The sequence below is a fragment of the Pseudomonas sp. NPDC077408 genome (assembly GCF_050269105.1).
In the GTDB taxonomy this organism is placed as follows: domain Bacteria; phylum Pseudomonadota; class Gammaproteobacteria; order Pseudomonadales; family Pseudomonadaceae; genus Stutzerimonas.
Window position 1 is genome coordinate 55041 of record NZ_JBNNHS010000003.1, and the last position, 675953, is coordinate 730993.

The 675953-nt window shown below is 60.1% G+C and carries 562 protein-coding genes, 6 tRNA genes, 1 rRNA gene, 10 pseudogenes and 5 riboswitches (1 of these 584 only partly in view); of the genes and pseudogenes, 265 read left to right on the forward strand and 314 right to left on the reverse strand.

What is annotated here, in order from left to right; all coding sequences use genetic code 11:
- Both ACQKEK_RS09660 and ACQKEK_RS09665 read left to right on the forward strand, forming a co-directional pair.
- Window positions 1–459, forward strand: partial view of a DegQ family serine endoprotease gene (locus tag ACQKEK_RS09660; protein WP_499142324.1) — the 3' end only. Its footprint begins 951 nt before the window's first position; the window shows 459 of its 1410 coding nt (coding positions 952–1410); its start codon lies beyond the left edge, outside the window; it ends in the stop codon at window positions 457–459.
- 157 nt (window positions 460–616) lie between these two features.
- A complete protein-coding gene (locus tag ACQKEK_RS09665; protein ID WP_499142326.1) occupies window positions 617–967 on the forward strand; it encodes a hypothetical protein in 351 nt (116 codons plus the stop codon).
- A gap of 171 nt (window positions 968–1138) precedes the next feature.
- Here ACQKEK_RS09665 and ACQKEK_RS09670 read toward each other — a convergent pair whose 3' ends face one another.
- Window positions 1139–1324, reverse strand: a complete 186-nt coding sequence (locus tag ACQKEK_RS09670) for a DUF1272 domain-containing protein (protein WP_499142328.1) — start codon at window positions 1322–1324, stop codon at window positions 1139–1141.
- Window positions 1325–1461: 137 nt separating this feature from the next.
- Between ACQKEK_RS09670 and ACQKEK_RS09675 the strand changes: the two genes are divergently transcribed.
- Both ACQKEK_RS09675 and ACQKEK_RS09680 read left to right on the forward strand, forming a co-directional pair.
- On the forward strand, window positions 1462–4581 hold the full coding sequence (locus ACQKEK_RS09675; protein ID WP_499142329.1) for an ATP-binding protein: 3120 nt from the start codon (window positions 1462–1464) through the stop codon (window positions 4579–4581).
- A gap of 206 nt (window positions 4582–4787) precedes the next feature.
- Window positions 4788–4885: riboswitch (glycine riboswitch) on the forward strand.
- A 4-nt stretch (window positions 4886–4889) separates the two neighbouring features.
- Window positions 4890–4977: riboswitch (glycine riboswitch) on the forward strand.
- A 61-nt stretch (window positions 4978–5038) separates the two neighbouring features.
- Window positions 5039–6307 (forward strand): D-amino acid dehydrogenase, encoded by a 1269-nt coding sequence (locus ACQKEK_RS09680; protein WP_499142330.1) that lies wholly within the window; start codon window positions 5039–5041, stop codon window positions 6305–6307.
- Between the two features lie 152 nt (window positions 6308–6459).
- Here ACQKEK_RS09680 and ACQKEK_RS09685 read toward each other — a convergent pair whose 3' ends face one another.
- The 4 genes from ACQKEK_RS09685 to ACQKEK_RS09700 all read right to left on the reverse strand — a co-directional run bounded on the left by ACQKEK_RS09685 (window position 6460) and on the right by ACQKEK_RS09700 (window position 7945).
- Window positions 6460–6801, reverse strand: coding sequence for an FKBP-type peptidyl-prolyl cis-trans isomerase (locus ACQKEK_RS09685; RefSeq protein ID WP_128120864.1), 342 nt, complete (start codon window positions 6799–6801; stop codon window positions 6460–6462).
- A gap of 34 nt (window positions 6802–6835) precedes the next feature.
- Entirely contained in the window at window positions 6836–7189 is a 354-nt protein-coding gene (locus ACQKEK_RS09690; RefSeq protein ID WP_046163661.1) for a YkgJ family cysteine cluster protein, read from the reverse strand.
- 70 nt (window positions 7190–7259) lie between these two features.
- Window positions 7260–7553: a GNAT family N-acetyltransferase gene (locus ACQKEK_RS09695; protein ID WP_499142332.1), complete on the reverse strand. Its 294-nt coding sequence runs from the start codon at window positions 7551–7553 to the stop codon at window positions 7260–7262.
- Between the two features lie 80 nt (window positions 7554–7633).
- Window positions 7634–7945 carry a hypothetical protein gene (locus tag ACQKEK_RS09700; RefSeq protein WP_499142334.1) on the reverse strand — a complete coding sequence of 104 codons (312 nt, stop codon included), beginning with the start codon at window positions 7943–7945 and terminating at the stop codon, window positions 7634–7636.
- Window positions 7946–8173: 228 nt separating this feature from the next.
- On the opposite strand from ACQKEK_RS09700, the gene ACQKEK_RS09705 reads away from it, so the two are divergent.
- The 3 genes from ACQKEK_RS09705 (at window position 8174) to ACQKEK_RS09715 (ending at window position 12729) form a co-directional block, all read left to right on the forward strand.
- A complete protein-coding gene (locus ACQKEK_RS09705; RefSeq protein ID WP_499142336.1) occupies window positions 8174–10312 on the forward strand; it encodes a 4Fe-4S binding protein in 2139 nt (712 codons plus the stop codon).
- A 195-nt stretch (window positions 10313–10507) separates the two neighbouring features.
- Window positions 10508–11695: an acetyl-CoA C-acyltransferase family protein gene (locus ACQKEK_RS09710; protein WP_499142337.1), complete on the forward strand. Its 1188-nt coding sequence runs from the start codon at window positions 10508–10510 to the stop codon at window positions 11693–11695.
- Window positions 11696–11820: 125 nt separating this feature from the next.
- Window positions 11821–12729, forward strand: a complete 909-nt coding sequence (locus ACQKEK_RS09715; RefSeq protein ID WP_045426663.1) for a chemotaxis protein CheV — start codon at window positions 11821–11823, stop codon at window positions 12727–12729.
- A gap of 137 nt (window positions 12730–12866) precedes the next feature.
- Here ACQKEK_RS09715 and ACQKEK_RS09720 read toward each other — a convergent pair whose 3' ends face one another.
- On the reverse strand, window positions 12867–13976 hold the full coding sequence (locus ACQKEK_RS09720) for an SMP-30/gluconolactonase/LRE family protein (RefSeq protein ID WP_499142339.1): 1110 nt from the start codon (window positions 13974–13976) through the stop codon (window positions 12867–12869).
- A gap of 383 nt (window positions 13977–14359) precedes the next feature.
- On the opposite strand from ACQKEK_RS09720, the gene ACQKEK_RS09725 reads away from it, so the two are divergent.
- The gene (locus ACQKEK_RS09725; protein WP_499142920.1) at window positions 14360–16723 is read left to right on the forward strand and encodes a DNA polymerase II; all 2364 of its coding nucleotides are present in this window, start codon (window positions 14360–14362) and stop codon (window positions 16721–16723) included.
- Between the two features lie 6 nt (window positions 16724–16729).
- On the opposite strand, the gene ACQKEK_RS09730 is transcribed toward ACQKEK_RS09725, so the two are convergent.
- Window positions 16730–17743, reverse strand: coding sequence for a sodium:calcium antiporter (locus ACQKEK_RS09730; RefSeq protein ID WP_499142340.1), 1014 nt, complete (start codon window positions 17741–17743; stop codon window positions 16730–16732).
- A 272-nt stretch (window positions 17744–18015) separates the two neighbouring features.
- Here ACQKEK_RS09730 and ACQKEK_RS09735 point away from each other — a divergent pair, with 272 nt between their 5' ends.
- Window positions 18016–18222, forward strand: coding sequence for a DUF3079 domain-containing protein (locus ACQKEK_RS09735; protein ID WP_045426672.1), 207 nt, complete (start codon window positions 18016–18018; stop codon window positions 18220–18222).
- Between the two features lie 22 nt (window positions 18223–18244).
- Here ACQKEK_RS09735 and ACQKEK_RS09740 read toward each other — a convergent pair whose 3' ends face one another.
- From ACQKEK_RS09740 to ACQKEK_RS09765, 6 genes are read right to left on the reverse strand one after another with little or no spacing between them, the layout of a single operon-like run.
- Window positions 18245–20203, reverse strand: a complete 1959-nt coding sequence (locus tag ACQKEK_RS09740; protein ID WP_499142341.1) for a PAS domain-containing hybrid sensor histidine kinase/response regulator — start codon at window positions 20201–20203, stop codon at window positions 18245–18247.
- On the reverse strand, window positions 20193–21050 hold the full coding sequence (locus tag ACQKEK_RS09745) for a sensor histidine kinase (RefSeq protein WP_446697646.1): 858 nt from the start codon (window positions 21048–21050) through the stop codon (window positions 20193–20195). The genes ACQKEK_RS09740 and ACQKEK_RS09745 overlap by 11 nt, the downstream gene beginning before the upstream one ends.
- Entirely contained in the window at window positions 21043–22053 is a 1011-nt protein-coding gene (locus ACQKEK_RS09750) for an ATP-binding protein (RefSeq protein WP_446697647.1), read from the reverse strand. Before ACQKEK_RS09750 ends, ACQKEK_RS09745 begins: the two co-directional genes overlap by 8 nt.
- Window positions 22050–22454 carry an anti-sigma regulatory factor gene (locus ACQKEK_RS09755; RefSeq protein ID WP_499142344.1) on the reverse strand — a complete coding sequence of 135 codons (405 nt, stop codon included), beginning with the start codon at window positions 22452–22454 and terminating at the stop codon, window positions 22050–22052. The genes ACQKEK_RS09750 and ACQKEK_RS09755 overlap by 4 nt, the downstream gene beginning before the upstream one ends.
- The gene (locus ACQKEK_RS09760; protein ID WP_128120852.1) at window positions 22451–22813 is read right to left on the reverse strand and encodes an STAS domain-containing protein; all 363 of its coding nucleotides are present in this window, start codon (window positions 22811–22813) and stop codon (window positions 22451–22453) included. The genes ACQKEK_RS09755 and ACQKEK_RS09760 overlap by 4 nt, the downstream gene beginning before the upstream one ends.
- Entirely contained in the window at window positions 22813–23664 is an 852-nt protein-coding gene (locus tag ACQKEK_RS09765; protein WP_499142346.1) for an STAS domain-containing protein, read from the reverse strand. The genes ACQKEK_RS09760 and ACQKEK_RS09765 overlap by 1 nt, the downstream gene beginning before the upstream one ends.
- A gap of 501 nt (window positions 23665–24165) precedes the next feature.
- On the opposite strand from ACQKEK_RS09765, the gene ACQKEK_RS09770 reads away from it, so the two are divergent.
- Window positions 24166–26280: a putative bifunctional diguanylate cyclase/phosphodiesterase gene (locus ACQKEK_RS09770; RefSeq protein WP_499142922.1), complete on the forward strand. Its 2115-nt coding sequence runs from the start codon at window positions 24166–24168 to the stop codon at window positions 26278–26280.
- A gap of 18 nt (window positions 26281–26298) precedes the next feature.
- Here the strand turns inward: ACQKEK_RS09770 and ACQKEK_RS09775 are convergent, their stop codons facing one another.
- Both ACQKEK_RS09775 and ACQKEK_RS09780 read right to left on the reverse strand, forming a co-directional pair.
- A complete protein-coding gene (locus tag ACQKEK_RS09775; RefSeq protein ID WP_128120850.1) occupies window positions 26299–26976 on the reverse strand; it encodes a TIGR04211 family SH3 domain-containing protein in 678 nt (225 codons plus the stop codon).
- A 354-nt stretch (window positions 26977–27330) separates the two neighbouring features.
- Entirely contained in the window at window positions 27331–27639 is a 309-nt protein-coding gene (locus ACQKEK_RS09780) for a hypothetical protein (RefSeq protein ID WP_446697649.1), read from the reverse strand.
- 313 nt (window positions 27640–27952) lie between these two features.
- On the opposite strand from ACQKEK_RS09780, the gene ACQKEK_RS09785 reads away from it, so the two are divergent.
- Complete coding sequence (locus ACQKEK_RS09785; RefSeq protein ID WP_128120848.1) at window positions 27953–28279, forward strand: hypothetical protein; 327 nt, start codon at window positions 27953–27955, stop codon at window positions 28277–28279.
- A 9-nt stretch (window positions 28280–28288) separates the two neighbouring features.
- On the opposite strand, the gene ACQKEK_RS09790 is transcribed toward ACQKEK_RS09785, so the two are convergent.
- The 4 genes from ACQKEK_RS09790 to nirB all read right to left on the reverse strand — a co-directional run bounded on the left by ACQKEK_RS09790 (window position 28289) and on the right by nirB (window position 34139).
- Window positions 28289–30010 (reverse strand): bifunctional protein-serine/threonine kinase/phosphatase, encoded by a 1722-nt coding sequence (locus ACQKEK_RS09790; protein WP_499142348.1) that lies wholly within the window; start codon window positions 30008–30010, stop codon window positions 28289–28291.
- Between the two features lie 297 nt (window positions 30011–30307).
- On the reverse strand, window positions 30308–31123 hold the full coding sequence (locus tag ACQKEK_RS09795; RefSeq protein WP_128120846.1) for a formate/nitrite transporter family protein: 816 nt from the start codon (window positions 31121–31123) through the stop codon (window positions 30308–30310).
- 80 nt (window positions 31124–31203) lie between these two features.
- Window positions 31204–31581 (reverse strand): nitrite reductase small subunit NirD, encoded by a 378-nt coding sequence (nirD, locus tag ACQKEK_RS09800; protein ID WP_499142349.1) that lies wholly within the window; start codon window positions 31579–31581, stop codon window positions 31204–31206.
- Window positions 31581–34139: a nitrite reductase large subunit NirB gene (nirB, locus tag ACQKEK_RS09805; RefSeq protein WP_499142350.1), complete on the reverse strand. Its 2559-nt coding sequence runs from the start codon at window positions 34137–34139 to the stop codon at window positions 31581–31583. Before nirB ends, nirD begins: the two co-directional genes overlap by 1 nt.
- Window positions 34140–34747: 608 nt before the next feature.
- Between nirB and ACQKEK_RS09810 the strand changes: the two genes are divergently transcribed.
- Together ACQKEK_RS09810 and ACQKEK_RS09815 are read left to right on the forward strand one after the other, a co-directional pair.
- Complete coding sequence (locus tag ACQKEK_RS09810) at window positions 34748–35572, forward strand: aldo/keto reductase (protein WP_499142924.1); 825 nt, start codon at window positions 34748–34750, stop codon at window positions 35570–35572.
- 172 nt (window positions 35573–35744) lie between these two features.
- A complete protein-coding gene (locus ACQKEK_RS09815) occupies window positions 35745–37091 on the forward strand; it encodes an esterase-like activity of phytase family protein (RefSeq protein WP_499142351.1) in 1347 nt (448 codons plus the stop codon).
- Window positions 37092–37356: 265 nt separating this feature from the next.
- Here the strand turns inward: ACQKEK_RS09815 and curA are convergent, their stop codons facing one another.
- The 5 genes from curA to ACQKEK_RS09840 form a co-directional block, all read right to left on the reverse strand.
- On the reverse strand, window positions 37357–38391 hold the full coding sequence (curA, locus tag ACQKEK_RS09820; RefSeq protein WP_499142352.1) for an NADPH-dependent curcumin/dihydrocurcumin reductase: 1035 nt from the start codon (window positions 38389–38391) through the stop codon (window positions 37357–37359).
- A gap of 176 nt (window positions 38392–38567) precedes the next feature.
- Window positions 38568–38900: a penta-EF hand family protein gene (locus tag ACQKEK_RS09825; protein WP_128120841.1), complete on the reverse strand. Its 333-nt coding sequence runs from the start codon at window positions 38898–38900 to the stop codon at window positions 38568–38570.
- 131 nt (window positions 38901–39031) lie between these two features.
- Complete coding sequence (locus ACQKEK_RS09830) at window positions 39032–40216, reverse strand: hypothetical protein (RefSeq protein ID WP_499142354.1); 1185 nt, start codon at window positions 40214–40216, stop codon at window positions 39032–39034.
- 212 nt (window positions 40217–40428) lie between these two features.
- Window positions 40429–40749, reverse strand: coding sequence for a hypothetical protein (locus ACQKEK_RS09835; protein WP_499142356.1), 321 nt, complete (start codon window positions 40747–40749; stop codon window positions 40429–40431).
- An 80-nt stretch (window positions 40750–40829) separates the two neighbouring features.
- Window positions 40830–41183: a hypothetical protein gene (locus ACQKEK_RS09840; RefSeq protein ID WP_128120838.1), complete on the reverse strand. Its 354-nt coding sequence runs from the start codon at window positions 41181–41183 to the stop codon at window positions 40830–40832.
- 395 nt (window positions 41184–41578) lie between these two features.
- On the opposite strand from ACQKEK_RS09840, the gene rfbD reads away from it, so the two are divergent.
- Together rfbD and ACQKEK_RS09850 are read left to right on the forward strand one after the other, a co-directional pair.
- The gene (gene rfbD / locus ACQKEK_RS09845) at window positions 41579–43642 is read left to right on the forward strand and encodes a dTDP-4-dehydrorhamnose reductase (RefSeq protein WP_499142357.1); all 2064 of its coding nucleotides are present in this window, start codon (window positions 41579–41581) and stop codon (window positions 43640–43642) included.
- A gap of 119 nt (window positions 43643–43761) precedes the next feature.
- Window positions 43762–44925: an NAD(P)-dependent oxidoreductase gene (locus tag ACQKEK_RS09850; RefSeq protein ID WP_446697681.1), complete on the forward strand. Its 1164-nt coding sequence runs from the start codon at window positions 43762–43764 to the stop codon at window positions 44923–44925.
- A gap of 208 nt (window positions 44926–45133) precedes the next feature.
- Here the strand turns inward: ACQKEK_RS09850 and ACQKEK_RS09855 are convergent, their stop codons facing one another.
- Together ACQKEK_RS09855 and ACQKEK_RS09860 are read right to left on the reverse strand one after the other, a co-directional pair.
- Entirely contained in the window at window positions 45134–45349 is a 216-nt protein-coding gene (locus ACQKEK_RS09855; RefSeq protein ID WP_128120836.1) for a hypothetical protein, read from the reverse strand.
- A 211-nt stretch (window positions 45350–45560) separates the two neighbouring features.
- On the reverse strand, window positions 45561–45926 hold the full coding sequence (locus tag ACQKEK_RS09860; protein ID WP_499142359.1) for a hypothetical protein: 366 nt from the start codon (window positions 45924–45926) through the stop codon (window positions 45561–45563).
- 639 nt (window positions 45927–46565) lie between these two features.
- Here ACQKEK_RS09860 and hppD point away from each other — a divergent pair.
- The 6 genes from hppD (at window position 46566) to ACQKEK_RS09890 (ending at window position 54643) form a co-directional block, all read left to right on the forward strand.
- On the forward strand, window positions 46566–47645 hold the full coding sequence (gene hppD, locus ACQKEK_RS09865) for a 4-hydroxyphenylpyruvate dioxygenase (RefSeq protein ID WP_127839455.1): 1080 nt from the start codon (window positions 46566–46568) through the stop codon (window positions 47643–47645).
- Window positions 47646–47986: 341 nt separating this feature from the next.
- Window positions 47987–48334, forward strand: a complete 348-nt coding sequence (locus ACQKEK_RS09870) for a hypothetical protein (RefSeq protein WP_128120834.1) — start codon at window positions 47987–47989, stop codon at window positions 48332–48334.
- A 96-nt stretch (window positions 48335–48430) separates the two neighbouring features.
- Window positions 48431–49684, forward strand: a complete 1254-nt coding sequence (locus tag ACQKEK_RS09875; protein WP_499142361.1) for a TolC family protein — start codon at window positions 48431–48433, stop codon at window positions 49682–49684.
- A complete protein-coding gene (locus ACQKEK_RS09880; RefSeq protein ID WP_499142363.1) occupies window positions 49681–51126 on the forward strand; it encodes an efflux RND transporter periplasmic adaptor subunit in 1446 nt (481 codons plus the stop codon). Before ACQKEK_RS09875 ends, ACQKEK_RS09880 begins: the two co-directional genes overlap by 4 nt.
- Window positions 51123–54287: an efflux RND transporter permease subunit gene (locus ACQKEK_RS09885; RefSeq protein WP_499142365.1), complete on the forward strand. Its 3165-nt coding sequence runs from the start codon at window positions 51123–51125 to the stop codon at window positions 54285–54287. Before ACQKEK_RS09880 ends, ACQKEK_RS09885 begins: the two co-directional genes overlap by 4 nt.
- Window positions 54284–54643: a copper-binding protein gene (locus ACQKEK_RS09890; RefSeq protein WP_499142367.1), complete on the forward strand. Its 360-nt coding sequence runs from the start codon at window positions 54284–54286 to the stop codon at window positions 54641–54643. Before ACQKEK_RS09885 ends, ACQKEK_RS09890 begins: the two co-directional genes overlap by 4 nt.
- Before the next feature lie 104 nt (window positions 54644–54747).
- Here ACQKEK_RS09890 and ACQKEK_RS09895 read toward each other — a convergent pair whose 3' ends face one another.
- Window positions 54748–55152, reverse strand: coding sequence for a GFA family protein (locus ACQKEK_RS09895; protein ID WP_499142369.1), 405 nt, complete (start codon window positions 55150–55152; stop codon window positions 54748–54750).
- A gap of 312 nt (window positions 55153–55464) precedes the next feature.
- Between ACQKEK_RS09895 and ACQKEK_RS09900 the strand changes: the two genes are divergently transcribed.
- Window positions 55465–56343 carry a DMT family transporter gene (locus ACQKEK_RS09900; RefSeq protein ID WP_499142371.1) on the forward strand — a complete coding sequence of 293 codons (879 nt, stop codon included), beginning with the start codon at window positions 55465–55467 and terminating at the stop codon, window positions 56341–56343.
- On the opposite strand, the gene ACQKEK_RS09905 is transcribed toward ACQKEK_RS09900, so the two are convergent.
- Together ACQKEK_RS09905 and ACQKEK_RS09910 are read right to left on the reverse strand one after the other, a co-directional pair.
- Window positions 56325–57149 (reverse strand): alpha/beta fold hydrolase, encoded by an 825-nt coding sequence (locus ACQKEK_RS09905; protein WP_499142373.1) that lies wholly within the window; start codon window positions 57147–57149, stop codon window positions 56325–56327. The two genes, ACQKEK_RS09900 and ACQKEK_RS09905, sit on opposite strands and share 19 nt — an antisense overlap.
- Window positions 57150–57353: 204 nt before the next feature.
- A complete protein-coding gene (locus ACQKEK_RS09910; protein WP_499142375.1) occupies window positions 57354–58988 on the reverse strand; it encodes an acyl-CoA synthetase in 1635 nt (544 codons plus the stop codon).
- A 191-nt stretch (window positions 58989–59179) separates the two neighbouring features.
- On the opposite strand from ACQKEK_RS09910, the gene ACQKEK_RS09915 reads away from it, so the two are divergent.
- From ACQKEK_RS09915 to ACQKEK_RS09930, 4 genes are all read left to right on the forward strand, one after another.
- Window positions 59180–59395, forward strand: a complete 216-nt coding sequence (locus ACQKEK_RS09915) for a hypothetical protein (RefSeq protein WP_499142377.1) — start codon at window positions 59180–59182, stop codon at window positions 59393–59395.
- Window positions 59396–59920: 525 nt separating this feature from the next.
- Window positions 59921–60616: a response regulator transcription factor gene (locus tag ACQKEK_RS09920; protein ID WP_499142379.1), complete on the forward strand. Its 696-nt coding sequence runs from the start codon at window positions 59921–59923 to the stop codon at window positions 60614–60616.
- A complete protein-coding gene (locus ACQKEK_RS09925) occupies window positions 60613–61953 on the forward strand; it encodes a histidine kinase sensor domain-containing protein (RefSeq protein ID WP_499142381.1) in 1341 nt (446 codons plus the stop codon). The genes ACQKEK_RS09920 and ACQKEK_RS09925 overlap by 4 nt, the downstream gene beginning before the upstream one ends.
- An 85-nt stretch (window positions 61954–62038) precedes the next feature.
- Window positions 62039–64000 carry a TonB-dependent receptor domain-containing protein gene (locus tag ACQKEK_RS09930; RefSeq protein ID WP_499142383.1) on the forward strand — a complete coding sequence of 654 codons (1962 nt, stop codon included), beginning with the start codon at window positions 62039–62041 and terminating at the stop codon, window positions 63998–64000.
- A gap of 75 nt (window positions 64001–64075) precedes the next feature.
- Here the strand turns inward: ACQKEK_RS09930 and ACQKEK_RS09935 are convergent, their stop codons facing one another.
- A complete protein-coding gene (locus ACQKEK_RS09935) occupies window positions 64076–64270 on the reverse strand; it encodes a hypothetical protein (RefSeq protein WP_128120821.1) in 195 nt (64 codons plus the stop codon).
- 112 nt (window positions 64271–64382) lie between these two features.
- Window positions 64383–65156: an IclR family transcriptional regulator gene (locus ACQKEK_RS09940; protein WP_499142385.1), complete on the reverse strand. Its 774-nt coding sequence runs from the start codon at window positions 65154–65156 to the stop codon at window positions 64383–64385.
- A 134-nt stretch (window positions 65157–65290) separates the two neighbouring features.
- Between ACQKEK_RS09940 and hmgA the strand changes: the two genes are divergently transcribed.
- A complete protein-coding gene (gene hmgA / locus ACQKEK_RS09945; protein ID WP_499142926.1) occupies window positions 65291–66577 on the forward strand; it encodes a homogentisate 1,2-dioxygenase in 1287 nt (428 codons plus the stop codon).
- Between the two features lies 1 nt (window position 66578).
- Window positions 66579–67880, forward strand: coding sequence for a fumarylacetoacetase (gene fahA, locus ACQKEK_RS09950; RefSeq protein ID WP_499142387.1), 1302 nt, complete (start codon window positions 66579–66581; stop codon window positions 67878–67880).
- 71 nt (window positions 67881–67951) lie between these two features.
- Here the strand turns inward: fahA and ACQKEK_RS09955 are convergent, their stop codons facing one another.
- The 4 genes from ACQKEK_RS09955 to ACQKEK_RS09970 are packed head-to-tail and all read right to left on the reverse strand — an operon-like array spanning window position 67952 to window position 72756.
- On the reverse strand, window positions 67952–69019 hold the full coding sequence (locus tag ACQKEK_RS09955) for a hypothetical protein (RefSeq protein WP_499142389.1): 1068 nt from the start codon (window positions 69017–69019) through the stop codon (window positions 67952–67954).
- A gap of 3 nt (window positions 69020–69022) precedes the next feature.
- Entirely contained in the window at window positions 69023–69271 is a 249-nt protein-coding gene (locus ACQKEK_RS09960) for an acyl carrier protein (protein ID WP_019339589.1), read from the reverse strand.
- On the reverse strand, window positions 69268–71187 hold the full coding sequence (locus ACQKEK_RS09965) for an HAD-IIIC family phosphatase (RefSeq protein WP_499142390.1): 1920 nt from the start codon (window positions 71185–71187) through the stop codon (window positions 69268–69270). The genes ACQKEK_RS09960 and ACQKEK_RS09965 overlap by 4 nt, the downstream gene beginning before the upstream one ends.
- A 30-nt stretch (window positions 71188–71217) precedes the next feature.
- A complete protein-coding gene (locus tag ACQKEK_RS09970) occupies window positions 71218–72756 on the reverse strand; it encodes an MBOAT family O-acyltransferase (protein WP_499142391.1) in 1539 nt (512 codons plus the stop codon).
- Window positions 72757–73306: 550 nt separating this feature from the next.
- Between ACQKEK_RS09970 and ctpM the strand changes: the two genes are divergently transcribed.
- The gene (gene ctpM / locus ACQKEK_RS09975) at window positions 73307–74989 is read left to right on the forward strand and encodes a methyl-accepting chemotaxis protein CtpM (RefSeq protein WP_499142393.1); all 1683 of its coding nucleotides are present in this window, start codon (window positions 73307–73309) and stop codon (window positions 74987–74989) included.
- Between the two features lie 411 nt (window positions 74990–75400).
- Here ctpM and ACQKEK_RS09980 read toward each other — a convergent pair whose 3' ends face one another.
- From ACQKEK_RS09980 to ACQKEK_RS09995, 4 genes are all read right to left on the reverse strand, one after another.
- On the reverse strand, window positions 75401–76741 hold the full coding sequence (locus tag ACQKEK_RS09980) for a short-chain fatty acid transporter (protein ID WP_499142394.1): 1341 nt from the start codon (window positions 76739–76741) through the stop codon (window positions 75401–75403).
- A 132-nt stretch (window positions 76742–76873) separates the two neighbouring features.
- Complete coding sequence (locus ACQKEK_RS09985) at window positions 76874–78055, reverse strand: acetyl-CoA C-acetyltransferase (protein WP_499142396.1); 1182 nt, start codon at window positions 78053–78055, stop codon at window positions 76874–76876.
- 187 nt (window positions 78056–78242) lie between these two features.
- Window positions 78243–78899 (reverse strand): CoA transferase subunit B, encoded by a 657-nt coding sequence (locus ACQKEK_RS09990; protein ID WP_499142397.1) that lies wholly within the window; start codon window positions 78897–78899, stop codon window positions 78243–78245.
- A gap of 24 nt (window positions 78900–78923) precedes the next feature.
- Window positions 78924–79622, reverse strand: coding sequence for a CoA transferase subunit A (locus tag ACQKEK_RS09995; protein ID WP_491818281.1), 699 nt, complete (start codon window positions 79620–79622; stop codon window positions 78924–78926).
- A gap of 148 nt (window positions 79623–79770) precedes the next feature.
- Between ACQKEK_RS09995 and ACQKEK_RS10000 the strand changes: the two genes are divergently transcribed.
- The 7 genes from ACQKEK_RS10000 (at window position 79771) to pcaD (ending at window position 87895) form a co-directional block, all read left to right on the forward strand.
- Window positions 79771–80670, forward strand: a complete 900-nt coding sequence (locus ACQKEK_RS10000; protein WP_499142398.1) for a LysR family transcriptional regulator — start codon at window positions 79771–79773, stop codon at window positions 80668–80670.
- 175 nt (window positions 80671–80845) lie between these two features.
- Complete coding sequence (locus tag ACQKEK_RS10005; RefSeq protein WP_499142399.1) at window positions 80846–82774, forward strand: hybrid sensor histidine kinase/response regulator; 1929 nt, start codon at window positions 80846–80848, stop codon at window positions 82772–82774.
- A gap of 198 nt (window positions 82775–82972) precedes the next feature.
- A complete protein-coding gene (locus tag ACQKEK_RS10010) occupies window positions 82973–83782 on the forward strand; it encodes an IclR family transcriptional regulator domain-containing protein (protein WP_177327104.1) in 810 nt (269 codons plus the stop codon).
- Between the two features lie 160 nt (window positions 83783–83942).
- Window positions 83943–84800 (forward strand): CoA transferase subunit A, encoded by an 858-nt coding sequence (locus tag ACQKEK_RS10015; RefSeq protein ID WP_128120807.1) that lies wholly within the window; start codon window positions 83943–83945, stop codon window positions 84798–84800.
- Window positions 84800–85594 carry a CoA-transferase subunit beta gene (locus ACQKEK_RS10020; protein ID WP_499142400.1) on the forward strand — a complete coding sequence of 265 codons (795 nt, stop codon included), beginning with the start codon at window positions 84800–84802 and terminating at the stop codon, window positions 85592–85594. Before ACQKEK_RS10015 ends, ACQKEK_RS10020 begins: the two co-directional genes overlap by 1 nt.
- Window positions 85591–86796, forward strand: coding sequence for a 3-oxoadipyl-CoA thiolase (pcaF, locus tag ACQKEK_RS10025; protein ID WP_499142401.1), 1206 nt, complete (start codon window positions 85591–85593; stop codon window positions 86794–86796). The genes ACQKEK_RS10020 and pcaF overlap by 4 nt, the downstream gene beginning before the upstream one ends.
- Before the next feature lie 310 nt (window positions 86797–87106).
- Window positions 87107–87895 (forward strand): 3-oxoadipate enol-lactonase, encoded by a 789-nt coding sequence (pcaD, locus tag ACQKEK_RS10030; RefSeq protein WP_499142402.1) that lies wholly within the window; start codon window positions 87107–87109, stop codon window positions 87893–87895.
- 91 nt (window positions 87896–87986) lie between these two features.
- Here pcaD and ACQKEK_RS10035 read toward each other — a convergent pair whose 3' ends face one another.
- Together ACQKEK_RS10035 and ACQKEK_RS10040 are read right to left on the reverse strand one after the other, a co-directional pair.
- The gene (locus tag ACQKEK_RS10035) at window positions 87987–89243 is read right to left on the reverse strand and encodes an OprD family porin (protein ID WP_499142403.1); all 1257 of its coding nucleotides are present in this window, start codon (window positions 89241–89243) and stop codon (window positions 87987–87989) included.
- 292 nt (window positions 89244–89535) lie between these two features.
- On the reverse strand, window positions 89536–91263 hold the full coding sequence (locus ACQKEK_RS10040; protein ID WP_499142404.1) for a tannase/feruloyl esterase family alpha/beta hydrolase: 1728 nt from the start codon (window positions 91261–91263) through the stop codon (window positions 89536–89538).
- A gap of 515 nt (window positions 91264–91778) precedes the next feature.
- On the opposite strand from ACQKEK_RS10040, the gene ACQKEK_RS10045 reads away from it, so the two are divergent.
- Window positions 91779–93419, forward strand: coding sequence for a Na+/H+ antiporter (locus ACQKEK_RS10045; protein WP_128120802.1), 1641 nt, complete (start codon window positions 91779–91781; stop codon window positions 93417–93419).
- Here ACQKEK_RS10045 and ACQKEK_RS10050 read toward each other — a convergent pair.
- On the reverse strand, window positions 93416–93832 hold the full coding sequence (locus tag ACQKEK_RS10050) for a hypothetical protein (protein ID WP_499142405.1): 417 nt from the start codon (window positions 93830–93832) through the stop codon (window positions 93416–93418). The genes ACQKEK_RS10045 and ACQKEK_RS10050 overlap by 4 nt on opposite strands.
- 296 nt (window positions 93833–94128) lie before the next feature.
- Window positions 94129–94929, reverse strand: coding sequence for an alpha/beta fold hydrolase (locus tag ACQKEK_RS10055; protein WP_499142406.1), 801 nt, complete (start codon window positions 94927–94929; stop codon window positions 94129–94131).
- A gap of 211 nt (window positions 94930–95140) precedes the next feature.
- Here ACQKEK_RS10055 and ACQKEK_RS10060 point away from each other — a divergent pair, with 211 nt between their 5' ends.
- Window positions 95141–95965, forward strand: coding sequence for an AraC family transcriptional regulator (locus tag ACQKEK_RS10060; protein WP_499142407.1), 825 nt, complete (start codon window positions 95141–95143; stop codon window positions 95963–95965).
- Between the two features lie 78 nt (window positions 95966–96043).
- Here the strand turns inward: ACQKEK_RS10060 and ACQKEK_RS10065 are convergent, their stop codons facing one another.
- Complete coding sequence (locus ACQKEK_RS10065; protein WP_046164347.1) at window positions 96044–96469, reverse strand: VOC family protein; 426 nt, start codon at window positions 96467–96469, stop codon at window positions 96044–96046.
- A 114-nt stretch (window positions 96470–96583) separates the two neighbouring features.
- Here ACQKEK_RS10065 and ACQKEK_RS10070 point away from each other — a divergent pair, with 114 nt between their 5' ends.
- The 3 genes from ACQKEK_RS10070 to ACQKEK_RS10080 all read left to right on the forward strand — a co-directional run bounded on the left by ACQKEK_RS10070 (window position 96584) and on the right by ACQKEK_RS10080 (window position 102659).
- Window positions 96584–97474 carry a LysR family transcriptional regulator gene (locus ACQKEK_RS10070; RefSeq protein WP_499142408.1) on the forward strand — a complete coding sequence of 297 codons (891 nt, stop codon included), beginning with the start codon at window positions 96584–96586 and terminating at the stop codon, window positions 97472–97474.
- A gap of 200 nt (window positions 97475–97674) precedes the next feature.
- Entirely contained in the window at window positions 97675–100260 is a 2586-nt protein-coding gene (locus ACQKEK_RS10075; protein ID WP_128120797.1) for a bifunctional diguanylate cyclase/phosphodiesterase, read from the forward strand.
- Between the two features lie 287 nt (window positions 100261–100547).
- Window positions 100548–102659, forward strand: a complete 2112-nt coding sequence (locus ACQKEK_RS10080; RefSeq protein WP_499142409.1) for a response regulator — start codon at window positions 100548–100550, stop codon at window positions 102657–102659.
- A gap of 54 nt (window positions 102660–102713) precedes the next feature.
- On the opposite strand, the gene ACQKEK_RS10085 is transcribed toward ACQKEK_RS10080, so the two are convergent.
- A complete protein-coding gene (locus ACQKEK_RS10085; RefSeq protein ID WP_499142410.1) occupies window positions 102714–102902 on the reverse strand; it encodes a hypothetical protein in 189 nt (62 codons plus the stop codon).
- Between the two features lie 349 nt (window positions 102903–103251).
- Between ACQKEK_RS10085 and ACQKEK_RS10090 the strand changes: the two genes are divergently transcribed.
- On the forward strand, window positions 103252–105657 hold the full coding sequence (locus tag ACQKEK_RS10090; RefSeq protein ID WP_499142411.1) for an SIR2 family protein: 2406 nt from the start codon (window positions 103252–103254) through the stop codon (window positions 105655–105657).
- Window positions 105658–105822: 165 nt separating this feature from the next.
- On the opposite strand, the gene ACQKEK_RS10095 is transcribed toward ACQKEK_RS10090, so the two are convergent.
- A complete protein-coding gene (locus ACQKEK_RS10095; protein ID WP_499167601.1) occupies window positions 105823–106002 on the reverse strand; it encodes a hypothetical protein in 180 nt (59 codons plus the stop codon).
- A 36-nt stretch (window positions 106003–106038) separates the two neighbouring features.
- On the opposite strand from ACQKEK_RS10095, the gene ACQKEK_RS10100 reads away from it, so the two are divergent.
- The 4 genes from ACQKEK_RS10100 (at window position 106039) to ACQKEK_RS10115 (ending at window position 113029) form a co-directional block, all read left to right on the forward strand.
- The gene (locus ACQKEK_RS10100) at window positions 106039–106362 is read left to right on the forward strand and encodes a hypothetical protein (RefSeq protein WP_499167603.1); all 324 of its coding nucleotides are present in this window, start codon (window positions 106039–106041) and stop codon (window positions 106360–106362) included.
- Window positions 106363–106668: 306 nt separating this feature from the next.
- Window positions 106669–108333: a phosphoglucomutase (alpha-D-glucose-1,6-bisphosphate-dependent) gene (gene pgm, locus ACQKEK_RS10105; RefSeq protein ID WP_499142413.1), complete on the forward strand. Its 1665-nt coding sequence runs from the start codon at window positions 106669–106671 to the stop codon at window positions 108331–108333.
- Between the two features lie 303 nt (window positions 108334–108636).
- Window positions 108637–111645: a PAS domain-containing hybrid sensor histidine kinase/response regulator gene (locus tag ACQKEK_RS10110; RefSeq protein ID WP_499142414.1), complete on the forward strand. Its 3009-nt coding sequence runs from the start codon at window positions 108637–108639 to the stop codon at window positions 111643–111645.
- A 613-nt stretch (window positions 111646–112258) separates the two neighbouring features.
- Window positions 112259–113029 (forward strand): 3-hydroxybutyrate dehydrogenase, encoded by a 771-nt coding sequence (locus ACQKEK_RS10115; RefSeq protein WP_499142415.1) that lies wholly within the window; start codon window positions 112259–112261, stop codon window positions 113027–113029.
- A 66-nt stretch (window positions 113030–113095) separates the two neighbouring features.
- Here the strand turns inward: ACQKEK_RS10115 and ACQKEK_RS10120 are convergent, their stop codons facing one another.
- The 9 genes from ACQKEK_RS10120 to ACQKEK_RS10160 all read right to left on the reverse strand — a co-directional run bounded on the left by ACQKEK_RS10120 (window position 113096) and on the right by ACQKEK_RS10160 (window position 121751).
- Entirely contained in the window at window positions 113096–113587 is a 492-nt protein-coding gene (locus ACQKEK_RS10120; RefSeq protein ID WP_499142416.1) for a GNAT family N-acetyltransferase, read from the reverse strand.
- Window positions 113588–113689: 102 nt separating this feature from the next.
- Window positions 113690–115180 (reverse strand): sigma-54 interaction domain-containing protein, encoded by a 1491-nt coding sequence (locus tag ACQKEK_RS10125; RefSeq protein ID WP_499142928.1) that lies wholly within the window; start codon window positions 115178–115180, stop codon window positions 113690–113692.
- A gap of 76 nt (window positions 115181–115256) precedes the next feature.
- The gene (locus tag ACQKEK_RS10130) at window positions 115257–116624 is read right to left on the reverse strand and encodes a TRAP transporter large permease (protein WP_045426863.1); all 1368 of its coding nucleotides are present in this window, start codon (window positions 116622–116624) and stop codon (window positions 115257–115259) included.
- Between the two features lie 16 nt (window positions 116625–116640).
- On the reverse strand, window positions 116641–117255 hold the full coding sequence (locus tag ACQKEK_RS10135) for a TRAP transporter small permease subunit (protein WP_241509181.1): 615 nt from the start codon (window positions 117253–117255) through the stop codon (window positions 116641–116643).
- A gap of 210 nt (window positions 117256–117465) precedes the next feature.
- Complete coding sequence (locus tag ACQKEK_RS10140; RefSeq protein WP_128120792.1) at window positions 117466–118551, reverse strand: TRAP transporter substrate-binding protein; 1086 nt, start codon at window positions 118549–118551, stop codon at window positions 117466–117468.
- A 409-nt stretch (window positions 118552–118960) separates the two neighbouring features.
- Window positions 118961–119356 (reverse strand): MerR family transcriptional regulator, encoded by a 396-nt coding sequence (locus tag ACQKEK_RS10145; RefSeq protein ID WP_128120791.1) that lies wholly within the window; start codon window positions 119354–119356, stop codon window positions 118961–118963.
- A 133-nt stretch (window positions 119357–119489) separates the two neighbouring features.
- The gene (locus tag ACQKEK_RS10150) at window positions 119490–120116 is read right to left on the reverse strand and encodes a CoA transferase subunit B (protein ID WP_499142419.1); all 627 of its coding nucleotides are present in this window, start codon (window positions 120114–120116) and stop codon (window positions 119490–119492) included.
- Between the two features lie 2 nt (window positions 120117–120118).
- Window positions 120119–120814 (reverse strand): CoA transferase subunit A, encoded by a 696-nt coding sequence (locus ACQKEK_RS10155; protein ID WP_499142420.1) that lies wholly within the window; start codon window positions 120812–120814, stop codon window positions 120119–120121.
- A gap of 40 nt (window positions 120815–120854) precedes the next feature.
- Window positions 120855–121751 (reverse strand): hydroxymethylglutaryl-CoA lyase, encoded by an 897-nt coding sequence (locus tag ACQKEK_RS10160; RefSeq protein WP_499142930.1) that lies wholly within the window; start codon window positions 121749–121751, stop codon window positions 120855–120857.
- 171 nt (window positions 121752–121922) lie between these two features.
- Between ACQKEK_RS10160 and ACQKEK_RS10165 the strand changes: the two are divergent.
- Window positions 121923–122690, forward strand: a pseudogene (locus ACQKEK_RS10165) (MCP four helix bundle domain-containing protein); the annotation flags it as partial.
- Window positions 122691–122711: 21 nt separating this feature from the next.
- A pseudogene (locus ACQKEK_RS10170) lies at window positions 122712–123545 on the forward strand (methyl-accepting chemotaxis protein); the annotation flags it as partial.
- 179 nt (window positions 123546–123724) lie between these two features.
- Here the strand turns inward: ACQKEK_RS10170 and ACQKEK_RS10175 are convergent.
- The 4 genes from ACQKEK_RS10175 to ACQKEK_RS10190 all read right to left on the reverse strand — a co-directional run bounded on the left by ACQKEK_RS10175 (window position 123725) and on the right by ACQKEK_RS10190 (window position 129448).
- Complete coding sequence (locus ACQKEK_RS10175; protein WP_499142421.1) at window positions 123725–125638, reverse strand: acetyl/propionyl/methylcrotonyl-CoA carboxylase subunit alpha; 1914 nt, start codon at window positions 125636–125638, stop codon at window positions 123725–123727.
- Complete coding sequence (locus ACQKEK_RS10180) at window positions 125635–126438, reverse strand: gamma-carboxygeranoyl-CoA hydratase (RefSeq protein WP_499142422.1); 804 nt, start codon at window positions 126436–126438, stop codon at window positions 125635–125637. The genes ACQKEK_RS10175 and ACQKEK_RS10180 overlap by 4 nt, the downstream gene beginning before the upstream one ends.
- Window positions 126439–126524: 86 nt before the next feature.
- Window positions 126525–128132: a carboxyl transferase domain-containing protein gene (locus tag ACQKEK_RS10185; protein ID WP_499142424.1), complete on the reverse strand. Its 1608-nt coding sequence runs from the start codon at window positions 128130–128132 to the stop codon at window positions 126525–126527.
- A gap of 152 nt (window positions 128133–128284) precedes the next feature.
- Window positions 128285–129448 carry an isovaleryl-CoA dehydrogenase gene (locus tag ACQKEK_RS10190; RefSeq protein ID WP_499142425.1) on the reverse strand — a complete coding sequence of 388 codons (1164 nt, stop codon included), beginning with the start codon at window positions 129446–129448 and terminating at the stop codon, window positions 128285–128287.
- Between the two features lie 233 nt (window positions 129449–129681).
- Between ACQKEK_RS10190 and ACQKEK_RS10195 the strand changes: the two genes are divergently transcribed.
- The 8 genes from ACQKEK_RS10195 to ACQKEK_RS10230 all read left to right on the forward strand — a co-directional run bounded on the left by ACQKEK_RS10195 (window position 129682) and on the right by ACQKEK_RS10230 (window position 138395).
- Window positions 129682–131358: an AMP-binding protein gene (locus ACQKEK_RS10195; RefSeq protein WP_499142426.1), complete on the forward strand. Its 1677-nt coding sequence runs from the start codon at window positions 129682–129684 to the stop codon at window positions 131356–131358.
- Window positions 131359–131417: 59 nt separating this feature from the next.
- On the forward strand, window positions 131418–132011 hold the full coding sequence (locus ACQKEK_RS10200) for a peroxidase-related enzyme (protein WP_499142427.1): 594 nt from the start codon (window positions 131418–131420) through the stop codon (window positions 132009–132011).
- Window positions 132012–132115: 104 nt separating this feature from the next.
- Entirely contained in the window at window positions 132116–133378 is a 1263-nt protein-coding gene (locus ACQKEK_RS10205; protein WP_499142428.1) for an OprD family porin, read from the forward strand.
- Between the two features lie 248 nt (window positions 133379–133626).
- Window positions 133627–134400, forward strand: coding sequence for an ABC transporter ATP-binding protein (locus ACQKEK_RS10210; protein ID WP_045426899.1), 774 nt, complete (start codon window positions 133627–133629; stop codon window positions 134398–134400).
- The gene (locus ACQKEK_RS10215; RefSeq protein ID WP_045426904.1) at window positions 134397–135113 is read left to right on the forward strand and encodes an ABC transporter ATP-binding protein; all 717 of its coding nucleotides are present in this window, start codon (window positions 134397–134399) and stop codon (window positions 135111–135113) included. The genes ACQKEK_RS10210 and ACQKEK_RS10215 overlap by 4 nt, the downstream gene beginning before the upstream one ends.
- Window positions 135114–135196: 83 nt before the next feature.
- Window positions 135197–136411, forward strand: coding sequence for an ABC transporter substrate-binding protein (locus ACQKEK_RS10220; protein WP_045426906.1), 1215 nt, complete (start codon window positions 135197–135199; stop codon window positions 136409–136411).
- A gap of 68 nt (window positions 136412–136479) precedes the next feature.
- A complete protein-coding gene (locus tag ACQKEK_RS10225) occupies window positions 136480–137367 on the forward strand; it encodes a branched-chain amino acid ABC transporter permease (protein ID WP_045426908.1) in 888 nt (295 codons plus the stop codon).
- A gap of 2 nt (window positions 137368–137369) precedes the next feature.
- Entirely contained in the window at window positions 137370–138395 is a 1026-nt protein-coding gene (locus ACQKEK_RS10230) for a branched-chain amino acid ABC transporter permease (RefSeq protein WP_499142429.1), read from the forward strand.
- 65 nt (window positions 138396–138460) lie between these two features.
- On the opposite strand, the gene ACQKEK_RS10235 is transcribed toward ACQKEK_RS10230, so the two are convergent.
- Window positions 138461–139237, reverse strand: a complete 777-nt coding sequence (locus ACQKEK_RS10235; protein WP_499142430.1) for an enoyl-CoA hydratase — start codon at window positions 139235–139237, stop codon at window positions 138461–138463.
- Window positions 139238–139411: 174 nt separating this feature from the next.
- On the opposite strand from ACQKEK_RS10235, the gene ACQKEK_RS10240 reads away from it, so the two are divergent.
- The 5 genes from ACQKEK_RS10240 to ACQKEK_RS10260 all read left to right on the forward strand — a co-directional run bounded on the left by ACQKEK_RS10240 (window position 139412) and on the right by ACQKEK_RS10260 (window position 145651).
- Window positions 139412–140302, forward strand: coding sequence for a LysR family transcriptional regulator (locus tag ACQKEK_RS10240; RefSeq protein WP_128120870.1), 891 nt, complete (start codon window positions 139412–139414; stop codon window positions 140300–140302).
- Window positions 140299–141330: an AraC family transcriptional regulator gene (locus ACQKEK_RS10245; RefSeq protein WP_499142431.1), complete on the forward strand. Its 1032-nt coding sequence runs from the start codon at window positions 140299–140301 to the stop codon at window positions 141328–141330. The genes ACQKEK_RS10240 and ACQKEK_RS10245 overlap by 4 nt, the downstream gene beginning before the upstream one ends.
- 1209 nt (window positions 141331–142539) lie before the next feature.
- Window positions 142540–143307, forward strand: coding sequence for an SDR family NAD(P)-dependent oxidoreductase (locus ACQKEK_RS10250; protein WP_499142432.1), 768 nt, complete (start codon window positions 142540–142542; stop codon window positions 143305–143307).
- A gap of 13 nt (window positions 143308–143320) precedes the next feature.
- Window positions 143321–144508, forward strand: a complete 1188-nt coding sequence (locus tag ACQKEK_RS10255) for an acetyl-CoA C-acyltransferase (RefSeq protein WP_499142433.1) — start codon at window positions 143321–143323, stop codon at window positions 144506–144508.
- Between the two features lie 9 nt (window positions 144509–144517).
- Window positions 144518–145651 (forward strand): acyl-CoA dehydrogenase, encoded by a 1134-nt coding sequence (locus ACQKEK_RS10260; RefSeq protein WP_499142434.1) that lies wholly within the window; start codon window positions 144518–144520, stop codon window positions 145649–145651.
- Between the two features lie 77 nt (window positions 145652–145728).
- On the opposite strand, the gene ACQKEK_RS10265 is transcribed toward ACQKEK_RS10260, so the two are convergent.
- The 7 genes from ACQKEK_RS10265 to ACQKEK_RS10295 form a co-directional block, all read right to left on the reverse strand.
- A complete protein-coding gene (locus ACQKEK_RS10265) occupies window positions 145729–146163 on the reverse strand; it encodes a DUF2388 domain-containing protein (protein ID WP_499142435.1) in 435 nt (144 codons plus the stop codon).
- 187 nt (window positions 146164–146350) lie between these two features.
- On the reverse strand, window positions 146351–147427 hold the full coding sequence (locus ACQKEK_RS10270) for a CaiB/BaiF CoA transferase family protein (RefSeq protein WP_499142436.1): 1077 nt from the start codon (window positions 147425–147427) through the stop codon (window positions 146351–146353).
- 209 nt (window positions 147428–147636) lie between these two features.
- Complete coding sequence (locus ACQKEK_RS10275) at window positions 147637–149274, reverse strand: long-chain fatty acid--CoA ligase (RefSeq protein WP_499142934.1); 1638 nt, start codon at window positions 149272–149274, stop codon at window positions 147637–147639.
- A gap of 268 nt (window positions 149275–149542) precedes the next feature.
- Window positions 149543–150694, reverse strand: a complete 1152-nt coding sequence (locus ACQKEK_RS10280; protein WP_046161410.1) for an acyl-CoA dehydrogenase family protein — start codon at window positions 150692–150694, stop codon at window positions 149543–149545.
- 12 nt (window positions 150695–150706) lie between these two features.
- Window positions 150707–151759 (reverse strand): enoyl-CoA hydratase/isomerase family protein, encoded by a 1053-nt coding sequence (locus ACQKEK_RS10285; protein ID WP_499142437.1) that lies wholly within the window; start codon window positions 151757–151759, stop codon window positions 150707–150709.
- A gap of 2 nt (window positions 151760–151761) precedes the next feature.
- A complete protein-coding gene (gene mmsB / locus ACQKEK_RS10290) occupies window positions 151762–152652 on the reverse strand; it encodes a 3-hydroxyisobutyrate dehydrogenase (protein ID WP_499142439.1) in 891 nt (296 codons plus the stop codon).
- 66 nt (window positions 152653–152718) lie between these two features.
- Window positions 152719–154230, reverse strand: a complete 1512-nt coding sequence (locus ACQKEK_RS10295; RefSeq protein ID WP_128121487.1) for a CoA-acylating methylmalonate-semialdehyde dehydrogenase — start codon at window positions 154228–154230, stop codon at window positions 152719–152721.
- 226 nt (window positions 154231–154456) lie between these two features.
- On the opposite strand from ACQKEK_RS10295, the gene ACQKEK_RS10300 reads away from it, so the two are divergent.
- Both ACQKEK_RS10300 and ACQKEK_RS10305 read left to right on the forward strand, forming a co-directional pair.
- Window positions 154457–156250, forward strand: a complete 1794-nt coding sequence (locus ACQKEK_RS10300) for a PAS domain-containing protein (RefSeq protein WP_499142441.1) — start codon at window positions 154457–154459, stop codon at window positions 156248–156250.
- Window positions 156247–156609 (forward strand): response regulator, encoded by a 363-nt coding sequence (locus tag ACQKEK_RS10305; protein ID WP_128121485.1) that lies wholly within the window; start codon window positions 156247–156249, stop codon window positions 156607–156609. The genes ACQKEK_RS10300 and ACQKEK_RS10305 overlap by 4 nt, the downstream gene beginning before the upstream one ends.
- 81 nt (window positions 156610–156690) lie before the next feature.
- On the opposite strand, the gene ACQKEK_RS10310 is transcribed toward ACQKEK_RS10305, so the two are convergent.
- The 4 genes from ACQKEK_RS10310 to glnT form a co-directional block, all read right to left on the reverse strand.
- Window positions 156691–157788, reverse strand: a complete 1098-nt coding sequence (locus ACQKEK_RS10310; protein ID WP_499142442.1) for a hypothetical protein — start codon at window positions 157786–157788, stop codon at window positions 156691–156693.
- A 210-nt stretch (window positions 157789–157998) separates the two neighbouring features.
- Complete coding sequence (locus tag ACQKEK_RS10315; RefSeq protein WP_499142444.1) at window positions 157999–158616, reverse strand: TetR family transcriptional regulator; 618 nt, start codon at window positions 158614–158616, stop codon at window positions 157999–158001.
- A 76-nt stretch (window positions 158617–158692) separates the two neighbouring features.
- On the reverse strand, window positions 158693–159766 hold the full coding sequence (locus ACQKEK_RS10320; RefSeq protein WP_499142445.1) for a putative urea ABC transporter substrate-binding protein: 1074 nt from the start codon (window positions 159764–159766) through the stop codon (window positions 158693–158695).
- Window positions 159767–159788: 22 nt separating this feature from the next.
- The gene (gene glnT / locus ACQKEK_RS10325) at window positions 159789–161153 is read right to left on the reverse strand and encodes a type III glutamate--ammonia ligase (RefSeq protein ID WP_499142446.1); all 1365 of its coding nucleotides are present in this window, start codon (window positions 161151–161153) and stop codon (window positions 159789–159791) included.
- Between the two features lie 142 nt (window positions 161154–161295).
- Between glnT and ACQKEK_RS10330 the strand changes: the two genes are divergently transcribed.
- Both ACQKEK_RS10330 and amt read left to right on the forward strand, forming a co-directional pair.
- A complete protein-coding gene (locus ACQKEK_RS10330; RefSeq protein WP_499142447.1) occupies window positions 161296–162318 on the forward strand; it encodes an alpha/beta fold hydrolase in 1023 nt (340 codons plus the stop codon).
- A 107-nt stretch (window positions 162319–162425) separates the two neighbouring features.
- Window positions 162426–165809, forward strand: a complete 3384-nt coding sequence (gene amt, locus ACQKEK_RS10335; protein ID WP_499142448.1) for an ammonium transporter — start codon at window positions 162426–162428, stop codon at window positions 165807–165809.
- A 137-nt stretch (window positions 165810–165946) separates the two neighbouring features.
- On the opposite strand, the gene ACQKEK_RS10340 is transcribed toward amt, so the two are convergent.
- Entirely contained in the window at window positions 165947–166240 is a 294-nt protein-coding gene (locus ACQKEK_RS10340) for a hypothetical protein (protein ID WP_499142449.1), read from the reverse strand.
- A gap of 154 nt (window positions 166241–166394) precedes the next feature.
- Window positions 166395–167399 (reverse strand): GlxA family transcriptional regulator, encoded by a 1005-nt coding sequence (locus tag ACQKEK_RS10345; RefSeq protein ID WP_499167604.1) that lies wholly within the window; start codon window positions 167397–167399, stop codon window positions 166395–166397.
- 52 nt (window positions 167400–167451) lie between these two features.
- Here ACQKEK_RS10345 and ACQKEK_RS10350 point away from each other — a divergent pair, with 52 nt between their 5' ends.
- Window positions 167452–168228 carry an MBL fold metallo-hydrolase gene (locus ACQKEK_RS10350; protein ID WP_499142452.1) on the forward strand — a complete coding sequence of 259 codons (777 nt, stop codon included), beginning with the start codon at window positions 167452–167454 and terminating at the stop codon, window positions 168226–168228.
- Window positions 168229–168412: 184 nt separating this feature from the next.
- Here ACQKEK_RS10350 and ACQKEK_RS10355 read toward each other — a convergent pair whose 3' ends face one another.
- Window positions 168413–168853, reverse strand: coding sequence for a helix-turn-helix domain-containing protein (locus tag ACQKEK_RS10355; RefSeq protein WP_499142453.1), 441 nt, complete (start codon window positions 168851–168853; stop codon window positions 168413–168415).
- 61 nt (window positions 168854–168914) lie between these two features.
- Between ACQKEK_RS10355 and ACQKEK_RS10360 the strand changes: the two genes are divergently transcribed.
- A complete protein-coding gene (locus ACQKEK_RS10360; RefSeq protein WP_499142455.1) occupies window positions 168915–170306 on the forward strand; it encodes an MFS transporter in 1392 nt (463 codons plus the stop codon).
- 121 nt (window positions 170307–170427) lie between these two features.
- On the opposite strand, the gene ACQKEK_RS10365 is transcribed toward ACQKEK_RS10360, so the two are convergent.
- Genes ACQKEK_RS10365 through ACQKEK_RS10415 form a run of 11 tightly spaced genes read right to left on the reverse strand, consistent with a single transcriptional unit; the run spans window position 170428 to window position 179661 of the window.
- Entirely contained in the window at window positions 170428–171267 is an 840-nt protein-coding gene (locus ACQKEK_RS10365) for an ABC transporter ATP-binding protein (RefSeq protein ID WP_499142456.1), read from the reverse strand.
- Window positions 171264–172157 carry an ABC transporter permease gene (locus ACQKEK_RS10370; protein ID WP_499142457.1) on the reverse strand — a complete coding sequence of 298 codons (894 nt, stop codon included), beginning with the start codon at window positions 172155–172157 and terminating at the stop codon, window positions 171264–171266. Before ACQKEK_RS10370 ends, ACQKEK_RS10365 begins: the two co-directional genes overlap by 4 nt.
- Entirely contained in the window at window positions 172154–172957 is an 804-nt protein-coding gene (locus tag ACQKEK_RS10375; protein ID WP_499142458.1) for a hypothetical protein, read from the reverse strand. The genes ACQKEK_RS10370 and ACQKEK_RS10375 overlap by 4 nt, the downstream gene beginning before the upstream one ends.
- Window positions 172954–173748: an N-acyl homoserine lactonase family protein gene (locus ACQKEK_RS10380; RefSeq protein WP_499142459.1), complete on the reverse strand. Its 795-nt coding sequence runs from the start codon at window positions 173746–173748 to the stop codon at window positions 172954–172956. The genes ACQKEK_RS10375 and ACQKEK_RS10380 overlap by 4 nt, the downstream gene beginning before the upstream one ends.
- Window positions 173745–174389 (reverse strand): cysteine hydrolase family protein, encoded by a 645-nt coding sequence (locus ACQKEK_RS10385; protein WP_499142460.1) that lies wholly within the window; start codon window positions 174387–174389, stop codon window positions 173745–173747. Before ACQKEK_RS10385 ends, ACQKEK_RS10380 begins: the two co-directional genes overlap by 4 nt.
- On the reverse strand, window positions 174386–175162 hold the full coding sequence (locus ACQKEK_RS10390; protein ID WP_499142461.1) for a creatininase: 777 nt from the start codon (window positions 175160–175162) through the stop codon (window positions 174386–174388). Before ACQKEK_RS10390 ends, ACQKEK_RS10385 begins: the two co-directional genes overlap by 4 nt.
- A complete protein-coding gene (locus ACQKEK_RS10395; protein ID WP_499142463.1) occupies window positions 175159–176043 on the reverse strand; it encodes a DMT family transporter in 885 nt (294 codons plus the stop codon). The genes ACQKEK_RS10390 and ACQKEK_RS10395 overlap by 4 nt, the downstream gene beginning before the upstream one ends.
- A complete protein-coding gene (locus tag ACQKEK_RS10400) occupies window positions 176040–176798 on the reverse strand; it encodes an SDR family NAD(P)-dependent oxidoreductase (protein WP_499142465.1) in 759 nt (252 codons plus the stop codon). Before ACQKEK_RS10400 ends, ACQKEK_RS10395 begins: the two co-directional genes overlap by 4 nt.
- Window positions 176798–177586 (reverse strand): SDR family NAD(P)-dependent oxidoreductase, encoded by a 789-nt coding sequence (locus ACQKEK_RS10405; RefSeq protein WP_499142466.1) that lies wholly within the window; start codon window positions 177584–177586, stop codon window positions 176798–176800. The genes ACQKEK_RS10400 and ACQKEK_RS10405 overlap by 1 nt, the downstream gene beginning before the upstream one ends.
- 1 nt (window position 177587) lies before the next feature.
- A complete protein-coding gene (locus tag ACQKEK_RS10410) occupies window positions 177588–178610 on the reverse strand; it encodes a fatty acid desaturase family protein (protein WP_499142467.1) in 1023 nt (340 codons plus the stop codon).
- A gap of 43 nt (window positions 178611–178653) precedes the next feature.
- Window positions 178654–179661: an ABC transporter substrate-binding protein gene (locus ACQKEK_RS10415; RefSeq protein WP_499142468.1), complete on the reverse strand. Its 1008-nt coding sequence runs from the start codon at window positions 179659–179661 to the stop codon at window positions 178654–178656.
- A gap of 47 nt (window positions 179662–179708) precedes the next feature.
- A riboswitch (guanidine-I (ykkC/yxkD leader) is annotated at window positions 179709–179811 on the reverse strand.
- 372 nt (window positions 179812–180183) lie between these two features.
- Between ACQKEK_RS10415 and ACQKEK_RS10420 the strand changes: the two genes are divergently transcribed.
- Window positions 180184–180750, forward strand: coding sequence for a hypothetical protein (locus ACQKEK_RS10420; RefSeq protein ID WP_499142469.1), 567 nt, complete (start codon window positions 180184–180186; stop codon window positions 180748–180750).
- Between the two features lie 62 nt (window positions 180751–180812).
- Here the strand turns inward: ACQKEK_RS10420 and ACQKEK_RS10425 are convergent, their stop codons facing one another.
- The 9 genes from ACQKEK_RS10425 to ACQKEK_RS10465 form a co-directional block, all read right to left on the reverse strand.
- Window positions 180813–181784 (reverse strand): aldo/keto reductase, encoded by a 972-nt coding sequence (locus ACQKEK_RS10425; RefSeq protein ID WP_499142470.1) that lies wholly within the window; start codon window positions 181782–181784, stop codon window positions 180813–180815.
- Between the two features lie 204 nt (window positions 181785–181988).
- On the reverse strand, window positions 181989–183791 hold the full coding sequence (gene atzF, locus ACQKEK_RS10430; protein ID WP_499142472.1) for an allophanate hydrolase: 1803 nt from the start codon (window positions 183789–183791) through the stop codon (window positions 181989–181991).
- Window positions 183792–183935: 144 nt separating this feature from the next.
- Window positions 183936–187577 carry an urea carboxylase gene (gene uca, locus ACQKEK_RS10435; protein ID WP_499142474.1) on the reverse strand — a complete coding sequence of 1214 codons (3642 nt, stop codon included), beginning with the start codon at window positions 187575–187577 and terminating at the stop codon, window positions 183936–183938.
- 294 nt (window positions 187578–187871) lie between these two features.
- Entirely contained in the window at window positions 187872–188507 is a 636-nt protein-coding gene (locus ACQKEK_RS10440; protein ID WP_499142475.1) for an urea amidolyase associated protein UAAP2, read from the reverse strand.
- A 15-nt stretch (window positions 188508–188522) separates the two neighbouring features.
- Window positions 188523–189251: an urea amidolyase associated protein UAAP1 gene (locus tag ACQKEK_RS10445; protein ID WP_499142476.1), complete on the reverse strand. Its 729-nt coding sequence runs from the start codon at window positions 189249–189251 to the stop codon at window positions 188523–188525.
- Window position 189252: 1 nt separating this feature from the next.
- On the reverse strand, window positions 189253–190089 hold the full coding sequence (locus ACQKEK_RS10450) for an ABC transporter ATP-binding protein (RefSeq protein ID WP_499142477.1): 837 nt from the start codon (window positions 190087–190089) through the stop codon (window positions 189253–189255).
- Window positions 190086–190901 carry an ABC transporter permease gene (locus ACQKEK_RS10455; RefSeq protein ID WP_499142478.1) on the reverse strand — a complete coding sequence of 272 codons (816 nt, stop codon included), beginning with the start codon at window positions 190899–190901 and terminating at the stop codon, window positions 190086–190088. The genes ACQKEK_RS10450 and ACQKEK_RS10455 overlap by 4 nt, the downstream gene beginning before the upstream one ends.
- Before the next feature lie 122 nt (window positions 190902–191023).
- Window positions 191024–191123: riboswitch (guanidine-I (ykkC/yxkD leader) on the reverse strand.
- A 560-nt stretch (window positions 191124–191683) separates the two neighbouring features.
- Window positions 191684–191956, reverse strand: coding sequence for an HU family DNA-binding protein (locus tag ACQKEK_RS10460; protein WP_019339665.1), 273 nt, complete (start codon window positions 191954–191956; stop codon window positions 191684–191686).
- Between the two features lie 303 nt (window positions 191957–192259).
- Window positions 192260–192688: a DUF2141 domain-containing protein gene (locus ACQKEK_RS10465; protein WP_499142479.1), complete on the reverse strand. Its 429-nt coding sequence runs from the start codon at window positions 192686–192688 to the stop codon at window positions 192260–192262.
- Window positions 192689–192920: 232 nt separating this feature from the next.
- Between ACQKEK_RS10465 and ACQKEK_RS10470 the strand changes: the two genes are divergently transcribed.
- The 8 genes from ACQKEK_RS10470 (at window position 192921) to ACQKEK_RS10505 (ending at window position 207401) form a co-directional block, all read left to right on the forward strand.
- The gene (locus ACQKEK_RS10470; protein ID WP_499142480.1) at window positions 192921–193397 is read left to right on the forward strand and encodes a GreA/GreB family elongation factor; all 477 of its coding nucleotides are present in this window, start codon (window positions 192921–192923) and stop codon (window positions 193395–193397) included.
- Between the two features lie 424 nt (window positions 193398–193821).
- Window positions 193822–194994, forward strand: a complete 1173-nt coding sequence (locus tag ACQKEK_RS10475; RefSeq protein WP_499142481.1) for an isochorismate synthase — start codon at window positions 193822–193824, stop codon at window positions 194992–194994.
- On the forward strand, window positions 194991–196616 hold the full coding sequence (locus ACQKEK_RS10480; protein WP_499142483.1) for a (2,3-dihydroxybenzoyl)adenylate synthase: 1626 nt from the start codon (window positions 194991–194993) through the stop codon (window positions 196614–196616). The genes ACQKEK_RS10475 and ACQKEK_RS10480 overlap by 4 nt, the downstream gene beginning before the upstream one ends.
- An 11-nt stretch (window positions 196617–196627) precedes the next feature.
- Window positions 196628–197500, forward strand: a complete 873-nt coding sequence (locus ACQKEK_RS10485) for an isochorismatase family protein (protein WP_499142484.1) — start codon at window positions 196628–196630, stop codon at window positions 197498–197500.
- Window positions 197497–200589 carry an amino acid adenylation domain-containing protein gene (locus tag ACQKEK_RS10490; protein WP_499142485.1) on the forward strand — a complete coding sequence of 1031 codons (3093 nt, stop codon included), beginning with the start codon at window positions 197497–197499 and terminating at the stop codon, window positions 200587–200589. Before ACQKEK_RS10485 ends, ACQKEK_RS10490 begins: the two co-directional genes overlap by 4 nt.
- Before the next feature lie 12 nt (window positions 200590–200601).
- A complete protein-coding gene (dhbA, locus tag ACQKEK_RS10495) occupies window positions 200602–201360 on the forward strand; it encodes a 2,3-dihydro-2,3-dihydroxybenzoate dehydrogenase (protein ID WP_499142486.1) in 759 nt (252 codons plus the stop codon).
- Between the two features lie 18 nt (window positions 201361–201378).
- Complete coding sequence (locus tag ACQKEK_RS10500; RefSeq protein ID WP_499142488.1) at window positions 201379–205956, forward strand: amino acid adenylation domain-containing protein; 4578 nt, start codon at window positions 201379–201381, stop codon at window positions 205954–205956.
- The gene (locus ACQKEK_RS10505) at window positions 205953–207401 is read left to right on the forward strand and encodes an amino acid adenylation domain-containing protein (RefSeq protein ID WP_499142490.1); all 1449 of its coding nucleotides are present in this window, start codon (window positions 205953–205955) and stop codon (window positions 207399–207401) included. The genes ACQKEK_RS10500 and ACQKEK_RS10505 overlap by 4 nt, the downstream gene beginning before the upstream one ends.
- Window positions 207402–207448: 47 nt before the next feature.
- Here ACQKEK_RS10505 and ACQKEK_RS10510 read toward each other — a convergent pair whose 3' ends face one another.
- The 9 genes from ACQKEK_RS10510 to ACQKEK_RS10550 all read right to left on the reverse strand — a co-directional run bounded on the left by ACQKEK_RS10510 (window position 207449) and on the right by ACQKEK_RS10550 (window position 222123).
- Window positions 207449–208393: an ABC transporter substrate-binding protein gene (locus ACQKEK_RS10510; protein WP_499142491.1), complete on the reverse strand. Its 945-nt coding sequence runs from the start codon at window positions 208391–208393 to the stop codon at window positions 207449–207451.
- Complete coding sequence (locus tag ACQKEK_RS10515) at window positions 208390–209256, reverse strand: ABC transporter ATP-binding protein (RefSeq protein ID WP_499142492.1); 867 nt, start codon at window positions 209254–209256, stop codon at window positions 208390–208392. The genes ACQKEK_RS10510 and ACQKEK_RS10515 overlap by 4 nt, the downstream gene beginning before the upstream one ends.
- The gene (locus tag ACQKEK_RS10520) at window positions 209256–210299 is read right to left on the reverse strand and encodes a FecCD family ABC transporter permease (protein WP_499142494.1); all 1044 of its coding nucleotides are present in this window, start codon (window positions 210297–210299) and stop codon (window positions 209256–209258) included. The genes ACQKEK_RS10515 and ACQKEK_RS10520 overlap by 1 nt, the downstream gene beginning before the upstream one ends.
- 2 nt (window positions 210300–210301) lie before the next feature.
- Complete coding sequence (locus ACQKEK_RS10525; protein ID WP_499142496.1) at window positions 210302–211339, reverse strand: FecCD family ABC transporter permease; 1038 nt, start codon at window positions 211337–211339, stop codon at window positions 210302–210304.
- 56 nt (window positions 211340–211395) lie between these two features.
- Entirely contained in the window at window positions 211396–213363 is a 1968-nt protein-coding gene (locus ACQKEK_RS10530; protein WP_499142498.1) for a TonB-dependent receptor domain-containing protein, read from the reverse strand.
- A gap of 56 nt (window positions 213364–213419) precedes the next feature.
- The gene (locus tag ACQKEK_RS10535; protein WP_499142500.1) at window positions 213420–214634 is read right to left on the reverse strand and encodes an MFS transporter; all 1215 of its coding nucleotides are present in this window, start codon (window positions 214632–214634) and stop codon (window positions 213420–213422) included.
- 202 nt (window positions 214635–214836) lie between these two features.
- Window positions 214837–218784, reverse strand: a complete 3948-nt coding sequence (putA, locus tag ACQKEK_RS10540; RefSeq protein ID WP_499142502.1) for a trifunctional transcriptional regulator/proline dehydrogenase/L-glutamate gamma-semialdehyde dehydrogenase — start codon at window positions 218782–218784, stop codon at window positions 214837–214839.
- Between the two features lie 322 nt (window positions 218785–219106).
- The gene (locus ACQKEK_RS10545) at window positions 219107–220195 is read right to left on the reverse strand and encodes an endonuclease/exonuclease/phosphatase family protein (protein ID WP_499142504.1); all 1089 of its coding nucleotides are present in this window, start codon (window positions 220193–220195) and stop codon (window positions 219107–219109) included.
- 227 nt (window positions 220196–220422) lie between these two features.
- Complete coding sequence (locus ACQKEK_RS10550; protein ID WP_499167607.1) at window positions 220423–222123, reverse strand: glycoside hydrolase family 5 protein; 1701 nt, start codon at window positions 222121–222123, stop codon at window positions 220423–220425.
- Between the two features lie 628 nt (window positions 222124–222751).
- Between ACQKEK_RS10550 and ACQKEK_RS10555 the strand changes: the two genes are divergently transcribed.
- Both ACQKEK_RS10555 and ACQKEK_RS10560 read left to right on the forward strand, forming a co-directional pair.
- Window positions 222752–223885 carry an aminotransferase class V-fold PLP-dependent enzyme gene (locus ACQKEK_RS10555; RefSeq protein WP_499142508.1) on the forward strand — a complete coding sequence of 378 codons (1134 nt, stop codon included), beginning with the start codon at window positions 222752–222754 and terminating at the stop codon, window positions 223883–223885.
- Window positions 223886–224086: 201 nt separating this feature from the next.
- On the forward strand, window positions 224087–224362 hold the full coding sequence (locus ACQKEK_RS10560; RefSeq protein WP_241509247.1) for a hypothetical protein: 276 nt from the start codon (window positions 224087–224089) through the stop codon (window positions 224360–224362).
- Between the two features lie 93 nt (window positions 224363–224455).
- Here ACQKEK_RS10560 and ACQKEK_RS10565 read toward each other — a convergent pair.
- Window positions 224456–226130: pseudogene (locus ACQKEK_RS10565) on the reverse strand (putative bifunctional diguanylate cyclase/phosphodiesterase).
- A 247-nt stretch (window positions 226131–226377) separates the two neighbouring features.
- Between ACQKEK_RS10565 and ACQKEK_RS10570 the strand changes: the two are divergent.
- Entirely contained in the window at window positions 226378–226968 is a 591-nt protein-coding gene (locus ACQKEK_RS10570; RefSeq protein ID WP_499142510.1) for a YqaA family protein, read from the forward strand.
- 50 nt (window positions 226969–227018) lie between these two features.
- Here the strand turns inward: ACQKEK_RS10570 and uvsE are convergent, their stop codons facing one another.
- Window positions 227019–228041, reverse strand: a complete 1023-nt coding sequence (gene uvsE / locus ACQKEK_RS10575) for a UV DNA damage repair endonuclease UvsE (protein WP_499142512.1) — start codon at window positions 228039–228041, stop codon at window positions 227019–227021.
- A gap of 156 nt (window positions 228042–228197) precedes the next feature.
- Complete coding sequence (locus tag ACQKEK_RS10580; RefSeq protein WP_499142514.1) at window positions 228198–230027, reverse strand: NAD(P)-binding domain-containing protein; 1830 nt, start codon at window positions 230025–230027, stop codon at window positions 228198–228200.
- Between the two features lie 404 nt (window positions 230028–230431).
- Between ACQKEK_RS10580 and ACQKEK_RS10585 the strand changes: the two genes are divergently transcribed.
- From ACQKEK_RS10585 to ACQKEK_RS10595, 3 genes are all read left to right on the forward strand, one after another.
- The gene (locus tag ACQKEK_RS10585; RefSeq protein ID WP_499142516.1) at window positions 230432–232330 is read left to right on the forward strand and encodes a sigma-54-dependent Fis family transcriptional regulator; all 1899 of its coding nucleotides are present in this window, start codon (window positions 230432–230434) and stop codon (window positions 232328–232330) included.
- A gap of 103 nt (window positions 232331–232433) precedes the next feature.
- Window positions 232434–234440, forward strand: coding sequence for a UvrD-helicase domain-containing protein (locus ACQKEK_RS10590; protein ID WP_499142518.1), 2007 nt, complete (start codon window positions 232434–232436; stop codon window positions 234438–234440).
- Window positions 234441–234503: 63 nt separating this feature from the next.
- Window positions 234504–235124, forward strand: coding sequence for a glutathione S-transferase family protein (locus ACQKEK_RS10595; protein WP_499142520.1), 621 nt, complete (start codon window positions 234504–234506; stop codon window positions 235122–235124).
- A gap of 34 nt (window positions 235125–235158) precedes the next feature.
- Here ACQKEK_RS10595 and ACQKEK_RS10600 read toward each other — a convergent pair whose 3' ends face one another.
- The 9 genes from ACQKEK_RS10600 to ACQKEK_RS10640 form a co-directional block, all read right to left on the reverse strand.
- The gene (locus ACQKEK_RS10600) at window positions 235159–235920 is read right to left on the reverse strand and encodes an SIR2 family NAD-dependent protein deacylase (protein WP_499142522.1); all 762 of its coding nucleotides are present in this window, start codon (window positions 235918–235920) and stop codon (window positions 235159–235161) included.
- A gap of 420 nt (window positions 235921–236340) precedes the next feature.
- Window positions 236341–237840 carry a methyl-accepting chemotaxis protein gene (locus ACQKEK_RS10605; protein WP_499142524.1) on the reverse strand — a complete coding sequence of 500 codons (1500 nt, stop codon included), beginning with the start codon at window positions 237838–237840 and terminating at the stop codon, window positions 236341–236343.
- Between the two features lie 129 nt (window positions 237841–237969).
- Complete coding sequence (locus ACQKEK_RS10610; RefSeq protein ID WP_499142526.1) at window positions 237970–239217, reverse strand: NAD(P)/FAD-dependent oxidoreductase; 1248 nt, start codon at window positions 239215–239217, stop codon at window positions 237970–237972.
- A 15-nt stretch (window positions 239218–239232) separates the two neighbouring features.
- Window positions 239233–239484, reverse strand: a complete 252-nt coding sequence (locus ACQKEK_RS10615; RefSeq protein ID WP_499142528.1) for a hypothetical protein — start codon at window positions 239482–239484, stop codon at window positions 239233–239235.
- The gene (locus ACQKEK_RS10620) at window positions 239481–239909 is read right to left on the reverse strand and encodes a nuclear transport factor 2 family protein (RefSeq protein WP_499142530.1); all 429 of its coding nucleotides are present in this window, start codon (window positions 239907–239909) and stop codon (window positions 239481–239483) included. Before ACQKEK_RS10620 ends, ACQKEK_RS10615 begins: the two co-directional genes overlap by 4 nt.
- The gene (gene phrB, locus ACQKEK_RS10625; RefSeq protein WP_499142532.1) at window positions 239906–241333 is read right to left on the reverse strand and encodes a deoxyribodipyrimidine photo-lyase; all 1428 of its coding nucleotides are present in this window, start codon (window positions 241331–241333) and stop codon (window positions 239906–239908) included. Before phrB ends, ACQKEK_RS10620 begins: the two co-directional genes overlap by 4 nt.
- Window positions 241330–242271, reverse strand: a complete 942-nt coding sequence (locus ACQKEK_RS10630; RefSeq protein ID WP_128121388.1) for a MerR family transcriptional regulator — start codon at window positions 242269–242271, stop codon at window positions 241330–241332. Before ACQKEK_RS10630 ends, phrB begins: the two co-directional genes overlap by 4 nt.
- 2 nt (window positions 242272–242273) lie before the next feature.
- On the reverse strand, window positions 242274–243236 hold the full coding sequence (locus tag ACQKEK_RS10635; protein WP_499142534.1) for a YbgA family protein: 963 nt from the start codon (window positions 243234–243236) through the stop codon (window positions 242274–242276).
- Between the two features lie 140 nt (window positions 243237–243376).
- Window positions 243377–243592 carry a TIGR02450 family Trp-rich protein gene (locus ACQKEK_RS10640; protein ID WP_064482340.1) on the reverse strand — a complete coding sequence of 72 codons (216 nt, stop codon included), beginning with the start codon at window positions 243590–243592 and terminating at the stop codon, window positions 243377–243379.
- Between the two features lie 181 nt (window positions 243593–243773).
- On the opposite strand from ACQKEK_RS10640, the gene ACQKEK_RS10645 reads away from it, so the two are divergent.
- Together ACQKEK_RS10645 and hemH are read left to right on the forward strand one after the other, a co-directional pair.
- Window positions 243774–244673 (forward strand): TIGR01777 family oxidoreductase, encoded by a 900-nt coding sequence (locus tag ACQKEK_RS10645; protein WP_499142536.1) that lies wholly within the window; start codon window positions 243774–243776, stop codon window positions 244671–244673.
- Between the two features lie 72 nt (window positions 244674–244745).
- Window positions 244746–245771: a ferrochelatase gene (gene hemH / locus ACQKEK_RS10650; RefSeq protein ID WP_499142538.1), complete on the forward strand. Its 1026-nt coding sequence runs from the start codon at window positions 244746–244748 to the stop codon at window positions 245769–245771.
- Window positions 245772–245807: 36 nt separating this feature from the next.
- Here the strand turns inward: hemH and ACQKEK_RS10655 are convergent, their stop codons facing one another.
- The 5 genes from ACQKEK_RS10655 to ACQKEK_RS10675 form a co-directional block, all read right to left on the reverse strand.
- On the reverse strand, window positions 245808–248444 hold the full coding sequence (locus ACQKEK_RS10655; RefSeq protein ID WP_499142540.1) for an EAL domain-containing protein: 2637 nt from the start codon (window positions 248442–248444) through the stop codon (window positions 245808–245810).
- Between the two features lie 215 nt (window positions 248445–248659).
- On the reverse strand, window positions 248660–249106 hold the full coding sequence (locus ACQKEK_RS10660; protein ID WP_128121393.1) for a PAS domain-containing protein: 447 nt from the start codon (window positions 249104–249106) through the stop codon (window positions 248660–248662).
- Window positions 249107–249463: 357 nt separating this feature from the next.
- A complete protein-coding gene (gene folX, locus ACQKEK_RS10665; protein ID WP_046161352.1) occupies window positions 249464–249835 on the reverse strand; it encodes a dihydroneopterin triphosphate 2'-epimerase in 372 nt (123 codons plus the stop codon).
- Window positions 249835–250392, reverse strand: a complete 558-nt coding sequence (gene folE / locus ACQKEK_RS10670; protein WP_148924327.1) for a GTP cyclohydrolase I FolE — start codon at window positions 250390–250392, stop codon at window positions 249835–249837. Before folE (ACQKEK_RS10670) ends, folX begins: the two co-directional genes overlap by 1 nt.
- Before the next feature lie 286 nt (window positions 250393–250678).
- Window positions 250679–251077, reverse strand: a complete 399-nt coding sequence (locus ACQKEK_RS10675) for a thiol-disulfide oxidoreductase DCC family protein (RefSeq protein WP_128121394.1) — start codon at window positions 251075–251077, stop codon at window positions 250679–250681.
- 94 nt (window positions 251078–251171) lie between these two features.
- Here ACQKEK_RS10675 and ACQKEK_RS10680 point away from each other — a divergent pair, with 94 nt between their 5' ends.
- The 5 genes from ACQKEK_RS10680 to nahK all read left to right on the forward strand — a co-directional run bounded on the left by ACQKEK_RS10680 (window position 251172) and on the right by nahK (window position 260179).
- Complete coding sequence (locus tag ACQKEK_RS10680; protein ID WP_046161350.1) at window positions 251172–252128, forward strand: MerR family transcriptional regulator; 957 nt, start codon at window positions 251172–251174, stop codon at window positions 252126–252128.
- Between the two features lie 108 nt (window positions 252129–252236).
- Window positions 252237–254762, forward strand: coding sequence for a pyrroloquinoline quinone biosynthesis protein PqqF (gene pqqF, locus ACQKEK_RS10685; RefSeq protein WP_499167610.1), 2526 nt, complete (start codon window positions 252237–252239; stop codon window positions 254760–254762).
- A gap of 280 nt (window positions 254763–255042) precedes the next feature.
- Complete coding sequence (locus ACQKEK_RS10690; protein WP_499142545.1) at window positions 255043–256230, forward strand: porin; 1188 nt, start codon at window positions 255043–255045, stop codon at window positions 256228–256230.
- Between the two features lie 243 nt (window positions 256231–256473).
- Entirely contained in the window at window positions 256474–257613 is a 1140-nt protein-coding gene (gene nosP, locus ACQKEK_RS10695; protein WP_413818130.1) for a nitric oxide-sensing protein NosP, read from the forward strand.
- The gene (nahK, locus tag ACQKEK_RS10700; RefSeq protein ID WP_241509249.1) at window positions 257531–260179 is read left to right on the forward strand and encodes a hybrid sensor histidine kinase/response regulator NahK/ErcS'; all 2649 of its coding nucleotides are present in this window, start codon (window positions 257531–257533) and stop codon (window positions 260177–260179) included. The genes nosP and nahK overlap by 83 nt, the downstream gene beginning before the upstream one ends.
- A gap of 346 nt (window positions 260180–260525) precedes the next feature.
- Here the strand turns inward: nahK and ACQKEK_RS10705 are convergent, their stop codons facing one another.
- From ACQKEK_RS10705 to ACQKEK_RS10730, 6 genes are all read right to left on the reverse strand, one after another.
- The gene (locus tag ACQKEK_RS10705; RefSeq protein ID WP_046161347.1) at window positions 260526–261191 is read right to left on the reverse strand and encodes a response regulator transcription factor; all 666 of its coding nucleotides are present in this window, start codon (window positions 261189–261191) and stop codon (window positions 260526–260528) included.
- A gap of 334 nt (window positions 261192–261525) precedes the next feature.
- The gene (locus tag ACQKEK_RS10710) at window positions 261526–262317 is read right to left on the reverse strand and encodes an ABC transporter permease (RefSeq protein ID WP_045427139.1); all 792 of its coding nucleotides are present in this window, start codon (window positions 262315–262317) and stop codon (window positions 261526–261528) included.
- Window positions 262318–262366: 49 nt separating this feature from the next.
- A complete protein-coding gene (locus ACQKEK_RS10715) occupies window positions 262367–263095 on the reverse strand; it encodes an ABC transporter ATP-binding protein (RefSeq protein WP_499142548.1) in 729 nt (242 codons plus the stop codon).
- Window positions 263092–264063, reverse strand: coding sequence for a YVTN family beta-propeller repeat protein (locus ACQKEK_RS10720; protein ID WP_499142549.1), 972 nt, complete (start codon window positions 264061–264063; stop codon window positions 263092–263094). Before ACQKEK_RS10720 ends, ACQKEK_RS10715 begins: the two co-directional genes overlap by 4 nt.
- A 55-nt stretch (window positions 264064–264118) precedes the next feature.
- Entirely contained in the window at window positions 264119–264586 is a 468-nt protein-coding gene (locus ACQKEK_RS10725) for a tetratricopeptide repeat protein (RefSeq protein ID WP_499142551.1), read from the reverse strand.
- Window positions 264586–265776, reverse strand: a complete 1191-nt coding sequence (locus tag ACQKEK_RS10730) for an ABC transporter substrate-binding protein (protein ID WP_499142553.1) — start codon at window positions 265774–265776, stop codon at window positions 264586–264588. Before ACQKEK_RS10730 ends, ACQKEK_RS10725 begins: the two co-directional genes overlap by 1 nt.
- 153 nt (window positions 265777–265929) lie before the next feature.
- Between ACQKEK_RS10730 and ACQKEK_RS10735 the strand changes: the two genes are divergently transcribed.
- The 4 genes from ACQKEK_RS10735 (at window position 265930) to ACQKEK_RS10750 (ending at window position 268835) form a co-directional block, all read left to right on the forward strand.
- A complete protein-coding gene (locus ACQKEK_RS10735) occupies window positions 265930–266367 on the forward strand; it encodes a cupredoxin domain-containing protein (protein ID WP_499142555.1) in 438 nt (145 codons plus the stop codon).
- 36 nt (window positions 266368–266403) lie between these two features.
- Window positions 266404–267687, forward strand: a complete 1284-nt coding sequence (locus ACQKEK_RS10740; RefSeq protein ID WP_499142557.1) for a sensor histidine kinase — start codon at window positions 266404–266406, stop codon at window positions 267685–267687.
- Window positions 267668–268321, forward strand: coding sequence for a response regulator (locus ACQKEK_RS10745; protein WP_499142559.1), 654 nt, complete (start codon window positions 267668–267670; stop codon window positions 268319–268321). Before ACQKEK_RS10740 ends, ACQKEK_RS10745 begins: the two co-directional genes overlap by 20 nt.
- A 196-nt stretch (window positions 268322–268517) precedes the next feature.
- On the forward strand, window positions 268518–268835 hold the full coding sequence (locus ACQKEK_RS10750; protein WP_046161450.1) for an EthD family reductase: 318 nt from the start codon (window positions 268518–268520) through the stop codon (window positions 268833–268835).
- Here ACQKEK_RS10750 and ACQKEK_RS10755 read toward each other — a convergent pair.
- A complete protein-coding gene (locus tag ACQKEK_RS10755; protein WP_499142561.1) occupies window positions 268810–270579 on the reverse strand; it encodes a histidine kinase N-terminal 7TM domain-containing diguanylate cyclase in 1770 nt (589 codons plus the stop codon). The genes ACQKEK_RS10750 and ACQKEK_RS10755 overlap by 26 nt on opposite strands.
- Before the next feature lie 2 nt (window positions 270580–270581).
- Between ACQKEK_RS10755 and ACQKEK_RS10760 the strand changes: the two genes are divergently transcribed.
- Window positions 270582–271706, forward strand: a complete 1125-nt coding sequence (locus tag ACQKEK_RS10760) for a potassium channel family protein (RefSeq protein ID WP_499142563.1) — start codon at window positions 270582–270584, stop codon at window positions 271704–271706.
- A 34-nt stretch (window positions 271707–271740) separates the two neighbouring features.
- Here the strand turns inward: ACQKEK_RS10760 and ACQKEK_RS10765 are convergent, their stop codons facing one another.
- The 4 genes from ACQKEK_RS10765 to exaA all read right to left on the reverse strand — a co-directional run bounded on the left by ACQKEK_RS10765 (window position 271741) and on the right by exaA (window position 275806).
- Window positions 271741–272280: a DUF421 domain-containing protein gene (locus ACQKEK_RS10765; protein ID WP_128121408.1), complete on the reverse strand. Its 540-nt coding sequence runs from the start codon at window positions 272278–272280 to the stop codon at window positions 271741–271743.
- A 104-nt stretch (window positions 272281–272384) separates the two neighbouring features.
- Window positions 272385–273029 carry a 3'-5' exonuclease gene (locus tag ACQKEK_RS10770; protein ID WP_499142566.1) on the reverse strand — a complete coding sequence of 215 codons (645 nt, stop codon included), beginning with the start codon at window positions 273027–273029 and terminating at the stop codon, window positions 272385–272387.
- Window positions 273030–273150: 121 nt separating this feature from the next.
- Window positions 273151–273801: a pentapeptide repeat-containing protein gene (locus ACQKEK_RS10775; RefSeq protein ID WP_128121410.1), complete on the reverse strand. Its 651-nt coding sequence runs from the start codon at window positions 273799–273801 to the stop codon at window positions 273151–273153.
- A 145-nt stretch (window positions 273802–273946) separates the two neighbouring features.
- Entirely contained in the window at window positions 273947–275806 is a 1860-nt protein-coding gene (gene exaA / locus ACQKEK_RS10780) for a quinoprotein ethanol dehydrogenase (RefSeq protein WP_499142567.1), read from the reverse strand.
- A 104-nt stretch (window positions 275807–275910) separates the two neighbouring features.
- Between exaA and ACQKEK_RS10785 the strand changes: the two genes are divergently transcribed.
- From ACQKEK_RS10785 to ACQKEK_RS10795, 3 genes are read left to right on the forward strand one after another with little or no spacing between them, the layout of a single operon-like run.
- Window positions 275911–276150 carry a hypothetical protein gene (locus tag ACQKEK_RS10785; protein WP_128121412.1) on the forward strand — a complete coding sequence of 80 codons (240 nt, stop codon included), beginning with the start codon at window positions 275911–275913 and terminating at the stop codon, window positions 276148–276150.
- A complete protein-coding gene (pedF, locus tag ACQKEK_RS10790) occupies window positions 276143–276580 on the forward strand; it encodes a cytochrome c-550 PedF (RefSeq protein WP_045427171.1) in 438 nt (145 codons plus the stop codon). The genes ACQKEK_RS10785 and pedF overlap by 8 nt, the downstream gene beginning before the upstream one ends.
- A gap of 5 nt (window positions 276581–276585) precedes the next feature.
- Window positions 276586–277485 (forward strand): substrate-binding periplasmic protein, encoded by a 900-nt coding sequence (locus ACQKEK_RS10795; protein WP_499142569.1) that lies wholly within the window; start codon window positions 276586–276588, stop codon window positions 277483–277485.
- A gap of 99 nt (window positions 277486–277584) precedes the next feature.
- Here ACQKEK_RS10795 and ACQKEK_RS10800 read toward each other — a convergent pair whose 3' ends face one another.
- Together ACQKEK_RS10800 and ACQKEK_RS10805 are read right to left on the reverse strand one after the other, a co-directional pair.
- The gene (locus tag ACQKEK_RS10800) at window positions 277585–278796 is read right to left on the reverse strand and encodes an MFS transporter (protein WP_499142571.1); all 1212 of its coding nucleotides are present in this window, start codon (window positions 278794–278796) and stop codon (window positions 277585–277587) included.
- Window positions 278797–278986: 190 nt separating this feature from the next.
- Window positions 278987–280222, reverse strand: coding sequence for an ABC transporter substrate-binding protein (locus ACQKEK_RS10805; RefSeq protein ID WP_499142573.1), 1236 nt, complete (start codon window positions 280220–280222; stop codon window positions 278987–278989).
- A 284-nt stretch (window positions 280223–280506) separates the two neighbouring features.
- Here ACQKEK_RS10805 and ACQKEK_RS10810 point away from each other — a divergent pair, with 284 nt between their 5' ends.
- Complete coding sequence (locus ACQKEK_RS10810) at window positions 280507–282285, forward strand: PQQ-dependent methanol/ethanol family dehydrogenase (protein WP_499142575.1); 1779 nt, start codon at window positions 280507–280509, stop codon at window positions 282283–282285.
- Between the two features lie 139 nt (window positions 282286–282424).
- Here ACQKEK_RS10810 and ACQKEK_RS10815 read toward each other — a convergent pair whose 3' ends face one another.
- From ACQKEK_RS10815 to pqqA (ACQKEK_RS10840), 6 genes are all read right to left on the reverse strand, one after another.
- Window positions 282425–283270, reverse strand: a complete 846-nt coding sequence (locus ACQKEK_RS10815) for a beta/alpha barrel domain-containing protein (RefSeq protein ID WP_499142577.1) — start codon at window positions 283268–283270, stop codon at window positions 282425–282427.
- Complete coding sequence (gene serC, locus ACQKEK_RS10820; protein WP_499142579.1) at window positions 283263–284363, reverse strand: 3-phosphoserine/phosphohydroxythreonine transaminase; 1101 nt, start codon at window positions 284361–284363, stop codon at window positions 283263–283265. The genes ACQKEK_RS10815 and serC (ACQKEK_RS10820) overlap by 8 nt, the downstream gene beginning before the upstream one ends.
- The gene (locus ACQKEK_RS10825) at window positions 284344–284847 is read right to left on the reverse strand and encodes a urate hydroxylase PuuD (RefSeq protein ID WP_499142581.1); all 504 of its coding nucleotides are present in this window, start codon (window positions 284845–284847) and stop codon (window positions 284344–284346) included. The genes serC (ACQKEK_RS10820) and ACQKEK_RS10825 overlap by 20 nt, the downstream gene beginning before the upstream one ends.
- Before the next feature lie 85 nt (window positions 284848–284932).
- Window positions 284933–286078: a pyrroloquinoline quinone biosynthesis protein PqqE gene (gene pqqE, locus ACQKEK_RS10830; RefSeq protein ID WP_499142583.1), complete on the reverse strand. Its 1146-nt coding sequence runs from the start codon at window positions 286076–286078 to the stop codon at window positions 284933–284935.
- Window positions 286047–286340 (reverse strand): pyrroloquinoline quinone biosynthesis peptide chaperone PqqD, encoded by a 294-nt coding sequence (pqqD, locus tag ACQKEK_RS10835; RefSeq protein ID WP_499142585.1) that lies wholly within the window; start codon window positions 286338–286340, stop codon window positions 286047–286049. Before pqqD (ACQKEK_RS10835) ends, pqqE (ACQKEK_RS10830) begins: the two co-directional genes overlap by 32 nt.
- A gap of 55 nt (window positions 286341–286395) precedes the next feature.
- Window positions 286396–286470 carry a pyrroloquinoline quinone precursor peptide PqqA gene (gene pqqA, locus ACQKEK_RS10840; protein WP_003282509.1) on the reverse strand — a complete coding sequence of 25 codons (75 nt, stop codon included), beginning with the start codon at window positions 286468–286470 and terminating at the stop codon, window positions 286396–286398.
- Between the two features lie 411 nt (window positions 286471–286881).
- Here pqqA (ACQKEK_RS10840) and exaC point away from each other — a divergent pair, with 411 nt between their 5' ends.
- From exaC to ACQKEK_RS10890, 10 genes are all read left to right on the forward strand, one after another.
- The gene (gene exaC, locus ACQKEK_RS10845) at window positions 286882–288402 is read left to right on the forward strand and encodes an acetaldehyde dehydrogenase ExaC (protein WP_045427207.1); all 1521 of its coding nucleotides are present in this window, start codon (window positions 286882–286884) and stop codon (window positions 288400–288402) included.
- A 242-nt stretch (window positions 288403–288644) separates the two neighbouring features.
- A complete protein-coding gene (locus tag ACQKEK_RS10850) occupies window positions 288645–289760 on the forward strand; it encodes an oxidoreductase (protein WP_499142587.1) in 1116 nt (371 codons plus the stop codon).
- Between the two features lie 160 nt (window positions 289761–289920).
- Entirely contained in the window at window positions 289921–289992 is a 72-nt protein-coding gene (gene pqqA, locus ACQKEK_RS10855; RefSeq protein ID WP_003253598.1) for a pyrroloquinoline quinone precursor peptide PqqA, read from the forward strand.
- 49 nt (window positions 289993–290041) lie between these two features.
- Window positions 290042–290953 carry a pyrroloquinoline quinone biosynthesis protein PqqB gene (gene pqqB, locus ACQKEK_RS10860; RefSeq protein WP_128121420.1) on the forward strand — a complete coding sequence of 304 codons (912 nt, stop codon included), beginning with the start codon at window positions 290042–290044 and terminating at the stop codon, window positions 290951–290953.
- A gap of 92 nt (window positions 290954–291045) precedes the next feature.
- On the forward strand, window positions 291046–291798 hold the full coding sequence (pqqC, locus tag ACQKEK_RS10865; protein ID WP_499142589.1) for a pyrroloquinoline-quinone synthase PqqC: 753 nt from the start codon (window positions 291046–291048) through the stop codon (window positions 291796–291798).
- Between the two features lie 115 nt (window positions 291799–291913).
- Window positions 291914–292192, forward strand: coding sequence for a pyrroloquinoline quinone biosynthesis peptide chaperone PqqD (pqqD, locus tag ACQKEK_RS10870; RefSeq protein WP_128121422.1), 279 nt, complete (start codon window positions 291914–291916; stop codon window positions 292190–292192).
- The gene (gene pqqE, locus ACQKEK_RS10875) at window positions 292164–293318 is read left to right on the forward strand and encodes a pyrroloquinoline quinone biosynthesis protein PqqE (RefSeq protein ID WP_499142591.1); all 1155 of its coding nucleotides are present in this window, start codon (window positions 292164–292166) and stop codon (window positions 293316–293318) included. The genes pqqD (ACQKEK_RS10870) and pqqE (ACQKEK_RS10875) overlap by 29 nt, the downstream gene beginning before the upstream one ends.
- A gap of 40 nt (window positions 293319–293358) precedes the next feature.
- Window positions 293359–295242 (forward strand): alpha/beta hydrolase family protein, encoded by a 1884-nt coding sequence (locus tag ACQKEK_RS10880; protein ID WP_499142592.1) that lies wholly within the window; start codon window positions 293359–293361, stop codon window positions 295240–295242.
- A gap of 112 nt (window positions 295243–295354) precedes the next feature.
- Window positions 295355–296518, forward strand: a complete 1164-nt coding sequence (gene ercA / locus ACQKEK_RS10885; RefSeq protein ID WP_499142593.1) for an alcohol dehydrogenase-like regulatory protein ErcA — start codon at window positions 295355–295357, stop codon at window positions 296516–296518.
- The gene (locus tag ACQKEK_RS10890) at window positions 296502–298190 is read left to right on the forward strand and encodes a PAS domain-containing hybrid sensor histidine kinase/response regulator (RefSeq protein WP_499142595.1); all 1689 of its coding nucleotides are present in this window, start codon (window positions 296502–296504) and stop codon (window positions 298188–298190) included. The genes ercA and ACQKEK_RS10890 overlap by 17 nt, the downstream gene beginning before the upstream one ends.
- A 63-nt stretch (window positions 298191–298253) precedes the next feature.
- Here the strand turns inward: ACQKEK_RS10890 and arsJ are convergent, their stop codons facing one another.
- The 8 genes from arsJ to ACQKEK_RS10930 all read right to left on the reverse strand — a co-directional run bounded on the left by arsJ (window position 298254) and on the right by ACQKEK_RS10930 (window position 303473).
- Window positions 298254–299486: an organoarsenical effux MFS transporter ArsJ gene (gene arsJ / locus ACQKEK_RS10895; RefSeq protein ID WP_499142596.1), complete on the reverse strand. Its 1233-nt coding sequence runs from the start codon at window positions 299484–299486 to the stop codon at window positions 298254–298256.
- A 135-nt stretch (window positions 299487–299621) separates the two neighbouring features.
- Entirely contained in the window at window positions 299622–300629 is a 1008-nt protein-coding gene (locus tag ACQKEK_RS10900) for an ArsJ-associated glyceraldehyde-3-phosphate dehydrogenase (RefSeq protein WP_499142598.1), read from the reverse strand.
- 14 nt (window positions 300630–300643) lie between these two features.
- On the reverse strand, window positions 300644–300970 hold the full coding sequence (locus ACQKEK_RS10905) for a YnfA family protein (protein ID WP_499142600.1): 327 nt from the start codon (window positions 300968–300970) through the stop codon (window positions 300644–300646).
- 4 nt (window positions 300971–300974) lie between these two features.
- The gene (locus ACQKEK_RS10910; protein ID WP_499142602.1) at window positions 300975–301469 is read right to left on the reverse strand and encodes a phosphatase domain-containing putative toxin; all 495 of its coding nucleotides are present in this window, start codon (window positions 301467–301469) and stop codon (window positions 300975–300977) included.
- A 17-nt stretch (window positions 301470–301486) separates the two neighbouring features.
- The gene (gene arsH / locus ACQKEK_RS10915) at window positions 301487–302200 is read right to left on the reverse strand and encodes an arsenical resistance protein ArsH (RefSeq protein WP_499142603.1); all 714 of its coding nucleotides are present in this window, start codon (window positions 302198–302200) and stop codon (window positions 301487–301489) included.
- Window positions 302197–302682, reverse strand: a complete 486-nt coding sequence (locus tag ACQKEK_RS10920; RefSeq protein ID WP_499142604.1) for an arsenate reductase ArsC — start codon at window positions 302680–302682, stop codon at window positions 302197–302199. The genes arsH and ACQKEK_RS10920 overlap by 4 nt, the downstream gene beginning before the upstream one ends.
- 13 nt (window positions 302683–302695) lie before the next feature.
- Window positions 302696–303052, reverse strand: coding sequence for a metalloregulator ArsR/SmtB family transcription factor (locus tag ACQKEK_RS10925; protein WP_499142605.1), 357 nt, complete (start codon window positions 303050–303052; stop codon window positions 302696–302698).
- Window positions 303053–303059: 7 nt separating this feature from the next.
- Entirely contained in the window at window positions 303060–303473 is a 414-nt protein-coding gene (locus ACQKEK_RS10930; RefSeq protein WP_499142606.1) for an arsenate reductase ArsC, read from the reverse strand.
- A 164-nt stretch (window positions 303474–303637) separates the two neighbouring features.
- Here ACQKEK_RS10930 and ACQKEK_RS10935 point away from each other — a divergent pair, with 164 nt between their 5' ends.
- The 4 genes from ACQKEK_RS10935 to ACQKEK_RS10950 are packed head-to-tail and all read left to right on the forward strand — an operon-like array spanning window position 303638 to window position 307117.
- Window positions 303638–304732 carry an ArsO family NAD(P)H-dependent flavin-containing monooxygenase gene (locus ACQKEK_RS10935; RefSeq protein WP_499142607.1) on the forward strand — a complete coding sequence of 365 codons (1095 nt, stop codon included), beginning with the start codon at window positions 303638–303640 and terminating at the stop codon, window positions 304730–304732.
- Between the two features lie 32 nt (window positions 304733–304764).
- Window positions 304765–305844, forward strand: a complete 1080-nt coding sequence (gene arsB / locus ACQKEK_RS10940; RefSeq protein WP_499142609.1) for an ACR3 family arsenite efflux transporter — start codon at window positions 304765–304767, stop codon at window positions 305842–305844.
- A 12-nt stretch (window positions 305845–305856) separates the two neighbouring features.
- The gene (locus ACQKEK_RS10945; protein WP_499142610.1) at window positions 305857–306861 is read left to right on the forward strand and encodes a permease; all 1005 of its coding nucleotides are present in this window, start codon (window positions 305857–305859) and stop codon (window positions 306859–306861) included.
- A 19-nt stretch (window positions 306862–306880) separates the two neighbouring features.
- Entirely contained in the window at window positions 306881–307117 is a 237-nt protein-coding gene (locus ACQKEK_RS10950; RefSeq protein WP_499142611.1) for a thioredoxin family protein, read from the forward strand.
- 77 nt (window positions 307118–307194) lie between these two features.
- Here ACQKEK_RS10950 and ACQKEK_RS10955 read toward each other — a convergent pair whose 3' ends face one another.
- On the reverse strand, window positions 307195–307920 hold the full coding sequence (locus ACQKEK_RS10955; protein ID WP_128121448.1) for a hypothetical protein: 726 nt from the start codon (window positions 307918–307920) through the stop codon (window positions 307195–307197).
- A 222-nt stretch (window positions 307921–308142) separates the two neighbouring features.
- Between ACQKEK_RS10955 and gacA the strand changes: the two genes are divergently transcribed.
- The 8 genes from gacA (at window position 308143) to ACQKEK_RS10995 (ending at window position 312508) form a co-directional block, all read left to right on the forward strand.
- Window positions 308143–308787, forward strand: coding sequence for a response regulator transcription factor GacA (gacA, locus tag ACQKEK_RS10960; RefSeq protein WP_181690034.1), 645 nt, complete (start codon window positions 308143–308145; stop codon window positions 308785–308787).
- On the forward strand, window positions 308787–310607 hold the full coding sequence (gene uvrC / locus ACQKEK_RS10965) for an excinuclease ABC subunit UvrC (RefSeq protein WP_499142612.1): 1821 nt from the start codon (window positions 308787–308789) through the stop codon (window positions 310605–310607). The genes gacA and uvrC overlap by 1 nt, the downstream gene beginning before the upstream one ends.
- Before the next feature lie 34 nt (window positions 310608–310641).
- Complete coding sequence (gene pgsA / locus ACQKEK_RS10970) at window positions 310642–311199, forward strand: CDP-diacylglycerol--glycerol-3-phosphate 3-phosphatidyltransferase (RefSeq protein WP_064482294.1); 558 nt, start codon at window positions 310642–310644, stop codon at window positions 311197–311199.
- 69 nt (window positions 311200–311268) lie between these two features.
- Window positions 311269–311344 (forward strand) — tRNA-Gly (locus tag ACQKEK_RS10975).
- A 43-nt stretch (window positions 311345–311387) separates the two neighbouring features.
- Window positions 311388–311461, forward strand: a tRNA-Cys gene (locus ACQKEK_RS10980).
- A gap of 175 nt (window positions 311462–311636) precedes the next feature.
- Entirely contained in the window at window positions 311637–311831 is a 195-nt protein-coding gene (locus tag ACQKEK_RS10985; RefSeq protein ID WP_499142613.1) for a PLDc N-terminal domain-containing protein, read from the forward strand.
- Window positions 311832–311964: 133 nt separating this feature from the next.
- Window positions 311965–312051, forward strand: a tRNA-Leu gene (locus ACQKEK_RS10990).
- 181 nt (window positions 312052–312232) lie between these two features.
- Window positions 312233–312508, forward strand: a complete 276-nt coding sequence (locus ACQKEK_RS10995; protein ID WP_499142614.1) for a hypothetical protein — start codon at window positions 312233–312235, stop codon at window positions 312506–312508.
- Between the two features lie 562 nt (window positions 312509–313070).
- On the opposite strand, the gene ACQKEK_RS11000 is transcribed toward ACQKEK_RS10995, so the two are convergent.
- Window positions 313071–313316: a PA2433 domain-containing protein gene (locus ACQKEK_RS11000; protein ID WP_128121439.1), complete on the reverse strand. Its 246-nt coding sequence runs from the start codon at window positions 313314–313316 to the stop codon at window positions 313071–313073.
- A gap of 169 nt (window positions 313317–313485) precedes the next feature.
- Here ACQKEK_RS11000 and ACQKEK_RS11005 point away from each other — a divergent pair, with 169 nt between their 5' ends.
- A complete protein-coding gene (locus tag ACQKEK_RS11005) occupies window positions 313486–314238 on the forward strand; it encodes a FadR/GntR family transcriptional regulator (RefSeq protein ID WP_045427263.1) in 753 nt (250 codons plus the stop codon).
- A gap of 127 nt (window positions 314239–314365) precedes the next feature.
- On the opposite strand, the gene ACQKEK_RS11010 is transcribed toward ACQKEK_RS11005, so the two are convergent.
- The 6 genes from ACQKEK_RS11010 to ACQKEK_RS11035 form a co-directional block, all read right to left on the reverse strand.
- Entirely contained in the window at window positions 314366–315274 is a 909-nt protein-coding gene (locus ACQKEK_RS11010) for an EamA family transporter (RefSeq protein ID WP_064482291.1), read from the reverse strand.
- A gap of 140 nt (window positions 315275–315414) precedes the next feature.
- Entirely contained in the window at window positions 315415–316695 is a 1281-nt protein-coding gene (locus tag ACQKEK_RS11015; protein WP_046161302.1) for a TRAP transporter large permease, read from the reverse strand.
- Window positions 316696–317223, reverse strand: a complete 528-nt coding sequence (locus ACQKEK_RS11020) for a TRAP transporter small permease (RefSeq protein ID WP_216706833.1) — start codon at window positions 317221–317223, stop codon at window positions 316696–316698.
- A gap of 66 nt (window positions 317224–317289) precedes the next feature.
- On the reverse strand, window positions 317290–318264 hold the full coding sequence (locus ACQKEK_RS11025; RefSeq protein ID WP_045427275.1) for a TRAP transporter substrate-binding protein: 975 nt from the start codon (window positions 318262–318264) through the stop codon (window positions 317290–317292).
- An 86-nt stretch (window positions 318265–318350) separates the two neighbouring features.
- Window positions 318351–319250 carry an SMP-30/gluconolactonase/LRE family protein gene (locus ACQKEK_RS11030; protein WP_499142616.1) on the reverse strand — a complete coding sequence of 300 codons (900 nt, stop codon included), beginning with the start codon at window positions 319248–319250 and terminating at the stop codon, window positions 318351–318353.
- 36 nt (window positions 319251–319286) lie between these two features.
- Window positions 319287–320111, reverse strand: a complete 825-nt coding sequence (locus ACQKEK_RS11035; protein ID WP_499142617.1) for an NAD-dependent epimerase/dehydratase family protein — start codon at window positions 320109–320111, stop codon at window positions 319287–319289.
- 412 nt (window positions 320112–320523) lie between these two features.
- Here ACQKEK_RS11035 and ACQKEK_RS11040 point away from each other — a divergent pair, with 412 nt between their 5' ends.
- Complete coding sequence (locus tag ACQKEK_RS11040) at window positions 320524–321678, forward strand: L-talarate/galactarate dehydratase (RefSeq protein ID WP_499142618.1); 1155 nt, start codon at window positions 320524–320526, stop codon at window positions 321676–321678.
- An 82-nt stretch (window positions 321679–321760) separates the two neighbouring features.
- Here the strand turns inward: ACQKEK_RS11040 and ACQKEK_RS11045 are convergent, their stop codons facing one another.
- The 4 genes from ACQKEK_RS11045 to ACQKEK_RS11060 all read right to left on the reverse strand — a co-directional run bounded on the left by ACQKEK_RS11045 (window position 321761) and on the right by ACQKEK_RS11060 (window position 326262).
- Window positions 321761–323281, reverse strand: a complete 1521-nt coding sequence (locus ACQKEK_RS11045; protein ID WP_128122003.1) for a tripartite tricarboxylate transporter permease — start codon at window positions 323279–323281, stop codon at window positions 321761–321763.
- Window positions 323282–323290: 9 nt separating this feature from the next.
- Complete coding sequence (locus ACQKEK_RS11050) at window positions 323291–323779, reverse strand: tripartite tricarboxylate transporter TctB family protein (RefSeq protein ID WP_499142620.1); 489 nt, start codon at window positions 323777–323779, stop codon at window positions 323291–323293.
- Between the two features lie 69 nt (window positions 323780–323848).
- Window positions 323849–324817 (reverse strand): Bug family tripartite tricarboxylate transporter substrate binding protein, encoded by a 969-nt coding sequence (locus ACQKEK_RS11055; protein ID WP_499142621.1) that lies wholly within the window; start codon window positions 324815–324817, stop codon window positions 323849–323851.
- Between the two features lie 50 nt (window positions 324818–324867).
- On the reverse strand, window positions 324868–326262 hold the full coding sequence (locus ACQKEK_RS11060) for an enolase C-terminal domain-like protein (RefSeq protein ID WP_499142622.1): 1395 nt from the start codon (window positions 326260–326262) through the stop codon (window positions 324868–324870).
- Between the two features lie 630 nt (window positions 326263–326892).
- Between ACQKEK_RS11060 and kdgD the strand changes: the two genes are divergently transcribed.
- The 7 genes from kdgD (at window position 326893) to ACQKEK_RS11095 (ending at window position 336110) form a co-directional block, all read left to right on the forward strand.
- On the forward strand, window positions 326893–327804 hold the full coding sequence (kdgD, locus tag ACQKEK_RS11065) for a 5-dehydro-4-deoxyglucarate dehydratase (RefSeq protein ID WP_128121999.1): 912 nt from the start codon (window positions 326893–326895) through the stop codon (window positions 327802–327804).
- A gap of 98 nt (window positions 327805–327902) precedes the next feature.
- The gene (locus ACQKEK_RS11070) at window positions 327903–329345 is read left to right on the forward strand and encodes an aldehyde dehydrogenase family protein (RefSeq protein WP_128121998.1); all 1443 of its coding nucleotides are present in this window, start codon (window positions 327903–327905) and stop codon (window positions 329343–329345) included.
- Window positions 329346–329467: 122 nt separating this feature from the next.
- A complete protein-coding gene (gene gudD / locus ACQKEK_RS11075; protein ID WP_499142624.1) occupies window positions 329468–330811 on the forward strand; it encodes a glucarate dehydratase in 1344 nt (447 codons plus the stop codon).
- Between the two features lie 202 nt (window positions 330812–331013).
- A complete protein-coding gene (gene garD / locus ACQKEK_RS11080; RefSeq protein WP_499142936.1) occupies window positions 331014–332567 on the forward strand; it encodes a galactarate dehydratase in 1554 nt (517 codons plus the stop codon).
- A 62-nt stretch (window positions 332568–332629) separates the two neighbouring features.
- Window positions 332630–334048 carry an FAD-binding oxidoreductase gene (locus tag ACQKEK_RS11085; protein WP_499142938.1) on the forward strand — a complete coding sequence of 473 codons (1419 nt, stop codon included), beginning with the start codon at window positions 332630–332632 and terminating at the stop codon, window positions 334046–334048.
- Window positions 334049–334087: 39 nt separating this feature from the next.
- On the forward strand, window positions 334088–335017 hold the full coding sequence (locus tag ACQKEK_RS11090) for a 2-hydroxyacid dehydrogenase (protein ID WP_499142625.1): 930 nt from the start codon (window positions 334088–334090) through the stop codon (window positions 335015–335017).
- A 190-nt stretch (window positions 335018–335207) separates the two neighbouring features.
- A complete protein-coding gene (locus ACQKEK_RS11095; RefSeq protein ID WP_499142626.1) occupies window positions 335208–336110 on the forward strand; it encodes an aldose 1-epimerase in 903 nt (300 codons plus the stop codon).
- Between the two features lie 310 nt (window positions 336111–336420).
- On the opposite strand, the gene ACQKEK_RS11100 is transcribed toward ACQKEK_RS11095, so the two are convergent.
- From ACQKEK_RS11100 to ACQKEK_RS11120, 5 genes are all read right to left on the reverse strand, one after another.
- A complete protein-coding gene (locus ACQKEK_RS11100) occupies window positions 336421–337707 on the reverse strand; it encodes an OprD family porin (protein WP_241531163.1) in 1287 nt (428 codons plus the stop codon).
- Between the two features lie 313 nt (window positions 337708–338020).
- On the reverse strand, window positions 338021–340279 hold the full coding sequence (locus tag ACQKEK_RS11105) for an ATP-dependent DNA helicase (protein WP_499142627.1): 2259 nt from the start codon (window positions 340277–340279) through the stop codon (window positions 338021–338023).
- Window positions 340276–341919 (reverse strand): VRR-NUC domain-containing protein, encoded by a 1644-nt coding sequence (locus ACQKEK_RS11110; protein ID WP_499142940.1) that lies wholly within the window; start codon window positions 341917–341919, stop codon window positions 340276–340278. Before ACQKEK_RS11110 ends, ACQKEK_RS11105 begins: the two co-directional genes overlap by 4 nt.
- 180 nt (window positions 341920–342099) lie before the next feature.
- Entirely contained in the window at window positions 342100–343488 is a 1389-nt protein-coding gene (gene hemN / locus ACQKEK_RS11115) for an oxygen-independent coproporphyrinogen III oxidase (protein WP_499142628.1), read from the reverse strand.
- 222 nt (window positions 343489–343710) lie between these two features.
- Window positions 343711–345333 (reverse strand): methyl-accepting chemotaxis protein, encoded by a 1623-nt coding sequence (locus ACQKEK_RS11120; protein ID WP_499142629.1) that lies wholly within the window; start codon window positions 345331–345333, stop codon window positions 343711–343713.
- Between the two features lie 639 nt (window positions 345334–345972).
- Between ACQKEK_RS11120 and galU the strand changes: the two genes are divergently transcribed.
- Window positions 345973–346812: a UTP--glucose-1-phosphate uridylyltransferase GalU gene (gene galU, locus ACQKEK_RS11125; protein ID WP_045427334.1), complete on the forward strand. Its 840-nt coding sequence runs from the start codon at window positions 345973–345975 to the stop codon at window positions 346810–346812.
- Window positions 346813–346857: 45 nt separating this feature from the next.
- Here the strand turns inward: galU and ACQKEK_RS11130 are convergent, their stop codons facing one another.
- On the reverse strand, window positions 346858–347280 hold the full coding sequence (locus tag ACQKEK_RS11130) for a VOC family protein (protein WP_128121991.1): 423 nt from the start codon (window positions 347278–347280) through the stop codon (window positions 346858–346860).
- A 72-nt stretch (window positions 347281–347352) separates the two neighbouring features.
- On the opposite strand from ACQKEK_RS11130, the gene gorA reads away from it, so the two are divergent.
- Window positions 347353–348711: a glutathione-disulfide reductase gene (gene gorA / locus ACQKEK_RS11135; protein ID WP_499142630.1), complete on the forward strand. Its 1359-nt coding sequence runs from the start codon at window positions 347353–347355 to the stop codon at window positions 348709–348711.
- A 172-nt stretch (window positions 348712–348883) separates the two neighbouring features.
- Here gorA and ACQKEK_RS11140 read toward each other — a convergent pair whose 3' ends face one another.
- Window positions 348884–349378 carry a copper chaperone PCu(A)C gene (locus ACQKEK_RS11140; RefSeq protein WP_128121989.1) on the reverse strand — a complete coding sequence of 165 codons (495 nt, stop codon included), beginning with the start codon at window positions 349376–349378 and terminating at the stop codon, window positions 348884–348886.
- 208 nt (window positions 349379–349586) lie between these two features.
- On the opposite strand from ACQKEK_RS11140, the gene ACQKEK_RS11145 reads away from it, so the two are divergent.
- Genes ACQKEK_RS11145 through ACQKEK_RS11155 form a run of 3 tightly spaced genes read left to right on the forward strand, consistent with a single transcriptional unit; the run spans window position 349587 to window position 351410 of the window.
- Window positions 349587–349955: a YidH family protein gene (locus ACQKEK_RS11145; protein ID WP_499142631.1), complete on the forward strand. Its 369-nt coding sequence runs from the start codon at window positions 349587–349589 to the stop codon at window positions 349953–349955.
- A 10-nt stretch (window positions 349956–349965) separates the two neighbouring features.
- A complete protein-coding gene (locus tag ACQKEK_RS11150) occupies window positions 349966–350340 on the forward strand; it encodes a DUF202 domain-containing protein (RefSeq protein ID WP_499142632.1) in 375 nt (124 codons plus the stop codon).
- A 23-nt stretch (window positions 350341–350363) separates the two neighbouring features.
- Window positions 350364–351410 (forward strand): threonine aldolase family protein, encoded by a 1047-nt coding sequence (locus ACQKEK_RS11155; RefSeq protein WP_064482276.1) that lies wholly within the window; start codon window positions 350364–350366, stop codon window positions 351408–351410.
- Window positions 351411–351822: 412 nt separating this feature from the next.
- On the opposite strand, the gene ACQKEK_RS11160 is transcribed toward ACQKEK_RS11155, so the two are convergent.
- Window positions 351823–353964: a dihydrolipoyl dehydrogenase family protein gene (locus ACQKEK_RS11160; protein ID WP_499142633.1), complete on the reverse strand. Its 2142-nt coding sequence runs from the start codon at window positions 353962–353964 to the stop codon at window positions 351823–351825.
- A gap of 198 nt (window positions 353965–354162) precedes the next feature.
- The gene (gene ligD, locus ACQKEK_RS11165; RefSeq protein WP_499142635.1) at window positions 354163–356724 is read right to left on the reverse strand and encodes a DNA ligase D; all 2562 of its coding nucleotides are present in this window, start codon (window positions 356722–356724) and stop codon (window positions 354163–354165) included.
- A 174-nt stretch (window positions 356725–356898) separates the two neighbouring features.
- Between ligD (ACQKEK_RS11165) and ACQKEK_RS11170 the strand changes: the two genes are divergently transcribed.
- Window positions 356899–357183 (forward strand): DUF1652 domain-containing protein, encoded by a 285-nt coding sequence (locus ACQKEK_RS11170; RefSeq protein ID WP_128121248.1) that lies wholly within the window; start codon window positions 356899–356901, stop codon window positions 357181–357183.
- Between the two features lie 44 nt (window positions 357184–357227).
- Here the strand turns inward: ACQKEK_RS11170 and ACQKEK_RS11175 are convergent, their stop codons facing one another.
- Window positions 357228–357758 (reverse strand): ferritin-like domain-containing protein, encoded by a 531-nt coding sequence (locus tag ACQKEK_RS11175; RefSeq protein WP_045427366.1) that lies wholly within the window; start codon window positions 357756–357758, stop codon window positions 357228–357230.
- A gap of 225 nt (window positions 357759–357983) precedes the next feature.
- On the opposite strand from ACQKEK_RS11175, the gene ACQKEK_RS11180 reads away from it, so the two are divergent.
- Window positions 357984–359063, forward strand: coding sequence for a mechanosensitive ion channel family protein (locus ACQKEK_RS11180; RefSeq protein WP_499142636.1), 1080 nt, complete (start codon window positions 357984–357986; stop codon window positions 359061–359063).
- Between the two features lie 90 nt (window positions 359064–359153).
- Here ACQKEK_RS11180 and ACQKEK_RS11185 read toward each other — a convergent pair whose 3' ends face one another.
- Complete coding sequence (locus ACQKEK_RS11185; protein WP_046161283.1) at window positions 359154–359654, reverse strand: CinA family protein; 501 nt, start codon at window positions 359652–359654, stop codon at window positions 359154–359156.
- Between the two features lie 299 nt (window positions 359655–359953).
- Between ACQKEK_RS11185 and glgA the strand changes: the two genes are divergently transcribed.
- The 7 genes from glgA to ACQKEK_RS11220 all read left to right on the forward strand — a co-directional run bounded on the left by glgA (window position 359954) and on the right by ACQKEK_RS11220 (window position 371922).
- The gene (glgA, locus tag ACQKEK_RS11190; RefSeq protein WP_499142637.1) at window positions 359954–361504 is read left to right on the forward strand and encodes a glycogen synthase GlgA; all 1551 of its coding nucleotides are present in this window, start codon (window positions 359954–359956) and stop codon (window positions 361502–361504) included.
- A 12-nt stretch (window positions 361505–361516) separates the two neighbouring features.
- Window positions 361517–363298 (forward strand): malto-oligosyltrehalose trehalohydrolase, encoded by a 1782-nt coding sequence (treZ, locus tag ACQKEK_RS11195; protein ID WP_499142639.1) that lies wholly within the window; start codon window positions 361517–361519, stop codon window positions 363296–363298.
- Window positions 363298–365376 carry a 4-alpha-glucanotransferase gene (gene malQ / locus ACQKEK_RS11200; RefSeq protein WP_499142640.1) on the forward strand — a complete coding sequence of 693 codons (2079 nt, stop codon included), beginning with the start codon at window positions 363298–363300 and terminating at the stop codon, window positions 365374–365376. Before treZ ends, malQ begins: the two co-directional genes overlap by 1 nt.
- A complete protein-coding gene (locus ACQKEK_RS11205) occupies window positions 365373–368186 on the forward strand; it encodes a malto-oligosyltrehalose synthase (RefSeq protein ID WP_499142641.1) in 2814 nt (937 codons plus the stop codon). Before malQ ends, ACQKEK_RS11205 begins: the two co-directional genes overlap by 4 nt.
- Window positions 368183–368575: a DUF2934 domain-containing protein gene (locus tag ACQKEK_RS11210; protein ID WP_128121254.1), complete on the forward strand. Its 393-nt coding sequence runs from the start codon at window positions 368183–368185 to the stop codon at window positions 368573–368575. The genes ACQKEK_RS11205 and ACQKEK_RS11210 overlap by 4 nt, the downstream gene beginning before the upstream one ends.
- A gap of 105 nt (window positions 368576–368680) precedes the next feature.
- Entirely contained in the window at window positions 368681–370831 is a 2151-nt protein-coding gene (glgX, locus tag ACQKEK_RS11215; RefSeq protein ID WP_499142642.1) for a glycogen debranching protein GlgX, read from the forward strand.
- A gap of 239 nt (window positions 370832–371070) precedes the next feature.
- The gene (locus ACQKEK_RS11220) at window positions 371071–371922 is read left to right on the forward strand and encodes a M23 family metallopeptidase (protein WP_499142643.1); all 852 of its coding nucleotides are present in this window, start codon (window positions 371071–371073) and stop codon (window positions 371920–371922) included.
- A gap of 3 nt (window positions 371923–371925) precedes the next feature.
- On the opposite strand, the gene ACQKEK_RS11225 is transcribed toward ACQKEK_RS11220, so the two are convergent.
- Complete coding sequence (locus ACQKEK_RS11225) at window positions 371926–372219, reverse strand: DUF2218 domain-containing protein (protein ID WP_128121257.1); 294 nt, start codon at window positions 372217–372219, stop codon at window positions 371926–371928.
- A 35-nt stretch (window positions 372220–372254) separates the two neighbouring features.
- The gene (locus tag ACQKEK_RS11230) at window positions 372255–373082 is read right to left on the reverse strand and encodes a DODA-type extradiol aromatic ring-opening family dioxygenase (RefSeq protein ID WP_499142644.1); all 828 of its coding nucleotides are present in this window, start codon (window positions 373080–373082) and stop codon (window positions 372255–372257) included.
- 104 nt (window positions 373083–373186) lie between these two features.
- Between ACQKEK_RS11230 and ACQKEK_RS11235 the strand changes: the two genes are divergently transcribed.
- The 6 genes from ACQKEK_RS11235 (at window position 373187) to ACQKEK_RS11260 (ending at window position 379649) form a co-directional block, all read left to right on the forward strand.
- A complete protein-coding gene (locus ACQKEK_RS11235) occupies window positions 373187–374107 on the forward strand; it encodes a LysR family transcriptional regulator (protein WP_499142645.1) in 921 nt (306 codons plus the stop codon).
- A 297-nt stretch (window positions 374108–374404) separates the two neighbouring features.
- The gene (locus tag ACQKEK_RS11240; RefSeq protein WP_499142646.1) at window positions 374405–375667 is read left to right on the forward strand and encodes a zinc-dependent alcohol dehydrogenase; all 1263 of its coding nucleotides are present in this window, start codon (window positions 374405–374407) and stop codon (window positions 375665–375667) included.
- Between the two features lie 16 nt (window positions 375668–375683).
- Complete coding sequence (locus ACQKEK_RS11245; RefSeq protein WP_499142647.1) at window positions 375684–376601, forward strand: DUF72 domain-containing protein; 918 nt, start codon at window positions 375684–375686, stop codon at window positions 376599–376601.
- Complete coding sequence (locus ACQKEK_RS11250; RefSeq protein WP_128121261.1) at window positions 376598–377401, forward strand: endonuclease/exonuclease/phosphatase family protein; 804 nt, start codon at window positions 376598–376600, stop codon at window positions 377399–377401. Before ACQKEK_RS11245 ends, ACQKEK_RS11250 begins: the two co-directional genes overlap by 4 nt.
- Entirely contained in the window at window positions 377398–378633 is a 1236-nt protein-coding gene (gene clsB / locus ACQKEK_RS11255) for a cardiolipin synthase ClsB (RefSeq protein ID WP_045427402.1), read from the forward strand. Before ACQKEK_RS11250 ends, clsB begins: the two co-directional genes overlap by 4 nt.
- Window positions 378630–379649, forward strand: coding sequence for a lysylphosphatidylglycerol synthase domain-containing protein (locus ACQKEK_RS11260; RefSeq protein WP_499142649.1), 1020 nt, complete (start codon window positions 378630–378632; stop codon window positions 379647–379649). The genes clsB and ACQKEK_RS11260 overlap by 4 nt, the downstream gene beginning before the upstream one ends.
- A 121-nt stretch (window positions 379650–379770) precedes the next feature.
- On the opposite strand, the gene glgB is transcribed toward ACQKEK_RS11260, so the two are convergent.
- The 11 genes from glgB to ACQKEK_RS11315 form a co-directional block, all read right to left on the reverse strand.
- Window positions 379771–381987, reverse strand: coding sequence for a 1,4-alpha-glucan branching protein GlgB (glgB, locus tag ACQKEK_RS11265; RefSeq protein WP_499142650.1), 2217 nt, complete (start codon window positions 381985–381987; stop codon window positions 379771–379773).
- Window positions 381984–385307 carry a maltose alpha-D-glucosyltransferase gene (treS, locus tag ACQKEK_RS11270; RefSeq protein WP_499142652.1) on the reverse strand — a complete coding sequence of 1108 codons (3324 nt, stop codon included), beginning with the start codon at window positions 385305–385307 and terminating at the stop codon, window positions 381984–381986. The genes glgB and treS overlap by 4 nt, the downstream gene beginning before the upstream one ends.
- 146 nt (window positions 385308–385453) lie before the next feature.
- Window positions 385454–387466 carry an alpha-1,4-glucan--maltose-1-phosphate maltosyltransferase gene (locus ACQKEK_RS11275; RefSeq protein WP_128121266.1) on the reverse strand — a complete coding sequence of 671 codons (2013 nt, stop codon included), beginning with the start codon at window positions 387464–387466 and terminating at the stop codon, window positions 385454–385456.
- Window positions 387467–387925: 459 nt separating this feature from the next.
- On the reverse strand, window positions 387926–388819 hold the full coding sequence (gene fdhE, locus ACQKEK_RS11280; protein ID WP_181690030.1) for a formate dehydrogenase accessory protein FdhE: 894 nt from the start codon (window positions 388817–388819) through the stop codon (window positions 387926–387928).
- A gap of 45 nt (window positions 388820–388864) precedes the next feature.
- Window positions 388865–389557 carry a formate dehydrogenase subunit gamma gene (locus ACQKEK_RS11285; RefSeq protein ID WP_499142654.1) on the reverse strand — a complete coding sequence of 231 codons (693 nt, stop codon included), beginning with the start codon at window positions 389555–389557 and terminating at the stop codon, window positions 388865–388867.
- Window positions 389554–390489: a formate dehydrogenase subunit beta gene (fdxH, locus tag ACQKEK_RS11290; protein WP_128121269.1), complete on the reverse strand. Its 936-nt coding sequence runs from the start codon at window positions 390487–390489 to the stop codon at window positions 389554–389556. Before fdxH ends, ACQKEK_RS11285 begins: the two co-directional genes overlap by 4 nt.
- Window positions 390489–393563 (reverse strand): formate dehydrogenase-N subunit alpha, encoded by a 3075-nt coding sequence (gene fdnG / locus ACQKEK_RS11295; protein ID WP_499142942.1) that lies wholly within the window; start codon window positions 393561–393563, stop codon window positions 390489–390491. The genes fdxH and fdnG overlap by 1 nt, the downstream gene beginning before the upstream one ends.
- Before the next feature lie 161 nt (window positions 393564–393724).
- Window positions 393725–394645: a non-homologous end-joining DNA ligase gene (gene ligD / locus ACQKEK_RS11300; RefSeq protein ID WP_499142656.1), complete on the reverse strand. Its 921-nt coding sequence runs from the start codon at window positions 394643–394645 to the stop codon at window positions 393725–393727.
- Window positions 394646–394663: 18 nt separating this feature from the next.
- Window positions 394664–395680 carry a non-homologous end joining protein Ku gene (ku, locus tag ACQKEK_RS11305; protein WP_499142657.1) on the reverse strand — a complete coding sequence of 339 codons (1017 nt, stop codon included), beginning with the start codon at window positions 395678–395680 and terminating at the stop codon, window positions 394664–394666.
- A gap of 30 nt (window positions 395681–395710) precedes the next feature.
- The gene (locus ACQKEK_RS11310) at window positions 395711–396568 is read right to left on the reverse strand and encodes an SDR family oxidoreductase (protein WP_499142658.1); all 858 of its coding nucleotides are present in this window, start codon (window positions 396566–396568) and stop codon (window positions 395711–395713) included.
- A gap of 108 nt (window positions 396569–396676) precedes the next feature.
- On the reverse strand, window positions 396677–397693 hold the full coding sequence (locus ACQKEK_RS11315) for a zinc-dependent alcohol dehydrogenase family protein (RefSeq protein ID WP_499142660.1): 1017 nt from the start codon (window positions 397691–397693) through the stop codon (window positions 396677–396679).
- 269 nt (window positions 397694–397962) lie between these two features.
- On the opposite strand from ACQKEK_RS11315, the gene ACQKEK_RS11320 reads away from it, so the two are divergent.
- Window positions 397963–398880 (forward strand): LysR family transcriptional regulator, encoded by a 918-nt coding sequence (locus tag ACQKEK_RS11320; RefSeq protein WP_045427440.1) that lies wholly within the window; start codon window positions 397963–397965, stop codon window positions 398878–398880.
- 154 nt (window positions 398881–399034) lie between these two features.
- On the opposite strand, the gene ACQKEK_RS11325 is transcribed toward ACQKEK_RS11320, so the two are convergent.
- On the reverse strand, window positions 399035–399232 hold the full coding sequence (locus ACQKEK_RS11325; protein ID WP_499142662.1) for a hypothetical protein: 198 nt from the start codon (window positions 399230–399232) through the stop codon (window positions 399035–399037).
- Between ACQKEK_RS11325 and ACQKEK_RS11330 the strand changes: the two genes are divergently transcribed.
- The 4 genes and pseudogenes from ACQKEK_RS11330 (at window position 399231) to ACQKEK_RS11345 (ending at window position 406347) form a co-directional block, all read left to right on the forward strand.
- Complete coding sequence (locus tag ACQKEK_RS11330) at window positions 399231–400460, forward strand: efflux RND transporter periplasmic adaptor subunit (RefSeq protein ID WP_499142663.1); 1230 nt, start codon at window positions 399231–399233, stop codon at window positions 400458–400460. The genes ACQKEK_RS11325 and ACQKEK_RS11330 overlap by 2 nt on opposite strands.
- Window positions 400461–400565: 105 nt before the next feature.
- Window positions 400566–403735, forward strand: a pseudogene (locus ACQKEK_RS11335) (efflux RND transporter permease subunit).
- On the forward strand, window positions 403732–405135 hold the full coding sequence (locus ACQKEK_RS11340) for an efflux transporter outer membrane subunit (RefSeq protein ID WP_128121277.1): 1404 nt from the start codon (window positions 403732–403734) through the stop codon (window positions 405133–405135). The pseudogene ACQKEK_RS11335 and the gene ACQKEK_RS11340 overlap by 4 nt, the downstream one beginning before the upstream one ends.
- Window positions 405136–405354: 219 nt before the next feature.
- A complete protein-coding gene (locus ACQKEK_RS11345) occupies window positions 405355–406347 on the forward strand; it encodes a TRAP transporter substrate-binding protein (RefSeq protein ID WP_499142944.1) in 993 nt (330 codons plus the stop codon).
- A gap of 143 nt (window positions 406348–406490) precedes the next feature.
- Here ACQKEK_RS11345 and ACQKEK_RS11350 read toward each other — a convergent pair whose 3' ends face one another.
- The 4 genes from ACQKEK_RS11350 to ACQKEK_RS11365 are packed head-to-tail and all read right to left on the reverse strand — an operon-like array spanning window position 406491 to window position 415417.
- Entirely contained in the window at window positions 406491–407966 is a 1476-nt protein-coding gene (locus ACQKEK_RS11350) for an efflux transporter outer membrane subunit (protein ID WP_499142666.1), read from the reverse strand.
- Complete coding sequence (locus ACQKEK_RS11355) at window positions 407963–411067, reverse strand: efflux RND transporter permease subunit (protein ID WP_045427458.1); 3105 nt, start codon at window positions 411065–411067, stop codon at window positions 407963–407965. Before ACQKEK_RS11355 ends, ACQKEK_RS11350 begins: the two co-directional genes overlap by 4 nt.
- 28 nt (window positions 411068–411095) lie before the next feature.
- A complete protein-coding gene (locus tag ACQKEK_RS11360; protein ID WP_499142669.1) occupies window positions 411096–414176 on the reverse strand; it encodes an MdtB/MuxB family multidrug efflux RND transporter permease subunit in 3081 nt (1026 codons plus the stop codon).
- Complete coding sequence (locus ACQKEK_RS11365; protein WP_046161247.1) at window positions 414173–415417, reverse strand: MdtA/MuxA family multidrug efflux RND transporter periplasmic adaptor subunit; 1245 nt, start codon at window positions 415415–415417, stop codon at window positions 414173–414175. The genes ACQKEK_RS11360 and ACQKEK_RS11365 overlap by 4 nt, the downstream gene beginning before the upstream one ends.
- A gap of 271 nt (window positions 415418–415688) precedes the next feature.
- On the opposite strand from ACQKEK_RS11365, the gene ACQKEK_RS11370 reads away from it, so the two are divergent.
- From ACQKEK_RS11370 to ACQKEK_RS11385, 4 genes are all read left to right on the forward strand, one after another.
- Window positions 415689–417155 carry a lipid II flippase MurJ gene (locus ACQKEK_RS11370; protein WP_499142671.1) on the forward strand — a complete coding sequence of 489 codons (1467 nt, stop codon included), beginning with the start codon at window positions 415689–415691 and terminating at the stop codon, window positions 417153–417155.
- Window positions 417156–417265: 110 nt separating this feature from the next.
- Entirely contained in the window at window positions 417266–417670 is a 405-nt protein-coding gene (locus tag ACQKEK_RS11375; protein ID WP_128121283.1) for an antitoxin Xre-like helix-turn-helix domain-containing protein, read from the forward strand.
- Window positions 417664–418356, forward strand: a complete 693-nt coding sequence (locus tag ACQKEK_RS11380) for an RES family NAD+ phosphorylase (RefSeq protein ID WP_499142672.1) — start codon at window positions 417664–417666, stop codon at window positions 418354–418356. The genes ACQKEK_RS11375 and ACQKEK_RS11380 overlap by 7 nt, the downstream gene beginning before the upstream one ends.
- 223 nt (window positions 418357–418579) lie before the next feature.
- Window positions 418580–419545: an XdhC family protein gene (locus tag ACQKEK_RS11385; RefSeq protein WP_499142673.1), complete on the forward strand. Its 966-nt coding sequence runs from the start codon at window positions 418580–418582 to the stop codon at window positions 419543–419545.
- Window positions 419546–420287: 742 nt separating this feature from the next.
- Here the strand turns inward: ACQKEK_RS11385 and ACQKEK_RS11390 are convergent.
- From ACQKEK_RS11390 to ACQKEK_RS11405, 4 genes are all read right to left on the reverse strand, one after another.
- Window positions 420288–420614 (reverse strand): hypothetical protein, encoded by a 327-nt coding sequence (locus ACQKEK_RS11390; protein WP_499142675.1) that lies wholly within the window; start codon window positions 420612–420614, stop codon window positions 420288–420290.
- Between the two features lie 421 nt (window positions 420615–421035).
- Window positions 421036–422061, reverse strand: a complete 1026-nt coding sequence (bla, locus tag ACQKEK_RS11395; RefSeq protein WP_499142677.1) for a class A beta-lactamase — start codon at window positions 422059–422061, stop codon at window positions 421036–421038.
- A gap of 200 nt (window positions 422062–422261) precedes the next feature.
- Window positions 422262–423107 (reverse strand): isocitrate lyase/PEP mutase family protein, encoded by an 846-nt coding sequence (locus ACQKEK_RS11400; RefSeq protein WP_499142946.1) that lies wholly within the window; start codon window positions 423105–423107, stop codon window positions 422262–422264.
- Between the two features lie 116 nt (window positions 423108–423223).
- Window positions 423224–423364, reverse strand: coding sequence for a hypothetical protein (locus tag ACQKEK_RS11405; RefSeq protein ID WP_463307760.1), 141 nt, complete (start codon window positions 423362–423364; stop codon window positions 423224–423226).
- A 171-nt stretch (window positions 423365–423535) separates the two neighbouring features.
- On the opposite strand from ACQKEK_RS11405, the pseudogene ACQKEK_RS11410 reads away from it, so the two are divergent.
- Window positions 423536–424329: pseudogene (locus ACQKEK_RS11410) on the forward strand (phage portal protein); the annotation flags it as partial.
- Between the two features lie 48 nt (window positions 424330–424377).
- On the opposite strand, the gene ACQKEK_RS11415 reads toward ACQKEK_RS11410, so the two are convergent.
- The 5 genes from ACQKEK_RS11415 to ACQKEK_RS11435 form a co-directional block, all read right to left on the reverse strand.
- Window positions 424378–425031 (reverse strand): hypothetical protein, encoded by a 654-nt coding sequence (locus tag ACQKEK_RS11415; protein WP_499142679.1) that lies wholly within the window; start codon window positions 425029–425031, stop codon window positions 424378–424380.
- A 3-nt stretch (window positions 425032–425034) separates the two neighbouring features.
- Window positions 425035–425511 (reverse strand): hypothetical protein, encoded by a 477-nt coding sequence (locus ACQKEK_RS11420; RefSeq protein WP_499142681.1) that lies wholly within the window; start codon window positions 425509–425511, stop codon window positions 425035–425037.
- Window positions 425512–426184: 673 nt separating this feature from the next.
- Window positions 426185–426269: transfer RNA gene (locus ACQKEK_RS11425), tRNA-Leu, on the reverse strand.
- Between the two features lie 46 nt (window positions 426270–426315).
- A tRNA-His gene (locus tag ACQKEK_RS11430) sits at window positions 426316–426391 on the reverse strand.
- Between the two features lie 29 nt (window positions 426392–426420).
- Window positions 426421–426497 (reverse strand) — tRNA-Arg (locus tag ACQKEK_RS11435).
- Window positions 426498–426768: 271 nt separating this feature from the next.
- On the opposite strand from ACQKEK_RS11435, the gene folD reads away from it, so the two are divergent.
- Complete coding sequence (gene folD / locus ACQKEK_RS11440; protein ID WP_045427489.1) at window positions 426769–427623, forward strand: bifunctional methylenetetrahydrofolate dehydrogenase/methenyltetrahydrofolate cyclohydrolase FolD; 855 nt, start codon at window positions 426769–426771, stop codon at window positions 427621–427623.
- Window positions 427624–427698: 75 nt separating this feature from the next.
- On the opposite strand, the gene ACQKEK_RS11445 is transcribed toward folD, so the two are convergent.
- The 6 genes from ACQKEK_RS11445 to ACQKEK_RS11470 are packed head-to-tail and all read right to left on the reverse strand — an operon-like array spanning window position 427699 to window position 433627.
- Complete coding sequence (locus tag ACQKEK_RS11445; RefSeq protein WP_045427492.1) at window positions 427699–429438, reverse strand: ABC transporter substrate-binding protein; 1740 nt, start codon at window positions 429436–429438, stop codon at window positions 427699–427701.
- A gap of 42 nt (window positions 429439–429480) precedes the next feature.
- On the reverse strand, window positions 429481–429753 hold the full coding sequence (locus ACQKEK_RS11450; RefSeq protein ID WP_045427494.1) for a DUF2160 domain-containing protein: 273 nt from the start codon (window positions 429751–429753) through the stop codon (window positions 429481–429483).
- A 9-nt stretch (window positions 429754–429762) separates the two neighbouring features.
- Entirely contained in the window at window positions 429763–430563 is an 801-nt protein-coding gene (locus tag ACQKEK_RS11455) for a carbohydrate ABC transporter permease (RefSeq protein ID WP_499142683.1), read from the reverse strand.
- Between the two features lie 13 nt (window positions 430564–430576).
- On the reverse strand, window positions 430577–431440 hold the full coding sequence (locus ACQKEK_RS11460; RefSeq protein WP_045427499.1) for a carbohydrate ABC transporter permease: 864 nt from the start codon (window positions 431438–431440) through the stop codon (window positions 430577–430579).
- Window positions 431437–432534, reverse strand: a complete 1098-nt coding sequence (locus ACQKEK_RS11465) for an ABC transporter ATP-binding protein (RefSeq protein WP_499142685.1) — start codon at window positions 432532–432534, stop codon at window positions 431437–431439. The genes ACQKEK_RS11460 and ACQKEK_RS11465 overlap by 4 nt, the downstream gene beginning before the upstream one ends.
- A gap of 10 nt (window positions 432535–432544) precedes the next feature.
- Window positions 432545–433627 (reverse strand): ABC transporter ATP-binding protein, encoded by a 1083-nt coding sequence (locus ACQKEK_RS11470; RefSeq protein ID WP_499142687.1) that lies wholly within the window; start codon window positions 433625–433627, stop codon window positions 432545–432547.
- Between the two features lie 221 nt (window positions 433628–433848).
- Between ACQKEK_RS11470 and ACQKEK_RS11475 the strand changes: the two genes are divergently transcribed.
- Window positions 433849–435720: a sigma-54-dependent Fis family transcriptional regulator gene (locus tag ACQKEK_RS11475; protein ID WP_499142689.1), complete on the forward strand. Its 1872-nt coding sequence runs from the start codon at window positions 433849–433851 to the stop codon at window positions 435718–435720.
- Window positions 435721–435890: 170 nt separating this feature from the next.
- Here the strand turns inward: ACQKEK_RS11475 and cysS are convergent, their stop codons facing one another.
- Both cysS and ACQKEK_RS11485 read right to left on the reverse strand, forming a co-directional pair.
- Window positions 435891–437276, reverse strand: coding sequence for a cysteine--tRNA ligase (cysS, locus tag ACQKEK_RS11480; RefSeq protein WP_499142691.1), 1386 nt, complete (start codon window positions 437274–437276; stop codon window positions 435891–435893).
- On the reverse strand, window positions 437276–438946 hold the full coding sequence (locus ACQKEK_RS11485; protein ID WP_499142693.1) for a glutamine--tRNA ligase/YqeY domain fusion protein: 1671 nt from the start codon (window positions 438944–438946) through the stop codon (window positions 437276–437278). The genes cysS and ACQKEK_RS11485 overlap by 1 nt, the downstream gene beginning before the upstream one ends.
- A gap of 197 nt (window positions 438947–439143) precedes the next feature.
- On the opposite strand from ACQKEK_RS11485, the gene ACQKEK_RS11490 reads away from it, so the two are divergent.
- A complete protein-coding gene (locus ACQKEK_RS11490; RefSeq protein WP_499142694.1) occupies window positions 439144–439638 on the forward strand; it encodes a peptidylprolyl isomerase in 495 nt (164 codons plus the stop codon).
- A 6-nt stretch (window positions 439639–439644) separates the two neighbouring features.
- Complete coding sequence (gene lpxH / locus ACQKEK_RS11495) at window positions 439645–440367, forward strand: UDP-2,3-diacylglucosamine diphosphatase (RefSeq protein ID WP_499142696.1); 723 nt, start codon at window positions 439645–439647, stop codon at window positions 440365–440367.
- A 4-nt stretch (window positions 440368–440371) separates the two neighbouring features.
- Here the strand turns inward: lpxH and ACQKEK_RS11500 are convergent, their stop codons facing one another.
- Window positions 440372–440977 carry a MiaE family protein gene (locus ACQKEK_RS11500; RefSeq protein ID WP_499142698.1) on the reverse strand — a complete coding sequence of 202 codons (606 nt, stop codon included), beginning with the start codon at window positions 440975–440977 and terminating at the stop codon, window positions 440372–440374.
- Between the two features lie 174 nt (window positions 440978–441151).
- On the opposite strand from ACQKEK_RS11500, the gene ACQKEK_RS11505 reads away from it, so the two are divergent.
- Entirely contained in the window at window positions 441152–442015 is an 864-nt protein-coding gene (locus ACQKEK_RS11505) for a universal stress protein UspL (protein ID WP_045427519.1), read from the forward strand.
- Window positions 442016–442068: 53 nt separating this feature from the next.
- Here ACQKEK_RS11505 and ACQKEK_RS11510 read toward each other — a convergent pair whose 3' ends face one another.
- The gene (locus ACQKEK_RS11510) at window positions 442069–442536 is read right to left on the reverse strand and encodes a DUF1289 domain-containing protein (RefSeq protein ID WP_045427522.1); all 468 of its coding nucleotides are present in this window, start codon (window positions 442534–442536) and stop codon (window positions 442069–442071) included.
- 402 nt (window positions 442537–442938) lie between these two features.
- On the opposite strand from ACQKEK_RS11510, the gene acnB reads away from it, so the two are divergent.
- Both acnB and ACQKEK_RS11520 read left to right on the forward strand, forming a co-directional pair.
- Window positions 442939–445548 carry a bifunctional aconitate hydratase 2/2-methylisocitrate dehydratase gene (gene acnB, locus ACQKEK_RS11515; RefSeq protein WP_128121299.1) on the forward strand — a complete coding sequence of 870 codons (2610 nt, stop codon included), beginning with the start codon at window positions 442939–442941 and terminating at the stop codon, window positions 445546–445548.
- A 263-nt stretch (window positions 445549–445811) separates the two neighbouring features.
- On the forward strand, window positions 445812–447398 hold the full coding sequence (locus ACQKEK_RS11520) for an ABC-F family ATPase (RefSeq protein ID WP_045427527.1): 1587 nt from the start codon (window positions 445812–445814) through the stop codon (window positions 447396–447398).
- 84 nt (window positions 447399–447482) lie between these two features.
- Here ACQKEK_RS11520 and ACQKEK_RS11525 read toward each other — a convergent pair whose 3' ends face one another.
- From ACQKEK_RS11525 to ACQKEK_RS11535, 3 genes are all read right to left on the reverse strand, one after another.
- A complete protein-coding gene (locus tag ACQKEK_RS11525) occupies window positions 447483–448190 on the reverse strand; it encodes a DUF1294 domain-containing protein (RefSeq protein WP_499142700.1) in 708 nt (235 codons plus the stop codon).
- A gap of 68 nt (window positions 448191–448258) precedes the next feature.
- Window positions 448259–449233: an alpha/beta fold hydrolase gene (locus ACQKEK_RS11530; protein WP_499142701.1), complete on the reverse strand. Its 975-nt coding sequence runs from the start codon at window positions 449231–449233 to the stop codon at window positions 448259–448261.
- 30 nt (window positions 449234–449263) lie between these two features.
- Window positions 449264–450094 carry an undecaprenyl-diphosphate phosphatase gene (locus ACQKEK_RS11535; RefSeq protein ID WP_128121302.1) on the reverse strand — a complete coding sequence of 277 codons (831 nt, stop codon included), beginning with the start codon at window positions 450092–450094 and terminating at the stop codon, window positions 449264–449266.
- A 367-nt stretch (window positions 450095–450461) separates the two neighbouring features.
- Here ACQKEK_RS11535 and ACQKEK_RS11540 point away from each other — a divergent pair.
- The 6 genes and pseudogenes from ACQKEK_RS11540 to ACQKEK_RS11565 all read left to right on the forward strand — a co-directional run.
- A pseudogene (locus tag ACQKEK_RS11540) lies at window positions 450462–451148 on the forward strand (cache domain-containing protein); the annotation flags it as partial.
- Between the two features lie 123 nt (window positions 451149–451271).
- On the forward strand, window positions 451272–452006 hold the full coding sequence (locus tag ACQKEK_RS11545; RefSeq protein WP_499142947.1) for a methyl-accepting chemotaxis protein: 735 nt from the start codon (window positions 451272–451274) through the stop codon (window positions 452004–452006).
- Between the two features lie 374 nt (window positions 452007–452380).
- A complete protein-coding gene (locus ACQKEK_RS11550; protein ID WP_045427540.1) occupies window positions 452381–452650 on the forward strand; it encodes a hypothetical protein in 270 nt (89 codons plus the stop codon).
- A 152-nt stretch (window positions 452651–452802) separates the two neighbouring features.
- Window positions 452803–453084 (forward strand): hypothetical protein, encoded by a 282-nt coding sequence (locus ACQKEK_RS11555; RefSeq protein ID WP_499142703.1) that lies wholly within the window; start codon window positions 452803–452805, stop codon window positions 453082–453084.
- Between the two features lie 563 nt (window positions 453085–453647).
- A complete protein-coding gene (locus ACQKEK_RS11560; protein WP_164863208.1) occupies window positions 453648–453812 on the forward strand; it encodes a hypothetical protein in 165 nt (54 codons plus the stop codon).
- A gap of 121 nt (window positions 453813–453933) precedes the next feature.
- Window positions 453934–455049 (forward strand): DNA topoisomerase IB, encoded by a 1116-nt coding sequence (locus tag ACQKEK_RS11565; RefSeq protein ID WP_499142704.1) that lies wholly within the window; start codon window positions 453934–453936, stop codon window positions 455047–455049.
- On the opposite strand, the gene ACQKEK_RS11570 is transcribed toward ACQKEK_RS11565, so the two are convergent.
- The 3 genes from ACQKEK_RS11570 to nfuA all read right to left on the reverse strand — a co-directional run bounded on the left by ACQKEK_RS11570 (window position 455046) and on the right by nfuA (window position 457710).
- Window positions 455046–455999: a sensor domain-containing diguanylate cyclase gene (locus ACQKEK_RS11570; protein WP_128121309.1), complete on the reverse strand. Its 954-nt coding sequence runs from the start codon at window positions 455997–455999 to the stop codon at window positions 455046–455048. The two genes, ACQKEK_RS11565 and ACQKEK_RS11570, sit on opposite strands and share 4 nt — an antisense overlap.
- Window positions 456000–456001: 2 nt before the next feature.
- Window positions 456002–456985, reverse strand: coding sequence for a response regulator (locus ACQKEK_RS11575; protein ID WP_128121310.1), 984 nt, complete (start codon window positions 456983–456985; stop codon window positions 456002–456004).
- Window positions 456986–457125: 140 nt separating this feature from the next.
- Window positions 457126–457710: a Fe-S biogenesis protein NfuA gene (gene nfuA / locus ACQKEK_RS11580; RefSeq protein ID WP_045427552.1), complete on the reverse strand. Its 585-nt coding sequence runs from the start codon at window positions 457708–457710 to the stop codon at window positions 457126–457128.
- Between the two features lie 341 nt (window positions 457711–458051).
- Here nfuA and metH point away from each other — a divergent pair, with 341 nt between their 5' ends.
- Window positions 458052–461744 (forward strand): methionine synthase, encoded by a 3693-nt coding sequence (gene metH / locus ACQKEK_RS11585; RefSeq protein WP_499142707.1) that lies wholly within the window; start codon window positions 458052–458054, stop codon window positions 461742–461744.
- Window positions 461745–461816: 72 nt separating this feature from the next.
- Window positions 461817–462149 (forward strand): DUF5629 family protein, encoded by a 333-nt coding sequence (locus tag ACQKEK_RS11590; protein ID WP_499142708.1) that lies wholly within the window; start codon window positions 461817–461819, stop codon window positions 462147–462149.
- Window positions 462150–462207: 58 nt separating this feature from the next.
- Here ACQKEK_RS11590 and ACQKEK_RS11595 read toward each other — a convergent pair whose 3' ends face one another.
- The 3 genes from ACQKEK_RS11595 to ACQKEK_RS11605 all read right to left on the reverse strand — a co-directional run bounded on the left by ACQKEK_RS11595 (window position 462208) and on the right by ACQKEK_RS11605 (window position 464083).
- On the reverse strand, window positions 462208–463119 hold the full coding sequence (locus tag ACQKEK_RS11595) for a DMT family transporter (RefSeq protein ID WP_499142710.1): 912 nt from the start codon (window positions 463117–463119) through the stop codon (window positions 462208–462210).
- Window positions 463112–463627 (reverse strand): MarR family winged helix-turn-helix transcriptional regulator, encoded by a 516-nt coding sequence (locus ACQKEK_RS11600; RefSeq protein ID WP_499142712.1) that lies wholly within the window; start codon window positions 463625–463627, stop codon window positions 463112–463114. The genes ACQKEK_RS11595 and ACQKEK_RS11600 overlap by 8 nt, the downstream gene beginning before the upstream one ends.
- 153 nt (window positions 463628–463780) lie before the next feature.
- Window positions 463781–464083, reverse strand: coding sequence for a DUF1883 domain-containing protein (locus tag ACQKEK_RS11605; protein WP_045427559.1), 303 nt, complete (start codon window positions 464081–464083; stop codon window positions 463781–463783).
- 205 nt (window positions 464084–464288) lie between these two features.
- Here ACQKEK_RS11605 and ACQKEK_RS11610 point away from each other — a divergent pair, with 205 nt between their 5' ends.
- The 4 genes from ACQKEK_RS11610 to ACQKEK_RS11625 all read left to right on the forward strand — a co-directional run bounded on the left by ACQKEK_RS11610 (window position 464289) and on the right by ACQKEK_RS11625 (window position 468504).
- Complete coding sequence (locus tag ACQKEK_RS11610) at window positions 464289–465437, forward strand: MFS transporter (RefSeq protein WP_499142714.1); 1149 nt, start codon at window positions 464289–464291, stop codon at window positions 465435–465437.
- A 100-nt stretch (window positions 465438–465537) separates the two neighbouring features.
- Window positions 465538–466593, forward strand: a complete 1056-nt coding sequence (locus tag ACQKEK_RS11615) for an RNA methyltransferase (protein WP_046161210.1) — start codon at window positions 465538–465540, stop codon at window positions 466591–466593.
- Window positions 466594–466663: 70 nt separating this feature from the next.
- Entirely contained in the window at window positions 466664–468007 is a 1344-nt protein-coding gene (locus ACQKEK_RS11620; protein ID WP_499142716.1) for a protein kinase, read from the forward strand.
- 47 nt (window positions 468008–468054) lie between these two features.
- Window positions 468055–468504 carry a 3-phosphoshikimate 1-carboxyvinyltransferase gene (locus tag ACQKEK_RS11625; RefSeq protein WP_499142717.1) on the forward strand — a complete coding sequence of 150 codons (450 nt, stop codon included), beginning with the start codon at window positions 468055–468057 and terminating at the stop codon, window positions 468502–468504.
- Between the two features lie 649 nt (window positions 468505–469153).
- Here the strand turns inward: ACQKEK_RS11625 and ACQKEK_RS11630 are convergent.
- Both ACQKEK_RS11630 and ACQKEK_RS11635 read right to left on the reverse strand, forming a co-directional pair.
- Window positions 469154–469447, reverse strand: a complete 294-nt coding sequence (locus ACQKEK_RS11630) for a cobaltochelatase subunit CobN (protein ID WP_499142949.1) — start codon at window positions 469445–469447, stop codon at window positions 469154–469156.
- Between the two features lie 85 nt (window positions 469448–469532).
- On the reverse strand, window positions 469533–469820 hold the full coding sequence (locus ACQKEK_RS11635) for a hypothetical protein (protein ID WP_499142718.1): 288 nt from the start codon (window positions 469818–469820) through the stop codon (window positions 469533–469535).
- Between the two features lie 89 nt (window positions 469821–469909).
- Window positions 469910–470042: riboswitch (cobalamin riboswitch) on the reverse strand.
- 158 nt (window positions 470043–470200) lie between these two features.
- Here ACQKEK_RS11635 and ACQKEK_RS11640 point away from each other — a divergent pair.
- From ACQKEK_RS11640 to ACQKEK_RS11650, 3 genes are all read left to right on the forward strand, one after another.
- Window positions 470201–470419, forward strand: coding sequence for a DUF2970 domain-containing protein (locus ACQKEK_RS11640; RefSeq protein ID WP_045427575.1), 219 nt, complete (start codon window positions 470201–470203; stop codon window positions 470417–470419).
- A 366-nt stretch (window positions 470420–470785) separates the two neighbouring features.
- The gene (locus ACQKEK_RS11645) at window positions 470786–472444 is read left to right on the forward strand and encodes a nitrite/sulfite reductase (RefSeq protein WP_064482224.1); all 1659 of its coding nucleotides are present in this window, start codon (window positions 470786–470788) and stop codon (window positions 472442–472444) included.
- Complete coding sequence (locus ACQKEK_RS11650; protein ID WP_499142720.1) at window positions 472428–472922, forward strand: DUF934 domain-containing protein; 495 nt, start codon at window positions 472428–472430, stop codon at window positions 472920–472922. Before ACQKEK_RS11645 ends, ACQKEK_RS11650 begins: the two co-directional genes overlap by 17 nt.
- Window positions 472923–473191: 269 nt before the next feature.
- Here the strand turns inward: ACQKEK_RS11650 and ACQKEK_RS11655 are convergent, their stop codons facing one another.
- Window positions 473192–474181: a YhdH/YhfP family quinone oxidoreductase gene (locus ACQKEK_RS11655; RefSeq protein ID WP_128121323.1), complete on the reverse strand. Its 990-nt coding sequence runs from the start codon at window positions 474179–474181 to the stop codon at window positions 473192–473194.
- 11 nt (window positions 474182–474192) lie between these two features.
- Window positions 474193–475218, reverse strand: a complete 1026-nt coding sequence (sohB, locus tag ACQKEK_RS11660) for a protease SohB (protein WP_128121324.1) — start codon at window positions 475216–475218, stop codon at window positions 474193–474195.
- A gap of 180 nt (window positions 475219–475398) precedes the next feature.
- On the opposite strand from sohB, the gene ACQKEK_RS11665 reads away from it, so the two are divergent.
- The 4 genes from ACQKEK_RS11665 (at window position 475399) to ACQKEK_RS11680 (ending at window position 478594) form a co-directional block, all read left to right on the forward strand.
- Window positions 475399–476112: a histidine phosphatase family protein gene (locus tag ACQKEK_RS11665; RefSeq protein ID WP_499142722.1), complete on the forward strand. Its 714-nt coding sequence runs from the start codon at window positions 475399–475401 to the stop codon at window positions 476110–476112.
- A 64-nt stretch (window positions 476113–476176) separates the two neighbouring features.
- On the forward strand, window positions 476177–476491 hold the full coding sequence (locus tag ACQKEK_RS11670) for an SCP2 sterol-binding domain-containing protein (protein WP_045427587.1): 315 nt from the start codon (window positions 476177–476179) through the stop codon (window positions 476489–476491).
- Window positions 476492–476731: 240 nt separating this feature from the next.
- A complete protein-coding gene (locus ACQKEK_RS11675; RefSeq protein WP_045427590.1) occupies window positions 476732–477799 on the forward strand; it encodes a phosphotransferase family protein in 1068 nt (355 codons plus the stop codon).
- Between the two features lie 27 nt (window positions 477800–477826).
- On the forward strand, window positions 477827–478594 hold the full coding sequence (locus ACQKEK_RS11680; RefSeq protein ID WP_499142723.1) for an SDR family oxidoreductase: 768 nt from the start codon (window positions 477827–477829) through the stop codon (window positions 478592–478594).
- Between the two features lie 61 nt (window positions 478595–478655).
- On the opposite strand, the gene ACQKEK_RS11685 is transcribed toward ACQKEK_RS11680, so the two are convergent.
- Window positions 478656–479303: a hypothetical protein gene (locus ACQKEK_RS11685; RefSeq protein WP_499142725.1), complete on the reverse strand. Its 648-nt coding sequence runs from the start codon at window positions 479301–479303 to the stop codon at window positions 478656–478658.
- Window positions 479304–479524: 221 nt separating this feature from the next.
- Here ACQKEK_RS11685 and ACQKEK_RS11690 point away from each other — a divergent pair, with 221 nt between their 5' ends.
- On the forward strand, window positions 479525–480307 hold the full coding sequence (locus ACQKEK_RS11690) for a TSUP family transporter (protein WP_499142726.1): 783 nt from the start codon (window positions 479525–479527) through the stop codon (window positions 480305–480307).
- Here the strand turns inward: ACQKEK_RS11690 and nudC are convergent.
- From nudC to ACQKEK_RS11725, 7 genes are all read right to left on the reverse strand, one after another.
- The gene (gene nudC, locus ACQKEK_RS11695) at window positions 480275–481108 is read right to left on the reverse strand and encodes an NAD(+) diphosphatase (protein WP_499142728.1); all 834 of its coding nucleotides are present in this window, start codon (window positions 481106–481108) and stop codon (window positions 480275–480277) included. The two genes, ACQKEK_RS11690 and nudC, sit on opposite strands and share 33 nt — an antisense overlap.
- Window positions 481108–482790, reverse strand: coding sequence for a FimL-related protein (locus ACQKEK_RS11700; RefSeq protein WP_499142730.1), 1683 nt, complete (start codon window positions 482788–482790; stop codon window positions 481108–481110). Before ACQKEK_RS11700 ends, nudC begins: the two co-directional genes overlap by 1 nt.
- Window positions 482791–482827: 37 nt before the next feature.
- Window positions 482828–483640, reverse strand: coding sequence for a crotonase/enoyl-CoA hydratase family protein (locus ACQKEK_RS11705; RefSeq protein ID WP_499142731.1), 813 nt, complete (start codon window positions 483638–483640; stop codon window positions 482828–482830).
- Between the two features lie 195 nt (window positions 483641–483835).
- Window positions 483836–486088: an Orn/Lys/Arg family decarboxylase gene (locus ACQKEK_RS11710; protein WP_499142733.1), complete on the reverse strand. Its 2253-nt coding sequence runs from the start codon at window positions 486086–486088 to the stop codon at window positions 483836–483838.
- Window positions 486089–486199: 111 nt separating this feature from the next.
- On the reverse strand, window positions 486200–486961 hold the full coding sequence (gene dnaQ / locus ACQKEK_RS11715) for a DNA polymerase III subunit epsilon (RefSeq protein WP_128121334.1): 762 nt from the start codon (window positions 486959–486961) through the stop codon (window positions 486200–486202).
- A gap of 12 nt (window positions 486962–486973) precedes the next feature.
- Window positions 486974–487426 carry a ribonuclease HI gene (rnhA, locus tag ACQKEK_RS11720; RefSeq protein ID WP_128121335.1) on the reverse strand — a complete coding sequence of 151 codons (453 nt, stop codon included), beginning with the start codon at window positions 487424–487426 and terminating at the stop codon, window positions 486974–486976.
- 17 nt (window positions 487427–487443) lie between these two features.
- Entirely contained in the window at window positions 487444–488199 is a 756-nt protein-coding gene (locus ACQKEK_RS11725) for a class I SAM-dependent methyltransferase (RefSeq protein WP_499142736.1), read from the reverse strand.
- Between the two features lie 112 nt (window positions 488200–488311).
- On the opposite strand from ACQKEK_RS11725, the gene gloB reads away from it, so the two are divergent.
- Together gloB and ACQKEK_RS11735 are read left to right on the forward strand one after the other, a co-directional pair.
- Window positions 488312–489091, forward strand: a complete 780-nt coding sequence (gene gloB, locus ACQKEK_RS11730) for a hydroxyacylglutathione hydrolase (RefSeq protein WP_499142738.1) — start codon at window positions 488312–488314, stop codon at window positions 489089–489091.
- Window positions 489092–489191: 100 nt separating this feature from the next.
- Window positions 489192–490742, forward strand: coding sequence for a lytic transglycosylase domain-containing protein (locus ACQKEK_RS11735; protein ID WP_499142740.1), 1551 nt, complete (start codon window positions 489192–489194; stop codon window positions 490740–490742).
- 32 nt (window positions 490743–490774) lie between these two features.
- On the opposite strand, the gene ACQKEK_RS11740 is transcribed toward ACQKEK_RS11735, so the two are convergent.
- A complete protein-coding gene (locus tag ACQKEK_RS11740) occupies window positions 490775–492217 on the reverse strand; it encodes an HDOD domain-containing protein (RefSeq protein ID WP_499142742.1) in 1443 nt (480 codons plus the stop codon).
- A gap of 141 nt (window positions 492218–492358) precedes the next feature.
- Between ACQKEK_RS11740 and ACQKEK_RS11745 the strand changes: the two genes are divergently transcribed.
- The 6 genes from ACQKEK_RS11745 to fabI are packed head-to-tail and all read left to right on the forward strand — an operon-like array spanning window position 492359 to window position 500588.
- Window positions 492359–494191, forward strand: coding sequence for an extracellular solute-binding protein (locus tag ACQKEK_RS11745; RefSeq protein ID WP_499142950.1), 1833 nt, complete (start codon window positions 492359–492361; stop codon window positions 494189–494191).
- Entirely contained in the window at window positions 494188–496065 is a 1878-nt protein-coding gene (locus tag ACQKEK_RS11750) for an extracellular solute-binding protein (RefSeq protein ID WP_499142744.1), read from the forward strand. Before ACQKEK_RS11745 ends, ACQKEK_RS11750 begins: the two co-directional genes overlap by 4 nt.
- A gap of 2 nt (window positions 496066–496067) precedes the next feature.
- Window positions 496068–497141, forward strand: coding sequence for a microcin C ABC transporter permease YejB (locus ACQKEK_RS11755; protein ID WP_045427631.1), 1074 nt, complete (start codon window positions 496068–496070; stop codon window positions 497139–497141).
- 1 nt (window position 497142) lies between these two features.
- A complete protein-coding gene (locus ACQKEK_RS11760) occupies window positions 497143–498162 on the forward strand; it encodes an ABC transporter permease (RefSeq protein WP_499142745.1) in 1020 nt (339 codons plus the stop codon).
- Window position 498163: 1 nt separating this feature from the next.
- Window positions 498164–499813 carry an ABC transporter ATP-binding protein gene (locus tag ACQKEK_RS11765; RefSeq protein WP_046161190.1) on the forward strand — a complete coding sequence of 550 codons (1650 nt, stop codon included), beginning with the start codon at window positions 498164–498166 and terminating at the stop codon, window positions 499811–499813.
- On the forward strand, window positions 499794–500588 hold the full coding sequence (fabI, locus tag ACQKEK_RS11770; RefSeq protein ID WP_045427639.1) for an enoyl-ACP reductase FabI: 795 nt from the start codon (window positions 499794–499796) through the stop codon (window positions 500586–500588). Before ACQKEK_RS11765 ends, fabI begins: the two co-directional genes overlap by 20 nt.
- A gap of 62 nt (window positions 500589–500650) precedes the next feature.
- Here fabI and ACQKEK_RS11775 read toward each other — a convergent pair whose 3' ends face one another.
- The 6 genes from ACQKEK_RS11775 to tig all read right to left on the reverse strand — a co-directional run bounded on the left by ACQKEK_RS11775 (window position 500651) and on the right by tig (window position 509083).
- Window positions 500651–502504, reverse strand: a complete 1854-nt coding sequence (locus ACQKEK_RS11775) for a SurA N-terminal domain-containing protein (RefSeq protein ID WP_499142747.1) — start codon at window positions 502502–502504, stop codon at window positions 500651–500653.
- 207 nt (window positions 502505–502711) lie between these two features.
- Complete coding sequence (gene hupB, locus ACQKEK_RS11780; RefSeq protein WP_019339231.1) at window positions 502712–502984, reverse strand: nucleoid-associated protein HU-beta; 273 nt, start codon at window positions 502982–502984, stop codon at window positions 502712–502714.
- A 133-nt stretch (window positions 502985–503117) separates the two neighbouring features.
- A complete protein-coding gene (gene lon, locus ACQKEK_RS11785; RefSeq protein WP_499142748.1) occupies window positions 503118–505514 on the reverse strand; it encodes an endopeptidase La in 2397 nt (798 codons plus the stop codon).
- A gap of 133 nt (window positions 505515–505647) precedes the next feature.
- A complete protein-coding gene (gene clpX, locus ACQKEK_RS11790) occupies window positions 505648–506928 on the reverse strand; it encodes an ATP-dependent Clp protease ATP-binding subunit ClpX (protein WP_045427644.1) in 1281 nt (426 codons plus the stop codon).
- Window positions 506929–507046: 118 nt separating this feature from the next.
- The gene (clpP, locus tag ACQKEK_RS11795; protein ID WP_216706838.1) at window positions 507047–507685 is read right to left on the reverse strand and encodes an ATP-dependent Clp endopeptidase proteolytic subunit ClpP; all 639 of its coding nucleotides are present in this window, start codon (window positions 507683–507685) and stop codon (window positions 507047–507049) included.
- An 87-nt stretch (window positions 507686–507772) separates the two neighbouring features.
- Window positions 507773–509083: a trigger factor gene (tig, locus tag ACQKEK_RS11800; protein WP_499142749.1), complete on the reverse strand. Its 1311-nt coding sequence runs from the start codon at window positions 509081–509083 to the stop codon at window positions 507773–507775.
- 409 nt (window positions 509084–509492) lie between these two features.
- On the opposite strand from tig, the gene ACQKEK_RS11805 reads away from it, so the two are divergent.
- From ACQKEK_RS11805 to ACQKEK_RS11825, 5 genes are all read left to right on the forward strand, one after another.
- Window positions 509493–509891 carry a DoxX family protein gene (locus ACQKEK_RS11805; protein ID WP_128121343.1) on the forward strand — a complete coding sequence of 133 codons (399 nt, stop codon included), beginning with the start codon at window positions 509493–509495 and terminating at the stop codon, window positions 509889–509891.
- A 164-nt stretch (window positions 509892–510055) separates the two neighbouring features.
- Window positions 510056–510460: a hypothetical protein gene (locus tag ACQKEK_RS11810; RefSeq protein WP_128121344.1), complete on the forward strand. Its 405-nt coding sequence runs from the start codon at window positions 510056–510058 to the stop codon at window positions 510458–510460.
- 286 nt (window positions 510461–510746) lie between these two features.
- Window positions 510747–511742: a DctP family TRAP transporter solute-binding subunit gene (locus tag ACQKEK_RS11815; protein ID WP_499142751.1), complete on the forward strand. Its 996-nt coding sequence runs from the start codon at window positions 510747–510749 to the stop codon at window positions 511740–511742.
- A gap of 48 nt (window positions 511743–511790) precedes the next feature.
- Window positions 511791–512267, forward strand: a complete 477-nt coding sequence (locus ACQKEK_RS11820) for a TRAP transporter small permease (protein ID WP_499142753.1) — start codon at window positions 511791–511793, stop codon at window positions 512265–512267.
- Window positions 512257–513552 carry a TRAP transporter large permease gene (locus ACQKEK_RS11825; protein WP_127839160.1) on the forward strand — a complete coding sequence of 432 codons (1296 nt, stop codon included), beginning with the start codon at window positions 512257–512259 and terminating at the stop codon, window positions 513550–513552. Before ACQKEK_RS11820 ends, ACQKEK_RS11825 begins: the two co-directional genes overlap by 11 nt.
- A gap of 170 nt (window positions 513553–513722) precedes the next feature.
- Here ACQKEK_RS11825 and ACQKEK_RS11830 read toward each other — a convergent pair whose 3' ends face one another.
- The 6 genes from ACQKEK_RS11830 to ACQKEK_RS11855 form a co-directional block, all read right to left on the reverse strand.
- On the reverse strand, window positions 513723–514898 hold the full coding sequence (locus tag ACQKEK_RS11830) for an NAD(P)-dependent oxidoreductase (protein ID WP_499142951.1): 1176 nt from the start codon (window positions 514896–514898) through the stop codon (window positions 513723–513725).
- Between the two features lie 301 nt (window positions 514899–515199).
- Window positions 515200–515700: a thiol peroxidase gene (tpx, locus tag ACQKEK_RS11835; protein ID WP_499142754.1), complete on the reverse strand. Its 501-nt coding sequence runs from the start codon at window positions 515698–515700 to the stop codon at window positions 515200–515202.
- 47 nt (window positions 515701–515747) lie between these two features.
- Window positions 515748–517100, reverse strand: a complete 1353-nt coding sequence (locus tag ACQKEK_RS11840) for an alanine/glycine:cation symporter family protein (RefSeq protein ID WP_127839159.1) — start codon at window positions 517098–517100, stop codon at window positions 515748–515750.
- 400 nt (window positions 517101–517500) lie between these two features.
- Window positions 517501–521136 carry a translocation/assembly module TamB domain-containing protein gene (locus ACQKEK_RS11845; RefSeq protein WP_499142952.1) on the reverse strand — a complete coding sequence of 1212 codons (3636 nt, stop codon included), beginning with the start codon at window positions 521134–521136 and terminating at the stop codon, window positions 517501–517503.
- 53 nt (window positions 521137–521189) lie between these two features.
- Window positions 521190–522917, reverse strand: a complete 1728-nt coding sequence (locus ACQKEK_RS11850; RefSeq protein WP_499142756.1) for an autotransporter assembly complex protein TamA — start codon at window positions 522915–522917, stop codon at window positions 521190–521192.
- A 143-nt stretch (window positions 522918–523060) separates the two neighbouring features.
- On the reverse strand, window positions 523061–523699 hold the full coding sequence (locus ACQKEK_RS11855) for a GNAT family N-acetyltransferase (protein ID WP_045427659.1): 639 nt from the start codon (window positions 523697–523699) through the stop codon (window positions 523061–523063).
- 145 nt (window positions 523700–523844) lie between these two features.
- On the opposite strand from ACQKEK_RS11855, the gene xthA reads away from it, so the two are divergent.
- The 10 genes from xthA (at window position 523845) to xylB (ending at window position 535958) form a co-directional block, all read left to right on the forward strand.
- Window positions 523845–524657 (forward strand): exodeoxyribonuclease III, encoded by an 813-nt coding sequence (gene xthA / locus ACQKEK_RS11860; RefSeq protein ID WP_127840655.1) that lies wholly within the window; start codon window positions 523845–523847, stop codon window positions 524655–524657.
- Window positions 524658–524805: 148 nt separating this feature from the next.
- Window positions 524806–526176: a substrate-binding domain-containing protein gene (locus ACQKEK_RS11865; RefSeq protein ID WP_499142757.1), complete on the forward strand. Its 1371-nt coding sequence runs from the start codon at window positions 524806–524808 to the stop codon at window positions 526174–526176.
- A gap of 107 nt (window positions 526177–526283) precedes the next feature.
- Window positions 526284–527219 carry a carbohydrate kinase family protein gene (locus ACQKEK_RS11870; protein ID WP_499142758.1) on the forward strand — a complete coding sequence of 312 codons (936 nt, stop codon included), beginning with the start codon at window positions 526284–526286 and terminating at the stop codon, window positions 527217–527219.
- Between the two features lie 68 nt (window positions 527220–527287).
- Entirely contained in the window at window positions 527288–528193 is a 906-nt protein-coding gene (locus tag ACQKEK_RS11875; RefSeq protein WP_499142759.1) for an AraC family transcriptional regulator, read from the forward strand.
- 350 nt (window positions 528194–528543) lie between these two features.
- Window positions 528544–529812, forward strand: a complete 1269-nt coding sequence (locus ACQKEK_RS11880; protein ID WP_499142953.1) for an ABC transporter substrate-binding protein — start codon at window positions 528544–528546, stop codon at window positions 529810–529812.
- A 231-nt stretch (window positions 529813–530043) separates the two neighbouring features.
- Entirely contained in the window at window positions 530044–530853 is an 810-nt protein-coding gene (locus ACQKEK_RS11885) for a carbohydrate ABC transporter permease (RefSeq protein WP_499142954.1), read from the forward strand.
- A gap of 10 nt (window positions 530854–530863) precedes the next feature.
- Window positions 530864–531697 (forward strand): carbohydrate ABC transporter permease, encoded by an 834-nt coding sequence (locus tag ACQKEK_RS11890; protein ID WP_499142760.1) that lies wholly within the window; start codon window positions 530864–530866, stop codon window positions 531695–531697.
- Window positions 531698–531735: 38 nt separating this feature from the next.
- On the forward strand, window positions 531736–532839 hold the full coding sequence (locus tag ACQKEK_RS11895; protein ID WP_499142761.1) for an ABC transporter ATP-binding protein: 1104 nt from the start codon (window positions 531736–531738) through the stop codon (window positions 532837–532839).
- 105 nt (window positions 532840–532944) lie between these two features.
- Entirely contained in the window at window positions 532945–534423 is a 1479-nt protein-coding gene (locus ACQKEK_RS11900) for a mannitol dehydrogenase family protein (protein ID WP_499142762.1), read from the forward strand.
- 11 nt (window positions 534424–534434) lie between these two features.
- Complete coding sequence (xylB, locus tag ACQKEK_RS11905) at window positions 534435–535958, forward strand: xylulokinase (protein WP_499142763.1); 1524 nt, start codon at window positions 534435–534437, stop codon at window positions 535956–535958.
- A gap of 293 nt (window positions 535959–536251) precedes the next feature.
- On the opposite strand, the gene ACQKEK_RS11910 is transcribed toward xylB, so the two are convergent.
- Complete coding sequence (locus tag ACQKEK_RS11910; protein WP_045427675.1) at window positions 536252–537478, reverse strand: acyl-CoA dehydrogenase; 1227 nt, start codon at window positions 537476–537478, stop codon at window positions 536252–536254.
- A gap of 146 nt (window positions 537479–537624) precedes the next feature.
- Here ACQKEK_RS11910 and ACQKEK_RS11915 point away from each other — a divergent pair, with 146 nt between their 5' ends.
- The gene (locus tag ACQKEK_RS11915) at window positions 537625–538539 is read left to right on the forward strand and encodes a LysR family transcriptional regulator (RefSeq protein WP_019339258.1); all 915 of its coding nucleotides are present in this window, start codon (window positions 537625–537627) and stop codon (window positions 538537–538539) included.
- A 54-nt stretch (window positions 538540–538593) separates the two neighbouring features.
- Here the strand turns inward: ACQKEK_RS11915 and gntR are convergent, their stop codons facing one another.
- The 4 genes from gntR to ACQKEK_RS11935 form a co-directional block, all read right to left on the reverse strand.
- Window positions 538594–539613, reverse strand: coding sequence for an HTH-type transcriptional regulator GntR (gntR, locus tag ACQKEK_RS11920; RefSeq protein WP_499142764.1), 1020 nt, complete (start codon window positions 539611–539613; stop codon window positions 538594–538596).
- A gap of 113 nt (window positions 539614–539726) precedes the next feature.
- Window positions 539727–540743, reverse strand: a complete 1017-nt coding sequence (locus ACQKEK_RS11925) for a TRAP transporter substrate-binding protein (protein WP_045427681.1) — start codon at window positions 540741–540743, stop codon at window positions 539727–539729.
- 51 nt (window positions 540744–540794) lie between these two features.
- Window positions 540795–542072 (reverse strand): TRAP transporter large permease, encoded by a 1278-nt coding sequence (locus tag ACQKEK_RS11930; RefSeq protein ID WP_045427684.1) that lies wholly within the window; start codon window positions 542070–542072, stop codon window positions 540795–540797.
- 43 nt (window positions 542073–542115) lie between these two features.
- Window positions 542116–543267 (reverse strand): gluconokinase, GntK/IdnK-type, encoded by a 1152-nt coding sequence (locus tag ACQKEK_RS11935; protein WP_499142956.1) that lies wholly within the window; start codon window positions 543265–543267, stop codon window positions 542116–542118.
- A gap of 241 nt (window positions 543268–543508) precedes the next feature.
- Between ACQKEK_RS11935 and ACQKEK_RS11940 the strand changes: the two genes are divergently transcribed.
- The gene (locus tag ACQKEK_RS11940; RefSeq protein ID WP_499142766.1) at window positions 543509–543787 is read left to right on the forward strand and encodes a peptidylprolyl isomerase; all 279 of its coding nucleotides are present in this window, start codon (window positions 543509–543511) and stop codon (window positions 543785–543787) included.
- Window positions 543788–543790: 3 nt separating this feature from the next.
- Here the strand turns inward: ACQKEK_RS11940 and zapE are convergent, their stop codons facing one another.
- On the reverse strand, window positions 543791–544918 hold the full coding sequence (gene zapE / locus ACQKEK_RS11945; protein ID WP_499142768.1) for a cell division protein ZapE: 1128 nt from the start codon (window positions 544916–544918) through the stop codon (window positions 543791–543793).
- Window positions 544919–545063: 145 nt separating this feature from the next.
- On the opposite strand from zapE, the gene ACQKEK_RS11950 reads away from it, so the two are divergent.
- Complete coding sequence (locus tag ACQKEK_RS11950) at window positions 545064–547052, forward strand: PhoX family protein (RefSeq protein WP_499142770.1); 1989 nt, start codon at window positions 545064–545066, stop codon at window positions 547050–547052.
- A gap of 32 nt (window positions 547053–547084) precedes the next feature.
- Here the strand turns inward: ACQKEK_RS11950 and ACQKEK_RS11955 are convergent, their stop codons facing one another.
- Both ACQKEK_RS11955 and ACQKEK_RS11960 read right to left on the reverse strand, forming a co-directional pair.
- Window positions 547085–548143 carry an AI-2E family transporter gene (locus tag ACQKEK_RS11955; RefSeq protein WP_128121367.1) on the reverse strand — a complete coding sequence of 353 codons (1059 nt, stop codon included), beginning with the start codon at window positions 548141–548143 and terminating at the stop codon, window positions 547085–547087.
- 116 nt (window positions 548144–548259) lie between these two features.
- Window positions 548260–549576, reverse strand: a complete 1317-nt coding sequence (locus tag ACQKEK_RS11960) for a Na+/H+ antiporter family protein (RefSeq protein WP_499142773.1) — start codon at window positions 549574–549576, stop codon at window positions 548260–548262.
- A 181-nt stretch (window positions 549577–549757) separates the two neighbouring features.
- On the opposite strand from ACQKEK_RS11960, the gene queD reads away from it, so the two are divergent.
- On the forward strand, window positions 549758–550114 hold the full coding sequence (gene queD, locus ACQKEK_RS11965) for a 6-carboxytetrahydropterin synthase QueD (RefSeq protein WP_499142775.1): 357 nt from the start codon (window positions 549758–549760) through the stop codon (window positions 550112–550114).
- A 153-nt stretch (window positions 550115–550267) separates the two neighbouring features.
- On the opposite strand, the gene ligA is transcribed toward queD, so the two are convergent.
- The 4 genes from ligA to moaA form a co-directional block, all read right to left on the reverse strand.
- The gene (gene ligA, locus ACQKEK_RS11970) at window positions 550268–552634 is read right to left on the reverse strand and encodes an NAD-dependent DNA ligase LigA (protein WP_499142777.1); all 2367 of its coding nucleotides are present in this window, start codon (window positions 552632–552634) and stop codon (window positions 550268–550270) included.
- A 334-nt stretch (window positions 552635–552968) separates the two neighbouring features.
- Window positions 552969–553787, reverse strand: coding sequence for a cell division protein ZipA (gene zipA, locus ACQKEK_RS11975; RefSeq protein WP_128121370.1), 819 nt, complete (start codon window positions 553785–553787; stop codon window positions 552969–552971).
- 182 nt (window positions 553788–553969) lie between these two features.
- Complete coding sequence (gene smc / locus ACQKEK_RS11980; RefSeq protein WP_499142779.1) at window positions 553970–557458, reverse strand: chromosome segregation protein SMC; 3489 nt, start codon at window positions 557456–557458, stop codon at window positions 553970–553972.
- Between the two features lie 456 nt (window positions 557459–557914).
- Window positions 557915–558910: a GTP 3',8-cyclase MoaA gene (gene moaA, locus ACQKEK_RS11985; protein WP_499142781.1), complete on the reverse strand. Its 996-nt coding sequence runs from the start codon at window positions 558908–558910 to the stop codon at window positions 557915–557917.
- A gap of 233 nt (window positions 558911–559143) precedes the next feature.
- On the opposite strand from moaA, the gene ACQKEK_RS11990 reads away from it, so the two are divergent.
- Window positions 559144–560025: an ion transporter gene (locus ACQKEK_RS11990; RefSeq protein ID WP_499142783.1), complete on the forward strand. Its 882-nt coding sequence runs from the start codon at window positions 559144–559146 to the stop codon at window positions 560023–560025.
- A gap of 119 nt (window positions 560026–560144) precedes the next feature.
- Window positions 560145–560558: a CopD family protein gene (locus tag ACQKEK_RS11995; protein ID WP_046161169.1), complete on the forward strand. Its 414-nt coding sequence runs from the start codon at window positions 560145–560147 to the stop codon at window positions 560556–560558.
- Between the two features lie 74 nt (window positions 560559–560632).
- Here ACQKEK_RS11995 and ACQKEK_RS12000 read toward each other — a convergent pair whose 3' ends face one another.
- The gene (locus ACQKEK_RS12000; protein ID WP_019339276.1) at window positions 560633–561097 is read right to left on the reverse strand and encodes a DUF2231 domain-containing protein; all 465 of its coding nucleotides are present in this window, start codon (window positions 561095–561097) and stop codon (window positions 560633–560635) included.
- Between the two features lie 144 nt (window positions 561098–561241).
- Between ACQKEK_RS12000 and coxB (ACQKEK_RS12005) the strand changes: the two genes are divergently transcribed.
- From coxB (ACQKEK_RS12005) to ACQKEK_RS12015, 3 genes are read left to right on the forward strand one after another with little or no spacing between them, the layout of a single operon-like run.
- Window positions 561242–562135 carry a cytochrome c oxidase subunit II gene (gene coxB / locus ACQKEK_RS12005; protein ID WP_499142957.1) on the forward strand — a complete coding sequence of 298 codons (894 nt, stop codon included), beginning with the start codon at window positions 561242–561244 and terminating at the stop codon, window positions 562133–562135.
- Window positions 562132–564663, forward strand: a complete 2532-nt coding sequence (gene ctaD, locus ACQKEK_RS12010; protein ID WP_499142785.1) for a cytochrome c oxidase subunit I — start codon at window positions 562132–562134, stop codon at window positions 564661–564663. The genes coxB (ACQKEK_RS12005) and ctaD overlap by 4 nt, the downstream gene beginning before the upstream one ends.
- A complete protein-coding gene (locus tag ACQKEK_RS12015) occupies window positions 564663–565022 on the forward strand; it encodes a hypothetical protein (RefSeq protein ID WP_216706843.1) in 360 nt (119 codons plus the stop codon). Before ctaD ends, ACQKEK_RS12015 begins: the two co-directional genes overlap by 1 nt.
- A gap of 27 nt (window positions 565023–565049) precedes the next feature.
- Here the strand turns inward: ACQKEK_RS12015 and tusA are convergent, their stop codons facing one another.
- Both tusA and rlmM read right to left on the reverse strand, forming a co-directional pair.
- Complete coding sequence (gene tusA / locus ACQKEK_RS12020) at window positions 565050–565301, reverse strand: sulfurtransferase TusA (protein WP_045427723.1); 252 nt, start codon at window positions 565299–565301, stop codon at window positions 565050–565052.
- Between the two features lie 54 nt (window positions 565302–565355).
- Entirely contained in the window at window positions 565356–566405 is a 1050-nt protein-coding gene (rlmM, locus tag ACQKEK_RS12025) for a 23S rRNA (cytidine(2498)-2'-O)-methyltransferase RlmM (protein WP_499142787.1), read from the reverse strand.
- A gap of 309 nt (window positions 566406–566714) precedes the next feature.
- Here rlmM and acnA point away from each other — a divergent pair, with 309 nt between their 5' ends.
- The 3 genes and pseudogenes from acnA (at window position 566715) to ACQKEK_RS12040 (ending at window position 571193) form a co-directional block, all read left to right on the forward strand.
- The gene (gene acnA / locus ACQKEK_RS12030) at window positions 566715–569390 is read left to right on the forward strand and encodes an aconitate hydratase AcnA (protein ID WP_499142789.1); all 2676 of its coding nucleotides are present in this window, start codon (window positions 566715–566717) and stop codon (window positions 569388–569390) included.
- Between the two features lie 234 nt (window positions 569391–569624).
- A pseudogene (locus ACQKEK_RS12035) lies at window positions 569625–569957 on the forward strand (PAS domain-containing protein); the annotation flags it as partial.
- A 162-nt stretch (window positions 569958–570119) separates the two neighbouring features.
- A complete protein-coding gene (locus ACQKEK_RS12040; RefSeq protein WP_499142959.1) occupies window positions 570120–571193 on the forward strand; it encodes a methyl-accepting chemotaxis protein in 1074 nt (357 codons plus the stop codon).
- A gap of 68 nt (window positions 571194–571261) precedes the next feature.
- On the opposite strand, the gene ACQKEK_RS12045 is transcribed toward ACQKEK_RS12040, so the two are convergent.
- Window positions 571262–571951 carry an alpha/beta family hydrolase gene (locus tag ACQKEK_RS12045; protein ID WP_499142790.1) on the reverse strand — a complete coding sequence of 230 codons (690 nt, stop codon included), beginning with the start codon at window positions 571949–571951 and terminating at the stop codon, window positions 571262–571264.
- A gap of 83 nt (window positions 571952–572034) precedes the next feature.
- Here ACQKEK_RS12045 and ccoN (ACQKEK_RS12050) point away from each other — a divergent pair, with 83 nt between their 5' ends.
- The 12 genes from ccoN (ACQKEK_RS12050) (at window position 572035) to ACQKEK_RS12105 (ending at window position 584122) form a co-directional block, all read left to right on the forward strand.
- Window positions 572035–573459 (forward strand): cytochrome-c oxidase, cbb3-type subunit I, encoded by a 1425-nt coding sequence (ccoN, locus tag ACQKEK_RS12050; RefSeq protein WP_064482184.1) that lies wholly within the window; start codon window positions 572035–572037, stop codon window positions 573457–573459.
- An 11-nt stretch (window positions 573460–573470) separates the two neighbouring features.
- Window positions 573471–574082: a cytochrome-c oxidase, cbb3-type subunit II gene (gene ccoO, locus ACQKEK_RS12055; RefSeq protein ID WP_128121135.1), complete on the forward strand. Its 612-nt coding sequence runs from the start codon at window positions 573471–573473 to the stop codon at window positions 574080–574082.
- Between the two features lie 99 nt (window positions 574083–574181).
- Window positions 574182–575117 (forward strand): cytochrome-c oxidase, cbb3-type subunit III, encoded by a 936-nt coding sequence (gene ccoP / locus ACQKEK_RS12060; protein WP_216706849.1) that lies wholly within the window; start codon window positions 574182–574184, stop codon window positions 575115–575117.
- A 344-nt stretch (window positions 575118–575461) separates the two neighbouring features.
- The gene (gene ccoN, locus ACQKEK_RS12065) at window positions 575462–576889 is read left to right on the forward strand and encodes a cytochrome-c oxidase, cbb3-type subunit I (protein ID WP_045427746.1); all 1428 of its coding nucleotides are present in this window, start codon (window positions 575462–575464) and stop codon (window positions 576887–576889) included.
- A 12-nt stretch (window positions 576890–576901) separates the two neighbouring features.
- Entirely contained in the window at window positions 576902–577513 is a 612-nt protein-coding gene (gene ccoO, locus ACQKEK_RS12070) for a cytochrome-c oxidase, cbb3-type subunit II (RefSeq protein ID WP_128121134.1), read from the forward strand.
- Between the two features lie 6 nt (window positions 577514–577519).
- On the forward strand, window positions 577520–577702 hold the full coding sequence (locus ACQKEK_RS12075; protein WP_045427751.1) for a CcoQ/FixQ family Cbb3-type cytochrome c oxidase assembly chaperone: 183 nt from the start codon (window positions 577520–577522) through the stop codon (window positions 577700–577702).
- The gene (gene ccoP, locus ACQKEK_RS12080) at window positions 577703–578620 is read left to right on the forward strand and encodes a cytochrome-c oxidase, cbb3-type subunit III (protein ID WP_216706850.1); all 918 of its coding nucleotides are present in this window, start codon (window positions 577703–577705) and stop codon (window positions 578618–578620) included. It begins immediately after the preceding gene.
- Between the two features lie 136 nt (window positions 578621–578756).
- On the forward strand, window positions 578757–580169 hold the full coding sequence (gene ccoG / locus ACQKEK_RS12085; RefSeq protein WP_499142794.1) for a cytochrome c oxidase accessory protein CcoG: 1413 nt from the start codon (window positions 578757–578759) through the stop codon (window positions 580167–580169).
- A gap of 11 nt (window positions 580170–580180) precedes the next feature.
- Window positions 580181–580684, forward strand: coding sequence for a FixH family protein (locus ACQKEK_RS12090; RefSeq protein ID WP_499142796.1), 504 nt, complete (start codon window positions 580181–580183; stop codon window positions 580682–580684).
- 7 nt (window positions 580685–580691) lie between these two features.
- Window positions 580692–583121, forward strand: coding sequence for a heavy metal translocating P-type ATPase (locus ACQKEK_RS12095; protein ID WP_499142798.1), 2430 nt, complete (start codon window positions 580692–580694; stop codon window positions 583119–583121).
- A gap of 64 nt (window positions 583122–583185) precedes the next feature.
- Window positions 583186–583395 carry a cbb3-type cytochrome oxidase assembly protein CcoS gene (ccoS, locus tag ACQKEK_RS12100; RefSeq protein WP_128121131.1) on the forward strand — a complete coding sequence of 70 codons (210 nt, stop codon included), beginning with the start codon at window positions 583186–583188 and terminating at the stop codon, window positions 583393–583395.
- The gene (locus tag ACQKEK_RS12105) at window positions 583388–584122 is read left to right on the forward strand and encodes a sulfite exporter TauE/SafE family protein (RefSeq protein ID WP_499142800.1); all 735 of its coding nucleotides are present in this window, start codon (window positions 583388–583390) and stop codon (window positions 584120–584122) included. The genes ccoS and ACQKEK_RS12105 overlap by 8 nt, the downstream gene beginning before the upstream one ends.
- Before the next feature lie 48 nt (window positions 584123–584170).
- Here ACQKEK_RS12105 and nadE read toward each other — a convergent pair whose 3' ends face one another.
- A complete protein-coding gene (gene nadE, locus ACQKEK_RS12110; RefSeq protein ID WP_046161154.1) occupies window positions 584171–584998 on the reverse strand; it encodes an NAD(+) synthase in 828 nt (275 codons plus the stop codon).
- Between the two features lie 194 nt (window positions 584999–585192).
- On the opposite strand from nadE, the gene hemN (ACQKEK_RS12115) reads away from it, so the two are divergent.
- From hemN (ACQKEK_RS12115) to ACQKEK_RS12130, 4 genes are all read left to right on the forward strand, one after another.
- Entirely contained in the window at window positions 585193–586575 is a 1383-nt protein-coding gene (gene hemN, locus ACQKEK_RS12115) for an oxygen-independent coproporphyrinogen III oxidase (RefSeq protein ID WP_499142961.1), read from the forward strand.
- A gap of 105 nt (window positions 586576–586680) precedes the next feature.
- Window positions 586681–587415 (forward strand): fumarate/nitrate reduction transcriptional regulator Fnr, encoded by a 735-nt coding sequence (fnr, locus tag ACQKEK_RS12120; RefSeq protein ID WP_499142802.1) that lies wholly within the window; start codon window positions 586681–586683, stop codon window positions 587413–587415.
- Window positions 587416–587425: 10 nt separating this feature from the next.
- Window positions 587426–587974 (forward strand): adenine phosphoribosyltransferase, encoded by a 549-nt coding sequence (locus ACQKEK_RS12125; protein ID WP_045427773.1) that lies wholly within the window; start codon window positions 587426–587428, stop codon window positions 587972–587974.
- 2 nt (window positions 587975–587976) lie between these two features.
- Window positions 587977–588594, forward strand: a complete 618-nt coding sequence (locus ACQKEK_RS12130) for an SCO family protein (RefSeq protein WP_499142804.1) — start codon at window positions 587977–587979, stop codon at window positions 588592–588594.
- A gap of 21 nt (window positions 588595–588615) precedes the next feature.
- Here ACQKEK_RS12130 and ACQKEK_RS12135 read toward each other — a convergent pair whose 3' ends face one another.
- From ACQKEK_RS12135 to pdxB, 8 genes are all read right to left on the reverse strand, one after another.
- Entirely contained in the window at window positions 588616–589323 is a 708-nt protein-coding gene (locus tag ACQKEK_RS12135) for a type 2 periplasmic-binding domain-containing protein (RefSeq protein WP_499142806.1), read from the reverse strand.
- Between the two features lie 9 nt (window positions 589324–589332).
- Entirely contained in the window at window positions 589333–590106 is a 774-nt protein-coding gene (locus tag ACQKEK_RS12140) for an ABC transporter permease (RefSeq protein WP_045427779.1), read from the reverse strand.
- The gene (locus ACQKEK_RS12145) at window positions 590106–590849 is read right to left on the reverse strand and encodes an ABC transporter ATP-binding protein (RefSeq protein WP_045427782.1); all 744 of its coding nucleotides are present in this window, start codon (window positions 590847–590849) and stop codon (window positions 590106–590108) included. Before ACQKEK_RS12145 ends, ACQKEK_RS12140 begins: the two co-directional genes overlap by 1 nt.
- Before the next feature lie 93 nt (window positions 590850–590942).
- A complete protein-coding gene (locus ACQKEK_RS12150; protein ID WP_128121128.1) occupies window positions 590943–591932 on the reverse strand; it encodes an ABC transporter substrate-binding protein in 990 nt (329 codons plus the stop codon).
- Window positions 591933–592136: 204 nt separating this feature from the next.
- The gene (gene recR, locus ACQKEK_RS12155; protein WP_499142808.1) at window positions 592137–592736 is read right to left on the reverse strand and encodes a recombination mediator RecR; all 600 of its coding nucleotides are present in this window, start codon (window positions 592734–592736) and stop codon (window positions 592137–592139) included.
- A gap of 134 nt (window positions 592737–592870) precedes the next feature.
- A complete protein-coding gene (locus ACQKEK_RS12160; protein ID WP_019339308.1) occupies window positions 592871–593197 on the reverse strand; it encodes a YbaB/EbfC family nucleoid-associated protein in 327 nt (108 codons plus the stop codon).
- 15 nt (window positions 593198–593212) lie between these two features.
- Window positions 593213–595300 (reverse strand): DNA polymerase III subunit gamma/tau, encoded by a 2088-nt coding sequence (gene dnaX, locus ACQKEK_RS12165; protein WP_499142810.1) that lies wholly within the window; start codon window positions 595298–595300, stop codon window positions 593213–593215.
- 112 nt (window positions 595301–595412) lie between these two features.
- Window positions 595413–596558: a 4-phosphoerythronate dehydrogenase PdxB gene (pdxB, locus tag ACQKEK_RS12170; RefSeq protein WP_499142811.1), complete on the reverse strand. Its 1146-nt coding sequence runs from the start codon at window positions 596556–596558 to the stop codon at window positions 595413–595415.
- A 122-nt stretch (window positions 596559–596680) separates the two neighbouring features.
- Between pdxB and ACQKEK_RS12175 the strand changes: the two genes are divergently transcribed.
- Entirely contained in the window at window positions 596681–598066 is a 1386-nt protein-coding gene (locus ACQKEK_RS12175; protein WP_499142812.1) for an MATE family efflux transporter, read from the forward strand.
- A 21-nt stretch (window positions 598067–598087) separates the two neighbouring features.
- On the opposite strand, the gene ACQKEK_RS12180 is transcribed toward ACQKEK_RS12175, so the two are convergent.
- Window positions 598088–598843, reverse strand: a complete 756-nt coding sequence (locus ACQKEK_RS12180; RefSeq protein WP_128121124.1) for a sulfite exporter TauE/SafE family protein — start codon at window positions 598841–598843, stop codon at window positions 598088–598090.
- Between the two features lie 101 nt (window positions 598844–598944).
- On the opposite strand from ACQKEK_RS12180, the gene ACQKEK_RS12185 reads away from it, so the two are divergent.
- Window positions 598945–599901 carry a LysR family transcriptional regulator gene (locus ACQKEK_RS12185; RefSeq protein ID WP_499142813.1) on the forward strand — a complete coding sequence of 319 codons (957 nt, stop codon included), beginning with the start codon at window positions 598945–598947 and terminating at the stop codon, window positions 599899–599901.
- A gap of 12 nt (window positions 599902–599913) precedes the next feature.
- Here ACQKEK_RS12185 and ACQKEK_RS12190 read toward each other — a convergent pair whose 3' ends face one another.
- Window positions 599914–600255 (reverse strand): ribonuclease E inhibitor RraB, encoded by a 342-nt coding sequence (locus ACQKEK_RS12190; RefSeq protein WP_045427804.1) that lies wholly within the window; start codon window positions 600253–600255, stop codon window positions 599914–599916.
- A 373-nt stretch (window positions 600256–600628) separates the two neighbouring features.
- Entirely contained in the window at window positions 600629–601489 is an 861-nt protein-coding gene (gene speE / locus ACQKEK_RS12195) for a polyamine aminopropyltransferase (protein ID WP_499142815.1), read from the reverse strand.
- Between the two features lie 156 nt (window positions 601490–601645).
- Here speE and ACQKEK_RS12200 point away from each other — a divergent pair, with 156 nt between their 5' ends.
- Window positions 601646–602578 carry a DNA-3-methyladenine glycosylase family protein gene (locus ACQKEK_RS12200; RefSeq protein ID WP_499142817.1) on the forward strand — a complete coding sequence of 311 codons (933 nt, stop codon included), beginning with the start codon at window positions 601646–601648 and terminating at the stop codon, window positions 602576–602578.
- Here the strand turns inward: ACQKEK_RS12200 and ACQKEK_RS12205 are convergent.
- The 8 genes and pseudogenes from ACQKEK_RS12205 to aroC all read right to left on the reverse strand — a co-directional run bounded on the left by ACQKEK_RS12205 (window position 602535) and on the right by aroC (window position 607454).
- Window positions 602535–603089 carry a histidine phosphatase family protein gene (locus ACQKEK_RS12205; protein ID WP_499142819.1) on the reverse strand — a complete coding sequence of 185 codons (555 nt, stop codon included), beginning with the start codon at window positions 603087–603089 and terminating at the stop codon, window positions 602535–602537. The two genes, ACQKEK_RS12200 and ACQKEK_RS12205, sit on opposite strands and share 44 nt — an antisense overlap.
- Window position 603090: 1 nt before the next feature.
- Entirely contained in the window at window positions 603091–603282 is a 192-nt protein-coding gene (locus ACQKEK_RS12210) for a PLDc N-terminal domain-containing protein (RefSeq protein WP_499142820.1), read from the reverse strand.
- A 3-nt stretch (window positions 603283–603285) separates the two neighbouring features.
- Complete coding sequence (locus tag ACQKEK_RS12215; RefSeq protein ID WP_045427813.1) at window positions 603286–603495, reverse strand: PLD nuclease N-terminal domain-containing protein; 210 nt, start codon at window positions 603493–603495, stop codon at window positions 603286–603288.
- A 73-nt stretch (window positions 603496–603568) separates the two neighbouring features.
- Window positions 603569–604252: pseudogene (mtnC, locus tag ACQKEK_RS12220) on the reverse strand (acireductone synthase).
- Entirely contained in the window at window positions 604252–604800 is a 549-nt protein-coding gene (locus tag ACQKEK_RS12225; protein ID WP_499142822.1) for a 1,2-dihydroxy-3-keto-5-methylthiopentene dioxygenase, read from the reverse strand. The pseudogene mtnC and the gene ACQKEK_RS12225 overlap by 1 nt, the downstream one beginning before the upstream one ends.
- An 81-nt stretch (window positions 604801–604881) precedes the next feature.
- Window positions 604882–605127 (reverse strand): annotated as a pseudogene (locus ACQKEK_RS12230) (class II aldolase/adducin family protein); the annotation flags it as partial.
- Window positions 605124–606272: an MFS transporter gene (locus ACQKEK_RS12235; protein ID WP_499142824.1), complete on the reverse strand. Its 1149-nt coding sequence runs from the start codon at window positions 606270–606272 to the stop codon at window positions 605124–605126. The gene ACQKEK_RS12235 and the pseudogene ACQKEK_RS12230, both read right to left, overlap by 4 nt.
- Window positions 606273–606362: 90 nt before the next feature.
- Entirely contained in the window at window positions 606363–607454 is a 1092-nt protein-coding gene (aroC, locus tag ACQKEK_RS12240; RefSeq protein ID WP_499142826.1) for a chorismate synthase, read from the reverse strand.
- A 154-nt stretch (window positions 607455–607608) separates the two neighbouring features.
- Here aroC and ACQKEK_RS12245 point away from each other — a divergent pair, with 154 nt between their 5' ends.
- Entirely contained in the window at window positions 607609–608574 is a 966-nt protein-coding gene (locus tag ACQKEK_RS12245) for an alpha/beta hydrolase (protein ID WP_499142828.1), read from the forward strand.
- Window positions 608575–608638: 64 nt separating this feature from the next.
- A complete protein-coding gene (locus tag ACQKEK_RS12250; protein WP_499142830.1) occupies window positions 608639–609427 on the forward strand; it encodes a hypothetical protein in 789 nt (262 codons plus the stop codon).
- A 24-nt stretch (window positions 609428–609451) separates the two neighbouring features.
- On the opposite strand, the gene prmB is transcribed toward ACQKEK_RS12250, so the two are convergent.
- Window positions 609452–610372, reverse strand: a complete 921-nt coding sequence (gene prmB, locus ACQKEK_RS12255; RefSeq protein ID WP_499142832.1) for a 50S ribosomal protein L3 N(5)-glutamine methyltransferase — start codon at window positions 610370–610372, stop codon at window positions 609452–609454.
- Window positions 610373–610560: 188 nt separating this feature from the next.
- On the opposite strand from prmB, the gene ACQKEK_RS12260 reads away from it, so the two are divergent.
- From ACQKEK_RS12260 to folE (ACQKEK_RS12275), 4 genes are all read left to right on the forward strand, one after another.
- Complete coding sequence (locus ACQKEK_RS12260) at window positions 610561–611154, forward strand: cysteine hydrolase family protein (protein ID WP_499142834.1); 594 nt, start codon at window positions 610561–610563, stop codon at window positions 611152–611154.
- Between the two features lie 84 nt (window positions 611155–611238).
- The gene (locus ACQKEK_RS12265; protein ID WP_128121111.1) at window positions 611239–611556 is read left to right on the forward strand and encodes a hypothetical protein; all 318 of its coding nucleotides are present in this window, start codon (window positions 611239–611241) and stop codon (window positions 611554–611556) included.
- 92 nt (window positions 611557–611648) lie between these two features.
- Window positions 611649–612206 carry a Smr/MutS family protein gene (locus ACQKEK_RS12270; protein ID WP_499142836.1) on the forward strand — a complete coding sequence of 186 codons (558 nt, stop codon included), beginning with the start codon at window positions 611649–611651 and terminating at the stop codon, window positions 612204–612206.
- A 108-nt stretch (window positions 612207–612314) separates the two neighbouring features.
- Window positions 612315–612860: a GTP cyclohydrolase I FolE gene (folE, locus tag ACQKEK_RS12275; RefSeq protein WP_128121110.1), complete on the forward strand. Its 546-nt coding sequence runs from the start codon at window positions 612315–612317 to the stop codon at window positions 612858–612860.
- An 88-nt stretch (window positions 612861–612948) separates the two neighbouring features.
- On the opposite strand, the gene ACQKEK_RS12280 is transcribed toward folE (ACQKEK_RS12275), so the two are convergent.
- Together ACQKEK_RS12280 and ACQKEK_RS12285 are read right to left on the reverse strand one after the other, a co-directional pair.
- Window positions 612949–613554 (reverse strand): glutathione S-transferase family protein, encoded by a 606-nt coding sequence (locus ACQKEK_RS12280; protein WP_045427839.1) that lies wholly within the window; start codon window positions 613552–613554, stop codon window positions 612949–612951.
- A 34-nt stretch (window positions 613555–613588) separates the two neighbouring features.
- The gene (locus tag ACQKEK_RS12285) at window positions 613589–614755 is read right to left on the reverse strand and encodes an aminotransferase-like domain-containing protein (protein ID WP_499142838.1); all 1167 of its coding nucleotides are present in this window, start codon (window positions 614753–614755) and stop codon (window positions 613589–613591) included.
- A gap of 79 nt (window positions 614756–614834) precedes the next feature.
- Here ACQKEK_RS12285 and ACQKEK_RS12290 point away from each other — a divergent pair, with 79 nt between their 5' ends.
- The gene (locus ACQKEK_RS12290) at window positions 614835–615278 is read left to right on the forward strand and encodes a MarR family winged helix-turn-helix transcriptional regulator (protein WP_127839107.1); all 444 of its coding nucleotides are present in this window, start codon (window positions 614835–614837) and stop codon (window positions 615276–615278) included.
- Between the two features lie 186 nt (window positions 615279–615464).
- Here the strand turns inward: ACQKEK_RS12290 and rpsA are convergent, their stop codons facing one another.
- The 8 genes from rpsA to mtnA all read right to left on the reverse strand — a co-directional run bounded on the left by rpsA (window position 615465) and on the right by mtnA (window position 627794).
- Window positions 615465–617150: a 30S ribosomal protein S1 gene (gene rpsA / locus ACQKEK_RS12295; RefSeq protein ID WP_128121106.1), complete on the reverse strand. Its 1686-nt coding sequence runs from the start codon at window positions 617148–617150 to the stop codon at window positions 615465–615467.
- A gap of 173 nt (window positions 617151–617323) precedes the next feature.
- A complete protein-coding gene (gene cmk, locus ACQKEK_RS12300; RefSeq protein ID WP_499142840.1) occupies window positions 617324–618010 on the reverse strand; it encodes a (d)CMP kinase in 687 nt (228 codons plus the stop codon).
- Window positions 618007–620253 (reverse strand): bifunctional prephenate dehydrogenase/3-phosphoshikimate 1-carboxyvinyltransferase, encoded by a 2247-nt coding sequence (locus ACQKEK_RS12305; RefSeq protein ID WP_499142842.1) that lies wholly within the window; start codon window positions 620251–620253, stop codon window positions 618007–618009. The genes cmk and ACQKEK_RS12305 overlap by 4 nt, the downstream gene beginning before the upstream one ends.
- On the reverse strand, window positions 620250–621359 hold the full coding sequence (hisC, locus tag ACQKEK_RS12310; RefSeq protein ID WP_499142844.1) for a histidinol-phosphate transaminase: 1110 nt from the start codon (window positions 621357–621359) through the stop codon (window positions 620250–620252). The genes ACQKEK_RS12305 and hisC overlap by 4 nt, the downstream gene beginning before the upstream one ends.
- Window positions 621360–621462: 103 nt before the next feature.
- Window positions 621463–622560 carry a prephenate dehydratase gene (gene pheA, locus ACQKEK_RS12315; RefSeq protein WP_045427855.1) on the reverse strand — a complete coding sequence of 366 codons (1098 nt, stop codon included), beginning with the start codon at window positions 622558–622560 and terminating at the stop codon, window positions 621463–621465.
- Window positions 622560–623645 (reverse strand): 3-phosphoserine/phosphohydroxythreonine transaminase, encoded by a 1086-nt coding sequence (gene serC, locus ACQKEK_RS12320; protein WP_499142846.1) that lies wholly within the window; start codon window positions 623643–623645, stop codon window positions 622560–622562. Before serC (ACQKEK_RS12320) ends, pheA begins: the two co-directional genes overlap by 1 nt.
- Before the next feature lie 140 nt (window positions 623646–623785).
- On the reverse strand, window positions 623786–626593 hold the full coding sequence (gene gyrA, locus ACQKEK_RS12325; protein WP_128121102.1) for a DNA gyrase subunit A: 2808 nt from the start codon (window positions 626591–626593) through the stop codon (window positions 623786–623788).
- 124 nt (window positions 626594–626717) lie between these two features.
- Window positions 626718–627794 carry an S-methyl-5-thioribose-1-phosphate isomerase gene (gene mtnA / locus ACQKEK_RS12330; RefSeq protein WP_128121101.1) on the reverse strand — a complete coding sequence of 359 codons (1077 nt, stop codon included), beginning with the start codon at window positions 627792–627794 and terminating at the stop codon, window positions 626718–626720.
- A gap of 452 nt (window positions 627795–628246) precedes the next feature.
- Between mtnA and ACQKEK_RS12335 the strand changes: the two genes are divergently transcribed.
- The 7 genes from ACQKEK_RS12335 to ACQKEK_RS12365 all read left to right on the forward strand — a co-directional run bounded on the left by ACQKEK_RS12335 (window position 628247) and on the right by ACQKEK_RS12365 (window position 637644).
- The gene (locus ACQKEK_RS12335) at window positions 628247–630286 is read left to right on the forward strand and encodes a TonB-dependent siderophore receptor (protein ID WP_499142849.1); all 2040 of its coding nucleotides are present in this window, start codon (window positions 628247–628249) and stop codon (window positions 630284–630286) included.
- Window positions 630287–630299: 13 nt separating this feature from the next.
- Entirely contained in the window at window positions 630300–630596 is a 297-nt protein-coding gene (locus ACQKEK_RS12340; RefSeq protein ID WP_128121099.1) for a DUF3649 domain-containing protein, read from the forward strand.
- On the forward strand, window positions 630593–632107 hold the full coding sequence (locus ACQKEK_RS12345; RefSeq protein ID WP_499142851.1) for a PepSY-associated TM helix domain-containing protein: 1515 nt from the start codon (window positions 630593–630595) through the stop codon (window positions 632105–632107). The genes ACQKEK_RS12340 and ACQKEK_RS12345 overlap by 4 nt, the downstream gene beginning before the upstream one ends.
- Window positions 632104–632427 carry a DUF3325 domain-containing protein gene (locus ACQKEK_RS12350; protein ID WP_499142852.1) on the forward strand — a complete coding sequence of 108 codons (324 nt, stop codon included), beginning with the start codon at window positions 632104–632106 and terminating at the stop codon, window positions 632425–632427. The genes ACQKEK_RS12345 and ACQKEK_RS12350 overlap by 4 nt, the downstream gene beginning before the upstream one ends.
- A gap of 110 nt (window positions 632428–632537) precedes the next feature.
- Window positions 632538–633155, forward strand: coding sequence for a translesion DNA synthesis-associated protein ImuA (imuA, locus tag ACQKEK_RS12355; protein ID WP_128121097.1), 618 nt, complete (start codon window positions 632538–632540; stop codon window positions 633153–633155).
- A gap of 2 nt (window positions 633156–633157) precedes the next feature.
- Complete coding sequence (locus ACQKEK_RS12360) at window positions 633158–634570, forward strand: Y-family DNA polymerase (RefSeq protein ID WP_499142854.1); 1413 nt, start codon at window positions 633158–633160, stop codon at window positions 634568–634570.
- Entirely contained in the window at window positions 634567–637644 is a 3078-nt protein-coding gene (locus ACQKEK_RS12365) for an error-prone DNA polymerase (protein ID WP_499142856.1), read from the forward strand. Before ACQKEK_RS12360 ends, ACQKEK_RS12365 begins: the two co-directional genes overlap by 4 nt.
- 27 nt (window positions 637645–637671) lie before the next feature.
- Here the strand turns inward: ACQKEK_RS12365 and ACQKEK_RS12370 are convergent, their stop codons facing one another.
- The 12 genes from ACQKEK_RS12370 to ACQKEK_RS12425 are packed head-to-tail and all read right to left on the reverse strand — an operon-like array spanning window position 637672 to window position 649472.
- Complete coding sequence (locus ACQKEK_RS12370) at window positions 637672–637932, reverse strand: hypothetical protein (RefSeq protein WP_499142858.1); 261 nt, start codon at window positions 637930–637932, stop codon at window positions 637672–637674.
- On the reverse strand, window positions 637929–638576 hold the full coding sequence (locus ACQKEK_RS12375) for a cytochrome c oxidase subunit 3 (protein WP_499142859.1): 648 nt from the start codon (window positions 638574–638576) through the stop codon (window positions 637929–637931). Before ACQKEK_RS12375 ends, ACQKEK_RS12370 begins: the two co-directional genes overlap by 4 nt.
- Window positions 638563–640188: a cytochrome c oxidase subunit I gene (locus ACQKEK_RS12380; RefSeq protein ID WP_499142861.1), complete on the reverse strand. Its 1626-nt coding sequence runs from the start codon at window positions 640186–640188 to the stop codon at window positions 638563–638565. Before ACQKEK_RS12380 ends, ACQKEK_RS12375 begins: the two co-directional genes overlap by 14 nt.
- The gene (coxB, locus tag ACQKEK_RS12385) at window positions 640185–641189 is read right to left on the reverse strand and encodes a cytochrome c oxidase subunit II (RefSeq protein WP_499142863.1); all 1005 of its coding nucleotides are present in this window, start codon (window positions 641187–641189) and stop codon (window positions 640185–640187) included. Before coxB (ACQKEK_RS12385) ends, ACQKEK_RS12380 begins: the two co-directional genes overlap by 4 nt.
- On the reverse strand, window positions 641179–641991 hold the full coding sequence (locus ACQKEK_RS12390; RefSeq protein WP_499142865.1) for an SCO family protein: 813 nt from the start codon (window positions 641989–641991) through the stop codon (window positions 641179–641181). The genes coxB (ACQKEK_RS12385) and ACQKEK_RS12390 overlap by 11 nt, the downstream gene beginning before the upstream one ends.
- The gene (locus ACQKEK_RS12395) at window positions 641988–642422 is read right to left on the reverse strand and encodes a hypothetical protein (RefSeq protein ID WP_499142866.1); all 435 of its coding nucleotides are present in this window, start codon (window positions 642420–642422) and stop codon (window positions 641988–641990) included. Before ACQKEK_RS12395 ends, ACQKEK_RS12390 begins: the two co-directional genes overlap by 4 nt.
- The gene (locus ACQKEK_RS12400; protein WP_499142868.1) at window positions 642419–643429 is read right to left on the reverse strand and encodes a hypothetical protein; all 1011 of its coding nucleotides are present in this window, start codon (window positions 643427–643429) and stop codon (window positions 642419–642421) included. The genes ACQKEK_RS12395 and ACQKEK_RS12400 overlap by 4 nt, the downstream gene beginning before the upstream one ends.
- On the reverse strand, window positions 643426–643947 hold the full coding sequence (locus ACQKEK_RS12405) for a c-type cytochrome (protein WP_499142870.1): 522 nt from the start codon (window positions 643945–643947) through the stop codon (window positions 643426–643428). The genes ACQKEK_RS12400 and ACQKEK_RS12405 overlap by 4 nt, the downstream gene beginning before the upstream one ends.
- Window positions 643947–644474 carry a quinol:electron acceptor oxidoreductase subunit ActD gene (locus ACQKEK_RS12410; RefSeq protein ID WP_499142872.1) on the reverse strand — a complete coding sequence of 176 codons (528 nt, stop codon included), beginning with the start codon at window positions 644472–644474 and terminating at the stop codon, window positions 643947–643949. Before ACQKEK_RS12410 ends, ACQKEK_RS12405 begins: the two co-directional genes overlap by 1 nt.
- On the reverse strand, window positions 644467–645855 hold the full coding sequence (gene nrfD, locus ACQKEK_RS12415; RefSeq protein WP_499142874.1) for an NrfD/PsrC family molybdoenzyme membrane anchor subunit: 1389 nt from the start codon (window positions 645853–645855) through the stop codon (window positions 644467–644469). The genes ACQKEK_RS12410 and nrfD overlap by 8 nt, the downstream gene beginning before the upstream one ends.
- Window positions 645852–648812 carry a TAT-variant-translocated molybdopterin oxidoreductase gene (locus ACQKEK_RS12420; RefSeq protein WP_499142876.1) on the reverse strand — a complete coding sequence of 987 codons (2961 nt, stop codon included), beginning with the start codon at window positions 648810–648812 and terminating at the stop codon, window positions 645852–645854. The genes nrfD and ACQKEK_RS12420 overlap by 4 nt, the downstream gene beginning before the upstream one ends.
- Before the next feature lie 3 nt (window positions 648813–648815).
- Window positions 648816–649472 carry a cytochrome c3 family protein gene (locus ACQKEK_RS12425; RefSeq protein ID WP_128121084.1) on the reverse strand — a complete coding sequence of 219 codons (657 nt, stop codon included), beginning with the start codon at window positions 649470–649472 and terminating at the stop codon, window positions 648816–648818.
- Between the two features lie 285 nt (window positions 649473–649757).
- On the opposite strand from ACQKEK_RS12425, the gene fdhF reads away from it, so the two are divergent.
- Both fdhF and ACQKEK_RS12435 read left to right on the forward strand, forming a co-directional pair.
- Window positions 649758–652721 (forward strand): formate dehydrogenase subunit alpha, encoded by a 2964-nt coding sequence (gene fdhF, locus ACQKEK_RS12430; RefSeq protein WP_499142878.1) that lies wholly within the window; start codon window positions 649758–649760, stop codon window positions 652719–652721.
- Entirely contained in the window at window positions 652721–653203 is a 483-nt protein-coding gene (locus tag ACQKEK_RS12435) for a hypothetical protein (RefSeq protein ID WP_045427906.1), read from the forward strand. Before fdhF ends, ACQKEK_RS12435 begins: the two co-directional genes overlap by 1 nt.
- Before the next feature lie 19 nt (window positions 653204–653222).
- Here the strand turns inward: ACQKEK_RS12435 and ACQKEK_RS12440 are convergent, their stop codons facing one another.
- The 7 genes from ACQKEK_RS12440 to ACQKEK_RS12470 form a co-directional block, all read right to left on the reverse strand.
- Entirely contained in the window at window positions 653223–653897 is a 675-nt protein-coding gene (locus ACQKEK_RS12440) for a haloacid dehalogenase type II (RefSeq protein ID WP_499142880.1), read from the reverse strand.
- Window positions 653898–653981: 84 nt separating this feature from the next.
- The gene (locus ACQKEK_RS12445) at window positions 653982–654527 is read right to left on the reverse strand and encodes a DUF6692 family protein (protein WP_499142882.1); all 546 of its coding nucleotides are present in this window, start codon (window positions 654525–654527) and stop codon (window positions 653982–653984) included.
- Window positions 654527–654982: a DUF305 domain-containing protein gene (locus ACQKEK_RS12450; protein WP_499142884.1), complete on the reverse strand. Its 456-nt coding sequence runs from the start codon at window positions 654980–654982 to the stop codon at window positions 654527–654529. The genes ACQKEK_RS12445 and ACQKEK_RS12450 overlap by 1 nt, the downstream gene beginning before the upstream one ends.
- Before the next feature lie 13 nt (window positions 654983–654995).
- On the reverse strand, window positions 654996–655541 hold the full coding sequence (locus ACQKEK_RS12455; RefSeq protein ID WP_499142886.1) for a c-type cytochrome: 546 nt from the start codon (window positions 655539–655541) through the stop codon (window positions 654996–654998).
- A gap of 351 nt (window positions 655542–655892) precedes the next feature.
- Window positions 655893–657338 (reverse strand): phospholipase D-like domain-containing protein, encoded by a 1446-nt coding sequence (locus ACQKEK_RS12460; RefSeq protein WP_499142888.1) that lies wholly within the window; start codon window positions 657336–657338, stop codon window positions 655893–655895.
- A 147-nt stretch (window positions 657339–657485) separates the two neighbouring features.
- Complete coding sequence (locus tag ACQKEK_RS12465; RefSeq protein ID WP_499142890.1) at window positions 657486–658607, reverse strand: aldo/keto reductase; 1122 nt, start codon at window positions 658605–658607, stop codon at window positions 657486–657488.
- Between the two features lie 290 nt (window positions 658608–658897).
- The gene (locus ACQKEK_RS12470) at window positions 658898–659977 is read right to left on the reverse strand and encodes an endonuclease/exonuclease/phosphatase family protein (RefSeq protein ID WP_499142892.1); all 1080 of its coding nucleotides are present in this window, start codon (window positions 659975–659977) and stop codon (window positions 658898–658900) included.
- Window positions 659978–660417: 440 nt separating this feature from the next.
- On the opposite strand from ACQKEK_RS12470, the gene ACQKEK_RS12475 reads away from it, so the two are divergent.
- From ACQKEK_RS12475 to ACQKEK_RS12500, 6 genes are all read left to right on the forward strand, one after another.
- Window positions 660418–661893, forward strand: coding sequence for an FAD-dependent oxidoreductase (locus tag ACQKEK_RS12475; protein ID WP_499142894.1), 1476 nt, complete (start codon window positions 660418–660420; stop codon window positions 661891–661893).
- 378 nt (window positions 661894–662271) lie between these two features.
- Entirely contained in the window at window positions 662272–663249 is a 978-nt protein-coding gene (gene arsS, locus ACQKEK_RS12480; protein ID WP_499142896.1) for an arsenosugar biosynthesis radical SAM (seleno)protein ArsS, read from the forward strand.
- 16 nt (window positions 663250–663265) lie between these two features.
- Window positions 663266–664639, forward strand: coding sequence for a sodium:solute symporter (locus ACQKEK_RS12485; RefSeq protein WP_499142963.1), 1374 nt, complete (start codon window positions 663266–663268; stop codon window positions 664637–664639).
- Between the two features lie 120 nt (window positions 664640–664759).
- Window positions 664760–666919: a dihydrolipoyl dehydrogenase family protein gene (locus tag ACQKEK_RS12490; protein ID WP_499142898.1), complete on the forward strand. Its 2160-nt coding sequence runs from the start codon at window positions 664760–664762 to the stop codon at window positions 666917–666919.
- A gap of 244 nt (window positions 666920–667163) precedes the next feature.
- A complete protein-coding gene (locus tag ACQKEK_RS12495) occupies window positions 667164–667850 on the forward strand; it encodes a TIGR04282 family arsenosugar biosynthesis glycosyltransferase (protein WP_499142900.1) in 687 nt (228 codons plus the stop codon).
- Window positions 667847–668584, forward strand: a complete 738-nt coding sequence (locus ACQKEK_RS12500) for a glycosyltransferase (protein WP_499142902.1) — start codon at window positions 667847–667849, stop codon at window positions 668582–668584. Before ACQKEK_RS12495 ends, ACQKEK_RS12500 begins: the two co-directional genes overlap by 4 nt.
- 319 nt (window positions 668585–668903) lie before the next feature.
- On the opposite strand, the gene ACQKEK_RS12505 is transcribed toward ACQKEK_RS12500, so the two are convergent.
- The gene (locus ACQKEK_RS12505; protein WP_499142904.1) at window positions 668904–669155 is read right to left on the reverse strand and encodes a YkgJ family cysteine cluster protein; all 252 of its coding nucleotides are present in this window, start codon (window positions 669153–669155) and stop codon (window positions 668904–668906) included.
- A gap of 143 nt (window positions 669156–669298) precedes the next feature.
- On the opposite strand from ACQKEK_RS12505, the gene ACQKEK_RS12510 reads away from it, so the two are divergent.
- Together ACQKEK_RS12510 and ppnP are read left to right on the forward strand one after the other, a co-directional pair.
- Window positions 669299–669640: a DMT family protein gene (locus tag ACQKEK_RS12510; RefSeq protein WP_019339363.1), complete on the forward strand. Its 342-nt coding sequence runs from the start codon at window positions 669299–669301 to the stop codon at window positions 669638–669640.
- A gap of 116 nt (window positions 669641–669756) precedes the next feature.
- Entirely contained in the window at window positions 669757–670038 is a 282-nt protein-coding gene (ppnP, locus tag ACQKEK_RS12515; RefSeq protein WP_499142906.1) for a pyrimidine/purine nucleoside phosphorylase, read from the forward strand.
- Between the two features lie 308 nt (window positions 670039–670346).
- On the opposite strand, the gene ACQKEK_RS12520 is transcribed toward ppnP, so the two are convergent.
- From ACQKEK_RS12520 to ACQKEK_RS12540, 5 genes are all read right to left on the reverse strand, one after another.
- A complete protein-coding gene (locus tag ACQKEK_RS12520; RefSeq protein ID WP_499142908.1) occupies window positions 670347–670640 on the reverse strand; it encodes a flagellar protein FliT in 294 nt (97 codons plus the stop codon).
- 73 nt (window positions 670641–670713) lie between these two features.
- A complete protein-coding gene (gene fliS / locus ACQKEK_RS12525) occupies window positions 670714–671100 on the reverse strand; it encodes a flagellar export chaperone FliS (protein ID WP_499142910.1) in 387 nt (128 codons plus the stop codon).
- Window positions 671101–671232: 132 nt separating this feature from the next.
- Window positions 671233–672681, reverse strand: a complete 1449-nt coding sequence (gene fliD / locus ACQKEK_RS12530) for a flagellar filament capping protein FliD (protein ID WP_499142912.1) — start codon at window positions 672679–672681, stop codon at window positions 671233–671235.
- Between the two features lie 53 nt (window positions 672682–672734).
- Window positions 672735–673091 carry a flagellar protein FlaG gene (locus ACQKEK_RS12535; RefSeq protein WP_499142913.1) on the reverse strand — a complete coding sequence of 119 codons (357 nt, stop codon included), beginning with the start codon at window positions 673089–673091 and terminating at the stop codon, window positions 672735–672737.
- 69 nt (window positions 673092–673160) lie between these two features.
- Window positions 673161–674648, reverse strand: a complete 1488-nt coding sequence (locus ACQKEK_RS12540) for a flagellin (protein WP_499142915.1) — start codon at window positions 674646–674648, stop codon at window positions 673161–673163.
- A gap of 332 nt (window positions 674649–674980) precedes the next feature.
- Between ACQKEK_RS12540 and ACQKEK_RS12545 the strand changes: the two are divergent.
- A pseudogene (locus ACQKEK_RS12545) lies at window positions 674981–675131 on the forward strand (Mks condensin complex protein MksF); the annotation flags it as partial.
- Between the two features lie 507 nt (window positions 675132–675638).
- On the opposite strand, the gene rrf reads toward ACQKEK_RS12545, so the two are convergent.
- Window positions 675639–675754 (reverse strand): 5S ribosomal RNA (rrf, locus tag ACQKEK_RS12550).
- Between the last annotated feature and the right edge of the window lie 199 nt (window positions 675755–675953).

Below are 675953 nucleotides of genomic sequence, written 5' to 3' on the forward strand. Positions count from 1 at the left end.
GCGATCGATATGTCCGGTGATTTGCCGCATCTGGTTGGCGCGATGAAGCCAGGCAGCAAGGCTAAGCTGGAAGTGGTGCGAGATGGCCAGCGCAAGACGCTGAACATCGACATTGGTGCGCTGCCTGAGGATGGCGACGTGCTGGCCTCTGGAGATGGTTCGAGCATCAAGAGCCAGAGCAATAACCGCCTGGGCGTTTCGGTTACCGAACTCTCCGACGCGCAACGTCAGGCGCTGGAAATCTCCGGTGGCGTAGTGATCAACGACATCAGCCAGGGCCCGGCAGCGATGATCGGCCTGCGTCCGGGGGATGTCATCACGCACCTGAACAACGAAGCGATAGATTCCGTTAAGACGTTCAGCCAGGTGGTCAAGGACCTGCCGAAGAACCGTTCAGTATCGATGCGGGTACTGCGCGACGGCCGCGCCAGCTTCATCACCTTCAAACTGCCGAAGTAAGCAGTCGCAAGCAAGACCAGGAGGCCCGCCATGTGCGGGCCTTCTTGCATCTCGAGGGTGGTATCGGGCCGTAGGCGCCCGGCTCGGCGGCACTGCACGCGAACTCCTCGTCGCGGCAGTGGCTCCATATGGTTTGAGTAAAGCTCTGGAGGTTTCTATGAATCCGTTTCTGACGCTGGGATTGCTGTTGCTAACAACGGTGGCCATGGCCGATCCGCTGCACCTTGAACGTGAGCTGAATGACCTGCGTGTCGATGTGGAGGTCAGTGAGCTCGAAACCGACACCCAACCCGGTATCGAGTCCGGGCTGGTGCAGGTCCTGATCACCAATCACGAACGCTTCAAGGTGGCCTGTCAGCTCCATCCGGGCGAAACCGAGGCCTCGCCCGGCCTGGATAGCACGCCCATCACCATCATCGCGCCGGAGGGTCGCCGTGCGCTCACCATGAGCGGCGAGTACGGTGACTCAACGCTGAATGCGCTGTTGACGTGCATACGGGACGAGTGACGCCCAATAGCCAGGGGAATCGAGCCTAGTTATTTGGGCTGATGCTCAAGAGCGTGCGGCTCGATCGGTTCAATCCGCCGGGTCGCGACAGCCCTGCGGCTTGTATACGCGGCGATCCGAGGGCGGATGGTTGGCGAGTTTGGAGACGGGGCGGCGCGGCCGGGCAACCAGCTAGCCTCCGCAGTTCGCGCAAAAGGCGCATTCGAAACAGCAAATAAGCGCCTGCCCCGATTCGGGCGGTAGATCAGCGTCGCAACATACAGCTTGGGCGAAGTCCAAGCATGGGGCTACCCCTGCCTGATTTTGATGTTGATCATTCCCGCTCGGGTATGGCACGGCACCGCCCAAGGTGCACATGGAACCTGTTTGGCGCCCGGGTTTCCAAGTGCAATGCGCGCCGTCAAACGATCGCTTAAGCTAGCGCGCCGCGCTGTACTCGTTTCGGCAGAAATATTTCGCGGCTGATCCGTCCGGGCGTCAAAGGAAGTCATATCTTGAATCACGCAACGGGAGCCAAGTCAGTACGGTCGGTACCGTTGCGCAGTCGGCTGTTGACCATTGCGCTGGCAGGTATTCTGCCGCTGGCCCTGGTGGCCGGGCTGGGCATGCTCTCGATCGTCTCCGAACAGACGGAGTTGGCCAAGCAGCGCAGCCTTGAAGCTACGCGCCTCGCCGCGACGGCCGTGGAGCTCGAGCTGAGCCGGTCGCTCAATGTGCTCCAGACGCTGTCGCAGTCCCCATTGCTCGATAATGGCGATATCGATGGATTCGCCGATATGGTTCGCCGCGTGTTGCCCTCACTGCCCAGCTGGTATGCCTTGCTGATCGTCAGCTCTGAAGGTGAGGTGCTGAGGCGGGTTTCGCTGCACAATCCCCCAGCTTCCAGAACCATCGCCGAGCCGCGTAGCTTCGCTGAGGTGATCCGAACAGGCGAACCTCAAGTGGGAAGCATGAGCAAGGGACCCGGCGGCGTCTGGGGCGTCCCATTGCGTGTGCCAGTACACCAGGGCGACGCGGTTCACTACGTATTGACTGCAGTGCTCAGGCCCCAGGGTGTCGCTGATGTGATCGTCAACCGAAGGCTGCCGGCCGGCTGGGTCAACACGGTGCTGGACTCCAATGGTTTGCGTATCGCGCGCTCGCTGCGTCACGAGGAGACGCTGGGGATGCCGGCTTCGCCCACGCTGGCGGCCATCCTGCAGGAGAACTCAGGCGAGGAAGGGATCGGCCTGTCCAAAACCATGGAAGGCCATTCGGTCTACACCTCTTTTGTGAGATTGCAGCCGTCCGGCTGGGTGGTGGCGACCGGCGTGCCCACCGAAGTTGTCGAAGCCGGGGCGACGCGTGTCTATACGCTTTACGGTGGCGGGTTGCTGCTGTCGCTGGTGTTTGCGGTGACGGCGGCGCTGTTCGCAACACGTCGGATTAACGTCCCGATGCGGCATCTGCGACGGGCGGCGCAGGCTATTGGGCAGGGGCAGGCGTTTCAGGCGCCTGAAAGTGAGATCGAAGAAATCCGTGAAGTCGGGCGCGCGCTCGAAAGCGCCGCGCAGGCGCGTCTGTCGAGCGAGGCCGAGCGTGACAACATGCTTTCGCGGCTGGAGCTGGCGCAGCAGGATCTGACCCAGCAGGTCAGCGATCTGGAGTTGGTCCAGGACCTGAGCAATCGCCTGCTACAGATGCCTGCACTGAGTGACCAGTTGCAAGCGATCATCGACGCCCTGTGCACGCTGCACGGCGCCGCGCATGGGCTGCTGGCGCTCAGCGACGGTTCGGCTGCCTTGCGCATTCATGCCTCGAGGGGCTTTTCAGTTGCTTCGTTGGCGATCATGGATGAAGCGCAGCCCGGCCTGGGTGCCTGTGGTATAGCGGTGCAAAAAGGGGAGCGCGTGGTGGTGACCGATACCGAAGCCGACCCCTGCTTCAGTGAGTTTGTCTCCGTTGCGCGCAGCGAGGGATTTCGTTCGGTTCACAGCACGCCCATTCGGCACAGCGACAACAGCGTACTCGGGACGCTTACGGTACAGCTCAAAGAGGCGCGATCCCCAACGGAACGAGAGATTCGGCTGGCCGATGTCGTAGCGGGCCTGGCCGCGGTATTCATCGACCGGGCGCGGGCGCAGACCAAGGCGGGTATGTTGGAGCAGCGCCTACAGGTAGCGCTGAACTCGTCCACCGTGCCCTTTGCAGTCCTGTCTCCCCATCGGAACCCGGCGGGCGAGGTGGACGACTTCCGCTTCGATTTCATCAACCTCACTGGCGCATCCAGCCTGCGCGGAACAGTCCACGAGCTGACTGGGCGGCGGCTGCGCGAGGTGCTTGGCGAGGCCGCCAATCCGCAAGCATTGCAGACCTTGCTGGAGGTGTCCCGGTTTCAGCAACCGCGTGATCTGGAACTGCGCAGCACAGCGTTTGACAGCGAGCGCTGGGTGCGTTTGATCGCGACGCCGTTCGATCAAAGCTTGGCCGTATGGTTCGCTGACGTATCCCAGGCCAAGCATCACGAACAGGAAATTCGTGAATCTGCCCGGCGCAAGGATGAGTTTCTCGCGACCCTGGCCCATGAGCTGCGCAACCCGCTGGCACCGATTCGCCTGGCTGCCGGCATTTTTGGTTCTGCGGCGGCCAGCGATGCGCAAAAACTCCGTAGCCAGCAAATTATCGAGCGGCAGGTGCGGCATATGGCGCTGCTGCTCGACGATCTGTTCGACATCTCCCGCATCACGCTTGGCAAGTTGGTTCTGCGCAAGGAGCAGGTGGGTCTGCGAACCATCATCGAGGCAGCCATCGAGACTGCCCGAGAGAAAATCGAGGCAAAGCAACATGAGTTGGTCGTGGCGCTCCCGGCCAGTCCTATCGTGCTGGACGCCGATCCGCTTCGCCTCGAGCAGATCCTGACTAACCTGCTCAACAACGCCGCGAAATTCACCCCCAACGGTGGCCGCATTCGCATCACGGCGACACGGGATGGTGACACCGCCAAGGTTTCGGTGATCGATAACGGCCTGGGTATCGCGCGGGAACACCTCAGATTGATCTTTGAACGGTTTGCGCAGGTGCCCGTCGCCGGGACTCACATCAATTCCGGCCTGGGGATCGGCCTGGCACTGGCCAAAGGCCTGGCGAAGCTGCACGGAGCGGACCTTCGGGTACGCAGCGAAGGGCTAGGCCACGGCGCGGAGTTCAGCCTGACCCTGCCGGTTCTGTCTGCCAGCACCGCGGGCGTCAGCCGTGATCTTAGCGAAAGCGTCACGCTGAACAAGCGGCTCGTTCTGGTTGCCGACGACAACCAGGACATTGCCGAAACCATGGCCGAGATCCTTCGGCTGGAGGGTCACGAGGTGCACTTGGCGTTTGACGGCATCGAAGCGTTCGAACGCTATCTGCAGCTCAAGCCAGAGGTTGTGGTGCTGGACATCGGCATGCCCGGCCAACGGGGTGACGAAGTGGCGCGGATGATCCGCGCCCACCCCACCGGCGCCAATGTGCGGTTGATCGCCATCACCGGCTGGGGCCAGCCGAGTGATCGAGAGCAGGCCTTGGCGGCAGGCTTCGATATACATTTGACCAAGCCGGTCGACCTGAGCCAGCTGCTTGAGATAGTCGGCGGCTGAGGCCAAGCGACGATGGGGCGGGGCTATCTTCTGTCCCGGAACTGCGGTAGAAACGCCCATGTAGCTGCAACGCGCGTTGATTGTTGCACCGTAGCTGTGCAATTTCAGGTTCGGTAGAGCGGCTGCAGTCAGCCGCGGCGAGCGAGTGTCGCTTGGCGCGCATTGTGCAAAAGCTGTAACTGCTGTGAGCAGCCGCTCATGGCAAAGAAGTGATATCGGGAGAGACTGCAGCGGCTTGGTCGTGTGCAGCGCCGAAGGAGCAACCGCCCCGGAAACTCTCAGGCAAAAGGACCGTTATCACAGGTGAACTCTGAAGAGCCGCCGGGCCCGTCGTCGCCCGTCGCACCGAAGGAGCAAGCGAGCGCCGCTCGTGAAACTCTCAGGTCCAGAACAGAGGGGGCGCCTGATCTGCATGTCGCGGATGGGCTCTGACCCTTGACGTTCTGGAGCTGCACGCATGAAAAAAATAGCTGTCATTGGTGGCGGTATCACCGGCATCACCACTGCCTACGCGCTGGCCAAGCGTGGTTTCGCCGTCACTCTTTTGGAGAAGCACCGCTACGCTGCGATGGAAACCTCGTTTGCCAATGGCGGTCAGCTGTCCGCCTCCAACGCTGAAGTTTGGAATCACTGGTCGACCATCCTCAAGGGCATCAAGTGGATGCTCAAAAGCGATGCACCACTGCTGGTCAATCCCAAGCCCAGCTGGCACAAGCTGTCCTGGTTCGCCGAGTTCATCGGCTCTATCCCGCAATACCGCCAAAACACCATCGAAACGGCTCGCATGGCTATCGCCGCTCGGGAGCACCTGTTCGCCTGGGCCGAGGACGAGGGCATCGATTTCGACCTGAAAAAGGCCGGTATCTTGCACATCTACCGCGACAAGGCTGGTTTCGAGCATGCGGGCAAGGTCTCGACATTGCTGGCTCAGGGCGGTTTACCCCGGCGCAGCGTGACACCAGACGAAATGCGTGCTATCGAGCCGACGCTGGCAGGGCAATACTATGGCGGCTACTACACCGAGTGCGATTCCACGGGCGACATCCACATGTTCACCAACGGCCTCGCGGCAGCCGCCATACGCTTAGGCGTCGACTGCCGTTACGACCAGAACGTGAAAGCCGTCGCCACCGATGGCAAGGGTGCCAGCGTGACTGTCGCGGCTTCGGGTGGCGAAGAGTGCCTGCAGTTCGATGGCATCGTTGTCTGCGCCGGAACCGCCAGCCGCGCGTTGGCCGCCCAACTTGGCGATCGGGTGAACATCTATCCGGTGAAGGGCTACTCGATCACGGTCAACCTCAACGACGAGACCAGCCGCGCAGCAGCGCCTACCGTCAGCTTGCTGGACGATGAAACCAAGCTGGTCACCAGCCGCCTGGGTGACAGCCGCCTTCGGGTAGCCGGCACCGCCGAGTTCAACGGCTATAACCGCGACATCCGCGCTGATCGAATCCGCCCGCTGGTGGACTGGGTGGCCGAATGTTTTCCTGGCGTCAGTACTCAGAGCGTGGTGCCTTGGGCTGGCCTGCGGCCGATGATGCCGAACATGATGCCCAAGGTCGGACGCGGCAGCTCACCCTGTGTGTTCTACAACACCGGCCACGGCCATCTCGGCTGGACGCTCTGCGCCATTACTGCCGACATGCTGGGTGACGTGGTGAGCGAGTCCATGGGCAGTGCCCGGTCGTCGACTACTGCCGCTAGTGGTCAACCGGCCCACGCCTGAGGAGCTTGACGGCTGCCGCTCGGGCTGCAGCCGTCATCGGTGCCAATCGCGTCTGTTTGTGAGCGGCCGCGGGACTGGCCGCTCTCTCTATTCAATCCCGCAAGCGGGCGGCTGCCGCGTTTGGTACGCCTGATCAGTGATTACTCTCAAATTCAGTCGTCACGGGTCAGCACTTCCAACAGCTCGATCTCGAACAGCAGGTTCGAGTTCGGCGCGATGTGCTCACCTATCTGCCGGTCGCCATAGGCGAGGTGGGCGGGGACGAAAAGCCTGCGTTTGCCGCCAACCTTCATGCCCATCAGCCCCAGGTCCCAACCCTTGATAACGCGACCGGTGCCGATCACGCACTGAAACGGCTTGCCGCGATCATAGGACGAGTCGAAGGTACGGCCGTCTTCGAGTTGGCCACGGTACTGCGTGGTGATCAGGGCGCCTTTGACTACGGCCTTGCCGTCGCCGAGCTGGATGTCTTCAACCCGCAGTTCGTTGCTCATCGTGTCTCTCATGATGTCTTTTCTGGCTTCGCCTTTAAACCAGCAATTGACGGGTGCTGGCGATAAGTTGGTGCACCTGCTTTTCCACCTCAGGTGTCGTGGGGATTTCCGGACCGCGCCCGCGCGGGCAGGGCAGGCTGGCCGTGGTACCGAACAGCCGACAGATCAACGGGCGCTGTTCGTAAGCCTCGCAGCCGTTCGGCCCGAGGTGAACGCAGTTCCAGTGCGCCATCGCCGCGTCGTGCGCGGCAACACTTCTGTGCGGCAAACGGGCCATTTCTTCCGAGGAGGCGGTGACCGGGCCACAGCAATCGTGGCAGCCGGGTTCGCAGGCGAAACCCGGAATTTGCCGGCGGAGGTGATCGATCTTGCGGTTGGTACAGGTCATGCGAAGCGCTTCGGTTCGGGGCCGGCATGGTACTCGCCTGAGAGGTAAATGCTTGCCCCTCCGCGTGCTTTTATTGCGCGACGATGATGTCGTCCCAATCGTGATGCTTCTTCACATAGGCCGCAACGAACTCACACATCGGCACGATGCGCTTGTCGCGCCGACGGGCGTCGTCGAGTGCTTCGCGAACCAGTTTGCTGCCCATGCCCTGGCCCTCCAGGCTCGGATCGACCTCGGTGTGGGTGAAGACCTGACGGTCGCTCTCGTCCTGATAACTGGCGACGCCCAGTTCCTTGCCGTCGACTTCAAGGACATAGCGCTGCTGGGACTCGTCGTGTCGCACGACCGCGTTGTTGTCGTTCATGGAATGGATTCTCCCGTTGGTCTGGTTGGTCTGGCCGCATGCTGCAGCCAGTTACTGTTCAGAGGATTGGCGAACGCCGGTCAGAGCCCGTCGACCAGCCGCTTGCCCTGCGCCGTGCCCTGCGCCAAGGCTTCGTCGTAGCTGCGGTAATGCTGCGTCTGGTCGACGCTCACCGGGACGACGATTTCCAATTCTTTGACCACCTCGGCACCCACGGCCCAGAGGGTCTCGCCGAAGGTCTCGTACTCGTAGCCGGTGAGGTGGACGATCACATCGTAGTTGCGGTAGACGAGCCGGTGGCTGTGCGGAATCTGGTGATCGCTACCGCCAGGAATATGGGCAGGGGCGTCGAAGTAGGGTTGTTCGGCGTCCGGTTTGACTGCCTTGGTCATCGCTGGGCCTCCCGTTTGGGTTGTCTAGCTTGGGCCCGGTGACGGCGAGCATCGTTCCGTGCCGAAGGCGTTGCGCGACGGGCGCACAATCGGACCGGGTGAAATCGATCGTTCACGGCTGACGATCAGAATCTAAGACTGAAGTACTGACGTTCCAGTCAGCAAGTCGCATGGCGGGGGCGCGAGCGGTGGATAGCATGGCTGTATAACAACAGCCAAGAGGCATCCATGACTCGCCGCGCCAGCCTTCTTTTCCGCCTGCTTGTGCTGCTGAGCGTGCTGGCCAGCCCGACGCTGTTCGCACAGGGGCTGGACGGGCAGATCCAGCAGCTTTTTCCTAAAGCCACGCGCATCGAGCCGAAGCAGGACAATCCGCCTGTGCACAGCGTCTATCAGCTGGACGAATTGCTCGGCTATGCCTTCGAGTCCACCGATTATTCAAACCTGCAGGGCTTTTCCGGCAAACCGATCCGTCTGCTGATCGGCATGGACACCCAGGGTGTGCTGGCCGGGGTGAAGGTTCTGGAACATCACGAGCCGGTTTTCCTGCACGGGCTCGGGGAACAGCCGCTGTTCGACTTCGTCGACCAGTACCAACAGAAATCGATTGGCATACCCATTGTGGTGGGCGGTGCACAGGGCGGGGCGAGCGGAAGTGAGTCGATTGCCCGCATCGATGGGGTGAGCAAGGCCACGGTGTCGGTAGTGATCCTCAACGAAACCGTGTTGCTGTCGGCCCTGAGCGTGGCCCGCAAGCTGCTCGAAGGATTTGCCAGCGGACCCTTGGCCACGGCAAAGCCCGACCTCTATGAACCGCTCGACTGGTCACAGATGCTGCAGCGCGGCTATCTCCAGCATTGGACAATCAGCCGCGAGGAGGTCGAACGCGGCTTGGGACATTCCATTGAGGGGTACCTGGGTATCGAGCCGGAGAGCGATACGCAGCCCTTCACCGACCTCTACTTCGCCTACCTGAACGCGCCAAGCATTGGCCGCAATCTGTTGGGCGACGCCGGCTTCGCCAAGCTCAACGAGGAATTGAAAGCCGGCGAGCAAGCGGTGCTGGTGCTCTCCTCGGGTATGTATCGCCATGTCCCGGACGACTTCGTGCCAGCCACATCGCCCAGCCGGTTGGTACTGATGCAGAACGGCCACGCCATTGACCTGTATGACATGAATTTCAATAACGGCGCGGTGATGGACCTGCTCGATGCGCCGCTCGATGAGGTCGAGGCGCAGATCTTCCGCATCAAGACACATAGCGCGTTCAACCCTGCCGAGCCTGCTGGATTGCGATTGAACGTTAATCTGCAGCGCAACCATCTGGTGCAAAGCAGCACGCAGTTCACCCGTGACTTTCAGCTCGACCAGCAGCTGTTCAACATTGAAGTGGCGCAGATTGCTGCCGAGCCGGCGCCTATCTGGCTGCGCATGTGGCAGGAACGCATGTGGCAGATCGGCGTGCTTGTCGTATCGCTGATCCTGCTGAGCGCAGTGTTCATCTGGCAGCATCGCATCAGCCGGCACAGCCGTGGCTTCCATCTGTTCCGTGCCGGTTTTTTGTTGTTCACGCTGGTGTTCATAGGCCTGTATGCCCAGGGCCAGCTCTCGGTAGTGAACATCTTCACCCTGTTATTGGCGCTGGGGGAGAACTTCGATATTCGGGTGTTCCTGATGGACCCGGTGATCTTCATCCTCTGGAGCTTCACCTTTGTCAGCCTGTTCATCTGGGGTCGCGGCGTGTTCTGTGGCTGGCTCTGTCCGTTTGGTGCGCTGCAGGAAATGCTCGGCTGGCTGGCCAAGCGCCTGCGTATCCGCCAGTGGAAAATCTCTGATCGGCGCCATCAGCGCTTGCAGTGGTTGAAGTACCTGATTCTCATCGGTCTGGTGCCGACTGCCTTCTATTCGCTGACGCTGGCCGAGCGGCTCGCCGAAGTGGAGCCGTTCAAAACCAGCATCACACTGTTCTTTGTGCGCTCCTGGCCGTTCGTGGTCTATGCCGTGGTTCTGCTCGGGCTGGGTCTGTTCGTGCACAAGTTCTATTGCCGCTACGTCTGCCCGCTGGGCGCTGGGTTGGCGATGCTCGGCAAGTTCCACCTGTTCTCCTGGCTCAAGCGTATCGATGCGTGCGGCCAACCTTGCCAGCACTGCAAGAACCACTGCGAGATCGGCGCGATTAAGCGTGACGGGCGCATCGACTATGACGAGTGCATTCAGTGTCTGGAGTGCATCGTCATCCTCAACAATGACGACCAGTGCGTAGCCTCCATCAGTGCGCGCAAACGGGCAGATAAGGCCGGGCGCCTCGTCCATGGCGAGCTGATCGCCACCGATGCCATGGCGCCGCAACCGCTGCCGGCGCCATAAGGCGGGTCACCCTGCCACGCCATAGTCGCCTGAATTTTCAGATTAGCGACGCAGGCTGACCGCCCGGTTCTGCAATGCTGCACAGCTGTTCTGCGCCGATGGCTATTGTTCCGCAGCCGGACTTCGCTAGGATCGGGCGATTCCGTGCGCCGGCTCCTGGCGGCGCGCCCGATTCCCTGCTTCGAAGAGGCCCCCATGGCTGAACGTGAAATCGTCGTTGTCGGTGCCGTGCGCACCCCGATCGGCTCCTTTGGCGGTGCGCTGAAGGATGTCGACCTGATCGCCCTTGCCACCACGGCCTGCCGCGGCGTGCTGGAACGCTCCGGTACGCCCGCTGACGCTGTGGGCCACGTGGTGATGGGCAACGTGATCCCCACCGAACCGCGCGATGGTTACCTGGCGCGCGTGGCAGCGGTGGATGCCGGTATTCCGCTGGAAACCCCGGCCTTCAACGTCAACCGCCTGTGCGGCTCGGGGTTGCAGGCGGTAATTTCGGCGGCGCAGTCGATCCTGCTGGGCGATACCGACGTAGCCATTGGTGGCGGCGCAGAGAGCATGAGCCGCGGTCCGTTCATCCTGCCGAACATGCGCTGGGGCGCGCGCCTCGGTGACAGCCAGGCGATCGACTACATGAATACCCTGCTGCATGACCCCTGGGGCAAGTTCCACATGGGCGTGACCGCGGAAAATGTCGCCGAGCGCTATGGCATCAGCCGTGAACAGCAGGATGCGCTGGCACTGGAAAGCCAACAGCGGGCCGTTCGCGCAGTGGAACAGGGCCGCTTCCGTGAGCAAATCGTCCCGGTTGCCGTTGCCACCCGCAAGGGGACCGTGCAATTCGAGGCCGATGAACATATCCGTGGTGACCTGACCGCCGAGCGCCTCGCGGCGCTGAAACCGGTGTTCAAGAAGGACAACGGCACCGTGACCGCGGGCAACGCCTCCGGGCTCAACGATGGAGCTGCGGCGTTGGTGCTGGCCGAGGCCGGGCGTGCGCAGGCGCTGGGGCTCAAGCCCATGGCGCGGCTGGTCGGGTATGCCCATGCGGGCGTGGACCCGGCGTACATGGGCATCGGCCCGGTGCCGGCCGTGCGCAAGGTGCTGGAGCGCACCGGGATCAGCCTCGAGCAGATCGACGTGATCGAAGCCAACGAAGCCTTCGCCGCTCAGGCCTGTGCGGTGATACAAGAGCTGGGCATGGACCCGACGCGGGTCAATCCCAACGGTTCCGGTATCTCCCTCGGTCATCCGGTTGGCGCGACCGGCGCAATCATTGCAGTCAAGGCGATCCACGAACTGCAGCGCATTCAGGGGCGCTACGCGCTGGTGACCATGTGCATTGGCGGTGGACAGGGCATTGCGGCGGTTTTCGAGCGCTGTTGAGCCAAGGGGAGCGGTTGCAACTCGTCGGGCGTGCGCCGATTCCACTGAAGATTTGCGCGCGGCTGCCGACAAGGCTGTAGCGAGGTTACATCTCGGCACGAGACCGGCTTTCCACAGGACCATTCATGAACAACGCATCCGCTACCGACGCCTTATCGCTTTTGCTGTTCACGCTGCGCAGCGGCAAGCAGATGGCGATCAACCTGTTGAAGGTCAGCGAAATCATTCCGACGCCGTCGCTCACTCGGTTGCCCGAATCGCATCCCCATGTCCGAGGCGTCGCTACGCTGCGGGGCCAGCCGTTGTCGGTGATCGACCTCAGCCTGGCAATCGGCATGGCGCCGTTGCAAGACCCCAAAGGCGGCTGCCTGATCGTTACCGAGATCAGCCGTTCCAAACAGGGCTTGCACGTCCAGGCGGTGGTCAAGATCGTGCATATCCAGACGTCGAAAATCCTGCCGCCGCCTTACGGCGCGCGCGCCAACTCGTTCATTACCGGGACGGCGGAAGTGGATGGCGAACTGATCCAGATCCTTGACGTGGAAAAGGTCATTCACAACATCGCCCCGGTTCCGGGAGAGGCCGACATTTCTCATCTGGACGACCAAGACGCGCAATTGCTGACCGAAACCCGCGCGCTGATCGTCGATGACAGCCAGGTGGCCATTCACATGTCGGTATCGGCGCTGACCAAGATGGGTATCACGTGCCATGCGGTGCGCAGCGCACGCGAAGCCTTCGAGAAACTCGACAGCCTCAAGGACAGCTACGAGGCGATCAACTGTGTGGTCTCGGATATCGAGATGCCTGAAATGGACGGGTATTCCTTCACCCAGGCACTGCGCAAGCACCCAGACTACGCCTCTATTTATGTGCTGCTGCACACCTCGCTGGACAGCACCATCAGCACCGACAAGGCCAAGGCTGCCGGTGCCAATGACATCCTGACCAAGTTTTCACCGCCCGAAATGACCAAGTGCATGCTGCGCGCGGCGCGGGTGATCCATTTGGGCGAGGATGCGTCGGTCGCCTGAGCGAGTAGAACGTTCGGGTCGCACGCCAACCTGTAGGCGCGAGCGTGTTCGCGAATGCGTTGAGCCTGGTGGGGCAGCTCTTCGCATGCACGCTCGCTCCTTCGTAAGCTAAGTCGGTAGAAAGAACCGGCGCCCGCTCAGCTGCCGTACTTGCCGAAGCTCGCGTCGCGCGTGTTGACGTAGAGCGCATACAGCGAATGGCTGCTGGCCATGAACAGGCGGTTGCCCTTGGCGCCCCCGAAGCACAGATTGGCGCAGCGTTCCGGCAGCCGGATCTTGCCGATGGCTTTGCCCTCCGGGTTGAAAATCATCACGCCGTCGAGGTCGGCGGTCACCGCTTCCGGGGCGCCGGAGCTACCCCAACCGCACCACAAATTGCCGTCTTCGTCGCACTTGATACCATCCAGTGCGCCATACGCCGATGCTTCGATGTGCTTGCGGCGCTCGCCCAGTGTCCCATCCTCATTGACCGGGTAGGCCCAGATCAGCCGGTTCGGTTTAGCGCGCCCTTCGACTACATAGAGCGTGTTCTGGTCGGGTGAGAAGCACAGCCCGTTGGGACCGGAAATCGAGTCGATCACTCGGGTCACGGCGCCGCTTGCACCGTCGATGCGATAGACCGCGTCTGGCAGCTCGGTTTCGATCTTGTGCCCTTCGTAATAGTTGCCGGTCTGAAAGGGTGGGTCGGTGAACCACACCGAGCCGTCCTGACGCACCGCCAGATCATTGGGCGAATTGAAGCGTTTGCCCTCGAACCGATCGGCCAGCACCGTGATGCTGCCGTCGGGCTCGGTGCGGGTCACACGGCGACCGATATCGGTGGTGGTTGAGCCTTCGCACGTCAGCAGCCGGCCCTGTAGGTCACGCGCCAAACCGTTGGAGTGATTCGAGGGCTGGCGATAGACATCGAACGAGCCAGTGATCTCATCCCAGCGCATGATGCGGTTCTCCGGGATATCGCTGACCAGCAGGTAGCGGCCATCGCCCACCCAGACCGGACCTTCAGCCCAGCGCATACCGCTGGCGATCTTCTCGACGCTGGCGTTGAACAGCCTGTACTTGGCGAAGCTCTCGTCGAGAATCTCCACCAGCTCGTCTGGATAGCGCTGGGTCAAGGGTTCGGCGACGGCGAGCCGGGACAGGCCCAGGCTGCCCATGGAGGCGACACCGGCCGATACCATCAAGGAAGACTTCAGAAAAGCGCGCCGTGCACCGTTGGTGGTGAAGTCGTTGTTACGTTCTGTCATGGCGGAGTCCTTCAGGCTTATCAGGGGAGGCGTGATGTCGAGCGGATGCAGGCGCGACTGCCAGCAGAAAGGCGTTTGGGGTCGCGAATGGTGGGCTGTGAACAGAACAGGGCGACAGCGAGAGACGGGCCGGGGGCGGCGTACTGGAGTAAGGCATGGTGATTCCATTGTTATTATTAGGTCAGTCATCGTACAACCTCGTCGAGTATCGACAGTGATTTGCAGCCTGTCAAAGCGATAAGGCGATAAAAACGCCATTGAGGAGGGCCAAGAACAGCACTAGCCAGAAAGGACATCCTATAAGTTGCCCCGTCGCGCTGCCGCCCTTGACGCGCTGATGCCACGTAGAATGGGCGGCTTCGAATGGGTGAGGTATGCGAACGGTGGATCTGCAGCAGGGCTTCGTGCTGACCCGGCATTGGCGAGATACGGCGGCCGGCACCGAAGTGGAGTTCTGGCTGGCGACTGATACCGGCCCACGTCGCTTGCGCGTGCCGTACCAGCCTTCGGTTGCCTTCATTCCGGCGACGCAGCAGCGCAAGGTCGAATTGCTGCTCAAAGGCGAGCGCGACGTCGAACTGCGGCCGCTGAACCTGATCGATTTCCGCCATCGTCCGGTGGTCGGCCTGTATTGCAAGCAGCACCGTCAGTTGATGAATCTCGAGAAGCGCCTGCGCGGTGCAGGACTGGATGTGTACGAGGGCGACATCCGCCCGCCGGAGCGCTACCTGATGGAGCGCTTCATCACCGCACCGGTGAGTTTTACCGGCCAGCCGGATGCCGACGGTGTGCTGCTGGAGGCGCAGATCAAACCGGCACCGGGCTATCGCCCGCAGCTCCGGCTCGTCTCGCTGGATATCGAAACCACGATGCGCGGCGAGCTGTATTCCATCGCGTTGGAAGGCTGCGGCCAGCGGCAGGTCTACATGCTCGGCCCGGCCAACGGCGATGGCTCCGGCGTGGATTTCGAACTGGAATATTGCGACAGCCGCAAACAGCTGATCGAACGGTTGAACGGCTGGATGGCACGGCATGACCCAGACGGAATCATCGGCTGGAACCTGGTGCAGTTCGATCTGCGGGTGCTGCGTGATCAGGCTCAGCGCTACCAGGTACCGCTACGCTTGGGCCGTGGCGGCGAAGAAATGGCCTGGCGCGAGCACGGCAGCCGAGGCAACCACTTTTTCGCCGCGGCGGCGGGGCGGCTGATCATCGATGGCATCGAGGCCCTGCGTTCGGCCACTTGGAGCTTCCCCTCGTTCAGCCTGGAAAATGTCGCCCAGACCCTGCTCGGTGAGGGCAAGGCGATCGACACGCCGTATCAGCGGATGGACGAAATCAACCGCATGTTCGCCGAGGACAAGCCGGCCTTGGCGCGCTACAACCTCAAGGACTGCGAACTGGTCACGCGCATCTTCGCCAAGACCGAGCTGCTGACTTTTCTGCTCGAACGAGCCACCGTCACCGGGTTGCCAGCCGACCGTAGCGGCGGGTCGGTGGCAGCCTTCGAACACCTCTACATCCCGCTGATGCACCGCCAGGGCTTCGTCGCGCCGAATCTCGGCGAGCGGCCGCCCGAGGCCAGCCCTGGCGGCTTCGTCATGAATTCTCAGCCGGGCCTGTACGAATCGGTACTGGTGTTGGACTACAAGAGCCTCTACCCCTCGATCATCCGTACCTTTCTCATCGATCCGGTGGGGCTGGTCGAAGGCATGCGCCAACCGGAAGACAGCGACTCGGTGCCGGGCTTCCGTGGTGCACGCTTCTCGCGTACGCGGCATTGCCTGCCGGCCATCGTCGAGCGCGTCTGGGAGGGCCGTGAATCGGCCAAGCGCGACGGCAACAAACCGCTGTCCCAGGCGCTGAAAATCATCATGAACGCCTTCTACGGCGTGCTCGGTTCCAGCGGCTGCCGATTCTTCGATCCACGGCTGGCCTCGTCGATTACCCTGCGTGGCCACGAGATCATGCGGCGCACCCGCGAGCTGATCGAAGCCGAGGGCTACAGCGTGATCTATGGCGACACCGATTCCACCTTCGTCTGGCTAAAGCGCGCCCACAGCGACGAGGACGCGGCGCGCATCGGCAAGGGGTTGGTGCAGCAGATCAACCAGTGGTGGCGCGAACATCTGCAGCGCGAGTTCGGTATGCATAGCGCCTTGGAGTTACAGTTCGAGAGCCACTTCAAGCGCTTTCTGATGCCGACCATTCGCGGCGCGGAGGAGGGTAGCAAGAAGCGCTATGCCGGGCTGGTCACCCGCGCTGACGGCAGTGATGGTCTGGTCTTCAAAGGGCTGGAAACGGTGCGCACCGACTGGTCGCCGCTGGCACAGCAGTTCCAACAGGAGCTGTATCGACTGATCTTCAACCGCGAGCCCTACCGAGACTACGTTCGCAGCTACGTCCAGCGGACGCTGGCCGGCGAGCTGGACGAGCTGCTGATCTTCCGCAAGCGCCTGCGTCGGCGCCTGGATGACTACGAGCGCAACGTGCCGCCGCATGTGCGCGCCGCCCGTATCGCCGATGAATACAACCTGCAGCAGAGTCGCCAGCGGCAGTACCAGAATGGCGGCTGGATCAGCTACTTGATTACTGTGGCCGGCCCGGAACCACTGGAAGTGCGACGCGCACCGATCGACTATGACCATTACGTCAGCCGCCAGCTGCAACCCATCGCCGATGCCATTCTGCCATTCGTCAACGACAGCTTCAGCGCGTTGATCGACGAACAACTCGGGTTGTTTTGACCGCTCTCAGCCGAGCTGGCTTTTGCCGAGCACCATGGCCACGCCGGCGAAATACAAGCCGATCAAGGTGACGCTTTCGAAGCCGATCTTGCCCAGCCCGTGCCTCTCTCGGCGCAGCAGGCCCATGAGTAACACGCCGGTCATCAATATCGACAGGGCCACCCAGAGCAGAACATTGCTGGAAATATGGTGGTAGATCGAACCGTCGCGATAGGCGATATCCGAGGCAGCGACGAACAGCGTGTCGAACGCGTTGCCACCGATGATGCCGCCGACGGCCAGCGTCAGGGCGCCACGCCTGACAGCCGCGACCGAGGTGACCAGTTCTGGCAGGGACGTCACCACGGCGGTCAATAGGACGCCCACTGCCGCTTCGCTGAGCCAGGTATGCAATGCGATCTCGCTGGCCGACGCTTCCAGCAGCCAGCCGCTGATACCGAGTATGGCAGCCATGATCACGAAGCGAACCCAGAGCGAAGTCAGCGAGCGGTTCGTTGACTGTTCGTCGGGGGTGTCCTCGCGGGTCTCGCGGGTTCGCGCTGGCAACCACATGGCTTCGTTTTGGCCCTTTGCTATTACGCGCAAGCCATAGAGGTAGCCGAGCAGCAGTAGTGGAGTAACCGGGTGGATCGCCCACACGGTGACGTTTGGTGAAAAACTGCCGACGAGGATCAGGGACAGCAGACACAACACCAGCGTGCCTTGCATGAGGTGGCCGATGGAAGCAGCTGCGTGCTCGAGGTTGACCCGCCGCAAGGCAAGGTCGGCCACCGTCAGAAATAACGTTTGCACCGCGATGCCACCCAGTGCGTTGCTCATCGCCAATTCTGGCTGCCCCTGCCAGGCAGCTGTAACGGACAGGACGATTCCGGACAGGGATGTCGCCATTCCCAGCAGGATCGCACCGGCCATCGCTTCACCCATGCCGGTGCGGTCGGCGAGCTCATCAACCACCCGTGTCAGACGGGTACCTACGATGCCAATCACGACTGCGCAGACCAATAGCAGGCCCACGCTCATCGACAATCCCATTGCCTGAAGTTGTGGCAAAAACAGGCCCTCAGTTATGGCCGCTTGATTGCGGTGATGACTAAGTAGAGCGGCTCTATTGGGCCTGGGTTCAGCTCGCGAGGTGCGAAGAAGGGCAACTCGGATGGCCAACGGATGCGATTGGGCGCGCTGCCAAGCCGCTACGAACTGGTCGGGAATGGCCGATCTTGAGCCTGGTCAAGTTCAGCCAGCGGAGGTCTGTTTAGCCTGAGGGCTTCCTTCAAGCGAATCCAGAGGCCTGCATGGCCAAGAAATTCCCACTCAACCCGCCGCATCCTGAGCGCATCTGCTGGGGTTGCGATCGCTATTGCCCCGCCGACTCCCTGGCCTGCGGCAATGGCGCCGGCAGGACCCAGCATCCGGCTGAAATGATGGGCGACGACTGGTACGAGTTCGGCGATTGGGGAGACCTGATCGCGGCTGACAAGGCTGGCAAGAACCAGAAATAGCGCCGCTGGTGCTTCTGCCCGATCAGTCAGCAGCGAGAGTTGCTGACTGATCGAGCAGCTGCCGCACTTTGCCGAGCAGCTCGCTGATCTGGAAAGGCTTGACCACCATATCCATGCCCTCAGCCAAAAAACGATCACGGCGAACCGCGTTTTCGGCGTAGCCGGTCATGAACAGCACCGGCAGAGTTGGCCGGTGAGTGCGCGCCGTGTCGGCCAGCTCTCGGCCGGATAATTGTGGCAACCCGACATCAGTCAGGAGCAGATCGACACTAGGGTCGTTTTGCAGCACCGTCAGTGCCGTTGCCACATCGCCGGCTTCACTGCAGCGATAGCCGGCTTCGCCTAGCATTTCAGCGACCAGCATGCGCACGGCCGGCATGTCCTCGACGATCAACACGTGTTCGCCGTTACCCTGCGACAGGTCGCCCACTGCGACCGCCGCTATGCACATAGCAAGGGCGGCGGGCAGTACTAGCGACACCTCGGTACCTTCGCCTAATAAGCTGCTCAGCCGGGCTTCGCCGCCTGATTGGCGAGCAAAACCGTAAATCGACGACAGCCCCAGACCGGTGCCTTGGCCGAGCGGTTTGGTGGTGAAAAACGGATCGAATACTTTGCCGAGGATCTCTGGTGGGATCCCGGTGCCGTTGTCTTTGACCGTCAGCACCACATAGTCGCCATCGGCCAGGTCCGCCTCGTCCTGGATCTGCAAGGTAGCGGTTCTGATGGTAATGGTGCCGCCACGGGGCAGCGCATCCCGTGCATTGATCACCAGATTCAAAATCGCGCTTTCGAGCTGGTTGGCATCAACCTGGGCAACCGTGGGCTGATCGCTCAGTTCGAGTACTAGCGCAATCTGCTCTCCGATGGTCCGTTGCAAAAGCTCTTCGAGCGAGCGTATCTGGTCATTCAGGTCTGCCGGGCGAGCGTCCAGCGGCTGCTGGCGCGCAAAGGCCAGCAGGCGGTTAGTCATCGAAGCGGCACTGCGAGCCGAATTCAGCGCTGTGTCGGCAAAACGCAGGACGGCATCGGTGCGGCCTTCGTGCAAGCGTTTCTTCAGCAGCTCGATGCCGGTGATGATTCCGGTCAGCAGATTATTGAAATCATGCGCAATGCCGCCGGTCAGCTTGCCCAGCGCGTCCATTTTCTGCGCCTGCATCAGCTGCCCTTCGGTGCGGACGCGCTCGGCGACCTCCCGGGCAAGCTCGTTGTTGGCGTTGTCGAGTTGCTGCCGTTGTGAACGCTCGCGTTGACGCTGCTCGGTAATGTCTTCGATAACGACCAGCCCGAGTTCAGAGGCCCGGTATGGCGAAACCTGCCATTTGGTTTCGCGACGCTCCCCAGCCACCTGCATGAACAACGTGTCATGCCAGCGAGCGCCACTCGCGAGGCTCGCCCGCAATGCCTGCAGTGTGGCTTCCTGTCCCTCGGCAAGACTTGCCGTAAGCGCAGAGGGTTCCGGCTGATTGCCCAACAGCAGGGACAGCGCACGGTTGCTTTCATGGATTTGCAGCTGCGGGTCGATCACCGCGATGGGCGCCGCTACCTGGGAAAAGATTTCACGAAAGCGTGCCTCGCTTTCACGCAGCGCATGCTCGGTGTCTCGCACCCGCAACAGTGTGCGCAGCGTAGCCAGGAGCACGTCCGGATCGACGGGGTGAATGAGGTAGGCGTCGGCCCCCGCATCCAGGCCGGTGATGATATCGCCGGTCTGGATCGAGGCTGCTGAAACGTGAATGACCGGCAACAGCTGCGTGCGGTCATCAGTTCTCAGCTGCCGTACGATGTCGAAGCCGCTCATGTCCGGCAGATTCACATCGAGAATCAGCGCGTCGATCGCTTCGGCGGCAATCAGGCCCAGTCCTTCGGTGCCCGTTCCGGCTTCGAGCACGGCATAACCGTGGCGCTCGAGTACCCGGCGTATTGCGTAGCGCGTGGCCGCGTTGTCGTCGACGACCAGCAGTTGACTCTTATGCTCCATCAGCGCGCTCCGTGGAAACCGAGACGGGAATGACTACGTAGAACGTCGACCCCACTCCCGGCTTGCTGTCGACGCCAACGCGGCCACCCAGCAGTTCGGCGAAGCGCTTGCACAGCGACAGTCCCAGGCCGGTGCCGCGCAGACGCTTCTGCAACGGCGTATCGATCTGCACGAAGTCTTCGAACAGATTGCCGTGCAAGTCTTCCGGAATGCCAATGCCTGTGTCTGTCACGGCGAAGCGAACCTCGCCTTCGCCCTCGGCACAGGCGGAAATGCGTACCTCGCCATTCTGGGTGAACTTGAGCGCATTGGAGATGAAGTTGCGAAGAATCTGGGCGAGCTTCTTATCATCCGTGTAAAGCCTCGGCATGTCGCGCGGCTCCTCGAAAATCAGGTCCACCGCGTTGGCATCGACGATCGGGCGAAACATCCCACGCAAGGCGGCGAACAGATCCAGCATGTCGAACCAGGCGGGCGATATGGTGATGCGGCCAGCTTCGATCTTGGCGAGATCGAGCAGGTCGTCGACCATGTCGCTGAGTTCGCCAGCAGCGCCATTGATGAACGACACCTGCTTGTGCTGTTCCGGGCTGAGCGGGCCGTCCAGCTCATCGCTGAGCAGACGGGTAATGCTGCGAATAGAACCCAAAGGCGTACGGAACTCGTGGCTCATGTAAGACAGAAAGCGGCTTTTCAAGTCCGACGCCTGTCTGAGCTGCCCGGCCTGGGTATCGAGTTCGGCATAGAGCGCGAGGACGCCCTGGTTGGTTTCCTCGAGTTCGGCGCGTAGCAGATCGTTCTCGCTGCGCAGCTGTTCGACGAGGTCGTTCGTGTTCGAGTCAGTCACCGATTTCCTCCAGCGCGATCACCATAACGGTCACGTCATCTCGACCACGGCAGAAGTCGCGGTGCAACAGCGCTGCAATAATCGCCGGGTGACGGTGCACCAGGCCGGGGTAGTCGCGCAGGTCCCAACGCGACTGCAAGCCGTCACTGTACATAATCAACAGTTGTCGACCGTCGACCGGATAATCGAAAGCAACAGCCTTGCGGAACTGCGAGCCGACGATACCGGGATGCGACGCGAGGCCGCGGCTTTTCTCGGCGTTTATCAAGGCACCGCCGATGTTGCCGACACCAGCAAAGCGTAACTTGCCGACGCTGGTGTCATACAAGGAAACGGCTGCTGCACCGCCACGGGTGCCGTTCATTGCCTGGTGCATTTCAACCAGGCTGGTGGCCGGCTCGATGAAAGGGGCTGTTGCGAAGACTGCGGCGCCAGCAAGGCCAGCCCGCTCGGCATCTTCGCCATGGCCAATTCCGTCGATCACGAGGGCGCTGATCCGTGAGCCGTCGAACGCGAGATGCCAGACGTCGCCACAGGAAGGGTCGTCGTTCAGTGAATGCTGACTGACGCCGAAAAGAAGCGGTGGAGGCGAGACATGGCGAGGGTACAGTTGCGCCAGTACGACCGAGCCTCGGTTGTCGGAGTGAATGTCGAATACCTGAGACTGGCGCATCAACGCACCGAGCCCAGTGCCCTGCGTGCCGCCAGTGGAATAGCCATCGGCGATGCACTCGCTGGGGTCAAATCCCGGTCCTCGGTCTACAGCGATCAGTTCGATGCCAATCCCGGTTTGCCCAGGAGTCGCACGTAGATGCAAGACGCCATGGCCCGCATGCTTGAGTAGATTGGTGGCCAGCTCGGTGGTAACCAGCGCCACCCGGCCAGCATCGCCATCGGCGAAATCCAATTGCTGGGCCAGCGCTTGTGCTACGCGACGCGCATGCCCCACTTGGCTTTCGTCTTCGACCAGCAGGGCGGTAGTGGTGGAACCGCTGATATTCATGACCATTTGGTGATGCTGATGCGGGTGCCAACACCGGGCATACTGTCGAGCTCGAAGTCGTCCACCAAGCGCTTGGCGCCGGTCAGCCCGAGCCCGAGGCCGCCGCCGGAAGTCCAGCCATCGGTCAACGCCAGTTTGATATCAGCAATGCCCGGCCCCTCGTCGCGGAAGGTCAACCGGATGCCAGTTCGTGGGGCTTCATCCAGGACCTCCCAGTCCATATCGCCGCCGCCACCGTAAACGACGGTGTTACGGGCCAACTCACTGACTGCGGTGACCAGCTTGGTTTGGTCGATCAAGCGCATACCGCAGTCCTGCGCGAGCTTGCGGACAGCCTGCCGTGCCAGTACCACATCCTGTTCGATGCGGACTGCCACGCTGCCGCTTGAGCGCGCGATCATTTGTCGGCCATCCGTTTGTGCAGCAGCTGCATCCCTCGTTCTACGTTGAGCGCCGTACTGACGCCTTGCAATGTCAGACCCAGCTCGACCAGCGTAATCGCGACGGCAGGCTGCATGCCGACGACCACTGTCTCAGCGTCCATGATGCTGGACAGGCCGGAGATCGAACTGATCATGCGACCGATGAACGAATCGACCATGTCCAACGCAGATATATCGATCAGAACGGCCTTGGCAGATGTGCTGCTGATGCGCTCGGCCAGGTCATCCTGCAGGGTCATGGCCAGTTGGTCGTGCATGTCGACTTGAATGGTGACGAGAAGAAAATCGCCCATCCGGAGTATCGGGATACGTTCCATTACACCGCCTTGCTGACGGTCAGCCCGGACCGCCGTAACGCCAGCGCCAGGGCGTCGGCGAGGGTCGCCTTGGTGACGATGCCTTGCAGATCCAGGCCCAGGTGCACGATGGTTTGGGCAATTTGTGGACGAACACCGCTGATGATTGCATCAGCGCCCATCAGCCGAATCGCAGTGACGGTCTTCAGCAGATGCTGAGCCACCAGAGTGTCGACGGTCGGCACGCCTGTGATGTCGATGATGGCGATTTCCGAACCGGTATCGACGATGCGCTGCAGCAGCGACTCCATCACCACCTGGGTGCGTTGCGAGTCAAGGGTGCCGATCATCGGCAGCGCCAGGACGCCGTCCCACAGCTTGACCACAGGCGTGGAGAGCTCGAGCAGCTCTTCTTGCTGGCGCTTGATGACGGCTTCTCGGGATTTCTGGAAGGTGCGCACCGTGTGCAGGCCAAGTTGGTCGATTAATTCGGAAAGCGCCCAAAGTTGCTCGGCCAGCATCGCCGGCTCGTCCGCATATTCGGCCTGCAATACAGGCATTAGCGGGCGTTTGAACGAAAAGATGAAGCCGGCGGTTTGCTGCGAATCGAAACCCAACAGCACGCGGCTGTGCGACAGCTGCTCAAGAAACTGGCGCATGTCTTCCCAATTCGAGGCCCTGAGGTCGGTTGAATCGGCCTGAGCTGCACCGGCTACTAGCAAACGAATGAAGTCGCCTGTCTGCTGGCGTAGCTCTTCAATCTTGACGTTGCGGTACATGCCGCTGGCTTCGAGTTCACCGGTCCAGCTGTCGAGCAGCTCATGCTCTTTCTTGGCGATTACGTTGAATGTGCGTTGTTGTAATGCTGCCATTAGCGCTGTTCCTTATGGGAGTGCCGCAGTAGTCGAGTTTGATCCACATTGTCCGCAGGTGTTCCGGTTGCGCAAAACTACTGTTGCGCGCTGCACACCTTCGGTGCGGTAGTTGAATTGGGCTGGGTGAAAAGCGGAGCAATGTCCACGGTTTGTTTGGTGGCCGCAGCTATGAGTTTTGTCCGCTCGGTTCGGAGGGTGCTGTCCGCCAAGCTAGAAGCGCAGGGACCTGTGTATGACGAAGATTTCGCATTTCGCCTCAAGTCGACGGTCCGGTCAAGCCGTGGGCGACCGCTTCACACCGCATGATGGCAGGAAAGCAATCAGCACGCCGCTCGGCAGAGATTGATCTGTCTCAGCTTAAAGAAACAGGGCATGAGTCGAAACAGCGTCAAATGCGACCGCGTGGTGGTGTTGTCTTACGGCATCGGACTGATGGCACTTCGCCTTTATTGGCTTTTCCGTCAAGATTCGCGCTCTTCGCTCAAGGTAGTCGGGCCCATGCTGGTCGGTAGTTACAACAACATCCTCGTGTTCTTCTCGTTCGTTGTGGCGGTTCTGGCTTCCTATACCGCCCTCGACATGGCCGGCAGGGTGGCTACTTCGTCGGGCCGAGCGGCGCAGCTGTGGTGGATCGGCGGCACGTTTGCCATGGGACTGGGTATCTGGTCCATGCATTTCATCGGCATGCTGGCTTTTAGCCTGCCGTTTGCTCTGGGCTACGACCCGCTGACTACCGCCGGCTCGCTGGTGCTCGCCATTGTCGCGTCGGCACTGGCCCTGTGGCTGGTGTGCCAGCATGAGTTGCGCTGGACCCACCTGGTACATGGCTCGCTGTTGATCGGCGCCGGCATCGCGGCGATGCACTACAGCGGCATGGCGGCCATGCGCATTCAGCCAGGGATCGTATACGACCCCGTCTGGCTGATCGTTTCGGTCGCAATAGCGGTGATGGCTTCCGGCGCCGCGCTGTGGCTGGCCTTTCGGTTACGCGCCAACCTGCAGCATGTACGGATCTGGCGCGGTGCCGCGGCGCTGGTCATGGGCTTGGCGATCACGGGCATGCATTACACGGGAATGGCGGCGGCAAGCTTTCCGGAGGGCAGTTTCTGCGGCGCTGCGAACGGGGTGGATACCAACTGGCTGGCATTGCTGGTCATCGTCGTGACGCTCGCTGTCCTGGCGATCACGCTGATCGTTTCGGTGCTCGACGCGCGCATGCAGGCGCGCACCTCGGTACTGGCCAATTCGCTGGAGAAAGCCAATGGCGAGCTCATGCAGCTGGCGCTGCATGACAACCTAACCCGTCTACCGAACCGTCTTCTATTGGAGGATCGCCTGAGCCAGGCGCTCAAAATGGCGCAGCGCGAACAGACCCGCTTTGCCGTCATGTTCATGGACCTTGACGGCTTCAAGGCAGTGAACGATGCCTACGGCCACCACCTCGGCGATCAGCTGCTGGTCGGTGTCACTGATCGTCTGCGCGGCTGCATAAGGGAGCAGGACACCCTGGCTCGTCTCGGTGGGGACGAATTCGTGCTACTTACGAGTATTTCCAACCCGGACGATGCCGCGACCGTCGCCGCCAAGCTGGTGCATAGCATTGCCGAGCCCTTCGTGGTGTCGCGCCACCAGCTCAGCGTATCGATGAGCGTCGGTATCGCGGTATTCCCGGGCGACGGGGAGGTCGAACGGGATCTGCTGCTGCACGCCGATGCGGCCATGTATCACACCAAGAGTGCAGGGCGGAACGGCTACAGCTTTTTTGAAGCCTCGATGAACGCCAACGCGGTGGAGCATCTGCAACTGCTCAATGATTTGCGTCTGGCGGTGGCGCGCGGTGAGCTACGGCTGCATTACCAGCCCAAGTTCGAGGCGCCTGCCGGTCCGGTACGCGGCTTCGAGGCGTTGCTGCGCTGGCAGCATTCGCAGCGTGGCATGCTCTCGCCAGACGTTTTCCTGCCGCTGGCGGAAAAAACCGGGCTGATCGTGCCGATCGGCAAATGGGTACTAAACGAGGCCTGTCGGCAGCTGAGCGAGTGGCATGGTCAAGGTCTGACTCACTGGTCGGTCGCGGTCAATCTGTCAGCCGTGCAGTTCGAACAGCCGGATCTGCTTGAGGTGGTGGTCGATGCCATCGGACGTCACGGCATCCCGCCTGCAATGCTCACAGTCGAAATTACTGAAAGCGTTGCCATGCGCAGCCCGGAAAGCACCATCGAGACGCTGCAGAAGCTCACCGATATGGGTGTAAAGGCCTCCATCGATGACTTCGGTACCGGCTATTCGAGCCTGCTTTACCTCAAGCGACTGCCCGCCAGCGAGCTGAAGATCGACCGGGCTTTTGTCCGCGAAATGAGCGTCGGCAACGAGGACTCGGTGATCGTCTCGGCGATCATCGCGCTGGCCAAGGCGCTGGGGCTTGAAGTCGTGGCCGAAGGTGTGGAGACCGCCGATCAGCAGATGTTCCTCACCCGCCTGGGCTGCGAGACCCTGCAAGGCTTCCTGCTCGACCGGCCGATGACGCCGGGCCAAATCTGTGCGCGCATCAAGCATGCACTGCCGGGAGAGTCGGTCTTCGCCACGGGGCGTCAGTTGCTGACTGAGCCGGCCTGATTTGCCCGGGACTCAGGCTCAGAACCAGCGATCGTTGCGCTTTCGGCCACGGGTCATGGCTGGAAGGATCAGCCCTACCAGCAGCCCTGCGCCGGCGATACTGCCGCCGTAGACCATGTAGCGCATCAACACCTGATTGTTTTCGTCGCCTAACCGCGCCTGGGCGTCACGCAATTCCGATTCGGTGGCGGTGAGGGCTTCATCCAGGGCCAGGCGGCGTGCCTCCAGTTCATCGATCAACTCCTTGCGCGAATCCAGCGTCTCCTGCATGCCCTGCACACGCGTCTTCCAGGAATCATCGATGGTTTTCAGTTCTTCGCTTAGCTCGGCAACCTGTTGTTCGAGTTGCGGCAGGCGCTCGGCCTGGCCAGGGACTTCCTGCAGGTCGCTGCTGCGGATCCAGACGCGGTCGCCGTTCTCACCGCGAACCTGGCTGTAGTCTCCGCTGGTGTCCAGCAGCTCGACCTTTTGACCGGAGGTGAGGCTGCCAACGATGCGATAGCCGTCGGTGGGCCCGCTGCGAACATAGGTGCTCAAGGTGTCGCTGACCCAGCGGTCGTTGCCTGACTCTTGAGCGTGGGCTGGCGTGATGACCGCCAGCAGCGTACCCACCAGGCCGACGCTAAAGGCGCGGCGTTGAGTAGCGGACCAGGATATACGGGATAAAAGTGCAACGAGATGACGTGATAGGGACATGAATAGTGTTCGCGCTGGCAAAAATGGAGGCCCTGATGAACGGGCCGGACATAAGCGGAGTTCCGGGCTGGCGAGGTACGCCAGCAGAGCGTTTCGACAAGTCGAACAGTAGGCGCCGGATGTGCCGATCGTAAGCGGGAGGATGCTGTCTCCCTGGGTTGGGCCAATGACCCCTGTAGTCCTGCAGACTGGACTGACAGCGCGCAGCAGTCAGGGTTCATTAAAAGTTCATGATTTTGTGCGGGCCTGGGTTGTGTGGATTGAGGCTCGGATCCGACCTCCTGCTGCGAAGGCAGCTGCGGACAGGCCGCCGTGCTTCTCACTGAGCGGGTCAGTAAAGGAAGGAGCGCCGCTTTACAGCAGTTCGACCTGCTGGGCGCGGATCAAGATATGTTCCTGGCGAAAGCGGGTCTCCAGTGACGCGCGATATTCCGTCCACCAGGCACGGTCCAGCTCTGGCGTTATCACCTCATAAATAACCAGATCGTCGCGCACGGCATGGCTGCCGTCTTCTTGCCATAGCCCGTCGACAGGGGCGCGGCTGTGGGCGGTCAGGCCACCAAACTTATGAATGAGGCCGTCCCGGACCTCGGAAAACAGCGACTTCGGTAATGGCTGCTGGTCGTTGTCGTACAGCGGCAGAAAGAGTTGGATCAGGTGCATGCTTAGGGCCCGAGCAAACGTGTTCGTTCTGATATGACCACTGGGCGTGCGCGCGATGCAATGGCGCAGATCGACGGCATCTCAGCGCTGTCGACTGAGGACCAACCAATGCAAGGCCGTGAGTGAGGGCAACGGTGGGCGAGATGATTTCCGAGCATGCAACGCGCTGGGCGCCGGCGGCACAATCACTGCTGTTCGGGAGTTTTTTCCGTGGGCAACGCTGCAGGATCGCGCGTCGGCTGATCGGCGGGGCGAATTTGCAAACGCGGCCGGACTCCAAGCAACACAAGCATTGGCTAGAGGTAACCCGAAAATGGAATCGTCCAACCCCTCGGTGACCGCGCTGCAAAAAGCTCAGGACATCACGTCACGCTGGGCCGACGGCGAGCTGGGCGCCGAAGAGGCACAACATGCGCTCAAATCGGTCTTCGATCACTGGCAGCCCGCTGATGCCACGACCGAGGCCGAGCAGGTCGCCGAATCATCGCTGGCGGCGGCGCGTATCGCCTTTCAGGATTGGCAACAGCGTGGCGAGAATTGCGAGGAGCTGGTGACCCAGCTGCGCTGGATTCTCGATCCGTCGAAGGACGGCGTCACCGATCCCGCGCTTAACGTGTACGCGCCACATCGCTCCGAGTGAGGCGGTTGCTTAACGAACCAGCAGCACGATCACGGTGAGTGCCAACACCAGAGACACGCCTTTCCAGAACAGCACCGGGTTGCGCTCCAGAAGTGGCGGACGCGCCTTGTTCAGAAAAGCCTGGTTCGGCTGGCGCAGCTCGAAGACGAACTCCGACAGGTCTTCATAGCGTTTGTAAGGGTCCGGATGCAGCGCCTTGCGCAGTACGTCATCGATCCAGGCCGGTACGCCGCGATCGCGTTCGCGGATCGGTTGATAGCGCAGCTTGTTCTGCGCCGCACGGGTGCGGCAGCTGGCAACTTGAGTACCGTAGGGCAGTGCACCGGTCAGCATCTGGTAAGTGATCACCGCCAGCGAAAACAGGTCGGATCGGGTGCTGCCACCTTCACCCAAAAAGTATTCCGGCGCCGTGTACTGGGCAGTGCCCAACAGCTCGTTGCGCTCGATGGGCGAAGCCACTTCCATAATGCCGGCAACGCGAGTGGAGCCGAAGTCGATGATTTTCACCGTGCCGGTGGCGTCGATCATGATGTTGGCCGGGCGCAGATCCTGATGCAGCATTTCCAGCCGGTGGAAGGCGCGAACGCCCTTGGCGATTTGCTCGACGATGCCGCGCACGGTTTCCAGATCCGGGCGGGGATTGTCGATCATCCACTGCGCCAGCGTTTGGCCTTCAATGTATTCGCTGACGCTGTACAGGTAGTTGCGTTTGCGGGTCTGCAAGCATGGCTTGGCTACATGCGCGCTGTTGATGCGTCGCGCCACCCAGTCTTCCGTGAGAAACCGCTCCAGGTACTGCACGTCTCGTTGCAGCTCCATCGAGGGCGTCTTGATGATCACCGGCGCTTGGGTGTCATCATCAGTGGCGAGATACACATGGCTGCGGCTGCTGGCGTGCACCTCGCGCACGATGGTGTAGCCGTCGAATGCCGCGCGCGCTTCGAGAATGGGCGGGAAGGGCAGTTCGGTCAGTTGCTGCAGCAGCTCGTCTGGCTGCTGCAAGGGAAGCGTGTCGATACGCAGAATCTGCACGGTGAGGTTGTCGTCGCTGCCCTGTTCCAGTGCCTGCGCGACGATCGCCCGAGCGGCTGCATCGAGATCATCCATGTTGTGGGCGATGGCGCCGAGCATCGACGACGCGCTGATGTACTCATAGACGCCATCGGTGGCCAGGATGAAGGTGTCGCCCACTTCTACAGGTTCGGCGCGGTAATCCAGGTCCAGCTGCGGGTGGATGCCCAATGCGCGGCTCAGGTAACTCTTGTCTTCCGAGACCCACATGCGGTGGTCATTGGTCAGTTGCTCCAGCGCAGCGCCCTGGACGCGGTAGATACGCGAGTCGCCCGCATGAAAGAGGTGTGCCGTGGTCGACTTGATGACCATCGCGCTGAAGGTGCAAACGTAGCCACGATCCGGATCGAAGCGATAGGGGCTTTGCTGGCCCTGGGCATGCAGCCAGGAATTGGTCGCCATCAGCACCCGTTGCGCCGAGGTTTTCACTGACCAGGCGTCGGACGTGCAGTAGTAGTCAGCGAAAAAGCCGCTGACGGCTGACTCGCTGGCAATGTGACTGACGGCGCTGCTGCTGATGCCATCCGCCAAGGCAATGGCGATGCCCTTGCTGCTCAGTTGTGGCTCTTTCGGAATGTAGATGCCGTGGAAATCCTGGTTGGTTTCCTTGGCGCCCTTGTCGGTGTGTTGGCCCACCGAGACCTTGAGTTGACTGCTCATTTGCTCGACATCTAACCCAACCCATCCTTGCGTAACGGCCTGACAACCTGATCGCGAGCAAGCTCGCTCCTACAATGCGTATGTCTGATCCCGAGTTAGGTCACCGCTGCCTTTTGTGGGAGCCAGCTTGCTGACGAAGCTGTTTCAGCGTCGTGCTTGCCCTATGGTATCGGCCCAGCTATTCGCCAGCGAGCTCGCTCCTACAGCACCTGCACCTGTTCCAGACTGGCCTCGCCGCAGGCTCGCTTTTGTAGGAGCCAGCTTGCTGGCGAAGCTAGCAGTCGCTCGATTGCCGCTTCAACGCACCAACGCGCGCTTCGGTGCGGTCCGTACGTGAGTGGTGTAGAGCGTCAGGCCGGTGAAGGCCAGGCCGCCGACCAGGTTGCCCAGCGCCGTGGGGATTTCGTTCCAGACCATGTAATCCATGATCGAGAAGTTGCCGCCCATGATCATCGCCGAGGGGAACAGGAACATGTTCACCACCGAATGCTCGAAGCCCATGAAGAAGAACAGCATGATCGGCATCCACATGGCGATCACCTTGCCGCTGACCGAGGTAGAAATCATCGCGCCGACCACGCCCATCGAGACCATCCAGTTGCACAGCATGCCGCGCAGGAAGATGGTGAACCAGCCAGCGGCGCCGAACTCGGCATAGCCCAGCGTCCGCGCTTCACCAACGTGCGAGATCTTTTCGCCCACCGGGCCCGGATCGGTGGAGAAGCCCATGGTGAAGACGAAGGCCATCATGAAGGCGACGGTGAGCGCTCCGCCGAAGTTACCCAGAAACACCAGCCCCCAGTTGCGCAGCACGCCGTTGACGGTTACGCCCGGTCGCTTGTCCAGCAAGGCCAGCGGCGTGAGGACGAACACGCCGGTGAGCAGGTCGAACCCCATCAGGTAAAGCATGACGAAACCGACCGGGAACAACATTGCGCCCACCAGTGGCGATCCGGTCTGCACGGTGATGGTCACGGCGAACACCGCAGCCAGTGCCAGGATGGCGCCAGCCATGAAGGCACGGATCAGCGTGTCCCGCGTGGACATGAAAACCTTTGATTCACCGGCGTCGACCATTTTGGTGACGAATTCCGAAGGAGCGATGTAGGACATTTTTCGGTTCTCTGGTTGTGTTGGCAAAGCAGGGGCATCCCTGCCGTAGGCGTATCGCTACTCGTTGTGCCGGGCCGCGGTCAGGCCGCAGCGATTTCCACCGCATCGCCATTGAGGCGTACTGGCCAGACCCGCAATTGCTGTTCCGGGTATTCCAGACAGCTGCCGTCAGCCAAGCGAAAGTGCTGTTTGTAGAGCGGCGAGGCGATCACCAGGTCGCCCTTGAACTGCCCTAGAATGCCGCGGCCGATGACATTGGCGCCCGATTTCGGGTCCTTGTTGGCAATGGCGAAGACCTGCTCACCCGTCTCGGTTTCGGGCAGGTGAAACAGTGCGACCTGCTCGTCATCGAGCCAGGCGACCACGCCTGAATTGGCGACCAGATCGCGACGGCTGCAAAGCGCCCGCCAGCTGACGTTTTCACTCGGTTGCAGGCGTACGGCGTTGGACTGGCTCATCAGAGCACCTCCTCGGTGACGGGAATCAGGTGAAGTTCGTGTGCATGTGCTGGACGGCGCTGGCCGCGTTCCCTGACGAAGTGAACGTCCGGGTCGCCGCGCTGGTCGTTGACGAAGGTGCGGAAGCGCTTGAGTTTTTCTGGGTCCTTGATGGCGTTGGCCCATTCGCATTCGTAGCGGTCGACCACCAGCTGCATCTGCGCTTCCAGCTCAGCGGCGAGATTCAGGCTGTCGTCGATGACGACTTCCTTGAGATAGTCGAGGCCGCCTTCGAGGGATTCACGCCACACGGAGGTGCGTTGCAGCTTGTCCGCGGTGCGGATGTAGAACATCAGGAAGCGGTCGATGTAGCGGATCAGCGTCTCGTTATCGAGATCAGTGGCGAACAGCTCGGCGTGACGCGGACGCATGCCGCCATTGCCTGCGACGTAGAGGTTCCAGCCGTTCTCGGTGGCGATGACGCCGATGTCCTTGCTCTGTGCCTCGGCGCATTCGCGGGTGCAGCCGGAGACGCCAAACTTGATTTTGTGCGGTGAGCGCAGGCCCTTGTAGCGATCCTCCAGGCGCAGCGCCATGCCGACGCTGTCCTGCACACCGTAGCGGCACCAGGTGCTGCCGACACAGGATTTCACCGTGCGCAGGGATTTGCCGTAAGCATGTCCGGTCTCGAAACCGGCCTCGATCAGCTCGCTCCAGATGTCCGGCAGCTCATGCAGCTGGGCACCGAACAGGTCGATGCGCTGGCCACCGGTGATCTTGGTGTAGAGGTCATATTTCTTCGCGACGGCACCGAGGGCGATCAGCTTGTCCGGGGTGATCTCACCGCCGGCGATGCGCGGCACCACCGAATAGGTGCCGTTCTTCTGCATGTTCGCCATGAAGGTGTCGTTGGTGTCCTGCAGTGGGATCAGCCCCGGATCGGTGATCGGCTGGTTCCAGCAAGACGCGAGGATCGAGCCCACCGCCGGCTTGCAGATGTCGCAGCCGGTATGACCTCGACCATGCTTGGCCAACAGCTCAGCGAAACTGATGATGCCTTCGACGCGCACGATGCCGTACAGCTCCTGGCGGGTGTGGGCGAAGTGCTCGCAGAGGCTCTTGTCGACTTCGACGCCACGAGCGGTCAGCTCATGTTCGAAGACCTGCTTGAGCAGCGCGCTGCAACCCCCGCAGCCGGTGCCGGCCTTGGTTGCGGCCTTGAGTTCACTGAGATCGGTGATGCCGGCATCGACCTGGCAGCACACCGCGCCTTTGGTGACGTTGTGGCAGGAACAGAGGGTCGCAGTGTCCGGCAGGGCATCGGCGCCCAGCGTCGGTGCGCCATCGGACAGCGGCAGGATCAGGCTGGACGGATCAGCCGGCAGCTTGATGCCGTTCTGTGCGTACTGCAGCAGGGTGTCGTAGTAACTGTTGTCGCCGATCAGCACCGCACCGATCACCCGCTTGCCGTCTTCGGACAGCACCAGACGGCGGTAGCTGGCGTTGGCTTCATCGATGAAGCGATAACTCTTGGCGCCGGCTGTGGCGGCATGGGCATCGCCGATGGAGCCGACGTCAACGCCGAGCAGCTTGAGCTTGGTCGACATGTCCGCACCGCTGAAGGGCTGGTGCGGCTCGCCGCAGAGCAGGGCGGCCAGGTTGCGCGCCATGGTGTACCCCGGCGCGACCAGCCCATAGACCATTGCGTTCCAGGAGGCGCATTCGCCGATGGCGAAGATTGACGGGTCGTTGGTGCGGTAGTCAGCGTCGATCACGACGCCACCGCGTGGAGCAATTTCAAGCTCGGCGCTGCGGGCCAGCGCATCCTGCGGGCGGATACCGGCAGAGAAGACGATCAGGTCAGTTTCAAGATACTCGCCGTCATTGAAGTTCATCCGGTAGGCGTATTCCTCACCGATGACGATTTCCTGCGTGGCGCGGGACAGGTGCACGCCGACGCCCAGTGCCTCGATGCGAGACTTGAGTGCGGCGCCGCCTTCCTCGTCGAGCTGCACCGGCATCAGGCGTGGGGCGAACTCGACCACATGGGCTTCGAGGCCGAGCGATTTGAGCGCGTTGGCCGCTTCCAGCCCGAGCAGTCCGCCACCGACGACCACGCCGCGCTTGGCGTTGCTGGCGGCGGCGCGGATGGCATCCAGATCATCCAAGGTGCGGTAGACCAGTCGCGAATTGCCCTCGGCACCCGGGATCGGCGGCACGAACGGGTAGGAACCGGTCGCCAGAATCAGCTTGTCGTAGGGCTGGCGGCCTTCGCGGGTGACCACTTCCTTGCGCTCACGGTCGATTTCCAGCACCTGCACGCCGAGGTGCATATGCACGCCGTGGGCGGCGTAATAGTCGGCATCGCACATGGCCAGTGAGTCGGCATCACGGCCGCCGAAGTATTCGGACAGGTGCACCCGGTCGTAGGCGCGCTGACGCTCTTCACCGTATACATGCAATTGGTACTGGCTCAGTGCGCCGCGCTCGATCAGCTGCTCGACGCAGTGATGCCCCACCATCCCGTTGCCAATGACGATCAGCGTTTCGCTCTTGATCGGGGTGACGATTGCGTTCATGACCGGTTCCTCCGTCGAAGCCGATTGCGGCGTCGTCGTACAAAAACAAAAAAGGCGCCTGGAGCTGTCTGGCAGCTCCAGGCGCCTTTGCCTGGTATTCATGGAATGTGGGGGTGATGTGCGAGCGACGTTGCTCGGTGCACCCGTCCCGTGCCACTCGTGGCTGATGGTCTTCGTTGACCGCGGGAGACGCTGCCGGATCGGTCGGCAGCTGTTGAAGGTGACTTAGCATGTTGCATGCCAGTGTCGGGTGCAGATGGCAGGGTTCCAGAGAACCGCTACGGGGAACTGGTGGGCTGAAGCCCACCCTACGGTAGACGGAGGCTTGCGTAGGGTGGGCTTCAGCCCACCATGGCGCTCACAGACATCGCGTCCAGTTTCGCTTGGAGAGGTGCGGCACCGACCCAGAAGAGTGCGGTGCAAGAGACCGGCTCCCCTATTTGGGGCGATATGGCAAACGTTTTGGCCTGAAGCCGAACATTGCGTCCTGGGATCGGTCAGTACACGACCTTCCGGTCGCGGCATCGTTATCCTTGCGGCTGGCCTCATCCCCTGACGAATCTGGAGATCACTTGAACAAGGTCGTCGAACAACCTCTTTTGCTGGGCATGATGCGCCTGATGCAATACCCCGAACTGGCGCAGCCGCAGGCGCTGCTGGGCTTCCTCGAGCGCTGTGTGGAGCGCGGCCTGAGCGGTTTCGATCACGCCGATATCTATGGTGCTGGTGAGTGCGAGGCGCATTTTGGCGCAGCATTGCAACTGCGCCCGGCGTTGCGTGAGCAGGTCCAGCTGATCGGCAAGGCCGACATCGTGCCCGCTGCGCAGGACAGCTCGCGCTGGCAGGTCAAGCACTACAACACCCGGGCGGACTACCTCACCCAGGCGGTGGAGGGCTCGTTGAAGCGGTTGGGCGTGGAGCGCCTCGACGGCTTTCTGCTGCACCGCCCCGATCCCTTGCTGCGGGTCGATGAAGTCGCGCGGGCGCTGGATGATCTGGTCGGCAGCGGCAAGATCGGCTGGCTCGGGGTCTCCAATGCGGAGTTGCTGCAATGCCAGACACTGGTGCGGGAGCTGCCGCTGCGTTGCAACCAGATCGAGCTTTCACTGCAGGCGCAGGACGCCGCGTGGGACGGTCGGTTGCACGCCATGGAGAGCGAAGGAGTGCATGTGCTGGCGTGGTCGCCGATGGGCGGTGGACGTTTCGGTCCTGAATTGCTGCGTGCGCTCGACGAAGTTGGCGCGGCGTTGAATGCCACAGCCAATCAGGTCGCCCTGGCCTGGCTGCGCAAGCTGCCCGGCAAGCCGGTCCCGATCCTCGGTAGCCTGCGCTGGGAGCGAATCGAGGAAGCGCTACTGGGCGCCGAGCTGCAACTTGATACTCAGACCTGGTTCTATCTCGCTCAGGCGGCGCGAGGGCATGAGGTTGCCTGACCCGCAGCTTCGCCTAGCCGTACGGTGCTTTTCGCCGAACGGTGCCGGCGTAATGACGCTTATTCAGCTATAGCCATATTCCTGACACAGTGACTTTCTAAGGTGGTTCTCCGGTGCCAGAGCGCCGCGCATGCCGCACGGCGCAGGCTCCAAACGGATGGAGACACCCAACATGCGAATCCCGAAGCCGCTGGTCGTGGCGCTTGCCGCTGCGATCTCTGCCCCCGCCATGGCTGCCACCAATACCCTGGTGGGTTGGGCGATGATGCCTGCCGATACGTTCTCTGACGGCCCGACGTCGGGTCAGATGGCCAACGCGAACCCCTACGGCACCTTCGCGCCACCCTATGAAAACCGCCAGCCGGTACAGGGCTTTTCCGCCGTGCTGCCGGGCGCAGATGAAAACAGCTTCATATTCATGACCGACAACGGCTTCGGTGGGCAAACGAACTCTGCCGATACGCTGTTGCGACTCTACAGCGTGCGGCCGGATTTCCGCACCGCCAGCGGCGGCAGCGGCAAGGTCAGCGCCAGCGACTATCTCAGCGGTGCGCCGCTGGCTCGCTTCACGCATCCGTCGCGCCTGACGCTCAACGACATCAATCAAAAGCTGGAACTGCCGATCCAGGCCGACTACCGCTTCTATTACAACGACGGCTCCAAGCCGCGCGTAGACAGTGCCATCGATTTCGGTCGCCTGCTGACGGGCGCCGACCTGGACGTCGAGTCGGTGCGCCGCGATAAGAACTGCGCCATGTGGTTTGGTGATGAGTTCGGTCCGTACCTGGTGAAGACCGATGCCTCCGGCACCGTTACCCGTAGCGTCATCTCGCTACCGGGCGTTTACGCGCCGCAGCATGCGGACGTAGTGGCTGGGCGCGCAACCGCCAATCTGGGTGGGTCAGGTGGCTTCGAAGGCATGGCAATCAACCCGCGTGGCGATCGGCTGTACGCGCTGTTGGAAAAGTCCGTCAACGGCGATCCGGCCGGCACACTGCGAATCAACGAGTTCGACATCGATCAGGAGCGCTATAGCGGCAAGGTGTTCTTCTATCGCCTGCAGGCGCCGGAGCACGCCATCGGAGACATGACCGCGATCGACGAGACGCGCTTTCTGGTCATCGAGCGTAATGGCGCTACCGCTACCAACGGCACCCCGTTCAAGAAGATCTACCTGATCGACATCCGTGGTGTCGCCAGTGGTGGTGCGGTGCATAAAACCGAAGTGGTCGACCTCATGCAGCTGGCCGACCCCGACGACCTGAACGGCGACGGCCAGCGGTCGTTCACCTTTCCCTACGTGACCATCGAAAGCGTGTTGCCGTTGGATGCGCGCACCTTGCTCGTCACCAACGACAACAACTTTCCTTATGGAGGAGGGCGGGGCCTCAATGCGGACGTCACCGAGTTCCTGAAGATTCGCTTGGCCAAGCCGATCCCCGGCGTGCGGCCGCCGCATCTGCAACAGGCCAGGGACGCGCGCCGCTGCGAAATGTCGGCTGGGCTGGGTCAGAGTTAAGTAGTGTCTGACCTGTCGGGCTGCGCTTGAGGAAGAAGTGCGGATCGCGAGCAAGCTCGCTCCTACAAAAGCATGCGGTTTCGCTCGTGCAGCTGTAGGAGCGGGGGCGCCGAGTTCTTGCTCGCACAAACGAGGCGGCGGTTGCCGATGAAACGGGATCCTGTCGACCTACATTTCGGCCGTACGTAGGTGGACTGGCTGACGTTTGCGCCTCAGCCAACCAAACAAGCCGATGCCTTACGCGTATCGAACAGCCAGAAAGGACTCAGGCCTCGCCAACCTGGACAACCAGCTTCCCGAAATTTTTGCCTTCGAGCAGGCCGATAAACGCCTCGGGCGCATTTTCCAGTCCCTGGACGACCTGCTCGCGATACTTGATCTTGCCCTCGGCATACCACGCGCTCATGTCACGGGCGAATTCGTCGTAGCGGTGCCCGTAGTCGTTGAAGATGATGAAGCCCTGCATACGCATGCGCTTCTTAAGGATGGTATCGAGCAGCAATGGCAAACGGTCCGGGCCGTCTGGCAGGTCGGTGCTGTTGTACTGCGCAACGACGCCACAGACCGGTACCCGTGCGCTGGTATTGAGGAGTGGCAGCACGGCATCGAATACTTTGCCGCCGACGTTCTCGAAATACACATCGATCCCGTCTGGGCAGTTGTCCGCCAATTGCTGCGCAAAATCTTCGGCGCGATGATCGATACAGGCGTCAAAGCCAAGCGTTTCGACCGCATGCTTGCATTTATCAGCACCACCGGCGATGCCGACAACCCGGCAGCCTTTCAGCTTACCGATCTGCCCGACAGTCGCGCCAACGGGGCCGGTGGCTGCGGCCACCACCAGCGTTTCGCCGGCCTTGGGCTGGCCGATATCGAGCAAACCCATATAGGCGGTGAAACCGGGCATGCCCAGCACACCCAGGGCATGGGAAGGGTGCTGCATGTCCTGGCTAAGTTTGAGCAGGCCGGTCCCATCGGAAACAGCATAGTCCTGCCAGCCGTTGCCACTGAGCACCCAGTCGCCTTCCTTGTAGTCGGCATGGCGGGACTCTACGACCCGGCAAACCGTACCGCCGACCATCACATCGCCTACTTCCATGGGGGGCGCGTAGGACGGCCCGGCACTCATGCGGCCGCGCATATAGGGGTCCAGCGAGAGATAAACGGTACGCAGCAACAGCTGCCCGTCGTTGGGGCTCGGCACCGGACCAGTTTCCAACCGAAAGTTATCGGCGGTGGGGGCACCGTGCGGGCGCGAGGCGAGATGGATGCTGCGGTTGTGTTGCGATTGTTGTGTCATCGAGGTTCTCCCATTGATCGATCAGCAGACCAAAAATGGGAGCCTGTCTTGCGCGGGACGTTCCATCCCATTGGCGCGATGACTGGCTTCGCGCTGGAGAAAGTCGAAGCCCGAAAGCACGACCGCCCCCAAGAGGGGGCGGCTGCTACATCGCGATTGAAGCTAACGCGGCAACGTCAGACGTCGAGCCAGCCTTCATCGCCAGCGTCATCACGGAAGCGGTTGTACTCTTCCTCGTTCCAGTCGCCGCTCTTGTCGCGGTCATAGCTGTTGTAAACGCCTTGGCCATACTCTTGGTCGGAGAGTGTGCCGTTTCGATCAGCATCCCAACGGGAAAACATGCCTTGATTGTCGAACCCGGTGTCCCACTCGTTGTAGTCCACGGAGCCGGACTTATCGGCATCCCAAGTGTTGTAGTCCATATCCGCCGCGTAAGTCATGGCCGAGCCGCCTGCAAGGGCCGCTGCCAGGGCGATACCACCAACTGCTTTTTGCCATTTCATGTTCATGCTGCTTCTCCTCTGCAAATTACTGGTAGTCATCACCAGAGGATGGCGCTGACATAGTTTTCGTAACCCGTCAGCTTTGAGAGTTCTAAAAAACATTCGGTTACCGACATGAGGTCATACAGCCGCAACGGCTACTGGCCGATCAGATTGATGGTGTTGTTGATTGGCCTGTCGTCGACCGATTGGGCCTGTGCCAGCAATTGCGAAACCATCGAAAGGACGGCCCCGGATTGTCCGCCGTCTGGCCCCTTGGGAATCCAATATTCGTCGCCAGCAAATTCGGCGCGGACCATCGCGTTCATCGTCATTCCTTGCTCCACGCGGATGATCGGCTGCTGCCCGGCGTGGGTTCTGACGGTTAGCAAGGTGCCGTTGGCTTCCTGCACCCGCACGCACTCGCCCAGGTAGTCGAACACTTCGGCGAGCGAGCGGGTGTGCAACTCGACCTTGCCGATGCCCTCGGCTTCGAAATACACACGGCCGCCACCGACGCTGCCGAAGAAGTCCGGGTCGCCCAGCTGGAACTCCTTTCGGCTTTCCAGCTTGCACCGGGCAAGCTTGAACAGGTTCTCCTGTGGACGGACGAAGCAGAACCGGGCGCTTTCAACCGATTCGGTGAGCTGGTAGCGATTATTGCCCCGCGTACTGACGGCCAGGTTCTCCTTGCGTGCGGAAATCAACTGGTCGATGGAAGGCGCTTGCTTGAGTTCAAGTTCTGGCCCGTAGCGGCTGACGAGAAAGGCGCTTTCCATGGTGATGCCCTGGTCGACAAGGCGGCTCACCACCTGCTGGAATCGTTTGAAATCAGCGATCTTCGAAGGATTGTTATAGAAGCGCTCCGTTCCGTTCGGACCTTGGAAGTGCACGCTTTCAAGGAACAGGGACAGAATCAGCTCCGGTGCGTAGTCCTGGCGCAGCATGAAAGCTAGAGAGGTGGTGCTGATCGGCGCTACATAGCCGCGGTAAAACTCCTGGTTGTCCTGGGTCGACACGTCGAACCCTGGCCCTTGTTCAATCGCCATGTGGGGGTTGAAACTGAAGTCTGATGGCGCGTCGCCCCCGAACGGCAGCGTCAGGTTGGCGCCAGCCGAAAGGCGGCTGCGGCCACGGATGGTCGTCACGGTCGTGAAGTGGGCGGGTAGCGAAACGCTGCGGCGTACGATGTTGAGCAGCAAGGCTTCGTCCTGTAGACGGCTGTAGTCCCGGTTGATCGTTGCCATTGCTGTGTCGAGGCGTTCGGTCCCGGCGCAGCCAGCCAAGAGAAGGCTGATCGACAAAGCGGTGATCAGTCGTCCAACCAGCATCGAGCGGCTCATTGAATGCTTTCCTGAATCGGCCATTGAGCCAAGTTTGTTGAGCGAAATTGGCCAGTTACCCGAGCCATCGCCGAACGACATACGGTCGGGCAGTGCTGGCGCTGCGTCTGGCTCTAGTGGTGGGCGGTGAGAGGCCCCATGCGCCGCTTCGGTATCGTCGACACGTGGGGCTCACTGGCCAAGCAAAACGCTTCCCATCATTCGCCGTTGGGCTACTCCAGCTCGCCAGGCGTGGCGGAGTAGTGCGATTCGTCCTCTGTCACTGTTTCCTGCTCGGTCTTGTGCAGGTTGCGGTTCGGGACGCTGTCGCGCTCCGGCATGCCTTGAACTATCCGGCCGTCCTCAGTGACGATCTGTCCTCGCTCATTGCGGTGGGTTTCAAGCTTTTCCATGGGCGTTGGGTTACCCATTGGGCTCGGACGCGAACCGGTATCTTCTCGCGGGGTGCCGGCCGGCCACTGGGCCAATGCCGGTTGGGCGGCGGCGGCCAGCAGCGTGGTCACTGCCAGTGACGTAAAAAAGGATCTGTTCATGACGGTCTCCTGATGAAGTGTGCCGACCAAGCGGCGTGTCGGGGTTGCCGTACCTGATTCCGATCATTGGCCAACCGAAGCTATACGCCCTCCGGCTGGCACACCAACAGGGCAATCGGACCACCACTCGAATACTTGCCGGGCACCCTGGCCACCGCTTGCTCGTTTGGACTGATAGACATCGCGGGTGCCGCAGTCATGATGGTTTCTTCGGGCCAGGCGTGGAACTGGCACGAGGCGACCTCCTGGCTGTGATTGGTAATCTTGACGGCGGGGACGCCGCGCAAGTCGACTTTGTCTGAGGACGCTTGCGGTACTCCCAGTTCTTCCACTTCCAGGTTCATACCGTTCAAACGTTTGACGACCAGAGGCTCCTGAGCGAGGGCAGGCAGAGCGAACGCCAAGCTGATAAGCGCTAATAAAGGTCTCTTCATTCTGCTTCTCCGTTTTGGTGGCTTATTCATCTGAACAGGGCTGGCGCGCTGAGTTCGAGGATTGACTCGATGCTGCTATCAGACGGGCGAGGCAGGCCGTCGCTGGTTGCATCTCTCAGCCCGCGATTAACCAGGGCGTGGGTTCAGTTGGATGCTCCACGCGATAGGAAACCGGTGCGCCAGCGGCCATTCGGCTTTCCCACCATGATCGGCGTCGGTGCGATCTAGTCCGCCACATTTAGTTGCAATTCACTGAACCCCGTTCATCTTCCTCGGTCAGAGCTGAGCGCCAGGGCTCACGCCTATGACGCACCGCAGCGCACCCCTGCCGCGAGGTCAGTCGGGTCGTCTGTCGGGTTGGAATCAACCACCTTCTTCAGATGCCGAGCGCGCCAATGGATCAGATATACGCTGTCGTACTGTCGTACAAACGCAAGGATTTGCTTAAGCGTTGTCTGGAAGGGATCAGTGTCCAGAGCCGTCCGTGTGACGCCATCATCGTGGTCGATAACGCCAGCAATGATGGGACCGAAGAGGTGTTGCTCGACTCAGATGTCGCTAATCTTAAGGTGTACGTGTTGTCCCGAAATACCGGCGCATCGGGTGGTTTCAGTGCCGGGTTTCGTATGGCCTATCAGCAGGGCGCTGACTTTGTCTGGATGATGGATGACGATGTCATCCCTGAACCGGATGCCTTGGAAAAACTGCTTGAGGCTGATCAGCGACTCGCCGAGCACAAACAGCCACGCTCCTTCTTGCTGTCGAGGGCGTTTACCGAGGCGGGTTTGCTCACCAACGTGCCGCGAATCGATGAGCGTACCAACGCCATTGATTACGAAAACTGGCCCGCGTTGCTGCACCTCGGTGTAGTGCCGGTGCGACCAGCCACCTATGTATCGATCCTGGTACCGCGAGAAACATTGGCCCGGCACGGCGTGCCATTGGCCCCAATGTTCATGTGGGGAGACGATACCGAGTTTACGTTGCGTATCAGCCAGGACACGCCGGGTTACCTCGTAGTTGCTAGCAACGTCCTGCACCTGCGGCGTGTTAGCGGTGCCATCGACATTCTGCGCGAGCCGGACCCCAGTCGGATTGCGCTGCATCGGCACCTGGTACGCAACGAACTGTTCGTGGCGCGCCGGTATTTCCGCAAGCGACGGGTGTTAGGCCTGTTCACATCACGGCTGGGGCTGGTTGCTGCGATGCTGGTGCGAGGTCAGTTTGCCAAGGCACGCATCATCCTCACGGGGCTGATGGAGAGCTTCAGCTTCGCACCGGTTCCGGAGGCCGCCGATGCGCCAGTTGAGGCGCTGGGTGTGAGCGTGCGTGAGCTGGTCCCAAAGCGGTCAGGCGAGACAGCTGAGCAAACCATCCAACAGCAGCCAGATACTGCCCCAGTTACGGTTACCCGCACCGATATGTTGGCCGATACGCCTATCCGTACGGGGCACACCAACATGCGGGTTCTCGTCTGTGGCGCGGAAGGGCAGGTCGGCTATTGCCTGACCAATCAGGCTGCCAGCTTCGGGTTGGATGCCATCGGCTTGTCTCGCCAGGCATTGGACATTACCCGCGCGGAGCACATTCGCGAGGCCATCGAGCTTCATAAGCCTGCCCTTATCATCAACGCAGCGGCGTACACCAACCTGGATCACGCCGAAGCCGAAGTGGCGCAGGCTCAGGCGGTCAACCGCGACGGCGCTGCCAACCTGGCTGCAGCCGCCCGACAGTTCGGTATTCCCTTGTTCCATCTGTCGAGTGAATACGTATTTTCCGGTGACGCTGACAAGCCCTACCGTGAAACCGACCAGGCGATGCCGAACAGCGTGTACGGCTCCACACGTCTCGCGGGCGAGCAGGTCATCAGCCAGACGCTTGACCGCTACCTCATTCTGCGGACCAGCTGGATCTACGGTGAGCGCGGAAACAACTTCGTCAAAACGATGCTCAACCTGGGCAACAAGACGGAGGAAATCTCCGTCGTCAGCGATCAGATCGGTTGCCCGACCCGAGCCCGCAGCGTTGCACGCGTACTGATCGAACTGGCTCTGCGCTATTGCCGTGACGGCGATCTGGAGTGGGGGCTGTATCACTACAGCGGTGCGTCTCCGTGCAGCTGGGCCGAGTTTGCCACCGAGGTGTTCCAGGAAGCCGAATCGGCGGGGTTGATTGACACAGCCCCCCGTGTGCTGCCGGTGCCTAGCTCAAGCCTGCCTCGGGCTGCGTTGCGGCCAGCCTGGTCCGTGCTCGATTGTTCGCTCATCGAGGAGACATTCGGTATCCGGCCCAAGCACTGGCGAGATGAATTGCGGCATGTGATTCGGCGAATCAGCGATATGCCGGTCGTGCCGTTCGGGCCTTCGCCCAGCCGCGTTCCATTCAAGGCGTATCCGTTTTGTATCCAAGAGCAGCCCGCGCAGCTATCGGCGTCCAGGCGGTCCGCCACAGGCGAATAAATACTCGGGCGGATCAAAAACCTTTTCTAAATATTACGGTCCGAGGCTCAGGACTTTTCCGAAGGGATTTCACCATGACAGATGCAACGATCAAGAGAGTAGGTGTTTCGGGTACAGGGATGATCTCGCACTGTTTCGTTCGTCTGATCATGCAGCACTACAAGGATCTTAAAATCAGCCGGGTCTTGACCCGTAGAAGCGTCGCGACGCTGAGTAGCTTTCCGCTGGCCGACGCGCTGACCAACTCCATTGACGATCTTATTGCCAACTCAGATGTGATCGTCGAGTGCACGGGTGACGTCTTTTTCGGTACCGAAGTGATCGAGCGCGCCTTCGAAGCCGGGGTGCCGGTGGTTACCATCAACGCCGAGCTTCAGGTCACGACGGGGTCTTACCTTTCCGGCAAGGGATTCCTGACCGAAGCCGAAGGGGATCAGCCTGGATCGCTCGCCGCGCTGCGCGAAGAAGCCTTGCAGATGGGCTTTCAGCCGCTGGTCTACGGCAACATGAAGGGCTACCTGAACCATAACCCCAGCCTTGAAGACATGGCTTACTGGTCCAAGCGACAGGGCATCAGCATTGAACAGACCACATCCTTTACCGATGGCACCAAGGTGCAGATCGAGCAGGTCGTGGTAGGCAACGGGTTTGGCGCGACTATCACCAGACGTGGTCTGGAAGGACTGACGTCGACCGATCTAAACGTCAGCGGCAACGTTCTCGGGCTGATTGCAGAAGGCGTCGGACAACCAATTGTCGACTACGTATTGCCCAATGGCTATTCGGCGGGCGGCGTGTTTCTGGTGTGCCGGCACGATGAAATGCAGGCGCGGGCAATCGAATACTTCAAGCTCGGGCCTGGGCCGTATTACGTGCTGACACGACCCTTTCACCTCTGCTCGCTCGAAGTCGGCAAGACCGTACGGCGGGTGCTTGCCGGTGGCGGTGTGCTGCTGAACAATTCTGTTTCGCCCACCTTGGGTGTTGCGGCAATCGCCAAACGTGAGATGAAGGCTGGAGAGATGATCGGCCGTGGAATAGGTGGGTTCGACGTTCGCGGCGAAGCAGTCAAACTTGCCGACGAGCTCGATCACGTACCCATCGGGCTGCTGCGCAACACGGTTCTCAAGAGAGCTGTCGAGCCGGGGCAGCTGATCACGTTCGACGACATCGAAGTTCAGCCCAGCCGCGTGCTGGACATCATCTTCCAGCAACAACAAAAAGTGCTGCAGCGGATCGAAACAGACGTTCAGCCAACGCTGTTGCGCCAGGCTCTGCAGTGAGAGCCCAGGACGAGGCGGAGGTCTGGGCCGACGGATACGGTTTCGTGGAGTTTCAGCGGACCGGAATCGGCCTCGTCCCGTATCACCACGAATCTCGCACTGTGCAAGATACGCTGCCAATCGCAGCGCCCATACAGTTGACTGAAGAAGATTCAGCGGGTGACGGCACTGCCTTCACCCTGCTGGCATGATCGACCGACTTGCCAGCTCACGCGAGCTGAGACTGGTCCCCGGTCATGCTGCCTTCAGCGGCCATATTAAGCGTGTTCCAGAGGCTGCAGGCAAGGCGCACCACGGCGCCGCCGAAGCCGCTGGCTTCTGTTTGAGCATCCAGCTCGTTGTCAAAAACCGCTAACACGCTACCGTAGGAATAAACGACTCCCCACCGATCCGGGTTTCCGCTATCTGCCTTGATGATATCCACGACCGTCTCCCAAAATGTCACGAGGTGTGACAAAAATACGGCGCATAAATACCACGGCGTCATAAAGCCGACAACTGCCGTTCGGCGGGACTCCAATCAGCCCCGGTTAAGGGGCCATCCGTGCCGTTTTTTATGCCGGCTCAGCCCCACCACCTAGGTGTCCTGGAACAGCGCAGTTGATCAAGCGGCGTTCGGTCGTCGCAGCATTTGACTACGTGCCACGGCGCTCCCCCGGATGCGTTTCATGCCCCATTGGCGTGGCATCAGGTAGGTTCACATCCGGCTCGGCGAAGTCTGGGCTGTGTACTTCAGAGTCCATTGGCATGTGACTGTAGCGCTGCTTGTCGGCGGATACGTGGCGTGGCTGCGGCTCGGTAGCGGTCAGGATACGTTTGGCCTCGCAACGCCCACTGATGCCGCGCGCTAAAGCCATGCCACCCATCGCCAGCTGCAACAGGCCGCTCAGTCCGCCGCGACGCAACCCTCTGCCCAGCATAACCAGCCCGCCCGCAACGGAGGCGCTGCGTTCCCAGCCGTGCACGTTTTGTGGGGCGCTCTTGTCGAAAAGTCGATTCATGGTCGTTCCTTTTTGTTCAGCTGTTGAATATGACGCCCGCTCGAGGGCGTAGCGGGCGGGACAGGTGATGCTCGTCGGATAAACGCGGTGTTCTGGCCACAGCAGAGCCTGTTTGCCTCGTTTCGTTAGCCATAGATTCGGCAGCGTCGCAGCGGTATTCGTTCGAGGCGGGAGATAAGCGGCACGCGACATGGGCTTGACAGTTGGACATGCGTCCCGCAGATTTCGCTAAACGTAATTCGATTACGCAAAAGAATAATAGAGCGCCGCGTAGACACGGCGCGCCTTCAGTGCAGCCATGGCAACGAATATGGATTCATCCGTTTTTTTTCAGTTCACCGCGTCCGCTCGACTTCGGAGCGTCCAGGTGGCCGCCAGGTCGTTGAGCGTGGCCGGCTTGGTGAAGCCGTTGCAGGATGGCGCGGCTAGTCTGTCCAGCAGGCTGAAGCGCAGCCTGGAAGCCAGGTCGATGGCCGCGCCTGACGTTCGGATGAGCTGCTGAAATGAAGATCTTGGGCTTTCGATTGACCCTGGGCGACCATCTGGGTCGCAGCGTCCGTGGGATTTCCTGTGCGCCGCCGAGTTGACCTTCGCATAACGTCAATTTCGCTAACGTACCGTTACTCCAAGGAGCCAATCATGGCCGACCTGTTTGAAAATCCCATGGGCCTTATGGGCTTCGAATTCATTGAATTTGCCTCGCCCACCCCGAACGTCATCGAGCCGGTACTGGAAAGCATGGGCTTTACCCATGTCGCCAACCACCGTTCCAAAGATGTGGCGCTGTACCGCCAAGGTGAGATCAACGCCATTGTCAATCGCGAGGCGAAAGGCCTGCCAGCTTATTTCGCCGCTGAGCATGGGCCTTCAGTGTGTGGCATGGCGTTCCGGGTAAAGGACGCGCAGAAGGCCTATACCCGTGCGCTGGAGTTGGGCGCTCAGGCTATCGAGCTGCCTACCGGTCCGATGGAGCTGCGCCTGCCGGCAATCAAGGGTATCGGCGGAGCGCCGTTGTATCTGATCGACCGTTTCGGTGAGGGCAGCTCGATTTATGACATCGATTTCGTGTTCCTGGAGGGCGTCGAGCGTCATCCGGTTGGCGCTGGCCTGAAGCTCATCGACCATCTGACCCACAACGTATATCGCGGCCGCATGGCTTACTGGGCGGACTTCTACGAGAAGCTGTTCAACTTCCGTGAGATCCGTTACTTCGACATCAAGGGTGAGTACACCGGCCTGACATCCAAGGCCATGACCGCGCCGGACGGCATGATCCGCATCCCCCTCAACGAGGAGTCGTCGAAGGGCGCTGGGCAGATCGAGGAATTTCTCATGCAGTTCAACGGTGAGGGTATCCAGCACGTCGCCTTCCTCACCGACAACCTGATCGAGACCTGGGACAAGCTGAAGGCCAGCGGCACGGTCTTCATGACTGCGCCGCCGGAAACCTACTACGAGATGCTCGAGGGGCGGCTGCCCAACCACGGCGAGCCGGTAGAAGAGCTGAAATCCCGCGGCATTCTGCTGGACGGTGCAGTTGAGGACGGTGAGCAGCGCCTGCTGCTGCAAATCTTCTCCGGCACGGTACTGGGGCCGGTGTTCTTCGAGTTCATTCAGCGCAAAGGTGATAGCGGCTTCGGCGAGGGCAACTTCAAGGCGCTGTTCGAATCCATCGAGCGTGATCAGATTAAGCGCGGCGTGCTCAGCACCACTGAGTAACCACCGAGACGGCAACCGACTCCGGTTGCCGTTCCAATCGATCCAGTTGTTTCACCGCGCTTTCAAGCGCACCGGCGGCGGCACAAGGGCGCTGCCGGTGCCGGTGCGGCTTCGCCATGTGTGTGATTAGCGAAACGATCAGGCCAGATGATCCCGTCCTTGGTCCGGCCGAAGCGAGCGGAGACGCCAAGGCCGCCACGTAACCTCCGAACGGGGCAGTGATGAATAGCTAACGCGGTCAATGCATGCCGTTACAAGAACAGGGCGCATGTGACAACGCAGCTTGCAGAGCGACCAAATGTCTTATTGATTGCTTCTGCGTTGCCGCTTAGGCTCAGCCCATGACCGTCAACATGCGTTCCTTCCTTATCCTGCTGCTGGTACTTACGCTTCCGATCAATGGGATGGCGCAACTACTCATGCCGGCAACGTCGTCGGTGCATCACCAGATGGCTGATATGGAAGGCATGAGCGGCATGGACAACGCTGATCAAGATTGTCATGAAGGACAGGATCAAGGCCCAACGACTGTCTGCAAAAGCGGGCAAGAATGCAAAACTTCCAGCCTCGTTCAGATTGCGGCGGCGAAGGCGGATGTGATTCCTGCAGCCAAGCCCGTGACTACACCCTATAACGACCAGATCCCTTCCCGTCTTCTGGACGCCGTCTGGCACCCACCCCGCGTCTGATTCCGATCGAATTCTAGAAACCCGCCCGAATGTGAGCATTCGGGTCGGTTACCGCGCGCCCTTTTGGCCCGCATGGAAGATCAGGAATCCTTTTAAATGAAACCCCTTATTCGCTGGGCGCCCCATCAAGTGGCCGCCTTGATCATGGGCGCGCTCTCGTTTCCCGGGCTCGTGTCAGCTCTCACGTTGGAACAGGCTTTGAGCTTGGCCGAGCAGCAGGCACCTTCGTTAGCCGCGCAAACTGCCAACCTCCACGCTGCTCGTAGCGCTGCGATTCCGGCAGGCGAACTCCCCGATCCGAAGCTCAGGCTTGGGCTGCAAAACGTACCCATCGAAGGCGACACACGCTGGCGGCTCGATGAAGAGGCCATGACCATGCAAATGGTCGGCGTCATGCAAGAGGTCCCGAATCGGGCGAAACGGCGCGCTCGAATCGAGGCTGCGCAGGCAGGTGTCGCGCTTGCAGGCGTGCAGCAGTCCATCGAGCGTCTCAGCGTTCGTCAAGCGACCGCCGAGGCCTGGATCGCTAGCTTCGCGGTCGAGCAGAAGCTGAGTCTTTTCAAACAGTTCTACGGCGAGAACAAGCTGTTTTCCAAGGCTGTTCAGGCGCGTATTGCTGGCGGGCGCGGCCAGACCGCCGACAGCGTGCTTCCCAAGCAGGAAGCCGCCTTGCTGGCAGAACAGGAAGATGAGCTGGTACGCAACCAGGCGGTTGCACGGGCCGAGTTACGCCGCTGGATAGGCGAGCCGGCTAACCAGCCGCTGACAGGCGTCTGGCCGCAATGGCCCGCCGACGCTGTTCACTACCAGCACAACCTCGACCGTCACCCGGCACTGCTGGCATTCGGTCCGATGACACGCGAGGCCGAGGCAAACGTCAGCCAGGCCATCGCCGAAAAAACACCGGACTGGAGTTGGGGCGTCGACTACCTGCGTCGGGGGCGGGAGTACGGCGACATGGTGAACCTCAGCGTCAGCTTCGACCTGCCGATGTTCACCGGCTCGCGACAGGACCCGAAGATCGCTGCCGAGCGGGCACGGCTCGCGCAGATCGAGGCTCAGCGCCAGGCGACGTTACGTATGCATGACCAGGAGCTGACCGCCAACCTGGCTGAGTATCAACGCTTGTCTCGGGTACTGACGCGCCTCGAACAAACCCTACTGCCGCTCGCAGAACAGAAGGTTGACCTGGCCATGGCCGATTACCGCGCTGGGAAAGGCGAATTGATCGCTGTGATCGATGCGCGCCGCCAGCTCGTCGAAACCCGTCTGCGTCGCATCGACACGTCTCGTGACCTTTCGCTGAGCAATGCCCGCCTGCATTTCGCCTTTGGAGATACCCAACCATGAGCTTCCACATACAACAGCTGGCGCTCGTACTCAGCGTGATGATCGGTGCGACCGCAGCAGCCGTGATGCCCACCGCAGCCTTGGCACAAGCAGCTGATGATGAGGGCAGGGCAGTGCTCTATTGGTACGACCCGATGGTCCCGCAGCAGAAATTCGACAAACCGGGTAAATCACCCTTCATGGATATGGAGCTCGTCCCGCGTTATGCCGATGAAGGCAGCGACGGGGCATCGATGAAGATCGACCCGAGCGTGACGCAGAACCTCGGCATCCGTCTGGCGACGGCTGTGCGTGAGTCGATCAGTCAGTCGCTTGAAGCCACCGGAGCATTGTTGTTTGACGAGCGCGACGTGGCGGTGGTGCAGGCGCGCGCTGGAGGCTTCGTCGAGCGCGTTTACGATCGTGCACCTGAGGATGTGATCGACAAGGGGGCGCCGCTGGCCGATCTGCTCATACCGGAATGGGCCGCGGCACAGGAAGAGTACCTGGCGCTCCGAGACGTTGGTGAACCCCAGCTGTTGGCCGCCGCGCGGCAACGGTTACGCCTCGCCGGTATGCCGGCAGACGTTATTGCGCAACTGCAACGGAGCGGCAAGACACGCGCGGTCTGGACCGTAACCAGCCCGATTGCTGGCGTGTTGAGCAGTCTCGATGTTCGCGAGGGCATGACAGTACCTGCCGGCGCATCACTTGCACGCATCAATGGACTGAGCACCGTTTGGTTGGAGGTGGCGGTGCCTGAGGCCCAGGTCGGTCATCTGGCACAAGGGCAAAAGGTAACCGCGCGCTTGCCGGCCTTTGCCGGTCAATCCTTGGAAGGGACGATTCAGGCCGTGCTGCCGCAAGCCAACCTGGATAGCCGTACGGTGCGTGTCCGGGTCGAGCTACCTAACCCACAACAGCGACTACGCCCCGGCATGACGGCGCAGGTGACCTTGAATCGCGACGTCGAGCAGGCTTTGATCATTCCTTCCGAGGCGGTCATTCGGACCGGTCGCCGGGCATTGGTCATGCTGGCGGAGGATGAAGGCCGTTACCGTCCCGTCGAGGTGCGTATCGGTCGGGAATTCGATGACAGAACCGAAATACTTGAAGGGCTCGAAGCCGGCCAGAAGGTCGTTGCGTCCGGCCAGTTCCTGCTTGATTCCGAGGCGAGTCTGCGCGGACTGACCGCGCAAAGCCTGGAACAGCCGAAGTCCTCCTTCGAATCTGCATTGCACGAGACTGAAGGCACGATTGTGGGGCTGGAAGACGGCATGGTTGGCCTGTCGCATGGGCCGTTCAAGACCTTGAATATGCCCGGGATGACCATGGCCTTTCCGGTTGCCGATCCATCGCTTACCGCAGGCTTGCAGTCGGGCGACCGTGTCCGCGTTGGCGTGCGTGAAACTGACGAGGGCCTGATCATCGAGCGCATCGTGAAGCTCGGGGGCCAGCCATGATCGCAGCCATGATCCGCTGGTCAGTCGCCAACCGTTTTTTGGTCCTGCTGGCCACTGTTTTCGCGGTGGCCTGGGGCGTCTGGTCGGTCAAGAACACAGCGGTCGATGCCTTGCCTGACCTATCCGATGTCCAGGTCATCATCCGCACCCCATACCCGGGCCAGGCGCCTCAAATCGTTGAAAACCAGGTCACCTATCCACTGACCACAACGATGTTGTCGGTGCCAGGCGCGAAGACGGTGCGCGGCTACTCGTTTTTCGGAGACAGCTACGTATACGTCCTGTTCGAGGACGGCACGGACCTCTATTGGGCCCGCTCGCGGGTATTGGAATACCTGAGTCAGGTACAAAGCCGGCTGCCCGCCGCGGCCAAGCCCGCCTTAGGTCCAGATGCCACGGGTGTCGGCTGGATCCACCAATATGTGCTGGTGGACCGCACGGGCAGGCACGACCTCTCACAGCTGCGCTCTCTGCAGGACTGGTTCCTGCGCTATGAGCTCAAGACACTGCCCAACGTGGCGGAAGTCGCATCCATCGGCGGGATGGTCAAGCAGTACCAAGTGGTACTCGACCCGGTACGCATGGCCAGCCGGGGCGTGACACAGCAGCAGATCGCAACGGCCATCGACGAGGCGAACCGTGAAACCGGCGGGAGTGTTCTGGAACTGGCAGAAACCGAGTTCATGGTTCGTGCGACCGGCTATTTGCAGACGCTGAGCGATTTTCGAGCCATTCCGCTGCGTCTCGATGGCGGCGTGCCGGTAACCCTCGGAGACGTTGCGCACGTTCAGCTCGGCCCAGAGATGCGCCGCGGCATTGCCGAGCTTGATGGCGAGGGGGAAGTGGTCGGTGGAGTGGTCATTCTGCGCAGCGGCAAAAACGCGCGGGAAACCATCGCCGCGGTCCAGACCAAGCTCGACGAACTCAAAGCGAGCTTGCCTCCGGGTGTTGAAATCGTCACGACCTACGACCGCAGCAAACTGATCGACAGCGCTGTTGAAAACCTCACCCACAAGCTCATCGAGGAGTTCATCGTCGTTGCACTGGTTTGTGCGCTGTTCCTTTGGCATTTGCGCTCGTCTTTGGTGGCAATCGTTTCGTTGCCAATCGGCATCTTGATTGCGTTCGTGATCATGCAGCGGCAGGGCATCAACGCCAACATCATGTCCCTGGGCGGCATTGCCATTGCCATCGGGGCGATGGTCGACGCAGCCATCGTCATGATCGAAAACGCTCACAAGCACATCGAGGCGTGGCACAAGCGCTACCCAGATTCCACTCTTAAAGGCCAGGAGCACTGGAAGGTGATCACCGAGGCGGCCGTCGAGGTCGGACCGGCCCTGTTCTTCAGCCTCCTGATCATCACCCTGTCGTTCATTCCAGTGTTCACCCTTGAGGCGCAGGAAGGTCGCCTGTTCGGTCCGCTGGCATTTACCAAAACTTATGCCATGGCAGCAGCCGCTGGCTTGTCCGTCACGCTGGTTCCGGTACTGATGGGGTACTGGATACGGGGCAAAATCCCGGCTGAACACCGCAATCCCCTCAACCGAGGCCTCATCTGGATCTACAAGCCTGCCTTGGACGCGGTGCTGCGTTGGCCCAAGACAACGTTGCTGGTGGCGGTTCTGGTCTTTCTGACGGGCTTGTGGCCTGCCAGTCGACTCGGTGGTGAGTTCTTGCCACCGTTGGACGAAGGTGACCTGCTCTATATGCCCACTGCACTTCCGGGCCTCTCGGCGCAGAAGGCGTCCGAGCTGTTACAGCAGACCGACCGGCTAATCAAAACGGTTCCAGAGGTTGCCCGCGTGTTTGGCAAGGCGGGGCGAGCCGACACCGCAACCGATCCTGCGCCGCTGGAAATGTTCGAAACGACCATTCAGTTCAAGCCGAAGGATCAGTGGCGCGAAGGAATGACGCCCGAAAAACTGGTGGAGGAGCTGGACCGCACGGTGCAAGTGCCTGGGTTGGCCAACCTCTGGATCCCGCCCATTCGAAACCGCATCGACATGCTGGCGACCGGTATCAAGAGCCCGATCGGGGTGAAGGTGTATGGCACCGAGTTGGCACAGATCGATAAAGCCACCTTGGCCATCGAGAAAATCGCCAAAACCGTGCCCGGTGTCAGCTCGGCGTTGGCCGAGCGACTGACCGGCGGGCGCTATATCGATGTGGACATCGATCGTGTCGCGGCGGCACGTTATGGCTTGAACATAGCGGATGTGCAATCCATCGTGGCCGGTGCCATCGGAGGCCAGACCGTCGGTGAGACTGTCGAAGGGCTTGCGCGGTATCCGATCAACCTTCGCTACGGTCGAGAGTGGCGCGACTCGCTGACGGATCTGCGCGACCTGCCTATCTACACGCCGCAGGGCAGCCAGATCACCCTGGGCACGGTTGCCGAGGTCAAGGTGACCGACGGCCCACCGATGCTTAAAAGCGAGAACGCCAGGCTGTCGGGTTGGGTTTACGTCGATGTTCGTGGTCGTGACATGGCTGCTGTGGTGAGCGATCTGAGGCAAAGGGTCAGCGAAAGTGTTCAGCTCGAGTCCGGCATGAGCATCAGCTATTCCGGTCAATTCGAGTTCATGGAGCGCGCCAACGCCAAGTTGAAACTGGTGGTGCCGGCCACCTTGCTGATCATCTTTGTTCTGCTCTACCTCACGTTTTCCCGCTTCGGCGAGGCGCTGTTGATCATGGCCACGCTGCCATTCGCCCTGACCGGAGGTGTCTGGTTTCTGTATCTACTGGGCTACAACCTGTCCGTCGCGACCGGTATTGGCTTCATCGCGCTCGCCGGGGTTTCCGCTGAGTTCGGCGTCATCATGTTGCTGTACCTGACGAACGCCTGGCGAGACCGCCTCAACGCCGGTGCGCGAGATGAAGCCGACCTGCTCGACGCGATTCGCGAGGGCGCCGTACAGCGCGTGCGCCCCAAGGCCATGACAGTGGCAGTCATCATCGCCGGTCTGTTGCCCATCCTTTTGGGGGGCGGAACCGGCAGCGAAATCATGAGCCGCATCGCCGCGCCCATGGTCGGCGGGATGATTACCGCGCCCTTGCTTTCCCTGTTCGTGCTGCCGGCGGCGTACTTGCTGATGCGCCGCCGTCAATTGCCGACCATCCCACACCACTCCATCAACTCCGCAGGAGCACATTCATGAACATCAAGCACATCTGCCTTGCGACATTCTTCCTGATACCTGCTGCCTATGCCGCCGACAAGCAACCCATGGACGGCATGCCGATGGATCACAAAGGCACGAACATGCAAACGGACCAGCAGGTGGACGGAGGACAGGCCGCTACCGCCACCGGCACGGTCAAGAAAGTGAACCTGGAAAAGGGCTCGGTCATCATCGCTCACGGCCCGGTCGAAGCACTCGGCTGGCCATCCATGACCATGGGCTTCAAGGCAACGCCGGATCAACTCCGGACCTTGCAGCAGGGTGACCAGCTTGAGTTCGACTTTGTTTCGAAAGGGATGAACGCCGTCGTCACCCGAATCGACAAACAGTAACAGACTGGGTCATACCCCTCGGCACCGTGGATGCACCGCGCGGTGCCTTGGCTTCGAAGATCTGCCGTGCGGTGGCGAGCGATCCGGATGGCCGAAGGGTCTCTTTAGGTCTGCAATTTGGGGGGCGGGTCGTCAGCGCTGGTATCACGGTCCCGTTCGTGACGCGTGAGCGGAAACAGCGGCAACCAGGCCTCGCGACGAACCGTCCAGCTTTCGTAACTGGGCATCAGTTGATCAGGAGCGTCGAGGGAACCCAGATGCACTTCGATTTCGTCTGCTGTGCGTGCAAAAACGGACGAGCCACAGCGGGGGCAGAAATGTCGCCCGGCATAGTCCTGCGCTTCGCCGGTAATCGTCACGGCATCCTGCGCAAACACAGCGGCGGCGTAGAAGAGGGCACCGTGATGCTTTCGACAGTCGAGGCAATGGCATAGGCCAACCCGCTTCGGGCGGCCCGTCGCCACAATCCGCAAGTTGCCGCACAGGCAACCACCGGTGAATCGCTCCATCTGGCTTCCTCTGGTCAATGGTCGGATCGAACCTGTCTCGTCAGTCATAGCTGAAAAACAGATGACCGGCGTACTAAAGGTCGCTTCATTGGCTGCGACCGTGTTTTCCCGTACGGACGCAGGTCTCCTTCGGCTGCCGCAGGCAGACGACCTGCCTCTGCTGATTGCCGAAAGCCGTACTGATCAGGCGACTTCGATGCATTACCGGACGGTCTGGCTGCGTTGGGCATACGAACGGCCTTGGCTTGCGAGTATCGAACAGAGGACAGGGTTAATCGAAGTGACAGGGCCGTCGCCACTCCGGACGAGGCTATGGCAATGGCGCGTAAGGGCACGGTGCTTGTGGCGATGGCGGCGCTTTGCTGGGGAATATCGGGCGGGATCGCCGGTGTTCTCTTGAGCGATGGCTGGGATGCGTTCGTCGTTTCGTTCTTTCGAGGCGCCATCGGGTTGTTGTCTGTTCTCCTCTGGCTAGCGTTGCGACCAGGTGCCAGCGGACTGGCAAACCGCAAGCTCTGGTTCTGGTCGGTGATCGCAGGGCTCGGTGTGGCCGGCAACTTCGCTTTCTATTTCGTGAGCATCAGGCAAAGCAGCGTAGCTGTTGCAGCGACGCTGATGTATTGCGCGCCAGTGTTCGTTTACCTGGTGTCATTCGTCCTCAAACTGGAACGATCGACTCCACTGAAGTGGGGCGCGATCGGGATGGTGATGCTTGGCATCGTGCTGCTGACAGGCGTCTACAAGAATGGCGCGGGTGGCGTCACGTTGATCGGCGCGGGCGCCGGACTGCTTGCAGGGCTGTCCTACGCGGTCTTCATTTTTGGCTTCAAATATGCGGCGCCGCACGGCAGCCCACAGGCGATTCTTGTCATCGCTTTCGCCGCGCTTGTCACCGTGTTCATCTGGCTTGTCGAGGCCAACCAGGTCATGGCTGTTTTCCGTTCGCCGAGCTGGCCGCTGTTCATGCTACTGGGCGTGCTTGGCGCGGGGTTGTCCTTCACGCTGTATATCATCGGCCTGAACCATACCGCGCCATCTGTCGCTTCGGTGGTGGCAATGGTTGAGCCGGTGAGTGCGACGCTGTTCGGCGTCGCAGTTCTCAACGAAAGCCTGGCCGGCCTTCAAATCGTGGGTATGGCGCTGATCCTGATTACGGCTACCGCGCTGGCCTTCTATTCAAGCCCGCGATAAACGGTTGATTGCATCTGTCCTTCCCCTTGCTCTTGGAGAAAGCAGGCAACCGTGTCGAGCACTGTCTCGGGCCGCTCACGATGGGGAACGTGCTGGCAGCCGTCGAGCGGAAGTTTTTGCACGCCGCCGCTCCCCAGCGCAGCGACACGGTGAAGATGATCCAGCGAACCGTATTCGTCGTCCCGCCCATGAATGCCCAGTAATGGGCAGGCGAAGCCCGGGGCGCTTTCTTCGATTGTCCAGTTGGCATAACTGTCCGAAAGCCAGGTGTCGATCCAGGCCCAGAGAATCCACTCGGCCTTTGCGCCGTGGTATTTGCGTAGGCGGTCGACCTGGCCCGGTTCGGCAAATGCCGCTTGGGTGGCGCGGATGCCTTGCAAGGTTCGATCTTCGACAAAGGCAAGGGCGGCGATGGTGATTAGCGCGCGGCAATTGCCAGGGTGATGGGCAGCGAGGCTGGCGGCCATGATGCCGCCCACGCTGTGGCCGAGCGCGATGAAATGCTCGATATCCAGCGCATGCCGTACCGGCGGAAAGTACCGCTCGGCTTCGTCGCGAATGAAGCTGTTCGACCAGCCACCCGGATGCGCTGCGGAGCGACCAAAGCCGAGCCGGTCGTAGGCAATGACGTCGCGCTCGGTGGCCACAGCAAGGCGCTCGGGAAAGTCGCGCCACAGCTCGACGCAGCCGAGGGAGTCGTGCATCAGGACGATGGGTGGCCTGCGCGAGTGGCGGGTGCGCCAGCGCCGCGTGAATACGTCGCCGTGCTCGGTGTGCAGCATGCGGTCTTCGGTCGAAACGGTCATGAGAATCCTAATATCGCCGCCTCAGGTTGGTGTCCTTCGGCGCGACAGCTGTATGGCTCGGTACCGGCGCGAGTTTTGGCAGCCGTCATGCCGGCTGCCAAAAAGAAGCGGCCACCCTGGGCCGCCGAAGGCTTACGCCACGCCGATAGCATTGACTGGCGGCAGCCTGACGCCGCCAGGTTGTAAGGTGTCGACCGTCTGGGTTCAGCTCGCCGCTGCTGTCGTGGGTTGCTGCGCTGTCTTTTCCCGGTCGCGCAGCAGGAATCGCTGAATTTTTCCGCTCGGGGTCTTCGGAAGTTCGCTGACGAACTCGATTTCGCGCGGGTAGGCGTGGGCGGAAAGGCGCTGACGCACGTGTTGTTGCAGCTCGTCGGCCAATGCTTGGTCGGCATTGTGGCTCGCATGCAGCACAACGAAGGCCTTCACCAGTTCGGTGCGCTCTGGATCGGGCTTGCCGATCACCGCCGCTTCGATCACGGCCGGGTGTTCTACCAGGGCGCTTTCCACGTCGAAAGGGCCGACCCGGTAGCCGGATGTGGTGATCACGTCATCGGCGCGGCCAACGAAGCTGATGCTGCCGTCGTCATTGAGCTCGACGGTGTCACCGCTCAGGTAGTAATGCCCAACGAAGGCTTTGGTGCGGGTGCCCACATAACCGTTGAACCAGAGCAGGGGAGACTGGTTGCGGTCCAGCGCGAGCATTCCCGGTTTGCCGGGCTCCAGCTCGCGTTGTTGATCATCGATGACCACGACGCGGTGCCCGGGCATCGCGTAGCCCGCCGTGCCGATGCGCACGGTATGGCTCAGCGCATGGTGGTTACACAGGACCATGCCGAGTTCGGTCTGTCCGTAATGGTCGTGGATCGTGCAGCCAAGGCCGCTGCTGAACCAGCGGATCACTTCGGGGGTGAGCGGCTCACCTGCGCTGCTCACGGCGCGCAGGCGACCCTTGATCTTGCCTTCGACCTCGTCCTTGGCCGCCAACAGCAAGCGGAACGCGGTGGGTGAGCCGGCCATGTTGGTGATCTTGTATTCATTGACGACGCGGCAGGTGCTGTCGACGGTGAAGCCGCCTTCGTAAAACAAGGTCGAATGGCCCATGGCGAGCGGCCCGGTGACGGCGTAATACAGGCCGTACGCCCAGCCAGGATCAGCGATGTTCCAGAAATTGTCCTCGGGTCGCAGATCGACTGCATCGCGCATGTAGGTGACGAACGCGACGATGGCCTTGAGCGGCACATGCAGCTGCTTTGCCGGCCCGGTGGTGCCGGAGGTGAACATGGCGAGGAAGGGGGCGTCACCCGCCAGCAGCACCGGTTCGAATGCGCTCGATTGCTGGTTGACCTGGGTCCAGAAGTCGTCGGCGCCATCGCCTACGACCAGGCGGCGCGGGGCGCTTTCAACGGCGTCCAGCTTCTCGCTGTTGGCAGCATCGGTGACGACCAGCTTGGCGCCGGATTCCTTGACTCGATGCTCAACCGCTTTTGGGCCGAAGGCGGTGAACAGCGGCTGATAGATAGCGCCAGCGCGCCATGTGCCGAGGATCGTAATTAGCAATTCGGGGGTGCGTGGCAACAGGCCGGCAACGGTATCGCCCGGCTTGATGCCATAACTGTCCAACAGATTGGCGAAGCGTGCCGCGGCTTCCTTGAGCTGTGCGAAGGTCCAGGTGGCTCGCTGGCCGTCGCGGCCTTCCCAGATAAGCGCGACCTTGTCCGAGTCGGCGTGACGGTCACAACACTCGACGCAGGCATTCATGGCGGAGAGATCACCGCTGAGGATGGCCGAGACCGTCTGCTGAAAGTCGAATTCGCTGGCCGCAGTGGCATGGTCGCGCATGGCTGGCTCCTGGATGTTGTTGTTATTGAGTTGTCCGGATATTGGCGCTGCGTGGTGCCCGCAACAATGGCAAATGCCACCAAGGTGGATGAGCGGTTTGGACAAACTCTGCGGCACGACCTGCGGCTGGCACCAATCACCCGCAACTGCATCGAATCTTGGAATCACATATGGTTAACGGGAGGTGTTCCATGAGTATCGATCCGCTTGACAGACCCCACAATCAACAACCGGTGCCGGGGCAGGACCAGAACCCCAGCCATTCTCCTGAGCCTGATTTCATTACCGATAATCCAGATGTCCAACCCGGTTCTGGACATGACAAGGGCACCCAGCCCTCAGGCCCGCCGAAAAGCACGCCCGATATCGACCCGAACGAGCCGGGGTTAGGGAACCCGTTGCCCTGACGCTATAAAAGGTTCATTGCGCCTGGCCGAGGGAGAGCAGCCGCGATCGTGAGATCGCGTTCCGAGGCCTGGGAGCCGTTTGCTCGCAGGTATCGCTATCTTGGGCCGGGCTGCTGTTCTCGGCGAGGCGTGTTGGCCTATCACTCGCGTCTCCTAAAAACCGGCGATGCGCTATACACCGCCAAGCAAACTGGTCGAAACAGAGTTTGCTTCGCGTCTTCAGCAGGATCTTCCCCTCAATCTGATGGGGCACCGGCAGAGATTAACTAACGCTGGTCCCGCGCAATACTCTCGAATCAGCAAACAGTCCGTATTTGCCGTTGCAGCACTAAGCGTTCGTTATCGCTGGTGTCTCTTCTCGCTGCGTTTTGCCGCATCGCCATCCGGCTCAGCCATGAAGACGGGCGGAGCGGACAATGGCGATAACGGCCACGCGTTGATAGCCCGGCCGGACAACTTGCCTTACCCTATATGAGAATTATTATCTTCTGGCGATGGGTGTAACTCACCCGACAGGGAGTCGAGATGGGGGCGTTTCTGGCTGAAGTATTGGTCATCGAGGATGATCAGGTGCTGAGCGCGCAACTGGGAGAGTTGCTTCGTTTGCAGGGATACACGGTGCGCTTGAGCCAGCTGGGTGAGAGTGGCTTGGCGATGGCATTGGCTAACGCGCCGGACCTGATTTTGCTGGATGTGATGCTGCCGGACATGAACGGTTTCTCCGTGTTACGTCGCTTGCGCGAGCAGCAACAAACGCCGGTCATCATGCTGACCGCTTGCGGTGCTGAAGAGGAGCGAATTCGAGGGTTGCGTCATGGGGCGGATGATTACCTCGCCAAACCCTTCAACCCGACCGAATTGCAGCTACGCATCGATGCCATATTGCGGCGAACGCGTAGCGCCGAGAGCCGAGCCGTACAGCCGTCTTCATTGAACGTCGACGCCCTAGTGTTGGATCGACACACGCTACGTGCCCGCGTTGGAGAACAGGACCTGGCACTGACGCCCTTGCAGTTCCGGCTGCTATGGCAACTGATGTTGCAGCCTGGCGAGGTGCTGACCAAACCTTATCTGTACCGGGTTGTTTTCGAACGCGAGCACAGCGGCTACGACCGTAGCCTCGACATGCACGTCAGCCGCATTCGTCGCCGTCTGACCGAAGCCGGGCTGGCGGCCGATCGCCTGCAGACGCTCCACGGTCGTGGTTACAGCTTCCAATGAACCGGCGACTGTTCTGGAAGTTGTGCCTCGGCGTTGCCCTGGGAAGCGTAGCGTTGTTCTGGGTCATTGCGCGCTTGAGCGGTCAGGCAGAGGAGCAGATGAGCTTCATTGACGCCGAGCATCAACGCACGCTGCGTGAGTACGGCGCGCAGGCCGAAGTCCTATACCGTGCCGGCGACGAAAAGGCTTTGCGAGAGTGGTTGCGGATGCTTCAGCAGCGAGAGCAAACCTGGGCGGCGATCATCGATCCGCAATTGCACGCCCTTACCGGTAGTGAACTGTCCGAGCGCTTCATGCGGGAGTTCAGCCTTGGGCGGGATCCGTCTTGGAAGATCCATCTCTACTTTCAGGAAAATCCGATCATGGACGTGCCATTCGCTGATGGGCAGCTGCGCTTCCTGATCCAGTTGCCGCAGCGCATGCGCCCAGGGCATTACTGGTATCCAGCGCGGCTGCTACTCGAACTGGTGCTGCCCCTGGTGTTGTTGGTCTGTGGCTGTTTGTTGCTCTATCGCCACTTGATGCAACCGTTGCGGAGGTTGGAGCAGGCCACCCGACAGTTCAGCGAAGGCGACTACACCGCCCGTGCGGGTGCGCTGTTGGGTTCAAGACGCGACGAGCTTGCAGGTGTAGCCGAGACCTTTGACGCCATGGCTGAGCGCATCGGCGGACTGATCATCGATCAGCGTCAGCGGCTGGCCGAAATGTCCCATGAGCTTCGAACGCCGCTGGCACGCATCGAGATGGCGGTCAGTTTGGCGGAGCAGGGCGGCGACACTGCTGCATTGCTGCCGCGCATTCGCCAGGACTGTTCGGCAATGCGTCGCTTGGTCGAGGATGCGCTGACGCTCAGTTGGCTCGAGACAGAGCGGCCAACGCTGCGTGACGAAACGCTGGATCTGACGGACTTGCTCGACAGCATTCTCGACGATGCGCGCTTCGAATATCCGGATCGTCAAATTGAAACGCAGCTACCCGCCGAAGCGGAGCTGGTTGGCAGCTGCCACCGCGCGCTTGGCCAAGCGATCGAGAACATCGTGCGCAATGCACTCGATCACACACCGCCAGGCAAAAAAGTGTGGGTTGAGCTTCAAGCCGAAGCCCAGAGCTATCGGCTGGACATCATCGATCAGGGCCCGGGCGTACCACCGCAGTGGCTTGAACGTATTTTTCAGCCGTTCGAGCGGGTCAGCGGTGATCGCCCGGGTTTTGGCCTGGGGCTGGCTTTGGCCCAACGGCAGATTGGCGCGATCGGTGGGCGTCTGGCTGCGACAAATCACGAGCAAGGCGGGTTGTGCATGACCATCTGGTTGCCTCGCCCTGGGGACACAACGTAACAGTTGTAAAAGTGATACGCGGGCACGGTGTTGTGGGTGAGAATCGTTAATACGAAACGTTCGCATTAATGATCCGAGGTTCTTCATGCAACACTGTCCTATCCCGCTATCGCTTCTCGGTTCGCTGTCCTTTGCTGCGCTGATTGTCTCCATGCCCTGCCAGGCGCAAGCGCAAACCAAGGAGCCGTTGGAACTGACCGGCAGCGAGGTGATTGCTCGCCACGTACAAGGCGACAGCGTCGAAGCCGAGCAGCTAGAGCATTATCAAGCTGCTGACCTACAGGATGTATTCGAGGCCAGCCCGGAGGTGTCTGTCGGGGGCGGCCCGGGTGTCGCTCAGAAGCTCTACCTCCGAGGCCTCGAAGACACGCTGTTGAACATCACCATCGACGGCGCCAACCAGCCGGGCCAGACCTTCCACCATACGGGGCGCATCGGAATTGAGCCGGAGCTTCTCAAGCGAGCCGAGGTTCAGCCCGGCACGGGCGACGCAACCGCAGGACCAGGCGCACTGGGTGGCTCCGTCCGTTTCGTGACCAAAGACCCGGACGATCTGCTGCGTGCCGGGGAACGCGTCGGCGGCCTGATCAAAGGCACCTACTTCAGCAATGCCGAAGGCTATAAATCCAGCACCAGCTTGTTCGGCCGGTTCAACGACGCCTGGTCGGCCATGGCGGTGACGACTTACCAGGACCAGAACGACTACGAAGATGGCAACGGGCGGGATGTACTCGGCACCGGTGCGCGTCAACAGTTGGGGTTCGCCAAGCTGGTGGGCCGATTGACGGATGAGCAGACGTTGCGCCTGGCTTACGAAAAACGGACTGACGAGGGTGAACGCAGCCAGCGTCCGCAGTGGATTCCAAGCGGCTTCAACCCCCTGTTCCCGCTTGAGACGGAGCGGGAAACGCTGACGTTCAATTACGGCTGGAACCCGCTGAGCAACGACTTGCTCGATGTCGAAGTAACGACCTACCACACCTCCACCGAGCTGCAGCAAGACGGTCGCTATGGCCTCTACATTGGCGATACCACCAGCGCTGGGCTGGACATGCGCAACACCAGCGAACTGGGCGCCCATAGACTGACCTATGGTGTCGATTATCGAGATGACCGCACCCGCCTGGGGCCGGATGGCGATCGAGATCTGGATGAAGAGAACGGCGACGTGCTGGGCTTCTATCTACAGGACAGCTATCAGGCCACCGAAAAGCTGCTGCTGGGCATAGGCCTACGCTACGACCGTTACCGCCTCGACGACCGTGACGGCCAGGATTTTTCGGACTCGGGCTTTAGCCCCAACGTGAGTCTTCGTTATCAGCTGACTCCGGAACTGGCCCTGCTGGCCAGCCATGCGCAGGCTTTACGTGGCGTGCAGGTACGGGATGCGTTCAAGCTCGATGCTTCCGGCAACGACCCGGAGCTGGACGCCGAGAAGGCACGTACCAATGAAGTCGGTTTCGAGTATCGCCAAGGCGGGCTGGAGTTGTCCGGGCGGGTTTATGACACCCGCGTTCGGGATGCAATCTACGACCCGAGCGGCCGTCCCAACCTCTACGTGAACGGGGGCACGCTACAGACGCAGGGCATGCTGTTGCAGAGCTCCTACCACTGGCAGCAGCTGAGCGTCGGGCTGAGCTACCACCACAACGATGTCGAGCTGGACGGTGAGGAGCTCAATGTCTACGAGCACAACGGACTCGGCACGACCCTGGGCGACACCTGGACAGGTTTCGCCGATTACCGTGCAACCGACAGGTTGAGTTTCGGCTGGCAGGGCCGCTTCGTCACGGCTGTCGATTCGCTGCGGACCGCTGTGGGCACGCTCGACAAACCCGGTTACGGCGTGCACGACCTTTATGCCCAGTGGTCGGCCTTAAGCGATGACCGACTCGTATTCAACCTGACGCTGAAGAACCTGTTCGACAAGCAGTACCTGGATCACGCCAGCAACGAAGATTTCGAAAACATTCCCGGCTATGAAGGCATACGCGGCAGTTACGAGCCTGGCCGCGAATTGCGACTGGGTGTCGCGCTGCGTATCTGAGGTTGGTTTCGGCGGACGTTAGCCAAAGGAAGGCAGGGGTGCTGGCACTGCTACATGCAACCCTGCCTGATGCGATCAGCCAGCTCGGCTGTGGAGTTGAAGGTCAGCGGCGACGTCGGGTAGCTGATGGGGCGCTGATAGGCGCGACTCGAGGAGCTGAACGAAAGCTCGGGCCTCGGACTCGCTGCGAAACGTGACCTTGTTTCGGTTCAAGCGAACCTCCCAGCTGCTGCCTTCGAACGACGTAAGCGGTCGGATTTGAATATCCATGATGCCTCCGGGGTCTGGAAAAGACAGACGAACGCTAGTCCTTTGCCAGCCACCAGTCAATTTGCGCCATTGAGGCAGGAGCATTCGCTGCTGCCGTTCCTTCTGTTTTCCGTTAGGCACCCATCCGCGCGCTGATCTTGCGCGCCACTGTCAGCAGTCGCTTTGCCGCCTCGCCATCCGCTTCGGCCATGAAGCCGGGCTCGCCACCGACGATGGTGATCACGCCTGCCAACCGCCGGTCGCCACTGAACAGCGGCGCGGAGAGTGCGTTGACGCCAGCCATCAACAGGCCGTGCACGGGCTGGATGTGGGTGCGTTGCAGTTCGCTCATGGCAGCGAGCAGGGCTGCAGGGCTGGGTGCCGAGGGAAGCTTCAGTTCCTCTTCGCGCAATTGCGCAGTCTCGGCGTTGGGCATGAAGGCGTTGAACACCAACCCGGTCGATGAGCCCAGCAAAGGCAGCACCGAGCCCACCTGTGTCACCAGCGTCACGGCACGGACCGCCTGTTCGACATGCACGACGGCCGGACCGCGGTTACCCCAGACCGCAAGAAAGCAGGTTTCGTTGAGTTCATCACGCAGCTGCGCCAGATGCGGCGTTGCCAGTTTGACGACGTCCAGTCGGCCCAACGCGGCCAAGCCCACGAACAGCGCGGCGCGGCCCAGCCCGTAATGGTTCGTCAGTGGATCCTGCTCGGCGAAGCCGCTCGCCATCAGGGCCTGCAAATAGCGATGGACCTTGCTGGCAGGCATTCCGACATGTTCGGCCAGGCGCGATAAGGAGGTCGCCGGGGCCAGTTCGGCCAGGGCAGTGAGAATGTCAGTACCTACCTCTGCGGCCTGTACCTTCTGCCGCCGTGGCGCCGTGTCCGCGTTGCTGTCTGCCATGAATTCAAATGCCTGTTTGTGCGGGCTCGCTTATCGAGGCGCTGTTTATAACTTGACGCCCTGGTGAGTTCAAATTACTTTTTGCGTAAACGCATTACGCGAAATGAGAGACGGCTATGCAACCACAACAACAAATGGGCGAAACCTCTCGATACCTGTCCGGCTTCGGCAACGAGTTCAGCAGCGAGGCCCTGCCGGGTGCATTGCCGGTCGGGCAGAATTCGCCGCAAAAGGTGCCCTACGGCCTGTATACCGAATTGCTCTCCGGCACCGCTTTTACGGTGGCGCGCAGCGAAGCTCGGCGAACCTGGCTGTACCGCATTCGACCATCGGCCCATCACGGCCATTATCAGCGCCTGGAGCGGCAACTCAACGCAGAGCTGGGTCCCGTCACGCCCAATCGACTGCGCTGGAATCCGCAACCTTTTCCCGAGGCTGCGACTGATTTCCTCGATGGCCTGACGTGCGTCGTGGCCAATGCCGAACCCAACCAGCCTGCCGGGGCGAGCATCTACCGGTACGCGGCGAATCAGTCGATGGAGCGGGTGTTCTTCAATGCCGATGGCGAGCTGTTGATCGTGCCGCAGCAGGGTGCGCTGAAGCTGGTCACGGAGTTGGGCGTGCTTGAAGTCGCACCGCTGGAGATTGCAGTGATTCCGCGTGGTATGCGGTTTCGGGTCGAGCTGCTGGATTCGGCGGCGCGCGGCTATGTCTGTGAGAACCACGGCTGTGCGCTGCGCCTGCCCGACCTGGGGCCGATCGGCAGCAATGGTCTGGCTAACCCGCGCGATTTCCTGACGCCGGTTGCGCATTACGAGGAGCGCGACGAGCCGGTGCAGCTGGTGCAGAAGTTTCTCGGTGAACTCTGGGTAACCGAACTGGATCACTCCCCACTGGACGTGGTCGCCTGGCATGGTAACAACGTGCCGTACAAATACGACCTGCGCCGTTTCAACACCATCGGCACCGTCAGTTTCGATCATCCCGATCCGTCGATCTTCACCGTACTCACGTCACCCAGTGCGGTTCACGGGATGGCCAATATCGACTTCGTGATCTTCCCGCCGCGCTGGATGGTGGCGGAGAACACCTTCCGCCCGCCATGGTTCCACCGCAACCTGATGAACGAGTTCATGGGGCTGATCGATGGCGCTTACGACGCGAAGGCCGATGGCTTCTCGCCGGGCGGTGCCTCGTTGCACAACTGCATGAGCGCCCACGGCCCGGATCATGTGTCCACTGAACAGGCGATCAAGGCCGAACTCAAACCGCACAAGATCGAGAACACCATGGCCTTTATGTTTGAGACCGGCCAGGTGCTCCGTGCCACCCGTCAAGCGTTGGAAAGCCCGCAGCTGCAGAGCGATTACGACAGCTGCTGGGCCGGCCTGACCAAGACATTCGATAAAAACGGGAAATGACATGACCGCACAACAAGAGCAACGCAGCTGGGTCGAGTCGGCCAATGGCCATTCGGATTTCCCCCTCGCCAATCTACCCCTGGGCATATTCAGCCGTGACGGCGACCAGCCACGCGGTGGCGTCGCCATTGGTGATTACATTCTCGACTTGCGCGCCGCCTGCGAAGCCAGCGTGTTCGATGGCCGGGCGCTAGAAGCGGCGAAAGCGGCCAGCATCAGCAGCCTCAACACTTTCTTTGCGCTCGGAGCGCCTGCACGCAAAGCGCTGCGAGGGGCACTGCTGGGAATGCTCGGCGAGGGCAGCGCGCAGCGTGAACGTCTTCAGGGCATGGGCGAGTCGTTACTGCAGCCCATGGACCGCTGCCAGATGCATCTACCGGCCAAGGTGGGCGACTACACCGACTTCTATGTCGGCATCCACCACGCCAACAACGTCGGCAAACTGTTCCGCCCGGACAACCCCTTGCTGCCCAACTACAAGTACGTGCCCATCGGCTATCACGGGCGTGCCTCGACGGTTGATGTGTCCGGCGTAACCGTCAAGCGTCCCAACGGCCAGACCATGCCGCCGGGCGCCAGCGAGCCGAGCTTTGGCCCGAGCAAGCGGCTCGACCATGAGCTGGAACTGGGCATCTGGATCGGCGCAGGCAATGCCCGTGGCGAATCGATCCCGATCGGTGAAGCCAGCAGTCACGTCGCCGGGTTCTGCCTGCTCAATGATTGGTCGGCGCGCGATCTACAGGCTTGGGAATATCAGCCGCTTGGCCCGTTCCTCTCGAAGAGCTTCGCCACCAGCGTGTCGCCATGGGTGGTAACGCCGGAAGCACTCGAGCCGTTCCGTTGTGCACAACCGGCGCGGCCCGAAGGCGATCCGCAGCCGCTGCCGTACCTGTTTGATGAGCAGGACCAGCAGCAGGGCGCGCTGGATATCGAACTCGAAGTGCTGCTGCTGACCGAGGCCATGCGCGACAAGGGCCAACCTGCACAGCGCATCGCACTGAGTAGCACCAAGAACATGTACTGGACCGTGGCGCAGATGGTCGCGCACCACAGCGTCAACGGCTGCAGCTTGCAACCCGGCGATCTGTTCGGCTCCGGCACCTTGTCCGGTAGCAGTCCTGAAAGCCTCGGCAGCCTGTTGGAGATCACCCAGGGCGGCAAACAGCCATTGGAACTGCCCAGCGGCGAAACTCGCACCTTTCTGGAAGATGGTGACGAAATCATCCTCAAGGCACGTTGCCGTCGGGATGGACAGGCATCCATCGGCTTTGGCGAATGTCGCGGTCGCGTGATGCCTGCTTAACGTAAGTATGTTCAGCAAAAAGCCCGGGCATGTGCAGACAGCCCGGGCTTTTTGATTCCGATGGCAGCCAGTCAGGGCAGCTTCGCGGTTTCCAGCGTCGAGGATGGGACAGGCGCGATTGCGGCGTCGCGCATCTGCTCGGCCAGGGCTGCGGTGAATCCCTGCACCACTGACCAGCGCAGGTGTACCGCGTCGACAAAGGAGGACATCGGCGTGTCCCAGTCTTTGTCGGCATTCCAGTAGGTGCCACCAGTGGCGTTGAGGGTTTCCATGATTTGCTTGTCGAAGTCGGCCAGGAACGTACCGTCTGGATCGTACTTTTCCTTCCACTGCGGGTGCAGCGGTGTGGAGACGACCATCAGCTCTCGGCCTTCCTGCGCCAGGCGCGCGCTCATCTTGCCCAGGGCCGCGAAGCAGCTGGCATCCAGCGGCTCGGGGCGGCCGTACAGCAGCTCACGGGTATTGCTGGTGACCAGCGGGCCATCGCCGAAGCGGTTGAACACGAGCGGGTCCCACTCGATTTCTCCGGCGCGTTGAGCCTTGACCGTCAACGCGTTGCGCGCCAATGACTTCGGCGAGAAATAGCGCATGTAGTGGCCCCACGGGGAGGCGTTTTCATAAACGTAAGGGTCGACGTGCTCACGGTTGAGCACCGCTGTAGGTACACGCCAGCAACCGGCGAAATCCTGTGGGTCGGCAATCATCACCACACTGCGAATGCTGGGCTGACGGTCTAGCAACCAATGCCCTACGTAGGTCGACTGGTTGGCGAACAATCCACAAAAGGCGCCGTTCATCGGGCGCACCCCGGGCAATGCCTCGGTCAGCACATGGCCGTCCACGTGGCGCCAGGCCACGGAAGACCCGATGATCAGCAGATTCGGCGATTGGATCGGGTTGTCGCGCAGGAAGCTGAGCTTTTCATCGACACAGGAAATATTGGAGAACGCCGGGGGTGGCAGGTTGCCGGTCCGGTTCAGCGCGAATAGCGTCAGGCAAAATATCGCCAGCGCGCCGAACAGCCCGGCAAACAACGACAGCAGATACCGCGAACGCACCCGGCCCGGCACGCTGGCCGCGCTGGTTGCTCCCTGTTCGGCATTGCTCCCGTCCCTGGGCACATCTGCTGTCTGGATCATGAATTATTTCCCCTCCAGCTTAGCGCTGATGACTTGGGCGAAATGGCCGACGTTGCGCAGCGACTCGAGCTCCGCCGTCCGAAACTTGATGCCGAAGCGTTGTTCGGCGGCGACCGTGAGCATCACGTGGGTCTGGCTGTCCCAGCCCTCGATGTCGTTGGCGGTCATTTCTGGCGACAGCACAATGCTGTCGTCATCGAACACATCATGGAAAACCGGGGTGAGTTGCTTGAGTACTTCTGCTTCGGTCATGCCAATACCTCGATGAAATGGCGGGGTGTGCGGGGGGATGTGAGTTCGTAACGCCAGAAGGTGGCCTCGCGGGCGCTGTCATCGGGCGCCGAATGCTGGACGAAACCCAGACGGGGGAAATGCTCCGCGACCATGCCGTTACGTTCGGTTGGCCGGTACTCACCGATCAGTGCGCGATAGCCGGCAGCGGTGGCGGCGTTGGTCAGCACATCGAGCACCGCGTCTTCGACCTGGCGACCCAGTACGCGACAGCTCATCAGCCAGCTGTCGATGAGCAGCTCGTCGCTAGCGACAGCTGCATCCGGACGCGCCAGGACAACGCTGATCAGGCCGTTATCACCGAACTTGTCAGCCAGGCGGATTGCCAGAGCCACCGCCGCCGGGTCGCTGGCGATGCGCTCGACCTCCGCTTCGCTATAGCGGCGCGTGGTGAGGTTGAACTGGTTGGTCTTGTTGATCAGCTGCGTGCTGCGGGCGAGTTCGGCGGCGCCGATCGGGGTGGCGGTCAGCACCATCTCCAGTCCGCGCAAATAGCCTTCCATGTCGGTGGCCTGGCTCATTGCCGCTTTGCGCTCAGCGTTCAAGGCATAGTTGCGCCCGCGTGTGGCATCGTCCGAGGTGAAGGAGACGGCCTCGAAGTACCCGGCGGCGGCGACGCGTGCCGGATAGTCGGCCACGTCATCCGGCAGTTCCGGGACCGCGACTTCCGGCAGCTCGCGACGCACGATGTCGCGCTCGGCGGGGTTGTCATCGACGAACACCAGGCTGTCGAGCCCAATGTCGAGCATCGAGGCGATGCGGCGCAGGTTGCCAGCCTTGTCTTCCCAGTTGGCGACGAAGGCCGCGATGTCGCTGCGCTTGAGCGCCATCTCGGGATGATTGAACGCCGCTTCGGCCACGCTCAGATCATTCTTGCTGCACACCGCGAGGATGATGCCGCGGCGCGCCAGCTGTGCTGCGTAGCGCTGGAAGGCGAGGAAGGCTTCGCCGCTGGGCGAACCCTGGCCGAGGTGGATGCCGTCTACGCCATCGTCACCGACTACGCCGCCCCACAGGGTGTTGTCCAGGTCCAACACCAGGCACTTGCGCGACAGACCGAGGCTGGCGGCGGCGATGCGGGCCAGTTGGTCGCCATACAGCGGCGCCAGGTTCGGGCTGACCAATTGCTTGGCCTGATGCCAGCGCACCGGTTCGGCCAGGCCGTCGCCATAACTGCCACGGGCGGCTTCCCAGGCAAGGTCCATCAGTAATACGCCGTCTTCTCGGGCTGCGGCACGGATTGCGGTATTGAGGCGATCGATGAGCGCGTAGGGCGAGGCCGGAACCAGCGCTTCGAATGAACCAAAAATCGGAGGGTCGGCGGGCACGATGGTTTGCTGGACGACCTGGGCGGCGTAGCGCTCGCGTGCCCGGCGCCACAGCAGGCGCAACTCGTCGACCCGTTCGGCGACCGCGGCGTCGACGTCTGCCTGCGAGGCTTCGAGCGGCAACTGCAGCGGCGCGTCTCGCGCATCCAGCGCCAGGACGATCAGTTGCGGGGCAAAGTTGGCGAGCTCGGCGTCGTCCATCAGCAGCGCCTGACGGTACATGCCATAGGGCGCGACGTGCACCGAGAGCGCCAGGCGACGCTGCAGGCCCGCGACACGAATCGCCGGCACCAGATGATCCACGGTATGCGATGACAGCAGGGCGATGCGCAACGGTCGCAGCCCGCTGTTGGCCGTTTCGCCGTTCGCCAGCGCACGCAAGCCTTCGCTTGCGAGCCGGTCCAGCCGGGTGGTGAGCGTGAAATCGCGGCGGTAGCCGGCCAGCTTCGCAGCCAGATCCAGGCGAGTGAAGGGGTCGGCTTCGCGTTTGGCCTCGCCGAGGGCGCTGCCAAGATCAGGGTGTTGCGCTAACCAGAGAAGCTGATCCATTAGCGTGTCACTCCTTACTTGTAGACGGTTTCAGAATTGGAAATAGAGGAATTCGGTAGGGGCCACGGAAAACGCAACGGCCAGGGCGAAGAAGCCCAGCACGCCCACGGCCAAGCCGATGACTGGCGTCGGGCTCCATACCGCGACCGGGAACCAGCGCAGCAGCCAGTTCTCGCGCGGTTGGGCGTCCAGAGCAGTGCGGAAGCCGGCCATCCATTGCTGCACGTTGGGCATGAACCAGACAAAGGCGAGCAGTACGGCCACGGTGAGGTAGTCGGACTTGTCGAAATCCGTACTCAGTTCGCTCAAGCCAGCCATGCCTGATAGCATCGCCACCGCCGCGGTCACGCTGTTGGCCCGGAAAAACACCATGGCCACGACGACGCAGAAGAAAGTCAACAGGACTGCGCCGGTGTGATGCCAGAGCTTGTCGCTGTCCAGCGGCAAACCGCGGCGCGCCTTGTAGGCGCGGAAGCCGTGGACGACGACCAGATAGAAGCCGTGCAACAGACCGAACACCACGAACTGCCAGCCCGCACCGTGCCAGACGCCCGAGATGAACATGGTCAGCACGGTGGGGTAGGCGATCAGTACGACAAAGGTCCCGAGGCTCATCTTGCCTCGCCGTGGCAACGGCTTACCGGCGGCCATCCGTGCGCGGGTGATGCGCATCACGATGGGGTTATAGATGTAGGCCGTGAGGAAGCGCGTCAGCGTCATGTGCCAGCGCGACCAATAGTCGATGACGTTATGCGCCTTGAACGGGCTGTTGAAATTGACCGGCAAGCGCAGGCCGAACATCAATCCCAGGCCGATCGCCATGTCGCTGTAGCCCGAAAAGTCGAAGTAGATCTGCAACGTATAGCTGAGCGCGCCGTACCAGGCGTCGTATAGCGAAGGCACCGTTCCATCGGCGGCAATCGCGAAGATCGGCGAGGCGTTTTCACCCAGCGGGTCGGCGAGGATTACCTTCTTGAACAGGCCGAGTACGAAGACGGTCAGGCCCAGCGAGATATTGTCGAGCCGCGGGCGAAAGGTGCTGCTGTCGTTGAACTGCTTGAGCATTTCGCCGTGATGGGTGATGGGACCGGCGATCAGCTGCGGAAAGAAGCTGATGAAGAGGCAGTAATTGACGAAATCATGCTCGGCAACTTCACCGTCGTGCGCGTCGACCAGATAGGCGATCTGCTGGAACGTGAAGAACGAGATCGCCAGCGGCAGGATGATGTCGCCCACGGACCATCCGAGGTCGAAGGCGCTGTCGAGCGTGCCAAAGAGAAAGCCGGTGTACTTGTAGTAGCCCAGCAACGCGACATTGGCCGCCACACCGAGAACCAGCAGGCTCCGCGATGGCCGCCGCATCAGGTAACCACCGATCAGGTAGTTGACCACCATGCTGCCCACCAGCAGCGGCACGTAAGCGGGGTTCCACCAGCCATAGAACACCAGTGATGCCAGCGTCAGCCAGATCGCGGCGTAACGTTGTCTGCCGGAGCCTGCGAGGAGAATGAAGCCCAGAAGCACCACCGGAAGGAACCCGGCGATGAACACCATTGAATTGAAGAGCATCGTTCTTTTTCCCTATCCCTGAACAATTAACAACCGTCCCTCGGAACGGTGAACGTCGACCCACTCCATACCGAACAAGAGCCGTTGCCGCATCACTGGAAGTCACCCGCACCAGCCGGAACGCAGCTCTGTTGCGAACAATTTTCAATACACAAAACCTGTGCATGGTCTGCTAACTGCGACACAGAGTTGTTAGAGAAAGTTGCGCCGTTTATCCGTTCGGATAACCAATCCGGACGGGCGGAAAATCCAAGAAAATCAAGCGAAACGGCCGTCGTAGAGGCGTTTGCTGAGATTTTGGAAAACGGTTGGGAAGTAGACGCGTCAGGTTGCCGCACGCACCAAAATCGCGCACTGATGGAGGGCGCTTGGTTTCGGCTGTCCGCGGCTCATGGAAAGTCAGGGCTGAGAAGGGAAGCGCTGCCATTGCTGTTTTTTTCGGAAAGCGTGCTGTTCGTCGCTTGATCAACCAGAGACGTTTTATCGGCGTCAAGTTCCCACTCGGTCAGCCGATGGCTCATCGGTACTCACACATCTTGGATGCCACTCCATGCGTCTCACCTTGAAAATTAAAGTCCTGCTTCTCGCACTGGTGCCCGTCACGCTGTTCGCGTTGGTTCTGAGCGGTGCAGCTGCGCAAATTCTCAATTCCTTGGCCGAAGAAGAGATCGAGACAGCCCGCGAGCGGATGATCGACGATGCTCGGACACGACTCGAGGATTACATGCGGATTGGTGTGAGCAGCGTGGCTCACCTCTACGAGCCGGCCGCGCAAGGGGATCTGGCCAGTCGTGCCGAGGCCATCGCTATCCTCAAGAAGATCAAGTTCGGCAAAGACGGTTACTTCTTCGGCCATGACTCCAATGTGGTTCGGCTGTTCCGCGGCGAGAGCCCGGTGGATGTGGGCTCCAACCTGAGCGACCGTCGCGACTCCAACGGCGTCTACATCAATCGTGAGTTGGTGGCCGTAGCGAAAAACAACACTTACTTCGTGAATTACTCATCGCCGTTGCCCGGTAACGACAAGGTATCGGTGCCGAAACTTGCCTACAGCTACTACCTGCCCAAGTGGGACCTGGCGCTGGGTACGGCGATCAACCTGGACAATATCGAGTCGGCCTTGAGCAAGGTGAGGACGGAAATCGATGGCCGAGTCAAGTCGATCATCACCAGCATTCTGGTCATCGCCGGCGTGATGTTGGCGGCGCTGTGTGTCGCAGGTGTGGTGATCAGCAACTCCATCGTCAAGCCGATCCAGGTTATTCGCGCTCAGCTCGATGACATCGCCGCTGGTGATGGTGACCTGACTCACCGCCTGCCGGAAGATCGCAATGACGAACTGGGCCAGCTGGCCGGCTCGTTCAACCGCTTTGTCGGCAAGATCCACACCATGGTCAGCCAGGTCGCGGAATTGACCGGCCAACTGACCGGCATGGTCGCCGAGGTCGCTTCCCAGGCACAGCGCTCCGAGAAAGCCATGGAGACCCAGCGCCAGGAAACCGATCAGGTCGCCACGGCAATCAACGAGATGTCGGCCGCGGCGCAGGAAGTCGCCCATAGCGCCCAAGGCGCCGCTGAAGCTGCACAACAGACCGATCAGGAAGGCCAACAGGCGAAAGCCGTGGTGGATTCCAGCATTCGCCAGATTCACTCGCTGGTTGAAGAGATCCGCAGCAGCGGCACTTCGCTCGATGCGCTGCAGAAGGATGTGCATGCCATCGTGGGGGTGCTCGACGTGATCCGCTCGATCGCCGAGCAGACCAACTTGTTGGCGCTTAACGCTGCCATCGAGGCGGCGCGTGCCGGTGAGGCGGGACGTGGCTTTGCGGTCGTAGCCGACGAGGTTCGTGCGCTGGCCAGCCGCACCCAGCAGAGCACCCAGGAAATCCAGGGCATGATCGATCGCTTGCAGACCGGCGCCAAACAGGCCGTCGCCGCCATGAGTCGTTCCAGCGAGGCGGGTGATGCCAGCAGTGCCCAGGCCAACCAGGCAGGCGCTTCGCTGGACGCCATCGCCCACCTGATCGCCACCATCAACGGCATGAACGCGCAAATCGCCAGCGCGGCGGAAGAGCAGACCGCAGTGGCTGAAGAGATCAACCGCAGCGTCCATCAAATTGCCACCGCCGTTGAGAACGTTGCGGAAGAAACTCAGCAGGGCGCGCAGACCGCACGCAACCTGGCCAATGTGGGTGAGCGTCTGGGTGGGTTGGTGCGCCAGTTCCGCATCTGACGCGGCCTGATCTCGCCAGATCGCTCAAATCGATCTCAAGGCAAACCCCGCATTGGTGGGGTTTCATTTGCGCAGGTCAGCCCTCAAAGTGCCGTCCTTAGTTATTAACAACCGAAGAAGTAGAGGCAGCCGGTCAAAGCGCTACAGATAAAGCACCCTGGCCCACCCATCTCCATGCTCACGTAGGGTGGATCACGCTTCACCGATCCACCGGGTGACGATCCACTAAGCGGCGTCACGGTGGATGTAAAAAGCGACATCCACCCTACCGAGCTGAAGAGAACGTTTCCATCTGCGCAGTCTCCATGCTCACGTAGGGTGGATCACGCTTCACCGATCCACCGAGTGACGATCCACTAAGCGGCGCCACGGTGGATGTAAAAAGCGACATCAACCCTACCGGACTTCGCATCAGCCGAAGAAATACAGACAGCCTGAAATGACGATGCCCGAATAGACCAGCATCAGCAGGCAGTAGCCCATGATGTCGCGCGCACCGAGCCCGACGATGCCGAGAATGGGCAGCGCCCAGAATGGCTGGATCATGTTGGTCCAGGCATCGCCCCACGCAATCGCCATGGCCGTGACGGCTGGCGTCACTCCTAGCGCCTGGCCGGCTGGCAGCATGATTGGCCCTTGCACCGCCCACTGACCGCCACCCGACGGCACGAACACGTTGACCAATCCGGCGCTGAGGAAAGCCAGCACCGGGAAGGTATCGGCCGATGACCAGGCGATGAAGGTGTCGGTGATCTGCCGACCCAGCGACAGCCCTTCGGCATTGGCGCCGATCATCATCCCCATGATGCCCGCGTAGAACGGGAACTGGATGACGATGCCGCTGATGCCACCGATGCCGTCTTGCACCGCGCGCATGTAGCGCTCCGGCGAGCCGTGCAGTGCCAGACCGATGAACAGGAACAGACCGATGACGATATTCAGCGTCAGGGCAAAGCCGTTCTCGGCGAAGTAGTAGCCGAAATAGACCACAGCCAGCGCAATGATGATCAGGTTGAGGATACGGCTGTCGTCCATGCGCTGCGCCAGGGTGTTGCGCGGCAGGGACTCATGGGCGGGATCGAGCAGTTTCGCCGGGTCCGCGACCTTCGGGTCTTTCGGATGCATGGCCCAGTTAAGGATCGGCAAACCGATGACCAGCAGCGCGATGATCGTCAGGTTCATGGCAGTGAACAAGGTGTCACCGACGCCGATGGCGGTCGTCACGACACCGCCAGACATGCGCTCCAGATCTGCGCCGCCGGTGGCCAGCGAAAGCGGAATTGAACCGGACAGGCCGCCGTGCCAGACCAGAAAGCCCGAATATGCCGCGGCGACCAGCAGCGGGTAATCGACGCCTTTTACTTCACGTGCCAGCGCGCGGGCGAACACCGCGCCGATCACCAGACCGAAACCCCAGTTGATCCAGGAGCCGGCCAAGGCCACCAGTGTGACCAGCACCACGGCGCGGCCCGGTGTGCGTGCGGTCCGTGCCAGGCCTGCGAGCAGGCGATGGATGGCGGGTGCGCTGGCCAGGGCGTGGCCGGTCACCAGAATCAGCGCCATCTGCATGGCGAAGGTGAGCAGGTTCCAGAAGCCGGTGCCCCAGTGTTTCGCCATTGAAGGCAGGCCCTGGCCGGTGACGAGCATGCTCGCGGCAAGCACGATGAGGCTGAGGAGAATCGCAAAAACGAAGGGTGAGGGTAGGTATCGCTGAATGAGCTTGACGCTCAAAGCGGTAACGGAACTGAGCATGGTCGTTGATCCTGTGTTGTTCTTCTTTTTTATAGGCGGCGCACGTGCGTGGCGTGCGCCTATTTATTGCTAGGGTTTGGTGAGCCTGCACGGCGTGGTGTCGGTCCTCCTCTATAAGCCGGCGTTGTCCGTTTAGTGACGTTCGAGAGCCAGCGCGACGCCCTGACCGCCACCGATGCAGAGCGTGGCAAGGCCTTTCTTCGCGTCGCGGCGGATCATTTCGTGCAGGAGCGTGACCAGTACGCGGCAGCCGGACGCGCCGATGGGATGTCCCAGCGCAATCGCGCCGCCATTGACGTTGACCTTGCTCGCATCCCAGCCGAGTTCCTGGCCGACCGACAACGCCTGGGCGGCAAAGGCCTCGTTGGCTTCGATCAGGTCCAGCTGGTCCAGCGACCAGCCTGCCTTGTCCAAACAGCGGCGGGTGGCCGAAACCGGCGCGATGCCCATGATCGCCGGGTCGACGCCAGCATTGGCGTAGGCCTTGATCGTGGCTAGCACCGGCAAACCGAGGGCCTTGGCCTTGTCTGCGCTCATCAGCAGTACCGCGGCGGCGCCATCGTTGAGGCTGGAGGCATTGCCGGCGGTAACCGAGCCATCCTTCTTGAACGCCGGCTTGAGTTTGGCCAGCGACTCGGCGGTAGTGCCGGCACGGGGCTGCTCATCGGTGTCGAAGCGCAGGGGGTCGCCTTTGCGCTGCGGAATCTCGATGGGCGTGATCTCGTCCTTGAAACGTTCGGCCTCGATGGCTGCGACAGCCTTCTGCTGCGATGACGCGGCGAAGGCATCCTGGGCTTCGCGGCTGATCCCGTACTTGTCGACCAGGTTCTCGGCGGTGATGCCCATGTGGAAATCATTGAAGGCATCCCAGAGGCCATCGCTGATCATCGAGTCGACCAGCTCGGCGTGGCCCATGCGCAACCCGGTGCGGGCCTTGGGCAGCACGTAGGGCGCCAGGCTCATGTTTTCCTGACCGCCAGCGATGATCACCTCGGCGTCGCCGCAGCGAATCGCTTGCGTAGCCAGATGCAGCGCCTTGAGGCCGGACCCGCAGACCTTGTTCAGCGTGAAAGACGGCACCGCGTGGGGAAGGCCCGCCTTGATCGAAGCCTGGCGCGCGGGGTTCTGGCCGGAGCCGGCGGTGAGGACCTGCCCGAAGATGACTTCATCGACTTCGGCGGGGTCCAGCCCGGTTTGTTCGAGCAGGCGCTTGATGACGGCGGCGCCCAGGTCCGGCGCTGGGATGCCGGCCAGTGCGCCTTGAAAGGTACCGATGGCGGTACGGGTTGCTGCGACGATGACGACGTCTTGCATATTCGCGCTCCAGTTTGAATTGGATGTTGTTGTGATGCCGGTGTGTCGTTTTCTAAATCACGGGGTGGTCAACGCATGTGTTGCCGACTCGTACGCCCGTAGGAGCCAGCTTGCTGGCGATCACCAGCCACTAACCCTCACATTCGCGATGGGTCTGGCTTGCGTTCCCAAAGCAATGCATGCGTGTCTAGAACGTCATTTCCGGCACATGATCCGGCACCACAAGCTCGCCGGCTGTCTTGGCGACGATCTCCTTAACGCTCACGCCGGGCGCGCGTTCCTTGAGGACAAAGGCACCGTTCTCGATTTCAAGATAGGCCAGATCGGTCAGCACGCGCTTGATGCAGCCGGCGCCGGTCAGCGGCAGCGTGCACTTGGGCAGCAGCTTGGACTCGCCATCCTTGGAGGCGTGGGTCATGAGTACGATGATGTTTTCGGCGCCGGCGACCAGATCCATCGCGCCGCCCATGCCCTTGATCAGTTTGCCCGGGATCATCCAGGACGCGATGTTGCCCTGCACGTCGACCTCGAAGGCGCCGAGCACGGTGAGGTCGATATGCCCGCCTCGGATCATTGCGAAGGATTCGGCGGAGTTGAAAATGGAGGCGCCGACGCGTGCGGTGACGGTCTGTTTGCCGGCGTTGATCATGTCGGCATCGAGTTCGTCTTCTGTGGGAAACGCGCCCATGCCGAGCAGGCCGTTCTCCGATTGCAGCATCACTTCCATGCCCTCGGGCACGTAATTGGCGACCAGGGTCGGGATGCCGATGCCGAGGTTCACGTAGAAGCCGTCCTGCAGCTCACGGGCGACGCGCTGGGCCATTTGTTCACGGGAAAGTGCCATCGTCGATTCCTCTTATTCTTTTGATTAGGTGCGGACGGTGCGCTTTTCGATGCGCTTCTCGAAGGTGCCGCAGATGATGCGGTCGACGTAGATGCCGGGCGTGTGGATTTGGGTGGGGTCGATCTCACCGGGCTCGACGATCTCCTCGACTTCGACCACCGTGATCTTCCCGGCTGCGGCCGCCAGCGGGTTGAAGTTCTGTGCGGTGTGGCGGTAGATGACGTTGCCGTAGCGGTCGGCCTTCCAGCCTTTGACGATGGCGAAGTCGCCGGTAATGGCGTGTTCGAGGATATGCGGCCGGCCGTTGAATTCACGGACATCCTTACCTTCGGCGATGGGAGTGCCGTATCCGGTGGCGGTGTAGAAGGCGGGAATGCCGGCGCCGCCTGCCCGCATCTTTTCAGCCAGCGTGCCCTGAGGCGTCAGTTCGACCTCCAGCTCGCCATCCAGCAGCTGCTTTTCGAATAGCGCGTTTTCACCTACGTAGGAGGCGATCATCTTGCGGATCTGCCGGTCCTCCAGCAGCACACCCAGGCCGAAGCCGTCGACGCCGCAGTTGTTGGAAACCACCGTCAGGTCACGGGTGCCCTTGCGCTTGATCTCGGCGATCAGGTTCTCGGGAATGCCGCACAGACCGAAGCCACCGGCGAGCACGGTCATGCCGTCCTCGAGCCCGTCGAGCGCCTCGGCATAGGAATTCACGCGCTTGTCGAAACCAGCCATAAACGATTCCTTTTTGTTGTTGGGTTGTTTTTGGTGAGCTGCAGTCGAGTGTTCTCTTGTGTGTCGGATTTGTTAAGTTGATTTTTAAGCGCGATTGATTGATAAAACGAAACAAAGCGCCGTCATGCGCTCTCCCGGATCCGATTCGATGACCGTCAAACAAGTCCGTGCGTTTCTCGCTGTGGCCCACACCCTGAGCTTCGCTCAGGCCTGCGAGCGGCTGCACCTGTCGCAATCGGCGCTGAGCCTGACCATCAAGGCGCTGGAGGACGGGCTCGGAGGTCGCCTGTTCAGCCGTACCACGCGCGCGGTGAGCCTGACGCCCGAAGGCGAGGCGCTGCTGCCCCTGGCGCGTCGGTTGCTCGCCGACTGGGACAACGCCGAAGACGAGCTGCGGCAGCGTTTCACCTTGAAACAGGGCAGGGTGGCATTGGCCTCTATGCCGTCCTTCGCCGGTAATCTGCTGCCAGCCGTACTGCGCACCTTTCGCGACCGCTACCCCTCGATCAGCGTCACCGTGCATGACGTGATCAACGAGCAGGTGATGGAAATGGTTCGTGACCGCCAGGTAGAAATCGGGATCGCCTTCGAGCCTGAACCCAGCACGCCGCTGACATTCACCCCGCTGTACACCGACCGTTTCGTGGCGGTGGTGCCGGCCGATTCGGTGCTGGCAAGCCAGGCCGAAGTGAGCTGGGACGCGTTGCTCGAGCATCCCTTCATTACCTTGCAGCGGCCATCGACGGTGCGCGTCATGCTCGAAGACCATCTGCGTCCGCGCGGTCGTCAGTTGCCGGTTCAGTTCGAGAGTCATCAGTTGGCGACGGTCGGACGTATGGTCGCCAGCGGCCTGGGTGTCAGCGCCGTGCCGGCGTTATGTCGGGCGCAGATGCTCGAACTCGGCGCACGCTGCGTGGCGCTGAGCGATCCCGTGATCGAGAAGCCGGTGGGCATCCTGACCAAGCCCGGCCACGAGCTTTCGGTGGCGGCGCAGGCTATCGCTGACACCCTTCGCGCGGAACCGAACTACCCACAGGGCCCGGTCTGAACTCGGCCGTTGGCATCGCCCGAAAGGGTTCGGTAACCGGCCGCCCAGCGGCCGGTGGCCGAACTCTTGCGCCGTGCGAATGCCTATGCTGTTGGAAGCCGACCGCCTGCGCATTTCTGTTTGCGCCCTGTGCTGGTCATAACCCCGACTAAAACAATCGGCCAGGGATATTTGAATGCAAGGGGTTGCCTCGTCGAACGCGTCGTTGGAGCTGCATGATCGATACCGCCTGCTAATCGATGCGGTGACCGACTACGCCATCTACATGCTCGATGTCGACGGCAGGGTCGTTAGCTGGAACGCAGGTGCCAAGCGCTTCAAGGGCTATGAAGAGTCCGAGATCATCGGCCAGCATTTTTCCCGTTTCTACACCCCCGAAGACTTTGCCGCAGGCATGCCTCAACGCACCCTCGACCAGGCGGCCAGCGGGCGTTTTGAGGGCGAAGGCTGGCGGATGCGCAAGGATGGCTCACGCTTCTGGTGTCATGTTGTGGTCGACCCGATTCGCTCGCCCAGCGGCGAACTGCTCGGCTTCGCCAAAATCACCCGCGACCTCACCGAGCGCAAACTGGCGGAAGAGTCGCTGAAGCAGAGCGAGCAGCAGTTTCGGCTGCTGGTGCAAAGCGTCACTGACTACGCCATCTACATGCTGGACCCGACCGGTGTCGTCACCAACTGGAATGCGGGCGCGCAGCGCATCAAGGGTTATCAGCCCGAGGAGGTCATCGGTCAGCACTACTCGCTGTTCTTCACTGAGGAGGATCGGCAGAAAGGCACGCCGCAGCGTGGCCTGGCCACGGCGTTGCGCGATGGCCGATTCGAAAGCCAGGGCTGGCGCGTCCGCAAGGACGGCTCGCGGTTCTGGGCGAACGTGGTGGTTGACCCGATCCGCAGCGACACCGGCGCGTTAATGGGATTCGCCAAGGTGACGCGCGATATCACCGATAGTGTCGAGGCCCAGCGTGCGCTGGAAGACGCGCGCGAGGCGCTATTCCAGGCGCAGAAAATGGAGTCGCTCGGCAGGCTGACTGGCGGTATCGCTCATGATTTCAATAACCTGCTGATGGCGGTGGTCGGCGGGCTGGAGATCGTACGCCGGCGGGTCAACGGCGATCCGAGAATTGTCCCCTTGCTGGACAACGCCATTCGCGGCGCGCAGCGCGGTATATCGCTGTCCCAGCGCATGCTGGCCTACGCGCGGCGCCAGGAGCTGCATCTTGAGCTGGTTGATCTTTCCGCGCTGGTGCGCGGTATGGCGGATCTGCTCAGACAGTCGCTTGGCCCATGGATCGCAATCGAAACGCGCTTTCCACTTTCACTCAAGCCCGTCCTGGCAGATTCCAACCAGGTCGAGCTGGCGCTACTGAATCTGGCGGTCAACGCACGGGACGCCATGCCCAACGGCGGCACCGTCATCATCACTGCGCGCGAACACCGGCTGGATACAAAGGACGGTTCGTTGGAACCGGGCGACTACGTGTGCCTGGCGCTGACCGACGAAGGCGCGGGGATGGACGAGGTAACGCTTGCACAGGCGATGGAGCCGTTCTTCACCACCAAGGGCGTTGGCAAGGGCACCGGCCTCGGCCTCTCGATGGTTCACGGTTTGGCCGCTCAGTCGGGTGGGCGCCTGTTGCTCAAAAGTGAGAAGGGCAGCGGCACGACTGCCGAGCTGTGGTTGCCGCTTGCGGTCAATGTGCCTGTGCCGGCGGAAGACAAAGGTGCCCAACCGCCTGGGTCGCATTGCCTCATGGCGCTGAAAGTGCTGGCCGTCGATGACGACCCGCTGGTGCTGATGACGACCGCCGCAATGCTCGAAGAGCTTGGCTGCGAGGTGATCGAGGCGGAGTCGGCCGAGCAAGCGCTGGAGGTACTGACGCAACAAAAAATCGATCTGGTGGTGACCGATCAGGCCATGCCGCAGATGACTGGTGCTCAGCTGGCCGACCTTATTCAGCAGCGGTATCCGCACCTGCCGGTTATCCTCGCCACCGGCTACGCCGACAAGCTTGGCGGGCGCGCGGGCAATCTGCCCAGACTCGGTAAGCCATTCGATATGGACGCTTTGGCCGAGAAAATCACAGCGGTCATGAGCCAGCTCTGACGGCTGGCTCCGTTCGCCAGTCCTTCAACGAAGAACGCGATAAGAACCGTCTGATCTTCAACCACAGCTGGCGACTGCAGTAACCGAATCAGCGCCTGGTGGCTTTGCGATTATCGGACGCGAGGACGATAATCGCCCATCGCTTATCCGCCAAGGACGCCCGCCGTGAACGACGAATCCCGCTCCAATCTCCCGTCCATGGCGCCGGCCATCGTTGCGTCGCCGGCCAAACGCATCGAGGCCCTGACTGGCGACCCGAACTTCATGACCTCCCTGGCGCGGGGATTGGCGGTGATTCATGCGTTTCAGGAACGCAAACGCCATCTGACCATTGCCCAGATCAGCCACCGCACAGAGATCCCCCGTGCGGCAGTGCGGCGTTGCCTGTACACGCTGATCAAGCTGGGCTACGCGACCACCGACGGACGCACCTATTCGCTGCTGCCCAAGGTGCTGACGCTCGGCCATGCGTACCTCTCATCAACACCCTTGGCCGTGACTGCCCAGCCGATTCTGGATCGGCTCAGCAACGAGCTGCACGAAGCTTGCTCCATGGCCACGCTGGAAGGCGATGAAGTGCTCTACGTGGCGCGTTCTGCCACGCCACAGCGGCTGATTTCAGTCGACCTCAGCGTGGGCAGCCGGCTGCCTGCGTACTGCACCTCAATGGGCCGCATCCTGCTGGCGGCGCTGGACGATGCCGCGCTGGACGACTATCTGGAACACGCCAACCTGCAGGTCAAGACCAGCCGCACACTGCATACGCCTGAAGCCATCCGTGCCTCGATCGCCGAGATCAGGCAGCAGGGTTGGGTGATCATTGACCAGGAGCTGGAGGTTGGCCTGCGTTCGCTGGCCGTGCCGCTGAAGGATTCCGCTGGACAAGTGCTGGCCGCGCTAAACGTTGGTACCCACGCCAGCCGCATGACCAAGCAGGAGCTCGAAACGCGCTTCCTGCCGGTTTTGCTGGAAGCTAGCAAGGAACTGAGTACCCGTTTGTTCCACTGATACGACGGTTGGCCAAGGGCAGACCAGCCTTGGGAGGGTTAACGGTTTGTGTTCGCTAATCGCACAGCTAGTCGATCATCGGATTGTTCTGCTGGGGCTCGATGGCTAGTGTGGGTTGCAAGCGCATCACGCGCATTCGCTATCTACACGAGACAGACCCATGGCCGAACTCCTGTCCCTTCGCGAAGCAGTGAATCGCTTCGTCAGCAACGGCGATACCGTTGCGCTTGAAGGCTTCACGCACCTGATTCCCACCGCCGCCGCCCACGAGCTTATCCGCCAGGACAAGAAAGACCTGACTCTGGTACGGATGACCCCTGATCTGGTCTATGACCTGCTGATCGGCGCGGGCTGCGCGAAGAAGCTGGTGTTTTCCTGGGGCGGCAATCCCGGCGTCGGCTCGCTGCACCGCCTGCGTGACGCCGTGGAAAAGCAGTGGCCGCTGCCGCTGGAAATTGAAGAACGCAGCCATGCGGATCTGGCCAACGCCTATGTCGCCGGCGCGTCCGGCCTGCCGTTCGCCGTGCTGCGCGCCTACCTCGGTTCCGATCTGCCGAAGGTCAACCCGATGATCAAATTCATCGACTGTCCTTTCACTGGCGAAACGCTGGCGGCGGTCCCCAGCGTCCGCCCGGACGTCACCGTGATCCACGCGCAAAAGGCCGACCGCAAGGGCAACGTACTGATTGCCGGCATTCTGGGCGTGCAGAAGGAAGCGGTCCTGGCCGCCAAGCGCTGCATCGTCACCGTCGAGGAGATCGTCGACGACCTGCAGGCGCCGATGAATGCCTGCGTCTTGCCCAGCTGGGCCCTGAGTGCTGTGTGCCTGGTGCCCGGTGGCGCGCATCCGTCCTACGCGCATGGCTACTACGAGCGCGACAACCGCTTCTACCAGCAGTGGGACCCGATTGCCCGTGACCGCGACACCTTCACTGCCTGGCTCGATGAATTCATTCGCGGTACCGAAGATTTCCCAGCGTTCCAGTCCAAGCTGGCCGCGCAGCAGGAGGCCAAGTGATGAGCGCTCAGGTCCATGACTACAGCACCAACGAAATGATGACCGTGGCCGCCTCGCGTCGCCTGGGAAATGGCAGCGTGTGCTTTGTCGGGATTGGTTTGCCCTCCAAGGCGGCCAATCTGGCGCGCCTGACCCATGCGCCGGACGTGGTGCTGATCTACGAGTCCGGCCCGATCGGCGCCAAGCCCTCGGTACTGCCGCTTTCCATTGGTGACGGCGAACTGGCGGAGACCGCCGACACCGTGGTCCCCACCGCAGAGATTTTCCGCTACTGGCTGCAAGGCGGACGTATTGATGTGGGCTTTCTCGGTGCTGCCCAGGTGGACAGGTACGGCAACATCAACACCACGGTGATCGGCGACTATCACCAACCGAAAGTTCGCTTGCCAGGGGCGGGCGGTGCGCCGGAAATTGCCGGGTCGGCGAAAAAGGTGCTGATCATCCTCAAGCAGTCGCATCGCACCTTCGTCGACAAGCTGGCGTTCATCACCTCGGTCGGTTTCGGCGAGGGCGGTGAGCACCGCAAGCAGCTCGGGCTGCCCGGCAATGGCCCGGTTGGGATCATCACTGACCTCTGCATCATGGAGCCCGAAGCGGGGTCGAACGAATTCATGGTGACCTCGCTGCATCCGGGCGTGACCCGCGAACAGGTGACCGAGAACACCGGCTGGGCCATTCGTTTCGCCGCTCAACTGGGCGAAACCGCGGCACCGACCGAAACTGAACTGCAAGCGCTGCGCGCCCTGGAGGCACGCACCGCTGCCGCCCATGGACAAGCTGGAGGTGACGAGTGACACGCGACGTCTTTATCTGTGATGCAGTCCGCACGCCCATTGGCCGCTTCGGCGGCGCGTTGGCCGCTGTGCGAACCGACGATCTGGCTGCCACGCCAATCAAGGCGCTGCTCGAACGCAACCCCGGGCTCGATCCGGCGGCGGTCGAAGAGGTCTTCATGGGCAGCGCCAACCAGGCCGGCGAGGACAACCGCAACGTCGCGCGTATGGCCGCGCTGCTAGCCGGCCTGCCGGAAACGGTGCCGGGTGTGACCCTCAATCGCCTCTGCGCTTCGGGTATGGATGCCGTGGGCAGTGCCTTTCGCGCCATCGCTTGCGGTGAGATGGAGCTGGCCATCGCGGGTGGCGTAGAGTCCATGAGCCGCGCACCGTACGTCATGGGCAAGGCTGATACTGCGTTCGGCCGGACCCAGAAAATCGAAGACACCACCATCGGCTGGCGCTTCATCAATCCCAAGATGAAGGAGATGTACGGCGTCGATGCCATGCCGCAGACCGCCGACAACGTGGCTGAAGAGCACAGGATCAGCCGCGAGGATCAGGACGCCTTCGCCCTGCGCAGCCAGCAGCGCACCGGCAAAGCGCAAGCGGCGGGGTTCTTTGCTGAAGAGATCGTGCCGGTGGTGATCAAAGGCCGCAAGGGCGACACCGTCGTGGATACCGACGAGCACCCGCGCCCGGATACCACTGCCGAAGCGCTGGCAAAGCTCAAGCCGGTCAATGGATCGGACAAGACAGTCACAGCCGGCAATGCCTCGGGCGTCAACGATGGCGCGGCGGCGCTGATCCTGGCCAGCGCCGAGGCGGTGCAGAAATACGGCCTGACAGCCCGCGCCAGGGTGCTCGGCATGGCCAGCGCGGGTGTCGCGCCACGCGTCATGGGCTACGGTCCGGTGCCGGCAGTGCGCAAGTTGTGCGAGCGGCTGAACATGGCCGTGAGCGACTTCGATGTGATCGAACTCAACGAGGCTTTCGCCGCCCAGGCGCTGGCCGTCACTCGCGATCTGGGCCTCGAAGACGACAGCCCGAAGGTCAACCCGCAGGGCGGCGCCATCGCGCTTGGCCATCCGCTGGGCATGAGCGGTGCGCGGCTGGTGCTGACCACCGTGCATGCGCTGGAGAAGAGCGGCGGCAAGCTGGGGCTGGCGACCATGTGCGTCGGTGTGGGGCAGGGCCTGGCCTTGGCGGTTGAGAGAGTTTAAGAGGCGCGCCGTGGTGGGCTGAAGCCCACCCTACAGAAACTGTGCTGCGCGCTGGTAGGGTGGGCTTCAGCCCACCATTGCTCTCACAGCTGTGATGGGCTTGGCCTCGGCATGATTTGTACAACGGCCGTCTTACTCATTCGCGGATACCTATAAATCCGACTTCCAGGAGGATCAGTAGGGTGGGCTTCAGCCCACCAGCGCTATCCGCAACGGCGTTTGCCGCGTCACGGCACTGGTGTGATTGCAGGCACAGCATCTTCCGTGCACGTGCGCTGCCACCTCTAACTCGACGTTCAGGAGGGCTCCCATGCCCAGCATCAAACTCGCCGACGGCGAACTGAATTACCGCCTCGATGGCCCGGTGGATGCGCCTGTGCTGGTGCTTTCCAACTCTCTGGGCACGACATTCGAGATGTGGGATGCACAGGTCCCCGCGTTCAGCCAACACTTTCGCGTGCTGCGCTATGACACCCGCGGTCACGGCAGCTCGTCCGTCACGCCTGGCCCTTACACCATCGCGCAGCTCGGACAGGATGTGCTCGACCTCGTCGATGCCTTGTCCATCGATCACTTCGCCTTCTGCGGTCTGTCCATGGGCGGCCTGATCGGTCAATGGCTGGGTATCCATGCCGGTGAACGCCTAACCCACCTGGTGCTCTGCAACACCGGCGCGAAGATCGGCACGGATAAAGCCTGGAACGAGCGTATCGACGGCGTATTGCACGGTGGCGAGCAGGCCATGCGCGACATGCGTGACGCCTCTGTCGCACGCTGGTTCACGCACGACTTTGCGGCGCAGCATCCCGTCGAGGTGGGTCGCATCACTCAGATGGTCGCCAACACCTCGCCAGCCGGCTATGCCGCCAACTGCGCGGCCGTGCGTGATGCCGATTACCGCGAGCAGCTGGGGGCGATCAAGGTGCCGACGCTGGTTGTCTGCGGCAGCAAGGACCCGGTCACGACACCTGAGCACGGGCGCTCTATCCAGGCGCATGTCGCCGGGGCGAGGCTGATTGAGCTGGATGCTGCGCACCTGTCCAATGTCGAGGCGAGCGACGCCTTCACCCGGCCGGTAATGGCGTTTCTCTGCGATTGAACCGCGCAACGTTGATTTGGATGAAAAAAGCCGGGCCGCAGGGGCCCGGTAAAAGATCAACGAGGAGGTATTGCGGTGCTGCTCAGGACGCTTACCAGAGCGCCAGGGTGTAGCTAAGGATCACGCGAGTTTCGTTGATGTCGCTGCCAAAGTTGCTGCGCACCGTGGCGTTACGCACTTTCATGGCGAGGTTCTTCAACGGTCCGTTCTGGACCACATAGGCGATATCCGTGTCGCGTTCCCACTCTTCACCTTCGCCGCCGCCGGCCAGGTTGACGTTGTCACCGGACACGTAGCGGGTCATCAGGCTCAGCCCGGGGATGCCAGCAGCAGCAAAGTCATAGTCGTAGCGGACCTGCCATGACTTCTCGTCTTCGTTGCCGAAGTCATTGATCTGCAACAGGTTGATCAGCATGTTGTCGCCGCCGCTGACGTACGCAAAGCCAGTGTCGCCGCTCAACGTCTGGTAACCGCCAGTAAAGCCATGGCCGCCGATCTTGTAGGTGAACAGCGCGCCGAAGGCGTTGTTGTCGACGTTGCTGCCGCCGTCATCAGTGGAGCGTACATAGCGCAGGTCGGTCTTGAAGCTCTGGTTCTCACCGAGCGGCATGATGTGGACCAGCTGCGTGTTGTGCTGCTTGTAGATGCCATCCAGGCCGCCGTAGTAGTAGCTACCGGTCAGTTCGGGCATGAACTGGTATTTGCCGCCAGCGAACAAGAACTCGTCGCTGGTCTTGGCATTGCCCAACACGATGTTGCGTGCTCCCGCGGTGAATACCGTCATCTCTTCGTAATCTGACGAGTCGCGATAGCTGGTGCGGTCGAGCATGCCGAGGTCGAGCGTAAGCCCGTCGACTTCCTTGCTCTGCAACCAGGCACCACGGTAGATGCTTGGCAGTAGGCGGCTGTCGTTGCGCATCACCACCGGCATGATCGGCTGCAGGGTGCCGACGTGCAGGGTCGTGTTGGACATCTTCGCTTTGGCGGTCAGCCCGGCAGTGCCGTAGTCATCAGACGGCTGACCGGACGAATCGCGCTGCAGGATGCCGGTGCCGGAGCGATCCGGGCTGGAGTCGAGCTTGACGCCCAGCAAGCCGAGCGCATCCACGCCGAAACCGACTGGCCCGTCGGTGTAGCCCGACTCGATTTTCATGATGAAGCCTTGGGCCCACTCGTCCGCCTCAGACTGCGGTGCGCCACTCTGGCGGAAATCACGGTTCATGTAGAAGTTACGCAGCTCGACGCTGGCTTTGCTGTCATCGAGGAACGCAGCGCTGGCTGGGCCGGTGATGCTCAGTGCAACACTGACACAGAGCAGGTTGCGGGCGAAATTGCGGAGGTCTGTCATGGTGCTTCCTTTTGTTGTTATTGGTTCGGTGTCGCCAGGTTTGCCTTCAGTGAATAGCGAATGCCGTGCCAGGCGCACCGGCAGTGGCGGCATTCCACCGTCATCGGGTGGCGAGCCCTAGCCAGAGCCCTGCAGTCACTACCTCAAGGACCGCACGGCCACAAAACGGGTAGGGCAGCGCTGTCTGTTTGGCTGGACATGTTCGTCAGGGCAGGCCAAACGCTGTCCAATCGGCTGGAAGCCGGTCGCCGCGCTTACCAGATGATGTGTGGGGCGCGGCTTCGATGCAGCTCTAGTTGAGGCCTTTGTGGCTCTTCACGCAGACAAAGCTGGAGGCATCGTTAACATCGCCGCGCCTCTTGTACTTCGGCCAGCCTGGGTATTCGCAAAGCGGGCGGGTGCGACCGGGTACGGCGACGGTGTCGGTGACGACCTGACGCTTGGGTGTAACGCCGCGTTCGACCCAGTTCTCTAGCGCGGTCAGTGAATCCCAGGCGGCATTGAAGACGGTGCTGGCCGCGTGTGCGTAGCCGGGAATCTCGTAGTAGCGCATGAACCGGCGGGTCTGTCCGACGCCCATGTCCTGCTGCACGCGCCGGTAATATTCAGCCGTGGCGCGGGTGCTGACCAGCTGATCCGAGGTGCCATGGGCCATCAGAATCTTGCCGCCGTTGGCAACGAATGCCGACAGATCGGTCTGGTTGACGTCCTGACGCAGCGACAGTGCATCGACTCGCGCCTGCCACGGACCGAGGTCGGTCGGGTCCAGAGTCAGGGAATTGAATGCCGGGTTGCGGGTCACGAAGTAGCGCACCCACTCGTCCCAGAACCCTGAATGGTAGGGCGCGCCTTCGGCGAAGCCCGTGCCGTGTACCGGCATCGGATAGTCGGGCTGCAGCGTGTTGAGGCCAAGCCGATTGACCACCAGTTGCAGGCCTTCGCCGGGACGGCCCAGGTCGGTGCCCCAGGTATTGAAGCCGGGATAGCCGCGTTCACCGCTGGCCAATGGCTGACTGAAACGAATCGGCGTATCGAACACCTTGAGCGCATTGATCTGCGCGTCGGACAGGCAGCTGCTACCTGTGTCAGCCCCGTCACGGCAGCGCAAGGGACGGCCGTTGAGCTTGGCTGTTGCTGGATCGAATTGGGCGTTGCACGCCGCCTGGTGGCTGATCACCCGATCACGCACGCCATCGAGCCCGTCACAGGCTTGCATCGCGGCTTCCAGTAGCGCGGCACGCTTTTCCAGGCTGGGATAGGCGCCTGGCGCAGCCAACGCGCGGGTAATGCGGCCAAACTGCAAATCCAGTGCGGCGGCGTTGTAGGCCGGGTAGAGCACGATTGCGCCCTGAAAATCCTTCGGCCACTGCTGCACCACTGCAAGCGCCTCTCGGCCCCCTGTGGAGCCTCCGGCAAAATAGCTGCGAACCGGTGGCTGACCATAACGTTGCTCGATCAGGTACATCGCCGTATCTCGGGTTTTTTTCAGGGCGTCGTGGCCGTAGTTGGCCAAGGCTTCCTCGTTCCAGGCGAAGTCACCCGGATGAACCGGGTTGGCGACGTGGCCCGAGTCGCTGGCAAATACCGCATAGCCGCGGCCCAGTGGCGTCGGCTGGTCGATCGGCCCGGCCGGGACGTTGCCGGCAACATTGGGGACGGTGCCGTTGTAGCCGCCACCGCCATACATCATCGCTTTGCTGTTCCATTGTTCAGGCAGGACGATGCGCATCTTGATGCTGGGTGCGCTTGGGTCGACCGGAGCGATTTCCACGCTCAGATCGCAATGTGGGCCAAACGTCTGTGGTGCGCTGCCACCGCCTGGGTTCAGGGTCGCGGCTGTGACCCTCGCGCCCGATGTGGGTAGAGCGATCGCCGAAGCAGGGATTTGCGCACCGGATAATTCGCTGCAGTTAGCGGCTAGGGTTGGCTCGGCAATCACCAACGCCAGCAGGGCGGGCGATGCCAACAGCAGCCGCGGAGAGGCTGCGCTGCGAAAACGCTTTGCACAGGATGCTTTCATGTGGGTTTCCTTGTTCTTGTTGTCATGCCTTCATGACTGACGCCACGAGGTGATGCCCGAGAACCACTGGCCGGGCGTAGTGGCTGAGCCAAAGCTGTGCCAGCTCAACAGAGCAAGGTTCAACCGCCGATGACCGGTCACAAGATTGCAGCCGGACCGCTCTAGCATGAAGACGATCAGGCTGAACACAGCGCTGCGGCTGAGGTGTGTTCTGTCCAGTCCACGGGACATTGGGGTCCGCGTTGTCGTCGCGGCTGGACACTCTGTATGGCGGCTTGGACTTTTTCGACGGGCGGTGCGGCCGTTGATTCAGAAAAGCCTCCCCGAGGCGTGACGGGGTGCCGGCACGGTGACGTCTGTGCTTTAGCACACCGGGCGTCGAGTTCGCAGCGTTTAGTTCGGACGGATATGACCGCCGAAGCGGATATTCCAAATCCTCCTGACTATACTTTCGTCGTATGTGCGCAACGGTCGCACGCCCCGCCTATTTTTCCTGTCGAGACCAGCCCGCCCCCATGGAAACGCTTTACCTCATCTTCCTGCTGCTGCTTGCAGTGGGTGCCAGCCGCATTCTGGCCAATGTCGTTCCGCTGCCACTGCCAATTCTGCAGATCATCATGGGTAGCCTGCTCGCGCTCCCACCGTTCGGCATGGGCGTCGAGCTACGGCCCGAGATCTTTATGCTGTTGTTCATTCCACCGTTGCTGTTTTATGACGGTTGGAAGATACCCAAGCGCGAGTTCACCGAGCACGGCGCGGAAATGACCGCCATGGCGCTGGTGCTCGTGCTGATCATCCTGGTGGTGGTGGGCTATTTCATTCACTGGCTGCTGCCAGCCATTCCGCTTGGCGCAGCCTTTGCGTTAGCAGCCATTCTTTCGCCCACCGACGCACTTGCAGTCATCGCCATTGGCCAGGGTCGGCTGCCGCGACATATGGCGCATCAGCTCGAAGGCGAGGCGATGATGAACGACGCCACCGGCCTGGTTTCCTTCAAATTCGCATTGGCTGCGGCTATCACCGGCTCTTTCTCGTTGGTTACCGTTACCGGCGAGTTCTTCGTCATCGCGCTGGGCGGTCTCGCGATTGGTGCGGGACTGAGCTGGTCGGTAGGCAAGGCCAAACAGTGGATGACCGCACGGGATCTGTTTGATCCCTCGACCTACGTAGTGATGATTCTCCTGTTGCCGTTCGCCGCTTTCTTCCTGGCCGAGCATGCCGGGATGTCCGGAATTCTCTCAGCGGTGGCAGCGGGCATGGTGCAGAGCCGTATCGACATGCTGCCTGTGAAGACGAGTACCCGAATTTTGAACCGCAGCGTCTGGGAAATGCTCGACTTCAGCTTCAACGGCCTGGTGTTTCTGCTGCTGGGCCTGCAGTTCCCGCGTATCGTGGAGCGCGTATGGGAAGCAGCGGGCGAGGGGAGTTACAGCATGCCAATGCTGGTATTCAGTGCACTGGCGATCATGGCGCTGCTGTTGGTCATCCGCTTTACCTTCGTTTATGGCTATCACTGGAGCGAAGCCCGTGTACGGCGTCTGCTCGGCAGGACGGTTCAGCCCAAACCCCTGCGGTTGTTTTCCGCGCTTAATGCGGTTGCGGGCGTGCGTGGTGCGATTACCCTGGCCGGTGTGCTGTCGATCCCGTTAATGATCGGCGATACACCGTTTCCAGGCCGTGATCTGATGATCTTCCTCGCCGCGGCAGTGATCATCCTGTCCTTGCTGATCGGTGCGCTGGGCATTCCCTACTTCCTCAAGCAGCTACCCAACAACGATTTCGAAGAACACAGGGAAGAGCTGAAAAAGGCACGACGGCTCGCTGCTCAGGCGGCGGTCAGCTGGCTGGAGGGCTGGAAGCAGGCCAACCCGGTGGAGGATGCCGATAGCGCACTGCTGCGCAGCGAGGTGACCGCGCGGGTCACCGAGTCATACCGTCACGACATCGAAGCGTTGATGGACCATCACGGTCGAGCAAACCAGGCCCGTGAAACCATGACGTTGGAGCGGGTCATTCGCGTTCAAGCCATCGCGGTGCAGCGCAAGGAAATGTACCGCATGAGGAAACGGCACGAGATCGACGAGCAGATGCTGCAAACCCTGCTGCGCGAACTCGATTATGAAGAGGCCGCGCTGGGGACGGGGGAATCGGCTTAACGGCCGGCCAGGTCCTGCTGCGCTTCGGGTTCAAGCACGGCGATCGTGTGGTCGCTGTGCTTGAACGTCACCAGCTGGGTCAGCCAGGCCTGTAGCACAGGCGATGGTGCTTTCTGATTGCGCATCGCGATCGAAAGGATTTCCCGGGCGATGGTCACCACCGCGCTCTTGCTGCCGAGAAAGTGCCAGTTGAACCAGCCATCGCCGTAGGTCAGCGGCGTTTTCTGCCCTGACGGCAAGGGGATGTACACCTTGACCGAAAGATCGAAAAGCACTTCGGGCTTGGAGATGATCAGCAGCTTCACGTCCGCTACCTTGCTCAACCAGTAGCGATGATCGAAGCGTCCTCCCGTCAGTTCCGCAGACTGGCTCAAGGCATCGTTGATCAACGCTCGGTTATCGATGAGTTGCACGGTAGGGGCTTCCGTCTGCAGGTGGGTGTTCCGCATTCGAGCTGACGCGATCAATGCGCAACAGGTACGAAATCGGTGAAATAGACGCCGCGCGTGGCTGATGGCTTGGAGCCGTACACGCTTCGTTTGGCATGTCGGGTTATCGGTTGATCGAGGTTTTTGTTTAGCCTCGCGTGAGTGAAAAGTTCTTTCGTCCAACAGCCCTGACCGATGGCGAACCCTGTCTAACAAGCGGCCTAGGCGCAAAGAGGCCGGTCGATGAACCAATCTCATCGACCGGCCTTTTGCCGTAGCGGTTACTGGGCGCTGGCTTGCGCGGCTTCTGTGATCAGCGCAGCCACTTCATCTGGATGCGAGGTCATCACGACGTGGGAGGCGCCGGGGATGCTCAGGGTTTTCTTCGATCCCGCGCGGTCGGCCATGAACTCCAGCGCCGCCTCGGGGATGTTCTTGTCGCCGGTACCGTAGACGAACCAGGAAGGTACGTACTCCCAGGCGGTGTGCTGGCTTTCTTCGTTCAACGCGGCGGCGGTTATCGGGCGCTGCGTAGCGGCCATCAAGGCCGCCTCGGCCGCCGGCACATCGGAAGCAAACTGTTCGGCAAACTTATCCTGCTGGATGTAGAGATCCTGGTTGCCGTCGCTCAGCTGAACGGGTTCGGCCAGGGTCGGACCAAGCGTTCCGCCTGGAAATTTGCCGGCCAGCGTGGCAGCGCTTTCGCCGGTTGCCGGCGCGAATGCAGCGACATACACCAGCGCCTTGACCTTGTCGCTGCCATTCACTGCGTTGGTTATGACGCTACCGCCGTAGGAATGACCGACCAGCACGATAGGGCCTGAGGTGTGCTCGATGATGTCGGAGACGTATTTGGAATCGTTGGCTACACCACGCAACGGGTTGGCTGCGGCGATGACCGGATAACCTTGACCAATCAGCCGGCTGGCCACGCCGTTCCAGCTTGCTGCTTCGGCAAACGCACCGTGCACCAGAATCACGGTTGGTTTGTCGGCGGCGAAGCTGGCGACGCTGCCCAGCGTAGTGGCGGCGGCGAGAAGGGTGGCGGCTGCGGCGTTGCGGGTTTTCGATGCAGTGGTCATGACGTTGTTCTACCTTTTCGATTAGATGCGGTTTGGGTTGTTGTGTCGGTGGCGGGCTCTGCTGAGCAGACCGGAGCACCAGCACAGGCAGCGGCTTGGGACTTCGGAGCGACTTGCGTCTGGTGCAGGGTCATAATGCGCAGGCGGGTTGTCGTAAAGGGCTCAAATCGTCTTCAATATGCAACTGATCGTCTAAGCAAAGCAGGTAACCATGGATCGTCTATCGAGTCTGCTGTGCCACTTCGGCATGCACGCGGGCCTCTATCACAGCGGAGATCTCTGTGGCGTTGCGGCCTTCGAGACTGCGGACCAGGTGGGCTACATCCATGTGCTGCGCGAAGGCGCCATGACGTTGCGTCTGGCGGACAACAGCGAGGTGCGGTTGGCGGAGCCGACGGTGATGGTGTTTCCCCGTCCGTATCGCCACCGGATGCTGGCCAACGAAGCGGATGGCGCGCGCCTGGTGTGCGCGACGCTGCAGTTCGACGGCGGCGCCAACAATCCGCTGGCCGCGGCGTTGCCTGATGTCTTGCTGCTGCCTGTGGCCGAAGCGCCGATCCTCGACGGAGCCCTGGCCTGGCTGTTCGAGGAAGCAGTCGCCGGCTACTGTGGCCGCGAGGCGGTCATGGGGCGCCTGTTCGAACTGCTCATCGTGCAGATGCTGCGCCACTTGATGGCCAGCCAGACGATGAGTTCGGGAATGATGGCCGGGCTTGCAGACCTGCGCCTAGCGCGAGCGATCACGCTGATGCACGCCGAACCCGAGCGTGCATGGTCGGTGGCCGAACTGGCTGCCGAATCGAACATGTCACGGGCCAGCTTTGCCGCCAGTTTCCGCTCGGTGGTCGGGCAGACACCGGCCGATTACCTCACCAGTTGGCGCATCAGCCTGGCACAGAAGCGCTTGCGCGAAGGCCGGCCGATCGCTCTGATTGCCGATGAGGTGGGTTACGAAAGCCCATCGGCGTTGGCTCGCGCCTTCCGCCGCAAGACCGGCGCCAGTCCGCGCGAATGGCAGGCCGCAGCGAACGCGTGACAGCGTGGCGGGGTACTTCCCGGCATTATCGGTCCGTCCGCGCTGCGTTACTTGACCCATGACTGGCAGCGGCAGAGCTCATTTGGCGAACAGCTGACTCATGTCCTTGAACGCCTTGAATTCCAACGCATTGCCGCAAGGGTCGAAGAGGAACATGGTTGCCTGCTCGCCGACCTGGCCCTGAAAGCGTACATAGGGCTCGATCACGAACTTGGTATCCCGTGCGCGCAGGCGCTCGGCCAGCGCTTCCCACTCTGGCCAGCTGAGCACGATGCCGAAGTGCGGCACTGGAACGTCGTGACCGTCTACGGCATTGGTGTGTGCAGCTTGCTGCGATGGCGTCTGCGGGTGCTCATGGATGACTAGTTGGTGGCCGTAAAAATCGAAGTCGACCCAATGCTCGGACGAGCGGCCTTCGGCGAGACCGAAGACTTCGCCATAGAAGCGGCGCGCGGCGGGTAGGTCATGGACCGGGATCGCAAGGTGAAAAGGGGAGAGGCTCATCAAGGCTTCCTTCTGTTGTGGGGCCGTAACGATCATGTTGCCGATTTGTCGCCCTCATCAACAGCGGATATCGTTGGTGTCGAGCCTCGAATATTTCGATCAATCCAGGTCCCTATGATCCGCGAATTGAAAACCTTCCTTGCGATCGCCCGGTGCGGCAGCTTCGCCGCTGCAGGGCATAGAATCGGGCTGACCCAGTCAGCTGTCAGCGCCCAGATCAAAAATCTTGAGGAAGCGCTGGGCCTGCGCCTATTCGATCGAACGGGCCGCTCGGCGTATCTCAATGCAGCGGGCCTGCGGGCGCTGCCGCTGGCCGAGCAGATCCTCGAGACGTTCAGCTTGATGGGTCGACCGGAGTCGCTCGAAGACTACCGGGGCGAACTGCGAATCGGTGCCATTGGTACGGTACAGACCGGCCTGCTGCCGCGGGTGCTGCTCCGTCTGCTGGAACAGGCGCCGGGTGTCGCGCCAAAGCTGGTTCCCGGTGTCTCGTTGAATCTGTTGTCGCAAGTCGATACCGGCGAGATCGATCTGGCGATCATGATCCGTCCGCCATTTGCGCTGCCCAAGGAGCTCCATGCCGAGTTGATTCAGCGCGAGCCGTTCGTGCTGATCACGCCGCTCGACGTGGCCGGTGATGACCCGTTGCAGCTCCTTGTCGAGCAGCCGTTCGTACGTTACGACCGCAGCTCCTTTGGCGGTCGGCAGGTGAGTCAGTTCTTGCGCAAACATCACTTGGATGTCCGTCCTGGCCTGGAACTTGACGAGTTGGATGCCATTGTCAAGATGGTCGCCTGTGGGCTGGGTGTAGCCCTGGTGCCAGAAGCCGGGTTATGGCTAGAAAGTACGCCGACCGTCCGCGTTCTGCGACTGGGCGGCGCAACCTTCTACCGGGAGCTGGTACTGGTCGGTCGCCACAGCGCCCGGCAGCTGCCGGTGCAGCAGCTGTTTCACCGCTGTGTGCGTGAAGTGCTGGCGAAGCAGGGCGATCCGACTCTGGTTTAGCGCGCCCGCTAAGTAAAAGCGCCCGCCAGCCACACCGAACGTCGGTTATAGAAGGCTTCGCAGGGGGCTATCGGGGCCGTGCACTACCCTTGATAAAGCGAGGATTCAACGATAGCTGCGTATATCGGTCTAGCTCAGAACGGTGACCAGCTCTATGGGTCCAAGCAGAAGCTCGCTTTACAAACTTTTTGGATAACAGCATGGCCCAACCAGATCTGCAATCCCGGCTTGCTTTCACGCTGCAATCGGCTGGCTTGCTGGAGTGGTACGTCGAGCTGGACGATTCTCTAAGCGATACCCAGGCGACGGTCGAGGCTGTCACCGATGCGCTCGATGCCTGTGCATTGGGCAGCACCTCACTCACCGAATTCTTGGAACACATCCATCCCGACGACCGCGACCCGGTCGCCGAGCACGTGGCTGTCGCCCTCTCGACCGGTGACGAGGTGCGCTTCGAGTGCCGTGTTCTGGTCGGCGACAGCAGTGTGCAAATGGTCAGCGTGAGCGGTCGCTCCACCGCTCATCCCGAGCTGCGGGCGTTGCACTTCGTCAGTCAGGACGTGACCGACTGCCGCCGCTCCGAGGCCATAGCCGAAGGGCAGATGCGCTCACTGGAGCTGGCGGTCGCCGGCGCGCCCTTGACTGATGTGCTGGTCGAACTTACCCGCTCGGCCGAAAGGCAGTCGGCTGGGACCATTCGCGCAGCCATCATGCGCCTGGATGAGGATGGCAAGCTGCGATTCGTTGAAGCGTCCAACCTTCCTCCAGATTTCGTCGCTGCGCTCGATGCGATGGACGCAGGTTCCGACGAAACCACCTGCAGCGTGTCGGTACGCACCGGCAAGCCAAGTGTTGCCGTGGATATTGCCAGCGATCCGTACTGGGCCCAGCACCGGGACAAGGCGCTTGAGCACGGCCTGCGCGCTTGCTGGTCCACACCCGTTCTTTCTGACCGCGGCGAGGTGATGGGCACCATTGCCTGTTACAGCAGCGTATGCGCAGCGCCGTCGTCTTTGGAGCAGGAAGGGATCACGCTGCTCGCCAATACGGCGGCGCTGGTGGTGCAGCGCGATCGAGCCAACCGGGCACGGATCAAGGCCGAGCGAGAGATGGCAGCCAACGAGCGCCGCTTCAAGGGGCTGGTGAAGGCCACCAACAGTTTGGTCTGGTCGACCAGCCCCGAAGTGGACATCGTTGAGCTACAGCCCGACTGGAGCGAATTCACTGGCCAGACGTTCGAGCAATCGCGCGGGAAGGGTTGGCTCGAAGCGGTGCATCCGGAAGATCGTCCCGCGCTTGAAGTCGTCCTTGAGGAAATGCGTTCGACTTATAGCAACAAGCGCGCGGAATACCGCATCCGCCGGGCTGACGGCCAATATCGGCATATGACCGGTCACGCCGTGCCCATCTTCGATGACCACGGGAACATGAAGGAGTGGTCCGGCGGCTTGACTGACATCACGGACCGCAAGCAGGTCGAGCACCGACTGCACCACATGGCCACTCATGACTCGTTGACGGGGCTACCCAACCGAACCTATCTCAATGATCACCTGCGCGAACTGGTCAATTTCATCCCAGAAGGCCAGCAACTGATGATCATGCTGATCGACCTTGATCGCTTCAAGGAAGTGAACGACTCGATGGGGCATGGCTACGGCGACGTACTGTTGGTGCAGATCGCCCATCGGTTGCGCGAAGCGCTGCCGTCCGGTGATCTGGTGGCGCGCCTGGGCGGCGACGAGTTTGTGGTGGTGGCTCATCTACCTGACGGCGTGCGCTCGGCCGAGCGGCTGGCAGCTGATCTGCTGCGGGCGATCCAAGTGCCCTGCGATGTGCTTGGCACACGTTACTACCCCTCGGCATCGATGGGCATGTGTCTGTATCCGAACCCCGACACCAGCATTGACGAACTGCTGCAGCACGCCGATATCGCCATGTATCGCGCCAAGGATGCTGGCGGCACCGGGATGCAGTTCTTCTCGGCTGAGATGAGCATTGAGACCAAGAACCGCATGGCGCTCGAGCTCGACCTGCGCGAAGCGTTGGAACGCAATGAATTCGTGCTGCATTACCAGCCGCGCATCTGCCTGGACGATGACGTTCCATGCGGTGTGGAGGCACTGATCCGCTGGAACCATCCAAGCAAGGGGCTGGTATCGCCAGCGGTGTTCATACCCATCGCCGAAACCACGGGGCTGATCTGCAAAATCGGCAACTGGGTGCTGCAGCAGGCGTGCAAAGACATCCAGCAATTGACCGAACGCATCGGTACCGAGCTGATGTTGTCGGTGAACGTGTCACCGGTGCAGCTCAAATCGCCGACGCTGTGCAGCGAAGTCAGCGGCGCATTGCAGGCGGCCGGGATGGATACGCACCGTCTCGAACTGGAGCTGACCGAGTCCGGGTTGATCGAAGACACCGACGCTTCGCACCAGCTCCTGAGAAACCTGCGAACCATCGGCGTCAGGCTTGCCATCGATGATTTCGGCACCGGGTACGCCGGCATCGCCTACTTGCGCCAATATCCGATCGATGTTGTGAAGCTTGATCGGACCTTCCTTTGCCCAACCGCCAAGGCTGATAACTGTCTCGATTTCATCAAGGCGGTGACCGAAATGTGCCATTCGCTTGGCATGCGCGTCGTGGCCGAAGGCGTAGAGGACGCCGATATGCTGCGGCAGCTGATGCGGTCGGCATGCGACGAGGCACAGGGTTACCTGTTCGCAAAGCCTATGCCGCTGGCTCAGCTGGGTGACTACATCATCGATCGTCGGGCAAGTTGAGCTCTTCGACGTTTGGACTGCGCTGAAGTCGTAACTCGGTATTTGTCTGAATCGGATGCACGGTGTCTTCTGCCCGCATGGCCGGCTCTGTACCATTTGTCGACGTTATTACTCCCATGCTGGCCAGCTGTTGTGGAGGGCCGACTGTCGGCTCTTGCGCAATCCAGCACAGCATCGCCTTCAGCCTTGTGGCCGGCTTATCTATCGATTCTCCAAGCAGACGTTTGAGTGCTAAACGGACGCGAAGGGAAACCTCACCTGCTCCTTACTACCGGAAGAGCACCGACGTGACTGCTGACATTTCATCCGAGGCCAGGCGGCTATTGATTGGCACCGGCTGTGGCGTCGACTTCTCTCGCCTGGTACAGCTACTGGACGAAGAGGGTTATGAACTTGCTTTCTGCTCCGATAGCGAAAGCCTGTTTCAACAACTGGATCACCGAGTGGGTGCGGTGATCGCTACCGATCGATTTCTTGCGTCGGCGATGGCGAGCGGGCCCGCCTTAACCGAGCAAGGTGACGGGGCGGACATCCCCTTTATTGTGGTCACAGATACGCAGAGCGAATCCCGCGCTGATTTTCTGGCAGTCAAGAGGCGGTTACCCGAATGGGTAGCGGACCTGGTCATTCTCGAACAACCCATAAGGCCGGCAGCTCTGCTGAGTACCGTGGCGATGGCCTGGCGCTCCCGCCTGCGTCAGTTCGAGATTGCAGACCGTCTCGTGGAGCTTGCTGAGCAGCAAGCAACGCTTGAGAGCCTGGTCGAACACCTTCCCGTTGGCATCTGCCTGATCGCTACAAACGGGACCACCGTGCTCAGCAATCCTACCTACGAGCGGTATGTTCCCAACCGAAGAATCCCATCCACTGATGGTCGGCATGCTCAGCGATGGGTGGGCCTCGATAGCCAGGGTCAACGGATCCCTCCGGATCAATTTGCAGGCGCCCGGGCTCTGCGCGGCGAAATGGTGGAAGGTGCTGACTTCCGCTACTACCCCGACGACGGGCCTGAGCTATGGACACGTGTCAATGCGGTACCGCTGTACGACAGCCAGGGGGAGATCCGAGGCGCCGCCTTGGTCGTCATTGATATAAATGCTGAAAAGCAGAACGAAGAAATGCTGCGCCGGTTCAACGATGATCTTGAGTTTCAGGTCAAGGCCCGTACCCGTGCGCTGGAAGAGGCGTTGGAGAAGCTGACGCTGGAAAGCCAAGAACGAGCCCGAACCGAAGACCAGCTGCGCCAATCCATGAAGATGGACGCGGTGGGCCAGCTCACCGGTGGCATCGCTCACGATTTCAACAACATGCTTACGGGTGTCATCGGCGCATTGGACCTGATGCGCCTCCGTATAGGCCGGCAGCAATACGGTGATCTGGATCGTTACATGACGGCCGCTCATACGTCCGCCAGCCGAGCGGCAGCCTTGACCCAGCGCTTGTTAGCGTTCTCCCGTCGCCAGTCGCTCGAAGCCCGCACCGTTTCAGTGAATCCACTGATCCTATCGCTAAGCGACCTTCTCAAACGGACGCTGACGGAGCGGATCAAGCTTGAGCTGCAGCTTGATGACCGTGCCGGCTTGGCATTAGTCGACCCCAACCAGCTTGAAAACGCCTTGTTGAACCTAAGCATCAATGCGCGTGATGCCATGCCAGATGGCGGCATTCTGGCGATTGCTACCAGCCGAGCCGATATCGACGAGGCAGAGGCTGCTCGTCTGGGTGGTAATAGGGGGCGCTACGTCAGCATCAGGGTATCGGACACGGGGGTCGGTATTCCCGAGCCCGTGCTGGGGAAAATATTCGAACCCTTCTTCACCACCAAACCCTTGGGGCAAGGCACCGGATTGGGTCTGTCCATGGTCTACGGATTCGTTCAACAGAGTAGCGGTTTGATCTCGGTGACCAGCGAGGAGGGGGCCGGTACCTCGATCACCTTGTACATACCCCTGGCGCAGTCGTCTGCAGTCGAGAATGGGGCGATCGCCGCGTCCGTGGATCTGACCTCCGGACGAGGGCAGACGATCCTTGTGGTGGAGGATGATGATTCGGTACGCCTGTTACTCGCCGCCGCGCTGGAGGACTTCGGCTACCAGGTGCATCTCGCTGAAGACGGTCAGCAGGCGCTGAGTTTGCTCGATGGCTTGCGTACGCTGGACCTGTTGATAACCGACGTCGGACTGCCCGGTCTGAACGGTCGCCAATTGGCCGAAATAATCCAGCAGAAACGGCCGGATCTGCCCGTTCTGTTCATCAGCGGTTACGCCGAAAACGCCGCGATTCGCTCAGAGTTTCTCGGGGCGGGCATGAGCATGATGACCAAGCCATTCACGCTTGAGCATCTGGCTGAAACAGTGTCAGCGGCCTTGGACGCGCAGGCTGAAACAGGGGCTATTTGAGAGCGCAAGGCCGGGCCCTCCAGGCCGGCCTGTACGTGCGGGTTCCAAGAGCGCTTAGCGCACGCCCGCCGCATCGACACTTGCCATCTTGGCATCGGCCAGAACCTGCTGGAACAGCAGCGGTGACATGGGCCGGCCGAGGTAGAAGCCCTGAGCCTGATCGCAAGCGAGCTCGGTCAGCTTGCCAAGCTGAGCGACGGTCTCGATTGGCTTATTCGTCCTCAGCGAGATGTTGGGGAACATGCTGGTGAGTGGGGCAGCGAAGGGCTAAGGCAACCCTAGCCCGCGTAGACCTCATTTGTCCTGTTGGGATAACTCGGGTTTGCGTAGCCCTCTATAGCAGTGACATATCCATACAGCAGAGCAATTGATCTCCTGCAAGCTACAGTGAAATCTCTTGAGGTCATTGACTAAGGTGTTCATTGTTCTCCCTCAATTCAGAACTGCCGATATAGGGCAATCTGCCTGCCCCACTTCATCTAGGCGCATAGCAAGCTTCAGGCGAAGCGGAGAGGTGGGCAGGGTGATGGCTCTCGGACGTGGCAAAATGCATAATCGATGTATTGTTCTTAGCTGAGGTTGGAGCGCGCAAATGGAATTCCGTAATCTAGAAGATCCCGCAACTGAGGCTTTCCTGAGAGGTGTGATTGCCTCTGGCCGAACTGTACCGTTTATTGGTACTGGATTTACTAGGGGAGAGCGTGCCAGAGCAAAATTGGTACCAGACGGTCGAGAGTGGATGGCAATTATGCGGCAGCAAATTGGAGCAAGCTCAGCACCATTCAAACCAACTAAAGAGCAACTGGATAAATACGATTTTCAGAAATTGTCAGATGTTTATTTTCGTGACGATATAGTTGGGCTGGATCAGATTAAGAGCACTCTTGATGGGTGCTTCTCGGGTGTAAGAATTGCAACAAGTTCTAAACTATCATTCCTTAATATTCCTTGGCCGTATATATATACATTAAATATTGATGACGGAATAGAAAACGCGATAGATGGCGTGAAGGTGGTTCCGTATGAGCCGTTTGCAAAGTCTTCTGTGCGGCGATATGTATACAAAATTCATGGGGATGTTTTTACTGCGCTCAAGGCGGTCTCTAGGGATGCATTGAAGTTAGTGTTTGGTAAGGGTGACTATATTAGGAGTTTAAATAAGAATCGCCCCCTAATTGATGAGCTAAAAGCTGATTTAAGCGAAAGTAATCTTTTGTTTATCGGTTGCAGTTTAACTGATGAGATAGATGTTCTTTACGCTCTGTCTGAACATGAGGAGGTTTCGGGTGCGGCTGGCTCTAGGCGGATTTACATAACATCATCATCTCCGGAAGGGGATTACGATATAGTTAGTAAGCTTAGAGACTACAAAATAACTGATGTCATCATCTGCAACTATGATGATTTCTATTTGAAGGCTTCGGAGTTGGCGAATGAAACTTTAGCGAATAGCTCTCCGGCAAAAGAGTTTGAGTTTAAGTTAGCTTCGGAAAAATTTAGCGTCACGCAATATCTGCAATACTTTCTTCAAAGCAACTGGAGTGGTGGCGATAGTAGTCATCTATCCATTGTCAGGGATGCTGACAGGTTAATTATGGATAAAGTTGAAGAAAATACAGTAGTAGTGCTCACGGGGACAAGGTTTTCAGGACGGACCACTGCTCTGTACCGAGCACTTCGTTCTTTTAAGTCGAAGAAATCATATCTCGTAACCTCTAGCTCAGCTGTCTCTGATGGAGAGCTTTCTCATATACTGAATTTAAAAGATAGTTTTATAGTATTTGATAGTGAGTCTTTGAATTTTTCACAAATTTATACGGTTTGTCGATCTGTCGAAAAACTTGAATCTTATAACTCTAAGATTCTTCTCGTAATAGATAAAAACAATCTATTTGCCACTGAGGTTTTGCCGGAAAATTCAGTTGTAACTCTGAGTAGTCGCTTCTCTGCTAACGAGCTCGAGCTTATAAATGAAATTCTTGGTACGGTTGGGGTCGCTAGGCTCGCTAAATCAGGAACAATACTAGATCATATATATCAAGTTGCAGACAGTTCCGTAGTGAAAAGTCTGCTCAAAGCAGAAGCATCATTAAAGGAAAAAATAGATAATCGAGTGCGATATGTGGGAGGGAATATATCAAGGTCAGAGTTTGGGCTTTTATACATTCTTGCTGTTAAGCAGAAAGTTTTGTCTGTTATATATCGTAGCATTTTGCAAAAAAGTGGGTATGCCACTACTGCTGAGGATTACATATCTACGGTGATACAAGTATGGGGGCCGTTCATTGAGAGGTCCAATACTGATAGGTCAACTATGGCGGCCTCTCACTCGAGTTTTGCCTTAACGAGTAACTCTCAAGTATGGTTGTTTTATGCGCTGCGCTCGCTCGTTTCGGTTATGGGGGTTGATAAGTCTGCCAGTTTAATTGTAGATACTGTGTCTGCGGTAAAATCTCATAAGGAATATTACGATCTTGTGATGTTTGATGTTCTTAATTCGGTTTTCTCGGCAGGGTCAAATGGTAGGTCTCACAATAGAGCATTGATTGGTGAGACCTACAAAGAGCTTGCTCGAATTTTGTCCGGCGAGCCTAATTACTGGCTTCAAAGGGCAAAGAGTATCTACCATGACCATTCAGCAAACAGTGCGGATACAGTGCTGGCTGCCATTGAACATGCGGAAAAAGCAATAAATGAAACTGAAAAAACAGTTACAATCAACGCTAAGTTAACTCGCGCTAATCTTTATGGGTTGCTTTGTTATATAGAGAATTATCAAAATTCTACTCACTACGTGGCTGCTATTAATTGCTACCATGAGGCTTTTGATGATTATCATATGAATAAGGACTATTTGGATGAGCTGATTCAAAGAAACCGTGGGCGGAAGGGTTATTTAATAGGGTTGCTTTCCAGTAATCCTGGTTCAGATGTTGAGGTTCTTAAGATTAGAGATAAAGTTGCTCATCTTCGTCAAATAGTTGGTTTGATAAACTGATTTTAGGCTCAGTGAGCTTTGATTTCCTCATGAATGCTCAGCAAAATATAATGGCTGAGCTTCCTTCCAGTAAATGTGAATTCTGAAATTAGAATGTATTTCCCATGAGCTGCTTGGTTTCTTTGGTCTCTCCGGTAATCGGTATTATGGCCTGCGCTGGCAATGTCACTCAGAACCAGCGCCTTTTGGTGTCAACTCAAAATTTTCCTCGATGGTGGACACGATCATTGAGATCAGTCCTCCTAGCTGCTCGTCGTTTTCACTAATAGTGCCATTCAACTCGTTGATGGGCTTGAAGCTGTCCAGTCCAAGCGCTTGGACAAACACTGGAATCTCTCCATTCATACCGTCGCTCAGGCGACTATTGAGGGAACGATTCAGATGGTGATGATTAGCCAGACTGGCCACGTCGCTCAATTCACCGTTGATGATGGCATACCGGGTCGATGCGTCGGGACCCAGACGAAGACGCTGTTTAAACCGAATACCGAAAACAGCGAAAGGCAGATGTTGTCGCAATCGAAGGCCCAGGCGGCATCGACTCGCCGATCATGTGCTGTAAGCGTCATTCCAGAAGGCCGATTTTGTCTTGCCGGTTTTCCATTGCCTTGCTGCGTCTGTTTCGCTGTGCTGCGGCTGCTGCTGATCGTCCAGCGCAAAGCACAGATATACCAGCGCCAGGCTTGCCCGGTTTGTATCGGCTGACCGCTGTTCTGGTTGGCGCATTCCGACCGACGGCGGGAGACTCGATGGCTGAGCGCTAAACAAACGTTGGGGAGTCGACAACGCTCGTCGGATAGGCAGGCCCTTCGCGGCACGGCCGGCGCGCTCTATCATGCGCCACCGCTGCGCATGCGCTTTCGATGCAACTGCGGGGAACCAAAGCCCGAGGGTGCATGGTCGAAGCGCGTAGATAAGTGCCGGTTGCCACCGTCATTTTGCGTTCGACACCCTCGGCAGAACTCAGGGTTCTGCCTGAATCGACCTACTGATCTTCCAAAGGAACGACTGATGAGCCTCGACCTCAACGCAGGACGCCTCCCCGCCGAGCACACCTTGACCAATATTCCGCGGCTGATTTCGCGGTACTACAGCGAGCGCCCTGATCCATCCGATCCGGCGCAGCAAGTCGCTTTCGGCACCTCCGGCCACCGCGGCTCGTCACTGAAGAACAGCTTCAACGAGTGGCATATCCTGGCAACCACACAGGCGATCTGCGATTACCGCCGGGAGCAGGGCATCGACGGTCCGATCTTCGTCGGCATGGACACCCACGCGCTGTCCGAGCCGGCGTTCGTATCCGCCCTGGAAGTGTTGGCAGCCAACGGCGTTGAGACACGCATCGACGCCGGTTGCAGCGAAACCAATGGCGAGCCCGGATACACGCCGACCCCGGCCATCTCCAACGCCATCCTCGAATACAACGCTGGCCGCAGCAGCGGCCTGGCTGACGGCATCGTCATCACGCCGTCGCACAATCCGCCCGCCGACGGTGGCTTCAAGTACAACCCCACCAACGGCGGCCCGGCGGACACGGGCGTGACCAAGTGGATCCAGGAGCGCGCCAACGCGCTGCTGGTTGCCGGGCTCAAGGGTGTGCAGCGGATGGACTATTCGCAAGCGTTGAAGGCACCCAGCACGCAACGCTTCGATTTCATCGAACATTACGTAGGCGGTCTGGAGCAGGTGATCGACCTGGAGGTCATCCGCAACTCCGGTCTCAAGTTCGGCGTTGACCCACTCGGTGGGGCCGGCGTGCATTATTGGACGCGCATTGCCGAACGCTACGGCCTGCCGCTCGAAGTGCTTTCGACCCGCGTCGATCCAACCTTCCGCTTTATGCGCCTGGACTGGGACGGCAAGATCCGCATGGATTGCAGCTCGCCCCACGCCATGGCCGGGCTGATCGAAAATAAGGACCGCTTTGACGTCTCCTTCGCCTGCGACACCGACCATGACCGCCACGGCATCGTTGCGCGTTCGGTGGGGCTGCTGAACCCCAATCATTACCTGGCCGTTGCCATCGAATACCTCTTCACTCACCGCCCCGAGTGGAGCGCTGGGGCGGGCATCGGCAAGACCTTGGTGTCGTCCTCGATGATCGACCGTGTTGCCAAGGGCATTGACCGCAAAGTGGTCGAGGTGCCGGTGGGCTTCAAGTGGTTCGTTGATGGCTTGATGGACGGCAGCCTGGGCTTCGGCGGTGAAGAATCCGCTGGCGCTTCTTTCCTGCGCAAGCAAGGCGGTGCCTGGTCCACCGACAAGGATGGTCTGATTCTCGGCCTGCTGGCTGCTGAGATCACCGCGGTGACTGGCAAGGATCCTGGCGAGCGCTACCAGGCGCTGACGGAGCGTTTCGGTTCCCCGGTCTATCAGCGCATCGATGCCGCCGCAGACCGTGAGCAGAAGGCCAAGCTCGGCAAGCTGTCGGCTTCGCAGGTCACCGCCAGCGAGCTGGCCGGCCAGCCGATCACCCAGATTCTTACCGAAGCGCCGGGCAACGGCGCTGCAATTGGCGGCCTTAAGGTCGTGACCGACAACGGCTGGTTTGCGGCGCGGCCGTCTGGCACCGAGGACGTCTACAAGATCTACGCCGAAAGCTTCGAAGGCGAGGCGCACCTCAAGCGCATTCAGGAAGAGGCCAAGGCGCTGGTGGATAGTGTGTTGGCAGGATGAAGGCCAGCTCGCGCAATGACTGCCATGGCGGTGATGGGTGCTGAGCTCGAGGACGGAGCAGGCTGCGTGGAGGTTGGGTGAGATTGCGACCAGCATCGACTGGCGGTGTGATCCTCCTCGTGTTGACGCGACCAGGCAAACCTCTGGGTCGTTGTTTGGCGTTTGAACGATCCAGGCTGTCGACAGATCAGCCGGTGGTTGTGCTCGTGCGGCGCTAACCTCGACAGCTGCAGACAGGTTGTCTAACCCGCCAGATCGTGGGGGACGGTCCGTCATCGTTATCAGATTGAGATAGGTATCGCGTTGAAAGACCTTACCCGTGAGGCGCTTGAGGCAGAAGTCGTGCGTCTGCGCACCGTTCTTGAGAATGCAGGGATCTGCGCGGAGCAACAGACGCGGCGCGACGTCCATCAGTCGGTTTGCCGCTCGGGCTGCCAATCGGCAAGCGCGGCCGACCCGCTGACGCTACAAGCACTGGCAGCAGAGCTCGCGGCTAGCCAGGCTGCGCTGACCAGTAGCGAGGCACGCCAACGGGCAGTGTTCGACAGCATCACCGAGCTCGCGATCATCCTGACTGATCCAGCTGGAATCATCACCGACTGGAACCTGGGCGCCGAGCAGGTGATGGGGTGGAGTGCATCGGAAATGCTTGGCCAGAGCAGCGAGCTGATCTTTACCGAGACCGATCGAGCCACAGGCCGGGCCAAGCAGGAAATGGACGATGTCCTGCGCCATGGGCGTGTGACAAACGAGCGCTGGCATTTGCGCAAAGACGGTCAACAATTCTGGGCGTCGGAGGCGATGTCGCCACTGTATGGCCCAGATAGCAGCCATCTTGGCTATATGAAGATCCTGCATGACCATACCAGTGAGCACATGGCAGGCCGCGCCATCGAGGAGTCTCAGCAACGCTATCGTCTGGCTGCAAAAGCTACCAATGATGCCGTTTGGGACTGGGATCTGAACACCAACCATGTGCTCTGGAACGATGCACTGGAGCAGGCTTACGGCTACCCGCTTGCGGACGTCGACAGTTCCGGAGACTGGTGGATCGAGCGCATCCATGCAGAGGACCGCGCGCGCATCCACTCATCGATCCGCGCCGTTATCGACGGGAGCGGTACCACCTGGACGGGTGAATACCGCTTCCGGCGTCATGACGGGACCTACGCCGAGGTGATCGACCGCGGCCAGGTTATCCGCAACGCCGAAGGTGAGGCCGTGCGTATGATCGGCGCGATGCTTGATCTGACCCGTATGCGCGCTGTGGAAATAGCGCTGCGCCAGAGTGAGGAGCGGTTCAAAACCATACTGGAGTCTATCGAAGCGGCGTTTGCGATCGTCCAGGTCAAGTTCGACGCGGACGACCAACCCGTGGACTATCTGTTTCTTGAGGCCAACCCTGCGTTCGAGCGCCAGGCGGGCGTCGACCTGCGAGGCAAGTGGGTTACCGAATTCGCACCTGATCTGGAGCAGTTCTGGTTCGAAACCTACGGCCACGTTGCGAAAACCGGGGAGCCGGCCAGTTTTGAAAATTACGCTGAAGCGTTCGAGCGTTGGTTCGACGTTCGGGCCGTTCGAGTCGGCGACCCCGCCGAGCGCCAGATTGCGATTCTCTTCAGCGATGTGACCCAGAGGCGACGTGCCGAAGAGCGCCTGCGTGTCAGTGAATCGCTTGCGCGAGAAAACGTCCAGCGCGTTCAGCTTGCCCTCGCGGCGGGCGCGATCATCGGAACCTGGAATTGGCATCTGCCTACCGACCGGTTCACGGTCGATGAAGGCTTTGCTCTCGCTTTTGGTCTTGACCCCGCCCTCGGCCGAGAAGGGCTCAGCCTTGAGCAGATAATCGCTACCGTGCACACCGAAGACCGGGAGGGGCTGAAGGCTGCGATAGCTGAGGTCATCGCGCGCGGTGGCGCCTACGCTCATCAGTACCGGGTACGGCGTGGTGACGGCAGGTATTACTGGATCGAGGCGAACGGACGTGTTGATCTGACAGAAGACGGCACGCCTCAAAAATTCCCGGGTGTGCTGATTGACGTCGAACACAGGCGGTCCATCGAGGCTGAGCGTGACAGGGCAACTGCGGCGTTGAGAGCGCTCAATGAGACCTTGGAGCAACGCGTGGCCGAGCGGACGGCAGCGCTGATCCAGACCGAGGACAAGCTGCGACAGTCACAAAAAATGGAGGCCGTTGGTCAACTCACCGGGGGGCTCGCACACGACTTCAACAACCTGCTCGCAGGCATTTCGGGCGCGTTGGAGCTGATGAGTCTGCGGTTGTCCCAGGGGCGGTTTGACGATATCGACAGATACATGGCGTCAGCTCAGGGGGCGGCGAAACGTGCCGCAGCCGTGACGCACCGTCTCCTGGCGTTTTCGCGGCGCCAGACGCTCGACCCGCGGCCGATCGACGTAAATGTGCTGATGGAGGGTATGACGGAGCTGATTCAACGCACGGTCGGCCCCGGCATTCGGGTAGAAACCATCAGTGGTATGCACCTCTGGTCGGCGTCCGTCGATGCGAGCCAGCTCGAGAATGCCATCCTCAACCTGTGCATCAATTCACGTGATGCCATGCCAGACGGTGGGCGTATCACCATCGAGACGTCCAACCGATGGCTGGCGGGTGATATCGCTCGGGCATACGATCTTCCCGAGGGTCAGTATCTCTCGCTGAGCGTAGCGGACACCGGAACGGGCATGACACCTGCTGTTATCGCCAAAGCGTTTGACCCCTTCTTCACGACCAAGCCGATCGGCCAGGGCACAGGCCTGGGGTTATCGATGATCTACGGATTTGCCAAGCAGTCCGGTGGCCAGGTTCGGATTGATTCAGAGAAGGGGCACGGCACGCAGGTATCCATCTTCCTGCCGCGTTACATCGGTGAAGCGACCGAAGCCGCAGCCGTAGCGACCATGACGAATACCGTTCCCGGCGAGGCCCGCGGGACGATTCTGATCGTGGACGACGAGCCGACCGTGCGTTTGCTTCTGATGGATGTTCTCGGTGACCTTGGCTACACGTTGATTGAGGCTGCCGACAGTGTCAGCGGGCTGAAGGTGTTGCAATCCGAGGTAAACATCGACTTGCTGATCACAGATGTCGGCCTGCCCGGGGGTATGAATGGACGACAGATGGCCGACGCGGGTCGGGAGATACGCACGGGCCTGAAAACCCTCTTCATTACAGGCTATGCAGAAAGCGCCGCTATCGGAAATAACTCCCTTGGTCCGGGCATGCAGGTCCTGACGAAACCCTTCGCGATCGACACCCTTGCCAGCCGCGTCCAGCAAATGCTGGCTTTGTAGGCGTCAAGGAACGTCGCTAAGTCCCGCCTGGGGCTGCCTTGACGAAACATAGCCTGGCCGCCGGGCGCCATCGTGAGTGGTGTGTCCGGCAGAAAGCGGCATTACTTCTTGGTTGATCTGCTGAAACGCGGCCCGGTGAATCTCGAATCGGTCTAGCGGCGTTACGCGGAGCGGGCGGACAGGCATGGGTCCAGCCATCCGGACATATCGTCGTGAAGGCAGTATGTCGAAATGGGCATGTACACGAATCTGTACATTAGCGTTATTTGCCGTTGTTCCGTCGTTCGATCACTCGCCTCGATTTGGCAGCTGTAAGTCAGCAAATCCGGGACCTAGGCGCCATTTCTGCAGGCCGCGCCTGGATTGGCATGGCTTTCGCTCTGACAAAGTCTCTCTTTGCTCGTTGAGGCAGACGCATCCCGAGCGAGGCGACAAGAACAACAAGGAAAACCGCAGATGACCCTTCTTTTCGCTCTGGCCGTTGTGCCAGTCACTCGTCCAGCACCTTGCCTGTCAACGTCCCCGTCATGGTCTGTAAAGACCGCTTTGCTGGCAATCAATGAGTCGGTTTTGGCCGCTCTGTTCCAGTTGCGCAACCCAATCGGAGCACGCCATGACACTTAACGCTAAAACCGCTCTCGTGACGGGTTCGACCAGCGGTATCGGCCTGGGCATTGCCTGCAAGTTGGCCGAGGCCGGGGCCGACGTGATGCTCAACGGCTTCGGCGATGTTGATGCCGCCCTCGAACGCGTCTCGGCATACGGCACGCGCGTGCTGCACCATCCTGCCGACGTGTCCGATGTGGATCAGATCGCCGATTTGGTCAGCCGGACGGAGCGCGACCTAGGCTCGGTCGATGTGCTGGTCAACAATGCTGGCATCCAACATGTCGCGCCCATCGAGTCGTTTCCAGTCGAGCGCTGGGACACCATCATTGCCATCAACCTGTCCTCGGCGTTTCACACCATGCGCCTCGCCTTGCCGGGCATGCGCGAGCGCAATTGGGGGAGGATCATCAACATCGCCTCGGTTCATGGCCTGGTGGCCTCGGCGCAGAAGGCTGCTTACGTGGCCGCTAAGCACGGCTTGGTCGGCCTGACCAAAACCGTGGCGTTGGAAACAGCTACCACGGGCATTACCTGCAACGCGCTCTGTCCTGGTTGGGTACTGACGCCGCTGGTGCAGCAGCAAATCGATAGCAAGGCCCAGGCCCACGGCGACCCGAGCCAGGCGACCCGTGAACTGCTGATGGAAAAACAGCCGTCGCTGGATTTCGTGACGCCGGAACAGCTGGGCGAGCTGGCCGTCTTCCTGTGTAGCGATGCTGCTCGCCAGGTCCGCGGCGTTGCCTGGAATGTCGACGGCGGCTGGCTGGCGCAATAGTCATTCGGGGCATCGATGGCCGCAGCGGGTGTGTCGTCTGCGGCTACCGGAGGCAAGAACAGTTTGTCATTGCCCTGCCGATGGCGGGTTGCGACGGAGGTGAACTAATGCGATGCGCTCACCGGCCCGGCTCTGTCTTTCTTCGATCGCGAATGGCAGGAACCCGAGCTTCGGATAGAGCAGTAGGCCCGCTGTGTTCAGGCTGAAACAGGAGACCTGCACCTGGACGGCCGCAAATTTCGAGAAGGCAACCGCGCAAAGGTGGTCGACGAGGAACCCTGCAGCCCCGGACCTGCGCGCGTTCGGCGCGACGATGACGTTCCCGATTGAACAAACCCCACCCTGATCCCATCGGTAGAAGTTCGCGAATGCTACGGGCCGGCCTGATTGGACGACGACGGACGACTCGGCGCGTTGAGCGATCGCCTCGAGCAGTTGGTCCTCAGTGAGTGGGTAATGAGCTTTTGGAAAGCAATAGAAGAGTTCGGCTTCGTCCTGCGGCCATTCACAGATAGCCGGCAGATCGTCGTGGCTAACCGGGCGAATCGTAAATGTCATTTTTTGCGCATCCTGCGACCATTAACGGCGCGTTACGTTAACGACAGACATCAGCCGCAGCAAGGCACCCCATCATTGCTTTTCGAACTTCTAACTATCGCGCTACCGTTCACTCAGACCATGTAATTGCAACTTCGAATACAGACTGGCTCGGGATATGCCCAGCTCCGTCGCGGCTCGGCGGCGGTTGCCTTTGCAGGCGAGCAGGGCGGTCTGCAAGGCGCGGCGCTCGGCCTGGGCGACGCTTTCGGCGAGACGTTGCAGCGGGGCGTTGGGTTCCGGTGCCGGTTCAGCAAGCATCGGCTCACTGGGCAGGGCGGCAGCCTGCGGCGCGGCGGTGGTCGTCGACCCCAACAGCGGTGAGAAATGGCGGGCTTCCAGCGGGGTGCCATCCGTGCTCAGCTGGGCGCGTTCCAGCAGATTGCCCAGCTCGCGTACGTTGCCCCGCCACGGCTGATTGCACAGCAATGCGATGGCGCTCGGCGCAAGTTCCATGGGTGCCTGACCGGAGCGGTTGGCAATGTCGTCGAGCAGGTGTTCGATTACGGCTGGAATGTCAGCAGCGCGTTCGCGCAGCGGCGGCACCTGTAGCGCCAGCACGTTGAGCCGGTAGTAAAGGTCATCGCGGAACTCGCCAGCGGCGACCTTGGCTTCCAGGTCGATGTGTGTGGCAGCGATCACCCGCACATTCAGCGGCTTGACCTGGTTGGAGCCCAGCGGCTCGATTTCCTGCTCCTGCAGCACACGCAACAGCTTGGCCTGCAGTGCCAACGGCAGGTCGCCGATTTCATCGAGGAAGAGGGTGCCGCCGTTGGCCACTTCGAACTTGCCAATGCGCGCTTTGCGATCCGCGCCTGTGAAGGCCCCGGGCGCAGTACCGAACAACTCGGCTTCAACCAGCGTTTCCGGAATTGCCGCGACGTTGACTGCAACAAAAGGTCCGTTGGCACGCGGTGACAGGTTGTGGATGCCCTGGGCCAGCAGTTCCTTGCCTGTCCCGGTCTCGCCACGGATCAGGACCGTAGCGTCCAGCTGGGCGGCACGCCGTGCTTGGCGTTTCACTTCACTGGCGGCCGGGCTGGTGCCGATGAAGCCGGCGATGGTGTAGCGCGCTCGGCGAGCCTTGGCCAGCTCGTTCTGGGTGGCGACCAGCTGCGTCTGCAGCGTGGTGAACTTGGACATCAACGGTTTGAGGTGTCGGGCGCGGTCGAACAGGACGAAACCGAGCGCGCCGACCAGGGTGCCGTCTTCGTCACGAAGCGGAATGCGCGTGACGACGAAATGCTCGCTGCCGAAGGCCATCAGGTCGAGCATGCTCGGCTGACCGCTTTCCACTACCTCGCGCAAGCGGCTGGCGGGCAGCACCTCTTCGATTTCCTTGCCGAGTACGCTACGCGGGTCGCTGATGCCGATCTTCTCGGCGTATTTATCGTTGATCCAGACAATGCGTGCCTGGCGGTTGACCGCAATGGTGCCTTCGCATTGGGCATTGAGGTGGTCGAATAACAGCGGCATGGCCACCGCACGGAAACGTTCGGGAGATACGCCGATGGTCAGGCCGTTGTGATCAAGGTCGTTGCGGGCGATTGCCATGGGTTCGAGCTGTCCGGTGAGGTTCGGCCGATTATGGAAGGCGCCGGCTGCCAGGGGCAAGGCAGCCGGTCCGGGCTCAGAGTCCGTACACCTCGTTGGGCAGCCATGTCGCTAACGGCGCGAAGAAGAAAACCAGTGCCAGACCCAGCAGCTGGATCAGGATGTAGGGCATGACGCCGAGATAGACGTCTCGCGTCGTGACTTCCGGCGGGCAGACACCCTTGATATAGAACAACGCGAAGCCCACCGGCGGGGTAAGAAACGAGGTCTGCAGACACAGCGCGAAAAGCACGGCAAACCACAGTGGATCGACACCCATGGAAAACAGCACCGGCGCAACCAGCGGCAGGATGATCAGGGTGATCTCTACCCAATCCAGGAAAAAGCCCAGCAAGAACGTGATGAACAGGACGGTCAGCAACACCCCAGTCTGGCCGAATGGCAGGCCGGTGAGCGCCGCGCGGATCACGTCATCGCCGCCCAGCCCGCGCAACACGGCGGCGAACACCGTGGCGCCAATGAATATACCGAAGATGAATGCCGAGGTGCGGCTGGTCTGGTAGAGCGCTTCCTTCAGCACCGCCATGTTCAACTTACGGCTGAGGGCGGCCATCAATACCGCGCCGAATGCGCCTACAGCAGAGGCCTCGGTGGTGGTGGCGATGCCGAAGAAGATCGAGCCCAGCACGGCCAGAATCAGCACGAAGGGTGGCACCACCGCCCAGAACACATCGATCAGCGCCTTTGCATCAAGTTTTTGGCGGTTGGCCGGAGCGGGCGCAAAGTCCTTCTTCAGCCACGACACCACAACGATGTAGAGGATGTACATCAGTGCCAGCATCATCCCGGGTATCAGCGCACCCATGAACAGCTTGCCCACTGAGGCTTCCGACGTACCGAGTCGGTCGGCCATCAAGACCAGCATGATGCTGGGTGGAATCAGAATGCCCAGGGTGCCAACCGAACAGGCAGTGCCGACGGCGAGGCTCTTGTTGTACTTGGCCTGCAGCATCGGCCCGATCGAGAGCATGCCGAGCAGGGCCACCGAGGCGCCGACGATACCGGTAGATGCGGCCAGCAGGATGCCCACCAGCACTACCGTTACGGCGTAACCGCCACGCAACGGACCGAGTACGCGAACGAGGCTGTGCATCAGTCGCTCGGCGATGCCGGAGCGGTCAAGCATGATGCCCATAAAGATAAACAGAGGCAGAGCGACCATCAGCTCATTGGCGACGATGCCGTAGATGCGGGCATCCAGAACGCCGATGGTACCGTCCCAGGTGAACCAGAGATCGGCGTCGAAGTGTTCGACCATCACGTGGCCGAGCACGGCGAACAGCAGCCCGATGCCGGCCAGCGACCAGGCAACGGGGAAGCCAAGCAGCAGCAGCCCCATGAAGGTGGCGAACATGCTGATGACGAGAATTTCTTCCAGACCCATGATTACGGCTACTCCATCAGGGCTGCGAATGGCCGCGGTCGCGGACATGCGTCGGGGCTACAAAGGCCCGCGGAAAATTGAACAGCAGCGTGCTGCAACGCGTGGCCCGTGAAAGCAGCGCCAGTGCTACCAGCGTCAGGCCGATGGGCAATACGCTTTTGAAAATGAAACGATGCGGCAGGCCGCTCGGCGCCTGCGAGCGCTCGTCATAGATGAAAGCCTGGTAGGCGAACGGCACCAGTGCGTCGACCATCAGCACCACGATCGGCAATGCCAGTATCAGGATCGCCAGCAGTTCGATGATGGCCTGGCTGCGCAGCGTGAATTTCTCACGCAGTACATCGACCCGGACATGGTCATCGCGCACCACGGCGTATGCCAGGGCGAGCATCAGGGCTGCACCGAACAGGTGCCAGGACAGTTCTTCCAGCGCGATCGAGCCGCGCGAGAGGACAAAGCGGCTGAACACATTGGTCAACACGACCGCCAAAACCAATAGCCAGATCCATGCACTGGCTTCGCCGATGGCGACCAGCGCTTTGTCTAGCCACCAGGACAGCTTGTTGTGAGGCAATGCATCCGCTTGAGCGGCGGGCACGGCTTCGTTAGGGGAAACGGGATGAGCGGACACGGCCACCTCGGAGATCCGAAATCAGGGGAAGACACGGCACGAAGGCCGTGCCGCTAGAGCTTGTCAGGACAGCCAGATCCTTCACCTGTTGTGCTAAGACTGCGTGACTGCGCTTCGGCAGTTGCCAACCGACCGCAGAGAACCTCAGCACACCAGGCCATACGTTACTGACCGGGCAGCCCTAGCGGGCGCTAGGCTTTGATGAGTGGATCACTCGTACTGGTAATAATCGCGCGGCAAGTAGCCTTTGCCGTGCCAGATCGAGTGGTGCTTCATGAAGTCACGCTGACTGGTCAGGACGCGATTGAACATTTCGTCCTTGGCTGCGATTTCATCGAGCACTTCATTGGTCACGCGCTCCAGCTCACGCAGCACTTCTTCTGGCAACACCTGTGCTTTCACGCCCTGCTTTTCGTACTCGCGCAAAGCGGTCGGCTGGGCCCATTCGCTTTCGGCAAAACCTTTGAGGGTGGCCGATTCGCAACCCATCTCGATCAGCGCGCGGCTCTGTGGCTCAAGCTTGTCCCAGACGCCCTTGTTCACCAACAGGTGCGAAGTGGTCAGCGTCTGGTGCCAGCCGGGCATGATGTAGTTCTTAATGATCTGATCAAGGCCCAACATCTTGTCGATCGCCGGCTGCGAGAACTCGGTGGCGTCGATGGTCTTGCGCTCCAGCGCCTGATAGATCTCGCCACCAGGGATCATCGTGACCGAGGCGCCGAGTTTTTCCAGCACCTTGCCGCCGATGCCGGCAAAGCGGATACGTAGGCCATCGAAGTCTTCCAGCTTCTCGACTGGCTTGGCGAACCAGCCGGCGCCTTCCGGGCCGATGATGCTGCAGAGCATCGGGTGGATGTTGCGCTCGGCATAGATTTCTTCCAGCAGTTTCTTGCCGTCACCCTCGTAGTACCAGGCCAGATAGGCTGGCGGCTCCATATTGAACGGCGCGCCGGAGTACAGAGGCAGTGACGCGATGGTGCCTTGATCGTAGCCGATCCAGGTATAGCCAGCCGGGTACTTGCCGTTGCTGACCGCATCCATGATTTCGAACGGCGGCACAAGTTCGCCGGGCTCGTAATAGCGCAGCTGAATATCGCCGCCGGAAATGGCCTTGAGCGACTCGGACAGGTGTTTGATTGGAGTGGTTAGACCGACCAGGTGCGACGGGAAGGCCAACGGCACTTGCCAGCGGATCTTCTCGACAGCCATGGCGTCAGCGCTGATCAGGCTGGCGCTGAGAACGGTGGTGGCACCGATGGCGCAGGCGAGACGGGACAGCTTTTTGGATATCGACATTGCAGGTTTCCTTCTTTTTTTTGTTTTGGTAACCAGAGGCGCAGACCGGCATTCAGCAGGCCGGAAAGCGGGACGGGGCAGCAGCGCTTTTTTCGTCCCGCCAGGTGTTCTGGCGTCGTGCATGTATTACTTAGCAGGTTTTGTGCCTGACTGTTAGAAAACCTGGTAACCCGCGGGCCAGGGGCTTCTCGGGGTGCTTCCGAATTGGCGGGTGTCCAGTTGGCCAGACACTCATCGGGATCGATAGGAGGGCCGTCCAGATCACTGGACTGGTGTCTATTTATCTGGACGGTGACAACCGGTAAGCCAGCAGCTATCGCGACACCATTTGGCGCCCAAGCTGACGTCAAACACTGACGATTCGGTGGGAGGCATCAGCTGCCAACGACGATGGAAGCGTTAGCCGAGCTCAGCCCGCGTCCTTGTCCACGGTCGCTTTGAGGGCGGTAACGCAGCGTTCCTCAGCGGTATCGAGTTCCAGCTGCATCTGCTGGATATCAAGCAGCTGTTGTTCGAGCTGCTGGCGGCGTTCGGCAATCATGCCGAGCATGATGTTCAGCTGTTTCTGATTGCCGGCCTTGGGGTCGTAGAGTTCGATCAGCGTCTTGCATTCGGCGAGGGAGAAGCCGATGCGTTTGCCCCGCAATATGAGCTTTAGGGCAACACGATCCTTGGGGGTGTAGATGCGCTCCTGACCGCGCCGTTTCGGCGAAAGCATGCCTTGTTCTTCGTAGAAGCGTATGGCGCGGGTGGTGATATCGAGTTCGTTGGCCAAATCGGAAATGCTGTACGTCTGCTTTGCCATGAAGGTATCCAGTCCTGCTTATCCACCCACGGCTCGCGATGAGCCGGGCGCGCGTTTACTACGGTTTAGAGCGAGTCAAGGCTACACGCTGCGCTGGCCCGATGCCCAGTGGCGCCGGGCCATATTGCGGCGCTCAGTGCTGGATCGTGCAGCCGGTGGCGTCTTGCATCTCCTCGAAGCTCACGCCGTCGGCCAGCTCCACCAGTTTCAAGCCCTGCTCGGTAATATCCAGCACACCCAGGTCGGTGATGATCCGGTCGACTACCCCGACGCCGGTCAGCGGCAGGTCGCACTGCTTGATGATCTTGTGCGCGCCCTTGGCGGTGTGCTCCATCAGCACGACAACACGCTTGACCCCGGCCACCAGATCCATCGCACCGCCCATGCCCTTGACCATCTTGCCAGGGATCATCCAGTTCGCCAGGTCGCCTTTTTCGGAAACCTGCATGGCGCCAAGAATTGCCAGGTTGATATGGCCGCCGCGGATCATGCCGAAGCTCATGGCGTTGTCGAAAAAGGCACTGCCGGGCAGGGCGGTGACGGTCTGCTTGCCGGCGTTGATCAGATCCGGGTCGATCTCGTCCTCGGTGGGGAAGGGGCCGATGCCGAGCAGCCCATTCTCGCTCTGCAGCCAGACGTCCATGCCGTCCGGAATGTAGTTGGCGACGAGGGTTGGCAGGCCGATGCCGAGGTTGACGTAGAAGCCGTCCTGCAATTCCTGTGCGGCGCGTTGCGCCATCTGTTCGCGTGTCCAGGCCATGATCAGCTCCTCACCGTACGTTTTTCGATGCGCTTCTCAGCGTTCGGGTTGTGGATGATGCGCTGCACGTAGATGCCCGGCAGGTGAATCTGGTCGGCGTCCAGCTCGCCGGTTTCGACCAGATGATCGACCTCCACCACACAAACCTTGCCGGCCATTGCGGCGAGCGGGTTGAAGTTGCGCGCGGTCTTGTTGAATACAAGATTGCCAGCCTTGTCCGCCTTGAAGGCTTTGACCAGCGATACATCGGCGGACAGCGACTCCTCCATCACGTACCACTCACCGTTGAATTGGCGAGTTTCCTTGCCCTCGGCGATCAGCGTGCCGTATCCGGTGCGGGTGTAGAACGCCGGTATGCCCGAGCCTGCGGCGCGTAGCTTCTCGGCCAGAGTGCCTTGCGGCGTGAATTCGAGTTCCAGTTCGCCGGCCAGGTACTGGCGCTCGAACTCCTTGTTCTCACCGACATAGGAGGAAACCATCTTGCGCACTTGGCGCGTCTCGAGCAGCAGGCCGAGGCCGAAGCCGTCGACGCCGGCATTGTTGCTAATCACCGTAAGGTCTTTCTTGCCGGTGTCGCGCAGCGCTTCGATCAGCGCTTCGGGAATGCCGCACAGGCCGAAACCGCCAACCGCAAGTGTCATGCCGTCTTCGACCAGGCCGTCGAGTGCCTGCTGGGCGTTGGGGTAGATCTTGTTCATGGAGGCCTCTTGTTATTTGAGTGAGGGCGATGGCGTTGGGTTATTGCGCGGCCAGGCGCGCCCGAGCGACCCGCGATCCGTTGGGACGACCCAGTACATCACTGATGCGTTGCCCTGCGGCGATCAGCATCTCGAGGTCAATCCCGGTCTCGATACCCAGGCCGTTAAGCATGTAGAGCACGTCTTCGCTGGCGACGTTGCCACTCGCGCCCTTGGCGTAGGGGCAGCCGCCGAGCCCGGCGACCGAACTGTCGAAGGTACAGACGCCCTCTTGCAGGCTGGCATAGATATTCGCCAGCGCCTGCCCATAGGTATCGTGGAAATGCCCGGCGAGCTTGTCACGCGGGACCTCACGGCCAACGGCTTCGAACAGCTGACGGGTCTTGCCTGGGGTGCCGGTGCCGATGGTGTCGCCCAGCGATACCTCATAGCAGCCCATGGCGAACAGCTCATGCGCGACATGCGCGACACGCTTAGGGTCGACCTCGCCTTCGTAAGGGCAGCCCAAGACGCAAGAGACGTAGCCGCGTACCTGAATGCCGTTCTCACGCGCGGCGATCATCAGCGGGGCAAAGCGCGCCAGGCTCTCATCAATGGAGCAGCTGATGTTCTTCTGCGAAAACGCTTCCGAGGCGGCGCCAAACACGGCCACTTCGCTGACGCCGGCTTCGATGGCAGCTTCCAGCCCCTTCAGGTTCGGCGTCAACGCCGCGTAGGTCACGCCAGGCTTCTGCCTGATCTGAGCGAAGACGTCAGACGAGCCCGCCATTTGCGGCACCCACTTAGGCGACACGAAGCTGCCCACCTCGATATAGCGCACCCCGGCGGCACTCAGATCGTCCACCAGGCGCACCTTGTCCGCGACGCTGATCGGCTGTTTTTCGTTCTGCAAGCCGTCTCGCGGGCCGACTTCAACCAGGCGTACCCGGCGTGGCATTTCAGTGGTAATGGTCATCGGTGTTCCTCATGACAAGTACGGGTGCCTTCCCGGTAAAAAGGGGGTTGACCATCGGGTCATACAGCGACCCTCGATGCTCAAGTTCCGAACAGCGTGGCAGATAAGGTTAGAAGACCCGGCCCTTCCGGGGCACCACGTCCGAGAATCGCCATGCTACGCAAATTGAAAATCTCCCATCGCACGCTGTTGTTCTTTGCGCTTGTCGCTGTGCTGCTGACTGCGCTTGGCTTGTTCAGTCTGATGCAGATGGCGGCCATACGTGCGGCGGGCAGCGAGATTGACGCTGACTGGATGCCAAGCCAGGCAGCCGCAGACGATATGGCGTTGCACTTCGCTCACGTACAGATCGAGTCCATGCGTCAGCTTGCCTTTCACGATGCCGAAACGCTTCGTAAGAGTGGTGAGGAAATAGCTGCTGCAATGAATGAGATCGGTCAGCTGATGGTTCGTTACGAAAGCCACGTCTCCAACCCTGACGAGGCTCGTACATTTAGTGTGGTCAAAGAGGTATACGCGACCTATCCCAAGGCGCTTCAGGAACGGCAGCGCGTGATTGATGGCAACGCGAGCGCTGAACAAGTCGCCACGGCTAACGCGCGGGTTACCGAGCTGAGTCACCAGTTCGAGCAGGCCTTGTCGAAGCTTCGATCCTTCAACGAAGAGGGTGCTCACCATGCTGTAGAGGCGGCCACTGCCGTTTACCAAAAAGCTCAGATCGTAATCGCGTTGGTGATCCTCGTTGCGCTGATCTTCACCGTAGCGTTGGCCGTGTTGTTGACCGCCAGTATCGTGCGGCCCATGCGCCGGGCGGTCGCTGTTTCTAATCAGATTGCCAAAGGAGATCTGACCCACGAGGTGCATGTCGACGGCCATGATGAAGCCACCGAGCTGCTGACCTCGCTGAGCGAAATGCAGACCAACCTGCGCGATATCATTGGCCAAATCAACGACTCGGCCCATGTGCTGACGGCCTCGGCGGAAGAGATGAGCGCTGTCATGCTGGACAGTACCGAGGGCCTGCAACGGCAGAACGACCAGATTGAACAGGCCGCCACGGCGGTGAATGAAATGACTTGTGCGGTCGAAGAGGTAGCCAGCAACGCGGTGTCTACCTCTGAGGCGTCGCGGGCGTCGAGCGAGTCGGCTCAGCAGGGACGCAAACAGCTTGAAGATGCCATCGCGTCGATCCAGGCGTTGGCGGACGACGTGGTCAGCGCATCGGCACGTGCCGGCGATCTGGCCAATCAGACCCACAACATCACCCGAGTGCTGGATGTGATCCGCGCCGTGGCCGAACAAACCAACCTGCTCGCGCTCAACGCGGCTATTGAAGCTGCGCGCGCCGGCGATGCCGGTCGTGGATTCGCCGTTGTGGCGGACGAAGTGCGAGCGCTGGCGAAGCGCACCGGGGAGTCGACCCGCGAGATCGAGTCGATGATTGGCAGCATCCAGAACGGCACGACGCTGACGGTTGAAGCCTTGCAACAAGGTGCCTCTCGCGCTCAGGGCACGCTCGATAAAGCCGAGGCTGCGGGGGTTGCACTGGCGCGGATTGCCGAGACGGTAGCCGGAATCAACGAGCGCAACCTGGTTATCGCCAGTGCCTCGGAGGAGCAGGCGCAAGTCGCCCGTGAAATTGACCGGAACCTGGTCAGCATTCGCGATCTCTCGGTGCAAACGTCCGCTGGCGCTCAGCAGACCAGTGTGGCGACGCAGGAACTGTCGCGCCTGGCGGTGGGGTTGAACGGACTGGTGCGCCGTTTCCGGATGTAGCCACGCGGCAACGTTGGTGCGTTGATAGCGGCGAGGGGGACGCCTATCCAAGCCGCATTTGCGAGCAAGCGCCTCTCTATCGCAGGCCTTTTTAGCGTGGGTCGAGCGTGGACGTCCACCGCCACCGTGCGGCAAAACCGGCGGTCGCTGCCCGGTTTGCCGGCCGCCAGTAGCGGTCATTACTCAAGCTCCACCAGCGTCGTGCCTTCGCTGATCATTTCGCCTTCGGCGCAGTAGACGGCTTTTACCACGCCTGCTTCGGCGGCTCGGATGCTGTGCTCCATTTTCATCGCTTCAAGCACGACCAATGTGGCGCCGGCCTCGACGCTTTGCCCGGCCTCGACCAGCACACGAACGATGCTGCCGTTCATGGGCGCGGTGAGGCCGCCGTGCTGCTGGTGGCTGGCTTCGACGTCGGCGATGGGGTCGAATGCGGTGACGGCCTGCAGCTCTCCATTCCATTCCAGGTACAGGGTTTGGTCCTTGCGAATCACTTTGGGCTGGCGGCTGACGTTTGAAGGGGCACGCTCGCTCGTGTTGGCAGCGGCATCGATGCGCACCAGCCGGCTTTCACCGTTGCATTGCAGATGCACACCAATTCGCGCCGGCATACCGAAACGCAGGCCGTCGCGCTTTGCCCAGGGCGAATGGAGGTCGTCCTCGCGAATCTTCGCCGGTTCGGTCTGCACGAACAGCTCGCCTGCCTGCTGCCAGAAGTCATCCGGAAGCTCGCCGGGTGTGCGCATCAGGTCGGGTTCGTGGCGTGGGATGAAGCCCGTATCGAGCTCGGCGGCGGCAAAAGCCGGGTGACCGACCACACGGCGCAGGAAGGCAAGGTTGGTACGCACGCCGCCAACGCAGGTTTCGTCGAGCATCGCCAGCAAACGCAGGCGTGCTTCCTCACGATTCTCGCCCCAGGCAATCAATTTGCCGAGCATCGGATCGTAGAAAGGTGACACCTGGTCGCCTTCGGCTACGCCGCTGTCGACGCGTCGGCCCGGTCCAGCAGCGGATTCTCGGTACAGGTCCAGGGTGCCGGTGGCGGGGAGGAAATCATTGTCCGGGTCTTCGGCATACAGCCTTACTTCGATGGCGTGACCGTTGAGCGGCACCTGATCCTGTGTGATCGGCAGCGGCTCGCCACGCGCGACACGGATCTGCCAGGCCACCAGATCCAGGCCGGTGATGGCTTCGGTCACGGGGTGTTCGACCTGCAGGCGGGTGTTCATCTCCATGAAGAAGAACTCACCGCGTGCGTCGAGCAGAAATTCCACCGTGCCGGCGCCTACATAGCCGATGGCTTGAGCCGCCTTGACCGCAGCTTCGCCCATGGCGCGACGCAGTTCGGCGGAAAGTCCTGGCGCGGGGGCTTCCTCGACGACCTTCTGGTGGCGGCGCTGGATCGAACAATCACGCTCGTTCAGGTACAGGCAGTTACCGTGTTGATCGGCAAATACCTGGATCTCCACGTGGCGCGGTTTGAGCACGTACTTCTCGACCAACATTCGCGAGTCGCCAAAGGACGACTGCGCCTCACGCTGAGCCGATTGCAGCGCTTCGGCCAGATCCGCTTCACGCTCGACCACCTTCATGCCTTTGCCGCCGCCGCCGGCGGTGGCCTTGAGCAGCACCGGGTAGCCAATCTTTTCTGCAGCGACGCGGAAGGTTTCCACGTCCTGCGCTTCGCCGTGATAGCCAGGCACGAGCGGCACGCCGGCCTTTTCCATCAGCGCCTTGGCGGCCGATTTGCTGCCCATGGCATCAATGGCCGAGGCGGGCGGGCCGAGGAAGATCAGGCCGGCATCCTCGATGGCGCGAGCGAAGTCCGCGTTCTCCGAGAGGAAGCCGTAGCCGGGATGGATCGCTTGTGCGCCGCTGGCTTTGGCGGCATCGATCAGCTTGTCGATCAAAAGGTAACTGTCGGCCGGCTTGGCGCCGCCGAGGTCTACACGAATGTCGGCCTCGCTGGCATGCCTTGCATCGCGGTCTATGGCGCTGTGCACGGCAACGGTGGTCAGGCCCATGGCCTTGGCGGTGCGCATCACGCGGCAGGCGATTTCGCCCCGGTTCGCGACCAGCAGGGTGGTTATCATTGTTCTGGCTCCTGCGTCCAATTCGGTTTGCGCTTTTCGAGAAAGGCGTTGAGCCCTTCCTGCCCTTCGGGGCTGACCCGTATGCGCGCAATGGCGTTTTCGGTGTAGCGGCGTAGCGCGGGGCTCAGCGAAATACTGGCGGCTTCGCGCAACAGGTCCTTGCTGGCACGCATGGCTTGCGGGCTGTTAAGCAGCAGGTTGTCGAGCCAGCCGAGCAAGGCATCGTTCAGTTCGGCGGCGGAATAGGTTTCTGACAACAGGCCGAGCTCGCGGGCGCGCTCGCCACTGAAGCGCTCGCCGGTCATGGCGTAGCGACGCGTGGCGCGCTCACCCATGGCCTTGACGACGAAGGGGCTGATCACTGCCGGCGCAAGGCCGATGCGCACTTCGGAAAGGGAAAACAACGCATCATGCGCACCGATCGCCATGTCGCAGCAGGCAACCAGCCCGACCGCACCACCGAAGGCTGCACCTTGCACCACTGCCAGTGTGGGCAGCTTGAGGTGGTAAAGGCTGTACATCAGTTCGGCCAGCTCACGGGCGTCGGTGAGGTTGGCATCGAAATCCAGCTTCGCCGACTGTTGCATCCAGGCCAGATCCGCCCCGGCCGAAAAATGCTTACCACGGCCGCGCAGCAGCAAGAAGCGCAGGCGCTTGTCCGCCTGCACCGTGTCGATTGCCTGTACCAGCTCGCGGATCATTTCGGCGTTGAAGGCGTTGTTCTTTTCCGGTCGGTTGAGCCATAGGGTGGCGAAGCCGCGCGGGTCTTTGTTCAATTCGATGGTCTGGAAATCGGTCATCTGCTTCTCCTGTACGAGCCAGCTAGCGGTCAATACGCGCCGCGACCGGCCGCTTTGGCCAGCGCACTGCGCGCGGGATCGCAGGCTTACATCCGGAATACGCCGAATCGGGTCGGTTCGATCGGTGCGTTGAGACTCGCTGAGAGTGCCAGGCCCAGTAGATCGCGCGTCTGCGCCGGATCAATAACACCGTCATCCCACAGTCGGGCACTGGAATAGTAGGGATGCCCCTGGCGCTCGTATTGCTCAAGAATCGGCTGTTTGAGCTGCGCCTCGTCTTGCTCTGAGAAGGTCTGTCCGCTGCGTTCGGCTTGCTCACGCTTGACCTGCACCAGCACGCCAGCGGCTTGCTCGCCACCCATCACGCCAATTCTCGCGTTGGGCCACATCCACAGAAAGCGCGGATCATAGGCACGACCGCACATGCCGTAGTTACCCGCACCGAAACTGCCGCCGATGACCACGGTGAACTTCGGCACCTGAGCGCAGGCCACTGCGGTTACCAGCTTGGCGCCGTGTTTGGCGATGCCGCCGGTTTCGTATTTCTGGCCGACCATGAAGCCCGTGATGTTCTGCAGGAACAGCAACGGGATGCCGCGCTGGCAGGCCAGTTCGATGAAGTGCGCGCCTTTCTGCGCGGCTTCGGCAAACAGGATGCCGTTGTTGGCGAGGATGGCGATCGGATAGCCGTGAAGATGGGCGAAGCCGCAGACCAGCGTGTTGCCGAACAGCGCCTTGAACTCATCGAATTCGCTGCCGTCGACCAGCCGCGCGATCACTTCGCGAACGTCATAGGGCTGTTTGGACTGAGCCGGAATCACACCGTAAAGCTCGTCCGCGGCATAGAGGGGCGCACGCGGTTGGCGGGTCTGTACCTGGCCAAGCTTTTTCCAGTTGAGGTTGGCCACGCAGCGCCGGGCGATGGCCAACGCGTGCTCGTCATTCTCAGCGTAATGGTCGGCCACACCGGACGTTTTACAGTGCACATCGGCACCGCCGAGCTCTTCGGCGGTGACCACTTCGCCCGTCGCGGCTTTGACCAACGGCGGGCCGGCGAGAAAGATCGTCGCCTGGTTGCGCACCATGATGGTTTCGTCCGCCATCGCCGGGACGTAGGCGCCGCCGGCAGTGCAGGAGCCCATCACCACCGCAAGCTGCGGGATACCCATGGCACTCATGTTGGCCTGGTTGAAGAAGATGCGACCGAAGTGTTCACGGTCGGGGAAGACCTCATCCTGGCGCGGCAGGTTGGCGCCGCCGGAATCCACCAGATAGATACACGGCAAACGATTCTGCTGGGCGATGGATTGCGCGCGCAGGTGTTTTTTCACCGTGAGTGGGTAGTAGCTGCCACCTTTTACCGTGGCGTCATTGGCGATGATCACGCATTCAACGCCCTCGACTCGGCCGATGCCAGCCACCACGCCCGCAGCAGCAACGTCTTCACCGTAGACCTCGTAAGCCGCCAGGGGCGCGACTTCGAGAAAGGCCGAACCGGGATCGAGGAGGGCGTTGATGCGGTCACGCACCAGCAGCTTGCCGCGCGAGACATGGCGCTGCTGCGCTTTCTCGCCGCCACCTTCGCTGACGCGCCCGAGCAGCGTGCGCAGGTTCTGAACCTGCTCGAGCATCGCGGCGCTGTTGGTCGCGAACTCCGGTGAACGGGTATTGATCTGGGTATTCAGGATGGCCATAGAACCCTCGAAAAGAGCGCTGGAGGCTGAAGCTGGACGAAGGCCGAAGTGGCGCTTCATCCTGGGTAGGGTGGGCTTCAGCCCACCACGTCCGGGAATGGTGGGCTGAAGCCCACCCTACGGTTACCGCGTTCCGCCTCTGCTGCTTTGTCTTATTTGGTTTCGTTGAACAGCTCGCGGCCAATCAGCATCCGGCGAATCTCGCTGGTGCCGGCGCCGATTTCGTAAAGCTTGGCGTCGCGCAGCAGACGGCCGGTGGGAAACTCGTTGATGTAGCCGTTGCCGCCGAGAATCTGGATCGCCTGAAGGGCCATCTGGGTCGCCGCTTCGGCGGTGTAGAGGATCACCCCGGCGGCATCCTTGCGAGTGGTCTCGCCACGGTCGCAGGCTTGCGCCACGGTGTAGAGGTAGGCGCGGCTGGCGTTGAGCTGGGTGTACATGTCGGCCACCTTGCCCTGGATGAACTGGAATTCGCCGATGCTTTGGCCGAACTGCTTGCGGTCGTGGATGTAGGGCACCACCACATCGAGGCACGCCTGCATGATGCCGACCGGGCCGCCTGCCAGCACCACGCGCTCGTAGTCCAGGCCGCTCATCAGAACCTTCACGCCACCATTTTCGACGCCGAGGATGTTTTCTTCCGGCACCTCGACGTCATCGAAGAACAGCTCGCAGGTGTTGGAGCCGCGCATGCCGAGCTTGTCGAACTTGCTGCCGCGCGAGAAACCCTTCCAGTCGCGCTCGACGATGAACGCGGTGATGCCGTGCGCACCCTTGTCGAGATCGGTCTTGGCATAGATCACATAGGTGTTGGCGTCCGGACCGTTGGTGATCCAGGTCTTGCTGCCGTTCAGCACGAAGCGGTCACCCTTGCGATCGGCACGCAGCTTCATCGAAACCACGTCGGAACCGGCATTCGGCTCGCTCATGGCCAGCGCACCGACATGCTCGCCCGAGACCAGCTTGGGCAGGTATTTGGCCTTCTGTTCGGCCGTACCGTTGCGGTTGATCTGGTTGACGCAAAGGTTGGAGTGCGCGCCGTAGGACAGACCCACCGAGGCCGAGCCACGGCTGATTTCTTCGATAGCGATGACATGTGCCAAGTAACCCATGCCAGCGCCGCCGTATTCCTCGTCTATGGTGATACCGAGCAGGCCCATGTCACCAAACTTGCGCCACATGTCGCTGGGGAAGAGGTTGTCACGGTCGATGGCTTCGGCGCGGGGCGCCAGTTCGTTCGCAACGAAACCGCGGATCTGGTCGCGGAGCATGTCCACGGTTTCACCGAGCGCGAAGTTGAGGCCTGAATAGTTCATGTGCCACCTGTCTATTTTGTAGTTGTTCTGATCCGACCGCCGATCAAAAGCTGGATTTCGCCTGCGGCTCAGCCTGTTGTTTGTCACGCTTGCGCACCGACTTTTGGCGTAGGGTGCGGTGGGTTGTCACGCTGTTACCTTTACGTTAACGTAACCACGTCCCGAATGACTGTCAACAACAGTGCGCGGGACAGTAAGGCCTCATAACAAACATAAGACTGAGGAATTTCGACATGAGTCTTCCGAGCTACACCTGCGGACCGCAGACCAAACCTCTGTTGCCGATGACCATTGGTGCGGCGTTCGACCGGGCTGTCGAGCGGTTCTCCGACCGTGAGGCCTTGGTCGTTCGTCACCAGAACCTGCGCTACACCTGGGCCCAGCTGGCAGAAGAGGTGGACCGTTGCGCACGGGGCTTGCTGGCACTGGGCCTCAAACCTGGCGAGCGGGTGGGCATCTGGTCGCCTAACAATGCGCAGTGGTGTATCGCTCAGTTTGCGACCGCCAAGGTGGGCGTGGTGCTGGTTAACATCAACCCGGCCTATCGCCTCAACGAACTCGAATATGCACTGAAGCAGTCCGGCTGCCGCTGGTTGATCTGCGCCGATGCGTTCAAGACATCCGACTATCACGCGATGCTGCATGAGCTGCTACCAGAGCTGGAGCGCGCGGCCATCGGCGCTTTGCAGAGCCACATGCTGCCCGAGCTGCGTGGAGTGATCAGCCTGTGCGACACGCCGGTTGACGGGATGCTCCTGTGGAAAGGGCTGATGGACATGGCGGAGAACGTCGGCCCGGAGCAGCTGCGCCAATGCGGCGAGCAGCTGCAATTCGATGACCCGATCAATATTCAGTACACCTCCGGCACCACGGGTTTCCCCAAGGGCGCCACGCTCAGTCACTACAACATCCTTAATAACGGCTACATGGTCGGTGAGAGCCTCAAGCTCAGCGAGCACGACCGGCTGGTAATTCCAGTCCCGCTTTATCACTGCTTCGGCATGGTCATGGGCAATCTTGGCTGCGTCACCCATGGCACCACGATGATCTATCCGAGCGCCGCCTTCGAACCGCTCGCGGCGCTGCAAGCGGCAGCCGAAGAAAAGGCCACCGGTATGTACGGCGTGCCGACCATGTTCATCGCCATGCTCGACCACCCGGAGCGTCAATCGCTGGATCTGAGCAATCTGCGCACCGGGATCATGGCCGGTTCCACCTGTCCGATCGAAGTCATGAAGCGCGTCATCGACGACATGCATTTGGCTGAGATGCAGATCGCGTACGGCATGACCGAAACCAGCCCCGTCTCGACTCAGACCGGCCCGGATGATGACCTTGAACGTCGTGTCACCAGTGTCGGGCGCACCCAGCCGCACCTGGAAAGTAAGGTGGTCGACGAACACAACCGCATCGTCCCGCGCGGGCAGATCGGCGAGCTCTGTACCCGTGGTTACAGCGTCATGCTCGGTTACTGGAACAATCCGGAGGCCACCGCCGGTGCTATCGACGGCGCGCGCTGGATGCACACAGGCGACCTGGCGACCATGGACGAGGAGGGCTACATCAAGATCGTCGGCCGTAACAAAGACATGATCATTCGCGGCGGTGAGAACGTATATCCACGGGAAGTCGAGGAGTTCCTGTTCACCCACGCGGCGGTGGCTGACGTGCAGGTGATCGGCGTACCAGACAAGACCTACGGTGAAGAGATCGTTGCCTGGGTCAAGTTGCACCCGGGGCATTCAGCGACTGCCGACGATCTGCGCGAGTTCTGCAAAGGGCGGATCGCACATTTCAAGACGCCGCGACATATCAAGTTCGTCGAGGAGTTCCCGATGACGATCAGCGGCAAGGTGCAGAAGTTCAAGATGCGCGAGGTCAGCGTCGCAGAGCTTGGCATTGCCGAGTGATGGCGCCAGCGGCTGGTTTCGACTAGCCGCTTCATTTGCTGAACGATACGGAGCCTTCCATGACCCAGCCCATCAGTCGTTTTCCGCTCGTCGATGACTTCGCCTCGCTGCCGGACGATTTGCGTGAGCGGATTCTGGCGGTACAAGAGAAAGCCGGCTTCATACCCAATGTTTTTCTGATGTTGGCCCATAGGCCAGATGAATTTAGGGCTTTTTTTGCCTATCACGATGCGCTGATGGAGCGAGAATCGGACAGTCTGACCAAAGCCGAGAAAGAAATGATCGTGGTGGCGGTGAGCGCCGATCACGGCTGTCTGTACTGCGTAGTGGCGCATGGCGCGATTCTGCGAATCCTGGCCAAGGATCCGCTGATTGCCGATCAGATTGCAGTGAACTACCACACCGCCGGGCTCAGCGAGCGCCAGCGGGCCATGCTCGATTTTGCACTGCACTTGGCTGCACAACGTGGCGTACTGGATGACGCCTGGCAGGCGCGATTGGAAAAGATGGGCTTCACTCAGAGCGACATCTGGGACATTGGCGCGATTGCTGCGCTGTTTGGTCTTTCCAACCGTCTGGTGTCGATGGCGCGAACGCCGCCCAACGACGAATTTTATTTGCTGGGTCGTGTGCCCAGAGCTGCCGCGAACTGAGCGGTAGCCATGGATTTACCGCATAACGCGGTAAACGAGACCCGACAGGAGCGTGGTCGGGTCCATCAGCTGCATCAACCAAGACAATAACAAGAGAGATGATCATGCAATTGAAACCCCTGAGCCGTTTCTTCCTCTTCAGCAGCCTGGCAGCTTCAGCGCTTGGCACCTCAACCATGGCATCCGCCGCGTTTCTCGATGACAGCAAAGCCAGCGTCGAGCTGCGCAACTTCTACATGAACCGTGATTTCCGCCAGTCCGGGGCGTCTCAATCCAAGGCCGACGAATGGGCGCAGGGCTTCATCCTGAAGATGGAATCGGGCTACACCGAAGGGCCGGTCGGCTTCGGCGTGGATGCGCTCGGCTTGCTGGGCGTCAAACTCGATTCCAGCCCGGATCGCTCCGGCACCGGCATCCTGCAGCGCGATTCGTCCGGTCAGCCGTCTGATGACTACGGCACTGCCGGGCTGACCGCCAAAGCGAAGATGTCCAACACGACCCTGCACGTCGGCACCCTGCAGCCGATCATCCCGGTAGTGATGCGCAACGACAGCCGCCTGCTGCCGAGCATCTTCCGTGGGGGCTGGTTGCAGAGCAAGGAAATCGAGGGTCTGACGGTTGATGTCGGTATGCTCGATCGCATCAGCTACCGTGACTCGTCGGATTATGAAGAGCTGACAGTGTTCAATGGTGGTGCTCGGAATATTCAATTGGGCAGCGCCAAAACCAGCGACGAGTTCCTCTTCGCCGGTGGCCGCTACCAGATCATGCCGGAGCTTACCGCTAACTATTACTACGGCGGCCTGGATGGCATCTACAAGCAGCACAACACGCAGTTGGTCCACATCATGCCGCTCGGTGAGAACCAGAGCTTCAAGACCGACCTGCGCTACGTGCGCTCCACTGATGACGGCGGCAGCAACGTCGACAACAACGCCTTCGGCGCGCTGTTCACCTACAAGATCGGCGGCCATGGCTTTACTGGCGGTTACCAGACGTTGAGCGGCGACACTGGCTTTGCGTACGTCAGCGGCGGCGACAACATGCTGATCAACCTTTTGCAGATCAATGACTTCGGCAACGAAGACGAGAAGTCATGGCAGGTTCGCTACGACTATGACTTTGCTGCTGCTGGCATCCCCGGGCTGAGCCTGATGACCCGCTACGTGTCCGGTGACAACGTCAACCTGGCCGGCGGCGGCGAAGGTGAAGAGTGGGAACGCGACACGGATATAGCCTATGTGGTCCAGAACGGACCGTTGAAGAACCTCGCCATGAAAGTGCGTAACGCCACGGTGCGCAGCAACTTTGGCAGCGACATCAACGAAACTCGCGTGATCCTCAGCTACACCCTGGCGCTCTGGTAAGCGTCCTGAGCAGCACCGCAATACCTCCTCGTTGATCCTTTACCGGGCCCTTGCGGCCCGGCTTTTTTCAGCGGTCTCCATGCGTACGGCAATGCCGCACAAGCCGCATCGCTACCCACTTTTTACTCAAGCGAGCGTTTGAAAACGATGCTTGCAACAGCTTGCAAACGGTTGTTATCGTTTACGTAAAGGTCATCCATAGACCTGCGCCATAACCAACAACAATAATCAAGGTTAGAGGGCATCCCATGGCACCTGAGTTCGTGCTGGAAACGCGCGGTCTGACCAAGGAATTCCGCGGCTTCACCGCAGTGGATTCCGTCGATCTGCGTGTGCAGAAGGGACACATCCACGCACTGATCGGCCCCAACGGTGCCGGCAAGACCACAGTGTTCAACCTCCTCACCAAGTTTCTGACGCCCACACGCGGCGAGATCCTCTATCGCGGCAAAGCGATCACGTCGATGAAGGCCAACCAGATTGCCCGCCTCGGGCTGGTTCGCTCGTTCCAGATCTCGGCGGTGTTCGGTCACATGAGCGTGTTGGAGAACGTCCGTGTCGCTCTGCAGCAAAAGCTCGGCACGTCCTATCACTTCTGGAAGTCCGAACGGTCACTGCGCGAGCTCGATGAGCGCGTCATGCAGTTGCTCGCCGAAGTGGACCTGGAATCCTACGCCCAGACGCTCGCCATCGAGCTGCCCTATGGCCGTAAGCGCGCCCTGGAACTGGCGACCACGCTGGCGCTGGACCCGGTCGTGCTGCTGCTCGATGAACCTACGCAGGGCATGGGCGGTGAAGACGTCGACATGGTCGTAGCCCTGGTCCGCCGGGCTGCGGTGAACCGCACGGTGCTGATGGTCGAGCACAACCTGAGCGTCGTCAGCCGGCTCTGTGACCGCATCACTGTACTGGCACGGGGTTCGGTTCTGGCCGAAGGCGATTACGAAAGCGTTTCGGCAAATCCCGAGGTGCGCGAGGCCTACATGGGCAGCGAAGCCGACGCAGAGGAGGCTCACGCATGACGCCCAAAGCTGACCGCGACCAGCTGCGGGTCGATGATCTGCATGCGTTCTACGGTGAATCGCACATCCTGCATGGGGTCGACCTGGTGGTCGGGCGCGGCGAACTGGTCACCCTGCTGGGACGCAACGGCTCAGGCCGTAGCACCACGTTGCGCGCCATCATGAACATGGTGGGACGACGGACCGGCTCCATCATCGTCAATGGCAACGAAACCATCGGCATACCCGCCCACCAGATACCCAGACTCGGCGTGGGCTATTGCCCCGAAGAGCGCGGGATCTTTTCCAGCCTCAATGTCGAGGAAAACTTGTTGCTCCCGCCCACCGTGCGCAGTGGCGGCATGGGCCTGGACGAGCTTTACGACATGTTCCCCAACCTCTACGAGCGCCGTTTCAGCCAAGGCACCCGGTTGTCCGGCGGCGAGCAGCAGATGCTGGCCATGGCGCGAATCCTGCGCACCGGTGCCAATCTGCTGCTGCTTGATGAGATCACCGAAGGGCTGGCCCCAGTGATCGTGCAGAAGCTCGCGGAGGTTCTGATCAAGCTGAAGAAACGCGGCCTGACCATCGTGCTGGTTGAGCAGAACTTCCGCTTCGCCGCGCCACTGGCCGACCGTCATTACGTGATGGAGCACGGGCAAATCATCGAAGAGATCAGCGCCGCCGACCTGGATTCGAAAAAGGAGTTTTTGAATAGTTGTCTGGGGGTGTGACCGCCCTCGTCATGCAAGCCAGCCGGTCCGCAGTACATGCCGGTGATCAATAGCCACAACAAAAACAATCACAGTGGGTGAATATGAAAATGCTCAAGAAAACCGCAGCCGCCGTCCTCGTTTCCAGCATGATCGCCAGTGCTGCCCAGGCCGAAATCAGCAACGACGAAATCCGCATTGGCTATCTCGCTGACATGTCCGGCACCTACCGTGATCTGTCCGGTCCCGGTGGTCTCGAAGCGCTGAACATGGCCATCGAAGATTTCGGCGGCACGGTCGATGGCAAGAAAATCGTAACCTTCAACGCCGACGACCTGAACAAGCCGGATGTTGGCGCCAACACCGTGCGGCAGTGGATCGATGAACGTAACGTCGACATGGTCACCGGACTGGTGGCCAGCTCCGTGGTGCTGGCGGCAGCCAAGGTGGTGGAGCAGGGCGGCAAACTTGCACTGATTTCCGGCGCCGCCGCATCGAGCATTACCAATGAGTTTTGTTCGCCCAATCATATTCACTGGACGTACGACACCTTTGCCCTGGCCAACGGTACGGCCAACGCGGTCCTCAAGGATGGCGGCAAAAGCTGGTTCATCCTGACCGCCGACTACGCCTTCGGCCACGCAATGGAGGCCGACATCAAGAAGGTCGTCGAAGCCGAAGGCGGCAGCGTGGTCGGCACGGTCCGCCACCCGTTCCCGAGCAGCGACTTCTCGTCCTATATCCTCCAGGCGCAGGGTTCCGGTGCTGATGTTATCGCCCTGGCCAACGCCGGCGCTGACACCGTCAATTCGCTGAAGACCGCGAGCGAATTCGGCGTGACGCAGTCCGGACAGCGTCTTGCTGGCATGGTCGTGTTCCTTAACGACATTCACGCCATGGGGCTGGATGTCACGCAAGGCCTGATGCTGACCACTGGCTGGTATTGGGACATGGACGAAGAAGCCCGCGCTTGGGCCAAGCGCTACGAAGAGCGTGTAGGCAGCATGCCGACCATGGTCCATGCCGGCATCTATTCCGCCGCCACTCACTATTTGAACGCGGTGAAGGAAACCGGTAGCGACGACACCGCAACCGTGCGTGCGCAAATGGCCAAGACTCCGGTCAACGATATGTTTGCCAAGAACGGCAAGATTCGCGAAGACGGCCGCATGGTGCATGACATGTACCTGGTGCAGGTCAAGACGCCGGCGGAGTCGAAAGGGGAATGGGACCTCTACAAGGTCATCAGAACCATCCCAGGCGATGAAGCCTTCCGCCCGCTCTCAGAAAGTCAGTGCAAGCTGGTCACCCAGAACTGAGCGGCCTGCCCCAAGCCATTCCCCGGCCGCCTGGCCGGGGCGTCACGGACTTTTCTGGGTAGTGAATCATGACTCTCGTTTTCGGCGTTCCCCTGAGCGTACTGTTCGGGCAGCTGCTGCTCGGTCTGATCAACGGGTCGTTCTACGCGCTGTTGAGCCTTGGTCTGGCGATCATTTTCGGTTTGCTACGGATCATCAATTTCGCCCACGGTGCGCAATACATGCTCGGCGCTTTCGCCGCATTCCTCGGGCTGAACTATCTGGGCATCAACTACTGGGCCGCATTGTTGCTCTCGCCTCTGCTGATCGGACTGCTGGGCATTGGAATCGAGCGCGGTCTGCTGCGTCGCATTGCCGGCGAGGATCACCTGTATGGTCTGCTGCTGACCTTCGGCCTGGCGCTGATCGTCGAAGGTAGCTTCGTCAAGCTGTTCGGTGTGTCCGGCTCGTCCTACCCGATGCCGGAATTGCTCAAAGGTGGGCACAACCTCGGGTTCATGTTCCTGCCAACCTATCGTGCCTGGGTCATCGTCGCCGCGCTGACGGTGTGCTTTGCGACCTGGTACATGATCGAGCGGACTCGGCTTGGCTCCTATCTGCGCGCCGGGACGGAGAACCCCAAGTTGATGCAGGCATTTGGCATCAACGTCCCGCTGCTGGTCACCCTCACGTATGGCTATGGCGTTGCGCTGGCCGCATTCGCCGGCGTGCTTGCCGCGCCCATCTACGCTGTCACGCCGGGAATGGGCTCCAATTTATTGATCGTGGTGTTCGCGGTCGTCGTGATTGGCGGGATGGGCTCGATCATGGGCGCGATCGTCACAGGGCTTGCGATGGGGCTGATCGAAGGGCTCACCAAGGTGTTCTATCCGGAGGCGGCCAACACGGTGATCTTCGTGATCATGGTGCTGGTCCTGCTGATGCGGCCGGCCGGTTTGTTCGGAAAGGAGGCATGAACATGTCGACTCAGGAAAGTGTTCAAGCCTCTGGCTTGCAGGCGACCTCCACCCAGGTCAGAGCCAATGCCGAGCGCGAACGTCGCCGTGCAGCTCGGCGGCGCATGGCCATTTTCTACGGCGTCTTGCTGGCCGTGGCGATGGTGGCACCGCTGATGGTCTATCCGGTGTTCCTCATGAAGCTGCTGTGCTTCGCACTGTTTGCCTGCGCCTTCAATCTGCTGCTGGGATACGCCGGCCTGCTGTCGTTCGGTCACGCAGCATTCTTCGCCTGTGGCGGCTACATCACCGGTTACATGCTCAGCACTTACAGCGGGTTGAGTACTGAGCTGGGCATTCTGGTCGGTACGCTGGCCTCCACCGTGCTGGGGTTGGTCTTCGGTTTGCTGGCGATTCGCAGGCAGGGCATCTACTTCGCGATGATCACGCTGGCATTGGCACAGATGGCGTTTTTCGTCTTTGTCCAGGCGCCTTTCACAGGCGGCGAGAACGGTATGCAGGGCGTGCCTCGTGGCTATCTGCTGGGCCTGTTCGACATGCAGAACAACATGGCCTTGTATTACTTCGTGTTGACGGTGTTCGTGATCGGGTTTGCCATCATCCAGCGCACCATTCATTCCCCATACGGGCAGGTGCTCAAGGCGATTCGAGAAAACGAGCCACGGGCAATTTCACTGGGCTACAACGTTGACGGCCACAAACTGCTGGCCTTTGTGATCTCCGCGGCGCTGACCGGGCTGGCTGGCTCAACCAAGACGGTGGTGTTCCAGCTCGCCTCGCTGACCGACGCACACTGGCACATGTCGGGTGAAGTGATTTTGATGACGCTACTGGGCGGCGTCGGCACCATTCTCGGGCCGATCGTGGGCGCAACCGTGGTGGTCACGCTGCAGAGCTCGCTGTCCAACGGGCCGTTGGGTGAGTGGGTGCACGTGATTCTCGGGGTGATCTTCGTGCTCTGCGTGCTGCTGTTCCGCTCGGGGATCGTGGGATGGGTGGAGCGGCTGATCAAGCGCAATTTCAAGTAGTACGGCTGGCTATGACGTCGAGGGTGATGGTCACCGGCCCCGCTTGAGCGGGGCCGGGTTCGGTCTCAGGCGTTCTGCCACGTGGCGCTGCGTTTTTCCAGGAAGGCATTGACCCCTTCTTTCTGGTCCTGCGTGTCGAACAACTCGGCGAAGAGCTCGCGCTCAGCTGCCCAGCCGGCGGCTTGCGGTGCCTGCCGCGCATTCATCACCAAGCGCTTGCAGCGACTGACGGAGGAGGGGCTTTGCTGATCCACCAGGGCCGCCAGTTTGAGCGCCGCCTCGAGTGACTCGCCGCGACCGACCACCTCTTCAACCAGGCCGATCTTCTCGGCTTTCTGTGCGCTGATGCGCTCGCCACAGAGAATCATCCGCTTGGCCCAACCTTCGCCTACCAGCCATGGCAGATTCTGCGTACCGCCTGCGCAGGGCAGCAGCCCAACCTTGGCTTCCGGAAGTGCCATTTGGGCCTGCTCTTCGGCGATGCGTATGTCGCAGGCCAACGCGCATTCAAGTCCGCCACCCATGGCGTAGCCATTGATGGCGGCAATCGACACACCGCGGAAATGACTCAAGGCTTCAAAGGCACGCCCGAACAATGCAGCAATTTCCTGCGCACCTTGCTTGTCGCCATCGGCAAACTGCTTCAGGTCGGCGCCAGCGGAAAAGAATTTTTCGCCTTCGCCGGTGATCACCAAGGCATACACGTCGGGATGGTCGTTGAGCTGGCCGATGGTTTGTTCCAACGCAGCCAGCGACTCGCGATCCCATGTGTTGGCAGGTGGATTGGCGATGGTCAGCAGCGCCGTGTGGTCGCGCATTTCGAGCTGGATCTTTTGGCTCATGTCGGTTCCTTGTGCTTGGAATGATGCGGATGTCGTGAGGCGAAACGGAGTTCGGTAGACGAGCCTAGCAGCGTAAAAATAGTAAACCCATGGTGCGAAATGCACAGGTATTCTGTGTTTTTGCACAGCGTGCCGCGGACGGCACGCGTCAATTCGATGGATCTGGAGTCTGCAGTGGACTGGGACAACCTGCGTTTTTTTCTCGAACTCTCGCGTGCGGGCAAGTTGACGGTCGCCGCGAGGCGATTGGCTGTAGACCACACCACGGTGGCCCGACGGGTGCAGGCGCTGGAAAAAAGCCTGGATCGACAGCTCTTCATTCGCGCCAAAGCGGGGTATCGGCTGTCCGAAGCGGGCCGCGAATTGCTGGCCCAAGCCGAGGCGATGGAAAGCGCCATCGCCTCCATCGAACAGCCGAGCCTGACCGCCGATAAGCTGTCCGGCCAGGTTCGCATTGGCGCCACCGAGGGGTACGGCACCGTGATGCTGGCGGGCCAGCTGGCCAACCTGACCCGTGATTACCCGCATCTCGGCGTGGATCTGCTGGCGGTGCCACGCTCGGTCAGGCTGGCACGTCATGAGGCAGACATCGTCATCACGCTGGAGCGTCCCGAGCGCGGCCCCTACGTGATCACCAAACTCACCGACTACGTGCTGCGGCTCTACGCGTCGGAAACCTACCTGGCGTCACACCCGCCTATCCGCAGCCGCGAAGACCTGAGCGGGCACGTGTTCGTGAGCTACATCGAAGACCTGCTCTACAGCAAGGAGCTGTTCTACCTCGACGAGATTGTCCGCCCGCGTCAGCACTCGCTGCGCAGCACCAGCATCCTTGCCCAGCAGGAAGCGGTTGCAGCGGGCGCCGGGCTGGCAATCCTGCCGGCGTTCCTGGCGGCCAGGGAGCCGTTGCTCAAGGAGGTTCTGGTCGGCGAGGTCGAATTTACTCGAACCTTCTGGATGTTGATGCCGATCGAAAACAAGGACCTGGCGCGGATGCGCGTGTGCTGGGATTTCCTGCGCGATGTCGCCGCAAACAGCCACGATGTGATGATGGGGCGCGCATGAACCGCGACGACAAAGGCACCATTTCCGTCCGGCTGGTGGAGGAGGCATTGCTGGGTTTCACCTTGTCTTCGCGATCAGCCGAAGAGCTGCTGCGCCAGCTTGGGCTCGGCGCTATTGACCTGGCCGACAACGATGCGCGTGTCGATGTGGCTGATTTCAGCAAGCTCTGGCGGCGCCTGGCGCGGCAGTTCGACGATGAGTTTTTCGGTATGGATGCGCGGCGTATGCGTACCGGCAGTTTCGCCTTCGTCTGCCGCGCGGCCATGGCCCAGCCGACACTCGATGCTGCGCTTCGTGTGGCGCTGGATTTCTTCAGGCTGACCTTCGAAGGCTTTCGCGGCGAGCTGTTTCGCAGCGAAAGCCTGGCGGAGATCACGCTGTCGGAGCCGGAAGAGGCGCCGCCGCTCAGAGCCTTCAGCTACTTCACTTTCTGGATGCTGCTGCACGGTCTGGCCTGTTGGCTGGTAGGACGGCGTATCCCGCTGCTAGCCGTCGAGCTGCGTTGTGAAGAGCCTGCCTATACCGATGACTACCGGGTGATGTTCTCGCGCAACCTGCGTTTCGCACGGCCCAGCACGCGGGTCATCTTCGCTGCCGAGGTGCTCGACCTACCAGTGCGCCGCAGCGAGCAGGAGCTGCACGGATTCCTGGCCCATGCGCCTTCCAACATCCTGGTCAAATACCGCGACACAACGAGCCTCGCCAGCCGCATCAAGGCGCAGTTGCGCGAGTTGCCAGCCGAGCAGTGGCCAACCAGCGAAGCTCTGGCGCGGACGTTGTGCGTATCAGCCTCTACTTTGCGCCGTCGATTGGCCGAGGCAGGGCAGACTTACCAAGCCATCAAAGACCAGGTGCGGCAGGAGATGGCGACCCTATGGCTGGCGGACGCCTCGATCACCTACGCTGACATCGCCGAGCGCCTGGGTTTCGCCGACGTCAGCTCGTTCTACAAGGCATTTCGCAAATGGTCAGGAACAAATCCGGGGCAGTATCGCAGCCTGATCTTACGTGGCGATGAAGCGCCATAGCCCATTTGTAGGTGCTTAGGGGACCTAGTCCTTGCTGGTGATCCGGTCTATTGGTTGGGCCTTGGATCGCCAGCAAGCTGAGCTCCTACAGGGCTGGCAGGGCTAGTACAGACGTCAGCCGTTCGCCGTCGCGCTTTTCGTAGGAGCGAGCTCGCTCGCGATCAGGCGTTAGCTCTATTCACGCGGGACGGTGAAGCACGGATCGCCAGCAAGCTGGCTCCTACAGGGCTGGCAGGGCGAGTACAGGCGTCAGCCACTCGCCGTCGCGCTTTTCGTAGGAGCGAGCTCGCTCGCGATCAGGCGTTAACTCAATTCATGCGGGACGGTGAAGCACGGATCGTTAGCAAGCTGGCTCCTACAGGACTGGCAGGGCGAGTACAGACGTCATCCACTCGCCGTCGCGCTTTTCGTAGGTGCGAGCTCGGGCGATCAGGGGTTAGCTCGGTTCACGCGGGGTGGTGAAGCGCGGATCGCCAGCAAGCTGGCTCCTACAGGACTGGCAGGGCAGTACAGACGTCAGCCGCTCGCCGTCGCGCTTTTCGTAGGAGCGAGCTCGCGATCAGGCGTTAGCTCTATTCACGCGGCGCGGTGAAGCGCGGATCGCCAGCAAGCTGGCTCCTACAGGACTGGCAGGGCGAGTACAGGAGTCAGCCGCTCGCCGTCGCGCTTTTCGTAGGAGCGAGCTCGCTCGCGATCAGGCGTTAGCTCTCAGTTCACGCGGGGCGGTGAAGCACGGATCGCCAGCAAGCTGGCTCCTACAGGACTGGCAGGGCAGTACAGACGTCAGCCGTTCGCCGTCGCGCTTTTCGTAGGAGCGAGCTCGCTCGCGATCAGGCGTTAGCTCTATTCACGCGGGACGGTGAAGCACGGATCGCCAGCAAGCTGGCTCCTACAGGGCTGGCAGGGCGAGTACAGACGTCAGCCGCTCGCCGTCGCGCTTTCGTTGGCGCGAGCTCGCTCGCGATCAGGGGTTAGCTCAATTCACGCGGGACGGTGAAGCACGGATCGCCAGCAAGCTGGCTCGTACAAAGTCAATCATGGACCCGCACGGCCCATAGCGCGCAACCCGTGCCAACTCCTTTGGCCAAACCGGTCACCGCGATTGCCCGCAGCGACCATTGTCCGCACCCATCGGTCTGAAGAAGATGAACCCAGCGGGATCCGGCAGGTGATCTGCCGCGATACCTATCATCTCTACGAGGTCGTGCAGTGAACATCCAAGACAAGGTTTTCCTGATAACAGGCGGCGCCTCCGGGCTGGGCGCTGCGGCTGCCGAAGGGCTGGTCGCCGCGGGTGCGAAAGTGGTCCTGGCCGATATCAACGCGGAGCTGCTCAACGAGCGCAGCGAGGTGCTCGGCGCGAACGCTCACGCGGTCGTCACGAATGTCTGTGACGAGGCCGCTGCGCAAGCGGCTGTGAACGAGTCGGTCGAACGTTTTGGCGGTCTGCATGGGCTGGTCAACTGCGCCGGAGTCGCCAGCGGCGAGAAAATCCTCGGGCGACAGGGGCCGCATGGGCTGGAGAGTTTCAGCCGGGTGATCGGCCTTAACCTGATCGGCAGCTTCAACATGCTGCGTCTGGCGGCTGAAGCCATCACCCGGGGCGAGCCGGATGCACAGGGCAATCGCGGCGTCATCATCAATACGGCGTCCATCGCCGCTTATGACGGCCAGATCGGCCAGGCTGCCTATGCTGCATCCAAGGGCGGCGTGGTCGCCATGACGCTACCCGCGGCCCGCGAACTGGCGCGCCACGGGATCCGCGTAATGACCATCGCCCCTGGCGTGTTCGAGACGCCGATGATGGCCGGCATGCCGCAGGAGGTTCGTGACTCGCTGGCTGCCGGGGTGCCGTTCCCGCCGCGGCTGGGCCGAGCGAATGAATATGCGGCGTTGGTGCGCCACATCATCGAGAACGACATGCTCAACGGCGAAGTGATCCGCCTCGACGGCGCGCTGCGTATGGCCGCGAAATAATTCGGAGACAGTGATGAACAACGATCCAATCGTGATTCTGGGCAGCGCCCGTACACCCATGTGCGGCTTTCAGGGTGATTTGAAAAGTGTCAGCGCGCCGGAGCTTGGCGCGGCCGCGATTCGCGCGGCGGTCGAGCGCAGTGGTGTCGCATCCGAACAGGTACAAGAGGTGCTGATGGGCTGCGTGCTGCCGGCGGGCCTCGGTCAGGCGCCGGCGCGTCAGGCCGCGCTCGGCGCAGGCCTAGGTAAGGCGACCGCATCGACCACATTGAACAAGATGTGTGGCTCCGGCATGCAGGCGGCCATCCTTGCGCATGACGCATTGCGTGCAGGAAGTGTCGACCTGATCGTCGCGGGCGGCATGGAGAGCATGTCCAACGCCCCCTATCTGCTGGAAAAGGCTCGCAGCGGCTACCGCATGGGCCACGGCAAGGTGCTTGACCACATGTTCCTCGACGGTCTTGAAGACGCCTACGACAAGGGGCGACTGATGGGCACCTTCGCCGAAGACTGCGCGCAAAATCATGGATTCAGCCGCGAAGAGCAGGACGCCTACGCGCTGACTTCACTACAGCGTGCCCGCGATGCAATCACCGGCGGCCGGTTCGCCAGTGAAATCGTGCCGCTCGACGTCACGCAGGGGCGCGAGCAACGCACCATTCGCGACGACGAACAGCCGCCCATGGCGATGCCGGAGAAGATTCCGTCTCTCAAGCCCGCGTTCCGTGAGGGCGGCACCGTGACCGCAGCCAACTCCAGCTCGATCTCCGATGGTGCAGCGGCGCTGGTGCTGACGCGCCGCTCATACGCCGACCAGCATGGCCTCAAACCGCAGGCCGTGATTCATGGGCACGCCGTTTTTGCAGATGCCCCGAATCTGTTCCCGACCGCGCCCATCGGTGCCATCCACAAGTTGCTCGAGCGCACCGGCTGGAGCCTCGACGAGGTGGATCTGTTCGAAATCAACGAGGCCTTTGCCGTGGTGAGCATGGTCACCATGCGTGAGCTGGGGCTGGATCATGCCAAGGTCAACGTCAACGGCGGCGCCTGTGCGCTGGGGCATCCGATTGGGGCGTCTGGTGCGCGGATTCTAGTGACCCTGCTCGCCGCGCTGCGTGACCGTGGCCTGCCCAAGGGCATCGCGGCCATCTGCATCGGTGGTGGTGAAGCGACTGCCATGGCTGTCGAACTGCTGGACTGAGGATTTGCCATGCTGCTCAACGACGATCAAACCAGCATCCGCGACATGGCCCGGCAGTTCGCCCAGGAGCGGCTGAAACCCTTCGCTGCCGAGTGGGACCGTGAACACCGTTATCCGGCCGAGGCGATCAGCGAAATGGCCGAACTCGGCTTCTTCGGCATGCTCTGCCCTGAACAGTGGGGTGGCAGCGAGACCGGTTATATCGCTTATGCGCTCGCGCTGGAGGAGATTGCCGCCGGCGATGGCGCCTGCTCGACCATCATGAGCGTGCATAACTCGGTGGGCTGCGTGCCGATCCTGCGGTTCGGCACCGAGGAGCAGAAGCAGCGCTACCTGACGCCGCTGGGCAGCGGCGAGCAGATCGGTGCTTTTGCCCTGACCGAGCCCCACGCCGGTTCCGACGCCAGCAGCCTGCATACCCGCGCCCGACGTGACGGCGATCGCTACGTGCTCAATGGCGCTAAGCAGTTCATAACGTCCGGTCAGCATGCCGGCACGGTCATCGTATTTGCCGTGACCGATCCGGACGCCGGCAAGCGCGGCATCAGCGCGTTTATCGTGCCGACCGACACACCGGGCTATCAGGTGGTACGGGTCGAGGACAAGCTCGGACAGAACGCGTCGGATACCTGCCAGCTGGCATTCGAAGACATGCGCGTGCACGAATCTCAGCGCCTGGGCGAGGAGGGCGAGGGCTATCGCATCGCGCTGGCGAATCTGGAAGGTGGCCGCATCGGCATCGCCGCTCAGGCGGTCGGTATGGCTCGCGCAGCCTTCGAGGCTGCACGCGATTACGCTCGCGAACGTGAAGCGTTCGGCAAGGCGATCAGCGAGCATCAGGCGGTTGCGTTTCGGTTAGCCGATATGGCCACTCAGATAGCAGTTGCGCGTCAGATGGTCCTTCACGCCGCCGCATTGCGCGAAGCCGGCCAGCCGGCTTTGGTTGAGGCCTCCATGGCCAAGCTGTTCGCTTCGGAGATGGCTGAAAAAGTGTGTTCAGCCGCGATCCAGACCCTCGGCGGCTACGGCTACCTCAAGGATTTCCCAGTGGAACGCATCTATCGCGACGTGCGGGTTTGTCAGATCTATGAGGGCACTAGTGATATCCAACGCTTGGTGATCGCGCGGAATCTTGGGGAATGAGGCGTGCGCTTCGCCCGTGGCTGGTCGTAGGGTGGTTCGCATCGCGGCTTTGGTGGATGGATAAAGCGCCATCCAGCCTACGGGGTCGGAGAGTCAAACGAGCCCCATCGTTTGATGTCACTCACGGGACTGGCCGCCAGGAGCATCACGGCGAATTCAACATCACCTAAGTGCGATGCAGTATCCCCTTGCTCTTTGAAGCGAAGCCTTGCTGACTCGAAATAGGGGCCTTTGATTTCCCCCTGGCTAGCTACAACCACAGCGGCATCGTCGGCCACGGCCGCCGCGTATCCACTCCAACCACTGCTGGAAGATTCAATGGTCTGGTGACTGCTCATCAACGGTAGCCCGACAGTAACGAATACGGTTGAGATAAGACCTTCGCCAAGATCGCGCGCCTTTAGCAGGCACGGTGCGCCTATACAGGCTTCCGCTGAAACCGTTGGGGTTACAAATAGGGCCGTGAGAAAGGCAGCGAGCAGGTAAGTAGGATGCTTGGCGATAACAGACATGATCGATCCTTGATTGTCTGGTGAGTGTTAAGCGTCGCGCATTGAATCCTATACCGGGGAAGAGATAGCGGGCCTGTTTCACAAGGATGATCGTTGGAAAGCGTTTCCAGGGCGCTTGGATGGAAAGCCCTCCACCGAACCGCCCGGTTGCTTTGTCTGCTGTACGAATCCTTCATCTCGCGCCTGATCAGTCCCAGCCACATGCATCTTCCGACACTCTTATCGAACCCGGCGTCCGCGAAAAGCGTGGCGCGGGGGCGGCGTGCAGGGCGCCGTCGATGTCGCGATAAACGCCACGTTGTTGCATGTGTGGGTGCTGCGCGGCTTCTTCCAGGGTTAGTACTGGGGCAAAGCAGGCGTCGGTCCCTTCCAACAGGGTGCACCAATTGGCTTGGGTTCTGCTGGCGAACAGCGCGGCGAGTTGTTCGCTTAACTCCGGCCATTGCGTCGGGTCGTTGCAGCCTTCACGCAAGGATTCGGGCGCCTCGATCTGCTGCATCAGTTCGGTCAGGAACTGAGGTTCCAGCGGTCCAACGGCGATGTCGCGGCCATCGGCGCAGGTGTAGCAGCGGTAATGCGGTGCGGCGCCCGACAGCAGATTGCGGTCGCGTTCAAGCGAGATGGCGCCGCTGGGCAGGAGCCCGGCGAAGAAGCTCATCATCGAGGACACGCCGTCGACGATGGCGGCGTCGACCACCTGGCCCTGGCCTGACCTTTCCCGTTCCCATAACGCGGCCATGATCCCGAACGCCAGATACAGAGAGCCGCCGCCGAAGTCGCCGACCAGGTTGAGTGGTGGAATCGCTGGGCCTTCGCGATTGCCGATCGCAGCCAGTGCGCCGGTGATCGCCAGATAGTTGATATCGTGGCCGGCACTCTTGGCTAGCGGTCCGGTCTGGCCCCAACCGGTCATGCGGCCATAAACCAAACGCGGGTTGCGCCCGTGAACCTGCTCAGGTCCGAGCCCCAAACGTTCCATCACGCCGGGCCGAAAGCCTTCGATCAGCACATCTGCGCCTTCGGCCATCGCCAGGCAGCGTTCGCGTCCGGCGTCGGTGCGGATATCCAGCGTGAGGCGCTTGCGGCCGCGATCAACCACCGGATTGGGCCAGCCATTGCCACCCTCGCGCTCAATGCACATCACCTCGGCGCCAAGGTCAGCCAGTAGCATCGCGCAGTGTGGACCGGGCCCGATACTGGCGAACTCCAGCACGCGCAGGCCGAGCAGCGGGCCTTGGCGGGGTGTGGCGGTGGCGGTCGACATAAGGCGCGTTCCTGTTGGTGATGGGATCCATCGCGCCCGTACGTGCAGGTGGACTGAACCCACCCTAGGGGTCGCCAGGTGGCTCGCCGGAGATGACTGGGTGAATCCACAAAACGGCGCGGCCCGCTACGTTCGCTCGGCTGGGTGAAATCGGTGGGCTGAAGCCCACCCTACGGTAGCCACGGTCCCGTCCCCCAGGTTCTGCCGCGCTAAAGGCTCGCCGCGTCAGCTGCGTTTTCCTCCAGCTCTATCAAGTGGTCGCGGTAGCGGTCGCGCAGGGTTTTCTTGTCGATTTTGCCGGTCGCGGTCAGCGGGACGGTGTCGATGATGACGGCGTCGGGCATCCACCATTTGACGATTTGCGGCTCCAGGTAGGCGAGTACCGTGTCGATGCAGATGTCGGCCTCGTCGTGGGGTTCGATGATGAGGATCGGGCGTTCTTCCCATTTCTCGTGGGCCACACCGACCACCGCTGCGATGCGTACACCCGGGCAGGCCACGGCGATGTTCTCGATATCGATGGAGCTGATCCACTCACCGCCGGACTTGATCACGTCCTTGCTACGGTCGGTGATGCGCATGTAGCCGTTGGGGTCGAGGGTGGCGATGTCGCCGGTGTTGAACCAGCCATCGGCGTTCAGTGCGCTGGTTTCGCTGCGGAAATAGCGCTCGACCGTCCAAGGGCCGCGCACTAGCAGGGCGCCGGACGTGACGCCGTCATGCGGCAATTCGTTGCCCGCCTCATCGACGATCTTCAGTTCGATGCCGAATTGCAGGCGCCCCTGCCGGGTCCAGATCGCTTCGTTGGTAGCCGCTTCGCCCATGGCCGCGAGCTTGGGCGTCGGGGTGGCGACCACGCCGAGGGGGCTGGTTTCAGTCATGCCCCAGAGCTGGCGAACGCTGACGCCATAACGCGTCTCGAACTTCTCGGCCAACGCACGGGGGACGGCCGAGCCGGCGATCACCAGGCACTTGAGCTGGCCGGTATCTTCGCCCGTGCGCTCTAGATGATTGAGGTACATGGTCCAGATGGTCGGCACGCCGCCGGAGAATGTCACGCCCTCGTTCTGAATCAGCTCCTGCAGGCTGGCTCCGTCCATCTTGTCGCACGGCAGCACGAACTTGCAGCCGTTGATTGCGGCCGTGAAGGGCACGCCCCAGGCGGTGGCGTGGTAGAGAGACGAGCAGGGCATGATGCAGTCGAATGCGGAGAAGCCGAAGGCGCCGGTGAGGCCCGCCGCCATGGCATGCAGGACGACGGAGCGGTGGCTGTAGACCACGCCTTTTGGGTTGCCGGTGGTGCCGGAGGTGTAGCAGAGCATGGCGCCGGCGTTTTCGTCGAACTGCGGCCAGTCAGTGACTGGCTGTTCCTGCGAGATCAGCGTTTCGTAACTCAGCGCGCCGATTTCGCCTGGTTCGGTGCGCTGGGCATCTGACAACATGATGAAGGTGTGGGCTTTTTCAAGGTGCGGGCGCACACGCTCGACCAAGGCCAGGAAGCTGCGGTCGAACAGCAGCACGCCACTGCCGGCGTGGTTCAGGGTGTAGATGATCTGCTCGTCCGACAGCCGTGGATTGGCCGTGTGCAGCACCGCGCCAATACCAGGCACGGCGAAGAACAGCTCGAAGTGGCGATGGGTATTCCAGGCCAGTGACGACACCAGGTCGCCGGGCTTCACCCCCAGCTTGCGTAACATGCTGGCGGCTTGGCCGGCGCGTTTGGCGAGCCCGGCGTAGTCGTACCGCCAGATGGGCTCGTCCACCAGCCGTGAGACGATCTCGCGGTCGCCGTGGGCGAGGGCTGCATGGGTCAGGATGCCGCTGATCATCAGCGGGGTCTGCTGCATCGTACCTTTGAGCATCGTCGTATCCTTTTTATTGTTGTCTGGATAGCGGTCGCGCTTGCCGCCATCTCGCTCGGGATTACTGCCTCGGGGTGTTTCGTTCTTCAGCTTCTCTGATAGTCGGGCTTTGATCGCCAGCAAGCTGGCTCCTACAAGAGCAGGTGATACCGAAGACAATCAGACGGCTCATGAATTGCCGTCCGCTGAAACTTCCAGGGATCATCTGATCCCTGGCAAAACCTGATGCCGCCTTCACGCTTATAGGGGTTGATCACAACCCGTAGTTATTCAACTCCCTCGCAATCAACAGCCGCTGAATCTCGCTCGATCCTTCATAAATCTGGGTAATGCGCGCATCGCGGTAATAACGCTCGACGGGGTAGTCCTCCAGGTAGCCGTAGCCGCCGTGGATCTGCATGGCCTTGGAGCACACGTATTCGGCGACCTCGGAGGCGAACAGCTTGGCTTGAGACGCCTCGGACAGGCAGGGCAGGTTGGCGCTGCGCAGGCGTGCGGCATGCAGGATCAGCAGGCGCGCGGCGTTGAGCCGCGTGTGCATGTCCGCCAGCATGTTGGCCACGCTCTGGTGCTCGATGATCGGCTTGTCGAACTGGATGCGCTCACGGGCATAACCCAGCGCTGCTTCGAACGCCGCGCGGGCGATACCTAGAGCCTGGGCACCAATGCCGATGCGGCCGCCTTCGAGGTTGGAAAGGGCGATTGCGAGCCCCTTGCCGCGCGGGCCGAGCAAGTTGGCTTCTGGAATGCGGCAGTCGCGCAAGGTGACGCCGCAGGTGTCCGAGGCGCGGATGCCCATCTTCTTTTCCATGCGATCGACAACGAAGCCGGGGTTGTCGGTGGGGACCAGAAACGCGGACAGGCCTTTCTTACCGAGATCAGGATCAGTCACCGCGAAGACGATGGCGATCTTGGCGCGCTTGCCGTTGCTGACGAACTGCTTGGCGCCGTTGATCACCCACTCGCCATTTTCCAGCACCGCGCGGGTGCGCAGGTTGTGCGCTTCCGAGCCGGCCTGTGGCTCGGTCAGAGCAAAGCAGCCGATGGCGCGACCTGCCGCCAGATCCGGTAGCCATTCGTCCTGTTGTTCCGGCGTGCCGTATTTGAGGATCGGGCCGCAGCCGACCGAGCTGTGAATGCTCATCAACGCCCCGATGGCGCCGTCACCTGCCGAAATTTCCTCGACCGCCAGGGCGTAGGCGACATAGTCGATATAGGTGCCGCCCCATTGCTCGGGCACGATCATACCCAGCAGCCCAAGCTCGCCCAGCTGGGTCACGGTTTCGTCGCCGATCCAACCGGCCTGTTCCCACGCTTGGGCCTTCGGCGCGATCTCGGCGCGGGCGAAGTCGCGCGCCATGTCGCGAATCATCCGTTGCTCTTCGCTCAGTTCGATGTCTTGCATAAAAATCAATTCCTAGTCGGCGAAGAAGGCCGCCACGCGTGCTGGCGTCACTTCCTCCAGCGTAGGCGGGTTCCAGCGCGGGTTTTTATCCTTGTCGACGATCAGCGCCCGGACGCCTTCGATGATGTCGCCCTGATCGAACCACTGTCGGTCCAGATGCAGCTCCATGGCGAAGCAGTCGGCCAGCGACAGGGCGCGTCCGCGGCGGAGCATCTCTAGCGTGACGCTGACCGAAAGCGGCGAACGGCTGTCGATCACCTTCAAGGTCTCGGCCGCCCAGTCGCGGTACTCGGGGCGCTCTTCGGCGGCCAGCGACTGGCGAATCGCAGCGACGCTGTCATGCGCGAAATGCTTTTCGATGGCCGGGAATAAGGCTTTGAACGGTGCATCCGGCAGTTCGGTGCAGCCCATCGAAACCAGAAGGTTGGTCAGCGCCTGCAGCGGCGGCCTCGACCAGTCCTGCTGGTCGAGGCATCGTTCGAGTTCGGCGAATTGCTCGTGCGGCACGCTGTAATCGGCGAGACCGGCATACAACGCATCAGCAGCATTCACATGGTTGCCGGTCAGGCCCATGTAAATGCCAAGGTTGTTCGGCAGGCGCGACAAGAAGTAGCTGCCGCCGACATCGGGGAAATAGCCAATACCGACTTCCGGCATGCCCATGCGCGTGCGTTCGGAGATAACCCGTAGCGAGGCCCCCTGAACCAGCCCCATGCCGCCGCCCAGGACGAAGCCATTCATCAGCGCCATCAGGGGTTTGGTATATGCATGAATGTACTGATCGAGCGCGTATTCCTCCTCGAAAAACTCGCGGTGCAGGCTGTCGCCGCTTTTATAGCTGTCGTACAGCGAGCGGATGTCACCACCGGCGCAGAAGGCTTTCTCGCCTGCGCCGCGCAGCACCACGGCCACCACGTCTTGGTCGTCGGCCCACTGCTGCAACTGGTGGTGCAGCATCCTCACCATTTCCAAGGTGACGGCATTCAGCCCGGCGGGGCGGTTGAGCGTGAGATAGCCGACGCGATTGCGTACCTCGATCAGTACCGGCGCTTCTGCCTGGGTCATGTCTAGTCCTCTTGGCGGTAGAGTTTGATGATCGCGGAGAAGTCCAGCCCACCGTGACCTTGCATGCTAAATGCCTGGTATAGCTGCTGCGCGAGACCACCGAGGATAACCGGCTGGCGCACTTGTTTGGCCGCTTCGCTGGCAAGCCCGAGGTCCTTGAGCATCAGGTCGGTGCCAAACCCGCCGCTGTAGCCGCGCGAGGCCGGGCCGTTCTCAATCACGCCAGGGAAGGGGTTGTTGATCTCCGATGCCCAGCATCGGCCGCTTGAAGAGTTGATGATTCCGGCCAGAACCTTGGCGTCCATCCCCAGCGCGACGCCAAGAGACATGGCTTCGGCCACGCCGATCATCGAGATGCCCAGCAGCATGTTGTTGGCGACCTTGGCCACCTGCCCGTTGCCGGTGTCGCCACAGTGGACGATGTTCTTGCCCATTGCGGCGAGGATCGGCTGCGCTTTCTGGAAATCCGCCTCGCTGCCGCCGACCATAAAGGTCAAGGTGCCGGCGGCGGCACCGACCGTGCCGCCGGATACCGGGGCATCGAGCATAGGGTTGCCATGCTGCGCGGCGGCCGCTGCGACTTCCCGTGCGGACATCGGGTCGATGGTGGAGGAGTCGATCAGCAGTACGCCGGACGGTATATGCGCGAGCAGCCCGTCCTCACCGAGGTAGACCTGCTTCACATGAGCAGCCGCAGGCAGCATGGTGATGATGGTTTCGACACCTGCCTGGGCGATTGCAGCCGGCGATGTGGCCTCTTTGGCACCCGCTTCGACCAGCCCGGAGACCGCCGTGGCGGAAAGATCGAAGACAGAGACCTCATGCCCGGCTTTGAGCAGGTTGCGGGCCATGGGCCCGCCCATGTTGCCGAGTCCGAGAAATCCGATATGCATGGCCGTTTCCTTCTTGTTATTGGCGGCTGATTTGACGCCCTGCGCGCAGGCAGGGCGTCGTAGCGGTTACTTGAGGTTGATGGTGGTGTTCACCGGGCCGCCGACTTCGTTCTCATCGAACCAGCGCTGGGTGACGGTCTTGGTCTGAGTGTAGAACTGCACCACCTGCTTGCCATACGGGCCGAGGTCGCCGAGTTTCGAGGCGCGCGAACCCGTAAAGGAGAACATCGGCACCGGCACCGGGATCGGCACGTTGATGCCCACCTGGCCGACATCGATCTCTTCCTGAAAATGCCGGGCTGCCGCGCCGGAACGGGTGAAGAGGGCGGTGCCGTTGCCGTTGGGGTTGGCGTTGATCAGTTCGATGGCTTCATCGAGCGTGTCGGCCTGCATCACGCAGAGCACCGGCCCGAATATTTCCTCGCGATAAATGCTCATCTCAGGCTTCACGCCGGAGAAGATGGTTGGCCCGACGAAGTTGCCTTGGTCGTAGCCGGCCACCTGAGGGTTGCGGCCGTCCAGCACCAGTTCGGCGCCTTCCGACACGCCGCGCTCGATCAGCGAGCTGATGCGATCCAGCGCTGCGCAGGACACCACCGGTCCGACATCGGTGCCGCTTTCGGCCCCTGCGTTGATCTTCAATGTCTTGGCTTTGGCGATCAGATCCGGCAGCCAGCTCTGCGCCTCGCCCACCAGGATCAGCACCGACAACGCCATGCAGCGCTGACCGGCCGCGCCGAACGCAGCGCCCGTGAGGTTGTTGAGGGTCTGCTCCTTGTGGGCATCCGGCAGGATGATGCCGTGGTTCTTCGCACCCATCATGCACTGCACGCGTTTGCCGGCCCCGCTGGCGCGGTTGTAGACGTGCGTGCCGACCTTGGTCGATCCCACGAACGATACGGCCTTGATATCCGGGTGGTCGCAGATCAGGTTCACCGCATCAGCGCCGCCGTGAATGACGTTCAGCACTCCTGGTGGTACGCCGGCTTCCATCGCCAGTTCCGCCAGACGCATGGTCACCATCGGGTCCTGCTCGGAGGGCTTGAGCACGAAGGTGTTGCCCGTGGCGATGGCCATCGGAAACATCCACAGCGGGATCATCGCCGGGAAGTTGAACGGGGTAATGCCCGCACAGACGCCCAACGGTTGCAGCAAGGTGTAGGTGTCCACACCCGTTGCGACGTTGTTGGCCAGTTCGCCGAGCTGCAGATTACCGATCCCGGAGGCATGTTCGACCACTTCCAGGCCACGGAACACATCGCCCTCGGCGTCCGGCAAGGTCTTGCCCTGCTCGGCAGTAAGGATCGCCGCCAGCTCCTTCATGTTTTCGCGAATCAGTTGCTGGTACTTCAGAAAGATCCGCGAACGCGCGCCGATTGGGGTTTTGCGCCAGGTCTTGAAGGCTTCCTTAGCGCTGGCAACCGCAGCGTTCATTTCCGCTTCGGTTGCGAAGGGAACGCGTGCCAGAACCTCCTGCGTCGCCGGGTTGACGATGTCGCGCCATTCGCTGGTTGATGACTCGACCAGCTCACCGCCGATCAGGAGTTTGACTGTGGGGATGGCACTTGACTGGGTCATGGCGTGTCCTAGCGATTGTTGTTATTCGGATAGGCAAGTCGATGGAGCTGTCCTGATCCTAGAGTGCATATTTGTCAACATCAATGCGGCTCGATGCATAGCTTGTCTGCATAAATGCACAGGCTATGCTTGCAGCGAATACGGCGGGCTGCTGAAGCTCGCCGCCTCGCTTGGTTCAGTAAACTTTGCTAGCGGGACACCCATCGACCGGCCGTGAAAGGTGCTAATGCAGATTGCAAATATCCCCGGCGCGAACCCGGCAACCGATCCCCTTGCGGATTCGCTGCCGTTCGATGATCCCGTACTCGACGTCATCCCCATGGGCGTGTGCGTGCTCGACGCCAACGGCGCTGTGCAGCGCTACAACCGGATGGCCGATCAGCTGTGCGGCGGGGTGTTAGCCAGTCACGGACGCTTGCGGATAGTGCGACACGATGGCGAGCTGATGCCGCTTGCCGATACCCCGCTGGCTTACACGATCCGCACCGGTCGCTCCGCTCAGGACGTCGCGCTGCTGATCGAGCGGCCCGATGGCATTCCGGCCGCTGTGTTGGCCAATATCGAAGCGCTGCGCAACGACACCGGACAGATCACAGGCGCAGTTGTTTGCTTTCAGGCCATTACGCCTGCGCGGCAGTCAAGCGCCGATCGGCGGCGTGATGTCGACTGGTTGAGCGCGATGGTGAACCACACGCCCGAATGCGTGAAGGTGGTTGATCGCGACGGGACACTGGTACAAATGAACCCGGCTGGCCTGCAAATGCTGGCAGCGAACGGTCCGGAGGACGTGGAGGGTGCCTGCGTATTTGAGCTGATCGCGCCTGAGCATCGAGCCTCATGGCAGGAGCAGCACCTCCGGGTTTGTGATGGTGAAAAACTCAGTTGGGAATTCGACATCATCAATCTCGCCGGAAACCGGCGGCACATGGAAACCCATGCAGTGCCCATGACGCTGCCAAACGACAGCAGCGGATCCAGGGATGGTTTCGTACAACTGGCAATCACTCGCGACATTACCGAACGCAAGCAACTGGAGGCAGCCAACCGGGAGGCAGAACAGCGCTTGCGCGACCTTCTGGAAGCCTTGCCTTCGGCCGTTTACACCACCGATGCGAATGGCAAAGTCAGCTACTTCAACCAGGCTTGTGTCGAGCTGACCGGGCGAGTGCCGATCATTGGCAGCGATGAGTGGTGCGTAACCTGGCGGTTGTACTGGCCAGACGGCACACCGATGCGTCACGAGGATTGCCCGATGGCCGTGGCGTTAATCGAAAACAGCGCTATCCAGGGTGCCGAGGCGTTGGCTGAGCGCCCGGATGGAACCCGTGTGCCATTTCTCGCGTATCCCGCGCCGCTACGTAATAGCGCTGGCGAGTTGATTGGCGCGGTCAACATGCTGGTCGACATTACCGAGCGAAAGGTCGCCGAAGATCATCGCCAATTGTTGCTCAATGAGCTTAACCATCGGGTCAAGAACACCCTCGCGACGGTCCAGTCGATTGCTGCGCAGAGCTTTCGTCGCGATGCCAGCAACCAAAGCTATCAGTGGTTTGAAGGGCGCTTGATCGCGCTCTCCAAGGCGCACGATGTGCTGTCGCGGGAGAACTGGCAAGCCGCTGACCTGCGTGATGTTATCGAGCAGGCCGTTGCGCCGTTCCGGGTCGATGGCCTGCAACGTTTTGTCAGCGAGGGGCCGGCGCAGCGGTTGCGTCCCAAGCAAGCGTTGGCGCTGGCTATGGCACTGCATGAACTGTGCACCAACGCATCCAAATATGGGGCGTTGTCCAGCGACTCAGGCCAGGTGCGCATCGCCTGGGAGGTGGTGTCACTGTCGGAGCAAACACCCACTCTTCGGTTGCACTGGGAGGAGGTCGGCGGGCCGGTCGTTACCCCACCCGTACGCAAAGGGTTCGGGTCGAGGTTGCTTGAGCGCGGGTTGGGTGGTGAGTTGAACGCTGAGGTACGTTTGGCCTACCTCGCCGGCGGCGTTGTTTGCGATATAGAGGTGCCGTTGCAATGAGTGGTTTGTGTTCGAAGGTACTGGTCGTCGAGGATGAAGCGCTGATCGGCATGTTGCTGGAAGACATGCTGCAAGACATCGGCTGCGAACATGTGGAACTGGTGCCACGCTTTACGGAAGGAATGCAGGCAGCCGAGAGCGGTGATTTCGATCTGGCAGTGCTGGACGTCAACCTGGACGGGGTCAATAGTTTTCCAATTGCGGATCGCCTGATCAGCCGCCACATCCCGTTGGTGTTCGCGACCGGCTATGGCTCGGTCGGCATGGACCCGCGCTACGCGCACATTCCAACTCTGCAAAAGCCATTTTTCTTCAGTGACCTCGAGCGAGTCGTGCGCCAGGCCTTGGCGGTTGACTGAGACGGCAGGCCACGTTCTGAATGGCCTGCCACTGCACGTATGCTGCTGCGAGAGGGCTAAGCTGCAGCAGGCTGTAGGGTTTTACGGCCCCTGCGTAACTAACGCCGAATTGCCTGTACCGTTCTGCATGATGGTCGCGTCGTACTGCTGCACGTTGTCCCATGCACCTGTCTGCACGAGCGAGGCGTAATTCTCCGTGCCCATCTGCTCAATGGTGCCGCTGCTGTAGTAGCCCATCTGAACCACGTCTATCTCGTTGGCCGTTCCGTTCTGGTCAATGACAAGGCTGCTGCCGTCGAAATCCTGCTCGATATCGACCCGGTTGGAATTACCCGTGGAGCGCCCGACGACTGACGTCGAGCGTCCGCCTTGCTCCGCAGTCAGCACGTTGCCGACGCCGTCCTGCGTAAAGGAGAACGAAGAGAAGCCGCCGGACTCCACCACATCCGCGACGTTGTCCGTGCCGATTTGAACCAACGCCACGTCCCCTGAGGAATAGCGACCGCCTGAGCGCTGGTCGAGCGTCGCCTCGTTCCCGGTGCCGTTCTGGCTAATGGAGGCATAGGCGCCGTAAGGGAAGCCGTCCTGAGCGAGTCTGATGACGTTGGCTGTGCCGGTCTGCTCGGTATCGGCAGAGGAGCTGCCGGACTGTTCGATGAACGCGGTATTGCCGTCACCGTTCTGGACGCCGGTGTAGCGTTTGCCCAGGCGCCCGACCTGGAAAACCTCGGTGGCGTTGCGCTGTCCGTTCTGACTAATCGTCGCCGCGTTCCCGGCGCCGTCCAGCTGTTCGATATATGCCAGGTTGCTGATTCCTGCCTGCGAGATAGCGGCCGACTGGCCTACGCCCACCGAAGATTGAAGGATGGTCGCCAGGTTGTATTGACCGTCTTGACTGATCGCCACGCTGCCGTTGGAACCACTCTGATCGGTAACAGAGATATTGCCGCTGCCGACCTGATCGCTCTCGGCTGTCAGTCCGACACCGCGTTGCTCGGTGAAGACAACGTTGGCCGTGCCGTTCTGACGCTGGGTGGCGCTGCTGGAATCGCCTTGCTGAACCACATCGGCGACGTTATCAGTACCCGTCTGGTCCTGAACCGACTCGCTTGCGGCAAAGGCGTGGTTGCCGATCAGCAGTGAAATGGCGGCTGCCAGGATTGTTCTTTTTGTTTGCATGTCAGTATCCCTCCGCTGCAGGAGCCTGAGTTCTATGCGTCAGGTTTGCAGTTGTGTATCCACCGGAAAGACGATCTGGCATGGGCGGAGAATTAATACCGCTAGGACGGCGCGGCATTAAACGAAGGCCTTGATGTCCGGGCCCGATTTGCCAGCATTCTGCTTTGTATTGTTTGGAAATAACGCGATGACAGGCCGATGCGAACGGGACTATGCGGGTTCTGGCGGGCGGCAGTCGGCGAGCAGCTGCTTGGTGAAGAAGGTCTGTTGCGACTTGAGGTTGAACAGTTCAGGCGAGAACAGCCAGCTGTGGGTAATGCCCATAAGGCTTGCATAGACAAACAGCGCCCGGCTGTGTGGCTTGGCTGTGCCAGGGTCGCTGCTTGGGCTTGCGGCTTCGATGAGCGTTTCCAGCAGCGTAACGATGTCACGTGTCAGTTCGCGCTCACGCGCGAGGGTATCGGCCATCCGCTCGGTGAATTCGGTCTTGTTCAACAAGATCTCGAATGACTGCCGGTGCCAGCGATCCTCCAGCAACAGGCGAAACCATTCGCTGACGAAATGCTCGAGAGCCTCCAGCGGCCGCTCGGCCATGCCCTGGCTTTGGATAATCAGTTTTTCCAGGGGCTGCTGGGAATATCCCAGAACCGCCTGGTACAACTCATCCTTGTTCTTGAAGTGCCAGTAAATCGGTCCGCGGCTGAAGCCTGCTTCATCGGCGATCATCGCCAGGGTCGTGTTGGAATAGCCGTTTTTGCTGAACAGCTCCAGCGCGGCGGCGATGATCTTCAGGCGGGTTTGTTCGGCGTCTTCTTTGGTGCGGCGCATGAGCTTGATCGTTGAAAGTGGGGGGCGAGCGAACGCGAGCTGCCAGCTTCAGGTAGAAGCTGGCAGCCGGCACCTTTTACAACTTTCCGTCCGCCGCCATCTGCATGTAGGTGGTATCGAAGCGCAGTTTGACGTTGGCATCGGAGCCGAGCAACTTGTCGCCTGGCATGGCGATCCCGACGAAATCTACCGAGTCGGCGCCGTCGCCGAGCAGGCCGTGATCGAAGGAGAACTGGCGAACGCTGTCCATGGCTTGGTAGGCCTCGTCGCTTTCGATGAAGGCCAGCGAATCGGCCGGCTTCCAGAACATCTTCATGCCCTTGAGCTGGCTTTCGTAACCGGCTTGATCGGTGCCCGACGCTTGCCCCAGGGCTGCTCGTGCCTTGGCACCTTCCTCGGTGTCGCTTTCGAGGATCCCCATCACTTCATACCAGGCGCCTACTAGCGCTTTACCGAAGTCCGGGTTGTCCGCCAGGGTTTCGCTGTTGACGATGGTCAGGTCCTTGATATGGCCTGGGATCTGGCTGGAATCGAAGGCCTTGTGCGCGCCGGGCATGGCAGCGACTTCATCCAGCAGCGGATTCCAGGTGACGACGTTGCGCACGTCGTCGGTGCTGAACGCCGCAACCAAATCGGCATCCGAGGTGTTCACCACCTGCACATCGCGTTCGCTCATGCCCACACTATCCAGTGCCTGGGCCAGCAGGTAATGCGAGACCGACAGCTCGACCAGATGAATCTGCTGGCCTTCGAGCGATGTCAGATCAGCACTGTCCTTCATCACCAGGCCGTCGTTGCCGTTGGAGTAATCACCGACGATCAGGGCCGTGGTGTCTACGCCGCCGGCAGCCGGGATCGAGAGCGCATCCATGCTGGTGGCGACGACGCCGTCGAACTGGCCCGCGGTGTACTGGTTGATCGATTCGACGTAGTCGTTGATCTGGGTGATGTTCACCTCGATCCCGTACTTGTCCGCCCATTTCTTCATGATTCCCGACTCGTCGGCGTACTGCCACGGCATCCAGCCGGCGTAGATCGTCCAGGCGATGTCGAAGGTTTTCTTTTCTTCGGCCTGCACGGCAAAAGGCGAAAGGGCTGCAAAGATCACGGCGCCGGCACAAAGTGCCCGCTTGAACGTATTGGCTTGCATGGTGAATCTCCTTTTCATCGAGTCAGAAGAATTTCAGATAGCGCTGGATTTCCCAGTCGGAAACATGGGTGTGGTAGGCATTCCATTCGTCGCGCTTGTAGTCGACGAAGGCCTGGTACATGGCGTCGCCGAAGACCTGGCGTGACAGCGGGTCGGCCTCGAAGGCGTCGATGGCTTCGGACAGCGTGCGCGGCAGGGTCTCGATGCCCATGTCCGCGACGTCCTTTTCGCTGTAGTCGTACATGTTCTCGCGGTGCGGTTGGCCCGGCTCAAGCTTGTCGCGGATGCCTTCGAGACCAGCGGCAAGGATCATCGCGGCGCCGAGATAAGGGTTGCAGCCGATGTCTGCGGCGCGACATTCCACGCGCGCGCCCTGGGACGGAATGCGCAGCATATTGGTGCGGTTGTTGTTGCCGTAGCAGACGAACACCGGTGCCCAGGTCGAGCCGGACATTGCGCCTTTGCGAATCAGCCGCTTGTAGCTGTTCACGGTGGGCGCGATCACTGCGCAGATGGCCTTGGCGTGTTTCAGTACGCCAGCGATGAAGTGGTAGGCGAGTGGGGTGACACCACAGCCGTGCGGGTCATCACCGTCCACCTCAAAGAGATTCTTGCCAGACGCCAGATCTGCCAGCGACATGTTGTAGTGCGCGCCGCTACCAGTGCGCTGCGCCGAGGGCTTGGGCATGAAGGTGGCGAAGGCGCCATGCTTGCGGGCGATCTCATTGGCCATCATGCGGAAGAACACGAAGCGGTCGGCCATCGTGAGTGCGTCCGAATACTTGAAGTCGGTTTCGAACTGGCCGTTGGCGTCCTCGTGGTCGAAGGAGTAGACGCCCCAGCCCATCTCGTTCATGGCCTCCACCAGTTCGTCGATCACCGGCAGGTTGTCCATCAGCAGGCGCGGGTCGTAGCAGGGTTTGGCTGCGGTATCGCGATCGCTGAGCGGGGCGAAGCCGCCGTCCGGTGTGTCCTTGTAGAGGAAGAATTCGGTCTCGATGCCCAGATTGAAGCTGTAGCCCATCTCGGCTGCAGCCTCAGTCTGGCGCTTGAGAATGCCGCGCGAGCAGGCGTCGAACGGCTTGCCGTCCAGGTACAGATCACTGGCGAACCAGGCCAGGCTGCGGTTCCAGCTGCACTGGGTGGCGCTGGCCGGGTCCGGCATGGCGGCGACTTCGTTGTCGCTGATCTGCTGCGGGACGCCGTCCAGCGCCGCCCCGGTATACAGCTCCGAGCCACGCAGCATCTGGCCGAGATGCGCCAGTGGCACGAATTTGCCTTTGATCACGCCGTGCATGTCCACGTAGCTGGCCATGGCGTACTTGACGCCTTTGTCCTGCAGGCTCTGTTTGAGTTCGTCGATCTGGGAAAGCGGAAAAGTCGTCATGGTGGGAAATCCCTTGCTGAATTCGGGCCAGCGTTACGCGCTGTGGCACGAATCCTTCATCCAATATACATGCCAGCGTGTATAGAAAAGCTGCTGCAAGACCTGCCGGGACACCCGCCAATGCTGCTCAGAGGAACTGCAAGTGATTGAGATAGAAAGGGAAAAAAGATTCATCGAGCTGGGCGATCTAGCGCTTGAAAGCGGCCAGATTTTGCAGAAAGCGCGGCTCTGCTATCAGGTCGTCGGCCTGCCGAATGCACAGCGAGACAACATCGTGCTGGTTCCCAGCTACTACGGTGGATCGCATTGGGGCAGTCTGCCCCTGCTTGGTGCAGGCAGCCCCCTGGCCAGTGGTGACTACTGTGTGGTGTTGACCAATCTGTTCGGTGCCGGCTGGTCCAGCTCTCCGAGCAATGCCTCCGCAGGGCAGGGAGGCGCGGATTTTCCGCACATCACGCTGGCGGACAACGTGCGGGCGCAACGCATGCTTCTTGATCACCTGTTCGGGCCAACATGGCAATTGCAGCTTGTCACCGGCTGGTCCATGGGCGGGATGCAGGCGCTTTACTGGGCGTTGCTGTTCCCTGAACAGGTGCAGCGTATCCTGCCGTTTTGCTGTACGGCGCGCTGCTGGCCGCACAATTTCGTCTTCCTCGAGGGCGTAAAGGCGGCTCTGCAGGCCGATTCGGCGTGGCAGGGTGGGCGTTATATCGAGGCGCCCGAGCGCGGCTTGCGAGCCTTCGGCCGCGCCTATGCCGGTTGGGCCTACTCGCAGGCGTTCTTTCGCAATGAACATTGGCGTGAGCTGGGTTTCACCAGTCTCGACGCCTTGCTCGGCTATTGGGAACAGGACCACCTGGAGCAGGACGCCAACGATCTGCTTTGCGTGCTGAACAGCTGGCAATCAGCTGATCCGTCCGCGCTACCCGGTTTTGGCAGCCTGGAAGAGGCGCTGTCTCACGTTTCTGCTCGGGCGATCATCATGCCCAGCAGTAGCGACCTCTATTTCACCGTTGAAGACGCGCGACACGAAGCCTCGCTTATGCCCAACGCCGAGCTGCGGGTGTTGCAGTCGGACTGGGGACATTGCGCCGGCGGACCGGGGCGCAATCCGCAGGCCATGGCGCAGGTCTTCGCCGCCATGCATGACTTGCTGGCGTCCTGACGGTAAGGCCTAGGACGGCTGGCACGGTTCTGGCTAATAGCTAAAGGCCAGCGCCGCCAGGTGCTGTGCTCTCCACCGCTTCTGCGGACATCTGCCATGGGATGCGTATGCCGAAAGACTCGATCGATATTCTCTGGGTCGTGCTGTGCGCCGGTCTGGTCTTCAACATGCAGATTGGGTTTTTGTGCCTGGAAGCTGGCCTGACGCGAAGCAAGAACGCCATCAACGTCGCGACCAAGAACCTGGCCGACCTGTGCATTGCCTTGCTGCTCTACTGGTCATTCGGTTTCGCGCTGATGTTTGGCACCAGTCAGGACGGGGTGATGGGCACGAGTCTGTTCATGCTTGAACTTGCGGCCGACGATAGCTGGCCGCTGGCTTTTTTCCTGTTCCAGGCAATGTTCTGTACGACTGCCGCCACCATCGTTTCCGGCGCGGCCGCCGAGCGTATGCGCTTCAACGCCTACCTGATCGTCGCCGCGCTGTCGGCTGGTCTGATCTATCCCTTGTTCGGCCATTGGGCATGGGGCGGCGCCTTGCGTGAAGGTCAGGGTTGGCTCGCACAGCAAGGATTTGTCGACTTTGCGGGTTCGACCGTGGTGCACGGCGTAGGCGGCTGGATCGCGCTGGCAACGGTGATGGTCATCGGCCCGCGCGCGGGCCGCTTCGATAGCAAATGGCTGCGGCAGAACATGCCGGGCTCAAACCTGCCACTGGCGATGCTCGGCGGCTTGCTGCTGCTGTTCGGCTGGTTCGGCTTCAACGGCGGCAGCACCTTGAGTTTCGATGGGCGCGTGCCGGGAATCGTCGTCAATACCGTTGTGGCAGGCATGGCTGGCATGGCGTTGGCGATGCTGTTATCGCAATGGAGGCACGGCTACGTCGAGCCCGTTGCGTTGCTCAACGGCATGCTGGCCGGGTTGGTGGCGATCACCGCGAGTGCTCATGCGGTCAGCATTGCCGACTCCCTGCTGATCGGGGCAGGCGGTGGCCTGGCGATGTGGCTGGCAGATCGGCTATTGGTGCGCTGCGCCATCGATGATGCCGTCGGCGCGGTTCCGGTTCACCTGGCGGCCGGCTTGTGGGGCACTGTGGCGGTAGCGCTGTGTGGTGACCCGCTGCTGCTCGGCACCGGCCTGAGTCGCTTCGATCAACTGATGGTTCAGTTGCAGGGCGTGCTGGTATGCGCGGTCTGGGCGTTCGGCTTGACCTATCTGCTGTTGCGGCTGATCAATCGGTACTACCCGATGCGGGTAAATCCCGATGATGAACGCGTGGGATTGAACGTCAGTGAGCATGGCGCACGCACCGAACTGATCGAGCTGCTTGACGCCATGGCTGAGCACCAGCGCCAGGGCCATTTCCAGCGCGAAGTGGAGGTCGAGCCGTTCACCGAGGTCGGGCAGATCGCCGAGCAATACAACAAGGTGATCCGTGCCCTGCAACACGCAGTGGCGAAGACGCAGAGCATCGTACGAGACATCCGTGACGGCATCGTCACCTATGGCCATGACGGCATCCTGACCAGCTGCAACCCCGGCGCCGAAAGACTGTTTGGTTTGCCGGCCGAGCAGATCGTCGGGCAACCCCTGCAACGTTTTGTCGTGGGCAACAGTGCGTCGCTGTTGCCGGAAGCCGGCGGCGAGTTGAAAACCGAACTGATGCTCCACGGCAAAGACGGCGAACTGTTCGCCGCAGAGCTGACCGCCAGCCAGGGAAACCGTCCGCAGGACGCCTTCGTTTGCATGGTGCGAGACATCACCGAACGCCGACAGATCGAGGAGCAGTTGTTCGCGGAGAAAATGCTTGCCCAGGTCACGCTCGCTTCCATCGGCGATGGCGTGATCACCACCGACAGGGCCGGGCGCGTGCGCTATCTCAACCCCAGCGCCGAGCGGCTGATCGGCTGGAGCCAGGCCGCCGCGCAGGGGCTGGTGCTTGACGAGGTCTACCAGCTGTTCGATGAGGCAACCGGTGCGCGGCTGCTCAATGCCGCCAGCCTCGGCCTTCGGCGCAGAAGTGATCGTCAGGATCGTACAGAGCGGGCGCCGGGCATCCTTCATCGACCTGATGGCACGCAATTGGCCGTACAGGATGCGGTTGCGCCCATCCGCGACGCCGAGGGTGCCGTCATCGGTACTGTGCTGACCTTTCGTGATGTCACGGTCACCCGCCAGCTGGCACGCAAGCTGACGTTCCAGGCCAATCACGACAACCTCACCGGGCTGGTCAATCGCTCCGCGTTCGAGCGCCAGATCGAGTCGCTGCTGCGTGAATATACCGGTGGCGAGCATGTTCTCTGCTACATGGACCTGGACCAGTTCAAGGTGGTGAACGACACCTGCGGTCATGCCGCCGGTGACGAATTGCTGCGCCAACTGGGTCAACTACTGAGAGGCCGTGTGCGGGGCAGTGATCTGCTGGCGCGCCTGGGCGGCGATGAGTTCGGCATCCTGTTCAATGAGTGTTCGCTGAAACAGGCGGTGCGGATTGCCGAAGACATACGCCACGCGGTTGACGAGTTTCGCTTCAGTTGGGAGGGCAAGAGTTTCGCGGTTGGCGCCAGCATCGGTCTGGTGGCCATCGACGAGCACGCGAAAACGCTCGGCCCTTTGCTTGGTGCTGCCGATAGTGCCTGTTATGCGGCCAAGGACGGCGGTCGCAACCGCGTGCATGTGTATCAGGCGGACGACCAACAGCTGATGGAACGCCGCGGCGAGATGCAATGGACGCACCGGCTACGGCAAGCACTGGATGGCGACCTGCTGCGTTTGTTCGTGCAGCCGATCGTGCGTGCCGCAGGCGACGACGGTTCGCAGCGCTATGAAGTGCTGGTACGCATGCAGGGCGAGGATGGCAGCATCATCCCCCCCGGCGCCTTCATGCCCGCGGCTGAACGTTACGATCTGGCACCGGCGGTGGATCGTTGGGTGGTCGGCAATTTCCTGGCATGGGTCGGCGATCTACGTCGTCGTCCCGGTGCGTCGCTGGGGCATTATTCGATCAACCTGTCAGCCACCTCGCTGGGTGAGGAAAGCTTTCTCGAATTCGTCCTGTCGGCCATCGAGCGCCACCAAATCCCCGCCAATTGCCTGTGTTTTGAAATCACCGAAACTGCGGCGATCGCCAACCTCAGCCGTGCCATGACCTTCATGAACAGCCTCAAGGCTGTGGGTTGCAGCTTCGCACTGGACGACTTCGGCTCGGGCCTGTCTTCGTTCGGGTACCTCAAAACCCTGCCGGTGGATTATCTGAAGATCGACGGTAGTTTCGTTCGGGACATTGATCGCGACCCCATCGCGCGGGCAATGGTGGCGTCGATCAACAACATCGGCCATGAAATGGGGCTGAGTACCGTGGCCGAGTTCGTTGAGTCAGCGGCCATCCTCGAGTGCCTGCAGGACATCGGCGTCGACTACGTGCAGGGTTACCACCTGGGCCGACCGGGACCGCTTGCCGAGCTCTCCGGTGTGCGGATGATGCCGCGCTGAACGACGATGCGATCTGGACCGGTAGGGTGGGCCGGGCGACGTTCCGCTTTAGCCCACCGCAGGCTGCTCAGCGGGTACTGAAGGGGACAGCTGCACAACCCGGTCGACAGTAGGCGGGCTTCAGCCCACCGTGGATGCTAACCCGCGATCGATGTCAGTTTCTGGAGCTGGTCGAGATCGGTCTGCATACCTGAGGTTTCGCGGATTCGCCCGAGGATCTCGCGTGTCAACGCGGTGAATTCGGGCGACAGCTTCATGTCTTGGTTGCGCTGCGCTGGCAGCGGCACCTCATAGATAGAATCGATTCGCGCTGGCCGTGGCGCCATCAGCACCACGCGGCCGCCGAGGTAGATGGCTTCTTCGACGTCGTGGGTGACGAACAGAATCGTGGTTTTCTCGAGCTTGTGCACGTGACGGATCAAGTCGTGCATTACCTCACGCGTCTGGGCGTCCAGTGGAAAAGGGGACGTATTTGTTTATCGGACACTGGCCGCTTCTGGGCCGAAAGCGGACGTCTGCCTTCTTGGCCAAGAGCGGAGTTGGTTCTACCCCGGATTAGCACTCTCTGCCTCGATTGCTATTGCTTTAAAAACGCGCAAACCGCTGTCGGTACTGAGCAGGGGTTAACTCGGTCAGCTCCTTGAACATTCTCCGAAGATTTGAATCACTGCTGAAGCCGAGCTCGTTGCTAATAGTTTTGATGGGGGCAGAGGTCAAGATCAGGCGCTCGCTTACCTGGCTCAACTTGATGCGCCGCGCATAAGTAGCCACCGATGTGCCTGTTTGATCTCTGACCTTGCGCGCCAGTGTTCGCTCGGTCATTCCCAGCTCATCCGAGAGGGCGCGGACGGTGATCCGCTCAGCGGGTAATCCTTGCACAAGGGCATGCAGCCTGCGCAGCAGTGTATTGGGCTGCTCGATAAGGCTGAGGGCCTGGAATGCATCGTGCGATAGGGTTGGGCGCGGAAGCACCATCAGCCGGTTGAGGTCGTGGACAATCGTTGCACTTAGATGCCGCTCGATCAGCGCCTGAGCAAGTGGCAAGTAGCCGTTTACGCCACTGGCAGTGCCGGTGCGCTCAGTGAAGACACAGTTCTGCTCGTGCTGCCAGCGCACCTTGGGATAGCGCTGAAGCAAAGCATCCGCTAGCCACCAAGTTGCTGTCGCGGGCTGCCCATCGAGGCGGCCACTAGCGGCAGCCAGGCAGACTCCAGTGCAATAGCTCCACACACGACAGCGCTTGCCAAGCTTCGCCAGGATAGCCAAAAGCGAGGCGTTGCTACCTAGGGTCGCTTCCACTTGCTGTGTTGACTCTGCCCAGAAGCCGGGAATCAGGACTGCATCCAGTGCCAGCTCTGCTATGCAGTGGTTGGCCGTCAGTACCAGGCCATGAGCGCAATCCACCGCGCCGCTCTGCTCGGCGACAAAGTACGTTTCGAATAGCGAGATTCCGGCTCGTCGGTTCGCTGCATGGAGCATATCCACGAAGGCTAGAAGCCCTGCAGGCATACAGCCTGGGAACAGCAGCAGTCCAATTCTTAGTGAGGTAGGGGTGGCTGTAAATGAATTGTTTATGTCATGTCCTGCCATTATGGGCGCTGCGGCATCTCGGCATCATGAGCCTTACCTAAGGAGGGTAATGATGAAAATCCGACAGATCCGCAATGCTACGATAATTCTCGAACTCGGCGAATACCGTGTCCTAGTTGACCCGATGCTGGCACGCAAAGCGGCTTTGCCTTCGCTGCGAATCTTTGCGGGTAGGCAGAGAAACCCGACCGTCGAATTGCCGATGGGAGCTCACGAAGTGCTGGAGTCTGTGACCCATTGCCTAATCACTCACTGCCAAAAAGGCCACTTCGATCACTTGGATAGAGCGGGTACGCGTTGGTTGAGAGAGCGGCAGATTCCAGTCATCTGTACACAACATGACGCGCTCCACTTGGCGAAGCTCGGCTTGAACGTGCAGGCATTACCTGAGGGGCATGAAGATCCAAAACCTTTCCTGGACGGGGTAATCCGCACGGTGCGCTGCACACATGGTGAGGGAGTGATTGGCCGACTAATGGAACACGGTGTCGGCTATCTGGTGGAGCTGCCTGGTGAGCCCAGCCTGTACCTGGCAGGCGATACAATTCTGTCCTCCACCGTACGTGACTTCGTGCTGAGACATCAGCCGCAGGTGAGCGTGGTGCCTGCTGGCGGGGCGCGCTTCGACGTGGGTAGTGACGTCATCATGGGAGTGACCGATGTGCTCGAGTTCACTCGCCTGTGCACCGGGACCGTCATTGCGAATCATCTGGAGGCAATCAATCACTGCCCCGTCACCCGGGAGGGGCTGGCGAGCGCAGCCGCTAAGGCAGGTACTGCCAATCGGTTGCTGATTCCCGCCGACGGGCAAGTACTGGCGCTGGCGTAGGCACGGCACTAGGAATTCGACTTGGCAACTGTCGGTTTGCTTTAGTCGCGCCTGCCGAACATGGTTGTTTCTTCCTTGGCGGAAGGCGAGCTAATAAATGGCAGTTGTTGGTGACACAGGCAAATGACTGACCTTGAACAGCCAAAAATTACCGGCAGATGTGATCGCACGATAAATAAATGAGCTATTCCTCACCACCCGCTGCTCCGCGAGGTTGCATCCCAGTCAGCGCCACCGAAGGGCACACCACACGCAACAGCTTGCGAAATCGGGGGCAATTCATATGAGAGTCTGCGGGGCATTCGGCCACGTGCCTGAGGAGGCGGCTCATGGTCGTCATGCGCAGAATCTGGCGGTCGAGCTCATCGGCGCGCTGCAGCAGGGTCGGCCGCGGCAAGTCCGCGTTTCGATTCTTGTCGAACATGCCGCCGATGTCTTCCAGCGAAAATCCGGCGGCTTTTCCAAGGCCGATCAAGGCGAGCTGGACAATCGTCTCCTCACTGTACTGCCTGCGTAATCCGTTTCGGCAAATGGGCTGGATCAGGCCCACTTCTTCGTAGTACCGCAGCGTAGACGTGGGCAGGCCGCTAATTTTCGAAAGTGCGCCGATGTCGACGAGTTTCATGCTTGACCTCAAGTTGACTTGAAGTTGCATAGTAGACCGTCCCGACGTCAACAGGCAGACAATGCGTATGAAACCGGAAGCGATCCCAGCGGCCAACACACCAACACTCGCGGCATTGGGGGGCGCCATCTTGCTGGCTTCGATGGGGAACAGTATCGCGACGGTCGCGCTGCCGCACCTGGCAACGATGTTCTCGGCTGGCGTGCAGACGGTGAAATGGGTCGTGCTGGCCTATCTGCTCGGCGTGACCGTGGCCATTTTAATGGCCGGGCGCCTGGGGGATCTATACGGTAATCGCCGCGTGCTGCTCGCCGGCATCATGTTGTTCACCCTGGCCAGTGTCGGAGGCGCCGTTGCCCCGAGCCTGGGTTGGCTTATAGCCGGTCGTGCGCTGCAGGGGGTGGGCGCGGCCGTGCTTATGGCGCTGCCGATGTCGATTGCCAAGAGCCTGATTACAAAGGAGCGCCTAGGCGCCGCAATGGGTCTGTTGGGCACCATGTCGGCCATTGGCACGGCACTGGGGCCGTCGGTTGGCGGCCTGCTGACCGGTCAGCTCGGCTGGCGCTCCATCTTCGTGCTGCTGGCACTCTGCGGCGCCGGCATGCTGGTGCTGGCCTTTGCAGGTGTCGGTAAAACCGCACCGACTGCAACATCAACCCGAATCGATTGGCCCGGCGCCGCCTGGCTATCCTTAGCACTGCTGGGCTTTGCGCTTGCGGCCACTGGTGGCCGGGCCGGCATAGCCATTCAGCCGTGGGCTTTGTTGATACTGGGCGCAGTTGCGCTCCTGCTGTTCATCCGCACCGAGCTTGCCGTTGCCCACCCCCTTATCCCTGTGGCGCTCTTTCACGAGCGAGCCATCGTTGCCCCGTTGTGGATGAACCTTCTGGTTGCCGGCATCATGATGTCCACGCTCGTGGTGGGCCCACTATTTCTCACGTTTGGTTTGGGCCTGAGCGAGGCCATGACGGGCTTGGTTATGGCCGCAGGGCCTATCGCCGCAGCGCTCTCAGGAGCGCCGGCCGGCAGGCTCACGGATCGGTTCGGAACTGACCGAATGCTGTTCGTTGGCCTGATGCTTGTGGCCATGGGCCTATGTAGCTTTGCCATATTGCCGGCTCTTATCGGTGTGCCAGGCTACCTGCTGGCGATGCTGCTAATGACCCCGGGCTTTCAGCTGTTTCTGGCGGGCAACAGCACGGGGGTGATGAACCAGGCCGCAGAGGAGAACCGAGGCGTGCTATCGGGGCTGCTCGGCCTGTCGCGCAATCTTGGCTTCATGACAGGTGCCTCCTTGATTCCGTTACTGTTTACCTCGCTGCTGGATGGCCGAATACTGGCCAATAACACCACTACAACCATCAGCAGTGCTTTCTCGGTGACATTCCTGAGTATGGCAGGTCTTTGCTTACTCACTCTGTTAGCAGTGCGGGATCGAAGCGGACGATGTTGAATAAGATAGTCCGGTAATGGCCGAAAGTGGCCGGTGGCGGCCATTCCCGGATGCCGCGTTAAGCATCAGGTCAAACAGGCCGCGCGGGGGGGGGGGGGAGCTCGCGCGGCCAGTCGATGGATTACCCGGCAATGGCCGTGAGTTTGGCCAATTGATCGAGATCGGTCTGCATGCCTGACGTCTCCCTGATGCGCGTCAGGATCTTGCGTTTCAACGCGGTGAATTCGGGCGACAGTTTCATGTCCTGGTTGCGCTGCGCTGGCAGCGGCACCTCATAGATGGAATCGATTCGCCCTGGCCGTGGCGCCATCAGCACCACGCGGCCGCCGAGGTAGATGGCTTCTTCAACATCGTGGGTGACGAACAGAATCGTGGTTTTCTCGAGCTTGTGAACGTGACGGATAAGGTCGTGCATCACCTCACGCGTCTGGGCGTCCAGCGCGCCGAAGGGTTCGTCCATCAACAATGTCGCTGGCTTAGGCATCAACGCGCGGGCGATGGCCACGCGCTGCTGCATACCGCCGGACAACTGGCTTGGAAAGGCATCGGCAAAGTTCGTCAGGCCCATGAGGCTGAGCAGGGCATCGGCTCGCCCACTAGCGGTTTCAACGTCACCATCACCGCGCACGGTGTCGGAGATGACTTTAAGTTGACGACAGAACTTGATGTTTTTCATGACGGTCAGCCAGGGGTAGAGGCTGTAGTGCTGAAAAACCATGGCGCGGTCGACGCCGGGACCATCCACGGGGCTGCCGTCTAGCAGGATTTCGCCGCGACTCAGGGTTTCCAGGCCGGCAATGATGCGCAGCAGGGTGGATTTGCCACAGCCCGACGCGCCGACGAAGGTGATGAATTCGTTTGGGCGCACATCCAGGCTGACCGATTGCAGCGCCTCGACCTCGCGCGTGTCGCTGATAAAGGTTTTGCCTACCTGCTGAATACGGATCTTGGCGTCGGTCATGCTTGTGTCCTCCACGGGAAGGCGCGGCGGGAAAGCCAGCGGAAGGCCTGGTCGGTGAGCAAGCCGATCAGCCCGATCAGCAGGATGCCGGCGAAAATCTTGTCGGTGTGCATGTAGCGCTGAGCCTTGAGAATGGCGTAGCCGAGGCCCGAATTGGCGGCGACCAGCTCGGCAACCACCAGGTAGGTCCAGGCCCAGCCGCAGGTGATGCGCAGGGTGTCGAGGATTGCCGGGCGCGCAGACGGCAGGATCACCAGTTTGACGATTTCGCTGCGATTGGCGCCCATGGTCTGGGCGGCCTCGATCTGGGTCATCGGCACGCGGCGGACGTCTTCGGCGACCATCAACACCATCTGGAAGAAGGTGCCGATAAAGATGATCAGCACCTTCGAGCCTTCGTCGATGCCCACCCACAGCATCACCAACGGTATGAAGGCCACCGCCGGCATGTAGCGGATGAAGTCGGTCAGAGGTTCGAGAAAAGCCTGCACCGGGCGGTAGGTGCCGATATACAGCCCCAGTGGCAGCGCCAGTAAAGCCGAGGCGCCGAACCCGGCCATGACCCGCCAGACGCTGATGCCTATGTCGGTGAGCAGGCCTTCGCTGGCCCACCAGCGGCCCAGACGCTCGAGTACGGCGCCGGGGCTGGGCATGAACATCGGGTCGGCCAGCCCTAGCGCGGTATAGGCCCACCAGAGAATGAACGGTGAAATCAGGCCCGCTGCGGCCAGTGTCCAAACCGTGGTTTTCGGCAGATCGCCACGAATGCGCCACCAGCGGGCGCGGCGCGTTTTGGCAACGGGCGCGGGTTCTGCGCTGACCGGTTGCGCTGCGACCGCCGCGCGCGGCTCCAGGTTCGTGTTCGCGCTAAGGGACAAGTGCGCCGTCATGCGACTACCTCCTGAACGAGGGCTGAAATCGGATTCGCCACGCTGACCCAGCCAAGGGTCGGCGGGAATTGGCCGATGCGGGCCAGGTCCCCTTCGGGAATACCGGCGGGTTGGCTGAAATTCCAGTAGCTCGGCAGCAGGTTGTCGCCGACACGCCCCGGCAAGGTCGAGTGGCTGATCATCCAGGGCGTCGCACCGTTGCGCTGTCGGCCGAAAGAGATTTCACAGGCCAGCAGTTCGAGGCGTTTTGCCGGAGTGGCGCGGGCGAGTTGGTCGCGTAGCTGCCCACCTTCGGGGTCCAACGGCGCAGGCCTGTCGGCAACGAACATGAAGTAATCCCCGGCAACCAACAGGCAAGCCTGGCGCTCAGGTTCATCGGCTGACCGCAGCCACAGTCCCCAGTTGGTGCCGTTGGATTCGGGCACACGCTGCCAGACTTCGTGATAGCGGCCGTCCAGGCCATCTTCGAGCAACCGATCGGGCCCCTCGAAGCGCATGCGGCCAATGTCGGGTGAGCCGCTGGGCGGCTGATAGTCGATCAGCCGATGCCATTGGCAAATGTCAGCTTCCACCATGGTCAAGCCGGCAAAGCCGGCCTGTTCGCACAGAGCCAGCTGTTGTGCATGCGTGCACGTGGCAAGCGAGGCAGCGGTGGTGGGGGGATGGGGAATGCGCACGTCGGCGTGAAGATGGGCCGTCTGCAGCCAGTAGACATCGCTAGTTTCGTCGCGGCATCCGTCGCTGGTGGTCAACAGGCGACGGCGCCATACGCCCATGTAGGTCTCGGGAACGCTGTTCATGCGTGGTACTCCGGGAATCGTTTGAGGGTTCGCCAGAAGGCCATGTCGTGGTTCGGCCACAACTCAGCCCCGCTATCGGCGGCCAATCCCTTGAGCTTGCGAATGCTGTCCAGCGCCATGTCTTCGCGGTCCTGCCAGCAGAGACCGGGCGCTATTTCATCGGTGAGGTTTTCTTCCAGGTCCGCCGCGTCTCCGGTCAGGATGACGGGCTTGCCGTGAGGCAGTTCGATCAGCAGAGACATGTGCCCAGCGGTGTGGCCAGGCGTGTTGATTGCCTGCACACCGGGCACCAGTTGGTATTCCTCGCGCTGGAGACTCCAGCGATTCTGGTCGACGAAGGGCCCAGTGAAATCGTCGGCGAAGTAGGCATCGTCGGCCTCGGCGAGAGCGGCCGCCAGCTCGGCCTCGTGCACATGCACGTCGCAGCCGCACAGTTCGCACAGCCCGCCGGCGTGGTCGAAATGCAGGTGACTGAGAAACACCAGGTCGATGTCGGCCGGCGTCAGGCCGTTCCGGGCCAGGTGGGCCGGCAAACGCTGGTCGTCACGCATGTCCGGTGGCCCCATGGGGAACTCCAGCGGATCGAACCAGCGCGCCTTGAGTGCCGGGTCGTTGATCTTGGCGTAGTCGCAGCCAACATCGAAGAGGATGCGGCCCTGCCGGGTCTCGATCAGGAACGCCAGGATTGGCGCCTCGATCAGGGTGCCGTGGCCACGGTTGCGCGTGGAAATCGATTTGTCGTAGCGATGGGTGGCAGTCAGCAGCGGCCAGAGCTTGAGCACATCGGTCATGCGGGCATCTCCAGCAAGGCGATCAGCGCATCGCTGGTGATGACTTCGCCGAACAGTCCGCCTTCGACGCCGATCATCGACAGTGCTGCGGCATGCAGCGCCGGGTAGGCAGAGCCGCAAGCGTCAGCGACCGTGAGGCAGGAGTAGCCGAGATCCACCGCCTGGCGCAGCGTTGAGGAAACGCAGACCTCGGTGGTTACACCAGTCAGGATCAACTGGCCGATCCCGCGGTTTTGCAGCAGCAGTTGCAGGTCGGTATGAGCGAAGGCGCTATAGCCGGGCTTGTCGATCACCGGCTCGCCCGGTTCGGGCATGAGCTCCTCGATCAGCGCGTTGCCAGGTTCGCCTCGCACCAGAAGACGGCCCAACGGACCGGGGCTGCCAATTGGCGCGCCGCTGGCCTCGGCACGTCGGCGCTTGGTGCCGGGGAGGTCGCTGAGGTCGGCGCGATGGCCTTCTCGGGTGTGCACGACCAACAACCCGCATCGTCGCGCCGCCACGAGCAGCTGGCGGATAGGTTCGATGGGCGCGCGCAGGCGCTCGATGTCCAGCCCAGCCTGATCGGCATAGCCGCCCGGCGCGCAGAAGTCGCGCTGCATGTCGATCACCAGCAGCGCGGTATGCGCCAGTGCGAGGTTCACTGCAGGTTCCCCAGGTCGAACTCATGGCACACCGCCGCAGCGATGCCGCTGACAATGTCGTCGGCCATGCGCTGTCCCTTGCCCGCTGTCGAGCCCTTGGCCGAAGACAGCACGCCTGAAGGTGGCACCCATTCAGTGCGGGGCGGATACATGTCGTACGGCGGAAAGTCTGCGCAGGCTTCCTCCGGGATGCGCTCCAGCGCTACCAGGCTGGGGTAGTAATGCAGCATCAGTGAGGTTTCGATGACGGCTGCGTGCTCTAGGGCAAAGCCTGGAAAGCCGTCTGGGAACACGTCAGCCAGGGTCTGCTCACGGCAGAAGTCCCAATGCTCCAGGCGCATGACCTCGAGACCGGCATCCGGTCCCAGTTCGCGCAGCGCCAATTGGATGCCTTCGCCGACGAACCACTGGTTCTCGTAATGCCCGACCACCAACACCAGCCGCCTGACGCCGTGTCGGTGAAATTCACGCACCGCGTCGCGGACCAGCGCGCTTAGCGTGGCGCCATCCAGGCTGGTGGTGCCGCAAAAGTGCTGGCCGCCGCCACACTTGGGCTGTGATTTGTAGCCGTAAGACAGGGCGGGTGCGACCAGCCCGCCGATGCGTTGCGCCACATCGGCGCAGATTGCGCTGGCGAGCAGCGCGTCGGTGCCCAGCGGCAGATGCGGCCCGTGCTGTTCGGTGGCACCGCAGGGCAGAAAGAGCACAGCGCCATCACGCACGCGGCGTTCGTATTCGACCCAACTGAGTTGATCCATGTGCACGCTGTTCATAGCGAAGGGCTCCGAATTACGGTCAGGGCCGGGCGTTCCGGCCAGCTGGCGATCAGTGCGGCAAAGGTCACAAGCGCCGCGCCTAGCCATTCATGTGGGGTGATGGCCTGGCTACCGAACCAGGCGGAAGAGAGCACCGCTGCCACCAGCTCGAAGACGACCAGCACTGCCGCACGGCCGGCTTCGATATGACTGACGCCGTACTGCACCGCAGCCATGCTCAACAGCCAGCCGAGGGCCATCAAACCGATCTGCCAGCTCAGCGTGAGGCTCAGCGGTGGCGGGTAATCGCCCAGCAATGGACAGAGCACGGCGGCAATCAGAGCGCTACCGACGAAAGGCGCCAAGGTCTTGCTGGCCAGCGGCACCCGGTCGGCGGCGCGGGTAGCGAGATTGTTCAGACTGAAACCGAGGCCGGCCGCCAACGCGAGCCAGTCGTTGCCACTCAGCGGACGGATCAGCTCGCGGCTGACGCCAAGGGTCAGGGCGATGCCGAGCATGGCCACCAACAGCGCGCCGATTCGTAGCGCTGTCAGGCGTTCGCCCAACAACAGCCAGCCACCCAGCACGCCCCAGACCGGCGCCAGGTAGAACAACAGCATCACCCGCACCACGTCGCCGGTGGCCAGGGCCGTGACCAGCGCAGCTGTGGCACCGCCACCGCAGATGGCGATGGCCAGCAGACCGTTGCGCTGCGCTGCCCAGGCATGACGCTCGCGCCATAGCACCGGCAAGGCGATCAGGCTGAGCAGTCCGTAGACCAGCAACACCAACGGCATGCCGACCAGGCCAACGCTGGCGAAGTGGTGCAAGGGCAGCCAGCCGAGGCCCCAGGCGATGGCACCCGTGACCAGCAGCACCTGTGGCAACAGGGTCGTCATGCGCCCATCCAGGAACCGCCGTTGGGCCCAAGTATTTGTCCGGTGAAATAGCTGGCCTGTGGCGAGAGCAGGAAAACGATAGCTGCCGCAACTTCATCAGGCGTGCCGAGTCGGGCCATGGGCATGTCCAGTTCCTTGGCCATCCATTCGGCGCTCATGTTTTCTGCTGAGACCATCGCCGTGGCGATGGGGCCTGGCGCGACGGCATTTATCCGTATGCCGCTGGCGGCGAATTCACGCGCCAGCGAGCGGGTCAGGCCGATCACGCCGGCCTTGGCGGTGCAGTAGGCGGCGTAGTCGCGGCGGCCGAGAAAGCCGAGGTCTGAAGCTACACTGACGATGGCGCCGCAACCACGCGGCTGCATATGCCGCAGCGCCTGCTGTGTGCATCGATAGACACCGTGAAGATCGACATCCAGTACCCGTGCCCAGTCCTGCTCTGTGGTGTCGAGAAAGGGCTGCTCCAGAATGATGCCGGCGTTGTTCACCAGCAGGTCTAGCGGCCCTTCGGCGAGGATTTGCTCGAACATCCCGGCCACCTCAGCCGCTGACGCGACGTCCGCTTCTACGCAACGTGCTCGGCCGCCAAGCGCATCGACCGCCGCGCACAGTTGCTCTGCCAATTCCAGTTGGCCGAGGTGGTTGATCCAGACGCTCGCGCCCACTTGCGCCAGGCCCAGCACGGTGGCCCGACCAATCCCGGTTGCCGCGCCGGTGACCAGCGCCACTTTGCCTTCCAGTGGCTGGCGACTCATCAATGCATCACCTCGCCATGGCTGACCGACAACGCCTGCCCGGTAAGCGCCGCCGCCAGTGGCGAGCCGAGAAACAAGAAGGTGCCGGACAGGTCCGCCGGGGTCAGCAGCTCCGGAATCGCCTGGGCCGCCAGCACCGCGACCAGTTCTTCGGCTTCACTGCGCCCGTTTTCCGCTGCCATGATGCGCAGCGAACGCATCGCTGCATCGGTGCCGATCCAGCCTGGGCAGACGGCATTGACGCGGATGCGCCGCGGTCCCAATTCCCAGGCCAGTGAGCGGGTCAGGCCGATCACCGCATGCTTGCTGGCCGCATAGGCGGAAAAGCCCGGTACGCCTTTCAGCCCCCAGATCGAGGCCTGGTTGATCACACTGGCACCGGCACGAAGACGAGGCAGCAGTGCGCGGGTCAGTCGCTGCATGGACGACACATTGTTGTCGAGCAAATGCGTCCAGCAGGCATCAGCCTTGGCGCCAGGGTCGGTTATGGGCGTCTGGTATTCGATACCGGCATTGTTGACCAGCACTTCGACCGAGCGGTTACGGCAGGCCAAGTCGTCAGCGAAGTGCTGCACGGCGTGCCAGTCTCCGAGTTCCAGCGTGGTGGCGTGCAACGGCCCCTCCGGTTGCAGGCTTTCGGCCAGTTCGGCCAGTGCATCGGGGTCGCGATCGACCAGCTCCAGCGTGGCGCCGGCGTCGGCGTAGGTTCTTGCCAGCTGGCGGCCTATACCGCCAGCAGCACCGGTAAGGACGACGCAACGTCCGCGATAATCGAGCGCTTTATGCATTTCACACCGCCGTGAGGAAAGACACGCCAACTGCACCGTAGAAGCCGTCGGCCTTCTGCGGACCTTCACCGACCGAGCCATAGTCGTCATCCAGCACACGACGCAGGCGATAGCGGTGGAAGCTGCCGAGCAGATCGCGCATCGGAATGACCTGGTTGTAGGCGCTGCCGTACAGCTCGGCATGCAGCGCGGGCAGGCGATACCAGGGCGCGACCGGTTTCTCGTGATGGGCGTTGTGGTAGGGAAAGTTGAGCAGCAGCAGATTCAGCGATGGCCAGCGTGTGGAAACCACATTGCTGAAGGTATTGAGTTGCTCGTAGGCGCGGTCGCGTTGCTTGTTTTCCGGCACCTGGCCGTCCTCAAGTACGGCGAAGGCGTCATAGGTGTGCTGGTAGGCGTCGGCGAAGCGCAGCACCGTGACCATCAGCATCCAGGCCACGGCATACAGCACCAGAGCTTTCAGCGAGAACCAGCCAAGCAGCCCGAACAGCAGCGCGCGGATAAGCATGATCTGGGCGACCTTGCCGCGGCGCGCACGGTGCTTTTCGTTGCGGGTGACGAAGGGCAACACGATCACGTAGCCGTGCATGATCAATTCGACTGCCGGCACGTAGGCCCACTCCAGCGCTACAACCAGCTTCTGGAACCACAGGGGGCGGGCCTTGAGAAAGGCCTTGCTGTCGAAGGTGATCACGTCGGCACGGTCGACGTGGTGACGCATGTGTTTCTTACGCAGGTCCTGAAAGTCGGCATAGCAGCTGCCGGCCAGCCAGCTGCACGCATTGCCGGCCCACTGATTGTGCTTGGGCACGCTGAAAATGGTGCCGTGAGCAAACTCATGAATCAGGTAGGCGGCAATGATCATTGCGTGACCAAGCAGTAGCGTACCCAACGCATTCAACCAGCCATTGGCCGGGAACAGCATCACCAGCCCTGCGATGTAGCCGAACAGGATATAGCTCATGGCCAGGGTGTTTGGCACTCGACCATCGGCATAACGGAAAAGCGGCTTGCGGGTTTTCATACGGGGCTCCTGTCGGGGCGAGCGCGGCTCGCCCCGGCGCGCATTACTTGGCGAGTGCTTCGGTGAACTGCGCGTCGTAGGTGTCGCTGAAATCCGGGACGGAGGGGATCTGGCCGTTATCCATCAGCAGCTTGGCAATGATCGCGCCGCTGCCATGGAAGGAATGGGTGTCGTCGCTGGGCGCGAAGCTCTTGCTCATTTCCGCGAGCGGGATGTTGTAGGCACCGGACATCTGCTCGGTGGCTTCTTCGGCGCTGACGCCCAGCACCTCGCCAATGATGTCTGCCGACTCCTCGGGATGCGCCTGCATGTAGGCGAGCCCGTCGAGGTAACCCTGGATCATCGCCTTGATGGCGGCAGGCTTCTTGGCGATTACAGCCTCGTCGAACACCAGCACGTCGGTGATCAGGCCGGGCGCATCCTTGGAGGAATACACGACCTTGAACTTGTCGCCGCTGCCCATGGAGAGGATCTGCGACACGTTGGGCTCGTAGGTCACGCCGACCGGCAGATTGCCTGAGGCCATGGCACCGGGAATGCCTTCGGGCGTCATGTTGACCGGCTGGATATCCTTCTCGGTCATACCGTTCTGTTGCAGCGCGTAGGCGAGCAGGAAGTCGGACGGCGAGAGCGGGTTGTAGCCAACTTTTTTGCCTTTGAAGTCGGCCACAGAGTTGATCGACGCATCGGCGACGATGGCGTCACCACCGTTGGAGAAGTCGATGGGCATGACCACGCGGTGCTTGAGGCCTTTGGCGACGGAGGCAACGACTTGGTCATAGGTCAGCATGCCGCCATCGAGTGCGCGGCTGAGCATGGCGGTGGGAATCAGGGCCGGGTCGTTGAAGAACTGCAACTCCACGTCCAGGCCGTGAGGTTTGAACAGGTCTTTCTTGTCGGCCACGTAGAACGGCCCGTAACCGGCCCAGACGACGGTGCCGATCTTCAGTTTTTCCGCCGCCTGAACCACCAGCGGCGCGAATACGGTCGCGACGGCCAGGGTGGCGCCGAGCAGGGTCTTGTGCAGCGAAGGAAACAGCGGACCTGTCATGGTGAAACTCCTACACAGTGGAAGAACCGGCACGGGATGACATCGCGTCCTCCCGGGCTTTTATCCCGCCGTGTAGTCCCAATCCGTGGGACCGGAGAACTCTCGGACCAGCGCTCATCTGCATGAGCCGGAACCCTAGTTCGCCTGTTGTGTAGCTCCTGTGTGCCGAGCGATGTGAGCGCTGTGGCGACTCATCCCGTTCTGTTCTGGGTAGAGCAGGTTGCGTGCCAGTTCAATTTGTCGAGGCTGTTAACGTTAAATATCAATGGGATGAGAGGTTTATCTCGACAGCTTATCGCGTCAGGGCGGCAGGCAATTTGCGCTCAAATGGTGAGCAGTGCGCCGCGATGGTGCTGCCGGTCAGCGAAGTTGCTTTGCGATTTCAGGGCCTTCGATGTCACGCCTGCGACCGGCCTCACGGCTTGCAGCCTGGGTTAGGCAACCGGAACGTTTGGCCGGCTATGATCGAGGACCTTCGGAAATAGATGTCCACGAATGCAGAGGTTTCCGCTTTTCGGACTGTTGCTGCTTGCCTTCCTTTCGATTGGTGCCGGCGCGGTAAAGATCATCAGCTGGTTTAGAGGCAGCGCGTTGGAACACCTGTCAGAGCACGACTGGCAGCGCGTGGTGGCCTGCAGTCGTAGTCTCGCGTCCCGATGTGCATATTCGGAGCCAGTCGAAGCGCTTCTACAGGTGGAGTTTGTTTCGATCAGACAGGGCGCTGTTGCAGTGCTGGTCCTCGCCGTGGCGCTCCTTGTCAGCCACCTTGCAAGGACCTCGACTCGATCATTCCTCCTGCTGCTCGTTCTGTTGTTGGCATTTGCCCTCGCGATTCAGTTCGCTCATCTGCACTTTGCCGAGTTGGCAGACCAATTTGTCCGATCGAGCCTGGCCTCCGTTGCGCGAGACTGCCTTGAGGCCCAAGCCGGCACGTCCTGCTCTGATTACGCGGTGCGCATGCGGGGGATTCGATACGGTGCCTTGATCATCTCGAAAACGGGTATCGCGATTCTCGCAGTGTTCGCTATCACGCTAAGCGCGACACTCGCGCTCGGATTGGGTGCGAAAAGGCCCGGCGGGGCGGTTTGAAGAGGGTGGTGGCGGGACGCGCAGGCCATGCCTTGGCAGTATCGCCACCACCAGTCGGAGCGTCAGCTCGGCACCGGGGCATCTTCAGGCAGCAACTGTTTAGCCTTCAGCGCCCGCCAGAAGTCACTCGGGATCTCGGCCTCGAACTGTTGCACGTACTGTGCAGGACGCTTCGGGTTGCTGGTGCCTGGAATGGCTGACAGGACGGCGGGATGCGCGAGGCAGAACTGCAGCGCCGCAGCCCGGATATCTACCTCGAACTCCTGACACACCGCTTCGATCTGCCGGGTCTTCTGGCGAATATCATCAGGCGCGTCGGCATAGTCGTAGTGTTCACCGCCGGCCAGTACACCGGAGTTGAACGGCCCGCCGACAACGATCCCGACGCCACGCTCCAGGCATGTGGGAAATAGCGTATCCAGCGCTTCCCGGTGGTCGAGTAGAGAATAGCGGCCGGCCAGCAGAAATACGTCCGGGTCGGATTGCTCAAGTGCCATGCGGCAGGGTTCGACCAGGTTCACGCCAAGCCCCCAACCGCGAATCAGGCCTTCTTCACGCATCTGCGTCAGCGCTTTCGCCGCGCCTTGCATGGCCTGTTGGAAATACTCGGTCCACTGTGGGCCCCACTGGTCTTCGGACACGTCATGGATGAAGGCGACATCGATACGATTCACGCCCATACGCTCCAGGCTGTCTTCGATGGAGCGTCGTGCGCCGTCAGCGGAGTAGTCGACGACGCGCTTGTTCGGCAGCTCATCGACGAAGGGCGGGGCGTTCTCCGGCCTGCTGGTCGGCTGCAGCAAGCGGCCAACCTTGGTACTCAGGACGAATTCATCGCGGGGCTTTTTGCTGAGTAAGCGCCCAAAGCGTTGCTCGGCCAGGCCGGCGCCATAGTGCGGTGACGTGTCGTAATAACGGATGCCCGCATCCCAGGCGGCCTTGAGCGTAGCGTCGGCGGTGGTTTCGTCGAGCGGGGCGAACATGTTGCCCAACGGCGCGCCGCCAAAACCGAGACGTGGAAGGGTGATGCGCATGGAACCTCCTCTGATGCAAATAGAGCCGACTATTCGGCGTCGCTTTGCATCGGAGGACGTCTGAGAGGGGATGTTCCGGACGGCGCCGCAGTATTTGAGAGTGCCGAGCCAGAGCGTCGCCGGGGGGATGCAGAAGCAGGCCATGCCCCCAAACCGGCTGCTTTACCTGGCTGTTCGCGAGCCAGCTCGCTCCTACGAAAAGCGTTAGGAGCGGCTTTTGATGTACGCGCGCCAGCCGCCAAACTCGCTGATATCCGCGGCGCCTTCCAAACCGTACGGCTCACAGATGAAGCCGGTCTCCCAGCTGCCATCGGCCAGTTGTACCTTGCCCAGCCCGAGGGGGGCCGGGATGCCGGTGAGGAAGGAGCCCAGTTCACTGCTCGGGACTTCCCAGATCTCCACCTCAATGGCGACGCCTTCATCGGCAACTCGCACCATGCCCGGGCGGAACGGTGGGCCACCGGCCAATGCGTACAGTTTGTAGTGCGCTGCGCTGTGCGTCGCTTCGAGCAATCGGCCGCCGCGCTGTTTGAGCTGCCAGTTCAGCGGCAAGCCATCCAGATGCGCGCCACAGACCACGACACGGGCGCGGTCGCTGCGTGCGGCGTTCTGTGGGGCAGGCGAGGTGATCGACTGCCCACCGATCAATGCGATGCCATGTTGCCGTTGCAGCATGTCGGCCAGGCTCAGCAGGTACTGATCGGTGAATACTCGCCCGAACAAGGTCACGCCCCAGGGCAGGCCGTTCTGCATCACACCCGCCGGCACCGCCACGGCGGCGTAGTCCAGCATGTTCATGAAATTGGTGTAGTAGCCCAGGTCCGAATTGCGCTTGACCGGCTCGGCGTGCAGCTCGTCCAGCGTGACCGGGCGCGGGTAGGCCGGGGTCAGTACACAATCCACCGTGGCCATGATCCGGTCACAGACGGCCTTGAGCTGTTGCAGCCGGTACTCGGCCTGGAACAGCTGCACGGCAGTGGTGCCGGGTGCCTTTTCCAGCACCGCCTTGATCACCGGCAGAACGGCGTCGGGCTGTTGCTCGATCAACGCGCCGGCAACGCTGTAGCGTTCGGCAACCCAGGGGCCTTCATAGAGCAGCCGCGCGGCTTCAAGGAATGGCGCAAAGTCGATCTCCACCGGCTCGCCGCCCATCGCTTTCAGGTGCTCAATGGTGGTGGCGAACAGCGCCGGGCTTTCCGGGCAGCCGAGAAATTCCGGTTGTTTGGGCACGCCGAAACGGAAAGATTTGACCTGGCCAAACGCCGAACCGTCGTTCCACAGTGGATTGGCGCGGCTGTATTCGTCGCACGGGTCGAGTTCGGCGGTCAGGGCCAGCAGCTGGCTGGCTTCGGCCGCGGTGGCGGTGAAGAAGGTGACGCAATCCAGTGTACGGCACGCGGGGACTACCCCCGCGGTGGAGATCAAACCCTTGCTCGCCTTGAGGCCGACCAGGTTGTTCAACGCGGCCGGCACCCGACCGGAGCCGGCGGTGTCCGTGCCCAATGCGAAGCTCGCCAGGCCGAGTGCGACGGCCAGGGACGAACCGGCGCTGGAGCCCCCCGACGGATAGGCCGGATGCACGCTGTTGCGGCACTCGCCGTAAGGCGAACGGGTGCCGTTGAGGCCGGTGGCGAACTGGTCGAGGTTGGTCTTGCCAAGCGGGATGGCACCGAGGGCGATCAGTTGTTCGACGATGGTTGCGCTGGTGTCCGGTGTATAGGCAAAGGCGGGGCAGGCTGCCGTGGTCGGGATGCCGGCCAGGTCGATATTGTCCTTGATGGCGAAGGGGATGCCGTAGAGCGGCAGCTCAGCCGGGGATTTGCTGTCCAGGGCTGCGAGGTAGGGCTCGAGTTCATCCTTCGTTAGCAGATGAATGAAGAGGTTGAATTCGGCCTGGAGGTTGGTGGCTTGTTCGTGCACTGCGGCGATGAGTGTGCGCGGTGACAGCTTGGCGCTGGAGTAAGCCGCGCGCAGTGTGTCGAGGCGTAGGTCAAAGTCGGTTGTCATGTCGTATTCCTCGTAGGGTGGAAAACGGCAGCGCCTTTTCCACGCATGATATTCGGGACGGCCAGGTGGCCCGGTGGCCGGTGGGCCGGTTGGTGGATCGGTGAGGCGTGATCCACCCTACGGTCATCTGTTGGGCAGGGAGCCTTACGCGCCCTCGATCACCACCACCCGCTGGCCGGCACGCACGGGCGAGCCAGGCTGCACACGGATGTCCTTCACCACGCCGGAAACAGGTGCGGTGAGCGGGATTTCCATCTTCATGCTCTCGAGGATCACCAGCACGTCGCCGGCTTCTACCCGAGCGCCCTCGGTCACGGATACCTGCCAGAGATTCCCGGCAATGTGGCTTTCGATGCCATGCTCGCCGGCGCCCAGCGGGGCGTCTTCACCGAGCTCAGCGGCGACTTCCTCGCTCTCGAAGTGCGCCTGGCCGGACGCGATCCAGCGTTGGCGTTCGGCGTCGAAAGCAGCGCGCTGCTGGCTACGGAAGGCCTCGATACCCGCGGCTTCCTTAGCCAGGAATTCCTGATAGTCGGACAGGCGCAGCTCGGTCTCTTCGATCGTCAGCGGGTAGCGGCCCAGCGGAAAATCGCGGCGGATCTTCAAAAGCTCCTCGGCGGAAACCGGGTAGAAGCGGATCTGGTCGAAGAAGCGCAGCAGCCAGGGCTGGCCGCCGAACGCCTCCACCGCGCGGTAGCGGTTCCACATCTGCAGTGTGCGTCCAACGAACTGGTAGCCGCCCGGGCCCTCCATGCCATAGACGCACATGTAGGCGCCACCGATGCCGACCGAGTTTTCCGCGGTCCAGGTGCGCGCCGGGTTGTATTTGGTGGTGACCAGGCGATGCCGCGGGTCCAGGGGGGTTGCGACTGGCGCGCCGAGGTAGACGTCGCCCAGGCCCATCACCAGATAGCTGGCTTCGAACACTGTGCGATGCACCTCGTCGAGGTTCGGCAGATCGTTGATGCGACGGATGAATTCCAGATTGCTCGGGCACCAGGGTGCGTCCTTGCGCACCGTGGTCATGTACTTGTCGATCGCCAACTGACAGGCCGGGTCGTCCCAGGAAAGTGGCAGATGCACGATGCGCGACGGGACGCGGAGATCTTGCGCCGAGCACACCGCGTCCCAGAGGCCGGCGACGGTGTCGACCAGGCTCTGAAGCGGCAGGGTCTCCGGCTGGTAATGGACCTGCAGGGAGCGGATGCCGGGGGTGAGGTCGATCACGCCGTTGAGGTTCTTCGCCTCCAGCGCCTGCATCAACGCGTGGCCACGGAAGCGCAGGACAAGGTCCAGTTCGGGCGCGCCGATTTCCAGCAGCAAATGGGTGTCGCCGGAGAGCCGGGCGACCAGGCGGGTGTCGTCGTTCCCCAGATCGAGGACCATGGGCGAGGTGAGGGCATGGGCTGTTGTAGGAGCCAGCTTGCTGGCGATCCTTTCGCATGGCTGATCGCGAGCAAGCTCACTCCTACAAAGGTTGCCGCACTCAAGATTTTGGGTCTTAGCCAACTCACGCGCCATGGCCACATCCACCGGCACGAAGCGCACCTTGTCGCCAGCCTTGAGCTGGCCCATCTGCCAGAGGTCGGCCTCGATGATGGTCACTGGACAGACGAAGCCGCCGAGGCTCGGGCCGTCCGGGCCGAGGATGACCGGCATGTCGCCGGTGAAGTCCACGGCACCGATGGCGTAAGGGTTGTCGTGGATGTTCGAGGGATGAAGGCCGGCCTCGCCGCCGCTGTCACGCACCCACTCGGGCTTCGGTCCTATGAGACGAACGCCGGTGCGGCTGGAGTTGAAATGCACTTCCCAGTCGGTGGCGAAGAAGCGCTCGATATAGCCTTCCGTGAAGTATTCCGGCGCGCCGTGCGGGCCGTAGATCACACGGATCTCGCGTACCGATGGCAGCGGCGGGCAGAGTTCGACAGGCAGGCTGGCGCCGGCGCTGCGGTCAATGAGTTCAGGAATATGCAGTACATCGCCGGCGCGCAATGCGCGTCCGGCATGGCCACCGAACTGGCCAAGGGTAAAGGTGCTCTTGCTGCCCAGGTAATCGGGCATCTGCAGACCGCCGCGTACGCATAGGTAGCTGCGCGCACCGGCCCCGGAGATGGTGCCGAGCGCAAGCGTGCTGCCAGCCTTGACCAGAAACGTAGTGCACATCGGTTGCTCGACGTCGTCGAGCTTCACCGGAATGTCGGCGCCAGTTACCGCGACCACCGCATCGGTATTGAAGCGCAGGATCGGCCCGTTCATGGTGATTTCCAGGCCCGCTGCATCGGTCGGATTACCCAGCAGCGCATTGCCCAGGCGCAGTGCAAGGCTGTCCATCGGCCCGGACGGAGGCACGCCGACAGCCCAGTAACCGAGCCGGCCGGGAAAGTCCTGAACGGTGGTTTGGGTGCCAGCGGTGAGCACCTCGAACGTGGTCGCCTGGTAAGTCAGGCCGTCCAGGCAACGGGTCCAGGGATTGCCTTCGGCAAACGGGGCATACGAGACAATCTGGCGCAGGTAGTCGCGGTTGGTCTCGACGCCATATAGCAGGCTGTCGGCTAAGGCCTGATCGAGCGCAGCCTTGGCTGCCTCACGGGTCGGCGCGTAGGTGATGAGCTTGGCGATCATCGGGTCGAAGTAGGGCGGAATTTCGCAACCTGCCTCAACCCAAGTATCGATGCGCAGTGCTTTGCCGTCGGAAGGCGGAAACTGGACCGCGGTCAGCAGGCCAGGGCTCGGCTGAAAATCGCGCCCCGGGTCCTCTGCATAGAGCCGCGCCTGGATGGCGTGGCCCTTGGGCTTCAAACTCTTGGCCAGCTCGGTCAGCGGAGGCAGATCACCGGCCGCCAGTTCGATCATCCAGCGCACCAGATCGACGCCCCAGACCTGCTCGGTGACGCCGTGCTCGACCTGCAGCCGGGTGTTCACTTCGAGGAAGTAGAACTGCTCGGCCTCGCTGTCATAAACGAACTCGACCGTGCCAGCGCTGCGATAGCTGACCGCCTTGGCCAGCTTGATCGCCGCCTCGCACAGCGCGTCGGCCATGCCGGCGGGTAAGTTCGGCGCCGGGGTTTCCTCCAACACCTTCTGGTTGCGCCGCTGCACAGAGCAGTCGCGCACGCCGAGGGCGATCACATCGCCCTCACCATCACCGAAGACCTGCACTTCCAGATGGCGGGCGCGCTGGATGTATTTCTCGATGAATACGCCGGCGTCGCTGAAATTGTTTTGCCCCAACCGTTTCACTGCGTCGAAGGCATCCGCCAGTTCAGCCGCGTCACGGCAAACCCGCATGCCGATGCCGCCGCCGCCAGCGGTGCTCTTGAGCATGACCGGATAGCCGACCTGGTCGGCTGCGCCTAGCGCAACAGTGAGGTTGTCGAGTAGCTCGGTGCCTTCGAGCATCGGCACGCCGTGCTGCTTGGCCAGTGCGCGGGCGGTGTGCTTGAGGCCGAATACCCGGAGCTGCTCTGGCGTCGGCCCGACGAAGGCGATACCGGCCGCCTCGCAGGCTTCGGCGAACGCGGCGTTTTCGGAGAGGAAGCCATAGCCCGGGTGGATCGCTTTCGCACCGGTTCGATGCGCAATGGCGAGGATTTTGTCGACCGCCAGATAGGTGTTCGAGGCAGCGCCCTCGCCGAGGCTATGGGCTTCACTGGCCTGTTGGATATGCAAGCTGGCGGCATCGGCCTCCGAGTAGACGGCAACGCCTTTCACGTCCAAGGCACGCAGCGTACGCAGGATGCGGCAGGCAATAGCGCCGCGGTTGGCGATCAGGAGTGTTTCGAACATCTTCAGTCCCTCTGGGGGAGGCGGGCCGTCCCGCTTATATTCATTCATCGCCCCCGGCCGTCCGGGGGTTCATCCATTGGTAGGGTGGGCTTCAGCCCACCATGTGGACGTACTGCTAACGGTGGGCTGAAGCCCACCCTACGACGCTCAAGCAGGGCGCCGCGCGGGCCATCCCTCTGTGCTACTGGGCTGCGCGATGATCATCCTTCCCCCGCGCATCCGGCTTGGGTTTGGTGGGCCGCTGCCCGGCACGTGCTTGCATCAACGGCAGCAGGTAGCGGCGCAACCAGCGCATCAGTCCCATACCAGCACCTCGGCCGGCGTGGGGTTCCAGCCGTTGCACGGGTTGTTGAGTTGCGGGCAATTGGAGATCAGTACGATCACGTCCTGCTCGGCCTTCAGCTCGACATATTTGCCAGGGGCGGAGATGCCATCCGCGAAGGTCAGGCCGCCCTCGGGCGTGACCGGGACGTTCATGAAGAAGTTGATGTTGGCTCCGATGTCGCGCTTCTCCAGGCGACCGTCGTGCAGGCTGGCGCGCAGGAAGTTATCGCGACAGCTGTGCATGTAGCGCTTGTCCAGGGCGTAACGCACCACATTGCTCTCCTGCGCGCAGGCCCCGCCGAGCGTGTCGTGACGGCCACAGGTGTCGGCGATGATGGTCAGCAGCGGGTTGCCAAGGTTCGAGTAAAGCACCGTGCCGGTGGTGAGATAGACCTTGTTCTGCCGGCGCAGCGTGCGCTGCGGATCGAAACGCTCACGCGGATTCATGGCGCTGAAAAACAGGGTGTCGACCGCCTGATTGCCTTCCAGATCGAGCAGGCGCAGGGTCTGGCCGGCCTTCACTTCGAACAGATAGGGCTCGCCAGCCGGAATCACATGCCGGAAAGTGGCGGCTTCGGGGTGCAGGTTGCTTTCGTGGATGGTCATTTGGGCACCCCTTCCTCAGATGTAGAGTCGTTCGGTGTTGTGAAAGCCGCGGCTATTTTCCGGGCGCGAGGTACGGCAGAGAACGCTGATGCCATCGCTGTCGACGCGGTGCCAGCTGAGCTGTACGGGTTTCGGTGCGTACTCGGGGTTCGGGTCCATTGGGTGTGGCAATGCGGTCAGCACAACCAGCGTGTCCATTGGCGCGTACAGCTCTACAGCGTCGCCGGCCTTGCTGTTGCCGGCCTCGAAGGCGAAGCCGCCGTCGGCGTCCACGGTGACCTTGCTGAACAAATTGAGTGTCATCAGCAGGTCCTGCAGATTCAGGTTCCACTTGCCCATTTCCACCAGCAGGTTGTCCGTGCCGTTGCGGAAGAAGCCGTTGCGCAGTTCCTGATAGCGACCCTGGCCGTATTTCTCGGCGACTTCATCAGCGTTCAGTACGCCACCGAAACTGTCATGCCAGCCGCAGGTATCAGCTGTGATGCAGGCCAGCACCCGACCCATGTCCGAATAGAGGCAATGGCCAGTGGTGAGCTTGGCGGTGTGCTGGCACTTGAGCGTGTCCGGCAGGTTGAGACGCTCGCTTTTTTCATGCGCGTTGAACATCAGCAGACTGACGTTGGCGCCGCCTTCGAGGTCGGTCAGGCGCAACAGCTGACCACGATTGAGCACGAAGGAGGTGTGGCCGCCGCCGGGTAGGGTTTCTTCATAAAGCATGGGGCGGATAGCGAGTGAAGCGCTCATGTCAGACTCCTTGATTGACGGTTTGCAGGTGGCCTAGCTGCGATGGCAGGTCGCCGGCGGCGGCGCGCGCGACCCGGCGATCGCTGTTCAGCGGGATGTCATAGGTGACGCGTGCGCCGTAGGCGCCAGGGGCGTGAGGGTCGAGGCGGGTCTTGTCGAACACCAGGATGCGCGTTCCGAGGGTGAAGCCTTCGGACAGGTCGTGGGTGACCATGAACACCGTCAGTTGGGTCTCCCGCCAGAGTTGCAGAAGCAGCTCATGCATGTCCTTGCGAATGCCGGGATCGAGTGCGCCGAAGGGCTCGTCGAGCAACAGCACGCGGGGCTTCATGACGAGTGCTTGGGCGATGGCCAGACGCTGCTGCATGCCGCCGGAGAGCTGTGCCGGGTACTTATCCAGCGAGTGACCGAGGCCCACTTTGCGCAGGATCACTTCGGCCTGCTCGCGTGCTTCGCGCTTGCTGCGGCCGAACAGGCGGCCCAGCAGGGGGGACCTGGGCAACTCCAGGCCGAGGGCGACGTTGTCCAGTACCGACAGGTGTGGAAAGACCGAATAACGCTGGAACACCACGCCACGGCTGGCGTCGGGCTCGCCGGCGATGGGGGCGCCATCGAGCAAGATGTCACCGCGGCTAGGCCGTTCCTGGCCGAGCAATAGGCGCAGAAAGGTGGATTTTCCGCAGCCGGACGCGCCGACCAGGGTGCAAAATTCACCTTCATTGACGCTCAGGTTCAGCCGTTCCAGCACCACCTGATCGCCATATTCCTGCCAGACGTTGTTGACCTGAATGAAAGGGTTGGTTGGCCGTTCGCCAGCCGGGCGGATGACATGACTCATGCCTTGGCTCCTTCGTACCAGGGGAAGGCCAGCTGGGTGAGCTTGCGTAGACCGAAATCCATGCTCCAGGCGAGCAGGGTGATCCAGGCCACGTACGGCAGGATCACGTCCATCGCCAGATAGCGGCGGACCAGAAAGATGCGGTAACCCAGCCCGTCGGTGGAGGCGATTGCCTCGGCGGCGATGAGAAACAGCCAGGCTGAACCGAGCACCAGGCGCAGTGCGATCAACAGGCGCGGCAGTAATTGCGGTAGCACCACCCGCAGGATCAGCGTCCAGGTGTTGGCGCCCAGCGTCTGCGCTTTGATCAGCAGTTCCGGCGGCAACTCTCGGGCGCGCTGTTCCAGATCGCGTGCCAGTACCGGGGTCACGCCAATGACGATCAACATCACCTTGGACAGTTCGCCGAGGCCGAAGACGATGAACAGAATCGGCAGGATCGCCAGCGGCGGGACCATCGACAGCACCGTCAGCAAGGGCGACAGGGACGCGCTGAATAGCGGCAGCGTCCCAGCTGCAACACCGAGGCACAGCCCGGCAACCGCGGCGATGCCGAGGCCGACGCCAAGGCGCTTGAGGCTGGACGCGGTGTCCTGCCAGAACAGGTAGTCGCCACTGCGTTTGTCCGGCGTGAAGGCAAGGCGCTCCACAGCGCTGGACATCTGCGTGAAGCTAGGCAGGAGCTTGTCGTTGGGGTTGGTTTCGAGCCGTTGCGCAGAGCTGACCAGATAGGCGAACAGCAGAATTGCGAAGGGCAGCATCACCAGCAGCGTCCAGCCGGTGCGGCCCGGAACACGATTGATCAGGCGCATGGGGAGGTCCCCCTTTCGATCGGGGGGTGTTGCCGCGGGTCGGTCGTGTTGTCGAATCCGAGCAGGGGCATAAAAGGCCTCCAGTGAGTGGACATGGCAATAGGAGCTGCGTGTCGAACGCCGTCTCCCGGGCTTTTATCCCGCCGTGTAACCTCACTGGAGGTCGCCAACTCTCGGACCAGCCACTCGCAACCGCGAGCCGGAACCCTAGTCAGCTATTTCTGAATTTTCTCGTCCCTGAGCCGCAGCTTCCTGGCAATAGGGATTTTGCAAGAGCAGTGCCAACCACAAGACCTGCGTGTTTCGGCGCTTGCGGCGGGGCTAAGCAGCGCTGGCGCGCTTTAATAGTGCAAGGCGAGCGTTTCATGCCCCCTTTCGAGACGCTAGCTGGAAGATCCAGATCTGCGTAGGCGAGGGGGTGCATCGAAACCTGTCTGGCAGCGAAGCTGCCCGAGATCTTCTACGGTGCCGCCGCTCACCAAAATCAACCGGCGCGAGGACGCCAGACGATTGATTCGCGCGAGAACACACGGGCAATAGCCGGCAGCCACCTGGTGCTGTCGTGCCAGTCTGCTTGTCTTGATCAGAGTTTCTGTTGCGCGAGCGCAGGTGAGGTTGAAAGCCTAGCGGCCCGTGTGGATGTCACGAACGCGCGGTATGCAAGCTTTCGCCTTACGGCTAGGGCAGGTGGAATTAGGCGGGGATAAGCAGGAGAGGGAAGGTCCGAGCAGGCGCTGCGTCCGTGAGGACGTCAGCGGCCCGGTTTCCTGGGATGCAGTGACTTAGTTCACTGCGTCCTTCAGCGATTTGCCTGGCTTGAAGCCTGGCAGCTTTGCTGCGGAGATCTTGATCGTTGCGCCAGTCTGCGGATTGCGGCCATCACGGGCTGCACGCTCTTTGACGGCAAAGGTGCCGAAGCCGACCAGCGTCACGCTGTCGCCGTTCTGCAGGGTGTTGGTCACGCTTTCGGTGAAGGCATCCAACACGCGGGTGGCGGTGCTCTTCGGTACATCGGCGGAGGCGGCGATCGCTTCAATCAACTCGGCTTTATTCACGGGTGTGGCTCCAGATTGGAATGGGTGGTCAGTATAAGCAGCGTCTCGCTCTGCCGCCTGCGGCAAATTTCCTCTTTTTCAAAAATATCCGGTGCGGGGCGACAAATCGTTTGTTTGCCTAATCCAGACGCTTTTGTCTGGACAGCGGGATTTTGGCTCCGGTTCATTGCCCTCCCGACCATTGGTAGGGTTGCCGTCGGCAGGATGCATCAAAAGCGATCCGTACGCGGCTAACCAGGTCGCGCCAAGCGCAAAACGCCCATGAGCCGGCCGATCAACAGGCTGATTGGCTCGCATTCGACTTTAGTAGTGGATGTCGACGTCGATCTCACTGGGCTTGTCGCCTGGCACTTCGAACCGGCTCTCCTCGAATGCTGGCGGACCCATTACCTTGGGGTTATTGGACAGTCCATAACCTTCGGTAGGAAACATGCCAAATCGAAGGTCCAGCTCGCCGTTAGCGTTTTCGTCGTGGTAGGCCATCACCGCGTATTGACCGGCTGGTACGTCATCGAACAGCAGGGTGACCGTTCCGGCCTTGGCTGGCGATTCGCTCGAGGCAAATGCCTGGTCCGCTTTACGGAACGTCTTTGGGTCCGAGAACAGAGCCACGCGAACTGTGCCCCGGTCGTGTTCGATGTTGTTCAGTTTGACCGTCAGCGGCTGGCCGTCGGCGAAAGCCGCTTGGCCTACCGCCATTGCTACCAAAGTTAGCGCTACGCGCAGTGTCATCGATTCGCTCCTGGTTGGCGTGCATCTCGTTTGGATGGCGCGGGCATATCAAGCGTGCCCGGAACAGTATGGCGATAGTGCCGCGCTTCTAACGGATCGACCAGCCTATACGGTTGATAAGTCAGCCTCGCCTCAGCACACGCAGGTGCCCATATCGATTGAGAAGGACGCCGTGGCTCCAGGAGCACGGCAATGCGATGCTAGGGCCAACCGCCTTACTGACCGAGCCCGCATGAATAAGACCCATCTTCAGACGCTGATCATCGACAAGCTGCAGGCCGACCTGGCTGTTGCAAAGGATTCACTGAAGGCCTCTCACGAGGCAGCGACGCACGCCGAAAGCAAAGCGGAGAACAAGTACGACACCCGTGGCCTGGAAGCGGCTTACCTGGCTGATGGTCAACGGCGACGCGTTCATGAAATAGAAACAGCGCTCTCAAGCTATCGAAACCTGCCGGTGCGATCACATCGCAATGCAGCGATTACCCTGGGCGCTTTGGTTTCGTTGGAGTCCGCTGACAATTGCCGCTGGGTGTTCCTCGGGCCGGATGCCGCTGGGCTGAATGTGACGATTGAAGGAGAAGAGGTGCTGGTGATCTCTCCGCGTTCACCGCTGGGCAGAGCGCTGCTGGGCTGCGAGGAAGGTGATGAGGCCGAGATTCGTGTCGAAGGACAATCCATCCGCTACAGCGTAATCAGCGTCAGTTGATCTGCTTTCACCGCACGAGCGAGAAAAGGCATCTCAGTGCATTTCTAATAATTAAAAATCGTTTATATATCAATAAGTTATGAATCATAACTGATGTTGATTGTATGGTTTGCGATACTGGTTTACAGCGGTGGATCTGGGGCGCAAAGCCATCCGATAAGTGATATCAATAAACGTCTTTATCATTTTGATTTTAAACGATAAAAGGTTAGAGAGCGCTCGTTCTTAGCCGCTACCTTTAGCTCTCGCACTCAACCGTCCTACTGCACCGTTTCTACCTTGCCGCTGGCGTCTCACCGTCGCTTGGCGCCAGCAAAATGCCACCCCTCATTCCGTCCAGAAACAATTTGACGCATCCCGTCGAGCTGACTATCGTGACGCATGCAGATGATAAGCAATCTCATTAGTATTTGCGGAGGTGGTGGTGAACGCATTGACTCGCGTCGCCTACGACGGGCCTGAGGCAGGGTACAAATTCCCGCCGTCGTACCGATTCTATTCACCGGCTGGGGGTATTGAAGCCAGCGGTTGTTTCAAAGTGATAGACACGCCGGCGGAGGGTGCCGGGCCGGGCCTTGAGAGGGACGTCCAGCGCGGTTTCGCCGAAGCCCAGGCAGCCGGGCTGCGCAATCCAGTGCTGGTTGGCGTGATTCCTTTCGATAAGCAGCAACCTTCAAATCTATTCATTCCGCGACACGTCAGTCATCTCCCTCCGACGGCACCGCCTACCTCAATTTGTGGATTTGCTTGTGGTAACGCACGCCAGTGCATCGAGCAGCCCAACCAGGCTGGCTTCCAGCAGGCGGTGAGCCGAGCGCTTGGCGCGCTACGTAATGGACGTCTCGACAAAGCGGTGCTGTCCCGTCTGTTGCAGCTCGAATTCGACGAGCCGCCATGTGCCGCGACGATCTTCCAGGGGCTGCGTCAGCAGAATCCTGAGGCCTACCACTTCTTCACCGACCTGCCTGGCGGCGGCGTACTGATCGGCGCCAGCCCCGAGCTTCTACTTCGCAAGACCGGCCAGCATCTGGAAACCAACCCACTGGCGGGCTCAGCCCGGCGTCATGCCGATCCCGCGGAAGACGAGCACGCGGCGCAGTGCCTGCTCGATTCCGCCAAGGACCAGCACGAGCACCGCTTGGTGATTCGTGACATGGAACGCCAGCTTCGCCCCTTGTGCCGAGAGCTGCACATCCCAAGCGCACCCTCTCTGATGAGCACGGCAAAGCTGTGGCACCTGTCGACGCGGATCGAAGGCGAGCTCGCCGAGCCCGTATCGGCGCTCAAGCTGGCGTGCCAGCTGCACCCGACTCCCGCGCTTTGCGGTTTCCCTACCGCCGCAGCCAAGCAACTGATTGCAGAACTCGAACCCTTCGATCGAGGTGTCTTTGGCGGCATTGTCGGCTGGTGCGACGCGGCAGGTAACGGTGATTGGGCCGTAGTGATCCGCTGCGGCGTGATCGATGACCGCAGTGTTCGGTTGTTCGCCGGGGCTGGGCTGGTATCGGAATCGTGCCCGGAGTCGGAGTGGCGCGAGACCGGCACCAAGCTCGGCACCATGCTTGCGGCGTTCGGTCTCGATCGGGAGGCGGTATGAGCCTGGTTACGTTTACGCGCTGGCCTGATGAGTTCGCAGAGCGCTATCGTCGGGCCGGCCACTGGCGTGGCGAACCGCTGAGCCAGATGCTCGCCGAGCAGGCCAGCACCCAGCCGGACGCCGTTGCGGTAGTCGACGGCAGCAGGGCATTGAGCTATGCCGACCTGGACCGGGCCTCGACCAACCTGGCGCAACGGCTGGCGAACCGCGGCCTGGGGCAGGGCGACCGTGCGCTCGTTCAGCTGGGTAATCAGGCTGAGCTGTACGTTGTGTTCTTTGCATTGATGAAAGCCGGCATAGCGCCGGTCAACGCACTGTTCAGTCACAACCGTCTGGAACTGGTGGCCTATGCCGCTCAGGTCCGCCCCCGGTTGCTGATTGCCAGCCGGGCCCATTCGCTGTTCACAGGCGATGCGTTTGTCGAGGAACTGACCGAACTTATTCCCGAGCTGGATACCGTCTTGCTGCACGACGACCCCCACCCTGAGCTGCGTCTGCAGAGCTGGTGCGTGCAAGCGAAGGCACTGCGATCATTCAGCCCGACGCCGCCCGGCGAAGTGGCCTTCTTTCAGCTCTCCGGTGGCAGTACCGGGACGCCAAAGCTGATCCCGCGAACCCATGACGACTATCTCTACAGCGTTCGCCGCAGCGTCGAGATCTGTCAGTTCGACCGCGAAACCCGTTACCTCTGCGCCCTACCGGCAGCGCACAACTTTCCGTTGAGCTCCCCCGGCGCGCTGGGTGTGTTTCTCGCTGGCGGTCGTGTCGTGCTGAGTCCGGACCCCGGTCCCGCCAGTTGCTTCCCTTTGATTGCACAGCAGCAGGTCAACGTTACCGCGCTGGTGCCGTCTGCCCTGGCCATGTGGTTACAGGCCGCACCTAGCTGCCATGGTGAGCTCGATTCGCTGCAGTTGATTCAGGTTGGCGGCGCCAAGCTGCCTGAGGCCCAGGCCAGGCGTGTCCCTCAGGTGTTGGGATGCAGGTTGCAACAGGTCTTCGGCATGGCTGAAGGATTGGTCAACTACACCCGGCTGGATGATAGCGACGAGCATGTCTACCTGACCCAGGGCCAGCCGATGAGCCCGGATGACGAGATCAAGGTCGTCGACCGCGAGGGTCATCCAGTGGCCGCTGGCGAAATCGGGGCACTGATGACGCGCGGGCCGTACACGATCCGCGGCTACTTCCAGAGCCCCGAGCACAACGCCGCCGCATTCGATGCCGAGGGTTTTTACCGCTCCGGTGACCTGGTCCGCCAGCGAGACGATGGCTACCTCGTCGTCGTCGGCCGGATAAAGGATCAGATCAATCGTGGCGGCGAGAAGATCGCCGCCGAAGAGGTGGAAAACCTGCTGATGGCGCATCCCGCCGTAGCGCAGGCGGCGCTGGTTTCAGTGCCCGATGAGGCCATGGGCGAGAAGAGTTGCGCCTACATCGTCAGCGCCGACCCCTCGCTCAAGGGGATCGTGCTGCGCAAGTTTCTGCGCGGGCTCGGCTTGGCCGACTACAAGCTTCCCGACCGATTCGTACACATCGACGCGCTGCCGGTGACCGCGGTCGGCAAGGTGGACAAGAACCGCCTGCGCCGTCGCGTCGCTGAACAACTGACCGTTACCGAATAAGGATTCGTTTCATGGCAATTCCCACCCTGACGCCATACCGCCTGCCCAGCGAATGGAGCGCGAACAAAGTGCAGTGGTCGCTCGAACCGGATCGAGCGGTCCTGCTGATTCACGACATGCAAGCGTACTTTTGTGATTTCTGGGGCAAGGACAGCGCGTTTATCGATGAACTGGTGTCGCGTCTGGCACAGGTTCGTCAGCGCTGCAAAGCACTGGGGATTCCTGTCATCTACACAGCCCAGCCGGGTGAGCAAGCGGATACGGACAGGGCGCTGCTGACCGACATGTGGGGTCCGGGCATCACGCAATATCCCGAGCGTCAGGCGATCGTTCCGGGCTTGGCGCCTGCTGTCGACGACACGGTTCTGGTGAAATGGCGCTACAGCGCTTTCCAGCGTTCACCGCTGGAACACATGATGAACGAGCTCGGTCGCGACCAGCTGATCATTGGTGGCATCTACGGTCATATCGGCTGCCTGATGACGGCGTGCGATGCCTTCATGCGAGACATCCAACCCTTCGTGCTGGCCGACGGCATCGCAGATTTCGGCGCGACCGAACACGAGATGGCGTTGAACTACGTGGCGACGCGGTGCGGCAAGGTCGTGACATGCCGCGAAGTGCTCGAACTGGGCGCCGCCAAGCGGTCATTGCCGAGTCGGGAAGAGCTGGAAGTCCGGTTGCTGTCGATGCTCGACGAGATGGATGAACCCTTCGACCCCGACGAAAACCTGCTCGACTACGGCCTGGATTCGATTCAGATCATGACCCTGCTGAGCGAATGGCGGGAGCAGGGGCTGGAACTGAGTTTCACCGATCTGGCCAAGACCCCGACGTTGAATGGCTGGTGGGCTCTGATCAACGCGCACGGAGGTGTCCGATGAGGCCGCTCGGGACTGCCCAGCAAGGGCTCTGGTCCGGCTACCTGCTCAACGAAGACCGCGCCATGTTCAATACCGCAGAATGCATCGCGTTCGCCGGCAAGATTCACGCGGCGACGATGATCGCCTCGGTGCAACAGGCGGTGCGGGAGTGCGAGGCGCTATCCGGAGTGTTCGTGGCCGATGAAGACGCGGTGTTCTTCAAACCCTGCGAACTGCCAGTGGTCGTTCAACAGGTGCAGGTTCCGGCAGGGACGGATGCGGAAGGCTGGGTCCGTGACTGGGCCATGCGCGACCTTCGCATCGCGATCGATCTACAACGTGAGTTGCCGTGCCGTTTCGTGTTGCTGCAGGCCGAGGGGCGCGATTTTCTCTATAGCTGTGTGCATCACATCGCCCTCGATGGCTATGGCACCAACCTGCTGTACCAGCGAATCGCCGAGCTCTACGGCGCTGCGATGAGCGGTGACCCGGTGCCAGCCAGTGAGTTTGGCCGATATGAAGATGTGCTCAAGGAAGACGCCGAGCGGGACGCTCAGGGCCGTACCGCCGCTGCGCGCGGTTACTGGCTGGAAACATTGTCACGCATGGAGCCTGCGAGCTTCAGTGAACGCAGTGCGCCGATATCGGCCACGTTCATCCGTCACGGCGCTCCGTTCACAGAGCCTCTGTGGCAGGCACTGAATCAGGTTGCCGAAGCGCATGGCATCGGCTGGCCGGACCTGCTGCTGGCCGGTGTCTCGGCTCATCTCCGGCAGGTAAGCGGTGTCCGCTCTCAGGTATTGGGTTTGATGGTGATGAATCGCATCGGCTCGGCCTCGTTCAACGTGCCGTGCATGCAGATGAACATCGCGCCGTTGTGCCTGGATCTGCCGGACGATGCCGATCTGATCGCCTGCGCCAAGGCCATCGGCAAGCTACGTCGTAGCAGCCGGAAACATCAGCACTACCGCTACGAATCCCTGCGCCGAGACCTGGGTCGTGTTGGCGGAGAACAGCGTCTGTTCGGCCCGCTGATCAATATCATGCCGTTCGACCGTCCGCTGACTTACGGCAACTGCCCGGCGCGAACGCTGAACCTGAGCGCAGGTCCGGTGGAGGACCTGACGCTGGAAGTCCAGATTGGCGCCGACGGCATGCCGGTACTCGACTACGACGCCAACCCGGCCTGCTACAGCCTCGACCAGGTGCGCAGCCTCCAAGAAGAACTGTTCGATCTGCTCGAATGCTGGCTGGCCGAGCCGCAGCAGCCACGTGCCGTGCTGCTCGAAGAGCTGTTTGCAGTTCGCCGAGCCTGGCAAGTCCTCAAGACCCCTGGTCGCGCCTCCCACGTGCAACCGAGCAATGTGCTGGAGGCGATACGCCTACAGGCACAGAGCAGGCCTGAGCACATCGCGCTGGTTCAGCATGAGCAGGCGCTGAGTTACGGCGAACTGCAGGCGCGTGCCGAGATGGTCGCGGCCGCGCTTGTCGAACAGGGGATTGAGCCGGGCCAGCGCGTCGGTGTGATGCTGAGCCGTTCGCCACAAGCAATCCTTGCCCAGTTGGGGGTGCTGCTCGCTGGTGCGGTCTACGTACCGCTGGACCCGGAGCAGCCCGCCGACAGGCAACGGCTGATCTGCGAGACGGCCGAGCTGGCGCTGGTCATCACGGAGGCGGCCTACCGGCATCGGTTGGCGGACATCCATTCAGGCGCGATCCAGTTGATTGGATTGCTGACTTCGGCAAACCGGACGTATAGCCCGCGCAGTAACGATGCAGGCTGTTATCTGATGTTCACCTCCGGTTCGACAGGTGCGCCGAAGGGCGTCGAAGTCAGCCATCTTGCATTGGCGCATTTCGCTCACGCGGCTCGGCAGCGCTACGACATTGGTTCAGCCGATCGCGTCCTGCAATTTGCGCCGTTCAACTTCGATGCGAGCATTGAGGAGGTCTTTGTCAGCTTGTCGGTGGGGGCGACATTGGTGCTGCGGACCGACGCGATGTTGCAGTCGATGGCCGCGTTTGTGGAAGGCTTGGAGCAACTGGCGATCAGCGTGGTCGACCTGCCCACCGCATTCTGGAACGAGTGGGTCGTTGCGCTACGCAGCGGTCAGGTGCAGATCCCGCCATCCTTGAAGACGGTGATCATCGGTGGCGAAGCGGTGTACCCCGAGCAGCTGCAGGCCTGGCAAGGCGTCGGGCGGCACGATGTTCGTTTGATCAACACCTACGGCCCGACCGAGACCACGGTTGTAGCGACGAGCTGCGATCTGCAAAGCCTCGAACTCAATCGCGAACGGCTGCCTATCGGTCAACCACTGGCAGGTGTCGAAGCGCTGGTTCTGGAGCGAGGAAATCGCGCTGGATCGGAAGGTGAGCTGGTGTTGTTTGGTCCACAGCTCGCCAACGGTTACCTCAACAGCGACTCGCCGGCCTTTGCCCATTTACGCATTGGCGGGGAGACGATGCGGGTCTATCGCACCGGTGACCGGGTGCGGCTGATCGATGGTCAGCTGGTGTACCTCGGTCGGCTGGACAACGAGTTCAAGATCAGCGGCTATCGCATCCAGCCGGGAGAGGTCGAAGCACGGATGCTGGCACTGCCGGGTATCGACGAGGCCTGCGTGTTAGGCCTGGAGCTCAATGCCGGAGTGCGCCGGCTGGTGGCGTTTTTCGCAGGCCCGCGGGACGACGTCCGAGCGATCAAACGCGAGCTGAGCGCCGTGCTGCCAGCAGCGATGGTGCCTACCGATTACCGTCATTTCGCCGTCTTGCCCCGTACCGGTAGCAACAAAATCGACCGTAAGCGCCTGCAGCAGGCCTATCTGCAAGGCTCGTCCGAACGCGTGCTAAACGACGAGACGCAGCGACGCGTCAGCGCTGTCTGGCAGCAGATCCTCGGTGTGAGTGGCATTCAGCCGGAGGACAACTTCTTCGAACTCGGTGGGCAGTCGCTGCAGACCATCCAGATCGTCAATCGCCTTGGCGCCGAGTTCGGCACCGCCGTGAAGGTTTCCGATGTCTTCGATCACCCGCAACTGGCGGACTTCTGCAGTTTTTTGGACAGCCGACTGCAGCAGCAAGAAGAACTCGTGGAAATGGTTTGGTGAAGGGGCAGGCGAATGAACGATCAGATGAGTTTCAGCGGGCAGAGCGTTTGGGTGACCGGCGCCGGGCAGGGGATCGGCCGCGCCGTGGCAGAAGGCTTCGCACGGCTGGGTGCGCAGGTCATCGGTTTCGACCGCGCCTTTTCCGAAGGTGACTACGGCTTCACGACCTACCTGCTTGATGTTGGTGATGCGGACGCGGTGCGCCATGCGTGCGGCGAGCTGCTGGGTGGACAGCAGCGTGTTGATGTCTTCGCCAATGTTGCCGGCATCTTGCGGCTCGGAGCTATTGAGGATCTGAGTTCGGCTGACTGGGATGATTCGATACGGGTCAATGTGTCCGGTGCCTTTTATCTGCTGCGCGAACTGTTCCCGCGTTTCAAGGCGCAGGGCAGCGGAGCGGTAGTGGCGGTGAGCAGCAATGCGACTCACGTTCCACGCATGCAAATGGCTGCGTATAGCGCATCCAAAGCTGCGCTTACCAGCCTGATCCAAACAGCGGGTTTGGAACTGGCCGAGCACGGCGTGCGCTGCAATCTGGTATCGCCGGGCTCAACCGATACCGCCATGCAGCGTGGCATGTGGCACGGCGAGGACGCGCGGGAACGGACCATCGCTGGCTTCCCTGAGCAGTACAAGCTGGGCATTCCGCTGCGCAAGATCGCCACGCCAGAAGAGGTCGCCCGTACCGTGCTGTTCCTCGCATCGGACCTGGCGAGCCACATCACCCTGCAGGACATCGTCGTCGACGGCGGCGCCACCCTGGCGGCCTGAGACTCCGAGAGGTAGCAGATGCAAAAAAATATAATCGGCCTGCTGAAGCACTTGACTCAGCAGGGCGTGCAGCTTGCGCTCAACGATCAGCAGCAGCTGGTTTCGCAGTCGAGCAAAGAGGCTGTAACCCCCGCGCTCGGGCAGCAGATACGTGACAATCGCGACGCCATCATCGAATGCCTGAGGGCTCAACGCGCATTCGATGCGCCGATCGCGCCGCAACAGCTCAGCGTAGGCCCGCTGTCGTCATCGCAGAGCGGGCTTTGGTTCATCGAGCAGTACGAACAGGATTCGCACCTGTACAACATGCCCGTCTTCTTCCGCCTGGCTGGGGAGCTGGATGTGGCTGCGCTGGAGTTCGCCTTCGATGCGCTGGTCGCGCGTCACGCCAGTTTGCGCACGCGCTTCCAGCGTAGCGCCGAGGGCCGAGGCGAGCAGGAGATAGTGCCGCACACCGGGTTTCATCTGGCGCGGGAAAATCTCAGCCATCTCGAGCCGCAGGCGATTGAGGAGCGGGTGGCGCAGCGAGTGCGCGAAGAGATCGAACGCCCATTCGATATCACCAGCGGGCAGCTGACGCGCGTCACCTTGCTAAAGCTGGGCGAGCACGAGCACGTGCTGATGATCAATCAGCACCACATCATCTCGGATGGCTGGTCGGTGAAGAACATGTTCGCCGACCTGAAGACTGCGTTTCTCGCTTACCAGAATCGTGAGGGCCTGATTTGGGACGAGCCCGCGCTGACCTACATCGACTACGCACGCTGGTTCAACTCGCGCTTATTCCGGGACTATCACGAGCAGTTCAAACCCTTCTGGGTCGAACGCCTGGCGGGGATCCCCGAAGTGCACAGCCTGCCGCTGGACAAGCCACGGCCTGCCCAACCGGCCAGCGGCGGCGAAGTGGTGTTCTCGACTATCGACAATGCGCTCTGGGATCGTTTCAAAGGGCTGTGCCAGCAACACAACACTTCGCCCTTCATCGGCCTACATGCGCTGTTCGCGCTGCTACTGGCACGTCATTCCGGTGAGCGCGACATTGTGGTTGGCACCCCCTTGGCCTACCGCGAGCGGGCGGATGTCGAGCCTTTGGTAGGTTTTTTCGTCAACACGCTGGTGTTACGTACGCAGCTTCCCGAACAGCAAAGCTTTGTCGAGTATTTGCGACAGTGCCGTGCTGACGATCTTCAGGCGTTCGATCACCAGCTCTATCGGTTCGAGGCCCTGAGCGAAGCGCTGGGCATGGACCGCCATACCGCGATCAATCCGATCTTTCAGATCATGCTGGTCTACCAGGCGCGGGTCGACTTCAACGACCTGATCCCCGGCTGTGACGCGGTGGAGGAGACCTCTCCGGTATTGCCTGCCAAGACCGACATTTCGGTCAAGGTCACCGAGCTGATGGATTCGGTACGGGTCGATTGGCTTTACGCCACGGCGCTGTTCGAACGCAGCAGTATCGAAGGCTACGCGAGCCGACTGCTGAACATGTTGAAGGCCGTGGTCGATGCGCCAGAGCAGGACATCTGGCAGTTGCCCATGCACGATCCTTCGTTGCTGGACCAGACCGCTGAGCGCTTGTCAGTGTTGCCCGCGGTCTATCCCGACGGACTGACCGCGCTTTCGCTGTTCAGTGACATGGTTCGGTTACATCCGAATCGACCCGCGCTGCGGCAGGGGGAAGGCTGCGTCAGCTATGCGGAGCTAGACGCCCGTGCCAGCCGGCTTGCCAATTGGTTGCAGGCTCAGGGCTGTGCGCCAGGCGAGCTGATCGGCATTCTTGCGCGGCGGGAAAACGCCTTTGCGGTCGCGTTGCTCGCCTGCTGGAAAGTCGGCGCGGCCTATGTCCCGCTGGACCCGAACTATCCCCAGCAGCGCCTCAGCCACATCATGCGGGACGCCAATTTGCAGCTGGTCATCGGGCAGGGCGCAGCGCCATTCGAACTGGAGCCGGCCCAGCGTTGGGTCGATCTAGTTAGCCATGAAATCCAGGCGCAGCTGGATGCCCAGTCGCCATGCGCGCCGCCACTCAAGCATGACCCGCAACGACTCGCCCAGGTGATCTACACCTCTGGATCGACCGGATTGCCGAAGGGCGTGATGATCGAACAGGGATCACTGGTCAACCTGCTACTTGATCACGGTCGCCGGCTCGATGTCGCGCCGGGTGATCGAATGCTGGACTGCATGTCCTTGTCGTTCGATGCAGGCAACATGTGTGCGCTGGTGCCGTTGGTTCACGGTGCTTGTCTGCTCTGGGCCGATCCCGGTGAGGGCTTGCTGGATGAGATCGAGCGCACCGAAACCACGCACATGATTTTTGCCACAGCGCTGCTGGCGACACTGCCGGAGCGACCGTTGCCCGCGATGAAAGCGGTGGGCTTCGGCGGCGAAGCCTGCCCGCCTACGATCCCACAGCGTTGGGCATCCCAGTTTTGTCTGATTGATATGTATGGTCCGACCGAAGCCACCGTTACGGCGCTGACCAAGACGCTTGCGGCAGGCACCCGCCTGACCATCGGCCAACCTATCGATGGCATGCAGGCGGTGATCCTGGATCGGCACGGCGCGGTGTGCCCAGTCGGTGTTCCGGGTGAGCTCTGTCTGGCGGGGCTAGGGTTGGCCCGCGGTTACCTCAACCAGCCGGAGCGCACCGCTGAGGCCTTTCGTTTGCATGATTTCGCCGGGGTGAAGGTACGGATGTATCACACCGGAGACCGCGCACGACAGCTTGCCAACGGTGAATACGAGTACCTGGGCCGTCTGGATGCGCAGATAAAACTGCGCGGCTACCGCATCGAACCGGGGGAGATCGAAGCTCAACTGCACGCTAGTTGCTCAAGCCTGCAGGAAATAAAGGTCTTGGTCGTCACTCAGGGCACACGTCAGGCGCTGGTGGCCTACGCCACGGTAACTGCTAGCGAAGCGACACCCGAGCCAGACGCAGTATTGCAGGCTGCAGCCCATCGACTGCCTGAATACATGGTGCCCCAGCGTCTGATCATCCTCGACAAGATGCCGCTTACGGCCAACGGCAAACTGGATCAGCGGCAGTTGCCCAAGGTTGAGCTGACCGAAGCTGAACAACTGGTGCCGCCCGCTGGCGATCTGGAGCGACACGTGCTGGAGATCTGGCAGGCTGTGCTGGAGCAGCCGCTGGGCGTAGAAAGCGATTTCTTCCGGTTGGGCGGCGATTCGATTCTGAGCATCCAGCTGGCGACACGTCTGCGCGATGCCGGCTACCCCTGTAGCGTCAAGGAGGTGTTCGAGGCAAAGACCGTGCGCCGACTGTGCCGCGTGCTCGAAGGACCACGCGAGAACCAGGCGATCCGCGCCGAGCAAGGTCTGCTGACTGGCGATTTCCCTCTGCAGCCCATCCAGCAATGGTTCTTTGAGCAGCCGTTCGCTCAACCCCAGCATTGGAACCAGGGTGTTGTGCTGGGGTTGCCCGCCGAGGTGAGTCAGCTCCAGCTGATGGATTACATGCGCCAATTGTTGGCGCAGCACGATGCGCTGCGGCTGATCGTCATTCCCTCTGGCCAGTGTTATAGGGATTTCCTGCCGTTACCCGAGCCCGCCCAACTGGATGCCGCGGAGCTGGGCGAGTCGGGGTTACAGCATGCGCTAACCGAGCTGCAATCCCACCTCGATCCGGCCAGCGCTCGAACGCTCGCCTGGGCCGTCATCGAGAACTTGCCGAACGGCCGGCGAGGGCTGTTTATTGCGTTTCACCATCTGGTCATCGACGCGGTGTCGTGGCGCATTCTGGTTGAAGACCTGCAGCGACTGGCCCGCGGCGATGGGTTGCTGGACAAGACCAGCAGCTATCGCCATTGGGGCGAGGGTCTCGCTGCCTATGCGCAGCGTGCTGAAGCGCAGCTGCCGTACTGGCGTGAGCAGGTCGGTGCGATGGGCCAGGCATTTACCAATCAAACCGTTCCCCAAGAATGGTCATCCAGCGAGCGATCCGAGCCGCAACTGTTGCAGCTGGATGAAGTCACCACTCGGCAACTGATTCAGATGACGACCAGACGATTGCAGGTCGACGTCCGCGAATTGCTGTTGGCTGCGCTGACCCGGTCGCTGGTGGAGCTGGGGCTCGGCGAGCAGCAGTTGATCATGCTGGAAGGTCACGGCCGCGAACCGATTGATGCCGGGTTGGATGTCAGCCGCACGGTTGGCTGGTTCACCAGCATGTTCCCGGTCAGGGTGCATAACCAGGCGGACTGGCCGACGCTGGTTCAGCACGCTGCCGAGCAGTTGCGCCAGGTGCCGGACAAGGGCATTGGCTATCTGCCGCTGCGCAGCAATCCGGCGCATCGTGACAGTCTTCCGCTGCCCGCCGTCGCGCTGAATTACCTCGGCAATTACCAGAGCGGAGCAGGGGACTGGCAGCCATTGCCGTTGCCGCCGGGCAACCCGAGCGGTGCTGGAAACCTGTCTGCAGAACTGATCAGCCTGCATGGAGGCGTGTTTGGCGGCCTGCTGACCTTGCGGCAGATCGGCAGCCTGCGCTCGGACTTCGGTGCCCGCTTTTTGCAGTCGTTGCGAACTAATTTGCAAACCCTGGCTGCACTTGGCGGAGAGCTGCAATGACGTCACTGAACCTACAGCTCGCCCAGGTTTTCGCCCGTCACGCCGAGCGCCCAGCGCTAGGGTGCCTCGGCGCCAGTTTCAGCTACGCCGAGTTGCAAGCACGCGTCGCGGCCATCGTGTTGCAACTGCGCGCAGACGGATTGACTGCAGGTGATCGCGTCGGGCTGCATCTCTCCCGTGGACCGGACCTGATCGCGGCGCTGCTCGCTTGCCTGCATGAAGGGCTTTGTTTCGTACCACTGGAGCCGGAGTTTCCGCTTGACCGGCTGCAGGGCATCGCCGACGACGCATGCCTGCACCGCATCATTCAGGATGAGCAGCCGTCGCGCTCGCTGGCACCTTCGCTGCGCTTGAGGCCCGGCTTGGCAGCGATGCCCGAGCCGCTGGTGCTCAATGATCAGCTGCCTGCGTACATGATGTTCACCTCCGGCTCTACCGGAAAACCCAAGGGCGTCGTGATTGGCCGGGCTGCGTTAAGCAAATTCCTCGACGCCGCGACCCGGCGTGTCGGGATCGGGCCCGACACACGTTGGCTGTTCACCACCACGCCGGCCTTCGATATATCTCTGCTGGAGATGCTCGGGCCACTGTGGGTAGGCGGCTATGTCGAAGTGGTCTGCTCGCCAGCCCACAAGGACCCGGTGGCGCTGCTGCAGTTGCTCGACAGCCGGCCGGACCTGAACACCCTGCAGGCAACGCCTGCATTCTGGCGAATGCTGCTCAAAGCGGGATGGCAAGGGCGTGAACGTCTGACCGCGCTCTGTGGTGGTGAAACCCTGGACGCTAAGCTGGCGGCACGGCTCAGCGAGTCGGTAGGGCAACTTTGGAACTGCTATGGCCCCACTGAGGCAACCGTCTGGTCGATGATGGCGCAGGTCGGGCAGCCGTTGGCGGACCAAGGTGTGCGGCTCAAGCAGTCACTCGACGGCTACCGACATTGGGTTCTCGACGAGAACGGTAATGACATCGGGCCGGGCGGCGAGGGCGAACTGTGCATCGAAGGGGTATCGCTGGCACAGGGTTACTGGCAACGCAGCGATCTGAGCGAGCAAGCCTTCATCAGCTGGCAAGGGCGGCGTCTGTACCGCACCGGGGATCGGGTTCGCCGCATCGGCGACGACGAATTCCAATACCTTGGACGCCGTGACGATCAGATCAAGTTGCGCGGTTTTCGAATCGAACTGGGCGAAATCGAAGCCAACCTGCGGCGCATCGAAGGGGTGCAGGATGCTGCGGTGCGGTTGCTGGGTGAAGGCGACGAGGCCTGCCTGGTCGGTTATGTGGAGACAGGAGGCGAAGGTGCGCCCGGTCGGGTTCAGATTCGCCGAGCACTGCATCTGAGCCTGCCGCACTATATGGTTCCGAGTCGCATCGTGCTGCTGGACTCGCTGCCGAAAACTCCGAGTGGCAAGATCGACCGCAAGCGGCTGCCCGATCCGGTCTGATCGGTAAGCGATACGCCGTGGCCAGGGCGGCCACGGGGCAATCTGCGTTAGTTTTTCGCGACCGGCTCAACGTCTGTTTTGCCAACGATGGATTCCACATCTTCGATCACCTGCAGGGCCGCCATCGGCCCACCCAGCGAGGTCCACAGCGATCCATCGACGGCGGCGAAACGCTTGGCCTGGATAGCCGAGAGCTGTCGGAACGCCGGTGTTTCTTCAGCCTGGCTAAGCGCCTCGACGGCTTCGCCGCTGGTGGCCAGAGTCCCGATCACCAGCCAGTCCGCATTCAGCAGTTCAAGGGATTCAAGGCTCAGCGCCATGGAATGAGTGTGGCCTGGGTCCTGCTGGTGAGCCGGGCGGACCAGGCCGACGTCTTCCACCACAGTGCTGGAGAAGGCGTCCTTGAACATGTAGGACGGGCCCTTCGGGTTCCAGCGAACGATACTGAACGTCTCGCCTTGATGGTCTTTCAGACGCTCACGCGCCTCGGCTGCACGCGCTTCGTAGCGGTCCATAAAAGCCTTGGCTTCAGCATCCTTGTTCAGGATATGCGCCGTTCGCTGCATGCTGGACTGCCAAGGTTCGGCCCACTTGAAGGTCACGACCGTAGGCGCGATCTCGTTGAGTATCGCCAGCTGCTCTGGCTTTACCGGGCCGGTGAGTATCAGATCCGGTTCCAGCTCAAGCAGTGTCTCCAGGTTGGGGTTGTCCAGATCGCCAACGACCTTGATGCCTGACGGCACCTTGCCTTCCAGGTAACGCGGCGGTGCAGCTTGGCCGCGACCGTTGACGGTGCCGATCGGTGTTACGCCCAGTGTCAGCGCCGTATCCAGATCGATCTCATTGAGCGTGACAACGCGCTCAGGCGTGGCCGGAACGGTGACGGTGTTGCCGAACGCATCTTCCACCTGACGGGTGGCGGCGTGCGCACTGAGGGTCATCAGCCCCGCTATAAGTGCGATGGTGAGGTGCCAGGGAGTTCGTTTGATCATTGGGTCGTGTCCTTTTGAGCGGGTTCGGGCACCGCTGGGGTGCGGGTGGCTGATGGCGCAGAGGCGGGAAGCACAGACGCTGCGAGCGAACGGCGACGCGGCACGATTACCGGAGCGCCGTCACCGGGCGCCGGCAGGATGTCCACCTCGGTCTGGTAAAGGCGGTCAACCAGCGCTTTGGTCATTACTTCGCGCGCAGGCCCCATGGCTTGAATCTGCCCATCGGCGAGGGCAATCAGTTCGTCGCAATAGCGCGCGGCGATGCCCAGGTCATGGATGACGATCAGCACCGTGCGGCCTTCGGCTGCGATCCGGTGCACCGCTTCCATGACTTCGGCCTGATGGCCGATATCCAGCGCGCTGGTGGGCTCGTCGAGCAGGATCAGATCGGTGTTCTGCGCCAGGATCATGGCCAGCCACGCTCGCTGCGCCTGCCCGCCAGAGAGCGAAGAGGCCTGGCGATGCCAGATAGCGTCAAGCTGCATGGCCGCGCGAGCGCGGGAGACCTGGCGCGCATCCTCGTCGCTCCACTGATTGAACCACCCCTGATGCGGATGCCGACCGTATTGCACCAGCTGTTCGACGCGAATTCCTTCGGCCATGACCGGGCGCTGGGGGAGAAACGCCAGCTGGCGGGCCAGACTTTTCATCGAGTAACGAGACAGCGACTGCCCATGGATGTGGATTTCGCCACGTTGCAAGGGCAGCTGACGCGCCAACAGCTTGAGCAAGGTCGATTTACCGCTGCCGTTGGGCCCGACGATGCCAATCAGCCGGCCTTTGGGCAGTGAGAAGGTGAGGTCGTCCAGAACCACCTTGTCCTGATAGGCGAAATGAAGGTTTTCGACGCTCAGTACCGTCATCAGTCAGCCCCTCGTCTGTCCTTGAGCAGCAACGCAAGCAGCAGAATGCCGCCGAGTAGCCTTGTCATGATGCCGGTGGGGATCTCTTCCGGCTGCGCCAGCACCCGCACCAGCGTGTCGCTGCCCAGTAGCAGCACCGCTCCGCAAAGGGCCGATAGCCAAAGCGGGGCAAGGTTATCGCGCGCCAGCCAGGACGCCAGTATCGGTGCGGCCATAGCGATAAACACCACAGGCCCGCCAATCGCCGTGCCCAGCGAGGCCACCAGAATGGCTAGCCCCAGCACGCCGAGCTGTACCAGCGGTACACGGATGCCCAGGTTCTGCGCAGTGGCATCGCCAAAGCGCAACAAGGCCAGGGGGCGGTTGACCAGGGCCATCAGCGGACACAGCGCCAGCAGGACCAGAGCGATCGGGTTGACGGTCTGGTAGCTGACCCCAGCGAAGTGACCCATGGTCCAGAGGTAGATACTGCCCAGGTGTACCAGCGGCTGCGTCGACATGGCGAAGTCGCCGATCGCGCCAAGCAGCTCCGACAGCGCGATACCGATGACGATGAACAGGTAGCCTTGCTCTCCGGGGCGGCGGCAGAGGCTGAACAGTGCTACGGCGGCCAATATCGCGCCCAGGGGAGAGGCCCACCAGGGCCAGCTACCCAACGTCAGGTAAAGGGAAAAACCGACAACCGCCAGCGATGCGCCTTCGTTCACGCCGATCATGTCTGGCGTCGCCAGGCGGTTGCGCACCAGCGTCTGGATCAGGCAGCCGGCCATGCCCATGGCAAAGCCGGCAACAATGGCCGCGGCGACCCGCGGCATGCGGATCTTGAACACCATGATTTCGTGCAGCTTGCTGCCATTGCCGAGCAGGGTGGCGAGCACGTCTCGCATGCCCATCTGGCCGGAGCCCAGGCTGATCGCCAGCGTAGCCAGTACGGCAAGCAGCAGCGTGAGCAGGCCGCACATCAGCCAGTTGCGCCGATGCAGCAGCAGACTCAGGCTGCCCATGCGCAGCGTCCACACGCCGCTGGGAGTGGTGGATGCCATGCTTACCTCACCGCCAGCAGAGATCGGAAGCCACCGCGCAAGACGATAGCAATCAGCGCCGGCGCGCCGAGTGCGGCCAGCAAGGTGCCGACCGGCAGCTCGAAGGGTTGCAACAGCCAGCGCGCCAGCACATCAGCCGCCAAGAGGAACAACATGCCGAACAGCGTCGAGAACAGCAGCTGTCGGAGCAGTGCCACCGGTTCGATCAATCGAGCGCAGTAGGCTGCCAGAAACCCGACGAAACCGACGGGCCCGGCAAGAGATATCGCGCAGGCCGTCAGCAATGTCGAGGCGACCAGGACGCCCAGTCGCACCCAGGTGGTGTGAATGCCCAGCGCCCGCGCCTGGCTGTCACCCATTTGCATCAGGGTCAGTTGTCGGCAGAGCAGGCCGGCGAGTGCCAGGCCCAGCAGCGCCACAGGCGTGACGGTGCCCACCGCGTCGAGCCGGGTGGCCGAAAGGGAGCCCAGGTTCCAGAACCGAAATTGCTCCAAGGCCACACGTGTCGACAGCAACATGAAATTCGACAGACCGCCGAATATTGCAGCCAGCGCGACGCCGGCGAGGATGAGTTTCAGTGGGCTGGCCTGACCCAGCATCAAGCCGATGCCGAGCACCACGAGGTTGCCCAGCAGGGCGCCGGCACCGGACCAGAGCAGATAGCCCCGTGTCGATTCGACGCCGTAGAAAATGAGGCCGATGACCAGGCCCAGCACTGCGCCGGCATTGACGCCGAGCAAGCCGGGTTCGGCCAGCGGATTACGTGTTGCGCTTTGCAGCAGCGAGGCGGCGATGGCAAGACTTCCGCCAACAACGAGCGCTGCCAGCGTACGCGGCAAACGTAGTGTCTCTACCACCATGGCCAGTTTTTCATCCGCCACGGCGAGTTGGTTTCCGAGAAGATAGTGCAGCACTTCGACCGCGCCGTAGACACCGGCGCCGGTGCTCATCGAGAGCGCCAGCAAGCCCAGCAGAAGCGCGCCGCCAGTGATGAGGACCGCTTGCTGGTAGCCGGGGAAGGTCGAATCAATTCGTGTCATTGGTTTCGAGCAAGCTCCTGAAACCCGGCAGCTAGGCTGCCGGGTAATGGCGGGTATCAGATGTCGTAGCTGAAGCCAACGAACACTGTACGGCCCATGAGGATGTTATCGACCGACTGAGCGACATCGTCGCGCTTCTCGTTGGTCAGGTTGTTCATGCCGGCTTTCAGCGACAACTCGCGGGTGGCCTGGTACTTCGCACCGAGATTCAGTTGATGGAACGCACCGCTCTCAACATTTGGCTGCGCTGCGGAGACGTAGAGGAGTTGGCTGCCGGTGTACTGGTAGTCGAGATTCAGCCCCAGATCGGGCATGGCCTGCCAGTCGAAACCGATATTGGCGACATGCTGCGGGGTGTTGCGCAGTTGTTCATCGGTATCGCGGTCTTCGGCATCCGAATAGGTGTAGTTCGCGCGCACACCCATGGTGTCGCTCAGGTTGTAGCGACCTTGCAATTCGTAGCCTTGCACGCGCGCCTTGCTGACGTTGCTATAGGTCATCACGGCAGGTCGGTATCCGACACGCCATGTATCGGTGATGATCATGTCGTCGATATCGTTGTTGAACAGCATGATGCCCGCTTCGAGACGCTCGTTCTGGTACAGCGTACCGATCTCGTAGCTGGTCGCGGTTTCGGGCTTGAGGTTCGGGTTGCCGACCAGCGTACACATGCCCCGGCAGGCCAATACGCCATAGGTGTCGTCAGACTGATAGATGCTTGGTGCCTTGAACGAGCGCCCAACGCCACCTTTGATCACCCAATTGTCGGTGAGGTTGTACACGCCGTAGGCCCGCGGGCTGAATTCGCTGCCGAAGCTGTCGTGGTCATCCAGGCGTCCACCCAGGGTCACGTCCAGATCACCGATAGAAAACTCGTCTTGCAGGTAGACGGCCTTCTGGTCCACCTCGGTTTCGCTGCCAAGATTCTGGTTGTGTGTCAGCTCGGTACGACGCAACTCACTGCCAAGGGTAAGTAGGTGGCTGCCGACAAATGCGGTCACCTGGCCGTCGACGGTATGGTTTTTCTGCTCGATGTCGCCCTTCATGCCACGCAGCGTCGTCATGATCTGCGAGTCGTCCATCAACTCGACGTTTTCGTAGTAATAACGCACCCGTGTGTTGAAGCCGTCCCAGTTGCCGGTATGGCCGAGTCCAAAGCTCCAGCGCTCCATCTCCTGCACGTTCAGGACCACCGCACCGAAGTTGTTCCACTCGGCTTCGCGATCATCTTTGCGGTGGGTGATGTCCAGGTCAACGGTCTGACGTTCGTCCAGCAACCAGCTGAGGGAACCGTATGCGCTGCTGGCCTGACGCTGTTCCGCGGCATCGGTATTCGGGTTGACCGTTTGCTCGCTGAGCCAGGCGGCCTGGTCAGTGGTTTCCAGAATCAGATTGCCGAGCAGCTTGTTCTCGATCAACGAACCACTGACGTAGCCGCTGGCCTTATGGCCATCACCCGACTCGCCCTCGGTGGGGTGCTCGTAGGTGTAGGCGATACCGGCTTTCGTCTCTTCGGTGGGCTGGCGCAGGATCACGTTGACCACACCGCCCAGTGCATCTGCACCGTACAGCGACGACATCGGGCCGCGTATCACTTCGATGCGCTCGATGGCCGCCATCGGGATAGAGGACAGATCGAAGTCGTTGGCATAGTTGGAGGACAGCGCATCGCGCGAGTTGATCCGGCGGCCGTTGACCAGCAACAGCGTGTAATCCGAGTCCATTCCGCGCAGCTTGATTTCCTGCCGGCCGTACGTGGACGACGGGTTGAGGTGCACACCGGGCAGGTACTTCACTGCATCGGCCAGGTTGTAAACCGGTCTCTGCTCAAGCTCTTCACGGGTCACCACCGACACGCTGGCCGGCGCGCTGAGCTCGCTGTGTGCCGTCTGGGTGGCGGTGATAACTTGCTGCTCCAGAGCAACAGGCTCGGCCGCGAGTGCGGCAAGCGGCATAAGGCTGGCCAGGATGGTCAGGGATAGGTGACGGGGACGGCTGATACCCCGGTTTAGTGCGATTGACATAGCATGCTCCGTTGCTGCTCGAGGGTCGAAAGGACTGATCACGTATCCGCGACGGGTTAGCCCGCCTGTTGTTTGGTTGAGGTGAGGCACATGTCGCGCTGTCTGATGCCATGAAGCAGATAAAGCACGCCGAGACCCGCCACGACGCCCGCTACGGCATAGAAGGCGGCTAGGTGTTCGAAGCCGATCACTTGGTGTTGAGGGCCTTCGCTCAGATAGCGCGCTGAAAACAAACTGCCGAGTCCGGCTGCGACATTCGAAACCGTTCCTTGAAACGCCATGAATGCTGCGCGTTGGTGAGCATGGGGAACGCCGGCGGCAATGGTCATGGTGCTGTTGGTACGCACGGCACTCAGCGCCATGAACAGCGTGAAGATGACGTAGAGGGAGATGCCCACCGGTGCAGCGAACCCAAGCAAGGTCACCAGCGAGAGGCAGCCGCTGCTGACAAGCACCACTGTTACAGCGCTGCCGCGATCGATCCAGGCGCCGCCGATCCGCATGGCCGCGAGGCTGGCAACGCCGCCGAGCAGATACAGCAGACCCAAATGAGTGCGCGGAAAGTCCAGGTTGAATTCAACGTAAGTGGCGAAATGGGGCACCAGTAAAAAGTGCCCAAACATCTGCAATGACGTGATGCCGAGTGCGACCAGGCAAAGGCGCGAACCCAAAAGTGATCGGATCGAGGCTTTTGGCCGCTCCACGACCGCAGACTTGGGCAGCAACAACTGGCACAGCAGCGCCAGCACCAGCCCCGTCCCGCCCAGCAGGAAAAAAGGCGCCGTCCAGTTCCAACGAATCGAACATTCCAAAGCCAGCGGAATGATCAGGATTGCCGCGAGTGAAAAGCCCATCCCGACATAGGCAAGCTGGCGGCCGCGCTCCGCAGGCAGTATCAGGTCGAGCATGGTGGCCATCAGAATCGCGCCCATCGGACCCGCCACCAGGCCGGACAGTACGAAGATTGCAATCAGCTGGTTGGGGCCGGTCGCCCAGGCACAGCTCAGCAGCAGGGCAAATCGCAGGACGAGGAGGGTGATCAGCGCGCGCTTGCGGTCGAAACGATCCAGCCAGGGTGCACTGACGAACCCACTTAGCGCAGCAGCCAAGGTTGCGCCGCCGCTGATGTAGCCAACGTGGCTAGCCTCCATGCCGAGCTCGCGCACGAGGTCCGGCCCAAGCGGCATGACCATCATCAGGCTGCCAATGGACAGCATGTTGATCAGCATCGCTAGGTGAACAGAGATCCTCGTCTGGTCGGCAACTTTCATTGGATTGCGGCACGCTCGGTTTGTCAGGCGGCTGCATCCTAAGTCAAGCTGAAAGCTATATCAAACACAAATCGTTCGCATTACCATAATCAGGTGGTCGCAGCTGATGTTCTGAAGTCGGCAGGACAGTGCACGTTGAAATCAGACGATCCAACAGCGTGCGAAAACCGGCGGGGTCGTTACAGCCGATAAACTGTGTCGGTCAGCCGATGGTCATCAGGCTCGCATTGCCGCCCGCCGCAGCGGTATTGATGCTCAACGCGCGCTCGATCAACAGCCGCTCCAAAGGAATGTCGGTATCGCCGCTGGCCATTCCCTGCACACCGACAATCGGACCGCTGCGTTGCGATAGCCGCTGGCTGACGTCGAGCAGCTGGTCGGGTTCGCCGTGGTAGAGCACGACATCGAAACGCGTCGCGTCGCTGGTCCAGTCCGAGGTCAAGGTGGTTCTGGCTTGGACCGCCTGAGGAAGCGAGGCGTGAAGCGCTTGCGCCGGAGGAACATCAGGTAGCACGGCCTCGCTGCCAACGGCCAATACCGCTGCCAGCTGGATCATCAGGTCACCTTCATTGTCTGCCAGACAGAGCACATGCTTGCGCGGCAGCAGGCTGTAGCTGTTGCGCTCACCGGTGGGGCCGTTGAGCAAGCGTGTGGTTCCGCTCTGAGATTGACTGGCGTAACGGTCATACAGCTCCGCAAGCGATTCCCGGCCGGTTGTTCGGGCCCAGTCCTGGAATTGCCTGGCGGCATCGGCCTGGGCGGGGGCGCGACGCACCTCGGGTAGCGTCTGCGTACCGCCGAAGTTCAGTGCGCGCAACAGCGCGTCGTGTGGCCGCTCCGATAGCAGGCGATACAGATACAACGGGCCGCCGGCCTTGGGTCCGGTACCGGAAAGGCCTTCACCGCCGAACGGCTGCACCCCTACTACTGCGCCAACAATGTTGCGATTAACGTAGAGGTTGCCGACCTTGGCACGGTCGATCACCTTGGCGATGGTTTCATCAATGCGGGTATGCACGCCCAAGGTCAATCCATAGCCCGCCGCGTTGATCTGGTCCAGCAGTTGGTCCATCTCCGTGCGGCGATAGCGCAATACGTGCAGCACCGGGCCGAAGACTTCCTGCTGCAGCTCATCAAGACGTTCGAGTTCAATCAGCGTGGGCGTCACGAAGGTGCCATGGGCGCATTCCTTCTCGTCGACACGGGCCAACTGATGCACACGACGCCCTTTGTCGCGCATGGCCTGCAAGTGGCGTTCGATGGTGTCGCGCGCTTCACTATCGATGACCGGGCCTACATCCACGGACAGGCGCTGCGGATTACCCATGCGTGCTTCGGCCATGGCGCCTTTGAGCATGCCGATGACTCGTTCCGCGACATCTTCCTGTATGCAAAACACCCGCAGGGCGGAGCAGCGTTGACCGGCACTGTCGAAGGCCGACGCCATCACATCCATGACGACTTGTTCGGCCAACGCCGAGGAGTCAACGATCATCGCGTTCTGACCGCCGGTTTCGGCGATCAACGGAATGCTACGTCCACGCTCGTCCAGGCGTCCGGCGATGCTGCGTTGCAAGATCGAGGCGACAGCTGTGGAACCGGTGAACATCACGCCGCGGATACGTTCGTCAGCGACGAGCTGGGCACCGACGGTTTCGCCGCGCCCTGGCAGCAGTTGCAAGGCGCCCTTGGGAATGCCAGCTTCATGCAAGATCTGCACGCCCAGCATGGCAATCAAGGGTGTTTGCTCCGCCGGCTTGGCCAGTACGGTATTGCCGGCGCCCAGCGCGGCGCAGACCTGGCCAGTGAAGATTGCAAGCGGGAAATTCCACGGGCTGATGCAGACCACCGGGCCAAGTGGTACATGGGTGTCGTTGTGGAAGTTGTCACGCACTTCGGCGCTGTAAAAACGCAGGAAATCGACGGCTTCGCGCACTTCCGCAATGGCGTTGGCGTAGGACTTACCCGCTTCGCGGATAAGTACGCCCAGCAGCTGTTGCATGCGCTGTTCCATTAAGTCCGCGGCCTTTGCTAATGCAGCTGCGCGCTCTGCGGGCGGGGTGCTCCTCCAAGCGCTGGCGCTGTCGAGGGCGCAGCGCAGGGCATTGTCGACATCCGCTTCGCTGGCTTCCTGCACGTCACCGACCACATCCCGGTGATCGGCTGGGTTGAGCAAGGGCGCGGCGGGATTCGTCGAAACGGCGTCACAGCCGAGTAGTGGAGCAGCAGTCAGGCGTCGGCGTGCGCCAGCAAGCAAGGCAGACGAAAGCGAGGCCAGCCGTTGCTCGTTGGACAGATCAAGGCCGCAGGCGTTGAGCCGACCGGGCCCATACAGGTGCTGGGGCAGCGGAATCCGGGGGTGCGGCAGGCCGAGTGTGCCTTCCGAGGCGAACATCTGTTCAACCGTCGTCACAGGGTCTGCGACAAGCTCTTCGAGCGAGATGCTCTTGTCTGCGATGCGGTTGACGAAGGAGGTATTGGCGCCGTTTTCCAGCAGCCGGCGGACCAAATAGGCCAACAGGGTTTCGTGGCTGCCAACAGGTGCATAGATGCGGCAAGGCCGGTTGAGACGTCCGTCCTCCTTGCCCACGACCTGCTCGTAAAGCGGCTCGCCCATGCCGTGCAGGCACTGGAATTCATATTGACCGGGGTAGTAGTTCTGCCCGGCCAGGTGATAAACCGCGGCCAGGGTATGCGCATTGTGTGTGGCGAATTGCGGATAGATGGCTTCGGGCGCGGCAAGCAGCTTGCGCGCGCAAGCAATGAACGACACGTCGGTATAGGCCTTGCGCGTATAGACCGGATATCCCTCAAGGCCATTGAGCTGCGCCAGCTTGATCTCGCTGTCCCAGTAAGCGCCCTTGACCAGGCGGATCATCAACCGATGGTGGCTGCGCTTGGCCAGGTCGATCAGGAAATCCACGGTGTAGGGGCAGCGCTTCTGGTAAGCCTGGATGACGAAACCGATGCCGTTCCAGTCGGCCAATGACGGCTCGAAGCAAAGCCGTTCGAGTAATTCCAGGGACAACTCGAGGCGATCCGCTTCCTCGGCATCGATGTTGATGCCAATGTCATAGCGCCGCGCCAGTTCAGTCAGTGACATCAGGACAGGGTAGAGCTCATCCATCACCCGGTCGTACTGCGCACGGCTGTAACGCGGGTGTAGAGCCGACAGTTTGATCGAGATGCCTGGGCCCTCGTAAATGCCACGACCGCGCGAAGCCATGCCGATGGAATGGATTGCCTGTTCGTACGAGGCCAGATAGCGCCGCGCATCTGCGGCGGTGAGCGCAGCTTCGCCAAGCATGTCGTAGGAATACCTGAACCCTTTGGCTTCCATGGTTTGGGCATTGGTCAGCGCTTCGTTGATGGTTTCGCCGGTGACGAACTGCTCGCCCATCAACCGCATCGCCATGTCCACGCCCTTGCGGATGAGCGGCTCGCCACCTTTGCCGATCAGGCGGTTCAGTGATGATGAAAGGCTGGTTTCGTTATGCGTGGCCACCAACCGGCCGGTGAGCATCAAACCCCAGGTGGCGGCGTTCACAAACACTGACTGGCTGTTGCCCAGGTGCGGTTGCCAGTTGCCGGTGCTAATCTTGTCGCGGATCAACGCATCCCGAGTGCCCCTGTCCGGCACTCTCAGCAAGGCCTCAGCCAGGCACATCAAGGCGACGCCTTCCTGGGATGACAATGAAAATTCCTGTAGCAACCCCTGCACCAGGCCTTGCCGTCCACCGGCGCTTTTCTGGTTGCGCAGCTTCTCGGCGATGCGTAGTGCAAGTCGGTGGGTCGCTTCGGCCTTTTCCGGCGACAGCCGCGCCTGCTCCAACAGCATCGGCAACGCCTCCGGCTCAGGGCGGCGATAGGCAGCGGTGATGGCTGCGCGGAGCACCGACTGCGGCAGAATGCTCTGTGCAAACTCGATAAACGGCTGGCTGTCAGGTGCGAGATTGCCCGTTCTGTCCTCGCCTATGTGGGACACCGCCTCGGTTTCGGGCTGACTCGTGTCGCGTTCGACCTCCTCGAGGTAGCGGAGCAGTGCCTGCTCGATCACCCACTGTGGCGGGCGCTCGATCCGCCTTGCTGCGTCCTCAAGCCGATCGCGAGTTGCCTCGTCGAGCGTGATGCCGAGTGTGCTGGTGACCATGTGGCTGTCCTCCGTGGTGCGGTAGGCGGAATACCTCGGCGGCTGCGCAGCAATCTGCGATCTGTCATCTCCACCAATAGACAAGCCCGTGCGGCTTATCCATCTGTATCTCCTCAGCGTAGACCCTCGCTGTGCGTTGATCCGGCGCATCCGGCAGATGACGCCTCGCCAAAGATTGCTGGCGCTGGACTCTCACGAGGCAATGCGTCTAGCGACGCAATTTAATTGGGTCTACGAGATCTGAAAGCGCTCGATCGCGCCTCCACAGATGCCGGATCGGGCTCCGGGGCGCTGCTCGAAGCCAGCACACGCGTCGCTGGGTTCAGTGTTTTTCCGGCTCCGGCACGTCGGACTCGCTGACCCCTTCTTTGCGGATCTTTTCCTCCGCTTCATCCTCATCGTCTGCGTCGCCCTGCAGGCTCTGTTGTTCGGGTGCCGGGTCATATTGCAATTCGACCAGTACGGGAAAATGGTCGGAACCGAACTCGGGCAGGCGTTGGATGCGTACCAGCTGGAAGTGATGGCTATGAAACAAGTGATCCAGCGGCCAGCGGAGAAACCAGTGCTGAGCGTGGAAGCTGTTGACCATACCGCGACCGACGCGGGGGTCCAGCAACCCGCTGATCTTTCGAAACAACCGCGTATTGGCGGACCAAGCGACATCGTTGAGATCACCGGTGACGATGACCGGGGTGTCATGCAGGTCGTCCCGCACGCTTTTGGCGACGACTAGCAACTCGACGTCGCGCTCGGTTGATTCGTCGTTTTCCGTGGGGCTAGGCGGGGCGGGGTGCAGGAAGTGCATGCGGATCGCCAGCTTATCGTTCAGCCGGACCCTGGCGTGCATAGAGGGCACATCGTCTTCGACCAGAAAGCAGGTTTCGGCATTCTCCAGCGGCAAACGGGACCAGACATGCATGCCGTAAAGGTTATCCAGCGGGCACCGGCAGGAGTAGGGGTATTCGTTGCTCAGTTCCTCGAGCTGATCCTCCCACCATTGATCAGTTTCCACCGTCACCAAGATATCGGGCCGGTGCTCGCGGACCAGCGCTTTGAGCTTGTCGGTCTGGCGGTTCGGCGTCAGGACGTTGGCCGCCATGACGCGTATGCGGGGTTTTTCGCGGCCAGGGACAGCGGTCTTTACCTCGGGACGCCACAGACGGGTGTAGGGAATGACCCACCAGGCCTGGTAGGCGAGACAGAGAATCGCCAGGGCACTGATAAAAATCTGAAGCGGTTTGGAATAGGGCAGCAACAGCGCCTGGGCCAATAGCAATGCAAAGGCGAGTACGCACAGTTGCAAGCGGGGGAAATCGAGCCCGCGTACCCACCAGACGGGGTTCTTCCAGAGTGGTAGAAACGTCAGCACGACCAGCAGACCAGTCGCTGCCAACAGGATTTCTTCCGTCATGACCGATCCTCGGTGCTATTCGGCGCGACGTCATATCGGCCGTTCGGGTAGCTGTAAGCAGGCATAACGAATTCGTCCCGTCTACGCGTTGATTGGTTCCGCTTGTTTTGTGATGAAGGGATGGAGAGCGCGTCGGCCTCCTGCGGGCCCGCTGAGAAAGGAGAGAACAAAAAAGGCCTGACACGTAAAACATGTCAGGCCTTCGCTAGAGTGGCTGCCGGTCGAGGTTACAGCGGTTCGCCAATGGCTGCGCAGCTGTTCGGAGTCGCGGCATGCTTTCTCAGCACCGCTAGCTGCGGCTGCTCCGCGCCGCCCGCTACATCGAGTGCAAGAATGTAGTTGCCCCACCATGGACCACCGGCCCAGTAGGTCAGCGAAACGCAGTTCTCGCGCAGATAGCCGAGCAGGTTATCCATCGCGACGATCGCATCGGGCGCATAGTTCGGCACGCCCATCTCGCCGATGAAGCCGCGCAGGTTGTTGGTCCTCAGCCAGTCCACGAAGGGTTTGGCGCGATTGATGCCGAGCTCCGGTGCGAAGGTTTCGGTCTTGTCCAAATACATCCCCGACGTATCCCGGTCGAGGTACATGTGGGCTTCGAAGATCAGGTTATTGTTCGGGTCGCGCATCCAGGGATCGGCGATGAGCTGGGTGTTCGATTGCGGCCAGTGCCAGGCGCTGGAGAACCGGTCACCGGCAACGTAGATCCAGTTAATCCGGTCGACCTTGCGGATCTCCTTTGCAGCTGCCAGCGCAGCTTGCGGCCAGAGCCCTTTGGTGTTCGGCTCGTTCATCAGACCGTAGCCGCTGAGTGCCGGATGTTTGCCGACTTTCAGCGCGATACGCTTCCAGGTATTGGCGAACGACTGGATCGATACCGTTTCGGAGCCTATCGGCTGGCGGTAGTAACGATAGTAGTTATGCATGTCCAGCACGACCTTCACGCCATGCTTGTGGGCAAAGTCGAGCGATTGGGTGAGCAATGCCAGTTGCGCTGTGTCGAGCTCGGTGTCCAGCTTCGGTTGAATGCGCTCCCAGAGAAAGGGCAGACGCACCAGCTTCAAACCCTGCTCGGCGTATTTTTTGTAGTAGGACTCGGCTGGGTAGATGTAATTGGTCCCGTGTTTACCCGGCAAGACCGAAGGACCGAAGGCGGCGCCAGACAGCGCAACACCGACAAGGCGTACCGGCTCGATTGCCGGCAGCGTGACCTCCGCAATCGGCGCCGAAGGCGCGGCGGGCAGGATCACCGGAGCCGCTACCAGGCTGAGTTTGTTCGGATAACCAATGCGATTGCCATCGAGCACGGGGCCATCCATTAACACCGTAAGGGCGCCGCTGGCGGGCTTTACCGAGGTGATGGTGCGCACCTGACCGTCGGCCGTGCGTACCGATGCGCCAACTATGAAGGCAGCCTTGTTCTGCGCGGTTGCAGCGACCGAAACGCCCGCCGACGCACGCCAGGAGCCGTTCAGCCAGTAGCTGTTGGTGAATTTGTTGATCAGCGCCGCATGGCTCGACGAGGCAACCGGCGCGGGGCTCGGCTCGGCTGGCACGGGTACGGTGCTCGCCATGGTGCTCACGCGGAGCCTGTTGGGATAACCGACCAGATTGCCGTCGAGCACCGGACCATTCATGAATACCGTCAGGGCGCCGCTGGCCGGTTTCAGCGCGGTGACCGTACGAATCTGCCCATCTGCCGTACGCACCGAGGTGCCGACTCGGAACGCTGTCATGTTCTGTTGAGTCGCGGCGACCGAAACGCCCGCCGAGGTGCGCCAAGAGCCGTTCTGCCAGTAGCTATTGGTGAACTTATTGATCAATGCCGAGTAAGACAGGCTCGACACGCTCGTATCCACGGCATTCGCAGCGTAAGCGTCACCTACAGGGAAAAAGCCCAACAGCGTGGCCAGGGCCATTGCAGGCATGAGGCCTTTACTGGGCCTCGGGGAAAAATGGTTAAACATCGGCTCACCGTGATCATGAACACCGAACTAGGTTTCGGTGTAGCGACAAGGGGAGGTTGATCAATAAGCGGCGCTGCAAAGGCAGGCGGTATTCCACAAACAGAACGAACCAATCAGTAAAACGACCAGGGCTGTGAAAGCTCCCGTTTCGTTTGCGTACTTATAATTTATTTTGACAATCGCCAAAACTTTTAACGACCGTGTATTGGCGCCAATAAATAGACTATCTCAGTGATTAATAGCAGTTTGATATTAAGTCGCCACGTTGTTGTCGGTGCGCGCCGGCCTGGAGCCCTTCAGTTGTAAGGGCTGCGCGAATGATGGCGTCATTTTTTTGAATTAACCGTTAACACTGTCTCCCTTCTAGCTAAGGAAGTAATCCGATAAACGGTAGGTTATTTGTTGAACTATTCTGGAATTCCGGCTGCTGGTTGCGCTGGGTGTCAGGGCAACGGCAACTGCATGTAAGCGGCACTGGGTTCGTAGCGTTTCGCTGCAGGCGGCCGAGCTGGGAGGACGCTTTGGTTGTTGTAAAGCGCTCAAGCTTCGGGCAGGGTCAAAGTCAGGTCTCTATCTGCGGAGTCATTCCATGTCGGAGCTATACCCTCGCGTTGATCCCGATGGGCTGATCGAATATTCGGTCGTCTACACGGACCGATCGCTGAACCACATGTCCCGGTCGTTCCAGAGCGTGATGAACGACATCTCCAGCACGCTGAAATCTGTCTACAACGCCCACTCGGTTGCAGTGGTGCCGGGCAGCGGCACCTTCGGAATGGAAGCGGTGGCACGTCAGCTGGCCCACGACCGCAACTGTCTGGTGATTCGCAACGGCTGGTTCAGCTATCGATGGACGCAGATATTCGACATGGGCCGGATTCCGGCGCAGTCAACTGTGCTGAAGGCGCGACCACTGGATCAGACTGCGCAAGCTGCGTTCACGCCGCCGCCTATAGATGAAGTGATCGCGAGCATTTCAGCCAACAAGCCGGACCTGGTATTTGCTCCCCATGTGGAAACCTCGTCCGGGATCATCCTGCCGGACGACTACCTGCGCGCGATCGGCGACGCCGTGCATGCGGTGGGTGGGCTGTTCGTACTCGATTGCATTGCCTCCGGTGCGCTCTGGGTTGATATGCAGGCGAGCGGTGTGGATGTGCTGATCAGTGCGCCTCAAAAAGGCTGGAGCGCTTCACCGTGCTGCGCACTGGTGATGCTCAGCGAGGATGCCCAGGCACGCATCGAGGCGACTCAGAGCAGCAGCTTTGCCTGCGACCTGAAGAAATGGCTGCAGATCATGCAGGCCTACGAGCAGGGCGGTCACGCCTATCACGCCACCATGCCGAGCGACGCCTTGGCGCGCTTTCGCGATGTCATGTTGGAAACTCGAGACTACGGATTTGAAACCGTTCGTGCGCAGCAGCTGGAGCTCGGGCAGCGAGTCCGATCATTGCTGACGCAGAAGGGCTTCAAGAGCGTGGCTGCCGCTGGGTTCGAAGCGCCCGGGGTGGTGGTTTGTTACACCGACGATGCTGGCATCAAGAACGGCAGCAAATTTGCCGAGCAAGGTCTGCAGATTGCCGCCGGTGTCCCGCTGCAGTGTGATGAGCCTGAGGACTTCCAGACCTTCCGCATGGGGCTGTTTGGGCTCGAGAAGTTAAAAAACGTCGACCGGACCATCGATATCTTGCAGGGCGCCCTCGAGCAAATCGTCGCCGGCTAGGCCCGTGCGGGTACAACGGGCAGGCTAAATCTAGACCGCTCGTCGAACAATCGGGGGCGTTGCGACTGATTCGCAAGCCGGTCGTTTCGGTGCGTGACGCGCGAGATGGCTTGCGATTACGGTCTTTGGGAGGGTTAAGAGGTGCTAGAACCTGCGAGCTAGACACATTCCTGAAACAAAAATGTGTTTGCACGAACCGTTATGCTGGCTACGCTGGAATTGTACAAAGCTTATTACAACAAGAAAGAGGGGCTAACTATGACCAACAACCAGAATGCTCAGGTCGTTGCACTCGAGTTGTGGCGCTTTTGCGCTCACTGCGTTGCTGCCATCGTTGTTGTAGGAGCGGTACTGATTGGGTTCCTTGGATCATGGGAGCTGGGCCTCAAGGTCGGTGTCTTGCCGTTACTTGCACTCGTTGCAGCGGACATCTTGGCCAGACGGCGGGAGCATGACATTCAACTAAGGAATTCCTGACCACCTGCCATCCTGCGCGAGCTGGTGGAGGTTCGCGCAGGATATTCAATCATTCAAGATCATCATCGCGGGCACGTTTGCCATCCTCGTTTGTTATCGGTGCGTTAACTCGTAAAGGTTCGCCCAGTCAGACACTTGGTCTGCCGGCATGGGTGGCGCTATACCGTATCCCTGGACCAGATAGCACCCCATCCCCAGTAGCATTTTTTCTTGCAGGTCCGTTTCTACGCCTTCCGCAATCACTTCGCGTTCGAACGTCCGCGAGAGGTTGATGATTGCCTCGGATAAAGCGAGGTCGTCCTTGTCGTGAAGAATGTCACGCACAAATGACTTGTCGATCTTGATCGTTTGAGCCGGTAATCGCTTGAGGTAGTTGAGTGATGAGAAGCCCGTGCCGAAGTCATCCAGCGAAAAGGTAACACCCATCTGCTGGCAGTCGATCAGGCATTGGCTGACGTGCTCAAGATTGTCGATGGCCGTGGACTCGACAATCTCGAGATCAAGTAACCGCGGTTCGACATCCGAATGCTTGGCCAGCAGGCGCTGCAATCGATCGACAAAATTGGGTAGCTGGAAATGCCGCGCCGCGATGTTCACGCTCGTCGGCCAATGATGTCCTTCTGCGTTCCAGATGCGCAGCTGGCATAACGTCTGTTCTATCACCCAGTCGCCGATATCTATGATGACATCGGTCCGCTCCACCGCAGGCAGGAACGCGTCAGGTGGCAATAGACCCAGCGCCGGGTGCTGCCACCGCAGCAGTGCTTCAAAACCAATTACCATCCCGTTGCGCAGGTTCACCTTGGGCTGGTAGTGCAGGCGCAGCTCATTGTTCTCCAACGCTTGTTTCACGGACTCTATGTTCTTGAAGGCTTCCTGCGTCTTCTGACTGATCGACACGTCAAAGAAGCGAAAGCGGTTACGACCGCTTTGCTTGGCTTCGTACATCGCTTGATCAGCATGGCGCAACAAGGTGTCGGGGCCTTCGTTGTCCTGTGGGTAGATGGTTACGCCGAGAGAGCCGGCAACCTTCATAACGTATCCGTCGATGTGGAAGGGCACGGCAATGACGTCTAGGACGCGCTGCAACGCAGCAGGAAGCAGCGTTTCATTGACTTGATCCAGCAGCAGCACGAATTCGTCCCCGCCTAGACGCGCAAGAAGGTCTTCCGTGCGCAGTTCCCGCGTCAGCCGGTTCGCCACCTCGACGAGTAGCAAATCGCCCGTGGCGTGCCCGTAGCGATCGTTCACCGCTTTGAAGCCGTCGAGATCGAGAATGCATACCGCAAGCGAACGCCCATGACGCTGCGCTGCCGAGATGGCTTGATGGAGCCGGTCGTGCAGATAGACTCGGTTCGGGAGTGCAGTGAGCACGTCGTGGGACGCTCGCCACCGCATGGCCTCAAGTAACTCCTGCTTTTCCGTCACATCGAACCGGATAGAAATGTATTTCTCGACGTGTTGCGCCAGGTCGTCCTTGATCGGGACGATGGTGCTATTGACCCAGTAGAGCGAGCCGTCCTTGCGGCGGTTGCATCTCGCCCTTCCAGATATGGCCGCTTGAGATGGTGCGCCATAACGTCTGAAAGAATTCGGGAGGGTGCTGACCAGAATTGAGAAGGCGGTGGTTCGTGCCAATCAGTTCCTCCTTGGTGTAGCCAGATATCGCACAGAACTGATCATTGATATGAGTAATGGTCCCGCGGAGATCCGTCTCTGAATAGATCGCTGCTGCGTCTACAGCAGTACGATATTTATCGTCAGTCATCGGCTAACCATGCTAGCGACCTCGGGCTTAGGTGCACTCGAAACGATTGGGCCCCTTTGGATTAATACTGACTCGGCGCGGCAGGGAAAGTGCAGCGGGGGAGTAGGGTATTGGTTCTCTGCAGTGTAGCCGGCGTTACGGGCCTGGAAATCACGCCGGTTCAGGAACGGGTGGTCTGCCTGGAACTCCGATGAATAAGCGCAGCAGCAGGGCCGTCGTCCTGCCTATTCAACCCGGTAGCTCCTCTATGTCCCAACCCCGTCTGACCTCCGCACGAGCCTGGCTCGATCGCCTTGATAAGTCGCGTCACGCCATGCCGCTGCTGTTTGCGGCGTCCATGATGGAGACGCTGCTCATCCCGATTCCCATCGAGGTGATTCTCATCCCCTGGATGCTCTGTCACGCTGACCGTAAATGGCGGATCGCAACGGTCGCGCTGGCCGGAAATCTCACAGCCGCCACGCTGGGTTACTACCTGGGTGTATTTGCGATGGATCAGTGGGGCGATACGCTGGTTGGGCTGTTTGGCGGACAGGAAGCTTACGACGCGTTTGATCAGCAGTTCCGGGAGGATGGTTTCATGGCAATCCTGGCGATTGGCATCATCCCGATACCCTTCCAGATCGCCATGCTCGTGGCGGGCGCCAGCGCCTATCCGATCTTCCTGTTTCTGGCGGCCGCCTGTATCGCCCGGGGTGCCCGTTACTACGGCCTTGCACTGTTGATCGCGGTGGCGGGCAAAGCGGCTTTGGATATCTGGAATCACCATGCCAAGCCGATAGGCATCGCCGGGGTCGTATTGTTTGCGGTGTGGCTGTGGTTCAAGTGGGCGCCCTGAACCGCTGCGCGAATCGCGATCAGCCGCCGCATGAGGTGGCAGGGAGACCGCTAGGCGCGCCCCTCTAGGTACTCGCGGTAATAGTCCAGCGTGGCGAGGTTCTTGTCTTTGGCTTCGAACATCATGTCGAAACGGTCGAGAAATTCACGGGCGTAGAGATTGGTCCAGCGATTCCACATGCGCTTGCTGTGGCTGTAGAGGTCGCGCTTGCTCAGCGTTTCGAGCAGGGCTGGCATCTCCATTTTCTCCTCGGCGGAAAAGCCCATTTCCATCAGTCGCTCCGGCGGCTGCGAATAGTGCATGGTTGGCCTTACGCCGTGCCAGCTGTCGATAATGCGCGCCACGCGTGGGTCGTGTGGGTCGATGTACCGGTCTTCGTTGATCCAGCAGTGGTGGATATCCAGCACTACGGGCGCCAGGTCGGCGAGCTGCAGGCAATCATCGACGCCGTAGGTCTTTTCCTCGTTCTCGAAGGTGATGCAGTGGCGCGCTTCCTGCGATAACCGTGGCCATATCGAACGAATGCCTTCGACGCCCAGGCGACCTGCGATGTGCACGTTGCACTTGAAGTCTTGGAACTGCCGGCCAAAGCCCATCATCCGGATCATGTCAGCGTGATACTCGAATTCCGCCAGACTGTTTTCCACCACCTGGGGCTTGTCCGAAGCCAGCACACAATACTGGCCGGGGTGCAGCGACAGGCGAATGCCCAAGGCTCTGGCTCGCTCGCCGATCTGTGCGAAGCCCGTTTCGATCGCGTTACTCACGTCTGTCTGGCGATAGAAATCCGCCGCCTGCGGATGGCTATAGAAGGGCAACAGATCGCTGCTCAGCCGCAGCATGCGCAGCGGCTCCGGCAGTGTGCCGACGTAATCGATCAGCCGCACCTGCGCCGCCAGGTTGTGCTCGATGATGTCGTTCAGCTTTTCCCGCGCCACCTCCTGCGACACGCTGTTGAGCCAGCGCAGCGTGGTCGCGCGCGGGTTGAAAGTGCGCTCGATTGCTTCCAGCTCCTTTAGCGATTCGCTGTGGCTGGGATGACGGTACATGCAGGCGAAACCGATTCTGTACATAACGACCTATGTTTGGCAGCGCTTGGAACTACGCGCGGCAGATGACTGTTCTGTTTAGTACCTCGACGATGCCCCGCGTGCGATGCATCTGATGAACTGTCGAACGCGGAAACGAGAACGGGGCCGGAAGGCCCCGTAAGCGTCCCGCTATTCAAATCAACCGCAATGGTAGCTCGGCGCCAGTTTGTATACCGAAGTGTCCAGCCCCTCGAATCGGGCCTTCAATTGCAGCGCCAGGTATAGCGAATAATGCCGTGACTGGTGCAGGTTGCCGCCATGGAACCACAGGTTCTGCTGCTGCGTGGGCTTCCACATGTTGCGCAGTTCGCCTTCGTATGGGCCCGGATCCTTGGTGGTGCCGGACCCCAGTCCCCAGCAACGGCCGACCTTGTCAGCGACATCCTGAGAGATCAGCATGGCCGCCCAGCCGTTCATCGAACCGTAGCCCGTTGCATAGACGATAAGATCTGCCGGCAAGCGGCTGCCATCGCTGAGCAGCACGGCGTCCGCCTCGATCCGCTCGACGTTCAGCCCTGGTCCGCTCTTCAGCTTGATGGTGCCGTTGGCGATCAGCTCAGAGGCGCCAACGTCGATGTAGTACCCCGAGCCGCGACGCACGTACTTGAGAAACAAGCCGGACTCATCGTCACCGAAGTCGAGCATGAAGCCGGCAGCGGCGAGGCGATCATAGAACACCTTGTCGCGCTCTTTTACCTGGTCGAAGGCCTGGCGATGGAACTCGGGCAGAACCTTATAAGGGATGGATGCGAAGAGCATGTCGGCTTTATCGGTGGTCAGCCCGCTTTCCAGCGCATCCTCGGAGTAGAGCGGGCCGAAGACGATATCCATCAGCGAGTCGGAACGCACGATGTGAGTGCTGGAGCGCTGCACCATGGTTACCTCAGCGCCGTTTTCCACCAGATCGGCGCAAATGTCATGTGCCGAGTTGTTCGCACCGATGACCACGGCGCGCTTGCCGCGCCAGGCATCGCCGCCCGGATGCTGGCTGGAGTGGTGCTGCTGACCTGCGAAGCTTTGCGCGCCGGCATACACCGGGACATTGGGTACACCGGACATGCCGGTGGCCAGGATCAGCTGAGTGGGCTTGAGCGTTAGCGGCTTGCCGTCGCGCAGCACCTGCACGGTCCAGTGACCTTCGTTTTCATCGAAACTGGCGCTGACGCACTCGGTCTTGGCCCAGTAGTTGAGCTCCATGACCTTGGCATACATTTCCAGCCAGTCGCCGATCTGATCCTTCGGTGTAAACACCGGCCAATGTTCCGGAAACGGCAGATAAGGCATGTGGTCGTACCAGACCGGATCATGCAGGCACAGCGACTTGTAGCGACCGCGCCATTGGTCGCCGGGCCGCTCGGCTTTGTCGATGATCAGCGAGGGCACGCCCAGCCGCTTGAGTCGTGCGCCCAGCCCCAGCCCGCCCTGGCCGCCTCCGATCACTAGGCAATAGGGCTGTTCGGTGATGCCGAGTGCGGCTTCTTCATCGCGGCGCTTTTCCAGCCAGTTGCGCCGATCGACACGGCCATGGCCGTGCTCGGCACCCATCGGCCTGCGGCGCCCGGTCGGCTCCTCGAAACCCTTGAGTTCACGCATGGTGGTAAGCAATGTCCAGCACAGGCCGTCCTTCAATCGCACGTAACCTTTGCCGCGCGCGACTTCAGTTTCCAGGCTGATCCAGCCTTCCAGCACACCGTCAGCAAATGTCGCTTCACCTTCGAGTTTCCAGCTCTCCGGCTTGGTCTCCTCAAGACGGGCTTCAAGCATGTCGCGGATATCCGCCTTGCCCTCGAGCGTGACCAGGTTCCAGCTGAACAGGACCAGATCCCGCCAATGGCAGTCCTCGGCAAAGAGATCGAGTGCGCCGTCGATGTCACGTTGCGCGAGGCGTTGGCCGAGGCGTTCGACCCAAGCGGCGAGCTGGGCAGTGGGTGTCTCGGCAGGGGTCATGGAGTCGATACTGATGTTCATGGGTATGTCCTTGCGAAGGTTCTTGTTATCTATGCTCAGCGTTTCCACAAAGCCGGTTGGCATGCGTTGACGCTGGATGCTGCTAGCGCAACCGCACGGTGCCCGCTTGGGTCAGTCGATGGCTCGTTCAGGGCGGGGAAGCGAAAGGGGCATGGAGTTCTCCTGATCATTGTTGTTGTGGTCGGATACCACGTTGATCAGAGCAAAGGCCGGGCCAGGGATCGGGAACGCGCGTTGTAGACGGCTTCGTTGCACGGACCACGTCGCTGATGGAGCGTGGCTGTGTCGGATCTGACACAGTCGGCGGTGACAGTCTGTCTCCTGTTTGGGACGGCATGCGCTGCGCGACTGATTGGCCTATGCTGGCGCAAACCGCTCATGAAACAGCGCGGAGAAAAACAACAATGACGTCACCGCACATCGCTCGGCATGCCCATCAGGTTCTCAGTTTCGGTGAAGGACTGAGCGCGGCCCATGGGCCTGCTTCCGACCCCGCCATCGCTCGTTCCTGGCGGCGCTGCCTGGATCAGCACCGTCTCGACCCAACGAGCGCACGCGCAACCTGCGTAGTCGAGCAGACGCGCCTGCGCGAGCACCGCGAACAGTTGCAGCAGGTGGTCGGTGTGGCGCACTGGCAGATGAACAGCCTGCATCAGCAACTGGGCGGCGCTGGCCATGCGGTCCTGCTGACGGATGCGCGTGGCGTAGTGATCGACAGCGTTTCCAGCGAGGCCGAGCGCACGGAATTCCAGCGCGCCGGCCTGTGGCTCGGAGCTGTATGGGACGAGGCGGTCGAGGGCACCAACGGCGTCGGAATGTGCCTGCTCGAACGCCAGGCCTTGACCATCTGCCGTGACGAACACTTTCGTGGCCGTCATGCCACGCTGACCTGCTCGGCCAGCCCGGTGTTCGATCCGCAGGGCGAATTACTGGCGGTACTTAACGTGTCATCGGCACGCGAAGAGCTGTCGCACCAACAGCGTTTTCACACCATGGCGCTGACCAATCTGTCGGCGAAGCTGATCGAAAGCTGCTTCTTTCTGCAGCATTGCGAGGGCGCCTATCTGCTGCGCTTTCACGCTCAGCCCGAATACATTGGTCTGCTCAGCGAAGGGCTGCTGGCGTTCGATGGTGGCGGCCGAATAAGCGCCGCCAACGATACGGCACTGGGGTTGCTTGGCGCTCGTCGTAGCGCCTTGCTGGGGATGTCGCTGGAGCAGGTGTTGGACATTCGCCTGGACGAACTGCTGCAACGCGCCACACCGCAGCCAGGCACCTGCTGGCCGCTTCGCACACTGGACGGCCAGCTGCTGCACGGCCAGCTACGCGGTCCGAAAATGCGCGTAATCCAGGCTCGGGGCCAACGCGCGGATCCGCAAACAGCGGGGTTGTGCCTCGAGGACCCGTCTCTGCGAAACCGCTTTCAACGAGCGCTAAAGGTCATGGAGCGGGACGTGCCGGTGCTTCTGTACGGCGAGACTGGAACGGGCAAGGAGGCGTTCGCCGCCGCTCTTCATCGCACCAGTTCGCGGGCGCAAAAACCGTTCGTTGCGCTTAACTGCGCCGCGATACCCGAAACGCTGATCGAGAGCGAGCTGTTCGGCTATCGCGGCGGCAGTTTCACCGGGGCACGCAAGGAAGGCATGGCGGGCAAGCTACAGCAGGCCAACGGTGGCATCCTCTTTCTCGATGAGATCGGTGACATGCCGCTGGCCCTGCAAACCCGGTTGCTGCGTGTATTGGAGGAGCGCCAAGTCGTACCACTGGGCGCTGTCGTGCCGACGCCGCTGGACGTGCGACTGATCAGCGCCAGTCACCGCGACCTGCAAGGATTGGTCGCCGAAGGGCGCTTTCGCGAAGACCTTTTCTATCGTCTTAATGGGCTGACCGTGGAGCTTTCACCGGTACGAGCGCGCAGCGATCGTGACGCGTTGCTTGATCACCTTACCGAGAAGGAAGCACGAGGGGAGGCCGTACAGCTGGACGACAGGGCGCGTCAGCTGCTCCTTTCTTATGGCTGGCCTGGCAACGTTCGGCAGATGCGCAACGTGCTCAGAACCTTGATCGCCTTGGCTGAGGACGGTTTTATCGGCGGCGCTGACGTTGAGGCTGTGCTTCCTGCATACCCGCCGTTAACGATGCACGAGCCAGCCCAGGATCCGCTGGGTCAGGCCGAGCGCGAGGCCTTGTTAGCGGTTCTCGACGCGCGCCAGTGGCATGTCAGTCGTGCTGCGCAGCAGCTGGGGATCAGCCGTAACACGCTGTACCGAAAACTGCGCAAGTACGGAATCACTCGAAGCTGACCCGGTACTGCGGGAACACTTGGCGGGCTTGTCGCCTGGAGCCCAGCCCCAAGGCAAAAAGCCGTACCATATCGGCCACCTGTCTAGCTCCGGTTGGTTGTTCATGCTGTCTGCCGTCAAGCGCTACAAGCTGCTGGTTTCCAGTGCGCTCGCGCGTTGTTTTCCGCGTACCTCTGCGTACGTTCAGTCCGAAGATGATCTGATTCTGCGTCGCTGGCCGGACGCCGGGGTGAAGTCCGGCGGCAAGTCGGGGCATCCAGGCAAAAAGGTCAGGAAAGCCAAGTCAGCCGCTAAGCCAACGCGCCGTACAGATGCGGCTGCCAGTACCGCGCCCAAGGTTGCGTCCAAGCCCCGAACGAAGGCGCGCAAGCCGGCCGGTGACGGTATCTACGGCCCTGCGAAACTCTCCGTGAACGAACAACAGATCCAGGCCATGCGCCTGCGAGTAGGGCGGGCGGTGGACGCTGGCGTGATCCGAGCGCCGTCCGACGAGCAATGGGCGATGATTCTTGAAGAGTCGCCAGCAACGCGGATATTCGCCGGGGCGGGCTCGGGCAAATCCACGACGCTGGTGTTGCGCGTGGTGTTCATGCTCTGCCACCTGGACATCCCGCCCGAGCGGCTCACCGTGATTTCCTTCACCAATGCCTCCTGCGCCGAGTTGCGCGAGCAACTGATCCGAGTGCTGGGGTTCTGGAATTTCGACTTTGATCCGGCCCGCGCACGTCAGTGCGTTCGTACCTTCCACTCGGCCATGGCAGTGCTGGCCAAGGACCTGCTCGGCAAGCCGCAGTGGTTCGAACAGCTGGACGAGAAGGGGGCTTCGTCCACCGAGCTGGACAACCCGCTCACCGCGTCGCGCTTACGGGCCGGCCAGTTGCGGTTGTTGAAAGAGGCGTACCAGCGCTGTTACGCCGAAGACCAACGTTTCCGGGAGCTGGTGCATGCCTTGCTAGGTCTCGCTCCGCCGCCTGAGTCCGGCACCCGGCGAGCGGTTCCGCGTGCGCCCCTGGACGGCTGCAAGCTGGCCGGTGAGTTCAGAACAGCGCCGTTGTTCGAGGCGTTTTATGTCCAAGCCGGCTTCATCGAAAGCATCGGCATTCGCATCGACCAGATTCAACTGACACGGCTGGCGTGCAAGGAACCCGAGCGTAACTTCATCGAAGCGCTGCAGCTGTTCTGGCGGCATTTCCAAAGCGTTCTGGAAGCCCAGGGATTGATGACGTTCAACGGCGCCTTCCAAGCCCTCACTCAGCAGCTGAACGGCGGTGGCAAGGTTTCCGACGATGCGCTGGCGCCGTTCAGCCATCTGCTGATCGACGAGTTTCAGGATATATCGCCACAGATCGTTCAGTGGCTGCAGGCGTTGCACGGCACCCTTGCGAGACAGGGTGGAACGGTCAGCCTGATGGCAATCGGTGATGACTGGCAGTCGATCTATGGCTGGCGGGGCAGTTCGCCGGAGCTGTTCATGGACTTCGACAAGTACTTCCCGGCCAAGGGCGGGGCGAAGCAAAGTCGGACGTTGGTGCTGGAAACCAACTATCGTTCCATCGAACCGGTAATCCGCGACGCCGAAGCCGTGCTGGCGGGCGTTGCGGTCAAACAGGCGAAAGCCAGCAAGGCGAGCCGCCCAACGCAGCCAGGCGATCATGGTGTGAAGCTGGTCACCCGTTTCGATATCAAGACCCGTCTGCCCGATCTGATCCGGGATATCCAGACCCAGTGCGACCACGTCGCCGGGCTGCCGAACGCCGATCGCAATGCCGTACTGGTTCTAAGCCGCCGCAACGAACCCTTGCGGGCTATCGAGGCGCAGCTGGATCGCAAGCTGCCGGTCAAGGCATATACCATCCACCGCGCCAAAGGACTGCAGGCGGAAGTTGCGATCATCGTCGATGACTGCCTGCCGAGTGAACGCCACCCGCTGCGCAGTGCGTTGTACGCCTACAGCGGCTTCTTTCGGAACAGCTATGACCAGGCCATGGCGGATGAAAACCTGCGGCTGGCGTACGTGGCGATCACTCGCGGTGTAAGTCGGGTGTTCTGGTACACGCAGAAAGCGCAGGGTGCGATGCGGCTGCTTGCTGACAAAGGTAAGGCCCGTTAAGCCGCGGCAATTTACAGCTAGGGTTGAGCGTTGACTGATCGATTAAGAACAGGAGCGAATCGCATGTTGAGACTCTGGGGCCGAGCGAACTCGACCAACGTGAAGAAGGCGCTCTGGTGCCTTGAAGAGCTGGATGTTCCCTACACACGAATCGATGCAGGCGGCGCCTTCGGGGTCGTAAGCGACGCAGACTATATCGCCAAGAATCCCAACCAGCTGGTGCCATGCCTGGAAGACGGCGCGTTGGTGCTGTGGGAGTCCAATGCCATAGTCCGCTATCTGGCCGCTCGTTATGGGGAAGGAGCACTCTGGAACGCAGACCCTGCCGAGCGCGCGGAGGCGGACAAATGGATGGACTGGGTCACCTCGTCGCTGGCCGCTCCCTTCCGTACGGTGTTCTGGAACATGGTGCGCACTGCGCCGGATCAACGTGATATGCCAGCAGTACAGGCGGCAATCGGCGAGTGCGCAAGGTTGTTGGCTATCGCCGACCAGACCCTCTCGAAACAACACTATCTGGGTGGCGCCTCGTTCGGCATGGGCGACATTCCGCTCGGCTGCTTCGCCTACGCCTGGTTCGAGATGCCCATCGAGCGCCCGGACCTACCGCACCTGCGCAGCTGGTATGAGCGACTGCTAGAGGGGCCGGCCTATCAGGCGGCGGTGGTCACGCCACTGACCTGAAGCGCGTGGCTCTGCAGCCAGGCAGGCACGGCGCTCAGTGGTCACCAAAGGCTAGATCGACCAGTTGTGGCAGCTGCTCACCAGCGAGCCCTGCCAACGCAAATTCCCGCTCGCTGTGATCGATAGTTGGCTGCGGGTTGACGTGTACCACAACGGCTCCGGCCCGCCAGGCCAGTCCCGGGACTTCAGCAGCGGGGTAGACCATCCCGGAACTGCCGACCGAGATGAGCAGATCGCAGGTCTCTGCGGCAGCGAAGGCGGTATTCAGTGCTTCGGTCGGCAGGCTTTCGCCAAACCAGACGACGCCGGGGCGCAGCTTTGCGCCGCAGGCATTGCAGCTCGGCGGCTCCAGTCGGCGTCCACCTTCTGGCTCGTCCGGCATGCCCAGCGGTGTGTCGGGGCGCTCGCCGCAGCTGAAACAACGTGGCTGATGCAGGCTGCCATGCAGGTGAATGACGTCGGTGCTGCCCGCGCGCTCGTGGAGGTCGTCGACGTTCTGGGTGACAAGCGTGAGGCGAGGGAGGTGGCGGGCCAGTTCGGCAATGGCCACGTGCGCAGGGTTCGGCTGGGCCTGCAGGACCCTCATCCGACGCCACTCATACCAACCCCAGACCAGAGGCGGATCGGCCTGGAAGGCTTCGGGCGTTGCCAGCGATGCCGCGTCGAAACGCTCCCATAACCCGGTGAGCGAGTCGCGAAAGGTCGGAATACCGCTTTCTGCCGACACGCCTGCGCCTGTAAAAACCACAACGTGCCTGGCGCTACGCAGCGCGTCGACCAATGGGGCTGGGATCATGAGCTGACTCCTCTGTGCGGCGATTGAGCTGAAAGCGACCAATACCATTCAAGGCACCCAGGTGCCAACAAAGACGGTCATTCCATAGCGACTGCCAGTGAGGCCATTCGTTACTCAAGCTCCAACGTTTCAGAGTATCGGCGTCGCTACGCTCGTGGGTAATCGCTGTGGGCGCGGGCATAGGCAAGATGGCTGCATCGTTAGTAGATGCTGCGGACCGTCGCTTGTATGTCGCCAAACGTAGAGGACGGGACCAGGTAAGCGTCGCGGACCTTGACTCACGCACCGTTCGGGATTGACCGGCCCCTGATGTTTGATAGCGGCTTCGTACGGCTGATGTTCCGGACTGTAGTCACTCCCAAGGGGCTGATAGCAGGGAAGGCCGCGGGCTCCGGTGTACAACCGAAGCCCTGATGTCATTTATGAACGAACAGCGAAGCGTCCGCTGAGCGTGCCCAGTCGTGAGGCCAGCGCAGTCAAGCTAACGCTATCCTGCTCCAGCTTGCTGGCATCTACAGCGTTTTGCTCGGCGATCTGCTGAACGCTCTGCAGGTGGCTGGCGATATCCGCAGAAACCGCAGTTTGCTCATGGGTTGCGGCGGCGATCAGCTCGTTCATATGGCTGATGGATTCGATCTCCTGCGCCATGGATTCCAGCAGCACCGTTGTGTGCTGGCTGTCTTCGACGCAACGGGCCACGCTCTGCCGGCTGACCTGCATCGAATCGGCGGCTTTGCGGCTGCTTTGCTGCAGGCGCGTGATGATCTCTTGAATCTCGCGAGTAGAAGTCGCCGTTTTCTGCGCGAGGTTACGCACCTCATCGGCAACCACCGCAAAGCCTCGACCTTGTTCCCCGGCCCGAGCAGCCTCGATGGCGGCGTTCAGGGCCAGCAGGTTGGTCTGTTCGGCGATGCTACGGATCACTTCGAGCACGCGCCCGATCTGCTCGGACTGGGCGGCCAGGTCTTGCATGACCTCGTCGGTTCCGTCGATGCGCTGCGCCAGCTGGGCAATTTCCTGACGGCTGGTCGCGACCGATTGCCGGCCCTGTCCCGCCTTCGTGTTTGCGGCTTGTGCCGCTTGTGCCGCCCGATCGGCATGACCGGCGACTTCTTCGATGGCGGTCGACATCTGCTGCATTGCATCGACCATCTGTGCGGTTTCGCCCAGTTGTAGATCGGCACCGTCGCGCATTTGCCGGGTTGCGGCGCTCAGGCTGCCAGCCGTCCCGTCGAGGCCGCGCGCATCGATTACGACCGCACTGACCAATTCGGACAGTTGATCAAGCAGCTGATTGAACCGCTCGCCTACCGGCCCGCTGGCTGCGGAGCGATGGTGGAGGTCGATCCGTTCAGGGTTGCGGGTGATCTCTGCCGCAGCGCTCAGCAGCGCTTCGCCTTCGCGCGCTTCGGCGTTGCCGCGTATCGCAAGATAAATGAGGATGGCACTCTCAAGTACCACATAAAACGCATGCAGGAAGACTTCACCCCAGGTGCCATGGGGCATCAGGAACACCTCGGCACCCTGCTGCTGTAGTGCAAAGAACGCCAGGTGATGCACCGCGATGGTTGCAGCAGCCACGACGATGGGCAGCCAGTCCCGGTAATACACCAGGAACGCGAGCAGGGCGAAGATGCCGAAGTGCATCTCCAGCATGCCGTGCTCCTGGTTGATGTGCAGCGCTGACATGACCATGAACGCAGCGCCGATGAGGCAGCGCATCAGCCGCTCGCCTGAAATCAGTGCGTTGAGCACTGTCATCGCGAGTGCGGTACCGCCACCCACGACGATGGCCTGTGCCCAGCTGCCGCTCATTGCTGCCAAACCGAGCGCGTAGACGAAGAGAAACCACAGCACGCCAAGCATGATTCGATCGGCCTTGCGGTAGTGGTCTTGCATGGTGAAGGTCGGGCTGTTCATCGGATACCTCTCGTAAAGCGCTCGGGCGCGCATCGCTATATCGGCTGGTTTTGAATTGGAACTCAGACCGCTCATCGGCTCATGGCCGGTTCGTGGCATGGAAGACTCGGGGTGCTGTGTGGCTGGCGCTCAACCCCAGTTGCCCAGCGCATCGGCCACCCGCATCGCACTGACCACGCCGTCTTCATGAAAGCCATCACCCCAGTAGGCGCCACAGAAGTAGCTGTGATTCGGGCCGCACAGTTCATCGGCGCGATTTTGTGCAGCGATTCCGTCCAGGCTGTATTGCGGATGAGCGTATGTGTAGCGCCCGAGAATCCGCGAAGGGTCGATGAAGCGGGTCTGGTTCAGGCTGAGGCAAAACGTTTCCGGCGCTTCGATACCCTGCAGCAGGTTCATGTTGTAGGTGACCGCTGCCAGCTGCTCGCCCGGACTGCCGAGGCGGTAGTTCCAGCTGGCCCACGCCAGCGGGCGCTTTGGCAACAGCCGGGTATCGGTGTGCAGCACCACGTCGTTATCGGCATAACGAAGTGCGCCCAGAATCTGCTGTTCGGCCGGGGTCGGTGCATTTAGCAGCCTCAACGCCTGATCGCTGTGACAGGCAAAGATGACTTTGTCGAAACGCTCGGCACCCTGCGCACTGACGACCGTCACGCCCAGCCGATCGCGGTTCACTTCGAATACCGGGCAGTTGAGCCGGACGCGCTGGCTGAAGCCCTGGGTCAGCGGTTCGATATAGGCGCTTGATCCACCCTCGATCACATACCACCGGGGCCGTTGGCTGACCGGCAGTAACCCGTGGTTCTTGAAGAAACGAACGAAGAACAGCAGCGGGAAACCGAGCATTTCATGCAGCGACATCGACCAGATTGCGGCCCCCATGGGCGCGATGTAGTGATCGATCAAACGTTGGCTATAGCCGCCCCAACGCAGGTATTCGCCGAGCGTGACGTGCGGGGCTATGCGTTGATTGGCATAGTCGTCGAGGCTCTCCTTGTTGAAGCGCAGAATGTCGCGAACCATGTTCCAGAAGGAGGGCGACAAGAGGTTGCTGCGCTGGGCGAAAAGAGTGTTCAGGTTATTGCCGTTGTATTCCAAGCCGGATAACGGATCGCTGACCGAGAAGCTCATTTCGGTCGGTTTGAAAGCCACGCCGAGACGCTCGATCAGTTCGATGAAGTTGGGATAGGCCCGTTCATTGAATACGATAAAGCCAGTATCGATTGCGTAATCGCGACCCAGCAGACTGACGTCTACCGTATGCGTATGTCCGCCAAGCCAGCCAGCTGCCTCGAACAGGGTGATGTCGTGCTCGCGATGCAGCAGGTGCGCGCTCGTCAGGCCGGAGATACCGCCTCCGATGATCGCCACTTTCATGACTATTTTCCTTGATCAACGGCGCGCCATGCGCTGGCCCAGTGCGTACTGCAGGCGTGCCGGTAGTAGAGAGGTGAAACGCAGGGCAGCGAAAGACGCCGCCAGAAAGACGAGGCCATGTGGTTGCCGATCAAGCGTGCCGGCGATATGGCGTGCTGCCCGTTCTGCTGGCCAGCGCTTGGGCATTGAGAAGCCCTGCTGACCGGCCAATGCCTGACCAGGCCCGCGGCTCGCACTGGTCAGCCAAAGGCATTGCGAAGGGCTCATGCGATCCTCCGGTGCAACCAGCGAATCATCGATCCGACAACGGGAACGTGTTGATAAATCAAGGCGCCTGCGTCGAAATAATCGCGATGACGCACCACTTTGCCAGCCGCATTCCAGCGCAGCATGGTGCAGCCTTCCAGGCTGATGAGCTGGCCTTGATTGAGGCGGGGATGGCGAAAGCTCATGATCCAGCGGAGATAACCTTCGCCTTCCCGCACCTCGTCGAAGGCGAAAAACTCGAAGTCGAGCGACGTGAGGTCGGCGTACAGCTCTGCAAAATAATCGTGCAGCTGGGTTAGCCCGCAGATTTCATGCAACGGGTCTGTGAAATGGATGTTGTCGGCATAGAGTTCGGCAAGGCGGTCGAGATTGTGTACATCGAGCCGCTCGAAGTTGGCCGAAAACTGCTGCAGAAAGCCGCTCACAGCGCCTCTCCCAATTGCCTGAATGCTGAAAGCGCACGCTCCCGGCTCATCGGCAGATCGATGATAGGGGACGGGTACTCGACGCCTGCGAACAGCCCGTTCAGCTTCGCCGGGTTGTGGATTCCGCGTTTGTCCAATTCCGCCAGCTCGGGCAGCCAACGCCGCAGGAAACGGCCGTCCGGGTCGAACTTGGCCGACTGACTGAGCGGGTTGAACAGGCGGAAATAGGGCACCGAATCGGTCCCCGTCGAGGCGCTCCACTGCCATCCGCCATTATTGGCGGCGAGGTCGCCATCGATCAGGTGCTGCATGAACCAACGTTCACCTTCGCGCCAGTCGATCAACAGATTTTTGCTCAGAAACATGGCGACGATCATGCGCAGGCGATTGTGCATCCAGCCCGTGGCCAGCAATTGGCGCATGGCGGCATCGATGATGGGAAATCCGGTACGGCCCTGCTGCCAGGCCGCCAGCTCATCCGGTGCGTGACGCCAGGGCGGGGTATCGGTTTCTGGCCGGAATCCCCGGCCCATCGAGACGTGTGGATAGCCGACCAGTACATGTTTGTAGAACTCGCGCCAGAGCAGTTCATTGATCCAGGTGACCGCACCGGGATTGCCGCTGTCGTGTTCGCCCCGATTGGCTCTTAAAGCGGCATGCAGACATTGCCGAGGGGAAATGACGCCTGCAGCCAGATAGGCGGAAACTTGGCTGGTACCCGGCTCGGCAGGGAAGTCGCGACGTTGTTGATAGTCCGCTAGATCGTCCTCGGCGAACTTAGCAAGGCGAAGTTGCGCAAAGTCTTCACCAGCCGGCCACAGCGAACGCAGATAGTCGCTGGGTTGGGCGAAACCATTGACTGCCTGCGGCACCGAGTCGCTGACAATCAGCAGCGATGCCTGGCGATCCGGGACGGGGAGGCACGCCGGAAGTGACTGTGTCAGCCGGGCATAACACACCTTTCGGAACTGGCTGAAGACTTTGAAGTAACCACCCGACAGCGTCGTGATGGTCCCTGGTGCAAACAACAGCTGATCAAGGTGGCGACGCATGCTGGTGGGCGTTTTTCGCAGCGCTTCGGCGACCGCCTCGTCACGGCGCTGCTCGTTCACACCGTATTCGTCGTTGACGTGCAGGGTACTGATCTCATGGGTGCGGCAAATATCAGCAATCAACGCCGGCACTGCCTGCCAGTCTTCAACGGTGCGGATCAGCAGCGGGACGTTCAGTTCCGAGAGGCGTATCGACAGTTCGGCCAGATTGCGTAGCCAGAAATCGACCTTGCACGGCGCATCGTCATGGGCGAGCCACTGCCCAGGTGTAATCAGATAGAGCGCCACGGTCGGACCGGTGCTCATCGCGGCAGCCAAGGCGCTATTGTCACTGACGCGCAAATCGGTGCGTAGCCAGAGAAGCTGGTTCATTCCCGATAACCTTTTGGATTTTCAAGCAGCGGCCCATCCTGCAGGACTTCGAGGGCCGCGAGCGGGTCGATGGCGAGGGTCAGGCCAGGTACGTCGCGCAGTTCGGCAAGGTGAATGCTGGCTGCAGGCCCTGCCAACAGCAGCGGCATACCGTGCGGGTCGGCCAGGCGCGGCAGTTGACGCTTGAGGTAGCCACTATCCAGCGACTGGCTGGCATAGAGCAGCAGGCCACGCGGTTTGATCCGTTCCAGGGCCAGCGGCAGTTCCGCCAGTGGCACCGACCACTCGATTACCTCGGCAGGGCAACCTGCGCTGGAGACCAGCCAGGCGCTGAGCCACAAGCCCGGCTCGAAGCGCTGCTCGCATAGGGTCATCAACAACAGCGGAGCGCCGTTGTACTGGCGGTTGCTGTGATAGATGCGGGTGCCGAGCTTGGTTCGCAGCCATGAACAGAACAATCCACGCTCGAGCTCCGCGCCGAACGAGCTGGTCCAGCGTTGTTCGAGGCTCAGCAGCAGGGGCATTAGCAGGTGCTTGCACAGGGTAAGTGGTGGATATAGAGACAGCGCACGGTTGAAGCTGTCATCGAGCTGTCGCTCGGAAAGGTCGGTGACAGCCTGATACATCTGGTCGTGCATTCCGGCCCACTGGTTGTGCTCGGTGGGATTGATGCTCTGGCGTGCATCCAGCAACGGCTTGACTTGACCGACTGCAACGCCGCGGTCGAGCCACTTGAGAATGCTCTGGATGCGCTTGACGTGACTGTCGTCATAGAGCCGATGGCCCTTGGGCGTGCGACGCGGCACGATCAGCCCGTAACGACGTTCCCAAGCCCGCAGGGTGACTGGATTGACTCCAGTGAGGCGCGCTACCTCCCTGATCGGAAACCAGCCGTCTTCACGGCTGGGATCGATCTCATCATCAATAGTCAGGGTCATGTTTAGATGCCGTTGCGTAGGCTGAGGTCTTCTGGATGCGGCTGCATATACACCTGGCTGGCCACGTAACGGTCCGGATGACGGCGGAAGTGGTGCTTGAGCAGCGTCATCGGTACGACGAGGGGCACGATGCCCTCGCGGTATTGGCTGATGAGACGTTGCAGCTCCTGCTTGTCGTCGCCGCAAAGATCGTTCTTCAGATACCCGCTCAAGTGCTGCAAGACATTGCTGTGCGTGCCGCGCGAAGCTGTGGTTTTGAGCGCTGCCATCAGGCGGCTGAAATAGACCGGTGCGAACTCATCCAGCGGCTTATTGCCGACCGTCGCGACCATCTGACCGAGGGCTTTGTATTGCAAGGGGTTGGTCGCCATCAGCTGGTACTTGTGTCGCGAATGGAATTCGACCAACGCCTTGCGGGTCAGCCCGGCTTCGAGCAAACGCTGCCATTCGGCGTAGGCAAAGATTCGGGTAAGGAAATTTTCCCGCAGCACAGGGTCGTTTAGCCGGCCATCTTCCTCAATGGGCAGGTCCGGCCGCGCTTGCATTAGTGCATGAGCGAAAAGGCCGGAGCCGCCACCATCGATGGGATGCCCATTGGCCTGGTAGACCTTGACCCGCTCCATTCCGCAGGAGGGGGATTTCTGCATCAGGATATAACCGCTGATATCACCCAGTTCGCGGGCGATCTGCTTGCCGTAGGCGGTCAGGGCTTCGCTGACATCCAGCTCCGGGTGAACGGTGCCGACTGCGCGAGGGCTGTCGGGATCGCCGATCAGGCGGATTGGCTCACGTGGCGTACCGAGACCTATGGCGACCTCCGGGCAGACCGCCACGAACTGGAAATGTTTGGCCAGCGTTTCGCTGCATAGCCGTGATTCCTTATGGCCGCCATTGAACCGCACCGGGCTGCCGAGCAGGCAGGCACTGATACCGACTTTGATTGCGGGACGAGAGGCATTGGGCATGGGGATGACCTCACTGTATTCCTGTACAGATAAGAGGTTCTGTACAATATGTGGAGATCATAAGCGCTTACTTGTACAAGTCAATACCTCGTGTACAAGAAGTGTTGATGCGGCTATCGCCTAGCGAGCGCGACGGTTCGTTACCGCCAGCCAAACAGCCATTGCTGATCGTCGTGCAGCGCGTGCCAATCTATCCATTGGCTGCGTCGAGTGAGGACGGCCTGCAGCTCCACCTGCAGCAAAACGTCATCTTCATCCCGTAGGAGTTCCGTGACGAGAAAGTGCTTTTCCTTGTTCTGTGGTCGAGTAGCTGTCCATTTGGAAAGCAGCAGCTTGTCTGGATTGAATCGATTCATAGCGACTGGACACCGGTGAGAGACTGGATGTGCATTGGCCACCTGTTTGCCAAGTTGTACATAGACTACGCTTGCACTACTAAGTTATACAACAATCGATGACTGTATAGGTGTAACATCAGAACGTAGCAGCTCGCGCAGTCATTAGGCGCGGGCCCACAGCTGACTTGCGGAGGCCGCAATGAACATATTGCTCACCGGCGGGACCGGCCTGATCGGTCGCGCACTATGCAAACACTGGTTGTCTCAGGGCCATCAGCTCTGGGTCTGGAGTCGGTCACCCGGGCAGGTGGCGGACCGCTGCGGCGAGTTGGTAACGGGCATCGGCGATCTGGGCGAGCTCGATCAGGTCCGGCTTGACGCGGTTATCAACCTTGCAGGTGCGCCGATTGCTGATCGTCCCTGGGCCAAATCCCGCCGCCTGTTGCTCTGGAACAGCCGTATCAAGCTAACCGAGCAGTTGGTTGAATGGCTTGCAACCAGGCAACAAAAGCCTGCCCTGCTGATTTCCGGCTCGGCCGTCGGCTGGTATGGCGACGGTGGTGAACGGGAACTGAGCGAGGATGACAGTCCGGTTACCAACGATTTCGCTAGCCAGCTCTGCGCCGCCTGGGAGGAAAGTGCCACGCGAGCTGAGTCGTTGGGCATTCGTGTGGTGGTGGTCCGAACGGGGCTGGTGTTGGCAGCTCATGGCGGGTTCCTACAACGGCTCAGGCCCTTGTTCGCGCTCGGGCTGGGAGGCAGGCAGGGCAGTGGACGTCAGTGGATGCCGTGGATCCACATCAACGATCAGATCGGTTTGATAGATTTTCTGTTGCACCAGCCAGGTGCTGCTGGGCCCTACAATGCCTGCGCACCTCAGCCGGTGCGTAATGCCGACTTTGCCAAAGCGTTCGCGGCGAGTTTGGGGCGACCAGCAGTTCTGCCGGTACCGGCGCTGGCCTTGAAGGTCGGCCTGGGTGAGCTGTCGGGTTTGATTCTAGGCGGTCAGAAAGCCCAGCCGTTGCGATTGCAGGCTGCGGGGTTCCAGTTTCGCTTCGTGACGTTGGATGCGGCATTGGCGGACCTGCGCAAGGCGTAGTCGCTATGTGAAAATAGCGCCGCGGCCAACGGGTTGCGGCGCGCTCCATTAAATCAGTAGTTGGAAATGTGCATGTCAGAGCAGGCGTTGTTGTTGGTCAATCTGGGTTCCCCGGCGTCCACTGAAGTGGCTGATGTACGCCGCTATCTCAACCAGTTTCTGATGGATCCCTATGTCATCGACCTGCCTTGGCCAGTTCGCCGGTTGCTGGTCTCGCTGATCCTGATCAAGCGCCCGGAACAGTCCGCACATGCCTATGCTTCCATCTGGTGGCCGGAAGGATCACCACTGGTCGTGCTCAGTCAACGCCTTACCGACGCTGTCCGCCCGTACTGGAAAGAGGGGCCGGTGGAATTGGCAATGCGCTATGGCGAGCTGTCCATCGAGCGCTCGCTGCTGAAATTGGCTGGGCAGGGCATCCGGCAGGTCACCTTGGCGCCGTTGTATCCACAGTTCGCTGACAGCACCACGACGACCGTCATCGAAGAGGCGCGGCGGGTGATTCGTGAGCGAAACCTGGACATTCAGCTGTCGATTCTGCAGCCGTTTTTTGACCAGCCGGAGTACCTCGATGCGCTGGTTGCGAGTGCCCAACCGCACCTGGAACAACCCTTCGACCACCTTCTGCTGAGCTTTCACGGCTTGCCTGAGCGGCATCTGCGCAAAACGGATCCAACCGGCGCGCACTGTCTGAAAACTGTTGATTGCTGCCAGCGTGCCGAAGGTGCTGTCCTCGCCAGTTGCTACCGCGCGCAGTGCATCCAGAGCGCCGCTGCGTTCGCCGAGCGCGCCGGCTTGCAGCCCGAACAGTGGTCGGTGTCGTTTCAGTCGCGACTGGGGCGTGCCAAGTGGATTGAGCCCTATACCGAGGCGCACCTGGAAGAGCTGGCTGCCAAGGGAGTGAAGAAGTTGTTGGTGATGTGCCCGGCGTTCGTGGCCGACTGCATCGAAACGCTGGAGGAAATCGGTGATCGAGGCCGCGAACAGTTTGTGGCGGCCGGAGGCATGGATCTGCAGTTGGTCCCTTGCCTGAACACTCATGAACAGTGGGTGCAGGCTTTGATTACTCTGTGCCGCCGGGCGCCACTGGCGTTGTAAGCGGCCCGTCTCGGCGTGTGGGTGCGGACGCTACCCTCACGTCACGGGTTCTAGCTCGAGCGCTTCGAATGCTTCCAGCGGAACGGGGCGGCTGAACAGGTACCCCTGAAACATGTCGCAGCCATTGGCGATCAGCAATGTCCGCTGTTCCTCCGTCTCGACCCCCTCGGCAATCACCTCCAGCTTGAGCCCGGACGCGAGCGCACAGGTGGCTCGGATAATGGTCTGGCTGCTGGCATCTTCGACCAGCTGACGGACGAACGACTGGTCGATCTTCAGTTGATCGAGTGGTAGTCGCTGCAGGTAGGCCATTGATGAGTAACCTGTGCCGAAGTCGTCAATCGAGAACCGAATGCCGTGCTGCTTCAGGGTCCTCATCCGAACCACCGCTTCTTCCATGTCATCGAGTAACAGGGACTCGGTGATTTCGAGCTTCAGCAGTCGCGGATTGGCACCGGTGCGCTTCAGCAAGGCTAGCACCCGGTCGACGAAGTCGGCTTGATAGAGCAGGCTCGCACTGAGGTTGACCGCGAGTGTCAGTGCCGCCCGGGATGGCTGTTTGGCCCACGTGGCGAGCTGCTCGCAGGCCTGGGTAAGGACAACGAAATCCAGTGCTTCGATCAGCCCGGCACGTTCGGCTGGGCCGATGAAGTGGAAGGGGGTGAGCAAGCCGCGTTGCGGATGTTGCCAGCGCACCAGCACTTCAGCACCGACGAGTCCACGATGGCGTTCGATCTGGGGCTGGAAATGAATCACGAACTCGCCGGCCGTCAAGCCACGCCGGATTTCGTCTTCCAGGCGCAGGCGCTCTTGCACGGCCTGCTGCATGCGCGGGTCGAAGAAGCGCAGGGCGTTTCTGCCGGCTTGTTTGGCTTCGTACATCGACATGTCGGCGCGCTTCATCAGCTCTTCCGCGTCACCGTCGTTGCTGTTGAGCAGTACCACGCCAATGCTGGCGCTGCTATGCACCAGTAGCGAGCCCAGTCGGTAAGGCTGACCAAGGGCCGAAAGGATCCTTTCGCCAATCTGCTCGGCCTGGGCTGCTGCATATTCCGCCTTAGGATCCAGATCCTCGAGCATGACCACGAACTCATCACCTCCGAGGCGGGCAACGGTGTTGACGCCGCGGACTTCACCGCTCAGTCGTTCGGCCACAATGCAGAGCAACTGGTCGCCGGCCTGATGGCCATGAAGATCATTGATGTTCTTGAAGTTATCAAGATCGATGAACATCAACGCGCCGTATTGCTGGCTACGTACAGTGGCGGCCAGGGCCTGCTTGAGGCGATCGAGCAGCAGCCGGCGATTGGGCAGGCCGCTCAGGGGGTCATAGAACGCAAGGTTATGGATGCGCTCTTCGGCTTGCTTGCGCTCGGTGATATCGGTAAAGGCGGCCACGTAGTTGGAGACGGCGCCCTGGGCGTCGAGCACCGTGCTGATCGATAGCCATTCAGGGTACACCTCGCCGGTCTTACGACGGTTCCAGATTTCACCCTGCCAGGCGCCGGTTTGCTGAATGCTGCGCCACATGGCCAGATAGAAATCGGGCGAGTGGCGACCCGAGGCGAGTAGGCGCGTGTCCTGTCCGATGGCCTCGTCTGCACTGTAGCCGCTGATCTCAGTGAATGCCTGGTTGACCCGCAAGATGCGGTTCTTGGCATCGGTGATGATCATGCCCTGCTGTGACTCGAACGCGATCGAGGCGATGCGACGCTCCTGTTCGGCGCTGGCACGCTCGCTGATATCCCGGCTCAGGCACACCACCGCTGGCTTGTACGGTTGCGCCAATTGCAAGCGCTGGGCCCGCACTTCAAATACCTTCAGGCCGTTCACGGTCTGGGTGGAATATTCAAGCAGGCCAGGCGCGCCGCGGGAGAGCGTTTCACGAATCAGTTCGCGGAAGCGTTCTGCCTGGCGGGGCGGGAGTACGTCCTCCACTGTCTTTCCGATCAGGCTTTGGTCGCCTTCCTGAAGCGGCGCGGACCCGTTGGAGATCACTTCCAGGTAACGGCCATCCTCATCGAGCACCAACAGCACGTCGGGAATCGCCTGGGTGATGGCCCTCAAACGCGCCTCACTGAGATGCATTGCACGTTCGATCTGGTCGCGTTTGAGCAGATCGGCCAGCAGCAGACCCAATAGCATTACCGCCACTGGCAGCACCAGCAGCATAGGCGCCGCGACCTGCTCAAGGGTAGGAGCCACCAGCTGTGCGGGTAACAGCAGCAGCGAGGCTACAACACCGCCATGTAACAGCAGGCCAAAAAGTAATAACTGGCAGGCACCAATCCCGATCTGGCCCCGGCGGTGGAAATGGCGATAGACAAGGCCCAAGACGATCGGCAGCAGTACGTTGATCAACCCGACCCAGACGCCCGGGCCGCCGACCCAAAGCCGATACGCGCCGGCAATCAGCCCCGCGATACCCGCAGCGATCGGGCCTCCGAACAAGGCTGCCATGCTCAGCACGACAGTGCGTGCATCGAAGATGACCCCGTCCTGCACGGAAATAGGCATCAGCATGCCGACGATGCACGCACCGCCGAACCAGATTCCAGCAGTGCACTGCGCCCATAGCTGATGGCTCTGCCCCCAATGACGCGCTGTAACGGAAAGCAGCCAGCAAAGCGCAAGGAGCACCGTTGCGTTTTCAACGAAAGCATAGGAAGTCAAGGAAGCGGATCCGGATTCAGCCGCCGTCCAAGTTGGCGGGAATGTAGTGGCAGATCGCAATTATTCGTGTTTTCCCGGCAGTCTGCATCAAAAATGCACTTGCCGGTCACAAACAAGTAGCCGCGACCGTAGGGTGTGGCTTATACCAAGCCTTATCGGCACCCCTGAAGCAGGCTGAAGCGTCGTCGGGTGATAACTGACCTGCGGTAAGTTGGTTAGCCCTGCAGGGCCGCAAGTTGCTCTCGGAGCTGCTGGACTTCGGCTTCAAGCTCGCGGACCCGCTGCTTGGCTTCGACTTCAGGGGTGACGTCTTTCTGGATGCCGATGTAATAGGTGAGCTGGTCACCTTCGTTGAATACGGGCGTGATGGACAGTTCATTCCAGAACGCACTGCCGTCCTTGCGGTAGTTACGGATGATCTGGCGGCACGGCGTGTTGTTGCGAACCGCTTCGCGTATCGCCGCAAGACCTGGTTGGTCGCGGTCACCCGCCTGCAGGAAGCGGCAATCCTGGTAAAGGATGTCGTCGACCTCGTAGCCCGTCAGGCGCTGAAATGCGGGATTGGCGTAGATCAGGATATTGTCGTCACCTTCCTGCTCGGCTACCACGATACCGTCGTTGGAGGCTTCGATTACCAGTTGCAGCAGCTTGGCATTGATCATCAGGGTGTCTCTTGTGCGTTTCACGGCATTCTAGAACAACTACCCGAAGGCTGGCACAAGGCTTTTTGTAGTGAGGCGGTTCTGCCCTCTGGCAGCAACCATTGGCTGCCGAAACAGCTTGCCGCGAAAGAGGTGTTCGCGAAAGAGGTGTTCGCGAAACGCGCGGAACTGCTCGTTACGACGTGGCCGCCGTCGGCAGAAGCGGGGCGGTCAATCTTATGTCGGGCCCTCGGCGCGGGCCCAGGCAGCATGCCGGCGCCGAGCCAGAACGGTAGCAAGCATATTGATAACGAAAAGGCATCGGCGCGTATCTAATAGAGGGTCAGCCGCAGGTTTTCATTCAGCCATCAAGCGGGCTCAGCGGCTGCCGGCAAGTGTGATCGAAACCGATTCGGCAAACCGCAGTGCGTGCGGCTTGTCGACCTCGACCTCGGCGTACTCGACGCTGGGCCGGCTCATGACCAAGTCCAGGATCTCCTGAGTCATGCGTTCCAGCAGGCTGAACCGATTGCTTTCGACGTGGGCAATAACCGCTTTGGTCAGGGTCCGATAGTTCAGTGCAGTGTCTATGTCGTTGTCGCGTACCGCATCGACTGCCTTGTAGAGCACTGTCAGGTTGATCAGCACGTCCTGCTTGTTGAGGATTTCATCTTCGTTGATGCCGATGTAGGTGCGCAGACGCAAATCCTTGACCCGGATACGCGCCAAACCGGGTTCCAGCCGAGGCATCAGCGATTTCCTCCGATCAGCTGAAGGAACTCCATCCGGGTGGTACAGGATTCGCGGAACGCACCCAGCATCACCGAGGTGTTCATCAGCGAGTTCTGCTTCTCAACCCCGCGCATCATCATGCACATGTGCTTGGCTTCGATGACCACCGCAACGCCAGCCGCACGCGTCACTTCTTGAATCGCCTCGGCGATCTGGCGGGTGAGGTTTTCTTGAATTTGCAGGCGGCGTGCATACATGTCGACGATGCGTGCGATCTTGGACAAGCCGAGCACCTTGCCGGTCGGGATGTAAGCGACGTGTGCTTTGCCGATAAAGGGCAGCATGTGGTGTTCACAGAGAGAATAGAGTTCGATGTCTCGGACGATGACCATCTCGTCGCTGTCCGAGGCGAACAGGGCGCCGTTGACCACTTCCTCCAGGCTCTTGCCGTATCCATTACACAAGTACTGCATGGCCTTGGCGGCGCGCTTCGGGGTGTCGAGCAAGCCTTCGCGCTGTGGGTCTTCACCAACCCCCAGAAGTATTTGGTGAAAATGGCCGGGTAGTTCGTTCATGAGTGATCCTCTGGGAAGCCGTCCATAGGCAAACCATGCATGTTATTCGTGGCAAAGGCGCCAGCTGAGCGCGGACCTGATCCTCGTCACTGGTTGATGCAAAGCTATACCAAATATTCATGCTGTACAAGAATTAGCGGAAATCTGGCGCGCTGGAACTATCGCCAGGTTTCTTGAGAACCTTTGTTCACGGGACGGCTGGCGATTCCGAGCAAAAGTAGGACGAACGGTACGGGCCTAAGCGAGCTTGCAGGCTGTAGAAGTTTCGTTGCGCATCGGCAGGGCGTCAACGAGGACCGCAACGGTCCGTGCAGCGGCTGCTGCCGTCGGGATGGGGGAGCCAGCCGAGATGAGGCCGCGCCAGGCTGAACAGCCAATAGGCAAGCAGGAGCAATGGCCGTAACGGCCGCCAGCCCAGCGGCGCGGCCCATTTCCCGAGGCCTGCCGCGCGCCAGCTCCAGTAGGTTGCGTCGAGGCCAGTCAGCCAGTGGCCGTCGGCACTGCGCGCATGTAGCTTACTGCGCAGCTGATCGAGGGATCGGTCCTCGCTGACAAAACCAGGCGTGCTGATATCCACCAGCTGCAGGCACTCCTGCGTGGCATGACGCCGCAGCCAGATGATCTCGCGGGCGCAGAGCGGGCAGGCAGCGTCGACATAGAGCGTAAGCGGCAGTTTCGGAGACATTGCACAATCCTGTACTTGTATAACCTCTGTACAGCCTATGCCTGCAGACCCTGAGTTACAATGCGCCCATTCCCTTGCATGAGCTGTCCGCGTCATGACTGAATTTGCCCGTGCTTCTTCGCTGCTTTCGTCTTCATCGCTCAAGCAGGAAGAGTTGTTCCCGATCCGAGAGGTATCACGCCTGACCGGTGTCAATCCGGTCACCCTGCGTGCCTGGGAGCGCCGCTATGGCTTGATCCAACCGACCCGCACCGAGAGCGGCCATCGTCTGTATTCGATGGCCGATGTCGAAGCGGTGCGCAGTATCGTGGCATGGACGGAGCGCGGCGTGGCGGTAAGCAAGGTGGGCAGCATTCTGTCGCGCAGTGCCGCAACCCGAGCGGCGGTGCCGCCCGAGCAGCAGGAAGCCGTCGCTGGAGAATGGGGCGAATGGCAGGCTCAGGTGCAGCGGGCAATAAGCAGTTTCGACGAGAGCCGCCTCGATCAGGTCTATGGACAGATCTTCTCGACCTATCCATTACCGGTCGTTTTTCAGGATGTGCTGTTGCCGTTGTGGCAGCAGTTACTGGTGCGCCAGGATGAGTTCGGGCAGACCAGCGAGTGGCTCTTTTTTGACAATTTCTTGCGTGCCCGCGTGCTGCAGCGACTGCAACTTGCGCGAGCCCAGGCGGAAGATCGCGTGCTGCTGGCGGCTGTCCCAGGACAATGCCGCGAGCTGGAGTTGTTGATTGCCGGCCTGCTGCTTTCCAGTGACGAGGTTGCCGCTAGCGTGCTGGCTATCGGCCAACCGCTGGATGAGCTGACCCTGATCTGTGAAAAGGTTCGCCCACGCGCATTGGTGCTGTATTCCAATGTTCCGCCCAACGCAGCCTTGCTCAAGCAGTTTGCGAAGCTTGCGCTCAGCCTCGACTGCCCTCTGGCCATGGCGGGTGAGGCCGCCGAATTTTCCCAGGAAGGGCTGCGCGGATCGCCCATTGCCTGCCTGGGAAATGCCGGCAAGCTGATGCAGCGCCGTCTGCTGCAGTTCCTCAATGGGCATCTGGACACCTGAAGACGGCCGGACTTGCCGAGCTGACTCCAGGGTTTGATGCTTAAGCATCATTGTGCCAAGCGAACCTCGGCGCGATCCTCCAGACTCACAGCCGGAACACGTCGCCCAATGCACTCGTCAGCCGATCCTGTTCAGCAACCGTCGCAAACTATTCTTCCCAATGGGCTGCGCGTGCGCCTGATTCCGTTGCTCGGCAGCTCGCAGGCCGCAGCACTGGTGCGAGTCCACGCCGGTTCGCATGACGCACCGAGTGCCTATCCTGGGCTGGCGCATTTTCTTGAGCATCTGCTGTTTCTCGGCAGCCGGAATTACACTGCGGCTGAAGGTCTGATGCCCTTCGTTCAAGGATGTGGAGGGCAGCTGAACGCATCGACCCGTGAACGACATACCGACTTCTTCTTTCAGTTACCAGCCGACCAGCTCGAAGAGGGCTTGCGTCGTCTCGTAGATATGCTCGCCAATCCGCTGCTGGACCCTGGTGCGCAGCTGCGTGAACGCGAGGTGCTGCAGGCCGAATACCAAGCGCGTGCGCAGGACGCCGAAACGCTATGCGATGCGGCGCTGGGACACGCGTTCCACCCAACCCATCCGTTCGCGGGCTTTCATGCAGGCAACCGCGACACGCTCCCGGTAGAGGACGCAGCCTTTCAGGAGGCGCTGCTTGGCTATCATCGGCGGTTTTACCACGCCGGCCAGATCGAGCTGCTATTGGCCGGGCCTCAGCACGAAGAGGTCTTGCAGTGTCTCGCCGAGCGAATGGATGCTGGGCTCGCCAGCCATCCCTTGGTGCGGCGCGAAGTTCCGCCCTTACGCTGTAAGGCTAACGGCTGGTTTCGCTTGCAGCTCAGCAATGCTCAGCAACGCCATCTGCTGGCGTTCGCGCTTGACGGATTGCCGGAGCACGCCGTACCGGCGCTGGATTACCTGTCCACCTGGCTCGCGTCCGAAGCGCCAAGAGGGCTTACCCAACGCCTGCGTGATGCCGAATTGTGTCAATCGGTGAAGCTGCGCATTCCTTATTGCTATGCGGGGCAGGGCGTTGTGGTCGTGGAGTTGTTACCGACGGAGCGAGGAATGGCGGCACCGGCCGAGCTGGTCGAAGCCGTGCTCGACTGGTTGCGTTTCTTTTCCGACGATGCACGTTGGCAGCCATGTCATGAGGAATATCAGCGCATCCGCCATCGAAGCCTGCAGAACGCCGAACCGCTGACACGGCTACGGTACTGGGTGGATCCGCTGGCCTGGAACCTCAACAGCGAAGAAGCTGCGATCAAACAGGCGCTTTCATTGCTCACGGCGCAAATGCTCGGTTGCGCGCCGCTGGTCCTTATCACCGACAAGACCAGCTGCGCGGCCATTGAAACCAGCGGTTTTCCGCTGTGCCTGCAGTCCGAACCGCCGCAGCAGACAGTGCCCACCGACTGGGGCTGGCAACAGCCAGCTGCGAATCCCTGGTTGAAACCCGGATTACTGCGCTATGAAGCGGCTGATATCTCGCCTGCACTGCGTTGGCAGGGTCCGGAAGACATGAGCGGACAGGGCGCTTTGTTTTTACGCTGGCAGTTCATGCGAGGCGAGTCTTTCCCCGCCTTGTCGCACACCCTGATGCATGCGCTGCAGTCAGTTGCGTGGGCTGCCCAACAAGCTGGTGTAGCGCTGCGTTTCGAGGATCTTGGGGATGCCTGGTGCCTCAAGCTGGAAGGCTTTGCCGAGGCCATACCGGCAATTCTGAGCGACATCACGGCCGTGCTTAGCGCGCCGCCAGCCGCGGCGTTTACCGAAGGCCAAGCACTGGCTGACCGCGACGCGGCACTCAGCAGCGATGTAATGCTGGTCCGGCAGCTGCTCAACCGCCTGCCTCGACTGCTGACGGATCCGACTGCGGTCCCAGGCCAGACCGCAGCCTCATCCTCACTGGCTCGGCTGTGGCAAACAGCACAGTGGCAAGGCCTGGCCATCGGCTTCGCGTCGTCCATGAGCGGACCGCTGACCGATGCGGTCCACACGCTGCCAGGAACGCCCATGCTAGTCCCGGTCGCTCGCAGCATGCCAGTAACGGTGAAACGCTGGCATGACGTCAGTGGCGCCGCCGCGATGCCCGAAACAGCATTTCTGCTGTTCTGCCCGTTGCCGGACCGTACCGCCAAATGCGAGGCGTCCTGGCGTGTGTTGGGGCGGCTGATCGAAGCTGACTTCTTCCGACGGTTACGGAGCGAGTTGCAACTCGGGTACGCCGTGTTCAGTCGCTTCTGTCAGTTCGGCAAGGAGGCCGGAATGCTGTTCGCCGTGCAGTCACCGACCGCCTCGGCCAACGAGATTCTCGATCACGTCGAGCAATTCCTGAGCGACAGCACAGTGAAACTGGCCGAACAAGATGACGATGTGATCGAGCGAGCCGCACGCCAAGCCAGCAACCGTCATGTAGCCAGCGCATCGGACTTCCGCACCCAGGCCGAACAGGCATGGCAGAGCCTGCAGGCTGGGCATGAAATTGATCGACCCATCGAGGTCGCCGCCGCGATGCGCACCCTTCAGCGACAGGATCTGACGGTAGCCCTGGAAGCACTGCGCTTGGCTCGCGCGGGCTGGGTGGCTGTCGCCAATGCGCCGGCGCCTGATGCAGGCTGGACCTGACGCCCAATCCCGCCGCAACTTCACTCGGCAGCTTCGCTTTCTGACCAGCCTCCGGCGGCTTCGGAGCTGTTGTCTTGCGTCTGATGATCGACCTAAGCGTAACGGTGTACGACCTAAGCGCTAGTCCGAACGGAACGGCAGGGAGGGCCTTTCCGCTCGCATCAGTGGTCGTGGCGAAAGTAGTAGCCAGTCGCCGCTATTGGAGCGTATGGCCCATCGGTTGTGCTTTCGATAATCCGCTTCGACACGACTGCCTGTCGTCACATCAGCGGAGAGCGCCATGCACAACAAGAAGAAAGCGGTTACCACCTTACTGCCGTTGGCCTTAGCCAGCGCGATTGGCATGACCCTTAGCCAGTCGGCCGTTGCCGAAATCATGCTCTATGACAAGGATGACACCACCTTTACCGTCGACGGCTACTTCAACACTTTCTACGTCAGCAGCGATGTCGATCGTGCCGGGGAGCGGTTCGACCGGGACCAGTCCCGCGTGAAGATGGGTTTCCTGCCTAATTACATCGGTTTCAACTTCGGCAAGCAGCTCGACGAACTCAAGGTCGGCGGTCGCTCCTCCTTCTGGGTCACGATCAACGACAGCGACACCAACGGCACCGAGACCGGTATCGACGTGCGGCAATTCTACGGCACGGCGTCGAACGATCAGTGGGGCGAGGTGCTCTTCGGTAAGGATTTCGGCTTGTTCGGCCGGTCCAACATATTCCTCGACGAGATGCTGACCGGATACGGCCAGGTCAGCGACACCCTGGGCCTGGTTGATTTCGGCGGCGTGTCCTTCGGCAACATCGGCACGGGTTACCCGTATCCGTTCCCAACCTCCCAGGTCACCTATCGCTCGCCGGTAATGAGCGGCCTCCGTGTGGCGGTAGGCATCATGGACCCGGTCGATACTACGAACGACGCCAGCAGCGCTCTGGACGAGGCCTATCAGGATAGCCCGCGCTTCGAAACCGAGATTACCTACCAGTTCGAGGTTGCCGGTGCTCAGATCTATTCCTGGGTCAACGGCATGCAGCAGACATCTAAGAACACCGACAGCACCGTGGACGAGGTTGATTCCCAAGGCGTCGGCTACGGCGTACAGGCCAAGATGGGCGGGTTCTCTGTCACTGCGTCAGGCTTCCAGGCCGAGGGTATCAATCCGTTCTATACCAACAACGCAGGCGAAGCGCAGCTGCGTGACGTCGACAGCGACGGCTACCTGCTGCAAGGCTCCTACACGTTCGGCAGGAACCGCATCGCGCTGTCATCCGGCAAGACCAAGGATGACGGCAATGGCCTGGGAACGGCGGCCGATTACGAAACCCGTGGCATCGCCTATTTCCGCACCATCAATGACAACCTGAAGCTGGTCGCTGAAGTGAACCAGTTCGAGTTGACCGGACGGGACACGAGCGCCATTGACGAGGACACGCGTACCTACGCCATTGGTGCCGCGCTAAGTTTCTAACCCAGCCTGCGACAACCAGACGGATGCCTTTTTGGGGCATCCGTTTTTTTTCGTTCGATGCCTCACCTGCTGTCTCGGCAACCAACCCGTGCTGTTTCGTCGCTTTGCTACCTTGGCAGGCCGCAGGCGGTACTGAAGTAGCATGTTCGTGCCCTATGCCCTGACCAAGAATGGGGTCATACGATAACGGTGTATGGGGTGGGGTGCGTGATCGAGCAAGAATCCTTAGCGGTACGCACAGCAATGTCCGAAGCCCGGGACGCCGAAACGGTGGCTCAGGATCTGGCACGTCAGCTGATCCATCCGCATCTCGGCTTCGTCCTGTTTTTTTGCTCTGCCGAGTACGATTTGCCAGCACTGGGCAGTGCGTTGCACCAGTACTTCGGTGGCGTACGCATGGTGGGCTGTACATCGGCTGGAGAGATCACCTCGCAAGGCTACGGCCGCAGCTGCGTAACGGCGGTCGGCTTCGATCACCGCAACTTTTCCATCGCCTGCGAGCTGATCGACGAGATGGACCGCTTCAGCCTCACCGATGCGCAGCAATTGGTTGAACGGCTGGGCAGCGATTGCCGCAGCAACTCGCTGGCGCCGATCAAGGATCACAGTTTTGCCCTGACCCTGCTTGATGGGCTGTCCAGTCGCGAGGAGATCGTGCTGTCGGCGCTCAGTGCCGCCTTTGGCAGCATTCCGCATTTCGGCGGCTCGGCCGGTGATGACAATCATCTGACCGACACTCACGTCTATTACGACGGCAAGTTTCACAGCGGGGCGGCGGCGGTCGTGCTGATCAACACCTGGCTGGATTTCGAGGTGTTCACCACACATCACATGCTGCCGCGTACCGAGAAGCTGGTGGTGACGCGCGTGGACAGTCACGCGCGTCGCGTCTACGAATTGAACGCAGAACCCGCTGCCGAGGAATATGCACGGCTGATCGGCGTCGAGGTCAGCGATCTCGATCACCAACTGTTCGCTGCGCATCCGCTGGCAGTGCGCATCAACGAGCACTACTACGTCCGCTCGATCCAGAAGGTCAACGATGACCTCAGCCTGACGTTTTACTGCGCCGTGGAGAACGGCATCGTGATGACCGCGATGCGCCCTGGCCCGCTGATGCCCAACCTCGAGGCCGTATTTGAACGTCTCGAACAGCGTCTCGGCGCGCCCTTGCTGACCATCGGCTGCGACTGCTTTCTGCGGCGACTGGAGATCGACGGTAACGGCTCCAGCGACGACATCTCGGCCTTCCTACGACGCCAGCAGGTGATTGGCTTCAACACCTATGGAGAGCAGTTCAATGGCATGCATATCAACCAGACCTTCACCGGCGTCGCCATCGGACGGCCAGGTGGACGCGCTGGAGAAAAAGGTGCTCGTTGAGCGACTCGATCGGCAGGCCGAACTCGAGCGCGAAAACCACAAGCTGCGGCGGATCAATGCGGCGCTGATCGAGCGCATCGAGTCCAGCAGTACCGGACGCGATGCGTCATACGCCGCCTTCCAGCATTCAGTCGAACTGGCTGAACAAGTGCGCGAACGCACCGATGCGTTGAATCAGGCGATGGCCGAACTGAAGGCGAGCAACCGTTTGCTCAGCGACGCCCGCCTGCGGGCGGAAACCGCCCATCAGCACTTGGTCGACGCGATCGAGAGCATTTCCGATGCCTTCGTGCTGTTCGACAAGGACCAGCGCATCGTTCTATTCAATAAGCGCTTCAAGTCGCTCTGGAGCCGAACGCACGCGCGCATCAACAGCGGTACGCGGCTGTCGGAGCTCAAACGATTGGCCGAAAGCAGCGGGCTGATCGCCGAAGAACATCGCGGTAAGGCTAACGAGCCCACCGTCTATCGGCTGCAGAACGGCCGCTGGGTGCAGGTCAGCGAGCGTCCCACGCGCGAAGGTGGCCTGGTGATGCTCTACACCGATATCACCGAGGTGAAGATCAGCGAGACGATGCGCCGCGAGCAGGCCCTGGCGCAGAAGTCCCGTTTGTTGCAGCGTGCCGTAGATAACCTCTCGCAGGGCGTGGCGATGGTCAGCGCCGATGGGGGGCTGGAGCTGTGGAATGGTCGCTTCCTGGAACTCTGCGGCCTGGCGCCCATCGAGGCGCACCGACCATTTGATGAGGTGATGGCAGACAGCGAGCTGAAGCTGCTGACACCTAACACTCGGGACGCCGATGGTCAGCCTCTGACTGAGCTCGAACAGCACCTGTTCGATGGGCGCACGCTTGAGGTCCGCACCCATCCGCTTCCCACCGGCGGCTTCGTCAACACCTTCACTGACATCACTGAGCGTTACCGCCACGCCGAGGCGCTGCGCGAGAGCGAGCGCTGGATCCGCCTGATTACCGACCATGTGCCGGCGCTGATCGCCTATGTCTCGGCTGACTTGACTTACGAATTCACCAACAAGGTCTACGAGGAATGGTATCGCTGGCCCAGCGAAGGCATGCTCGGCCAGTCCCTGCGGGACATCCACAGCGGTGAGCACTGGCAGCAGCTCGAACCCTATATCGACCGCGCCTTGTGCGGCGAAAGCGTCAGCTTCGAGATGGCCGAACACAATCGTTCCGGCCTGCAGCGCTACATGCTGCGCTCTTATGTGCCGAACCGGCAGGCCAGCGGCGAGGTTGTCGGCATCTTCGTGCTGATTCAAGACATCACGGATCGCCGGCGCACCGCGGAGGCGCTGCACCAAGCCTACCAGAACCTCGAACAGCGAGTTCGGGAGCGCACGGCTGAGCTCACCAGCCTGAACGACCAGCTGCTGTGCGAAATCGACGAACGCGCCCATGCCGAGGCGCGGCTGCGTGAAGCCAAGCGGGAGGCAGAGCTGGCCAACCTGTCGAAAACCAAGTTTCTTGCCGCAGTGAGTCACGACCTGCTGCAGCCGTTGAACGCCGCTCGGCTGTTCACCAGCGCATTGCTGGAGCAACCCACCGCACCCAGTGGCGGGCTGATTCGTAACATCAGCAATTCCCTGGAGGACGTTGAAAACCTGCTTGGCACGCTGGTCGATATATCAAAGCTAGATGCCGGCGTGATCAAGCCGGATATCGCCCCGTTTGCCGTCAGCCAGTTGCTGGAAAACCTGGCGGCGGAGTTTCACCAGATCGCAGGCAGCGAGCAGCTGCAGCTGGACTTCATACCCTGTTCAGCGCTGGTGCGCAGCGATATCCAGTTGTTAGCGCGGATCCTGCGCAACCTGCTGACCAATGCCATTCGCTACACCCCGCATGGCCGCGTGATGCTGGGTTGCCGCAGGCGCAAGCAGAGTCTGTCGATCGAGGTGTGGGACACCGGCATCGGCATTCCTGAGGACAAGCTCGAAGAGATCTTTCACGAATTCAAACGCGGCGAGGGCGTGCGTCCTCAGCAGGATCGCGGGCTTGGTCTGGGTCTGGCGATTGTGGAGAAGATCGCGCGCATGCTCGGTCATCGGATTCAGGTGAAGTCGGTTCCGGGGAAGGGGTCCAAATTCGCTATCGAAGTGCCGCTGGCCAAGCGGGCACCGAAGGCCAGCGTGGAGCCGTCTGTTACGGATCTGCTACTCGAACGGCTCAAAGGCGCGCGGGTCTGGGTGCTGGATAACGACACCGCGATCTGTGCCGGCATGCGCACACTATTGGAGGGCTGGGGCTGTCATGTTGTCACCGCGCTGTCAGAGCAGGATTTGGCCGGGCAGGTCGATAACTTTCATGCCGATGCCGATCTAATCATCGCCGACTACCACCTCGACAACGGCTGCAACGGCGTCGATGTGGTCGAGACGGTCAACGCGCGGCGTGCCAGTCCACTACCGGCGCTGATGATTACGGCCAACTACAGCAATGAACTCAAACAGCAGGTGCGGGAGTTGGGCCACATGCTGATGCACAAGCCGGTGCGGCCGATGAAGCTGAAGACTGCCATGTGCCACATGATGGAACACGGCCATTCTTAGAATAGCGCCAGGATCGATCGACAAGTGCTCGGCGTCGCTGACGCCGTTAGCCAATCGCTAGGCGCGAGCCCCGTGATCGCCAGCAAGCTGGCTCCTACATAGGGTGGTGGAGGCCGTATCGTATTACGGGAGGTCCTGCGTTTACGACTTGGTGAACGTCACGCACAAAGCAGACGGTAGGGCGCAGTCTCGTAGGAGCGAGCTTGCTCGCGATCCGCTGCTACGCGGGATCCCCTTGATCGCCAGCAAGCTGGCTCCTACGGGATGCGGCGTCAGCCAGTGATCCGGGTCCTACAAGGGATTAGGTTTATCGCAGAGGCGAGCGTAGCTGCGTGGGTGTTGGTTATCACCTGCGCAGATACGCGGTGAAGTCGATATCACCCGCCGAGAGGATGGCCTGCACGCGGTTGTGCACGTTGAGCTTGCGCAGGATGGCCGAGACATGAGCCTTGACCGTGGTTTCGGCGATATCGAGGTTATAGGCAATTTGCTTGTTGGATTCGCCCTTGGTCATGCGTTCCAGCACCAGCAACTGTTTGCGGGTCAGTGCCTGCAACAGCTCGGGCGCGATGCTCTGTTCGTTATGCTGGGAACGACGGGTATTGGCTTTCTGGCTGCGGATGATGTCCGAAGGCAGGTAGACATTGCCATTGAGGATCTGCTCGATGGCTTCGGTCATCTGCGCGCGCGGCGATGACTTGGTGATGAAGCCGCACGCGCCGTAGGTGATGGCCTGCAGCACCACTTGCTTGTCCTGTTCGGCAGACACGATCACCACTGGAATGGTCGGCGCCTCGTTGCGCATGTTGATCAGACCGTTCAGGCCGTGCATGCCGGGCATATTCAGATCGAGCAGCACCAGGTCGAGATCGTCATTTTCCAGCGTCATTGCCAGCGCACTGTCCAGATCGGCGGTTTCGAGGATCTCGCTGCCTGGAAAGCCGTCCTGGATAACGTTATGGATGGCTTCACGAAAAAGCGGGTGGTCATCAGCGATCAGTATCTTGTACATGGCCGGTCACCTCATTGTTGTGATTATGGTGGGGTAGATCGGAAGAGACCTTTGGTGTGCGCGGCTTCGATCGATAATGGCAGCCATTGTCCGGCGCCTAGTCGATCAGAAGCTGTTCACCCATAAGCTTGCCCAGTCCGGGGAAAGAAAACCATCGGCGCAAACAGCCGTGGCGTCTTCTGCACTGCAAGCCCCTCCGATCTGCAGCGAACCCGGTTGGCTTTGGCATGCCCAGCTTTTCAGTACTTCGGTCGGCCACATTACAGTGCAAAGTGCAGCGGTTTGAAATCCTACAATCGACAGGGAAACCAGCACTAAAGTAGTAGAGAACGGCTCAGGTAGCCCGGCGTAGCGCGGCGTGCTGCGGATTGAAACTGAGCACCGCAAGCAGACTGAACAGTAGCGTCAGGCCAAGGCACACCGCCAGCGCCAGCGGATTGAGACGTTCATACAGTGCAAAGCGAACCAACTCCACAGCGTAGGTAAAGGGGTTAAACGAGCAGATCCAGAACAACCATTCACTGGCTTCGCGCATTTTCCAGAGTGGATAGAGCGCCGACGACAGGAAAAACATCGGGAAGATGACGAAATTCATCACCCCGGCGAAATTTTCCAGCTGCCGGATGCCGTTGGACAACAACAGCCCCAGTGCGCTCAGCAGCAGCGCCACCAGCAAAAGGGCTGGTAGCGCTGTCAGCAAGCCAGCCGCGGGCGGTTGGACGCCGTAGAACCAGGCGATAAGTAGGAACGCATAGACCTGCAGCAGCGAGATCAGCGCAGTCGCTAACAACTTGCTCGCCAACAGAAAACTGCGCGGCAGCGGACTGGTCAGCAGCACGCGCATGCTGCCCATCTCCCGGTCGTACACCATAGAGAGGGAGCCCTGCATACCGTTGAACAGCAGAATCATGCAGGCCAGCCCCGGTACGATCCAGGTCTCGTAGGTGATATAGGTCTCGTAGGGCTCGATGATCGCGATGCCCAATGCGGCACGGAATCCGGCGGCGAACACCACCAGCCAGAGCAGGGGGCGCACTAGGGCGCTGAAGAACCGTGAGCGCTGCTGAACAAAGCGCAGCCACTCGCGAAACACGATTGCCCGCAGGCATTCCCAGTAGGGAGTCATGGCTGGGATTCCTGAACTGAGGCGGGGCATAAGGTTTGAGAGGAACACATCACGCCGGCACCGCGTTGCGAGTGAGACGGGCAAAGGTCTGCTGCAGGCTGCCATCGGCAGCAGCCAGCTCATCAGCGCGCCCCTGCGCTACGAGATTCCCCCGATTGAGGATGATCAGCTCGTCACTTGGCTGGACCTCGTCGAGCAGGTGGGTCGTCCAGAGCACGCTCATGCCTTGCTCGTTGCAAAGCGATCTCACATGATCGTTGAGGTTCTGGCGGCTGGCCGGATCGAGCCCTGCGCTAGCTTCATCGAGCAGCAGCAGGCTCGGCTTGTGGAGGAGCGCTCGGGCGATTTCCACCCTTCGGCGATGGCCGCCATTGAGTTCGCGCACCTTGCTTTTGCGGCGCTCGGCCAGTTGCTGGCGATCCAGCTCCACTTCGATCCGGTCATTGGCAACCTTGCGCGGCATGCCATGCAGCGCCGCGTGATAGCGCAGGTTCTGCTCGACGCTGAGGTCCAGGTCCAGCGTGCTTTGCTGGAAAACCACGCCGAGTCGTCGCAAGGCTTCGCGCGGCTGGCTGCGCAGACTGAAGCCGGCCACCTGAATGTCGCCCTGCTGCAAGTCGTACAGGCGCGTCAGCAACGCGATCAATGTCGATTTCCCAGCTCCGTTGGGCCCGAGCAGGGCGGTAAAGCCTCCGGCCGCCGTGTTGAAACTCACGTCGTGCAGCGCCTGACGTTCCCCGTAGGCGAAGCTGATGCGCTCAACCCGCAGCGCGGTCATGGCGCAACCACTACGCCCCAGGGATAGCGTCCGACCTTGATCGATTTGATCACCTTGAGCGAGTCCACATCGATCACCGAAACATCGCCGCTGACGCCATTGGTGGTCAGCAGCCGGCTCTCATCGAGGTTGAACGCCATGTGCCAGACCCGACGCCCCACCAGCAAGTAGTCGAGCACCTCATAGGTCTTGGCATCGACCACGGCGATATGGTTGGCCGGGCCGAGCGCGACGAACGCGTATTTGCCGTCCGAGCTGAGCTTGATGCCGACCGGCTGGACCTTGTCCGGATGCACGCCTTTGATCTTGAAGTTCAGCGTCTTGATGATTTCGCGCTTTTCGACGTCAACGACGCTTACCGTTCCGCCGATTTCCGACGAGGCCCAGAGCAGCGTGCTGTCCTTGTTGAACTCAACATGGCGCGGGCGCTGGTCGACCAGGGTGTTGTCCACCAGCTGGTTGGTACTGGTGTCGATCCAGTGCAGCATATTGGTGGTTTCGCTGGTGTTCACCGCCCATTTGCCATCCGGGCTGACGCCCATGCCTTCTGGCTCGACGCCGACATCGATCTGCGCCAACACCTCCTCGTTGTCGACGTCGACCACCGTTACCAGCGCATCGTCCTCGTTGGAGATATACAGCCATTTGTTGTTCGGGTGCAGGGCGAACTGCTCGGGATCTGCGCCGGACGGCAACTGCTTGATAATCTTGCGGGTCGCCAGGTCCATGACCTGAACCGTGTCCGAGTCGCTGGCGCAGATGTAGAGCAGCTTGTTGTCGCGTGACAACGTCAGCCCCCGCGGACGCTGGCCAACCTCGAGCGTCTCGACCGTTTCCAGCGTATCCAGATCGATCACACTGACGGTGTCGTCTTTTTCATTCGACACATAGGCGGTGGCCGCCAGAGCGGAAGCGCTAGCGCCGAGGAGGGTGCAAGCGATAGAGGCGGCAAGAAGCGTTCGGGTCATCAGGAAATTCTCTTGTTGTTGTGTGAATTGTTCAGCGGGCAATTTGATTCGGTGACTAATCCATACGCAGCAAGTATTCGTCCGCTTCGCTCTGACCGCCTTCGGATGCACGTTCCAGCCACATTCGCGCGGCCTTCGGGTCTTTTTTAACACCGCGCCCTTCGGCTAGCGCTGTGCCCCAGTGGTAGCGGGCCAGGCTCACATAGCTGGCCTCGTCGGGCTGATTGGCGCCGCGTTCCATGAGCGCAGCGGCTTTGTCCAGATCCACCGGCACGCCCGAGCCAGACTCGTACATCTGCGCCAGCCAGATCATCGAATACACGTCGTTCCAGCGCGCGACGCAGTCCTCGAATATTTGCTTGGCTACTTCAAAGTTGCCGGTTTTGGCAGTCACGTAGCCGTACATGCATTTGATCCGCTTCGGGCTGTCGATGTAGGCGTCATAGCCTAGTTCGCTAGCGCTCGCGGCTTGCCCCAAGCAGGTCAGAAGCAGGCCGGAGATTCTGCGGATAATGGCTTTCATTATTTCGCCTCGCTCAGCCGACATTGGCTCTCTGGCCGATCGAAGCCCAGGGTGTCCAGTTCACTGGTGGGGTGCAGGAAGCCCTCCTGGGGGGAGTTGGATACCAGGCCGCGTGGGTGCACGAGCGGGATCGGCTGGCGCAGCTGGCCGTTCCAGGGCCGGAACGTCAGCTTGCGGCCTTTGAATCCATCGACCGGCAGCGTCTCGCTCAGCGATATCTGGCGTATTGCCTCGGGGTCGGCGGTGCCGAGCTTGGTGATTGCCGTGGCGAGGCTGCGCACGCCGATCCAGGCGGCGAAATCGCGGTCGTTCATCCAGCGATTGGCATGCGCTTCGAAGCGCTTCTGCAGCTGCGCAGCACCATAGGTTTCGACCGTTTTATGCCAGCCTGTCGGAATCAGGCCCTGCGTGCCCACTACCGGCCGCGGCAGCCAGGTGTGGTAGGGCACGTACTCGCCGAAGTCGCCGCGCTCATCAGCCACCACGACGACGTCGTACTCGCCAGCTTGAGTGAACAGGGGCATGTCGGCTTGAGCTGTGCGCCGCTGGTCGTTATCGAAGGTCCAGGGCTTCTCTTCAATGATCTTGTGGCCGAACCGTTTGGCGGCACGCTTGATCGCCTCGGCATAGGCCTGGTCGTCCTCGGTCGGCCCGCTGATCAACAGCCAGCGGTTCCAACGGCGCACGGCAAGGAACTGACCCAGTGCGTCGGCCAACATGCTGCGGCTTGGAAGGGTATGCAGCACGTTACCCAGGCAGCGGGACGTGCGAAGTTCGTCCGTTGGGCTGCCTGCGTTGATCAGCAGGCTGTCCGGCATGGCGGCGGCTAGCGCTTCCAGGCTCGTCGCGGGAGCATTCACGACGAACAAGCGCACCCCCTGATCATGCAGCTGCCGGGCCTCGTTCTGGAGTTGCTCTGGTGTTTCGGCCGTGATGCTATTCAAGGCATAGCTGTGCTTGAGGAAACGTCCTGTGCTGTTGCTGTCGGCAATGGCCAGTTCGGCACCGCTCAAGCCCGCATCAACCGGCTCCGGGATCACGTTGGATAGCAGAGGGCCTGGGTCCGGGCGGTAGCCGAGGTAACCGATGCGCACCGAGAGTTCTGGCTCCGCTGCGCCTGCGTCACTGACGAAAGCGGCGCAACAGGCGAGGGCGATGAAGCAACGGCTGCGAAAAGAAAGAGGGCGCATGGACGACTCCTATGGCGTTGCGGTCAGCATAGGAACCCTATCGGGGCGGGGGAATATGCAGAAAGTACCAGCTGCTGTGTACCAAGGTAGTAAACCGGCGCCTGGCGGCCGCCTCTAGCATAGGACCGTGCATAACAACAACGAGAAGATCCCATGCCACCATTCAAAGCCCTTACCCTCAACATTCTATTGATCGCCAGCCTGATCGGCTTTGACCAGGTGCTTGCCGCCGGTGACCTTACCCGTCGCACGCAATCGCTGCCGGATCTCACATTCGGTTCCGAAGAAAGCGATTACGCGGTCTCGCAGAAGGAGTACCAACTCGAGACCGGCATTGCCTATCAACTCAAGGTCATCGCCGAAGGCCAGAAAGAATGCGCTTTTCAGGCACCGGAGTTTTCGCAGGCAATCTTCCTGCGCAAGGTTGAAGCCGGTGGCGTGGAAATCAAGGCCGTGACTCTGGTCGAGCTTGAATTCGAAGAAGCCGGTGAGGCGGAAATCTTCTTCCTGCCGATCAAGCCTGGCCGTTATCCCTTCTATTGCAAGGGGCTGCAGAACAAGGGCATGGAAGGAAGCTTCGTGGTCAAGTAGCGCACAACCTGCTGCCCTTAAAAACGGACGGTGAGCATGTCAGCACTTTGGCGTATCAGCCTGCTGGTCTCGCTGTTTTTTAGCCTGGTTGCGGCCGTCTGCTTGGCTGTACTGCTGCGTCAGGCCAGTCAAGACGTAAGCCGTGAACTGGCGGCGGCGGATGCCGTGCTCAGCTATCTCAGCGATGTAGCGGAGCGCGATCCCGCTGCACTCCAGCCTGAGCTGACGCGGCATTTGCGGCATGTTCAGGTTCGCTGGCTGGGCCCAGGCGTCCCAAGCCGGGAGGTCCGCCCGCAGCGAAGCACTTGGCTCGAGACTCTGTTGTATCCCGCCGAGCTGCCCGCGCCGCTGACTGTGCAGATGCCAGAGGGTCGAACCTTGCAACTGAGCGTCGACCCCCGAGACGAGATCGAGGAAGTCGAGGAATCCCTGCTACAGCTATTGGCATGGTTCGGCAGTGCGTTATTGCTGAGCCTGCTGGCAATCCGATGGGCTGTCAGGCCGGCGCTGGGCGTGCTGAACGAATTGCTTGCAGCCTTTGGCCAGGTTTCCCACGGCCGCCTCGACACGCGTCTGCCGAGCCACTCGCTGCTGGAGGCACAGCAGTTATCCGGACATTTCAACCGCATGGTCAGCGCCTTGGAGTACACCCGGCGAGAAAACGATGACCTGACGCGCTCGTTACTGGAGCTGCAGGAGCGTGAGCGCACACAGCTTGCCCAGGCGCTGCATGACGATCTTGGGCAATACCTGGCCGGTATACGCGCCCAGGCCTGCTTGCTACAAGCGATAAAAGACCAGCCGCAACTGGTCAGCACAACCGCACGCACTCTGGATGATCACTGTGAACAGTTGCAGGACGGTTTTCGCAGGCTGACTCGCGAGCTCTATCCTGTGATGCTTGACCATTTGGAATTGCCTGAAGCAATACAGCTGTTGGCCGAGCAGTGGCAAAGCGCGCAAGGAATCAAGTTGCGCGTACAGATCGACCGGCGCATTCCGTGCCTTGCGCTGAACAAGAAAGAACAGCTGTACCGCTTGTTGCAGGAATCGCTCACAAACGTGGCAAGGCACGCCTGTGCCAGCTTCGTGTTCATTCGCCTGCGCATGAACGGCGGTCGGCTGCGGCTGCTCGTCCGTGACAATGGCCACGGCCACGACGCACCCGGACGGCTCGGCATTGGCCTGCGTTCGATGCATGAACGCGCACGGACGCTGAATGGCCGGTTGGTCGCGCGCGGGCGAGCAGGTTACGGCTGGGTGGTTTATCTGGACATTCCGATCAGGGAGTCATGCTCCAATGAAGATCCTTCTCGTTGACGATCACGCCGTGGTCCGCCAGGGCTACGCTGCGCTGCTACGCGTCTTGCTACCTGAAGTTCAGGTCATTGAGGCCTGCGACGGCGAGGAGGCCATGGCCAAAGCTCTGGAGGTGGCCCCAAGCCTGGTCATCATGGATGTCGGACTACCCGGCATCAGCGGCGTCGAAACCACACGGCGTCTGTTGCAGCGGCTGCCACAACTGCGTGTGCTGTTCTTTAGCATGCACGACGAATTACCCCTGGTGCGCCAGGCACTGGATGCCGGAGCCGCCGGCTATATCACCAAGAGCTCATCGCCGGAGGTGCTGTTGGACGCGGTACGCCGAACCTTGGCCGGTCATGCCTACATCGAACAGCCCCTGGCCATCCAATTGGCACGCAACCCGGTGGCAGCCAATGCGCAGGATCCACGCTTGCAAGGAATGACTCAGCGTGAATTCGAAATCTTCGTAATGCTCGCCAAGGGCACACCGGCGCGGCTGATCGCCGAACGGCTTTGCATCAGTGGTAAGACGGTGTCCAACTACCTCACGCTTCTCAAGAGCAAGCTGCAGGTCAGCTCGCATGCCGAGCTGGTTCATCTGGCCATCGATACCGGTATTGTGCGGGTGGGTGATCGAGCAGCCAGTTAGCTCGGTCTGCAGCGTTTTGATGGGCCTGACTTCGCTGGTAACGATGGGGGCTGACAGTGCGTTCTGGAAAAAACCTTAAACCGCTCCGATTGTCAGAGCACGGGCATCTCGGTGTCGTGTCTGGCCGACGATGCTGCTTCGGAAACGGTAGCAAGCGATCCCATGTCCCCAACTCCCCAGATAGAGGCAAGTGAGCATGATCAAAGTCAGCGTGATGTACCCCAATACCCCTGGTGCGAGGTTCGATCACGATTACTATCGCGACAAGCACCTACCGTTGCTCAAGGCCCGTATGGGCGATGCCTGCCTCTATTACACGATCGACAAGGCCATTTCCGGGCGTACCCCAGATGAACCGGCTCCCTACGTTGCGATGTGCCACATTTTCAGCGAATCGGTAGAAGCCTTTCTGGCGGGTATCGGTCCTCATGCCGAGGAGATTGTTGCGGACATCGCCAATTACACCGACCTGACGCCGGTCCGGCAGATCAGTGAGGTAGTGGTAGGGCACTGACGGTTTGTTGGATAGCGCCGGGCATCGCCATGACCCGGTTCCGTCCGCCGTCCTTGGCCAGGTAAAGTTGCCTGTCGGCGTGCTGCATGAGGCCGTCCAGATCACTGGCTTGTGATGGAAAATGCGCGACGCCGACCGACATGGTCAGGCGAAGCAGTCCGGCACGAGTCGCCAGCGATTGAGCCGCGAACTGCCGGCAAAGCTGAGCCAGCTTTTCCAAGGCTTCGGCCGGCTGAGTACACGGTAATACCAGCAAAAACTCCTCTCCACCGATACGAAAGACCGCATCGGTGTTGCGCAACCTACTCAACAGAAATGCGGCCACGCCCTTTAACGCGTCATCGCCAGCTGCGTGACCATGGGTGTCGTTCAGTCGCTTGAAATGATCCAGGTCGACCATCGCCAATGCGATAGGCGTGTCATCACGCTGCGCACGGGCCGCTTCGCGGGCGAAGAACTCTTCCAGGTGACGGCGGTTGTACAAGTCCGTCAGTGGATCACGGAGAGCCTGGTCCTGTAGGGTTTTATGAAGGCTGGAAATGGTCTCCAGCTGCTGTTTGCTAACTGCCAGTGCTTCTGCCAGTTGCTGCTGGCTGCGCTGAAATTCGGTGATATCGCGCAGATAAATCATCTGCCCTAGGGTCACCGTTCCTTCGCGTGTCGGGCGACAGATCGCACGGACACGTACCTCGAAGTGCTGTTGCCGTGCGTCGACGCTTACCTGCTGCGATGCGCCTCCAGGCTCCTTCTGCTGCAACATGCCGTTCAGTGTGTCGCCTATATAGGGCCATTGCGTCAACGGGCAGCCATGCCAGCCCTTTTTCAGGTCCGCCATGCGAAGTGCGGCTGGGTTGGCCTCGATTACTCGGCGTTGCGGGTCGATCACCAATACCGGGTCCATCAGCGCATCGAGCAGCAGGTGGCGCGCCACTGGCAACAGATCGAACAGACGCAGCCCGCCGATCAGCCAGCCGAAACCCGCAACGGTCAATGCGAAGCTGAACGGTGTTGGATCGAAGCCGAATAAGGTCCAGCCAAAAGCGACATAGCTGATGTTCGCAGCCCAGGGAATCGTGGTCAGCATCAGGAAAACCAGGTAGTGCCGTCGATGCAAGCCGCTGCTGAGCGCCGCCGCACGCAGCGTGATACCGATGCTGAACACCATGAAGGGGTAGCCGTAAGCAGCCGCCAGATAAAACAACGGCCCGTGCTGGTAGGCAATCGGCGCATTGGGCTCTGATGAGCTCGGCGAGCTGCCCAAGCCGTAGAACAGTAGATGCCAGGGGTTGCTCACTGCCAGCAACCAGAACACCACTGGCATCACCATTGAGGCAATGACGGTGACCGGTTTCAGGGGGCTACGGATGCTGTGGACGTATTGCCAGAGGAATACCGACCAGAGCGTCGGGACGCCGAGAATGGCGGGCCAGGCCATGCCTGCCCAGAACATTTTGCAAGCCTGCTGGTGAACACTCATTTCCAACGCAGCAACGCCGAGCCACCAGAGGATGGCCAGATGCATCAAGGTGAAAGCGGAGCTGCCGGCGAACTGTGGCTGATGGCGGACCCAGCGTGCCAATACCGCGACGCCGAGGCCAACTAGCAGCGCCATCAGCACGGGGGCCGAAAAACTCCACTCTGAATTCAAGCAGGCCGACATCGAGCCGTCCTCTGGCAAGTCGATACGTGCGCGGATGCGCGAATTGTGCGCGGCGAAGATACCTGAAAGCGATGTCGCTGACATGAATGATTGTAGTGGCGTTGTGCCTGTTCTGTTGGTTCAACCACTGGAAAACGCTAACCGGCTCTGAACTAACAACGGCTGGCTACTTCATAACTTCTGATCACTCTGCAATGGAGCAATACGGCGGCCCTATGGTTTTTCTTGTCTTGGGAATTCTGCTTTTTCTGTTCACGGCGACTGATATCACCAAAACCACGCTGTCGACGCGCGGTGGTGGGACTATCACCAATATCGTTTCCAAGAGCGTATGGCGTTGTTTCTTCGCTGCAGCCGGCCGGCGGGGGGAGGCGAAGCTGCTGGAGTATGCAGGCCAATGCGTGCTGCTGTTGGTGCTGCTGACTTGGATTGCCTGTCTATGGTTCAGCCTGTTCCTGATGCTTGCGTCGGACTCGGCCTCGGTGATCAACGGCACGACCAAGGCAGCGGCGGACCTCTGGGAAACCTTCTACTACGCAGGCTTCACACTTTCGACGTTGGGCGTAGGCGATTTCGCGGCCTCAAACGACGCCTGGCGAGTAGTGACCAGTGCCGCAGCCTTCTGTGGGTTGACATTAATCACGGCTGCAATCACCTACATCGTTCCGGTCCTCTCGGCTGTTAGCCTGCAAAACCAGCTCAGTCTGCTCATTACGAGCATGGGTCGGACGCCGCAGGAGATCGTTATTAACAGTTGGAACGGGTCTGATTTTTCGCGTTTTTATGACAATGCCAGCGACATACGGCAGATGCTGGTCGAGCACACCCTCAACCATCACGCCTATCCGGTGATTCGTTGCTTTCATAACAAGCAAGCAGAAAAGAACGTCATACCCGCAGTGGCGAGCCTGAACGAGGTGCTGCAGTTGCTTGAAGAGGTCGCTGAAGACGTACCGCAGGACACGCTGAAACACAAGATGCTCGTGTCGGCGCTGGACCAGCATCTTGAGATGCAGCGTTCCAATTACCTCGGCCAGGTGAATAGCCACGCCCAGTCTCCGATCATGGATCTCGCGTCGCTGAGCGATGCCGGAATACCGCTTAAATCGAATGCGGCTCAAATGCTCAACGCACCGGAGCGGCGCCGGTTGTTGGGCGCATTACTGGAGGCGGATGGTTGGGGATGGCACCACGTTTACCCGCGCGACTGACGAGGCGGTGCGTCAATCGCAAAGCTCCGATGGCCTAAAGCTCAATGTTCCGGGGCCCCGGCGTCATGACCCCAGATAGGCTCGAACGGCTATCGCCAGAACCTTTTTTGATCACGCTGAAGCTGCCATCGGTCTCCAGAATGACCGCTTCAACCGCATCGATAGCAGAGAATCCGCTTGAGCGTATCGCCGAGCGGACCTCATCTTCAGTGACCCGAGCCACGCGCATGGCACTGCCTAGCATCTGCCCTTGATATAGCAGCAGCGCTGGTTCGCCAGTGACCAGCTTGCGTACCCAACCGACTCTTACGCTGGACCAGGTGACGAGGTACTGCAATCCGATCAGCAGCGCCAATGCCAGGGTTCCTTCGGCAAGCGATACATCGCGGTTCAGCAAAATGGTAGCGAACGTCGACCCCAGGGCTACCGTGACGATCAGGTCGAACGCGTTCATCTTGGAGAGCGTACGGCGGCCGGAAATACGCAGCAGTACGATCAGGTTGATATAGGCCAGGATGCCAATGACCAGGGTGCGGACCAGTGTCGACCAGCCGCTGAAGAACATACCTTCCACATCTATCTCCTTTAGAGTCTGCCCTTGGTAGACGCCACTGAGGTAGATGGGTTGCACCTTCAGTAGGAGGAAGAGGGTATTCCTTCGTATCGACCAGCTGCGCGTCAGCTGTCCAGCTGTTTGGCCGGGACGATCCGGTGATGCAGAACGCGTTCGGCGTCGTCGCCCAAGGCAAGGAATACTCTAAGTGCGGCGTAGGCATCGTTCGCCGCATACAGCCGCTGCGCATCGGTAAGAGAACGGTTGCTCCAGTTCGACGTAGACACGCTGCGCGATTTGCTCACTCGCGCACCCAGTACAGCCGCAACCGCGCCGCGTAGTCCGACCTGTCCCTTTTTGCCCTGGTAGCGCAGGGTTGTGCCCAGGTCGATGAAGTGCATCATCTCGATACCCAGGCGATTGCGCAATCGGCTGCGGTCGGTGCTCAGCCCGAATCCCACCTTCAACACCCGAGTTGACTGGAGAACTGCTCTGACGGCTTCGCTACAGCCATCCGAGCCGACCTTGAACAGGTAGCCTTTCTCGGGGCTGGCAAACTGAATCAAATGCGGCCCCGTCGATACCTCGCCCACCTTGAAGGTCGGTTTGGATTCGGTATCGAAGCCGACCTGCGGCCAACCGAGCAGCTCGTCCTTGGCTTGGCTGAAGGCTTCGGGGGTTTCGGGGGTAATGATCTGGGCCAGGTGAAGGCCATCGAAGCGGGGCAGGGCGTCCAGTTCGACGACCTGTGGGATACGGATGATGGTCATGAGGGTTCCGGCGAGCGCTAACTAGAGCAGCAAAGTGCAGTGGTGTCGTTAATGCAGGCGAGACTAGCGCACAACGCCCCCAGACGCATGTTTGATGCGGATGACGAGGCCGGCGTATCCCTTATTTCTCCCAATCCACCGGACAATCGATGCAGCTATCCATGTGGGTGCCTTGAAAGGTTGCATAGTGGCGGCGTGCCCCGGTCAGGGCGGCCTCCGCGAGGTTGGCATCGTTGAACTTGGCTTCTTGCAGGTTCGCGTCGGTCAGCGTTGCGCGTGCGAGATCGGCCTTGCTCAGCCAGGTCATCTCAAGGTTGGCTGCGGTTAGATTTGCGCCCTGCATTTTCGCCCCACTCAAACGCGCAAACTCAAGGTTTGCTGCGGTCAGGTTGGCCCCGTTGAAGCGTGCGGCCTGAGCGAACAGGCCCCATCCCTGAATTGCCACCAGGTGGGCATTGGTGAGATTCGCCACCCGCAGGTTGGCTTGTTGCAGGCTGGCGCGGGTGAGGGTGGCGCCGGTCAGGTCTGCCTTTTCCAGATTGGCCAGATCCAGATTCGCATGACGCAGGTTGGCACCGGACAGATTGGCACCGGCCAGGTCCATCTTGCGCATGTCCTGATTGCTCAGGTCGGCATTGCGGAGGTCGGCGTTGCGGCATCTGCTTTCCGGCTGGATGACGCAGCCATTGATGATGGTCGGTTGATCGTCATCAGCCAGGAGCGACGCGCTGGCGAGCAATGCGAGGGGCAGCAAAAGAAGAGTCGGGTTCATGGCAGTTCCGTATTCGAAGGGAATAGGACAGCCGGCATGTGACGGGCCGGTGAACCGGAGAGCGCCAACCCTTGCGGTTCTACCGAGTTGGCTACGCCAGCTGTCCAACGTGGGAGGCTGCGCCGCATCACGGCGCAGCCTCGCCTTAGCGTTTGGCGGTCGAGTTGTCCCAACTCGGGATCCGGAACACCCAGAACGAGCCGCCTTGCGCAACAGGCTTGGTCAGCGCTGCCATGTCGCCGCCCCACAGCGGCACGGCGCCACCGTAGCCGACGGTCACTCCGATGAATTGCTCACCGTCCTGCTCCCAGGTGATGGGCGGGGCGATGATTCCGCTGCCGGTCTGGAATTTCCACAGCTCTTCGCCGGTTTTGGCGTTGAAGGCTTTCAGGTAGCCGTCCCCAGTCCCGGTAAATACCAGGTTGCCCTGGGTGGCAAGCACACCCGCCCAGAGCGGCAGCGGCTCCTTGTGCTCCCAGGCGACCTTGCCCGTGGTGGGATCCATGGCGCGAAGAATGCCGACGTGATCGTCGTACATGCGCTTGATGCGGAAGCCCTGACCGAGATAGGCGTTACCCTTCTTGTAGCTGACCTCTTCGGTCCAGTAGTCCTCTTTCCAATGGTTGGCCGGAACGTAGAACAGCCCGGTGTCCTGGCTGTAGGCCATGGGGTTCCAGTTTTTGCCGCCCAGAAAGGGCGGTGAAACCTCGACCGACTTGCCGTGTGCTTCGCCTGGCTCCGGTAGCGGTGGACGCTGACCTTCGTTCTCGACAGGTCGTCCGGTCTTCAAGTCGATGTGGCTGGCCCAGGTGATGTTGTCGACGAAAGGGAAGGCGTTCTGCAGCTTGCCATCCTCTCGATCGACTACGTAGAAGAAGCCATTGCGGTCGGCGTGAGCCGTCGCCTTGACGGTTTTTCCATCCTTATTTTTGTAATCGAACAGCACCAGCTCATTGTTGCCAGAGAAATCCCAGGCATCGTTGGGGGTGTGCTGATAGAACCACTTCACTTCGCCCGTGGTGGCGTCAACACCCACCTGCCCGGAGGTATAGAGGCTGTCGTAGTCTTTCGGCTCGCCGCCATCAGCGGTACGCGCCCACCCGTTCCAGGGCGCCGGATTTCCCGCGCCGACGATGATGGTGTTGGTCTCGGCATCGAAGCTCGCACTCTGCCAAGGCGCGCCGCCACCCTGGCTCCAGGCCTCTTTCTTGCCAGTGGGCGAGTTGGGATCATCCGGCCAGGACGGCGCTTTGACATCGCCGGTCGGCGTACTCTCTTTGCCGTTCAGGCGCCCTACGTGCCCTTCGACGAAGGGACGCATCCAGACCTCTTCACCGGTCTCTGGATCGCGCGCGAACAGCTTGCCGACGATTCCGAATTCGTCACCCGAGCTGCCATGAATTAACAGCACTTTTCCGCTTTTCTGATCCTTGATCAGGGTAGGTGCGCCAGTCATGGTGTAGCCCGCGCCATGGTCACCGAACTTCTTCTTCCAGACGACCTTGCCGGTGTCCTTGTTAAGTGCGACCACCTGCGCATCCAGCGTGCCGAAGTAGATCTTGTCGCCATAAATCGCAGCACCTCGATTTACCACGTCGCAGCAGGGACGAATGTCCGCAGGCAACCGGTGCGCGTAGCTCCAAAGCCGTTTGCCTGTGCGCGAATCGAGCGCGAACACGCGGGAGTAAGAACCTGTCACGTAGATCACACCGTCATGCACGATGGCCTGGGATTCCTGTCCCCGCTGCTTCTCGTCACCAAAGGAAAAGGACCAGGCCGGCGTCAATTTGAAGACGTTTTCATCATTCACCTGATTCTGCGGGCTCCAGCGCTGGGCATTGGTGCCCAGGCCGTACTGCAATACGTTTTCGGTGGAAAGATGGTCGTTGGCAATGTCATCCCAGGTGACGTTCTTGGCGTATGCCAAGCCGCTGAGTGAGAGACTGCCAATCAGAACGGCAATGGCGAGAGGGCGTTTGCTGCCCAGGGGGGCTGTTGTTGTCATGGTTGGTTTCCCTTGGTCGATTCGGACGAGGCCAGTTGCTGTGCTCGCTACATGGGTTGTGCGAGAGGCTGGTCAGGCGATTCGATTATTGGGATGGGATCGCGATGGCTGATACGGAAAAGCTCCCGCTGATTCAGGGAAAACTTCCCAATCCGCCTGTGTTTTCGGTCTGCTACCTGGGTGCTGCGCCGATGCCGCATGAGGCCCTACTACCAAGGGAGGAGATTCCGACAACCAAAGCACGATTCTGCCAGGTGGGCGCAATGCCCAAGATGACCACCATGCGCTCCAACTGGGGCTGCCTTGCTCAGGTATTCGAAAACAACGGTGGTAGTCATGAATAATAAAACTGAACTGCGCGCGCTTTTTGCTGCTGGTCTGCTCGGCTTCGCCGGCTTTGCCTTCGCCCACGGTGACGTCACGCCGCAGAAGGTGGAGACCAAAGGGTTGTCCCCGCTGGGTGAAGAGTGGGTCGATGAAAACCCGTACCGGGCGCCCAGTGAAGACCATGACAGGGCCGTTGAAATTGGCTCATCGGCCTACAACCAGAACTGCGCCCGCTGCCATGGCCTTGAGGCAATCTCTGGCGGCATCGCACCGGATCTGCGTGAACTGGAAGCCAGCTATGACGGCGACGAGTGGTACAAGGAGCGCGTGATCAACGGTGCTGTTCGCGATGGCGCCGTCTACATGCCCCGCATGGCCGATTACCTCAGCCAGGAAGCGCTCTGGGCCATCCGTACCTACATCGAAAGCGAAGCTGCCAAGCGGTGATTACGATGCGCCAGTTGCTTGCCGGGCTTTGTTTGTGGATGGCCTGCGCGCTGGTACAGGCGGAGGTGGTCAAGGTGCGCGCGTTCGATGACATCATCGATTCGGGCGTGCTCAAGGTGGCGATGTACGAGAACTTCCCGCCCTACAGCTTCATGGCCGATGGCAAGCCGCGCGGGGTCGATTTCGAGCTCGCGCAAAAACTGGCGTCGGAACTCGGGCTGAAGGTCGAGGTGTTGTGGGTAAGGCCTGACGAGACTCTGGATGACGACCTGCGCAACTTCATCTGGAAAGGGCATTACCTGCGACCGAACGTATTGGCCGACGTGATGATGCGTGTGCCCTACGACCGCGAGTTTTCCTACAAGCAGAACGAGCTGGGCGAGCTGATCAACGAGTTGGTGGTCATGTTCGGCCCATACCAGCGCGAGCGCTGGCAGTCCGCCTACGATGATCGACGCCTCGAAGAGCTTTCCAGCGTGGCCGTGTTCCGCTACCACCCGGTCGGGGTGGAAGTGGAAAGTGTCCCCTCGTTCTATCTGTCGTCGGTATTTAACGGCAGCATCGCCAAGATGCTGCATCACTACCCAACTGCGCAGGCCGCATTTGCCGCGATGCAGGCGGGGGAGGTTGACGCGACCATGGCCATGCGCGGTGAGATCGACTGGATGCTGAGCCAGGCCAACGACAGTCATCTCAAGGCCGCGCAGAACGCTTATCCAAACATGGGCAAACAGGTCTGGGAGCTTGGCATGGCCGTGCATGAATCTAACCGTCAGCTGGCTTACGCGCTGGAAGGCGAGTTGGAAGGCCTGATCAAGGCGGGGACTGTCGAAACCATCTATGAAGGTTACGGGCTGCAATATGAGCTGCCGGAGCTGTACCAGGTACAGCTGGGAGAGAACTGATCACAGCGCGTATCCCGCAGGTATCAGCTGCATGCTGGGATGTTTTCACGCCGAACGGCTGTCGTACGCTGTGCTCCGGCCGACCGCTGAATCAGCTTTCTAACCCCGATGATCGAAGGCCTGCATCCGCGGATGCCGGAAAAACCAAAACGCCAATGGCGTGGCGAGTGCGATGACTACCCAGCCGAGCAAACTGATTGCGGCAGGCAGGCCATAGTGATCGGCGACCCAGCCGACGCCAAGCAACGGCACGATGCTGCCAACGTAGCCGCACACCAGGTAGGTTGAAATCAGGCCCGAACGCTCGGCGGGGCTCGCGATACGGTTGACCATGCTGATGCCGGCCAACAGACACATGCCATGTCCCGCCGCTGCAGCGCAGACGCCGATGATGAACACCAGCGAAGAGCCAGCGGTAAAGTTGAGTACGAGCATCGCGTTGCTCAACACAACCGACAGCAGGCCGAGCAAGCCGCACCAGCGCAGACTCATCCGGGCGCAGGCCAACTGCATCATGGCCGAAGCCAACAGAATGACCCCGATGGACGTGCCACTCACTACCGGTCCATGCCAAGGCAGCATTTTCTCCAGGAACAGCGGCGCCATCGACGCGTAGATGCCGAACACCCCAAACGCAAAGAACGGGCAGGCACACGTCAGCAGGAACGCCAGCGAATCAGGGCGGGTGGCCCAGGTCAGCCGCGGGATGAACGTACGCAAACCGAGCGGTGCAGCTGCGCTGAGTTCGGGATGCGGTTTGAGCTGCACGCGCAGCAAGGCATATACCCCCAGCACGCCGAGGATCAGGGTGGGCACGTAAGTGGCCGTCAGCGGAAACGGCAGCCACTGGCCAATGACGCCTCCGGTCAGCGGGCCGAGGCCGAAGCCAAAGGCGAGCAGAAAGCTGGTGATCATCGATATCCGCTGGGATGCTCCGTCCCGGGAAATCTGTACCAGGCCGACCGACGCGCTGGTCACGATCAGGCTGGAAGAGAGGCCGACTGCAACACGACCGATATTGAGGCTAGGCAGGTTCCACGCCAGCATCGTCACCAGGGTCCCGGCCCAGCCAAGCAGCAACCCGGTGAGCATCACTTTGCGAAAGCCCAGGGTGTCTGACAGGCGGCCCATGAACAACAGCCCGAACAGCGCACCCGCCATGTAGACGACATAGATCAGTGAGATGTCGCTGGTACGAAGCTGCCACGCTTGTTGATAGAGCGGATACAAGGGGGAAATGAGCGCCGTACCCATGACACCGACGCACATGGCGAAGCACACCCAGGGAAACGGGGACCACGTTTGTTTCATTGAAAGAACCCAGCTTGACGAAAGAATGGCGTTATCCGTATTGCCTAGCGTGGCGGGATGACGCCCTGGTCATTAGGTGCCTACTGTATCGGCTCGGCGTGATCTCCGCGCAGTCATTCGTTCCGTGATTAGCAACCCATTGGGCCAGGCGCGCCGACTCGCAGCCCTCTTGCCGGCCGACGGCACGGCGCTAGCGCAAGCTCAGCTCGTCACCGCGTTCCTCCTGCCACTCGTCAAGGCTTGGAGCTGCCGCTTCGCCATCCATGCGATGGATGATGTTGAAGTAATCCTGCTTGAACCTGTCCTGCATGATTTCGCTACGCGACCGGACCCGTACCGCATAGATGCTCTGTACGTTCTGATGGTCGAAGCTGCGCCAGTACTGTTCGTCCTTGAGCAGGCTGTAGCGGTGATCTTCCAGCGCCTTGATGATCTTTTCGCTGTGCAGACTGCCAGCGCGCTGAGCGGCTGCGGCCCATTGCTGAACGATGGCGTAGGCCGAGGCGGCAGTACTGTCCGGGTAGCGCTGATGCTGAGCGATATAGGCATCGACGAACGCTTGGCCCTTTTCACTTTTAACCAGCGCAGGAACGCGCCAGGTCCAGGCTGCCGTGCCAATGACATGCTCCATCACCTGCGGGCCGGCCTGCTCGACGATGCTGCCGGTCAGGTTGGGCACGATAATCTGCATCCGCTGATCGAGCTTGAGGTCATGCGCCAGACGCATGGTCTGCACCAGATCCTGGCCGAGCAAGACGATGACCAATACATCCGCGTCGCTGGAGGCGGCTTTTTTCAGCGCTGCGAGGTACTCCTCATGGTGCGCACCCCTGGGGCTGATCCGCGAGAATCCGTGGCGTGCTCGGTCACGGCTGCGGGTGGCTTCGCGCAGTGCCTGCTCCATGCTGTGGCCCCAGGTGTCGTCGAGGCTGACATAGTGGTAGCGGCGGTTCGGTAGGTGCCAGCTGAGGTACTCGCCGAGCACGCGCGCACTCATCCAGGCACTGTTTGGTTCACGAAACAGGTAGCGCTGGCCGTCGTGTCCGGTGATTGCGTTGGCGTAACCCAGCGTGGGGAAGAACAGCAGGCCCAGCTCGCGGGCGCGCTGGCCGGCGGCTATGGCCTCTTCGCTGGTAGCGCCGCCGAATGCCATCTCGGCGCCCTCGGCCGCGAATTTTTCGATGTTGGCTCTCGCCTTCTCTTCGCGGGCGGCCGTGTTGCGGCTGATCAGTTCGAGCGGCCGGCCCAGCACGCCGCCCTGTCGATTGATGGTCTCGATGGCGAGCAAGGCGCCGCGGCGAAGCTCCAGACCTTCGCTTTTGTAGTTACCGGTGCTTGGGTAATTCAAGCCCAGCCGAATCGGCTGGGCGGCGTTGGCAGTGGCAGCCAATACCAACAGGAAGCTGCAGATCATCAGGCGGCGCATGGCTCGTGTCCTTGTGAGCGGAGGGGCGTCCGTTGTAAGGCTCGAGCACCGTGCGAGGAATCGTCTTTTCGGGCACACCGGCTTCAACTTCGGTGCCGGTGCGGTAGCCCGGCTTGGCCATCATGACGCAAGGATGACGGGCCCTTCGAGGAGTATTGCTACCAAGGGAGGAGGAAAATCGGTACTGCGTGTAATTGTTACAGGAGCGGCTAGATCCAAGAATCGCTACTAGACCGGGAAAACTTCCCGGCGACGATAACAATGAACCCGTAGAGGTAGCCGCAATGAAGCACACCGGTCTTCGCAAGCCCTTCGCCCTGACAGCGCTTTGCGCCGCCATGGCCGTGTCCAGCGTGTCGGCATGGGCAGTCACCGATCAGGAAATCCTCGATGACGCCAAGTCCACCGATCAGATCGTTACTAACGGCCTGGGGCTGCAAGGCCAGCGCTACAGCACACTCGATGCACTGAATACTGAGAACGTCAGCCAGCTGCGCCCGGTTTGGGGTTTTTCCCTGGGGGGTGAAAAACAACGTGGCCAGGAAGCGCAGCCGCTGATCAAAGATGGTGTGATGTACCTCACCGGCTCCTACTCGCGCGTATTTGCGGTCGATGCCCGTACCGGCAAGGAACTGTGGCAGTACGACGCCCGTCTGCCGGACGGCATCATGCCTTGCTGTGACGTGATCAACCGTGGCGTGGCGCTGTATGACGACCTGGTGATCTTCGGCACGCTGGATGCCAAGCTGGTCGCGCTGAACAAGGACACTGGCAAGGTCGTCTGGAAAAAGACCGTGGCTGACTACAAGGCTGGCTACTCGATTTCTGCCGCGCCGATGGTGGTAAAAGGCAAGCTGATCACTGGCCTGGCTGGCGGTGAGTTCGGCGTAGTTGGCATGATCCAGGCGTTCAACCCCAAGAATGGCGAGCTGCTGTGGACCCGTCCGACCGTCGAAGGCCACATGGGCTACGTGATGAAGGATGGCAAAAAGGTCGAAAACGGCATCTCTGGCGGCGAAGCCGGTAAAACCTGGCCGGGCGATCTTTGGAAGACCGGCGGTGCAGCGCCTTGGCTGGGTGGCTACTACGATCCGGACACCGATTCGCTGCTGTTTGGTACCGGCAACCCGTCACCCTGGAACTCGCACCTGCGCCCAGGCGACAACCTGTATTCGTCTTCGCGTCTGGCATTGGACCCGGACGACGGCTCGATCAAGTGGCACTTCCAGTCGACGCCGCATGACGGCTGGGACTATGACGGGGTCAACGAGCTGATCTCCTTCGACTACCAGGACGGTGGTAAGACCATCAAGGCCGCGGGTACCGCGGACCGAAACGGCTTCTTCTACGTGCTCGATCGGACCAACGGAAAATTCATTCGCGGCTTCCCGTTCGTGGACAAGATCACCTGGGCCAAGGGTTTGGATAAGGATGGACGTCCGATCTATGACGACGCCAACCGTCCTGGCGCACCAGGCGATGCCGACAAGGGCAAGTCCGTAACTGTTGCACCGTCTTTCCTCGGCGGTAAGAACTGGATGCCAATGGCTTACAGCCAGGACACCGGACTGTTCTACGTGCCGTCCAACGAATGGGCCATGGACATCTGGAACGAAGGCGTCGCCTACAAGAAAGGCGCGGCTTACCTGGGCGCTGGCTTCACCATCCACCCGCTGAACGAGGAATACATTGGCGTGCTTCGCGCCATTGACCCGAAAACCGGCAAGGAAGTCTGGCGTTACAAAAACTACGCGCCACTGTGGGGCGGCGTTCTGGCAACCAAGGGCAATCTGGTGTTCACCGGTAACCCGGAAGGCTTCCTGATGGCGTTCAACGCCAAAACGGGCGAGAAGGTGTATGAATTCAACACCGGTTCCGGTGTGATCGGCTCGCCAGTTACCTGGGAAATGGACGGCGAACAGTATGTATCGGTCCTGTCTGGCTGGGGCGGTGCGGTCCCACTGTGGGGTGGCGAGGTTGCCAAGCGCATCAAAGACTTCAACCAGGGCGGCATGGTTTGGACCTTCAAACTGCCGAAGGAGCAGGTAGTCGCCAAGCGCTGATTAAGCGCCAAGAAAACGAGGCCGGCTTATGCCGGCCTTTTTTATGGGAAATTTATGGGTATTGGGCGGCAGCGTTGATCCTCGAACAGCCAAGTTTCGCGGATGGCCAAGCTCCTGCGCGGCTTTGCTTAGCTCGGACTCATCCGCATAGCCGCCGAGCAAGCCATGGCCCCTGACGCATCAGGGCTCCATGCACCTGGATAAGCTGAGCCCCTGCGTCGAGGCGCGCCTGGAGGTGGCCTGCGGTCTGTATTCCTCCGACCGAGATCAGCGCCAGATCGGTGCCGCACAGGCGGTGCAACTGTTCGATCTGCATGCAGGCTTGCATCTGTTGTCGGTCATCCTGCCAGGCGCGGTAACGCTGCCGTGTCGCTGGCGGCCCTGGGTCATGCGCAGCGATCAGGCCGTCGAAACCCAACTCCAGCAGCACTTCGGTTAGGTACTCAGGCACCTGTTCCGGCAGGCAGCGCAACTTTGCGACCAGTGGCACACTGCGATTTCCCGCTGTGTTCAGCGCGTGTTGCTGATGTCGCAATAACGAGAGCAGTCGGTGCAACCGATCGGGGTCTTCGACCAGCCGGACGCTGGCAGGGCCGATCAGATTGAGCACCAGATAGTCCGCCAGCGGCCAAGCAGTCTGTAGCAGGGCACAGGTCTCAGTCCAAGATTGGCTGGCGTCCAGAGTTAGGTTCAGGCCTAGACGTGCTTGGCCATGCTTTACAGGCGACAGCCTGGCGAGACCCTCTGCCGTCAGGCTGCCCACTTCATTGAAACCAAAGCCCAGCAACGCCGCGCGGCGACCGAGCCTGCTGTAACGGTCGAATCCTGCAGCGATACCTAACGGCGAGGGGAACGGCAGGCCCATTACCGTGACCGGTTGATTGGCTTGATAAGTCGAGAAGTGACACGCCAAGCAGCAAAGGTCCATCGCGAGCCTTTGCGCCAGACGGCTGCTGATTGTCCGGACGCTGTTCGGCTTAGCCATGACGGCTCTCGAAATCACGCATGAAGGCGACCAGTCGATCCACTCCCGCCAGAGGCATGGCGTTGTAAAGACTGGCGCGGACGCCGCCGACATGGCTGTGTCCCTGCAGATGAAACAGGCCGTTGCGCTCTGCATCGGCAAGAAAGGGCTGGAGCAATCGCGCATCTGCCAGTTCAAAGCAGACATTGATGCTTGAGCGATCCGCGGCCTGTTGGCGGCAGCGGTAGAAGCTTCCAGCCTCAATGCAGCGATATAACCGCTGACTCTTTTCGCGCGCATGTGCTGCCATTACGGCGAGTCCGCCCTGATCCTCGATCCAGCGCAGCATCAACGCAGCGACATACAGGGCGAAGGTCGGTGGCGTGTTGAAGCGGCTCTGTTGCTCGGCCTGTACCTTGTAGCTGAATACCGCTGGGAGGCCACGCTGCGGTGATCGCAAGAGATCCTCGCGCACGATCAGTAGACAGAGCCCGGCGATGCCGATGTTCTTCTGAGTGCTGGCGTAGATCAGACCGAAGCGCTCTACCGGAATGGGCCGGGTAAGAAAGTCGGACGTCATGTCAGCCACCAGCGGCACCGGCACTTCGGGGAATTCGCGTAGCTGAAGACCGTTTCCGGTTTCGTTGCTAGTGATGTGGCAATAACCGGCGTGGGGATCGAGCTGCCAGCGTTCCCGCTTCGGCAGGGTGCTGAAGCCATCCGCCGCGCTGCTGGCGATGACATTGACCGGTGAATGTCGGCGCGCCTCGACAATCGCTTTGCGCGCCCAGTGGCCACTTTCGAGATAGTCCGCGCTCTGCCCGGGCTGCAGCAGGTTGAGCGGCACCAGGCCGAACTGCGCCGACGCGCCACCTTGAACAAAGAGCACCCGATAGTTGTGAGGAACCGACAGCAGCTTGCGTAAGTTCTGTTCGGTCTCGGCCATCAGCTGCTTGAACGCGGCGCTGGTGAACGGTTGTTCAAGTAAGGAGAAGCCGCTGCGGTTCCAGTCCGGCAATTCATTCTGAATCTGCGTTAGCACTGCACTCGGCAGCATCGCCGGGCCGGCGGCAAAACTGTAGCGCTCAGTCGGCTCAGAAGAGATGCAGGCCATGACCACCACTCGCCATGAGGAACAGCAGGGGAAAGGACAGGATGGTGTTACTGCGCGACGAGAGGAAGGTTATTCGCGAGCAGCGCACGCGCTCTTCCAGAGTCGCCGGAACAAAGCCGAGCAGCTTCTTCTGATGCGGCCAGAGCACCAGCCAGAGGTTGAGCAGCATCAGCGTGCCAATCCAGGCGCCCAGGCCGATCACCGCCAGCGGACCCTGCAGCAGCAGCGCATCGACCAGCCAGCCGCGTTGCCAGAGCATGAACATGCCGGATATCCAGACCACTACAGAGGCATAGCGGAAAATGCCGTGCTCACGTTTCATCCGCGCTTCCCGATCGTGGTTCAACGTGGCGGTGTCGATGCCGTTCTGCAGTGGCACGAAGCGTGGGTTCTGGATGAAGTTGGCATAGTTGTGGCCGACCCAGACCAACGCGAACAGCAGGTGCGCATAGCGGGCCAGCAGATCGAGAATGGGTAGCTGCATGGCTCAGCTCACCAGCCAAAAACGCAGTAGCAGGTAACAACCAAGCGTTAGCGCGAGGCCCGCACTTACGGTGCCGCCGAAAGAATCATGGGGCAGTTTCAAGTTCAACCCCCTGACTGGCCTGTCGGGCGATCAGCGTGCCTTGCGGGCGCGTGGCATCCTGCGCCAGTTCAACGGCCTGGCGAATCAGCTGATGATGTGGGGATTTACTGCAGGCCGGGTCGGTGTTGGCACCGTCGCCGGTCAGCAGCAGCGCCTGGCAGCGGCACCCGCCGAAATCCTTTTCCTTATCGTCACAGCTGCGGCAGGGTTCTGGCATCCAGGTGTCGCCACGGTAGAGGTTGAACACCGGCGAGTCGTGCCAGATCTGCTCCAGTCGTTGCTGGCGCACGTTGGGGAAGGTGAGCTCTTTGAAGGCGCTGGCCTGGGAGCAGGGCAGCACGTTGCCGTTCGGCGCGATCGTGACGTGAATCGCTCCCCAGCCGTTCATGCACGCCTTGGGACGACCTTCGTAATAGTCAGGAATGACGAAGAAGATGGTCAGGCGATCACCGAAACGCTCGCGTGCCTTGTGCACCTCGTCTTCGGCTTTCTGCAGTTCGGCATGAGTCGGCATCAGTGCATCGCGGTTGAGCAGCGCCCAGTTGTAGTACTGCACATTCGCCAGTTCGAGGTACTCCACTCCCAGATCAACGGCGAACTCGATGATGTCCGGCACCTGAGCGATGTTCTGCCGGGTGATCGGTACGTTGAGCACCATGGGGAAGTCCATTGCCTTGATCAGCCGCGCCATGCGCAGTTTGCGCTCCCAGGCGTCGACACCGGCCAGTTCACGCGCCACGTCACGGTCGGTGGACTGAAAACCGAGCTGGATGTGCCGCAGCCCGGCATCCTTCAGGGCGCGTAGGCGCGCCTCGGTCAGGCCGATGCCGGAGGTGATCAGGTTGGTGTAGTAGCCCATGCGGTCAGCCTCGGCGACCAACGTTTCGAGGTCCTTGCGCAGCGTGGGCTCGCCGCCGGAGAAGCCGATCTGCATCGCACCCATGGCGCGGGCCTGGGCCATCACATCGATCCACTCGGCGGTGCTCAGCTCGTCTTGGCGGTAATCGGCGAAGTTGCGTGGATTGCTGCAGAACACGCATTGCAGCGGGCACTGATAGGTCAGCTCCAGCAGCAGCCAGACCGGGTTGCCGCTGCCGTCAAGCCTTAACTCGGATCCAGCCTTTGCCATGAGATACCTCCAGGAAATTCAGGACACCGTTACGGATCGCGTCGATATCGGATGCGTTGTAGCTTTGGGCCAACTGGTCGATTAGCTCGACGACACGGGTCTTGCCGTCGCAGCGCTTCAATATCTCCCCGCCGGTGGCGTTCAGCTTGACGATGCCCTCGGGATAGAGCAGTACGTGCGCTTGCTGCGATTCTTCCCAGCGAAACAGAAAGGGCGAGCGAATCTCATAGCAGCTCAGCGGCGAAATACTTGTTGCGGTCATGTCCATTTCCTCGCTCGACCGGCGTGAAGGCGGTTGCGATCACGCCGGTGGGGGCTCAGCGCACGTAAACGTACGCGGTGACTTCAAAGCCCAGACGCAAGTCGCAGAAGTCCGGATCGATCCACTGCATGGCATATCTCCTTAAGCAAACGTTTTGGGAAAACCAATGTTGCGGCTCGAAGCTAAGGCGCTTTTGACGCTCGACTAATGAGACTTTCGGGCCGTTTTTCAGGGCATTTGGTCGCGTTTTTGTGGCATGAAAAAAACATTCGCTGGGCAGCTGACTGCCCTTGCGCATGGTCAATTGCATGTGAGCTGGGGCGCCCTAATCTGGCGGTTTTTTTCAGGCGCATGGCGCGCCTTTTGGGGCGCTCAGATGCCTGTGGCGGCTGCGCACCGGTTTTGGCATCTACTACCAAATGAGGAGCGCATCTGTCCCTTGGGGGCATTCCGGGCAAGCGGTTTGGCTGCCTAAGATCGTTCCATGTCCTGTCCATGTCCGGTCAGGCTCCGACAAGCAGAAAAATTAGAGAGGCCGCTCATGATCTACGCCCAACCCGGTACGGAAGGCTCCGTCATTTCCTTCAAGCCACGCTATGGCAACTACATCGGCGGTGAGTTTGTCCCGCCGGTCAAGGGTGAGTATTTCGTCAACACCTCGCCGGTCAATGGTGAAGTCATCGCCGAATTCCCGCGCTCCGGGGTCGAGGATGTCGAGCATGCTCTGGATGCCGCCCATGCCGCCGCCGATGCCTGGGGCAAAACCTCGGTACAGAACCGCGCCCTGGTGCTGCTGAAAATCGCCGACCGTATCGAAGCCAACCTCGAACTGCTGGCCGTGGCCGAAACCTGGGACAACGGCAAGGCTGTGCGCGAAACCCTGAACGCCGACGTGCCCCTGGCCGCCGACCACTTCCGTTACTACGCCGGTTGCATCCGCGCCCAGGAAGGCAGCGCCGCCGAGATCGACGAACACACCGCCGCCTATCACTTCCATGAGCCCCTGGGTGTGGTCGGGCAGATCATTCCGTGGAACTTCCCGCTGCTGATGGCCGCCTGGAAACTCGCCCCGGCCCTGGCCGCCGGCAACTGCATCGTGCTCAAGCCGGCCGAGCAGACCCCGCTGTCGATCACCGTGCTGATGGAGGTGATCGGCGACCTGCTGCCGCCAGGCGTGCTCAACGTAGTGCAGGGCTACGGCCGCGAAGCCGGTGAGGCCCTGGCCACCAGCAAGCGTATCGCCAAGATCGCCTTTACCGGTTCCACCCCGGTCGGTTCGCACATCCTCAAGTGCGCCGCCGAGAACATCATCCCGTCGACCGTGGAGCTGGGCGGCAAGTCGCCGAACATCTTCTTCGAAGACATCATGAACGCGGAACCGCAGTTCATCGAAAAAGCCGCCGAAGGCCTAGTACTGGCGTTCTTCAACCAGGGCGAGGTGTGCACCTGCCCATCCCGCGCCCTGGTGCAGGAGTCGATCTACGACGCCTTCATGGTCGAGGTGATGAAGAAGATCAAGGTGATCAAACGCGGCAACCCGCTGGACACCGAGACCATGGTCGGTGCCCAGGCCTCCGAGCAGCAGTACGACAAGATCCTCAGCTACCTGCAGATCGCCCAGGACGAAGGCGCCGAGCTGCTCACTGGCGGCGCGGCCGAGCGTCTGGAAGGTGATCTGGCCAGCGGTTACTACATCCAGCCGACCCTGCTCAAGGGCAACAACAAGATGCGCGTGTTCCAGGAAGAGATCTTCGGCCCGGTGGTCGGTATCACCACCTTCAAGGATGAAGCCGAAGCCCTGGCGATTGCCAACGACACCGAGTTCGGCCTGGGTGCCGGCCTGTGGACCCGCGACATCAACCGCGCCTACCGCATGGGCCGGGCGATCAAGGCTGGTCGCGTATGGACCAACTGCTACCACCTGTACCCGGCGCATGCCGCCTTCGGTGGCTACAAGAAGTCCGGTGTCGGTCGCGAAACGCACAAGATGATGCTCGATCACTACCAGCAGACCAAGAACCTGCTGATCAGCTACGACATCAACCCGCTGGGCTTCTTCTAAGCCCGGTACCGCAACTCGTAGGACCCGGCGCGTTCGCTCCAGCGCGCCGGCTGACTTGCTCGCACGCTATCAGTGCGGGGACCACTGACCGATCGGGTTCGGGCGGTGGTCCATCAACGCAACGCGGCCCCAAAGGCCGCGTTTTTTTATGCGTGGCTAAAGCCCAGCGATCGCACGCAGCGAACTCCAACGCCCGTTGCACCTCAGATTCAGCACGACCCATGTTTCATGAGGACTTGCTGATGCCCCAATTGCTCGAACCCGCCCAGCTGAATCAGCTGCGCCTACGCAACCGCGCCGTGCTGGCTCCGATGACTCGCGTCAGCGCCGAGCCGGAAGGGCAACCCAACGAACTGATGCGCGACTACTACCAGGCATTCGCAGAGGGCGGCTTCGGCATGTTGATTACCGAAGGCACCTATACGGACACAGCATACAGTCAGGGATATCTGAATCAGCCGGGCCTGGCCACCGAGGTTCAGCGTGACAGCTGGGTGCCGATCGTCAGCGCGGTACACCAGGCGGGAGCGGCGATCATCGCTCAGCTGATGCACGGTGGCGCGCAGACTCAAGGCAATATCCACCACGCCCGCCACGTCGCGCCGTCGGCCGTTCAGCCGGGCGGGCGACAGTTGAGCTTCTACGGCGGCGAAGGCCCCTATGCGACACCCGCAGAGATGACCGAAGCGGAAATTCATGAAGCGATTGCCGGCTTCGTTCAGGCTGCGAAACATGCGCGTGATGCCGGTTTCGATGGGGTGGAGTTGCATGGCGCCAATGGCTACCTGCTGCACGAATTCATGACCGCCGAGTTCAATCAGCGCACCGACCGCTGGGGCGGTGACTACCAGGCCAGACTGGCCCTGCCGCTGGAAGTCATCCGTGCGGTACGCGAGGCGGTCGGGGCGGGGTTCGTCGTCGGTATGCGGCTGTCGCAAAGCATGGTCACGGACAGCCAGCTTAAATGGGACGGTGGGGTTGAAGCGGCGCGCTATCGTTTCGCCACGCTAGCCTCCGCGGGGCTCGACTATATCCACGTGACCGAAGGCGACATAAGTGCACCGGCGTTCGAGGAAGGCGAAAGCCTGGCGGCAATCGCCAAAGGTGCCGTCGAGATCCCGATCATCGGCAATGGCGCTATCGGCACGGGCGAACAGGCGCAGCAATTGCTCGACGCCGGCGTGCTGGATTTCCTGGCGATCGGCAAGGCGGCGCTGGCAAACCATGATTGGCCGTTGCGCGTACAGGAAAAGGCGCCCCTGAGCGCATTCGACTACGAGATGTTCTCGCCAATGGCGACCATCACCAACGAACTGGCCTGGCGGGGCACCCATGGTCGTTCCGCTGTGCGCCGCTGAGTGCACCTGTCATCTCACGTTGCTTGAAAACCGGCGACAGCCAAGGCACTACCAATGCAGAGCGCTGTCTCCTTCCAAAGTACCATTCCGCTTTTGACGGAGTAGGGTGCTTAATGAGTTGTCGGAATACTTCCGTCATCACAAAAGAGAGGAATCAGCCATGTGGACTAAACCTGCTTTTACCGACCTGCGCATTGGTTTCGAAGTCACCATGTACTTCGCCAATCGCTGATTGATCGGCCCCGGCCCCGGTCGGGGCTCCGTTTTTTTGGGAGCTGCCCATGTTCATCCAGATTTTAGGTTCGGCTGCTGGCGGCGGCTTTCCTCAGTGGAACTGTAATTGCGTCAACTGTGCCGGGCTGCGCAACGGTAGCTTGCGTGCCAAAGCCCGCACTCAATCGTCGATTGCAATCAGCGATGACGGCGAGAACTGGATACTTTGCAACGCCTCGCCGGATATCCGTGCTCAGCTTGAGTCCTTCCCTAAGCTACAACCGGCTCGCGGCCCCCGAGACACCGCAATTGGCGCGATCATCCTGCTCGACAGCCAGATCGATCACACTACCGGCCTCCTGACGCTGCGTGAGGGCTGCCCACACGAAGTCTGGTGCACCGAGATGGTTCATCAGGATCTGAGCACCGGCTTTCCGCTGTTCAAGATGCTTGAACATTGGAACGGCGGTCTGCGCTGGAATCCGATCGCGTTGGAAGGCAGTTTCACCATCGCGACCTGCCCAAACCTGAACATCACCCCGATTCCGCTGCGCAGTTCAGCGCCGCCGTATTCGCCGCACCGCAACGACCCGCATCCCGGTGACAACATCGGTCTGTTGATCGAAGACCGTAAAACCGGCGGCACGCTGTTTTACGCGCCGGGTCTGGGCCAGGTCAGCCCTGAACTGCTGGAACTGATGCGCAGTGCCGATTGCCTGGTCGTCGACGGCACCCTGTGGCGCGATGACGAAATGCGCGTGCGCGAAGTCGGCACCAAACTGGGCAGCGAAATGGGCCACCTTCATCAGAGCGGCCCAGGCGGCATGATCGAGGTGCTCGACGGCATGCCGGCTGCGCGCAAGATTCTCATCCATATCAACAACACCAATCCGATCCTCGACGAGGACTCTGCCGAACGGGCGGTGCTCGACGAGCACGGGATTGAAGTCTCGTTCGATGGCATGAGTATCGAGCTGTAGGGTAGAACGACCCGCAGCTCACCGAAATCAGTGGCTGAAGGCGCTCACTTGTGCCTGGAGGAACAGCCCGCACAACCCGTAAGGAAGTTCTTATGACCCTGCCAGCCATGACTCCGTCCGAGTTCGAAGCAGCGCTACGCGCGAAGGGCGACTACTACCATATCCATCATCCATTCCATCGTGCCATGTACGAAGGCCGATCGACCCGTGAGCAGATTCAGGGCTGGGTCGCGAACCGCTTCTACTATCAGGTCTGCATTCCGGTGAAGGATGCAGCCATCATGGCTAACTGCCCGGATCGCGATACCCGCCGCGAATGGGTCCAGCGGATCATTGATCATGATGGCAGCCCAGGCGAGGAGGGTGGTATCGAAGCCTGGCTGCGCCTAGCTGAATCCGTGGGCCTGGACCGTGAGCAGGTCTTGTCGCAGGAGTTGGTGCTGCCAGGCGTGCGCTTCGCCGTAGACGCCTATGTCAATTTCGCCCGCCGCGCCGTCTGGCAGGAGGCTGCCAGCAGCTCGCTCACCGAACTGTTCGCCCCAACCATCCATCAGTCGCGTCTGGATGCCTGGCCCCAGCACTACAGCTGGATAGATGCATCCGGTTACGACTACTTCCGCAAACGCCTGAAGGAAGCACGACGCGACGTCGAGCACGGCCTGCGGATCACGCTGGAACACTACAAGACGCGGGAAAGCCAGGAGCGCATGCTGAACATTCTTCAGTTCAAACTCGACGTTCTGTGGAGCATGCTCGATGCCATGAGCATGGCCTACGAGCTGGATCGTCCGCCATACCATACGGTGACGAACGAGCGTGTCTGGCACAAGGGCATCACGTTCTGACTGTTGACTGAGCGACCTGTGATCGAGTGGCGGCAGCCCTCGCATATGAGCTGTAGGGTGGGCTTCAGCCCACCAGCCCTTACCGATGATGTTTTCACTGGCGAGACAGAGGACCATGAGCGATATCCAACTGACCCAGATCCCGGCTTTTCGCCGCGGTTTCCGCTTCCAATGGGAACCGGCGCAGAACTGCCATGTGCTGCTGTATCCCGAAGGCATGATCAAGCTGAACGAGAGCGCATCGGCGGTCCTGGGCGAAGTGGATGGCACCCGGAGTGTGGGTGCAATTGTCGCTATCCTGCAGAGTCGCTTCCCCGATGCCGAGGGCATCGAGGAAGACATCGTTGCATTCCTGGAGGTCGCCGTTGAACGGTTCTGGATCGAGCTTCGCTAAACCAGGTTTCGAGCCAGGCCCGCCGCTGTGGCTGCTGGCGGAGCTGACCTATCGCTGCCCACTGCAATGCCCCTATTGCTCCAATCCGCTGGATTTCGCTCGCAGCCACGATGAGCTGAGTACTGCCGAGTGGATCGAGGTGTTCCGCCAGGCGCGCGAGATGGGCGCGGCGCAGCTGGGTTTCTCCGGTGGCGAACCCTTGGTCCGTCAGGATCTGGCCGAGCTGATCAAGGCGGCACGGGACTTGGGCTATTACACCAACCTGATCACCTCAGGCATCGGCCTGACCGAGGAAAAAATCGCCTCGTTCGCCGACGCTGGGCTCGACCACATTCAGATAAGTTTTCAGGCCGCTGACGAGGAAGTGAACAACCTGCTCGCCGGGTCGAAAAAGGCGTTCGCCCAGAAGCTTGCCATGGCGCGGGCGGTCAAGGCGCACGGCTATCCGATGGTGCTCAACTTTGTCACCCATCGGCACAACATCGACAATATCGACCGCATCATCCAACTCTGCCTGGAGCTCGAAGCCGACTTCGTCGAACTCGCGACCTGTCAGTTCTATGGCTGGGCCGAGCTCAACCGCGCCGGGCTGTTACCTAGCAAGGAACAACTGGTACGTGCCGAGCGGATCACCAATGAATGGCGTGACAAGCTCGCCGCCGAGAATCACCCCTGCAAGCTGATCTTCGTCACGCCCGATTATTACGAAGAGCGTCCCAAGGGCTGCATGAACGGCTGGGGCAACCTGTTTCTTGACATCACCCCTGACGGCACGGCGCTGCCTTGCCACAGCGCACGCCAACTGCCCATCACCTTTCCCAACGTGCGTGAGCAAAGCATCGAGCAGATATGGAAGCACTCGATGGGCTTCAACAAGTTTCGCGGCTTCGACTGGATGCCCGAGCCGTGCCAATCCTGCGATGAAAACGAAAAGGACTTTGGCGGCTGCCGCTGCCAGGCCTTCATGCTCACCGGCGACGCCGCCAATGCGGATCCGGTATGCAGCAAATCCGCCCATCATGACAAGATTCTCGCTGCACGCATCGAGGCCGAGCAGGCCCCGCGCGGGCTGGATGAGCTGACTTTCCGTAACGAGAAGGCGTCCAAGCTGATTCTCAAGGTATAGGTCCGTTTGGGGCATGCCTGACCGACCGGAACCGATCGATATGAGCAAAACCGAAACGCCGTATGGCTTCTGGGGTAGCGACTGGACCGCTGAAAAAGCCGCCTCGGCCAGCCGCGACTTCGCAGAGCTGCGTGCCGGGCATGGCGGCTTGTTCTGGATTCAGTACGATCCCGCCGATGCGCGTTGCACCCTTTGGTACTGGCGCGACGGCACGGCGCAATGCCTGACACCCGCTGAGTTTTCCCTGCGCAGTCGGGTATACGAATACGGTGGCGGTGCGCTTTGCCTCACCGATGAAGGTGTTGCTTTCGTTAATGAAAGCGACCAACAGATCTATCTGCAACCGCTTGCCGGTAAGAGGGCTGGCCAGCCGGTGGCGCTCACCTCGCGTCCTCGCTGCCGTTATGGCGACCTGCAATACGATCGCCGCCGAGGTGCAATCGTCGCGGTGGAGGAAACCCACCATGACAAGGGCGTCGAGCATCGACTGGTGAGCGTTTCGCTTCTAGGCGAACGAGAGCGGCTTGCCGAGGGTGCTGACTTCTATGCCTCGCCAACACTGGATGCCTCTGGTGAGCGTTTGGCCTGGATTCAGTGGCATCGCCCCGAGCAGCCCTGGACGGCCACCAGCCTCTGGATGGCCGACTACCTGCCTGACGGGCGGCTCTATCAGCCGGTGTGTCTGGCTGGTGCCGAGGGTACGGAATCGCTGCAACAGCCTCGCTTCGCCGGTGACGGTGCGCTGTTTTGCCTGACCGACCGCGCCGGTTGGTGGCAAACCTGGCAGAGCCACGGCGATTCGATGGTGCCGGTGGATCGCTTTGTCCGGCATCGCTTCGACCACGCTCCCGCGCCTTGGCAATTAGCGACCATCAGCTACCTTCCGCTAACCGAAGGTGGCTGGTTGTCGACCCGACTGGTGGACGGGTACGGCTTGCTGTTCGAGCATGACGCTGAGGGCAACGAGCGGCAGCTCGCACCCGAGTACAGCCGTTGTCGCCAAGTGGCCGTAGATGACCACCATTACTATTGCCTTGCCGGAGCGCCGGACCGGGCGCCCTCCGTGCTGGCAATCAACCGTCTCAACGGCGAGATCACGATACTGGCCGGCGGCGAGCAGCCATTGCCGACCGAGCAGCTGTCACATGCACAACCGTTCAGTTTTGCCACCGGGCAGGAGGAAGTCGCGCATGCTTTCTTCTATCCGCCTTGTAATGCGGACCACGGCGGCTTGCCCGGGGAGAAGCCACCGCTGGTTGTGTTCATGCACGGCGGACCGACCTCGGCCAGCTATCCGGTCTTCGATCCGCGCATTCAGTACTGGACCCAACGCGGTTTTGCCGTTGCCGACATCAATTACCGAGGCAGCAGCGGATTTGGACGTGCCTACCGGCAGCGCTTGCGCGGCAACTGGGGTGTGGTGGAGGTCGAGGATGCCTGCGCGGCAGTGCAGTCGTTGGCCGTGCGCGGCCAGATCGATCCCGCGCGGACCTTCATTCGTGGCTCCAGCGCCGGCGGCTACAGCGCACTCTGCGCACTGGTCGCCGATGCCGGATTTGCTGGCGGCGCCAGCCTGTACGGGGTCAGCGACCCACTGGCGTTGCGTCGGGTCACCCACAAATTCGAGGCGGACTACCTGGATTGGCTGATCGGTGATCCGGTGCGCGACGCCCAGCGATACCGGGAACGCACGCCGCTAAACAACGCGGCACAGATTCGGGTTCCGATGATCTTCCTGCAAGGCGGTCAGGACGTTGTGGTGCTTCCCGAGCAGACCGAGTCAATGGTTGCAGCGCTGCGCGAGCAGGGCCTGCGGGTAGAGTATTGCCTCTATCCAGACGAACGCCACGGCTTTCGCCAGGCTGGCAACCTAGCCGATGCGCTGCAGCGCGAATGTCGCTTCTATCAAGGCCTGCTTGGCTGATCGAAGACCGTGCCCGCTGCATGGTCGAGACATGCGCCTTTTTGTTGATTGCTTTGGTGCGGGAAAGCAGTAGGCTTGCCCAAAGTAAGAAATAATAACGAGAGGCCGCCGTATGAGCCCTAATCTGAGCTTGCACCGTAAGTTTGTCTCGCCCGAGATCGTGTTTGGTGCAGGCTGTCGGCATAGCGCCGGCAACTATGCGAAGAATTTTGGCGCGCGCAAGGTGCTGCTGGTGTCCGATCCGGGGGTGGTCGCTGCCGGATGGGTCGGCGATGTCCAGGCGAGCCTGGCACGACAGGGCATCGAGTTTCACTTGTTCACTCAGGTCTCGGCCAATCCTCGCTCCGAGGAAGTGATGCTTGGCGCCGAGGTGTATGGCAGCGAAGGTTGTAACGTCATCGTGGCGGTCGGTGGCGGGAGCCCGATGGATTGCGCCAAGGGCATCGGCATCGCGGTGGCCCACGGTCGCAACATCGTTGAGTTCGAGGGTGTCGATACGTTACGGGTGCCCAGCCCGCCGCTGATCCTGATCCCCACGACTGCCGGCACATCGGCCGATGTGTCGCAGTTCGTGATCATTTCCAACCAGACCGAACGGATGAAGTTCTCCATCGTCAGCAAGGGCGCCGTACCGGACGTCTCGCTGATCGATCCGGAAACTACCCTCAGCATGGATCCGTTCCTGTCTGCCTGTACGGGTATTGACGCGCTGGTGCATGCCATCGAGGCCTTTGTTTCGACGGGCCATGGCCCGCTGACCGATCCTCACGCCTTGGAAGCGATGCGGCTGATCAACGGCCATCTGGTGGAAATGATCGCCAATCCGGCCGATATTCAACTGCGCGAAAAGATCATGCTCGGCAGCATGCAGGCCGGCCTGGCCTTCTCCAACGCGATTCTCGGCGCAGTGCATGCGATGTCTCACAGCCTTGGCGGTTATCTGGATCTGCCGCACGGCCTTTGCAATGCGGTATTGGTCGAACATGTAGTGGCGTTCAACTACGATTCGGCGCCGGATCGCTTCAAGGTGGTGGCGGAAACCCTAGGCATAGACAGCCGCGGGCTGAGCCATCGACAGATTCGTGAACGACTCATGCAACATCTGATCAGCCTCAAGCAGGCCATTGGCTTCAACGAAACGCTCGGCTTGCACGGGGTGAATCTCTCCGACATCCCGTTCCTCTCGCAGCATGCCATGCAAGACCCTTGCATCCTGACCAATCCCCGTTCGTCGACCCAGCGCGACGTCGAAGTGGTCTATGCCGAAGCACTCTGAACAGGACGATGCCCTTGCCGGGCTGCTCGGGTTAGGCACTCATTCGGCCCGCAAAAGCCACTACCCGGAACTGGTCGCTCGCCTCGAAGAGCTGGAGGCTGAGCGCAACCGATACAAATGGCTGTTCGAACACGCCGTACACGGCATTTTCCAGGCCAGCCTGCAGGAAGGTATTCGCGCAGCCAATCCGGCGCTGGCAAGGATGCTTGGCTACGAAAGCCCAGACGAAGCGTTGTGGCGCCTGACCGACCTGTCACATCACCTGTTCATTGGTGGCGAAGACGAGCTTCGGCAGATTCGGCGTACCCTGACTACCCAACAAGGCTTGTTCGGATATGAGACCCGTCTGCGGCGCAAGGACGGCAGTCCGATCGACGTCATGATGAACCTGCTGCTCAAGCCGGAAGAAGATGGCCTGGTTGAGGGCTTCGTTGCCGACATCACCGAGCGCAAGTTGGCGCAGATGCGCTTGCTACAGCTCAACGAGCAGTTGGAACACAGGGTCGCCGAGCGCACCTGCGAGCTGCGCAAGGCCCGAGACGCGGCCGAGCAAGCCAACCACAGCAAGGACAAATACCTAGCCGCTGCCAGCCATGACCTGTTGCAGCCGCTCAATGCGGCGCGCCTTTTGATCTCGACATTGCGTGAGCGCGGCTTACCGGATGCTGAAGCGAACCTGGTGGAGCGAGCACATCAGGCGCTCGAGGGCGCCGAAGACTTGCTGACTGATTTGCTGGATATCTCCAAACTGGATCAACAGGCGATCATGCCCGACATCGAGGTCTATCGCCTCGACGAAGTGTTGTTGCCCCTCGTGTCCGAATTCCAGTCAGTTGCCGAAGCCGCAGGCCTTGGCTTCGATCATTACATCCCAGCGTACGCGCTAAGCAGCGATTTCCGGCTGCTGACGCGCATTTTGCGCAACTTTCTCAGTAATGCCTGCCGCTACACCGATCAAGGCCGAGTGCTGCTAGGCGCGCGCAAACGCGGCGAACACCTGCGTATCGAGGTCTGGGACACGGGGCGAGGCATCGAGTCGGATCAGATGCAGTCGATCTTCCTCGAGTTCAATCAGCTGGGTGTGCAGCGCGCCACCGAACGCGCCGGGGTCGGGCTCGGCCTGGCCATCGTCGATCGTATTGCCTCAATGCTGGCTTATCCGATTCAGGTGCGTTCGCAGTTGGGGCGAGGCTCTGTATTCAGCATTGATGTACCGCTGGCGGATCTGCCTGAGCAGACGCCTGCCGAAGCGCCAATGCTGATGCCGGTACTTGGCAATCCGTTACCGGGCCGTCGCTTGCTGGTCCTGGATAACGAGCTGAGCATCCTGCACAGCATGGCCGCGTTGCTGGGGCAGTGGGGCTGTGACGTGCTGACGGCCACCGACCAGGAAGCGGCATTGGCCGTGCTTGACGGATCGCCGCCGGAGGTGATCCTCGCCGACTATCATCTCGATCAGGGCGTGACAGGTTGGGATGTGGTCACTGCGCTCAGGGAGCATTTTGCGCAGGCGATCCCGGCGGTCATGGTGACGGCCGATCGCAGTGACCAATGTCGCCGCCAGCTGCAAGGGTTTGATGTCCCGGTGCTGAACAAACCCGTCAAGGCCGGGAAGCTGCGATCAGTTCTGAGTCATTTGCTCAATGACCCGCGCGCAAGCTCCGACAGCTAGCGGGCGAGGCCATGGAGGCGCCCCCGCGGTGCCGGCCCCGATGTTGTGTTACCTCCGGCACGCTCAACCGCCCGCAGTACCTGCCTGAATATGACGCGGCAGGCCTACCGATATGAGTGCCGCGAGCGATACGAAGAGACTGGAAACCCAGAGGCAGGCTTCGATGCCATAAGACTGGTACATCCAGCCGGACAGCACAGTGCCGAGCAGCCGGCCCATAGCGTTGGACATGTAGTAGAAGCCTACATCAAGGGATACGCCATCCTCCTTGGCGTAGGAGACGATCAGGTAACTGTGCAGGGATGAGTTCACCGCGAACAGCACGCCGAACACCATCAGCCCGCCTAGCAACACCCATTGCGCCGAGAGCGAAGTGCCCAGGCCCAACGCTATGGCTGCAGGCAGACCAGCCAGCAGCAAAGCCCACACCAGCGCAGCACGGCCATCCGGCACCTGGCCCTGCGCGCGTCCGGTGAACAATGGCGCGAAGGACTGCACGATGCCGTAGCCGATGATCCACGCTGCCAGAAAGCCCCCCACACGCCAGTGATCCCAGCCAAAGGTGCTCGCCAGATAAACTGGCAACGCCACCACGAACCAGACATCCCGCGCGCCAAACAGGAACAGTCGTGCTGCCGACAGAATGTTGATAGCGCGGCTTTTGGACAGCATCTCCTTGAACTTCGGTTTTGCTTTCGCCTTGCCGAGGTCTTTTTTCAACAGCATCAGACTAGCGATCCAGATCATCGCCAGCACAGCCGCCATTGCCAACACCGCGCCACGGAACCCCAGCCACACCAGGAGCAGACCGCCGAGAAAGAAGCCGACGCCCTTGAGTGCGTTTTTCGAGCCAGTAAGCAGCGCCACCCACTTGTAGAGCGTCCCTTGCGCATCAGCAGGGACCAGCAACTTGATCGAGCTTTTGGCGCTCATCTTGTTGAGGTCTTTGGCAATGCCGGACAGCGCCTGCGCGGCCATCACCCACGGCACCACCAGCCAAGTGCTGGGAACGGTGAGCAGCAGCAACGCCACGACCTGTAACGCCAGACCGATGTTCATGGTCCGATTCAGGCCCAACCGTGCCCCCAGCCAGCCCCCGACCAGGTTAGTGATGACGCCGAAGATCTCGTAGAACAAGAACAGCATCGCGATCTGCAGCGGCGAATACCCCAACTGGTGGAAGTGCAATACCACGAGCATGCGCAAAGCGCCGTCGGTCAAGGTGAAGGCCCAATAGTTGGCAGTCACCACCAGGTATTGGCGAACTTCCGGAGACAGGCGGGAGAGGGCGTTCATCGGTCGAGTCCCGTGATGATTTGATCAGCGTGAGAAAAGTCGGCACACGAACATCTGCAGCGGATCAGCCGCCGTGTAGGCGGCCAACCCTAGCCTGCAAGTTTTGGCGGCATCCATCTTGCCATTCGTGCGGGTTCAGCCAGCAAGGCCCACCTTGCGCGCCAACTCCACAGTGCGGTTGGCGTAACCCCATTCGTTGTCGTACCAGGCGTAGAGCTTCACCTGCGTGCCGTTGACGACCATGGTCGACAGGGCATCGATGATCGACGAACGTGGGTCGGTGCGGTAATCGATTGAAACCAGTGGGCGCTCTTCGTAACCGAGAATGCCCTTGAGCGGACCTTCGCTGGCCGCGGCGCTCAGTAGCTGATTGACCTCATCGACAGAGGTGGCTCGCTCGACTTCGAAAACGCAGTCGGTCAATGAGGCATTGGCCAGCGGGACCCGCACCGCGTGGCCGTTGAGCTTGCCGCGTAATTCGGGAAAGATCTCCGCGATCGCCGTCGCCGAACCGGTAGTAGTCGGGATCAGGCTCATGCCCGAGGCTCGGGCGCGGCGCAGATCCTTGTGTGGCTGATCGAGGATGCTCTGGGTGTTGGTCAGGTCATGGATGGTGGTGATCGAACCATGGCGAATTCCCAGCTGCTCATGGATCACCTTGACGACCGGGGCCAGACAATTGGTGGTACAGGAAGCTGCCGTGACGATACGGTGCTGTGCCGGATCGAACAGCGCGTCATTAACACCCATGACGATATTGAGCGCCCCGGCTTCCTTGACCGGCGCGCTGACCACAACACGCTTGACTCCCTGGTCCAGATAGCCTTGAAGCACGGCCACCGTCTTCATTTTGCCGCTGGCTTCGATTACCAGATCGCAGCCGGACCAATCGGTATCTGCAATGGCTTTGTTTGCAGTGACTCGGACGCGCTTGGCATCGACGACAACGCAGTCGCCGTCACTGCTCGCTTCGTGCTGCCAGCGGCCGTGCACCGAGTCGAAGTTCAGCAGGTGAGCGTGGGTGGCTGCATCGCCGGCGGGATCGTTGATCTGGACGAACTCCAGCTCTGGCCAATCCCAGGCTGCGCGCAATGCCAGACGCCCAATCCGGCCGAAGCCGTTGATACCAACTTTGATTGTCATGGTGATTCCCTAAGTTAGGCGCCGCGAGGCGCGAACATGATGATGGCCATGCCTAGCAGTGCGACGGCCGAACCCAGCAGATCCCAGCCGGTAGGCCTGATGCCGTCGACGATCCACAGCCAGACGATTGCAGCGCCGATGTAAACGCCGCCATAGGCGGCATACACGCGTCCTGCGGCTGTGGGGTGCAGCGATAACAACCAGGCAAACAGCACCAGTGATGCCGCAGCAGGTACCAGCAGCCAGGCGCTTTTGCCTTGACGAAGCCACAGGTAGGGCAGATAGCAGCCGACGATCTCGGCGAATGCCGTGATGGCGAACAAGCCAAAGGTCTTCAGCATCAGATCAGTCGCCAAACTGTGCGAGCCAGCCGACATGAGCTGGGTGTTGAATGGCTTTGGGCCGAAGCGCCTGGACCTGATTCACGGCCGCCTCCCGGGGGATGCCCAGCTCAATGAGGATGCGCGCGGCAATCAGCCCGGTGCGTCCGGAACCGCCCTTGCAGTGGATCGCTAGCGTGGCGCCGTCGGCAAGCCGCGCAAGGATAGTGTCGCGGTGGCGCCGCCAGGCAGTATCGAAATCAGCCAGCGGGGCCTGTTCGTCGGCCACCGGCAGCTGCAACCATTCAATACCTCGTTCGGCGCAGCGCGCCGGAAGATCATCCGCCTGGTTGGCTGCCAGCTCGGTGTCCGGCATCAGCGTGACAAGCACCTGCGCACCGGCTGATTCGATTGTCGTCAGCGCTTCGCTTACGCGGGTGCCCTTGGTGCCTGGGCATGGCGTGAACATTAAGCGGCCTGCGTGACCTGGGATATTGAGAAGGTCATAGGGGTGCGACATGGTTGCCTTTCCTTGTTTCAAATCGAGCGCTGATTCACACGTGCAGACAGGGCCTCGGCCGATTCCTTGCGCTCCGAGTAGCGATCGACAAGGTAGCCGCCGCGCCCACGTATCAGCAGCGTGAACTTGACCAGTTCCTCCATCACGTCTACGACCCGGTCGTAATAGGCCGACGGTTTCATTCGACCGGCGTCGTCGAACTCCAGAAACGCCTTGGGTACCGATGACTGGTTGGGGATGGTGACCATCCGCATCCAGCGGCCCAAAACGCGCATCTGATTCACCGCGTTGAAGGATTGCGAGCCACCACAGACCTGCATCAGCGCGAGCGTCTTGCCCTGCGTCGGGCGGACCGCCCCCATGCTAAGCGGCACCCAATCTATTTGCGCCTTGAACACTGCGCTCATCGCCCCGTGACGTTCCGGCGAGCACCACACCTGGCCTTCGGACCAAACAACCAGATCGCGAAGCTCCTGGACCTTGGGGTGAGACTCCGGGGCGTCGTCAGGCAGTGGCAGGCCGGAGGGGTCGAAGATCCGTGTCTCGCAACCCATTGCCTCCAACAAGCGCGCGGCCTCCTGACTCATCAGGCGGCTGAATGAGCGTTCACGGTTCGAGCCATACAGCAACAGGATGCGTGGCTTGTGTTCCAGATCGCTCGGCAGGCCGAGCTTATCCAGGCTGGGCAGGTCGAGGCGCTCGGAATCGGTATTGGGCAAATCGTCGTTCATGTGTGTTCTCGCATCAGGGTGCCGATACGCGCCAGCTCATCTTTGAGGGCGTTTGCATCGAGCTGGCCGAGGGGGAGTGCGAGGAATGCCGCAATTCGCGCTTCGATGATCGACAGCGTGTCGTCGAATTCGCGCGCCACTGCGGCTTCCGGCGCGTCGAGTTCTGACGGGTCGGCAAGACCCCAATGTGACGTTGTAGAGGCTCCAAAGAAGACGGGGCAAGCCTCACCGGCGGCTTTATCGCAAACGGTGATAACGATGTCGGGGTGCAGTTCGACCAGGCTGTCGATCGATTTGCTGGCCAAGCCATCGCAACTGATTCCATGACGACTCAGCGCAGCAAGCGTCAGCGGGTTGACCTCACCCCGTGGCGTGCTCCCGGCGCTGAACGCGCGCAAGCCATCCGGCGCACGGTGATTGAAAACAGCCTCCGAGAGAATGCTTCGGCAACTGTTAGCCGTGCACAGAAAGAGAATATTCATTGATCTCTCCAGTTCAGCCACAGGCTGTCGCTCGGCCAGGCCGATCACGCATGTGTTCAAGGCGGTCAGCGTCAGGACTTAGCCATCGTTTATTGGCATTCAGAGTGACCCGCAGCATCTCGTGTACCCAGTCCGGCAGGTGCGGATGCAAGCGGTAATACACCCATTGACCCTGGCGTCGATCCTCAAGGATCGCGCAGCTTCTCAACTGGGAGAGATGCCTCGAAATCTTGGGCTGGCTTTCCTCAAGCGCGGTGGTTAGCTCGCAGACGCATAATTCACCCTCGCGAGCGATAAGCAGGGTCATGCGCGCTCGGGTTTCATCGGAAAGACATTTGAAAACCGTGTCTGGCGTCAGATGTTCGATCATCAGTTGTTTATCGCTTGCGCTTTACGAGGACGAACATTTTGATCCGCTCGTGAATTTCGTGAAGGGTGTGCCGGTAGGCGTCGGGTTGGGGGCTGTCTGCTGGATCCTGGAAATTCCACGTGATGAATTCTCCGGCCCCTGGAAGAGCGTGGCACTCAAGTGCCGCTTTATCACAAAGCGTGATGACGAAATCGAAAGTCTGCCCTGCAAACTCATCGACTGATTTGCTTCGTAAGCCATCAGTCGAGACCCCAAGCTGATCCAGCGCCGATTGAGCGTATGGGTCCACCGCATCAGGCTTAGTGCCGGCGCTGAATGCATCGTACTGATCGGGCGCGGTATGCCGAAGAAGGGCTTCGGCCATTTGCGAGCGTGCAGCATTGGCGACACAGACGAACAGCACGCGGGACTTGGTGGACATTGGCCTAGCCTCCATAAAAACGAAGGCCGAATATATTGTTTAGCAAATATCCTGTAAAGCGAATATATCCTTCGCAGATATTAGCTTCGGAGATTTAAAAACATACTTGCCGAAGGGATTTCATGGGTTCATATTCGGGAAAGCGAATATTAGGAGTGGTTGGTATGGAGGCAGATGGCTCATCGTCGAGCAGCCCTGACGTAATCCTGATCGGAGGCGGGCAGTCAGCTTTGGCAACAGCGTACTTCCTGCGCCGCACGAACCGATCGTTCTTGATCCTGGACGACCAAGAGCGGGCTGGCGGTGCCTGGCTGCATGGCTGGTCGTCGCTAAGGCTGTTCTCGCCTGCGGCCTGGAGCTCGATTGCGGGCTGGCAGATGCCGAGCCCGCGGACGGATACACCAACCCGTGACGACGTGATCGACTATTTATCGCGCTATGAACAGAGGTACCAATTTCCTATCGTACGCCCGGTCCATGTCAGATCGGTTACCAGGATTGGTGATCAGCTCGAGGTGCGTGCTGAGGATCGAACGTGGCGTTGCCGAGCGCTGGTCAGCGCGACCGGCACCTGGCGCCAGCCTGTTGTGCCGGAATATGCGGGCCGAGAGCTGTATCAGGGGCTGCAGATACACTCTGCCCATTATGTGAATGCTGAGCCGTTTGCGGGCAAGCGGGTAATGGTAGTCGGAGGCGGCAATTCCGGCGGGCAGATTCTCGCCGAACTATCGCTCGTAGCCGAAACGATATGGATTACCCAGCAGGAGCCCGCATTCCTGCCTGACGACGTTGATGGACGCGTTCTGTTCGAGCGCGCCACCGAACGCTGGAGAGCACAGCAAGAAGGTCGCAGCGTTGAGGATCCAACCGGCGGGTTTGGAGAGATTGTCATGGTCGAGCCGGTCAAAGACGCCCGCGCACGGGGCGTGTTAGCGGCGCAGCGACCGTTTGCTCGCTTTACGGCAAACGGGGTCGAATGGGATGACGGGCATTACGAGCAGGTCGATGCGGTAGTTTGGTGCACCGGCTTCAAACCCGCGTTAGCCCACCTCGACGGCCTGGGCGTCATCGAACCGGATGGCAGAGTCGAGGTGGACGGAACCCGATCAGTGAAGCAGCCCAGCCTGTGGCTAATGGGATATGGCGACTGGACAGGGCCCGCGTCAGCCACCTTGATCGGGGTGACTCGCTATGCGCGAACCACCGTCGAGCAGATTGACCAGATGCTGGCGGAGCCGTCACCCACGCCAGTGCTTTAGAACCCTCCGTAAGTTGAGGTACGAGGAGCTTGATGTCTACTCAATGCGAAACCATAGGAAAAAAAGCCGCGGGTGCGCCGATCGGTTTCTTCGAGCGTTACCTAACCCTTTGGGTCTTTCTCTGCATCATCGCTGGGACGCTCATTGGTCTGTTTGCCCCTGAGGCCTCACAGACGGTTGGCGCGATGGAGCTGGCCAATGTAAACATCCCGGTTGGGGTGCTGATCTGGGTGATGATCATCCCGATGTTGATGAAGATCGACTTCAGTGCGCTCCATGAAGTCTTTGAGCACCGCGCGGGAATGGGTGTGACCTTGCTCGTGAATTGGGCAATCAAGCCGTTCACCATGGCGTTTCTTGCTTGGCTGTTTCTGCGGCATGTCTTCGCCGACTGGCTACCTGCAGACCAGATCGATAGCTACGTTGCCGGGCTAATTCTGCTCGGTGCGGCGCCCTGCACGGCCATGGTGTTTGTCTGGAGCAACCTGTGTAACGGCAACGCCAACTTCACCCTTACGCAAGTGGCAGTCAACGACCTGATAATGGTGTTCGCCTTTGCGCCCATCGTGGCGTTGCTGCTGGGCGTCTCCTCGATTCCTGTGCCCTGGGACACGCTGATCCTTTCGGTAGTGATGTACATCGTCATTCCGCTGACGATTGCTCAGTTCATTCGCAGCCGTCTACGCAAGCCTGGTGAGGACAGATTTCAGGCAGCCTTGGCACGTATCCAGCCGTTCTCGATCATGGCACTGCTTGCGACGCTGGTGCTGCTGTTCTCTTTCCAGGGTGAAGCTATTGTCGAACAACCACTGGTGATCGCCATGCTGGCCGTGCCGATCCTGCTGCAAACGCTGGTGATCGCCGCATTGGGTTACTGGCTCAACCGACAGCTGAAAGTGCGCCATGACATCGCGGGGCCGTCCGCCATGATCGGCGCGTCGAATTTTTTCGAGCTCGCCGTGGCGGTCGCTATCGTTCTATACGGTTTCAACTCGGGTGCCGCTCTGGCGACGGTCGTCGGTGTGCTTATCGAGGTGCCGGTGATGCTTTGGCTGGTTCGTACCGTCAACAAAAGCCGAAGCTGGTATGAACGGGCGCTGCCGCAAGGCTGATGGGAGAAGCAGGTGGATGCTTTCAAGTGGCTCAATGACCAGCTGTTACGCATGGACTGGCTTTCCTATCTGGTGCGTTTGCTGGTCGAGGAAGTGTTCGAACTGGACTTGGCTAGCCGCCTAGGCGGCAGCCTGCACTTCTTCATATATGACGTAATCAAGATTTTCATCTTGCTGTCAGCTTTGATCTTCCTGATTTCGTGGATACAAAGTTACTTTCCACCGGAACGCACCCGGCGGATTCTCGGCAGCATGCATGGCTATAAGGCAAACCTCACTGGGGCATTGCTTGGGACGGTCACGCCTTTTTGCTCCTGCTCGTCGATCCCGTTGTTCATCGGCTTTACCAGCTCGGGGCTGCCGCTAGCCGTGACCTTCTCCTTTCTCATTTCCTCGCCGCTGGTGGATCTGGCCTCGATGATCCTGCTGGCAAGCGTGTTCAATTGGTCCATCGCGCTGGCCTACGTAGTGGTCGGCATCATCCTGGCGGTAGTTGGCGGGACGCTGATCGGTAAGGCGCAGATGGAACAGTACGTCGAAGCCTTCGTAACCCAGCACAAGGTTCTCGAGCTTCCGGGAGAGCAACTGACACTGCGCGATCGGATCGCCTATGCACGTGATCAGGTCAGCGAAATCGCTCAAAGAGTCTGGCTTTACGTACTGCTTGGGGTCGGCGTTGGCGCGGCGATACACAACTGGATCCCAGCAGACGTGATCACTGCCGCCATAGGCCAGGACCACTGGTGGTCGGTGCCGCTGGCCGTGCTCGTCGGTGTGCCGATGTACGCCGACATTTTTGGCACCCTGCCTATTGCAGAGGCGCTGGTCGGTAAAGGTGTCGGAATTGGCACTGTGCTCGCGTTCATGATGGCGGTTACGGCGCTCTCTCTGCCGTCCCTCATCATGCTAAAAAAGGTGGTGAAGGCGCCGCTGCTGGCACTTTTTTTCGGCATTGTGATAGTCGGAATCATGCTAATCGGCTATCTCTTCAATAGCTTCAGTTACCTGCTCCTCTGACCCATCCAGGAATCATTCCATGATCATCAAAATCCTTGGTACCGGCTGCAAGAAGTGCGTTGCACTCACCGAAAATACTCACCAAGCCGTCAGCAACCTCGGGATCGAAGCACAGATCGTCAAGGTCACCGATATAGCGGAGATAGCCGCGCACGGAGTTATGTCGACTCCAGCCCTGGCCGTTGACGAAAAAGTGGTGTCGATGGGGAAGGTGCTGACACCAGGGGAAATCGAGCGATTGCTGAAGGCTCGCTGAGCTGAGGAGTTGCTCATGGTTGATTTGAGCGTTCTCCCTCCTTACCTCGCGGGTCGTGCGACCCGTCTGAGCCACAGTTAGCTGCCCTGAACGCTGAGCAGCAGGACCGAATAGCCCACCGAGCCGAGCAGGAAGGCACTGAAGCGGCTGTCGCGCTCTTCGGGTAGTTCCTCTTTCAGAACGTTCAGTATGATCGATCCACCTACGAATGCCGTCAGTGCCGAAACGGCAAGCTCCGAAACCTCGCTAGCAAGGCCCAGCGTCCAGCCGGCAAGCGGCATGGCAGCGAGGAGCCAGCGACCGCGACGCCTGAATAAACCCTTATGGTCACTCTGAAGGGCGAAGTCGTTGACTAAGAAATGCAGACTCATCGCGACGCAATAGAGCATCAGTGTCGTCAGGCTACTGTTCTCACCATGAATCAACAGGTAGCCGATCAACCCGTTGTATATCGCAAACGCGCCAATGTGTAGCCAGAACACACCGGCATGCGGCTCCTGATCCGCAGGGAGACGACGGCGATGCACCTTGATCACACGCTCGACGCCATAGAAGGTGGCCAACCCAAGCAACGCCAACAGCCAGACATGATGCTCAAGATAGCTGAGCAACCACCAGTCGCTTCCGCCCAGCACTTCCTGGCCACGAGCCAGCTCCGGCAGCAGATGAACAAACACGTAAGCCACCGAAACTCCGCCAGCCATGGAGAGCCATCGGCTGCGAGGAAGACGGTTGAGCTGACGCAGACGTCCAGCAAACACATGAACGGACGCCAAAACGAAGGCTGCGACTAAGCTGCTAATCAAGAGCGATTCGCCTATTGATAAGGTTTCGATCAATAAGACAGACTTCGGTCCACCGGCACACGTTCACCTTAATGTCGCGCCGTTAGGTGGTATCGGTGGTGGCTCTGTGCCACTCTGCGATGTATGGTCTGGGTAACGCAGCAAATTTTTTGTTAAAGTTCGCCGCTTACGAAGCGAGCAGTCAGCCAGCTTCAGATTTGTACAGAACGAGGTGTCTGCTTGATTAGGGTGCTTGTGGTCGATGACCACGATCTGGTACGCACAGGCATTTCCCGCATGCTTGCCGATATCGACGGCCTGCAAGTGGTAGGTCAGGCGGAATCCGGTGAGGTGGCGATCAAGAAGTCCCGCGACCTCAAGCCGGACGTTGTTTTGATGGACGTAAAGATGCCAGGCATCGGCGGCCTCGAGGCGACACGCAAGCTACTGCGTAGCCACCCGGACATCAAGGTCATAGCGGTCACCATTTGCGAGGAAGATCCGTTTCCAACACGGCTGCTTCAAGCCGGTGCAGCCGGCTACCTGACCAAAGGTGCCGCGCTGGATGAAATGATCCAGGCGATTCGCATGGTTTTTGCGGGCCAGCGCTACATTAGCCCCCAGATCGCCCAGCAACTTGCACTGAAGTCCTTTCAGCCCAAGGTTAACGGTTCTCCTTTCGACCTTCTGTCCGAACGGGAGATCCAGATCGCACTGATGATCGCGAACTGTCAGAAGGTCCAGGCTATTTCCGACAAGCTCTGTTTGTCGCCTAAGACAGTCAATACCTATCGCTATCGCATCTACGAAAAGCTCTCGATCACCAGTGATGTCGAGCTGGCGTTGCTGGCTGTTCGACACGGCATGGTCGACACCATCAATTGATGAGTGGCTTTGATTCCTCAGCGTTCCTTGCGTCTTGCAGTGGGCGTCCCGGTGTCTACCGGATGTTCGACGCCGAAGCCAAGCTGCTCTATGTCGGGAAAGCGAAGAATCTCAAGAAGCGCCTGGCCAGTTATTTCCGTAAGGTCGGGCAAGCGCCGAAAACGGCCGCGCTCGTGGCCAGGATCGCCCAGGTCGAAACAACGATCACGGCCAACGAAACCGAAGCGCTGCTGCTCGAGCAAACGCTCATCAAGCAATGGCGGCCGCCATACAACATCCTGCTACGCGACGATAAGTCGTATCCCTATGTATTTCTTTCAAGTGGCGATTTTCCTCGGCTCAGCATCCACCGAGGCGCCAAGAAAGAGATCGGCCGCTATTTCGGCCCGTATCCCAGCGCCGGAGCGATTCGTGAAAGCCTGAGCTTGTTGCAGAAAGCTTTTTTCGTACGCCAGTGTGAAGACAGCTATTACCGAAATCGTACCCGTCCATGCCTGCAGTATCAGATCAAGCGTTGCAAGGCTCCATGCGTAAACCTCGTTGACGCGGAAGAATATGCCGAAGACGTTCGTCATTCGGTCATGTTTCTGGAAGGGCGCAGCAATGCCCTGGCGGAGGAGCTTTCCAAGAACATGGAAAAGGCCGCTATGGAGCTTAATTTCGAGCGTGCCGCGGAGATACGGGACCAGATTGGCATCCTGCGACGCGTCCAGGACCAGCAGAGCATGGAGGGTGGCAGCGGCAACGTTGACATCGTCTCCGCCGTAGTGAGCCCGGGTGGCGCCTGCGTTCATCTAATCAGCGTGCGCAGCGGTCGAGTACTGGGCAGCAAGAATTTCTTTCCTCAGGTTGCCATCGAAGAAAGCGTCAGCGATGTGCTCCAGGCGTTTCTGGAGCAGTATTATCTCAGCTCTATGGAGCGCGATCTGCCCTCCGAGCTGATCGTCAATGCGGTACATGAAGACTTCGAAACCCTGATTAGCGCGGTATCCGAGCTCCGTGACGTCGAGTTGATCATCACCCATCGAGTTCGCGGTACTCGGGCGCGTTGGCAACAGCTGGCGCTGACCAACGCCGAACAAGCGCTCGGCGCGAGACTGGCGAGCCGTCAGCATCTGGCTGCACGGTTCCAGGCACTGGCTGAGGCGTTGGATATGGATGAGCAGCCGAGCCGGCTGGAATGTTTCGACATCAGCCACTCCAGTGGCGAAGCGACCGTCGCATCCTGTGTGGTTTTCGGCCCGGAAGGGCCACTGAAGTCCGACTACCGGCGCTACAACATCGAAGGCGTCACTGCTGGCGACGATTATGCGGCGATGCACCAGGCGCTCTCGCGCCGCTTTAAGAAAGCAGCCGAGGGGGAGGGCAAGCTGCCCGACATCCTGCTGGTGGACGGCGGTAAGGGCCAGATGAAAATGGCTCGCGAAGTGCTACAGGAGCTGGCAGTGCCTGACTTGATTTTGTTAGGTGTGGCGAAGGGCGTTACCCGCAAGCCGGGTCTCGAGACGCTGTACCTGAACGATGCAGCACATGAATTTACATTGCCGGGCGATTCACCTGCGCTCCATCTGATCCAGCAGGTGCGCGACGAAGCCCACCGTTTCGCAATCACCGGTCACAGAGCGCGGAGGGGAAAAGCGCGTACAACCTCGACTTTGGAAGGTGTGCCTGGCATCGGACCGAAACGCCGCCGAGAACTGCTCAAGCACTTCGGTGGTCTTCAAGAACTCAGCCGTGCGAGCCTTGACGAAATAGCCAAGGCTCCAGGTATCAGTAAAAAGCTTGCCGAGTCGATTTATGCCGCTCTGCACAGTGAGTAGAATCCCCTCCTAAATCCGCGGACCAGTGGTATCGATGAACATCCCAAACATTCTCACCGTGCTACGCGTACTGCTGATACCGATCATCATCCTGTTGTTCTATTTGCCTTTTCAGTGGAGTTATCTGGCGGCAAGCGCCGTTTTCGCCATCGCCGCCGTCACTGACTGGCTGGACGGATACCTCGCTCGTAAACTTCAACAAAGCACGCCCTTTGGCGCTTTTCTTGATCCGGTCGCGGACAAGCTGATGGTTGCCGTGGCCCTGGTTCTGCTGGTCGAAGAGCATTCGAACCTTTGGCTGACCCTGCCGGCCGCGATCATCATCGGCCGGGAGATCGTGATTTCAGCGCTGCGCGAATGGATGGCAGAACTGGGCGCTCGAGCGCAGGTGGCGGTGTCCAATTTGGGCAAGTGGAAGACAGCAGCACAAATGGTGGCGCTCATCATCCTGCTCGCCAATCCTCCGCTGACGACCGTCTGGGTTGGATTGGGGTATGCGTTGCTCATAGTCGCCGCGGGCCTGACGCTGTGGTCGATGGTGAATTACCTGATGGCCGCCTGGCCCCATCTCAGTCCTACGGAAAAGAAATAAAAACTTTTTTAATCAAGGGCTTGACGGGGCGTCCTGAAACTATAAAATGGCGCCCGTCACCAAGACGATGCGGGAATAGCTCAGTTGGTAGAGCACGACCTTGCCAAGGTCGGGGTCGCGAGTTCGAGTCTCGTTTCCCGCTCCAGTTTGTTGACGATGACGCCGCTGTATGCGGCGTTATCGTTTGAGGCCGGTTGGCAGAGTGGTTATGCAGCGGATTGCAAATCCGTGTACGCCGGTTCGATTCCGACATCGGCCTCCAGTAATAAAGAAACCGCAGGCGAAAGCTTGCGGTTTTTTTATGCGCTCAATTTGTGGCTCGCCAAAACTTTCGCGTTATCTAATTAGCGTCATTGGCGAAACGCATCCGCTCTAACTCGGAACTGTAGCGGCTCGGGCGGTGACTGAAACATAGAGAGTCTGTTTAGGGGACGTCTATGTCAGATGTAATGAGCTACCTCGCCATTGCGCTTGCCGGCATCGTTATCGTGCTGGATCTGTTAGCAATCATCAGTGTATTTAAAAGTGATAGAAGCGTAGGGGCGAAAGCACTATGGGCGCTGGGCATCGCTATCTTTCCGATACTCGGATTGGTGTTCTGGCTAATCGTCGGTTTTCGCCATCGGCATTGAATTGATGACGTTGAGCTATTGGTCCGTGCCCGCTAGGCCGTATATAGACGCGGCGTAGTGCCGTTCGGGTTGCGCCTCGACCAGAGCCTCGTTATAGTCCTGCGCCGCGATTGTGATCGCGCATCACCGTCCCGCCCGGATGGCGAAACTGGTAGACGCAAGGGACTTAAAATCCCTCATCCGAAAGGGTATGCGGGTTCGATTCCCGCTCCGGGCACCATCGGGACACACTGATACCTTGGTATCTAAACCGGCCATCGCAGCCGGTTTTTTCGTTTTGAGCCTCAATCCTCGACGCCATTGGCGCATTGCATGTGACCAGTGGCAACGCATCTTCGTGAACGCAGGGCCGCCTCACTCCTCTTATCTGTAAGCATTCGCTGCGCGGAGGAGATCAAGCGATGGGCAACAAACCAGATGATCTATCGACCCAGAATAACGATGCATCAAGAGCCGAACGTGCGGGCACAGATGACGTAATCATCCCCGGCTCGCCACCGCCACTAGGATCCGAGCGGACGGATGTCAGCCCAGGCGGCGAAGCCGGAGTGGACGAGCTACCGGAAAATGACGGCACCACGCCACGAAACAATCCCAAGGAAGGGCAGGTGATGGACGGTGTGCCTGACATCGAACCAGATAGGGCAGAACTGGATGACGCGCCGAACCCACGCTAGTGATCGCGCAATAAAAAGCCCCGCACGAGGCGGGGCTGTAGGCGTCTAGCCAGTCGTTCCGTTGTCCTTTGATTCGCATGCCTGCGAATGATCCTTTTAGGGCCTCCCTGTCCCTCTGCGCCTCCTGCGCTACTGGTGAACAGAGTAGGGGAGGCACGTGCAAAGCGAAATCATCTAACTTCACCGCTGTGGGTCAGCCAAAGCTTACGCGCAGTAGGCGATCAACGCATCGGTGTAGCAAATCGAGCGAGACATTCAGCCAATGTTCAAAAACACTTATCGCATCAGTCTTACCGTAGGAGCCGTACTGACACTGGTTGGCTGCAGTGGTTTTGAGACCGTATCGCCAGCGCAGCCATCCGATGAGTACGTTTTCGCCTGCGACAAGGCCGGCCAAGCAGGCTGCAGGACTCGCGCGGATGAAATTTGCCCAGGAGGCTACGACACGCTCAGCAGTGAGGAAGATTTTGAACGAAAGGAAATGCGAGTCAGATGCCTAGGCGGCGTCAACCCGCCGTAGCGAAGACGGCCAGCACGTAGGCTGGCCATTCACTATCGACGATTACTGAGCAGAGTCGAGCAACGCTTGTGCTTGCTCGAGAACCTGGAGTGACTGGGTGTGATCTCCCGCTTTATGCAGCTGCTCTCCTTCCGCTCGTAATTCCTTTACCTTCTCCAGCGTTGCCGGATCGCTTGGCGGATTGCTTTCTAATTGCTTGTCGATCTTGGCCATGTCCATTGGGCAGTGCATTGCCCAGACTGGCGCAGCAAGAGCGGCTGCTGCGATGAATAAGAGTAAGCGGCGCATTATCTTATCTCCGGTTGAGTGGCATTCGTGAGTATAGGAGCGGTGTGGAAACCGTGCGGCTTTTCGATATAAGGTTGTGGAGCGCTCAATTGGTGAGCGTTGCGATAGTTATCGTACAACTGCTGGGCTATGATATGTCCCAGTCCGCTTCATAGAGATCGATGTGTCCATGGAAAACGAGATCGCTCAGCCACGCGTTCGCCGTAAGCACCGCAGCCTCGCACAGGAACTTGTGACCGAGCTGTCGCAGCAGATCCGCGACGGCGTCATCAAGCGCGGCGACAAGTTGCCTACTGAGTCAGCGATCATGCAGGCCCAGGGCGTCAGCAGGACGGTTGTGCGTGAGGCAATCTCGCGTCTTCAGGCGTCTGGCTTGGTTGAGACTCGCCATGGCATTGGCACTTTCGTGCTCGACACTCCGAGCACCACCGGCCTGCGCATCGACCCAGCCACTATCGGGACGCTTCGCGACGTATTGTCGATACTGGAGCTGCGGATCAGCCTAGAAGTCGAGTCCGCCGGGTTGGCGGCACAGCGACGGACGCCCGAGCAATTGGCGGCAATGCGCGACTTTTTGGACTCACTACAGCGAAGTGCAGCGCTTTCCAGTGAAGCGGCCGTGTCGGATTTCCAGTTCCATTTGCAGATTGCCGAAGCAACCGGCAACCGCTACTTCACGGACATCATGAATCACCTGGGCACAGCGATCATTCCTCGCAGCCGGCTCAACTCCGCGCGGCTGGCTCATGATGATCAACCGCACTATCAGCAGCGCTTGGGCCGCGAACATGAGCAGATCTACGACGCTATCGCTCGTCAGGACGCAGAGTCAGCTCGAGCTGCAATGCGTCTGCATCTGACCAATAGCCGCGAGCGACTGCGTCAGGCTCATGAAGAGGCGGAAACGGACAAGGTCAGCTGACACCGACTCTCAGAATCGGAACCTGCCGCCGACCTCGTGCTTCGCGTTCGGACTCTGCCAATAGAGCTTTGTGGATTGAACGTCACCCGTTGGCGCAAGCGCGCCAACTCACCTTGGGTTGGCTTGCTCAGTTCTTGCGGTACGCCAGCAGGACGATACCTCCGACCACAATCAGGCCACCCAGTATCTGCATGGGGGCCAGCAACTGGCCAAGCACCAACCAGCCAAGCAGCATTCCAGCGACCGGCTCCATGTTCATGACGGGTGCATTGCGAGCGATGTTAAGCCGCGGCATGCAGATGAAGAGCGTGGAAAACGCCGCGCCATAGAGAAGCACCAGGCAACCCAATGCGATCCAACCAGCCGTTGCGCTGGGCAGGCCCAGGCCACCTGGTATAACGCCGCTTGCGCCGAGCAGGGCGGAGGCGCCAAACACCACAACTAATGTCAGCATGCTTCGCACCGAGCCGGCCATGCCCGATAGCTTATGCTCGGTGACCCATAGCGCCAGCGCGAATACCCCGGCTGCGGTAAGGCTGAACAGGATGCCAGCGATCCATTGAGCGTCAGGCGCCTCGCTGGTCATTAGACGTGTGGGAACGTCCAGAACCAGTACCAGGCCGACCAGGATCAGACCCATGATCGCCAACGCGTGGCGTGTCGGTCTCGGCCCGCCCAGCGCCCATGTGAGCAGTGCCAGCAGGATGGGCGAGAGATTGACGACCAGCAGAGCCAGCGCAACCGGAATGCGCGCCACCGCTGAGTAGATGCAAAAACTCTGGACCGTAATCAGAAGCCCAAGAAGGATCTGCCAACGCCACGTGGTGCGACTCAAGCGCAGGGACTCGCGCCTCCAGAATACAAGCGCAGCCAAAGCCAGCAGTGTCACGCCGGCGCGGCAGAGCATGGCCAGCAACAGACCGGTATCGTGATCGAACGCGATGCGCGCGGCGATATGGTTGGCTGCGAACGAGCAAGCCAAGGTGGCCAGAATCAGTACGGCAATATGACGTGGAAACGGTGTAGCAGCTTGCATCGGGTCAATCCTGTGTTAAGCAGCATCACGGTGTTCGGGCGCCGCCTGCAACGGCAGTGGCAGTTGTTTCATTGCTTGATCGTTCGGGCCTGCAAAGCAAAAACGCCGCCCGGGTGGGCGGCGTCGAAGTTACTGGGCTATCAGAGCACCACGCTGGGCAACCAGAGCGAGATCGCGGGGATATAGGTAACCGCGAGCAGCACCATGAACAGCGCCACATAGAAGGGCAGCAGTGCCTTGACGGTGTTCTCGATGGTGACCTTGCCGATCGCGGCGCCGACGAAGAGTACCGCACCTACCGGTGGTGTGATCAGACCAATGCCGAGGTTCACCAGCATGATCATGCCAAAGTGCACTGGATCGACACCAATACCGGTGATGACAGGCATCAGAATCGGCGTGAGGATCAGGATCAGCGGCGCCATGTCCATCAGCGTGCCAAGGACCAGCAGCATCATGTTGATGCACATCAGGATCACATAGCGATTGTCCGACAGGGTCAGGAACATCGTGGTGATCTTCGACGGGATCTGCATCAACGTCATGATGTAGCCGAAGCTTGCCGCGAACGCGATCAGGATCATCACCACCGAGAGGGTACGAACGGTGCGGTGCAGCAGCTTTGGCAGCTCGCGCCATTTGTAGTCACGGTAGATGAACATGGTGACGAAGAAGGCCCATACCACCGCGATGGACGCTGATTCGGTTGCCGTGAATACACCCGAAAGAATGCCGCCCAAGATGATGACCATGGTCATCAGGCCCCACAGCGCTTCGACACAGATCTTCAACGCCTGCTTGAGCGGAACGACCTCGCCCTTAGGGTAGTTGCGTATCCGGGCAAAGATCAGGCACATGGTCATCATCACGGCGCTGAGCAACAAACCAGGCCCGATACCCGCGATGAACAGTGACGAGATCGAAACGGTGCCGCCAGCGGCCAGCGAATACAGCACCGAGTTGTGGCTGGGTGGAGTCAGCAGCGCCTGGACAGAACCACTGACCGTAACGGCCGTGGAAAACTCGCGAGGGTAGCCCTTTTTCTCCATTTCCGGGATCAACACCGAACCTACCGAAGCAGTGTCCGCCAGTGACGAGCCGGAGATCGCGCCGAAAAAGGTCGACGCCATGATGTTCACCAAGGACAGGCCGCCGCGCACGAAGCCAACCAGTACCGCGGCGAAAGCCACCAGTCGCCGGGACATTCCGCCCTCGGCCATGATCGCACCGGCCAGAACGAAGAATGGAATTGCCAGCAGGGAGAACTTGTTGACGCCGCCAGCGACCTGGATCATCACCGCATCGAACGGAATATCAATCCACCAGGCGCCGATCAGCGCTGACATGCCCAGTGCGTATGCCACTGGCATCCGCAGCAGAAAGAGTACGGCAAAGCTGCCGAGTAGAATCAGCGCGTCCATTTACACGGCCTCCTTGCTGTCTTCGACCAGCTCGTAATTGACCGCACGCCGGTGGCTCTGGTCGCCGAAGATAATGCGTTCGATGACAAACAACAGCGTGATAGCGCCACCGATTGGGATGGGTGAGTAGGTAATGCCAACACGAAGGGTCGGCAGCGTGCTCATGAACTGATTCCAGGTCGCGATGCACAGCTTGATGCCCCAGAGGGTCATGAACAGGCAGATGATGCCCATCAGGATCTGTACCAGCAGTTCGATATGCCGATGCAGATGCTCAGGCAGGCGGTCGGTGAACATGGTCACCGCCATATGCGCGCCGGCGCGGTAGCTCGCCGCAGCGCCGAGAAAGGTAAAGATCACCATAAGCAGGATGGCCACGGGTTCAGGCCAGCCGCCACCAGAGCCCAGCACGTAGCGCGCGAAGATCCCCCAGGGGATGATCATGGACATGACCACGATGGCCAGCCCCGCGACCCAAACACAGGTCTTGTAGATCGCGTCGTTGACGCGCAGCAGCGTGTTTTTCATCAGACTTCACCACAGGCGCGGCGGCGAGCGAAGCTCGTCGCCGCGAGGTTTTTCAGAGGGAACGGATTACTGAACGGCTTCGATTCGCTTGATCAGCTCGGCGTAAGGTGCGCCGTACTTTTCGCGAACCGGGGCGGTCGCATCGTAGAAGGGCTTCTTGTCGACTTCGATGAAGGTGACGCCTTCTTCCTTGAGCTTGGCTTCGCTGCTAGCGGTCTTCTCGTCCCACAGCTTGCGCTCTTCCATCTGCGCTTCCTTGGCGTATTTCATGACGATTTCCTGCTGCTCCGGGGTGAGCTTGTTCCAGGTCGTCTTCGACATCACAATCGGCTCGGGAAGGATCAGGTGACCGGTTAGCGAATAGTTCTTCGCAGCACGGAAGTGATTGTGCTCAAGCATGGTTGGCGGGTTGTTCTCAGCACCATCGACCACACCGGTTTGCAGGGCGCTGAAGATTTCGCCGGTATTCATCGCAACGCCCTGGGCACCCATGGCGTTCAGCGTATCGATGAACAATGGGTTGCCCATAACGCGGATTTTCATGCCCTTGAGGTCTTCAAGATTCCGCACGGGCTCTTTGGTGTAGAGGTTGCGTACGCCACCGTCCATCCATGCCAGGCCGACCATGTTGAAATCGGAGTTGGTGATCTTGTCGAGGATTTCCTGGCCGATCTCACCATCGATAACTTTGCGCATGTGTTCGTGATCGCGGAACACAAACGGCATGTTGAAGGCGTTGACGTCCGGAACGACCGGGCCGAGTGTGCCCAGGCTGACACGGGTCATCTGCACCGCGCCGAGTTGAACCTGTTCGACGACTTCTTTCTCCGAACCCAGCACGCCGCCTGAGAACATGCGGAACTTGAGCTCACCGTCGGTGGCTTCTTCAATTTTCTTGCCCATGTTTTCCTGAGCGACCACGGTCGGATAACCGGCAGGGTGGATCTCAGCGATTTTCAGCGTCATCTCCGCGTAGGCGGTGCTCGACAGGCAGAAGGCCAGCGGGAGTGCAGCGATGAGCAACTTGCGTTTGAAGTCCATGTGAATCTCCGTCTTGTTTTTGTTGGTATGTAGCGTTGCAAGCGACAAGACCGGGACACTGGGTGCCCGTCCTTGTGGGTGAAGCGTTATCGGAAGCGAGGCTCCTCCAGTCCGGCGACGCCGGGTTGCAGGGCGAATACACCACCAGCCAAGGGTTGATCGGAGAGATCACCGCCCGGGCGGATGGATGTGACAAACAAGGTGTCCAGGCCGGAGCCACCGAAGGCGCACATGGCTGGCTTCTTCACTGGCACTTCCAGCGAGCGATCGAGGCGTCCATCCGGGGTGAAACGGTGGATAAGGCCGGCATCGTTACCGCAAATCCAGTAGCAGCCATCAACATCAACCGCCGCGCCGTCGGGTCGGCCGGGATGTTGGTTCATGTCGACGAACAGCCGGCGGTTGCTCGGCGTGCCACTGTTGATGTCGTAATCGAAGGCCCAGATGGCCTGCACGCTGGGGTGCGAGTCGGAAAGGTACATGGTGCGCCCGTCGGGGCTGAATCCCAGCCCGTTGGGTACGATGAAATCCTGCAGCTGAGCCTCGAGCGATTCGCGGCCAGTCGAACCATCGATCCGGTAGAGCGCGCCGGCCCGAGTGCCAGCGGCCATATCCATAACCATGGTGCCAGCCCAGAAGCGGCCCTGACGGTCGCAGCGCCCGTCATTGAATCTCATGTTGCTCGCGCCATGCTGCACGCCGGCAAGGCGAGTGCTGCCGAGTGTGCCGTCGTTCTGCGGGGCGACTTCGAAAATGCCGTCTTCCATACCGGCAACCCAACGATTCGCATCACCTTCGCGGCGAGCGATACAGGCGATCATCTGATCACCGGTCCAGCGCGTCACAGAAGCATCTGACGCCTTCCAGCGAAGCAGCTGCCTGTTGGGTATGTCGACCCAATAGAGCGCCTGCTCGGAGGCCACCCAGACCGGGCTCTCGCCCGTTGCGTTCTGTGCGTCGACTATCAGTTCTGCTGAGTTTGCCATGGCGATTCTCTTGTTATTTTCGCGGCGTGGCGGGAATCAGTCGTCGAACGGGCCTGCTTCGCAGAAGGCGCCACCCTGGTAAATCAGGGCTGGATCATTGGGCGCATAGGGCGGTTGCTGTTCGATTTTTTCGCGGAACACTTCGGAGGTGTCCTGCGGCTCGAAACCCAGGTGCGTGGCCATGTGGTTGTCCCACCACAGGTCACGGTTCGCCGAGGCGCCGTAGACAACGGTGTGCTCTACGTTCGGGGTGAACAGCGAGCGCTCGATCAGGTTGGTCAGGTCGCGATAGCTGAGGTAGGTGGCCATCATCCGGCGGTTGAGTGGCTCGGGAAACGAGGAGCCGATGCGGATGCTGACGGTCTCGATGCCGTAGCGATCGAAGTAGAAGCTCGCCATGTCCTCGCCATATGATTTGGACAACCCGTAATAGCTGTCCGGACGACGGGGAGCGTTGGCATCGATGGTTTCAGTCTGCTTGTGAAACCCGATCACATGGTTGGAGCTGGCAAAGATCACACGCTTGATGCCTTGCTTGCGTGCCGCTTCGTAGATATGGAATACACCCTTGATGTTGGCTTCGAGAATTTCCTCGAAAGGACGCTCTACCGAAACGCCACCGAAGTGGGCGATTGCATCGACGCCTTCGCAGAGGGCGTGCACAGCGGCTTTATCTGCAAGATTGCACTGCACCACTTCTTCGTGATCGCCGGTGGGAGCATCCATGGGGGCGATATCGGAGAGGCGGATGATCTTGGCATAGGGGCGAAGCGTTTCACGTAACACCTTGCCCAATCCTCCTGCGGCGCCTGTCAGCAGGAGGCGATTCAAGGGTGTGGGAGCGGTCGTCGTGCTTGTCATTGAGGTCTGCCCATCGCTTATTGTTTTTGGTGTCATCGGTTGTCAGATGACTTGACTCGATTATTTCTGCGGTTATGGGCTTTTGTCAACCTGACAAGTCGATTGTTTCAAGCTTGCGCAAGTCGTTTTACTCGGCGGTATCGAGTCTGGAAATAGCCCCCAAAGCCACTGGTTTCGCCGCTTAAAGCACTTATTTTGCGCCATGAAAAGGTCACGCTAGCGAGCCCGTGGGTCTATTCACATACCACTAAAGTCGAGTGTGGCGCCGTTCACTAATGGGGCCGAGCCTGACAGCCGCGGGGATTGAGGTTGTATGATGACATTGCGACGCTAGCCGGACCGTCCTCTAGAGTGGAACGCAGTGCAAAGTGGCACGATTGGCAAGCATTCCTAACCTGAACGAGGACAACCGATGGCTATTCAACCGAACACGGTGCTGGCGGATGATGGCATCTGCTGGGTCAAGCTGAGGACAGTAACCTTGCCGCTGCGCAAGGCCGTGAGCGATGCAAAGGTTTTGACCGGGCGGCAGAAGCCCCTTGAGTCCGTCAGCTTGCTGTTTGCGGAAATTGAAACCAGCCAGGGGCATCGCGGGCTCGGCTTTAGTTATAGCCTGCGTACGGGAGGCCCCGCGCAATATGCCCATGCTCAGGAAATCGCGCCGCTTCTGCTCGGGGAAGACCCCAGCGACATTTCCCGACTCTGGAGCAAAATGATCTGGGCCAGCGCATCGGTCGGTCGTGGCGGCGTTGCGACGCAGGCGATTGCAGCAATCGATACAGCGCTGTGGGATTTAAAGGCACGGCGTGCAGCGCTGCCGCTGTCCAAATTGCTTGGCGCGCACCGCAGTGCTGTGCCTTGCTACAACACCTCGGGTGGGTATCTGCAGGCACCTATCGAGGAATTGCTCGACAAGGCTACCCAGTCGCGGGAGCGCGGCATTGGCGGCATCAAGATGAAGGTCGGCCAACCGAACCGGCGTTTGGATCTGCAGCGCGTCGAGGCCCTACGCAAGCATCTAGGCGAAGACGTACCGCTGATGGTTGACGTCAACCAGCAATGGGACCGCATCACTGCACTGCGAATGGGGCGCGAGCTCGAGCAGTACCAGCTCGAATGGATTGAAGAGCCGCTAGACGCCCACGACGTCGCCGGTCACGCCGCATTGGCTGCACAGCTGGACACGCCGATCGGTACGGGCGAAATGCTCACCAGCGCTACCGAAGCGCTGGGCTATGTCGACACCGGCGCGGTGGACGTGATCATGCATGACGCCCCACGCCTGGGCGGCATCACGCCGTTTCTCAAGGTGGCGCATGCGGCCGAGCAGCGCGGCATGGTTATGGCCCCACACTTCGTCATGGAAATTCACCTGCATCTGGCGGCTGCCTATGAGCACCAAACTTGGGTGGAGCACTTTGAATGGCTGGAGCCGGCATTCAATGAGCGTCTGGAGATCCGCGACGGGAAAATGATCGTCCCGAACCGACCCGGTTTGGGGTTGAGCCTGAGCGACCAGATCGCGGGTTGGACGCTGGCTGAAGTGGAGATCGGCAAGCGCGCCTGAACGAAACACCGCGCCCTCAGGCGCGGTCTCGAAACCTCTTGAGTACCGCTTAGCCCAGCGTAGCGGGCTAGGCGGCGCTGACTCAGGTTTCCTGCAGCCTGGCCGCAGTATTTTTTCGGCTACGCAGTGCGCTGAACAGGTGCCAGGCCACCGACGCCAGCGCCAGGAACAGGAATGTGGCGGAAATGGGATTGCTGAGAAAGCCCATGAAGTTGCCGTCAGACAACATCAGGCCACGCCGCAGATTCGTTTCAGCCATTGGCCCCAAGATGAAGCCGATAATGAACGGCGCGGCCGGCATCCCGCCCTTGACGAAGCCGTAACCAATCAGGCCGAACAGCAGAATGGTCCAGACGTCGAACACCCGACTGCTCAGGCCGAACGCACCCACAACGCAAAGCACAAGGATGATCGGCAGCAGGATGTGCTTGGGCACGGCCAGCAGCTTGATGAAGATGCGCAGCCCGTAGAACTCCAGAACCAGCATCATCACCGAGGCGAGAATCAGCGCGGCGAAGATGGTGTACACCAATGCTCCTTGGCTGATGAACAGCAGCGGGCCCGGTTGGATGCCATGGATCATGAAGCCGCCGAGGAGAATCGCGGTCACGGTGTCGCCCGGAATGCCGAGCGTCATCAGCGGAATCATGGCGCTACCGATGCCCGCGTTGTTGGCGGTTTCACTGGCGACGACCCCTTCCACGGCCCCCTTGCCGAACAGCTCGGGATGCTTGGAACGCTTCTTCGCGATGATGTACGACACGATGTTCGAGGTGCCCGCGCCGATGCCCGGCAAGATGCCAATCCCGATACCGATCAGCCCGGAGCGAAACGCGTTAGGAATCTGCCCGAAGAATTCCTTCAGGGAGAAACCAAAGCCTTTCACGCCTTTCATGCTCACTGAGGCGATCTTGCTTTTGTGTGCCGCTCTGCCGGTCTCGGCGATCTTGATCACTTCCGCCACGGCAAACATGCCGATCATCACCGTCAGCATGGCGAAACCGCCGTTGAGGTTCGGCGAGTCGAATGTGAAGCGGCGGATGGCGTCGACCGGGGCGATGCCCACGGTCGAGAACGCAAAGCCAAGCGTGCCAGCGTAAATGCCTTTAAGCAGCGAGCCGGTGGACAGCGTGGCGATCAGCGTCAGTGAAAAGATTGCGATGGAAAAGTATTCATGGGGCCCGAAGCGCAAGGCAATTTTTGCCAGCGAGGGCGCAATGGACATCAGCGCGACGATGCTGAAGATGGTGCCGAGAAAGGAAAACACGACACCGACACCCAGCGCCTTCAACCCTTCGCCTTTTTCCATCATCGGGGCGCCGTCGAACGTTGTGGCGATGGAGGCGGGCGTACCGGGAATCTTCAACAGGATGGCGGAGATCAGGCCGCCGGAGGTCGCGCCGATGAATAAGGCCACCAATAACGACAGGCCCGCAGCAGGGCCCATGGTGTAAGTCAGCGGCAAACACAGCGCGATCGCCATGGTAGCCGAGAGCCCAGGAACCGCACCGAAGACGATGCCCACGGCAACGCCAAGGGTAATCAGGATAAAGATATAGGGCGAGAAAACCGCGCCAAAGCCGGCCTGCAGTAATTCGAACATGGCCGCCTCCTAGATTTTCAGAAAGCCGGTCGGGAGCATCAGATCGAAGCCCTGTCGGAAGGTGAAGAAGATCAAAGCGGAGGTCACCACCGCGATGACGATATAGGTGATGTGGTTGACCTTCTGCTCGCGCGGTGTGATGACGATGAACTGCGCATACAGATAGAGCACGGTCATGATCGGGAAGCCGACGTTTTGCAGCAGGGCAACATAGACCGCGATCAATCCGAGCGTTTTGAATACCGTTGGATAGTCCGGCGGCGTTGTAGCCGACGGGTCAGCATCTGCATCGGGATTAGCGGGAGGCTGGGTGGCCTTGGTCGCGATCAACAACTGCAGCGCGCCCAGCAGGCATAGCCCAACGGATAGGACATAGGGAACGGTGGAGGCGTCGATAAAACCTTTGCGCGGAAGATTGATCGTCAGGAACAGGTAGAACAGGCCGGCACCCAGCATCAGGGCTCCGACCAGTAACTCCTTTCTCTTGTAGGTATCCATGGGACTGCTCTCGATTCAGAGGGAAGGCTGCCGGGCGCAGCGGGTACGCCCGGCATCGTGCCGCGGGCGTTACTTGCTCTGACGCAGTTCGTCCTTGTACTTCATGAAGTCTTCGCGGGTGTTCGTCAGGCGGTCGATCGACTGGTTGGTATCGAAATAGCTGACCGGCTGCTTGAACGTCTTGCGCAGCTCTTCCTCGTACTCAGGCATCTCGGTGATCTGTTTCACGATGCCTGACATCTTCTCGATGATTGCCGGATCAGTACCGTCCGGGAACGCCACGATGTAGGGCTTCTCCATGACGAAGTCGACGCCTTGCTCCTTGAACGTCGGCACGTCACCAAGCAGTGGATTGCGCTCCTCGTTGGGCTGGCCCAGGGCAACCATGTCTCCACTGGTCACATAATCCTGCACCGAGCCGTAGCTGATCGCAGCGAGGTCGATACGATCACCCAGCAGGGCGACGACTTTCTCGGAGACTGTGCCAGCGTCGACCATTTTCAGCTTGGTGTCGGTCAGGCCTTCGAACATCAGACCCTGCAGGTGGGAGTAGCTGCCCATCTCGGTGCCGTAGGTGACGCTGCTCGGCTCGGCTTTGGATTTGGAGATCAGGTCTTCTAGCGTCTTCAGGCCTGAGCTTTTCGACGCAACGAACACGGTGCCTTTGTCCACACCCGCGATACAGCAGATATCGAAGGCGTCCAGGCTGTCCTCGGTCAGGCCGGCTACCTCATTGACGATCATCTGTCCGGTATGTGTGAAAAGGATGGTGTTGCCATCCGGATCGGCCTGCTTGACCTGTTCGGCTGCGAGCGTTCCGCCACCGCCAGCGACGTTGGTGATGACCATCGCCTTGCCGGTGAGCTTGGTGAAGTACTTGGCCATGGTGCGGGCGTTGAAGTCGGTGTCGCCGCCAGCGTTGGCGATGACGACGACCTGTACCGGGCGAGTGGGCCATTCGGTTTCAGCAGCAAAGGCGCTGCTGACGGCAGTGGCGAGAAGGGCGGAAACGAGGGAGGCGCTGATAGCTTTTTTCATTGTATGTCTCTCCGGTGGTTGGGGTTGCGGCGCTTCTTTGATCTTCTTTGTTAGCGGCCCAGGCTTGGTTGCTTGGGGTCGTACTTCCAGCCAGGGACCAGGTACTGCATGGCCATGGCATCGTCTCGGGCGCCGGTCGCGACCTTGTTGTACAGCTCATGGGCGGCCATGATCCGGTCCATATCCGGTTCGATGCCAAGGCCCGGCTTGTCCGGCACCTGAACCGTGCCGCCAACGATCTGCAGCGGTTCACGGGTCAGACGCTCCTGGCCTTCCTGCCAGATCCAGTGGGTGTCGATGGCCGTGATGTTGCCCGGTGCTGCGGCCGCAGCATGGGTGAACATCGCTAGCGAGACGTCGAAGTGATTGTTCGAATGCGAACCCCAGGTCAGGCCGAACTGCTCGCACATTTGCGCCAGTCGTACCGAACCCTGCATGGTCCAGAAATGTGGATCGGCCAATGGGATGTCGACCGCTTCGAGGCGCAGCGAATGGCCCATCTGACGCCAGTCGGTGGCGACCATGTTGGTGGCGGTGGGAATGCCCGTAGCGCGCTTGAACTCGGCCATGATCTCGCGACCGGAGTAGCCGTTCTCTGGGCCGCACGGGTCTTCTGCGTAGGAGAGGATATGGCCTTGGCCTTTGCACAGTTCGATGGCTTCGGCCAGTGACCAGGCCCCATTGGGATCAAGCGTGACGCGGGCGTCAGGGAAGCGTGACTTGATGCCGGCAATCGCCTGCATCTCTTCGCTACCACGCATTACACCGCCCTTGAGTTTGAAATCCTTGAAACCGTAGCGCGCGGTAGCGGCCTCAGCCAGCCGGACGATGGAGGCCGGAGTCACCGCTTCCTGATGACGAATGTGGTACCAGTCATCCGCCGAACCGGTACCGGCCAGGTAGGGCAGGTCGGTACGGTTGCGATCTCCTATATAGAAGAGGTACGCCAGCATTGGCACGCTGGTGCGCTGCTGGCCGCTGCCGAGCAGCTCGGCGACCGGCACATCGAGATGTTGACCGAGCAGATCGAGAAGGGCGGCTTCCACCGCTGTGATGACATTGTCCAGGCGCAGATTGATCTCATGCGGCTGCTTGAGGACTGCCGCTTCCGCTTCGGAGGTCACCTCGTGTTGCGTAGCCTGCGGGCCCGTCGCTGACCCGACAGCAATGCCGCGACGCAATGCGTTGAGTATCCCGTTGTAGCGGCCGATCGGCTGGCCAATAACCAGACCTTTGGTTCGCTCCAAGGCTTGCCTGATGCCTTCGCCACCCGGCACTTCGCCAATACCGGTGCGGCCAGCGCTGTCCTTGAGGATCACCAGATTGCGAGTGAAGTAGGGCGCGTGGGCACCACACAGGTTCAGCAGCATACTGTCGTAACCCGCAACCGGGATGACTTGCATCTCCCTCACTACTGGTGACGTCGCCGTTCGAGTGTCTTGCATCTGTCGTCTTGCTCCTGATTGTTTTTATGAGCGAATGTAGGTATCAGCGCCTATCGGCGGGACGGGTTCTCTAAAGCTCGATGGCCTGCTCAGGCTGGCGGATCATGATCAACAGACCCGCAACGAAGGGAGGGTTTGGTCGCGGGTGCCGCGGCCTGCAGCGGCTGCGGTCGAAGACAACGGCGCGGTGACGCTGACCGGCCGCCGTGGCGACTACGTTCGATGGATGCACCAGGGTGCGGCAGAGCGGGGAGTTTGCAAGGCGGCATACCGCTGATTGATCCATGGCTTTCAGGCTCTGGTTGTTGTAGATGTCATACGTTGTCGTATGACTTGCAGGGATTTTTATCAGCGCGATTCATGGTTGTCAAATCGGTGAAACAAACTAATCGGCCCCGTATGACCGGGCGGTCATTTATTTGTTTCAATAGGGTCGAGCCAGATCTACATCGTGGCATTTCATCGGCTACCTTTGGCAGCGCAAGAAAGAAGCCTGAGACATATGAGGAACGAGACGGCGAGGCAATAATCTTCGATAAAGAGGTAGCGCAGCCATAAGTTGTACGATAACGTATCTCCAAGGCCAAGGCCCTACTTCATCTACTCTTAGCTTCACAGGATGCTCGAACAATGAACCCACAAGAACTGAAGGCCATCCTCTCTTCTGGTTTGCTGTCCTTCCCGGTCACTGACTTTGACCAGCAGGGCGACTTCAGCCGTGCCGGCTACATCAAGCGACTCGAGTGGCTGGCACCTTATGGCGCGACAGCGCTGTTTGCCGCGGGCGGTACGGGCGAGTTCTTCTCGCTGACCCCGCAGGAATACCCGGACATTATCAAGACTGCCGTCGATACCTGTGCCGGTCAGGTGCCCATACTCGCGGGTGTAGGCGGTCCGACCCGTCAGGCGATCGCCTACGCTCAAGAGGCTGAACGCCTTGGTGCGAAAGGCCTTTTGTTGCTTCCGCATTACCTGACCGAAGCGAGCCAGGAAGGCGTCGCTCGGCATGTAGAGGAGGTGTGCAAGTCGGTCAACATTGGCGTCGTGGTCTATAACCGCAACGTCTGCCGCCTGACCGCGCCGCTGCTCGAGCAGCTGACCGAGCGCTGCCCGAACCTGATTGGTTACAAAGATGGCCTAGGCGACATTGAGCTGATGGTTTCCATCCGTCGTCGCCTGGGCGAGCGCCTGACCTACCTTGGCGGCCTGCCGACTGCAGAAGTCTACGCCGCGGCCTACAAAGCGCTGGGCGTACCCGTGTACTCATCGGCCGTCTTCAACTTCGTGCCGAAGTTGGCCATGGACTTCTACGGTGCCATTTCTCGCGATGACCACGAAACCGTCGGCAAGCTGATCGATGATTTCTTCCTGCCTTATCTTGATATCCGCAACCGTTGCAAAGGCTACGCGGTCAGCATCGTCAAGGCTGGCGCGAAGATCGCCGGTTATGACGCCGGCCCCGTCCGCGCACCGCTGACCGACCTGCTTCCGGACGAATACGAGATGCTCGCCGAGCTGATCAAGAAGCAGGGCGCGCAATAACAGCACGCCCGACCTATCACTCGCCCCACCCGTCGCTTAAAAGGGTGCCCTCGCTCATGTCGAGCACCAGCGGCGGACCTCACGAAGGAGAGCGTTACGTGGCAGACGCACAGCGTTATGACAACTACATCGATGGCCAATGGGTAGCCGGCAAAAACTACCAGGCCAACATCAACCCATCCGACCTGTCGGACGTCATCGGCGAATATGCCCAGGCGGACGCATCACAGGTTGAAACCGCCATCGCCGCGGCACGCAAAGCCTTTCCAGCGTGGGCCACGTTTGGCATCCAGGCGCGTGCCGATGCGCTGGAAAAAGTGGGTCTGGAAATCCTGGCTCGCCGCGAAGAGCTGGGCAAACTGCTGGCTCGTGAAGAAGGCAAGACGCTACCGGAAGCCATCGGTGAAGTGTCCCGTGCCGGCAATATTTTCAAATACTTCGCCGGCGAATGCCTGCGTCAGGCAGGCGAGACGCTGCAGTCGGTACGTCCGGGTGTTAGCGTCGAAGTTACCCGCGAGCCGCTGGGTGTGATCGGCTTGATCACCCCGTGGAATTTCCCGATCGCCATTCCGGCGTGGAAGATTGCTCCAGCGCTCGCCTATGGCAACTGCGTGGTGATCAAGCCTGCCGATCTGGTGCCCGGTTGCGCCTGGGCCATCGCCGAGATCATCTCTCGCGCCGGCTTCCCGGCTGGTGTGTTCAACCTGGTGATGGGCAAGGGCCGGGAAGTCGGCGAAGCCATCGTCAACGACAAGCGCGTCGATGGCGTTAGCTTCACCGGCTCGGTCGGCGTTGGCCGTGGCATCGCGGCGACCTGTGTCGGGCGTCAGGCCAAGGTTCAGCTGGAAATGGGTGGCAAGAATCCACAGATCATTCTGGACGATGCCGACCTCAACACTGCCGTAGAGCTGGCGGCGCAAAGCGCGTTCTACTCAACCGGCCAGCGTTGCACCGCATCCAGCCGCATCATTGTGACCGAAGGCATTTACGACCGTTTCGTCGAGGCCATGATCGAGCGGATCAAGAAGATCAAGGTCGGTTCGGCATTGGAGCAGGGCGTGGACGTTGGCCCGGTGGTATCGCAGGCGCAGCTCGATCAGGACCTGAAGTACATCGAGATCGGCAAGCAAGAGGGCGCACGCCTGGCCTGCGGCGGCGAGCGCGTCAGCTGCGGCACTGAAGGTTACTACCTGGCGCCGACTTTGTTCGTCGACAGCACCGCCGACATGCGCATCAGCCGCGAAGAGATTTTCGGCCCGGTCGCCAACGTGGTGAAGGTCAAGGACTACGACGAAGCGCTGGCCATGGCCAACGACACCGAGTTCGGTCTGTCGGCGGGCATCTGCACCACCTCGTTGAAGTACGCCAATCACTTCAAGCGTCATTCCCAGGCCGGGATGGTGATGGTCAACCTTCCAACCGCTGGCGTGGACTACCACGTGCCGTTCGGCGGTCGCAAAGGCTCGTCCTACGGCCCACGCGAGCAGGGTCGCTACGCCCAGGAGTTCTACACCACGGTGAAGACCACCTACATCGGCTGATCGGCCGAGTCATCCCATGACGCGCAATCCGTCCGAGTCGCTCAGCGGCTCGGCGGTTCGCGTCGGCGGCAAACAGATCGCTACACCGCAACGCGGACCATAAGAACAAAAGAGAGACGCATATGAACGATTCTACGAATCAAGGTGCTCCGGTCATCACCGAACTTCGAGTGGTTCCGGTCGCAGGGCAAGACAGCATGCTGCTCAACCTGAGTGGCGCTCATGGTCCGTACTTCACCCGCAACATCCTCATTCTCAAAGACAGCGCCGGCCACACAGGTGTCGGCGAGGTCCCCGGTGGCGAGGCGATCCGCAAGACGCTGGATGACGCTCGCGCCATTCTAATCGGGCAATCGGTCGGCAATTTCAATGGGCTGCTGAACCAGGCGCGCAAAGCATTCGCCGACCGCGACGTCGCGGGCCGCGGCTTGCAGACCTTCGACCTGCGCATCGCTATTCACGCCATCACGGCGATCGAGTCGGCGCTGCTCGATCTGCTCGGCCAGCACCTCAACGTGCCGGTTGCCGCACTGCTCGGCGACGGTCAGCAGCGCAACGAAGTCGAGATGCTCGGCTACCTGTTCTTCATCGCCGATCGCAACAAGACCGACCTCGGCTACCGCGACGAGTCGAAGGCCAGCGATAACTGGTTCCGTGTGCGAAACGACGAGGCGCTGACTCCGGAGACCGTGGTCCGTCAGGCCGAAGCGGCCTACGAGCGCTACGGCTTCAAGGATTTCAAACTCAAGGGCGGCGTGTTGCCGGGCAGTGAAGAGGTGAAGGCGATTCGTGCGCTGGCCGAGCGCTTCCCCGACGCCCGCATCACCCTTGATCCCAACGGCGCCTGGTCGCTGGCCGAAGCAATCGACCTGTGCAAGGACCTGCACGGCGTGCTTGCTTACGCCGAAGACCCTTGCGGTGCCGAGAACGGCTACTCGGGGCGCGAAGTGATGGCCGAGTTCCGCCGCGCGACCGGTCTGCCGACCGCCACCAACATGATCGCCACCGATTGGCGGCAAATGGGCCACACCGTTCAGCTGCAATCAGTCGATATTCCGCTGGCAGATCCGCACTTCTGGACCATGAGCGGCTCGGTGCGGGTTGCGCAGATGTGCAACGACTGGGGCCTGACTTGGGGCTCGCATTCCAACAACCACTTCGACATTTCGCTGGCCATGTTCACCCACGTGGCCGCTGCCGCGCCGGGCAAGATCACTGCGATCGACACACACTGGATCTGGCAGGACGGCCAATACCTGACCCGCGAGCCGCTGCAGATCGTCGGCGGCAAGGTCGCTGTGCCGGCCAAGGCGGGCCTGGGCGTGGAACTGGATGAAGATGCGCTGCAGAAGGCCCATGAGCTGTACCTGGCCAAAGGCCTGGGCGCTCGCGACGATGCCATCGCCATGCAGTACCTGATTCCGGAGTGGACGTTCAACAACAAGAAGCCGTGCATGGTGCGTTGAAACCAGCGCGAGAAACCTCGTTAGGGCGGAGCGGGCGGCCAAGGGGAAATACCGTGGCCGCGGAGGCGAGTAGGGTGGGCTTCAGCCCACCGCTTGCAGCCCGAAGATTCACCTTGGTGGGCTGAAGCCCACCCTACCGCGCTGCGAACGAACCAGACCAGAACAACAACCGGCCTGACCGGAGACCGATATGAACGAAACCGTGGAACTGATTCAGCATCAAGATTCGCCTCGTTGCATTCGCTTGAACGAAGCGGACAACGTGGCTGTGGTGGTCAACGATGGCGGTGTGCCGACCGGTGCTCGGTTCCAGGACGGATTGGTCACGGTTGAATCCATACCGCAGAGCCATAAGGTCGCATTGGTCGACATCGCCATCGACCAACCTGTGCGCCGCTACGGGCAGATCATCGGCTACGCGCTGGAACCCATCGCACGCGGCTCTTGGGTCAAAGAGACCCAGCTGCGAATGCCATCCGCGCCGCCGCTCGACAGTCTTCCCATGTCCGACGCAGTGCCAGCAAGACTCGAACCGCTCGAAGGTCATACCTTCGAGGGTTACCGCAACGCCGATGGCACGGTTGGTACACGCAATATTCTCGGCATCACCACCACCGTTCAATGCGTGACGGGCGTGCTCGATCACGCTGTTGCCCGCATTCGTAAAGAGCTTCTGCCGAAGTACCCGAACGTCGATGACGTGGTCGCGCTGACCCACAGCTACGGTTGCGGCGTGGCGATCAATGCCAAGGACGCTTACATCCCGATCCGTACCGTGCGCAACCTGGCGCGCAACCCGAACCTCGGCGGCGAAGCGCTGGTCATCAGCCTCGGTTGCGAGAAGCTGCAAGCCGAGCAGGTAATGCACGAGGGCGATGCTTCGGTCGATCTCAGCGAACCCTGGCTGTACCGTTTGCAGGATTCCAATACCGGCTTCAACGAAATGATCGAGCAGATCATGGCATTGGCAGAAGCCCGCCTGGAAAAGCTCAACCGCCGCCAGCGCGAGACTGTACCGGCGTCAGAATTGATTCTGGGCATGCAATGCGGCGGCAGCGATGCCTTCTCCGGTATCACCGCCAATCCGGCCCTTGGCTATGCCTCGGATCTGCTGATCCGCGCTGGCGCCACTGTGATGTTCTCGGAAGTCACTGAAGTACGCGATGCGATCTACATGCTCACCTCGCGTGCTGAGACACCGGAAGTGGCCCAAGCGCTGGTGCGCGAGATGGACTGGTACGACCAGTACCTGGAGCGCGGCGCAGCCGATCGCAGCGCCAATACCACGCCGGGTAACAAGAAAGGCGGGCTTTCGAATATCGTCGAGAAGTCCCTTGGCTCCATCGTCAAATCCGGCAGCAGTGCGATCAACGGCGTACTCGGCCCAGGCGAGCGGTTCAGCAGCAAAGGCCTGATCTACTGCGCGACCCCAGCCAGCGACTTTGTCTGCGGCACGTTGCAGTTGGCGGCCGGCATGAACCTGCATGTGTTCACCACCGGGCGCGGCACCCCATACGGTCTGGCCATGGCACCGGTCGTGAAAGTCTCTACCCGCACCGAGCTGGCCGAGCGCTGGCCTGACCTGATTGACGTGGATGCCGGGCGTATCGCCACTGGCCGTTCCAGTATCGAGGAGCTGGGTTGGGAGCTGTTCCACTACTACCTGGACGTCGCCAGTGGGCGCAAGAAGACCTGGGCCGAGCAGCACCAGATCCACAACGACATCACCTTGTTCAACCCGGCACCGATCACCTGAACCCAGCTATGTCAGCGCATCGAAGCGGTGCGCTGTTCCATGATCAGTCGCAGGAGAACGAGATGAGTGCGCTGCCGGATGATTTCATCCGCGAGATCGAAGCGGTCGTCGGTGACGTCGGCATGGTCTGTGATGCCGAACGCATGCAGAGCTACCTGAGCGATTGGCGGAATGCCTACCGCGGTGAAGCCGCACTGGTGGTGCGTCCGGCCAGTACCGAAGAGGTAGCCGCTGTAGTGCGGCTGTGCAACCAATACGACATTGCGCTGGTACCGCAAGGGGGCAATACAGGGCTGTGTGGCGGTTCGATTCCGGACGCCAGTGGTACTCAAGTGGTGCTGTCCCTGACGCGCATGACCAACATCCGCGAAGTCGATACCGAAAACGAGACCATTACTGTCGAGGCCGGCGTCATCCTGCAAACCGTACAAGTGGCCGCAGCCGAAGTGGGGCGGCTGTTCCCTTTGTCCCTCGGCGCGGAAGGCAGTTGCACCGTGGGCGGTAATCTCGCAACCAACGCCGGCGGAACCGCCGTGCTGCGTTACGGCAACATGCGCGACCTCACGCTGGGCCTGGAAGTGGTGCTGCCGGACGGGCAGATCTGGAATGGCCTACGCGGACTGCGCAAGGACAATACAGGGTACGACCTCAAACACCTGTTCATCGGCTCGGAAGGCACACTCGGCATCATCACCGCAGCCGTGCTGAAGCTATATCCTGCGGTGCGCAGCGTGACGACGGCCTGGGTTGCATTACCCAGCGCGCATGCAGCGGTGCAGCTGATCGGCATCATCCGTGGCCTATGTGGCGATCGGCTGACCGGGTTCGAGCTGATGTCGCGGCAAAGCGTTGATTTCGTGCTGCGTCACGCCGGCGGCTGCTCCGATCCCTTCTCCGAAACTCATCCCTGGTATGTGCTGATCGAACTGAGCGACACCCAACCTGACGCGCCGCTCAACGAGCTGCTTGAACTGGGGATCGGCGAAGCCCTGGAGCGTGGCCTGGTGACCGATGCTGTGCTGGCCAGCAGCGAGGCTCAGGTCGCGGCGTTGTGGGCGATGCGTGAGGGGATTTCCGAGGCGCAGAACCATGAAGGTCCAAGTCTCAAACATGACATCAGCGTGCCGGTGAGCTGCATTCCCGCGTTCATTCAGACGACCGATCGGCGCTTGCTCGACCAGTTTCCGGGCGTGCGCATCGTCGCTTATGGCCATGTCGGTGATGGGAACCTTCACTACAACGTAAGCAAGCCGGTCGGATCTGACGATACGGCCTTCCAGGCGCAGCAAGACGCGATCATGCACGTCATCTACGAGGCCACTACTGGGTTTCAGGGCAGCATCAGCGCAGAGCATGGGTTGGGTCAGGCCAAGCGCGCCGCGGCCAAGCACTACAAGGACCCGCTGGAACTGGCGCTGATGCGCGCTATCAAGACAGCGCTTGATCCCAAAGGCCTGATGAACCCCGGCAAGGTGCTCTGACATCGGCTCCACGCGTTCCCACTTTTCGAGGTAATCACCGTGACCTGCATACTCCAGATCGGCCCCCTGACTGAACGTTTCAACCGTGGCCTAGCCGCGGAGCATGAGGTGCTGCGTTTCTGGGAGGAGGGTGCCGATGCGTTGGTTAACCAGCATGCTCAGCGCATTGATGTCGTGGTGACCTCTGGTCGTTTCGGCTGCACGGCGCAGCTGATCGAGCGCCTGCCCAACCTGCAAGCGATCATCAGTTTCGGCGTCGGCTACGACGCCATCGACGTGGCGGCAGCGCGCGCACGCAACATCCCGGTGAGCAATACGCCGGACGTGCTCAACGATTGCGTGGCGGACTTGGCCTTTGGGCTGATTATCGACAGTGCCAGGCAAATGTCCCGTGCCGACCGTTTCGTACGCGCCGGCGAGTGGCCCTCCGGCGGCCTGCCGCTTGCGAAGCAGGTGAGCGGGAAACGACTGGGCATCGTCGGCATGGGGCGCATTGGTGAAACGGTGGCCAAGCGCTCCAGCGGTTTTGATATGCAGGTGCGCTACCACAACCGTCGACCGGTAGAGGGCAGTGCCTATGGCTATGAATCCAATCTCGTCGAGTTGGCGCAGTGGAGCGACTTTCTCGTTCTGACCTGTCCTGGTGGCGAGAGCACCCGCAACCTCATCAATCGAGGCGTCCTCGAGGCGCTTGGGCCGAAAGGCATTTTGATCAACGTTGCCCGCGGCTCGGTGGTGGACGAACCGGCATTGATCGAGGCGCTGACTGAAGGACGGCTGGGCGGCGCGGGTCTCGACGTTTATGCCCAGGAGCCCAACGTACCTCAAGCCCTTATCGATCTGCCGAATGTCGTGCTGCTGCCGCACATCGGCAGCGCCACCGAGGAAACTCGACTGGCTATGGAAGAATTGCTGTTGGCCAATCTGCGCGAGTTTCTCGAACGCGGCGAGGTGCTGACGGCTGTCTGAGCGCACACACCCGTGCGCTTCAGATGATAGGCGGCCTCGGTCGCCGATGACCCTGGCCAAAAGCCTGGGTCAGATAACTTCAGAGCAACATTATTAGGGCGCCGAACGTCGCGAGCCACAAGCACGCAGCCGTGAGGCGCCATTTCAATTCAAGTCCGCGAGCGATTCGGCTCGCCTAAGAGGCCGTGCGATGCCTGAATTTCAACCGAATCTGACCGAGGTCGAGCTTCTGCGCGGCCCGCTGAGACTGTCGGTGTGCCCCGGGCTGGGCGGTGCAATCACTCAACTGAGTATCGATGGCATCGATCTGCTGCGCCCTTGGGACGGCACGGACAACGTGCGGCGAACGGGCTGCTTCGTCCTTGCACCTTTCTCCAATCGAGTCGGCGATGGCGCATTCGAGCATGACGGTCAGCGCTACCCGTTGCGCAGCCTATCTGCTGAACATCCTTTACCGATTCACGGCGTCGCCTGGAAGCGTGCGTGGACGATAACGGAGCAAAGCCCGACCAGTCTTTGCCTGACGCTCACTCATCGGCCCGAGGGGGAGGGCGTGCTTGACTGGCCGTTCGCGTTCGAACTCGAGCACCAGATCAAACTCGACGATGGTGGCGTTGCGCTGCAACTGACGCTGCGCAACATCGACAACCGCTCGATGCCCGCCGGGCTTGGCTGGCATCCGTATTTCCTCCGGCAGGACGCTTGCTGGTTGCGGTTCGGTGCGAGGTCAGTCTGGCGCAACGACCCCCGAAACCTGCCATCACAGAAGACGCCCATCCCAACGGAATGGGACTTTTCGACGGAAGCACCGCTGCAGGAACCCGGCCTGGACAACTGCTTCGTTGGGCGTACCGGGCCCGTTACCATTCACTGGCCGAACGAAGGAATGCAGCTAACCATGCACCCCAGCGAGGCACTTGATCATCTAGTCGTGTTTACGCCGCCGGCAGAGATGGGCTTTTTTGCGGTCGAGCCGGTTTCGCATGCCAACAATGCCCTTTGCATGGACGATCCGACCGTGAACGGCATTCGTACACTCGACCCCGGCGAAACCATGCAGGTCAGTTGCAGGTTTTCGATAGCGCGCGCCTGATCCGCCGGCACCTGAATCACTCTTCCAAACGCTGGCTGAGCAACAGCTCTTCATTGCCGCACGGGATAGCGAGCGTAGGTAGCTGGCAGGCGCTCAAGCGCCAGGGCTCGCCATTCTCACCTTTGCGGCCTCGCGATTCCTGAGTTACATAACATAAAAGGGCGGTGTGACCCGCCGGCTAACATCCCAACTGTTGGCCTTCTAACGCTTGGCCACGGCGTTCGGCAGTCAAAAAAAAGCCCGTCACAAAGACGGGCGAAAGTTTCCGCAACAGGAGCGAGGAGTGTTGCGTCAAGCGTGGTGGTGACGCTTAGAGAATCGAGATCGGGTAGTTAATGATCAGACGATTCTCGTCGAACTCATTCGTACTGAACGAGCTGTCACGACGCATGCTGGAGTTGCGCCACTTGATGTTCAGGTTCTTCAATGCACCGCTCTGTACGGTGTAAGCCAGTTCCGACTCGCGACCCCATTCCTTGCCTTCATCACCACTTGCAGTCGTGATGTTGTCACCGCTGATGTAGCGGTTCATCAGGACCAAGCCAGGGATACCCACGCCAGCGAAGTTGTAGTCATGGCGGAGCTGCCATGAACGCTCGTCCGCTGCATCGTAGGCGGAGTTGAAGCTGTCGTTTGCGACAGAGGCACCGCCGGTACCATTGACACGCATCCATTGATTGCCGCTGACTTTCTGCAAGCCGACATAGAAAGTGTTGGCACCGGCTTGCAGGCCAAACAGACCGGAATAGGTCTTGTTGTCCAGGTCGCCCGCCAGGGCGCTGCCTTCGTCCTTGCCGGTGAAGTAGCCCAGATTTGCGGTAAGTGCCATGTCTTCGCCTAACGGCTGGACGTGCAGCAGCTGAGCGTAACTCTGCTGGTAGATGTCTTCGAGACGGCCGTGCCACAGACCGACCTTGGTCTTTTCATTGAAGGTGTATTCACCGCCGATGAAGTTGAAACGGTCCGACGTGGCGGTAATCCCGTTCAGGCCATCTTTGTAGACCATGTCTTCCATGCTCGCGTCGTCGCGCGTGCTGTTCTGGCGCATCTGACCACCGAACAGGGACAGGTTGCTGATCTCTCTCGACGAGATCATGCCACCTTGGAAGGTTTGCGGCAGCGAGCGGCCGTCATCGGCGCGCAGCACCGGCACAACGACCTGCCATTCACCGACACGCAGCTCGGTTTCCGACATTTTTGCCTTCGCAGCTACCGCTATCCGGCCGAAGTCATCTGCAGGATGGCGATCAGCACCGGTGCCGTGAGTCGGAAGCAGACCTGTACCGTAGGTGCCGCCACCGCCGTCGAGCTTGACTGCCAGGCCCGCAAGCACATCGACGCCAAACCCGACAGGCCCAGGCGTATAGCCGGACTGAGCATTCAGAATGAAGCTCTGGGTCCATTCTTCAGCCTTGTTCTGGCCGCCGTTATAGGCTGGGTCGACAAAATTACGATTAATGTAGAAGTTACGAGCGTTCAGCGTGACTTTGCTGCCTTCGACAAAGCCATCCGCAGCGTGAGCAACGGCAGGAATGCCAAGTGCCAGCGACAGAGTGCCTGCAAAAACGGCGGCAGACAGAGGATTGCGTGGGGTCATTGTTGTTGTGCTCCCTTTTTTAAGTAGTCCACCCCGTGCGGCCAGAGCCCAAGACGAGGGGGGTGTAGCGTGGCCGCAGATAAAGCGACGCTTGCCGAAACAACAAATACGTTATCAGTTGTCATACGACGTATCGGATTATGGCCGCCGAACATCGCTTGTCAATCCAATTTGTAAAGAATTGTTAGGGTCTTCGACTTTCGTCTAGTGCCGTTTCAAAGGGGTTGGCTGGGTAAGATCTGGCAAAGCCCTGGATCGAATAGCTCAGCCGTTGGAGCGCAGGGAGATGTGACGACTTGGAAAATCGATGAGGCTAAATCGGAGATCCCCACCAAGCGGGCAATAGTCGTCTGATCTCTCGTCTGCCGAAGCGGTCGTCGATCAAGTGAACAACGCCGACGTCTTCGGTTGTACGAATGACCCGGCCGGCGGCCTGCACCACCTTCTGCAACCCGGGATAGAGGTAGGTGTAGTCGTAGCCCGTGCCGAACAAATGATCCATCCGCATCTTCATCTGCTCATTGACGGGATTGACCTGCGGTAGGCCCAGCGTGGCAACAAAGGCACCAATCAGCCGCTTACCCGGCAGGTCGATGCCCTCGGAAAAAGCACCGCCCAGCACGGCGAAACCAATACCGCAGCTCTCATCCGTGAAACGCGCAAGAAAGGCGTTGCGCGCCCCTTCATCCATGCTTCGCGTCTGCTCCCAGTAGGGCAGCTCAGGGTGTTGAACACGGAGGAGGCTAGTGACCTGCTGTAAGTAGTCAAAGCTGCTGAAGAACGCCAGGTAGTTGCCAGGGCGCGTCTGATACTGCTGGGCAAGCAGGTCGACGACAGCTTGAAGCGAGGCGCTGCGATGCTGGTAGCGAGTGGAGATGTGCTGTGCAAGGCGTATCTGCAACTGCTCCGCGCGAAACGGAGATTCGACGTCGACCCATACCCGGTTGGCCGGCACGCCGAGGGTGTCGGCGTAAAAGCGCTGCGGTGTCAGGGTCGCGGAAAACAGTACGCAGGAGCGGGCCTCACGAATGCGGGTGGCCAGGAAGGGGGCGGGAATCACGTTGCGCAAGCAAAGGACAGATGCTTTGGCATTGCTGCGGCTGTGCGCTGGCAGCAGCGTGCAGTCGATCAGTGAATGGTCGCCGAACAGCTCTGCCAGTTTGCAGAATTGCATAGCGTCGAAATAGGCCGACTGCAACGCCGAGTCCACCCCCGCCGGGTTCTCGCCGAGGTAGTCGGTGATTGCGCTTACGGCTTGCTGAAGCGCGTTGATGAGCACCTGCGGCAGCCCTGGCAGAACCTGATAGGCGTCTGCCTGCAGGCGGTGCACATCGCCCCAGCACCGTAGCACGCGTTCGATCGGCTTCTTCAACACGGCCGGAAGAGTTTTTCGTAAGCCCTTGAAAGTAAGCAGATTAAGTTCGGCGCTGTACATCGATCTGCCGCGTTCGAGCAGATTGTGCGCCTCGTCCACCAGCACCCCGATGCGCCACTGGTTGAGCAACGCCAGGCTGTAGAGCAGAGCGCTCAGGTCGAAATAGTAGTTGTAGTCACCCACCACCACATCGGCCCAGCGGGCCATTTCCTGGCTCAGATAGTACGGACACACTTGATGCGCCAAGGCCACCTCGCGCAGTGTCGCCTGATCGAGAAACGGGCGAGTAATGGCCTCGTCGCGTGCGCCCGGGAGTCGGTCGTAAAAGCCGCGAGCGAGCGGGCAGGATTCACCGTGACAAGCCTTGTCCGGGTGCTCACACGCTTTGTCGCGCGCGATCAGTTCCAACACTCGGAGAGGTTTTTGCTGGCCCGCTAGGCTGTCGAGTGCATTCAACGCCAGCTGCCGCCCCGAGGTTTTAGCGGTGAGGAAATACAGCTTGTCGAGCTGCTGGCCGGGCATGGCCTTCAATTGCGGAAATAGGGTAGCCAGGGTCTTGCCAATACCAGTCGGTGCTTGAGCCATCAGGTGGGTACCGGTGCAAGCGGCCTTGTATACCGCTTCGGCCAGTTGCCGCTGGCCGCTGCGAAATTCACCGTAGGGGAACGTCAGGCTTCGCAGCGCCTGGTCACGCTCGGCTCGGTGGGCCAGTTCCTGATCAGCCCAAGCGATGAAGTATTGACATTGGGTTTCGAAAAAAGCCCGAAGGTGTTCGGCGGTACAGGTTTCGACCAGCAGGGTTTCCTTTTGGCTGACCACATCGAAATACACCAGCGCGATCTCCAGCGACTCCAACGTGCGTGCCTCGCAGAGCAGCCAGCCGTAGACCTTGGCTTGCGCCCAGTGTAGGTAACGGTGATTGGCCGGCTGCCGGGCGAGGTCACCGCGGTAGGTCTTGATCTCCTCCAGTCGGTTCTTCGTTGAGTCATAACCGTCCGCACGGCCGCGAACGGTGAGGTTGTGATAGTTGGCTTCGAGCGTGACCTCTCGCTCGTACCCATCGCCGCGACGCGACGTGACCGTGACGTGTCCGGCCATGCCTTCTAGCGCGGTAGGCGAGGGCGTGAAACGAAGATCCAGATCGCCTTGTTTTGCGGTGAACTCGCACAACGCACGGACTGCGACCCGATAACTCAAGGTGCGGCCTCCGACCACTGAACGTAGCAGACCGCGATCGGCACCTGATGACGCAACGCAAAGTCGATCCAGCGCTTCTGATTGTCCTGCAACCGGTCGCCTGGTCCTTTTACTTCGATTAATCGATAACGCTGCTCGCCTGGCCAGAGCTGAACGAGGTCTGGCAGGCCGCTACGATGGTTGGGTACGTCTTGCAGGATTCGCTGAAAAAAAGCATGCAGATGCTCGGCAGGGATGCACGCCAGTGCCAGCTCCAGCAACGCCTCGTCGAACAGGCCCCAGCTGACGAAGTGCGACTGCAGCCCGAACTTGTCCCTGAACACGCGGCGGATGCAGTCACGGTACTCGCCAGTGCCGAGCCTGCTCAGACACTCGTCGAACAATCCTGCACGGCGAGCATGGAAGTCAGGTCGCGCGAGATCGGCCGGGCCAGCGTGAAACGGGTGAAAGAACGCACCGGGCAACGGCGCAAAGATGACATCCCAACAGAGCAGGCCAAGCAGCGAATTGATCAGCGCGTTTTCAACGTAGTAAACCGGCGCATCGCTTCGGGTGAGGTGTTCACGCACGGCCTGTTCGACGCTCATTCCCTCGGGCCGAGGCAGGGTCAAATCTATGCGCTCTGGTTGTGTGAGGCTCACACCGCGCGTGATGGGTTCGCCCAGGGTTCGCATCAGGCGCGGCAGGATGCGTTGCAGTTGCTGGGCTTCGTGCTCGCTTTCAGGTGCAGCTTGCGCCGTCAGCGCCAGTCGCATGGCGGCCTCTGGTTGGCCGCAACGCTCCAGCACGCGGATCGCACGTTCGCGAGCGCCCGGGTAGCGGTTGGCTGTATGCAGGCGCAGCGCCAAGGGCAAATCACCGTTGCGCTCGCACTGCCTGGCGATGCTCAGCAGCAACTTGCCGCGGCGATTTTCCAGCCATTCGTTGGCGTACGGTGTCGATGGGATGTCCTGCAGGACCGCTTCAGCGGGGTCACCCGCCTCGAAGCGTTCTCGGCAGCGATGCAGATGCAGGTAGGCATCCACATCGGCGCGTTCATGGAAGGCCCGTGAAGCGGGGGAGAAGGCGACTCGCTCGTAACGAAAAATACCCAGGTCAGCGAGTACGAATTCGGACCAGTCTTGATGGATGTTGCCGAAGAACATCAGCCGCAAGCGGTCGCACAGATCGCCAATGGCCAGCGCAAATGCTGCATCGTCAAAACCTTCACACCAGCTGGCGAAAGGCTTTGGCTGCGAGTGCTCGGCCAGCATGGCCTGGAGCAAATCGGCCTTGCGCTGGCCGTTGGTTGCAACATTGCCGCATACACGAAGCAATTCGTCTTTTTTCAACAAGCCGAATAGCTGAGCCACATCCAGCATTGGATTAGTCTCGACCCAGCCGTGCTCGATGAGTGCGACGGATGCCTGCATCGGGCAGCCAATCTCTGTGTAGCGCAGCTTGCTGGCACGAAACAGCGTGCCCTTGCGCATCACCATGCGCACCAGCAAGGCCTGCGACGCTTGTGGAACCTGGTGGAAACGGTCGAGAAACGCGCGTTCGTGATCGTGCAGCAGATCACCGTGGCGCTCACCAACCCAGGCGAGCACTTGGCGAAAGTTGTCGAGGTAATAGAAGGGGTTTTCCAGCGCCTGGCGCATCGAACGTCCGGTTCGGTCGAGCATGGGCACAGCGGCCCACAAGGCTGTGTATTTATACAGTTGCCGCGGGTTTTGGCAATGCCTGAACGATCAGCGGTGACGGACCGTAGGCTCGGGAGTGCGCCTTGAAGTAGCGGCGCTCAACCCAACCGTTGGCCGGCTGGGTGAGCGCAATGAGGATCAAACGGTGCGGGAAAAACGGCCGCGCTGTTCACCGCCCAGGTAGGCATCGAAGGCCATGGCGACGTTGCGCAACATCAATTGACCCTGGGGCAGTAACACAAGGGCGTCGTCGTTGATTTCCACCAGCCCATCGGCGATATGCTCGTCCAGCTTGGCCAGTGAATCGGCGAAATACGCCTTGAAGTCGATACCGTAGCGCTGTTCGATTTCGGCGTAATCGATGCGTCCATGGCACATCAACGAAACGATCACGTCACGGCGCAAGCGGTCGTCTTCACTGAGCTGGTAGCCACGGTGCACCGGTAACATGCCTTCGTTCAGCCGTGCGTAATACTGCGAAAGCTCCTTCACGTTCTGGCTGTAACTGTTGCCGACCTTGCCGATGGACGAAATGCCGAGGCCGATCAGGTCGCAATCGGCGTGGGTCGAGTAGCCCTGGAAGTTTCGCTGCAACGTACCGTTGGCGCGGGCGAGGGTCAGTTCGTCGTCTGGCAGGGAGAAGTGGTCCATGCCTATATAGACGTAGCCCGCATCGGTCAGTTTTTGAATGGTCAGCTCCAACAGCTCCAGCTTTCGCTCGGGCGGCGGCATATCCTCCGGGCGAATCAGCTTCTGCGCCCGGACGAGATCTGGCAGATGCGCATAGCTATAGGCCGCGATGCGATCCGGGCGGATGTCGATGATCTTGTCCAATGTAACGCCGAAGCTTTCCACGGTCTGCAGAGGCAGACCGTAGATCAAATCAACGCTGATCGACTTGAAATGGGCATCCCGTGCGGCCTGAACCAATTCTCGGGTCTGTTCCTCGGTCTGGATGCGATTGACTGCGATCTGCACCTGTTCGTCGAAGTCCTGCACGCCAAAGCTCAAGCGGTTGAAGCCCAGCTCGCGCAGCTGATGAACCTGAGCCGGGGTAACGGTGCGCGGGTCGACCTCCAGCGAAAATTCGTGATTGTCGCTGTCGTCCATGTTGAAGGCGTCGTGCAGTGTCGCCATCAGATCAGCCAGCTGTTCGCTGGTGAGGTAGGTCGGTGTACCGCCGCCGAGATGCAGCTGAGTCAACTTGCGCGAGCGGTCGAACAGCGACGCCTGCATCTTGATCTCGCGCTTGAGGTAGTCGAGGTATTCGACGGCGCGATCAGTTTTGTGGGTAATGATTTTGTTACAGGCGCAGTAGTAGCAAAGGCTTTTGCAAAACGGGATATGGATGTAGACCGACAGCGGCTTGGGCTCCGCCGCCACATTGGTCGCCTGCGCGGCACTGCGGTAGTCGTCCATGGCAAAGGCCTGATGGAACTGGGGAGCAGTGGGGTAGGACGTGTAGCGAGGACCGGGACGGTCATATTTCTCGACCAGGGCGCGGTTAAAGCTCGGCGTTTGGTCCATGTAGGGTTTCACCTTGATTGCATGATTGTGAGTGGCTGGGTCGGGCAGTGCCGTCCGCAGCCTGCGACATCTTGGCGCGAATTATCGCGTTTCCCCAGCCTGCCTGGGCCTGTCCCAGATCAAGAACCGGTCAGGCTGAAAGCGCGGGCGCCAAGCGGTCAACACATGGAATATTAGGCCAAGCAGCCGAGCTGCGTGTGCTTGGTTGCCTGTCACCCTTAATTACAACCGGAACTGGCTAACCAGACGATTCAGCTCGGCCGCCAGCTGAACCAGTTCCTCACTGATCTGCGAGGTTTGAGATGCATCAGCCAAGGTAGTGTCAGCAATGGTGCTAATCGTGGTGATGTTGCGGTTGATCTCTTCGGCAACCGCGCTCTGCTCTTCGGCCGCTGTGGCGATTTGGGTGTTCATGCCGTTGATAGTGTTCACTTCACCCGCGATCACGGTGAGGCTCTGTGCGGTCTTGGCTACACAGTCCGAACCCGAGTGAGCCCGAACCTGCGCCCCTTCCATGGCCTGTACGGCGTTACGCACACCGTTTTGCAGTTGCTCGATGGTGCGCTGGATTTCTTCGGTGGACTTCTGTGTGCGCGAGGCGAGGGTGCGCACCTCATCAGCGACCACAGCGAAACCACGGCCCTGTTCCCCAGCGCGGGCGGCCTCGATGGCAGCATTCAGTGCGAGAAGATTGGTCTGCTCGGCTATGCCGTTGATGACGTTCAATACCATGCCAATGCTGACACTGTCCGTTTCGACCTGCTTGATCACCTGCGCCGCTTTTTCGATGTCCTGAATCAACACCTCGATACCATCCAGCGCCTCGGTTGCCAGCGTGACGCCAACTCGCGATTCCTCATCGGCACCGCTCGATGCAGACGCGGTCTCGTTAGCATGCCGCGCCACCTCCTGAACGGTTGCACTCATTTCATTCATGGCCGAGGCAACCATATCGGTTTCGCTGCGCTGTTCCATGACTGCAGTCTGGGTCTTCTCGGCGACACTCGAGACTCGATTCGACACCTCTCCCAACTGGTGGGTTACAGCGGCCACCGCCTCCAGGCTGTTACGGAATTTGAAAATCATGCGGTTAAAGGCAGTGCCCATGGCGCCGACTTCATCCTGGGCGTGAACAGCGACGGTACGGCTGAGGTCTTCGTCGGCAGTCATCGCCTCCATGGTGTGCCGCATCTCATTGATACGGCTGATAATCACCCGGCGGATGATGTAGCCCATGATGATCAGACCCGCCAGTAGAAGCAGCGCCTGGATCACGGCTGAAGTCAGAATGTTGCGATGCACCTCGCCGTCCAGTGCGGACAGGTCATAGCTGATGCGGACTGCCCCCATCACTGTGTTTTGCGGGACCTGATGGCAGGTCAGGCAATTGGTGCCGCGGTAATCCTGTTGCGCATGGATCGGATTGATCACTGTCAGCACACGCCCGTTCGCACCATCGCTCACTTCGACGGTGGCGTCGCCGGCAAGCGCTCGTCTGTCTAGCTCGTCCTTGGGGGCCTGATGCTCGAACCCAGGTCCGAACAGCTTGGTTACCGGCTCGCCGCGGACGATACGTGCATCGATGACCCCCGGTCGAGCAAGAATCTTGTTACGCAGCACCTCACGCTGGCCCATGGTGCCGGTCAGCATCATGGTGTTGATACTGTCGAAATAGGAGTCAGCCGTATCCTTGGTCTGTTGTTCCACGACATGGAGTATCAGCTGTTTCTCTGAACCCGCCGAATAGAAGAGGGAGGCTGCCAGGACCAGGGCGAACACCACCAACAGGGCCAGGTTGATTTTTGTTTGAACGGACATTTGCCGAGCTGGGGAGGTGCTGTTCATCCTGTTCCTTAGCTACTACTACACGAAAACGAAACCTTCGCCGGGGACGCGACGGACCACTGCGGGCCATCTGGCTCAGGGCTTAGCCGCTTTATCTGCCTTAACCTATCGGCCGGAAATCCCTTCGCTTTACAAGGTTTTTCAATGACGGCTGAGTGAAGGCACCGTGCCACTAACGAGGCCGGCGACATCCTAGTCGCTGTTCAACGACGCAGAGCCATGGCTCGCGATGAAAGGAATTCAATCTTCAATTCTGTTGATGTGGATCAATAAAACTCGGACAGCCATCGCGCGAACTGCGACGCTTATCTCTCTGCGCGGGTCTCCATCGGATCATTCGGCAGCGGAAGGTCATTCGCGAGCTGCTCCGTTCTCGAGGCGTTTGACGACTGCGGCGGCAATCTTTTTCGTTAAGCTGCTTGGCAATTTCTGCTAGTCAGGCCACGCTATGGCTAAGCCATGTCAACAGCCATCCGTCAGGTTAATGGCATGGCCGAATTTGCCCAGCCGCAGTCGAACCCCGAACCGTTTCGGCGGTCGTAGCCTCTAGTCAGTCGCCGTTGGCGGGACATGCAGGGTATGGCTGCTGACCGATCCAGGCGCAGTGCATCAATCGGACTCATCTTTTCAAGGACTCACATGATCAAGAAATGCCTTTTTCCTGCGGCCGGATATGGCACGCGCTTCCTTCCTGCAACCAAGGCTATGCCCAAGGAGATGTTGCCGGTAGTGAACAAGCCCCTGATTCAATATGGGGTTGAGGAGGCACTGGCTGCTGGGCTGAGCCAGATTGCGATTGTTACCGGACGCGGTAAGCGCTCCCTGGAAGACCACTTCGACATCAGCTACGAGCTCGAACATCAGATCCGCAACACCGACAAGGAAAAGTACCTGGTCGGTATCCGCAAACTGATCGATGAGTGCAGCTTCTCGTATACCCGTCAGGTCGAAATGAAAGGCCTGGGCCATGCGATTCTCAGCGGTCGTCCATTGATTGGTGACGAACCCTTTGCTGTCGTTCTGGCGGACGACCTGTGCATCAACCTAAACGGTGATCCAGTCCTGGCGCAGATGGTCAAGCTGTACAACCAGTTCCGCTGCTCGATCGTCGCAATCCAGGAAGTACCACCGGAAGAGACCAGCAAATATGGCGTGATTGCCGGCGAGATGATCCGTGACGACATTTTCCGTGTCAGCCACATGGTTGAGAAACCCAAGCCCGAAGATGCACCGTCCAATCTCGCCATCATCGGCCGTTACATCCTCACGCCGGATATCTTTGACTTGATCGAGCAGACCGAGCCAGGCAAAGGCGGCGAAATCCAGATCACCGACGCGCTGATGCGCCAGGCCCAGGACGGTTGTGTACTGGCGTACAAGTTCAAGGGCCAGCGTTTCGACTGCGGTAGCGCCGAGGGTTATATCGCAGCGACCAACTTCTGCTACGAGAACTTCTACCTGACCGGTAAAGCGTTCTAAGCACCAGCGCTGTGCATAAAGCCACCTTCGGGTGGCTTTTGCGTTTCAGGGAGCCGGCATTTCTTCGGCGCCTGGGCCGAGCGGCTGACCGTAGCTGAACTCGACATAGTGACCGGCCGGATCACGAACGCCACAGTAGTATCCAACCGGGTAGGGCTCGTCCCTGGGTTCCCAGATCAGGCAGCCAACCTGACGAGCTCTGTCTGCAATCGCATCGACCTCCGCGCGGCTCGCCAGGGCAAAGCCGAAATGGCTGTAGTCGTTGTCGGCCAGTGCACGATCCTGCCCACCCGGCATGATGACGAAAATAAACTCGCGCTCCTTTCCTGGCTCGGCCATCCAGACGATGCGAGATCCTTTTCCAGCGCGCTCGTGAAACACGTGCATCCCGCAGAATTGCTCGTAGAAGGCGATGCAGGCGTCCAGATCGGGCACGTGCAGCGCGAGATGAGTGAGGGTAGGGCGCATGCGATGCTCCTCCAATGAATCCGGCCAACGGCCTGGGTTATGCTGTGCGATCTACAAGGGAGACAACAGTTCATGGCTTACGACTTCGATCTATTCGTCATCGGCGCGGGTTCCGGTGGCGTCCGTGCCGCCCGTTTTGCTGCTGGCTATGGCGCCCGCGTGGCGGTAGCCGAAAGCCGTTACCTGGGCGGCACCTGCGTAAACGTCGGCTGTGTGCCGAAGAAATTGCTGGTCTATGGCGCCCACTATGCCGAAGACATCCACGAAGCCGAAGGCTACGGCTGGACCATCGACGGCGCCAGGTTCGATTGGGCTTCGCTCATAGCCAACAAGGATCGCGAGATCCAGCGCCTCAACGGCATATACAAGAACCTGCTAACTGACAGCGGCGTCACGCTACTACAGGCCCATGCACGCCTGGTCGACGCCCATACCGTAGAGGTCGACGGCAAGCACTACAGCGCCGAGCACATTCTGATTGCCACTGGCGGCTGGCCGTTCGTGCCAGAGATTCCCGGTCGCGAGCATGCCATCACCTCCAACGAAGCCTTCTACCTGGACGCGTTGCCACGTCGCGTTCTGGTGGTGGGCGGCGGCTATATCGCTGTCGAGTTCGCCTCGATCTTCCACGGCTGCGGAGCCGATACCAAGTTGCTCTATCGAGGCGAATTGTTTCTACGCGGTTTCGATGGCGCCCTGCGCGACCACCTCAAGGACGAGCTGATCAAAAAAGGCCTTGATCTCCAGTTCAACGCCGACATCGCCCGCATCGACAAACAGGCAGACGGAACGCTGCTCGCCACGCTTGAAGACGGTCGTACGCTGGAAGCCGATTGCATTTTCTACGCCACCGGTCGCCGACCGATGCTCGACGGCCTGGGCTTGGAGAGCGTCGATGTGGCGCTGGACAAGCGCGGCTTCGTTGCCATCGACGAACAGTTCCGCACATCTACGCCCTCGATTCTGGCAATCGGGGACGTGATCGGCAGGATCCAGCTGACGCCCGTCGCGCTCGCCGAGGGTATGGCGGTGGCCCGACAGCTGTTCAAACCCGAGGAGTATCGGCCGGTCGATTACCACAACATCGCCACGGCTGTGTTCAGCCTGCCTAACATGGCGACGGTCGGTTTGACCGAAGAACAAGCGCGCGAACAAGGCCACAAGGTTGTGCTGTTCGAAAGCCGGTTCCGACCGATGAAGCAGACCATGACCGATAGCCTCGAGCGAAGCCTGATGAAACTGGTGGTCGACGCGGATACGGACAAGGTCCTGGGCTGCCATATGGCCGGCCCAGAGGCGGGTGAAATCATCCAGGGCTTGGCCGTTGCGCTTAAGGCCGGCGCAACCAAACGAATCTTCGATGATACGGTCGGCATTCACCCAACCGCCGCCGAAGAGTTCGTCACCATGCGCACGCCGACCGGGATCTGATCAAACAATCGGAGCTGGTGGCAGCGCGCTTGCCGATCCAGTGGCAGCTAACCGCGAACGCAGCGGAACAGGTAGGAAGAAGAAGGAGAGGGGGCCGGTAACATCGGCCCCTGTTACGGGCTCGGACTTCGTCTGGTCGCCGTTGTGCCAAGCGCGATCTCGTAATAGTCGATCAGTGCTGCATGTGCTCGTGTCCGCTTGGCTCTGGGGCCTGGTCCTGGATGGACACATCAACGGTCACTTCGCCCGCGTGCTCGAATTCGAGGGTCAGCGGGAAGCGCTCACCAGCCACGAGTGGGGCGCTCAGTTCGAAGAGCATGACGTGGTTGCTGCCTGGCTTGAACTCGACCTGGCCACCGGCAGGCACCTCGATCGAATCGATCTGCTTCATGCGCATCATCTCGCCTTCGTGCACATGGGTATGCAGTTCGGCCTTCTTCGCCCGCGGCGTGTGCACGCCTAACAGCCGATCCGGTGAATCGCCTGGGTTTTGTAACGTGAAATAGACTGCACCGGTGGGTGCGGTGGGCGGCATGGCGCGCGACCACACTTGAGTGGCCTCAAGTGGTGCACCCATCATCTGATGATGAGCATGGTTCTGATCGGCTGCGGTTGCTGACAGGCATGCCGTGCCGAGTGCAACGAGGGTTACCAGGCGAAGCAACATGGAGATCTCCGAGCTGTTTTGGAGCGCAGCACATTAGCATGCTGCACCCTACTGTCGTTGATCTGCGTCCTGACAGCGCTGCAGAGGCTAGATACCAGGCGCCCGCCACACCCGTTGAACTGCGATGCACATTCAACGGAACCTGCAGCGCGACATCGTTTCTGTTTGAATGACCTACGTAAATTCCTATGGGAGATGCATCAGCACAATGGAACGCAGTCGCTGGAGTCACAGGTTGCTGTCTGGCGGAACGGAACCCGATCCGCGCTTTACCCTGGCCAACGAACGGACCTTTCTCGCCTGGATACGAACGTCCCTGGCGGTATTGGCGGGTGGTGTCGCGGTCGAGGCCTTTGCAAACGAAATCTTCCCGCTGGAGATACGCAAGGTCCTATCGATTTCGCTGTTGTTACTGGCGATGTTCATCAGCTCGACGGCTTGCTTCCGCTGGCTGACCATCGAGCGTGCGATGCGTCACCAGGGGCCGCTGCCGTTTCCACTGTTGATCCCGATCCTGTCCATCGGCGGCACACTGGTGACGCTGGTACTGATCGCCTTTGTCGCATTACGCAACTGATCGATCTCCGATGCATATTTCCTTCCGCCGCCGTCTGGAGCCCAAACCAGCGCCGCCACCGCTGCATGAAGATCCCGGTCTGCAACCCGAACGTACGTCGCTGGCCTGGGGGCGGACCCTGCTGACGATGATTACAGTAAGCGCACTGTTTCTGCGCTGGATGCCTTACCACGGCGCCTTCGTCGCGGTGTTGGTCGCGCTATCCTTAGCCACTGCACTGGGCATCTGGACGACCCAACAGCGACGCTACACACGCAGCGCAAGTGGTGTGAAAAGCGGGCGAATCCGAGCTGATGCACTGTCGGTTTTGTGGATTGGCGCATCGGTCTTTGCGCTTGGCGTGCTTGGGCTCTACACCGTAATTTTCCTGCCAATAAGCAGCTAGGCAGTATTCATAGAGAGGCTTTGATGAGCAGCGCCAATCAACAATTCGCCAGTGACAACTATTCCGGCATTTGTCCGGAAGCCTGGGAGGCGATGGCCCGGGCCAACCAGGGGCATGACCGGGCCTACGGGGACGATCAATGGACGTCACGTGCGGCTGACCATTTCCGCCAACTGTTCGAAACCGACTGCGAAGTGTTCTTCGCCTTTAACGGCACGGCGGCCAACTCACTGGCCTTGTCATCGCTGTGCCAGAGCTACCACAGCGTGATCTGCGGCGACATTGCGCACATCGAAACCGATGAATGCGGCGCGCCGGAGTTCTTTTCCAATGGCTCCAAGCTGCTGGTGGCGCGAACCGAACAGGGCAAGCTGACGCCTGCGGCCATCCGCGAGATAGCCCTGAAACGCAAGGACATCCATTACCCCAAACCACGCGTCGTCAGCCTGACCCAGGCTACCGAAATCGGTACCGTCTACCAGCCGGATGAGCTCCGAGCCATCAGTGACACCTGCAAGGAGTTGGGACTGCACCTGCATATGGATGGTGCACGCTTTGCCAATGCCTGTGCATTTCTCGGACTGTCACCGGCCGAACTAAGCTGGAAAACCGGCGTTGACGTGCTCTGTTTTGGTGGCACAAAAAATGGCATGGCAGTCGGCGAGGCCATCCTGTTTTTCAACCGCGATCTCGCCGAGGATTTCGAATACCGCTGCAAGCAAGCTGGGCAGCTTGCATCGAAGATGCGTTTTCTGTCTGCACCCTGGGTAGGTCTGTTGGAAGGCGGCGCCTGGATGAAATACGCCAAACACGCGAACAGCTGCGCGCAGTTACTGGCCAGCCTGATCGGCGACGTGCCCGGTGTAGAACTGATGTTTCCGGTGCAGGCCAATGGCGTCTTCGTCAGCATCCCACCGTTGGCACTCGAAGCACTGAGAAGCCGCGGCTGGATGTTCTACACATTCATCGGTGTCGGCGGCGCGCGCTTCATGTGCTCGTGGGACACCAGTGAAGAACGCGTCCGCCAATTGGCAGACGACATACGCAGTGTCGTCATGGAAAACCAGTAGCTCATAAAGGAGAGCCGCACAAGTTGTCCCAACGAGGAGACGTGTGCGGCGAAGGAAGCTGGATCGGAAGGCAGTGTTATGACTCGCATTGTCTAATACGCTATTTAACATAATATACATTATGCGAACCTAGCGATCCGTATACAGCTGACTGTCATCAGCAGCTGCGCCCACGCTTTGGCTGCTTCCTGATTTGGCCACGCACTTTCAGCTTTCAACTCACGTTCAGGCGCCGCTGAAGAATATCCACCCGTCCGCTGACTGGCTTTGCCAACTAGGCAGCTGTGGGTTGATACCACGAAAAGCAATCTGCACTTAGCGTCGTCAATGCTCGGCGCAGAATGTCGAACTGGGAACATCGCAGCACCGCGAATCGGTTATCCGCATCAGATACGACAGTCGAGCATCCTGCTCAGGGTTGTCCGCCCAATCGCCAACGATGCAACCTGGCAGCCCAGGTCTGTGGACGTTTGGCTGTATGCGCGCGCCGCCAGGCCTCCGCAACCGCGAGGCTGGCCTCAGCCAAGGTTGGATTGATGTGGACGGTACGGCGCAGTTTGTTCAATCCCAGTTTATGTTTCATCGCCAACACGAACACGGCGAGCGTTTCACTCGCTCCATCTCCAACAAGCGTGACGCCGATGATGCGGTCGCGCCCGCGTTCGGTGAGGACCTTGAGGAAACCGCTGTTGCCAGCGCTCATTTGCGCCGCCTCAAGCGAATTGAGATCGAGCATGGTTACCTCGTATTCCAGTTCAGCCAACTTCGCCTGGGCTTCAGTCAATCCCACGCTGGCGATCTCGGGCGAGGTAAAAGCCACGCGCGGGACCACCCGGTCGCTGACCATGAAACGGCGGAATCCGGAAAAAAGGCCATTGGCAGCGGCATACCAGGCATGGTGCGTAGCGCTTTGAAAAGAACTGTCCGGACCGGTCACTGCGCCCACGGCATAGATGTTTGGGTAGCGCGTAGCCAGGTACTCATCCACCTCCAGGCTACCGTCTTCACGAGTGTTCAGCTCCAGCGCTTCAAGCCCTAGGTCATCCAGATGGGCCTGGCGCCCCAACGCCAGCAACACCTCATCAAACGGCAAGGAATGGTGTTGCTCCTCGATCAAACAGACCAGGCGGCGCTCGTTTCCAGCCACTTCGACATGTTGTGGCGCTACCTGCAGCAGAATCTGAACCCCATCCGCACAAAGGGCGTCATAAACAGCTTGGCGTGCCTCTGGCTCGGCCGCAGCCAACAACATATCGCCCTCAACGACCAGCGTAACTTGACAGCCGAGGCGCTGGAACGCCTGTGCCAGTTCACAGGCATTGGCTTCGCCGCCCATGATCAGCAGTCGATCCGGCCGTTGCTGCAAATCCCAGATGCTCTCGCAGGTCAGCGGCTCGACCTTCTCCAGACCCGGTATTGGCGGGATGACGGGTTGGCTTCCCGTAGCAATAACGATGGCGCGACTGTAAAGGGTGCGATCGCCTATCTGAACCGACCAGGGTGAAGTCAGCTGAGCCCTACCCCGAATCATCTCAACACCGGTGGCTTTGCATGATTCAGCCGTGACCTGCCGTTGTGCCTCGTCGAGCGTGCGGCGCACCTGTTGCATGACCTCAGCAAAGTCAACTTCGGTGTGCATCTGGATGCCCAGCGTACCGCCCTGGCGCAGTGCGTGATTCATGTTGGCTGCCCGCATCAGCGCCCTGGCCGGGACGCTGCCACTGTGCAGCGCCGCGCCGCCGAGCCGCTCGCGTTCAACCAATGCCACCCTAGCCTTCATCGAGGCCGCAATTCGAGCAGCGGCAAGCCCCCCGCTCCCGCCACCGACGACCAACAGGTTGTACTCATAGCTTTCCGGCTTCTGCCAACCGCTGTAGACCTTGCGCGCTTTGTAGAGCGTTAACAGCTTGGTAGCAGCCAGGGGAAATATGGCTAGCAGAGCCAGCGTCCCGATCAAGCTCGGCGAGAGGATGTCGGAAATTTCCCGGATACGCGCCAGCTGGCGTCCGGCCCCCACATATATTGCGTGGCCTGGGAGCATGCCTGCCTGAGTTGTCCACCAGAACGTCCACATGCTTACTCGCGTCAGCCCGAGCGCAGGATTCAATAGAACGAAGGGAACGAGAGGTATCAACCGCAGCGAGAAAAGGTAAAAGGCCCCGTCCCGCTCGAGCCCCCGATTGATACTTGCGATCTGTTTGGCGAACCGTTTTTGAATCCAGTCACGTAACAGAAACCGGCTAATGAGCATCGCAACCAGCGCACCGATATTACTGGCAAAGGACACCATCAAGGTTCCTCCGACCAGGCCGAACAAGGCGCCGGCTAGCAACGTCAGCACCACGGTACCCGGGAATGACATGACTGTCAGCGCTACGTAAGCGGCAAAGAACACCGAGCCTGCCCACCAGGGGTGCGCCTGGACCTGGTCTCGCAGCGCCCCACTCTTCGCCTGGATCATTTCCAGCGTCAGGTATTGTTCAAGATCGAACCAGAAAAAACAGGCCGTCGCGACCACAAAAAAAAGCACGATCAGCCAACGGGTGAGCTTCATGGATGCCAGTACTCCGCGGCGCGTTGGAAGCGGTCGCTTCTGACAGATGGATAGGTAAGTTGAATCCCAGGCATCAGTGGCCTCGGCTGGCAATCGCAAGGGGAACAGCAAATCATCAGGGAAACTCTTGTTTGGGCCATAACTTGGAGCTGACCAGACTGAGGATGTTCCGAGAGAGCCGACGATCTGCCCGGCTCGTTATTTCATGCCTAGCCGTTCACGCATCTCAGCGGTGATTTGCTGCCCTGACTCGTCGATCCCCGCCCAGGGGTCTTCGCCCTGCTCTTCCAGGCGCGGCATGAGATTTCGAATGGTCCAGATATTCGCGCCCTTGAGATCCGCCAGCTCATCGCGGTGAATGGGCACTGAAACGGCAAGACCCTCGCGCGCCCGAACCGAATAGGCGGCGACGGTGCTCGCGCCCTTACTGTTGCGCAGGTAGTCGATGAAGATTTTGCCGATCCGGTTCTTGGGGCCGCTGACCGCTGAGAAATGCTGCGGCATGAGCTTGGCCATGTACTGCGCTATGGCCTGACTGAAGGCTTTGACCTCGGTCCAGCTGTGGATCGGCTCCAACGGCACCATCACGTGCAGGCCTTTGCCACCACTGGTCTTGAGATAAGACTGCAGACCCAGTTCGTCCAGCAAGGTCTGGGTGAGTTGAGTGGCCTCCACCATGCGCTTCCAAGGCAGCGCAGGGTCCGGGTCGAGGTCGAGCACGAAGCGATCCGGGTGATCGAGCACCGGCGCCACGGCATTCCAGGTGTGCAGCTCGATGGTGCCCATCTGCGCCGCGCTGATCAGCGCTTCGGCGGTGTCGATGGTCATCAATGCCGCATGGTTGGGAAACAGTGCGGTGTCCAATTGGGTGATATGCGGAATGCTCAGCTTCTCGGTGTGCTTTTGGAAAAACAGTTCACCGTCGATTCCCTCTGGCGCACGGACTAGGGCAAGCGGCCGCTGTGCCAGGTGCGGCAGCGCCCATGGGGCGACTTCGGCATAAAACCGTGCCAGCTCCATTTTGGTTGCACCGATCGACTTGTCGATGATGCGTTCGGGGTTCGAGATCTTGATCTTGCCGCCCGCCGTGTTTGATGCGGGATTGCGTTGTTTCGGCTTCTCCGGGCTAGACGCCTTGGCTGTTTTCGCTGGGCGCTCGTGGGTGATGGCTTTGGCCGGCTTGTCCGAACGCAGGCCATGAAAAACCGAATGGCGCACCACGCCCTGCCGGGTCATCTCCGCATAGGCGACCTCGCACATCAGCTCAGGCTTGAGCCAATGAGCACCGCGCACGTTGGCAGCTGGCGGCGCCTTTGCCAAAGGGCTCTTGTCGACTTCGTGCGGTTTGAGCTTGGCGTGCAGGCTCTCCAGAGTGTCGTGGTTGAAGCCGGTGCCCACCTTGCCGGCGTATATCAGCTGACCTTGTTCGTCGTGCAGCCCCAGCAGCAGCGCACCGAAGCCACTGCGCGTACCTTTCGGGTCGGTGTAGCCGACGATGACGAATTCCTGACGGTTCTTGCACTTGATCTTGACCCAGCTGTTGCTGCGCCGGGACACGTAGGTACTGCCTCCGCGCTTGCCGATCAGCCCTTCCAGCTTCATCTGGCAAGCGCTCTCGAGCATGCTCTCCGGCTGTTCGGTGAAATCAGCGGAGAAGCGCAACAACTCGCTTTCGTCAGCATCCAGCACCTGACTCAGGGCTGCTCGGCGCTCCTCCAGTGGGACCTCACGCAGGTCCATGCCATTCAGATAGGGCATATCGAACAGGTAATAGAGGATGCTGCCGCTGCGGCCAGCTTCGAACGCGTTCTGCAGCGCTTGGAAATCCGGCGTGCCGTCATCGTCGGGTACCACCACTTCGCCGTCCAGCCAGGCCGATTCCAAACCAAGCCCGGCGAGCGCTTCGGCCTGCTGTGGCATCTTCTGCGTCCAGTCGTGACCGTTACGCGTGAAAAGCTGCACCCTGCCCGACTCGATACGAGCCATGATGCGGTAACCGTCGAACTTGATTTCGTAGCGCCAATCCCCGTCAGGGACTGACTCAACCAACGTCGCGAGTTGGGGCTTGAAGCTCTCCGGAAACGGCGCCTGCTTGGCGCCCGTCAAAGTCGCGTTCGGCGCGTCCTTGCGGCTGCGTCTACGGGCGGGTGTTTTGACCACTTTGGCTGCGGCTGCCGGTTTGGCTTTACCACGCGTGCGGGGTATCAGGGTCCGATCGCTCAGCACGCTGTCTGGCAGCGCTTCGACGATATCGTATTCGCTCTCTGGCCTGGCAGCGTCGTCGTTGGACTTGATCAGAAACCATTGTTCCTTTCCCCCGTCCATGCGCGTGCGAACCAGATTCCAGGTGCCGCTCAGCTTTTCACCTTCGAGACTGAACTTCAGTTTGCCCTTGCGATAACCCTCTTGCGGGTCGCCCTCGGGAATCCAGACACCGCGATCCCAGACGATTACATCTCCCGCGCCGTAATGACCTTTCGGAATGCTTCCTTCGAACGTCGCGTACTCAAGCGGATGATCTTCGACATGCACGGCCAGACGGCGCGATTTCGGGTCGAGGGAGGGCCCCTTCGGGACAGCCCAACTTTTCAGCGTCCCGTCGAGCTCGAGGCGGAAGTCATAATGCAGCCGCGTCGCGTCGTGCTTCTGGATGCAGTACTGAAGCGCACGAGCCTTGCTGCGTTTGCGGGTGCCGTTTTCGCCATCAGGCTCTGGGGTCGCAGTGAAGTCGCGCTTTCGGTTGTACTCATCCAGGGCCATGGCAGCGACTCCGTTATCGATTTGTCCGAGCTGCGAACCTTCTGCCAAGCGGCGACGTAACGATGTTTACATCTCGGCAGGGCCTGCTAGCGTTTGTAGATGTTGAAAAAACAAGGCAGCGTCGACTCGGCGCGAGCCCCTTTCCATATGCAGACATCGATGGGAGGAAGGATCATGGCTACACGTCTACCTCTGCTCACCATAGAGAACATCCTTCGCGGTTATCTCCACCCCTTCCGCTGTGACTGCCATGCTCAAGAAGACAGCCATCTCACCGTCCGGCTCTATGAAGACACCGCTGGCGGTGAGGAACTAACCGTATTTGGCATCACCGACGATCAGTGTCGGGATGCAGCGAACCTTGTCCGACTGGCTCAGGAGCTACGCTTCGAGCTCTACGCCACCCGCAGTGGCATGCCAGTCGCTGCGGATGATGCCGCCAAGGTTGTCGGAGGCTAACCAATTGGCATTGCCTTGATCGACAACCTGGGTGGCCGAATCGATCAGCGCTTCGCTTCGGTATGCGGCTCGGCTGCTCGGGTCAGGTAGGCCTGCGTCAGCTCGGCCAGGTGGCTGCGCATCCACTCTGCCATCGCCACCTCTTCTGCCAGGATGCGCGTGCAGATGTCGGCTGTTTCGGCGTCGCCTACGGCTTTGGCCGCGGCAATCAGAATCTCATATGAGGCGATCTCCAGATTCTCGAAGACGTAGCCCATCTGCGCGCCTTTAACGATTTCGTCGTTGACCATCATGCCACCCATGGCCTGCCCCATCGCTGTCATCTTGCCGCCCAGATCCTTTAAGCCGGAGTAGGACTTGTCGTAACGGTGCAAGCAAGTTTCGATGAGCTTCGCCTGATTCTGCGTTTCGGTTATGTGTTGCTCGATCCGCGCCTTCAGCTGTGGGTAATGCTCGATGCGGCTGGCCTGCTTGTTCAGCATGGTCTCTGCCTGAGCTTCCATGGCATGCGCGTCGCGCAGCCATTCGATCAGTCGTTCGATGCGAACATCATTTCCGGTCTGTGCGCTTTGCATATGTTCTCTCCCACTGGTTTGGATAGCCATCAGGGCGTCATCGCCGCCCTCCTGATATGTGTGAGAGACGGCAAGGCAATGGAGTTCCGCGGACCCGACTGGCTGCACCTGCCATGAACTTTGCATGGGGGCACCAGTCCCTCATGCAGTGCATTAAACGGAGCTGGCCTCATCGAATTTCTAGATCCCCTCCTCCAGTGGGAGAACTACATCACCGAACCGGCGTTGCGCACGATCCTGGTGTCCGCCTTCGTCGTGGTCTTGCTCAGCGTATTCAGTCGGGTGCTGACGGCAGTGATGTTGCGGCTGGGCCGCGGATTTCTGCTCACCAAGGCCGTGTCAGAACAGCTGGAAAAGCCCATCAGCGTGTTGCTGCCACTGCTCGGACTGCAAGCTGTGCTGGCGGCGGCCAGCGACGATCTGGCGCTGATCAGCCTCGCCCGGCGCCTCACCGCGCTGGTCATGATTGCCTGCTTCACCTGGCTGGCTATGCGGCTGGTTCGCGGGCTTGAGCACGCGGTGCGATTGAGAAACCCCGTCGACGTCAGCGATAACCTGCGCGCACGGCAGATCCAGACCCAGTCACGGGTGCTACTGCGGACACTGAGCTTCTTCATCCTCTTGATCGGTGCCGCGGGAATGCTCATGACCTTTCCGGGCGCTCGCCAGTTCGGCGCTAGCCTGCTCGCGTCGGCAGGTCTCGCGGGCCTGGCCGTTGGCTTCGCCGCTCGCCCGGTCCTAGCCAACCTGATCGCAGGGATACAGATTGCAATCACCCAGCCGATTCGCCTGGATGACGTGGTGATCGTTGAAAACGAGTGGGGGCGAATCGAGGAGATTACCGGCACCTACGTAGTGGTGCGGATCTGGGATGACCGGCGGCTGGTGGTGCCGCTTCAATACTTCATCGAAAAGCCCTTCCAGAACTGGACGCGGCGTAATTCAAGCATCATCGGCTCGATATTTCTTTGGGTTGATTATTCGCTGCCGTTGGAGCCCGTGCGTGAGGAACTGCGTCGGCTGTGCCAGGAGGTGCCGGAGCTGTGGGACGGTCGCGTGATCGTGCTGCAAGTCACCGACAGCAGTGAAAAGTCGATACAGGTCCGGGTGCTGGTCAGTTCACCGGACTCATCGCGCAATTGGGACCTGCGCTGCCACCTGCGAGAGGCCTTGATCAAATTCATCCAGCGCGAATATCCCGGCTGCCTTCCGCAGCTGCGAGCGGACCTCAACGTGGGCCGAAAACCAAGCGTCGAACACCCAGTTCCCGATCACGTCGAGCCCGAGCGTCAGCCGCCGGTGTGACCGCAGTGTCGATGCACCGGCCGTGCTGCAATACAGGGCATTACGCGACGAATTGTCGTGTGTCGGTGCGTGAAGGCGGTGCTTTTCGAGTCATTCGTGTTCCCGCAGTTTACGCAGCAGCTGCTCGTATTTGCTCGGCAACTGCTCTAGCCCGTAGCGAGCCGCCTGCTTACGAATCGACACGCGATCACCTTCGAACTGAACGGTTTCGCTGATGCTCACTTGGCGCTCCCCTTGCATCAGTGCGTAGGCGTAGCACTGCGTGCCACCGGCGTCCTCCTCGTTGTCGTCGGCCACGCCAGTGTTTGCAATGGCAATGTCGGCGACGCTGGCGTTCAGCGCACCGATGGCCATTTCGGTGGCGACCTCTTCGCTGGTAAGGCCAAAGGTTTCGATGGTCTCGAAACTGACGTGCAGCAGACGGTTCTTCGCCTTCGGCGAATAGACGACAAATCCGCTGTCGAGCGCTTTGCCACAACCTGGGATGTCGCCTAACAGGGAGGCCATCAGGCCACAAGTGCAGGATTCCGCAGTGGTCAACATCATCTGTTTGTCACGAAGAAACCGCACGATTTCAGCAAGGTCTTGCATGGTATTGGCTCCGGCTTTCAGCTTGAAAAGGCTCGCGTCAGTCAGATTTCCGAGGCGATACCTTAAGGCAAAGTTCCAACCCTCCGTATTCCGCCCAAATGCGAGAACTATTTCACAGCGTTCGGGTCTGGTTTCAAGTAGGGCCAGCGCAGCTCCACGCCGCTCCTCGCGCGGCTCCAGTACAGAAAATCAGCTTTGCCGTGCTCATGGTTTGCAGCGCTCCGAGTGGTGCTGCGTGGAAGAAACGTGCTTATAGCAGGCCTGCTAGAGACGCTGGCCCGCTTGGGGAGAGGTAAATTATGAGTATTGCTGCTGTGGACACCCGCCCCGTCCGCTTTAACATTGCACAACGCCTGGCGCCGCCAGCTGAACGTCCCTTGCTGCAATTGCGCAGCACCCAGGACGACAAGAAAAAAATTCTTTTTGTGACGTCCGAATTGACCGACCTGGTCAAGACCGGCGGCCTGGCCGATGTGTCCGCAGCCCTGCCCCGGGCCCTCGGTGATCGGCATGACGTGCGCGTGCTCATTCCTGGCTACACACAAGTGATGCAGTGCGGCGAGCCGATTCGTATCGTTGGCAGCGTGATCTCCCACGCTGATTTGCCGCCGAGCCGAATCGGCCGCCTAGACATGCCGGATGGCCTGATCATCTACGTGGTGGTCTGCCCGGAACTCTACGAGCGCGACGGCCTGCCCTATGGCGATGAGCACGGCCAGGATTGGCCAGACAATCCGGTGCGCTTTGCCCGCCTGTGCATGGCAGCAACCGATATTGCCGATGGCACGGCAGGTATTCGCTGGACGCCTGATCTGGTCCATGCCCACGACTGGCCGACTGGGCTCACGCCCGCCTACATGCACTGGCGCGGTCTGACCACGCCAAGCGTATTCACCATTCACAACCTGGCGTACCAGGGCAACATCGACATGAGCCTGCGCCGTTCGCTGGCGATTCCACTTGAAGGCTGCGGCCCAGAGCGCATGGAATTCTACGGTGCCCTGTCGCTGCTCAAGGCCGGTATCGCCTATGCGAACCATGTCACCACAGTCAGCGCGACCTATGCGCAGGAGATCACCACGCCGGAATTCGGCTGCGGCATGGAAGGTTTCCTCAGCATGAAGGCGCGCCAGGGCCTGCTCACCGGCTTGCTCAACGGCATCGAAGAAAGCTGGGAGCCGCGCAGCTGCTCTCATCTGGTCAGCCCTTTCGGCCCGAATGATTGGTCCGGCAAAGACGCTAACGCGGCACACGTACGTGAACTCTTTGGCCTGGTCGAAGGCAACGGTCCATTGTTTTCAGTGGTTTCTCGCCTGGTGCACCAGAAAGGCATCGACCTGACCATCGCGGTTGCAGAAACCATCGTCGAAAACGGCGGCCAGCTGGCCATTCTCGGCCGTGGTGATCCGCATATCGAAGACGAAGTGCGGCGTCTGGTCGAGCGTTTCCCCGGTCATGTCGGCGCGCATATCGGCTTCAACGAAACCGATGCCCGTCGCCTGTTCGCCGGCAGCGACTTCCTGCTTATGCCATCGCGCTACGAGCCGTGCGGCCTAAGCCAGATGTACGCCCAGCGCTTTGCCTCTTTGCCGGTGGCCCACCGGACCGGTGGTCTGGCAGACAGCATTGATGACGGTGTCACCGGGTTCCTGTTCAGCGAAGCCACCGTTGACAGCTACCGCGGAGCAGTCGAACGCGCGCTAGCCGTACATCGGAACCCCCAACTGCTCAATGCGATGCGCTGCCGTGCAATGAGTGGGGGATTTTTCTGGAGCCACGCGATCGAACCCTATGACCGGTTGTACCAACGCCTATTGGGCGGACGACGCGAGGTCAGTGCCACTATCTAATGAGGTTGATCAATGCAGAATAGGCCCGCCCGCAACGGGCAACACGGACCGGTGCTACTGGACGATTCTCGTACCCGGTTCAGGCTCTGGGCACCAGACGCGCAAAGCGTCAGCCTGGTGGTAGTTGGCGGCGATACGCTGCCCATGCAGGAAGGCGCTGATGGCTGGTACAGCGTCGAAGCCGATGTCGGCGCCGGCACACAGTACAGTTTCCTGATCGACAATGAGCTCCAGGTGCCGGACCCTGCGTCGCGGGCACAATCGGTTGATGTGCACGACCCGAGCGTGGTCGTCGATTCTGCTGCTTACCGGTGGCGCAACGCGGATTGGCAAGGCCGCCCCTGGCACGAAACCGTGCTCTACGAACTGCACGTTGGCAGCTATGGCGGCTATGCGCAGATCGAACAGCGTCTTCAGGCACTGGCAGATCTCGGCGTCACGGCTATCGAGTTGATGCCGCTCGCCGAATTTCCGGGTGACCGTAACTGGGGCTACGACGGCGTCCTGCTCTACGCGCCGGAGGCGTCCTACGGCACACCCGACGAGCTCAAGCACTTGATCGACACCGCCCATGGCTTGGGCCTGATGGTGTTCATCGACGTGGTCTACAACCACTTCGGCCCGGACGGCAATTACCTGCACCGTTACGCCAAGCATTTCTTCCGCCACGACCAGCAGACGCCTTGGGGGGATGGGATCGATTTCCGCCGCCGCGAAGTTCGCGATTTCTTCATCGACAACGCGCTGATGTGGTTGATGGACTATCGCTTCGACGGGCTGCGCATGGACGCTGTCCACGCCATTCCCGACCGGACCTTCCTGCCCGAACTGGCTGAACGCGTGCGTGCGGAAGTGGAGCCTGGCCGCCATGTGCATTTAGTACTTGAGAACGAACACAACCTTGCCAGCCTGCTCGCGGATGACTTTACCGCCCAGTGGAACGACGACGGCCATAACGTCCTGCACACCCTGCTCACCGACGAGAGCCAAGGCTACTACGGCGACTACCATAACGACTCGACCAACAAGCTGGTGCGCTTCCTGGGCGAAGGCTTTATCTACCAGGGGCATGAGAATCGCCGTGGCGAATCGCGAGGCGAGCCCAGCGGTCACCTCTCCCCGACTGCCTTCGTCCTGTTCCTGCAGAACCACGACCAGACGGGTAACCGGGCCTTTGGTGACCGTCTGATTACGCTGGCTCCGCCCGATGCATTGAAGGCGGCAACTGCGGTGCTGCTGCTCTCCCCCATGGTGCCGCTGCTGTTCATGGGCGAAGAATGGGGCGCACGCGAGCCCTTCCTGTTCTTTACCAGCCACCACGGCGAGCTAGCCGATGCCGTACGCGAGGGGCGCCGTGGCGAGTTTGCGGAATTTGCCGAGTTCGCCGACGAGCACACCCGCGAGCGCATTCCCGATCCAAACGCGCTGGAGACGTACGAGGCCTCCAAACCCGATTTCAGCAAACGCGACGAGCCTGAACACGCCGAATGGCTGCGCCTGTATCGCCAGCTGCTCCAGCTTCGCCACGCCGAAATCGTGCCGCGCCTGGAAGGCTCGCGCTTCCTCGGCGCTGAAGCCTTGGGCGAAGCCGCTGCGTTGGCGCGTTGGCAACTGGGCGACGGCAGCGAACTGCGCCTGGAGCTCAATTTGAGCGGCAAGGACCTTGCCGTGACGCCGCCCGCTGCGAATACGCGCTTACTGCACAGCAGCCGTGAAGGCGATTCAGGCGGCACTGACACGATACCTGCGCACACCGCCAGGATGTATTTGCTTGATTCTGCAGGAGTGTCTTAATGAGCGATGAACGACTGAACCGCCTGGCCGAGGCGGCTGGCCTGTCCATCGAGTGGGTTGATGCAGACGGCAAGGATCAACGGGTCAAGCCGGAGGTCTTGCGTGCTGTGCTTGACGGGCTGGGGCTACCGGCCGACAGCGATGATCAGATCGAGCGCAGCCTGGACAAACTTGACACCGGCGCAGGGGCGGCCAGCGTGCCACCGCTGCTGACGTTCGACCAGGGCGCAGCGCTGGATCTCGGTCAGTACTTTGAACCATCGTCCCGTTACAGCCTGACGCTCGAAGACGGGAGCCAGCAGAACGGCACTCTGGACGCCCAGTCGCGCCTTGCCGCCATTGATGTGCCCGGCTATCACCAGCTAAACATCGCCGACCAGCAGCTGACGCTCGCCGTTGCTCCAGTTGCCTGCCCAAGCGTCGAGGATCTGGCCGGCCCGGCTGCCTGGGGAGTCACGGTGCAGCTTTATGGGCTGCGGCGTCCGGGTGACGGCGGGCTCGGCGATACCCAGGCGCTCGAAGCAATTGCGCGCAACGCGGCGGCACACGGGGCCGACGCTTTGGGCATCAGCCCCGTGCATGCGATGTTCACAGGCAACAGCCAGCAATACAGCCCGTACTCACCGTCGAGCCGGCTGTTCTACAACATTCTGCACAGCGCACCTGGCAGCGTGCTGGGTGAAAAGCCGCTGCGCATGGCAATCGAGTCCTGCGGGCTTGCCGACGAGCTGGAACGCCTCGAGTCGCTCGAACTGATCGACTGGGACGCCGCCTCGCAAGCCCGGCAGTGCCTGCTGCGCACGCTGTACGAGGATTTCTCCACAGGCGGCAACGCTCAGCAGGCGGACTTCGACAGCTTCCGCGAGGCGGGTGGTGAAGCGCTTGAAAACCATTGCCGCTTCGAAGCGCTACACGCCGCCCTCCTCAGTCCCGAAGGCTATCCGCAACACTGGCGTGACTGGCCTGAGGAATACCGGACGCCCCAGAGCCCTGCCGTCGAACAGTTCGCTCAACAAAACGCCTCCGAGGTGAGCTATTACGCGTTCTGCCAATGGTTGATCGCCCGTGGACTTGAGCGGGCCCAGATTGCCGCATGCAGTGCCGGAATGAAGATCGGCCTGATCAGCGACCTGGCCGTCGGAGCCGACGGTGGCGGCAGTCAGGCCTGGAGCCGCCAGGACGAAGTACTGGCAGCGCTCAGCGTGGGTGCACCGCCAGACATCATCAATCGCCAGGGGCAGAGCTGGGGAATCTCAGCGTTCTCCCCATGGGGCCTGAAGGCCCATGGTTACCGCGCGTTCATCGAAATGGTAAGGGCCAATCTGGCGCATGCCGGTGGCATACGCATTGACCATGTGATGGGCCTGATGCGCCTGTGGGTGATGCCGGCGGGCGCCGGCCCTACAGAAGGCGCTTACCTCAACTACCCGTTCGATGACCTGTTGCGTCTGCTCACGCTGGAAGCCTGGCGGCGTAACGCCGTAGTGCTCGGTGAAGACCTCGGCACCGTGCCCGAAGGGCTGCGTGAAAAGTTAGCGGCGCGCAAGCTGCTGGGCATGCGAGTGCTGTTCTTCGAACGCGATGACAACGGCACTTTCAAGCCGCTCGAAGAATGGCCCGACAGTGCAATCGCTACGTCCACCACGCATGACCTGCCCACCATTGAAGGTTGGTGGAAGGCCCACGATATCGACTGGCGTATCCGCGTCGGCCAGCACCGTGAAGACGAGCGCCCGGCGCAGCTGGAGGAACGCGAGCGCGAGCGCGCCGGGCTGCTGCGGCTGTTGCGTGAGTATGCGCCGAGCGTCAAGGGCGACCTCGCCGATCCCGACGTCCTGGCCGACGCCTGCGCGGTGTGCCTCGGGCGCTCGCCCGCCCCCTTGGTGCTGTTCCCGGTTGAGGACGCCCTGGGCCTGCTCGAACAGCCGAACATGCCCGGCATTATCGACACCCATCCCAACTGGCGCCGCCGCTATCCCAGTGACAGCGCCACCATGCTTGACGACCCCGCCTGCGCGCACCGCCTGGAGCTTCTATCCAGTGCGCGCGAGCAGGCTATTGGAACTAAACATCGATGAGAGACCTTAGCGCCACGTTGCGACTGCAGTTCCATCGTGACTTCACCCTTGACGATGCCACTGCACTGGTCGACTACTTCGCTGACCTGGGCATCAGTCATCTGTACGCGTCGCCCCTGTTAACGGCCCGCCCCGGCTCAATGCACGGCTACGATGTCATCGACCCTACCCGGATCAATCCCGAACTGGGCGGCGAGCCCGCACTACGGCGCCTGGTCGATGCCCTTCGGGCCAAAGGGATGGGCCTGATACTCGATATCGTCTCCAACCACATGGCGGTGGGTGGCTCGGGCAATCCCTGGTGGCTCGACGTGCTCGAATGGGGCCGACGTAGCCCCTATGCGCAGTTCTTCGACATTCAGTGGAACTCGCCTGATCCGCTGCTCGAAGGCCAACTGTTGGTTCCTTTCCTCGGCAGTGACTACGGCGAAGCCTTGCAGCAAGGCAAGATCCCCCTGAAGCTGGACATCGATAACGGCGCCTTCTATGCCGAGCACTACGAGCACCGCTTCCCGATTTCGCCACCGACCTACGGCGAAATCCTGCGCCTGACCGAACAACCGGAATTGCGCGCACTAGGGCAGCATTTCGACGCGTTGAAGACCGAGCCCGCGCCGTACCAAACCGCCCGCCACCTGCGCGCGGATCTGGCGCGACTGCTGGAAGACAGCGCCACACGGCAGACACTCGAAAGTGCGCTCCGGCACTACGACTCCACCACCGAAGAAGGCTTCAAACGACTTCACGGGCTGCTCGAGCGGCAGCACTATCGTCTCGCCAGCTGGCGCACCGCAGGCGACGACATAAACTGGCGCCGCTTCTTCGACATTAATGAACTGGGTGGCCTGCGTGTCGAACGTCCGGTGGTGTTCGAGGAAACGCACGCGAAGATCTTCGAGCTGATCAGCGAAGGATTGGTCGACGGGCTGCGCATCGACCACATCGACGGCTTGGCCAATCCGCGCGGTTACTGCCGCCGTCTGCGGCGCCGTGTCGATCGGCTTAATGCCGCGCGTCCCGAAGGCGCGGAACAGGATCATGTGCCGATCTACGTCGAGAAGATTCTCGCCGAAGGTGAGCGCCTGCATGATGACTGGGGTGTCGATGGCACCACCGGCTATGAATTCATGAATCAGGTGTCCTTGCTGCAGCACGATCCAGCTGGAAAATCCGTGCTGTGCTCGCTGTGGAGCGAAACCGCCGACCGCCCCGCCGATTTCATGGAGGAGGTCCGCCAGGCTCGGCAACTGGTGCTCACCGGGCCGCTGGCCGGCGACTTCGAAACCGTCGCCCAGGCACTGCTACAGGTTGCGCGGCATGACGTGATGACCCGGGACATCACCTTGGGCGCTATCCGCCGCGCGCTGCTCGAGCTGATCGTTCACTTCCCCGTCTATCGCACCTACATCGCCGCGCATGGCCGCCGCGAGGCCGACGAGCCGTTCTTTCAACAGGCGTTGGCCGCAGCCCGCACCACACTGGGCGAGGCCGATTGGCCGCTACTCGATCACCTTGATCGCTGGTTGGGCGGCGAAGACCTTCGCTCGTTGCCGCCGGGACCTGCACGGCGCATCCGCCGATATGCCTGCACCCGGTTCCAGCAGCTAACCTCGCCGGCTGCCGCCAAGGCGGTGGAAGACACCGCCTGCTACCGCTCCGGCGCGCTGCTGTCGCGCAACGACGTTGGCTTCGATCCGCAGACCTTCAGCGCGCCTGTCGATACCTTTCATGCCGAGTGCCTGGCGCGTGCCGAACATTTCCCTCGGAACCTGCTGACAACGGCCACCCACGACCACAAACGCGGCGAAGACACCCGTGCTCGGATGACCGTGCTCAGTGAGCGTGCCGAATGGTACGCCAGCAAAGTGCGCCACTGGCGCCAGCTCGCCTATGGCCAGCGCCAGGAACTGCCCGATGGACCGGCGCCTTCTGCTGGCGATGAAATGCTGTTGTTTCAGGTGTTGCTCGGCTGCTGGCCGCTGGATCTGAACACTGACGACAAGCCGGCCATGGAGACCTTCTGCGATCGGATGATCCAATGGCAGGAGAAGGCCGTACGCGAGGCCAAGTTGCGCAGCACCTGGACCGACCCAAACAGTGACTACGAAGGCGCGTGCCAGCATTACCTGCGAGCGCTGCTTCTGGGCGACGAGTGCAAAACGCTGAGGGACGACATTGCCGCGGCTGCCCACGAGCTGGCACCCGCCGGCGCGCTGAACAGCCTTACTCAGACGCTCCTGCGTATGACCACTCCAGGCGTGCCCGACCTCTATCAAGGTACGGACTACTGGGATTTCAGTCTGGTCGATCCCGACAACCGCCGCCCGGTCGATTTCGATAGCCGTCGCGCTACCTTCCAACCGGATGCCCAGCCGACCGAACTGATGGAGAACTGGCAGGACGGGCGCATCAAGCAATGGCTGATTGCGCGCACGCTCAAGCTGCGTCGGGCCCAACCTCAGCTGTTCACCGCGGGCCGCTACCTGCCGTTGAAAGTCGAGGGTGAGCACGCCGAGAGCCTCATCGCCTTCGCCCGAGAGCTCGATGGCAGCTGGTTGATTGTGGTAGCAGCGCGTCTGGCCAGCGGCCTGCTCGGCGACAGCACGGCACCCAGTATTCCGGCCGCGCGTTGGGGCGACACCCATGTTCGATTGCCCGATGCGCTGAGCGGTCATGCGATGGAGCGACTTTTTGACGGAATGGCAGTCACACCCAAACAAGAAGGGTTGAGCGTGACTGAAGTTTTGCAGCATCTGCCTTTTGCGCTTTTACAGCTAACAAACAGTTCAACAGGAGAATCAGAACGATGACTAAACAAGAGCAGCGCATTCGCGAACTGGCGTATGACATCTGGGTATCGGAAGGCCGTCCGCACGGTGAAGATGCACGCCATTGGGAGATGGCACGCAAGCTGGCCGAGGCGGAAAACGACACTTCCGATACCAAGCCGGCCAAAACCCGCAAAGCAGTCACCAAACCAACGGATGCGACGCCTGCTGAAGAACCAGCCAAGGCGACCAAAGCAGCCAAGCCCGCAAAGGACACCAAGGAACCGAAAGACGTCAAACCAGCCAAGCCAGCGGTCGCCCCAACCAAGGGAGCTGCGCGCCCTAAAGCCAAGGCAGGTACCGACGCTGCAGAAGGCACACCGGAAGGCGTGAAGAAGACTCGCGCGCCCCGATCCAAGAAAGAAAGCTGAACGACACCGCGCCACGAATCCGAACCAACCCTCGACGAGGGTTGGCGGGCTGTGACGACTCATCACCTTGCACAGCACCTACCTAGCGTTGCCATCGGAGATTTCATGAGTAGAAACAAACCTGCGGCGCCTCAAATTCTGGTGCCTTCGCGTATTCGCGAAGGACAGCCCTTCCCGCTTGGCGCCACCTGGGACGGATTAGGGGTTAACTTCGCGATCTTTTCCGCGAATGCCACAAGGGTTGAGCTGTGTCTGTTCGATACCGATGGTGAAACCGAACTCGAGCGAATCGAGCTGCCCGAATACACCGATGAGATCTGGCACGGTTACCTGCCTGATGCTCATCCGGGGCAGATCTATGGCTACCGTGTGCATGGGCCTTACGAGCCGGATGCCGGCCACCGATTCAACCCGAACAAACTGCTGATCGACCCTTATGCCAAGCAGCTGGTCGGTGGACTGAAATGGTCCGAGGCACTCTTTGGCTACACCATCGGCCACGCCGATGCTGACCTGAGCTACGACGAGCGCGACAGCGCGCCCTTCGTACCGAAGTCGAAAGTCATCGACCCGGCGTTTACCTGGGGTCATGACCGACCGGTTCAAGTACCTTGGGACCGCACAATCATTTATGAAACCCACGTGCGCGGTTTCACCATGCAGCACCCTTCAGTACCCGAAGACATGCGCGGGACATTTGGCGGTTTCAAGACGCCGGACGTCATTGATTACATCCGCAAGCTCGGTGTCTCTTCGGTGGAGTTCCTGCCCATCCATGCATTTGTCCAGGACCAACATTTGCTCGAAAAGGGCATGACCAACTACTGGGGCTACAACAGCATTGCCTTCTTCGCGCCTCATCCGAAGTACCTGGCAAGCGGTAAGATCAGCGAATTCAAGGAAATGGTCGCACACCTGCATAACGCTGATCTGGAGGTCATTCTCGACGTGGTTTACAACCACACCGCCGAGGGCAACGAGATGGGTCCCACCCTGTCCATGCGCGGCATCGACAACGCCTCCTACTACCGCCTGATGCCCGACGAGAAGCGCTACTACATCAACGATTCCGGCACTGGTAACACCCTGGACATGAGCCACCCATGCGTGGTGCAGATGGTTACCGACTCACTGCGCTACTGGGCCGAGGAAATGCATGTCGACGGCTTCCGCTTCGACCTGGCAACCATCTTGGGGCGGGAACATGACGGCTATGACGAGCGCCACGGCTTCCTCGTAGCGTGCCGCCAGGACCCGGTCCTGGCCAAGACCAAACTCATTGCAGAGCCTTGGGATTGTGGCCCTGGCGGCTATCAGGTCGGCGGCTTCCCGCCTGGTTGGGCCGAATGGAATGACCAGTATCGCGACACCGTTCGTGCCTTCTGGAAAGGTGATGGTGACCAGTTGCCGGACTTCGCCGCCCGCCTGACGGGATCGGGTGATCTGTTCAACCAGCGGGGCCGTCGCCCATTCAGCTCGGTGAATTTCATCACTGCGCATGACGGCTTCACCCTGAACGACCTGGTTTCGTACAACGACAAACACAACGAAGCCAACGACGAAGACAACCGCGACGGCAGTAGCAACAACATCTCGTGGAACCACGGCGTCGAAGGTCCGACTGACGACCCGGAAATCCACGAGCTGCGCTTCCGTCAGATGCGCAACTTCTTTGCGACGTTGCTGTTCTCCCAGGGCACACCGATGATCGTGGCGGGCGACGAGTTCGCTCGCACACAACATGGCAATAACAACGCCTATTGCCAGGACAGCGAAATCGGTTGGGTCAACTGGGAAATACCGGAAGAAGGCCGAACACTGCAATCCTTCGTCCGGAAACTGATTCGCCTGCGTCAACGCTACCCGATGCTGCGCCGTGGACGCTTTCTGGTCGGCGCCTACAACGAGGAGCTGGGCGTCAAGGACGTGAGCTGGATTGCACCTCACGCAGAAGAAATGACGATCGAGCACTGGGAGGATGGCAACAACCGCTGCATGGGCATGCTGCTGGACGGCCGTGCCCAGCCTACCGGCATCCGCAGGACCGGTTCGGACGCGACCCTGCTGATAATCGTCAACGCCCATCATGACGTGGTGAACTTCACCCTGCCGGAAGTGCCGCAAGGCATCTACTGGAATCGCCTGATTGACACAAACAACCCCAACGCGCGCGCCGAGCGATTCGATTTCAACAATGAATACGCACTGACCGGCCGTTCGCTGCTGTTGTTCGAGCTGATCAAAGAAGAAGAGTGAAGCTAAAGCGCTTGCCTTGGCCTGAGTCGAAGTAGAAGAAGCCCCGGATAACGGGGCTTCTTCATATCTACAGAGCAGTATCGATGTAATCACTCAACCGTTCGTTTGATCTCGACGTGCGGTATTGAACCCCGCAATGCGACCCAAGTCCCAACCCACAGCGCGGTGTTCATGAACCCAACGGATTTGTTCCTGCCAGCCGCAGGCAGAGTGTCCCTTCCGTGACGGATCACTTTTTTATGCAACTTACTCGGCTGATCTCTTTCGTCCTTCTAACCTTGTGCTCGCTCGTCACCCTGCCCTCGCTTGCCGGCGGGACCATCAGCAACGCGACGCTCCCCGCCGCCAAGCCCGGCACTGTGAAGCTATTCGTCAACCGGATCGGGTCGGGCAAAGCGATGGATGTGCGCAACGATACGGACGTTCCCGTCGAAGTCGTGTTGCGCCTGACGCACATGGTCAATGTCACCGGCGTTGGCAAAGGCGTGGTTCGCAAGACGGTCCCCGCACGGACCCGCATGCGTATTGCCACGCTTCGCAAACGCCAAGCCGGCTATCCACTGATGTACCAGCAGTCGTTCAGCTATTCGTTGATCTACTCACCGGAGCCAGGCAAGAAGGGATCTGTTGGCGGTCATGCCTATGCCCTGCCTTGGAAAGGCGGTCCCTTCTCCATTTCCCAGGGCGCTGGCGGGGACTACAGCCACACCTCACCCAAGGGCCGCTATGCCGTCGATATAGCCATGCCGGAAGGCACGCCTATCGTCGCGGCGCGCGCGGGAACCGTATTGAAAGCGCGCGATGGACAGCACGGGCGGATGCCCAACCCGGCGGGCAACTACGTGCGAATCCTGCACGACGACGGTACGCATAGCGCGTATCTGCACCTGAAGCGCGGTTCGGTAAAGGTCAAGCCAGGGCAACAGGTGAAGGTCGGCAGCCTGCTTGGCCACTCCGGCAATACGGGCCGCAGCACCGGCCCGCACCTGCATTTTGTCGTGCAAAAAGCCTATGGCGACTCGATGTTGTCGATCCCCTTCCGTTTCTCACAGCCGGTCAGCACGCTGCCGAATTTCGCCAGTAACGATTGATCGCTACGGCGCGTCAGCACGCTGCCAGGCGAAACTGAAGGTCTCGCCGGCCGACATGCGCTCTAGATGATCAGCCAATACGGTTTCCATTCGCGCCAACAGCTCCTCGTCCTGCGTCTGCAATTTTGCCGTCAGGCTGTTATCTCCGGCCGTCAACCAGCATTGGGTGGCGCCCAGCACGATATGTCCCTGATGATCATCGAAGTCCACCTCAAACTTGTGGCTCCAATGTTTGCAGAGACGACGGATCAGGCGACTCGGGTCGGATGTCTGGATTTGTACGGTGGAGCTCAGCATGATGAATCCTCTTTTTCTTAAAACGGGCTGATGAATCAGCCAAACCGATAGGCTGACAGTGTCGTATGCATGACGCGGTCGGTGAATATCCTGCGCCCGGCACTATCGCCCGCAGCGCCGGCCGCCACCATCAGCGGCAATAGATGTTCTTCGCCGCCCGGCGGATGACAGAGCCGCGCCGAAGGCGCCTGCTCCCAGTGCTGGAGCAACGCCTCGCGACGCGCGGCCGGTGCGCTGACGGCGTCGCTCAGCCATTGATCGAAGGCATCCGAAATCGGCGCAAAACGCGGATCGCCATAGCCACGCATGTTATGGAAGCTCATACCGCTGCCGACAATCAGCACGCCGTCGTCGCGCAACGGAGCGATGGCGCGGCCGATGGCGAGATGGGCTGCAGCATCTAGATCGCGCTGCAGCGACAACTGCGCCACCGGCACGTCTGCCTCTGCAAACATCAGTTTCAGCGGAATGAAGGTGCCGTGGTCGAAGCCGCGCAGACCATCTTCGCCCGCCGGAATACCAGCTTGGCCGAGCAACTCGACCAGACGTGCAGCCAGCGGCGGATCGCCTGGCGCCGGGTAGTCTAACGTGTAGGTGTGCGCCGGAAAGCCGTAGTAATCGTAGATGAGTCCAGGCCGTGCGTTTGCGGTAACCATGACCCCTGGCTCCATCCAATGCCCGGATATCAGCACGATCGCGCGGGGGCGCCGCGGCAAGGTTGCGGCAACAGACCTCAGGAAGGCAGCCATCGCATCCCAGGTATCGATCGGGTCCCACTCCATGAAGAAGCACGGACCGGCACCGTGCGGCACGAACAGCGTTGGCATCCGAGCCGGAGGCGTCTTGTTGGCATGTTCGTTCATGGCATCATGATCCTGAGCGGGCGGAGGCACAGTATGGATTACACTCGTTTTGAGCTGAACACGGGAATCCACGTCAACAGTTTCAACTGAGAGTAGGAGCTGCAATGCTCGACCGAATCACCGGCATGCGTGTGTTTGCGCGGGCGGCCAATGCTGGCAGCCTCTCTGCCGCTGCACGTCATCTGGGACTGTCGCCGGCCATGGCAACCAAACACGTTGATGCGTTGGAAGCACGCCTTGGGGTCAAGCTGTTCCACCGCAGCACCCGAAGGCTAAGCCTGACTGCCGCAGGAAGCAGTTACCTCGAGGCTTGCCTGCGCATCCTGCCGGACATCGACGAAGCCGAGGCCAGCGTAGCCTCACAGCGGGTCGAGGCTTCGGGACTGCTGCGCATGAACGTTCCACTGTCGTTCGGCACCCGTTTCATCGCGCCGTTGATGCCAGCTTTCAGTCAGCGACATCCCGCGGTCAAAGTTGAACTGGGGCTCACCGACAGCCAGGTTGACCTGATCGATGGCAGTTGGGACATGGCGGTGCGGATTGGTCGCCTCACCGATAGCCCCTTACAGGCCAGGCGCCTGGCCGATTGCCCGATGCTGGTATGCGCCTCGCCCGGTTACCTGGCCCAGCATGGAGTGCCAAGGCGGGTGAGCGACCTGTCCCAACATAATTGCCTGGGGTACAGCCTGTCGAACCTGCTGGGCGGCCGAGAATGGGCATTTGGTCCGGCAGGAGAATTCCGCGTGCCGATTCAGGGCAACTTGATGGCTAACAACGGCGCGGCGCTGGTCGCTGCCGCCGTCGGCGACCAAGGGCTGATCTACCAACCGCAGTTCATCGTGGCCGCAGCGCTCAGCCGGGGCCAGCTTGAAGTCGTTGAACTCGATCAGCCACCGCTGGGCCTTGGCGGAATCCATGTCGTCTACCCACCAGAGCGCCGTCCGCCAGCCAAAGTGAGGGCCATGATCGACTACCTGGTCGAAGCCTTTGCCGGCGACCTTCCATGGAATCGCCCGCTCCGTTGACCTCGCCGAAGCTGTAACCCGCCTCCCAAACCTCAACAGGCACCCGATACCGAGCGGCACCGGGTGCCGTGCAGCCGAAAAAAAGATGAACCGGGCAAGCCACCGTCAGTCCGAATGAAGGGAGCAGATTGCGTATGCAACGTGCCGCGGATCGCACGCCTGTAGAGGCTGGCGCATCCCCGAGGACTCTTCAGCCCAGCTGTACCAGCTCGGCTGCGCTACAGGATGTCACTGATCATTCGTTCAGCCCAATCGAAGCCCGGCCAGGCGCGATTGGGACCGTTTATGGAGACGCCCATGAAAGCTGTTGTGTATCACGATGTCGGCGACATACGCCTCGAAGACGTACCCGACCCCAAGATCGAAGCCCCGACCGACGCCATTGTCCGAATCACCGCTTCCGCCATTTGCGGAACGGATTTGCACTTCGTTCGCGGCACCTTTAGCGGCATGAAGCCCGGCACCATTCTTGGCCATGAAGCGGTCGGCATCGTTGAAGAGCTCGGTGAAGACGTTCGCAATCTGCAGGTCGGCGACCGCGTGGTGATTCCCTCGACCATCGCGTGCGGCAACTGCTCGTACTGCCGGTCGGGCTATTTCGCCCAGTGCGACGTGGCCAATCCCAACGGCAAGGAAGCAGGCACCTCGTTCTTCGGCGGTCCGGCGGCAACCGGTCCGTTCCACGGACTGCAAGCCGAAAAGGCGCGCATTCCCTTTGCCAATATCGGCCTGGTAAAGCTGCCTCCGGAAATCAGTGATGATCAGGCAATTCTGCTCTCGGACATCTTCCCGACCGGCTATTTCGGCGCCGAGATGGCCGAAATCGAGGCCGGTGACACGGTAGCGGTATTTGGCTGCGGCCCGGTGGGCCAATTCGCCATTGCCAGCGCCAAACTGCTGGGCGCCGGGCGCATCTTTGCCATCGACCAGTACGACGACCGTTTACGCATGGCCCAGAGTCAGGGCGCCGAGATCATCGATTTCAATCGCGAAGACCCAATCGAAACGTTAAAGCGTTTGACCGGTGGGATTGGCGTCGACCGCGTCATCGATGCCGTCGGTGTCGATGCGGAACACGGTTGCTGCGGTGGCAAACCTGCTGACGGCGCGAACCTTGAGCAGAACGCCAAATGGCAACCGGGCGATGCCCCGTCCCAAGCGCTCGAATGGGGTGTTGAGTGTCTGGCAAAGGCCGGCACCCTGTCGATCATCGGTGTGTATCCACCGGATGCGACGACTTTCCCCATTGGCAAGGCCATGAACAAGAACATCACCATGAACATGGGTAACTGTCACCACCGCAAGTACATTCCCCGGCTCATCGAAATGATCCAGGCGCGGCGCATCGACCCGACCAAGATTCTTACGCAGGTCAAACCGATGACCGACGTCATAGCGGCATTCGAGGCATTTGATCGTCGCGAAGGAGGCTGGATCAAGGTCGAGCTCAAGCCCCAACGCGAGGGCTCGGAGAACGGCTCGGAACAGAATCTAATCGATGAGGCCGTCGCCGACACCTTCCCGGCTAGCGATCCGACCAGCATGCAGAACCCCCGTTAGGCCACAGGAGCAAGCGATGGCAGCCATCCATATAGGCATTTCCGGCTGGCGCTACGCACCCTGGCGAGGCGACTTCTACCCCAAGGGGCTCGTGCAGAAGCACGAGCTGAAGTTCGCCTCGCGAGCCGTAAGCAGCATCGAGATCAATGGCTCGTTCTACTCGTTGCAAAAGCCGGAGCTCTATGCGGGCTGGTATGACGACACGCCCGAGGGCTTCGTGTTCAGCGTCAAAGCGCCCCGCTACATCACCCATGTGCTGCGCCTTCGGGACGTGGAGAAGCCCATCGCCAACTTTCTCGCGTCCGGTGTCCTTGCGCTCAAAGACAAGCTCGGCCCGATGCTCTGGCAATTCCCGCCGTCGTTCAAATTCGATCCTGAGCGTTTCGAAACCTTCCTCGCCTTACTGCCCCATGACACCGAAGCGGCGCTGGAAATGGCGAAAGGGTGTGAAGCGCGCATGGAGGGACGTAGCTATCTGCAGATCGATCGCAAACGTCCCCTTCGGCACGCGGTCGAAATACGTAACGACAGCTTTGTCGATCCGGCGTTTGTGGCGCTGCTGCGCAAGCACAAGGTAGCGCTGGTGGTGGCCGATACGGCCGGCAAGTGGCCCTATCAAGAGGACCTCACCAGCGATTTCGTCTATATCCGCCTTCACGGAGCGGAAGAGCTTTATACCAGCGGCTACACCGATGAGGCTCTGGACAACTGGGCCCAGCGCATCACCCTTTGGGGCAACGGCAGCCAGCCTGACGATGCTCACCTGATCAGCTCCGGCAAACCACCGGCGCGCAAGCGGCGCGCCGTCTACTGCTATTTCGATAACGATGTAAAGGTCCGGGCGCCGTATGACGCGCGACAGTTGTTGCGCCGGCTCGGACTGGATAAAGACCTGGAAACCACTCCAGGCCAGTTGGAAGGAGCATTTGCGTGAATCTGGACAAGACCCATCCCCTCGACAGCAGCGATCTCGACGCGCACATGTCCACCGCGGTCAACACGGTACGCCTGCTGACCGTGAACACCCACAAGGGCTTCACCGCGCTCAATCGGCGGTTCATCCTGCCGGAGTTGCGCGAGGCAGTCAGGGCGGTGTCGGCCGATGTCGTGTTTCTGCAGGAAGTGCTCGGCACGCATGAAAAACACGCGTTGCGCTTTCACGACTGGCCCAAGATGTCGCAGTACGAGTTTCTGGCCGACAGCATCTGGACCGATTTCGCCTACGGGCGCAATGCCGTCTACCCCGACGGTGACCACGGCAACGCCCTGCTGTCGAAATTCCCAATCACGCGCTACGAGAACCTCGACATTTCCATTGCCGGGCCGGAACGTCGCGGCCTTTTGCACAGCGTGTTGCAGGTGCCGGGACATGAGGAATTTCACGCGATTTGCGTGCACCTGGGCCTGCGCGAAGCCCATCGTCAGCAGCAACTGCGCCTCCTCTGCGACCTGCTCGACTCACTGCCAGCGGATGCGCCCGTGGTTGTCGCCGGGGACTTCAACGACTGGCGACTCAAGGGTGCGCAGGTGCTTGATCGCTGCGCGGGCATGCACGAGGTATTCGCGGTGGCCCAGGGCAAGGTGGCCAAGACCTTCCCGGCACGCTGGCCAGTGCTGCGCCTGGACCGCATCTATGTGCGAAATGCTACGAGCCACAAAGCGAGAATACTGAGCAACAAACCTTGGACACACTTGTCCGATCATCTGCCCTTGGCGGTGGAGATACACCTATGAATTTTCACTGGAGAGACGGGAATCGCCTTCAGTTGCTGGAAAACGGTGAGGAATTCTTTCCCGCCGTGTTCGAGGCCATTGCGGCCGCGGAAAAGGAAGTCCTGCTGGAAACCTTCATTTTCTTCAAGGACAAGGTGGGACAGGAGCTGCAACAGACGCTGATTGCCGCAGCCGAACGCGGGGTCAGCGTAAACGTCACCGTGGACGGCTATGGCTCGGCTGATCTGGACGGTGATTTTGCCGCGGCGATGGCGCGCGCCGGTGTACGCATCCACGTCTTCGACCCAGGCAAACGGCTGCTCGGCAAGCGGATCAATGTGTTCCGTCGCATGCACCGCAAGATTGTGGTGATAGACGGCGAGTTCGCGTTCATCGGCGGCATCAATTTTTCTGCAGATCACCTGGGCGATTTTGGCCCCGCTGCAAAGCAGGACTACGCGATGCGGGTCGAAGGCCCAGTGGTGCACGACATCCACCGCTTCGCACTGAGCGCTATCGGTCCTGCCCAATCGGGCCGCCGCTGGTGGCACCGGCGAATGCGAACGCAGAGCAACGGTTTTGTCGGGGTCAGCCGGGGCGAAGCGCGTGCGCTGTTCGTCACCCGCGACAACAACGATCATCGCAACGATATCGAGCAGCATTACCTGCAGGCCATTCGCGACGCCCGCTCGCGCTTGCTGATTGCCAACGCCTATTTTTTCCCGGGTTACCGAGTGCTGCGGGAGATTCGCAACGCCGCACGGCGTGGCGTTCGGGTCCGGTTGATTCTGCAGGGCGAACCGGATATGCCGATCGCTAAATTCGGCGCGAGGATGCTCTACAACTACCTGATGAGCGATGGTGTGGAGATCCACGAATATTGCCGCCGGCCACTGCATGGCAAGGTCGCACTGGCCGACTACGAATGGTCCACGGTGGGCTCGAGCAACCTTGACCCACTGAGCCTGTCGCTCAATCTCGAGGCGAACCTGATCATTCGCGATCACACATTCAATCGCCAACTGCATGAGAATCTGGACCGGCTGTTGCAACACGACTGCCGCCGCATTCCGTTGGAACGCATCATCCGCGGCTACTGGTGGCGCGCGCCGCTGGCCTTCATCATCTTCCACTTTCTGCGCCACTTCCCTCAGTGGGTGGGCCTGTTGCCGGCGCATAAACCAAGGTTGCAGTTGCTCGATCCGGAGCCGCTTGAGCCCAGCCCTGCCCCCTTGCAGCGAGACCATCAATGACCGAGCGCCAGCAGCAGTCGCAGAGTGGGTGGCGCCGTCGCTGGCCGCTGATCAAGAAGATCCTGACCTACTGCTTCTTCATTCTTGTCGCCGGGCTATTGATCGGGCTGGCGCGCAACGTCAACTGGAGCGAGGTCTACCAAACGCTGCGCAATTACAGCGCCCGAACCCTGTGGCTGGCTGGCGCAGCCACCGCAGTGAGTTATACGGTGTATTGCTGTTTCGACGTACTCGGCAAACGCTATGCGCAGCACGACCTGCCGATCCGACAAATCGTCCCGGTGACCTTCGTCTGCTACGCCTTCAACCTCAACCTGAGCGCCTGGGTGGGCGGTATCGCACTGCGCTATCGGCTCTATTCTCGGTTTGGCCTACGCACCTCCCAGATCACCCGAGTGTTTACCATGAGCGTGCTGACCAACTGGCTTGGTTACTTGTGGTTGGCCGGCCTGATCTTCGCCTTGGGCTGGATCACGCCGCCCGCGGATTGGGAGATCGGACATACCGCATTGCGTGTGCTGGGTGGCGGGCTGCTGCTGGCGTCGGCGATCTACCTCTGGGCCTGCGGCTTTTCCAAACGCCGCCACTGGACGATCCGCAAGCACGAAATCTATCTGCCGAGCCTGCGCCTGGCGGTCTTCCAGATGCTGCTCGGCGCGAGCAACTGGGCGCTAATGGCGCTGGTAGTCTACTTCATGCTGTCGCAGCAGGCCCCCTACCCCGTTGTGCTAGGCATCCTGATGATCAGCAGCGTAGCCGGCGTGATTGCCCACATCCCAGCGGGTCTGGGTGTGATCGAAGCGGTATTCGTGACGATGCTGGGCGGTGGCGAGCTTAGCCAGGCCAGCATCGTGGCGGGGTTGATCGGCTACCGGGTGGTGTACTTCCTCATCCCCCTGCTGTTCGCCACGGTTGTCTACGTGGCCCTGGAGATACGGGCCAAGAAGCTGCGCTCCAATAGCCAGGCTGTCTCCAATGACGATGCGCAAGAGGAGCACCCGCCCACCGCCGCCTGATACGTTCTGCCCTTCTAGCTGAGGAACCCGCACAAGTACCAGACACAAAAAAGCCGGAGCGATCACCGCTCCGGCTTTTTTGTGTCGGCGCCTGCATTTCAGGCGCCGTCTGCCAGGTTAGCTACCCCTGGGGTCGAAGGATGACCACGCCGAGCGGAGGCAGCGTCAGTGCCAGCGAAACGTCCTGGCCATGGGCGGGAATCTGCTCGGGGAGCATGCCCCCGCCATTGCCCACGTTGGAACCGCCGTAGCACTCGGCATCACTGTTGAATATCTCCTGCCAACGGCTGTCTTCAGGCACCCCGACCCGATAGTTCTCGCGCACCACGGGCGTGAAGTTACCCACCACCAGCAGCGGATGGCCTGTGGAGCTCTTTCGCAGCCAGGCAAACACGCTGTTGGCACGGTCGTCGCCAATCAGCCACTGGAAGCCTGCCGGGTCTGCATCGAGTTCATGCAACGCAGGCTCGTGGCTATATAGGCGGTTTAGATCACGAACAAGATTCTGCGCACCGCGGTGGTCCGGCTCATCCAGCAAGTGCCAATCAAGCTCGCGGTCATGGTTCCATTCGCGCCACTGGCCGAACTCGCAGCCCATGAATAGCAGCTTCTTGCCTGGGTGGGTCCACATAAACGAGAGGTAGGCACGAAGATTGGCAAACTTCTGCCAACGGTCCCCGGGCATTTTCTCGATCAAAGAACCTTTGCCATGCACCACTTCGTCGTGCGAAATCGGCAGCACGAAGTGCTCCGAATAGGCGTACACCATCCCGAAGGTCAGCTTGTCATGATGGTACTGCCGGTTAATCGGATCTTCTTGAATGTACTGCAGGGTGTCGTGCATCCAGCCCATGTTCCACTTGTAAGCGAAGCCCAAACCGTCCTCGGACGTTGGCTTGCTGACGCCTGGGAATGCTGTGGACTCTTCCGCAATGACCAGCGCACCGGGAGTCTCAGTAGCCACAACGTCGTTCAGGTGACGTAGAAAGTCGATGGCTTCGAGATTCTCTCGACCGCCGTGACGGTTGGGAATCCACTCGCCTTCCTTGCGTGAGTAGTCTCGATAGAGCATCGAGGCCACCGCATCCACGCGCAGTGCGTCGACGTGGAATTCCCGCAGCCAATGCAGCGCCGAAGCAAGCATGAAGCCATGCACTTCGGTACGCCCCAGGTTATAGATGTAGGTATCCCAATCCTGGTGGAACCCCTCGAACGGGTGTGCATACTCGTACAGCGCAGTGCCATCGAACTCGCCCAAGCCATGAGCATCTGTCGGGAAGTGCGCCGGGACCCAGTCCAGAATCACGCCGATACCGGCTGTGTGACAGGCATCGATAAAGGCTGCGAAATCGTGTGCATTCCCGTAGCGCGCACTGGGTGCGAACTGCGACAGCAGCTGATAACCCCAGGAGCCGCCGAAGGGATGCTCCATGATGGGCATCAGTTCGATATGGGTGAAGCCCAGGTCGACCACATAGGGGATCAGCCGCTCGGCCAGCTCATGCCAGTCGTACAGGCGACCGTCATCGCCGCCATCGCGGCGCCATGAGCCTGCGTGCAGCTCGTAAATGCTCATCGGGGCTTTTACCGATTGTTGCGCTGCCCGCTGCTGCAGCCAGGCCTCGTCTTTCCACTCGTACTCGAGCGGGTGCGAGATCACCGATGCGGTGCCCGGCGGGAGCTCGGTGGCCAGCGCTATCGGATCAGCCTTTAACGGCAGAATGCCGTTTGGCCCGAGAATCTCGTACTTGTAGGACTCTCCCGGCTGCAGACGCGGGATGAAAATTTCCCAGACGCCGGACGGAAAGCGCAGGCGCATCGGATGCCGACGCCCGTCCCAGCCGTTGAAGCTGCCGACCACCGAAACCCGACGGGCATTGGGCGCCCATACTGCGAAGCGGACGCCCTGTACGCCCTCAACTTCCATGGGCTGAGCACCGAACACGCGCCCGATCTGACGATGGTTACCTTCGGAGAACAGATACATGTCCATTTCGCCGAGTTGGGGACCAAAGCTGAAGGGGTCCTCAGTAATCTGTTCGCCACTTGCCCAGCGAATCTTCAGTAGGTACGGCTGTTGATTGGTCAGCCGGGTGAAAAAGAAGCCGGGTACCTGCCCCTGCTCCATTGCTGCCAGTACCCGCCCACCGCTGCGCTCGAGTACCTCGACGCCCAATGCGTTGGGCAGGTAGGCCCGCACGACGAGACCATCGCCGTCAGGATGTGGGCCAAGGATAGAAAACGGATTGCCATGTTCGGCGCGCACCAGCGCATCGACATCGGCATCGGTTGGCAGCAGGTTTTCACCGGGCATTGTCACGGCCGGACGATCAATCATTGGGAACCTCCATCGGAAATCTGTTGTGCCAGTTCAGCCAGCCCCTGAAGCGGGACGGACAGCCAGGCCGGGCGGTTCTCTGCCTCATAGGCAACTTCATATGCAGTTTTCTCCAGGCTGAACAGCGCCAACGCCGCATCGGCACCAGCGTTGTCCTTCCAGGCATGCGGCATGTCCGAGGTCGCCTCGCGATAGGCTTCCAGGAAGACCGCCCGCGCGCTCTGCTGATAGGTTTCGGAAATGGACCGCCGAGCCTGACCGGCCGTGTCCGAGCTGTCACTGATCTGTGCGTTGCGCATAACCATGGCGGCGGCGTATTCAAAGGAGCGCAATACGCCTGAGACATCCTTGAAGGGGCTCAGTTTGCTTCTGCGCTCTTCCAGGGAGCGAGCCGGCTCGCCTTCAAAGTCGATGAAATAAGCATCGCCCTGCGCCACAAGAACCTGACCCAGGTGCAGATCACCATGAACCCGGATACGCAGCCCACCTACGGTGCGGTCAGCCAAACGCTTGACCTCCGCCAGCAGCTGCTTGCGTTGCTTTTGCAGTTCATCAACGAGCCCTGCGCCCTTACGGTCCAGATCGCCGCGGCGGCTCTGCAGCAGGTCCAGCGCACGCTCTACCTGTCCAGAAATAGCCTTCGTCCAGTCCTTGGTGTCGGCTGGGCGGGTCGACTCGCTGGCAAAGGCTGCATCATCCGTCTTGGCCGCCAACGCCATGTGCATTTCACCGAGGCGTTGCCCGAGCAGACGGTTGAAGGCTTCCAACTCTTCCAGCGCACTGAACTGGTTCTCGTGCAGCGATACGCCTCCGGCGATCTGGTCGCGCACGGCGCGGTCCAGCGTGTTGAGGGTCCATTCCCAGGCATCGCCCTGGTTGTCCAGGTAGCGTTGAACCACCATCAAGGCGTGCTGCATGCCTTGCTTGTCGATACGCGTTACCTGGCCCAGCATCGCAGAGATATGGGTAAAACCCTGCTCGGTGAGGAAGCGCCCCATTTCAAGCTCAGGGTGCACACCCGCTGAAACCCGGCGTAGCACCTTGATCATCATGCTGCCGCCGATGATCGCCGAACTGTTGGATTGCTCTGCAGTGAGGTAGCGCACTGCAGCATCCGCCGGCAATTCGATCTCTTCCAGCGTTCTCATGGCCTCGAAGCGAATCTCACCATCGCCGCAGGGCAGCACCTGGCCGTCGCGCAGCGCCTGGATCACGCCGAGTACGAACTGGTTCAGCGCAAAGGCGTCGGTCAACAGGCCCACTTGAGGCCCGCGGCGTACGCGCGCCATGGCGAGTTGCTGCGGCAAGGCGATGTCGAAATCGCCTTCCTCGAGGAAGCCCAGCGGTAACTGGTAGAAGTCCGTACGCCCTGCCGCCTCGACCGCAATTTCGCTCAGCAGCACAGGCCGCTGCGGATTTCCGAAGGGAACGCTGTAGCAGATCTTGATCGAGTCGATCGTGGCGTCCTTGCTGGCGAACCAGCGCCGCTTGGGTAGGTATGCCGGCAGCGATTCGGTCTCCAGGATTTTCTTGTTGGCCGCTGTAAGCGTGTCGAGCCGCTTGAGCACCAGGGTCTGAAAGTCGGGCATGGTTTCCACCGGTTCCTGGTGCCAGCTGGGCATCTGGTGACTGGTTGCCAGCTGGAACCAGTAAAAGCCGAAAGGCGGTAGGGTCAGCAGATACGGCAGCTGACCGATCGGGGGGAAGGCGCTGCCGCCTACCATTTCCACCGGCACCATTCCCGCGTAATGCGACAGCTCCAGTTCAGCCGCCTGAGCCGATCGCGAGACGTTGGCGACGCAGAAGATCACCTCGGTTTCGCCCGTTGCTGTCGTGAATTCGCGGATGTAGGCCAGAATCCTGCGGTTGCTCGGGGCCAGCATTTTCAGCGTGCCACGACCGAATGCCTTGAACTGCTTGCGGATCGAGAGCAGACGACGCGTCCAGTTCAGCAGCGAATGCGGATCACGCTGCTGCGCCTCGACGTTGATTGCCTGGTACCCGTAGAGCGGGTCCATGATTGGCGGCAGTACCAGGCTCGGTGGATCGGCGCGCGAGAAGCCACCGTTGCGATCCACCGACCATTGCATCGGTGTGCGCACGCCGTCGCGGTCGCCAAGGAAGATGTTGTCGCCCATGCCGATCTCGTCGCCGTAATAGATCACGGGTGTGCCGGGCATCGACAACAGCAAGCTGTTCAGCAGCTCAATACGCCGACGATCACGTTCCAGCAATGGGGCAAGACGACGACGGATGCCGAGATTGATCCGGGCGCGCTTGTCACTGGCGTAGTAATTCCAGAGGTAGTCACGCTCCTTGTCGGTCACCATTTCCAGCGTCAGCTCGTCGTGGTTACGCAGGAAGATTGCCCACTGGCAGTTCTCCGGAATGTCCGGCGTCTGCCTGAGGATGTCGGTGATCGGGAAGCGGTCTTCCTGAGCCAACGCCATGTACATACGCGGCATCAGCGGGAAGTGGAACGCCATATGGCACTCGTCGCCCAGCCCGCCATCCTCGCCGCCGAAGTAGAGCTGGGTGTCTTCCGGCCATTGGTTGGCTTCGGCCAGCAGCATGCGGTCGGGATAGTTGGCGTCGATTTCGGCGCGAATCTGCTTCAGCACCACGTGGGTTTCAGGCAGGTTTTCGTTGTTGGTGCCGTCGCGCTCGACCAGATAGGGAATGGCATCCAGACGCACGCCGTCGATGCCCAGGTCGAGCCAGTAACGCATCACGCTCAGGACCGCCTTCATGACCTGCGGATTATCGAAATTCAGATCCGGCTGGTGTGAATAGAAGCGGTGCCAGTAGTACTGCTGCGCGACCGGGTCCCAGGTCCAGTTGGAGTTCTCGGTGTCGAGAAAGATGATCCGCGTACCGTCGTACTTCTGATCAGTGTCAGACCAGACGTAGAAATCACGCGCTGCCGAGCCCTTCTTGGCTTTGCGTGCGCGTTGGAACCAGGGATGTTGATCCGAGGTGTGATTGATGACCAGTTCGGTAATCACCCGCAGCCCGCGCTTGTGGGCTTCGGCGATGAAGCGCTTGGCGTCGGCCATGGTGCCGTAGTCCGGGTGGACACCCCGGTACTCGGAAATGTCGTAGCCGTCGTCGCGGCGTGGCGATGGATAGAACGGCAGCAACCAGATCGTATTGACGCCCAGATCAGCGATGTAATCGAGTTTCTCGATCAGGCCCTGAAAGTCGCCAACCCCGTCATTGTTCGAGTCGTAGAAGGATTTGAGGTGAACCTGATAGACCACCGCATCCTTGTACCAGAGGGGGTCTTTAATGAAGGCGGCAGGTTTGCGCGCTCTGGCCATGGTCTTGATCCCTTTTATCTGCCCCCATGACTGGCCCATATACCTGGCCAGCCGAGGCGGAAAAGTAAGCCAGTCGATTTATAAACTGGATAATGAATAGCCTATAACCAACTGAAACATATCGTTTTTGTGTTCTTCTTTAGAAATCACTTTAAGTCAGGGTCCATGTCGTCCGAGCTGATACGCCAAATGCCGAATGGCTGGTGCCAAGGCTCGATTCGCATCCACTGAGTCTTGCCGTACCAGGTCCAGCGATGCCCGTTCATAAGGTCTTCGCCTCGGGTTTCGGCATGGTCCGGCAGGCCCATCTCCCATAGCGGAAGCTCGAAATGTGCTTCCTGAGCGTTATGCGGATCGAGGCTGATTGCGACGAGAATAAAATTCGTGCGATCCGGCGTGCGTTTGCCGAAGAACAAGATGTTGTCGTTGTAAGCGGTGTACGCCTTGAAACCCAGGTGGGTCTGCAGGGCCGGGTTTTGCCGACGAATGCGATTGAGCTGAGCGATCTCCGCGACAATGTTGCCCGGTGCGTGATAATCGCGGACCCGTATCTGGTACTTCTCGGAATCCAGGTACTCCTCCTTGCCGGGGATTGCCGCGGACTCGCACAGTTCGAAGCCCGAATACATGCCCCACAGGCCGGAACCCATGGTTGCCAGCGCCGCCCGGATGAGAAATCCCGCTCGCCCGGAGTCATGCAGGAAGAACGGATTGATGTCCGGCGTATTGACGAAGAAATTCGGCCGATAGCAGTCACGCAGCGGATGCTCGTTCAGCTCAGTCAAGTACTCGCTCAGCTCCGCCTTGTTGTTGCGCCAGGTGAAGTAGGTGTAGCTCTGGTTGAAGCCGACCTTGCCCAGGCGCGCCATCATGGCCGGCTTGGTAAAGGCCTCGGAGAGGAACATCACGTCAGGGTCACGTTCACGGATGTCCGCGATCATCCATTCCCAGAACGGCAGCGGCTTGGTGTGCGGGTTGTCGACGCGGAAGATCTTCACGCCCTGCTCGACCCAGTGCCAGATCACGTCGCGCAATGCGAGCCAAAGACCGGGCATGGCGTCTTCGGCGTAAAAGTCGACGTTGACGATGTCCTGGTATTTCTTCGGCGGGTTTTCCGCATAACGGATGGTCCCGTCCGGCCGCCAGGAGAACCAGCCCGGGTGCTCATTGAGCCATGGGTGGTCTTGAGAGCACTGAATGGCGAAGTCGAGGGCAATCTCCAGACCGTGCTCGCTTGCGGCAGCTACCAGGTCGCGGAAGTCATCGAGTGTGCCGAGATCGGGATGGACTGCATCGTGCCCACCGGCTTCGCTACCGATTGCATACGGGCTGCCGGGATCATTCGGGCCGGCTTGCAGCGTGTTGTTCGGCCCTTTGCGATGCTGCCGGCCAATTGGGTGAATCGGCGTGAAATACAGGACATCGAAGCCCATGTCCCGGATCGATGGCAAACGCTTGTGCACGTCACGGAAAGTACCGTGACGGTTAGGGTCATCGGTTTCGGAGCGCGGGAACAGCTCGTACCAACTGGCAAACAGCGCAAGTGGGCGCTCGACCTCGATCGGGAACACCTCACTCTGGCTGCAATGCTCTCGTGGGTCTGCATCGGCCATCGCCGCCGCCGTTTCACTGGCCAGCAACACCGAGACACGTTCATCGTCCAGATGCGCTGAGCTCAACCGGTGCAGCAGATCATCAATGATGGCTTTGGTCTCGCCTTGGGCCCGCTGGCTGGCGCGCTCGAGCAGCAGACGACCTTCTTCGAGTTCCAGCTGAACCGGGACCCCAGCGTTGTGCTTCTTCGACAGCTCGTAGCGGTAGGTCTCGTAGATATCCCACCAAGCTTCGATCATGAACTCATGCGAAGCGACTTGAGTCGGAGTGAACAGCCCTTCCCAGCTGTCATTGCCGATCAACTTGAGCCGTGCCCGGCGCCAGGTAGTTTCATCCTTGGTCCGCCAGCAGATCGACGCGGCTAGCTGATCGTGCCCGTCGGCGAAGATCTTGCTGGTGACGTTGATCGGGTGGCCGATGGTTGCCTTTGCCGCAAATCGTCCGCCTTCCAGTACGGGCTGGGTCGATTCAATGGCAATGCGCGGCATCTGCAATGCCTGTTCAAGTCGGGGGTGAATCACCGGATGGGGCTTTGCATCGGTCATCGAACGGGGCTCCTAGGCGAAATTGCAGCGAAACGGCAAACCTACCCCGCTCGGGACTGGCAATCGAGCGTGGCTGGTTGTACCGGTGGAAAACCATCATGCGGGCTTTCTCGGGCTCTGTTCTTTCCGAACCAAAGGAGGCCTGAAAAGTTCAGCTTAAAGGCCGCTACCGCTTGCCACAGCCGGCGTTGCGCTTGTTTTAGGCCAAATATAAGACGGATGATTTGGCGGGGAGGCAGGCCGCTCCTGTATGAGCCAGCCTGTTGACGATCAAACACAACGCGAACACCGCTGATCGCCACCGAGGTGGCTCCTACAAAAGCGTACTGTGGCGAACATAGAGAGCCAAGCTAAAGCCAAGCCCCTACTTGTAGGAGCCAGCTTGCTGGCGATCCGAAACCACGCAAATATCACCGATCGTCACCAGGCGTGTTCATGCTTGAGCCATAGCCTGGTGCGCTAGTCCCCGCCGGCGATCAACAACGGGTTGTAACCGCTACGGCCATATTCCCCCTGTTCGGCCAACAAGATGTCGAGCGCGAGGCTTGCCAGGTCGTCCGCCACGGGTTCGGCGCGTCCGTGTTCTTCACGCAGCATGACCTTCAGATAGCTATGACACTCGCCGCAAGATTCCGCCTGGACCGGCATCGCCGGTTTGCCCTGCTCGTCATCCAGCGTGAGGTACAGCAGTTTTGCGCCGCTGTCGCAAACGCTGCACTTGAGCCGCTCCAGGTGCCACTCGGTGGCGCATAGCGAGCAATGCAGATAGCGCACGCCAGCACGATGGCGCTCGTTGTGGATGACACTGGCGACCGGTGGCGAACCGCAGCAAGGGCATAACCCCTTTGCTTCCCCCTCGGGCTTATCAGGCGGCCGAGGCAGGGCTATCGCCAGCCTCATCCAACTGATCTGCAGGGCAGCGGCAACCAATGGCAGCAGCGGTCGGGTTGTTTCATCGCCGGGACGAGCCTCAAGGACATCGTCGGCCAACGTATCCAGCTGCTCGCGAGACAACTCCCTCAACGTCCTGAGCAAGGGCCGCTGAGCCTCGCCCACATGAAGCTCCATGGCGTCGAGCATCGACAGCAGGTCTTCACTCCAGGGCACGTCACGCTTCAAGGCCTGAACACCAAGCGGCGGCAAGCCATGTTTAAGCGCCTGATCGAACGCATCCTCAGCCGGGCGCCAGGATGGTTCGCGTTCGTTGAGCACCTGATGCTGGGCTTGTACCAGTCGTGCCATGAAGGCGAGAAACTCATCCAGAGGTGGAACCTGCTGGACGAGTTCCCGCAGCCGCGTAGCGCGCTTGCTGAACACCTTGGCGTTCGGCAACACCACGTTTGGCGCCTCCATGATCCCCGAAGGCGCGCTTCCATAAGAGTGGTTCACTGCAACTCCTTACGTTCGTTTCGACGGCACGTCACGATCAGGCGAAAGACCACCTGGATCGTCATAACCTTCCTTGCGGCGTACCTCGTCATACCAGAGCCCATGATGATGGCGTGCCCAGGCGTGGCTTACACGGCCCTGGGTCATTGCGCGTACCGAGCCCTTCACCCAGATCGCCGAGTACACATGAATTACCAGCGTGATGATCGCGATGAAGGCGGTATAGGCATGGATGGTCACTGCCCAGCGCAGCGCCCAAATCGGCATCTCATCGGCGACCCAAGGCCGCCACAGGACGATGCCGGTCACCAACAATACCGGCACGGTGGCGAGGAAGATCCAGTACACGAGCTTCTGCCCGGCGTTGTTCTTGCCCACTGGCGGCAATCGCTCGTCGCGGTTGCCCAGCACGTCGCGGATCTGCTTCATCCACTGCACATCGTGGCGACGGATCAGGTTGTCACCAAAGAAGCGCACAGCCTGGATGACGAAGAACAGCGACATGAACACGCCGATATACGGATGCACGATACGCGTCGGTTCAGGCCCACCAAAAAGCGCAGTGAGCCCAAAGAACGCCGGATAGAACAAGGCAAGCCCACTCAACACGAGCAACGTGAAGCTGATCGCAATGAGCCAGTGATTGACTCGTGTCCACCAGCCATAACGTAGGATCCCGTGCTTAACGTTCGAGTGGCTCATAGCCGGTCCTCCCCGCGCTTATCGATGTCGCGGGCGTCATGCGCTTTCACCGGATCAGGATCGTCCTCCGGCTCTTCTTTCGGCCCCTTCATCACGTAATGGAAGAAGCCCGCCAGCACCGACATGCCCAAGGCCACCGACATGATCGGTTTGGTCACGCCCTTCCACAGCTCGACCGTCGGGGCGATGTGCGGATCGCGCGGCAGACCGCTGTAGATCTCGGGTTTATCATTGTGCTGCAGCACATAGACCACATGGGTGCCACCGACGCCAGGCGGATCGTAGATCCCCGCGTTTGCGTAGCCTCGCCCTTGCAGATCCGCGACGCGATGAGCACCGTAGTCGAGCATGTCTTCCTTGGTGCCGAACATGATGGCCGAGGTCGGGCAGCTCTTGACGCACGCCGGTTCCAGCCCGTTATAGACCCGGTCCGAGCACAGGGTGCATTTGTATGCCTTGTTGTCCTTTTTCGAGATTCGGGGAATGTCGAACGGGCAACCCGCCACGCAGTAACCACAGCCAATGCAATGCTCGGAGTTGAAATCGACGATGCCATTGGCGTACTGCACGATTGCGCCGGGCGAAGGGCATGCCTTGAGACAGCCCGGTTCGGCGCAATGCATGCAGTTGTCCTTGCGGATAAGCCATTCGAGATTGCCCTGCTCGTCCTCGTATTCCGAAAACCGCATCACTTCGAACGATTCCGGAGTCAGGTCCTGCGGGTTGTTGTAAGTGCCATCGCACTCCCCTACTTCATCACGCAGGTCGTTCCACTCCGAACAGGCAACCTGGCACGCCTTGCAACCGATGCACACGGACACGTCGATGAGCTTGGTGACCTTCTCCACCCCGCCATGGCGGACTTGCGGAGAAGGTGTGGTGGTCGCCGAGCGGGCGATGATGTTTTGCAGATTGATCTGGTCGCCACGCATCAGACGATCCCTCCGACTTTTTCCACGTTCACCAGAAACGACTTGAACTCTGGCGTCTGGGTGTTCCCGTCACCCACAAACGGCGTGAGGGTGTTGGTGAGGTGCGCCTTCTTCGTGACACCTTTGAAGCCCCAGTGGATCGGAATGCCGATGTGATGGACTGTTCGACCATCGATCTGCAACGGCACCATGCGCTTGGTCACGACCGCCACAGCGGTGATAAATCCACGTTTGGACGTTACCTTGACCCGGTCGCCTGCGTTGATGCCCAGCTCGGCTGCCAGAACATCGCTCATCTCGATGAACTTTTCCGGCTGGGCAATGGCATTGAGCCGCACATGCATCGTCCAGTAGTGGAAATGCTCGGTCAGGCGATAGGTCGTCGCGGCGTACGGAAATTCCTTGTTCGATCCAAACGAATCGCGATCCTGCTCGAATACCCGGGCGATGGGGTTATGCAGTGCCAATGGGTTGTTGGGATTGAGCGGGTTACGGTCGATGGGCGTTTCCATCGGTTCGTAGTGCTCAGGAAGGGGCCCTTCGTTCAGCCATTCGCAGGAGAAGAAATGCCCTCGGCCGGTCTGCGTGACGATGAATGGCCCGACCCCTTGCGATGGCGGTGAATTGACCGGGAAATCCGGTACGTCAGCTCCCGTCCAGCGCTCGCCGTTCCACCAGATAAATGCTTTGTTGGGCGCCCACGGCGTACCGTCGGGCCGTGCCGAAGCGCGGTTGTACAACAGCCGTCGATTCATCGGCCATGCCCACGCCCAGCCCAGGGTGTTGCCGGTGTTGTAAGGGTCCGAGTTGTCTCGACGAGCCATCATGTTTCCGGCTTCGGTCCAGGCCCCGGAATAGATCCAGCAGCCGCAGGCGGTCGAGCCATCGGCACGCAGTTCGCTGAAATCCTGCAGCTGTTCTCCCTTACGCCGGATCACCTTACCGGTATCGTCGGAGATATCCGCCAGGGCCCGTCCGTTGTATTCCTTTGCCAGCTCGGAGGCCTTCGGGAAATCCGGAACCTTGTAGTTCCACTCAAGATTCAAAATCGGATCCGGGAATGCTCCGCCCTCCACCTGATACATGTGCTTGAGGCGCAGCATGACCTCGCCGAGAATCTCGGTATCGGTCATGGCTTCGCCAGGCCCCGGTGCCGCCTTCTCATGCCATTGCAACCAGCGAGCACTGTTGGTGATGGAGCCATCGTCCTCGGCGAAGCAGGTGGTCGGCAGGCGGAAAACCTCAGTGGCGATCTTCGATGGATCGACATCGTGGTATTCGCCGAAATTCTTCCAGAACTCACCGGTTTCCACCGTGAGCGGGTCCATGATCACGAAGTACTTGAGTTTCGACAGCCCGTCCAAAACCTTGGCCTTGTTCGGAAAGGCCGCGAGGATGTTGAAGCCCTGGCAGAAGGCGCCGGTCGCCTTGCCCAAGGTCATGTCGTTAATGGCGTAGAGTACGTCATAGATCGGCTCGGAAAGCTTCGGCAACCAGTCGTAGCACCAGTTGTTCTCAGCCGTGGCGGCCTCCCCGTACCACTCCTTCATCATGCTGACGAAGAAGCGTTCGTAGAATTTCCAGTACGAGACCTCGCCCTCGAGCAATGGCTGCTTGACCCTAGTTTCCAGATAGTCGTCATAGGTCTGCAGGTCTGCCGACGGCAGATTCATATAGCCTGGCAGCAGGTTTGACAGCAGTCCGATATCAGTCAGGCCTTGAATATTGGAATGACCACGCAGAGCGTTGACGCCCCCCCCAGGCATGCCCATGTTGCCCAACAGCAGCTGCACCATTGCGCCACAGCGAATGATCTGTGATCCGATGGTGTGCTGCGTCCAACCCAGGGCATAGAGGATGGTCATGGTCTTGTCTGGCGCCGAGGTGGTCGCCATCAGATCCCAAAGTTCAAGCACCTTCTCCTGGGGCATACCGCAGATATTTTCCACCTGATCAACCGTGTAGCGGCTGTAGTGCTGACGCATCAGCTGAAGCACGCAGCGCGGGTGCTCGAAGGTTGGATCAGTGCGGACAAAACCGTCCTCGCCGATCTCGAAGTTCCAGGTTTGGCGATCGTAGGTGCGGTCCGCCGGGTTGTAGCCGGTGAACAGTCCCTCCTCGAAGCCGAACCCTTCAGCCACGATCAGGCTCGCGTCGGTGTATTCGCGTACATATTCATGCGCAAAACGGTTGGTTTCGATCAGGTAGTTGATGAAACCACCAAGAAACGCGATGTCCGTCCCCGTGCGAATCCAGGCGTGATAGTCCGCCACCGCCGTGGTGCGGTTGAAGCGCGGGTCGATTGAGATCAGCACGGCATTGCTGCGCTGCTTGGCATGCATGACCCAGCGGAAGCCTACGGGGTGTGCTTCAGCCGAATTGCCGCCCATCGACAGGATGACATTGGCATTGGCAATGTCGGTCCAGTGGTTCGTCATGGCACCGCGACCAAATGTTGGGGCAAGACCTGCCACCGTTGGTCCGTGTCAAACGCGCGCCTGGTTGTCGAGTTTGAGGATGCCGAGTGCTCGGGTGATCTTCTGCGTCAGATAAGCCGTCTCGTTGGTGCAAGCCGAGGCTGCAACCATCGACGTGGTCATCCAGCGATTGACCAGCCTGCCCTGCTCGTCATGGGTTTCGAAATTTCTGTCGCGGTCGTCCTTCATGTGCCGGGCGATGCGTGCGAATGCCTCATCCCAGCTGATGCGCTTCCACTCGTTGGTGTAAGGCTCGCGAACCTCGGGGTATTTGACCCGCGACTCGCTCTTGATGAAGTCCAGCACGCCCGCCCCCCGAGGGCAAAGCGACCCTCGGCTGACCGGATGGTCCGGATCGCCTTCGACGTGGTAGATCTCGTCAATAACGTTGATCGCGCCATCACCACGCGAGTAGAGCAACATGCCGCAGCCTACCGAGCAGTAGGTGCAAATGTTGCGGGTCATTCTTGCGCCGGTCAGTTTGAAGTGACGAATCGACGCTAACGCTTCATCAGGCGCAAATCCCATCATGGCCATGCTCGACGCGCCTACACCGGCCGCACCGAACTTCAGGAACTGTCGCCGGGATACTCGCACGGTCATCGGTATCTCCTGTTACTTATTATGTCTGCCCATCTAACCACATCGACTGAACCGCTCTGGAATGGTTCCTCCGGCGGGACAGACGGGGCGGCGCATTCGCTACGCCAGTACGAGGCTAGTCTAGTAAACCGGCCACAGACAGGTCACCCGTCGCGTCATTGACGCGCAGCGAGATCCTTCAACAGCTGCGCTGAAAGGCTCTGACGGGTCGTGGCGTAGTCGGCCCATGGATCGAGCTTCACGCGCTTGAGGCGTTCATAGAGATTGAGGATGTTCCACTGATCAGCGCCGCTGATCTGGTCCAGCTCCTCCCGTGTGATTGGCACCGAGACGGGCAGCCCTGGGCGTGCTCGTGCAGAAAAAGCAGCAACCGTGCTAGCGCCTCGCTGGTTGCGCAGGTAGTCAACGAAGATCTTGCCGACCCGATTCTTCGGCCCCATCTTGGCGACGATCTGCTCAGGTGACTCTTTGGCCAGGCGAACCGTGACCATACGGGCGAATTCGTTGGCGCAATCCCAACTCTGACGACGATCGATCGGCACCACGACATGCATGCCGCGCCCACCGCTGGTTTTGATGAAGGCCTTGAGCCCGAGTTGATCAAGCAGTTCAAGGGTCATGTTCGTCGCCTCGACCATGCTTGACCACGGCAGCTCCGGGTCAGGATCCAGATCGAAGACCACCCGATCCGGCTTGTCGATGCGGTTGCTGCGTGCATTCCAGGTATGAAACTCGACGGTGCCCATCTGCACCGCCTCGACGACCGCGCTGATACTGTCCGCCTGGATCAGGCGTGCATGCTCTGGATCGAGGGACTTATCCAAGACGCGCATGTGCGGCATTTTCAGCCGCCCGCAGTGGCGCTGGAAGAAGCTGTCACCGCTGACTCCATCCGGCGCCCGGACAATGGACAGCGGACGCTTGGCCAGATGAGGTACGAGCCATTCGCCCACCGCCAGATAGTATTCAGCGAGCTGCAGCTTGGTGGCACCGCTTGCCGGATCGATGACCCGTTGCGGATTACTGATGCCGATACCGCCCACATCGGGGCGATTTTTGGCAGCTTTTTCAGCCATGCACGCTCCTCATGAGCGTCAGCTCGCTTTCTTGCTGTTGGACTTGCTGGCAGCCGGCTTACTGGTGCTTGTCTTGCGGGCCGTCGAGGTTTTGCTGGTAGAGGATTTACTGGCTGCAGACTTGGCCGGGGCCTTCGATTTGCTGGCTGTAGTTTTGCTCGTGGCCCGCTTGGCAGGCGATGCCTCTTCGCTGTCGTCGTCGTCGTCGTCAACGTCTTCAGTCGGGGCAGCTTTCTTGGCGGACGATTTGCCGGCCAGGCTACGTTTAAGCAGTTCGGTCAGGTCGATGACATCGGCGCTGCGACGATCCACCGCTTCTTCGGGCCCACCCACAGCTTCGAGTTTGCCTTCGCGAGCCTTGGTCTCCACTAGATCCATGATCTGGTCTTGGAAGGTGTCCTTGTATTGCTCGGGGTTCCAATCCTCACTCATGTCCTCGACCAGCCGCTTGGCCATGTCGAGTTCCTTCGGGTTGAGGTCAGCATTAAGCGCCTCGTCCTTCATCTCAAGGTACTCCACGCCCCTGACCTCATCGGCCCAGCGCAGCGTATTCATCACCAGTGCCTTGCCCAGCGGCATCACCACGGCCAGATGTTGCTTGTTGCGCAGCACCACGTTGGCGATGCCGACCTTGCCAGTCTGAGTCAGGGTTTCGCGCAGCAGCGCGTAAACCTTTTCACCCCGCCGGTCCGGGGTGAGGTAATAGGGCGTAGCGATGTACAGGAAGGAAATGTCCTTGGCATCGACAAAGGCAACGATGTCTACCGTCTGCGTGGCTTCTGGGTGAGCCGCTTTGATCTCGTCATCGCTGATAACGACGTAGTTACCCTTTTCGTATTCCACGCCTTTGACGATGTTCTCGCTCTCGATGTCCTCGCCGGTGGTCTTGTTGATGCGCTTGTAGCCCACCCGGTCCATGCTGCGTTTGTCCAGCCAGTCGAAATCTATACCCGAGCGCGTGGTCGCAGGCACCAAGGCGACGGGGATATGAACCAGGCCGAAACTGACGGCGCCTTTCCAGATCGTACGGGGCATAAGCCTTCCCTCCTGTCGACAGTCGTTCGGTCAGCCGTTGACCACGGTGCCGCCGTTGACATGGATCACCTGGCCGCTGACATAGGAAGCGTCGCTGCTGGCCAAATACACGTATGCCGGCGCGACTTCATCGGGCTGGCCGGGACGCTCCATGGGCACGTTGGCGCCAAATTTCTCGACCTTGTCCGCATCGAAGGTCGACGGAATCAGCGGCGTCCAGATCGGCCCGGGTGCTACGCCATTCACGCGAATACCTCGGTCGGCGATATTCATCGACAGCGAGCGGGTAAAGGCCGTAATGGCGCCCTTGGTCGATGAGTAGTCCAGCAGCTGTGGGCTGCCTTTGTAGGCCGTCACCGACGTGGTGTTGATGATCGAGGCGCCTTTTTTCAGGTTCGGCAGTGCAGCCTTGGTCATCTGGAACATGCCGAAAATGTTGGTGCGGAAGGTCTTCTCCCACTGCTCTTCGCTGATGTCTTCGAGCGTTTCCTGGGGATGCTGCTCAGCGGCGTTATTGACCAGAATGTCGAGCTTGCCGAAGGCACTCACCGTTTCGTCGATCACCTTATGGCACACGTCGCGGTCGGCCACGTCACCGGCGAAGGTCAGACAGCTGCGCCCCTGCTCTTCCACTGCGCGCTTGGTTTCCTCTGCGTCCTGGTGCTGATCCAGATAGAGAATCGCTACATCGGCACCTTCACGCGCGAACAGCACCGCTACCGAGCGGCCGATGCCGCTGTCGCCACCAGTGATGATTGCAACCTTGCCTTGGAGCTTGCCCGCCGCTTTGTAGTCCTCGCCACGGTACTCGGGCCTCGGGGTCATCTCGCTTTCTTTACCCGGTTCAGCCTGTTGCTGCGGCGGGAGCGTCTGGTTTTCGTCGGGCATGCCAAAATCCTCCGTCAAGGGATCAATACCTGTATTCGGAGGACTTGGCGCGGGCGGGAAAAGTTTCTATGAAGCGATGAGAGGCCCTAATGCAGAGGCCTCGAAGAATCAATCGACGCGCAGTACGACCCGGCCGCGCGGGACACCGCTTTCGACGTATTCGTGGGCTGCCACTACCTCGTCGAAGCCGAAGACCTTGTCGACCTGCGGCGTGATCAGGCGGTCGGCTGTGAGCTGGTTGATGTGCAGCAAGGCATTCTCGACCGCCTCGCGGTTTTGCTCGATTCCCAGCTCGGGTTGCCCGGTGAAATCGCACAGGCAATGCAGGAAGAACTTGAAGTTCTTCTTGAACGCCGCGCAGGCTGGAAACGCAGTTTCGTTGCCACCATTGAGCCCATAAAGAATCAGCTTGCCACGCGGTGCGATAACGTCACCAAGCAGCTTCATCTGCGAGCCACCGCAACCATCGAGCACAACTTCGACGCCTGCTCCGCCGGTGATCTTTTGCAGCCGGCCGACGAGATCCTCCTCTTCGGTAACGATGACGGTCTCGGCCCCCAGCTCGCGCAGGAAGTCACGATCCTCTGCCGTGTCACAGGTGGCGATTACCCGTCCGCCAAGCGCTTTCGCCATTTGCACGGCCGAAGGACCGGTGCAATGCCGCGCTTCGGTCACCAGCACGTATTGTCCGGGCTCGAGCTGAGCCAGCTCGACCAGAGCGAAATACGAGACCAGCGCCGGCGTGTAATGCACACACGCCTCGGCGGCGCTGAGCATCTCCGGATGGTGGACCAAGGACGCCTGCGGCAGCAGCACCTGCTCGCCGTAGAGCGGGTACTGGTTGAGATCATGCGCAGGGAAACTGGCGACACGGTCGCCAATTGCGAAGCCGTCCACGTCCTCGCCCACCGCAAGCACTTCGCCGGCGATCTCGCTGCCGAGCCCGGCCGGGAGCTTGGCGTGACGCGGAGCCAGATCCTGCCGCCAGAGCACGTCATTCCAGCTGACGCCGATCGCCTTGACGTCGACAAGCACTTCGCCAGGCCCCGGCCGAGGGACTTCTCGCTGTTCGTAGCGCAATACGTCCGCGGGCCCGAACTGGTGGAAACGGATGATGCGGGACATGAAAAAGACCCCTCGATTACTACTGTGTCTGTGACTTTATCTGCAGTATTGGCACAACTCCAGCAGCGATCCCTGCATTCCGCTCGATAGTCGCCATGCGCGGGAATGATGATGTGCTGTATGTAAGGCCACTCCCACTGCTGCAGGTTTGTGTCATTGCAAAGCGGGAATGGACATGCCGACGTCACTCCGATCTGTCTAGAATGCAGACGCAACCCTCATTTCGGTCAGCCGCGCCTTATGTCTGACCACAGCTTGAAGTGAAAGGCATGAATCGCAACGACCTTCGCCGCGTAGACCTGAACCTGTTGATCGTCTTCGAAACGCTGATGCACGAGCGCAGCGTGACCCGTGCCGCGGAGAAACTCTTTCTCGGCCAGCCGGCGATCAGTGCTGCACTGGCGCGCCTGCGCACGCTGTTCGACGACCCGTTGTTCGTACGCACCGGCCGCAGCATGGAGCCGACTGCACGCGCGCAGGAGATCGCCGGTCTGCTGTCGCCGGCGCTGGACTCGATCTCCACGGCTGTCAGCCGCGCCTCCACGTTCGATCCGGCCACCAGCGAGCTGGTGTTTCGTATCGGTCTGACTGATGAGGTCGAGTTCGCCCTGCTCCCGCAGTTGCTCAGGCGTGTGCGCGCCGAGGCGCCCGACGTGGTGCTGGTGGTACGGCGCGCCAACTATCTGCTGATGCCGGGCCTGCTTGCGTCTGGCGAGATCTCGGTGGGTGTCTGCTACACCGAGGAACTGCCGGCCAACGCCAAGCGCAAAATCTTGCGCAGGCCAAAACCGATGCTGCTCCGCGCAGACAGCATCCCCGGCCGCATGACGATGGAGGACTACTGCTCGCGGCCACATGCCATGGTTTCCTTTGCCGGCGATTTGAATGGCTACATCGATGACGAACTGGCGCTCCACGGCTGCAAACGCAAGGTCGTGCTCGCCGTTCCGCAGTTCAACGGGCTGGCCAGCCTGCTGGCGGGGACTGACTTGGTGGCGACGGTGCCGGACTACGCCGCGGCGGCCCTTGCCGCTAACGGGGGTGTGCGTGCCGAGCCGCTGCCATTCGACACAAGCCAGGATTTCGAACTGTCCATGGCCTGGCGCGGCGCCCAGGACAACGACCCGGCCGAGCGCTGGCTGCGTTCGCGGATCCAGATGTTCGTAGGCGACCCGGACAGTCTTTAAACCGCCATTTGTTCGCCTGCACTGCGCTAGCACACCGCTTGATGTGGTGGGCTGAAGCCCACCCTACCTGCTGATTGCTTTGCGTTCGATCTTCCATTGGGGGCTGAAACCCACCTGTTATCAGTGCCTGCACATCCTCGTTGTAGGGTGGGCTTCAGCCCACCAGCCCGACCGAAACCACGTCAGTCGAGGTCGGCACCAATGCCCCGACAATCCCTTGTTCACCATTGATGAAACACCCTGCAACATCAGCGCGGATGATATTTACATTCGCCCAATTCGATTTCTGCTTCACGAAGCCGCCCCGCACACTCCCGCCATCGATAAAAACCCGAGCTGCGGAGTCAAGCATGGAACGTCCACTCATAGCCTTGCGTTACCCACTGGTTGCGATTGCCGCTGCCCTCATCGGCGCTTGCGGGCAGGCACCTGAGGCCACCGAAGCGGCAATGCCCGCGCCAGCCGTAAGCGTTGCGACCGTCATCGAACAGCAGGTCACGGAGTGGGACGAGCTCACGGGCCGCCTGGAAGCGCCTGAGTCGGTCGATATTCGTCCACGCGTGTCGGGCTTCATCGACAAGGTCGCGTTCGAAGAAGGCTCACTGGTGAAGAAAGGCGATCTGCTGTTCCAGATCGACCCGCGCCCGTTCGAAGCCCAGGTCAAACGCTTGCAGGCCGAGTTGCAACAGGCTCGTGCCACTGAGCGCCGGACCGCAAGCGAGGCCGAACGCGGTGAGCGACTGCGCGCCAATAACGCTATTTCAGCTGAACTGGCTGATGCGCGAGCCAGCGCTGCCAGCGAAGCGAAGTCCGCCGTCGCAGCGATCCAGGCTCAGCTCGATGCAGCCAAGCTGGATCTCGGTTTCACCCGCGTCACTGCCCCCATCGATGGCCGCGCAGGTCGTGCGCTGATCACCGCGGGCAACCTGGTTAATGCTGGCGAAGCCTTACTGACGACCCTGGTCTCAACCGACAAGGTCTATGCCTACTTCGAGGCAGACGAACGCACCTACCTGAAATACCGCGAACTGGCCCGTGACGGTGAACGTGGCGAGGAAACCCCTGTGTACCTCGGGCTGTCCAGCGAAGAAGGCCACCCGCATCTGGGGCACATGGACTTCATCGACAACCAGGTTGATCCCCGCACCGGCACCATTCGCGGTCGCGCCGTGTTCGACAACCGTGACGGCAGCTTCACGCCAGGGCTTTATGCGCGCCTGAAGCTGGTCGGCAGCGCCACCTACGACGCCGTCCTGATCAAGGATGTCGCGGTCGGAACCGATCTGGGCAAGAAGTTCGTCCTGGTCCTCGGGGAGGACGATACCGTCAACTATCGCTCCATCGAGCTCGGTCCGAAGCTTGAGGGCCTGCGCATCGTGCGCGACGGTCTGAAGGAAGGTGAAACCATCGTCGTGAACGGCCTGCAGCGCGTTCGTCCGGGCAACGCCGTGCAGCCCCAGAATGTGCCAATGGCCGACGCTGACACCCTCGCCGCGCTGAAAGAACAGAACCGTGCAATCTCTGCCGCGATGAAACCGCAGGTGGTCGACCGCACGCTGGCGCGCGTACCGAGCAGTTGATGATCAGCGTTTTCCGCTGACCCGCTGACCGGCGCCGAGGCGCCACCCCTTAAAAACTGATTCCGCCAGGGTGCGTCATGCGCACCCTCTCCCCCGGAGTGCGTCATGAATTTCTCTCAGTTCTTCATCCAACGGCCAATCTTCGCCGCGGTGCTGTCGCTGATCATCCTGATCGGTGGTGCCATCTCGCTGTTCCAATTGCCGATCAGCGAATATCCCGAGGTGGTGCCGCCGACGGTGGTGGTCCGCGCCAGCTTCCCAGGTGCGAACCCCAAAGTCATCGGCGAAACCGTCGCGTCGCCACTGGAGCAGGCCATCACCGGCGTCGAGGGCATGCTCTACATGTCGTCCCAGGCGACCGCCGATGGCAAGCTGACCCTGACCATTACGTTTGCGCTGGGAACCGATCTAGACAACGCCCAGGTGCAGGTGCAGAACCGGGTTACGCGCACCCAGCCGACGTTGCCGACCGAAGTGCAGCGTCTCGGTGTCACGGTGGACAAGGCCTCGCCGGACCTGACCATGGTTGTGCACCTGACATCGCCGGACGAACGCTACGACATGCTCTATCTGTCCAACTATGCGGCGCTCAACGTCAAGGACGAGCTGGCGCGGCTGGACGGGATTGGCGATGTGCAGTTGTTCGGCATGGGGGATTATTCGCTTCGCGTCTGGCTCGATCCAAACAAAGTGGCCTCGCGCAACCTCACCGCAACTGACGTGGTCAATGCAATCCGCGAGCAGAACCGCCAGGTGGCGGCGGGTTCGCTGGGTGCACCACCTGCACCGGGGGCGACCGACTTCCAGCTATCGATCAATACACAGGGCCGATTGGTCAGCGAGGAGGAATTCGAGAACATCATCATTCGTGCCGGCGAAGACGGCTCGATCACTCGCCTGCGGGACATCGCACGTATCGAACTGGGTTCCAGCCAGTACGCGCTGCGCTCGCTGCTCAACAACCAGCCTGCCGTGGCCATTCCGGTGTTCCAGCGTCCTGGCTCGAACGCGATTGAAATCTCCGATTCGGTACGTGCCCGCATGGCCGAGCTGAAGAAGGATTTCCCCGAAGGCGTGGACTACGAAATCGTCTACGACCCGACCATCTTCGTGCGCGGCTCCATCGAGGCGGTGGTACATACCCTCCTCGAGGCCATCGTGCTGGTGGTGCTGGTGGTCATCCTGTTCCTGCAGACCTGGCGCGCCTCGATCATCCCGCTGGCCGCCGTGCCGGTGTCGCTGATCGGTACCTTCGCGGTGATGCACATGCTGGGTTTCTCGCTCAACGCGCTATCGCTGTTTGGCCTGGTTTTGGCGATCGGCATCGTGGTGGACGACGCCATCGTCGTGGTGGAAAACGTGGAGCGGAATATCGGCCTCGGCAAGTCCCCGGTCGAAGCCACCAAGCAAGCGATGAAGGAAGTGACCGGCCCAATCATCGCCACCGCGCTCGTGCTTTGCGCCGTGTTTATCCCGACCGCGTTTATTTCCGGCCTCACCGGGCAGTTCTATCAGCAGTTCGCGTTGACCATTGCCATTTCGACGGTCATTTCCGCCTTCAACTCGCTGACCCTATCTCCAGCCTTGGCGGCCGCATTGCTGCGCAGCCATGACGCGCCGAAAGACGGTTTCTCGCGGTTGCTGGACAAATTGTTCGGTGGCTGGCTGTTCGCGCCGTTCAACCGCGTTTTCGAGCGCGCGAGTCACGGCTACGTCGGTGCGGTTAAACGCATCCTGCGCGGCAGCGGCATCGCCCTGGTGGTGTATGTCGGCCTGGTCGGTCTCGGATACCTGGGATTCGCCAGCACTCCGACCGGTTTCGTGCCGCCGCAGGACAAGCAGTATCTGGTGGCCTTCGCTCAACTGCCGGATGCCGCCACGTTGGATCGCACCGAAGACGTCATCAAGCAGATGTCCGAGATCGCAGGCAAGCACCCCGGCGTAGAGAACACCATCGCTTTCCCTGGTCTGTCGATCAATGGGTTCACCAACAGCCCGAACAGCGGCATCGTTTTCGTTGCGCTGAAGGACTTCGACCAGCGCAAAGAAGAAAACATGTCCGCTGGTGCTATCGCGGGCGAGTTGAACGGTCAGTTTTCCGGTATTCAGGAAGCCTACCTCGCGATCTTCCCACCGCCACCCGTACAAGGGCTGGGCACCATCGGCGGCTTCCGCGTGCAGGTGCAGGACCGCGGCAGTCTCGGCTACGAAGAACTGTACAAGCAGGTGCAGAACGTCATCGCCAAGAGCGCGGACTATCCCGAGCTGGCCGGGCTATTCACCAGTTACCAGGTAAACGTGCCGCAGATCGATGCCGACATCGACCGGGAAAAGCCAAGACTCACGGCGTGGCTATCGATCAGATCTTCGACACCATGCAGGTCTACCTCGGCTCGCTGTATGCCAATGACTTCAACCGCTTCGGCCGCACTTATCAGGTCAACGTCCAGGCTGAGCAGAAGTTTCGCCTGACGCCCGACCAGATAGGTCAGCTGAAGGTGCGCAACAACCGTGGCGAGATGGTGCCGCTGTCGACCTTCGTCAAGGTCAGTGACAGTTCCGGCCCGGATCGCGTGATGCACTACAACGGCTTCCTGACCGCTGAAATCAACGGTGCGGCCGCCCCCGGCTACAGCTCCGGTCAGGCCGAAGCGGCGATGGAGCGGCTGCTGCAAGCTGAGCTACCGAACGGCATGAGCTTCGAATGGACCGAGCTGACCTATCAGCAGATCCTGGCGGGGAACACCGCGATGTTCGTCTTCCCGCTCTGCGTGCTGCTGGCCTTCCTGGTCCTGGCGGCGCAGTACGAAAGCTGGAGCCTGCCACTGGCGGTGATTCTGATCGTACCGATGACGCTGCTCTCGGCCATCACCGGGGTGATCCTCTCTGGTGGCGACAACAACGTGTTTACCCAGATCGGCCTGATCGTCCTCGTCGGCCTGGCATGCAAGAACGCGATTCTTATCGTCGAGTTCGCCAAGGACAAACAGGAAGAAGGCATGGACCGTCTATCCGCTGTGCTCGAGGCCTGCCGCCTGCGACTTCGCCCGATTCTGATGACCAGCTTCGCGTTCATCATGGGTGTGGTGCCGTTGGTGCTCTCCTCCGGCGCGGGTGCTGAGATGCGTCACGCCATGGGCGTTGCGGTGTTCAGCGGCATGCTCGGGGTGACCTTCTTCGGCCTGTTGCTGACGCCGGTGTTCTACCTGGTCATACGCGCCTACGTTGAACGGCGCGCAGAGAAAAAAGCGGTACTGAAGGAGTCGCACGCATGAAGGCTGTCATTTCCACTCCGTTACTGCTTGCGGCTGTTCTCGCCCTGAGCGCCTGCGCAGTGGGGCCGGATTACCGCGCCCCGGAGGTTGCGCCCGCACAGATTGAGCGTGCTGCGGCGGCTGGCTTCGATCAGTCACGATTCCAGGCAGCCTGGTGGCGCCAGTTCGATGATCCGACGCTCGACGCACTGGTGGGTGAAGCGTTGGCCGAGAACCGCGAACTGCGCATCGCCTTCGCCCGGCTCCGCGCCGCTCGTTCGATTCGTGATGATGCGGCCAACGATCGCTTCCCTACCGTCACTGCTGGAGCTAGCGCCGAATATGGCGAGGCTCAGCAGCCTGGCTTCGGCGAGGAGCGCAGCAGCATCGAGCGCTACGACCTGGGTCTGGACATGGCCTGGGAACTCGACCTGTTCGGCCGGGTGCAGCGACGCATCGAAGCCAGCGAGGCGCAGAGTGAAGCTGCGGAAGCGGAGCTCTACCAGCTACAGGTCAGCCTGATCGCCGAACTGGTCGATGCCTACGGGCAGCTGCGCGGCGCGCAGTTGCGTGAACGCATCGCCCGGGAAAACCTTGAGAATCAGCGCAACTCGCATCGCCTGACCGAACAGCTGCGCGACGCTGGCGTAGGTAGCGAACTTGACGTACTGCGCGCCGATGCACGGCTGGCGGCAACCGAGGCCAGCTTGCCGCAACTGCAGGCGCAGCAGAGCCGTGCGACCAATCGCATCGCAACCCTGCTCGGTCAGCGCGCCGATAGGCTGAGTATCGACCTCACGCCGCGTGAGTTGCCTGCCATCGCAAAGGCGCTGCCGATCGGTGATCCCACCGAGTTGCTGCGTCGCCGACCGGACATTCTCGCGGCCGAACGGCAGCTGGCAGCGGCGACTGCCAACGTGGGCGTAGCGACGGCTGATCTGTTTCCGCGGGTAAGCTTGAGTGGTTTCCTGGGCTTTATTGCGGGGCGCGGTTCGCAGATCGGTTCGAGCGCGGCTCAGGCTTGGGGCGTTGCACCGAGCATCACCTGGGCAGCATTCGACATGGGCAGCGTTCGCGCCAGATTGCGCGGTGCGAAAGCGGACGCCGAGGGTGCGTTAGCCAGCTACGAGCAGCAGGTTCTGCTGGCGTTGGAGGAATCGGAGAACGCCTTCAGTGACTATGCGAGAGCTCAGGAGCGGCTGCTAGCCCTGTTGCGCCAGTCCGGCGCCAGTCGCGCTGCAGCGGAGCAAGCAGCGATCCGCTATCGGGAAGGCACAGTGGATTTTCTGGTGCTACTGGATGCCGAGCGTGAGCGCCTGGCTGCAGAGGATGCCCAGGCTCAGGCTGAAGTTGAGGTCTATCGTGGCGTCGTAGGCCTTTACAAGGCACTCGGCGGCGGTTGGCAGCTGGCCAACGGCTGATCGGCAACGGCTCTGCGCTGCTCTGCAGCCTAGCAGCGCAGAGCTGTCCCTATCGGCGGTGAAAGTGTGACCTGTTGCAACTCCCGCTGCCTCAATTATGAATTCTATGAGAAAGCCCTTTTTACGGTGCGGCTTATTTGGCATAACGCTTCGTTGAAGCTCAATCACATCTGCGTCTCGGATGTCATGCCAACCCACCAAAAAAAGAGCCTTTTCATGATCAAGCCGATCATCACCCTCGCCGGCCTGGTGCTGGCGTTGACCGCGACCGCGGTCGAAGCTGAGCCGATCGTCATCAAGTTCTCGCACGTCGTCGCTGAAGACACCCCGAAAGGCAAGGGTGCCCTGCTGTTCAAGAAACTGGTTGAAGAGCGTCTACCCGGCCAGGTAAGCGTCGAGGTCTACCCTAACTCGATGTTGTTCGGCGATGCCAATGAGCTCGAGGCGTTGGCCAACGACGAGGTGCAGCTGCTAGCACCTTCATTAGCGAAGTTCGAGAAGTACACCAAGCAGGTGCAAGTATTCGACCTGCCGTTCCTGTTCGATGACCTAGAGGCCGTCAACCGTTTCCAGAAGCGCGCCAAGGGACGCCAACTACTGCGCTCGATGGAGAAGGAGAACATCACCGGTCTGGCTTACTGGCACAACGGCATGAAGCAGCTCTCGGCAACAAAGGCGCTGCGCCTGCCAAACGATGCAATGGGACTGGCTTTCCGTATCCAGCCGTCCGCCGTTCTGGAGTCGCAATTCGCACAGGTCGGAGCGCCGACCAAGAAGATCCCTTTCGCCGAGGTCTACGCCTCGCTGCAGAACGGGACCGTTCAAGGTGCAGAAAACCCCTGGTCGAACATCTACAGCAAGAAGATGCACACGGTGCAGCCTTACATCACCGAATCCAACCATGGCGTGCTCGACTACATGCTGGTGAGCAATACGCGGTTCTGGTTCGGCATACCGCACCAGGTGCGCACCGAGTTGGAAGGCATTATCGACGAGGTCACCTTCGAGGTTAACCGCGCTGCGGAAGAAGCCAACCAGGCCGACCGCGAGCGTATCCGCAAGGCAGGCACGTCCGAGATCATCGAACTGACCCCGGAACAACGCGAAGTCTGGCGTGAAGCCATGCGGCCGGTGTGGCAGGAATTCGAACCGGTGATCGGCGCCGATATCATCAAGGCAGCACAAACGGTTAACCGCAAGCAGCGCGACTGACCTCCCCGCCTCACCTTCCAACCGCGGCAGCAACGCCGCGGTTTCCCCAACGCCGCTCGGCGAGATGACCGACCCACCTATACGCAGCGCACCCTCCAGCAGCCACGAATGTCATCGGCCCGCGCATTGGCGCCGTTAAGTGATCAGCGTTCAGGCGTCTCTAGCAGCGGTTCGAAATCCAGCTGCGTTTCTTCCCAACCGCCGCCCAACGCTGCGATCAGTTGAACGCTGGCAGCGAGTTGATCGCCCAGTAGGGTCAGGTAGGTGCGCTCGTTGTTCAGGGCGCTGGTTTGCACGGTGGCGACGCTGAGGAAGTCGACGGTTCCGGCGCGGTACTGGTTCTGGATCAGACGTAACGATTCCTGCGCGGCTTCCAGCGCTTGCCGTTGAACCACCGCTTCGGCGGCGAGGACGCGCAATTGCACCAGGTTGTCCTCAACCTCACGGAAGCTGTCCAGCACAGTCTGACGGTAATTGGCCACCGTCAGGTCATAGTTGGCCTCTGCCGCTTCGAGGTCGGCACGCCGGCCACCGAAATCGAGCAGTGTGGCGGCCAGCTGCGGGCCTAATGACCAGAAGCGGTTGGGTAGACTGATCAGGTCGCTAAAGCTGCTGTTTCGATAGCCACCGCTCGCGCTCAGGGTCAGGTCCGGATACCAGGCGGCTTCGGCCACGCCAATTTGCGCGTTTGCCGCAATCACTTGCCGTTCAGCCGACGCGATATCCGGGCGGCGTTCGAGCAATTGCGAAGGCAGGGCCAGCGGCACTGTTGGCAAATCGGGGATTTCATCACGTTCCTCGATGTCCAGCTCCGACGGCGGTACCCCAATCAGCACCGCAATAGCGTGCTCCATCTGGGCCCGTTGCCATTGCAGGTCGATGGCCTGAGCCTCCGTGCTTCTGAGCTGAGTCAGCGCCTGGGTCACATCTGACTTGGGCACGATGCCCGCACGATACTGGTTTTCAGTGAGGCGCAATGATCGCGCAAAGGCTTCGACCGTCTGGTTCAGTAGCCGCTGCTGTTCGTCCATCACGCGCAACTGCAAATAGGTCTGGACCAGTTCGGATTGCAGGCTCAGCCGCACAGCAGCGAGATCCGCAGCTGATGCCTGCATATTGGCTCGATTGGCTTCAAGGTTGCGCCGCAGACGGCCCCATATATCCAGCTCCCAGGCCGCATCGAGCCCCACGCTGTAACTCTCGCTGATGCCGCTGAAGCCGCTTCCGCTCTGTGCGGCTGAGCTGGCCGAACTGCCCTGTCCGGCACGCGTCGCGCCTGCGCTGCCCCCCACTGTCGGGAACAGCTGAGAGCGAGCCCCCCGCACCAGCGCGCGCGCTTGTCGGTACTGCGCTTCGGCCGCCGCCAGGTTCTGGTTGGACACGTTCAGCCGTTCGACCAATGCATCCAACTTCGCATCACCGTATAGCCGCCACCAACTGCCGCGCTCCAGTACGTCGGCCGGGTTGGCGACCTTCCAACCTTCGGCCCGCTTGAATTCCGCGGCCATTGGCAGCTCGGGGCGCTGGTAGTCAGGACCCAAGGTGCAGGCACCTAGAGAAAAAGTCATGACGACGATGGCCAGCGGGCGTAGGGAGTTTTTCAGGTACAATGAACTCATAGCGGACTTTCCAGAGCGGCGTCGGTGCGTACACCGCGCCAGCGGTTGAAACGGTGGCGCGCGCGGTCCAGATAGAGGTAGACCACCGGCGTGGTGTAGAGCGTTAGGATCTGGCTGAGGATCAGGCCACCAATGATGGTCAGGCCCAACGGCTGGCGCATTTCTGCCCCCTCCGCGCCCCCGAGCAGCAACGGCAATGCGCCAAGGATCGCCGCCATAGTGGTCATCAGGATCGGCCGAAAACGCAACAGGCAAGCCCGGCGAATCGACTCGTCCGGCGCTAGATGATCGTTACGCTCGAACTGCAGCGCCAGATCGATCATCAGAATCGCGTTCTTTTTCACCACTCCGATGAGCAGGAACAGCCCGAGCAGCGAAATCAGGCTGAACTCTTCGCCCGTCAGAATGATGGCCAGCAACGCGCCAACACCGGCTGAAGGCAGTGTGGACAGGATCGTCAGCGGGTGGATGTAACTCTCGTACAGAACACCCAGCACGATATAGACGAGCAGCAACGCGCCCAGAATCATCAATGGCTGGCTGTCCTGCGTAGACTGGAAGACGTCACCCGTGCCGCCCAGGCGGCCCTGGACCTCGCTCGGTAGACCGATCGCTGCAACGGCACGCTCGATCGCCCGCGTCGCCTGGTCCAGGCTGACGCCGGGCGCCAGGTCGAAATCGATGTTCTCGGCGGCAAACTGCCCGTCGTGACTGACGCTGTCCTCTTCCAGGCTCCGCTCGTAACGTGCGAAGGCTGCCAGCGGAACACGCCGACCATCGCTGGTGATGACCTGTATCTGCTCCAGTACCTCGGGATGTTGGGCGTAGCTTGGATCGATCTCCATCACCACACGGTACTGGTTCAGCGATTCGTAGATGGTAGAGATCTGCCGCTGGCTGAAGGCATTGTTGAGCATCGTCGTCACAGTGCTCATGTCGATGCCGAGCCGCTTGGCGGCATCGCGGTCGATCTTCAGGCTGATCTGCTGTGCGCCCTCGCCTTCATTGGCGTCGATGCTGGTCAGCTCTGGCAAGGCCATCAATGCTCGGGTAACTTGCGGCACCCAGGTTCTGAGATCGGCCAGATCGCTGGCCAGCAGGTTATAGGAATAGGCCGAGCTGCTCTGCCGACCGCCACCGAACTGCAGATCCTGATCGGCCATCAGAAACATCCGACCACCCGGTACCTTCGGCTGGTTCTTGCGGATACGCTCGATCACTTTTTGCGCGGAAATCTTGCGTTCATCCAGCGGCTTGAGCCGGACAATCATGAAGGCATTGTTGATGCCGCCCTGCCCGCCAATGAAGCCTGCCACGCTTTCCACGGCCGGATCGGCCAGCACCGCCTTGCGGTAGGTCTCCATCTTCGGCTGCATGACCTGGAACGACAGGCCGTCGTCGCCGCGAATGAAGCCGGTCAGTTGGCCGGTGTCCTGTTGCGGGAGAAAGGTTTTCGGAACCTGGACATACAAAAAGACGTTAAGGCCGATGGTCGCCAGCAAGGTAAACAGCGTGATTCTATGATGCCGCAGCGCCCAACCTAGGGACCTGTCGTAATGGCCTAACAACCACTGGTGGGCCTTGTGGCTCCAGCGATACAGACGGCCGTCATGCTCGGGCTGATGAGGCTTCAACCAGCGCGCACAGAGCATTGGCGTCAACGTCAGCGAGACCAGCAGCGAGACCAGAATCGCCGCTGCCAGGGTGATGGAGAACTCGCGGAACAGCCGCTCGACAATGCCGCCCATGAACAGGATCGAGACGAATACGACCACCAGCGAGAGGTTCATCGACAACAGGGTGAAGCCCACCTCGCGCGTACCGATATAGGCGGCACGCAACGGCGGGACCCCCTCGTCGATGTGCCGGGCGATGTTTTCCAGCACCACGATAGCGTCATCCACCACCAGCCCGGCGGCGAGGATCAAGGCCATCAGCGACAGAACATTAAGCGAGAAGCCGAACAGGTACATGACGGCAAAGGTGCCAACTAGCGAAACCGGAACTGCCAGCGCCGGAATCAGCGCGGTACGCAACCGGCCAAGAAAGAGAAATACCAGCACGATCACCAGGCCCACCGCGATCAGCAAGGTCCGTTCGGCCTCGTGGAGGGTGGCACGGATGACCGGCGAACGATCCATCGCCACTGCCATGTTGACGCTGCCGGGCACGATCGCCTGCAGTGCCGGCAGCTCGTTGCGAATGCCCTCGATGGTTTCGATGATATTGGCGCCGGCCTGGCGATTAATCACCAGCAGTACGGCACGGTCGTTGTTGAAAAAACCGTCATTGTAGCGATCTTCAACCCCATCTTTGACCTTCGCCACATCGCTCAGCCGCAGCGCCGCGCCGTCCTGATAACGGATGATCAGCGGCAAATAGTCAGCGGCTTCATGCAGTTGGTCGCTGGCCTGCACCTGCCAGTGGCGATGGTCGTCTTCGACCATTCCCTTGGGTCGCCGAACATTCGCATTGGCGATGGTATTGCGCACCTCATCGAGCGAGACGCCGTACTGCTCGAGCTGCTGAGGCTGCAGCTCGACCCGCACCGCAGGCAACGAACTTCCGCCCACCTGCACCTCGCCCACGCCTGGGACCTGCGACAACTTCTGCGCCAAGATTGTCGAGCCGATGTCGTAGAGCTGCCCCTTGCTGAGCACGTCGGAGGTTAGCGACAGCACCATGATCGGTGCTTGTGCAGGGTTGATCTTGCGGTAGGTCGGCATGCTGCGCATCCCGCTGGGCAGCAGATTGCGCGAAGCGTTGATTGCCGCCTGAACATCGCGGGCGGCACCATTGATATCCCGCTCAAGATCGAACTGGATGATGATCCGCGTCGAGCCCTGACTGCTGCGACTGCTCATCTGGCTGACGCCTGCGATACTCCCAAGGGAGCGTTCCAACGGCGTCGCCACGCTGGATGCCATGATTTCAGGGCTGGCGCCGGGCAGGCTGGCCTGGACCGTAATCACCGGAAAATCCATATTCGGCAGCGGCGACACCGGCAACAGACCGAAGCTAACTCCACCCAGCAATAGAATCGCCAGGCTCAGCAGCATGGTGGCGACCGGGCGCGCGATAAAGGGCGCGGACAGGTTCATGGCTTAAAGGCCAGGGAAGGCGCGAGACTCATAGCGTCGCCTCTTGAGCTGAAGCGGATTTGCGCCCGAACCGACTGCCCAACCGATCGAAAAACAGATAAATCACTGGCGTGGTAAACAGTGTCAGTAACTGGCTGAGCAGCAGACCGCCGACCAGCACCAGCCCCAGCGGCTGACGCAATTCGGCCCCTGAGCCCGAGGCGAGCATCAGCGGTACCGCGCCGAACAGCGCTGCCAGCGTCGTCATCAGAATCGGTCGGAAGCGCAGCAAGGCGGCGCGATAGATCGCGTCCTGCGGACTCATGCCCTGATTGCGCTCGGCCTCAAGGGCGAAGTCGATCATCATGATGGCGTTCTTCTTGACGATGCCAATCAGCAGGATGATGCCGATGATGGCGATTAACCCCAGATCGTTGCCGGTCAACAGCAACGCCAGCAAGGCGCCGACCGCTGCCGAGGGTAGCGTCGACAGGATGGTGATCGGGTGGATGTAGCTCTCGTAGAGCACACCCAGCACAATGTACATGGTCACCACCGCTGCGAGGATCAGCAGCAGCGTGCTCGACAGCGAGGCGCGGAACGCTTCGGCAGCGCCTTGGAACCGGCTCTGGATTCCAGCAGGCAAGCCGATTTCCGCCTCGACGCTCTCGATGACTTCCACCGCTTTACCCAGCGAAACGCCATCGGCCAGGTTGAAAGACAGCGTCACCGCAGGAAACTGGCCGATGTGGTTGATCAGCAGGGGCGCGTTGCGTTGTTCAAGCGTCGCCAAGCTCGACAACCTGACCGGCGTGCCGCCTTCACTCTGCACGAACAACTGTTCCAGCGCCTGCGCGCCGAGGCGGTCGCCTGCCTCCGCCTCGAGCACCACGCGGTACTGACTGGCTTGAGTGAAAATCGTGGAAATCTGCCGCTGACCGAATGCGTCATATAACGCATCGGTGATAGCCGAGACCTGAATGCCCAGGCGCGCGGCCGCATCTCGGTCGATATCCAGGAAGATTTGCAGGCCATCGCTTTGCAGGTCGCTCGCGACATCGGTCAGTTCCGGACGCTCGCGCAAAGCTGCGACCAGGCGCGGGGTCCATTCTTCGAGCAATGCTCCGTCGGGCGACTCCAGACTGAACTGGAACTGCGTGCGACTGACCCGATCTTCGATGGACAGGTCCTGCACCGGCTGCATGTACAGCTCGATGCCCGGCAGTTTGGCCAGCTCCGGCCGCAACCGGTCGATGACCTGACTGGCGGTGACATCGCGTTCATCGTGAGGTTTGAGATTGATCAGCATCCGGCCGCTGTTAAGCGTTACGTTATCGCCATCAACGCCAATGTAGGACGACAGGCTGGCCACAGCGGGGTCCGCGAGAATCACGCGGGACAGCGACTGCTGGCGCTCGCTCATGGCCCGGAAAGAGATGGATTGAGGGGCCTCACTGATGCCCTGGATCACTCCGGTGTCCTGCACCGGAAAGAAGCCCTTCGGCACCGCCAGATACAGCACCACCGTAAGCCCAAGCGTGGCCACGGCGACCAGCAAGGTCAGCGTCTGATGGCCCAACACCCAAGTCAGCCAACGTGCATAACCGCCAATCAGGCGCTCGACCCAGTCCGGTGCTGATTTTTCAGCCGCGGCGGGCTTGAGCAACTTGGCACACATCATCGGCGTCAGCGTCAGCGAGACCACCAGCGAGATCAGGATCGCGACGGCCAGGGTGATGGCGAACTCGCGGAACAGACGCCCCACCACGTCTTGCATGAACAACAGCGGAATCAGTACGGCAATCAGCGAGAGCGTCAGCGATATCAACGTGAAGCTGATCTGCTTGGCCCCCTTGAGCGCGGCTTGCAGCGGCGTCTCACCCTCTTCCACATGGCGAGCGATGTTTTCGAGCATGACAATGGCGTCGTCCACCACGAACCCGGTCGCAATGGTCAGCGCCATCAACGTCAGGTTGTTCAGCGAAAAACCGGCGAGGTGCATCACGGCAAAGGTACCGATCAGCGACAGCGGCACCGCGATGGAGGGAATGATGGTCGCCGACAAACGCTTGAGGAAAACGAAGGTGACCATCACCACCAGAAAGGTGGCCATCAGCAATTCATGCTGGACGTCAGTGATGGCAGCCCGGATCGTCTGCGTACGATCGGTGAGCACCACCACGTCCAGGCCGGTCGGCATGCTCGCCGTGACCTCGGGCAGCAGCGCCTGAATGCGCTCGACCACTTCAATCACGTTAGCGCCGGGCTGGCGCTGGATGTTCAAAAGGACCGCCTGGCTTTGATTGGCCCAGGCCGCGAGGCGCTCGTTCTCGGCGCCGTCGATGATGTCGGCGACATCTTTCAAGCGGAGTGTCGCGCCGTCCTCGTAGGCCAAAATAAGTTCGGCGTATTCCTCTGGGGTTTTCAGCTGATCGTTGGCATCGAGCATCGAGACGCGCGTCGGGCCGTCAAAATTACCCTTGGGCTGATTGACGTTGGAGCTGGTTACCAATGAGCGAACGTCAGCGAGCGACAGACCGTAGGACGCAAGCGCCTCCGGATTGACTCGAATACGGACCGCAGGGCGCTGGCCTCCGGCAATGCTAACCATGCCCACGCCACTGATCTGCGCGAGTTTCTGCGCCATGCGCGTGTCGACCAGGTCGTGCAACTCCGGCAGCGCCAGGCTTTCAGATGTGATGGCCAGCGTCATGACCGGGGTGTCCGCCGGGTTGACCTTGTTGTAAACCGGCGGTGCCGGCAGATCGTTGGGCAGCAGATTGCTCCCGGCGTTGATAGCGGCCTGGACTTCCTGCTCGGCCACATCCAGCTCGACTTCGAGCGAGAAGCGCAAGGTGATCACCGAAGCGCCACCGGAACTGGTGGACGACATCTGCGTCAGGCCCGGCATCTGCCCGAACTGCCGCTCCAATGGAGCCGTCACGGCGCTGGTCATGACTTCCGGGCTGGCGCCGGGATACAGCGTCATCACCCGAATGGTCGGGTAATCGACCTGCGGCAGCGCGGAAACCGGCAGCATGCGGTAGGCAATCAGGCCAGCCAGCAGGATCGCGATCATCGTCAGGGTGGTTGCCACGGGCCGAAGGATGAACAGCCGCGAGATGTTCATCGCGCTGGACGCTCCTTGGCGCTCTGAGGCTCAACCTTCGGATTCTCAGCGGCCTCTTCGGCGAGCTTCTGACGATCCACCACTTCGACCTCGCTGCCATCGCGCAGGCGGTCGGTGCCCTCCATGACGATTCGTTCGCCGACGCTCAAGCCACTGGTGACGACCGTTTGGTCGCCGTTGCTTGGGCCTACTTCAAGGACTCGCAGCTCCACCTTCGAGTCCTCGCCGACGACGTACGCGTAATTGCCCCGCGAGCCGAATTGCAGCGCGGCCGAGGGAATCAGGACCGCATCAGGCAAGGTTTCCACCCGTAGGCGAACGTTGACGAACTGGTTGGGTATCAGCAGTTCGTCCTCGTTATCGAAGCGCGCCTTCATCTTCAGCGTGCCGGTGGTCGTGTCAATCAGGTTATCGACGCTTTCCAGTACGCCCTCACCGAGCAGGATGCGTTCGCCACGATCCCAGGCCTGTACGGACAGCTCTTCACCGCGGCGGAACCGGGCAATGACTGGCGGCAACTCGCTTTCAGGCAGGGTAAAACTGATCGCCATGGGTTGGGTCTGGGTAATGACGACCAACGGCGTGGTGTCGTTGGCCGCCACAAGGTTGCCTTGATCCAGCTGACGCAGGCCGACGCGACCGTCGATTGGCGCGCGAATTTGGGTGAACTGCAGGTTCAGCTTGGCCTCGTTGACGGCGGCCTGGTTAGCGGCGAGTGTTCCTTTGTATTGATTCACCAATGCCTGCTGCGTATCGAGCGTCTGTTTGGCAATGCTGTCGTCGGCGAACAGGCCTCGATAGCGATCAAGATCGACTTGCGCGTTCTGCAACAAGGCGCGGTTCTGCTGGAGAGTGCCTTCGGCCTGCTGCAGCGCCACCTCATAAGCACGAGGATCGATGACGGCAAGCAGGTCGCCGGCCTTGACTCGCTGGCCCTCGTCGAATCGAATCTCGACCAGCTCTCCTGCCACGCGGCTGCGCACGTTGACTGTATTCAACGGCGTGACGGTGCCAAGCGCCTTGGCGTAAACCTCGAATGGTCCTTGCTCCACCGGGGCAACCCGCACCGGTGTCGGGCCGCCGAAGGCACCGAACGCAGGCCGACCGCCCGCTCGCTGTGACGGCGCCTCGGCCGTGGTTGGCCATAGCCACCAGAGCAGCAGCGCAATCGCAACAACCACGCTGCCGATGATTAGCCAACGCCGCACGGAGCCGGCAGAAGAAGTAGTTGCCTCGGACATGAACTGGGTTCGCCTGAAAATGAGCGTGAACCATAAGCAGTCGCGCTCCGCTCGCAAAGGGGATTTACGGCATTTTTACGTATCCGGCGTTGTCGCAACCAAAACCGATCGCATAAAGCGCAGCACCGGCGCAGGAACCATGCTTGAGCCATTCAGTCTATGTACCGTTCGCTCGGTGCCTGACAAGGGTGGCGTACCGGACCACCTGCACACGATGGGATATGCCGCTATTTATCAGGCCGTCCGATAATGGCCTGCACAGGATCAAGGAATGAACGCATCACTGGTCATCCTGGCGCTAACCGTCGCCAGTTTTCTCTTGGGTTTTCTACGCGACCTGTTCATCGCCAAGTCCTTCGGACTGAGCTGGGAAGCGGACCTGATATTCGTCGCATTGATCCTGCCGATGTTTTTCGAGAACTTCCTCGGCCTCGCCCTGCGCGACGCAATGATTCCGTACCTGCAAAAGCTGCGTAGCCAATCCGAAGCCTTGTTTGAAGCCGTCAGCCGCTGGCTCTATTGGCGGGTCATGCTCATGGGCGCAGCCGTGAGTGCCCTCGCCATCATTGCGAGCTATTGGATTCTGAACATGCTGGCGCCCGGCTGGACGGACGCTCAGGTTGCCGCCGGCCAGATCGTATTCTGCGTAGGCGCGGTACTGGTCGCCGTTCAGGCGGTTTTGTATTGCCAGGGTGCACTGCTGAACATGGATGAGGTGTTCATCCTGCCGATGACACGGACGGTGCTGCTCAACGCTGGCGCGATCGTCGGCATCCTGCTGTTCCAACCCACCGGGATGGTAATTTTCATTGGCATGCTGCTGCCCCAGCTGGCGCTGATTCTGGTCCAGCACCGGCGTATCGCATACCTGCGCGGAGGCAACAAAGTCGAGACGAAGGGGCATGCAGGTGGCTTCGGGCTCGCTTTCGCACCGGTACTGCTGGCGGCTGGGGCGCAACAAGCCTGCATTCTTGCAGAGCGGATGTTCGCCTCCTACCTGGAGGAAGGCAGCATCACGATGCTGTCGTTTGCGTTTCGCATCGTCACCATTCCGCTCACGCTTTACGCCTTGTCCGTGCTCTCAGTGCTCTTTCCCCGCTTCGTATCGAGCTGGAATGATGGCGACCTCAGCGGCCATGCGGCTGTTATCCGCAAGGGATTGCTGGCGACGCTGCTGTTCCTGGTCCCAGCGTCCGTCGTGCTCTGTTCATTCCCGCAACCGGTAGTCTCGGTACTACTGGAACGGGGTCAGTTCGGCGCAACGCAAACCGACGCCACGGCCTCGTTGGTGGTTCTGTATGCCCTCGGTCTCCCTGCGATGGGCTTGGCGCTGCTATGGGGACGCGCGCTCTTAGCGCAGCATCAATCACGGTTGTTTCTGGTGATCATGCTGGTCAGTTCCGCATTTACGATCGGCCTCGATGCGCTGCTCTACGGTCCATATGGCGCCGAAGGCCTAGCAGTATCGTTCTCTGCCGGCGTGACCTTGCAGGCGCTGTTCATGGGGCTATACGTTTATCGCGCGTCGCCGGCAGGCCTGGCTCCAGGTGTTCTCGGGCGCTGGATCGCCACAGCCGTTACTGTTGCGACGGCGCTGCACTGGCTACCCTCACCGCAAGGGTTGTTGCAGTTGTGTCTGTATATCGGGCTGGTGCTCTGTGCTTTCGCGATGGGTGTACTGCTGCTCGGCGAGCGGGATCTATTTAAGCCGGCCTATTGGTCTATGAAAAAGGCGTGACGGCTGATTCTGCGGAACCGTTGAACCACTAGCTAGCCACTAACTTTTGTTTCTGCAGACGCAAACTATGCTAACTTTGCATCTACAGATTCAAAATGAGCATATTAGCCATGGCAGCAGTTCTTCAAGCACAGGCGTTTACGAAAGATCAATGCGCAACCGGTCTCAAGGCTGCGGTAAATATCTTGGAAAGATGGCAGGCAACCACCGATCAAGCCTGCAACATTCTGCGCATTTCACGCAGCACGCATGCCCGAGCAAAGTCGGGTGACGCCTCTTGGTCGGTCAGCCTCGACCCGGACCAGATGCAACGCATCAGTTTCGTTCTGAATATTCATGCCGCGCTCCGGCTGATCTTCGACAATCCGGAAAACGTGTACGGGTTCGCGGCGATGGCCAATCACAACGAATTCTTTAACGGGCGGTCCCCATTGGAAATCATGGCCCAAGGCGACATGATTTCCTTATATGAATCGTTCCGTCGCATCGATAGCCTGCGAGGCGCTCAGTGGTGAAACCGAGCCAGCTACCGAGACTGGTTGAAGCCCAACGACAGGCCTATCGGCTGGTCAACTCCAAGTTCCCGCCCATTGCCTTGTTCGATGACGTTGCCGATGCCGACGAGTTCGAAACGCTCTACCAACTACAAGCGCTGACCAATCCGCGTCTACGAAACGAAACTGGACGTCTGGAGCTGATCTCGCGGTCTGAAATACCCTTCGGCATACCAGGCTGCTCATACGCCACTGCGCCGTTTACCCACGTGAACCCAGCTGGATCGCGTTTCAGTGACGGTAGCTATGGGGTACTTTATCTGGCCAGCACGATGGACGCCGCGCTTGCCGAAGTTCGCCATCACCAGAATCGCTATTGGTCAAACGTGCCTGGGCTGAGCTACGAACGCTTTGTTTTTCGAGGCTTGTCGTGCCGCTTCAACGAGGCAGGAATGCTCGATGCAACGTTAATTCCGATGACCGATCCGCTCTACGACCCAGACGACTATACGAGTGGCCATCGCTTTGGGCGCCTGCTGAGAAAAAACCGGACACCCGGTTTGCGCTACCACTCCGTACGCAAGGCGGGCCAACACTGCTGGGCACTGATGACCCCAAAGCCCGTGATTTCGATCATCCAAAGTGAGCATTACGAGATGGTCTGGAACGGTGGCATTTCGAGTGTCAGCTCAATCGGCGCTATCTGAACATCGCCAGCTAGCCATAGCTCAATAAGTGCAAGCCAAGCGGTGCTCTCGGGGGAATTTCACGCTCCCGGAGCAAAAGAGCAAAGCCACTCGCTTGCCCGTAACGCCCTCTCCCTAGGCTCTACGACGATCCGCTCCCCAAACTTCTTGCAGCAGAACGCCTTTCGGGCTGGTCCGATCCATAACGGCGGCTGAGTCTCGCCGAATCGCCAGAGGGACGGATATGCAACACCTTGATCTGCAGGTAATCGATCAGGCGCTTCAATGGGTAGCGGACGAACATGAAGTCTGGTTTTGCACCGTATTGTCGACTTATGGATCGGCGCCGCGAGCGCCCGGTGCGCTGCTAGTAGCCCGGGCCGATGGCGCTCATGTGGGCTCGTTGTCCGGCGGATGCGTCGAGGAAGAGTTCCTCGCCAGCCTGGCGCAGGGCGAACTGCAAGCACCCGCGCAGGTCGTTCGCTACGGCGAAACCGATGACGACCGGCGTCGCCTACGGTTGCCCTGCGGCGGCATCCTGCAGGTGCTGGTGGAGCACCATAGACCGACCCCCACCTGGCATTCCCATCTGCTCACGCTACAGGCAACCCTGCAAGGCCAACAGCGCTTGCTGCGGCGAGTAGATTTGACGACCGGCGGCGCCGAGCTACTGCCGGACCACGGCGGTGAGCAGACCTGCCTGAAGGGTGAACAAGTGGATATTCGCATCGGCCCTGCGCTTCGGCTTCTCCTTGCAGGGGTATCGCCCGTCGCACAGGCGTGCGCCAGCTTTGCCCGAGCGCTTGGCTGCGAAGTGATTGCCTGTGACCCGCGCGAGGAAATGCAGGGCACCTTGATTGAAGGCATCGAAGTGCAACCAGTGTTGCCGTCGGTATTCATTGCGTCCGGCGCATGTCACGAAGCCACCGCCGTGGTCGCACTGACCCATGATCCACGCATTGATGACCTCGCACTGATGGAAGCGGTACGAACCCCCGCGTTTTATATCGGCGCCATGGGTTCGCGCCAGACCTCTGCCAAGCGGGCCGAGCGATTGCAGCGCGTCGGTGGGCTCGACGAAAAACAAATCGAGCGCATCCACATGCCCATCGGACTGGACCTCGGCAGCAAGACGCCGGCAGAGATCGCCCTTTCAGTGATGGCTGACGTGCTGCGCGTCTACCGAGGCAAAACGCGGGAAGCGCTTTAAACGCGCAAATTAATGCTGCAAGCCCCGCCGCGTTTGGGTTCGGAGTGTTATCCACAAAAGCTGTGGATAACACTGTGAACATAGTCTGAATTACTCGGCCAAATGCCCGCCTGATGCGGGCTACGAACAGATCGACGAGTTTTTGCTCAGAACTTTTTAGTTCTTTAGATTCAATAACTTAAGATATTTAATCGAAACAAACGAAACGGCTTGATATGACAAATGCTACAGCGAGGCCTCAATGTGCATAACAATTTCTTGTCAACCATTTTTTAAGACAGATTCGTCGCCAATTCACTAGACAAATCAAATTTTCCGCTCTATGCGCGACGGACTGTAATAGTCCTATGATCTGCAAGACGTCGCGTGAAGACCTTCACCCCCAGATGAAGGCAGAGACTGATCGGCACCAAGTTTCGCTTGCACAGGAGCATCGCAGCTCCCCATTGAGAACTCGCGCACCCTTGTTATCGGTCGCTTGGCACTGCGCTGACCTATTATGGCCTTGCAGTGTTCAGCCTCTCTCCAGAACCGACCATTGCTTCCCCGCGCTTCCTGGCGCGGTTTTTTTTGACCATTGCGTGGGCTTGGCGGGTTTGCGAGCAAACCGCAATTCATCTTGGCTACAGCTTTAGACACAGTGCGCGACCGTTCGCAAACCCCGCATCAGGACAATGCGTTGCGCTGTCCTAGCGATGCCGTCAGATAGATGAGCGGCGACCGAAGCCGCCGTCTTGTTCAGTTAGATATAGACTTGGCGAACGGCGCCGCGGGGAAGACGATTTCGACCTGGTAACTGCGCCAGTCGTTGATGCCATTCGGCACGGGGCGATATCGATGGCGTTGGCGTTGACTCCTCGGCGATCGCTTTAGCATGCTTCGCGCTCTTTGCAGCCGCCCTGAGTTCGGCGAGGCTTGGGCTTTTGCGCACAGGCTCACTGGCGCTTCTTTCGAGGGTGCGAAGACAAAGTTTGCATGAAACCTTGGTTGAATCGTGAGTACTGGTCAGGTTCGATCCGCTGCGTCCGCATGCCATAGTTCCTTCGGACACGGAGTGATGAATGGCCAATGTGTTGTCTCCTGCTTTTTGGGGCGCGGGATTCTACATGGTCATCTTTTTACTAATGGAATTTTTTTGGCTGAGGCCGCGGCTCTAGTCTGGCTATCCAAACGTGCCGCAAGCAAGGTTCCAAGACAGCATCATCTCATCAAGCTGCTGCTAGGTGCTGGCGAACGGGATCAGCTAACTGTGCCATTCCTTGGATTCGCGAGTGCAATCCGATACGAATGACCTGCGACCTCAAAAGAAAGCTTAAATGCTGTTGGCTTTAAAAACCGATCCGCTGATATCGGATTTCAAGGTGCGTCTTTTCGCCAGTGCTTCGTGGAATTGGCGCACCGAATTAACGGCCCAGGGCTGCTCAGGAAAATGTCGGCAACGCAGCTACAAATTGAGCGGTGACGACCAAGACATCGTTAGCTTGAAGACCTCATAGTCCCTCGTCCCAATGGTTGAGGGTAGGAACGCCTGTATGGACAAAGTCTGCCAAGTTACGGGTGACGACTGTTATCCCATTATGCTGTTTTAAGGCTTCAAGGTCTGTAACGAGCGCGGCGCCGACTTCAGCGATGGTAGCGTCGCGCTCCTCCAGCGTCAGAGTCGTTCCGGTCAGATACACAGCCACTATCACCGGTTCAGAGGTCGGGGCGTTGCTCCCCTGAGGCCAGATCACGGCAATGACACCACGCGAACCATAGCCACCCGACCCAGTGCGATCAGCAATTTTCCAGCTCTCTGGGAGACTCGCGCGCAGTAAGGGGCCGCCAACTTTGTTGTTAATCAACCAACCTTTCAGTTGCTCACGTGAGTCAGTGGATAGACTGTCACCCAACAGCAGTGTCTCCAAGCTTCTTGCAGCAGCCCTCGGAGTCGTCGTGTCACGTTCCTCGCCGGGACCGACATCGTTAAGCTCTGGCTCATAGCGGTCTAGACGGGTTACCGCATCGCCAATGGATCGCATGAAAGTCGTGAACCCCTGCGGTCCTCCGGTGTTGCGAAGAATGAGGTTTGCAGCCGTGTTATCGCTCATCGAAGTTGTTGCGCTACACAAATCAAAAAGGGACATGCCGCCTCTGCCAACACGATCCTTGGTAATAGGCGAATAGCTCTGAAGATCCGTTTCATCGAAACGAACGCGCGTATCGAGCTCGATCTCATCCCTGTCAGCCAAAGCAAGTAGGTGGCCGCACGAAAACGCCTTGAAGGTGCTGGCAATTGGAAAACGTTCGTTGCCTCGATGGCTCCAAGACTGTCCGCTCTCCAAGGCAGTGACGCTGACTCCGATGTGGCCGCCGGTGCGCGCTTCAATCGAGCCCACGGTCTCCCTAAGCGCAGAGCCAAACCCGAACGAGGATGCCGAAATCGCCTGGTTAGAGCTCACGAGAAGAGCGGTTCCCAAAGCCAGCGAAAGTGCGTGGCGTCGCAGGCGCTTCTTGGTTACGTATTTAGTGCTCAAGCTATTCTTCCTAAGCGCCACGGCAGGCAGGTGGACGACAAGGCGCATTCGCGACGACTTATGAGACCGTTGGAGGCCAGAAGGCCGTAGCCAGTCTGCGCTCATGAAACAACTCATTGTCATTGTTGACCAGGGGCACTGATATCAGGTTCTCGTCACCCTCCCGCGTCATCGACTGGTCGCTCCCGTCAGCGATGACGTTAATCACATCTCGTTGCTGGAGCAGCGCCCCGGAACACTTCGTCGAGCTCGCTGCCGGTAGGTGAACTTGGAAACGCATCGAACCGGCCATGTTTCAGCGCTTGGGCGGCGTTGTAAAAGCCGCTCCATGCGGCGCGCGCCAACGCACCGCCTACACTGACTCGTCTGACGCCCATGGCTGACAGTTCTTTAACCGTCAGGTCACTGTTCCAGCCAATTAGTACGTTGACCGGCTTGGGCGCCACGGCCAAGACGACCGCAGCGATATCGTCACGCGCCTTGATCCCGGGTGCGTAAAGGCAGTCGGCACCGGCTTCGGCGTAGGCCTGCAGCCGCTTGATGGTGTCCGGCAGATCGGGACGGCCAACAAAAAAGTTTTCCGCACGAGCGACCAGGAGCGTTTTGGAGCCGCTTGCATCAACAGCATCCCGTGCGGCACAGACACGTTCGGCGGCCTCCTGCATATCCCTGACAGGTGCGTACGGATCCCCTGTCGAATCCTCGATGGAAAAGCCTGCAACCCCGGTCGCAACCGCAAGTTGTGCGCTTTCGAACACCTCCTGGGATGATTGGCCGAACCCGTCTTCAAAATCTGCATTGATAGGCAGGTCAGTGGCCTCGACGATGCTCCGTATATAGTCCAGCACAGCGTCGCGCTGCATAGATCCGTCGGGCTTTGCGCAGGACCAGGCATGGCCGGAGCTGGTCGTCGCCAGTGCCTTGAATCCCATGCCGGCGAGCAGTTGCGCGCTGCCTGCATCCCACGGATTCGGAAGCACAAAGCACCCGGACTCATGCAGCGTCCAGAACGCTTCGCACTTCTGTTGGACGGTAAGTTTGGCCATAACAGCTACCTCTCTTTGCGTTTCTAGCACCACCGAGAACTGTCTGCGCAGCGACGCCGGGTCATACTGCGCGAGGTCCCAAGTCGTCTTGATACCCAAGGGCTCCAACTGAGCCGTCAACCGCCGGCCGACACCCGTACCTTATCCACTTCGGTGAATATAAGCAGCTTGTCTCGTCGTGCCGGGTCGCGCAGGTCGATGACGCCGCCTGATCCGCCCTGGGTTTTTGCCGCCCAATTGGCAAGCGCTATGGACATGCCTCCATTCCTGCTCACACTTCCATCTAAACCCGCGCCTAGTTGTCGTGCGAGGAAGCCGTTTTCATGCGATAGGGATCGGTCGTTTCCATGGGTAACCCAACCGTGCTCATAGACCGTTTTACATTGGCTTTGACCACGGAGTTCACTTTTCCTCGACGCGTCGACGATAGAGACATGCTCGAGCGGACGTTCATTCCGCACAAGCTGCTGAGCCGGCGGCGTTCGGCCAGTTCGCCCTGGACTGGTTGTGGTGTGGCAATGCGTACCTGGAGCGGCGGCAGAACATGCTCGGCCAGGCGCTGAGTCTCCAGCCGACGCTGGCCAAGTACATGCGCCGCGGTGCGGACCTGGAAACCTACTACCAGGTGCGCGGCTGGCGTGATGAGCATGAGTTCGCCGCCGGCACGATCTGCCATCTGCGCGAGGCGGATATCAACCAGGAGGTGTACGGGTTGCCTGAATGGTTGTCGGCGTTGCAGTCAGCGCTGCTGAACGAGTCGGCCACCCTCTTCCGCCGGCGCTACTACCAGAACGGCAGCCATGCCGGTTTCATCATGTACATGACCGACGCGGCGCAGAAGGAAGAAGACGTCGATGCCCTGCGCACCGCGCTGAAGTCAGCCAAGGGGCCGGGCAACTTCCGAAACCTGTTCATGTACGCACCAGGCGGCAAGAAGGACGGCATCCAGCTGCTGCCTGTGAGCGAGGTGGCGGCGAAGGATGAGTTCGGATCGATCAAGAACATCAGCCGCGACGACCTGCTTGCCGCGCTGCGCATCCCGCCTCAGCTGATGGGCATCGTGCCGCAGAACGCTGGGGGGTTTGGCTCGCTGCGCGAGGCCGCCGAGGTGTGGGCCGTCAACGAGCTGGAGCCGATCCAGGCAAGGCTGGCTCAGGTGAACGAGTGGGATGGGGAAGAGGTTGTGCGGTTCAGGGAGTTTGAGTTGCCGTCAAAGGAATAAGTTTAAGTCAGAGCAGAATTCCTGAGCATCTGCTCATCGCACAGCTGATTAAACAATGCCCTCTGAGTGAGTGGTGAGCTGATGATTATTGAGCGCAATCACCGCCTGCTCTGGGGACACGATAAGCAACCCAAGCTGCTCTGCCGCTTGCTGCCTATGAGTTGGGTCGAAGCACGGGAAACGTTTATCCAGCGTCACAAACAAGCCCGTATCCTTGAATGCAAGATAGTGCCACTTGAGGGCATCATAGTCACCGATCCAGTTCGGTAGATTCTTGCCAACGGCACGCTGATCCCGCTCTATCGGATCCTGACCGAAAACCGCTTCGAAAGCTTGGGTGTGAGCGCATCTAGTAGGATGGTCCGTCAGCACATCACAACCACCAAAAAAAGAGCCGCGGGAACCGATTATCGATTGATCAGGAATTGCCTCTCCCAATCGAAAGCCGGAGCTAATAGTCCGCATGTTGTAGTGCGCGATAAGATCTAACAGCCTCTCCTGATCTCTCGGGTCAGACATCCCAACCGCGTCCCAATTTTGGATTCGGCTCGACAGGTAGATCCCGCTGTCGAGTTCTTGGCATCGCTTCAAAAGCTCTTCGATGGGGCGTGCCGCTTCCGCCTTCGCCTCTCCCTTGTCCTTGTCCTTGTCCTTGTCGATGAGCTTCACTAAAAGCACATGGTCCAACGTGATCGCAGTCATTGGTCACCTAGATCTGGTGGCGAGTGAGTCACCAATGGAAAGGGCTCGGTCAAGTAAATCCCGAGCATCTAAAAAATCCGTTGGGTCAGACGAACCAGACGCTAGAATTCCACCTGGCGTTACGTCCTGAACCACGCTGTCGACCAACTGGTAGGAATGAACAAGCTCGCTTGCCTGCTTGGGATTGAGTAGGCCAATCGACCCTAGGTTTGCTGTGTAGATTCGGCAGTAATGTGCAGGAACTGGGACAGCTAAACTAATTGCTTCGCCTGATTTAACCTCCTCTGCCGCCTTCTCTAGGTCCTCCCGGTATCGCCGGGTTCGGATCATGATTGAAAGTGCAGCAACCTCCGCAAACAACGCCGCTGTAATAGCACGCTTCTGGTGCCAACGCTCCAACCAACCAGTGGTGATCGATCCTATTACAGCTGCTATGGCCGCCATGATCGTGGCACCTGCCGCACTTATCTCAAAATCCATACCGCCTCCATGGCCGCCGATGGGAGTTATAGCACCGCGCGCGCGCCGTTGTCCCCCCACCTCACCTGCGGGCTATATGGGGCACTTTTTCTGCACCCCTGCAGCAGGGTGCAGCCGCCCCGCTGCTTGCGCTGGCAAGATGATCGGCGCTCCTGGAATACCTGCAGAACCCTGCGAGGGTACACCTCACAGGCGAGCGCTTACGGCCTCAGAACTCTAAGCCGATTTTGCAAACGGGTAATTTTGGTAAGGGGGTCGTTTCACACGGCTGGAAAGCCCGCGTTTGCTGGGCTTGAGCGATTACCTCGAAAGGTAAGTTCTGGTAAGGCAAAAGGTAATATTTTTGCAAGTGCTTGATTTAAAAGGGCTGCGCGTTTCGAGCCGCTAACCATAGCTAGAGGTAAGTTGGTTACCTTCTGATTACCCTATTATTACCTTTGAGAAAACATTCCAACCCATTGATAAGAGAGGGCTTTCGGCCGTTTAGAATCGGTAATTACCAAAATTACCCGGTTTTGATGGGTCAGGCAAAATCTGGGCTTTGCCCCGGCTGGCCTGGATTTTGCTCCGCCGCCTCTATTCTCATGGGAACGCGCTGGGAATACTTATGCGCTCTTTTGCTCTATGCCAAATACGCGAAAGCCCCGATATACGGGGCTTTCAGCGTTTCAGATGGTGCGGACGGAGAGACTCGAACTCTCACACCTTGCGGCGCCAGAACCTAAATCTGGTGTGTCTACCAATTTCACCACGTCCGCAAACTTCTAAACGAAAACGCCAGGCTGCGCCTGGCGTTTCGGAATATGGGGTGGACGATGGGGTTCGAACCCACGACCGCAGGAGCCACAATCCTGTGCTCTACCAACTGAGCTACGCCCACCATATTGCATTCGCTTGTACCAACCGGAATGGCGCACCCGGCAGGACTCGAACCTGCGACCATCCGCTTAGAAGGCGGATGCTCTATCCAACTGAGCTACGGGCGCTTTTATCTGCATTCGATCAGAGCGCAGACTTCAAGCTCCGGCCAGTGAAGGGGTTTCCCCTCAAAAGCCGTCTTACCCAGCAGCAAGCTGTGCTCGACAAGCGGGGCGAATCTTAATGGCCTGCCTTCACATCGTCAACAGCAAAACCAAAAAAATTTCAGCCTGGTAAAGGAGTTACGGGAATCCTCCCCCGTGTCGCCTTTGCCGAACGGTGCCGTCGTGAGAGAATGCGCGTCCTTTTTCAGTCCTTCTCGATGGTTAACCACGCGTCATGACCGCAAAACTGATCGACGGTAAACAGATCGCTGCCAATGTCCGCCAGCAAATCGCGGGCCGAGTTGCCGAGCGATCCAAGCAAGGTTTACGAGTACCTGGCCTGGCAGTGATTCTCGTGGGCATGGACCCGGCTTCTCAGGTCTATGTGGCGCACAAGCGCAAGGATTGCGAGGAGGTGGGATTCAAATCCACCGCTCATGACCTGCCAGCGTCAACCAGCCAGGATGAACTGCTGGGATTGATCGATCAGCTTAATGACGACCCGTCGATTGACGGCATTCTTGTGCAGCTGCCATTGCCTAAGCATCTGGATGCATCGCAACTGCTCGAACGTATTCGCCCCGACAAGGACGTGGATGGTTTCCATCCCTACAACATTGGCCGTCTCGCTCAGCGTATGCCGCTGCTACGCCCCTGTACGCCGAAAGGCATCATGGCATTGCTCGATAGCACTGGCGTCGATCTGCATGGCCTAAACGCGGTTGTGGTGGGCGCATCCAACATCGTCGGCAGGCCCATGGCGCTTGAGTTATTGCTGGCCGGCTGCACGACCACCGTCACCCATCGCTTTACTCATGACCTGGCCGACCACGTCAAACGTGCCGATCTGATCGTGGTCGCGACAGGGATAACCGGTCTGGTCAAAGGTGACTGGATAAAGGAAGGCGCCATCGTGATCGACGTCGGCATCAATCGCCAAGCCGACGGCAAGCTCGTCGGTGATGTCGAGTTCGATGTCGCCGTGCAACGCGCTAGCTGGATTACGCCTGTGCCAGGCGGTGTGGGTCCGATGACCCGGGCTTGTCTGCTGGAAAACACGTTGCATGCCGCTGAACATCTGCACGGTTAAGCTACGCAGCGACTAAGGCAAACAATACGCAAAACGGCACCCTCGGGTGCCGTTTTGTTTACCCGGTACAGCCCACTACCTCTTCTGCTCCCAAGACTTGATCAGTTCGTCATAGTTGACGGTCTGCCCCTGGGGCTTTTCATCTTGCAGTTTGGGCTTCGGCGCACCAGGTTGGCTCAGCCAATACTCAGGATCCCGCGGCTCGTTCAGCTTCGGTCCGCACTTGGGCTGCACGTTAGCTCGTTCCAACCGCGCCATCATGGTGTCTTGGGCTTCGGCAAGGCCGTCCAGAGCCTCCTGAGGGGTCTTGTCGCCACTGGCTGCTTCGGCGATGTACTGCCACCAGAGCTGTGCGAGACGCGGATAATCCGGCACATTGGTTCCGGTCGGCGTCCATTGCACTCGCGCCGGGCTGCGGTAAAACTCCACCAGACCACCCAGTTTTGGCGCAGCTTCGGTCATGGCGTCTGAGTTGATATCCGACTCACGGATCGGGGTAAGCCCCACCAAGGTCTTTTTCAGCGACACGGTTTTCGCCACGGTGAACTGCGCGTAGAGCCATGCAGCCAGACGGCGCTGCTCCGGAGTCGAGTTGAGGAAGGTCCAGGATCCTGCATCCTGATAGCCGAGCTTCATGCCCTCCTCCCAATATGGCCCCTTCGGCGACGGCGCCATCCGCCACTTCGGCGTGCCGTCCTCATTCACCACCGGCAGACCCGGCTTGGTCATGTCGGCCGTGAATGCGGTGTACCAGAAAATCTGCTGAGCAATGTTGCCTTGCGCCGGCACCGGGCCCGCCTCGGAAAAGGTCATGCCTTGGGCTTCGCGCGGCGCGTATTCGCGCATCCAGTCGACATATTTCTGTGTCGCATAGACCGCAGCCGGGCCGTTTGTGGCACCGCCGCGTGAAACGCTTGAGCCAACCGGGTGGCAGTCTTCAACACGAATTCCCCACTCGTCTACCGGCAAACCGTTTGGAAGCCCTTTGTCGCCGGCGCCCGCCATGGAGAACCAGGCATCGGTAAAGCGCCAGCCAAGCGACGGGTCCTTTTTGCCGTAGTCCATGTGGCCATAAACACGCTGCCCGTCGATCTCCTTGACGTGCTTGCTGAAAAACTCGGCAATGTCTTCATAAGCAGACCAATTCACTGGCACACCAAGCTCATACCCGTAGCGCTCTTTGAACTGCTTTTTCAGTTCAGGCCGCTCGAACCAGTCGGCGCGAAACCAATAGAGGTTGGCGAACTGCTGCACTGGCAACTGATAGAGCTTGCCGTCCGGGCCCGTGGTGAAAGAAATCCCGATGAAATCATCCAGATCAAGTGTTGGCAGCGTGTAGTCCTTGGCTTCACCTTCGATCATGTCGCTGATCGCAACTGCTTTGCCGTAACGGAAGTGCGTGCCGATCAGATCAGAGTCGTTGATATACCCATCGTAGATGTTCTTGCCCGACTGCATCTGGGTCTGCAGCTTCTCTACAACATCCCCTTCCTGCATCAAGTCGTGACGCAGCTTGATGCCGGTGATCTCGCTAAACGCACGAGCCAAGGTCTTGGACTCATATTCGTGCGTCGTGATGGTTTCCGAAGCAACGTTGATTTCCATGCCACGGAACGGCTCGGCGGCTTTGATGAACCAGCGCAGCTCTTCCATCTGCTGCTCAGGCGTAAGGGTCGACGGGTTAAATTCTGATTCGATCCATTTCTTCGCCGCGTCTTCATAGGCGTCGGCCCAGGCCGATCCAGAAATGCCGGACAACGTCAGCAAGGCCGCGAGCGCCATGCCATGTCGGGTGTTGTTTTTATTCTCGAACATAAACACCTCCTTTGGGTTTTTCGGAGGGGTGAGCCGAAAGGCTCAACCCCAGCGCATCACTGCAAACAACCAGACGAGAGACAGCGCGGACGCTATCCAGATGCTCCAGTCGGTCAGCCCTATCAGCAACAAATGCCAATAGGCGCTGCCCAGAAGTCCAATGAACAGCCGATCGCCACGGGTGGTAACGATAGGCAGGAAGCCCTTGCGCGGCACGCAGGGTCGCCTCAGTTCCCAGGCGCTCATCAGCGCCAGCAGTACACCGATGACGGCGAAGAAAGCCGCGGTCGGCCCGGTCCATGCCATCCAGCTCATGAGCGACTCCTATACGCGCCCAAGGGCGAAGCCCTTGGCGACATGATTGCGGACGAACCAGATCACCAGCATGCCGGGCAGAATAGTCAGCACACCGGCCGCGGCCAGAACGCCCCAGTCGATTCCCGATGCCGAGACGGTTCGTGTCATCACCGAAACGATCGGCTTGGCGTCAACCGAAGTCAGCGTGCGCGCCAGCAGCAGTTCGACCCAGGAAAACATGAAGCAGAAGAACGCAGTAACGCCGATGCCCGAACCGATCAGCGGGATGAAAAGCTTCACAAAGAACTTCGGAAAGCTGTAACCGTCGATGTACGCCGTTTCATCGATCTCTTTGGGCACACCGGACATGAATCCCTCAAGGATCCAGACCGCCAAAGGCACATTGAAAAGACAGTGAGCGAGCGCCACAGCGATGTGCGTGTCGAACAACCCGATCGATGAGTAAAGCTGAAAGAACGGCAGCAGAAAGACCGCGGGTGGCGCCATCCGATTGGTCAGCAACCAGAAGAACAGGTGCTTGTCCCCAAGAAAACGAAATCGGGAAAAAGCATAGGCCGCCGGCAACGCCACGGTTAGCGAGATGATCGTGTTCAGGCACACGTAATACAGCGAATTGATGTAACCGCTGTACCAGCTTCGATCGGTGAAGATGACCTTGTAGTTAGCCAGCGTAAGGTCGCGAGGCCAGAGCGTCAGCCCGCCGAGAATCTCGGTATTGCTCTTGAATGACATGTTGATCAGCCAATAGATCGGCACCATCAGAAACGCGACGTAGAGGATCAAAACCACTCGCTTGCGCAGGTTCATCAGCGGCCCCCTTTCATTTCTGGTCGCCGTGAGTCATGGCGGTATAGAACAGCCAGGACACCAGCAGGATGATCAGGAAGTAGATCAGCGAGAACGCCGCCGCTGGGCCGAGATCGAATTGGCCAACCGCCATTTTCGTCAGCGTCTGGCTGAGGAAGGTGGTGGCATTGCCCGGGCCGCCACCGGTAAGCACGAACGGCTCGGTGTAGATCATGAAGCTGTCCATGAAGCGCAGCATCACGGCGATCAGCAGCACGCTCTTCAACTTCGGCAACTGGATGTAGCGGAACACCGCCCAAGCGGATGCCCTGTCGATACGAGCCGCCTGGTAGTAGGCGTCCGGAATGGCCCGAAGGCCCGAGTAGCAAAGCAGCGCGACCAAGGACGTCCAGTGCCAGACGTCCATCACCAGCACCGTCAGCCAGGCGTCCCGAGTGTTAGAGGCGTAGTTGTAGCTGATGCCCAGCTCGCGGAGGCCGTAACCCAGCAGGCCGATATCGGCACGCCCGAAGATTTGCCAGATGGTCCCGACTACGTTCCATGGGATCAGCAGGGGAATCGCCATCACGATCAGGCACAGCGACGCCCAGCGGCCACGGGTCGGCATCGCCAGCGCGACCGCGATTCCCAGCGGGATCTCGATCAACAGTACGCAGCCCGAAAAGATGAACTGCCGCAGCAGTGAATCGTGCAGCCGAGGATCGTTGAGTATCTGCCGATACCAATCCGCACCAACGAAGAACCGCGTTGAAGAGTCGAAGATGTCCTGCACCGAGTAGTTCACCACGGTCATCATCGGCAGGATGGCACTGAAAGCCACCAGCAGGAAAACCGGTAAGACCAGCCACCACGCGCGGTTGTCATGCGTCTTGGTCATGGCAGCACCTCAACCAGCCGATCATCGGCATAGAGCATCAGCCACTGTGCCGGGAAGCCCACCCAGGCCTGGCCTTTCGGCACCGCTTGATCCTCAGGCAAACGCGCCTTGATCAGATGCCCTTGCAGACGAAGCGTAAGAATTTTGTATGTACCCAGATCCTCGACTCGCACAGCCTCGGCCTGCATCCCGCCGGCACCCGGCTCCTCGCTGACCTGAACGAACTCAGGACGGATGCCAATCTGCAAGCGACTCGATGCTAATTCCTGCAGTCGTGCAGCCAGCGCGCCCGGTAGCGGCAGATGCAGATCACCGAAACCGACCCCGCCTTCCCGGCCATCCACCTCGATCAGATTCATCCCCGGGCTGCCCACGAAGTAACCAACAAAGGTGTGTTGCGGCCGCTCGAACAACTCACGCGGCGTGCCGAACTGGACGATCTGCCCGCCGTACATCACCGCAATCTTGTCAGCGAAGGTCGAAGCCTCGAGCTGGTCGTGGGTGACGTAGATCATGGTGATGTTGAACTGCTCATGGATCTGCTTGAGCTTGCGCCGCAGCTTCCACTTGAGGTGCGGGTCGATGACCGTGAGCGGCTCGTCGAAAAGGATCGCCGACACGTCGTCCCGGACCAGCCCGCGCCCCATTGAGACCTTCTGCTTTTCATCGGCAGTCAGGTTGTGAGCCTTTCGCTTGAGCAGCGGATGGAGGTCGAGTACCTCGGCAATTTCGTGAACCTTGCTTGTGATACGCGCCTCAGCGATGCCTTGGTTGCGCAGCGGGAAGGCCAGATTGTCGAAGACGGTCATAGTGTCGTAGACGACCGGAAACTGAAAAACCTGCGCGATGTTGCGCTGCTCCGGCGTTAGCGTGTTCACCTTGCGTGTATCGAACAGCACCTCTCCCTCAGATGGGCTGAGCAACCCCGAGATAATGTTGAGCAAGGTGGACTTGCCACACCCTGAGGGCCCCAACAGCGCGTAAGCGCCGCCCTGCTCCCACACGTGGTCCATCTCACGGATCGCATAGTCAGCAGCGCCCTGGGGTTGGCTGTTATAGCTGTGAGCAAGATTCTGCAAATGGATTTCTGCCATAACGATTTCCTCAGGGACGTCGAGCCGGTGCCTGGGCCAGACGGCCCGAAGCATCGAAAACGAATAACTTGTGAGTCGGGATGTAAACGCGGATGGGCGAGTCGACGTGGTAGTCGTGAACCCCTTGCAGGTGCAGCACCAAGCTGAGGTGCTCGTTCCGCACATGGAGAAAGGTTTCAGAACCGCTGATTTCTGCCAGCTCGACAGTGCCAGACACTTCCAAATCATCATCGTTGGAAGGCACCAGCCCGATATGACTGGGCCTGATCCCGAAGCGATACTCACCTTTGTCCAGCCCGCTCAGATCGGTGTTAAGCGGGAAATGCATGCAGTCTTGAAAACTGACCTCGTTCGCCGCGATTCGCCCTGACAGCAGGTTGATCGGCGGCTCGGAGAACAGTTCGGCACTGAGCACCTGGCTGGGACGGTGATACACCTCCGACGTCGGCCCGCTCTGAATTACTCGACCTTCATGCAATACGGTCGCTGTTCCGCCTAGCGCCAAAGCCTCGTTCGGCTCCGTGGTCGCATACACAGCGATGCTGCGGCGAGTTTTAAACAGCTCACGCATTTCCTGGCGGAGCTCTTCGCGCAATTTGTAATCAAGGTTCACCAGCGGCTCGTCAAATAGGACCAGATCAGCGTCCTTGACCAACGCCCTGGCCATTGCCGTGCGTTGCTGCTGCCCCCCGGAGAGTTCCAGCGGGTGTTTCTGCAGGAAGGCTTCGATGTGCAGCATCTCGGCGGTTTCGCGCACCTTGCGCTCGATCTCGGCTTTACTGAATCCAGCCTGTCGCAACGGTGAAGCGATGTTCTCGTACACGGTCAACGTCGGATAGTTGATGAACTGCTGGTACACCATCGACACGTTGCGCTTGCGCACCGGAACCCCGGTTACGTCAGCGCCGTTCATTAAGATTCGACCCCGCGTCGGCTTGTCGAGCCCTGCCATGAGTCGCATCAACGAGGTCTTGCCCGACAGGGTTCGACCGATCAGCACATTGAACGAGCCAGGTTCGAAAATGAGGCTGGCATCGTCGATATGCAGCTGGCCATCGACAGTTTTAGTGACGTGTTCCAGGGTGAGGGACATGCCGCATCCTTCTAGTTGTTATGGAAGGATTCAGAGCGATATCCGTGCCAGCTACGCTAGACCGCTCTAGCCCGTGGCGCTTTGTGCAGGCCGCTGTTGTTAAGTGTTCAAAATGAACAGTTGTGAACATTGACAGTGAACAAAAATGAACAAGACTGTTCATGGCACCGACGGTGACAAACACCAAAAACAACAAGAACGTACCGCGATAGAGAGGCGACATGGCCAACCCAGCCCAGCCCATCTCACACCAGGATTTGGTAGAAGGCTCGTGGAGCCGTTGCGAACGCTACGGTTTAAACCCGCTCAGCATCCCCAGCTTTGGCGACCCCGCGGAGAGAGACGTCAATGCCCTGCTGGAACGTCAGCGAAACCTGGTCCAGACCACGCAGCGTGAAGTGCTGCCTTATTACGAGAACATCCTTTCGAATTCGAGCTGCCTGATTCTGCTTGCCGACAGCGGCGGACAGTTGCTTGAGTCCTGGGGTGACAGGCGCTTCGTCGAACCCGCGCAGCAACGCGGATTCAAGCCGGGCGCCAGCTGGATGGAGCGAGATACCGGGACCAATGCGATCGGCACCGCACTGGCCAGCGGGCAGGCCGTGCATATCCAACGTGACGAGCACTTCCTCCAGGCCAACCGATATCTGTCCGGCGCGGCGTCGCCCATCTACGACGCGCAACGCCAGCTGATCGCGGTGCTCGACGTGTCCAGCGACAGCTACCTGCCGCCATCGCACACGCTGGGCATGGTCAAGATGATGAGCCAGTCGGTTGAAAACAGGCTGATCTTGAATCTGTTCCGCGGTGATTATTTCCAGCTGACGTTCAATACCGGCCAGGACAATCTTGATAGTCAGTGGGCCGGCCTGTTGGTCTTCGACGAGTCGGGGCTGATCGTTTCAGCAAATCGACGTGCAGACAATTTGCTGGGCTTGGCGCTTACTCGTAGCCGCATCGACAGGCTGTTCGACGTCCCGCTGCGGCAGCTGCTCAGCCAGCCCGAGGACCAGCCGCTGCTGCTGCGGACAGCGGGCAGTCATCGCTTTCATGGCCTTGTTCGACGCCCGCAGAAGCCGCGTATTCAGGCCCGTGATTTTCGGACACCGGATAGCTGCCCGGAACATATCATCGACCTGGCAAGCATCGATCAGGGCGACCCGCAGGTTCATAAGGTCATTCGCCAGGCTCAGCTCATGCTCGAAAAGGACATTCCGATTCTAGTGAACGGCGAAACGGGTGTCGGAAAGGAAGTGCTGGTCAAAGCACTGCATGCGGCCAGCTCACGGGCGAACGCCCCGCTTATAGCCGTGAATTGCGCAGCGATTCCCAGCGAGCTGATCGAGTCCGAACTCTTCGGCTACGAAAAAGGTGCATTCACCGGCGCGCACCAGAAAGGCAGCCTGGGCCTGATCCGCAAAGCAGATGGTGGCGTGCTGTTCCTCGATGAAATCGGTGATATGCCGCTGAGCTTGCAGGCGCGTCTGTTGCGTGTTCTGCAGGAACGCAGCGTCCAGCCGCTGGGCGGCGGTGAGCCCTTTTCAGTCGACTTTCGACTGATCTGTGCAACTAACCGTTCGCTACGTCAGGAAGTCGAAAAGGGTCGCTTTCGTCAGGATTTGTTCTACCGGGTCAGCGGCCTCGGCGTCGAATTGCCCCCACTCCGAGCGCGTTATGACAAGCACGCCCTTTTCCAGCGGGTATGGGAACAGCACCGCGAACCACAGCAGTGGGCCGGTCTCAGTCCCGACGTGCTGCGCCTGTTCGACAGCCACCCTTGGCCGGGAAACATCCGTCAGCTGAGCAGCGTTGTACAGGTCGCGCTAGCGCTGGCCCAGGACCAACCGATTCGCGTGGAGCATTTACCGGATGATTTCCTTGCCGATACGGACGTAAAGCTGACAGCTCAAGGTAGAACCGGGGCCTCCGCCTCGACAAGCGAAACAGTGCCGTTTCCAATGCTTGCGAATGAGCCTCTGCGGGCTCAGTTCGAAGCCTGTCACGGCAACGTTTCGCACTTGGCCCGGCATCTCGGTGTGAGCCGCAACACCTTGTACAAGCGTTTGCGCGCCGAAGGGTTGTATCCGACATAAGCGCGTTGGTCAGCCAGGCTTCCCGGGTAGGCTAAAGAGCTGATAGGCCGTGGAGCCGCAGCTAGCTGTGCAGATGGTGGTCGCAGTGGCCACGGCCCCTGCAGACGACAGACGAAAAAACCGCACTTCAGGGATAAAAGCTGACGTGCGGCCTTAGTAGCGGATACGAGTTACTCGCCAAGACGCCAGGTCGTGCCGCCCTTCCCGTCTTCAAGAACCACACCCATAGCCGTCAGTTGATCGCGAATCCGATCGGATTCAGCCCAGTTCTTATCGGAGCGAGCCTGAAGGCGTGAAGCAATCAGTGCTTCCACCTGGGTGGCATCCACCTTGCCCTCAACCCCGGCCTGCAAGAAGGTGTCGGGATCCATCTGCAATATGCCGAGCACGCTAGCCAGCGCTTTGAGCTGCGCAGCAAGGCCGGACGCTGCCTGCATATCCGTATCGCGTAGACGGTTGATCTCGCGAACCATTTCGAACAGCACCGCGCACGCTTCGGGTGAATTGAAGTCGTCATCCATTGCCTCGCCGAAGCGAGCCACGAACGTATCGCCACCCTGAGCGGTGGCCTCAGGCAGACCTCTGAGTGCGGTATAGAAGCGCTCAAGGGCCCCCTTGGCTTCTTTCAAACTGTCTTCTGAATAGTTGATCGGGCTGCGGTAGTGGCTTGAGACCAGCAGGTAGCGCACCACTTCCGGCTGGTATTTCTCCAGCACTTCACGAATGGTGAAAAAGTTGCCCAGCGACTTGGACATCTTCTCACCATCAACCCGGACGGCGCCGGCGTGCATCCAGGCATTGGCGTACAGCTTGCCGGTTGCCGCTTCACTCTGTGCGATCTCATTCTCATGATGCGGAAATACCAAATCAGGACCGCCGCCATGAATGTCGAAGGTCTCACCCAGGCAGCAGGTTGACATGACCGAGCACTCGATGTGCCAGCCCGGACGCCCTGCGCCCCAAGGCGACCCCCAACTCGGCTCTCCCGGTTTGGCGGCCTTCCATAGCACGAAATCCAACGGATCCTCTTTGGCCTCGTCGACCTCGATTCGCGCGCCAATCTTGAGGTCTTCTATCTTGCGCCGCGAAAGCTTGCCGTAGCCGACGAACTTTCCAACCCGGTAGTACACGTCGCCATTACCCGGTGCGTAGGCAAAGCCCTTGTCGATCAGGGTCTGGATCATGCTGTGCATGCCAGCAATATGGTCGGTTGCGCGAGGCTCGATGTCTGGACGTAGCACGTTGAGCCGTGCCTCGTCCTCATGCATGGCAGCGATCATGCGTCCGGTGAGCGCCTCGAACGTCTCGCCATTTTCCTGGGCTCGCCGGATGATCTTGTCGTCGATGTCAGTGATGTTGCGCACATAGGTCAATTCGTAGCCACGCTGGCGCAACCAGCGCGAAACGACATCGAATGCCACCATGACGCGTGCATGACCGATATGACAGAAGTCATAAACGGTCATGCCGCAGACGTACATGCGCACCTGATTAGCGATCAGAGGCTTGAGCGGCTCCTTGGTTTTGGTCAGCGTGTTGTAAATCGCCAGCGCCATTACTGGCCTCCCCAGGAATCACGCAGCGTCACGGTCCGGTTGAACACCATTGCGTCGGGCCGGCTGTCTTTGCGATCAACGCAGAAATAGCCTTCGCGCTCGAACTGGAAGCGATCCTCAGCTTCGGCAGAGGCCAACGACGGCTCGGCGCGGCAACCCTTCAACACCACCAGCGACTCAGGGTTGATGTTGTCCAGGAAGCTACCGCCATCTTCATCCTTCTCGGGATTGGCCGAGCGGAACAGACGATCATACAAACGCACTTCGCATTCGACGCTCTCAGCAGCCGGCACCCAATGAATGACGCCTTTGACCTTGCGACCCTCCGGGTTCTTGCCCAGCGTGTTCTCGTCGTAGGAGCAGCGCAGCTCAACAATGTTGCCTTGCTCGTCCTTGACCGCTTCATCCGCACGAATCACGTAGCTGCCACGTAGGCGCACTTCCCCACCCGGTATCAGGCGTTTGAACCCGGCCGGAGGTACTTCTTCGAAGTCGGTGGCATCGATATAAATCTCCCGCGAGAACGGCAGCTGGCGCACGCCGATGTCCTGCTTCGGATGACGAGGCAGTTCGAGCGTCTCGGTCTTGTCCTCAGGATAGTTGGTGATGACCACTTTCAACGGCTTGAGGACGCACATGGCACGAGGGGCATTGGCGTCCAGGTCTTCGCGAATGGCGAACTCGAGCATGCCCACATCCACTACACCGCCGGCGCGATTGACCCCGATCATGTCGCAGAACGTGCGAATCGACGCCGGCGTGTAGCCACGACGACGGTAGCCACTGAGCGTCGACATGCGTGGATCATCCCAGCCATTGACGTGTTTTTCGTCCACGAGCTGCTTGAGCTTGCGCTTGCTGGTGATGGTGTAGTTGAGGTTAAGGCGCGCGAATTCGTACTGACGCGGACGTGCCGGAACCGGGAGATTTTCCAGGAACCACTCGTAGAGCGGGCGGTGGTCTTCGAACTCAAGGGTGCAAATCGAGTGAGTGACGCCTTCTATGGCATCCGACTGACCATGAGTGAAGTCATAGCTTGGATAGATGCACCAGTCGTTTCCGGTTTGGTGGTGATGCGCATGGCGGATCCGATAGAGGATCGGGTCGCGAAGATTCATGTTTGGCGAGGCCATATCGATTTTGGCCCGGAGTGCCTTTGCGCCGTCCGGAAATTCGCCAGCTTTCATCCGCGCGAACAGGTCCAGGTTTTCTTCCATGGAACGGTCGCGGAACGGACTGTTCTTGCCCGGTTCGGTCAGGCTGCCGCGGTACTCTCGGGCTTGCTCGGATGTGAGGTCGCAGACGTAAGCCTTGCCCGCTTTGATCAGCTCGATGGCCCAGTCATGTAGCTGCGAAAAATAGTTGGAGGCATAACGCTCCTCCCCAGCCCACTCGAAGCCGAGCCACTGGACATCGCTTTTGATTGCATCGATGTATTCCTGATCTTCTTTCGCCGGGTTTGTGTCGTCGAAACGAAGATTGCACTCGCCACCAAATTCTTTCGCCAGGCCGAAGTTCAGACAGATCGACTTGGCATGACCGATGTGCAGGTAGCCATTGGGCTCCGGTGGAAAGCGCGTCACGATCTTCGCGTGCTTGCCTGATTGCAGGTCGGCCTGAACGATCGGGCGGAGAAAATTTGTGGCTGCGGTAGTCTCAGGCTTGCTCATGGTGTCCTTAACGATCTGCGAGTGCGCGCCTCAGGGTAGGCCCGCCAAATCAAAGCGCTTATCATAGCGGACCCGTCAACCCCCTGACAGAGCAAAGCGCCCTGCCGCGCTATGCGCAGTAGCCGCGAGTCTTCGGGGCCGTCACGCCGGTCGCGTTGCCGCGACACATATTTCTCCCTCATTTAGGAAGGCTTTCAATGATCAAGCTGCATACCAATCATGGCGTCATCACCGTCAAGCTGTTCGAAGACAAGGCGCCGGAAACCACCGCCAACTTCAAGGAATACGTAAAAAGCGGTCACTACGACGGCACTATCTTTCACCGCGTGATCAGCAACTTCATGATCCAGGGCGGCGGTTTCGAGTCGGGCATGAAGCAGAAAGCCACCCGCGGCCAGATCAAGAACGAAGCTAACAACGGCCTTTCCAACAAGACCGGCACCCTGGCCATGGCACGCACCATGGAGCCGCACTCGGCCTCTGCGCAGTTCTTCATCAACGTTAAAGACAATGATTTCCTCGACCACACGGCGCCGACCGTTCAAGGCTGGGGCTACACAGTATTTGGCGAAGTGGTCGAAGGCATGGACGTAGTTGAAAGGATCAAAGGCGTGCCCACCACGATGAAATCGGGCCATCAGGACGTTCCGGTAGAAGACGTCGTGATCGAGAAAGCCGAAATCGTCGAGTAAATCGCATTGATCCTGTTGATCTCAGATCTGCATCTCGAAGAAAAACGCCCGGAGATTACCCGGGCGTTTCTTCGTTTCCTCGAGACTCGCGCAATCGAAGCCGAGGCACTCTATATCCTCGGTGACTTTTTCGAAGTCTGGGTCGGCGATGACGGCATGACGCCCTTTCAGCATGAGATAGCCCTAGCGCTGAAAGCGCTGAGTCAGCATGGGACGCGCATCTATCTGATGCACGGCAATCGCGACTTCATGATCGGAAAAGCGTTTTGCCGCGAGGCCGGATGCACGCTGCTGGCCGACCCGCATATCGCGCAGCTCGCTGGCGAGCGCGTGTTGTTGATGCATGGCGACAGCCTATGCACGCGTGACGAAGGCTACATGCGGCTACGCCGCTGGCTGCGCAACCCGGTAAGTCTCTTCATCCTGCATAACCTTTCGCTTGGCAAGCGTCAGAAGCTGGCGCAAAAACTGCGTTCCAGCAGCAAGGAAGAGACGCGAATGAAGGCCAGCGATATCGTCGACGTAACACCCGACGAAGTGGCGAGCATCATGCAACGCTACAAAGTCCGAACTTTAATTCACGGCCACACCCACCGGCCAGCAACCCATTCGTTGCAGATCGATGGTCAAGCGGCCATCCGGATCGTCCTGGGTGACTGGGATCGCCAGGGTTGGGCGTTACAGGTCGACGATTCAGGTTTTCACCAGGCTCCTTTCGACCTGAACTGATCAGTCAGGCGGCGCTCGGTACGCCGCTGTGAAAGCGAAACTCACTGTCTGAGCTTTCGATTAGCTCACGCTCACGTTCACGCACGCGGACGATGGTTGCCTCGATGTCCGCCGCCTCTCCATAGAGGTAAGCCAGCTTCAGGTAATCCTGAAAATGCCTCGCTTCGGACTTCAATAGCCCGTGATAGAACCGCCCAAGTTCTTCGTCCAAGTGCGGCACCAGCATCGCAAAACGCTCACATGAGCGCGCCTCGATAAACGCACCAATCACCAAGGTATCGGTGAGCCGGTAGGGTTCGTGGTTGCGCACCAACTCGCGCAAACCGGCCGCATAACGGGATGAGCCGATATTGCGCAGACTGATTTCACGCTTGCGGATGATCGAGAGCACCTGCTCGAAATGTCGCAACTCCTCCCTGGCCAGGCGCGACATCTTGTTCTGCAGATCCGGCATATCGACATAGCGAAACATCAACTGAAAGGCAGCGCCAGCAGCCTTCTTCTCGCAATTGCCATGATCGATCAACATCACATCCTGGTTGTGCAGCGCAACGTCGACCCACGCCGAAGGTGTCGCACAGCCAAGAAATTCATTCAGTTCGGGGAGCATGAGGTCTTGGTATTCATGAAGGAAATGAAAGCGGCGAACAGCACGAAGTCGCTGGGCCGCCGCGCATTATACGAGCCCAGCGAGTAACGGCCAGCACTGCTTGATATAGGTCAGTGGCTGCCCTGAAGCCCTTGTCTATAGTGAAACCATCTGATCACCCAAACGGAGCCGATCATGCAAGCCATACGCTGTATCCTCGTGGTAATTGACCCAAAGCTTTCCGAAAATCTGGCACTAAAAAGGGCGCGATTGATTTCCAGCGTCAGCCAGTCCCGGCTGCACTTGCTGATCTGCGACGCGAAACAGGATCACAGCAGCTATCTTGAGCGCTTGCGCCAAGAACTCGAAGATCAGGGCCACGTCGTTACGGCTCGGCAGGCCTGGCATGAAAACCTGCACCAGACCATCATCAGCGCTCAGCAAGCCGAAGGCTGCGGCCTGGTGATCAAACAGCACATTGCCGATAACCCGCTGAAACGCGCCCTGCTGACGCCCGATGACTGGAAGCTATTGCGTTATTGCCCCTGCCCGGTGCTGATGGTCAAAACCGAAGCCCCCTGGACAGGTGGCAACATTCTGGCCGCAGTGGACGTAGGCAATGCTGACATCGAACACCGCACGCTTCATTCCAGCATCATCAATTACGGCTACCAGATTGCCTCGCTTGCCGAGGGCACACTGCATGTGATCAGCGCGCACCCTTCAGCCATGCTGTCCTCCGCTGATCCCGCGTTCCAGCTCAAGGAAACGATCGAAGCGCGTTACCGCAACGCCTGCCGGCAGTTTCAGACTGAGTTCGACATCCCTGACGGCCAGCTGCATATTGAGGAAGGGCCCGCAGACGCCTTGATCCCGCGCGTCTGCCACCAGCTTCAGGCTGCCGTAACGGTCATCGGCACTGTCGCCCGCACCGGATTGTCCGGGGCCTTGATGGGCAATACCGCCGAGGTCGTGCTCGACACATTGGAAAGCGATGTGCTGGTGCTGAAGCCAGAGGACATCATCGACCACCTTGAGGAGCTCGTAGCGCAGCGCTAGGCTCATCAGCTCAGCCGTGGCCGGATATCGCCTTCCTCGGCTGTATTGAATGCCTAGCGAGCCATGTCCTGAACAAATCGAGGGGCGATATAACGCTGGTAATGCGCTTCGGAAAGGAGAAAGAACTCCCGATCGATTGCATCACGAAGCTCAGGCAAGGACCAATCACGAAACTCCGGCAGCAGCACGACGCCATAGGCTTCGAGCTGCTGAATCACGCGCGCGCCGCGGGCGATCAGTTGATAGGCCCAACAGTAGGGTGACTGGTCGGCAACGAAGCGGATCTGTCGGCTCTCCAGCTGAGAACGCAACAGTGGCGCATCGAAAACCTCCAGCTTTGCCGCCATCACTTGCGCTAGCAATACCTCCAGGCGCTGCCAGACCGAGCGCTTGACCTCTTCGCTATAGCCGTTCCAGCTCACCACTTCATGATGAAACCGTTTGCATCCACGGCAGACGAGATCGCCGTAAACGGTGGAGCAAAGGCCTACGCAAGGGGTTTTGATTCGCTGATTGGACATGACGGACGATGAATCGAAGGACAGCGCCGCATCTTAGACTTTTGTCCAAGCCGGGTCACTGACCAATCCGGACCATGCCTCAAAAAGAGGGTCTGCAGCCCACAGATTGCGGGCCTAAGCCGAAACTGCGACATGTCCGTTGGCGGCCTCGCCATCGCTGTGCCCTGGCGTTTCACTTAACTTTGCAGGCACGTTCCAGTAGAATCGGCCCGCCGTTTTAGGCGCCATAATCCGCAAGAAGCTGTTTTCAAAGCGTCACGAGCACAGTTGACCGGCTACTTTCCGGGTGCGCAGATCCCTCTAACCTGCGTACCCGGCATTAACCCGGCGTAAAACTTTGAAAACAGCTTCCGGATGCGCGTCCCGAGACACCCATGGGACCAATGATGAGGGTATAAAACTGTGCTTGAAGCCTATCGCAAACACGTAGAAGAGCGTGCCGCTCAGGGCGTCGTGCCCCAGCCGCTGAACGCCGAGCAGACCGCAGGCCTGGTCGAACTCCTGAAAAACCCGCCAGCTGGCGAAGAACAATTCCTCCTCGACCTGATCACCAACCGCGTTCCCGCGGGCGTGGACGAAGCCGCCTATGTCAAGGCTGGATTCCTCGCCGCTATCGCCAAGGGCGAAGCCACCTCGCCGCTGATCAGCAAGCAGCACGCTGTTGAACTGCTAGGCACCATGCAAGGTGGTTACAACATCGTCACGCTGGTCGACCTGCTCGACGACGCAGAACTATCCGACACTACTGCAAAAGAGCTGAAGCACACCCTGCTGATGTTCGACGCGTTCCACGACGTTGCTGAGAAAGCCAAGGCTGGCAACGCAAACGCCAAAGCCGTTCTGCAGTCCTGGGCTGAAGGCGAGTGGTTCAAGAACCGAGCCCCGGTTGCCGAAAAAGTCACCTTGACCGTATTCAAGGTCACCGGTGAAACCAACACCGACGATCTTTCGCCAGCGCCTGACGCCTGGTCGCGCCCGGACATCCCGCTGCACGCCCTGGCGATGCTGAAGATGGCTCGCGACGGCATCACCCCTGACGCTCCTGGCTCGGTCGGCCCGCTCAAGCAGATGGAAGAACTGACTACCAAAGGCTTCCCGATCGCCTACGTGGGCGACGTGGTGGGTACCGGTTCTTCCCGCAAATCGGCTACAAACTCGGTGCTATGGTTCTTCGGTGATGACATCCCCAACGTACCGAACAAGCGTGCCGGCGGTTTTTGCTTCGGCACCAAGATTGCGCCAATCTTCTACAACACTATGGAAGACGCCGGCGCTCTGCCAATCGAGTTCGATTGCTCCGATCTAGCCATGGGCGACATCATCGATGTCTACCCCTACAAAGGCGAAGTACGCCGCCACGGCAGCGATGAGCTGGTCACCACCTTCGAGCTGAAGACCGACGTCCTGCTCGACGAAGTTCGCGCTGGCGGCCGTATTCCGCTGATCATCGGTCGTGGCCTGACTGAGAAAGCACGTGCCGAGCTGGGCATGGGCCCAACGGACCTGTTCAAGAAGCCCGAAGCCCCTGCCGAGAGCGACAAGGGCTTTACCCTGGCACAGAAGATGGTCGGTCGCGCCTGCGGTCTACCGGAAGGCAAAGGCGTCCGTCCGGGCACCTATTGCGAACCGAAGATGACCACCGTCGGCTCCCAGGACACCACTGGCCCGATGACCCGTGACGAGCTGAAAGACCTGGCTTGCCTGGGCTTCTCCGCCGATCTGGTCATGCAGTCCTTCTGCCACACCGCGGCTTATCCGAAGCCGATCGACGTCACCACGCATCACACCCTGCCGGACTTCATCATGACCCGCGGCGGCGTTTCCCTGCGTCCGGGCGATGGCATCATCCACAGCTGGTTGAACCGCATGCTGCTGCCGGACACTGTCGGTACCGGCGGTGATTCGCACACTCGCTTCCCGATGGGCATCTCCTTCCCGGCCGGCTCCGGCCTGGTCGCCTTCGCCGCCGCCACTGGCGTCATGCCGCTGGACATGCCGGAGTCGGTACTGGTCCGTTTCAAGGGCAAGATGCAGCCTGGCATCACGCTGCGTGACTTGGTTCATGCGATTCCCTACTACGCGATCCAGAAAGGTCTGCTGACCGTCGAGAAGAAAGGCAAGAAGAACATCTTCTCCGGCCGTATTCTCGAAATCGAAGGCCTGAACGACCTGACCGTTGAGCAAGCGTTCGAGCTGTCTGACGCTTCTGCCGAGCGTTCCGCTGCGGGTTGCACCATCAAACTGCCGGAAGCTGCGATCGCTGAGTACCTGCAGTCGAACATTACCCTGCTGCGCTGGATGATCAGTGAAGGTTACGGTGATGCTCGTACGCTGGAGCGTCGTGCTCAGGCCATGGAAGCTTGGTTGGCCAAGCCGGAACTGCTGGCTGCCGATGCTGACGCCGAATACGCCGAGATCATTGAGATCGACCTGTCCGAAGTGACCGAGCCTGTGCTCTGTGCACCCAACGACCCGGACGATGCGCGTCTGCTCTCGACCGTTCAGGGCGAGAAGATCGATGAAGTATTCATCGGCTCGTGCATGACCAACATTGGTCACTTCCGCGCCGCTGGCAAGCTGCTGGATAAGGTTGAAGGTGCCCTGCCAACTCGCCTGTGGCTGTCTCCGCCGACCAAGATGGACCAGCACCAGCTGACCGAAGAAGGCTACTACGGCATCTACGGCCGTGCTGGTGCACGCCTGGAAATGCCAGGTTGCTCGCTGTGCATGGGCAACCAGGCACGGGTTGAGACCGGCTCGACAGTGGTCTCCACGTCGACCCGTAACTTCCCTAACCGTCTGGGCGATGCGACCAACGTGTACCTGGCTTCTGCCGAACTGGCAGCAGTCGCCTCGATCCTGGGTCGCCTGCCGACCGTTGAGGAGTACATGGTCTACGCGGCTCAGATCGACACCATGGCGGCTGATGTCTACCGCTACCTGAGCTTCGATCAGATTGCCGAGTTCCGCGAGTCTGCGGCCAAAGCAAAGATCGACGTGGTCGCTGTCTGATGTTCTGACGCGTCACGCAGGCAAAACAAGCGCCCCGACTGGTTCGGGGCGTTTGCTTTTACGGAGTGTCATGCAACTGCCGACAGACCTATGCGACAATGGCGCCCAATGTCTGGCATCAACCCCCGCATTTCTTCTAACAGCTCGCCATAATGCGCCGCGGCTGCCGCTACTGCCTGTCCGCCGGGTCACTTCAGACTCCGCAGTATCGCGCACCATTTAGCACCATCTGCAAGCTCCAAGTTATTGATAGGTAAACCCCTTTGATCTCCACCGCTAACATCACCATGCAGTTCGGCGCCAAGCCGCTGTTCGAAAACGTGTCAGTCAAGTTCGGCAACGGCAATCGCTACGGCCTGATCGGGGCCAATGGGTCCGGCAAGTCGACCTTCATGAAAATTCTCGGTGGCGATTTGGAGCCATCGGCCGGCCAGGTCATGCTCGAACCGAACGTGCGCCTGGGTAAGCTGCGGCAGGATCAGTTCGCCTACGAAGACTTCAATGTCATCGACACGGTGATCATGGGTCACGAGGAACTGTGGAAGGTCAAGGCCGAACGCGAACGCATCTACTCGCTGCCAGAGATGAGCGAAGACGACGGCATGGCGGTGGCAGAACTGGAAACCGAGTTCGCCGAGATGGATGGCTACACCGCCGAGTCCCGAGCTGGTGAGCTGCTGCTAGGCCTGGGTATTCCGCTGGATCAGCATTTCGGCCCGATGAGCGAAGTTGCACCCGGCTGGAAGCTCCGCGTGCTACTGGCGCAGGCGCTGTTTTCCGATCCGGAAGTGCTGCTGCTCGACGAGCCGACCAACCACCTGGACATTCACACGATCCGCTGGCTGGAAAACATACTCACGGCGCGCAACAGCACCATGATCATCATTTCCCACGACCGGCACTTCCTGAACAGCGTGTGCACGCACATGGCTGACCTGGATTACTGCGAGCTGCGACTGTTCCCTGGTAACTACGATGAGTACATGACCGCGGCTACTCAATCTCGCGAACAGCTGCTATCGGATAACGCCAAGAAGAAGGCGCAGATTGCCGAGCTACAGACTTTCGTCAGCCGCTTCTCGGCGAACGCCTCGAAGGCCAAGCAGGCCACTTCACGCGCCAAACAGATCGACAAAATCCAGCTAGCTGAAGTTAAACCATCCAGCCGCGTCAGCCCTTTCATCCGCTTCGAGCAGACCAAGAAACTGCATCGCCAGGCGGTAACCGTGGAAAACGTTGCCAAAGGCTTCGACGGCAAAACATTGTTCAAGAACTTCAGTTTCACCGTCGAGGCCGGTGAGCGCGTCGCTATCATCGGCCCCAACGGCATTGGCAAGACGACCCTGTTGCGCACGTTGGTTGGCGAGCTGCAGCCCGATGCCGGTGCGGTGAAGTGGACCGAGAGTGCCGAGCTTGGCTATTACGCCCAGGACCACGCAGATGATTTCGAGGACGACGTAACCCTGTTCGACTGGATGAGTCAGTGGACGCAAGGCGGCGAACAGGTCGTGCGCGGCACCCTCGGCCGCATGCTGTTCTCCAACGACGAGATCCTGAAGTCGGTTCGGGTGATTTCCGGTGGCGAACAGGGCCGCATGCTGTTCGGCAAGCTGATCCTAAAGAAGCCCAACGTGCTGCTGATGGACGAACCGACCAACCACCTGGATATGGAATCGATCGAGGCGCTGAACCTAGCGCTGGAGAACTATCCGGGCACGCTGATCTTCGTCAGCCATGATCGGGAATTCGTTGGCTCTCTGGCGACCCGTATCATCGAGCTATCCGACTCGGGCGTGACCGACTTCAGCGGCACCTATGACGACTACTTGCGCAGTCTTGGCGTGTTCTAAACCTCGTTGAGGTAACGAAACGCCCCGCAACCGCGGGGCGTTTTTGCATCGACAAACCGTCAGCGCGTACGACTCGGTCAATGCTCAAATTTCTAGCAATAACCGATACAGCCGCTGGACATATAGGTAGTCGAGCCATGCGAGCTGATGCACGACGACGATCAGCCAGAACACCAGCTGGAACGACAACTTGCGGGTCTTATGGCGAAACGCTTGTTGAGCAATCAACGCCCCCGGCCAGCCACCAAGTAGCTCAACCAGATGCAGGCGAGCCTCGGGCGTACGCCAGCCGCGACGCAGTGCGCTGCGCTTGTCGTGCAGGTAAAAGCCAAAAGCCAACAGGCTACCCGAGAGATAGGCATAGAGCGGCCAGTAACTACCCTGCCCCGCCAGACGAGTAAGTCCGAGCGCCGGTAACAGACAGAGCAGGACGAGCCCTAGGAGCTTCGGTAGCAGCCACCTTATCGACCCATTTTGCCGTGGCCGCGCTTTGGGCTTAGCGCGTGCCTTGAAGCTTCTATTTTGTGCGGACTGGATCGCTACCGCAGGTGGTTTTCGTCGAATCGCCGGCTCGTCTAGAGACAGCCCCGAATCCAGACGGATATGCGTGGCACCCAGGCGCCCGTTCTCGTCCCGTTCGCTGACATAGAGCACCCGGTCGCCCTGCGCCGGGCGGCGAGCGCCGCGCATAGCCGAAATATGCGCGAAGATTTCCTCGCTACCCTGTTCCGGCCGAATGAAACCGAACCCCTTCTGATCGTTCCAGCTTTTCAGCTGACCGCGTAATTCCATGGCATGTGACCCGGCGGGCAAATCGGGGATTCTAGCCGCTTCCCTTTGGAGCTACGAGCCGCAAGCAGCTATCGGGCAGGGATGTAGCGGCGCTCAAGAAAACTGAGAAGCAGCCTATTGACCTGCTCGGGCTGCTCGCTCTGTATCCAATGGCCACAGTCTTCGATGAGATGCTGCTCGAGGTCCGGTACCCAGCTGGGCATTTTCTGCAGCGTATGAGCTTCCAGAGTGCCGACCGGGTCCTTGTCGCCTAGTAGGAAAAGCGCCGGCTGCTCCACCTTGCGCTCGGCTAACGGTGCAGTGCGCTCCCAGTTCCGCTCGAAATTGCGGTACCAGTTCAGTGCACCATGAAAGCCGCGTCCCTCGAACGTAGCGACGTAGACGGCGAACGCGTCCGAGCCGCACCAAGCCGGCGGAGCGCCCGGGTCTTGCATGCCTTGATAGAGCGAACTGCCGACCGGCTTGTCCTGCAGGAACAAATCCTTGGGGACCGCTGCCGAGGTGTTATGCATCATCATCCGCAAAGTACGCGGAATGTCCTGATCAAGCTCGGCCTCGGCAACGCCGGGCTGCTGGAAATACAGAATATAGTTGAAGCGATCGGCGAACTGACTGCGGATGATGTCGATCGCGGGTCTCTTCGGACGGCCGCCATAAGGCACCGCCATAGCCGCGACAACGTTGACTCGCTGCGGCTCGAGCAAGGCCAGATGCCAAGCCACCGGTGCGCCCCAATCATGGCCCACCACCGCTACCGAGCGGTGACCAAGCAGGTCCATTGCCGCCTGGATGTCCGCGCAGACGGTTATCAGGTCATAGCTGGCGATATCATCCGGCGCGCTGCTTTGGCCATATCCGCGCATCTCCGGAATCACCACACGGTAGCCCGCATCCGCCAACGCCTGGATCTGATGACGCCACGAGTACCAGCTTTCGGGAAATCCGTGGAGCAACCGGATAACCGGGCCTTGCTCAGGCCCGGCGCAGTAAAGGCTGAGGGTGATGCCATTGATGGGCAACAGTCGATGTTCGAATGCGTGCACAGGGCACTCCTCTGCTGTGTGCGTTGCGCGTCAGCCCGCCGCGGTACTCCAGTCGATCAAGCTGAACTGCCAAGTAGCCAAGATGATGATGCCGAAGATGATCCGGTACCAGGCAAATGCGGCATAGCTATGGTTGCCTATAAATTTCAACAGGGCGCGCACCGCCAGCATGGCGAAAATGAACGAGGTGATGAACCCAATCGCAAAGATCGGCAAGTCCCCAGGCTGAAACAGGTCGCGGTACTTGTAACCGGAATACACTGCGGCACCGACCATAGTCGGCATGGCCAGAAAGAACGAAAACTCGGTGGCCGCCTTGCGGGACAGCCCAAACAACAGCCCACCGATGATTGTCGCGCCGGACCGTGAAGTGCCGGGGATGAGCGCCAGACATTGCGCGAAGCCAACCTTCAAGGCATGGGACCAGTGCATATCGTCGACGGTTTCGGCCTGTACTTCATGCTGGCGCTTTTCGGCCCAGAGCATCACGACCCCGCCAATGACCAGCGCCGTCGCTACCGTGATCGGATTAAACAAGTATTTGTGAATGAGATCAGCGAAGGTAATTCCCAGCACTACCGCAGGGAAGAACGCGACCAACAGATTCCCGGTGAACTTCTGCGCCTGTTTCTCCCTTGGCAAACCAACGATCACATCGAAAATCTTACGACGGTACTCCCACACCACCGCCAAGATCGCACCCAACTGGATGATGATGTTGAACGCGAGCGCCCTCTCGCCGCCAAACCCAATCAGATCGGCCACGATGATCTGATGCCCGGTGCTGGATATCGGCAGAAATTCTGTAATGCCTTCCACCACCCCAAGAAGCAACGCCTGAAAGGCAATCCAAAGGTCCATCTATTCCCCAATAACGGTGCAACTCACCGCGACTGAATACAACAAAGGTATATGTCAGATAGCCATCTGAGCGCTGTTCTGACTCGCTTGACGCGAGTAAATTCATTGAGCAGACACGGCCGCCCTCATCTTTTTTCAGCAACGGCCGAAACCCTATGCATGGGCCATGACAAACAACCACTGCCATAGCTGATTTTCAAGGCAGGCCGTGTCGCCGCGCTCCATCCCTCTATTCGAATAATAAAGAACAAAAGCATTAACAGGAGCATACAACCCTATGAATCTGCTACGAAATCTTCCAATCAGCAAGCGTCTCTGGCTGATTCCGCTAGTGGCGGTTGCCATGCTCTTCATTCTCGGCCTGCTGATGATTCAGCAGGTTCGTACCGACCTGTACAGGGGCAAGCAGGTCATGACGCAAAACATCGTCGAGACGGCGCGCGGCGTGCTGACCTACTATCAGCAGCTCGAAGCCAGCGGAAGCATGACGACCGCCGAGGCGCAGAAAGCCGCAATGGACCAGGTTCGCATGATTCGCTATGGCCAGAATGACTACTTCTGGATCAACGACATGCAGCCGGTCATGGTCATGCATCCGATAAAGCCGGAGCTAGAGGGACAGGATCTCTCCAAGGTTAAAGATCCGAACGGCAAAGCGCTGTTCAACGAAATGGTCAAGGTAGCTCAACTCAAAGGAGCTGGCCTGGTTGACTATCAATGGGCGAAGCCCGGCGAAAAAGACCCTGTGCCGAAGATCTCCTATGTCGAACTATTCAAGCCATGGGGCTGGATTATCGGTTCGGGAATCTATGTTGATGATGTCGAAGCGGAGTTCCAGAACTATCTGGTGCGGTTCTCGCTCATCGGTTTGGCAATCGCTGCGCTGATGGCGGTACTGGTCGCGATTCTTATCCGCAGCATCACACAGCCGCTGCGTCACTCGATGCAGGCCATGGCCAACATAGCCAGCGGTGAAGCCGACCTGACGCGGAATCTTGACGTATCGGGTAATGACGAACTGACCACCCTTAGCCGCGACTTCAATACCTTCACCCAGAAACTGCGCACAGTGATCGGCCAGTTGTTCGAAACCTCCGACTCGCTGAAATCCTCCTCTAACGCCTTGGGGGGGCTGGCCGGGCAAGCGCACAAGCAAAGTCAGCAACAATCGCAACAGATGGAGCTGGTCGCTACTGCCGTAAACGAGGTGACCTACGCCGTTCAGGAAGTGGCAAAGAATGCCGAGCAGGCATCGAACGAAGTGGGTGACGCGGAGAAGCAGGCTGGGTTGGGGCAGCGGAATATCGAAGCCAGCCTGCAGCAAATAGATCAGCTTTCGATCACCATTAACGAAGCTGTCGGGGTCATACAATCCTTAGCGGACGAAACCACGAAGATCGGGTCAGTGCTTGAGGTCATTGGATCGATCGCCGATCAGACCAACCTCCTCGCGCTGAACGCAGCGATTGAGGCTGCCCGCGCCGGCGAACAAGGCCGCGGTTTTGCTGTAGTGGCCGACGAGGTTCGCCTGCTAGCCCAACGCACCCAGACCTCAACAGCTGAGATTCACACGATGATCGAGCGCTTGCAGAAGAATTCGGGCGCTGCAGTTACGGTGATCATGGAAAGCAGCCGAGCATCCCAAGCCACCGTGGAACAAGCCAGCCAAGCCGGAGCCAGCCTCGTTCAGATTGCCCAGGCGCTGCGCAACCTGTCGGGGTTGAACGCATCGATAGCCAGCGCAACACTGCAACAGACCCACGTCGTTGAAGACATTAATCAGAACGTTACCCAGGCTGCCGGATTGGCTCAGCAAAGCACACACGCAGCGGAACAATCGAGTGCGGCGGGTGAGCGACTAGGCGAGCTGGCCGAGCAATTGAATCGTCTGCTCAAGCAGTTCAAAGTCTAGCCAAGCCCTACAAGCGGACTTTGTATACAACGGCCAGCTCCCGAACCGGAGCTGGCCGTTTTCTTTTGCCACGCCGGTTGCGGCTTTTCGCCACAGCGCAAAGGGGGGCAGATTGATGGGCTCTAAGAAGCCTTGCTCTTAGCCCAACCAGCAAAGCCAACGAAAACAGATAGTTAGACCGAGATTAAGCCGACCACCCAAGTTGCGCCTAATGCTAGACCTTTGGCTAATTGCAAAAAAAATCACAAAACACGAAACGACCCTGTGACTTATCAGTCCTCTGTGTACATCAATGGATATGTAAGGCCAACGCCGGCAGCCTGGCGGCAGGCTCAATATCCGATTTTTGGTTACCACACAGAGAGACATGCCTGATGAACAGCCCGCTTCGCTTCAACGACGCCCTCCTTATCACTGACCGTGCGTTCAAGCCGTTCCAGTGCGTCGCCTGGACGCTGCTCGAAGGCAATGGCGAACTCAGCATCACGGTCCTGGATGGCAGCGAATCGCGCACCGTAGGCCATTGCAAATTGGCGAGCAACGTCTACTCCGACCCGATCAAGCTCGGTCAGTCGCTGGAGCAAGCACGCGCCGATCTGAGTCGTCAGGGCATGCATCTCGCGCCTTGGCAGATGCCTGAGTAAGTCACTCCTTCTTGATAAGGCCCGGTTGCGCATGCGCCGGGCCTTTTTCGTTGCATTTCGCTTGGCCACCAATGATGGCGCCGCTAGGAAAAACGGACCCATTCGATTGTTTAACGGTCCCAGCAATAAGCGAATAAACGAAGGAGTGATCCATGAAAGGTGCAGAAGCCTACGTCAACGATCAATGGCACAGCAGCGGACTGGCCGATTTGCCAGAGGGTGCCCAGAGCCATTGCGTTTCCCTGAAGTTCATCATCCCTCGCGACACACAGTCCACAGGGCTGATCACCCATATCCGTGATGTGGCGCAGAAACGTCTGAGCGACTTTTACAAAGGCCGTCAGGTGACACACAGACCGGTACAGGGCTCGGTCGTGGGAGACGGCAGCGGCGATGGGATAAACCTCGTTTTCGACGTCGCACCGGCGAAATAAACAATCGCCTCGGCGAAGCGTGCTGATTACCGCATAACACCGTGCAATTTATGAAGCCAGGCGCATCAGCGCGATGGCCTTCTTGGTCTGCCGTGCAACCTCTCAGCCGACCATGAGGACAGCAGGTTCTCGCTACGAGTCACAACGCAGCGGGTGACTAAGCCCTGTCGATTTCGCATATCGCGCGGTCCACGTACGCAACACCTAATCGCCTTGCTGGCTTGCTGGAGAACGCCCGGCTCCAACTGAGCAAGAATGGCGTCCAGTTAAGCGCGTGGTCTACGCCTGCGCAGCCCAGCGTGACGGGAACACGTCGAGCTCGTAAGCATCGTCCGTACAGCCGACTGGTCTTTACACTGCCACCAATAGCCTCAGCATAATCGGGCGGAGTGTGCTGATCGTTAGGCGGTAACGAAAACTTTGCGCGGCCGCGCATACCTTGCACACCGGCGCTCGACACGCGGTCCGAACCCCTTTCGGTTGCGTCGGTCTCTTATTGAGACAAGCACTGTGCCCTCCCTCAGCACAGCTGCCTTTCTCATCCGCAACCCAGGAGCATTTACATGATCGGAGACTATTCCTCGATAAATGACCATCTGGAAAGTGCACGACGGCTGGCTGACAGCGCAGAAACTAAGGCAGACCCAGCTATCTACCGAGAGGCAATTGACGAACTGGTTGCCGCGATAAGGCTGTTGATGCGTAACAGCCAGGAAAGCGAAGACTGACACTGTCTTCAGTCCTGCGAATCGCCACCGGCCACCCAGGGATGGCCTGGCTGCACTCATCTTAAGATTTGTAATGCGGCCAGGCTTTACCAGGCCGGGCCGCGGCCCTTCAGGAGCATGCATGCTGATCGATCAGGACAGCGAGACGGCTCTGCACTTAGCGGAAGGTGTGCGACCGCTTCCGGCGGACGAGCATATGGACACCGGCACCACCCTCTGCCCTGAGCTACCAGCCGATCTGCACTATGTAGACGACCACGTTCCCGGTATCAGTCGACGAAAGCTCGGAGGCAAATTCGCCTACTTCCTGCCGACCGGAGAACGTATTCGGGATACGCATGAGATAACGCGCATCAACAAGCTGGCCATTCCCCCAGCCTACTCTGACGTCTGGATCTGCCCGGATCCGCAAGGCCATATGCAAGCAACTGGACGAGATGCTCGCGGACGCAAGCAATATCGTTATCACCCCCGCTGGCGAGAGATCCGGGACGGCAACAAGTATGAACGGGTTCTGTCGTTCGGTACTGCCCTTCCGCGAATGCGCGAGCGGCTGGAGGAGCACTTGGCTTTGCGCGGCATGCCGCGACAAAAAGTGATGGCCTTGCTGGTGCAACTGCTTGAGTCGACGCTGATCCGAGTTGGCAACCCACGTTATGCAAAGGAAAACCGTTCCTACGGGCTCACCACTCTACGCACCCGTCATGTCGATGTACGAGGCTCTGCGATCCGCTTTCAGTTCCGTGGCAAAAGCGGTGTAGAGCATCGCGTAACGCTAAGGAACCAGCGGCTGGCGCGCATTGTGCGCCGCTGCATGGAGCTACCCGGCCAGCACCTGTTTCAATACCTGGACGAAAACGGGATGCGGCACCCAGTGAATTCAAGCGACGTCAACGCGTTCATCCACGAGATGACCGGGGGCGACTTCACGGCCAAGGATTATCGAACTTGGGCAGGCAGTGCGCTGGCGTTGGACTATCTGCGCAAACGTGAGTGGCAACCAGAGACGGTGGCGCGGCGCAATCTGGTCGAAGTGGTCAAGCTGGTGTCTCACCAGCTCGGCAATACTCCCGCCGTGTGTCGCCAGTGCTACATTCATCCCGACGTGCTTGAAGCCTTTGCTACTGGCGAACTGGCGCAGCTGGGCAAGGCCAGAAAGCGCAAATGGATGAGCAGCGAGGAAGTCACCTTGCTGAAATTCCTGAGCGGCCGCACTGCGCCCACCGCAGCATCCTAGCGGTACAGGGTGACCTGATTGCGCCCTGAGGCTTTCGACGAATACAGGGCAATATCCGCACGTTCGATCAGTTGCGCATAGCCATTGGTGGGCTCGCTGAGATCCGCAATCCCGAGACTGACGGTAAAGCGAATACTACGCCCTTCGTGAACAACCTCATGCGCTTCGATGGATTGCCGTAGCCGCTCGGCAAAAGTCACCGCCCCCTCGCTATCGGTGTCTGGCAGCAGCACCACGAACTCTTCACCGCCGTAGCGTCCGGCAATGTCCGCATCGCGCGTGCACTGTCGAACCAGTTCGGCAGTCTGCTGGATGACCGCATCCCCCGCCTGATGACCGTAGCTGTCGTTGATCTTCTTGAAGTGGTCGATATCGAACATCACCAGTGCCGCATTGCGCTCGTAGCGCCGATGTCGGGCGTAGTCTTGGCGCAACATCTCCTCCCAATGCCCCCGGTTGAAAAGGCCAGTGAGGCGGTCGGTACTGGAGAGGCGCTGCAGTTCTTGATTCGCCGCTTGTAACTGGCGGCGGTTGGTCGCCACGTCGGTGACGTCGTAGATGATCAGGCAGACCTGCTCAATGCTGCCATTGAGCGCCTTCAACGGCATCAACGTGGTGTTCTGGTACATGAAGTCTTCCAGCCCGGTGATCGGCTGATAATTCTTGAATCGCAGCAGGTAAGGTCGCTGTTCCCAGATGGTGAACGATGGCGTCCCGAGTGTCGCCACGTTTTCCACCTTGCGCCGAAACCATTGCTCGTCGACTTCGGGGAACAGCTCGAAAAAAGTCTTCTTGCGTGCCTCTTCCGGCAACCGTCCGGAGCGGTTCTCCATGAAGGTATTCCACACATCGATGCGGTACTCGCGATCAAGCACCACGACACCGACGTCAATGCTCTGGACGATAGCCAGCAACCAGTGGAGTTCACTCAGATCGTTCGAGTCGGACATGGTCAGTTCATCTCAAGGGCGAGTTTGCGCGACAGCAACTCAACCGAGTCTTCGGTGAACAGCAAGAGCAGGTCGAAATGAATGTCGTGACCTTCCAAGCTGTAGCTGATCTCCACCGCCAGGGTGTTTTTCCAACGTTGCCGGTTGACGCGAATGAGCTCGTCGATCGAAGCATGCTGGCCCAGCACCTGCGGGTGACCTTGAGAAAACACCACATCGATTTGGTCTGCGATGCCACTGAGGCACGCACTGATCAGCAGACTGGAAAGATCGAGCAGCATCTCGAGCTCGAGATAATCGTCGGTGCGCATCAGGCGCGCCATATCGGCAATCTCGGAATCATGGAAGATCAACAGCGCCTCGCCGGCGATGCCCCCGCCGATATAGCCCTGGCAGACCGCTGACAACTTGTCGCCCTGAGCCGCATCGGCCAGCGCCATGTGCAATTCGCCGACTTCGAGAATATTCACATTGGGAATCGGCAGCTGTACGAATACTCCCAACACCTTGGCGAGCAATGCCGCCGCGCGCCCCATCGCAACGTTGACCACCTCGCGGAAGGCGTCGCGGAACGAGACCTGCCCCGCGTTCCGCTCCCCGAGTGCTGGCAGTTCGGCACCCGCGACCCCGAGGCCCGCCAGGGTCTGTTGCAAATGCAGCGGATCGGCAGGCTTGCGGATGAATGCCAGCGCCCCCAGCCCGAGCACCCGGCGCACCGCCTCTTCTTGAACGTCCGCCGATATCACGATGACCTTGCATCCCAGTTGCTCTTGGCGAAGAGCAGCCAGAACCTGGTAGCCGTCCATGTCAGGCATGGTCAGATCAAGCAGCAAGACGTCCACGCCGCCTTCACGAATTCGTTCCAGCGCCTCGCGACCGCTGGCAGCCTGAAGAATGTCCAGCGGCCACGCAGCCGGCAGCGCGCGCAGCAATTGCTTGCGCGCCAGGCTTGAATCATCGCAAATCAGTACGGTAACGGCAGACATGCAGCGCTCGCTCACTTGGCCAGGCCTCTGGAACCTGGACAGCTTATCTCAGCTAACGAGCGCCGTGGTGGGGACACATGAAGATAGTGTCATTTTGCCATCAAAGTGACCGATACGACCACCGTTTAGGCTGTTACCACTTAATAGTAAGCATTGTCCCGATTGGTGTGGTCGGTCACGTCACGAACGCCCTTCAGCTCCGGAATCCGCTCCAGCAAGGTTTTTTCGATACCTTCCTTGAGCGTTACATCAGCCTGGCCACAGCCCTGGCACCCGCCCCCGAACTGGAGTACTGCCACGCCCTCATCCACGACATCGATCAATGTCACCTGCCCGCCATGGCTCGCAAGACCGGGATTGATTTCTGTCTGCAGGTAGTAATTGATGCGCTCGTTGAGCGGGCTGTCTTCGTTGACCATCGGCACCTTGGCGTTGGGTGCCTTGATCGTCAGCTGGCCGCCCATGCGGTCGGTGGCGTAGTCAACCAGGGCGTCTTCCAGGAAGGGCTCGCTGATACCGTCGATCCAAGCGGTGAAGCTTTTCAGGGAAATCGCGATGTCATCCGGCTTTTCCTCTCCCGGCTTGCAATAGGCAATGCAGGTCTCAGCGTAGGGCGTGCCGGGCTGAGTGATGAAGACCCGGATGCCAATCCCGGTGGTGTTCTGCTTTTCAAGCAGGTCGGCCAGGTAATCATGTGCAGCTTCGGTAATGGTAATGGCGCTCATGGGAACTCCTCTCATACATGCCCAGCAGTGTACGCCAACCACTGCGCTGGATAAAGTCCTAGCGTTTTAGTAGGAATTGCCTGATAGAAGGTAGTTAATCGGTACACCCGATCTGACCTCGAGGTATCTAAGGCAGGTTGATAGCGGTACTCGTATCCGAACAGGGACGCGACATCTAATACCACTGCGTAACCTGATCAGTCACGCCGACCACAGGGTCCTGCCAGTTATACACGACGCCGCACCAACATGAGCATTGCTCATGTAAATCGCCGGATGATCAAAAAGCGTGCAGCTTTGCTATTATTCGCGGTCCTCGCCACCAGCTTCAGGTAGTCCCCATGCTCGACCGCAACGCCCGTCTCCAGGCACTCCAGCAGGCCCTCAAGGAGCGCATCCTGATTCTCGACGGCGGCATGGGCACGATGATCCAGAGCTATAAACTGGAAGAGTCGGACTATCGCGGCGAGCGCTTCGCTGACTGGCCACAAGATCTAAAGGGCAACAATGACCTCTTGATCCTCACCCGGCCGGACGCCATTAGCGCCATTGAAAAAGCCTACTTCGATGCCGGTGCGGATATCGTCGAGACCAACACTTTCAACGCCACCCGCGTTTCTCAGGCCGACTACGGCATGGAAGAGTTGGTCTATGAGCTCAACGTCGAAGGCGCCCGCCTCGCCCGCCAGGCCGCCGATGCAAAGACAGCTGAAACGCCGGACCGCCCGCGATTCGTCGCTGGCGTACTCGGCCCGACCAGCCGCACCTGCTCGCTCTCGCCAGACGTGAATAATCCAGGCTACCGCAACGTCACCTTCGACGAGCTGGTAGAGAACTACACCGAAGCCACCCGCGGCCTGATCGAAGGCGGCTCGGATCTGATCCTGATCGAGACCATCTTCGACACGCTCAACGCCAAAGCGGCGATTTTTGCAGTACAGGAAGTCTTCGAGGAGATCGGTTTCGAACTGCCGATCATGATTTCCGGCACCATTACCGACGCCTCAGGGCGCACCCTGTCTGGCCAGACTACCGAGGCCTTCTGGAACTCCGTTCGCCACGCCAAGCCGATCTCCGTCGGGCTTAATTGTGCACTGGGAGCGAAAGAGCTGCGTCCCTACCTGGAAGAGCTGTCCAACAAGGCCGAAACCCATGTGTCGGCGCACCCCAACGCCGGCTTGCCGAACGCCTTCGGCGAGTACGATGAGAGCCCTGCGGAGATGGCCTCGGTCGTCGAGGAATTCGCTGCCAGCGGCTTTCTTAACATCGTCGGCGGCTGCTGCGGCACCACGCCCGCGCATATCGAGGCGATTGCGAAGGCGGTTGCCAAGTATCCGCCACGCGTCATCCCTGACATTCCCAAGGCCTGTCGCCTGTCGGGCCTTGAGCCTTTCACCATTGATCGCAGCTCGCTGTTCGTCAACGTGGGCGAACGAACCAACATCACTGGCTCAGCCCGTTTTGCCCGCCTGATCCGTGAAGACAACTACACCGAGGCTCTGGAAGTCGCCCTGCAGCAGGTAGAAGCCGGCGCTCAGGTAATCGACATCAACATGGATGAGGGCATGCTGGATTCGAAGAAGGCCATGGTGACCTTCCTCAACCTGATCGCCGGCGAGCCCGACATTTCCCGCGTGCCGATCATGATCGACTCCTCCAAGTGGGAGGTAATCGAAGCCGGCCTCAAGTGCATCCAGGGCAAGGGCATCGTCAACTCGATCTCCATGAAGGAAGGCGTCGAGGCATTCAAGCATCACGCGCGCTTGTGCAAGCGCTACGGCGCCGCCGTGGTAGTGATGGCGTTCGACGAAGCCGGCCAGGCCGATACAGCCGCGCGTAAGCGTGAAATCTGCCAGCGCTCCTACGACATTCTGGTAGACGAAGTGGGCTTCCCGGCGGAAGACATTATTTTCGACCCGAACATATTCGCCGTCGCCACTGGTATCGAGGAGCACAACAACTACGCCGTGGACTTCATTGAAGCCTGCGCGTATATCCGCGACAACCTTCCCTATGCCCTGACCTCAGGCGGCGTATCGAATGTGTCCTTCTCGTTCCGCGGCAATAACCCGGTGCGCGAGGCGATCCACTCGGTCTTCCTCTATTACGCCATCCAGAACGGCCTGACGATGGGCATCGTCAACGCCGGCCAGTTGGAAATCTACGATGAGATTCCGAAGAAGCTGCGCGACGCTGTTGAGGACGTGGTGCTCAACCGCACCCCTAACGGCACCGAGGCGCTGCTGGCCATCGCCGACGAGTTCAAAGGCGACGGCAGCGTTAAGGAAGCAGAAACCGAAGAATGGCGCAGCTATACCGTCCAGAAGCGCCTGGAGCATGCGCTGGTCAAGGGCATCACCACTCACATCGTTCAGGACACCGAAGAGTTCCGCCAACAGTGCGCGCGGCCCATTGAGGTCATCGAAGGCCCCCTGATGTCGGGCATGAACGTGGTGGGCGATTTGTTCGGCTCTGGAAAGATGTTCCTACCGCAAGTGGTTAAGTCAGCCCGTGTTATGAAGCAGGCCGTTGCGCACCTGATCCCCTTCATCGAAGCGGAAAAAGGCGACAAGCCGGAAGCCAAGGGCAAGATCCTGATGGCCACGGTGAAGGGCGACGTGCACGACATCGGCAAAAACATCGTCGGCGTGGTGCTCGGCTGTAACGGTTATGACGTGGTTGATATGGGCGTCATGGTCCCTGCAGAGAAGATCCTGCAGACGGCGATTGCCGAGAAGTGCGACATCATCGGCCTGTCCGGCCTGATCACCCCGTCGCTGGACGAAATGGTGCACGTTGCGCGCGAAATGCAGCGCCAGGATTTCTATCTGCCGCTGATGATTGGCGGCGCGACCACCTCCAAGGCTCACACGGCGGTTAAGATCGATCCGCATTACAAGAACGATGCGGTGGTCTATGTGACCGACGCGTCGCGCGCCGTCGGGGTCGCGACAACATTGCTGTCGAAGGAGCTGAAGCCGGTTTTCGTCCAGAAGACCCGCGAAGAGTACGCGATGATCCGCGAGCGTACCGCCAACCGCAGCGCACGCACCGAACGTCTGACTTACCCCGAAGCGATTGCGGTCAAGCCCAAGTTCGATTGGGCCGATTACTCACCAGTCAAACCAACCTTCACCGGCCGCAAGGTATTGGAGGACATCGATCTGCGTACGCTGGTGGACTATATCGACTGGACGCCCTTCTTCATCTCTTGGGATCTCGCTGGCAAGTATCCACGCATTCTTGAAGACGAAATCGTTGGCGAAGCAGCTACGTCGCTGTTCAACGATGCCCAGGCGATGCTCACCAAGCTGGTCGACGAAAAGCTGATCAGGGCCCGCGCCGTCTTCGGCTTCTGGCCTGCCAATCAGGTCGACGAAGACGATATCCAAGTCTATGGCGACGACGGCGAAGCCCTCGCCACCCTGCATCACCTGCGGCAACAAACGGTGAAGACCGACGGCAAGCCGAACTTCTCGCTAGCCGACTTCGTCGCACCGAAAAGCAGCGGCGTGACTGATTACGTGGGCGGTTTCATTACCACTGCGGGCATCGGTGCCGAGGAAGTGGCCAAGGCTTATCAGGACGCCGGCGACGACTACAACTCGATCATGGTCAAGGCCTTGGCCGACCGCCTCGCCGAGGCCTGTGCCGAGTGGTTGCATCAGCAGGTCCGTAAGCAATGGTGGGGCTATGACCCGGAAGAACAGCTGAGCAACGAAGAGCTGATCAAAGAACAGTACAAAGGTATCCGCCCAGCGCCAGGCTATCCCGCCTGCCCCGACCATACGGAGAAAGGCACGCTGTTCCAGCTACTCGATGCCGACGGCATCAGCCAGGTCACCCTGACCGAGCACTACGCCATGTTCCCGACAGCTGCAGTCAGTGGTTGGTACTTCGCGCATCCTCAGGCGCAATATTTCGCGGTAGGCAAGATCGACAAGGACCAGGCCGAGCGCTACAGCACTCGCAAAGGTCAAGACATCGCCGTCACCGAACGCTGGCTGATGCCGAATCTCGGCTACGACAACTAGACTACCGCTGGCCGCCGCATCTCTATGAGGAGGCCTTGCGACTGAAATCAACAAACCCATGCGAAGCGCGCAATGTCTACCGAACCCCGTTACCTGCTCGATGAATTGGAAACCGCCGACATGCTCGAAGTCGACGGTTTGCACGCCTGGCAATTTACCCTTAACGATCCGCTACTGGACCGTGCCGACGCGGCCGCAGTCGCAGGTGAGCCCTTCGCCAGTGATGAAATCGTTATTCAAATCGAGTCGATTGACGGCCGTGATCGACGCCAATGGTCGTTCAGCTATAACAGTGTGATGGAAGCAGTGTACTGCGAGGATAATCAGTATTGGACCGTTGGCAACGCACCGCAGAGCCGCCTTCGCTGTCTTGGCGCGGTGAGCGCAAGCGCCGACGACGAGTGAACCGCGACCCGTCTACTGCCTCGGGATAGCCCAAGGATTGGGTCGAAAGCATTGCTCGTCAGGCAGATGTCGAACCGCGTCTGAGCAGTAGCCCGATAGCGAGAATGACCAACAAGCTGCCCGGCAGCCACTGCCAACCCATCCGTTGTGGCTGCTCTATAAACAGCAGCACCATCGACACGAAGGGCACCAGATAGCTATAAGCGGTTACCGCACCCGGCGTCAGGACAGCGGTCGCGCGCTGCTGCAGAAAGAACGTCATGCCGCTGGAAAAGACACCAAGGTACGCCACGAGCGCGACGTCCTCGGTCGTCATATAGGCCAGCGCGCTGGGCCGCTCCCAGATCAAGCCCAAGGCGCCGATCAGCAATGCGCCCATCAGCAGGCTCCAAAAGGTCCGCAGCACGGCCTGCGGCGCCAGCCAGCCGCGGTGCAATCCCCATTTGCTCAGCACTGGATACAGTGCGGACGCCACACAGCCGAAGAAGAACGCCAGCTCGCCGAAACCCAGCTGCAATCCCGAAAAGTGACCGCCGTTCTCGGCCCAGGCCAGACCCAATGCGCCAACGGCGCCCAACGCAAGGATGGCCAGCAATCGTCCGGCTGGTTGCTCCACGCCGAGCCCGCGCCCGATGCAATAGGCAAGCAGCGGCACGCTGACAAATAACGTCGCCATCGACAAAGCACTGATTCGATGGGCCGCCCAGAACATGGTGCCGAAGAACCCAGCCAGGCTCAGCCCCATCAGCGCGTAGAGCAGCAGCCCGCGCAGACTTGGCCATCGCTCGGGCTGTCGCCATAACAACGGGAACAGCGCCAAGGCGGCAATCATGAAGCGAATCGCCGTTAGTAACAGGGGCGGCAAACCTTCGGTCATGAGCCCCACCGCCGGAAAGGACAGCCCGACAAAAAGCGCCCAGAGCAACATGCCAAGATGCGCGAGCGTGGCTCTCCCCCTGGTCTCAATCATTGTTCCCCTCCTCCAGTGCGAACAGCAGTGTGCGCAACCCGGCCGCCAACGCCTGTTTTTGCTGGGCATCCAGCGGAGCCTGCATCTCGTGCAGGTTGGCGAGATATTCATCAAGGCACCCGAGCAGTACCTTCTGCCCTTCATCGCTCAGACGAATCAACAAGCTGCGGCGGTCTTCCGGATTCGGTACTCGCTGAATTAACCCGGCAGCTTCAAGGCGATCTAGCCGATTGGTCATCGCTCCTGAGCTGAGTACCGCGGCGTGACGTAACGCGTTGGGCGTAAGCCCTTGCGGCTGTCCGCTGCGGTAGAGGGTGGCGAGCAGGTCGAACTCGCCATCGTGCAATCCATGTCGACGGAACACCGAGGCCACGCTGCGATTGAGGTATTTGGAAAGGCGGTACAGGCGGGTGAATATCGCCATGGGCGATACATCCGCGCCGGGTTGCACGGCGCGCCATTGCGCGAGCACGCGATCCACATGGTCGCTGCGTTGCCTCTCTGACATAGATAGCTCCAGAACAAGAATCTTCATGTGAAGATAATCTGGCGCATCGAAAGAAGCAAGCTTCCGGAACACAGGCGCGGGCCCGATCGATGGATGGCCATCAATCGAGTCGCAACGGAGCGCTCAGCGCACTAAAGGGAGACTAGGAGGCTTTCAGCGGAGCTCGGAGGGCGAGTTGCGAACGATCTTGATCGAGTGGGTCAAGGCCGGCTTGCGCGTGACGCTGACGGCCCTGCGCGTCACCGTATCAATGGTGATGTTCCAGAAGCCGGTGTTGGGCACTTTGATCCGTGCCGGGAAATTGTCGAACGCACCGCCGTGATAGATGTGTCGCCCGCCATTCTTGAAACTACGAAAATTCTTGTCGTTCATCAGGCGGATGTTGCAAGGCTGCGAGCATTCAATAATCACGAAATCGTCTTCATTGAGGTGTTCGCGCTGGTGAATGAACTTCATGTACCGCTCCGGGGCCGCGTGTTGGCAAAGGCGAAGATTACCATGAGCGTCCGGCCCGCTCGATGGTTTGAACGGGCAGATCCAACTAGCACTAGCTGCACTGCGGAAGGTTCGGCTGCCGTCGCAGTTCTTTGACACAATGCGCGCCGCAGCCGATCACTCGATCGTATGAACGCGGCCCTCCGTTAGAGCAAGGACACCTGAGATGCCTGCGGCTACTACGCCCGTTAATGCAACCTCACCTATCGCGCGCCGCGCGACACGCATCGGCTTTTTCATGGCCGGATTCGGTCTGTCGATCTGGGCACCGCTGGTGCCGTACGTGCGCGAACGCATCGAGATGAGCGACGCAGTGTTCGGTACGTTGCTGCTGTGTATCGGTGTCGGTTCGCTGACCTGGATGCCACTGTCCGGACTGCTCGTAACACGACGCGGCATCCGTCCGGTGGTGCTCTGCAGTGTCGTCCTGCTGCTGTTCGCCCTGTTGGGCATCGCCTTCAGCCAGTCGCTCGCGGTGCTGGCCCTCGCGCTTTTCTGCTTCGGTGGCAGCCTTGGCGTGATCGACGTAGTGCTCAACATTCAGGGCGTAGTAATCGAGCGAGACACGGGCAAGCGCCACATGTCGAACTTTCACGGCATGTTCAGCTTAGGTTCGATCAGCGGCGCGCTTTCACTTACCGGCGCGTTGACGCTTGGCCTCGCCCCTGCCACCGGCACCCTGCTGATGATCGCAGTCATCGCCCTCGCCAATCTCGCAGTGAGCCCTGGTTATCTACGGGACAAGGCGCCAGCCGGCGGAGTCGCCTTCATCCGCCCGACAGGCGCGGTGCTGCTAGTCGGCGCCATGACCTTCGTCGTCTATCTGGCCGAAGGCGCAGTGCTGGATTGGAGCGCACTTTATCTGACTGAGCAGAAGGCACTGGAAACCGCCAAAGGCGGACTGGGATACGCCAGCTTCGCCCTGATGGTGACAGTTGGACGTTTCGCCGGCGCGCCGGTGGTCAACAGCCTGGGCACCGCCAAAGTGATCGGCCTGGGCGGATTGCTGGCTGCATTCGGCATTGGCTTGACCATTCTCACCGAGCATTGGGGGCTTGCCCTGCTCGGTTATGGGCTCTGCGGGCTTGGCTGCGCCAACGTCTCGCCGGTATTGATTTCATCGTTGAGCCGACAGAACGCCATGCCTGTCCATCAAGCCATTACCGCAGCGACCACCATCGGGTTCGCAGGGGTGCTCGCAGGGCCGGCGCTGATCGGCGTGATTGCTCACTTCGCATCGCTGACGCTGGCCTTCGCCCTGCTCGCGGCGCTGTTGATCATGCTAGCGCTTGGGAGCCATTGGTTCAGAGACTGACCGCTCTGGGGAGCATGAGGTGTGGAGCACGAGGTCTGGCACCAGCATCGCGCAGAGAGCTACAGACCGGTCAATGACGTTTGGCTAGAATGCGCAACCTATGCGTATCCAAGACATTCACCAGCAGCTCGCCTCGATCGGCGCCAAGCCCATCCACATTGGCCGGGTGACCCGTGCCTGGCTGAATGGCACACCGCTGGATACCGGCACGCGCCACCAACGGACGGAAGACTTCCTCCCGTTGTCCGTACGCAACGGCCTGCATGAGGTCAGCCAGTCAATCGAAGGGCTGGCCCGCCTGAGTTCCGAGCATCCGGGCTCGGATGGTTCCGCACGGTTGCTGGTGGCGCTGGCTGACGGTCAGATGGTCGAAAGCGTGCTGCTGCCCAGAGCGGGTCTCTGCGTATCGAGTCAGGTCGGGTGCGCCGTGGGCTGCGTCTTTTGCATGACCGGCAAGAGTGGCTTGTTGCGCCAATTGGGCAGCGCCGAGATCGTCGCCCAGGTCGCCCTCGCACGACGTTTCCGCCCGGTCAAGAAAGTCGTTTTCATGGGCATGGGCGAGCCTGCTCACAACCTGGACAACGTGCTCGACGCCATCGACTTGCTGGGCACCGATGGAGGCATCGGGCACAAGAACCTGGTGTTCTCCACGGTTGGCGACCGGCGCGTATTCGAGCGCTTGCCACTGCAGAAAGTGAAACCCGCTCTGGCCCTGTCTCTACACAGCACGGACGCCGCATTGCGCCGCGAGCTGCTGCCGCGGGCGCCTCAGTTCGATCCCGCCGAGCTTGTCGAGCTGGGCGAAGCCTATGCCCGCCTCGTCGACTATCCGATTCAATATCAGTGGACGCTGCTCAAAGGCATCAATGACAGCCAGGACGAGATGGACGGGATCATCCGCTTGCTGCGCGGCAAGTTCGCGATCATGAACGTCATCCCCTACAACAGCCTCGATGACGACGAGTTTCAGCGGCCAGAGGCGGATCGGATCCATCAGATCATGCGCTATCTGCATGAAAACGGGGTGCTGACGAAGGTGCGCAACTCGGCGGGACAGGACATCGATGGCGGCTGCGGACAACTGCGCGCCCGTGCGGAGCGTGTGATCCGTGCACGCCAGCGTCCGGCTGAATCGCCCGTGCTAGACGCAAATTGAACGGGTTACAGCGTGCAGTGTCCTAGCGCATTGACCCAATCCCCGGCTCCGACCGGACGCGAGAGCACGCATGCACACCTTGGCACAACTTGAACGCGGCGATCTCGCCGGAACGACCCGCCTGGACCTGTCAGAACAGCTCGAGACTTTCCCTCGAGCCATATTCGACCTGGCTGATAGCCTGGAAATTCTCAACCTATCAGGGAACCAGCTCAGCAGTTTGCCTGACGATTTGTCGCGCCTGCACAAGTTGCGCATCCTATTCTGCTCGGACAACCCATTTACCGAGCTGCCCGCCTCGATCGGCCAGTGCGCCAGTCTGGAGATGGTTGGGTTCAAAGCCAATCGCATCCGCCACGTGCCCGCTGAAGCGCTGCCGCCCAGGCTGCGCTGGCTGATCCTGACCGACAACCAGCTCGAAGCGGTGCCTGACGAAATTGGACGCTGCGACCGCCTGCAGAAGCTGATGCTCGCCGGCAACCAGCTAGCCGCATTGCCCGAATCGCTTGCTCGCTGCCGCCAGTTGGAATTGCTGCGCATCGCCGCCAATCACTTGCCAGCATTGCCGCAGTGGCTGTTGTCTATGCCGCGTCTCAGTTGGCTGGCGTTCGCCGGCAACCCGTTCAGCGATGCATTGGAATCGCAGACCTTGGCGCAGCATCCGCTGCCACCGGTCGACCGCAGGCAGATCACGTTCGGCGACGTGCTTGGCCAGGGCGCATCGGGCGTCGTTCATCGTGCTGACTGGCAAGCGCCCGGCCAGCCGAGCCGTGCCATGGCAGCCAAACTGTTCAAAGGCAGCCTGACCAGCGATGGGCTGCCTCACAGCGAGATGGCGGCCTGTATTGCCGCGGGCGAACATCCCAACCTGATCGGCATTGCTGGACCACTGGCCGAGCACACCGATGCGCTACCGGGCTTGCTGATGGAGCTCATCGATCCTTCTTACCGGGTGCTCGCCGATCCGCCATCATTAGCCAGTTGCACCCGTGACTGTTACGCACCCGGGCAGCGGTTCTCCGCCGAACAGCTGCTGCGGATCGCGACAGGTGCAGCTTCTGCAACCAGCCACCTCCACACGCACGGCATCCTGCATGGCGACCTCTACGCGCATAACCTGCTGGTCGATTCGCGCGGCCAAACTCTGCTCAGCGATTTCGGCGCAGCCTCGTTCATCGACCCGGAGACCACTGCGGGTCAGGCGCTACGGCGTATTGAAGCGCGTGCGTTCGGCTGTTTGCTCGAGGAATTACTGGACCGCTGCGATGCATACGGTCAGGACGAGCGCCTGACAACCCTTGCCACCCTGCAGCGTCAGTGCATGCAGGAAAACCCCAGCCACCGCCCCGATTTCGACCAGCTGGTCGAGCAGTTGCAGCAAATGACAGCCCAACAGAGCGTTTCGGCTAGGTAGTTGCATACGCCATCGTCTCTCTCGCTTCCCGACGGCAACCTGACGCTATGCTCGCTCCAGAATCCAAACCCGATGAAGCATCTGAACGCTACGCCAACACCCAGGATACCGTCACGCTCGACCAGGACCCGTTCGTGGTTGGACTCAAGCAACGGCTTCCTGAAGAGCTGCGCGAGACGTTCACACCGCAGCAGCTAGATGCTTTACGCAATGCCTTCGCCACCCGCTCGTGGGCCAGGCACAAGCTCGATCTGCGCGGTACCTTCAGCCTGTGGAGCAACCAGTACTATTTCGTGTTGGTTGGCGGGCGAAACAAACGCAGCCTGAGCCGAGCTCAACGGAGCCTGTCGCTGGCGGCCAAAGCCGGAGCAATCACTGCGTTCCTGTTCTTCTCGGTACTGATCGGCCTGGTCGCGCTCTATCTGGTCAAGTCGGCACTCGGAATCAACCTGCTGCCGAACTATTCGCTGGGGCTGTGGGATTGGTTCAAGGGATGACCGATAGCAGGCCTGCAGATGAAGAGTCTGCGACGATCTTCGCAGCAGCCAACTGAACAATTGATTGTCGAACACGCTACGCAACTCCCCTCGGCCGAGGCCCACGCCAGATGCCAAGCCCCAATAGCAGCAGAACGATCAGCGCAGTCAGCCAAAGGTATCGGCTGGCGCTTTGATCACCTTGTGTTTCAGCTTGATCTGGCGCGGCTGGTGGCGTGTCCGTCGCCTCCGGCTGAATCTCGCTGATACTGCTCGGTGCGTTCGTTTGCGGCACCGCGCGCAGTGCCGAATCGAGCCGAGCCTGCAGTGCGTCGCGCAATGGGTCAGATAGCTTCGGCAACAGCTACTCGAACATCGGATGATCCGGCCGGGTATGCCCACTTCCCGGCAAGCCGTGCTCAGCAACCAGGGCTGCGAACTGCTCGGCCAGCACGTGCTGGGTCGCCTTGCCGGCCTTCCAAAAGACCTTCTGAATCGCCACCAGCATGATCGCGAGCATGTTGCTTTTGACATGGACGTTGCCACCTTTCTCGAGAAAGGCATCGATTCCAAGCGCGTGTACGCGTTCGAGCACTGCAAGCTGATCAGCATAGAGATCGCGAAACAAACCGGAGGTGGTGAACATCAGCTCGCGTCGCTCGCGCCCGGTTTAAAGCAGGTATCGCTTGATGCCTTCGACGATGCCCCGGCTGTTCCACACAGGCTCTACGCCAAGCAGGGCCAGTCCGAAGGCGATCATGGCGCGTTCATCACGGACGGTATCGGATGCCCAGAGAATGACGGCCTCGCGTCCGCCCTGCTCCATTGGCCGCTGTCGCGCACGGTTGGCCAGCTCGCTACCGATACTCCAGCCGATGCGACTCGGGATCAGGCTACTGTCGAGCGCATGGAAATTGCGCCCGGTCGGTAACGCCTCCGGAGTACGGATCGGATGGTTGCAAATACCATGCGGTCATTGGTGCGGCTCATCGCCACTAACGCCTGGTCGCTGTGCATGATGAAGCGCTCGCCCGTGCTGTATCGCTCGATCAACGGTTGCAAATGGTCGACTTCCGCCCCGAATACGCCCACGACGAGCAAGCGCCTTCCACTGGCAACCATTGGGCGATCGCGGCGTCGTCCAGCTCTGCCAGTTGCTCCGGAGTCCGGGCGCTAACGGTACGCTCAGGGAATCGTTGCTTTAGCAAAGCGGCAGCTGAAGCGAACTCGGCAGCGCTGTATTGGGAAATGATCGCGTTGATCTGACTGGCACTGACCGGTGCCACTTGCGTCAGTAACAGAAGCGCTAGTGCCACGCAGCGAAAGGCGAAAGACATGCCCACTCCATCCGGGTGCAGTGGGCAACAGATAAGGCGCCTAGCCAAACCGGCACAGCGACAAAACTGAGGACGTCGCCCACCGCGACAGTTCCTGGGAAGTACGGGCTGGTATCGGGCTCAGTCGGATCGACTCTACCGTTGCGGGGGCAGCATCAGCTTGCACTGATTTCCCATTTAACCCGGACCATGATCCGGGCACCACGCACTTCAATTGTTCAACCGCTAGGCGGCCGAGGCGCGAACCTTACGCGCCGACTTAGGCAAGATCAAGCAACGACAAGCGTGACGACCCGTTGATGTCGCTAACCATCGGATTGATCTCTCCAGAAGCAGGATTGCTGACTAGACTTCAGGCATTCAGCCTCACGGAGACACTTATGGACGACGATAGGCAACCCAAGTCGCTCACGCTACGGCAGATGCTTCAAAGCATGCTGGCCGGCGCTTTGGGCGTGCAGAGCGGGAAGAATCGAGTGCGGGATTTCAGCCACGGTAAACCCAGCCATTTCATTCTGCTCGGCGTCGGCTTCACCGTAGCGTTCGTCCTGGTGATTCTGGGTATCGTCAAGCTGGTGCTCTATCTAGTCGGCGTTTAACCCGGTTATGTAGAGGCCGCCAGGTTATTGGTGGCTAACCCAGAACACTGCTGTCGCCACTGCGAGCAGGATCAGAAAGAAGATCGCGGCGGCATCTGCGCGGCTGTCATTATCATGGCGTTTCAAATGCTCTGACACAGCGGTATACCTTGTCGTTGAGGATCGCATTGATTGCAGTTAAGACCATGCATACGGAGCGCTCAAGGCCAGCGATTGAAATGCCTGAAAAGCAGCGTTTCGTTCTAAACATATTCCCAAACATCACTTTTGCGCATAAACGCTAGCTGGTATCGTGCCGGCCTCCCATCAACGGGTGCGCGGCCGTGCGCGCAGAAGCTGTAGACAGCCTGAAAAAACAGGACATTTATGTACGTATACGACCAGTATGACCAACACATCATCGAGGATCGCGTGCGTCAGTTCCGTGACCAGATTCGCCGCTATCTCGCCGGTGAACTGACTGACGCAGAATTGTTGCCTCTTCGCCTGCAGAACGGTCTGTACATCCAGCGCTATGCGCCGATGCTGCGCATTGCTGTGCCTTATGGGCTGTTGTCGTCTACTCAGATCCGCAAGCTGGCCGACATCACCCGTCGGTACGATAAGGGCTACGCCCACATCAGTACCCGTACCAACGTGCAGCTCAACTGGCCCGAGCTGGAGGATGTCCCTGACATTCTCGCCGAACTGGCAACCGTGCAGATGCACGCCATCCAGACCAGCGGCAACTGCATCCGCAATACCACCACCGACCAGTTCGCCGGCGTGGCCAAAGACGAGCTAGTCGACCCCCGCCCCTGGTGCGAGATCATTCGTCAGTGGTCGACCTTCCATCCAGAGTTCGCATTCCTGCCACGCAAGTTCAAGATTGCGGTGAACGGCGCTGCGAGTGACCGTGCAGCCATCGAGGTCCATGACATCGGGCTCGAAGCGGTCAACAACGAGGCAGGCGAGCTGGGCTTCCGCGTATCCGTGGGTGGCGGTCTTGGCCGTACGCCGATCGTAGGCAGCTTTATCAATGAGTTCCTGCCATGGCAGCACCTGTTGACCTATCTCGATGCGATTCTGCGCGTGTATAACCGCTATGGTCGTCGTGACAACAAGTTCAAGGCGCGGATCAAGATTCTGGTCAAGGCCCTAACTCCGGAAGTGTTTGCCGAGCGTGTAGAGGCCGAGTGGTCGTATTTGAAAGACGGCGCGAATACTTTGACCGAAGCCGAGGTCGAGCGGGTCAGCAAATTCTTCGTCGACCCGGAGTACAAATCTCTCGAAGACCAGAGCGCTGTGCTCGCCCAGCTTGACGCCGAGCACCCAGGCTTCGCTCGCTGGCGTGAGCGCAACGTTGTCGCTCACAAGAAACCCGGTTACGCAGCGGTTACGTTGTCACTGAAAAGCACCGGCGTAGCGCCAGGTGACGTTACAGACAAGCAGCTAGATACCATTGCCGATCTGGCGGATAGATACAGCTTTGGCGAAGTACGCAACTCCCACGAGCAGAACATGATCCTGGCCGATGTCGAGCAGTCACGTCTGTTCGAGCTGTGGCATGAGTTACGCGAACTAGGAGTCGCCACGCCAAACATCGGCTTGCTGACCGACATCATCTGCTGCCCAGGTGGCGATTTCTGCTCCCTGGCGAATGCCAAATCGATCCCGATCGCCGAAGCCATTCAACGCCGCTTCGATGACATGGATTATTTGTTCGACATCGGCGATATCGACCTGAACATCTCCGGTTGCATGAACGCATGCGGACACCACCATGTGGGTCACATCGGCATTCTTGGCGTAGATAAGAAAGGCGCGGAGTTCTATCAGGTTTCGCTCGGCGGCAGCTCAGGGCGAAATGCGAGCCTCGGCCAGATCCTCGGTCCATCCTTTGCCCAGGATGTCATGCCCGACGTGATCGAAAAGGTCATCGGCGTCTACGTGGAGCAGCGTACAGAAGATGAACAGTTTCTCGATACTTACCGCCGAATCGGTATCGACCCCTTCAAGGAGCGCGTCTATGCAGCGAATCATTAAGGACGGCCAGGTCATCGACGAGACCTGGCACCTGCTGCCCAAGGATGTGACCCTTGATGGCTTGTCCAACTGCGACGATCTGATCGTACCCTTCCAGCTATGGCTCGATCATGCTCATGCCCTCAAGGTTCGTGACGGCGGTCTCGGAGTCTGGCTGGATTCCGACGAGGCCGTGGAGGAGATTGCCGATGACCTGGAACATTTTCAGGTCATCGCACTGAACTTCCCCGCGTTCACCGACGGCCGTCATTACTCGACTGCGCGACTGCTACGAGATCGCTACGGTTACAAAGGCGAAATCCGCGCCATCGGAGACGTGTTGCGTGATCAGCTGTTCTACATGCGCCGTTGCGGCTTCGATGCTTTTGCCGTGCGCCCTGATCGCGACCCTCATGATGCGCTGGAAGGCCTGAATGATTTCTCAGTCACTTACCAGGCCGCCGCAGACGAACCTCTTCCGCTGTTTCGCCGCAGATAAGGCAGACCCAACGCTACGCTCTAAAAAACCCGCCTGTTTGGCGGGTTTTTCATTACTGGTACATCCAAAAGTTCGGATGCTCTATCCGCTCGATTGCGGTGGTAGAGTTCCTACCGAAGGCTGCCTTGATTTTCTCTGCCAGTGTTTTCATGAGCGGCTCCTGCTGCGTTGAAGTAGCGTTAGCTTCTCTCAATCGATAACAGCGGAGAAATCGGTTTTTACTATGCTCAACAAGCAAAACGCTAATAGCGTCGCGTCTGCCTATACGCTCAGTCGAGTCGAACCAACATCCTTCCGGTTTGCTGACCAGCTAAGGTACGCTCGATCGCTTCAGGCAACTGTTCCAGCGAAATCTCCTGCACCAGGTCGTCTAGATTAGGCAGCTTCCACTGCACTGAAAGCTTGTCCCACATCGAAGCCTTGACGACCAGAGGGATCTCAACCGAATCGACGCCCAGTAGATTTACCCCACGCAAGATGAACGGCAGTACGTTAGCCTGAAAATGCGTCCCAGCGGTCAAGCCGCAACATGCCACGCTCGCACCACGCTGCAGCGACTTCACCACGTTGAACAGAATATCGCCACCGACAGTATCGACCGCCCCCGCCCATTGCTCTTTGAGCAGGGGCTTCTCGGTGCCAGCCTGTAACGCGCTACGCTCAACGACTTGGGTCGCCCCAAGCTTGCGAAGAAAGTCGCCTTGTTCGGCCTTGCCCGTCACTGCAGCCACCTTGTATCCCAGGCGGGACAACAGGGCTATCGCAATGCTGCCGACCCCGCCGGTCGCGCCCGTTACCAGAATCGGCGCGTCAGTTGGCTCGAGACCTGCTTGCTCAAGTTTATCTATGCACAGTGCAGCGGTCAGGCCAGCCGTGCCGAGGGCCATGGCCTCACGCAGCGAAAGCCCTACCGGGCGCTTAATGACCCACGCTGCCGGAACCCGAATGTACTGACCGAAACCACCAGCGGTATTCATTCCAAGGTCATAACCGGTGACGATCACTTCATCACCTATGGAAAAGTCGGCCACACTTGACTCGGCAACAGTCCCTGCCGCATCGATACCGGGCGTGTGTGGAAAGCTGCGAGTGACGCCGCGATTGCCGCTCGCCGATAAGGCATCCTTGTAATTGAGCGACGAGTAGGTGACTCGGATCAGTACTTCGCCTGCCGGCAACTCGTCAGTGTCCCGTTCCATCAGGCTTGTTTCGAAACGACCACCGTTTTCATTGGTTTGCAGTGCTTTGAAGCGAGCCATTAGTAAACCCCTTATTGCCAGAAACGTTGTTCATTAAGACGCGTCCAGCCCTTCAGCACACCGTGCTCGAGGACCGTGCTTGCAGCCATGCCGAATCGCTCAGGCAGACTTTTCTTCTCTGCGTAATGCAGCTGGAACAGATCAGCCTCACGGGCCCGGGAGGCCAGGTATTCATCGCTGGTTTGCAATTCATCAACCAATTGTTTGCCGAGCGCCGCGATCCCGAGCCACACCTCACCCGTAGCGACCTCATCAATGCTCAGCTGCTGGCGATACCGCGCGACAAAGTTCTTGAACAGTTCGTGAGTGGTTTCCAGATCGTCTTGAAATTTCTCCCGACCCTTCTCAGTGTTTTCACCGAAAATGGTCAGGGTGCGCTTGTACTCACCGGCGGTCAGCACCTCGACATCCACGTCATGCTTTTTGAGCAGGCGATGCAGATTGGGCAGTTGCGCAACTACACCGATGGAACCGAGGATCGCAAATGGCGCGCTGAGAATCTTCTGACCGATGCAGGCCATCATGTAGCCGCCACTCGCAGCAACCTTGTCGACACATACCGTTAGCGGCACGCCGGCATCGCGAATGCGCACCAGCTGTGAAGCAGCAAGTCCATAGCCATGAACCATACCACCGCCGCTTTCGAGCCGTAGAACGACTTCATCTTTCGGTGTGGCCATGGTCAACAGAGCAGTGATTTCGTGACGAAGACTGTCGACGGCCGATGCCTTGATGTCGCCGTCGAAATCGAGCACAAAGACTCGGGAACGGTTTTCTGGGTTTTTCTTGGCCAGCTTGGCTGCCTTCGTTTCTTGTTTGCGCTGCAGTTTCAACTGATCCTTTTCGATCATTGATTGCTCGAGACGCTCGCGCATCGATTTGTAGAAATCGTTGAGCTTGTGTACTTCCAGATGTCCACCCGTTTGCTTGGACCGCCCACGACGCAGCGAAGCAAGCACCACCAGCACCACCAAGACAGCGGCTACCAGCGTTACCGTCTTCGCCAGAAAGCTTGCATAGTCAGCAAGAAATTCCACAGACCCTCCTCAATTAACCACGGTCGCCAGCAGGAACCCGAGTTGGCGAAAATTGCTCAAGCATACCGATTACATTACCGGCTGAGCCAGCGGAACCAGATTCAAACGAACGTATGATTTATCGTTGACACTCCACTACGATGCCCCTACGCTCGCGAAAACTGGGTGCCGGAGCAACGCATGGGCAGTATCTACCTGATCAGACATGGCCAGGCGTCATTTGGCGCAGAGAACTATGACGTACTGTCTCCAGTCGGCTTCCAGCAATCGGCAGCCCTAGGTGATTATCTGGAGCAGATGGGTATTCGCTTTGACCGCTGCGTAAGTGGGGAGTTGAATCGACAACTGGACACCGCGCGCGCAACGCTCCAGCGAATGACTCCTCCTCTCGGAAGCCCACTGCCGGCTATACAGATTGACGCTGCCTTCAATGAGTTTCGCGCCGACGAAGTGATTCGCGCACATATGGACGATCTCTTGGCCGTTGAGCCAGGGGCCATTCAGGTCTTTGGCAATGCAGCTAATCATCGTGCGGAGTTTCAGCGACTGTTCAAATATGTCATTCAGCGATGGGTCTCTGGCGATCACGAAAAGCAGGGGCTTGAAAGCTGGCAGAGTTTCGTAAGCCGCGTTCAGGCCGGATTGAGCCGGTTGCTCGAACAGGCAAGCAAAAAAGATCACATCGCCGTGTTCACGTCTGGCGGTACGATCACAGCGTTGCTGCAATTGATCGTCGGAGTACCACCTATCAAGGCGTTCGAACTGAACTGGCAGATCGTCAATACGTCAGTTAGCCGTCTGAAGTTTCGTGACCAGGACGTCGCCTTGGCATCATTCAATAGCCACGCACACCTAGAATTGCTGAAGAATCCGGAGCTCGTCACCTATCGATAAGCTCCAGCCGACCGCGGCCCCATAGCCGCACGTTTTTCCCCACGACAATAAAGGGTCATATCCGATGAGCAATGTCGACGAAACCATCCAGGGCATGAAGGCCAAATTCAACCCCAGCGCTGCGGCCGGCTTGGATCTGGTTTTTCAGTTCAATATCACCGATGCCGAAAACTACTACCTGGTCGTAAAAGACGGTACCTGCGACTTTCATAAGGGCGAATCGGCTGATGCCAACGTTACGCTGATCATGGATAGCGAAACCATGCAGGGCGTCATCAGCGGTGAAACCGACGGCATGCAGGCCTTCATGGCAGGCAAGCTGCGCGCCGAAGGCGACATGATGCTAGCGCTGAAGTTGAGCGAGCTGTTTCCGGCCTAATCTACCTTGACGTGAAAAGCCGAAGTCCCACGACTTCGGCTTTTTTATGCGCTTTTTTTAGGATTTTCCAAGCATCAGGCGCCTTGATTACGCGGCAACACCCCGACCAATAACGGCCGACTTCCCTTGGTGATGCTCAATGCGGGCATTAGATTAGGGTCGTCGGATGGTCAATGGCGCAGCGGCTCGAAGCCTGCCATAGCTGGCCATTAAGGCATCGATAATAGAAAAGGGACAAGCATGGCGCTTACTGATCAGACCAGTCGTATACGTGACGGCGAAGAACTGCCCACCGAGGCCATCGACCAGTACCTGAAATCCCACATTCCGGGACTAGAAGGTATGCCGAGTATTTCGCAGTTTCCGGGGGGGGCGTCCAACCTGACCTATCTGCTGGAATACCCGAAGCAGGAATTCGTGCTCCGCCGTCCTCCCTTTGGTCATAAGGCCAAGTCCGCACATGACATGGGACGTGAATACCGAATACTCAACCAGCTCAACGCTGGCTTTCCGTACTGCCCGAAAGCCTACGCCTATTGCACCGACGAGACGCTTATCGGGGCCGAGTTTTACGTGATGGAGCGGGTCAAGGGCATTATTCTTCGTGAGGACATGCCCGCCGAACTTGGATTCACGCCGGAGCAGACCACCGCGCTGTGCAAGAGCTTCATCGACAAGTTCGTCGACCTGCACAATGTTGACTACAACGCCTGTGGCCTAGGTGATCTGGGCAAGCCCGAAGGTTACGTCCAGCGGCAAATAAATGGCTGGATCGATCGGTACGAGCGGGCGATCACGGCTGACGCGCCTGGATGGGAGCCGGTTAAGGCTTGGCTGCGGGACAAGATGCCAGCCGATCACCACAAGCCGGGCATCATCCACAACGACTACCGCTTCGATAATGTAATCCTCAATCCGGATAACCCCATGGAGATCATCGGCGTTCTGGATTGGGAGATGACTACGCTGGGTGATCCTCTAATGGATTTGGGCAATACGCTTGCCTATTGGATAGAAGCCACGGACCCGGCGCCGATGCAGCTGATTCGCAAACAGCCCAGCAACGCGCCCGGCATGCTGACTCGTCAGCAATTTGTTGACTACTACGCCGAGCGCGCGGGTATCCGCATCGACAACTTTGACTATTACTACACCTATGGCCTGTTCCGCCTGGCGGCGATTGTTCAACAAATCTACTACCGCTACTTCCACGGTCAGACCCAGGACAAGCGGTTCGCCAAGTTCGTACAAATGAACGCCCTGCTCGAGCAAGTGAGCCTGCAGGTTATTAACAACTCGAAGCTGTAACACAGCTCACCAAAAGGAACCGACTCCATGACTAAGACCAACCTATTTGACCTGGACGGCAAGATTGCCTTCGTATCCGGCGCCAGCCGTGGCATTGGCGAAGCCATCGCCAAACTGCTGGCCCAGCAAGGCGCCCACGTTATTGTTTCAAGCCGCAAAATTGATGGCTGCCAGGCGGTTGCTGATGCGATCAACGCTGACGGTGGCAAAGCCACAGCCGTCGCGTGCCATATCGGTGAGCTCGAACAGATCCAGGCTGTCTTCGCTCAAATTCGCGAACAGTTCGGTCGGCTGGACATTTTGGTCAACAACGCGGCTACCAATCCGCAGTTCTGCCATATTCTGGATACCGACGTGTCAGCCTTTCAGAAAACGGTTGATGTGAATATCCGAGGTTATTTCTTCATGTCCGTTGAGGCCGGCAAATTGATGCGTGAGCATGGGGGCGGCAGCATCATCAACGTAGCCTCGATCAATGGCGTCACGCCGGGCAACTTCCAGGGTATTTACTCGGTCACCAAAGCAGCGGTGATCAACATGACCAAGGCTTTCGCCAAGGAGTGCGCACCCCAGGGCATTCGCTGCAATGCCCTACTGCCAGGCCTCACGGACACCAAGTTTGCCTCGGCCCTGGTCAAGAACGACTCGATCCGCGAAGAAGCGCTACGTCATATCCCACTACACCGTGTTGCGGATCCCAGCGAAATGGCGGGTGCTGTGCTCTATCTCGCCAGCGATGCATCGAGCTACACCACGGGTCTGTCGCTCAATGTAGACGGCGGCTACCTCGCCTGATCAAGCGACTTATACAAAGGGAACCATTTAGGTTCCCTTTGTTTTTTGCGGAGCTTTCTAGCTACCAGCCCTTCATCGCCTGCTCTGCAGCGACGCTCGCCGGTTTCGCCAACAGCCCGGCAGGCGTGATCTCAAATGTGTAAACGGCGTTATCAGCGATCGGTAGATAGCTAACTCGGCGCAGTTGCGCATCGAGCATTAGCGGAGTGCACTCGCACCGATGCAACCACGCCCAGAAATCCACTCCCGCCCGGCTGTTTCCCAGCTGCACATATGGACGACGCGCCTGATCCTGTTGCTCGACGGCCAGGTAGCGACCTGAAAGGCGCTCCAACCGATAGCCAGGCTCCAACCCAATGAGCGCCGCCAGCCCCTTCCAGTGAAGCGCTCGCAAGTCGAGCTGCCAGAGATCGCCTTCAAGCGTGACAAAGCGAGTGCTCTGCCCCTCTTGCACCTGCACCCGATAACGCTGATGACCATCGGCCTGAAAGGTCAGCGAAGCCAGCGGCGTGTCATCACTCAACGGCTGATAAGTCGTGATGTCCCAGGCGACTAGGCCAACTAGGCCAGCCAGCGAAAGTACCAGCATTCCGAGGGTGCCACGCAACCAGCCGAGCAACCAGTGCCCACCCACAAGTAACCGCACCGCGACCAAGCCACTGAGCAGTGCAAGTAACGCGACAACCACCGCAAGCCCTATATATTGCATAGCCCGCAAATCCACCGAAATCCGACGGAGCATTATCGATACGGTCAATCAGAGCAGCCAGTACCAGAAAGGAACACTGGAGACGAGTCGACATTCTGTTGTTTGCCATTCGCTCAACCAACCCGAACCGCAGCACTAGGAGGCGCTTGTCGTTGGCTTTACAAAAGCGCAGCCGGCATGATGCGCCATCTCCGTTACCGATTCTGCTATGAGTGTTTCACATGCTGACCTTTGAGCTTGCGACGGACCCACTGGTATTGGCCGCCCTCATGGCCGTCGCCTTTCTTGCCGGCTTTATTGATGCCATAGCTGGCGGAGGTGGCCTATTGACGCTTCCCGCTCTGCTGACCGCAGGCTTGCCGCCGCATCTGGTTCTAGGCACCAACAAACTGTGCGCAACCTTTGGCTCAGCTACGGCAAGCTTCACTTTCTATCGCAGAAAACTATTTCATCCACAGCAATGGCGATCCGCGCTCTTAGCGACTGCTATAGGGGCAGCGCTGGGCGCGGGTTTGGCACACATGATCCCGGCACGCTGGCTCAATCAGGCACTACCTTTGGTGGTATTTGCCTGCGGGCTATATCTGCTTTTCGGGCGTATGCCAACCACACCTCGACCGGGCGCTGAGCCAATAGCCCAACATCGACAGTGGCCACAAGGCCTGACCCTAGGCTTCTATGACGGCATAGCGGGGCCCGGCACGGGAGCGTTCTGGACCGTCAGCAGCATGTTGCTCTACCCGCTCGACTTGCTAAAAGCCAGCGGCGTGGCTCGCAGCATGAACTTCGTCAGCAACGGTGTTGCACTTGCCGTATTCATCGCTGGCGGGCAGGTGGCCTGGGGGCTAGGCATCGGCATGGGGCTCGCCCTGATGGTCGGCGCATACCTTGGTGCGCGCACAGCAATCCAGGGCGGATCAAAATTCATCCGACCGATCTTTATATCGGTGGTGCTGGCACTGAGTCTGCGGCTAGCCTGGCAGCATTGGTTCGGTACGGCCTAGACGTCGTGCCAGATACAGATCAATCAAGTAGCGGGCGATGGATTTGTGAGCAGGCAGCGCAGGCAGATCATGGATAGAAAACCAGCCCGCATCCTCAATCTCTTCAGGCTGCATCACAATTTCTCCTGACGCATATTCTGCGTGAAAGCCAAGCATCAATGAGTGTGGAAACGGCCATCCCTGACTGCAGATGTACTGGGGCTCATGGATAGACACCCCAACCTCCTCGTGGACTTCCCGCCTGACGCACTGTTCGACTGACTCGCCGGGCTCAACGAACCCAGCAAGAGTGCTGTATACCCCGGGGGCAAAGCGCGGTGAACGTGCCAGTAGCAGCTCGTCGCCTCGCGTTACCAAAACAATCATGCTCGGCGAGATGCGAGGGTAGTGATGAATGCCACAACTCTCGCACTGCATCGCACGCTCCGTAGCATGCTGGCGCATCGGGTTGCCGCAGCTGCCGCAGAAGCGATGATGGCTTGCCCAGGTGCCAATCTGCGCAGCGAAGCCGAGCATACGAAACCTTTCGGTATCGTCATCATGCATCATGAATTGACGCAGCCCCTGCCAGCCAGCGCCGGGCACTTCGACCGGGTGCGCTAACTCCATTAGAAACACTTGGTCGCCATCGAAAAAACCCAAGCCTTGCTCGCTGAGCAACGGTAGGTCGAGGCGTTTCAGCCAATCTCTGGGAAACAGCACGCCATTTGCGTCACAAAGAAACCCCTGCTGGCAATGAACGACGGCCCATCCACCGCCCATTGCCGGATCAAGCAGTGCTGGCTGCCACCGTAAACTCATCAGGCAGCCACCGGGAGACCCAGTGCCCGCACACTTTCGGTCGCGAGATCCAACACGCTGATCCGTGATTCGTCGCGCCGCAGTATCGCTCCGCCGTCGAGATAATATTCGAGGCTGGTCAACGCGTCGGCCAGGGTTTCAAGCATTTGCTCTGGTGGCATTTGCACGCCCTCGAGCATCTGCTTCTGAATAAAGTCGGCACAGGCACCAATCAACTCAGCGGCGCGATCCTGTTCTAGAAAACGCAGCCCGCCACGAACAGCCATCAAACTGAAAGGAACATTGGCCAAGTGTAACTTTTCCCCGTTTGATTCCAGGTACGCTGTGATGGCGCGCTTGGCCAAGGCCAAACCTGCGGTCGCCTCGCCGATCACCACGATGCAAGCTTCGGTGAGCTGATGGTTGGCGAATGCTTCAGCCTCTTGGCCTGGCTGTGCAATCTGTGGACGCGAATCAAAGCGCTCGCCGCGCTCCAGGCTAGCCACCATGCTCTCGACATAGAGCACCGCATCGGCCAATTTCAACAGCGCCTGGGGCTCGGGCAGTTGTTCGACGCTCCAGCCGGACACCACCGAGAGCTGGGCATGCAAGGTACTCGATGCCGAGGACAAGCCCACCATTCCCAACGTCTTCGCCAGTTTGCCTAGCAGACTATGCAGGTTTGGATACGACTCAGCCGGTGCGGTCTGGCGCTCGATGAGATCCAGTAAGTCTTTGAGACTCGCCAGCTCTTCACGGATCGCCGACGACAGCGAGCGCATTACAGCCTGCCCGGGCCCCGCCAACCGCTGGGATTCATCCTCGAGAAGATGGTCGGTGAAGGGTAACGAACCAAGCGAAAACGTCTCCCGTACCTGACTTGCTAATGGCCCATTGCTTTCGGCTAATGCAACGAGATACAGCAGCTCCTTGAGCAGAACCCGCGGTGGTTCGTAGGCATCATGACTGCTGAGCTGACGAAGTTCACGGTCAAGCCTGGAAAACAATTGCTTGCGTGATTGGCGCGGCAACAGTTGGCCATCCAGCTGGGCCTCCAAAGCTGCGCTCCCCAACCAACACAGGCGACCACCCGCCGAGTTTGCGAACAGCAGATCCAACCGGCCCAGCGCACGCGCCATAAGCTTAAGGCTGGCCGAGGCATTGTCTTCACGAATGAAGCCGAGCAAGCCCACCTGATACATTTGACGCAACCTGCGCGCCTCTGCCGCACGCGCAGCGGGCTCGCGCACCGCAGCCTCGATTGGCGGACGCGCATGATCGAGGCGGACGCTAAAGAAGAAGCTTTCCGGTAACGGCGACTGGCCACTAACCAACCGCAACGCATTGATTGGCGGCAGCAGCAGTTCGGGCATTTCCTGCCGGCTGGCGTCGACGCTTTCGAGATAACGTCCTAACACATACAGCGCGTTACTCAGCGCTGCCAACTGACTGTCTCGATCTTCCCCCGCTCCTACGGGGATGTCTGTCGCCAGCTGGAGTATTTCCTGCGCGAGCAGTTCGGCGCCGGTCAACTCGATAAGCCGCAGCGTGCCGCGAACCTGCTTGAGATTCTCGACAGCCTGCTGCAACAGACCGCTATTGTTTCTGTCGATGATGAAATGCTCGAGGCTCTGCTCGGCTTCTTCCATGGTAGCGAACAACTCATCGCGAACCAGGCTGAGTGAAGTAGCTCCGGTAACCATGCCTAGCGCGCCTCCCGCGCAACGTTTGAATGATGCATCAGTCAGCGAAATCCGGTTTCTGCTTGCTCATATGGGCAGCCATGGCCACCTTCAGGTCAGCCGACTGAAGCATCGCTGCGTTCCAGGTGGCGATGTACTCGAGCCCGTCATCGACACGGTGGTCGCGCATATAGCGAATCATCTCCTTGGTCCCGCGAATGGCGACTGGTGACTTCGCGGCGATATCGGCCGCCAGAGCGAAAACCCCAGCCATAAGGGATGGTTGGTCGGTGTAAGTTTGATTGACCAGGCCGATGGCCTTCGCTTCCTGCCCGTCAACGTTACGCCCGGTGTATGCGAGCTCGCGCATCATGCCGTCGCCGATGATTCGAGGTAGTCGCTGCAGCGTACCGACATCCGCCGCCATCCCCATATCGATTTCCTTGATCGAAAACTGCGCATCGAGCGTGCTGTAACGCATATCGCAGGCAGCGATCAGATCGATCGCACCGCCGATGCAGTACCCTTGGATGGCCGCTATGACCGGCTTGCGGCAATTATCCACCGCGTTGAACGAGCTCTGAAGCTTGAGAATCTGGCGACGCAGGCGTTCGGCGTTGCGGCCCACATCGCTACCCATCTGGGTCGCGGCTTGCGCCAATAGTTGAAGATCAATACCGGCTGAAAAATGCTTTCCCTCGCCCGACAGCACCACTACCCGAATGTCGTCCGTATCTTCGATCCATTGGAAGATATCGACAATTTCGCTCCAGAATGCAGCATTCATGGCGTTGACCTTGTCAGGTCGGTTAATCGCTACATGGGCGATCTTGTTCTTCAACTCCACACGGAAGGCTTGGTAGTCGGTCACGCTATCATCCTCGACAGCCGAGGCACTCAGTGCCTGAACGGGTTCGACAGCCCCACACAGGGAGGACTGCTCTCAGCCGAACAACTATAGCAACAGCCGAGTGAATGTCGATGCGGGACGATGTGAAGCAGCCCACGCCCTCGCACATGATCTTCTTTGACAAGCTGCGATACCGGCTGGATGGGCCGAGTCACGCTACCCCTCAAGGATGCAGTCGACTGTATAACCTACCCCGTCAGGGTGCTCCTCGCGCTGCAGTCCATGTACATCAGCATCGAACCCAGGAAACTGCGCGGCGAACCGCTGAGCGAAGGCTAGGTAGTCGAGTATCGAGCGCGTTTCGGAGGTGAAGCGCTCGCCCGGCATGATCAGGGGAATCCCTGGCGGGTACGGCACCAGCATGACTGCGGCGATGCGACCTTCCAACGCCTCGATGGAGACTGCCTCAACCTCGCCGCGTACCAGCTTGTCGTAAGCCTCGGCCGGCTTCATTGCCAACGCAGGCAGAGCGGTGTACATCCGCCTCATCGCTCTTGCGGTGGCGTTCTTGCGGTAACAATCATGGAGCGAGTCGCACAGATCCCTCAGCCCCATCCCTAAGTATTGGCTGCCGCCTGCCTGCACCACAGTCGGCAACGCATCGCATAACGGTACGTTGTCGTCGTAGTGTCTCTTGAATTCCAGTAACTCGGTCAGCAACGTGCTCCATTTACCCTTGGTGATACCCATGGAAAACAGCACCAGGATCGAATAGAGACCGGTTTTCTCAACGACCAGTCCCCGCTCCCAAAGAAACTTGCTGACCACTGCCGCTGGAATGCCCCGCTCGATCAACGTGCCACCGGCGGTCAACCCGGGCGTTACCAGGGTGACCTTGATCGGATCGAGCAGCACGTAATCATTGGCGACATCCCCGAAACCATGCCAATCCGCTTCCGGCTGCAGCAGCCAGTCGCTGGTGACCAGTTCGTCCGCCCCATCTGCCGAAGCAGGCTGCCAGATGCTGAACCACCAGTCATCTGGCGCCAGATGCTGTCGCAGGTTAGCCAATGCGCGGCGAAAGCTCAGCGCCTCGTCGAAGGTTTCCTGGATCAGTGAGCGACCCGCGGGACCTTCCATCATCGCCGAGGCGACATCGAGCGAGGCAAGGATGCCGTACTGCGGGGATGTGGAGATATGCATCATGAAGGCTTCGTTGAAGCGATCACGATCCAGCTGTCGCTGCTCACTGTCGAGGACATGAATCATTGATGCCTGGCTGAAAGCCGCGAGCACCTTGTGCGTCGAATGGGTGGTGAATACCAGCGGCCCTTGCTCGCGAGTGTCCATCCCGTAACGCCCGTCGTAGAACTCGTGAAACGCGGCGTAGGCGTACCAGGCCTCGTCAAAATGCAAGACATCTACGCTATTGCCGAGGGTCCGCTTGATCAGGTTAGCGTTGTAGCAAAGGCCGTCGTAGGTAGAGTTGGTCACGACCGCCAACTTCACTCTTGGCGAGCGCCCACGGGTGAGTGGGTTGGCATCGATTTTGGCCTGAATCGATTCCGGCGAAAACTCCTCGAGCGGAATCGGACCAATGATTCCGAGTTCGTTGCGTGAGGGCGTTAGATAAAGGGGAATTGCGCCGGTCATGATGATCGAATGCAGTATCGACTTGTGGCAGTTACGATCCACCAGAACCAGGTCGTCTCGGGCCACCATCGAGTGCCAAACGATCTTGTTTGCAGTTGAGGTTCCGTTGATTACGAAAAACGTGTGATCTGCACCGAAGTTTCGGGCCGCTCGGGCCTCGGCTGCTGCTAACGGACCAGTGTGGTCGAGCAGCGAGCCAAGCTCAGGCACCGACACCGACAGGTCGGAGCGCAGCGTGTTCTCGCCAAAGAATTGATGGAATGCCTGGCCGACCGGGCTCTTGCGAAAAGCGACACCACCGCCATGGCCAGGCGTGTGCCACGAGTAGTTGGAGTCCCCCGTATGCTGCACCAGCGCGCGGAAAAACGGCGGCAACAACCCATCCAAGTAGCTCCGCGCGGCGCGAGCGACCTGCCGGGCGAGAAACGGGACGGTGTCCTCGAACAGATAGAGCAACCCGCGCAGCTCGTTCAGGTCCGCCATCGCCTCAGCTGGCGCATTCTCGATGGTGATCTGCTCACCAAGCGCAAAAATTGGTAGCTGAGGCGCACGCCGGCGTGCGACCCGTATCAGCCCCACAACATCCTGTAATAACCGTTGGTTTTCGCCAGCGCCTTCTGCAGCAACCAGGATGCAGGCCAGCCCGTGATGGGTTGACGCGACAATTCGACCCTCTGCAGCACTTCCCGTCGGGAGAATATGAAAGCCGTCCCGCTCAAGCTCGGCTGCTATTTCTCGTACTCGCTCGCCAGCGACGGTATCGGCCTTGATGTCACGGTGAACAATGAGGATGGGGAATTTGAGGTCTTTATACATGAGGGCGTCCTGGGGGGAGTCCTCTCCAGCGTAGAGGCTCTACCCGCAAGCACCAAGCTAGAATTTATTGCGCCGCGCCGAAGCGTCTGTGAGCGCGTCGACGCCGACGCCTCAGGCCGGCAATGCTTCCGCCTCGTTGGGGACGGGTTGCTCCAACTGAACCCAGAGGGGCACAGCACCCGCTGCCTTCTCGATAGCCTGCATGCGTGCCGCATGCGCAGCGACTTCTTCCGCATTGGCGCGGATCACCAAGGTACCGGGGCGGTCAGCTGGCAACCGGCGGATAGGCGTAGGCTGCTGACGGCCGCCGCTTTCGGAACCGGCGCCATCACCCGCCAGGGACAGGTTGGTTTGTCCACCCGTCATTGTCAGGTAGACGTCGGCGAGGATCTCCGCATCGAGCAGCGCGCCGTGAAGATCGCGACCCGAGTTGTCGACCCCATAGCGTTTACACAACGCATCAAGGCTGTTGCGCTGGCCAGGATGCCGTTCACGGGCCATCAGCAGGGTATCGAGGATGCTGCAGTGATCGCTTAGCTCGGCACGATCCTGCTGACCGAGCAGGGCAAACTCGTTATTGATGAATCCAACGTCGAACGCTGCGTTATGGATGATCAGCTGGGCGCCTTTTATGAATTCGAAGAACTCATCGGCAACCTCCCTGAACCGAGGCTTATCGGTCAGGAACTCATTGGTGATCCCGTGAACAGCGATCGCGCCCTCGTCCACCTCACGATCCGGCTGCAGATAGACGTGATAATGCCGGCCGGTAAGGCGACGACCGATGACCTCAACACAGCCTATCTCGATGATCCGGTGACCATCGGTTACTGGCATACCAGTGGTTTCGGTATCGAGTACTACGCTACGCATATTTCACATTACTCAGGCAGGTTGTCGTTTGGCTTGTACTACGCCGCGATTGGCCAGGAGATCGGCGCGCTCGTTCCCCGGGTGCCCCGTATGTCCGCGGACCCACTGCCAACTCACCTCATGGCGGTTGACCTGCTCATCCAACAGCCGCCAAAGATCAGCATTTTTGACAGGTTGTTTGGCGGCGGTCTTCCAGCCGCGCTTCTTCCAGTTGGGCATCCAGTCATTGATGCCCTGCATAACGTATTGGGAGTCGGTTACCAGCTTTACCTGGCAAGGCCGCTTCAGCTCTTCCAGTGCACGGATGGCAGCCGTCAACTCCATGCGGTTGTTGGTGGTTTCCGCCTCGCCACCCCAGAGCTCACGCTCCACGCCCTTGTAGAGCAACAGCGCACCCCAGCCACCCGGGCCAGGATTGCCTTTGCAGGCACCGTCGGTATAGATCTCGACCGTTTCGTCACTCATGAGAAATTCTTTGCCTATTACTGTTCGGCGTCCCGGCGACTGACCTTCGCCACAGGCATCGGTAGCAGCTGCCCCATGCGCTCACGGCGGCTTTGCCGCACAGGTCGCAGACCTACCATAAGCTTTCGCGCCACAAGCAGGTAGAAACCTCCCGTAGGCAATTGCGACCTTTGTGCCGCGTTCTCCAGACCGGATAACCGCGCCCGCCATTGGCTCGACGAAAGCGGCGGACAATAGCATCCGAACTGCCGTTTCTCCAGCGAGAATCCAAGCAGGTTCAACCAGTCACCTACTCGCGTCGGACGGATGCAACGAGCGTGGCGAAACGCCTTGCGTGACAGCAAGCGTGTCGCACCCCAGGCACTCCAAGGATTGATCCCGACGATCAGCAAATGCCCTCCCGGCCGGACGCTGCGGGCGGCTTCACGCAGCAGGGCGTGCGGCGACAGGCTGAAATCCAGACCATGCTGAAGCACAACAACGTCAGCAGCATGTTCGCCGATCGGCCAGGATTGCTCCTCGCAGATGATTTCAACACCTGCAAGTGGCGGCCCTAGGCGGACGCTGCGTTTGATTTTCTGCGGCTCGATCGCAGTATTGGCAAATGGCCCGTAATGCACCAGGTAGCTGCCAAAACACCGCGACAGCTGTTGATTGATCACTAACTGCTCGTGTTCAAGCAGTTGTCGACCTGACGGACCATCGAACCAGGCACTGGCATTGTCCATCAGCGACAGCCAGCGTTCGTCCGATTTGGCACAAGACTCACTCATGGCTAGCCTCCATTCGTCGGTTTGGCGGACCCGATCAATACGCCCTATCGGTTCAACTCTCCGATTCGGCTGTTAGGATGCGCTTTTGCTAATGACTTGGCGACCCGTGCATATGTTGAAGATAGACGCTCTGCCCGCCTTCACCGACAACTACATCTGGTTGCTGCAGGATCCTCAAAGGCGTCTCTGCGCAGTGGTAGACCCGGGTGAGGCTACCCCTGTTCAGCAATGGTTGGACACTCGCCCCGGCTGGCAATTGACTGACATTCTGATCACCCATCACCACCACGACCATGTAGGCGGAGTCGAGCAGCTCAAGGCCCAATATGGCGCAACGGTCTATGGCCCAGCGAGCGAAAATATACCGGCCAGAGATCATGCGCTGGTCGACGGGCAGCGCATCCGCATTCTCGGCCAGGAATTAGAAGTTTTTGAGGTCCCGGGGCATACCAGCGGTCACATTGCCTATTTTCATGACGACGCCCAAGCGCCCTGGTTATTGAGCGGCGATACGCTGTTTGCCGCAGGTTGTGGCCGCCTGTTCGAGGGCACCGCCATCCAAATGTTCACATCACTGCAACGGCTTGCCGCACTGCCTGCAGCTACCAAGATCTATTGCACCCATGAATACACGCTGAGCAACCTGCGGTTTGCTCAGGCAGTCGAACCGGAAAACCCTGATATCGCTGAACGTCTCGAACAGGTCGTCCGCCTGCGTGAGGCAAAGCGCATCACGCTGCCCTCTGACTTGGGTACTGAACAAACCACCAACCCCTTCCTGCGCTGCTGGGAGCCTGGAGTGGTAGCCGCAGCAAGTCGACATGCCGATCGGCCACTGGAGACAGCGGAAGCCGTGTTCTCAGTACTTCGAGGTTGGAAAGACAGCTTTTAATGAAGATCGACCAGTCGCCAAAAACCGAGGCGTCGGGTTGACCCACCGCAGCGGCATTCCTACACTCCCTCGAATTTGCGCCTAGGGAGCCCATCAGCCAATGCCGTCTGACTCTACGAACAGCCCACAGCCGGACGCCTTGGCAGCCTCCGGCCGGGCCCTGGCGCTAGCAATCTGTCTCGCTATAACCGGCTGCCAGAGCACCTCCTCCCGAGCCCCGACAGACAGCGATGCCCGTACCAGGCCAGTGCCGATTGTGCAGGACACCCTGTGGCTCACGGAGAAAGCGCCGGCAGAGCCAACCCATGCGGACGTATGGGATCGCATCAGGCATGGATTCAAGCTACAGGACCATCTGGAAAGCAATCCGCGCATCGAGCAACAGCGCCTCCTTTTTTCCAGCCGACCGAATTCCATCGAGATGGCAAGCGAACGCGGCAGCCCGTACATCCACTACATCGTCGAACAACTCGAAGAGCGAGATATGCCCCTCGAGCTGGCGCTGCTGCCCATTATTGAGAGCGCGTACAACCCGTTTGCTTATTCTCCAGCTCAGGCAGTCGGCCTTTGGCAGTTCATCCCTTCGACAGGCCGCCACTTTAATCTGCAACAGACCAGCTGGTATGACGGCAGACGCGACATCACCGCGTCTACCACCGCAGCGCTGCGCTATCTGACCTATCTGCACGGCCTGTTTAGCGACGATTGGTTGCTTGCGCTGGCTGCCTATAATGCCGGCGAGGGAACCGTCAGCCGCGCTATCGAGCGAAACCAGAAGCTCGGCCTGCCGACCGATTACTGGAATCTGCCCCTTCCTCGAGAAACTCGCGATTACGTACCAAAGCTGTTGGCACTTTCGCAGATGGTGCAAAGCCCTGATGCATACGGACTGAATCTGAACCCCATCGCTAACGAGCCCTATTTTGAAGTAGTCGCGTTGAAACAGCGCATGGAGCTCGCCAGGGTCGCAGACATGGTGGACCTGGACGAAGACGAGATCTACCAGCTGAACCCTGCGTTTACTCGGCGAATTACACTGGACGGCCCGCAGCACCTGCTGGTCCCAAGCGACAAAGCCGAGATGTTTGCGGCCAACCTTGCGCTGATGAAACCGCAGGATATGGTTGACTGGCAGCAATACAAGGTACGTCCTGGTGACACGCTGGGCGCAATCGCCAACCGGCATCGCCTATCAGTCAACATCATTCGTGACATCAATCGCCTACGCAGCGATCACCTGCAGATCGGGCAAGTGCTGAGCATTCCGCAATCAGCCGGCGCAGCACAGTCTCAGGAACTGCTCCACGCGGTTGCGAGAAGCCAGCCGGCACCGCGTAGCTACCGCGTGCGCCAAGGTGACAACCTCTGGGATATCGCCAAAGCACAGAAGGTTTCGGTCCGTGATCTGCAGCGCTGGAACAACCTGTCAGGCAGCAATCTCAAGGTCGGCCAGGCACTCTTTCTCCAGGCTGCCGGCAATAACCAGCAGACCAAACCCGCGCCGACCTATTACAAGGTCAAGAAAGGTGATTCGCTTTATGTGATCGCCAAACGCTTCAATGTTCAAATCAACAACTTGAAGACCTGGAACCCCAGAGACAGCGCGATGCTCAAACCGGGCCAGACCCTTACGCTGTACATTCCACGCTGAGCTGCCGCGCGCAAAGGTTTAGGCGGCCCTGCTCAATTGCGCTTGCTCAGTGCATCGAGACAGCGCCCGGCCAGCTGGGTAAATCGCTGAAAGGCGACAAACTGCTCGTGTTTGAGCGCTCTTCCGGAGACGCGATTATCGGCATAGAGCACGCCGATCTCACGCGTGCCCGCCACTAATGGCGCAATGAAAAACATGCCTTTTCCCAACTGTTGGCGAAGCGGCAAGCTCACCAGCTCGTCGAGGTTATAGCTTGCCGGAATGCCCATCCACAGTGGCTGACGCTGGCGCAGTACATAACTGAAGATATGCGACTGGCCTGACGGATCAACGGGCAGCACGAATTGCTCAAGCCAGGACTGAGTTTGATCACCCACTGCACACTTAGCACGGAACGACCGCTGCTGATCGGCAAGTACGGTGAGCATAACGCGCTCCAGCCCTGCGCCTTGGTGCAGCCCCTTGAGCAACGTATCGAGTATCAAACCGACATCACCTCGACTGGTGGCCATCATGCCGAGGTCCTGCATGGCCTGCTGCATCAGTAGCAGGTCAGGCTGCAAGAGGCTCGCGGCGCGCTGTGCCTGCTGCAATTGGACCTGTTCCGGGTCAGTGGACGGTATCAGCTTGCACAGTCGACTGGCGCCGAAAGTAGCCGCTACGTTCACCGCCTCGTCCGCGCTAGCAAGGACTTGCTGCATCGCATCCGCTTCAGAGATGCCGCTGAAATCGGCCAACTCCTTGACCAGCCCTTCCATTTCCGGGCAGCCCCACCCATTCAAGGCCGCTGCGCCAATGCGAACCCCCAGGCTTACGGAGTGCACTGCGGGGTCCCGCAGATTCCCCGCCCCATGAGCGAAGCTGGCCAACTCACCGATATTCCAGCTCTTGATCAGCCCCAGGTTAAGCTGGCGAAAACTCGTACCAAGCACCTGTTCGACGGCTTGATCGTGGTCCGTGCCGGCCGCCAAGGCATCACCCAACTCATCGGCCTGCTGGCCACCGCAGCCCCAGAACGCGAGCTCGCCCACTTCGTGCAGCAACGCGGCGATGAAAACCTCTTCCTCATGCTTGGTCAGAACGTAGCCGGCAATGTTGCGTGCCTGCACCGCCGCATGAAAGGACCGGGCGAGCAATTCCTGCAGTTGCTGTCGCGGCGTACGATCCAGCAAACCGTCGATCAGGCTGACCGAAAGACTGATCAACCGGACGTTATCGAAGCCGATCATGACGATGGCTCGAGAGATGGTCTTGATCGTTTCCTGGGACGGGTTGTAATAACTGCTATTGCCAACCCGAAGCACCTTCGACGTCAGGGCTGCATCGCGCAGGAGCACGTCCGCTAGCTGCTGGACGGACGCATGCTCTTGCTCGGTGATCCGCTGAAGGTCCTGCACGACCGCCGCCAACGCAGGCAGTTCGGATTGGTTCAGGCGGTCTATCCACGCCTGCAGACCGTAACTGGTTTCACTCAAAATTTGAGACCTCACCCAAGGATCGGGCGGCTGAAGGGAAAGGCAGTTTGCCCAGATGGCCGGCCTTTTTCCAGCGGATACAAGCTGTTACTGTAGCCGGCCGAAAAGACCGAAAGCGCCATGGATCGGATTCACCGTTTGATGCGACCCATCCTATTACTGTTGAGCTGTCTGGGACTGAGCTTTCCGTCGTTCGCCACCATCAGCGAAAGCCACGGTTATGCGCAGTTCGGCACCCTTAAATATGCGGAAGACTTTACTCATTTCGATTGGGTGAACCCCGATGCGCCTAAGGGTGGCAACGTGCGGCTGATGGCTTCCGGCACGTTTGACACGCTGAATCCTTACACATTCAAGGGAACCAGCCCAACCGCAACACCTGGCTTCTTCCAGTATGGCGTCTCTGAACTGAACGAGCCGCTGATGGTTGGGACAGGCGTCTATGATCCATCAGGCGACGAACCCGCTTCAGCATACGGCCTGATCGCCGAGACCATCGAGTACAGCGACAACCATAGTTGGGTGGTTTTCAACCTGCGCGACTCGGCGCGCTTTCACGACGGTCGCCCGATCACGGCTTACGACGTTGCATTTTCTTATCGGCTGTTGATCAAAGATGGTCACCCACGCTACCGCACCGATCTGCAGGGCGTTGATCGCGTCGACATACTTAATCGCCATCGCATTCGTTTCGTGTTCGACAAACCGGGCCAGCCATTGCTGATTATGCGCCTGGGTGAATTGCCGGTGCTGCCGCAACACTATTGGAAGGACCGGGATTTCCGCGCAACCACGTTCGAGCCACCACTGGGCAGTGGCCCTTACAGAATCAGCGATGTTCAGCCAGGACGACGCGTCACCTTCGAGAAAGTGAAGAACTGGTGGGGTAGCGATCTCCCCGCCAACCGCGGAAAGTACAACTTCAATCGTGTCGACGTGGAGTTCTATCGCGACACGACTGTTGCCTTCGAAGCCTTCAAGGTCGGTGAGTTCGACTACTACATCGAGCACCAGGCAAAAAACTGGGCCAATGGCTATCAATTCCCTGCGGTTCTGCGCGGTGACGTGATTCGCGCAGAGATTCCACACGAAATCCCTACCCAGACCCAGGCAATGTTCATGAACGCGCGTCGTTCGACCTTTGCCGACATCAGGGTACGGCAGGCTTTGGGCATGCTGTTCGACTTCGAGTGGACTAACCGCGCCCTGTTCTATGGGGCCTACCAGCGCAGCGAAAGCTACTATCCGAACAGCGTGTTCTCCGCGACCGGGACACCAGAAGGTGGGGAATGGCTCCTGCTCTCGCCATTCAGGGAGCAACTCCCGGCGCAGCTCTTCACCGAGCCATTCAAATTACCGAAAACGGACGGGCGCGGAATTCCACGCGACACTTTACGCAAGGCGCTGGCTTTGCTCGGGGACGCCGGCTGGAAGCTGACCCCCGACGGCCTTCGCGACAAGGCGGGGCGTCCATTCAGGTTCGAGATTCTGCTGGTCAATCCGGGGCTCGAGCGAATACTTCAGCCGTATGTGGAGAACCTGTCGCGAATTGGCATATCAGCCCGTCTGCGAACTGTCGATGGCGCGCAGTACAAGCAGCGGCTTGATCAATATGACTACGACATGATCTTGACCACGCTGGGGCAGAGTCTCAGCCCTGGGCTGGAACAGTGGCTGTACTTCCATTCGACCCAGGTGAACGTAAAGGGCGGTCGCAACTACGCCGGCGTCGCCAACCCCATCGTCGACACAATGATCGAGAAACTGCTTGCGGCGAAGACCCGGGACGAGCAGATAGCCGCCACACGCGCTATCGACCGCGTTCTGCTCTGGAATCACTACACCATCCCCAATTGGTACATCAGTTACCACCGTCTGGCATACCGTAATCGGTTTGCCCACGTCACCACACCGCCCTACACGCTGGGATTACGCGCGTGGTGGTTGAAGGACCTGGAGGAGAAGGCTCAATGACAAGCAACATACGTCGGGTGTTTCTACAAGCGGGCACCTTCGCCCTGCTCTCGCTCACGGGCCTGGCCGAAGCGGCACCGCAGCATGCGCTGACCCTGTATGGCGAGCAGCCCAAATATCCGTCTGACTTTTCTCATTTCGAGTATGTCAATCCGGACGCCCCCAAAGGCGGAACGCTGCGCCAGGCAGGTTTCGGCAGTTTTGATTCCCTCAACCCGTTCATCAACAAAGGCGTAGCTGCGGATGATATAGGCCTCGTCTATGACACGCTGACGACTAACAGCCTTGACGAGCCCTTCACGGTTTATGGCCTGCTCGCAGAAAAGATCGAGAAAGGGCCAAACAATGAGTGGGTGCGTTTCTACCTGCGGCCCGAGGCGAAGTTTCATGACGGCGAGCCGGTTGAAGCTGAGGACGTCGTGTTCACTTTCGAAACACTGATCAGCAAGGGCGCGCCGCATTACCGTGGCTACTACGCTGACGTCGAAAAAGCCGTGATAGAAGGCCCGCGTCGCGTCCGGTTCGATTTCAAGCACGCCGGGAATCGAGAGCTGCCACTGATCCTTGGGCAGCTCCCCGTCCTGCCGAAGCATTGGTGGGCAGACAAAGACTTCGCCGCCGGCAGTATGGAAGCCCCGTTGGGCAGCGGCCCCTATCGCATCGAGCGGGCAGAAGCGGGTCGCTCAGTCCGTTATGCCCGCGTCGAAGATTACTGGGGCGAGAACCTCGCGGTGAACCGAGGTTTCTATAACTTTGATCACGTCAACATCGATTACTACCGCGATAACACCGTAGCGCTCCAGGCCTTCAAGGCAGGACACTTCGATTATTGGCTGGAGACGAGCGCGAAGAACTGGGCCACTGCCTATGATATCGAGGCCGTCAAAGACGGGCGTATCCTCAAGGAGGAGATCGCCAATCACAATCCCCAAGGCATGCAGGGATTCATATTCAACACCCGCAGGGACCGATTGCAGGATCCCAGGGTTCGAGAAGCCCTGGCGCTGCTCTTCGATTTCGAATGGACAAATCGCCAATTATTCAATGGTGCCTACACACGCACCACCAGCTATTTCGATAACTCCGAGCTGGCGTCCTCGGGCCTGCCCAGTGAGCAGGAGTTGAGCATCCTCGAACCACTACGCGGCAAAATTCCGGATCAGGTATTCGAAAAACCTTTCGAACTGCCACAAACCAACGCCGATGGCATCATCCGAGCACAGCAGCGCCGGGCCTACGAGCTGCTTACGGCAGCCGGCTGGAAGATTGAAAACGACCAGATGGTGGACGCCAAGGGCAAGCCGGTCAAACTCGAGTTTCTGTTAGTGCAAGCAGACTTCGAGCGCGTACTGCTGCCCTACAAGCGTAACCTCGCCAGTCTGGGCATTGACCTTGAGCTCCGCCGCGTCGACGTATCGCAATACATCAACCGGCTGCGTTCACGTGACTACGACATGATTGTCAGCGGGTTCGGCCAGTCGAGCTCGCCAGGCAATGAGCAACGTGAATACTGGCATTCGGCGAGTGCCGATAATCCGGGAAGCCGCAATTACATCGGGCTGAAAGACCCCGCCATTGATGTGCTAGTCGAAAAGCTGATTGCCGCTGACTCGCGGGACGAGTTGATTACACGTACTCGTGCGCTGGACCGTGTATTGCTCGCAGGTCACTACGTAATTCCTAACTGGCACATCAAGACCTGGCGTGTCGCATACTGGAACCATCTCGCACACCCGGAAATAACGCCACGTTACGATGTCGCCCTGATGACCTGGTGGAACAAGCCAGACGTAGACAAGCCCGAGCCGGAACCGCTTGAAGACAAGCCAGCGACCGAAACTGATACCAGCGTCACCCGTGCGACGGAACAATAGGCATGCTCGCGTACATTTTCCGGCGCCTACTACTGATCATCCCAACTCTGTTCGGCATCCTGCTGATCAATTTCATCATCATTCAGGCCGCACCCGGCGGCCCTGTCGAACAGGCGATTGCCAAGCTGGAGGGTTTCGAAGGCGCAACCAGCCGGATCGCCGGCGGAGGGTCCGAAGTCGCGACTGGGAGCAACAGCTATCGAGGCGGGCAAGGCCTGGACCCTGACCTGATTGCCGAAATCGAACGCCTGTACGGCTTCGACAAGCCGGCACCAGAACGCTTCTGGATCATGCTCAGCAACTACCTGCGGCTGGATTTCGGCGAAAGCTTTTTCCGCGATGCCAGTGTGACCGATCTGATTATCGAAAAAATGCCGGTGTCGATCTCGCTGGGGCTATGGAGCACGCTCATCATGTACCTGGCATCGATCCCGCTGGGGATCGCCAAGGCAACTCGACATGGCAGTGCATTCGACGTCTGGACCAGTTCGGCCATCATCATTGGCTATGCAATACCTGCTTTCCTGTTCGCCATCCTGCTGATCGTGCTGTTCGCTGGAGGCAGTTATTGGAACTGGTTCCCACTGAGGGGGCTGACCTCCGGAAACTTCGAAGAGCTTTCGCTCACCGGCAAGATCATCGACTACTTCTGGCATCTTGCGCTTCCCGTTACGGCATTGGTGATCGGAAATTTCGCGACGCTCACCTTGCTGACGAAAAACAGCTTCCTCGATGAAATAAACAAGCAGTACGTCATCACAGCACGCGCTAAAGGCTTGAGCAAAAATCGCGTGCTGTATGGCCACGTGTTCCGTAACGCAATGCTGATCATCATTGCTGGCTTCCCCTCGGCATTTATCGGCATGTTTTTCACCGGTTCACTGCTGATCGAGGTCATTTTCTCGCTAGACGGCCTTGGCCTGCTTAGTTTCGAGGCAGCCATCAATCGTGATTATCCCGTCGTGTTCGGCACGCTTTTTCTCTTCACCTTGCTCGGCCTGGTAGTCAAGCTCATCGGCGACCTGACCTACACGCTCGTCGATCCCCGAATCGACTTCGAAAGCAGGGAGGCTTGAGATGAAGCTGTCGCCGCTGAACCAGCGCCGGTTCGCCCTGTTCAAGGCCCACAAGCGCGGCTGGTGGTCACTGTGGATCTTTCTGACCCTGTTCGTACTCAGCCTGGGCGCCGAACTGATCGCCAACGACAAGCCGATCCTGGTTCGTTTCGATGGCGACTGGTATGTCCCGGTATTCAAACGCTATCCGGAGACGGTGTTCGGTGGCGAGTTTCCGCTACAGGCCAACTACAAAGGCCCTTACATTCAGGAACTGATCGAAAAGAAGGACGGCTGGATGCTCTGGCCACCAATTCCTTTTCACCATTCGAGCATCAACTACGACCTGCAAGTACCCGCCCCCGCACCGCCATCCTGGGAGAACTGGCTGGGGACCGATGACCAGGGGCGAGATGTGCTCGCAAGAGTCATTTATGGATTTCGTATTTCGGTTTTGTTTGCATTGACCCTGACGCTTATCAGCTCGGTGATCGGCGTAATTGCCGGCGCGCTGCAGGGTTTCTACGGCGGCTGGGTCGACCTCGTTGGTCAGCGAGTCCTGGAAATATGGTCCGGCCTGCCGGTGCTCTATCTGCTGATCATCCTTGCAAGCTTTGTGCAGCCGAACTTCTGGTGGCTGCTCGGCATCATGCTGTTGTTCTCCTGGATGAGCCTGGTCGATGTAGTTCGGGCTGAGTTCCTACGCGGCCGTAATCTCGAATACGTACGGGCAGCACGCGCCCTGGGCATGCGCAACGGCGCAATCATGTTCCGCCACATTCTGCCCAACGCGATGGTGTCGACCATGACCTTCATGCCATTCATCCTCACCGGAGCGATCGGCACCCTGACCGCCTTGGATTTCCTCGGCTTCGGCTTGCCACCTGGCGCCCCTTCGCTGGGTGAGCTGGTCGCACAAGGCAAGGCAAATCTGCAGGCGCCGTGGCTGGGCATCAGTGCATTCATGGTGCTAGCCGTCATGCTGACCCTCCTCGTGTTTATCGGAGAGGCTGCTCGCGATGCTTTCGACCCAAGGAAATAGCATGACCGAGAACCTTATCGAGGTCCGCGATCTGGCCGTCGAGTTCGTCACGAATGGTCAGGCCCAGCGCGTGGTGACGGGCGTGAGCTTCGATATCCGCAAAGGCGAGACGCTGGCTCTGGTTGGCGAAAGCGGATCCGGCAAATCCGTCACGGCGCACTCGATCCTGCGGCTGCTGCCCTACCCCCTCGCACAGCATCCGGTAGGAGAAATTCGCTACGGTGGTGAGGACTTGCTCAAAGCGAGCGAGAAACGCATGCGTGGCATACGCGGCGACCGCATCGCCATGGTGTTCCAAGAGCCGATGACCTCGCTGAACCCGCTGCACACCATTGGCAAGCAGATCAATGAGGTGCTGCAAATTCACAAGGGGCTCAACGGCAAGGCAGCTACAGCACGTACCCTTGAGCTGCTTGAGCTGGTTGGTATACCCGAACCCACCAAGCGAATCCGAGCCTACCCTCACGAACTTTCGGGCGGCCAGCGCCAGCGCGTCGTAATCGCCATGGCTCTGGCAAACGAACCCGAGTTACTGATCGCCGACGAACCCACCACTGCACTGGACGTCACAGTGCAACTGAAAATACTCGAGCTGCTCAAAGAGCTGCAGGCCCGACTAGGCATGGCTCTGCTGCTGATCAGTCACGACCTGAACCTGGTTCGCCGAATCGCTCACCATGTATGTGTCATGAAGAGCGGTTGTGTCGTCGAACAGGCACCTTGCGAGGAATTGTTCCGATCACCGCAGCATCCCTATACACGGGAACTGCTCGGGGCAGAACCTAGCGGCGGACCGGTGCCGGTTGAGCCCTCGTCGCCAACACTGCTGGAAGTGAATGATCTGCGGGTCTGGTTCCCAATCAAAAAGGGGCTTTTCAGGCACACCGTGGACCATATCAAGGCAGTCGATGGCGTCACGTTCAACCTGCCGAAAGGTCAGACGCTGGGCATTGTCGGCGAAAGCGGCTCGGGGAAATCCACGCTGGGTTTGGCTATTCTGCGTCTGCTTTCGAGCAGCGGCGAAATCCGCTTCCAGGGCCATGCGCTTGAGGCAATGTCACAACGGGCGGTACGTCCATTGCGCCGGCAAATGCAGGTCGTGTTTCAGGATCCTTTCGGCAGTCTGAGCCCTCGCATGTCGGTGGGGCAGATCGTTGGAGAGGGGCTCAGTATCCATGGCTTGGGTTCGGCCGAGGAGCAAGCGCAAGCAATCATCGATGCACTGGTCGAGGTTGGACTCGACCCAGAAAGTCGGCACCGTTACCCCCATGAGTTTTCGGGAGGCCAACGGCAGCGAATCGCCATTGCCAGGGCCTTGGTCCTCAAGCCTGATCTGATCCTGCTTGATGAACCAACCTCGGCATTGGATCGAACCGTACAGCGGCAAGTAGTCGAGCTACTGCGCTCACTTCAGGCCAAGTACAACCTGACCTACCTGTTCATAAGCCACGACTTGGCAGTGGTCCGGGCGCTGAGCCATCAGATGATGGTGGTCAAGCAAGGTAAGGTCGTTGAGCAGGGAATGGCAGAAGCAATCTTCGCCGCTCCCCAACATCCATATACACAACAGTTACTGGAATCAGCGTTCATGGTCCCAGCTACTGATGAACAACCAGAAGAGGGACAAGCACATGGGTTTTCTAACCGGTAAGCGCGTATTGATCGTCGGCGTCGCCAGCAAGCTGTCGATTGCCTCCGGAATCGCCGCGGCCATGCATCGTGAGGGCGCCGAGCTGGCTTTCACCTATCAAAATGAAAAGCTCAAGGGCCGCGTCGAGGAGTTCGCTGCTGGCTGGGGCTCGGGTCCGGAGTTGTGCTTTCCTTGTGATGTCGCCAGCGACGACGAGATCGTCAAGGTATTCGAAGAGCTCGGCAAGAAGTGGGACGGTCTGGACGGTATCGTTCACTCAGTCGGTTTTGCTCCGGGCGATCAGCTCGACGGCGACTTCACCGAGGTCACTACACGTGACGGCTTCCGCATCGCCCATGACATCAGCGCCTACAGTCTCGTCGCGCTGGCCAAGGCTGGACGTCCGATGATGAAGGGTCGCAATGGCAGCATCCTCACGCTCTCGTACCTCGGTGCTGAACGCACCATGCCCAACTACAACGTAATGGGCATGGCCAAGGCCAGTCTCGAGGCAGGTGTTCGCTACCTCGCCGGCAGCCTGGGCCCAGAGGGCACTCGCGTAAACGCAGTGTCCGCTGGCCCAATCCGTACGCTGGCAGCCTCTGGGATCAAGAGCTTCCGCAAGATGCTGGCGGCCAACGAAAAGCAGACGCCGCTACGCCGCAATGTCACCATTGACGAGGTCGGCAATGCGGGTGCCTTCCTCTGTTCAGATCTGGCTTCCGGTATTAGTGGCGAAATTCTCTATGTCGACGGTGGTTTCAACACCACTGCGATGGGCGCAATGGAAGACTGATCCACCCGGCGCTATAAAAAAACCCGCATATGGATGCGGGTTTTTTTTGCGCTAGGACTTGCTCAGAAGGTCTCGATCTCAGCGTCCGCATGGAGCATCTGACGGTAGGCAGCGAAATCTTGCTGGCCACTCCGCGACGCCAGGAAACGACGATAGTTCTGCTTGTCTTCCTGCGAGAGCTCCGCTTTGGGCTCGCTTACACCGCTCAGACGAACCACTACGAGATCTCCGTCGGGCATTCGAACACTGCTGTAGCTCGGCTTGTCGCCTTCCACCGGTTTCGGCATCCGAAACACTTGTTGTAGTACTGCCGGCTCAACCCCTTCCTGGTTGCGCGAGGCGGCTTCGACAGGCTGCCACTGCTGCTGAACCTGTCCGCCATCACGTAGTGTAGCGATCAGCTGCTCACCGGTTTCAATTGCTTGTTCTGCCGCCTTACTGCGCTTGAGTTGAGCGATGATGTCGTCCTTCACTGTATCGAAAGGCAACACTTCGGGTTTCAGGTGCTCCTTCACTCGCACAGCAACGACGGTGTCCGGATCCAGTTCGATCACACCGCTATTAGCACCGTCGATCAGAACCTCATCACTGAACGCTGCCTGGATGACCTGCCGATTCGATGCGACGTCAGCTCCACCTTCACGGCCGAACGGCTCGGTCGTCTGTACCGAAAGACCCAATTCCTGTGCCGGCTGGACAAGATCGGCAGATTCGAATGCGGTGTCCTCGAGCTGCTTGCTGGCCTCAACGAAGCGCTGCTCAACCTGTTGAGCTTTAAGTTCCCGCACCAGTTCAGGTTTTAGGCTTTCCAGTGTTGGGATCTCTGGCGACTGAACATCCAGAAGCTTGATCAAGTGCCAGCCGAAATCGGAGCGAACCGGCGCAGAGACCTGGCCCTCCTCCAAAGCGTAGAGCGCCTCCTCGAAAGCAGGGTCGTAAACTCCTGGCGCAGCAAAGCCGAGGTCCCCCCCTTCACTCGCGGATCCCGGATCTTCGGAAAGCTCCTTAGCCAGCGCTGAGAAGTCGTCGCCTGAGGCCAAACGCTTAGCGACCTCGTCAATCTTCTCCCTGGCGCTTGCATCGCCAGCCTCATCGGTCTCGATCAGAATATGCGCCGCACGGCGTTGTTCTGCCAGGTTAGCGATACGCTGCTGATACAGATCCTGCACTTCCTCCTCCGACACTTCGACCTGGTCAAAGAAGGACTCCTTGTTTAGCTCGACATACTCGACAATAACCTGCTCCGGCGAGCGAAAGCGGTCCGTATTTTGTTCATAAAATTCGCGCGCCTCGTCACTGCTGACTTCAACTGCGTCGGTATCAGCCGGCACGGTGATGGTTGCGAAATCACGCGTCTGCTGCTCAAGCCGAGCGAAAGCTTCGATCTGGTCATCCGTGACGAAACCGGAACCGGAAATGCCGGCGCGAAGTTGGCCAATCAACATTTCCTGTTCCAACAGCTCGCGGAACTGCAGCCGGTTATAACCCATTTGCTGAATTACCTGATCGAAACGCGCAGCATTAAATGTGCCGTCCACGGCAAACTCAGGAGTTTGCAGGATCAGCTGATCAAGCGCCGTTTCGGAGAAGGCGAAATCTGCATCGCGGGCACCTTGCAGCAAAAGCGCACGGTCAATGAGCGCTCGTAGTGATGACTCGCGTACCAGCTTGTCGTCCAGCATCGATGGGTCGAAGTTGCCCCCGAGCTGCTGAGCCAGTTGGCGACGCTGCATGTTCATGGCTTGGTTGAGCTCGTCCAGTGAGATCTCCTCACCGTTGACCTCAGCGGCATTTCGGCTATTACTGGCGGCATTGAAAATGGCGTCAAAGCCGGTCAAAGCCAGCAGCATCACGATGATGCCTATGATGGTTTTGGCAATCCAGCCTTGTGAGTTGTCCCTGATATTCTGAAGCATGCGTCCCCCAGGAGTCAGCTGCGCAGTCGTCGCTGCAGCGCGGGAATCCGGATAAAAAGAAAGGCGCATCCAGGGATGCGCCTTCTCGGAGCTTTTGGAGCAGCTGGGCCTAATCCCCCAAGCCCGAACGCAACAAGCAGTGCCTGTTCGAATAACCGCCCCAAGCCAGGGCCAGCGCTAACTGGCAACTGGCCGGATCGAAAACGCTTAGTTGACAGCGTCTTTCAGAGCCTTACCTGCCTTGAATCCCGGGATCTTGGCTGCAGCGATGTCGATCGGCTTGCCAGTCTGGGGATTGCGGCCAGTGCGAGCAGCGCGCTCCTTGACAGCGAAAGTACCGAAACCAACCAGCACCACGGAATCACCAGCCTTCAGAGCGCCTGTAACGGATTCAATCACTGCATCCAGCGCGCGGCCAGCAACAGCTTTCGGGATATCAGCAGATGCGGCGATAGCATCGATCAGTTCCGACTTGTTCACTCTAAGTCCCCTTATTTCTGTTGAGTCGTATCTATAATTTTTAGGTGTAAGCAAAGCGGTGCCGAAATAGCAACTACACAAAAGGCCGGCTTATATCAAGGCCACCGAAAATGTGTCAATCAAGCCTCTCGGACTAATGCGTGCTGATTCGCTCCTTGGAATCAGACTCGCGCTTGTCATCCTTTGCAACGATATCTGGAGCCGCATCGGGCAAGGGCTCCGGCGCGTATTGCAGCGCAATTTGGAGGACTTCGTCAATCCACTTGACCGGTTTAATCTGCAGGTCCTGCTTAATATTCTCAGGAATCTCTTTCAGATCACGCTGGTTTTCTTCAGGAATGATCACCGTCTTGATTCCGCCGCGGTGGGCCGCGAGCAGTTTCTCTTTCAATCCGCCAATCGCAAGCACCTGCCCCCGCAACGTGATCTCGCCGGTCATGGCAACTTCGGCCCTAACAGGAATCTGGGTCATTGCTGAAACCAACGCGGTGCACATGCCGATGCCTGCGCTAGGACCATCCTTCGGCGTAGCGCCTTCCGGGACATGGATATGAATATCCTGTTTTTCGTGGAAATCGACAGGGATGCCGAGACTCTTCGCGCGACTACGTACCACGGTTAACGCTGCTGTGATGGACTCCCCCATCACATCGCCAAGCGACCCAGTTTTGGTCAGCCGCCCCTTCCCTGGAACTACGGCTGCTTCGATGGTGAGCAACTCGCCACCAACCTGAGTCCATGCCAAGCCGGTGACCTGACCGACCTGATTTTGCAGCTCGGCAAGCCCGTAGCGGAATTTGCGAACCCCCAGGAAGTGCTCCAGCGATTCGGCTGTAACACTGACTTCAAAGCGCTTCTCTGAGGCATGCTCCTTCACCACCTTGCGGCATACCTTGGCTATCTGACGCTCCAGTCCGCGAACGCCGGCCTCGCGAGTGTAGTAACGAATGATGTCGCGAATAGCTTCATCATCGAACAGCAACTCAGTCTTTTTAAGGCCATTGGCCTGAACCTGCTTCGGGACCAGATAGCGGGTGGCAATATTGATCTTCTCGTCTTCCGTATAGCCGGGCAGACGAATGATCTCCATACGATCAAGCAGTGGCGCCGGGATGTTCATGGAGTTGGCTGTGCAAAGGAACATCACGTCTGAGAGGTCGTAGTCGACCTCGAGATAGTGATCGTTGAAGTTGTGGTTCTGCTCAGGGTCTAGCACCTCAAGCAGAGCAGACGCAGGGTCTCCGCGCATGTCGTTACCCATCTTGTCGATCTCGTCGAGCAGGAACAGCGGATTGCGCACGCCGACCTTACTCATCTTCTGGATCAACCGACCAGGCATGGAGCCGATGTACGTACGACGATGTCCACGGATCTCAGCTTCGTCCCGCACCCCACCCAGCGCCATGCGCACGAACTTGCGATTCGTCGAGCGCGCAATGGACTCGGCCAGCGAGGTCTTACCCACGCCTGGAGGACCGACCAGACACAAAACCGGACCTTTTAGTTTTTTCACACGTTTCTGCACTGCGAGGTATTCAAGAATCCGATCTTTGACCTCTTCGAGGCCGTAGTGATCGGTATCAAGCACTTCCTCAGCCTTGGCGAGATCAAGGCGAACCTTGCTGGCTGCTTTCCACGGTACGTTGACCAGCCAATCGATGTAGGTCCTGACCACGGTGGCTTCAGCCGACATCGGTGACATCTGCTTGAGTTTGTTCAGCTCGGTGGTCGCCTTGGCATAGGCGTCCTTGCTCAGGCCGGCATTCTCGATGCGCTTCTTGAGATCATCGATTTCATTGTGGCCTTCGTCGATATCGCCCAGCTCTTTTTGAATGGCCTTCATCTGCTCATTCAAATAGTACTCACGCTGACTGCGCTCCATCTGCTTCTTAACTCGGCCACGAATGCGTTTTTCCACCTGTAACAGATCGATTTCAGCATCAAGTAAGGCCAACACATGTTCGACTCGCGCCGGCAAATCGGTGATTTCGAGGATTGCCTGCTTCTGTTCGATTTTGAGCGCCATATGCGCAGCCATGGTATCGACCAGACGCGCCGGCTCGTCGATGCTGGCAAGCGAGGCAAGCACCTCGGAGGGCACCTTTTTGCCCAACTGAACATATTGCTCGAACTGGCTCAAAAGGCTGCGGGTGAAGACTTCCGCTTCACGCTCTTCGATCTCCGACTCATCGATCAGTGAGACCTCGGCCCGGCAATGGTCCTCAACGTCGAAAAACCGGTCTATGACGCCACGCTGTTCGCCTTCGACAAGCACTTTCACTGTGCCATCCGGCAGTTTCAGCAGCTGCAGCACCGTTGCGACCGTACCCACACGATAGAGCCCCTCTTCGTTCGGGTCGTCATCGGCTGGGTTCTTCTGGGCCAAGAGCAATATCTGCTTATCGCCAGCCATTGCTGCTTCAAGGGCCTCAATGGATTTTTCCCGCCCAACGAACAGCGGAATCACCATGTGCGGGTAAACCACTACGTCGCGCAGCGGCAAAAGGGGCAATTCGATGGTTGTCTTCATAAATTCAGCTCTACGACGGCCATACGGCGGTAAACGGGAAATTCATACCCTTGGCAATCAAGATGAGGGCGCGCAATGCAAAAAACAAGGAGACTGTAGAAAAGCAAAGGGGGCCGGAGGCCCCCTTGTTCTATCACGCGTCCGGCGCGGCCTTGGCAGGCGGCTCACTGTTCTCATATATGAGCAGCGGCTGAGAAGTCCCTTCGATGACGCTTTCGTCGATGACTACCTTGCTGACATCCTTCTGAGAAGGAATTTCATACATGGTATCCAGCAATACACCCTCGAGGATTGAGCGTAGTCCTCGAGCACCTGTTTTGCGCTCCAGCGCACGAGCCGCGACTGCTTTCAGTGCGTCGGCACGGAACTCCAGATCGACACCTTCAAGCTCGAAAAGCTTGCCGTATTGCTTAGTCAGGGCGTTCTTCGGCTCGGTGAGGATCTGAATCAGCGCCGCCTCGTCGAGCTCGTCGAGTGTAGCGATTACCGGCAGACGACCGACGAATTCGGGAATCAAACCAAACTTCACGAGATCATCCGGTTCAACTGAACGCAGCGACTCGCCAATTTTCTTGCCCGGCTCCGTACTGCGAACCTCTGCATTGAAGCCGATCCCGCCTTTGGTTGCACGACCCTGAATAACCTTTTCGAGTCCGGCAAACGCACCGCCGCAAATAAACAGAATGTTTCGTGTGTCCACCTGTAGGAATTCCTGCTGCGGATGCTTACGTCCACCTTGCGGTGGTACGGAGGCAACCGTGCCTTCGATCAGCTTCAGTAACGCCTGTTGCACACCTTCGCCAGAGACGTCACGGGTGATCGAGGGATTGTCCGACTTGCGCGAGATCTTATCGATCTCGTCGATATAGACGATGCCCATCTGGGCCTTCTCCACATCGTAATCACACTTTTGCAGCAGTTTTTGAATGATGTTTTCAACGTCTTCGCCCACGTAGCCAGCTTCAGTCAGCGTAGTAGCGTCAGCGATAGTGAAGGGAACATTCAACAAACGGGCCAGCGTTTCCGCAAGCAACGTCTTACCAGAACCGGTCGGTCCGATGAGCAGTATGTTGCTCTTGCCCAGCTCGACTTCTTCCTTCTTATCGCGCTGGTTGAGTCGCTTGTAATGGTTGTACACAGCCACAGCCAGGATCTTCTTGGCTCGCTCCTGACCAATTACGTACTGGTCGAGGATGCCGCTAATCTCCTTGGGTGCAGGCAGCTTTTGCGATGTGCTCTCAGCCTGTGCTTCTTGCACCTCCTCACGGATGATGTCATTGCACAGGTCGACGCACTCGTCGCAGATAAAAACCGAGGGCCCGGCAATCAACTTGCGTACTTCGTGCTGGCTTTTGCCGCAGAAAGAGCAATAGAGCAGCTTGCCGGAATCCTCGCCGTTGCGGGTGTCAGTCATTCGATCGATCCAATCGGGGAAGGCATGTAATACAAGATGAAGGCAAATGCAGGCATTTTCAAGGGTGCGCAAAGCGCACATGACGGATGCCCGCTAACTACGCCCTCCTAGACCAGCGTTAGACCGGCAGCTGCCGCTTATCATGAACTGCATCGACAACGCCATATTCCAGCGCTCGCGTAGCACTCATGAAGTAGTCACGATTGGTGTCGCGCTCGATCGTTTCCAAATCCTGGCCGGTATGGTGGGCCAGCAACTGGTTCAGCCTCTCGCGAATGAAGAGGATTTCGCGGGCATGAATATCGATATCCGACGCCTGCCCCTGAAAACCACCCAATGGCTGGTGGATCATCACTCGGGCATTTGGCAGACAGAAACGCTTGCCTTTGGCCCCGCCAGCGAGAAGGAACGCACCCATGCTGCACGCTTGACCGATACAAGTAGTAGAAACGTCAGCCTTGATAAACTGCATGGTGTCGTAGATAGCCATACCAGCAGTCACCGACCCACCAGGGGAATTGATATACAGGTGAATGTCCTTCTCAGGGTTTTCCGCCTCAAGGAATAGCATCTGCGCGACAATCAGGTTGGCCATATAGTCTTCAACCTGGCCAACCATGAAAATCACCCGCTCCTTAAGGAGACGGGAATAAATGTCATACGCCCGCTCGCCACGAGCGGACTGCTCGATGACCATCGGCACGAGGCCGCCAGCGGCCTGAATGTCTGGTGCTTGCATAAACGGATTGCCGGACATGTCCAACGATACTCCCTATGTTACGCCGCAAAGACATAAGCCAGCTCAAGGCTGGCTTATGAATGTGCATTAAACGATTGAAGGAACTCAGGCAGCTTGCGGGGCTTCCGCAGGCTTCACTGCTTCTTCGTAGGAGACCGATTTGTCGGTCACTTTAGCCTGCTGCAGGACAGTATCTACAACTTGCTCTTCGAGCACAACAGACCGGACTTCGTTCAATTGCTCGTCGTTCTTGTAGTACCAGGACACGACCTGTTCCGGCTCTTGGTAGGCAGAGGCCATTTCCTCAATCAGCTCGCGAACGCGCGCATCATCAGGCTTGAGCTCGTACTGCTTGACCACTTCGGCAACGATCAGACCCAGCACAACACGACGTTTGGCCTGCTCCTCGAACAACTCAGCAGGCAGCTGATCAGGCTTGATATTACCGCCGAACTGTTGAACAGCCTGAACGCGCAGACGGTTCACTTCGTTATCGATCAGGGCCTTCGGCACTTCGATCGGGTTGGCGCTAACCAGACCGTCCATAACCTGGTTCTTGACCTTGGTCTTGATGGCCTGGCGCAGCTCGCGCTCCATGTTCTTTTTAACTTCCGCACGGAAGCCTTCCAGACCACCTTCCTGCACGCCGAACTGGGCGAAGAACTCATCATTCAGCTCTGGTAGTTGCGGGGCTTCTACGCCGTTCACGGTAACAGCGAACTCAGCCGTTTTGCCTGCCAGGTCGAGGTTCTGATAGTCCTCAGGGAATGTCGGGTTAATAACCCGCTCTTCACCAGCCTTGGCGCCAACGAGCGCAGACTCAAAGCCGGGAATCATGCGACCGGAACCCAAGACCAGCTGCGTGCCCTGAGCGGACCCGCCAGCGAAGGCCTCGCCATCGATTTTGCCAACAAAATCGATGTTCAGCTGATCGCCGTCTTCGGCAGCACGGTCAACCTTTTCGAAGCGTGTGTTCTGCTTTCGAAGGATCTCAAGCATGTTGTCGACATCAGAATCCGCCACTTCGGCCTGCAGACGCTCGACTTCGATGGCATCCAGACCAGCCACCTTGAATTCTGGGAACACTTCGAATGTGGCTACGTACTCGAGATCCTTACCCTTTTCGAACACCTTAGGCTCGACCGCCGGCGCGCCGGCGGGGTTCAGCTTTTCGGCAACGACAGCTTCATAGAAGGTCGCTTGAATCAGGTCGCCTAATGCTTCCTGGCGGGCAGCCGCTTCGTAACGCTGACGAATGACGCTCATCGGCACCTTGCCGGGACGGAAGCCTGGAATCTTTGCACGACTGGCGGTCTGTTGCAGACGCTTGTTGACTTCGGTCTCGATGCGCTCGACCGGCACGCCAATGGTCATGCGGCGCTCAAGAGCGGAGGTGCTTTCAACAGAAACTTGCATGGATTTTCCTCGTTGCACAGACATAAGCCGGCGTTCCGGCCCCAGAATGGGCAAGCATTCTAGTGGCTCGTACCAGAGAAGTCACCCTGCCTATCAGGCCGCAACCAAACACAGCAGCGAGTGGTTCAGTTGCGGCCACCGGAACGCAACCTGAGCGCCGGCAGCTGTACGCAAAATTGCAGTGGCTGATCGGAGATTGATCTGATCTCAAACGCACACGGCGGCACTGCGGACGATCCGCCATGCACGCCGCATCCACTGACGTGCCTGCGTAGCTGTAACGAGCTGAGCAACGGGGCCTGTTTAGGACGCCGTGTTCTTAGGAACTTGCCGGAGCATCCACCCTCTCAGTGGTCTATCTTTTGAGTAGCGCTACGACCGATCCTGAGCGAGAAGGATGAAACGAACCATGACCGATGATCTGGGTAAACTTGTGTTAAGGGTTTCGGTGGGTGTACTGATTCTCCTGCATGGCATCTTCAAGTTGCAAAACGGAGTCGACGGTATTGCCGGCATGCTCGGTAATCATGGCCTACCCACGTTTTTGGCTTATGGCGTTTATATAGGCGAGGTAGTCGGACCAGCCCTGGTCATTCTGGGTGTGTTTACCCGGATTGGCGCATTGCTCATAGCGGGCAACATGCTCGTCGCGTTTCTACTCGCCCACATGCAAGAGCTGTTCTCGCTCGGCCAAATGGGTGGCTGGGCGCTCGAGCTGCAAGGCATGTTTTTGTTTGGCGCGATTGCGATAGCCCTGCTTGGCGCAGGCAAATTCAGCGTTGGGGGCATTGCAGGGCGTTACAACTAATGAGTGTGTATCGATAGCCAGCTTCGGCGACAAGAATCGGACGTCTATCGCTAGAGGCATAAGCCCCTTGCAAACACTGACACGCTTCGCCCTTATCAAAGCTTACATGGTCCCCGATCGCTTCGTCGGCGCAGCAATTACATGATCGTAGCTATTATCAGCCCATGACCGCGTCCGTGCCGATCCGCCAACCCTGCCCGCCTGCCGCCTGCATCTGCGGGCGCGAGCAGTTGCTGGAAGACCCAAGCAAAGCCGACCTGCGCATCCTGCGGCTGACCCGCCAGGAGGAGAATCGTCTGCTAGCGCGCCTGGAAAACATTGAAAACCTGGCTGACCTTGAGCGCATGCAGCAACGAATCTACGAACAACTGGGGATTCGCCTGCGTATTGCGCCGGGCATCAACGAAGTGCGCAGCATGCGCGGCATTCGCATCGATATGTCCGAGCTGCCTGGCTTGTGTCGCAAAACCCGGCAATCCATTCCGGCTGCGATCCGCCGCGGCCTGGAAAAGCGCCCTGAAATCGCCTTCAGCCTGCTCAACGCGCACGACCTTTTGCGCGATGCCTGACTAGCGATCGCACTCCGACGAAAGATCAGCTATCCGCAATGGCACTCACTGTTGCCATCTGCGATAGTTGTACGACCAGTCGAATCCGGCCGGTATGCCACCTGCCCACAAGGCCGGCGGCACCTGTGACGCCTTGCGAGTCTCGCTGCTTCTATCCGCACGCAGCCTACCGCGTCTTTCGCGCAACCCGCGCGTGTCGATGGTTTACCAGCCATCGTTGAGCCGAGCACTATGCTCAGTGCCGGCCGTTCGCCAATAAAAATTCCGATCCGAACAAGGACGCCCCATGAAACTGACCCGCTGCTTGACCGCGCTGGCTGCCGCTGCTGCGCTTTCTGTCACTTGTGCCGCTTCGGCTCGTGAGTATTCCGTTTCCACTGTGCTTTCCGACGCCTTCCCCTGGGGGCAAGCCGCCCAGAAGTGGGCAGACCTGGTCGAGGAGCGCTCGAATGGCGAGATAACTCTGCGCGTATACCCCAACGCGCAATTGGTTGCCGGCGACCAGACCAAGGAATTTTCCGCCATGCGCTCCGGCTTGATCGACATGGCTGTCGGCTCGACCATTAACTGGTCACCACAAGTACCAGAGCTGAACCTATTTTCCCTGCCCTTTTTAATGGCCGACAGCGCCGATCTCGACGCCATCACTCAGGGTCAGGCTGGCAAGCAGACGTTCGCTGCTATCGAGAAACGAGGCATTGTCCCGCTCGCGTGGGGTGAGAACGGATTTCGCGAGATTTCCAACTCGGTCAAGCCTGTGAAGACGCCCGCCGACCTGAAGGGGTTGAAGATTCGCGTAGTCGGTTCGCCGCTTTTTCAAGACACCTTCACCGCCCTGGGCGCCAACCCGACGCAGATGAGCTGGGCCGATGCCAAACCGGCGCTCACCACTGGCGCAGTTGATGGCCAGGAAAACCCGCTGTCGGTGTTCGACGTGGCGCGGGTCGATCAGGTTGGGCAGAAGTACCTAACGCTCTGGCATTACATGGCCGACCCGTTGATCTTCGCGGTCAACCAGCGTGTCTGGAAAGAGCTGCCGGAAGCCGACCGCGAGCTGCTGCGCCAGGCCGCCATCGACGCTGGCAAGTGGGAAATCGAGCTATCGCGCAACGCCGAAGCCAAGCGTTTGGAAGACATCCGCGCTCGGGGCGTCGAAGTCACCGAACTGAGCGAGGCCGAGCATCAAGCGTTCGTCGATGCGACTCGCAGCGTGCAAGAGAAGTGGACATCTAAAATCGGCGCCGATCTGGTCGAAGCAGCCCGCACGGCCATAGCAAAGTAAAAACCGTTCTCCCCGACGGCGCGATGCCGTCGGGATTCGAGGAAACCCATGAACAATCGACAGGACGCGCGCCTTGAGCGCGTGCTGGCTACCCTAGCGCTGGTGATCATCAGCCTGATCAGCCTGGCCAACGTGGTGGTGCGCTATTTCACCGATGCCTCCTTCGCCTTTACTGAAGAATTTTCCGTTTTTCTTCTTGTGATTCTCACCTTCGCCGGCGCCTCGGTGGCCATGCGTAGTAACCGCCACATCCGCATAGGCTTTGCGGAGCGGATGTTTCCGCGCCTGCGTACGCCACTGATCCTGGTGCAGTGGCTGGCCAGCGCATTGGTGCTCGGCATGGTCCTCTGGCACGGCGGGCAGTTCGCGCTGGAGGAATACCAGTGGGAGTCCGAGTCTTCCGGCCTGGGGCTGCCGAACTGGTGGTATGTGGTCTGGCTGCCACTGCTCGCGCTGATGATGCTTCTACGCCTGACCCAGATGACGATCGACAGGCTGCGCGGGAGGCTCACCGATGAGCCCTGATCTCTGGATGCTCGCTAGCTTTCTAGTGTTGCTGCTGATTGGCGTACCGGTTGCGTTTTCCCTGGCGCTCTCCGGCGCCATTGGCATCCTTGCTGGTCTATCACCGGATATGCTCGCCACGCTCGGCACCAACACCTACAACGGCGTAGCCAAATACCCCCTGATTGCCATTCCGCTGTTCATCCTCACCGGCCTGGTGTTCGAGAAATCCGGCGTGGCGCTACGTCTGGTGCGCTTCGCCCAGGCCCTGATCGGCCCGCGCCACGGCGGCCTGGCGATGGTCGCCATCCTGGTCTGCTTGATCATGGGTGGCATGAGCGGCTCCGGTCCCGCCGATGCTGCCGCGGTGGCCATGGTGATGTTGCCGAGCATGACCCGTGCCGGCTACCCCAAGCCATTCTCAGCCACGCTGATAGCCGCATCCGCCTCGACAGCAATCCTGATTCCGCCTTCCATTGCGCTGATCCTCTATTCCATCGTGGTTCCCGGCGTCGACCTGAGGGCCTTGTTTGCAGCCGGACTTTTCCCCGGAATACTTGCAGGCCTTGTGTTGCTGCTACCTGCCTGGCTGTTGGCGCGCCGCTACGGTTGGGAGAATCCAGAAGGTGCTGAACGTCCACCGCTGGCTGACAGTTTCCGCCAAGCATTGCCAGCGCTCTTTGCCCCTGTACTGATTCTGGGCGGCCTTCGTAGCGGCCTGTTCACGCCGACCGAGGCAGCGGTTGCTGGCGTGACCTATGGCGTGGTCATCGGCTTGTTCGTTACGCGCGAACTGGACTGGCGCAACCTCTGGCGGCTCTGTGGCGAGGCAGCGGTGATCTCTGGCGTAGTGATGCTGATTATCGCGTTAGCGGGCATCTTCGCCTGGGCTGGCACGATGCTCGGCACCTTCCGCCACCTCGCCGAATGGCTGATTTCGCTGTCAGATAGCGGAGCGGTACTGCTCATCCTGGTGATGGTCGCAGTGTTGCTGGCCGGCATGCTGCTGGATGCAATTTCCATCTACCTGATCCTGATGCCGATCCTGATTCCTGTGATGCAGCACTTCGGCTGGAACCCGGTGTGGTTCGGTATTTTGCTGGCGATGAACATTGCCATCGGCCAATTCACCCCACCGGTCGCGATTAATCTTATGGTGACGGCGGAAGTCGCCAAGATTCGCTTGGAGCAAACGGTTGGTTGGGCCTTGCTGTTCGTTCTGGTGATGGGCAGCGCACTAATCCTAGTGGCGGTTTTTCCGGAAATCGCCCTGTGGCTGCCTAGAATGCTTGGCTATGCGGTCTAGTTGAGCTGGAGCTTCCACCCTAACGAGTCAGTCGTCGGAACGGCTGCAAAAACGGCCGATCCCGGTCACCGAGATCGGCCGTTCTCAACACTTGAAATAGGGTGGTGCTCCGAACGCTTGAACTAACAGAAAAAACAGTCGACTGGCTTTCGCTCAGTACGGGTCAGCTGTCAGCTGCCCATCACCGCCAAAGCGGCGCGACCATGGTCCGCCGACGATTTCTGCAGAGCGCTTGCCGCAGATGCGGCGCGCTGCTGCATGACGATGTCCAGTGCACGGCTGGGCAGGATGTCGACGTCATCGAAGGTAATGAGTTGACCCGGCTCGACCGCCCTCCTCAATGCAGTCTTGCGCAACAGGCCAATCGGGACATGATCCGGGTGCTGGTCGAGTTTCAGAGCCTCGCCGCGAAACTGGAATCCGCCGATGCCTCGCTCGATCAGCTCACCTGGGCGCATGGCTCGCTTGGCAATTGCGCCCACACCCAGAGTCGGTGTCACGGAGTTGTTCAGGAGCACATCACCACCACTGAGCACTCGGCGCACGGTTTTACCGACTTCCAGCGAACAGAGATGGAACGGGCGCACCAACGTGTAATAAGGGCCTGGGCCGAGCTTGAAATACTCGATGGCAGCCCGCTGATCGTCATCATGGCGACAGACCAAAAAAACACCGCCTGCGGGATAACCGGAAGGAATCAGATAATCCACAAAGGGTTGCCCCAGCCGCTCGGCCATCATGCCTAGCAGGTTGCCCGATTCCGTCAAATTGGTCGAAGCCAGGCCTTCCAGCCCCTGCTTGGTGATCGTTGCGCCCAGGCCGTTGCCGACAATTGCCTGTTCGATCTGCACTTTGGTGCCGTCGGTGAACGAAGTGGTCTGGTCTACGCTGATGCCTTGGCGCTTTGCCCAGTACCGCATGTCTTCAACCGAGGGATCGTGGTTCAGGTAGCCTTTCATGTTGCCGTAGACCAACGGTTTGAAGCCCATCATCAAGGCTTCTTCATGAAGTGCCGCTAATGACCCCGGCTGGTCGCCCTCGGCCTCGGTAAGGAAGCCCTTGCCAGCCAAGTACGAACCTGTGGTGACCTGAAGCTCAGCATTGATTGTCACAACCGGCAAGCCAGCCTCGAACGCACGCTCGATGACCTCGGTGCCATGAAAGACATCACCGCTGCACTCGACGATCAGGTCAGCATCAGCGATCAGATGGTCGATCGAATTGGTAAGGCGTTCAGACAGCGGAAAATCAGTGAAGGAATTCAACGGACGGCGAGTCAGTACTCGCGAGATTTCCAGATCGTGATAGTGCTGCTTGATCAGCCGGATGAAGCAGTGCGCGATCATCCCTGTGCCGGATACACCGATCTTCTTCTTGATGTGCGAGCTAGACATAAGCGAATCCATTCAATAGGCAACGAATGCTCTGACCGCAGCGACAGAAAAAGATTTTACGGTGCTGCAAATCAGCGCCTGTCGCCGTTGCCTGGCACGGCTGCGTTTGGAAAACCACATACTGAAGCTAAGCGTCAGCAGGGTTATTCAGCCAATTGATTAATGGCAGAGAAGAGGCGCGGCTGGGGTGTATTTTTGTCGTCAGATTTCAAAGGCAAAGGAAGCGGCGTTGCACCGCTTCCTATTGGCAGAGCTATTTAAGCGCCGCAATCGCAGCGTCGTAGTCCGGCTCCGAACCGACCTCGGCAACCAGCTCGCTGTGAAGCACCTGGTCCTGTTCATCCAACACGACGACAGCGCGAGCCGACACACCAGCAAGCGGGCCGCTTGCGATCAATACGCCGTAGTTCTCGAGGAACTCGCGCCCACGCATGGTGGATAGGTTAATGACGTTATCCAAGCCTTCAGAGCCGCAGAAGCGCTTCTGCGCAAAAGGCAAATCGGCAGAGATACACAGCACCACTGTATTAGCCAGTTCGTTGGCCTGTGCATTGAACTTGCGCACCGAGGTGGCACAGGTCGGCGTATCGATGCTTGGGAAGATGTTCAAGATCTTTCGCTTACCCGCGAAGCTCGCAAGCGTCACGTCGGACAGATCTCCGCCTACCAGGCTGAACGGCGCCGCCTTCTGGCCAGCCTGCGGAAAGTTGCCGGCAACCTGGATCGGATTGCCTTTCAGGGTTACTTCAGTCATGTGGATCCTCTCAGTCATGGGCCGCGGGCGTACCCGCGGCCCGGGTTTTAGGCGGCGTGTGTGCGGGCAAAGTATTCCTTGGTCAACTTGACCACCACCGGGCTCAGCAGCAGCAGCGCGACGAGGTTAGGAATGGCCATCAGCCCATTCAGGGTGTCTGCCAACAGCCAGGCGAAATCGAGTTGAGCGATTGCACCGAACGGAACAGCCAGGACCCAGATGACCCGGAACGGCCAGATCGCCTTGGTACCGACCAAGAACTCCCAGCACTTTTCGCCGAAATAGCTCCAGCCCAGGATCGTGGTGAACGCGAACACCACCAGTGCAATGGTTAACAACGCCGCACCAACACCGGGCATTGCCGATTCGAAGGCTGCTGCAGACAGCGCCGCACCGCTCTCGCCGCCGGTCCAGACACCGGAGCAGATGATCGCCAGACCGGTGATCGAGCAAATGATGATGGTGTCGATAAAGGTCCCCATCATGCCGATAAGACCCGAGCGTACCGAGCTTTTAGTGGTGCCGGCGGCCTGCGCGATACCTGCAGTGCCCAGCCCCGCTTCGTTGGAGAAGATGCCACGCGCCACACCGAAGCGAATCGCAGCCATCACAGCCGCACCGGCAAAGCCGCCGGTCGCAGCGATTGGCGAGAAGGCGTGCGTGAAGATCAAGTCGAACGCAGCCGGCAGCTCAGCAGCATGCACCACCAGCACCACGATGCCGGCGATGACATAGGCTACGCACATGAACGGCACCAACGCGGCGGCTACCGCACCGATGCGCTTGATGCCGCCAAGAATGACCAGCCCAACGAACAGCATGGTGACCAGACCGGTGACCCACAGCGGTACTGAGAACGTGGCTTCCAGCGCCAACGCCATGCTGTTGACCTGCACCATGTTGCCGATACCGAACCCAGCCAAGCCGCCAAAGATGGCAAAGGCGCCGCCCAGCCATAACCAGCGCTTGTGCAAGCCGTTCTTGATGGCGTACATCGGTCCGCCGACATGCTCGCCGCGGTCATCCTTTTCCCGGTAATGCACAGCCAGCACGACCTCGCAGTACTTGGTCGCCATTCCCACCAGCGCCGTGCACCACATCCAGAACAGCGCGCCAGGTCCGCCGAGAAAAATTGCGGTGGCGACACCGGCAATGTTGCCGGTGCCCACGGTTGCGGCCAGACACGTCATCAGCGCTTGAAACGGGCTGATTTCCCCTGTGTCGTCGTCGCCTTTTGTACGTCCGCGCCAGATCAGTGCGAAACCAGTACCTATACGCACCAGCGGCATGAACTTGAGCAGGACCATAAGGAAAAGACCGGTACCGAGAATCAGCACCAGCATGGGCGGTCCCCAGACGAGACCGTTGACGCTATTAACCAGGTTTTGCAGGAATTCCATTCAAGGCACCCTTATTGATTATGTTAGACATCCTTGCCCGAGCGGGCCGAGTCGGAACGAACACTGAACGGCGCGTGGAGTACGCGACTTCAACTGCTGCCCGAACGACCCGGTAATACTCCGACTTCAATGTCCGGAGCGTTACCGACAACCTGCAAGACTCGTGCTAGAGCCTCGCATCAGCCGCCATGCAAGGAGCGACCGAGCGATCCTACCACCACCTTCAGCCCTTGGCGCCACACCCTTTGTGTGGGATCTGCAGCGTATGAGCGGGACGAGCGAGCGACCGGTTAGTCAGCCTGCGAATCCCCGCCAGGTTGCCGCATACGGAAGCCTGTGAGCGTAGCCTAGCGCGGCACCAATGCCAGTCGATCCGCGGCATTTTTTAGGGAGGTTGTGATCAGAAATCGCGTCTGTAAAAGACATCCAACGAACTGGCGAGCCCGCTGGCCGCTTCGAGGAAAATCCGCTTAGTCAGCTGATAGCGCAACGCAACCGTATTGGCGGGCTCGAACACCCCAACGCCATAACGTAAGGTCAGCCGATCCGTTAGCTTCCCGCTCGCGACTACGCTGGTGTCTGCACCGCTGCCTTCGGTGTCCAGCTGAAAATCCTCGATACCCAGGCGTTGCGCGACGTTGCCGGTAATCGACGCGCTGCCGGCCAAGCCGAGTCCAAGGGCCGCTTGGGCCAGCAGATTGCTGTCGCCCGTCTCGGCGCCAAGGGGCCGGCCAAGCACCAGGTAGGACAATGCCTGCTCCTGACTCATGGCGGGCTCAGCAAATACATCGATGCGGGGCTGCTCTGCACTGCCGGTAATACGCAGGCCAGCAATGACGTTCTCGTCTTCGATACGCCGAATGGCTTCGATATCCAGGTAGGGTTGCGACAGCACACCGGTGAACAACAACCGCGCGCGACGGATCGTCAGGCGCTGGCCGTAAGCGCGGTAACGGCCCTTGTTGAGACTGAGTTCACCACGCGCATCGAAGTCGTCGCCTATGTGCAGGTAGCCGGCAAGATCCGCCGTTAGACCGAAGCCGGAAAAGCGCAGCCTGTCCTGCCCGACTTCAACGTCGACATCCATGCGAATGGCCAAGGGTGGCTTGTTCTCTTCCGCTTCGGCGCCGACGATGACCGCATCCTCAGACACCTTCACTGTCGAGGGCGGCAGCTCGCGGACAGTAATTTCGCCGCGTGGCACACGAAGCTTCCCGCTTACGGCCAACTGCTCATCAGCCAACTGAATGCGTAGATCGGGCGCGATTTCGAGCTCAGCATAGGGTTCTACGATCACAGGCAACTGACTGCCGCTGATCCGCAGATCGAGGTCCAGCGCCTGTGCCCAATCGATCGTTCCCGCAATCTGCCCCTGGCCCTGCTCGCCGCTGCGCCAGTCACCGTCGACACGAACCCGCTCGCCGTCGATGATGGCCGTGACCTGCAGCTGCTCGAAGCTGACCGGCAGCTCAGCGCCCGCGATCTCGCCTTCAGTAAGCCTCAGTTCTCCGTTGATCTGCGGCTGTTGCAGCGTGCCCGAGATCTGGCCATTGCCGTTCAGTTGTCCGTCGAGTCGCTCGACCTGCGCAACAAAAGGCTTGATAACAGACAGATCGAAATTGCTTAGCTGGAAATTGCCAGAAATTGGCTTGACCTCACCACTGGGGTCTACCTGCAGCCGGACATCCAGATCGCCAAGATCACCTCCCTCGAATCGCAGCCTGCTATCCACCTGTTTCGGGGCTAGTTGGCTAGTCAACGACAAGGTCTGGTACGGGAAATCGAGCCACTGCTCACCGTCGCGCATGCGCAACATGCCAGGGCCGGCGTCGACACGGATAGACCCGCTTGGGCCCGCGCTCGACAGATCCAGCGCTAGATCCGCATTGACTTCGCCCTGCCAGATCAGATTGTCCGGCAGGTATTCAGCAAGCGACTCAAGCGGAAAGTCGCGCAGGCGGTAACGCAACTGTGGGTCAGGCTGCAGCCGCTGATCGTCGGCACACAGCGTGGCTTGCCCTGAGAGCCAGCAGTGCGCGCCGAATGTAATCCGACCGTTCTCCAGGCGCTGCAGGGTTGCTGGGTCCCGCAATGCCCACTGCTGCCCCCGGGCATCCAGTTCGGCTTCTACCAACCGGCCCCGCCAATCGCCACCTTCGAGCCCACCGGTCAACGCCAACGACAAGTCGAGCAATGGCCCTTGCAGCATCAGGCTCGCCTGGTGGTCGGTTTGCGTGCCTTCGGCGCTCAGTTGCAACTGACCCACTTCGGTCGCTCCGGCCTGTAAGCCTGTTGCGTCCAGGCTGAGCTGGCCGCGCTCGCCCTCCAAGAGACTGGCGGCAAGTTGCAAGCGCTGGATTCGATTATTCTGGAACGCAACATCAGCGCCGCTGAGCGCCAGCTTTCCCTGAGGTGCGTCTGGCGTGCCTGCCAGGTCGAGGTTACCCGTCAGTTTGCCGCTCAGGTCAGGCCAAAGCTGGCCCAGACGCGAGAGATCGAGCGCCAGGTTCGCCTCAAGCGTCTCAGCCCAGCGCCCACTGCCCTGGATGCGGTTGTCGCCAAGACGCAGATCGACCATCGGCAGGTTCCAGGTGGTGTTTTCGCCGCTCGCCTGTAGCTGGAGCTTGAGCGGCTGTTTGCGCAACGTGCCATTCAAGTCGAGAGCGGCCTCAGCCTGCAGATTTTCGTTTCGCAAGGCTCCGCTACTGCTCAACGTGCCGCCGATCTGCCCTGGCAGCTCCGCGACCCAATAAGACGGATCGAATTCGCTCAGCTTAAGCCGAGTCGTCCAGTCGACGCCGTCTGCGAACCCGACGCTGAGGTTTCCTTCGGCCCTGCCCTGTCCGGCTAGCAGCTCCAGCTGCGGCAGGTGAACGACTTCGAGGTTGCCGCTGACAGGGCTCTGCAGCGTGAAATCACCGGAAGGGCCTGTCAGCGCAGCATTGAAATTCCCGAGGTAGTTACCGTCGTCATACTGGATCTGCGCATCGAGGGTTCGCAGCGCAACAGGTGGTTCCTCAATATCGGGATAGAGGCGGCGCCATGGGAAATTACGCCAAGCCAACTGGGCTTCTGCATCCAGACCGTCCTGCCAGCTAACGGCACCGCTCAAGTCGACGCCCTGCTGCTCGCCCGCATCCAGGCTAAAGGCCTCGATCTCTGCGTGCACCTTGTCCACCAGGCCGTTCAGTGCAACAGCCACCGCACCGCCCTCGCCTTGCAGGCTCCCGTTACCGTCCAGGCGGTAGCCCTGTTCCATATTGCCTTTGACGGTCAGCTCCAGCGCCTCCAGACGCAAGGCATCTGGCAGCTCTGGTGCAGCCTTGAAATCCTCCAACGCCAACAGCAGATTTGCTGGTACGTCCGGTTCAAGCGGGCGCACCCAGCCGCTGAGTTTGGCGTCCAGGTAGCCCTGACTTTGTACGTCGACCATCAAATGTTCGCGCAGCTCGCCATCAACCTCGAACTTCAATGCCCAGGGCTGCGCGTTTGGCGAGCGGATCGCCACAGTCCCCCCCAGCGCCAGCGGCCAGTCGGCTCTGGTCAGCAGGCGGCCCGCAAGTTCGAGCACAACGTCATCACGGCGAACCTTCAAAGACCTGATGGCGAGCCCCTGCTCGTCCCAGTCTGCCTGCAGTTCGGCCCCCTGCAATTGTTGAACGCCGTTGAGATTGACCGCACCGATGTCGACGCGCTCGATGCGCAGCTCAAGCGGCAGATCAAACTCAGGTAATTTGAAGGGCTCGCTTGCTGTCTCTTCTTCGTCAGCAGGTGGAAACTGCAGATCGATATCGCCAGTGACCAGCTCTTCAATGCAAAGGGTCTTACGCAGCAAGCAACTGGGCGACCAGCTCATCTGCGGCGACGCCACTTCGACCCGGCGACTATCTTGTTCCCAGACCAGACCGTCCGCCTGCCAACGGCCGCCTAGACGCCCGCTGAATGCTTCGAGCTGCAGCCCAGGGACTTTGCCCAACACCCAACGACTACCGGCTTCGGTACCGACCAGCAGGCCAACCGCCAGAACGATGGCCATGAGCAGGGCCAACGGAAACAGCAGCACCCAGCTGACTATCTTCGCACTACGCCTCAAAGCTCCGGCCCCATGGAAAAATGCAACCGAACGCCACCTTCCCCATCCAGCGGATGAGCCAAGTCCACGCGAATCGGCCCAACCGGAGAGACCCAGCGCACGCCGACACCTACGCTGCTTTTGAGGCTCGGCAGCTCTAACGAGTTGAACGAATTACCCTGGTCGACAAAGGTCGCCACGCGCCATTTCTCGGTCAGCGAATACTGGTACTCGGCGCTGACCGCGAGCTGGTAACGCCCACCGATTCGGTCACCATCGGAGTTGGTCGGTGACAGACTCTGGTAGTCGTAGCCCCGCACGCTTTGGTCACCACCGGCGAAATAGCGCAGCGATGGCGGCACGTTGGTGTATTCGTCCGTCCAGTTGCCGCCCACTTCCACCCGCCCGAGAAAGCGATGCCGAGCGCCCAGCGTGGTCAGGCCCTTGACCGTCGCGTTGGCATGGACCAGATCAGCATCCGAGAACACGCCTTCCTTCGCCGCGCCCAGTTCGAACCTCAAGCGATAGCCATGACTGGGATCGAGGCGGTTGTCGCTGCGCAGAAAGCTGTAAGCGACACCAGGCATCAGCAAGGTGCTGACCCCCGAATCATCGCCCAGCTCGTACTGCTCATGGCGCCACTTCAATGCCCAAACGCGCTGCCAACCGCTGGGCAACCTGCGGTGCCACTCGGGGCCAACCGTCAGCAGTCGACTCAGGCTGTCTTTGTCGCTCAGCTCTTCGTATTGATAGCCAGCCGCATAGCGCAGTTTGTCGGTCAAAGGTGGGTCCAGCGGCACGTCATAGAAGAAGCCGACGTTCTGCCGCGGCGCGGACAGTTCGGACTCTATGCCGTAGCTGTGACCCTGCGGATTGACCCAATGACGGGTGAAATCGAAGCGTATACGTGGCCCGACGTCGGTCGAATAGCCCAGACCAAGTCCGAGCGTGCGCGGCTCTCGGGTGGTCAACTGCACCGCGACGGGAATGCGCTGTTGATCGGCGTTGGCCGGATTGGCATCGACCCGCACACCTTCAAAATAGCCGCTGGACTGCATCGCCTGGTTGAGCTCGGCAATCAGCTCCGAGTCATACGGCGTGCCGGGTTCGAAAGGCACCATGCGCGCCAGCAGATCCGGGTCAAACGGCGAGTCACCTTCGAAACCAACATCGCCAAGCAGATAGCGCGGCCCGCTGTTGAAGACCAACTCGACGTCAGCGGCATTCGTGTCGGGGTTGATCTCCAGACGTTGACGCTCGAAACGTCCGTCGAAAAACCCATAGCGCGAGGCCTGGTTGAGAATCCGTTGTTTGACCGCTTCGTACTGCCCGTGATTGAGCACAGCGCCTGGTTTCAAGGTGTTGCGCGGCACCCGAAACGTCTGCAGTTCGGCGGCCGGTCCGTTGACCTGCACCTTGATATCCCGCAGACGAACCGGCTCACCGGGCTTGATTCGCAGCGCCAACTGGGGATTTTCCCCATCGGTGACCCTGGTTTCGATTTCAGCATGGTAATAGCCCAACGCCTGCAGGGCTTTGTTCGCCTGCTCCTGGGCGATACGGCTGTAGCGCAGCAGTTCTTCTTCGTTGCGATCGCCTAGCTCGCCGATGTAGTTCTCGACGTTTTCCCGCAGCGCATCGTTTGATGGCGTGAGCTTGACGTCGAGTTCAGCTGCGTACACCGCTGATGCACAGCACAACATGAGGCCTGTCGGAACGACACGGCGAAGGAGAAAAATAGGCATGGCCAAGGATGCTAGCACGCTGCGCACTGGGCTTTGGCGAAGTGTCGATGCGTGTAGCTCGGCATATACAGCGTCAGACAAGAGCATGGGAGCACTTCTTTGGACAACACCTGTACGACTGCCGCCCCTGCGCAAAATTCGCTCTATGCAGTAGATGATTCGACCTGTCGCGGCGCCGGATGGAAGAACACATGCTCAACGACCGGGCCGATCGCCACTTGGCCAATGTCCTGGTAGCCCTGACGTTCATAAAAGTGCAGGTAGCGCGGGTTGCCAGTGTCGATCACCAGGCCTTCCGATGCCGAGTCCGCAGCACACCAGTTATGCAGCGCTTCAAGCAGCTGTTCGCCATAGTGTTGCCCCTGGCACTTGGGATGAACCGCCATCAGCGGCAATACATGATAGGAGCCCGGCGGCAGACAACCCAGCACCGCGGCGTGGTAATCAAGGTAACGCCGCGTACAGCGAAAGCCCGCTGTGAGCAGCATGCGCATTCGCCAGGCCCAGCTTTCGGTAATGTCCAGCCGACGCTGCGGTGGCGCAATCAGCGCGGCAGCGATCAGCCGATCATCGAGCAACAGCCCAAGCGCGGGCTGATCCTGCAGCAGGTGCTGATTGACCAGCTCGCGGACGGTTGCGCGGACACGCTGCTCGTAGCCGGGGCGATCAGCTTCGAACAGATAGGCGAAGGTCGGTTCGTGTCGGTAAGCGTTGTACAGAAGCGAGCGTATTTCCCTGGCGTAACCACTGTCGAGCATTCGTACTTCTGCAGTCATCGGCATGGCGGTTCTCTTGTTATGTCCTCGGAGCTTGTTTCACGTTAGCACCCGTATCGGAGTCCTGCCGGACGAGAACCTGATTGATGATTACGGCTCGCCGTAGCACCGCCATACCAGTAGAATCGCCGTTTTGACGGAGTCGCTGCCGATGAAGCTTGTTTCTTTCAATATCAATGGTTTAAGAGCTAGACCTCATCAGCTTTCTGCCATTATTGAGAAGCATCAGCCCGACGTGATCGGTCTGCAGGAAACCAAAGTTGCGGACGAGCAGTTTCCTCAAGCCGAAATCGAAGCCCTTGGCTATCACGTTCATTTTCACGGCCAAAAAGGGCACTACGGCGTCGCGCTGTTATCCCGACAGGCTCCACTTGAGATCCACAAAGGCTTTCCCGGCGACGGCGAAGAATCGCAGAAGCGTTTCATCTGGGGCCGCTTTGCCGATGCCAACGGCGAGCCGGTTACCGTCATGAACGGTTATTTCCCACAAGGCGAAAGCCGCATTCATCCCACCAAGTTTCCCGCCAAAACCAAGTTCTACGCAGATCTTCAGGCGCTGCTCGAAGAGCGCTTTACCCCGGAGCAGTCCGTGGCCGTGATGGGAGACTTCAACATCTCGCCGGAAGACTGTGACATCGGCATTGGGGAGGTGAACGCCAAGCGCTGGCTGCGCACCGGCAAATGCAGCTTTCTGCCGGAAGAACGCGAGTGGTTGGCTCGCCTGAAGAACTGGGGATTGCAAGACAGCTTCCGTACGCTCAACCCCGAAGTCGTCGATCGCTTCAGCTGGTTCGATTACCGCAGCCGCGGATTCGAAGATGACCCACGCCGAGGGCTGCGCATCGACCTGATCCTGACCACTGCAGGTCTACATGAGCGCGTCACAGATTGCGGTGTCGACTATGACATCCGCAGCATGGAAAAACCCTCGGACCACTGCCCCGTGTGGATCGCGCTGCGCTGATCATCATGCTGCTGATGCCGCAGGTTGGGCGAGCCTACACATAGTTTTGCGATCTGATCGACAACCCCGACCCGCCGCGGCCGACTGTCACATAACGGTAAGCAAAGCGTCTTAATCTCCCCGCTTCTTTGAAAGGGAGAGTCATCGCATGACAGGTTCAGCGTCCGTACGCGGCAAGGGAAAGCGGGCGCTGCGCCTGTGGGCCTTCGGCCTACTTTGCGCCAGCCCGCTCGTGCTAGGCGAGCCATTGGCTACCCCCGTCAACAACAGTCCGGTCCTGCGTATTCAGGGTTCAAACACGGTCGGTGCGAAGCTCGCACCGATGCTGCTGGCCGGCTTCTTCGAGGCGCAGGGCCTGAATTCGGTGCGAATCAGCCCGGCCGGCAAGGAGAACGAACAGCGCATCAGTGCCATCGACAGCTCTGGCCGAGCGGTTCATGCCCTTGTTGCAGCACACGGCACCGGCACCGGTTTCGCCGGGCTTAAAGACGGCTCCTCTGATCTCGCGGCTGCTTCGCGCCCCATCAAGGACAGCGAGTATGCAAGTCTCTCCGCCCTCGGCGACTTGCGCAGCGCAGCAGCCGAGCAGGTGATCGCGATCGACGGACTGGCAATCATCGTCAGCCCCGACAACCCAGTCTCTTCACTCAGCGTTGAGCAGGTCGCCAACCTGTTTGCCGGTGAAATCCACAACTGGAAAGCGCTCGGCGGCAAAGACATACCTGTGGAGCTGCACGCGCGGGATGACCAGTCCGGCACCTTCGACACTTTCAAGGAGCTGGTGCTCGGAGCGCAGGGGAAGACATTGGCCGCAAATGCCGCCCGCTATGAATCCAATGACCAACTCTCACAGATCGTCAGTGGTCGCCCCGGCGCGATCGGTTTCGTCGGCCTCGCATCGGTGGGTAAAGCCCGCGCACTGGCAATAGCAGACGGTGATTCACAGCCCATGCTACCCAGCACAGCGCTGGTGGCGACCGAGGACTATCCATTGTCGCGGCGGTTGTTTTTCTATGCGAACCCGGCTCAGCAGTCGGAGTGGACCCGAACCTTTCTAGGCTTCATGCACAGTGCTGCTGGCCAAGCCATCGTCGCCAAGTCGGGCTACATCGGGCAAGCCATCAACGCGATCACCCTCACTCCATCGCCTGGCATGCCGCAGCCGTACCAAAACCTCGCCAGCCAGGCGCAGCGTCTGACGGTTAACTTCCGCTTCGATGAAGGTAGCGCGCGCTTGGACAACAAGGCGCAACGTGACGTCGAGCGGCTGATCGAGTACCTGCAGAGCACCAACAAAACGATGAGCGCGGCGGTCCTGGTTGGATTCGGAGACGCTCGGGGCGACCCGGCGCGTACCGCTTTGCTCTCAAAACTTCGCGCCATGGCGGTACGTAGAGAACTCGCCCGTGGCGGCGTACTCGTTAGAGAAATCAACGGCTTAGGAGATGAACTTCCAGTAGCCTCGAATACGCATAGCGGTCGCGTAAAGAATCGCCGTGTCGAGGTATGGGTGTATTGAACGACGGCGAACCTGTGCAAAAACGTATCGACCGATAGCCTACGGCGTACTGTTACGTCGCGACGGGCACGATTAAGCTCAAACGATTTCCAGCAGCGGAAATGATCATGTACCTGGTTTGTGGCGAAGCCCTGTTCGACGTTTTCGTAGCGCCCGGGGGCACCCCGCGCAATCGCTTGAGTCTCGACGCGGTGGCTGGCGGCTCGCCCTTTAACGTAGCGGTCGGCCTCTCCCGCCTCGGCACGCCGTCGGCTTTGTTCACGGGCATGTCCCGAGACCATTTGGGGCAGCAATTGCGGCAAGTGCTCGAGGACGAAGGAGTCGATACGCGCTATTTGATCGGCTTCGATGCACCCACCACACTGGCGATGGTCGCCCTGGGTGCCAACGGCTCACCCGTCTACAGCTTTCGCGGCGAAGGCTGTGCCGATCGACTCCCACGCGCCGAGCATCTCGCCTCGCTCAGCGATGAGATCCGGGGCATTCACGTCGGCTCCTACTCCATCGTCACCGCCCCGATCGCCGACACCCTGCTGTCGCTGGTCCGCCGCGAAAGCGAGCGCCGGCTCATTTCCTTCGATCCCAACATCCGCCTAAACGTCGAACCGGACCTGGCCCGCTGGCGCGAGCGTGTCGAGGCGATCGCTGCGCTTGCGCATCTCATCAAGGTCAGCGATGAGGATCTGGCTCTGCTTTATCCTGGCGAAACCCCCGAATCCATCGCCCGGCGCTGGTTGCAAGGAGGCTGCGAACTGGTGGTGTTGACCCGAGGCAGAGAAGGCGCGCAGTTGTTCAGCCGCCGCCAGGGCGAGTTTTATGTGGAGGCAAAACCTGTGAACGTGCGCGATACGGTTGGTGCCGGCGATACCTTCCAGGCCGCGCTGCTCAGCTACCTGCACGAACACAAGCTGGATACAGCCGCAGCCCTGGCGCAGATTCAGCGCGACCAGTTGCAAGCCATGCTGGCGTTTGCCGTTCAGGCAGCGGCAATCACCTGTTCCCGTCGCGGCCCGGACCTGCCCTACCGATACGAAATTGTCTGACGGTTGGCCATAACAGCGCGAACATCTATAACCCCAAGGGGACAACAATAAGGACGACGGAACCGGGCATGAAAGCGTTAAAGATCTCCGACCCATCCTACGAACTGATGGGCGATCACCACGGCAACTCGCTGATCTACCGTGAGCATGGTTTTCCGTGCCCGCTGGTGCGCTGGCACAACCACAAGGAATACGAACTGCATTTGATCGTCGCCAGTTCGGGCAAGGTCTTCGTTGGGGATTATGTCGGCAATTTCGGTCCCAACAGCCTGTTCCTGACCGGCCCAAATCTGCCACACAACTGGATCAGCCAGGTCGATGAGGGTGAAGTGGTCGCCAAGCGCGACATGCTCGTCAATTTCACCGACGAACTGTTCGAAGCGGGCCACAACGTGTTTTCCGAACTACGCAGTTTGACGCCGATGCTCGAACGTTCACGCTATGGGATCGAGTACCGCTGTCCGCAGACCATTGCCGAGGCCAGCAGGCTGATGCATCGGGTCGCCGGCAGCGGCGGGGCCACCCGCCTCGGCTATTTCCTGATCATGCTGGAGCTGCTGGCCAGCTGCGACGACTACCAGCTGCTCTCCGGCGCCACCTCGTCGCAGCTGGGAGATGAGCACCACGCCGACCGCACCAACATGGCGGTCAACTACATCTTCGACCATTACATGCGCGAACTGCCGCTCGAAGAAGTCGCGGGTCACCTGGGCATGAAGCCCACCTATTTTTCACGCTTTTTCAAACGCGCCACTGGGCGCTGTTATGTCGAGTTCGTCAACAGCCTGCGCATCAGCAAGTCCTGCGAGCTGCTGCTGGACAATGACAAGCCGGTCACCGACGTCTGCTTTGAGTCGGGCTTCAATAACCTGTCCAATTTCAATCGTCGCTTTCAGCAGCTCAAGGGCATGACCCCCTCCTGCTACCGCCGTCTGGTTGAGCAGCGGTTGACCGAGCAGAACCTCGCCAGCTGATACGCTTCGTCGCTGCGTGTCACATGAGGATCTCCCGCCGTCATGAACGGTTAAAGGCCGGTCGCGCCGCTTTTCTCCGAGGTTTCAGAGCGCTAGCCCACACTAAGCGAGCGCTTGCGCAGGTACCAAATCAACCTCATTGATCAACCGTAACGGTGCAAAAAAGTACCAGATGATGTGCAGTCAGGGCTTTGTGAGCCTGACACTCCCGGCGTTGTAATGCTCGCGAGCCGCTCGTACCGCAGTAAGCGAGCCACAACAAAAACAATAAGTGCTTCCGCCCTCCGGCCGCGGAAGAGGAGCCCTCGATGAAATTTGCGAAGTTGCTAATCGGAACCACCTGTTTTGCCATGATCGGCGCGACTCAGGCTGTCGCCGAGACGCTGACCGTTGCGACCGTCAACAACGCTGACATGATCCGCATGCAGCGCCTCTCCAAGACCTTCGAAGAGCAACACCCCGACATCGACCTCAACTGGGTCGTGCTCGAAGAAAATGTCCTGCGCCAGCGCCTGACCACCGACATCGCCACCCAAGGCGGTCAATTCGACGTTCTCACCATCGGCATGTACGAAGCTTCACTCTGGGGCAATAAGGGCTGGTTGGCCCCCATGACTAATCTGCCTGATGACTACGACCTCGATGACGTCTTCCCCTCGGTGCGTGAAGGCCTGTCGGTCGATGGCACTCTGTATGCGCTGCCGTTCTACGCCGAAAGCTCGATGACCTACTACCGCAAGGACCTGTTCGAGCAGGCCGGGCTGGAGATGCCGGAGCATCCGACCTGGACGCAGATGGCCGAATTTGCTGAGAAGCTGCACAAGCCCAGCGAAGAGCAATACGGCATCTGCCTGCGCGGCAAGGCCGGTTGGGGTGAGAACATGGCGCTGGTCACCACCGTTGCCAATTCCTTCGGCGCGCGCTGGTTCGATGAAAAATGGCAGCCGGAATTCAACGGACCCGAGTGGACCAAAGCAGCCAACTTTTACGTGGACCTGCTGAGCAAGTACGGCCCGCCAGGTGCTTCCAGCAACGGCTTCAACGAAAACCTGGCGCTGTTCAATAGCGGCAAATGCGCCATGTGGGTCGATGCCACCGTAGCCGGTTCCTTCGTCACCGATAACTCCCAGAGCAAGGTGGCGGACAAAGTCGGCTTCACCTTCGCGCCTCAACAAACGACCGATAAAGGCTCTGCCTGGCTTTATTCCTGGGCGCTGGCCATTCCTGCTAGCTCGAACAAGCAGGAAGCGGCCAAGACCTTCGCAGCCTGGGCCACCTCGCAGGACTATGCCGAACTGGTTGCCGAGACCGACGGCGTAGCTAACGTACCACCTGGTACTCGCGAATCTACCTATAGCGATGAGTACATGGCCGCAGCGCCGTTCGCCAAGATCACGCTGGAATCGTTGAAACAGGCCGATCCCGCCTCGCCATCGGCCAAGCCGGTTCCCTATGTCGGCATCCAGCTGGTGACCATTCCGGAGTTCCAGGCCATCGGTACCCAGGTCGGTAAGATGTTTGCAGCCGCCCTCACCGGACAGATGCCGGTCGAGCAGATGCTCACCGCCGTGCAGCAGTCGACCACGCGGGAAATGAAGCGCGCCGGCTACCCCAAATAGGCACCGCAAGCAGGCAACGTCCCTTCCTCACCGAAGGTGAACACCAGGCAGGGCTCGCCCGAGCCCTCATGGCCTTCTTTCAGCCGGAGCACAGCCATGGCTACCACCTCAACAGCCTTGCCCAAGGCGCCCGTTACCGATACGGCAAGCGAGCCGAGCGAGCGCAAGCCGCGCCGGTTCGGCCCCAGTTGGTTTCTCGTCAGCCCGTCCGTTGCGCTGTTGCTGCTGTGGATGCTGGTTCCGCTGTCGATGACCGTCTACTTCTCGGTGATCCGCTACAACCTGTTATATCCCGGCGAGAACGGGTTCGTCGGGCTTGAGAACTTTCACTACTTTCTGACCGACGCCGGCTTCATGCCTGGCATGACCAACACGCTGATTCTGGTTGGCAGCGTGTTGCTGATCAGCGTCGTCCTCGGCGTACTGATTTCCGCGCTGCTTGAGGCGGCAGATTTCACCGGGCGCGGGATCGTTCGCGTGATGCTGATATCACCGTTCTTCATCATGCCGACCGTTAGCGCACTGGTCTGGAAGAACCTGATCTACCACCCCGTCTCGGGAATCCTAGCGGCCGTCTGGAAGTTCTTTGGTGCACAACCGGTGGACTGGCTGGCTCAGCATCCGCTGCTCTCGATCATCATCATCGTGTCCTGGCAATGGCTGCCCTTCGCGATCCTGATCCTGATGACCGCTATGCAGTCCCTCGACCAGGAACAGAAGGAAGCCGCACGTTTGGACGGCGCAGGCCCTGTCGCGATCTTCTGGCATCTGACCCTGCCGCACCTGGCACGCCCGATCGCCGTGGTGGTAATGATCGAAACCATCTTCCTGCTATCGGTCTTCGCCGAGATCTTCACCACTACCAGCGGTGGTCCCGGCTACGCCTCGACCAATCTTGCCTACCTGATCTACACCCAGGCGCTGCTGCAATTCGACGTCGGCATGGCATCGGCCGGCGGGTTGATCGCGGTAGTCATCGCCAATATCGCGGCGATCATCCTGGTGCGGATGCTCGGCAAGAATCTCACCGAAAAATACTGAGGACAGACCGATGCTGACGCTCAAACAAAGTCGCCGCCTCAATACCCTGGTGGTCGGGCTGTTCGCCTGGGCCGTGGCGCTGCTGCTGTTCTTCCCGATCTTCTGGATGCTAATGACCAGCCTGAAGACCGAGATCGACGCTTTCGCCACGCCGCCGCAGTTCATCTTCACCCCGACCCTGCAGAACTACCTGCAGATCCAGGACCGCAGCGGCTACTTCAAGTACGCCTGGAACTCGGTAACCATCTCCTTCGGCGCTACCGCCCTGGGCATGCTGATCGCCATCCCCGCCGCCTACTCGATGGCCTTCTACGAGACCAAGCGCACCAAGGGCACGCTGCTCTGGATGCTCTCGACCAAGATGCTGCCGCCGGTAGGCGTGCTGGTGCCGATCTATCTGCTGGCCAAGCAGTTCGGCCTGCTCGACAGCCGCACGGTGCTGATCATCATCTACACGCTGATCAACCTGCCGATTCTCGTCTGGATGATCTACACCTACTTCAAGGACATCCCGCGCGACATCCTCGAAGCGGCGCGCATGGACGGCGCCACGCTGATACAGGAAATGATTCGCGTGCTATTGCCGATCAGTAAGGGCGGGCTGGCCTCGACCATGCTGCTGTCGTTGATCCTGTGCTGGAACGAGGCCTTCTGGTCACTGAACCTCACCTCCTCCAACGCCGCCCCGCTGACAGCGCTGATCGCCTCCTACTCCAGCCCGGAAGGCCTGTTCTGGGCCAAGCTTTCGGCCGTTTCCACCCTCGCCTGCGCCCCCATTCTGATATTCGGCTGGATCAGCCAGAAGCAGCTGGTCCGCGGCCTGTCGTTCGGCGCCGTGAAATAACGCCGCCGAGCTGAGAAGAACAATAGAGGATTCCGAACATGGCAGATCTTAAAGTCCATAACCTGAAGAAAAGCTTCGACGGCAACGACATCATCAAGGGCATCGATCTGGACATTCGCGATCGCGAATTCGTGGTCTTCGTCGGTCCCTCCGGCTGTGGCAAGTCGACTTTGCTTCGACTGATCGCCGGACTCGAAGAAGTCAGTGGCGGCAGAATCGAACTGGACGGGCGCGACATCACTGATGTCAGCCCGGCCAAGCGCGACCTGGCCATGGTGTTCCAGACCTACGCGCTGTACCCGCACATGACGGTGCGCAAGAACATGTCCTTCGCCCTGGACCTGGCCGGTGCGGACAAACAGGAGGTGGCGCGCAAGATCGAGGCAGCCGCCCGCACGCTGGAACTGGAGCCGCTGCTCGAGCGCAAGCCACGCCAGCTCTCCGGTGGCCAGCGCCAGCGTGTCGCCATTGGCCGCGCTATCGTGCGTAACCCCAAGGTATTTCTGTTCGATGAGCCCCTGTCGAACCTCGATGCCGCGCTGCGTGTGCAGATGCGCCTGGAGCTGTCGCGCCTGCATCAGGAGCTGCAGGCGACAATGATCTACGTCACCCACGATCAGGTCGAAGCCATGACCCTGGCCGACAAAGTGGTGGTGCTCAATGGTGGGCGCATCGAGCAGGTGGGTTCACCCATGGAGCTTTACCACAACCCCGCCAACCTGTTCGTCGCGGGCTTTCTCGGCACTCCAAAGATGGGCTTTATGAAGGGCCGTATCAGCCAGGTCGAGGCCACCGGCTGCGAAGTGGAACTGGACGCTGGTTGCCGTCTGTACCTTCCGCGCAGCGGCCCTTCTCTCGCGGTGGGCGATACCGTAACGCTAGGAATTCGCCCGGAGCACCTCAACCGCAGCACCGACGGCAACTGTCAGCTGGAAGTCAAAGCCGACGTCAGCGAACGACTGGGCAGCGACACCTACTGCCACGTCATCACCCAGGCGAACGAGCCGTTGACCATGCGCATCCGGGGCGACTTCACGCCGCGCTATGGCGAATCGCTGAGGCTGAGCCTGGACGCTGCCCATTGCCATCTGTTCGACGGCAACGGCCTGGCGGTCGGCCAATCCCTGCAACAGGTGGCCTGACCCGTCCACCGCTAACCAGCCTTCCACTTACCGGCAGATCGCTGCGCCCGCAATGGCAGCGATCCGGCCCCCGGCTTTCCATTCTTACGCCCAGCGAGGCCTGACATGAAGTTGAAACGACAGAATCTGCCACAGCTGCCGGCGCACATCGCGCGTCCAGCCTACGCCCTGGACGACGTCACCGCTGGCATCGCGCACATCGGCGTGGGTGGCTTCCATCGCGCCCACCAGGCGGCCTATATCGATGCGTTGATGAACACGGGTGAAGGGCTCGACTGGGGCATATGCGGCATTGGCACGCGCGCCGACGAATCGTCCATGCGCGACGCCCTCGCCTCGCAGGACTACCTCTACACCCTAGTCGAACTCGACGACCGGCCCGATGCCGAGGTCCGCGTGATGGGCAGCATTCGCGACATGCTGCTGGTGAGCCAGGACGGCTCCGAGGCCGTGGTCTCCCGGCTCGCCGATCCGGCGATCCGCATCGTTTCGCTAACCATCACCGAAGGTGGTTATTGCATGGACGACAGCACCGGCGAATTCAACGCCGCACTGCCGCATATCCAGCACGATGTGGAGAATCCGCGAGCCCCGATCAGCGTATTCGGCCTGCTGTGCGCAGCATTGGCCAAACGTCGCGGACAGGGCCTGCCGGCATTCACGGTGATGTCCTGCGATAACCTGCCGCACAACGGCGACGTCACCCGCAAGGCGACGCTGGCGTTTGCCAGTCTGGTCGATGTCGAACTGGCAAGCTGGATCGAGCGCTATGTCAGCTTTCCCAACGCCATGGTCGACCGCATCACGCCGATGACCAGCCTTGCCCATCGCAAGGACCTGAAACAGCAACACGGCATTGACGATGCCTGGCCGGTGGTTTGCGAGCCTTTCGTTCAGTGGGTGCTTGAAGACAAGTTCGTGTCCGGCCGACCGGCCTGGGAGAACGTCGGCGTGCAGTTCACCGACGACGTTACGCCCTACGAAGAAATGAAGATCAAGCTGCTGAACGGCAGCCACCTTGCGCTGACCTATCTGGGTTTCCTGCGCGGTTATCGCTTCGTCCACGAAACCATGGCCGACCCTTTATTCGTTGAGTACATACGCCAATACATGGACGAGGACGTCACCCCGCAGCTGGCGCCCGTGCCAGGGATAGACCTCACCCAGTACAAGCAGACGCTGATCGAACGCTTCTCCAATTGCGCCATCGCCGACCAGCTGGAACGCGTCTGTTCCGACGGCTCATCGAAGTTTCCCAAGTTCAGCGTACCGACCATCGACCGGCTGATCGCTGATGGCGCCGAGCTTGATCGCGCAGCGTTGGTGGTAGCGGCCTGGGCGCTGTATCTGCGTGGCGTAGACGAAAATGGTGACCACTACCGAATCCCCGATCCACGTGCGGAGTTCTGCCAGTCGCTGGTGGAAGAGGATGAAGGGCTTGCCGAGCGCCTGCTCGGGCGGGAGGAGATCTTTGGCAATTACATAGGCCGCTCGCCGGCCTTCCGCGAGGCGTTCGAGCGCAACCTGCTGCGCCTCACCACGTTAGGCGTAAGCGGCACCCTCGATCTGTTGCTAACCCGTTGACGGAGCAGACCATGTTTCTCGGTATCGATTGCGGCACCCAGGGCACCAAGGCACTGCTGCTCGATGCTGCCAGCGGACAGGTGCTCGGCCAGGGTTCGGCCGGTCACGAGTTGATCAGCGGCCCAAACGGTCGCCGCGAACAGCACGTCGAGCAATGGACAGCTGCATTCGAAGCGGCAACCGCGGCGGCGCTCGCCGAAGCCGGGGTAACGGGCGATCAGGTGCTCGGGATCGGTGTTTCTGGTCAGCAACACGGACTGGTCACACTCGATCGCGATGGACAGGTTTTAAGGCCCGCCAAGCTCTGGTGCGATACCGAGTCCGCCGAGGAAAACCAGCGGCTATTGCAATGGCTGGGTGGTGAACGCGGCTCGCTGGAGCGGCTGGGAGTGGTCATCGCCCCGGGATACACCGTATCGAAGCTGTTGTGGATGAAAGAACAACATTCAGAACTGTTCGAGCGTATCGCTCATATTCTTCTGCCCCACGACTACCTGAACTACTGGCTCACCGGCCGCTGCTGCAGCGAGTACGGCGATGCATCCGGCACGGGTTACTTCGACGTCCGAACGCGGGGTTGGGACCTGGAAATACTGCGGCATATCGATGCCAGTGGGCGACTCGAAGCCGCGCTGCCGGAGCTGATCGCACCTGATGAAGCTGTCGGCAGGCTCCGTCCGGAACTGGCGCATCGCCTGGGCCTGAACCCGGACGCCATCGTTTCGAGCGGGGGTGGCGACAACATGATGGGCGCTATCGGCACCGGCAATATCAGTCCAGGCGCGATCACCATGAGCCTCGGCACCTCCGGCACCTTGTACGCATTCGCCGAAGAACCCCGGATCAGCCCGCAGCCCTCAGTCGCCACCTTCTGCTCGTCCAGCGGCGGCTGGCTGCCACTGATCTGCACCATGAACCTGACCAACGCGAACGGCGCCATACGCGATCTGCTGCAGCTCGACCTCGATCAATTCAATGTCCTGGTGGCGCAGGCGCCGATTGGAGCCGAAGGCGTCACCCTGCTGCCATTCCTGAATGGCGAGCGCGTGCCTGCCCTGCCCCAGGCCACAGCCAGCCTGCACGGCCTGACTGCAGAAAACCTGACTCGGGCCAATCTCTGTCGTGCCGTGGTCGAGGGCGTAACCTTTGGCCTGCGCTATGGGTTGGATCTGTTGCGGGAAAGCGGGATTCGCAGCGAACGTATCCAACTTATCGGCGGCGGCGCGAAGAGTCCGCAATGGCGGCAGATGGTTGCCGACATGATGGCGACACCAGTGGTCTGCACCACTCATAGCGAGGCCGCCGCGCTCGGCGGTGCGATTCAGGCTGCATGGTGCCATGCGAGACAGAGCGATTCGCATGCCAGCCTCGCAGCCCTTTGCGAGCGCTGCGTCAGTATTGACGAGGCAACCGCGGTCGAGCCTGAAGCCGATGCCGTTCAGGCCTACGAACAGGCTTACCGGCGTTATCGAGAGCTGGTCTTCGCCACTTACGGACAACCTACCCCGCCGGACCTGACGACAGCCACGCCGTGATGAACCGACGTTGTTCTCGAACCGGGCGTTAAGCGACCCCAGGGCGCGGAATCACTGGTGGCTCGCACCTACAGGCAGCGCGCCGTTTGTAGGGTGGGCTTCAAGCCCACCGATCCCCTTGCTGGTGGGCTGAAGCCCACCCTACGGTCACTCTGAGCACAGTGTCGCCTTTAGGCGACCTGGCGCAGTCAGGTACACGAGCTCGCCCTTAATAGCTCAACTGTCGGTGCATAAAAAAGCAAAGCCACTTGAGTGGCTTTGCTTTTACCTTTCTGCTCGGACCTACCGATGGCTCAACGGCTACGCAACATTTCCCGCGGGAAGTACTTGCCCAGTTCATGCTTGGCGATCGAAGCGCGGTGTACCTCGTCCGGGCCGTCCGCCAGACGCAGGGTGCGCTGCATGGCCCACCAGTGGGCCAGCGGGAAGTCTTCGGACACACCGGCACCACCATGAATCTGAATAGCGCGGTCGATCACCTTCAGCGCAACGTTTGGCGCCACAACCTTGATCTGCGCAATCTCGCTCGCCGCGATCTTGTTGCCCACCGTGTCCATCATGTACGCGGCATTGAGCGTCAGCAGGCGCGCCATGTTGATCTCGATGCGGCACTCAGCGATGTGGTCGAGGTTGGCACCCAGTCGCGCCAGCGGCTTGCCGAACGCCGTGCGGTTCACCGAGCGCTCGCACATCAGCTTCAATGCGCGCTCGGCTACACCGACGGAGCGCATGCAGTGGTGAATACGGCCCGGGCCGAGGCGGCCCTGAGCAATCTCGAAGCCACGGCCCTCACCCAGCAGCACGTTCTCGTATGGCACGCGAACATTTTCCAGCAGCACTTCGGCGTGGCCGTGCGGCGCATCGTCGTAGCCGAACACCGGCAGCGGACGAAGGACTTTCAGACCCGGCGCGTCCATCGGCACGAGGATCATCGAGTGCTGCTGATGGCGCGGCGCGTCCGGGTTGGTCAGCCCCATGAAGATCATCACCTTGCAACGCGGGTCGCAGGCACCTGAAGTCCACCACTTGCGGCCGTTGATGACCCATTCGTCACCCTCGCGCACCGCACGGGCTTCCATGTTAGTGGCGTCGGACGAAGCTACGCCTGGCTCGGTCATGCCGAAGGCCGAACGGATCTCGCCGCGCAGCAACGGCTCCAGCCACTGCTTCTTGTGCGCTTCGCTGCCGTAGCGAACCAGCACTTCCATGTTGCCGGTGTCCGGCGCCGAGCAGTTGAATGCCTCCGGGCCAAGCCCCGAGCTGCCCATGATTTCTGCCAGCGGCGCGTATTCGGTGTTGGTCAGGCCGGCGCCCAGCTCGGAATCTGGCAGAAACAGGTTCCATAGACCCTCGGCTTTTGCCTTGGCCTTAAGCTCCTCGACGATGGCGGTCGGCTGCCAGCGGTCACCCTCTGCAACCTGCTGATAGAAGACCTTTTCGGCGGGATAGACGTGAGCATCCATGAACGCTTGCACGCGCTCTCTCAGCTCTTGAACCTTCGGGGAGTAGGCGAAATCCATGGGCGACAACCTTCTGGCAGGTAATGTTTTGTAGTTTTGAATGCTAGAGGAGGCCTGGTGATTTATCTAAGCTATTTTCCTCGTGTATAAACATTCATCACCGATATATGATCGGCGAATTCCGATACACGCCGGAGAGCACAACAATGAACCTGAACAAGGTCGATCTGAATCTTTTCATCGTCTTCGACGCGATCTACACCGAAGCGAACCTGACCCGCGCCGGGCAGATCGTCGGCATCACCCAGCCGGCCGTTTCGAACGCACTGGCCCGCCTGCGGGAAACCTTCAACGACCCGCTATTTGTGCGCACCGCGCAAGGCATGGTGCCGACGCCGATGGCACAGAACATCATCGGCCCTGTGCGCAACGCGCTGCAGTTGCTGCGCGTCTCGGTGCAGGAAAGCCGCACCTTTAATCCGCTGCAGGCAAACAAGACCTTTCGAATCAGCATGACCGACCTAACCGAGGCCGTGGTGCTGCCGCCGCTGTTCCAGCGCCTGCGTCGACTGGCGCCAAACGTGAAAATCGAAAGCATGCTCGCCAAGCGCCGCGAAACCACGAAGGAACTGGCGGCCGGACGCCTGGATTTCGCCATGGACGCCCCGTTGAATACCGATCCGCAGGTGCGCCACGTCAAGCTGCTGGAGGACCGCTACGTCTGTGCCATGCGCCGCGGACACCCGCTGGCTAAGGACAAGCTCAGCGTCGAGGAATACCTCTCGCTGTCGCATATCCATATTTCCAGCCGTCGTAGCGGGCTGGGCATGGTTGACCTGGCACTCGGCAAGATGGGCCAACAGCGCAAAATCGCCTTGCGCTCGCAGCACTACATGATGGCCACCCAGGTGATTCAGCAGACTGATATGGCAGTGACGGTTCCTGAGCGTTTCGCCCGGCGTCATGACCTGTATCAGGTGCCACTGCCGGTGGATATCCCACCGTTGGAGACACACATCTACTGGCACGAGAGCACCGATCAGGACCCGGCCAACCGTTGGATGCGCGAACAGATGATCGAGATCGCTCAGCAGGTTACGGCGGCGCAGCAGGCCGACTGATTTGCCCGCTTAAATGCTAGATCGGCCGGCACGTGCAATGCGTGCCGGTTTGACTCATGCACTTTCGCGCATCACCACTTCAAAACCTACATCGATATGCCGCTGCGGTGGCGACTCGCCGCGCATCAAGCTCAGCAACATTTGCCCAGCCAGCTTGCCAATCTCGCCGCGGATGGTGCGTACCGTGGTCAGCGCCGGATGCATCCACGCGGCGGCCGGCAGATCGTTGAACCCGGCAACCGCTAGCCGCTCCGGCACGGCCAAGTTCAGCTGGCGAGCACGAAACAGTGCGCCCAACGCCAAGTCATCGTTGTTGAAGAAAATTGCATCGATTTCTGGATGCTGCGCCAGTAACCGATCGAGCAACTCGGCGCCCAGCCCGATGGACGAAACCTGCGGTGTGAGCAGTTCAAGTGCGGCATCGTAACGCGAGGCCTCGCGCATGACCTGCCGATAGCCTTCGGCACGTTGCAGGGTTCGGGGGTCAAGCTGCGCAGCCGCGAAGGCAATGTTGCGGTAGCCGCGCTCGAGCAGCTTGCGGGTCATGGCCGCACCGGCTTCAAGCTGGGAAAAACCGACGCAGTACTCCTCGTCGGCTTCGCTCAGCTCCATCAGCGTCACAATCGGACTGGTGTAGCTGCCGAGCACTTCGCGCGCGGCGTCGCTGCGCTCGAAGCCGGTGACCAGCAGCCCAGCCGGTTGATGCGCGAGGTAAGCACGCAACAGGCGTTCGTCTTCTTCGGGATGGTAATGGCTGACGCCGATCATCAGCTCGTAACCCGCCGGCATTAGCACACGCTGAATGGCTTCGACGGTATCGACGAACACGGCGTTCGACAGCGACGGAATGATCACCGCGACAAGATTCGAACGTGCGCTCGCCAGGTTTCGCGCTGCCGTATGCGGGACGTAACCCAAGGTTTTGACCGCAGCCATCACCCGCTCGCGCAAGGCGTCCGACACCCGTTCGGGTTGCGACAGCGCACGCGAGGCGGACATCAGCGAACAACCGGCAGCGCGAGCCACATCGGATAAGGTGGCCCGCTCCAGCGAACGGCGACGGCGAGAGCTCATAGCGGGATCCAGCAGCGAGGGGGCGGAGATTCTATACGGGAAGGCGCCCTAAGCAGGTCATGCGAACGCTATCGCTCGCTGGGTTTTACATGGCCTGCATGGGGCGCGTCCGATTACTTCGGGGCTTTCTCGACCGCTGCCTGTACTTCGTTAAACAGAGGCTCGCCAACCGTATCGATCACGGTCTGAATGGCCGGTTTAGCCTGTTCCCGCATGCGCTGGATCTCTTCCGGGCTGACCTTGTTCACCTCCATACCCTGCTCCTTGATCTTGGCCAGGGCCTCGCGGGCTTCGGCGCGAGTGTCCTCACGTTCGAAATCACGCGCCGTCTGCGCCGCCTTCATGATGATGTCCTGTTCGGTTTTCGACAGGCCATCCCACCAGCGCTTGGATGCCGTGACGATCCAGGGGCTGTACACGTGGTTGGTCACGCTCAGGTACTTCTGTACCTCGTAGAACTTGGACGAGAGGATGGTGTTATAGGGGTTTTCCTGGCCGTCGACTGCCTTGGTTTCCAGTGCCGTGAACAGCTCGGAGAACGGCAGCGGGACAGCGTTGGCGCCCATCAGCTTGAAGGTATCGATGAACACAGGGTTTGGCATCACGCGCAACTTGATGCCGTCGAAGTCTTCCAGCTTCTCGACAGGACGCACATTGTTGGTCAGGTTACGGAAGCCGTTTTCCCAATACGCCAAGCCAACGAGGCCCTTTTCTTCCAGCGCATCCATGACCTTCTGACCGACCGGGCCATCCAGCACGTGATCGGCCTGCTTCTCGCTCTCGAAAAGGAACGGCGTGTCCCAGACCGCCATTTCTTCGGCAACACCGACCAGGGTAGCCGTCGAACCAACCATCATTTCCTGAGCGCCGCCCATCAGCGCGTTCTGCATCTGATCATCAGAACCCAGGCTGGCAGAACCGAAGGTACGAACCTTGAGCTTGCCATCGGACGCCTTGGCGATCTCCTCGGCCAGCAGCTTCGCGGCGCGCCCCTGATTGCTGTCTTCGTTGAGCCCGTAGCCGAAGCGAATCATCCGTGGCCGGATATCGTCGGCTGCCTGAGCGGTCACTGCGGTGATAGCGCTGCTAAGCGTAGTGGCGGCCAGGGCCGCGATGAGAAATCGTTTCATGTTCACTTACCTTTTGTTGTTGTGGATGAAGGGTTGAAGCTCAAGCCTCGGTCACCGTAGCCATTCCAACGGCACGGTGATGATCGACGGCACTGCAATCAACAGGACGACGATGGCCAGATAGATGAGGAAGAACGGGATGACACCGCGCACCAGCGTTTCCATGCGCAGCCGCCCTATTCCGCCGACAACGTTGAGTACCGTGCCAACGGGTGGCGTGATCAGCCCGATCGAGCCGATCAGCACGAACATCACGCCGAAGTACACCGGGTTGATTCCGGCCTTCACTGCAATCGGCGCCAACACCGGCCCGAGAATCAGGATGGTCGGGGTCAGGTCGAGCACCATGCCGATAGCGATCATCAACACCATGATGGCGACCATCAGCAGCTTGGGATCTTCCGCCAGCGGGCCGAGCATCGAAGCGATCTCGTCCGGCAGCTGAGCTAGCGTAATCATGTAGGCGGAGACGATCGCAGCAGCGCAAAGGAACATGACCGACGCCGTGGTGCGGCTGGCGCGGGTCAACACCTCGATCACACCGTTCCAGCTCAGTTCGCGGTACAGCAGCGTCGACACCAGCAATGCATAGACCGCGGCCACCACAGCCGCCTCGGTCGGCGTGAACAGACCGAAACGCAAGCCACCCACGATGATCACCGGCAGCATCAGCGCAGCCGCGCCGTCGACAAGCGCCTTGCGGCGTTCAGCTCCGCTGGCTTTTTCCTGTGGGGGTTCATCGATCCGGCGGGCGATCATCGTCCAGGCCACCACCAGTCCTACGCCCATGATCAGGCCCGGCACCATACCGGCAAGGAACAGCTGACTGATGGAGGTGTTGGTGACAACGCCGTAGATCACGAATGGCATCGACGGCGGGATGATCGGCGCGATGATGCCGCCGGCGGCCACCAAGCCCGAAGACGAGCTCAGCGGGTAACCGCGCTCACGCATCATTGGGAGCAACAGTGTTGCCAGGGCGGCGGTATCGGCCAGGGCCGAGCCGGACATGCTTGCCAGCAGGACCGACGCCGCAATCGCCACATAGCCAAGGCCCCCGCGCTTATGGCCGAAGTAGGCCTGCGCCATATTGATGATCCGGCGCGAGATGCCGCCCGCATTCATCAACTCGCCAGCCAGGATGAAGAACGGCACAGCCAACAGCGGGAAGCTGTCGGCACCAGCCTGAAGGTTCTGCGCTAGCAGCTGCACATCCCAGAAATCCAGGTACCACATCAGCACCGCGCCGGTAAGAATCAGCGCGAAGGCAATCGGCATACCGAAGGCCATGAAGCCAAACAATGACGATAAGAAGACGACGACAGTCATGTACGGACCTCGGGTGGGCGCATGCCCTTGTTGTTATCGGGGATCAATCGGCCGTTACGTTGGCTTCGGCGATGGGTAACGGCGGCTGTCGACGCCAGACATTCACCAGCTGGATCAGCGCAAGGACAGCGAGTGCGACCATGCTGGCCGCGACCGGAACCATGGCCACGGCCAGCGGATACCCCACCACCGGGCTGTTGATGGTCCAGCCGAACTGCATCTGATTCCATCCGCCCATTGCGGCCAACGCACTGGCCACTGCGACCATGATCCAGCTGACCGAGTCCACCAAGCGGCGGAGCAGATGCGGAAACCGGTCACGAATCATGCTGAAGGCCATCAGCTCGCCTCGGCGCATGCTCGAAGCCACACCGACGAACACCAGCCAAACGAAGGCCAGCCTTGAGAGTTCTTCTGCGCCCGTCCAACCAGTACCGAAGGCATAGCGCAAGACCACACTGCTGAACACCACGATGACCATGAAGGCCAGCAGCGCTGCCATCAGCCAATCCGTAATTCGATCGAAGCCCTGAGCAAATTTGCCGCCATAAATGGCGTGGGTAGTCAGCTCGGCTCCCTTCGGTTCTACGTTATGGACATTGGCCTGATTGCTTGGCTCGCTGGCGCGTTGACCGCCGTGCTCGCCGCTGCGCTTGTTAGCGCTATCAAGCGGAGCCGCGGAAAGGTCTTCCTTGGCATTGATAGCCAAACCGCCGTCCTGATTCATCCAGCGGGTGATCTCGTTCAGGACCTGCTCTCGCGGCTGGCTGGCATCGACCACAAGCACGTGGGGCTCACCTGCCGGCGACTCGAGCGTCGCGAACTGGCTGTCCACCAGCGAAATCGGCATGAAATGCCCGGCGCGCCCACCGACGCGCTGGATCGCCGTCTCGTAGTCGATGGACAGGTGCGCGAAGCACAAGCCAGGCACGGCGTCGCGCAACAGGTCGCGGTAACGGCGCTTCAGGGCAGAACAGGCGAGAACGAAGCCGACGTCGTCCTCGATGGCACGCTGCATTTCGATGACGAGCCTTTGCAGCCACTCGACCCGGTCGGCATCCGACAAAGGCGTGCCGGCACGCATGCGCGCAACGTTTTCTTCGGGATGGAAATGATCGGCTTCGATGTGTCGAAAGCCCAAGGCATCGGCCACGGCATGGCTGGTTTCGGTCTTGCCCGAACCACTGACACCCATGACCACCAATGCGCGGCGATTTGCGGGAAATTCGCTGTGGGAGTGGTAATCCACTGTCGGTCTCCGGCGGCATCGTTGTGCCACATTATGTTTGTGGACCGAATGGTAGCGCTAACATACAGCAACCATAAACACCGTTCGTCGGGTTTGTTTGCAGATCAAAGGTCGACCCCATCCGATTCCCGCTTCGGTTTCCCGGGCTGGATGACTACAATCGCCGCCGCATCCGAGGAGATCCACAATGCCGAAAGCCATGGCCCGTCACATCTTGGTCAACACCGAAGCTGAAGCTGCGCAGCTGAAAAAGCGCATCGCCAACGGCGAAGCCTTCGATGTGTTAGCGAGGAAGTTTTCGACCTGCCCGTCGGGCAAGAAAGGCGGTGATCTAGGCGAAGTTCGCCCTGGGCAAATGGTGCGCAGCATCGATCAGGTGATTTTCAAAAAGCCGCTGCGTGAAGTGCATGGTCCAATCAAAAGCCAGTTCGGCTATCACCTGGTGCAGGTGTTCTACCGCGACTGAGGCTTAATCGGCCCTACCGAAACGCTGCAACTGCATCTCGCGCAATCGGCTCAGCGTGCGGCGAAAGGCAAAAGACAGATAGCCCTCGGTGTAAAGCTCGTCCATGGCGACCTGGGCTTCGAGATACAGCGGCACCCCCCGGTCATAGCATTCATCCACCAGAGCGATGAATCGCCGGACACTATCATCGTGAGCAGCCAACTTGGGTAGCTCACGATCCCCCGCCTCCACCCGCACCGCACCATCCTCGGTTCCACGAGCGATGCGTCCTTCGTGCTGCTCGCTGCCCAACCGCGGCACGTCGCCAATCAGGATCGCCTGGTAGCGATCGCATAGCTCGATGAAATCCAGCGCCGAGAATGGCTGTGCGCACAGGTCTGCAAAGCGACACCAAAGGACGGAGTCGCTGCTGCACACAACTTGCAGCGGCCGGCGTCCGATGAGGACCGGCTCGGTCGTAGCGGTCGCCCCGCCGCTCAACCTGTCGAAGACAGAACGTAGCACCCCGTCTTCGTGGGGATCACGCACCCAGTAACGCTGCTCGCCCACACCTGGACGCAAGCGATGATCAGCGCCACCGTCCACGTTCACTACATGCATGTGGCGCTCGATCGCATCGATAGCGGGCAGGAAGCGCTCGCGGTTGAAACCGTCAGCATAGAGCTGATGAGGTGGCTGGTTGGACGTCGCAACGATCACCACGCCCTGCTCGAACATCACCTGAAACAGCCGGCCCAGGATGATCGCATCGCCGATATCCGCCACGAACAGCTCGTCGAAACACAGCACCCGCACGTCCTCGCTCAGTTCCGTCGCTAACGCCTGTAGCGGATCTGACGTGCCGTTGAGCTGAAACAGACGAATGTGTACCCAGCGCATGAAGTGGTGAAAATGCTGACGCCTCGCCGGCACCTTGAGGCTGCGATGGAACATGTCCATCAGCCATATCTTTCCGCGCCCGACCGGCCCCCACAGATAGACACCGCAGCGCAATTCACCGGCCGCGTTGCCATGCAGCGTCTCGTAGCAATGCTGCAGCTGTTCCACGGTGCGCAGCTGAGCTGCATCACTGACGTAGCCCTCACGGGCGATGGCTTGCCGATACGAGGCAAGCGGAGCGCTAGTGTTCATTTAGGCGGCCGTTCCGAAACAGGGCTGCGATGGTACCGCAGACATGAAACACGTACCGCTCGTCGACCGCGAAAACCTGTGTCATAAAGCTGTCGCAAGCAGCACATAACGTCACAGTTCCGTCGATTACCTATGGAGCTGCACCGTGACTGACGATAGTCAAAACATACTGTTCGGCAACGGCGATGAACTGCCGAGTAACCATTCCGCCAACCCTCACATCCAAGATGTCATTAACCAAGGCCGTCGCAAGGTCGTGGCGAGCGGAGCAGCGTTCGGTGCGCTTGCCTTTCTGGGCGGCTTGCCTTCGATAGCAGGAGCAGCCGAGCCGGCCAAGATCGGCAGTGGTCAGCCCTTCCAGCTTCGTAATCGCCTCCCCTTTGGTGCAGTGCCGGTCACCCGCGCTGACACCATCACCGTGCCAGCCGGTTTTTCCGCGAAGACGTTCATTCCGTGGGGCACGCCAATCTGCGGTAGCTACCCCGCCTTTCTGGAAGACGCCAGCAACAGCGCGGAAGACCAGGCTCAGCAGACCGGCATGCATCACGACGGCATGCATTTCTTCCCGATGGACGCGCGCTTCAAGGGCCGTAAAAGTGATCACGGCCTGCTCGTACTGAATCACGAGTACATTGATGCCCCGCTGCTGCATCCCAACGGCCCAACGGTGGTCAATGGCAAACGCGTGGATGCCGATGAAGTGCGCAAGGAGATCAACGCGCACGGTGTTTCGGTCGTCGAGGTACGCCGTGGCCCTCAGGGAGACTGGTCGGTACTGCCATCCGCGCGCAACCGCCGCATAACCGGTGCGACACCGATGCATATCGAAGGCCCGGCTCGTGGCCATGAGCTGATGCAAACCCGCTACAGCCCGAGCGGTACGTCGACCCGCGGCACGCTGAACAACTGCGCGAATGGCTACACGCCATGGGGTACCTACCTGACCTGCGAAGAAAACTGGGCAGGCTATTTCGCAACGCGAGACGCTGAATTGCCTCGCCACCTGGAGCGCTACGGCCTTCGTTCGAGCGGGCGTTACGGCTGGGAGACCGTCCGCGGCGACGAATTCGAGCGTTTCGATGCGACCACGACAGCCGCAGATCCGCGAGCCGACTATCGCAACGAACCCAATACGTTTGGCTGGATTGTCGAAATCGACCCCTTCGACCCGGATTCCACTCCGATCAAGCACACTGCGCTGGGCCGCTTTGGCCACGAAGGCTTGGTGTTTGCACCTACCAAACCGGGCTGGCCGCTCGTCTGCTACTCCGGCGACGATTCGCAGAACGAATACATCTACAAGTACATCAGTCGCGACAAGTACCGCCCGCAGCGCAGCGACGGCCGGCTACTTGACGATGGCACTCTATATGTCGCGCGCTTCAACCCGGACGGCAGCGGCGACTGGCTAGCGTTGGATATCGAAGACGCGGCCTTCCAGCAGGCTTGCGCTGCAGCAAACGTCAGCTTTGCCGATCAGGGCGAAGTACTGATCAATACTCGTCTGGCAGCAGACATCGTTGGCGCGACCAAAATGGACCGCCCTGAGTGGGGCGCCGTTCATCCCGACACCGGTGAGGTGTATTTCACGCTCACCAACAACAGCTCGCGGCAGGAAGCCGACGCAGCCAACCCTCGCGCGCCGAACCCCACCGGGCACATCATCCGTTGGCGTGAGCTTGGCAAGAATCAGATTGGCACGCAGTTCCAGTGGGATCTGTACTTGCTCGCCGGGCCACAGAGTGACAGCCGAGATCCGCGCGGTCGGCCACTGACTGACGAAAACATCATGGCGAGCCCGGACGGGCTTTGGTTCGACGAGGAAGGACGACTCTGGATCCAGACCGACATGAGCGGAAGTCAACTCAAAAGCGGCCCCTTCGGCAACAACCAGATGCTGATTTCGGACCCGAAGAGCGGCGAAACCAAGCGCTTCCTGGTCGGCCCCAAGGGAGCCGAAGTGACCGGTATCACCGCTACTCCGGACTTCCGCACGCTGTTTGTGAACATCCAGCACCCGGGGGAAGGATCAACGCCAACGGAATACACCAGCACCTGGCCCGACGGCCCTGGTCGCAGGCCGCGTTCGGCGACGGTGATCATCACGCGTGACGATGGCGGGCGTATTCTCTAGCCCAAGAGCGGCGTCCGGCTCCGCCCGGACGCCTACTCGGGTGTAGGTTTAGCGTCAGGGGTGATGAACAAGGCCCACGACGACATGAACAAGGCAGCAATCAGCGGCCCTATGACGAAGCCATTCAGGCCAAACAGGGCGAGACCGCCCAACGTCGAGATCAGCACCAGATAATCAGGCATCTTGGTGTCCTTACCCACCAGGACCGGCCTGAGGAAATTGTCTACCAGGCCAATCACCAGAATGCCGTAGAGCGTCAGTATCACGGCCTGGATGACCATGCCCTGTACCAGAAAGTAGATCGCAACCGGCGTCCATATCAGGCCGGCACCGATTGCGGGCAGCAAGGATAGAAACGCCATCAGCACGCCCCAGAGCAACGATGCCGGTATCCCAAGAATCGCAAAGATCACCCCGCCGAGAAATCCCTGAGTAGCTGCCACCACGATGTTGCCTTTGACAGTGGCGCGAACCACCCGGGTGAACTTGCTGAACAGCCTGCGTTTCTGGTTATCGCTTAGCGGCAGCGCGCGGCGGATTTTCACAACCAGCTCGCGCCCGTCCCGGATGAAGAAGAACAGCAAATACAGCATCACAAAAAAGCTGACGAGGAACTGAAAGGTGCCCTGTCCGAAACTGAACGCCTTGGTCGCAAGGTACTGGCTGCCCTGCAACGCGCCACTGGCAAGGCGTTCACGCATCTGATCCAGATTGCCAAAACCGAAGCGTTGCAGCTGCTGCTGCAGCGAGTCCGGCAGCAGGTTCTTCATCCCACCCACGAACTGGCCGACGTCAAGCTCACCACTTTCCATCTGTTGGTAGAGCGACGAACCTTCCTGGACCAGAAGACCGGTAATCAGAATCACTGGGAGCACCGCAACGATCAGGCAAACCAATAAAGTAATGATCGCTGTCAGGTTTCGCCGGTACCCCATATGGCGTTGCAATCGGCGTTGCAGCGGCGAAAAGATAATTGCCAGAATGACGGCCCAAAACACCGCCCCGTAGAACGGATAGAGTATCCAGCCGAAGGCAATGCTTACGACGAGCAACAGAGCAAGAAAGACTTTCTGCTCAAGGGTTGATTTCACGAATGCATCCTATCGCTGCGGTTGTATCCGTTAGTCAGCGATTGTCGTCAGGAGTGCTGATAGATATGGAGTGAACGCGCCGTTGCAACAACGACGCGTGCGGCACCCGGGAAGCGTTAGAGCGTCATCGCGGCCATCCAGCCGAATGCAAGTAGCGGCAGATTGTAGTGCAGGAAGGTCGGCACCACAGTGTCCCAGATATGGTTGTGCTGGCCATCAGCATTCAACCCGGCGGTTGGGCCAAGGGTCGAGTCTGATGCTGGCGAGCCGGCATCTCCGAGCGCTCCAGCCGTGCCCACAAGACTGACGATCGCCAGCGGACTGAAGCCGAGCTCCAACCCGAGCGGAACGAAGATCGCTGCGATGATCGGTACTGTCGAGAAAGAGGAACCGATTCCGATGGTGACCAGCAACCCCACCAGTAGCATCAGCAGCGCGCCGACGGCCTTACTGTTACCAATCCAGGCTGCAGACGCATCGACAAGGGTTTTTACCTCGCCGGTCTCGCGCATCACTTCGGCAAATCCCGCTGCGGCAATCATGATGAAGCCAATCATGGCCATCATCTTCATGCCTTCGGTAAACAGGTCATCGGCCTCCTTCCAGCGCACCACGCCAGATACGGAAAACGTCACGAACCCGACCAGCGCACCGATGATCATCGAGTCCAACCACAGCTGAACAATAAAAGCGGCTGCGACCGCTAGCCCTGCAACCAACAAGGTCAGCGGGCTGTAGCTGACACTGATTGCCTTCGACTGGTCGACTTTGGTCAGGTCGTACGTTCGCGACTTGCGATAGCTGAACATGGCGATCAGCAGCCCGGTCAGCATGCCGATAGCTGGAATCAGCATGGCCTGGCTGACGTTGATTCCAGCGATGTCAGCACCGCTCTTGGCTACGTTCGCCAGCAGAATCTCATGCAGAAAGATGCTGCCGAAGCCCACCGGCAGGAACATGTAGGGTGTGACCAGACCGAACGCCAGTACGCAAGCAATCAGACGTCTGTCGATCTGCAGTTTGCTCAGCACGTAGAGCAACGGCGGCACCAGTAGCGGGATGAAGGCGATATGGATCGGCAGGATATTCTGCGACGACACAGCGACCGCCAGCAGCAGCCCGATCATCAACCACTTCACGGCTCCAGCCGACTCCGATTCGCGTTTGCCTACCATGGCCAGTGCACGATCAGCCAGCGCATGGGCCAACCCGCTCTTGCCGATCGCAACAGCGAACGCACCCAGCAAAGCGTAGGAAAGCGCTACCGTCGCGCCGCCACCCAGCCCCTTGTTGAACGCGGCGAGGGTCCCTTCCAGCCCCAATCCACCCAAAACGCCGCCAGCAAGAGCGCCCGCAATCAGCGCCACCACCACATGGACCCTGCACAGGCTAAGAATCAGCATGATGCCGACTGCCGCTACCACTGCATTCATTTCAACTCCCCGAAAGCGGCGAACGCCGATAAAAAGCCGGGCACTGTGCCCCAAGCTCAAGGGAGTGTCAAAAGCGCCGCGCAAGCAGCGGTGAAGTTGCACCTGGCAGGCTGCTGTCCAGCAACGACAGGTGAGTACAAAGCAGTAGAATGCCGCCTTTCGCCCTTATCCGGATGCACCAGTGGAAATATTCAAAGAGTTCACCTTCGAGTCCGCCCACCGCTTGCCCCACGTACCCGAGGGGCACAAGTGTGGCCGTTTGCACGGGCACTCGTTCCGAGTCGCGATTTATCTCGAGGGCGAGTTAAACGCCCAAACAGGCTGGATCCGCGATTTCAGCGAGATCAAGCAGATCTTCAACCCGATCTACGAACGACTCGACCACCACTATCTGAACGATCTGCCGGGCCTCGACAACCCGACCAGCGAAAATCTCGCGATATGGATCTGGAACGAGCTGAAGCCGTTATTACCGGAGCTCTCGCGGATACGCATCCATGAAACCTGCACCAGTGGCTGCGAATACCGCGGCCAGTAAGCGCACGGCCTAGTCAGCGCTGTTTTGCCCGCTTCACCGGGCAGGTAAATCAGTCAGCAAATGGCGCCTCGTTGGCAAACCAGCGTGACCTTCGCGTCCATGGCCACGTAGCGGGACCTGCCATGCAGGCCCCAGCCGCGCACCGATTGAAGACTAGCTTTCGAGGCTGGCAAGGCGCTTTAGAAACGACGCTTCGTCATCCACTTCAAGACCCAGTTCGTTGGCTTTTGCCAACTTGGAGCCGGCGCCCGGCCCAGCCACCACGACACTTGTCTTCGCCGAGACTGAGCCTGAAACTTTTGCGCCCAATGCTTCCAGCCTTGCCTTGGCGTCGTCCCGGCTCATGGTTTCCAGCGTGCCCGTCAGCACCCAAGTCTGGCCGGCCAGCGGCAAGCCTTCCGCGGCCTTTCTTTCGCTCTCCCAATGCATGCCGAATTCCTTCAGCTGGGCTTCGATGGCACGAGCGCGCGCAGCATTTGCCGGGTCGTCGAAATAGTCGCGCAGTGCGCGGGCCGCCTTTTCGTTGAGCCGTTCAACCTGACGCAGGTCCAGCCAATCGGCTTCGATAATGTTTTGCAGACTGCCGAAACGATCGGCGAGACGTTGGGCGCCGGTGGCGGCAATAAAGGGGATATTCAGCTTGTCGAGCAACCCGGCGAGCGTCGCACAGGCGGCGAACTCAGGATGCACGTCGCCCTCTTCCTGCAGCTGCACACCGCGCGTGCGCAACTGCGCGATGACGGATTGGTTATGCTCATCGTTGAAGAAGCTGTGAATTTCGTGTGCGACTTCCAAGCCGATATCCGGCAGATAGACCAGCACATCGGGCAATGCTCGACTGATGCGATCCAGCGACCCCAAGGCACGCGCCAGCAATTTTGCAGTGCCTTCGCCAACATCTGGGATACCCAGGGCAAAGACGAAGCGCGCTAGGGACGGCGAGCGGCTGGCGTCGATCGCCTTGAGCAGATTGCGGCTCGAAACCTCGGCGAAGCCCTCCAATGCCAAAACCTGCTCAAAGCTCAGGCAGTAGAGATCCGCCGGCGAACTGACCAGCCCTGCATCGACTAACTGCTCGACAATCTTGTCACCCAGGCCATCAATGTCCATGGCCCGGCGGGAGACGAAATGAATGATCGCCTGCTTGAGCTGAGCCTGACAGGCCAGACGGCCAACGCAACGATAGATCGAGCCTTCACTTACCGATTCCCGCCCCTTGCTACGCTTGATCAGCTGGGTGCGTTCGACGGCCGAGCCGCAAACTGGACAATGCTCCGGCACATGCACGGCACGCGCACTGTCGGGCCGGCGCTCCGGAATGACCCCAAGGATCTGCGGAATGACATCACCGGCGCGACGCACGATCACCGTATCGCCGATCATGACGCCCAGCCGGGCGACCTCATCCATGTTGTGCAGTGTGGCATTGGATACCGTCACGCCGGCGACCTGTACCGGCTGCAGCCGTGCAACCGGGGTGATGGCGCCGGTGCGGCCGACCTGAAACTCCACATCGAGCAGTTCGGTCACTTCTTCTCGTGCCGGGAATTTGTGCGCGATCGCCCAACGTGGCTCGCGAGCACGAAAGCCCAGCTCGCGTTGCTGAGCCGTCGAGTTGACCTTGAACACCACGCCGTCGATTTCATAAGGCAGCGCGTCGCGCTTCGCCCCAATGGCCTGGTAGTAGTCGCGGCACTGCTGCACGCCTTTGGCCAGCTTGAGCTCTCGGCTGATCGGCAAGCCCCAGCCCTTGAGCGCCTCGAGGATGCCGATATGGGTACCAGGCAAATCACCGTCGCTGCGGCCTACGCCATAGGCACAGAGCTCCAGAGGGCGGTTGGCGGTTATCTTCGAATCCAGCTGGCGCAGGCTGCCCGCAGCGGCGTTTCGCGGGTTGGCAAACGGCTTGTTACCCGCCTCCAGCTGACGTGCGTTCAACGCCTCAAAGCCTGCCTTGGGCATGTAGATCTCGCCACGCACTTCCAACACCGCGGGCCAGCCGTCGCCATGGAGCTTCAGCGGAATATTGCGCACTGTGCGTACGTTTGCGCTGATGTCCTCCCCGGTGCTGCCATCCCCGCGAGTCGCACCTCGCACCAGCTTGCCGTTTTCGTAAAGCAGGCTTACGGCCAGACCGTCGAGCTTGGGCTCGCAGCTGTATTCCAGCTCGACGCCACCGCCGAACAGGTCGCCTGAAGGTAGGTCCAGACCTTCATGGGCGCGACGATCGAAGTCGATCAGGTCCTGTTCTTCGAATGCATTACCCAGGCTGAGCATTGGCATCTCATGGCGGACCTGGCCGAAGGCCGCCAACGCCGCGCCGCCGACGCGCTGGGTAGGCGAGTCCGGGCTGACCAGCTCAGGATGCTCGGCTTCGAGTGCTTTGAGTTCATTGAACAGGCGGTCATATTCAGCGTCGGGAACGCTGGGCTCGTCGAGCACGTAATACCGGTAGTTGTGGGCGTCGATTTCGCTGCGAAGTTCGGCAATGCGTTGTGCGGCGGTCTGGGCGGACGTCATGGTATGTGAGGCCATAGCTGCAGGCTGGACCGACGAGAAGCAGCGCGCCGGTCGACCTTAAGTTGATGTTCTGCGCAGGATTTTAGCCTGTTTGCGTGATGGCATGGAGCACCGGGCGGGAGGGGGTCGGAGGCGTGACCGATATCTGCAGATCGGTTTGTCTTCGAAGACTACTTAGAGGCGAAATCAGAGTCATCTTTGGCCGGGATGGCTTCGGCCACCATCCGAGCTAAGCGAAAAGGCTTCGGTGGGCTGAAGCCAACCCTACGAGGCTGGATGAGGCCAGACGGATCAATACCCTAAAAAAAACCGCTCCTGGGAGCGGTTTTCTGGATCAACGCTTAGCCGTCATCTGCCTGCGTTCGTAATCGACGATGCGCTGGCGATAGTGTTCGATGGTCTGCGCCGTCAGCACGCTGCGCTGATCATCCTTGAGTTCGCCGTTCAGCTCCTGCGACAACTTCCGAGCAGCGGCGACCATGACATCGAACGCCTGTTTCGGATGGCGCGGACCGGGCAGACCGAGGAAGAAGCTCACGGCTGGCGTAGTGAAATGGTCAATGTCGTCCAGATCGAAGGTTCCAGGCTTGACCGCATTAGCCATAGAGAACAGCACTTCACCGTTACCCGCCATGCTCTCGTGGCGATGGAAGATGTCCATCTCGCCAAAGCGCAAACCGCTTTCGAGAATGTTCTGCAGCAGAGCGGGACCACGGAAGCCATGCGAATCGCGGGATATCACATTGATGACCAGCACTTCCTCTACCGGAGGCAGGTCCTCATTGGGCTCGCTGAGTTTGTTTTCATCATCCGCTACCGGGTCAAGCAGCGTAGGGACCGGAGCATCATCGCTGGAAAAATGCAGGTCGCCTTGGCGTGGTTCTGCGGTGCGACGCTTACCGGTCTCACGTGCGCTCATTGGCGGAAGATCCGTTTCGTCCAGTGAGGGCTCGTTGTTTCGACTCACGACACGCGGCGGGCCCAACAATTCGTTCGACTCGTCTTCATCGGGAAGATTGCTCGTGATATTGCTGTCCAGCTTGAATTTCAACTTACCCTTGCTACCACGCATCCGCCGCCAGCCGTCAAAAAGAATGCCGGCGATGACAATGATGCCGATGACGATCAGCCACTCGCGCAGACCGATATCCATTAATGCTTGAACCCCTGAAATCGATGATAAAGACGCAGATTCACAGCCGCTGAACAGGCTCATCTGCGCATCGTAAAAATTGCGCTCTAAACTATCACGACGAACGGTAGATTTGCACCGCCCGGCGCGGCTCTTTTATTGGTCGATGAACACCTTCCACTGCGCTTTAAACCGAGCGCCCCTCAAGCTTCCACGAGCGCCACCGCCTGCTCCACATCAACCGCGACCAGCCTTGAACAGCCTGGCTCGTGCATGGTGACTCCCATCAGCTGGTCAGCCATTTCCATCGCAATCTTGTTGTGCGTGATGTAAATGAACTGCACCTTTTCCGACATCTCCTTGACCAGACGCGCATAGCGCCCGACGTTAGCGTCGTCCAAAGGCGCGTCCACTTCGTCCAGCATGCAAAACGGTGCCGGGTTGAGCTGAAAGATCGCAAACACCAATGCCAGCGCGGTCAGTGCCTTCTCACCGCCAGACAGCAGGTGGATGGTGCTGTTCTTCTTCCCGGGTGGTCGCGCCATGATCGCCACCCCGGTATCGAGTAAATCTTCCCCGGTAAGTTCCAGATAAGCGTTGCCGCCGCCGAAAACCTTTGGGAAAAGCGCCTGCAGACCACTGTTGATCTGATCAAACGTCTCCTTGAAGCGATTTCGCGTTTCCTTGTCGATCTTGCGAATGACGTTTTCCAGCGTATCGAGCGCTTCGGCAAGGTCGTCGTTCTGTGCGTCGAGGTAGCGTTTACGTTCCGATTGCTGCTGATATTCATCGATCGCCGCGAGGTTGATCGGCCCGAGACGCTGGATACGGGCACCCAGACGCTCGAGTTCGACTTCCCACTCGGCCTCGCCGGCCTCGGCGGGCAGCGTCGCCAGTACGCCATGCAGATCGAAGCCCTCCTCATGCAACTGGTCCTGTACCGTCTTACGCCGAACGCTAAGGGCCTGCCAGTCCATCCGCTGCTGCTCCAGCTGGCCACGCAGCAACTGCGCCTGCTGCTCGGCCTGGGTTCGGCGCTTCTCGGCATCTCGCAATTCGCGATCAGCATCTTCGAGGGCCAAGCGTGCCAGCTTGAGCTCGTCTTCAACGCCCATGCGCCGCTCCAGAAGCTCCTCGAGCTTGATGCGCAGCTCTTCGAGTGGCGCCTCGCCCTCCTCCAGATTAAGACTCAGTTGTTCACGACGCTCGACGGCGCGCTCGAATTGCTGCTCAAGACGCTCGAGAGCTTGGCGGATCGAATCATGCTGGGCTCTTAGCGAACCGATTCGGACAGCCAGTTGATGTGCGTGATCCTTGTGCTGCCGCGCTTCCTGGCGAACCCGGTCCAACTGCTCGCGAATGCCGTCACGGCTTGCCAACAGCGACTCGCGCTGATCGGTATCGGCGGCCATTGCGTCGAGCGCATCTTGCAGATGCAGGCGCGACTCGCCCAGTTGCTCGGTTTCCAACACGCGCTGCTCGGAAAGCACGACAAGCTCTTCGTCCAGCCGGCGGCAACGCAAGCTCAACTGTTCCAGCCTGGCCTGGCTGGCCGACAGGCGAGCGTTCAATTCGCCATGCTGACGAGACAGATCCTGATGCTGACGGCGCTGCTGTTCCCGGCACTCCTCCTGTTCGCGTTGTGCCTCGCGCAGCTGGCTGAGTTGCTCCGTCAACTGCTCAAGACTCGCCTCGCACTCATCACGTTCGGCTTGCAACCGCGCCAGTTCATGGCCGCGCGCCAGCACTCCGGACTCGGCCTCTCCAGCCCGTCTGATTCTTAGAAAATGTCGACCAACCCAATAGCCATCACGACTGATCAGACTGTCGCCATCACCGAGTGAGCCACGTGCAGCCAACGCTTGATCGAGGTCGTCCACAGTGCGCACCCGGCCGAGCCAAGGCGAGAGGTCCACAGTGGACTCGACTTTATCCAACAGGCCTCCGCTGATCACGCCGGCACGCTGCGTGGCGCTGACCAGACGCAGATCGCCCTGCTCGAAGCCATTCAGGTCCAGTTCGTCGAAGCTATCCAGCAGCACGGCTTGCAGATCTGCGCCCAGCACGGTCTCGACCGCCAGCTCCCAACCCGGCTCTACGCGAAGCCCTTCGGCCAGACGCGGTCGCTGGTCGAGCCCTCGCTCATGCAGCCAATCGGAAACACCTTTCCCCGGGTCCATGGCAGCCTGCTGCAAGGCCTCAAGCGAAGCGATGCGGCCACCCATACGCTGCAACTGGCCTAGCGCTTCCTGCTCGGTGCGACTTGCCTGCTGCAGTTGCTCGCGGAGCAGCTCTAGCTGTTGCTCGGTTTGTTCTTGCGCCGCGGATAGCTCTTCCAGACTCAGCTCGCCAATGGCCAGCTGCTCACTTATCTCGGCCACCGCGGCGTCCTCTGGATCGCCGGCGAGCGAGGCGCGCTCGTCCTCAAGGCGTCTCTGACGTTCTGCCAAGCGCTCTAGGCTTTGTTCCAGTTGCTGGATGCGCGACTGCTGGACTTCCGCCGCCTGGCGCGGCTCGGCGCTCTGCTGGTTGAACCGCTCCCACTGTTCTTGCCAGAGCTGCATTGCCGCCTCGGCTTCTTCGAGCTGGGCGGCAGATTCTTCGGCCGTCGCGCCTGCAATTTCCTGCTCCGGCTCGAGCATGGCCAACTCTTCGCCAAGCGTGGCGAGCACGGTGCGGTCATGCCCCAGGTGGGATTCAGTTTCCAGCCGGGCTCGCTCGGCTTCGCGCAGATCGTCTTGCAACTGACGCAAGCGCTGTTGACCATGCTGAATGCTCTGCTCGACCCGAGCGATATCGCCGCCGACGGAATAGAAGCGGCCCTGGACCAGATTGAAGCGCTCCGACAGATCATGGTGGCCGTCGCGCAAGCGCTCGATGCTGGCGTCGGCGTTGCGCTGTTCAGCTATCAACGCCTCGAAACTGACCTCCTGATCGCCGATCACTTGCTCGCGTTGGCCGACCTGCTCGTTCAAAGCCTGCCAGCGCAACGCCGACAGCTGGGCCTTCAGCTGGCGCTCCTCGGCTTTGTACTCCTGATATTTCTCCGCCGACTGCGCCTGACGATGCAAGCGCTCCAGCTGACGTTCCAGCTCTTCCCGCAGATCGGTCAGGCGAGCCAGGTTTTCATGTGTGCGGCGGATACGAGTTTCGGTTTCGCGGCGGCGCTCCTTGTATTTGGAGATGCCGGCCGCCTCTTCGATGAAGTTACGCAGGTCTTCCGGCTTGGCCTCGATCAGCTTGGAGATCATGCCTTGCTCGATGATCGAATAGCTGCGTGGCCCCAGCCCGGTACCCAGAAAGATGTCGGTGATGTCGCGCCGACGACATTTCACCCCGTTGAGAAAATAAGTGTTCTGAGCGTCACGCGTGACCCGCCGGCGGATAGAGATTTCTGTGAACGCCGCGTATTCGCCCAGCAACGTACCGTCCGAGTTATCGAAGATCAGTTCGATGCTGGCCTGGGTCACTGGCTTGCGGGTGTTCGAGCCGTTGAAGATGACATCGGTCATCGACTCGCCGCGCAGGTTCTTCGCCGAGCTTTCACCCATCACCCAGCGCACGGCATCGATGATGTTGGACTTTCCGCAACCATTGGGGCCGACCACCGCCGCCATGTTGCTGGGAAAGCTGACCGTGGTGGGATCGACGAAGGACTTGAAGCCGGCAAGCTTGATGCTTTTCAGACGCATGGAGGCCTATCCGTGGCAGTCAGCGTAGGGATGAACAAGCAGAGTCGCCGTGAACATCGGAAGTCCTGGAGTCGGGTGGGTGCTGGCATAAGGCCGCGGAGTCTATCACGCCGCTTTTACCGCATCCTGCGTAGCAGTGCAGCTATCTCGACCTTGCAGGCTGGACGTAGGGTGGGCTTCAGCCCACCAACAATGAAGGATAAGGCGGCCTGAAGCGAAGCGTTGCTCGACCCAGCCTTACAGCCATCTCAACTGCGGGTCGGTAGGAATGGGTGATGGGCCACGATGGATGAGAAAAGCATCATCCACCCTACGAGTGGTCCGGGCATCAAGCGCGACGCGGGGTGGGCTTCAGCCCACCGATAACGATGTATGACGTGGGCGCCGTCGGGCCCATGCTAGCCCTATCAGGTGGGCTGAAGCCCACCCTACTGTCGGTCTGCGATGCCGGCTGCCTCAACCGCCCGTCATGCTCATGAACCGCACGACCTGGACCTGCTCGTCGGTGCGGAATTCATGTTTTTCGGGTTTGAGCTGCAGCGCATTGACCAGCGCCTGGCGCAGCCGCTCACTGTCGCCCGGGTGGCGACGCATCAACGTCTTGAGATCCAGCGCGCCTTCGTGACCGAGGCAAAGCACCAGTTTGCCTTCGGCGGTGACGCGTACCCGGTTGCAACTGCCACAAAAATTGTTGCTATGAGGCGAAATGAAGCCCACCTGGGTATCGCTTCCGGCGACTTGCCAATAGCGTGACGGGCCTCCGGTGGTGTGGCTGCTTCGTACCAGCTGGTGGCCGGCTTCGATACGCTCGCGCACCTCCTCGCTGGAGCAGAAAGTAATCTCGCGCTCATGGCTGGAGACGTTGCCCAGCGGCATTTCCTCGATAAAACTGATATCCAGCCCGCGCTCGACGGCGAAATTCACCAGATCCAGGACTTCATCGTCGTTACGGCCTTTTTGGATCACGCTGTTGAGCTTGATTCGGTCGAATCCGGCATTGCGGGCAGCATCAATGCCTGCGACCACCTGCGCAAGCATGTCGCGGCGCGTGAGTTCAGCGAAACGTTCACGCTTGAGCGAGTCCAGACTGACATTCAAACGCTTGACGCCAGCATCACGAAGCACGGGCGCGAGGGTCGTCAGTTGCGAGCCGTTGGTCGTGATCGACAAATCTTCCAGCTCTTCACGGGCACCCAGACGACTCAGCAAGCTCGGTAATCCCTTGCGCACCAGCGGCTCGCCACCAGTCACACGGATACGCTTGACGCCCAGGCTGATAAACGCATCAGCCACCGCATAGAGCTCTTCCAGCGTGAGGATCTGAGCGCGCGGTGCGAAGACCATGTCCTCGCTCATGCAGTAGGTGCAACGAAAATCGCACCGGTCGGTGACTGATAATCTGAGGTAGGTGATGCGTCGGCCGAATGGGTCGACCAACTTCGAATCTGGCATTTCGCTCTCCAGCGGCTTGATGCGCGAGGCTAAGACTATTACCGAACGCCAGAGGGAGCAAAGTCTCCGGGCTGAACGGTTGACCCGAGACAAGCGGGAACAATTCACTCACCTGGCAAGCCGCTTGCCGGAACACCTTGATCAGGGTGCAAACAGGGTCCAGTGCAACCATCCTTTTGCGCGCCGATCGAACTCGGGGATACTTCGCGCTCGAGTTTTGCCGGGAGCCGCACATGGACAACGACGCCCTCCGATCGATGAACTGGCGAGAACGCCTTTATATCATCATCTTCTTTACTAATACGCCTGCTGGAAAGCGCTTCGACACTTGGCTGCTGGTGGTCATTTTCGCCAGTCTGGTCGTGGTGATGTTGGACAGCGTTGCACTCTACAGCGACCGCTACGGTGGCCTGTTGGACGGTCTTGAATGGCTGTTCACCGGCGTTTTCCTCATCGAGTATCTGGTCCGGATCTATTGCCATCCCGAGCCGCGCAAGTACATTTTCAGCTTCTATGGCGCAATCGATTTGCTTTCGGTGGTCCCTGCGTTCATTGCGTTGCTGTTCCCCGACGCCGAATACCTGTTGGTGGTTCGCGCCATCCGCATGTTGCGCGTCTTTCGCGTGCTCAAGCTGACGCAGTACCTGAGCCAGGCAAATTTCTTAATGGTCGCGCTGCGCGGCAGCAAGCAGAAGATCATCGTCTTTCTACTCAGCGTCAGCACCATGGTGCTGGTGTTCGGCACCCTGATGTACGTAATCGAAGGGCCATCTAGGGGCTTTACCAGCATTCCGATCAGTATTTACTGGGCAATCGTGACCATTACGACCGTTGGGTTCGGCGACATCGTGCCGCAAACTCCGCTGGGCAAAGCGGTCGCCAGTCTGGTGATGATCACGGGTTATTCGATCATCGCGGTGCCCACCGGTATCTTCACTGCCGAACTGGCGACGGCCATGCGTTCAGATAGCCTTCAGCAGCGCTGCCCAACATGTGAAAAGCTGAGCCACGAAGCAAACGCGGCTTTCTGCAGCCGCTGTGGCACCCAATTGTTCAAACGCAATGATCCTGACAGCGACCGTAGCCAGGGCTCCTTGGAGCGGCAGAGCGACTGAATCGCTATATGTCGGCTGGCCCTGTGTCTCATCGACACGCTATCCCCCACATGCTCCGAACCGCTCCGGCACGAGGTTGTCACAACCACTGACTTGCCGCGGGCTGGACGGAGACATGCATGCCCTTGCTCAAACTGGTGCACTTCGCGGGCTTGCTCTGCTGGTGCGGCACCCTGCTCTACCTGCCGGCGCTAATCGCCGCGGGCACTCGACGCAGTGACCCACTCTTCTACCGTGACCATGCCCATCTGACGCGCATGGTGTTCAACCTGATCGGAACGCCGGCCGCCCTGGTCGCCATCGGCTCGGGTACGGCCCTGTTTCTGAGCCAGGGCCTGGTCGCCGGCTGGCTGATCGTCAAACTCAGCACCGTGGCCGGGATGGTGCTCTGCCACGCCTTGTGCGGCGTATTGGTGCTGCATGTTGAGCGCGCGCCTGAGCAGAGCGTCAGCATTCGTTGTCGTTTTCTCGGCGTAGTCGCCGCAACGTTTATCACCGCGACGCTTTGGCTAGTGCTGGCGAAGCCTTTTTAGACCATGCCCCGAACCGCTCGATCAACTCGAAGATGCCCATGACCGAACGATCCCAAGCCCCGTCTTATTCTGGATCAGACCTTATCCAGATCGACCCCGACAGCATGCTCGTAGACCAGCCGGCCGCCGAGATACGCCGCGAGGGAAATCAGCACGGCAGTGATCGCCGACAGGTACAGCGCCCAGAGCTGCATGCTTTGGGCATCGTTCTGGTAACGCAGCAGCCAATTCAGCGAAGCCAGCGACAACATCATCACGGCGAGGATCGCATGACACCACGCCGTGATCTTCTGACGGATCTCACGCACGGTCACCAGATCGATCAAACCAAAAATGCTGGCGACCCAGCCACCCAGTGCACCCACACCGGACAGCCACAAGCCGGCACGCCACCAGAAGTCGTCAAGGGTCCAGAGGTGCGCGAGATCAACCGGCAGCAAGCCGGTCAGTGCGGCAACCGGAAAGTGGATCAGCATCGGGTGCAGCGGGTGGCCGGCTATCGCAGCGCGGCTGTGGATGGAGTCTCTGTATCGGGCCATTCGACGCTCCGGCAGCATTTTTCGGGAGTAGGCAGCCAAGCCAGACGAGCCGGCAACCTCTTGAAATGGACCACGCTGGCGCTGTCAGTTCCTTTATTGACTGCCTGCGGCGGTCCGCTGTCATCGCTCAACCCAGCCAGTCATATGGCACGCCAGATCGCTCATGTCTGGTGGGGCATGTTTGCCTTCGCCACGCTGGTGCTGGTCGCGGTCAGCGCCATCTGGATCTATGCCCTGGCACGCAAGCCGCGGGAGACCAGCAAAGAACAGGCAGTGAGGATCAACCGACGCTGGGTCATTGGCGGCGGTATCGTGCTGCCGAGCCTGAGCATCGTTGTTCTGCTGATCTTCGGTATCCCCACGGGGCGCAGCATGATGCCGTTGCCGGTCGAGGGTCAGCAGCCGTTGAAGATTGAGGTCACTGGTCACCAATGGTGGTGGGAGGTGCACTACCCGGACAGCGGCGTCACCACCGCGAACCAGCTGATCATCCCGGCGGGACGGCTGATAGACGTAAACGTCACCAGTGCCGACGTCATCCATTCGTTCTGGATTCCGCGACTCGGCGGCAAAATGGACATGATCCCAGGACGCACCAACGTCATTCGCCTGCAGGCAGGTCATACCGGCGTCTTCCACGGTCAGTGTTCGGAATTCTGCGGTTTGCAACACGCGCACATGAAGCTGCATGTCGAAGCGCTGGACGATGCAGGTTTCAACAACTGGATCGCAGCGCGGCAGAACCTCAGCTTTACCCAGCGCGCACCGGGCGAAGCCGGCCAGGTATTCGATGAGCGCTGCGGTCAGTGCCACCGTGTCGCGGGGATCAGCAACGGCAGTCGCGCGCCGGACCTCTCAGACCTTGCCACACGGCCAAGCCTCGGCGCGGGCGTGATCGACAACGACCATGACGGATTGCGTCAGTGGCTCCGTGAACACAAGACGCTCAAATTCGGCAACGGTATGCCCGCGCATGACGACGTTCCGCCGCAAACCCTCGATCAGATTGCCGACTGGCTGGAGACGCTCGCTCCATGACTCAACTCGACCAAAGCAGCAAACCCAGCACGGATCCGGATCAACTGCACGACCAGTTCAACGAAGTCTGGGGTAATCCACGCGGCTGGCGCGCGCTGACCATTGTCAACCACACCACGATTGGCCTGCGTTTTCTGGTCACCGGCGCCGTGTTCTTTTTGATTGGCGGGCTGATGGCCATGCTCATCCGCACACAACTGGCCCTGCCCGGTTATGTGCTGATGGAGCCGGAGGTTTACAACCAGGTCTTCACCATGCACGGCTCGGTGATGATGTTCCTCTTCGCCGTGCCAATGATGGAGGGCCTGGCGGTCTACCTGATCCCGAAGATGATCGGCGCACGAGACCTGATCTTTCCGCGCCTTTCGTCACTCGGCTACTTCTGCTACCTGTTCGGCGGCATCATCCTGTTGTCCAGCGTGTTTCTCGGCGTCGCGCCGAAAGCAGGCTGGTTCATGTATACGCCGCTGTCGAGTTCGGCACACATGCCGGGCGTCAACTCGGACTTCTGGCTGCTCGGCATCACCTTTGTGGAGATCTCAGCGGTCAGTGCTGGCGTCGAACTGGTGGTCTCGATCCTGCGCACGCGCACCAATGGCATGGCGCTGCACAAGATGCCGCTGTACGCCTGGTACATCCTGGTCATGGCGTTGATGATCGTGTTCGGCTTCCCGCCCCTGATCCTGGGCAGCATTCTGCTGGAGCTGGAACGTGCAGCCGGCCTGCCCTTTTTCGATGCGTCCAAAGGCGGCGACCCGGTGCTCTGGCAACACCTCTTCTGGCTGTTCGGCCATCCGGAGGTGTACATCATCTTCTTGCCCGGGGCCGGCATCGTCTCGACCCTGCTACCGGTGTTTTGTCAGCGACCACTGGTGGGGTATCGCTGGGTGGTGCTCGGCGTGCTGACCACCGGATTCCTGAGTTTTGGTTTGTGGGTGCATCACATGTTCACCGTCGGCATTCCGGCATTGGCGCTGGGGTTCTTCTCCGCGGCGAGCATGCTCGTAGCAATACCCACTGGTGTGCAGATCTTTGCCTGGATCGCGACGTTATGGCTGGGAAAACCGGTGTACCACGTGCCCATGCTCTGGCTGGTCGGCTTCCTGATCGTATTCGTCTGTGGTGGCCTGACCGGGGTGATGGTGGCGCTAGTGCCCTTCGACTGGCAGGTGCATGACACCCACTTCATCGTCGCGCACATGCATTACGTGCTGGTGGGCGGGATGTTCTTTCCGTTGATGGCCGGGCTCTACTATTGGCTGCCGCACTTCTCCGGCCGTATGCCCTCTGTGCGCCTGGGCCGTTGGGGCTTCTGGCTGGTGTTCATCGGCTTCAACACCACGTTCCTGATCATGCACTGGACTGGCCTGATCGGCATGCCGCGACGGGTCTACACCTACGACACCGGTCTGGGGTGGGACCTGCCCAACCTGATTTCCTCGATCGGCAGCTTCATCATGGCCATCGGCATCGGCACCATTTTGCTGGATATCGTGCTGCACTTCCGCTTCGGTCAACCGGCAAAAACCAACCCCTGGAATGCCGACACCCTGGAGTGGGCCACGTGCCTGCCGCCGAGCCCGTACAACTTCGTCAGCTTGCCAGACATCACCGACCGTCATCCGCTATGGAAAGATCCCGACCTGCCCCACAGCATCGCCCGGGCCGAGCATTCCTTGAAGGCTATCGACCATGGTCGTCGTGAAACCTGGGGCTCGGATCCGCTGAGCGGCAAAGTCCGCGAAATCATTCATTTACCCGGCAACAGTTGGTGGCCATTCGTGGCTTCGGTGTTTCTGGCGGTGCTCTGCCTGAGCCTGCTGAACAAGTTCTACTGGGTCGCGCTGATCGCTACGGTCGCCACGTTGATAGTGCTGTTCCGCTGGTCCTGGGAGAACGGTGCCCACCCCGCCGCCGCGCCCGATGCGCAAACGCAACCTGGCGAGCCACCGCTGCATTCGCGGACCTTTGACGGACCCGGCCTCTGGGGAATGGGCGTCACCCTACTGGCCAATGGCACCCTTTACTTGTCGTTGCTGTTCGGCTGGTTCTACCTGTGGACAGTCTCACCCGAATGGATGGTACCGGAGCATTCCGACCTGAACGGCTGGCTGATGCTCGCAAGTGCCGTGCTGCTGACGATCGGGACGATGTGGATGCGACTCGTGCCCGGCCGGTTGCGCCGGGGAAGCGGCGGACAGTTGATGCTCAACCTCGGCGCCATCACGGCGATAGGCGCCGTGCAGTGGGCAATGTTGCTGTGGCTACTGCTGACGGCGAACCTGAAGGTGACTGAGACGGCGCACGACGCGGTGGTCTTCGTGATTCTGGCCTACGGCCTGATTCATTGCGGGCTGGCGACGATTCTCACGCTGCTGCAGACCCTGCGGGTGATGTACGGCTACGTTGGCGACAAAGCGCCCTATGAAGTGGTGGTCGTCGAGCAGCTCTGGTACTACAACCTTGGCGTGATATGGAGCGCATACGCCGCGATTGTCCTGTTCCCGAATGCGTGGGGAGGTGCCTGATGAAGTACAACCGCACGTCCGTCTTTCATCCCATTCAGATTCCGTTTGGGCTGACCATCTGGAGCCTCTGGTTCGCCGCCATGTACGCATCGCACGCGGTGGTCTGCGGCATCGCGCCACCGGACCCCAGCCAGGGAGTATTCAACTGGCTGAACGCAAGCTTCGGCCTGTTCACGGTGCTGGTGATTGTGCTGCTGCTGTGGCTAGGGCGCCGGACCTGGAAGCTGGCACACGAACCCAACGATCTAAATGATCGGCAGGTTTTCGTGCTCAAGGTGTCGTCCGGGATTCACTTCATCGCGGCGTTGGCGACGGTCTTCGTCGGCATGCAGCTGGTGTTTCTGCCTCCCTGCGTCTGAACGAGGCGCTCGTATATTGCGAGGCGTTCAGTCGAGCTTCTTGCGGATCCAGTACAGATAAGTGCCGTCGTCAGCCTGCTGGTCGACCAGCTCGTGGCCCAGAAACACGCAAAACTTGGGAATATCGCGCTGGGTCGATGGATCGGTCGCAATGACTTTCAAGACGTCGCCCGCCGGCAGATCGCGCACCTTGTTGTGCAGCATCATGACCGGCTCAGGGCAGTTGAGGCCGCTGGCATCGAGCAGCGCATCAGCGGACAGTTCGGTAGTTCGAGACATCAAAGGCTCCAGAAAACAGGACGGTATTGTCACGCCAGAAGCAGGCGGCAGGGTTTACAACCGACGCAGATGGCAAGTCACTTCCTCGCGGTCATGGTATAGCTGCTTGCAGCCGATGCTCGCCTTCACTCCTCGTTCGGCAAGCCCGTCGGCGATGCGTTCCAAGAGCCGCTTCACCTCGGCGTAGCGCTGTTTCATTGGAAGCTTCAGGTTGACCACAGCCTCACGGCACAAGCCTTCGCCGATCCAGGTTTCGAGCAACGCGGCATTCTTTGCGGGCTTCTCGACGATGTCGCAAACCATCCAATTCACAGGGCGCTTGGGGCGGAAGGCAAAGCCATCCGCCCGGTAATGCCCGACCAGACCGGACTCGAGGAGCTCTTCGTTCATTGGCCCGTTGTCCACCGCCATTACCTCGATTTCCCGGTTGACCAGCTGCCAAGTCCAGCCGCCCGGGGAGGCGCCGAGGTCAACGGCTGTCATGCCTGGGGCCAAGCGCTCATCCCACTGATCGCGAGGAATAAAATGGTGCCACGCCTCCTCGAGTTTCAAAGTCGAACGACTCGGCGCCTGGCGGGGGAATTTCAGCCGAGGGATACCCATCGGCCACATAGCGCTGTTATCCGCCTCGGCCAGGCCAACAAAGACCTCACGACCGCTCTTGAACGTAAGCAACAGGCGCGGCCCCTGACCGCCCTCCTTCAATCTGCCGGCCTTTTCCAGCGCCTTACGCAACGGGCCCTCAAATTTTCGGCAGAAGTTGGAAAGCTCCTTGCCATCATTGGTGTCCAGTACTTCCAGCCACAGGCTGCCGCACACCGGCATTGATTTGAGGCGTTCGAGCAACACACCGATCCGGTCGGTTTCCGGCAGCGCCAGCCATTCGCCGCGCGCCCACTGCCGGGGAAATATCAGCCGAGCGAACCGCGCACCACGCATCATGCGCTCTGGTCCTGCCGCGTCGTGGCAAATGAACTCGGCACAGGCACTGTCGGCTTTGGCCTTGGCGTAGCCGGCCACATCGAGGCGAGCGGCCTGGTCGCTGATTTCGGCGCACACCTCGTTCTCGAAACCGGGGCGGCAATGCAGCAGCAATGTATTCATGATACGAACCCTATAAGCGGCGCAAAGCGCATCGGCGCCAGCACCCCCTACGACAAAAGCCGCACATGATAGCCGAGTGGGGAACCACGGGCTTGCTGGTTCGGTCCAGTGAACAGTTGCAGGAGTCGTTTGCGCCCCGGCAAGCAGCGCCTTTAGGCCGCTGCGAACACGCTGTCGCGGCCCGACTCTCGCACTTTTCGCCATTTCGATTGGCGGCCAGTTTCGTGGCGAACCCTTTCGCCAGGGGCTAGGTTCTAAAGAACGCTCCCGACTCAATCAGCCCGGCCGTGCGGGCACAAGGAGAGACCAATGCCATCCCTGGACAGCCTGAATTGCCGTCGCAGCCTCGACGTTAACGGCAAAACCTACCACTACTACAGCCTCCCCGAAGCGGCGAAGCAGCTCGGCGATATCAGCCGTTTGCCGACCTCGCTCAAGGTGCTGCTGGAAAACCTGCTGCGCTGGGAAGATGACGTGACGGTTCGCGCCGATGACTTCAACTCGCTGGCGGTGTGGCTTAAGACGCATACCTCCGAACGAGAGATCCAGTACCGCCCGGCACGTGTATTGATGCAGGACTTTACCGGCGTGCCCGCCGTGGTCGATCTGACTGCCATGCGAGATGCGGTTTCCCGTGCCGGTGCCGACCCACAGCGGATCAACCCGTTGTCGCCGGTGGATCTGGTAATCGACCACTCGGTGATGGTCGACCGCTTCGGTACCGACAAGGCGTTCGAGCAGAACGTCGATATCGAGATGCAGCGCAACGGTGAACGTTACGAGTTTCTGCGCTGGGGCCAACAGGCCTTCGACAATTTCCGCGTGGTACCGCCGGGCACCGGAATCTGTCACCAGGTGAATTTGGAATATCTAGGCCAAGTCGTCTGGACCAAGGAAGAGAACGGCGAAACCATTGCCTACCCTGACACCCTGGTCGGCACCGACTCACACACCACCATGATTAACGGCCTTGGCGTGCTGGGTTGGGGCGTAGGCGGCATCGAGGCGGAAGCGGCGATGCTCGGCCAACCAGTTTCGATGCTGATCCCGGAAGTGATCGGCATGCGCCTGACCGGTAAGCTCAACGAAGGCGTGACGGCCACCGATCTGGTGCTGACCGTGACGCAGATCCTGCGTAAGCACGGCGTAGTGGGCAAGTTCGTCGAGTTTTTCGGTCCCGGCCTGGATCACCTCCCCCTCGCCGACCGCGCGACAATCGGCAACATGGCGCCGGAATATGGTGCGACCTGCGGCTTCTTCCCGGTCGACCAGATAACCATCGACTACCTGCGGCTGACCGGGCGTGACGAAGACCGTATCGCCCTGGTCGAGGCTTATAGCAAGGCTCAGGGCATGTGGCGCGACACCAACTCGCCGGACCCGGTGTTTACCGCCACGTTGGAGCTGGATCTGGCCGAAGTCAAACCATCGCTGGCCGGCCCGAAGCGTCCGCAGGACAGGGTAACGCTAGGCGATATCGGTGCAAATTTCGATCTGCTCCTGGAAACCAGCGGCAAGACGCAACAGATCGACTCATCGTTCCCGGTTACCGGCGAAGAATACGGCCTCAAGCATGGCGCTGTGGTCATTGCAGCGATCACCTCTTGCACCAACACCTCCAACCCGAACGTGCTGATGGCCGCAGGCCTGGTGGCTAAGAAAGCGCTGGAGCGTGGCTTGCAGCGAGCGCCATGGGTGAAGTCCTCGCTCGCCCCAGGCTCCAAGGTCGTCACCGATTACCTTGAACGCGCTGGGTTGACCACCTACCTCGACCAGCTTGGCTTCAATCTGGTCGGCTACGGGTGCACCACCTGCATTGGCAACTCCGGCCCACTGCCTGACGCCATTGGCCAGGCCATCACCGACAATGATCTGGTGGTGTCCTCGGTGTTATCCGGCAACCGCAACTTCGAAGGCCGCGTGCATCCGCTGGTCAAAGCCAATTGGCTGGCTTCGCCGCCACTGGTAGTGGCTTTCGCCCTGGCCGGCACCACGCGGATCAACATGGACAAGGATCCGATCGGCTACGACAAACAGAACCAGCCGGTCTATCTCAAGGACATCTGGCCGACCAGCGCGGAGGTGGACGAAGCGGTCAGCAAGATCGACGGACAGATGTTCCGCACGCGCTACGCCGATGTGTTCAGTGGCGACGAGCACTGGCAGTCCATCGAGTTCACCGAAGGCGACACCTATACATGGAACAACAACTCCAGCTACGTGCAGAACCCGCCGTTCTTCGAAGACATCGGGCAACCCCTGACGCCGCCTGCTGACGTCGAGAATGCGCGGATCCTGGCCCTATTCGGCGATTCCATCACCACTGACCACATTTCCCCAGCAGGCAACATCAAGGCCAGCTCCCCGGCCGGTGTTTATCTTCAGGAGCTGGGCGTGCAACCAGAGGACTTCAACTCCTATGGTTCCCGCCGCGGTAACCATGAAGTGATGATGCGTGGCACCTTCGCCAACATCCGCATCAAGAACGAGATGCTCGGCGGCGAGGAAGGCGGAAACACGCTGTACCAGCCAAACGGGGATCGCATGTCGATTTATGACGCCGCCATGCGCTACCAGGCTGAAGGCGTGCCGCTGGTGGTCATTGCCGGCAAGGAGTACGGCACCGGTTCCAGCCGCGACTGGGCCGCCAAAGGCACCAACCTGCTAGGCGTGAAAGCCGTTATTGCTGAAAGCTTCGAGCGTATCCATCGGTCGAACCTGATCGGCATGGGTGTATTGGCGTTGCAGTTCGTAGGCGACCAGACTCGGCAATCGCTGGGTCTGACCGGCAACGAAAAACTATCGATCAGAGGTCTGAGCGCGGACATCAAGCCCCGCGAACTGCTGACCGTCGACATCGAGCGCGCCGACGGTGCACGTGACAGCTTCCAGGTCCTGTGCCGTATCGACACGCTCAATGAAGTGGAGTACTTCAAGGCCGGCGGCATTCTGCACTTTGTGCTTCGCCAATTGATCGAAGGTTGATCGGCGAGCCGCTACCGCGCCACACGAAACCCGCTGCAGAGCCTGTAGCGGGTTTTTTATTTCATCCGATTGTCGGGTTGACGCTTAAGTCCTTGGTAAATCAGCCGTTACGATGCTCAGCACACTGGTCACAGATTTGACGTCAAATTGACATCACGCTGAAGATGCCGATCAAACGGCCGGACCAGGACGATACATGTGGCTACGGCCACTCGACTGCCAGGCGTACCCCTCATGCGAAACAACCAGCCCGTCACCCAGCGCGAGTATGCATTTCCCGATCAGCAACGGTTGATCTCAACCACCGATCTCACCGGCACCATTACCTACTGCAACGATATCTTTGCGGAAGTCAGCGGTTTTGAACGTGGCGATCTGATCGGGGCGCCGCACAACCTGATTCGCCATCCTGACGTCCCTTCGGCGGTTTTCGCTCATATGTGGACTACGCTCAAGGAGGGCAAGCCTTGGATGGGGATCGTCAAGAATCGGCGAAATAATGGTGACCACTACTGGGTCAACGCTTATGTCACGCCGGTGCTGGATGTTCAGCGCAAGGTCATCGGGTATGAGTCGGTCCGCACCAAGCCAACGCGCGAACAAGTCGGGCGTGCCGAAGCGCTCTATGCACGACTCAACGCAGGGAAAAGTGGCGTTCCGCAGCGCGACAGGTGGCTGCCCATCGTAGTTAATTGGTTGCCGTTTATCGTCATCAGCCAGATCAGTTTCATGATCGGCGCCTGGCACGATCATGGCTGGGGTTTCGCGCTTGCTGCTTTGCTATCGATTCCACTCGGTCTGGCCGGCCGTCATTGGCAGATGCGTGGGATACGGCGGCTGTTGCGTCTGGCCGAACAGTCGAACAGCGATCCGCTGATTGCGCAGATGTACACCGACAGCCAGGGTGACGAAGCACGGCTGGAGATGGCCCTGCTCAGCGAGCATGCACGCCTCAAGACCTGTCTGACCCGCCTGCAAGACAGCGCCGTACAACTGCAACAGCAGGCCAAGCGCGCAGAACAACTTGCCCATAATTGCTCCGAAGGGCTGTCACGCCAGCATCACGAGACCGAACAGGTCGCTGCGGCGATTACCCAGATGGCGGCTACCACACAAGAAGTCGCCAGCAATGTGGCACTGGCCGCAGACGCAACCGAACAGGCCAATCAGCTCACTGCGCATGGCCAGAAAATTGGCTCGGATACCCGCAAGGCCATCGAGCTATTAGCCGCGGCAGTCACCGAAACCGGTGATGCCGTTTCCGCACTGGCACAGAACAGCAACGAGATCGGCACCGTGGTCGACGTGATCAAGAGTATCGCCGACCAGACCAACCTGCTCGCACTGAACGCGGCCATCGAAGCGGCACGGGCTGGTGAAAGCGGCCGTGGCTTTGCTGTGGTCGCGGATGAAGTCCGTCAACTGGCCCAACGTACCGCAGCGGCCACCGGACAGATCCATCAGTTGATCGAAAAACTGCAACACCAGGCACGCCAGGCAGTCGAGACGACAGAGCAAGGGCGCAGCCAGGCTAACCAAGGGGTCAAGCGGGTTATCGACGCCGACAAAGCGCTGGTCGGCATCAGCGAGGCGGTGGGTCGCATCATCGACATGACCACACAGATCGCCTCCGCTACCGAACAGCAAAGTGCAGTGGCTGACGAGATCAGCCAGAACGTTGGCAACATCGCCCGGCTCGCCGATCAGACCTCAGGTGACGCCCAGAGCTCGGCGCTGTTGTCAGAAGACCTCGCGGCCACAGCTCAGTCACAATACAGCCTGGTGGAACGCTTCAACCGGTAACTGAAGCGAGCGCCGGTGCGCCATCATCAGTGCCCGCCTACAGCATCGCTGTAGCGGGCATTCGGTGTTTACCGAAGAGTACAACCAAGGAATGCCGCAACGGCATCGGCGGCACTGTCCAGGTGTTGACCGTGCGTCATTCCGGACCGTTTAAGCGGCTTGAGATCGTGGTCCGCCTCAGCTAGCCAATCAAGGCGAATCTCCGGCGATAGGCCGTAGCCGGCCACTGTACTGCGGCTGACCAGGGCGTCGCGTTCACCCTGAATGATCAATGTGGGCGTTTTGAGCTCCGCCAGGTGCGCCACGCGCGGCTTTTCCGGCTTGCCCACGGCATAGAACGGATAGCCCAGGCATACCAGCGCATCAGCCGCGAGCTCATCGGCCAGCAAGCTCGCCATCCGACCACCCATCGACTTGCCGCCAACCGCCAATCGCCCTGCGGCCTGCTGTCGCACCGTTCTATAAACCGCACGCCATTGCTGCAGCAGCTGCGCCTGAGGATTGGGCGGCCGCTTGCGCCCGCTCTGACGTCGCTCAGCCATATAAGCGAACTCGAAGCGATAGACCGCGACGCCCCGCGCGACCAGCCGTTCAGTCATCTGCTCCATGAAAGGACTGTCCATCGGAGCGCCCGCTCCATGCGCCAGAATCAAGCTGGCACAAACCTCCCCTTCCGGTTGATCACGCCGGACGAATGGAATTTCGTCGCTCTGTGAGTATTGACCGGCGTCAATACCGGCCATTTGCCCAGTGCCCATCCTTGCCCCCGCTTTCTATTGAAAGAAATCTCTGCTCACTGCAACAAAAAAACATGCTCATTACCGTGGATGGAAGCCCATACATGAACACAGCAACCAGTACCGCCTATGACTACAAGGTGGTCCGCCAATTCGCCATCATGACGGTGGTGTGGGGAATCGTCGGGATGGGGCTCGGCGTTTTCATCGCAGCACAATTGGCCTGGCCGTTTCTCAACTTCGACCTCCCATGGACCAGTTTCGGTCGTCTACGCCCATTGCACACCAACGCGGTGATCTTCGCCTTCGGCGGCTGTGCATTGTTCGCGACCTCCTACTACTCGGTCCAGCGCACCTGTCAGACCACACTGTTCGCGCCGAAACTGGCTGCGTTCACCTTCTGGGGTTGGCAGCTGGTCATCCTGCTCGCCGCGATCTCCCTACCGCTGGGTTTCACCAGCTCCAAGGAATACGCGGAGCTGGAGTGGCCGATCGACATTCTGATCACCATCGTCTGGGTGTCCTACGCGGTCGTGTTCTTCGGCACCCTGGCCACGCGTAAGGTCAAGCACATCTACGTCGGCAATTGGTTCTTCGGCGCATTCATCCTGACTGTGGCGATTCTGCATCTCGTCAACAACCTGGAAATCCCGGTCACGGCGATGAAGTCCTACTCGGTGTATGCCGGTGCGACCGATGCGATGGTGCAGTGGTGGTACGGCCATAACGCCGTTGGCTTCTTCCTCACCGCTGGCTTCCTCGGAATCATGTATTACTTCGTGCCGAAGCAGGCCGAACGTCCGGTGTATTCCTATCGCCTGTCGATCGTTCACTTCTGGGCACTGATTACCGTCTACATCTGGGCCGGCCCACACCACCTGCACTACACCGCGCTGCCTGATTGGGCGCAGTCGCTGGGCATGGTGATGTCGCTGATTCTGTTGGCACCGAGCTGGGGCGGCATGATCAACGGCATGATGACCCTGTCTGGCGCCTGGCATAAGCTGCGCAGCGACCCGATCCTGCGGTTCCTGGTGGTGTCGCTGGCGTTCTACGGCATGTCGACCTTCGAAGGTCCGATGATGGCAATCAAGACCGTCAACGCTCTGTCGCACTACACCGACTGGACCATCGGCCACGTTCATGCCGGTGCGCTCGGCTGGGTCGCCATGGTCTCCATCGGTGCGCTGTATCACCTGATTCCAAAAGTGTTCGGCCGCGCTCAGATGCACAGCATCGGCCTGATCAACGCGCACTTCTGGCTGGCGACTATCGGCACCGTGCTCTACATCGCTTCGATGTGGGTCAACGGTATCGCGCAGGGCCTGATGTGGCGTGCGATCAACGAAGACGGCACGCTCACCTACTCCTTCGTCGAAGCGCTTGAAGCCAGCCATCCGGGCTTTGTCGTGCGCATGATCGGTGGTGCGATCTTCTTCACCGGCATGTTGCTGATGGCCTACAACACCTGGCGCACCGTGCAGGCCTCCAAGCCGGCCGAATACGAAGCCGCCGCGCAGATCGCCTGAGGAGCTGACTGATGAAGAAGCACGAAATACTCGAAAAGAATGTCGGCCTGCTGACTCTGTTCATGATTCTGGCAGTGAGCATCGGCGGTCTGACGCAGATCGTTCCGCTGTTCTTTCAGGACGTGGTCAACGAGCCGGTAGAAGGCATGAAGCCCTACACCGCGCTGCAGCTGGAAGGCCGTGACATTTACATTCGCGAAGGCTGCGTCGGCTGTCACTCGCAGATGATCCGTCCGTTCCGCGCCGAAACAGAGCGCTACGGTCATTATTCAGTTGCCGGCGAAAGCGTTTATGACCACCCGTTCCTGTGGGGCTCCAAGCGTACCGGTCCCGATCTGGCCCGCGTCGGCGGCCGCTACTCCGATGATTGGCACCGTGCGCACCTCTACAACCCGCGCAACGTTGTGCCTGAGTCGAAGATGCCGTCCTATCCGTGGCTGGTAGAGGACACCCTTAGCGGACAGGACACCGCGGCGAAGATGAAAGCGCTGCGCACCGTTGGCGTGCCTTATAGCGACGAGGACATCGCCGCTGCGGGAGACGCCGTCAAGGGCAAGACTGAGATGGACGCTCTGGTGGCCTACCTGCAGGTGCTCGGTACCGCGCTGCAGAACAAGCGCTGAGATCGACTGCCAGCTTTCGAGAACGACGCGCTGCAGGGCAGCCGTCAGGGAATCAACATCGCGGGCAGTTCGAGCGTTCGGGCTGCCCAGGAGTAACAGATGAACGCATTCTGGAGTGGATACATCGCCCTGCTGACGCTGGGCACCATTGTCGCTCTGTTCTGGCTGATCTTCGCCACCCGTAAGGGCGAATCCGAAGGCACGACCGACAAGACCATGGGACATTCCTTCGACGGTATCGAGGAATATGACAACCCGCTGCCCCGGTGGTGGTTCATGCTGTTCATCGGCACTCTGGTGTTCGGCATCTTCTATCTGGTGCTCTACCCAGGCCTGGGAAACTGGAAAGGGGTCATGCCGGGCTATGAAGACGGCTGGACGCAAGACAAGCAGTGGCAGCGCGAAGTTGATCAGGCTGACGCGAAATTCGGTCCGATCTTCGCCAAATATTCCGCCATGTCTGTGGCGCAGGTCGCTCAGGACGAGCGGGCACTGAAGATCGGTGGTCGACTCTTCGCCAACTATTGCTCGGTTTGCCACGGATCGGATGCCAAGGGCGCGGTCGGTTTCCCGAACCTGGCGGATAGCGACTGGCGCTGGGGCGGCGACGCCGAAACCATCAAGACAACTATCCTCCACGGTCGGGTTGCAGCGATGCCGGCCTGGGGCCAGGTCATTGGTGAAGAAGGCGTGAAGAACGTCGCAGCCTATGTACGCAATGGCCTGGCCGGTCTGCCTCTGCCAGAAGGCAGCGACGCAGACACCGTAGCGGGTGGCCAGGTCTACGCTCAGACCTGTTCGGTCTGCCACGGTGCAAATGGGGAAGGCATGGCCGCCCTGGGCGCACCGAAACTGACCAACCCTGCCGGCTGGATCTACGGTTCCAGTCTGCCGCAGCTGCAGCAGACCATTCGCCACGGCCGCAACGGACAGATGCCTGCGCAGGAACAATACCTGGGCAACGACAAAGTGCACCTCCTGGCCGCTTACGTTTACAGCCTCTCGCAACAGCCGGAACGCGTAGCCAAGCAGTAACGCTTTACAGGGCGATACCCGGTATCGCCCTGTTCCCGATCAACTTTCTGGTATATGCGACGCTCTGTCGCAGACCGTCCACCCCTCCGCCGTTTGCCCTTCCCTCCTGCTGCTCTAATATTCTTTCCTACTCGCCGAAGTTGCGCAGAACTATAAGGCGAAGCCCTCGATTCAACACATCGGCATGATGTGCTAAACGACCCTGCAAAAAGCATGGAAACCGCTTGAAGCCAGGGTCCGAACGGCATGAGACGGCCTGGGCCTTGATTGCATTGCCCCCCTCCTTTCTCCATACTTGCCGCCGTTTTTGCCCCCTTGAAATGCCATTAGCGTGGAAGCCTTGCATGAGCACAGCAATAAGTGAGACTGCATATAACTATAAGGTGGTTCGCCAATTCGCCATCATGACGGTGGTGTGGGGAATTATCGGAATGGGCCTGGGTGTGTTTATCGCCGCACAGCTGGTATGGCCTCAACTCAACTTCGACCTGCCTTGGACCAGTTTTGGTCGTTTGCGCCCTCTGCACACCAACGCGGTGATTTTCGCCTTCGGTGGCTGTGCCCTGATGGCCACGTCCTTTTACGTGGTACAGCGGACTTCTCAGGCCCGCCTGTTCTCGGATGGCCTCGCGTCATTCGTCTTCTGGGGCTGGCAAGCGGTGATTGTTCTAGCTGTCATCACGTTGCCGCAAGGCTTCACCAGCTCGAAGGAATATGCCGAGCTCGAGTGGCCGATCGACATCCTGATCACCCTCGTATGGGTCAGCTATGCCGTGGTGTTCTTCGGCACGATCATGAAGCGCAAGGCTGCTCATATCTATGTAGGTAACTGGTTCTACGGTGCCTTCATCCTGGTCACGGCGATGTTGCATATCGTCAACAACCTGGAAGTACCGGTGAGCTGGTTCAAGTCGTACTCGATCTACTCGGGTGCGACCGATGCGATGGTTCAGTGGTGGTATGGCCATAATGCCGTGGGCTTCTTCCTGACCACCGGCTTCCTGGGGATGATGTATTACTTCGTACCCAAGCAGGCTGGCCGTCCGGTTTATTCCTACCGCCTCTCTATCGTGCATTTCTGGGCACTGATCACCCTCTACATCTGGGCAGGTCCGCACCACTTGCACTACACCGCACTGCCGGAATGGGCCCAGAGCCTGGGCATGGTGATGTCGATCATCCTGCTGGCACCGAGCTGGGGCGGCATGATCAACGGCATGATGACCCTGTCCGGCGCCTGGCATAAGCTGCGCACCGATCCGATCTTGCGCTTCCTGGTGGTTTCCCTGGCGTTCTATGGCATGTCGACCTTTGAAGGTCCGATGATGGCCATCAAGACCGTCAACGCGCTATCTCACTACACCGACTGGACCATCGGCCACGTTCACGCTGGTGCACTCGGCTGGGTCGCGATGATCTCCATCGGCTCCCTGTACCACCTGATTCCGAAAGTCTTCGCTCGCGAACAGATGTACAGCATCGGCCTGATCAACGCTCACTTCTGGCTGGCCACCATCGGTACCGTTCTCTATATCGCCTCGATGTGGGTCAACGGCATCACTCAGGGCCTAATGTGGCGCGCAATCAACGAAGACGGCACGCTGACCTATTCCTTCGTCGAGGCACTGGAAGCCAGTCATCCGGGGTTCATCGTGCGTGCATTGGGCGGCGCTTTCTTCCTCGCCGGCATGCTGTTGATGGCCTACAACACCTGGCGCACTGTGCGTGCCGCCAAGTCGGCTGAAATCGAAGCCGCTGCGCAGATCGCCTGAGGGAACCGATAAATGAAGAATCACGAAATACTCGAAAAGAACATCGGTCTGCTGACCCTGTTCATGGTCCTGGCAGTAAGCATAGGTGGCCTGACCCAGATCGTTCCGCTGTTCTTTCAGGACGTGGTCAACGAGCCGGTAGAAGGCATGAAGCCCTACACCGCGCTGCAGCTGGAAGGCCGTGACATTTACATTCGCGAAGGCTGCGTCGGCTGTCACTCGCAGATGATCCGTCCGTTCCGCGCTGAAACCGAGCGCTACGGCCATTACTCGGTAGCCGGTGAAAGTGTCTACGACCACCCGTTCTTGTGGGGCTCCAAGCGCACCGGTCCGGACCTGGCGCGTGTCGGCGGCCGCTACTCCGATGACTGGCATCGTGCGCACCTCTACAACCCACGCAACGTAGTGCCGGAATCGAAGATGCCTTCGTACCCCTGGCTGGTCGAGCACACCCTCGACGGCAAAAACACCGCCGACAAGATGGTTGCATTGCGCAGCGTTGGTGTGCCTTACACCGAAGAAGACATCGTCGGCGCTAAAGAAGCGGTCAAAGGCAAATCCGAAATGGATGCCCTCGTCGCCTATCTGCAAGTGCTCGGCACTGCACTCACCAACAAACGGTAACGCACCATGGATATCGGGACTCTTCGCGGCCTGGGCACCATTCTTGTTTTCGTCGCAATGATAGCCATCATCCTTTGGGCTTATAGCAGCAAGCGCAAGAAAAGCTTCGACGAAGCGGCCAACCTGCCCTTCGCGGACGAGCCTGACGCCAACAAGCGTGATGAAGAAGCTTCCAGGAGTAAGAAATAAATGACCTCGTTTTGGAGTTGGTACATCACCCTGCTGAGCCTGGGGACCATTGCCGCACTGGTCTGGCTGCTGCTCGCGACTCGCAAGGGACAACGCCACGACAGCACCGAAGAAACCGTCGGCCATTCCTATGATGGAATCGAGGAATACGACAACCCGCTCCCGCGCTGGTGGTTCCTGCTGTTCGTTGCCACCGTTATCTTTGCGCTCGGTTATCTCGTGCTCTATCCCGGCCTGGGCAACTGGAAAGGCGTACTGCCTGGTTACGAAGGTGGTTGGACTCAGGTCAAGGAGTGGCAGCGCGAAATGGACAAGGCGAACGAGCAGTACGGTCCGCTTTATGCCAAGTTCGCGGCGATGCCCGTCGAGCAGGTCGCTCAGGATCCGCAAGCCCTGAAAATGGGTGGCCGCCTGTTCGCTTCGAACTGCTCGGTCTGCCATGGTTCGGATGCCAAGGGTGCCTACGGGTTCCCCAATCTGACCGACGGCGACTGGCTGTGGGGCGGCGCGCCTGAAACCATCAAGACCACCATCATGGGCGGACGACAGGCAGCCATGCCAGCGTGGCGTGACGTGATCGGGGAAGATGGCATACGCAATGTGGCCGGTTACGTTCGCAACCTGTCCGGGCGTGATACCCCCGAGGGTATTAGCGTCGACATTGAGCAGGGTCAAAAAATCTTCGCAGCCAATTGTGTAGCTTGTCATGGTCCTGCAGGCAAAGGCACTCAGGCCATGGGCGCGCCGGATTTGACCGACAACGTCTGGCTTTACGGCTCGAGTTTCGGACAGATTCAGCAGACCCTGCGCTACGGTCGAAATGGCCGGATGCCAGCCCAGGAACACATTCTTGGCAACGACAAGGTGCACCTGCTGGCAGCCTATGTGTATAGCCTCTCGCAAGAGTCGGAGGACTGATCCAATCGGTCCAGGCGCGACCCAAGGTCGCACCTTGCTTCGACTGACGAGGCGTACCATTCGCAGCAGGTAAGCAAAAGATCCCGGTCGGCAGGTATCGGCCGGGACACTCACCCTCCGCCGTGGTACGCACTAGATGACTGAGCAGATCCCCGTTCGCAACGTAACACCTCCCTCCAAGTCCGAAGCATCGGGCGACCTCTACGCAGCGCGCGAAAAGATCTACACCCGAGCCTTCAGCGGCCTGTTTCGCAACTTGCGACTAGTCGGTGGGGCACTGCTGTTCGTACTCTACTTTGGCACCGTGTGGCTGACCTGGAACGGCCGGCAAGCGGTGTGGTGGGACTTGCCAGAGCGCAAGTTCTATATCTTCGGCGCGACCTTCTGGCCGCAGGACTTCATCCTGCTATCGGCACTGCTGATCATTTGCGCATTCGGCCTGTTCTTCATCACTGTTTTCGCCGGGCGCGTCTGGTGTGGCTATACCTGTCCCCAAAGCGTGTTTACCTGGGTCTTCATGTGGGCGGAGAAAATCACCGAGGGCGATCGAAACCAGCGCATGAAGCTCGACAAAGCCCCCATGAGCGCCGACAAGTTTTTGCGTAAAACGGCCAAGCACTCGATCTGGCTGGCGGTTTCCCTGGCGATCGGCATTACCTTTGTCGGCTATTTCACGCCGATCAGGGACTTGGTGCCTGATCTCGTGACGCTACAGGTGGGCGGTTGGGCATTGTTCTGGGTTGGCTTCTTTACCCTCGCCACCTACGGTAATGCCGGCTATCTTCGCGAGCAGGTATGTATTTACATGTGCCCATACGCTCGTTTCCAGAGCGTGATGTTCGACAAGGACACCCTAATCGTCTCGTACGACCCACGTCGCGGCGAGCGTCGTGGCCCGCGGAAAAAGGACGCCGACTACAAAGCGATGGGCCTCGGAGATTGCATCGATTGCACCATGTGTGTGCAGGTCTGCCCCACCGGCATCGACATCCGCGACGGCCTGCAGATTGAGTGCATTGGGTGCGCCGCGTGTATCGATGCTTGCGACACCATCATGGACAAGATGAATTACCCGCGTGGCCTGATCAGCTATACCACCGAGCACAATCTGTCCGGACAGAAGACCCATCTGGTGCGGCCGCGGCTGATCGGTTATGCCGTTGCGCTGACAGCAATGATGGGCGTGTTCGCCTATGCCGTCTCGGATCGCGCGCTGGTCAAGCTCGACGTCCTAAAAGATCGCGTGCTCTACCGAGAGAATGAGCAAGGACGGATCGAGAACGTTTATACGCTCAAGGTAATGAACAAGGCTCAAACTGAGCAGACCTTCATCATTGAAGCCGTTGGCCTGGAAGGCTTGAAATACGAGGGGCGCAACGAGATTCGTGCTGAGGCAGGTGAGCTGGTTACCGTTCCAGTGGAGCTGTCAATGGCACCGGAGCGGTTACCTTCGAGCACAAACGAAGTCACCTTCCACATCAGGTCGGTGGATGATTCCTCTATTGAAGACGAAGCGGAAAGCCGCTTCATTGGCCCTAGCATCCGCTAAACAGGTAGTTCATGAGCAATTCCGAGCAGGAAAGTACACGTTGGTATAAGCAGTTCTGGGCCTGGTTCGTGATCGGCATTCTGTTGATGTCGGTCATCCTCGGCACCTCGATGCTGACCATTGCGATCCGCAATGCCGACACCCTGGTATCCGACAACTACTACGACGCCGGCAAGGGTATAAATCAATCACTGGAACGCGAAAAGCTTGCTGAGCGCCTGCAAATGCAGGCGCAACTCAACCTCAACGACGAGCGTGGACTCGCCGAGCTCCAACTGAGCGGTGCTAGCCGCCCACAACAGGTAATACTCAACCTGCTCTCCCCTACGCAGCCAGAGCGCGACCGTCGTATCGTTCTCCAGCCCCAGGGCGATGGGTTTTATCAGGGACAGATGCAGGAGCCAGTCACCGGCAGACGTTTCGTTGAGCTGCTCGGCCGAGAGGGCGACCAGGATTGGCGACTGTTCGAGGAAAAGGAAATCGCAAGCGGTCAGACGATTGATCTGAGCTACTGACCGAACGATGGCAAGCCCCATTCCCTGCTACCACTGCGGGCTGCCAGTACCTGCTGGCAGTGCATATCACGCCCGCGTGCTGAACGAGCAGCGGGCGCTATGCTGTCCTGGCTGCCAGGCGGTCGCAGAGGCGATCGTCAAGGGCGGTCTGGAAAGCTACTACTCGCATCGCAGCGATGCATCTATCAATCCAAATACCCTGCCGCAAGCGCTTAGCGAAGAGCTGGAGCTGTACGATCGCAAGGACGTGCAAGCGCCATTCGTTCGCCATGAAGGTGAGCTGGCCGATGCCTCACTGATGATTGAAGGCATCAGCTGTGCCGCTTGCGGTTGGTTGATCGAAAAGCACCTGCGCCGGCTCGACGGGATTTCAGAAGCCAGCCTGAACCTCTCCAACCATCGCCTGCGTGTGCGCTGGGATGACGCCGCCTTGCCGCTCAGCGAATTGCTCGCCGAGCTTCGCCGTATCGGGTATGCCGCTCATCCCTATCAAGCTGACCAGGCGGCAGAGCGGCTTGCCCAGGACAACCGTCGCAGCATGCGCCAACTGGGCGTAGCCGGCTTGCTCTGGATGCAGGTGATGATGGCGACCATGGCGACTTGGCCTGAATTCAACATCGACCTCTCGCCAGGCATGGACAGCATACTTCGCTGGACCGCTTTGCTGCTGACCACGCCGATCGTCTTCTATTGCTGCACCGATTTCTTCAAAGGTGCACTGCGTGATCTACGCACCCGCCATCTGACCATGGACGTTTCTGTTTCGCTGGCGATCGGTGGCGCCTATGTCGCCGGTATCTGGTCGACAATCACCGGTCAGGGCGAGCTGTATTTCGATGCGGTGGGCATGTTCGCCCTGTTTCTTCTGGCTGGACGCTTTCTCGAGCGCCGCGCGCGGGAACGCACCGCCGCGGCGACTGCACAGCTGGTAAATCTGCTGCCGGCTTCTTGCCTGAAACTGGCCGACAACGGCCAGACTGCAAGGATTCTGCTTCGAGAGTTGCAACTTGGCGATCGAGTGCTGGTTCAACCCGGCGCGCTAATCCCGGCCGATGGTCGTATTCTCAGTGGACAATCGAGCGTCGATGAATCGGTGCTCACTGGCGAATACCTGCCGCAGGCTCGAATCGTTGGCGATGCCGTCACTGCGGGAACCCTCAACGTCGAAGGCGCTCTGACCGTCGAGGTACAAGCGCTGGGCGACAATACTCGGCTTTCCGCGATTGTCGGCCTGCTGGAACGCGCCCAGTCGGACAAACCGCGCCTGGCCGAGCTGGCCGACCGGGTTTCGCAGTGGTTCCTGGTGATCGTACTGCTGACCGCCGCTGTGGTTGGTATCGTATGGTGGCAGATCGACCCGCAACGCGCGTTCTGGATCGTTCTTGCCTTGCTGGTAGCCACCTGCCCCTGCGCCTTGTCGCTGGCTACACCGACCGCCTTGACCACCGCCACTGGCACGCTGCACAAGCTTGGCTTGTTGCTCACCCGGGGGCATGTGCTGGAAGGTCTCACTCACATCGACACGGTGATTTTCGACAAGACCGGAACCCTGACCGAAGGTCGCCTGACCCTGAGTGAGGTTCGGCCACTGGCTGAGCTGGATGCCAATGTATGTCTGGAGTTGGCCGCAGCCTTGGAAAACCGCTCCGAGCACCCGATTGCCCGGGCGTTCGGCCGAGCGCCCCAGGCAGCCGACGCCGTGAACAGCGTTCCCGGCCTGGGTCTACAAGGTTCGGTTGGGGAACTTACGCTACGTATCGGTCAGCCCGATTTCGTAGCGGATGGCTATGCCGGCACAGCGCCCGAGATTCCCAGCAAAGAAGGCCAATGGTTGCTATTGGGCGACTCTCAGGGGCCTCTGGCGTGGCTGGTGCTCAACGACCGCTTGCGTGATGACGCGCCGGCTCTGCTGCAAGCGTGCAAATCCCGGGGCTGGAAAACGGTTCTGTTGTCCGGCGACAGTTCACCGATGGTAGGCGAAATCGCTCAGCGGCTCGGCATCGAAGATGCGCACGGCGGCATGACCCCAACCGACAAGCTAACTCACCTGCAGCGACTGCAAGCCAAAGGTCATCGCGTGCTGATGCTTGGTGATGGTGTCAACGATGCACCGGTCCTCGCGGCAGCCGACATCAGCGTGGCCATGGGTTCAGCGACCGATCTTGCCAAGACAAGCGCTGACGCTGTCCTGCTCAGCAACCGTCTCGACAGCCTGGTGCAGGCATTCAGCGTGGCGCGCCGCAGCCGCCACATCATCATCGAAAATCTGACCTGGGCGAGCCTGTACAACGGTTTGATCTTGCCATTCGCGGCTATTGGCTGGGTAACACCGCTGTGGGCCGCACTGGGCATGTCTGCCAGTTCGCTGCTGGTGGTGCTGAACGCGTTGCGGCTGAGCCGACTACCGAGTCAGCGGCGCCCCGACAGTCTGCCCTGACTGGCGTACGATAGGTAACGCGCCTACTCGGGCTTGCCTTGACCCACCGTTACTGGAGGCATTTTTGGCCGCACTTTACATTTTGATTCCCGTCGCCGTGGTTCTGGTCGCGTTGGCCATTTGGGTCTTTTTCTGGGCCGTCGACAGCGGCCAGTACGATGACCTTGACGGCCCGGCCCATAGCATCCTTTTCGACGAGGAGGACCCCCAGCACCGAGCAGGCATCGAGCAGGCAGACAAGGGCCGCGACGAAGGGAATCCCAATCGTGAATGAGTTGTTGCCACTGCTGATATCGGCTCTAGTGCTCGGCCTGCTTGGTGGAGGCCACTGTTTAGGTATGTGTGGTGGTTTGATGGGCGCCCTGACCATGGCTATTCCTGCTGAGCAGCGCGGCAAACGACTGCGCCTGCTCCTGGCTTATAACCTGGGGAGAGTACTGAGCTACGCTTCTGCCGGTCTGCTGATCGGACTAGCTGGTTGGGCCGTTGCCAACAGCCCTGCCGCGATGGCGTTGCGGATTCTAGCCGCACTGCTGCTGATCAGTATGGGCTTGTATCTAGCCGGCTGGTGGGCGGGCCTGACCCGTGTCGAAGCGATTGGACGAGGCCTTTGGCGCCATATCCAACCATTTGCCAGCCGGCTGATGCCGGTTAAGAGTGTTCCACGAGCGTTGCTGCTCGGCGCTCTCTGGGGTTGGCTGCCATGCGGACTTGTCTACAGCACCTTGCTATGGGCCGCGAGCCAGGGCGATGCGCTAGACAGCGCCCTATTGATGCTGGCATTTGGCATCGGTACCTGGCCCGTGCTTCTGGCAACCGGCCTGGCTGCCGAGCGACTTACCGCAGTGCTTCGTAAACGCGGCGTGCGAATGCTCGGCGGTGTCACCGTGATTCTTTTTGGCCTTTGGACGCTTCCAGGCCCTCATCAGCAATGGCTGATGGGTCATGGTCATGTTGGCGGTACGTCCCAGCAGCAGGCGCCCTCGCATGTTCATCAGTAAAACGCCACTGACCGAGAGCGCCGGTTCATGTTCACACCCGCATTTCGCTCAGGGCTCTTTCGGCAGCTGGCGCTTGTGCGCCGACTTATCGTAGGTGTCGATGATGATGCGAGCCGCCTCATCAGGTACCGCTCGGCCTTGCAGAAAGGCATCGATATTTTGATAGCTCACCCCATGAGCATCTTCGTCCGGCTTGCCGGGTGAAAGCTCTTCGAGATCGGCAGTGGGGACTTTTTTTACCAGCTGTTCAGGTGCACCCAATGCAGCCGCCAGCTCACGGACCTGATGCTTGACCAAACCGGCCAGCGGCGTCAGGTCGCAAGCCCCATCGCCAAACTTGGTGAAGAATCCCATCACTGCTTCTGCCGCATGGTCGGTACCGATAACCAGTCCTTGTCGCGCATTGGCAATGGTGTACTGAGCCACCATGCGCATCCGCGCCTTGGTATTGCCAATCACGAAGTCGCGCTTTTCCGGAGTCAAGTCATCAAGCGCCTCGGTAGCTCGCGTCAAGCCTTGCACGGCGGCTCCGATGTTGACCGTATGGCACTCATCCGGCTTGATCGAATCGACAGCAAGCTGCGCTTCGTCTTCGTCATGCTGAACTTGATAAGGCAGCCGGACGGCAATGAAGCGATAGTCGTCGCCCTCTCCGGCCTCCCGCATCCCCTCGACTGCACGCTGCGCGAGCAGTCCTGCGGTAGTCGAATCCACGCCTCCGCTGATTCCAAGCACCAGCGTCTTGAGACCGGACTCGCGCAGACATTGCTGGATGAAGGCGACTCGCCGATCAATCTCGGCCTGTATTGCTGCTGCCCCATCGAAAGGGGCGCAAACGTTAAGCGCAGCAGCGATTTCTTGCTGACGACGATGCATGGGTTTCTCCTTGCAGTTGATAAGGTTGGGAACGACCGTAGCTAATCCGACCATAATTCATCGAATAAATCTCCTTCTGCGTACCGCCGGTCTCGGGCGCCGCAGCAGGGTCCGGACTCGCTTGATACAGGTCAAGTCTAAGCAGCGACACCCGCCCTAGAATCCGGCCACCGCAGTCAACCCGAGACCGTATGATGCTCGACGCCATTCGCTGGGATGCCGACCTGATTCATCGTTACGATCAGGACGGGCCGCGCTATACCGCTTATCCGACGCCCCTTCAGTTCAATTGCAAACTGGGCTCATTCGACCTATTGCATGCCCTGCGCAGCAGCCGCCAGGCGGCCAGGCCGCTGTCACTGTACGTCCACCTGCCATTCTGTGCGGACATCTGCTATCACTGCCAGCGCAACAAGGTCATCGCCAAAGATCGTGGGCGGGCATTGCCGTACCTTACGCGGCTGGAAAAAGAAATCGAGCTGATCGGCTGCCACCTCAGCCCGGAACAGGTTGTGGAGCAACTGCATTTCGGCGGTGGCACGCCGACCTTTCTCGGCCATGCCGAGCTGCGTAGATTGATGAGGCATTTGCGTAAGCACTTCAATCTGCAAAACGACGATCATGGCGATTTCAGCATCGATATCGATCCACGCGCAGCGGACTGGCCAACGATGGGGCTATTGCGGGAGCTTGGATTCAATCGCATCAATATCGGCCTGCAGGATCTTGACCCTGATGTGCAGCGAGCCATTAACCGCACGCAGACGTTGAAACAGACACAGACGGTTATCGAGGCAGCCCGAACCCTGCAGTTCCGTTCAATACAGATCGATTTGACCTACGGTTTACCACTGCAAACGCCGGAGCGGTTTGCTCACACGATGGCCGCCGTGATCGCGCTGCAGCCGGAGCGTGTGTCAGTTGCCAGCTATGCACATCTACCCGAACGGTACATGGCGCAGAGAAAGATCAACCCCGCGGAGCTACCAACCCAGCCGGAAAAACTGACGATGCTGCAACACAGCGTGGAGCAGCTGACTCGCGCCGGCTATCGCTATATCGGTATGGATCTTTTCGCCCTGCCTGACGATGAGCTCGCAATGGCCCAGGAGGATGGCGCACTTCAGCGCAGTTTCCATGGCTATACGACTCATGGGCATTGCGACCTGGTCGGCCTGGGCGTTTCAGCGATCAGCCAGGTCGGCGATTTGTACTGCCAGAACAACAGCGACATTACTCTCTACCAGCAGTCGCTGGGACAAGGTCAGCTCGCCACGATCCGTGGCCTGCGATGCAGTGAAGACGACCAGATCCGGCGCTACACGGTCCAGGCGTTATTCTGTAATTTCGAGCTGCGTTTCGACGAGATTGAAAGCATTTTCGGCGTCAGCTTCAAGAGCTATTTCGAGCAAACCTGGCCAGCCCTGGAGCAAATGGCTGCCGACGGGCTGATCCAACTGAATGCGGACGCGATGACCATTCTGCCGGCCGGCCGGCTGCTTGCGCATGCCGTGTGCATGCAGTTCGACCACTGCTTGCCGCCCCGCCCTGCCTCGCGGTTTTCCCACGCTATGTGAGTAACGACCCGAGCCGACGACCGCACTGCGACCCTTGTACCGATTGGCCTAAGGTGCCTGCGTGAGTTAGTCTTGCGCACCGTAAGGTTTTATCAGGATCCCGCAATGTCCGAGCCCATCAAGGTCCGCAAGCAGCCGCAGGCTAATTGCAAGGATTGCAGCCTCTCTGGCCTCTGCCTGCCGCTTTCGTTGAATATGCAGGACATGGAATCGCTGGACGAAATCGTCAAGCGCGGACGTCCCCTGAAGAAAGGCGAAACACTGTTTCGTCAGGGTGACGCGTTCAGTTCCGTGTTCGCCATCCGCTCCGGTGCCCTACGCACCTTCAGTGTCACGGATGCCGGCGAGGAGCAGATCACCGGTTTCCACCTGCCGAGCGAGCTGGTTGGACTATCCGGCATGGACACCGAAACTTACCCGGTATCCGCACAAGCCCTTGAAACCACTTCGGTGTGCGAAATCCCCTTTGAACGCCTCGATGAGCTTAGCGTGCTGCTGCCGCAGCTCCGCCGCCAGCTAATGCGCATCATGAGCCGCGAGATTCGCGATGATCAGCAGATGATGATGCTGTTGTCGAAGAAGACCGCTGACGAACGCATCGCGACCTTTCTGATCAATCTGTCGGCCCGGTTCAGTGCGCGCGGCTTTTCCGCCAATCAGTTCCGCCTGCCCATGTCACGCAACGAAATAGGCAACTACCTCGGTCTCGCGGTAGAAACGGTTTCGCGCGTATTTACCCGCTGCCAAGCGAGTGGCCTGTTGGAAGCGGAAGGCAAGGAAGTCCGAATTCTTGATTCCATCCGGTTGTGCGCCCTGGCGGGCGGAAACATGGATGCCTAACGGAGCTCGTATGATTTTTGATGAATTCGCCATCAAAACACTGATTAGACCGGTCCCGGACTTCCCCAAGCCTGGCGTAGTGTTCCGTGACATCACCCCGCTGTTGCAGTCGCCGAAAGCGCTACGCATGGTGGCGGACAGCCTGATCCAGCGCTACGTCGAAAGTGATTTTAGCCATGTCGGTGCGCTGGATGCCCGCGGCTTTATCATCGGTTCAATCATTGCCTACGAGCTGAACCGGCCACTGATTCTGTTCCGCAAAAAGGGCAAGCTTCCTGCCGATGTACTGGCGGCCTCTTACCGCACCGAGTATGGCGACGCCTACCTTGAAGTGCACGCCGACAGCCTCTGCGAAGGGGATTCGGTTTTGCTGTTGGATGACCTGATCGCCACGGGCGGCACACTGGTCGCCGCTGCTCAGCTGGTCCGCCGCATGGGCGCTCAGATTCACGAAGCCGCAGCGATCATCGACCTGCCGGAGCTCGGGGGTTCTCGCAAGTTGCAGGACATGGGCATTCCCACGTTCACCCTGACTGCGTTCGAGCTGAACGAGCGCTAGTTTTGATCTGCAGAAGGACTTCGGCGATACGCTGCGCAGTGCTGCTCGGCTTGCTGGCGTTCTGCTCATCTTCGCTTGCGGTCGAGCGTGAAGCCATGCTGGACCAGGCTAACCTGCTGATCCTTCCGCGCGAGCGGCAATTGCCTGACGTCGAACTCATAGACGAGCAGGGACAGACTGTTACAACCGACGCGCTACGCGACCACTGGTATCTGTTGTTTTTCGGTTTCACGGCCTGCCCAGACGTCTGCCCTACAACCTTGAGCGACATGCGCCGCCTACTCGGCCAGCTACCGCCTGACGTACGTGAACAAGTGCGGGTGGTTTTGATCAGCGCTGATCCTGCGCGCGATACGCCCGAAGCACTGCGTACCTACCTCGGTTACTACCGAGCCAATTTCAAAGGGCTGACAGGCGAAATCCCAGAGCTGCAGAAAATGTCCAAAGCACTAGGGCTTCCTTTCGTTGCAGCAACGAGCATGGAAGGCGACTACAACGTCAGCCATAGTAGCAATCTGGCCATTGTCGGCCCGAATGGGACCCTGCGGGGGCATATCCGAGCTCCTTTGAAACTGGACGGGCTGCTTCAGTTCTTGCCACAGCTAATCGAGGCCAAGTGACTCCTAAGCCTGATGCAGGCCTCAGTGGCAATCAAGCGTGTCGGCTAGCACGTAGGCTTGAAAGGCAACCTCGTCGATCCAGTGCTGCGTAACCTCGGCCAGCGTGCCGCTCCCTTGCTTGCTGGCGGTGAACCGTTCGATTCGCTGCTGCAGCGCTGTATCAGCTGCCTCGATTCGCAATGTCAGAGGTTTGTCCTCTAGCTGTGGCAGCAATCGATTAAAGCGACGCCATTCGGGTAGTTCGGCAATCTGCTGAAGCAACACCCGGTCTTCCACCACTGCCTGACATTCTCCGAGTTTCAGTCCGATTAACGCTTGGGCCGCGCTGGAATAGGTTCGTGCGACGCCGCCAAAGCGGGACACCACCAAGTCTGTGTGGGGGCTTTCTTCTGTCACGCAAAAAGGCTCGCCGGCAAGATCAGACCAATCGGCAGGCCCTTCTTCGTTTGCCGCCAGCGCCGCGATTTCACTGAAATAGTAAGCCGCGCCAGAACCCAGCTTACCGAAGAGAAGGTCGCCTCCTACGGAGGCATCAACCAGTGCAACCTCGCGGCCCAAGGCTTCGCCCAAACGCTCAAGCCAGGCGGCCTCGAACCCTTCCCCGACCGACTCGGCCTCCGCAGCCATGAGCGGGCGGTAAGCATCAACCGGAGCAGCTTCGATGACTTCAGCCTGGGTGCCAACCGGCACCACCAGCATGAGCATGAGCCGTAACAGGCGTATCTTCATGGTGCCCTCTCAGACGTACTGGTAGCGCAGCATCCGTTGCTTGAATTTCTCCAGGACAACCTGATCGATTAACGTCGCGAGAATGGCGATGACCAAAATATTCATCATCACCCCGGCCATGTCGGCAATTTCTCCGGAGTACGCAAGCGAGCGTCCAAGCCCCTGGCCGAAGCCGATCAGCATTTCCGCCGAGATCAGCGCCCGCCAAGCATTGCCGAAGGCCAGCTGCGCGCCAGTGATCAGCTCAGGCATCACGGCCGGCAGATAAACACGTCGCACCAGTTGCCAACGCGATGCGCCCATCACCCGAGCCGCGGCGACCTGGACCGGCTGCACGCTTTCGGTGGCATTCATGACGGACAGCGCCATCGGGAAGAACGCCGCAAGTGCGACCACGACGATAATGGGCAGGTTGCCGAAGCCCATCACGATCAAGAACAGCGGTACCCAGGCGATCGATGGTATTGACTGCAGTATGACGATGGCCGAACGCAGGATCTCGCGAAAGAAGAACAGTACGCCCCCCAGCAACCCAAAGCCGATACCAAACAGCATTGCGAAGCTATAACCACTCCCCAACCGACTCATGCTGCCGTAAAGCCCTTCGCGGAAATCTGGCTCGTAAACCGTGGTCAGCAGCCTTTCGAACACAACGGGAATGCCGGGCATCAAGAACGCAGGAAGGCTCCATGCAGCGATTTGCCAGATCAGCAGAATGAACAGAATCGCCAACACCACGGCGAGGTACTTCTTCGGACCGGTAAGACGACGTCCCTGACTCATCAGTGCCCTACCTCCGTCTTAATGCCTAACAACCGAAGGATCTCGCGCCGCTCAGCGGCGAACTCGGAAAGATCGTGGCTTTTCTCGCAATGGATGAAGTTGAATGTTTTTAGCACCTTGGCTGGGCGGGCGCTGAACACCAGCACGTGATCCGCCAGATACAACGCTTCATCAACGTCATGGGTGACCAGCAATACAGTAGGTTGATGCTCGTCGATCAGCTCTCGCAGAACGTCCTGCAACGCCATGCGTGTAAGCGCATCAAGCGCACCGAAAGGCTCATCGAGTAGCAACACTTCCGGCTTGGCAATAAACGCGCGAGCCAGTGCCGTGCGCTGACGCATGCCGCCGGACACCTGGTGCGGGTAGTAGTGTTCGAAGCCATCCAGGCTGACCCGAGCGAGCCAGACCTTTGCCTGATCGAACGCATCAGCCTTGGCGACTCCTTGAAGCTCAAGCGCCATGGCCACATTGGCCTGCAACGAAAGCCAGGGATACAGCGCATGCTCTTGGAAAACCAGCGTACGCCGAGGGCTTGGGCCAGGAATCTTCTCGCCATCGGCGAGCACGCGCCCTGCGGTTGGTTCTTCAAGTCCGGCAACCAGGTGCAGTAAGGTTGATTTCCCACAACCAGAAGGCCCAACGAGGGCGACCAGCTCACCCTGGGCGAACTCGCCGCTGAAGCCCTTGATGACTTCTAGCTGGCCAAAACGCTTATCTACTTCTTCAAACCTGAGTTGCATATCGCTTTGAAGACCTCAAGAACTGCCCGATCAGCGGGCGGAATGACACTGCCCGGCACGGTGGCCGGGCAGTGTGGAACAATCTGCAGCGGTTTACAGCTCGCGTGCTTCTTGCCAGGACAAGTCGAGAATGGCGCTGGTATCGAATGGCTTGCCATCGCGAGTCTTGAGCGAGCCGAGCTCCTGAAGAATATCGGCCAGTTCCTGAATACGCTCCAAATCATCAGTGCCAAGCTTGGCGCCGAAGGTCTGGGTTGCGATGGCTTCTTCGATCACGACCTCACGGGGCAGCTCACCGCGATTGAGCGTCTTCAACGTCGGCTCGGCGATAAAATAATCAGCAATCAATTTGGCCGCTTCTGCCGGCTGATTCTCTAACAATTCAATCGCGTCACGTTGGGCGTCCAACGACTGCCAGACCGCCTCCTTGCGCTTTTCCAGGGTTTCCCCAGCGGTAATCACCACCATGCAGGGAAATGGCCAAACCTCGCCGATCTCGTAGATCTGTTTGACGGGTGCCACTAGCTGGGCGATCCGATCATAGGGTTCGAAGAGAAATGCCGCATCGGTACGACCTGAGACGAGGGACTGGACCGCAACGGCCGGGCTGGTGCCCATGATGTTGACATCGCTAGGCGCCAACCCCGCAGCCTTCAAGGTGACGCCGCGCAATACCGCATCGGCAGTACTGCCTTCTTTCTGCGACGCCAGAATCTTACCTTTCAGGTCAGCGATCGTCTCGATGCCAGTTCCTTCGCGGGCCACGATAGAGTGATAGCCCTGCTGGGCACCGCCGACCACCTTCAAATCAGCGCCCTTCGACGCCCAAGCCACCGCGTTGGTGAACCCAAGAACACCGGTGTCCAACTGGCCGCCGATGATGGCCTTGATCAGATCGGTACCGGAACTGAACTCAACCAGCTCGACATCCAGGCCGTGCTTTTTGTAGAAGCCGCCCTCGTAGGCAACCATCGCCTGGGCATCATCCATCACCCGGATGTATCCGACTTTGAATTTTTCCTGGGCCTGCGCAAAAGCGCTCAGCAACAGCAGTGCGGGAACCAACCAGTGTTTTGCCTTCATTATCGACCTCAAGTAGATAGGCAGCGCCATGCATATAACCAAACGAGTAAATATATATTCATTTGGTTATTAGCGGATTGTGGCTTAGAACTTTACATGAAGTCCGGCTTGCTAGGCACTACCTAGGGGCGATAACCGGTAAACCAGAAGTTATAAAGCAGAAGGTTGCCGCCAGAATTGCTTTAGGCCCAGATTGCCAACAAGTCAGAGGGTGATCGTCTTCCGGCCGGCCAGCGCATGTGCAAGCGTGCCCCCATCGACGAGATCAAGCTCACCGCCAAGCGGCACACCGTGCGCGATGCGGCTGAGGGTCAACCCTTTTGGTATCAAAAGCTGAGCAATGTAATGCGCAGTAGCCTCGCCCTCAACGGTTGGGTTGGTGGCTAATATCGCCTCGCTGAAATTGCCCTCAGCCACTCGTCCGAGCAGTTCGGGGATGCCTATTGCCTCTGGGCCTAGACCATCGAGCGGGGAAAGATGCCCCTTGAGTACGAAATAGCGGCCACGAAAGCCGGTCTGCTCCACTGCGAACACATCGACAGGACTTTGCACGATGCACAGCAAGGCGTCGTCCCGTCGCGGATCAGCGCACTGCGGGCAGAGCTCTTCCTCACTCAATGTGCGGCACTGGCGGCAGTAGCTCACCTCCTCCATCGCACGTGCAAGCGCCTGAGCCAACCTCAGGCCGCCGCTGCGATCGCGCTCAAGCATCTGCAAGGCCATGCGCTGAGCCGTTTTTTGCCCTACGCCAGGGAGAATGCGCAATGCGTCAATGAGTTGGCGAATAAGCGGGCTGAAAGACATGGGTCACCAGGTTGAGGAGCAGTGGGCTGTAAATTGAAGCGGTACTAGAGACCGTGCCGTGAATGACGCTATAGGTCATTCACGGCGCCGATCGGCCGCGCTGGCTGAGTGCCTGGAACGGCACTCGGAAGCCATCAGAAGGGCATCTTGAAGCCTGGCGGCAACTGCATACCGTCGGTCATGCCGGACATCTTTTCTTTGCTGTTCTGCTCGATCTTGCGCACGGCATCGTTCACTGCCGCGGCGATCAGATCTTCAAGAATTTCCTTGTCCTCCTGCATCAGGCTGTCGTCCAGGCTAACGCGTTTGACGTCGTGTCGACCGTTCATCACAACGCTCACCAGGCCGGCGCCGGACTGGCCGGTCACCTCGGCGTTGGCCAACTCTTCCTGCATTTTCTGCATCTTTTCTTGCATCTGCTGCGCCTGCTTCATCAGGCCGGCCATGCCACCTTTCATCATGGGGTCTACCTCGGATCAGGGTTCGGAATGTTCTACGGGTTCGATGGTACCGTCGCGGATGACGGCGGCGAACTGTTGCATCAGCTGTTGCACCACGGGATCGGTTTGAATCGACTGCTCAGCGGCCCGTTGACGCTCGCCCCGTCGGCGGGCCGCGGCCTGGGCCGGAGTTTCCTGCTGCGGGGTCTGCAACTCGATGTCCAGCTGCAAGGTGCGCCCATGGTACTGATTCAGCGCATCGTTCAGACGTCGATGTTGAGTCGTATTGAACAGCGCACTCTGCGCCGGATCCAGGTGCATCAACCAGCGATCACCTTCAACGGAAATCAACGTGCAATTGGCCGCGATACTGCCGGTCAGGCCTGCCAACCCGAGTTTCAGATAAATAACCTGCCACTCGGCCGCCAGTCCGGTCGCCGGTTCGACCGCAGGAGCAGGTTCGACAGACTGCTGCTCCGACGCTGGATCATCCAGCCCGTCCAGGTAGGCTTCAGCCTGCGTTTCGACCTCGAAGTAATCCTCGTCAGTCAGCGGGGGTTCTTCATCGTCAGGCTCGCTCACCTCGACGACCGCAGCGAAATGTTCAGCGGTTTCAATAGCAGCGGTCCGTTGCTCTACCGCCTCAGTTTCCACCGCAACCGGTGACGATGCCGGCGGCTCATTCCACGGTACGTCGACCACCGAAGGTGCCGGCTTCGACGCCAAAGGTTGAGACGTCGGAGCCGGCGTGACCTCCACGGCAGCGGCCGGCGACTCGGGAACTTGGACATGAGCCGGGGCTGTTGGCGAGGGTACGGGTGCAGGTGCAGGTACAGGTGCAGGTGCAGGTAAAGTGTCCGGCTGCGGCGGCACCGAAGAGCTGACCGCAGCGGCCGGCGCTGGCGCTACGGGCTTTGCAGCCAGATCATGATCCGGTGCGGCCGATGCCGCAGTACCGGCCACGTTTGTTGAACTGGAATCAGTCGTGGCCGGACTGACTCCCAATGTCTTTAATGGTGTTCGCGGTGCGTTATCGCTATCAGCAGGTCGGAACGCGAGCATACGCAGCATGACCATCTCGAATCCGCTTCGAGGATCGGGTGCCAACGGCAGATCGCGCCGGCCAATCAGGCCCATCTGGTAATAGAACTGTACGTCCTCGGCCGGCAATGCCTGCGCCAGTGCAAGCACTCGGTCACGGTCGCCCTGGCCATTATCTACCGCGTCCGGCAACGCCTGGGCGACAGCCACACGGTGCAAGACGTTGAGCATTTCCGCGAGGACGCCGGCCCAATCAGGGCCTTGCTCGGCAAGGTGACGAACCGCTTCCAGCAGCGCCCTGGCATCGCCTTCAAGCAGCGCCTGCAGCACGCCATAGACCTGCCCGTGATCAAGGGTGCCCAGCATGCTGCGGACGTCGGACGCGAGTACCTTGCCCTCTCCAAACGCGATCGCCTGGTCGGTCAGGCTCATCGCATCGCGCATCGATCCATCCGCGGCACGGCCGAGCAACCAGAGCGCATCTTCCTCGAACGGGACCTGCTCGACGCCAAGCACGTGGGTCAGATGCTCCACTACGCGTTCGGGCGGCATGTTTTTTAGAGAGAACTGCAGGCAGCGCGACAGGATAGTCACCGGCAGCTTTTGCGGGTCCGTCGTGGCTAGCAGAAACTTGACGTGCGGCGGTGGCTCTTCAAGCGTTTTAAGCAATGCGTTGAACGAGTGCGACGAGAGCATGTGCACCTCGTCGATCAGATAAACCTTGTAGCGTCCACGACTAGGCGCGTACTGCACGTTATCCAGCAACTCTCGAGTGTCTTCAACCTTGGTGCGGCTCGCGGCGTCTACCTCAATCAGGTCGACGAAACGCCCTTCGTCGATTTCACGGCAGACCGAGCACTCCCCACAAGGCGTGGAGCTGATACCCGTCTCGCAATTGAGGCATTTCGCGATAATCCGCGCGATGGTGGTCTTGCCAACCCCACGCGTACCTGTGAACAGATAGGCATGGTGCAGGCGCTGGCTGTCCAGTGCGTTGATCAGAGCCTTGAGCACGTGCGTTTGGCCGACCATTTCGCGGAACGAGCGCGGACGCCATTTACGGGCTAGTACCTGATAACTCATAACACCATCGCGGGATAAAGCAGAGGACGGGTAATGCTAGCGGAGCAGGCTGCAAATTGCATCCAGCCTGACGCCTGCATGACGGACACAGCTTGTTATGGCAAACGCCCGGTCAGCGCTTAACAGTTGCCCCCAGGGCTCGCACGATCTGTTCCAGCTGCGGCTGGCCGCCGGTGATCTCGATCTGCAAGCTGTCTATTTCCCGACGGGGTGGGTATTGCTTTCGCAACTGGTCGAAGCCGACGCGGCGCTGGGCCTCGTCAGTGCCCAGGTTGCGACGAAATGCAGCGTCGTCACGTCGCGGGTCATACACGGACCGACAGATTATCTCCAACAGGTCGCCAGGCTTAGTCGAAGCATCGAAGGCAAGCCCTCGCAGCGGCGCTGGCGGCATTAGTTCCGCCAGTTCAACCGTTGGCTCCAAACCTCTGCTCGCACAAAACGCCAGATAGATCTGCTCCGTTCCGCGCAACTTCCCATCCAGGCTATAACCGGCGATGTGGGGGGTTGCGATCCAACACAGCTCGGCCAATTCGACATCGACCTGAGGCTCACCCTCCCAGACATCGAGCACCGCCTGGATGTCTGTCCGCCTGGCCAGCTGTTCGCGCAAGGCGGCATTGTCGACAACCGCGCCACGGGCGGCATTGATCAGCCAGGCGCCTGGGCGCAGCTGCTCCAGGCGAGACTGATCCAACAAGTGAAACGTCGAATGTTCGCCGTCCAGCGTCAACGGCGTGTGCACGCTGATGACATCGCACTCAGCGAGTATTTCCTCCAGGGTGACGAACTCGCCCACTTCACGTGCCTGGCGCGGCGGATCGCAGACACGCACGTCCCAACCCAGCCCGCGCAGAACCTCTACCAGCCTGCCGCCCACTTCCCCAGCGCCGATCACGCCATAACGGCGACCTTCCAGCTCGGCGCCCTCACCTTCGGCCAAGGCCAGAAGGCTGCCGAGCACGTAATCAACGACGCCGCGAGCGTTGCAGCCCGGCGCACTAGCCCAACTGATCCCCACCTCCTCGAAATAATCAATGTCGAGGTGGTCGGTTCCGATCGTACAAGTACCCACGAAACGCACAGCACTTCCCTCGAGCAACTCGCGATCGACCCGGGTGACAGATCGAACCAAAAGCACGTCGGCCTGCTCGAGCGCGGCCCGGTTGATACTTCTCCCAGGCATACGGCGTATCTCGCCGAACTCAGCGAAGAAAGCGTCAACCAGAGGAATGTTTTCATCGGCAAGGATGCGCATTGGGGGGGGCTCCGTCTTTGATTTCCCATTCTAGACCGCGCCGGGGCGCTCTGCCGCCTTCCCGTGCATGCGACTCGCGGCGTAGACTAGGCGGCTTCTGTATACAATCCGGATAATCTGCAATGCCCACTGAGCTGAGACTCAGACGGGTTCGCGTTGAACTGCGCACCCTCTTCGCCCTCGCCCTGCCTATGATGATTGCTCAACTGGCGAACACCGCCATGGGCTTTGTCGACACCTTGATGGCCGGCCGCGTCAGCCCGGCAGACCTCGCAGCGGTGGCGTTAGGGAATTCCATCTGGGTACCGGTTTTTCTTCTCGTAACGGGCGTCATCCTGGCGACCACGCCCAACGTTGCTCAACACTTCGGCCGTGACCAACACGAACGAATTGGACCGCTGGTGCGCCAGGCCTTGTGGATGGGACTCGGTGTAGGCTCGCTATTCGCCCTGCTGATGTGGAACGCCGAGCCGGTGCTGCATCTGATGGAAGTCGAACCGGCACTGATTGACCCGACGATGGCCTATTTACGAGCGGTTGCCTGCGGCTTTCCAGCGGTGGCGCTGTATCAAGTGTTGCGTTGTTACAGCGATGGGCTCGGCCACACCCGGCCCAGCATGGTGGTGGGCATTCTCGCGCTGATGCTGAACATTCCGCTGAATTACATTTTCATCTACGGCAAGTTGGGCCTGCCAGCCATGGGCGGGGTCGGCTGTGGTTGGGCTACCGCGCTGGTCATGGCTTTCATGCTACTGGCAATGCTGTTCTGGGTACGCCGCGCCGAGTACTACCAACCAAGCCAGCTGTTTACTCATTTCGATTGGCCGAAATGGTCGGTGCTGAGCCGCCTGCTTTCGGTTGGCGTGCCGATCGGGGTTGCGGTGTTTGCCGAAGCCAGCATCTTTTCGGTCATCGCCCTGCTGATCGGCGGCCTCGGGGCGACCGTGGTCGCCGGACACCAGATCGCACTCAATTTTACGTCGCTGATTTTCATGATTCCGCTTTCGCTGGGCATGGCCATTACCATCCGCATCGGTCAGGCGCTGGGACGAGGCGCACCACGGGATGCACGCTTCGTTGCTGGCTTGGGCGTCATATCGAGCCTGGTCTATGCCTGCTTCTCGGCGGGTAGCATGCTGTTGTTCAGCGAGCAGATCGCACGTATCTACACACCGGATCCGGCTGTGATTGCAGTGGCCGCCAGCCTGTTCTTCTACGCTGCACTGTTTCAGTTTTCGGACGTGGTGCAAGTAACGGCGGCAGGCGCGCTGCGCGGCTACCAAGACACGCGCATGACGATGATATTCACGCTTTTCGCCTACTGGGGGATCGGCCTGCCGGTGGGCTATGTGCTCGGCCTGACTGACAGATTCGGTGAACCCAGCGGGCCGGCAGGGCTCTGGCAGGGCTTGATTGCGGGTCTGAGCTGCGCCGCGATCCTGCTGACTATACGACTGGTGCGCAGTGCACGACGTGAAATACGCCGTGCGAGACCAGTCGCAGTCTAGGGCTGGCTCGGTGCGGGCTGTTCAGACTTCGAAGGCCAGCAGGACGGCACTCAACAGCAGAAACCCGCTGAACATAAGGCGCAATAGCCGCTCCGGTAGCGCGTGCGCCAACTTCACGCCGAGGCTGATGCTCAATAGCCCTCCTATGGCAAGCGGCAAACCAAGCATCCAGTTCACCTGGTCATGTGTGGCATAAGTGACCAGCGTAACAGCGGTGCTTGGTGCCGCCAGTGACAACGATAGGCCCTGCGCCACGACCTGCGATGTCCCGAACACTGCTGTGAGCACCGGCGTGGCAAGCACTGCGCCACCCACGCCAAACAAACCGCCCAGCGCACCCGCGCCAGCACCCAGCACGCCTAACCACGGCCAAGGATGGCGCAACTCGGTCCCACCGGACGGTGGCCGGAAGAACACCCGCGACAAAGTGTAGACAGCCAAAGCGACGAGGAAACCGACAAAGGCGATACGCATGCGCCCAGCGTCGAGCGATACCGCAACTGCTGCACCGGCGATGGCGAAGCAGAAGCTGGCGATGCCTAAGGCTGCCGCGTGGCGCAGGTCGATGCGATTGCGCTGATGGTAACGCCAGATCGCGAGCAGCACATTGGGCACAACCATGACCAGGGCTGTGCCCTGAGCGACCTGCTGGTCCAGATCGAACATCACACCCAATACCGGAATCGCGATCAGCCCACCGCCGATACCAAACAGGCCACCCAGCGTTCCCAGCGCCAAACCCAGCACCACATTCAACACGAATCCGACCAGGTCCATAACGCCTCCAGCGAAAGCTGCAATGCTACTAAGCGGTCTCTGGTACGGATATGCACAAGCATGCACAATGGCTTTGCGTATTCCGCATAGCAAAGCGAACCATGGACACCAACGCGCTTACCGATCAGTTCAAGATTTTTATCGATGTGATCGATACCGGCAGCTTCTCAGCGGCGGGTCGCCTGCGCGCACTCGCACCCTCATCCGTTGCACGACGCATAGACGCTTTGGAGCGTTCGCTGGGTTGCCAGCTGGTCAGCCGCAGCAGCCATGCAGTCAAGCCCACAGCTGCCGGCCAGGCATTTGCCGAACGTGCCCGACGGATCGTTCAGGAACTCCAACTCGCACGAGCCGAGATGACTTCGCTACAAAGCGCACCGGAAGGCCGTATCCGTATCGATGCGCCCGCACCCTTCGGACGCAGACACTTAGCGCCAGCATTGGCTGAGTTTCTTTTGGCCTACCCGGGGGTCGATATTCAGCTGCGCCTGATCGACAGCTTTATCGATATGCAAGGCGAGCATCTCGGTGATGTCGATCTGGTGCTACGTATCGGCCCGCTGGCCGATACGCGCCTCGTTGCAACGCCGCTAGCCCCGATGATGCGCATCGCGTGCGCCAGCCCTGCCTACCTGAAACGCCGAGGCGTACCGCAAACAGTCGCAGAACTGCCGGAGCATGATGGGGTGGACTGGGATGCTCTGGCTCCACCCCATGCATGGCGATTCGAACATGAGGGCAAACGAAAGTTGTTGAAGCCAAAGCGGCTGCGGATGGTCGCGAATAATGCGGAAGCCTTGCTGACCGCCACTCTGGCGGGACTGGGCATCGCCCACCTACCGACCTGGCTGATCAGCGACCAGCTACTGCGGGGCGATCTGCTGCCCTTGTTCTGTGATCGCGGCCTGCCGGAACCAGAACCTAGCGGGATTTATGCGTTGCGCCTGACACGGGAAGCGGATTCTCGGAGCCGTTTGCTGCTGGAGTTTTTAAAGAGCCGCTTTGGCCCGATCCCACCCTGGGACCAGGCACTGCAAAGCGGACTCGTCTTTGCTTGAAAGCAATGGCAATCAGACAGCGCAACCAGAAAGTTCCTGGGTAACGCCCCAACCATCGAGCACACCGCCCAGCGGCTCGACCAGGTCCTCCAGATCCTGCTCGAAGTCACCGATACCATCGAAGGTGGCATACATCACTTTGCTGACCTGCAGGTCCCAGGCCCCATCGTCGCGGGGCGCTATCTGGGTATTGACGCATTCACCGCGGAAATTGCTGGCGGCCGCGCAGGCACGTTCACGATCGGGAAACACAGCGTAGAACTCGATCGGATGGACGCGGGCAAAGTCGAAACCGCCCTCCTTCATCCTAAGAAGTACGTTGCTGCTTACATCCTCATGGAAGGTGGCACTCATAAAACAACCTCCTCTCACTCATGGATGACGATTTCAGGAATGGAAAAGCCTTTCTCTACCTCGTTGCGGATGCGACCGGACAGTGTCGGCCGTAAGTTGCCTGGTTATCGGATAAGAGAAACCGTGCGGTGTTTCCAATAGGCCTCACCGAGGCCTCGGAGTTCGACCGATCATCGATCGGACGCCTGTGACCGTAACCTCAGCCAGACACACGGCAGCAGCCGATGCTCTGAACACTTCAGTGCATGCAGCTGCCCTTGGAACATACGACGTATAAACCGCGTCCGCAACGGGGACGGTGAAACGAAGCGATCACGACGTGACTGACTAGACCGATCCGCGCGCTGCAACGCGTCGCAGCGCGCGGATCGAACTAGCCGTTGCTGGGCTTGCTGATCGCCTGCAACACGTACTGAGGCAGCGCGAACGCGCCGATATGAATGTGCGGGTTGTAATAACGAGTCACGATTCCGCTACCAGCGAAACGCTGACACAAAGTTTCCAACGTCAGCTTGCGGCTGTCGGAATCACATGCACCCCAAGCGAATGTCATGGCCCCACCGATATAGGTAGGGACAGCCGCCTGGTAGAAATGCCAGTCGGGAAACAAGCCGGTCATCCGCTTGGCAGTGGTCTGGACTTCGGCCAGCTGCATGAAGGGTGTGCCATTCTGCGCGACCAGAATGCCGCCATCGTTGAGGCAGCGACGGCACGCCTGATAGAAGTTTTCCGAGAACAGAGCCTCGCCCGGCCCAATGGGGTCGGTCGAGTCGGAGATGATCACGTCAAACTTCTCGTCAGTGGTTGCCACGAAACGCATGCCGTCGTCGATCACCAGATTCAGCCGCGGATCGGCGAACGCCCCCTTCGAATGCTCCGGTAGAAATTCCTTGCATGTCTCCACCACGGTGCGGTCGATTTCGACCAGGGTGATGCACTCGACATCGCGGTGCTTGCTCACTTCACGCAGCATGCCACCGTCACCGCCCCCGATGATCAGGACTCGCCGCGCCAAGCCATGAGCCAGAATCGGGACATGCGTGAGCATTTCGTGGTAGATGAATTCGTCTGCCTCGGTGGTCTGAATAACCCCGTCAAGTGCCATCACGCGCCCCATGCGGGCATTCTCGAATATGACCAGGTGCTGATGCTCGGTGCGCACCTCATGCAGCATCTTGTCGATCCTGAAGCGCTGGCCGTAGCCCTCGTAGAGAGTTTCCTGATAGTCACTCATGGGTGTCTCCCTGATGGATGGCTTAACAGACAGGCCCGAAGGCTGTCCAGCTGACAAAGAGCAGCATTCTACTTTGGTCTTATGACAGGAGGAACCATCCGCTCCCAAAGCCCGTTTGGTGAAGACAACGCCATCAGCGCTGGCTATCGTCTAACGATGATCGTAATCCGCCTTCCTTACGTTGCCCCATGGAACTGGCCTCAGTTTCACCAGCATTTTGCGCTGCGATTGCTACCTGGCCTCGAGGCGCTGGAGCCCGAGCGCTACTCCCGTACCGTGCGTGTCGGTGACGATGTCGGATGGATCAGCGTACAGCCGCTCGCGACACAGCCCGCTCTTGAACTGACCCTGAGCGATTCACTAGCCGAACACACCGTGGCGTTGGTGATGCGTGTTAGGAAGATGTTCGACCTCGACACCGATCCGACAGTCATAGCTCGGCATTTTGCTGCAGACCCTCACATCGGACCTCTAGTCGCTGCCACTCCAGGGCTGCGCTTGCCGAGCGCCTTCGATCCGTTCGAGCAAGCCGTGCGGGCGATCGTAGGTCAGCAGGTCAGCGTGAAGGCGGCGGTAACCATTACGCGGCGGCTGGTCGAACGGCTTGGCGAACAATGGCTTTGCCGGTCCGCAAGCAGAACGGATGGCTTAACCAAGCTGTTTCCCCGTCCTGAAACGCTAGCCAGCGCGGCACTGGACAGCATTGGTATGCCCGGCAAGCGGGTGGCAGCACTGCAGCGATTGTCCGCCGCTGTAGCTAACGGCGCGCTTGAGTTGCATATCGAAGATGGTTCGGACGCACTGGTCAGGCGTCTTTGCGAGCTTCCCGGCATTGGCCCATGGACCGCGGAGTACATTGCGTTACGAGGATTCGGCGAAGCAGATGCCTTTCCAGCCGCCGACCTAGGGCTGCTGAAGGCTCCGTTATGGGGCCGCAACGGCCTCACTCCGCGGGAGTTACGTGCCCGATCGCACACGTGGCGCCCTTGGCGAGCCTACGCTGCCGTGTACATCTGGAATAACTACGGGATCTCCTCATTGCAGGCTAAGGCGGGGGAATCCTCGTCAGCACCTGCGGCCGGTCCTTGAGGGGCAACGCCAAGATCAAAGCCTCTCCGGAGCGTGGAAATATTCCAGTTAGTGCAGTGATGTTGACTTGATGACTGATGAGCACGACGGGTGGTGTCGCTGGCAATGTGCCGAGGAATTCTCGCAAAGCTTCGGTCTGCTGGCTTTTCCTGTCGGGCTGGACGAAGAACGAGTCCAGCATTGGCAAAGGTTCTACCGGAGCAAGCCCCAGCAGCTCAGCCGTCTCTAGGTCCCGGCACCAGCGACTGCTGAGCAGCCTCGGCTCATCAATACCCTTCTTGCGGAGCAAAGCGCCCCATCGCTGTGCCTGCAACCGTCCGGCTTCGTCAAGATTGCGCTGAGTTGCGCAGTCCTCCAGCACGAAGCCCGGCGGATCGCCTGTTCCGGGCGCCGAAGCGTGACGCATGAGCAATACAGCGCGCCCCTCACGCATCGCCGCCCAAGCCGCCTCTTCACCAGCCCAGGCGCTGCCCGTTGACAGCAGCAACGCGACCAGAATCGCTATGCGCAATTCACAACCTGACCTTGCCGAAATGTCCAGCGGCAACCAACCACATGATTAGCCCGACGACCGGTAACAGCACGACAACAAGGCTCCAGATGGTTTTGCGACCGACCTCGATCCGACTTCGCCAGATTTGCACGATGGCCACAATATCGGCCACCAGCACGATCAAGGCTAGCAGTGTGCTCCAGGCTTCCACGCATTAGGGCCTTAGGTTGCGCTCATCTGGCCGATTGCCACGCGGCCCCATGATGCCCCAGATGATCAGGCCCAACACCGGCAGGATAACGATCAGCAATACCCAGAGAGCCTTTTTGCCAGTACTGCTGTCGCTACGCACCACACTGATGATTGCCCAGATATCCAGTGCCAGGATAAGCAGGCCAAAAATACCGCCGAAGGCATCGGTCATGACAAGACTCCAAATTACGGTGAGTTCGTAATTAGGATGCCTAGCTGGTTTGAGGGTTCAGTATGCGATCAGCTCAGTAACGGCGCGGATCAATCGCGTCGAAGCTGGCGACCGCAGGATGACCAGCCAGCTCGCCACCCTCGCGTATCAGGCCGCAGGTGCGCATGCCCGCCAGCTGCGCGGCGTCCAGCTCTTCCACGACATCGGAAAGAAAGAGAATCTCGTCGGGTGGCAAGCCGATCGACCCGGCAATCCGCACGTAGGATTCAAGCTCGCGCTTATGCCCGCTACCGGTATCGAAATAGCTGGAAAACAGCAGTGTCAGGTCGCCCACCTCAGCGCACCCGAAAATCAGCTTCTGTGCCTGTACCGACCCGGAGGAATAGACGTAGAGCGCGAAGCCCTGATCATGCCAACGACGCAGGCTGTTCACCGCATCCGGATAGACGTGTCCCTTGAGCTTTCCAGCGCGGTAGCCATCGGCTCAGACCATGCCTTGCAGTGCCTTTAGCGGCGTAGCCTTTCGATCGTCGGCCATCCAACCCAGCAGAATCTCGACAATGCGCTCGATATTCGCATCCGGCTCGCCGCTCTCACCGCGTACCGCCTCGATCTGTTCTGCCAGCGCCGGCTCAGTGGCACGGTTGCGCACGAAATCTGGCAAGTGCTCGCGGGCATAAGGAAACAGTACGTCGAAGACGAAACTCACTGCGCTGGTGGTGCCTTCGATATCCGTAAGGATGGCTTTGACCGGGATCAGAAATCCTCCAGGCGCGGGAAACGGCTGGCGATATCTGCCCCAGTGAATTGCGCGACCCAGCCTTCTGGATTGTTGAATAGGCGAATGGCAACGAAGTGAGGGTCCTCACCCATATCGAACCAATGCCGGGTTCCGGCAGGCACCGAGAGCAGGTCGTTCTTCTCGCAAAGCACGGCATACACCCTGTCCTCGATATGCAGCGTGAACAACCCGCGGCCGACAACAAAGAAACGCACCTCGTCCTCAGCGTGCTGGTGCTCTTCAAGAAACTTGGCGCGAAGCTCTGCCTTCTGTGGATGGTCGCGGGTCAGGCTGATCACGTCGACCGTGACGTAACCGCGTTCGCTCATCAGTCGATCGATCTGCGGACGGTAGGCGGCAATCACCTCCTCTGAACTTGCGCCGGCGCGAATGGGCGCGCTGGCTTCCCAGCGTTCCAGGCGCACACCCACGTCGGCCAGCGTGGTGGCGATGTCTTCTATATGAGTGAGCACTTTGAGTGGCTGCTCGGGCGCAGTGTCCTGATAAACGCTGAGAATGCTCATACTGTATGTCTCCGGCCGGGATAGCTGCCCCGGGGTTGTAATATAGTCGGCCAGGTGGCGCGTATAGATTTCCCGCTACAGGCTTTGCAGCAGGGTCTCGGCGGAAGGATTCTTGCCCAGTTCCAGGCTAAGACCATTCATATCCACCGCCAGCAGATCATCCGCGGTCAGTTGTCCCTTGTGTTTGCCGGAGGCCGTCACTAGCACTTCAGCGCTCGTCAGGCGGGCCGAATAGTTGCTGCTGGTGGCCGGCGACCAACCGCGGCTATAAAGAAACTGGCCAGCTTCGATAATGGCCTGCGCCAGGTCGTCACGGATAGCAGTCATGCCGAGTTCTTGCTTGGGATAGCGATGATAACGGCTGCGGCCAGCGAGGCCAGGCTGGCGATGGCGAACGTCCATAAAGGGCCGAGACTGGCCCAGCTGTAGCCGGAGTAAAGCGCACCCAACGCTCCGCCAACCCCTGCAAGGGTCGCATAGAGCGCCTGCCCCTGCCCTTGCTGGCGGTGGCCGAAGCTGCGCTGGACGAAATGAATCGCCGCTGCGTGAAAGCTGCCGAATGTGGCCGCATGCATCAGTTGCGCAATCAACAGCACGCCAAAATGATCGGCCAGCGTACCCAGCAGCAACCAGCGTAGCGCGGCCAGTAGAAAGCTAGCGGCCAGAACCTGGCGCAACGAAAAGCGCGCCAGCAGCGAAGCCATCACCAGGAAGATCAGGATTTCCGCCACAACCCCGAGCGCCCAAAGCAGGCCGATGGTGCCACGGCCATAGCCGAGCGTTTCGAGATGAATGGTGAAAAAAGTGTAGTACGGGCCATGACTGACCTGCATCAGACCGACGCACACGAAGAATGCCAATACACCCGGACGGCATAGCTGACGAAAAAAACCACCCTGCCCCTCCGGCTCAGGACGCTCCGCCGGCACCGCGTTGGGCACCCATACGCTGCTAGTCACGATCCCGACCATGACTGTCAGCACCGCCACAGGATAAATGTCGAGACTCAGATGCTCGAACAGCGCCCCAAGTCCCACCACCGCCGCGATGAAACCGATGCTGCCCCATAGGCGAACCTGACTATAGCGAGACGCTTGTTCGTGCAGGTGCGCCAGGGTGATGACCTCGAACTGTGGTAACACCGCATGCCAGAAGAACGCATGCAGCGCCATCACCAACGCCAGCCAGGCGTAACTTTTACTGTAGAAGATCAAACTGAATGAAATCAGCGTACAGACCGCACCAATACGCACAATCGTCAGACGCCGGCCTGTGACATCGCCCAGCCAACCCCACAGGTTCGGTGCCAGGCAGCGCATCAGCATGGGAATGGCCACCAGCTCTCCAATGCGCTCGGCAGTGAAGCCAAGATGGTCGAAATAGAGGCCGAGAAACGGCGCCGCCGAGCCGAGCAGCGCAAAGTAGAAAAAGTAGAAACCGGACAGGCGCCAGTAGGGAATTAAAGCTGCCATAAGCGAAAAGCCAGTAGCTGGAAGCTAAGCGACTAGAGGCAGGAATGAGCGGTTTGCTCGATCTCCGGCTTCAGGCTCCCAGCCGCAGGCTTAGAGCTGCCCCAACACCGGCGTACCCACCAGCACATCGGCATTCTGCCCCCGATGGCGCAACAGATGATCCAGCAAAACGATGGCCATCATCGCTTCGGCAATCGGCGTCGCACGGATACCCACGCAGGGGTCGTGACGACCTTTAGTGATGACATCCACGGGATTGCCGTCGACGTCGATCGAGCGGCCCGGCGTGGTGATACTGGACGTCGGCTTGAGCGCCAGATGCGCGATGATCGGTTGGCCGGACGAAACGCCGCCCAGAACGCCACCTGCATTATTGGAAAGGAAACCGTCCGGCGTCATCTCGTCACGGTGCTCGGTGCCACGCTGGGCGACGCTGGCGAAGCCGGCACCGATTTCAACGCCCTTCACCGCATTGATGCTCATCAGGGCATGGGCCAGTTCAGCGTCGAGACGGTCAAAAATCGGCTCGCCAAGCCCTGGAGGAACGCCTTCGGCGACGACACTAATTTTGGCACCAACCGAATCCTGATCACGACGCAACTGATCCATATACGCTTCCAGCTCGGGCACCTTGTCCGGGTCCGGACTGAAAAACGCGTTCTGCTCAACGCTTTCCCAGGTCTTGAATGGAATTTCTATCGGACCCAGCTGGCTCATGTAGCCGCGCACCTGTATGCCTAGCGTCGCCAGGTATTTCTTGGCGATGGCGCCGGCAGCGACGCGCATGGCGGTTTCGCGGGCTGAGCTACGACCACCGCCGCGATAGTCACGCAGACCGTACTTGTGGTGATAGCTGTAGTCGGCATGAGCGGGACGGAACTGGTCCTTGATAGCCGAATAGTCCTTGGATTTCTGGTCCGTGTTACGGATCAGCAAACCAATGGGGCAGCCGGTCGTACGGCCTTCGAATACGCCGGAAAGGATTTCAACCTCATCCGCTTCCTGGCGCTGGGTGGTATGTCTGCTGGTGCCAGGCTTGCGTCGATCAAGGTCGCGCTGCAGGTCAGCGGCGGTCAGCTCCAGGCCCGGCGGACAGCCGTCGACGATCGCGATCAATGCCGGACCATGGCTTTCGCCAGCCGTGGTAACGGTGAACAGCTTGCCGTAAGTATTGCCGGACATGCAGGGCGCTCCGCGATCGACCTAAAGAGGGGGCGGAAGTATACCCGAGCCGCCGCCGGTTTCGCTGCCTACAGCGGTGGCGCATACTGCCAACCCGCCCAACCGTCAGTTCGCTCCGTATCCGCCCCGCTTCGTCAATGGTTTATTGCTGCCCATGCGTTTCCTTTTAGTGTTCACGTTGCTCACCATGCTCGCGCCCTTAATCCAAGCCCAGACGCTGCTGAATCAGAGGATGACCGTGCAGGTGCCAGACGGGCATCTTCATGGCAGCCTGCTGCATCCAAAGTCCGATGCCCCCCTGCCGGTCGCGTTGTTGATAGCCGGCTCAGGCCCGACCGACCGCGACGGCAACAATCCAATGGGCCACAACGATAGTCTCAAGCGGCTGGCACAGGCATTGGCCAAACGCGGCATCGCCAGCGTGCGTTATGACAAGCGCGGCGTCGGCCAGAGCCGCGCGCTGGCACCTGACGAAAGCCAGCTGAATCTGAAGGATTACGTGGCCGATGCAGTGGCCTGGTCGCGCCTGTTGCAAGCCGATCCGCGGTTTTCGGCGGTCGTGCTGGTCGGCCACAGCGAAGGTGCATTGATTGCCAGCCTGGCTGAGCCTACCGTTAAACCCGCTGCACTGATCAGCCTTGCAGGCAGCGGTCGCACCATCGACACGCTGCTGCGCGAGCAACTCCAGGGCCGCTTGCCGCCGCCGCTGCTGGCAACCGCGTACTACCTGATCGATGAGCTCAAGGCAGGAAGAATCCACGATCAGGTGCCCGACCCATTGCGGATTCTGTTCCGCCCGAGCGTACAGCCTTATCTCATCTCGCTGTTCCGCCAAGACCCAGCCAATGCATTTGCGGGCACCACAGCACCGGCGTTAATTATCCAGGGCACTCATGACATTCAGGTCGGGCGCGAAGATGCCCAGGCCCTGAAGCGAGCCAGAGCCGACGCGGAGTTGGCCCTGATATCAGGGATGGGGCACGTATTGCGCATTACGCCGCCGGAGCGCGGGGGGCAAATGGCCTCCTATAACAGCCCCGAATTGCCTATCGCTCATGAACTGACGGAACAGATCAGCCGATTCTTGTCCGGGCACGGCATATTGCCAGCCTCCAGTTAGCCCGCTATCGGCCGATACGCTCCTTGCCTGCCGCAACGACCCGCACAGGCCCATGGACGCCGAGATGACAGACAGCACAACAGCACCTAACGACAACGAGGCCCTGACGCCCTCTGTGCCCCAGCCGCACCCCTGGGCCGAACTCGTCCCGGATCGCTTCCGACTGCTTCGCCTGTCGCCATTGCCCACTGACCGCGACACCGGGGCCCGCCCGCTACGGTTCGTGGAGTTGGCCCAGGTCGAGCGACATACGCCTCAGCAGAGCCTTTTGAAGCTCTTCATACGGATACCAGGACAAGTGCTGTCTAAACAGCACAATCTGTTGGAAATCTGGGCCGACCACCGAGCCAAAGAAGTGCGCTTCGGCCCAGACTCTGGTCTGCATATAGAACCGGCAAACCGTGGCCTTGGACGCTTCCTGCTTGCGCAGGGGGCAGCCTGGGCTCAGAAGCGCTGGGCACATTATCTGGTCGAAGGCGGCGCGTTGCCGGTCAAAGATATAACCGGCGAGGACACACGCTTGCGGCGCGATCATTGCCTGCTCAGCCAGGGTTTCGATGTGCTCTATGCCGAGCCCCAGCAGCTCAAGGCGACCTACAGTGCAAGTCGTGTCAGTGCGTTGCGGCCTGATTGGAATATCGAAAAGGTGCAAGTCATCGAACTGCAAGAGGCCGCGGCGATGCTCGAGCAGGCTGATCGCAATCTGCTCGAGCAGGAAATTCAGATTCGCGATATCCAAGAACGCTTGAGCAAGCTTCGCCGGGAGGATGGCACCCTTCGATTCACCATTGCCTGCCTGATCGTCTTCGCCCTGTTTCAGGCCGGGCTACTGATCTGGATCGCAACCCGCTGACGCTCCCGGGCCGTTCGACCTCGCCTACCGCACAAGCCGTTCACGAAACAGCGCCTGATGATCCCGGCACTGACTGGCCGCGAGCAGAAAAACACCATGCCCGCCGTCAGTGAGCTCGAGCCAGGTAAAGTCGACTTCCGGATAAAGCGCTTCGACATGCACCTGACTGTTGCCGACCTCGACGATGAGGGTGCCGGTCTCGGTCAGGTGATCGGCCGCCTCCGCCAGTATTCTTCGCACCAGATTCAACCCGTCGTGACCACAGGCTAAACCCAGTGCGGGCTCATGCTGGAACTCGGCAGGCATATCGGCGAAATCTTCAGCGTCCACATAGGGTGGATTGGAGACAATCAGGTCGAAGCGCTGCTTGGGCAGCCCATCGAACCCATCGCCCTGTACGGTGTAAACCCGATCGTCCAGGCCATGCTGCTCAATGTTGCGGTTGGCCACTTCCAGCGCTTCGAAAGACAAGTCGGCCAGCAGCACTTCGGCATCGAGGAATTCATAGGCGCAGGCAATGCCGATGCAACCGGAACCGGCACATAGGTCGAGAATCCGTGCGGGCTCCTTCGCCAGCCATGGCTCGAAGCGACGCTCGATCAATTGGCCAATCGGCGAGCGCGGAATCAGTACGTGATCGTTCACGATGAAAGGAAGCCCGCAAAACCAGGCCTGCCCGAGCAGATAGGCGGTTGGCACGCGTTGCTCGATTCGGCGGTGCAGCAAAGCCTGTAGATGCTCACGTTCATCGTCTTCCAGCCGACAATCGAGGTAGCTGTCGGCCATCTCCCACGGCAAGTGCAAGGCACCAAGCACCAACTGGCGAGCCTCATCCCAAGCGTTGTCCGTGCCGTGGCCGAAGAACAGCTGTTCGGCGTGGAAGCGGCTGACAGCCCAGCGAATATGGTCACGCAAGGTGCGCAAACGGGACGACGAAGCAGTCACAGGGCATCTCCTCTAAAAAGGGCGAAAGTCTAGCTGATGGCCCAGCTCGTTTCGCGAACTTTGAGGCTCCGCGTGATAGCACAACGCCCATAATGCCGATCTATATGACCAAATCATCGCCTATTGGCTGTTCACATCTCGCGCTACTGGCGCCACAATCATGCCCCTCTCAGAACAAGGAGTCAGTCATGTCCAAGCCACAGACCATGCTTCAGCTCAGTGGCCGCAGTTATGCACCGGCGACTTTGGCCAACGCGACCCTTGTCATCATTGACGTTCAGGAAGAATACCGGACGGGAACACTGGCATTACCGAATCTGGATTCGTCGCTGGAGCAGATCAGCAAGCTGCTGGCCGCCGCCCGCGCGGCTGGCGCACCCATCGTGCATGTTCACCACCTGGGCATCCCGGGCGGGCTGTTCGACCCCCAAGGATTACGTGGCCAGATCATGCCGGAAGCGGCACCGCTTCCAGGCGAAACCGTGATCGGCAAGACGCTGCCTAATGCATTCGCCGGCACGAAACTACATGAGCTGCTGCAGCAGCACGGCCGCCTCGACCTCATTGTTTGTGGATTCATGACCCACTCGAGCGTGAGCACCACGGTCCGCGCGGCAAAGGACTATGGCTACCGCTGTACACTGGTTGACCAGGCCTGCGCCACACGTGACCTGCCGATGGGAGACGGCGCGATCGCCGCGGCAGAGGTGCATCGCATGGAGATGACCATTCTCGCGGACAACTTCGCTGTTTGCGTGGCTGATGCCGCGGCACTGGCATAAGGCGCGACCGAACCGAAAAGCGTCTAGCCTGCCTCGTCTACGCTTTCCAACGGCCTGATAGCCGCTCCTGAGGAGCTAACCGGAATGAAACGAACCGATGGATTCGATGCTCGCCGTCTCCGCCCTCGCCAACATCGCAGCTGGGGCTCACGCCTTGGCGCAGCACTTGGTCTGCTGCTGATCGTCGCGGGCGCGCTCTTCATTGGTACTGGTGTCGCGTCACTGTTTAGCGATATCGATGCCTTGGCCAGCATGCCTCTGGACAAGGAAGCCGCGGTGACGCTATTGACCTTGGGTCTGATCCTGTTGCTGCTTGGCATATTCATGCGGCGTCGTGTGCGCCGCCGCATGCAAACACCGAGCGGGTTGAGTTTTTCGCCACGCCTGAAAAAACGCCGTTAGTCTGTCCACGCTTGCCCAGCGCGGCCTTCGAGGGGGAAGGCAGCCCAGGACAAAGGCTTTGAGATAAAATGGCCGACTTATGCGGAGGCCTCATGCAAGAAGATGATTTTTCCCTGTTCAGATCAGCTGTGCGTGGCGTCAAGCCTATCCAACACGACCGGGCTGAAACTGGCAAACCACGCAGCAACAAAGCACAGATAGCCACTCTACGTGCCAATGCCTCTATCAGCGACGGCGATACCAGGATCGATGGGCTTTCCGATCAGTTCGTAATTGATGTTGCGGCTGAAGATGAACTGTACTGGGTGCGCGACGGTGTCCAGGACAGCCAAATGCGCAAACTGAAAGCCGGCCAAATTCCATTCGAGGGCAGCCTGGATCTGCATGGGCTGAGCGTTGAGAAAGCTCGCGTACTGCTCTGGGACTTTCTCGCCGAAGCCTGCAAATTCGAGATTCGCTGCGTGCGTGTGACGCATGGCAAGGCCGCAAGAAAAGACGGTAAGCGCCCCTTGATCAAAAGCCATGTCAATACATGGTTACGCCAGCACGCCCAGGTGTTGGGCTTCATCTCTTGCCTACCAAGACATGGCGGCACCGGCGGGGTATATGTAATCCTCAAACGAACCATGCTCGAAGGCCGCGACGAATAATTCCAGCGCCGCAATCAAGCCGGTCAGTGCGACGCATGCTTGCAGCCCAGCCGTCGACCCCCTAACCTTCGCACTCGCGCTTTTTTTGCAAGCCTGACAGGTAGTCACATGTCCCTGGAAACACATTACACAGCGATCCTTGGCCAACTCGGCGAGGACGTCAGCCGCGAGGGCCTGCTCGATACGCCTAAGCGCGCCGCTAAAGCTATGCAGTACCTGTGCAAGGGTTACCAGCAGACGCTTGAGGACGTCACGAACGGCGCGCTGTTCAGCTCCGATAACAGCGAAATGGTACTGGTCAAGAACATCGAGCTCTATTCGTTGTGCGAACACCACATGCTGCCCTTCATCGGCAAGGCGCATGTCGCTTATTTGCCCAACGGCAAGGTGCTCGGCCTGTCGAAAGTCGCTCGCATTGTTGACATGTATGCCCGCCGACTGCAGATTCAGGAAAACCTCACCCGCGAGATTGCAGAGGCGATTCAGCAGGTTACGGGTGCATGGGGTGTCGCAGTCGTGATCGAAGCGCAGCACATGTGCATGATGATGCGCGGCGTCGAGAAACAGAACTCATCGATGGTCACCTCGGTCATGCTCGGCCAATTCCGGGAAAATGCCGCCACCCGTAGTGAATTTCTCGGCTTGGTCAAATAAGGTCAGCTATTAGCCGCTAAGCCTTTGCAGTCCAAGCCTGTCAACTTATGGCTGACCATCCAAAAAGCTCGCGGTTGCGCGCTTCCTTTCAATCGAACATGCCGACATGGCGCGGATGACTGGCCACACGCTGCAGCCAGGCACTGATGGCCGGGTACCGCGCCAGGCTGAAACCGCCCTCCCCAGCCACGTGGGTATAGGCGTAGAGCGCAACATCAGCGATCGAGTAGTGCTCGCCAACCAGATAGGGCGTGCGTAGCAGCTGCTGCTCCATGACATCAAGCGCGTGATAACCGTCCAGTTGCTTGGCTGCATATTCATCGAGGCGATCGTCCGGCAAGCCCAGATAAACCTTGATGAACCGCGCCACTGCGATGAAGGGTTCATGGCTGTATTGCTCGAAGAACTGCCACTGCAGAACCTGGGTCCGCAACCGGGCATCGGCCGGCAGGAACTCACTTCCTTCAGCGAGGAAGTTGAGGATTGCGTTCGATTCCCACAGGCAGCTACCGTCTTCCAGCTCGAGCACCGGTATCTTGCCGTTGGGATTCTTTTTCAGAAATGCTGCCTCACGGCTTTCACCGCGCAGGATATCCACCGGAACCCACTCATACGATCGCCCCAGCAAGTGCAGCATCAGCTTCACCTTGTAGCAATTACCGGACCGATAGTCGCCGTACACCTTGTATGTCATTTTGCCCTCCAGCGGTGCATCCACCACATTTGAACTATGCCGCTTCGACCAACAGCGCCTCGCGTATCACACTCGCTAGGCGGCGAATACCCTCATCAAGGCGCTCTGGCGCGACATGACTGAAGTTGAGGCGCAGATAGCCGAGATTTTGCTCGGGGTCGACGAAGAACGGCTCGCCGGGCATGAACACCACATCCTGCGCCAACGCGGAATCGAGCAGCGTTCGGGTGTCGATCGGTTGTTTCAGCTGCAGCCAGAAGAACAGCCCCCCCTGCGGCACCTGCCAATCGGCGAGATCGGCGAAATGATCATCCAACGCAGCCTGCATCGCATCACGGCGCAGGCGGTAGAAACTGCGCAGCTCACCCAGATGCAACCGATACTGCTCGCTGCCGAGCCACTGAAGCGCCTGCCACTGACCAACGCGATTGGTATGCAGGTCGGCTGACTGCTTCAGGCGTAACAGATAAGGGAACAGGTCCGGTGTTGCGATCAGATACCCGACACGTAGCCCTGGAAGCAGGGTCTTGGAAACTGTCCCGGTGTAGATCCAGCTTGCGTTGCGCAAGCGGCTAACGATTGGGCGAGCACGCCCTTCGTCGAATACCAGTTCGCGGTAGGGTTCATCTTCGATCAGGGTCACGCCGAACTCGTCAAGCAGCGCGGCTACTGCATCACGCTTTTCCTCGCTATAACGGACCGCCGAGGGATTCTGGAACGTTGGGATAAGGTAGGCAAAGGCCGGCTTGTGCTGTTCCAGCCGCCGACGCAGCGCGACCAGCGATGGCCCATCGGACTCCTGTGGCACCGCCAGACAGTCGGCGCCGAACAACTGAAAAGCCTGCAGGGCGGCTAGATAAGTCGGCGCCTCGAGCAGCACCTCGGTGCCCCGATCGATGAACAGCTTGGATGCGAGGTCCAGGGTCTGCTGGGAACCGCTGACGATCAGCACTTGACTGGCCGAGCAAGAAACACCGATTGCTCGGGCTTCCTCCGCGATGGCCTCGCGCAGTGCGGGCTCCCCTTCGCTCATCCCGTACTGACCCAGGCTCGCCGGCATGGGCGCCCAGTCGACCTTCGGCAGCATGGATTCAGCAGGCAGTCCACCAGCGAAAGACATCACCTCAGGACGCTGTGCAGCGGCAAGAATTTCACGGATCAGCGAGCTTTTCAGGCGGTCAATGCGTTCGGAGAAGACCATGGGGCACCAGATGCAGGAAAAATAAAAATGAGTCAAACTACTTGACCCAAATTACGCCCTCAACTGTAAATACGTCAATATGCCTGACCTAAAAAAAAGCACTGTTCAGCGCCAGATCATGGAGAGCTTCTTCCTAGGCTATCAGGCGTTTACAGCCAAGCCGGACGAGATGCTTGCCCGACGCGGACTGTCCCGAGTGCATCACAGAATCCTGTTTTTTATCGCAAGCTACCCCGACCTCAGCGTTAAAGAGCTACTCAGCTACCTGGGGGTCAGCAAGCAGGCCTTGAATACGCCATTGCGTCAGCTGATTGAAATGCATCTGGTGGAGAGCAGGACGGCCGATGAAGACAAGCGCAAGCGCATGCTGCGCTTCACTGCCGAGGGTGCAAAGCTAGAGCAGGCATTGCGACGAGAACAGGTGCGTCTTCTCGAACGGGCCTTCCAGCATGCTGGGGAAGAAGCGGTGAATGGCTGGCTGGCGGTTAACCAGGCATTGGCAACCGGCACGATACGAACTTGAAAAAATTGAACAGCTCGACCTCGACTGGTGGGCGCTTTGCTACTGGAGATCCATGATAGATCGAAGCCCTACACCTTCCTCAGGACGGGTTAACTAAGGTCAAGGCGAATATGTAACTCTTGATCAGGACGGGACAGACACAAAAAAGGGCGACCGAAGTCGCCCTTTTTTAATGGATCGCAGAACTTAGTTCTGGTTTTCCATCTGCGCGCGGATCAGATCACCAATGGTGGTCGGACCGGCAGTTGGCTCTACGTCCTGCTTGGTACGCAGTTCCTTCATCGCGTCCTTCTCGTCCTCAACGTCTTTCGACTTGATGGACAGGCTGATGACGCGGCTCTTACGGTCGATGCTGATGATCTTGGCTTCGACTTCTTCGCCTTCTTTCAGGACGTTACGCGCATCTTCAACGCGGTCACGGCTGATTTCAGAGGCTTTCAGTGTGGCTTCGATATCGTTGCCCAGATCGATGATGGCGCCTTTGGCGTCAACTTCTTTCACGATGCCGCGAACGATGCTGCCCTTGTCATTGACGGCGGCGTAGTTGGAGAACGGATCGTCTTCCAGCTGCTTGATGCCCAGGGAGATGCGCTCGCGCTCCGGATCAACCGACAGGATGACGGTGTCCAGCTCGTCGCCCTTCTTGAAGCGACGCACGGCTTCTTCGCCAGCTTCGTTCCAAGAGATGTCGGAGAGGTGAACCAGACCGTCGATGCCGCCGTCCAGACCAATGAAGATACCGAAATCGGTGATCGACTTGATGGTGCCGGAGATGCGGTCGCCCTTGTTGAACTGGCCAGAGAAGTCTTCCCATGGGTTGGACTTGCACTGCTTGATGCCCAGGGAGATACGACGACGCTCTTCGTCGATGTCCAGCACCATGACTTCCACTTCGTCGCCGACTTGTACAACCTTCGACGGGTGAATGTTCTTGTTGGTCCAATCCATTTCGGAAACGTGTACCAGACCTTCAACGCCTTCTTCCAGCTCAGCGAAGCAGCCGTAGTCAGTCAGGTTAGTAACACGGGCCACAACGCGGGTGTTCTCTGGGTAACGAGCCTTAATAGCAACCCATGGGTCTTCACCCAGCTGCTTCAGACCCAGGGAAACGCGGTTACGCTCGCGGTCGAACTTCAGCACCTTGACGTCGATCTCATCGCCAACATTGACGATTTCCGACGGATGCTTGATGCGCTTCCAGGCCATGTCGGTGATGTGCAGCAGACCGTCCACGCCGCCCAGATCGACGAATGCGCCGTAATCTGTGAGGTTCTTGACGATACCTTTGACCTGCTGGCCTTCCTGCAGCGATTCCAGCAGAGCTTCGCGCTCGGCGCTGTTTTCAGCTTCCAGGACGCTACGACGGGAAACGACAACGTTGTTGCGCTTCTGGTCGAGCTTGATGACCTTGAACTCGAGTTCCTTGCCTTCCAGGTGGGTGGTATCACGCACTGGACGGACATCAACCAGGGAACCTGGCAGGAACGCACGGATGCCGTTAACGTCGACAGTGAAGCCGCCCTTAACCTTACCGTTGATAACGCCCTTGACCACTTCCTCAGCTGCGAAAGCCGCTTCCAGAACAATCCAGCACTCAGCACGCTTGGCTTTTTCGCGGGACAGCTTGGTTTCACCGAAGCCATCTTCAACCGCGTCCAGCGCAACGTGAACTTCGTCACCCACGCTGATGGTCAGCTCGCCCTGCTCGTTGTAGAACTGCTCGACCGGGATGACGCCCTCAGACTTCAGACCGGCATGAACAGTGACCCAGTCACCGTCGATGTCGACCACGATGCCGGTGATGATCGCACCCGGCTGCATGTCGAGGGTTTTTAGGCTTTCTTCAAAAAGTTCTGCAAAGCTTTCGCTCATGTTTATTCCTGCTGTTTTCGGACGAGGATCCGCCCAATCTCCACATCCCAGATAGAAGTGGGTTCATTCATATAAAAAAAGGCCTGCGGGACTAGATCTGGTCTCCCACATGCCTCCTTGTTAACAGCTCTCGTTATCGAGAAACCGTCAGGCCACCTCTCGGCGGTCGTTCTTCAGGCGAAATCGCGATTGGCAACTTCGCTCAGAATCTGTCCTAGCACCTGCTCGATGGAAAGATTGGTGGAATCCAGATGTACCGCATCGTCTGCCGGTTTCAGCGGAGCCACTTCACGTCCGGTATCGCGCTCGTCGCGCGCCCGTATCTCATCGAGAAGACTCGCGAGATTAACATCATCGCCCTTGCCCTTCAACTGCAGGTAGCGCCGACGAGCCCTTTCTTCGGCGCTGGCGGTCAGGAATATCTTCAAAGGCGCATCAGGGAAAACCACGGTGCCCATGTCGCGCCCGTCGGCGACCAGCCCGGGCGGCTCGCGAAACGCTTTCTGACGCTGCAGAAGCGCCTCGCGAACAACAGGCAAGGCGGCGACCTGAGACGCCCCGGCTCCGACTTGCTCGTTACGAATTGCCTGAGTGACGTCCTCTCCCTCGAGAACGATCTGCATCCCGTTACCGCCTTTCGATGCGCCGAATTGCACGTCCAGATGAGCCGCCAACAGCTTGAGCGCCTCTTCGTTGGTCAAGTCCACACCATGGTTGCGCGCGGCAAAGGCAAGCAGACGATACAGCGCACCGGAATCGAGAAAATTCCACCCCAGCTTGGCCGCCAGCAACGCCGCAACTGTGCCTTTTCCAGAACCGCTCGGACCGTCGATAGTGATGACCGGGACCTGCCTGATCATGAGTTATCCTCCACACCTACCCGCATCCCGGCCCGCTCGGCCAGCGCAAGGAAGTTCGGGAACGAAGTGGCGACGTTGGCACAGTCGTGAATTCGGATCGGCGCGCTGGCGCGAAGCGCGGCTACGCTGAAGGACATGGCGATACGATGATCGCCGTGTGCCCAGACTTCGCCTCCGCCTAGGCCCCCGCCGCCTTCGATGATAATCCCATCCGTTGTAGGCGTGGCACTCACGCCCAGCGCTTGCAGACCATCGGCCATTACCTGAATGCGATCAGACTCCTTGACCCGCAACTCCTCAGCTCCGCGCAGCGTCGTTCGCCCTTCGGCGCAAGATGCCGCAACGAACAGCACCGGGAATTCATCGATCGCCAACGGCACGAGGTCTTCCGGGATATCGATTCCCTTGAGCTGCGCAGCACGCACTCGAATATCCGCAACCGGCTCACCACCCACTTCGCGAAGATTGCTCAACTCGATGTTGGCGCCCATCAGCCGGAGAATGTCGATGACACCAGTACGGGTCGGATTGACCCCCACGTGCTCAAGCGTGATATCGGAGCCAGGCGCGATGCTGGCTGCAACCATGAAGAAAGCCGAGGACGATATATCGGCAGGCACTTCGATCTGAGTCGCGCGCAGCGTATGACCAGATTCGACCGTAGCGGTGTTGCCCTTGACCTGCACCGGATAACCGAAGCCTTGCAGCATCCGCTCGGTGTGATCTCGTGTCGGCGCAGGCTCCGTGACCGATGTTTCGTCAGCCGCATATAGGCCCGCGAGCAGCAGACAGGATTTGACCTGAGCACTGGCCATCGGCATGTCGTAGTGCATACCAGAGAGCTTCTGACCACCGCGAATAGTCATTGGCGGGCGGCCGTCAGCGGCCGTTTCGATCACCGCACCCATTTCGCGTAAGGGTTTGGCGACACGGTTCATCGGGCGCTTGGACAGCGAAGCGTCACCGGTGAGCGTCGTGTCGAATGGCTGCGCCGCCAGCAGACCAGACAACAGGCGCATCGAGGTACCAGAGTTACCGAGGTAGATCGGTCCTGGCGGCGGCTTCAAGCCGTGCAAGCCAACACCGTGAACCGTCACGCGTCCCTGATTCGGACCCTCGATGACCACCCCCATGTCGCGGAATGCCTGGATGGTTGCAAGCGCATCCTCGCCTTCAAGAAAGCCTTCAACCTCAGTGGTGCCTTCGGCAAGCGAGCCAAGCATGATTGAACGATGGGAAATGGATTTGTCACCTGGCACACGAAGTTGGCCGCTGAGGCTGCCGCCAGGATTGGCAAGGAAGATCAGATCTTTGGAATGCATAACGTCCACATAGGCTCTGCGAGCCAGTATTTTGCTGAAATGTTCCCGGGCAGCCTTGGCGCGCGTGAACACGCCCAACAATGTGTGCCCGTCTCCTTCATCGACCGCGGCGCGCAGGGCGTCGAGGTCGGCACGAAAATCGTCCAGGGTATGCAGCACCGCCTCGCGATTGGCGAGAAATATGTCGTGCCACATCACCGGATCGCTGCCCGCAATACGGGTGAAATCTCGAAATCCACCCGCGGCGTAGCGAAAAATCTCCAGGTTCTCGTTGCGCTTTGCCAGCGAATCCACCAGACCAAACGCCAGAAGATGCGGCAGATGACTGGTGGCAGCCAGCACCTCGTCATGATGCCGAACGTCCATATGCTCGACATCGGCGCCAAGCGCACGCCACAGCCCGTCTACAAGCGCCAGCGCAGCCGGATCTGTATCTTCCAGAGGCGTCAGGATCACTTTGTGTCGGCGGAAAAGCGTGCTTTGGGCAGCAGTCACGCCACTCTGTTCCGAGCCGGCTATCGGATGCCCAGGCACAAAGCGCGGCGGCATCCGACCGAAATGTTCGCGAGCACAGCGAACCACGTTGCCCTTGGCACTACCGACGTCCGTCAGCACTGAGTGGCCAAGATCGAGCAACGCGAGCTCAGCTAGCAGACGCTCCATTGCCAGGATCGGGACGGCCAGTTGAATCACATCCGCGCCCAGGCAAGCCTCCGCGAGGCTGCTTGCGCACCGATCCACCACCCCTAGCTCGACGGCCAGCTCGCGCGAGCGAGGGTCCAAGTCGAACCCGACCACCTCGGCGCAGTACCCACCCTCACGCAACCCTTTGGCAAATGAGCCACCGATTAGGCCCAGGCCGACAACAGCCAGACGTGGCAGCGGCGCCCCCCCTGGGAGCGATTCGCCGTTTCGAATCAACGCCCAAGCACCTTACGCAGCACGTCGAGAAATCGTGCATTTTCAGTTTCGGTGCCGATCGAAACCCGAAGAAAAGTCGGCATGCCATAGCCGGCTACAGGCCGTACGATAACCCCATCACGCAGCAACGCCTGGTTGATAGGGGCCGCGTCTTGGCCGAAATCAACCGCTATGAAGTTACCCCTGGAAGGTATCCATTCCAGTCCCAACTCGCTGAAACCGGCTTCGAGTTGCTGCATTCCGGCGGCATTACTCGCCCGGCTTCTGGCCAGATATTCGACGTCATCGAGCGCAGCACAGGCTGCGGCAAGCGCGATGCTGTTGACGTTGAAGGGCTGGCGCACGCGATTCAAGACATCCGCAATCTGCGCTGAGCAGATCGCGTAGCCCACACGAAGCGCCGCCAACCCGTAAGCCTTGGAAAAAGTCCGCGACACCAGCAGATTCGGATGAGTGTTCAGGAACGCCAGGCCATCCGGCAATTCACCGTCAGCCGCGTACTCGATATAGGCTTCATCGAGGACCACCAGAACGTGCTCGGGCACAGCTACCAGGAACCGCTCCAGCGCTTCTGCGCCGAACCAGGTACCAGTAGGATTATTGGGGTTGGCGATGAACACGACCCGAGTGTTCGTATCGATAGCGGCCAGCATGGCATCCAGGTCATGTCCCCATTGTTTGGCCGGAACAGCCTTGGCCTGCGCGCCGACCGCCTGTGTAGCGATGGGATAGACCGCGAACGCATGCTCGCTGAAAACCGCATTGAGACCCGGCGCGAGGTAGGCCCGCGCAACCAGCTCAAGGATATCGTTGGAGCCATTGCCGAGCGTGACCTGCTCGATGCCGACTTCATAGCGTTGTGCCAGTTTCTGCTTCAGCAAGAAACCGTTGCCGTCGGGATAGCGGGTCAGCTCGTCGAGCTGCGCCCGGATCGCTTCGATGACTCTCGGGCTGGGCCCCAGCGGATTCTCGTTGCTGGCCAGTTTGACGATGGTCCGCGGATCTAGATTGAGCTCTCTGGCCAGTTCGTCCACCGGCTTACCGGGCACATAGGGCGACAGCTTCTGCACGCCTGGCTGAGCCAGCGCAAGGAAATCACACGACATATTCAGCTCCGCTGAGCTGCAAGCCCGAACCTTGAAGCGTGAAGATTGAAGCAACGGCGTTGCTCTCGACTCCTGGCTCCAGCTCCCAGCTTCCAGCTGCTAATTAGAGTACTGCTTTCGGATAGGACCCCAGCACCTTCAGTGCCACCGCTTCGCGGCCAATTTTCTCCAGGACATCCTTGATCAGCGGATCCTGATGATGGCCGATGCAGTCGATGAAGAACACGTAGGTCCATTTACCGCTTCGCGACGGCCGCGTTTCGATCCGCGTGAGATCGATGCCGTTGGAGTGGAACGGCATCAACAGCTCATGCAGCGCGCCCGGCTTGTTACGCATGGAGACGATGATCGAGGTCTTATCATCACCGGTAGGCGGTACTTCCTGACTGCCGATGATAAGGAAACGCGTGGAGTTATCCGGGCGGTCCTCGATCTTCTCGGCAATCTTGCTCAGGCCGTACAACTGAGCCGCCATGTCACCTGCTATGGCTGCGGAATTCCACTCGCTTTTGACCCGCTTGGCGGCATCGGCATTGCTGGAAACCGCCACGCGCTCAACGTTCGGATAGTGTGCGTCCAGCCATTTGCGACACTGCGCGAGCGATTGTGCATGAGAGTAGATACGGGTGATGCGATCCGTCTTAGTCGTTTCGCCAACCAGCAAATGATGATGAATGCGCAGCTCGACTTCGCCGCAGATGACGATGTCGTGTTCGAGAAAACTGTCGAGAGTATGGTTGACTGCCCCCTCGGTGGAGTTCTCCACGGGCACTACGCCGAAATTGACCGCGCCGGCGACCACCTCACGGAACACTTCGTCAATCGCAGCCATCGGTTTGCTAATCACAGCCTGGCCGAAATGCTTGAGTGCCGCGGCCTGGGAGAAGGTGCCCTCCGGCCCGAGGTAGGCGACCCGCAGCGGTTGCTCCAGCGCCAGACAGGACGACATGATTTCGCGGAACAAACGCGCCATTTCCTCGTTGTCCAGCGGCCCCTTGTTCAACTCCATGATGTGCTTGAGCACCCAGGCTTCACGCTCGGGGCGATAGAACACCGCCTCTTCACCTTCTGCCAGCGCAGCGGTCTTGACCCGAGCCACATCCTGAGCGCAGCGCGCCCGCTCGCTGATCAGCTCGAGGATCTTCTCGTCGAGACTGTCGATGCGTACACGCAGCGCCTTCAGCCGGTCGACATCGCTCATCAGCCGTGCTCCTTCTCGAACTCGCGCATGTAGTCGACCAGCGCTTCGACCGCATCCAGGCCGACTGCGTTGTAGATGGAAGCACGCATGCCGCCCACCGAACGGTGACCTTTGAGGTTAAGTAAGCCGCGCGCATCGGCACCCGTCAGGAACGTCTTGTCCAACTGTTCATCGGCAAGCCTGAACGGTACGTTCATCCAGGAACGGGCATTAGTGGCGATCGGATTCGAGTAGAAATCGCTGGAATCGATGACGCCGTAGAGCAGATCCTTCTTGGCGCGGTTGCGCTGCTCCATGGCCTCGACGCCGCCCTGTTCCTTCAGCCACTCGAACACCAGGCCCGAGAGGTACCAGGAAAAAGTGGCAGGCGTGTTGTACATGGAGCCGTTATCGGCAGCGACCTTGTAGTTGAGCATCGTCGGACAGCTTGAGCGTGCACGACCTAGCAAGTCCTCCCGAACGATAACCACCACAAGTCCCGACGGGCCGATGTTCTTTTGCGCGCCGGCATAGATCAGGCCGAAGCGGGATACGTCCAGTTTGCGAGAAAGAATGTCCGATGACATATCGACAACAAGCGGGGTATCACCGACCTCAGGCACCCAGTCGAATTGCAAACCGCCAATGGTTTCGTTACTTGCGTAATGCAGATATGCCGCATCAGCGCTGAGTTTCCACTCATTCTGGCCGGGGATCGCGAAATAGTCGTATGGCTTGGCACTCGCGGCTACGTTGACGTGGCCGTAGCGCTTGGCTTCTTCGATGCTCTTGCGCGACCAAATACCGGTATCGATGTAATCGGCGACGCCGTCTTCTGGCAGCAAATTCAGCGGAATCTCAGCGAACTGCTGGCTGGCGCCACCCTGCAGGAACAGCACCTTGTAGTTCGAAGGAATGCTCAGCAGGTCGCGTAGATCCTGCTCGGCCTTCTCGGCGATCGCCGTGTACTCGTCACTGCGATGGCTCATTTCCATCACCGACAGGCCCCGACCTTGCCAGTCGAGGAGTTCGGCCTGGGCGCGTTGCAATACGGCCTCAGGGAGCGCGGCCGGGCCAGCGCAGAAATTGAACGCGCGTTTGCTCATCTTCGTTCTCTCAAAAACGGTCGATACCTTGCTCGCTCCATCCGGACCCGGGGGCCCGCACGGGTGCTCGCCATTCCTTAATCTGCAGAGAGGCATACAACGAAACGACGGCGAGCCTAGGAGGCTACGCCGTCGTTTGATTAGCCCTCGTCGTCGGTGGGCACTACATCTGGCGGAACGTCACCGCCGCCGCCCAGCAAGTCATCTTCGCTTGGCTCGGTGCTGACTACTGGCATTTCCTTATCCAGCGCATCCTCATCGATTACCGCCTCGATGTCTTCCAGAACGTCTTCCTCAGAGGGTTCTTGTACACGCTCAAGACCGACCAAGTGTTCATTCTTGCCTAACTTGATCAGGGTGACGCCCTGCGTATTGCGTCCCAGCGACGACACCTCGTCGACACGGGTACGCACCAGGGTGCCCTGATCGGAAATCAGCATGATTTCCTCGCCTGGCTGCACCTGGACGGCACCAACCAGCGGCCCGTTACGCTCGTTCGAAACCATGGCGATTACGCCTTGGCCGCCACGGCCGCGACGCGGGAACTCAGCCAAGACGGTGCGTTTACCATAGCCGTTCAGGCTCGCCGTTAGGATCTGGGCATCCGGCTCGGGGATCAGCATCGAAATCAGGCGCTGACCTTCAGGTAGGCGCATGCCGCGCACACCGCGAGCGGTACGACCCATGGTACGGACGTGCTTTTCCTTGAACCGGATCACTTTGCCGCCGTCGGAGAACAGCATCACCTCGCGCGCACCATCGGTTACAGCGGCTGCGATAAGAGTGTCACCCTCCTCCAGGCCCAGTGCGATCAGACCCACACTACGCGGGCGGCTGAATTGCGACAGCGGCGTTTTCTTCACGGTGCCCTTCGCAGTCGCCATGAAGATGTAGGTACCCGTAGGCTCATCCACCGAGTCATCGGTCTCGTCACCCTCGATTGCCTCTTCGACATCATCGCTTTCGCCGATGATTTCGGCGTCCTCGATATCCTCGTCACCGTTCAGCTGTTGCTGACGTGCCGCCTCGATATCGACCTGCAGCATCGCGGTGATGTGCTCGCCCTCGGACAGCGGCAGCAAGTTCACCAGCGGACGACCGCGCGATGTGCGTGACGCCTCGGGAATCTCATAGGTTTTGAGCCAGTACACCTTGCCCTTGCTGGAGAACAGCAGAAGCGTGGTGTGGCTGTTGGCAACCAGCAGATGCTCGACGTAGTCCTCTTCCTTGACCCCAGTTGCGGCCTTGCCACGACCACCGCGACGCTGCGCCTGATAGGCAGCCAGCGGCTGTGATTTGGCATAGCCACCATGGGAGATAGTGACGACACGCTCTTCTTCGGTGATCAGGTCGGCCAGCGTCAGGTCCAGGCGCGCATCGAGGATCTCGGTGCGGCGCTTGTCGCCAAAGTCCCGCTTGACGCCTTCGAGCTCCTCGCGGATGACCTCCATCAGACGTGCCGGGTTGGTCAGGATGCGGATCAACTCGCCAATCTGAGTCAGAATCTCCTGGTACTCGCTGAGCAGCTTTTCATGCTCAAGGCCAGTCAGGCGATGCAAGCGCAGGTCAAGAATGGCCTGCGCCTGCTCTGGTGACAGGTAGTACTTGCCGTCGCGTAGACCGTACTGCGGATCGAGGCCTTCCGGGCGACAGGAGTCGGCACCGGCGCGCTCGACCATCGACTCGACAGCGCTGGATTCCCAGGCTTCGGCAATCAGCGCTTCCTTGGCTTCGGCTGGCGTCGGTGAGGCCTTGATCAGTGCGATTACAGGATCGATGTTGGACAGCGCGACGGCCTGACCTTCGAGGATATGCCCACGTTCACGCGCCTTGCGCAGCTCGTAAACGGTCCGACGGGTGACGACTTCGCGGCGATGGCGAACGAAGGCTTCTAGCAGCTCCTTCAAGTTGAGCGTACGTGGCTGGCCGTCAATGAGGGCCACCACGTTAATGCCGAACACGCTCTGCAGCTGAGTCTGAGCGTAGAGGTTGTTTAGTACGACCTCAGGCACCTCACCACGGCGCAGCTCGATAACAACGCGCATACCGTCCTTGTCGGACTCGTCGCGTAGCTCGGTGATGCCTTCGAGCTTCTTTTCCTTGACCAGCTCGGCGATCTTCTCGATCAGCCGTGCCTTGTTTAGCTGATAAGGCAACTCGGTGATGACGATCTGCTGACGGCCGCCGACCTTGTCGATGTCTTCGATGATCGAGCGGGCACGCATATAGATGCGCCCGCGACCCGTACGGTAGGCCTCGACGATGCCGGCACGACCGTTGATGATGCCCGCGGTTGGGAAGTCCGGCCCCGGGATGAACTGCATGAGTTCATCGATGGTGATGTCGGCGTTTTCGATCAGTGCCAGGCAACCGTCGATGACTTCACTGAGGTTGTGCGGCGGGATATTGGTCGCCATGCCGACGGCAATACCGCTGGAACCGTTGACCAGCAGGTTCGGAATCTTAGTCGGCATGACTGCCGGGATCTGCTCGGTGCCGTCGTAGTTGGGCACCCAGTCGACGGTTTCCTTGTCCAGATCCGCCAGCAGCTCGTGCGCCAGCTTGGACATGCGCACTTCGGTGTAACGCATGGCCGCGGCGTTGTCGCCGTCCACCGAACCGAAGTTGCCCTGGCCATCGACCAGCAAGTAGCGCAGCGAGAACGGTTGCGCCATCCGCACGATGGTGTCGTAAACCGCCGAGTCACCGTGGGGGTGATATTTACCGATCACGTCACCGACCACACGGGCGGATTTCTTGTACGGCTTGTTCCAGTCGTTGCCCAGCTCGCTCATGGCAAAAAGCACACGGCGATGCACAGGCTTCAATCCGTCGCGCGCATCCGGCAGCGCGCGACCGACGATCACGCTCATGGCGTAGTCGAGGTAGGACTGCTTGAGTTCGTCTTCGATATTGACCGGGAGGATTTCTTTGGCCAGTTCGCCCATGGAAGCCTGGTTCCTTGTAGTCAGCAGGGTCCTGCGATTAAGCGCGGAATGGTATCACAGCTGGGGAGCCGCAGGCTCCAGGATGCACATCCTGGAATATATGTCCGGGATATGCATTGCCAATTCAGTGGAGCCGCTTGCGGCTCATCAGCGCGGCGAGCTTGGCTGCATTGGGCCGTTCGACGATGCCTTTTTCCGTGACGATGGCATCGATCAGGTCAGCAGGGGTGACATCGAACACTGGATTAAAGACGTCGACATCCGCCGCAAACCGCTGACCGTTGACCTCCAGCAGCTCATGGCCGGCGCGCTCCTCGATGGGAATGTCATCGCCTGACTCCAGCTCCATATCGATGGTCGCGCTGGACGCCACTACCATGAACCGCACGCCATGATGCATGGCCAGCACGGCAAGCTGATAGGTCCCGATCTTGTTGGCGACGTCACCGTTGGCGGTGATCCGATCGGCACCGACAATGACCCAGGTGATGCCACGCGTCTTCATCAGGTGCGCCGCCGCCGAGTCAGCGTTCAGCATGACCGGCACGCCCTCGCCGGCCAGCTCCCAGGCCGTCAGCCGAGAGCCTTGCAGCCAGGGACGGGTTTCATCGGCGTAGACGCACTCGACAAGCCCTTCCAGATGTGCGCCACGAATCACGCCAAGTGCAGTACCGAAGCCACCAGTCGCGAGCGCACCGGTATTGCAATGAGTCAGCAGATTCTGTGGATTGCCCTGGTGCTTGCGGATCAGGTCGACGCCGAACTGCGCCATGGTCAGATTGGCTTCGCGATCACTGGCATGAATGGACGCCGCCTGAGCCTCGGCAGCGGTCAATGGATCCTCGCCAGGCTTCAAGCGGTCGAGGCGCTCACGCATTTGATTCAGCGCCCAGAACAAATTGACGGCGGTCGGACGCGAGGCAGCCAGCATTTCGAAATCGGATTCGAGAGCCGTGCGCCAGTCCCCACCTTCGGCGAGTCGGGCTCTGAGCCCCATGGCCAGCCCGTATGCAGCACTGATGCCGATGGCGGGCGCGCCACGCACGACCATCTCGCGGATCGCCGTAGCCACTGCTGCAGCAGAATCGTAGGTGTGCCACAGCTCTTCCAGTGGCAGTTTGCGCTGGTCAAGCAAACGCAGCTGTCCGCCCTGCCATTCGATGGCCTTTACCTTTTCCGCGGCCAACAAACGTTCGCGCATGGCATACCTCTTTTGATTAGCAGCGACCTGGACGAGCGATCTGGCGCTGGATCAAGGTCGGAAAACAAAGAAGCCCGGTCGCTTTCAGGCCGGGCTTCTTCGCTTCAATAGGATTGGGACGGCGAACCGAGTACTCGCCTTGCACCGTTTACCCGGCGCGAATCCTAATCGACTGATTTTGCTAGCACAAGCGGAGGCGGATGGTTGCTGTTGATGGCGGTCCACGCAAGACCCATGGGTCGCAGCGTATGTCAGCGAAATCCATTGATGATTACAAATAATATGGATTCGCATTAACATGCGCACTTCTTTCAAACGGAATGATAAAAGTCATGACACACCACCCTTCCCTGCGGCCATTGCTCACAGCGTTACGTGCCGCCAGTGTGGCCATCCCGGCTGCGTCTCTCTGCACGGTTGCGCTAGCGCAGGCGCTTGAGGAGAGACCAAGGGTGGATGCTTCGACTTTCGAACTACCTGCTCAGGATGTCGTGGCGAGTGAGGCCGAGCGAGGCGACGGCCCGGTTGATGGTTACGTTGCGACGCGCACGCAAACAGGTACCAAGACCGATACCCCGATTCTGCAGATCCCGCAGTCGATTAGCGTGATCACCGCCGAACGCATGCGCGATCAGGGCGCGCTGACGTTGCAGGATGCTCTGCGTTATACCGCTGGCGTGCGTGGCGAGGCGTACGGGCTGGACAGCCGTGGAGACTTCGCACTCATACGCGGAACATCACCGGTGCTATTCCTCGATGGATTGCAACAGAGCTTTGGCAGCTACACCAATACCCGCACGGATCCCTTTACGTTGGAGCGAATCGAAGTACTCAAGGGGCCGTCTTCGATGCTGTATGGGCAAAGCCCGGTCGGGGGACTGGTCAATCAAGTCAGCAAGCGGCCTCGCGAAGATCAGAAAACCCATCTGCAACTGCAGTACGGCAAAAACGACCACAAGCAAATCGCAGTGGACACCACCGGCCCGCTGACCGAAGACAATAGCCTGCTCTATCGCGTCGTCGCCATTGCGGGTGAAAGCGGCAGCCAGGTCAATTATGTCGACAGTGAGCGAATGGTTCTGATGCCTTCAATCACCTGGCGACCCACCGATGACATCGAGTGGACACTGCTGGCGAATGTGCAACGCGACGATAGCGTGCCCAGCTCCATGTTTTTACCGCACCGCGGCACGGTTCTCGATGCACCGTACGGCCAGTTCGACACTGATCTGTTCGTCGGCGAGCCTAACTATGACGAGTACGACACCGAACAGCTCGCCCTAACCTCACAAGTCAGCTGGCGCCTGGATGATGTATGGACGCTACGGCAGAACCTGCGCTACCAAGAAAGCGAAGTCAGTTATCAGCAGATCTACGGCAATTTCCGTCCTTTGGCGCTCAACGCTGACAACCGGACGCTCAATCGTATCTATTACGGCGCCAAAACCGAGGTCGATGCCTGGGTTGCCGACCACAATGCCCAAGCATTGTTCGATACGGGCCCGATCCAACATACCCTGCTGATCGGCAGTGATTATCAGCATGCAGACTCTCGCCAGAAGCGCGCTGGTGGTTCAGCGACTCCGCTCGACCTGTACGACCCGGTCTATGGCACCTTCGACCCCTCGATCGTTACCTATACCGATCAGCCGGATCAGACCATCGCCCAGCAAGGCCTCTACGTTCAAGACCAGCTCAAGTACGAGCGCTGGTTGCTGACCCTCGGCATGCGCAAAGACTGGGCCGACAACCGCACGGAAGGGGGCACACGGCAGAAGGATGACGCGGTTACCGGACGCGTCGGTCTCACCTACCTGTTCGACAACGGCGTGGCACCCTACCTGAGTTACAGCGAGTCCTTTCTACCGACCATCGGCCTGGACGCAGACGGAGAATCGTTCAAGCCTAGGGAAGGCGAACAATGGGAGCTGGGGGTTAAATATCAGCCGGTTGCTAGTCAAAGCCTTTATACCGCCGCCGTGTTCGATCTTCGCGAGCTGAATCGGCAGATGCCGGACCCGATCCGCCCCAACAACACTGTGCAGACCGGCGAAGTTCGCATACGGGGCCTCGAACTCGAAGCCCTGACTGCCATTACCCCGATGTGGGATCTGATCGCGACCTATACCCACCTCGACACCGAGGTCGTCAAAGGATCGTCAGCCGAAGAAGGGGCCCGCATCGCCTCGATCCCAGAGCACATGGCATCGCTGTGGTCACAACATCGCTTCTCGCTGTTTGGCGTTTCCGGCTTCGAAGCGGGGGCTGGTGCTCGCTATGTCGGTGCCAGTTGGGACGGACGGGACACGCTGAAAACCCCTTCGACGACCCTGTTCGACGCCATGCTCGGCTATCGCTATCAGGACTGGGCTTTCAGGCTCAACGCCACCAACCTGGAAGACGAAACCTATTACACCACCTGCCTGGCACGTGGCGACTGCTTCGTCGGAAATCGCCGTACAGTCGTCGGCACCGTCAGTTACAGCTTCTGATGAAGGGTTTTCAATGAACGCGACGTTAACGCGGCGACGGCTGGATCTAGCCGGACGCATCACGGCCGCCCTGTTCGGCGGCTATGCGCTGGCATTCGGCTTTACCGCCTTCCTGTCCGTCTACCTGCCCTTGGCGCGAGCGGATCGAGTGGTTACGGCCAGCCTGCTGTGTTTTGCCGTCTGGGTGGCTGCCGTCATCTATACCTTTGCGGCCCGCAGCGCCTTGCGGGCCTGGCTGTGGCTGGGAGCGCTGACAGTGCTGCTCTGCCTGGCTGCCTATCTGCCTGTTGAATGGAGGAGCCGACCGTGACCTTACGTCAATCGATGGCGGGGCTGCATACCTGGGGCGGACTGCTGCCCAGCTGGTTACTGTTCGTGATTCTGTTCGCGGGCACGCTGGCCTGTTTCGACAAGGAGCTCGAACGCTGGATGCGACCGGCCCTGCACGTGCCCGCAACCAGCAGCATCGAGGCGGATAACGTCAGGCAGTGGCTGAATGCCAATGTCGAAGGTCCCCTACATGCTTACTGGCTCCATGGTCCTACCGAGCGCGAGCCTTATTGGAAGCTGGGCTGGGAGAAAGATGGCACGGGCGAACGTGGGCGTGCCGTCTTCGATCCCGCCACTGGCAAACCCATGCCGGACACCCTGGGAGGCGAGTTCTTCTTCACCCTGCACTACAACCTGCAGGCGGGCACGATCGGCATGTATATCGTCGGCCTGGCCGGCATGTTCATGCTGGTCGCGTTGGTGTCCGGGATCATCGTTCACAGGCGGATATTTAAGGATTTCTTTACCCTCCGGCCGCAAGCCAACGGTCAACGTGCCTGGCTCGACGCGCACAATCTGTTTGGAGTGATTGGCCTGCCCTTCCATCTGGTGCTGGCCTACACGGGCGTCGCCATTTTTGTCGCGACCTACATGCCAGCCGGAGCAATGGTGGCCTATGACAGTGATCCGCTGGTCTTCTTCGAGGAGGTCCAGGGCGGTTATCACCGTAATGAGATGGACAAGCCTGCAGGTGAACTCACCTCACTGGACGGTTTGATCAACGATGCCCGTCAGCGCTGGAATGGCGGCGAGCCGGGCTGGTTGATCGTAGAGCACCCGTTCGACGCCTCGGCAGTGGTCAGCATTCGTCGGCTTGACCCTTCACGCATCGGCTCGCCACAGGACACCTTGAATTACGACGCAACCACTGGCGAGATGCTCCACCAGCAACAGGCACCTGCCACTTACGAGGCCTATATGTGGCTCGTCGGTTTGCACATGGCTCAATTTGGCGGGCAGATCGTTCGGCTGTTCTATGGCCTGATGGGGCTGGCCGGCTGCGCAATGCTGGTCGCAGGTTCAGCAGTCTGGCTACGCAAGCGTGAAGCTCGGCAGTCGAAGGGGATACAGGTGGTACGCGCGCTCAACGGCGCGGTCTTTTTCGGACTGCCCATCGCATCGCTGACACTGCTCTGGGCCAATCGTCTGTTACCAGACACCCTGCCCGACCGAGCGGCAATCGAAGGCTGGTGCTTCGCTTTGAGCTGGTTGGCGGTGGCAGTTTTCGCCTGCATCGGACACGGCCAGCCGGCACGATTGAGCCGTCAGTTGTTCGCCGCGCTAGCGATTCTCGCCCTCGGTCTGCCCGCGCTGAACGCCATCGTGGCTCCGCAAGGACACCTTGTTGCGAGCCTGAGTCGGGGTGACATGACGCTCTTCGGCATCGACCTGGTATTGCTTGCCGTCGGGTTGGTGTGCGGCTGGCGGGCCCTCGCCCAGCCAGAGACGCGACCGGCACGTGAGCGGCGCATGCAGGAGGTTTCGCCATGACGCTACTTGCTTTTGCCTTGGCTTACATCGGCATGCTTGCGCTGTGCCTGGCGATGCCTCGCCACCATCGTCAAGTGTTCAATCGCGCGCCGAGCCTCCTGCAGCAACGTGGGCTGCGCCTGTTGGCAGGCGGATTGCTGGTTGCCATCGTCCTGCTGGATGTCGCAGCGCTGGGATGGGCCATCGGCCTGGTGGTCTGCCTGGGGCAACTGATGTGCGCCGGGGTGCTGGTAGGCCTGATGCTCGCCTGGCGTGAGCGCATGGCAGTGCCCATGGGCGCTGCACTGGGTTTGATAGGGGCGCTGAACACTCTGATGTGAGCTGGCCGTATAGACCTTGAGTCGATGACGTTCATCACATCGACTTGACCCGCGTTCGGGCAAAGCAGAATACTGTATCCATATACAGTATTCTGGATTTGCTGTTCATCATGTCCTCCGTTGTCTCCCTTGATCGATTGCTCGATGCGCGCCAGCTATGGCGAGGCCAGCCAAGCATCGTCTCGACCAGTAACCAGCCGACCGGCCATCCCACCCTGGACGCCGCCTTGCCCGGCGGGGGCTGGCCGGACTCGGCACTGAGCGAGCTGCTGATCGCCACCACCGGCATCGGCGAACTGCGTCTGCTCTGGCCCACCCTGGCACGGTTGACCAGTGCCGGCGAACGGGTAGTTCTGGTCGCCCCGCCTCACCTGCCCTTCCCTCATGCCTGGCTCGCTGCCGGGGTCGACCTGCGCCAACTCAGTCTCGTTCAGGCGCACGGACGCGACGCCTTATGGGCGGCGGAACAGTGTTTGCGTTCAGGCAGTTGCGGTGCGGTGCTGTGCTGGCCACAGCAGGCCGATGACCGCGCCTTGCGTCGCCTGCAGGTGGCCGCTGAGACCGGGCAGACACTCGCCTTCGCCTATCGCTCTTTGCGCGAAGCGGTAAACCCCTCGCCAGCGGCGTTGCGGTTGGCAGTCGAAGCTCGCCCGGCTCAAGTGCGTGTACTCAAGTGCCGCGGCGGGCTGGCGCCCGTCCAGCCAATTTCTGCCGTGGGATGGCAGTGAGCATGCTCTGGGCCTGCATCCTGCTGCCGCAACTGGCCATGGACGGTGTGCTGCGTAGCCGCCCCGATGCCGAAGCGCCACTGGCACTATTGAGCGGTACGCCACAGCGCCGCGTGCTACAGGCGGTCAATCCGGCGGCGCGGGCACTCGGCTTAAAGGCGGGGCAATCATTGGTTGCCGCTCAGGCGCTGACCCGAGAATTCGAGACAGCCGAATACGACCTGGCCTCGATCGAACGCTGGCAGCAGTTCCTCGCCGCTTGGGCTTACGGCTTCAGTTCGCAGGTCAGTCTGCGCTACCCGCGCTGCCTGCTTATGGAAGTGCAGTCCAGCCTCGGCCTGTTCGGCCCCTGGCCTCTTCTCGAGGCGCGTTTGCGCACGGAGCTGAGCGCACTGGGCTTCGGACATCGCATCACGCTGGCACCCAATCCGGCCGCCGCGCGGGTACTGGCCAACGTGCACGACGGCTTGGCCGTGACGGACACCCAGACGCTGCATCAGGTACTGGCTGATCTGCCGGTAGATCGCCTCGGCTTGCCACGTGATGTGTCCAACGCCTTGGCGCGCATGGGCTTGCGCACCTTCAAGCAACTGCTGGCGCTGCCTCGGAACGGGCTGGCAAAGCGCTTTCCGGCAGAAGCCCTGAGACACCTCGACACCCTGCTGGAGCATCGCCCGCTGGCTCTGAGTTTCTACCGCCCGCCCGACCGCTTCGATGCGCGTATCGAGCTGAACTTCGAAGTCGAGTCTCACCAGGCCCTGCTTTTCCCGCTGCGCCGTCTGACGGCCGACCTCGCCGCCTACCTGGCAGGCCGCGACAGCGGGGTCCAACGTTTTACGTTGCATCTGGAGCACCGCAGCCTCCCCGAGAGCCAGCTACCGATCGGCCTGCTCAGTGCCGAGCGCGACCCGGCCATGCTGTTCGAGCTGACGCGCGGCCGCCTGGAGCATCTGCAGCTTCCAGCACCGGTGCTGGCCATACGACTGCTCGCAGACCAGCTGCCAGCCTTCGTCCCCGAGCATCGCGAGCTTTTCGATGAGCGACCGCAACAGTCATTGCCCTGGGAGCAATTGCGCGAGCGGTTGCGAGCCCGACTGGGCGACGACGCCGTGCAGGGGCTTGCTGCTCGCGCCGACCATCGCCCCGAATGCGCCTGGCGACCGCAGCATGCAGCCCACCTTGAGCCGCCATCGACCACAGCACCCCGCCCCGGCTGGCTGCTGAGCGAAACTAAACCGCTGCATGAAGCCTCGCTGCGCATCCTCTCTGGCCCCGAGCGTATCGAATCGGGCTGGTGGGACGGTGGCGACGTGCGCCGCGACTATTACCTGGTGGAAACCCGCACGGGCCAACGTGGCTGGGCCTTTCGCTCAGTCACGGGAGGGCCGTTGATGTTGCACGGCTGGTTCGCATGACGCCCGAATACGCCGAACTGCACTGCCTCTCCAACTTCAGTTTTCAACGGGGCGCCTCCAGCGCCAAAGAGTTGTTTGAGCGCGCCGCACTGCAGGGCTATCGGGCCCTGGCAATTACTGATGAATGCACCCTGGCCGGCATCGTCCGCGCCTGGCAGGCGTCCAAGGAAACAGGCCTGCCGCTGATTGTTGGCAGCGAAATGCACATCGAGAACGGCCCGAAGCTGCTCATGTTGGTCGAAAACCTGCTTGGGTATCAGCGCTTGTGCCGGCTGATTACCTGCGCAAGACGTCGCGCCGAGAAAGGCCAGTACCAGCTGCTGGCCGATGACCTGAGCGAGCCCTTGGATGGGCTGTTGGCCATCTGGATCACTCCCCACCTCGATGCTGACGCAGAAGGTCTCTGGCTGCGCGAACGCTTTCCAGCACGCCTCTGGCTGGGCATCGGACTGCATCGCGGGCCGGATGATGAAACGCACCGGTGTCAGTTGCAGGCACTGGCCAAGCGCGTGGGCATACCCGCGGTGGCCTGTGGCGATGTGCATATGCATGCCCGTGGCCGGCGCGCCCTGCAGGATTGCATGACCGCGATCCGCCATCACCTGCCTGTAGCCGAGGCCGGGCGCCACCTGTACCCCAACGGTGAACGCCACCTGCGCCGGCGCGAGGAACTGGCCCAGCTGTATCCACCCGAGCTGCTTGCCGAGACGCTGCGTATCGCCGAGCGCTGCCAGTTCAGCCTCAAAGAGCTGAAGTATCAGTACCCACACGAGCTGGTACCCGCTGGCCACAATGCCAGCTCCTGGCTGCGCAAACTGGTCGAAGATGGCATGAGATGGCGATGGCCGGCAGGCGTAACGGACAAATCGCGTGCGCTGGTCGAACATGAACTGCAGCTGATCACCGAACTGCATTACGAAAGCTACTTTCTCACCGTTCACGACATCGTCCGTTTCGCCCGCGAACGCCACATCTTGTGCCAGGGTCGCGGTTCGGCAGCCAACTCGACGGTGTGTTTCGTGCTGGGCATCACCGAACTCGACCCCTCGCACAGCCGGCTTTTGTTCGAGCGTTTCCTCTCGCGCGAACGCAACGAGCCGCCGGATATCGATGTCGACTTCGAGCACGAACGCCGCGAAGAAGTGATCCAGTATGTGTTTCGCCGCTACGGCCGCAATCGCGCCGCACTGACGGCGGTGGCGAGCTCCTACCGCGCCACCGGCGCAGTGCGAGACGTAGCCAAAGCGCTTGGCCTGCCGCCGGATCAAATCAATGCCCTGGCCGAATGCTGCGGGCGCTGGAGTGAGCACGTACCTGATGACGCTCGCCTTCAGGAAGCCGGCTTCGACCCCAGCAGCCCGGTGTTGCGTCGGGTAATGGTGCTGACCAATGAATTGATCGGCTTTCCTCGCCACCTTTCACAGCATCCGGGCGGGTTCGTCATTTCCGAATACCCGTTGGATACCCTGGTGCCGGTCGAGAACGCCAGCATGGCCGACCGTACCGTGATCCAGTGGGACAAGGACGATCTCGACGTGGTCGGCCTGCTCAAGGTCGATGTACTGGCGCTCGGCATGCTCAGCGCGCTGCGCCGTTGTTTCGATCTGATCGCCCGCTATCGCGGCACGCAGTGGACCATTGCCACACTGCCCAAGGAAGACCGGCCGACCTACGAGATGATCAGCCGCGCCGACACCGTGGGCGTTTTCCAGATCGAATCGCGAGCGCAAATGGCCATGCTGCCGCGGCTGCGACCTCAGACGTTCTACGATCTGGTGATTCAGGTCGCCATCGTGCGACCCGGGCCGATTCAGGGCGACATGGTTCATCCCTACCTGCGTCGGCGCAATAAAGAAGAGCCGGTGGAGTATCCCTCCGATGAACTGAAACCCGTATTCGAGCGCACCCTTGGCGTGCCCCTGTTTCAGGAGCAGGTGATGGAGCTGGCAATCGTCGCCGCTGAATACACCGCCGACGAAGCCGACAAGTTGCGCCGCGCCATGGCCGCCTGGAAGCGACATGGCAGCCTCGAGCCGCACCGAGTGAGATTGAGCGAACGCATGCTCGCCCGTGGCTACAGCGCAGAATTCGTCGCACGGATCTTTGAGCAGATCAAAGGCTTCAGCAGCTACGGCTTCCCCGAATCCCATGCGGCCAGCTTCGCCCTGCTCACCTATGCCAGCTGCTGGCTTAAATGTCATGAACCAGCCGCCTTCGCCTGCGCCCTGATCAACAGCTGGCCGATGGGCTTCTACAATCCCGATCAGATCCTCCAGGACGCCCGTCGCCATCAACTCGAGATCCGCCCACTGGACGTTCGTCACAGCGGCTGGGATTGCAGCCTTGAGCCGACCGACACCCATCAACCAGCAATCCGTCTGGGGCTGCGCCTGGTACGAGGCTTTCGCCAGGAGGATGCACGTCGAATCGAGGCGGCACGTCAGCAGCAAGCCTTTGTCGGTATCGATGACCTGTGCCTGCGAGCCCGACTGGATGCCCGTGCGCGGGAACAGCTGGCCGACGCCGGGGCGCTGAAAGGGCTTGTCGGGCATCGTCATCAGGCTCGCTGGGCGGTGGCCGGCTTCGAGCCGCAGCTGCCGCTGTTCGCTGAACAGGTCCAGACCCCGGAGGCAGCGGTGCCTCTGCCCTTGCCCTCGGTCGGTGAAGAGTTGATGACCGATTACGCCACCCTGGGTACCACGCTTGGCCCGCACCCGTTGGCCTTGTTGCGTGACCAGCTGCGAAGCCGGCGCTGCCGCAGCTCGCGCGAGCTGGTCGAAGTCGAACATGGTCGGCTGGTCAGCGTGGCCGGTCTGGTTATTGGTCGCCAACGCCCGCAGACCGCCAGCGGCGTCATCTTCGTCACCCTTGAAGACGAGTTCGGCATGATCAATGTGGTGGTCTGGCACGACCTGGCCGAGCGGCAGCGACGGGTATTGATACAGTCCCAAATGCTTCGAATCGATGGGCACCTTGAATCGGCAAATGGCGTGCGTCACGTCATCGCCGGACGCCTGAGCGACCTCACCCCGATGCTGACCGGCCTCGACGTACGCAGCCGGGATTTTCAATGACCCCGAGTATCACCATCGATCAGCTGACTAGCCCCCACGCGTCAGTACATCGGCCAGCGAAAGGGTGAACATGAACACCAACCAGAAGCCTGCGCCCAAGGCGAAGAAGCGAACCAGTGGGGAATGCGCACCAAGCTGGGCCAGTCCGAACAGCACCAGCAGCGCCTGCCCCGCCGCACAGATCAACGCGACCATCGCCCATTGTGGGAACTGGATGGCTATCGTGGCGCTGATCGCCAGTAGCGCCAGCAGCCCGGCATAGATCAGCACCAGCTTGCCCGCCTTCATGCTGCCCTCCCGACCAGATACAGCGACGGATACAGAAAAATCCAGATCACATCGACCATGTGCCAATACAGGCCGACCATTTCCAGCGTGATTGCGCGCTCCGGCAGCTTCATATGCGCGAAGTGAATGCGCCCAACCATGCCCAGCACGATCACCACCGCAAGCGTCAAGTGAACCGCATGCAGCGCGGTGGCGAAGAAATAGATGTTCATGAACAACCGCGCGGCGGGGTCCTTGAGCGGAGACTCGCGGCCTATGCCGGGCAGCAACCCTTCATGGTATTCCCAGCCGTATTCGAAGAACTTTACCGCCAGAAACGCCAGACCAAAGAATGCGCTGAGCAACAGAAACTGCTGCACCCGACGGTAGTTACCCAAGCGCGAAGCCTGCACCATCAGGCTCATGCACAGGCTGCCGCTGAGCAGCAGCGCGCTGTTGAAACCCGCCAGAATCGAGTGCAGATGATGCACCGCTTCACTGACTGCAGCCGGGTGCTGCAGTCGGTAGTAGTAGATGACCAGAAACAGCACGCCAAACATCATGATTTCAGTGGCGAGAAACAACCACATACCCAGAAAGCTCGCTTCGCGCTGCTGGGCGGCAGTCTGGTATGGCTCGGCCAAGTACCCGTCACGATCGGCCATGGGTTGCCTCAGGTGGGTAGTCGTACGCTTCGAAGTCGACGATCGGGGTCTCGAGAAAATTGTGCTTGGGCGGCGGCGACGAGGTGCGCCATTCAAGCCCGGCTGCGTCCCAGGGGTCGTCATCCGCCAGCGGCCCGTAGCGCAGCGACCAGAGCAGGTAACAGAACGGCATGACGTAACCCACCGCCAGAACCCCAGCCCCAGCGGACGACAGCACATGGAGGAACTGAAAATCCTCCGGATAACTGTGGTAACGCCGCGGCATCCCGAGATAGCCGAGCAGGAACTGCGGGAAAAACGTCAGGTTGAAGCCGCAGAAGATCATCACTGCCGCAATCTTTCCCCACAGCTGCGAGTACATCCGCCCGGTCATCTTCGGCCACCAGAAGTGCAGCGCGCCGAAGAACCCGGCCACCGCTGCACCGACCATGATGTAGTGGAAGTGCGCGACCACGAAGTAGGTGTCGTGCACATGGACATCCGCTGCCAGCAGCGCGAGGAAGAGCCCGGTAACGCCGCCGATCACAAACAGACCGATGAACGTCAGCGCATAAAGGAAGTGCGCGTCGATGGTTAGATTGCTTTTGTAGAGTGTAGCGGTCCAGTTGTAGACCTTGATGGCCGAGGGGATCGCCACCAGGAAGCTGAGCAGTGAAAAAACCATGCTGGCGTACATCGACTGCCCCGCCACGAACATGTGGTGGCCCCAGACCATGAAGCCGATCACCGCGATTGCCAGGCTGGAATAAGCGACGAACGAATAGCCGAAAATACGCTTATGCGCCGCGGCCGTGATCAGCTCGCTCATCACGCCCATCGCCGGCAGAATCATGATGTACACCGCCGGGTGGCTGTAAAACCAGAACAGGTGCTGAAACAGCAGCGGGTCGCCGCCCAGGTTGGGGTCGAACACGCCGATACCGAACAGGTACTCCGCAGCCACCAACAGCAAGGTGATTGCCAGCACCGGCGTGGCCAGCACCAAGATCACCGAGGTGGCATAGAGCGACCAGCAGAACAGCGGCATGCGGAACCAGGTCATGCCCGGCGCCCGAAGCGTATGAATGGTGACGATGATGTTCAGCCCCGTCAGGATCGACGAGAAGCCGACGATAAATACCCCAAGAATCACCGCCACCACATGCCCATTGCTGAACATCGTCGACAGCGGCGTGTAAAAGGTCCAGCCGGTATCTACTCCCCCGACCAGCAGTGCATACAGCGTGAAGAGGCCACCCCCCACCAACAGGTACCAGCTGAACAGGTTGAGCTTAGGGAAGGCCATGTCCTTGGCGCCGATCATGATCGGAATGAGGAAATTGCCGAAGACCGCCGGGATCGACGGAATCAGAAAGAACCACACCATGACCACACCGTGCAGGGTGAAGGTGCGGTTGTAGCCGTCGGGACTCAACAGGTCGCCTTCGGGTGTCACCAGCTCGATGCGCACCAGAGCGGCAGCCAGGCTACCGAGAAAGAAGAACGCCGTGACACCGATCAGGTAGAGGATCGCGATGCGCTTGTGGTCCGTCGTCAGCAGCCAGGTGCGTAGCCCGTGCTCGTCGGCTAGGTAACTGGGCGTACGGTCGGCGGCCGGGTTCTTCTGGCTCAAGGTATCGTCTCCTCTGGCGTCGGGCTGCGCGGGCTGTCGGCATGCGGTTCGCCCTGCCCGCCTTCGCCAACCTTACCCAGCGACTTGATGTAGGCGGTCAGGCGCAGCACGCCTTCCTCATCGATCACATTGGCGAAGCTCGGCATGATCGACTCGTAGCCGGCTACGATCTGCTTGTGCGGCAGCAGGATGCTGTCGCGGATATAGGCCTGATCGGCCACGACAAAACTGCCGTCTTTCAATGCCACCCGACGGCCATAGAGTCCCTCGAGTTTCGGCGCTTTGGCCACGGCGGCCGGGCCATGACAACCACTGCAACCGAACTGGCGAAACAGCACCTCGCCCTGTTCCGCCAGGGACTCGCTAGCACCAGCCTGTGACAGCCAGCGCTCGTATTCCTGTGGCGGCTGTACGAACAGCGTGGCGAGCATCTTCGAATGGTCGGTGCCGCAGTATTCGGCACAGAACACCTCGTAGCGCCCGGCTTCGGTGGCGTTGAACCAGAGTTCGGTATAGCGCCCTGGCAACAGATCCTGCTTGATGCGCAGGGCCGGGAAATAGAGGCTGTGAATGACGTCTTGAGAGATCATGTTCAGCCGTACCGGGCGACCTACCGGCACGTGCAAGGTGTTGATCTCGCGCTGGCCGCCCGGATGCTGGAATTTCCACATCCATTGCTTGGCAACGACCTGAATTTCCATCGCATCTACCGGCGGCGTGCGCACCTCGTAGTAGAGCTTCGCCGAGACCAGGTAGATGATCATCGAGCCGATGAAAGGCAGCACGATCCAGGTCATTTCGACCTTCATGCTGCCGCGCGGCCGGTGATCGCGAGGCACTTTAGTGCCCTTTCGATAACGTATTGCGAACAGAATCGTGAGCACGAACACCGGGACGACGAAGATCGTCATCATTCCGGTGAACGACCAGATCAGCCAGTCGATGCTGCTCGCGTGCTCGGAGGCGGTTTGCGGCCACAGGCGCAAAAAGTCATCGTTCATCGCCGCCCTCCCGCTTGCGTCGCTCGCGCCACAGCGACAGCCCGATGAAACCCAGCAGTGCCAACGCCGTGCCGGTGCCGCCCACCTGCAGCGCACCGATGACCCAATTGTCGTAACCGCCGGTCCGCGGGTTGTAGTGGTAACAGAGCAGCAGTAACTGATCGCTGAAATCGCCGACCCGTCCTTCGCCGGCATCGGTCAAGGCCAGACGCAGATCGCTGGGTTGATAACCGAGCCCGTACAGCCACTGCACCAGCTTGCCAGACGGGCTCAGCGTGGCGATGGCCGAGGCATGCGCGTATTCCTGAATCCCGGCATCCCAGCGGTAACGAAAACCCAGCGCATCGCTGACCCGGCGACTCGCCGATTCAGGCCCCGTGAGCAGATGCACGGCATGCGAACCGGCCAGCGCTGGCCAGCGTCGGACCAACTTGTCTCGCTCGGCTCGGGCATCGGCTGGTGTCTCGTGCGGATTGAAGCTATAGGCGATCACCACATAATCCTTACCGAGTTCGAAGGGTACCGAGCCGAGCAGGTTGAACAGGCTCGCCAACTGCGACCCGCACACATTTGGGCAGCGGAAATACACCGGCACCAGCACCGCTGGCCGGCCATCGAGCAGTTCAGCAAGGGTGACCGACTCGCCACTATCGTCAGTGAAACGCGCATCCAGCGGCACCTGTGCACCAGGCCGCGAATCGATGCCGGCGGCGACGAAAGGATCGAACGGCTCGGCGGCGCGCACCGCGGCTGCCAGCACAAACGACAAGGTCGCGGCGAGGATCAGCAGCAGGCGACTCATCGGGGTTCCGCCCTTAGTTTGGCCTGTTGCAGGCGCACAGCCTGTTCACCGCTGGCCTCAACCGGCGCCGGCCAACCGCGTTCGAGCAACAGGACACGAGCCCGCTGGAGCGGAATGCGCGCGACGCCAGCCTCACGGTCGACCCATGCATAGCGGCTCAGGCGCTGCTGGGCCTCAAGGATCACCTCTGGGCCATTGCCTAGTGCTTGGGTTTCCAGCCGTGGCTCCGGCGGAATGATCCTGTCGCGTTCTAGCCCCGACACCGGCGGTTCGGGTGTCGTGTGGTAATAGCTGAGCAACAAGCCAACAGCAGCCAGCGATACCGCCAGGGCGATAACCAGGCCGAAGCCAATCATCAGCAATACCCTGACCTTGGCGTCGTGGTGCTCGAAGCCGTCTTCCTTCGAGCGCGGATCGACCGGCACGCTCATGCGGACCTCCTGGGCAAGATCAGCAGCGTCATCATCCCGGCGCCCGCAGCCGCCGCGGCGAACAGCGCCATCGTGCTCGCCAGCCCACTCAAGCCTGACAAGCTGGCCATGCTCAGCCAGGCGCCTTCAGCCAGGCCCAGCAGCAGTGTGCTGCCAGCCAGTATCGCCAGCGGTACCGGACGCCCTGAGAGCGGCCACCAGGTCGCGATGAAGACCAGGCTCTGCAGCGCCACCAGCCAGGTTAGCAACGGCCAATCGCGGGCACGAATCTCATACCAGCGAACCTCCTCGGGCAGGTTGCCGTACCAAACGATCAGGTACTGCATGAAGTGCAAATAGATCCAGGCCAGCGCCGCAGCCGACAGCAAGCCACGCAGCACACCCGGGCGGGAGGCGCCAGCAAACAGGCTGAACAGAATGCAGGCAGCGATCCCGGACAGCATCAGCCGGCCCAGCCACAGCAGTCCGAAGATGCTGGACGCGAAGTGCGGCTCCATTGATTGAGCCCAGTCAAAGGCCGCCAGCGACACACTCAACACCACGGCGATCAGCCCCAACCCGGCCCCTGCAGGGTTGCGCAGCGTCGTCGGCAACAGCCAGCGCGCCAGCGCGCACCACAGGCCCACATAAAGCAGCCCACGTATGACGAAACTGGGCCACCAGAGCCAAAACCCGCGAAAGCCGTCGCTGTACTGGTGCACCCACTCATAAATCAGCCCGGCGCCAAGCAGCCCCGGCAACACCAGCACCAGCAGCGCAGGCATGGCCCGGCTGGCGACCAGCGTCCAGGGCCAAAGCTGATCGCGAACGCTGCCGCTGACCGGCGCCAAGGCGAGGCCCAATGTCAGCGTCCCGAGCGGAATCCCCGCCAACCCCAACAGGCTTGCCACACAAGCGGCCAGGGTGTCGCGCGGCGCGAACAGCAGCCCGATGCCAAGGCCGACGCCGCCGATGGCCAACGCCGCCCAGGCGATGGTGCGTGGGCTCACGGATTTAACGGCGCTCATGGCAAAGCCTCCAACGCACGACGATCAGGCTCAGGGAGCTGGTTGACCTCGGCCGTGCGCGCCAACTGCAAGGCGCGTATGTGCGCAACGATTGCCCAGCGATCTGCCGGCCTTACCCGCGCGGCGTAGCTGTACATCACGCCGTAGCCATCGGCGATGACCTGGAGGAAATGGCGATCAGGTGCCTGCACCAGACGCGGCTTGGCAAAGTCCGGGGGTTGCGGGAAGCCACGCTTGACCACCGTTCCCAGACCATCACCGGCCAAACCGTGACAAGGCACGCAGTTGATGCGGTAGCGCTCTTCTCCGCGCGCCAGCAGTTCTTCGGTCAACTGCGGACGCTCGGCCAGAACCGCCTCCCATGACAGCTCGCCACGGGCTACCGTGCCTAACGGTGGCGCCTGGTTGACCTTGCCGTCCGGAAAAAACAGGCTGGACTCCTGGGCGTCGGCACGCGGCTGTTGTGCCATCTGATCGCAGCCGCTGAGCAGCACGATAAAGACGATCAGCCAACGCATCAGGCAGGCACCTTGCTGACCGACACGGCCCGCTCCGCGAGCCATATCGCGGTTTCCGTCTCGCTGAATAGCGGGTCGTCTGCGCGAATACAGAGTAGAAAGCGGTCGTCCGTGGCGCGCTGAAACGCCTCGGTTTCGAACAGCGGGTGATGCAGCAGCGGCAGCCGGCAAAGGAACAACAGGCCGAACAGCGCACCCAGCGCGCCACCGGTGATAGTCATCAGGAACGTGATGACAGCGAAGCCCTGCAAGGCGATCAGAGGCCGGCCGCCAATATCCAGCGGGTAGCTCAGATTGGCGTATATCTGCATGCCCAATCCCAAACCGCCACCGATCAGTGCACCAAGGATGCCTACCCAGTAGGCGCGGTTGCTGCGCTGGCCGAGCACCGGTTCCAACTCTGGCAGCATGAACGGGCTGTAGGCCTCCATCCGCGTGTAGCCTGCCTCTCGCGCGGCGCGAGCTGCCTCGATCAGCGGCTCAGGATGGGTGAAATCGGCCAGAAATCCGTAACAGCGCTCAGTCATCGGCCCCTCCCCGATAGCGGTGCAAGGACTCTTTGACTTCGAAGGTGGACACCATCGGCAGCAGGCGCATGAACAGGCTGAACGGCACGAGGAACAGCCCGAAGGTACCGATGAACAACGACCAATCCCAGAACGTCGGGCTGTAGCCCTGCCAAGTGGCCGTCAGGTAATCGCGGGTGGCCGGCACGACGATCAGCATCCAGCGCTCGCACCACATGCCGATCAGGACGCCGACCGCAATCGCCAACAAGGCCTTGCCGTTGCGTCGCACCTGCGGCCACCAGAGCGCTTGCAGGCAGATCAGGTTGAAGAAGATCGCTGTCCACCAGCTCCAGGCCATCGGCCCGCTCAGGCGCGCCATGGTCACAGTGATCTCGTGTTCCTTGCCCGAATAGAAGGCAATGAAGATGTCCGCAAAATAGCCATAGGCGGTCATCCAGCCGCTGGCGAGCAGCAGGATGCCGAGCACATCCAGATGCTTGACGGTAATCAGCAACTGCCAGCCGAAGAATCGGCGCAGCCCCAGCGCGATGACGATCACCAGCGCAAAACCGGAAAAGATCGCGCCGGCGACGAAGTACGGCGGGAACACCGTCGAGTGCCAGCCGGTTTCCGGCGACAGATCGAGCAGAAACGAATAACCGCTGGATACCGCAAACACCAGCGGAATGGCCTGCAGCGCAATGAATCGGTAGGCCCGCCGCCAATGTGCCCAGTGCGAAGAAGCGCCCCGCCAGCCAAGCGCCAGCAGACCGTAGAAGATCTTGTAGCGCCGCTTGCGGGCGTGATCGCGGGCCGAGGCGAAGTCCGGAATCGCGCCGATGTAGATGAATATCAGCGAGACGAACAGGTAGCCAAGCACGGCAAAGAAGTCCCACGACGTCGGGCTCTTGAACTGCGGCCACAGCTCCATGGTGTTGGGGTACGGAGCGCTCCAATAGAACAGCCAGGGACGGCCCAGATGCAGGATCGGGTAGATGCCCGCGCACACCACCGCCAGCAGCGTCATCAACTCGGCCATGCGGTTGAGCGAGTTGCGCCACGGCCGGTTGAGCAGCAACAACATGGCCGAAATGAAGGTACCGGCATGCCCGATGCCCAGCCACCACATGTAGTTGAGGATCGGAAAGCCCCAATTGACCAGGTTGTTGTTGCCATAGACGCCGACGCCCTTCCAGACCACCACGACCACCGAGGCCACGAACAGCCCCAGCAGCGAACATCCGAAGATGAACAGCGCCCACCAGGCACGGCGATACGGGGCGAAGTCGACCGGAACGGTGAGTACTCGGTCCGAGACCTCGCCGAGCGGCATCTGCCTCGGCAAGAAGTGCGGTGTATCGGCGCCCTGATAGCGCGGTTCGGCGTCGGCGGGGCTCATGGCTCGCCCTCGACGATCTTCGGCAATTCAACCACGCCCAGGTAGGTGGTCTTGGGTCGCGTGCCAAGCTCCTCCAGCAGCCCATAGTGGCGCTTGGTATCGCGCCCTTCTCGGACCCGCGCCCCGGGATCGGACAGATCGCCGAAGACGATCGCCTGGGTCGGGCAACTCTGCTGGCAAGCGGTCTGTACCTCGCCGTCGGCGACCGGACGGTCCTCGATCCGCGCAGCGATGCGCGCCTCGCTGATGCGCTGGACGCAGTAGGTGCACTTCTCCATCACACCGCGCGAGCGCACCGTGACGTTGGGGTTGCGCTGATGCTGGATCGAGGGCTCATCGTCGCCAGTCCAGTCGAACCAGTTGAAACGGCGCACCTTGTAAGGGCAATACGACGCGCAAGTGCGGGTGCCGATGCAGCGATTGTAGATCTGTTCGTTGAGCCCATCCGGCCCGTGCACCGTAGCGTTGACCGGGCAACCGACCTCGCAGGGTGCCTGCTCGCAGTGCATGCAGGGCACCGGCTGGAATGCCGATGACTCGGGTTCGGCTGGATCGCCCTTGTAATAGTGATCGACCCGCAGCCAATGCATGTTGCGGCCCATAGTGACCTGTTCCTTGCCGACCACCGGAATGTTGTTCTCGGCTTGGCAGGCGACGATGCAGGCGTTGCAGCCAATGCACTGATCGAGGTCGATGGTCATGCCCCACACCGGCTCGCTAGGCGGGGTCGGCGGGTAGAGGGTTTTCGCTTGCTCAAAGAGGTAAAGCGGCTCTGTCGGCACCTTGCGGTAAGCCTCATCACGCGGCTCGCTCTTGATGGCTTCCTTCCCATGCGGGATGTGATGCGACTGGGTGGTGGCCAGCGGCAGAAATTCCCCGGTTTTCTCCAGGCTTGCGCCGCGACGCAGCCAGGGATCGCCGGCCGTGCGCAACGGGGCGATGTCATAGCCCAGACGGTCGGCGACACGCCCGGCGCGGGTGCGGCCATAACCGGCGTAAAGACTGAGCGTGCGTTCGGCGTGGCCGGGCATGATCCAGGCCGGCCCAATCACCACGTGGCGACCGAGCGTGACCCGGACCAGATCACCATTCGACAGCCCGTGCTCTTCGGCCAGCTTTGGCGCCACGCCAATGACGTTGTCCCAGGTGAGCTTGGTGATCGGCTTGGGCAGTTCCTGTAACCAGCCGAGGTTCGCCAGCCGTCCGTCCCACACACTGGGGTCCGGCAGAAAGCGCAGGGTCAGCCCCTCGTCTGAGGCCGGCTCGGCGTCCCAGGTGGCGGGAGCTGCCTCGATGGCCAGCGGAGGTAGCGCGGTATTTTCGATAAAGCCACGCTCCAGCGCCTGTCGCCAGGCGCTCTCGTCGAGCGACTGCCAGGTTTTGCGTAGTTCAGCGCGTCCATCGGGGTTGAGATCGCCCTGCATCAGCGCCAGCACCTCGGACAAGGTGCGGCTGCTATAGAACGTGCGCACCAGTGGCTGACCGAGGCAGACGCTACCATCGGCGGCGCGCGCGTCTTGCCAGCCATCGAGGTCGTGGGTCAGTGGCAGATGCCAGTGGCAGTAAGCCGCCGTTTCGTCGTAGTAGAGCCCGGCATGAATGCGCAGCGGAACCTCATCCAGCACCTTTTCCAGCTCGAGATCTGCCGGAGCGGTGTCGACGGGGTTGCATTCGAGCATCAGCAAGGCCTCGACTTGGTCGCCGCGAATCGCCTCGACCAATCCCGGCAGGTCGCCCAGACGTTGATTACCCGCCTCGAGCCAGACCACCGGCTCGCTGTACGTCAGCGTCTTGCCGACGTTGCCCAGCCGCTGGTTGAGCCGGTGAACAGCCGCCTGCACTGCCACTGGCGCGCGTTCGCCAGCGGTAATCAGACAGCGCCCGGCGCGGGCTTTGAGCTCGTTCGCCACGGCCTCGATCCAGCGCTGACGTTCGACCGGCAGCGGCTGGGCCGGTCCGTCGCCCTCGCCCAGCGCGGCTGACAACGCCTGCACGTATGCTTGCAGCGTCTCCGGCTCGATGCGTTTGCGCTCGCTGGCCTTGGCACCGGTGAGCGTCGGCACCGATTCGACGACGAGCAGACGAGCTTCGCCTTCGCCCTTCGCCGCTAGCCGCTTGCGCTCGCCCCAGCGGACCGCGTGCGGCAGCTCGCGAGGTCCGAGGCCGAGCCAATCGTGTTCGAAACTCAACACCCATTCGGCCGCGTCGAAGCGATAGTGCGTCTCGAGGGCACGGCCGAAGGTGCGCTCTGCGGTTCGATAATGGTCGCCCTCGAAGGGTTCGTGTCGATACAGCCTCGCCTCGGGCCAACGCTGCAGCATTTCGCTGAACTGGCGCTGCAATGTCGGTGAGCTGGTGGCACCGATAAGCACGTGCAGGCCGCGACCAGCCTTCCCGTCGAGCCGTTCGGCCAGGCGGCTGGCTTCGAGCTGAAAGCTGTCCCAGGTCGCAGGGACCCCTTTGAAGCGCGGCGCTTGTGAGCGATCAGGGTCATATAGTTGCAGGATGGCCGCCTGGATAGTGGCCGTGCTGGCACCGCGACTGACCGGATGGTCGGGATTGCCTTCGAGTTTGGTCGGCCGGCCTACATGCGTGCGGCCAAGCACAGGCTGGGCATAGCCGGCGAAGGTCACGGTAGTGGCATACCACTGCGCTTCGCCGGGAATGATTTTTTCCGGCTGAAGCACATAAGGCACGCCCTTCTCTGGCTCGCTGCAGCCGGCCAGCCCCGCCATTGCCATCGAGGCACCCATCACCTGCAGAAAGCGCCGACGGTCCATCTGCGGGGCAATCGATGGAAACTCGGCCTCGACGAATGCGGCAAATGCCGGTTCGTCGGCCAGTTGTTCAAGACTGCGCCAGTACCCGGCCCCGCGCTCGCCTTCCAGACGCTCGCGTATCGCTGTCCAGTCGAGGGGCGCAGGGTGTTGTGGGTCGGTTTCGTCTCGAATATGCATGGCCTACCTATGGCATGTGTAGCAATGGGTCAGGTTGCCTTCGCCGATGTGATACTTGCGCATCAGCGCCTCGCCCAGCTCCCGGCGGTCGCCCTTGTATTGCCAGCTCATGTCAGTTACCGCTTCGCGTGGGCGCAGGCGCGGCGCAGGGTCCTGATGACAATCGAGACACCAACTCATGGTGAATGGCTCCGCCTTGTACATCAGCGGCATGCGGTCGACCGGCCCGTGGCATTCGGCACACCCCACGCCCGCGTTGACGTGCACCCCGTGGTGGAAGAACACGTAATCAGGCAGCTCGGTCACGCGATTCCAGCGCAACGGCTCGCCCTGCACCAGGCTCTGACGAACCGGTGCGAGCATTTCCGCGCCGGTCCATATCTGTGAATGGCAGCTCATGCAGGTGTGGGTTGGCGGCAGACCCGCCACCGGGCTGGTCTCAACATTGTCATGGCAGTAGCGACAGTCGATCTGCAGCGCACCCGCGTGATGCTCATGGCTGAAAGGCACTGGCTGATGGACCGTCCACCCCTGATCGGTGACGTAGGACGAGCGCGAGAGGATGACGAACGCGGCGAACACCCCGACAAGCCCTAATGACAAAAGGAGCAATGCCAGACGTAACCACATGTCGGCGGTGCGGGGGAAAAGCTGGGCCATGCGGTAAGACGCGTCCTGACTGAGCCGTTTGTGACTGTATGTTTCTGGCCGCTCATAGCCGGATGAGTTCAATCGAAACGGCAAAGCCATCGGTGCGGGCCAGGAGTCCACACGAATCGGAAGGGAACGTTTGCGCAAGACGATCAGTCAGCTATGGACAATCATTTCTGGACCCACCCTTTGACTTTGCACCAGAGGGCAGGCGTTCGGCAGGAGTCGCCGGGCCGTGCCGGCGCCAGGCCAGGATGCCATCCGCACCGATCCGACTACAAAAACGGAGGCCTGATGAGCAACTGCACGATCCACTTCGACGGCAAGCCACTGAACGGCGATGCCGACACCCCGTTGATTGATTTCCTGGCGAACCATGACATCGATCTACCCCACGTCTGCTATCACCGTGCTCTCGGCTCGCCGCAGACCTGTGATGTCTGCTGGGTGCAGGTCGATGGTGAGCTGGTGCGGGGCTGCACGCTAAAGGCGCACGACGGGCTGGAGGTCACCAGTCAGGTCGCCGAAGCCAAGGCGGCGCGCGAAGAAGGCATGGATCGGCTGGTCGCCAAGCACGAGCTGTATTGCACGCTGTGCGAGCACAACACCGGCGACTGCACGCTGCACAACACCTATGCGCAAATGGATATCCCAATCCAGCGCTACGAATTCAAGCGCAAGCCTTATGAGAAGGACCACTCCAACCCCTTCTACACCTACGATCCGGATCAGTGCATCCTCTGCGGCCGCTGTGTCGAGGCCTGCCAGAACGTCGAGGTCAACGAGACGTTGTCGATCGACTTCAACATGGAGCATCCGCGCGTGCTCTGGGATGGCGGCAAGCCGATCGACGATTCGAGCTGCGTAAGCTGCGGCCATTGCGTGACGGTCTGCCCATGTAACGCCCTGCTGGAAAAGACCATGCAGCCCGACGCCGGCCCGTTCACCGCGCTGCCGCAGGACGTCAAGCGGCCCATGATCGACATGGTCAAGAAGCTCGAAGAAACCATCGGCGCGCGGCCGATCACTGGCGTGTCGATGCTCGACATGCACTGGCGTCAGCCGGAGATCAAGCGCACTAAGACCGTGTGCACCTATTGCGGGGTCGGCTGCTCCTTCGAGATGTGGACTCGCGATCGGCATATTCTCAAGGTGCAGCCGGTGGTCGATGCGCCGGCCAACGGCATCTCCACCTGCATCAAGGGCAAGTTCGCCTGGGATTTCGTCAACGACCCGGAACGCCTGACCACCCCGCTGATCCGCGACAACGGCAAGTTCCGCGAGGCCAGCTGGGACGAAGCACTCGATCTAGTCGCCCAGCGCTTGCTGCAGATCCGCGATACCCATGGTCCGGACAGCATCGGCTTCATTGGCTCGAGCAAAGCCAGCAACGAAGAGGCCTACCTCACACAGAAAATCGCCCGCGCGATCATCGGCACCAACAGCGTCGACAACTCCTCGCGCTACTGCCAGAACCCGGCGACCAAGGGGCTGTTCCGCACCGTCGGCTATGGCGGCGATGCCGGCACCATCGCGGATATGGAAAAGGCCGAGCTGATCGTGATGGTCGGCAGCAACCTGTCCGAAAACCACCCGGTGATCGCCTCCAAGCTGAAGGCGCAGAAGAAGCACAGGGGCCAGAAGTGGGTGGTGTTCGATCCGCGCAAACACGAGATGGCCGAGCGCGCCGATATTCACCTGCGACCCAACGCCAGCACCGACATGGTCTGGGCTTCGGCGTTGTCGCGCTACATGTTCGAGCACGGCTATGCCGACACCGAATTCCTCAATGCGCGAGTCAATCAGATCGAGGAATACAAGCAGTCGCTCGAGCCCTTCACCATGGACTTTGCCGCCCAGGTCACCGGTATCGCGAAAGAGAAACTGATCGAGGCCGCCGAGCTGATCGGCCAGGCGAAGAGCGTCTGCCTGCTCTGGGCCATGGGCATCACCCAACACAGCCACGGCTCGGACACCAGTACGGCGCTGTCGAACCTCTTATTGGTCACCGGCAACTATGGCCGTCCCGGCACCGGCGGCTACCCGATGCGTGGCCATAACAACGTCCAGGGCGCCAGCGACTTCGGCTGCCTGAAGAACATGTACCCCGGTTACGAGAAGGTCACCGAGGAAAAGAACCGCGACAAGTGGGCCAAGGCCTGGGGCGTGCCGAAGGAAAAACTGTCGCTGGAAAAAGGCAACGACAACTTCACCATGGTCAAGGGTGCGGACGAAGGCTCGGTCAAGGCGATGTTCATCATTGGTGAGGAAACCGCGTTTTCCGACGCTGACAGCCGCAACGTGCACAGCGGCTTCGAGAGCCTCGACTTCATGGTGGTGCAGGACATCTTCATGAGCCGCACCGCCGAGTTCGCCGACGTGGTGCTGCCGGCCTCCCCCTCGGTGGAAAAGGACGGCACCTTCACCAATACCGAACGGCGCATCCAGCGCTTCTACCAGGTGCTACCGCCGCTCGGTGACAGCCGTCCGGACTGGCAGATTCTCACCGATCTGGCCAAGCGTATGGGCTACGACTGGGGCTATACCCACCCGAGCCAGATCATGAATGAGGTCGCCGGCATTGCCACCATGTTCCAGGGCATCAGCTATGAGCGCCTGGAAGGCTGGCAGTCGTTGTTCTGGCCCATGCAGACTGACGGCAGCACCACGCCGCTGCTCTATACCGAGCGCTTCCACACCGACGACGGCAAGGCCGTGCTCTTCCCGCTGGAATGGAAGCAGCCAGCCGAGGCGGCCGACAGCGAGTACGACATCATGCTCGACAACGGCCGCATGCTCGAGCAATTCCAGGGCACCAACCAGACCGGCCGCGGGCCACGCATCTGGTCCCAGGCGCCGAACTGGTTTGTCGAAGTCAGCCCCGAGCTAGCTGCCGAACGCGGCATCGAAGACGGCACTTGGGTGCGCGTGACCTCGCGCCGCGGCTCGGTGGAAGTTCGCGCCACCGTGACCGACCGGGTCGCCGGCAAGACGCTGTTCATGCCCATTCACCAGGGCAAGCCAGGCCTCAACCTGCTCACTGGCGAGCATCACGACCCTGACGTGAACACGCCGGCCTACAAGGAAACCGCGGTGAAGCTTGAGGTATTGCCGAAAAAAGGTGAGCCGCCGCTGCCGTCGAATAACTTCCGCAACGCCACCCGCACGCCGAACGATGGCGTGCCCGTAGAGGTGAAGTGGTACCGCGACGACTACGTCGCGCCGCCCGCCCGAGCCACGCACCCGGAGAGATTCTGATGGCCGAACGATTAGACTACGACGTCAAACCGACCCCGATTGGTCCCGATGCCAGGGAAGAGCTCGATACCCTCCTAGAAACCTTGCACCAGCGCGGCGTGCTGCGCTTTGCCAACGACCTGGCCGGTTCGCACGACCGCCTGCTGAAAGTCCTGGTGGACGGCATGAGCAAGGAAGGTTCGCTCAACGCCATACAGAACCTGTCTATTCTCGGCATGGCGCTGTCCCGCATCGAGCCGGCGCAGTTCTACAAGATTGTGTTTGCCTTCCAGTCCGCTTTCGGTGCCGTGAGCCGTTACAAGCCGGACGACAAGCACGACGAGGCGCCGGGTGTAACCGGCGCCTACAAAATGCTGCATGACGACGAGCTGTGGGCTGCGTTGATGCCCATCATCGAAGGCCTGAAGACCTTCGCCAGCGGTCTCGACAAGGAGGCGGAAAAGCCGATCACCGCCTTCAGCGGCAAGCAGACGGAGCAATGAGGCGAAGCGGTCTCGACCGTTACCGCTCACGCCAGGCGAGCAGTTGCCTGGCGAAGTCCTGCAGATCGTTACCCTGAATATCCGGCTGGCTACCGGCCGGATTGAGCACCTTGCCCGGTCGCGCAATGAATGCGGTGCGGCAGCCTACCGCCGCCGCGCCAGTGATATCCCAGGCATGAGCCGCAACCATCATCATCTGTTCCTGCTCTATGCCGATGCACTTGGCTGCCATGCGGTATGGCTCCGGAGCCGGCTTGTAGCGCTGCGTCTCCTCGACCGACAGGATCGCGTCGAAGCTATCGCCCAGCCCCGCCGACTCCAGCTGTTGGCGCAGCGCCTGTAGGCTTCCGTTACTCAAGGCGGCAAGATGAAACCCCGCGCCACGTAGCTGTTCCAACGTTGGCCGTACCTCCGGGTGCGCTGGCAGCCGCTTCATGCCTTCAACCAGCTCCTCGCACTGGGCTTCGCTGACCTCGATTCCCCGTCGTTGTCCGACCATAACCAGTGCCGCCTGGGCCAGTTTGGCGAAGGGCTGGAAGCATTCAACGATGGTCGCGGTCATCCAGCCCTCTTCCAGCGTCAGAAACCACTCGACACGGGCACTGGCATCGCCGAACAGGCGCTCGAAGAGCGGGTCAAGCGCGGCGACATCCAGCAACGTCTCGTTTACATCGAATACAAGGTGGCGAAGCATGCGCTTGTCTCCTGCACGGATCGGTCAAGGGATACCCGGGCTCATGGGATGGCTATGGTGCGGATCGATGCATTCACGTGGGAATCACGGCGTGGTGCAGCGATACCAGCCGCGGTAGCCAACCCGTAGCCCCTGTTCCAGTTCGAATAACATATCGGCCTCGCGCAGTTCGGTTGGCCTGGCTTCGTCACCCGCGTCTGCCGGCTGGATCTTGACCGACATGCCATCAGCGCTCAGAGCAAAACCACCGGCCTCTGCACGCTGCGCAGCAAGCTTTACCAGCCGGCCATGAACTTTCACCACACCCTGGCCAGCGTTATCGCCAGTGACCTGAAGAGCAACCACGGGTGCGCTTTCGGCTGTGTAGGCAAAGAGACAACGCGGCCCTGCGCCCAGCACTTTCTCGATCTCGGCCGCATCGAGCGTCTGCGGATCAATGGTCGGAATGTCAGGTGTACCCACCGCTTCGCGGGCACCGACCACCTCCGGTGGCGGACCGCTCATCATTGGTTTTTTCACGCCCTCTCCCGGCGCAGGGTCGCCACAGGCGGTGAGCAGCAGTGCGGCGAGCGGCGTGAGCCATTTCCAGGCGAGCGACCTCGGGCCGCTCCGGTGCATATGAAGACGCATCAGTCGACCCTCTCGAGTTCATTGATCAGGTATTTCATTTCCGCTATTTCGCGACGCTGCGCCGCGATGATCTCATCGGCCAGTTTGCGAACTCGCGGGTCGGTAATCTGCGCGCGCTCGCTCGTCATGATCGCAATCGAATGATGGGGAATCATGGCCTTCATATATTCCGCATCACCAACCGTGGCCTGACTTCGAATTATCCAGAGCGTCAATGCGAACACGACAATGCTGCCAATATATATAGCGATATTGACCCGCTTTTTCTTATACATATTGAGCATAAAACTCAGCATGATCACGGCCATAACTGCGCCCATCAAAAGCGCCATCCACGCCCGAGTCTCGCTCCATAAAATATGTTCGAAAGCGTAAGTATTTAGGTACATCAGGCCGAACATCACGACCGTGGAAGTTGCGATCATCGCGGCGAAACGCCAATAAGACATCTGCATCATGTTCTTCCTTCTAGTGCTTATGCGTGCCGGTTTGCTGACCCAGCGCGGCGTACTCGCTGGCGGTCATGCCGGGTAGCTGCTTAACGAACGCGGCGATGTCCCAGAGCTCGGCATCCTTGTGCGTTTCGCCGAAAGCCGGCATGGCCGACATGCGAACGCCATGCTTGACGAGCCAGAACACCTCGTTCGACTGCCAATGCGCGGCCTCCTCGACCAGGTGCGGCGGTTGCGGTAGCAGCCCCTGTGCCCACCCGGCTCTTTCCACGCCTGGACCAGCGTGGCAGTGCTGACACATCGCCTTATAGTGCTCTGCACCGGCGGCAATTTGCGCCTCGGAGAACTCAGTGGGCGCGTCCAATTCATCTGCTCTGGCTGCCACCGAGTTTTGCATGGTGGTCGAGAACAACCAGCGAACGAAGGGCGAATGATCCTGAGATGCAGCTATGTTGTAGGCGCCGGTATAAGCAACGAACAATGCCAGCAGAAAACCTAACAACGCGGCTAATACAGCGCCGCCCAACACGCCTTTTAGAAAAATACCTTTATCGTTTTGCATGTGATGGCCTCTATTTAACCGATTGCCGTCCGTAATGGCGTAGACACGACAATACGGGCCATAGTTGCCCGCCACTCACTAACTTACTGAAATGTAATGTTGGGAATTAAGCGAAGCACGTGACAACTTCGCTGGCGTACGCCATATCGGACAGTCAAGGCCCTAATCCGGTCGAAACGAGGTGAACAGCACTAAGCCGCAGTGAACGCCAATACTGAACTGCGGTGGTCTTTGACGCTCTCGAGAACATCGGAAAGTATGTCCTGCGGCACCGTCCAGATAGTGCCCACAGGACTCCCCTGGCTGTGTCCCGTCTGTTGCGCCTGAGCCTGGGTCAGACTGCGTTCGGGATTAGAGAAATGGCTCGACTCTCAACAGGCGCGCCAACCAGGCATTGAAACGTCGCCATGGATTGGCCGGTTCACGTTTGAGTTTGAGCGCGCGGCCATGGTCATCTTCGTAGTTCCAGACAAGCCCGGCGCTTTGGGCGCTGCCGTCGACTTCGACTTCGTAGCTCACGGTTCCTGATTGCCCCTCAGCCACCAGCTGGCGCACAGCATTGGCCAACGTCGGGCTGTCAACCAGAACGCCCACCTCCGAATTCCACAGTACCGAGCGTGGGTCCAGGTTCAGTGGGCCGATGAATACCTGCCGATTGTCGAACACCACCGCCTTGCTATGCAGACTCACCGGTGTATCGGCGAGCCTGTAGCGCGAGTGCGTCGCTGGTTTCTTTCGCATTTCAAACAGCCGCACGCCCGCATTCAACAGAGCTTTGCGATAGGGCTGGTAGCCGCCATGTACCAGCGGGACGTCCGTCGCCTCGAGCGAATTGGTCAGTACCCGAACCGACACGCCCCTACCCACACAGTCGCTTAAATAAGCCAGCCCTGCCCAGGTAGGCACGAAGTAAGCGGACACCATCATCAGCTCTCGGCGTACGCCCTGTGCCACGGGAAGTAGCGGCGCGGTCATCATCTGATCTTCGTCGGGCACCGAGGCTGTCGCAAGCTTACCGGGCGGATCCCACAGTGCTGTGCCCGTTGCCCATACCAGCTGGCCCAGCCATGTGCCGAGCTGTGGCGTTCGACGGTAAGCGGTCAGCAGCGAGCATTGGTCTGGCTCCTTGTTACAGGCATCGTCGATTTCCTGCGCTAAGGGCCGCGGCTGGTGCTTTCGTCCGAACCGCTTGATGGATTTACGTAGGCATTGATCGATAGGCACGGCCAGTGAATGTTGCCAGTACGCCTCGAAACTGGCGGAAAAATCACTGGCGACAGGGCCGACACACAGCAGGTCGATGTCGACGAAATTGCGCTCAGGGTCGGCGTCGTAATATTCATCCCCGAGATTGCGCCCACCCATGACGACCAGGTTGCGATCAGCCAACAGCAGCTTGTTGTGCATCCGTCGATGCTGATGAGGGAGCTCAAGCAGGCGACCCAATGGCCGCGTAGTGGCTCGCTTGCGCCCCTTGTTCGGCGGATTGAACACTTTCATCTCGATGTTGGGATGGGCAGCGCTGAGCAGAATGCGGTGGTCGCGCGCATCGCTTGCGAAGTCATCGAGCAACAGTCGGATACGCACACCGCGGTTGGCCGCCTGTAGCAGTTCACCCAGTAGCAGGCGGGTACTGATGCCGTCGTGGGTAATGTAGTACTGCAGGTCGAGCGACTCGGTGGCCTGGGCGATGGCTTCGGCGCGTGCATTGAAGGCATCCCGGCCGGACAGCAACAGACGAAACCCCGACTGGCCAGGCGTGGCAGCCCGGACCAGCGAGTCGATGCGCGATTTCAAGCCAGAAACAGGTGCCTCGGCGAGTCCCGGCGATCGGTGCGCCGAGGCGGACCGATCGCCTGTGGTTCGTTCGACTCCGGCCGGCCGAGTCACGCGGCCGGTTCCGCCATCAGCGAAAGTCAAAGTAGCACCCGGAGCGCAGGTCGATTAGCGCGGCGTTGGCGCGTCTGCATGCAGCAACCCCTGATTCTTGGCCGCCGCCCAGAAGGCAGCCGGCACATGCGCATCGACTATCGACGCCACGTTCTCGCGGACCTGCTCTGGGCTGCTTGCTCCGGGGATCACCGCCGCAACCACATCCGGCGCGTTGCAAAACTGCAGGGCCGCCGTGCGCAAATCGACGCCATGCTCGCGAGCCAGCGCCCGATAGCGCTCGCGCTTTTCGGCTATATCGGCCGGCGCGCCACGGTCATAGTTGTAATACTCGCCACCGGCCAGATAACCGGAATTGAGCGGCGCACCGAGCACCAGCGAGACGTTGCGTTTTTCACAAGCCGGGAACGCACGCGTAAGTGCATCTTCATGTTTGAGCAGCGAGTACTGAGTGGCCAACAGGCTGATGTCCGGATCGGAGACCTCCAGCGTGTCGAGCAGCGGCTCGAGCGTATTGACGCCCAGCCCCCAGCCTTTGATCAGCCCCTCCTCGCGCATCTTCACCAGTTCTGGCATCGCGCCTTTGCGCGCGACCTCGAAATGTTCGCGCCACTGCGCGCCCATGTGATCAGGCGACAGGTCGTGTATGAACACCATGTCCAGGCGCGGGACACCCAGGCGCTGCAGGCTGTCTTCGATAGAACGGCGGGTTGCGGAGGCGGAGAAATCCCACTTTGGCCGGAAGTTGTCGACGCCCTGCCAACCAGGATGGTCGTAGCCCGGGTCGGGTTCAAGCAGCCGCCCAGTCTTGGATGACAAGACGTAGCCATCGCGGTCACGCGGATAGAGCAACTGCCCGACCCGCCGCTCGCTCAGGCCCAAACCGTACCAGGGCGACGTGTCGTAATAGCGAATGCCTTGCTCCCACGCAGCCTTGAGAATGGCACGGGCCTGTTCTTCAGTGATCTGCCGGCGCATATCGCCCAGGGCGATGGCGCCACCGAGTCCGAAACGCTGTGGCGGTCGATAGCGTGGGTGCTCGCCCTCATTGCGCGGCAGCGCCTCGGGAGAGCGGCTAGTGGACGGAGCGGTGCTCGTTTGCGCCAATAGGTGCGGCGTGGTCAGCGCCAGCGCACTGCCAGCCGCCAGGGTCGAGAGAAAAATACGACGCTGCATGCAGCCTCCTGTAAGTGTGCGGTCCCGAGCTCAACGCTTCGCGCTCTGCGGCGCCTCGGGGTGGGCCGATACAAAGAGGACTGCCGGCCGATCGAGGCATTCCCTCTGTGGGACGGGCGGTCACAAGGACGTCTGCGCCGCGCTGGGGTGGCATGGTCTCGCTGCCACCCGTTGCGGCAACCGCTCAGCAACGCCCTCCTGGCGCAGCGTTTCCAACGCGGACCTAACGCCAGGCACTACGAGCCGTCCCTTTTGGCATCGAATCGCAACTGACGGTCCGGGTTGTGAACTCAAGGCCGCGGCACATCGTCTTTGCTGGCTGGCTCATGCGCGACCTTCTGCTGCATCCGGGCGCGATCAGCGGCATCGGCTTCCAAGCTCTGCTGTTCGCTCGCGTGGCGACGGTCGTATTGCAATTCGATGAACATGGGAAAGTGATCCGAGCCGATATCCGCGAGTCGCTCGATGCGTGCCACGCGAAAGTGGGCGCTGTGAAAGAAGTGATCCAGCGGCCAGCGTAGGAAGCGGTACTGCGCGTGAAAGGTGTTGAACATGCCGCGACCGATGCGTGGATCGAGCAGGCCGCTGATCTTGCGGAACAATCGAGTGGTCGGCGACCAGGCGACGTCATTCAAGTCACCGCTGACGATCACCGGTTCATCGGTCTGCTTGACGCTGCGCCCGACGATCAGCAGCTCGACGTCACGCTCGGTGGACTCGTCATTTTCCGTCGGGCTCGGCGGCGCCGGGTGCAGGAAGTGCATGCGCACGCCCAGCTCGTCATTGACCCGCAGCCGGGCATGCATCGAGGGAATATTGTCCTGCACCAGAAAGCTCAGCCGCTGATGCTCCAACGGCAGCCGCGAAAACACGTGCATGCCGTAGAGGTTGTCCAACGGACAGCGGATGCAATAGGGGTAGTCGTCGCTGAGTACTTGCAGTTGTTCGTCCCACCACTGGTCCGTCTCGAGGGCTACCAGTAAATCCGGTTGGTAACGCCTGACCAGCGCAATCAGGCGATCAGCGTGGCGGTTAGGCGTCAGTACATTGGAGGACAGGATACGAATCCGCGGGCCGTCGTCATTCGGGTCGGCCCAGTCGACCTCGCAGCGTACCAGCGGTGTGTAGGGCCGTATCCACCACCACTGGTAGGCCAGGCAACCCAGCGTCGCGGGCGGCAGCAGCAGGTTCCAGCGGTTGGAAAAATCCAGCAGTAGCAACTGAATCAGCAGCAGTACCAGCAACAGCGCGCCTACCTGCAACTTGGGGAAATCCCAACCGCGCACCCACCAGCTTGGCTGGCTCCAGTATTGAATGAGAGTGACTGCCACGAAAACCACAGTCACCCCTACCAGGATGCCCTCGGTCATGGCTGGCCCTCCCCACCTTGCATCGTGCTCATAGCTAGTTCGGATCGGCCACCAGGCTGATTGTTCCGCCTTCATCGGTACCTTCTGTTGCGATGCAACAGAGGCAGCGAACTGCTGATACAGGGCAGCGCCAACATCGGAGTTCCCTGACGCCTCGGTCATGGCGCCGATGCGGCAGGTCGACACACGGCGGTCAGCATGCGCGAGGAAGGCAACCGGTACGCCGGGCTCTGCTTGTTGTTTCACGCACTAACCGACGCGAGTAGGCCCGGACCCGCGTCGATTGGCGCGTCCTGCCCGGTGGTCAGGAACCTGCCCGAACCGGACCGCTCTACTTCCTAGTGCCCGACGTTTCGTGAACCTCCGGCCATGCCGTTAACGCTGTGGCGGGTGATGAGATGTCGAAAGACCATGCGACTCAGCAGATGAGGACCCTACCCATGCCCGCGCTATCCGCCCTACCCGACTGCTGCTGGAATGCCAGTGCACCCCGTAGCGACTTCCCGCCGGCGACCGGCCACAGCGAATGCGATGTTGTGGTGATCGGCGCCGGCATCGTCGGGCTGAGCGCCGCCATGACGCTCTGCGAAGCGGGTAAGAAGGTCGTGGTACTCGAAGCGCGCGAAATCGGTCGACAGGTCACCGGACGCTCAACTGCCAAGGTCACCACTCAGCATGCCCTCATCTACCGACACCTGATTGATACCTTCGGCCAGGACCTGGCGCAGTGCTACGCGGACGTCAACCGTGAAGCGGTGAACCGCATTCGCCACTGGGTCGAAGACCTGCAAATAGACTGCGATTACCAGCGCCAGTCCGCCTTCGCTTATGCCTGTTCCGCGCAAGGCCGCGAGGCCATCGAGCGTGAAGCTGAGGCGGCTCGCTGCCTGGGCTTTGCTGCGCGGGTGCTCGACCGCGCGCCGCTGCCCTTCGAGACCACGGGTGCGCTCGAGTTTCCCGACCAGGCGCAATTCAACCCGGCCAGCTACCTGGTCGGCCTGGCGGCGGCGGTACAGGCTTGCGGGGGGAAGATTTATCAGCAGACGCGCGCCAACAAGTTCGAACGCAACGAGCGCTGGCAGGTGAGTTTCGAGGGCGGCATGGTTCAGGCCGATCAGATGATTCTGGCCACGCACATGCCGGTGGAGACGCCGATCGATATGGTCAGTCCCACCCAGCCACGCTGCCATGTGGCAATCGCCTTCCGCCCCCAGGACGAAGCCCACCTTGAGGGCATGTTCATCGCCGCCGAAGACCCGACCCATTCGATTCGCATGGGTCGCGACGACCAAGGCCCGCTGATGCTCGTGCTCGGCCCGCGCTTTAATACCGGGCAGGACGGAGACGTGGCGCAGCGCTTCGTCGACCTCGAACGGTGGGCGCGCAGCAACCTGCCGGTTGGCGAGGCGGTGTGGCAATGGTGCAACGAGGACTACGACACCGCCGACCGCATGGCCTATGTTGGCGAGGCGGACCCCGAGCAGGCGCCCGGGCTATTCGTCGCCACCGGTTTCAATGCGTGGGGCATCAGTAACGGCACCGCCGCCGGCCTTGGTATCGCTCGCCAGATCATCACCGGGCGGCGCCCTTGGAAGACACTTTACGACCCCAAGCGGCCCTCGCCGGACGACTTCAACCAGAGCGGCGAGAGCCAGTCACAAGTCGATGAGCTGGATGCGATCGGCCCCGGCGAAGGTGGCGTGATTACCCGCGGCGACGAGCAAATCGCGGTCTGGCGAGACGATTCCGGCGTGCTGCACGGCGTCTCTGCGGCCTGCACGCACATGGGTTGCAGCGTGACCTGGAACAATGCCGACCGCACCTGGGACTGCCCTTGCCACGGCTCGATCTTCCAGGCTGACGGTGAAGTGATTCACGGCCCGGCCATCCAGCCACTGGCAGCAAAGTCGCTCTGAGCGTCAGCGACTCGCGCCTGAGCGGGTCGCTTGATATGCCAACCGTCCCTCGGATGCCAGTAGGCGTGTTGGGGTCGTTCCGGTGGGCTCGGCATCAAGCTGCTGGTCGATGCGCTACCGAGCGCCGACGGTTCTGCGGCCGGTGGCTGAGCGAACAGGGAACACCCCTGATACATATCCGCCGAACACAGCGGCCTGGTTTCCGGGCATCCTTTCGTTCCATGGTGCGATCCGAACGTGGCTTTTGGCTACAGGCTATAAAGGCTGCACCCTTGGCGACGTATAACGAACCGAACCACTGTGTGCGTATGAAAAACCTGTAACGCTGGGCCACGTAATGACGCCAATGGAAATCTCTCCACACGAGAAGCCATCACCATGCACGCCACGCTTCCCCTCCTGAACGCCCTGGCGTTCCCGCCGCTGCGGCGCGGGTCGCTGGAGGCCTTGCAGGTCAATCTCACCTACCAGTGCAATCAACGCTGTCTGCACTGCCATGTGAACGCCGGGCCGACGCGCAAGGAGGCGATGACCGATGAGAGCCTCGGACTGCTGCATGAGGTGATCGACGCGCATCCCGTGCATACGCTCGACCTCACCGGCGGCGCACCGGAAATGCACCCGCGCTTTCGTGAGATCGTCGCCCATGCACGCCGTGAGGGCCTGCGAGTCATCGACCGCTGCAATCTGACGATCCTGAGCGAGCCGGGTTACGAGGACCTGGCGAATTTTATGGCCGAGCAAGGCGTCGAGGTGACGGCATCCCTGCCCTGCTACTCACGCAAGAACGTCGACCGGCAACGAGGCGATGGCGTGTTCGAGGCCAGCATCGCCGGGCTGCGCAAGCTCAACCAACTTGGCTACGGCGAACCCGGTAGCGACCTGACGCTCAACCTGGTCTACAACCCACAGGGGCCGAGCCTGCCACCGCCACAAGCGGCGCTCGAAGCGGATTACAAAGCGCACCTTGCACAAGACTTCGGTATCCAGTTTGACCATCTGCTGACCATCACCAACCAACCGATTGCCCGCTTCGGCAGCACGCTAATCAGCAAAGGGCAATTCGCTGACTACATGCAGTTGCTGCGCGACAGTTATCGACCAGCCAATCTGGAAGCAGTGATGTGCCGCAGCCTGATCAGCGTGGATTGGCAAGGTTATCTGTATGACTGCGACTTCAATCAGATGCTCGACCTGCCGGCCGCCATGCCCGAGCTGATTGGCCGAGACCGGCCGCACCTGCGCAACCTGCTCCAGACGACCAGTCTCGAAGGCAACGCCATCGCGACGCGCGATCACTGCTATGCCTGTACTGCGGGGCAAGGCTCAAGCTGCGGTGGCAGCCTGATCGAATAAGGACGCTGTAATGGATATGAGCAGCTGGACGGGGCTGTTTTTCTGGGGCTTTCTGATCTTTTATGGCGCTGCGATGCTGGCCTTGTCCCCGCGCTCGGTGACGTTGGGTGGCTTCTTCGAAGGCCAGGACAAACATGGCCGCAGCGTCGCGCCCTGGTTGCTGACTTCGAGCATCTTCATCAGCTGGATCTTCGCCAAGTCAGTGACCAATGCGGCGAATCTGGGCGCCAGCTATGGCCTGGTCGGCGGACTGGCTTACGCCATGTACTGGCTATCGATCCCCCTGACAGGCTTCGTCATCTATCGCTTGCGCCGGCGCTTTGCGGCTACCGGTCTGGTGAGTTTCCTGTCCAGCCATTACGGTCACGCGGCGGCCCTGGCGTTCACTGCGGCGATCCTCATCCGTTTGTTCAACGAGGTGTGGAGCAATACCGCGGTGGTCGGCGGCTACTACGGAACGTCTGGCAGCCCCGAGTTCATTGCGGCTGCCTTACTGTTCACCGCTGTCACGCTGGGCTACAGCCTGCGCGGTGGACTTCGCAGCTCGATACTGACCGACGCGGCGCAGATGGCGATCTTCATCGTTGCGCTGATTTGGGTCCTGGGCCTGGTACTGCCGCAACACACGGCGGCGGAGCTGAGCAGTACCAGTCACTGGTCACTCAATGCGGGCGTCGATCTGCTGCTGGTTGCGGGGCTTCAGGCACTCAGTTATGGCTTCCACGATCCGGTGCTTACCGACCGCGGTTTCATCAGCGAAGAACGCACCATGCGCCGTGCTTTTTTACTCGCGGGCATCCTGGGTTTCGTCGCGATCCTCGCCTTCAGTCTGATTGGGGTACATGCGCAATTGAACGGATTGCCGGCATCCGACAACGTCCCGGCGGCCCTGGCCAAGACTATGGGCATCGGCGCGCTATTGGTGATGACGGTGGTAATGGTATCGGCCGCGGGCTCGACGCTGGACTCGACGTTTTCCAGTCTCGCCAAGCTGGTTGGGCGAGAACTGCCATTGCTAGCCGGGCGTGATCTGGGGGCACGGGCCATCGGTCTGGGCATGGCAGCGATGGTGTTGTTCGCCCTGCTGGGCAACCTGCCAATGATCGCGGGGACCGATATCCTCAAGGCCACGACAATCAGCGGGACCATGGTCATTGGGCTCGCCCCGGTGTTTATCCTGCACAGCCTGACGACTCCGACTCGCCTGGGCTTCCACCTGAGTTTCTGGACTGGCCTTTGCCTGGGCATCGCTCTGACGCTTGATTGGATTCCGTCAAGCTGGGCCATTGGCGATGGCAAATATGCCTTGCTGCTCGGCACCAACCTTTATGGTTTGTTGCTGTGCACCCTGGGGTACCTGCTGCCGGGCTGGCTGCGAGGACGCCACTGATGCGCGCGGACGCCGCAACTCGCCACATGATCGTTTCGCGTCTCGCTCGCGCAGCCATAGTTGCCAGCACCAGGCGCGACCCAGCCCATGCGCTCGGGCATCAATGGCGGAGATGCAGGGATGAATAGCCGAAAAATCACGGTACTGGCGCTGATTCTGGTGCTGCTGGCCGGCTTCTTCATGTTCGATATAGGCCAATACCTCAGTCTGGACGCGATCAAGACGCAGCAAGCGGCGCTCGACGCACAGGTGGAGGCTCACCCATGGCTTGCGGGTGGCGTTTTCTTCCTTGGCTATGTATTGGTCACGGCGTTGTCACTGCCCGGTGCCGCGCTGATGACGCTTGTCGGCGGAGCGCTTTTCGGTTTGTTTGGCGGCACGTTGCTGGTGTCCTTCGCATCGACGCTCGGCGCGACGCTCGCAATGTTGCTCAGCCGCTACTTGCTTCGCAGCTGGGTGCAGGCACGCTTTCGGCAACGACTGGCCAAGATCGACCAGGGCGTGAAGCGCGAAGGCGCCAGTTACCTGTTTGCCTTGCGTCTGGTCCCGGTATTTCCCTTCTTCCTGATCAATCTGGCGATGGGTCTTACGCAGCTCCCCGTCCGTACATTCTGGTGGGTCAGTCAACTGGGCATGCTGCCCGGAACGCTGGTCTACGTGAATGCCGGACGTGAGCTTGGTCAGCTGGAGTCTTTGGGCGGCATCCTCTCACCGGGGCTGGTTGGCGCCTTCGTGCTGCTGGGGCTGTTGCCGGTGTTGTCGCGTAAGGCGCTGGACGGGTTCAAGGCACGCAAGGTTTACGCGGGCTGGGAAAAACCACGTCGATTCGACCGTAACCTGGTGGTCATTGGCGCCGGTTCCGGTGGGCTGGTCAGCGCCTATATCGCAGCAGCGGTAAAGGCCAAGGTCACCCTGATCGAAAAACACAGGATGGGCGGCGATTGCCTGAACACAGGCTGTGTCCCGTCGAAGGCGCTGATCCGCTCGGCCAGATTGGCCAATGAGCTCAAGAAGGCCGAGCAGCTGGGCTTCAAGCCAATCGAGGGCGAAGTGGACTTCGCCGCCGTCATGCAACGCATCCAGCGCGTGATCGCCGCGATCGCGCCACATGACTCGGTTCAGCGGTACACCGAACTCGGCGTCGAGGTAATCGAAGGCACAGCACGGATCACCTCGCCGTGGACCGTCGAGGTCAACGGCCAGCGCCTCAACACCCGCGCCATCGTCATCGCCACTGGCGCAGGTCCGAAAGTGCCCGATATTCCCGGTATCGATCAGGTCGCACCGCTTACCTCGGACACGGTCTGGGCCTTGCGTGAGCAACCCAAACGGCTGCTGGTATTGGGCGGTGGACCGATCGGTAGCGAGTTGGCGCAGGCCTTTCAACGGCTCGGATGTCAGGTCATCCTGGTTCAGCGCAACGAGCGCCTGCTGCCCCGTGAGGACTCCGACGCCAGCGCGGCCGTACTGGCGGGGTTGCGCAAAGACGGTGTGGATGTACGTCTGCAGCACCGCGCCGAGCGCTTCGACTCGATCGATGGAGAGCGGCAGGTCGTCTGCCGTGATCTTTCGCTCAACGGTGAAGTGGTCATCGAGTTCGACCAGCTACTGGTCGCGCTGGGCCGAGCCGCCAACATTAAGGGTTTCGGTCTCGAGGAACTGCAACTAGAAGTGCGGGAAAACGGCACGCTCGCCACTGACGAGTACTTGGCTACCCGCTTTCCAAACATCTATGCCGTCGGGGACGTAACCGGCCCCTTCCAGTTCACCCATGTCTCCTCGCATCAGGCCTGGTATGGCGCAGTGAACGGGCTGTTCGGTGGGTTCAAGCGCTTCAAGGTGGACTATCGCGTCATCCCCTGGGCCACCTTTACCGACCCGGAGGTCGCCCATGTCGGGCTCAACGAACAGGAGGCCAAGGCTCAAGGCATCGCCTATGAAGTCACCCGCTTCGGCATGGATGAACTTGACCGCGCCATTGCCGATGAAGCCGCCTATGGCTATATCAAGGTGCTGACAGTGCCAGGCAAGGACCGCATTCTCGGCGCTACCATCGTCGGCGAGCATGCCGGTGATCTGATCACCGAGTACGTCTCGGCAATGAAGCATGGGCTGGGGCTGAATAAGATTCTCGGCACCATCCACATTTACCCGACCCTGGCCGAAGTCAACAAATCTGTGGCCGGCGAATGGAAACGCGCCCATGCCCCGGCCACGGTATTGCGCTGGCTGGCGCGGTTTCATCGCTGGCGACTTGGCGGCAGCGCGGATTCGCAATAAGCATGGCACAGCCCTCAGCAGGTCGGCGCAACCGGAAACGGAACCGTCACTTTGATCAACCTGTGAAGGTGAAGCAACGGGTGAAGCTCAACTGTTAGCAGCTGGACCTGCATCGAATGCCCGACAGGACAGATCCAAAGACACCTTCAACGCCTCGCTGCAACAATAAGCAGAGCGGCTTATCCGACGGAACATAACCGCAGCGCCGAGATGTGCCACCCGCCATCCCCAACGAGCCAGTTTGATGACTACGAAGCAAACCCTTCCTGACGACGCAGCGCTGGTCCTCATCTGCAAGCGACCTGCCCTTGGCCACGGCAAACAGCGCCTGGCCGTGCACATCGGTGTCGAGCGAGCCTTGAATATCGCCGAGCATCTGCTTGATTGCGCACTGGAAGACCTGCGCAGCTGGCACGGGCCGGTCGTCATTGCCCCCGATCAGAGGGATGCGTGTGACTGGGCCGCACAGCTGATGCCGCAGGCTCTGTGTCTGGCGCAAACTGCCGGCAACCTGGGCGAACGAATCAACAACCTGGACCACAGCTTGCGCGGCCTCGGCCACCGGCAGCTTCTGTACATCGGAAGCGACGCCCCGGCGCTCACACCGGATGACTATCAGCGGGTACACGCTGCGTTGGGGACACACGATACCGTGCTCGTGGCTGCGCGAGACGGAGGGGTGGTGCTGATGGCGTCGAAACTTCCCTGGCCGGATCTAGCTGCCTTGCCGTGGAGCACCCCTGAACTGGGTCACGCACTGGCGGATGCATGCCGTCGGGTGGGTCATTCGGTTGCGCTCTGCGGGGAATCGTTCGATATCGACGAACAAGCGGACCTGCCTCTTGCAGCCCAAGCGCTCGCCGACGACCCCAGAGCAGCGAGGCGAAGACTGCTACAAACGCTGAACAATCTTGAGGGACTGCGACGGTGAGCTCATCAGGGATCAGCGTGATCATCCCGTGCCTGCACGACGAAGAGCACCTTGATCGGCTGCTTCTGCAATTGCGTCTGGCTGAGTCAGAAACCGGGACACCGCTGCAAATAGTCGTAGTGGATGCGGCTGTCAGCGAGCGATGCCAAGCGCTGTGCCGGAACCACGATGCGCTGTGGTCATCGGCAACGCCATCGAGGGGCGAGCAGTTACGCCAGGGAGCCGCGCTCTCGGCGCATGAGACTCTCTGGTTTCTGCATGCCGACGCCGATCTGGACCGGCAGGCATTGATGGCCGTGAGCGAGGCCATAGAGAAAGGCGCTACGGGAGGCTACTTCGCGTTTCGCTTCAGCGACACGAACAGCTGGCAAGGCCGCTTGATCGAACGCCTGGTGGCGTGGCGAAACCGGGTCGGCGTGCCCTATGGCGATCAAGGCATCTTCGCTCGCCGGACAACCTATTTCGCCGTAGGGCAACATGCGCCCTGGCCGCTTTTCGAGGAAGTTCCGCTGGTCAAGGGATTGCGCAGCCAAGGGCATTTTCGCCGCCTGGAGCATGGGATCGGGGTCAGCTCACGCCGTTGGCAACGCGATGGCTGGTGGCGCCGCGCCGGCCGCAATCGCCTGCTGGCCCTGGGTTTCATGCTAGGGCTGTCGCCCTTTACGCTTGCACGGCTCTACGCTAGAACAAACGCGACGGGCGCAAGCCCACGCGACACTACCCGCCGGGGTTAGTCGTTACCTGTCAGGCGTAAAGCGCTGTTTAAGGACCTGACGTGACAGCGATTGGACTAACCAGCGCCAGCGCTAGACCCGCCTGCTTGGGCTGGGTCGCGACGGCTTGGCCACTGGGCTTGGTGTCGACCTCGAGCGAGCCTACGCGGCCTTCGACCCGTGCGGCTGTAATTAGGGTAAGCCTCACGGCTCGCAAGCTAAGCTCGCTGACTTCAGCCCCAACACCTCCACGCAAGCCGAGGCATTATCTGCTTGGGATCAGATGAGAAATGTCGGGTGGCCGCTTCGGCGCGCACTGGTCGGATACAGTCTTCCATCATCATGCCGTCGCCTGCTCCAACCAGCCGAGCAGTCGGATGGCCTCCTGTCGGCTGTCACCACAGACAATATGATCCGCTTGAAACTGGCTGCAAACCGCAGGCCTGGAAGGCAAGCCGAACAATCTGCAGAGGTTCTGCTCAGAAAGATGCAGGCAGCGCTCACCAGCCGGTTTGCCTGAAGGCATACCGGGAATCGGCGAGCTGATCGAAGGGGCAACGCAACAGGCGCCGCAACCAAGACGGCAGTTCATTCCAACGATCCGAAATGAAAATAACGGGGCGGCGATAATAGTCGCAGCCTTAGCAAAAGACACTAGTGCGATGCGACGCCCATCTGATACTTGCGAGGCCGTGCCTAGAGCCAATAGGATTCGCCACCGCCCCGGAGTGACCTATGCCTATCTGGATTCAGACCGCCGCCCTGCTCTGCGTTTCCAACCTGTTCATGACCTTTGCCTGGTACGGTCATCTCAAGACACTCAACGGGAAGCCGTGGCTCATAGCCGCGTTGATCAGCTGGGGCATCGCGCTGTTCGAGTATCTGATCATGGTGCCGGCGAATCGAATCGGCTACACCGAGCTATCGATCGGTCAGCTGAAGATCATGCAGGAAGTAATCACCCTCGCCATCTTCGTGCCGTTCAGTGTGCTGTACATGCAACAACCGTTGAAGCTCGATTACCTCTGGGCCGGGTTGTGCTTGTTGGGCGCTGTGTACTTCATCTTTCGCTCATAGCAGTCGGTTCGACGGGCTTTTTAGGCAGCATATCTTGCCGCAATGCGATCTGATGACTGCGTCCAGCGGCTTCGGCATACTGGCCGCCCTTTTCCCACCCCTTAGAGATTTTTCGAATGTTCAAAGTCAACGAGTACTTCGACGGCACCGTCAAATCCATCGCCTTCGACATGACAGCGGGCCCCGCCACCATCGGCGTCATGGCGCCTGGCGAATATGAGTTCGGCACGAATCAGTTGGAAGTTATGCACGTTGTCGCTGGCAGCCTCGACGTGAAACTGCCGGGTAGCGAAAACTACGAAACCTTCGGCGCTGGCACCCAGTTCACCGTACCGGCGAACAGCAAATTTCAGCTGAAGGTGGCGGAGGCGACTGCCTATTTGTGTGAGTACCGCTAAGCGGTTTTGATACGAGGCAGTCCGAACTGTTGTTGCGGTGGATGGGTAAAGCGCCATCCACCCTACGTCACCTGTAACCCGTAGGGTGGGCCTCAGCCCACCAAGCCGCGGCACGGTGATTCACGTTGCAAAGGTTGAAGGAGCCACTCCCATCGCTGACCACGAACGACCCACGTCCCTCGCGCCTGCACCGCAACCGCACCAACCCACCTGATCGTCGGACTACGCCGCCGGCTAATCCAGGCCACATCATCTGTAGGGTGGGCTTCAGCCCACCAAGCTGTTCACGGATCTTGATCCCAACCGCTTCACCCCAGCGGCTTGTACGCCTGATTGACCTGCTTGGACTGGTTCAAGCGCGTCAACTCCCCAGCCAATCGCTCTCGCTCCGCTCTACCAGCCTGTTGAAGCTCGTCGTAAACGCGTGAAAGCTCAGCCAGTTGCTCGCGCAGCTCCGCGTCAGAAGCATCACGTTCACCTAGCGCGGCCACCAAGGCACGGCACTCTTCATCCAACAGCGCAATGGCCTCCCACTCGCCCGCTGCGAATGCAGCGCGCAACTTATTCGCGAGAGATGCGAATGCTTGCTTGGGTGACGACATGGCCATCCTCGTTTGTCAGCTCACGGTGAGTGAATCGGTGGCCAATCCGCAGACGGCTCAGAGAACAAATATCTTACGCCTTGGGCGCAATCTGATCCCAAGCCACTTTGATCTCACCCAGCAGCCTGCCCACTTCGTTCAACTTTTCAATATCGTTATGCCGGCTGGCCTCGAACAGACGCATCGTCATGTATTCGTAGAGGCGATCCAGGTTTTCCGCCAGTTCGCCACCGACGCTCTTGTCGAGTGCTTCGCGCAGCCCGCCGATGATATTGATGGCCTTGCCGACCAGTACGCCTTTCTCAGCGAAGGCATCACGCTCCATGGCACCTTTCGCCTGCGCGATGCGGTCCAGACCGCCCTGCATCAACATCTGGATCAAGCGGTGCGGGTCGGCCTCGGTCACCTGGGCCTTCACGCCAACCTGCTGATACTGCTTCATTGCGGACATTGCGTACATATTGATAAGCCCCTTGCTACATCACGTTTGCATGTACAGCTTATCGGTCAGGGGCGCTCAAGCTTGATAGTGTGAATCTGCTTTAAAACGAAAAAAACCGCCTCGAAGGCGGTTTGATTCATACAGCTAAGATCATTTCCTTGAATTGCTGGCAGCCCATGGCAGATTCTCGAGAGACGCTATCAGGCTGGAAGAGGTATTAGACAACTGCCCAACCAGCAAATCCATGGCGTTGAATTGCTTGTACAGGCGTTCTTGTAAAGCCGTTATGCGTCGACTGAGGTTTTCTTTCTGATCGTCAATCTTCGTAATGGTCTCTGTCATCGCCTTGTTGCGTTGTTCGAGAATGCCGCCGGTTTCGGTATAAGGCTTCAGCTTCTCATTGAGCCGGGCGGCGAGCCCGTTGTCGCCAGTGAAGAAGCCGGACAACTGGTCGAAGTTGCCAGCCAAGGTCTTGTCGAGTTTAGTGCTATCGATGGCAAGGGTCCCGTCCTTCTGGGTTGTGATTCCCATATCCGTCAGCGCGCGGATCACGCCGTCACCCTGCGTATTGACTAACTCATTGCGGATCGTTCCGAGCAGCGTACGAGCAGTCGCATCGCCTACAAGTGCGCCAGTGACGGGCGCCTTGCCATCCCCCACAGACGTCACCTTTGTCTGTGCATTGATCACGCCGATGAGCTTGTTGTAAGCATCAACGAAAGACTGCACCTGCTTCTTGACGCCCGCCTTGTCCTCCGCGACGCTGACGGTGAGCGGCTCATTAGCGACAGTCTTGGCTTTAAGATCGAGCGTAACCCCGTCGATGGCGCCATCGACTTTGTTGGCCTCGCTGATTACTTTCAAACCATCTATATACAGCTCCGCGCTCTGCGCTGAAGACAGCACCCGAGCGCCCGCTCCGGTACTTGATGTGGCACCGTCGAACGCAAGGGCAGATAGAGAGGTCTGCCCGGTTTGCAGCGCCGCCTCGTCAGTTACGCCTACCGTTATGTCACGTCCTGCGCCCGTCTTGCTGCTGGTCAATACGAGTCGGGAGCCAAATTCATCAGTCACAATCGTGGCACTAACGCCCATGTCTTTCCCAGCCTCGTTGATGGCATCACGCACACCAGCAAGGCTATTGTTACTCTCATCCACCGTGACGGAAAATGTTTCCTTTGATGGGGACGTGCCTGGTACACCCAACGAAATATTCAGCGTTCCGCTAGAGAATGCAGCCGGTTTTTCGGCAGTATTCTCGATAGCAGCAAGCGCAACCTTGCTGTTGGTCGCCAGACTCTTGACCTCAACTTCGTAGCTTCCCGCACCCGCCGTGGTGCTGGCCGTTACGCCCACCAGATCCATTTTACTGGAAGTAGCCGAACGCGCCTGAAAGAGATCCGCTTTGTTAAGCGAACCCAATGCAGTTTGAAAATCGCTGATGGCACTTTTCAAGGCACCGACAGCAGTGATCTGCGTCGTCGTTTTCTTTTCGAGATTTGCAAGCTGCGTTTGTTTCGGCGCACGCTCAGCAGCGACCATACTAGACACGATACTGTCGATATCAATACCGGAACCGATGCCTGTTACGCCTGCCATAGCTCACCCCGTCAAGAAAATGTTAGCCGCACCTGTAATGCAAGAAACGCACCTTAAGCCTTGGCTTCAAACATCAAACTACGCATTTCATCCAATCGCTCGGTGAGCCGCAAGATTTCCTCCGACGGTATCTGCCGAACGACCTTCCCCGAATCGCCATCGATCACCTGAACCACCACATCACCCGTCGAATCGTCGACGCTAAAGTTCAGGTCACGCTGAATGCTCTGCACCTGCGAACGAAACCGCTCGACCAGATCGGTCATATCGACCGGCTTGTCCGCCTCTTCGGCTTTCTGTTCTTTGTCCCTATTTCCAGACGCAGAAAACCCAACCTCTTTCAAGAGACTGGGTGAAGAACTTGCTGCCGTGGGCGATGTAGCCCCGCCCAATATTTTTCCGACGTCCATTGATTCACCTCTAATGAATCAATGGGGGCAGAACTCGGCCTGCCCCCATCATTAACGCCCTCTGCTCAATTACTGCAGCAGACTCAGAACTGCCTGCGGCAGCTGCTTGGCCTGGGCGAGGATCGCTGTACCTGCCTGTTGCAAGATCTGGTTCTTGCTCAGGTTCGCGGTTTCAGCTGCGAAGTCGGTGTCCTGGATACGGCCCCGAGCAGCGGAGACGTTTTCGGAAATGCTCTGTAGGTTGGAGATAGTATTGTCAAAACGGTTCTGTACTGCACCAAGCTCCGCACGAGACGAGTCAATAAGCGAAAGCGCACTATCGATTACTGATAATGCTTTTTGCGCACCAATCTGGCTACCAATATCAATTTCACTAACTTTGTCTAGAGTAGCGGCAATAGCGGTCGTAGCGGAATCAATCGTATCGTCGGAGGCGGTGCTAGTGAACGAGCTTGCACTACTCAACTGCACAACACCCATTGCACGTGAAGAGTCTGTAGTACCGGACGTCAAGGTAGCTGAGTCTGTTGAGCTTTCGCCTGAATAGTCATAAACCTCAAACGTTGCCGTTCCAACACCAGCTGCGGCTGTAGTGGTGAAGTTTTCCACGACGACGTCATCACCCGCCTCGCTAGTCAAGACAATCTTGCTATCTTTTACCTCAGCCGTGATGCCAGTCTTACCAGCCTTTGAATTGATCTCCTTGGCCAGCTCTGTAAGGTCGCCACCAGAAATCGAAGCACGGATATCTACCGAGCCACCATCGGTATCACCTTTAAGACTGAAAGTAACAGTTCCGTCTCCCATCGCCGATAGCGCCGCAACGGTACGAGCCTCAGCAGTGACGCCTGTATCTGCAGTCTTTTGGTTAATTAGATCAGCGGCCCCATTTGCACTTTTACCTGCAAGTGTAATAGCGCCGGAACTAGATTCACCGTTAACGGTAAGTGTACCGGCAACGTTGCTAGCAGCAGCTGCCGTGGCTCCTGCAGTCACTTTTCCATAACCTTCGTTTGCAGTTAAGCCAGTCAAAGTGCTGGAATAACTGCCGATCTGATCGGCTTGGAACGAACCGAGCGTTACGTTGATAGTTTCGAATGCATTAGCGCCCACTTGGAAAGATTGCGAACCAAAAGAACCATCCAGAATTTTCCGACCACCAAAACTAGTGGTGTCTGCAATACGATTGAGCTCTTGCTGAAGCTGGGTAACTTCATCTTGCAATGCCTTGCGCTCGGTGCTTGCGTTCGAGCCGTTAGCCGATTGCAGGGAAAGGTCCCGCATACGCTGAAGAATGTTAGTCGACTGCTGCAGGGCACCCTCGGCAGTCTGCGCGAGGGAGATACCGTCGTTGGCGTTGCGTACCGCGACACCCAGACCGCTGATCTGACTGGTCAAGCGATTCGAAATCTGCAAACCCGCAGCATCGTCTTTGGCGCTATTGATGCGGCTACCGGTCGACAGACGCTGCATGGAGGTGTTCAGGGCATTGGACGAAGATTGCAGGTTGCGCTGAGTGTTGAGCGACGCGATATTAGTGTTGACTGTGAGAGCCATGATGTGCCTCCAAGGGCGCTAGTTACTTGGGTTGCCTGAGCTTGCGACTCCGGGCCGGCAGTTGCCCAGGCACCCATTGAGTTCGCATTCGATTAGCTTATCGGCGCCGCTTCGGTGAGCTTTAGGAGGCAGTTGAAAAATAATTTGCAACCCCCGAGAACAACCTGTACGACACCGGCGAACTCATCAACCAAGCGAGCCCGCCTGCATAGGTTTTCGGACGGACCGAGAGATTCTTTAATACGGAAGTGGTCGGAGTGCGTAGGGGGAAAGAAACCGGACCGGCGCTGCTAGCTGATGCGGACACAACGTACACATGCAGCCCCTCATGTGGCTTCGTTTCTATCCTGGCTTCGGTTAAACCTAAGTTCTCGGCCAAGGTAGCTGTAGACCTAGAGGGGGCAGCAGCCCGAGCGGGCCTACATCGACGAGGATTGGAAATACATCAACCTTCGCGAACATGCCGCGGCGAGTGCAGGCTGATAGACGCCGATACAGAAGCCGAACGGCTTAGCTGATTACCGTTAGCAAGAGCTGGCCAGCCGGCCAGTTATGCGGGATAGCCAGGCTAGTTTCGAACGTTTTGCTCCGTCAACCGGCCGTCCTGCGAGACCTGAACGGTTTTTCATATCGGGCTGCTATGGGGCAACCGACGTGACGGTCAGATCCATAACGTATTGGCGTTGGCGTTGTGGTTGCGCCCCCAGACATTTGATACCCGAACAGCCATGGCGTCCCCAATGGTTTTCATGCAGAGCGGGCGAAGGCAAGCGCAGACGCGCCAAAGCACCTATCCGTCTCATGGGCACCCAATTCCACTATCGTTGCTTGCCGGCCTTCCGAGCCGACAACGCGCTCATGGCTGCGGCCCTGGCGAAGCGAACTAGAAGCCCGACTGATCTTCATGACGGCGAACAACCCAACGCGGATTTTCCCGCCCCAAAGACAAACCCCCGATCCTCTTACGAGGATCGGGGGTTTGGTGTAGAAGCTTGACGATGACCTACTCTCACATGGGGAAACCCCACACTACCATCGGCGATGCGTCGTTTCACTACTGAGTTCGGGATGGGATCAGGTGGTTCCAACGCTCTATGGTCGTCAAGCAATTCGGTTGGGGAGTCGGTGTTGAGTCGCTTCCCCTAATTGGGTATGTGATGGTGTTTCGGTGTTGCTTTCGCTTTGCGAGCGTTGCGTCTTTTCGGTTTGTTTGTCGACTTCAACCGTCTGACACACAAACAACAAATTGTTTGGGTGTTATATGGTCAAGCCTCACGGGCAATTAGTATTGGTTAGCTCAACGCC

Excerpts from the sequence above, each read along its gene's own strand:
- ACQKEK_RS09665 (WP_499142326.1), top strand. The coding sequence starts at position 617 with ATGAATCCGTTTCTGACGCTGGGATTGCTGTTGCTAACAACGGTGGCC.
- ACQKEK_RS09670 (WP_499142328.1), bottom strand. The coding sequence starts at position 1,324 with ATGTGCACCTTGGGCGGTGCCGTGCCATACCCGAGCGGGAATGATCAA.
- ACQKEK_RS09680 (WP_499142330.1), top strand. The coding sequence starts at position 5,039 with ATGAAAAAAATAGCTGTCATTGGTGGCGGTATCACCGGCATCACCACT.
- ACQKEK_RS09685 (WP_128120864.1), bottom strand. The coding sequence starts at position 6,801 with ATGAGCAACGAACTGCGGGTTGAAGACATCCAGCTCGGCGACGGCAAG.
- ACQKEK_RS09690 (WP_046163661.1), bottom strand. The coding sequence starts at position 7,189 with ATGACCTGTACCAACCGCAAGATCGATCACCTCCGCCGGCAAATTCCG.
- ACQKEK_RS09695 (WP_499142332.1), bottom strand. The coding sequence starts at position 7,553 with ATGAACGACAACAACGCGGTCGTGCGACACGACGAGTCCCAGCAGCGC.
- ACQKEK_RS09700 (WP_499142334.1), bottom strand. The coding sequence starts at position 7,945 with ATGACCAAGGCAGTCAAACCGGACGCCGAACAACCCTACTTCGACGCC.
- ACQKEK_RS09705 (WP_499142336.1), top strand. The coding sequence starts at position 8,174 with ATGACTCGCCGCGCCAGCCTTCTTTTCCGCCTGCTTGTGCTGCTGAGC.
- ACQKEK_RS09710 (WP_499142337.1), top strand. The coding sequence starts at position 10,508 with ATGGCTGAACGTGAAATCGTCGTTGTCGGTGCCGTGCGCACCCCGATC.
- ACQKEK_RS09715 (WP_045426663.1), top strand. The coding sequence starts at position 11,821 with ATGAACAACGCATCCGCTACCGACGCCTTATCGCTTTTGCTGTTCACG.
- ACQKEK_RS09720 (WP_499142339.1), bottom strand. The coding sequence starts at position 13,976 with ATGACAGAACGTAACAACGACTTCACCACCAACGGTGCACGGCGCGCT.
- ACQKEK_RS09730 (WP_499142340.1), bottom strand. The coding sequence starts at position 17,743 with ATGAGCGTGGGCCTGCTATTGGTCTGCGCAGTCGTGATTGGCATCGTA.
- ACQKEK_RS09735 (WP_045426672.1), top strand. The coding sequence starts at position 18,016 with ATGGCCAAGAAATTCCCACTCAACCCGCCGCATCCTGAGCGCATCTGC.
- ACQKEK_RS09740 (WP_499142341.1), bottom strand. The coding sequence starts at position 20,203 with ATGGAGCATAAGAGTCAACTGCTGGTCGTCGACGACAACGCGGCCACG.
- ACQKEK_RS09750 (WP_446697647.1), bottom strand. The coding sequence starts at position 22,053 with ATGAATATCAGCGGTTCCACCACTACCGCCCTGCTGGTCGAAGACGAA.
- ACQKEK_RS09755 (WP_499142344.1), bottom strand. The coding sequence starts at position 22,454 with ATGATCGCGCGCTCAAGCGGCAGCGTGGCAGTCCGCATCGAACAGGAT.
- ACQKEK_RS09760 (WP_128120852.1), bottom strand. The coding sequence starts at position 22,813 with ATGGAACGTATCCCGATACTCCGGATGGGCGATTTTCTTCTCGTCACC.
- ACQKEK_RS09765 (WP_499142346.1), bottom strand. The coding sequence starts at position 23,664 with ATGGCAGCATTACAACAACGCACATTCAACGTAATCGCCAAGAAAGAG.
- ACQKEK_RS09770 (WP_499142922.1), top strand. The coding sequence starts at position 24,166 with ATGCTGGTCGGTAGTTACAACAACATCCTCGTGTTCTTCTCGTTCGTT.
- ACQKEK_RS09775 (WP_128120850.1), bottom strand. The coding sequence starts at position 26,976 with ATGTCCCTATCACGTCATCTCGTTGCACTTTTATCCCGTATATCCTGG.
- ACQKEK_RS09780 (WP_446697649.1), bottom strand. The coding sequence starts at position 27,639 with ATGCACCTGATCCAACTCTTTCTGCCGCTGTACGACAACGACCAGCAG.
- ACQKEK_RS09785 (WP_128120848.1), top strand. The coding sequence starts at position 27,953 with ATGGAATCGTCCAACCCCTCGGTGACCGCGCTGCAAAAAGCTCAGGAC.
- ACQKEK_RS09790 (WP_499142348.1), bottom strand. The coding sequence starts at position 30,010 with ATGAGCAGTCAACTCAAGGTCTCGGTGGGCCAACACACCGACAAGGGC.
- ACQKEK_RS09795 (WP_128120846.1), bottom strand. The coding sequence starts at position 31,123 with ATGTCCTACATCGCTCCTTCGGAATTCGTCACCAAAATGGTCGACGCC.
- nirD (WP_499142349.1), bottom strand. The coding sequence starts at position 31,581 with ATGAGCCAGTCCAACGCCGTACGCCTGCAACCGAGTGAAAACGTCAGC.
- nirB (WP_499142350.1), bottom strand. The coding sequence starts at position 34,139 with ATGAACGCAATCGTCACCCCGATCAAGAGCGAAACGCTGATCGTCATT.
- ACQKEK_RS09810 (WP_499142924.1), top strand. The coding sequence starts at position 34,748 with ATGATGCGCCTGATGCAATACCCCGAACTGGCGCAGCCGCAGGCGCTG.
- ACQKEK_RS09815 (WP_499142351.1), top strand. The coding sequence starts at position 35,745 with ATGCGAATCCCGAAGCCGCTGGTCGTGGCGCTTGCCGCTGCGATCTCT.
- curA (WP_499142352.1), bottom strand. The coding sequence starts at position 38,391 with ATGACACAACAATCGCAACACAACCGCAGCATCCATCTCGCCTCGCGC.
- ACQKEK_RS09825 (WP_128120841.1), bottom strand. The coding sequence starts at position 38,900 with ATGAACATGAAATGGCAAAAAGCAGTTGGTGGTATCGCCCTGGCAGCG.
- ACQKEK_RS09830 (WP_499142354.1), bottom strand. The coding sequence starts at position 40,216 with ATGAGCCGCTCGATGCTGGTTGGACGACTGATCACCGCTTTGTCGATC.
- ACQKEK_RS09835 (WP_499142356.1), bottom strand. The coding sequence starts at position 40,749 with ATGAACAGATCCTTTTTTACGTCACTGGCAGTGACCACGCTGCTGGCC.
- ACQKEK_RS09840 (WP_128120838.1), bottom strand. The coding sequence starts at position 41,183 with ATGAAGAGACCTTTATTAGCGCTTATCAGCTTGGCGTTCGCTCTGCCT.
- rfbD (WP_499142357.1), top strand. The coding sequence starts at position 41,579 with ATGGATCAGATATACGCTGTCGTACTGTCGTACAAACGCAAGGATTTG.
- ACQKEK_RS09850 (WP_446697681.1), top strand. The coding sequence starts at position 43,762 with ATGATCTCGCACTGTTTCGTTCGTCTGATCATGCAGCACTACAAGGAT.
- ACQKEK_RS09860 (WP_499142359.1), bottom strand. The coding sequence starts at position 45,926 with ATGAATCGACTTTTCGACAAGAGCGCCCCACAAAACGTGCACGGCTGG.
- hppD (WP_127839455.1), top strand. The coding sequence starts at position 46,566 with ATGGCCGACCTGTTTGAAAATCCCATGGGCCTTATGGGCTTCGAATTC.
- ACQKEK_RS09870 (WP_128120834.1), top strand. The coding sequence starts at position 47,987 with ATGACCGTCAACATGCGTTCCTTCCTTATCCTGCTGCTGGTACTTACG.
- ACQKEK_RS09875 (WP_499142361.1), top strand. The coding sequence starts at position 48,431 with ATGAAACCCCTTATTCGCTGGGCGCCCCATCAAGTGGCCGCCTTGATC.
- ACQKEK_RS09880 (WP_499142363.1), top strand. The coding sequence starts at position 49,681 with ATGAGCTTCCACATACAACAGCTGGCGCTCGTACTCAGCGTGATGATC.
- ACQKEK_RS09885 (WP_499142365.1), top strand. The coding sequence starts at position 51,123 with ATGATCGCAGCCATGATCCGCTGGTCAGTCGCCAACCGTTTTTTGGTC.
- ACQKEK_RS09890 (WP_499142367.1), top strand. The coding sequence starts at position 54,284 with ATGAACATCAAGCACATCTGCCTTGCGACATTCTTCCTGATACCTGCT.
- ACQKEK_RS09895 (WP_499142369.1), bottom strand. The coding sequence starts at position 55,152 with ATGGAGCGATTCACCGGTGGTTGCCTGTGCGGCAACTTGCGGATTGTG.
- ACQKEK_RS09900 (WP_499142371.1), top strand. The coding sequence starts at position 55,465 with ATGGCAATGGCGCGTAAGGGCACGGTGCTTGTGGCGATGGCGGCGCTT.
- ACQKEK_RS09905 (WP_499142373.1), bottom strand. The coding sequence starts at position 57,149 with ATGACCGTTTCGACCGAAGACCGCATGCTGCACACCGAGCACGGCGAC.
- ACQKEK_RS09910 (WP_499142375.1), bottom strand. The coding sequence starts at position 58,988 with ATGCGCGACCATGCCACTGCGGCCAGCGAATTCGACTTTCAGCAGACG.
- ACQKEK_RS09915 (WP_499142377.1), top strand. The coding sequence starts at position 59,180 with ATGAGTATCGATCCGCTTGACAGACCCCACAATCAACAACCGGTGCCG.
- ACQKEK_RS09920 (WP_499142379.1), top strand. The coding sequence starts at position 59,921 with ATGGGGGCGTTTCTGGCTGAAGTATTGGTCATCGAGGATGATCAGGTG.
- ACQKEK_RS09925 (WP_499142381.1), top strand. The coding sequence starts at position 60,613 with ATGAACCGGCGACTGTTCTGGAAGTTGTGCCTCGGCGTTGCCCTGGGA.
- ACQKEK_RS09930 (WP_499142383.1), top strand. The coding sequence starts at position 62,039 with ATGCAACACTGTCCTATCCCGCTATCGCTTCTCGGTTCGCTGTCCTTT.
- ACQKEK_RS09935 (WP_128120821.1), bottom strand. The coding sequence starts at position 64,270 with ATGGATATTCAAATCCGACCGCTTACGTCGTTCGAAGGCAGCAGCTGG.
- ACQKEK_RS09940 (WP_499142385.1), bottom strand. The coding sequence starts at position 65,156 with ATGGCAGACAGCAACGCGGACACGGCGCCACGGCGGCAGAAGGTACAG.
- hmgA (WP_499142926.1), top strand. The coding sequence starts at position 65,291 with ATGGGCGAAACCTCTCGATACCTGTCCGGCTTCGGCAACGAGTTCAGC.
- fahA (WP_499142387.1), top strand. The coding sequence starts at position 66,579 with ATGACCGCACAACAAGAGCAACGCAGCTGGGTCGAGTCGGCCAATGGC.
- ACQKEK_RS09955 (WP_499142389.1), bottom strand. The coding sequence starts at position 69,019 with ATGATCCAGACAGCAGATGTGCCCAGGGACGGGAGCAATGCCGAACAG.
- ACQKEK_RS09960 (WP_019339589.1), bottom strand. The coding sequence starts at position 69,271 with ATGACCGAAGCAGAAGTACTCAAGCAACTCACCCCGGTTTTCCATGAT.
- ACQKEK_RS09965 (WP_499142390.1), bottom strand. The coding sequence starts at position 71,187 with ATGGATCAGCTTCTCTGGTTAGCGCAACACCCTGATCTTGGCAGCGCC.
- ACQKEK_RS09970 (WP_499142391.1), bottom strand. The coding sequence starts at position 72,756 with ATGCTCTTCAATTCAATGGTGTTCATCGCCGGGTTCCTTCCGGTGGTG.
- ctpM (WP_499142393.1), top strand. The coding sequence starts at position 73,307 with ATGCGTCTCACCTTGAAAATTAAAGTCCTGCTTCTCGCACTGGTGCCC.
- ACQKEK_RS09980 (WP_499142394.1), bottom strand. The coding sequence starts at position 76,741 with ATGCTCAGTTCCGTTACCGCTTTGAGCGTCAAGCTCATTCAGCGATAC.
- ACQKEK_RS09985 (WP_499142396.1), bottom strand. The coding sequence starts at position 78,055 with ATGCAAGACGTCGTCATCGTCGCAGCAACCCGTACCGCCATCGGTACC.
- ACQKEK_RS09990 (WP_499142397.1), bottom strand. The coding sequence starts at position 78,899 with ATGGCACTTTCCCGTGAACAAATGGCCCAGCGCGTCGCCCGTGAGCTG.
- ACQKEK_RS09995 (WP_491818281.1), bottom strand. The coding sequence starts at position 79,622 with ATGGCTGGTTTCGACAAGCGCGTGAATTCCTATGCCGAGGCGCTCGAC.
- ACQKEK_RS10000 (WP_499142398.1), top strand. The coding sequence starts at position 79,771 with ATGACCGTCAAACAAGTCCGTGCGTTTCTCGCTGTGGCCCACACCCTG.
- ACQKEK_RS10005 (WP_499142399.1), top strand. The coding sequence starts at position 80,846 with ATGCAAGGGGTTGCCTCGTCGAACGCGTCGTTGGAGCTGCATGATCGA.
- ACQKEK_RS10010 (WP_177327104.1), top strand. The coding sequence starts at position 82,973 with ATGGCGCCGGCCATCGTTGCGTCGCCGGCCAAACGCATCGAGGCCCTG.
- ACQKEK_RS10015 (WP_128120807.1), top strand. The coding sequence starts at position 83,943 with ATGGCCGAACTCCTGTCCCTTCGCGAAGCAGTGAATCGCTTCGTCAGC.
- ACQKEK_RS10020 (WP_499142400.1), top strand. The coding sequence starts at position 84,800 with ATGAGCGCTCAGGTCCATGACTACAGCACCAACGAAATGATGACCGTG.
- pcaD (WP_499142402.1), top strand. The coding sequence starts at position 87,107 with ATGCCCAGCATCAAACTCGCCGACGGCGAACTGAATTACCGCCTCGAT.
- ACQKEK_RS10035 (WP_499142403.1), bottom strand. The coding sequence starts at position 89,243 with ATGACAGACCTCCGCAATTTCGCCCGCAACCTGCTCTGTGTCAGTGTT.
- ACQKEK_RS10040 (WP_499142404.1), bottom strand. The coding sequence starts at position 91,263 with ATGAAAGCATCCTGTGCAAAGCGTTTTCGCAGCGCAGCCTCTCCGCGG.
- ACQKEK_RS10045 (WP_128120802.1), top strand. The coding sequence starts at position 91,779 with ATGGAAACGCTTTACCTCATCTTCCTGCTGCTGCTTGCAGTGGGTGCC.
- ACQKEK_RS10055 (WP_499142406.1), bottom strand. The coding sequence starts at position 94,929 with ATGACCACTGCATCGAAAACCCGCAACGCCGCAGCCGCCACCCTTCTC.
- ACQKEK_RS10060 (WP_499142407.1), top strand. The coding sequence starts at position 95,141 with ATGGATCGTCTATCGAGTCTGCTGTGCCACTTCGGCATGCACGCGGGC.
- ACQKEK_RS10065 (WP_046164347.1), bottom strand. The coding sequence starts at position 96,469 with ATGAGCCTCTCCCCTTTTCACCTTGCGATCCCGGTCCATGACCTACCC.
- ACQKEK_RS10070 (WP_499142408.1), top strand. The coding sequence starts at position 96,584 with ATGATCCGCGAATTGAAAACCTTCCTTGCGATCGCCCGGTGCGGCAGC.
- ACQKEK_RS10075 (WP_128120797.1), top strand. The coding sequence starts at position 97,675 with ATGGCCCAACCAGATCTGCAATCCCGGCTTGCTTTCACGCTGCAATCG.
- ACQKEK_RS10085 (WP_499142410.1), bottom strand. The coding sequence starts at position 102,902 with ATGTTCCCCAACATCTCGCTGAGGACGAATAAGCCAATCGAGACCGTC.
- ACQKEK_RS10090 (WP_499142411.1), top strand. The coding sequence starts at position 103,252 with ATGGAATTCCGTAATCTAGAAGATCCCGCAACTGAGGCTTTCCTGAGA.
- ACQKEK_RS10095 (WP_499167601.1), bottom strand. The coding sequence starts at position 106,002 with ATGAATGGAGAGATTCCAGTGTTTGTCCAAGCGCTTGGACTGGACAGC.
- ACQKEK_RS10100 (WP_499167603.1), top strand. The coding sequence starts at position 106,039 with ATGGTGATGATTAGCCAGACTGGCCACGTCGCTCAATTCACCGTTGAT.
- pgm (WP_499142413.1), top strand. The coding sequence starts at position 106,669 with ATGAGCCTCGACCTCAACGCAGGACGCCTCCCCGCCGAGCACACCTTG.
- ACQKEK_RS10115 (WP_499142415.1), top strand. The coding sequence starts at position 112,259 with ATGACACTTAACGCTAAAACCGCTCTCGTGACGGGTTCGACCAGCGGT.
- ACQKEK_RS10120 (WP_499142416.1), bottom strand. The coding sequence starts at position 113,587 with ATGACATTTACGATTCGCCCGGTTAGCCACGACGATCTGCCGGCTATC.
- ACQKEK_RS10125 (WP_499142928.1), bottom strand. The coding sequence starts at position 115,180 with ATGGCAATCGCCCGCAACGACCTTGATCACAACGGCCTGACCATCGGC.
- ACQKEK_RS10130 (WP_045426863.1), bottom strand. The coding sequence starts at position 116,624 with ATGGGTCTGGAAGAAATTCTCGTCATCAGCATGTTCGCCACCTTCATG.
- ACQKEK_RS10140 (WP_128120792.1), bottom strand. The coding sequence starts at position 118,551 with ATGTCGATATCCAAAAAGCTGTCCCGTCTCGCCTGCGCCATCGGTGCC.
- ACQKEK_RS10145 (WP_128120791.1), bottom strand. The coding sequence starts at position 119,356 with ATGGCAAAGCAGACGTACAGCATTTCCGATTTGGCCAACGAACTCGAT.
- ACQKEK_RS10150 (WP_499142419.1), bottom strand. The coding sequence starts at position 120,116 with ATGGCCTGGACACGCGAACAGATGGCGCAACGCGCCGCACAGGAATTG.
- ACQKEK_RS10155 (WP_499142420.1), bottom strand. The coding sequence starts at position 120,814 with ATGAACAAGATCTACCCCAACGCCCAGCAGGCACTCGACGGCCTGGTC.
- ACQKEK_RS10160 (WP_499142930.1), bottom strand. The coding sequence starts at position 121,751 with ATGCCACGCCGGGTACGCCTGGTTGAAGTCGGCCCGCGAGACGGCTTG.
- ACQKEK_RS10175 (WP_499142421.1), bottom strand. The coding sequence starts at position 125,638 with ATGATAACCACCCTGCTGGTCGCGAACCGGGGCGAAATCGCCTGCCGC.
- ACQKEK_RS10180 (WP_499142422.1), bottom strand. The coding sequence starts at position 126,438 with ATGACCGATTTCCAGACCATCGAATTGAACAAAGACCCGCGCGGCTTC.
- ACQKEK_RS10185 (WP_499142424.1), bottom strand. The coding sequence starts at position 128,132 with ATGGCCATCCTGAATACCCAGATCAATACCCGTTCACCGGAGTTCGCG.
- ACQKEK_RS10190 (WP_499142425.1), bottom strand. The coding sequence starts at position 129,448 with ATGAACTATTCAGGCCTCAACTTCGCGCTCGGTGAAACCGTGGACATG.
- ACQKEK_RS10195 (WP_499142426.1), top strand. The coding sequence starts at position 129,682 with ATGAGTCTTCCGAGCTACACCTGCGGACCGCAGACCAAACCTCTGTTG.
- ACQKEK_RS10200 (WP_499142427.1), top strand. The coding sequence starts at position 131,418 with ATGACCCAGCCCATCAGTCGTTTTCCGCTCGTCGATGACTTCGCCTCG.
- ACQKEK_RS10205 (WP_499142428.1), top strand. The coding sequence starts at position 132,116 with ATGCAATTGAAACCCCTGAGCCGTTTCTTCCTCTTCAGCAGCCTGGCA.
- ACQKEK_RS10210 (WP_045426899.1), top strand. The coding sequence starts at position 133,627 with ATGGCACCTGAGTTCGTGCTGGAAACGCGCGGTCTGACCAAGGAATTC.
- ACQKEK_RS10215 (WP_045426904.1), top strand. The coding sequence starts at position 134,397 with ATGACGCCCAAAGCTGACCGCGACCAGCTGCGGGTCGATGATCTGCAT.
- ACQKEK_RS10220 (WP_045426906.1), top strand. The coding sequence starts at position 135,197 with ATGAAAATGCTCAAGAAAACCGCAGCCGCCGTCCTCGTTTCCAGCATG.
- ACQKEK_RS10225 (WP_045426908.1), top strand. The coding sequence starts at position 136,480 with ATGACTCTCGTTTTCGGCGTTCCCCTGAGCGTACTGTTCGGGCAGCTG.
- ACQKEK_RS10230 (WP_499142429.1), top strand. The coding sequence starts at position 137,370 with ATGTCGACTCAGGAAAGTGTTCAAGCCTCTGGCTTGCAGGCGACCTCC.
- ACQKEK_RS10235 (WP_499142430.1), bottom strand. The coding sequence starts at position 139,237 with ATGAGCCAAAAGATCCAGCTCGAAATGCGCGACCACACGGCGCTGCTG.
- ACQKEK_RS10245 (WP_499142431.1), top strand. The coding sequence starts at position 140,299 with ATGAACCGCGACGACAAAGGCACCATTTCCGTCCGGCTGGTGGAGGAG.
- ACQKEK_RS10255 (WP_499142433.1), top strand. The coding sequence starts at position 143,321 with ATGAACAACGATCCAATCGTGATTCTGGGCAGCGCCCGTACACCCATG.
- ACQKEK_RS10260 (WP_499142434.1), top strand. The coding sequence starts at position 144,518 with ATGCTGCTCAACGACGATCAAACCAGCATCCGCGACATGGCCCGGCAG.
- ACQKEK_RS10265 (WP_499142435.1), bottom strand. The coding sequence starts at position 146,163 with ATGTCTGTTATCGCCAAGCATCCTACTTACCTGCTCGCTGCCTTTCTC.
- ACQKEK_RS10270 (WP_499142436.1), bottom strand. The coding sequence starts at position 147,427 with ATGTCGACCGCCACCGCCACACCCCGCCAAGGCCCGCTGCTCGGCCTG.
- ACQKEK_RS10275 (WP_499142934.1), bottom strand. The coding sequence starts at position 149,274 with ATGCAGCAGACCCCGCTGATGATCAGCGGCATCCTGACCCATGCAGCC.
- ACQKEK_RS10280 (WP_046161410.1), bottom strand. The coding sequence starts at position 150,694 with ATGCAAGACATCGAACTGAGCGAAGAGCAACGGATGATTCGCGACATG.
- ACQKEK_RS10285 (WP_499142437.1), bottom strand. The coding sequence starts at position 151,759 with ATGACCCAGGCAGAAGCGCCGGTACTGATCGAGGTACGCAATCGCGTC.
- mmsB (WP_499142439.1), bottom strand. The coding sequence starts at position 152,652 with ATGCATATCGGATTTCTCGGACTCGGCAACATGGGCGGGCCCATGGCC.
- ACQKEK_RS10295 (WP_128121487.1), bottom strand. The coding sequence starts at position 154,230 with ATGACCCAGTCAAGTGCCATCCCCACAGTCAAACTCCTGATCGGCGGT.
- ACQKEK_RS10300 (WP_499142441.1), top strand. The coding sequence starts at position 154,457 with ATGCAGATTGCAAATATCCCCGGCGCGAACCCGGCAACCGATCCCCTT.
- ACQKEK_RS10305 (WP_128121485.1), top strand. The coding sequence starts at position 156,247 with ATGAGTGGTTTGTGTTCGAAGGTACTGGTCGTCGAGGATGAAGCGCTG.
- ACQKEK_RS10310 (WP_499142442.1), bottom strand. The coding sequence starts at position 157,788 with ATGCAAACAAAAAGAACAATCCTGGCAGCCGCCATTTCACTGCTGATC.
- ACQKEK_RS10315 (WP_499142444.1), bottom strand. The coding sequence starts at position 158,616 with ATGCGCCGCACCAAAGAAGACGCCGAACAAACCCGCCTGAAGATCATC.
- ACQKEK_RS10320 (WP_499142445.1), bottom strand. The coding sequence starts at position 159,766 with ATGCAAGCCAATACGTTCAAGCGGGCACTTTGTGCCGGCGCCGTGATC.
- glnT (WP_499142446.1), bottom strand. The coding sequence starts at position 161,153 with ATGACGACTTTTCCGCTTTCCCAGATCGACGAACTCAAACAGAGCCTG.
- amt (WP_499142448.1), top strand. The coding sequence starts at position 162,426 with ATGCCGAAAGACTCGATCGATATTCTCTGGGTCGTGCTGTGCGCCGGT.
- ACQKEK_RS10340 (WP_499142449.1), bottom strand. The coding sequence starts at position 166,240 with ATGCACGACTTGATCCGTCACGTGCACAAGCTCGAGAAAACCACGATT.
- ACQKEK_RS10345 (WP_499167604.1), bottom strand. The coding sequence starts at position 167,399 with ATGGCAGGACATGACATAAACAATTCATTTACAGCCACCCCTACCTCA.
- ACQKEK_RS10350 (WP_499142452.1), top strand. The coding sequence starts at position 167,452 with ATGAAAATCCGACAGATCCGCAATGCTACGATAATTCTCGAACTCGGC.
- ACQKEK_RS10355 (WP_499142453.1), bottom strand. The coding sequence starts at position 168,853 with ATGAAACTCGTCGACATCGGCGCACTTTCGAAAATTAGCGGCCTGCCC.
- ACQKEK_RS10360 (WP_499142455.1), top strand. The coding sequence starts at position 168,915 with ATGCGTATGAAACCGGAAGCGATCCCAGCGGCCAACACACCAACACTC.
- ACQKEK_RS10365 (WP_499142456.1), bottom strand. The coding sequence starts at position 171,267 with ATGACCGACGCCAAGATCCGTATTCAGCAGGTAGGCAAAACCTTTATC.
- ACQKEK_RS10370 (WP_499142457.1), bottom strand. The coding sequence starts at position 172,157 with ATGACGGCGCACTTGTCCCTTAGCGCGAACACGAACCTGGAGCCGCGC.
- ACQKEK_RS10375 (WP_499142458.1), bottom strand. The coding sequence starts at position 172,957 with ATGAACAGCGTTCCCGAGACCTACATGGGCGTATGGCGCCGTCGCCTG.
- ACQKEK_RS10380 (WP_499142459.1), bottom strand. The coding sequence starts at position 173,748 with ATGACCGATGTGCTCAAGCTCTGGCCGCTGCTGACTGCCACCCATCGC.
- ACQKEK_RS10390 (WP_499142461.1), bottom strand. The coding sequence starts at position 175,162 with ATGAACAGCGTGCACATGGATCAACTCAGTTGGGTCGAATACGAACGC.
- ACQKEK_RS10395 (WP_499142463.1), bottom strand. The coding sequence starts at position 176,043 with ATGACGACCCTGTTGCCACAGGTGCTGCTGGTCACGGGTGCCATCGCC.
- ACQKEK_RS10400 (WP_499142465.1), bottom strand. The coding sequence starts at position 176,798 with ATGAGTCGCCAGCCACTGGAAGGCAAAGTGGCGCTGGTCACCGGCGCG.
- ACQKEK_RS10405 (WP_499142466.1), bottom strand. The coding sequence starts at position 177,586 with ATGCATAAAGCGCTCGATTATCGCGGACGTTGCGTCGTCCTTACCGGT.
- ACQKEK_RS10410 (WP_499142467.1), bottom strand. The coding sequence starts at position 178,610 with ATGAAAACCCGCAAGCCGCTTTTCCGTTATGCCGATGGTCGAGTGCCA.
- ACQKEK_RS10415 (WP_499142468.1), bottom strand. The coding sequence starts at position 179,661 with ATGACAGGTCCGCTGTTTCCTTCGCTGCACAAGACCCTGCTCGGCGCC.
- ACQKEK_RS10425 (WP_499142470.1), bottom strand. The coding sequence starts at position 181,784 with ATGCGCATCACCCTTCCACGTCTCGGTTTTGGCGGCGCGCCGTTGGGC.
- atzF (WP_499142472.1), bottom strand. The coding sequence starts at position 183,791 with ATGACAACCGACTTTGACCTACGCCTCGACACACTGCGCGCGGCTTAC.
- uca (WP_499142474.1), bottom strand. The coding sequence starts at position 187,577 with ATGTTCGAAACACTCCTGATCGCCAACCGCGGCGCTATTGCCTGCCGC.
- ACQKEK_RS10440 (WP_499142475.1), bottom strand. The coding sequence starts at position 188,507 with ATGACCATCCACGAAAGCAACCTGCACCCCGAAGCCGCCACTTTCCGG.
- ACQKEK_RS10445 (WP_499142476.1), bottom strand. The coding sequence starts at position 189,251 with ATGAGCGCTTCACTCGCTATCCGCCCCATGCTTTATGAAGAAACCCTA.
- ACQKEK_RS10450 (WP_499142477.1), bottom strand. The coding sequence starts at position 190,089 with ATGAGTCATGTCATCCGCCCGGCTGGCGAACGGCCAACCAACCCTTTC.
- ACQKEK_RS10455 (WP_499142478.1), bottom strand. The coding sequence starts at position 190,901 with ATGCGCCTGATCAATCGTGTTCCGGGCCGCACCGGCTGGACGCTGCTG.
- ACQKEK_RS10465 (WP_499142479.1), bottom strand. The coding sequence starts at position 192,688 with ATGACACTGCGCGTAGCGCTAACTTTGGTAGCAATGGCGGTAGGCCAA.
- ACQKEK_RS10470 (WP_499142480.1), top strand. The coding sequence starts at position 192,921 with ATGAATAAGACCCATCTTCAGACGCTGATCATCGACAAGCTGCAGGCC.
- ACQKEK_RS10480 (WP_499142483.1), top strand. The coding sequence starts at position 194,991 with ATGAGCCTGGTTACGTTTACGCGCTGGCCTGATGAGTTCGCAGAGCGC.
- ACQKEK_RS10485 (WP_499142484.1), top strand. The coding sequence starts at position 196,628 with ATGGCAATTCCCACCCTGACGCCATACCGCCTGCCCAGCGAATGGAGC.
- ACQKEK_RS10490 (WP_499142485.1), top strand. The coding sequence starts at position 197,497 with ATGAGGCCGCTCGGGACTGCCCAGCAAGGGCTCTGGTCCGGCTACCTG.
- dhbA (WP_499142486.1), top strand. The coding sequence starts at position 200,602 with ATGAACGATCAGATGAGTTTCAGCGGGCAGAGCGTTTGGGTGACCGGC.
- ACQKEK_RS10500 (WP_499142488.1), top strand. The coding sequence starts at position 201,379 with ATGCAAAAAAATATAATCGGCCTGCTGAAGCACTTGACTCAGCAGGGC.
- ACQKEK_RS10505 (WP_499142490.1), top strand. The coding sequence starts at position 205,953 with ATGACGTCACTGAACCTACAGCTCGCCCAGGTTTTCGCCCGTCACGCC.
- ACQKEK_RS10510 (WP_499142491.1), bottom strand. The coding sequence starts at position 208,393 with ATGATCAAACGAACTCCCTGGCACCTCACCATCGCACTTATAGCGGGG.
- ACQKEK_RS10515 (WP_499142492.1), bottom strand. The coding sequence starts at position 209,256 with ATGACGGTACTGAGCGTCGAAAACCTTCATTTCGCCTATCAGGACAAG.
- ACQKEK_RS10520 (WP_499142494.1), bottom strand. The coding sequence starts at position 210,299 with ATGGCATCCACCACTCCCAGCGGCGTGTGGACGCTGCGCATGGGCAGC.
- ACQKEK_RS10525 (WP_499142496.1), bottom strand. The coding sequence starts at position 211,339 with ATGACACGAATTGATTCGACCTTCCCCGGCTACCAGCAAGCGGTCCTC.
- ACQKEK_RS10530 (WP_499142498.1), bottom strand. The coding sequence starts at position 213,363 with ATGTCAATCGCACTAAACCGGGGTATCAGCCGTCCCCGTCACCTATCC.
- ACQKEK_RS10535 (WP_499142500.1), bottom strand. The coding sequence starts at position 214,634 with ATGAAAGTTGCCGACCAGACGAGGATCTCTGTTCACCTAGCGATGCTG.
- putA (WP_499142502.1), bottom strand. The coding sequence starts at position 218,784 with ATGGTCACCAGCACACTCGGCATCACGCTCGACGAGGCAACTCGCGAT.
- ACQKEK_RS10545 (WP_499142504.1), bottom strand. The coding sequence starts at position 220,195 with ATGACGGAAGAAATCCTGTTGGCAGCGACTGGTCTGCTGGTCGTGCTG.
- ACQKEK_RS10550 (WP_499167607.1), bottom strand. The coding sequence starts at position 222,123 with ATGCCTGCAATGGCCCTGGCCACGCTGTTGGGCTTTTTCCCTGTAGGT.
- ACQKEK_RS10555 (WP_499142508.1), top strand. The coding sequence starts at position 222,752 with ATGTCGGAGCTATACCCTCGCGTTGATCCCGATGGGCTGATCGAATAT.
- ACQKEK_RS10560 (WP_241509247.1), top strand. The coding sequence starts at position 224,087 with ATGCTGGCTACGCTGGAATTGTACAAAGCTTATTACAACAAGAAAGAG.
- ACQKEK_RS10570 (WP_499142510.1), top strand. The coding sequence starts at position 226,378 with ATGTCCCAACCCCGTCTGACCTCCGCACGAGCCTGGCTCGATCGCCTT.
- uvsE (WP_499142512.1), bottom strand. The coding sequence starts at position 228,041 with ATGTACAGAATCGGTTTCGCCTGCATGTACCGTCATCCCAGCCACAGC.
- ACQKEK_RS10580 (WP_499142514.1), bottom strand. The coding sequence starts at position 230,027 with ATGAACATCAGTATCGACTCCATGACCCCTGCCGAGACACCCACTGCC.
- ACQKEK_RS10585 (WP_499142516.1), top strand. The coding sequence starts at position 230,432 with ATGACGTCACCGCACATCGCTCGGCATGCCCATCAGGTTCTCAGTTTC.
- ACQKEK_RS10590 (WP_499142518.1), top strand. The coding sequence starts at position 232,434 with ATGCTGTCTGCCGTCAAGCGCTACAAGCTGCTGGTTTCCAGTGCGCTC.
- ACQKEK_RS10595 (WP_499142520.1), top strand. The coding sequence starts at position 234,504 with ATGTTGAGACTCTGGGGCCGAGCGAACTCGACCAACGTGAAGAAGGCG.
- ACQKEK_RS10600 (WP_499142522.1), bottom strand. The coding sequence starts at position 235,920 with ATGATCCCAGCCCCATTGGTCGACGCGCTGCGTAGCGCCAGGCACGTT.
- ACQKEK_RS10605 (WP_499142524.1), bottom strand. The coding sequence starts at position 237,840 with ATGAACAGCCCGACCTTCACCATGCAAGACCACTACCGCAAGGCCGAT.
- ACQKEK_RS10610 (WP_499142526.1), bottom strand. The coding sequence starts at position 239,217 with ATGAAAGTGGCGATCATCGGAGGCGGTATCTCCGGCCTGACGAGCGCG.
- ACQKEK_RS10615 (WP_499142528.1), bottom strand. The coding sequence starts at position 239,484 with ATGAGCCCTTCGCAATGCCTTTGGCTGACCAGTGCGAGCCGCGGGCCT.
- phrB (WP_499142532.1), bottom strand. The coding sequence starts at position 241,333 with ATGAACCAGCTTCTCTGGCTACGCACCGATTTGCGCGTCAGTGACAAT.
- ACQKEK_RS10630 (WP_128121388.1), bottom strand. The coding sequence starts at position 242,271 with ATGACCCTGACTATTGATGATGAGATCGATCCCAGCCGTGAAGACGGC.
- ACQKEK_RS10635 (WP_499142534.1), bottom strand. The coding sequence starts at position 243,236 with ATGCCCAATGCCTCTCGTCCCGCAATCAAAGTCGGTATCAGTGCCTGC.
- ACQKEK_RS10640 (WP_064482340.1), bottom strand. The coding sequence starts at position 243,592 with ATGAATCGATTCAATCCAGACAAGCTGCTGCTTTCCAAATGGACAGCT.
- ACQKEK_RS10645 (WP_499142536.1), top strand. The coding sequence starts at position 243,774 with ATGAACATATTGCTCACCGGCGGGACCGGCCTGATCGGTCGCGCACTA.
- hemH (WP_499142538.1), top strand. The coding sequence starts at position 244,746 with ATGTCAGAGCAGGCGTTGTTGTTGGTCAATCTGGGTTCCCCGGCGTCC.
- ACQKEK_RS10660 (WP_128121393.1), bottom strand. The coding sequence starts at position 249,106 with ATGATCAATGCCAAGCTGCTGCAACTGGTAATCGAAGCCTCCAACGAC.
- folX (WP_046161352.1), bottom strand. The coding sequence starts at position 249,835 with ATGCCTCGGCTGGAACCCGGTTTGGCGCGTATCCGGGTCAAGGATTTG.
- folE (WP_148924327.1), bottom strand. The coding sequence starts at position 250,392 with ATGAACGAACTACCCGGCCATTTTCACCAAATACTTCTGGGGGTTGGT.
- ACQKEK_RS10675 (WP_128121394.1), bottom strand. The coding sequence starts at position 251,077 with ATGTCTCCGAAACTGCCGCTTACGCTCTATGTCGACGCTGCCTGCCCG.
- ACQKEK_RS10680 (WP_046161350.1), top strand. The coding sequence starts at position 251,172 with ATGACTGAATTTGCCCGTGCTTCTTCGCTGCTTTCGTCTTCATCGCTC.
- pqqF (WP_499167610.1), top strand. The coding sequence starts at position 252,237 with ATGCACTCGTCAGCCGATCCTGTTCAGCAACCGTCGCAAACTATTCTT.
- ACQKEK_RS10690 (WP_499142545.1), top strand. The coding sequence starts at position 255,043 with ATGCACAACAAGAAGAAAGCGGTTACCACCTTACTGCCGTTGGCCTTA.
- nosP (WP_413818130.1), top strand. The coding sequence starts at position 256,474 with ATGTCCGAAGCCCGGGACGCCGAAACGGTGGCTCAGGATCTGGCACGT.
- nahK (WP_241509249.1), top strand. The coding sequence starts at position 257,531 with ATGGCATGCATATCAACCAGACCTTCACCGGCGTCGCCATCGGACGGC.
- ACQKEK_RS10705 (WP_046161347.1), bottom strand. The coding sequence starts at position 261,191 with ATGTACAAGATACTGATCGCTGATGACCACCCGCTTTTTCGTGAAGCC.
- ACQKEK_RS10710 (WP_045427139.1), bottom strand. The coding sequence starts at position 262,317 with ATGACTCCCTACTGGGAATGCCTGCGGGCAATCGTGTTTCGCGAGTGG.
- ACQKEK_RS10715 (WP_499142548.1), bottom strand. The coding sequence starts at position 263,095 with ATGACCGCGCTGCGGGTTGAGCGCATCAGCTTCGCCTACGGGGAACGT.
- ACQKEK_RS10720 (WP_499142549.1), bottom strand. The coding sequence starts at position 264,063 with ATGACCCGAACGCTTCTTGCCGCCTCTATCGCTTGCACCCTCCTCGGC.
- ACQKEK_RS10725 (WP_499142551.1), bottom strand. The coding sequence starts at position 264,586 with ATGAAAGCCATTATCCGCAGAATCTCCGGCCTGCTTCTGACCTGCTTG.
- ACQKEK_RS10730 (WP_499142553.1), bottom strand. The coding sequence starts at position 265,776 with ATGCGCCCTCTTTCTTTTCGCAGCCGTTGCTTCATCGCCCTCGCCTGT.
- ACQKEK_RS10735 (WP_499142555.1), top strand. The coding sequence starts at position 265,930 with ATGCCACCATTCAAAGCCCTTACCCTCAACATTCTATTGATCGCCAGC.
- ACQKEK_RS10740 (WP_499142557.1), top strand. The coding sequence starts at position 266,404 with ATGTCAGCACTTTGGCGTATCAGCCTGCTGGTCTCGCTGTTTTTTAGC.
- ACQKEK_RS10745 (WP_499142559.1), top strand. The coding sequence starts at position 267,668 with ATGAAGATCCTTCTCGTTGACGATCACGCCGTGGTCCGCCAGGGCTAC.
- ACQKEK_RS10750 (WP_046161450.1), top strand. The coding sequence starts at position 268,518 with ATGATCAAAGTCAGCGTGATGTACCCCAATACCCCTGGTGCGAGGTTC.
- ACQKEK_RS10755 (WP_499142561.1), bottom strand. The coding sequence starts at position 270,579 with ATGTCAGCGACATCGCTTTCAGGTATCTTCGCCGCGCACAATTCGCGC.
- ACQKEK_RS10760 (WP_499142563.1), top strand. The coding sequence starts at position 270,582 with ATGATTGTAGTGGCGTTGTGCCTGTTCTGTTGGTTCAACCACTGGAAA.
- ACQKEK_RS10770 (WP_499142566.1), bottom strand. The coding sequence starts at position 273,029 with ATGACCATCATCCGTATCCCACAGGTCGTCGAACTGGACGCCCTGCCC.
- ACQKEK_RS10775 (WP_128121410.1), bottom strand. The coding sequence starts at position 273,801 with ATGAACCCGACTCTTCTTTTGCTGCCCCTCGCATTGCTCGCCAGCGCG.
- exaA (WP_499142567.1), bottom strand. The coding sequence starts at position 275,806 with ATGACAACAACAGCCCCCCTGGGCAGCAAACGCCCTCTCGCCATTGCC.
- ACQKEK_RS10785 (WP_128121412.1), top strand. The coding sequence starts at position 275,911 with ATGGCTGATACGGAAAAGCTCCCGCTGATTCAGGGAAAACTTCCCAAT.
- pedF (WP_045427171.1), top strand. The coding sequence starts at position 276,143 with ATGAATAATAAAACTGAACTGCGCGCGCTTTTTGCTGCTGGTCTGCTC.
- ACQKEK_RS10795 (WP_499142569.1), top strand. The coding sequence starts at position 276,586 with ATGCGCCAGTTGCTTGCCGGGCTTTGTTTGTGGATGGCCTGCGCGCTG.
- ACQKEK_RS10800 (WP_499142571.1), bottom strand. The coding sequence starts at position 278,796 with ATGAAACAAACGTGGTCCCCGTTTCCCTGGGTGTGCTTCGCCATGTGC.
- ACQKEK_RS10805 (WP_499142573.1), bottom strand. The coding sequence starts at position 280,222 with ATGCGCCGCCTGATGATCTGCAGCTTCCTGTTGGTATTGGCTGCCACT.
- ACQKEK_RS10810 (WP_499142575.1), top strand. The coding sequence starts at position 280,507 with ATGAAGCACACCGGTCTTCGCAAGCCCTTCGCCCTGACAGCGCTTTGC.
- ACQKEK_RS10815 (WP_499142577.1), bottom strand. The coding sequence starts at position 283,270 with ATGGCTAAGCCGAACAGCGTCCGGACAATCAGCAGCCGTCTGGCGCAA.
- serC (WP_499142579.1), bottom strand. The coding sequence starts at position 284,363 with ATGGCCTGCATCTCTTCTGAGCCGACTGAGCGCTACAGTTTTGCCGCC.
- ACQKEK_RS10825 (WP_499142581.1), bottom strand. The coding sequence starts at position 284,847 with ATGCAGCTACCCATTCTCGATCTGCTGGCCCGCTATGCGCACCTGCTG.
- pqqE (WP_499142583.1), bottom strand. The coding sequence starts at position 286,078 with ATGGCAAAGGCTGGATCCGAGTTAAGGCTTGACGGCAGCGGCAACCCG.
- pqqD (WP_499142585.1), bottom strand. The coding sequence starts at position 286,340 with ATGACCGCAACAAGTATTTCGCCGCTGAGCTGCTATGAGATTCGCTCG.
- exaC (WP_045427207.1), top strand. The coding sequence starts at position 286,882 with ATGATCTACGCCCAACCCGGTACGGAAGGCTCCGTCATTTCCTTCAAG.
- ACQKEK_RS10850 (WP_499142587.1), top strand. The coding sequence starts at position 288,645 with ATGCCCCAATTGCTCGAACCCGCCCAGCTGAATCAGCTGCGCCTACGC.
- pqqB (WP_128121420.1), top strand. The coding sequence starts at position 290,042 with ATGTTCATCCAGATTTTAGGTTCGGCTGCTGGCGGCGGCTTTCCTCAG.
- pqqC (WP_499142589.1), top strand. The coding sequence starts at position 291,046 with ATGACCCTGCCAGCCATGACTCCGTCCGAGTTCGAAGCAGCGCTACGC.
- pqqD (WP_128121422.1), top strand. The coding sequence starts at position 291,914 with ATGAGCGATATCCAACTGACCCAGATCCCGGCTTTTCGCCGCGGTTTC.
- ACQKEK_RS10880 (WP_499142592.1), top strand. The coding sequence starts at position 293,359 with ATGAGCAAAACCGAAACGCCGTATGGCTTCTGGGGTAGCGACTGGACC.
- ercA (WP_499142593.1), top strand. The coding sequence starts at position 295,355 with ATGAGCCCTAATCTGAGCTTGCACCGTAAGTTTGTCTCGCCCGAGATC.
- ACQKEK_RS10890 (WP_499142595.1), top strand. The coding sequence starts at position 296,502 with ATGCCGAAGCACTCTGAACAGGACGATGCCCTTGCCGGGCTGCTCGGG.
- arsJ (WP_499142596.1), bottom strand. The coding sequence starts at position 299,486 with ATGAACGCCCTCTCCCGCCTGTCTCCGGAAGTTCGCCAATACCTGGTG.
- ACQKEK_RS10900 (WP_499142598.1), bottom strand. The coding sequence starts at position 300,629 with ATGACAATCAAAGTTGGTATCAACGGCTTCGGCCGGATTGGGCGTCTG.
- ACQKEK_RS10905 (WP_499142600.1), bottom strand. The coding sequence starts at position 300,970 with ATGCTGAAGACCTTTGGCTTGTTCGCCATCACGGCATTCGCCGAGATC.
- ACQKEK_RS10910 (WP_499142602.1), bottom strand. The coding sequence starts at position 301,469 with ATGTCGCACCCCTATGACCTTCTCAATATCCCAGGTCACGCAGGCCGC.
- arsH (WP_499142603.1), bottom strand. The coding sequence starts at position 302,200 with ATGAACGACGATTTGCCCAATACCGATTCCGAGCGCCTCGACCTGCCC.
- ACQKEK_RS10920 (WP_499142604.1), bottom strand. The coding sequence starts at position 302,682 with ATGAATATTCTCTTTCTGTGCACGGCTAACAGTTGCCGAAGCATTCTC.
- ACQKEK_RS10925 (WP_499142605.1), bottom strand. The coding sequence starts at position 303,052 with ATGATCGAACATCTGACGCCAGACACGGTTTTCAAATGTCTTTCCGAT.
- ACQKEK_RS10930 (WP_499142606.1), bottom strand. The coding sequence starts at position 303,473 with ATGTCCACCAAGTCCCGCGTGCTGTTCGTCTGTGTCGCCAATGCTGCA.
- ACQKEK_RS10935 (WP_499142607.1), top strand. The coding sequence starts at position 303,638 with ATGGAGGCAGATGGCTCATCGTCGAGCAGCCCTGACGTAATCCTGATC.
- arsB (WP_499142609.1), top strand. The coding sequence starts at position 304,765 with ATGTCTACTCAATGCGAAACCATAGGAAAAAAAGCCGCGGGTGCGCCG.
- ACQKEK_RS10950 (WP_499142611.1), top strand. The coding sequence starts at position 306,881 with ATGATCATCAAAATCCTTGGTACCGGCTGCAAGAAGTGCGTTGCACTC.
- uvrC (WP_499142612.1), top strand. The coding sequence starts at position 308,787 with ATGAGTGGCTTTGATTCCTCAGCGTTCCTTGCGTCTTGCAGTGGGCGT.
- pgsA (WP_064482294.1), top strand. The coding sequence starts at position 310,642 with ATGAACATCCCAAACATTCTCACCGTGCTACGCGTACTGCTGATACCG.
- ACQKEK_RS10985 (WP_499142613.1), top strand. The coding sequence starts at position 311,637 with ATGTCAGATGTAATGAGCTACCTCGCCATTGCGCTTGCCGGCATCGTT.
- ACQKEK_RS10995 (WP_499142614.1), top strand. The coding sequence starts at position 312,233 with ATGGGCAACAAACCAGATGATCTATCGACCCAGAATAACGATGCATCA.
- ACQKEK_RS11000 (WP_128121439.1), bottom strand. The coding sequence starts at position 313,316 with ATGCGCCGCTTACTCTTATTCATCGCAGCAGCCGCTCTTGCTGCGCCA.
- ACQKEK_RS11005 (WP_045427263.1), top strand. The coding sequence starts at position 313,486 with ATGGAAAACGAGATCGCTCAGCCACGCGTTCGCCGTAAGCACCGCAGC.
- ACQKEK_RS11010 (WP_064482291.1), bottom strand. The coding sequence starts at position 315,274 with ATGCAAGCTGCTACACCGTTTCCACGTCATATTGCCGTACTGATTCTG.
- ACQKEK_RS11015 (WP_046161302.1), bottom strand. The coding sequence starts at position 316,695 with ATGGACGCGCTGATTCTACTCGGCAGCTTTGCCGTACTCTTTCTGCTG.
- ACQKEK_RS11020 (WP_216706833.1), bottom strand. The coding sequence starts at position 317,223 with ATGAAAAACACGCTGCTGCGCGTCAACGACGCGATCTACAAGACCTGT.
- ACQKEK_RS11025 (WP_045427275.1), bottom strand. The coding sequence starts at position 318,264 with ATGGACTTCAAACGCAAGTTGCTCATCGCTGCACTCCCGCTGGCCTTC.
- ACQKEK_RS11030 (WP_499142616.1), bottom strand. The coding sequence starts at position 319,250 with ATGGCAAACTCAGCAGAACTGATAGTCGACGCACAGAACGCAACGGGC.
- ACQKEK_RS11035 (WP_499142617.1), bottom strand. The coding sequence starts at position 320,111 with ATGACAAGCACGACGACCGCTCCCACACCCTTGAATCGCCTCCTGCTG.
- ACQKEK_RS11040 (WP_499142618.1), top strand. The coding sequence starts at position 320,524 with ATGGCTATTCAACCGAACACGGTGCTGGCGGATGATGGCATCTGCTGG.
- ACQKEK_RS11045 (WP_128122003.1), bottom strand. The coding sequence starts at position 323,281 with ATGTTCGAATTACTGCAGGCCGGCTTTGGCGCGGTTTTCTCGCCCTAT.
- ACQKEK_RS11050 (WP_499142620.1), bottom strand. The coding sequence starts at position 323,779 with ATGGATACCTACAAGAGAAAGGAGTTACTGGTCGGAGCCCTGATGCTG.
- ACQKEK_RS11055 (WP_499142621.1), bottom strand. The coding sequence starts at position 324,817 with ATGAAAAAAGCTATCAGCGCCTCCCTCGTTTCCGCCCTTCTCGCCACT.
- ACQKEK_RS11060 (WP_499142622.1), bottom strand. The coding sequence starts at position 326,262 with ATGCAAGACACTCGAACGGCGACGTCACCAGTAGTGAGGGAGATGCAA.
- kdgD (WP_128121999.1), top strand. The coding sequence starts at position 326,893 with ATGAACCCACAAGAACTGAAGGCCATCCTCTCTTCTGGTTTGCTGTCC.
- gudD (WP_499142624.1), top strand. The coding sequence starts at position 329,468 with ATGAACGATTCTACGAATCAAGGTGCTCCGGTCATCACCGAACTTCGA.
- ACQKEK_RS11085 (WP_499142938.1), top strand. The coding sequence starts at position 332,630 with ATGAGTGCGCTGCCGGATGATTTCATCCGCGAGATCGAAGCGGTCGTC.
- ACQKEK_RS11095 (WP_499142626.1), top strand. The coding sequence starts at position 335,208 with ATGCCTGAATTTCAACCGAATCTGACCGAGGTCGAGCTTCTGCGCGGC.
- ACQKEK_RS11100 (WP_241531163.1), bottom strand. The coding sequence starts at position 337,707 with ATGACCCCACGCAATCCTCTGTCTGCCGCCGTTTTTGCAGGCACTCTG.
- ACQKEK_RS11110 (WP_499142940.1), bottom strand. The coding sequence starts at position 341,919 with ATGCGCCAGGCGCTGGAAAACCCCTTCTATTACCTCGACAACTTTCGC.
- hemN (WP_499142628.1), bottom strand. The coding sequence starts at position 343,488 with ATGGACCAAACGCCGAGCTTTAACCGCGCCCTGGTCGAGAAATATGAC.
- ACQKEK_RS11120 (WP_499142629.1), bottom strand. The coding sequence starts at position 345,333 with ATGAACAGCACCTCCCCAGCTCGGCAAATGTCCGTTCAAACAAAAATC.
- galU (WP_045427334.1), top strand. The coding sequence starts at position 345,973 with ATGATCAAGAAATGCCTTTTTCCTGCGGCCGGATATGGCACGCGCTTC.
- ACQKEK_RS11130 (WP_128121991.1), bottom strand. The coding sequence starts at position 347,280 with ATGCGCCCTACCCTCACTCATCTCGCGCTGCACGTGCCCGATCTGGAC.
- gorA (WP_499142630.1), top strand. The coding sequence starts at position 347,353 with ATGGCTTACGACTTCGATCTATTCGTCATCGGCGCGGGTTCCGGTGGC.
- ACQKEK_RS11140 (WP_128121989.1), bottom strand. The coding sequence starts at position 349,378 with ATGTTGCTTCGCCTGGTAACCCTCGTTGCACTCGGCACGGCATGCCTG.
- ACQKEK_RS11145 (WP_499142631.1), top strand. The coding sequence starts at position 349,587 with ATGGAACGCAGTCGCTGGAGTCACAGGTTGCTGTCTGGCGGAACGGAA.
- ACQKEK_RS11150 (WP_499142632.1), top strand. The coding sequence starts at position 349,966 with ATGCATATTTCCTTCCGCCGCCGTCTGGAGCCCAAACCAGCGCCGCCA.
- ACQKEK_RS11155 (WP_064482276.1), top strand. The coding sequence starts at position 350,364 with ATGAGCAGCGCCAATCAACAATTCGCCAGTGACAACTATTCCGGCATT.
- ACQKEK_RS11160 (WP_499142633.1), bottom strand. The coding sequence starts at position 353,964 with ATGAAGCTCACCCGTTGGCTGATCGTGCTTTTTTTTGTGGTCGCGACG.
- ligD (WP_499142635.1), bottom strand. The coding sequence starts at position 356,724 with ATGGCCCTGGATGAGTACAACCGAAAGCGCGACTTCACTGCGACCCCA.
- ACQKEK_RS11170 (WP_128121248.1), top strand. The coding sequence starts at position 356,899 with ATGGCTACACGTCTACCTCTGCTCACCATAGAGAACATCCTTCGCGGT.
- ACQKEK_RS11175 (WP_045427366.1), bottom strand. The coding sequence starts at position 357,758 with ATGCAAAGCGCACAGACCGGAAATGATGTTCGCATCGAACGACTGATC.
- ACQKEK_RS11185 (WP_046161283.1), bottom strand. The coding sequence starts at position 359,654 with ATGCAAGACCTTGCTGAAATCGTGCGGTTTCTTCGTGACAAACAGATG.
- glgA (WP_499142637.1), top strand. The coding sequence starts at position 359,954 with ATGAGTATTGCTGCTGTGGACACCCGCCCCGTCCGCTTTAACATTGCA.
- treZ (WP_499142639.1), top strand. The coding sequence starts at position 361,517 with ATGCAGAATAGGCCCGCCCGCAACGGGCAACACGGACCGGTGCTACTG.
- malQ (WP_499142640.1), top strand. The coding sequence starts at position 363,298 with ATGAGCGATGAACGACTGAACCGCCTGGCCGAGGCGGCTGGCCTGTCC.
- ACQKEK_RS11205 (WP_499142641.1), top strand. The coding sequence starts at position 365,373 with ATGAGAGACCTTAGCGCCACGTTGCGACTGCAGTTCCATCGTGACTTC.
- ACQKEK_RS11210 (WP_128121254.1), top strand. The coding sequence starts at position 368,183 with ATGACTAAACAAGAGCAGCGCATTCGCGAACTGGCGTATGACATCTGG.
- glgX (WP_499142642.1), top strand. The coding sequence starts at position 368,681 with ATGAGTAGAAACAAACCTGCGGCGCCTCAAATTCTGGTGCCTTCGCGT.
- ACQKEK_RS11220 (WP_499142643.1), top strand. The coding sequence starts at position 371,071 with ATGCAACTTACTCGGCTGATCTCTTTCGTCCTTCTAACCTTGTGCTCG.
- ACQKEK_RS11225 (WP_128121257.1), bottom strand. The coding sequence starts at position 372,219 with ATGCTGAGCTCCACCGTACAAATCCAGACATCCGACCCGAGTCGCCTG.
- ACQKEK_RS11230 (WP_499142644.1), bottom strand. The coding sequence starts at position 373,082 with ATGAACGAACATGCCAACAAGACGCCTCCGGCTCGGATGCCAACGCTG.
- ACQKEK_RS11235 (WP_499142645.1), top strand. The coding sequence starts at position 373,187 with ATGCTCGACCGAATCACCGGCATGCGTGTGTTTGCGCGGGCGGCCAAT.
- ACQKEK_RS11240 (WP_499142646.1), top strand. The coding sequence starts at position 374,405 with ATGAAAGCTGTTGTGTATCACGATGTCGGCGACATACGCCTCGAAGAC.
- ACQKEK_RS11245 (WP_499142647.1), top strand. The coding sequence starts at position 375,684 with ATGGCAGCCATCCATATAGGCATTTCCGGCTGGCGCTACGCACCCTGG.
- clsB (WP_045427402.1), top strand. The coding sequence starts at position 377,398 with ATGAATTTTCACTGGAGAGACGGGAATCGCCTTCAGTTGCTGGAAAAC.
- ACQKEK_RS11260 (WP_499142649.1), top strand. The coding sequence starts at position 378,630 with ATGACCGAGCGCCAGCAGCAGTCGCAGAGTGGGTGGCGCCGTCGCTGG.
- glgB (WP_499142650.1), bottom strand. The coding sequence starts at position 381,987 with ATGATTGATCGTCCGGCCGTGACAATGCCCGGTGAAAACCTGCTGCCA.
- treS (WP_499142652.1), bottom strand. The coding sequence starts at position 385,307 with ATGGCCAGAGCGCGCAAACCTGCCGCCTTCATTAAAGACCCCCTCTGG.
- ACQKEK_RS11275 (WP_128121266.1), bottom strand. The coding sequence starts at position 387,466 with ATGACCGATGCAAAGCCCCATCCGGTGATTCACCCCCGACTTGAACAG.
- fdhE (WP_181690030.1), bottom strand. The coding sequence starts at position 388,819 with ATGGAGGCGCCAAACGTGGTGTTGCCGAACGCCAAGGTGTTCAGCAAG.
- ACQKEK_RS11285 (WP_499142654.1), bottom strand. The coding sequence starts at position 389,557 with ATGAGCCACTCGAACGTTAAGCACGGGATCCTACGTTATGGCTGGTGG.
- fdxH (WP_128121269.1), bottom strand. The coding sequence starts at position 390,489 with ATGCGTGGCGACCAGATCAATCTGCAAAACATCATCGCCCGCTCGGCG.
- ligD (WP_499142656.1), bottom strand. The coding sequence starts at position 394,645 with ATGGCTGAAAAAGCTGCCAAAAATCGCCCCGATGTGGGCGGTATCGGC.
- ku (WP_499142657.1), bottom strand. The coding sequence starts at position 395,680 with ATGCCCCGTACGATCTGGAAAGGCGCCGTCAGTTTCGGCCTGGTTCAT.
- ACQKEK_RS11310 (WP_499142658.1), bottom strand. The coding sequence starts at position 396,568 with ATGCCCGACGAAAACCAGACGCTCCCGCCGCAGCAACAGGCTGAACCG.
- ACQKEK_RS11315 (WP_499142660.1), bottom strand. The coding sequence starts at position 397,693 with ATGTCCCGCATCATCCGTTTCCACCAGTTCGGGCCCGCGGACGTATTG.
- ACQKEK_RS11320 (WP_045427440.1), top strand. The coding sequence starts at position 397,963 with ATGAATCGCAACGACCTTCGCCGCGTAGACCTGAACCTGTTGATCGTC.
- ACQKEK_RS11330 (WP_499142663.1), top strand. The coding sequence starts at position 399,231 with ATGGAACGTCCACTCATAGCCTTGCGTTACCCACTGGTTGCGATTGCC.
- ACQKEK_RS11325 (WP_499142662.1), bottom strand. The coding sequence starts at position 399,232 with ATGCTTGACTCCGCAGCTCGGGTTTTTATCGATGGCGGGAGTGTGCGG.
- ACQKEK_RS11340 (WP_128121277.1), top strand. The coding sequence starts at position 403,732 with ATGAAGGCTGTCATTTCCACTCCGTTACTGCTTGCGGCTGTTCTCGCC.
- ACQKEK_RS11350 (WP_499142666.1), bottom strand. The coding sequence starts at position 407,966 with ATGAGTTCATTGTACCTGAAAAACTCCCTACGCCCGCTGGCCATCGTC.
- ACQKEK_RS11355 (WP_045427458.1), bottom strand. The coding sequence starts at position 411,067 with ATGAACCTGTCCGCGCCCTTTATCGCGCGCCCGGTCGCCACCATGCTG.
- ACQKEK_RS11360 (WP_499142669.1), bottom strand. The coding sequence starts at position 414,176 with ATGAACATCTCGCGGCTGTTCATCCTTCGGCCCGTGGCAACCACCCTG.
- ACQKEK_RS11365 (WP_046161247.1), bottom strand. The coding sequence starts at position 415,417 with ATGTCCGAGGCAACTACTTCTTCTGCCGGCTCCGTGCGGCGTTGGCTA.
- ACQKEK_RS11370 (WP_499142671.1), top strand. The coding sequence starts at position 415,689 with ATGAACGCATCACTGGTCATCCTGGCGCTAACCGTCGCCAGTTTTCTC.
- ACQKEK_RS11375 (WP_128121283.1), top strand. The coding sequence starts at position 417,266 with ATGGCAGCAGTTCTTCAAGCACAGGCGTTTACGAAAGATCAATGCGCA.
- ACQKEK_RS11385 (WP_499142673.1), top strand. The coding sequence starts at position 418,580 with ATGCAACACCTTGATCTGCAGGTAATCGATCAGGCGCTTCAATGGGTA.
- ACQKEK_RS11400 (WP_499142946.1), bottom strand. The coding sequence starts at position 423,107 with ATGGCCAAACTTACCGTCCAACAGAAGTGCGAAGCGTTCTGGACGCTG.
- ACQKEK_RS11405 (WP_463307760.1), bottom strand. The coding sequence starts at position 423,364 with ATGTCCATAGCGCTTGCCAATTGGGCGGCAAAAACCCAGGGCGGATCA.
- ACQKEK_RS11415 (WP_499142679.1), bottom strand. The coding sequence starts at position 425,031 with ATGACTGCGATCACGTTGGACCATGTGCTTTTAGTGAAGCTCATCGAC.
- ACQKEK_RS11420 (WP_499142681.1), bottom strand. The coding sequence starts at position 425,511 with ATGGATTTTGAGATAAGTGCGGCAGGTGCCACGATCATGGCGGCCATA.
- folD (WP_045427489.1), top strand. The coding sequence starts at position 426,769 with ATGACCGCAAAACTGATCGACGGTAAACAGATCGCTGCCAATGTCCGC.
- ACQKEK_RS11445 (WP_045427492.1), bottom strand. The coding sequence starts at position 429,438 with ATGTTCGAGAATAAAAACAACACCCGACATGGCATGGCGCTCGCGGCC.
- ACQKEK_RS11450 (WP_045427494.1), bottom strand. The coding sequence starts at position 429,753 with ATGAGCTGGATGGCATGGACCGGGCCGACCGCGGCTTTCTTCGCCGTC.
- ACQKEK_RS11455 (WP_499142683.1), bottom strand. The coding sequence starts at position 430,563 with ATGAACCTGCGCAAGCGAGTGGTTTTGATCCTCTACGTCGCGTTTCTG.
- ACQKEK_RS11460 (WP_045427499.1), bottom strand. The coding sequence starts at position 431,440 with ATGACCAAGACGCATGACAACCGCGCGTGGTGGCTGGTCTTACCGGTT.
- ACQKEK_RS11465 (WP_499142685.1), bottom strand. The coding sequence starts at position 432,534 with ATGGCAGAAATCCATTTGCAGAATCTTGCTCACAGCTATAACAGCCAA.
- ACQKEK_RS11470 (WP_499142687.1), bottom strand. The coding sequence starts at position 433,627 with ATGTCCCTCACCCTGGAACACGTCACTAAAACTGTCGATGGCCAGCTG.
- ACQKEK_RS11475 (WP_499142689.1), top strand. The coding sequence starts at position 433,849 with ATGGCCAACCCAGCCCAGCCCATCTCACACCAGGATTTGGTAGAAGGC.
- cysS (WP_499142691.1), bottom strand. The coding sequence starts at position 437,276 with ATGGCGCTGGCGATTTACAACACGCTGACCAAAACCAAGGAGCCGCTC.
- ACQKEK_RS11485 (WP_499142693.1), bottom strand. The coding sequence starts at position 438,946 with ATGAGCAAGCCTGAGACTACCGCAGCCACAAATTTTCTCCGCCCGATC.
- ACQKEK_RS11490 (WP_499142694.1), top strand. The coding sequence starts at position 439,144 with ATGATCAAGCTGCATACCAATCATGGCGTCATCACCGTCAAGCTGTTC.
- ACQKEK_RS11500 (WP_499142698.1), bottom strand. The coding sequence starts at position 440,977 with ATGCTCCCCGAACTGAATGAATTTCTTGGCTGTGCGACACCTTCGGCG.
- ACQKEK_RS11505 (WP_045427519.1), top strand. The coding sequence starts at position 441,152 with ATGCAAGCCATACGCTGTATCCTCGTGGTAATTGACCCAAAGCTTTCC.
- ACQKEK_RS11510 (WP_045427522.1), bottom strand. The coding sequence starts at position 442,536 with ATGTCCAATCAGCGAATCAAAACCCCTTGCGTAGGCCTTTGCTCCACC.
- ACQKEK_RS11525 (WP_499142700.1), bottom strand. The coding sequence starts at position 448,190 with ATGGAATTACGCGGTCAGCTGAAAAGCTGGAACGATCAGAAGGGGTTC.
- ACQKEK_RS11535 (WP_128121302.1), bottom strand. The coding sequence starts at position 450,094 with ATGGACCTTTGGATTGCCTTTCAGGCGTTGCTTCTTGGGGTGGTGGAA.
- ACQKEK_RS11545 (WP_499142947.1), top strand. The coding sequence starts at position 451,272 with ATGGAGCTGGTCGCTACTGCCGTAAACGAGGTGACCTACGCCGTTCAG.
- ACQKEK_RS11550 (WP_045427540.1), top strand. The coding sequence starts at position 452,381 with ATGAACAGCCCGCTTCGCTTCAACGACGCCCTCCTTATCACTGACCGT.
- ACQKEK_RS11555 (WP_499142703.1), top strand. The coding sequence starts at position 452,803 with ATGAAAGGTGCAGAAGCCTACGTCAACGATCAATGGCACAGCAGCGGA.
- ACQKEK_RS11560 (WP_164863208.1), top strand. The coding sequence starts at position 453,648 with ATGATCGGAGACTATTCCTCGATAAATGACCATCTGGAAAGTGCACGA.
- ACQKEK_RS11565 (WP_499142704.1), top strand. The coding sequence starts at position 453,934 with ATGCTGATCGATCAGGACAGCGAGACGGCTCTGCACTTAGCGGAAGGT.
- ACQKEK_RS11570 (WP_128121309.1), bottom strand. The coding sequence starts at position 455,999 with ATGTCCGACTCGAACGATCTGAGTGAACTCCACTGGTTGCTGGCTATC.
- ACQKEK_RS11575 (WP_128121310.1), bottom strand. The coding sequence starts at position 456,985 with ATGTCTGCCGTTACCGTACTGATTTGCGATGATTCAAGCCTGGCGCGC.
- nfuA (WP_045427552.1), bottom strand. The coding sequence starts at position 457,710 with ATGAGCGCCATTACCATTACCGAAGCTGCACATGATTACCTGGCCGAC.
- metH (WP_499142707.1), top strand. The coding sequence starts at position 458,052 with ATGCTCGACCGCAACGCCCGTCTCCAGGCACTCCAGCAGGCCCTCAAG.
- ACQKEK_RS11590 (WP_499142708.1), top strand. The coding sequence starts at position 461,817 with ATGTCTACCGAACCCCGTTACCTGCTCGATGAATTGGAAACCGCCGAC.
- ACQKEK_RS11595 (WP_499142710.1), bottom strand. The coding sequence starts at position 463,119 with ATGATTGAGACCAGGGGGAGAGCCACGCTCGCGCATCTTGGCATGTTG.
- ACQKEK_RS11600 (WP_499142712.1), bottom strand. The coding sequence starts at position 463,627 with ATGTCAGAGAGGCAACGCAGCGACCATGTGGATCGCGTGCTCGCGCAA.
- ACQKEK_RS11605 (WP_045427559.1), bottom strand. The coding sequence starts at position 464,083 with ATGAAGTTCATTCACCAGCGCGAACACCTCAATGAAGACGATTTCGTG.
- ACQKEK_RS11610 (WP_499142714.1), top strand. The coding sequence starts at position 464,289 with ATGCCTGCGGCTACTACGCCCGTTAATGCAACCTCACCTATCGCGCGC.
- ACQKEK_RS11615 (WP_046161210.1), top strand. The coding sequence starts at position 465,538 with ATGCGTATCCAAGACATTCACCAGCAGCTCGCCTCGATCGGCGCCAAG.
- ACQKEK_RS11620 (WP_499142716.1), top strand. The coding sequence starts at position 466,664 with ATGCACACCTTGGCACAACTTGAACGCGGCGATCTCGCCGGAACGACC.
- ACQKEK_RS11625 (WP_499142717.1), top strand. The coding sequence starts at position 468,055 with ATGCTCGCTCCAGAATCCAAACCCGATGAAGCATCTGAACGCTACGCC.
- ACQKEK_RS11635 (WP_499142718.1), bottom strand. The coding sequence starts at position 469,820 with ATGTCTTTCGCCTTTCGCTGCGTGGCACTAGCGCTTCTGTTACTGACG.
- ACQKEK_RS11640 (WP_045427575.1), top strand. The coding sequence starts at position 470,201 with ATGGACGACGATAGGCAACCCAAGTCGCTCACGCTACGGCAGATGCTT.
- ACQKEK_RS11645 (WP_064482224.1), top strand. The coding sequence starts at position 470,786 with ATGTACGTATACGACCAGTATGACCAACACATCATCGAGGATCGCGTG.
- ACQKEK_RS11650 (WP_499142720.1), top strand. The coding sequence starts at position 472,428 with ATGCAGCGAATCATTAAGGACGGCCAGGTCATCGACGAGACCTGGCAC.
- ACQKEK_RS11655 (WP_128121323.1), bottom strand. The coding sequence starts at position 474,181 with ATGGCTCGCTTCAAAGCACTGCAAACCAATGAAAACGGTGGTCGTTTC.
- ACQKEK_RS11665 (WP_499142722.1), top strand. The coding sequence starts at position 475,399 with ATGGGCAGTATCTACCTGATCAGACATGGCCAGGCGTCATTTGGCGCA.
- ACQKEK_RS11670 (WP_045427587.1), top strand. The coding sequence starts at position 476,177 with ATGAGCAATGTCGACGAAACCATCCAGGGCATGAAGGCCAAATTCAAC.
- ACQKEK_RS11675 (WP_045427590.1), top strand. The coding sequence starts at position 476,732 with ATGGCGCTTACTGATCAGACCAGTCGTATACGTGACGGCGAAGAACTG.
- ACQKEK_RS11680 (WP_499142723.1), top strand. The coding sequence starts at position 477,827 with ATGACTAAGACCAACCTATTTGACCTGGACGGCAAGATTGCCTTCGTA.
- ACQKEK_RS11685 (WP_499142725.1), bottom strand. The coding sequence starts at position 479,303 with ATGCAATATATAGGGCTTGCGGTGGTTGTCGCGTTACTTGCACTGCTC.
- ACQKEK_RS11690 (WP_499142726.1), top strand. The coding sequence starts at position 479,525 with ATGCTGACCTTTGAGCTTGCGACGGACCCACTGGTATTGGCCGCCCTC.
- nudC (WP_499142728.1), bottom strand. The coding sequence starts at position 481,108 with ATGAGTTTACGGTGGCAGCCAGCACTGCTTGATCCGGCAATGGGCGGT.
- ACQKEK_RS11700 (WP_499142730.1), bottom strand. The coding sequence starts at position 482,790 with ATGGTTACCGGAGCTACTTCACTCAGCCTGGTTCGCGATGAGTTGTTC.
- ACQKEK_RS11710 (WP_499142733.1), bottom strand. The coding sequence starts at position 486,088 with ATGTATAAAGACCTCAAATTCCCCATCCTCATTGTTCACCGTGACATC.
- dnaQ (WP_128121334.1), bottom strand. The coding sequence starts at position 486,961 with ATGCGTAGCGTAGTACTCGATACCGAAACCACTGGTATGCCAGTAACC.
- rnhA (WP_128121335.1), bottom strand. The coding sequence starts at position 487,426 with ATGAGTGACGAAACGGTCGAGATCTATACCGACGGTGCCTGCAAAGGC.
- ACQKEK_RS11725 (WP_499142736.1), bottom strand. The coding sequence starts at position 488,199 with ATGAGTGAGTCTTGTGCCAAATCGGACGAACGCTGGCTGTCGCTGATG.
- gloB (WP_499142738.1), top strand. The coding sequence starts at position 488,312 with ATGTTGAAGATAGACGCTCTGCCCGCCTTCACCGACAACTACATCTGG.
- ACQKEK_RS11735 (WP_499142740.1), top strand. The coding sequence starts at position 489,192 with ATGCCGTCTGACTCTACGAACAGCCCACAGCCGGACGCCTTGGCAGCC.
- ACQKEK_RS11745 (WP_499142950.1), top strand. The coding sequence starts at position 492,359 with ATGCGACCCATCCTATTACTGTTGAGCTGTCTGGGACTGAGCTTTCCG.
- ACQKEK_RS11750 (WP_499142744.1), top strand. The coding sequence starts at position 494,188 with ATGACAAGCAACATACGTCGGGTGTTTCTACAAGCGGGCACCTTCGCC.
- ACQKEK_RS11755 (WP_045427631.1), top strand. The coding sequence starts at position 496,068 with ATGCTCGCGTACATTTTCCGGCGCCTACTACTGATCATCCCAACTCTG.
- ACQKEK_RS11760 (WP_499142745.1), top strand. The coding sequence starts at position 497,143 with ATGAAGCTGTCGCCGCTGAACCAGCGCCGGTTCGCCCTGTTCAAGGCC.
- ACQKEK_RS11765 (WP_046161190.1), top strand. The coding sequence starts at position 498,164 with ATGACCGAGAACCTTATCGAGGTCCGCGATCTGGCCGTCGAGTTCGTC.
- fabI (WP_045427639.1), top strand. The coding sequence starts at position 499,794 with ATGGGTTTTCTAACCGGTAAGCGCGTATTGATCGTCGGCGTCGCCAGC.
- ACQKEK_RS11775 (WP_499142747.1), bottom strand. The coding sequence starts at position 502,504 with ATGCTTCAGAATATCAGGGACAACTCACAAGGCTGGATTGCCAAAACC.
- lon (WP_499142748.1), bottom strand. The coding sequence starts at position 505,514 with ATGAAGACAACCATCGAATTGCCCCTTTTGCCGCTGCGCGACGTAGTG.
- clpX (WP_045427644.1), bottom strand. The coding sequence starts at position 506,928 with ATGACTGACACCCGCAACGGCGAGGATTCCGGCAAGCTGCTCTATTGC.
- clpP (WP_216706838.1), bottom strand. The coding sequence starts at position 507,685 with ATGTCCGGCAATCCGTTTATGCAAGCACCAGACATTCAGGCCGCTGGC.
- tig (WP_499142749.1), bottom strand. The coding sequence starts at position 509,083 with ATGCAAGTTTCTGTTGAAAGCACCTCCGCTCTTGAGCGCCGCATGACC.
- ACQKEK_RS11805 (WP_128121343.1), top strand. The coding sequence starts at position 509,493 with ATGACCGATGATCTGGGTAAACTTGTGTTAAGGGTTTCGGTGGGTGTA.
- ACQKEK_RS11810 (WP_128121344.1), top strand. The coding sequence starts at position 510,056 with ATGACCGCGTCCGTGCCGATCCGCCAACCCTGCCCGCCTGCCGCCTGC.
- ACQKEK_RS11815 (WP_499142751.1), top strand. The coding sequence starts at position 510,747 with ATGAAACTGACCCGCTGCTTGACCGCGCTGGCTGCCGCTGCTGCGCTT.
- ACQKEK_RS11820 (WP_499142753.1), top strand. The coding sequence starts at position 511,791 with ATGAACAATCGACAGGACGCGCGCCTTGAGCGCGTGCTGGCTACCCTA.
- ACQKEK_RS11825 (WP_127839160.1), top strand. The coding sequence starts at position 512,257 with ATGAGCCCTGATCTCTGGATGCTCGCTAGCTTTCTAGTGTTGCTGCTG.
- ACQKEK_RS11830 (WP_499142951.1), bottom strand. The coding sequence starts at position 514,898 with ATGATCGCGCACTGCTTCATCCGGCTGATCAAGCAGCACTATCACGAT.
- tpx (WP_499142754.1), bottom strand. The coding sequence starts at position 515,700 with ATGACTGAAGTAACCCTGAAAGGCAATCCGATCCAGGTTGCCGGCAAC.
- ACQKEK_RS11840 (WP_127839159.1), bottom strand. The coding sequence starts at position 517,100 with ATGGAATTCCTGCAAAACCTGGTTAATAGCGTCAACGGTCTCGTCTGG.
- ACQKEK_RS11845 (WP_499142952.1), bottom strand. The coding sequence starts at position 521,136 with ATGGCCATCGTTCTGGCGGTTGGCCTGCTGGTCGGTACCGAAGCCGGT.
- ACQKEK_RS11850 (WP_499142756.1), bottom strand. The coding sequence starts at position 522,917 with ATGCCTATTTTTCTCCTTCGCCGTGTCGTTCCGACAGGCCTCATGTTG.
- ACQKEK_RS11855 (WP_045427659.1), bottom strand. The coding sequence starts at position 523,699 with ATGCCGATGACTGCAGAAGTACGAATGCTCGACAGTGGTTACGCCAGG.
- xthA (WP_127840655.1), top strand. The coding sequence starts at position 523,845 with ATGAAGCTTGTTTCTTTCAATATCAATGGTTTAAGAGCTAGACCTCAT.
- ACQKEK_RS11865 (WP_499142757.1), top strand. The coding sequence starts at position 524,806 with ATGACAGGTTCAGCGTCCGTACGCGGCAAGGGAAAGCGGGCGCTGCGC.
- ACQKEK_RS11870 (WP_499142758.1), top strand. The coding sequence starts at position 526,284 with ATGTACCTGGTTTGTGGCGAAGCCCTGTTCGACGTTTTCGTAGCGCCC.
- ACQKEK_RS11875 (WP_499142759.1), top strand. The coding sequence starts at position 527,288 with ATGAAAGCGTTAAAGATCTCCGACCCATCCTACGAACTGATGGGCGAT.
- ACQKEK_RS11880 (WP_499142953.1), top strand. The coding sequence starts at position 528,544 with ATGATCGGCGCGACTCAGGCTGTCGCCGAGACGCTGACCGTTGCGACC.
- ACQKEK_RS11885 (WP_499142954.1), top strand. The coding sequence starts at position 530,044 with ATGCTGGTTCCGCTGTCGATGACCGTCTACTTCTCGGTGATCCGCTAC.
- ACQKEK_RS11890 (WP_499142760.1), top strand. The coding sequence starts at position 530,864 with ATGCTGACGCTCAAACAAAGTCGCCGCCTCAATACCCTGGTGGTCGGG.
- ACQKEK_RS11895 (WP_499142761.1), top strand. The coding sequence starts at position 531,736 with ATGGCAGATCTTAAAGTCCATAACCTGAAGAAAAGCTTCGACGGCAAC.
- ACQKEK_RS11900 (WP_499142762.1), top strand. The coding sequence starts at position 532,945 with ATGAAGTTGAAACGACAGAATCTGCCACAGCTGCCGGCGCACATCGCG.
- xylB (WP_499142763.1), top strand. The coding sequence starts at position 534,435 with ATGTTTCTCGGTATCGATTGCGGCACCCAGGGCACCAAGGCACTGCTG.
- ACQKEK_RS11910 (WP_045427675.1), bottom strand. The coding sequence starts at position 537,478 with ATGGATTTCGCCTACTCCCCGAAGGTTCAAGAGCTGAGAGAGCGCGTG.
- ACQKEK_RS11915 (WP_019339258.1), top strand. The coding sequence starts at position 537,625 with ATGAACCTGAACAAGGTCGATCTGAATCTTTTCATCGTCTTCGACGCG.
- gntR (WP_499142764.1), bottom strand. The coding sequence starts at position 539,613 with ATGAGCTCTCGCCGTCGCCGTTCGCTGGAGCGGGCCACCTTATCCGAT.
- ACQKEK_RS11925 (WP_045427681.1), bottom strand. The coding sequence starts at position 540,743 with ATGAAACGATTTCTCATCGCGGCCCTGGCCGCCACTACGCTTAGCAGC.
- ACQKEK_RS11930 (WP_045427684.1), bottom strand. The coding sequence starts at position 542,072 with ATGACTGTCGTCGTCTTCTTATCGTCATTGTTTGGCTTCATGGCCTTC.
- ACQKEK_RS11935 (WP_499142956.1), bottom strand. The coding sequence starts at position 543,267 with ATGGGTGTCAGTGGTTCGGGCAAGACCGAAACCAGCCATGCCGTGGCC.
- ACQKEK_RS11940 (WP_499142766.1), top strand. The coding sequence starts at position 543,509 with ATGCCGAAAGCCATGGCCCGTCACATCTTGGTCAACACCGAAGCTGAA.
- zapE (WP_499142768.1), bottom strand. The coding sequence starts at position 544,918 with ATGAACACTAGCGCTCCGCTTGCCTCGTATCGGCAAGCCATCGCCCGT.
- ACQKEK_RS11960 (WP_499142773.1), bottom strand. The coding sequence starts at position 549,576 with ATGAATGCAGTGGTAGCGGCAGTCGGCATCATGCTGATTCTTAGCCTG.
- ligA (WP_499142777.1), bottom strand. The coding sequence starts at position 552,634 with ATGACGTCCGCCCAGACCGCCGCACAACGCATTGCCGAACTTCGCAGC.
- zipA (WP_128121370.1), bottom strand. The coding sequence starts at position 553,787 with ATGGATATCGGTCTGCGCGAGTGGCTGATCGTCATCGGCATCATTGTC.
- smc (WP_499142779.1), bottom strand. The coding sequence starts at position 557,458 with ATGCGTCTGAAAAGCATCAAGCTTGCCGGCTTCAAGTCCTTCGTCGAT.
- moaA (WP_499142781.1), bottom strand. The coding sequence starts at position 558,910 with ATGCCAGATTCGAAGTTGGTCGACCCATTCGGCCGACGCATCACCTAC.
- ACQKEK_RS11990 (WP_499142783.1), top strand. The coding sequence starts at position 559,144 with ATGGACAACGACGCCCTCCGATCGATGAACTGGCGAGAACGCCTTTAT.
- ACQKEK_RS11995 (WP_046161169.1), top strand. The coding sequence starts at position 560,145 with ATGCCCTTGCTCAAACTGGTGCACTTCGCGGGCTTGCTCTGCTGGTGC.
- ACQKEK_RS12000 (WP_019339276.1), bottom strand. The coding sequence starts at position 561,097 with ATGGCCCGATACAGAGACTCCATCCACAGCCGCGCTGCGATAGCCGGC.
- coxB (WP_499142957.1), top strand. The coding sequence starts at position 561,242 with ATGGCACGCCAGATCGCTCATGTCTGGTGGGGCATGTTTGCCTTCGCC.
- ctaD (WP_499142785.1), top strand. The coding sequence starts at position 562,132 with ATGACTCAACTCGACCAAAGCAGCAAACCCAGCACGGATCCGGATCAA.
- ACQKEK_RS12015 (WP_216706843.1), top strand. The coding sequence starts at position 564,663 with ATGAAGTACAACCGCACGTCCGTCTTTCATCCCATTCAGATTCCGTTT.
- tusA (WP_045427723.1), bottom strand. The coding sequence starts at position 565,301 with ATGTCTCGAACTACCGAACTGTCCGCTGATGCGCTGCTCGATGCCAGC.
- rlmM (WP_499142787.1), bottom strand. The coding sequence starts at position 566,405 with ATGAATACATTGCTGCTGCATTGCCGCCCCGGTTTCGAGAACGAGGTG.
- acnA (WP_499142789.1), top strand. The coding sequence starts at position 566,715 with ATGCCATCCCTGGACAGCCTGAATTGCCGTCGCAGCCTCGACGTTAAC.
- ACQKEK_RS12040 (WP_499142959.1), top strand. The coding sequence starts at position 570,120 with ATGATCGGCGCCTGGCACGATCATGGCTGGGGTTTCGCGCTTGCTGCT.
- ACQKEK_RS12045 (WP_499142790.1), bottom strand. The coding sequence starts at position 571,951 with ATGGGCACTGGGCAAATGGCCGGTATTGACGCCGGTCAATACTCACAG.
- ccoN (WP_064482184.1), top strand. The coding sequence starts at position 572,035 with ATGAACACAGCAACCAGTACCGCCTATGACTACAAGGTGGTCCGCCAA.
- ccoO (WP_128121135.1), top strand. The coding sequence starts at position 573,471 with ATGAAGAAGCACGAAATACTCGAAAAGAATGTCGGCCTGCTGACTCTG.
- ccoP (WP_216706849.1), top strand. The coding sequence starts at position 574,182 with ATGAACGCATTCTGGAGTGGATACATCGCCCTGCTGACGCTGGGCACC.
- ccoN (WP_045427746.1), top strand. The coding sequence starts at position 575,462 with ATGAGCACAGCAATAAGTGAGACTGCATATAACTATAAGGTGGTTCGC.
- ccoO (WP_128121134.1), top strand. The coding sequence starts at position 576,902 with ATGAAGAATCACGAAATACTCGAAAAGAACATCGGTCTGCTGACCCTG.
- ACQKEK_RS12075 (WP_045427751.1), top strand. The coding sequence starts at position 577,520 with ATGGATATCGGGACTCTTCGCGGCCTGGGCACCATTCTTGTTTTCGTC.
- ccoP (WP_216706850.1), top strand. The coding sequence starts at position 577,703 with ATGACCTCGTTTTGGAGTTGGTACATCACCCTGCTGAGCCTGGGGACC.
- ccoG (WP_499142794.1), top strand. The coding sequence starts at position 578,757 with ATGACTGAGCAGATCCCCGTTCGCAACGTAACACCTCCCTCCAAGTCC.
- ACQKEK_RS12090 (WP_499142796.1), top strand. The coding sequence starts at position 580,181 with ATGAGCAATTCCGAGCAGGAAAGTACACGTTGGTATAAGCAGTTCTGG.
- ACQKEK_RS12095 (WP_499142798.1), top strand. The coding sequence starts at position 580,692 with ATGGCAAGCCCCATTCCCTGCTACCACTGCGGGCTGCCAGTACCTGCT.
- nadE (WP_046161154.1), bottom strand. The coding sequence starts at position 584,998 with ATGCATCGTCGTCAGCAAGAAATCGCTGCTGCGCTTAACGTTTGCGCC.
- hemN (WP_499142961.1), top strand. The coding sequence starts at position 585,193 with ATGCTCGACGCCATTCGCTGGGATGCCGACCTGATTCATCGTTACGAT.
- fnr (WP_499142802.1), top strand. The coding sequence starts at position 586,681 with ATGTCCGAGCCCATCAAGGTCCGCAAGCAGCCGCAGGCTAATTGCAAG.
- ACQKEK_RS12125 (WP_045427773.1), top strand. The coding sequence starts at position 587,426 with ATGATTTTTGATGAATTCGCCATCAAAACACTGATTAGACCGGTCCCG.
- ACQKEK_RS12135 (WP_499142806.1), bottom strand. The coding sequence starts at position 589,323 with ATGAAGATACGCCTGTTACGGCTCATGCTCATGCTGGTGGTGCCGGTT.
- ACQKEK_RS12140 (WP_045427779.1), bottom strand. The coding sequence starts at position 590,106 with ATGAGTCAGGGACGTCGTCTTACCGGTCCGAAGAAGTACCTCGCCGTG.
- ACQKEK_RS12145 (WP_045427782.1), bottom strand. The coding sequence starts at position 590,849 with ATGCAACTCAGGTTTGAAGAAGTAGATAAGCGTTTTGGCCAGCTAGAA.
- ACQKEK_RS12150 (WP_128121128.1), bottom strand. The coding sequence starts at position 591,932 with ATGAAGGCAAAACACTGGTTGGTTCCCGCACTGCTGTTGCTGAGCGCT.
- recR (WP_499142808.1), bottom strand. The coding sequence starts at position 592,736 with ATGTCTTTCAGCCCGCTTATTCGCCAACTCATTGACGCATTGCGCATT.
- ACQKEK_RS12160 (WP_019339308.1), bottom strand. The coding sequence starts at position 593,197 with ATGATGAAAGGTGGCATGGCCGGCCTGATGAAGCAGGCGCAGCAGATG.
- dnaX (WP_499142810.1), bottom strand. The coding sequence starts at position 595,300 with ATGAGTTATCAGGTACTAGCCCGTAAATGGCGTCCGCGCTCGTTCCGC.
- pdxB (WP_499142811.1), bottom strand. The coding sequence starts at position 596,558 with ATGCGCATCCTTGCCGATGAAAACATTCCTCTGGTTGACGCTTTCTTC.
- ACQKEK_RS12175 (WP_499142812.1), top strand. The coding sequence starts at position 596,681 with ATGCCCACTGAGCTGAGACTCAGACGGGTTCGCGTTGAACTGCGCACC.
- ACQKEK_RS12180 (WP_128121124.1), bottom strand. The coding sequence starts at position 598,843 with ATGGACCTGGTCGGATTCGTGTTGAATGTGGTGCTGGGTTTGGCGCTG.
- ACQKEK_RS12185 (WP_499142813.1), top strand. The coding sequence starts at position 598,945 with ATGGACACCAACGCGCTTACCGATCAGTTCAAGATTTTTATCGATGTG.
- ACQKEK_RS12190 (WP_045427804.1), bottom strand. The coding sequence starts at position 600,255 with ATGAGTGCCACCTTCCATGAGGATGTAAGCAGCAACGTACTTCTTAGG.
- speE (WP_499142815.1), bottom strand. The coding sequence starts at position 601,489 with ATGAGTGACTATCAGGAAACTCTCTACGAGGGCTACGGCCAGCGCTTC.
- ACQKEK_RS12200 (WP_499142817.1), top strand. The coding sequence starts at position 601,646 with ATGATCGTAATCCGCCTTCCTTACGTTGCCCCATGGAACTGGCCTCAG.
- ACQKEK_RS12215 (WP_045427813.1), bottom strand. The coding sequence starts at position 603,495 with ATGACCGATGCCTTCGGCGGTATTTTTGGCCTGCTTATCCTGGCACTG.
- ACQKEK_RS12225 (WP_499142822.1), bottom strand. The coding sequence starts at position 604,800 with ATGAGCATTCTCAGCGTTTATCAGGACACTGCGCCCGAGCAGCCACTC.
- ACQKEK_RS12235 (WP_499142824.1), bottom strand. The coding sequence starts at position 606,272 with ATGGCAGCTTTAATTCCCTACTGGCGCCTGTCCGGTTTCTACTTTTTC.
- aroC (WP_499142826.1), bottom strand. The coding sequence starts at position 607,454 with ATGTCCGGCAATACTTACGGCAAGCTGTTCACCGTTACCACGGCTGGC.
- ACQKEK_RS12245 (WP_499142828.1), top strand. The coding sequence starts at position 607,609 with ATGCGTTTCCTTTTAGTGTTCACGTTGCTCACCATGCTCGCGCCCTTA.
- ACQKEK_RS12250 (WP_499142830.1), top strand. The coding sequence starts at position 608,639 with ATGACAGACAGCACAACAGCACCTAACGACAACGAGGCCCTGACGCCC.
- ACQKEK_RS12260 (WP_499142834.1), top strand. The coding sequence starts at position 610,561 with ATGTCCAAGCCACAGACCATGCTTCAGCTCAGTGGCCGCAGTTATGCA.
- ACQKEK_RS12265 (WP_128121111.1), top strand. The coding sequence starts at position 611,239 with ATGAAACGAACCGATGGATTCGATGCTCGCCGTCTCCGCCCTCGCCAA.
- ACQKEK_RS12270 (WP_499142836.1), top strand. The coding sequence starts at position 611,649 with ATGCAAGAAGATGATTTTTCCCTGTTCAGATCAGCTGTGCGTGGCGTC.
- folE (WP_128121110.1), top strand. The coding sequence starts at position 612,315 with ATGTCCCTGGAAACACATTACACAGCGATCCTTGGCCAACTCGGCGAG.
- ACQKEK_RS12280 (WP_045427839.1), bottom strand. The coding sequence starts at position 613,554 with ATGACATACAAGGTGTACGGCGACTATCGGTCCGGTAATTGCTACAAG.
- ACQKEK_RS12285 (WP_499142838.1), bottom strand. The coding sequence starts at position 614,755 with ATGGTCTTCTCCGAACGCATTGACCGCCTGAAAAGCTCGCTGATCCGT.
- ACQKEK_RS12290 (WP_127839107.1), top strand. The coding sequence starts at position 614,835 with ATGCCTGACCTAAAAAAAAGCACTGTTCAGCGCCAGATCATGGAGAGC.
- rpsA (WP_128121106.1), bottom strand. The coding sequence starts at position 617,150 with ATGAGCGAAAGCTTTGCAGAACTTTTTGAAGAAAGCCTAAAAACCCTC.
- cmk (WP_499142840.1), bottom strand. The coding sequence starts at position 618,010 with ATGATCAGGCAGGTCCCGGTCATCACTATCGACGGTCCGAGCGGTTCT.
- hisC (WP_499142844.1), bottom strand. The coding sequence starts at position 621,359 with ATGTCGTGTGATTTCCTTGCGCTGGCTCAGCCAGGCGTGCAGAAGCTG.
- pheA (WP_045427855.1), bottom strand. The coding sequence starts at position 622,560 with ATGAGCGATGTCGACCGGCTGAAGGCGCTGCGTGTACGCATCGACAGT.
- serC (WP_499142846.1), bottom strand. The coding sequence starts at position 623,645 with ATGAGCAAACGCGCGTTCAATTTCTGCGCTGGCCCGGCCGCGCTCCCT.
- gyrA (WP_128121102.1), bottom strand. The coding sequence starts at position 626,593 with ATGGGCGAACTGGCCAAAGAAATCCTCCCGGTCAATATCGAAGACGAA.
- mtnA (WP_128121101.1), bottom strand. The coding sequence starts at position 627,794 with ATGCGCGAACGTTTGTTGGCCGCGGAAAAGGTAAAGGCCATCGAATGG.
- ACQKEK_RS12340 (WP_128121099.1), top strand. The coding sequence starts at position 630,300 with ATGAACGCGACGTTAACGCGGCGACGGCTGGATCTAGCCGGACGCATC.
- ACQKEK_RS12350 (WP_499142852.1), top strand. The coding sequence starts at position 632,104 with ATGACGCTACTTGCTTTTGCCTTGGCTTACATCGGCATGCTTGCGCTG.
- imuA (WP_128121097.1), top strand. The coding sequence starts at position 632,538 with ATGTCCTCCGTTGTCTCCCTTGATCGATTGCTCGATGCGCGCCAGCTA.
- ACQKEK_RS12360 (WP_499142854.1), top strand. The coding sequence starts at position 633,158 with ATGCTCTGGGCCTGCATCCTGCTGCCGCAACTGGCCATGGACGGTGTG.
- ACQKEK_RS12365 (WP_499142856.1), top strand. The coding sequence starts at position 634,567 with ATGACGCCCGAATACGCCGAACTGCACTGCCTCTCCAACTTCAGTTTT.
- ACQKEK_RS12370 (WP_499142858.1), bottom strand. The coding sequence starts at position 637,932 with ATGAAGGCGGGCAAGCTGGTGCTGATCTATGCCGGGCTGCTGGCGCTA.
- ACQKEK_RS12375 (WP_499142859.1), bottom strand. The coding sequence starts at position 638,576 with ATGGCCGATCGTGACGGGTACTTGGCCGAGCCATACCAGACTGCCGCC.
- coxB (WP_499142863.1), bottom strand. The coding sequence starts at position 641,189 with ATGAACGATGACTTTTTGCGCCTGTGGCCGCAAACCGCCTCCGAGCAC.
- ACQKEK_RS12390 (WP_499142865.1), bottom strand. The coding sequence starts at position 641,991 with ATGAGTCGCCTGCTGCTGATCCTCGCCGCGACCTTGTCGTTTGTGCTG.
- ACQKEK_RS12395 (WP_499142866.1), bottom strand. The coding sequence starts at position 642,422 with ATGAGCGTGCCGGTCGATCCGCGCTCGAAGGAAGACGGCTTCGAGCAC.
- ACQKEK_RS12400 (WP_499142868.1), bottom strand. The coding sequence starts at position 643,429 with ATGAGCGCCGTTAAATCCGTGAGCCCACGCACCATCGCCTGGGCGGCG.
- ACQKEK_RS12405 (WP_499142870.1), bottom strand. The coding sequence starts at position 643,947 with ATGCGTTGGCTGATCGTCTTTATCGTGCTGCTCAGCGGCTGCGATCAG.
- ACQKEK_RS12410 (WP_499142872.1), bottom strand. The coding sequence starts at position 644,474 with ATGACTGAGCGCTGTTACGGATTTCTGGCCGATTTCACCCATCCTGAG.
- nrfD (WP_499142874.1), bottom strand. The coding sequence starts at position 645,855 with ATGAGCCCCGCCGACGCCGAACCGCGCTATCAGGGCGCCGATACACCG.
- ACQKEK_RS12420 (WP_499142876.1), bottom strand. The coding sequence starts at position 648,812 with ATGCATATTCGAGACGAAACCGACCCACAACACCCTGCGCCCCTCGAC.
- ACQKEK_RS12425 (WP_128121084.1), bottom strand. The coding sequence starts at position 649,472 with ATGGCCCAGCTTTTCCCCCGCACCGCCGACATGTGGTTACGTCTGGCA.
- fdhF (WP_499142878.1), top strand. The coding sequence starts at position 649,758 with ATGAGCAACTGCACGATCCACTTCGACGGCAAGCCACTGAACGGCGAT.
- ACQKEK_RS12435 (WP_045427906.1), top strand. The coding sequence starts at position 652,721 with ATGGCCGAACGATTAGACTACGACGTCAAACCGACCCCGATTGGTCCC.
- ACQKEK_RS12440 (WP_499142880.1), bottom strand. The coding sequence starts at position 653,897 with ATGCTTCGCCACCTTGTATTCGATGTAAACGAGACGTTGCTGGATGTC.
- ACQKEK_RS12445 (WP_499142882.1), bottom strand. The coding sequence starts at position 654,527 with ATGCGTCTTCATATGCACCGGAGCGGCCCGAGGTCGCTCGCCTGGAAA.
- ACQKEK_RS12450 (WP_499142884.1), bottom strand. The coding sequence starts at position 654,982 with ATGCAGATGTCTTATTGGCGTTTCGCCGCGATGATCGCAACTTCCACG.
- ACQKEK_RS12455 (WP_499142886.1), bottom strand. The coding sequence starts at position 655,541 with ATGCAAAACGATAAAGGTATTTTTCTAAAAGGCGTGTTGGGCGGCGCT.
- ACQKEK_RS12465 (WP_499142890.1), bottom strand. The coding sequence starts at position 658,607 with ATGCAGCGTCGTATTTTTCTCTCGACCCTGGCGGCTGGCAGTGCGCTG.
- ACQKEK_RS12470 (WP_499142892.1), bottom strand. The coding sequence starts at position 659,977 with ATGACCGAGGGCATCCTGGTAGGGGTGACTGTGGTTTTCGTGGCAGTC.
- ACQKEK_RS12475 (WP_499142894.1), top strand. The coding sequence starts at position 660,418 with ATGCCCGCGCTATCCGCCCTACCCGACTGCTGCTGGAATGCCAGTGCA.
- arsS (WP_499142896.1), top strand. The coding sequence starts at position 662,272 with ATGCACGCCACGCTTCCCCTCCTGAACGCCCTGGCGTTCCCGCCGCTG.
- ACQKEK_RS12485 (WP_499142963.1), top strand. The coding sequence starts at position 663,266 with ATGAGCAGCTGGACGGGGCTGTTTTTCTGGGGCTTTCTGATCTTTTAT.
- ACQKEK_RS12490 (WP_499142898.1), top strand. The coding sequence starts at position 664,760 with ATGAATAGCCGAAAAATCACGGTACTGGCGCTGATTCTGGTGCTGCTG.
- ACQKEK_RS12495 (WP_499142900.1), top strand. The coding sequence starts at position 667,164 with ATGACTACGAAGCAAACCCTTCCTGACGACGCAGCGCTGGTCCTCATC.
- ACQKEK_RS12505 (WP_499142904.1), bottom strand. The coding sequence starts at position 669,155 with ATGAACTGCCGTCTTGGTTGCGGCGCCTGTTGCGTTGCCCCTTCGATC.
- ACQKEK_RS12510 (WP_019339363.1), top strand. The coding sequence starts at position 669,299 with ATGCCTATCTGGATTCAGACCGCCGCCCTGCTCTGCGTTTCCAACCTG.
- ppnP (WP_499142906.1), top strand. The coding sequence starts at position 669,757 with ATGTTCAAAGTCAACGAGTACTTCGACGGCACCGTCAAATCCATCGCC.
- ACQKEK_RS12520 (WP_499142908.1), bottom strand. The coding sequence starts at position 670,640 with ATGTCGTCACCCAAGCAAGCATTCGCATCTCTCGCGAATAAGTTGCGC.
- fliS (WP_499142910.1), bottom strand. The coding sequence starts at position 671,100 with ATGTACGCAATGTCCGCAATGAAGCAGTATCAGCAGGTTGGCGTGAAG.
- fliD (WP_499142912.1), bottom strand. The coding sequence starts at position 672,681 with ATGGCAGGCGTAACAGGCATCGGTTCCGGTATTGATATCGACAGTATC.
- ACQKEK_RS12535 (WP_499142913.1), bottom strand. The coding sequence starts at position 673,091 with ATGGACGTCGGAAAAATATTGGGCGGGGCTACATCGCCCACGGCAGCA.
- ACQKEK_RS12540 (WP_499142915.1), bottom strand. The coding sequence starts at position 674,648 with ATGGCTCTCACAGTCAACACTAATATCGCGTCGCTCAACACTCAGCGC.